Source organism: Pseudofrankia inefficax (genome assembly GCF_000166135.1).
GTDB classification, from domain to species: domain Bacteria; phylum Actinomycetota; class Actinomycetes; order Frankiales; family Frankiaceae; genus Pseudofrankia; species Pseudofrankia inefficax.
The window spans coordinates 6,706,065-7,628,810 of record NC_014666.1; the positions used below are offsets into that span (position 1 = coordinate 6,706,065).

Annotated in this window: 725 protein-coding genes, 2 tRNA genes, 1 other RNA gene and 1 pseudogene (2 of these 729 running past the window's edge); 327 read left to right on the plus strand and 402 right to left on the minus strand. The window is 72.4% G+C overall.

Going from position 1 to position 922,746, the window contains the following annotated elements; genetic code table 11:
• A protein-coding gene (locus FRAEUI1C_RS27140; RefSeq protein ID WP_013426566.1) for an amidohydrolase family protein crosses the window boundary here: on the minus strand, positions 1 to 871 show its 5' portion. 395 nt of this gene lie to the left of the window's left edge; 871 of the gene's 1,266 nt are visible here — the first part of the coding sequence; its start codon is at positions 869 to 871; the stop codon falls past the left edge of the window.
• A gap of 69 nt (positions 872 to 940) precedes the next feature.
• Positions 941 to 2,017 (minus strand): Zn-dependent alcohol dehydrogenase, encoded by a 1,077-nt coding sequence (locus tag FRAEUI1C_RS27145; RefSeq protein ID WP_013426567.1) that lies wholly within the window; start codon positions 2,015 to 2,017, stop codon positions 941 to 943.
• 399 nt (positions 2,018 to 2,416) lie between these two features.
• Between FRAEUI1C_RS27145 and FRAEUI1C_RS27150 the strand changes: the two genes are divergently transcribed.
• Together FRAEUI1C_RS27150 and FRAEUI1C_RS27155 are read left to right on the plus strand one after the other, a co-directional pair.
• Positions 2,417 to 3,232 (plus strand): SDR family NAD(P)-dependent oxidoreductase, encoded by an 816-nt coding sequence (locus FRAEUI1C_RS27150; protein WP_013426568.1) that lies wholly within the window; start codon positions 2,417 to 2,419, stop codon positions 3,230 to 3,232.
• Positions 3,233 to 3,279: 47 nt separating this feature from the next.
• Complete coding sequence (locus FRAEUI1C_RS27155; RefSeq protein ID WP_013426569.1) at positions 3,280 to 3,468, plus strand: ferredoxin; 189 nt, start codon at positions 3,280 to 3,282, stop codon at positions 3,466 to 3,468.
• A 53-nt stretch (positions 3,469 to 3,521) separates the two neighbouring features.
• Here FRAEUI1C_RS27155 and FRAEUI1C_RS27160 read toward each other — a convergent pair whose 3' ends face one another.
• Together FRAEUI1C_RS27160 and FRAEUI1C_RS27165 are read right to left on the minus strand one after the other, a co-directional pair.
• Complete coding sequence (locus FRAEUI1C_RS27160; protein ID WP_013426570.1) at positions 3,522 to 4,097, minus strand: TetR/AcrR family transcriptional regulator; 576 nt, start codon at positions 4,095 to 4,097, stop codon at positions 3,522 to 3,524.
• Between the two features lie 67 nt (positions 4,098 to 4,164).
• Complete coding sequence (locus tag FRAEUI1C_RS27165; RefSeq protein ID WP_013426571.1) at positions 4,165 to 5,379, minus strand: cytochrome P450; 1,215 nt, start codon at positions 5,377 to 5,379, stop codon at positions 4,165 to 4,167.
• 128 nt (positions 5,380 to 5,507) lie between these two features.
• Here FRAEUI1C_RS27165 and FRAEUI1C_RS27170 point away from each other — a divergent pair, with 128 nt between their 5' ends.
• Complete coding sequence (locus FRAEUI1C_RS27170; protein ID WP_013426572.1) at positions 5,508 to 5,951, plus strand: VOC family protein; 444 nt, start codon at positions 5,508 to 5,510, stop codon at positions 5,949 to 5,951.
• Between the two features lie 77 nt (positions 5,952 to 6,028).
• On the opposite strand, the gene FRAEUI1C_RS27175 is transcribed toward FRAEUI1C_RS27170, so the two are convergent.
• Complete coding sequence (locus tag FRAEUI1C_RS27175; RefSeq protein ID WP_013426573.1) at positions 6,029 to 6,469, minus strand: cupin domain-containing protein; 441 nt, start codon at positions 6,467 to 6,469, stop codon at positions 6,029 to 6,031.
• A 175-nt stretch (positions 6,470 to 6,644) separates the two neighbouring features.
• Between FRAEUI1C_RS27175 and FRAEUI1C_RS27180 the strand changes: the two genes are divergently transcribed.
• The gene (locus FRAEUI1C_RS27180) at positions 6,645 to 7,868 is read left to right on the plus strand and encodes a CaiB/BaiF CoA transferase family protein (RefSeq protein WP_013426574.1); all 1,224 of its coding nucleotides are present in this window, start codon (positions 6,645 to 6,647) and stop codon (positions 7,866 to 7,868) included.
• A 58-nt stretch (positions 7,869 to 7,926) separates the two neighbouring features.
• On the opposite strand, the gene FRAEUI1C_RS27185 is transcribed toward FRAEUI1C_RS27180, so the two are convergent.
• From FRAEUI1C_RS27185 to FRAEUI1C_RS27230, 10 genes are all read right to left on the minus strand, one after another.
• The gene (locus FRAEUI1C_RS27185; protein ID WP_013426575.1) at positions 7,927 to 9,162 is read right to left on the minus strand and encodes a cytochrome P450; all 1,236 of its coding nucleotides are present in this window, start codon (positions 9,160 to 9,162) and stop codon (positions 7,927 to 7,929) included.
• A 108-nt stretch (positions 9,163 to 9,270) separates the two neighbouring features.
• Complete coding sequence (locus FRAEUI1C_RS27190) at positions 9,271 to 9,726, minus strand: nuclear transport factor 2 family protein (protein ID WP_013426576.1); 456 nt, start codon at positions 9,724 to 9,726, stop codon at positions 9,271 to 9,273.
• Positions 9,727 to 9,759: 33 nt separating this feature from the next.
• On the minus strand, positions 9,760 to 10,551 hold the full coding sequence (locus tag FRAEUI1C_RS27195; protein ID WP_013426577.1) for an SDR family NAD(P)-dependent oxidoreductase: 792 nt from the start codon (positions 10,549 to 10,551) through the stop codon (positions 9,760 to 9,762).
• Entirely contained in the window at positions 10,548 to 11,702 is a 1,155-nt protein-coding gene (locus FRAEUI1C_RS27200; protein WP_232425138.1) for an aromatic ring-hydroxylating oxygenase subunit alpha, read from the minus strand. Before FRAEUI1C_RS27200 ends, FRAEUI1C_RS27195 begins: the two co-directional genes overlap by 4 nt.
• 43 nt (positions 11,703 to 11,745) lie before the next feature.
• Entirely contained in the window at positions 11,746 to 13,206 is a 1,461-nt protein-coding gene (locus tag FRAEUI1C_RS27205; protein ID WP_013426579.1) for an amidohydrolase family protein, read from the minus strand.
• Positions 13,203 to 13,574 (minus strand): nuclear transport factor 2 family protein, encoded by a 372-nt coding sequence (locus tag FRAEUI1C_RS27210; protein ID WP_013426580.1) that lies wholly within the window; start codon positions 13,572 to 13,574, stop codon positions 13,203 to 13,205. The genes FRAEUI1C_RS27205 and FRAEUI1C_RS27210 overlap by 4 nt, the downstream gene beginning before the upstream one ends.
• A gap of 4 nt (positions 13,575 to 13,578) precedes the next feature.
• Complete coding sequence (locus tag FRAEUI1C_RS27215) at positions 13,579 to 14,445, minus strand: SDR family NAD(P)-dependent oxidoreductase (protein WP_013426581.1); 867 nt, start codon at positions 14,443 to 14,445, stop codon at positions 13,579 to 13,581.
• Between the two features lie 2 nt (positions 14,446 to 14,447).
• Complete coding sequence (locus FRAEUI1C_RS27220; protein ID WP_013426582.1) at positions 14,448 to 14,687, minus strand: lipoyl domain-containing protein; 240 nt, start codon at positions 14,685 to 14,687, stop codon at positions 14,448 to 14,450.
• Complete coding sequence (locus tag FRAEUI1C_RS27225; protein ID WP_013426583.1) at positions 14,684 to 15,691, minus strand: alpha-ketoacid dehydrogenase subunit beta; 1,008 nt, start codon at positions 15,689 to 15,691, stop codon at positions 14,684 to 14,686. Before FRAEUI1C_RS27225 ends, FRAEUI1C_RS27220 begins: the two co-directional genes overlap by 4 nt.
• Complete coding sequence (locus FRAEUI1C_RS27230; RefSeq protein ID WP_013426584.1) at positions 15,688 to 16,728, minus strand: thiamine pyrophosphate-dependent dehydrogenase E1 component subunit alpha; 1,041 nt, start codon at positions 16,726 to 16,728, stop codon at positions 15,688 to 15,690. Before FRAEUI1C_RS27230 ends, FRAEUI1C_RS27225 begins: the two co-directional genes overlap by 4 nt.
• Before the next feature lie 81 nt (positions 16,729 to 16,809).
• On the opposite strand from FRAEUI1C_RS27230, the gene FRAEUI1C_RS27235 reads away from it, so the two are divergent.
• Positions 16,810 to 17,571, plus strand: a complete 762-nt coding sequence (locus FRAEUI1C_RS27235; protein ID WP_013426585.1) for an SDR family NAD(P)-dependent oxidoreductase — start codon at positions 16,810 to 16,812, stop codon at positions 17,569 to 17,571.
• Positions 17,572 to 17,841: 270 nt separating this feature from the next.
• On the plus strand, positions 17,842 to 18,876 hold the full coding sequence (locus FRAEUI1C_RS27240) for a sucrase ferredoxin (RefSeq protein ID WP_013426586.1): 1,035 nt from the start codon (positions 17,842 to 17,844) through the stop codon (positions 18,874 to 18,876).
• Positions 18,877 to 18,993: 117 nt separating this feature from the next.
• Here FRAEUI1C_RS27240 and FRAEUI1C_RS27245 read toward each other — a convergent pair whose 3' ends face one another.
• From FRAEUI1C_RS27245 to FRAEUI1C_RS27290, 10 genes are all read right to left on the minus strand, one after another.
• Positions 18,994 to 19,980: a TIGR03619 family F420-dependent LLM class oxidoreductase gene (locus FRAEUI1C_RS27245; RefSeq protein ID WP_013426587.1), complete on the minus strand. Its 987-nt coding sequence runs from the start codon at positions 19,978 to 19,980 to the stop codon at positions 18,994 to 18,996.
• Positions 19,980 to 21,446 (minus strand): aldehyde dehydrogenase, encoded by a 1,467-nt coding sequence (locus tag FRAEUI1C_RS27250; protein ID WP_013426588.1) that lies wholly within the window; start codon positions 21,444 to 21,446, stop codon positions 19,980 to 19,982. The genes FRAEUI1C_RS27245 and FRAEUI1C_RS27250 overlap by 1 nt, the downstream gene beginning before the upstream one ends.
• Positions 21,447 to 21,472: 26 nt before the next feature.
• Positions 21,473 to 21,907: a nuclear transport factor 2 family protein gene (locus tag FRAEUI1C_RS27255; RefSeq protein ID WP_013426589.1), complete on the minus strand. Its 435-nt coding sequence runs from the start codon at positions 21,905 to 21,907 to the stop codon at positions 21,473 to 21,475.
• A complete protein-coding gene (locus FRAEUI1C_RS27260; RefSeq protein WP_013426590.1) occupies positions 21,904 to 23,073 on the minus strand; it encodes an aromatic ring-hydroxylating oxygenase subunit alpha in 1,170 nt (389 codons plus the stop codon). Before FRAEUI1C_RS27260 ends, FRAEUI1C_RS27255 begins: the two co-directional genes overlap by 4 nt.
• Before the next feature lie 149 nt (positions 23,074 to 23,222).
• Complete coding sequence (locus tag FRAEUI1C_RS27265; RefSeq protein ID WP_013426591.1) at positions 23,223 to 24,467, minus strand: ABC transporter substrate-binding protein; 1,245 nt, start codon at positions 24,465 to 24,467, stop codon at positions 23,223 to 23,225.
• A gap of 222 nt (positions 24,468 to 24,689) precedes the next feature.
• A complete protein-coding gene (locus FRAEUI1C_RS27270) occupies positions 24,690 to 25,892 on the minus strand; it encodes an amidohydrolase family protein (RefSeq protein WP_013426592.1) in 1,203 nt (400 codons plus the stop codon).
• 129 nt (positions 25,893 to 26,021) lie between these two features.
• A complete protein-coding gene (locus FRAEUI1C_RS27275; RefSeq protein WP_013426593.1) occupies positions 26,022 to 27,185 on the minus strand; it encodes an acyl-CoA dehydrogenase family protein in 1,164 nt (387 codons plus the stop codon).
• Positions 27,185 to 28,390, minus strand: coding sequence for an acyl-CoA dehydrogenase family protein (locus tag FRAEUI1C_RS27280; RefSeq protein WP_041261542.1), 1,206 nt, complete (start codon positions 28,388 to 28,390; stop codon positions 27,185 to 27,187). The genes FRAEUI1C_RS27275 and FRAEUI1C_RS27280 overlap by 1 nt, the downstream gene beginning before the upstream one ends.
• Positions 28,391 to 28,395: 5 nt before the next feature.
• On the minus strand, positions 28,396 to 29,376 hold the full coding sequence (locus tag FRAEUI1C_RS27285) for an acyl-CoA dehydrogenase family protein (protein ID WP_013426595.1): 981 nt from the start codon (positions 29,374 to 29,376) through the stop codon (positions 28,396 to 28,398).
• Positions 29,373 to 30,575, minus strand: a complete 1,203-nt coding sequence (locus FRAEUI1C_RS27290) for an acyl-CoA dehydrogenase family protein (RefSeq protein WP_013426596.1) — start codon at positions 30,573 to 30,575, stop codon at positions 29,373 to 29,375. The genes FRAEUI1C_RS27285 and FRAEUI1C_RS27290 overlap by 4 nt, the downstream gene beginning before the upstream one ends.
• Positions 30,576 to 30,639: 64 nt before the next feature.
• On the opposite strand from FRAEUI1C_RS27290, the gene FRAEUI1C_RS27295 reads away from it, so the two are divergent.
• The gene (locus tag FRAEUI1C_RS27295; RefSeq protein WP_013426597.1) at positions 30,640 to 31,464 is read left to right on the plus strand and encodes a FadR/GntR family transcriptional regulator; all 825 of its coding nucleotides are present in this window, start codon (positions 30,640 to 30,642) and stop codon (positions 31,462 to 31,464) included.
• Between the two features lie 312 nt (positions 31,465 to 31,776).
• On the opposite strand, the gene FRAEUI1C_RS27300 is transcribed toward FRAEUI1C_RS27295, so the two are convergent.
• The 5 genes from FRAEUI1C_RS27300 to FRAEUI1C_RS27315 all read right to left on the minus strand — a co-directional run bounded on the left by FRAEUI1C_RS27300 (position 31,777) and on the right by FRAEUI1C_RS27315 (position 36,331).
• Positions 31,777 to 32,118: a DUF4411 family protein gene (locus tag FRAEUI1C_RS27300; protein WP_049807005.1), complete on the minus strand. Its 342-nt coding sequence runs from the start codon at positions 32,116 to 32,118 to the stop codon at positions 31,777 to 31,779.
• A 17-nt stretch (positions 32,119 to 32,135) separates the two neighbouring features.
• Entirely contained in the window at positions 32,136 to 32,258 is a 123-nt protein-coding gene (locus FRAEUI1C_RS41705; protein ID WP_083819642.1) for a DUF4411 family protein, read from the minus strand.
• Positions 32,258 to 33,649 carry an ImmA/IrrE family metallo-endopeptidase gene (locus tag FRAEUI1C_RS27305; protein ID WP_198318638.1) on the minus strand — a complete coding sequence of 464 codons (1,392 nt, stop codon included), beginning with the start codon at positions 33,647 to 33,649 and terminating at the stop codon, positions 32,258 to 32,260. The genes FRAEUI1C_RS41705 and FRAEUI1C_RS27305 overlap by 1 nt, the downstream gene beginning before the upstream one ends.
• 146 nt (positions 33,650 to 33,795) lie before the next feature.
• Positions 33,796 to 34,560: an SDR family NAD(P)-dependent oxidoreductase gene (locus tag FRAEUI1C_RS27310; protein WP_041261545.1), complete on the minus strand. Its 765-nt coding sequence runs from the start codon at positions 34,558 to 34,560 to the stop codon at positions 33,796 to 33,798.
• Positions 34,561 to 34,621: 61 nt separating this feature from the next.
• Complete coding sequence (locus FRAEUI1C_RS27315; protein WP_013426600.1) at positions 34,622 to 36,331, minus strand: N-acyl-D-amino-acid deacylase family protein; 1,710 nt, start codon at positions 36,329 to 36,331, stop codon at positions 34,622 to 34,624.
• 251 nt (positions 36,332 to 36,582) lie between these two features.
• Here FRAEUI1C_RS27315 and FRAEUI1C_RS27320 point away from each other — a divergent pair, with 251 nt between their 5' ends.
• Positions 36,583 to 37,284 (plus strand): TetR/AcrR family transcriptional regulator, encoded by a 702-nt coding sequence (locus FRAEUI1C_RS27320; protein WP_013426601.1) that lies wholly within the window; start codon positions 36,583 to 36,585, stop codon positions 37,282 to 37,284.
• Between the two features lie 116 nt (positions 37,285 to 37,400).
• Here the strand turns inward: FRAEUI1C_RS27320 and FRAEUI1C_RS27325 are convergent, their stop codons facing one another.
• On the minus strand, positions 37,401 to 40,274 hold the full coding sequence (locus FRAEUI1C_RS27325) for a branched-chain amino acid ABC transporter permease/ATP-binding protein (RefSeq protein WP_013426602.1): 2,874 nt from the start codon (positions 40,272 to 40,274) through the stop codon (positions 37,401 to 37,403).
• A 270-nt stretch (positions 40,275 to 40,544) separates the two neighbouring features.
• Between FRAEUI1C_RS27325 and FRAEUI1C_RS27330 the strand changes: the two genes are divergently transcribed.
• Genes FRAEUI1C_RS27330 through FRAEUI1C_RS27340 form a run of 3 tightly spaced genes read left to right on the plus strand, consistent with a single transcriptional unit; the run spans position 40,545 to position 43,697 of the window.
• Positions 40,545 to 40,901, plus strand: a complete 357-nt coding sequence (locus FRAEUI1C_RS27330; protein ID WP_013426603.1) for a DUF4286 family protein — start codon at positions 40,545 to 40,547, stop codon at positions 40,899 to 40,901.
• Positions 40,898 to 42,406: an aldehyde dehydrogenase family protein gene (locus tag FRAEUI1C_RS27335; RefSeq protein WP_013426604.1), complete on the plus strand. Its 1,509-nt coding sequence runs from the start codon at positions 40,898 to 40,900 to the stop codon at positions 42,404 to 42,406. The genes FRAEUI1C_RS27330 and FRAEUI1C_RS27335 overlap by 4 nt, the downstream gene beginning before the upstream one ends.
• 7 nt (positions 42,407 to 42,413) lie before the next feature.
• Positions 42,414 to 43,697 carry a cytochrome P450 gene (locus FRAEUI1C_RS27340; RefSeq protein WP_013426605.1) on the plus strand — a complete coding sequence of 428 codons (1,284 nt, stop codon included), beginning with the start codon at positions 42,414 to 42,416 and terminating at the stop codon, positions 43,695 to 43,697.
• A 96-nt stretch (positions 43,698 to 43,793) separates the two neighbouring features.
• On the opposite strand, the gene FRAEUI1C_RS27345 is transcribed toward FRAEUI1C_RS27340, so the two are convergent.
• On the minus strand, positions 43,794 to 44,459 hold the full coding sequence (locus FRAEUI1C_RS27345) for a DUF6879 family protein (RefSeq protein WP_013426606.1): 666 nt from the start codon (positions 44,457 to 44,459) through the stop codon (positions 43,794 to 43,796).
• Between the two features lie 615 nt (positions 44,460 to 45,074).
• On the opposite strand from FRAEUI1C_RS27345, the gene FRAEUI1C_RS27350 reads away from it, so the two are divergent.
• Positions 45,075 to 45,653, plus strand: a complete 579-nt coding sequence (locus FRAEUI1C_RS27350; RefSeq protein ID WP_232425551.1) for a DUF6082 family protein — start codon at positions 45,075 to 45,077, stop codon at positions 45,651 to 45,653.
• A gap of 127 nt (positions 45,654 to 45,780) precedes the next feature.
• Here FRAEUI1C_RS27350 and FRAEUI1C_RS27355 read toward each other — a convergent pair whose 3' ends face one another.
• A complete protein-coding gene (locus FRAEUI1C_RS27355) occupies positions 45,781 to 46,401 on the minus strand; it encodes a helix-turn-helix domain-containing protein (protein WP_013426609.1) in 621 nt (206 codons plus the stop codon).
• A 137-nt stretch (positions 46,402 to 46,538) separates the two neighbouring features.
• On the opposite strand from FRAEUI1C_RS27355, the gene FRAEUI1C_RS27360 reads away from it, so the two are divergent.
• The gene (locus FRAEUI1C_RS27360) at positions 46,539 to 48,221 is read left to right on the plus strand and encodes a bifunctional NAD(P)/FAD-dependent oxidoreductase/class I SAM-dependent methyltransferase (protein WP_013426610.1); all 1,683 of its coding nucleotides are present in this window, start codon (positions 46,539 to 46,541) and stop codon (positions 48,219 to 48,221) included.
• Positions 48,222 to 48,594: 373 nt separating this feature from the next.
• The gene (locus FRAEUI1C_RS27365; protein WP_013426611.1) at positions 48,595 to 49,575 is read left to right on the plus strand and encodes a hypothetical protein; all 981 of its coding nucleotides are present in this window, start codon (positions 48,595 to 48,597) and stop codon (positions 49,573 to 49,575) included.
• A 174-nt stretch (positions 49,576 to 49,749) separates the two neighbouring features.
• Here FRAEUI1C_RS27365 and FRAEUI1C_RS27370 read toward each other — a convergent pair whose 3' ends face one another.
• Together FRAEUI1C_RS27370 and FRAEUI1C_RS27375 are read right to left on the minus strand one after the other, a co-directional pair.
• Positions 49,750 to 50,793 (minus strand): ABC transporter substrate-binding protein, encoded by a 1,044-nt coding sequence (locus FRAEUI1C_RS27370; protein ID WP_013426612.1) that lies wholly within the window; start codon positions 50,791 to 50,793, stop codon positions 49,750 to 49,752.
• A 117-nt stretch (positions 50,794 to 50,910) separates the two neighbouring features.
• Positions 50,911 to 51,780 (minus strand): alpha/beta fold hydrolase, encoded by an 870-nt coding sequence (locus tag FRAEUI1C_RS27375; RefSeq protein WP_013426613.1) that lies wholly within the window; start codon positions 51,778 to 51,780, stop codon positions 50,911 to 50,913.
• Positions 51,781 to 51,804: 24 nt separating this feature from the next.
• Here FRAEUI1C_RS27375 and FRAEUI1C_RS27380 point away from each other — a divergent pair, with 24 nt between their 5' ends.
• A complete protein-coding gene (locus FRAEUI1C_RS27380; protein ID WP_013426614.1) occupies positions 51,805 to 52,968 on the plus strand; it encodes an amidohydrolase family protein in 1,164 nt (387 codons plus the stop codon).
• Between the two features lie 150 nt (positions 52,969 to 53,118).
• Here FRAEUI1C_RS27380 and FRAEUI1C_RS27385 read toward each other — a convergent pair whose 3' ends face one another.
• Together FRAEUI1C_RS27385 and FRAEUI1C_RS27390 are read right to left on the minus strand one after the other, a co-directional pair.
• Entirely contained in the window at positions 53,119 to 53,988 is an 870-nt protein-coding gene (locus FRAEUI1C_RS27385) for a PaaI family thioesterase (RefSeq protein ID WP_013426615.1), read from the minus strand.
• Positions 53,985 to 54,812, minus strand: a complete 828-nt coding sequence (locus tag FRAEUI1C_RS27390; RefSeq protein ID WP_013426616.1) for an SDR family oxidoreductase — start codon at positions 54,810 to 54,812, stop codon at positions 53,985 to 53,987. The genes FRAEUI1C_RS27385 and FRAEUI1C_RS27390 overlap by 4 nt, the downstream gene beginning before the upstream one ends.
• A 278-nt stretch (positions 54,813 to 55,090) precedes the next feature.
• Between FRAEUI1C_RS27390 and FRAEUI1C_RS27395 the strand changes: the two genes are divergently transcribed.
• Positions 55,091 to 55,795 (plus strand): TetR/AcrR family transcriptional regulator, encoded by a 705-nt coding sequence (locus tag FRAEUI1C_RS27395; protein ID WP_013426617.1) that lies wholly within the window; start codon positions 55,091 to 55,093, stop codon positions 55,793 to 55,795.
• Between the two features lie 56 nt (positions 55,796 to 55,851).
• Here the strand turns inward: FRAEUI1C_RS27395 and FRAEUI1C_RS27400 are convergent, their stop codons facing one another.
• From FRAEUI1C_RS27400 to FRAEUI1C_RS27415, 4 genes are all read right to left on the minus strand, one after another.
• Positions 55,852 to 56,100 (minus strand): desulfoferrodoxin, encoded by a 249-nt coding sequence (locus FRAEUI1C_RS27400; protein ID WP_013426618.1) that lies wholly within the window; start codon positions 56,098 to 56,100, stop codon positions 55,852 to 55,854.
• A 143-nt stretch (positions 56,101 to 56,243) separates the two neighbouring features.
• Positions 56,244 to 56,879, minus strand: coding sequence for a cysteine hydrolase family protein (locus tag FRAEUI1C_RS27405; protein ID WP_013426619.1), 636 nt, complete (start codon positions 56,877 to 56,879; stop codon positions 56,244 to 56,246).
• A gap of 166 nt (positions 56,880 to 57,045) precedes the next feature.
• The gene (locus FRAEUI1C_RS27410; RefSeq protein WP_013426620.1) at positions 57,046 to 57,969 is read right to left on the minus strand and encodes an SDR family NAD(P)-dependent oxidoreductase; all 924 of its coding nucleotides are present in this window, start codon (positions 57,967 to 57,969) and stop codon (positions 57,046 to 57,048) included.
• 186 nt (positions 57,970 to 58,155) lie between these two features.
• Positions 58,156 to 59,436, minus strand: coding sequence for a CaiB/BaiF CoA transferase family protein (locus FRAEUI1C_RS27415; RefSeq protein ID WP_232425139.1), 1,281 nt, complete (start codon positions 59,434 to 59,436; stop codon positions 58,156 to 58,158).
• A 341-nt stretch (positions 59,437 to 59,777) separates the two neighbouring features.
• Here FRAEUI1C_RS27415 and FRAEUI1C_RS27420 point away from each other — a divergent pair, with 341 nt between their 5' ends.
• A complete protein-coding gene (locus FRAEUI1C_RS27420; RefSeq protein WP_013426622.1) occupies positions 59,778 to 60,854 on the plus strand; it encodes an Hsp70 family protein in 1,077 nt (358 codons plus the stop codon).
• 31 nt (positions 60,855 to 60,885) lie between these two features.
• Here FRAEUI1C_RS27420 and FRAEUI1C_RS27425 read toward each other — a convergent pair whose 3' ends face one another.
• Positions 60,886 to 61,551, minus strand: a complete 666-nt coding sequence (locus FRAEUI1C_RS27425) for a TetR/AcrR family transcriptional regulator (RefSeq protein ID WP_013426623.1) — start codon at positions 61,549 to 61,551, stop codon at positions 60,886 to 60,888.
• A 172-nt stretch (positions 61,552 to 61,723) separates the two neighbouring features.
• On the opposite strand from FRAEUI1C_RS27425, the gene FRAEUI1C_RS27430 reads away from it, so the two are divergent.
• The 5 genes from FRAEUI1C_RS27430 to FRAEUI1C_RS27450 all read left to right on the plus strand — a co-directional run bounded on the left by FRAEUI1C_RS27430 (position 61,724) and on the right by FRAEUI1C_RS27450 (position 67,737).
• The gene (locus FRAEUI1C_RS27430) at positions 61,724 to 63,037 is read left to right on the plus strand and encodes a hypothetical protein (protein WP_013426624.1); all 1,314 of its coding nucleotides are present in this window, start codon (positions 61,724 to 61,726) and stop codon (positions 63,035 to 63,037) included.
• Positions 63,038 to 63,048: 11 nt separating this feature from the next.
• Entirely contained in the window at positions 63,049 to 64,542 is a 1,494-nt protein-coding gene (locus FRAEUI1C_RS27435) for an acyl-CoA reductase (protein WP_013426625.1), read from the plus strand.
• Positions 64,532 to 65,581, plus strand: a complete 1,050-nt coding sequence (locus tag FRAEUI1C_RS27440) for an aldo/keto reductase (protein ID WP_013426626.1) — start codon at positions 64,532 to 64,534, stop codon at positions 65,579 to 65,581. Before FRAEUI1C_RS27435 ends, FRAEUI1C_RS27440 begins: the two co-directional genes overlap by 11 nt.
• A 377-nt stretch (positions 65,582 to 65,958) precedes the next feature.
• The gene (locus tag FRAEUI1C_RS27445; RefSeq protein ID WP_013426627.1) at positions 65,959 to 66,333 is read left to right on the plus strand and encodes a hypothetical protein; all 375 of its coding nucleotides are present in this window, start codon (positions 65,959 to 65,961) and stop codon (positions 66,331 to 66,333) included.
• A gap of 114 nt (positions 66,334 to 66,447) precedes the next feature.
• On the plus strand, positions 66,448 to 67,737 hold the full coding sequence (locus tag FRAEUI1C_RS27450) for an MFS transporter (RefSeq protein WP_157735054.1): 1,290 nt from the start codon (positions 66,448 to 66,450) through the stop codon (positions 67,735 to 67,737).
• Positions 67,738 to 67,882: 145 nt separating this feature from the next.
• On the opposite strand, the gene FRAEUI1C_RS27455 is transcribed toward FRAEUI1C_RS27450, so the two are convergent.
• From FRAEUI1C_RS27455 to FRAEUI1C_RS27500, 10 genes are all read right to left on the minus strand, one after another.
• On the minus strand, positions 67,883 to 68,674 hold the full coding sequence (locus FRAEUI1C_RS27455; RefSeq protein ID WP_013426629.1) for an SDR family NAD(P)-dependent oxidoreductase: 792 nt from the start codon (positions 68,672 to 68,674) through the stop codon (positions 67,883 to 67,885).
• 76 nt (positions 68,675 to 68,750) lie between these two features.
• A complete protein-coding gene (locus FRAEUI1C_RS27460) occupies positions 68,751 to 69,584 on the minus strand; it encodes a TauD/TfdA dioxygenase family protein (protein ID WP_013426630.1) in 834 nt (277 codons plus the stop codon).
• Positions 69,585 to 69,638: 54 nt separating this feature from the next.
• A complete protein-coding gene (locus FRAEUI1C_RS27465) occupies positions 69,639 to 70,235 on the minus strand; it encodes a carboxymuconolactone decarboxylase family protein (RefSeq protein ID WP_013426631.1) in 597 nt (198 codons plus the stop codon).
• Between the two features lie 349 nt (positions 70,236 to 70,584).
• On the minus strand, positions 70,585 to 70,911 hold the full coding sequence (locus FRAEUI1C_RS27470) for a hypothetical protein (protein ID WP_013426632.1): 327 nt from the start codon (positions 70,909 to 70,911) through the stop codon (positions 70,585 to 70,587).
• Positions 70,912 to 70,939: 28 nt separating this feature from the next.
• Positions 70,940 to 72,223 carry an aromatic ring-hydroxylating oxygenase subunit alpha gene (locus tag FRAEUI1C_RS27475; protein ID WP_013426633.1) on the minus strand — a complete coding sequence of 428 codons (1,284 nt, stop codon included), beginning with the start codon at positions 72,221 to 72,223 and terminating at the stop codon, positions 70,940 to 70,942.
• 230 nt (positions 72,224 to 72,453) lie between these two features.
• Positions 72,454 to 72,939 carry a (2Fe-2S)-binding protein gene (locus FRAEUI1C_RS27480; protein ID WP_013426634.1) on the minus strand — a complete coding sequence of 162 codons (486 nt, stop codon included), beginning with the start codon at positions 72,937 to 72,939 and terminating at the stop codon, positions 72,454 to 72,456.
• Positions 72,932 to 73,840, minus strand: coding sequence for an FAD binding domain-containing protein (locus tag FRAEUI1C_RS27485; RefSeq protein ID WP_013426635.1), 909 nt, complete (start codon positions 73,838 to 73,840; stop codon positions 72,932 to 72,934). The genes FRAEUI1C_RS27480 and FRAEUI1C_RS27485 overlap by 8 nt, the downstream gene beginning before the upstream one ends.
• Before the next feature lie 6 nt (positions 73,841 to 73,846).
• Positions 73,847 to 75,040 (minus strand): cytochrome P450, encoded by a 1,194-nt coding sequence (locus FRAEUI1C_RS27490; RefSeq protein ID WP_013426636.1) that lies wholly within the window; start codon positions 75,038 to 75,040, stop codon positions 73,847 to 73,849.
• 90 nt (positions 75,041 to 75,130) lie between these two features.
• Complete coding sequence (locus FRAEUI1C_RS27495; protein WP_013426637.1) at positions 75,131 to 76,021, minus strand: SRPBCC family protein; 891 nt, start codon at positions 76,019 to 76,021, stop codon at positions 75,131 to 75,133.
• A gap of 184 nt (positions 76,022 to 76,205) precedes the next feature.
• The gene (locus FRAEUI1C_RS27500) at positions 76,206 to 78,518 is read right to left on the minus strand and encodes a xanthine dehydrogenase family protein molybdopterin-binding subunit (RefSeq protein ID WP_013426638.1); all 2,313 of its coding nucleotides are present in this window, start codon (positions 78,516 to 78,518) and stop codon (positions 76,206 to 76,208) included.
• Between the two features lie 191 nt (positions 78,519 to 78,709).
• Here FRAEUI1C_RS27500 and FRAEUI1C_RS27505 point away from each other — a divergent pair, with 191 nt between their 5' ends.
• Positions 78,710 to 79,318: a TetR/AcrR family transcriptional regulator gene (locus tag FRAEUI1C_RS27505; protein WP_013426639.1), complete on the plus strand. Its 609-nt coding sequence runs from the start codon at positions 78,710 to 78,712 to the stop codon at positions 79,316 to 79,318.
• Between the two features lie 59 nt (positions 79,319 to 79,377).
• On the opposite strand, the gene FRAEUI1C_RS27510 is transcribed toward FRAEUI1C_RS27505, so the two are convergent.
• Together FRAEUI1C_RS27510 and FRAEUI1C_RS27515 are read right to left on the minus strand one after the other, a co-directional pair.
• The gene (locus FRAEUI1C_RS27510) at positions 79,378 to 80,949 is read right to left on the minus strand and encodes a FadR/GntR family transcriptional regulator (protein ID WP_013426640.1); all 1,572 of its coding nucleotides are present in this window, start codon (positions 80,947 to 80,949) and stop codon (positions 79,378 to 79,380) included.
• A 34-nt stretch (positions 80,950 to 80,983) separates the two neighbouring features.
• Positions 80,984 to 81,775: an enoyl-CoA hydratase/isomerase family protein gene (locus tag FRAEUI1C_RS27515; RefSeq protein ID WP_013426641.1), complete on the minus strand. Its 792-nt coding sequence runs from the start codon at positions 81,773 to 81,775 to the stop codon at positions 80,984 to 80,986.
• Positions 81,776 to 81,863: 88 nt separating this feature from the next.
• On the opposite strand from FRAEUI1C_RS27515, the gene FRAEUI1C_RS27520 reads away from it, so the two are divergent.
• On the plus strand, positions 81,864 to 82,634 hold the full coding sequence (locus FRAEUI1C_RS27520; protein WP_013426642.1) for an SDR family NAD(P)-dependent oxidoreductase: 771 nt from the start codon (positions 81,864 to 81,866) through the stop codon (positions 82,632 to 82,634).
• On the opposite strand, the gene FRAEUI1C_RS27525 is transcribed toward FRAEUI1C_RS27520, so the two are convergent.
• Positions 82,631 to 83,353, minus strand: coding sequence for a TetR/AcrR family transcriptional regulator (locus FRAEUI1C_RS27525; protein ID WP_013426643.1), 723 nt, complete (start codon positions 83,351 to 83,353; stop codon positions 82,631 to 82,633). The two genes, FRAEUI1C_RS27520 and FRAEUI1C_RS27525, sit on opposite strands and share 4 nt — an antisense overlap.
• Positions 83,354 to 83,579: 226 nt before the next feature.
• Between FRAEUI1C_RS27525 and FRAEUI1C_RS27530 the strand changes: the two genes are divergently transcribed.
• The 6 genes from FRAEUI1C_RS27530 to FRAEUI1C_RS27555 all read left to right on the plus strand — a co-directional run bounded on the left by FRAEUI1C_RS27530 (position 83,580) and on the right by FRAEUI1C_RS27555 (position 91,208).
• Positions 83,580 to 84,764, plus strand: a complete 1,185-nt coding sequence (locus FRAEUI1C_RS27530; protein WP_013426644.1) for a sulfotransferase family protein — start codon at positions 83,580 to 83,582, stop codon at positions 84,762 to 84,764.
• Positions 84,765 to 84,779: 15 nt separating this feature from the next.
• The gene (locus FRAEUI1C_RS27535) at positions 84,780 to 85,817 is read left to right on the plus strand and encodes a DUF7064 domain-containing protein (RefSeq protein ID WP_013426645.1); all 1,038 of its coding nucleotides are present in this window, start codon (positions 84,780 to 84,782) and stop codon (positions 85,815 to 85,817) included.
• Positions 85,808 to 86,758 carry a sulfate adenylyltransferase subunit CysD gene (cysD, locus tag FRAEUI1C_RS27540; protein WP_013426646.1) on the plus strand — a complete coding sequence of 317 codons (951 nt, stop codon included), beginning with the start codon at positions 85,808 to 85,810 and terminating at the stop codon, positions 86,756 to 86,758. The genes FRAEUI1C_RS27535 and cysD overlap by 10 nt, the downstream gene beginning before the upstream one ends.
• Positions 86,758 to 88,692 (plus strand): sulfate adenylyltransferase subunit CysN, encoded by a 1,935-nt coding sequence (gene cysN, locus FRAEUI1C_RS27545; RefSeq protein ID WP_013426647.1) that lies wholly within the window; start codon positions 86,758 to 86,760, stop codon positions 88,690 to 88,692. Before cysD ends, cysN begins: the two co-directional genes overlap by 1 nt.
• 538 nt (positions 88,693 to 89,230) lie before the next feature.
• A complete protein-coding gene (locus tag FRAEUI1C_RS27550; RefSeq protein WP_269724368.1) occupies positions 89,231 to 90,697 on the plus strand; it encodes an AlkA N-terminal domain-containing protein in 1,467 nt (488 codons plus the stop codon).
• Positions 90,687 to 91,208, plus strand: coding sequence for a methylated-DNA--[protein]-cysteine S-methyltransferase (locus FRAEUI1C_RS27555; protein WP_013426649.1), 522 nt, complete (start codon positions 90,687 to 90,689; stop codon positions 91,206 to 91,208). Before FRAEUI1C_RS27550 ends, FRAEUI1C_RS27555 begins: the two co-directional genes overlap by 11 nt.
• 64 nt (positions 91,209 to 91,272) lie before the next feature.
• Here the strand turns inward: FRAEUI1C_RS27555 and FRAEUI1C_RS27560 are convergent, their stop codons facing one another.
• The 3 genes from FRAEUI1C_RS27560 to FRAEUI1C_RS36710 all read right to left on the minus strand — a co-directional run bounded on the left by FRAEUI1C_RS27560 (position 91,273) and on the right by FRAEUI1C_RS36710 (position 95,723).
• Complete coding sequence (locus tag FRAEUI1C_RS27560) at positions 91,273 to 92,916, minus strand: class I adenylate-forming enzyme family protein (protein WP_013426650.1); 1,644 nt, start codon at positions 92,914 to 92,916, stop codon at positions 91,273 to 91,275.
• 86 nt (positions 92,917 to 93,002) lie between these two features.
• Positions 93,003 to 94,286 (minus strand): amidohydrolase family protein, encoded by a 1,284-nt coding sequence (locus tag FRAEUI1C_RS27565; RefSeq protein ID WP_013426651.1) that lies wholly within the window; start codon positions 94,284 to 94,286, stop codon positions 93,003 to 93,005.
• Positions 94,287 to 94,418: 132 nt separating this feature from the next.
• Positions 94,419 to 95,723, minus strand: a complete 1,305-nt coding sequence (locus FRAEUI1C_RS36710; protein ID WP_013426652.1) for a thiamine pyrophosphate-binding protein — start codon at positions 95,721 to 95,723, stop codon at positions 94,419 to 94,421.
• A gap of 270 nt (positions 95,724 to 95,993) precedes the next feature.
• Here FRAEUI1C_RS36710 and FRAEUI1C_RS27575 point away from each other — a divergent pair, with 270 nt between their 5' ends.
• Together FRAEUI1C_RS27575 and FRAEUI1C_RS27580 are read left to right on the plus strand one after the other, a co-directional pair.
• On the plus strand, positions 95,994 to 96,743 hold the full coding sequence (locus FRAEUI1C_RS27575) for an NIPSNAP family containing protein (RefSeq protein ID WP_013426653.1): 750 nt from the start codon (positions 95,994 to 95,996) through the stop codon (positions 96,741 to 96,743).
• Between the two features lie 95 nt (positions 96,744 to 96,838).
• Positions 96,839 to 97,945 carry an acyl-CoA dehydrogenase family protein gene (locus FRAEUI1C_RS27580; protein ID WP_013426654.1) on the plus strand — a complete coding sequence of 369 codons (1,107 nt, stop codon included), beginning with the start codon at positions 96,839 to 96,841 and terminating at the stop codon, positions 97,943 to 97,945.
• Between the two features lie 44 nt (positions 97,946 to 97,989).
• Here FRAEUI1C_RS27580 and FRAEUI1C_RS27585 read toward each other — a convergent pair whose 3' ends face one another.
• The 4 genes from FRAEUI1C_RS27585 to FRAEUI1C_RS27600 form a co-directional block, all read right to left on the minus strand.
• Positions 97,990 to 98,805, minus strand: a complete 816-nt coding sequence (locus FRAEUI1C_RS27585; protein WP_013426655.1) for an enoyl-CoA hydratase-related protein — start codon at positions 98,803 to 98,805, stop codon at positions 97,990 to 97,992.
• A 2-nt stretch (positions 98,806 to 98,807) separates the two neighbouring features.
• Positions 98,808 to 99,641 carry an SDR family NAD(P)-dependent oxidoreductase gene (locus FRAEUI1C_RS27590; protein WP_013426656.1) on the minus strand — a complete coding sequence of 278 codons (834 nt, stop codon included), beginning with the start codon at positions 99,639 to 99,641 and terminating at the stop codon, positions 98,808 to 98,810.
• 215 nt (positions 99,642 to 99,856) lie between these two features.
• The gene (locus tag FRAEUI1C_RS27595) at positions 99,857 to 100,720 is read right to left on the minus strand and encodes a mycofactocin-coupled SDR family oxidoreductase (protein WP_013426657.1); all 864 of its coding nucleotides are present in this window, start codon (positions 100,718 to 100,720) and stop codon (positions 99,857 to 99,859) included.
• A 293-nt stretch (positions 100,721 to 101,013) separates the two neighbouring features.
• Positions 101,014 to 102,117, minus strand: a complete 1,104-nt coding sequence (locus tag FRAEUI1C_RS27600) for an ABC transporter substrate-binding protein (protein ID WP_232425140.1) — start codon at positions 102,115 to 102,117, stop codon at positions 101,014 to 101,016.
• On the opposite strand from FRAEUI1C_RS27600, the gene FRAEUI1C_RS41325 reads away from it, so the two are divergent.
• A complete protein-coding gene (locus tag FRAEUI1C_RS41325) occupies positions 102,101 to 102,259 on the plus strand; it encodes a hypothetical protein (RefSeq protein WP_232425141.1) in 159 nt (52 codons plus the stop codon). The genes FRAEUI1C_RS27600 and FRAEUI1C_RS41325 overlap by 17 nt on opposite strands.
• A 115-nt stretch (positions 102,260 to 102,374) precedes the next feature.
• On the opposite strand, the gene FRAEUI1C_RS27605 is transcribed toward FRAEUI1C_RS41325, so the two are convergent.
• From FRAEUI1C_RS27605 to FRAEUI1C_RS27625, 5 genes are all read right to left on the minus strand, one after another.
• Positions 102,375 to 104,015, minus strand: a complete 1,641-nt coding sequence (locus tag FRAEUI1C_RS27605) for an ATP-binding cassette domain-containing protein (RefSeq protein WP_013426659.1) — start codon at positions 104,013 to 104,015, stop codon at positions 102,375 to 102,377.
• Entirely contained in the window at positions 104,012 to 106,060 is a 2,049-nt protein-coding gene (locus FRAEUI1C_RS27610; protein WP_013426660.1) for an ABC transporter permease, read from the minus strand. The genes FRAEUI1C_RS27605 and FRAEUI1C_RS27610 overlap by 4 nt, the downstream gene beginning before the upstream one ends.
• A 769-nt stretch (positions 106,061 to 106,829) precedes the next feature.
• Positions 106,830 to 107,147, minus strand: a complete 318-nt coding sequence (locus FRAEUI1C_RS27615; RefSeq protein ID WP_013426661.1) for a hypothetical protein — start codon at positions 107,145 to 107,147, stop codon at positions 106,830 to 106,832.
• A gap of 57 nt (positions 107,148 to 107,204) precedes the next feature.
• Positions 107,205 to 108,278: an amidohydrolase family protein gene (locus FRAEUI1C_RS27620; protein WP_013426662.1), complete on the minus strand. Its 1,074-nt coding sequence runs from the start codon at positions 108,276 to 108,278 to the stop codon at positions 107,205 to 107,207.
• A gap of 51 nt (positions 108,279 to 108,329) precedes the next feature.
• Positions 108,330 to 110,822 carry a CaiB/BaiF CoA transferase family protein gene (locus FRAEUI1C_RS27625; protein ID WP_013426663.1) on the minus strand — a complete coding sequence of 831 codons (2,493 nt, stop codon included), beginning with the start codon at positions 110,820 to 110,822 and terminating at the stop codon, positions 108,330 to 108,332.
• A 252-nt stretch (positions 110,823 to 111,074) separates the two neighbouring features.
• Here FRAEUI1C_RS27625 and FRAEUI1C_RS27630 point away from each other — a divergent pair, with 252 nt between their 5' ends.
• The 6 genes from FRAEUI1C_RS27630 to FRAEUI1C_RS27655 all read left to right on the plus strand — a co-directional run bounded on the left by FRAEUI1C_RS27630 (position 111,075) and on the right by FRAEUI1C_RS27655 (position 115,780).
• On the plus strand, positions 111,075 to 112,049 hold the full coding sequence (locus FRAEUI1C_RS27630) for an alpha/beta fold hydrolase (protein WP_013426664.1): 975 nt from the start codon (positions 111,075 to 111,077) through the stop codon (positions 112,047 to 112,049).
• 73 nt (positions 112,050 to 112,122) lie between these two features.
• Positions 112,123 to 113,046 carry a TIGR03619 family F420-dependent LLM class oxidoreductase gene (locus tag FRAEUI1C_RS27635; RefSeq protein ID WP_013426665.1) on the plus strand — a complete coding sequence of 308 codons (924 nt, stop codon included), beginning with the start codon at positions 112,123 to 112,125 and terminating at the stop codon, positions 113,044 to 113,046.
• Positions 113,037 to 113,540, plus strand: coding sequence for a nuclear transport factor 2 family protein (locus FRAEUI1C_RS27640; RefSeq protein ID WP_013426666.1), 504 nt, complete (start codon positions 113,037 to 113,039; stop codon positions 113,538 to 113,540). The genes FRAEUI1C_RS27635 and FRAEUI1C_RS27640 overlap by 10 nt, the downstream gene beginning before the upstream one ends.
• Before the next feature lie 33 nt (positions 113,541 to 113,573).
• Positions 113,574 to 113,987, plus strand: a complete 414-nt coding sequence (locus FRAEUI1C_RS27645; RefSeq protein WP_013426667.1) for a Zn-ribbon domain-containing OB-fold protein — start codon at positions 113,574 to 113,576, stop codon at positions 113,985 to 113,987.
• Positions 113,987 to 115,144: a thiolase C-terminal domain-containing protein gene (locus tag FRAEUI1C_RS27650; protein WP_013426668.1), complete on the plus strand. Its 1,158-nt coding sequence runs from the start codon at positions 113,987 to 113,989 to the stop codon at positions 115,142 to 115,144. Before FRAEUI1C_RS27645 ends, FRAEUI1C_RS27650 begins: the two co-directional genes overlap by 1 nt.
• Before the next feature lie 114 nt (positions 115,145 to 115,258).
• Positions 115,259 to 115,780: a MarR family winged helix-turn-helix transcriptional regulator gene (locus FRAEUI1C_RS27655; RefSeq protein WP_013426669.1), complete on the plus strand. Its 522-nt coding sequence runs from the start codon at positions 115,259 to 115,261 to the stop codon at positions 115,778 to 115,780.
• Here the strand turns inward: FRAEUI1C_RS27655 and FRAEUI1C_RS27660 are convergent.
• The 4 genes from FRAEUI1C_RS27660 to FRAEUI1C_RS27675 all read right to left on the minus strand — a co-directional run bounded on the left by FRAEUI1C_RS27660 (position 115,768) and on the right by FRAEUI1C_RS27675 (position 121,001).
• Positions 115,768 to 116,583, minus strand: coding sequence for an enoyl-CoA hydratase/isomerase family protein (locus FRAEUI1C_RS27660; RefSeq protein WP_013426670.1), 816 nt, complete (start codon positions 116,581 to 116,583; stop codon positions 115,768 to 115,770). The two genes, FRAEUI1C_RS27655 and FRAEUI1C_RS27660, sit on opposite strands and share 13 nt — an antisense overlap.
• Positions 116,580 to 117,608: an LLM class F420-dependent oxidoreductase gene (locus tag FRAEUI1C_RS27665; protein WP_013426671.1), complete on the minus strand. Its 1,029-nt coding sequence runs from the start codon at positions 117,606 to 117,608 to the stop codon at positions 116,580 to 116,582. Before FRAEUI1C_RS27665 ends, FRAEUI1C_RS27660 begins: the two co-directional genes overlap by 4 nt.
• Positions 117,605 to 119,155, minus strand: coding sequence for an acyl-CoA carboxylase subunit beta (locus FRAEUI1C_RS27670; RefSeq protein ID WP_157735056.1), 1,551 nt, complete (start codon positions 119,153 to 119,155; stop codon positions 117,605 to 117,607). The genes FRAEUI1C_RS27665 and FRAEUI1C_RS27670 overlap by 4 nt, the downstream gene beginning before the upstream one ends.
• A gap of 274 nt (positions 119,156 to 119,429) precedes the next feature.
• Positions 119,430 to 121,001: an acyl-CoA synthetase gene (locus tag FRAEUI1C_RS27675; RefSeq protein ID WP_013426673.1), complete on the minus strand. Its 1,572-nt coding sequence runs from the start codon at positions 120,999 to 121,001 to the stop codon at positions 119,430 to 119,432.
• Positions 121,002 to 121,450: 449 nt separating this feature from the next.
• Between FRAEUI1C_RS27675 and FRAEUI1C_RS27680 the strand changes: the two genes are divergently transcribed.
• Together FRAEUI1C_RS27680 and FRAEUI1C_RS27685 are read left to right on the plus strand one after the other, a co-directional pair.
• Entirely contained in the window at positions 121,451 to 121,891 is a 441-nt protein-coding gene (locus FRAEUI1C_RS27680) for a GNAT family N-acetyltransferase (protein WP_063748016.1), read from the plus strand.
• 300 nt (positions 121,892 to 122,191) lie between these two features.
• A complete protein-coding gene (locus tag FRAEUI1C_RS27685) occupies positions 122,192 to 122,821 on the plus strand; it encodes a M50 family metallopeptidase (protein ID WP_232425553.1) in 630 nt (209 codons plus the stop codon).
• Between the two features lie 18 nt (positions 122,822 to 122,839).
• On the opposite strand, the gene FRAEUI1C_RS27690 is transcribed toward FRAEUI1C_RS27685, so the two are convergent.
• Entirely contained in the window at positions 122,840 to 123,934 is a 1,095-nt protein-coding gene (locus FRAEUI1C_RS27690; RefSeq protein WP_013426676.1) for a hypothetical protein, read from the minus strand.
• A 353-nt stretch (positions 123,935 to 124,287) separates the two neighbouring features.
• On the opposite strand from FRAEUI1C_RS27690, the gene FRAEUI1C_RS27695 reads away from it, so the two are divergent.
• Positions 124,288 to 125,118, plus strand: coding sequence for an NAD(P)-dependent oxidoreductase (locus FRAEUI1C_RS27695; protein ID WP_013426677.1), 831 nt, complete (start codon positions 124,288 to 124,290; stop codon positions 125,116 to 125,118).
• 148 nt (positions 125,119 to 125,266) lie between these two features.
• Complete coding sequence (locus tag FRAEUI1C_RS27700) at positions 125,267 to 126,127, plus strand: enoyl-CoA hydratase/isomerase family protein (RefSeq protein ID WP_013426678.1); 861 nt, start codon at positions 125,267 to 125,269, stop codon at positions 126,125 to 126,127.
• Between the two features lie 13 nt (positions 126,128 to 126,140).
• On the opposite strand, the gene FRAEUI1C_RS36715 is transcribed toward FRAEUI1C_RS27700, so the two are convergent.
• Positions 126,141 to 128,168 (minus strand): SpoIIE family protein phosphatase, encoded by a 2,028-nt coding sequence (locus FRAEUI1C_RS36715; RefSeq protein ID WP_013426679.1) that lies wholly within the window; start codon positions 128,166 to 128,168, stop codon positions 126,141 to 126,143.
• Between the two features lie 171 nt (positions 128,169 to 128,339).
• On the opposite strand from FRAEUI1C_RS36715, the gene FRAEUI1C_RS27710 reads away from it, so the two are divergent.
• Positions 128,340 to 128,801: an FHA domain-containing protein gene (locus FRAEUI1C_RS27710; protein ID WP_049807006.1), complete on the plus strand. Its 462-nt coding sequence runs from the start codon at positions 128,340 to 128,342 to the stop codon at positions 128,799 to 128,801.
• Positions 128,802 to 129,133: 332 nt separating this feature from the next.
• Here the strand turns inward: FRAEUI1C_RS27710 and FRAEUI1C_RS40470 are convergent, their stop codons facing one another.
• The 5 genes from FRAEUI1C_RS40470 to purL form a co-directional block, all read right to left on the minus strand.
• The gene (locus FRAEUI1C_RS40470; RefSeq protein ID WP_198318639.1) at positions 129,134 to 129,388 is read right to left on the minus strand and encodes an SH3 domain-containing protein; all 255 of its coding nucleotides are present in this window, start codon (positions 129,386 to 129,388) and stop codon (positions 129,134 to 129,136) included.
• A 564-nt stretch (positions 129,389 to 129,952) separates the two neighbouring features.
• Positions 129,953 to 130,576, minus strand: a complete 624-nt coding sequence (locus tag FRAEUI1C_RS27715) for a gluconokinase (RefSeq protein ID WP_013426681.1) — start codon at positions 130,574 to 130,576, stop codon at positions 129,953 to 129,955.
• Between the two features lie 79 nt (positions 130,577 to 130,655).
• Entirely contained in the window at positions 130,656 to 130,892 is a 237-nt protein-coding gene (locus tag FRAEUI1C_RS27720) for a serine hydrolase family protein (protein WP_041259666.1), read from the minus strand.
• A gap of 57 nt (positions 130,893 to 130,949) precedes the next feature.
• Positions 130,950 to 132,056, minus strand: a complete 1,107-nt coding sequence (locus tag FRAEUI1C_RS27725) for a hypothetical protein (RefSeq protein ID WP_013426682.1) — start codon at positions 132,054 to 132,056, stop codon at positions 130,950 to 130,952.
• Positions 132,057 to 132,406: 350 nt separating this feature from the next.
• Positions 132,407 to 136,279: a phosphoribosylformylglycinamidine synthase gene (gene purL, locus FRAEUI1C_RS27730; RefSeq protein ID WP_013426683.1), complete on the minus strand. Its 3,873-nt coding sequence runs from the start codon at positions 136,277 to 136,279 to the stop codon at positions 132,407 to 132,409.
• A 373-nt stretch (positions 136,280 to 136,652) separates the two neighbouring features.
• Between purL and FRAEUI1C_RS27735 the strand changes: the two genes are divergently transcribed.
• Positions 136,653 to 137,690: a hypothetical protein gene (locus FRAEUI1C_RS27735; protein WP_041259667.1), complete on the plus strand. Its 1,038-nt coding sequence runs from the start codon at positions 136,653 to 136,655 to the stop codon at positions 137,688 to 137,690.
• A gap of 30 nt (positions 137,691 to 137,720) precedes the next feature.
• Here the strand turns inward: FRAEUI1C_RS27735 and FRAEUI1C_RS27740 are convergent, their stop codons facing one another.
• Positions 137,721 to 139,304, minus strand: a complete 1,584-nt coding sequence (locus FRAEUI1C_RS27740) for a class I adenylate-forming enzyme family protein (protein WP_013426685.1) — start codon at positions 139,302 to 139,304, stop codon at positions 137,721 to 137,723.
• A gap of 221 nt (positions 139,305 to 139,525) precedes the next feature.
• Between FRAEUI1C_RS27740 and FRAEUI1C_RS27745 the strand changes: the two genes are divergently transcribed.
• Together FRAEUI1C_RS27745 and FRAEUI1C_RS27750 are read left to right on the plus strand one after the other, a co-directional pair.
• Complete coding sequence (locus tag FRAEUI1C_RS27745) at positions 139,526 to 140,410, plus strand: SDR family NAD(P)-dependent oxidoreductase (RefSeq protein ID WP_013426686.1); 885 nt, start codon at positions 139,526 to 139,528, stop codon at positions 140,408 to 140,410.
• A gap of 80 nt (positions 140,411 to 140,490) precedes the next feature.
• Complete coding sequence (locus tag FRAEUI1C_RS27750) at positions 140,491 to 141,312, plus strand: DUF2127 domain-containing protein (protein ID WP_049807007.1); 822 nt, start codon at positions 140,491 to 140,493, stop codon at positions 141,310 to 141,312.
• Positions 141,313 to 141,347: 35 nt separating this feature from the next.
• Here FRAEUI1C_RS27750 and FRAEUI1C_RS27755 read toward each other — a convergent pair whose 3' ends face one another.
• The 5 genes from FRAEUI1C_RS27755 to FRAEUI1C_RS27775 form a co-directional block, all read right to left on the minus strand.
• A complete protein-coding gene (locus FRAEUI1C_RS27755; protein WP_232425142.1) occupies positions 141,348 to 143,066 on the minus strand; it encodes a serine/threonine-protein kinase in 1,719 nt (572 codons plus the stop codon).
• 163 nt (positions 143,067 to 143,229) lie between these two features.
• The gene (locus FRAEUI1C_RS27760; RefSeq protein WP_013426689.1) at positions 143,230 to 144,087 is read right to left on the minus strand and encodes a class II fructose-bisphosphate aldolase; all 858 of its coding nucleotides are present in this window, start codon (positions 144,085 to 144,087) and stop codon (positions 143,230 to 143,232) included.
• A complete protein-coding gene (locus FRAEUI1C_RS27765; protein ID WP_013426690.1) occupies positions 144,084 to 145,004 on the minus strand; it encodes a 1-phosphofructokinase family hexose kinase in 921 nt (306 codons plus the stop codon). Before FRAEUI1C_RS27765 ends, FRAEUI1C_RS27760 begins: the two co-directional genes overlap by 4 nt.
• Positions 145,001 to 145,903 carry an SIS domain-containing protein gene (locus FRAEUI1C_RS27770; RefSeq protein ID WP_013426691.1) on the minus strand — a complete coding sequence of 301 codons (903 nt, stop codon included), beginning with the start codon at positions 145,901 to 145,903 and terminating at the stop codon, positions 145,001 to 145,003. The genes FRAEUI1C_RS27765 and FRAEUI1C_RS27770 overlap by 4 nt, the downstream gene beginning before the upstream one ends.
• On the minus strand, positions 145,900 to 146,850 hold the full coding sequence (locus FRAEUI1C_RS27775; protein WP_013426692.1) for a carbohydrate kinase family protein: 951 nt from the start codon (positions 146,848 to 146,850) through the stop codon (positions 145,900 to 145,902). Before FRAEUI1C_RS27775 ends, FRAEUI1C_RS27770 begins: the two co-directional genes overlap by 4 nt.
• Positions 146,851 to 147,008: 158 nt before the next feature.
• On the opposite strand from FRAEUI1C_RS27775, the gene melA reads away from it, so the two are divergent.
• Positions 147,009 to 148,370, plus strand: a complete 1,362-nt coding sequence (melA, locus tag FRAEUI1C_RS27780) for an alpha-galactosidase (RefSeq protein WP_013426693.1) — start codon at positions 147,009 to 147,011, stop codon at positions 148,368 to 148,370.
• Positions 148,371 to 148,530: 160 nt separating this feature from the next.
• On the opposite strand, the gene FRAEUI1C_RS27785 is transcribed toward melA, so the two are convergent.
• The gene (locus FRAEUI1C_RS27785) at positions 148,531 to 149,304 is read right to left on the minus strand and encodes a DeoR/GlpR family DNA-binding transcription regulator (RefSeq protein ID WP_013426694.1); all 774 of its coding nucleotides are present in this window, start codon (positions 149,302 to 149,304) and stop codon (positions 148,531 to 148,533) included.
• 137 nt (positions 149,305 to 149,441) lie between these two features.
• Here FRAEUI1C_RS27785 and FRAEUI1C_RS27790 point away from each other — a divergent pair, with 137 nt between their 5' ends.
• Genes FRAEUI1C_RS27790 through FRAEUI1C_RS27800 form a run of 3 tightly spaced genes read left to right on the plus strand, consistent with a single transcriptional unit; the run spans position 149,442 to position 152,604 of the window.
• Positions 149,442 to 150,761: an ABC transporter substrate-binding protein gene (locus tag FRAEUI1C_RS27790; RefSeq protein ID WP_013426695.1), complete on the plus strand. Its 1,320-nt coding sequence runs from the start codon at positions 149,442 to 149,444 to the stop codon at positions 150,759 to 150,761.
• Positions 150,758 to 151,768, plus strand: a complete 1,011-nt coding sequence (locus FRAEUI1C_RS27795) for a carbohydrate ABC transporter permease (protein WP_013426696.1) — start codon at positions 150,758 to 150,760, stop codon at positions 151,766 to 151,768. Before FRAEUI1C_RS27790 ends, FRAEUI1C_RS27795 begins: the two co-directional genes overlap by 4 nt.
• Positions 151,765 to 152,604, plus strand: a complete 840-nt coding sequence (locus FRAEUI1C_RS27800) for a carbohydrate ABC transporter permease (protein WP_013426697.1) — start codon at positions 151,765 to 151,767, stop codon at positions 152,602 to 152,604. The genes FRAEUI1C_RS27795 and FRAEUI1C_RS27800 overlap by 4 nt, the downstream gene beginning before the upstream one ends.
• A 60-nt stretch (positions 152,605 to 152,664) precedes the next feature.
• Here the strand turns inward: FRAEUI1C_RS27800 and FRAEUI1C_RS27805 are convergent, their stop codons facing one another.
• From FRAEUI1C_RS27805 to FRAEUI1C_RS27820, 4 genes are all read right to left on the minus strand, one after another.
• Positions 152,665 to 153,945, minus strand: coding sequence for an ABC transporter substrate-binding protein (locus FRAEUI1C_RS27805; RefSeq protein WP_013426698.1), 1,281 nt, complete (start codon positions 153,943 to 153,945; stop codon positions 152,665 to 152,667).
• A 356-nt stretch (positions 153,946 to 154,301) separates the two neighbouring features.
• Complete coding sequence (locus FRAEUI1C_RS27810; RefSeq protein ID WP_013426699.1) at positions 154,302 to 155,153, minus strand: SMP-30/gluconolactonase/LRE family protein; 852 nt, start codon at positions 155,151 to 155,153, stop codon at positions 154,302 to 154,304.
• Positions 155,154 to 155,162: 9 nt separating this feature from the next.
• Positions 155,163 to 156,800: an AMP-binding protein gene (locus FRAEUI1C_RS27815; protein WP_013426700.1), complete on the minus strand. Its 1,638-nt coding sequence runs from the start codon at positions 156,798 to 156,800 to the stop codon at positions 155,163 to 155,165.
• Between the two features lie 253 nt (positions 156,801 to 157,053).
• Positions 157,054 to 158,415, minus strand: coding sequence for an ABC transporter substrate-binding protein (locus tag FRAEUI1C_RS27820; RefSeq protein ID WP_368411128.1), 1,362 nt, complete (start codon positions 158,413 to 158,415; stop codon positions 157,054 to 157,056).
• 385 nt (positions 158,416 to 158,800) lie between these two features.
• On the opposite strand from FRAEUI1C_RS27820, the gene FRAEUI1C_RS27825 reads away from it, so the two are divergent.
• From FRAEUI1C_RS27825 to FRAEUI1C_RS27835, 3 genes are all read left to right on the plus strand, one after another.
• Positions 158,801 to 159,484 carry a TetR/AcrR family transcriptional regulator gene (locus FRAEUI1C_RS27825; protein ID WP_013426702.1) on the plus strand — a complete coding sequence of 228 codons (684 nt, stop codon included), beginning with the start codon at positions 158,801 to 158,803 and terminating at the stop codon, positions 159,482 to 159,484.
• A gap of 144 nt (positions 159,485 to 159,628) precedes the next feature.
• Positions 159,629 to 161,194, plus strand: coding sequence for a pyridoxal phosphate-dependent decarboxylase family protein (locus FRAEUI1C_RS27830; RefSeq protein ID WP_013426703.1), 1,566 nt, complete (start codon positions 159,629 to 159,631; stop codon positions 161,192 to 161,194).
• On the plus strand, positions 161,191 to 161,847 hold the full coding sequence (locus FRAEUI1C_RS27835; RefSeq protein ID WP_013426704.1) for an N-acetyltransferase: 657 nt from the start codon (positions 161,191 to 161,193) through the stop codon (positions 161,845 to 161,847). Before FRAEUI1C_RS27830 ends, FRAEUI1C_RS27835 begins: the two co-directional genes overlap by 4 nt.
• 5 nt (positions 161,848 to 161,852) lie before the next feature.
• Here FRAEUI1C_RS27835 and FRAEUI1C_RS27840 read toward each other — a convergent pair whose 3' ends face one another.
• Together FRAEUI1C_RS27840 and FRAEUI1C_RS27845 are read right to left on the minus strand one after the other, a co-directional pair.
• Entirely contained in the window at positions 161,853 to 162,530 is a 678-nt protein-coding gene (locus tag FRAEUI1C_RS27840; RefSeq protein ID WP_013426705.1) for a Fic/DOC family protein, read from the minus strand.
• A 9-nt stretch (positions 162,531 to 162,539) separates the two neighbouring features.
• Positions 162,540 to 163,133 carry a Panacea domain-containing protein gene (locus tag FRAEUI1C_RS27845; protein ID WP_013426706.1) on the minus strand — a complete coding sequence of 198 codons (594 nt, stop codon included), beginning with the start codon at positions 163,131 to 163,133 and terminating at the stop codon, positions 162,540 to 162,542.
• Positions 163,134 to 163,514: 381 nt separating this feature from the next.
• Between FRAEUI1C_RS27845 and FRAEUI1C_RS27850 the strand changes: the two genes are divergently transcribed.
• Positions 163,515 to 163,934: an NUDIX domain-containing protein gene (locus FRAEUI1C_RS27850; protein ID WP_232425144.1), complete on the plus strand. Its 420-nt coding sequence runs from the start codon at positions 163,515 to 163,517 to the stop codon at positions 163,932 to 163,934.
• A gap of 103 nt (positions 163,935 to 164,037) precedes the next feature.
• Positions 164,038 to 165,366: a low temperature requirement protein A gene (locus FRAEUI1C_RS27855; RefSeq protein ID WP_157735059.1), complete on the plus strand. Its 1,329-nt coding sequence runs from the start codon at positions 164,038 to 164,040 to the stop codon at positions 165,364 to 165,366.
• Here FRAEUI1C_RS27855 and FRAEUI1C_RS27860 read toward each other — a convergent pair.
• Positions 165,363 to 166,073: a LuxR C-terminal-related transcriptional regulator gene (locus FRAEUI1C_RS27860; RefSeq protein WP_013426709.1), complete on the minus strand. Its 711-nt coding sequence runs from the start codon at positions 166,071 to 166,073 to the stop codon at positions 165,363 to 165,365. The genes FRAEUI1C_RS27855 and FRAEUI1C_RS27860 overlap by 4 nt on opposite strands.
• Positions 166,064 to 168,271: a sensor histidine kinase gene (locus FRAEUI1C_RS36720; protein WP_157735060.1), complete on the minus strand. Its 2,208-nt coding sequence runs from the start codon at positions 168,269 to 168,271 to the stop codon at positions 166,064 to 166,066. The genes FRAEUI1C_RS27860 and FRAEUI1C_RS36720 overlap by 10 nt, the downstream gene beginning before the upstream one ends.
• A 184-nt stretch (positions 168,272 to 168,455) precedes the next feature.
• On the opposite strand from FRAEUI1C_RS36720, the gene FRAEUI1C_RS27870 reads away from it, so the two are divergent.
• The 4 genes from FRAEUI1C_RS27870 to FRAEUI1C_RS27885 all read left to right on the plus strand — a co-directional run bounded on the left by FRAEUI1C_RS27870 (position 168,456) and on the right by FRAEUI1C_RS27885 (position 171,887).
• Positions 168,456 to 168,707 (plus strand): hypothetical protein, encoded by a 252-nt coding sequence (locus tag FRAEUI1C_RS27870; RefSeq protein WP_013426711.1) that lies wholly within the window; start codon positions 168,456 to 168,458, stop codon positions 168,705 to 168,707.
• 106 nt (positions 168,708 to 168,813) lie between these two features.
• Entirely contained in the window at positions 168,814 to 169,629 is an 816-nt protein-coding gene (locus FRAEUI1C_RS27875) for a dienelactone hydrolase family protein (protein WP_013426712.1), read from the plus strand.
• A 388-nt stretch (positions 169,630 to 170,017) separates the two neighbouring features.
• Positions 170,018 to 170,905 (plus strand): transglutaminase-like domain-containing protein, encoded by an 888-nt coding sequence (locus FRAEUI1C_RS27880; protein ID WP_013426713.1) that lies wholly within the window; start codon positions 170,018 to 170,020, stop codon positions 170,903 to 170,905.
• 211 nt (positions 170,906 to 171,116) lie between these two features.
• The gene (locus FRAEUI1C_RS27885; protein WP_013426714.1) at positions 171,117 to 171,887 is read left to right on the plus strand and encodes a VOC family protein; all 771 of its coding nucleotides are present in this window, start codon (positions 171,117 to 171,119) and stop codon (positions 171,885 to 171,887) included.
• Between the two features lie 65 nt (positions 171,888 to 171,952).
• Here FRAEUI1C_RS27885 and FRAEUI1C_RS27890 read toward each other — a convergent pair whose 3' ends face one another.
• On the minus strand, positions 171,953 to 172,357 hold the full coding sequence (locus FRAEUI1C_RS27890; protein ID WP_232425145.1) for a hypothetical protein: 405 nt from the start codon (positions 172,355 to 172,357) through the stop codon (positions 171,953 to 171,955).
• Positions 172,358 to 172,814: 457 nt separating this feature from the next.
• Positions 172,815 to 173,021: a hypothetical protein gene (locus FRAEUI1C_RS27895; protein ID WP_041259668.1), complete on the minus strand. Its 207-nt coding sequence runs from the start codon at positions 173,019 to 173,021 to the stop codon at positions 172,815 to 172,817.
• Positions 173,022 to 173,652: 631 nt separating this feature from the next.
• On the opposite strand from FRAEUI1C_RS27895, the gene FRAEUI1C_RS27900 reads away from it, so the two are divergent.
• The 3 genes from FRAEUI1C_RS27900 to FRAEUI1C_RS27910 all read left to right on the plus strand — a co-directional run bounded on the left by FRAEUI1C_RS27900 (position 173,653) and on the right by FRAEUI1C_RS27910 (position 175,254).
• The gene (locus tag FRAEUI1C_RS27900) at positions 173,653 to 174,072 is read left to right on the plus strand and encodes a phage holin family protein (protein WP_013426716.1); all 420 of its coding nucleotides are present in this window, start codon (positions 173,653 to 173,655) and stop codon (positions 174,070 to 174,072) included.
• Entirely contained in the window at positions 174,069 to 174,656 is a 588-nt protein-coding gene (locus tag FRAEUI1C_RS36725; protein WP_013426717.1) for a DUF3618 domain-containing protein, read from the plus strand. The genes FRAEUI1C_RS27900 and FRAEUI1C_RS36725 overlap by 4 nt, the downstream gene beginning before the upstream one ends.
• 64 nt (positions 174,657 to 174,720) lie before the next feature.
• Positions 174,721 to 175,254, plus strand: coding sequence for a flavin reductase family protein (locus FRAEUI1C_RS27910; protein ID WP_013426718.1), 534 nt, complete (start codon positions 174,721 to 174,723; stop codon positions 175,252 to 175,254).
• An 82-nt stretch (positions 175,255 to 175,336) separates the two neighbouring features.
• Here the strand turns inward: FRAEUI1C_RS27910 and FRAEUI1C_RS27915 are convergent, their stop codons facing one another.
• Positions 175,337 to 177,760: a PP2C family protein-serine/threonine phosphatase gene (locus tag FRAEUI1C_RS27915; RefSeq protein WP_013426719.1), complete on the minus strand. Its 2,424-nt coding sequence runs from the start codon at positions 177,758 to 177,760 to the stop codon at positions 175,337 to 175,339.
• 156 nt (positions 177,761 to 177,916) lie between these two features.
• Here FRAEUI1C_RS27915 and FRAEUI1C_RS27920 point away from each other — a divergent pair, with 156 nt between their 5' ends.
• Positions 177,917 to 182,083, plus strand: a complete 4,167-nt coding sequence (locus tag FRAEUI1C_RS27920; RefSeq protein WP_013426720.1) for a HAMP domain-containing protein — start codon at positions 177,917 to 177,919, stop codon at positions 182,081 to 182,083.
• Between the two features lie 602 nt (positions 182,084 to 182,685).
• On the opposite strand, the gene FRAEUI1C_RS27925 is transcribed toward FRAEUI1C_RS27920, so the two are convergent.
• Entirely contained in the window at positions 182,686 to 183,105 is a 420-nt protein-coding gene (locus FRAEUI1C_RS27925) for a VOC family protein (RefSeq protein ID WP_013426721.1), read from the minus strand.
• Between the two features lie 476 nt (positions 183,106 to 183,581).
• Complete coding sequence (locus tag FRAEUI1C_RS27930; protein WP_013426722.1) at positions 183,582 to 186,677, minus strand: AfsR/SARP family transcriptional regulator; 3,096 nt, start codon at positions 186,675 to 186,677, stop codon at positions 183,582 to 183,584.
• Between the two features lie 136 nt (positions 186,678 to 186,813).
• On the opposite strand from FRAEUI1C_RS27930, the gene FRAEUI1C_RS27935 reads away from it, so the two are divergent.
• On the plus strand, positions 186,814 to 187,794 hold the full coding sequence (locus tag FRAEUI1C_RS27935; protein ID WP_013426723.1) for an NAD(P)-dependent alcohol dehydrogenase: 981 nt from the start codon (positions 186,814 to 186,816) through the stop codon (positions 187,792 to 187,794).
• Between the two features lie 66 nt (positions 187,795 to 187,860).
• Here the strand turns inward: FRAEUI1C_RS27935 and FRAEUI1C_RS27940 are convergent, their stop codons facing one another.
• The 3 genes from FRAEUI1C_RS27940 to FRAEUI1C_RS27950 form a co-directional block, all read right to left on the minus strand.
• Positions 187,861 to 189,816, minus strand: coding sequence for a M13 family metallopeptidase (locus tag FRAEUI1C_RS27940; RefSeq protein ID WP_013426724.1), 1,956 nt, complete (start codon positions 189,814 to 189,816; stop codon positions 187,861 to 187,863).
• Positions 189,817 to 189,889: 73 nt separating this feature from the next.
• Complete coding sequence (locus FRAEUI1C_RS27945; protein WP_013426725.1) at positions 189,890 to 190,342, minus strand: YdeI/OmpD-associated family protein; 453 nt, start codon at positions 190,340 to 190,342, stop codon at positions 189,890 to 189,892.
• 98 nt (positions 190,343 to 190,440) lie between these two features.
• On the minus strand, positions 190,441 to 191,685 hold the full coding sequence (locus tag FRAEUI1C_RS27950; protein ID WP_013426726.1) for an ABC transporter substrate-binding protein: 1,245 nt from the start codon (positions 191,683 to 191,685) through the stop codon (positions 190,441 to 190,443).
• Between the two features lie 679 nt (positions 191,686 to 192,364).
• On the opposite strand from FRAEUI1C_RS27950, the gene FRAEUI1C_RS27955 reads away from it, so the two are divergent.
• Positions 192,365 to 193,720, plus strand: a complete 1,356-nt coding sequence (locus FRAEUI1C_RS27955; RefSeq protein WP_013426727.1) for an ABC transporter substrate-binding protein — start codon at positions 192,365 to 192,367, stop codon at positions 193,718 to 193,720.
• A 154-nt stretch (positions 193,721 to 193,874) separates the two neighbouring features.
• Here FRAEUI1C_RS27955 and FRAEUI1C_RS27960 read toward each other — a convergent pair whose 3' ends face one another.
• Positions 193,875 to 194,453 (minus strand): TetR/AcrR family transcriptional regulator, encoded by a 579-nt coding sequence (locus FRAEUI1C_RS27960; protein WP_232425146.1) that lies wholly within the window; start codon positions 194,451 to 194,453, stop codon positions 193,875 to 193,877.
• 113 nt (positions 194,454 to 194,566) lie between these two features.
• Here FRAEUI1C_RS27960 and FRAEUI1C_RS27965 point away from each other — a divergent pair, with 113 nt between their 5' ends.
• A complete protein-coding gene (locus FRAEUI1C_RS27965) occupies positions 194,567 to 195,418 on the plus strand; it encodes an alpha/beta fold hydrolase (protein WP_013426729.1) in 852 nt (283 codons plus the stop codon).
• A gap of 73 nt (positions 195,419 to 195,491) precedes the next feature.
• On the opposite strand, the gene FRAEUI1C_RS27970 is transcribed toward FRAEUI1C_RS27965, so the two are convergent.
• Entirely contained in the window at positions 195,492 to 196,199 is a 708-nt protein-coding gene (locus FRAEUI1C_RS27970; protein WP_013426730.1) for an SDR family NAD(P)-dependent oxidoreductase, read from the minus strand.
• A 197-nt stretch (positions 196,200 to 196,396) separates the two neighbouring features.
• Here FRAEUI1C_RS27970 and serA point away from each other — a divergent pair, with 197 nt between their 5' ends.
• From serA to FRAEUI1C_RS27985, 3 genes are all read left to right on the plus strand, one after another.
• Positions 196,397 to 197,608, plus strand: coding sequence for a phosphoglycerate dehydrogenase (gene serA / locus FRAEUI1C_RS27975; protein WP_368411129.1), 1,212 nt, complete (start codon positions 196,397 to 196,399; stop codon positions 197,606 to 197,608).
• Positions 197,605 to 198,969 carry an FAD-binding oxidoreductase gene (locus FRAEUI1C_RS27980; protein ID WP_041259670.1) on the plus strand — a complete coding sequence of 455 codons (1,365 nt, stop codon included), beginning with the start codon at positions 197,605 to 197,607 and terminating at the stop codon, positions 198,967 to 198,969. Before serA ends, FRAEUI1C_RS27980 begins: the two co-directional genes overlap by 4 nt.
• 106 nt (positions 198,970 to 199,075) lie before the next feature.
• Positions 199,076 to 199,786, plus strand: a complete 711-nt coding sequence (locus FRAEUI1C_RS27985) for a VC0807 family protein (RefSeq protein ID WP_232425147.1) — start codon at positions 199,076 to 199,078, stop codon at positions 199,784 to 199,786.
• 126 nt (positions 199,787 to 199,912) lie between these two features.
• On the opposite strand, the gene FRAEUI1C_RS27990 is transcribed toward FRAEUI1C_RS27985, so the two are convergent.
• The 3 genes from FRAEUI1C_RS27990 to FRAEUI1C_RS28000 all read right to left on the minus strand — a co-directional run bounded on the left by FRAEUI1C_RS27990 (position 199,913) and on the right by FRAEUI1C_RS28000 (position 202,114).
• Entirely contained in the window at positions 199,913 to 200,557 is a 645-nt protein-coding gene (locus FRAEUI1C_RS27990; RefSeq protein WP_013426734.1) for a hypothetical protein, read from the minus strand.
• Positions 200,558 to 200,762: 205 nt separating this feature from the next.
• Complete coding sequence (locus FRAEUI1C_RS27995; protein WP_013426735.1) at positions 200,763 to 201,170, minus strand: RidA family protein; 408 nt, start codon at positions 201,168 to 201,170, stop codon at positions 200,763 to 200,765.
• A gap of 74 nt (positions 201,171 to 201,244) precedes the next feature.
• Positions 201,245 to 202,114, minus strand: a complete 870-nt coding sequence (locus tag FRAEUI1C_RS28000; protein WP_013426736.1) for an SAM-dependent methyltransferase — start codon at positions 202,112 to 202,114, stop codon at positions 201,245 to 201,247.
• Between the two features lie 294 nt (positions 202,115 to 202,408).
• Here FRAEUI1C_RS28000 and FRAEUI1C_RS28005 point away from each other — a divergent pair, with 294 nt between their 5' ends.
• The 4 genes from FRAEUI1C_RS28005 to FRAEUI1C_RS28020 all read left to right on the plus strand — a co-directional run bounded on the left by FRAEUI1C_RS28005 (position 202,409) and on the right by FRAEUI1C_RS28020 (position 206,324).
• On the plus strand, positions 202,409 to 202,870 hold the full coding sequence (locus FRAEUI1C_RS28005) for a DUF8821 family protein (RefSeq protein WP_013426737.1): 462 nt from the start codon (positions 202,409 to 202,411) through the stop codon (positions 202,868 to 202,870).
• A gap of 291 nt (positions 202,871 to 203,161) precedes the next feature.
• Positions 203,162 to 204,214, plus strand: a complete 1,053-nt coding sequence (locus tag FRAEUI1C_RS28010; RefSeq protein WP_232425148.1) for an alpha/beta hydrolase family protein — start codon at positions 203,162 to 203,164, stop codon at positions 204,212 to 204,214.
• 164 nt (positions 204,215 to 204,378) lie between these two features.
• Positions 204,379 to 205,176 (plus strand): enoyl-CoA hydratase/isomerase family protein, encoded by a 798-nt coding sequence (locus tag FRAEUI1C_RS28015; RefSeq protein ID WP_013426739.1) that lies wholly within the window; start codon positions 204,379 to 204,381, stop codon positions 205,174 to 205,176.
• Positions 205,173 to 206,324 carry a CaiB/BaiF CoA transferase family protein gene (locus FRAEUI1C_RS28020; RefSeq protein WP_198318640.1) on the plus strand — a complete coding sequence of 384 codons (1,152 nt, stop codon included), beginning with the start codon at positions 205,173 to 205,175 and terminating at the stop codon, positions 206,322 to 206,324. Before FRAEUI1C_RS28015 ends, FRAEUI1C_RS28020 begins: the two co-directional genes overlap by 4 nt.
• Before the next feature lie 102 nt (positions 206,325 to 206,426).
• Here FRAEUI1C_RS28020 and FRAEUI1C_RS28025 read toward each other — a convergent pair whose 3' ends face one another.
• Complete coding sequence (locus FRAEUI1C_RS28025) at positions 206,427 to 207,209, minus strand: SDR family NAD(P)-dependent oxidoreductase (protein ID WP_013426741.1); 783 nt, start codon at positions 207,207 to 207,209, stop codon at positions 206,427 to 206,429.
• 57 nt (positions 207,210 to 207,266) lie between these two features.
• Between FRAEUI1C_RS28025 and FRAEUI1C_RS28030 the strand changes: the two genes are divergently transcribed.
• The gene (locus FRAEUI1C_RS28030) at positions 207,267 to 208,250 is read left to right on the plus strand and encodes a phosphotransferase family protein (RefSeq protein ID WP_013426742.1); all 984 of its coding nucleotides are present in this window, start codon (positions 207,267 to 207,269) and stop codon (positions 208,248 to 208,250) included.
• Between the two features lie 41 nt (positions 208,251 to 208,291).
• Here the strand turns inward: FRAEUI1C_RS28030 and FRAEUI1C_RS28035 are convergent, their stop codons facing one another.
• Positions 208,292 to 209,518 carry an acetyl-CoA C-acetyltransferase gene (locus FRAEUI1C_RS28035; protein WP_013426743.1) on the minus strand — a complete coding sequence of 409 codons (1,227 nt, stop codon included), beginning with the start codon at positions 209,516 to 209,518 and terminating at the stop codon, positions 208,292 to 208,294.
• Positions 209,519 to 209,705: 187 nt separating this feature from the next.
• Between FRAEUI1C_RS28035 and FRAEUI1C_RS28040 the strand changes: the two genes are divergently transcribed.
• The 4 genes from FRAEUI1C_RS28040 to FRAEUI1C_RS28055 all read left to right on the plus strand — a co-directional run bounded on the left by FRAEUI1C_RS28040 (position 209,706) and on the right by FRAEUI1C_RS28055 (position 214,006).
• On the plus strand, positions 209,706 to 211,010 hold the full coding sequence (locus tag FRAEUI1C_RS28040) for an acyl-CoA dehydrogenase family protein (RefSeq protein ID WP_013426744.1): 1,305 nt from the start codon (positions 209,706 to 209,708) through the stop codon (positions 211,008 to 211,010).
• A gap of 138 nt (positions 211,011 to 211,148) precedes the next feature.
• Positions 211,149 to 211,880, plus strand: coding sequence for a TetR/AcrR family transcriptional regulator (locus FRAEUI1C_RS28045; RefSeq protein WP_013426745.1), 732 nt, complete (start codon positions 211,149 to 211,151; stop codon positions 211,878 to 211,880).
• A gap of 90 nt (positions 211,881 to 211,970) precedes the next feature.
• Positions 211,971 to 212,861 carry an SDR family oxidoreductase gene (locus FRAEUI1C_RS28050; RefSeq protein WP_041259672.1) on the plus strand — a complete coding sequence of 297 codons (891 nt, stop codon included), beginning with the start codon at positions 211,971 to 211,973 and terminating at the stop codon, positions 212,859 to 212,861.
• Positions 212,862 to 212,995: 134 nt separating this feature from the next.
• On the plus strand, positions 212,996 to 214,006 hold the full coding sequence (locus FRAEUI1C_RS28055) for a Gfo/Idh/MocA family protein (protein WP_013426747.1): 1,011 nt from the start codon (positions 212,996 to 212,998) through the stop codon (positions 214,004 to 214,006).
• A gap of 327 nt (positions 214,007 to 214,333) precedes the next feature.
• On the opposite strand, the gene FRAEUI1C_RS28060 is transcribed toward FRAEUI1C_RS28055, so the two are convergent.
• The 13 genes from FRAEUI1C_RS28060 to FRAEUI1C_RS28120 form a co-directional block, all read right to left on the minus strand.
• Positions 214,334 to 215,794 (minus strand): glycoside hydrolase family 43 protein, encoded by a 1,461-nt coding sequence (locus tag FRAEUI1C_RS28060; protein WP_013426748.1) that lies wholly within the window; start codon positions 215,792 to 215,794, stop codon positions 214,334 to 214,336.
• A 140-nt stretch (positions 215,795 to 215,934) separates the two neighbouring features.
• The gene (locus FRAEUI1C_RS28065) at positions 215,935 to 217,491 is read right to left on the minus strand and encodes a GH35 family beta-galactosidase (RefSeq protein ID WP_497006525.1); all 1,557 of its coding nucleotides are present in this window, start codon (positions 217,489 to 217,491) and stop codon (positions 215,935 to 215,937) included.
• A gap of 165 nt (positions 217,492 to 217,656) precedes the next feature.
• Positions 217,657 to 220,143: an alpha-L-rhamnosidase gene (locus FRAEUI1C_RS28070; protein WP_013426750.1), complete on the minus strand. Its 2,487-nt coding sequence runs from the start codon at positions 220,141 to 220,143 to the stop codon at positions 217,657 to 217,659.
• A 99-nt stretch (positions 220,144 to 220,242) separates the two neighbouring features.
• Positions 220,243 to 221,529, minus strand: a complete 1,287-nt coding sequence (locus FRAEUI1C_RS28075; RefSeq protein WP_232425149.1) for an ABC transporter substrate-binding protein — start codon at positions 221,527 to 221,529, stop codon at positions 220,243 to 220,245.
• 235 nt (positions 221,530 to 221,764) lie between these two features.
• Positions 221,765 to 223,051, minus strand: coding sequence for a galactokinase (gene galK, locus FRAEUI1C_RS28080; RefSeq protein ID WP_013426752.1), 1,287 nt, complete (start codon positions 223,049 to 223,051; stop codon positions 221,765 to 221,767).
• Positions 223,048 to 224,289: a UDP-glucose--hexose-1-phosphate uridylyltransferase gene (locus tag FRAEUI1C_RS39805; RefSeq protein ID WP_013426753.1), complete on the minus strand. Its 1,242-nt coding sequence runs from the start codon at positions 224,287 to 224,289 to the stop codon at positions 223,048 to 223,050. Before FRAEUI1C_RS39805 ends, galK begins: the two co-directional genes overlap by 4 nt.
• Entirely contained in the window at positions 224,250 to 225,473 is a 1,224-nt protein-coding gene (locus tag FRAEUI1C_RS39810) for a glycoside hydrolase family 1 protein (RefSeq protein WP_013426754.1), read from the minus strand. The genes FRAEUI1C_RS39805 and FRAEUI1C_RS39810 overlap by 40 nt, the downstream gene beginning before the upstream one ends.
• A gap of 34 nt (positions 225,474 to 225,507) precedes the next feature.
• The gene (locus tag FRAEUI1C_RS28095; protein WP_013426755.1) at positions 225,508 to 228,408 is read right to left on the minus strand and encodes an ABC transporter permease subunit; all 2,901 of its coding nucleotides are present in this window, start codon (positions 228,406 to 228,408) and stop codon (positions 225,508 to 225,510) included.
• 6 nt (positions 228,409 to 228,414) lie between these two features.
• Positions 228,415 to 230,682: an ATP-binding protein gene (locus FRAEUI1C_RS28100; protein ID WP_013426756.1), complete on the minus strand. Its 2,268-nt coding sequence runs from the start codon at positions 230,680 to 230,682 to the stop codon at positions 228,415 to 228,417.
• Between the two features lie 541 nt (positions 230,683 to 231,223).
• Positions 231,224 to 234,283, minus strand: a complete 3,060-nt coding sequence (locus FRAEUI1C_RS28105) for a glycoside hydrolase family 2 TIM barrel-domain containing protein (RefSeq protein WP_013426758.1) — start codon at positions 234,281 to 234,283, stop codon at positions 231,224 to 231,226.
• A 184-nt stretch (positions 234,284 to 234,467) separates the two neighbouring features.
• Positions 234,468 to 235,835, minus strand: a complete 1,368-nt coding sequence (locus FRAEUI1C_RS28110) for a mannitol dehydrogenase family protein (RefSeq protein ID WP_013426759.1) — start codon at positions 235,833 to 235,835, stop codon at positions 234,468 to 234,470.
• Positions 235,832 to 237,250, minus strand: a complete 1,419-nt coding sequence (uxaC, locus tag FRAEUI1C_RS28115) for a glucuronate isomerase (RefSeq protein WP_232425150.1) — start codon at positions 237,248 to 237,250, stop codon at positions 235,832 to 235,834. Before uxaC ends, FRAEUI1C_RS28110 begins: the two co-directional genes overlap by 4 nt.
• A 153-nt stretch (positions 237,251 to 237,403) precedes the next feature.
• Positions 237,404 to 238,543: a LacI family DNA-binding transcriptional regulator gene (locus tag FRAEUI1C_RS28120; RefSeq protein ID WP_013426761.1), complete on the minus strand. Its 1,140-nt coding sequence runs from the start codon at positions 238,541 to 238,543 to the stop codon at positions 237,404 to 237,406.
• 266 nt (positions 238,544 to 238,809) lie between these two features.
• Between FRAEUI1C_RS28120 and uidA the strand changes: the two genes are divergently transcribed.
• Together uidA and FRAEUI1C_RS28130 are read left to right on the plus strand one after the other, a co-directional pair.
• Positions 238,810 to 240,591 carry a beta-glucuronidase gene (gene uidA / locus FRAEUI1C_RS28125; RefSeq protein WP_013426762.1) on the plus strand — a complete coding sequence of 594 codons (1,782 nt, stop codon included), beginning with the start codon at positions 238,810 to 238,812 and terminating at the stop codon, positions 240,589 to 240,591.
• 940 nt (positions 240,592 to 241,531) lie between these two features.
• Positions 241,532 to 242,245 carry a hypothetical protein gene (locus FRAEUI1C_RS28130; RefSeq protein WP_013426763.1) on the plus strand — a complete coding sequence of 238 codons (714 nt, stop codon included), beginning with the start codon at positions 241,532 to 241,534 and terminating at the stop codon, positions 242,243 to 242,245.
• A 170-nt stretch (positions 242,246 to 242,415) separates the two neighbouring features.
• On the opposite strand, the gene FRAEUI1C_RS40475 is transcribed toward FRAEUI1C_RS28130, so the two are convergent.
• On the minus strand, positions 242,416 to 242,931 hold the full coding sequence (locus tag FRAEUI1C_RS40475) for a hypothetical protein (RefSeq protein WP_198318642.1): 516 nt from the start codon (positions 242,929 to 242,931) through the stop codon (positions 242,416 to 242,418).
• Between the two features lie 548 nt (positions 242,932 to 243,479).
• Here FRAEUI1C_RS40475 and FRAEUI1C_RS28140 point away from each other — a divergent pair.
• Positions 243,480 to 243,551, plus strand: a tRNA-Lys gene (locus tag FRAEUI1C_RS28140).
• Between the two features lie 167 nt (positions 243,552 to 243,718).
• On the opposite strand, the gene FRAEUI1C_RS28145 is transcribed toward FRAEUI1C_RS28140, so the two are convergent.
• A complete protein-coding gene (locus FRAEUI1C_RS28145; RefSeq protein ID WP_013426765.1) occupies positions 243,719 to 243,916 on the minus strand; it encodes a helix-turn-helix transcriptional regulator in 198 nt (65 codons plus the stop codon).
• A 707-nt stretch (positions 243,917 to 244,623) separates the two neighbouring features.
• Between FRAEUI1C_RS28145 and FRAEUI1C_RS28150 the strand changes: the two genes are divergently transcribed.
• The 7 genes from FRAEUI1C_RS28150 to FRAEUI1C_RS28180 all read left to right on the plus strand — a co-directional run bounded on the left by FRAEUI1C_RS28150 (position 244,624) and on the right by FRAEUI1C_RS28180 (position 265,199).
• The gene (locus FRAEUI1C_RS28150; RefSeq protein ID WP_013426766.1) at positions 244,624 to 245,574 is read left to right on the plus strand and encodes a hypothetical protein; all 951 of its coding nucleotides are present in this window, start codon (positions 244,624 to 244,626) and stop codon (positions 245,572 to 245,574) included.
• 265 nt (positions 245,575 to 245,839) lie between these two features.
• Complete coding sequence (gene pglW, locus FRAEUI1C_RS28155; RefSeq protein WP_013426767.1) at positions 245,840 to 250,591, plus strand: BREX system serine/threonine kinase PglW; 4,752 nt, start codon at positions 245,840 to 245,842, stop codon at positions 250,589 to 250,591.
• 46 nt (positions 250,592 to 250,637) lie between these two features.
• On the plus strand, positions 250,638 to 254,231 hold the full coding sequence (pglX, locus tag FRAEUI1C_RS28160; protein ID WP_013426768.1) for a BREX-2 system adenine-specific DNA-methyltransferase PglX: 3,594 nt from the start codon (positions 250,638 to 250,640) through the stop codon (positions 254,229 to 254,231).
• 157 nt (positions 254,232 to 254,388) lie between these two features.
• On the plus strand, positions 254,389 to 258,330 hold the full coding sequence (locus FRAEUI1C_RS28165; protein ID WP_013426769.1) for a DUF6079 family protein: 3,942 nt from the start codon (positions 254,389 to 254,391) through the stop codon (positions 258,328 to 258,330).
• A gap of 47 nt (positions 258,331 to 258,377) precedes the next feature.
• On the plus strand, positions 258,378 to 261,458 hold the full coding sequence (gene pglZ / locus FRAEUI1C_RS28170; RefSeq protein WP_232425151.1) for a BREX-2 system phosphatase PglZ: 3,081 nt from the start codon (positions 258,378 to 258,380) through the stop codon (positions 261,456 to 261,458).
• A gap of 52 nt (positions 261,459 to 261,510) precedes the next feature.
• Entirely contained in the window at positions 261,511 to 262,848 is a 1,338-nt protein-coding gene (gene brxD / locus FRAEUI1C_RS28175) for a BREX system ATP-binding protein BrxD (protein WP_013426771.1), read from the plus strand.
• Complete coding sequence (locus tag FRAEUI1C_RS28180) at positions 262,845 to 265,199, plus strand: DEAD/DEAH box helicase (RefSeq protein ID WP_013426772.1); 2,355 nt, start codon at positions 262,845 to 262,847, stop codon at positions 265,197 to 265,199. The genes brxD and FRAEUI1C_RS28180 overlap by 4 nt, the downstream gene beginning before the upstream one ends.
• Before the next feature lie 115 nt (positions 265,200 to 265,314).
• Here FRAEUI1C_RS28180 and FRAEUI1C_RS28185 read toward each other — a convergent pair whose 3' ends face one another.
• From FRAEUI1C_RS28185 to FRAEUI1C_RS28210, 6 genes are all read right to left on the minus strand, one after another.
• Entirely contained in the window at positions 265,315 to 265,734 is a 420-nt protein-coding gene (locus FRAEUI1C_RS28185) for a restriction system modified-DNA reader domain-containing protein (RefSeq protein ID WP_013426773.1), read from the minus strand.
• A gap of 577 nt (positions 265,735 to 266,311) precedes the next feature.
• Positions 266,312 to 267,256 carry a glycosyltransferase gene (locus tag FRAEUI1C_RS28190; RefSeq protein WP_013426774.1) on the minus strand — a complete coding sequence of 315 codons (945 nt, stop codon included), beginning with the start codon at positions 267,254 to 267,256 and terminating at the stop codon, positions 266,312 to 266,314.
• Positions 267,249 to 267,815, minus strand: a complete 567-nt coding sequence (locus FRAEUI1C_RS28195) for a hypothetical protein (RefSeq protein WP_232425152.1) — start codon at positions 267,813 to 267,815, stop codon at positions 267,249 to 267,251. The genes FRAEUI1C_RS28190 and FRAEUI1C_RS28195 overlap by 8 nt, the downstream gene beginning before the upstream one ends.
• Positions 267,812 to 269,605 carry a hypothetical protein gene (locus tag FRAEUI1C_RS28200; RefSeq protein ID WP_013426776.1) on the minus strand — a complete coding sequence of 598 codons (1,794 nt, stop codon included), beginning with the start codon at positions 269,603 to 269,605 and terminating at the stop codon, positions 267,812 to 267,814. The genes FRAEUI1C_RS28195 and FRAEUI1C_RS28200 overlap by 4 nt, the downstream gene beginning before the upstream one ends.
• 617 nt (positions 269,606 to 270,222) lie before the next feature.
• Positions 270,223 to 270,516, minus strand: coding sequence for a hypothetical protein (locus FRAEUI1C_RS28205; RefSeq protein WP_013426777.1), 294 nt, complete (start codon positions 270,514 to 270,516; stop codon positions 270,223 to 270,225).
• A 71-nt stretch (positions 270,517 to 270,587) separates the two neighbouring features.
• Entirely contained in the window at positions 270,588 to 271,313 is a 726-nt protein-coding gene (locus FRAEUI1C_RS28210; protein ID WP_198318643.1) for a hypothetical protein, read from the minus strand.
• A 30-nt stretch (positions 271,314 to 271,343) separates the two neighbouring features.
• Between FRAEUI1C_RS28210 and FRAEUI1C_RS40480 the strand changes: the two genes are divergently transcribed.
• The 4 genes from FRAEUI1C_RS40480 (at position 271,344) to FRAEUI1C_RS39820 (ending at position 273,644) form a co-directional block, all read left to right on the plus strand.
• Positions 271,344 to 271,646 carry a hypothetical protein gene (locus tag FRAEUI1C_RS40480; protein WP_198318644.1) on the plus strand — a complete coding sequence of 101 codons (303 nt, stop codon included), beginning with the start codon at positions 271,344 to 271,346 and terminating at the stop codon, positions 271,644 to 271,646.
• 454 nt (positions 271,647 to 272,100) lie between these two features.
• Positions 272,101 to 272,655, plus strand: coding sequence for an AAA family ATPase (locus tag FRAEUI1C_RS28215; protein ID WP_013426779.1), 555 nt, complete (start codon positions 272,101 to 272,103; stop codon positions 272,653 to 272,655).
• A complete protein-coding gene (gene rnhA / locus FRAEUI1C_RS28220) occupies positions 272,639 to 273,217 on the plus strand; it encodes a ribonuclease HI (RefSeq protein ID WP_013426780.1) in 579 nt (192 codons plus the stop codon). Before FRAEUI1C_RS28215 ends, rnhA begins: the two co-directional genes overlap by 17 nt.
• A 46-nt stretch (positions 273,218 to 273,263) precedes the next feature.
• The gene (locus FRAEUI1C_RS39820) at positions 273,264 to 273,644 is read left to right on the plus strand and encodes a hypothetical protein (RefSeq protein WP_157735064.1); all 381 of its coding nucleotides are present in this window, start codon (positions 273,264 to 273,266) and stop codon (positions 273,642 to 273,644) included.
• Between the two features lie 109 nt (positions 273,645 to 273,753).
• On the opposite strand, the gene FRAEUI1C_RS37760 is transcribed toward FRAEUI1C_RS39820, so the two are convergent.
• Entirely contained in the window at positions 273,754 to 275,049 is a 1,296-nt protein-coding gene (locus FRAEUI1C_RS37760) for a toll/interleukin-1 receptor domain-containing protein (RefSeq protein WP_071587964.1), read from the minus strand.
• A 486-nt stretch (positions 275,050 to 275,535) separates the two neighbouring features.
• Here FRAEUI1C_RS37760 and FRAEUI1C_RS40485 point away from each other — a divergent pair, with 486 nt between their 5' ends.
• The 4 genes from FRAEUI1C_RS40485 to FRAEUI1C_RS28240 all read left to right on the plus strand — a co-directional run bounded on the left by FRAEUI1C_RS40485 (position 275,536) and on the right by FRAEUI1C_RS28240 (position 283,223).
• The gene (locus FRAEUI1C_RS40485) at positions 275,536 to 275,976 is read left to right on the plus strand and encodes a hypothetical protein (protein WP_198318645.1); all 441 of its coding nucleotides are present in this window, start codon (positions 275,536 to 275,538) and stop codon (positions 275,974 to 275,976) included.
• Positions 275,977 to 276,069: 93 nt separating this feature from the next.
• A complete protein-coding gene (locus tag FRAEUI1C_RS28230; protein WP_013426782.1) occupies positions 276,070 to 280,197 on the plus strand; it encodes a hypothetical protein in 4,128 nt (1,375 codons plus the stop codon).
• A gap of 87 nt (positions 280,198 to 280,284) precedes the next feature.
• On the plus strand, positions 280,285 to 282,339 hold the full coding sequence (locus FRAEUI1C_RS37245) for a radical SAM protein (protein WP_013426783.1): 2,055 nt from the start codon (positions 280,285 to 280,287) through the stop codon (positions 282,337 to 282,339).
• Entirely contained in the window at positions 282,336 to 283,223 is an 888-nt protein-coding gene (locus FRAEUI1C_RS28240) for a hypothetical protein (RefSeq protein ID WP_013426784.1), read from the plus strand. The genes FRAEUI1C_RS37245 and FRAEUI1C_RS28240 overlap by 4 nt, the downstream gene beginning before the upstream one ends.
• Before the next feature lie 119 nt (positions 283,224 to 283,342).
• On the opposite strand, the gene FRAEUI1C_RS28245 is transcribed toward FRAEUI1C_RS28240, so the two are convergent.
• Together FRAEUI1C_RS28245 and FRAEUI1C_RS28250 are read right to left on the minus strand one after the other, a co-directional pair.
• Positions 283,343 to 283,990 carry a response regulator gene (locus FRAEUI1C_RS28245; RefSeq protein ID WP_013426785.1) on the minus strand — a complete coding sequence of 216 codons (648 nt, stop codon included), beginning with the start codon at positions 283,988 to 283,990 and terminating at the stop codon, positions 283,343 to 283,345.
• Positions 283,981 to 285,744, minus strand: a complete 1,764-nt coding sequence (locus FRAEUI1C_RS28250; protein ID WP_013426786.1) for a sensor histidine kinase — start codon at positions 285,742 to 285,744, stop codon at positions 283,981 to 283,983. Before FRAEUI1C_RS28250 ends, FRAEUI1C_RS28245 begins: the two co-directional genes overlap by 10 nt.
• Positions 285,745 to 285,970: 226 nt before the next feature.
• On the opposite strand from FRAEUI1C_RS28250, the gene FRAEUI1C_RS28255 reads away from it, so the two are divergent.
• Together FRAEUI1C_RS28255 and FRAEUI1C_RS36730 are read left to right on the plus strand one after the other, a co-directional pair.
• The gene (locus tag FRAEUI1C_RS28255) at positions 285,971 to 287,266 is read left to right on the plus strand and encodes a lipase family protein (RefSeq protein ID WP_041261616.1); all 1,296 of its coding nucleotides are present in this window, start codon (positions 285,971 to 285,973) and stop codon (positions 287,264 to 287,266) included.
• Positions 287,267 to 287,513: 247 nt separating this feature from the next.
• Positions 287,514 to 291,641 (plus strand): NB-ARC domain-containing protein, encoded by a 4,128-nt coding sequence (locus tag FRAEUI1C_RS36730; RefSeq protein WP_049807012.1) that lies wholly within the window; start codon positions 287,514 to 287,516, stop codon positions 291,639 to 291,641.
• A gap of 446 nt (positions 291,642 to 292,087) precedes the next feature.
• On the opposite strand, the gene FRAEUI1C_RS28270 is transcribed toward FRAEUI1C_RS36730, so the two are convergent.
• The 11 genes from FRAEUI1C_RS28270 to FRAEUI1C_RS28320 are packed head-to-tail and all read right to left on the minus strand — an operon-like array spanning position 292,088 to position 302,738.
• Positions 292,088 to 292,762 carry a 3-oxoacid CoA-transferase subunit B gene (locus tag FRAEUI1C_RS28270; protein ID WP_013426790.1) on the minus strand — a complete coding sequence of 225 codons (675 nt, stop codon included), beginning with the start codon at positions 292,760 to 292,762 and terminating at the stop codon, positions 292,088 to 292,090.
• On the minus strand, positions 292,762 to 293,562 hold the full coding sequence (locus FRAEUI1C_RS28275; RefSeq protein ID WP_013426791.1) for a CoA transferase subunit A: 801 nt from the start codon (positions 293,560 to 293,562) through the stop codon (positions 292,762 to 292,764). Before FRAEUI1C_RS28275 ends, FRAEUI1C_RS28270 begins: the two co-directional genes overlap by 1 nt.
• Before the next feature lie 28 nt (positions 293,563 to 293,590).
• Positions 293,591 to 295,243 carry an FAD-dependent monooxygenase gene (locus FRAEUI1C_RS28280; RefSeq protein WP_198318646.1) on the minus strand — a complete coding sequence of 551 codons (1,653 nt, stop codon included), beginning with the start codon at positions 295,241 to 295,243 and terminating at the stop codon, positions 293,591 to 293,593.
• Entirely contained in the window at positions 295,240 to 296,142 is a 903-nt protein-coding gene (locus FRAEUI1C_RS28285; RefSeq protein ID WP_013426793.1) for an alpha/beta hydrolase, read from the minus strand. The genes FRAEUI1C_RS28280 and FRAEUI1C_RS28285 overlap by 4 nt, the downstream gene beginning before the upstream one ends.
• Positions 296,143 to 296,194: 52 nt before the next feature.
• A complete protein-coding gene (locus tag FRAEUI1C_RS28290) occupies positions 296,195 to 296,938 on the minus strand; it encodes an SDR family NAD(P)-dependent oxidoreductase (protein WP_013426794.1) in 744 nt (247 codons plus the stop codon).
• A gap of 39 nt (positions 296,939 to 296,977) precedes the next feature.
• On the minus strand, positions 296,978 to 297,445 hold the full coding sequence (locus FRAEUI1C_RS28295) for an HIT family protein (protein WP_013426795.1): 468 nt from the start codon (positions 297,443 to 297,445) through the stop codon (positions 296,978 to 296,980).
• A gap of 3 nt (positions 297,446 to 297,448) precedes the next feature.
• Positions 297,449 to 298,021: a VOC family protein gene (locus tag FRAEUI1C_RS28300; RefSeq protein ID WP_013426796.1), complete on the minus strand. Its 573-nt coding sequence runs from the start codon at positions 298,019 to 298,021 to the stop codon at positions 297,449 to 297,451.
• A gap of 49 nt (positions 298,022 to 298,070) precedes the next feature.
• Positions 298,071 to 298,925 carry a fumarylacetoacetate hydrolase family protein gene (locus FRAEUI1C_RS28305; protein ID WP_013426797.1) on the minus strand — a complete coding sequence of 285 codons (855 nt, stop codon included), beginning with the start codon at positions 298,923 to 298,925 and terminating at the stop codon, positions 298,071 to 298,073.
• 8 nt (positions 298,926 to 298,933) lie between these two features.
• Positions 298,934 to 300,046, minus strand: coding sequence for an ABC transporter permease (locus FRAEUI1C_RS28310; RefSeq protein ID WP_013426798.1), 1,113 nt, complete (start codon positions 300,044 to 300,046; stop codon positions 298,934 to 298,936).
• Positions 300,043 to 301,602, minus strand: a complete 1,560-nt coding sequence (locus FRAEUI1C_RS28315) for a sugar ABC transporter ATP-binding protein (protein WP_198318647.1) — start codon at positions 301,600 to 301,602, stop codon at positions 300,043 to 300,045. The genes FRAEUI1C_RS28310 and FRAEUI1C_RS28315 overlap by 4 nt, the downstream gene beginning before the upstream one ends.
• 35 nt (positions 301,603 to 301,637) lie before the next feature.
• On the minus strand, positions 301,638 to 302,738 hold the full coding sequence (locus tag FRAEUI1C_RS28320; RefSeq protein ID WP_041259679.1) for a sugar ABC transporter substrate-binding protein: 1,101 nt from the start codon (positions 302,736 to 302,738) through the stop codon (positions 301,638 to 301,640).
• A 203-nt stretch (positions 302,739 to 302,941) separates the two neighbouring features.
• On the opposite strand from FRAEUI1C_RS28320, the gene FRAEUI1C_RS28325 reads away from it, so the two are divergent.
• Entirely contained in the window at positions 302,942 to 304,081 is a 1,140-nt protein-coding gene (locus FRAEUI1C_RS28325) for an amidohydrolase family protein (RefSeq protein WP_013426801.1), read from the plus strand.
• Positions 304,082 to 304,090: 9 nt separating this feature from the next.
• The gene (locus tag FRAEUI1C_RS28330; RefSeq protein ID WP_013426802.1) at positions 304,091 to 305,572 is read left to right on the plus strand and encodes an aldehyde dehydrogenase family protein; all 1,482 of its coding nucleotides are present in this window, start codon (positions 304,091 to 304,093) and stop codon (positions 305,570 to 305,572) included.
• 19 nt (positions 305,573 to 305,591) lie between these two features.
• Here the strand turns inward: FRAEUI1C_RS28330 and FRAEUI1C_RS28335 are convergent, their stop codons facing one another.
• Complete coding sequence (locus FRAEUI1C_RS28335) at positions 305,592 to 306,542, minus strand: amidohydrolase family protein (protein ID WP_013426803.1); 951 nt, start codon at positions 306,540 to 306,542, stop codon at positions 305,592 to 305,594.
• A gap of 175 nt (positions 306,543 to 306,717) precedes the next feature.
• Between FRAEUI1C_RS28335 and FRAEUI1C_RS28340 the strand changes: the two genes are divergently transcribed.
• Complete coding sequence (locus FRAEUI1C_RS28340) at positions 306,718 to 307,428, plus strand: GntR family transcriptional regulator (RefSeq protein WP_013426804.1); 711 nt, start codon at positions 306,718 to 306,720, stop codon at positions 307,426 to 307,428.
• A gap of 40 nt (positions 307,429 to 307,468) precedes the next feature.
• On the opposite strand, the gene FRAEUI1C_RS28345 is transcribed toward FRAEUI1C_RS28340, so the two are convergent.
• Complete coding sequence (locus FRAEUI1C_RS28345) at positions 307,469 to 309,799, minus strand: thiamine pyrophosphate-binding protein (protein ID WP_041261625.1); 2,331 nt, start codon at positions 309,797 to 309,799, stop codon at positions 307,469 to 307,471.
• 90 nt (positions 309,800 to 309,889) lie between these two features.
• Between FRAEUI1C_RS28345 and FRAEUI1C_RS28350 the strand changes: the two genes are divergently transcribed.
• The 3 genes from FRAEUI1C_RS28350 (at position 309,890) to FRAEUI1C_RS28360 (ending at position 311,258) form a co-directional block, all read left to right on the plus strand.
• Positions 309,890 to 310,426, plus strand: a complete 537-nt coding sequence (locus FRAEUI1C_RS28350; RefSeq protein WP_232425153.1) for an Lrp/AsnC family transcriptional regulator — start codon at positions 309,890 to 309,892, stop codon at positions 310,424 to 310,426.
• Positions 310,423 to 310,698 (plus strand): hypothetical protein, encoded by a 276-nt coding sequence (locus FRAEUI1C_RS28355; protein WP_041259680.1) that lies wholly within the window; start codon positions 310,423 to 310,425, stop codon positions 310,696 to 310,698. The genes FRAEUI1C_RS28350 and FRAEUI1C_RS28355 overlap by 4 nt, the downstream gene beginning before the upstream one ends.
• A gap of 122 nt (positions 310,699 to 310,820) precedes the next feature.
• Positions 310,821 to 311,258 (plus strand): anti-sigma factor, encoded by a 438-nt coding sequence (locus FRAEUI1C_RS28360; RefSeq protein WP_013426808.1) that lies wholly within the window; start codon positions 310,821 to 310,823, stop codon positions 311,256 to 311,258.
• A 78-nt stretch (positions 311,259 to 311,336) separates the two neighbouring features.
• On the opposite strand, the gene FRAEUI1C_RS28365 is transcribed toward FRAEUI1C_RS28360, so the two are convergent.
• Entirely contained in the window at positions 311,337 to 311,972 is a 636-nt protein-coding gene (locus FRAEUI1C_RS28365; RefSeq protein WP_013426809.1) for a dihydrofolate reductase family protein, read from the minus strand.
• A gap of 233 nt (positions 311,973 to 312,205) precedes the next feature.
• Here FRAEUI1C_RS28365 and FRAEUI1C_RS28370 point away from each other — a divergent pair, with 233 nt between their 5' ends.
• Entirely contained in the window at positions 312,206 to 312,901 is a 696-nt protein-coding gene (locus FRAEUI1C_RS28370; RefSeq protein ID WP_041259682.1) for a phospholipase D-like domain-containing protein, read from the plus strand.
• A gap of 59 nt (positions 312,902 to 312,960) precedes the next feature.
• Here FRAEUI1C_RS28370 and hrpB read toward each other — a convergent pair whose 3' ends face one another.
• Positions 312,961 to 315,561, minus strand: a complete 2,601-nt coding sequence (hrpB, locus tag FRAEUI1C_RS28375; RefSeq protein WP_013426811.1) for an ATP-dependent helicase HrpB — start codon at positions 315,559 to 315,561, stop codon at positions 312,961 to 312,963.
• A 244-nt stretch (positions 315,562 to 315,805) separates the two neighbouring features.
• Here hrpB and FRAEUI1C_RS28380 point away from each other — a divergent pair, with 244 nt between their 5' ends.
• The 7 genes from FRAEUI1C_RS28380 (at position 315,806) to FRAEUI1C_RS28410 (ending at position 321,268) form a co-directional block, all read left to right on the plus strand.
• On the plus strand, positions 315,806 to 316,606 hold the full coding sequence (locus FRAEUI1C_RS28380; protein ID WP_232425154.1) for a TylF/MycF family methyltransferase: 801 nt from the start codon (positions 315,806 to 315,808) through the stop codon (positions 316,604 to 316,606).
• Positions 316,607 to 316,741: 135 nt separating this feature from the next.
• A complete protein-coding gene (locus FRAEUI1C_RS28385; protein ID WP_013426813.1) occupies positions 316,742 to 317,053 on the plus strand; it encodes a hypothetical protein in 312 nt (103 codons plus the stop codon).
• Complete coding sequence (locus FRAEUI1C_RS28390; protein ID WP_013426814.1) at positions 317,046 to 317,939, plus strand: sigma-70 family RNA polymerase sigma factor; 894 nt, start codon at positions 317,046 to 317,048, stop codon at positions 317,937 to 317,939. The genes FRAEUI1C_RS28385 and FRAEUI1C_RS28390 overlap by 8 nt, the downstream gene beginning before the upstream one ends.
• Before the next feature lie 44 nt (positions 317,940 to 317,983).
• Positions 317,984 to 318,334 (plus strand): DoxX family protein, encoded by a 351-nt coding sequence (locus FRAEUI1C_RS28395; RefSeq protein WP_013426815.1) that lies wholly within the window; start codon positions 317,984 to 317,986, stop codon positions 318,332 to 318,334.
• A gap of 209 nt (positions 318,335 to 318,543) precedes the next feature.
• Positions 318,544 to 319,395 carry a class I SAM-dependent methyltransferase gene (locus FRAEUI1C_RS28400; RefSeq protein ID WP_269724424.1) on the plus strand — a complete coding sequence of 284 codons (852 nt, stop codon included), beginning with the start codon at positions 318,544 to 318,546 and terminating at the stop codon, positions 319,393 to 319,395.
• A gap of 11 nt (positions 319,396 to 319,406) precedes the next feature.
• The gene (locus tag FRAEUI1C_RS28405; RefSeq protein ID WP_013426817.1) at positions 319,407 to 320,201 is read left to right on the plus strand and encodes an SDR family NAD(P)-dependent oxidoreductase; all 795 of its coding nucleotides are present in this window, start codon (positions 319,407 to 319,409) and stop codon (positions 320,199 to 320,201) included.
• A complete protein-coding gene (locus tag FRAEUI1C_RS28410) occupies positions 320,198 to 321,268 on the plus strand; it encodes a phosphatidylethanolamine N-methyltransferase family domain-containing protein (protein ID WP_013426818.1) in 1,071 nt (356 codons plus the stop codon). The genes FRAEUI1C_RS28405 and FRAEUI1C_RS28410 overlap by 4 nt, the downstream gene beginning before the upstream one ends.
• Positions 321,269 to 321,271: 3 nt before the next feature.
• Here FRAEUI1C_RS28410 and FRAEUI1C_RS28415 read toward each other — a convergent pair whose 3' ends face one another.
• Together FRAEUI1C_RS28415 and FRAEUI1C_RS28420 are read right to left on the minus strand one after the other, a co-directional pair.
• Positions 321,272 to 322,369, minus strand: a complete 1,098-nt coding sequence (locus FRAEUI1C_RS28415; RefSeq protein WP_049807013.1) for an acyltransferase family protein — start codon at positions 322,367 to 322,369, stop codon at positions 321,272 to 321,274.
• Between the two features lie 227 nt (positions 322,370 to 322,596).
• Entirely contained in the window at positions 322,597 to 324,000 is a 1,404-nt protein-coding gene (locus FRAEUI1C_RS28420) for a PP2C family protein-serine/threonine phosphatase (RefSeq protein WP_157735065.1), read from the minus strand.
• Between the two features lie 328 nt (positions 324,001 to 324,328).
• On the opposite strand from FRAEUI1C_RS28420, the gene FRAEUI1C_RS28425 reads away from it, so the two are divergent.
• On the plus strand, positions 324,329 to 325,168 hold the full coding sequence (locus FRAEUI1C_RS28425; RefSeq protein ID WP_013426821.1) for a glycerophosphodiester phosphodiesterase family protein: 840 nt from the start codon (positions 324,329 to 324,331) through the stop codon (positions 325,166 to 325,168).
• A 104-nt stretch (positions 325,169 to 325,272) separates the two neighbouring features.
• On the opposite strand, the gene FRAEUI1C_RS28430 is transcribed toward FRAEUI1C_RS28425, so the two are convergent.
• Positions 325,273 to 326,199 (minus strand): TetR/AcrR family transcriptional regulator, encoded by a 927-nt coding sequence (locus FRAEUI1C_RS28430; protein ID WP_013426822.1) that lies wholly within the window; start codon positions 326,197 to 326,199, stop codon positions 325,273 to 325,275.
• A gap of 191 nt (positions 326,200 to 326,390) precedes the next feature.
• Between FRAEUI1C_RS28430 and FRAEUI1C_RS28435 the strand changes: the two genes are divergently transcribed.
• On the plus strand, positions 326,391 to 327,959 hold the full coding sequence (locus FRAEUI1C_RS28435; protein ID WP_013426823.1) for an MDR family MFS transporter: 1,569 nt from the start codon (positions 326,391 to 326,393) through the stop codon (positions 327,957 to 327,959).
• 104 nt (positions 327,960 to 328,063) lie between these two features.
• Here the strand turns inward: FRAEUI1C_RS28435 and FRAEUI1C_RS28440 are convergent, their stop codons facing one another.
• From FRAEUI1C_RS28440 to FRAEUI1C_RS28520, 17 genes are all read right to left on the minus strand, one after another.
• Complete coding sequence (locus FRAEUI1C_RS28440) at positions 328,064 to 328,828, minus strand: 3-hydroxyacyl-CoA dehydrogenase (protein ID WP_013426824.1); 765 nt, start codon at positions 328,826 to 328,828, stop codon at positions 328,064 to 328,066.
• 68 nt (positions 328,829 to 328,896) lie between these two features.
• The gene (locus tag FRAEUI1C_RS28445; RefSeq protein WP_013426825.1) at positions 328,897 to 330,039 is read right to left on the minus strand and encodes a CaiB/BaiF CoA transferase family protein; all 1,143 of its coding nucleotides are present in this window, start codon (positions 330,037 to 330,039) and stop codon (positions 328,897 to 328,899) included.
• Between the two features lie 174 nt (positions 330,040 to 330,213).
• Positions 330,214 to 332,460 carry an enoyl-CoA hydratase-related protein gene (locus tag FRAEUI1C_RS28450; RefSeq protein WP_013426826.1) on the minus strand — a complete coding sequence of 749 codons (2,247 nt, stop codon included), beginning with the start codon at positions 332,458 to 332,460 and terminating at the stop codon, positions 330,214 to 330,216.
• A gap of 52 nt (positions 332,461 to 332,512) precedes the next feature.
• Positions 332,513 to 333,772 (minus strand): acetyl-CoA C-acyltransferase, encoded by a 1,260-nt coding sequence (locus FRAEUI1C_RS28455; protein WP_013426827.1) that lies wholly within the window; start codon positions 333,770 to 333,772, stop codon positions 332,513 to 332,515.
• Positions 333,773 to 333,896: 124 nt separating this feature from the next.
• Positions 333,897 to 334,559 carry an alpha/beta hydrolase gene (locus tag FRAEUI1C_RS28460; RefSeq protein WP_013426828.1) on the minus strand — a complete coding sequence of 221 codons (663 nt, stop codon included), beginning with the start codon at positions 334,557 to 334,559 and terminating at the stop codon, positions 333,897 to 333,899.
• 592 nt (positions 334,560 to 335,151) lie between these two features.
• Positions 335,152 to 336,105 (minus strand): SGNH/GDSL hydrolase family protein, encoded by a 954-nt coding sequence (locus FRAEUI1C_RS28465; RefSeq protein ID WP_013426829.1) that lies wholly within the window; start codon positions 336,103 to 336,105, stop codon positions 335,152 to 335,154.
• A 155-nt stretch (positions 336,106 to 336,260) separates the two neighbouring features.
• Positions 336,261 to 337,712 (minus strand): GTPase, encoded by a 1,452-nt coding sequence (locus tag FRAEUI1C_RS28470; RefSeq protein WP_013426830.1) that lies wholly within the window; start codon positions 337,710 to 337,712, stop codon positions 336,261 to 336,263.
• A 128-nt stretch (positions 337,713 to 337,840) separates the two neighbouring features.
• Positions 337,841 to 338,344: an RNA polymerase sigma factor gene (locus FRAEUI1C_RS28475; RefSeq protein ID WP_232425156.1), complete on the minus strand. Its 504-nt coding sequence runs from the start codon at positions 338,342 to 338,344 to the stop codon at positions 337,841 to 337,843.
• Positions 338,345 to 338,736: 392 nt separating this feature from the next.
• A complete protein-coding gene (locus tag FRAEUI1C_RS39825) occupies positions 338,737 to 339,777 on the minus strand; it encodes a hypothetical protein (protein WP_013426832.1) in 1,041 nt (346 codons plus the stop codon).
• Positions 339,778 to 339,791: 14 nt separating this feature from the next.
• Positions 339,792 to 341,756, minus strand: coding sequence for a dynamin family protein (locus FRAEUI1C_RS28485; RefSeq protein WP_013426833.1), 1,965 nt, complete (start codon positions 341,754 to 341,756; stop codon positions 339,792 to 339,794).
• Positions 341,756 to 342,823 (minus strand): nucleotide exchange factor GrpE, encoded by a 1,068-nt coding sequence (locus FRAEUI1C_RS38660; protein WP_013426834.1) that lies wholly within the window; start codon positions 342,821 to 342,823, stop codon positions 341,756 to 341,758. The genes FRAEUI1C_RS28485 and FRAEUI1C_RS38660 overlap by 1 nt, the downstream gene beginning before the upstream one ends.
• A 160-nt stretch (positions 342,824 to 342,983) precedes the next feature.
• A complete protein-coding gene (locus tag FRAEUI1C_RS28495; RefSeq protein WP_013426835.1) occupies positions 342,984 to 344,843 on the minus strand; it encodes an Hsp70 family protein in 1,860 nt (619 codons plus the stop codon).
• A gap of 101 nt (positions 344,844 to 344,944) precedes the next feature.
• Positions 344,945 to 347,461 (minus strand): outer membrane protein assembly factor BamB family protein, encoded by a 2,517-nt coding sequence (locus FRAEUI1C_RS36740; RefSeq protein ID WP_013426836.1) that lies wholly within the window; start codon positions 347,459 to 347,461, stop codon positions 344,945 to 344,947.
• Entirely contained in the window at positions 347,458 to 347,658 is a 201-nt protein-coding gene (locus tag FRAEUI1C_RS28505; protein ID WP_157735066.1) for a hypothetical protein, read from the minus strand. The genes FRAEUI1C_RS36740 and FRAEUI1C_RS28505 overlap by 4 nt, the downstream gene beginning before the upstream one ends.
• 258 nt (positions 347,659 to 347,916) lie before the next feature.
• Positions 347,917 to 349,983: an ABC transporter ATP-binding protein gene (locus FRAEUI1C_RS28510; RefSeq protein ID WP_157735067.1), complete on the minus strand. Its 2,067-nt coding sequence runs from the start codon at positions 349,981 to 349,983 to the stop codon at positions 347,917 to 347,919.
• A gap of 131 nt (positions 349,984 to 350,114) precedes the next feature.
• Complete coding sequence (locus FRAEUI1C_RS28515) at positions 350,115 to 352,706, minus strand: HelD family protein (protein WP_013426839.1); 2,592 nt, start codon at positions 352,704 to 352,706, stop codon at positions 350,115 to 350,117.
• Positions 352,707 to 352,878: 172 nt separating this feature from the next.
• Entirely contained in the window at positions 352,879 to 353,538 is a 660-nt protein-coding gene (locus FRAEUI1C_RS28520) for an HhH-GDP family DNA glycosylase (protein ID WP_013426840.1), read from the minus strand.
• 330 nt (positions 353,539 to 353,868) lie between these two features.
• Between FRAEUI1C_RS28520 and FRAEUI1C_RS36745 the strand changes: the two genes are divergently transcribed.
• Positions 353,869 to 356,325 carry a serine/threonine-protein kinase gene (locus FRAEUI1C_RS36745; RefSeq protein ID WP_013426841.1) on the plus strand — a complete coding sequence of 819 codons (2,457 nt, stop codon included), beginning with the start codon at positions 353,869 to 353,871 and terminating at the stop codon, positions 356,323 to 356,325.
• Positions 356,326 to 356,601: 276 nt separating this feature from the next.
• Complete coding sequence (locus FRAEUI1C_RS28530; protein ID WP_013426842.1) at positions 356,602 to 357,675, plus strand: Acg family FMN-binding oxidoreductase; 1,074 nt, start codon at positions 356,602 to 356,604, stop codon at positions 357,673 to 357,675.
• Between the two features lie 229 nt (positions 357,676 to 357,904).
• On the opposite strand, the gene FRAEUI1C_RS28535 is transcribed toward FRAEUI1C_RS28530, so the two are convergent.
• Positions 357,905 to 358,408 carry a TIGR03668 family PPOX class F420-dependent oxidoreductase gene (locus tag FRAEUI1C_RS28535; RefSeq protein ID WP_041259685.1) on the minus strand — a complete coding sequence of 168 codons (504 nt, stop codon included), beginning with the start codon at positions 358,406 to 358,408 and terminating at the stop codon, positions 357,905 to 357,907.
• 314 nt (positions 358,409 to 358,722) lie between these two features.
• Between FRAEUI1C_RS28535 and FRAEUI1C_RS28540 the strand changes: the two genes are divergently transcribed.
• Complete coding sequence (locus FRAEUI1C_RS28540; protein WP_013426844.1) at positions 358,723 to 359,934, plus strand: acyl-CoA dehydrogenase family protein; 1,212 nt, start codon at positions 358,723 to 358,725, stop codon at positions 359,932 to 359,934.
• A 42-nt stretch (positions 359,935 to 359,976) separates the two neighbouring features.
• On the opposite strand, the gene FRAEUI1C_RS28545 is transcribed toward FRAEUI1C_RS28540, so the two are convergent.
• The 3 genes from FRAEUI1C_RS28545 to FRAEUI1C_RS28555 all read right to left on the minus strand — a co-directional run bounded on the left by FRAEUI1C_RS28545 (position 359,977) and on the right by FRAEUI1C_RS28555 (position 363,179).
• Complete coding sequence (locus FRAEUI1C_RS28545) at positions 359,977 to 360,825, minus strand: enoyl-CoA hydratase/isomerase family protein (protein WP_013426845.1); 849 nt, start codon at positions 360,823 to 360,825, stop codon at positions 359,977 to 359,979.
• A gap of 138 nt (positions 360,826 to 360,963) precedes the next feature.
• Complete coding sequence (locus FRAEUI1C_RS28550) at positions 360,964 to 362,157, minus strand: cytochrome P450 (RefSeq protein WP_013426846.1); 1,194 nt, start codon at positions 362,155 to 362,157, stop codon at positions 360,964 to 360,966.
• Positions 362,158 to 362,348: 191 nt separating this feature from the next.
• The gene (locus tag FRAEUI1C_RS28555) at positions 362,349 to 363,179 is read right to left on the minus strand and encodes an SDR family oxidoreductase (RefSeq protein ID WP_013426847.1); all 831 of its coding nucleotides are present in this window, start codon (positions 363,177 to 363,179) and stop codon (positions 362,349 to 362,351) included.
• 338 nt (positions 363,180 to 363,517) lie between these two features.
• On the opposite strand from FRAEUI1C_RS28555, the gene FRAEUI1C_RS28560 reads away from it, so the two are divergent.
• The 3 genes from FRAEUI1C_RS28560 (at position 363,518) to FRAEUI1C_RS28570 (ending at position 367,403) form a co-directional block, all read left to right on the plus strand.
• Entirely contained in the window at positions 363,518 to 364,138 is a 621-nt protein-coding gene (locus tag FRAEUI1C_RS28560) for a TetR/AcrR family transcriptional regulator (protein WP_013426848.1), read from the plus strand.
• Between the two features lie 760 nt (positions 364,139 to 364,898).
• The gene (locus tag FRAEUI1C_RS28565) at positions 364,899 to 366,251 is read left to right on the plus strand and encodes an ABC transporter substrate-binding protein (protein WP_013426849.1); all 1,353 of its coding nucleotides are present in this window, start codon (positions 364,899 to 364,901) and stop codon (positions 366,249 to 366,251) included.
• Positions 366,252 to 366,407: 156 nt separating this feature from the next.
• Positions 366,408 to 367,403, plus strand: coding sequence for an LLM class flavin-dependent oxidoreductase (locus tag FRAEUI1C_RS28570; RefSeq protein WP_013426850.1), 996 nt, complete (start codon positions 366,408 to 366,410; stop codon positions 367,401 to 367,403).
• Between the two features lie 16 nt (positions 367,404 to 367,419).
• On the opposite strand, the gene FRAEUI1C_RS28575 is transcribed toward FRAEUI1C_RS28570, so the two are convergent.
• From FRAEUI1C_RS28575 to FRAEUI1C_RS28595, 5 genes are all read right to left on the minus strand, one after another.
• Complete coding sequence (locus FRAEUI1C_RS28575; RefSeq protein WP_013426851.1) at positions 367,420 to 368,982, minus strand: alpha/beta hydrolase domain-containing protein; 1,563 nt, start codon at positions 368,980 to 368,982, stop codon at positions 367,420 to 367,422.
• Positions 368,983 to 369,344: 362 nt separating this feature from the next.
• Entirely contained in the window at positions 369,345 to 370,028 is a 684-nt protein-coding gene (locus FRAEUI1C_RS28580) for a DUF4291 domain-containing protein (protein ID WP_013426852.1), read from the minus strand.
• Between the two features lie 76 nt (positions 370,029 to 370,104).
• Complete coding sequence (locus tag FRAEUI1C_RS28585; protein ID WP_013426853.1) at positions 370,105 to 371,052, minus strand: intradiol ring-cleavage dioxygenase; 948 nt, start codon at positions 371,050 to 371,052, stop codon at positions 370,105 to 370,107.
• Between the two features lie 204 nt (positions 371,053 to 371,256).
• Complete coding sequence (locus FRAEUI1C_RS28590) at positions 371,257 to 372,342, minus strand: RNA polymerase sigma factor (protein WP_013426854.1); 1,086 nt, start codon at positions 372,340 to 372,342, stop codon at positions 371,257 to 371,259.
• On the minus strand, positions 372,324 to 372,704 hold the full coding sequence (locus tag FRAEUI1C_RS28595; protein WP_013426855.1) for a YciI family protein: 381 nt from the start codon (positions 372,702 to 372,704) through the stop codon (positions 372,324 to 372,326). Before FRAEUI1C_RS28595 ends, FRAEUI1C_RS28590 begins: the two co-directional genes overlap by 19 nt.
• An 825-nt stretch (positions 372,705 to 373,529) precedes the next feature.
• Between FRAEUI1C_RS28595 and FRAEUI1C_RS28600 the strand changes: the two genes are divergently transcribed.
• Entirely contained in the window at positions 373,530 to 373,817 is a 288-nt protein-coding gene (locus FRAEUI1C_RS28600) for a hypothetical protein (RefSeq protein WP_013426856.1), read from the plus strand.
• A 13-nt stretch (positions 373,818 to 373,830) separates the two neighbouring features.
• A complete protein-coding gene (locus FRAEUI1C_RS28605) occupies positions 373,831 to 374,688 on the plus strand; it encodes an SDR family NAD(P)-dependent oxidoreductase (protein ID WP_013426857.1) in 858 nt (285 codons plus the stop codon).
• 80 nt (positions 374,689 to 374,768) lie between these two features.
• Here the strand turns inward: FRAEUI1C_RS28605 and FRAEUI1C_RS28610 are convergent, their stop codons facing one another.
• Positions 374,769 to 377,003, minus strand: coding sequence for a protein kinase domain-containing protein (locus FRAEUI1C_RS28610; RefSeq protein WP_013426858.1), 2,235 nt, complete (start codon positions 377,001 to 377,003; stop codon positions 374,769 to 374,771).
• 755 nt (positions 377,004 to 377,758) lie between these two features.
• Between FRAEUI1C_RS28610 and FRAEUI1C_RS28615 the strand changes: the two genes are divergently transcribed.
• Together FRAEUI1C_RS28615 and FRAEUI1C_RS28620 are read left to right on the plus strand one after the other, a co-directional pair.
• Complete coding sequence (locus FRAEUI1C_RS28615) at positions 377,759 to 378,232, plus strand: 2,4'-dihydroxyacetophenone dioxygenase family protein (RefSeq protein ID WP_013426859.1); 474 nt, start codon at positions 377,759 to 377,761, stop codon at positions 378,230 to 378,232.
• Positions 378,229 to 379,584, plus strand: a complete 1,356-nt coding sequence (locus FRAEUI1C_RS28620) for a cytochrome P450 (RefSeq protein WP_013426860.1) — start codon at positions 378,229 to 378,231, stop codon at positions 379,582 to 379,584. The genes FRAEUI1C_RS28615 and FRAEUI1C_RS28620 overlap by 4 nt, the downstream gene beginning before the upstream one ends.
• Before the next feature lie 557 nt (positions 379,585 to 380,141).
• Here FRAEUI1C_RS28620 and FRAEUI1C_RS28625 read toward each other — a convergent pair.
• The 5 genes from FRAEUI1C_RS28625 to FRAEUI1C_RS28640 all read right to left on the minus strand — a co-directional run bounded on the left by FRAEUI1C_RS28625 (position 380,142) and on the right by FRAEUI1C_RS28640 (position 388,227).
• The gene (locus FRAEUI1C_RS28625) at positions 380,142 to 382,715 is read right to left on the minus strand and encodes an ATP-binding cassette domain-containing protein (RefSeq protein ID WP_013426861.1); all 2,574 of its coding nucleotides are present in this window, start codon (positions 382,713 to 382,715) and stop codon (positions 380,142 to 380,144) included.
• A 608-nt stretch (positions 382,716 to 383,323) separates the two neighbouring features.
• Positions 383,324 to 384,925, minus strand: a complete 1,602-nt coding sequence (locus FRAEUI1C_RS28630; RefSeq protein ID WP_071587965.1) for a DUF2993 domain-containing protein — start codon at positions 384,923 to 384,925, stop codon at positions 383,324 to 383,326.
• Positions 384,926 to 385,112: 187 nt separating this feature from the next.
• A complete protein-coding gene (locus tag FRAEUI1C_RS28635; protein WP_013426863.1) occupies positions 385,113 to 385,871 on the minus strand; it encodes an SDR family NAD(P)-dependent oxidoreductase in 759 nt (252 codons plus the stop codon).
• A gap of 78 nt (positions 385,872 to 385,949) precedes the next feature.
• Positions 385,950 to 386,108, minus strand: a complete 159-nt coding sequence (locus FRAEUI1C_RS40490; protein WP_013426864.1) for a hypothetical protein — start codon at positions 386,106 to 386,108, stop codon at positions 385,950 to 385,952.
• 412 nt (positions 386,109 to 386,520) lie between these two features.
• Entirely contained in the window at positions 386,521 to 388,227 is a 1,707-nt protein-coding gene (locus FRAEUI1C_RS28640) for an FAD-binding oxidoreductase (protein ID WP_013426865.1), read from the minus strand.
• 212 nt (positions 388,228 to 388,439) lie between these two features.
• Here FRAEUI1C_RS28640 and FRAEUI1C_RS28645 point away from each other — a divergent pair, with 212 nt between their 5' ends.
• The gene (locus tag FRAEUI1C_RS28645; protein ID WP_013426866.1) at positions 388,440 to 390,080 is read left to right on the plus strand and encodes a glycerol-3-phosphate dehydrogenase/oxidase; all 1,641 of its coding nucleotides are present in this window, start codon (positions 388,440 to 388,442) and stop codon (positions 390,078 to 390,080) included.
• Here FRAEUI1C_RS28645 and FRAEUI1C_RS28650 read toward each other — a convergent pair.
• Positions 390,077 to 392,641, minus strand: coding sequence for an ATP-binding protein (locus FRAEUI1C_RS28650; protein ID WP_013426867.1), 2,565 nt, complete (start codon positions 392,639 to 392,641; stop codon positions 390,077 to 390,079). The genes FRAEUI1C_RS28645 and FRAEUI1C_RS28650 overlap by 4 nt on opposite strands.
• Before the next feature lie 88 nt (positions 392,642 to 392,729).
• Positions 392,730 to 393,668, minus strand: a complete 939-nt coding sequence (locus FRAEUI1C_RS28655) for an SMP-30/gluconolactonase/LRE family protein (protein WP_013426868.1) — start codon at positions 393,666 to 393,668, stop codon at positions 392,730 to 392,732.
• A gap of 476 nt (positions 393,669 to 394,144) precedes the next feature.
• On the opposite strand from FRAEUI1C_RS28655, the gene FRAEUI1C_RS28660 reads away from it, so the two are divergent.
• Entirely contained in the window at positions 394,145 to 394,735 is a 591-nt protein-coding gene (locus tag FRAEUI1C_RS28660) for an SACE_7040 family transcriptional regulator (protein WP_041259693.1), read from the plus strand.
• A 119-nt stretch (positions 394,736 to 394,854) separates the two neighbouring features.
• Here FRAEUI1C_RS28660 and FRAEUI1C_RS28665 read toward each other — a convergent pair whose 3' ends face one another.
• From FRAEUI1C_RS28665 to FRAEUI1C_RS28680, 4 genes are all read right to left on the minus strand, one after another.
• Positions 394,855 to 396,246, minus strand: a complete 1,392-nt coding sequence (locus tag FRAEUI1C_RS28665) for an NAD(P)(+) transhydrogenase (Re/Si-specific) subunit beta (protein WP_013426870.1) — start codon at positions 396,244 to 396,246, stop codon at positions 394,855 to 394,857.
• Positions 396,243 to 396,635, minus strand: coding sequence for an NAD(P) transhydrogenase subunit alpha part 2 (locus FRAEUI1C_RS28670; RefSeq protein WP_013426871.1), 393 nt, complete (start codon positions 396,633 to 396,635; stop codon positions 396,243 to 396,245). Before FRAEUI1C_RS28670 ends, FRAEUI1C_RS28665 begins: the two co-directional genes overlap by 4 nt.
• Before the next feature lie 3 nt (positions 396,636 to 396,638).
• A complete protein-coding gene (locus FRAEUI1C_RS28675) occupies positions 396,639 to 397,913 on the minus strand; it encodes an NAD(P) transhydrogenase subunit alpha (protein WP_013426872.1) in 1,275 nt (424 codons plus the stop codon).
• Between the two features lie 838 nt (positions 397,914 to 398,751).
• Positions 398,752 to 399,381 carry a TetR/AcrR family transcriptional regulator gene (locus FRAEUI1C_RS28680; RefSeq protein ID WP_013426873.1) on the minus strand — a complete coding sequence of 210 codons (630 nt, stop codon included), beginning with the start codon at positions 399,379 to 399,381 and terminating at the stop codon, positions 398,752 to 398,754.
• A 66-nt stretch (positions 399,382 to 399,447) separates the two neighbouring features.
• Here FRAEUI1C_RS28680 and FRAEUI1C_RS28685 point away from each other — a divergent pair, with 66 nt between their 5' ends.
• From FRAEUI1C_RS28685 to FRAEUI1C_RS28695, 3 genes are all read left to right on the plus strand, one after another.
• The gene (locus FRAEUI1C_RS28685; RefSeq protein ID WP_013426874.1) at positions 399,448 to 401,004 is read left to right on the plus strand and encodes an MFS transporter; all 1,557 of its coding nucleotides are present in this window, start codon (positions 399,448 to 399,450) and stop codon (positions 401,002 to 401,004) included.
• Entirely contained in the window at positions 401,001 to 401,705 is a 705-nt protein-coding gene (locus tag FRAEUI1C_RS28690; RefSeq protein WP_013426875.1) for an SGNH/GDSL hydrolase family protein, read from the plus strand. Before FRAEUI1C_RS28685 ends, FRAEUI1C_RS28690 begins: the two co-directional genes overlap by 4 nt.
• 188 nt (positions 401,706 to 401,893) lie before the next feature.
• Positions 401,894 to 403,504, plus strand: a complete 1,611-nt coding sequence (locus tag FRAEUI1C_RS28695; protein WP_013426876.1) for a succinic semialdehyde dehydrogenase — start codon at positions 401,894 to 401,896, stop codon at positions 403,502 to 403,504.
• Between the two features lie 44 nt (positions 403,505 to 403,548).
• On the opposite strand, the gene FRAEUI1C_RS28700 is transcribed toward FRAEUI1C_RS28695, so the two are convergent.
• The 5 genes from FRAEUI1C_RS28700 to FRAEUI1C_RS28720 form a co-directional block, all read right to left on the minus strand.
• A complete protein-coding gene (locus FRAEUI1C_RS28700) occupies positions 403,549 to 404,370 on the minus strand; it encodes an alpha/beta fold hydrolase (RefSeq protein ID WP_013426877.1) in 822 nt (273 codons plus the stop codon).
• A gap of 101 nt (positions 404,371 to 404,471) precedes the next feature.
• Positions 404,472 to 409,118, minus strand: coding sequence for an ATP-dependent RNA helicase HrpA (gene hrpA / locus FRAEUI1C_RS28705; RefSeq protein WP_013426878.1), 4,647 nt, complete (start codon positions 409,116 to 409,118; stop codon positions 404,472 to 404,474).
• Positions 409,119 to 409,431: 313 nt separating this feature from the next.
• Positions 409,432 to 410,916: an NAD(P)/FAD-dependent oxidoreductase gene (locus tag FRAEUI1C_RS28710; RefSeq protein WP_013426879.1), complete on the minus strand. Its 1,485-nt coding sequence runs from the start codon at positions 410,914 to 410,916 to the stop codon at positions 409,432 to 409,434.
• A gap of 400 nt (positions 410,917 to 411,316) precedes the next feature.
• Positions 411,317 to 412,081 (minus strand): acireductone synthase, encoded by a 765-nt coding sequence (gene mtnC / locus FRAEUI1C_RS28715; RefSeq protein ID WP_013426880.1) that lies wholly within the window; start codon positions 412,079 to 412,081, stop codon positions 411,317 to 411,319.
• Positions 412,078 to 412,689, minus strand: a complete 612-nt coding sequence (locus FRAEUI1C_RS28720; protein ID WP_013426881.1) for a 1,2-dihydroxy-3-keto-5-methylthiopentene dioxygenase — start codon at positions 412,687 to 412,689, stop codon at positions 412,078 to 412,080. The genes mtnC and FRAEUI1C_RS28720 overlap by 4 nt, the downstream gene beginning before the upstream one ends.
• Positions 412,690 to 412,866: 177 nt before the next feature.
• On the opposite strand from FRAEUI1C_RS28720, the gene mtnA reads away from it, so the two are divergent.
• Complete coding sequence (gene mtnA, locus FRAEUI1C_RS28725) at positions 412,867 to 414,081, plus strand: S-methyl-5-thioribose-1-phosphate isomerase (RefSeq protein WP_232425160.1); 1,215 nt, start codon at positions 412,867 to 412,869, stop codon at positions 414,079 to 414,081.
• A gap of 106 nt (positions 414,082 to 414,187) precedes the next feature.
• On the opposite strand, the gene mtnB is transcribed toward mtnA, so the two are convergent.
• On the minus strand, positions 414,188 to 414,850 hold the full coding sequence (gene mtnB, locus FRAEUI1C_RS28730; RefSeq protein ID WP_013426883.1) for a methylthioribulose 1-phosphate dehydratase: 663 nt from the start codon (positions 414,848 to 414,850) through the stop codon (positions 414,188 to 414,190).
• 635 nt (positions 414,851 to 415,485) lie between these two features.
• Between mtnB and FRAEUI1C_RS28735 the strand changes: the two genes are divergently transcribed.
• Positions 415,486 to 416,565 (plus strand): lipocalin-like domain-containing protein, encoded by a 1,080-nt coding sequence (locus tag FRAEUI1C_RS28735; protein WP_041259696.1) that lies wholly within the window; start codon positions 415,486 to 415,488, stop codon positions 416,563 to 416,565.
• A 72-nt stretch (positions 416,566 to 416,637) separates the two neighbouring features.
• Here FRAEUI1C_RS28735 and FRAEUI1C_RS28740 read toward each other — a convergent pair whose 3' ends face one another.
• Both FRAEUI1C_RS28740 and FRAEUI1C_RS28745 read right to left on the minus strand, forming a co-directional pair.
• Positions 416,638 to 417,408 (minus strand): ABC transporter ATP-binding protein, encoded by a 771-nt coding sequence (locus FRAEUI1C_RS28740; protein WP_013426885.1) that lies wholly within the window; start codon positions 417,406 to 417,408, stop codon positions 416,638 to 416,640.
• Entirely contained in the window at positions 417,405 to 420,683 is a 3,279-nt protein-coding gene (locus FRAEUI1C_RS28745) for an ABC transporter permease subunit (protein ID WP_013426886.1), read from the minus strand. The genes FRAEUI1C_RS28740 and FRAEUI1C_RS28745 overlap by 4 nt, the downstream gene beginning before the upstream one ends.
• A gap of 142 nt (positions 420,684 to 420,825) precedes the next feature.
• Here FRAEUI1C_RS28745 and FRAEUI1C_RS28750 point away from each other — a divergent pair, with 142 nt between their 5' ends.
• A complete protein-coding gene (locus tag FRAEUI1C_RS28750) occupies positions 420,826 to 422,022 on the plus strand; it encodes a CAP domain-containing protein (protein ID WP_013426887.1) in 1,197 nt (398 codons plus the stop codon).
• Positions 422,023 to 422,100: 78 nt separating this feature from the next.
• Here the strand turns inward: FRAEUI1C_RS28750 and FRAEUI1C_RS28755 are convergent, their stop codons facing one another.
• Both FRAEUI1C_RS28755 and FRAEUI1C_RS28760 read right to left on the minus strand, forming a co-directional pair.
• The gene (locus FRAEUI1C_RS28755; RefSeq protein ID WP_013426888.1) at positions 422,101 to 423,363 is read right to left on the minus strand and encodes an ABC transporter substrate-binding protein; all 1,263 of its coding nucleotides are present in this window, start codon (positions 423,361 to 423,363) and stop codon (positions 422,101 to 422,103) included.
• Positions 423,364 to 423,570: 207 nt separating this feature from the next.
• Positions 423,571 to 424,296 (minus strand): NADPH-dependent FMN reductase, encoded by a 726-nt coding sequence (locus tag FRAEUI1C_RS28760; RefSeq protein ID WP_232425161.1) that lies wholly within the window; start codon positions 424,294 to 424,296, stop codon positions 423,571 to 423,573.
• A 383-nt stretch (positions 424,297 to 424,679) separates the two neighbouring features.
• Here FRAEUI1C_RS28760 and FRAEUI1C_RS28765 point away from each other — a divergent pair, with 383 nt between their 5' ends.
• Positions 424,680 to 426,461, plus strand: coding sequence for an adenine deaminase (locus tag FRAEUI1C_RS28765; protein WP_013426890.1), 1,782 nt, complete (start codon positions 424,680 to 424,682; stop codon positions 426,459 to 426,461).
• A 264-nt stretch (positions 426,462 to 426,725) separates the two neighbouring features.
• Here the strand turns inward: FRAEUI1C_RS28765 and FRAEUI1C_RS28770 are convergent, their stop codons facing one another.
• Positions 426,726 to 427,844, minus strand: coding sequence for an amidohydrolase family protein (locus FRAEUI1C_RS28770; RefSeq protein WP_013426891.1), 1,119 nt, complete (start codon positions 427,842 to 427,844; stop codon positions 426,726 to 426,728).
• 25 nt (positions 427,845 to 427,869) lie between these two features.
• Here FRAEUI1C_RS28770 and FRAEUI1C_RS28775 point away from each other — a divergent pair, with 25 nt between their 5' ends.
• Positions 427,870 to 428,895, plus strand: a complete 1,026-nt coding sequence (locus FRAEUI1C_RS28775; RefSeq protein WP_013426892.1) for an aldo/keto reductase — start codon at positions 427,870 to 427,872, stop codon at positions 428,893 to 428,895.
• A gap of 12 nt (positions 428,896 to 428,907) precedes the next feature.
• On the opposite strand, the gene FRAEUI1C_RS36750 is transcribed toward FRAEUI1C_RS28775, so the two are convergent.
• Positions 428,908 to 429,963, minus strand: a complete 1,056-nt coding sequence (locus FRAEUI1C_RS36750) for a LacI family DNA-binding transcriptional regulator (RefSeq protein WP_157735068.1) — start codon at positions 429,961 to 429,963, stop codon at positions 428,908 to 428,910.
• Between the two features lie 120 nt (positions 429,964 to 430,083).
• Positions 430,084 to 431,427, minus strand: coding sequence for an alkaline phosphatase PhoX (locus tag FRAEUI1C_RS28785; RefSeq protein WP_013426894.1), 1,344 nt, complete (start codon positions 431,425 to 431,427; stop codon positions 430,084 to 430,086).
• A 530-nt stretch (positions 431,428 to 431,957) separates the two neighbouring features.
• On the opposite strand from FRAEUI1C_RS28785, the gene sdhC reads away from it, so the two are divergent.
• The 3 genes from sdhC (at position 431,958) to FRAEUI1C_RS28800 (ending at position 435,652) form a co-directional block, all read left to right on the plus strand.
• Positions 431,958 to 432,857 carry a succinate dehydrogenase subunit SdhC gene (sdhC, locus tag FRAEUI1C_RS28790; RefSeq protein ID WP_013426895.1) on the plus strand — a complete coding sequence of 300 codons (900 nt, stop codon included), beginning with the start codon at positions 431,958 to 431,960 and terminating at the stop codon, positions 432,855 to 432,857.
• 103 nt (positions 432,858 to 432,960) lie between these two features.
• Positions 432,961 to 434,886, plus strand: a complete 1,926-nt coding sequence (locus FRAEUI1C_RS28795; protein ID WP_013426896.1) for a fumarate reductase/succinate dehydrogenase flavoprotein subunit — start codon at positions 432,961 to 432,963, stop codon at positions 434,884 to 434,886.
• Position 434,887: 1 nt separating this feature from the next.
• Positions 434,888 to 435,652: a succinate dehydrogenase/fumarate reductase iron-sulfur subunit gene (locus tag FRAEUI1C_RS28800; RefSeq protein WP_013426897.1), complete on the plus strand. Its 765-nt coding sequence runs from the start codon at positions 434,888 to 434,890 to the stop codon at positions 435,650 to 435,652.
• A 147-nt stretch (positions 435,653 to 435,799) separates the two neighbouring features.
• On the opposite strand, the gene FRAEUI1C_RS36755 is transcribed toward FRAEUI1C_RS28800, so the two are convergent.
• From FRAEUI1C_RS36755 to FRAEUI1C_RS36760, 3 genes are all read right to left on the minus strand, one after another.
• Positions 435,800 to 436,906, minus strand: a complete 1,107-nt coding sequence (locus tag FRAEUI1C_RS36755; protein WP_013426898.1) for a hypothetical protein — start codon at positions 436,904 to 436,906, stop codon at positions 435,800 to 435,802.
• A 97-nt stretch (positions 436,907 to 437,003) separates the two neighbouring features.
• A complete protein-coding gene (locus FRAEUI1C_RS28810) occupies positions 437,004 to 439,217 on the minus strand; it encodes a DUF4012 domain-containing protein (protein ID WP_013426899.1) in 2,214 nt (737 codons plus the stop codon).
• Positions 439,214 to 440,851: a tyrosine-protein kinase domain-containing protein gene (locus FRAEUI1C_RS36760; protein WP_013426900.1), complete on the minus strand. Its 1,638-nt coding sequence runs from the start codon at positions 440,849 to 440,851 to the stop codon at positions 439,214 to 439,216. Before FRAEUI1C_RS36760 ends, FRAEUI1C_RS28810 begins: the two co-directional genes overlap by 4 nt.
• A 214-nt stretch (positions 440,852 to 441,065) precedes the next feature.
• On the opposite strand from FRAEUI1C_RS36760, the gene FRAEUI1C_RS28820 reads away from it, so the two are divergent.
• On the plus strand, positions 441,066 to 443,021 hold the full coding sequence (locus tag FRAEUI1C_RS28820; RefSeq protein ID WP_013426901.1) for a nucleoside-diphosphate sugar epimerase/dehydratase: 1,956 nt from the start codon (positions 441,066 to 441,068) through the stop codon (positions 443,019 to 443,021).
• Positions 443,022 to 443,028: 7 nt separating this feature from the next.
• Here FRAEUI1C_RS28820 and FRAEUI1C_RS28825 read toward each other — a convergent pair whose 3' ends face one another.
• The gene (locus FRAEUI1C_RS28825; protein WP_013426902.1) at positions 443,029 to 444,000 is read right to left on the minus strand and encodes an NAD-dependent epimerase/dehydratase family protein; all 972 of its coding nucleotides are present in this window, start codon (positions 443,998 to 444,000) and stop codon (positions 443,029 to 443,031) included.
• Positions 444,001 to 444,195: 195 nt separating this feature from the next.
• Here FRAEUI1C_RS28825 and FRAEUI1C_RS28830 point away from each other — a divergent pair, with 195 nt between their 5' ends.
• Together FRAEUI1C_RS28830 and FRAEUI1C_RS28835 are read left to right on the plus strand one after the other, a co-directional pair.
• Positions 444,196 to 445,068 (plus strand): NeuD/PglB/VioB family sugar acetyltransferase, encoded by an 873-nt coding sequence (locus tag FRAEUI1C_RS28830; RefSeq protein WP_232425162.1) that lies wholly within the window; start codon positions 444,196 to 444,198, stop codon positions 445,066 to 445,068.
• Between the two features lie 132 nt (positions 445,069 to 445,200).
• Positions 445,201 to 445,986 carry a tyrosine-protein phosphatase gene (locus tag FRAEUI1C_RS28835; protein WP_013426904.1) on the plus strand — a complete coding sequence of 262 codons (786 nt, stop codon included), beginning with the start codon at positions 445,201 to 445,203 and terminating at the stop codon, positions 445,984 to 445,986.
• A gap of 128 nt (positions 445,987 to 446,114) precedes the next feature.
• Here FRAEUI1C_RS28835 and FRAEUI1C_RS28840 read toward each other — a convergent pair whose 3' ends face one another.
• The 6 genes and pseudogenes from FRAEUI1C_RS28840 to FRAEUI1C_RS28865 all read right to left on the minus strand — a co-directional run bounded on the left by FRAEUI1C_RS28840 (position 446,115) and on the right by FRAEUI1C_RS28865 (position 451,192).
• A complete protein-coding gene (locus FRAEUI1C_RS28840; RefSeq protein ID WP_013426905.1) occupies positions 446,115 to 446,540 on the minus strand; it encodes an RpiB/LacA/LacB family sugar-phosphate isomerase in 426 nt (141 codons plus the stop codon).
• Positions 446,541 to 446,717: 177 nt separating this feature from the next.
• The gene (gene rdgB / locus FRAEUI1C_RS28845; RefSeq protein WP_013426906.1) at positions 446,718 to 447,365 is read right to left on the minus strand and encodes an RdgB/HAM1 family non-canonical purine NTP pyrophosphatase; all 648 of its coding nucleotides are present in this window, start codon (positions 447,363 to 447,365) and stop codon (positions 446,718 to 446,720) included.
• Positions 447,362 to 448,114 carry a ribonuclease PH gene (gene rph, locus FRAEUI1C_RS28850; RefSeq protein ID WP_013426907.1) on the minus strand — a complete coding sequence of 251 codons (753 nt, stop codon included), beginning with the start codon at positions 448,112 to 448,114 and terminating at the stop codon, positions 447,362 to 447,364. The genes rdgB and rph overlap by 4 nt, the downstream gene beginning before the upstream one ends.
• Positions 448,115 to 448,156: 42 nt before the next feature.
• Positions 448,157 to 448,903 (minus strand): MBL fold metallo-hydrolase, encoded by a 747-nt coding sequence (locus FRAEUI1C_RS28855; protein WP_013426908.1) that lies wholly within the window; start codon positions 448,901 to 448,903, stop codon positions 448,157 to 448,159.
• A gap of 215 nt (positions 448,904 to 449,118) precedes the next feature.
• Positions 449,119 to 449,931, minus strand: a pseudogene (gene murI / locus FRAEUI1C_RS28860) (glutamate racemase); the annotation flags it as partial.
• 610 nt (positions 449,932 to 450,541) lie between these two features.
• Complete coding sequence (locus FRAEUI1C_RS28865) at positions 450,542 to 451,192, minus strand: hypothetical protein (RefSeq protein ID WP_157735070.1); 651 nt, start codon at positions 451,190 to 451,192, stop codon at positions 450,542 to 450,544.
• A 414-nt stretch (positions 451,193 to 451,606) separates the two neighbouring features.
• Here FRAEUI1C_RS28865 and FRAEUI1C_RS28870 point away from each other — a divergent pair.
• Both FRAEUI1C_RS28870 and FRAEUI1C_RS28875 read left to right on the plus strand, forming a co-directional pair.
• Positions 451,607 to 451,687, plus strand: a tRNA-Leu gene (locus tag FRAEUI1C_RS28870).
• Positions 451,688 to 451,799: 112 nt separating this feature from the next.
• Positions 451,800 to 453,014 (plus strand): tyrosine-type recombinase/integrase, encoded by a 1,215-nt coding sequence (locus FRAEUI1C_RS28875; RefSeq protein ID WP_013426911.1) that lies wholly within the window; start codon positions 451,800 to 451,802, stop codon positions 453,012 to 453,014.
• 552 nt (positions 453,015 to 453,566) lie between these two features.
• Here FRAEUI1C_RS28875 and FRAEUI1C_RS39830 read toward each other — a convergent pair.
• Positions 453,567 to 453,815 (minus strand): hypothetical protein, encoded by a 249-nt coding sequence (locus FRAEUI1C_RS39830; protein ID WP_013426912.1) that lies wholly within the window; start codon positions 453,813 to 453,815, stop codon positions 453,567 to 453,569.
• 88 nt (positions 453,816 to 453,903) lie between these two features.
• Here FRAEUI1C_RS39830 and FRAEUI1C_RS28880 point away from each other — a divergent pair, with 88 nt between their 5' ends.
• The 3 genes from FRAEUI1C_RS28880 to FRAEUI1C_RS28890 all read left to right on the plus strand — a co-directional run bounded on the left by FRAEUI1C_RS28880 (position 453,904) and on the right by FRAEUI1C_RS28890 (position 459,511).
• A complete protein-coding gene (locus tag FRAEUI1C_RS28880; protein ID WP_013426913.1) occupies positions 453,904 to 457,755 on the plus strand; it encodes an NB-ARC domain-containing protein in 3,852 nt (1,283 codons plus the stop codon).
• A 421-nt stretch (positions 457,756 to 458,176) separates the two neighbouring features.
• Complete coding sequence (locus FRAEUI1C_RS28885; RefSeq protein WP_232425163.1) at positions 458,177 to 459,058, plus strand: 1-aminocyclopropane-1-carboxylate deaminase/D-cysteine desulfhydrase; 882 nt, start codon at positions 458,177 to 458,179, stop codon at positions 459,056 to 459,058.
• A 252-nt stretch (positions 459,059 to 459,310) separates the two neighbouring features.
• The gene (locus FRAEUI1C_RS28890; protein ID WP_013426915.1) at positions 459,311 to 459,511 is read left to right on the plus strand and encodes a hypothetical protein; all 201 of its coding nucleotides are present in this window, start codon (positions 459,311 to 459,313) and stop codon (positions 459,509 to 459,511) included.
• A 43-nt stretch (positions 459,512 to 459,554) separates the two neighbouring features.
• On the opposite strand, the gene FRAEUI1C_RS28895 is transcribed toward FRAEUI1C_RS28890, so the two are convergent.
• Positions 459,555 to 459,989, minus strand: a complete 435-nt coding sequence (locus FRAEUI1C_RS28895) for an NUDIX hydrolase (RefSeq protein ID WP_013426916.1) — start codon at positions 459,987 to 459,989, stop codon at positions 459,555 to 459,557.
• Positions 459,990 to 460,044: 55 nt separating this feature from the next.
• Here FRAEUI1C_RS28895 and FRAEUI1C_RS28900 point away from each other — a divergent pair, with 55 nt between their 5' ends.
• From FRAEUI1C_RS28900 to FRAEUI1C_RS29015, 27 genes are all read left to right on the plus strand, one after another.
• A complete protein-coding gene (locus FRAEUI1C_RS28900; protein WP_013426917.1) occupies positions 460,045 to 460,818 on the plus strand; it encodes a GntR family transcriptional regulator in 774 nt (257 codons plus the stop codon).
• Positions 460,819 to 460,980: 162 nt separating this feature from the next.
• Entirely contained in the window at positions 460,981 to 461,403 is a 423-nt protein-coding gene (locus FRAEUI1C_RS36765; RefSeq protein WP_013426918.1) for a hypothetical protein, read from the plus strand.
• Entirely contained in the window at positions 461,400 to 461,702 is a 303-nt protein-coding gene (locus tag FRAEUI1C_RS28905; protein WP_013426919.1) for a hypothetical protein, read from the plus strand. The genes FRAEUI1C_RS36765 and FRAEUI1C_RS28905 overlap by 4 nt, the downstream gene beginning before the upstream one ends.
• A gap of 268 nt (positions 461,703 to 461,970) precedes the next feature.
• Positions 461,971 to 462,234, plus strand: a complete 264-nt coding sequence (locus tag FRAEUI1C_RS28910; RefSeq protein ID WP_013426921.1) for a helix-turn-helix domain-containing protein — start codon at positions 461,971 to 461,973, stop codon at positions 462,232 to 462,234.
• Positions 462,231 to 462,857 (plus strand): WhiB family transcriptional regulator, encoded by a 627-nt coding sequence (locus tag FRAEUI1C_RS36770; RefSeq protein WP_013426922.1) that lies wholly within the window; start codon positions 462,231 to 462,233, stop codon positions 462,855 to 462,857. Before FRAEUI1C_RS28910 ends, FRAEUI1C_RS36770 begins: the two co-directional genes overlap by 4 nt.
• A gap of 50 nt (positions 462,858 to 462,907) precedes the next feature.
• On the plus strand, positions 462,908 to 463,621 hold the full coding sequence (locus FRAEUI1C_RS28920) for a hypothetical protein (protein WP_157735072.1): 714 nt from the start codon (positions 462,908 to 462,910) through the stop codon (positions 463,619 to 463,621).
• The gene (locus tag FRAEUI1C_RS28925) at positions 463,618 to 464,721 is read left to right on the plus strand and encodes a DUF2637 domain-containing protein (RefSeq protein ID WP_041259704.1); all 1,104 of its coding nucleotides are present in this window, start codon (positions 463,618 to 463,620) and stop codon (positions 464,719 to 464,721) included. Before FRAEUI1C_RS28920 ends, FRAEUI1C_RS28925 begins: the two co-directional genes overlap by 4 nt.
• Positions 464,714 to 465,007 (plus strand): hypothetical protein, encoded by a 294-nt coding sequence (locus FRAEUI1C_RS28930; protein WP_013426925.1) that lies wholly within the window; start codon positions 464,714 to 464,716, stop codon positions 465,005 to 465,007. The genes FRAEUI1C_RS28925 and FRAEUI1C_RS28930 overlap by 8 nt, the downstream gene beginning before the upstream one ends.
• A gap of 143 nt (positions 465,008 to 465,150) precedes the next feature.
• On the plus strand, positions 465,151 to 466,464 hold the full coding sequence (locus FRAEUI1C_RS28935; protein ID WP_041259706.1) for a hypothetical protein: 1,314 nt from the start codon (positions 465,151 to 465,153) through the stop codon (positions 466,462 to 466,464).
• Positions 466,461 to 467,105: a lytic transglycosylase domain-containing protein gene (locus FRAEUI1C_RS28940; RefSeq protein ID WP_013426927.1), complete on the plus strand. Its 645-nt coding sequence runs from the start codon at positions 466,461 to 466,463 to the stop codon at positions 467,103 to 467,105. The genes FRAEUI1C_RS28935 and FRAEUI1C_RS28940 overlap by 4 nt, the downstream gene beginning before the upstream one ends.
• Positions 467,106 to 467,138: 33 nt before the next feature.
• A complete protein-coding gene (locus FRAEUI1C_RS28945; RefSeq protein WP_013426928.1) occupies positions 467,139 to 467,759 on the plus strand; it encodes a hypothetical protein in 621 nt (206 codons plus the stop codon).
• A gap of 4 nt (positions 467,760 to 467,763) precedes the next feature.
• On the plus strand, positions 467,764 to 469,593 hold the full coding sequence (locus tag FRAEUI1C_RS28950) for a hypothetical protein (RefSeq protein ID WP_013426929.1): 1,830 nt from the start codon (positions 467,764 to 467,766) through the stop codon (positions 469,591 to 469,593).
• Positions 469,594 to 469,690: 97 nt separating this feature from the next.
• Positions 469,691 to 471,850, plus strand: coding sequence for an ATPase AAA (locus tag FRAEUI1C_RS28955; protein WP_013426930.1), 2,160 nt, complete (start codon positions 469,691 to 469,693; stop codon positions 471,848 to 471,850).
• A gap of 31 nt (positions 471,851 to 471,881) precedes the next feature.
• Positions 471,882 to 472,949: a hypothetical protein gene (locus FRAEUI1C_RS28960; RefSeq protein ID WP_013426931.1), complete on the plus strand. Its 1,068-nt coding sequence runs from the start codon at positions 471,882 to 471,884 to the stop codon at positions 472,947 to 472,949.
• A gap of 34 nt (positions 472,950 to 472,983) precedes the next feature.
• Positions 472,984 to 473,220 carry a hypothetical protein gene (locus FRAEUI1C_RS28965; RefSeq protein WP_013426932.1) on the plus strand — a complete coding sequence of 79 codons (237 nt, stop codon included), beginning with the start codon at positions 472,984 to 472,986 and terminating at the stop codon, positions 473,218 to 473,220.
• 60 nt (positions 473,221 to 473,280) lie between these two features.
• Positions 473,281 to 473,703 carry a DUF3307 domain-containing protein gene (locus FRAEUI1C_RS28970; RefSeq protein WP_013426933.1) on the plus strand — a complete coding sequence of 141 codons (423 nt, stop codon included), beginning with the start codon at positions 473,281 to 473,283 and terminating at the stop codon, positions 473,701 to 473,703.
• A 49-nt stretch (positions 473,704 to 473,752) separates the two neighbouring features.
• Positions 473,753 to 474,262: a hypothetical protein gene (locus FRAEUI1C_RS28975; RefSeq protein WP_013426934.1), complete on the plus strand. Its 510-nt coding sequence runs from the start codon at positions 473,753 to 473,755 to the stop codon at positions 474,260 to 474,262.
• Positions 474,259 to 474,579 (plus strand): hypothetical protein, encoded by a 321-nt coding sequence (locus FRAEUI1C_RS28980; RefSeq protein WP_013426935.1) that lies wholly within the window; start codon positions 474,259 to 474,261, stop codon positions 474,577 to 474,579. Before FRAEUI1C_RS28975 ends, FRAEUI1C_RS28980 begins: the two co-directional genes overlap by 4 nt.
• An 89-nt stretch (positions 474,580 to 474,668) precedes the next feature.
• Positions 474,669 to 474,839 carry a hypothetical protein gene (locus tag FRAEUI1C_RS39835; protein WP_013426936.1) on the plus strand — a complete coding sequence of 57 codons (171 nt, stop codon included), beginning with the start codon at positions 474,669 to 474,671 and terminating at the stop codon, positions 474,837 to 474,839.
• Complete coding sequence (locus tag FRAEUI1C_RS28985) at positions 474,836 to 475,492, plus strand: hypothetical protein (RefSeq protein ID WP_013426937.1); 657 nt, start codon at positions 474,836 to 474,838, stop codon at positions 475,490 to 475,492. Before FRAEUI1C_RS39835 ends, FRAEUI1C_RS28985 begins: the two co-directional genes overlap by 4 nt.
• Complete coding sequence (locus FRAEUI1C_RS42000) at positions 475,489 to 475,914, plus strand: WhiB family transcriptional regulator (protein WP_013426938.1); 426 nt, start codon at positions 475,489 to 475,491, stop codon at positions 475,912 to 475,914. Before FRAEUI1C_RS28985 ends, FRAEUI1C_RS42000 begins: the two co-directional genes overlap by 4 nt.
• Positions 475,911 to 477,548, plus strand: coding sequence for a DNA cytosine methyltransferase (locus tag FRAEUI1C_RS28995; RefSeq protein WP_013426939.1), 1,638 nt, complete (start codon positions 475,911 to 475,913; stop codon positions 477,546 to 477,548). Before FRAEUI1C_RS42000 ends, FRAEUI1C_RS28995 begins: the two co-directional genes overlap by 4 nt.
• The gene (locus FRAEUI1C_RS41710; RefSeq protein ID WP_013426940.1) at positions 477,545 to 477,673 is read left to right on the plus strand and encodes a hypothetical protein; all 129 of its coding nucleotides are present in this window, start codon (positions 477,545 to 477,547) and stop codon (positions 477,671 to 477,673) included. The genes FRAEUI1C_RS28995 and FRAEUI1C_RS41710 overlap by 4 nt, the downstream gene beginning before the upstream one ends.
• Positions 477,670 to 478,605 carry a bifunctional DNA primase/polymerase gene (locus FRAEUI1C_RS29000; RefSeq protein ID WP_013426941.1) on the plus strand — a complete coding sequence of 312 codons (936 nt, stop codon included), beginning with the start codon at positions 477,670 to 477,672 and terminating at the stop codon, positions 478,603 to 478,605. The genes FRAEUI1C_RS41710 and FRAEUI1C_RS29000 overlap by 4 nt, the downstream gene beginning before the upstream one ends.
• Complete coding sequence (locus FRAEUI1C_RS29005; protein WP_013426942.1) at positions 478,602 to 480,440, plus strand: hypothetical protein; 1,839 nt, start codon at positions 478,602 to 478,604, stop codon at positions 480,438 to 480,440. Before FRAEUI1C_RS29000 ends, FRAEUI1C_RS29005 begins: the two co-directional genes overlap by 4 nt.
• 201 nt (positions 480,441 to 480,641) lie before the next feature.
• A complete protein-coding gene (locus tag FRAEUI1C_RS29010; RefSeq protein WP_198318648.1) occupies positions 480,642 to 480,944 on the plus strand; it encodes a trypco2 family protein in 303 nt (100 codons plus the stop codon).
• 439 nt (positions 480,945 to 481,383) lie between these two features.
• Positions 481,384 to 484,188: a tetratricopeptide repeat protein gene (locus tag FRAEUI1C_RS29015; protein ID WP_438269984.1), complete on the plus strand. Its 2,805-nt coding sequence runs from the start codon at positions 481,384 to 481,386 to the stop codon at positions 484,186 to 484,188.
• A gap of 230 nt (positions 484,189 to 484,418) precedes the next feature.
• Here the strand turns inward: FRAEUI1C_RS29015 and FRAEUI1C_RS29020 are convergent, their stop codons facing one another.
• The 4 genes from FRAEUI1C_RS29020 to FRAEUI1C_RS29035 all read right to left on the minus strand — a co-directional run bounded on the left by FRAEUI1C_RS29020 (position 484,419) and on the right by FRAEUI1C_RS29035 (position 491,269).
• Positions 484,419 to 485,651, minus strand: coding sequence for an IS481 family transposase (locus tag FRAEUI1C_RS29020; RefSeq protein WP_013426945.1), 1,233 nt, complete (start codon positions 485,649 to 485,651; stop codon positions 484,419 to 484,421).
• 505 nt (positions 485,652 to 486,156) lie between these two features.
• Complete coding sequence (locus FRAEUI1C_RS29025) at positions 486,157 to 487,416, minus strand: glycoside hydrolase family 26 protein (RefSeq protein ID WP_232425164.1); 1,260 nt, start codon at positions 487,414 to 487,416, stop codon at positions 486,157 to 486,159.
• 393 nt (positions 487,417 to 487,809) lie between these two features.
• A complete protein-coding gene (locus tag FRAEUI1C_RS29030) occupies positions 487,810 to 488,955 on the minus strand; it encodes an RCC1 domain-containing protein (RefSeq protein WP_157735074.1) in 1,146 nt (381 codons plus the stop codon).
• A gap of 529 nt (positions 488,956 to 489,484) precedes the next feature.
• Positions 489,485 to 491,269, minus strand: coding sequence for a polysaccharide deacetylase family protein (locus FRAEUI1C_RS29035; protein WP_013426948.1), 1,785 nt, complete (start codon positions 491,267 to 491,269; stop codon positions 489,485 to 489,487).
• Positions 491,270 to 492,165: 896 nt separating this feature from the next.
• Between FRAEUI1C_RS29035 and FRAEUI1C_RS29045 the strand changes: the two genes are divergently transcribed.
• Positions 492,166 to 496,425 carry an nSTAND1 domain-containing NTPase gene (locus tag FRAEUI1C_RS29045; RefSeq protein WP_232425165.1) on the plus strand — a complete coding sequence of 1,420 codons (4,260 nt, stop codon included), beginning with the start codon at positions 492,166 to 492,168 and terminating at the stop codon, positions 496,423 to 496,425.
• 26 nt (positions 496,426 to 496,451) lie between these two features.
• Here the strand turns inward: FRAEUI1C_RS29045 and FRAEUI1C_RS29050 are convergent, their stop codons facing one another.
• Complete coding sequence (locus FRAEUI1C_RS29050; protein WP_013426951.1) at positions 496,452 to 497,123, minus strand: NUDIX domain-containing protein; 672 nt, start codon at positions 497,121 to 497,123, stop codon at positions 496,452 to 496,454.
• Positions 497,124 to 497,304: 181 nt separating this feature from the next.
• On the opposite strand from FRAEUI1C_RS29050, the gene FRAEUI1C_RS29055 reads away from it, so the two are divergent.
• A complete protein-coding gene (locus tag FRAEUI1C_RS29055; protein ID WP_013426952.1) occupies positions 497,305 to 497,985 on the plus strand; it encodes an NUDIX domain-containing protein in 681 nt (226 codons plus the stop codon).
• A gap of 136 nt (positions 497,986 to 498,121) precedes the next feature.
• Here FRAEUI1C_RS29055 and FRAEUI1C_RS29060 read toward each other — a convergent pair whose 3' ends face one another.
• The 8 genes from FRAEUI1C_RS29060 to FRAEUI1C_RS29090 form a co-directional block, all read right to left on the minus strand.
• A complete protein-coding gene (locus FRAEUI1C_RS29060; protein WP_013426953.1) occupies positions 498,122 to 499,069 on the minus strand; it encodes a PLP-dependent cysteine synthase family protein in 948 nt (315 codons plus the stop codon).
• A 35-nt stretch (positions 499,070 to 499,104) separates the two neighbouring features.
• Complete coding sequence (locus FRAEUI1C_RS29065) at positions 499,105 to 499,386, minus strand: MoaD/ThiS family protein (RefSeq protein ID WP_013426954.1); 282 nt, start codon at positions 499,384 to 499,386, stop codon at positions 499,105 to 499,107.
• A gap of 324 nt (positions 499,387 to 499,710) precedes the next feature.
• Positions 499,711 to 499,833: a hypothetical protein gene (locus FRAEUI1C_RS41715; RefSeq protein WP_269724371.1), complete on the minus strand. Its 123-nt coding sequence runs from the start codon at positions 499,831 to 499,833 to the stop codon at positions 499,711 to 499,713.
• Positions 499,834 to 499,967: 134 nt separating this feature from the next.
• Entirely contained in the window at positions 499,968 to 500,372 is a 405-nt protein-coding gene (locus tag FRAEUI1C_RS29070; protein ID WP_041261682.1) for a M67 family metallopeptidase, read from the minus strand.
• Between the two features lie 36 nt (positions 500,373 to 500,408).
• Positions 500,409 to 500,996, minus strand: a complete 588-nt coding sequence (locus FRAEUI1C_RS29075) for a DUF2017 domain-containing protein (RefSeq protein WP_013426956.1) — start codon at positions 500,994 to 500,996, stop codon at positions 500,409 to 500,411.
• 8 nt (positions 500,997 to 501,004) lie between these two features.
• Positions 501,005 to 501,295, minus strand: coding sequence for an ATP-dependent Clp protease adapter ClpS (gene clpS, locus FRAEUI1C_RS29080; RefSeq protein ID WP_013426957.1), 291 nt, complete (start codon positions 501,293 to 501,295; stop codon positions 501,005 to 501,007).
• 108 nt (positions 501,296 to 501,403) lie between these two features.
• On the minus strand, positions 501,404 to 502,102 hold the full coding sequence (locus FRAEUI1C_RS29085) for an NUDIX hydrolase (protein WP_013426958.1): 699 nt from the start codon (positions 502,100 to 502,102) through the stop codon (positions 501,404 to 501,406).
• Between the two features lie 23 nt (positions 502,103 to 502,125).
• Positions 502,126 to 503,529: a nicotinate phosphoribosyltransferase gene (locus FRAEUI1C_RS29090; protein WP_157735076.1), complete on the minus strand. Its 1,404-nt coding sequence runs from the start codon at positions 503,527 to 503,529 to the stop codon at positions 502,126 to 502,128.
• Positions 503,530 to 504,097: 568 nt separating this feature from the next.
• Between FRAEUI1C_RS29090 and FRAEUI1C_RS29095 the strand changes: the two genes are divergently transcribed.
• From FRAEUI1C_RS29095 to FRAEUI1C_RS29125, 7 genes are all read left to right on the plus strand, one after another.
• Positions 504,098 to 504,292, plus strand: a complete 195-nt coding sequence (locus FRAEUI1C_RS29095) for a hypothetical protein (RefSeq protein WP_041261685.1) — start codon at positions 504,098 to 504,100, stop codon at positions 504,290 to 504,292.
• A 116-nt stretch (positions 504,293 to 504,408) separates the two neighbouring features.
• The gene (locus FRAEUI1C_RS29100) at positions 504,409 to 505,914 is read left to right on the plus strand and encodes a helix-turn-helix domain-containing protein (RefSeq protein ID WP_013426961.1); all 1,506 of its coding nucleotides are present in this window, start codon (positions 504,409 to 504,411) and stop codon (positions 505,912 to 505,914) included.
• Between the two features lie 22 nt (positions 505,915 to 505,936).
• The gene (locus tag FRAEUI1C_RS29105) at positions 505,937 to 506,956 is read left to right on the plus strand and encodes an NAD-dependent epimerase/dehydratase family protein (protein ID WP_013426962.1); all 1,020 of its coding nucleotides are present in this window, start codon (positions 505,937 to 505,939) and stop codon (positions 506,954 to 506,956) included.
• Positions 506,957 to 507,236: 280 nt separating this feature from the next.
• The gene (locus tag FRAEUI1C_RS29110; RefSeq protein ID WP_013426963.1) at positions 507,237 to 507,833 is read left to right on the plus strand and encodes a hypothetical protein; all 597 of its coding nucleotides are present in this window, start codon (positions 507,237 to 507,239) and stop codon (positions 507,831 to 507,833) included.
• A 4-nt stretch (positions 507,834 to 507,837) separates the two neighbouring features.
• A complete protein-coding gene (locus FRAEUI1C_RS29115) occupies positions 507,838 to 510,093 on the plus strand; it encodes an ABC transporter permease (RefSeq protein WP_013426964.1) in 2,256 nt (751 codons plus the stop codon).
• Complete coding sequence (locus FRAEUI1C_RS29120) at positions 510,090 to 510,854, plus strand: ABC transporter ATP-binding protein (RefSeq protein ID WP_013426965.1); 765 nt, start codon at positions 510,090 to 510,092, stop codon at positions 510,852 to 510,854. The genes FRAEUI1C_RS29115 and FRAEUI1C_RS29120 overlap by 4 nt, the downstream gene beginning before the upstream one ends.
• Positions 510,851 to 511,639 carry an ABC transporter ATP-binding protein gene (locus FRAEUI1C_RS29125; RefSeq protein WP_013426966.1) on the plus strand — a complete coding sequence of 263 codons (789 nt, stop codon included), beginning with the start codon at positions 510,851 to 510,853 and terminating at the stop codon, positions 511,637 to 511,639. Before FRAEUI1C_RS29120 ends, FRAEUI1C_RS29125 begins: the two co-directional genes overlap by 4 nt.
• A gap of 160 nt (positions 511,640 to 511,799) precedes the next feature.
• On the opposite strand, the gene FRAEUI1C_RS29130 is transcribed toward FRAEUI1C_RS29125, so the two are convergent.
• The 4 genes from FRAEUI1C_RS29130 to FRAEUI1C_RS29145 all read right to left on the minus strand — a co-directional run bounded on the left by FRAEUI1C_RS29130 (position 511,800) and on the right by FRAEUI1C_RS29145 (position 515,640).
• Entirely contained in the window at positions 511,800 to 513,161 is a 1,362-nt protein-coding gene (locus FRAEUI1C_RS29130) for an ABC transporter substrate-binding protein (RefSeq protein ID WP_013426967.1), read from the minus strand.
• 194 nt (positions 513,162 to 513,355) lie between these two features.
• A complete protein-coding gene (locus tag FRAEUI1C_RS40495) occupies positions 513,356 to 514,096 on the minus strand; it encodes a helix-turn-helix domain-containing protein (RefSeq protein WP_013426968.1) in 741 nt (246 codons plus the stop codon).
• 79 nt (positions 514,097 to 514,175) lie between these two features.
• Entirely contained in the window at positions 514,176 to 514,664 is a 489-nt protein-coding gene (locus tag FRAEUI1C_RS36775) for a hypothetical protein (protein ID WP_013426969.1), read from the minus strand.
• 232 nt (positions 514,665 to 514,896) lie between these two features.
• Positions 514,897 to 515,640, minus strand: coding sequence for an ABC transporter ATP-binding protein (locus tag FRAEUI1C_RS29145; RefSeq protein WP_232425166.1), 744 nt, complete (start codon positions 515,638 to 515,640; stop codon positions 514,897 to 514,899).
• Between the two features lie 304 nt (positions 515,641 to 515,944).
• Here FRAEUI1C_RS29145 and FRAEUI1C_RS29150 point away from each other — a divergent pair, with 304 nt between their 5' ends.
• Positions 515,945 to 516,649 (plus strand): dienelactone hydrolase family protein, encoded by a 705-nt coding sequence (locus FRAEUI1C_RS29150; RefSeq protein WP_013426971.1) that lies wholly within the window; start codon positions 515,945 to 515,947, stop codon positions 516,647 to 516,649.
• Positions 516,650 to 516,685: 36 nt separating this feature from the next.
• Here the strand turns inward: FRAEUI1C_RS29150 and FRAEUI1C_RS29155 are convergent, their stop codons facing one another.
• A complete protein-coding gene (locus FRAEUI1C_RS29155) occupies positions 516,686 to 517,150 on the minus strand; it encodes a DUF2752 domain-containing protein (RefSeq protein WP_232425167.1) in 465 nt (154 codons plus the stop codon).
• A gap of 189 nt (positions 517,151 to 517,339) precedes the next feature.
• Here FRAEUI1C_RS29155 and speB point away from each other — a divergent pair, with 189 nt between their 5' ends.
• Complete coding sequence (speB, locus tag FRAEUI1C_RS29160) at positions 517,340 to 518,440, plus strand: agmatinase (RefSeq protein ID WP_013426973.1); 1,101 nt, start codon at positions 517,340 to 517,342, stop codon at positions 518,438 to 518,440.
• A gap of 58 nt (positions 518,441 to 518,498) precedes the next feature.
• Here the strand turns inward: speB and FRAEUI1C_RS29165 are convergent, their stop codons facing one another.
• Positions 518,499 to 519,095, minus strand: a complete 597-nt coding sequence (locus FRAEUI1C_RS29165; RefSeq protein ID WP_157735077.1) for a hypothetical protein — start codon at positions 519,093 to 519,095, stop codon at positions 518,499 to 518,501.
• Between FRAEUI1C_RS29165 and FRAEUI1C_RS29170 the strand changes: the two genes are divergently transcribed.
• The gene (locus tag FRAEUI1C_RS29170) at positions 519,094 to 519,297 is read left to right on the plus strand and encodes a hypothetical protein (RefSeq protein ID WP_041259716.1); all 204 of its coding nucleotides are present in this window, start codon (positions 519,094 to 519,096) and stop codon (positions 519,295 to 519,297) included. The genes FRAEUI1C_RS29165 and FRAEUI1C_RS29170 overlap by 2 nt on opposite strands.
• Positions 519,298 to 519,655: 358 nt before the next feature.
• On the opposite strand, the gene FRAEUI1C_RS29175 is transcribed toward FRAEUI1C_RS29170, so the two are convergent.
• Entirely contained in the window at positions 519,656 to 520,501 is an 846-nt protein-coding gene (locus FRAEUI1C_RS29175) for a TrmH family RNA methyltransferase (protein WP_013426975.1), read from the minus strand.
• A 35-nt stretch (positions 520,502 to 520,536) separates the two neighbouring features.
• Between FRAEUI1C_RS29175 and FRAEUI1C_RS29180 the strand changes: the two genes are divergently transcribed.
• Together FRAEUI1C_RS29180 and add are read left to right on the plus strand one after the other, a co-directional pair.
• Complete coding sequence (locus FRAEUI1C_RS29180) at positions 520,537 to 521,973, plus strand: 8-oxoguanine deaminase (RefSeq protein ID WP_013426976.1); 1,437 nt, start codon at positions 520,537 to 520,539, stop codon at positions 521,971 to 521,973.
• Positions 521,974 to 522,049: 76 nt separating this feature from the next.
• The gene (gene add, locus FRAEUI1C_RS29185) at positions 522,050 to 523,120 is read left to right on the plus strand and encodes an adenosine deaminase (RefSeq protein ID WP_013426977.1); all 1,071 of its coding nucleotides are present in this window, start codon (positions 522,050 to 522,052) and stop codon (positions 523,118 to 523,120) included.
• Position 523,121: 1 nt separating this feature from the next.
• Here the strand turns inward: add and FRAEUI1C_RS29190 are convergent, their stop codons facing one another.
• Positions 523,122 to 523,445 carry a hypothetical protein gene (locus tag FRAEUI1C_RS29190; RefSeq protein ID WP_013426978.1) on the minus strand — a complete coding sequence of 108 codons (324 nt, stop codon included), beginning with the start codon at positions 523,443 to 523,445 and terminating at the stop codon, positions 523,122 to 523,124.
• Positions 523,446 to 523,797: 352 nt separating this feature from the next.
• On the opposite strand from FRAEUI1C_RS29190, the gene FRAEUI1C_RS29195 reads away from it, so the two are divergent.
• Together FRAEUI1C_RS29195 and FRAEUI1C_RS36780 are read left to right on the plus strand one after the other, a co-directional pair.
• Positions 523,798 to 524,892: a helix-turn-helix domain-containing protein gene (locus tag FRAEUI1C_RS29195; protein WP_232425168.1), complete on the plus strand. Its 1,095-nt coding sequence runs from the start codon at positions 523,798 to 523,800 to the stop codon at positions 524,890 to 524,892.
• Positions 524,893 to 525,062: 170 nt separating this feature from the next.
• The gene (locus FRAEUI1C_RS36780; RefSeq protein ID WP_157735079.1) at positions 525,063 to 525,587 is read left to right on the plus strand and encodes a GNAT family N-acetyltransferase; all 525 of its coding nucleotides are present in this window, start codon (positions 525,063 to 525,065) and stop codon (positions 525,585 to 525,587) included.
• A 93-nt stretch (positions 525,588 to 525,680) separates the two neighbouring features.
• Here the strand turns inward: FRAEUI1C_RS36780 and FRAEUI1C_RS29205 are convergent, their stop codons facing one another.
• Positions 525,681 to 526,928, minus strand: coding sequence for a hypothetical protein (locus FRAEUI1C_RS29205; protein WP_013426981.1), 1,248 nt, complete (start codon positions 526,926 to 526,928; stop codon positions 525,681 to 525,683).
• Positions 526,929 to 526,931: 3 nt separating this feature from the next.
• Entirely contained in the window at positions 526,932 to 528,011 is a 1,080-nt protein-coding gene (locus tag FRAEUI1C_RS29210; RefSeq protein ID WP_232425169.1) for a helix-turn-helix domain-containing protein, read from the minus strand.
• A 366-nt stretch (positions 528,012 to 528,377) separates the two neighbouring features.
• Between FRAEUI1C_RS29210 and FRAEUI1C_RS29215 the strand changes: the two genes are divergently transcribed.
• Both FRAEUI1C_RS29215 and FRAEUI1C_RS29220 read left to right on the plus strand, forming a co-directional pair.
• Complete coding sequence (locus tag FRAEUI1C_RS29215; RefSeq protein ID WP_013426983.1) at positions 528,378 to 528,722, plus strand: hypothetical protein; 345 nt, start codon at positions 528,378 to 528,380, stop codon at positions 528,720 to 528,722.
• Positions 528,723 to 528,924: 202 nt separating this feature from the next.
• A complete protein-coding gene (locus FRAEUI1C_RS29220) occupies positions 528,925 to 529,758 on the plus strand; it encodes an SDR family NAD(P)-dependent oxidoreductase (RefSeq protein WP_013426984.1) in 834 nt (277 codons plus the stop codon).
• Positions 529,759 to 530,034: 276 nt separating this feature from the next.
• On the opposite strand, the gene FRAEUI1C_RS29225 is transcribed toward FRAEUI1C_RS29220, so the two are convergent.
• Together FRAEUI1C_RS29225 and uraH are read right to left on the minus strand one after the other, a co-directional pair.
• On the minus strand, positions 530,035 to 531,318 hold the full coding sequence (locus tag FRAEUI1C_RS29225; RefSeq protein WP_013426985.1) for a DUF6986 family protein: 1,284 nt from the start codon (positions 531,316 to 531,318) through the stop codon (positions 530,035 to 530,037).
• Between the two features lie 91 nt (positions 531,319 to 531,409).
• Entirely contained in the window at positions 531,410 to 531,736 is a 327-nt protein-coding gene (gene uraH, locus FRAEUI1C_RS29230) for a hydroxyisourate hydrolase (RefSeq protein WP_013426986.1), read from the minus strand.
• Between the two features lie 405 nt (positions 531,737 to 532,141).
• On the opposite strand from uraH, the gene FRAEUI1C_RS29235 reads away from it, so the two are divergent.
• Complete coding sequence (locus FRAEUI1C_RS29235; RefSeq protein ID WP_013426987.1) at positions 532,142 to 535,342, plus strand: AAA family ATPase; 3,201 nt, start codon at positions 532,142 to 532,144, stop codon at positions 535,340 to 535,342.
• Between the two features lie 381 nt (positions 535,343 to 535,723).
• On the opposite strand, the gene FRAEUI1C_RS29240 is transcribed toward FRAEUI1C_RS29235, so the two are convergent.
• From FRAEUI1C_RS29240 to FRAEUI1C_RS29260, 5 genes are all read right to left on the minus strand, one after another.
• Positions 535,724 to 537,274, minus strand: a complete 1,551-nt coding sequence (locus tag FRAEUI1C_RS29240; RefSeq protein ID WP_013426988.1) for an allantoicase — start codon at positions 537,272 to 537,274, stop codon at positions 535,724 to 535,726.
• A 118-nt stretch (positions 537,275 to 537,392) separates the two neighbouring features.
• Positions 537,393 to 538,790 (minus strand): allantoinase AllB, encoded by a 1,398-nt coding sequence (gene allB, locus FRAEUI1C_RS29245; protein WP_013426989.1) that lies wholly within the window; start codon positions 538,788 to 538,790, stop codon positions 537,393 to 537,395.
• Positions 538,780 to 541,254 (minus strand): xanthine dehydrogenase subunit D, encoded by a 2,475-nt coding sequence (gene pucD, locus FRAEUI1C_RS29250; RefSeq protein ID WP_049807281.1) that lies wholly within the window; start codon positions 541,252 to 541,254, stop codon positions 538,780 to 538,782. The genes allB and pucD overlap by 11 nt, the downstream gene beginning before the upstream one ends.
• 92 nt (positions 541,255 to 541,346) lie before the next feature.
• Positions 541,347 to 541,952 carry a (2Fe-2S)-binding protein gene (locus FRAEUI1C_RS29255; protein WP_013426991.1) on the minus strand — a complete coding sequence of 202 codons (606 nt, stop codon included), beginning with the start codon at positions 541,950 to 541,952 and terminating at the stop codon, positions 541,347 to 541,349.
• On the minus strand, positions 541,949 to 542,878 hold the full coding sequence (locus tag FRAEUI1C_RS29260) for an FAD binding domain-containing protein (protein ID WP_013426992.1): 930 nt from the start codon (positions 542,876 to 542,878) through the stop codon (positions 541,949 to 541,951). Before FRAEUI1C_RS29260 ends, FRAEUI1C_RS29255 begins: the two co-directional genes overlap by 4 nt.
• A 333-nt stretch (positions 542,879 to 543,211) precedes the next feature.
• Here FRAEUI1C_RS29260 and FRAEUI1C_RS29265 point away from each other — a divergent pair, with 333 nt between their 5' ends.
• The gene (locus FRAEUI1C_RS29265; protein WP_049807282.1) at positions 543,212 to 544,327 is read left to right on the plus strand and encodes a Rieske 2Fe-2S domain-containing protein; all 1,116 of its coding nucleotides are present in this window, start codon (positions 543,212 to 543,214) and stop codon (positions 544,325 to 544,327) included.
• A gap of 162 nt (positions 544,328 to 544,489) precedes the next feature.
• Positions 544,490 to 545,776, plus strand: a complete 1,287-nt coding sequence (locus tag FRAEUI1C_RS29270) for an ATP-binding protein (RefSeq protein ID WP_013426994.1) — start codon at positions 544,490 to 544,492, stop codon at positions 545,774 to 545,776.
• Between the two features lie 64 nt (positions 545,777 to 545,840).
• Here FRAEUI1C_RS29270 and FRAEUI1C_RS29275 read toward each other — a convergent pair whose 3' ends face one another.
• The 5 genes from FRAEUI1C_RS29275 to FRAEUI1C_RS29295 form a co-directional block, all read right to left on the minus strand.
• Positions 545,841 to 547,415, minus strand: a complete 1,575-nt coding sequence (locus FRAEUI1C_RS29275) for an adenine deaminase C-terminal domain-containing protein (protein ID WP_083819763.1) — start codon at positions 547,413 to 547,415, stop codon at positions 545,841 to 545,843.
• A 473-nt stretch (positions 547,416 to 547,888) separates the two neighbouring features.
• Positions 547,889 to 548,785, minus strand: a complete 897-nt coding sequence (locus FRAEUI1C_RS29280) for an ABC transporter permease (protein ID WP_013426996.1) — start codon at positions 548,783 to 548,785, stop codon at positions 547,889 to 547,891.
• A complete protein-coding gene (locus FRAEUI1C_RS29285) occupies positions 548,782 to 549,630 on the minus strand; it encodes an ABC transporter permease (RefSeq protein ID WP_013426997.1) in 849 nt (282 codons plus the stop codon). The genes FRAEUI1C_RS29280 and FRAEUI1C_RS29285 overlap by 4 nt, the downstream gene beginning before the upstream one ends.
• Positions 549,631 to 549,637: 7 nt before the next feature.
• Positions 549,638 to 550,522: an ABC transporter ATP-binding protein gene (locus FRAEUI1C_RS29290; protein WP_013426998.1), complete on the minus strand. Its 885-nt coding sequence runs from the start codon at positions 550,520 to 550,522 to the stop codon at positions 549,638 to 549,640.
• Between the two features lie 58 nt (positions 550,523 to 550,580).
• Positions 550,581 to 551,681, minus strand: a complete 1,101-nt coding sequence (locus FRAEUI1C_RS29295) for an ABC transporter substrate-binding protein (RefSeq protein WP_041259719.1) — start codon at positions 551,679 to 551,681, stop codon at positions 550,581 to 550,583.
• A gap of 328 nt (positions 551,682 to 552,009) precedes the next feature.
• Between FRAEUI1C_RS29295 and FRAEUI1C_RS29300 the strand changes: the two genes are divergently transcribed.
• The 3 genes from FRAEUI1C_RS29300 (at position 552,010) to FRAEUI1C_RS29310 (ending at position 554,565) form a co-directional block, all read left to right on the plus strand.
• Positions 552,010 to 552,312 carry an urease subunit gamma gene (locus FRAEUI1C_RS29300; RefSeq protein ID WP_013427000.1) on the plus strand — a complete coding sequence of 101 codons (303 nt, stop codon included), beginning with the start codon at positions 552,010 to 552,012 and terminating at the stop codon, positions 552,310 to 552,312.
• Between the two features lie 97 nt (positions 552,313 to 552,409).
• On the plus strand, positions 552,410 to 552,745 hold the full coding sequence (locus FRAEUI1C_RS29305; protein WP_041261701.1) for an urease subunit beta: 336 nt from the start codon (positions 552,410 to 552,412) through the stop codon (positions 552,743 to 552,745).
• 92 nt (positions 552,746 to 552,837) lie between these two features.
• Positions 552,838 to 554,565 (plus strand): urease subunit alpha, encoded by a 1,728-nt coding sequence (locus tag FRAEUI1C_RS29310; protein WP_013427002.1) that lies wholly within the window; start codon positions 552,838 to 552,840, stop codon positions 554,563 to 554,565.
• Positions 554,566 to 554,624: 59 nt separating this feature from the next.
• Here the strand turns inward: FRAEUI1C_RS29310 and FRAEUI1C_RS29315 are convergent, their stop codons facing one another.
• The 3 genes from FRAEUI1C_RS29315 to FRAEUI1C_RS36785 all read right to left on the minus strand — a co-directional run bounded on the left by FRAEUI1C_RS29315 (position 554,625) and on the right by FRAEUI1C_RS36785 (position 558,753).
• Positions 554,625 to 555,407, minus strand: a complete 783-nt coding sequence (locus FRAEUI1C_RS29315; protein ID WP_083819652.1) for an SAM-dependent methyltransferase — start codon at positions 555,405 to 555,407, stop codon at positions 554,625 to 554,627.
• Positions 555,408 to 557,290: 1,883 nt separating this feature from the next.
• Positions 557,291 to 558,187 carry a phytanoyl-CoA dioxygenase family protein gene (locus FRAEUI1C_RS29320; RefSeq protein ID WP_013427004.1) on the minus strand — a complete coding sequence of 299 codons (897 nt, stop codon included), beginning with the start codon at positions 558,185 to 558,187 and terminating at the stop codon, positions 557,291 to 557,293.
• 200 nt (positions 558,188 to 558,387) lie between these two features.
• Entirely contained in the window at positions 558,388 to 558,753 is a 366-nt protein-coding gene (locus FRAEUI1C_RS36785) for a hypothetical protein (protein WP_013427005.1), read from the minus strand.
• 27 nt (positions 558,754 to 558,780) lie between these two features.
• Between FRAEUI1C_RS36785 and FRAEUI1C_RS29330 the strand changes: the two genes are divergently transcribed.
• Positions 558,781 to 559,569, plus strand: a complete 789-nt coding sequence (locus FRAEUI1C_RS29330) for an urease accessory protein UreF (RefSeq protein WP_013427006.1) — start codon at positions 558,781 to 558,783, stop codon at positions 559,567 to 559,569.
• On the opposite strand, the gene FRAEUI1C_RS29335 is transcribed toward FRAEUI1C_RS29330, so the two are convergent.
• The 3 genes from FRAEUI1C_RS29335 to FRAEUI1C_RS29345 form a co-directional block, all read right to left on the minus strand.
• The gene (locus FRAEUI1C_RS29335) at positions 559,559 to 560,239 is read right to left on the minus strand and encodes a response regulator transcription factor (RefSeq protein ID WP_013427007.1); all 681 of its coding nucleotides are present in this window, start codon (positions 560,237 to 560,239) and stop codon (positions 559,559 to 559,561) included. The two genes, FRAEUI1C_RS29330 and FRAEUI1C_RS29335, sit on opposite strands and share 11 nt — an antisense overlap.
• Positions 560,236 to 561,912: a sensor histidine kinase gene (locus FRAEUI1C_RS29340; RefSeq protein WP_232425170.1), complete on the minus strand. Its 1,677-nt coding sequence runs from the start codon at positions 561,910 to 561,912 to the stop codon at positions 560,236 to 560,238. Before FRAEUI1C_RS29340 ends, FRAEUI1C_RS29335 begins: the two co-directional genes overlap by 4 nt.
• Positions 561,913 to 562,067: 155 nt before the next feature.
• Positions 562,068 to 562,625, minus strand: coding sequence for a hypothetical protein (locus FRAEUI1C_RS29345; protein WP_157735080.1), 558 nt, complete (start codon positions 562,623 to 562,625; stop codon positions 562,068 to 562,070).
• Between the two features lie 260 nt (positions 562,626 to 562,885).
• On the opposite strand from FRAEUI1C_RS29345, the gene FRAEUI1C_RS29350 reads away from it, so the two are divergent.
• Both FRAEUI1C_RS29350 and FRAEUI1C_RS29355 read left to right on the plus strand, forming a co-directional pair.
• Positions 562,886 to 563,335 (plus strand): hypothetical protein, encoded by a 450-nt coding sequence (locus tag FRAEUI1C_RS29350; RefSeq protein ID WP_013427010.1) that lies wholly within the window; start codon positions 562,886 to 562,888, stop codon positions 563,333 to 563,335.
• Entirely contained in the window at positions 563,332 to 564,006 is a 675-nt protein-coding gene (locus FRAEUI1C_RS29355; protein ID WP_232425171.1) for a class F sortase, read from the plus strand. The genes FRAEUI1C_RS29350 and FRAEUI1C_RS29355 overlap by 4 nt, the downstream gene beginning before the upstream one ends.
• A 108-nt stretch (positions 564,007 to 564,114) precedes the next feature.
• Here FRAEUI1C_RS29355 and FRAEUI1C_RS29360 read toward each other — a convergent pair whose 3' ends face one another.
• Positions 564,115 to 565,170, minus strand: a complete 1,056-nt coding sequence (locus FRAEUI1C_RS29360) for an urease accessory protein UreD (RefSeq protein WP_232425172.1) — start codon at positions 565,168 to 565,170, stop codon at positions 564,115 to 564,117.
• Between the two features lie 103 nt (positions 565,171 to 565,273).
• The gene (gene ureG / locus FRAEUI1C_RS29365; protein WP_013427013.1) at positions 565,274 to 566,092 is read right to left on the minus strand and encodes an urease accessory protein UreG; all 819 of its coding nucleotides are present in this window, start codon (positions 566,090 to 566,092) and stop codon (positions 565,274 to 565,276) included.
• 230 nt (positions 566,093 to 566,322) lie between these two features.
• On the opposite strand from ureG, the gene FRAEUI1C_RS29370 reads away from it, so the two are divergent.
• Together FRAEUI1C_RS29370 and FRAEUI1C_RS29375 are read left to right on the plus strand one after the other, a co-directional pair.
• A complete protein-coding gene (locus FRAEUI1C_RS29370; protein ID WP_157735081.1) occupies positions 566,323 to 567,978 on the plus strand; it encodes an MFS transporter in 1,656 nt (551 codons plus the stop codon).
• Positions 567,979 to 568,166: 188 nt separating this feature from the next.
• On the plus strand, positions 568,167 to 568,823 hold the full coding sequence (locus FRAEUI1C_RS29375; RefSeq protein WP_157735565.1) for a TetR/AcrR family transcriptional regulator: 657 nt from the start codon (positions 568,167 to 568,169) through the stop codon (positions 568,821 to 568,823).
• 407 nt (positions 568,824 to 569,230) lie between these two features.
• On the opposite strand, the gene hpnH is transcribed toward FRAEUI1C_RS29375, so the two are convergent.
• On the minus strand, positions 569,231 to 570,232 hold the full coding sequence (gene hpnH / locus FRAEUI1C_RS29380; protein ID WP_013427016.1) for an adenosyl-hopene transferase HpnH: 1,002 nt from the start codon (positions 570,230 to 570,232) through the stop codon (positions 569,231 to 569,233).
• 437 nt (positions 570,233 to 570,669) lie between these two features.
• On the opposite strand from hpnH, the gene FRAEUI1C_RS29385 reads away from it, so the two are divergent.
• Complete coding sequence (locus FRAEUI1C_RS29385) at positions 570,670 to 571,266, plus strand: winged helix-turn-helix transcriptional regulator (protein ID WP_013427017.1); 597 nt, start codon at positions 570,670 to 570,672, stop codon at positions 571,264 to 571,266.
• Positions 571,267 to 571,328: 62 nt separating this feature from the next.
• Here the strand turns inward: FRAEUI1C_RS29385 and ispH are convergent, their stop codons facing one another.
• The 16 genes from ispH to FRAEUI1C_RS29465 all read right to left on the minus strand — a co-directional run bounded on the left by ispH (position 571,329) and on the right by FRAEUI1C_RS29465 (position 593,485).
• Positions 571,329 to 573,044 carry a 4-hydroxy-3-methylbut-2-enyl diphosphate reductase gene (gene ispH / locus FRAEUI1C_RS29390; RefSeq protein WP_013427018.1) on the minus strand — a complete coding sequence of 572 codons (1,716 nt, stop codon included), beginning with the start codon at positions 573,042 to 573,044 and terminating at the stop codon, positions 571,329 to 571,331.
• Positions 573,041 to 575,335 carry a squalene--hopene cyclase gene (gene shc, locus FRAEUI1C_RS29395; protein ID WP_013427019.1) on the minus strand — a complete coding sequence of 765 codons (2,295 nt, stop codon included), beginning with the start codon at positions 575,333 to 575,335 and terminating at the stop codon, positions 573,041 to 573,043. The genes ispH and shc overlap by 4 nt, the downstream gene beginning before the upstream one ends.
• A gap of 80 nt (positions 575,336 to 575,415) precedes the next feature.
• Positions 575,416 to 576,432 (minus strand): polyprenyl synthetase family protein, encoded by a 1,017-nt coding sequence (locus FRAEUI1C_RS29400; RefSeq protein ID WP_013427020.1) that lies wholly within the window; start codon positions 576,430 to 576,432, stop codon positions 575,416 to 575,418.
• Positions 576,429 to 578,057, minus strand: a complete 1,629-nt coding sequence (gene hpnE, locus FRAEUI1C_RS29405) for a hydroxysqualene dehydroxylase HpnE (RefSeq protein WP_013427021.1) — start codon at positions 578,055 to 578,057, stop codon at positions 576,429 to 576,431. The genes FRAEUI1C_RS29400 and hpnE overlap by 4 nt, the downstream gene beginning before the upstream one ends.
• Positions 578,054 to 578,983, minus strand: a complete 930-nt coding sequence (hpnD, locus tag FRAEUI1C_RS29410; RefSeq protein ID WP_013427022.1) for a presqualene diphosphate synthase HpnD — start codon at positions 578,981 to 578,983, stop codon at positions 578,054 to 578,056. Before hpnD ends, hpnE begins: the two co-directional genes overlap by 4 nt.
• On the minus strand, positions 578,980 to 580,209 hold the full coding sequence (hpnC, locus tag FRAEUI1C_RS29415) for a squalene synthase HpnC (RefSeq protein ID WP_013427023.1): 1,230 nt from the start codon (positions 580,207 to 580,209) through the stop codon (positions 578,980 to 578,982). The genes hpnD and hpnC overlap by 4 nt, the downstream gene beginning before the upstream one ends.
• A 176-nt stretch (positions 580,210 to 580,385) precedes the next feature.
• Positions 580,386 to 581,216, minus strand: coding sequence for an SDR family NAD(P)-dependent oxidoreductase (locus tag FRAEUI1C_RS29420; protein ID WP_013427024.1), 831 nt, complete (start codon positions 581,214 to 581,216; stop codon positions 580,386 to 580,388).
• A gap of 876 nt (positions 581,217 to 582,092) precedes the next feature.
• Positions 582,093 to 583,427 (minus strand): aspartate aminotransferase family protein, encoded by a 1,335-nt coding sequence (locus tag FRAEUI1C_RS29425; RefSeq protein ID WP_013427025.1) that lies wholly within the window; start codon positions 583,425 to 583,427, stop codon positions 582,093 to 582,095.
• Positions 583,428 to 583,705: 278 nt separating this feature from the next.
• A complete protein-coding gene (locus FRAEUI1C_RS29430; RefSeq protein WP_013427026.1) occupies positions 583,706 to 584,848 on the minus strand; it encodes an ABC transporter substrate-binding protein in 1,143 nt (380 codons plus the stop codon).
• Between the two features lie 217 nt (positions 584,849 to 585,065).
• Positions 585,066 to 585,914 carry an ABC transporter permease gene (locus FRAEUI1C_RS29435; protein WP_013427027.1) on the minus strand — a complete coding sequence of 283 codons (849 nt, stop codon included), beginning with the start codon at positions 585,912 to 585,914 and terminating at the stop codon, positions 585,066 to 585,068.
• Entirely contained in the window at positions 585,911 to 586,903 is a 993-nt protein-coding gene (locus FRAEUI1C_RS29440) for an ABC transporter ATP-binding protein (protein ID WP_013427028.1), read from the minus strand. Before FRAEUI1C_RS29440 ends, FRAEUI1C_RS29435 begins: the two co-directional genes overlap by 4 nt.
• A complete protein-coding gene (locus tag FRAEUI1C_RS29445) occupies positions 586,900 to 587,928 on the minus strand; it encodes an ABC transporter permease (RefSeq protein ID WP_013427029.1) in 1,029 nt (342 codons plus the stop codon). Before FRAEUI1C_RS29445 ends, FRAEUI1C_RS29440 begins: the two co-directional genes overlap by 4 nt.
• The gene (locus FRAEUI1C_RS29450) at positions 587,925 to 588,980 is read right to left on the minus strand and encodes a TIGR03842 family LLM class F420-dependent oxidoreductase (RefSeq protein ID WP_013427030.1); all 1,056 of its coding nucleotides are present in this window, start codon (positions 588,978 to 588,980) and stop codon (positions 587,925 to 587,927) included. Before FRAEUI1C_RS29450 ends, FRAEUI1C_RS29445 begins: the two co-directional genes overlap by 4 nt.
• Before the next feature lie 280 nt (positions 588,981 to 589,260).
• Positions 589,261 to 590,751, minus strand: a complete 1,491-nt coding sequence (locus FRAEUI1C_RS29455; protein WP_013427031.1) for a CoA-acylating methylmalonate-semialdehyde dehydrogenase — start codon at positions 590,749 to 590,751, stop codon at positions 589,261 to 589,263.
• 165 nt (positions 590,752 to 590,916) lie between these two features.
• Entirely contained in the window at positions 590,917 to 592,323 is a 1,407-nt protein-coding gene (hydA, locus tag FRAEUI1C_RS29460; RefSeq protein ID WP_041261719.1) for a dihydropyrimidinase, read from the minus strand.
• Between the two features lie 322 nt (positions 592,324 to 592,645).
• Positions 592,646 to 593,485 (minus strand): nitrilase-related carbon-nitrogen hydrolase, encoded by an 840-nt coding sequence (locus tag FRAEUI1C_RS29465; protein WP_013427033.1) that lies wholly within the window; start codon positions 593,483 to 593,485, stop codon positions 592,646 to 592,648.
• A gap of 319 nt (positions 593,486 to 593,804) precedes the next feature.
• Between FRAEUI1C_RS29465 and FRAEUI1C_RS29470 the strand changes: the two genes are divergently transcribed.
• Positions 593,805 to 595,145: an aminotransferase-like domain-containing protein gene (locus tag FRAEUI1C_RS29470; RefSeq protein WP_013427034.1), complete on the plus strand. Its 1,341-nt coding sequence runs from the start codon at positions 593,805 to 593,807 to the stop codon at positions 595,143 to 595,145.
• A 196-nt stretch (positions 595,146 to 595,341) separates the two neighbouring features.
• On the opposite strand, the gene FRAEUI1C_RS38670 is transcribed toward FRAEUI1C_RS29470, so the two are convergent.
• The 3 genes from FRAEUI1C_RS38670 to FRAEUI1C_RS29485 all read right to left on the minus strand — a co-directional run bounded on the left by FRAEUI1C_RS38670 (position 595,342) and on the right by FRAEUI1C_RS29485 (position 600,632).
• Positions 595,342 to 597,042 carry an effector-associated domain EAD1-containing protein gene (locus FRAEUI1C_RS38670; protein WP_013427035.1) on the minus strand — a complete coding sequence of 567 codons (1,701 nt, stop codon included), beginning with the start codon at positions 597,040 to 597,042 and terminating at the stop codon, positions 595,342 to 595,344.
• Between the two features lie 250 nt (positions 597,043 to 597,292).
• Positions 597,293 to 598,699, minus strand: a complete 1,407-nt coding sequence (locus FRAEUI1C_RS29480) for an ATP-binding protein (protein WP_041261722.1) — start codon at positions 598,697 to 598,699, stop codon at positions 597,293 to 597,295.
• An 88-nt stretch (positions 598,700 to 598,787) separates the two neighbouring features.
• Positions 598,788 to 600,632: an NAD(P)/FAD-dependent oxidoreductase gene (locus FRAEUI1C_RS29485; RefSeq protein WP_041261724.1), complete on the minus strand. Its 1,845-nt coding sequence runs from the start codon at positions 600,630 to 600,632 to the stop codon at positions 598,788 to 598,790.
• A 517-nt stretch (positions 600,633 to 601,149) separates the two neighbouring features.
• On the opposite strand from FRAEUI1C_RS29485, the gene aqpZ reads away from it, so the two are divergent.
• Positions 601,150 to 602,187, plus strand: a complete 1,038-nt coding sequence (aqpZ, locus tag FRAEUI1C_RS29490; protein ID WP_013427038.1) for an aquaporin Z — start codon at positions 601,150 to 601,152, stop codon at positions 602,185 to 602,187.
• Positions 602,188 to 602,233: 46 nt separating this feature from the next.
• Here aqpZ and FRAEUI1C_RS29495 read toward each other — a convergent pair whose 3' ends face one another.
• Entirely contained in the window at positions 602,234 to 603,106 is an 873-nt protein-coding gene (locus tag FRAEUI1C_RS29495; RefSeq protein ID WP_013427039.1) for a metallophosphoesterase, read from the minus strand.
• A gap of 157 nt (positions 603,107 to 603,263) precedes the next feature.
• Between FRAEUI1C_RS29495 and FRAEUI1C_RS29500 the strand changes: the two genes are divergently transcribed.
• On the plus strand, positions 603,264 to 604,037 hold the full coding sequence (locus FRAEUI1C_RS29500) for a hypothetical protein (protein WP_013427040.1): 774 nt from the start codon (positions 603,264 to 603,266) through the stop codon (positions 604,035 to 604,037).
• 45 nt (positions 604,038 to 604,082) lie between these two features.
• Here FRAEUI1C_RS29500 and FRAEUI1C_RS36790 read toward each other — a convergent pair whose 3' ends face one another.
• Complete coding sequence (locus FRAEUI1C_RS36790) at positions 604,083 to 606,284, minus strand: serine/threonine-protein kinase (protein ID WP_198318651.1); 2,202 nt, start codon at positions 606,282 to 606,284, stop codon at positions 604,083 to 604,085.
• A 357-nt stretch (positions 606,285 to 606,641) separates the two neighbouring features.
• On the opposite strand from FRAEUI1C_RS36790, the gene FRAEUI1C_RS29510 reads away from it, so the two are divergent.
• On the plus strand, positions 606,642 to 606,938 hold the full coding sequence (locus tag FRAEUI1C_RS29510; protein ID WP_013427042.1) for a DUF397 domain-containing protein: 297 nt from the start codon (positions 606,642 to 606,644) through the stop codon (positions 606,936 to 606,938).
• Positions 606,939 to 606,970: 32 nt separating this feature from the next.
• Here the strand turns inward: FRAEUI1C_RS29510 and FRAEUI1C_RS36795 are convergent, their stop codons facing one another.
• The gene (locus tag FRAEUI1C_RS36795) at positions 606,971 to 609,748 is read right to left on the minus strand and encodes a protein kinase family protein (RefSeq protein WP_013427043.1); all 2,778 of its coding nucleotides are present in this window, start codon (positions 609,746 to 609,748) and stop codon (positions 606,971 to 606,973) included.
• Positions 609,749 to 610,165: 417 nt separating this feature from the next.
• On the opposite strand from FRAEUI1C_RS36795, the gene FRAEUI1C_RS29520 reads away from it, so the two are divergent.
• Positions 610,166 to 610,453, plus strand: coding sequence for a DUF397 domain-containing protein (locus tag FRAEUI1C_RS29520; RefSeq protein ID WP_013427044.1), 288 nt, complete (start codon positions 610,166 to 610,168; stop codon positions 610,451 to 610,453).
• A gap of 32 nt (positions 610,454 to 610,485) precedes the next feature.
• Here the strand turns inward: FRAEUI1C_RS29520 and FRAEUI1C_RS29525 are convergent, their stop codons facing one another.
• Positions 610,486 to 611,385: a helix-turn-helix domain-containing protein gene (locus FRAEUI1C_RS29525; RefSeq protein WP_232425173.1), complete on the minus strand. Its 900-nt coding sequence runs from the start codon at positions 611,383 to 611,385 to the stop codon at positions 610,486 to 610,488.
• Between the two features lie 437 nt (positions 611,386 to 611,822).
• Here FRAEUI1C_RS29525 and FRAEUI1C_RS29530 point away from each other — a divergent pair, with 437 nt between their 5' ends.
• Together FRAEUI1C_RS29530 and recQ are read left to right on the plus strand one after the other, a co-directional pair.
• Positions 611,823 to 612,587: a hypothetical protein gene (locus tag FRAEUI1C_RS29530; RefSeq protein WP_013427046.1), complete on the plus strand. Its 765-nt coding sequence runs from the start codon at positions 611,823 to 611,825 to the stop codon at positions 612,585 to 612,587.
• Positions 612,588 to 612,709: 122 nt separating this feature from the next.
• Entirely contained in the window at positions 612,710 to 614,653 is a 1,944-nt protein-coding gene (gene recQ, locus FRAEUI1C_RS29535) for a DNA helicase RecQ (protein WP_013427047.1), read from the plus strand.
• A 262-nt stretch (positions 614,654 to 614,915) separates the two neighbouring features.
• Here recQ and FRAEUI1C_RS29540 read toward each other — a convergent pair whose 3' ends face one another.
• The 5 genes from FRAEUI1C_RS29540 to FRAEUI1C_RS29560 form a co-directional block, all read right to left on the minus strand.
• Positions 614,916 to 616,199 (minus strand): ABC transporter ATP-binding protein, encoded by a 1,284-nt coding sequence (locus tag FRAEUI1C_RS29540; RefSeq protein ID WP_198318652.1) that lies wholly within the window; start codon positions 616,197 to 616,199, stop codon positions 614,916 to 614,918.
• 2 nt (positions 616,200 to 616,201) lie between these two features.
• Positions 616,202 to 617,074 carry an ABC transporter permease gene (locus FRAEUI1C_RS29545; protein WP_157735083.1) on the minus strand — a complete coding sequence of 291 codons (873 nt, stop codon included), beginning with the start codon at positions 617,072 to 617,074 and terminating at the stop codon, positions 616,202 to 616,204.
• The gene (locus FRAEUI1C_RS29550; protein ID WP_198318653.1) at positions 617,071 to 617,922 is read right to left on the minus strand and encodes an ABC transporter permease; all 852 of its coding nucleotides are present in this window, start codon (positions 617,920 to 617,922) and stop codon (positions 617,071 to 617,073) included. Before FRAEUI1C_RS29550 ends, FRAEUI1C_RS29545 begins: the two co-directional genes overlap by 4 nt.
• Before the next feature lie 190 nt (positions 617,923 to 618,112).
• Entirely contained in the window at positions 618,113 to 619,294 is a 1,182-nt protein-coding gene (locus FRAEUI1C_RS29555) for an ABC transporter substrate-binding protein (protein WP_013427051.1), read from the minus strand.
• Positions 619,295 to 619,689: 395 nt separating this feature from the next.
• Positions 619,690 to 620,829: a TIGR03364 family FAD-dependent oxidoreductase gene (locus FRAEUI1C_RS29560; RefSeq protein ID WP_198318654.1), complete on the minus strand. Its 1,140-nt coding sequence runs from the start codon at positions 620,827 to 620,829 to the stop codon at positions 619,690 to 619,692.
• Positions 620,830 to 620,995: 166 nt separating this feature from the next.
• On the opposite strand from FRAEUI1C_RS29560, the gene FRAEUI1C_RS29565 reads away from it, so the two are divergent.
• Together FRAEUI1C_RS29565 and FRAEUI1C_RS29570 are read left to right on the plus strand one after the other, a co-directional pair.
• A complete protein-coding gene (locus tag FRAEUI1C_RS29565; RefSeq protein ID WP_013427053.1) occupies positions 620,996 to 621,772 on the plus strand; it encodes a phosphonatase-like hydrolase in 777 nt (258 codons plus the stop codon).
• Between the two features lie 171 nt (positions 621,773 to 621,943).
• Positions 621,944 to 622,450, plus strand: a complete 507-nt coding sequence (locus FRAEUI1C_RS29570; protein WP_013427054.1) for a VOC family protein — start codon at positions 621,944 to 621,946, stop codon at positions 622,448 to 622,450.
• 113 nt (positions 622,451 to 622,563) lie between these two features.
• Here the strand turns inward: FRAEUI1C_RS29570 and FRAEUI1C_RS29575 are convergent, their stop codons facing one another.
• Entirely contained in the window at positions 622,564 to 622,983 is a 420-nt protein-coding gene (locus FRAEUI1C_RS29575) for a VOC family protein (protein ID WP_013427055.1), read from the minus strand.
• Entirely contained in the window at positions 622,976 to 623,767 is a 792-nt protein-coding gene (locus tag FRAEUI1C_RS29580; protein ID WP_013427056.1) for a phosphosulfolactate synthase, read from the minus strand. The genes FRAEUI1C_RS29575 and FRAEUI1C_RS29580 overlap by 8 nt, the downstream gene beginning before the upstream one ends.
• A 289-nt stretch (positions 623,768 to 624,056) precedes the next feature.
• Between FRAEUI1C_RS29580 and FRAEUI1C_RS29585 the strand changes: the two genes are divergently transcribed.
• The 4 genes from FRAEUI1C_RS29585 to FRAEUI1C_RS29600 all read left to right on the plus strand — a co-directional run bounded on the left by FRAEUI1C_RS29585 (position 624,057) and on the right by FRAEUI1C_RS29600 (position 628,916).
• Complete coding sequence (locus FRAEUI1C_RS29585; protein ID WP_013427057.1) at positions 624,057 to 625,769, plus strand: AMP-binding protein; 1,713 nt, start codon at positions 624,057 to 624,059, stop codon at positions 625,767 to 625,769.
• On the plus strand, positions 625,769 to 627,025 hold the full coding sequence (locus FRAEUI1C_RS29590) for an acyltransferase (protein WP_013427058.1): 1,257 nt from the start codon (positions 625,769 to 625,771) through the stop codon (positions 627,023 to 627,025). The genes FRAEUI1C_RS29585 and FRAEUI1C_RS29590 overlap by 1 nt, the downstream gene beginning before the upstream one ends.
• Positions 627,026 to 627,281: 256 nt before the next feature.
• Positions 627,282 to 628,196, plus strand: coding sequence for an SDR family NAD(P)-dependent oxidoreductase (locus FRAEUI1C_RS29595; RefSeq protein ID WP_013427059.1), 915 nt, complete (start codon positions 627,282 to 627,284; stop codon positions 628,194 to 628,196).
• Between the two features lie 24 nt (positions 628,197 to 628,220).
• Positions 628,221 to 628,916 (plus strand): 2'-5' RNA ligase family protein, encoded by a 696-nt coding sequence (locus FRAEUI1C_RS29600; protein ID WP_013427060.1) that lies wholly within the window; start codon positions 628,221 to 628,223, stop codon positions 628,914 to 628,916.
• A 26-nt stretch (positions 628,917 to 628,942) separates the two neighbouring features.
• Here the strand turns inward: FRAEUI1C_RS29600 and FRAEUI1C_RS36800 are convergent, their stop codons facing one another.
• Positions 628,943 to 631,900 (minus strand): NACHT domain-containing protein, encoded by a 2,958-nt coding sequence (locus FRAEUI1C_RS36800; protein ID WP_157735085.1) that lies wholly within the window; start codon positions 631,898 to 631,900, stop codon positions 628,943 to 628,945.
• Between FRAEUI1C_RS36800 and FRAEUI1C_RS39850 the strand changes: the two genes are divergently transcribed.
• Entirely contained in the window at positions 631,871 to 632,170 is a 300-nt protein-coding gene (locus FRAEUI1C_RS39850) for a hypothetical protein (protein ID WP_157735086.1), read from the plus strand. The genes FRAEUI1C_RS36800 and FRAEUI1C_RS39850 overlap by 30 nt on opposite strands.
• A 60-nt stretch (positions 632,171 to 632,230) precedes the next feature.
• The gene (locus FRAEUI1C_RS39855; RefSeq protein ID WP_157735087.1) at positions 632,231 to 632,737 is read left to right on the plus strand and encodes a hypothetical protein; all 507 of its coding nucleotides are present in this window, start codon (positions 632,231 to 632,233) and stop codon (positions 632,735 to 632,737) included.
• 241 nt (positions 632,738 to 632,978) lie between these two features.
• On the opposite strand, the gene FRAEUI1C_RS29610 is transcribed toward FRAEUI1C_RS39855, so the two are convergent.
• The 4 genes from FRAEUI1C_RS29610 to FRAEUI1C_RS29625 are packed head-to-tail and all read right to left on the minus strand — an operon-like array spanning position 632,979 to position 636,976.
• Positions 632,979 to 633,719 carry a response regulator gene (locus FRAEUI1C_RS29610; protein ID WP_013427062.1) on the minus strand — a complete coding sequence of 247 codons (741 nt, stop codon included), beginning with the start codon at positions 633,717 to 633,719 and terminating at the stop codon, positions 632,979 to 632,981.
• Entirely contained in the window at positions 633,719 to 635,137 is a 1,419-nt protein-coding gene (locus FRAEUI1C_RS29615) for a sensor histidine kinase (RefSeq protein ID WP_013427063.1), read from the minus strand. Before FRAEUI1C_RS29615 ends, FRAEUI1C_RS29610 begins: the two co-directional genes overlap by 1 nt.
• Before the next feature lie 49 nt (positions 635,138 to 635,186).
• Positions 635,187 to 636,017 (minus strand): ABC transporter permease, encoded by an 831-nt coding sequence (locus tag FRAEUI1C_RS29620; RefSeq protein ID WP_013427064.1) that lies wholly within the window; start codon positions 636,015 to 636,017, stop codon positions 635,187 to 635,189.
• Positions 636,014 to 636,976: an ABC transporter ATP-binding protein gene (locus FRAEUI1C_RS29625; RefSeq protein WP_013427065.1), complete on the minus strand. Its 963-nt coding sequence runs from the start codon at positions 636,974 to 636,976 to the stop codon at positions 636,014 to 636,016. The genes FRAEUI1C_RS29620 and FRAEUI1C_RS29625 overlap by 4 nt, the downstream gene beginning before the upstream one ends.
• A 429-nt stretch (positions 636,977 to 637,405) precedes the next feature.
• Here FRAEUI1C_RS29625 and FRAEUI1C_RS29630 point away from each other — a divergent pair, with 429 nt between their 5' ends.
• Both FRAEUI1C_RS29630 and FRAEUI1C_RS29635 read left to right on the plus strand, forming a co-directional pair.
• Positions 637,406 to 638,122: a TetR/AcrR family transcriptional regulator gene (locus FRAEUI1C_RS29630; protein WP_013427066.1), complete on the plus strand. Its 717-nt coding sequence runs from the start codon at positions 637,406 to 637,408 to the stop codon at positions 638,120 to 638,122.
• A gap of 61 nt (positions 638,123 to 638,183) precedes the next feature.
• Positions 638,184 to 638,960 (plus strand): SDR family NAD(P)-dependent oxidoreductase, encoded by a 777-nt coding sequence (locus tag FRAEUI1C_RS29635; RefSeq protein ID WP_013427067.1) that lies wholly within the window; start codon positions 638,184 to 638,186, stop codon positions 638,958 to 638,960.
• On the opposite strand, the gene FRAEUI1C_RS29640 is transcribed toward FRAEUI1C_RS29635, so the two are convergent.
• Both FRAEUI1C_RS29640 and FRAEUI1C_RS29645 read right to left on the minus strand, forming a co-directional pair.
• The gene (locus FRAEUI1C_RS29640; protein ID WP_013427068.1) at positions 638,957 to 639,403 is read right to left on the minus strand and encodes a TIGR03618 family F420-dependent PPOX class oxidoreductase; all 447 of its coding nucleotides are present in this window, start codon (positions 639,401 to 639,403) and stop codon (positions 638,957 to 638,959) included. The two genes, FRAEUI1C_RS29635 and FRAEUI1C_RS29640, sit on opposite strands and share 4 nt — an antisense overlap.
• Positions 639,404 to 639,466: 63 nt before the next feature.
• On the minus strand, positions 639,467 to 640,978 hold the full coding sequence (locus FRAEUI1C_RS29645) for an MFS transporter (RefSeq protein WP_013427069.1): 1,512 nt from the start codon (positions 640,976 to 640,978) through the stop codon (positions 639,467 to 639,469).
• A gap of 100 nt (positions 640,979 to 641,078) precedes the next feature.
• Here FRAEUI1C_RS29645 and FRAEUI1C_RS29650 point away from each other — a divergent pair, with 100 nt between their 5' ends.
• Positions 641,079 to 641,696 carry a TetR/AcrR family transcriptional regulator gene (locus FRAEUI1C_RS29650; protein ID WP_232425174.1) on the plus strand — a complete coding sequence of 206 codons (618 nt, stop codon included), beginning with the start codon at positions 641,079 to 641,081 and terminating at the stop codon, positions 641,694 to 641,696.
• 72 nt (positions 641,697 to 641,768) lie between these two features.
• Entirely contained in the window at positions 641,769 to 643,028 is a 1,260-nt protein-coding gene (locus tag FRAEUI1C_RS29655; protein ID WP_013427071.1) for an FAD-binding protein, read from the plus strand.
• Here FRAEUI1C_RS29655 and FRAEUI1C_RS29660 read toward each other — a convergent pair.
• Both FRAEUI1C_RS29660 and FRAEUI1C_RS29665 read right to left on the minus strand, forming a co-directional pair.
• Positions 643,010 to 643,714: a response regulator transcription factor gene (locus tag FRAEUI1C_RS29660; RefSeq protein WP_198318655.1), complete on the minus strand. Its 705-nt coding sequence runs from the start codon at positions 643,712 to 643,714 to the stop codon at positions 643,010 to 643,012. The genes FRAEUI1C_RS29655 and FRAEUI1C_RS29660 overlap by 19 nt on opposite strands.
• On the minus strand, positions 643,711 to 644,868 hold the full coding sequence (locus FRAEUI1C_RS29665) for a sensor histidine kinase (protein ID WP_013427073.1): 1,158 nt from the start codon (positions 644,866 to 644,868) through the stop codon (positions 643,711 to 643,713). Before FRAEUI1C_RS29665 ends, FRAEUI1C_RS29660 begins: the two co-directional genes overlap by 4 nt.
• A 166-nt stretch (positions 644,869 to 645,034) precedes the next feature.
• Between FRAEUI1C_RS29665 and FRAEUI1C_RS29670 the strand changes: the two genes are divergently transcribed.
• From FRAEUI1C_RS29670 to FRAEUI1C_RS29680, 3 genes are read left to right on the plus strand one after another with little or no spacing between them, the layout of a single operon-like run.
• Positions 645,035 to 646,018 (plus strand): ABC transporter ATP-binding protein, encoded by a 984-nt coding sequence (locus FRAEUI1C_RS29670; RefSeq protein WP_013427074.1) that lies wholly within the window; start codon positions 645,035 to 645,037, stop codon positions 646,016 to 646,018.
• Positions 646,015 to 647,673: an ABC transporter permease subunit gene (locus FRAEUI1C_RS29675; protein ID WP_013427075.1), complete on the plus strand. Its 1,659-nt coding sequence runs from the start codon at positions 646,015 to 646,017 to the stop codon at positions 647,671 to 647,673. Before FRAEUI1C_RS29670 ends, FRAEUI1C_RS29675 begins: the two co-directional genes overlap by 4 nt.
• The gene (locus tag FRAEUI1C_RS29680; protein WP_013427076.1) at positions 647,670 to 648,500 is read left to right on the plus strand and encodes an ABC transporter permease; all 831 of its coding nucleotides are present in this window, start codon (positions 647,670 to 647,672) and stop codon (positions 648,498 to 648,500) included. Before FRAEUI1C_RS29675 ends, FRAEUI1C_RS29680 begins: the two co-directional genes overlap by 4 nt.
• Positions 648,501 to 648,925: 425 nt before the next feature.
• On the opposite strand, the gene FRAEUI1C_RS29685 is transcribed toward FRAEUI1C_RS29680, so the two are convergent.
• Together FRAEUI1C_RS29685 and FRAEUI1C_RS29690 are read right to left on the minus strand one after the other, a co-directional pair.
• Positions 648,926 to 649,792: a molybdenum cofactor guanylyltransferase gene (locus FRAEUI1C_RS29685; protein WP_157735088.1), complete on the minus strand. Its 867-nt coding sequence runs from the start codon at positions 649,790 to 649,792 to the stop codon at positions 648,926 to 648,928.
• Between the two features lie 90 nt (positions 649,793 to 649,882).
• Entirely contained in the window at positions 649,883 to 651,790 is a 1,908-nt protein-coding gene (locus FRAEUI1C_RS29690) for an alkyl/aryl-sulfatase (protein ID WP_013427078.1), read from the minus strand.
• A 274-nt stretch (positions 651,791 to 652,064) separates the two neighbouring features.
• Between FRAEUI1C_RS29690 and FRAEUI1C_RS29695 the strand changes: the two genes are divergently transcribed.
• Positions 652,065 to 653,333, plus strand: a complete 1,269-nt coding sequence (locus FRAEUI1C_RS29695; RefSeq protein ID WP_013427079.1) for a sensor domain-containing phosphodiesterase — start codon at positions 652,065 to 652,067, stop codon at positions 653,331 to 653,333.
• A gap of 27 nt (positions 653,334 to 653,360) precedes the next feature.
• Here FRAEUI1C_RS29695 and FRAEUI1C_RS29700 read toward each other — a convergent pair whose 3' ends face one another.
• Both FRAEUI1C_RS29700 and FRAEUI1C_RS29705 read right to left on the minus strand, forming a co-directional pair.
• A complete protein-coding gene (locus FRAEUI1C_RS29700; protein WP_013427080.1) occupies positions 653,361 to 654,908 on the minus strand; it encodes a Na+/H+ antiporter in 1,548 nt (515 codons plus the stop codon).
• A gap of 132 nt (positions 654,909 to 655,040) precedes the next feature.
• On the minus strand, positions 655,041 to 655,640 hold the full coding sequence (locus FRAEUI1C_RS29705; protein WP_013427081.1) for a TetR/AcrR family transcriptional regulator: 600 nt from the start codon (positions 655,638 to 655,640) through the stop codon (positions 655,041 to 655,043).
• A 97-nt stretch (positions 655,641 to 655,737) separates the two neighbouring features.
• Between FRAEUI1C_RS29705 and FRAEUI1C_RS29710 the strand changes: the two genes are divergently transcribed.
• Genes FRAEUI1C_RS29710 through FRAEUI1C_RS29725 form a run of 4 tightly spaced genes read left to right on the plus strand, consistent with a single transcriptional unit; the run spans position 655,738 to position 658,116 of the window.
• The gene (locus FRAEUI1C_RS29710) at positions 655,738 to 656,463 is read left to right on the plus strand and encodes a hypothetical protein (RefSeq protein WP_013427082.1); all 726 of its coding nucleotides are present in this window, start codon (positions 655,738 to 655,740) and stop codon (positions 656,461 to 656,463) included.
• Complete coding sequence (locus FRAEUI1C_RS29715; protein WP_013427083.1) at positions 656,460 to 657,233, plus strand: hypothetical protein; 774 nt, start codon at positions 656,460 to 656,462, stop codon at positions 657,231 to 657,233. Before FRAEUI1C_RS29710 ends, FRAEUI1C_RS29715 begins: the two co-directional genes overlap by 4 nt.
• Entirely contained in the window at positions 657,230 to 657,820 is a 591-nt protein-coding gene (locus tag FRAEUI1C_RS29720) for a cytochrome c oxidase subunit 3 (RefSeq protein WP_013427084.1), read from the plus strand. The genes FRAEUI1C_RS29715 and FRAEUI1C_RS29720 overlap by 4 nt, the downstream gene beginning before the upstream one ends.
• 2 nt (positions 657,821 to 657,822) lie before the next feature.
• The gene (locus FRAEUI1C_RS29725; protein WP_013427085.1) at positions 657,823 to 658,116 is read left to right on the plus strand and encodes a cytochrome C oxidase subunit IV family protein; all 294 of its coding nucleotides are present in this window, start codon (positions 657,823 to 657,825) and stop codon (positions 658,114 to 658,116) included.
• 51 nt (positions 658,117 to 658,167) lie between these two features.
• Here the strand turns inward: FRAEUI1C_RS29725 and FRAEUI1C_RS29730 are convergent, their stop codons facing one another.
• Together FRAEUI1C_RS29730 and FRAEUI1C_RS29735 are read right to left on the minus strand one after the other, a co-directional pair.
• Entirely contained in the window at positions 658,168 to 659,643 is a 1,476-nt protein-coding gene (locus FRAEUI1C_RS29730; RefSeq protein ID WP_013427086.1) for an MFS transporter, read from the minus strand.
• 38 nt (positions 659,644 to 659,681) lie between these two features.
• Entirely contained in the window at positions 659,682 to 661,517 is a 1,836-nt protein-coding gene (locus FRAEUI1C_RS29735; protein ID WP_013427087.1) for a glycoside hydrolase family 15 protein, read from the minus strand.
• A 285-nt stretch (positions 661,518 to 661,802) separates the two neighbouring features.
• Here FRAEUI1C_RS29735 and FRAEUI1C_RS29740 point away from each other — a divergent pair, with 285 nt between their 5' ends.
• Together FRAEUI1C_RS29740 and FRAEUI1C_RS29745 are read left to right on the plus strand one after the other, a co-directional pair.
• Positions 661,803 to 662,213, plus strand: coding sequence for an SHOCT domain-containing protein (locus FRAEUI1C_RS29740; RefSeq protein ID WP_013427088.1), 411 nt, complete (start codon positions 661,803 to 661,805; stop codon positions 662,211 to 662,213).
• 186 nt (positions 662,214 to 662,399) lie between these two features.
• Complete coding sequence (locus tag FRAEUI1C_RS29745) at positions 662,400 to 663,887, plus strand: DUF2252 domain-containing protein (protein ID WP_013427089.1); 1,488 nt, start codon at positions 662,400 to 662,402, stop codon at positions 663,885 to 663,887.
• 70 nt (positions 663,888 to 663,957) lie between these two features.
• Here FRAEUI1C_RS29745 and FRAEUI1C_RS29750 read toward each other — a convergent pair whose 3' ends face one another.
• A complete protein-coding gene (locus FRAEUI1C_RS29750; protein WP_013427090.1) occupies positions 663,958 to 664,884 on the minus strand; it encodes an AraC family transcriptional regulator in 927 nt (308 codons plus the stop codon).
• 142 nt (positions 664,885 to 665,026) lie between these two features.
• Here FRAEUI1C_RS29750 and FRAEUI1C_RS29755 point away from each other — a divergent pair, with 142 nt between their 5' ends.
• From FRAEUI1C_RS29755 to FRAEUI1C_RS29765, 3 genes are all read left to right on the plus strand, one after another.
• The gene (locus tag FRAEUI1C_RS29755) at positions 665,027 to 665,827 is read left to right on the plus strand and encodes an SDR family NAD(P)-dependent oxidoreductase (protein WP_013427091.1); all 801 of its coding nucleotides are present in this window, start codon (positions 665,027 to 665,029) and stop codon (positions 665,825 to 665,827) included.
• A gap of 156 nt (positions 665,828 to 665,983) precedes the next feature.
• Positions 665,984 to 667,048: an NAD(P)-dependent alcohol dehydrogenase gene (locus tag FRAEUI1C_RS29760; RefSeq protein ID WP_041261751.1), complete on the plus strand. Its 1,065-nt coding sequence runs from the start codon at positions 665,984 to 665,986 to the stop codon at positions 667,046 to 667,048.
• 266 nt (positions 667,049 to 667,314) lie between these two features.
• On the plus strand, positions 667,315 to 668,058 hold the full coding sequence (locus FRAEUI1C_RS29765) for a PKD domain-containing protein (protein ID WP_013427093.1): 744 nt from the start codon (positions 667,315 to 667,317) through the stop codon (positions 668,056 to 668,058).
• 361 nt (positions 668,059 to 668,419) lie between these two features.
• Here FRAEUI1C_RS29765 and FRAEUI1C_RS29770 read toward each other — a convergent pair whose 3' ends face one another.
• From FRAEUI1C_RS29770 to FRAEUI1C_RS29800, 7 genes are all read right to left on the minus strand, one after another.
• Entirely contained in the window at positions 668,420 to 669,403 is a 984-nt protein-coding gene (locus tag FRAEUI1C_RS29770) for a magnesium transporter CorA family protein (RefSeq protein WP_013427094.1), read from the minus strand.
• Positions 669,404 to 669,483: 80 nt separating this feature from the next.
• Entirely contained in the window at positions 669,484 to 670,818 is a 1,335-nt protein-coding gene (lysA, locus tag FRAEUI1C_RS29775; protein ID WP_013427095.1) for a diaminopimelate decarboxylase, read from the minus strand.
• 314 nt (positions 670,819 to 671,132) lie between these two features.
• Positions 671,133 to 671,627, minus strand: a complete 495-nt coding sequence (locus tag FRAEUI1C_RS29780; protein WP_013427096.1) for a MaoC family dehydratase N-terminal domain-containing protein — start codon at positions 671,625 to 671,627, stop codon at positions 671,133 to 671,135.
• Positions 671,628 to 671,698: 71 nt separating this feature from the next.
• The gene (locus FRAEUI1C_RS29785) at positions 671,699 to 672,451 is read right to left on the minus strand and encodes an SDR family NAD(P)-dependent oxidoreductase (RefSeq protein WP_013427097.1); all 753 of its coding nucleotides are present in this window, start codon (positions 672,449 to 672,451) and stop codon (positions 671,699 to 671,701) included.
• 79 nt (positions 672,452 to 672,530) lie between these two features.
• Entirely contained in the window at positions 672,531 to 673,994 is a 1,464-nt protein-coding gene (locus FRAEUI1C_RS29790) for an aldehyde dehydrogenase family protein (RefSeq protein WP_013427098.1), read from the minus strand.
• A gap of 40 nt (positions 673,995 to 674,034) precedes the next feature.
• Positions 674,035 to 675,267 (minus strand): cytochrome P450, encoded by a 1,233-nt coding sequence (locus FRAEUI1C_RS29795; protein WP_013427099.1) that lies wholly within the window; start codon positions 675,265 to 675,267, stop codon positions 674,035 to 674,037.
• Positions 675,268 to 675,460: 193 nt separating this feature from the next.
• Complete coding sequence (locus FRAEUI1C_RS29800; RefSeq protein ID WP_013427100.1) at positions 675,461 to 676,177, minus strand: GntR family transcriptional regulator; 717 nt, start codon at positions 676,175 to 676,177, stop codon at positions 675,461 to 675,463.
• Between the two features lie 127 nt (positions 676,178 to 676,304).
• Here FRAEUI1C_RS29800 and FRAEUI1C_RS29805 point away from each other — a divergent pair, with 127 nt between their 5' ends.
• From FRAEUI1C_RS29805 to FRAEUI1C_RS29855, 11 genes are all read left to right on the plus strand, one after another.
• The gene (locus FRAEUI1C_RS29805) at positions 676,305 to 677,480 is read left to right on the plus strand and encodes an amidohydrolase family protein (protein ID WP_013427101.1); all 1,176 of its coding nucleotides are present in this window, start codon (positions 676,305 to 676,307) and stop codon (positions 677,478 to 677,480) included.
• 97 nt (positions 677,481 to 677,577) lie between these two features.
• Positions 677,578 to 678,771, plus strand: coding sequence for a cytochrome P450 (locus tag FRAEUI1C_RS29810; RefSeq protein WP_041261753.1), 1,194 nt, complete (start codon positions 677,578 to 677,580; stop codon positions 678,769 to 678,771).
• A gap of 84 nt (positions 678,772 to 678,855) precedes the next feature.
• Entirely contained in the window at positions 678,856 to 679,752 is an 897-nt protein-coding gene (locus FRAEUI1C_RS29815; protein ID WP_013427103.1) for an LLM class F420-dependent oxidoreductase, read from the plus strand.
• A 126-nt stretch (positions 679,753 to 679,878) separates the two neighbouring features.
• Entirely contained in the window at positions 679,879 to 681,096 is a 1,218-nt protein-coding gene (locus FRAEUI1C_RS29820; protein ID WP_013427104.1) for a CaiB/BaiF CoA transferase family protein, read from the plus strand.
• Positions 681,097 to 681,166: 70 nt separating this feature from the next.
• On the plus strand, positions 681,167 to 682,435 hold the full coding sequence (locus FRAEUI1C_RS29825) for an amidohydrolase family protein (RefSeq protein WP_013427105.1): 1,269 nt from the start codon (positions 681,167 to 681,169) through the stop codon (positions 682,433 to 682,435).
• Positions 682,436 to 682,526: 91 nt separating this feature from the next.
• Positions 682,527 to 683,711: a cytochrome P450 gene (locus tag FRAEUI1C_RS29830; RefSeq protein ID WP_013427106.1), complete on the plus strand. Its 1,185-nt coding sequence runs from the start codon at positions 682,527 to 682,529 to the stop codon at positions 683,709 to 683,711.
• A 74-nt stretch (positions 683,712 to 683,785) separates the two neighbouring features.
• On the plus strand, positions 683,786 to 684,892 hold the full coding sequence (locus FRAEUI1C_RS29835) for a Rossmann-fold NAD(P)-binding domain-containing protein (protein ID WP_013427107.1): 1,107 nt from the start codon (positions 683,786 to 683,788) through the stop codon (positions 684,890 to 684,892).
• A 139-nt stretch (positions 684,893 to 685,031) separates the two neighbouring features.
• Positions 685,032 to 686,282: an ABC transporter substrate-binding protein gene (locus FRAEUI1C_RS29840; RefSeq protein WP_013427108.1), complete on the plus strand. Its 1,251-nt coding sequence runs from the start codon at positions 685,032 to 685,034 to the stop codon at positions 686,280 to 686,282.
• A 154-nt stretch (positions 686,283 to 686,436) separates the two neighbouring features.
• On the plus strand, positions 686,437 to 687,336 hold the full coding sequence (locus FRAEUI1C_RS29845; RefSeq protein ID WP_013427109.1) for an SDR family NAD(P)-dependent oxidoreductase: 900 nt from the start codon (positions 686,437 to 686,439) through the stop codon (positions 687,334 to 687,336).
• A 15-nt stretch (positions 687,337 to 687,351) separates the two neighbouring features.
• Entirely contained in the window at positions 687,352 to 687,744 is a 393-nt protein-coding gene (locus tag FRAEUI1C_RS29850) for a hypothetical protein (RefSeq protein ID WP_157735089.1), read from the plus strand.
• A 121-nt stretch (positions 687,745 to 687,865) separates the two neighbouring features.
• Complete coding sequence (locus FRAEUI1C_RS29855) at positions 687,866 to 689,479, plus strand: N,N-dimethylformamidase beta subunit family domain-containing protein (RefSeq protein WP_013427111.1); 1,614 nt, start codon at positions 687,866 to 687,868, stop codon at positions 689,477 to 689,479.
• A 39-nt stretch (positions 689,480 to 689,518) separates the two neighbouring features.
• Here the strand turns inward: FRAEUI1C_RS29855 and FRAEUI1C_RS29860 are convergent, their stop codons facing one another.
• The 7 genes from FRAEUI1C_RS29860 to ftsE all read right to left on the minus strand — a co-directional run bounded on the left by FRAEUI1C_RS29860 (position 689,519) and on the right by ftsE (position 696,424).
• Complete coding sequence (locus FRAEUI1C_RS29860; RefSeq protein ID WP_013427112.1) at positions 689,519 to 690,025, minus strand: hypothetical protein; 507 nt, start codon at positions 690,023 to 690,025, stop codon at positions 689,519 to 689,521.
• 573 nt (positions 690,026 to 690,598) lie between these two features.
• Positions 690,599 to 690,971, minus strand: a transfer-messenger RNA (tmRNA) gene (gene ssrA / locus FRAEUI1C_RS37255).
• A gap of 138 nt (positions 690,972 to 691,109) precedes the next feature.
• On the minus strand, positions 691,110 to 691,577 hold the full coding sequence (locus tag FRAEUI1C_RS29865; RefSeq protein WP_013427113.1) for a VOC family protein: 468 nt from the start codon (positions 691,575 to 691,577) through the stop codon (positions 691,110 to 691,112).
• Positions 691,578 to 692,604: 1,027 nt separating this feature from the next.
• The gene (locus FRAEUI1C_RS29870) at positions 692,605 to 693,963 is read right to left on the minus strand and encodes a THUMP-like domain-containing protein (protein ID WP_013427114.1); all 1,359 of its coding nucleotides are present in this window, start codon (positions 693,961 to 693,963) and stop codon (positions 692,605 to 692,607) included.
• 179 nt (positions 693,964 to 694,142) lie between these two features.
• Complete coding sequence (gene smpB, locus FRAEUI1C_RS29875; RefSeq protein ID WP_013427115.1) at positions 694,143 to 694,622, minus strand: SsrA-binding protein SmpB; 480 nt, start codon at positions 694,620 to 694,622, stop codon at positions 694,143 to 694,145.
• A 195-nt stretch (positions 694,623 to 694,817) separates the two neighbouring features.
• Positions 694,818 to 695,690, minus strand: coding sequence for a permease-like cell division protein FtsX (gene ftsX / locus FRAEUI1C_RS29880; protein WP_013427116.1), 873 nt, complete (start codon positions 695,688 to 695,690; stop codon positions 694,818 to 694,820).
• Complete coding sequence (gene ftsE / locus FRAEUI1C_RS29885) at positions 695,690 to 696,424, minus strand: cell division ATP-binding protein FtsE (protein WP_013427117.1); 735 nt, start codon at positions 696,422 to 696,424, stop codon at positions 695,690 to 695,692. Before ftsE ends, ftsX begins: the two co-directional genes overlap by 1 nt.
• A gap of 219 nt (positions 696,425 to 696,643) precedes the next feature.
• On the opposite strand from ftsE, the gene FRAEUI1C_RS29890 reads away from it, so the two are divergent.
• Both FRAEUI1C_RS29890 and FRAEUI1C_RS29895 read left to right on the plus strand, forming a co-directional pair.
• Entirely contained in the window at positions 696,644 to 696,853 is a 210-nt protein-coding gene (locus FRAEUI1C_RS29890; protein ID WP_232425176.1) for a hypothetical protein, read from the plus strand.
• A gap of 65 nt (positions 696,854 to 696,918) precedes the next feature.
• Positions 696,919 to 698,175: a PQQ-dependent sugar dehydrogenase gene (locus FRAEUI1C_RS29895; RefSeq protein ID WP_013427119.1), complete on the plus strand. Its 1,257-nt coding sequence runs from the start codon at positions 696,919 to 696,921 to the stop codon at positions 698,173 to 698,175.
• A 67-nt stretch (positions 698,176 to 698,242) separates the two neighbouring features.
• On the opposite strand, the gene cobA is transcribed toward FRAEUI1C_RS29895, so the two are convergent.
• On the minus strand, positions 698,243 to 699,025 hold the full coding sequence (cobA, locus tag FRAEUI1C_RS29900; protein WP_013427120.1) for a uroporphyrinogen-III C-methyltransferase: 783 nt from the start codon (positions 699,023 to 699,025) through the stop codon (positions 698,243 to 698,245).
• A gap of 265 nt (positions 699,026 to 699,290) precedes the next feature.
• On the minus strand, positions 699,291 to 700,394 hold the full coding sequence (prfB, locus tag FRAEUI1C_RS29910; RefSeq protein ID WP_013427122.1) for a peptide chain release factor 2: 1,104 nt from the start codon (positions 700,392 to 700,394) through the stop codon (positions 699,291 to 699,293).
• A gap of 624 nt (positions 700,395 to 701,018) precedes the next feature.
• Between prfB and FRAEUI1C_RS29915 the strand changes: the two genes are divergently transcribed.
• A complete protein-coding gene (locus tag FRAEUI1C_RS29915; RefSeq protein ID WP_013427123.1) occupies positions 701,019 to 702,014 on the plus strand; it encodes a hypothetical protein in 996 nt (331 codons plus the stop codon).
• 89 nt (positions 702,015 to 702,103) lie between these two features.
• Here FRAEUI1C_RS29915 and FRAEUI1C_RS29920 read toward each other — a convergent pair whose 3' ends face one another.
• Positions 702,104 to 702,499 (minus strand): pilus assembly protein TadG-related protein, encoded by a 396-nt coding sequence (locus FRAEUI1C_RS29920; protein WP_232425177.1) that lies wholly within the window; start codon positions 702,497 to 702,499, stop codon positions 702,104 to 702,106.
• A 555-nt stretch (positions 702,500 to 703,054) separates the two neighbouring features.
• Between FRAEUI1C_RS29920 and FRAEUI1C_RS29925 the strand changes: the two genes are divergently transcribed.
• On the plus strand, positions 703,055 to 703,867 hold the full coding sequence (locus FRAEUI1C_RS29925) for a hypothetical protein (protein ID WP_013427125.1): 813 nt from the start codon (positions 703,055 to 703,057) through the stop codon (positions 703,865 to 703,867).
• Positions 703,868 to 703,997: 130 nt separating this feature from the next.
• Positions 703,998 to 704,990, plus strand: coding sequence for a hypothetical protein (locus FRAEUI1C_RS29930; RefSeq protein WP_013427126.1), 993 nt, complete (start codon positions 703,998 to 704,000; stop codon positions 704,988 to 704,990).
• A 390-nt stretch (positions 704,991 to 705,380) separates the two neighbouring features.
• On the opposite strand, the gene FRAEUI1C_RS29935 is transcribed toward FRAEUI1C_RS29930, so the two are convergent.
• From FRAEUI1C_RS29935 to FRAEUI1C_RS29960, 6 genes are all read right to left on the minus strand, one after another.
• Entirely contained in the window at positions 705,381 to 705,824 is a 444-nt protein-coding gene (locus tag FRAEUI1C_RS29935; protein ID WP_013427127.1) for a hypothetical protein, read from the minus strand.
• Positions 705,825 to 706,177: 353 nt separating this feature from the next.
• Positions 706,178 to 706,567 (minus strand): TadE/TadG family type IV pilus assembly protein, encoded by a 390-nt coding sequence (locus tag FRAEUI1C_RS29940; RefSeq protein ID WP_013427128.1) that lies wholly within the window; start codon positions 706,565 to 706,567, stop codon positions 706,178 to 706,180.
• 259 nt (positions 706,568 to 706,826) lie between these two features.
• Positions 706,827 to 707,093 (minus strand): hypothetical protein, encoded by a 267-nt coding sequence (locus tag FRAEUI1C_RS29945; RefSeq protein WP_013427129.1) that lies wholly within the window; start codon positions 707,091 to 707,093, stop codon positions 706,827 to 706,829.
• A gap of 182 nt (positions 707,094 to 707,275) precedes the next feature.
• Complete coding sequence (locus FRAEUI1C_RS29950; RefSeq protein WP_013427130.1) at positions 707,276 to 708,247, minus strand: type II secretion system F family protein; 972 nt, start codon at positions 708,245 to 708,247, stop codon at positions 707,276 to 707,278.
• A 7-nt stretch (positions 708,248 to 708,254) separates the two neighbouring features.
• Complete coding sequence (locus FRAEUI1C_RS29955) at positions 708,255 to 709,112, minus strand: type II secretion system F family protein (RefSeq protein ID WP_013427131.1); 858 nt, start codon at positions 709,110 to 709,112, stop codon at positions 708,255 to 708,257.
• Positions 709,113 to 709,143: 31 nt separating this feature from the next.
• Positions 709,144 to 710,523 (minus strand): TadA family conjugal transfer-associated ATPase, encoded by a 1,380-nt coding sequence (locus FRAEUI1C_RS29960; RefSeq protein WP_013427132.1) that lies wholly within the window; start codon positions 710,521 to 710,523, stop codon positions 709,144 to 709,146.
• Between the two features lie 695 nt (positions 710,524 to 711,218).
• Here FRAEUI1C_RS29960 and FRAEUI1C_RS29965 point away from each other — a divergent pair.
• Positions 711,219 to 713,198: a PAS domain-containing protein gene (locus FRAEUI1C_RS29965; RefSeq protein ID WP_013427133.1), complete on the plus strand. Its 1,980-nt coding sequence runs from the start codon at positions 711,219 to 711,221 to the stop codon at positions 713,196 to 713,198.
• 209 nt (positions 713,199 to 713,407) lie between these two features.
• On the opposite strand, the gene FRAEUI1C_RS29970 is transcribed toward FRAEUI1C_RS29965, so the two are convergent.
• Both FRAEUI1C_RS29970 and FRAEUI1C_RS29975 read right to left on the minus strand, forming a co-directional pair.
• A complete protein-coding gene (locus tag FRAEUI1C_RS29970; protein ID WP_013427134.1) occupies positions 713,408 to 715,066 on the minus strand; it encodes a helix-hairpin-helix domain-containing protein in 1,659 nt (552 codons plus the stop codon).
• Positions 715,067 to 715,508: 442 nt separating this feature from the next.
• Positions 715,509 to 715,991, minus strand: coding sequence for a DUF6912 family protein (locus FRAEUI1C_RS29975; protein ID WP_013427135.1), 483 nt, complete (start codon positions 715,989 to 715,991; stop codon positions 715,509 to 715,511).
• 413 nt (positions 715,992 to 716,404) lie between these two features.
• Between FRAEUI1C_RS29975 and FRAEUI1C_RS29980 the strand changes: the two genes are divergently transcribed.
• Both FRAEUI1C_RS29980 and FRAEUI1C_RS29985 read left to right on the plus strand, forming a co-directional pair.
• A complete protein-coding gene (locus FRAEUI1C_RS29980; protein WP_041259740.1) occupies positions 716,405 to 716,908 on the plus strand; it encodes a transcriptional regulator in 504 nt (167 codons plus the stop codon).
• Between the two features lie 171 nt (positions 716,909 to 717,079).
• Positions 717,080 to 718,300 (plus strand): patatin-like phospholipase family protein, encoded by a 1,221-nt coding sequence (locus FRAEUI1C_RS29985; protein ID WP_013427137.1) that lies wholly within the window; start codon positions 717,080 to 717,082, stop codon positions 718,298 to 718,300.
• A gap of 76 nt (positions 718,301 to 718,376) precedes the next feature.
• On the opposite strand, the gene FRAEUI1C_RS29990 is transcribed toward FRAEUI1C_RS29985, so the two are convergent.
• The gene (locus FRAEUI1C_RS29990) at positions 718,377 to 719,726 is read right to left on the minus strand and encodes a CpaE/TadZ family protein (RefSeq protein ID WP_013427138.1); all 1,350 of its coding nucleotides are present in this window, start codon (positions 719,724 to 719,726) and stop codon (positions 718,377 to 718,379) included.
• Positions 719,723 to 720,586: an SAF domain-containing protein gene (locus FRAEUI1C_RS29995; protein WP_013427139.1), complete on the minus strand. Its 864-nt coding sequence runs from the start codon at positions 720,584 to 720,586 to the stop codon at positions 719,723 to 719,725. The genes FRAEUI1C_RS29990 and FRAEUI1C_RS29995 overlap by 4 nt, the downstream gene beginning before the upstream one ends.
• 482 nt (positions 720,587 to 721,068) lie before the next feature.
• Between FRAEUI1C_RS29995 and FRAEUI1C_RS30000 the strand changes: the two genes are divergently transcribed.
• Positions 721,069 to 721,305 carry a helix-turn-helix domain-containing protein gene (locus FRAEUI1C_RS30000; RefSeq protein ID WP_013427140.1) on the plus strand — a complete coding sequence of 79 codons (237 nt, stop codon included), beginning with the start codon at positions 721,069 to 721,071 and terminating at the stop codon, positions 721,303 to 721,305.
• A 147-nt stretch (positions 721,306 to 721,452) separates the two neighbouring features.
• On the opposite strand, the gene FRAEUI1C_RS30005 is transcribed toward FRAEUI1C_RS30000, so the two are convergent.
• Positions 721,453 to 722,022: a hypothetical protein gene (locus FRAEUI1C_RS30005; RefSeq protein ID WP_013427141.1), complete on the minus strand. Its 570-nt coding sequence runs from the start codon at positions 722,020 to 722,022 to the stop codon at positions 721,453 to 721,455.
• A 553-nt stretch (positions 722,023 to 722,575) separates the two neighbouring features.
• On the opposite strand from FRAEUI1C_RS30005, the gene FRAEUI1C_RS30010 reads away from it, so the two are divergent.
• Complete coding sequence (locus FRAEUI1C_RS30010) at positions 722,576 to 724,333, plus strand: hypothetical protein (protein ID WP_157735093.1); 1,758 nt, start codon at positions 722,576 to 722,578, stop codon at positions 724,331 to 724,333.
• Positions 724,334 to 724,362: 29 nt separating this feature from the next.
• Positions 724,363 to 725,148 (plus strand): Rv3235 family protein, encoded by a 786-nt coding sequence (locus FRAEUI1C_RS36805; protein WP_013427143.1) that lies wholly within the window; start codon positions 724,363 to 724,365, stop codon positions 725,146 to 725,148.
• A gap of 51 nt (positions 725,149 to 725,199) precedes the next feature.
• Here the strand turns inward: FRAEUI1C_RS36805 and secA are convergent, their stop codons facing one another.
• Positions 725,200 to 728,139 (minus strand): preprotein translocase subunit SecA, encoded by a 2,940-nt coding sequence (gene secA, locus FRAEUI1C_RS30020; RefSeq protein WP_013427144.1) that lies wholly within the window; start codon positions 728,137 to 728,139, stop codon positions 725,200 to 725,202.
• Positions 728,140 to 728,364: 225 nt separating this feature from the next.
• Here secA and FRAEUI1C_RS30025 point away from each other — a divergent pair, with 225 nt between their 5' ends.
• The gene (locus FRAEUI1C_RS30025) at positions 728,365 to 728,931 is read left to right on the plus strand and encodes a GNAT family N-acetyltransferase (protein WP_013427145.1); all 567 of its coding nucleotides are present in this window, start codon (positions 728,365 to 728,367) and stop codon (positions 728,929 to 728,931) included.
• A 30-nt stretch (positions 728,932 to 728,961) separates the two neighbouring features.
• Here the strand turns inward: FRAEUI1C_RS30025 and FRAEUI1C_RS30030 are convergent, their stop codons facing one another.
• The 3 genes from FRAEUI1C_RS30030 to FRAEUI1C_RS30040 form a co-directional block, all read right to left on the minus strand.
• Positions 728,962 to 729,675: a response regulator gene (locus FRAEUI1C_RS30030; RefSeq protein WP_013427146.1), complete on the minus strand. Its 714-nt coding sequence runs from the start codon at positions 729,673 to 729,675 to the stop codon at positions 728,962 to 728,964.
• Between the two features lie 473 nt (positions 729,676 to 730,148).
• Positions 730,149 to 731,000 carry a ribosome hibernation-promoting factor, HPF/YfiA family gene (hpf, locus tag FRAEUI1C_RS30035; protein WP_013427147.1) on the minus strand — a complete coding sequence of 284 codons (852 nt, stop codon included), beginning with the start codon at positions 730,998 to 731,000 and terminating at the stop codon, positions 730,149 to 730,151.
• Between the two features lie 399 nt (positions 731,001 to 731,399).
• The gene (locus FRAEUI1C_RS30040; protein WP_198318656.1) at positions 731,400 to 732,308 is read right to left on the minus strand and encodes a ComF family protein; all 909 of its coding nucleotides are present in this window, start codon (positions 732,306 to 732,308) and stop codon (positions 731,400 to 731,402) included.
• Positions 732,309 to 732,497: 189 nt separating this feature from the next.
• Here FRAEUI1C_RS30040 and FRAEUI1C_RS30045 point away from each other — a divergent pair, with 189 nt between their 5' ends.
• The 5 genes from FRAEUI1C_RS30045 to FRAEUI1C_RS30065 are packed head-to-tail and all read left to right on the plus strand — an operon-like array spanning position 732,498 to position 738,269.
• The gene (locus FRAEUI1C_RS30045) at positions 732,498 to 733,631 is read left to right on the plus strand and encodes a hypothetical protein (RefSeq protein WP_013427149.1); all 1,134 of its coding nucleotides are present in this window, start codon (positions 732,498 to 732,500) and stop codon (positions 733,629 to 733,631) included.
• Positions 733,631 to 734,293, plus strand: a complete 663-nt coding sequence (locus FRAEUI1C_RS30050) for a DUF4129 domain-containing protein (RefSeq protein WP_013427150.1) — start codon at positions 733,631 to 733,633, stop codon at positions 734,291 to 734,293. The genes FRAEUI1C_RS30045 and FRAEUI1C_RS30050 overlap by 1 nt, the downstream gene beginning before the upstream one ends.
• Entirely contained in the window at positions 734,290 to 735,699 is a 1,410-nt protein-coding gene (locus FRAEUI1C_RS30055; protein WP_013427151.1) for a DUF4350 domain-containing protein, read from the plus strand. Before FRAEUI1C_RS30050 ends, FRAEUI1C_RS30055 begins: the two co-directional genes overlap by 4 nt.
• Entirely contained in the window at positions 735,696 to 736,934 is a 1,239-nt protein-coding gene (locus tag FRAEUI1C_RS30060) for an AAA family ATPase (RefSeq protein WP_013427152.1), read from the plus strand. Before FRAEUI1C_RS30055 ends, FRAEUI1C_RS30060 begins: the two co-directional genes overlap by 4 nt.
• Positions 736,935 to 736,940: 6 nt before the next feature.
• Positions 736,941 to 738,269 (plus strand): DUF58 domain-containing protein, encoded by a 1,329-nt coding sequence (locus FRAEUI1C_RS30065; RefSeq protein WP_013427153.1) that lies wholly within the window; start codon positions 736,941 to 736,943, stop codon positions 738,267 to 738,269.
• A gap of 33 nt (positions 738,270 to 738,302) precedes the next feature.
• Here FRAEUI1C_RS30065 and FRAEUI1C_RS30070 read toward each other — a convergent pair whose 3' ends face one another.
• Positions 738,303 to 738,758, minus strand: coding sequence for an SRPBCC family protein (locus FRAEUI1C_RS30070; RefSeq protein ID WP_013427154.1), 456 nt, complete (start codon positions 738,756 to 738,758; stop codon positions 738,303 to 738,305).
• An 81-nt stretch (positions 738,759 to 738,839) separates the two neighbouring features.
• On the opposite strand from FRAEUI1C_RS30070, the gene FRAEUI1C_RS30075 reads away from it, so the two are divergent.
• From FRAEUI1C_RS30075 to FRAEUI1C_RS30085, 3 genes are all read left to right on the plus strand, one after another.
• Positions 738,840 to 741,353 (plus strand): alpha-amylase family glycosyl hydrolase, encoded by a 2,514-nt coding sequence (locus tag FRAEUI1C_RS30075; protein ID WP_013427155.1) that lies wholly within the window; start codon positions 738,840 to 738,842, stop codon positions 741,351 to 741,353.
• A gap of 130 nt (positions 741,354 to 741,483) precedes the next feature.
• Complete coding sequence (locus FRAEUI1C_RS30080) at positions 741,484 to 742,506, plus strand: stage II sporulation protein M (protein ID WP_013427156.1); 1,023 nt, start codon at positions 741,484 to 741,486, stop codon at positions 742,504 to 742,506.
• Complete coding sequence (locus FRAEUI1C_RS30085; RefSeq protein ID WP_013427157.1) at positions 742,503 to 743,423, plus strand: RDD family protein; 921 nt, start codon at positions 742,503 to 742,505, stop codon at positions 743,421 to 743,423. The genes FRAEUI1C_RS30080 and FRAEUI1C_RS30085 overlap by 4 nt, the downstream gene beginning before the upstream one ends.
• A gap of 120 nt (positions 743,424 to 743,543) precedes the next feature.
• Here FRAEUI1C_RS30085 and ahcY read toward each other — a convergent pair whose 3' ends face one another.
• On the minus strand, positions 743,544 to 744,845 hold the full coding sequence (gene ahcY, locus FRAEUI1C_RS30090; RefSeq protein WP_013427158.1) for an adenosylhomocysteinase: 1,302 nt from the start codon (positions 744,843 to 744,845) through the stop codon (positions 743,544 to 743,546).
• A gap of 168 nt (positions 744,846 to 745,013) precedes the next feature.
• Here ahcY and FRAEUI1C_RS30095 point away from each other — a divergent pair, with 168 nt between their 5' ends.
• Positions 745,014 to 745,568, plus strand: a complete 555-nt coding sequence (locus tag FRAEUI1C_RS30095; RefSeq protein ID WP_232425178.1) for a MerR family transcriptional regulator — start codon at positions 745,014 to 745,016, stop codon at positions 745,566 to 745,568.
• Positions 745,569 to 745,987: 419 nt separating this feature from the next.
• Positions 745,988 to 748,324, plus strand: a complete 2,337-nt coding sequence (locus FRAEUI1C_RS30100) for a transglycosylase domain-containing protein (RefSeq protein ID WP_013427160.1) — start codon at positions 745,988 to 745,990, stop codon at positions 748,322 to 748,324.
• 156 nt (positions 748,325 to 748,480) lie between these two features.
• On the opposite strand, the gene FRAEUI1C_RS30105 is transcribed toward FRAEUI1C_RS30100, so the two are convergent.
• The 4 genes from FRAEUI1C_RS30105 to FRAEUI1C_RS30120 all read right to left on the minus strand — a co-directional run bounded on the left by FRAEUI1C_RS30105 (position 748,481) and on the right by FRAEUI1C_RS30120 (position 752,027).
• A complete protein-coding gene (locus FRAEUI1C_RS30105) occupies positions 748,481 to 749,632 on the minus strand; it encodes an SIS domain-containing protein (protein WP_013427161.1) in 1,152 nt (383 codons plus the stop codon).
• A 106-nt stretch (positions 749,633 to 749,738) separates the two neighbouring features.
• Positions 749,739 to 749,942 (minus strand): Trm112 family protein, encoded by a 204-nt coding sequence (locus tag FRAEUI1C_RS30110; RefSeq protein WP_013427162.1) that lies wholly within the window; start codon positions 749,940 to 749,942, stop codon positions 749,739 to 749,741.
• A gap of 8 nt (positions 749,943 to 749,950) precedes the next feature.
• Complete coding sequence (locus FRAEUI1C_RS30115) at positions 749,951 to 751,309, minus strand: phosphomannomutase/phosphoglucomutase (RefSeq protein ID WP_013427163.1); 1,359 nt, start codon at positions 751,307 to 751,309, stop codon at positions 749,951 to 749,953.
• Positions 751,310 to 751,607: 298 nt separating this feature from the next.
• Positions 751,608 to 752,027, minus strand: a complete 420-nt coding sequence (locus tag FRAEUI1C_RS30120; RefSeq protein WP_013427164.1) for a DUF3499 domain-containing protein — start codon at positions 752,025 to 752,027, stop codon at positions 751,608 to 751,610.
• 460 nt (positions 752,028 to 752,487) lie between these two features.
• Here FRAEUI1C_RS30120 and FRAEUI1C_RS30125 point away from each other — a divergent pair, with 460 nt between their 5' ends.
• A complete protein-coding gene (locus FRAEUI1C_RS30125) occupies positions 752,488 to 752,880 on the plus strand; it encodes a metallopeptidase family protein (protein ID WP_041259744.1) in 393 nt (130 codons plus the stop codon).
• 73 nt (positions 752,881 to 752,953) lie between these two features.
• On the plus strand, positions 752,954 to 754,333 hold the full coding sequence (gene manA, locus FRAEUI1C_RS30130) for a mannose-6-phosphate isomerase, class I (protein WP_013427166.1): 1,380 nt from the start codon (positions 752,954 to 752,956) through the stop codon (positions 754,331 to 754,333).
• Between the two features lie 9 nt (positions 754,334 to 754,342).
• Here the strand turns inward: manA and FRAEUI1C_RS30135 are convergent, their stop codons facing one another.
• From FRAEUI1C_RS30135 to FRAEUI1C_RS30155, 5 genes are all read right to left on the minus strand, one after another.
• The gene (locus tag FRAEUI1C_RS30135; RefSeq protein ID WP_013427167.1) at positions 754,343 to 756,217 is read right to left on the minus strand and encodes a DUF5719 family protein; all 1,875 of its coding nucleotides are present in this window, start codon (positions 756,215 to 756,217) and stop codon (positions 754,343 to 754,345) included.
• The gene (locus tag FRAEUI1C_RS30140; RefSeq protein WP_013427168.1) at positions 756,214 to 759,396 is read right to left on the minus strand and encodes a glycosyltransferase family protein; all 3,183 of its coding nucleotides are present in this window, start codon (positions 759,394 to 759,396) and stop codon (positions 756,214 to 756,216) included. Before FRAEUI1C_RS30140 ends, FRAEUI1C_RS30135 begins: the two co-directional genes overlap by 4 nt.
• Positions 759,397 to 759,534: 138 nt before the next feature.
• On the minus strand, positions 759,535 to 759,801 hold the full coding sequence (locus tag FRAEUI1C_RS42240) for a WhiB family transcriptional regulator (protein ID WP_157735576.1): 267 nt from the start codon (positions 759,799 to 759,801) through the stop codon (positions 759,535 to 759,537).
• Positions 759,802 to 760,828: 1,027 nt separating this feature from the next.
• On the minus strand, positions 760,829 to 763,564 hold the full coding sequence (locus FRAEUI1C_RS30150; RefSeq protein ID WP_013427170.1) for a bifunctional FO biosynthesis protein CofGH: 2,736 nt from the start codon (positions 763,562 to 763,564) through the stop codon (positions 760,829 to 760,831).
• 225 nt (positions 763,565 to 763,789) lie between these two features.
• Positions 763,790 to 764,077, minus strand: a complete 288-nt coding sequence (locus tag FRAEUI1C_RS30155; protein WP_013427171.1) for a hypothetical protein — start codon at positions 764,075 to 764,077, stop codon at positions 763,790 to 763,792.
• 728 nt (positions 764,078 to 764,805) lie between these two features.
• On the opposite strand from FRAEUI1C_RS30155, the gene FRAEUI1C_RS30160 reads away from it, so the two are divergent.
• The 5 genes from FRAEUI1C_RS30160 to FRAEUI1C_RS30180 all read left to right on the plus strand — a co-directional run bounded on the left by FRAEUI1C_RS30160 (position 764,806) and on the right by FRAEUI1C_RS30180 (position 769,715).
• Positions 764,806 to 765,342 (plus strand): TetR/AcrR family transcriptional regulator, encoded by a 537-nt coding sequence (locus FRAEUI1C_RS30160; protein WP_013427172.1) that lies wholly within the window; start codon positions 764,806 to 764,808, stop codon positions 765,340 to 765,342.
• A gap of 575 nt (positions 765,343 to 765,917) precedes the next feature.
• Positions 765,918 to 766,877: a 2-phospho-L-lactate transferase gene (cofD, locus tag FRAEUI1C_RS30165; RefSeq protein WP_013427173.1), complete on the plus strand. Its 960-nt coding sequence runs from the start codon at positions 765,918 to 765,920 to the stop codon at positions 766,875 to 766,877.
• Entirely contained in the window at positions 766,870 to 768,243 is a 1,374-nt protein-coding gene (locus FRAEUI1C_RS30170) for a coenzyme F420-0:L-glutamate ligase (protein WP_013427174.1), read from the plus strand. The genes cofD and FRAEUI1C_RS30170 overlap by 8 nt, the downstream gene beginning before the upstream one ends.
• A gap of 43 nt (positions 768,244 to 768,286) precedes the next feature.
• Positions 768,287 to 769,090: a thioredoxin-like domain-containing protein gene (locus FRAEUI1C_RS30175; RefSeq protein ID WP_013427175.1), complete on the plus strand. Its 804-nt coding sequence runs from the start codon at positions 768,287 to 768,289 to the stop codon at positions 769,088 to 769,090.
• A 118-nt stretch (positions 769,091 to 769,208) separates the two neighbouring features.
• A complete protein-coding gene (locus tag FRAEUI1C_RS30180) occupies positions 769,209 to 769,715 on the plus strand; it encodes a nitroreductase family deazaflavin-dependent oxidoreductase (protein WP_063748020.1) in 507 nt (168 codons plus the stop codon).
• A gap of 39 nt (positions 769,716 to 769,754) precedes the next feature.
• Here the strand turns inward: FRAEUI1C_RS30180 and manB are convergent, their stop codons facing one another.
• From manB to FRAEUI1C_RS30225, 9 genes are all read right to left on the minus strand, one after another.
• A complete protein-coding gene (manB, locus tag FRAEUI1C_RS30185) occupies positions 769,755 to 770,828 on the minus strand; it encodes a mannose-1-phosphate guanylyltransferase (RefSeq protein WP_041259746.1) in 1,074 nt (357 codons plus the stop codon).
• A gap of 244 nt (positions 770,829 to 771,072) precedes the next feature.
• The gene (locus FRAEUI1C_RS30190) at positions 771,073 to 771,987 is read right to left on the minus strand and encodes a glycosyltransferase (RefSeq protein WP_041259748.1); all 915 of its coding nucleotides are present in this window, start codon (positions 771,985 to 771,987) and stop codon (positions 771,073 to 771,075) included.
• Between the two features lie 433 nt (positions 771,988 to 772,420).
• Complete coding sequence (locus tag FRAEUI1C_RS30195; protein ID WP_013427179.1) at positions 772,421 to 773,551, minus strand: glycosyltransferase family 4 protein; 1,131 nt, start codon at positions 773,549 to 773,551, stop codon at positions 772,421 to 772,423.
• Positions 773,552 to 773,825: 274 nt separating this feature from the next.
• Positions 773,826 to 775,064 (minus strand): glycosyltransferase family 4 protein, encoded by a 1,239-nt coding sequence (locus FRAEUI1C_RS30200; protein WP_013427180.1) that lies wholly within the window; start codon positions 775,062 to 775,064, stop codon positions 773,826 to 773,828.
• A 13-nt stretch (positions 775,065 to 775,077) separates the two neighbouring features.
• Entirely contained in the window at positions 775,078 to 775,413 is a 336-nt protein-coding gene (locus FRAEUI1C_RS30205; RefSeq protein ID WP_013427181.1) for a hypothetical protein, read from the minus strand.
• Between the two features lies 1 nt (position 775,414).
• On the minus strand, positions 775,415 to 776,125 hold the full coding sequence (locus tag FRAEUI1C_RS30210; protein ID WP_013427182.1) for a class I SAM-dependent methyltransferase: 711 nt from the start codon (positions 776,123 to 776,125) through the stop codon (positions 775,415 to 775,417).
• Between the two features lie 109 nt (positions 776,126 to 776,234).
• Positions 776,235 to 777,338, minus strand: a complete 1,104-nt coding sequence (locus FRAEUI1C_RS30215) for a class I SAM-dependent methyltransferase (RefSeq protein ID WP_232425179.1) — start codon at positions 777,336 to 777,338, stop codon at positions 776,235 to 776,237.
• 36 nt (positions 777,339 to 777,374) lie between these two features.
• Positions 777,375 to 778,508 carry a glycosyltransferase family 4 protein gene (locus FRAEUI1C_RS30220; protein ID WP_041261774.1) on the minus strand — a complete coding sequence of 378 codons (1,134 nt, stop codon included), beginning with the start codon at positions 778,506 to 778,508 and terminating at the stop codon, positions 777,375 to 777,377.
• Positions 778,509 to 778,566: 58 nt separating this feature from the next.
• Positions 778,567 to 779,508: a glycosyltransferase family 2 protein gene (locus tag FRAEUI1C_RS30225; RefSeq protein ID WP_049807032.1), complete on the minus strand. Its 942-nt coding sequence runs from the start codon at positions 779,506 to 779,508 to the stop codon at positions 778,567 to 778,569.
• A 453-nt stretch (positions 779,509 to 779,961) separates the two neighbouring features.
• Between FRAEUI1C_RS30225 and FRAEUI1C_RS30230 the strand changes: the two genes are divergently transcribed.
• From FRAEUI1C_RS30230 to FRAEUI1C_RS30250, 4 genes are all read left to right on the plus strand, one after another.
• A complete protein-coding gene (locus FRAEUI1C_RS30230; protein WP_049807291.1) occupies positions 779,962 to 780,636 on the plus strand; it encodes an acyltransferase in 675 nt (224 codons plus the stop codon).
• 137 nt (positions 780,637 to 780,773) lie between these two features.
• Positions 780,774 to 782,891 (plus strand): DUF2142 domain-containing protein, encoded by a 2,118-nt coding sequence (locus FRAEUI1C_RS30235; protein ID WP_232425180.1) that lies wholly within the window; start codon positions 780,774 to 780,776, stop codon positions 782,889 to 782,891.
• A 521-nt stretch (positions 782,892 to 783,412) separates the two neighbouring features.
• Positions 783,413 to 786,307, plus strand: coding sequence for a WD40 repeat domain-containing serine/threonine protein kinase (locus FRAEUI1C_RS30245; RefSeq protein ID WP_013427188.1), 2,895 nt, complete (start codon positions 783,413 to 783,415; stop codon positions 786,305 to 786,307).
• A 163-nt stretch (positions 786,308 to 786,470) separates the two neighbouring features.
• The gene (locus FRAEUI1C_RS30250; RefSeq protein WP_013427189.1) at positions 786,471 to 786,827 is read left to right on the plus strand and encodes a nucleoside triphosphate pyrophosphohydrolase family protein; all 357 of its coding nucleotides are present in this window, start codon (positions 786,471 to 786,473) and stop codon (positions 786,825 to 786,827) included.
• Positions 786,828 to 786,919: 92 nt separating this feature from the next.
• Here FRAEUI1C_RS30250 and FRAEUI1C_RS40500 read toward each other — a convergent pair whose 3' ends face one another.
• Both FRAEUI1C_RS40500 and FRAEUI1C_RS39870 read right to left on the minus strand, forming a co-directional pair.
• Positions 786,920 to 789,643 carry a class I SAM-dependent methyltransferase gene (locus FRAEUI1C_RS40500; RefSeq protein ID WP_013427190.1) on the minus strand — a complete coding sequence of 908 codons (2,724 nt, stop codon included), beginning with the start codon at positions 789,641 to 789,643 and terminating at the stop codon, positions 786,920 to 786,922.
• The gene (locus FRAEUI1C_RS39870; RefSeq protein WP_041261780.1) at positions 789,640 to 792,720 is read right to left on the minus strand and encodes a hypothetical protein; all 3,081 of its coding nucleotides are present in this window, start codon (positions 792,718 to 792,720) and stop codon (positions 789,640 to 789,642) included. Before FRAEUI1C_RS39870 ends, FRAEUI1C_RS40500 begins: the two co-directional genes overlap by 4 nt.
• Positions 792,721 to 793,713: 993 nt before the next feature.
• Here FRAEUI1C_RS39870 and FRAEUI1C_RS30265 point away from each other — a divergent pair.
• The 5 genes from FRAEUI1C_RS30265 (at position 793,714) to FRAEUI1C_RS30285 (ending at position 802,699) form a co-directional block, all read left to right on the plus strand.
• The gene (locus FRAEUI1C_RS30265) at positions 793,714 to 794,565 is read left to right on the plus strand and encodes an ABC transporter permease (protein WP_013427192.1); all 852 of its coding nucleotides are present in this window, start codon (positions 793,714 to 793,716) and stop codon (positions 794,563 to 794,565) included.
• A complete protein-coding gene (locus FRAEUI1C_RS30270; RefSeq protein ID WP_013427193.1) occupies positions 794,565 to 795,878 on the plus strand; it encodes an ABC transporter ATP-binding protein in 1,314 nt (437 codons plus the stop codon). Before FRAEUI1C_RS30265 ends, FRAEUI1C_RS30270 begins: the two co-directional genes overlap by 1 nt.
• On the plus strand, positions 795,875 to 797,398 hold the full coding sequence (locus FRAEUI1C_RS30275; RefSeq protein ID WP_013427194.1) for a glycosyltransferase family 2 protein: 1,524 nt from the start codon (positions 795,875 to 795,877) through the stop codon (positions 797,396 to 797,398). Before FRAEUI1C_RS30270 ends, FRAEUI1C_RS30275 begins: the two co-directional genes overlap by 4 nt.
• A 2,582-nt stretch (positions 797,399 to 799,980) precedes the next feature.
• Positions 799,981 to 801,492: a glycosyltransferase gene (locus tag FRAEUI1C_RS30280; protein WP_083819768.1), complete on the plus strand. Its 1,512-nt coding sequence runs from the start codon at positions 799,981 to 799,983 to the stop codon at positions 801,490 to 801,492.
• Positions 801,493 to 801,496: 4 nt separating this feature from the next.
• Entirely contained in the window at positions 801,497 to 802,699 is a 1,203-nt protein-coding gene (locus FRAEUI1C_RS30285; RefSeq protein ID WP_013427196.1) for a glycosyltransferase family 4 protein, read from the plus strand.
• A gap of 378 nt (positions 802,700 to 803,077) precedes the next feature.
• On the opposite strand, the gene FRAEUI1C_RS30290 is transcribed toward FRAEUI1C_RS30285, so the two are convergent.
• Positions 803,078 to 804,898, minus strand: coding sequence for an MFS transporter (locus tag FRAEUI1C_RS30290; RefSeq protein ID WP_013427197.1), 1,821 nt, complete (start codon positions 804,896 to 804,898; stop codon positions 803,078 to 803,080).
• A 238-nt stretch (positions 804,899 to 805,136) separates the two neighbouring features.
• On the opposite strand from FRAEUI1C_RS30290, the gene FRAEUI1C_RS30295 reads away from it, so the two are divergent.
• The 3 genes from FRAEUI1C_RS30295 (at position 805,137) to FRAEUI1C_RS30305 (ending at position 807,854) form a co-directional block, all read left to right on the plus strand.
• Positions 805,137 to 805,484: a YciI family protein gene (locus FRAEUI1C_RS30295; protein ID WP_013427198.1), complete on the plus strand. Its 348-nt coding sequence runs from the start codon at positions 805,137 to 805,139 to the stop codon at positions 805,482 to 805,484.
• A 46-nt stretch (positions 805,485 to 805,530) separates the two neighbouring features.
• Entirely contained in the window at positions 805,531 to 806,973 is a 1,443-nt protein-coding gene (locus tag FRAEUI1C_RS30300) for an RNA polymerase sigma factor (RefSeq protein WP_013427199.1), read from the plus strand.
• A 98-nt stretch (positions 806,974 to 807,071) separates the two neighbouring features.
• Complete coding sequence (locus FRAEUI1C_RS30305) at positions 807,072 to 807,854, plus strand: SDR family NAD(P)-dependent oxidoreductase (RefSeq protein WP_013427200.1); 783 nt, start codon at positions 807,072 to 807,074, stop codon at positions 807,852 to 807,854.
• Positions 807,855 to 807,867: 13 nt separating this feature from the next.
• On the opposite strand, the gene FRAEUI1C_RS30310 is transcribed toward FRAEUI1C_RS30305, so the two are convergent.
• The 3 genes from FRAEUI1C_RS30310 to FRAEUI1C_RS30320 all read right to left on the minus strand — a co-directional run bounded on the left by FRAEUI1C_RS30310 (position 807,868) and on the right by FRAEUI1C_RS30320 (position 813,048).
• Positions 807,868 to 809,991, minus strand: a complete 2,124-nt coding sequence (locus tag FRAEUI1C_RS30310; protein ID WP_013427201.1) for a hypothetical protein — start codon at positions 809,989 to 809,991, stop codon at positions 807,868 to 807,870.
• Positions 809,992 to 810,202: 211 nt separating this feature from the next.
• Positions 810,203 to 811,123, minus strand: coding sequence for an NAD(P)-dependent oxidoreductase (locus FRAEUI1C_RS30315; RefSeq protein WP_049807033.1), 921 nt, complete (start codon positions 811,121 to 811,123; stop codon positions 810,203 to 810,205).
• A 197-nt stretch (positions 811,124 to 811,320) separates the two neighbouring features.
• Entirely contained in the window at positions 811,321 to 813,048 is a 1,728-nt protein-coding gene (locus tag FRAEUI1C_RS30320; protein WP_013427203.1) for a dimerization/docking domain-containing protein, read from the minus strand.
• 195 nt (positions 813,049 to 813,243) lie between these two features.
• Between FRAEUI1C_RS30320 and FRAEUI1C_RS30325 the strand changes: the two genes are divergently transcribed.
• The 3 genes from FRAEUI1C_RS30325 (at position 813,244) to FRAEUI1C_RS30335 (ending at position 817,597) form a co-directional block, all read left to right on the plus strand.
• The gene (locus FRAEUI1C_RS30325; protein WP_013427204.1) at positions 813,244 to 814,923 is read left to right on the plus strand and encodes an MDR family MFS transporter; all 1,680 of its coding nucleotides are present in this window, start codon (positions 813,244 to 813,246) and stop codon (positions 814,921 to 814,923) included.
• A gap of 228 nt (positions 814,924 to 815,151) precedes the next feature.
• On the plus strand, positions 815,152 to 815,823 hold the full coding sequence (locus FRAEUI1C_RS30330) for a TetR/AcrR family transcriptional regulator (RefSeq protein ID WP_041261795.1): 672 nt from the start codon (positions 815,152 to 815,154) through the stop codon (positions 815,821 to 815,823).
• Positions 815,824 to 815,857: 34 nt separating this feature from the next.
• Positions 815,858 to 817,597 carry an MDR family MFS transporter gene (locus FRAEUI1C_RS30335; protein ID WP_013427206.1) on the plus strand — a complete coding sequence of 580 codons (1,740 nt, stop codon included), beginning with the start codon at positions 815,858 to 815,860 and terminating at the stop codon, positions 817,595 to 817,597.
• A gap of 391 nt (positions 817,598 to 817,988) precedes the next feature.
• Here the strand turns inward: FRAEUI1C_RS30335 and metG are convergent, their stop codons facing one another.
• Together metG and rfbD are read right to left on the minus strand one after the other, a co-directional pair.
• On the minus strand, positions 817,989 to 819,704 hold the full coding sequence (metG, locus tag FRAEUI1C_RS30340; RefSeq protein ID WP_157735095.1) for a methionine--tRNA ligase: 1,716 nt from the start codon (positions 819,702 to 819,704) through the stop codon (positions 817,989 to 817,991).
• A 79-nt stretch (positions 819,705 to 819,783) separates the two neighbouring features.
• Positions 819,784 to 820,662 (minus strand): dTDP-4-dehydrorhamnose reductase, encoded by an 879-nt coding sequence (gene rfbD, locus FRAEUI1C_RS30345; protein WP_013427208.1) that lies wholly within the window; start codon positions 820,660 to 820,662, stop codon positions 819,784 to 819,786.
• A 279-nt stretch (positions 820,663 to 820,941) separates the two neighbouring features.
• Between rfbD and FRAEUI1C_RS30350 the strand changes: the two genes are divergently transcribed.
• Both FRAEUI1C_RS30350 and FRAEUI1C_RS30355 read left to right on the plus strand, forming a co-directional pair.
• A complete protein-coding gene (locus tag FRAEUI1C_RS30350; RefSeq protein WP_013427209.1) occupies positions 820,942 to 822,984 on the plus strand; it encodes a glycosyltransferase family protein in 2,043 nt (680 codons plus the stop codon).
• 181 nt (positions 822,985 to 823,165) lie between these two features.
• On the plus strand, positions 823,166 to 824,701 hold the full coding sequence (locus FRAEUI1C_RS30355) for an LCP family protein (RefSeq protein WP_013427210.1): 1,536 nt from the start codon (positions 823,166 to 823,168) through the stop codon (positions 824,699 to 824,701).
• A 3-nt stretch (positions 824,702 to 824,704) separates the two neighbouring features.
• On the opposite strand, the gene FRAEUI1C_RS30360 is transcribed toward FRAEUI1C_RS30355, so the two are convergent.
• A complete protein-coding gene (locus FRAEUI1C_RS30360) occupies positions 824,705 to 826,261 on the minus strand; it encodes an LCP family protein (RefSeq protein ID WP_013427211.1) in 1,557 nt (518 codons plus the stop codon).
• A 655-nt stretch (positions 826,262 to 826,916) separates the two neighbouring features.
• Between FRAEUI1C_RS30360 and FRAEUI1C_RS30365 the strand changes: the two genes are divergently transcribed.
• From FRAEUI1C_RS30365 to FRAEUI1C_RS30395, 7 genes are all read left to right on the plus strand, one after another.
• Positions 826,917 to 828,443, plus strand: a complete 1,527-nt coding sequence (locus FRAEUI1C_RS30365; protein ID WP_013427212.1) for an LCP family protein — start codon at positions 826,917 to 826,919, stop codon at positions 828,441 to 828,443.
• Entirely contained in the window at positions 828,440 to 829,357 is a 918-nt protein-coding gene (locus FRAEUI1C_RS30370; RefSeq protein ID WP_013427213.1) for a TIGR03089 family protein, read from the plus strand. Before FRAEUI1C_RS30365 ends, FRAEUI1C_RS30370 begins: the two co-directional genes overlap by 4 nt.
• Positions 829,358 to 829,714: 357 nt before the next feature.
• On the plus strand, positions 829,715 to 831,157 hold the full coding sequence (locus FRAEUI1C_RS30375; RefSeq protein WP_013427214.1) for a UDP-glucose dehydrogenase family protein: 1,443 nt from the start codon (positions 829,715 to 829,717) through the stop codon (positions 831,155 to 831,157).
• 280 nt (positions 831,158 to 831,437) lie between these two features.
• Positions 831,438 to 831,938, plus strand: a complete 501-nt coding sequence (locus FRAEUI1C_RS30380) for a GtrA family protein (RefSeq protein WP_013427215.1) — start codon at positions 831,438 to 831,440, stop codon at positions 831,936 to 831,938.
• 333 nt (positions 831,939 to 832,271) lie between these two features.
• Complete coding sequence (locus FRAEUI1C_RS30385; protein ID WP_013427216.1) at positions 832,272 to 833,450, plus strand: chromosomal replication initiator protein DnaA; 1,179 nt, start codon at positions 832,272 to 832,274, stop codon at positions 833,448 to 833,450.
• A gap of 751 nt (positions 833,451 to 834,201) precedes the next feature.
• Positions 834,202 to 834,849 carry a hypothetical protein gene (locus FRAEUI1C_RS39155; protein WP_013427217.1) on the plus strand — a complete coding sequence of 216 codons (648 nt, stop codon included), beginning with the start codon at positions 834,202 to 834,204 and terminating at the stop codon, positions 834,847 to 834,849.
• Positions 834,850 to 834,982: 133 nt separating this feature from the next.
• A complete protein-coding gene (locus tag FRAEUI1C_RS30395; RefSeq protein WP_013427218.1) occupies positions 834,983 to 835,636 on the plus strand; it encodes a hypothetical protein in 654 nt (217 codons plus the stop codon).
• A gap of 19 nt (positions 835,637 to 835,655) precedes the next feature.
• Here FRAEUI1C_RS30395 and FRAEUI1C_RS30400 read toward each other — a convergent pair whose 3' ends face one another.
• A complete protein-coding gene (locus FRAEUI1C_RS30400; RefSeq protein ID WP_041259758.1) occupies positions 835,656 to 836,159 on the minus strand; it encodes a PH domain-containing protein in 504 nt (167 codons plus the stop codon).
• Positions 836,160 to 836,288: 129 nt separating this feature from the next.
• Positions 836,289 to 837,131, minus strand: coding sequence for a biotin--[acetyl-CoA-carboxylase] ligase (locus tag FRAEUI1C_RS30405; RefSeq protein WP_157735097.1), 843 nt, complete (start codon positions 837,129 to 837,131; stop codon positions 836,289 to 836,291).
• Between the two features lie 382 nt (positions 837,132 to 837,513).
• On the opposite strand from FRAEUI1C_RS30405, the gene FRAEUI1C_RS30410 reads away from it, so the two are divergent.
• From FRAEUI1C_RS30410 to FRAEUI1C_RS39160, 4 genes are all read left to right on the plus strand, one after another.
• A complete protein-coding gene (locus FRAEUI1C_RS30410; RefSeq protein ID WP_013427221.1) occupies positions 837,514 to 839,109 on the plus strand; it encodes an acyl-CoA carboxylase subunit beta in 1,596 nt (531 codons plus the stop codon).
• A gap of 37 nt (positions 839,110 to 839,146) precedes the next feature.
• On the plus strand, positions 839,147 to 839,395 hold the full coding sequence (locus tag FRAEUI1C_RS30415; RefSeq protein WP_013427222.1) for an acyl-CoA carboxylase epsilon subunit: 249 nt from the start codon (positions 839,147 to 839,149) through the stop codon (positions 839,393 to 839,395).
• A gap of 197 nt (positions 839,396 to 839,592) precedes the next feature.
• Entirely contained in the window at positions 839,593 to 841,362 is a 1,770-nt protein-coding gene (locus FRAEUI1C_RS30420) for an acetyl/propionyl/methylcrotonyl-CoA carboxylase subunit alpha (RefSeq protein WP_013427223.1), read from the plus strand.
• Between the two features lie 423 nt (positions 841,363 to 841,785).
• Positions 841,786 to 842,442 carry a DUF5313 family protein gene (locus FRAEUI1C_RS39160; protein ID WP_013427224.1) on the plus strand — a complete coding sequence of 219 codons (657 nt, stop codon included), beginning with the start codon at positions 841,786 to 841,788 and terminating at the stop codon, positions 842,440 to 842,442.
• 190 nt (positions 842,443 to 842,632) lie between these two features.
• Here the strand turns inward: FRAEUI1C_RS39160 and FRAEUI1C_RS30430 are convergent, their stop codons facing one another.
• Positions 842,633 to 843,073 carry a gamma-glutamylcyclotransferase family protein gene (locus tag FRAEUI1C_RS30430; protein WP_013427225.1) on the minus strand — a complete coding sequence of 147 codons (441 nt, stop codon included), beginning with the start codon at positions 843,071 to 843,073 and terminating at the stop codon, positions 842,633 to 842,635.
• Positions 843,074 to 843,674: 601 nt separating this feature from the next.
• On the opposite strand from FRAEUI1C_RS30430, the gene FRAEUI1C_RS30435 reads away from it, so the two are divergent.
• Positions 843,675 to 845,123, plus strand: coding sequence for an NAD(P)H-quinone dehydrogenase (locus FRAEUI1C_RS30435; protein WP_013427226.1), 1,449 nt, complete (start codon positions 843,675 to 843,677; stop codon positions 845,121 to 845,123).
• A gap of 9 nt (positions 845,124 to 845,132) precedes the next feature.
• Here the strand turns inward: FRAEUI1C_RS30435 and FRAEUI1C_RS30440 are convergent, their stop codons facing one another.
• The 3 genes from FRAEUI1C_RS30440 to FRAEUI1C_RS30450 form a co-directional block, all read right to left on the minus strand.
• Entirely contained in the window at positions 845,133 to 846,542 is a 1,410-nt protein-coding gene (locus FRAEUI1C_RS30440; RefSeq protein ID WP_013427227.1) for an amidohydrolase, read from the minus strand.
• A gap of 116 nt (positions 846,543 to 846,658) precedes the next feature.
• Positions 846,659 to 847,813 (minus strand): glutamate--cysteine ligase, encoded by a 1,155-nt coding sequence (locus FRAEUI1C_RS30445; RefSeq protein WP_013427228.1) that lies wholly within the window; start codon positions 847,811 to 847,813, stop codon positions 846,659 to 846,661.
• A gap of 303 nt (positions 847,814 to 848,116) precedes the next feature.
• The gene (locus tag FRAEUI1C_RS30450) at positions 848,117 to 848,479 is read right to left on the minus strand and encodes a hypothetical protein (protein ID WP_013427229.1); all 363 of its coding nucleotides are present in this window, start codon (positions 848,477 to 848,479) and stop codon (positions 848,117 to 848,119) included.
• 71 nt (positions 848,480 to 848,550) lie between these two features.
• Here FRAEUI1C_RS30450 and FRAEUI1C_RS30455 point away from each other — a divergent pair, with 71 nt between their 5' ends.
• Positions 848,551 to 849,729, plus strand: a complete 1,179-nt coding sequence (locus tag FRAEUI1C_RS30455; RefSeq protein WP_013427230.1) for a Clp protease N-terminal domain-containing protein — start codon at positions 848,551 to 848,553, stop codon at positions 849,727 to 849,729.
• Here the strand turns inward: FRAEUI1C_RS30455 and aspS are convergent.
• Positions 849,683 to 851,476, minus strand: coding sequence for an aspartate--tRNA ligase (aspS, locus tag FRAEUI1C_RS30460; protein WP_013427231.1), 1,794 nt, complete (start codon positions 851,474 to 851,476; stop codon positions 849,683 to 849,685). The two genes, FRAEUI1C_RS30455 and aspS, sit on opposite strands and share 47 nt — an antisense overlap.
• A gap of 493 nt (positions 851,477 to 851,969) precedes the next feature.
• The gene (locus FRAEUI1C_RS30465; RefSeq protein WP_157735098.1) at positions 851,970 to 852,356 is read right to left on the minus strand and encodes a hypothetical protein; all 387 of its coding nucleotides are present in this window, start codon (positions 852,354 to 852,356) and stop codon (positions 851,970 to 851,972) included.
• A gap of 141 nt (positions 852,357 to 852,497) precedes the next feature.
• Here FRAEUI1C_RS30465 and FRAEUI1C_RS30470 point away from each other — a divergent pair, with 141 nt between their 5' ends.
• Both FRAEUI1C_RS30470 and FRAEUI1C_RS30475 read left to right on the plus strand, forming a co-directional pair.
• On the plus strand, positions 852,498 to 853,307 hold the full coding sequence (locus FRAEUI1C_RS30470; protein WP_013427233.1) for a purine-nucleoside phosphorylase: 810 nt from the start codon (positions 852,498 to 852,500) through the stop codon (positions 853,305 to 853,307).
• Positions 853,308 to 853,337: 30 nt separating this feature from the next.
• Positions 853,338 to 855,059 (plus strand): phospho-sugar mutase, encoded by a 1,722-nt coding sequence (locus tag FRAEUI1C_RS30475; RefSeq protein WP_013427234.1) that lies wholly within the window; start codon positions 853,338 to 853,340, stop codon positions 855,057 to 855,059.
• A gap of 205 nt (positions 855,060 to 855,264) precedes the next feature.
• Here FRAEUI1C_RS30475 and upp read toward each other — a convergent pair whose 3' ends face one another.
• Positions 855,265 to 855,888 carry a uracil phosphoribosyltransferase gene (upp, locus tag FRAEUI1C_RS30480; RefSeq protein ID WP_013427235.1) on the minus strand — a complete coding sequence of 208 codons (624 nt, stop codon included), beginning with the start codon at positions 855,886 to 855,888 and terminating at the stop codon, positions 855,265 to 855,267.
• A gap of 149 nt (positions 855,889 to 856,037) precedes the next feature.
• Between upp and deoC the strand changes: the two genes are divergently transcribed.
• On the plus strand, positions 856,038 to 856,904 hold the full coding sequence (gene deoC, locus FRAEUI1C_RS30485; RefSeq protein WP_041259759.1) for a deoxyribose-phosphate aldolase: 867 nt from the start codon (positions 856,038 to 856,040) through the stop codon (positions 856,902 to 856,904).
• A gap of 88 nt (positions 856,905 to 856,992) precedes the next feature.
• Here deoC and FRAEUI1C_RS30490 read toward each other — a convergent pair whose 3' ends face one another.
• A complete protein-coding gene (locus FRAEUI1C_RS30490; protein ID WP_013427237.1) occupies positions 856,993 to 857,691 on the minus strand; it encodes a hypothetical protein in 699 nt (232 codons plus the stop codon).
• Positions 857,692 to 857,839: 148 nt separating this feature from the next.
• Here FRAEUI1C_RS30490 and FRAEUI1C_RS30495 point away from each other — a divergent pair, with 148 nt between their 5' ends.
• Both FRAEUI1C_RS30495 and FRAEUI1C_RS30500 read left to right on the plus strand, forming a co-directional pair.
• Positions 857,840 to 859,927 carry a sensor histidine kinase gene (locus FRAEUI1C_RS30495; protein ID WP_013427238.1) on the plus strand — a complete coding sequence of 696 codons (2,088 nt, stop codon included), beginning with the start codon at positions 857,840 to 857,842 and terminating at the stop codon, positions 859,925 to 859,927.
• The gene (locus FRAEUI1C_RS30500) at positions 859,924 to 860,568 is read left to right on the plus strand and encodes a response regulator (protein WP_013427239.1); all 645 of its coding nucleotides are present in this window, start codon (positions 859,924 to 859,926) and stop codon (positions 860,566 to 860,568) included. Before FRAEUI1C_RS30495 ends, FRAEUI1C_RS30500 begins: the two co-directional genes overlap by 4 nt.
• On the opposite strand, the gene FRAEUI1C_RS30505 is transcribed toward FRAEUI1C_RS30500, so the two are convergent.
• A complete protein-coding gene (locus tag FRAEUI1C_RS30505) occupies positions 860,557 to 861,222 on the minus strand; it encodes a DNA-3-methyladenine glycosylase I (protein WP_013427240.1) in 666 nt (221 codons plus the stop codon). The genes FRAEUI1C_RS30500 and FRAEUI1C_RS30505 overlap by 12 nt on opposite strands.
• Positions 861,223 to 861,266: 44 nt before the next feature.
• Positions 861,267 to 862,352, minus strand: a complete 1,086-nt coding sequence (locus FRAEUI1C_RS30510; protein WP_013427241.1) for an adenosine deaminase — start codon at positions 862,350 to 862,352, stop codon at positions 861,267 to 861,269.
• Positions 862,353 to 862,615: 263 nt separating this feature from the next.
• Between FRAEUI1C_RS30510 and FRAEUI1C_RS30515 the strand changes: the two genes are divergently transcribed.
• Positions 862,616 to 864,907: a serine/threonine-protein kinase gene (locus FRAEUI1C_RS30515; RefSeq protein ID WP_049807035.1), complete on the plus strand. Its 2,292-nt coding sequence runs from the start codon at positions 862,616 to 862,618 to the stop codon at positions 864,905 to 864,907.
• Between the two features lie 57 nt (positions 864,908 to 864,964).
• Positions 864,965 to 866,503 (plus strand): serine/threonine-protein kinase, encoded by a 1,539-nt coding sequence (locus FRAEUI1C_RS30520; protein WP_013427243.1) that lies wholly within the window; start codon positions 864,965 to 864,967, stop codon positions 866,501 to 866,503.
• A gap of 216 nt (positions 866,504 to 866,719) precedes the next feature.
• Here the strand turns inward: FRAEUI1C_RS30520 and FRAEUI1C_RS30525 are convergent, their stop codons facing one another.
• The 8 genes from FRAEUI1C_RS30525 to FRAEUI1C_RS30560 all read right to left on the minus strand — a co-directional run bounded on the left by FRAEUI1C_RS30525 (position 866,720) and on the right by FRAEUI1C_RS30560 (position 876,196).
• Positions 866,720 to 867,088 carry a hypothetical protein gene (locus FRAEUI1C_RS30525; protein WP_013427244.1) on the minus strand — a complete coding sequence of 123 codons (369 nt, stop codon included), beginning with the start codon at positions 867,086 to 867,088 and terminating at the stop codon, positions 866,720 to 866,722.
• A gap of 495 nt (positions 867,089 to 867,583) precedes the next feature.
• Positions 867,584 to 868,084: a GNAT family N-acetyltransferase gene (locus tag FRAEUI1C_RS30530; protein WP_013427245.1), complete on the minus strand. Its 501-nt coding sequence runs from the start codon at positions 868,082 to 868,084 to the stop codon at positions 867,584 to 867,586.
• 32 nt (positions 868,085 to 868,116) lie between these two features.
• Complete coding sequence (locus FRAEUI1C_RS30535) at positions 868,117 to 870,627, minus strand: RecQ family ATP-dependent DNA helicase (RefSeq protein WP_083819656.1); 2,511 nt, start codon at positions 870,625 to 870,627, stop codon at positions 868,117 to 868,119.
• Positions 870,628 to 870,769: 142 nt separating this feature from the next.
• Complete coding sequence (locus FRAEUI1C_RS30540) at positions 870,770 to 871,054, minus strand: SCO4848 family membrane protein (RefSeq protein ID WP_013427247.1); 285 nt, start codon at positions 871,052 to 871,054, stop codon at positions 870,770 to 870,772.
• 94 nt (positions 871,055 to 871,148) lie between these two features.
• Positions 871,149 to 872,462: a D-alanyl-D-alanine carboxypeptidase family protein gene (locus tag FRAEUI1C_RS30545; protein ID WP_013427248.1), complete on the minus strand. Its 1,314-nt coding sequence runs from the start codon at positions 872,460 to 872,462 to the stop codon at positions 871,149 to 871,151.
• A gap of 144 nt (positions 872,463 to 872,606) precedes the next feature.
• Positions 872,607 to 873,428 (minus strand): DUF1003 domain-containing protein, encoded by an 822-nt coding sequence (locus FRAEUI1C_RS30550; RefSeq protein ID WP_013427249.1) that lies wholly within the window; start codon positions 873,426 to 873,428, stop codon positions 872,607 to 872,609.
• Positions 873,429 to 873,934: 506 nt separating this feature from the next.
• A complete protein-coding gene (locus FRAEUI1C_RS36825) occupies positions 873,935 to 874,657 on the minus strand; it encodes a GNAT family N-acetyltransferase (RefSeq protein WP_013427250.1) in 723 nt (240 codons plus the stop codon).
• A gap of 270 nt (positions 874,658 to 874,927) precedes the next feature.
• On the minus strand, positions 874,928 to 876,196 hold the full coding sequence (locus FRAEUI1C_RS30560; protein WP_013427251.1) for an NAD(P)/FAD-dependent oxidoreductase: 1,269 nt from the start codon (positions 876,194 to 876,196) through the stop codon (positions 874,928 to 874,930).
• Positions 876,197 to 876,443: 247 nt separating this feature from the next.
• On the opposite strand from FRAEUI1C_RS30560, the gene FRAEUI1C_RS30565 reads away from it, so the two are divergent.
• Positions 876,444 to 877,295, plus strand: coding sequence for a serine hydrolase domain-containing protein (locus FRAEUI1C_RS30565; RefSeq protein ID WP_013427252.1), 852 nt, complete (start codon positions 876,444 to 876,446; stop codon positions 877,293 to 877,295).
• A 91-nt stretch (positions 877,296 to 877,386) separates the two neighbouring features.
• Positions 877,387 to 878,721: a YihY/virulence factor BrkB family protein gene (locus FRAEUI1C_RS30570; RefSeq protein WP_013427253.1), complete on the plus strand. Its 1,335-nt coding sequence runs from the start codon at positions 877,387 to 877,389 to the stop codon at positions 878,719 to 878,721.
• On the opposite strand, the gene FRAEUI1C_RS30575 is transcribed toward FRAEUI1C_RS30570, so the two are convergent.
• Positions 878,718 to 880,943, minus strand: coding sequence for an NADP-dependent isocitrate dehydrogenase (locus tag FRAEUI1C_RS30575; protein WP_013427254.1), 2,226 nt, complete (start codon positions 880,941 to 880,943; stop codon positions 878,718 to 878,720). The two genes, FRAEUI1C_RS30570 and FRAEUI1C_RS30575, sit on opposite strands and share 4 nt — an antisense overlap.
• A 326-nt stretch (positions 880,944 to 881,269) precedes the next feature.
• Positions 881,270 to 881,686 carry a DUF3017 domain-containing protein gene (locus FRAEUI1C_RS41330; RefSeq protein WP_232425182.1) on the minus strand — a complete coding sequence of 139 codons (417 nt, stop codon included), beginning with the start codon at positions 881,684 to 881,686 and terminating at the stop codon, positions 881,270 to 881,272.
• 223 nt (positions 881,687 to 881,909) lie between these two features.
• Between FRAEUI1C_RS41330 and FRAEUI1C_RS30585 the strand changes: the two genes are divergently transcribed.
• Positions 881,910 to 882,257 (plus strand): hypothetical protein, encoded by a 348-nt coding sequence (locus tag FRAEUI1C_RS30585; protein WP_013427256.1) that lies wholly within the window; start codon positions 881,910 to 881,912, stop codon positions 882,255 to 882,257.
• Between the two features lie 45 nt (positions 882,258 to 882,302).
• Here FRAEUI1C_RS30585 and FRAEUI1C_RS39875 read toward each other — a convergent pair whose 3' ends face one another.
• From FRAEUI1C_RS39875 to FRAEUI1C_RS30625, 9 genes are all read right to left on the minus strand, one after another.
• Positions 882,303 to 882,473, minus strand: a complete 171-nt coding sequence (locus tag FRAEUI1C_RS39875) for a hypothetical protein (RefSeq protein WP_157735099.1) — start codon at positions 882,471 to 882,473, stop codon at positions 882,303 to 882,305.
• 156 nt (positions 882,474 to 882,629) lie between these two features.
• On the minus strand, positions 882,630 to 884,303 hold the full coding sequence (purH, locus tag FRAEUI1C_RS30590) for a bifunctional phosphoribosylaminoimidazolecarboxamide formyltransferase/IMP cyclohydrolase (protein WP_013427257.1): 1,674 nt from the start codon (positions 884,301 to 884,303) through the stop codon (positions 882,630 to 882,632).
• A 147-nt stretch (positions 884,304 to 884,450) separates the two neighbouring features.
• On the minus strand, positions 884,451 to 885,044 hold the full coding sequence (gene purN, locus FRAEUI1C_RS30595; protein WP_013427258.1) for a phosphoribosylglycinamide formyltransferase: 594 nt from the start codon (positions 885,042 to 885,044) through the stop codon (positions 884,451 to 884,453).
• A 143-nt stretch (positions 885,045 to 885,187) separates the two neighbouring features.
• Positions 885,188 to 885,868: a helix-turn-helix domain-containing protein gene (locus tag FRAEUI1C_RS30600; protein WP_013427259.1), complete on the minus strand. Its 681-nt coding sequence runs from the start codon at positions 885,866 to 885,868 to the stop codon at positions 885,188 to 885,190.
• A gap of 93 nt (positions 885,869 to 885,961) precedes the next feature.
• Positions 885,962 to 887,278, minus strand: coding sequence for a cell division protein PerM (locus tag FRAEUI1C_RS30605; RefSeq protein ID WP_013427260.1), 1,317 nt, complete (start codon positions 887,276 to 887,278; stop codon positions 885,962 to 885,964).
• 114 nt (positions 887,279 to 887,392) lie between these two features.
• Complete coding sequence (locus FRAEUI1C_RS30610; protein ID WP_157735100.1) at positions 887,393 to 888,235, minus strand: hypothetical protein; 843 nt, start codon at positions 888,233 to 888,235, stop codon at positions 887,393 to 887,395.
• Between the two features lie 315 nt (positions 888,236 to 888,550).
• A complete protein-coding gene (sucD, locus tag FRAEUI1C_RS30615) occupies positions 888,551 to 889,423 on the minus strand; it encodes a succinate--CoA ligase subunit alpha (protein ID WP_013427262.1) in 873 nt (290 codons plus the stop codon).
• A 23-nt stretch (positions 889,424 to 889,446) separates the two neighbouring features.
• The gene (gene sucC / locus FRAEUI1C_RS30620; protein WP_013427263.1) at positions 889,447 to 890,613 is read right to left on the minus strand and encodes an ADP-forming succinate--CoA ligase subunit beta; all 1,167 of its coding nucleotides are present in this window, start codon (positions 890,611 to 890,613) and stop codon (positions 889,447 to 889,449) included.
• 414 nt (positions 890,614 to 891,027) lie between these two features.
• Positions 891,028 to 893,031 (minus strand): serine/threonine-protein kinase, encoded by a 2,004-nt coding sequence (locus FRAEUI1C_RS30625; protein ID WP_013427264.1) that lies wholly within the window; start codon positions 893,029 to 893,031, stop codon positions 891,028 to 891,030.
• A 291-nt stretch (positions 893,032 to 893,322) separates the two neighbouring features.
• Here FRAEUI1C_RS30625 and FRAEUI1C_RS30630 point away from each other — a divergent pair, with 291 nt between their 5' ends.
• The 4 genes from FRAEUI1C_RS30630 to groL all read left to right on the plus strand — a co-directional run bounded on the left by FRAEUI1C_RS30630 (position 893,323) and on the right by groL (position 898,288).
• Complete coding sequence (locus tag FRAEUI1C_RS30630) at positions 893,323 to 894,819, plus strand: carboxyl transferase domain-containing protein (protein ID WP_013427265.1); 1,497 nt, start codon at positions 893,323 to 893,325, stop codon at positions 894,817 to 894,819.
• A 124-nt stretch (positions 894,820 to 894,943) separates the two neighbouring features.
• Positions 894,944 to 895,870: an esterase/lipase family protein gene (locus FRAEUI1C_RS30635; protein ID WP_013427266.1), complete on the plus strand. Its 927-nt coding sequence runs from the start codon at positions 894,944 to 894,946 to the stop codon at positions 895,868 to 895,870.
• A 361-nt stretch (positions 895,871 to 896,231) separates the two neighbouring features.
• The gene (gene groES / locus FRAEUI1C_RS30640) at positions 896,232 to 896,537 is read left to right on the plus strand and encodes a co-chaperone GroES (RefSeq protein ID WP_013427267.1); all 306 of its coding nucleotides are present in this window, start codon (positions 896,232 to 896,234) and stop codon (positions 896,535 to 896,537) included.
• Between the two features lie 107 nt (positions 896,538 to 896,644).
• A complete protein-coding gene (gene groL, locus FRAEUI1C_RS30645) occupies positions 896,645 to 898,288 on the plus strand; it encodes a chaperonin GroEL (protein ID WP_013427268.1) in 1,644 nt (547 codons plus the stop codon).
• A gap of 314 nt (positions 898,289 to 898,602) precedes the next feature.
• Here the strand turns inward: groL and FRAEUI1C_RS41335 are convergent, their stop codons facing one another.
• The gene (locus tag FRAEUI1C_RS41335) at positions 898,603 to 898,980 is read right to left on the minus strand and encodes a WhiB family transcriptional regulator (RefSeq protein WP_013427269.1); all 378 of its coding nucleotides are present in this window, start codon (positions 898,978 to 898,980) and stop codon (positions 898,603 to 898,605) included.
• Positions 898,981 to 899,407: 427 nt separating this feature from the next.
• Here FRAEUI1C_RS41335 and FRAEUI1C_RS30655 point away from each other — a divergent pair, with 427 nt between their 5' ends.
• From FRAEUI1C_RS30655 to FRAEUI1C_RS30680, 6 genes are all read left to right on the plus strand, one after another.
• On the plus strand, positions 899,408 to 899,809 hold the full coding sequence (locus FRAEUI1C_RS30655) for a DUF5319 domain-containing protein (RefSeq protein WP_095522678.1): 402 nt from the start codon (positions 899,408 to 899,410) through the stop codon (positions 899,807 to 899,809).
• Positions 899,810 to 900,059: 250 nt separating this feature from the next.
• Positions 900,060 to 901,694, plus strand: a complete 1,635-nt coding sequence (gene guaB, locus FRAEUI1C_RS30660) for an IMP dehydrogenase (RefSeq protein ID WP_013427271.1) — start codon at positions 900,060 to 900,062, stop codon at positions 901,692 to 901,694.
• A 70-nt stretch (positions 901,695 to 901,764) separates the two neighbouring features.
• Complete coding sequence (locus FRAEUI1C_RS30665; protein ID WP_013427272.1) at positions 901,765 to 902,898, plus strand: GuaB3 family IMP dehydrogenase-related protein; 1,134 nt, start codon at positions 901,765 to 901,767, stop codon at positions 902,896 to 902,898.
• Between the two features lie 225 nt (positions 902,899 to 903,123).
• Positions 903,124 to 904,755: a hypothetical protein gene (locus FRAEUI1C_RS30670; protein WP_013427273.1), complete on the plus strand. Its 1,632-nt coding sequence runs from the start codon at positions 903,124 to 903,126 to the stop codon at positions 904,753 to 904,755.
• A 210-nt stretch (positions 904,756 to 904,965) separates the two neighbouring features.
• Positions 904,966 to 907,881 (plus strand): hypothetical protein, encoded by a 2,916-nt coding sequence (locus FRAEUI1C_RS39165; protein WP_041259760.1) that lies wholly within the window; start codon positions 904,966 to 904,968, stop codon positions 907,879 to 907,881.
• Positions 907,882 to 908,069: 188 nt separating this feature from the next.
• Complete coding sequence (locus tag FRAEUI1C_RS30680; RefSeq protein WP_232425183.1) at positions 908,070 to 909,608, plus strand: ABC transporter substrate-binding protein; 1,539 nt, start codon at positions 908,070 to 908,072, stop codon at positions 909,606 to 909,608.
• Between the two features lie 290 nt (positions 909,609 to 909,898).
• Here the strand turns inward: FRAEUI1C_RS30680 and FRAEUI1C_RS30685 are convergent, their stop codons facing one another.
• The 4 genes from FRAEUI1C_RS30685 to FRAEUI1C_RS30700 form a co-directional block, all read right to left on the minus strand.
• Positions 909,899 to 910,495, minus strand: coding sequence for a GTP-binding protein (locus FRAEUI1C_RS30685; RefSeq protein ID WP_013427276.1), 597 nt, complete (start codon positions 910,493 to 910,495; stop codon positions 909,899 to 909,901).
• Entirely contained in the window at positions 910,476 to 910,823 is a 348-nt protein-coding gene (locus tag FRAEUI1C_RS30690) for a DUF742 domain-containing protein (RefSeq protein WP_041261829.1), read from the minus strand. Before FRAEUI1C_RS30690 ends, FRAEUI1C_RS30685 begins: the two co-directional genes overlap by 20 nt.
• Positions 910,824 to 910,884: 61 nt before the next feature.
• Entirely contained in the window at positions 910,885 to 911,310 is a 426-nt protein-coding gene (locus tag FRAEUI1C_RS30695) for a roadblock/LC7 domain-containing protein (protein ID WP_013427278.1), read from the minus strand.
• Positions 911,307 to 915,386, minus strand: coding sequence for a nitrate- and nitrite sensing domain-containing protein (locus tag FRAEUI1C_RS30700; protein ID WP_013427279.1), 4,080 nt, complete (start codon positions 915,384 to 915,386; stop codon positions 911,307 to 911,309). The genes FRAEUI1C_RS30695 and FRAEUI1C_RS30700 overlap by 4 nt, the downstream gene beginning before the upstream one ends.
• Before the next feature lie 420 nt (positions 915,387 to 915,806).
• Here FRAEUI1C_RS30700 and guaA point away from each other — a divergent pair, with 420 nt between their 5' ends.
• Together guaA and pcrA are read left to right on the plus strand one after the other, a co-directional pair.
• The gene (guaA, locus tag FRAEUI1C_RS30705; protein ID WP_013427280.1) at positions 915,807 to 917,522 is read left to right on the plus strand and encodes a glutamine-hydrolyzing GMP synthase; all 1,716 of its coding nucleotides are present in this window, start codon (positions 915,807 to 915,809) and stop codon (positions 917,520 to 917,522) included.
• A 727-nt stretch (positions 917,523 to 918,249) separates the two neighbouring features.
• Positions 918,250 to 920,754: a DNA helicase PcrA gene (pcrA, locus tag FRAEUI1C_RS30710; RefSeq protein ID WP_013427282.1), complete on the plus strand. Its 2,505-nt coding sequence runs from the start codon at positions 918,250 to 918,252 to the stop codon at positions 920,752 to 920,754.
• Between the two features lie 6 nt (positions 920,755 to 920,760).
• On the opposite strand, the gene FRAEUI1C_RS37770 is transcribed toward pcrA, so the two are convergent.
• A complete protein-coding gene (locus tag FRAEUI1C_RS37770; protein ID WP_013427283.1) occupies positions 920,761 to 922,179 on the minus strand; it encodes an alpha/beta fold hydrolase in 1,419 nt (472 codons plus the stop codon).
• A 141-nt stretch (positions 922,180 to 922,320) separates the two neighbouring features.
• Positions 922,321 to 922,746 carry the end of an NAD(P)H-hydrate dehydratase gene (locus FRAEUI1C_RS30720; protein WP_041259762.1) on the minus strand. 1,242 nt of this gene lie beyond the right edge of the window, so the window shows 426 of its 1,668 coding nt (coding positions 1,243-1,668); the start codon falls outside the window, past its right edge — the gene reads right to left on this strand; its stop codon occupies positions 922,321 to 922,323.

Here is a 922,746-nt window from a genome sequence, read left to right on the forward strand (position 1 = left end):
TGCCCCACGGGTTGGCGTGGCCGTTGACCACCGCGTACAGGTAGTGCAGCCCGGGGCAGACCCAGACGTCGTCGCGGCGGGCCTCCAGCTCACGCACCGCCTCGTCGTCAAGGAAGCAGGCGTGGTGGATGAGGCGGACGCCGGTGCGGGCGGCCATCGCGACGCTGGCCGAGCCACGGGCGTGCGTGGTGACGAACGCGCCGTACTTCGCCGCCTCGTCCACGGCCGCGGTGAGCATCTCGTCGTTCATGTAGACGTCGTCGGACGGGAACTCGGGCACGATGCCGTCGCCCGAGATGAACAGCTTGATCGCCCGCGCGCCGGCCTCGCACTGGCGCGCGACGATGTCCCGCAGCTCATGCGCGTCGGCGGCGACCACGGACATCGGGGTGCCGTCGCTGATCGCGCCCGGCGACGTCACGAGCAGGTTGCCCGGCACGATGCGCGGCCCGGGGATCAGGCCGCGCTCGATGGCGTCCCGCGCGGTCACGTCGTCCAGCGGCTGCAGGACGCTCGCGCTGATGATGAGCGTGTAGCCGCTCTCCAGGAAGGTGCGGACGACCGCGGCGACGTCGAGCGCGTGCGGGGCCGGCGCGGACGCGGCGACGCCGGCATGGTCGAAGACGAAGTCCAGCGGCCAGCTGATGTGCGTGTGCGCGTCACCGAGCCCCGGCAGGACGGTCGCCCCCCGCACGTCGATCACCCGCACGTCGTCCGCGGGCCCCCCGACGGCCGCCGGGTCCAGCCGGCCGGCCGCGACCCGCTCGATCCGGTCGCCGTCCAGCAGGATGTCCCCGTCGACCGGGCGCTCGGCGGCGTCGCCCGTGCAGGCCAGCACTCGGGCGTTCCTGATCAGTGTGCGCCGTTGCATCCGAGCGCTCCTTCCCGAAGAAGCCGGGGCCGTCGAAGGGCGGCCCGGCCGGCCGTGGCGATGGAGGGTCTAGACGATGACGGTGCGGATTCCCTCCGCCGCGTGGGTCAGCTCGACGCCCTCGTTCACGTCTTCCAGCTTGATACGGCGCGACACCATCTGCCCGAGATCGAGCCGGCCGGCCTCGGCCAGCCGGATGAAGCGGGGGAAGTCGCGCAGGATCTGCGAGCCGCCGACCGGCGAGCCGACCAGCTTCTTGCCGGAGAACACCGCCGGGATCGCGGGCAGCGTGACGGAGGCGCCCATGGCCGGCATGCCGACCAGCGTCACCGTCCCCTCCATCCTCGCCATCGCGTACGCCTGCGTCATCAGCTCGGGAAGGCCCACGACCTCGAAGCTGTAGTCGGCGCCCCGCCCGCCCGTCAGCGCGCGGACCTGCTCGACCGGGTCCGCCTCATCCGGGTCGACGGCGTGCGTCGCGCCGACCCGCAGCGCGGCCTCCCGGCGCGAGGTGGCCGGGTCGATGGCGATGATGACGGCCGCGCCGGCGATCCGGGCGCCCTGGATGACCGACTGGCCGACGCCGCCGCACCCGATGACGGCCACCGTGGAGCCGGGGCTGACCTGGGCCGTGTTCAGCGCAGCGCCGACGCCCGTGGTGACCCCGCAGCCGAGCAGGGCCAGCTGCTCGTCGGGCAGGTCGGTCTGGACGGCGACGACGCTCGCCTCGTCCACGACCATCGCCTCGGCGAACGAGCCGCAGCCGCAGACCGCGCGGGCGGTGCGCCCGTCGTCCAGGGCGAACCGGGCGGCGGTCTGGACGAGCGGCCCGCGCTCGCAGTGGTTGGACATGCCGTTGACGCACCACCAGCAGGAGCCGCAGGCCGGCGACACCGAGGCGAGCACCCGGTCGCCTGGCCGGACCCGCCGGACCTCGGCACCGACCTGCTCGACGAGGCCGGTGGCCTCGTGGCCGGGCACGATCGGCAGCTGCAGCGCCGAGCGGCCCTCGATGACGTTCAGGTCGGTGTGGCAGATCCCGCTCGCGGCGATCCGGACCAGCACGTCGCGCGGCCCGACCGTGGGGATCGGGAGATCCTCAAGCACGAGCGGCTTACCGGCCTCGTAGGCGACGGCGACCCTCATCGACGACCTCTCCCGTCTTCGTTGCCAGGCGTCTTCGTTGCGGCGCACAGCCCCTGCGGCGTCAGCTGCCCCGCTGCGTCCGGGACGCCCGCGAGCCAGGCCGCGGGGCGGCGGGCGCGAGCGTGACACCGGGCACGGCCGGCTGGTGGCTGGACCGGATCGCCCGACAGTAGCTCAGTAACCGCTCACTCCACAAGCGAGCCTAACCGCGCCTGGCCTCGGCCGCGAGGTGTCCGCGCGGGCACCGTCGAGCCGGACCGTGAGACCTCGATCGCGGCCCCGCGGCGGGCACATCGGAGCAGGTAAGTATGTGAGCGCTCTGTTAGTATCGGCGCGCTGGCAGCCGCCGGCGAGCCCGGCCGGTGCCGGTCGGTCCGACGAGTCGATCGCGAGGTAGCCGTGGGTTCGTTGGCCGGCCGCGTCGCGGTCGTCACCGGTGCGAGCCGGGGCATCGGCGCGCACATCGCCGAACTGCTCGCCGAACAGGGGGCGGCGGTCGCGCTCGTCGCCCGGACTCTCGACGCCGGTTCGTCGCCGCTTCCCGGCTCGATCTCCGAGCTGGCCGCCCGGATCACCGCGAACGGCGGCCGGGCGGCGGCGGTCCAGGCCGACCTGACGTCGCCCACCGACGTCGAGACGATCGTGGCCCGCGCGCAGGACGCGCTCGGCCCGGTCGACATCCTGGTGAACAACGCGGGCGTCAACTTCTACGGGCCGGCCCTCGACGTGACGCCCAGGCGTTTCGAGCTGATGTTCCGGATGATGGTGCACACGCCGTTCCGGCTCTGCCAGCTGGCCGTCCCCGGGATGGTCGAGCGCGGCCAGGGCTGGATCGTGAACATCACCTCCAAGCAGGCCCGCCACCCACTGGGCCCGCCCTATCCGGACTGGGCCCGCGACGGCTGCGTCCCCTACGGCATGTGCAAGAGCGCGCTGGACCGGCTGACGACCGGCCTCGCCGCGGAGCTGGAGGGGACCGGCGTCAGCGTGAACGCGCTCGGCACGTCCGGACTCGTGCTGACGCCCGGCGTCGCCGTCGTCGCGCCGCACAACGCGGGCAACGCGCCGGTCGAGCCGGACGACGCCATGGCGCAGGCCACGCTGCGCCTGGTGAGCACGCCGGCGGGAACCGTCACCGGCCGGATCGTCTACAGCATGGATCTGCTCGGCCGCCCCTTCCCGGACGGTCCGTGGGCTTTGTCCGCTACGTTCTAGCCTGCCCGGCCGCGTGGACGCGGCCCGATCGAAGGGATGGGGGCGCCATGAAGGCCGAGGTCGACGCCGCCAAGTGCCAGGGACACGCGCGCTGCTGGGAGATCTGCCCCGAGGTGTTCGCGCTCGACGAGGAGGGCTTCGGGTCCGTCGTGGATCCCGAGGTGCCGGTCGAGCTGGAGGCCAAGGCCCGCGAGGCCGCCGACAACTGCCCCGAACGCGCGATCGTCCTGGCCTAGGCCGAAGGCGGGGCGCGTCGCGTCCCGCCGCCAGGAGCCCCCGCGGCTCGCGGCTACTCGCTGCCGCTGTCGCGGGGGCTGGTGAGCTCGACCAGGGTGCGCAGGAACTGGTCCTGGCCGACGCCGTTGAACGGGTGGCCCTGCATCGTCGAGAACAGGTGGTAGCCGCCGAGCGCGGCGACCGCGATCGCGTCGACGACGTCCTGGCCGCGCGGGTCGGCGAGGACCGGGCGCGCCAGCGCCGCCCAGATCGCCGTGCGAAGCTCCGGAACTCTGTCCCCCTCGTTGAGCATGAGGCGGAACAGCCGGTCGAAGCGGCGCAGGTCGTGCAGCAGTTGGTCGTACGTGCGCAGCCGGTGCTCGACCGGGTCGCCGGACGCCGGCAGCCCGGCCCTGGCCTGCGCCATCTCGTCGCGCAGCCGGCTGACCTCCCGGTCGACGGCCGCCGTGAGCAGCGCCTCCTTCGACGGGAAGTGCCGGTAGAGGCTGCCGGTGCCGACGGCGAGGCCGACCCGGCGCTCGACCTCACTGATCGTGGCCCCGCTGAACCCGGACTCGGCGAAGACGTCCATCGCCGCTTCGAGAATGCGGTCCCGGGTCGTTCCGCGCGCGCCCTGCCGTGTGGTCACCCGGCCAGCGTAAGCAGCACGGCCGACGGCCCCCGCGGCGATGCGCCGCCGGCCGGGTCGGCCGTCATCAGACGGGCTCGAAGACCAGCGGAACCGAGGCCGGTCCCCGGGCCTGCAGGCTGAAGTAGGTCACCTCGGCGCCGGCCGGAATGTGGAACGGCCCGAGCCGTTCGAGCAGCCGGCGGACCGCCACCCTGATCTGCAGCCGGGCCAGGTTGGAGCCGACGCAGCGGTGCGGGCCGGCGCCGAACGTCAGGTGGCGGTTGCGCGGCCGGTTCAGGACGACCTCGTCGGGCCGCTCGAACACGTTCGGGTCACGGTTGGCCGCGCCGAAGAACAGCCCCACCTTCTCGCCCTTCCTGATGAGGCGGCCGGCGATCTCGACGTCGCTCGTCGCCGTGCGGAACATCAGCGGCAGCGGGGTCTCCAGCCGGATGCACTCCTCGACCAGCGCGGGGACGAGGGAGAGGTCCGCCCGGACCGCCGCCTGCAGGTCCGGGCGCTCGGCGAGAATGCGCATCGTCGCGCCGATGGCGCTCGCGGACGTGCCGATCCCGCCCTGGATGAGCAGTTGCAGGCCGGAGAGGAACTCGTGGTCGACGAACGGCTCGTCCGACCCCTCGTCCTGGCCGCCCCGGAAGCCGTCGTTCAGCCGCTGGACGGCGGTCACGACGTCGTCGCGGGTCGGCTCGGTGCCGCGGCTCGCGAACAGGCCGGCGACCCACTGGCGCAGAACGCCGGCGCCGGCCGCGGTCCGGTAGGGGTCCGACTCGAAGCTGATGGCGCGGGCCGCGGGCTCGGCGATCCGGAAGTCCTCGTCGGTGGTCTGGAACAGCAGGCGGAACATCACCGTGCCCGGGAACGGGCGGGCGAAGTCGACCGCCAGGTCGCAGGCCCCGGCGTCGGCGAACCCGTCGATCAGCTCGTCGGCGACCCCCCGGATCCGGTCCTCCAGGTCGGCGAGCGCCTTCACCGTCAGGTGTGGGTTGACCTGGCGGCGGTAGGCCCGCTGGCGCGGCGGGTCCAGCTCGATCGGGACCAACTGGGGCATCAGGTCGAACCCAGGCCTGGTGATCGACACCCCCTGCGTCGAGGTGAACGACTCCCAGTCCTGGGCGAGGCGCAGCACCAGGTCCAACGAGGTCGCGGCCCAGTAGCCGCCACTGCTGCTGACCCAGGTCAACGGCCCGAGGCTGGCCAGCTCGCGCACCGCGTCCCAGTACCGCGGGCCGGCGACCTCGGGCGCGAGGTGATCGAACGTGGACGTCTGGACCGTCGCCATCTGACCCTCCCGCCGGGCGAAGCAAGGGTAGCCTTGCATTCGACGTGAGGAAGGTAACGCCGGTCGTTCGCGATGGTCAACAACAGCGACGGTCAACAGCGGGCTCGCACCGGCAGAGCGGAGCTTTCATGGACGCGGTGCCCTTTCACATCGGCGTCACCACCGACGATCTCGGCGCCGCGATGCGCGAGCTGGCCACCGCGCTGGGCCTGACCTGGACGACGCCCACCACGGGCGAGGGCCTGTTCCACACCGTCGACGGCGTCCCGAACCCCAGGCCGCGCTCCTGCGTCTCCCGCGAGGGCCCGATCCACCTCGACCTGATCGAGGGCCGACCCGGCACGATCTGGGCGACCACCGGCCCCCGGGTCCACCACTTCGCCTACTGGACCGACGACCTCGCAGCCGACGTCACCCGGCTGGCCGCCGAGGGCTGGCGCCTGGAGATGACGAAGCCGGACGCCGACGGCCGGCCCACCCTGTTCGCCTACCTCGTCCGCGCCGACGGCTTCCGCCTGGAGCTCATCGACGCCGCCGGCCGCGCCGACTACGCCGCCCGCCTGCGCGAGTGACTCCCGCGCTGGCCTCCGGGGCATGATCGCCGACTCGGGGTCCGGGTGGCGTGGTCGTCGGGATTCCGGCGGCGGGGTCAGTCGAGCTGGTAGGCCTTCGGGTGGCCGTCGTGGATCTCGATCCATTCGGCGCCCTCGGGGCCGGCGACCCAGGTGTACTTCTGGTTCGGGCTGAAGACGCCCTGCCCGGCCCTGGTGACCCGCCGGCCGTAGCGCAGCTCGCCGGCGAGCAGGTAGGTCAGCTGGTTGGTGCCGTGCCGGTGCGGCCGGACCAGGGCACCCGGGCCGACGCGTGACCGGACGACGGTCATCGTCGGCGAGTACAGGATCGTCGTCGACACCAGGTCACGACCCACCGAGTCGAGGAACTCGTCGCGCTGCTCCTCGGGTAACAGCTGCGCGACCTCCTCGTTGCTCCGGTAGGGCAGCGTGTTGGAGTCGAAGAAGAACATCTTTGCCCCGTCGCCCGGCACTCCCTCGTTCGAGTGCCCGGCCTGCGGCTCCGGCGTACCGGTCATGGCGACCTCCCGCGCGTCAGGCGGCTCCCGGCGACCATGGCGGTCCGGGCCGCGCCCACGAAAGCAAGGAAAGTCTTGCCACCCGCCGACCCGACGGGCAACCGAACCGACGATCCCGGCGCGCCGGAGTGAGTGAACGTACACTCCTCTACCTGTGGAGACTGCTTTCGGAAGCGTGATCGACGGTGACGGTGGCCGGCCGCGGGGTGGGCCGCTCGCGGGAGTGCGGGTGGTGGAGCTGGCCGGACGAGGGCCAGGCCCGTTCGGGGTCATGGTGCTCGCGGATCTGGGCGCCGAGGTCGTGCGGGTGGCCCGCGTCGAGGACGTCTCGACTGGGGACGACGAGAGCGCCACCGAGCGAGCGTTGCGCGGGCATCGGCGTCACGACCTGGTGACCCGCGGGCGGCCGTCGGTAGCGCTCGATCTGAAGCATCCGGACGGGGCCGCGGCGGCCTTGCGGCTCATCGACGGCGCCGACGTCGTGGTCGAGGGTTTCCGGCCCGGCGTCGCCGAGCGGCTCGGGCTGGGCCCGGATCTCTGCCTGGACCGCAACCCGCGCCTGGTGTACACGCGGATGACCGGGTTCGGCCAGGACGGGCCGTATGCCCGCAGCCCCGGCCACGACATCAACTACGTGGCATTGGCGGGCGCGCTGGAACCGCTGCGCCGGTCCGGGCAGCCGCCGGCACCGCCGCTCAACCTGCTCGGTGACTACGGCGGCGGCGGCATGCTGCTGGTCGTCGGGGTGCTGGCCGCGCTGGTCGAGCGCGCCGTGTCGGGACGCGGCCAGGTCGTCGACGCGGCGATGGTCGACGGCGTCGCGCTGCTGACCACGCTGCTGCACGGGATGCGCGCCGAGGGCAGCTGGGCTGACGACCCGGGGCAGAACATCCTGGGTCTGGCCGCGCCGTTCTACAACGTCTACGAGACCGCCGACGGCCGGCACGTCGCGGTCGGCGCCGGCGAGCACCAGTTCTACTCCCGGCTCCTGGCGCTCATCGGCCTCGACGACGAAGCCGAGGCGGAGCTGGTCCGCGGGCAGAGCGACCCGGCCACCTGGCCGGCCGCGCGGGACCAACTCGCCGACGTCTTCCGGACCAGGACCCTGGACGAGTGGTCGAAGCTGCTCGAAAGCACCGACACCTGCTTCACGCCGATACTGACGCCCGCCGAGGCGGCCCAGCACCCGCACAACGTCGCCCGCGGGACCTTCGTCGACGTCGACGGCGTCGTGCAGCCCGCGCCGGCGCCGCGGTTCAGCCGCACGCCTTCCGGGCCGGTCAGCCCGCCGGCCGCGGCGGGCGAGCACACCCGCAAGGCCCTGCTGGCCTGGGGTTTCTCCGACACGGAGATCGCTGGACTGCTCACCAGCGGTGCCGCGCGCCAGGCCCCGTCGTAGGGCGAGGCCGCCGGTCCGGGCCGGGATTCGAGAGGCCCAATCCCGGCCCGGCCCTTCGCTAGTCGACGGGCGAGAGCCGAGGGCCCGGGGTGAAGGTGATCGGGACCTCCAGCGGCGCTCGGTTGTAGGTCGAGTGCCAGTGGATGTCGGCGTCCGGCGCGAGCCTGATGTCGCGCAGGCGGGTGACGATCTCCTCGACGGCGATGCGCAGGTTCATCCGGGCCAGGTTGGAGCCGGCGCAGCGGTGCGGGCCGGCTCCGAACGCGATGTGCCGGTTGCGGGCGCGCTCGGGGTCGAACGTCTCCGGGTCCTCGAACTCGTTCTCGTCATGGTTGGCCGCGGCCCAGTACATGAGGACCTGCTCGCCCGCCTTGATCGGGCAGCCTCCGACCTCGGTGTCCTTCGTGGCGGTGCGGGCGACGCTGATGAACGAGCTGTCGAGGCGGATCAGCTCCTCGACCGCGTTGGTCAGCAGGTCGGGCCGGTCACGCAGCAGTTCCGGGATCTCCGGGTGCGCGCAGAACCGCAGCATCGCCATGCCGAGCACGCCGGCGGTGGTGTCGAGGCCGCCGAGGATGAGCAGGTGGATCGTGCCGATCGCCTCGATGTCGGTGATCGGCCGGCCCTCGATCTCGGCGGCCAGCACGGCGTCGACCACGTCGCCGCGCGGGCCGGTGCGGCGCCGCTCGGTGATCAGCTCAGAAATCCAGCCGGCCAGCTTGAACAGGGCGTCACGCGCCTCGGGAACCGGCTTGGAGGTCAGCATCGCCCATTCGTTGACCTGGGCGAGGTCCTCCTTCGGCGCGTGCAGGGCGAAGTCGAAGAACGACAGCCCCGGCAACTGGCGGGCGAATGCGTCCATGAACTCGCACTCGCCGCGCTCGATGAAATCGTCGATCAGCCGGTTGACCAGGTCGCGGGTGACCTTCTCCCATTCCGCGACGACTACCGGCCGGAAGTAAGGATTGATGACGCGGCGGAACTCACGCTGCAGCGGCGGGTCGATCGTGACCGGAAGAATCGTGTGCTGCTCGGTCGCCGCGATCGTGATGCCCTGCGCGGAGGAGAACGTCTCCCAGTCCTGCGCGACGCTGAGTACCTCTTCGTAGCCGGTCGCCACCCAGAACCCGCCGTGCTGGTCGCTGTGCGTGACAGGACAGCGGGACCGGGTCCGGGCCAGCGTCGGGTGGAAGTCGTTGGCCAGCTCGGTCGACTGGTGGTCGAAGTGGTGCTCGACCCAGGCATCGTCGATCGTCGTGCCGACCGGGCCGGCGGGCGCTGCCGTCGTGTCCATCAGGTACCTCACGCTCACGTACGCGGTCATACCGACCGAGGCGGGCCATCTGGGCACAGAATACCAATAAGTGAGCCCTCGTTCATTTCTCGTCGCCGGGGCCCCGGGTTACCGTCCGGGCCCGGAGTTCATAGAGACCTCCTCGCCACGCGGGTCGAGCGTTTCGAGCAGGGCTTTGGTGTCGTGGACGTAGGCCTCGATCTCGAAGATCTGGCCGCCGCGAATCCGGATCATGTCGATCATGGGCAAGACCACCGAGCGGCCGGTGGCGCGGGCCGTCCACCGGATGACGATCCGCAGGGCGAACAGGTCCGGGGCGCACTGCCAGTACTCGGTGGCCTCGATGCGCTGGTCCCAGTGGGCCCGCATGCCGGCCTGGACGGCGTGGAAGGAGGCCAGGCCCCGGTGCACCCCGCCGTGCGGGAGTGATTCCGGCTCGACCAGCACGATGTCGTCGGCGAAAACCGTCGCCCAGCGCTCGGCAGTGCTCGGGTCACTCATCGCGTCCGGGCGCCAGGACGCGGCGAGCACCTCCATCACCTCGGCCGGCGTCAGCTCCGTCATGGGGACCTCCAGAAACGCGCGACAAAGCGTCGCTCAGCCCAGGAAGAACTTGCCGCCGTCGTAGGAGATGGTCTGGCCGGTCATGTAGCGGGAGGCCTCGCTCGCGAGGAAGACCACCGGGCCAGCCACGTCGTCCTCGGTCGCGACGCGCGGGATGAGCTGCAGGCCGAACTCCGGCGTCCCGGTCATCTGCTCCTCGCGCTCCAGCACGCCCAGCGAGATCGCCTCGGCCGCCATCGAGCCGACCGACAGCGCGTTCACCCGGATGCCCAGCGGGGCCAGCTCCTTGGCCAGCGACTTCGTCATCGCGATGACAGCCCCGCGGGCGGTCCCGTAGTCCAGCCAGTTGCGCACGCCGTACGCGGCCGACGAGGTGTGGTTGACGATGGCCGGCGCCGCCGACTTCGCGAGTTCGGGGACCGCCGCCTTGCACAGCAGGAACGTGCCGCGGACCATCACCGCCATCGTCGTGTCCCAGTGCTCGACGGTCATCTCCGCGAGTGGCGTGTACTTCGTGTCCCGGTAGCGGTTCGGGTTGTTGACCAGCACGTCGAGGCGGCCGAACGTCTCGACGGCGAACGCGACGGCCGCCCGCGCGCTGGCCTCGTCCGTGACGTCGAGGAGAAAGAACCGGGCGACGCCACCGTCCTTCTCGACGAGGCCGACGGTCTCCTGGCCCGCGTCCGGAAACTGGTCGGCCACGACGACGTGCGCGCCCGCGGCGGCGAGTCCGCGGGCATAGCCACGACCGGCCGCCTGCGCCGCGCCGGTGACGAGCGCGACCCGCCCGGCGAGCGGGCCGGTCGGCCTGACCGCGTCGGTCATTCCGGAGCCTCGGCGAGAACGCGGCGCAGCGTGCGCGCCATGTGCTGCATCACCGGCTCGTTGCGGCCGAACACCAGGGTCTTCGGGACGAACGGCGAGCGCAGCCCGAGGCCCGCGCGGGTGGCCATCTCGTAGTCCTCCTTGTCGACGACGGTCTGGCAGGCCCAGCGGACCGCCTCCTCCAGCTCCTTCGCCTCCTGGTCGGACGCGGGCAGCTCGCGGCGGTAGGCGTAGTGCAGCGCGACCGTCTCGTGCAGGCTCTCCCCCGGATAGATCGTGAAGATCTCCAGCCGGTCCCCGACCACCGAGAAGCTCAGGTTCGGGAAGAGCCGGTAGTTGAGGTTGATCTGACCGTCGTCGACCGGGCGCCAGTCCTCTTCCGGGATCTCCCGCAGCCTGTCGACGGTGCGCATCGTCGACGTCATCAGCGCGTGGTCGCCGTAGAAGTCCGCGACCGAGGTGTTGCTGTAGACCAGCGGGCCGGCGGTCGCGCGGTGCAATTGGGCGAAGTGGTAGGTCTCGCAGTGGGTGCCCCAGACGACCTTCCAGTTCGTCGCCACGGGGTGCCGGTGGGTCGCGGCGATCGAGTGCCAGCTCTCGAAGCCGAAGGACGCGAAATGCTCGTCGAGACCGCCGAAGTACTCCTCCAGCGAGAACCGCGCGTCCGGATGCGCCGCCGCGAAGATCAGGCCGTGGCGTTCCTGTACCGGCAGCTCGATCAGCCCACGGTCCTCCCGGCGCAGGTCGTTGAAGCCCTCCGACCCGGGCAGGCCGACGAGCTTTCCCTCAAGGCTGTACGACCAGGCGTGGAACGGGCAGGTGAACCGGCGGGCGGTGCCGCGCCCCGGTTCGACGACCCGGACACCGCGGTGCTGGCACATGTTCAGGAAGGCGCGAACCCGGCCGTCGTCGTCCCGCGTCAGGAGCATCGGCGTGCCGGTCGCGTCGAACGTCAGCCACGACTCCGGTTCGGGCAGGTCGCCGCTGAGCCCGACGAACATCGGGTACCGGCTGAACACCAGGCGCCGTTCCCGCTCGAACTGCTCCGGCGAGCGGTAACCGTCGAGCGGTTCCTCCATCGTGTGTTCGGCCAGGTCGGTGGTCCGCCGGTCGATCAGGTCCAGCGTGCGCCGGCCTAACTCCCGCTGCATCTCAGCATTCATTCCGTGTGTCCCGTCATGCCGTGTGCTCCGTTCAGGCCGACGCCAGTTGTGATGCGGCGACGCGGTCGGCCGCCTGGATGCGTTCCGCGTCCCCGGCGACGGCCGTCCCGGCGAAGAACGCGGTCGACGCGCCGCCGTAGAACCGCACCGCGTTCACACCCGCGAACTCCTCGAACTGGGCCGGCGTGAGAATGCCGTCCTCGACCAGCTCGTAGGCCTCCAGCAGCGGGTGGGTGAACGACGGGACGTCCCAGTGGCCGAGGTCGGAGCCCATCATCGGGCGCAGCTGGGCGCCGAGCGGGTTCACCCGCCGGTCGTAGGCGAGGCCGACGAGCGGGTCGTCACCCTCGCAGCCCCAGTAGAAGCTGCGGCAGAACTGGTCCCGGATCTCCTCGACGCTGCCGACCCCGCTGGCCGCGAAGTCGTCGACCTGGCCGTCGGGGGCGTTGACGCCGGGAATCAGCTGCTCCGGGGCGAACCGGGTGAGCGCCGGCGCGTGCTGCCGGGCCAGCCGGGCGAGCTGGGCGGCGTCGAACCTGGCCGGGTCGAGCCGGCCGAGGCCGTTCTTCCCGCGTTTCTCGAACCGGGAGACGAGGTCGCCGAAGACCCGGACCCCGCCGGCGACGCCGCCCTCCAGCAGGGCGATCCGCAGGTCGGGAAAGCGGCTGGTGACCCCGCCGAGGAACAGCGACTTCGCCGTGCCCTCGCCGACCGCCCCGAAATGCCCGGCCGCGTAGGAGTAGTTCGACGGGGAGAAATGACCGGTGAACCGGAAACCCGACGAGTGGCAGGACAGCGGCACGTCGAGCTCGACGGCCTTCGCCCAGAACGGGTCGTAGTCGTGGTCGCTGTCCAGGCCGAAGTTGTCGATCCGCTGCAGCCGGGACCGGTACTCGGGCGGGGCGTCCGCGAAGGCCGGGATCGGCCGCCACACGAACGACGGCATCAGCGCGGCCCGCAGGCCGAGCGACACGGCATGCTCCAGCGCCGCGATCCCCTCGTCCGGGGTGTGCGCGGGAATGAGCGCGACCGGGGCCAGCCTGTCCCGGTAGGGGGCATAGGCCTGCGCGACGTACTCGTTGTAGAGCCTGGCCAGCCCGACCCGGGTCTCCTCGCGTTCCATTCCCAGCAGCACCATGCCGCGGGACGGATAGACCACCGCGAAGTCGATGCCGGCCTCACCGAGCCGTTCGTGGTACAGCGACGGCATCGCGACGGTCGCGTAGTCGAGGGTGTCGCTCGGCGTCCACCAGACCGGCCGCGCCGAGAGATGCAGCCGCCGGCGCTCGGCGAGCGCCGGGACGTGCTCGCCCGCGCCGTCCGCCAGGCCGACGGCCCGCACGGCCGGGTCATCCAGCAGCTGACCGCCTCCGTTGTCCCGGACGAACTCGGCGAACGCGACGCTGATCTCGACGTGGTGGGCGTCGGCGTCGATGACGACGTGCCCGAGCGACTCCCGGACCTTCCGGGCGCTGCCCTCGTGGCCGGTCACTGCTCGGGGCTTTCGATGAACACGAGCATCGTGGCGATCTTCCCGTTCTCGATCCGGATGAGGTCGCAGCCGATCGCGACGGTGGTCGGGAACGTCCAGCGGACGAAGCCCCGGCTCCAGCCGTGGTGCGTATCGGGCGGGCGGGCAAGCGTGACGGTGACCCCGGCGGGCCAGTCGGCGGTGTAGGCGGTGACGTGCTCGGCGAGGGCCTGGCGGCCGCGGACCACCGGCCGCTCGTCCGGCGGGATGAACTCGACGTCGGCGGTACAGCAGGCGGTGAACCGGCGCAGCCGCTCGGCTGGGTCCCTGGTCACCCAGGCGGCGCCCCACTCGGCGAACAGCTCCTGCGGCGTCAGCGACCCGGCCATGCCGTCAGCCCGCCTGGCGCTGACGAAGGGAGGCCAGCGCGACCGCGGGCAGCGTGACGCTGGCGCCGCCGTCCGCGGCGAGCACCTGGCCGGAGATCCAGCTCGACTCGTCGCTGGCGAAGAACAGCGCGGCGTAGGCGATGTCCCAGCCGGTGCCGTGGGTGACGGTCCCGAGCGGCAGGACGGCGGCCGCGGTCTTCTGGATCTCGCCGAGGTCCTGGCCGAGCTTCTCGGCGGCACCCTGGGTACGAGGCGTCTGCACGGAGCCGGGGACGACGACGTTGACCCGGATGCCCTGCGGCCCGTGCGCGGCGGCCATCTCCTGGGACAGCGAGATCATGCCGCCCTTGGCCGCCGAGTAGGCGGCGAAGCCGATCGCCCGCAGCGCGCCGATCGAGGAGATGTTGACGACCGATCCGCCGCCCGTCGCGGCCATCGCCGGGATGGCGAACCGGGAGACCTGGTAGACCGACTTCAGGTTGATCCGCAGCAGGTCGTCCCAGCTGTCCTCGGTCGTGTCGAGGATGCTGCCCGGGCGGGAGACCCCGACGTTGTTGACCAGCACGTCGAGCCGGCCGAAGCTGTCGAGCGCCGCCTGGGTGAAGCGCTCCGCGTCGGCCGCGACCGTGACGTCGCCGGCGACGACGACCGCCGCCCCGCCGAGCTGCTCGATCTCCTTGCGGGTGACTTCGGCGCGGTCGGGCTCGTTGTCGACGAGCACGACCGAGGCGCCGTGGCGGGCCAGCAGCAGGGCGGTCGCCTTGCCGGTGCCGACGCCCGGCCCGGGCACCTGGCCGCCGCCGGTCACGATCGCCACCTTGCCGGCGACCCGGCCCTCGCCGCCGGTCGGGCGCCCTTCGGGAGCCGCCATCGTCAGTCTCCTTCGATCAGCGCGAGCGCGGTGAAGACCGGCACGGTCTCCTCCGGCTGGACCAGGATCTTCGACAGCAGGCCGGTCGCCGGGGCGACGACGACGACGGTGGTCTTCTCCGCCTCGATCTCGGCGATCTCCTCGTCCTCCGTCACCGCGTCGCCCTCGTTCTTGAACCAGGCCAGCACGGTGCCCTCCGTCATCCCCATGCCGAACTGGGGCAGGTTCACCTCGGTGGTCATCGGGTCGCGAGCTCCTTCGGCTGCGAGGCCGGCGCCGGGCCGGCGAGAAGGGCCCGGGCCGCGGCGGCGATCTTTTCGGGCGTCGGGTACATGAGCCGCTCCAGCGCGGGGCTGAAGGGCGGGTGGACGTCCGGCGCGACGACCCGGGCTATGGGCCCGCGCAAGAAGGCGAAGCCCTCCTCGGCGACGATCGCGGAGATCTCCGCGGCCGCGCCGCAGGTCTTGTGCGCGGGGTCGGCGATGACGAGGCGGCCCGTCTTCTCGACGGACGCGAGAATCGCGTCCTTGTCGAGCGGGACCAGGGTGCGCGGGTCGATGACCTCCAGCTGCGAGCCCTGTTTCGCGAGCTCGTCCGCCGCCCTGAGCGCGGCGGGCACCGCGTCGCCGATCGCGACGACCGTCAGGTCCCGGCCCTCCCGCCTGACAGCCGCCTTGCCGAGCGGGACCAGATGGTCCCCGTCCGGCACCTCGCCCTTGGCGCCCCACAGCCGCAGCGGCTCGAAGAAGACCACCGGGTCGTCATCCCGGATCGCGGACTTCAACAGCCCGAGCGCGTCCGCCGGTGTCGTCGGCACGACGATCTTCAGCCCGGGAACGTTCATCAGCTGCGGGTACGGCCGGTCGGAGTGCTGGGCCGCGGTCGCGTTGGCGTACTTCATCGCGGCGCGGAAGACGATCGGGACGCTCGCCTGGCCGCCGAACAGATACCGGTTCTTCGCGGCGTGGTTCACGATCTGGTCCCACGCGACGTACATGAGGTTCGCGATCGTGTAGTCGACGATCGGACGCAGGCCGGTCATCGCCGCGCCGATCGCGGCACCGGTGAAGCCCTCCTCCGAGATCGGCATCACGGGCACCCGGTCCGGGCCGAACTCGTCGACGAAGCCGTTGGTCGGCATCGTCCAGAACCGGCCGTCCTCGCAGAAGACGACGACGGTCGGGTCGCGCCGCATCTCCTCCTGCATCGCGAGGCGCAGCGCCTCGCGGTAGCTCATCGTTCTCATCGGGAAACCCCCGTTGCTGTCGTCTCCAGCGGGGTGGCCCACAGGTCGTCGAAAAGCTCCTCGGGGGCCGGCTGCGGGCTTTGTTTGGCGAACGCGACCGCGGCCCGGATCTCTTCGGCGACCGTTTCGGCAATCGCGGCCAGGTCGGTTTCGGCGACACCCTCGGAGAGCAGCCGGGCGCGTAACAGCTCGACCGGGTCGCGGGCCTTCCAGTGCTCGACCTCGTCGGCCGGGCGGTGCGAGAGGTCCATGTTTCCGTACTCGGCGTGGTCGCGGTACCGGTACGTCCTGGCCTCGACCAGCGTGGGGCCGCCCCCGCCGCGGCCACGCTCGACGGCGTCGCTCACGACGTCGTACACGGCGGCGAGATCCTGACCGTCGACGATCACGCCCGGCATCCGGTAGGCGGCGGCCCGGTCGGCGATGCTGTCGCTGGCCATCGTGTCGGCCAGCGCCGTCGACATCGCGTACAGGTTGTTCTCGCAGACGAACACCACGCCGAGCCGCCAGGCGGCGGCCAGGTTGAGGCCCTCGTGGAACGAGCCGATGTTCGCCGCGCCGTCGCCGAAGAACGCGAGCGCGGTCTGATCGGTCCCGCGGACGCGGGCGCTGTAGGCGGCGCCGACGGCCTGCGGGATGCCCGCGCCGACGATCGCGGTCTCCCCCAGGCTGCCGACGCCGAAGTCGGCCAGGTGCATCGAGCCGCCCTTGCCGTGGCAGACCCCGGTGGACCGGCCCATCAGCTCGGCCATCAGCGGTCCGAGCGGGGCGCCCTTCGCGATCGGGTGCCCGTGCGACCGGTGGTAGCCGACCATGTAGTCGTCGTCCCGCAGCGCCAGGCAGGACCCGACGATCGTGGCCTCCTGGCCGATGCAGATGTGCACCGAGCCGGCGATGCCCTGGCCCTTGCGCACGATGTCCATCGCCGATTCCTCGAAACGGCGGATCCGCAGCATGCGGCGTAACGCCTCGAGGTCCCGCTCGCTGCTCGTCGTGAACCTGCTGCTCGTGAACCTGCTGGCTGGCGGACGTGTCACGCGCCACATCATCGCTTGCTGGCCCGATTGATGCAAGGGTACCCTTGCATCACGGATCGGCCGGGCGCGAGAGGGGTTTTCATGACTGACTTCGAGGGCCGGGTGGCGGTCATCACCGGCGCGGCGCACGGCATCGGCTCGGAGTACGCCCGGCACTTCGCCGGCCGCGGCGCGCACGTCGTCGTCGCCGACATCGACGGCGATGCCGCGGCGACCATGACCAAGGAGCTGACGGCCGCGGGCTTATCGGCCAGCACTCTCGTCCTGGACATCGCCGACGCCGCCGGCTGCGTCAACGCCGTCGACGGCGTCGTCAGCGAGCACGGGTCGCTCGACTTCCTGGTCAACAACGCGGCGCTCTACGCGAACCGGGACTTCGCCATCGCCGAGGAGATCAGCCTCGCCATGTGGCAGAAGATGATCGACATCAACGTGTCGGGCACGTTCTACATGTGCCGCGCGGCCATCCCGCACATGAAGCGCCAGGAGTTCGGCCGGATCGTCAACCAGAGCTCGGCCTCGGTCTACGCCACCGTTCCCCGCTCGCTGCACTACTCGATGTCGAAGGCGGCCGTCATCACGATGACCAAGACGCTGGCCCGCGAGCTCGGCCCGTTCGGCATCACGGTGAACGCGATCGCGCCCGGTGTCATCGACACCGAGGCGACGCTGAAGGTCGTACCGCGCGAGGTGCTCGAAAAGGGCCTCGGCAACGCGGCGCTGCGCCGCATCGGCCACCCGAGCGACCTCGCCCCGGTGGTCGGCTTCCTGTGCTCCGAGGGCGCCAGCTACATCACCGGCCAGACCGTCATCGTCGACGGCGGCATCAACATGCTCGGCTGAGCACCACTCCGCCGCCGGCATGATCGCCGTTTCGGCCCTCGTGTGGTCGTGAATCGGGCCTGGTTACAGCCACTGGAGGGCGAAAACGGCGATCAGGCCCGCGCCGCGGGCCATCGCTGGCGGGCCGGGCGACCGGCGGTGTCGTGAGGACCACCAGTCGCGGCGGTTTCGGGCCGCCGGCCGGCTGGAACGCCACAAGAACCGTGCACGTTCCTTCACGAGAGCGGCGGACCATCCGTCTGCTGAGCACGGTAATGATCGGGAGGTGCTGTGACCGTCGTCGTCTCCAGCCCGGCGATCTCCTACCGCTGCGCGCCCTGGACCCAGGCCCAGGGAGTCGACCCGATCGGCTCGGCGCTGACCTGCGACACGTTCGTCCTCATCGAGACGCCACCGCCGTGGCCCCAGGACATCGGCCAGCTCCCGGACTTCGCCGAGCTGTCGCAGCGCGGGCTGCGCAGGACCCGCCTGCTGGCCGTGCGCCCGCTGGACGATGGTTTGGCCTCGGGCTCTTCGGTCACCGGCGCCGTGGCGGACGGCGCCGCCGAAACCAGCCCTGAGGCCTCCAGCCCTGGCACGGCCGACGCTGCCGGAACCGGCGATCAGGTCGCGGTGACGATCTGGCGGCGTGCCGAGACCGGCCGTTTCCTTGGTACCGACCACCTCATCCCGGCGGACCGGGTCGTGGACGAGGCCGCCCGCCTCGCGACAGCACCGATCGAGAACGGCAGGCCGGCCGGAGAAGGACAGCCCGCGCCCCCCGACATGCTGCTCTGCGGGCACGGCTCCCGCGACGTCTGCTGCGGACGGCTGGGCACCCGGCTCGCGCTCGATGTGGCCGACACCTGGCCGGGAGTCCGGGTCCGGCGCTGCAGCCACACCGGCGGCCACCGGTACGCCCCGACCGGCTTCACGCTGCCCGACGGCCTGGCCTGGGGCTTCCTCGACACCGACACCCTCGACGGCGTGGTGCGCCGGTCCGGGACGCCGCCGGTTCGCGGCAACTACCGGGGCACGACCGCGCTCGACCAGTGGGGCCAGGTCGTCGAACGGGAGCTGTTCGAACGCCACGGCTGGGCCTGGCTGGAGCACCGGCTGACGTCGGCGAGTAGCGACGTCGCGGCCGACCGCCGCTCCGCGACCGTCCACCTGGGCTGGGACGGCCCAACGGGCCCCGGCACCGCGACCGCGACCGTCGAGGTCGCCCGCGACGTCCCCGTCCTCGTCTGCGGTGAACCCCCCGAGAACGCCCGCAAGACCTCCCCCGAGCTGGGCCTCACCAGCCTGCACATCACCCCGAGCTAGGACGGCCGATCGGCCGGCCAGAGTGATCGCCGTTTCGACCCTCAAGCGGTCGTAAACCGAGCTCTGTCACAACCAGTTGAGGGCGAAAACGGCGATCACCGGCCGCCGATCGAGCGCTTAGCGGGACGCGGCCTCGCGGAACGCGGTCACCCACGGGGTCAGGTAGTCCTCGGCGGCGTGGGCGTCGTCCGGGACCGGGAGCTGCAGGCGGACGTCGGTGACACCGGCCTCGACCAGGGCGGGCAGGCCGTCGATCGTCGCCGCCAGGTCAGGCGACCCGTCCGGCGCGGCGACGTTCGGGAGTTTGCCGGCGACGCCGAGCTCCAGCGGGTCGCGGCCGAGCGCGGCGACGGCGTCGCGCATCCGCGGGATCGTCTCGACCAGCGCGTCGGCCCGGTCGGAGGCCGGTCCCCACGGAATCCAGCCCGCGCCGAACCGGGCCAGCCGGCGCATCGGGCCCGGGTTCACCGTGCCGCTGACCCACACCGGGACGCCACCGGGCTGGACCGGCTTGGGGTTGAGGTGGATGTTCTCGAAGGACAGCTCGGCCGACGAGTACGTGGCCCGCTGCTCGCGCCACAGCAGCTGGCAGACCTCCAGGGTGTGGTCGAGCAGCCGGCCTCGGCGGGTGAAGTCGAGGCCCGCGGCCTCGTACTCCTCGCGCTGCCAGCCGATCCCGACGCCCAGGTCGAGCCGGCCGCCGGAGAGCACGTCCAGCGTCGCCGCGCTCTTGGCCAGCACGATCGGCCGGCGCAGGGCGGCCAGCAGGATGCTGTTGGTGAACCGCACCCGTGACGTCATCCCGGCCAGGAACGACATCGTCGTCAGCGGTTCGAGGAAGTGGCCGTCCGGGTCGGTGGGCTGCACCCCACCGACCCGGCCGCCTACCTCCGGCCGGGAGTAGTTGTCCAGGTGCTCGCCGAACACGACGTGCTCGCCGGAGAGAACCACCCGGTCGACACCGGCCCGGTCCGCGGCGACGACCCGGTTGAGCAGCGGCTGCCACGTCCCCGGGTCGCTCGGCGCGAGCGCGGTGTACCGGATGGAGAACTGCGCACTCGAGAACCGCGCACCCGAAAACCCTGCCCCTAATGACCCGGCCATCAGGCGCCGCCGGCGAGACCCACCGGGATGCCGATGCTGCGCGTCTCCAGGTAGCCGGCCAGCCCCTCCGGCCCGAGCTCGCGGCCGAGCCCGGACTGCTTGAAGCCGCCGAACGGCACCAGTGGGAACGGCGGGAAGTCCGCGTTGATGTTGACGGCACCGGTCCGCAACTGGCGCGCGACGCCGAGCGCGCGCGCCGGGTCCGCGCTCCAGACCCCGCCGGCCAGGCCGAACGGCGAGTCGTTGGCGATGCGCACCGCCTCGTCCTCGTCGTCGAACGGGATGAAGCTCAGCACCGGGCCGAAGATCTCCTCACGGGCCACCGGCATCCCGTTGTCGACGTCGCCCAGGATCGTCGCCTCGACGTACCAGCCCCGGTTCAGGTGCCCCGGCCGCTTCCCGCCGGCGACGACCTTGGCGCCGCTGGCGATGGCGCCGTCGATGTAGCCCTCAACCCGCTCGCGCTGCCGCTCGGCGACGAGCGGCCCGATGACGGTGGCCGGGTCGTGCGGGTCACCGAGCGGGATCCGCGCGGCGCTCGCGCCGGCGGCCTCCAGCGCCTCGGCGTACCGGGACCGGTGTACCAGGATCCGGGTCTGCGCCGCGCAGACCTGGCCGGAGCGGTTCATCCCGATGCCGACGACGGTCGGGACGATCTTCGCGATGTCCGTGTCATCGAGCAGGATGCAGGCCGACTTGCCGCCCAGCTCCAGCGAGACCCGCTTCACCTGCTCGCCGCACAGGCTCATGATCCGCTTCCCGGCGCCGGTCGAGCCGGTGAAGGCGATCTTGTCGACGTCCGGGTGGGTGACGAGGTGCTCGCCGACCTCACGGCCGCCCGGCACGACGTTGACGACGCCCGCCGGCACGCCCGCCTCGTGCAGCGCCTCGGCGAACGGGAAGGCCGACAGCGGCGCCTCGGGCGGCGGCTTCAGCACGACCGTGCACCCGGCGGCCAGCGCCGGCGCGATCTTCCACGCGGCCAGGGTGACGGGCGCGTTCCACGGCACGATCGCGCCGACGACGCCGACGGGCTCCTGGGTGACGAGGCCCGCCCGGGCGCCCTCAAGCACGGTCCGCTCGAACGGGTAGGTCCGCGCGAGCTTCCCGTAGTACTCGAACACCGGCGCGACGAGGCCGGTCTGCGACCCGGGGTTGCTGACCGGGCAGCCGATCTCGTCGACGGTCACCGCGGCGATGTCGGGTGCGCGCTTGGCGAGCATCTCGGCGGCCCGGATGAGGATCTCACCGCGCTCGGCCGGCGTCAGGCGGGGCCAGGGGCCGTGGTCGAACGCGGCCCTGGCGGCCGCGACCGCACGGTCGATGTCGCTGTTGGTCGCGAGCGGGACCTTGCCGACGACCTCCTCGCTGGACGGGGAGATGACGCCGAACTCGTCCGGACCGGCGGGGGCGGTCCAGTCGCCGTCAATGAAGAACGCATCCCGATAGAGCAGTCGCTGATCCACGGTTACCTGCATTTCCTCGTGGTCGGTCAGTTGTCGAGCGTGCCCAGCAGGAGGTGGGTGTCCTGCTGGAAGACGCGGATCTCACGGATCGTGCCGTCGGCGACGGTGAACAGCTCGACGACGTCGACGGTCGCCGCCCGGCCGGTCGCCTTCGCCGTCCAGGTCTGGGTGGTGATCTGGACGGCCGTGGCACCGCTCCCGGTGATCCGCGGGTCGACGATCGCGCGGTCCCAGTGCGCGCCGGCCTCGACGTTCATCGCGGCCATGCCGTCCTGCCCGGTGTGCCAGCCGCCGTGCGGCAGCGAGGCCGGCTGCTGGACCCGGATCTCCGGATGCATCAGCGCCCGCGCCCCGGCAAGGTCGCCGGACTGGAAGCGCCGCGCCATCTCCTGGACGACCGCGACGGCGTCCGCGGTGTCCACGCCAGCCTCGGCACGGGTCCGCTCCGCCGCCGTGCTCACGCGGAGGCCTTACGGGCCCGGTAGGCCGCGAGCGCGTCCTCGAAGCCACGGTGCAGGTGCTGCGGAGCGGGCTCGTTGCGGCCGAACACGACCGTGTCGATCAGGCCCAGGCGCACGCCGGGCTCGGTCCGCCCGGCGACCCAGAAGTCCTCACCGTCCACGACCGTGTCGCAGATCCACGGTGCCATGTCGACGGCCTTGGAGCGCTCCTCGTCGGTCAGGCCGGGGCGCAGGTAGACCGTGTGCACGACCTCGGAGTGGCTCTCGTCGACCGGGAGGATCTGCCAGAGCTCGATGTGGCGGGCGTCGAAGGTGAGGCTGACGTTCGGGAACAGCGCGTACTGGTAGCTGAAGTGCCCGGAGACGTCGCCCCAGTCCGGCTCGGAACGCTCGCGCAGCTCGACGATCGACTTCAGCGCCGAGGTGTTGCGCAGGTGGCGGCCGAACGCGTCGAAGGTCAGCACGCCGCCGATGGCGTAGCTGGCCAGGGTGTTCTTGTGCAGGTAGTTGAAGTGGTAGTTCTCCCGGAACGTGTCCAGGGTGACCTTCCAGTTGCCCGCCACCTTGTGCACGTGCGGCTCGTTGTACGGCTGCCAGGTCGCGAAGTCGAGCATCGCCAGCTCCTCGGCCAGGCCGGGCCCGAGGTACTCGTCGATGTCGATCGGCGCGCCCGGCCGCAGCCGGCCCACGATCAGCCCGTACCCCTCGGCGACCTCCAGCCGGATCAGGCCCTTGCTCGACTTGTCCATGCCGGCGAAGCCCTCGGCGACCGGCATCCGGCCCAGCTTGCCGTCCAGGCCGTACGTCCAGGCGTGGAACGGGCACGTCAGCCGGATCGCCTCACCGGCCCCGTCACACAGCCGCACGCCTCGGTGCCGGCAGGCGTTGAGCATCGCGTGGACCTGGCCGTCGTTGTCCCGGGTGAGCAGCACGGGCGTGCCGAGCAGGTCCACGGTCCGGTAGGTGCCCGGCTCGGGCAGCGCGCCGGACAGGCACAGCACCAGGGGCTGGTCGAGGAACAGGCCCTCGATCTCGGCGGCCTGGTGCTCGGCCGAGTAGGCGTCGACCGACAGCTCCATGACCTCGTCGGCCATGTCGGTGCTGCGGTTGTCGATGTGGTCGAGCAACCGGCGCACGATGCCGTGTTCCAGCGCTTCCCTGTCCATCGTGGGTTCCCTTCGCCGGGGAGGCACTTCAACTTCGGGGTCCGGGCGGGACGTGCCGGTGGGCGGCCGGCTGGCAGGTCTCTCGACCATCCCAGCCGACCGCCCGCGGCGCTCGCGTTCGGCGATCTCTCGTTACGACCGATCTGGCGTTACGACAGGGGCTTTCCGACGAGGAACGGCTTCTGCACCGTCACCGTCAGCTTTCCGTCCTTGATCTCACCCTGCGAGGCTGACTGGTTCTTCACCCGCGGGATACCCGTGACACCGGCCGAGGTGAAGTCGATGGGTGCGGTCGCCCCGTGCGTGTCGAACGCGGTCTGCTGGTCGAGCCAGGCCTTGATCTTCACGGCGTCGACGGCGCCGACCTTGGGAATGATGTCCGCGACCAGCTTGACGCCGAGCCAGGCGTTGATCGACGCGTCACCGATGGTGTTGGTGATGCCGCCGACCTGCTTGCCGTACTTGGCGACGTCGTCCGCGAACGAGCCGATGGCGCCCTGCCCGAAGGCCAGCACGATCAGGTTCGGCTGGTTGAGGCTCGAGATCGTCTGCACGACCTGCGGCGTCAGGATGATGCTCGGGATCGCCCAGAGCGTCTTGGTCAGGCCGAGCTGGTTGCAGGTCTGCATCAGCGGGGCCAGCTGGCTCGGGTTGATCGCCGGGACGACGGTGTCGGCGCCGCTCTGCTTGATCTGCAGGCAGGTCGGCTGGAAGTCCGTCGCGGTCAGCCCGAGGCCGAGGTTGTCGACCTTGACCGACGGCGGGTAGTAGGTGGCCGAGACCTTGGCTGACGCCTGCGCGACCGCCGAGTCCGCCGAGATGTAGGCGACGTGCTTGGTGGTGGCCGGCAGCATCTGCGGCAGGATCCGGTAACCCACGAGCACCGGCTCGATCACGTAGACCCGCGGGTTCTGCAGGTCCGCGGACGCGGCGCCCAGGCTCGACCACGAGATCGTGTTCGCGGTGTCGAGCGTCGGGAGCAGGCTCGGCTCCTGGGTGCCGTCGTCGCCGGCCATCATGAGGACCTTGTCCTCGACCAGAAGCTTCTGGGCACAGACCGAGGCGCCCTGCGGCGTGCTGTGGTCGTCACAGACGTCGATCTCGACCGGGCGGCCGAGGATGCCGCCGTTCGCGTTGATCGACGCGGCCGCGATCTTGGCCGCCTGCGCGACATACGGCTGCGAGACCGCGTTGGTCTGGATGCCGGTCATCAGGCCAAGCTTGATCGGCGCGCCGGTGGGCTTCGGCGCCGTCGTGCCGCCGGAGCTGGTGGACCCACCGCCGGACGAGCCGCCGCAGGCCGCGGCGACGAGCGTGACGCCCAATAAGGCGGCGACCAGCTGGGTACGTGGAATTCGTTTCTGCCGGCCGCCGGCCCGCCCGATAACTGACATTCTCTATCCCCTCAACGGTTGACACGCGTGCGTGGAAAAGGCATCGGTTTCCGGACGCGCACGGTCAAGGTCGCCGGGGTGGTTCACTCGCCCGGGCGCGCGCCGAGATTCCGCCTCGTCGTGCGGCGGGAGCCCGTCGCCGGACCGGGTAGACGGCCCGGCGACGGGTGAAGGACCAGCACCGGGCCGCGCCGCCCGGGTGAAAGGAGACCGCCGGCTGGCTCAGGCGATGGTCGCCGGGTCGGCCGGGGTGAAGTTGTAGACCCGGGCGGCGTTGCCGACCGTGATCTTGTGGACGACCTCGTCGGACAGGTGGCCGAGCCACTCGTTCGCGACCTTGGTCGTGTCCGGCCAGGTGGAGTCCGAGTGCGGGTAGTCGCACTCGAGCATCACGTTGTCCTCACCGATGATGTCGAGCAGCCGCAGGCCGGCCTGGTCCTCGATGAACGTGCCGAAGACGTGGTCGCGGAACAGCGCCCGAATGTCGGTGTCGAGGTCGAACGACGCCGCGCCCTTGGACTCGCCCCGCTCGTGCGAGGCGTTCATGTCGATGTCGAACCGGGACGCCCAGAACCGCTGCTTGTCGATGACCTGCTCGGCGCGCTCCAGGAAGTACGGAATCCAGCCGATCGACCCTTCGGAAAGGGCGATCTTCAGGTTCGGGTACTTCGGGAAGATGCCGCTGAACAGCCAGTCCAGCAGGGTGCCGGCCTGGTTCGCCGCCGCCGAGTAGGCCATGAAGGCCAGCGTCGGCATGTCCGCCGAGGTGCGGATCAGGTTCGACGACGAGCCGACGTGCATCGAGACGACGTAGCCGGTGTCGTTGCAGGCCCTGAACACCGGGTCCCAGAAGTCGGTGTGGATCGACGGGAGCCCGAGCTTGGTCGGGTTCTCCGAGAACGCGATCGTCTTGCCGCCGAGGGCGGCGGTGCGCTCGATCTCGGCGGCGGCCGCGACCGGGTCCCACAACGGGATGATCATCATCGGGATGAAGCGGCCGGGGAACGCGGCGCCGAACTCCTCCAGGATGAAGTCGTTCCAGGCCTGGACACAGAGCAGCGCCAGTTCCTTGTCCTTGGCCTCGTGGAACACCTGGCCGCAGTAGCGGGGGAAGCTCGGGAACAGGAGCGAGGACAGCACGTTGCCCTGGTTCATGTCCGCGACCCGGGCGGTCGGGTCGTAGCAGCCGAGGCGCATGTCCTCGTAGGTGATCGGCTCGGGCGAGAACTCCTCGCGCGTCTTGCCGGCGACCGCGTTCAGACCGGTGGTGACGATCTGGCGGTCCTCGTACACCCAGAACTCGGAGTCACCGTCGCGGACGATGCGCGGGCCGGTGTCACGCCAGCGCTCGGGCAGCCGCTCCTGCCAGAGCCGAGCCGGCTCGATGAGGTGGTCGTCAACGGAGACGAACCAGGAGAACGACACGGGTGCCTCCCACGGCCGGATCTTTGGACTCGGGCCCCTGTGAACACCGGGACCCTGCTACGAGCGTGGGCCCTCTAAGAGAGCGAACGCTCACATGCTAACGGAGATGGACGCACCAGCGCCAGATCCTCAGGCGAACCTGTGCGCAAGCCGGGCCCGGTGGGCCGTCGGCGACCCGAACAGCGCGCGGTTGCACGCGGCCCGCTTCAGGAAGCGGTGCACACCGCTTTCCCACGTGTAGCCGATACCGCCATGGAGCTGCATCGCTCGGCCGGCCACGTCGACGGCGGCCCCGCCCACGTGGGACTTGGCCCGCGAGACGGCGATCTCGGCCGCCGCCAGGTCCCCGTCGAGCCCGCCCGGCCCGAGCGCCGCCAGCGCGCCCACGGCGTCGGCGACCAGGCCCCGGCTCACCGAGACCTGCACGAACATGTCGGCGCACCCGTGCTTGACGGCCTGGAACGAGCCGATCGCCCGGCCGAACTGGTGGCGCACGCCGACGTAGGCGACGGTGGCGTCCAGCATGGCCTCGGCGACGCCCAGGCTGTCGACGGCCAGGGCCAGCGCGCCCCGGGCGAGCAACGTCCTGACCGCCGCCTGGCCGTCACCGCCGAACCGGTGGACCTCGCCCACCGTCGCGTCGGCGACCGTGACGGTGCCAAGCCCGCGGCTGACGTCGAGAACGGGCTGGTCGGCGATGCGCACGCCGGGCTGGCCCGGCTCGACGGCGACGAGCACCGGCTCGCCCTCCGGCGCCGCCGCGAGCAGCAGCACCGTTCCCGCCCCGGCCGCGTCCGGCACGAAGTCCGCGTGCCCACTCACCCGCCAGGCACCACCCGCCGCGGCGACGAGCTGGAACGGGAGCGCGCCGGGCGCGCCCACGGCCCCGTCGCCGGTGGGCAGCGCGAGCGCGAGGCGCGGCGCGCCGGTCGCGAGGGCGCGTAGCCAGCCGTCCCGCGTCTCCCCTGGCGCCAGCGCCAGCAGCGCGCCGGCACCGAGCACCGCGGTGCCCAGGTAGGGAGCCCGCGCCGCGGCGCGGCCGAGCTCCTGGCAGACGACGGCCGTCTCGGCGAAGCCCACGCCGGCGCCGTCGAGCTCGTCGGGCACCTCCAGCCCGAGCCAGCCCGCGTCCGCGAAACTCGCCCAGCCGTCGGCCGCGACGTCCTCGTCGCCGGCGGGCAGACCAGCCAGCAGGTCGCGGGCGACCGTCCGCAGCTCGGCGCGCAGCTCCTCGGCGGCGGCCCGCTCCTCGGCGGTCGCGGCGATCGCTGTCGTGTGAGTACTCACACTCATCACGGCTCCCTGGGCAGGCCGAGGCCGCGCTCGCCGATGATCGTCCGCTGGATCTCGTTCGTACCGCCGGGGATCGTCCACTCCCAGGAGCCGATGAAGTCGAGCAGCCAGGCCCCCGACTCCCAGCCGCTGGAGGCCGGCTTGTGCAGCTCGGAGAGCGCGTCGAGCCCGGCCAGCTCCGCGGCGAAGCCGGTCATCCGCTGCAGCAGCTCGCTGTAGTACACCTTGACGACCGAGGCGTCGGCCGGCCCGACGCTGCCGGTGTCGTGGCGTTCGACCAGGTCGCGGCACAGCGCCCGCAGACCGGCTATCTCGGTGTCGAACCCGGCCAGCCGGTCGGCCACCCGGGAGTCGTCGATCGGCCGATGCCCGCGCTCGTCCGGGCGCCGGCAGGTCTCGACCAGCGCCCGCAGCCCGACGTTGCCGAGCCGTTCGGCCAGCTCCAGCATCGTCATCCCGCGCTCGGCGGACAGCGTCGCCTGGGCCACCTGCCAGCCGGCGTTCTCCGGACCGACGAGGTTCGCCGCCGGGATCTCGACGTCGTTGAGGAAGATCTCGCAGAAGTGCCCGTCGCCGACGGCGTTGCGGATCGGCCGCACGTCCAGGCCCGGACTGCGCATGTCCATCAGGAGGTAGGAGATGCCCCGCCGCTTGGGCGCGGCCGGGTCGCTGCGGGCGAGCAGCAGGCACCAGTCGGCGTGCAGCGCGCCGGACGCCCAGAGCTTCTGGCCGTTGACGACGAAGACGTCACCGCCGTCACGCGGCTCACGCCGTGCGGTGGTGCGCAGGCTGGCGAGGTCGGAGCCCGCCTCCGGCTCGGAGAAGCCCTGCACCCAGATCTCACCGTCGAGGATCGCCGGCAGGTGACGGGCCCGCTGCTCGTCGGTGCCGGCGGTCAGCAGGGTGGCGGCGGCATGGTGAATCGAGACGAACGCGAGCACCAGCCGGGGCGCGTCGGCCGCCGCCAGCTCCTGGTAGAGCACCATCTGCTCGGCCGCCGACAGGCCACCGCCCCACTCGGCCGGCCAGTGCGGCACCGCCCAGCCGGCCGCGCGCAGCTCCTGGAACCAGGCCTGCTGGAAGGCGACGAACTCCGCATCGCCGACGCCGGTCTGCGCGCGCCGCCAGTCGGCCGGTACGTGGGCGCGGCACCAGTCGTGTACGGACGCGCGCAGCTCGGCCAGGTCGTCGGTCCGCGTCGCCAGCGTGGTCAACGGGCACCCGCGTTCGGGCCGAAGATGCCGGTCAGGCCGCGGCGGCCCAGCCGGCGCGCCAACGCGTCCTGGGTGGCCGAGCGGCCGAGCGGGAGCCGGCGCGCCGGCTGGCTGTAGCGGGACAGCCAGGACAGCGTCGTCTCGTCGCAGAAGCCCATCGCGCCGTGCAACTGGTGGCAGACCCGGAAGACGACGTCCGCCGCCTCGATCGCCGCGAGCCGCAGCGCCAGCGCGTCGTCCAGCGCCTCGGGCCGGCCGGCCTCGATGCTCCAGAGCGCGTAGCCGGCGAGCTCCGCGACGCCCGCCCGCTCCACCTCGGCGTCGGTCAGCTGGAACTGCACGCCCTGGAAGCGGGCCAGCGGCTGGCCGAACTGCTCGCGCTCCAGGATGTACGTCCTGGTCAGGGCCATCGCCCGGTCGAGCAGGCCGAGCAGCGTCCAGCCGGACAGCACCAGGCCCAGCGCGACGTCGCCGTCGGGCGCCTGGTCGAGCGGGGTGAGGTCCAGGCCGGCGACGAACGCCGTCCGGCGCGGCCCCTCGGCCGGCTCGCGGGCCGTGGCGAGCGAGCGGCGCCCGTCGAGGGTGACCGCGGCCAGGCGCAGGTCGAGCGCCGCGACCGGGGCCGCGGGCGCGACGTCCGCGACGACCACCAGGGCGTCGACGTCGAGGTCGGCCGGACGGGCGAGCCGCTCCGCGACCGGGTAGGGCAGCGCCCACCAGCCGGCGGCCCGGCACAGCGCCGCGGCCGCTTCCAGCTCGTCGGCGCTGCCGCGCGGGTCGAGCTCCCAGGCGCCCAGCCCGGCCAGCAGCGGCGCGACCAGATCCCCGCGCCGTGCCGGCTCCCGCTCGGCGGTCTGGGTCAGCTCGTCGCCGCCGGCCGCCTCGATCGCCCGCTGCGCGGTGCGGCCGAACTCGGCGGCCTCCGCGGCGAGGTCCAGGTCGACGCCGGTGGTCAGGGTGTCCACGGTGTCGGTCACGCGGTCCCCCTTGAGGTCGAGGTCGGTGCGCTGGAGGCCGCGAGCAGGGCGCGAGAGAGCAGGATGCGCTGCATCTCGATGCTGCCGGAGGCGACCGTGGCCGAGACCGAGTAGCGGGCGTGGTCCTCCACCTCGCGGCGGTAGTACTCGCCGTCGGCACCGGTCAGCGCTGCCTGCGCGATGATCTCCATCAGGACCTCGGCGCTGTCCTGGTCCAGCTTCGTCACCGCGATCCGGTAGGCGGCCGAGTCGACCGGGCTGACCTGGCCGGTGCCCTGGCGGGAGACGACGCGGTAGGCGAGCAACCGGGCCCGCCGGGCGTGCACCAGCAGCCGGGCCCAGCGGCCGTGCAGCTCGGGCGGCAGGTCCGCCCAGGCACCGCCGAGCACCTCGGGCGCGGCCTGCAGCAGCCGCTCGCAGCGGGCGTAGCGGGCGATGCCGACCCGTTCGAAGGCCAGCACCTCCTGGACGACGGACCAGCCGTCGTCGACGGTGCCGAGCACGTCGGCCTCGGTCACCCGCACACCGTCGAAGAACACCTCGTTGAGGTGGTGCGGGCCCATCATGCAGTCGATCGGGCGGACCTCGATCCCCGGCGCGTCCATCGGCACCAGGAAGATCGTCAGGCCGGCCTGCTTACGGCCGCCGGTCGTGGTCCGGGCGAGCAGGAAACACCACTGCGCCATCGTCGCGTACGAGGTCCAGATCTTCTGGCCGTGCACGCGCCAGGCGCGGCCACCGGCGCCGTCGCCGTCCCGCTCCGGCCGGGCGGCGGTGCGCAGTGAGGCGAGGTCGGAGCCGGAGCCGGGCTCGGAGAAACCCTGACACCAGATCACCTCGCCGCGCGCGATCGGCGGCAGGTGCTGGGCCTGCTGCGCCGCGGTGCCGTGCCGCATGATCGTCGGCCCGACCCAGTTGACGCCCATGTACTGGGCGCCGCGCGGCTCGTGGGCGGCCCACATCTCCTCGCGGACGACGGTCTGCTCCCACAGCGACGCGCCGCTCCCGCCGAACTCCTCCGGCCAGGCCATGCACAGCAGGCCCTCGTCCGCGAGTGTCCGGCAGAACCGCTGCGCGACGTCGAGGTCGGCGGGATCGGGCGTGAAGGCGCCGAGATAGTCCACGGGCACATGCTCGGCGACGAGTGCGCGCAGGCGCTCGCGTAACCGGGCCGCGCCGGGACCGAGGTCGTACTCCATGACTCGCGACGCTAGGACGTGGGCGAGCAAACAGTCAATACTTATAATGATGGTAGATTGAGGCGTGCCGCCGAGCCGCCGCAGGCCCATCTCCGCGCCGCGGGTCGCCGAGACCATCGCGGCGACGCTGCGTGAGCGCATCCTGTCCAGCACCGCCGGCGACGCCTACCGGCTGCCGACCCAGGAGCAGCTGGTCGAGGAGTTCGGGGTCAGCTACCCGTCCGTCCGGGAGGCGCTGCGGATCCTGGAGACCGAGGGCCTGGTGACCGTCCGGCGCGGGAACGTCGGCGGTGGCGAGGTGCACCGGCCGGACTCCGCGTCCTCGGCCTACCACCTCGGCCTGGTCCTGCAGGCCGAACGGGTGACCCTCGGCGACCTGGCCGGCGGGCTGCGGCTGTTCGAGCCGCTGTGCGCCGCGGAGTGCGCTCGCCGGCCCGACCGTCTCACGGCCGTCGTGCCCATCCTGCGGGCCAACATCGAGACCTCCGTCCAGCTGGTCGGCACCGAGGTCGCCTTCACCCAGACCGCGCGGGAGTTCCACGAGCTCGTCGTCGCCCTCACCCCGAACGCGACCGTCCGCACCGTCGTCAGCAGCCTGGTCGCGCTGTGGTCCGCGCAGGAGGTGCGGTGGGCCGAGCTGTTGACCAGCCAGGGCCGCTACCCCGCGGAGCACAACGCCCAGGCGGTCGTCCGCACGCACCGGCGCATCCTGGCCGAGATCGAGGCCGGCCGGGCGGCCGAGGCCGAACGGATCGCCCGCGCCCACCTGGCCGCCACCCAGGCACTGCTGGTCGACCGCTTCGACGACGACGTCGTCAACGCCGCCTCAGCCAAACTCTGGCAGTCCGAGTCCCCCGGCAACCCGACCCGCCCCACCAGCCGCATCTGACCGAGCGGCCCAGCCTCGCAGCCCTCGCCACGTGACGCCGCAGAGTCTCGCCGCGGCCTAGCGGGGCCCGCCGCCGCCATGATCGCCGTTTTGGCCCTGCGGTGGTCGTAATCCGGCTCCGCCAACAACCATTCGAGGGCCAAGGCGGCGATCAACGTGGCGCCGGGTGTGTTCCGACCTCCGGGGGCCGCCCCGCTGCCGGTCGCAGCCCGATGGCGGCTGGGTCAAGTCCTACCCGGTGGCTGCCGACTTCGCCCCATCCCCGACCCCCAGGTATGGCGCGTCCGGGCGGGTGAGCCTCGCCGGCGCCCGTCAGAGAACGAACCGTGCTTTCTCCTGCTTGAGCATCTGGAAGGAGTTCGTCCAGCGGACGCCGACGGCGTTGCAGGCATCCGGGATCTTGATTTTCTTCCTGGACCCGGGCTCTGGCTTTTCGTTGGTGACGACGCTGCGGTTGAGGGTGAGGGCCTGGGAGACGAGGAAGAAGTCCGCGGACCCGAGAAACGTGGCAGCCGCTCCCTGCGCGTAGCCCGCGCCATTGGCCCACCGGGCCACCTTGGCCATCGACGGTGCGTCCGCGGTTCCCGGGGCGACCCGGAAAGAGGCGGGCTGCTGGCGCATCCAGGTGGCGAGTTCGTCGGCACCGGCCAGCACCTCCTCGGCGACCTTCTCTACGCGAACACCTGACCGGCGGCATGGGCGCGAGCCAGCCAGTCCCAGAACGCCGGCACGATGTCGAAGGCGTAGTAGGTGTTCTTCGCAGTGATCAACACGTCGGAGTCGACGAGATACATCAGGCGATCCCGAGCCGGTGGCCCAGCTCCTCGAAGGTGGAGACCTTCTTGATGCCCAGCAGGCGGAGCGCGTCTCGATGAGTGGTCCGGCCCTCGGCCGTGTCGGTGAGCAGTGCCCGGGCGAAGACCCGGCTCACCCGCATGGGCTTCGTCGCATAGAAATTGCCGCCGGGGGTGCCGCGCGCCGCGAGACTGAGCACGCGGCGCAGCTCCGTTTGGTAGGCGGCGCGGAAGTCGCCCCGGGTCATGAGGCCGGCGTCCCGGATGCGCCGCAGGATCACTAGGGTGCTGACCTTGTAGAGACGAGCCAGGCGGTCGAGTTCCAGTGTGAGGTCGGCGCCGGACTCGTATTCGGCGCGAAGGGAACCGGCGGGGACGAGCAGCTCCGCGGCGACCTCGTTGCACCACCGTTCGACGTCGTTGCCCTCGTCGAGGCGGCCGAGATCCGGCTCCGACACGGCCGAGCCGCCGAGCGTGACATGCGCGAGCTCATGGGCGAGCGTGAAGATCTGCGCGGCCTTGGTGTCCGCTCCGTTCACGAAGACGACGGGCGCGTACTCGTCGACCAGGCAGAAGCCGCGGAATTCGTCGGGGTTCAACTTCCGGTGGGTGTTGTTTCCGACGACACCGTTGATCATGACGAGAATGCCGGCCTGCTCGGCGTGTTCGCGCAGTCCGTCGAAGGCGCGCGCCCAGTTTGGGAAGTCGGCCCGGCGCGCGACGCTGAACCCGAGAACATCCCGGATGGCCGCAGCGGCGATCTCCGGAGCGACGCCGATGGCCTGGCTGCCAACAAGCTTCACCGGCCTGTGGTCGCGTTCCTCGGCGTACTGGCGATACCACGCCTGGCGCTGCTCGCAGGCATAGATGGTGTCGAGTAGGTCGGGGCTCGGCGCGCGTACCGGCCCGTTCGCGACCGTCCGGAAGTCCGGGATGGGTAGCCGCTCGACCGGCGGTTCGGGCAGGAAGAAGTAGCCGAAGGGCGCGTAGGTCGCCTGCGCGTAGTCCTCGAGCTGGCGCATCGTGGGCGAGGCCGCGCCGGATTCCCACTCGGCCAGCCTGGGGAACCGCGCCGCCAGATCGTTCAGCGGTCGGCCGGAACGCTCACGGGCCCACCGCAGCATCGAGGGGGCGACGTCGATCTGGTCGGTCATCGCGCTCCTCTCAGGCCTGCTCCTGGCCAGGCGCGGCCCAAGCGCCACACCGCCGCCACCAGTGTGCGCGCCGGCCGCGCACTCGGTCGGCACAAAGCTTCTTCGGACCTGATGAGCACGCGCGGGACTTCGGTCACCGGCGGGGCATTCCGGCATGATCTGACCTTCCGTGCGTACGAAATCGAACCGGGTCACCCACACCGCGGGCACGTCAACGATGGACCAGGCGACGGTCAACCTGATGGCTCAACCAGTGTTGGGTCAGACAGTATCGTACGAGCCGGCGGACGACCAGGGCGACCGCCGGGCTTCGCGGCCAGCGGCGCTTGGTCACGCCTCGGGTGCCGACCGGGGCGGGGCGGGCGTCGGCGCGAGGCGCGGCGCTAGCGGGCGGTCCAGCCGCCGTCGACGGCGATGGTCTGGCCGGTGACGAAGCGGGCGGCGTCGCCGGCCAGCCAGAGGACCGCGCCGACGATGTCCTCGGGGGTCGCGTCGTCGGGCAGCGGGGTGTTGCGGTGCAGCCACTTCTGGCCGCTCTCCGTGTCGAACAGGTCTCCGGTGATCTCGCTGCGGAAGAAGCCGGGCGCCACGGTGTTCACCCGGATCCGGTGGCGGGCCCACTGGACCGCGAGTTCGGAGGTCAGCCCAGACAGCCCGGCCTTGCTGGCCGCGTAGGACGCCTGCGGGATGGAACCGATGCCGACGAGCCCGCTGATCGACGAGATGTGGACGATCGAGCCGCGCCCGGCCTCCCGCATGTGCGGGAACGCCTGCTGGCTCAGCCGGAACGGCGCGACCAGGTTCAGCGCCAGCGTCCGGGCGAGGGCGTCGGCGGACTCGTCCTCGGCGCGGGCCTGGCTGAAGATGTTGCCGGCGGCGTTGACCAGGATCTGCGGGCCCCCCAGCTCGGCCGCCACCCGCGGGACGACTGTGTCGACCTGGTCCGCCTCCAGCAGGTCGGCGCCGACGGCGAGGCCGTCGATCTCCTTGGCGAGCGCGGCCAGCCGGTCCTCGCGCCGGGCCACGATCGCGACCCGCGCCCCGACGGCGGCGAGCGCCCGCGCGACGGCGGCACCGAGCCCCGACGAGGCCCCGGTGACGATCGCGACCCGCCCGTCCAGCCGAAACCCGTCTCCCGGCAGCGTCATGTCGGTCATCGTCTCCCGTGTTCGCTTGTCGCCGCACTCCATCGTTTCTCCACCCACCTGGTCAGCTGGCCGTGACGAGCTGGCCGGGGCGCGCGTCGGTCAGCTCGTCGTCCTCGACCAGGACGGCGCCGTTGACGAGGGTGTAGTCGTAGCCACGGGCCCGCTGCACGAACCGCTGGGCGCCGAGTGGAAGGTCGGCGCGCATCACCGGAGTGTCCAGGTCGAGCCGGTCCAGGTCGAGCACGTTGACGTCGGCGAACGCGCCGGGGACGAGCACGCCACGGTCGTTGATCCCGAACAGCTGGGCGCCTTCGAGGGTCAGCTTGTGCACCGCGTGCTCGATGCCGAGCAGGCCGCGCTCGCGGACCCAGTGCTTGAGCAGGTAGGTGCTCTGGCCGGCGTCCATCGTCATCGCGACGTGCGCGCCGGCGTCCGCGACCCCGACGACCACGTCGGGGTTCGTGAGCATGGCGGCGACGGCGTCGAGGTCCTGGTTGAGCACGGGGTAGTAGAGCAGCCCGTTCCCCGCGGTCTCGGTCAGGAAGGCGAGGAAGGCCGCCGCGGGCGAGACGCCGCGGCGGGCGGCGTCGGCGGCCAGGCTGTTCTCGGGTCGCACGTCGTAGCCGGCCGGGCCGGGCCGCAGCAGGTAGAGCCGGGCCGGGTCCTTGGGCGCGAGGGGGCCGGCGAGGTTGGCCGGCTCGTCCGCCGCCGCGACCAGGCGCGCGCGGACGGAGCCGTCGGCGATCGCGGCGAGCCGGTCGGCCAGCGGGCGCGACCAGACCTCGGCCCAGACCGGCAGGTTCTCGTAGGGAGTCCGGGCCGCCAGGCCGTAGTGGATGCCGATGCCACGGGCGGACGTCTGCGGGCGCAGGTCGGCGCCCCGGGCCCGGGCGGCGCGGACCTGGTCCATCACCCAGGACCACAGGTCGGGCCGGCGGTCGCTCTGGGTGATCGCGAAGGTGAGGGGGCGACCGGAGGCACGGCTGACGTCCTCCATCCAGGCGAGCTCGGCGACCGAGTTCTGCCGGGTGGCGCCGTCGCGCTCACCGATGCGCGGGACGACCTCGATCGTGCCGCGGCCGCGGGCGGCGAGCGCCCCCGCGATCGCGGCCAGCTCCTCGGGGCGGGCGTAGGTGCCCGGCACCGGGCGGCCGTCGGGGACCGTGTGCAGGAAGCTGCGTGAGGTGGAGAAGCCCAGCGCGCCCGCGTCGATCGCCGCGCCGACGACGGCGGCCATCGCGGCCAGGTCGTCCTCGCCGGCCGGGGTGTCGTCGAGGCCGCGCTCGCCCATGACGTAGTACCGCAGCGCGCAGTGGCCGACGAGGCCGCCGACGTTCACCCCGAGATCGCGGCCGCCGAGGGCCCGCAGATAGTCGCCGTAGGTCTCCCAGCCCCAGTCGCCGAGGCCCTCCATGATCGTGTCGGCGGGGATGTCCTCGACGGCCTCCATCATCTCCGCGAGGTAGCGCTCCTGGCCGGCGCGGACCGGCGCGAACGTGACCCCGCAGTTGCCGAGAACGAGCGTCGTCACCCCGTGCCAGCTGGACGGGCTCGCGACGGGGTCCCAGAACAGCTGGGCGTCGAGGTGGGTGTGGATGTCGACGAAGCCGGGGGTCACCAGCCGGCCGGCGGCGTCGAGCTCCCGGCGGCCGCGCTCGACGACGGTGCCGACCGCGGTGACGCGGTCGCCGTCGATGGCGACGTCGGCCGGCCGGGCTGGGACCCCGGTGCCGTCGACGACCTCACCGCCGCGGATCACGACGTCATGCATGGCTCTCGCTCGCGGTCGAAGTATAGGACCCAAAGTAAGTGAGTCCTCATTTCATAACGAAGCCTAGGATTTCGGCTCCGCGCATGTCAAGCGACCGACATCGATGTCGAGATCAGCGCGGTAGCGGTCGGGGCGCTTGCCAAAACTCTCATGATCGGGCGGGTAAGATAGCGTACGTTCATTCACCTGCCGACTGGGCTCCGTACTCGGAGGAGCTCCGTATCAGGAGAGCCACCGCTACTGGAGGACCGATGGCCGAGCAGCCGACCGTGGAGCAGACGGCGGCGTCCGACGGCGCGAGCGAGGCCGCCGAGGCCAGGCCGCGGCCGCGACGGCTGACCGCCGAGGCCCGCAAGAGCTCCATTCTGAAGGCGGCCCGGCAGGCGTTCGTCGAGACCGGCGACATGAACGGGACCACCATCAAGCAGATCGCCGAACGCGGCGGTATCAGCGAAGGTGTGATCTACCGGCACTTCGAGAGCAAGGACCAGCTCTTCTACGAGGCGATCTTCGAGCCGCTGCGCCAGGCGGTGGACGAGCTGGTCGCGGCCACCGAGGTGGTCGACCTCGACGAGCCGCTCACACCGGAACGCCAGCTGGAGACCCTCAACGGCCTGTACCGGCAGCTCATCGCCACCCTGGAGGAGATCCTCCCCCTGCTCGGGCTGGTGCTGTTCGGCGACCCGAAGGTGGCGCGCCGTTTCTACCGCAAGCACTTCACCGTCGCGATGGACCGGCTGGCCGAGGCCTGGCGCGAGGTGGAGGACAGGTACGGCTTCGAGTTCGAGTCGCCGGACATCTCCGCCCGGGCCGTCATGGGCATCGCGCTCGTGCTCGCGCTGGAAAGCCGGCACAACGACCTGTTCAACAAGGACCGAGCCGTCACCCTGGTCTCCCAGAGCACGGTGAAGGGCTTTTTCCCGACCCTTGAGCCGACCCGCCGCCGCCGCTAACCCAGGCCGCCGGGGAACGGGATAAGGATCGCCGCCAATGGTGCGATCCCGATCCCATTTCCTCCCCGCGGCAAGGTCGCGCCGGAAGCGCACGCGAACGAGCTTGGGCAATTCGGCTATCCCGCCACCGGAGCGATCGGGCCGCCGGCCTCCACGACCGTCTCGGCGGCCGGCTCCGGCTCGGCGGCTGGCTCGCCCTGCGCCTCGCCGCTGAGCTTGCCCAGATAGGCGGCGCGGACCGCCGGGTCACACAGCACCTCGTCCGGCGAGCCCGACGCGATGACCCGGCCGAAGTCGAGCACCACCACGTGGTCGCAGGTCGCGGCCACCACGTCGATGTTGTGCTCGACCAGCAGCACGGCGGCGCCGGACTGGCGCGCGAGCAGGCGGAACAGCTCGCTGGCCGTGCGTCGCTCCGAGCCGTTCAGGCCCGCGGCCGGCTCGTCGAGCAGCACCGCCGCCGGCCGCTGCGCGACCAGACGGGCGATCGCCACCATCCGCCGCCGGCCCTGCGGCAGGTCGGCCACCACGGTGTCCAGCACGTCGTCGAGCCCGAGCAGGGTGACGGCCGCGGCCGCCGCGTCCGACAGCACCCCGCGGCGCGGCCAGAACAGGTCCCGCACGTAGGCCAGCGGGCCCCGGCCGTCCAGGCCGGTGAGGACGTTCTCGCGGACCGACAGGTCGTCGAACAGCTCCAGGTTCTGGAACGTGCGCCCAAGGCCGTGGCGGGCGCGGGCCGGTGCGCGCAGGGCGCTGATGTCCCGTCCGAGCAGCTCGACGGATCCGCCGGACGTCCTGGTGAAGCCCGTCACGGCGTCGATGAGGCTGGTCTTGCCGGCGCCGTTCGGCCCGATCACCCCGACCACGCGGCCGGCGGCCAGCTCGAAGGACACCCCGTCGACGGCGACCGCTGTCCCGTAGGTCACCCGGATGTCGCGGGCGACGAGCACCGTCTCGCCGGCGGGAACGGGGCAGCTCGGCTCGAAGGACACCGGACCACCCGCCGTCGCGGCGGCGGCACCCGCGTGACCGCCGTCGCCGGCCGCCGGCGCCGGGCCGCGCCGCGCGGCGCGCGCCACCAGCCGGACGACGGCGTCCTTCAGCGCCGCCTGGGCCGGGACGATGCCGCTCGGCGAGCGCACCATCGCGTCGAGCACGACGAGCCCGGTCGCGATCGAGAGCCACGCGTCGATCGAGTCGACGCTCAGCAGGTCGGAGATGGCGGTCGCGACGACGCCGCCGACCGCGGTCGTCGCGGCGAACACCGCGCCGGCGACGAAGCCGACCCCGCCGACGACCGTGAAGGCGAGCACCGAGATCGACCGGAAGACCCCGAAGTCGGTGAAGTCCGCGAGCTGGAACTGGAAGGCCGACAGCGCGCCGGCGAGCCCGGCGATGCCGGCCGAGATGGCGAAGGCACCGAGCTTGGTGCCGGGCACCGACACGCCGAGGGCGGCCGCGCCCCGTTCGTTGGCCCGCACCGCGAGCAGCCGCCGTCCGGCCTCACCGCGACGTAGGTTCAGCACCGCCAGGCCGCACAGGACGAAGGCCGCGATGCACACGTAGGCGAACCGGTCGGGATGCGCGGACGGGCTGAGGTCGAGGCCGAACAGGTTCGGGCGGTGGATGTGCAGCCCGTCAAGGCCGCCGGTCATCTTCGGCTGGCTGAGCACCAGGTTCTCGACCGCGAGGGACAGGCCCAGCGTGACGATCGCCAGGTTGACGCCGCGGACCCGCACGGCGGGAGCACCGAAGACGACTCCCAGCAGCACGGCCGCCGCGGTGCCGACGATCAGGCAGACCAGGAACGGCAGGTGCAGGTCGCTGCTGGCCCGGGCGGCGGCGAACGACCCGAAGCCGGCGAGCGCCGCGCACGCGACGCTGATCTGCCCCGCGTAGCCGGTGACGACGACGACGGACAGACCCAGCAGACCGAACAGCGCGCTGTTGGTCATCGCCGCCGACCAGGACGGGGCGGCGAACAGCGGGATCGCCACGGCGGCGAGGACCCAGACCAGCCCGGTCACCGGGCGCAGCCGGCCGCTGCCCGCCCGCGGCAGCCGGCCGCTCAGGGCCTCGCCCCGCCCGGGCATCGCCGCGCCGCCGAGGACCACGGTCACGATGATCACGGCGAACGGGACGGAGGAGATGACACCGTTGTTGATGCTGTAGCGACGCATCACCGACTCGGCGACACCGAGCGCGAGCCCGATGGCGACCGTCGTCCACACGGCGTTGAACCGACCGACGAGCGCCGCCGCCATCGCCGGGATCACCAGCAGGGTGAGCGCGTCCGGCGTCAGCCCGATGACCGGGATCAGCAGGATGCCGGCGAACGCGGCCATGGCGCCGCCGACGCCCCAGGTGATCAGGCCGGTGGGGTGCGGGGAGATGCCGATCCCGCTGGCGGCGGTCGGGTTCTCCCGCAGCGCGGTCGCGTTCATCCCGAGCTTCGTCCGCGAGAACATCAGCGACAGCCCGACGGCGAGCCCGATCGTGACGACCAGGATGGCCAGGGTGTCGTAGGTGACCAGCCCGCCCAGAATCTTGATCTTGCCCCGGCCGAACAGCGGGGGCAGCAGGTGGGACTCGGTGCCGTACCGCTTCACGACCGCGCTCTGCAACAGCAGCATGAGGCCGAGCGTGGCGACCACCTTGGCCATGTCCGGGACGTTGCGCAGCAGCCGGACCACGAGCAGATAGAACAGCAGCCCCAGCACCGCGCCGCTGGCCACGCCGATCAGCATCGCGGGCGCGACCGGCAGCGAGGCGACGGCGCCACTGCTGGTGGTGCCGCCATAGAGGCCGGCGCCGCCCTCGCTACCGGCGTGCAGGTCCCAGAAGACGTAGCTGCCGACCATGCCGATGGCGCCCTGGGCGAAGTTCAGGACGCCCGAGCCCCGGTAGACCGCGACGACGCCGAGCGCGACGAGCGCGTACGCGCCGCCGCCGGCTAATCCGATCAGGGCGAACTGCCAAAGCTGCGACAACTGCTCTTCCTCCCGGCGGCACCCCCGCGGCGGGCGGGGGAAGGCTGGTGCGGTGACCCCGGCCAGGACCAGTGCCGGCGATCGCGGGACAGAGCGTAACCGTGGTCACAGGCCGTTCTCAAGTGAGTCCTCACTAATTTATGGCCCCGGGCCAGGTCAGAATGGCCCCGGTGGGCCGGCCGGTCGTCCCAACCGCGCAAGCTAGCGAGTACTCGCTCTGTAGTGTTACGTTCGGCTCGACGCCCTGCCGGCCCACTGAGGGGACTCGTCATGCCCAGAGGAATCATGGTCGTGCAGTCCAGCCCGGCGAGCCCGGAGCAGGACGCCGCCTTCAACAAGTGGTACGACGAGGACCACCTCCCGGAGATGCTGGCCGTCGCGGGTTTCACCGCCGCGCGCCGCTACCGGCTGCGCGCCACCGGCCCGATCAAGGCGCCGGACTCCGTGCAGGGCTACCTGGCCGTCTACGAGGTCGAGGCTGACGACCTGGACGCCGCCCTGGTCGCGATGCGGTCCCGGCCGCCGGGCACCGCCAGCGACGCGCTCTCCCTGAAGCCGCCGCCCGTCGTCCTGTTCTACGAGCTGCTCAGCGAGGTCACCGCCCCGCCAGCCGAGGAACCCGGGTGACGCCCGCCCTCACGGCACGCCCTCGGCCGACCCCGGACTTCCTGAAGACCGGCCCCAAGAAGCTGCTGATCGGCGGCGAGTGGGTCGACGCGGCCGGCGGGCGGACGTTCACCAGCGTCAACCCGTCGACCGGCGCGACGATCGCCGAGCTCGCCGAGGGCGACGCGACCGACGTCGACCGGGCCGTCGCGGCGGCCCGGGCCGCGTTCGACGGCGGGCCCTGGCCGCGGCTGACCCCGCGCCACCGCCAGGACCTCCTGTGGGCCTTCGCCGATGCGGTCCAGCGCGAGTTCGAGGAGCTGCGCCTGCTGGAGACGCTCGACATGGGCGTCCCGATCGGCCGGCCCCGGGCGAAGGCGCGTACCTCCTGGGAAGCCAGCGTGCTGCGCTACTTCGCCGGCTGGGCGACGAAGATCCAGGGTGAGACGATCCAGAGCTCGCTGCCCGGGTCGGTCTTCACCTACACGCAGAAGGAGCCGGTCGGTGTCGTGGCGGCGATCGTGCCGTGGAACCGGCCGATCAGCAACGCCATCTGGAAGATCGCGCCGGTGCTCGCCACCGGCTGCACGATGGTGCTCAAGCCCTCCGAGGAGGCGAGCCTCGTCGCCATCCGGCTCGGTGAGCTGCTCGTCGAGATCGGGCTGCCGGCCGGAGTCGTCAACGTCGTCACCGGCCTCGGCGCCACCGTCGGCGCGGCCCTGGCCGAGCATCCGGGCGTGGACAAGGTCGCGTTCACGGGTTCGACTGCCGTCGGGCAACAGATCATCCGGGCCTCCGCCGGCAACGTCAAACGGGTCACGGTGGAGCTCGGTGGCAAGTCGCCGGACGTCGTGTTCGCCGACGCCGACCTCGACCGCGCCGTCCCCGGCGTCGCGATGGGCGTCTTCCTGAACTCGGGGCAGATCTGCTGCGCGGGCAGCCGCGTGTACGTCGAACGGCCGGTCTACGACGAGTTCGTCGAGCGGATGTCCACGTTCGCGGACGGCCTGCGAGTCGGCGACAGCCTGGACCCGGAGACCGTGATCGGCCCGGTCGTCTCGGCCCGCCAGCTCGACCGGGTGGTCGGCTACCTCGACCTGGGCAAGGCCGAGGGGGTCCGCACGACCGCGGGTGGGCGGCGGCTGGCCGACGGCGACCTGGGTGACGGCTTCTTCGTCGCGCCGACGGTCTTCGCCGACGTCCGCGACGACATGCGGGTCGCCCGCGAGGAGATCTTCGGCCCGGTCGCCTGCGTCCTGCCGTTCGACACCCTCGAAGAGGCGACGACCCGGTCCAACGACAGCCCGTTCGGCCTGGCCGGCGGCGTGTGGACCCGCGACGTCGGCCGCGCGTTCCGGATGGCGAACGGCCTGCGGGTCGGCACCGTCTGGGTGAACACCATGCTGGACATGGACCCGGCCGTGCCCTTCGGCGGCTACAAGACCAGCGGGTACGGCCGCGAGATGGGCCAGAGCTCGCTGGAGAGCTACCTCAACGTGAAATCGGTCTGGATCAACACGGAGTGATGAGCAGATGGACACGACAGCGTCGACACCGGCCGCCGGCTTAACGGACGTGTCCGCCGCGGTGCCGCAGCACCGGCTGCCAGACGGCCGGATGCCGGACGAGTGGTGCCTGCGGGAGTTCGACCACGTCGCGCCGGAGCTCGCCCCGGTGCTGCCGGAGACACTCAGCCGGATGCGGTCGCTCTGCCCGGTCGCGCACAGCGAGCTGCACGGCGGCTACTGGGTGGTGACGAAGTACGAGGACGTGCTGCGGGTCGCGCAGGACTGGGAGACGTTCACCTCGACCGACGGCCTGAACATCCCGCCGAGCCGAGGCCACGTCCGCAACATCCCGGTCGAGGTGGACCCGCCCGAGCAGCGCGTCTACAAGCGGCTGGTCAACCAGCACCTGACGCCACGGGCGATCGCCCACTGGGAGGCACCGGTCCGAGCGCTGGTGACCCGGCTGCTCGACGACATGATCGAGCGCGGCTCCTGCGAGTTCATGGACGACTTCGCCCGGCCGTTCCCCAGCATCGCCTTCTTCGACCTCGCCCTGCACGCGCCGCGGGAGGACCTGGAGAAGGTCTCCCTGCTGGCGTCGGCCGCGTCGGTGCCGAACCATCCGCAGGCACGGGAGTGCTGGGCCGGGCTCTCCGCCTGGATCACCGACCTCGTCGCGACCCGGCGGGCCGGCGAGCCCAAGGGCGACGTCGTCGACGCGATCCTCGCCGCCGAGTACGAGGGGCGCCCGCTGACCGAGGGCGAGACGACCGGCATCATCCAGCTGCTCATCCTCGGCGGGCTGGAGACCACCGCCGGGGCGCTGGGCCTGATGATGCTGCGGTTCGCCGCGCAGCCGGAGATCCCCGCGCAGCTGCGGGCCGACCCCGCGCTGATCCCGACCGCCGTCGAGGAGCTGTTGCGCCTCGACTCGCCCTTCATCGCCGTCGCCCGCACCGCCACCCGCGACGTCGAGCTCGGCGGCCGCCAGATCGCCAAGGGCGACAAGGTGCTCATGTACTGGGCGTCGGCCAACCACGACACGGCCGAGTTCCCGGGCGGCGAGCAGTTCGACGCCACCCGCTCCCCCAACCGTCACGTCGCCTTCGGCGCCGGGCCGCACCGCTGCCTGGGCTCCGCCGTCGCCCGGCTGAACCTCCGCGTCGCGCTGGAGGAGCTGACCCGCCGGCTGGACGACGTCCGGCTGGCCGACGGCGCGAGCGTGCACTTCCACAACACCCTCACCCGCGCCCCGCACAGCCTCCCACTCACGTTCCGCCCCGGCGCACGACTCGGCACCACGGAGTAACCGGCCCGGACCTGGGCCTCCCTCAGCGAGCGGTCGGCGGTCGGGCTACGCGTCGGGCGAGCCGGCCGTCGGCGGCTCCGCCCTGGTCGGCTCCCACTACCCGCGCGCGCCCCGGCCCCCGGCGACCAGGTCGTCGAGGCCCGGGGCACCGGGAGGAAGGAGCTGCCCCGCCGTGGCGAGAAACATGTCGAGCGGAACGGCCGTCCGGCGGGCTTTGGCCGCCGTCTCGGCGAGGCGTCGCAGGGTGGAGGGCAAAGTCGTCACCCAGCCACCGACCTGGAGGCCGTCGCGGCCGTAGTCATGGACGAGGGCCGCCCGGTCGTCGAACAGCAGGAAATCGAAGTAGCTGTGGTTGGGCAGCGGGCGCGGATCGTCGTCCGGCACGACGGCAATCTCGATCGTCTCGCCCCGCCGGGCCCGCACCACGTAGTTCCACATCTCGAAAGTCAGGTATTCGGTCAGCGGAAAGCGGACCAGCCGCATCCGCACGAACGGCGTGCCGTTCCGCACCGCCGCGTCGTAGATCGACTGGTCGCCGGCGGCCTCGGCCTCGAGCAGCCCCGGAACGGCGGAGTGGTCCCCCCGCTGGTAGGCCAGCCAGGACCGCGTCTCGGGCTCCTGGTAGGCCTGCCAGCACTCGGACTTCACCAGCTCGCGCTCAACCGTCCCCCACCATTTCCCGAACTCGGCTCCGAACTCGGCCAGCGAAAGCCGCCGGGCCTCCCGGAGAGCCCACTCGGGTGGCCGAATCTCGTCACGCATCAGGAATGTCTCCTCTCGCCGCGAGGAGGACCGAGCGGTCAATTCTTACCACGCGCTCCCCAGGGGCGCAGTGGACGCCTGGAAGCATCGAAAGATCGATCTCTCCCGTAATATCCCACCCGACGACGGCAAAGTCACCGCCAGCGAGTTCCACAATATCCGGGGAACCGGTCGCGCCGGTCGTCTCCTCGGCAGCCGGACGACCCAGTCTGCGGACGGCTCGCATTTCAGACACGACGCACCCCTACCAGGAGCGGATCAACGACAAAGGTCACGGTAACACGGAAAAGCGCCCCGCCAACGACGTCCACGAAAGGCCGACCGGTCCTGGAAAGTCGGCGGCTCGGTGAGGGCCGCCGAGCGCCCGGCTGTCGCTGGTGGCATCCAGCCGCGGCCGGTCCGGGCGCGCGCTATGGCCCAGAGGACCTGCCGGCCACCCGCGAACGCCTGTTCCTTCGGGTACGTCCGTCGCGCCTCCGCAACATCACGCTGCCGCACGGACTACGTTGTTGCTCGGTGGCGTAAGGGATCCCGTGCGGGTGACAGGGGGCGAACGTTCGCATGTCGGCAGGACGGGACAGTCGTCGCCCGATCGTCGTCTCCCTCGTGATCGCGATGGCCACGCTGGCGGTCGCCGCCTCCGTGACCGTTCCGCTGGTCGTGCTGACCGCCTTGGACGATCGGTCGTTGAACCGGTGGTCGCTGATCGGGCAAGCCATGGCTCCGGTCGGGCTGGTGTATTCCGCAGCCGCGCTGTTCGGAATCGTCTTCACGCTCGTGCTGCAGCAGCGCGACCTATCCAACCAGCGGGAATCTCTGAATGTGGCGCTTGACGAGCAACGCCGAAGCAGCGAGATCGCGCTGCGAGCGCTGCACGTCGACCTCATCAAGATGGCTCTGGACGACAACGAACTGGCGGAAGTCTGGCCACCACTTTCGCCTGGGGTTCCAGAGACGAGGAAGGATCATTACTGCAACCTGATCCTCAACCTCCAGAAGGTTGCCTTCGAGGCGAAGACCATCGAGGTAGACGAGTTGCGGGGAGCACTCGCCTACCTGATGCACAGCCCCGACATGTACCAGTTCTGGACCAAGGTCCGCGCGACCCGGGTCGAAATCACCGAAGGTGATGCCGGCGAAGACGTCTTCACCGCCCTCGTCGACCAGGCCTACGTCGGCGCCTCGCCGGCCTGACCTCGGCGCCGCGCAGAGCGGCGACGCCACCGCTGGTGGTGGCGCCGCCGCTGAATATCAGGCCGGGAGCCGTCGCCAAACGGCGGGATAGTTCCGTACTCTCCCGGCTGACCGCCGAGCGAGCCGGTCAGCTGTCGGTCCGGGTCGCCGGGCGGGCGCGTAGGTGGAGGCGTTCGCCCTGTGGGCCGAAGAGGCTGAGGATCTCGGTTGGCTGGGCGGTCGGGTTCGCGAAGGCGTGCGGCACGTGGGTGTCGAACTCGGCCGCCTCGCCGGCGCCGAGCAGGAGGTCGTGCTCGCCCAGCAGCAGCCGTAGTCGGCCGGAGAGCACGTAGAGCCACTCGTAACCCTCGTGGACCTGCGGCTGAGGCTCGCTCGCCGGCCAGTGGGCCGGAATGAGCATCTTGAACGCCTGCAGGCCACCGGGGCGGCGGGTCAGCGGGATGAACGTCATGCCGTTGCGCTGGAACGGACGCGGATGAATCCGCGGGTCGGCGGTCGGCGGGTGCCCTACCAGCTCGTCGAGCGGGACCTGATGGGCCCGGGCCAACGGCAGCAACAGCTCCAGGGTGAGCTTCCGCTGCCCGGACTCCAGCCGCGACAGCGTGCTGACGGAGATACCGGTCGCCTGGGACAGCTGCGGCAGGGTCACCTCGCGCTCGTGCCGCAGCGCCCGCAGCCTCGGCCCCACCGCGGCCAGCACGTCGTCGAAGGCGGGCTCGGACGCGTCGTCCAGTCGTTGGTCCACCACGCCATCTAGTTTGCCATCTTGGCAAAGGAATTTGTCAAACTCGGCCAGGCCGGTGCACTGTCACCCCCGAGTGAAGAGGCACCCGAGCCCGCGGCCACGGACAGACCGGCCGCGGGCGGCGCACACAGGAGGCAGGCATGGCGATCCGGACAGCCGACCGGGTGAGCGGTGGCGACAGCTACGACGTGGTGGTCGTCGGCGGCGGGGCGGCCGGGCTCTCGGGGGCGCTGACGCTCGCCCGGGCACGCCGGTCGGTGCTGGTGGTCGACGCGGGGGCACCCCGTAACGCCCCCGCGGACGGCGTGCACAACTACCTCGGTCGAGAGGGCGTTCCCCCGGCAGAGCTGCTGGCGGCGGGCCGCGCCGAGGTGGCCAGCTACGGAGGCCAGGTGATATCCGGGGGGGTCACCACGCTCGCGCGGATCGACGGCGCCGGCCTCCCGCCGGACGGTGGCCCGAGGTTCAAGGTCGGGCTGGCGGACGGCCGGACGGTGCTGGCCCGCCGGCTGCTCGTGGCGACGGGCCTCGTCGACGAGCTTCCCGACGTGCCCGGTCTGGCCGACCGGTGGGGGCGCGACGTGGTGCACTGCCCGTACTGCCACGGCTGGGAGCTGCGCGACGAGCCGATCGGCATCCTGGCCACCGGGCCGTTGGCCGTCCATCAGGCCCTGCTGTGGCGGCAGCTGACCGCCGACGTCGTCCTGTTCCGGCACACCACGCCGCCGCTCGCCGACGAGCAGGCCGAGCAGCTCGCGGCGCGCGGGATCCGGGTCGTCGACGGCGAGGTCGCCGGGCTGGAGGTCACCGACGACCGGCTCACCGGCATCCGGTTGCGCTCCGGCGAGGTCGTCGCACGCCGGGCGGTCGCCGTCGGGTCCAGGATGGTGAGCCGGGCCGACCTGCTCGCGCCGCTGGGCCTGGCACCCGCCGAGCTGCGGCTCGGCGAGTTCGTCATCGGCTCCCAGATCGAGGCCGACCCGATGGGCGCGACGGCCGCGCCCGGCGTGTGGGTCGCGGGCAACGTCGCCAGCGCCCAGGCCCAGGTCCTGGTGTCCGCCGCCGCCGGCCTGACCGCAGGTGCCGCGATCAACATGGACCTGGTCACCGAGGACACGCAACTGGCAGTCGACGCCCACCGCAAGGACCTGGTCTTCGGCCCGGGCGCCTGGGACGCGCGGCACCGGGCGCACGCCGAGGCGCACCCGGGCCCCGACCGGCCCAACCCGGTGCTGGTCGAGCAGATCGCGGGCCTGCCGGCCGGGACGGCCCTCGACGCGGGAGCGGGCACAGGCGCGGACGCGGGCTGGCTGGCCGACCGCGGCTGGAAGGTCACCGCCGTCGACCTCTCACCCGCGGCCCTGGAGGCCGCCGCGCGCCACACCGCCCGCCACGGCCACGACATCACCTGGCGACGGGCTGATCTCGCGGCCGAGCCGGCGCCGGGGACGTTCGACCTGGTCGTCTCCCACTACCTGTGCGTCCCACCGGGCCCGCGTCGCACCCTGTTCGCGAACCTGGCGGCGGCCGTCGCTCCGGGCGGCACGCTCCTGCTCGTCGGCCACGCCCCCGCCGACGTTGACTCGTCCACGCAGGCTGGTGCCGGCCACGGGCACGGCGGCCGGCACACCGCGCCCGATCCGCACCCGGCCGAGGTGGCCTGGAGCGCTCCCGAGGTCGCCTCCACCCTGGGCCCCGACTGGACGATCGAGATCGCCGAGACCCGTCCGGTCATGGCCCACGAGCACCATGGCGCGGCGACCCACGACTCGGTCCTGCGCGCCCGCCGCAGCCCGTCGGCGGCATCACTCACCGACGGCTGATCAATGCCTGGACCCTCGGCTGGCCGCAGAACTGATCACGACCAGCCGAGGGTCGTGCTCGCGATCACGGACGGGTGGCGGTGGCGAGTCGAGCGAGGCTGGGCCGCGCGGTGGGTGTCACTGTTCGCAGCGGGCCGACCGATGACGGATGCGCCGGGTAGCAGGGAGCCGGTATGAGGGCACCAACGGTGCTGGGGGGTCGGCGCATCTGTGGCGTTTGACATGTCTTGTCGTTACTGTCCGGTCCGTAGTCGCCGTCGGTCCTGGGGTGGGGCCGGCCCGAGCGCCGCCGTGTGGTCGGGTCGACGATCGGCGCGCAGGTCGAACCGTCGCAGCGGAACTGCCGCGTGCGACCGCACCTGGGCGGGGTCAGATGCAGAACTCGGAAGATCCGGTATTAGCCGCGGAAGCCGCGGCGTCGGCCGGTGACGGCACCGCCGGCAGCGAGCCCGCCGCCGCCGAGACCCACGGCGCCGAGGCCGCCGACAGCCAGCCTCCCGATCCGCCAGTCGCCGACGCCGAGCCACCCAAGATCGACCCACTCGACACCGAGCTTCAGAACAGCGAGCCTCAGTACACCGAACCGCTCAACCCCGAACCGCTCAACCCCGAGCCGGCCGACGCCACGACGGCCGCCGCCGAACCAGCCGACACCGACGACGCCGAACCAGCCGCCGGGCCAGCCGCCGACGCTGAGCCATTCGACACCGATGACGGCGGGCTAGCCGACCTTGGGCTAGCCGATATCGAGCCGGGCAACGCGGCCGGTCTCGCACCGCTGGACGCCGACGAGGACGACGAGGACGACCCGGCGGACCGGCCGGCGCGGGTGGTATCGCGGTCGGTGGTCGTCGCGATGCTGGCGCTGCTGTTCATGCTGATCGCCGGTGTCGTGGTGACGGCGATCGGCCAGCACGGCGGCAGCAGGGCCAGCGGGTCCGCGGAACGGCCGATCGCCTTCCCGAGCGCGCTCGGCTCGGCCGACACGACGGCCCCGGAGCCGGGCGACACGAGCCCGGCTCCCGTCGACGCCGCGCCGACGCCCACCGAGCCGACCCCGACCGATACCGAGTTCCCGGCACCAACGGACACCACGGCGCCCGCTCCCCCGCCGGCCGCCCAACCGATCTCGGCCGCGGCCGGGCCGGGCGCCAACCAGGGCGGGGCCGTCCGCGCCCAGGCCTCCCCCGCGCCGGCCCGCACGTCGGCTCCCCAGAGCGGCCCCCGACCGAACGCCGAGTCGTCGGCCAGCTCCGCACCGACCAGGAAGCCGAGCAGGTCCCAGTCGCGCTGCGGCCCCGTGGCGGCGTTCCTGTTCCTGTTCTGGACCGTGCTCGGCGTCGGTCCCTGCTGACACGGCTCGGAGCCGGTCCCAACGCCCAATGCGGCCTCCGGCGCCATTCGCCCGCTCCGGCGTCCCCATGATCGCCGTTTCAGCCCTCCGGCGGTCGTCGGCGGGCCTGTTTCGTAGCCACCAGCGGGCGAGAACGGAGATCAAGGCGACGGGCGGGCGCCGGTGGTCGCGGCGCTAGACCTGGACGGACTCGCCGTCCTGCCAGCGGCGCAGGACGAGATAGCGGCCGTGCAGCGCGCCGCGGTCGCGGTGGCCGAAGCCCAGCTGGGTGCCGTCGTGGCCCTCCGTCGCGGGCAGCCACTTGATCAGCTCCAGCCCTGCGCGGACGCCGTCGCGGGTCAGCTCGGTGGCGCGAGCCAGGCCCTCGACGGCGAGCCGGGCCAGGTCGTAGCCCTTGGCCGCGGCGGCGGCCCGGGCCGGCGGGACCTCCAGCCGCTCGCGCAGCGCGGCCAGAGCGGTGTTGGCGTCGGAGTAGATGTCGACGTACGCCCAGCCCTCCAGGGCCCGGCCGATCTCCGGCTGGCGGCCGAACATGCCGGCGGAGTTCATCAGCCGCGGCCCGCCGAAGCCCGCCGTGGCGACCGCCCGCGCCACCGGGGTCGCCGTCCGGCCGAGCCCCAGGTAGACGAGGGCGTCGGGCCCGGCCGCCAGCACCCGCGCGACCTGCGCCGTGGCGTCCTCGGCCAGCGGCGTCAGGCCGGCCGTCGCCGTCACCACCGCGCCGTGCAGTTCCGCCTCGGTGGTCAGGTAGTGCAGGTAACGCCGCCCGATGGGCGACCGGTCGTGGACGACGCCGACCCTGCTGGCGCCGAGTGACGCCAGGTGCTGGGCGAGCACCGCGCCCTCGTCCTCGTGCGAGCCGACCTGCAGGTGGAACATCCAGGCGCCACGGGCCCGCTCCGTGCCGGCCCAGTTGATCGTCGGAAGGTGGAACCGCTCGGCCAGAGGGGTGGCGACGAGCGCGTTGTCGCCGACAGCCGGCCCGACGACGAGCAGCGCGTCCGCCGCGTCCAGCCGGGCGAACGCGTGCTCGACGGCCGCCGCCGTGCCGGCTGGCAGCCCGAGGCCGAACGAGGCGACGATCTCCACCTCCCGGTCCAGCCGGCCGGCCGCGAGGTACTCGTCGGCTACCAGACGTAACCACTGCTCGATGTCGGTCGGGCTCGGCGGGCCGTCCGTCAGGTCGTCCAGGAACCCCACCCGCAACGGTGCCGCCATCCGTCTCCCCGCCTCACGCCCGTTCGCCGGTCCAGGCCGGCGAGTACCCACTCACTTGGCAGATGTGGCCTCGCACCGTGGGCCGGCCCGGCAGGAGCCGGCCCACGGAGGCGGCGGTCAGGCGCCGTTCTCGCCCCACCAGGAGAGCAGGTCGGGCGCCAGCAGCGGCCAGTGAGCGAACAGGCCTTCCTTGGCGGCCTCGGGGGTGTGGCGGTCGGCCCACTCGGTGTCCGACCACGGTGGCTCGCGCAGGACCGCGTTCGGCAACGCGGCGGCGATCTTCTCGGACGTCTCGCGACGGTGGTGCATGTCGCTCACGCCGCTGCGGAAGACCAGGGTCGGCAGGTCGAGCTTGGCCGCCTCGTCGTCCGACAGGCCAGGGACCAGCGCCTCGTCGTCGACGCAGTAGACCGCCATCCAGCGTTCCATGGTCTCGAGGAACGTCGCCCGGTCCTGGTCGAGGATGCGCTGGCGGTTGCCCTCGTTGCGCTCGATGACCTCGGCCCACTCGGGCAGCGCGGCGACCGCCGGCATGCCGTCGTCCCAGGCCGCGCGGAAGGAGCCCGACCCGTAGTGCACGCCGATGCTCATCAGGCCGAACACCCCGCCGCTGATCCACCAGATCGCGAGGCCGGCGGACAGGTCCCGGTGACGGGCGGCGGTCAGCATGGACACCCGCGAGCCGCCCGATCCGCCGGCGATGATGGTCGGCCCCAGGTCGAGTCGCCGAATGAGGCCGCCGAGCGCGTCGGCCTGCATCTGGGACTCGGACTCCCCGGTGAAGCAGACATCAGAGGCGCCCGTGTTGGGGCGGTCCCAGATAAGCGCCTTGCCCCCGGTGCCCTCGGCAAGGGCGGCCGCCAACTCACGGATACCCGGCGTGTCCTTGCTGTAACGGCCACCGGGCGTGATCGCCCAGGCCTGGCCATCACCCGTGCCGATCAGCTCGTAGGAGATCGATAAACCGTCTACGGTTGCATACGCCATGACACGAATCTAACATTGATATCTATGTCAAAGAATGGCTTATTCATCGTCGACGCGGACTCGCACTGGGCCGAACCAGCCGATCTTTTCACCAAGCGCGCCCCCGCGGCCTACAAGGACCGGGTCCCCCAGCCACGGATCGTCGACGGCGAGCCGACGTGGGTCATGGACGGGCACCCGCTGGGCCGGTTCAGCCCGGGCGGGGTGATCGGCCGCGACGGGACGAAGGAAGAAGCCGACAAGGCCCTGTTCCACTGGACGCACGACCAGATCCACGTCGGGGCCTACGACCCCGCGGTCCGCATCGGCGTCCTGGACGAGCTCGGCATCGACGCACAGATCATCTTCCCCAGCACGATCGGCCTCGGTGGCCAGGACCTGGGACTCGTCGACGACCCGGCGCTGACCCGGCTGACGATCGAGATCTACAACGACGCCATGGCCGAGATCCAGGCGGAGTCGGGCAACCGCCTGCTGCCGCTCCCGCTGATGCCGGCCTGGGACATCGACCTGTGCGTCACCGAGGCGAGGCGGGTGGCCGCGCTCGGTGCCCGCGGCGTGAACATGACGTCGGACCCGCAGGACCTCGGCTCCCCCGACCTCGCGGACCCGGCCTGGGACCCGTTCTGGGCGGCCGTGTCCGAGCTGAGGCTCCCGGTACATTTCCACATCGGCGCCTCCGTCACCGGAATGACGTTCTACGGCAAGTACCCGTGGCCGTCGCACGCGGCCAACACCCGGCTCGCCATCGGCGGCACCCTGCTGTTCATCGGCAATGCCCGCGTCGTGACGAACCTGATTCTCTCCGGCATTTTCGACCGCTACCCGGAGCTTCAGACGGTTTCGGTCGAAAGCGGTGTCGGCTGGATTCCTTTTATTCTCGAGACGCTTGACTACGAGATGAACGAGAACGCCCCCCGCGAGCTGGCCGCGATGAAGAAGCTGCCCTCGGAGTACTTCAGGAGCAACATCTACGCGACGTTCTGGTTCGAGAAGAACCAGGGCAAGCTGCCGGCACTCGTCGAGGCCGTCGGCGCGGACCGGATCCTGTTCGAGACCGACTTCCCGCACCCGACCTGCCTCTACCCGCACCCGCTGGAGACAGTCGAGGAGAAGATGGCGACGCTCTCGCCGGAGGTCCGCGCCAAGATTCTGGGCGAGAACGCCCGCAAGCTCTACCGCCTGTAGCCGGCAGGCCGAGGCGTCGACAAGCCGCGACGCCGGCAGGCGGATCCTCGGCGGCCTCCCGGATATGCCCAGCTCAGGTGTCGGGGCTTCCGAGCTCCCCGACACCTGAGTGGGCGTTCACCAACCGTTCTTTCGGGCCCGGTGGGCCGGCTAGAAACTTCTCGTGACCGCCCGGACGGCATGCCTTCCGTCGGCGCCCGCGTCCCGGACCTCGACCGTCGTCATCCCGCCGTGGGCCGTCGCCGTCGCCACGGCCGGCCCGATTCGGACCGGCCGCAGATAACGCAACGTGATTGATGCCAGCGGCACGCCCGGGTTCAGCGACAGTGCAGCCTGCTCGACCGCGAGCGCGATCAGCCCGCCGTTGACGGTGTTCGACGAGTTCAGTCCGTGCACGGTCCGGTAGACGGCCGCGACACCGGGCTCCCTGAGCTCGCAGCCGACGTGCTCGGCGAGGCTCGTCAGCAGCGGCGGGCGCGGCGGGGCCTCGTCCGGGTCCTCCCAGACGATCGGCGGCATCACGAGCGACGGATCACCCGCCGCCATGAAAGCGGCCGCTCCCACGCCGAGGAGCTCACCCGCGTCGTCGGTGAACTCCACGCCGAGGACGACGACGGAACGCCCGGTCTTGATCACCCGCCCGGTCGCGTTGATCTGGCTGGTCGGCCGGGGCGGGACGGTGAGCTGCACGTCCAGGTCGAGGGTGACCGGCACCCGCGGCGCGAGCTCGCCGACCGCCAGCCGACCGCCGATGACATCGGTCCAGACCACGAGCGGGGCGAGCTGGACGGTGCCCGTCCCCGGCACGCACATTCCGGGCGAGACCGGGCAGGAGCCGCGCAGCTCGTCGCCGACCCTGCGCGTCGCCATCATGATCGGGCCGAGGGCGTGTCCGTCCCGCGCGCTGTGGCGGACCTGGCGGGCGTTGGGGATGCCCGGCACGTCGACCGTCTCGATCTCGAGCGACGGAACGGCGCCCGGCCCGGGAACGCCGTCGAGAACCTCGCCTGGCTCGCTCAAAACTTGCCCAGCAGGTAGTGGACCGCGCCGGTGTCCGCCGGCCAGACCCCGGTGTTGCCGGCGGCGAAGTGGCCGGCGTCGGTGATCAGGGTGATGCCGCTGATCCCGGCGGCGGCGTCCGAGCACAGGAACACCAGCGGGTAGCCCTGCTCCAGCGGGGTCGCCGCCTCGATGCCGACCTCGGCGCGGTAGCCGGCGCCGAAGCCGAGCCAGGTCTCGGCATTCGCCCGCGCGAGCGGGGTGTCCGTGGGCCCGGGGCAGATCGCGTTGATCCGGATGCCACGAGCCAGCAGCGGCATGGCCTGGGTGGCCACGTACGCACAGATCGACTGCTTGCTCCAGACGTAGTCGGCCCGCTTGCGCTCGATCGCCCACGCCGAGGCCTCGGCGACGTCCTCGATCGCGAGGTAGACCTTCAGGTCGTCCAGGTTCTTCTCCCAGCCGAGCCCGGCGGCCGACGAGATGAAGCCGATGGCCGAGCCACGCGGCAGCGCGTCCGCGGCGAGCAGCCGCTCCAACAGGTACTTGTGGCCGAGGAAGTTGGTCTTCTCGATGCCCTCGGTCCCGTCGGCGACGCCGGCGGCGCACAGCACCACGTGGAACGGCGCCCCGGCGGCCGCGAGCGCCGCGTCGATGGACGCCGTGTCGCGCAGGTCGACGTGGACGGCCTTGGCGCCGACCGTGGTGATCTCCGCGATGTCCAGGACGGTCACCTCGGCACCGAGGCCCAGCGCGACCTCGGCGGCGGCGGCGCCCATGCCGGTCGCCCCACCCACTACTAACACTCGCTTGCCGTCGAGCCGGAACGCGTCGAACAGCGACATATCGATCTCCCTGAGCCAGGTGACGCCGATGCGGAAGGCCGACCACGGCGCGGGACCACGATGACACCGCGTGGCGAGGCCGGTGGCGGGCCGCGCTCGGGCCGGGTCCGCGGCCGGCCGAGGGGCCCTGTAACACTTGAGGCAAGATCGGCCTGGTGCCGCGGGCTCTGGTACCCGACACGCTTTGCCAATTTTAACGTCGACGTCAATGACAATCCACCGGTAGACTTACCGGTAAACATCGGTGTCGATCGGAGGACCATTCGTGGAAGGCTGCCGTGGCGTCCACGGATAATGTGTCCCCGCCCGCGCCGGTGCCCGGCGCCCGGTCGGAGGGGCGAGACAAGGCGAGCGGGCCGCGTTCCCGCAAGGGCGCCGCTACCAGAGCGCGGCTGGTGCAGGCCGCGAAGGCCGTCTTCGAGGAGGACGGTTTCCTGGACGCCCGGATCTCCGACATCGCCGAGCACGCCGGGCTGTCACACGGGTCGTTCTACCATTACTTCGACTCGAAGGAACAGATCTTCCGCGAGGTCGCCATGGCAGTGGGCGACCTTCTCCAGCAGCCGATGTACACCTCGGTGTTCAACGGGCCCTCCGCCAGGACGCCGGCCGCGACGATCCGGCACGTGGCCACGCAGTTCCTGGCCAGCTACCGGGACGAGGCCCGGATCATCGGCGTCATCGAGATGGTCTCGCGATACGACCCGGAACTGACCAGTATCCGGTTCGAATACCAGGAGGCCGACCGTATCCGCGCCGCCAAGGCCGTGCGCCGGATGCAACAGCAGGGCTGGGCCGACCCGAGCATCATCCCCGAGGTGGCGCTGGCGGCGATGAGCGCGATGATGAACCGCTTCGCCGAGATGTGGTTTGTGCAGAAGCTGTTCGAGTTTGATTTCGACGACGGGGTCGAACAACTCGTCCGTCTTTGCCTGAACGCTCTCCAGCTGGAGGATCCAGCAGTCGACCCGAACGGGCGCTGAGCGCTTCCAGCCGCTCGGCGCCCGTTTTCGGGCGACCGTCGTTTCAGTCCGTCGTTTCAGTCCGAGGACGGAAGCGGCTTGGCCTGGGCGAGAGACATCGGCTCGCCGTGGCAGACGGGCTCGGCGGCACCGGCCTTGGCGACGAGGACCTGGGCCTCGCACACGGCGCAGGTGTAGCGCTTGCCCAGCGCGGCCGGGCCGCCCGGGCGCAGTTCGAGGCTTGACTCCGCGGTGACCCGGACGACGACCGCCTCCACGCCAGTCGCCTCGTCCTTCAGCCGGGCGCCGGCCTTCAGGGCTGTCATGTCGTCCTCCCGTCGTCGGTTGTTCACCACGGGGCCCGCGGCCCTCCCACGCTAGATGGATTTGACACCGACGTCAACATTAGGTTTCGCCGGTGACCGCGCACGGGATGCGAACAATCTGGACCCACGCTACCGACTGGCCGTCAGTCTGCGGAGGACTTCTCCCAGGCGGCGAGAACGTCGTCGGTGCCCACGATCGTGGCGCACAGCGCCAGCGAGTTGCGCAGCACCAGATCGGTGTACTCGGTGGGCACGCCGGCGATCGCGTCCCGGACGACCACGACCTGGTAGCCCAGGTTCACCGCGTCGAACACGGCCGCCGGGACGGCGACGTTCGACGACACCCCGACGATCACCACCGTCCTCGCGCCCAGGTTGGTCAACAGCGCGTCGACATCCGTCCCGGCGATCGGCGAGACGCCATGCAGCCGGACCGAGACCAGGTCGGAGGGCTCCCGGCCGATCTCGTCGAGGACCTCGACCGCCGGCGTGCCGAGCAGCTGCTTGACCGGCGCCTTGTCGGTGCCGAGGAAGAGCCGGGCGTTGGTGCTGGAACCGCGGCCGTCCGGCCGGCGCGCCGCGATCGCGTGCAGCACGCCGACGCCCGCGGCCCGGGCGCCGGCGGCCAGCCGGGCCACGTTGGCGATCATTCCCGACTCGCGGGCCACCTCGGCGAGGATGGGCAGCGAGCTGGGCGTGCCGATGACGCCGTTCTGGCACTCCTGCGTGAGCAGGACGGTGTGCGCCGGCTTCAGTAACGCGGCGAGATCTACCGCCATCGTCGGGCCTCTTCTCCGGGTCGCCGGCCGGCTCTCGCTCGTCCGGACCGTCACCTGTCAGGACTGTCGTCCATCGGGACCGCCAGCCGCCACAACCGTCAGCTCCCACGACCGTCGGTCACGACCTGCGGCTGTCACGACCAGCGGCTGTCGTGATCCGCGGCTGTCAGGAGGGAGGGAAGCGCATCCCGGGGCCGCGGGTCTCGAAGACGTCCTGCGCCAGCACCTCGCCAAGCTTGGTCGGGTCCCAGCGCTTGCCGCCCGCCGAGATGACCTTGCGCTCGGTCCAGCCGCGCATCCAGATGATCCTGTCCTCGATCACCCGGATGACCTGGCCGGTCACGTGGTCGGCCTCGTCGCTGGCGAGCCACGCGACCAGCGGGGAGCTGTTCGCGGGGTCCATGGGGTGGTACTCGCCCTCGGCGACCTCGTCCGGCTCGAACGCCTCGCCCATGCCCGGGATCGTGGCGGTGATCCGGGTGAGGCCGGACGGGCCCACCGCGTTCACCGTCACGCCGGAGCGCAGCAGCTCCAGCGCGAGCGTCTGGGTGACGGCGACGATCGCCGCCTTGGCCGCGGCGTAGCTCGACTGGCCGAAGTTGCCCCCGAGGCCCGCCCCGGAGGTCGTGTTGATGATCCGGCCGCCGACCGGGCCGCCCTTGGCCTTGGCCGCGGCGCGCCAGTACTTGGCCGCGTGCTGGCAGGTGGCCCAGGTGCCGCGCAGGTGGACCCGGATGACCGCGTCGAAGTCCTCCGGCGGCATGTTCCAGATCACCGAGTCGCGCACGATGCCGGCGTTGTTCACCAGGACGTCGAGCTTGCCGAACACGTCCACCGCGCGGCCGATCAGCTCACCGCACTGGTCGAAGTCGCCGACGTCGGCGTAGTCGGCGACCGCGATGCCGCCGCGCTTCTCGATGAGCGCGACGGTCTCGTCGGCGGCGCGGCCCTGGCCCTCACCGCGCAGCGTGCCGCCCAGGTCGTTCACGACGACCTTCGCGCCCTGCTTCGCCAGTTCGAGGGCGTGGCCCCGGCCGATGCCGTGCCCGGCTCCGGTGACGATCGCGACCTTGCCGTCGAGCAGCCCCATGCCCAGCACCTCGGTTTCGTTCCATGACTTCGCAGACTGAGTTCGCACTTCGACTGCCTGACGCGACCGCGTCGGGCCACCGCACGCAGGTACGGCTACGTTCAGCTACTAGATTGTATAAAATATCATGATGCACCGTTGGGTGCCCCCAAACGCCGGACCACGGCCGCGTGGAGTCCGTCGCACTCAGGCCCGGCCGAACGCGCCGGCCGCGCGCAGCTCGGCGACCTTCGCCTCGTCATAGCCGAGAACCCCGGCGAGGATCTCGGCCGCGTGCTCTCCCGGCTTCGGCGCCCGGCCGCGCGGCCGGGGGTTGCTCCCGTCGAACCGCACCGGGAACGGCAGCTCGTCGATACCGAAGGTCTCGGCCGGCAGCCAGGGCAGCCGATCGGCGAACTGCGGGTCCTCGACGATCGACTTCGGGGTGTTGACCGGCGCGATCGTGGTGTCGTGCTCGCCGGCGAACCGGATCCACTCGGCGGTCGTCCTCGTCGCGAAGATCTCGGTGAGCTCGGCGCGGGTCGCCAGGTCGCCGCGGGCGTGGTCGGCGAACTCGGCGCCGGGGCGCCGGTCGTAGAGGTCCATCCGGCCGACGCCGGCGCAGAAGTTCTTCCAGAACTTCCGCTCCGAGGCCATGAACAGGACGTGGCCGTCGGCGGACCGGTAGACCTGGTAGCGGACGCCGTCCTCCATGCCGCCGGTGCCCGGGGTCCGCCGCTCGTAGTCGTCCACCGGGTTGCCGGTGACCTCGTCCTCGGGCCGCTCGTACGCCCGGTAGGTCTCGCTGCGCAGCCAGTCCATCGCCGCGGCGGCGTCCGCCTGACCGACCTCGACGTGGCTGCCCCGGCCGGTCTCGCGGGCCGCGAGGATCGCGGCGACGAGCCCGAGCGCGCCGTAGAGCGGGCCGGCATGGATGCCGATCGAGGCGTGCTCCGGCAGGTAGGTGAAGCCGTTCGCGTCGACGGCGGGCGTCACTACGCCGGCCCAGGTGTCGTAGGCGATGCCGTGGCTCGGCAGGTCCCGGTACGGGCCGCTCGCGCCGTAGCCGGAGATCGAGCACATGACGAGCCTCGGGTTGAGCTCGCTGAGCGCCGCGAAGCCCAGCCCCCGCCGGTCGAGGGCGCCCGGGCGCATCGCCTCGACGACGGCGTCGGCGCCGCGGACCAGGTCGCGGAAGACCTCGAGGCCGGCCTCGGTGCGCAGGTCCAGCTCGACCGAGCGCTTGCCGCGGGAGATGTGCCAGTGCAGCAGGGAGACGCCCTCGATGAACGGCCACACCATCTTGCGGACGTACTCGCCGCCCGGCGGCTCCACCTTGATGACGTCCGCGCCCAGGTCGGCCAGGTGGGTCGTCAACGCGCCGGGTCCCAGCATCGACACGTCGACGATGCGTACCCCAGCGAGCGGAGCGGTCGCGGACGGCCGGGGGGCGGTCTCGTCGGGCATGGGCGGCACCTCGCTGGTCATCGGCGGTTCGTCAGCGTCGGCGTCGGAACCGGCGCGCCTGGAGCGACGCGCTTGGCGCCGCCACGACCGGTCCGACATTGGATACGTTATCCAATCCCCGCGCGACGTGCCCGCGATGCGCCGGACGCCGCCCCGAACGGGTGGTCTCGTCACGCTGCGCTGTAGGACACGCCGAGCCAGGCCGTGCCATGTGGTAGTCATGACCACACTGCCGTCGCTTCCCACACCGGGCCCAGCGTCGGCAGGGGCACACGGGTGCGCGCCCTCGCCACCGCCGCGTTGCCCCGCGCTCGATGCCGTTCCTCGAACGGGACGGACCTCCCGGGAGGACAAGGCCAAGAATGGCGCGCGAGTGGCTCTTAGCCGTCGATCTGGGGACCACCTGGACGAAGGCCGCCTACACGACGGCGGACAGCGCCGACCCGGTGCTCGTCCGGGTCCCGGCGACCCAGCTGGCCTGGTTCCCCACGACGGTCGCCCGCGCGTCCGACGGGCGCTGGCTGGTCGGTGAGGCGGCCCAGGCCCGCCGGGTCAGCCGGCCCGACTGGTGCTGGGGCGACATCAAGCGCGACCTCGGCCAGCGCGAGCCCCGGATGCTGGGCGGCCACCCGTTCGCGGCGGTCGAGGCCGTCAGCCAGCCGCTGCTGCACGCGGCCCGGCTGGCCCGCCGTCAGGCCGGGCGTGGGTTCGACCGGCTCGTCCTCTCGGCGCCGGTCACCTTCACGCCCGACCAGCACGCCGCGCTGCTGGAGGCCGGTGAGAACGCCGGCTTCGCCCCCGACACCATCACGATCGTCGACGAGGCCGCGGCCGCCTCCCGGTCCGTCCTCGGCCCGCGGCCCGAGGACGGCACCTGGGCCGTGATCGACGTCGGCGGCGGAACCTTCGACGCGGCCCTCGTGACGGCCAACCGTGGGGTGGCCGCCGTGCTCGACCAGGTCGGCGACGACCAGGCGGGCGGCCACTCCATCGACACGGCGATCGTCACCCGGCTGCGCGAGCTCTACCAGATCGACGACGGCGACGGCGAGGCCGGGCGGCGCCGCGCCAGCTACCTGCGCGACGCCGCCCGGATGCTCCGGGAGCAGCTGGCCGAGCAGCGGTCGGCGGACGTCTTCCTGCCCGACCTCCTGCTGGAGCTCAGCCTCACGCCGGCGCAGCTGGGCGAGCTGGTCGAGCCCGTCCTCGCTCCGGCGATCGAGCGCGCCACGGCGATGCTGGCGCGCAACGACCTGGACTGGGCGAAGATCAACGGTCTGGTGCTCAGCGGCGGCGCCACCCGGGACCCGGCGGTCCGCGCGCGGCTGGCGCCGCTCGCCCCGGTACGCGACGCGGCCAACCCAGAGCTCGCCGTCGTCCTCGGGCTGACGGTCCCGGCCGAGGCGCCCAGCCGCACCATCCTGTCGCTCAAGTACTGAGGGCCGGCTCCACCTCAACCAGGGCGCGCCGTCACGGGCGCAGGGCGCCGACGAAGAGCCGGACCGCGGCCTGGATGCGCGCCTCGGCCTCGACCGGGTCGGGCCGGATGCCGAAGGACGCGAGCCTGGCCGGCGCGCTGGAGACCATGCCGACGAACAGGTCGGCGAGCACGTCGGGGTCATCGGTAAGCGCGATGGCACCGGTCGCCGCGTGCCGGCGCAGCAGGTCGGCCACCTGACGCTGGCGCGGCGAGCCACCGCCGGAGGTGGTCTGGATGCGGCGGGCCAGGTCGGGGAACCGGTCAGCCTGCGCGATCGCGATCCGGCTCATCCGCACCATCGACGGGTCCAGCGCCCGGCGCACGGCGGCCTGGGCGATCGCGGTGAGCGCGCCGGCAAGGTCGTCCGTCTCGGCCGGTGGCGCCGGGTCCGGCGCCGGCCAGTCCGTCCGGCCCATCGCCCAGCCGAACACCGAGGTGAAGACGGCGTCCTTGCTGGGGAACCGGGCGTAGAGGGACGCCTTCGTCGTCCCGGCGGCCTGCGCGATCGCGTCCATCGACGTGCCCTCGTAGCCGTGCTCCAGGAAGAGCCGCAGCGCGTGCTCGCGGACGTCCCGGTCGAGCTGGGCCGCCTGTTCGCGGGTGGGCCGGCCGCCGCGGCGCGGTGGGCGCGGCCGGGTGCCGGGCGGCGTGGTCATGGCGCTCAGTCTGACAGGTCTCCGCGAAAACTAGACGGCCGAGTCCAGTTAAAACTAGACTCACCAGTGCAGTAACCCGGCGCCGCTCGACCGTGGCGCCCGCTGGGCGCGAGACGCGGCCCTCAGGGCGGCCCGGGAGTCCCCCGCATCGACAGCGCAGAAGAGGGGCGTCATGTCCGTGACGACCAGCAGCCAGTCGGCCGGCCTCGCGCCGGCCATCGTGGAGGCGCTCGACGCCCGCTTCCAGGAGCGCCGCCACCAGGTACCGGTGCTCGCCCAGCGGGCCAAGGCCGAGGGCGTCGAGGAGATCCGCTCCGCCGAGGACCTGGTCCCGCTGCTCTTTCCGCACACGACCTACAAGAGCTACCCGGAGACGATCGTCGCCAAGGGCCGCTGGAAGCAGCTGAACCGCTGGCTCGACTCGGTCTCGACCTACCGCGTCGCCGACGTGGACGTGGCGGGCGTCGAGGATCTCGACGGCTGGATCGCCCGCCTTGAGGAGCACGGCCACCTGGTCTCGTCGTCGTCCGGGACCTCGGGCAAGGCGTCGTTCCTCAACAAGACGCGCGCCGACCGCGAGGCCTCCGGCCAGAACCTGCTGGACTCGCTGACCTGGCTGGGCCTGCCACCCTCGCGGGAGTGGCACGTCTGCCCGGTCGGGCCGGACACGGGCATCAGCTCCGCGATCTACATCCGCGACGTGTTCCTGGCGAACTACCGCAAGGACGACGCGTTCCCGCTGCCGGAGTCCAAGCCCGTCACGGACCACCACAGATACATGGCCCGCCTCGGGGCGATGCGCCGCGCGATCGCCGACGGGACCGCCTCGCCGGACGAGGTCGCCGCCTTCGACGCGGAGGGTGCCGCCCGCCAGGCCGACGTCGAGGCCCGCCTGCACTTCCTCGCGGACCAGATCATCGCGCACCGGGACGAGAACATCTTCTTCAACTCGATGTTCGTCCTGCTGTACCGGCTGAACGAGATCCTGCGGGAGAAGGGCGTCAAGCCCGGCGACATCACCGGGCTGAACGGCCTGCAGGTCGCGGGCGGTCTGAAGGGGATGACGCTGCCGCCGGACTACCGCGAGCGCATCTTCGAGCTGCTCAACATCCAGCCGAGCCGTTTCCTGCACTACTACGCCATGCAGGAGGTCAACCTGCGCAGCGTGAAGTGCCTCTCCGGGCGCTACCACGTGCCGGCCGGCCTGACGCTGCTCGTGCTCGACAGGAACGGCGAGGCGCTCGCGCCGCTGTCCGACGGCCAGGTCGAGGGCCGGGCGGCCTTCTTCGACTTCTCCGTCGACGGCCGGTGGGGCGCGACCATCTCCGGTGACAGGATCCTCGCCGAGTTCGGCCGCTGCCCCTGCGGCAAGGAGGGTCCGACCGTGCTGGAGGACATCACCCGCTACAAGGACCTGCCAGACGGCGACAAGATCACCTGTGCCGGCACCATGGACGCCTACGTCCGCGGCTTCATCGAGAGCTGAGGGAGCGGCAGATGACCGTCACCGAGACCACACCATCGCAGGGCCCCAGGCCGCCGCAGGGCCTCGTGCCGTCGCCGGGCCTCGCGCCGTCCGGCTCGCCGACGCCCGCGAAGCTGAAGGTGCCGCACGTCGTGCGCGGCAAGGTCGTCTGGGGCGAGGACGTCGAGTACGCCTCGCGCGACTTCGGCGTGCCGTTCGTGACACCGCGGATCCACTTCAACGAGCTGATCACGCCTCGCACCGAGCAGGGCCCCGCCTTCGACGTCCCGCTCACCGACATCATCGACTACCTGGTCGAGGTCGCCGCGCATCTGGACCTGGCGAAGAACCCGTACCTGCAGGAGTCGCTGGAACTGACCGCGCAGGTCAGCCAGATGCCGCGACGCATGATCGAGAACACGTTCCACCGGCCCGGGCAGTTCCTCACCCGCCAGTCGATGGGGTTCCGCCTGGAGAAGACCTTCCGTGACGTCCGGGTCCTCGACGGCTGGGTGGAGCACACCGACCCGACCGGCCGGCGGACCCGGATTCGCGCGTTCCCGCCACGGCTGGTGCACATGCTGGCCGGGAACTCACCGTCGGGCGCGATGACCTCGATCGCCGACGCCGCGCTCGTCAAGGCCATCAACGTGTTCAAGCTGCCGTCGGCCGACCCGTTCACCACCGTCGCCGTGCTGCGCACGATGGCCGACATCGACCCGGACCACCCGGTGCTGCGCTCGATGTCCGCCGTCTACTGGAAGGGCGGCGACGCGAAGGTCGAGAACGTCCTCTACCGGGCCCAGTACTTCGACAAGATCATCGGCTGGGGTGGCGGCGCGGCGATCAACAACGTCATCAAGTACACCGGGCCTGGGTTCCACCTGGTCGCCTTCGACCCGAAGGTCTCGATGGCGATCATCGGACGGGAGGCGCTGGCCTCGCCGGACACGATGCGCGAGGTCGCGGAGCTCGCGGCGCTCGACGCGACCGTCTTCAACCAGGACGCCTGCCTCGCCGCCCGGCACATCGCCGTCGAGGCCGACGTCGACGACGACGCGGAGATGGAGCGGCTCGACCAGTTCTGCGCGCTGCTGCGCGACCGGCTGAACGTCGACCGCGAGTTCGCCTCCGCCGTCGGCCCGGCCACGCCGTCGGACATCCGTGAGGCCGTCGAGGGCATGCGCTTCCTGGAGCCGGACTACCGGATCTGGGGCGAGTACGACGGCTCGGGCCTCGTCGTCCGCTCCCCCGAGCCGGTCGACTTCCATCCGACGAACAAGACCGTCAACGTCGTGCCGGTCGGGTCGCTGGTCGAGGCGACGCACTTCGCCAACGTGGCGACGCAGACCGTCGGCGTGTACCCGCCCGAGCGCAAGGCCGAGATCCGCGACCTGCTGGCGACCGCCGGGGTGCAACGGGTCGTCAGGCTCGGCAGCGCGATGACCGGCACGATGGGCAACCCGCACGACGGCATGTATCCGCTGCACCGGTTCGTCAACTGGGTGGCCGACGATGACGCCTGACGCTTCGTCCCCGGCCGCGCCGCGGGGGCTGCCGGTGGTCCCGCCGCCGGCCTGGGTGCACGGCGACGCGACGACGCTGCGGCAGCGGGTGCTCGGGCGGTCCGGCATCCGGGTCTCGGAGCTCGCGTTGGGCACGATGACGTTCGGCACCCGCGCCGGCTGGGGGTCCGACGAGTCGGTCTGCCGGGAGATCTACGCCGCCTTCCGGGAAGCCGGCGGGACCTTCGTCGACACGGCGAACAACTACGCCGCCGGCGAGAGCGAGGAGATCGTCGGCCGGCTCGTCGCCGCCGAGCGGGACGACCTCGTGGTGGCGTCCAAGTTCACCCTGCCGACGAACCTGGCCGACCCGAACTCGGGCGGCTCCAGCCGCAAGACGATCCGCGGAAGCGTCGAGCGGTCGCTGCGCCGGCTCGGGACCGATTACCTGGACGTGCTCTGGGTGCACGCGTGGGACCGCAACACCCCGGTCGAGGAGACGCTGCGTGCCCTGGACGATCTGGTCCACGCCGGGAAGGTGCTCGCGATCGGCCTGTCCAACATGCCGGCCTGGGTGATCGCGCAGGCGGCGACACTCACGTCGCTGCGTGGCTGGTCTCCGGTCGCGGCGGTTCAGGTCGAGTACTCGCTGCTGGCGCGGACCGCGGACCGCGAGATGCTCCCGATGGCCGACACGTTCGGCCTGGCCGTCGCCGCGTGGAGCCCGCTCGGCCGCGGCCGGCTCGTCAAGGCCGCCCCCGCGAACGCGTCGGTGCCGGCGGCGCAGGCCCGGGCGGTCGAGGCGCTCGGCCAGGTGGCCGACGAACTGGAGGCGACGCCGGCCTCGGTCGCGATCGCCTGGGTGATGGCCCACGGCCTGCTCCCGACGCTCGGCGTCAGCAGCGTGAAACAGCTCGCCGACAGCCTCGCCGCGGCCCGCCTGACCCTTTCGGCCGACCAGCTAACCCACCTCGACACCGCCACCGATGTCCGCCTGGGCTACCCCCACGAGTTCCTCCGCGACCGCTGCCCAACCCTGGCCCCGCCTCCCCCGCGCTAGCCCTCGTCCTCCTTCGTGGCCGCGGGCTCGGCCCGACGGGATGATCGCCGTTTTCGCCCTCAGGTGGTCGTGAATCGAGCCTTCTCGCAACCATTCGAGGGCTCAGACGGCGATCATGTTCGCGGATTCCGGGCCTATCCCGGTTGGCGACCGGTGGGAACCTAGATCGCGAGGAGTGCGTTGAGCAGGGCGAACACGCTTGGCGGGCTCGGACGCGAGACCCGGCGACTGTCGCCGTCGCGACGTCGACTCGGTGGCTCGCGGCTGGGGGTAAAGACTTCCATCAGATACCCGCAGGGAGGTACCGAGGCGCTTGGATTACGGGTAGTGTTGATCTCGTTACTCATTCACCATAGGACCGAAGACGAGGTGACCTCGTGACCGACCCTCAGCCGTCCGTCTCCGCCATGACCGAGCTTTCCGCCAGTCAGGCGCCGGCGACCGGCACAGCCGAGGCCGACCCCGTCGAGGCCTGGCCAGTCCGCCGGACACCCCACTGGCGCAAGCACCCGGTCACCCGGGTCACGGCGGCCGTCGTGAGCGCCTTCTTCTGCGCGCTGACCGTGCTGCCGGTGTACTCGGTCATCGCCCACGGGAAGAACCCGATCTGGCTCGCGTACGCCGTCGTCGCGGCCGTCGCCTGCTACCTGTGCATCGCCGATGTCGTCCGCCAGGACACGCGCACCCCGGACGACGAGGAAGAGGCCAGCCGCCGCTTCGACACCATCGCCCGGGGCCTCGACCGCCCGTAGCGACCGCCCGGGCCACGGCGTCGGCGGCGCGACGGCCTGTTTGCCGAGGCACTGGGCGTTAGCTGGAACACCAGGCACCGCCCGCGAGCACCACCGGCTGGTGCGATGCTCGTCATGCGAGTGGGCTCCCCGCGGGGTGGACGTCGGCCAGGTCCCGCGTGGCCCCGCAGGCGCCTGCCCCAGACGGCCGCGTTCGCCGTCGGATCGGCGACGCTCGTCCTGACGTTCCTGTCCTCGGGCGCGCCGATCCCGCTCTACAACACGTACCGGCTGGAGAACGGAATCTCCAGCGGCGGACTGGCCCTCACGACGGTCATCTACTTCGTCACGACGGCGCTCTCGCTGCTTCTGCTGGGCCGGCTGTCCGACCACCTCGGCCGACGCCCGGTCGGCATCGCCGCGCTGCTGAGCTCGCTCGCGGGCAGCCTGGTGCTGATGCATGTCGCCACGCTGCCGACCCTGGTCTGCGGCCGCGTCCTGCAGGGGCTGGCCTGCGGAATCGCGTCGAGCGCGCTCGGCTCCTATGTCGTCGACATCGCGCCCGACCGGCCGCGCTGGCTGCCGGGGCTGATCACCAGCGTCGTCCCACCCGTCGCGGTCCCGCTCGGGGCCATCATCTCCGGCGCGCTCGTGGAGTACGGCCCGGCGCCTCGGCTGCTCATCTTCGTGATCATGGTCTGCGCGCTCGGCCTCGGCGCCCTGTTGCTCGTCGCCTGCCCTGAAAGCGTCGCCGAGCGCAGACCGGCCGCGGCGGTCCGGACGCTGCGGCCCCGCGTCCTGGTGCCCGCCGGGGCCGGCCGCCCGGTGTTCGTCGCCGGCGCGGTGGCGGTCGCGACCTGGTCGCTGGGCGGCTTCTTCCAGGCCTTCGCGCCCGCGCTGACCTCGGACCGGCTCGGCACCGAGAACACCTTCGTCGTCGCGGTGGTGTTCGCGTCGCTGTCGGTGCTCTCTCCCATCGGCGGCTCGTTGACCGGCCGGCTTTCCGCCGGCACCGCCGTGCGCATCGGGCTCGGCGTCTTCGTCACGGGCGCCGTCCTCGTCACGGCGGCGGTGAGCGTCGGGACGATCGCCCCGTTCCTGGTCGCCAGCTTCGCCGCCGGCATCGGGCAGGGAGCAGCGGCCTCCGGCAGCATGCGCGGTGTGCTGTCCAGGACCCACCCCGACGAGCGGGCCGGCGTCCTGTCCACCATCTTCCTGATCTCCTACTGCGGCGCGGCCGTCCCCGGCCTGATCACCAGCAGGCTGACCAGCCACGTCAGCCTGGTGCACATCACCTACGGGTACCTGACGCTGGTCGTCACCGCGGCGGCCCTCGCCGTCGCCGCGACCCGCCGCCCGTCCAGGCGACCCAGCCCCGAGCCAGACGGCCCCCTCCAGCCACGACTGGCCGACGAACCCGCGTAGGCGCAGCGACGGTCCGATATCGGCTCCCGCCTTGATCGCCGATTCGACCCTTTAGTGGTCGTAACCAGGCCTGATTGGTAGCCACGGGAGGGCCAAAACGGCGATCAAGGCACCGGGCCGACCGTCGCGGCCCGACGAAGTCCTCCTAGAAGACGGTGGAGGTGGTGGTGCGGCCGCCGTTGACGCCGATGATCTGGCCGGTGACGTAGCTGGCCTCGTCGCGGCAGAGGAACGCGCAGGCGGCGGCGATGTCCTCGGACTGGCCGCCGCGGCGGACCGGGGTGCGGGCGATGACGGCGTCGAGGCCGCCGGGGCCGAGGCGGCCCTTCTCGGCGTTCCGCTCGGTCATCGGGGTGATGATGAAGCCGGGCGGGATCGTGTTCACGGTGATGCCGAACTCGCCGAGTTCCAGGGCCAGCGACTTGGTGAACGTGATGACCCCGCCCTTGGACGCCGAGTAGTGCGTCATGAACGGCTGGCCGCCCTGCGCCGACGACGACGAGATGGTCACGATCCGGCCCCAGTGCGCCTCGATCATGTCGGGGACGACGGCCTGGCACGAGTGGAACGTCCCGGTGAGGTTCACGCTGACCAGGGCGTTCCACTGGTCGGCGGTGATGTCCAGGAACCGGCGGAACCCCTCCCGGCCGGCTGACGTCACCAGGATCGTCGCGGGGCCGTACAACGCCTTGATCTCGGCCACGCCGGCGTCGATCTGCTCGCGGCTGGTCACGTCGACGGTGACCGGGTGCGCCGCGCCGCCGACGGCGACGATCTCGTCCGCGACCGCCTTGGCGTTGCCCGGGTCGAGGTCGAAGACGCCGACCTTCGCGCCATCGGCGGCCAGGCGCAGGGCGCAGCCACGCCCGATGCCCGAGCCACCACCGGTGACGATCGCGACCTTGCCGGCCAGGCTGTCGCTCGCTGCCGCGGTCATCTGCGCGTGGTTCCCTTCGGTCGACGATGGTTCGAGGAGTGAGTCTGTTCCACGTGCGCGCCCCCGGTAGGGCCGGTCAGGCGACGGCTTCCGCGCCTACGAGGGTGGTGCGGTGCATCAGCCGGCGAGACAGGGCCGTGTAGGGCTGGGCTCGATGCAGGATGCCGGTGTTGTCCCAGATGACCAGGTCACCGCGCGACCACTGGTGGCGCAGCGAGAACCGGGGCTGGGTAGCCCAGTCGAGGAGCCGGTCCAGCAGCGCGCGGCTCTCGTCCTCCGGCAGGCCGACGATGTGGTCGGCCGTCGCGCCGACCAGCAGGGACTTGCGGCCGTTGCGCCTGGTCCAGACCAGAGGGTGTTCGCGGGAGGGGACCTTCTCCCAGCTGGCGCGCACCTTGTCCGACGCGTCCGGGTGGGCCAGCCGCTGCGTCGCCGCGAAGCTGTGCACGACGCGCAGGTCGGCGAATCGGGCCTTGTCCTCGGCGGAGAGGCCCTCATAGGCGGCGTAGAGGTTGGCGAACTCGGTGTCGCCGCCCTCGGTCGCGACCTCCAGGGCGGTCAGCAGGGTCGCCTTCTGCGGTACCAGGTCGTTCGCGCCGTCGATGTGCCAGTAGAACGTGCCCGTCCGGTAGGCCGCCAGGGCGCTCTGGGCCGGGTCCAGGGAGATCGCGGAGACCTCCGGGAACTCCTCCTCACCGCCCATCGGAGCGACGACGACCTCACCGAGCAGCCGGCTGAGCGCGACGAGGTCGGCGTCGCCGATGTGCGCCTCGCGGTAGATGACGACGCCGTGCTCGTCGAGGTACTTGCGGGTGTCGGCGGCGACGGCCGGGTCCGCCAGCTGGTGGCCGGCGAGGCCCGTGATCTGGACGCCCACCTCGGCGCTGATCGGGCTGACGGTGACGGACATCGGTGGCTCCCGTCGGATCGGGGCTGGGGGGCGGGCAGGGGCGGCGGCGCCCGGCTAGGCGGTCGGCGACTGGCGGCGGGCGACGGCCTCGCGCATGTCGTCGTCGATCTCGATGTCGAACGAACTGATCATGTAGGCGAGCGTCTCATACGCGCCCACCGTGAAGATCACATCCAGGATCTGCTTGACCTCTAGCTTCTCGACCAGAACGGCCCAGGTCCCGTCGCCGATCTTGCCGTCGGCGATCAGCTCGTCCACCGCGCGCAGCGTGGCCGCGTCCAGCGGGTCCCACAGCGGGGCGTCCGGCCCGAGCGCGATCCGCTGGATCTCCTCGTCGGACAGGCCCGCGTCACGTGCGATGAAGGTGTGCTGCAGCCACTCGTAGCCCGCCTTGCGCAGCGCGGCGACCCGCAGCACGATCAGCTCGCGCTGACGGTCGGACAGCGTGCTCGTCGACAGGATGTGGCCGTTGAACGTGAAGAACGCCTGCGCGAGCGTCGTGTGGTGCGCGTACACGCCGAGCGTGTTCAAAGCCTTCGAACGGCCCTCAGGGGACAGCCGAGCAGGCGTGCCCGGCGGCTCCAGGGCGGCCAGCACCTGCCGCATCTCCTTGGGCCACTGCTTGAGCGGGAGCGGCTCGATGCGTGCCATGTGGTGTCCCCTTTGTCGTGGTCGATGGACTGTGGCGCCGGTTGAGGCCTTCGGGCCGGTTGCAAGGCGACCGGTCAGTCCAGTCTTTCGCGGGCCAGCGTCCACGTGCCATCGATCGAACGGCCCAGCCCGCCGGACACGCCAATGCCGGCGGTTCCAGGTCGACGGGGCTGGTCGACAGGGAACCGCCGGCACCGGACGGCCAGTTGCCGGCCCAGGCGGCCGGACATCGACGGTTGCGTCGCGGGGGGCGGGGGCTACTCGACCCCCGCGACGCTCACACCGGCGAGGCCGGCACCGGCCCACCTGGGGCCGGTGGTCGGGAGCTCGACGTCAGACCACCCGAACGTCAGACGACGGGAGCGAAGACGTTCGAGATGTGCGCGGCGCCGGCGTCCGGCACCCTCGGCTGGCGCCACGCCTCGACGGGGAACGAGACGGAGCACAGCGAGTAGTAGACGAGCAGCAGGTTGTACGCGTCCTCGGGCAGCTCGTCCAGCGGGAACTTGTTCAGGTACGCGACCGCGTCCTGAATCCGCGGGAAAGCGGCGTCGTAGAACGCCTGCAGGTCGTCCATCTTGGCGGCGTAGCGCTTCGCGAACCGCTCGTCCTCCGTCGGGAGGGCCCAGTCGGCGAAGGGCTCCAGATCCGCGAAGTCCGCGGGCAGGGTAGCCACGGGTGTCTCCTCTCCTGTGGTCGGGCGGTCAGACCAGCGCCGGGGACGGCGTGGCGCCGGGGGTGCTCTTGACGAACTCCGCGCAGAAGGCGCGCGCGGTCTGGTGCAGGTGACGCAGCAGGATCTCCTGGTCGTTCAGCGGGAACTCGCTGACCGCCCGCGACTCCAGCATGGTCTGGGTCGCCTCGAGAGTGTTCGCGTCCTGCAGGCCGTACTCCTTGAACGTCGCGGCCGCCATTTCCTGGCGGAGCCGCTCAAGGGCGTCCTTCGGCGGCGCGAAGTACAGCGCGGCCTCGAAGGTGTGCGAGTTCACCGAGGTCGGCCAGTAGTGGTACGTGAGGTACCAGCCCGGCTCCCAGACCAGAATCATGAAGTTCGGGAAGAAGACGAACGAGTCGACGCCCCACGCCTTGTGCCGGGCCGGGTTCAGGCCGGGCGGCAGCGTGATGTCGAACGGCTTGTCCCACGGGCCGAACAGGCCGGTGCGCAGCTCCCGCTCGATCGGCTTGACCATCTTCGGGTCCTTCGGCGGGGACATGCCGCCCCAGCTGGAGACCATCGAGTGCGGGCCGTCGATCTTGTAGTACAGCGCCTCGTACCCGTACTGCTGCAGCTTGCGGGACTCCTCCGCCGTCGCCTGGCGGTTGTGCAGCACCGGCGCGTGGTAGAACTCCGCGAACGCGTCGATGAACAGCTTCCAGTTGGCGCCGATCTCGGACTTGTACTTGAAGACCGAGGTCATCTCGCCCCACGGGTAGCCGACGAGGTCGGCGGCCAGCGGCCCGAGGTAGTCGGCAAGGGACTGGGTGCCGTCCTTGTCGAAGTTGATGAAGATGAAGCCTTCCCAGATGTCCAGGCGGACATCGGCGAGGCTGTACTTCGCCTTGTCCAGGTCGAAGAACTCCGACTCCTGCTGGACGAAGGTGCAGGCGCCGCCCAGGTCGTAGCGCCAGGCGTGGTACTTGCAGATGAACTGCCGCGCCGTGCCCGAGGTCTCCTCGCGCGGGTAGTCCTGCCAGACCAGCTTGTTGCCACGGTGGCGGCAGACGTTGTGGAACGCCTTGATGCCGTCAGCGGTCCGCACGATGATCACCGAGGACCGAGCGGCGTCGATCTCCTTGGTGAAGTAGCTGCCCACCTTCGGGAGCTGCTCGACCCTGCCGACGTTCAGCCACGTCTTCCCGAAGATCGCCTTGCGCTCGAGCTCGTAGTGCTCGGGCGAGATCGAGTCCTCGTAGGAGGCATCCGCCGTGCTCAGGTCGGGATAGTGCGCCGTCCAGCTGCCCTCAGCTGGCTTCGGGAAGTGAGCCATGTTGTGCGGTTCCTTTCCGTACCCGGACAGGGGCCCATGATAGCAAGCCTCTCTGGTGTTGAGAAGGACGTTCTCACCTGACGAGCGTCAGACTCAACCGAAACCAGAGACCGGCTGCGGTACAGGGGGAAGTGGGGGCAACCGAAGGCGGGCCGGCGCGGGCTCGTCGCCCGAAACCGGCCCGCTGGCCGCGCCATCCGGGACGCGGCGGGAGGTGCTGAGAGGTGTCGCTACGCCGTCGGCTGACCGGCCGAGGCCGCGGCCTGGTGGACGGCGGCGATGATTCCCTGGTAACCCGTGCAGCGGCAGAAGTTGCCGGAGAGGCCCTCGCGGATCTGCTCGTCGGTCGGGGCCGGGTTGTCCCGCAGCAGCGCGGTGATCGAGACGACGAAGCCCGGGGTGCAGAAGCCGCACTGCAGGCCGTGGCAGTCGCGCATCGCCGCCTGGACCGGGGAGAGGGTGCCGTCGGGGGCGGCGATGCCCTCGACGGTCGTCACGTCGAACCCGTCGGCCTGGACGGCGAACATGAGACAGGACCTGACGGCGGCCCCGTCGACCAGCACCGTGCAGGCCCCGCAGGCACCGTGCTCGCACCCCAGATGTGTGCCGGTCAGGCCGCAGCGCTCGCGCAGGAAGTCGGCCAGCGTCATCCGGGGTTCGGCGGGGTGCTCGACCGCCTTGCCGTTGACGGTGAGGCGGACCGGCAGCTCAGCCATGGATGGCTCCCTCGGCTCCGGCGGTCTGGCCGGCCGCCTCCTTGATCGCGGACGTCCACGCCCGGGTGACCATCGTCGCGCCGACCCGGGTTCGATAGGCGGCCGAGCCCTGCAGGTCCGCGGGGACGTCGTCCAGCTCGCTCATCGCGAGCGCCCCGAGCTCCGCCGGGTCCAGCGTGTCGACCCGCTGCCCGACGACGGCCCGCTCGGCGGCCGGGGCGCGCAGCGGGACCGACGCCATCCCCAACAGGCCGATCGCCGCGCGGGCGACCCGGTCGTCGCCGTCCAGCTCGACGGCGACGGCCGCGCCGGCGATGGCGAAGTCGCCCGACCGGCGGGCGAACTCCTCCACCGCGAACCCGGCCCGACCACTCCACACCGGGAACCGGACGGCGACGAGCATCTCGTCCGGTTCCAGCGCGGTGCTCCACAGGCCGGTGAAGAACTCGGCCCCGGCGATCGTCCGCTCACCGCCCGACGCCGAGGCGGCGACCATCTCCGCGTCGAGGGTGAGCGCCACGGTCGGGTACTCCCCGGCCGGGTCGGCGTGCGCGACCGACCCGCACAGCGTGCCGCGGTTGCGGATCTGGAAATGACCGATGAGCGGCGTCGCTCGGGTAAGCAGCGGAACCGCGCCGGACACCACGGCGTCGCGCCCGACCGCCGCCTCGGTCTCGCCGGCGCCGACCCGCAGCCAGCCGTCGGCCACGGCGATGCCCCGCAGCTCGGGCAGGCGGGCGATATCGATCAGATGGTCGAAGTAGGCGAGGCGCAGTGCCAGCATCGGCACCAGGCTTTGCCCTCCGGCCAGCAGCTTGGCCTCGTCGCCGAGCTCGGCCAGCAGCGCGAGCGCCTCGGCGAGGGTTTCCGGGCGGTGGTACTCGAACGTCGCCGACTTCATCCGAGCTCAGCCGATCGTGATCGGGAGGGACTCCCAGCCGCGGACGGTCGAGGTCGAGGCGAGGTTGGCGTTGTCCCAGTCCACGTCCCAGCTGGGGAAGTGCTTGAGGATCTCCTCCAGCGCCACCCGGCCTTCGAGGCGGGCCAGCGCCGCGCCGAGGCAGTAGTGGCCACCGAGGCCGAAGGTCAGCTGCTGGCCGATCTGGCGACGGATGTTGAAGGTGTTCGGGTCCGGGTACCGGGCTGGGTCCCGGTTCGCGGCGGCGACGACGAACAGGATCGCCGAGCCCGCGGGGACCGGCTGGCCGTGGAACTCGACGTCGGTGGTGACGTAGCGCCCGATCGCGTGGCCGGGCGGCTCGAACCGCAGCAGTTCCTCGATCGCGTTCGGGATCAGCGACGGGTCGGCGACCAGCTCGGCGCGGGCCTCGGGGAACTTCGCGAGCGTCGACGTGGCCCAGCCGATCAGCCGGCCCGTCGTCTCGTTGCCGGCGCCGGCGACGACGGTGACGTAGGTCAGGATCTCGTCGCGGGTGAGCGTGCGGGTGACGCCGTTCTCGTCGGTGAACTCGGCCCGGATCAGCTCCGTCATGAGGTCGTCCGACGGGTGGTCGCGGCGCCAGTCGATGTAGTCGCCGAAGTACTCGCCCGACAGCAGGGCGCCCTCGGAGAGGTCCATCTGGCCGCCGTCCTCGGTGCGCAGCGCGTCGTTGCCGGCGTCGCGGATGCTGGCCTGGTCAGCCTCGGGAATCCCGAGCAGCATGCCGATGACACGCATCGGGAACTCTGTGGTGAAGGCGCTGCACATGTCGAACTGCTTCTCGCCGATCAGCGGGTCGAGGGTGCGCACGCAGAAGTCACGGATCTGCTGCTCCAGCCCGAGGACCCGCTTCGGGGTGAAGACCCTGGACAGCAGCTTGCGGTGGATGTCGTGGGCCGGCGGGTCCTCGAAGATGAGGGTCCCGGGCGGCAGCTCCATGCCCGACTTGATGATTTCCAGGATGCCGCCCTTGGCGGACGAGAACGTCTTCCAGTCCGGCAGTCCGCGCTCGATGTCGGAGAACCGGGTGACCGCGAAGAAGTCGTACTGCTCGTTGTAGTAGAGCGGGACCTCCTCGCGGAGCCGCTGGAAGATCGGGTACGGGTCCGCGGCGTAGGCCTTGGTGTAGGGATCCCAGGCAATGGCGGTGTCGGTCGTCACGGGTCTGCCTTCCGCGGCTCGGTGCGACGAATTCTGGGTTGGTACTGACGGCGGTGGGGACCGCCGTGACAGGAGCTGGAGCTGTCCGCGTCAGCTCTGGGCCGCGCGGACCACGAGCCAGATGAGCAGGGCGAGCACGACAGCGCCGATCACCGGCAACGCCCGCTTCAGCAGCGGCCAGGCGACCACGCCGAGCAGGTTGACCGGAGCGTCCGCCACCGGGGCGGCGACGACCGGACGCCCGGGCGTCGACGCCGTCGTCGAGGTCGCCTGGGCCACCGATGCCTTGGCGATGGGAGCCGAGGCGGTCGGCGCGGGGGCGGCCGGGGACCCGGCCACCGGAGCCTCTTCCACGGCCGCCGGCGTGGCGGCCGTGATCTCGGCACCAGGCGCCTCGGCGACCGGCGGTTCGACCACTGGCGTTTCGACGGCCGCCGTTTCAGCGGCCGGAGCTTCGGCGGCCGGAGCTTCGGCGGCAATTGTTTCGACGGCCGGAGTTTCGGTTACAGGCGTCTCCGCCGCCGGCGGAGCGTCGCGCGAGGCCAGGATGTCGGCCTCCAGGTTGCGGACGAACTGCGCGACGAGCTTCGAGCTGACGTCGGCCAGCACGCCCCGCCCGAACTGGGCGGCTTTCCCGGAGATCGTGAGATCGGTCGTCAGGTGGACGCCCGTCTCGTCGCCGTCCGGGGTCAGGACCATCGTGACGATGGCACTCGCGTTGCCCTGGCCGCGGGATTCCTTGCCGTCCGCCTTGATGACGGCCCGGTGCGCCGTCGTGTCCGTCTCCTGAAAGGTGGCCTTGCCCTTGTACTGGGCGACGATGGGGCCGACCTTGACCTTCACCGCGCCGTGGAAGTCCGCGCCGTCGACCGAGAGCAGCTGCGCGCCGGGCATGCAGGGCGCGATCCGTTCCGGGTCGGTGAGCAGCTCCCACGCGTTGGCGACGGGTAGCGGAACGCGGAACTCGTTGACTAACTCCACCTGCGTGCGTCCTCCACGTCGGCCGCTCGATCACGGCTGCTGGGCGTTCACTCAAGCCTGTTCGGCACACCCTTCCGGCTCCGCTTCGCGGGGTGGCGACGAGCGGGGACCGGGAGGGGACGAACGGGCTCAGTCGAACAATAACCGGTTGTTGGGCGAGTGCCCAACTATACGGAGGGCCGTCCTAGTGGCCGGCCGCGACGAGCAGTTCCACCAGCGCGGACGGGCTCAGCGGCAGTTCGGTGATCTTCACGCCGAGGGGCGCCAGCGCGTCGGCCACCGCGTTGATGACGGCTGGTGGGGCACCGATCGCGCCGCCCTCCCCGGCTCCCTTGTGGCCGCCGGGGCCCGGTGCCGGCGTCTCCATGTGCCCGTACTCGATGTGCGGGACCTCGGTGGACGTCGGCAGCAGGTAGTCGACGAAGGTGCTCGCCATCGGGTTGCCGTCGGCGTCGTAGACCATGTGCTCCAGCAGGGCGCCGCCGATCCCCTGGACCGTCCCGCCGGCGATCTGGCCCTCGACCACGTTCGGGTTGATCATCGGGCCGACGTCCTCGCCGACCACGTAGCGCAGCAGCGTCACCTTGCCGGTGGCGATGTCGACCTCGCAGGTGCAGACGTGGGTCGCGTTCGACCACAGCATCGGCGCCGTCTGGGTGTGGGTGGCCGTCGCCTCCACGCCGTCCGGCGACGCGAGTTCGCCGTAGCTGACGGACGCCTCGCCGGCGCTCGCGCGGCCGTCGGCCAGCGTGATGGCGTCCCGCGGGACGCCGAGCCGCTCGGCCGCGAGCGCCGTGAGCTTCGCCCGCAGGACCGTGGCCGTCGCGGCGACCGCGCCGGCCATCGCCGAGCCACTGCGGCTGCCGGCGGTGCCCGCGCCGAACGGGGTCACGGCGGTGTCGCCCTGGATGGTCACGACCTGGTCGAAGTCGACGCCGAGAGCGTCGGCGGTCAGCTGGATGACGGTCGTCTCCAGGCTGTTGCCGGCCGCTCCGCCGTTGACGATGACCGTCACGAGGCCGGTGGAGTCGATCCGGATGACCGCGCCCTCCGAGGCGTAGTACGGCTGGCCGGTGGCGGTCGGCTCGATGTACGTGCCCGTGCCGACCCCCAGGTAGCGGCCCTCCTTGCGGGCCGCGGCCTGCTCCGCCCGGAAGGCGTCGTAGCCGAGGATCTTCAGCGCCAACTCGAAGGTCTCCAGCGGCGAGGAGTGGTCGTACGGCGGCATGCCGGCCGGGTTCGGGTACGGCTGGTCGTCGCGGCCGATCATGTTGCGGCGGCGCAGCTCGACCGGGTCGAGGCCCATGTCGCGCGCGGCGATGTCCAGCAGTACCTCGCGGGCGACCGACTCGAACTGCCACGGCCCGCGGTAGGCCGTGCGCCCCGCGGTGTTCGAGAAGACCGTCGACGACTGCCAGGAGGCCAGCGGCACCTTGTACGGCCCCGGATAGAGCAGGCCGACGGCCCCGGACGCGCCGACCGGCCAGGGTGTCGGGTAGGAGCCGCAGTCCTGGACGTGTTCGAGGCTCACGGCCGTGATGGCGGCGTCGGCGTCGAAGGCGATCCGGGCCCGGCCGTGCTCGTGGCGGGCCTGCCCGGCGGACATCAGGTTCTCCCGGCGGTCCTCGATCCACTTCACCGGCGCCGGCACCTTGCGGGCGACCAGCAGGAGGCACATGTCCTCGCGCATCGGGACGACCTTCTGCCCGAAGCCGCCGCCGGTGTCCCGCATGATCACCCGGACCCGGTCCGGGTCGAGACCGAGCAGGCGGGCGCCGAACGCTCGCACCTCGTGCGGGGTCTGGGTGGCGGCCCAGACCGTCAGCTCGCCGCTGTCCGGGCCGTCGGGGCCGGGTACCCACTCGACGACCAGGCCGCGGGTCTCCATCGGGACCGCCTGGTACGCCTGCTGGTAGAAGGTCTCGTCCGCGACGTAAGCGGCGGCGGCGAAGGCCGGCTCGACCACGGCCAGCGGCGGACCGGCGAGCCCGCCCGCGACGTTGTCCGGGAAGGCCGCGTGCACCACGGCCTCGGAGCCGCGGGCCTCCCGGTAGTCGGCGGCGGCCGTCAGCGGCTCGTAGTCGACGTCGACCAGCTCGGCCGCGTCCTCGGCGATGTACCGGCTCTCGGCGATGACCAGCGCGACCGGGTCGCCCACGAACCGGACCTCGTCGACGGCCAGCGGCGGGCGGGGCGTGTCCGGGACCTTCGGGCCGTACGAGCTGTACCAGGCCTCGTGCACCTCGGGGTTCAGGTCGGCCGCCGTGTAGACCGCGTGCACCCCCGGCAGGTCGAGCGCGGCCGAGCCGTCGATGCCGTTGATCAGCGCCCGGGCGAACGGGCTGCGCACGAAGCAGGCGTGCAGCATCCCCGGCCGCTGGATGTCGTCGACGAACGTGCCGTGGCCCGTGAGCAGGCGGGCGTCCTCGACCCGTCGCACCCTTCGACCGGCGAAGGGAGGCTGTGCCACGGCCGGGGCCATCACGGTATCGGTCATGTGTCTCGCTCCTCGCGACGCGGGCTGCCGGGGGCGCTGGTTGCCGACGTGACGCTGGCCGGCGCTGGGCGCTCGCCCAATCGCTATGCTGGGCGAATGCCTATCTCCCGGCCGCCCCGCCAGTCAAGGGGTGTGCCGTCGTGGCTGGCCGGGCGGCCGACCCGGAAGCCGGCCGCGAGGCGCGCGGCACGATGACGACTCCCCGGCGGATGGGCGCTCCCGACTCGAAGACCCGGGCCGCACTGCTCGACGTGACGGCGACGATCATGATCGAGGAAGGCTACGCGGCCGCGACCTCGCGACGCGTAGCGGCCAAGGCCGGCGTGAAGCCCGCGCTCGTCCACTACTACTTCCGAACCATGGACGACCTTTTCCTGGCGCTGTTCCGGAAGGGCGCCGAGGGGAACCTGAAGCGCTACGAGCAGGCGCTCGCCGCCGAGAACCCGCTGCGGGCCCTGTGGGAGCTGGCCAGCGAGCCCGAGGGCAACGTCCTGCTGTCCGAGTTCCAGGCGCTGGCCAACCACCGCAAGGCGATCCGCACCGAGATCGCGGACTACGCGGAACGCTTCCGCGCCCTGCAGGTCAAGGCGATCACCGACCGGCTGGCCGAGACCGGCGCGGACCCGGTGGCGGTCCCCCCGGCCGTGCTCACGCTGGTCATGACCGGCATCGCCCGGCTCCTCATCTCCGAGGACGTCCTCGGGATCGCCACCGGCCACGAGGAGACGCTGGCGCTCATCGAGCACTACCTCAGCGCCTTCGACGCCCCCGCGAAGCCGGACCAGCAGGACCGCTCCTGACCTCAGCCTCTCGGCCCCCTCAGCCCCTCGGTGCCTCGGTCCCTCAGCCCCTCGGTCCCTCAGTCGATGAGGTCGACGATGAGCCGGTGGGCGAAGTCGTGGGACTCCACGAAGGGCAGGTTCACGTCCAGGAGGGCGGCCCAGCGGTCGCCGGCCCGGGCGGGGTCACCGGCGACGAGCGCGTTCACCAGCTCGTTGAACAGGGCGACGAGGCGGGCCCGGGCCGCGGTCCAGGACTCGTCGGTGTCGACGTTCACCGCCGGACGGGTGCCGGCCCGGACCCACTGCAGAATCTCGGCGACGACGCCCAGCGCCGGATTGCCGGTCGCGCCGAAGGCCACCGCCGAGGCGCGCCGCCAGGTCTCGGAGAACATCGCGGTGTCGTCGACGACGGCCGTCAGCAGGGCCGCGAGCCGGGCCAGCTCGGCCAGCGACGACCGGTCGATCCGGGTGGCGGCCAGCTTCATCATCGCCGGTTCGACCAGGCGGACGGCGTGGAAATGGTCGGCCAACGTCACCTGACGGGCTTCGAGCACCGTGCCCGCGAGCTGCGCGGCGACCTGGGTGGAGGGATGCCAGATCCGCGGGCCGGCCCGGTCACCGGCCCGCACCTCCAACAGGGACTCCATTTCCAGGATTCGCAGCGCCTCACGCAGGGTCGGCCGGGAGATGCCGAACTCGACGGCGAGGTCCGCGAGCGAGGAGAGCCGGTCGCCTTCGGCGAGCCGCCCCTCGGCGATGCGGGCGCGGATCTCGCTCGCGACGATGGCCGCGACGCGCCTCGGCGAGCCATCCCCCACTCCGGCGGCGTCGGCCCTGGCGACGGCCTGCCCGGCCCGGGCCCGCCACAGCGGCACGACGTCGATCCGCTCGCCGCCGCGGCCCGGGGGAACCAGCAGGCCAGCGGTGCCGAGCACATAGCCGGTCCAGGCGTCGCCCGCGGCGACGGGGTCGCGGCGGCGGGCCGCGGCCAGAAACTCCTCGTGCGCGTCGACGACGCGGCGGGCGATCAGCTCGGCGGATGCCCGGTCGGACGCCTCGATCGCCAGGAACACCTGACCGGCGTAGATCACCCGGAGGATGCCGGCGATCACCGCGACGGACCGGTTCCCGGACAGCTCGATGACGGCCTGATCGAAGATCGTTACCGCGGTGGCGAACCCGAGCGGGTCGCCGACACTCGCCCGCGCGGCGTCGTGCAGCGCGACGAGACGGTCGAGTGCCTCGCCGCCGAGACCGGCGACCAGCCGGGTCGCCGCCGGCGGCTCCAGCACCGCCCGGGCCTCCTCCAGGTCCGCGAGCGTCGTGCCGCGCAGCTGCAGCAGGAGGGCGACGTACCGCCCGGCGGACGCGAGCCCGGGGCGGCGGACCACCGCCCCGCCGCCCCGGCCGCGCCGGACGTCGAGCAGCGACTGCGCCTCCAGGATGCGCAGCGCCTCGCGCAGCGTGTCCCGGGAGACGTCGAAGGCGACCATCAGCTCGGCCTCGGGTGGCAGCTGCTGGTCGACGGTGAGGGCGCCGCGCAGGATCTGGCGGCGCAGATCGGCCGCCAGCACATGCGCCATCTTGCGTGGTGGCCGGAAGGTGTCGGCGGCGGTGGCCCGCCTCGGCCCCGCCGCCGATGCCGTCATCGGACCGCCACGCCCCCGGTCCAGGAAGCCGACCTCACAGGGGCCCGCCGCCGGCGAACTCGGCCGGCACCCACTCCGGGGCGCGCTTCTCCATGAACGCGCGCATGCCCTCGCGAGGCTCCGGCGAGTTCTCCAGCGACCAGAACATCGTCTGGTAGTCGATGAAGCCGTAACGCTCGTTGAGCATCCGCTTCACGTGCATCCGGGCCATCGGCGGAGTCTGCAGGACCTCCCGCGCCGCCTGGACGGCCGCGTCGCGCAGCTGCTCGTGCGGAACAACCCGGGTGATGAGGCCGAGCCGCTGGGCCTCGGCCGCGTCGAACTTGCGCGCCGAGAGCAGCAGGTCGCGGGCGACCGCGATGCCGACGTGGGCGGGCAGCACCGCCGCGTAGGTGGCGTCCGGGATGCCGCGCAGCAGCTCCGGCACCCGGAAGGTCGCCCGGTCGCTGGCCACGCAGATGTCGGCCATCATCGCGATCAGCAGCCCGCCGGCCTGGCAGATGCCGTTCACGGCGGCGATGACCGGCGCGGTGCTGTCCCGGATGGTCAGGAACGGCAGCATGTGGGCGCCGATGTTCGGCGGCTGCTCGTCGCCGGGGTCGCTGCGCCCGGCGAGGTCGCCGCCGGGCGCGAAGACGTCGCCGGCGCCGGTGATGATGAGCGCCGCCAGCTCCTCGTCGGCGTTGACCAGGTGCACCGCCTTCTTGATGCCGAAGTACATGGCCGGGGTGAAGGCGTTGCGCGCGTGCGGCCGGTCGATGGTCAACCAGCCGAGGGCGCCGTCCCGTTCGAAGCGCAGGCCATCCGCGCCGAGCTCGTTTGCCACTCGCCCTCCCTGCTTCCGTGTAGACAGGTGACTGGGTCAACTATATTTTCGTTCCTTGATCGGCGCTGGCGCCAGGTAAGGATGACGTATGAAGACACCTTCCGAGCTCTTCGACCTGACCGGCCGCGTCGTCCTCATCACCGGTGGCAGCCGGGGCATCGGCCGGGCCGTCGCCGAAGGCGTGGCGGCCGCCGGTGCCGACGTCGTGATCGCCAGCCGCAAGTACGAGGCGTGCGTCGAGGCGGCCAAGGAGGTCGAGGCGGCCACCGGCCGCAGGGCGCTGCCGGTCGCCTGCCACGTCGGGAGCTGGGACGACTGCGACCGGCTCGTCGAGACCGCCTACGGCGAGTTCGGCAAGGTCGACACGCTGATCAACAACGCGGGCATGTCGCCGGTGTACGACGGCCTTTCCACGGTCTCCCGGGAGCTCTACGACAAGGTGCACGCCGTCAACGCCTCCGGGCCGTTCCGGCTCTCGGCGCTCGTCGGGGAACGGATGGCGGCGGGCGACGGTGGCTCGATCATCAACGTGACCACCGCCGGCTCACTGCGGCCCGGCGGGTTCGACCTGCCCTATGCGATGGCCAAGGCCGGTCTGAACGCGCTCACGCTCGGCCTCGCCGGGCAGTGGGCCCCGAAGGTACGGGCCAACCTGGTGCTGCCGGGCGCGTTCGACACCGACATCTCCAAGGCCTGGGGCCCGGACGCGCAGCGCAACGCCGCCGAGATGAACCCGATGAAGCGGATCGGCGTGCCCGAGGACCTGGTCGGCGTCTGCGTCTTCCTGGCCAGCGACGCCTCCGCCTACGTCAACGGCGCCCAGATCCTCGCCGACGGCGGCCTCTTTCGCACCCTTTAACTGGGTGACCCGTCGTTGTCCCCGGGGGTTTCGGTGGCTGCGGGGGTTTCGGTGGCTGCGGGGGGTGGGCGGCGGCCGGCGCGGATGGCGTCGGCCAGCACGCCGATGGCCCAGGTGATCGCCCTCGTCGCCTGCTGGCCGTCGAGGGACCAGGCACTGAGCAGCCGCTGGTAGGAGGGCACGCTCCACAGCAGGTCGAGCATCGCGGCGGCCATCCGGCCCTCCTCGTCGCTCCAGTCCGCCGTCGGCGCGGCGACCGCGTCGACCATCGCCTCCCGCCGGCGCAGTTCCTCGGCCAGCAGCGTCGGCCCGATCGGCTCCGCCACGTCCCAGCGCATGATCGCGTACGACGGCAGCGTCGCGAAGAGACGCTCGGTGACATCGCCGATCCGGTCGAGACTCAGGTCGTCGTAGCTGATCCCGGACTCCTCGCCCAGCCGACGCATGATCGCGTCGTGGAGCTCCCGCTCGGTGGCGAAGTACCGGTAGACGGTGCGCTCCCCCACTCCGGCCCGCTCGGCGACCGCCCGGAACGTCAGTCCGCGCCAGTCCCAGGTGGTGAACTCGTGCACCAGTTCGGAGCCGGCGTTGAGGATGCGTTCGCGCGTCTGGGCGGCCTGCTGGCGCCGCAGCGGGCTGTCGTAGCGACGCCGTCCGGCGGTCTCGTCAGCGCCAACCTGTTCGCCGGTGCCACGCTCGTTCACTGGCTCGCTCGCCATGGTCGGGTTCGCCTCCTTGGCGGTGGTTGCGGCGCGATGCCATTCGTGGCACTCTACTGTCACCAAATCTTCGGCTGCCCGTGGCGGCCAGCGCCCCCCATCGTCCCGAACCCGCCGCCGTCGGGCACGTGCCCCACCCGGTGCCGACGACGCTCACCGGATCCGCTCACCCCGCGCGGGTCCGCCCGTGCCGGCTGACCGCTGCCGGCGTGAAGGGAGCCACCCCATGCGATTACCGCAAGACCTGATCGACGAGGCCCGAGCCGCCACCGGCCTCGACGACTTCGGCGGCGACAGCTTCCGGGAGGGCCTGGAGCGTGCCACCCGCGCGCTGGAGACCGAGGCCCACCTCAACGCGGCCGGCCAGGCCGCGCTGCGTCACCTGATGGTCGGCGCGCTCAAGACCCGCCTGCACATCGAACAGTGGTACTCCGACCATCCGGAGACCGACGACGCGCCGGTTCTCGGTCCGCTCATCGCGCTCGGCCTCCCCCGGACGGGGTCGACCGCGCTGGCCGGGCTGCTCGCCGAGGACCCCGCCATCCGCTACCTGCGCCGCTGGGAGGCCGCCGAGCCCGTGCCTCCGCCGGCCGCCGTGACGGAGTCCCCGGACCCGCGGCTGCTGCGCCAGATCGAGATCCAGGGCCGGCGCACGGAGCTCGACAAGGCCCTCGTCCCGTCGTTCCCCGACGGCCCGCAGGAATGCCACGAGCTGATGATGCTCGACTTCAAGGTCCACTACTTCGAGTGCTTCGCCCACGTCCCCTCCTACGCCCAGTGGCTGCTCGACGCCGACCTCACCGAAACGTTCCAGTACATGCGCCGGGCACTGAAGTACCTGCAGTGGGGCCAGCCGGCGAAGCCCTGGCGGCTGAAGAACCCCAACCACCTCGCGCACCTGGTCGACATCGACAAGGCGTTCCCCGACGCCAGGTTCGTGATGACCCACCGCGACCCGACCCAGGTCCTGGTCTCGGTGTGCGACGTCTACGCCAACGTGGCGTCGCGGTTCAACGACACCGTCGACAAGCAGTACATCGGCGCGGTCAACACCGAGGTGCTCACGACCGGGATGGACCGGACGCTGGCGTTCCGCGCCAGCGGCAACGACCACCGGTTCTACGACATCGACTTCCGCGCCATGCAGAGCGACCCGATCGGCGAGATCCGCGGCCTCTACGACTGGCTCGGCGAACCGGTCACGCCGACGTTCGAGGACAACATGCGCGGCTGGTGGAAGCAGAACTCCGAGGAGCGGGTGCGCGTCAAGCACTCCGATCCGGCCGACTACGGCCTGGACCTCGACGCCATCCGTCCGCGCTTCGCGGAGTACATCGCCCGGTCGGCGCGTTGGACCACCCGCGCGGCCGCCCCCAACCACCCGACCGCCGCGCCAGCCGGCGACAGGTAGACAGGAGCCACCACCATGGCGATCGATCTCACCGGTGGTCTGCCCGCCGAGCGTGAGTACTTCTTCCCGGCCCGCCCGGAGAACCCGGAGATGCGGGATTCGGCGAGTTTCTGGATCACCGACGACAAGGGCGAGATCGGGCTGCCCAGGTTCGGGATCGAGGCCGTCGCGTCCAACTGGGACACCCACACCGTCACCTTCAACGTGGTCTTCGCCGACGGCCGGGTCTACCGGCTGCGCGCCCCGGGCGCGGCGCACTCGCCCTTCAACGCGGCGGGCCAGCCGGCGATTCTCGGCGCCGGCGGCCTCGCGTTCGAGGTGATCGAGCCGTACAGGACCTGGCGGATGACCTACGACGGCCCGGCCGTCGAGACGACCTCGCAGGCGCTCATCGACGGCAAGCAGGACGGGCCGACGGTGAACCTCCAGGTCGAGGTCGTCACCACGATGGCCGTGCCGCCGTGGGAGCAGGGCGCGCTGCGCGCCGACGCCGCCGACCTGCTGAAGAACACCTCCGAGGGCGACATGATGGGGCACGGCCCGCGCATCGAGCAGCTGTGCACCGCGCAGGGCGTCGTGCGGGTGGCGGGCGAGGAGAAGACGTTCACCGGCAGCGGGCTGCGGATCAAGCGCCAGGGCGTCCGGAACCTGGAGGAGTTCCGTGGCCACGCCTGGCAGTCCGCGGTGTTCCCGAGCGGCAAGGGGTTCGGCTACATCGCGTACCCGCCGCACCCGGACGGCCGCCCGGTCTACAACGAGGGCTACCTGTTCCTCGGTGAGGGAAAGCTCATCCCGGCCGTCGTCGTCGAGGCTCCGTGGCTGCGCCGGTTGGTACCGTCGGGCGACCCCGTCCCCGTCGTGTTCGAGTCCGAGCTCGGCATCACCCGCATCGAAGGCAGCACCGTGAACACCACGCACGACACCGTCCACCGGCCGGAGATGCCGAACTTCCCCGTGCTGTTCCAGGGGGAGTGTCGGTACAGCTGGGACGGAGAGGAGACCTACGGAATGCTCGAACGGTCGACGGTGCGGGATCTGATCGAATGGGCGTGACCACGCGGGCGGATGCCCCGGAGCTGTTGCGCCCGGGCACGCCCCATCTCTCGCACCTGCAGCGCCTCGAGGCGGAGAGCATCCAGATCTTTCGGGAGGCTGTCGCGGAGTCTGAGCGGCCGGTGATGTTGTATTCGGTCGGTAAGGACAGCGCGGTGATGCTGCATCTCGCGATGAAGGCGTTCTTTCCGTCGAAGCCGCCGTTCCCGTTGCTGCATGTGGACACGACGTGGAAGTTCCAGGCGATGTACGCCTTCCGGGACCAGCATGTCGCGAACCTGGGCCTGGATCTGTTGGTGCATCAGAATCCGGATGCGGTGCAGCGGGGGATCAATCCGTTCGATCACGGGTCGGCGATGCACACCGACATCTGGAAGACCGAGGGCCTGAAGCAGGCGTTGGACAAGTACGGGTTTGATGTGGCGTTTGGTGGGGCGCGTCGGGATGAGGAGAAGTCGCGGGCGAAGGAGCGGGTGTTCTCGATCCGGTCGGCGGCGCATCGGTGGGATCCGAAGGACCAGCGTCCGGAGCTGTGGCGGTTGTACAACGCGCGTAAGGCGCCGGGGCAGTCGATTCGGGTGTTCCCGTTGTCGAACTGGACCGAGCTGGATATCTGGCTCTACATCCACCGGGAGAACATCCCGATCGTCCCGTTGTATTTCGCGGCGCCGCGGCCGGTCGTGGAACGCGACGGCGCTCTGATCATGGTCGATGACGAGCGGATGCCGCTGGCGGCGGGTGAGATCCCGGAGCAGCGCTCGATCCGGTTTAGGACGCTCGGCTGCTACCCGTTGACCGGGGCGGTCGAGTCCGAGGCGTCGACCCTGCTGGAGATCGTCCAGGAGATGTTGTTGACGACGTCGTCGGAGCGCCAGGGCCGGGTCATCGACCACGACTCGTCGGGGTCGATGGAGAAGAAGAAGCACGAGGGATACTTCTGATGGCGCATGCGACGGATGAGCTGCTCGCGACGGACGTCGAGGCGTATCTGCGCCGGCATGAGGACAAGTCGATGCTGCGGTTCATCACCTGCGGCAGCGTGGATGACGGCAAGTCGACGCTGATCGGCCGGTTGTTGTACGACGCGAAGCTGGTGTTCTCCGACCAGTTGGCCGCGTTGGAGTCGGACTCGAAGAAGGTCGGCACCCAGGGCGGCGAACTCGACTTCGCGCTGCTCGTCGACGGCCTCGCGGCCGAGCGGGAGCAGGGCATCACGATCGATGTGGCCTACCGGTTCTTCTCCACGGAGAAACGCAAGTTCATCGTCGCCGACACCCCCGGCCATGAGCAGTACACCCGCAACATGGTCACCGGCGCCTCCACCGCGGATCTCGCCGTCATCCTGATCGACGCCCGCAAGGGCGTGTTGACCCAGACCCGGCGCCACAGCTACCTCGTCTCGCTGCTCGGGATCCGCCACGTCGTGCTGGCGATCAACAAGCTCGACCTCGTCGACTACTCCCAGCAGACCTTCGACGAGATCGAGGCCGACTACCGGACGTTCGCCGCCCAGATCGGCCTCGAAGGTGACGCCATCCGCGCCATCCCGCTGTCGGCGCTGCGCGGCGACAACATCACCGAGCTGTCCACGAGTACGCCGTGGTACACCGGACCCACGTTGGTCGGCTACCTGGAATCCGTCCAGATCGCCGACACCGCGGGCGACGGGCCGTTCCGGCTACCGGTCCAGTGGGTCAACCGGCCGAACCTGGACTTCCGCGGCTTCTGCGGCCAGGTCGCCGGCGGGATGATCCGCCCCGGGCAGAAGATCCGAGCGCTGCCGTCGGGCCAGGAGTCCGTCGTCACCCGGATCGTCACCGCCGACGGCGACCTGGAAGCCGCCTACGCCGGCCAGTCGGTCACCCTCACGCTGGCCGACGAGATCGACGTCTCCCGCGGCGACATCCTCGCCGCCGCCGACGCCCCGGCCGAGGTCGCCGACCAGTTCGCATGCCATTTGGTCTGGATGGGCGGCGAGCCGATGCTCCCGGGCCGGCCCTACCTGCTCAAACTCGGCACCCGCACCGTCAACGCGACCCTCGCCCCACCCAAATACAAGGTCAACGTCAACACGCTGGAACAGACCGCGGCGAAAACGCTGGAACTCAACGAGATCGGCGTCGCGAACCTCACCCTCGACCGGCCCGTCCCGTTCGACCCCTACACCGTCAACCGCGACACCGGCGGCTTCATCCTCATCGACAAATACACCCACGCCACCGTCGCCGCCGGCCTCCTACACTTCGCGCTCCGCCGGTCGCACAACATCCACTGGCAGGCCGTCGAAGTCAACAAAACCGCCCGCGCCGCCACCAAGGGCCAACGCCCCGCGGTCATCTGGTTCACCGGACTATCCGGCGCCGGGAAATCCACCATCGCCAATTTGGTCGAGAAGAAGCTGCACGACGAGGGCTTCCACACCTACCTCCTCGACGGCGACAACGTCCGCCACGGCCTCAACAAAGACCTCGGCTTCACCGAAGCCGACCGCGTCGAGAACATCCGCCGCATCGCCGAAGTCGCCAAACTGATGGCCGACGCCGGCCTCATCGTCCTCACCAGCTTCATCTCCCCCTTCCGCGCCGAACGCCAACTCGCCCGCGACCTCCTCGACAACGGCGAATTCATCGAAGTCCACGTCGACACCCCCCTACACGTCGCCGAAGCCCGCGACCGCAAAGGCCTCTACGCCAAAGCCCGCCGCGGCGAACTAGCCAACTTCACCGGCATCGACTCCCCCTACGAAGCCCCCCACAACCCCGAAATCCACCTCGACGCCTCCGGCACCACCACCCCGGAATCCTCCGCCGAGGCCGTCGTCAACCACCTACGCGACGCGGGACTACTCACCCCTGCCGCGGCGGAGACCGCGTGAAGCCCGAGCGGCCGAGCCGAGCCAGTGCCGCCTCAGGCAGGGCCAGCCCCGTTCCGGCGCCCTCATGATCGCCGCCTAAGCCCTCAAAAGGTCGCAATTCGGGCTCGATCACCACCACCCAAGGGCCGAAACGGCGATCAAGCACCAGGACGCCGCGCACAGCTGGATCTGGGTCATGCCCTGCCGGTGCCGGTCCGAACGAACGAACGAACAGCCCAAGATTGTGCACGTTGTCGAGCCGGATCTCGGGGCCCGGTTGTGCGCGTACGTGCACAGCCTAGCCGGTGTGCACGTACGCGCACAGCAATCGGATGGTGCGCGTACGTGCACACGTTTGGTTCAGCGGTTGCGGGCGCGGCGCGGGTCGAGCCGGCGCAGCAACAGGGCCGTCACGATCAGGGCGACGAATCCAATGATCAGCAGGTCTACCGGGTCGCCGGCACAGGTCGAGGCCCGGCACCGCCATGTCGTTTTTCCGCGAGACCTGGGCGGTGTCGGCGAGCAGGCTGGTCCTATGTACCAGGACGTTGAGAGGTGCGTGCGAGCCGTCCAGGCGAAGGATGAGCGGTTCGACGGCTGGTTCTTCACGGCGGTGCTCACCACCGGGATCTACTGCCGGCCCAGCTGCCCGGCGACGCCGCCCAAGCCCGCGAACATGCGGTTCTACCCGAGCGCGGCGGCGGCGCAGCAGGCCGGCTTCCGGGCCTGCAAGCGCTGCCGCCCAGGGGCCGTGCCCGGTTCACCGCAGTGGAACGAACGCGCTGACCTGGTCGGCCGGGCGATGCGGCTGATCGCCGACGGTCTGGTCGACCGCGAGGGCGTGCCGGGTCTGGCCGCCCGGCTCGGCTACAGCGTGCGCCAGCTCGAACGGCAGCTGTTCGCCGAGCTCGGGGCCGGGCCACTCGCGCTCACCCGCGCCCAGCGGGCGCAGACAGCCCGGCTGCTCATCGAGACCACCGCGCTACCGATGGCCGACCTGGCGTACGCGGCCGGGTTCGCCAGCGTGCGCACGTTCAACGACACCGTCCGGGAGGTCTTCGCCCTCACACCCAGCGAGCTGCGGGCCCGGGCGAGGTCGACGGTGGACCCGAGGACCCAGGGCACCCTGGTGCTGCGGCTGCCGTTCCGGCGCCCGCTCTGCCCGGACAACCTGTTCGGGCACCTGGCGGCCACCGCGGTGCCGGGCGTCGAGGAATGGCGTGACGGCGCGTACCGCAGGACCCTGCGGCTGCCGCGCGGGCACGGCATCGTGGCGCTGCGGCCCACCCCGGACCACGTCGAGTGCCGGCTGACGCTGTCCGACCTGCGCGACCTGACCACGGCGATCAGCCGCTGCCGCTGGCTGCTCGACCTGGACGCCGACCCGGTCGCGGTCGACGCCCAGCTCGGCGCCGACGAGGCGCTGGCCCCGCTGGTCGCCAAGAGCCCCGGCCGGCGGGTGCCACGCACCACGGACCCGCCCGAGTTCGCGCTGCGCGCGGTGCTCGGCCAGCAGGTCTCGACGGCGGCGGCCCGGACGCACGCCGCCCGGCTGGTCGCCGCGCACGGGGAGCCGGTCGAGGACCGGGAGGGCGGGCTCACCCACCTCTTCCCGACACCGGAGGCGCTGGCCGAGCTGGACCCGGAGACGCTGGCGATGCCGCGGTCCCGGCGGGCGACGGTGAGCGCGCTGGTCGCCGCGCTGGCCTCGGGTGACCTGGAGCTCGACGTCGGCGGCGACTGGGAGCAGGCCAGGGCCCGGCTGGCGGCACTGCCGGGGGTGGGCCCGTGGACCGTCGAGTCGGTCGCGATGCGGGCCCTCGGCGACCCCGACGCGTTCGTGGCCACGGATCTCGGGGTGCGCCGGGCGGCCGAGGGCCTCGGCCTGCCGGCCCGGCCGGCCGCGTTGACGGCCCGAGCCGCCGCCTGGCGGCCGTGGCGCGCCTACGCCGTCCAGCACCTCTGGTCCACCAGCGACCACCCGATCAACCAGATTCCGACCCCAAGGACGAGCGATGTCTCCTAAGCAGCCTCACGTCACCCACACCGTGATCGACAGCCCGATCGGTGACCTCACGCTGGTCGCCGTCGACGGTGCCCTGGCCGGCCTCTACATGGAGCAACATCGGCACCGGCCGGTCGAGGAACGCTTCGGCGACCGTGACGCGGAGCCGTTCGGCATGGTCATCGCCCAGCTGCGCGCCTACTTCGACGGCACCCTGACGGCCTTCGACCTGCCGCTCGCGCCGAGCGGCACGCCGTTCCAGCAGACCGTCTGGGCCGCGCTTCGGGAGATCCCCTACGGCCAGACCATGAGCTACGGCCAACTGGCCGAGCGCGTCGGCCGGCCCACCGCGGCCCGCGCCGTCGGCCTCGCCAACGGCCGCAACCCGATCAGCATCATCGTGCCCTGCCACCGGGTGGTCGGCTCCACCGGCGACCTGACCGGCTACGGCGGCGGCCTCGACCGCAAGCGCCACCTGCTCGCCCTGGAGGCGGCCAGGACAGCGCCCACCCTCACCTTCGCGGGCGGCTGAGCGGTCGGCTCATACCTCCTGGTCGCGGGCCCAGGCCCTTCCCGGTCGGGAGGTATGAGCCGGCTCAGGGGAGGTAACGCTTGCGCAGCAGGTTCTTGGCGACCTTGCCCATGTCGGTGCGGGGCAGGACGTCGACGAACTCGACCTGCTCGGGCAGTTTGAACTTCGCGAGACCGCCCGCCAACGCGTGCGCCGCCAGGTCCGCCAGGGTGACGGGAGCGGCCCCTGCGGTGAGCCGGACGACCGCGCAGCAGCGTTCACCGGTCCGTTCGTCGGGCAGGCCGATGACGGCCACCTCGGCGATCGAGGGATGAGTCGCCAGGATGTCCTCGACCTCGGGAGCCGCGATGTTCTCCGCGTTGCGGATGATCACATCCTTGCGGCGACCGGTGATGCGGACGTGGCCGCGCGGGCCGACGACGCCGAGGTCGCCGGTCCGGAAGAACCCGTCGGCGTCGAAGAGCTCGGCGATCTCGCCGGCGGGAACGCCCAGGTAGCCGGAGAACAGCTGCGGGCCGCGCAGCAGCAGCTCGCCCTCCACCCCCGGCGGGCACGGCGTGCCGTCGACGGCGACGACCCGGATCTCCACGTCCGGGGCCGCCCGGCCCTCGGTCGCGGTGAGCTCGTCGTCGGTGTCGTCGAGCCGGGCGTGGGTCGCGAGCGGGAACTCGGTCATCCCCCAGCTGGACAGCACCCCTCGGCCGCCGAGCTCGCGGGCCACCGCGGCGTGCAGGCCGGGTGGCTTGGGGGCGCCGCCGCTGTACGCGGCCCGCAGCTTGGGGTAGAGCACTGCGCCGGGGTCGTCGACCCGGTCCGCGGCCTGCGCGGCGAGGTAGGCGTTGAGGAACGGCGCGGCCGAGCCGAGCATCGTGGCCCCGGCCGCGGCCATCAGCCGTGGCGTGGTCTCGGCGTCGAAGCTGTCGAGCAGCAGCAGGCGCAGGCCGGACAACAGCGAGGCGGCGAGCATGACCGCGCCGCCGATGTGGGCCAGCGGGAACGCGATCGGGTACAGGTCCGCCGGCGTCGGCTCGGCCCCGGTGACGTTGCCGCGAGCCGCCACGGCCACCGAGTGGTCGGTGTGCAGCACCCCCTTGGGGTCGGCCGTCGTGCCGGAGGTGGTGTAGATCCAGCGCGTCTCGCCCGGGCCGGCGGGTGGCGCCGGTGGCGGCAGGGGCTCCCCCGCGTCGGCCATCGGCAGCGCGAGCCGGCCCTCGGCCGCCGCCGCGCGGTGGTCGACGAGCAGCAGCTCGCCCACCCCACCCCGGTCGGCGATGAGCGCGGACATCAGCGCTCCGTGGTCGAAGCCGCGCCAGCTCGGCACGGTGACGAAGACCGAGGTCCCGGCCTTGGCCGTGATCGAGCCGACCTCGCGCTCGCGCAGGGTCTGGATGATCGGGTTCTGGGTCGCGCCGAGCCGGGCCAGCGCCATCATCAGGACGACCGACTCCAGCGTCGTCGGCAGCTGCCAGCTGACCACCGTGCCGACGCCGATCCCGCGGCCGGCCAGCGCCACCGCGGTCCGCTCGGCGGCCGCCTTGAACTGGGCCGCGGTGAGGCCGCGGCCCAGGCCGTCGGCGAACAGCTCGGTGTCGGGCGTCAGGGCGGCGCGCCGCTCTACCAGCTCCCAGAACGTCTCGGGGACCGACAGGTCCACGCCGTCGGGCCGGGCGTCGAGGTCGGGGACGCTGTTCTGGACGGTGCCGCTCATCTGCCGGCTCGCTTCCGGGTGACGGGACGATCGGTGGCCGGCGGGCGTCGTGGGACGCCCGCCGACCACCATGGCTCGGGTTCTGGTCAGGCGGTGGCGCGCGCCGTCATCTCACCGAGCGAGATGCCACCGTGCTTGATCTCGAAACGACCCTGGTCGAAGGACCGGGTCGAGACGTCGTGGCCGGCGGCCTCGGCGCGCAGCGCACCGACGGTGGAGTCGGCCTTGGAACGGTGCTGGAACGGGTCGAACGAGTACCAGCGGCAGGCGTTCTCGTAGGTCATCTTGTTGATCTCGTCGTCCGGCACGCCGTCACAGGCCTTGAGCAGCTCCTCGCCCGGGTACGGCCAGGTCGAGTCGGAGTGCGGGTAGTCGCACTCCCAGGAGATGTTGTCGATACCGATCTTGTTCCGCGTCGCGACGCCGATCGGGTCCTCGATGAAGCAGGTGAGGAAGTGCTCCCGGAAGACCTCGCTGGGCAGCTTGCCGCCGAAGTTCTGGCCGGTCCACAGGTGGTGCATGTCGTACGTGCGGTCGACGCGCTCCAGGAAGTAGGGAATCCAGCCGGTGCCACCCTCGGACAGCGCGATCTTGATGTCCGGGAAGTCCTTGATCACACGTGACCAGAGCAGGTCGGCGGCGGCCTGGCAGATGTTCATCGGCTGCAGGGTGATCAGGACGTCCATCGGCGCGTCCGGGGCGGTCAGGGTGAGCTTGCCGGACGAGCCGAGGTGGATCGACATCACCGTGTTGGTGTCGACCAGCGCCTTCCACAGCGGGTCCCAGTGCTTGTCGTGGAAGCTCGGGTAGCCCAGCGTCGCCGGGTTCTCGGTGAAGGTCAGCGAGTGGCAGCCCTTGGCGGCGACCCGGTGGACCTCCTTGGCGGCCAGCTCCGGGTCCCACAGCACCGGCAGCGCCATCGGGATGAAGCGACCGGGGTAGGTGCCGGCCCACTCGTCGATGTGCCAGTCGTTGTAGGCCTGGACGACGGCGAGCGCCAGCTCCTTGTCCTCCGCCGCCGCGAACAGGCGGGCGGCGAAGCCGGGGAAGGACGGGAAGCACATCGAGCCGAGCACGCCGGCCGCGTTCATGTCCTTGACCCGCTCGTGGATGTCGAAACAGCCCGGGCGCATCTCCTCGAAGGAGGTCGGCTCGACGCCGTACTCCTCCTTCGGCCGGCCGGCGACGGCGTTGAGGCCGACGTTCGGGATGACGGTGCCGTTGAAGGTCCAGACGTCGGAGCCGTCGTCGCGGCGGACGACCTTCGGGGCGACGTCGTCGAACTTCGCGGGCAGCCTGCCCTTGAACATGTCGGGTGGCTCGACCAGGTGGTCGTCGACACTGATCAGGATGAGGTCGTCGGCTTGCATGCCAGTCTCCGCTCGCGGTCGTGGGCTGCCAGGCTCCGATTGGGTCGTGGCCGCCGGGTCGGGTCGTGCTGTCGAAGTCGGATTCCTTTTAATATTTCAGTTTCTCGCGCGGAGTCCAGGCCATCGCCCTGGTCAGCCGCCCCACGCCACGACGGGCCCGGCCGCCGCGACCAGCGCGGTCAGCGCCGCGTAGTCGACCGGCAGCTCCAGGACACCGACGCCGCCCTGGGCAAGCCGGGCCGTGACCGCCGCGCGGTGCTCGGCCGACGACAGCGGCTCGCCGTCGTCGCCCCAGACCTCGACGACGACGGTCAGCCCCAGCTCGTCGGCCCAGCGCAGGCAGCCCGCGGCGACGCCGTCGTCCGGCACCCGGTCGACCACCGCCACCGCGGCACCCGCCCCGGTCAGCCCGGCGGCGATCGCCCCGGCGATGGCCAGGCCGGCACCGCCGGCCGCCGGCACCCGGACGCTGCCGAGCCGAACCGTGGAGAAGGTCCGTCCCAACCAGTGTGCGGCCGGTCCCGGCTCGGAGAAAACCGATCCGTGCGCAGGCAGCACGGCCGCGAGGTCGGCGGCCGCGCAGGCGGGGTTCAGCGGAGGGGTCGTCTCGGCGTAGAGCGGGCCGACGACGGCGGAGAGGTCACGGTAGAGCGCGGGCCGCTCGCCGCCTTCTACGACGGGAATCCGGGCGCGCAGCGTCTCGGCGGCGGCCGGAAGATCGGCCGGGTCGAGCGTGACGACGCGGGCCGGATCGAGCCCCGCCGCGGCGAACAGCGCCGGCGGGCACTCGTCGGCGTCGAGGCCGACTCCGACGACGACGGCGTCCGGATGCGCTCCGGCCAGCGCGAGGTCGCGTTCCTGCAGGCAGCCGGTGCCGAGGTGGAACGGGCTGTCCCAGCGGAAGACGCCCTTCGCGGTGAAGACGTTCAGGACGCCGAGGCCGGTGCGGGCGGCCAGCTCCTGCAGCGCGGGCACCGCGCCGGCGCGGACGACGCCGCGGCCGGCCAGCACCAGGTCGGCGACCGGCTCACCGCCCGGCAGCCAGGACGTGCCTGTCAGCCGCGCCGCGAGGCTCGGGTCGGCCCCGGCCCCGACCGCGGGCCCCGGGTCGGCAGCCAGGTCGAACGCGGGCCGGACGGCCACGCTGCCGGCACCGAGCGTGCGAGCCGTCTCGACGGCGGCCGCCAGTTCCAGGGCCGTACGCGCGACCGTCGGCTCGCCGGGGTCCACCCGCCGGGAGACGAACGTGAGCACGTCGCCGTCCCAGAGCGCGGCGACGCCGGGGCCCATCGTCGCCACGGCCTCGGCCAGCGCGTACGCGCAGTCGAGGTCCGGAGCGGGGACCGAACGCAGACCCGGGATGGGCCGACCCGACCCGCCCGGCGTCTCGATCACGAACGGAATCCCCTGGCGGCTCAGCCAGTCCCCGACTGCCATGCGTCTTCTCGTCCCTCCCAGACCCGGAAGGTATGTTATATACAATCTACACATGAGCGGCTCGCCGTCCCTGGCCAACTGAGCAGCCCGGGACGCGACCGAGCGCCGAGCCCCGGCCACCGTCTTCTCCACCGCCAGCCCCGCGGTGGAGAAGACGGCTGGGGCGACGCGTCTCCGCTCGCGGGCACACCATGACTCACCAGCACCGACCCGCGCAACCGATCTTCTCGCCACGCGGCCGGCGGCGCGGCGCGCAGAAGGGCCGACCAGATGACCAGCGAGAACACGAAGGTCTACACCCACGAGTTCATCGACATCCGCGGGTCGAACCGGGCGAACTACGTCCACCACATGACGGCGAACTGGAGCCCGATCGCCCAGGAGGAGCGCGACCAGCTCTGCTACGGCGTCTGGGGCGTCATCGGGACCACGGGCCGCTGGCCCCAGGTCGTCAACATGTGGGAGGAGGACGGCTTCGACGGCCTGGCCGCGGGCCTGGAGCACGAGACGAAGTCGGCCACCTTCCAGGACCCGAAGCTCGCCAAGTGGTGGGAGGAGGCCGCGACCTACCGCAGCGGCGGCCTCGACCGGGTCATCGTGCCGACGCCGTGGTCGCCGACGATCTCCCAGCTGTGCGCCGACGGCATCCGCGGCGACGTGTACACGCACGAGATGGTCAAGGTCCCGCGCGGCACGGCCCGGGACTTCCTGGAGATCGTCGCCGCCGAGGCCGTGCCGGTGTTCGAGCCGTTCGGCTGGAAGCTCATCGGCGCCTTCCGGACCGCGCTCGCGGACGACTCCGAGTGCATCCTGCTGTGGGCGATCGAGAGCATGCAGGCGTGGGCCGAGCTGGAGAAGGCGGCCACGTTCGGCGGCAGCGTCGAGCGCTGGCGCAAGCGGCTGTTCGAGGTGAGCGAGTCCAACGGCCGGTTCCTGATGCGGGACGCGCCGCTCGCGCCGCTGCGCCTGGGCCGCCAGCCGAGCCGGGCCGACCGGCACGAGGGCTGGGCGGACCTCTAGCCCCTTGGCGGGTCGCGTCGTCGCCAGGAGCGTCGTCGCCAAGAAGGCCGTCGCCAGGAAGGCCGTCGCAGGTTTCGCGGAGCTGGGAGGCTCGGATGAGTGTGTCGTTCAGTGAGGAACGCGAGCAGCTGCGCGCGGTCGTCCGGGAGTTCCTGGCCGACGTGTCCGGTGAGGACGCCGTCCGCGCGAGCATGACGACGGCGACCGGCTGGGACCCGGCGGTGTGGCGGGCGCTGGCCGACGACCTGGGGATCCTGGGTCTCGGCATTCCGGAGGAGCTCGGCGGCGTCGGCTACGGGTTCGCCGAGATCGGCGTCGTCGCCGAGGAGACCGGCGCGGCGCTGCTGTGCGCGCCGTACCTGGCCACCGTCACCGCCGCGCAGGCCCTGCTCGCCGCCGGCGACGACGCGGCGGCGAGCGACCTGCTGCCCGGCCTCGCCGCCGGCACGGTCGCGACGCTCGCCGTCGCCGAGGCCGACGGGCGCTGGGAGGCCGGGTCCGTCCAGGCGACCGCCGAGCGCGCGGCCGGCGGCTGGAGAGTCTCGGGCACCAAGACGTTCGTGCTCGACGGCGCGACCGCCGAGCTCGTCCTCGTCGCGGCGCGTACCGGCGCCGGGATCGGCCTGTTCGCCGTCGACGGCGCGGCCGACGGGCTGACCCGCACCCGCCTGGCCACCCTGGACCAGACCCGCCGGCAGGCCCGGCTCGACCTGGCCGGCGTGCCCGCGCGCCTCATCGGCACCGAGGGCGAGGGCTGGCCCGCGATCGAGCGCGCGATCCGGCTGGCGATCGTGGCGCTGGCCGCGGAGCAGGTCGGCGGTGCCGGCAGGGTGCTCGACATGGCGGTCGACTACGCCAAGACGCGGGTCCAGTTCGGCCGGCCGATCGGCTCGTTCCAGGCCGTCAAGCACAAGCTGGCGGACGTGCTGGTCGAGGTCGAGTCGGCACGCTCGGCCTCCTACGCGGCGACCGCGGCGGCCCAGCGGCCGGACGACCCCGAGTTCGCGCTGGTCACCAGCCTGGCGAAGGCCTTCTGCTCGGACGCGTACGTGCACGCCGCCGCCGAGAACATCCAGGTCCACGGCGGGATCGGCTTCACCTGGGAGCACCCGGCGCACCTGTACCTCAAGCGCGCGAAGAGCTCCCGCGTCCTGTTCGGCGACCCGGTCCACCACCGGGAGCTGCTGGCCAGCCAGCTCTGAGCGAGCCCGGCTGAGGCTGAGGGCGCCACGCCGCGCCCCCAGCCTCAGCCGCGGGAGGCCCTGGCCTCGCGTGCGGCGCGCAGCTGGTCGCGCAGCGCGCGGACGTGGTCGGCGAAACCGGGCCGGCCGACCGACCACTCCTGCGCCTCGAGCTCAAGGGCGACGGCGTCCTGGGCGGAGGTGACGGCGAGGCTGGCCCGCAGCGTCTCCTTGGTGCGGGTGACCAGGTCCGCGGGCCGGCCCGCGGCACGGGCGGCCAGGGCGCACGCCCGCGTGAGCAGCTCGTCGCTCGGCACACAACGCCAGGCGAGCCCGGTGGCGACCGCCTCCGCGCCGGTCAGCCGGTCACCGCACAGCACCAGCGCGGCGGCGCCCTGCGGCCCGACGCGGTGCGCCAGCCGCCACAGGTGGCCGCCACCGGGGTGAATGCCGACGTCCAGGAAGCGCGGGTCGAAGGCGGCCCGCGGCGAGGCCAGCACGACGTCGCAGGCCAGCGGCAGGTTGACGCCCGCCCCGATCGCCGGGCCGTCGACAGCCGCGATCGTCGGCACCGGGGCTCCCGCCACCGCCAGCATGCCGGCGTAGACCTCGCGCAGCGGCGCCTTCGGGGTGATCAGGTCGTCCAGGTTGCCGCCCGAGGAGAACACCGGCGGGCACGCGGTCAGCACGATCGCCCTGGCGCCGTCGGCCAGCGCGGCCTCGACCGCGGCGGCGAGCGCGTTGGACAGCTCCAGGGACAGCGCGTTGCGGTGCGCGGGGTCGTCGAGCGTCAGGATGGCGTACCCGTCGCGCGACTCGGTCGCGACCAGCGGCCGGCCCGGCAGGTCCCGCTCCGGCGCTTCGCCGTTCTCGGACGTCATGGTCAGACCTTCGGTTGGCCGTCGGCGTCGAGGTGCTCGCCGGCGGCGGCGAGCTCGGCCAGCCGGTTGAGCGCTGCCTCGTCCAGCGGCGCGGCGGCGGGGTTGAGGACGACGTCGTCGACGGCGATCTTCGGGTGGTCGAGCGCGACCGCGACCAGCTCGGCGACGGCGGCACCCACGTCGCCGACCTCCATGAAGTCGGCCGTGACGATCCCGGTGCCGGCCCATCTGGGGAGCAGCTCGCCGAGCACGTCATCGCGGAAGTCGCGGTGGATCTCGGTCGGCATCGTCGCGCCGATGGTCAGCTTGAGGAAGCGGTGCTCGGGGTGTTCCATCCGCCAGGTGCGGATCGTGTGCTCCAGCGCGGCCTTGGTGGCGCCGTACGCGCCGAGGCCGTGCAGCGGCTGGGCGACGTTCGCCGAGGAGACGAACAGGAACAACCCCGGCTCGACGCGTGCCTTCACCGCGGCGGCGGTGACCAGGGCGGGCCCGACGACGTTCGTGGCGAAGGCCTGGAACCACGTCTCCGCGGTCAGGCCGGTCATCACCTGCAGCGGGGAGACGCCGACCGGCAGCAGCACCGCGTCGAGACCGCCGAGAGCGGTCGTCGCGGTCTCGACCACCCGGGCGCAGGCGTCGGCGTCCGTCAGGTCCGCCTGGATCGCCACGCCGCCGCCCGCGGCCGCGACGACCTCGTCCAGCTGGGCCGCGCGCCGGCCGACGACGGCGATCTGGCCGCCGTGGGCGGCGACGGCGAGCGCGGTCGACCGGCCGACGCCGGACGACGCGCCGACGATCAGGATCCGCCGCCCCTTCAGATCAATGGCGACGCCCATGGGCACGCTCCCTGCGGAGACGGGAAGGAGGACAGATCGCATAATATATCCAGGAATCCTCCGGGTCTCGCCCCAGGGGTCGAACGCCACGTCCGGATCGCACACCCGAGCCCACCGCGGCCGGACGCGCGGCGCCACCCGGAAGACGCCACCGGCCGGTCACCAGCAGCGCTGGTGACCGGCCGGATGACGACCCTGGCGCGTGGGCGCCCAGCTCAGATGGCGCGCTCGCCCTTGAGCATCGAGCCCGCGTCGAGCCGGATGTTCAGGCCGGTGATGTACCGGGAGTCCTCGCTGGCCAGGAACAGGACCAGCGCGGACACGTCACCCGGCTCGATGAACGAGATCGGCATCGGCTGCATGAACGGGAACGCGACCTCCGCGTCCTCACGGGTCGGCGTCTTGCCCTCGGCGACGAGGTCCGGCCGGAAGGCGCTGTAGATGTCGTCGTTCTGCAGCAGCCGGGTGTTGACGTTGGTCGGGTGGATCGCGTTCAGCCGGATCGAGTGCGGCGCGAGCTGCAGCGCCAGCGTCTCGATGTACTGGAAGACGAGCCGCTTCGCGAACGAGTAGGCGACGCCACCGGTCTTGCCCATCGCCTCGGTGGTGTTCTTCATCAGGCCGGCGGTGGAGCCGGTGATGATGATCGAGGCGCCGGCCTGCAGGTGCGGCGCGACGACGGCGACCGTGTTGTGCGCGCCGACGAAGTCGACGTCCATGCCATCGATGAAGCCCTCGATGAGGGTGTTGTCCTTCATCGGCAGGATGCCGGCGTTCGCGCAGACGATGTCGACCCGGCCGAACCGGGCCAGGCCCTGGTCCAGCGCGGCCTTCAGCTGCTCCTTGAGCCGTACGTCCGCCTTGACGGCGACGATGCCGCGGCCGAGCGCCTCGACCTCCTTGACGGTCTGCGCCAGGTCCTCGGCGCTCGCCATCTCGTAGTTGACGCTCGGGATGTCCTCGCAGATGTCCACCGCGATGATGTCGGCGCCCTCGCTGGCGAGCTTGATGGCGTGGCTGCGACCCTGCCCCCGGCCCGCTCCGGTGATGAAGGCGACCTTGCCGTCGAGCTTGCCCATCCTGTCCTCCTGGTACTGGTCGTGGCCCCGGCGCCGTCGACCGGAAAAGGCTCTCTGCCCAGCTATGGGCACCGCGCCTACATGGAAACACTCTGTCTGACTGGAAACACTTGCCTGGCCGAAGCCGCAGCTGCCCGAAAACGGACAGTTCCTCCGCGCAACAGCATGCCCCTGATGGACGGCAGGAGCCAGCGCTGCGCCGCCGTCCGATCTGCGGAAACGGTGCTGCCGGCCGGGTCCGGCCGCGTGTGGCCGGACCCGGCCGGCGGCGACCGGCTACCGGAGACTCGGCGTCACTGCGCCGCCGCCACCGTCTTACCCGGGATCACCGAGCCACAGACCGGGTCGGCGCCCGAGACCAGCTCGAACTTCTGCCCGACCAGCTTGACCATCCACAGGCAGTTCAGGGTGTGGGTCGCCGTGCGGTCGTTGATGTCCAGCTTCACGTCGCCGTAGAGGCCGGCGGCGTTGAAGTCGTGGACGTTGGTGAGACCGGCCAGCAGGGTCTTCTGCGTCGGGTTCGCGCCGGCCTTCTTGAGGCCCTCGACCAGCAGGGCGACCGAGGCGTACCCGTTGTAGGTCCCGAACGACGCGGTCCGCGTGATGCCGGCGGACTTCAGGTCGGCCTGGAACTGCTTGGTCGCGGCGGTCTGCATCTCGAGCGGCTGGTAGCCCAGCGAGAAGTCGACGCCCTGCGCGGCGCTGATCGCGCCGGGGCCGGCGTCGGTGAGGTCGCCGCCGTAGCCGGTCGGCAGCAGCGCCGCCTTGAGCGAGACGCCCTGCTGCTTGAGCGCCGTGAGCATCGCGAACGCGACGTTCGGCTCCATGGTCGCGGTGAAGCCGTCGACCTTGGCGTCCTTCATCGCCAGCACGGTCGGGCCGACGTCCGTGCTGCCATAGGGGTACTTGGCGTTGAGGTAACCGACCTTGACCCCGGCCGCCTCGGCGGACATGGCCGCGCTCGAGGCCTGCTCGGAGGAGATCGGCGAGATGCCGTAGCCGAGCGAGGCCAGGTTGGTCACGCCCTGCGCCTTCCAGAACTTCCCGGCGGTCGTCGTCACCTGGGTCGGCTGCAGCGCGCCGCTGACCGAGAACATGTTCTTCGAGGTGACCCATTCGGGCCCGTCCTCGCTGATACCGACCACCGGAACGCCGTGCGCGGTCAGATAGGGCGCGGCGCTGAAGGCCAGCGTCGCCTGCGCGACGACGGCGATCGCGTGGTTCTGGGTGACCAGCTTCTGGGCGGCGGCCAGCGTCGTGGTCGGGTTCGTCGCCCCGTCAGCCACGACATATTTGATCGTGTAACCGTTGCGGTCGGCGTAATAGACGCCGGCCTTGACGCCGTCGACGACGGACTTGTTCCCGGACGAGGCGGGCCCGGTGACGTCCGTCAGCACACCGATGGTGATCGTCGTCTTCGAGCCGCCCCCGGCGGCGGAAGTGCCCGCAGTTCCCGAGCTCGATGAGCCGCAAGCCGCGGCCACGAGCGCGCAGACCGCCGCTGCCGACGTGGCGGCGAACAGCCTTTTCCGGCCGTGAATCACTGTTACTCCTCATCTCGCGATTTCCTGTCACGCCAACACGGGGCGTGTCAGGACAGGTGAGATCCGGCCCGCCGGCGAAGAAGCCGACGGGCCGGAAAGCACGGCGAGAACTAGGCCTCGGCCGTGGTCGCGTCACCGAGGTAGTGCCGCAGAACCTCCCCGTGCGCCGCGCTCGTCGGGCCCGCCCAGGCGATCTCGCCTCGGTGCATGACCAGGGCCTCATCCGCGAACGCCAGCGCGCGGTGCACGTACTGCTCGATCATGATCACGGTCACGCCGGCCTGCCGCGCCCGGTCCAGCCCGTCGAAGACGAGGTCGACCATCTTCGGGGCCAGGCCCAGCGACATCTCGTCGGCGATGACGAGCTTCGGCGCGGTGGCCAGGGCGCGCGCCAGCGACAGCATCTGCTGCTCACCGCCGGAGAGCAGCCCGGCCGACTGCCGGCGCCGGTTCGCGAAGACCGGGAAGATCTCCAGCGCCAGGTCGACAGCCTGCTTGCGGGCCTTGCGGCCGGGCACGACGGCCGCGGCCATCTTCAGGTTGTCGATCACCGTCAGGCCGCGGAAGACGCCGCGGCCCTCGGGCAGGTGGACGAGCGCCGACTTGCGCACCCGGTGCGCCGGCCAGCCGCTGACGTCCTCGCCGCCGAGGAGGATCTTGCCGCCGCTGGTCGGCACCAGGCCGGAGACCGCGCGGGCGAGGCTGCTCTTGCCGGCACCGTTGGCCCCGAGTACCGCCAGCGCCTTGCCGGCCGCCAGCGTGAAGGAGATCCCGTTGAGGGCGAGGGCGTCGCCGTAGTGCAGCGACAGGTTCTCGACCGTCAGCAGCGGTCCGCCGGTCGTGGCGGGCGCGACGGGTCCCGCGGGCGCCGCCTTGGTGAGGCCGCCGAACTCGCTGGCCTCGGCGGCGACGGACGCCGTCGCCTCGGAGCTGACCTCCTCGCCGAGGTAGGCCGCCCGGACCGCGGGGTCGTTGCGGACCTGCTCGGGCGGGCCACTGGCGATCATCTTGCCGAACTCGAGCACATAGACGGCACTGGACAGCCGCATGACCAGCTCGACGTCGTGCTCGACCAGCAGGGCCGAGATGCCGCGCTCGTCAACGACCCGGCGCAGCACCTCTTCCATCTGCGCGGTCTCGTTCGGGTCCAGCCCCGACGACGGCTCGTCCAGCAGCAGCACGCGTGGGCTCGTCGCGAGCGCCCGGCCCAGCTCCAGCATCCGGGCGGTGCCGAGCGGCAGCCCGAGCGCGGGGCGGTTGCGGACCGGGACGAGGCCGAGCTGCTCGATGAGCTCGTCGACCGTCTCGCGCTCGGTCTTGCTGGCGGGGCGGAGGCTGCCGATGGTGAACAGGTCCGTCCAGACCCGCGACTTCTCGTGCTTGGCCCGGTAGGCGAGCACGAGGTGGTCGCGGACGGTCAGGCTGTCGAAAAGCTCGGTGTGCTGGAAGGTACGGGCGATGCCGCTCGCGGCCCTGGACTGGGCCGTCGTGCCGGTGATGTCCTCGCCTTCGAGCAGCACCTTGCCGTTCGCGGGGCGGATCAGGCCGGACAGAACACCGAACAGGGTGCTCTTCCCTGCGCCGTTCGGCCCGACCAGACCGACGATGGTGCCTGCCGGGACCGCGAGGTTCGCCTTGTCGACCGCGACGAGACCGCCGAAGCGCACCGTCACGTCGACGCATTCCAGCCGCGGCCGGCCCCGGACGGCACCGTTTAAGGTGCCCGTCGTCTCCACGAGACCTCCCGTCATGACTCCACCTTCGCGGTCGCGCTGGTTGCGTTGGAGCCGGCGTGGGCGACTGGCTGGCCGCCCGGGCCACCGGTGGGGGGACTGCCGGACCTGCCGGCCCCGGCCACCGCCGGCACCGGCGCGAGCGGCGCGATCCGGTTCACCAGCTTCGCGACCTGGTGACGGATCATCCGGCCCTGCTGCAGGACGACGCCCTCGGGGTTGCGGGCGACGCCGATCGCGCCCAGACCGAACAGGATCGCCGGGATCTCGCCCCACCGGGCCGGCAGGTAGGACGTGACCAGTCCGCCGGAGAGGGTGAACAGGATGCCGGCCACCGCGGCGGCCGTGATCGAACGAACGCCCATGGTCACCGCGATGGCGAGCCAGACGAGGCCGGCGAACGTCGCGTAGGACGACGGCTGCGCGGACATCGTGTAGAGGCCCTGCATGCCACCGCCGATGGCGGCGACGAACGCGGCGATCGCGCCGACGACGACCTTGACCTGCACGACGCTCAGGCCGAGGGTCCGCGCGGCGGGCGTGCTGTCCCGGACGCCGCGCAGCGCCAGGCCGCTGGTCGAGCGGCGCAGGTTCAGGATCAGCAGCGCCAGGATGACGAAGACCGCGAGCGACAGGTAGGCGAACGGCAGGTCGTCGACCGCCCAGCTCGGCCGGGTCAGCGTGAGGCCGATGCCGCCGTGCGCGAACCGGTCTCGGGTGAAGACCAGCGTCTCGACCAGCAGGCCGAACGTCAGGGTGGTCAGACCGACGTAGAGGTCGCCGAGGCGGATCGTGAGCAAGCCGATGATCGCGCCGACGATCGCCGCGACGACGGCCGCCAGGAAGATCGCCAGGAGCACCGGGACATGCCACGCCTGGACGAACTGGGCGGCTCCCAGCGCGCCCGCGCCGGCGAAGATGATCTGCGAGAGCCAGAGCATCCCGCCTTCACCCGTGGAGACCGTGAACGTCAGGAAGGTGATGGCGAACGTCAGGCCGCTGGCGGTCAGGCCGAGCCAGTAGGGCGAGCCGCTGAAGAACAGCGGAAGCAGAGCCACGATCACGAACGGGATCAGGCCGAAGTACCGCTCCCAGGCGCGCTCGTCGCCAGTGACGATGTCGCCGACGTCCTCATGGGCTGGCTTGATCGCCGCGTCGAGCGGGCCGCCGCCGGCGGCCTCCTCGTCGATCGTGCCCTTGCGCAGGACGTAGAACAGCAGGAACACGGTCAGGAACGCGAACGGGATGCTCGGCACGATCGCGGCGGACAGCGTGCTGTTCGTCGGCAGGTACTTCTGGATGACGTCCGTGACGACACCCATGACCAGCGAGGCGAGAACGGCCCCAGGCAGCGAGCGCAGCCGGGCGGCGACCATCGCGGCGATGGACGCCGACAGCAGGGCCGTCATGCCGCTCGGCGACAGGCCGTTGGTCGGGGCGACGAGGATGCCGGCGAGGCCGGCCAGCGCGGTGCTGATGGTCCACACCCCGAGCGAGACCCGGCCCGGGTTGGTGCCGGACAGGGAGGCCATGGCCTCCGAGTCGACCATCGCGCGGACCCGCAGGCCGACGTCGGTGAACCGCAGGACCGCGGTTCCCGCGAGGACCACGAAGATCAGGAACCCGTAGGTGATCACCTGATCGGTGGTGACCGCGGTACCGAGGACGTGGTAAGGCTTGTCGGTCAGCGCCGCGAGGCCGGGAGCGGCGGTGATGGCCTGGCTGCCGAAGATGAGGTTCGCGACCGGCGGCAGCGCGACCGAGAGGCCGATCGTCGCGACCAGCTTGACCAGCGTCGTCTTGCCCCGCAGATGCCGGAACAGCGCGCCGTACAGGAACGCCCCGAGTGCCGGCGCGAGGACGAGGATGGACAGCACGCCGGCCGTCCAGGTGCCCATGTGGTGCTCGGAGTTCAGCCAGTAGTAGAAACGGGCGACGAAGAAGGCAATCGACCCGAAGGCGAAGTTGAAAACCCCCGCCGAGACGAACGTGACGACCAAGGCCGACGACGCGATCGCATAGATGGACCCGAGGGCTAAACCGGCCACTATGTACTGCAGCATGCTACTTCCTCCGCACCGGCATCCGGCGGCTCATCATTAAGGCGCGACAGCGCGGTTGGGATCTTCGACCGCCCGGAGTATCACCAACTGCCTCCTTCAGCAAGGGTCTGCCGGGGCGGCCGGGGCGGACCGCCGTCACGGTAGCTACAGCGTGTGGGCCACGTTACAGTTTTCGACGTCAATGTCAAGCTTTGTCAGAGGAGGGGCCATAGGGCCCTTGAGCGGTTTGGATCGCCCGTTCACCAGCTATGAGCCTAGGCCTCGAGGGGCCCGACAGACCCCCACAATTTGGCCACAACGAAGTGACGGTGCGCAACAACATTCACGACCATGGACGGTCGCCCTCACTGTCAGCAGCAATTTGGCCGTTGCGTGACCATCGCGCGGCCCACCCCGACCGGGCCGCCGTCTCATCCACGGCCCGCCCCGCCCGGACGCCGCCCGTCGTCGGCCCGCCGTCGGGGTGGTCGCGACGGCGCCGCGCGGGCTCACCGCGGGCCCGACCCGAACCCGCGAATGATTACGGAAAGTAGTCGGCGCCACGGCCGGTCTCCGGCCGGCGCAACGGGCCAGGGGACGGCCACAGGAGTCCGGCCGAAGGTTCGCGGACCCGCGACGGACCTGGCCCGCCATGGGAATCCAGCCGTCCCTCAGTGTCAAGAACTTCCCGGGCGCCGCCACCGGCCGTATCCACCCGACTTCGCTACGGCGCAGGCCGGAAAAGCCAAAAGGCGGCCGGGGAATGCCCGACCGCCCGGCTTGTGGAAATTCAGTCGCTCGACGGCAGGCGCGCCGTTTCCTTCTCGACCAGAGCGACGCCGCCCGCGGTGAGGCTTCCCTTGCCCGCGCGGGTGACCAGCAGTTCCAGCGAGGTGTCACCGTCGAGGACGAACCGCTTGCCCAGCGGGCTTCCCGCCTGCAGCGCGGGGTCGGCCGCGAGGCCAGCGGCCGGCGTCTCGTGGTGGCCGATCATCGGGGCTCCCCCACAGCCCAGCTCGACGGCACCGTCGCCCGGCCGGACGACGATCACCTGCGTCTCGCAGACCTGGCTGGCCAGCCGGGTGCCGGCCTTGAGCGTCACGGGCATCCGGTATCTCCTTCGAGTGAGTGCGAAGCGCGAGGACTCGCGCGGCTGTGCCGGTGGTCAGATGTTGAAGATCCGCCTCGCGTTGCCGTAGACCATCTTCTCGGCCTCGTCGTCCGGCACGCCCGCCATCAGGTCCGCGACGACCTTGCGGGAGTTCGGCCAGGTGCACGCCGGGTGCGGGAAGTCGGTCGACCACATGATCCGGTCGACGCCGATCTCGTGACGCATCTCGACACCGCGCCGCTCGTCCATGAACGTCAGCGAGATGTTGCGGTGGAAGTAGGCGCTCGGCTTGTCCTTCAGCGCCGGGAACTCGTACCCGTGCGACGACATGCCGTCGAGGGTGTTCAGGTACCACGGCACCCAGCCCAGGCCCGGCTCGACGAGCACGAACTGCAGGTCGGGGAACCGCTCGAACAGGCCGGACAGCAGCAGCATGCCGAGCTGCTCGGCCAGGCGCAGCGGCTGCTGCGAGGTGAAGACACCCATCTGCGGGGTTGGGTCGCGGGCCGCGATGTCCCAGGTGGCGTCCGAGACGCCCAGGTGCACGCAGACCGGCATCCGCATCTCCTGCAGCCGGGCCCACAGCGGGTCGTAGCGCGGGTCGAAGTACTCCGGCAGGCCGCACTCGCCCGGGCTGGTCGGCAGGTGGATCGTGCGGGCGCCATGGTCGCTGACCAGCCGCTCCAGCTCCGCGATGCCGTGGTCGATGTCCTGCAGCGGGATCTGGTAGGCGACGAGCAGCCGGTTCGGGTCCGCGGCGGCGAACTCCGAGCTGAAGTCGGCGAAGGCCCGCGCCGTCTCCTTCCAGCCGTCCAGCATCTTGTAGAAGATCCGGAACGACGACAGGTCCGAGAAGAGGATCTCGACGTCGACGCCGTCGTCGTCCATCGCCTTCAGCCGGGCCCGCGGGTCGGAGTAGCCGGGGTTGAGGGCTGCCTCGTGCAGGTACGAGCCGAGGCCCAGCGGCGGGGTGCCGCGCCGCTGCAGGGCCGCGCGCTTGGACACGTCGACCAGGCGGTTGGCGTAGTCGATGGCGTCGTGGAACTTCGCCGGCGCCCGCTCCTTGAGCGCGTCGACGGTGCACTGGTAGTGCGAGTCCACCGAGATGAGCCGTTCGGTCCCGGCCACGGGACCACCTCCTCTAGGGCAGTGCGAGCTGAGGGCTGGAGGGCGGATGGGTCAGCCGGCCAGGACGGACCTGGCCGCGACGAGCGCGTCGATCTCGCCCGTCGCGTAGCCGAGCTCGGCGAGGATGTCCCGGCTGTGCTCGCCGGCCAGGCAGGGCGGCCCGGCGACAACGCCCGGGTTCTCGGTGAGCCGGACCAGCACGCCGGTCTGCTCGAGCTTCCCGACGCCGTCGACCTGCGCCGTGACGACGTCGCCGAGCCGGCGCAGCGCCGGGTCGGTGAACAAGGCCGCGCCGAACGTGTCGACCGACAGCTCGCAGGGCAGGTCCCGCTTCTCGAAGTCCGGGAGGATCTCCTGCGCCGTCCGGCGGGCGAACAACGGCTGGAGCGCGGCCCGCAGGTCGGCGTCGTGGGCGGCCCGGTCCGCCGGACTGGCGAACCGTGGGTCGTCCACCAGCTCCGGGGCGCCCAGCGCGTCGCACAGGTCCGGCCAGGACGCCTCGGCGAGCACCGCGATCGACAGCCAGTCGCCACCGGCCAGCCGGTAGAGGCCGTGCGACGCGGACAGGCCCTGCTGCCGCGCGTCGATCCGGGGCCGGTCGACGGTCGCGCCGTCGGCGCGGCTGTAGGCGTAGGAGGTCGCGAGCAGGGTGGCATTGATGATCGCCGTCGAGACCTTCTGGCCGAGGCCGGTGCGCTCCCGGTGGTAGAGGGCCTGGATGACGGCGGTCGCCCACAGGTAACCGTTGCCGGTGTCGCCCATGTTGACCCGGCTCCACAGCGGCGCGCCGCCCAGCCGGCAGGCGCCGTCCTCGTACTCGGTGCCGGCCAGGGCGTTGGCGGTCTGGTCGGTGCCGGGCTGGCGGGAACGCGGGCCGTCCTCGAAGCCACGGGTGTGGCAGTAGATCAGCTTCGGGTACCGGGCGCCGAGCTCGGCGAAGCCGATGCCGAGCCGCTCGGCCGCGCCGGGGCGCATGTTGTGGGCGAGGACGTCGGCGGACGCGATCAGCTTCTCCAGCACCGCGCGGCCGGCCGGGTCCTTCAGGTTGAGCGCGATCGAGCGCTTGCCCCAGTTGGTCGCCAGGCCCATGTGGGTGCGGGTCCAGTAGCCGTCGTGCAGCGCGTGTACCTTGATGACCTCGGCGCCGAGGTCGGCGAGGACCTTGCCGCCCCACGGGCCGGCGACGCCGAGGCCCAGGTCGAGAACCCGCACCCCGTCGAGCGGCCCGCGCCGCAGCGCCGGCGGGGCCTTCGCGCCATCACCGGCCGGGACCACGTCGGCAGAGTTTGCCGCGACAACATCGGCAGAGTCGGCCGGTGCGGCGGCGAGGACGTCGGCCGTGTGCTGGCCGCGTGGGGCCGCCGGGCCCTGGACAGCGCCCGGCGTCGCGGAGAACTCCAGCAGGACGCCGGCATGCCGGATCGGGCCGACCTCCGGGTCCGCCAGCTCGACGACACAGCCCTGCCGCAGCAGTGCCTCGTCGGAGAACGCCTCCTCGGGCGAGCGCACGAGCGCGATGCCGATGTTGCGGGCCGCTCCGAACGCGACCCACCGCTCGGCCGGGAACTTCTTGAAGGCCGCCTGGAGCAGGCCGTAGTACATGTAAAGGATCGGCACCTCGTCCGCGTCCATGCCGATCCGGACGCCGGTCCTCATGTCGTCCCTCGGGCCGTCAAGCACGAGTTCGTCGCCCTCGGCCGCGTCGAGCACGAGGGTCGGCCTGATCGTCCAGAAGTGCACCCAGCGGCCGTCAGAGCATTCGAACAGCCCCTCGGGTGAACGCCGGTCGGTGACCCACATCCAGACGCCCGGCGCGGCCAGGTTCTCGATCCACTGCCAGTTCGGGGCGTTCGCCGCCATCGCCCCCTGCACCAGCGACGTCTCGACGAGATCGCCCCGGCCGGTCAGCTCCCGGGCCCGCAGCGCCGCGCTCACGCCGGCGATCGCGTTGTACGCCGCACCCAGGCTCGGCCAGGTCGACCGCAGGAAGACGGGACCCTCCTGGTCGAACCGGTTCGCCGGCAGGTCGGGGATCTCGACGTCCTCGTTCGGCGGTGCGGCGCCGCGAATCTTGTTCAGCGGTGTGCCGACGACCCCGCGCGCCTCCCACTGCAGCCCCGTCCGGGCGGCGACCAGCGAGTCGAGCCCGGGTCGGTGCGCATCCGGGCCGTCCGGGCCGTAGCCGGTGATGGAGCAGTAGACCAGCCTCGGGTTGCGCGCCCGCAGCGTCGCCGGGTCGATGCCCAGGCGGCGGGTGACGCCGGGCTCGAACGACTCGACCAGCACGTCGGCGCGGTCGGCGAGCGCCAGGAAGGCCTCGTGCTGCGCCGGGTCGCGCAGGTCGAGGACCGCGCTGCGCTTGCCGCGGTTCCACACCCGGTAGGCGACGTCGTCGCGGACCGGGTCGCCGTGCGGCGACTCGACCCGCAGCACGTCGGCACCCGAGTCGGCGAGCAGCATCGCCGTCATCGGACCGGCTGCCCCCCAGGACAGGTCGAGAACGCTGAGGCCCACGAACGGCCCCGAACGCGTCGAGTCGGCCACGAGTCCCTCCCGAAGTTCTGATGCCGCCGGGTTCGGCGGCCCGGCTCGGACCCCGCTCGGCGGTCCGCCACCCGGCACGATGCACGCCGATGACGACGTGATGACCAGCACGATAGCATTCACTATGTGGTACGGACACTAACAACCGGACCGAAGTGGCTCAGGCGCTGGCAGCGTTGACGAGACACGACGCCGGCCCCGGCAGCGCGGGCGAGGTCAGGATGTCCGAGATCGGCCGAGAGGGGAGAGTCGTTGTCGCTCGAACGCAAGAGCTTCCGGGTCCCGGCCGGGGACCGTGCGCCCCGGGGAGCCGAGCAGGTCGCGGTCACCCTCGTGCGTGACCCGTCACACTCGCCGGACCGGCCGGTGATCGCGTGCTGTTTCGCCGGCGGCGCGATGTCGTCCGGATACTTCGACCTGGACGGGCTCGGCCCGGCCGCCGCGCACCGCGCCCCGTACAGCATGGCGGCGCACCTGGCCGCGGCCGGGATCACCGTCCTGCTCGTCGACCACCTCGCCACCGGCGGCAGCGACACCCCCGCCGACCCGTGGACGCTGGTCCCGGAGGTGGTGGCCGACGTCGACGCGGCGGCGGTTCGACGGGTGCTGGAGCAGCTCGCGCCGCGCGACCCGGTCGTCCTGGGGGTCGGCCATTCGATGGGCGGGATGCTGGTCGCGATCCAGCAGGCCCGCCACCGGCTCTATGACGGCCTGGTGCTGCTCGGCCACGCCGGTGCCGGGATGCCCCAGGTGCTGGGCCGGGACGAGCTCGCGGCCGCCGGCGACCCGGCGCGGGTGCGGGCATCGATCGCCGACCTGGCGAAGGCCCGTTTCGGCCGGGCGCTGGTGCCGAGCGGATCCGGCGCCCTGGAGCTGCTCGTCGGCCCGGACCTGCCGGCCGAGGCGGCAGCGTCGCTGCGCGGCTGCGCCGCGGACCTGATCACGCCGTGCGGGCTGGCGGCGATGATTCCCGGCAGCCACGCCGACGCCCTCGCGGCGATCGACGTGCCGACGATGATCGGCCTGGCCGAGCACGACATCGCCGGCCCACCGCACGAGGCCCCGAGCCATCTGACGTCCTGCCCCGACGTGACGCTGTACGTCCAGCCCGGCGCCTACCACAACGCCAACGTGGCCCCGAGCCGCGCGGCCCTGTGGGACCGGGTCGTCGGCTGGGCGGCCCAGCTGCGCGCGCCGGTCACCCGGTTACCGGTCGCGGACCTGTAGCGGCCCCCGCCGGCCATCTAAGGTAGACAATATACAAATGGTGATGTTGAAGCAGTCTGAGGAGGCCTGAGGCATGGCGACGTCACGTCCTCGGCTCGCGCTCGGCTTGCCCGTCGGCGAGTCGCTGTACAAGGCCGATGAACAGCACAGGATCCTCGAGCTGGCCCGCGCCGCCGACGACGCCGGCATCGACACCCTCGTCCAGAGCGACCACGTGATCATGGGCGAACGGCACGACCGCTACCCCTGGGGCCGCTTCCCCTTCCCGAACGGCTCACCCTGGCTCGAACCACTCACACTGCTGTCCGTCATCGCCGGAGCGACCGCACGGGTCCGGCTGTCCACCGGCATCCTCATCGCGGGACTGCGCCGCCCCACCCTGCTGGCCAAGCAGGCCGCGACCCTCGACGCGCTCTCCGGCGGCCGGCTCGAGCTCGGGGTCGGCACCGGCTGGCAGCCCGAGGAGTACGAGACGCTCGACCTCGACTTCGACAACCGCGCACAGCTCCTGGACGACACGATCACCGCCTGCCGCGCGCTGTGGGCACCCGGCCCGGCCACCGTCGACCTGCCGACGGTCCGCTTCGAGAAGATCTGGTGCGACCCCAAGCCGGCCCAGCCCAACGGCCCGGCCATCCTGTTCAGCGGCCCGCTGACGAAGCGCAACCTGCGTCGGATCACCGAACTCGGCGACGGCTGGATCCCGATCATGGGCGAGACCGCCGAAAACGTCGCCACCGGCGCCGCGGCGATCCGCGCGGCCTGGGCCGCCGCCGGCCGTGGCGACGCCACCCCGCGCGTGCGCCACACCCTCCCACTGGTCCGCGGCGACGACGGAGCCCTCGACCTCGACCGGACCCTCGCCGGCGCGCCCGCCCTCGCCGAGACCGGGGCGACCGAGGTCTCCGTGGCGATCTCGGCCTTCCTCTCCGACAGCGCCGAGGCCGTCGCGTGGGTCACCGACCTGGGCCAGCGCTGGGAGAAGCTGTGGAGCTGACCCGAGGCATCCTGGCCGCCGGTCGGTCGGCAGGCGGCCCCGCCGACCGGCTCGCGCTGCGCGACCTCGCCGAGAGCTACGCCGCCGCGGTCGACGCCCGCGACGAGGAGCTGTTCGTCTCCCTGTTCACCGAGGACGGCGTGCTCCAGGTCAGCTACGCCCACCTGGCCGAGCCGATGCCACCCGTGGTGGGTGCCGCGGCGCTGGTCGCGATCCCGCGCGCGCTCGGCGCGAAGTTCCCCGAGACGTTCCACTTCGTGGGCAACCACCGCTGCCAGATCGACGGCGACCGGGCCGCCGGCGAGGCCTACTGCGAGGCCCACCACCTGCACGCGGACGAGGCCGGCGTGCCGACCGACCTGCGGATGGTGATCCGCTACGGGGATGCCTACGCCCGCGGCGCCGACGGTCTCTGGCGGTTCGCCCGCCGGACGGTCAACGTCCTGTGGCAGGAGATCGCACCGGTCTCCGCCAGCCTGCTGCACCGTCCCTGAGCCTGCCGGCCCTCGGACAACCTGGGAGGTCTGATGCCCCGCGTCATCCGTCCGGTCCCCGACCGCGACGACGCGTTCTTCTGGGACGCCGTCCAGGCCGGGAGGCTGGTCGCGCACGCCTGCGCGAGCTGCGGGCGCCTGGCCCATCCGCCGGTACCGATGTGCCCGGTCTGCGGATCGGTCGACTGGGTGGAACGCGAGCTGTCCGGCCGCGGCACGATCCACAGCTGGATCGTCTCGAAGCACCCGTCGCGGGCAGACGACCCGGGGCGGATCGTCGTTCTCGTCGACCTGGAGGAGGGCATCCGGTTCGTGTCGAACCTTCAGGAGATCGACGCGACCGAGGTGACGGGCGAGCTGCCGGTCGAGGTGTTCTTCACCGAGGTCGACGGCTGCACGCTGCCCCAGTTCCGGCCCGCGGGCCGGGGCCCGCGGGTGGGTACGTGATGGCGGCCGGCTCGCGGCCGACGCGGGCGGCCATCGCCGGGATCGGGCAGACCGAGTTCTCCAAGGACTCCGGCCGCAGTGAGCTGCGGCTGGCCGCCGAGGCGGTCCGCGCGGCCATCGCCGACGCCGGCCTGTCTCCCAAGGACATCGACGGCACGGTCACCTTCACCCAGGACACCAACGACGAGCTGGCACTGGCGAGGACCGTGGGGCTCGACGAGATCCGGTGGGCGTCCCGGACGCCGTTCGGCGGCGGCGGCGCGTCCGCGACCGTCCAGCACGCGGCGGCGGCCGTCCAGTCCGGCCTGGCGAACGCGGTGGTGATCTACCGGGCGTTCAACGAGCGCTCCGGACACCGGTTCGGCCAGCCGGCGCAGCAGGCCCGGTCCGCGGGGTTCAACTTCTACCTGCCGTATGGCCTGGACGCGCCGACGAAGATGTACTCGCTCTGGTTCCAGCGGTACATGCACGTCTACGGGCTGACGAACGCCGACTTCGGGCTCTACTCGGTCGTCGCCCGGCGCAACGCCGCGACGAACCCGAATGCCTGGTTCTACGGCAGGCCGATCACGATCGAGGATCATCAGCGTTCACGCTGGATCGTGGAGCCGATCCTGCGGCTGCTCGACTGCTGCCAGGAGAGCGACGGCGGGGTGGCGCTCGTCGTCACCACCGAGGAACGCGCGCGTGGCCTCCGCCAGCCGCTGGTCACCGTCGAGGCGGCCGCGCAGGGCAACGTCCGCGACGGCGACGTGCTGTTCAACTACTACCACCCGAACATGGCAGCCTTTCCCGAGGCGGAGGCGAGCGGCCGGCTGCTCTACGAGTCGACCGGCCTGACCCCGGGCGACCTCGACGTCGCGATGCTGTACGAGAACTTCAGCCCGGTCGTGTTCTACATGCTGGAGGCGTACGGCTTCTGCGCGCCGGGCGAGGCCAGGGACTTCATCGCCGACGGGCACATCGACCTCGACGGCACGATCCCGGTGAACACGCACGGCGGGCTGCTGGGAGAGGCCTACATCCACGGGGTGAACAACATCCTGGAGGCGGTCCGCCAGCTGCGCGGCAGCGCGGTCAACCAGGTGAAGAAGGACGTCCACCGGGCCCTGGTCGCGGCCGGCCGCAGCGCCGTCATCCTCGGCGACGGCACCTGACCTGAGAGCCGCGCCGACCCTCCCCGCCCGATGTGCACTGTGCATACTATGTGCATAGCGCACATTTCGAGTACGCTAAGTCGCGTACCCGGTGTGTTCAGGAGGGAGTGTCGCATGGAGCGCGAGCCCGCCGGCGGAGCCCCCGGCGTCACCGAGGGCGCCAGCGCCGCCATCGCCGCCATCGAGCGCGAGCTGACGCTGATCAGCCGGTACACCGTCATGGTCACCAACCGGTCCGCGGCCAACCAGCGGCTCGAACGCAGCGCCTACCTGCTGTTGTCGCGGATCGAGGCCGAGGGGCCGATGTCCATCGGCCAGCTCTCCGAGGCGTTCGGGCTGGATGCCTCGACGATCAACCGGCAGACGGCCGCGATGCTGCGCGCAGGCCTGGTCGGCCGCATTCCCGACCCGGACGGCGGCCTGGCCCGCAAGCTGCGGATCACCGAAGCCGGCCTGGCCCGGCTGCACGCGGACCGCGACTGGGCGGTGAACGGCGTCGGCCGGGTGCTGGCGGACTGGGACCCCGCCGACGTCGCGACCCTCGCTCACCTGCTCGTCCAGTACAACATCACCATCGAGCGCAGGCAGGGCCGTCTCTGGCCGCGCCCGGCGTCCGCCCAGCCTCAGACCTCCTGACCGCCGGTGGCCGGCTTCGCCGAGGCGGCCTTGACCGCGGCCAGGGCGTTCGCGCGGAACCGGGCGGCCGCCTCGGTGTGCGCGGCGAGAGCCTGCAGCTCGGTCCCGGCGCGGATGGCGGCGCGGGCGCCCCAGATGTCGAAGGCGCGATGGACCGAACGCTTGTTGATCTGGGTCAGCTCGCTGGGCACCCCGGCGATGCGGACCGCGACCGCCAGCACCTCGGCCTCCAGCCGGTCCGCCGGGTAGGCGCGGTTGGCGAAGCCGATGCGAGCTGCTTCGACGCCGTCGATGGCGTCGCCGGTCAGCATCAGCTCCATCGCGTGCCGCAGGCCGAGCAGAACCGTGTGGTACTGCCAGTCCGGCGGGCTGGCCACCCGGACGACGGGGTAGCTGACCAGCGCGTCCTCGGCGATGTAGACGAGATCGCAGGCGGACGCCAGCTCGGTCGCCCCGGCGATGGCGTAGCCGTGAATCTGCGCGATCACCGGCTTGGCCAGGTCCCAGAGGCTGAACCAGGTGTCGCCGGCCTGCCGGGCCCACTGGCCGTCACCGGGCGCCGAGTAGAACGGCGGGTCGGCCATCAGCGGCGAGCTGAGGTCGTAACCAGCCGAGAAGCAGGTGCCGGCGCCGCGGATGACGCTCACCCGGACGTCCGGGTCGTTGTCGTGGGACCGCAGCGCGTCGAGCAGCTCGGTGCGCAACGGCGTCGAGATCGCGTTGCGCTTCTCCGGCCGGTTGAGCGTGATCCGCCGAACCCCCTCGGCCGGAGCGTCCACCAGCAGAAACTCATACCCGCTCACGGGGCCACCGCCCGGGTGCCGGCCAGATCGGCCATCAGTTCCAGCGCCTCCGGCTGGGGCGCGTCGACGATCACGCCGGTGACGCCGGGTGGCAGGTAGCCGGCATCCCAGCGGGCGCGGATGCGGGCCGCGGAGCCGAGCAGCGCGGTCTGCTCCAGGTAGTCGTCGGGAACGGCGGCGATCGCCTCGGCCTTGTGGCCGGCACGCCACAGCTCGACGATCCGCGCGGCCTGCGTCGGGAAGCCGCGCCGGGCCATCGCGTCATGGTGGTAGTTGTGCGTCGCGCTGCCCATGCCACCCACGTACATCGCGGTGAGCGGGCGCATCGCGTCGAGCGCGCCCCGCACGTCGTCGGTGAGGGAGACGGACACGCCGGTGAAGACGTCGAACCCACCGGCCGCCACCCGGTCCCGGATCGCGGGCGGCACGCCCTCGGGGCCGAGGCCCATCGGCAGCCACCCGTCGCACAGCTCGGCGGTCAGGGCGACGTTGCGCGGGCCGCCGGCACCCAGCCACAGCGGGACGGGCGCCACGGGATGCATGATCGACTTCAGTGGTTTGCCCTGGCCGAGCGCGCCGGGTCCGGTGTAGGGCAGCCGGATCTCGGAGCCGTCGTGCGCGAGCGGCTCCTGGCGCGCGAGCACCTTGCGCACGATCTGGAGGTAGTCGCGCAGCCGGGCGTTCGGCCGGCCCCAGGGCTGGCCGTACCAGCCCTCGACGATCTGCGGCCCGGACAGGCCGATCCCGAGGATCAGCCGGTTCCCACCGGCCATCGCGTCGATCGTCATGGCCTGCATGGCCAGCGTGGCGGGCGGCCGGGCGGCGAGCTGGACGACGGCGGTGCCGAGCCTGATCCGCTCGGTGTGCGCGGCGAGGTAGGCGAGCGGAGTGAGTGCGTCACTGCCGTACGCCTCGGCGGTCCAGACCGAGTGGTAGCCGAGGCTTTCGGCGTGCCTGACCTGGTCGACTGGCACGGTCAGCGTCGCCGCCCGGTACAGGCGCAGGCGTAATCCCAGCTTGGTCACGGCAAGATCCCTCCAGGCCGCGATGCACGGCTTCCCGGACGGTCCGCCCGGCCCGCGCCGAGCATCAGGCCGGCGAGCAGGGCGTTGCGCAGCTCGCGCGGGTCGATCACGTCGTCGTAGGCGAGCCGGGCGCCGCCGGTGACGGACGCCTTCGCCTGCTGGGCCGCCACCCGGGCCCGTTCCTCCCTGTCCTCGATCTTGCTGGCGGTCGAGCCCGCGGGCAGCGCGCCCAGGGTGATCGACGGGAAGGCGAGCGTCAGCGTCTGCCCGTCGAAGGGGTTCATCGCCATCACCGACGAGCCGAACCCGAACGCCTTGCGCAGCGTCACGTGCACTTTGGGAACGGCCAGCCGGTGCTGCACGGCGTACATCCGGGCCGCGTGGCGCAGGATGCCCGCCCGCTCGGCGGCGCTGCCTGCGAGCACGCCCGGGTTGTCGGCGAGGAACACGCAGGGCAGCCCGAACGCGCCGGCGACCTGCAGGAAATGGGCGGCCTTGTCGGCGGCGTCGCTGTTGATCGCGCCGGCGAGCACGCTCGGGTCGTTGGCGACGATCGCGACGGCCCGCCCGCCCAGCCGGGCGAGGACGGCGACGAGCGACGAGCCGAAGTCGGGCTGGATCTCGAGCAGTTCACCGTCGTCGACGATGGCGTCGAGCACCGGGCGGATCGGGTAGGGCCGGCGCGGGTCGGGCGGGATCAGCGTGAGCAGCTCGTCGACACGCCGGGGCCCGGTGTCGGTGCCGTCGAGGTGACGCGGTACCGGCCGGCCCGCGCTCGACGGGAAGTAGGACAGGTACCGGCGCGCGAGCGCGATCGCCTCGACGTCGTCGGCGACGACGTTGTGCACGACCCCCGAGGTGGCCGCGGCGACGGCCGGGCCACCCAGCGCCTCCTTGGTGATCTCTTCGCCGGTCGCCGAGCGGACCAGCGGCGGACCGGCGGAGAAGATCGACGCGGTCTCGGTCATCGCGACGAAGTCACACAGCGGCGCGGTCAGCGCGCCGTGGCCGGCGGACGCACCGAGCACCAGGCAGACCATCGGCACCAGCCCGGACAGCTCGACCAGGCCGCCGAGATCGCCGGGCCGCCGGCCGGTCGCCTGCTCGGTGACCCGGTGGCCGGCGCCCTCCAGCATCATCACCAGCGGCACCTGCTCCTGGCGGGCCAGCTGACAGAGGCGGTAGCGCTTGTCCGAGGCGCCGGTGCCGATCGAGCCGCCGAGCACCGTGACGTCCTCGGCTCCGGCGAGAGCGGGCCTTCCGTCGATGGTCCCCGCGCCGGCGACGAACGCGTCGGCGGGGACCGGCGGGGTGTCGGTGCCGCCGACGAGGGCGCCGATCTCGTAGAACGTGTCCTTGTCGAACAGGGCGGCGAGGCGTTCGCGTGCGTTCAGCCGGCCGCGGGCCGCCTGCCGGGCCAGCCGAGCCTCACCGCCCATCCCGGCAGCTACTTCCTTACGCCGGCCGATCTCGGCGAGCGCAGGGCCCCAGCCCGCCAGGTCGTCCACGCCAGCCACGTCATCCCCGCCCGGGGCCCGGTCCGCCACCGGCTAACAGTATGGAACCTTGTTTCTCTCCCGCAAGATGGCCTTCTATCCAACCTTGTACTACGAGTCCCGTGGACGCACCGTCAACCTAGAATTTTGTTTCACGGCTCGTCGCCGTGACGAACTCACCTCCCGGCACCGCCATGATCGCCGTCTCGGCCCTCGCGTGGTCGTAAGCGAGCCCCATTCACGACCACGCGAGGGCGAAAACGGCGATCAAGGCGAGTTGAGCCGTTCAAGGGCCGACGGTCTGAGTGGCGGAACCTCGGAAGGGTCAGCGTGCGGAGGTCAGGTACTCCTCGCGGAGCTTGAGCTTGTTGAGCTTTCCGGTGGGCATGCGCGGGAGCTCGGGGCGGAACGCGAAGGTGCGCGGGACCTTGTAGTGGGCGACCGAGGCGCGGGCATAGGCACGCAGCTCTTCGACGAGGTCGTCGTCCGGCTCGATCCCGGCGGCGGGGGCGACGACCGCGTGGACGTACTCCCCCATCTCAGGGTCGGGCAGCCCGAAGACGGCGACGTCCGCGACCTTCGGGTGCATGATCAGCGCCGCCTCGACCTCGGCCGGGTAGATGTTGACGCCACCAGAAATGATCATGAAGCTCTTCCGGTCGGTCAGGTAGAGGAAGCCGCCCTCGTCCAGGTAGCCGACGTCGCCGGTTGTCGTCCAGTTCGGGTGCTCGGGGTGACGGCTGGCCTTCGTCTTCTCCGGGTCGCCGTGGTACTCGAACGGTGCCGTCTCCTGCTCGAAGAAGACCAGCCCCGGCACACCTGGGGGAAGCTCGCCGCCGGCCTCGTCGCAGATATGCGGGATGCTGCGCAGCGCCGGGCCGACGGAACCGGGGTGCGCGAGCCAGTCCGCCGAGCCGATGAACGTCAGCCCGCTGCCCTCGGTCGCCGCGTAGTACTCGTCGATGATCGGGCCAAGCCAGTCGATCATCGCCCGCTTGACGTCCGGCGCGCAGGGGGCCGCGGCGTGCAGCACGCTGACCAGGCTTGACAGGTCATAGCGGCGACGGACGTCGTCGGGCAGCTTGAGCAGGCGAACCATCATGGTCGGCACGAGCTGGACGTGGGTGACCCGTTCCCGCTCGATGACGGCGAGTAGCCGCTCCGGGTCGAACCTGTCCAGGATGACCAGCGTCCCGCCGACCTCATGAACCGCTCCGGACCACTGCAGCCCGGCCGCGTGGTAGAGCGGCGCCGGACAGAGGTAGACCAGATCCTCGGTCCAGTGGAGCAGAAGCTCGCCCAACAGCGAGATCCGGGTGCGTTCCGGGTCGGTCACCTGCCGGCCGGCCAGCGGCCGTTGGATGCCTTTCGGACGGCCGGTCGTGCCGGACGAGTAGAGCATCACCTCGCCCACGGGCTCGGTGGGCAGCGGCTCGGCGGAGACGGCGGCGACGGCGTCCTCGTACGGCTCGAACCCGTCCACGACGCCGTCCATCATCAGCCGGACCCTGCAGTCGGGCACGCTGGCGGCGGCCTGCGCGGCCAGCTCGCCGAACCGGCGGGTGGCGACCAGCGCGCGGGCGCCCGAATCCGCCACCTGGTAGGCGACCTCGCTCGGCGCGAGATGCCAGTTCACGGCGGTCAGGTAAAGGCCGGACCGAATCGCGGCCCAGAAGACCTCGAAATAGCGCGGATGGTTCTCGGCGAGAATCGCCACCGTGTCGCCCGGCCCAAGACCGTTCTCGGCCAGCAGCCGGGCCAGCCGGACCGAACTGGCGTTGAGCTCGGCATAGCTCAGGCGCGTCACCACGGCCTCGGTGGCCGCCGGCCAGTCCGGGCCGCCCATGAGAACCGCGGTCTTCTCCGGATGGGTCACGGCGAACTGGCCGGGATACATGACGGCCTCCCTCGTTCCAGTGACCCGCCTCCGGTGGCGCGACCGGCACGACGGCGGCTACCGGAAGCAGAACCACGTTCTAGCAGGCATCGGCGACGGCTCCGGCGAGGAGACCCTCGTCACATGTCTGACGATAGCCGCGGTGACGGCCGATGGCGACCGATGGCCGCGTTCACCCATGGCCAGGGGCACTGTCTCGGCCCGACGGACGGCATCTCCCCCTGCTGCCGCTCGCCCGGACCGTCCGCCCGACCGGCTGACGCACCCAGGGCCGCATCCGTGGCGGCCGGGAACACCATTCCAGTCACGGCCACGCCGTCAACCACCTCGCGGTCGCGCCGTGTGCCGCCATCGCCGATCTCAGGCGCGGTGTCCGGTGGCCGCGCGGCCGGCCGTTCCGAATGGTCGGGAGCAGGTCAGGCCGCGGCGCGGGGCGGCAGAATGCGCGGGTGACCGCGATCCGCCGTGCCCGGCCCGCTGACTCCGACACCGTCCTCACGCTCGTGCGGGAGTTCAACGCGATCGACGGCCACGACCACGACGATGCCCGCGTCGGCCGCGCGCTCGCCCCACTGCTGGCCGACGACGAGTTCGGCCAGGTCTGGTTCATCAACGGTCCCGACGACGAGCCGACGGGCTACGCCGTCCTGTGCTGGGGATACAGCCTCGAGTCTGGCGGCCGTGAGGCCGTGCTCGACGAGATCTACGTCCGGGACCGCGGGCTCGGCCTCGGTTCCGCCGCGCTGCCCGCGTTGTTGGACGCCTGCCGCGCCGCCGGTGTGCTGCGCGTCTTCCTCGAGACGGAGGCACCCAACGACGCCGCGCGCCGGTTCTACGCCCGCCACGGCTTCCAGCTCGAACAATCCATCTGGATGACCCAGCAGCTTTGACGATCCCGGCTGACCTTTCGACTTTGCCGCCACAGTGACCCTGCCGGCCAATTCGGGCCTGGAGTCTGGGCGAGTCCTACACCACGGCCACCGGACCGGTCATGATCGCCGTTTGGGCCCCGAGGTGGTCGCGGAAACGCGCCCGTCGCGACCATCCCAGGGCCAAAACGGCGATCAAGGAGACGCTAGACCACAGGCCCGCCGCCGGGACGAAAAATCTCTTCGGGAATCCGCCCCGCGGTCGCATCATGAAACGAAAGGAAACAGGACGCGCTGTCGGGGGGTGGCGCTGTGGCTGTGATGACCGGGCTGTTGGCGTTGTGGGCGGTGACGGCCGGCTGGTGGGGCCGCCACCTGGATACGGCGCTACACGAGGGGGGACACGCTCTCTTCACGTGGGCGCACGGCGGGCGGGTGAAGCAGGTACACATCGACCGCCGCGACGGGGGGCTCACCAGATTCGAACTCGGGTCGATGGGCCGGTTCGGCGTTTTCATGATCTTTTTTGCCGGCTACGTCAGCCCACCGCTGGCCGGGCTCACGTCCGCGAGCCTGCTGGCCGCGGGCAACGAGACCTCGGTGTTCATTCTCGCCGTGCTCGCGCTGGTCGCCCTGCTTCTCGTCGACGTCAACAAGTTCGGCCTCGTCGTCCTGCTGTCGAGCGCCGCCGCGCTCGTCGGGCTGGAGCGATACGCGCCGGGCTGGTTCGGGCGCTGGTGCGCGTATTTCCTCACCTGGTTCCTGCTGCTGTCCGGGGTCAGGTCCGTCGTCATCCTGCGGCAGGTGCGCCGGAGTGGGCCGAGCGATTCCGACGCGGACATCCTTGCCCAGATCACCCATGTCCCGGGGTTCCTGTGGGTGTTCGTCTTCGGGGCCGTCAGCGTGTTCTGCCTGCTGAAGGGCGCCAGGCTGCTGGTCGTACCCGGCTGAGCGTTCCCGCCCCGACGGTCACCGCTGCTTGGTGAGAACCCCGTCGCCGGTGCCGTCGCCGACGTCGTCGAAGTGGTAAACGAGATTGCCGTTCCCGTCGAGTGTGAGCGACAACGCGGTGTCGGAGCAGTTCGTGCCACCCACGATGTGCTCGGTCACCTGGACGGCGTTTCCGCCCTGGTTCAGCAGCAGGTCGCCGGAGCAGGGAATGGTCGGATAGTTGGAGGTGCCGACCACCTGGCCGATCGATCCGCCACGCAGCACCAGGGTCACCGGGTAGGTCGTGTTGAACTCGTGCGCCGGGTCCTTCTGGGTCACGTTGCCGGTCCAGGTGCCGCGCAGCTCGGCGGGCAGTTCGTCGGGACCGGCCGCCGGCGACCCGCTCGGGGTCGGCTGCGTCGACGTGACGGCCGCCGGCGGATGGATCCGGGCGTCGAGGAGCTTCTGCGCCCGGCCCCGCGGCGGGTAGACCGGCGCGATCGCGGTCAGCACGACCGCCACCAGGACCAGGACACCGGCGACGCCGACGACGATCTGGTCGAACACCGGCAGCGCCCGGATCCGCGGGCCACGGTCCGCCGCGGCCGCCGGCCGCTGTGACGGCCAGGCACCGGGGGCGGCCGGCGGCTGACTCGCGGGCCACGGCGTGCTCTGCGGCCACGGCGTTGGCTGCGCCGGCGGATATCCCTGCGGCCAGGGGGTGCCCTCCGGCATCGGCTGGGGCGGTGGGGCCGCCTGCGGGCCCGGATACGGCGCCGGCTGAGCCGGAGCGCCCTGAGTCGCCGGTGCCGGCCCTGTCAGGCCCGTCGGGGGTGCGAGCGGCGCCGGGGATCCCTCCGGCCCGGTCGGGGCCGGAGCGTACCGCGGGGTCGCCTGGGGGGCCGGCGCCTGCTGCGGGGCCGGCTGCGCCGGGGAGGCAAGCGTGGGCGGTGGCTTCAGCTGGGGCGGCAGGACCTGGGTGACGTCGCCGTCGTCGTCCTCGTCGTCCTCGAACCCGGGCGCGGACGCCTGGGGCGCCGCCTCGGCGGGCGGCGGGCTCGCGGGCGGCGCGGGCCGCGACGGTGGTTCGGGCCGCGACGTTGGTTCGGGCAACGGCCAGCTGGACTCGGACACGGCACACCTGTCGTTAGGGGATCCCTTCTCATCATCGACCGGGCACGCGGTCCTGGGAATGCCGGTACGCCGACAAAACATCCCAAGAGGGCACACGAGGCGGCCCGGCCGTCTCGCCCTGGCGTCGGGCCGCGCAGGCCCCGCCGGGCATGATCTCCCGCACACCGTCGAGGCCGCCGCAGCGTACGGACCGGCCCGACCACCGGCGCCCGGGCCCCAGGCGCGCCGGTTCGGATGCGCGAAGCGGTGACCGCGCGGTAGGCAGGGCGGAGCGGCTCCGCCGTGAGACGCCCGCGCCAGCCGCGCGGACGTGCCGATCGCGAAGAGACGTGCGACGTGAGAGGACAGGGCCGATGACGAAGGTCGGATTCATCGGGCTGGGCAGCCAGGGCCAGCCGATGGCACGACGCATCGTGGACGCCGGCTTCCCGCTGACGATCTGGGCGCGGCGCGCGGCGGCGGTCGAGCCGTTCGCGGACACGGCCGCGACGACGGCGGCGACGCCGGCCGAGCTCGGCGCCGCCAGCGACATCGTCGGGATCTGCGTCGTAGCCGACGCGGACGTGACCGACGTGCTGTTGCGCCCGGACGGCGTGCTCGCCGGCATGGACGCGGGCGGCCTGCTGATGCTGCACTCGACGATCCACCCGGACACCTGCCGGCTGATCGCGGACGCGGCCGCCGACCGTGGGGTCGCGGTGATCGACGCCCCGGTCAGCGGCGGCGCCCCCGCGGCGTCCGTGGGTCGGCTGTCGGTGATGGTCGGCGGCACGGACGAGGACGTGGCCCGTGCCCGCCCGGTGCTGGAGACGTTCGCGGACCCGCTGCTGCACCTGGGCCCGCTCGGCAGCGGCCAGGTGGCCAAGCTGCTGAACAACTTCGTGTTCACCGCGCAGGTGGGGCTCGCGCTGGACACGTTCGCGTTCGCCGACCGGCTCGGCATCGACCGGGCCCTCGCCGCGCAGGTGCTGGCGGGCGGCACCGGTGGCTCCCGGGCCGCGGGCATCCTGGCCGCGTCCGGCTTCGATCTGTCCGGGCTGCGCGGCGCCGAAGGGCTGCTGCGCAAGGACGTCCGGATCACGCTGGAGGTCGCGGCGGGCGCCGGCACCGAGGCGCCGGCGACGCTGACCGCGCTCGCGCAGGAGACACTGACCACGCTGGCCAGCCCGCCGGTCGCCGGGTAGCGGGCGGCGGGTGGGCCGAGCCGGCACAATGGGGTACGTATAACGAATACTTGATACGACGCGCACCAGTCGGGACACGGCACCCGGGAGACGTCCCGGGATCAGCCATCCCCTCTCGCCGCGCCGGCTCGAACCACCAGGGAGAACCGTGAGCGCCCAGGACCGCCAGACCGCCGAGTCGCCCACGGCAGGCACGGAGGAGCACGCCCGGCTGACCGAGCAGGACGGCATCCTCACCCTGACCATCGACCGGCAGCGCAAGCGCAATCTGATCAGCCCGCAGATCACCGAGCTGCTCTGGCAGGCCGCGACCATGCTGGGCGATCGCGACGATCTGCGCTGCCTCGTGATCACGGGCGTCGGCCCCTACTTCACCGCAGGGGTCGACCTGTCGGCCGGGGTGGGCAACCGGCCGGCGAACCCCGAGACCGAGCATCTGCACCCCGGCTGGAACTTCCGGCGCAACTACCGCAGCCACCACCTGCTCTACGACGAGTTCGAGTCCATCGAGAAGCCGATCATCGTGGCCGTGAACGGGATCTCCCTGGGGGCCGGGGTCGAGATGGCGGTGAGCTGCGACTTCCGGTTCTGTACGCCGGAGGCCGAGTTCGGGGTGCCCGAGGTCCACATGGGGATGCTCGCGGGCAGCGGCGGCACCAGCCGGCTGACCAGGCTGGTCGGCCCGGCCTGGGGCAAGTGGATGGCGATGGCCGGCCGCCGGGTCGGCGCCGAGCAGGCCAAGCAGATCGGCCTGGTGCACGACATCTTCCCGGCCGAGACGTTCCTGGACGAGGTCTACGCGTTCTGCCGGGACCTGACGAAGATCCCGCCGGAGGTGCTCGGCGTCGCGAAGCTGGCCGTCGACATGTACGCCGACATCTCCGACCGCACCGCCGCCCGGAACATCGACCGGCTCCTGGTCACCGGCCTGATGAACTCCCCCGAGTTCCTCAGGCGGGCCGGCAGGTTCGGCTACGGGCGCACGCCCGCCGTCCAGCCGGAGCCCTGAGCGGGGCCGGCGGTCAGGTCATCGCGACCGCCAGCAGGCACAGGTCGTCCTCGCGGTCGACCGGTGCCACCGCGTGCAGGATGTGGTCGCAGAGTCCGTCGGGGTCGTTCCGGTAGACGGCCGGCACGGTCACGGCGGCCTCGGCCAGCGCCGCGAGCTGGGTCGTCAGCGACCGGCCCCGGCGTTCGACCAGGCCGTCGGTGAACAGCAGCAACTGGTCGCCCGGTTCCAGCTGGAGGCTGTTCTGGCCGTAGCTGGCGCCCGCGTCGACGCCGAGGATCGGGCCGTTGACCTGCTCGAGAAAGCTCGCGCCGACGCCCGCCGCGGCCCGCACGAGCAGCGGTGGCGGGTGGCCGGCGCAGGACCAGTTCAGGAGGCCGGTGGCCGGGCAGAGGTCGGCGACGACGGCGGTGGCGAGCATCTCGTCGGACCGGCTGCCCAGGTTGGCCGACAGCTGGGTGGTGATATCGGCCGGCGTCCGCAGTTGCAGCGCGTAGGCCCGGGCGGCGTGCCGCAGCTCGGCCATCGTCGACACGGCTCGTAGCCCGTGGCCGCCGACGTCGCCGACGACGAGGCTCAGCGTGCCGTCGGACAGCATGGTCGCGTCGTACCAGTCGCCGCCGATCCCGAGGTCACGGCCGGCGGGGAGGTACCGGGCCGCGAGCCGGACACCACCGAGATCGGGCAGCGTCTGCGGCAGCACGGCCCGCTGCAGGGTCTCCACCGTCGACATCTGCCGCTCATACAGGCGGGCGCGTTCCAACGCCTGGGCGAACGGCCCGACGAGCGTGAGCAGGAACCGTCGTTCGTCCTCCTCGAACGCCTGCGGCTCGGGCCAGCCGAGCACCATGAGGCCGATCGGGCGGCCGGACACGATCAGCGGCAGGCTGGCCAGGGCGTCGATGCTCATCGCGTCGAGGTTGGGCCCGCGGTCGGGGTAGTCGCGCAGGTAGCTCTTCCGGTCGTTGTCGAACCGCGGCCGGCCGGTACGCAGCACCTGGTCGGTGGAGGCCGGGCCGAACGCCGGCATCCGGCGCCAGGCCTCGGTGAGGAACCTGGAGTTCGGCCGGCAGTGCACCCGCGGCGGCCCGTCCTCCTCCAGCAGCACCAGCCCGACGAACAGCACACCCAGGTCGGCCTGCGCCGCGTGGGCCGCGACATCGCACAGCTCGTCGACGGTCATGACCTGGCCGAGCTCGACCGTGGCGTCGAGCAGCTGCCGGGAGCGGCGCAGCGCGGAGGACAGCGAGCCGATCAGCGCCTTGCGTTCCGCGTCCGCGCGGTGGCGAGCGTCGACGTTGCGCATCGCCACGACGAGGCCGTCCGGGATCGGGAACGTCCGGACCGCCCACCAGGCGCCGTCCGGATCGGTCGCCTCGATCTCGAGGACCGGCTCGGGCCGAGACTCCTCGGTGGTCGGTTCGGTGCGCCGACGGCGGATCGCCGCGACATGCTCACGCACCGGGGGCAGCAGCAGATCAGCCGCCGGCTTGCCGACCATGTCGTCGCGTGGCAGCTCGAACTGTCGAATCGCCTGGATGTTGGCGTGCACGATCGTGTCCGTCTCGTCCAGCACCAGGACGATGTCGCCCATGTGGTCGAGTGCCCGGGCGACCCGGTCCCGTACGGTCCGATCCGGCGTCCGGTCCGTGCAGAGCCCGATCACCCTCGCTCTGCCATCAGGCCCCTCGCGCAGCAACCGGGCTCGTGTCTGCACCCAGGTCACCGAGCCATCGGTGCTGACGACGCGGTACTCCTCAAGGAACGTGTTCTCGTTCCGCAGGGCCGCGTCGCGGGCCCGGATCAGCGCCGGCCGGTCGTCCGGGTGGACCGTCGCCATCGCGTCCTGCGGCGACACGGATCCGGGACGATCGCCGAACCCCAGCAACCGGGCCGCCGCCTGGTCGTAGAACATCCGGTCGGTCGCGACGTCCCAGTCGAAGATCCCGACCCCGAGGGCGGTCAGCGCCCGGTAGAGATCGCCGACGCCCCGCCCGACCCCGTCGGTCTGGCTCCCCCACACCTGCGGCCGCTCGTTCATCACGGTTCGTGTACCCAGCCCGCAGGCCCGCACGCGACGTTGCCCCTCGGGCGAGTCGGGTTGGCGACAGTAAGCGACTTTCTAAGCTCCGGTCCGCTAGTGCCCCGCGGGGCGACTCTCGACAGGGGTGCTGGGACAATCGGTGCGGAGGCGGGACGGAGGTCGATACGGGTGTCCGAGGAGCTGATGGTCCGCCATGGGGCAGAGGTCGCCATGGTGCCCGTGGACCGGCCGTTCGTCATCGGCCGCGGGTCCGCTGCCGACCTGCGCCTCACCGACGCCCGGGTGTCCCGGCGGCACCTGATGGTGAGGCAGACCGAGCACGGCTGGTCGGTCCTGGACATCAGCGCGAACGGGACCTGGCTGGACGGCGAGCGGGTCCGCCGGGTCGACGTGTGCCGGGAGGTCCGGCTGAACCTCGGCGCGGTGAACGGTCCGCGGATCACGCTGATCCCGGGCCCGCCGCCGTCGTTCCCGGACTACCCGCTGCCCGTGGTGCCCGAGCTCATGACGGTCCCGACCGAGATCACTTTTTCGTCACCGGCGATCGACCTCGGTCAGACCCGCCTGCTGCACGACGTCGCCTTCCGGGTCCCCAGTCAGCTGTCCCGACCGGCGGGAGCCGTGACCTAGTGCCGTGACCGCCGAGGTCCGCCGGTCTGCCCGTCACGTTGATCGCCGTTTTCACCCTCTGGTGGCTCTGAAACAGACCCGGTAACAGCCACCGGAAGGCCGAAACGCCGATCATGGGGACGCCGGAAACGGGCGAACCTTGCCGGAGGCGGCACTAGTAGGCGGCAAGCCGGCGTCGTTCACACGGGCGAGGAACAGCGAGCTGGTCTCGATCGCCAGCGCCAGCAGCGTGGCGTGACACCGGCGCCGCGCGTTCGCCGTCGGCCGGCACGGTCCGATCAGCTGAGTCGAAGGTGGTGACCAGAGGTGGCTGGAAATCGGGCGCCCTACGGTCAAGGAGTGACCGACGGGCCGAGAGGCTGGCTGCTTCCAGTGTTAAACCAATTGTCGGAGATCCACCCATCCTGCCCGTTGTATCGCACGTAGTCCCACAAGGTGCTGGTGCTGTTGCGGGTAACCGCGTCGCCATTGCCATGTCCAACCAGGCCAAGCATGTCCCCTGTTGATACTGTTGCAACGACCGGCGCGTTCAGAGTGGGCCTGATCTTGATATAAACGGTAGCGACTGAGCCGTCAGGATTGTCCATCACGGGATAGTACGCGAGTATCGGGCTGCTTCTGCCGTCGACGCTACCGGCTGGTGGGGAGCTACTCGGAACCTGCGGTGCCGGTTGGCCGGACGTTCCCGGCGCGCCCGGCTGTCCAGGCGCCCCCGGCGCGCCTGGCGACCCAGCCGGACCGCTCGGTCCTGGAACCACGATGACTTTGTCGCCACCGCCGCAGGCACTGAGCAGGCCGACGAGCAGAGCGAGAGCGCCAATAACGACGACGCCTACTGCCTTCCGAAAACAGTTGCCTCTGATGATTCTCCCGGAGATAATTCCCACCACCCCCAATTCGCCTGGAAGTAGAATCTCGCTCCCGGTTCCGGCAACCTTTACTCTCTGCGATATCCCCAGGTATCCATCGCGGAACCATCATTCCACGGACGACGCGGCCGACCTTGGTAGGGACTACCGCCCAGAAAACGAACGAATCGGACGTCGCCGGGCGTCCTGGGTCGCAGGCATCCGGCCACAGTGATCAGCCGGGTGTCGTGCCGGTCCAGGGCGAGTTCGCGGCCGTTCCGGCGGCGGCCGCGATCGTGGCGTTCATCGGGCGCCTGCCGCCTGCCGCGGGCCGGCGAGGCCAAGCTTGTCGACGACCGTCTGGACGACCTCCGCCGGCTCCGGGCCGATGTCGACGGTCAGCCGGTTCTCGTCCGGCCCCGGCTCCTCCAGCGTGGCGAACTGCGAGTCGAGCAGGCCCGGCGGCATGAAATGACCGTGGCGGGCGGCCAGCCGCTGCCCGATGACCGCGCGGGAGCCCCGCAGGTAGACGAACAGTTCGGCGCCGCTGCCGGCACCCGCGGCGACGTCCGCGGCCGCGGCCGGTCCGGAGCCGTCGACGGCCCGGCCGCGCAGCACGTCGCGGTAGGACCGGCGCAGCGCCGAACAGGTGATCACACCGGGCTCGCCGGCCTCGATCCGGTCGTGAATCCAGCCGCGGACGCGCAGCAGCCAGGGCCAGCGGTCAAGATCGGTCAGCGGGTGGCCGGCGGCCATCTTCTCGACGTTCGCCCGCGGATGCAGATCGTCACCCTCGGCGAACGGCCAGCCCAGCCGTCCGGAGAGCATCGCGGCGACAGTGGACTTGCCACAGCCCGAGACCCCCATCAGCACCAGGACGGGCAGGCGCTCGGTCTCCCTGGAACGTCCGGTCACGTGGTCGCTCACGACGACTCCGAACTCCAGGTCGGACTCCTGCGCACCGTGTGCCTCCCCAGGCTCAGCCCCGTGACCGCGAAACCACCGGTCAGCATGCCGCAGCGGCCTCCACGACCAGCGCGGGGATGGTCGCCTCGGCACCGGCGTGGTCGGTAGGAGTGCCGGGCGCGGCCACCAGTTTCGACTGTCGGGCCCATTGTTCGTAGTACGCGTGCACCTCCTCCCGGCTCTGGAAGATGTGTCGCACGTTCTCATCCGGGGTGGCCAGCCCTGAGGTGGCGGAGAGCAGGTGGTGGATGGTTTTCTCCACGACCAGGCCGTCCATCCGGCGACGTGACACTCCCCGAGGCCAGCCGGCCATGGGGTGACCCGTGCGGACCATTCAGCCCGACGCGCCGGAGCTCGGCGCCTGCGTGTTGGGGATGCCGAAGCCGCGGCCGACGTCGGGACGGCGCAGCTTCCAGATGAGGCCGTCGTAGAAGAGGTGCAGGCCGCCGGCGATCAGCACGAACAGTGTGAAGTAGGGGTAGCCCGCGGCCGTCAGGCCCACCAGGATGGCGCCGATTCCGGCGAGGTAGGCGGCGAGGAAACCGGTCCGGCCGGCCGGGGAGCGCACGACCGCGGCGACCGGCCCGGTTCGGACGTCGACCGGCTCGCCCGCCTTCGGCTTCGGCCGGTAGCGGCCTTCGAGATGGTGGTGGACGACCAGGAAGTACTCGGCCGCGTGGGAGCCGACGTAGGCGATGAAGCCGACCAGCGGGTTGACGGCCACCAGCAGGATCATGACCAGGGTCGAGCCGACGTAGAACCACTTCGCCGGGTTGGCGTTCGGGTTGCGGTGTTCGGCCAGCGCCCACCGGACCAGCGCCGCGATGGCGACCGCGGCCGCGATCGGCAGCAGGATCCGGGCGATCGGGGCGGCGTCGGTGAGCAGGTCGAGCGCCCGGCGGTTGACGCCGCCCAGCCCGGCGACGGCTACCTTGTCCGCGGTGCTTCTGGCCGACGCGGCGGCGAGGACGGCGGTGACGAGCCAGCTGTACAGGAGGAGCCGCTCGGCGTTCCCGTGGCTGTCCTGTGCCTTGCGGCCGTAGATCCTGGTCAGGCCGTACCGCTGCTGCAGGGTGTGCACGGCGTTCCAGACAGCGGCGACGACAGCGAGCAGCGCGAAGCTCACGAGCATCCCGAACGCGACCAGGGCGGCGAGTACGAACGGGCTCGCCGTGAAGATCGCCCGTCGGGTGGCGAACTGCTTGCGGTCGCCGTAGACGAGCAGCAGCGTCAGCGGCTGGTGCATGACGGAGAACATCAGCGTCGCCGCGACCAGCCAGCGCACCGCGGGCCCGTTGTCGGCCAGCGCCCAGGCCACCGCCGCGAACGGCACCCACAGCGCCGCCACGCCGAGGTCATAGGTCGCCGAGCGAATCCAGCGCGGCCGCCTGGACCTCGGCGGCGCTGCCTGGGCGACGGGCTCCACCGCGATCGCCGTCACGGCCGGCCTCCGTCAACGGACACGAACCGGGAATCCTGCGAACGCTGGGAATCCTGCGAACTCCGGGAATCCACCGGCCGACCTCCCAGACGTGGAGCGGGGCTCCTACCAGGTATGGGGCTTCAACCAGGTATATAGCCGACGCCGCCTACCTCGTCCACGGCCCGACCGGCCCATTCCACCCGACGCCCGGCCGCCGGGCGCCACCTTGATCGCCGTTTTGGCCCTCCCGTGGTTGCCACGGGCGCCGGATCGCAACCACCCGAGGGCCAAAACGGCGATCAAGAAGCGCGGAACCGGCGGCTCGCGCCGGCCGGCGCCGGGCCGGGCCGGCGCCTGGCCGGCCGGGGTCAGCCGAGCCAGATGCGGGCGTTCTGGAAGAGGCGCAGCCAGGGGCCGTACAGGTCGTCGCCGCCGGCCGGGCCGGCGCCGAGGGGCAGCCAGGAGCGCTGCTGGGTCAGGAACGCCCGCTCGGGGTGCGGCATGATCAACGTGACGCGGCCGTCGTCCGAGGTCACGGCGGCGACGGCGCCGGGGCTGCCGTTCGGGTTCGCCGGGTACTCCTGGGTCGGCTTGCCGTGGTTGTCGGCGTAGCGGGCCGACGCGGCGCCTGGGCCGGCCGCGCCGAACTCCATCCGGCCCTCGCCGTGCGCGACCGGCACCGCCAGCACCGAGCCGGCCATCCCGGCGAACAGCACCGACGGCGAGTCCTCGATGAGCAGGCTGGAGACCCGGGCCTCGAAGCGTTCGGAGGTGTTCTCCAGCAGCGTCGGCCAGCCGGTCGCGCCGGGGATGAGCGCGCCGAGGCCGGCGACCATCTGGCAGCCGTTGCAGACCCCGAGCGTCAGGGTGTCGGGCCGGTGGAAGTAGGCGCGGAACGCGGCGGCCAGCTCGGGGTGGGCGAGGATCGACTTCGCCCAGCCGAGGCCGGCGCCGAGCACGTCGCCATAGGAGAAGCCGCCGCAGGCCGCGAGCACGTGGAACTCGTCGAGGGTGACCGTCCCGGCCAGCAGGTCGGTCATGTGGACGTCGACGGCGTCGAACCCGGCCGCGTCGAACGCGGCGGCCATCTCGACCTGGCCGTTGACGCCCTCGTCGCGCAGCACCGCGACCTTCGGCCGGGCCGGGTAGGCACGCCGGTCCAGGGCGAAGGTGACCCGTTCGGAGATGCCCGGGTCGGTGTCGTCGAGGATCGCGTCGAACTCCTGGTCGGCGGTCTCGGGGTTGTCGCGCAGCCGCTGGACGAGGTAGCTGGTCGTCGCCCAGGTCCGCTCCAGCTCGGCCCGGCCGCGTTCGTAGACGACCGCGCCGCCGTCGCGCAGGACGACCCGCTGGTGGTAGGTCGGCCGGCCGAGCACGTGCACGTTGCCTGGGCCGACGGCGGCGGCGAGCGTCGCGGCGACCCGCTCGACGCCCGCGCCCGCGACCTGCAGGACCGCGCCGAGCTCCTCCGCGAACAGCCGGCCCACCAGCGTGCCGGGCAGGGCGGCGAGGTCGACGTCGAGGCCGACCCGGCCGGCGAACGCCATCTCGACCAGCGTCGCGAGCAGGCCGCCGTCGGAGCGGTCGTGGTAGGCGAGCACCTCGCCGTCCGCGACCAGTGCCCGGGTCGCCGCGAAGAACGCCTTCAGCGTGGCCGCGTCGGCGTCGGGGACCTCGGCGGCGCCGTCGCGGCTGTAGGCCTGGGCGAGCGCCGAACCGCCGAGCCGACACCGGCCGCCGGACAGGTCGACGAACACCAGCCGGCTCGTCTCGTCCCGGGCGAGCTGCGGGGTGAGCACCCGGGAGACGTCGGCGACGGGCGCGGCCGCGGTGATGATCAACGACACGGGCGAGGTGACCGCGTGGTCACCGGTGCTGTCCGACCAGACGGTGCGCATGCTCGTCGAGTCCTTGCCGACCGGGATCGGGATGCCGAGCGCCGGGCAGAACTGCTCACCCAGCGCGTGGACCGCCTCGAACAGCGCGGCCTGCTGGGTGTCGACCTGCACCGCGGCCATCCAGTTGGCCGACAGCGCGACCTGGGACAGGTCGCCGACCGCGGCGGCGGCCAGGTTGGTGATCGCCTCGCCCACGGCCATCCGGGCCGCGGCAGGCGCGCTGACCGTCGCCAGCGGGGTGCGCTCCCCCATCGCGAGTGCCTCGCCGGTCCGGCTGCCGTAGGCGGCCGCGGTGACGGCGACGTCGGAGACCGGGACCTGCCACGGGCCGACGAGCTGGTCGCGGACGGTGTGCCCGCCGACGGTCCGGTCGCCGATGGTGATGAGGAACTTCTTGCTCCCGACGGCCGGCACCCGCAGCACCCGCTCGACGGCCTCGACCAGCTCGATCCCGGTCTCGTCGAAGGCGCCCACCGCGACGCCGGCGGTCGCGGCCGCGCGGCTCTGCCGGGAGGCCTCGCCGAACAGCAGCGACATCGGGACGTCGACGGGCGCCTCTGCCCTGTCATCGGAGCCGCCGAACAGTCGGTCCCGCACGACGAGGCGCGGCTCGTCGGTCACCGTGCCGACGACGGCGAACGGGCAGCGCTCCCGCTCGCAGAGCTTCGTGAAGGCCGCGAGGTCGGCCGCGGCGATGCCGAGGACGTAGCGCTCCTGCGCCTCGTTGCACCAGATCGCGAGCGGCGACATGCCGGCGTCCGCGTTCGGCAGGTCGCGCAGCTCGAAGACGGCGCCCCGGCCGGAGTCGTGCACCAGCTCGGGCAGCGCGTTCGACCAGCCGCCCGCGCCGACGTCGTGGATGGAGACGATCGGGTTGGCCTCGTCGAGCGCCCAGCAGGCGTTGATGACCTCCTGCGCCCGGCGCTGCATCTCGGCGTTGCCGCGCTGCACGGACGCGAAGTCGAGGTCGGCGTCGCCTGCGCCGGACTGCACGCTGGACGCCGCGCCGCCTCCGAGGCCGATGAGCATCGCCGGGCCGCCGAGGACGACGACCAGGTCGCCCGGCGCCAACCGGTCCTTGTGGACCAGGGAGTCCCGGACGTTGCCCACCCCGCCGGCGATCATGATCGGCTTGTGGTAGCCCCACCGGCCGCCGGGGCCGCCGTCGCTCTCGTAGGTCCGGAAGTAGCCGGCGAGGTTGGGCCGGCCGAACTCGTTGTTGTAGCCGGAGGCGCCCAGCGGGGCCTCGACCATGATGTCCAGCGGGGCGGAGATCCGGTCCGGGCGTTCCTCCCGCCCCTCCCAGGGCGAGTCGTCACCGGGGATGCGCAGATGGGACACGGTGTAGCCGGACAGGCCCATCTTCGGGGTGGCGCCGCGGCCGGTGGCACCCTCGTCGCGGATCTCGCCGCCGACGCCGGTCGCCGAGCCGGGGCCGGGGGCGATCGCGGTCGGGTGGTTGTGCGTCTCAACCTTCACGAGGATGTGCGCGGGGCCCTCGTGGCGGCCATAGGCATGGGTCGCCGGGTCGGCGTAGAACCATGGCGCGTTCTCACCGCGCAGCACGGCGGAGTTGTCGGAGTAGGCGGACAGCACCTTCTCGCCCGACTGCTCGAACGTGTTCTTGATCATGGAGAACAGGCTCTTCGGCTGGGCCTCGCCGTCGATCGTCCAGGCGGCGTTGAAGACCTTGTGCCGGCAGTGCTCGCTGTTGACCTGGGCGAACATCATCAGCTCGACGTCGGTCGGGTTGCGGCCCAGAGCGCCGTACTGGTCGACGAGGTAGGCGATGTCACCCGCGCCGAGCGCGAGCCCCAGTGTCCTGTTGGCCTCGTCCAGCGCGGCCGGGCCTCGGCCGAGAAGGTCGACGTCGAGCTGGGGACGCGGGCGCTCGGCGATGAACAGCGCGTCGGCGGTGGCGACTGACGGCGCGACGACCTCGGTCATCCGGTCGTGCAGCAGCGGCGCCAGGGCGCCCGCGTCGACGGGGCCGTCACCGGACAGGTAGTAGACGGTCCCGCGCTCGATCCGGCGGACCGCGGCCAGACCGGCGGACGCGGCGATGTCGGACGCCTTCGACGACCACGGTGAGATCGTCCCGAACCGGGGAAGCACGACCAGCGTCGTGGCCGCCGCGGCCCGGTCGCCGTGGAACGGCTCGCCATAGGTGAGCAGCCCACGCAGCCGTGCCTCGTCCTCGGTCGCGAGGCCGCCGGCCAGGTCGACGAAGTGGACGTACTCGGCGATCACACCCGTCACGGCCGGCTCGACCGCCCGAAGCCGGGCAAGCAACCGCCGGCGAGCCGGACCGGTCAGGGCGGCGATGTCTCCGTAGGTCTTCATGTCCGCCGTTCGTCAGGGCCCGCTCTTGGCCGTTCGTCACAGCCCGCTCTTGGCCGTTCGTCAGGGCCCGCTCTTGGCCGTTCGTCACAGCCCGTTCTTTGGCCGCTGGTCATGGCCCGTTCTTTGGCCGCTGGTCAGGGCCCGCGACCGTTGATGCTATCCGCGCGGCGGGGTCGAACCCCCTTTCATGATCGGCAATGCCGACGGGGAGCCACACCTCGAACACGTACGGCGCTCGCGCGGCGGTACAGTCACTAACAACCGGTTTCACAACCGGTGCGCCGTTTGGGGGGCCGGCCAACTCGGGCCGGGCGGCGCGGACCGTGGAGGTTCAATGAGCGTTCCACCGCCCGCATTCAGGCGGCTTTGCCTCATGGTCGACGTCGAGCGCTACAGCGAGCAGTCGAACCGACGGCAGGTCGACATCCAGACCAGTCTCGCGAAAATGCGCACCCGGGCGCTCCGTCGAGCCCAGATCAACCACCGGGCCTGCGCGGTACAGGAACAGGGCGACGGATTTCTCCTCGTGCTGCCGGCCGGTATCGACGAGGCTCGCGCCGTCCCCGGGCTGGTGAACGGCTTCGTGGACGGCCTCACCGTCGCCAACGAGGCGAGCACGCATCGGATCCGCCTGCGGGCGGCGCTTGCGCAGGGCGTCGTCCGGCGCGGTGCGACCGGATATGTTGCCAACGCGGTCGTGGCGGCGGCCAGGATTGTCGGCGCGGCCGAGGTCAGGGCCGCCCTGGACCGCCATCCCGACCGGGACCTCGCATTCGCGGTCACGGCCGAGCTCTACAGCGACGTGATCGCCGACGGCTACACCCCGACCGTCGGGACCGAGGCGACGCAGGCGCACATCGACATTCCGGACCGGGCTTTCTCCGCCGACGTGTGGATTCTGGTCCCGGACGCCGCGGTGCCATCACCCGACCGGCGCGGGCCGAACTGGGAACGGGTGCTCACGGTGGCGGAGGGCGCCCTTTCCGCGATCCAGTTCGGGCAGGCGGCGGAGCAGTACTGGGACCATCACCTCGCCGACCACCACCAGGACGCCCAGCAGCAGGACGATCAGCACACGGCCCACCCCGCCGCGAATCCCGGTGACGTCCCGGTCCCGAGCGACCCACCTCCGACGGCCGAGCCGACCGACCTGCCGGTCCCTCCGGTCGACCTGCCCCACGAGACCTGGACGCTCGACCAGCTGGGCACGGAATACACACATCTCGGCCCGGAATACACGCTGGAGTTCGACGAGGCCGGCTATCACTGGCTCGACGCGCCGTACGGCTACGGGACCCACGAGCATCCGGGCCCCGTCCTGGACGTCGACCCGCACAGCCACGGCCCGGTCGACGACTGGCCGCTGCCCGGAACGGACCATGACGGCCTCGACCCCGGGCATCTGCACTGAGCGCGGAAGCGGGACACCGGGCCGTACCGGCTACTTCAGCGTGCCGTCGGCGATCTCGGCGCTGAGCCGGCGGCGGTCGAGCTTGCCCGACGGCAGCGTCGGGATCTGGGCGCTGGTGGCGACGATCCAGCGGGTGGGCACCTTGTAGCTGGACAGCTGCGCCCGGGCTCGGGCCGTGAGCGAGGCGATGTCCACCGACTCGGCCGTGGGAACGACGATCGCGCAGACCTCCTCGCCGCGGACCGGGTGGGCGACGCCGAGGACGACGCACTGGGCGACGTCCGGGAACTCCTCGACGACGGCGGCGACCTCGAGCGGGGAGACGTTCGCCCCGGCTGCCTTGATCAGGTCGGTGGCCCGCCCCACGTAGAACAGCCGGGGGTCGTCCTCCCGGCGGTAGACCTGGTCGCCGGTGTGGTACCAGCCGTCGGCGTCGAACACGTCGGCGCGTTCGCGCTTGTTGTAGCCGGCCATCACGCCGACGCCGCGGATGAGCAGCTCACCGACGGCCCCGGCCGCGACGGGAACTCCGGCCTCGTCGACGATCGCGATGTCGGTGGCCGCGAAACTGCCGCCGCTCTCGGACAGCGACCGGTGCGTGGGGAACCCGTCGGGAACGTTGCTCATCGCCAGGTCGAGCGGTCCGCCCGCGATCATCGGCCCGCTGCTCAGGTCGCGGTCCGCGAACGTGGGGTGCTCCCGCAGCTGCTGGGTGAACGCGGGCCAGCCGACGATGCCGTTCGCGCGTTCGCGTTCGGCCAGGTCGAGCGCGGCGCCGGCCTCCAGCCGGGGCAGCACGAGCAGCGTCGCGGGGGCGTGCAGCGCGCCCATCGCGGCGAGCACGCCACCGATCCAGAAGAACGGCATCGCGCACAGGACGCGCGGCGCCGCCTGCACCCCGGTGAGGCTTCGGACGGCCGTCGGCCAGGTGGCCGTCTGCCGGACGATCGTGCCGTGCGTGTGCAGCACGCCCTTCGGGTCGGCGGTCGTGCCGGAGGTGTGAATCATGATCGCGAGATCGGCCGGGGTGACCTCGTTCTCGACGGCGGCGAGGACGTCCGCGGGCACCATGTCATCGGCCACGCTGTCGCCCTCCGGATCCCAGCGGGTCGCCCAGTCGCGGTCGGTGTCGCCGGTCAGCACGAGGGAACGCAGATAGGGAGCGGTGGGCAGGCGCAGCCGCCCGGCAGCCTGGTCGGCGAGGCCCGGCAACGCCGTCTCGAGCCGCTCCGCGACGTCGATCTTCAGCACGCGGGGCGGGGCGACCAGCAGGCTGACGTCGGCCAGCCGCAGTACCTTGGCGATCTCGGCCGGCGTGTACAGCGTGCTGAGCGGCACGGCCAGCGCGCCGATCCGGGAGGTGGCCAGCCACCAGGTGATCCAGTCGGTGTCGTTGGTGAAGAACAGCCCGACCCGGCTGCCCTTGCCGACCCCGGCAGCCAGCAGCCAGCGGGCCGCCCGCGCCGAGCGTTCGTCCGCCTCGGCGTAGGTGAGCCGGTCGGTCGGGGTGACGACGTACTCGCCGGTCTCGTTCTCCCGGACGGCCCGGCGCAGCAACGCGCCGATGGTCAGCGGCTCCGAGCTGGCCGGCGACTCAGAATCCGACGACACCATGCCCCACACTCCGTCCCGCGCCCACCCGAGTCCTGCTCCCACCCGAGTTTCACGCCCACCCGCCGCCCGACGACGCAGTCGGGCGAACCCGTCGCATCGTCGCAGAAGCCGGCCCCGCGGGCCGCCGGTCGACACCTGCCTGGATCGCCCGGAATCGCCACCCGCAACCGTGGGATGCTGCACGCCGAGCTAGGGCCGCGGGCGACCGAACAGGGAGAACGATGGCGGACACGCCGAATGCCGATCCGACGACGACCGGCCAGCCGATGGCCGGGAAGACGGTCGTCATCACCGGCGCGAGCGCCGGGATCGGGGCGGCGGCGGCCAGCCAGCTCGCCGCGCTCGGTGCGCGGATCATCGTCCTGGGCCGGTCCCCGGTGAAGACCGCGGCGGTGGCGGAGCAGACCGGCGCGACCGGGGTCGTCGCGGACTTCGCCCGGTTCGCGGACGTGCGCCGCGCGGCGGCCGAGGTCACGGAGCTCTGCCCACGGATCGATGTCCTGATCAACAATGCGGGTGGCCTGTTCCCCGGGAACACCAGGACGGACGACGGCCACGGGACGACGGTTCAGGTGAACCACCTGGCGCCGTTCCTGCTGACCGGCCTGCTGATGCCCCGGCTGACCGAGACCCCGGGATCGCGGGTCGTCATCACGAGCAGCGTCGCCAACATCGCGGGCCGGATCGACCTGGCCAACCTGAACCGCTTCCCCCGGATTCTCGGCCAGTTCCGCGCCTACGCCGACAGCAAGCTGATGAACATCCTGTTCGCCCGCGAGCTCGCCCGCCGCGCGGCACCCGGCGGCCCGACGGCCACCGCGGTCCACCCGGGACTGATCAACAGCGAGTTCGGGCGAGACGCCTGGATCATGCGCAACTGCTACCGCCGGCCACTCGGTCTGGTGGGCAAGGCCTCCACGGCGGCGAACGGCGCCGAGCCGCTGGTCGCCGTCGCGACGCGGCCGGACCCGGAAACCGTGAACGGCGCCTACCTCCACCGTTTCCGGCCACGGGACCGGTTCCTCACCCCGGCACAGGCCCGTGACCCCGACCTGGCCCGCGAGCTGTGGGACCTCTCGGCCAAGCTGGTCGATCTGCCCGGCTGAGTCCCGCTGCGAGGCGCTGACTCCAAGCCGACACGCTGCCCGATAGCGCTGGTTACCGGGTCTCCCTAGCATCGGGAGCCGTGGAATGGAACCTGCGGACGTGCGCGCGTAAGGGCCATGTGACCTACCGGCCCGACGAGACCGAGCTCGCCACGCGGCTGCGGGTCGAGACCGCGGCCGGCGTCGCCTGGCGCTGCCTGCGCTGCGGAGACTTCACCATCGGGGAGCCGCTGGGTGGCGGGCCGGCGGACGAGGCGCCGGTGCTGCTGCGCGGCCGGGCCCTGCGGGACGCGATGGTGCTGCGCCTGCTGGCGCTCGAACGGCTGGTCCGCGCGGTGCTGCTGGTCCTGATCGGGTACGCGATCCTCCAGTTCCGTCACTCCCAGGCGCAGGCCGAGGACCTCTTCGACCGGGCGCTCCCGGCCGCGAAGCCGCTGGCCGACGTGCTGCACCTGGACCTCGACAGCAGCCCGACCGTGACGCATCTGCGCCACCTCATCTACACGCAGCCGAAGACGCTGCTGCTCGTCGCGGTGCTGATGTTCGGGTACGCGGCGATCCAGGTCGCCGAGGGCGTCGGGCTGTGGCTGCTCAAGCGGTGGGGCGAGTACTTCGCCGTCGTCGCGACCTCGATCTTCCTGCCGCTCGAGGTGTACGAGCTGACCGAGCACATCACCTGGCTGCGGGTCGCGGCACTGGCCATCAACATCGGCGCCGTCGTCTACCTGGTGGCGTCCAAGCGGCTGTTCGGAGTCCGTGGCGGCCACGCCGCCTTCGAGGCCGAACGGCACAGCGCGTCGCTGCTGGAGGTCGACGAGGCGGCGGCCGTCCCGCCGGCTGAGCCGGCCGCCGACCAGGACCAGGATCTGGCGCCCGCGGCCAAGTCAGGCCCGGCCTCGTAGTCCCCACGATCTCAGGGCCTCAGCCACCGCGACGGTCAGCGTCGGCGGCCGGCATGCCGGTGCGCCTGCAGGCCGATCGCCGTGGCGACCTGGTGCGGGCTCGTCGGGTAGAGCATCCGGGTGTCGAACAGGACGTCGCAGCGGATCGCCGGGTTCCGCCAGATGCAGCGGTACCGGTCGTTGGGCAGCCACCAGGTCTGGCGGTCGACGTGCGGCGTGCGCACCGTCCACTGCGGGGTCGGCCAGGCCGCGACGACGTCACGCTGGCCCAGCCGGACGATCTGGGCGCCACGAAGCTGCGCCCACGGGATGTCGTAGCTGCGCCCACCCGCGTCGGCGCGCAGCCCGCCGGGCGTGACCGCGAGCCGCGGCGGGGCGATCCCGAGCCGCAGCCGCCACAGCCCGCGCCGCAGGCAGGCGGCGACGACGAACGCGAGCGCCACCCCGACGCAGAGGCTGCCCGTCCGGGCCGAGGGTGTCTGGGCCGGGTTCACGCTGCCGGCGAGACAGGCGAGCGCCGCGAGCAGAGCGACGAGCGCGAGCAGGAGCACCGGAATCCCGGTCACGAGGTGGGACCAGCGCCGGCCGACGAACACGAACGACTCGTCGTCATCGGGAGGCCCGATCCGCGTCCGCGCGAGGCCGGGTGGACGTGGCCCCGGCACCGGGGCGCGCGGGAAGCTCGGGACCGCCACGGCCGAGCCGACCACCGGACCGGGGAACGCAGGCGCAGGGAGCACGGGAGCGGGGAGGGCCGGGCGCTCGGGCTCGACCCGGGTCGCGACGAGCACGCCCTGGCCGGGCCCGGCGGCCGGCGGGCCTGAGGCGGACGGTCCTGCGCTCACGGGCGGCAGGGGCCAGGACGCGACCTCGGCCTCCCGCTCTCGGACCAGCCGGACGACAGCCGGCGGCCAGGCCAGCGGCGCCTGGCCACGGTGGGCCGCGAACCCGGCCAGCAGCCGGCCCACGGCGGGGCGGCCGGCCGGGTCCTTCACAAGGCAGGGCCGGATCAGGTCGAGCAGCCGGCCGGGCACGCCGTCGAGATCGGGCTCGTCGTGCACCACCCGGAACAGCACGGCGGCCGGGTCGCCGGGGCCGAACGGGTCGCGTCCGGTCGCCGCGAAGATGAGCACCGCGGCGAACGAGAAGACGTCGGACGCCGGCCCGACCTCCTCACCCGCGGCCTGCTCGGGCGACATGTAGGCGGCCGTGCCGAACACCTGGCCGGAGCGGGTCAGCGCCGTCTGGCCGGCCGACCGGGCGATCCCGAAGTCGATCAGCCTGGGGCCGTCGACGGCGAGCAGCACGTTGCTGGGCTTGAGATCCCGGTGCGCGATGCCGGCCAGGTGCACGGCGCCCATCGCCTCCAGCATCCCCGCGCCCAACGTCAGGCAGGCGTCGGGCGACAGCGGGCCGGCCTGTTCGACCGCCTCACGCAGCGACGGGCCCGGGACGTACAGGGTGGCGAGCCAGGGCAGCGGGCCGTCCGGGTCTGCGTCCAGGACCGGCGCGGTGTAGGCGCTGGCGACCCGGCGGGCCACCGTCACCTCCCGGCTGAACCGCCGGCGGAACAGCGGGTCGTCCGCCAGCTCCGGGTGCACGACCTTGACCGCGACCGACCGGCCCGCCGGCGAGCGCGCCAGGAAGACCCGGCCCATCCCGCCCTCGCCGATCAGCGCGCGAAGGACGTACGGGCCGACCGTCGCGGGGTCCCCCGGGCCGAGGGAACGCAGATGTCCCACGGAAGTCGCCACCGACCACCATTCCGACCAGCACTGGGCAATCCGCCCGCGAGAGGACGTACCCCTTCGCGCCCGCACGCTACCTCAGCCGGTCTCGGGCCGAACCCGCTGACGTCGATCGGACAGCCCTTTGGGTGGGGCGCGGCCCGGTTACCGACCGGCACCCGCCCGATGATCAGCCAGCGGCTCCCGAGACGACGGACAGCAGCTCCAGCACGGTCGCCGTGATCTCGTCGCGGGCGGTCGCCAGGTAGGGCCGCGGATCGACGCCTGCGGGGTTGTCGGCGAGCGCCCGCCGTATGGCGCCCGTCATGGCGACGTTCAGCGCGGTGCCGATGTTGACCTTGCTGATCCCGGCGGCCACCGCGGCGCGCAGCGTCTCGCCCGGCACGCCGGACGAGCCGTGCAGCACCAGCGGCACGGGCAGCCGGGCGCGCAGCTTCTCGATCAGCGGCAGGTCCAGGACCGCGGACCGCGACGTCATGGCGTGCGAGCTGCCGACGGCGACGGCCAGCGCGTCGACGCCCGTCTCCTCGACGAACCGCTCGGCCTCGTCCGGGTCGGTCCGCACTCCCGGTTCGTGGGCGCCGCGTGGGGCGTCCGGCTTGCCGCCGACGTAGCCGAGCTCCGCCTCGACCCAGAGCCCGGCGGCCTGCGCGGCCTGCCTGGCCCGGCGGGTGCGTTCGACGTTGTCCCGGTAGGGCAGCGGGCCGCCGTCGTACATCAGGGAACTGAACCCGGCCCAGGCCGCCGTGTCGACGAGTCGGTCCTCGGTGACGTGGTCCAGGTGCAGGGCGATCGGAACGGCCGCGAGCCCGGCCACCGCGCCGGCGGCGGCGGCGATCGGGACGACCTGCCCGCCGTGGAAGGCGACCGCGTTCTGGCTGATCTGGAGGATCACAGGCGTCTGGCGGATCTCGGCGGCGCGGGCGATGGCCTCGGCGTGCTCCAGCGTGATGACGTTGAAGGCGGCCACGCCACTGCCGCGCGCGGCGGCGGCGGCGACCAGGTCGCCCGTGCTGGCGATGGTCATCGGCCGGCCCGGCCGAGGGTCTCGGAGATCACGTCGACGGACTCCCGCTGGTAGTCGGCGGCCTCGAACTCGCCGGCGGTGGGTGAGAGCACGGCGGCCGCGGCGAGCGCGACGCAGTCGGCCAGCAGCGGCCCGAGCGCCGTGCCGGCGCGCAGGCCGCGGGCGAGCGCGGCGACGACCGCGTCCCCGGCGCCGGTGGGATTGCCGGTCAGCCGTCGCCGTGGCCTGGCCCGCCAGGCGGTGTCGCCCGCGACCGCGACCAGGCCGTCGGCGCCGAGCGAGGCGACGACCAGGACGCCGAAGCGGTCCGCCACCGCGCGGGCCGCGAGGACCGGATCGCTCTCGTCGGCGCAGTCGCGCAGCTCGTCGGCGTTCGGCTTGACGACGGTCGGGCGCGCCGCGAGCGCGGCGAGCAGCGCGGGACCGCTGGCGTCGAGGACGACCGGCCGGCCGTGGCCGCGGGCGAGGCTGGTCAGCCGCGCGAGGCCGTCGACCGGCGCGTCGGCGGGCAGCGACCCGCTGAGCACGACGACCTCGGCGCTCGGGATCAGTTCGGCCGCCCGGGCGACGAACCGCGGCCAGTCGTCCACCAGCGCCGGCTCGTTGAGCAGCGTGACCGTGTCGGTGGTCTCGTCGACGAGGGCGAAGGTCCGCCGGGTCGCGCTGGTGGTGGGCACCAGGTCGTGGCCGACGCCGAGCCTGCTCAGGCCGGCGGCCAGCTCGGCCCCGGTCTCGCCGCCAGCGGTGGTGAGCAGCCGGGCGTCCTGACCGAGCAGGACCAGGAGCCGCGCGACGTTGGTGGCCTTGCCGCCCGCCCGGCGCGCCGTCTCCCGGATCCGGTTGGTGGCGCCGACGGTCAGTCGCTCGACGCGGTAGGTGACGTCGAGCGCCGGACTGGCCGAGACGCAGAGGATCACGGCGTGGCGCCGGCCGGGGCGAGGATGACCGACCGGGTCAGGTGACGCGGCTGGTCCGGGTCGAACCCCTGCCGCTGCGCCAGTCGCACGCCGAGCAGCTGGACCCGGACGAGGTCGGCGAGCGGGTCGAGGTCGTCGTTGACGACCGTCGCGCCGGTGGCCTCGATGTCGCGGACCAGGCCCGGCACCGGCTCGCCGAAGATCCAGACCACCCGTCCGGGCTCGGCGATCGAGATCGGCCCGTGCCGGTACTCCAGCTGCGGGTAGCTCTCCGTCCAGAGGCGGGTGGTCTCGCGGAGCTTCAGCGCCGCCTCGCTCGCGATCGCGGCGCACCACCCGGCGCCGACGAAGGTGAACTGCCGGGCCGCGTCGACCGCGGGGGGCAGGCTGTTCGCGCCGTCGAGGATGCCCTGGGCCTGCGCGGCGGCGGGCTCGGCGGGCTGGCCGAGCGACGCGCGCAGCAGCGTCAGCGTCGTGGTGGCGAACACGGTCTGCACGACGGACACCTCGTCGGCGAAGTCCAGCACGATCGCGGCGCCGGCCCCGGCCGCGGCTGGCGAGTCCGCGACGGCGGTGAGGACGGTGACGGGCGCCTCGGCCGCCCCGATCGCGCGCACGACCTCGGTGGTCGTGCCGGACCGGGTGATGGCGACGACCCGGTCGTAGGCGCGGCCGGCGGGCCACTGCCCGGCGGCGAACGCGTCGGTCTCGCCGGCGCCGGCCGCCTCGCGCAGCGCGGCGTAGGCGGCGGCCATGAACCAGGAGGTGCCGCACCCGAGGACGGCGACGCGCTCGCCGGGCTGGGGCAGCAGTCCGGCGACCTCGGGGAGCCGTTCGCGGGCCTGCGCCCAGGCGAGGGGCTGTCGGGCGATCTCGCGGCCGGCGTGTGAGGTGGTCACGGTCGTAGTGCCCTTCGGTCGTCGACCAGCTGGTCGAGGGTGGGTTGGGCCGCTGTGCCGCCCACGGCGCGGACCGAGCGGGAGCCGGCGACGACCCCGCGCCGCAGGCATTCGGGGATCGGCAACGACCGCATCCAGGCGTCGAGGAACGCGGCGTTGAACGTGTCGCCGGCGCCGGTGGCGTCCACCGGCACCGTCGGAACGGCCGGCGCGCTGGCGAGCTCACCCTCGGCGCCGATCGCGCGGGCCCCCTGGTCGCCGTCCTTCACGACGACGAGCGGGCCGTGGCCGGCGAGCAGGCGGCAGGCGGCGGTGAGGTCGAGGTCCGGCCCGGCCGCTCCGGCGGCGCGCGCGAGGGCGAGCGCCTCACGGCGGTTCGGCAGCAGCAGGTCTAGGTGGCCGAGCAGGCGCCCGACGCCGGCCCAGGCTCCGGTCGGGTCGTCGTTGGTGTCCAGCGAGGTGGTCACGCCGGCCGACCGCAGCTCGGCGAGCAGGTCGGCGAGCCCGGCGGCCAGCCCCGGCTGCAGGAAGAGCGAGCAGACGTGGACGTGTCCGAGGCCGGCCGGCACCAGCCGGCGCGCGACGGCCAGGACCTCGGCGGCCGTCAGCGTCGGGATCGTGCCGGGCAGCGTGAGGATCGCGCGGTCGGGACCGGTCGACAGGACGACGGTCAGGCCGGTCGGCTGGTCGGGCCGGATGACCAGCGCGCTCGTGTCCACCCCGGCCCTCGCCAGCGTGCTCGTCATCGTCGCGCCGAAGCCGTCCGCGCCGATCGCCGCGGCGAGAGCCACCGGGCGCCCGAGCCGGGCCAGGCCGTGGGCGGTGATCCCGGCGGAGCCGCCGACGACCAGCGCCGCGGTGTCGAGCAGCTGCTCGGCCTGGCCGAACCGAGGGACGACGTCGCCCTGCAGGACCAGGTCGGGGTTCAGGTCTCCGACGACGAGCACGCGCTGTGCCCCTACGCCTTGTGCCCCCAGGCGTGGTGCGCCAGGGCCGTCGTCGGACATGGCGCCAGTCTGTCCCAAGCGGTCCACTGTGTCCACAAACGCTCAGAAAAGATGATTGATCCTGTCCTTTTGGCGCCCGTGCATGCAATGCTCGCCGCGTGACCACCGTCTGCTTCGTCGGCGCCGGATCGGCCGAGTTCACCCGGCAGCTGCTGCGCGACCTGTTGACCTACGACGATCTCGGGCCGCTGACGCTCGTCCTGCACGACGTCGACCCGCGCCGGCTGGAACTCGCGGAGGGCCTGGCGCGCGTCGCGGTCGAGCGGCACGGGCGCCCAGCCACGATCCGGGCTACCCAGGACCGCGCGGCGGCGGTGAGCGGCGCCGACTTCGTCATCAACGCGGTCAACATCGGCGGCCACGCGGCGACCCTGACCGACTTCGAGGTCCCGGCCCGGTTCGGGCTGCGCCAGACGATCGCCGACACGCTGGGGGCCGGCGGGATCTTCCGCGGGCTGCGGACCTTCGGATTCCTCGACGAGCTGGCGACGGACATGCTGGCCGAGGCCCCGGACGCCTGGCTGCTGAACTACACCAACCCGATGGCGATGAACATCCAGTTCGCCGCGACCCGCCACCCGGAGCTGAAGGTCCTCGGGCTGTGCCACTCCGTCTACTGGACGGTGCACGACCTCTGCGAGCTGATCGACGTGCCGTTCGACGACGTGTCGTTCCACAGCGCCGGGGTCAACCACCAGGCCTGGGTGCTGCGCTGGGAGCGGGACGGGGTGGACCTCTACCCGGAGCTCGACCGCCGCATCGCCACGGACCCCGAACTGGCCCGCCGGGTCCGGGTCGACATGTACCGCCGGCTGGGCTTCTACCCGACCGAGACCAGCGAGCACTCGGCCGAGTACGTCCCCTGGTATCTGCACGAGCCGGCCGAGATCGAGCGGCTGCGCATCCCGATCGACGACTACGTCGGGATCAGCGCCCGCAACCTGGAGGACGTCGAGGCGCTGATGCCCGCGGTGGCCGCCGGCCAGTACGTCGAGCCGGAGGAGGAGGCCGCCGAGTATGCCCCGCAGGTGATCCACAGCATGGTCACCGGGACCGCCCGCACGATCCAGGCGACGGTCCGCAACGAGGCTCCTGGGAACGCCGGGGATCCGGTACTCCCGGGGCCGGCAGGGCTGCTCATCGACAACCTGCCGCGCGGGGCGGCGGTCGAGGTTCCCTGCCGCATCGACGCGGCCGGCGCGGTTCCGGTCCCGGTCGGGGACCTGCCCGCGCAGTGCGCCGCGCTCAACCGGACGTTTCTGTCTGTGGTCGACCTGACCGTGCGGGCCGCGATGCTCGGCCGGCCCGACCACATCCGCCACGCGCTGATGGCCGACCCCAACACCGCGGCGACCCTGACCGTCGCCGAGATCTGGCGCCTGGCCGACGAGATGGTCGCCGCGCACGGCGACCGCCTGCCAGCCCCCCTCCGCGAACGCCTCGGCAACCCGTCCTCCTGAGCTGCCTCCCTGGCGGCCCGCACCACCCACCTAGGTGCCCGTGATCGGCGTTTCAGCCCTCGGGTGGTCGTAAGAACGGCCTGGTCACGACCACCTCAGGGCTGAAACGGCGATCAAGGCCGGTGCCGCGGCGCGGCGGCAGCCGAAGGGCCGCGCCTGGCTAGGGGGCGACCTCCACGACGTGGACGGTCGGGCCGAGGCGTTCGAGGGCGGCGAGATCGTCCGCGCCGATACCCGAGTCGGTGACCAGGTCCGCGGCGGCGGCGATCTCGCTGATCTTCGCGAAGCCGCGCTTGCCGATCTTGCTGGAGTCCGCCACCACGATGACGCGCTCGGCCGAGCGCAGCAGGGCCCGGTTGGTGTAGGCCTCGACCTCGTGGTGGGTGGTGAACCCGGCGTGCGCGTCGACGCCGTCGACTCCCACGACGGCGACGTCGACGTTGATGTTGGACAGTGTCAGGTCGGCCAGCGGTCCGACGAGCTCGTAGGACTCACCGCGCACGCTGCCGCCACACACCACGAGCTCGATGTTCGAGCGGACGGCGAGCTCCGAGGCGATGTTGAGCGCGCTCGTCACCACCCGCAGCCCCGCCCGTGAAGCGATCATCCGGGCGACCTCGGTCGTGGTCGAGCCGCCGTTGATGCCCAGTGAGGTGACGTCGTCGCCGAGCAGGCTCGCGACGCGCTGCGCGATTGCGCGCTTCGCCTCGTGACGCTGCCCGCCCCGGTAGCGCATCGGCAGCTCGTACAGCACGCCGGAGGCGACGGCTCCGCCGTGGGTCCTGGTCAGGAGCTGCTGCTGCTCCAGCAGGTGCAGGTCACGGCGGATCGAGGCGCGCGACAGGTTGAGGCGCTCCGCGAGCTCGTCGACGCCCACCGAGCCGGCCTCGTTGAGCCGCTGGAGGATGATCCCAAGTCGGTCTTCGCGGCGCATGCCTGCACGATACGCGCAGCTCGGTGCACGTTTGCTCACACGTCTTGACCCGTTTAGCGCCTAAGTGCAACACTGCGCACCAAGTTTGATCGATCGTGCGCGTTTTTCATCCAGCCATGTCGACCGAGGAGCGCCGGATGACGGCTTCCCGCACCGCAGCCCATTCCTGGATCAGCGCGCGAGGGCGACGAAGAGGCGCACTGGCGGCGAGCTCCCTGCTCGTGGCCGCGGTGGTCGGCGCCTGCGGCGGGGGCGGGAGCGACAGCGGGGGCACCACCATCACGCTGACGCACGGCTACACCGATGCCGAGGCGACGGAGCTGAACACGCTGGCCGCCCAGTGGAACACCGACCACCCGACGAGCAAGGTGAAGCTCTCGTTCAACGGCGGGAACGACAACGCACTCCAGAAGACCGTCGCGGGCTTCACCGCCGGCAACTATCCCGACATCGCGTACCAGTACGGCTCCTCGGCCGCCCAGCTGGCCAAACAGCCGAAGCTGGTCGACCTGACCGCCAAGGTGACCGCGCCCGGCGTCGACTGGAACGACTTCTACCCGTCCGAGCGGGACGCCACGACGGTCAACGGGAAGATCGTGGGAATCCCGGCCCTGGTCGACAACCTCAGCCTCGTCTACAACAAGAAGCTGTTCGACCAGGCCGGCGTCGCGCCGCCCACCGACTCCTGGACCTGGCAGGACTTCCGCGCGGCGGCGAAGAAGCTCACCAACGCGGGTAACGGCACCTACGGCTGGTCCTACGTGAACGACGGCAGCGAGGACACCGTCTGGCGGTATCTCGCGATGCTCTGGCAGGCCGGTGGCGACCTGCTCACCAGCGACAACAGCAAGGCCGCGTTCGACTCCCCCGCCGGGCTCGCCGCGCTGACGCAGCTGCGGGACATGACCGTCACCGACAAGTCCGTGTACCTGGACACCGGCAACCAGAACTATCTCAACCTGTTCAACAGCGGAAAGATCGCGATGCTGTGGACCGGACCCTGGGACCTGTCCAGCATCACGTCCGATGTCAGCTACGGCGTGACCCTCCTGCCGGGTTACAACGGCAACCACGAGACGATCTCCGGGCCGGACATCTACATGCTGTTCGACCACTCCGCGCCGCGCCAGCAGGCGGCGATCGACTTCATCACCTGGCTGACCTCGCCGAAGGTGCATCTGCAGTTCGCCATCGCGACGGGCGACCTGCCGCTGCGCAAGTCGGAGACGACGCTTCCCGAATACCAGACGTATCTGCAGAAGTACCCGGGCGACAAGGTGTTCGTCGAGAACCTCGACAACGTCAAGCACGTGCGCCCGAACATCCCCACGTACGCGCAGGTGTCGACCGCGATCGGGCAGATGGTGCAGTCCGTGCTGCTCGGGCAGGCACAGCCGCAGGCAGCGCTGGACGCCGCGAACAAGCAGGTGGCGGCCGCCCTGGCCGGTCACTCGTGAGCTCCGCCGGCTGGATTCGGGAGCGCGGGTCCGCCAGCCCGCGCTCCCGGGTGCCGCGGCGCACCATGCTGCCCGGCCGGACGCCGCCGGGACGGCCCACGGCGGCCACCGAGCCACGGCGGCCGGGGCGCAGGTCGCTCGGCGACGGCCTGGTCGGCTGGGCGATGGTGTCGCCCAGCGTCCTGCTGATCGGGGTGTTCGGGCTGGTCCCCGTCGTCTGGTCGTTCGTGCTGTCGTTCCAGCACAGCGACCTGCAGACACCGGCGACCTCGGCCGGCCTCGCCAACTATCGCGAGCTCGTCCATGACCCGCTGTTCGTCGCGTCCGTCCGCCACACGCTCGTCTACACCGCGATCTTCGTGCCGGTGACCCTGTTGCTCTCGCTGCTGGCGGCCGCCGCGCTCAACCGCCGGATTCGCGGGATCTCGGTCTACCGGCTGGCCTTCTTCATTCCGGTCGTGACGTCGACGGTCGCGACCGGAGTCATCTTCACCTGGCTGCTCGACCCGGCGTTCGGGTTCGTCAACATGTCGCTGGCGAAACTGGGACTGCCGACGTCGGGATTCTTCTCCTCGCCGCACGCGGCCCTGCTGTCGGTCGTCGCGATGACGGTCTGGGGCTGGACCGGCTTCGGCGCGCTGATCTATCTCGCCGGCCTGCAGGGGACCCCGAGCGACGTCCTGGAGGCCGCGCAGATCGACGGGTGCTCGAAGACCGGGGCGTTCTGGCGGGTCCAGGTCCCGTTGCTGCGGCCGGTCACCGGCTTTCTCACGGTGTGGCTGACGATCAACGCTCTCCAGCTCTTCGACGAAATCTTCGTGACGACCCGCGGCGGCCCGTTGAACGCGACGAACGTCGTCGTCTACTACCTCTACCGGCAGGCCTTCGAGTTCTTCCACGCGGGCTATGCCGCCGCGATGGCGACCGTCCTCTTCGTGATCATCGCGCTGGTCACCTGGGCGCAGTCCCGGTTCACCGGGGATGCCACGTCCGCGGAGCGGTCATGACGATCGCCGCGCCGCCCCGGCGGCGGCACTGGCGCCGCCCCTCGGGCTGGCATCTCGTGCTCATCCCGTCGTCGCTGGTCATGGTGTTCCCGCTGCTCTTCATGCTGGGAACGGCGCTGTCCACGGTGGACGAGACCCGCAGGTTCCCGCCGGGCCTGCCGCACTCGCCGCAGTGGGGCAACTTCGCCAAGGCCTGGGACGGTTCGCCGTTCGGCCACTGGCTGCTCAACAGCGCGATCGTGTCGGTGAGCTGCGTGGTGAGCAACCTGGTGCTGTGCGGCCTCGCCGGCTACGCGTTCGCGCGCCTGCGTTTCCCGGGCAGCCGGCTCGCCTTCGGCGCGATCCTCGCGACACTGATGGTCCCGTTCCAGATCATCATGATCCCGACGCTGCTCATCGTGAAGTACCTCGGGATCGTCGACTCGCTGCCGGCCCTCATCGTCCCGAACCTGGTGACGCCGTTCGGGATCTACCTGCTGCGCCAGTTCTTCCTGACGCTGCCGGTCGAGCTGGAGGAGGCCGCGCTCATCGACGGCGCGAGCCGGCTGCGGATTCTGCGCAGCGTGCTGCTGCCGTTGATGGGCCCACCGCTGAGCACCGTGGCCGTGCTGACCTTCCTCACGGTCTGGAACGACTTCCTGTGGCCCCTGGTGGTGACCTCCTCGCCCGACGCGATGACGATCCAGATCGGGCTCGCGACCTTCCAGAGCCAGCACTTCACGAACTGGCCTGTGCTCATGGCCGCGACGCTGATGAGCCAGCTCCCGGTGATGCTGCTGTTCCTGGCGGGCCAGCGGTTCTTCGTCAGCTCGATCGCGACGACCGGCATCAAGTAGCCGGGCGCCGGCCCGGCCGGGTCGTCACTGCCAGCCAAGCCGGCCCTGCCGGGTACCTCGCTACTGGGTGAGCCGCTGGCCGCACCACTGGTTGCGGTCGGTGGCACCTGCCTCGGCGCTGGGGACGACGTCGTAGCCGGTGCCCGCGTCGTTCACCCGCATGAAGGTGTAGCAGCGGGCGATCTGGCCGAAGTCCTTCGTCATGTCGACCGGCCCCGGGAGCAGGCCGGACGTGTACGTACTGGCCCGCAGCGCGTCGATGTACCCGGCCCGGGTCGGGCACGGTCCCGCCTTCTGCAGGCCGTACAGGAAGAGATCGGTGAGGATGTAGGTGACGAAGGCGAGCTCCTGGTCCGGCGGCTGGAGCTCGGGGGCGAAGTTGCTCATCGCGCGCAGGTAGTCCTGGTGGGCCTTGTCGCCGATCTGGAACGGGACGTAGGCGACGGCCGCGGTCAGGCCGCTGAGCGTCTTGCCGTACTTGCGCACCAGCGAGCTGTCGTAGCCGCTCGGCGCGAGAATGACCTTCAACGACGCGCCGCCCGCCTTGATGCCGCGGACCAGCTCGGCCAGCTGGTCACCGGCGAACGCGGCGACCACGACGTCGACATGGGCGGCCTTCAGCTGCTCGCCCAGCTTCTCCGGGTCAACGGCGTTCGGGCTGTAGAGAAAGTGGCCGGGCGCGGTCGGGATGCCCGCCGCCGCCAGGCTGGTGCCGATCTTCGCGCCGATGTCGGTCGCGTTCGCGGTGCCATCGCTTTCGATGATGGCCGCCTTGGTGCCGCCCTGCGACTTCGCGTAGTCGCCGAAGGTCGTCACCGACGGGCCGGTGGTGAACACGTACGAGTACTCGAACATGTTGCGGTACTTGGGATCGGCCCAGAGGGCCTCGGCCGCGATTCCCGACACCGGGACGTTGGCCTTGCGCAGGTACTCGGCGCTGCCGCCCGCGGCCACCGTCGCCTCGACGAGGCCGAAGACCTTCTGCCGCTCGATCAGGTCCTGAGCGGCTTCGAGATTCTGTCCCGGCGTCCCGGCGTCGTCGCGCCAAGACGTCACGATCTTGCGCCCGTAGATGCCGCCGGCCGCGTTCGCCTCGGCGATCCGCGCGTCGAAGCCGCTCTTGGAAGCGCTCAGCGCCGGTGCGACCGCGCCGGAGTTGGGGTAGATGAAGCCCAGCTGGATCTCGTTGGCGCTGTAGCCAGGCGTGTTGCAGGCGGCCCCCGAGGTGCTGGACGAGCTGCCGCCGGTCGTCGCGCAGCCGGCCGCCACCAGCGAGGTGACGATCACAGCAGCCACCGCCGCGAGCGCCCGAGAGTGCCGATTGCCGAGCTGGCGAGCCAAGACGGCTCCTCCTTCGTTGTGACCCATGGCCCGCTGTGGCCCATGGCCCTTCCCGGGCTGGTCGGTTCTGGCGCATCGTCCGAGGTGCGCGACCGGCTGGCGTGCGCGGGCCGGAGAACAGACCGGGATCGGCCCCGCACCCCGCCGCGTGACAGGCGTCACCGAACCCGCCACCAAGGCCCAAAGTCTCTGGCCAGGCGCAACGCCTTGTCGAGGGCGACGGGGGCGATTATGGCCGGAATTGTGCGGCCGTTTTCCTGATCACGGAGATGAGGCGCGGGCACCACGGAGGAAAACGAATCGACCATTTCCCCCGGTGTCGAGGTCCGGCGGTGAGCCCCGGGCCGGGCGGCGGCTCAGGCCAGCCCGTCGCCGGGGACCCGGACCCGGGTCGTCTCGATGACGGACGTCCGTGCGCCACCGAGCGCCGCCGAGTTCCAGTCTCGCGCCGACAGCAGGAACAGCGTGCGGCCGTCCGGTCCCCCCAGCGCGCACGCGATGGCCATCCGCTCGCCGGTGGGGATCCGGTCGGTCACCTCGCCGCCCGGCAGCACCCGCCGGAACTCGTGGGCCAGCGGGAACCCGGCCCAGATGCCGCCGCCCGAGTCCAGCGCGATCCCGTCCGGGGCCGCGTCCGGCGTGGTGGCGACGACCCGGCGGCCCCGCAGGCTCAGGCCGGCGTCCAGGTCGAACGCGGTGAACCGCCGGCCCTTGGACTCGGCGACCGTCAGCGTCCGGCCGTCCGCCGAGATCACGGCGCCGTTCGGGAAGCTCATGGCCGCCGCGGCGACCGAGGGCACGCCGTCCGGGGTGACGCGCAGCAGCACGCCGGTGTCCGGGGTCAGGGAGTAGCTGCCGACGAAGGCGGTGCCGTCGGCCGCCACGACCATGTCGTTGAGCTCCTCGTCGAGGAGGTGGCCGAGCCGGGCGTGCACGGCGTAGGACCCGTCCGGCGCGAGCCGCAGCAGCTCCCGGTCGGCCATCGAGACCACCAGCGCCGACCCGTCCGGCAGGAAGCCGAGGCCCGAGGGCTTGCGTCCCGGCAGGTTCAGGACCCGGCTGGTCTCGCCGGCCAGCGTCACCGTGTACACGGCCTCGCCGTGCATGTCGGAGAACCAGAGCCGCCCGTCATGCCAGCGCGGGCCCTCCGCGAAGACGAAACCGTCGGCCAGTAACGCGGGCTGAACGTCCGGCTCGAGTACGGTCATCGTGGCTCCTCAGCCCAGCAGCGGTTCGAGGCGGGCCCGGTCGGCGGTGTCGAGCGGGCGCAGGCTCTCGCCCTTGCCCGGCCGCCACAGCACCTGGCCGGGGCGCCAGGCGTCCCGGCGCAGGCCACGCTTGTCGATCTTCATGCTGGCCAGCTTCGGCAGCTCGTCGGTGACCCGGACGAAGGCCGGGACCCACTTGGGCCCGAGGTCGGGCTGCTCGGCCAGGAAGGCGTCGAACGCCGCCGGGTCGAAGCCGGCCCCGGCCCGCAGCTCGATCGCCGCCATCACCCGGTCGCCGACCGGGTCGTCCGGGACCGCGTAGACGGCGACCGAGCGGACATCGGGATGGCGGGCGAGGATGGCCTCGACCGGCGCCGCGGCGAAGTTCTCACCGTCGACCCGCAGCCACTCGTTGGAGCGGCCGGCGAAGTACAGCCAGCCGTCGGCGTCACGGTAGGCGAGGTCACCGGACCAGTAGGCGCCGGCCCGGAACCGGGCCCGGGTCGCGTGCTCGTTCTTGTAGTAACCCTCGAAGCCCGAGGCGGGGGCCGTCTCGACGATCTCGCCGACGGCCTCGTCGAGGTTGGCCGGCCGGCCCTGCGCGTCGAGCACCACCGGCGGGCACTCCAGGCCCGTGTCCGGGTCGAGCACCTTGACCGTCGGGTCGGCCGTGCCGAGCGCGCCGTCGGGCATCGACGGGTCCCGGCGGATGATGATGATGCCCTCGGTCGAGCCGTAGCTGTCGCGGACCGTGCTGCCGTACCGGCGGGCGAACTCCCGGATGTCCCGCGCGGACGCCTCGTTGCCGATGGCGAGGCGCAGTGGGTTGTCCGCGTCGCCGGCCTGTTCGGGGGTGGCGAGGATGTAGTTGAGGACCTTGCCGGTGTAGGTGAGCATGGTCGCGCCGAAGCGGCGCACGTCGGGCAGCGTGCCCGAGGCGGAGAACTTCGGCCGGGTCGCGAGCGGGACCGCGGCGTTCAGGGCCGCCGACCAGCCGGTGAACAGCGAGCTGGAATGGAAGAACGGCAGCGGCGAGTAGACGACGTCGCCCGTGGTCCCGTCGCCCCCGGCGCTGAGGCCCGCGACCCGGGCCACGTGGCCGCCGGTCCGAGCGAACCGCCCCTGCGTGCAGCGCACCGCCTTCGGCAGGCCGGTGGAGCCGGAGGTGAAGATCAACAGGAAGAGGTCGTCCTCGGCGACGGGCCGGTCGGGCACCCCGGCGGGGGCAGCGGCCAGCAGCGCGGCGTACTCGTCGCTGCCGACGACGAGGGTGCGCTCGGCGCTGACCCCGGTGTCCAGGCCCTCGACCAGCGGCCGGTACTCGGGCGAGGTGACGAGAACCTGGCAGTCGGTGTGGCGCACCAGCTGGGCCAGCGCGTCGCCGCGGTAGGTGGCGTTGATCCCGACGACGACGGACCCGGAGAGGGCTGCCGCGGCGAGCCAGAACAGGTAGTCGGGGACGTTGTCGAGCAGGACACCGACATGGGGCGGCCGGTCCTCGTCCCGTAACGACTCGAAGACCGCGACGCGGCGGGACGCCTCGTCGGCCAGCTGCCGGAAGGTCCAGCGCTCGTCCCCGATGAGCAGCGCGACCGCGTCGCTGTCGGACCGCTCACGCAGCAGGTCACCCACGGTGGTCAAGCCCACGTCACCTCCACGGTCGAGGTCGTCGACGGGACGCCGTCGGCCCGCGCCTGCCGCCCGCCGCCGTCCATGGCGACGTCGGCACGGTGCCGAGGCTCAATGTCGACGTCGACCTCGATATCTCACCGGACGATAGCGACGGCCGGCGAGCCTGGCAACCGCCCGAGTCTGCCAACCGACCGGGCCGGGGACCACCCGAGGAGCTCCGTCAGGCCGGGCCACCAGCAGGACGAGCCCTCGGCGGGCCGAGCCGCCGTCACGCCGGCCCGGTGGAAGCGGGCGCGCTCGGGGCGAGGGTATCGGAGCCACCAGGCAGCTTCGACCCACACCAGAATCCGCTCGGGCTGTTGCCGCGGACCGGCGCGTAGCTGTCACCCTGCGGGCTGACCTTGAGGAAGTTGAAGCACGCGTCCGGGTCCGCTGGCCTGCTCAGGTCGGTCGGCGCGAGCAGGCCGCCCGCGTCGTAGTCGTGAACCTGCCGCAGGTTGGTGATGAAGGACTGACGGGTGGGACAGACGCCGGCGAGCTCCAGGCCGCGGACCATCTCGTCGGCGGCCACGTAGGAGGTGATCGCCAGGTCGTCGAACGGGTTCATCAGTTCCGGCGCGTAGTCGGCCACCGCCTGCTCGTAGGCCGTGATCGCCGGGGACTTCTCGGTATAGGAGCGGTATCCCATCGTCATCGACATGCCGGCCATGTCGGCGCCACGGGTCCGAAGCTGCGCGGGGCCGTAGTTGCTGGCGCTGAGCGCGACGTTGAGCTTGACTCCCGCGGCCTTGGCGGCGGCGTAGATGTCAATGAAGGCGTCGGCCTGAACCGCGCCGATCAGGGCGTCGGCCCCGTCCTGGCGCAGCAGCGTCGCCACCTTGGCCGGATTGGACACGGTCTCGGAGTAGGTGGTCTGGCCGACGACCTGGATGCCCTGGCTCTGCAGGCTCGGGGCCAGCTGGATGGCGAGGTTCGCGGACGTCTCGGCGCTCGGGTCCCAGACGACGAGGGCCTTTGTCCCGCCCTGCGCCTTCACGTACCGCCCGAACGTGTCCACCGCGCCGCCCTTGTTGAACAGGGAGCCGAAGTGGAAGAGGTTGCTGTACTCGCCCCACAGCGGACTCGTCGCGAGGCCGGTCACCGGCACGTTCCTGGCGTGCAGCCAGTCCGCGGTCGGCTGGTCGAGGTCCACCGTCTGCGCGATCAGGGCGAAGGCGCCCTCCTGGACGACGAGGTCGTGGGCGGCCAGGGCGAAGGCCCCGGTGTTCGCCTCGTCGTCACGCCATTCCAGGTCAATCTTGCGGCCGTGTACGCCACCGTTCGCGTTCGCCAGCGCGATTCGCGCGTCCACCGCGCTGCGCGCCGGCCGGAATGCCTCGGCGATCGGGCCGCCGGTATCGGGATAGACAAAACCGATCTTGATGGAGTTGGCGGTGACACCGGGCGTTCCACTCGGGCATGACGAGCTGCTCGTTGTCTCGCCCGAATGCGATGACCCAGCGCAGCCCGTCATGGGTAACCCCAACAGCACGACGGCGACACTGAGAACTCTGCGAACGCGGGAGCAGCGGCTCTTCATGGTCTTCATCTCCGAGGAACGGCGTGGGGAGTCCTGGCATCGGCGGTGCATGGGCGGCGCACGAGGGCACGGCGGAGCTCCCGCGCTGAAATCGGGCTCGACAGCATTCGCCTGTGGCGGGCCAGGCGGCTATGCAGGAACCGTCGGAACTCCAGGCCGGTCGCCGAGGGACCCGGAGCTCCGACGGGCGCCAGCCCGTACGAAGCGGCGCAAAACGAGCATAACGGGTATTGGTGCGAGAAGTCTTGCGCGAATATAGCGGCAACCGTCGGCGCGGGCGAGCGGATGACCGCGCCCACTGCGCACGGATGTCAGCCGTCAGGAGGGCCTGACGTTTCTTGCTTCGGGCATAGTCGGGCAGGTCGGTGGCAAGGGCCGCCGACCGCCGGCGCACGCCGGCCCACCACCATGGCGTTCAGAAAGGGGCTGGTGGTTCGTGGCGGCGGAAGGGCCGACGCGGGAGGAGCCACCCTCCTCGGCCGAGGGCGACCGGCCGGTCGAGAGCCGCCGTGCGTACGAGAGCCCGCTGCGCCGCCAGCAGGCCGCGATGACGCGGGAACGGATCGTGGCCACCGCCGTCGAGATGGTGCGCGCGTTTCCCACCTGGGACTGGGACGGCCTGACCATCCGGGAGCTGGCCCGGCGCGCCGAGGTCAACGAGAGCACGATCTACCGCTACTTCGGCAACGAGCGCCGGCTTCGCGACACCGTCATGCACCGGCTCCTGGAGGAGGCCGGCGTCGACCTGGACGAACTGCGGCTGGAGAACTTCGCCGACGTCGTCGGCCGGATGTTCGACTACCTCTCGGCCTTCCCGACCCCCACGCCGACGCACGAGGACCCGACCTTCGTCGGCATCGACGAACGCCGGCGCGGCGCGCTCGTCGCCGCCGTGTCGACGGCCGCCGCCACCACCTGGTCCCCGGGCGAGTCCGAGCTCGCGGCCGCCATGCTGGACATGTTCTGGCACGTCCCGACCCACGAGCGCCTCATGGGCACCTGGAACCTCGACCGCGAGCGGGCGGTCCGCGCGGCGCGCTGGGCCATCACGCTCATCGAGACGGCCATCCGGGACGGCAACGGGCCCGGAGACCCGGACCCGGCCACGGACGGGGACTGACCGCCGAACGCCGGTCGGCGGTCGGCGGTCGCGACCATTCGCATTCCACAAAAACCGATCTTCTTCTGGTATATCGTCCGTTTCGGGGAACAAAGCCCGGCACGTGACGACGCGTCGCGGCCCGGCTACACCAGCGGGGGATGAATGTGGCGCGCGCGAAATCAGGATGAACTGGCCAGTCTTTTCGACATCGTCGTCCGCCACGCCCTGGACTACCTGGGCCGCGACACAAAACACCCGCTTTCGACGCACGAGGCCCACCAGCTACTCCGTACACAGCTAGGTGGAGACCTGCCCGCCGCCGGACAGGGTTCGACCGAAGTATTGGAACAATTCATCGCGGCCGCCGAACCGGGCCTCTCGCCGTCGACCTCGGGCCGGTTCTTCGGATTCGTGACCGGTGGCGCCTACCCGGTGGCGGTCGCGACGGAATGGCTGACCTCGATATGGGACCAGACCCCGGTCCTGCACGTCTCCAGCCCGGCCGCCGCGGTGGTCGAGGAGACGGTCGCGGGCTGGCTCACCCAGCTGTTCGGCCTGCCTACGGCCACGTCGGTCGGGATCACGACCGGCTGCGCCGCGGCGAACCTGATCGGCCTGGCCGCCGCGCGCCACCACGTGCTCGCCGCGGTCGGCTGGGACGTCGGGTCCGCGGGGCTGATCGGCGCGCCGGCGCCGCGGGTGCTGGCGAGCCGGGGCTGCCACGTCACCGTCACCCGGGCGGCCCGGCTGCTCGGCCTCGGCGGGCAGATCCACCTCGTCGACACCGACGAGGCCGGCCGGATGCGCCTGGACCACCTCGCCGACCTGCTGGCGACGACCCACGGCCCGCTGATCGTGTGCGGCGAGGTCGGCAACGTCGACACCGGCGCCGTCGACCCGGTCGCGGCCGTCGCCGAGCTGACCCATGCCCACGGCGGCTGGCTGCACCTGGACGCGGCGTTCGGGATGTGGGCCGCGGCCAGTCCCCGGCTGCGCGCCACGGTCCCGGGGCTCGCCGGCCTGGACCGGGCCGACTCGTGGGCCACCGACGCGCACAAGTGGCTGAACGTGCCGTACGACTGTGGGATCGCGCTGTGCGCCCACCCGGCCGCGCACCTGGCCGCGCTGCGCGCCCAGGCCGACTACCTCCCGTCGGCCTCCGACGGGGTGCGCCACCCGATGGACTACACCCCGGAGATGTCCCGGCGGGCGCGGGCGTTGGTCCTGTGGACGACGCTGCGCCACCTCGGCGCGGACGGCGTCGCGGAGCTGGTCGAACGGTGCTGCGCGCTGGCCCGGCGGATGGCCGACCAGCTGGCCCGCGTCGACGGGGTCACCGTCCTCGCCGAGGTGACGCTCAACCAGGTGCTGGTCCGGTTCACCCCGCCGCCTCACGGCCGCTCCCCCGACCCCCGGGACGCGGCCGCCGCCTGGGACCCCGCCGCGTACGAGACGCCTGCCGAGGACGCGCACACCGAGGCGGTCGTCGGCGCGTTCCAGCGCGGCGGCGTGGGCTGGGCGAGCCCGACCCGCTGGCGGGGGCGCACGGCGCTGCGGCTGTCGGTCTGCAACTGGCAGACCGACGCGGCGACGGTGGACGCCGCGGTGGCCGCGCTCGTCACGGCGCACCGGGCCCCGCCCCCGGCCGCCGTCACCGCCCACCCGCCGGCCCTCCCCCGGCCCAGCCATCCACACGACGACGACCTCATCCCGGAGGGAACGGCATGACCAGCGCGGAGTACCTGCGCACCGGACGACCCGACATCGAGGCGGTCGTCGAGACCCTGTGCCTGGCCTTCGAGTCCGACCCGGTGCTCACCTGGAACTTCCCTCGGGACCTGGCGAACCGGTCCGCGCTCGTCGCGGGGTTCTTCCGGGTGACCACCCAGCTGATCCTCGATCACGGCGGCGAGATCGGCGCGACGGCGAACTACGAGGGGCTCGGGGTCTGGTCGCCACCGGGCGCGACCGCGCTGTCCGAGGCCGAGACGGACGACTTCCTGAACGCCCTGTTCACCGCGTGTGGCGAGGGTGGCGAACGCGCCGCGATCATCATGCAGGCCCTGGACGAGGCGCTCCCGGCCGACCTGCCCGCGCACTACCACGTGATGTTCGCGGCGGTCCGGCCCGGCGCGCAGGCCCAGGGCCATGCCCACGCGATCAGCAACCTGCTGGCCCGGGCCGCCAACGAGGCCGGGGCCGGGGTCTACGCGGAGGCGTCGAACCTGCGCAGCCTCGCCCTGTGGGAGCGGATGGGCCTGCGCCGGATCGGCCCGGAGATCACCCTGCCCGACGGCGGGCCGTCGCTGTTCCCGATCTGGGGCGACGCCGGCACCTGGTCGCTGTCACCGACGCCGAGACCGCGCGCGGCGCCGGCCTGAGCTCGCTAGCGGTGGGTGGCCGATCGCGGGCTCGCGGCCGGTTCGCCGGAACCGCCGTCGGCGGGCGCCTGGTCCGCCTCGCGGCGCTGGTCGGGCCACGTCGCCCGGGGCTCGATGATCGGGGCGAGCAGCTCGATCATCGTGCTGGTTCGGCCGGACCTGCAGTACTCCCGGCAGGCCCCGTCGTTCGCCCGACGTTCGAGGAGCTCCCACCGGACCGTCCAGCCGGCATGCGCGGCGAGCTGGCGCAGAAAGGCCCGCTGGGTCCGCCCGTTGCCCTCCCGGAACGGATGGATGGCGTTCAGCTCGCCGTAGAGCGAGGCGAACGCCGCGACGAACGGCCTTCGCTCCCGCGAGCCGAGGAACCCGCGGGCGGCCAGGCCGGCGAACAGCTGGTCCATCCGGGCACCGATGTGCTGTGCCGGGCAGAACGGCACGTTCCCCTTCGAGATGTTGCCGACCCGGATCTGGCCCGCCCAGTCGTAGACGTCCTGGAACAGCAGGCGGTGAAACCTCAGCAGGTGCGCGGCGTCATACGCGCCGGGCACGACGGAGGCCGTGAGCTCGACGGTGCGCACGGCGACGATCTCGTGCTCGGCCGTGTCGAGCTTCTCGGCGTCCCGAAGGTCGAGGAAGTTGCGCAGGCAGCGGGTGCCCGGCCAGCAGTAGGGGTCGTCATTCATGAGGTGCCGTCACGATGCCCGATGCCTGCGAACCAGCTCGGCGACGATGTCGTCCGCCGCCCGCGTCCCGCCGGCCGCCGCGCGCAGCAGGTCCACCTCGCGCGGACGGAACTCGTGGCCCTCCAGCCGCGCGCTGCCGACGGCGACGAGCACCGCGGCGTCCGGGGACGAGCGGAGCCGGTCGTAGTAGGTGGCCATCACGGTCGGGTCGATCGCCTTCGCCGGCCGTCTGGCGACGCGACGCCCCTGCCGAGCGAGCCGCCACGGCGCCTCGGCGCGCACGATCCGGGCCAGCTCCGCGTCGGGGAACGAGCCGTACGCCCCCAGGACCCACTCGATCACGTCGCGCGCCCGCGCGCCGAGCCGGCGCGGGTCGCCCGCCGGCCACTCGTGCACCTCGTCCCGGCCGCCGGCCTGGTCGTGCAAGCGGAGCACGACCGGCCCGTCGGCCCGCGCCTCGATCGGGTCCTCGAACAGGTGCACGTGGTGGTCGGCGAGGTGCCAGGCCTGGGTGTAGTAGACGAGCCTCTGCAGCCGCGCGACGGTGAGCGCGCCAAGACGCTCCAGCAGGTAGGCGGCGACGTCGTCGACGCTCTGCGCCATCGCGCCCTCCCGCCCGGACGACAATCCCCCGCGGACGTGATCGCTTGGCGCCGCCGGGGGACCCGGCCGGGCGCCCCGCGCTGCCGTTCACGTCCGGCAATGCCCATTCGCTACCCATTTTAGGGCCAGGCCGGGCCCGTCGCGGGCCGCTGAGCTGTTCTTCCCGCACGTGCTCAGCGCCACCCGGCCGCCGCCGGTCGTCGGGCAACGCCGGTCCCCGGGCGGCCCGTCCCGGCGGGTCTCTGCCGACCGCGACGATTATGGTCAGGATCTATGCAGAATTCGTTTTGCTCGTACTGCGGGACCCGATACCAGCCCGATGCCTCGTGGCCCCGGCTGTGCGGCGCCTGTGGCGAAACAACGTGGCGCAATCCACTTCCGGTGGCAGTCGCCCTGCTGCCCGTCACCATGCCCGAAGGTGGGTCCGGTCTGGTCGTGGTGCGCCGCGACATCGACCCGGGCCGCGGCGAGCTCGGGCTGCCCGGCGGCTTCATGGAGGTCGGCGAGGTCTGGCGGGAGGCCGCGGTACGCGAGCTGCGCGAGGAGACGGGAATCCTCGCGGACGCGGCCGACGTCCGCCTGTTCGACGTGCACAGCGGGCGCGACGGCGGAGTCCTGCTGGTGTTCGGCCTGCTGCCCGAGCGGCCGCTGGCCGACCTGCCGCCGGTGACGGCGTCGAACGAGACGGTGGAATGGCTCGTCCTCACCCAGCCACAGCGCCTCGTCTTCCCGACCCACACCGACGCGATGGCCGCCTACTTCGCCAGGACGGACGGGCTCACCTCGGTTCCCACGACCTGATCCCACTCGGCCCTTTCGCGATCCTCGCTGTGAGCGAGCGCGCCGCCGAGGGCGGCCTCCGGTGGCGTTCCGGGAGATCCGCGGTGACGCCTATGCTGCCCGCATGGAGCCCGGTCCGTCCTTGCCCGCAGAGCCGGTTCCCGCGCAGGCCGCGATTCCGCGCCAGGTCTCAGGCCCGCTACCCGCGTCCGACACCGTCGGCCGGCTGACGGATGACACGGCCGACGAGAGCGGGGAGCAGCCGTTCGTCATCCCGAACATCCCGCTGATCCGGAGCCGGGCCGCCGGGGAGCAGCGGGCGACATTCTTCGAGCTCTTCTTCGACCTGGTCTACGTCTTCGCCGTCACGCAGCTTTCGCACTACCTGCTCGCCGACCTCAGCTGGCCCGGTGCCGCCCGCGCCACGTTCATGCTGGTCGCCATCTACTGGGCCTGGAACTACACGACCTGGATGGCGAACTGGTTCGACCCGCGTACCGTGGCCGTCCGCCTCGTGCTGGTGTTCGTCATGATGGCGAGCCTGCTGATGGCCATCGCGGTGCCGGACGCGTTCGGCGAGCGCGGGCTGCTGTTCGCCGCCAGCTATGTGGCGTTGCAGGTGGTACGGAACGTCTTCGTCGTCGCGGTCTGCCCGACCAGTGCCTTTCGCCGCAACTTCGGGCAGATCCTGGCCTGGAGCCTTCTGACGGCACCGCCGTGGATCGTGGGCGCTTTCGTGGACGGCGACGCGCGTTGGGGCCTGTGGGGCGCCGCGCTGCTCGTCGACCTGACGGCGCCACTCGTCCTGTACTGGCTGCCGGGACTCGGCTCGACCCCGACGAGCCAGTGGCAGGTCGACGGCAGTCACTTCGCCGAGCGCTTCCAGCTCTTCGTCATCATCGCGCTCGGGGAAAGCATCGTTCTCGCCGGCGCGACCGCGTCCGAGTCGAGGCTCACCGTCAGGGTCACCGTCGCTCTCGGGGTCGCGTTCCTGCTGTCGACGGCGCTGTGGTGGCTGTACTTCGGCCAGGTGTCCGAGGTGGTGGCGGGGCGGATCGGGCACAGCGCCCCGACCGAGGCCGGCAAGCTCGGCCGGGACGTCTACACCTACCTGCACCTGCCGATCATCGCCGGCATCGTGCTGGCCGCCGTCGGGCTGGAGCTGGTGATCGCGCACCCCGAGGAGCCCATCGGCCTGTCGGGCGCGCTGGTGGCGTTCGGCGGCCCGGCGCTGTTCCTGGCCGGTCTCGCCACCTGCTGCGCCCGGGTCGGCCGCCGGCACGCGTGGTGGCCGGTCGGGGTGGCCGGCGCGCTGCTCGCCGCCGCTCCCCTCCTGACCTCGCTCGACCGGCTGGCCGCCATGGGCATCCTGACCGCCGTCCTGATCACGTCCGCGGCCGTCGAGCAGTCCCGCGACGACTCATCCGCGCCGGCACGGGACGCCGACGCCTAGTCGGCGGGTGGACCGGCTGGTCCGTTGAGGTAGGTGATGACGGCGCGGACGCGGCGGTGCTCCTCGGGGGTGGGCAGGAGGCCGAGCTTGGTGAAGATGCTCGCGACGTGCGTCTCGACCGTGCGCAGACTGACGACGAGCCGGGCCGCGATCGCCCCGTTGGACAGGCCCTGGGCCATGAGGCTCAGGACGTCGCGTTCCCGGTCGCTGAGCGTGGCGCCGGCACCGAGCCCAGAGCGCCGCTGGACGAGCGCGCGGATCACGACGGGGTCGACCACCGAGCCACCCGCGGCGACCCGACGGACCGCGGCGAGGAAGTCGTCGATCTCGATCACCCGGTCCTTGAGCAGGTAGCCGAGCCCGCCGGCGCCCGCGGTGAACAGGTCGAGCGCTCCGCCCACCTGCACGTGCTGGCTCAGCAACAGGACGGCCGTGCCCGGATGGTCGGCGCGGATCGCGCGGGCCGCGCGCAGGCCCTCGTCGGTGAACGTCGGCGGCATCCGGATGTCGACGATCGCGAGGTCGGGCGCCTCACGGGCGACATGGTCGAGCAGGCTTTCCGGGTCACCGACGACCCCGGTGACCGTGATCTGGTCGTCGGCCAGTATTCGCAACACCCCCTCGCGGAGGAGCATCGCGTCGTCGGCGATGACCACTCGCAGCGCCTGACCGCCGTCCGGGTCGGCCTTGCCGTCCGCTATCCGCATGGCAGCTCCGCGCGCAGCTCCGTCGGGCCGCCGGGCGGGCTGGTAAGGACGAGCCGTCCGCCGCAGCCCTCGACCCGGTCGGCGAGCCCCCGCAGCCCGCTGCCCGCGCCGGTCGCGGGCGGACCGGCGGTATCCGGGCCGATCACGGCGCCGCCGGCGCCACCGTCGACGACGGCGACCGTCAGGCCCGACCCGTGGCAGGAGGCCGCGACCGTCACCCAGGCGCCGGACGCGTGCTTGGCGGCGTTGGCGAGGCCTTCAGCGACCACGAACCAGCCGGTCGCCTCGAGCGACGGGCCGTGCCGATGGTCGGGCAGCCCGAGCAGCCGGACACCGGCCGGTGCCCGGTCGACGAGCTCGCGCAGAGCTGGACCGAGGCCTTCGGAGGCCAGCGCCGCCGGCAGCAGCCCGGCCGCCAATGCCCGCAGGTCCTCAACCGCCGCGCGCAGCTCGTCGACCGCCAGATCAAGCAACGGGCCGGCCGTCGCGTCGAGCGCGTCGCCGTGGCGGCGCTGCTCGGCACGCAGCCGCACCGCCAGCGCGACGAGGCGCTGCTGGGCGCCGTCGTGCAGGTTGCGTTCGATCCGGCGGCGCTCGGCATCGGCGGCCGCCACGATCCGGCCTCGGGACGCCTGCACGGCGGCCAGCTGGACCCGCAGCTCAGCCTGAAGGCGGGCGTACTCCAGCGGCAGCGCGGCGGCCGCGAGCACAGCGTCGAGCAGTCCGCCCTCATGTGGGGGAAACCACCGGCTGACCAACACCCCCAGCTCACCCGCGGCCGGGCCACGACCCGCGCCGTCGCCGCCACGCCCGACCCGGCTGGTCAGCCGTCGCGCGGTACGCGTCGCCTCCCGCGCCGGGACCTCGGCGGGGGCGCCGGTGGCGTCGACCAGACGGCCGTCGTCGAGCGTGAACAGCAGGACCAGCTCAGGGTCCCGCAGCGCGGCGGCAAGCACGTCGCGCAGCTCACCTGGCACGGCGGGCGTCGTCCCGAGCCGGTCGGCATAGGTGCGGACGCGGTCGACCGCGTCGAATCGGCGGCGGTCGAACCATCGGTCGATCCTGGTCTGAACCGTGCGTCTGGCCGGGCTGACCAGCGCCGCCGCGACGAGCGTCGCGCAGGCGACCGCGACGCTGCGGCCGTGCGCGAGGCCGGCGGTCAGCAGGCCAAGGCCGGCGGCGCAGCCGACATAGGTGGCGGCAGCCAGGATGGTCAGCGTGCCGTAGACGAGGGTTCGGTTGATCAACCGGTCGACGTTCCACAGCTGGTATCGCTCGATCGCGAGGACCATCACGGCCACGGTCACCAGCGTGCCGGCCAGGTTGAGCCCGGCGCGGGGAGCGACGACGTCACCGGCCAGGTTGAGGACCACGCCGGCCGCGCCGCCGAAGAGCTGCCACTTCACCTGCTGGCGCACGACCGGCACGGCGTGGCGAAGCCGGCTGATCAGGCTCGCGAGCCCCAGCGACAGACCGGTCAGCACGGCGGCGACCACCACGGCGAAGGCGACGACGACGATGGCCGGCGCCACCCCGGGCGGGGTCGGCGCCTCTGGCAGGGTCCGTGGGCCGCGGTACGGCCAGCTCAGGGCAGCGACGATGACGACGGCGGCGAGCGCGACCGCGACGGGCAGCTGGGCAAGCCGCCAGCGCCGGCCCGGGGGCAGCCGGCCGGCCGGGAACCACAGCAGGAGCAACGGCGCGAGCGCCGGTGCCGGCAGCCTGGACCAGAGGGACAGCCAGGAGGCGACCGGACCACCGGGCCCCGTACCTGTACCGGTCAGATAGATGTGGTCAGCCCACACCGTGGACAGGGTGAAGACGGTCCTCGACGCCCCGGTGATCGAGAAGACCCACGCCAGCCGGTTGCTGGGCTCCCGGTGCGCGATCGTGGCGCCCAGCAGCGGCAACGCCACGGCCAGCACCGTCGAAAGACCCAGGTCGCCTCGGACGAACCGATCCCACGTCAGCCCGTCGCGCACCGCCACGACGACGGCAAGAGCGGTGCCCGCGACCGATCCCGCCGCCAGCAGCCACAGGAACCACCGCTGCCAGGGCAAGCCGTTTCCCACGGGCGAGTCCACTCCCCGGGACAGCGACAACCGTGCCGGGGCCGTCATTTCCCGCGGGTCCGGGCGCGGGAGGCCGTCGACGACCAGCGGCGTCACGGCGACGCTTGCCGGTCCTTCATCACTCACACCCCCATGGTCACCCAGACCGTCGCGAACGCGCCTCCGTGCGGGCACGGAGCGAATAGACCCGGGCGCTCACGGACGCGGGCGTGCCGGGTGACAGCGGACAGTTCACCTCGACACGCGGCACAACCGGGAAACGGCGGCCGCAGCCGGCGGCGCGCCGTCCGCGACAGCACTGGAGGTCCCCATGTCCGCCATCCTTCCCCTGCTCGGTGGCCTGTTGCTCGGCCGGTTCGCCCACCTGCGTCTCGCGCTGGGCATCCAGGTGGCGTTCTACGCCGCCGCGGCCGCGGCACTCATCGCGACCGCGCCCAGCCACGGCGCCAGTTACACCGACGGCGTTCTGCTCAGCCTGGTGCTCGCCCCACTGTCGGCGCTCACCTTCTTCATCGGCTGGCGCTGGCGCCGGCACGCCCAGCGCGGCGCCCAGCACGCCTGACCGGCTTCGCCCCGGTCCGTGGTTCCTCGCGCGGGCCGGGGCCGGCAGCCACGGCCCGCGTGCCGGATCTCGCTGGGGCCCCGGGGTTCTGGTTGACTCCCCAGCCATGGCCGACGATGATCTCGCCGATTTCGAGACGACGACCTTCACGCACGACGGCAAGGCCCGGACGGTGTACCGAGCCGGCACCGGCCCGGCCGTGATCGTGATCGCCGAGATGCCCGGGATCACCCCGAAGGTGGCCGCGTTCGCCCGCAAGGTCGTCGGCGTCGGCTGCACGGCGGTGATGCCGCACCTTTTCGGCGTCCCTGGCAAGGACCCGCTCGACGGCGGCCGGCTGGGCGCTCTGCGGTACACGATGTCGTCGTTGGTTCCCGCCTGCGTCAGCCGGGAGTTCACGATCTGGGCGACGAACCGCACGTCACCGGTCGTCTCCTGGCTGCGCGGACTCGCCGCGGCCGAACACGCCCGCTGCGGGGGGCCTGGCGTCGGTGCCGTCGGCATGTGTTTCACCGGCGGGTTCGCGCTCGCGATGGCGACGCATCCCAGTCTGATAGCTCCCGTGCTGGCTGAGCCGTCACTGCCGTTTCCCCTCAGCAAGGCCCACAAGAAGACCATCGACTGTTCCAGTGGCGACCTGGAGGTGGTCAAGGGCCGGTGCGCCGCGGAGGGCCTGCAGGTGCTCGGCCTGCGCTTCAAGGGCGACAGCCTCTCGCCCGGTGCGCGCTTCCAGTCTCTTCGGGACCAGCTTGGCGGTGCCTTCGTCGCCGTCGAGCTCGACGACAGCAGCGCCAACCCCGCGGCCACCATGAAGCCCCATTCCGTCCTCACGGAACACCTCATCGACGAGCCGGGCCAGCCGACCCGGGCCGCGCTGGACCAGGTCCTGGAGCTGTTCCGGTCCCGGCTCCTGCCGGCCTAGGTCCGCCGGCCGCCAAGGACGTCGGCCCTCCCCCCACCCCCGACCACCGCGCCGGCCGGGCCGACGGTCGCGCCCAAGATCGCTGGTTGCGCCCACCGGTGGTCGTCCAGGTACTCAGATCACAGCCACGGCAGGGCCAAGACCGCGATCACCGACGATGCGCGACTCAGCGGCCGACGGCGGGCGGCCGACGGGCGGGGGGGCGGGGAGATCGACGGGCCGAGACGGCCCGATATCTGGCAGGATGGTCGTCGGGCTGGGAATGCGCGAGCGCCGATACGAAGTCGGCGTCGTTGCCGGTCAGAGCATCCGGCGGCCAGGGCGGTCGGGGTTGGGCGGCCGTCATGAGCCAGGCGATCCGGCGGAATGCCGCCGCGACATCGTCGAGATGACCGGCCCGCAGCCCGCCGAGCAGTGGGCCCGGATTCCCGCCGCCTCCGCCGACGCCGGCCGGGTGGTCACCTGCGATCTCACCTTCGGCGTCGATAAGCCGGCGGACATCGCCTTCCAGCTCGCGGTGGCCCGGTCCGGGCGGATACACGCCGAACGGCTCGATGTGGCGACGAATGGAACTCCCCTCGCCAGACCGGTCGAACTGTCCGGACCGCACGGTGGGCGTCTACACCTGTTGCGCGCGCCCCGCGGAATTCTCACGGTGTCCTACCGGGCGGAGCTCGTGCATCCGGAGACCGAGCAGCCCGAGGGCCGCGCCGTCCCCGCGGGCGACCTGCTCACGATGGAGCAGCTGATCTTCCTGCGGCCGAGCCGGTACTGCCCGTCCGATCACGTCGTGGGCCTCGCGGTCGCCGAGTTCGGCGCCCTGCCGCCGGGGCGCCCCCGGGTCGAGGCGGTCGTCGACTGGATCTATCACCGGGTCGCCTACGTCGTGGGTTCCAGCGCGGTGCACGACTCCGCCGAGGACACGCTGCTCACCGGGCAGGGCGTGTGCCGTGACTTCGCCCATCTGGGCATCACGCTGTGCCGAGCGCTGGAGGTGCCAGCCCGGTTCGCCGCCGTCTACGCGCCGGGGCTGGACCCGATGGACTTCCATGCCGTCTTCGAGGCCTGGATCGACGGCGGATGGCGGACCTACGACGCGACCCGCAAGGTCCCCCGGTCCAGCCTGGTCCGGATCGCCACCGGCCGCGACGCCGCCGACGCCGCCTTCGCCGACGTGTTGCGCGGCATCGCCACTCTTCATTCTCTCGAGGTCACCGCGACCGTTACCGGTAACCTTCCCGTCGACGACCCTACGGCGGACGTTCACCTCTACTGAGTTCGCGCATAACCGGGACTCGCCGACACTTGTCCGGCAATACCGGAAAGTCGGCCGGCGCCATGGCGCGGTGCGCGTCGACGCGGCGACGACGGGACGACGGACCCGACGGCAGCCGCGCGGTTTTGTCGGAGGTCCCGGTTAGCGTTCCCGACCGGGGCGCGCGGCGTCCTTCGCGGGACTCATCAGCAGGACCTATCAGGAGGTCGGCATGGCCGAGTTCACCTCTTACGAGCCGGGCACACCAAGCTGGGTCGATGTGGCCAGCTCGGACCTGGCGTCGTCCAAGGCCTTTTACGGCGCGCTCTTCGGCTGGGAGGCGCAGGACCTGCCCGACCCGGCCGCCGGCGGGTACGGCTTCTTCCTGCTGCGCGGCAAGCTGGTCGCCGGCTACGGGCCGACGATGGCGCCAGGCCAGCCGTCCGCGTGGGCGACCTACATCCAGGTCGACGACGCGGACAAGACGGCCGAGGCGGTGCGGGGCGCTGGCGGCTCGGTGCTCGCCCCGCCGATGGACATCCCCGGCGACGCCGGCCGGATGGCCGTGTGCACCGACCGCGAGGGGGCGTTCTTCTCGGTGTTCCAGCCCAACCAGCACAAGGGCGCGCAACTGGCCAACGAGCCGGGCGCCTTCTGCTGGAACGAGCTGGACAGCCGGGACCTCGACGCCGCCAAGGCCTTCTACCCCGCGGTCTTCGGCTGGACGGTCGAGGGTGGCGCCGACGGCGGCTGGGAGTACTACGAGTGGAAGCGCGGGGGCACCGCGACCATCGGCGGGCTGATGCCGATGCCGCCCGGCGCTCCGGCCGCGGTTCCGCCGCACTGGGTGACGTACTTCGCGGTCGCCGACACCGACGCGGCCATCGCGCAGGCCAACGGGCTGGGGGCGACCACCCTCGCCGGGCCGATGGACAGCCCGGCCGGCCGGTTCGCGGTCCTGGCCGGTCCCCAGGGCGAGGTGTTCGCGGTCATCAAGCTCTGAGACCGGCGAGCGCTGGCCGGCGGCCACGGAGATCCGTGGCCGCCGGCCGTCGAGGAGTCAGGCGCCTAGGAGAACTGCACGTTGCGGATGACGCAGCGCAGCGTGTCGTCGTTACCGGACGCGCCGATAGTCGTCCAGTCGGCGGTGTGACCGGCACCGACACCCGGCACCTTCACAACCTTCGTGTCCACGACCGTGTTGCCCTTGTCGAGCACGAAGTCGACCACGATCGAATAGGTCCGCTCGTTCTTCGAGCGGTTGTTCACGACGCCGGCGAACTTCCACTCGCCCTTGTCATCGCGGTCACAGTCACCGGGCACGGCGTCGGAACGAGCGCCCTTAGTCGGGTCATAGGCCGGAATATTGACCTGCTTCGCGTTCGGCGCCGCGACGGGATCCCGCGGTTTGTCCGATGAACCCGACGACGAACACGCGGTCGCGGTTCCCCCGGCCAGCACGGCGGCGGTCACCAACGGCACGATCCACCGTCGCGGCGCCGGTGTAACCCTCATGCCTTGCTCCTTCCCTCGTCATCATCCGGTGATCTCGCACGATCACGCCCGGCATCGCCGCACCCCCCTTCGGCCCGGAGGAGAATTGCCCTCCCGGTGTCTGTCGCGATGTAAGGGTAGTTCACCGCCCGACAGCCACCGTTGAATGACAGCGACGCCACGGCCCGTTCCCGCGAAATCGTCGAAATGTCGGCCCGGCAAGTCCGATTCGCCAGGACGGCCGATTGACGGAATCGCACTCATAGGCCGATGGCGCGAGTTCCAGGGCCAAGACCGGCTTTGTCCGATGTGGCCCGGCCGGGAGCGGGAAAAGGCGCCGCCGCCCGGGCCCGTGAGGACCGGGGCGGCAGCGCCCAGCTCGTTGTGCCCGGTCCGTCCAGCCGGCGACCGGCACCGGCTGGACGGACCGCCCCCGTCAGGCGGTCACGGAGACCGGCCGCCCCCCGAGCGGGCTGGTGCCGGCCGGTGGCACCGCGACCCCGCCGCCGCCGACGGCGACCGGGCCCTCGGTCTCGTTCGTGAACAGCGAGGCGTTGTTCTGGTTGAGGACGAGGAACCCGTGGCTCGGGTCGGCGGTCGGATTCCCCGGCGACACGGGGAGGACCGGGTTGAGGCCCGTCACCTGGGCCTGGGCAACACCGACCGTCGGCAAAACAGCGCCGCCAGCAGCGCTATCAGCGTCACCACTGCCCGGCGGGTGGTATGGACCGCGGCCACCCACAGTCCACGGCCGAGCAGACCGCGGCGACGGGCTCGACCCGCGGCGCGGTGCGCGCGCGTGGAGACGCCTGGACCACACGGTGGAACGCGACACATTGGCTCCTCGACCCGCGGCGACGCCGCCGAGCCGACCCACGTCCCGCGGCAATCCAGGGCATGGGTCGGGACCGTCACCTGCTCAGGGGGTGCTGGAGGACCACCTCGGCGCTGTCCCGGCCCTGGTCCTCTACTCGCAGGTCAACAGTCACACAGAGTAATTCCAGAAGATCCGAAGTCCGAGGCGCGTGTCGCAAACACGCAGGTAAGAGTCCCGCAAGTGGCCCGACCTGGACACTTAGATCACACAGAGCAACAGGCGGCTGTCAACGACCCGCGAGCCCGGCCGGCCGGGCCGACGTCGCGGCAGCGGGCGGCGGGCAGGCGGGAACCGGCACGCGGGCACCGTGACCACCCGGCAGGTGTTATCCGCCTTCACGTTGGGCAGGGATTGATCAATCGGTGATCGATCGTCCCAGCAGTGACGGGGTTCAGAAATGGCCAGCGAAGCTACGTCCACGCCCAAGGCGACAGCTGACGCCTCGGTTGGGCGCCTTGTCGGGCGCCTGTCCGGACAGGTAAGCCACCTCGTTCACGGGGAGATCGCGCTCGCCGAGACGGAGTTGAAGCGCAAGGGCGCCAAGGCCGTCGCCGGCGGAGGACTGTTCGGCGGCGCCGCCGTGGTGGGCGTCTTCGGAGTCGGCACCCTGGTGGCGTGCGCCGTGCTCGGCCTGGCGACGGTGCTGGCCGCCTGGCTCGCCGCCCTGATCGTCGCCGCAGCGCTCCTGCTCACCGCGGGCGTCCTGGCCCTGGCCGGCAAGAAGGACCTCCAGGCGGCGACTCCCCCGCTGCCCACCGATGCGATCACCAGCGTGAAGCAGGACATCCACACCGTTGCGGAGGCAACCCGGCGATGACGAACACGAACGCGACCACCCCGTCCGACACCTCCACCCCCGACCCCGACGAGCTGCGCGCGGACATCGACCAGACCCGCGCCGACCTCGCGGAGACCATCGACGCCCTCGCCGCGAAGGTCGACGTCCCGAGCCAGGTCAAGGCGAAGGCCGTCCAGGCCGGGCACGTGGTCAGCGAGACCGCCAGCAAGGCCGGGCACCGCGCCGCCGAACTGGCGGGCCCGGCCCTGACCAAGGCGACCGAGCTGACCGGCCCTGCGCTCGCGAAGGCGACCGAGGCCACCGCGCCGGCGCGGGCGAAGGCCGTCGCCGTCGCCGGTTCGGCGAAGGACAAGGCGGTCGCGGCCGCGCAGCCAGGCCTGACCAAGGCCACCGAGGCGACCGCGCCCGCGCGGGCGAAGGCCGCTGAGATGACGGGCCGGGTGAACGACGCCACCAACGGTGGCGTCGACACCGTGACCGAGACCGTGACCGGCGCCGCGACCACGGTCGCGGGCGCGGCCCGCCGCCGGCCGGTGCTGGTCCCCGCCGCCGTCGGCGCGCTCGTTCTCGCCGTGGTCGCCAAGCGGCGGAAGAAGAAGTAGGCAACGCCGCGGGTGTCCGCCGGTCGGCGTGCTGACCGGCAGACACCACGAAGAAGGGGACTCGATGGCTGAGGACGAGCTGAGCGCCCTGTTGAAAGGCGCCGACCCCGCGATGATCGTGGTGACCGCCGCGGCCGACGGCGAACGCGCCGGCTGTCTGGTCGGATTCCACGCCCAGTCGAGCATTACGCCGCCTAGATACTGCGTGTGGCTGTCGAAGGCCAACCACACCTACCGGATCGGGCTGCGTTCGACGCATTTCGGGCTGCATTTCCTCGACGCCGACGATCACGCGACGGCGAAGGCGTTCGGATCGCTCACCGGCGACGAGACCGACAAGTTCGCCGGGCGGACCGTGCTCGCCGGGCCCGGAGACGTTCCGCTGCTGGCCGACGTCCCCCACCGCCTGGTGGGCCGCCGGCTGTGCGTGCTGGACGACGGCGGCGACCACGTCTGCTTCACCCTGGAGCCCGTCGCCGCGTCGACAAGCGGGCCGTTCACCCCGCTGCGGCAGTCCCAGGCCCGGGACATCACGCCCGGCCACGACAACACCGAACGCCCGGCGCCGCCGACCGAGCGGGCCGGCGCACCGGTCTGAGCCCACAGCTGCCGGGCTCCGGCCTCGGGTTCCGTGACAACCTCGCGGGCGGAACCCGAGACCGGAGCCCGGCAGTCGTCGTCTACCCGTGCAGCTCGACGACGACCAGGCACGTGTCGTCGTCGGTGTCCGGCATGCAGTGCGCGAGCAGGAAGTCGGCGCGGCGCCCGACGTCGGCCTGCGGCACCGCGGCCAGCCGCAGCAGGTCGCGCAGCGACTCGTCGAGGCCGGCCCGCCGCCGTTCCACCAGTCCGTCGGTGTAGAGCAGCAGCACGTCACCGGCGGTCAGCTGGATCCGCGCCTCGTCGTAGGAGACGTCGGGGATCACGCCCAGCAGCAGGCCGTTCGGGGGCGGCAGTGTCTGGGCCCGGCCGGCGCGGATCAGCACCGGGGGCAGATGGCCCGCGTGCGCCCAGCGCAGGGTGCGGTCGCCCGGCTGGTAGAGGCCGCAGATGACGGTGGCGGTGAGGTCGTCGGTGAGGTGGCAGGCCACGTTGTTCAGCCAGCTCAGCAGCTGTCCCGGGCTCGCCCCGGTGATGGCCAGGCCACGCAGGCTGTTGCGCAGCGTCGTCATCGCCGCGACCGACCGGATGCTGTGGCCCGCGACGTCGCCGACGGCCAGCAGGATCTGCCCGTCGGGCAGTTCGATGGCGTCGTACCAGTCGCCGCCGACGAGGCTCTCCTGCTCGGCCGGCCGGTAGCGGACGGCGGCGGCGAGGCCGCTGCCGGTCAGCAGGGGCGGGGCGTCCGGGATGATCGCGCGCTGCAGCGCCAGCGCGAGCTGGTGCTGGTCGTCGGCGCGCGCCTCGGAGTCGGCGAGCTGGCTGCGGGTGGCGTGCAGGACGAGCTCGGTCCGGTACTGGTCGGTGAGGTCCTGGTAGACGCCGCGGACCGCGATCAGGGTCCCGGAGGGGTCGAGGACCGGCTCCGCGAACGTGCGCCAGTGCCGCAGCCCGCCGTCGGGCAGCAGGATCCGGAACGACGCGGACGCCGCCCGGCCGACCAGGAGCAGCGCCTCCCGAAGGTGAGCGAACGCGTCCTGGTCCTCGGCCAGGACGCGCGGGTGCAGGTCCTCCAGCGCGATGGGCGGGGCCGCGCGCGGCAGCCTGAACAGGTCGTAGGTGTTGTCCGTCCACCTGATGGCACCGGTGCCGACGTCCTCCTCCCAGCCGCCGAACCCGCCGAGCCGTTGGACGTGCGCGCCCAGCGAGGCTGGCGCGTCCGCGCCGTCGGTGAACCGCCAGCTGATCGCGACCGAGTCGGCGTGCCGGGTGAGCCGGACGTCCATCTCGCGGCTGACGATGACATCGCCGACGAGGCAGAGCAGCACCGTCCGGTCGGCCGCATACGGCGTGCCGGTGCGCAGCACGTCGAGCGCGTGGCCGAACAGGCCGTCGTCCGCGCCCATCAGCGGGTAGAGGTCCAGCAGCCGGGCCCCGCGCACCTCGTCGGCCGACAGCCCGATGGGGTCGACGAAGTCGCGGTTGACGTAGCTGACCGTGAAGTCGATGATCTCGCCCTGGTCGTCGCGTACCGCCCGGGCCAGCAGGACCGAGCCGGCGAGCCCGTCCAGCAGGGCCGGCAGCCAGGCCTCCAGCCCGCGCCCGTCGCCGGCATCCGGGCCGCCGCCGGCCTCGTCCTCCTGCAGCCGCAGGGCTCGCCGGCAGAGGTCGGCCAGCGCCGCGAGCTCGCGCAGCAGCCGGGCGCCGTCGGTCTCCAGCGGCCGTGCCCAGCAGATCTCGACCGCCCCGACCAGAGTGCCCGCGGCCAGCAGGGGCAGCGCGGCCCGGGCGCCGGTCCAGCCACCCAGGGCCGCCGGCGGCAGCCGACCGGCGGGGTCCTCGGGCGGCGTTCCGGTCGGCCACCAGACCGGGTTCCCGTCGGCCACCGCCCGGGTGGCCGCGCAGTCCAGCTGGGGCGGCACCCGCTGCCAGCGGCTGGCGTCGAGGGCCGTGAGGCCGTGCTGCCCCACCAGGGTGAGGGCGCCATCGGGTTCGAGCGTCCACAGCACGAGGGCGCACGCCTGGTGCGCGGCGAGGCCCTCCCGCAGGACGGCCTGGGCGATCGCGTCGCCGTCCGCGGCGTTGCCGGCCGCCGTCGCCGCGCGCCAGAGCCGATGCCCCACCCGATCCTCGACGGGGACGGCGTGGGAGTCAGGCCCCGGCTCCGGCTCGCCGAGCAGCTCGGCGGCGAAGTCGGCCTCGCTGACGCCCGCGGTACGCGCCAGCAGCCGGAACTGGTCGGCGGCCTCGGTCGGGCTCAGCCGGAGCCGCTCCGCGAGGACGCCGACGGCCAGGTCGACGATCCGCGCGCCGGCGGCCGTGGACTCCAGCTCCAGGATGCGCCGCCGCTGCCGGATGACGATGTCGAGGAGCCGGTTGCGGCGCTCGGGCGGCTGTTCCGGCTCCTGCGGCGTCCGGGCCACCTTCTCCTCTACCTGGCGCCTCGCCTGGCGCTCCGTGGAGTCACCTGGCACCCCGTCGGTGCTGCCGAGCTGTCTTCCCACCGAGTCGCTCCGCCCGGCTTCCGACGAGCTTCCGATCAGGTGTCCGCACGACGCCGCTTACCCTACTGGGATGGTATTAGCGGCATGCTGGCTGCCGGCACGCCCCCGCTGTCGCCGCACGGTGACGGTGGCGCGACCTGCTCCGGGAGGACGTCGGTGACCGACACCCTGGTTCCCACGACGGCATCCCGCGCCAGGCCCGACGACAGCGCGTTGCGCCAGCTTCTCGCCGGTCTGACGGCGGTGCGCGGCGGCGACTTCGGCACCCGGCTGCCGCAGGTGGGCGACGAACTGATGGACGAGATCGCCCTCGTCTTCAACGGCATGATCGACCAGCTCGCCCTGTTCACCTCCGAGGTGACCCGGGTGGCCCGCGAGGTCGGCAGCGAGGGCAAGCTGGGCGGCCAGGCCGAGGTACCCGGCGTCTCGGGCTCCTGGAAGGACCTCACCGACAACGTCAACGCCATGGCCGGCAACCTCACCGGCCAGGTCCGCGACATCGCCCAGGTCGCCACCGCCGTCGCCCGCGGCGACCTCTCCCAGAAAATCACCGTCCAGGCCCGCGGCGAGATCCTCGAACTCAAGAACACCATCAACACGATGGTCGACCAGCTCTCCTCCTTCGCCGACGAAGTCACCCGCGTCGCCCGCGAGGTCGGCACCGAGGGCCAGCTCGGCGGCCAGGCCGAGGTACCCGGCGTCTCGGGCTCCTGGAAGGACCTCACCGACAACGTCAACGCCATGGCCGGCAACCTCACCGGCCAGGTCCGCGACATCGCCCAGGTCGCCACCGCCGTCGCCCGCGGCGACCTCTCCCAGAAAATCACCGTCCAGGCCCGCGGCGAGATCCTCGAACTCAAGAACACCATCAACACGATGGTCGACCAGCTCTCCTCCTTCGCCGACGAAGTCACCCGCGTCGCCCGCGAAGTCGTCACCGACGGCCGGCTCGGCGGCCAGGCCGACGTGAAGGGCGTCTCCGGCACCTGGCGCGACCTGACCGAGTCGGTCAACGTCATGGCCGGCAACCTGACCGACCAGGTGCGCTCGATCGCCCAGGTCACCACGGCGGTGGCCCAGGGCGACCTGTCGCAGAAGATCCGCGTCGACGCCCGCGGCGAGATCCTGGAGCTCAAGGAGACCATCAACACGATGGTCGACCAGCTCTCGGCCTTCGCCGACGAGGTGACCCGCGTCGCCCGCGAGGTCGGCACCCAGGGCAACCTGGGCGGCCAGGCCAACGTGCGCGGGGTGTCCGGCATCTGGAAGGACCTGACCGACAACGTCAACGTGATGGCGTCGAACCTGACGGCGCAGGTGCGCTCGATCGCCCAGGTCGCCACCGGCGTGGCCCGCGGCGATCTCTCCCAGAAGATCACCGTCGAGGCCAAGGGCGAGGTCGCGGCGCTGACGTCGACCATCAACACGATGGTGGACACGCTGGGCGCCTTCGCCGACGAGGTGACCCGGGTCGCCCGCGAGGTCGGCACCGACGGCAGGCTCGGCGGCCAGGCCAGCGTCAAGGGCGTGTCGGGCACCTGGAAGGACCTGACCGACAACGTCAACTTCATGGCCAACAACCTGACCAGCCAGGTCCGCAACATCGCCCAGGTGACGACCGCGGTGGCCCAGGGCGACCTGACCCGCAAGATCGACGTCGACGCCCGCGGCGAGATCCTGGAGCTCAAGGAGACCATCAACACGATGGTCGACCAGCTGTCCTCGTTCGCCGCCGAGGTCACCCGGGTCGCCCGCGAGGTCGGCACCGACGGCGCCCTCGGCGGCCAGGCCGAGGTCGAGGGCGTGTCCGGCACCTGGAAGCGGCTGACCCAGAACGTCAACGAGCTCGCCGGGAACCTGACCCGCCAGGTCCGCGCCATCGCGGCCGTGACCAGCGCCGTCGCCACCGGCGACCTCACCCGCTCGATCACCGTCGACGCGCAGGGCGAGGTGGCCGAGCTCAAGGACAACATCAACGCGATGGTGCTCTCGCTGCGCGACACGACCCGGATGAACCAGGAACAGGACTGGCTGAAGACCAACCTGGCCCACATCGCCGGCCTCATGCAGGGCCACCGCGACCTGGCCACCGTCGCGCAGCTCGTCATCGACGAGCTGACCCCCATGGTCGGTGGGCAGCACGGCACCTTCTTCCTGGTCGACTCCTCGGTCGACACTCCAGCCTTCGACCTCATCGCGAGCTACGGCTACCAGCCGGCCGCGACGACGCCCCGCCGTTTCGGCCTCGGCGAGTCCCTGATCGGCCAGGCGGCCAGGACCCGGCGCACCATCGTCGTCGAGCAGACCCCGCCGGACTACATCACGATCGGTTCGAGCGTCGGCCGGGCCGCGCCCGCCGCCCTGGTCGTGCTGCCGATCCTGTTCGAGGACCAGGCCCTGGGCGTCATCGAGCTGGCGTCGTTCAACCCCTTCACCGCCGTGCACCACGCGTTCCTCGACCAGCTCACCGAGACGATCGGCGTCAACGTCAACACGATCGTCGCGAACGCCCGCACCGACGCCCTGCTGGAGGAGTCCCAGCGCCTCGCCGGTGAGCTGCGGGCCCGGTCGGAGGAACTGCAGTCCCGCCAGGAGGACCTGCAGCGCTCGAACGACGAGCTGGAGGTCAAGGCCGACCTGCTCGCCCAGCAGAACCACGACATCGAGGTCAAGAACCGCGAGATCGAGCAGGCCCGCCAGGAGCTGGAGGAGCGGGCCCGCCAGCTCGCGCTCGCCTCGAAGTACAAGTCCGAGTTCCTGGCGAACATGTCGCACGAGCTGCGCACGCCACTGAACAGCCTGCTGATCCTGGCCGGCCTGCTGGCCCGCAACCCGAAGGGCAACCTGACCGCCAAGCAGGTCGAGTACGCCCACGTCATCCACTCGGCCGGCTCGGACCTGCTCCAGCTGATCAACGACATCCTCGACCTGTCCAAGGTCGAGGCGGGCAAGATGGACCTGCACGTCGAGCCGGTGGCGCTCGCCGCGGTGGTGGACGACCTGCGGGCCACGTTCACGCCCGTCACCACCGAGAAGGGCCTGCGGCTCAAGGTCGAGATCGCGCCCGACGTGCCCGGCCGACTGCTCACCGACCGCCACCGCCTCGCGCAGATCCTGCGCAATCTGCTGTCCAACGCGGTGAAGTTCACCGAGCAGGGCCGGGTCGAGCTGACGATCACGATGATGGCGCCTGCCTCAGGCCGGCCGGGCGGCGAGCACGTCCTGTTCGCCGTCACCGACACCGGGATCGGCATCGCCGAGGAGAACCTGGACCGGATCTTCGGCGCCTTCCAGCAGGGCGACGGCACCACCAGCCGCCGCTACGGCGGCACCGGCCTGGGCCTGTCCATCTGCCGCGAGGTCGCCACCCTGCTGGGCGGCGAGATCCGCGCCCGCAGCGTCTACGGCAGCGGCAGCACCTTCACCCTGGATCTGCCCACGAACCCGCCGGCCGAGCTGACCAGCCCCGAACCGCCGCGCGACGCGGTGGGCTCCGGCGTGGCGGACGCCATCTCGGCCGGTGCCAGCGGGGCGGGCGCCGCCGCCGCGAGTGCCGTCGCGGCCACCCTGGCCGTGGCCGTCGAGACGGTCGCCGCCGTGCCCGCCGCCCTGGACCCGGCCCAGGACACCGCCGAACGCACGGCGACCGACGCGACCCCCACCCAGCGCAGCCGGGCGACCGCTCGCCCAGGCACGTTCGGCGCCGAACGAGACCGAGTGCCCGTGGCGCGGGACAGGACCACCGCGCAACCGCCCGGCGTGCGCACCGATCGGCCGAACGACGGCCCGCCACGCACCGTTCCCGTTCCCTCCCCGGCTCTGCCGGGAACGGCCGGTCCGGCTCTGCCGGGAACGGCCGGTCCGGCTCTGCCCGGAACGGCTGGGGAGCCGGCGGGCGCCCCGGAGGAGGAGGACATCCTGGTCGGGCGCTCGGTTCTCGTGGTCGACGACGACGTCCGCAACGTCTTCGCCATCACCAGCATCCTGGAGTTCTACGGCGCGTCCGTGGACCATGCCCCGGATGGCCGGAAGGGGATCGAGAAGCTGCTGGCCAACCCGTCGACCGACCTGGTCCTGATGGACGTGATGATGCCGGAGATGGACGGCTACACCACCATGGCCGCGATCCGGGCCATGACGCGGTTCACCGACCTACCGATCATCGCGGTCACCGCGAAGGCGATGCCCGACGACCGGCAGAAGTGCCTGGACGCCGGCGCGAACGAGTACGTCACGAAGCCGGTCGACGTCGACGAACTCCTCGCCCGCGTCCAGGACGTCCTGGCCCCACCCGCCGCCGGCCCCTGGCCGGCAAACCGCTGACGCCGACCGCAGGTCGGCCCGCGCCTCACCCGCCCACGCTCCGCGGAACGCGGAGATCGGCACGCGGCACTCGCCAGCCCGCGACCTCCGTTCAGTCCGACGCCAGAGTCACGCTTACGCGTTCCCGGCGACCGCGGCGTAGGACTCTCGGTCTCGTCGCGACGACAGCTAGCTCGGGACCTGGCCAGCGCCGCCGCGTGGTCACCGCACTAGCTAGGCCGTGTCCCGCGCATCTCCAGTTCGGTCGGCGCGGCCGAATTCCATACCCAACTGGCGATCTTCGGCCGTTTCCGTTCACCGGAACCGCCATGATCGCGAACCACGTATGGAAAAATGGGACATACAGGACCCGGGGTGCCGGATTGAATACCAAGTTCGCGATCATTGCGCCGACGAGGACTACCAGCAGTCGGTGATCGCCAGGTGGGTATGGAATTCGGCCCGACAAGCCGCCGCGAGGACCGGGTTTCGGGTGCTTCCCATCGATCTTCAGTCAGTCACCGTGATCCATGGGAAAGCCCCGAGGCCCTCTCACCCCGGCGCCCTCGCGACGGCCTCACTACCAGGCACCTTCGCGCCAATGCGCCTTTATGACGGCAGTTCTACCGCGCCGATGTCTCGCTCGCCGGAGTGTTGCTCGTGGGGCTGCCGTAGGGGCGGGTGAGGATCTCCATGCCGTGGCCGGCTGGATCCAGGAAGTAGAGCCCGCGTCCGCCGTGGTGGTGGTTGATCTCGCCTGGGTGCTTCAGGCCCGGGTCGGCGTAGTAGGCGATCCCGGCCCGCTGAATCCGGGCGTAGGCCGCGTCGAACTCGTCGTCGGCGACAAGGAAGGCGTAGTGCTGCCGAGCGATCGACCCGGCCGGCACACTGGCGAAGTCGAGCGTCACGCCGTTGCTGGTAGAAACCGGAATGAACGGGCCCCACTCGGCCCCGACCTCAAGGTCGAGAATCTCGGCCAGGAACTCGGCGGATTCCCGATTGTTCCGAGCATGAACGATAGTGTGATTCAGTTCGACTGACATCTGCGGAATGCCTCCGTAAGGCATATCGCGGACGCCTCCATGCCTCACCCAGCCGGTGACCGGCACGCGGCGCCGTGCCCACAATCTACCCACGCAGCGCCGACGTCGTCGAGCGACCTCAATACGGCATCACGTCACGGCGGCCAGCCGGTCGCCAGACAATGCGGGCCGAGCCGGCTGGGGGCCCCGGACCCTCGCCTCGACACTTTCAGGTAGGCGATCGCGGTGGACTATCCGTTCGGTCCTACACCGTGCTCGCGCTTCGCCGTTCGCGGCGACCAGGGCGCGTAGGACCTTCAACTCCGGCAGGCCTGTTCGGCCGCGGCGATGAGGCTGGACTCCGCGAGGTCGAAGGGCGCCCAGTCGCGTTCTGCGCGAGCGAGGGCGACGGCGCCCTCGCTGGCCGCGATGGTCAGCGCCGCCAGCCGACCGCCGCGACCACGGCGGGGCGGCCAGCGGGGGCGGACCCGGCCAGGTCACACCCGGGCGGGCGGGGTGAGCTCGGTCAGCACCGCGCGGATGTACTCCAGCGCCTCGTGATCGTCGAGGTCCGGCTCGGGCGGGCGCCGGCCCGCCGCGTCGATCGTCTGCCTGGCGTCCGCCACCAGCGTCGCCCAGTAGGGGGCGACCCGGTCCAGGTGGCGCAGGACCCGGTTCGCCTCGGCCAGCCGGTCGACCGTGGTCATCATGTTGACGAACTCGACGGCGGTGACGCAGATGGCCTGCATGTTGCCGCTGTCCAGCAGCTCGTCCACGTGCTCGCGCAGGATGTCGTACGCGCGGGCCCGCTCGCCGCGCCGGAAGTAGGCGCGAGCCTCGACGCACCGGTTCGGCGAGTGGGTGCGGGCGGGCACCTCGACCGCGACGGCCGCGCCGAGCAGCTCCTCCGCGCGGGCGGGCCGGTTCTGGAGCAGCGCCGCGTACCCGAGCAGCAGCAGGGCCATGTTCAGCAACGTGGGCGGGCCGGCGACGCGGTAGCGCTCGACCAGTACGCCGACGGTCGCGTCGCCCTCGGCGAACCGGCCGCCGAACACGTGCGACGCCCCGACGTCCAGCTCCAGATGCTCGGCCAGGTCGTCGTCCCCCCGCCCACGGAACCACGCGATCAACGACGGGGTGAGGAGCCCGAGCGCCGGGAAGTCCTGCCGCACCGAGGCCAGCCCGTGCTGAACCGCCACGTCAACGATCCCACCGGCCGACCCCCCGGCATCGGCGCCGCCGGCGGACACGGACCCGGCCTCGGCGGCGACGGAGTCGGCGACGACGGCGGGAACGGGCTCGGCGGGGATGGTTCGGGAGACCTGCCGGGCCAGCAGCCGGTCGAAGGCGGCCGGGTCCTGGGCGAGCTTGTACCGCTGGCCGGCCCAGACGAGCCCGAAGGCGACAACCTCGACGTCCTCGGCCGGGGTCAGCGCGAGCAGCCGCTCGACCCAGTCACCCAGCTCGCCGCGGTTGCGGCGTGGGATCTCGGTGACGAGCGGCCGGACCAGCGCGTACGCGAGACGCCGGTCCGCGCGCCGGAGGGCCCAGTCGAAGGCCGACCGCAGGTTCGGCCACAGCTCGTCGAGATCGGCGACACCCGCGACCTCGTCCCGTCCCAGCAACAGCCGATGAATCTCGGTCACCCGGTCGGCGCACCAGGCCGCGTGGCGGTCGGCCAGGACGTCGGCCTCGCCAGCCTGGTCGAGCCGCTCGACGGCGAAGTGCCGGATCGGTTCGAGCAGCCTGAACCGCCTCCGCCGCGCGCCGGGCTCGGCGACGACCATCGACCGAGCGACCAGCCCGGCCAGCGCCTCGTCGACGTCACCCGCGTCGAACGCGGCCGCGTCGCCCGGCGCCAGCGCCGACCCGAACGACTGAGCGCCCGCCGGCTGAGTGCCGGCCGAGGCCGGGCCGTCGCCCGCGACAGCCGTGGCAGCGGGCAGGTCGAAGGCCCCGATGAAGACGGCGAGACGGCGCAGCAGAGTCCGTTCGGGCGGGGTGAGCAGGTCGTACGACCACTGGATGGTCGCCCGCATCGCGCGGTGCCGGCCCGTTCCGGCCTGCCCACCGTCGACCGTGACCAGCAGCCGCAGCTGGTTGTCAAGCCGGGCCAGCAGGTCCGCGGGGCGCAGCGTCGTCGTCCGGGCGGCGGCCAGCTCGATCGCGAGCGGCATGCCCTCCAGCCGGCGGCAGATCTCCGTGACGGGGTCCGGCCTCGCCATTCCGGGCGGCCCGGCCCGCGCCGCATCGTCCGTGCCCGCCGGGTCCCGCGGCACGGACAGCGCCGCCGCGCGTTCCCGGAAGAGCTCCGCTCCGGGACCGTCCGGCTCCAGCGGCCCGACGGGGACGACCCGCTCGTGGCCGCCGCGCAGGCCGAGCCGCTCCCGCGACGTGACCAGCACCCGCGTGCGCGGGCAGCCGTCCGCGACCGCCTGCGCGAGCGCGGCGGCGCCGGCCAGCACGTGCTCGCAGTTGTCGAGGACCAGCAACATCCGCCGGGGCCGCAGCGCGGCGACGACGGAGCCGGTCAGGTCCCGCCCCGCGCTCTCCTTGACGCCCAGCGTCGCGGCGACGGCGCGGGGGACGTCCGCGGCCGAGCCGGCCTGGACGAGGTCGACCAGCCAGGCGCCGTCCGCGTCCTCCTCCCGGCCGGCCGCGGCGACGGCGAGGCAGGTCTTGCCGATCCCGCCCGGACCGACCAACGTGACCACCGGCCACGAGGACAGCGCCAGCCGGACGGTGGCCAGGTCCGCGTCCCGGCCGATGAGCCGCCCGGGCCGCGGCGGCAGGTTCCCCGGCCGGCCACCGACGGGTGCCGGGACGGCGAGCCTGCTGTCCTGGCCGAGGACCATGGCCTCCAGCGCGCGCAGCCGCGGGCCGGGCTCGACGCCGAGTCGTTCGACGAGGTGGCGGCGCGCGGTCTGGTAGGCGCCGAGCGCGTCGCCCTGCCGGCCGGTCCGGTACAACGCCGTCATCCGCAGCGCCCAGAGCTCCTCGCGGTCCGGGTGGCTCGCGGTCAGCTCGGCCAGCCGCCCGAGGGCCGCGGCCGGGTCGGTCTCGATCCGCCCGGCGAGGTCCGTCTCGACGGCGACGAGCCAGCGTTCCTCCAGCCCGTCGACGATGGCGGCCAGCCCCGGCGTCACCCGCAGGCCGGCCAGCGGCGCGCCGACCCACTGCGCGAGCGCGGCGGCCGTGTCACCGGTCTCGACCAGCCGGGCGAAACGCAGGGCGTCGACGGCGTCGGCCGGTACCTCGAGCCGGTAGGCGGCGCCGACCGTGGTGATCGCCGCTGGGCCGAGCGCGCGGCGCAGCCGGGCGACGTACGAGTGCAGGGTCCGCTCGGCGGTGCGCGGCCGGTCCGCACCCCACACGAGGTCGACGAGCCGGGCCACGGACAGTGCGGTTCCCGGCGACAGCGCGAGCGCGGCGAGCAGCGCCTGGCACCGTGGCGGGCCCACCTCCACCGGCTGCCCGTCGCCGGTGAAAGCGCCGACGCCACCGAGCAGGCGGACCCGGACGCCGGACCCGATCGCGCCGCCGTGGTCCCCCACGCCGTGGGTCACCAGCGCGTCCACCGCCTTGTCACCCACGATCACCTCACCCGGTACGGGCGGTTTTCGGCTCAACCATAACGCAACAGATCTTCGACCGAGGCCCGGTGCGGGCCAAGGACCGTGGTCAAGGGATGCCGAAACCAGGAGGCGCGATCGTGACAGGGACCAGGTCGTGAAGGCCATCGTGCAGGACCGGTTCGGCCCGCCGGACGTGCTGCGGCTGGCCGACGTCGACGTTCCCCGGGTCGGTGCCGGTGACGTGCTGGTGCGGGTGCGCGCGGCCGGGCTGAATCCGTACGACTGGCACATGCTGCGCGGCGACCCGTACGTCGCCCGGCTGATGGGCGGGGTCGGCGTGCGGCGGCCGACGTCCCGGGTGGCCGGGCTCGACGCCGCGGGGACGGTCGAGGCGGTCGGCGCGGACGTCGACGGGGTCGCGGTCGGCGACGACGTCCTGGCGTTCTGCCCGGGCGCGCTCGCCGAGTACGCGCTCGTCGGGCCGCCGGGCGCGTGGGCGCCGAAACCGGCGAACCTGACGTTCGAGCAGGCAGCCGCGGTGCCGCTGGCGGCGCTGACCGCGCTGCGGGCGGTGCGGGACGCGGCGGGGCTGCGCGCCGGGCAGCGGCTGCTCGTCAACGGCGCCGCGGGCGGCATCGGCACCTTCGCCGTCCAACTGGCGGCCGGCCTGGGCGTCGAGGTCACGGGGGTGTGCGGCTCCCGCAACGTCGAGCTGGTGCGTTCGCTGGGCGCGGCGCACGTCGTGGACTACCAGGCGCAGGACGTCCTCGGCTCACCCGAGCGGTACGACGCGATCCTCGACAACGTCGGCAACCTGCCGGCGCGCCGGCTGCGCCGGCTGCTGGCTCCGGGCGGGATCCTCCTGCTCAACGGCGGCGGCTCGCCGGGCAAGGTGTTCGGCGCCGTCGGCAGGTTCGCGGGTGGCGCCGCGCTCGGCCTCGTCGTCCGCCAGCGGATCCGGCCGCTGGTGGCGAAGCCGAACGGCGTCGACCTGCGCACCCTCGCCGGCCTGCTCGAAGCCGGCCTGCTCGCCCCCGTCCTCGACCGCGCCTGGGCGCTGCCCGAGGCCGCGGACGCGCTGCGCCAGGTCGAGGCCGGCCACGTCCGCGGAAAGGTCGTCGTCACCGTCGGCTGACCAGCTGGCGACCGCCCTGGCCACGGTTCGTCAGGGCCAGGGCGGTCGGGCCAGCCGAAGGGCGGGCTACCAGATGCGGACCCGCTCGGCCGGCTCCAGCCAGAGGCCGTCGCCGGGGGCGGTGTCGAACACCTCGTGGAACTCGTCGAGGTTGCGCACGATGTTGGCGCGCAGCTCCGGCGGGCTGTGCGGGTCGGTCGTCAGGTACTGGCGCTCCAGCTCCAGCCGGCGCTTGGTCCGCCACACGTAGGCCCAGTTCATGAACAGCCGACGCCGGTCCTCGCGGGCCGCGGTGCCGCCCTGGGAGATGACGTATGCCACGTGGGCGATGGTCAGGCCGCCGAGGTCACCGATGTTCTCGCCGACGGTGAGGGCGCCGTTGACCTTCTCCCCCGGCAGGTTGCGCGGCTCGAACCCGTTGTACTGCTCGACCAGGGTCTTCGACTTCACCTCGAAGGCCGCCTTGTCGGCCGGGGTCCACCAGTCGTTCAGGTTGCCGGCGCCGTCGTACTGCGCGCCCTGGTCGTCGAAGCCGTGCCCGACCTCGTGGCCGATGACCGCGCCGATGCCGCCGTAGTTCTCGGCCGGGTGGGCGTCGGGGCTGAAGAACGGCTTCTGCAGGATGCCGGCCGGGAAGCAGATCTCGTTCGTGCCCGGGTTGTAGTAGGCGTTCACCGTCTGCGGCAGCATGAACCACTCGTCGCGGTCGACCGGAGCGCCGATCTTGGCCAGGTCCCGGTCGGTCTCGAACGCGGAGGCGGCCTGGGCGTTGCCCATCAGGTCGTCCCGGCGGACCGCGAGCTTCGAGTAGTCCCGGAACCGCTCCGGATAGCCGATCTTGGGCCGGAACGTCTCGAGCTTCTCGTACGCGCGCTCCTTGGTCTCGTCCGTCATCCAGTCCAGCTGGGAGATCGACGAACGGTAGGCCGCGAGCAGGTTCGCGACCAGGTCGTCCATCTGCGCCTTGGCGCGCGGCGGGAAGTGGCGGGCGACGTACTCCTTGCCGACGGCCTCACCGATCGAGCCCTCGACGAACGACACCGCGCGCTTCCACCGGGCCCGCAGCTCGGGCGTGCCGGACAGGGTGCGGCCGTAGAAGTCGAAGTGCGCCTCGACGAACGGGTCCGACAGGTAGGGCGCGGCCGAGCGCAGCACGTGGCTGACCAGCCAGTCGCGCCACACCTCGATCGGCGTGTCGGTCAGCACCGTCGAGAGGTGCTCGAAGTACGACGGCTGCCGCACGCACGCCTCGGCCAGCGTCGCCCCCGGGCCGGTCAGCGAGCCGCCGAGGTTCGTCACGTAGACGTCCCAGTCGAAGGCCGGGCAGAGCGCCGCGAGTTCCTCGGCCGTCTTCAGGTTGTAGGTCTTCTGGACGTCCCTGGTGTCGGCCCGCTCCCAGTGGCCCTTCGCGAGCAGGGTGTCCAGCGCGAGAATGCGCTGCGCGGCGCCCGCCGGGTCGGGATGCTCGGCCAGCCCCAGCATGCGGGTCAGGTAGTCGACGTACTTCGCGCGGATCTCGGCGAACTTCTCGTCGCGGTAGTACGACTCGTCCGGCAGGCCGAGACCGCCCTGGAGCAGGTGGAACAGGTACCGGTCGGAGTTGCGGTCGTCGGTGTCGACGTAGGAGCCGAACAGCCCGCTGCCGCCGATCCGCTCGAACGTCCCGAGGAAGGCTGCGAGGTCGCGGACGTCGAGCAGCCCGCGGGCGGCCTCGAGCAGCGTCCGCGCGGGGTCCAGCCCGAGCGCCTGGATCGCCTCGGTGTCCAGGAAGGAGTTGTAGAGGTCGGCGATCTTCCGCGCGTCCTCGGCCTGCGTGGCCGGGTCCTGCGCGGCGAGGTCGGTGATGATGTCGCGGACCTGCTGCTCGGCGGCATCGGCCAGCTGGACGAACGGGCCCCAGCTCGAGCGGTCGGACGGGATCTCCGCCTCGACGAGCCACCGGCCGTTCACGTGGCCGAAGAGGTCGTCCTGCGGTCGTACGTCGAGGTCCATGCCCTCACGGGCGTCGTCGAGGATGCTCACAGAACGGAAGTCTCCAGTCGATTGGGCCGTCAGGGAAGCGTCACGCGAAGAACTGTCCGGTCAGGAGAGGGTCTCAGCGGGTGCGGCGCCCGGCGCTGAGAGCCTCGACGGTCTTCGTGATCCGGGTCTGGCGGGTTTCGGGCTTCTTCGCCTCAACCACCCACCGGACCCATTCCTTGCGATGGGTGAACGCGAGCGCCTCGAAGGTCGCCTGCGCGGAGGGCACCGCGGCGATCGCCGCCGCCAGGTCGTCCGGCACCTCGACGACGCGGGGGGCGACGTCCAGAACGAGCTCCACCTCGACCTCGTCGCCCGCGGCGACCTTGGCGGCGCGCCGGTTCTCGGCGGACAGCGGAACGAGGTACCGGCCGCCCATGGGGGCGACGGTGGTCTGGTACGAGTGCGGCCCGATCGTCACCGTGACCTTCGGACGCTTGCCACTGTTCAGCTCCGCGACCACGTCCGGGGGCACCTCGATGCCCGTCGCGGTGGCGCCGTGGAGCTCGACCGTCGTCCGGAATCTCACCCGTCCAGTATGGCCGTCCCGCGGTCACCTGGAGCCCAGGTAGGGGCCTCGGGGACCAGCCCCGAGACCCCTACGCGCTTCGGCCCGACGCGGACGCGTCAGGTGGCGGGCGAGACGGTCTTGCCGGCGACCAGCTCGCCGCAGACCGGGTCCGCCCCCTTGACGAGGGTGAACGTGCCGGCTTCCAGCTTCGTGATCCACGTGCAGTTGTCCGGGCCGGCCACGACGTTCGTCCGGTCGTTGATGTCGACCTTGTGGCCGCCGAAGAGGCCCATCGCGTCCCAGTCATGGATGTTCGACAGGGCACTGATCAGCGACGCCTGCGTCGGGGTCGCGCCGGCGGCCTTCAGGGCCCGGACCAGCAGCCCGACCGAGGCATAGCCGTTGTAGGACGCGTACGTCGGCGCGGTGGCGATCTTCGCGCTCACGAAGTCGGCCGCGAGCTGCTTCGTCGCGGCGGTCTTCATCTCGACGGGCTCGTAGCCGAGCGTGAAATAGACACCCTCGGCCTGGTTCAGCGCGCCCGGGCCGGCCTGCAGCAGGTCACCGCCGTAGCCGGTCGGCAGGAACGCCGCCTTGAGGCTCACCCCCTGGTCGCGCAGGCCCTTGATCAGGGAGAACGCGGTGCTCGGGTCCACGGCTGGGTAGATCCCGTCGATGCCGGCAGCCTTCATCGCCAGCACCTCGGGGCCCACGTCGGTGCTGCCGAACGGGAACTTGGCGTTGAGGTAGCCGGCCTTGACGCCCGACACCTGCGCCGACAGCGCCGAGGAGCTGGCCGACTCCGAGGAGACCGGCGAGGCGCCATAGCCAAGCGCGGCCAGGTTGGTGACGCCCAACTGCCCGAGGAGCTTGCCGAAGGTCGTGGCGACCTTCGTCTGCTGGAGCGCGCCGGTAACCCCGAACATGTTCTTCGAGGTCGTCCACTCCGGCCCGTCCGAGGCACCACCGATGACGGGCACGTTGTGCGCGGTGAGGTAGTTCGAGGTCGTCAGAAGAAGGGCCGACTGGGCCAGTACCGCCACCACGTGGTCCCTGGTGACGAGCTTCTGGGCGGCCGTGAGGGCAGTCGTCGGGTTCGTCGCGGTATCCGCGACGACATATTTGATCGTGTAGCCGTTGCGGGACGCAAGATACGTCCCCGCCTTGACGCCGTCGACGAACGTCTTGCTTCCCGACGCCGCCGGGCCGGTGAGGTCGGCGAGTACGCCGATCGTCACGGATCTGTTGGCTGTGCCCTGCGTGCCTGTGCCGCCCCCGCCGGTCGATGAGCCGCAGCCAGCGGCCAGCAGCACCGTCGCGGTCGCCAAGGCGCCCAACGCGATGCGTCGCGTGCGGATCATTGCCTCCCCATCCATTTTTGATTGCAAGCGTCGACAATGGATGTGACCGCGCCGTGCTAGGGCGCCTCAACCCATGGCCTTGGGTTCTCCCCGCTTGCCGGTCTGTCTCGCACCGCGACCTGTCGGGTGTCGGCAAGAATCGCGTCCGAACGCCATTGGAAGGTCTGTTTGATGCAAGACGGCCGGGTTGAATTCGACATCGACAGCCGAGTGCATATTAGCCAGCGCACCCGGTCACGTAGCGGCAGGGTCCGTTGAGCCGCGTGAGCCCGACCGGATGACAGGCCCACCCGCTTCCCCGCCGTCCAGGCCGTGGACCAGCGGCACCGCCCGAATCCGCGATGGCGTGGCGCCGGCCACAGGAATCCGTTCACGGCCCGCGAACGGCCGCGACCTTGTGTTCCCAACCACAGGAATCTGTTCTCAAAACCGGCCCAACAATCCGGTCGAGTGTGTCGTGCGCCACAGGAATCCGAGAGGCGGGGGGCACGAGGTCCCGGGCCGGTCCGCCCGGCATCGCGCATGTCGACACGCTTCGATTTCTCCCGGTTACCGGATGGGCAGCGGGTCGCCCTTAGCGCAGGGGCAGCCCGGAGTGTCTCCGCAGGCTGTGATACTGCTGAGGATCACAAAGGCCACAGCGAAATCATTCTTCAAGCGATGACGAGGGAGCCCGGGAGTGACGAGACACGGTCCCGCGACCAAGGCTGGGTCGTCGGCGGCGCCGCGCGCGACGGCCCACAGCGGGGCGCCGCGGGCGGCAGCCCACGGCCGCCTGCGGGCGCGCACGGCCGCCTCGGCCGCCCTCCTGGTCGTCGCGTCGACCTTGGTCGCCTGCGGTTCCGGATCGTCGACCTCGGCGGGCCGCAACGCGTCGTGCCCGTCCGGGGTACCGGGCGTGACATCCAACTCGATCAAGATAGGGCTCGTCCTGCCGGACACCGGCGGCCCGGTCGCCGAAGCCTTCCGGCCGGCCCGCGGCGCGGTGGACGCCCGCATCGCGAAGCAGAACGCCGCGGGCGGGGTGAACGGCCGCCAGATCGACGTGACGTGGCAGGACGACGAGGGAGACGCGGGCGTCTTCACGCACGCCGTGCAGACCCTCGTCCAGACCGACCAGGTCTTCGGCCTGATCGCGCAGACGGTCAACCTCACCGACCAGTCCGCGAGCTGGCTCCAGCAGGCCGGGGTCCCGGTCACCGGCCTGCCCACCAGCCCCATCTGGAGCAACTACAGCAACGTCTTCCACCTCGGCTCCCTGTTCAACAAGGGCGGCGCGGTCGACACCTACGGCCGGTACGTCAAGGCCCAGGGCGGGACCAGGGCCCTGATCGTGATCGACCCGAGCGCGCCCACCTCGGCGAACCTCGCCGACCAGATGGCTCCCAGCCTGCGCAGCCAGGGGATCACCGTGGTGGGGCAGACGTCCTACTCGGAGAACTCCTCGAACCCGGCCAAGGTGGCGACGCAGCTTCGCCAGGAAGGGGCCGACACCCTGGTCGGCGCGGTTCAGGCCGATGCCTTCATCGACATCTACGCCGCGGCCCGGGCCGCCAACGTGAACCTCAAGGTCGCCCTCAGCTCCAGCGACTACGGCCCTGCCCAGATCAAGCAGCGGGGCAAGGAGATGGCCGGCATGTCGATGACGATGGCCTTCCAGTCGTACACGTCGAACTCGCCGGCCATCAAGGCGTACCAGGACGCCATGACCACCTACTCCCCCGAGACCGAGAGCCCCTTCGACGACCTCGCCATCGTTTCCTACGCGGCGGCCGACGAAATGATCAAGGGCCTGGAACTCGCCGGGGCCTGCCCCACGAGGCAGTCGTTCATCACCAACCTGCGGAAGGTCACCAGCTACGACGCCGGCGGGCTGCTCGCCCCGACGAACCTGAGCAAGCCGCACGACCCCGTCTCCTGCTTCAACTTCCTCAAGGTGAGCGCGTCAGGCGACAGTTTCGCGACGGTGCCGGGCAACAGCCCGAGCGGCTTCTGGTGCGGCGAGCCGGTACCCGCCTCGGCCGCCGGCTCCTAGAAGGCCCGGCCTTCGTCGCGGGCCGCCGCGTCGGCCTTGATCGCCGTTTGGGCCCTGCGATGGTCGCGGAAACGTCCCCGCTACGACCACCTCAGGGCCTAAGCCGCGATCAAGACCGACGCGGTGAATGGCCGAGCGGGGCCCGTGCCACGCCTCAGCGGGTGAGGCCGTCGATGACGAGGCCGAGGGCGTTGATCATCTCCGTGCGGGCGGTCTCGGTGTCGGGGGCGCGGGCGATGTAGAGGGCCGCCTCGTCACTGGCGCCCATGAGGACGTGGGCGAGCGGGTCGACCGGTTGGCGCCGGATGCGGCCGATCTCCATTCCCCAGACGAGCACGTCCCGCACCAGGCCGAAGACGTGGCGCTGGCACAGCTCGCGCCATTCGGCCCAGCCCAGCACCGAAGGACCGTCGAGCAGGACGATCCGGTGGACCTCCGGCTCGACGCAGATCCGCAGCCAGGTATCGGCCGCCAGCCGCATCGCCTCGATGGGGTCGGTCGAGCCCGCGGCGGCGACCTCGTCCGCGATGCGGGCCGCGACGTCCGCCTCGACGGCCTCGACGACCGCGGCGAACAGGGCGGTCTTGTCGGCGAACTGGTGGTAGAGCGCTCCCCGGCTCACCCCGGCGGCCGTCACGATCGACTCCGTCGCGACCGCGGCGAAGCCCTCCGCGGCGAACAGCCGCCGACCGGCGGCGACCAGGGCCGCTCGGGTCGTGGCGGAACGATCCACCTGACGGCGCCGCGGCGGCGTCGTCGGTCCTGGACTGGGCAACGAAGGCACAGCCAGATTCTCCCCCGTCGCTGCCGTTGTTTTACATACAGTCTGTCGGTATGTTTCTTCGCATGGACGCCTCAGCGCTCAGCGAAGTGATCGAACTGCCCCAGGGCCAGATCCGGTACCGCGCGGCGGGCCCGCCGACGTCGGAGCGGCCGCCGGTGGTGTTCGTGCACGGAGTGCTCGTGGACCGCGAGCTGTGGACCCCCGTCGCCGACCTGCTCGCCCAGCAGGGCGTGCGCAGCTACGCCCCGACCCTGCCGATGGGTGCCCATCAGACGCCGATGGACGCCGACGCCGACCTCACCCCGCGAGGCGTCGCCCGGCTGGTGCTCGACCTGATCGCCGCGCTTGACCTGCGGGACGTCACCCTCGTCGGGAACGACACCGGCGGAGCGATCACCCAGTTCGTGCTCGACACCGACCCGGACCGGATCGGCCGGGTCGTGCTCACCAACTGCGACGCCTTCGGCGCCTTCCCCCCGCCGCCCCTCACGCTGCTCGTGCGCGCCCTGCGCCACCCGGCCGTCGTCGCGGCGATGGTGCCAGGCCTCCGGTCGACCCGGCTGCGGCACGGACCACTCGGCTTCGGGCCGCTCTCGACCGGGCCCCTCGACCCCGCGTTGACCGGCGCCTGGGTCAAGCCGCTGGCCGACGGGAAGATCCGCCGTGACCTGGCCAAGCTGGCCCGCGGGATCGACCCGAAGGACCTGCTCGACGTCTCGACCCGCCTGGGGAAGCTGGACCGGCCGGTCCGCGTCCTCTGGGGCGACGACGACCGCTACTTCGACGTCGAGCTCGGCCGGCGCCTCGCCGACGCCTTCACCGACGCGACGTTCGAGACCGTCGCCGGAGGACGCACCTTCCTCCCGCTCGACCATCCAGACCGCGTAGCTACCGCCATCCTCGCGGCGTTCTGACCACGCCTCAAAGCCGGGAACCAGCCGGCGACACCCAACTGGTTCCCGACCGGAGCTCCGCGAGGCGCGGGCCTTAGTCCAGCGCCGCCGGGAAATACCGGGTGGGCGGCTTCCCGGGACTCACCACGAGCTCGGTCCCGGGCGCACCGTCCCGCAGCAGCCCGACAACGGCCGCCGCGACCTCGTCGGCCCCGAGCATCGGGATACCCGCGGCCTGGAATCGATCGCGCGCCGGCTCGGTCAACGGGGTGTCGACCAGCCCGGGGCACACCGCGCAAAGCCGAATACCCTCCCGGGACAGCGGCCCGGCCAGCGCTCGGACCAGGCCGATGACGGCGTGCTTGGTCATCGTGTAGATCGGGTCCTGCTCGATCCCGCGCAACGCGGCATGCGACGCGGTGACCACGATCGAACCTCCACCGCCCGCGCGCAGCACCGGCAACGCGGCGCGCAGCCCATAGACCACCGAATGTTGGTTGACCCCCACGACAGCCTGATAGCGGCCGAGGTCGAGCGTGGCCGGGTCCTTGTCCACCGAGTTGATTCCCGCGTTCAGGACGAGCAGGTCCAACCGCCCACCGGCCGCCGCGACCATCCGCTCGGACAGCTCCGGATCGGCCAGGTCACCCACGACCGCGACCCCGCCGATCGAGGCGGCCACCTGCTCGACCTCAGGCTTGCGGTCGACCAGGACGCAGCGGGCCCCGCCAGCGGCCAGCCGCCGGGCGACCGCCGCACCGATACCGCCCGCAGCCCCCGTGACAACCGCGACCTCACCCATCCACCCCACCCGTTCTGTTTAGTCCGCCTATGACCGCTAGGCAGGTTACGTCGCCGACAGGGCGCCGTACCTGGCCTTCGAGGCTCCGCTGGCCGAGACGCGCCAGCGGAGGTCGGCCAGGCGAGGTGCGACGCGGCTCCTACCGAGCCAGGAGCGGCCGGCGGCTTCGTAGACTTCGGGGGACCTGTCACCGGCTGATGAGGGCCCCCGCCGTGCGCGCGCTGCTGCTAGAGAACGTCCACCAGGATGCCGCGACGATCCTCAGGACCGCCGGCATCGAAGTCGAGACGGTCGATCGGGCGTTGGACCACCAGGCGCTGATCGCGGCGCTGGACGGCGTCCAGCTGCTGGGGATCCGGTCGAAGACCGAGGTCACCGAGGCGGTGTTCGACGAGGCGCCGGACCTGCTCGCCATCGGCGCGTTCTGCATCGGTACCAACCAGGTGGATCTCGCCGCCGCCCGCGAGCGGGGCGTCGCGGTGTTCAACGCCCCGTTCTCCAACACCCGCAGTGTGGTCGAGCTCGCGCTCGCGGAGATCATCGCGCTGACGCGCCGGTTGATCCCCAAGAACACCGGCATGCACGCGGGCGTGTGGGACAAGTCGGCCGAGGCGGCCCACGAGGTCCGCGGCCGGCGGCTGGGCATCGTCGGCTACGGCAACATCGGCGCGCAGCTGTCGGTGCTGGCCGAGGCGCTCGGCATGAGCGTGTACTTCTACGACACCGCCGACAAGCTGGCGCTCGGCAACGCGCGGCGCTGCGGGAGCCTCGACGAGCTGCTGGCGGTCGCGGACGTCGTGACCCTGCACGTGGACGGCCGGGCCGGCAACAGCGGGATGTTCGGCGCCGAGCAGTTCGCCCGCATGCGGCCCGGCAGCCTGTTCCTCAACCTCTCGCGCGGCTTCGTGGTGGACCATGGCGCGCTGCGGGCGCAGGTGGAGAGCGGGCACCTGGCCGGCGCGGCGGTCGACGTCTTCCCGCACGAGCCGGCCGGGCGCGGCGACGAGTTCCGCTCCGAGCTGCGCGACCTGCCGAACGTGATCCTCACGCCGCACATCGCGGGCTCGACCGAGGAGGCCCAGCAGGACATCGGCCGCTACGTGGCGGGCAAGCTGCGGGACTACCAGTTCGACGGCGGCACGGCCATGAGCGTCAACCTGCCGTACCTCTCGCTCCCGCCGCGGCCGGGCGGGCACCGGATCGCGCACCTGCACCGCAACGTGCCCGGCGTGCTCGCGAAGATCAACAGCCTGCTCGCGGAGCACAAGGTCAACATCGATGGCCAGCTCCTCGACACCCGCGGCGACTACGGGTATGTGCTGACCGACATCGGCGTCGACTATCCGGCGGCCGTCCTCGACTCGCTGGCCGCGATGCCGGAGACCGTCCGGGTAAGGCTGCTGGGTTGAGCTCGGCCTTGGCCGAGGAGCTGCGCGCCGCGGTCGGAGCCACCCAGCTGCTCACCGACGCCTCCGTCGTCGCCTCCTTCGAGTCCGACTGGACCGGCCGGTTCCGAGGCCGGGCTCGCTGCGTGGTCCGGCCGGCCGACACCGCCGAGGTCGCGGCGGTGATGGCCGCGGCCGCGCGGGCCAAGGTGCCCGTCTGCGTCCAGGGCGGCAACACCGGCCTGGTCGGCGGGAGTGTGCCCGTCGGTGGCGCGATCCTGCTCAGCACGGCCCGGCTGACGGCTCTCGAGCCGGTGGAGGTCGTCTCGGGCCAGGTCACCGTGGGCGCGGGCGTCACCCTGGCCGCGCTGCAGCGCCACGTCCGCGCCGAGGGCTACGACTTCGGGGTCGATTTCGCGGCGCGGGACTCGGCCACGCTGGGCGGTCTGGTCGCCACGAACGCCGGCGGCGAGCGGGTGCTGCGCTACGGCACGACCCGGGCACAGGTGCTCGGCATCGAGGCGGTGCTCGCCGACGGTTCGATCATCAGCCGGCTCGGCGGGCTCCCGAAGGACAACACGGGCTACGACACGATGTCGCTGCTGACCGGCAGCGAGGGCACGCTGGGGATCCTCACCCGGCTGCGCCTGCGGCTCGTTCCGCTGCTGACCGAGCGGGCGGTGGCGCTGGTCGCCGTGGACGACGTCGCCGCCGCGCTCTCGCTCGTGCGCACGGTCCGCAACCGGCTGCCGTCGCTGGAGGCCGCCGAGCTGTTCTTCGCGGACGGCCTCGCGCTGGTCCGCGCCAGGACCGGCCTGTCCGCCCCGTTCGCCGAGGCCTATCCCGCCTACCTCGTCCTCGAGTGCGCCGGCCGGGCCGACCCGACCGACGAGCTCCTTGAGGCGCTGGCCGGCAGCGAGGCGGTCAGGGACGCGACCGTCGCCGCCGACCCGCGTGGCCGTCACCTGCTGTGGTCCTACCGCGAGGCGCATACCGAGTCGATCAACTCCGCCGGCGTCCCGGTGAAGCTCGACGTGGCGGTCCCGCTGACGGCGCTGGCCGAGACGGTGGCCGCGCTTCCGGCGACGATTACGGCCGCCTGCCCGACCGCGCGCCCAATCCTTTTCGGTCACCTCAACGAGGGAAATCTGCACGTCAACGTGCTCAACGCGACCAGCGAGGCCGAGGCCGTGACAGACGCGGTGCTGCGGCTCATCGCGGCGCACGGCGGGAGCATCAGCGCCGAGCACGGCGTCGGCCGGGCAAAACGCGCGTGGCTGGGGCTGTCCCGATCGCCTCAGGAAATCGCGATGATGCGCGCGGTCAAACGCGGACTCGACCCTGAGGGCCTGCTCAACCCGGGAGTCCTGCTCGATTCGGCCTGACACGGTCGAGTCGTCGCTTGGCGGACGCCGCCGACCGGCCCGAGGACGGGCGGGCGTATGGTTGCGGCGGTAGCGCGCCCGCCGGCCAGCTTCGACCGTTGGAGACATGATTTTTCTGACGGGAGCCACGTCGGCCCTCGACGCTCCGCCCGTTCTTCAGGCTGGATCCGGCGAGATGGACCCGCGCGCGGACGTCCGACTCCCCAAGCCCACGATGATCGCGAGACATGGGCTGCCTCATCTCGTCGAGGCGACGATCATCCCCGCGGTTCTTTTTCTTGTCGTCCTGCACCTTTCCAGCTTCACTTTCGCGGCGCTGGCCGCGCTGGCGTGGGAATTCGCCGCGGTGAGCCGGCGGGTGGCCGCCAAGCAGCGCATCCCGGCACTGCTCGTGCTGTCCTCGGTCGGGCTGACGGTCCGCACGGCGGTAGCGATCATAAGCGGCAGCGCCTTCATCTACTTTCTTCAGCCCGTGATCGTCGCCGGGGTGGTGGGAATGATGTTCCTGCTGTCCGCTCTTTCGCCGCGGCCGCTCGTCCACCGGCTGGCTCGTGACTTCTGCCCGCTGCCGCCCGGGGTGACCGCCCTGCCCGGAGTGCGCAGGCTGTTCCTCGGGCTCACCCTCCTGTGGGCGGCCGTCAACCTCGGGAATTCCGCTTTCACGTACTGGTTGCTGACCTCCCAGACGACCGACGTCTTCGTCGCCGTCCGCGGGATCACCGGCACCGCGCTGCCCGTCGTGGCCACGTTGGTCACCGTCGCCTGGTCCTGGCGGGTCGCCGGCCGGGAAGGCCTTCGCGCGGCCCGTCCGGTCTGACCACAATCTCTCACCGCGGCGCCCCGCGTCGTGTCGCGTACGGCCCATCGCGAGACCTGGTGGGCGGCAGGGGGCGACGCCGGATCGTCGCCGCCACCCCGCGACCTACTTCGGCGACGTCTCTGTTCAGGGTGTGGGATAGGCGGTGGTGAGGGTACCGGCCTGTCCCTGGAAGGTGAAGGCGACACCGAGCGGCTGGCTGATGACCTCGGGGCGGGTGAAACCAATCGGGTAGGCGCCGGTGGCGTCCGGCAGCCCGACGGAGAACAGGACCTGCTCCGCGAGTGGCACGTCCGCGTTGATGAGCACGTAGTTGCCGACGGCTGGGTGGCCGAAGGTGCGCAGGCTGAGCGCCAGCGTCGCTCCGGTGACGACTCGGCGGAAGACAAGCTGACCATCGATCTGCGCGGTGAGCGTGCCGGCGCCGCGTTCCGTGGGTTCAAGCGGGAAGGTGAGCCTGGTCGAGACCGGGTTCAGGCACACGCTGGTCTGTCCCGGCGCGGTGGCGTAGGTGATGACGCCGGCCCTGGCGAGCGCCAGCAGGAACTCGCGGTTGAACGAGAACTGCGCGGTGCCGACTCCGGGCGCCGGTGTCGTGGGCCGGATCGGTGAGCACAGCGGCGCGGATGAAGCACTGGACTGTGCCGACAGGGTGCTCGCGGTGAGATCCGGCGGGGCGGCCGCGTTCGCCGCCGTCGACGTCACGGCGAGCAGGGCCAGAATGGATAACAGGCCCGTCGCGAAGACCGTGATCCTGCCTCTGATGGTCATGGGCCATCCCCTCTGCGGCGCTCACCCACTATTGGCTGACACGCTAGATGGCCCGGTCCATCCGTGTTTCGTGAACAGCCGAAACGTCGCCGTAACGATGGTTGCGCCGCGTGACGATAAGGCCGTGATCGAACACGGCCTGATACGGCGTGGGGAGTGCCCCAGGTGGAGACGACGGCATTCTTGTGTTGCCGCCCGTGACGGCCTACGACGCGGCGACGACCGCGATCTCAAGCAGCCAGGACGGCTGGGCCAGAGCCGGGACCGTCACCAGCGTGCTGGACACCAGGCGGCCGCCGAGGAACTCGTCGCGCGCCGCCATGGCCTGCGCCAGCCCGGGCGTCTGCTCGCTCGCCACCAGGTAGGTGGTGATGCTGACGATGTCCCCGGCCGTCATGCCGGCGTCGGCCAGGATCGCGGCGATGTTGCTCCACACCTGGCTGGCCTGGGCCGATACCCCGTCCGGTACCGAACCGTCCGGTGCCACCGGCACGACTCCGGAGGTGTGCAGCCACCGGCTGGCGTTCTCGACCAGGACCGCGTGGGCAAAGCGGGCCGCCGGGGGGGCCATGCCGTCGGGGCTGATCGTGCGGCGGATGACGGAGTCGGACATGTGTAGACCGTATAGCCCACCACGACGCCGCTCGCCGTGCCCGGACTCGTTCCCGGGCGAACCCTTCGGGGGATCTAGGGCTTCTGGGCCACGGCGGACCACACGATGTTGCCGCCGGCCTCGGTGGCGGAGTCAGCCGTGACGGCGGGGTCGTCGGGGCGCCACAGATGCAGGGGGACGATCCCGGGAGTCACGAGGTCAAGGCCCTGGAAGAACCGGCCGACCTCGTCCCGGGTCCGGGCGGTGACGTCGATGCCCTGGGCGCGGTAGGCGCTCACGAGTTTGGCGACCTGGTCGGGATTGTGGTCGGCGGTCAGGTACGACATCGTCAGGTAGCTGCCGGACGGGAGCACGTCGACCAGGGTGCGGATGATGCCGTACTGGTCGTGTTCGACCGGAACGAAATGCAGCACCGCGATGACCGACAGGGCGACGGGCTGGCTCAGGTCGATGGTCTCCAGGAGTTCCGGGGCGGCCAGGATGCGGCCGGGGTCGCGCAGGTCGGCGTCCAGATAGGCGGTGCGGCCCCGGGCGTCGCTGGTGAGCAGAGCGCGGGCGTGGGCGAGCACGATCGGGTCGTTGTCGGCATAGACGACGCGGGACTCCGGCGTGATCGCCTGGACGACCTCGTGCAGGTTCGGCCTGGTGGGGATGCCCGTGCCGATGTCGAGAAACTGGCGGATGCCGGCTTGTGCCAGGAACCTGGCCGTGCGCACGAGAAAGGCACGGTTCTGGACGGCCGCGGCCGGAGTGTGCGGGAACGCCGCCTGGATCTGCGCCGCCGCCTCGCGGTCCGCGGGGAAGTTGTCCTTGCCGCCGAGGAAGTAGTCGTAGATGCGCGCGGAGTGCGCGACGTCGGTTCTCAGGTCGACGGTTGCCCGGGGGCCGTCGACCAGCGACTCCTGCAACGAGGAGAACTCCTCCGGCTCGCTGTCCGCCACCACAGCCCGCTCCCCACCAGCCGATTTCCCCTTTTTGGCAGGCTAGCAGCCGCGATGACCGTTCTCGGCGTCGCGTGGTGGACAGTCCAGCATCGCCGCCGACGGCTACCGGTGGGAGGCGCGGCCGTAACCGTGCCGAGTTGGGCGGATCACAGTCCCGCCGCCACAGCTTCGACCCGCTGCCCGCCGCGTTCCGGTGCCTTACCTCCCGGGTCGGCTACCTTGGCCGCCAGCGCCTACGCTGGGTACGGCGCGTCGTCCCAGGTAGGACCGGATACACCCACGGAGGAGTTCGCCATGCCCTACGCCGTGGACTTCGGCACCGTATCGACCGTCGGCCTGGAGTCGTCGCCGGCCGCGGCCGCGCTTGCCGGTCTGCGCGCGAACGAGGCCCGGTACTTCAAGAACAAGTACGACCACGTCTTCACCGTCGAGCCCGCGAGCGACGCCGGGCCGACCATCGACTGGGTGCACCGGATCCTCGCGGAAGAACGCGGCATCGTCATCGCCGCTCCCCCGCTCGAGGCGACCGCGTTCCAGGTCGAAGACCTGAAGATCGCGTACGTGTTCTACGAAAACGGCCTGTCGATCAACGTGATGTACGCCCTCGACGACCTCGGGAAACGGGCGGTCGGATTCAAGCTCTCCGACGGGATGGAGATCCCCGAAGAACTCGCCTCGTTCAAGTTCGCTCGGCAGAAGTCAAAGCTGGCCGGAACCATCCGCGGCTCCTACTTCGTCATCAAGAACAAATACTGACCCAGGCCCGCCGCGGTCGTCCGGCGACGCCACCAGGGCACCCGTCGACAGCCACGTCATCGCCGAACCGCCGGAGGGACGTGCGGCGGGCGGTAACTCATTTCGGTGGCCGAATCTCCAACGCCTGCGCGGTGGTCGACTCCCCCATCATTTGATCGTGAGGATGTCGAGAATAATACTTGGTCGATGACAGACGGGGCGCGCCCGGCCTGGGCCCGGCGCAGGAAATTCAGAACGGATCGGCAGGAGCGGGCCGGCTGGGGGCCGACCCTGCGTCAGGCGTCGCTGGGCATGAGACGTAGCAGCGTCCGCATGAACCTGGCGTCCTGGCGTGGTTCGGTGGTCGCGGGGGCCGTCGGCCTCGGACTCGTTCTTGCCTCGTGTTCTGATGGTTCGACGCAGGCGACGGCGGAAGGCTCAGCCACGCCGGCCGCTCGTCACGGGTGCCTGCCGGCGGATGATCCGGCCGCCTCGGTTCGGGGCGATTACGGCGTCGGACAGACCCAGGTCACCTTCATCGACCACAGCAGGCCGACGGACGCCGCGCCCGACCGCCACCTGGCCGCCAACCCCGACCGCACGATCCCGGTCGTCGTCAGCTACCCCGTCGCCCCGACGCCGGGCGCGGCCGCCGACGCGCCGGCCGTATCGGGTGCGGCGCCCGCGACGGGCCGGTTCCCGCTGGTCGTGTTATCCCACGGGGTAACGGCCGACGGGATGGTCGCGGCGAACGTCATCGCGGCGCCGCTCGTCCGTCAGGGCTACGTCGTCGCGACTCCGACCTTCCCGCTCTCCAGCGGCCCCGGCGGGACGATCTTCGACCTGCCGAACCAGCCGGCCGACGTCAGCTTCGTCATCACCTCACTGACCGGCTGGAGCGCGACGGCGGGCACTCCACTGGCCGGCCACGTCCAGCCGAGCTGCCTGGCCATCGCCGGCCACTCACTCGGCGCGGCGACCACGCTCGCCGCGGCCTATCTCTCGTGCTGCCGGGACGGAAGGGTCAAGGCCGTCGTCTCGCTGGCCGGGGCGCTGGCCCCCTTCAAGGGAACCTTCGCCGGCAACCCGCCGGTCCCGCTGCTGATCCTGCACGGCGACCAGGATCAGACCGTCCCACTGGCCAAAAGCGCCGACATCTTCACGACGCTCCGCGGGCCGCGCTACTTCCTCACCCTGCACGGCGCCGGCCATTCGACGATGTTCTTCGACCAGGCGGGCCAGACGCTCGACCACACGGTGACCGCGTTCCTCGATGCCTACCTCAAGGGCGACTTCAGGTCATTGGACGCGCTCCCTGACGACATCCGCCGCTCGGGCGTCGGGACCTACCAGACAGCACGCTGACGACGGCCGAACGCGGAAGGGCCCCACGGCCACCAGTCGCTCCCACAACTCCGAGCAGGACTGGATCGGCGCGTACGCCGCGTCGCAGTTGACCGTCGCGCGGGGGTCGCTGTCTAATTCGAAATCGAATTCGGTTCCTGGGACCTGCTGGCGGAGAGGGGTCCGTGGTGGAGACGTCCGTGCCGCTGCCCGGTGTGGTGGCCGTCGATCGGGTGGGCGGGGTTGCCGTCCTGCGGCTGAACCGCCCGGAGCGGCTCAACGCGATCGACGAGTCCCTCGCGGTCGCGCTGCGCGGCGCGTGCGACTCGATCGCCAGGGACCGGGACGTGCGGGTGGTGGTGCTCACCGGGACGGGCCGTGGCTTCTGTTCTGGCCTCGACCTGCGTGGCTTCGGGCCCGACGTCCCCGGCCCGGATGCGCCGGCGATCGACCGGCTGCGCTTCCAGGAGATGATGGCCGGGCTGCCGGAGGTTCTGCGCGCCTTGCCGCAACCGGTGGTCGCCGCGGTCAACGGGGTGGCGGTCGGGGGCGGGCTCGCGCTGTGCCTGGCCGCCGACATCCGGATCTGCGCGGCCGGCGCCCGGTTCGGCAACGCCGCGATCCGCCTCGGCCTGTCCGGGGCGGAGATGGGGATGAGCTACCACCTGCCCCGCATCGTCGGCACCAGTGTGGCCGCCGACTGGATGCTCACCGGCCGGCTGGTGCTCGCCGACGAGGCGCTGCGGACCGGCCTGGTGAGCGCCGTGCATCCGGACGGCGAACTGGTCGAGCGCGCGCTGGAGACCGCCGCCGCGATCGCCGCGCACGCGCCGCTGGGGGTCCAGCTGACGAAGCGGGCCCTGCAGGTCAACACGGACGCGCCCGGTCTGGCGGCCGCGCTGGAGGTCGAGAACCGCAACCAGGTCATAGCCCACGCCACCGTCGAGGCGGCCGAGGCGCGTGCCGCGTGGAGCGGGCGGTGAGTGCCGCGGGGCCGCTGGCCGGTGTCCGGGTCCTGATGATGGGTGGTCTCGGACCCGGACCGTTCTGCGGGATGCTGCTGGGTGACCTCGGAGCCGAGGTGATCCGGGTCGACCGTCCGGGCGAGGTCGACTCACCCCCACCGGTCGACGTGGTGATGCGCCGGGGCCAGCGCTCGATCGCCCTCGACGCCAAGGACGAACGCGGCCGGGAGGTCATCCACGCGCTCGCCGAGCGGGCCGACGCCTTCGTCGACGTCTACCGGCCCGGGGTCGCCGAGCGTCTGGGTATCGGCCCGAACGACCTGCGGGCACGCAATCCGAGGCTGGTGTACGCCCGGATGACCGGGTACGGCCAGGACGGCCCCTACGCGCAGCTGGCCGGGCACGACATCAACTACATCGCCCTGAGCGGGGCGTTGCACGCGACCGGGCCGGCCGAGCGCCCGGTGCCGCCGCTGAACGTCCTGGGTGACTTCGGCGGTGGGGGCATGCTGCTGGCCGTCGGACTGCTCAGCGGCATCGTCGAGGCGGCCCGCTCGGGCAGCGGCCAGGTGGTCGACGTCGCCATGCTCGACGGCTCGGCCACACTGATGGCGGTCTTCTACGGCATGCTCGCCCAGGGAAGCTGGCGGGACAGGCGCGAGGCGAACCTGACCGACGGCGGCGCCCATTTCTACCGGACCTACGAGACGGCCGACGGCAAGCACTTCGCCGTCGGCGCGCTGGAGGGCCGCTTCTATGCCGAGCTGTGCGCGCGGCTCGGCATCGAGGTGCCCCAGGACTACGACGACCATGAGGCCTGGGACAAGCACAGCGAGGTGATGGCGGCCCGGTTCCGGGAGCGCACCCGCGCCGAATGGGAACGAGAGCTGGTCACGCCGGAGTCGTGCGCGTCACCGGTGCTGAGCCTGGCCGAGGCGCCGGGACATCCGCAGAACGTCGCCCGCGGCACGTTCGTCGAGGTCGACGGGGTGGTCCAGCCCGCGCCGTCCCCCCGCTTCTCGAAGACGCCGCCGGCGCCGCCGGGCCGCCCGGCGCTGCCGGGTGACCAGACCGTCGACGTCCTGGCCGAGCTTGGTCTCGACCACGACGCGGTACGGCGGCTGCTCGCCGACGGCGTCGCCCGCCAGAGCGGCCCGGCCGGCTGACCGTGGGACGGCCGTGGGCGGCCCGGGCGGCGCGGGCGGCTCGGGCGGCGCGGGCGGCGCGGGCGGCTCGGGCGGCGCGCCGCGGGGCCGGGCCGCGAGCCTTCAGATCCGGCCCAGCTCGCGCAGGAAGGGCTGGGTGTAGACCACCCGGCCGCTGGTCCTGGCCGGATCGGCCGTGCAGAGGATCAGCGCCGTCTCGGTGATCAGCTCGATGTCCTCGGTGTCCTCCTTCGCCAGCTCCAGGCTTCCCGCGCCGGGTGTGCGGACCGGGTTGGAGGGGGCGGCGGCGTTCACGGCGATCCCGTCGGGCGACAGCTCGGCGGCGAAGGCACCCGTCAGCCGGTCCAGCGCCGCCTTGACCGTGCCGTAGAGGCCGAAGCCTGCGGAGACGTCGAACTCGGAGAACGGGGGGCCGACCGGCCGCTGCCCGGCGATCGAGGTGACATTGAGGATCCAGCCTCGCTTACGCTCCCGCATCCCGGGGATCGCCAGCTGGATCAGGCGCAGCGGGGCCAGGACGTGCATCTCGAACATCAGCCGGGCTCGGCGCTCGGGGAACTCGTCCAGGGTCCGCAGGAACGTCACCGCGGCGTTGTTGACCAGGATGTCCGGCGAGCCGAGCCGGTCGGAGAGCTCCGCGAAGACGCGTTCTCGGTCCTCGTCGCGCGACAGGTCTCCCGCGACCGCGACCGCGGACCCGCCGGCCGCCTCGATCTGTTCGCGGGTCTCACGCAGGGAGCCCGCGTAGCGGGGGTCGGGTTCCATCGTCCGCGCCGTGAGCCCGACGACGGCGCCCTGCGCCGCCAGACGTTGGGCGATCGACTTGCCGAGCCCGCGGCTGGCCCCGGTGACGAGTGCGACCTTGCCGTCGCATAAGCCTGGCATACGCTGCTCCCCAGATCTCGCGTTCCCCAGAGGCCTACTCACGCCGGGGTGATTGAAATGGACGTCGATTTCAACTTACTCGGAGCCCGCCTCGCGGACCTCCAACCCGTGGGCCTGCGTCCGCTGGTCGGGGGCGCCTCCAGCCTGTCGTACGTGGCCACGGCCACCGTCGAGGGCGCGGCCCGCCGGGTGGTCGTCAAGGTGGCGCCACCCGGCCTGGCGCCGGTGCGCAACCGCGACGTCCTGCGCCAGGCGGCCCTGCTGCGCCGGCTGGCCGCGACCGACGTCCCCGTTCCGACGGTGCTGTGGGAGGACGCCGGCGACCCTCCCGAGGTTCCGCCGGTCTTCGTGATGTCCTTCGTCGAGGGGACGTCGTTGGAGCCGCTGTTCGACGACGACCCCGGCGCGGCCGGCGACGAAACGACCGTGGTGGCGGAGCGGATGCGCGACGCGGCCCGGGTGCTCGCCGCCCTGCACGCGGTCGAGCCCGCGGCCATCGGCCTGGGTGCGGAACCGGTGGTGAGCCTCGGCGCGGAGGTGGCCCGCTGGTCGCGCGCGCTCGGCACGGTCGACCCCGCCCTCGCGCCCGGCTGGGAGAAGGTCGCGGACTCGCTGGCGGCCACCGAGCCGCCGGCGATGGAACCCGCGATCATCCACGGCGACTACCGGCTGGGAAACCTGCTGGCCACCGGCCCGAGCGTCACCGCCCTCATCGACTGGGAGATCTGGTCGGTCGGCGACCCGCGCGTCGACCTCGGCTGGTTCCTGATCAACGCCGACCCGGCCACCTACCGCCGACCGAGCCGCTATGCCGGGGCGCTGCCGGCGCCGGACGAACTGGCGGCGACCTATGCCGACCGGCTCGGCGTCCGGGTGGCGGCGCTGGACTGGTTCCGCGCGCTGGCCTGCTTCAAGTCCGCGGCGACCTGGTCGCTGATCATCAAGCACGCCCGGCGCCGCCCGACCCCGGACCGCACGGCCGAGGAGATGGCCGGCGCGTTGGGCGGGCTCGTCGCGCGGGCAGCCGAGCTGGTCGGCTGACGCGCCGCGCTCCGATGGCCGCGCCCGTGTCGGCATGGAGGTCAGACTCGCTCGATCAGCGTCGCCGTGCCCATGCCACCACCCGTGCACATCGTCACCAGGCCGGTCGCGAGGTCCCGGCGCTCGAGCTCGTCCAGGACGGTGCCGATCAGCATGGCGCCGGTCGCGCCGATCGGGTGGCCGAGCGCGATCGCGCCGCCGTTGACGTTCACGCGGTCCGGGTCGCACCCCAGGTCGTCGACGGCCCGCAGGACGACCGCGGCGAACGCCTCGTTGATCTCCCACAGGTCGACGTCGCCGACCGTCATCCCGGCCTTGTCCAGGCAGCGTCGCGCGGCCGGCGCCGGTGCGGTGAGCATGATCACCGGCTCGGATCCGATCGCGGCCGTGGAGCGGATGCGGGCCCGGGGGCGCACCCCGTGTGCCCTGACCCAGGATCCGGAGGCGACGAGCACCGCGGCGGCGCCGTCCACGACGCCCGAGGAGTTCCCGGCGTGGTGCACGTGCTCGACGGCGTCGATCGACGGGTAGCGCTGCAGGCAGATCTCGTCGTAGGTCCGGCGCTCGCCCGCCGGGCTGCTCGCGCCCGCCGCGGCGAACGCCGGCTTCAGGCCGGCCAGCCGCTCCACGGTCGTTCCCGGCCGGGGGTGCTCGTCGTGGTCGAGAAGCACCCGCCCGTCGGGCCCGGCGACCGGCACGAGTGCGCGGTCGAACCGGCCCTCGGCGATGGCGGCGGCGGCGCGCCGCTGGCTGGTGGCGGCGTAGGCGTCGACGGCCGCACGGCTGTAACCGCCCAACGTGGCGATGAGGTCGGCCGACACACCCTGGGGCACGGTCGGGAACCGCTCGCGGAACTCGGGGTTGCCCCCGTCGATCGTGACCGAGCCGGCGGCGAGGCCCCAGCGCGACATGGACTCCACGCCGCCCGCGACGACCAGGTCCTGCGCCCCGCTCGCCACCCCGGTCGCCGCGACGGTGACCGCCTGCTGGCCGCCGCCACAGAACCGGTGCAGGGCCAGGCCGGGCACCGACTCGGGCCACCCCGCGAGCAGGGTGGCCAGCCGGGCGATGTTGTCCCCGTGGTCGCCCGCGAAGATCCCGTTGCCGGCGACCACGTCCTCCACCTCGGCCGGGTCGAAGGCCGTCCGGTCGGCGAGGGCACGCAGGCACTGGGCCAGCAGCTCCTGCGGATGTACCTCGTGCAGCCCGCCGTCGGCGCGGCCCCGGCCGCGGGGTGTGCGCACCGCGTCGATGATCCAGGCGTCCACGTCCTCACCCGGCCTGGGACGACGAGAGCAGGGGCCGGCGGCCGGCCGCTCGGACGGGTAAGGGCGCGGGCAGGTCGCCAGCCCGGTCGTCGCCGGGCTCGGGTCGCCGATCGGGCGTGCCAGATTCGGTCATGGTGTAGACCTAACATCGACGTCTATTTCAATTCAACCGGGAGGCTCGATCGTCGTGGCGTGGGACTTCTCGACCGACCCCGAGTACGCGGAGTTACTGGCCTGGGCCGACACGTTCGTGCGGGAGGAGTGCGAGCCGCTGGACCTGGTCGTCCGCGAGTCGCACGACCTGACCGACCCGGTCCGCCAGGCACTGATCCCCCCGCTGCAGGCGGTGGTTAAGGAGAAGGGGCTGTGGGCCACGCATCTGGGCCCCGAGCTCGGTGGCGCCGGCTTCGGGCAGGTCAAGCTGGCCCTGCTGAACGAGATTCTCGGCCGTTCGGTGTGCGCGCCGATCGTGTTCGGCTCCCAGGCCCCCGATTCCGGGAACAGTGAGATCCTGGCCCGGTTCGGGACGCCGAAGCTGAAGGAGCGCTACCTCGAGCCGCTGCTGGACAACCGGATCGTCTCGGCGTTCTCGATGACCGAGCCGCAGGGCGGCGCCGACCCGAAGATCTTCACGACGTCCGCGGCGCCCGCTGGCGACGACTGGGTCATCAACGGCGAGAAGTGGTTCACCTCGTACGCCCGAATGGCCTCGTTCCTGATCGTGATGGCGGTGACCGACCCGGACGCGCCGCCCTACCAGCGGCAGACGATGTTCATCGTCCCGGCCGAGACGCCAGGGGTGAACGTCCTGCGCAGCGTCGGCATGGGCTACGAGCCGGTCGGCGAGGGCATCGAGGGCTACGTCTCCTACGAGAACGTGCGGGTGCCGGCCGAGAACATGCTCGGCCCGCGCGGCGGCGCGTTCCTGGTCGCCCAGAGCCGGCTCGGCGGCGGCCGCATCCACCACGCCATGCGTACCGTCGGCCTGGTCGGCCGGATCTTCGACATGCTCTGCGAACGGGCGGTGTCGCGCTACACCCAGGGAGAGGTGCTCGCCAACAAGCAGCTCGTCCAGGAGATGGTGGCCGACTCCTGGATGGAGATCGAGGCGTTCCGCCTGCTCACCCTGCGGACCGCGTGGAAGATCGACCAGCTCCACGACTACAAGGCCGTACGAGCCGACATCTCCGCCGTCAAGGCCATGATGCAGAAGGTGCTGCACGACGTCAGCGCACGCGCCCTGCAGCTGCACGGCTCACTCGGCACGACCCACGAGATGCCGTTCGTCCACTACCTCGTCGAGTCGTTCGTCCTCGGCCTGGCCGACGGGCCGACCGAAGTCCACAAGGTCACCCTGGCCCGCCAGATCCTCAAGGACTACCAGCCGGCCGAGGGCCTGTTCCCGTCAAGCCATCTCGTGAAGCTGCGCGCCGCGGCCGAGGCGAAGTACGCCGACCGGCTCGCCGGCATCCCACGCCCGACGGTCCGCTGAGCCGGTGGCCAGCCCGGTGACCTGCGCGCTCGGCGGGAGAAGCAAGCCTGCGTTGGTAATATGCGAACGGGGAGGTACCCACCCCGATCGCCGGACCCGCGTCCGGGCGAGCAGCGCAGGACCGGGCGGGAGAGAGTCGTGACCTCCTCGGCGTCGCAGCCCCAGCGGGTCGAGCTACGGGCGGCCGACCCGGCGGCTGCCCTGGCCGAGGCTCCGGAGGGCGCCTCGGTGCGTGTTCTCTCGGCGAAGGGCCGGCGAACAAGGGCCCGCCTGATCGAGGCCGCCAAGTCGGTCTTCGAACGCGATGGTTTCCTGGAAGCGCGGATCACCGACATCACCAAGGCGGCCAAGGTCGCGCCGGGGACCTTCTATCACTACTTCGACTCCAAGGAAGAGATCTTCCGCGAGGTCGCGCTCGCCCAGGAACAGCGGCTCACCGCGCCCCCCGAACCTGGCCTGGGCGAAGCCGGCGCCGACGCCTCGATCTGGGACCGGATCCGGCGGTCCAACCGCCGCTACCTGGAGCGCTACCGCGACGAGGCGGCGCTGATGGGCGTCATCGAGCAGGTATCCCGCTACGACGCACAGGTCAACGAGGCCCGCATCGCCACGACGAGGCACTTCGTCAACCGAGCCGAGCGGGCGATTCTGCGGCTGCAGCGGGAAGGGGCCGCCGACCACCGGCTCGACCCGGCCTTCGCCGCCGACGCCCTCGGCTCCATGGTCGCCCGGTTCGCCGAGCTGTGGCTGGTCCAGCACTACCGGGACTACGACTTCGACGAGGCGGTCGAGCAGCTGACCCTGCTCTGGGCGAACGCGCTGGGCCTCAGGCCGGAGCCACCGTCCCAGCCATACGCCCGCGGCCATTGACCCGCAGCACGCAAGCACCTGCGGTGGCGCGTCGCGCGCGGGTTTGCTGGCCTTGAATTGAATCAGACGTCGATGTTAGTTTCCGCGACCATGAGCGAAGTGTCGTGTCAGGACCGGGTCTGCGTCGTCACCGGAGGCGGACGGGGGCTCGGGCGGGAGTATGCGCTGTTACTGGCCCAGCACGGGGCTCAGGTGGTCGTCAACGATCTCGGTGCCAGCCGCGACGGGACAGGCGGCGACAGCGGCCCGGCCCATGACGTCGTCGACGAGATCAGGGCAAAGGGCGGCCAGGCCGTCGCCAACACCGACGACGTCAGCTCCTGGGCGGGCGCGGCGCGCCTCGTCGCGCAGGCCGTGAGCACCTTCGGCCGCCTCGACGTCCTGGTCAACAACGCCGGCATCCTGCGCGACCGGATGTTGTTCTCGATGTCCGAGCAGGAGTGGGACGACGTCATCCGCGTCCATCTGAAGGGGACCTTCGCGCCGAGCCACCACGCCGCCGCCCATTGGCGGGAGCGGTCCAAGGCCGGCGAGCGCGTCGACGCCCGCCTGATCAACACCACCTCGGTCTCGGGTCTCTACGCGAACCCGGGCCAGGCGAACTACGGCTCGGCAAAGGCCGGGATCGCCGCCTTCACCCAGATCGCGGCGCAGGAACTCGGCCGGTACGGCGTGACCGTGAACGCGATCGCCCCCGGGGCGCTGACCCGGCTGACCGAGGGCCTGACGATCACCGACGAGATCCGCTCGGCCTTCTCGCCGGCCCTGGTCGCCCCCGTCATCACCTGGCTGGCCTCCGCCGACTCGGCCGACGTCACCGGCCAGGTCATCGAGGCCTCGGGTCTCGTGCTGGCCATCGCCGAGGGCTGGCATCGGGGGCCCGCCACCGAGCCGGTCACCTCGGCCGGCGAGGTCGGGGAAGCCGTTCGCCGGCTGCTGGCCGACGCCCGGCCTCGCACGCTGTTCCACGACGTCAGCTGACGCCCGGCCGGCGGCCGAGGTCTGACGGGGGTGTCCCGGAGACCGTCTGGGCTGAAGTCGAACTCGACTTCGGAAATGATGAAGACCATGGGTCGCCCGAACAGCGCGACGACGAGAGGGCGGAGAGGGCGCACATGAAGGTGGTCGTGATCGGTACCGGCTTTGGGACGCGAGTCATGGCCGGCGCCTACGAGGAGGCCGGTTTCAGCGTCGAGGCGGTCTCCCCGCGCGACGCCGGCGCGCTCTCGCGGGTCGGGGCCGTCGATCTGGTGTCCGTTCACGCGCCGCCGTTCCTGCACCGCGACTACGTCATGGCGGCACTGGACTCGGGAGCCGCCGTGCTGTGCGACAAGCCCTTCGGCCGGAACGCGGCCGAGGCCCGTGCCATGCGCGATCAGGCTCGGGCGGCGTCGGCCCTGAACTTCCTCAACTTCGAGTTCCGCCACGTCCCCGCGCGGGTCAAGGCGCGAGCGCTGCTCAGGGACGGAGCGATCGGCGTCCCGCGGCACATCAGCTGGCTGTTCGTCGGCAACGGGCTGCGGGCGGCAAAACATCGCTGGCTGTTCGACCAGGCTCAGGCCGGCGGATGGATCGGCGCCTGGGGCCCCCATTGCGTCGACACGCTTCGTTGGCTGCTCGACACCGAAGTAGTGAGCGCCAGCTGCCTGACGCGCACCGACACGACCACTCGCCTCGACGCGCAGGGCGCGGCCCACCCCAGCACGGCCGAGGATGCGTTCTGCGCGCTGTTCACCATGGGCAACGGCTGCACGGTCAGCGTGGACACCGCCTGTTCCACCTCGGTGGCCTTTCCGCAGACGGTGCGGATCCTGGGCAGTGCGGGCGCGATCGAGATCCGCGACGACGACACGGTCACCGTTCGTCGGTCCGACGGGCAGTCCGAACAGTTCTCCTTCCCCGCGCCTCCGGGCGATCCCCTGCTGCCCGGCGTGCGGGGGTTGATCGCGGAGATCACCCGGGTGCTGCGCGACCAGCGTCAGACGTCCCCCTCCTTCGACGACGGCCTCGCCGTGGCCGAGGTCCTGGACCAGCTCCACGGCGAAACGGACGGTCGCGGACCGCGACCCGCGAATGAGGCCACCGAGCGCGCCCGAACTCACGGCCCGGGAAAGCGGACCGGCTGAGCCGGGCGTACCCGGACGAGGACCGGGTGCTCTCGGCGCGGCAGGGAAACGTGCCGCGCCGGCCTGAGGACCGCGCCGGCCGGCCTTACGAGCGCGACATCCTCCGCGCTGCCCCGCGCCTCGACGGGCTCGGTCGGCGCCCACGCCCGTGGGGCGCGCGTCCTGCTCACGTCGGCGGCGGTCGCGATCGTCGGCTGGATCGTCCTCGCGCACGCCGGGCAAGCAAGGATCGGCGGAGCGGCGTGTGGATGACGCTTTGATCGGTTCTCGGTTGGGACTGGCCGCGCGTGGGAACCCGCGGTAAGGATGGACTCGACGGCTGTCGGCTCAGTCGTCGGTCCGGGTGTAGGAGAAGCTCCGGACGGTCGCTGGGCCATCAAGGGCTTCGACGCCGATCATCCGCCCGGTGTAGCCCGTGGCGACCTCTGTCGAGAGGTATCGGCCGTCGATCTCGAAGAGCTCGTGGTACGTGCCATCGTCGAAGCCCGCGCTGAGGCTGTCCGGGCCGCCGGGGCGGATGCCCAGCCGGGGCTGATAGGGGCGCGCCTTCAGCACGAGCTCGGCTCCGGCCGCGGCATCGGTCGTTGACGCCAGGACCTGGTGGACGGGCCCGTTCTTCATGCGCACGCGCACCGCGTCGCCGATGCGCTCGACCGCGAACCAGTGGTCGTCATCCATCCGGACGACGAGCGCGAGGCGGCCGTCCGCGAGCGCGGCGGTGGCCGTCCAGCCGGCGTCGCGTGCACGCACGCAGATCAGCGCCAGGCTGGCCGTGGCATCGGCGGCCCTCCACTCGGTGAGGTGGGCCCCCTCCCCGGGGACCTGTGTCACGAAGCCGTGCGGGGTCCGTCCTGGGCTGACCCACCGATCGTCGAGCCGGTCAGCGTCGAAGGCGTCGACGAACGACGTGTCGACCGGGCCGACCTTGTAGCGGTCCTCGTCGACAGTCGGCCATCCGTCCACCCAGTCGACGCCGGCAAGGAACGTCTCGCGCCCATTCACGTGGAAGCCCGGCGACCCGCCTCGCTGGCGGATACCGAGGTGGACCATGGCCCACCCGCCGCCGCTCAGCTCGACGAGATCGGCGTGGCCCGTGGCCTGAACGGGATGATCGAGGCTGCGGTGGCTCAGCAGGGGGTTGCCGGGCGAGGGCTCGAACGGCCCGCTGATCGAGCGGGACCGGGACACGGAAACGGCGTGACCCGTATGCGTCCCGCCCTCGGCGACGAGCAGGTACCACCATCCGTCGACGCGGTAGAGGTGCGGTCCTTCGGTGTGGGCGAGTCCGGTCCCGGACCAGATGGCGACGGGTACCGACAGCAGGCGACCGGTCTGCAGCGAGACCTTGGCCTGGCAGATGGCCGACTGGGTCCAGGTGAGGTAGCACTGGCCGTCCTCGTCCCAGGCCAGGTCGGGATCGATGCCCACCGCGCCGTCGATGAACAGCGGTTCGCTCCAGGGTCCTTCTGGTGCCGGCGCGCAGACGAGGACCTGCCCGCGCAGAACGTCCTCACGGCACGTGGTCACCACCCAGAACAGGCCGTCGCGGTGCCGGATGGTCGCGGCGAAGATTCCTCGGCTGGCGCCCGCCAGCCCCGGCGACAGGTTGAACGCCTCCGCGCGGGGCAGCGCGTTGCCGACCTGCGTCCAGTGCACGAGGTCGACACTCCGGAAGACGGGAACCCCGGGGAAGTACTCAAAGCTTGACGTGACGAGGTAGTACTCGTCGCCCACGCGGCAGATCGAGGGGTCCGAGTAGAAGCCGGGGATGACGGGGTGCGCGGACACTTTTCTCCTTCGTATGCCAGGCGAGACAGGCTGGGCAGTGCGGTGGCGAAAGCAGGAAAGGTGAGGTAAGCCCGCCAACCGCCGGTCGGAACGAAAAGTGCGCCTACCACATCGAGAGCGACGACCGCGGAGGAGGCCGCCTACTCGGACGGGCCGGTGCGCCGCAGCAGACCGATGCGAACCACACGGAGTTCGTCGTTCGGGAAGAGGAAGAAGCGCTCATCGCCGTTGAGTGACCTGCCTGGCACCCACGTGCCCTGGATGAACTGGCCTTCGCGCGCCGAGTCGATCTCGACGGGCAGACCGCCTGCCTGAAAGTCGAGGTTGACACCCTTTCCTACGACCAGGAGTTCCTCCGGGCCGAGCCTGATCAGCAGCGCATAGCCGCGGTCGGAGTCGGTCGTGTCCGCGCCGGTTCCAGGCCCGAACAGGCCAAGGGTCGAGAAGGGCCCGGCGACGGTGACGGTGATGTCCCCGAGCGCCAGTTCGACCCTCGCGCCGGGCGCGAGACGTGTTCCCCGGATCCGGCCCTCAGTCTGTGCCGCCGCTATGACCTGAGTCATGCCAGCGAGTACACGGTAGGCTTCGAAGATCTCGTGCCCTTCAGGGCCGTCCTCCACGCCGAACGGCGCGTAGCCGATCGCGCTGTACTCGCCGAGCGCGACGAAGAGATTACCCGCGTCCACCCTCGTCTCGGGGATCAGGATCGGGTTGCCGGCGTGCCGATATGCGGCCAGCGTGTCCTCGAACTCCGGAATGTAGATGTCCGGAGCGAGAAGTCCAAGGGTGGGTGCCGCCGCCTGCCACACGTCGATCAGGCGCGAGACCGGCCCACCACTCGGGTACAGCCCGGGCAGCGGCGCACCCTCGTGCGGTCCCAGCCACGCGTTCGTGAACAACGGGAGCGGGTGACAACGCGCTCCCGCCGCGGCCACGTGCTCAACGTACTGGCCGAACGACCACGCCATGAACAGCTCGTCGGCGGCCCCGTCCGTACCGAAGACCTCCGCCCAGGGTCCGGCCGTGCGCCGGCCCTGTCGATCCCACAGATCGCGCAGGTGCGGGTGAAGGGCATCTGCGCGGGCCTGGAAATGGTCCAGGAGAGCGGCGGGGACGGGTTCCTCCCAAGCCGCCCGCGCGAGCGCGGATCGGTCCCGGCTGTCACCCAGAAGCCCGACCTCGTTCTCCACCTGCACCATCACGACGGTGTGCCGCGGGTCGACCCCGGATATGTGCCGCATCAGCGCCGCGAAGGCTCTGGCGTCCGCCTTGCGAAGCTCGGCGCCAAAGAGGCTCAGCACGGGGTTCTTCCGGGGAAAACGCCCCGTCAGGGTGGACGCCGGATCCTTCTGCGCGCGCGGGAAACGCGCCTCGTCGCGCCGTACCCACGACGGCGCGTAGGTCGACTCCCCGTTCTTGAACGCCCCGAACCACGTGATGATCAATCGCATTCCACGTTGGCGGGCCTGGTGGATCTGGTCGTCGATCACAGTGAAGTCGTAGACGCCCTCCTCGGGCTCGGTCAGGTCCCAGCAGGCGGTCCCGATGACCGTCGTGAGGTGCCACCGCTGGAGCCGGTCCCACACGTCGCTCATGTAGGCAGGGCTCGAGGCGCTGGAGTTGTGCAACTCCCCGGCCAGCGCGATGAAAGGCTCGCCGTCGACCATCAACTGCGAGATCGAACCCCTCTTCCTCACCTCCGGGCGAGGCAACGGCCCTCCGTTATCATTCTGTCCGGCCCGACCGGCATCCGTGGATGCGGCAGCGGGATGGTTGTTCATGATTCTCCGCAGGATGAAGGCGATCGACTGTCAGCATTCGGCGATGAATCTGTCCGGACACGGCGGCGCGGCCGCGCCCGGTCAGGTGTGTGTCCCGCTCAGCGCGTCGACAAGGTCCTGCTCAAGCCCCGGCGGGCTGTAGAAATTCAGGAGGGCACGCAGCGTGGGCAGGGACGGCTCGCCGTCACCGGGTTCGCTGCCGGTGTATCCCGGCACGCGCTTGCGGAGCACCGCATCCACCGCGGACCACACGGCGGGATCGTCCGCCAGCGTCGAAACGGGAGTATCCAGCGTGTAGGCACCCCGGGTCGGCACCGGGATGTCGTACTCCCAGCGGTGGCTGCCGGCGCCCACGTCATCGGTCAGGTTCTCGGGGTGCTCCGGCAGGATGACCTGGGCCGAGGTACCGGGCGGGAGGCTGACCTCGACGGTCATCCGGCCCTCGGCACCGCGCCGCCAGCCGACCCGCATCCGTCCCCACCTTGTGTCGTGGGTCAGCGTCGCGTGGGTCAGGCCGCCGCCCGGCGCAGGTGCGACGCGCACGCGGCGATAGCCCGGCTCGGCGGGACTCAGCCCTCCCACCACACGATGCAGCCAGTCGGCGGCCGCTCCGAGGGCGTAGTGGTTGAGGGAAGAAGCGGCGGTTTCGGTGAGCGTCCCGTCCGGGAGAATCGCGTCCCATCGTTCCCACACCGTCGTCGCGCCCATCGTCACCGGATAGAGGAACGAGGGGCGCTCCGTCTGGAGCATCAGCCGGTAGGCGGTCCTGAGGCTGCCGGTGCGGCTGAGGGCGTGCGCGACGAAGGGTGTGCCGGCGAAGCCGGTACTGATCCGGTACCCGGCCGCGGCGACCAGGTCCGCGAGCCGTCTGCCCGCGCGGGGCAGCTGCGCCGGGTCGAAAATGTCGAAGCAGATCGCCAGCGCATAGGCGGTGACGGTCTCGTTGGCCAGCCGTCCCGCCGGGCTGACCCATTCGTGATGAAATGCCGCGCGGACCCGCTCGTGGAGGGCGCGGTACCGCGCGGCGTCCGCGTCATGCCCCAGCACCTCGGCGGTCCGCTCCAGCTGCCTGGTCGTCCTGCAAAAGGCGGCCGTAGCGATCAGGCGCGCGTCTGTGCCGCCACCGGACGGGTTCGTGGTCGGCGCGTCCGGAGCGAGCCAGTCGCCGAACTGGAAGCCGCTGTTCCACAGTCCGCTGTCGTCCAGCAGGCGTTCCACGCCGTCGACGAAGGCCGTCATCGACGGGTACTGACGCGCGAGCACGTCGCGGTCCCCGTACTCCTCGTACAACGTCCAGGGCAGGCTGACCGCGACGTCTCCCCACAGCGCGGTGGTCGGGTCGGCGCGTCCCCTCGGGTCCGGCACGAAGAACGGCACGCCGCCCTTCTCACGCTGCTCGGCGGCGAGGTCGGCCAGCCACGAGCCCAGCACACCGGTCACGTCGTACAGGAAAGCGGCCGTCTGACCGAAGACGTTGATGTCCCCGGTCCAGCCGAGCCGTTCGTCGCGTTGGGGACTGTCGGTGGGAAGCCCGACGAAGTTGTCGCGCATGGACCACACGACATTGCGGTGCCACTGGTTGACCAGTTCGTCCGAGGTCTCGAACCAGCCGGTCCGGCGCAGGTCGCTGTGCACGACGACCGCGGTGAGCGCGTCCCGGTCGAGCGGCCCCGGCCAGTCCTCCACCTGGACGTAGCGGAATCCGTGGAAGGTGAACCGCGGTTCCCAGGTCTCCGGGCCATCACCGCGCAGGGTGTAGCGGTCGGTGGCCAGCGCGGTGCGGTTGGTCCGGAAGTCCGCCTCGCCGGCCACCAGCGTCTCGGCGTAGCGCAGGGTGATCGTGGTCCCGGCCGTGCCGCTGACCGTGAGCCGGACCCAGCCCGCCAGGTTCTGTCCGAAGTCGACAACGGTCCGGCCCGACGGTGTGGTGATGATCTCCCGGGCGGGCAGCTCCTCGATGCGCCGGATCGGCGGCGCCATCGGCGCGACGAGCGTGTCGAGGTCGCGCTGGACGACCTCGACCGCCGACCAGGCCGCGTCGTCGAAACCCGGCTCGGCCCAGCCCGTCGGTTCCAGCCGCGCGTCGTAGGACTCGCCGTCGTAGATGCCATCGGTCAGGCCGGCGCCGGTGGACGCTCGCCAGCTGCCGTCGGTGCCGAGCGTCTCGATCCGGTCGCCGTAGTCGAGGTCGAGCTGCAGGAAGGCGGCTGGACGGTCCGCCCACACGGCGCGGCAGTCGGCCTCCCAGGTCAGCCTGCCGACCGCCCAGCCTTCACCAAGGACAGCTCCGAGGGCGTTACCGCCCGCCGTCATCAGATCGGTAACGTCGTGGCTGCTCACGACCAGGCGATGCTGGTAGGACGTCCACCCCGGAGTCAGGACCTCGTCGCCCACCCGGGTGCCGTTCAGATAGGCCTCGATCAGCCCTAGTGCGCTGACGCTCAGGGTCGCGCGGCGCAGCCCCGCACCGACCGTGAACTCCCGCCGCAGGTACGGCGCGCGGACCGACCCCTCCCCACCGGTCCGGACGGACGGGGTGATGAAGGCAGCTCTCCAAGGGTGCGACACCCCAGTCCTCCCGGCAGCGATGAGTCGTTCCTGTGCACGCCCCGCATTCACGGACTCCGCCGCGAGGAGCAGGGCCGGTCCGCTAGCCCGTGGCCAAGGTCAACTCACGGGGGCGAACTGGCCCCGGGCCGGGTCGAAGGTGTACAGGCTCGGCGCGATCGCCCCACTCGGCGTCGACCGCGAGTAGGTGGCGGCGTTCGGGAGGGACGGTATGGAGAGCGAGCCAAGCGCGAACCCGGCCTGCTGGAAGGACTCGTAGGTGAGCGTCCGCCCCGCCTTCTCGGCGATCGCCTTGAAGATCGTCAGATCGTCGCACGCGATCCCGGTCGCGATTCCCCACTTCGCCGCGCCGTTCGGTTGGGTGGTCGGGTCGACGACCAGGCCCCTCGCGGCGGGTACCGCGTCCTCGACGGTCTTGGCACAGGCGGTGATGCCGGGGTCGGTGAACTCCGAGACCAGACCGCCCGTGGCGGACCCGGCCAACACGGGAAGGTACTTCGCGTTGTCCTTGCTCGTGGCGTAAAGCTCGGCCGTGTTGTTGTCGGTGAACAGCAGGCGGGGCCGGTAGCTCGTCTGCGCCACCTGCGTGGGGAATTGGGAAGTGGTGGCCCCGAAGACGACCACGGTGTCCACGCCCTCCGCCTGGATCTTCTGAATGAAGACGCTGGCGCCCTTCGTGTACACCGACTGGTCGTTGGTGTCGACCGTGAGGTAGCCGATCTCGGCCGGCGTGACGCCGAGGTTCTTCAGCGCCGGAAGGACGACCGTCCGAACGGCGTTCTGGTCGAGCGAGTTGGCGACGACGGCGACCTTCTTACCGGTGAACGCACCGGTATCCGCGAGGATCTTCAGAACAGCCGCGGCCTTGTCTCCGCCCTGGTCGTACGAGAACCACGGCGCCTTCGCCTTGGAGTAGTTCGCGGCGGTCAGCGGGGCGCCGACCAGCGCCGTCTTCTGGGCCTGCACGTAGCACAGCGGCTCGTCCGCGTTGATGTCACCCATGACCGCGAACACGGTCGTGTCCCTTGTCAGCTTGACACAGGTCTCGTCCGCCGCGGCCGGGGACGAGACATCGATACCGCCGAAGACGGGGACGATCTTCCGCCCATGGATTCCCCCAGCGGCGTTGATCTTGTCAATCAGCGCGGTGAACGCCGCCTTGTAGTCGCCATGGTCAACCTTGATGTACTTCTGGACCGTAGCGAAGTCCGGGTAGGCGATTCCCACCTTGATCTCGGTGTCCGTCACGCCCGGCGAGACCGCCGCCGCGGGCGGCGCGAACGCAAGCGCCGTGGCGGGGGCCGACGGGATGGCCGCGTCCCCCTTCGACTGCACGCTGCACGCGGCGAGGAGGATCACCATCGGGGCCGCGAGCGATAAGCTCACGCGACCCGCGGTCCACTTTCGAGTCATCATTGCACTCCGTTCCGGAAATCCGGTCCAAAGACAGCCCCTGCCGTGGGGTCACGACACGGAACGCGCTCATCGCGCCATGATGCGGCCCATCGCCACGGGACGTGAGGGGTTGCCATATATTGCCCCGCCACAGGCGCCTCGGCCAGTGACGTAAATTCGCCTCAAACTATTCTAAACGTCCGTTCAGCGCAAGGTGTAGGAATGTTTAACATCTATGTCCGCCGAGGTCAAGACCGTCTCGTCTCCCATCTCCGGCGCTGTTCTGAGGCCCAGGTGGGCCTACCTCGCACAGGTCCCGGAACGGTTCGACCGCGGTCCCGGCGACCGCCGAACAGGGCAGGACGCAGCTGCTGCGGCCCGTCGCGGCGCGGTAGCCCTCCCGGACCGCCGGGACGAAGGCGTCGAGCCTGGACCGCTCGACGAGTGCCATCGCGCAGCCGGCGAACCCGCCGCCGGTCATCCGCGCGCCGTAGCAGCCGGGCGCCGCCAGCGCGGCCTCGACCATGGCGTCCAGCTCGAGGCTGGACACGGCGAAGTCGTCCCGGATGCTGCGGTGCCCCTCGGTCAGCAGGCCGCCCGCGGCGGCCAGGTCACCGGCGCGTAGCGCCGCCGCCATGTCCAACACCCGCCGGTTCTCCGTGACCACATGGCGCGCCCTGGCGTACGTCACAGGGTCGAGCCGCCACGCGCCCTCGGCCAGCAGCCCCAGCCCGGCGTCCCGCAGCGCCGGCACCCCGAGCAGCCGCGCGGCCCGAGCGCACTCGGCGCGTCTGTCCGCGTAGGCGCTGGTCACGATCCGTCGGCGGGTGGAAGTGTCGAGGACGACGATCGCGACCTCCTCCGGCAGCGCCACCGGCTCGACGGTCTCGTCCCGGCAGTCCACCAACAGCGCGTGCCCGGCCACCCCGCCCGCGCACGCGAGCTGGTCGAGCAGGCCGGTCGCCGCGCCCACCCACGTGTTCTCCGCGCGGTGCGCGAGGCGAGCCATCGACCGCGCGTCCCACGGCAGGCCGGTGACGTGCGCGCAGCCGGCGGCGACCGCGAGCTCGAGGGACGCCGACGAGGACAGTCCGGCGCCTTTCGGGACGTCGCTGGCGACCGCGCCCTGCCAACCATCGAGGTCGCCGTGGGCGGCCGCGAGCATCACCGCCACGCCCTCGACATAGCCCGCCCAGCCGGGCGCCGGGCGCGTTCCCGCCCGCGGCGGCGTGCCCGGGGGCGGCAGGTCGACTCGTGCCGGTGCCGGTTCCGTCTCGGAGACCAGCTCGATGGCACCGCCGCGGCCAGCGGCGCCCGGCGACGGCCGCAGCGCGACCCACATTTCCAGGTCGATCGCCGCCGGCAGGCAGAGGCCGTCGTTGTAGTCGGTGTGCTCGCCGATCAGGTTGACCCGCGCCGGCGAGCGGACCAGCGCGGTCGGGCGGCCGCCGAAGGCAGCGGCGAAGTCCGCGACCGCGCGGTCCCGGGCCGGGGGCGAACCTGATTGCCTCACCGACCGGCCTCCGGCCCGGCGGGTCCGACGCCCGCGTCCATGCGCGCCGTCACGTACGGGGTGGGCAGACAGGCCCGCAGTCGGGCGGCGGCAGCCTCGGGGGTGACGTCGCGCTGGACGCCGGCAAGCAGCTCGAATCCGACCAGGAACTTGCGCACCGTCGGCGAGCGCAGCAACGGCGGGTAGAAGTGCGCGTGCAGCTGCCAGTGGTCGCCCGCGGCCGACGGGCCGCCGGCGGGCCAGGGCCCGGGCGCGCCGTGCCAGCCCATCGAGTACGGGAAGGGGACGTCGAACACCGCGTCGTAGCAGCCGAGCAGCCTGCGCAGCGCCGTGGCCAGGCCGTCCCGCTCGGGGTCCGTCAGGTCGGCGAGGCGCGCCACCGGGCGCTGGGGCAGCAGCATCGTCTCGAACGGCCAGACCGCCCAGAACGGCACGACGGCGAGCCAGTGCTCGTCGGCGAACACGACCCGCTCGCCGCGGGCCGCCTCGAGCTCGGCGTAGTCGCTCAGCAGCGCGACGCCGTGCCGCGCGAAGTAGGCCCGCTGGTGGGTGTCCTCGGCCGCCGGCTCGTCGGGCAGCGACGCCGTCGCCCACACCTGGCCGTGCGGATGGGGGCTGGACGCGCCCATGAGCGCGCCACGGTTCTCGAAGACCTGGACCCACCGCCAGTCCCGGCCCAGCTCCCGTTCCTGCTGCGCCCAGGTGTCGACCACGGCCCGGACGTGCCGGTGCGGCAGCGAGCCCAGAGACGCGTCGTGCCGCGGGCTGAAACAGATGACCCGGCAGGTCCCCGGCTCCGCCTCGGCGCGCAGGAGCCGGCCAGCCACGCCGCCCGCCGCGCCCATGGCCTGCTCCAGCGGACCTGCCGGCCGGGACGCGGGGCGCAGCGCCGGGAAGTCGTTGGTGAAGACAAACGTGTCCTCGTAGCCCGGGTTGCGGGCACCGCCGGCCCGGACGTTGCCCGGGCACAGGTGGCAGTCGGGGTCGTGGCCGGGAACGTCCGGCGAGGCCACCGCCTCCCGGCTGCCCTGCCAGGGCCGCCGGTCCCGGCCGGGCGAGACCAGCACCCAGCGGCCCGTCAGCGGGTTGTACCGCCGGTGGGTCTCGCTGTCGGCCCACGACCCGTCGAGGCCGGCGAGAGTCGCCGTCGTCCCGGGCCCTGCCCGGGACGCCTCGGACGCCGCACCGCCGCGTGTGTTCAGAACGGCCCACCCGCCCGGGCGACCTCGCCGAGCCACCGCGCGGAGGGCTTGACGGTGCGGGCGAACGTCGTCCTGTCCACGGCGATCAGCCCGAAGGTCATCGCGTAGCCGGACGTCCACTCGAAGTTGTCCAGCAGCGTCCAGTGCAGGTAGCCGCGTACGTCGACGCCGTCCGCCACGCACTCGGCCAGTCCCTCGAGCGCGGCCCGGGTGTAGGCGATCCTGGCCTCGTCGTCGTCCGTGGCCATGCCGTTCTCCGTCACCAGGACGGGCACCCCGGCACGCTCGGCCGCGAGCCGGACCGAGTGCGCGAGCGCCGGCGGGTAGACCTCCCAGCCGGTCTGGGTGGTCGGCACCCCATCGGGAACCGGCAGCAGCCCGTCGGGCCCGATCCGCTCCCGCGTGTACGTCTGCACGCCGACGAAGTCGTCGTCGCGGGACACGTCGAGCCAGTCGAGCAGCGTCGCCTGGCGCGCCGCCGCGCAGCGCTGCTCGCCGCCCTCGGCCGCCTGCAGGTCGAGGAGGGCGAGCGTCCAGCCGACCGCGCTGTCCCCCGGACCGGCTTTGACCGCCTCCGCGGCCTTGCGGTGCGCCTTCGCCATGATCTCGATGTTGGGGGAGGGCCACGCCACGGGCGGCGGTACCGGCGCCCCCTCCGGGAGCCGCAGGTGCTCCGGCAGCCCGAGGCCGTCCTCGCGGGACGCGGCCGGCGCGAACCGGGTGTGGACCATCAACGAGATCAGGTTCGGCTCGTTGATGGTGCACACCCACGGCACCAGGTCGCCGATGTGCTCGGTCACCCGCTCGGCGTACCGGGCGAACCGGTCCACCGCCCCGGGGCCGTCCCACCCGCCAGCGCTGGCGAACCAGCGCGGCGACGAGAAGTGGTAGTACGTCACGACCGGCGTGACCCCGCGCTCCAGGCAGGTGGCGACCATCCGCCGGTAGTGGTCGAGCGCCGCCCTGGAGAAATACCCCTCCTCGGGCTCGATCCTGGCCCACTCGACGCCGAACCGGTACGCGTTCAGGCCGAGCTCGGCGAGCGTGGCGATGTCCTCGGGATAGCGGTGGTAGTGGTCGCAGGCGTCGCCCGACGGCTCGCGGAACGGCGATCCCGGCGCCCATTCGCTGCGCCACAGGTCGGCGTTGACATTGCCGCCCTCCACCTGGTGCGGCGCGGTGGACGCGCCCCAGAGAAAGCCCTCAGGAAAGGAAGACACGGCCGGCAGGCCTCCTTCGGTCGGTGTCGGGGTTTCAGACGGACAGGCCGGTGTCGGCGGGGGAGCGTCCACCCGCCTCGTGCGCCGTGGCCAGGCCGGTCACGGCGTCGGCACTGGCTGGGCCCGCGGCGCCGCTGCGCTGGATCGCTCGCTCGTCCGTGCCGAGGTAGCTGGCGATGACCTTTGGATCAGCGCGAACCTCGGCCGGTGCACCGGCCGCGATGACCTTCCCGGCCTCGAGGCAGTAGACGCGGTCGCTGATGCCCATGATCAGCGGCATGTCGTGCTCGATCACGAGCATCGCGGCGCCGAGCTCGCGGCGGATCTCCTGGATCACCGGCCCGAACGCCTCGGCCTCCCGCTGGGCGACCCCGGCGGTCGGCTCGTCGAGGCAGAGCATGCGGGCGTCGAGCGCGAGCAGGCAGGCGAGCTCGACGATGCGCCGGGTGCCGGTCGACAGGTTGGCGATGTAGGCGTCGGCGTAGCGACCGAGGCCGAGGAAGTCGATGAGGTCATCCGCGGCGGACCGCTGGGCGCGCTCCCGAGCGAACGAGTGCGGCAGGTACAGGGCGGTCGAGAGCAGTCCGGTCCGGCCCCGCGCCTCCAGCGCGACCTGCACCGTCTGCCGGACGGTGAGCTCGGGGAAGAGGGTCGCCGTCTGGAAGGTGCGGCCGAGTCCGGCCCTGGCCCTGGCCGGCGAGCTGGCATGGGAGACGTCGCGACCGAGCAGGCTCACGTCACCGGTGGCGGCGACGAAGCCGCCGATGGCGTTCATGAGGGTCGACTTGCCCGCGCCGTTGGTGCCGATGAGGCCGACGATCTGCTCGGGCATGACCTCGATGGACACACCGTCCACGGCGGACCGCCCACCGAAGCGCACGGCGATGTCCCTGGTGGCCAGCACCGGCTGGCCGGCCGGGAGCGGCGCCCGGTCGCGGTGAATGATCGCCGCCGGCGGGGCGGTCGTCGTCTTGACGATGGGTGGTGCCGCGACCCGGTCGGCCGCCCAGGCCAGGAGGGCGTCGCGGGCGCCGTAGCCGAGCTGGATCAGGCCGCCGGGCAGATACAGCAGGAGGATGAGCAGGCCCAGGCTGGAGGTCAGCAGGGGGATGATCGAGATGCCTGGCATGAAGGACGGGAGGCCCACCACCCACAGGGCGCCGAGCAGCGGTCCGTACACCGAGCCGAGGCCGCCGATGACGACGACGGAGACCAGCACGAGCGAGTCCGCCGGCAGGTAGTACCGCTCGGTGTAGGGCACGCTCTGCACGGCGCCCGCGAGCAGCGCCCCGCCGAGCCCGGCGATGAACCCGGCCAGGGTGAACGCCCGCAGTTTCACCCTGGCGCCCACGACGGTGTAGGCGGCGGCGCCGGCCGGGTTGTCCCGCACGCCGATCGTCGTCCGCGCCACCCCGGACTTGCGCAATCGGGCCACCACCGCCATCACGACGGCGAGGACCACCAGCACCACGTAGTAGTAGGCGCGCTGGGAGGAGATGTCGATCCCGAATACGGAGTCCCGCAGGAAGGACGCCGTGCTCGTTCCCTTGTCCTGCAGGAAGGACAGGTTGTACAGGTACTTCAGGGCCGCGACACCGAAGGCGAAGGTGCTGACGGCGAGCAGCAGGCCCCGCACCCGCAGCGCGCCCACCCCGACCACGGCCGCGAGCACGGCGGTCACCAGGGCGGCGGCGAGCACGGCCACGGGGAAGGGCAGGGACCGCAGGGCCACCTCGCTGCCGCCGACCTTGAAGCTCAGGCCTCGGTGCAGCGCGGCGGCGACCAGCGCACCCAGCCCGGCGAAGGCCATCTGGCCGAGAGAGAGCTGACCCGCCCAGCCGGTGAGGAGGGTGACGGACGCCCCGCAGATCGCGTAGCAGAGAATGATCGTGTAGAGCAGGTGGCGGGACGGCTCGGTCACCACCAGCGGCAGGACGATCGCGAGCACCCCGAGCAGCGCCAGGGGGACGCGCTCGATCTGGCGCACCCACCACAGCCCGCGCAGCTGCGCGGGGACCGGGCGGACCTTCGGCGCGAACGAGAACGACGAGGTCTCGGCGTCCTGCCCACGGCTGGCGAAGAACACCGCCGCCAGGACGATGACCAGGAGCAGCGCGTCCGTCAGGCCCGGCACGTTGGGCCAGTTGTAGGTGACGACCGTCTCGAACAGGCCAACACCGATCCCGGCGAGAAGGGCGATGGGGAACGAGACCATCCGCCCGATCAGCGCGGCGACGAGCGCCCTCACCATGGTTGTGGGCCCGACCGAGGTGATCGTCGAGACCGCCTGGCCCTGCGCGGAGATCAGGATCATGGACAGCGTGCCGAGCGCCCCCGCGCCCGCCCACACGACCGTCGAGATTCTCCTGGGGCTGATGCCCTGCAGCCGCGCGAGCTCGGAATTGTCCGCCGCGGCCTTCACGCTCTTGCCCAGCACCGTCCGGTTCAGAACGAAGGCGAGCGCACCGGCCGTCAGTGGGACGGCGACGACGACGGCCAGGTGGTCGCCCGTGACCGCGATGCCGCTGACCGGTGACCACGAGCCGCCCCACGGAAGGGGGTAGCTCGCGCCCGAATAGTGGTCGAGATTCGGGTAGGCCGTCACGATCATCTGCGCGAACTGCGCCACGCCGATGGTGGCGACCAGCACGATCACCCGAGGCGCGTGGAAGAGCCTCCGGATGATCGCCAGGTCGACGGCCGCCCCGAACAGTCCACCGGCCAGCAGCCCGAGGACCAGCGCGACCCAGTAGGGCACGTGATACCGGACCACCAGGACGGCGAAGAGCACCGAGCCGACCAGACCCATGTTGGCGACGGCGAAGTTGATGACTCTGCTCGAGCGGTAGACCAGTACGACGCCGATGGCGAGCAGGCCGATGGCCATGCCCTGGACGGCGCCGTCCAACCACAACTGCGCGCTGGGAATTGCCATGAGTGGTCAGCCGCCTTCCGCGCCGAGGAACACCGCGCGCGCCAGGTCATCGCGTTCGGCCAGCTCACGGGCCGGCCCGGTGAAGCGGACCTGGCCCTTCTCCAGGAACACCGCGCGGTCAGCGACGGCCAGAGCGATGTTCAGCGACTGCTCCACCACGACGATCGTCAGGCCATCGGCCTTGAGCCGCTCCAGGACGGCCAGCAGGTCCGCCACCACCACCGGCGCGAGCCCCAGCGAGAGCTCGTCGATCAGCAGCACCTCGGGGTCGTGCATCAGCACCATCGCCAGCGCCAGCATCTGCTGCTGCCCACCGGACAGGGAGCCCGCCCGTTGGGACTGCCGGCCCGCGAGGTCGGAGAACATCGCCAGCACATAGGCGAAGCGGCGGTCCCGCTCCTCCTGCGACCGGCGCAGCCGGAAGGCCGCCATCTCCAGGTTCTCCCGGACGGTCATGCTGGCGAACACGCCCTTGCCGCCCGGGAGAAGGTGCACCCCGTACCGCCCGCGCTGCTCCGGAGACACGAACGTCATGGTCCGGCCGCCCAGCCGGACAGTCCCCCTGGTCGGCGTTCCGAGACCCGCGATGACCTTCAGGATGGTCGACTTGCCGGCGCCGTTGGTGCCCAGCAGCGCCAGCGTCTCCCCCCGTTTCACCTCGAAGCCGACGTCGAAGAGCACCTGCACCTGGCCGTAGGAGAAGTCGACGCCGTGCACCTGCAGTGCCGGGACGTTCTCCGGGTCCGTTGCCTGCCGTTCGTGCTCCGCCAGCTCGTCGCGCAGGTCCGAGACGACCAGCGACAGGTCGCCTCTGATGGACGACGAACCACGGATGATCATCAGGCCGCCGACCAGCTTCGCCGGCACGCCGATCGCCAGAATCGCCACCCGCGGGTCGTAGAGGTCGGCGAGCAGCACCGACAGCAGCGCGCCGAGGGTCGCGCCGAAGAAGAACACGTAGATGGAGGTCAGCGCTCCGCCCACCCCCCGCAGCCGGTAGGGCACGACCGAGGCCACCAACGGACCGATCATGGCGAACGCGACCGACGACAGCGCCCCGGCCGGCAGACCCACCAGCATGAACAGGATCCAGTTCGGCATGAACCACTGGACCGGCAGCAGCACCACGTTGGGCAACATGCACAAGCCCAGCAGCCGCATCGCCCGCGCGGGGTCGGTGCGGTAGAGCCGGTCGTACCACGGGGCGACGAAGGGCAGCGCCACCAGGAGAGCCGCGCCGGAGACGGAGCCCATAACGCCGCGCTGGAACGTCGTCATGTGGAAGTGGTCGTCGCCCCAGAGGTTCGTCAGGACGCCGCCGGTGAACAAGGTGAAGCCCAACGCGGAGAACCCGATGATGGCGCTCCTGATGGTGCGAATCCGCATGAGCCGGGCGGAGGCCGCCTCCAGCGAGATCGGCATCGGGTCGATCTCCGTGAGGACGTCCCCGAGGACGGACTTCATCTCGTACTGGCCGCGGGGCGCTTCGCGGATACGGAACGCGAACGCCGAGAAGACCAGGATGGGCAGCCCCAGGATCACGAACGGCCAGCGCCAGCCGGACGCTTCCCCGCCGAGGGTGGCGATGCCGGCGACCACGATGGGGCTGAGGGCCCCGGTCGTTCGGGCGGCGCCGTAGAGCGTGGTGTAGAGGCGGCCGCGCACCCCGATCGGATAGGAGTCGGCGAGCAGCGGAGAGCCCGCCGCGTTGTTGCCCGCCTTCGCGATCCCGGCTCCGAACCTGGCCAGGAAGAGCAGCAGGATGTTCGTCGCCAGGCCGCTCGCGGTCACCAGGAGCCCGAAGGCCAGGCCGGCCCAGCCGATGATCCGGCTGCGCCGGACGCGGTCCGCCAGCCAGCCCATCGGTATGGCACCGAGCACCAGGCACGCGCTGGCGGCGGCCACGATGAACGTGATGGCGCTGTTGCCGATGTGGAACGCGTCCCGGATGTTCGGCGCCAGAGTCGTGAGGGTCGCCGACTCCAGTTCGTCGAGCGCCGCGAGCGTCACCACCGTGGTGAACGTGAGCAGGCCGCCCGCGGCGAGGCCCTGCCGTAGCGTCAGGGGCTCCTCACCCACGCCGGGCAGGAGGTCGTCCGCGAAGATGACCTCGCGCTTGGCCTGAGCCTGGAAGGCCTCGCGCTCCGCCTCCGCCTCGATCACGCCGGCCGCCAGCCCCGCGGCGCCTGCCCGGATGGGCACGGCCGGAGCGGCGTCCTCCGTTTGGGCGACCTTGTTTCTCGTTAAGGGAAGCGGACCGATGGGCGCGCTCATGGAATCGCCCCCTCGGCGGGTGGTGCAGCGGCGGCGCGCATCGGCATGGGAATCTCCGAGAAAGGGATGTGGGTCGATATCCGGTTGTGCCCCACCCCGGGGCGATGATCTCCGTGCACGGACGCGCTGGCCGCCGGGGCGGGCGGATCCTCCGTCATCTGTCACCGCCGACCAGCTGCGTCCGCCCACGGGCGCCCGACCGGGGGCGGCCACGTGACTGACGGATACCGCTTGCGATGTGCGCCGGCGCCCACGCCATTGGGCGCCGTTCATGCCACATACGGCAACCAGTTGCCATCTGTTGCCTGTTCACGCTTTCCGACAGGCATCGATGGATGCCGCCAGATCCCGCGCGACCGGAATCCATCCGACCTTGAGGCGCGCGAACTCGACAGTCGCCGTCGCCATTTACGCCCGCTTGGTCGGTAGGCACGGGAAGTCCACGGTCCTCGACATCGCCGACCGTGTGAGTGGTGGCGGCCCGTAGCGCGAAGGCCCGCCTGATCGTCGCGACACCGCGACGTGCGGCACCACCGGGCGCTCAGCGCGGCGGCCGTTCGTCGAGACGCAGTCGCCACGTCCAGGCGTACTCACGGTCGGGGAGCCGGAATCTCGGGCGGGTGTCGGGGCCCAGCACCGCGGTCCCCAGGCCGCGGTGCGCCACGTCGAGGTGCACCACCGTGGCGGCGCTCGGCGGCAGCTCCCACCAGTGGCTGGCCGCTTCGAGCTCCTCGACGCGGTGGCGGCGCACGGTCATGTGCAGCGGTGACTGGTGAAAGGTGCTGACGGTGCCAGCCGGGCCGGTGAGGCGCAGTTCGGTGGTCTGACCACGCCCGCCGTTCTCCTGCGGGAACAGGTAGGGCACGGCGAGGTCGTCGATACGGCTGTGCCAGGCGCCGAGAAGCGCGGACGAGCGTCGGTCGGGGTAGTTCTCCCACGGGCCGAGGCCGACCCAGCGGGCCTCGTCGAAGCCGTCACACAGCTCGAACACCACCCCGACCCGCAACGCGTCCTCGGTGTCGTCCGGGAGGACGACCCGCTCGCGCAGCAGGTACTCGGTGTACGGATGGTCGGGTGGCGTGAGAGCCGCGATGGTCCGGTGATGCACCACCTCTGTGTCGAACGCGGTGGCGTAGCGCGTGGTGACCGCGGCGCCCTCCCCATCCGGGCGGATCTCGACCTGCCGCGGCGTGAGCTGGAAGAAACCGGAACGCACGAAGCGCTGGTCGAGCGCGAAGGAGCGGTCGTTGTCGGTGAGTGCTCGCCACAGGCACAGCCGCGGGCCGGTCCGCAGCAGCGGGTGCGCCAGCTCGCCGTCCTCGCCGACGGGGAGCCGCGCGGGTACGGGCGCCGCGACGGGCTCGGCGGGGCGCTCGAACACGACCTGGTGGGCGGCGATCACCGTCGCGGCCGGCGCCCACCGCGTGTCGGCACGCGTCCGCACGGTCAGCGTGACCGCGAGCGGCGAGGACGCTTCGAGCCGCGCCCGCACCACCTCGGGGATGCGCAGCGTCCCGGTCGTCCCGGCGGGGACGTCCGGCATGTCGACGGTCACCGGGCCGCTCTCGCCCCCGTCCTCCACCTGCAGCTCGAACGTGAAGGCGCCCAGGTCGTTGAAGACCTGCCGGTTGCGGACGCTGATGGTCCCGGCCAGCGCGGCGGCGGCGTCGGAGACGATCCGCACCGGGCTGAACAGCCCGCGCGCCTCGTACAGCGCGGGCTTGGGCGTGAGGTCGGGGAAGGCGATGCCGTTGAGCAGCGCGATCCCGTCGTTGGGGACGTCACCGAAGTCCCCGCCGTAGCGGTAACGGCCGTCGCCATCAGGGTCCAGGGCGTGGTCGGTGAACTCCCAGATGAAGCCGCCCTGCAGCCCGGGAAGCGTCTCGAACATCGCCCAGTACTCGGCGAGCCCGCCGTTCGAGTTGCCCTGGGAGTACGCGTACTCGCAGAGGATCAGCGGCCGGTCGGCGCGCGGGTCGGCGCTGTACGCGGCGAGGCTCTCGAACGACGGGTACATCGGGCACACGAGGTCGGTCGACGGGTGCCCGCCATGCCAGTCCGACGCGATCGCGCCCTCGTACTGCACGGGCCTGGTGGGGTCGAAGCGGCGGACCCAGGCCGCCGCGGCGTCGTGGTTGGCGCCGTAGCCGGTCTCGTTGCCGAGCGACCAGATGATCACGCACGGGTGGTTGCGGTCGCGCAGCACCATCCGCGACACCCGGTCCAGGAAGGCGGGCAGATAGCGCGGGTCGTCGCAGAGCGCCGACGAGAAGGCATGCGCCTCGATGTCCGCCTCGTCCACGACGTAGAAGCCGATCTCGTCGCAAAGATCGAGGAACAGCGGGTCGTTCGGGTAGTGCGACGTGCGGATGGCGTTGACGTTGAACCGCTTGAGCAGCGAAAGCTCCGCCAGCAGCCGCTCCGGCCGCATGACCCGTCCGGTCGCCGGGTCGACGTCGTGGCGGTCGACCCCCTGGACCAGGACGCGCCGGCCGTTGACCAGCAGGTCGCGGCCCTCGATCGTCACCCGGCGGAATCCGACCCTGGTGGTGGTCTCGTCGACGATCCGCCCGTCCGGGTCGGCCAGCCGGACGATGACGTCGTACAGGTGCGGGCTCTCCGCTGACCAGGGCCGAACGTCGAGGTCGGCGCGGTCGAGGACGGCGGTCCCGGCCACGGGTAACGGCCGCAGGGATGGACCCATCATGGCGGCCGCGGGCGCCCAGTCCGCCGGGATGGGGGCGTCCGCCGCCAGCAGCGAGGGCAGGTCCATGAGGTCGGGCGGGATCAGCCTGGGCGGCCGGACCGACCGGTCGCCCGTGAGCGCTGGCAGCCGCGGCGCGTCGCGCAGCGGCGCCACGGGCGCCGTCGAGCGTTCCCCCAGCGCCTCGACCTCGACTGTCCATCCTTCGTCGCGCAGGCCGTCCAGGCCCGCGGTGGACACCCTGAGGCGCAGCCCGCCGCGCTGGGCGGCCGGGTCGTAGTCGGCGTGAACCTTCAGGTCCGCCAGCCGGGTCCGTGGCACCGTGTGGACGGACACCGAGCGGCTGAGGCCCGCGTGCCACCACTGGTCCTGGTCCTCAAGGTAGGAGACCGATGACCACTTGGAGACGACCAGCTCAACGGTGTGCTCGCCATCCGGGCCCGCGACGCAGGCGTCGGTTATGTCGAACTCCGCGGCGAGGTGCGAGTCCGTGCTGATCCCGACCGCGTGCCCGTTCACGAACGCCCGCAGCAGGCCCTCGGCGGCCCCGATCCGCAGGATCACCTGCCGTCCGGGGTCGGGCCGCAGCGCGAAGGAGCGCCGGTAGACCCCGGTCGGATTGCGCGCTGGAATCTGGGGCGGCACCTCGTCGAACGGCATCGCGACGTTCGTGTAGTGCGGCCGGTCGTCGGTCTCGGACATCGTCCAGAGCCCGGGGACGTCCACCGTCTTCCAGACGTCACCGACCGGTGCCGTCGGGCTAGGCAGCAGCTGGAACTCCCACGCCCCGTCGAGCTCGACGTCAGCCGGCCGCCGCAACCCGTGCATCGGCAGCCGTCTTACGGCGTGGAACCCGGAGCCGTCCCACGGCATGGCGGTGAAGCTGGTCGCGGTCATAGCACCTCTCGATCGGTGGTGGTCCTGGTCCCGTGGTGCCTTGCGCGCTCGCCAGCCGCCCCAGGCGGCCGGTGGCGGCCGGCCGCCGCCGCGCACGCGACCTCGACCGGCGGCGGAATCCCGCGCCCGGGGTGATGTGTCGTGGCCGGGGCGTTGGCCGTGCCCGCGCCGGCGGCAACCAAGATCACGGCACGCCGGCGGCTCGTACACGCACCGCGCGTACCAGCTCGGCGTCGTCCGCCAGGGCCGGGTCGAGGGCCGCGAGCACCCTCGACACCGCGTCCGCGAGGCGGCCGGCGGTAGCCAGCGAGGCCAGGCGCGAGGCGTCGACATCGGTGACCGGCGTGCCGGCTTCCCGCAGGTGCGACACCCAGGCGGCGAGCGCGGTGACGGCGGCGTTGGGCAGCCGTCCCCGCTCGCGCTCGCGTCGCAGCACCGGCAGGATGCGGACCGGAATCTTCCGCGAGCCGTCGGCGGCGATCTGCGACAGCTCGTGGCGGATGCGCGGGTTGGCGAACCGCTCGAGCAGCGCCGCCCGGTAGGCCGCCACCTCCGCCGCCGGTAGCGCCAGATAGGGCTCGCAGGCGTCCCACCACTCCCCCAGCCAGGCGCGACAGACCGGGTCCGCCACCGCCTCGGCGACGGTGGAGTGGCCCCGGGCCGGGCCGGCGTAGGCCAGCAGCGAGTGGGCCCCGTTGAGGAGCCAGAGCTTGCGGTCCTCGAACGGGGTGACGTCATCGCTGAACATCGCTCCCGCGCTCTCCCAGGCGGGCCGTCCGCCGGGGAACTCCCCCGCCAGCACCCATTGGGTGAACGGCTCCGTCACCACGGGGCAACGGTCGTCGACTCCGGTGGCGGCGAGCACCGCCAGCCGATCGGCCTCGGCCGGCCGGGGGGTGATCCGGTCGACCATCGTCGTCGCCACCCGGATCTGCTCGTCCATCCAGGTCGCCAGGCCGGCGTCCACGGCGGCCGCCAGGTCTCGCACCACGGCGGCCAGCACGGAACCGACACGTGCCACGTTGTCGCAGGGCACGAGGGTCAGCGGCCCGGCGTCCCGGGACCGCCGCGCCAGCAGGCCGGCCACGAGGCGCGCCGGCGCCGAGATCACCGGGGCCCGAGCATCGGCGCGCAGCGCCGCGATGTCCGCGGCGACCCGCGGGTCGGCGGTGTCGAGACCACCGACGGCGTCGCCCAGGTAGCCGGCCTCGGTGATGGTGAGGGTGACCACCCGAACGTCGGGCGAGCCGAGGTGGTCGAGCCACGCCTCGTGGTCGGTGCCGGGGTAGGCCCGCGAGACCGAATGGACGACGGCGAACTCGTCGGCTTCCGCCCCGCGGGTGACAAGGGTGTAGAGGCCGTCCTGCGCGCTCAGCGCCACCGCGGCGTCCGGGCGCCGGCCGGTGAACGCGGCGATGCCCCAGCCCGCCGCGTCGCTTGCCCGGTCGGTGTACCAGGCCTGGTGGGCGCGGAAGAAGCTTCCCAGGCCGAGGTGCACGATCCGGACCGGCGCGGCCGGGCCGGACCGGCGCGGCCGCGCTGTCGGGCTCACAGGCCGAAGACCACGCGCGGCCGACCTGTCACCAGATCGGAAACGACCTCGTGTGCCTCGTCCTCGTCCAGACGATGCTCGGCGACGAGCCGTGCCAGGAAGCCGCTGTCGAGACGCCGGGACATGTCGTGGCGGACCGGGATCGAGCAGAAGGCTCGGGCGTCGTCGATGAAACCGGCGGTGCGGGTGAACCCCGCGGTCTCGGTGACCGCGGCGCGAAAACGAAGCACAGCGTCGGGCGCGTCCAGGAACCACCAGGGGGCGCCGAGGTAGACCGACGGGTAGAAGCCAGCCAGCGGGGCGAGCTCCCGGGAGAACGTCGTCTCGTCAAGGGTGAACAGCACCAGGCGTAGGTTCGGATGGGTCCCGAACCGCTCCAGCAACGGCCGCAGCGCGTCAGTGAACTCGGCGCGCACCGGGATGTCATGACCGGTGTCAGGGCCGAAAGCCGCGAGCGTCGGCCCGTGATGACCACGGCGCACCGACGGGTGCAGCATCATGACCAGCCCGTCGTCGCACGACATGCGCGCCATCTCCAGCAGCATGTGCCGGCGCAGCGCGACGCTCTGGGCCGGCGTGGCGGACCCGGCCAGCGCGGCCCGGTACACACGCTCCGCCTCGCCCGCCGTGAGCGGCTCGGTGCTGACATCGTCGTGGCTGTGGTCGGTGGACGTGGCGCCGTGGCGGGCGAAGTAGGCCCGTCGCCGCTCCATCGCCGCCACCCAGCCGCGATAGCTGCCCGTGTCGACGCCGGCGACCTCACCGAGCCGGGCCACCGCCGCCGCCCACCCGGGCCGCGCGGACTCCAGGTACCGGTCCGGGCGGAAGGCTGGCAGCACTCGGCCCGTGAACGAGGGGTCGGCGGCCAGTGCGGCATGTGCCGCCAGGTCGTCGCACGGATCGTCCGTCGTCGCGAGCACCTCGATACCGAACCGCTCGAACAGCGCGCGCGGACGGAACGTGTCCATGGCCAGGCAGGCGACGACCTGGTCGTAGATCGCATCCGCGGTCTTGGCGGACGGCCGCTCGTCGACGCCGAAGACCTCGGCGAGCTCCGACTCGAGCCAATACCGCACCGCCGTGCCGCGAAAGGCGGGCAGGTTCTCGCAGAGCCGGCGCCACACCTGCCGGGACTCGTCCCGCGGCAGCGGGCCCCGCCCTACGCCGAGGTCGTCCAGCGCCACACCGCTCGCGTGCAGCAGGCGGGTCACGTAGTGGTCAGGCGTGACGAACAGCGCCGCCGGGTCCGGGAACGGCAGGTTGTCGGCCAGAAGCCCGGCATCGACATGGCCGTGCGGCGAAATGATCGGTAAGTCGCGGACGGACTCGTACAGCCGCCGGGCAATAACGCGCACACCCGGTTCCGCGGGCAGCAACCGGTCGGGGTGCCGGGCCATACCTGGAAAGGCTGACATGGCGGTCATCGTCGGCGCGCCCACACCGGACAGCAATGGATTGCCACCTGTTGTCGCCCTCCCGGGGACAAGCCCGGCGCTGCCGTCTCGGCCGCAAGGACCCCGAGAGACGTTCGACGTTCCCGTTGCCGGCGAGATCCTCTTCAGGCCGCGCTAGCGGGCCATCGGCAGCGCGGCCGCGGCCCCCACCGGCCGAGGCCGGCCCACTCCGTGGCGCTCGGCGGTCGAGTCGCGGACCACCAGCCGCACGGGTAGCACCGCCGGGGCCCCGGTGTGCCCCCGTCCACCCTCGATCATCGCGAGCACGTGCCGGGTCGCCGTGGCTCCCTGGGCGTAGAGGGGGGCGGCCACCGTCGTCAGCCCCGGGGTGACAAGCTCGGCTGCGGCGATGTTGTCAAAGCCGATCAGGCTGACGTCGCCGGGCACCCGGATCCCGCGGGCGGCCAGGCCCCGGACGAGGCCGATCGCCAGCTGGTCGTTGTAGGCGACCACGGCGGACGTCGGTGCCGCGGCGAACTGCTCGGCGGCCTGGACGCCGCCGGGCACGTCGGGGGTGAACGGACCGATCCGCCGGACCCGCAACGACAGCGCCGGGGCCGACTCACGCAACGACCGCCATCGCGTCCCGTCCGCCCACGACGCCTCCGGCCCGGCGAGATAGGTCACGTGCTCGTGCCCCAGGGCGGCGAGATGCTCCAGGGCCAGCCGGGCGCCGCGCGGGTTGTCGGTCACGACGCACGGGGCGTCGACGACGGCCCGGTTCAGCACCACTACCGGCTTCTGCTTGGAGATCATCCGAATCGCCGAGTCGGACATGCGCGAACCGGCGAGGACGATCCCGTCGACCGCTGTCACGGTGCGCTCCAACGCTGAGCGCTCGAGGCGGTCGGACTCCTGGGCGTCGGCCAGCAGGACCGTGTACCCCGCCGCGGCAGCCGCGGCCTGCGCTCCGCGGACGATCTCGGCGAAGAACGGGTTCGCGATGTCCAGGATGACCACAGCGATCATGTTGGTGCGGGCGGTGGACAGAGCCCTGGCGACCGGGTTCGCCCGGTAGCCGAGGTCGTCGGCGACCCGTCTGATGCGCTCGGCGGTCGCCGCGTTCACCCGCCCCGGACGGGAGAAGGCCCGGGAGACGGTCGAGGGAGCGACACCAGCCTGCCGAGCCACGTCGTAGATGGTCACCATGCGGGGCGCCAGCGCCACTCCTCCCCCCGCGACCCGGTCCGTGCGCGCCATCGCCTCCGAGGCCAATGTCGTCTGCCGCACCGCCCTGACCACCGGCCCAGCCATCGCGCGTTCCCTTCAGCAGCGGTCCGAGGCGGCAACGGTAGGCGCCCGCGAACCCAAACTGCAACCGGTTCTCGGCTGAAGCCTGGTCAGATGCGCGCTCCCTCGAAACGAGGGCGGCAACTCACGGCAACCGATTGCCACATCTCACCGCCGTGTGACCTACTGCGCAGGCGTCACCGCGAACCGGTCGGATGCCTGCCCCGGCGGGATTCGACACGGACAGTGCGCTCACCACGGCTCCAGGCATCCATCGCAGGAGGACACCGATGCTGCGTCCGCAGGACAGTGCCACCCGTGAACGCCGTCGCGTCGAGGGACTCTGGCTGTTCCGCCTCGACCCGCAGGCACGTGGCCACGCGGACAGGTGGTGGCGCGGCCGGCTGGCCGAGGCGCGGGAGGTCCCGGTCCCGGCCAGCTACAACGACGTGTTCGCCGACGCCGCGACCCGTGACCACGTCGGCGACGCCTGGTACCAGACGACGGTGCGCGTGCCCCGCGGCTGGGCCGGGCAGCGTGTGGTGCTGCGGTTCGACGCGGTCACCCACCGTGCCGTGGTCTGGGTCGACGAGGTCGAGGTCGCCCGGCACGAGGGCGGCTACACCCCCTTCGAGGCCGACATCACCGAGGTGGCACGGCCGGGCGCCGAGATCCGGGTGACGGTGGTGGTCAACAACGAGCTGACCTGGCAGTCCGTCCCTCCGGGCATCGTCCAGGACACCGCCACCGGCAGACAGCAGATCTACTTCCACGACTTCTTCAACTACGCCGGTCTGCACCGCCCCGTCTGGCTCTACAGCACCCCGCGGGCCCACCTCAGCGACGTCACCGTCGTGACCGCGCTGGCGGGAACCGAAGGCACCGTCGACTATCGGGTCGACGTCACGGGTGGTGACGATCTGGCCGTCCGCGCGGTGCTGACCGACGCCGAGGGAACCGCGGTGGCCAGGGCCACCGGGACGGCGGGGGTCCTCACCGTGGCCGACGTCCACCCGTGGCGGCCCGGCGAGGGGTACCTGTACGACCTGCTCCTGGAGGTCGTCGACGGCGCCGAGGTGGTCGACGCCTACTCGCTGCCTGTCGGCGTGCGCACCGTGGAGGTCCGGGGAACGAAGTTCCTCATCAACGGGGAGCCGTTCTACTTCACCGGGTTCGGCCGGCACGAGGACCTGCCCGTCCGTGGCAAGGGCCACGACGACGTCTTCATGGTGCACGACTTCGCGCTGATGGAGTGGACCGGCGCCAACTCGTTCCGCACGTCGCACTACCCCTATGCCGAGGAGGTTCTCGACTACGCCGACCGGCATGGCTTCGTCGTCATCGACGAGACCGCCGCCGTCGGCCAGAACACGGCCATCGCCGGCGGCATCGTCGGCGGCGGGCAGTCGTTCCCGACCTTCTCGCCCGAGACCATCAACGACGCCAGCCGTGAGATCCACGCCCAGGCGATCCGCGAACTCGTGACCCGGGACAAGAACCACCCCAGCGTCGTGCTGTGGTGCGTCGCGAACGAGCCGGAGTCGACCACGCCCGCATCGGTGGAGTACTTCGAGCCGTTGTTCGCCCTGACCCGCAAGCTCGACCCCACCCGGCCGGTCGGCTACGTCAACATGCTGCTCGCGACGCCGGACAGGGACCTGCTCAGGCCGCTGGCCGATGTCATCATGCTCAACCGCTACTGGGGCTGGTACCTGAACACCGGCGACCTGGCCGGCGCCGAGTCCAACTGGCAGGCCGAGCTTGAGGCGTGGGCGGCCCATGGCAGGCCCATCATCGTCACCGAGTACGGCGCCGACACCGTCGCCGGGCTGCACACCGTGCCGGCGGCACCGTGGAGCGAGGAATACCAGGTCGAGTACCTGGAGATGAACCACCGCGTCTTCGACCGCGTCGACGCCGTCGTCGGCGAACACGTGTGGAACTTCGCCGACTTCGCCACCAAGCCCGGCATCATGCGGGTCGACGGCAACAAGAAGGGCGTCTTCACCCGCGACCGCCGGCCCAAGTCCGCCGCCTTCGCCCTACGCCGCCGCTGGCACTCGGCTACCTGACCCCGGTCTCGTCCCGGCCGGGGCACCGTCCCGGCCGGGGCACCGTCCCGGCCGGGCTGCCGTCGGCTGTCTGAACACCCGGCAGCACATCGAGGACCGCGAAGTCGACACCCTCCTCAACCAGCACCAGACCGGACCGCCAACCACCGACTAGTGCCGCGACCGCCAACGTCTGCCCGTGACCTTGATCGCTGTTTTCGCCCTCTGGTGGCTGCGAAACAGACCCGGCAACGACCACCGGAGGGCCGAAGCGGCGATCATGGAACGCCGAAACGGGCGAACCTTGCCGGAGGTGGCACTAGCTGGCGGCGCAGCATCACGAGCTGGTGGCATAGGACCGCGATTCTCACCATCCTTCTCGCCAGGCCGGCGACCCAGTCCGACGACGCCGAGAAGCGTGCACACGAGCAGGAACGCCGCTGTCGACAGCATGCCGCCGTGATCCCTACCTACTGTTCACCCCGGTCAACGCCCTTAATCGTCCCGTCGCACCCCACCCGCTTGTTCGACGCTTGGGCCGCTCGCAGTTGGTCACCAGCTGCGCACCGACTGCCAGATCACGAGACCAGCGCGGCACCTTCCGGGACACACGCGTGTGAAGACCAGCGAAAGGCGGAGCGCCGCTCCTAGACGGATGGTATTTTGCGCCCGGCAGGTGATCTGGTTTCTCCGGGGCTGGTCGAGATTCACGTTCGTCTCGGCGGTCGGTGTCGCGACTGGGCACCGGTGGGCGAGGTCCGGCCGCTGGAAAGCAAGCATCTTGAGGGAGCCTGCGGGTTTCCTCCTGGGGGAGGATGTGCCGGTACCCCGTCGGATATCTCAGTTAGCCAGGTTGACCTGTGCCGCCGTCGCGCTGACGGTCGCCGCACCAGCCTGCTCAGCTCCAGACGTCCTCACATCGAGCTCGTCGGGGCACGCCCTCGCGCCCATCATCTTGGACGTGGTCGGCAATCAGCTGGTATCGATCGCATCCGACGCCGTCGATGCGGCCTTCCCGGGTGTAGGGGAGATCGTGAGGATCGGTGGTGGGTACGCGCTCGGCGCGTTGGAGAAGGCGATCACCGCTGCGCAGTCCCCTGCCGCCGCGACCTCCGCCTCTGGCGAAATGTCGATCCTGCTGATCGTCAAGCAGACCATCAACGGCCAGGTCGAGGCCAGTATATTCAGGATCACAACGAGCCATCATCTACAGATCGCGATGAATGGCAGTTTCGTCGAGGAAATCGCTCCCGGCGAGATAACCCTCACGGCCGCACCGGGCACAGACTCAAGGATCGCCATAGAAGATCCGAGCGCCGGCCAGGTCGGGTATCACAGTGGGCAGTTTGGGGCGGCCGACAACCTGAACATGGACATGGGCAGTACCAACGTACCGCACAGTCTGGCCGAGATCGGCCCAAGTTCCTGGGATATTCTCCAATGGTTCAACGGTACTGTCGCCGCGGTGTGGCACGGGTCCGGATCGCCGACGTTGGCTGAATGCGTGTCGTTACCACCCCAGATATGGACCGCCCATCTGACCTATGATAACCCTGGCAGCATCTGGTGCGTCCACACATCCGAGGGGCGCTACGGCGCCGTAGAATACGTGAGTTATGATTTCGGAAAATTGAAATTCAGCTACGTGCTATGGAAGAAGCCCGGCGACGAGTAAGCCCTGACCGACATCCTGCGGCCGTCTACCCTCGCCACCCGCGGCGCCCCTATGCCATCGCCGACGTCCAGTACCGATGCCGCCAAAAGGCGCGGATTACGACCTGAGATCAAAAGCGGCTGAATCCGGACGGATCCTGATCATCCGCGAGTTCGGGCAACAGCAGTTGGTCACGACAGCCAGCAAGCCGCGGCAGCGATCGGACCGGCCGCACACCAGCTGGATTTCAGATCTGCCTTGAAGATCTCAACCGACGCGAGCCGCCGCACATTGACGGCGGGCACGACGCCGCTTTCGTCAACCGCGCGGGCGGCTATCCATGAGTGAGCGTCGATCTCACTGTCCCTGAGATACCGGGCAGCTGCCGCAACGCGCGGACCGCGCAGCAGCTCGATTTCGGCAGTCGCGGCATGCAGATTGCCGTCCTCGGACCGCTCACGCTGCCCGACGATCGCCTGGGCGTAGCTCGCGCTGATCGCCCGAAGAAACCGTGCGTAGACAACGCGCTTCTCCGCTGTGAACGACTCATCCCGCTCCCAGCGCCGACCGCGTCGCGCCTGCGTCCCCTGCGCTACCACGCCGATCACGATGCCGAGCAAGCTTCCGACCACGACCTGCGTCATGCCTTCGCGTCGATGCTCTTCAAGGGCGTCCCGGCCCGGACCGTCATGGAGCTGCTCGACCACTGCAGGATCACGCCAGCCATGAGCACCCGCACCCACGTCATGCGCGCGAGACCCGCGCGACACCGTGGCCAAGCTCGGCCGCTGGTTCGATGGTGACCAGGACCAGGCCGAACGGGACGACACGGACGAGGATGACACGGACGGGGGACGACGCCGGCCCGGACCACGACGACGCGATGGACGGCGAGACGGCGAGACGGCGTGACCGGCCTCGAGCCAGGTCCCACCCACAGATGCGACTGTGCCGTCAGCGGCGGTTCAGCCCCAGGTCCGCCCACTCACCGCGACCGCGCTCCGAGGGCGCACCAAGGCGGGAGCGCCGCCAGATGAGCGGGCGCGGACGGTGCTTGAGCTGCTGTGTTCCGTGATTGTGGGTCCCGTGACGAATCGTGGCGAACCCGCACGGACTGGGTGGCCGTCGTTGCGGGTTCCGGGTGCCCCCGCCCCGACCAACCCCTCGGCGAGCTGGTAGAGTCTGCTACGTCGACGCGGGGGTAACCTGCTCGACACCAGTAGGACCCAAGTACGCGCAAGACCTCAGGAAGCATGCGCCGCTAGCTCAATGGCAGAGCAGCGGACTCTTAATCCGCGGGTTCGGGGTTCGAGTCCCTGGCGGCGCACCCGTAAGCCCTGCTACGCAGGGCTTTTTCCATGTCGGGACGATCTTGCCTGCAAGATCGTCCCGCGGAAACCCCGCTCTTTGGGAACCATGAGCGGTGACCGAGTCGGCCGCCGCTGGGCGTCTTCCCGGGCCCCGCACCCGCAGCCGATTTGGTCGTTTTGTGAGTTACATCACATCTTGGTGGGTGGCGAGCCACGCGGCGACATCTCGCTCTCGGTAACGGACGTAGCGGCCGACTCGGATGCCCCGCGGCCCGTCCCCGGTCGTCCGCCACTTGTAGACCGTGCTCATCGGAACCCGCAGGAACCGCGCCAGTTCCGGCACCGTCCACAGCCGCTCCGCGTCCTCATCAAGCTCAGCCATCCCGGCCACCTCCTCGTCTGCCCGACCCGACCGGCGCCGCGTCGTGCCCGCCGGTCGCCAGGCCCTGCCACGCCAGCCGTCCTGGGACCTCCATCTGAGGGCCAGTCGAGCGCCGGTAAGCCGGAACCTGTCTGTCGACGAACGGCGCGCGGCGCCGCACAGGTATGGACGATGAGCACCAGAGTCACCGCCAAGGCCATCCGGACTATCACCGCCGAGGACATCGCCCCAGACTCGGTCACCGCCAACGACACCCGCAAAGCCTCGCCGAGGCCATCCGCACGGCCCTCGCCTCAGGTCCCGGCCCTGGAAAGGCCATCGCCCTCGGACGGCGTCAAAAGACGCCAGAGTGCGGCCCCGCGGCGACCCCCCAACGGCCCGTATCACCACCACGGCGAGCGCGGCCATTGCCATCTGGCACACCGGCCACGCCCCGACCACACCACCTGGCGTCCCGTGCGCGAGGATCGACCTCGTTTGAGACCCCGACTGTCCGGACCGGCGACTGCTGCGTCCGCGGAAAGGCCGTAACCCGTGATCCCGGTGACCTCGCTCTGCGGCTACCTGCTCGAAGAGTGTCTCGCATCGATGCTGCGCTCCAGCGGATACGAGCTGCTCTCTGCCGACGATGACCGGGAGGTGCTCTCGCAGCCCAACCCATCTCGGACCTCTTCATCCGCGGCCGGGGCGCGTGGCACCAGGCCGACGTGCTCGGCCAGTTTCGGTACGTCCCTCCGTTCTCCCTGCCGATCAGACTATTCGTCGAGGCCAAGTTCCAGGCGCGCCCGATTCGCATGCCGGTCGTGCGCAACGGGCACGGAGTGGTCCACGACATCAACGAGAACGTCGTGGCCACCAGCCCCAAGGGCCCCAAGGACAAGTTGACTCCTGGAAACGGTGGTCGCCGGGTCAGGTCGCGCTACCACTATTCGTACGCGATCTTCTCCACCAGCGGGTTCGCCGCCACGGCCATCGACTACGCTCTCGCACACCAGATCTCGCTGGTGGATCTTTCGGTTCCCGCTTTTATGCCCCTTCGCACCGCGATCACTGGGGCCGCCCAGGCCGTCGACATCGTTAGCAAGCGGCTACCGAAAGAGAAGCAGCCCAAGGTCCGCGACATCCGCAGGTACATGCGGGACCACCTGAACGTCAGTGGCCACAGGAGCGCGGGGCAAGAACTCGATTCCTCCATTCAGGACGCGCTGCGTTCTCTCGTCCGGCAACTGCAACACGGCGGGTCACTGGGGCTCGTCCTTGCTTTCCCGGAAGCGCCGTTCGTGCTGGGTCTCGTGACGGACAATCTGGACCGCTTCATCCAGTACACTCTGACACACCCCGCACACCGCATATGGCTTCGGCGCGACCGTGAGGAAACGGACGGCCGCCATCTCTGGCAGCTACGTCCCCAGGACGCGCCAAAGGCCTACGTGATGACGTTCACGCTACCCGAGCAGATCGAGAGCTGGATTCTTCACGATGACGAGGAGATCCGGCGTCGCGCCATCACGGTCAAGCGCAGCCTTCTGAACAGAATCACGATCTACTGGTCGCCCGCTGCGAGCGAGTACGGTCACATATTGCCATTCGTCGACGATGACGATCACATCCGCACATTCCAGCTCGAATACTCGCGGGAGAACATCACACGCATATAGCCCGAATTGCTGCATTCAGTTCGTTCACCAGGATTGGCGCGGCACGCAGGTCCGACTCCGACGCCGCAGCTTCACCGCTTGGACGCCCCCCGGGAACGAACTGGATCTACAGGATGGCGGAGCAGCGGAGCAAAAGTTCGGAGCAGGACGGCTACGATCAAGGGCGGCATCTACCTCGGCAAGCACGGTGGGCTAGTGTCGCGTGCTGGGCAAAAGGGGGCGCGACGTCTGAGGGCGGACGTCGCGGGGACGACGGGGAGTCGGCGTGCGCGAAGGCGAGGGCCGGTGGGAGACGGTCACGCCGTCGCAGTTTCCGCATGAGCGGGAGGCGTTGGAGCAGGTTCGGAAGCTGCTGCCGGACGCCGAGCCGTACCGGGCCTGGTCGAACTTCACCTTCACAGCGACGACAGGCCACATCCGCGAGGTCGACCTGCTGGTCGTGGCCCGCGGCGGGGTCTACCTCATCGAGATCAAGAGCCTGGCCGGCCGGCTGACCGCGTCCGGGTCGAACTGGACCCAGCACCGCTCCTCCGGCGAGCCGCGGATCTTCGACAACCCGCTGCACCTGGCGAACCAGAAGTCCAAGGAGCTGCGTTCCCTGCTGGAGAACGCCGCCCGCACGCCGGGCCAGAGCCGGGTACGGATCCCGTTCATCCAGCCGGCGGTCTTCCTGTCGAACCCGACGCTGCGGGTCGAGTTCCCCGACCACCAGCTGCACTGGATCTTCGGCCCCGAGCAGGCCGCGGCCCAAGCCGGCCAGTCCTCCGGCGCGGCCGCGGCACCAAAGGCTCGCCCCGGCGGTGGCGTGACACTTCCGTCGATCTGGTCCGGCCTGCTGGACGCGCCGCTGCGCGACGAGCGATACCGGGTCACCCCTGAGGTGTCGAAGGCGCTGGCGAAGCTACTTCCCGCCGCCGGGATCGCACGGAGCCGCCGCCATCAGCGGGTCGGCTCCTGGCAGCTGGAGTTCCCGGCGTTCGACTCGGGCCCGACCTGGCAGGACTACCACGCCGCCCACACCCAGGTGGCCTCCGAGCGCCGCCGGGTGCGGATCTACCTCGTCGAGCGGGCCGCGGGCGAGGCCGAGCGGGCGAGCCGGGAGGCGGTGGCCCGGCGCGAGTTCCTGGTGCTGCACGGGATCAACCATCCGGGGATCGTCCAGGTCGACGGTTTGGAGAGCCACGAGGCCGGCCCGGCGCTGATCTTCCGGCACCGGCCGGACGAGCTGCGCCTCGACCAGTACCTCGACCGCTACGGCGACCGCCTGGACGCCGGAACCCGACTTGACATGATCCGCCAGCTGGCGGAGGCAGTCGCCTACGCGCACGGCCGCCACCTTTACCACCGGGCGTTGGCGGCCCGCAGCGTGCTGGTCGTGCCCTCGGGCCGGCGGAGCGCCGGCGAGCAGGGCTGGCTTGCTCCCAGGCTCGTGATCAGTGACTGGCAGGCCGCGGCCCGCGACGCCGGCTCGAGCACGGGCGTTCTGACCGGCGCGATGACGAAGACGTCGATGGCGCTGGCCGTCGAGCCGGCGGCCCGGTTCCTGCCGCATCTGGAGGTGGCCACCGCCGGCTACCTGGCGCCCGAGATCGGCGCTCCCTTCCCGGACCCGGTCGGTATCGACGTCTTCGGCCTGGGCGCGCTGGCCTACCTGATCCTCACTGGCCAGCCGCCCGCGGACAGCCCCAACGCGCTGAAGGCCCGCTTAGAACAGTCCGGCGGTCTGAATCCGGCCGAGGTTGTCGACTCGCTCTCCGAGATGGCGAACGAGCTGGTCGCGGAGGCCACCCGTCCGCTGCCCGATGACAGGCCCGCGACCGTTGGCGAGTTCCTCGACTTGTTGGGGCTCGTCGAGGAGGAGTTCACCAGGCCCGAACCTGCCGTGGCGGCCGGTGACAGCACGCCGGCGGAACAGCCCGTCGCGGGACAGGACGAGCCGGAGCCCGACCCGCTGGAGGCCCAGCACGGCGACCTGGTCGGCGGCGAGTGGCGGATCAGGGAACGGCTCGGCACCGGCTCGACGAGCCGGGCGTTCCTCGCGCACAACGAGAAGACCAACCGCTACGAGGTCCTCAAGGTCGCGCTCTCCGACGAGCGGGCGGCGCGGCTGGAACACGAGGCGTCGGTGCTGGGCCGCCTCGGCGACTCCCGGGTGATCCGGCTGGCCCGTCCCGACACGCTCGTCATCGGTGGGCGCGCGGTGCTCGTCCTCGACCACGCCGGTGAGCAGACCGTCGCCCGCAAGCTGCGCGAGGGCCGGCTCTCGGTCGACGAGCTGGAGACCTACAGCGACTACCTGTTCGGCGCGGTCGACTACCTGGACGGCGAGGGCGTCGCCCACCGGGACCTGAAGCCGGACAACATCGTCATCCGCCGCCGGCCGAACCGTACCTACCAGCTGGTCCTCATCGACTTCTCGCTGGCCAACCACTCGGTGCGCGACATCGCCGCCGGCACGCCCCGCTATCTGGACCCGTTCCTCGGCGCTGGCACTCGCACCGCGTACGACGACCATGCCGAGCGCTACGCGCTGGCGGTCACCCTGCATGAGATGGCCTCCGGCGAGCTGCCGCTGTGGGGCGATGGATCGGCCGAAGCGCGGTTCACGCAGGGCCCGCCGACGGTGGCGACGGAAGCGTTCGACCCGGCAATCCGCGCCGGTCTCACATCCTTCTTCCTGCGCACGCTCGACCGGGACGCCACCAGGCGCTTCGCGTCGCTGAAGGACATGCGCGACGCCTGGCAGGCCGTCTTCCGCGCCGCCGACTCGACCCCGCCGGCGGTCACCGCGCATCCAGCGGCAAGCGACGGCGCGAGACTGACGGAGAGCGAGTCGGTCGTCGTCACCCCCGGGTCGTCGGCAGGTGTGGCCATGGCCGACGAGGAGACCGCACGCAGGGCCCGCGACGCGGCTGCGGCGGCGGCGACGAGCGACACCCCGCTGGATGCGGCAGGGCTGTCGCCGCGGGCCGTCTCGGCGGCGCACCGGCTGAACGCGACGACCGTCGGCGACCTGCTCACGCTGGGCTCCAAGGAGATCATCAGCCTGCCCGGTACCGGCGCGAAGACCCGCCAGGAGCTGCAGTCCAGGATCCGCCAGTGGCGCCGCTCCCTCGCCGCGGCCCCGGCTGGGACCCCGTCCGCCGCGACGGCCGCCCAGCCAGACCCGGCCCAGCAGGAGACGCCGGCTGCGCAGACGCCTGCGGCAAAGCCGGACTACGCCCGTATGCCCGTCGAGGACGTCGCCGGCCGGCTGCTCCCTCGCGCCCTGGCCGGCGGCCGCAACGCCACCGAGCGGGAGGCGACCCGCCTGCTGCTCGGCCTGCCCGACGACGCCGGACGGCTGCCAGACGTGCCACTGTGGGCGCCACAGCAGCAGATCGCCGAGCGGGTCGGGGTGACATCAGGCCGGATCGCCCAGGTGCTGACCGCGCGCCGCAAGACTTGGCATGCCGACGAGGCGGTCCGCTCGGTCCGCGACGAGCTGGTCGAGATCCTCGGCGACGCCGGCCGGGTGATGGGCTTTGACGAGCTGACGACCGCCGTCCTTGCCCGCCATGGCAGTCGTCGCCCGCCGGCCGAACGCCGGGCGCTGGCGGGCGCCGCGGTTCGCGCCGCGTTGGAGACCGTCGACCTGGACAGCGAGCCCACCCTCGCCCGCCGGAAGTTCTACGAGCGGACACTGGTCGCGCTGGAAGCTGCGGAGGATGACGGCCCGCTCACCCCCGCCGCGCCGGCACTGTTCGACTACGCGATCGCCCTCGGTAAGGCCGCCGACCGGCTAGCGAAGGCCGAGGAGCTCCCAGCTCCGGCGACCGTGCTGCGGGAGCTCGCCGCCGTCGGCGCCGCGCCGGCAGCGGGCGACACCGACGACGCCGGCCTGGCCGACACCGACCCGGCAGCGGCCGAGGGGCGGGCCGGACTGCCGGCGCTCGACGAGCAGCGCCTCGTCCGGCTCGCCGCCGCCGCGTCCCGCAACGCCGCTGCCAACGCTCGCCTGGAGATCTACCCGCGGGACCTGGGCCTGGTCCGGGCGCTGCGCCTGGCGCAGGCCGGCGTGCCGCCGCCCCGACAGGCTGTGATGCCGGCGCCGCCCGCCGGACTGGATGAGCGCCCCGACCGGCCACTGCTGGAGGTGGCTGTCATCCACGAACGGGTGACGGCCCGTTTCCCCGGGCTGACGACCGAGCTGCCGGCGCACCCGGCGCTCGACCGCCCGCTGGCGGATGCCGGGTTCGTCCTTGAGTGGAACGCGGCCCGCGACGGCTACGTCCCGCCCAACAGCCTGTTGACCTCGACCGGGCTCGGAGGCTCCCGGGCAACGCCGGTCCGCGAGCCCACCGACCTGGGCAGCCGCCCGGCGCGGCGGGTGTTCGACAGCCCCGACCTGGCGGACGCGGCGCGTACCGAGCAGCGACTCGTCGCCGCCGCTGAATCCGGCGGTTTCCGGGCGCTCACCGTCCGGCGCAACCACTATCTGCTCGCCCGCGCGGAGCTGGCCCAGCCTCACCGGTTCGCCGCCGAACCGATCGACGTCGCCGCCGTGTTCCTCGACGCGCTGCACGCCGAGGTCGACCCGCGGCCCAAGCCGACCTGGGCGACGGTCCTGCGCGCCGACGTCGCCGAGCCGGGCAGCCGCGCAGCCGGCAACCTCACCGAGTTGGTGCGAACGGCCTGGGATCGGGCCGCGCCGCTGCTCGCCGAGCTGGTCGATGCCGCCGCCGGCCGGACCGGGCCGCACGGGCCGGCACCGCTGCTGCTGCACGACGCCGGCGTCTTCGGCCGCTACGACGGCCGTGGGATGGACCTGCTGTTCACGCTCGCCGAGCGGGCCCGCGCGGGCGGCCGGGCCGTCTGGGTGCTGTGCCCGACGACTGAGCCGACCCAGCCTCCGCGCCTCGACGGCACCCTCGTCCAGCTCGTGACCGGAAGCGAGTGGGTAGCACTGCCGGACGCGTGGGTGATCAACCGGCACCGGTCCGACGACGAGCCGGACCTCGCTGGGAAAGCATCCTGATCGCTGGGAAGCTGCTGATGTTCGCTGCGTGGGTGGGGAGACGTTCATGATCGACCGGGTGGCGCTGCTGAAGGACGCCCAGCGGCAGGTGAAGGACCTTGAGAAGGATCTACGCGCTCAGGTCGACGAGGTGGCCGAGGTCGGGACGCGGCTTCGGGCTGAGTACGACCGTGCGTTCAAGGTCGGCCGGACGGCAGCGACGTGGTCGGCGTGGCTCGGCGAGAGGGTCACCCAGGCGGCGGTCGCTTGGGTTCTGGGAACGGTCTTCGTCCGGTTTTGCGAGGACAACGGCCTGATCGGCGACCCGTTCCTCGCCGGCCCAACGACAGCACGCCTGACACTGGCCGAGGAGCGGACCGAGGACTTCTACCGGCGCCAACCCGAGAAGACGGCGCGCGACTGGCTGCGGAAGTCCTTCGATGAGATAGCGAAGGTCCCGGTCGGCGCGGGCCTGTTCGACCAGCGGCACAACGCGCTGTTCCAGATCCCACCCACCCACGACGCGGCCAAGAACCTCCTCGCCTTCTGGCGGCGGCGCACCGAGGCCGGCACCCTGGTCCACGACTTCACCGACGACGCCTGGGACACCCGCTTCCTCGGCGACCTCTACCAGGACCTCTCCGAGGACGTCCGCAAGAAGTACGCCCTGCTCCAGACCCCGGAGTTCGTCGAGGAGTTCATCCTCGACCTGACCCTGACACCAGCCATCGACGAGTTCGGATACGACGTCGTCAAACTAATTGACCCGACGTGCGGCTCGGGCCACTTCCTGCTGGGCGCGTTCCGCCGGCTGCTCGCCGAGTGGGAGAAGAACTCTCCCGACCGGGACGTCTTCGAACGGGTCCAGCTGGCGCTGGACGCGGTCCACGGCGTGGACATCAACCCGTACGCGGCGGCCATCGCCAAGTTCCGACTGACTATCGAGGCGCTGCGTGTCGCCGGCTTGACAACACTTGACGCGGCGGCCGGCTACACGTTCCCGCTACACGTGGCTGTGGGTGACTCGTTGCTGAAGAACCGCCAGCTCGACCTCTTCGGCGAGGAGCGAGACGAACTCGCCGAGTTCGCCTACGCCACCGAGGATCTCGCCGATCACCTCGGTATCCTTGAGGAAGGCCGCTACCACGCGGTCGTTGGAAATCCTCCATATTTCACCGTCAGAGACAAGAAGCTAAACGCACTGTACCGCGATCTCTATAGCTCCTGCGCTGGACGTTACACCCTCTCAGTACCCTTTGCGCAACGCTTTTTCGAGCTGGCACGGCAATCGGACGGAGATGGAGTCGGCGCTGGACGCGTCGGCCAGATTACAGCAAATTCTTTCATGAGGCGCGAATTCGGCAAGAAGTTGATCGAGAACTTCTTCGCTCGCGTCGTTGAGCTAACGCACCTTATTGATACGTCCGGAGCATATATTCCAGGTCCGGGCGTAACAACAGTTATTCTTGCGGGTCGCCGCAATCAGCGGAAGCGCATAAAAACCGTTCGGATGATTCTCAGCGTACGCGGAGAGCCATCAATTCCCGACGATCCAAGTCAGGGAGCCGTCTGGCGGGCGATTGTCAATAGCGTGGACGGCAGCAGCAATGACTGGGTTGCCACCGCCGACGTTGACCGCGACGTACTATCGAGCCACCCTTGGACGCTTTCCGTCGGCGACGTCGGTGCGATCATGGACAGACTTGGCGCCGAGGGGCACCGGAAACTCAAGGATGAAATCCTTGGCGACATTGGATTTGCCGGCTTTTCTGGCGTTGACGAGGCATATTACCTGCCCGCTAGCTGGCACGCGAGGTTCCGCACCCCTCAAGCACTTGTTCGGCCTGTCGTGACGGGTGAAGACGTCCGCGACTGGCGCACATCGCCCACCCTGTATGCGATTACACCATACACTTCTGACGGCAGCCTCATTCCAATCGCCTCGTCGTCCGACTGGGTGCGCCATCTATGGAAGTATAAACAAATTGTTGGACGACTGACTGACTTCTCTGGAAGGACCAGGCTCGACCTCGGTACGCCGTGGTGGGCATGGTATCGCTGGGTGGCGGCACGCAATAGCGCGCCAGATATAATTGCCTGTCCAAAGATTGCGAGTCTGAACCACGCCTCCTACGGGCACGACGGCTACACCTATAACCAGCATGTTCCAGTAATAGTACTTCCAGGCAGCTCGGGAGCTGACGCACGACTTTCTCTTGTCGGTATACTCAATAGCTCGACGGCCTGCTTCTGGCTGAAGCAGGTATCTCACAATTTGGGAAGTACCGCTGACGCGACCGGTGCCAGACGAACGGCCACCCCGTGGGAAAATTTCTACGAGGTGACAGGTGCTAACCTTGAGAATCTTCCGCTATCAGCTCAATGCCCTCTCCCGTTGGCTCGCGAGCTAGATCGCCTCGCGCGAAACCTGACGATGGTGTTCCCGCAGGCAGTTGCCGCAGCAGGTCCACCTGCCCGCCCATTGTTGCGTACGGCCCGTAATGAATGGGAGTCGACGCGGGCACGGATGATCGCGTTGCAGGAGGAGCTGGACTGGCAGGTCTACCGGCAGTACGGGCTGCTCGCTGACGAACTGACGCTGCCGATGGCCGATGTCCCCGAGATCAAGCTGGGGGAGCGGGCGTTCGAGATCGTGCTGGCGCGGAAGATCGCGGCCGGCGAGGAGACGCCCGAGTGGTTCACCCGGCACGGTTCCACCCAGATTTTCGAACCGCCCGCGCACTGGCCCGCTGAATACCGGACTCTGGTGGAGAAACGGATCGCTGTCATCGAGGCGGACAAGAACATCGGGCTGATCGAGCGGCCTGAGTACAAGCGCCGTTGGGCGACCGAGGGCTGGGACAAGCTGCAGGACGCTGCGCTCAGGGAGTGGCTCCTCGACCGGCTGGAGGCCCGCGAGCTGTGGTTCGCCGACGTCGACGGCATGGTTCAGCCGCGCCTCTGGACCACCGGCCGCCTGGCCGACGAGTTGGCCGCCGAGGCTGACTTCGTCGCTGTCGCCGAGATCTACAAGCCCGGCGAGAACCTGTCCAAGGTCGTCGACGACCTGGTCGAGAACGAGCACGTCCCGTTCCTGGCATCCCTGCGGTACAAGGACTCGGGCCTGGAGAAACGCGCCGACTGGGAGTCGGTCTGGGAGCAGCAACGCGCCGAAGACACCACACCCACCCCCGAAGCCGCGAAGAAGATCCGCGACAGCATTCCGCTCCCGCCGAAGTACGCCCAGGCCGACTTCCGCAAGGCAAGCTACTGGAAGGCCCGCGGCAAGTTGGACGTCCCCAAAGAACGGTTTATCTCCTACCAGCCGGCCAGCCCTGACAACGACCCGACGCTGCTGGTCGGCTGGGCCGGCTGGGACCACCGCGAGCAGGCCCAGGCGCTGGCGACGCTGATCGTCGAGCGTCAGGACAACGACGGCTGGGGCGCCGCACGGCTCACCCCGCTGCTCGCCGGCCTGCGTGAGGTGATGCCCTGGGTCCGTCAGTGGCACAACGAGGTCGACCCGCTCTACGACGGCTCCCCGGCCGAGGTCTATGACGCCTTCCTCGCCGACGCGATGGGCCGCCACAACCTCACCGCCGACGCCCTGGCCGACTGGCGTCCGCAGGCGGCCGCCCGGGGCCGGAGGGCCACGAAGTGACGGACCCCGCCCGTACTATCCGAACGCGGGCGACACCCCGGTCCGCGCCGGCCGCGAGGTGCCCGTTCGCACAGGCCCGCCCGATGTCGCGCATCGCGGCACCGCCCCGCCAGCACCCGCACGACCAGACCGTTCGCATGACCAGCAGAGGTGCCGCATGACCAGCCCGTCGCCCCTGCCGCTGCTGCGCGAGGTCATCGACATCCCGGAGCGGACGTCCGACAGCGACTTCGTCCTCAAGCTCACCGAGGGCGTCACCGACGCCGCCGCGACGATGCGGGACTACGTGCTGACCGACCGGCTGGTCGGCAACTTCGACGAGGCGCTTGGCCTGATCGCGCAGGCGGCGAGCACCGGGGCGTCGAAGGGCGTCTACCTGCACGGCTCGTTCGGCTCCGGCAAGTCGCACTTCATGGCGGTGCTGCACGCGCTGTTGCGCGGCGAGCCGGCCGCCCGGAGCTTCGACGACCGGCTGACCGACGTCCTCGGCAAGCACGACGCTGACCTGGCCGGCAAGAAGTTCCTGCTCGTCCCGTTCCACATGCTCGGCGCGAAGTCGATCGAGCAGCGGGTCCTCGGCGGCTACGCCGACCAGCTGCGCGCCATGCACCCGGACGCGCCGATCCCGGCGGTGCACCGCGCCGAGGCGTTGCTAGACGAGGCCCGCAACGTGCGGGCCAGAGTCGGCGACGCCACCTTCCTCGTCGAGCTGAACCACGCGGGCTCCGGAAGCGGTGACGAGGACGACTGGGGCGACGACGCCTCCTGGACCGCGGCCGAGCTGGACGCGGCCCTCGCGCCGGGCGCCCAGGACACGGCCATCCGCCGCCAACTGGTCTCCGACTTGCTGTCGACCTGGTTCGCGAACACCTTCCGCGACCTGCGCGAGGACGCCGAGGGCTTCGTCTCGCTGGACGCCGGCCTCACCGAGATCGCCCGGCACGCGAAGGACCTCGGCTACGACGCGGTCATTCTCTTCCTCGACGAGCTGATCCTCTGGCTCGCGAACAACATGGGCGACCAGGCGTTCGTCTCCCGCGAGGTCCAGAAGGTCACGAACTTCGTCGAGGGCGGGTTGGGCGCCCGGCCGGTCCCGATCGTCAGCTTCATCGCCCGCCAGCGTGACCTGCGGGAGCTAGTCGGCGAACAGGTCGCCGGCGACGTCCGCCTGAGCTTCCTCGACGTCCTGACCCTCGCAGACGGCCGCTTCGATAAGATCATCCTGGAGGACCGCAACCTTCCGCTGATCGCCAACCGGCGTCTCTTGAAACCGTTGAACGCCGACGCCGGGAAGGCGATCGAGAAGGCGTTCGAGACGACGGCGAAGGTCCGTGCCGAGGTGTGGGAGACGATGCTCGGCGGCAGCGCCCAGATCGGCGCCGACCGGGACGCGTTCCGGCTCTCCTACCCGTTCAGCCCGGCGTTCATGGAGACCCTCGTCCACGTCTCCTCGGCGCTGCAGCGCAACCGGACCGCGCTGAAGCTGATGCGCCAGCTGCTCGTCGACCACCGCGACGACCTGCGCCTGGGCCAGGTCGTCCCGCTCGGCGACCTGTGGGACGTGATCACCAGGGGCGCCGACACGCCGTTCACCGACGTGCTGAAGGCCGAGTTCGACGCCGCCCAGAAGCTCTACGCCCGCCGGCTGCGGCCCTACCTGCTCGACGCCGAGGGCCTCGACGAGGACGCGCTGGCCCAGGTCCGCCGCGCCAGGGCCACCGGCGCCGCCGTCGACCCGACGCTGGCCACCAAGGTCCGCCGGTTCACCGCCGATGACCGGCTGGTCAAGACGCTGCTGCTCTCGGCGCTCGCTCCGAGCGTCCCGGCGCTGCACAACCTGACGCCGCGGCGGCTCTCGGCGCTCAACCACGGCAGCATCACCAGCCCGATCCCGGGTGGCGAGGCCGGGCAGGTCGGCAAGAAGGTCGAGCGCTGGGCGGGCCAGTTCGGCGAGATCAAGTACCTGCCCGTCGAGGGCGGCGACCCGGGCGTCGGCCTGGAGCTCGTCGGCGTCGAGGTCGAAGGCATCCTGAACTCCGCCGTCGGCTACGACAGCGCCGGCAACCGCCGCGCTCTGATCCGGCGGCTGCTGGTCGAGGAGCTGGGCGTCACCGTCACCGGCGACGCCTACGGTGACAAGCTCGACCTCGTCTGGCGGGGCAGCAAGCGGACCGCCGAGGTGATCTTTGGCTCGGTGCGCGGCGCGGAGCTGCGTGACGACCAGCTCGCCCCCGTCGACCCCGAGTCCTGGCGACTCGTCGTCGACTACCCGTTCGACGACGCCGGCGAGCCGCCCGTCAACGCCCGCGCCCGCGTCGAGCGGCTGCGCGGTGCCGGCGTCCAGCACCGGACCGTCTGTTGGATCCCGGCCGATTTCACCGCCGCGCGGCTGGCCGACCTGGGGATGCTCGTCCGGCTCGACCATCTGCTCGCCGGCGGCGGGCACCGGTTCGACAGCCACGCCCAGCATCTGAGCGCCGACGACCGGCAGCGCGCGCGCAGCGTCCTGAAGAGCCGTTACGACGCGCTGCTCACCAAGACCAGGACGACGCTGCGCTCGGCCTACGGGCTCACGTCCAAGGACGAGCACGACGTCACCGCGGATTTCAACGACCATCTGCGGTCGCTGTGGCCCGGCCTGAACCCGACGCTGCCGCTCGGGGCGTCGTTTCGGGAGGCGGCCCGTCGGCTGGCCGGCGACCTGCTCGCCGACCAGTTCCCCGGCCACCCCGACCTGGACCCCGATCAGACCGGGGTGCCGGTCAAGCTCGCGGATCTCAAGCTGGTCCTCGGCTACGTCACGAAGGCCGCCGAGTCCGACGGCGGCTCCGTCGAGGTCGCCCGCGGCGACCGGGGGCCGGTGCGGCGGATCGCTCCGGCGCTCGGGCTCGGCGTGATGCACGAGGTCCGCTTCGAGCTGGGCCGCGAGTGGGTCGACCACTTCACCCGCCGGGCCGGCCAGGCCGCCGCTGACGGCGGGCCCGGCTCGGCTGGCTCGGGCGCGGACGAGCTGCGGGTCGTCGACCTGCTGCGCTGGATCGACGAGCCGAAGCCTCGTGGCCTGGACGACAACGTCGCCCACCTGGTCGTTGCCGCGTTCGCCGAGCAGACCGACCGGGCCTGGTACCGGTACGGCGGCCTGGTCAACCCGCCACCCGAGCTGACCGCGATCACCAAGGACATGACGCTGCGCGAGCAGCCGCTGCCCGACCAGGCCGAGTGGGAGACCGCGGGCGAACGGGCCCAGGCTCTCTTCGGGGTGCGGCCACCGGCCCTGCGCCGGGGCCGGCTGCTGCGCGCCTTCACCGAGGAGCTGGTCGCCAAGGCCGAGCCCCGCCGGGCGCCTAGCCAGGAGCTGGTCGGCGCCCTGGAGGCACGCGCGTTCGAGCTCGGTCTCGACCTGCGCACCGGGACAGCCGCGGCCGGGCGCAGCGCCGGCGGCACGACCGAAGGCCGGCTGCGGACCGCGCGGGCCGCTCGCGACCTGCTCTCGGCGCTGGACGACCCGAAGGCCGGACCGCAGATCGTCGAGCGCCTCGCGCGGGCCGACCTCGCCGGCTCGCCGAAGCGGCTGCTGGTCAGTATGAGCCACGCCAGCGAGGTCGCTGCGGCGATCAGGGCCGCGCCTTGGGACGAGACGTTTGGCGTCATCGCCGGCCTACCCGAGCCGTACAAGGCCGAGGCGCAGGAGATCCTCGGCCGGATCCAGGCCGCCGGCGCCGCCGACGAGGTGATCAACCCGCTCGCCGCGGTGCTCGGCAACGCCCGCGCCGAGGCGACCGCCCTGCTCCGCCGCGCCACCCAGGCGGCCGTCGCCCCCGTCGCGCCGAAGCCGCCCATCACCGGGCCGCCGCCGGTCGGCGTTCCGGTCGTCCCTGGTCCCCGGCCAACCGCCGGGAGTGTTCCGATCACGATCCCCGGACCTGGCCCGGGCCTCGCCGCGGGGGGAAACGCCGGCTCAGGTGGCGTCACGGGAGCCGGGGCTCCGCGGCACTGGCAGGTCCGCGCTAGTGACCTGGACGAGGCACTCGCCGAGCTGCGTGCCCACATCGGCGACCGGCCGGGCCAGATCGAGATCGTCTGGCGGCCGGAGCGGTGACCGTCCTGTCGCCCACGACGAGCCCCGCTAGCGCGGGCGTGCCCCGGGTGACCCCGGCTGTGGTGCTCGGCCGGGTCGCCCGGCTGCGGCGCTCCGCCGCCAGCAACCACAGCTCGCAGCCGCAGGTCCTGCTGGTGCGCGCCCAGCCGGACTGGCCCGCGCCTGTCGATCTGGCCGTCGCCGGCCGGCCGGTGCGAGTGGTGCCCTGCGTCTCGCCGCTCGCCGTGCTCGAGGAGGTCACCCGCTGGGCCCGCGAGCCCGTCGAGGACGGCTGGCTCGTGCTGCTCACGGACGCCGACGAGGAGCGGCTGGGTGACACCGTGCTCGCGCAGGTCTACCGGCAGCGGGTCGACGTGATCGAGCCGTGGGCTGCCGTTCTGGAGGACTTCGGCGCCACGCAGGCCGATCCGCGGCTGCACGCGCCCGAGTACCGCTGGGTTGCCCAGGCGCTGCTGGAGGCACGGCCACCGGCCGGCTGGCCGCGCCGGCCCAGCGGCCTAATCAGCCGCGAGGACGCGCTCGCGGAGCTCGCCGTCGTCCGGCTTGGCCTAACCGAGTTTGGCCTCGGCGCCGCCGATCTCGACATCGCCACCCTGTTGCGCTGGACGGCCGTTCCCGGCGCGATCGAGGCGTTCCGGCGGCTCGGCGACGACGAGCGCGCCGGCATCACCGGCTACCTCGGCGACCGCACTGGCCGCGCGGGCCGGGCCTTGTTCACCCTCGTCGCCGCTGGCAACGGCGAGCAGGCGCTCGCCCTCGGCCTCGTCTGTGACTGCCTCTGGCCACGGCGCGACCCGGACGGCTCCCCACTGCCGGGCACCGGCGACGCCGCCGCCGTCGAGCGGGCCAAGGTCCGCGTGGAGCGTTACTTCGGCGACGCCCGACTCGACGAGGCAGCCATGCGCGCGTTCGCCGACGCCACTCGAGAGGTCGTCGCGACCGCGCTGACACAGTCCCGCTCGGGCGCGGGCCGGCTCGGGCTCGACAGCGGGGCGACATCGTTCACCCTGCACCCGGACGACGAACTCCCAGCCCTGCTCGACACCGCCGAGCGGCTGCTCGACGAGCTCGACGGACGAGCCGCCGGCGCCGTGAGTGACATCCTGCGGGCTGGGTTCCAGCATCGGCTATCGCTCCTCGCGACGACAGTTCGCGACTTCCTCGCGGCCGCGGAGTCCGGAGTCGACCGCGCACTTCTCGCGACTGCCGCACGCGACGTCGTGACCGCCGTCGTCTCGCTGCGCGCACACTCGCTGGCGAACGTCCAACGCGCCGAGGTCGAACGGGCCCTGATGGCGGCGCGGGTCGTCGGCTGGCTCGCCGTTCAGCCGACCGGTTCGCTCGGCGACAGCCAGGTCGGCGCGGCACGCGCAGGCGGGGACCGACCGGGCAAGCCGACGACGCTGCCTGCAGCCCTCGACGCTCACCTGGACGACTCGGCCTGGGTCGACGTCGCGCTCAGCCACCTGGCGGGCGGCGAGCTGGCACCCGCCATCGGCACGGCGTACGGCGACCTGTACCGGGTCGCGGCCCGGCGGCGGCGCGCCCTCGACGCGTCCTTCGCACGGCTGCTCGCCGACTGGGCGGCCGGGCCGTCCCGGCCAGACGGGCCGCTGCTCGTCGAGGAGGTCCTCGACCGGGTCGTCGCGCCAGTCATAACCGCCCGCGGCGGCGGCCGGGCGCTGCTGGTCGTGCTCGACGGGATGAGTGCTGCCGTCGCTGCCCAGTTGGCCGCCGAGCTGCGCCGCGACCGCTGGGAAGAGTGCGACCCGCTCGGCGTCGATTGGGGCGACACCGCAGGTGAGCCAGCCGGCGCCGCCCGGCGGCGAGCCGCGGTCGCCGTGCTGCCGACCGTCACCGCCACGTCGCGGACGTCGCTGCTCGTAGGTCAGCTGGTCACCGGCGACAAGACAAAGGAGAAGGCCGCCTTCGACGGCCACCCACGCTGGGGACGGCGGCCCGCCCGCCTGTTTCACCATTCCGACCTCGACGGCGCGCCCGGCGCCCCGCTCGACCAGGACCTCACCGAAGCGCTGACCTCCGAGACCCCGCTGGTCGCCGTCGTGATCAATACGGTCGACGACACCCTCGACAAGGGCCGGCAGCGCGACGACGGCGGCTGGAGCCTGGCCGACGTCGGCAAGCTGCGCGCGGTGCTGGCCTACGCGCGCACGGCCGGCCGAGTCGTCATCCTGACCAGCGACCACGGGCACGTCGTCGACCACCGGGCCACGGGGCTGGCCGCCGACGACGCCGTCTCGGCACGGCATCGAGTCCCGGCGGCCGGCATCGTCGCGGCCGGCGACGGCGAGGTGGTGCTCGCCGGGCCGCGGGTGCTAGCGCCCGGCGGCCAGATCGTCGCTCTCTGGGATCCCGCGCTGCACTATCTGGGCCGCAAGGGCGGCTACCACGGCGGCGCGTCGCCGGCCGAGGTGACCGTCCCGGTGCTGGCCTTCCTGCCGTTCCGGCTGTCGACAACGTCCGCGAGCCGCGACCTGCCAGTCGGCTGGCGACCGCTGGCTGACCAGCGCCCGCGCTGGTGGTCCCTGGAGACGCCCGATCTGCTCGCCGGCCTCGGTGGTGGCGACACCGCCGTGGTCAGTCCCCGCAGCAGCGGCAGCGCCGCCGACCTGGCCGAGGGGACGGCGCTTCTCCCGCGTAAGCGCCGACGGGCCGCAGACGAGCAGACCGGACCGGCGCTGTTCGACCTGCCCCAGCAGACCGACGGTGCGGGCGGGCCGGTCGCCGCCCCCGGGGCGCCGGACAGCGGCACGGTGGCCGCACATGCTGCGCCGACCGAGGGTCAGGAGGGCACAGTAGACGTCATCGTCGCCGGGTTGTTGCGCTCGGAGCTGTTCCGGTCCCAGCTCGAAGGGCTGGCCCGGAAGGTGCCGGCGGAGAAAGTCGAGGCCGCGGTACGAGCGCTACTGAACGCGAACGGCACCCTGGCGACGAGTGTCGTCGCCGAGCGAGCCGGTGAGCTACCGCGGCGGGCCGGCGGCTTCGCCGTCAACCTGCGGCGCCTTTTCAACATCGACAACTACCCTGTGCTGGAGGAACTCGACGACGGTTACACCCTGCGGCTCAATCTCGACCTGCTGCGTGCCCAGTTCGAGCTGAGCGCGTGACCGACGCGGCTAACGCGGCGCGGGCGGGATACGCGACGACGGGGAGGCGGGCGTGAGTGGCGAGATTGACGTCAGCGCCGCCCGGCGGCGGGACGTGCTCGACGCGCTGCGACGCGGGGCCGTGCCCGCGGCCGGGCTGGACCTGCTTGCGGTTGGGCTGGACCGGTTCGAGCGGGCGGCCGCCGAGGACATCGCGGCGGTTGCTGCCGGCGGCTCAGTGTTCAAGGCGGTCCGTGGCGAGTACGGCTCCGGGAAGACGTTCTTCACCCGCTGGCTCGCCGAGCGTGCCAAGAAGGCCGGCCTTGCCACCGCCGAGGTGCAGATCTCGGAGAACGAGACCCCGCTACACAAGCTGGAGACCGTCTACCGTCGGCTCACCGAACGGCTGACTACAGCGACCTTCCCGCCAAGCGCGCTGCGCCAGGTTGTCGACGGCTGGTTCTACGCGCTGGAAGAGGACGTTCTCGCCGCCGACGACAAGGCCGGTGATGACGCTGAGGCGCTCGACCGGGCCGTCGACGAGCTGGTCGACCGGCGACTCGCCGAGGTCGGCCGCACGGCGCCGGCATTCGCCGCGGCGCTACGTGGCTACCGGGCTGCGCTCGCGGCCGGTGACGAGGCGACCGCGGCGGCCGTGCTCGCCTGGCTCGGCGGGCAGCCGCACGTCTCGGCGAGCGCTCGCAGGTCCGCCGGGGTGCGCGGGGACCTGGACCATTTCGGCGCGCTCGGCTTCCTGCAGGGACTGCTGGTCGTCCTGCGTGACAGCGGCTTCCGCGGCCTGCTCGTCGTCCTCGACGAGGTCGAGACCTTGCAACGAGTCCGATCCGACGCGCGAGACAAGGCGCTGAACGCGCTGCGGCAGCTCATCGACGAGGTTCACAGCGGCCGGTTCCCCGGGCTGTTCCTCGTCATCACCGGGACGCCGGCCTTCTACGACGGCCCGCAGGGTGTGCAGCGGCTGACGCCGCTCGCGCAGCGGCTGGCGACCGACTTCACCGCCAACCCAAAGTTCGACAACCCGCGGGCGGTGCAGCTGCGGCTCGCTGGGTTCACCGAGGCGTCGCTCGTGGAGCTCGGCGGGCGGGTCCGCGGCCTGTACGTGGCCGGAACGTCGAGCGGTGCGGCCGGACGGATAGGGGACTTGGTCGACGATGCCTATCTCGGAGAGCTCGCCGGGGCCGTGGCCGGACGGCTCGGCGGGAAGGTCGGCGTCGCGCCGCGGCTCTTTTTGAAGAAGCTCGTCGGCGACGTCCTCGACAGGGTCGACCAGTTCGACGACTTCGACCCGCGTCGCGACTACCCGCTGACCATCAACTCGGCCGAGATGAGCGATCTAGAGCGCAACGCCGCCGCCAATCGGGCCGACGACATCGACCTGGACCTCGGGTGACCGAACCTGTCCCGCTAGCATCTGCCGGCGGTACGGAGTCCGCCGACCTGCTGCATCCGGTGGTGCTACACCACATCGTGAACACGCTGCAGTGGCCGGGACTGCGGCCGTTGCAGGAGGCGGCAGTGGAGCCGCTGCTCGCCGGGGCGGACGCGTTGCTGCTCGCCCCGACAGCCGGCGGGAAGACCGAAGCCGCGGCGTTCCCGGTGCTGTCTCGGATGGCGTCGGAGAACTGGCAGGGAACGTCCGTTCTGTACCTGTGTCCGCTGAAGGCGCTGCTCAACAACCTTGCGCCGCGTCTAGAGTCCTACACCGGTTGGCTCGGCCGACGCGCCGCCGTCTGGCACGGGGACGTTACCGAAAGCCGCCGCAACCGGATCCGCCGCGAACGCCCCGATGTCCTGCTGACCACGCCTGAGTCGCTGGAGGCGATGCTGGTCAGTGTCCGCACGGACCATCGTGGCTTCTTCGTCGGCGTGCGCACGATCGTCGTCGATGAGGTGCACGCGTTCGCTGGCGACGACCGTGGCTGGCACCTGCTCGCCGTCCTCGAACGCCTGCGCCGCATCGTCGCCGCCGAGCGGACCGCCATCAACGATCTTTGCGTTCCGCGGAACGGCGTGGTCGCCTGCGAGCAGCCCGCCCAGCCAGCCGGCTCAGGTCACGGCGCGGGCCTGGCCGAGGAGCGGCCAGCCGGCGCCGCTCCCCCTGAGCTGCAGGTCATTGGCCTGTCCGCGACGGTCGGGAACCCGGAGGAGCTGCTGCGCTGGCTGCAAGGCTCCCGCGTCGGACGCCGGCCAGCGAGGGTCATCGCCCCCGACCTGCCGACCGCCCAGGCCGTGCCGCTGCCCACCGCACCGCCAGTCGCCTCGCCGCCGGACCTCGCGACTTCCGGCGCTGCCACACGAGCCGCGCCGCCGGCCGGCGACATCGAGCTGGACTACGTCGGCTCGGTCTCGAACGCGGCCAAGGTACTCGCGGCGCTGCACCAGGGCGAGAAACGACTCGTCTTCTGCGACTCCAAGAAGATTGTCGAGGAGCTGGGCCAGGCGTTGCGCTCGCTCGGCGTGACGACATTTCTCTCGCATGCATCGCTGTCGGTCGACGAACGGCGCCGCTCGGAGGAAGCGTTCGCGCAGGCCCGCAACTGTGTGATCGTCTCGACGAGCACGCTGGAGCTAGGCATCGACGTAGGCGACCTCGACCGCGTCATCCAGATCAACGCCCCAGGCACGGTCGCCTCGTTCCTACAACGCCTCGGACGCACCGGACGGCGTCCAGGGACCCTGCGCAACTGTCTGTTCCTCGCCCTGTCCGAGAGCGCCCTCGTCCACGCCGCCGGACTACTGCTTCTCTGGGGTCGCGGCTGGGTCGAGCCGGTCGTCCCCCCTCCGGAACCACGCCACATCGTCGCCCAGCAGCTCCTCGCCTACTGCCTGCAGGAAGGCCGGATCGGTGACCAGACGTGGGTCGACGAGTGGAATGGCCTCGCTCCATTCGACCGATCTGCCGAGCCGATCGTTCGTCATCTCGTGCGTATGGGCCACCTGGACTCCGACGGCGGCATGCTGTTCGTCGGCCCCGAGGCCGAACGAAGGTTCGGCCACCGCCACTTTTCCGAGCTGACCGCGGTCTTCACCGCTGCACCGGAGTTCACCGTCCTGTCCGGCCGCGACGAGATCGGCCGGACCGACCCCGTCCTGCTCACTGACGAGGTCGAGGGCCCGCGCATGCTTTTGCTCGCCGGCCGAAGTTGGCGCGTCACCTACATCGACTGGAAACGCCGCCGCTGCTTCGTCGAGCCCGCCGAACGCGGCGGCCGGGCACGATGGTTGACCTCCGGCGATGTAGCCATGTCCTTCGACATGACCAGGGCGATGCGCGAGGTCCTCCTCGGTGCCGACCCACCAGTTCCGCTCACGCGCCGGGCCCAGGAACGGCTCGCGACCATCCGCGATAGCCATCTCGACGTCGTTCACCCTGGCGGAACGGTGATCGTCCGTACCGACGACCTGACGGACATCCGCTGGTGGACCTGGGCTGGAGAACGCGCGAACCGCACCCTGACCGCGAGCCTCGGGGATTTGGCCGACTCCCTCCAAACCCCGACCGCTGCCTACCTTCGCTTGCGCACCGATCTGACCCCGGAGATGTGGAAGACCGCGACGGCGGACCTCGAGTCCCGCCTCTGCCTTCCGCACGTCACCGATGAGGCCCTGGCCGGCCTGAAGTTCAACACCGCGCTCCCACCGCGCCTGGCCGAAGCCACCCTCGCCACCCGCCTCGCGGACCTTCCCTCCGCGTCCACAGTCCTCCGACAACCCGTCCGCTTTACCTTCTTGCAAGCCTGACCGCCAGGGGCCTATCGGCGGTGGTCATGGATTCCCCGGCTGCGTGCTCCGCCTGGGCGGCACTCCCGGTGATCGCGTTCACATCCACCCGCCGGTGCAGGCTCCGCTGCTCGTGCTAACTCGAAGTTGTGAGCGCGTCCAGCAGTTGGCGAAGAGTCTTGCCGCTAGCGTCGTGCGTCCAGTTCTTGTTTCCGTCGATCTGCGAGCCGACATTCTCTCTGAGCGCGGGTGACGGCCCGAGGAACGTGCGGCCGTCGGGTAGCTGAGTCCAGCCGTCCGCGGTCACTACTGCGTGGTAGATCGTGCCGCTTCGCTTGCGGACATGCGTCAATCGGTCCCCGGGCTTCACGAGTCCGGCGTCCACGAGCTTCGCAAGATTGCCAGGCCGACGAGCCGTCGTCGACTCGTCGGCCGCCGCCGGACCGGAGAACCCCAGGATGCGGCGCAGGACATCATTCGGGGTGTCGACGAAGGGTACGGCCTGATCTTGAAGGCGCTTGAAGACCTGCTCGTCGACCTCGATCTGCGGGACCATGCTTGACTCCATCCTCCCATGTCGTTGCACTTTAAGTCTGCGAGACATGAAGTTGAAAGTCAAGGGCGGGGCGATCACACCGCAGACGGCAGGGTGTGCGTCGGATGGCCACTAGAACCAGTGGTAAGCCGGTCGACCAACCGCACGGCGGGGTCACGCCCGACGGTGTCGTGCATGGTCCGGAGGTCGCCGTCGGCGTCGCCGGTCTGGGTGAGTGAGCTTGATCGGACAACCCGCATGATCCGGACCCGGAGTCCTCGTGTCAGGGTGCCACCACACCGCGCGTCGAGACGTCGGTACGACGTCCGCCAGACGGCGGAAACGCGCAGGTCAGGCGTCCGCAAGACCGCTGAAGGACGGCGCTCTGGCTCCGGGATATCGGGCCGGCGCCGGCCGCCGGCCGCACCGTCCGCGGTTGTGGGGCTTCCCGAAGACTGGCCCAGCGCTGGGGCTCTGGCGGCGCACCTCATCCCACTCGATGCCTTACTGCGCTCCGTCGAAAATTTCGGCGCGTTGCTCATCGCTCAGCAGTCGCGCCGATCCGGGCCGCGTTGGCACTCCCGCAGGCGCCCCGGCCTCAGCCTTGGAGCAGAGAGTCCAGCGCACGGACGCTGAAACGCAGGAGACCCGCCTCGAACCGGATCGGATCGTCGCTCGCCGGACGGTACGCGGCCATACGCTCGTGGATCTCTCCGAACCAGCCACGCACGGAACTCGTCTGTTCGGCGCGAAGCCGTCCGGTGCCCGCGGCGTGAGCGAGAAAGACCTCCAATTCGGCGCGGAGGAGGTCGGGTTTCGGGCGCTGAGGGTTGGTCCAGTCGTCGGCGAGGACGGGGCGGACGCGGGCGGGGGTGTCGTTCCAGGCCAGGTTGATCACTGTCTCGACGGTGAAGTCGTCGGGCAGGTCAATCTGCCAGAGCTCGCTGCTCGCGGCTCGTTGGCCGGACCAGGGAGTGGTCCCGACCTTGGCGAGCATTTCGGGGTAGAGCCGGCCAGCGAGCGGTGCGAAGAAGCCGTAGTAGTTGAGCTGTGGGTAGAGGGGCCGCCAGTAGAGGTCGGCGATCGTGGCGTCGGCGGTGCCGGCAAGTATGGGCCGCAGCAGGGTAGCGGCGATGGGTTCGGGGCCGTGGTAGCGGAAGTCGCCGTCGACCATGGCGATGATGCCGTCTTTCGCGGCGGCCAAGCCGGCTTTGAGCGCGACCCCCTTCCCGAGGCCGCACTCGATGACGCGCCCGCCAGCTTGATCGGCGAGGGCGGCGGTGTCGTCAGCGCAGGCGCTGGCCAGAACGATGACCTCACCCTCGGCGCCGAGCAGGTTGAGAGCGCGTCGGCTCTCGGTGACGACCTCGGTGATGGTCTCGGCTTCGTTGTGTGCCGGGATGCAGATGGTGACGGGCTGGCGGCGTGCCTGTAGTTCGCGGGTGGGCACGAGATTGAGCCCCAGGGCGGGGTCGATCTTCGGTGCCGCCGCGTCGGTGGCGTTCTCGCCGGTGGCGGCGGTGTCAGGGAGGGTGTCAGTCAAGGAAGGCTCCCTGCCAGAGCGGGTTGCGGTCGCGGTGCGGTCCGATGATCTGGTCCTCGTGGGGGTCGAGCGGGATCAGTCCTGGTGTCGCCCAGGCCGCCGTGGCTGTGCCGGGGGCGTTGCCGAACCAGATGCCGTCGGGGATCGGTGGGGGTTGGGCGGCGCCGACGCGGTCGAGGATGAGCTGGCGGACCTCGTAGTCCTGGCCGGCGGGCATGGCTTTGCCTGCGCTCCCGGCCGCGCCGCAGGCCGCGAGCTGGCGGCGGACGCGGCGAGTCCACTCACCATGCTCGGCGACGGCGCGCTGGTATCGGGTGGCGTCGCCGCCGGTGTCGCTCGGCGGGTCATAGAGCATCATCCGGCGCAGGCTGAACGGGCCGGAGGCGCCGAACGTGCGGCGGAAAAGCAGCAGGTCGAGCCCGTCTCGCACGTCGGCCCAGGTCGGGTCGGTGAACCAGGCCGGGTCGACCTGGATGACCAGAACGTCTGGCGCCGAGGTCACGCGCTCCAAAGCCTGCTCCCAGGCCGCCAGGGTCATGGGCCCAGGCGCGGTCGTCACTGCATCACCGCTTCCAGGATGCCCATGAGCTCGCCGATCTGGGCCTCCCGAGGGCCGAGTCGGGCGTGTCCAGCCTCAGACCAGGTCAGCATCACCGGTTCGGCGGCCGGCTCGCTGGTCAGGCTGAACCGGGCAAGTTGCAGCCCACCGCTGAGCAGCGGCAACGGCAGCAGGTCGGCGAGGCGGCGTGCCTCGGTCGGCCGGTGGGTGAGCAGCCGGACGAGCGCCGTCAGGACGGCCGCGGCCGGCCGATCCGCCGGGCCGTACATTTCCAGGCTCTCGGTCAGACCCCAGCGCGCCGAGTCGGCGTGCACAAGCCGCCACAGCGACGGCTCGGAAGGCAGGTCAGACAGCGTGCGTGCGAGCCAGTCGAACGCGGCCTCGGCGTCGGGCAGGCAGTCGTGGGTGGAGAACATCGACAGCTGGGACTTCAGGTAGCGGCGGTCGGTGGAGAACGCCGGGTCCTGCTCGTAGCCGGGCGGCGGGGTGAACCGCCAGTTCCGCAGCCCGGCGATCACCGTCGCCGCGAGTTCGAGCGACACCGCATTCAACCCGCCGCAGGCTCGCAGCGTCTCCTCGGTCATCGGGCCGGTCCGGCGGTGGCGGCGTTCGCCGTACTGGCCGATGCGGCGTTCAATTTCGGTGAGCACACAGTCACCGTGCCAGTAGTTGCCGTAGAACTTCTCCCCCGTCAGCACCTCGGCGAGGATGTACAGCCCACTGCCGACCCAGGAGCCGCCGAACTCACACAGCGCCGACAGCCACACCAGCAATGCCCGCGGGTCGCTGAGTCCCGCCGGCCACGGGTCGCCGTGGTCACGGAAGAACCCGGGCGGGTCTGGGTCGACGAACTGCACGATCCGTTTACGGCCGGACTGCACCGACGCGACGATCTGCCGGGCGCCGACATTGTGTGCGTCCTGCTGGAGAAGCTCATGCGCGGCCTGCTGCAGCCAGCCAATCACCCGGCACACCTGGCCCAGGCTGACTGCGGCCTCCAACTCGGTGACCCGACCTTCAGGGTCGGCCGCAGCGGCGGGCAGGGTGAGCTCGGCGAGCCGGTAGCTCGACTGCAACGTCCCATCGATCAACTGTGGCAACGCGACCCGCGCCGCGTCGCCGGTCAGGTTGTCATACAGCACCGCCCGGCCGATCCGCTCGACCAGGTACGTCAGCAGCACCAGCCGCCAGCGCACCACCCGCGGGTCCTTGTCCGCACGGCAGTACATGCCGATCTCAGTAGCCCGCTGCGAAAGGCTCGCGACGTCACCCCGGTCGATCGCCGTCTCGACCCCGGAAAGGAAATCCTGAATCAGGTGCCGGTTCTTCAGCCGGACCGGAGTGCCACGCCGGGCCGCGCGCCGCAGGTCCCTGGTCGCCAAGGTCGCGAGGAAACGCCGCCGCCCCTCGCCGCCGAGCGCCTGTAACGACTTCAGCAACGTGTAGATCCCGAGCACCGACTGGATCACGACCAGCGCCAGCCCCGCGTTGATGACCCCGGGATTCCCCCCGATGTCACCCGCCGAGGAAACCAGGATCGACGCGAACCCGACGACCAGCCATTCCGGCAACGCGATCGCGACGACGACATCGAGGAACGACGGCCACACCGACTCCGCGTCGGCACTCACCGCGAACACGATCGTGTGCGCCGTCAGCACCGTCGAGAAGATGCCGAAACCCAGCTGCCACAGGACGGCGGCCTTGTCCTTCGGAACGTCCGTCCCGCGCTCCGCGAGGATGATCGCGGTGGCGGTGAACAGCGTGACCAGCGCGGCCTGCACAGCCACCCGACGTCCAGCGCGCAGCCCGCGCACGGGCCTCCCGGGTCCAGGGGACACGAGCAGCCATCTTGACACGCTCCGACACAGACCGCTCGCCGTTCGCACCTATGCCGACGGCAACAGCCGACCGAATCAACAACCCCGCGCCCGGGCGTCGCCACTCCAGACCTGCTGCCGGGCCCAGGACCTTCAGACGTCGCGCCTACGGTCAGGAGGCGGCGGTCGGGAAGCTGCGCGGCCAGGTCGCGAACGGCGGGCAGGCGGGCCCAGTCTGGGTTGGCGGTGATCTGTCGAGCGACGCCGGCGGCTCGTCCGAGGGTGTTGCCCTCATTCCCGTCGGCTGTGCGGAGGGCGTCCTGGAGAGCGGCGGCGGCCTGCTCCGGGTCCGGGGTTGCTCGGCGGATGAAGGCACGGGCGAGCGCGCGGTACGTCCCGGTGGCGCGGCGGAAGTGGCCGGAGCCTGTGAGCAGGGCGAGCGAGGCGCGGGCGTGGCGTTCGGCCACTCGCCGACTACCGCGCGGCAGGCATCGCGCCGGACCGGGTTATCGCCGGTCAGCCACGCGGGCGTTGGCCGCGCGGTGCGATCAGGATGTCGGTGCCGATGGTGGCTCGCCGGCCGTACCCTAACGTGTCCGCCGGGTGATCGTGGCGAGTTGGGTCAGGGCATCGTCCCGGGTGTGCTCGTCGGGTTCGCGGGCGGCGTCGGCGGCGCGGTTGATCGCGTCGCGGGCTTCGGCACGGGCAGCGTCCAGGTGGGTGACGGCTTGGTCCGCGCGGACTTGCTGGGCGGCGGCGGTCTCGCGGGCCGCAGCCAGGAGCTGTTCGGTCGAGGTGGCGCGTAGCTGGGCGAGTTCGGCGGTCTGGCGGGCGGGCACCTCCTCTCCTTGAGCGACGACGAGCTTCCGGTCGGCGTCCATCCGCGCCCGACCTCTCGGTGGCCCGCTGGGTGGTGACAGTTGATCGGCGGAGCTGGCCTGCCCGCCCTGTTTCACCGGTCATCACGTCCGGACAGCTCGGCAAAGGCGCGCAGATGGAGTCGCACCGCGATAACGCTGGCGAACCAGGTGAAGAAGTCGCTGTTCCGGTCAAGGCCGGCCCGAACCGTGTCGCACCAGTCCTGCCGATCGAGCACCGCGAGATACTGCCGCACCACTTGGTCTCGCTGTTCGGCGGTACAACCGAATCGTTCCGCGCTCCGCTTCGCCAGCTGGTGCGCGATGAGCGCCGCGTCGACGTACCGGTTCACGGCCGGCATCTGCCGGCCGAGGTGAGCGGCGTGCGCGGCCAAGACGATGGGCGCCGGCGGATACCGCTCCAGGGTCATGCCCATGCCACCACAGTCAGCCATGATCTTGAGTAGTCGACCGGTGTGATCGACCAGCTCATCGTCGACATCGGTCCCGACAATCGCTTCGTGCAGGTGGGCCGCAGTGGCGACCTCGCCGGCGAAGTAGCCGTTGAGGAAGTCGCCGTCGCAGGCATGGCGCAGCAGCCACGGCCGTGAGGTGTGGGCACCCTGCCGGCAGAGTGCCTCGATGACGTAGACCCGCCCCCAGCCCGCGACGCGCTGGGCCAGCCACATCAATGCCTGTTCGCCTCCGCGGCGACGCTGCAGCGCCTCGGCAGCCAACGACCCGAATCGGTCCGAGAGCAGGCCGATGGTCTGGATCAGCGGGATGTCCTCCTGCGCCCAGTCCGTGGCCAGCAGCGCCAACCCGACGGTGGCGGAGCATCGATCGCCGCTGTGCCGTACCAGCCACCGGCCGGTTCGTCGCACTCGCTGCCGGTCCGCACGCAGCGCCGCCGCGGCGATGTGCTCGTTGCGGTGAATCGGGACGTGGACGTCGTGGAACGCGTCGGCAAGTTCGCTCGGTGGCGCGTCGACCTTGCTGAAGTGCAGGTCGAGGATGGCAGCGACATCGGTACCGACGAGTCGCCGATCCTTTTGGGGCAGCGGTCGCTGCCGCCGACAGTGGAGTTCGTCGTCCGGATACGGCTCACCATCACGCGGCAGAGGACCGTCCGGATTTTGCCGGTGCAGACGTAGAGCATGGTCGTACAGGGTGGTGTGGGACCCGAGCGATCCAGGCTCGGCCGTCTGCTCACCGGCGGACGGAGGACTCGATTCTTCCGATCATGATCCAGATCATGTCAGGGCTCGACCCGCTAAGGCAAGTGACCACACTGCGCCTCGGAAGTTGGACGAAGTCCCGAACGCGGCCGTACAGCTCACTGCCATCGCCGATGTCACCGTGGATGTCATGCGTGGCCGAGCTGCGGAGTCTCCCGCCAATGGGCGGACCTCCTGTCCCGCGGCAAGGACTTCCTCGACCCCCTGCCCATGAGCGCCCGAAAGCGAGCGCACCCGAGTCTGGCTCGCCGCCGACATCACCGCCTACAAGGCCGGGCGCGACCAGCAGCCGAAATAGCCGCCCCCGCAGTCACCCAGCCCGTGTCCGATGCCGCACCCTCCACGACGTTGCCGATCTAGGCTGCCACCTGTGTCGACACGCGGGGACTCGGACCGGCCGCCGTCGCTCGTCGTGTTGCGCGGTCCGTCCTGCAGCGGCAAGACGACGACGGCGCTCGCGATCCGCCAGGCGGTCGGCCGTGGGGTGGCGGTGGTGCAGCAGGACGTGATCCGCCGCGAGCTGCTCCGCGAGCCGGACCTGCCACATGCCCTGAACATCGACCTGATCGCCACGATCGTGACACGGTGCCTCGCAGGCGGCTACGACGTCATCCTCGAAGGCATCCTGGACGCCTCCCGCTACGGCGCCATGCTGCGATCGCTCATCGCCGCGCACCCAGGCCGCGCCCATGCCTACTACTTCCACCTCCCGTTCGAGGAGACGGTGCGCCGACACGCGACAAAGCCGAACACCCACGGCTACGGCGAACCTGAACTGGCCAGGTGGTATGTCCCGAACGACTTGCTGGGCGTTTCCGGGGAACGGATCATCGCGCCCACCGAAGCCCAACAAGATATCGTGACCCGCATCGTCAGCGAGGCCCTGCCACAAGGATTGGAAGCGGCGATTGACCGGCCGGGATGAGCAGACCGAGGGCGCGGCCGGGCAGAGACCAGCTGCGGTCGCCCGGCACCGCACCTCGGCCGATCGCACGGTCGGAGTCGCCAGCGGCGGCGGAGGACCGCAAGGGGGCCGCGAGGGTGTCGTCGAGATCTACACCGACGGCGCCTGTAAAGGCAATCCCGGCCCGGGTGGGTGGGGCGCCGTCCTGCGTTATGGCACGCATGAGAGGGCCATCTGCGGCGGTGAAGCTGGCGACACCACGAACAACCGCATGGAGCTGATGGCGGCGATCATGGCGCTTGAGGCTCTCACTCGACCATCGGTCGTACGTATCCATACCGACTCCCAGTACCTGCGTAGCGGCATCAACGAATGGCTCGCCCGCTGGAAGAGGAACGGTTGGAAGACCGGCGAGAAGAAACCGGTCAAGAACGTCGACCTGTGGCAGCGCCTGGACGCGGCCACGAGGGTGCACGACGTCGAGTGGCTGTGGGTACGTGGGCACGCCGGCGATCCCGGCAACGAGCTCGCCGATCAGCTCGCGAACCGCGGGCTGGTCGGCGCCCGCCGCCAGCGAAGCTGATCTCCGTGCGCCGAGATGACCCTTAGGCGCGATCCGCCGTGCCGCCATGCGGCCGACCACGGCGGCTGCCCGCGCGGTCATCGACGACGAGGTCCGCGGCATCCGAAACCAGGTCGCCCAGGCCACTTCGGGCCCGGTCCGGTTGTCCGACGCCGAGGACCAGGTCGTCGGAATTCGCTGCCTGAGGCTATGGAGCGAGCACGGCTGGACTCCTTGGCCGGAGCACGGAGAAATGCCTCCGGTGGAGGGTTGCGATGGCCTCTGCGCCAAGCCGCTCGGTGGATGGCCGGACTGCGACCAACAGCATCGTGAAAATGGCTATTCGGAACAGGTCCGGCTGAAGACAGTTCTGACGGCGCTGGGGCCGGTTCAGATCGATATTCCGGGGATTGGAACGGCAGTTCCATCCAGAGGATCGCGAGGATGATTGCGAGCCATCCGGTCAGCGGGCGTCGCTGGTCCCGGCCCGGCCAAGTGATGGCCGGAGGCTTCGGGGGGCGACTGGTGGTCCCACAGCGGTTTGAAACGGGTTGCTTCTAGGCTGATGGAAGAGAACCGAAGGTTGTATCCAATAGTATAATGTAAAACAAGTCTGGATGTGGGATATGCGGAATTTGGGTAAGTACTGTACCGTCGGTCGACTTCCATTCGAGGACGAACGTGCCGAAATCGAAAATATGACCAAGAAGTGACCGGGTATAGGTCATATCTGTGATTTGTTCCAGCGTTGCGCCGATCACGCTTTGGTCGGTAATCCCTGACACGCAGACGATCCGTAAGTTAGTGATCACTATCTGTTCGCAAAAGCGGGCAACCGCGCGACGTACGACCGCCCTTGCGAGGACCGTCATTGCGGTGACCGTGAGGAACGCGAGACCCCACTCGACCCATCCGAGCCAGCCGCCGGTCCGCACAGCGAGGAGGGCGATCGCGACAGAGAGGAGGAATGGCAGCAGGCAGAGTGTTGGCAGCTCGCTGGCCCAGTGGGGGCGCACCCTGACAAGAGCGTGCTCGCCCATTGAAAGGAACGGTAGCCGTCCCTCTTGATGCGCGGCGTTGGCGTCCGACACCAGCCCGTCAGGATCGGCGAGGTCGGGGCGGCGGTCCGCGAGCATCGCACCCAGCGCGACGACCACCGCCCAGTCGCCCGTTGCGTGTCGAGCCCGGAGGTGAGCCACGAGAACGTCGACAGGGTCCCGCTTCCGGTCGTCGGTTTCGATGTGGCGCGGAACAGGACGCAATCCCGAGAATTTTCCCGGAAATACCGAGGCGGCGATCTCCCTGCTCGACGGGATCGGCGAGGATACATCGGCCTCGCCGAGAAGGCCTGGGTATGTGGGTTCAGCCGTTGGCTTAGCGCGTCCGGCCGTGGCATTTCGGATGCCTTCGAGCAGTGTCTTCCGTGCGTCCATAACGGTTGGTTTGGCGGACAGGTCGACGGGGATTATGCTGCCGAGCAGACCCGGCCTGGAGCAGTCTTCGACGCACACCGGTATGAGCCGGCGAGCGAGCCCCTCCGGATCGCGTCGAAATACGGCCTGCCACGCCTCTTGCTCAAAGACAGATTCGATATAGGCGCGCGAGACGACGGCGATCGTGTGGTCGCTCTGGTGGATTGCCGTGTTCATCTGGTTCATCCAATGCGAGCCGGGCACGCCATCCCAGGCTTGCAGGAGAACTCTGTGCTGGTCTCTTTCTAATTGCCAGGCGATCCATTCGGCCCACGCCTCGTCAACCGGCGCATACGACACGAAGAAGTGCCACGCTCCCGGCGCGACTGTTGGCGCAGTGTCCGCTGGCAAGCGCGTGGGCTCGTCGTCCCCGTTCGCCACACCGGTAGCGTAGCCGCTTTCGGAGGAGCTTCTCGCGCTCGGCCTGCGGCTACCCGCCATCGCAACGGCCAGCGTCCGCGCGGACGTCCCGTGAGCCTGCGCCGGGTGCTGCGTAGCTGGTGTGTGCCTACCTCCCCGAGACCTGCCGAGTCGGCGAAACAAGCTCCGCCCTCGGGCGTGCACCGATCTCCTCCCAGCGGGGAGGCGTTCCCTACCGGTCATCTGTCGATGCCGGGCGGGGCGCCTGGCGCCGCCGTCGGCCCAGACAGGTTCGACGTTGTCTTGTCTGCGGGTGACCCGGTCCAGGACGGTGCGGGTGTCGGGGGGTGAGGTCGACGCCGAGGGGTTCGAGGGCGTCGGTGAGCCGCCGATAGGCCAGCCGCGCGGCGTCCGGGCGGCCGGTGGCGGCGCGGATGCGGATCCTCTGGACGTAGAGCGCCTCGACGTGCGGCGCTCGCCAGAAGCACCGAGCTGGTCAAACACCTGGTGTTGCGCCCCTATCCTGGTGCTCCCGAGGGTGACGCCGACGCGTACATCGACCCGGATCACTTCCACGAGTTGTTCTTCGCCGACGTGGACGCGGAACAGGCGGCATTCATGGCGTCGAGCCGGCGTGGCTTCGCCGCGTCGGGCTCCCGACCGGTCGCGCCTGCCCCCTCTCCGCTCGACGGCGGGGAAGACGTCGCTCTCGTCGATCCGGCCGGAGGCAATCCGCGAGTGCGCTTCGGTGACGTCATCTCTGAGATTCCGTGCCGCTACCGTGACGCGCGGCTCGCAAAGAAGGCCGATTTCGGCGGTCGCGGCGTGAAGGTTACCGCCCCCATCCAGCCCGTGGGGATAAACCTCGAACCTACCGTAGAGCCGTTTGCTCGTTGGGCGGTTCAGCTGTTAACCCCACCGAGGGCTGAATTTCGGCGGACGGCTTGACGGGAGACCGCGCTGTGCGCTGAAGTCGATGCCGTGTCCGTCGGGGGGCGCACCTGGAACTCTCCCTCGCCGGCGTCGCGCCTTGGGGGATCCATGGATATCAACGAGCTCGACAGCCGGTTACGAATATCGAACGGAGTGTTCGCCCTCACGGGCGACACCATTCCGAACACGACGGTGGTCGACCTGCTCGCGCGGTACACCGCGGGCTCGCCGCTTACGCTGACCGGATCCGTCAAGCAGCGGACGGGACCGGGCCACCGGACGATCTCCATTACGGGCACCAGCAGCTTTCTGAACGTCACGGGCCTGCGGACCACTGCCTCCTTCACTGTGGACGGGGCGGGGCGGCCGCAGATAGCCGTGCGGTTCGACCTGGACACCCGCCCGGGGCACTGGCGCTTCTCCACCAGTTTCCCCGACCTGCCGCCGTTCAAGGCGACCCTCGGGGAGCCGGTCGACGACCAGCCCCAGCCGCCGGGACCGAGCCGCCGAGGCCCGAACCGGCCCCGCAACCAACCACCGTCACCGTCGGTCCCGGGCTCCCCGTCGCCGCCGGGCACGATCGATTCGGCCGAGCCAGGGCTGCTCGACACCCTGGTCCTCACCGACGCGGCGTTCATTCTGACCAGCCAGGACGGCGACGCGGACGGCATCGCGATCCAGCGTGGCCTCACCTTCGTCGGCAAGGTCGACCCGACGCCGTTCGTAGGTCCGCTCGAGCTGCTTGTCGGAAGCCTCGGTTCGCTGCCGATTCACGGCCCGATCCTTTTGCCGCTTCCCACCGACGTCACCCCCGAGCTCGCGCCGGACAGCTGGCCCTGGGAGAAGGGCGGGAGCACGGTCGCGGGGATCACCCTGAGTGTCGACCTCGGCAACGCGCCGCCGCTGCCGGGCACCGACCTCAGCCTGCGCGACCCGCGTCTCGTCATCTACACCCCGACCGGCACGACCTGGGCCAAGGCGAACGACAGCTACCAGCCGACGGTCGGCCTGACGGGTGACGTCACCGTACCGTCCCTGAGCCGGACGCCGATTCACCTGACGGCCGACATCCCGCCCGGATGGACGGACGCGTCCCTCACCGCCACGTTCGCCGACCTGCCGTTGACCAGCCTGGCGCCGCTGCGGGGACTCGTCGGCCGGGCGGACCTGTTCGGCGCGCTGCCGGCATCGCTGCGCTCGGCCGGGCCGGCACTGGGCGGGATCGCCCTGCGCGCGGTGCGGATCGACGTGTCCGCGTCGGGCCGTGCCATCGCCGTCGAGGAGATAGCCGTCACCGTCGGCCTTCCGCGGCTGTCGTTGGCGGTCGCCGGCGTGGCCACGCTGACCGGGCTCGAGGTCACCTTCGCCGTGGCGTCGCCGTCGCGCGCACCGACGATCGACCTCGGGATCGTGGGCACCGGAACCATCCCGGCCCTGGGCGCCGCCTTCGAGCTGGAGCTGGACGTGACCCCCGGCGGGGCGATGGACAGCAGCGTCGCCTTCGGCAGCCTCCTGGACGCGACGATCCCGCTGGCGCGGGTGTTCGGTGATCTGGGGCTCCCGGCGCCCGCCGATCTGACGATCGCTGCCGCGAACGTCGTCATCAGCCCAAGCGGCGGCTACGAGCTCGACGCGCGGCTGGCCACGGATCCGGGCTGGACGCTCGACCTCGGCCCGGTGCCCGTCACGGTCCGCGACCTCGTGCTGGTGGCCACGAAGCCGCGGGGCCAGCCGACCTCGGCGTCTCTCACGGGCCAGCTCGCGTTCGGCTCGGCGCTGCGGCTCAGCGTGAACTACAGCCTGCCCGGCGAGTTCGTCCTGCTCGGCTGGTTCGGGTCGACGTCGCTGCGGGCGCTGGTCGCCGCCCTGTCCGACGCCCCCGTCGACCTGCCGGCCGGGTTCGACCTCCAGATCGAGCAGAGCTGGGTCCGGATCGACCGGACGGGTGGCGGGCTGCGTCTCACCGCCGACACGGTCATCGACGGGTTCGGCGAGCTGGTGTTCACGGTCAGCCGCGCCCAGGGGCGGTGGGGCTTCGCGGCCGGAGTCGACCTGCGCGCCGGCCTGGCCGCGCTGTCCGCGATTCCCGGGCTGACGGCGCTGCGCGAGTTCGAGTCGGTCACCGGCCTGAGCGACCTGATGATCGTCGCGTCCTCGCTGGACGATCCCGGTTTCACGTTCCCCGATCTGGCGCCGTCGCTGCCGGAGTTCGGCGCGGGCCGGATGCGGCTGCCGGGGTGGGCGCTCGGCGCCACGCCTGGCCTGACCGTCTACGCCCGCGCCGATCTGGGCCGCAGTCAGGGCATCCAGACGATCGCGCGCTGGCTCGGGGCGAGCATCGACGGTTCGGTCGGGGTGACGCTCACGGTCAGCGCCCCCGACCCGGGGACCGCGTCTGCGCTGTTCATCAGCGTCGCCACGACGGTCGACGGGGTGGTCGTCGCCGGCCGCCTGGGCCTCGCGTTGGTCGACGGCCGGCCGGCGGTGTTCCTCGACGGCACCGCGACCGCCACCATCCAGGGGCAGCCCGTGACGTTCGCGCTCGGCGCGTTCGTCGCCGTGAACGGTGTGCTGATCACCGGCGGGTATCGCGGCACGATCCGGTTCTCCTTCGTGGACGGCGGGTCCGGGCTGGCCCTGAGCGATCTCGGCCTCGTGGTCGGGCTGAGCTGGGAAGGCATACCCGCGTTCGGTATCGCGGCGACGATCGACGTCGGCACGTTCGAGAGCTCGCTGGCGGTCTTCTTCGACTCGGTGGACCCCTCGCGCAGCCTGCTCGCCGGCTCGGTCACCGAGCTGAGCCTCCTCGACGTCGCCACGACGATCGCGGGCACCAGCGTCGCCGAGCCGCTCGCCTCCGTGCTGCGCCAGATGGCGCTGCGCGCGCTCGACGCGTTCACGATCGACGGATCGGTCGCGGCCGCCCTGGACGGCCGCGACCTCGCCGCCGTCTCCGCCGCGTTCGCGCCGCACACGCCACTGCCGTCAGCGGGAGACCAGGTACTGCTCGTCACGGCCACCCCGGGCCAGCGCTGGCACGTCACCGATCTGAGCACCATGACCCACTACAGCCTCACCGGGTCCGGCGGGGTCATCCAGGTCGCCTACGACCCCCAGCTGTACTGCGCGCCGAGCCCGACCCAGATCGGGCCGAACACCTTCCCACGCGGCTTCCACATCGAGACCGCGATCGAGTGGTTCCTGCCCGACATCGACCGGCTTCGCGTCGAGATCGACCCCGATCGCGGCATCGCGGCCGACCTCGACATCGCCCCGTTCGTCATCTGGCGCAGCGACTTCTTCGCCCTGACCGACGCGTCAGGGACGGGCGGGCCGACGCTGTCGCTGGCGACGTTCACCCAGTCGGACGCCACCCAGCCCGATCCGGCGCTTCGCCCACCGCACCTGCTCGTCAGTGCGGCCGTGCGGCTGCTCGGCACACCGCTCGGCTCGGCCTATCTCGACGTGAACGAGTCCGGCCTCACCGTGCGGCTGGTCGAGACCACCGCGAGCGGCGTCCGGCTGGACCTCAGCGGCACCGTCGGCCGGGACGCGCTGGCTCTCACGGCCGGGCTCGGCGTCGGCATCGGCGGGCGCATCGACCTCGGCCCGCTCGGCTGGATCGACGTCACCACCCAGGCTCACGGCAGTCTGGACGTCGGCTACGCGAAGAACGTCGCTCATGCCACCGTCCAGGCCGGGGTGACGCTGCCGGTGCTCGGCTCGTTGGACCTCCCGCCGCTGAGCCTCACCGTCAGCGGGACGGCGATCGGCGACATCGGCGGCGCCCTCTGGGCGGAGCTCGTCGAATCGGTCAAGGCCGCCGTCCAGGACGCCGCCCGCTGGCTCGACCTGGTCAAGCAGGGTGTCATCGCCGGGATCGCGGGTGCCGAGCAGATCGGCCAGGTGCTCCAGCACCAGTGGGGGCTCGCCGCCGACGGCGTCGGCGGTCTCATGCACGACGCCGGATACGCGGCCGACGAGATCGCCACTGGCATGTCGGCGGCCGGCGCCTCCGCCGAGCAGATCGGGCGCACCCTCATCGGCTTCGGCTATGCCACCGACGCCGTCGCCGACGTGGTCGGCGCCTTCAGCGGTCACACCGACTTCTCGCTCGGCCACGTCGACACCCCGCAGGTGCACACCGATGGCCACGCCGACGTACTCGGCATCGGTGGCCACAGCGACACGACGTTCGTTCCGCACGGCGACACGAGCACCCACGTCGACACCTGAGCCCGTCGCCCGCGGCCCACTCGCAGCCCAGAGCAGCTCGGCCCGTCCCCCGTCAGCCCGCCCGCTCGGAAGGCGGTCGAAGATCTCATGACCGTGGAACTGCGCCCGTTCGGGGTGCGGTGCAACCTCGCCTGTACCTACTGCTATCAGGACCCGCAGCGGGCCGGAGGACCACCAGGGCGGGCGGCCGCCTACTCGCTGGACGCGATGAAGGACGCGGCGGCGCGGCGGACCGGGCAGGTGACGCTGTTCGGCGGCGAGCCGCTGCTGCTCGGGCTCGACGACCTGGAGGACCTGCTGCGCTGGGGCGCGGCGCGGCCCGGTGGCGTCGGCATCCAGACCAACGGAACGCTGATCACGGACGCCCACGTCGCCCTGTTCCGGGCCTACGACGTGTCGGTCGGCATCTCCGTCGACGGGCCCGACGAGCTCAACGACCTGCGCTGGCACGGGTCGCTCGCGCGCACCCGGGCCGCCACCGCCGCGACGCATCGCGCGATCGCCAAGCTGGCCCACGCCTATCGGCCCCCCGGCCTGATCGTCACGCTGCACCGGCGCAACGCGGCCCCGGACGTGCTGGGCCGGCTGCTCGCCTGGGCGGGGGAGATCGACGCCCTGGGGGTGCGCTCGATGCGGCTGCACCTGCTCGAGGTGGACGGGCCGGCCGCCGCCGCGGCGGCGTTGACCGAGGCGGAGAACATCGCCGCGCTGACGGCGTTCGACGAGCTCCAGGCGCGGCTCACGACGCTGCGCTTCGACGTGCCGGACGAGACGCGGGCGGCCCTGCGCGGCCAGGACGGCGCCGGATCGTGCGTGTGGGGCGGCTGCGACCCCTACACGACGCCCGCGGTGCAGGGCATCGAAGGCGACGGCCGGGCCAGCAACTGCGGGCGGACGAACAAGGACGGCGTCGACTTCGGCAAGGCCGACCGCGGCGGCTTCGACCGTTCCCTCGCCCTCTACGTGACGCCACGGGAGGACGGGGGCTGCGCCGGCTGCAGGTTCTTCCTGGCCTGCCGTGGTCAGTGCCCCGGGACCGGTATCGACGGTGACTGGCGCAACCGGTCCGAGCACTGTGGTGTGTGGCTCGCGATGTTCGCCCGGGCGGAACGGTCGGTCGCGGCTGAGGGCCGGGTGCCGGTGTCCCTCGACCCGCGCCGGCCCAGCCTCGAACGCCGGCTGACCGAACACTGGCGACTGGGCCGCGACGCGACGATCGCCGGCCTTCTGCGCGAGGAGGAGGCGGCCGCCCGCGCGACGGTCTCGGTCGCGCCTACTCGTCCCGAAGGCGCGGTGGACGCGCCAGTGCGTGCCGTCGTGCCGGAGCCCCGGATCTCCTTCGCCGGGACCGGGGCCGCCGGGCGAGGGCGCGCGCTGCTCGCCGCCGCGCGCCGGGCCGCCTGGATGTCGGCGCTCGCGGTGGTCGCCGCCGGGCACGAGGACGCCGCGCTGGTGTCGCCGGGTGCCGCGCACGCGCTGGACGTCCGATCCGCCGCGGCGACCCTCGGCCTGCACGCCCGGGTGGTGGATCGTCCGGCCGGCGGTGCGCCGCCGGACCAGGCCGGGCCACTCCTGATCGTCGGTGGCCAGGCCGAGATGACCCGCGTTCCCGAGTCCCCGGCGCCGGCCTGTTGCCAGGCGCCGCGTTCCGCTGGCGTGGGCGCGGCTGGTACGCCGCCGCTGCCGCCGCCCTGGCTGACTTACGGCGCCGCGGTCGACGGGCCGACCCAGGTCGACGTGCCGGCGGACGCGATCAACCTGCTGTGGTGGCGCCTGGGGATCGTGCCCGTCGGCCATCCGCCGTGCTCGCCAGCCTGCGCCGAGAGTCTGGCCCTGGCGGCGAACCGGCGCGCCGCGGCCGTCCAGGCCGGGATCGACGGCCTCGCCGCGCTCGACGAGGTGCTCGCCTGGCCGGCCGAATGGTCGGCCCTGCACGGCGTCGCCGAGTTGCGGGCGCCGCTGCTGCGGCTCACCTACCCGGTCGCCTATACGCCCCGGCGGCTGACCGTTCGGTTCGACGGCCCGGCCCGGCCGGCGGACCGCGCGGTCGGCCTGAACTTTCCGTATCGCCTGTCGCCCACCGCCGCTCCGCGTCGGGCGGCACCGTCTCCTGACTCGATCGCCGCCGGAGGGACACCGTGAGATTCTCGATCTTCCACCAGAACATGAAATCGTACGGCGGCCTGAAGGTGAACCTGAACGCCAACATGAAGAAAGCGTTCTGGAAGATCAATCTGGGATACATGACTCATCCCGTGCTCGCCGTCGGCTTCACCGAGGTGCGTAACAACAGCTCGGCGCCGAAGAGCCTGGCGAAGATCGCGAAGAAGCTCGACCACCGCCTCGTCAACGTCAAGACGGTGGCGGTGGGGCAGACCGCTCTCCTGTGCAAGGAGTACATCACCATGGTGGCGCTGGGCTCTCCCACCGCGGCGACCCGATTCGAGGTCCAGCATTACGGGAAGGTGACCCTGCTCAACACCTTGGCGCCGATCTGCGTGCCCGTCGGCACGGGCGTCGGCGAGCTGGGCGAGGACGACCTGCCCCCCAACTACCTGGTCGACTTTCGTGGTCTCGGCTACCTGCATGGGCATATCAGGACCACGGCCGCCGACTGGGCGGACAAGGAAATGGTCATCGGGTTCGCGCACAACATGTACAACACGGGCCTGCCGAGCACCATGATGGGGAAGCTTCCGGCCATGGTGCAGTCGATCTACACGAAGCACGGTATTCCTGGGACGGCGGCGGCGGTCGTCGGCGGTGACTTCAACGTCCCTCCCTACAACCGCGGCTGGCTGACCTCCGCCGCGGAGGTGGACGAGGACACCGGCTACTACATCGACACGACGGCGTCCCATGTCTATGACTACTGGTTCAACCATGCGGGCGTCGGCAGCTTCACGGCCGACCTCGACCACGATCTCGACGACGACGACGCCGTTGTCTGGCCACAGACCTTCGGCGCGAAGCGCTCCGACCACAAAGGCGTCTCCCTGGAACTGGACACCAAGCTCTGGCTGTGACAGGCCTGAGCACCAGTGAGCTCGACGGCCGCTTGCTCCGCGACGTTTTGTCGTCGTCGGCTACCACCTCCAGCCGGAGTCCCGGCCCGCCATGGTTCGCCCCGTCGCGACCAGGCCGGTCAGCGGCGTTCGAGGTAGGTCAGGACGGCCAGGACGCGGCGGTTGTCGGTGGCGCCCGAGGGCAGGTCGAGCTTGCGGAAGACGCTGCCGACGTGGGTGCCGACGGTGTTGACCGACACGAACAGCCGCTCGGCGATCCCCCGGTCGGACAGCCCCTGCGCCATCAGCCCCAGGACGGCGCGCTCACTGGCGCTCAGCCGCGCGAGCGGGTCGTCCCGCCGGCGGGCGGCGAGCAGTTCGGCGACGACGTCCGAGTCGACGACGGTGCCACCGGCGGCGAGGATCCCCAACGTCTCACTGAGCTGGCGCGGCGCCAGGATCCGGTCCTTCAGGAGGTAGCCGGTCGCGCGGGCGCCGCCGGCCAGCAGCCGGGTCGCGTACTCCGGCACCGCGTGCTGGGAAAGCAGCAGCACACCGAGGTCCGGCGCCGCGGCCCGCAGCGACAACGCGGCCCGCAGCCCCTCGTCGGTGAACGTCGGCGGCATCCGGATGTCGAGGACCACCGCGTCGGGCTGACCGTGCGCGACAGCCGCCGGGATCGCCCGTGCGTCCTCGACCAGCTCGACGACCTCATGACCCTCGACGTCGAGCAGGCGGCGCAGCCCCTCGCGCACGATGACCGAGTCGTCGGCGATGATCACGCGCACGGCAGCTCCGCCCGCAGCTGGGTACCGCTGCCCCGCGGGGACGTGATCGTCAGACCGCCCCCAGCGGCGGCGACCCGGTCGGCGAGGCCGCGCAGGCCGGTCCCGGCCGAGGCCGAGGCGCCGCCGGGACCGTCGTCGGCGACCTCGACGACCAGCCGGCCGTCGGCGCGGACCGCGGCGACGGCCACCTGCGCGCCAGCCGCGTGCCGCGAGACGTTCTGCAGGGCCTCGGCCACCACGTAGTAGGCGGTCGCCTCGAGAACCGGGTCGAGGCGGCCGTCGACGCGCACGTCGAGGGTCACCGGCGCCGCGCAGCGGCGGGCGAGGGCCGCGAGTGCCGGCGCGAGGCCCTGCTCGTCGAGCACGGCCGGCCGGATGCCGTGCGCGACGTCGCGCAGTTCGTGGATCGCGCCGCGCACCTGCTCGTCGAGCTCCTCGACGAGGGCCCGCGCCGGGCCGTCGCCGAGCTGGCCGCGCAGGACGGCCACGGTCAGGCCGAGGCCGAGGAGGCGTTGCTGCGCACCGTCATGCAGGTCGCGTTCGAGGCGGCGCCGCTCGTCGTCGGCAGCGGCGGCGAGCCGTTGCCGGGAGGCGCGGACCTCGGCGAGCTGGTGGCGGACCTCGGCGTGCAGGCGCGCGTTGTCGAGGGCGAGCCGGGCGGCGCCCGCGGCGGCGTCGAGCAGTTCCTGGCGGTCGGTGAGGGTCGGGTCGTGGACGAGCAGCGCGAACGGCGGCTCGCCGAGCGCGGTGACGGCCTGTGCGCCGTCCGCGGGCAGCTCGTAGAACGCTCCCGCGGTGTCGACGACGGCTCCGTCCGCGGGGAAGACGACCCGCAGGGATGGGTCACGCAGCGCGTCGCGGAGCTCGGCTTCGACGGTCGCCGCGGAGACGTGGGCGAGCCGGCCGACCAGGCTGCCGACGGAGGCGAAGGCGAGCCGATCGGTGACCAGGCCGACGAAGAACGGGATCACCAGCGCGGCCGCCGCGACCCAGCTGTAGGCGTAGTACAGGACGTTGTCGACGGCGGACCCCCGCGCGACATCCTCGGCGATCTCGAAGCCGACGAAGCAGGCGATGGTGGCGGCGAACCCGGCGAAGGTGCCGACCAGGGTCCGGCGCAGCCGCGGCGCAGCCCGTGCCGCCCGGCGGACGAGCAGCGCCACCACGACGACCGCGATGACCAGCCAGGCGGCCAGGTTCGCGTTCTCCAGGTCGAGATAGAGCCTGCGGCTGGAAAACAGCTGTATCGGGCTGTCGTAACACCAGAAGGTGCAGGTCGCGTGGTCGACGGTACGGGTGACCAGCAGGACGGGCCCGGCGACGGCGGCGAGGCAGAAAGCCGCGACGACAGCCGCGCGGTCGGCGCCCGGGGAAAGCCGGCCAGACGGGTAGGAGAGCAGCAACTGCGCGGCGATCGCGATCGGCACCAGATACAGGCCCGCGCCGACGACCGTGAAGACGCTGTAGCCGGGAAAGGTAACCGGTGGCCGGACGTCATGAGGCGTCTTGATGAGGGCGAAGTAGCTGAGCGCCACCAGCCAGACACCTGTCCGGCTGCCCGGTCGGATCCGCCACAGCACGAGACCGGCGACCGCGAACCAGAGGCCGGTGCCGATCCCGGACGCGGCTACGCCGGGACCCATCGTTCCGTAGCCGAACCCCAGCCACACGTCTCCGGCCACCACCGCCGCGAGGACGACGCTGTGGGCGGCGAGAACCGCGGCCGACGGCGCCTGCCGCGCGCGCCCCACCACGACACTGACGATAGCAGGATGATCACAATGGCGGACTTCTCGGGCGCATCCGCCCTCCTGGCCCGAGGGGCCGCCAGCCGCCGCATCTCATGGTTTTCCGCGAGGCGAACCACGGGAACTCCCGACGCGCCCGATGCCCGGTTCCGCCGACACTTTCCGCGCCGCCCGAAAAAGGGGGTGGCCGGCGCCGCCCGTCGCGGCGGTGACGGCGGAGGAACAGATGGCGATGGCGCGACGTGTGGCACCCCGGGCCCGGGCGCGGGGGGCCCGGGCCCGGGGAGTCCGGGTCAGGTGGGCGGGCCTCGCTGCCGGCCTGGCGCTCGCCGCCGCGGCGTGCGGTGGCGTTGGGCAGGCGGCCGGCGCCGGGACCCCGCCGCCGTCGAGCCCCGCGGCCGTGGCGTACCGCGGGCCGGCCGCGGCTCCGGCCGGGGACGCGTTCTACGTCCCGCCGCGGCCGCTGCCCGCCGGCCGGCCCGGCGACATCCTGTGGTCACGCCAGGTCCCGGCCACCGGGATGCTGGCCGGCCTGGGCGTCGAGGTCGACCAGGTGCTGTACCTGTCGACCGACGCGCAGGGCCGGCCGGACGCCGTGTCGGGCACCGTCATCCTGCCACCGGCGAAGGCGCGGGCGGCCGCCCCGCTGGTCGGGTTCGCCACCGGGACCGAAGGACTGGGCGACAGCTGCGCGCCATCCAAGACGATCGCGGCAGGCACCTACGACTGGAGCGACCACCTCGTCGCGTCGGTCAACCACGGCTGGGCGGTGGCCGTCAGCGACTACGAGGGCCTCGGCACGCCAGGGGACCACACGTACAGCGTCGGCCGGTCCGAGGGCCACGCCGTGCTCGACGTCGTCCGCGCCGCGCAGCGCCTCCCCGGCTCGGGCCTACGGACCGACGCGAAGGTCGCCTTCTGGGGGTACTCCCAGGGCGGGGGCGCGGCCACGTGGGCGGGTCAGCTGGCGCCGGCCTACGCGCCCGAGCTGCACACCGTCGGCGTCGCGGCCGGCGGGGTGCCGGCGGACCTGACCAAGGTGAGCGAGGCGGTCGACGGCATGCCCTGGTCCGGAGTGCAGCTCATGTCGGCGATCGGATTCGCCGCCGCCTACCCGGAGTTGCACGTCGACGACGCCGTCCAGCCCGCGTTCCGCGCCGCTGTCCAGGGTCTGCGCACCGAGTGCATCAAGGAGGCCCTGCCCGCGTTCGCCGGCAAGCACGTGCGCGACATCCTGACCGCGGACCTGCTCCACCAACCGGCCTGGCAGGCCCGCCTGACGCAGAACTCCCTCGGCGCGACGCCGCCCGCCGTTCCGATCCTGCTCTACCACGGCACGACCGACACCGTCGTCGCGTTCGGCCAGGCCGAGGACCTGGCCCGCCGGTACTGCGCCGCGGGCGCGAACGTGACGTGGCGGCCCTACCCCGGCGAGGATCACGGCCAGGCCTGGAACCACATCGACGCGGTGACCGCCTACCTCGCCGACCGCTTCGCCGGCAAGCCCGTCGCTCCCTCGTGCCCTTGACACACGGGCAGGCGATCAGCGACCGCTCCCAGACAGGCCCCTGGTAGGCGGTTGACCGGTCGACCGTCATTTGTTCGGTCGGGGGGACTGCTTCAAGATTCCGACACAGGAAAACAGGCGCCCCGTCTCGCCCGCCGCTGACCCGCAAGCCCTGTCGGCTGTGGGGACGTCACACCCGGTGAGACGATATTGACCGGCGTACCGGTACTCGGGAGTCGGTGGCGGTTCGGTGCGGGGGTGGCGGCCGGTGACGGAGGGCCTTTCGGACGACGAGGTCCGGGAGCTCGGACGACGGTTTCCGGATGTCGTCACGGCGCGCCGAGTGCTGACACTCGCGGGGTGGTCGCTGGATCAGGTGCCGTCATGGCAGGTGGACACGTCGGGGCAGTTCTGGCATGAGGTGTCCATCCGGCTGGCCCACGGCGTCGTGGCCGATGGGCGGCGCCGTCTGTTTGAGGCCGCGTCGTGGCTGCCGTCGGAGGACCCCGGGTTCCGGGCCGGCGGGGCGGTGGTCGGCGGGCAGGCCCGGTTGGTGCCGTCGCCGGATCTGCTGCCGGTCCTGCCGGCGCGGTTCGTGGCCCGGGACGCCGACGCGGCAGCGGTGCGGACTCTGCTGAGCGCCGGCGGTGCCGGCCAGGTGGTGGGTGTGGTCGGAATGGGCGGCGCGGGCAAGTCGACGCTGACCGCCGCACTTGTGCGGGACCCGGCGGTGGCCGCGGCGTTCCCCGACGGGGTGGTGTGGGTCGGAGTCGGCCAGCGGCCGGAGGTTGCTGACACCCTCGCGGCTGCGCTGGCCGCCTTCGGCGACCGGGCGCCGGTGGTGGACGTGACGGACGGAACGCGACGGCTGCGTCGTCTGCTGGCCGGCGCGCGGGCGCTGGTCGTGCTGGACGACGTGTGGGACATCGAGGTGCTCCAGGCGTTCGCGGTGCCGGCGGGCGTGCGGCTGCTCGTGACGACCCGGTCGCGGGACGTCCTGTTCGGGGACGCGGCCGTACACGAGCTGACGATGGCCGACGAGAAGACGTCACGACAGGTGCTGGCGGCCTATGCCGGCGCCACGGTGGCTGACCTGCCAGCCGTGGCGGACGAGGTCGTCCAGCGGTGTGGTGGCCTGGTTCTGGCGTTGGCTCTGATCGGGGCGATGGTCGGCGCGAGTCGGCTCGGCGCGGGCCGCGCCTGGGAGAACACGGCCGAACGGCTGCGCCGCGCGGACCTGACCGAGATCAGGAGCCGGTTCCCGGGTTATCCGCATCCGAACCTGCTCGCCGCACTGGACGTCTCCGTGACCGCGCTGGCCGACGCGCACGCGGCGCGGTTCCGCGAGCTGGCCGTGTTCGAAGGCCGCGGCGCCGTCCCAGCCGCCGTGGTGGTCGGTCTGTGGCAGGCCACAGCTGGCCTCGACGACCTGGAAGCCGAGGACCACCTCGACCTGCTCGCCCGCCACTCGCTGGTCCGTATCGACCCGGCCTCCGGCACGGTCGGTCTGCACGACCTGCTGTTCGACTACACCCGCGGCGGGCTCACCGCCGGCCAGCTCCGCGACCTGCACGGCGCGACGGCGGGCTGGCTGCTCGACCGCTGGGGCGGGCTGGACGAAAGCCTGCCCGGCCTGCGCGACGTCGCCACGTTCGACGACGCGGACCGGTACGGCCTCTCAGCGCTCGTCGCGCACCTGCTCGCCGCCGACAGCGTCGACAACGTCGACCGCCTCCTCGCCGCCGAACGCCCGGCGCCGAGCGGGCGGGCAGAGAGCGTCTGGTACACCGCCCACGAGGACCAGGGCAGTACCACGACCTATCTGGCCTCGGTCCGCGCGGCCTGGCGCGATGCGCAGACGCGATCTCCCTCCGACGACCCACGGGCGTTCACTCGCCAAGCCTGTTGCGCGCTGTTGGTCGGCTCGATCACCAGCCTGGCCGCGAACGTCCCGCCAGCGCTGCTCCTGCGCCTGACCGAAGCCAGACTCTGGCCGCCCGCCCGCGCGCTCGCCTATGCCCAGGCCATCCCGAGCCCCCAGGCACGGGCGGAGGCGTTGACCGGGCTCGCGCCGCATCTGCCCGCCGACGAGCGAGGCCCGGTTCTCGCCCAAGCGCTCCAGGCCGCCCTGACCATCGACCTCCGGTATGCCCGGGCACAGGCGCTGACCGCGCTGGGGCCACATCTGACCGTCGACCTGCTCGCCCAGGCGCTCGCGGCCGCCATCGCCCTTGACGATCCGGCGGACCGGGCCTGGGCGCTGATCGCGTTGGCGCCACACCTGACCGCCGACGAGCGAGGCCCGATCCTCGACCGGGCACTCGCCGCCGCCTGCTCCATTGACCTGCCCTACGTCGCGTCATGGGTGTTGGCCGCGCTGGCCCCGCAGCTGCCCGCGGGTCTGCTCGCTGAGGCCCTGGCCGCGGCCAACGCCCTCGAGAATCCGGCCGCCCGGGCCGAAGCACTGAGCGGGGTCGCCCCGTATCTGCCTGCCGACCTGCTCGACAAGGCGCTCGCCGCGGCCAACGCCCTCGACGATCCGGCCGCCCGGGCCGAAGCGCTGAGCGGGGTCGCCCCGTATCTGCCCGAAGGCCAGCGCGGTCCGGTCCTCGATCGGGCCCTGGCCACTGCCACCGCCCTCGAGCAGCTGCACGACCGGGCGCGCATCCTGACGGGTTTGGCACCGCAGCTGCCCGCGGAGCGGCGTGTGCCGGTCCTCGCCCAAGCCCTCGACGCCGCCGCCGCCAGTGCGATCGGCCTGCCGGCCGTGTTGACCGGGCTCGCGCCGCATCTTCCAGCCGAACTGCTGGCCCAGGCAGTGGCCACCGCCATCACGGTCAAGTCTCCGGTCGAGCGGGTGGAAGCAGTGACGGCGTTGGCATCCGGCCTGCCGGCCGACCAGCGCGGAACGGTCCTCAGCCAGGCCCAGGCCAGCGCCAGCGCTCTCGACCGCCCGGGCGACCGGGCGCGGGAGTTGGCCTTGCTGGCGCCGTGGCTGCCGGTCGAGCAACGTAGGTCGGTCCTCGCCGAAGCGCTCGCCGCCGTCACCACTCTCGACCGTCCGGATACCCGGCTGTGGGTTCTGACCGCCCTGACGCCGCAGTTGCCCGTCGACCTGCTCAGCCGCGCGCTCACCGCCGCCACCACCATCGACAGCCGCGAGGCACGGGTGTCGGCGTTGACCGCGCTGGCGCCCTTCCTGTCCGCCGAGCACCATGGGCACCTTGCCGAGGCGCTGGTCGCCATCACCGCCTTCGACACGCCGGGCGGCCAGGAACAGGCGCTGACCGCGCTGGTGCCCCACCTTCCCGTCAACCTGCTCCCCCAGGCATTGGCAGCCGCCACCGCCATCGGCACCGCGCATTCCCAGGCACGAGCGCTGACGGCACTGGCACCGCGGCTGCCCGCCGACCTGCTCGGCCAGGCACTCGACAACGTCAGAGCCAATAGATCGCCGAACATCCGAGCGGACGCACTGACCGGTCTCGCGCCGTGGCTACGCGCCTCCCAACGCGGCCCGGTCCTCGCCGAGGCGCTCGCCGACGCCGCCGCCATCCACAACCCTGGCTTTCGAACGCAGGCGTTGACCGCCCTGGCGCCGCACCTGCCCGCCGATCTTCTCGCCCGGGCGGTGAAGGACGCGCGCGCCCTCGATGCTCCGGACGATCGGGCGCGCGCGCTGACTGCGTTGGCTCCGCATCTGCCGCCCCGGCGGCGAGGTCGGGTCCTCGCCCAGGCTCTCGCCGCCGCCACCTCCCTCGACCGGCCCTACGGCCGCGCCTGGGCGCTGACCGCGCTGGCGCCACAACTGACGGCCGACCAGCGGGGCCCGGTCCTCGCCCAGGCGCTCGCCGCGACCACCGCCATCGACGAACCAGCCGACCTGGCCTGGGTCCTGATCGCGCTCGCACCGTCGCTGCCGGCCGAGCAACGCGGCCCAGCTCTCGCCCGGGCGCTGGCCGCCGCCACGCCCCTCGACCCGCCCTACAGTCGGGCACAGATGCTGACTGGGCTGGCGCCGCAGCTGCCCGTCGACCTGCTCCCCCAGGCGCTGGCCGCCGCCACCACCATCGATGATCCGCATGACCGGCTCAGCGCGTTGGCCGGGCTGGCGCCGCACCTGCCCCCCAACCTGCTGACCCAGGCATTGACCATCACGACCGCCAGCGGTGATCCGGACTACCGGGCGCACGCGCTGGCCGCGCTGGCCCCGCACCTGCCGACCGACCAACGTGGACCCGTCCTCGCCCTGGCTCTCGAGTCGGCGGCGATGTCCGGCAGAGCCACGGTCGTCGCGGTCAGCGCCGCGGCGCTGACCAACGCCGTAGCCCCGGCGAGCACGGCCGCCGGATCTGTGGTGTCCGCGTTTCTACGGGTCCAGCGCTGGTGGCCCTGATCGGCACGCACCGGGCCGTCAGGACGCCCAGCGGCCCGGTAGGAACATCGGCGCGGCCCGCCGTCCCCCATCCCGGCGAGGCGGACGGCGTGCTGGTCCAGTCGCATGGCGGGACTCCTGTAAGACGCAGGGACGGTGGCGGTGGCCAGGCGGGTAGGGGAATGCGCCGAGGAAGGTGCGCGGGGGGTCGTAGTCCCCCACGGCGGCGCAGTCGTCGTGGTAGTTCACCGTCAGGCGCAGGTCGCGGCGGCCGGTGCCGCAGACGATGCGGCTGACCCTTTCGCGGCCGTCCCAGAGCTGGGTGGCGGCCGCGGCGTCGGGGATGCGGCGCACCATCCAGCAGCGCCCCGTCGTGGCCGGGAACATCCGCTCTGTGCGGGCCGCGCCCCTGGTAGCGGGCGCTCCACCCGCTCCAGTGCGTGTTGGGTGCCAGCTCGTTGGCGCCGTCAGGACGGGTGGAGGTCGGGCGCGACCGCCAGCGAGGTCCCGGTCGCCCGGTGAACGGTGTCGAGTGTGACGCCGGGGGCGAGCTCCTGGAGGACGAGGCCGGCGTTGGCCGGCAGAACGTCGATCACGGCGAGGTCGGTAATGATGCGATCGACGACACCGCGGCCGGTGTAGGGCAGGGTGCACTCGTCCAGGATCTTCGGCGCGCCGGCCCGGGTGACGTGTTCCATCATCACGATCACCCGCCGGGCTCCGCTGACCAGGTCCATCGCGCCGCCCATGCCCTTGACCATTTTCCCGGGGATCATCCAGTTGGCCAGGTCGCCGGTCCGTGAGACCTCCATGGCCCCGAGTACCGCGACGTCGACCTTCCCGCCTCGGATCATCGCGAAGCTGGCCGCGGAGTCGAAGAACGAGGCGCCGGGCAGCACGGTCACGGTTTCCTTGCCCGCGTTGATCAGGTCCGGGTCGACCTCGTCACCGTACGGGGACGGGCCGACGCCGAGGATGCCGTTCTCCGAGTGGATCACGACCTGGACGCCGGCCGGCAGGTGGTTGGGCACCAGCGTCGGTAGCCCGATGCCGAGGTTGACGTACGTGCCGTCGGTAAGTTCGGCCGCGACCCGGGCGGCGAGCTCGTCGCGGGTGCGCCGGTGGCTCAGGTCGAGTGCCATCAGCGGGCCGCCAAAGGGACCGCGACGCCAGCCGGTCTCGCGGGCCGGGGCCGCACGGTCCGCTTCTCGACGTCCTTGCGGCCGACCTCCGCCGGTGTCAGTGCGACCACCCGGTGGACGTAGATCCCCGGCAGGTGGACCGCGTCCGGCGGGATCTCCCCCGGGGAAACCACCCGCTCGGCCTCCACGATGGTGATCAGCCCGGCCATCGCCGCGTTCGGGTTGAAGTTACGGGCCGAGGCATGGAAGACGACGTTGCCGAACGGGTCGGCGACCGCCGCCCGAACCAGCGCGAAGTCCGTCACGATGGCCTCCTCCAGGACCTGCTCGCGGCCGCCGACGACGCGGACCTCCTTGGCCGGTGAGGCGACCGCGACGCTGCCGTCGGGGTGGTAGCGCCACGGCAGGCCACCGTCGGCCACCTGCGTCCCGACCCCGGTCGGCGTGAAGAACGCGCCGATCCCGGCGCCGCCGGCCCGCAGCCGCTCGGCCAGTGTGCCCTGCGGGGTCAGCTCGACCTCCAGCTCGCCGCCCAGGTACTGCCGGGCGAACTCCTTGTTCTCACCCACATAGGAGGCGATCACCCGGCGGATCCGACGCTCGCCCAGCAGCAGCCCCAGCCCGGCTCCGTCCACCCCGCAGTTGTTCGAGACGACCCGCAGCCCCGTCGCGCCCTGAGCCAGCAACGCCTCGATCAGGACCGCCGGGATGCCGCTCAACCCGAACCCGCCGACGGCCAGGCTCGCGCCGTCCGATATGTCGGCCACCGCCTGGGCCGCGCTGGCCACGATCTTGTTCACTCACTCCTCCTCGTCGGAAACCGTCGATCTAGCGCGGCACGCTGGATGGGCCGAATCCGGCGAGCGCGTTCGTCCACACCTCGGTGGCCTGGCTGGGGGTGACGCGGTCCCCGAGCCACGCGACATGCTGATCAGGGCGGACGAGGACGAGTGAGGCGCCGAGGAACCGTTCGACGGGCACGCCGATCTCGGCCACCGAGGCCACGGGGACGCCGAGGGATTCGGCCATCGTGAGGAGGGGCTCGCCCAGTGCGGGGTCGCCGAGGAGTGTGAAGCCCGAGGCGAGCAGGTCAAACAGCGAGAGCCCTGGGTGGACCCACCGGTGTGGCAGCCGGTTGCCGGGCATCGCGCGCGGCACGAAATCCGTCCCGTCGGTCGTCTGCGATCCCAGCCCCGGCCCGTACCCATACCCGAGGACGAGACCCGAGCAGTAGAACTCGAGGCGCTTGGCGGCTCGGACCCGTTCGGCGAGGGCCCGAACGGCGGCTGGGTCGTCCTGCGCCGCCGCGGTCGCGAGGTCGGTGGGCAGCGCGGCCGTGTTCGCGGCGGCGATGGCGATCGTCTGCTCGGCGATCGGTCGGCGTTCCGCCTCATAACTGTCGAGCAACGCGACCGGTGCCCAGCCCCGCAGCACCGCGGCCAGCTTCCAGCCGAGGTTGACCGCGTCGCCGATTCCGGTGTTGTAACCATGGCCGCCCCACGGCGGGTTCTGGTGGGCGGCGTCACCGACCAGGAAGAGCCGTTCCGATCGGTAGCGGTCGACCAGCAGCGCGCGGGCCTGCCACGGGTCGGTTCCCAGCACCTCGACCGGGACGTCACGACCGATCAGATCGCGCACGAGGGCCGCCGGGTCGGCGCGGTCGTCGTCGGGGCGACCAGTGGCGATGGCCCACCAGGTGTCGGCCAGATCGAGTGGACCGACGACTCCCGGCGCGGCGGGGTTGAGCACCCAGTAGTGCAGCGCCGGGCCGCCGACCAGGTGGTCGGCAAGGCCCGGACTGCGAAAGACGACGCTGAGATTCGGGCGCCCGGAGTTCCCGCCCTGGTACGACGCGCCGATCACGGTGCGGACGAGGCTGCGCGCCCCGTCGGCGCCGACGACGTAGTCGGCTTCGAACGTGGTCGACGCCAAGCCGTCGGGGCCGCCGTCGGTGTCGCGGCCGTCGGTGTCGCGGGCGCCGTCCGGGCCGACGACTCCGGTGACCGAGTCGCGGTGTTCCGCGAGGGACAGCAGTCGTTGGCCGAGCACCAGGCGGCAGCCCGGCGTCTCGGCCAGGGCGTCGCGCAACGCCTGTTCGACCACCGGCTGACCGACCTGCTGCCCCGGCTCGGCGACAAGATGATGATCAGCCGGATCCAGGCCGAGTACGCCGCGCAGGCGCGCGATCTCCTGGCCCGTCGCGGTCGTACAGAAGGCGATGTCGCTGGACCACCCGACCGGGATGGGAGCGCGCTTGCGGATCTCGTCAGCGAACGACCACCGCCGGAACAGTTCCATCGTCCGGGCGGAGGTGGTCTTCGCCCGCGGCCGCGTCGCCGACACCGTCGTGCGTGGTTCGACGACCACGCAGTCGATGCCCTGGAACGTCAGCTCCATCGCGGTTGCCAGGCCCACCGGGCCGCCGCCCACGATGAGCACCTGGGTGCGGATCGGGGTCATCGAGATCGCCGAACCGCTCACTCGGCTTTGATGCAGCAGGCGAGTGCGAACGCCAGCTGTTCGAGCTGGAAGGAGGCCGAGGACCGGTGGAAGTCGATGCAGTGACCGGAGGACGGCACCAGTCTCGCGTTCACGGTGGGCGCCGCCCCGAAGGCGGCCGCGAAGCCGGCGACCTGCTGTTCGTCGGTGATCCACAGCTTGTCGAACTCGCCTTGGCGCGCGTGGACGGGGACGTTGACCTGCCCGGCGACCGAGCTGACCCGCTCGATCCAGCCGCCCGTGATGTCGAGCAGCTCGGCTCGGGGTACCGGCGCGTCCGCGATGTGGCTGGCCGCAGGCATGAGCTCCGGGTACGTCCAGTCCGGACCGAACATGACGACATCCTTCATCGGGCTGGGCAGCTCGACGAGGGGGATGTCGGGCAGCGCGTCCCAGGCGGCACGCGACTCCCCCGGCACCTGTAGCAGGCAGCCGGAGACCGCGATGCCCAGCAGCGGCCACGACGGTCGCCGGGCGGCCAGGGCCGTGACGACGGCACCTCCGATCGAGTGGCCGATCAGCACCACGCCGCAGGTGCCGTTCCCATACCTGTCCCACAGCTCGCCAACCAGGTGGTCGAGCACGTCGGCGTTCGCCAGGATGATCGACTCGCCCGGCTCGATCGCCGAGCTCCCTCGGTAGCCGGGCCGGTCGATCGCGATCACCGGCACGCCGACCGCGGCCGCGCGGTCGAGCAGCGAATAGCCGGGCACGTCGAAGTAGGTCGAGGTGTAGGTGCCTCCGTGCAGGGCGATGACCAGCGGGGTGTCCGGACGTAACGGCGTTTCCGTAAATCGTTGGCGGCCGGAGAAGGTCAGGCCCCTGGCCGGCCCGCTGCCGGTCACGGTGTGCCCGAATTCCTCGGTGCTGGAGCTGCTCATTGCGGTTTCCTTTTCGTGGTCGGGCGAATTCGTGGTCGGGCGAAGGAGATGGTCACACCCGCATCAGGCCGCCGTCGGCGACCAGGGTCTGGCCGGTGAGGAACGCGCAGTCCCCGCTGGTGAGAAAGCAGACCGTGCCGACGATGTCCTCGGCGACACCGACTCGTTTGATCGCCTGAATCGAGGAGACCAGCGCGAACTTCGCGTCGCTGATGTTGAGCTCGCCCCCAGGAGTGCGCGACGCCGTCGGGCAGACCGCGTTGACGGTGATCCCGTAGGGCGCGAGGTCGGTCGCCAACGCGCGGGTGAACCCGATCACCGCACCCTTGCTGGCCATGTAATGCACGAGGCCGGGGACCGCGAGGCCCAGCGAGTTCGAGGCGAGGTTGACGATGCGGCCCCACCCGTTGTCGCGCATCGAGCCCATGACCGCCTTGGCCATCAGGAACTGTGAGTCGACGTTGGCCTTCTGGATCCGCTTCCAGTCGTCAAAGCTGATCTCGAAGACGTCCTTGGACGCGATGACACCGGCGTTGTTCACCAGGATGTCGACCCGGCCGCCGAAGGCCATGATGTCGCCGTTGATCGCCGCGACGGCGGCGGAGTCGGACACGTCGGCGCGCAGGGCCAGCGCCTTGCCGCCCATTCTCTCGATCTCGGCGACCACCTCGTCGGCCGGGTGGAGGTCGACCGCGACGACGGCGGCCCCGCGCCGCGCGAGCTCGATCGCTACCGCCCGGCCGAAGCCACGGGCCGCACCGGTGACGACCGCCACGCGGTCGGCGTGCGTGCTCATCGGAGCCGGGCCTTCCTCGCAAAGTCGATCACCGCGGTCCTACCCGGCCTCGGCCGCGGCGTCCTGGGGCAACGCGCGGGCGAGGGCCGACCGCAGGGCCGGAACCAGCGCGTGCGCGGCGTGCGGATCGGCCGACTCCAGCCGGAGCTTCAGGATGTCGCCGGCGCGCCGGTCGGCCGGCACGTGCTCACCGCGCGGCGCGACGAGCACATGGAAGTGCGGGTAGTTCTCGCCGAAGACCAGCAGGTAGGTCGACGGCGCGTCCATGACCTCGGAGACCGCTGCGACGAGGTCACGGGCGCGGCGGCCGAAACTGTCGAGCTCTTCGTCGGAAAGACCGGTGATCCGTTCGGCGTGCCGGCGGGCCCGCAGGATGATCCATCCAGGTACCTCGTAGCCGGGCAGGACCTCGGCTGCCCAGAGCTCGTCGCGGAACACGACACTGGAGTCCTCGGCGTCCTCGGTCGCGCACAGCAGGCAGACGTCGTGCCGATGTCGCTGGGTCATCGGTCAGCTCACGCCGATCAGCGCGGGCATCGGATCCGGCAGACCGGCCGCGACCGCCCAGGCGCGATCGCACAGCTCCTCGGCGCTGGCGCCGGCGCGGCGTGCCTGGAGCAGTTGCTCGGGATCGAACGCCGGCCCGACCGAGTCCGCCGCGTACTCGGGCCCGTTCATGTAGGCCGTCGCCTCGTCCGGTTCGGCGAACCGGTCGACCTGGATCTCGATCATGTTCCGATCCGGGTCCCGGTAGTACATCGACAACGTGACGCCGTGTGCGATGCACACAGCCGGGACGATGCCCTCGGAGCGAAGCTGCACGTAGCGTTCCAAAAGGTCGTCGATATTGGCGAAGGTGTAGGCGGCGTGGTGCATGGACGCGGTCGTCGGCGTCTTCCGGTCGAGCGGTACCGGCGCTTTGATGAAGGCGACCCGGTGGTGCTCGTCGTCGAAGGTGATGAACCCGAGGCCGTCATCCTCATAGACGACGCGCGCGGCGAGAACGGTGCAGTACCAGTCGATCATCTCCTTGGGCTGGCTCGTCTGGAAGACGATGTGCGCGAACTTCGGCGCGACGGTCATCTGTCGATCCCCTTTCCAGCAAGGGTTTGCGGCGGTTGCCGGTGAGGGCTCAGGCCGCCGCCTGCGGTACGAAACGGTTACGCATCGAGCCGATGTTCTCGATCGTTGTGACCAGTTCGTCACCCGGCTTCAGCAGCACCTTCGGGTCACGGGCCCAGCCGATGCCGGACGGGGTGCCGGTGAAGATGACATCACCCGGAAGCAGCGGGAGGACCGCCGACAGACGGGAGATGATCTGGGCGACCGGGAAAATCATGATCTTGGTACGTGCCCGCTGCATCTCGACACCGTTCAGGCTGCAGCTGATCTCGACGTCGTCAGGGTTCTCGAAGGCGTCCGGGGTGACCAGCTGCGGACCGATCGGGGCGAAGCCGGGGAAGGACTTGCCGAGGTTGAACTGCGGCGTCGGCGGGCGCAGCTGCAGCTCACGCTCGGAGACGTCCTGGCCGACGGTCAGCCCGGCAACGTAATCCCACGCGTTCTCGGCGGCGACCTGATAGGCGCGAGCACCGATGACCACGACGAGCTCGGCCTCGAAGTCGACCGATCCCGGCGGCACCTCGATCTCGCTGACCGGCCCGGCGACCGAAGACGGGAACTTGGTGAACACGACCATGCCGTCGCTCGGCGTCTCCATGGCCGATTCCTCGGCGTGGTCCAGATAGTTCAGGCCGATGGCGAAGACCTGTCGCGGCTGGGGCGCAGGCGCACCGAGGGTCGTCTCGTCCAGTGGCCGCGACGCCACGCGGGGATCCACCTCGGCCGCCCAGGCGCGGAACCGCGCCCATTGCTCGTAGACGGCCTGAACTCCCGGGCCGAACCGGCCGCCGCTGGCCGTGGCCACGTCGACCACTCCATCGTCGAGCACCAGGCCCAGGCGCCCACCCGTGTTGACGATCCGCATGCCACTCCTTAGTTCGGTGCCGTCTCGTTCGTCGCCGTTTCGAGGTCCGGGCGCCGCTCGCGACCGCGAAGTCGCAGCGTGCGCCTGATCGCGGCCGTCCGGGCGGTGGGAGCCTTCTGGTACTGGGCGAAGCCGATCGCCGCGATCAGCGCCACCCCGTCGAAGAGATCCGGCAGCCAGATGGGGGCGCCGCCGAGCTGCAGCCCCTTGACGCCGACGGCGAGGACGGCCACGGCCATCAGCGTCCCGGCCACGTTGAAGCGGCCACCCCGGAACTGCGTCGAGCCCAGGAAGGCCGCGGCGAAGGCGGGCAGCAGGTAGGACTGGGTGATCGTCGGGTCGCCGGTCGCCAGCTGCGAGCTGGCCAGCACACCGGCCATCGCGACGATGACGCCGCACGTCACCGTCGCCAGCAGGATCATCCGAGAGGTGCGGACCCCGGCGAGCCGGGCGGCCTCCACGTTCCCGCCGGTGGCGTAGATCCGTCGGCCGACCGCGGTGCGGTCGAGGAAGTACCAGACGATCAGCGAGACGGCGGCGAGCACGTAGACCGGGTAGGTGACCCCGAACAGCTCATCGGTCCCGATCTTCTGGAACGACGGGCCGAGGTCGAGGATCTGCTGGCTGCCGGAGATCCAGTCGATCATGGCGATGAGGATCGAGCTGATCGCCAGCGTCCCGATCATCGAGGGCACCCGGGCCCGGACGATGAGGAGGGTGAGCACGACTCCGACCGCCGCCCCCGCGAGCAGGCTGAGCAGGATGGCCAGCGGGATCGGCAGGCCCTGCCGGGCCAGGAACCAGGCCACCAGGATGCCGCCGATCCCCGCCTCGGACCCGATGGCCAGGTCGATGACGCCGGCCGACAGGGAGACGATGAGGCCGACCGCGACCAGGCCGGTGACCGCCTGGCTGTCGAGCAGCAGCCGCCAGGTCTGCAGGGTGAGGAAGGTATCCGGCTCCCACACCGCGAAGACGACGAACAGCAGCGCGAACAGGTACACGGCGCTCGCGTTGCGCGGCGACAGCCACCGTCGCAGCCGGGCGCCGGCGGGTGGCCGCGCGTCCGGTCGGCTGGCCGCGGGCGGTGCGATGGGTCGGGTCGCGGGCTCCACCGTCATGTGGCCACCTCCGGCCTGGGTCTGTCGGAAGACTGGTGCACGGAGTCGGCCCGCACCACGGCGTGGACGAGCGCGGTCTCGGTGAGGGCCGGGCCTTCCAGTTCGGCCACGACGCGCCCTCGTTCGACGAGCAGCACCCGGTCGCAGATCGACACGAGCTCCTTGGCGTCGGCGGAGCTCACCAGCACCGCGGTGCCCCGGGCCGCCGCGCGCTGGATGAGCCGGTAGATGGCGGCCTTGGCCCCGATGTCGACGCCCTGGGTGGGCTCGTCGAGCAACAGCAGCCGCGGGTTGGTCCGCAGCCACCTGGCCAGGACGACCTTCTGCTGGTTTCCGCCGCTGAAGGTGGACAGCGGGCGGTCCGCCAGCGGCGGGCGCAGCTCGACCTCGTCGACCCAGCGCCGGGCCTCCGCGCGCTCGGCCGTCAGGCGAAGCCCGCCGAGCCGGCCACGCAGGCGCCGCAGCGCCGGCAGGGTGAGGTTCTCGCGCATGCTCATCGTCATGACCGCGCCGAGCCGGTGCCGGTCAGCCGGAACGAAGGCCGCGCCGCCCTCGATCGCGCTGGTCACGTCACCCGGCGCCAGCTCGGTCCCGCCGAGACGGACCCGGCCGCCGCGGCGTCGCACAGACCCGAAGAGCAGGGCGTTGACGTTCTCGCGGCCCGAACCGAGCACTCCCGACACGCCGACGACCTCGCCGGCACGCAGCCGCAGGCTCAGGCCGTCCACCCGCGCGCCGCGCAGGTCGTCGACCTCCAGCACGACCGCCTCGGAGCCGCTGGCCGCGGGGCGGGCGTCGGTGACGGCCGTACCGACGATGGCCCTGACGAGCGAGTCGTCGTCCAGCTGCCCGGCGACCGCCTCGGCGACCAGCCTGCCGTCGCGCAGGACGACGACGCGGTCCGCGAGGGCCCGCACCTCGTCGAGGCGGTGCGAGATGAAGATGATGCCGGCGCCGGCCGCGGCGACCCGGCGCACCGCCTCGAACAGCCGGGCGACCTCGTCGCGGTGGAAGGCGGTGGTCGGCTCGTCGAGGACGAGCACGTTCTCCGGGTGCTCCCAGCCGTCCATGGCCCGGGCGATCGCGACGATCGCGCGCTCCGCTGGCGAAAGCAGGGCCACCGGCGCCCGCACGTCGATCGCGGCCCCGAACCGGGCGGTCAGCCGCTGGGCGCGAACGTGCTCGCCGCGCCGGGCCGGCGTGATCCACCGCGAGCCGAGTGGTCGGCCGAGGTCGAGGTTCTCGGTCGTGCTAAGCGTCGGCAGCAGCCCGAGGTCCTGATGGATGAAATGCAGCCCCCGCCCGTCCCGCGCCGGGACGAGCCGGCCCGAGCCGTCACCCACCTCGATGGTCCCACCCGGGTCGGGCTGGTGGATTCCGGCGAGCAGCTTGACCAGCGTCGACTTGCCCGACCCGTTCTGGCCGACGACGGCCAGGATCTCGCCAGCGCCCACCTGCAAGGAGAGGTCATCGAGCGCCCTGGTGCCGACGAACGTCTTCGACAGGTGCGCCACCCGCAGCAGCACCCGGGGCTGGGGCGCCGGCTGTGTGGCCACGCCGGCTCCCGGCGCGTGGCCGACCATCTCCGGCGTCATCCCCACAGCGCGGCGAACCGCTGCGCGACATCGGGGTAGCCGGTCCAGCCTCGCTGGACGTCGGTCGCGGTGACGTCGTTCCTGGTCAGGAACTGCATGTCCACCTCGAGGTTGGACTGCGGCGTCGTCTGGTGAGCGATGAGGCGGGCGGCGGCGTTGACCTGCATCCAGATCTGGACCGGGAAGTCGAGGGCCAGCCCGGCGGTCAGCCCACCGTCACGGATGTCCTGGAGGTTGCTGGGAGTCGGCGCGAAACCGAGCGTCGTGGGCGAGAGGTGCGCGTTCTTGAGCGCCGCCGCCAGGCCGGTCGCGCCTTCCATCGAGGCGAACACGACCGTGTTGGTCTCCGGATGCGACTGCAGATAGCTGATGACCTGGTTCGGGGCCGTCGTGCCGAATGTCGTGACCGAGAGCTGCTGGTAGCTGGCCTTGCAGCCGGAACACGCCGCGATGGCCTTGGCGAAACCCTCCTGCATCGAGGTGGAGAACGTCAGCTCCGGCGTCCCGAAGAACACCACGTTCGCCTTCGGCCCCTTGTTGACCGTCACCCAGTCGGCCATCAGCTGTCCGGCCCGGTTGGTGCTGGCGGCGCCGCCGATCGCCTGTTGCACGCCGTAGGGCTCGCCGCCCACCGTCCCGCCACCGACGACGACCGACCCAGCCGAGCCCAGCTTGTGCAGGTAGTCGCCGTACAGCTGCGGGCTCGACGCGCCGATGAGAACGGCGGCGGGATTCTGGGTGAGGGCCGTGGCGGCCGCGGCCTGCGCGGTGGTGGCCGAGGACCCCGAGTTCACGATCCCGAGGTCGACGCCCAACGCCTTCGTCGGCGCCGGCAACAGGTTGGCGAAGATGGCGCACACCGGGGCCGCGCACTGTAAGAAGACGAACTTGCTTCCGGGCGCCGGGCGTTTCGCCAGCTTCTCGGTCGCGGGGAACGTGCTCGGATGCCCGACATACGGCGCGATCGCGGCCGCGGCCGCCACGGCGGAGCCGGTGGTTGTTCCGGCGGCCGGCGTGCTGGACGCGTTCGTGCCCCCGCCGCTGCTGCCGCAGGCCGCCGCGGTCAGCGCGACCGCGGCAAGGCTGATCAGCGCCACGCGGCTATGACCGATATATCTACGACCCATTTCGCACTCCCTCGGTGGTGGTTGACCGGCGGCGAGGCCGGTAACCGGCGCGCTCGCCGGCCGTGGTGGCGGCGCCCTGCGCGAGCCACGATCACTGCGTTGGAGGAAGGTAGCCGTTATATGTTATAACAGCAACCTCTCATCCCAGCTGCGCCGGAACCGGGCGGACACACATGACCGAGCACGAGGAAAGCCCGATCCTGATCCGCGGGGTCCGCCTCATCGACGGGCCCGCGCTCAGCCACCGCACGTCGGTTCTCATCGACGGCGCGCGGATCGTCGCGATCGGGCCCGACCTGAGCGCCTCGGGCCGGCAGGTCGTCGACGGCGCGGACGGTGTCCTGATGCCCGGCCTCATCGACGCCCACGTGCATCTACACGGCGAGGAGAACCTCGAACAGCTCGCCCGCGCCGGGGTGACCACCGCCCTGGACATGGCCTGCTGGCCGCGGGAGCTCGTCGACGAGTTACGCGGCCGTCCCGGGCTCACCGACATCCGCAGCGCCGGAGTCCCGGCCACGTCGCCGGGCTCGGCCCACAGCAGGATTCCCGGGCGCCCGCAGGCCGCGCTCGTCAGCGGCCCGGCGGACGCCGAGGCCTTCGTCCGGGACAGGCTCGCCGACGGCTCGGACTACATCAAGCTGATCGCCGACCTGCCGGGGCTCGACCAGCCCACACTCGACGCGCTCGTCGCCGCGGCACGACGCCAGGGCCGGCTGACGGTTGCCCACGCCGTCAGGCTGATCTCCTACCAGATGGCGCTGGCCGCGGGCGCCGACGTGCTCACCCACGTTCCGCTGGACACCGTCCTCGACGAGGCGACCGTCACGGCCATCGCCGAGCGGGACCGCGTCGTGGTGCCGACGTTGACGATGATGGACGCCGTCGCCACCAGGTTCTTCGGCCACGGGGCGGACGGCGCCGACGGGGCGCGGGGAGAGGCCGCCGCGCCGCCCGGGCCTGGCTACCACAACGCGCGGCACTCGGTCGGCCTGCTGCACCGGGCGGGCGTGCCGATCCTCGCCGGCACCGACGCCAACGCCACGGTCGGCGTCCCGGCCAACATCAGCCACGGGCCGAGCCTGCACCGTGAGCTCGAACTGCTGGTGCGGGCCGGGCTGTCTCCTCGGGACGCGATCGCGGCCGCCACGTCTTTGCCGGCCAAGCACTTCGGGCTCTCCGACCGCGGTGCCATCCGCCCTGGCCTGCGGGCGGACCTGGTGCTGATCGCCGGCGACCCACTCGCCGATATCACCGACAGCCGCCGCGTCGAGCGCGTGTGGTGTGCCGGCATCCCCGCCACGACCAGCTGAAGGACGACGATGACCAGCCTCGCCGCACGCCCAGCGATCACCACGACCACGCACTTCATCAACGGGGCGTGGTCAGAGCCCGGTGGCCCGACGTTCCCGGACTACAACCCGTTCGACGACCAGGTCGTGGCGGAGATCGCCGCCGGCGGACCGGCCGAGGCGGAGGCCGCCGTGGCCGCCGCGCACGCCGCGTTCCCGGGTTGGGCCGCGACGGCTCCGGCCGAGCGCCAGCGTCTGTTCCTCAAGGCCGCCGACATCACCGAGCGGCGGCGAGCCGAGATCGTGCACATCCTGGCCGTCGAGTCGGGCTGTAGCGCCCCGTTCGCCCACTTCCAGGTGCAGTGGTCGGTGAACCTACTGCGGCAGGCGGCCAACTGGGGCTACCTGCCCGTCGGCGAGGTCCTGCCGAGCGACACCCCCGGCCGGTTCGCGATGGCGGTGCGCAAGCCGCTCGGCGTCGTCGCCGGCTTCACGCCCTGGAACGGCGCCTTCAACCTGGCCTGGCGCACCATCGCCCTGCCGATGGCCTTCGGCAACACCGTGGTCATCAAGCCCTCCGAGGAGGCACCGGTCTCCGCCGGCCTGCTGCACGCCGAGATAGCGGCCGAGGCCGGCTTCCCCGCCGGCTCCCTGAACGTGGTCGTGCACGCCCCCGGCGACGCCGCCGCGATCAGCGAGGTCTTCATGGCCAGCCCGGCCGTTCGCTGCATCAACTTCACCGGCTCCGCCTCGACCGCCCGCATCCTCGCCGAGCGGGCCGGGCGCGCGCTCAAGCCGATCGTCCTGGAGCTGGGCGGCTACAACCCGATGATCGTGTTAGCCGACGCCGACCTGGCCCACGCCGTCGACGCGACGGTCTTCGGCGCCTTCTTCCACCAGGGGCAGATCTGCCTGTGCACCAGGAAGGTGCTGGTCGAACGGCCCCTTCACGACGCGTTCCTCGACGCGCTCGCCGCCCGGACCGCCGCCCTCAGCTGCGGCGATCCCACCAAGGCGAGCACGGTGATCGGGCCGCTGATCAACGACCGCGCGGTCAGGCAGGTCGCCGCACGGGTCGAGGAGGCGATCGCCCGCGGCGCCCGGGTCGTCACCGGAGCCGCGTCCCATGGTCGCGTGTACGAGCCGACGATCCTGGCCGACGTCCCCCGCGACGCGGTGGTGGCCCTCGGCAGCGAGGAGACGTTCGGCCCGGTGCTCGTCGTCGAGGCGGTCGAGGACGCCGAGGAGGCCCTGGAGCGCGCGCAGGCCACCCCGTACGGGCTGAGCGCCGCGATCATGACCGGCGACCAGGACCGCGGGCTCGACCTGGCTCAGCGCTTCGACACCGGGATCGTCCACGTCAACGCGCCGACGCTGGTGGGTGAGCCGTCCCTGCCCAACGGCGGCGTGAAGGACAGCGGCTGGGGCCGCTCCGGGCATTACGCGCGGGAGGACTTCACCGAGATCCGGCTCACCACGCTCAACCACGGCGCCGGCCGGTACCCGATCTGAGCCGGCCCCAGCCCGCGGGTCAGAGCCCGAGCACCCGCTCCGCGTTGCCGTGCGCGATCTTCTCTCGGTCGGCCGGGCTCAGCGGCGCGCTCAGCAGGAAGGCGGTCCCCTGCGCGCTGTCGGCGAACGGGTGATCGACCGAGAACAGGATGCGGTCGGCGCCCAGCACCGTCAGCGCGCACTGCAGCGGAGCGACCGTGGTGTACGCGGAGGTCGTGATGTAGAGGTTGCGCTGGGCGGTCTCGGCGACCGGCGTCTGGCCCTTGAGCAGCGGGCTGAGCATGTCGTCCGCCCTGGCCAGGGAGAACGGCAGGCCCTCGCCCATGTGCCCCACGATCACCTCCAGCGCGGGGTGCCGCTCGAACACCCCCGCGACGATCATCCGCAGGACGTGCAGCCCGCACTCGGCGTGCCACCCCCAGCCCGCTGTCGAGAGCGCCGCGGCGAGGTCGGCCGGCAGCCCGGAGTAGTACGCGTCCTGCACGGCCGGCGGCGGCGGGGCCGGATGCAGGTAGATCGGCACGCCGAGCCGCTCCGCGCAGGCCAGGACGGGCTCCATCGACGGGTGGTCGAGGAAGACGCCGTTGGTCTGGCCGTGGATCATCGTCCCCACGAAGCCCAGCTCGTCGACCGCGCGGCGAAGCTCGGCGACGGCCTGCTCTGGGGCCGAGATCGGCAGGGTGGCGAAAGCCCGGAACCGCTCGGGGTGTGCCTGGACGGTCGCCGCCATCCGGTCGTTGAGGGCCTGGGAGACGGCGACGGAGCTGGCCGGCTCAAGCTGCTGCACGATGTGCGCCAACGCAGAGAGCACCTGAACGTCGACGCCGGCGGCGTCCATCGTCTTCAGCCGGCCCTCGCCCAGATCGTCGAGCTCGGCGGCCTTGCGGCCGGCGCGACTGCCCAGGTCGAGCCCGGCGGCGGAAAGGATGTCGCGCGGAAATGTGTGCTCTTCCAGAGCGATGATCTTCACAGTGCGCTCCCACTGGGCGTCGCGGCCCGTTTCTCGTCCATTCCGACTCTCCCCATGACAGAACGTGCCGATCCGTCGGATGATCGTTATATGTTATATCATTCCCGGGTCGACTCCGGACCTCGGGATATAGTTGATATCGAGGCGTGGTCGGCTCACCGGAAGCGAGGCGTGGATGGCATCCCCGGCGGAGGTCCGTCCCATCGAGTCACGCACCGTCGGCGACCTCGTCACCACCGAGCTGCGGCGCTCGATCCTGACCGGAGCGCTGCCTCCGGGCCAGAGCTTCTCGCTCCGCGAGCTCGCCAGCCGCCTCGACGTCAGCTTCATCCCAGTCCGCGAGGCGCTGCGCAACCTCGAAAGCGAAGGACTGGTGGTGATCCGCCCCGGCCGCAGCGTCACCATCGCGCCGATCGACTTCGACGACCTGCACGCCATCTACCGGCTGCGCCGGCTGCTCGAACCCGACCTCGCGCGCCGCTCCTGCACCCGGATCTCCGACGCGGAGCTCACCCGGCTCGAGCGCGACGCCGCCGATTTCGGTGACCCGGACCGGAGCATGGACGCGATCTACGACGCGCACCGCGACTTCCATCTCGCGCTGTTCGGGTCCGCCGCCACGGCCTGGGACGTCCGGGTGCTGACCACCCTCTGGCGGGCCGCGGAGCGCTACATCCGCATCGGTTTCGGCCTGCTCGACCCGGACCCGGAGGAGCATCACCGCCGGCGGCACGCCCACGAGAGCCTGCTGAGCGTCTACCGGCGCCGGGACCCGGACGCGGCGGCCCGAGCCGTCGACGAGCACCTCGACCACAACGAGAAGATGGCCGGGGCAGCCCTCGGGACCGCGGCCGCGGGTCTCCAGGCACGCGAGACGGCGGGCTGAGGCCCGTCCCCCCGCTCCTGGAGCGAGACGGCATCGGGCATCAGTCGACGAGATCGAGGGCGACGCCCACGATCGAGTCGACGTCCAGGTGGTGATAGCGGTAGACGTCGCCGAGGTCACCCGACTGGCCGAACCCGGTCACCCCGAGATGGGCGGCTGGGACCCGGTTGACGCCGGCCAGGAAGGCCAGGGTGTGCGGATGGCCGTCCAGCACCGTCACCATCGGCACGGCCCGGTCGGCCGGGAAGACGACCTCCAGGATCCACTCGGCCGCGTCACCCAGCCCACGTCGGGCCTGCAGGGCTCGAAAGAGCAGGTCCGGGCTGGTCACGCAGACGACGTCGGCGCCGAAGCCGAGCGCGGCCAGCCGGTCCGCGGCGGCCAGCGTCTCGGTGATCAGGGCGCCCATCGCGCACAAGGTCACCGCCGGGCGGTCGTGCCGGCGTAGCAGATACCCGCCGGCCACCACATTGCGACGACGGCGCTCGCGGGCGGCGGGGTCACTCGGCACCGCGGCCAGCGCCTGATCGACGGACCGGGTGGACAGACGCAGATAGGCTGACTGCCCGCCCGGCCGCCCCAGCTGGGCAAGCGCGGCCAGCAAGGTCCATTCCGCTTCGAGGGCGAACGCCGGCTCGTAGCTGACACAGCCGGGTTGCTCGAGGCCGATCGACGGAGTCTTGATCGACTGGTGGGCACCGCCCTCCGGCGCGAGCGTGACCCCGGCCGGGGTACCGACGAGGATCGACTGCCCGCCGGCGTAGATCCCGAACGACCACGGTTCCAGGGCGCGTTCCACGAACGGGTCGTAGAGCACTCCGATCGGCAGCAGCGGCTGCCCCCAGCGGCTCCAGGTCGCGCCGAGCTCGCCGATCGCGCCGACCAGGTTGGTCTCGGCGATCCCCAGCTCGACGTGCCGCCCGGTCGGCCGCTCCCGCCAGTGCAGGATCGTCTCGGCGTCGTCGGCGAACCAGTCGTCGCGCTCGGCGTGGGACCAGACCCCGACCTTGTTGACCCAGCCACCGAGGTTGGTCGACGAGCTGACGTCGGGGCTGACGGTCACGATCCGCGCGCCCACGTCCGGAGCGGCCCGGTTCAGGTCGAGCAGCGTGCGCCCGAGCGCGGCCTGGGTGGTGGCGAGCCCGGTCGGCAGGTGACCGAGGTCCGTCGGCATCGCGGGCGGCGGCGACAGGGACACGGGGTCGCGCGCGAGCCGGTCCGCGACCTGGGCGCACAGCCGGTCCTCGCGGCTTCCCGCCGGGAACCGCAGCCAGGGCCGGTCGGGGTCCGCGCCCACCCGGGCCGCGAGCGACCGCAGCTGCTCGGCGTTGAGCAGCGCCGAGTGGTTCTGCGGATGCCCCTCGGTGGCGAGCCCGTAGCCCTTGATCGTGTAGGCGAAGATCACGGTCGGGCGCGTGTCGTCGATCCGGGCGAAGGCGTCGGCCAGCGCCTGGTGGTCGTGGCCGCCCAGGTTACGCACCGCGGCGTGCAGCTCGTCGTCGGCCACGCCGTCGAGCAGCCGGCGGACCGCTGCGCCGTCCGGGCCGGAGCCGGCGAGGCGGGCGCGCAGCTCACCGGGGCCGCAGCGCAGCAGCCGCTGGTACTCGGGGTTCGGCATCGCGTCGAGGCGGGCGCGCAGCCGGTCACCGTCGGGCCGGCCGAACAGCGCCTCGAGCCGGCGGCCGTACTTGACCGACAGCACCTGCCAGCCGGCCGCCGCGAACATGCCCTGTAGCCGGCTCGCGCCGATGTTGGGCACCACCCGGTCGAGCGACTGGCGGTTGAGGTCGACGATCCATACGACCTCGCCCAGCTCGGCCACCATCGGGTCCAGGACCGCTTCCCAGCAGGCGCCTTCGTCGAGCTCGGCATCCCCGAGCAGCGAGTACTGCCGTCCGCCGGTCTCCCCGGTGCCGAAATGGCCCTCGACGTAGCGGCGAGCGAGCGCGGCCCAGATCGGGGCCGTCGCCCCGATACCCACCGACCCGGTGGAGTAGTCCACCGGATCGGGGTCCTTCGTCCGGCTGGGATAGGCCTGCAGTCCTCCGAACTCGCGCAGCGTGGTCAGGGACGACTCGTCCAGCTGGCCGAGCAGGTAGTTGATCGCGTGCAGGACCGGCGAGGCGTGCGGCTTCACCGAGACCCGGTCCGCCGGGCGCAGCTGCTCGAACCACAGCGACGTCATGATCGACACCATCGAGGCGCTCGACGCCTGGTGGCCGCCGACCTTGAGGCCCGACGGGTTGGGCCGGACCCGGTTCGCGTGATCGATGATCGCGCTCGACAGCCAGAGCACCCGGTCCTCGATCGCGCGCAGCGGCTCACCTCGATCGTCGACCCCCGGCGGTAGGTCGACGCTCGTCGCGGTCATCGTCACGATCAACTCCCTGGGCTTCCTGTTATAACACGCAATCTGCTGAGGATGAGATACCTGGAAGGCCGATGTGCGCAACCGCGGCACGTGACGTTTACCATTGTGCTCAAGACGATCGAGACAGCCCCGAGCCTCCTGAGCAGAATGCGAGCCACCCGGGTGGACGACACGGACGCGCGCCTCCTGCTAGCCCTCGCCGACGAACCCCGCGCCACCGTGCTGTCCCTGGCCGACGCCGTCGGCCTGTCACGCAACACCGTCCAGTCACGGCTGTCACGTTTTGACGAACGCGGAGTGCTGGCCAGCTTCGAGCGACGCATCCAACCAGCGGCCCTGGGCTACCCGCTGAGCGCCTTCATCGTCGCCACGGTCACGCAGCAGCTCCTCGACGAGGTGGCGGCGAGTCTCGCGGGCATTCCGGAGATCCTGGAGGTGTTCGGGCTGAGCGGCACGAAGGACCTACTGGTACGGGTCGCCGCCCGTGACGCCGACGACCTCTACCGCATCGCCGGGCGGGTCCTGGCCACCCCGGGCGTGGAAAGGACGGAGACATCGCTGGTCATGCGGCAGATGGTCGACTACCGGGTACGCCCGCTTCTGCGGCGTGAGATCCGTCTGGCGTGACCCCGCCGACGACTTCGACGCCGGGCCTGCGGGTCGCTGTTGCCGCGATTGGCGATGCTCGCCGCCAGGTGATGGCGCGCGCCGGGCTGGCGTCCACGCTCCCCCGGGACGAGCGGGGTTCGGCTCTCGCCGAGGCGCTGGAAACAGGCGCTCTCGCCGGCCGCGGTGCTGTGATCGACGTGCTGCCCCGCCTCATCACCACGGGCCTGACTACCGGGACGACGGCGACGCTCGTCCCGTCGCTTCTGCGCCTCTATCGTTGGCTGCTCTAGGGTTCGGCGGGCGGCACAGGTCACCGGGGATGTTAGGTACGCGCCCATCCGGAGACGACACTCGAAATCACCGCCGGCGGCGAGATCTCGCCGCCGAAACGACGGAGCACTGGGGGTAGAACGTGGATCCGACGCCTTCAGCCGATGGCACGGCCGACTCCAGCGGCGGCCACGGCGGCGGACTGCGCGACGTCGTGCAACTCGCCATCCCGGCCGCAGGCGCCTATCTGACCGTCCTACGCACCGCCACGGCCTCACTCGCCGCCCGCCTCGACTTCACCCTCGAGGACATCGAGGACCTCCGCATCGCCGTCGACGAAGCCTCCGCACTCCTGCTCGTCTCCGCCGTCCCAGGCTCCGCACTCGAATGCGCCTTCAGTCTCTCCCCCGGCCTCATGCGGGTCACCGTCTCCGTCGACAGCCTCGACGGTGAACCACCCTCCACGGACACCTTCGCCTGGACCGTCCTCAACGCCCTCGCCGGCGAGGTCTCCAGCTCCACCGGCCCCGGCCACCGCGTCACCATCGAGCTCGCCAAGAGGCGCGGCGACCGAGAATAGGCCGCTCCGGCTCGGCGACTGGCCTGGCCGGCTGACGGCGCGTCGCCCGCTGGCGCCGCCCGGCTTCCGGCGCCTGAGTCACACCCCGCGGTCCTCCCGCGTCATGTCTCCCGTGCCGGGGGTGCCGTCGGCGAGGGCGTAGCGCAGCAGGACGCCGCCGGTGGTCGACGCCACGGGCGGCTCGGTGAGCGCGAGGTTCGCGGGCACGCCGCCGCGGGCGAAGACCTTCTTGCCGACACCGAGGACGACCGGGAAGACCCACAGCGACAGCCGGTCGAAGAGCCGCTCGGCGAGCAGGGTCTGGACCAGGTCGGTGCTGCCGATGACGTGCACGTTCCTGTGACGGTCACGTACCTCGCGCACCGCGGCGGCGAGATCGGGCCCGAGCAGCTCCGAGTTCGCCCACTGAAGGGTCGGATTGCCCCGCGAGGCGACGTACTTCGGCACGCCGTTGAACAGCTTGGCGATCCCGCCGTCGACGCCCTCCTCCTGGTGAGGCCAGAACCCGGCGAAGATGTCGTACGTCTTGCGGCCCAGCAGCAGGGCGTCGAGACCCGCCATGCCGGCGTTGACCTGCTCACCGACGACCTCGTCGAACAGCGGCGCCTGCCAGCCGCCGAACGGGAAGCCGCCCTCGGTGTCCTCGTCAGGCGCGCCCGGCGCCTGCGCGACGCCGTCGAGCGTGCTGAACAGGTCGATGTGGATGAGGCCCATGTCTCCTCCTCGGTCAGCCGGCACGGCGAACCAGTCATTGTCATCGATCCGTGCTTGCTGACCGCCGGCGGCGGGTGAACTCATCGCAAGCCTGCCGCCGACGGAGACCAGACGGCCGAAAGGGCTCGCCGTGTCGAATGTCGAGCAGGAGAACAGCGGGTCGACCTGGAGGAATGTGCAAGGCTGCTACGGGCCATGCGCAAGCAGCCGACCCGCGCAAGCATCGTGCGGAGATGGGAAGAATCGACGTGTCCGCGCCTCCGAACGATGTCCGCCACGGCCAGCACTCCCGGGACTCGGCCCTGCCCGCGCCCGAGCGCGGACCGCGCACCGCGCTCGACCCGCGGCGGCCCGCGCCCGGTCGTCAGGACGCGGCGCTCGCCGTCGAGTGGGCCGCGGCGCTCGCCGGACACGCTCGGCGCGACGGCGCGGCGGACGCCACCAGCACGCACGGCGCGGGCAGCCAGCTCGACGGTGCCGTGACCCTGCTCGACCGGCACGAGGTCCCCGGCTACGTCGCCGACCTCATCGAGCACGCCCACTCTGAGGTGCTGTTCCTGCTTGCCGGCCCGGCTCAGCCGGAAGACCAGGACGACCGGCTGATCGAGGCCACGCTGCGCGCCGCGACCCGCGGTGTCAGGTTCACCTCGACCTGGTCCCCGGATCTGCTCGCGACCTACGCGGCCAGGGTCGGCGAGCAGCTGCGAGCCGTCGGCCGGATTCGCCAGAGCGCCGACCTTCCGACACGGATGATCGTTGTGGACGGGCACACGGCCGTCCTGCCGCTCGACGCCGGCGACCTCGCCCAGGGCGCGCTCGCGGTCCGGACACCTGCGCTGCGCCACCTCGTCACGGGCCTCATCGAGGAGGTCTACGACGACGCCACGCCACCCGTCCATGGGGCGCGACCGAGCCGCCAGGCCCATTGAGGCCCCTTGACGCAGGAGCGGCCGGTCGGACCGGGACCTGCCCCGGGCCGGCCGGGGCGTTACCTCGGGTGGCCGCGGGGGGCGACGCGGCGGGTCGGGGCGGCCGCGGTGGGGTCATCCGGCCAGGGATGGCGCGGGTAGCGCCCCCGCAGTTCCGCGCGAACCCGCGGGTAGCCGGACCGCCAGAACGACGCCAGGTCGCTCGTCACCGCCACCGGACGGCCCGCCGGCGAGAGCAGGTGCAGGACGACCGGAACGCGGCCGTCCGCCACGGCCGGTACCCGCTCCCAACCGAACACCTCCGCGATCTTCACGGCCAGGACGGGACCGCCGGTGCCGCTGTAGTCGAGCCGCACCCGCGACCCGCTCGGCACCTCCACCCGCTCCGGCGCCAGCTCGTCGAACCGGGCCGCCCGCGGCCAGGGCAGCAGGCGGCGCAGCGCCGGCCCGGCGTCGACGCGCTCCAGATCCGCGCGGCGCCGCGCGTCCCGCAGGTCCGGCCCGAGCCAGGCCGGCGCCGATTCCAGCAGCGCGGCGTCGCTCACGTCCGGCCAGGGGTCGCCGAGGACTCGGTGGCAGAAGGCGAGCCGTTCCCGCAGGGCGGTCGCGTCGCGGGTCCAGCGCAGCACCGCGAGCCCCTCCTGGCGCAGCCCGTCGAGGATCGCGGCTTCCAGCAGTGACCGGTCGGGCCGGGCCAGCGGGCGTTCGGCCAGGACGATCGCGCCGAGGCGCTCGACCCGCCGGGCGACGACGTCACCGCCGGACCAGGCGACCTCGTCGACGGTGCTCAGGAAGGCCGCGCCCGCTTCGCGCGCGGTCGCCGCGTCGAGCGTCACCGCCAGGCGAACGCGGGCCGAGGTCCGCCCGGCCCCTCGGTCCGCGACCGCGATGGCCAGCCACTCCGCGCCGGCGAGGGCCGAGCCGCCCGCCAGCTCCGCGGCCGTGCCACCGGCCATCAGGTACGTCGCCCCGCCCGGGGCGCGAGCGCGGGCGAGCCGTTCCGGGAACGCGAGCCCGACGACGAGTCCCGCGGCCAGGTCGTCGGTGACGTCGCCGCCAGGGGACTCTCCGGCGGGAGCGGTCGGTTCGGCGGCCGGGCGCAGCCGCCGGGCCTCGTCGCGCCAGCGAGCGGACGCGGCCCGGTCGGTGCCCGCTCGCAGGCGGCGCCAGCCCGCGACCAGGTCGTCGGACGGGCCCGCGCCCGCCGGTCCGTCCCCCGAGAGGATCGCCACCACCTCGGCCGCGCGCTGGGCGCCGACGGCGGGACCGCCGTCGATCAGCGCCCGGGCCAGCCGGGGGTGGGCCCCCACCGCGGCGATCGCCCGTCCCCGCGCGGTCACGCGCCCGGTGGCGTCCAGCGCGCCCAGCGCCCGCAGTGATGCCCCGGCGGCCTCCATCGCGCCGGCCGGCGGGTCGCTGAGCAGCTCGAGACCGGCTCCGCCGGGATGGCCCCAGACCGCGAGGTCCAGGGCGAAGCCGGTCAGGTCGGCGACGGCGATCTCCGGTTCGGGGTGCGCGGGCAGCCGGTCGTGCTCGGCGGCGGACCAGCAGCGGTACACCCGGCCCGGCGCCTCCCGGCCCGCGCGACCGGACCGCTGGCTGGCGGAGGACCGCGAGACCCGCACGGTCACCAGCGAACCCAGCCCGCGGGCGTGATCCATGCGCGGGGAGCGGGCCAGGCCGGCGTCGACCACGACCCGGACGCCGGGAACGGTCAGACTGCTCTCCGCCACCGCGGTCGCCAGCACGATCCGGCGACGCGGCCCGGTCCGCAGCGCGGCGTCCTGGGCCTGGCCGGACTGCTGGCCGTGCAGGGTGAGCACGTCCACCGTCTCCCGGTGGCCCGCGATCCGGCCGGCGACCGCGGCGATCTCCCCGGCGCCGGGGAGGAAGACGAGCACGTCCCCGGACGTCTCCCGCAGGGCCCGCCCGATGGTCGCGGCGACGTGGTCGAGCAGCCGCGGGTCGACGCGCAGGCCGTGCGCCGGCGCGATCGGGCCCGGCGCGGGCGCCCAGACCACGTCGACGCCGAACAGCGCGGCATCCGTGCCGACGACGGGCGCGGCCGGCCCGGCGCCGCCGAGCAGGCCGGCCAGCCGCCGCGTGTCGGCGGTCGCCGAGGTCGCGAGCAGCCTCAGGTCGGGGCGCAGCGTCGCGCGGACGTCGAGCATGAACGCGAGGGCCAGGTCGGCGTCGAGGTGCCGCTCGTGGCACTCGTCCAGGATCACGACGTCGGTCCCGGGCAGCTCCGGGTCGCGCTGCAGCCGCCGGACGAGCACCCCCGTCGTGACCACCTCGACCCGGGTGGACGGCCCGACGCGGCGCTCACCGCGGATCGTGTAGCCGACCGTGCCTCCGACCTCACCGCCTCGCTCGCCGCCGGCGCCGCTGATGAGGGAGGCCATCCGTCGCGCCGCCGCCCGGACCGCGATGCGGCGCGGTTCCGCGACCACGACCCGGCCGCTGACCTCGTCCGCGAGGGCCAGCGGCACCAGCGTCGTCTTGCCCGTGCCGGGCGGCGCCACCAGCACGGCTGCCCCGCGCGGGCCGGCACCGGAGCCGGGCGCGGCCCGAAGGTCTCCGGCCAGCGCGGCGAGGAGCGCGGGCAGGACGTCCCGGACGGGAAGGTCCGCCCCGGCGACCGCGCGGTCGGGCAACATGCGGCCAGTGTCCTCGCCCCGGCCACGCCACCGCCGCGAGGCGAGAACCGGGACCGCCAGACCTCGGATGATCCCGGTCCGGCCGCGATGGCCTGTGACGACCGGCTCCCGCGTCTCGGCTCCGGCAGTTCGACTTTGGTCGCGGCCCGCGGCGACACCGGCCAGGATCGAACCATCTGGGGAGGTCCCGCCAGGGGGCAGCCGAGCCGTGGCCGTGGCCGCGAGATGGGACGACGATGTGACTGTGGTCAGTCCGCTGACGGCGCACCGGGCCGGGAACGAGGACTACCTCGACCTGATGAAGCGGATCCTCACGAACACGATCTACCAGGATCCGCCCGTCTCCCGGGCCGAGGCGGCGTTCGACGGCGACCGGCGGGCCACCGGCCAGGACTGGCCGTCCGTCGCGCACACGATGGTGGGGCGGGCCCGGCTGGACAACGTCCACGCGTGCGCCGCCACGGCGATCACCGAGGGCGTCCCCGGCGACCTGGTCGAGACGGGGGTCTGGCGCGGCGGGACGGCGATCTTCATGCGCGCGGTCCTGCGTGCCTACGGGGCGACCGACCGGCTGGTGTGGGCCTGCGACTCGTTCGAGGGGATGCCGGTCAGCGGGCCGGACAGCCACCCGAGCGACCAGCAGACCCGGCTGCACCTGGCCAACGCCGTGCTGGCCATCCCGTTGGAGCAGGTGCGGGCCAACTTCGACGTCTACGGGCTGCTCGACGACCAGGTCCGGTTCCTGAAGGGATGGTTCCGCGACACGCTGCCCACGGCGCCGATCGAGCGGATCGCGGTGCTCAGGCTCGACGGTGACCTCTACGAGTCGACCATGGACACGCTGGACAGCCTGTACCCGAAGGTGTCACCGGGCGGATTCGTGATCATTGATGACTACCAGATCCCGGCCTGCCGCGAGGCGGTCCACGACTACCGCGACGCGCACGGCATCACCGCGCCTCTGACGCGGATCGACCAGTGGGCGGTGTTCTGGCGCCTCCCGGGATCGACCCGCGACGAACGCGGAGACGACGGCCGCCAGTAGCGGTACCCGCGTCGAGCGCCGCGCCGGGTTCACCGGCCCGGCCCGGGTCACGGGCCCGTGGCCAGGCCGGGTCACCTTTGGCGTCGTCCGCGCGTCGGATGGGCAGGTGTCCACACGACCGGCGGGAGACGTCAGATGAGCACGCGACGGCTGATCGACTTTGAGGTGACCTCGGACGAGGGGGCCGAGCGGGTCAACGAGGCGCTGGTCGGCGTCTTCGAGGCCCTGGCGGGACAACGACCGGACGGGGTCCGCCTCGCGTACTGGCGCGTGACGGGCGGCCGGCGCTTCCACGCCCTGATCGAGCTGGTCGACGAGGGTCCGAACCCCCTGATGGACATACCTGCCTCCCGGGCCCTCCCCGGCCTCATCGGCTCGTGCGTCGACGGCGGATATCCCCGTCCCGTGACCGTCGAGCTGGTCGGCAGCTACGGATTCGATGTCTGAGGACCGGAGCACGCCGGCTCCGGCCGAGTCCCCGGCGGACCGCGCGGCGGTCTTTCACCGCGAGCGACCGCAGCTGCTCGCGGTGGCGTTTCGCGTCGTCGGGTCGGATTCCGACGCGCAGGACATCGTGCAGAATGCCTGGATTCGCTTCGCCGAGGCGGACCTCGGCGGAATACGCAATATCCCGGCGTGGCTGACCACCGTGGTCACGCGGCTGTGTCTCGACTTCCTGCGCCGGGTCCGCGAGTTTCCCTGGGAACCTGCCGAGCTGCCGCTTACGCCGGACACTGACGACAGCCCTGAGGAGATCGCGCTGCTGGCGGGTGATCTCACCGAGGCATGCATGGTCGTCATCGGAGAACTGACGCCGCCGCAACGCGTCGCGCTCGTCCTGCACGACGTTTTCGGGGTGCCGTTCGACGAGGTGGCCCGCATCCTCGACACCACCGAGGGGTCGGCGAAGAAACTGGCCAGCCGGGCCCGTGGCCGGGTTCGCCGCGCGAGTGACGGCTCGGAGGCCGACCCGGCCGAGGCCCGTCGGGTGGTCGGGGCATTCCTGCTGGCCGCCCAGCACGGCGACCTCGACAGCCTGGTCAGGCTGCTCGATCCAGCGGTGACGAGAACAGCCGACCCGCAGGCACTCCCTGCCGGCGCGGCGGTGCGGCTGCGGGGAGCACCGGCGGTGGTCGCGGAGACCCGCGCGCTTCGGGGCACCGCTCGCGACGCCCGCGTCGCCCTGATCGACGGACGGCCCGGAATCGTGGTCGCGTCAGACCGCGGCCCGCGCACGGCGCTGGTATTCCAGATCGCCGGTGGCCGCATCGTCCATTACGACGTGGTGGCGGACCCGCGTCGGCTGGCCCTGCTGCGCATCGTCGAACACTGAAGGCATCGAGTCCGGCGCGGGCGCGCCGACTGGAGGAATTCGCAATGTTCGTCCTTTACGTCGTCGTCGCCGGGGCGACGGTCCTCGCGAACACCGGAATCGCCGGCGCGGATCTGGTGCGGGCGGACTTCGTCCTCGCCAACTCCGCCGAGGTCGGCGTGCCCCGTTCCTGGCTGCCATGGCTGGCCGGGCTGAAAGCCGCCGGCGCGGCGGGCGTTCTCCTCGGCCTGCTCGGCGTCCCGGTGATAGGAATCGCGGCGGCGGGCGGACTGGTGGCGTTCTTCCTGGGCGCCGTCATCGCGCACCTGCGGGCCCGCGTCTACCACAACGTCGCATTTCCCGGCTGCTATCTCGCGCTGGCCGTCGCCTCACTGGCCTTCGCCGCTCTGCGGTGACCTGGCGCCTGGCGCCGCCGGCGTCCTCGAAGGCGCGGCGGAGGTCCGGCCACGGGGGCACCACTCGGGTGAGCGGGTAACCGGTCGGGGCGCCCAGGCGTGGCGGCTCGCGGGGCGAACCAGCCCACGAAAGGCCAGGTCAGGGGCATTTACACGCTTCTCGAACCGACACGGTCTATGGTGCGAATGTGGAGCTTCCCTATATCGACGTGCTACTCGAGAACCGTAGCCAAGGCGATCGGACGGCGGATGCCTTCTCTCGGCACATACATTGGGGGCTATGGCCGCGGTTGCGCGGTACCGGAATTCGAGGACGAAGCGTCGTCGCCGCGCAGGAACGTCTCGATGACACGGTCGCCGGCGGAGCGCTTATCTCCGACGGCATGACCGTCCTGGATGTCGGCTGCGGTTTCGGGGGAACGCTGGGACGATTATCCGAACGATTACCGTCGGCACGGCTGGTCGGCGTGAACATCGACCACCGCCAGCTCACCCGGGCGCTGGCCACCCGAGCCCAGTTCATCTGCGCGGACGGCTGCGCGCTCCCGCTTCCCTCGACCGCCTTCGACGCGGTTCTCGCCGTCGAATGTATTTTCCATTTCCCATCCCGGCTCGCCTTCCTCCGGGAGGCGCAGCGGGTCCTGAAACCCGGCGGACGGCTGTCCCTTTCCGACTTCGTGCGGGTGGACCAGACCGAGCCGGGAAACGCCGTCAGCCGCTGGCTCGAGGACCAGGTCGCCAAGGGATACGGCCGGCAGTCGGCCTGGTCGGACGGCGACTACCGGGCGATGGCCGACAAGGCAGGACTCGTGGTCGAGCAGGACGCTGACGTCACGAGGCTCACCCTGCCCACCTACCTCTATCTGCTCGCGGACGGCATCGCTCGCGCCCTCACCGGCCGGGGGCACGTCCCCATCCGCTCCACGCTCGTGCTCTTTCTGCTCTCGGCCCTCGGCGCGGTCCGCTACCGGCTGGTGGTCCTGCGCAAGCCGGGCGCACCGGGCGTAGTGGGCGCACCGGGTGCTCTGGACGCTCTGGGCAAGGCGGGACGGTCTGGGTAGGGTCGCCCTCTATGGCCGCGCCCCGCACCCACCCGCCGGCGGGGCCGTGGGCCGTCGTCGCCGGGGCCTCCGAGGGCCTCGGCGCCGCCTGGGTCGAGGCGCTCGCCCGGCGCGGCCTGCACGTCCTAGCCGTCGCGCGCCGTCCCGAGCCGCTCGAACAGCTGGCCCGGCGCCTGTCCGGCGAGCACGGGGTCGAGGTGCGCCCGCTGGCCGCCGACCTCGCCGAGCCGGACTTCGGGGACCGCCTCGCCGCGGCCGCCAGCGGGCTCGAGATCGGCACGGCCGTCTACAACGCGGCCTTCTCCTTCGCCGGCCCCCTGCTGGACCATCCGCCACGGGACGCCCAGCGCCTCGTCGACGTCAACATCCGCGGCCCGCTGGCCCTCATCCACCAGCTCGTCCCGGCGATGACCGGGCGCCGCCGCGGCTCGCTCGTCCTGATGTCCTCGCTGGCCGGCAACCAGGGCGGCCCGAGCCTCGCCGCCTACGCCGCCAGCAAGGCCTTCACCACGTCGCTGGCCGAGAGCCTGCACGCGGAGCTGCGGCCCGCCGGCGTCGACGTCCTCGCCTGTGTGGCCGGCGCGGTGCGCACGCCCGGCTACGCCGCGACGGTCGGGCGCGACGCGCCGGGCACCCTCGACCCCGCTCAGGTCGTCGAGGCCGCCCTCGCGGGCCTGGGCCGCAGGGCGCTCGTCACCCCGGGCCACCTGAACAAGCTCGCCGCGTTCGCCATGCGTCGTGTGCTCCCGCGCGCCACCGCCACCGCCATCATGGGTCGCGCAGTGAAGGGCTTCGACGCACCGTGATCCTCGGCTTCTTCCTCCCGTGGATCGCCTTCGGCGCGATCCTCGCCCTGCACGTCGTGCTGCCCGCCCGCTGGATCGACGGCTACGTGCGCGACGATCAGAACCGACCGCTGCGCTACCGGCTCAACGGCCTCCTGGTCCTCGTGGCCACCGTGGGGATCGCCGTCCTGCTCGTCGCCGCGCACGCGGTGCCGGCCGACGAGCTCTGGCGGCACCGGTGGGCCGGGCTCGCCGGTGCCTGCGTCTTCGGCCTGCTGTTCACCGCCGCCCTCGTGCTGCCCGCCCCGCCGACCGGCAGGCCGCTGCTCGCCGACCTATACCTCGGCCGCCGGGAGAACCCGCGCTGGCGCGGCGGCAGGGTCGACGCGAAGATGTTTCTCTACCTGGCGGGCGCGGTGCTGCTGGAGCTCAACGTCCTGTCGTTCGCCGCCCACCAGCATCGCGCGATCGGCCACGTCAGCGCCGCCGTCGCGCTCTCGGCCGGGCTGCTGACCTACTTCGTGGTGGACTACCTCACCTTCGAGCACGTCCACCTCTACACGTACGACCTCTTCGCCGAGCGGGTGGGCTTCAAGCTCGGCTGGGGCTGCCTGGTCTTCTACCCGTACTTCTACTGTGTGGGCCTCTGGGCGCGGGCCGGCCGGCCCGACCCGCACGCGCCCCTCTGGCTGCTGGTCCTCGCCGGGGTCGTCTTCGCCACCGGCTGGACGCTCGCCCGCGGGGCGAACATGCAGAAGTTCCTCTTCAAACGCGATCCCACGGCCCGCGCCTTCGGCCTGCTGGAGCCGCGTTCGGTCAGCGACGGTGCACGCACGCTGCTCTGCGGTGGTTTCTGGGGCGCCGCCCGCCACATCAACTACCTCGGCGAGATCCTCATGGCCACCGGCATCACCCTCGCCCTCGGCACGCCCGGTGACCTGGTGCCCTGGCTGTACCCCCTTTATTACGTCGGACTGCTCGTGCCGCGCCAGATCGACGACGACCGCCGCTGCGCCGCGAAGTACGGCCCGCTCTGGGACGAGTACCGCGCTCGCGTGCGCTGGCGGATCATCCCCGGGATCTACTGAGCCTCAGCGGGCCACGGGCGCCGCGGGATCGACGGGTGCCGGCCTGGTCGCCGGCACGCCCGCCTCGGCGGGTGGGCCACTGTCGGCCCTGGCCAGGAAGCGGGGGCTGTAGTCCTTCAGACGCAGGGCGCGGCGTTCGACCGCGAACCAGCTGGCCGTCGCGAGGGCCAGCCCGGCGGCGAAGCTCGCGGCGTAGAAGGCGCCGAGGTTCCAGCGGGCCACGCCGTAGAGGACGAGCAGCTGCTGCGCGGGCATCGCGTAGATGTACAGCCCGTAGGACAGGTCGTGGCGGCGCAGGACCGCCGGCGCCGGCAGCCGCGCCGAGAGCCACAGGCAGACGTAGGCAAGCGGCGGCCCGATCAGCACGTAGGGGTGCGGGTCGAAGCGGTACACCACGAGCAGCCAGGCCACCGCCACCCCCGCCAGCACGTCCGAGAACGGCACCCGGTCCTGGTAGAGGTGCAGCAGCATCCCCGCGGAGAACAGCAGGCTGAACCGGGTCGGCGCGTCGAGGTGGACGAAGACGACCGTCGCGACCGAGGGCACGAAGGCGTGGAAGGCGAGCACCGCCCAGAGCGCGGCACTCAGGCCGAGCAGCAGCCGCCGACGGGCCAACAGCCCGAGCGCTCCCAGCACCGCGATGGTCAGGTAGCAGGCGAACTCCCAGCTCAGCGTCCACAGTGAGCCGTCCCACTTCGCGGCCACCGGAACGTGCGCCGGGGTACCCGAGACGTCCCAGACGTTCACGACCAGGGCGATATTGCGCAGGACGTAGACGAACGGGTCGTGCGCCGAGGTGAAGAAGCCGCCGAGCGACGAGTGACGGTGAAGCCACGCGACCGGCGCGGCGACGAACGCGGTGACCACCAGACAGGTCCAGTACGCCGGAAAGATACGCAGGCACCGGTGCCAGAGGTACCGTCCCGCCGGCAGACCGAGCCTGCTTCCCGTGATGAGGAAACCGCTGATCACGAAGAACGCGTCGACGGCGAACATGGACAGCTCGCCGTGGCCGAAGTAAAGGCCGACACCGCGCCCGCTGATCGGCAGGCAGTGCGAGGCGACGACGAAGCCGGCAAGCAGCAGACGTATCAGGTTCATGCTGTTGCGGGACCGGTCAAAAGCCTCCGCCACGGTACGGCCACGTAACCCGGCAAGGATCATTTTGCCTCCAGGGCACGCGCCTCGGGCACGCCCTGGCCCGGCCGCGGCGGATCGGTCGAGTCGATTAAAGAACGCGCCGTCGCGTTTGTCGCCCCCTTTCGGACCAACGGCTGTTTCTTCGATTCGCGGGTAAATGTTGAATGGCGGTCCGCGAGTAAGGCCGTTCAGACGCCGTGGGTGGCGAGGAGGCAGACGTCGTCCTCGCGATCGAGCGGGCCGGCGACCTCGGCGAGAAGCCGGTCGCAGAGCGCGTCCAGCTCGCCGGCGCCGGCGGCGAGGCTCGTCGCCGCGGCCGTGGCGAGGGCGTCGAGCCGGTCGGTGAGGGAGGCGTCGCGGCGCTCGATCAGCCCGTCGCTGTAGAGCAACAGACGACTGGCCGGCGGCAGGGTCCTGGTCCCCTCGCCGTAGCCGTATCCCGGTTCGACGCCGAGCATGGGGCCGTGCACGTCGTCGAGGTACTCGGCGCCCGTGCTGGACAGAACCAACGGCGGCGGATGGCCGGCGCACGACCAGGTGAGCCGGCCGCTGTCGGGGGCGAGCGTGGCGACGACCGCGGTGGCGAGGATGTCGTCCTGCGCGGCGACGAGGTTGGCGGACAGCTGGGTGGTGATGGCGGCCGGGTCACGGCCCTCGATCGCGTAGGCGTGGGCGGCGTGGCGCAGCTCGGCCATCGCCGAGACGGCGGGCAGGCCGTGGCCGCCGACGTCGCCGACGACCAGGGTGACGGTTCCGTCCGGCCGCACGGCGGCGTCGTACCAGTCGCCCCCGATCTCCGCGTCCCGGCCGGCCGGCAGGTACCGGGCGACGAGCTTCAGGCCCGGCATGGTGGGCAGCGCCCGTGGCAGGATCGCGCGCTGCAGAATCTCGACGACGGACCGTTGGCGTTCGTGCAGCCTGGCCCGTTCGACCGCCTGGGCGTAGACGCCGGTGAGGGTGCGCAGGTAGGCACGTTCGTCCTCGTCGAAGGACCGAGGACCGGACCAGGCGAGGGAGAGCACCCCGATGATCCGACCGGAGACGATGAGCGGCAGGGTCGCCGAGGCATCGATGCCGATCGCGTCGAAGACCTCCCGGCGGTCCGGAAAGTCGGCCAGGTAGCCGGCCCGGCTCCGGTCGAAGCGCGGCCGACCGGTCCGCACGACCTCGCCGAGGGCGGCGGGGCCCGGGTTGCGGGCGTGCACCCAGATGTCGGTGAAGACTGGATCGGACATCGTCGGCCAGGCCAGCACCCGACCGGGTGATCCGTCCTCGCCGAACAGGACGAACCCGGCGAAGGTCACCGCCGCGTCGTCGGCGGCGGTCCGGAACGCCACGTCGGCCACGTCCGCGACGGTCAGCACCGTCCCCAGCGCACTGGTGGCCGCCAGCAGCCGCCGGGATCGCACCAGCGCCTGGGACAACGACGAGATCAGCTCGTCGGCGGCGGGGCTCGGCCGGCCGGCGGGGAAGGCCACGCCCGGCGGACCGATGCCCCCGGGCGGACCGACTCCCCTGGGTGGACCGACACCGCGGCGCGGCTCGCCGGCAACGGTGCCGTCGACGGCGGCGGGCTGCTCGGCTTGCCCCATCTGCCTCATCGTCTGCCCCCTCGGCCCGACGTCGGCATGGCCGCGGACGAGACACCGCCCGGGAAGTACCAGACAGTGGTCCATCGTAACAGTGCGTTACCACACGGGCGTGTGGTCGAGGGCTTCGGCCAGGACCCCGGGCGGCCGAGGCGACGCGGTCCAGGCCGTGATCCCGTCGCTCGGCCTCAGGTTCCCGGCCTCGCCGCGCTGACGGCCGACCCCGACAGCGCCGCCTACGCCGGTCCGCCCGCCGGACTCCCGTCACGGCTGATCGGCGCGGACGACCCAGAATGGGGGCTCCGGCCGTCGGACGGCGAGAGGACCTGGGATGACCATGGCTCGGCATGCGTTTCTTGACCATCCGGGGCCGATCGCGTTCGCGCATCGCGGCGGGGCCGGGCCGTGGCCGGAGAACTCGTGGCCGGCCTTCACGCACGCGATCGCGCTCGGGTACCGCTACCTGGAGACCGATATCCGGGTGACGCGCGATGGGACGGCCATGATCCTTCATGATCCGACCCTCGACAGGGTGTCGGACCATGTTGGCCCGCTCTCCGAACTCACCGCGGCCGAGGCAGCGCGCATCCGCCTTCACCCGCCGGCCGACACCCCGACGGTCCGGGTCCAGGATCGGGCGAACTCCTCCGGCGGCGAGCCGATCCCCCGGCTCGACGACCTGCTGGACCGCTGGCCCGACGCGCGGTTCAACCTCGACGTGAAGGAAGCGGCCGCCCTTGAGCCGACGATCGCCGCGCTGCGCCGAGTGAAGGCGCTGGACCGGGTCTGCGTCACCTCGTTCGACGACGGGGTCGCCGGCGAGGCCCGCCGACTGGCCGGGCCGGACCTGTGCCTTGGCGCCGGCATGTCCGCGATCGCCGCCGCCCGGATCTGGAGCGTCCTGCCATCCCGGCTGGCCACGCGGCGGCCGCGCGGCCTGGTGGGGCGCGACGTCGTGCAGGTACCGGTCTCGTACCGGTCGGTCCGGGTCTGTGACGCCCGTTTCATCCGTTATATGAGCGCCGTCGGACTTCCGGTCCATGTCTGGACCGTCAACGACGAGGCCGCGATGGACGCGCTGCTCGATCTCGGCGTCGACGGGCTCATCACCGACCGTCCCGAGTCACTGCGCACCGTCCTGCGACGCCGCGACCTCTGGCCCGCGCCCTAGTGCCGCGACCGGCGAAGGCAGGCCCGGCGGAGTGATCGCCGTTTCCGCCCTCAAATGGTCGTGAATCGAGCCTGGTCGCAACCACCTGAGCGCCAAAACGGCGATCATTCGACTGGGGCGGCGGGCAGCGTGGCCGCGATGCCGTCGAGCAGCCAGGTGAGGCCGTCGGTGAACCGGCGCTCGGCGGCGTCGGCGTCGAACTCATGGGCCTGGATCGCCGCGTCGATGCCGAAGGCGGCGATGTGCGGATACTCGCCCGTCTCGACCAGCCGGCGCACGTACCCCTCGGCCGCGCGGAGCCACGACCGGCCGGCGCTCCCCGAGGACGTCGCCTCGGGCTGGTCCACGGCGTCCCGCGCCGGGGTGCCGTCGAGCGCCGGAAGGCTGGCGATCTCCCGGACGACCTGGCCGACGGTGTACGTGTCGACAGCGGTCAAAATCGCGATCTTGCGGTCCCGGTCGATATCCAGACCGGAGACGGCCGCGAGGGACTGTTCGAAATTGAGCAGTGCGTTCGGGCTGAGGGAGGCGCGTTTGGCGGCCACCGAGAGCATCCACGGGTGACGGCGGGCTCCGTCCCGGATGTGGAGCGCGATGAGGCGGAGCGCGTCACGCCAGTCCGCCGGGAGATCGCCCGGGACCAGGCATTCGCCGATCGCCTCGTTGACCATGAGGTCGATCAGGTCCTGCTTGCGGCCGATATGCGAGTACAGGCTCATCGGCCGGGCACCGAGCACTCCGGCCACCCGTCGGATCGAGACCGCGTCGATACCCTCGGCGTCGGCCAGTTCCAACGCGGTGGCGACGATCGCCTCCCGGGTCAGCGCGGTCGGCCGGTCCGTGGGTGCCGGTCGGAACCACAGCGAACCAAGCGCCTCGTCGTCGGGCTCGGCGGAGGGAACGAGCGAGGCGCCGCGCCGCCGGCGTCGGCCAGACCAGTCCAACAGCGCCCGTGTGTCGTCGCCGGCGATCGAGCCTGGGCCGACCGTCGGGGCAGGCGGCGTGCGGGGCTTGTCCGCGTGGCCTCGCATCGTCCAAGGATACGGAGCCGGCCTCCCCGTCGTCCGGGTTCCCTCGGTCCGCCCGACCTCTCCGCGCGGATCACCCGGGGGCGAGGTTGATACACCGTCTCGGTTGGCGATACGGTGTATCGGCCCGCCCGGCCCCGCCCGGCCCGCCGACAGCGACGGCAAAGGCGCCCCGCCCCCCACGGAGAGGCCCGATGAGCTCGCCATCACCCGCGACAGGCCCGGCCACCGAAGCAGCCCCGAAATCCGACAAGCTGGATCCGGCGCTCGTCCGGCTGGCCCTCGTCATCCTGGTCGGCGTCGTCGCGGTTCAGCTTGACGCGACGATCACCTCGGTCGCCATCGACACGCTGGGACGCAAGTTCGACGTCGGCGTCTCGACGATCCAGTGGGTCTCGACCGGCTACCTGCTGGCACTGGCGATGGTGATCCCGCTGACCGGCTGGTCGGTGGAGCGGTTCGGCGGCAAGCGCATGTGGATCCTGTCGCTGATCCTGTTCCTGGCCGGTTCGACGCTGTGCGGCGTGGCCTGGTCGGCGAGCAGCCTGATCGGGTTCCGCGTGCTGCAGGGACTGGGCGGCGGGCTGCTGCTGCCGCTGATGCAGACGATCCTCGCGCAGGCCGCTGGCCCGGCCCAACTGCCCAAGCTGATGGCGACGATCTCCGTTCCGGCGATCCTCACCCCGATCCTCGGCCCGGTCATCGGTGGCGTGATCATCGACAGCATCAGCTGGCGCTGGATCTTCCTGATCAACATCCCGGTCTGCATCATCGCGATCATCCTCGCGATCCGGGTCCTACCGGACACCCGCCAGGACGAACGACATCCTCTCGACCTGCTCGGGCTGGCGCTGCTCTCCCCCGGGCTCGCCGTCGCCGTGTACGGATTCTCCGAGGCCGGCAGCAAGGGCGGCTTCGGGCACTCCCAGGTGCTCGTGCCGCTGCTCATCGGCCTGGTGCTGCTCGCCCTGTTCGTCGTGCACGCGCTGCGGACCCGGGCCGAGCCGATCATCGATCTGCGCCTGCTGCGCAACCACGCCTTCCTCGGCTCGACCGGGCTGATGTTCCTGTTCGGCATGTCGTTGTACGGCGCCATGTTCCTGACGCCGTTGTTCGAACAGGTCGTCCGCGGCCGGGACGCGACCGGGGCTGGCCTGCTGCTCGCCCCGCAGGGCCTTGGGCTGGGAATCGGGCTGATCCTCGTCGCGCCGCGGGCCAACCGGCTGTCGGCACGCGGGATGGTCGCCATCGGGCTGATCCTCACCGCGCTGGGCTCGGTCGCCTACACCCAGGCCGGGCACAACCCGAGCGAGTGGCTGCTCGGCAGCTCCCTGGCGGTGCGGGGCATCGGCATGGCACTGTCGATGATCCCGACGATGACGGCGACCTACCACGGCCTGCGTCACGACCAGATTCCGCGGGCGACGACCACCTCGCGCATCCTGCAGCAGATCGGCGGCTCGATCGGCACGGCCGTTCTCGCGGTCGTCCTCGCCACCCAGATCCGCTCGCATGCCGGCGCCGGTGGCGAGGCGGCGGCGGCCTCCGGCGGCGGCCCGGGGACCCACTGGCTGGCCACCGCCTTCGGCACGACCTTCTGGCTGCCGGTGATCTTCTCCGTGCTCTCGGTTCCGCTGGCGTTCCTGATCCCGAACAGGCTCGCCGGGGCAGAGGGTGACGGTCAGCCGGCAGCCGGCCCCGACCTCGCACCCACGCAGCGCCCGTCCGACGAGCCGGCGCTGCCCGCCGTCCTCGCGGACTGACCCAAGCTCTCTTGATCGCCGTTTCGGCCCTCAACCGGTCGCCACAGTTGCTCCGTGACGACCACCACAGGGCCGAAACAGCGATCAAGAAGCCATGAGGCGACCTAGCGCGGCGCCATCCGGATGGCGCCGTCGAGGCGGATGACCTCGCCGTTGAGCATCGGGTTGGCGACGATGTGCTCGACCAGGGCCGCGTACTCGTCCGGGTCGCCCAGGCGGCTGGGGTGCGGGGTCTGCTGGCCGAGCGACTCCTGCGCGGCCTCCGGCAGGCTCGCCAGCAGCGGCGTCTTGAACAGTCCGGGGGCGATGGTGACCACCCGGATCAGCTTGTCCGCGAGGTCACGGGCGATCGGCAGCGTCATGCCGACGATTCCGCCCTTGGAAGCCGCGTAGGCGGCCTGACCGATCTGACCGTCGAACGCGGCGACCGACGCCGTGTTGACGATGACACCGCGCTCGTTGCCGGGCAGCGGCTCACTCCGCACGATCCGCTCCGCGCCCAGGCGCAGCACGTTGAACGACCCGACCAGGTTGACGTTGATCACCTTGGTGAAGGCCTCGAGCGGGTGCACGCCGCCGCGCCCGAGCACCCGGGTCGGCGGGCCGATGCCGGCGCAGTTGACCACCACCCGCAGCGCGCCCAGCTCCTCGGCCAGGTCGAGCGCCGCGGCGACCGCGGCGGGGTCGGTGACGTCGGCCGGGGCGAACCTGGCCCGCTCGCCGATCTCGGCGGCGGCCTTCTCGCCCGCGCTGGTCGGCAGGTCGAGCAGGACCACGCTCGCGCCGGCCTTGTGCAACCGCTTGGCTGTCGCCAGTCCCAGTCCCGACGCACCGCCGGTGACGACCGCTGTCGCGCCCGCTATCTCCACGTGCCCCGCCTTCCCTGACTCCGGTTGTCTCGAACGTCGCCACGAGCCGCCATCATTCTAATGAGCGCTCACTCACGCACGCTTGCGGCGCCGAGCCAGTCGGCGAGGACCGCGTCGGTGTCGGCGCCCGTCAACGGCGGCGCGGACGGCACGGCCGGGACGGTCCGGGAGAACCGTGGCGCCGGTGCCGGCTGCTGGACGCCGTCCAGCGTCATCAGCGTGCCCCGCGCGGTCAGGTGCGGGTGCGTGGTGGCCTCGGCGAAGGTCAGCACCGGGGTGACGCAGGCGTCCGTGCCGTCGAAGACGGCGGCCCACTCGTCCCGGGTCCTGGTCAGGAACGTCGCCGCCAGCCTGGCGCGCAGCGCGGGCCAGCCGGCGCGGTCGTTCTGCCGTGGCAGCGCCGCGTCGTCGGTGAGACCGAGGCCCGCGAGCAGCGCGGCGTAGAACTGCGGCTCGATCGCGCCGACCGCGACGTGCCGGCCGTCGGCGCACACGTAGGTGTCGTAGTAGGGCGCGCCGCCGTCCAGGACGTTCGTGCCGCGTTCGTCGGACCAGAAGCCGGTCGCCCGCCAGGCCCACATCATCTGCGCGAGCACGCTGGCGCCGTCGACCATCGCCGCGTCCACCACCTGGCCAGCGCCCGAGCGTTCCCGCTCCCACAGCGCCGCGAGGACCCCGGTGAGCAGGAACATCGAGCCGCCGCCGAAGTCGCCGACGAGGTTGAGCGGGACGACCGGCTTGCCGTCCCTGGGGCCGATCGCGTGCAGGATGCCGGTGACGGAGATGTAGTTCAGGTCGTGGCCGGCGGTGTGGGCCCACGGGCCGTCCTGACCCCAGCCGGTCATCCGGCCGTAGACCAGCCGGGGATTGCGGCCCAGGCACACGTCCGGCCCGACGCCGAGCCGTTCGGCCACCCCGGGGCGGTAGCCCTCGATCAGCACGTCGGCACGCTCGACCAGCGCGAGCAGCCGCTCCTTGCCGGCGGCGTCCTTCAGGTCGAGGGCCACCGAGCGCCGGCCGCGCAGGAGATGGTCACCGGTGGCCGGGGCACCGGGGATCGCGCCACCGGTCGCCGGGCGCTCCACCCGGACCACGTCGGCCCCGAGGTCGGCGAGCACCATCGCGGCATGGGGGCCCGGCCCGATCCCGGCGAGCTCGACCACCCGCAGCCCCGCGAGCGGGCCCGTCCTCTGTGCGGCGGCAGGCGCCATCGACCGTCACTCCCTCTCCACGCAGCGATCGCGGCACCCCCGGTGGCGACCTGGCCGCGCCCCGCATCGACCGCGCGCCGGGATCGGGTTCACGGCAACCCGTTTCACCGGCCGCTCCTCGGTCTACCCGTCCGCCCGCGCCCGCGTCCACCGATCGACGGGCCGGGCGGAGTTTCAGTCGTACAGCTCGCCGCGGGCGGCGCGGTCGACCAGAGACCGCGGCGGCGCGAAGCGGTCGCCGTGCCGGGCCACGAGGTCATGCGCCCGGGCGACGAAGCCGGCCGGCCCGCCGGCGAAGCCGTTGACGTACCCGAGCACGCCACCGGTCCAGGCTGGGAACCCGGCGCCGGTGAGCGAACCGATGTTGACCTCCGCCACCGTGCGCACCGTGCCGTCCGCCAGCGCGCGGACGCCGGCCAGCGCCACCGCGACCAGCAGCCGCTCGACCAGCTCCTCGAACGCCAGCTCAGCCGGGTCGAGCGTGCCGCCGAACCGGTCACGCAGGCCCGGCCACAGGCCGGTCGGGCGACCGTCGGCGTAGTCGTAGAAACCGGCGCCGCCAGCCCGCCCCGACCGGCCGAGCTCGATCATCTGGTCGAGCACCGCCGCGGCGGCGGACGCGTCGTCGCCGAGCGCGCCCCGCACGGCGGGCCCGGTCAGCTCGTCGAGCAGACGCAGCGGCGAGGACGGGAAGCCGGCCTGCGTGCCGGCCTGCTCGACCGACGCGGCGGGCACCCCGGCGCCGACCATCGCGGCCCCCTCGGCGACGAACGCCCCGAGCAGCCGGCCGACGAACGACCCACCGCCGACGCCCGCCCCGGCCGTGGCGCCGGGGGCGGCCTCGTGGACGACGATCGGGGTCTTGCGCAGCTGGGTGACCAGGTCGATCGCCCGGGCCAGCGCGGCGTCCGCGGTCCCCGCGCCGACGACGATCTCGACGAGCGAGGTCCGGTCCGCCGGGCCGGCCAGCCGCAGGCCCACGACGTCGACCAGGTCGCCGGGCTCCGACGTCGCGACGACCGGCGGCTGGTGCGCCAGTGGCGCGGCCGAGGCCACGCACAGCAGCGCCTCCGGTACGGCGTCACGGGCCGCGGCCAGCTCGACGGTTCCGGCGGGCGCGGCCGGGTCGGTCGCCTCGATGACGACGTCCGCGCCGGCCAGCGCCGCCTGGTCCGCGGTCGGTGTGATCCGGGCGAGCAGCGCCTCCCCTGCCGGGGGCCGGGTGCTGCCCCGGCGCACCGCGTCGGCGACGAGCCGCTCGGCGTACCCCTTGGCCAGCCCGGCGGCCTCGGCCGACGGGCCGGCGAGGACGACGTCCACCCCCGCCTTGGCGAGCGCGTACGCGAGCGAGGCCCCGGTCGGCCCGGCGCCGAGGACCGCGGCCCTCGTCACGGCGACCGGTGCCTGCCCCGCCGGGCGCACGGCCGTCCCGATCCGCCCGAGGTCGAAGTAGAAGGCCTGGATCATGTTCTTCGCCACCGAGCCGGTGACCAGCTCGGCGTAGTACCGCGACTCGATGACCGACGCCGTCGCGAGGTCGACCTGGGCGCCCTCGACGGCGGCCGCCAGGATCGCCGGTCCCGCCGGCGCGCCCTCGGCCGCGGCCTGGCGGCGCAGCCCGGCGGGCAGCGCCGGCAGCGCGGCGGCCAGCGCCGGCCCGCCACCGGGAATCTGGTAGCCCGGGGCGTCCCAGCGGGCGGTCGCGTCCGGGTTGGCCTGGATCCACGCCCGCGCCGCGGGCAGCAGCTCAGCCACGGAGCCGACCAGCTCGTCGACCAGCCCGAGGGCGCGGGCCTGCGCCGGGCTGTACCGCTGGCCCGCCAAAAGCACGTTGACCAGCGCGCTGCGCACCCCGAGCAGCCGCACCGTCCGGACGATCCCGCCGCCCGACGGCGCGAGCCCGAGCGTGACCTCGGGCAGGCCGAGCTGGGAGCCGGGCACGTCCGCCGCGATCCGGTGGTGGCAGGCGAGCGCGATCTCCAGGCCGCCGCCGAGCGCGGCACCACCGACCGCCGCGACGACCGGGCGGCCGAGCGTCTCCAGCCGGCGCAGCTGGTCCTTCACGGCCGCGGCCGTCTCGAACGCCGCGAGCCGGTCCGCCGGGCCGAGACTGACCAGCTCCCGCAGGTCGGCCCCCGTGACGAACGTCTTCTTCGCCGACGTGACGACAACCCCGGTGATCGTGTCCCGGGCCCGTTCCAGGCGGTCGACGACGGCGCCCATCGACGCGCGGAACGCCGCGTTCGTGGTGTTCGCCGCGTGGTCCGGGTCGTCGACGGTGAGCACGACGATCCCGTCGGCGTCCCGCTCCCAGCCGATCACACCGATCCGGTCGCTGTCGGGCGTGGACCCGGCCGCCTCGGACCCTTCCATCGGCGGCAGGACCGTCGGCCGCACGGGGGCTGACGTCGGCTCGGGCATCGTCTCGTCTCCGGATCGCGAGGGGCTGGGTCGGCGGGGCCGCGGGCTGCGGTCAGATCCGTTCGAGCAGCGTCGCCACGCCCATCCCCGCGGCCGCCGACAGCGCGACGACGGCCCGGCGGGCGCCGCGGCGGGACAGCTCGGCGACGGCGGTGGCGACCAGCATCGCGCCGATCGCGCCCAGCGGGTGGCCCAGCGCGATGCCGCCGCCGTTGACGTTGAGACGCCCGTCCGGGACGTCGAGGTCCCGCTGGTAGGCGAGGGCGACGGCGGCGTAGGACTCGTCGATCTCGAAGAGGTCGACGTCGGCGACGCGCAGCCCCGCGCGGGCGAGCAGCTTGCGGGTCGCGGCCCCGGCGCCGGTGAGCGCGAGCGTCGGCTCCGCGCCCGCCGACGCGGTCGCCACGACCCGGGCCAGCGGCCGCAGCCCCAGCTCGGCGCCGACCTGGGCGGCACCGATCAGGACGAGCGCGGCCCCGTCGGCCGCGCCGGCCGCGTTCCCGGCCGTGTGGACGTGCTCGACCCGCTCCAGCCAGTGGTAGCGCCGCAGCGCGACGGCGTCGAAACCGGCCTGCTCGCCGGCCTGGGTGAACGCGGGCGCTAGCCGGGCGAGGAACTCCGCGACCGCGTCGAGGCGCTCGGGCGCCACCTTGTCGCCGAGCCCGATCGGGCCGACCCGTTCGTCGTGGTCCAGCACCGGCAGGCCGTGGTCGTGTACCGGCACGACGGCCTCCTTGAACCGGCCGTCGGCCCACGCCTCGGTCGCGCGTTGGCGCGAACGGGCGGCGTAGGCGTCGAGCTCGGCGCGGCCCAGGCCCTTGACGGTCGCCAGCAGGTCGGCGGCGACGCCGGGCGGCACGTAGTGGGTCAGGTAGTTCGTCGCCGGGTCGTTCGCCCACGGGCCGCCGTCGACGCCGGCCGGCAGCCGGGACATCGACTCGACCCCGCCGGCCAGCAGCAGCGCGTCGTCGCCGGCACGGACCCGGGCGGCGGCCAGGTTGACGGCCTCCAGGCCGGAGGCCCCGATCCGGTTGACCACCAGGCCGCCGACGTCGTCCGGCAGCCCGGCGACGAGGGCGGCGGCACGGGCGAGGTCGCCGCCCTGGTCACCGACCGGGGTGGCGACGCCGAGGACGAGGTCAGCCAGCCGGCCGACGTCCAGCGTCGGGTTGCGCTCGCGGATCTCGCCGACCAGCCCCGCGACCAGGGAGACCGGCTTGACGCCGTACAGCGCCCCACCGGACCGGCCGCGCCCGCAGGGCGTACGGACCGCGTCGTAGACGACCGCCTCGGCGGCACCGGTCGTGGACATGCCCGCGACGGTACCGCCCCGTCGACATACCCCGTCCGCCTGTGTCACCTATGGCCAACAACGGGCCGGGTCACCTATGGCCAACAACGGGCCGGGTCACCTGAGCCGGCGCCAGGGGCCGGCCCTACACGGACGCGCTGATCGCCACGTCCTCCAGGAACGCGATCGTGTGGGCCGCGGCGGCCCGCCAGCTCGGGTCGGACAGCACCTGGTGGCCGCCGGGGACGGTCACCAGGTGGGCGCGCGGCGCGGTGCGGGTCGTCATCCGCACGACGGGCAGCGGGCTGACCTCGTCGTCGACGCCGTGCACGAGCAGGATCGGCAGGTCGGGCAGCGCCCGCGGCGGCGGCTCGGTCGGAACCTCACCGGCGACGGGACGGTAGAGCAGCGGCAGGCCCAACAGCACGAGCGCGTCGGTACGCAGGGCCGGCGAGCCGGACGCGGTGAGCGCACGCAGCGCGCCGGTGTCCGAACCGACCAGCGCGAACGGCCGGCCCGGGACCCGGCACTCGCCGAGCGCCAGCGTGCTGTCCTCGCCCGGCCCGAGGTAGGTCACCTCGTAGCCGTCGAGCGAGAGGCGGAAGGCGAGCTGCTCGAACAGCTCGGCCGACTCGCCGCGGCCGGGCAGCACGACGACGGAGCCGCGCGGCTGGCCGGTCGGCTCGGCGCTGCGCCAGAGCCGGGCATGCCGGTCGCGGGACTCGGCGGGCCCGGCCGCCGCCGGCACGAACGCCGGTTCCTGTGCCGACCGGGCGCTCGGCACGGCCGGGATGAGCGTTGGGGTCATCGAACACTCCTGATTTCTGGTAGACCCGCGGCAGTGGCGGCCCGTGCCGGTCGCCGCGGCGTTCCCGGGCAGCGGCCCCGTCCAGACAGGGAGGACGAGAACGCGGCACGTGCACGCCGAAGTGGCCAGACACACAATGCGACGCGCGACAGTACCGCGACCACTGGGAGCCGACGGCACGGGGGCTCGTCTTGACGGTGCGCCCAGGAAGCCTGGCCGCCGACACGATCGGGTGGCGGCGGGGCGAACTCCTGGCGAAGAGAGACTGCCCTGCGCCCGCGGGCCTCGGGCCCGGCTCGGACGCGGGAACGCGCCGAGCCGAGGAGGCCGCGCTCAGCGCACGCTGTTCAGAAGCTCCGACAGGTCACGGAAGGTGGACAGGACCGCGACGCCGCGACGGCGGACGGCACCCGGCCGAGCGGCGGTCGGACGGTGGCGGAGGGCATGCCCCAATGTTCACTAGATCAGTGAGGAAAGTCAATCGCCCTCGCCGCGACAGAGACCTCGGCGACACGACGACGAAACATCAAGGAAATCTGAACGCGGGACGGCGGTCCCTGGACGCGACCAGCGGCCGGCCTGGTGTCGGCGGTCAGTCGAGTGCGCCGCGAGCGACGGCGGCGCCGTAACGGCGGGCGCCGCTCGAGTAGACGGAGCAGATGCCGGCGGGCACGACGGGGTGCGGGCAGAAGTGCACGCCGTCGGGGGCGCGGACGATGATCTGGCCGTCCGGCCCGCACGGCTCCCCCGGGTCGCACGGCAGGGACGGGACGAACCGGCCGGCGGCGGTCACCGCGAGATCGGCCCGCACCACCCGGGTGTTCGGCGTCTCGCGCGCGATCGTGGCCCACAGCCGGCCGAGCGCGGTGCGCCCCGAGGCGTCGACCGTGTCGACCTTGCGCGCCGGTTCCTCGACCAGCCGGACCTGGACGCCCGCGGACACCAGTTGGTCGACCATCGTGGTCACGTCCTGGCGGTAACCGGTGAGCAGGTCGCGTCCGGCCATGCATGCCGGCAGGTTGCCGGAGAACGCGATCACGGCGACCGTCGGCCGGAAGTCGCGGATCTGGCCCGGCACGTCGTTGACCCAGTCGCAGGGGGCGGTGCCGCTCCAGGCGCGCAGCTCGATCGCGTGCGCACCCGCGTCCAGCGCCGCCTGCCTGAAGGGCTCCTGCGACTCGACGATCAGCGAGTCCCCGTACACGAGCAGCCGCGGGTCCGCCGGCAGGTAGCCGCGCAGCACGATCGCGGATCCGAGCACCGCGACGATCACCGCCAGGATCGCGACGGCCCGGCGCGACCACCTCGGCTGGCCCGGCTGGCGGGCCCGACGCCCCGACAGCCCGCCCAGCAGCGCGAGCAGGTCGATCCCGGTCCAGCCCTGGTGCGTCGAGGGGCGGGTGCCGGCCGGCCCGGCCTGGACCGGCCTGGCGCCGCGGCCGGGATCGCCGGGCTCCTCGGGGCCGTCCGGGAGATCCCGGCCGGCGTGGTCGACAGCCAGCGGCCGGTCGGAGCGAGGCGATCGCTCGTACTGCGCGGCGGGCATGGCGCTCCTCGTACCGAAAGGGGGAGGTTCCTCCCTTATAAACGCAGCCGCCGTGCAATCGGTTGAAACCGGTACGTGTCCTCTTGATGCTACTTCGCCGCGCGAAGAGGGCTCAGGTGATCACGTGATCACAACGCGATCACACCGCCGACGCTTCAGCCGGTCGTCTCGAAGTAGAGAGCCTCGGCGAGCTCGCGGGCCGCCCGGGCATAACGGACGACGAGCCGCGACGGGCTCGCCTCCAGCTCGCGCCAACGCCGCACCCACGCGCCGGCCGCCTCGGCGATCTGCGCGGGCGTGGCGCCGTCCGGCAGCCCGAGGCGAGCGGCCGTCGTCGTCCCGGTGGCGAACGCGACCAGCGCGGTCGCGGTGGCGTCGTCGACGCGAAGCCGGCCGGCCGCGAGCTCGCGCAGGGCGCCGGCGAGCTCCGCCTGCCGCAGCACGGGGTCGCGGCGGAGCCGGTCGATCTCCGAGCGCAGGCCGGCGAGCACGAGCCGGGCGTCGGCGTCGTCGCCGAGCCAGCTGGCCGTCTCCAGGTCCCCGAGCGCGCGGGTCGCCCGCAGCCGGTCGGCACCCACGATGAAGCGGCGCTCGACCTGCGCCCGCAGCTCGACGATGCCGGAACGCTCCTCAAGCGCGGCGAGCAGCCGGGGCGTCCCCGCGATGCCCTCGGCGAGGAGCGTGGCGCAGGTCCGCAGTCCGTACGTGCCGAGCAGCCGCAGCAGCCGGACCCGGTCGTCGGCCCGCAGCGGGCCGGTGTCCCAGTCGAGGAAGTCCGCGTGCGAGTACAGCGCGTCGTCCAGATCGTCGGCGTCCGCGGCGGCGAGCTGGTGCAGCAGCCGGGTGTCCGCCTCGGTGAACTCGTCGCCGCCCGCGGTCTGCGCGAGCAGGCCGATCACCGGCACGACGTCGCCAACCAGGCCGCGCAGGTCGGCGGCATACCGCCCGGCGACCCGCCGGGCCTGCTCCCACACGTCGTCACGACCGTCGCCGAGCTGGTCGACCCTGCTGAGCACGCCGAGGACGTTGGCGGCGGTGAGGTTCGCGCCGAGGGCCGTGCCACGCAGGCCCTCGATCGCCTCGGCGTCGCGCTCCCCCGGGTGCGGGGTGACGTAGAGGAGCGCGTCCGCGTCCGCGAGGGCGGCGAGGGAGCCCTCGTCGAGGCCGGTCAGCGAGTCCAGGCCCGGGGTGTCGATCAGGATGTGCCGGGCGGCGAGGGCCTGGTTGGCGACCTCGACCGTCACCGTGCGGATCTGCTCGCGGGGCAGTCTCAGGTCGGCGGGAGCTCCGCCGCCCCGGGCCGGCGGCAGCATGAACGGCTCCCCGGCGTGCGGGGTCACCACGATCCGGTTCTGGTGGTGGTGACGAAACCAGGTGACGACCATCGTGCACTCGGTCGCGTCGGTCGCCGCGAGCCGCTGGCCCAGCAGCGCGTTGACCAGCGTCGACTTTCCCGCGTTGACCCGGCCACCGACCGCGAGCCGCAGCGTGCGTTCCCGCAGCCGCTCGGCGACCGCCGTCACCGCGTCCCGCGCCGGGCCCGGCGCGAGCCGCTCCGCCGCCTCCGCGCACAGGACGAGGGTCTGGTCGCACAACGGCGTTCGCATCGGTTCCTCAGTGAAGCTCGCAGTAGCAGGGACGCTCGGAGTAGCAGGGACGCTAGGAGTAGCAGGGACGCTCGGAGTAGGCAGACGTGTGGAGCACGCCCCGGCCAGGGCGGCCCCGGCCGGGTCGGTCAGGCGACGAGCCGCGCGGCCACCGCCTGCCGGCCGCGGTGCAGCTGCGACTTGACCGTGTCCACCGGGATGCCGCGTTCCCGCGCGATCTCCAGGTAGCTCAGCCCACACACGTCGCGCAGCAGCAGGGTGGCCCGAAACGGCGCCGCCAGCGTGGCGACCGCGGCGTCGAAGGCGAGCCGGTCGGCGACGCGGTCGGCGAGCGCCGGTTCGGCCGCCACCGCCTCGACCGGAAGCTCGGCGACCGGCGCCGGGCGCCGCGAGCGGCGGCGGACCTCGTCAAGCGCCGCGTTCGTCGCCACGCGGTGCAGCCAGGTGGAGAGCCGCGACCTCCCCTCGAATCCCGGCAGGCTGGTCCAGGCCGCCACGAGCGCGTTCTGCAACGCGTCGTCGGCGTCCTGGTCGTCGCCGGTGATCCGCCGGCACACGGCCCACAGCTGGCGCTGGTACGGCCCGACGAGCCGGTCGAACGCGCTCCGGTCGCCTGCCGCCGCCCGCGCCACCAGAGCGTCGTCCGGCGGAGCCGACCGGGCGGACGCCTGATCAGCTCGCGGGACAGTGGAGGCCTCAAGGCCCCCGTCAAGGCAGTCGTCCGGCCCGCCTACGTGCGTCATGCGATCCCCCCCGGGAGGCCTGCCCCGACCGCTCCGACCGGCCGGGCGGAGCCGGAGCGTCAGCTCCGACCCCGCCACAAACCTGTAGAAGCGGAGGCCTTGCTCGCATTGTGCACGAGACTTCCGGCGGAAACTCCTCCAGATCCGACTTTCCCGCGACATCTGCGCGTGCATTGCCGCGCCAGTGAGGAACGGCAGTGAACCGGCGAGATTGGCGCGAGCCAACGGGACCGGAACGGGCGGATGGGACCGGGAGCGGCGCCCGTGGACCAGGCGCCTTCTTAGATCGGGTCGGTCGCCGCCGAGATCTCGTTGTCGGTGGCGATTGACTGGTTGTACTGGGCGATGCTGGTCTCGACCGCCGTCTGGTTGGTGTCCGCCTGGATCAGCGGCGCGATCCGGGCCGCGCCCGCCGGGTTGTGCATGATCGCCTCATTCATGCGCAGCTGGTTCAGCACACTCGGAGAGATCGAGCCGGGGGCGATGCCGGAGTCGGCGAACGCCTGGTCTATGCCGTAGCCGCCGCCCGCCGCGGGATCCTGGCCGGTCTGGTGCACCGCGCCGTCGACGAGGCCCTGCGCGACGTGCATCTGCCCGTTGATCTGGTTCATCAGCGCGGCGGTGTCGCCACTGACCGGCAGGACCGACGGGTCCGGCAGGAAGCCGTCACCGAGGCCGCCGCCCGCGACCGGGTCGGCCGGGGGCAGGCCGGCGTCGATCTGGTGCTCAAGGGCAGCGACCTGGTGGCTGAGCAGGTCCGTCTGGTCCAGCATCGGCCCGACGGGGCCGAGGTTTCCCATCGACGAGTAGCCGGCGGCCGTGTCGAAGGCCGGAGCGTAGCCGCCCGCCGGCGCGCCGGCGCCCACCGCGCTGCCGTAGCCGGACTGGTCGCCATAGCCGGACGGGTCGGTCTGCGCCGCGGTGTCCGGGCCGGCGGCGGAGCCCTGGTCGGCGGCGCCTGCGTCGGAGCCGGCGTCGGCGGTGCCGCCGACCAGCACCTGCGCCGATCCGTCGGCGGTGATTCCGGTGATGTAGTCGTCGCCCGAGGGGTCGTAGATGTGGACCGAGCCGTCCGCCCCGGTCGTCACCACGTCGTCGCCGGAATGGTCCAGGACGTGAATCTCGGCGTAGGTACCGGACGGGTCTGGGGTGCTGTACTCGTGGCCGCCGCCATACCCGGCAGGCGAGCCCCAGGAATCGCCTCCCCCGGAATGGTCGAGCGCCGTCGAGGAGTCATAGCCCTGATGGTCGTAGGCCGACGGGTCGTCGGCGTGATGGCCGGCGAGATCGCCGTAGCCGCCCTCGTGGCTGTGGACTTCCATTGCGGTTACCCCCGTTACTGCTCGCCGTCGAGCGCGGTCCGCAGAGCCCCGGTCTGCCGGCGAAGATTCTCGATCAGATTCAGGTTATTGGTGACGGCGGTGCGGCGCGGCGCGTTCTGCTCATCCGCGCGCCTAAGGGTCCGGTTGTGCTCGGCTATCTCCTCCTCCAGCTGGCTGATCGCGATCGTCAGTGCGTCGGTGACGTGGTCGCGCAGCGTCGCCATGGCCGAGCGCAACGACTGCTGCACCACCGGCGGCAGTTCCGTCCTCAGCCGGTCCGACACCGTCGAGACATAACGACGGGCGTCGGCGCGAGCCTTCATCGTCTCCTCGTTGCCGATCCGCCGGCGGCCGACGGCGAGAACGACGGCCACCCCGGCGACGACCGGGGCCACCGGCCCGAGCGCGAGCGACGCGCCGCTGAGCAGCGTGAAGGTCAGCGTGCCCAGGCCGACGCTCGGCACGATCCGGTCGAACGTCTCGCCGAGGCCGCGCCGCTCCGGGCCCGAGCGCGCGACCGTCGGCAACGTCCTGAGCCGGTCCGGCAGCGCGAGGCCGAGCGAGAGCTCCGGCATGCCCGCGGCCTCGAACCGCTGGCCCAGCTCGCCGGAGATCTCGGCGAGCCCCCGCTCGACGAGGTGCTGCATGGTCATCCAGATGGCGCCCACCGAGCCGGCCAGGTCCCGGGGCAGCTGCGCCAGGTACTCGGTTCCCGCGGCGACGATCCGCTCGTCCGCCTCGGCCTGCAGATCGGCGATCAGCCTGCTCAGCTCGAGCCGGGCCGTGTTGTCCAGGCCCTGGAAGCGTTCGGCCAGGTGGGCCCGCCACCAGGCGGTCTCCTCGCGGGCCGCGGCCAGCCGGGTGCGCCGGTCGTTGATCTCGGCGAGCAGGGCCGGGTCGTGCGCGAGCGAGCGCAGCCGGGTGCGCTGCCCGGCCTCCAGCCGGTCCAGCACCTGACCGGTGGCGTGCAGGGTGTTGCGCATCCGGATCCGGTCGGCCCGGTCGGCGACCGTGTCGGTGAGCGCGGCCATCAGCGGGACGAACCCGCTGCGCTCGGTCAGCGTCGCGGCCCGGTCGGCCCGGCCGCGCTCGGCGAACCGGTCCGCGTCGATCTTGAAGCGGCTGCTCACCGGGAACCACGGCGCGTCGGCGAGCGCCGGCGCGTGGTCGCGGATCAGCTCCTGGTTGCGGGCGAGCACGTTCCGCCAGTCCGGGTACTTGTCGATCTGGGCGAGCACGAACAGCACCTCGCTGGTCCGCTCGCGCAGCTGGCGCAGGAAGCCGTGCTCGGACGCGGTCAGCTCGCTCTGGCCGCTGACCACGAACAGCAGCGCGTCCGCGGCGCTGGCGGCGGCGGCCGCGGCCCGGGCGTGGCCGGCCACCAGGCCGCCGACCCCTGGCGTGTCCACCAGCCGAAGCCCGTGGCGCAGCAGCGGGTCGGGCAGCCCGATGTCGACGTGCAGCACGTTGTCCCTGGTCGCCAGGCCCGCCCGCGCCGGATCGTTCGAGCGGGCCGGATCGACGGCCGCGTACTCGGCGAGATCGGCGAGGTCGATCGGGACGACCTCCGTGCGTACCGCGGGCGCCTCCCCCGGGCCGCCCGCGGCTCCTGCCGACGACGGGGAACCGGCGGCTCCCACCGGCACGGCCACCGTCGCGCGGGCGATGTCCTGCTCCGCGTAGCCGACCGTCAGGTGGACGTTCGTCGCCACGTCGACGTCCACCGGCAGCAGGCCCTCCCGGCCGAGCAGCGCGTTGAGCAGCGAGCTCTTGCCGCGCTTCTTCTCGCCCACGACGACGACCGTGGCCGCGCCGGCCCGCAGCCGCTGCGTCGACAGGGTCAGCAGGCTCGCCCCGCTCTGCTCCCCGACCGACACCGCGATGGCCGCGGTGTCGGTCGCGGCCCGTGCCACCCGGGCGGTGAGCAGGCTCCCGTCGACCGGGGCGGCGCCGGCAGCGGGCGGGCTCGGAGCGGTCACTATCGCGGCACCTGGTCGGCTCGGAAGACGACGACCGCCGGACGGCGCAGCACCTTGCCATGGTCGGTGAACCCGGTGAACTCGGTGCTCGCGACGGTCATGTGCCGCCCTGGGTCGGTCGTCGGCTCGCTGCCGGTGGCCTCCTGCAGGTTGGGGTCGAACGGGTCGCCCTCGTTCGGGGCGACGACCTCGACGCCGACGTCGGCCAGCTCGGCGTTCAGCCGCCGCCACAGGCCGCGGTCGGTGTCCTGCAGCCGGTCGGAGACGTCGATGCAGGCGCGGACCAGCCGGTCACGCTCCTGCGCGGCCCGGGCCACCGCCGGGTCGACGCGGGTCGGGGCCCCGGTCGCCGGCGCGCGGCCACCGACCGGCGCCATCGGGCGGGTCTGTGCCCAGGCCGCCTCCCCGCCGGCACCGGCGATCTCCCGGTAGTCGACGTCCGACCAGCCGGACTGGCCGGACTGGCCGGCCGGAACCCGCCCGGCGGCCGGCGCGGGTACGTCGTCGTGCCTCCCGCCGCCGACGAGCCGGGCCACTCCGTAGCCGCCGGCCGCGCCGAGCACCAGCCCGAGCAGGATCCACAGCCCGGTGTGGCCGCCGCCCTTGCCCTTGTCGCCCGGATTGACCACCGCGGGCGAGCTTGTCTCCGCCGGTGGCGTCGTGGTCGCGGGGGGCGTCGTGGTCGCCGGTGGCTTCGTGGTCGCCGGGGGCTTCGTGGTCGGCGGGGGCGTCGTCGTCGCCGCGTCGTTCCGCGAGTCGGTCCCGGTCCCGGTCCCGCCAGCGGAGCCCTGCTGGCCGCCCCCGGTGAGAACGCTGGTCGTTTCCGGGCCTTGCACGACCACGCCGGGTCCGCCAGCCGGCGTGGTAGGTGCAGGCGTGTCGGCGGCAGCCGGGCCGGCGAACGCGGCCAGGCCGAGCGTCGCGAGCAGCAGCGCGCCAGCGGTTCCCACGCCGACCCGCACCCACCGCGACCGGCCGACGGCGCCGGCTCGGGCCGCCGTCCGGTTCACGGTCGCGGCTGCCCCGGTCTCGGCTCTGGTCTGGGTCGACTGGCGGTGGTTGGGCATCGCTCCCCCTGCGCGAGGCTGCCGCCGGATCCGACGGCACGGATTGGACGGCGTGACCGGGCCCAGATGTTCCGCCCGCGTGGAAACAGTTCGCGAGATCTCGGACCGGCCGGGGGTCGAACGTGAGCGCTGGGCCGGTGGCTCGGCCACCGGCCGACGGTCAGCAGCCACCGATCACGCAGCCGTGGTCGTACCAGAACTCGTAGGCGCTGGACGGCGTGCCCTCGTACAGACCGACGTTGAGCGTCGAGTCCGTGGTCCACATGAACGAGTAACTGCTCGACAGGTTGTAACAGAACACGACGCCGACCCGGCTGCCGCTGACCGTCCAGGTGCTGAAATGGTCCCCGCCGGAGCCACAGGAGCCCTGGGTGAGGCCCTGACCCGCGCTCTCCAGGTAGGCGTTCTTGTCGCTGGTCGAATCGAACTGCGCGAAATAGACCGGATGGCCGTTGTCCCGGCTGGAACAGCTGATGGAGGCGACCGGCGCCGGCGAACCCGTGAACTCGGGGAGGTTCTCGCAGTCGTCCTTGTCGATCCCGCTGTCACCGAGGCTGTCGTAGAGATCCCAGGCCTCCGAGGGCAGGTTGTCGCGCGGGTCGGGGGTCGTGGGCTCCGGCTCCGGCGAGTACTCGGTGGTGACCTCTTCTATGGGCGTCTCGACGTCGTGCGTGCTGATGACCGGGTCGGGCGTGACGACCGCGTCGCTGGTCACCGGTGGGTTCGGCGCCGGAGACACCGAACCGCCGCCCGCGACGTCGCCGCCGCCGTGGTGGCGGCTCAGCACGATCGAGGGGATGAGCACGGCCGCGAGCACCCCGACCACGGCCGCGCCGATGAGCGTCTGCCGACGGCTGCGCCGAGGGGCCGGCGGGAGGGGCGGAACGGGCGGAACGGGCGGTGGCGGCGGAGGGGGCGGCGGTACCACCGGCCCGGCCGCGGCGGGGAGGTGCGGGATCGCGGCGCCGAGGACGACGACGGTCTTCGGGTCGGCGGTCGCCACGGGTGGCCGCCCCAGCGCCTCCGTGAGCAGCTCGCTGACCAGCGGGACACCGCTCGATCCGCCGGTCAGGTACACGGCCGCGAGGTCGCCGGGCGCCTGGCCCGTGCCCTCGACCGTGGCGACCAGCTCGGCGACGGTGGCGCGCAGCCTGTCGTTGATCGCCGCCTCGAATTCGGGCCTGGTCAGCCGGATCCCGTCCTCGAGACCCGGCGGGTAGATCGTCGTGTGCGGGAAGCGGGACAGTGCCTCCTTGGCCGTGGTGATGTCAGAACGCAGCAGGTCCTGGCGACGGCGGGCGTCGCGAGACTCGCCGCTCCACAGGGCGTCCCAGGCGGCCCGGTCCTGATCGCCGGCGTCCCGCACGTGCCCGGCGACGATCTCCCGTAGCGCCTCGTCGAGGTCCTCGCCGCCGAGGTTCGGGTCACCGCCGGGACGGCCCTGCACGGTGAATCCGTCCGCGGTGCGGGTCAGGACGGCCGTGTCGAACGTGCCGCCGCCGAAGTCGTAGACGGCGACGTACGCGCCGACCGGGACGTCGTGCTGGTGGGCGTGCCAGACCGCCGCGGCGACCGGCTCGGGCACGAAGCTCGGCTCGGACAGCCCCGCCTTGCTCGCGGCCAGCCGCAGCCGGTCGAGCTCCGCCTCCCCCCAGCGGGCCGGGTGGGTGAGCACCACCCGCGCCGGCTCGTCGCCGCCGGCCAGCCGCCGCGCCTCGTCCCGGACCCGGCGCAGCAACGCCGCGACAAGATCCGCCGTGTCGACGGTCGTCTCTCCGAGCCGCGTCTGGGTGGCGTTGACGAGCGCCCTTTTCGGCAGCCGTTCCGCCCGCTCCGGAAACGCGCCACGCAACGACGTCGCCGCCCGGCCCGTGATGAGCACACCGCTCTCGTCGAGCACGACCAGCGAAGGCAGATATCGGCTCTGCTCGACCTCCACAAGGGTCGCCTCACCGCCGTCGACGGTGATCGCCGCCGTCGTGAAGCTCGTCCCGACGTCTATCGCAAGCGTCCAGCCCATCTATCCCCCCGGAAACAGATCTCGACCAGGATTGGACGTTGACGGGCGCCGAAAGGGTCCCCGCCAACCGGCCTCGCCGCGCGGGAGCCGCGGCGGTTCTGTCAGCGGTTGCCGGTCTCGGCGTCCAGCGTGAGCAGGGTGCCGGCGGACGTGCCCACGGCGACGAGGGCCGACGCGCCGAGGCCAGGCAAACCCGTGATCACGATCGGCGAGGCGTCCGACAGGCCGCCGAGCTTCGCCGTCCAGCGGCTGGTGCCCGTCGCGGCGTCCAGCCCGTGCAGCCGGCCCCGGGCACCCGTGATCACCACCAGGCCGGCGGCGAGGGCCGCGTTCGCGTGGTCACCGCCGATGTGCCGGGTCCAGCGGACGGAACCGTCCCGGGTGTCCACCGCGGTCAGCATCCCGCCCTGGCTGGTGAGATACGCGATCCCCTCCGGGTCGACGGCGGGCGCGGTATAGACGCCGCCGCTCAGCGGGCGACGCCACCGTGCCTGCCCGGTCGCCGCGTCGATCCCGTGCAGCACGTGGGCGTGACTTCCGACGACGACCAGGTCCGCCTGCCCCGTCGAGGCGGTGAGGACCGCTGGGGCCGACCAGATCGCCCCACCGGCGTCGTACTGCCAGCGCAGGTCACCCTCGTCTGTCCCGACGGCATAGAGCAGACCGTTGCCGCAGCCGACGTAGAGCGTGTCGCCGACGACAGCCGGTGCGGCGGCGACCCAGCCACCGGCGGGCTGGATCCACCGGACCGCTCCGGTCTCCGCGTCCAGGGCGTACACCCTGCCGTCCCAGCCGCCGGCGAACAGGAGGCCGCCGGACAGCGCCGGCGCGGCGTCCACGCCGCTTGCCCCGTGGAACACCCAGCGCGGCTGGCCCGTCGCCGCGTCCAGGGCCAGGAGCTGGTTCGGTCGGCCGCCGCAGTAGACGACGCCGTCCGCGACGACCGGCGACGAACCGCCGTTGCCGAGGCCCAGGGCCCAGGGCTGGTGACCAGTCGCCAGGTCGACCGCGTGCAGCCTCCCGGCCACGCCGGTCACGAACAGCGTCGGCCTGCCACCAGGACCCACCCCGACGGCGGGTGACCCCGCGCCCAGCCGGCTGATCTTCGTCTTCCAGAGACCGGGCTGGGACGCCAGCGTCGGCCCAGTGCTGGCGGTTGCCGCGTACTGCCGCGGCCCGGCCGGAGCCGCCGGGGGAAGGCCGCCCCAGCCGGTTCCAGGCGGTGGCGTGCCCGGCGCCGGGCCAGCGGCCGCAGACGTGACCGCCGCCGGTACTCCCGGCCATCCCGGCGGAACCGGATCGGCCCAGGCGTGGGCACCGGTCCGCCGGGGGCCACCGCGGAACAGCGCCGCCGAGCCCGGAGCGGCGGCGCCCGGTACCCGGGACCCGTCGCCTGCCCGAGCGGTGACGGACGGCTGGCCGACCGGCGGCTGACCAACGGCCGGCGGCCCGACGGGCGGGCGACTGACCAGCGGCGGGGGACCAGCCGGGCGGCCGACGGGCGTCTGGCCTACCGGCGGGCGGCTGACCAGCGGTGGCGCGGCGGTCGGGCCGGCCGCGATCAGGGCGCCGAGAGCGGTGACGGTCTTCGGATCGCCGGTGGCGCGCGGGAGCTGGCCGGTGCGGGCGCTGACCAGCTCGCTGACCCGGGGCATCCGGGTGGCGTTGCCGGTGAGGCAGATCGCGGACAGCTGTTCCGGGGCCAGCCCGGCGGAGGCGATCGTGGCGACCAGCTCGTCGATGCTGGCGTCGAGCCGGCCGCCGACGGCGTCCTCCAGCTCCCGGCGCGTGACCCGGATGCCGTCGTCGAAGCCCATCAGATAGAGGGTGTGCGTCGCGGAGCGGGACAGCGACTCCTTGGCCAGGACGAGGTCCTGGCGGGTGAGCGCGCGGGTGCGGTTGCCGGCCCGTGACGTGTCCGACCAGAGCCGGTCCCAGCGGGCCTGGTCGAGATCGGCCGCATGCCCGCCGACCACCTCCAGCATCGCCTCGTCGACGTCCTCCCCGCCGAAGTGCCCGTCCCCGCCCGGGCGGCCCACCACGGTGAAGCCACCACCGACCCGCCGGAGCACCGCCGTGTCCAGCGTGCCGCCCCCGAGGTCGTAGATGGCGACGTGCCCGCCGTCGGGGATGTCCTCGCTGGCCGCGTACCAGCTGGCCGCCGCCACCGGCTCCGACACGAACACCGGAGTCGGCAGCCCCGCCTTCTCCGCGGCCAGCCGCAGCTTGTCCAGGTCGGCCGCCGTCCAGCGGGCCGGGTGGGTCAGCACCGCTCGCGACGGCGGCGTCCCGTCCGACCTCCGCCTCGCCTCCGCGGCCACCCGCCGCAGCACCGCCGCGACGACGTCGACGGTCCCGACCGTCTCCTCGCCGAGCAGGATCGCCTCCGCGGTGACCAGCGCTCGCTTCGGCAGCCGCTCCAGCCGCTCCGGAAACGCCCCGCCCTGGCTGACGGCCGTCTTCCCTGTCGTCAGTTGCCCGTCCGGGTCCAGCCACACGGCGGACGGCAGATACCTGCTGTTGTCGATCTCCAGCACCTCGGCGGCCCCGCCACCGACCTGCCAGGCCGCGCAGGTGAAACTCGTCCCGAAGTCGACCGCCAAGGACCAGCCCGTCATCGCCGCCCACTTTCCCCGGTGCCTGACGGCGTCGCGGGGCTTCTCGTGTTGGCGACAGTCCGCCGCAGCTCAATCAGTGCGGGAATCAGATCGGAGTAATAGTCCGAGGCGATCAGCGTGATTCCTGCCTGCGCGAGGATGTCGTGCCCGCCGCTGGCAGCGGTGGTGAAGCTCGTGCCGACATCGATCGCCAACACCCAGCCAGCCATATTCCCGTTCCCCCCGGAGCAGTGATGGCGTCCATGTCTCGGAATCCAGGCACGAGCTGGGCGCCTGACCCCTCGACGAAGGTTGGACGCCGCCGCCGGCCGAAAAGGTCCTGAAACTGTTGGCGGCCGTGGCCGCGGATGACCCGGGACCGGAGCCATGGCGGTCCGCCACGACGTCCAAGGCGCGACGCGTCCGCGCACCCGTCGTCCCGGGCTGACGGCCGGCGGGACGCGCTTCCCGCCCGGTCAGGATCGGGCGGGGTCGTCGTCGCCCAGCTGGCGGGCGTAGAGGTGGGCGTAGGCGCCGTCGCGGGCGAGCAGGTCGTCGTGGGCGCCCGACTCGACGACCTGCCCGTCCGCCATCACGTGGATCACGTCGGCGTCGACGATGGTGGACAGCCGGTGGGCGATCACGACGCGGGTCCGGCCGACCCCCAGGCGGGCGAGCGCCTCCTGCACGATCTGCTCGGTGACCGAGTCGAGCTGGGAGGTCGCCTCGTCGAGGACGAGCATCGGCGGGTCCGCCAACAGCACCCGGGCCAGTGCCACCCGCTGGCGTTCGCCACCGGAGAGCTGGTAACCCCGCGCGCCGACGACCGTCTCGAGCCGTTTCGGCAGCTTCTCCAACAGCGAGCCGAGGCCGGCGTCGAGCGCGGCCGCCTCCAGCTCGGCGTCGGTGGCGTCGATCCGGCCGTACCGGATGTTCGCCGCGATCGTGTCGTGAAACATGTAGGGGTCCTGCGGGACGACGCCGACGATCGAGCGCAGCCGCCGCCAGTCCATCGTCGCGAGGTCCTCGCCGTCGCAGCGGATGTGGCCGCGGGTGGCGAGGTAGAGACCGGCGAGCAGGCCACCGAGCGTGCTCTTGCCGGCGCCGCTGGCCCCGACGATCGCGGTCTTCGCGCCGGCGGCGGCGACCAGGTTGAGGTCCCGCAGGGCCCACTCCTGCTCGACGGCCACGGCGGCGTCGGCCTTGGCCGCGGCGGCCAGCTCGGCCTCCTCGCGCCGGTTCTCGGCGGCCTCGGCGCCCTGGACGTCCCACCAGCGCCGGCCGAGCTCCCGGCCGGCCGCCGTCCAGTCGGATTTCGGGTCGCGTTCGTAGCGGAACCAGAGACCCTCGATCCGGATCTCGGGCGCCGACCGCCAGGCCCGCGCGTAGCCGACTCCGGCCTCGCCCCCCTGCGCGGGGACAAGCGGTCCACGCGCCGGTGTCGCCGCCGCGGCGGCCCGACCGACACCGACGACCGGCAGGTCACGCACGTCGGTGTCGACGTCGAGCAGCCCGAAGACCCGCTCGAAGGCGACCCCGGCGTCCAACAGGTCCGAGCGGCTCTCGGCCAGCCCGGTCACCGGCCGGTAGGCGTAGACGAGCGCGCTCGCGAAGGCGAGCAGGGTGCCGATCGTGGCCCGGTCGGTGCTGACCAGCCAGGAGCCGAAGCCGACGACGATGACGACCGCGACCGCGGACCCGGCCGACGACATGAGCTGGGCGCGGGCGTTGACCCGGTTGCGCCGCTGCGCGGTCCGGCGGATGCCGTCGGCGATCTCGGCGTACCGGCGTGACTCGTGCTCGGTGCGGTCGAACAGCCGGATGTGCAGCGCGCCGGAGACGCCGGTCGTGTCGCCGATCTGGGCGAAGTGCTTCACCCGCAGCTTGATCAGCTCGATGGACAGGCTGCGGCCCTCCCGGCGCCCGACGGCCAGCAGCGCGAAGACCCCGGGCGCGAGTACTAGCGAGACGGCGGCGAGCCGCCAGTCGAGGACGGCGATGGTCGCGACGCCGACGACCGCGCTGATCGCGGTCGTCACCGCGCGCGGCAGCACCATCGCGACGGCGGTCTCGATCTCGTCGGCGTCCCGGCCGAACAGGGTGAACAGCTCGCCCTGGCGCTGCCCCGGGAAGAACGCGAACGGCACCCGCAGCAGCTGGTCGTGCACCGCCTGGCCGGCACGCTGCCCGACCAGCTCGCCGAGCCCCGAGCTGAGCACCGACGAGACGGCGTTCGCGAGGGCCTGCAACAGCGCGACGACGAGCAGCGCCGCCACCGAGACGATCAGCGCGGAGTTCCCGTGCGGCGCCGTGAGGCCGGTGTCGATCAGATGGCGCAGGATGAACGGCGCGGCCGCGAAGGAGAGCGCGCCGGCGAGATCCATCGCGACGATCGCGACGAGCCTGGGCCCCGCGTCGTCGAAGAACCGCACGCTGCGCCGCGCGGTCGTGCTGCCCGTGAGCCGCCCCAGCAGCCAGGCCGTCGCCCGCGGGACCAACGGCACCCGCCGCCCGGCCGTGGCCCCCGGCGAGACCGTTGACATCCCTGTCGGGTCCGACACCCCAGCCCGCGACCCCTTGAACTCGTCCGCCACAGGAACCACCACCCCCGTGCTAGGTCCACCTGACAACCGGAGAACCTAACCCGGGTATGTGACACTTTTTCGGCCTTCGGTCAGGCCGCCGCGAGCTGACCCAGCACCGGCGGGAGCTCGCCGGTGTGCACGACGGTGAGCGAACGGGTGGCGCGGGTGAGCGCGACATAGAGGTCGGCGAGGCCGCGCGTCGGCCCGGCGAGCAGCTCAGCCGGCTCGACCAGCAGGACGGCGTCGAACTCCAGGCCCTTGCTGTCGGCGACGCTCAGCACGGCCACCCGGGCGTCGAGCACGTCCGCGTTCGTCCCGTCCACGCTCCTGGCCGCCGCGGCCCCGGCCCGGGCGCCCGCGCCGGTGCGGGCACCGTCGGCGTCCGGGTTCCCGGCGGCACCGAGCAGCTCGGGCGCGACCCGCCACAGCGCGGCACGCACCGCCGGCAGCGCCGGAGGCGCCGTGATCACCGCGATCCGGCCCTCACCGATCATCCCGGCCGTCCGGATCGTCTCGGCGACGACCGCGTCGACGAGCGCCGCCTCGGCCCGGTCCCGGTCGGCCGGGCTCCGGTCGGCCCAAGCCCGGTCGGCCGGGCCGCCGTCGAGGCGCTGCTGGTCGGCCTGTCCCCCGGGTGCGCCGGCCCGGATCGCCAGCGGCTTCTCGCCGACCGAGCGGACCGACTCCGGTGGTGTCGCGCCGGGCACCGCCACGGCGAGGACGTCGGCGGCGACATCCATGATCTCGCGGGGGGTGCGGTAGTTGACGGTGAGCCGCTCGACCCGGAACCGGTCCCCGACATGGGGGGTGAGGATCTGCGCCCAGCTCGTCGGCGCCCCGGGGCGGGCCGCCTGGGCGAGGTCACCGACGAGGGTGGCGCTGCGCGCCGGGCAGCGCCGCCACAGCAGCCGCCACAGCATCGGCGAGACCTCCTGAGCCTCGTCGACGATCAGGTGGCCGAACGCCCACTCGCGGTCGGTGGCGCCGTGCTCGGCCGCGCTCGCCCGCCGCCGCGGGCCGCGCCACCGGTCGGCGACGGTCTCGGCGTCGAGCTGGCCGGCCAGGCCCAGCATCTCCAGGACGTCCTCGGCGTACCGCATCTCGGCGGCGCGCTCGCGGGCCGCCCGCGCCTCGGCCGCCGCCCGGCTGCCCTCGTCCGGGTCACCGAGCAGCTCGGCAGCCTCGTCCAGCAGCGGCACGTCGGCCACCGTCCACACCCGGTTGACCTGGCCACGGCGCGGCGGCGCCGGCCGCTCGGCGGCTTCCAGAGCGCTGAAAAGGTCATCGCCGCCGGTCCCGGCCGGCGCGGCTCCCCGGTCTCCCGAACCGGCGGCGCCACCGGACGCGCCGGCCTCGCCCCGGCGGAGCAGGGCCTGCTCGGCCGGCGTCAGGGTCCTGGCGACCGCCCTGGCGAGCAGGTTCGGATCGGTGTAGAGCCGGTCGAGCAGCTGGGCCGGGGTGACCCGCGGCCACAGCGCGTCGAGCTCGCGGCGGACCACCGGGTCGGCCCACAGGCCGTCACGGACGTCGGCGCGCTCGTCGTCGTCCAGCAGCCCGCCGGAGATCTGCTTCACGACCTGGCTGGTCAGCTCGTCCAGCAGCTCGCGCAGGAACACCAACCTGGCCCCGTTGTGCGGGCGGCGGCTGCGCCGGGCCCGGGTGCGGGCCCGGGCGACGGTGTCCCGGTCCAGCCGCAGGACCCGGTCGTCGTCATGGAGGATCTCGATCGTCCGGCGCGGCAACCTCTGGTGGTCGCGCACCGCGGCCGCGAGCACGGCGGCCATCCGCTCGTCGCCCTTGATGGTCGCGACCGCGACCGGGTCGGTGGCGGTCGCCGCGACGCCGGGGTAGAGCCGCCCGGGGGTCGCGAACACCACACCGGTCTCGCCGAGCGACGGCAGCACCTGGTCGATGTAACGCAGGAACACCGGGCTCGGGCCGACGATCAGGACGCCGGAGCGCTCCAGCCGGGCCCGCTCGGTGTAGAGGAGATAGGCGGCCCGGTGCAGGGCTACCGCGGTCTTGCCGGTCCCCGGCCCACCGTCGACGACCAGCACCGATCGGGCGTCGGCCCGGATGATGCGGTCCTGCTCGGCCTGCAGGGTGGCGATGATGTCGCCCATCCGGCCGGTGCGCGGCGCCGACAGAGCGTCCAGCAGCATCGTGTCGCCGGTGGGCGTGTCAGCGGCGGGAGCGGAGCCGTCGGCGTCCTGGGCGGTCCGGCCGCCCTCGCCGGGGCCGACGGCGAGCAGGTCGTCGGCGACACCGGTGACCTCACGGCCCTTGGTGCGCAGGTGGCGGCGGCGGGTCAGCCCGCGCGGGTCGGCGAGCGTCGCCTGGTAGAAGGCCGTGGCGACCGGCGCGCGCCAGTCGACAAGGATCGGCTCCTGCTCGACGTCGGACAGCCCGATCCGGCCGATGTAGGTGCGCGCGCCGTCGAAACGGTCCATCGCTCCGAAGCACAGCCGGCCCTCGGCGGCCTCCAGCCTGGCCAGCCGTTCGGCGTGGGTGGCCGCGAAGACGTCGCGTTCCACCACGGACTGCGGCGTCCCGGTGCCGACGTCGAGCAGCACCTGGCGCAGCTGGCTGCGGGTGAGATCGCTGACCTCGTCGAGCCGGGAGTACAGGAGATCGAGGTAGGCCTGTTCGCGGGCGAGCCGCGGGTCACGGGTCGAGGACACGGCGCTCCTCCGCGGCTGGGGAGCCCGCGCTCCGCGGCCGGCGGGGGCGGACGGGCTCGACTGGCTGGGACTGGCTCGTTCGGCGGTCGCATCGGCGACAGGCGCGAAGCCTGCACCGTAACAGCCGAGCCATCGGCAATCTTCCCAGCCTCGCCCGCGCCGCCCGCGCGGGCTACCGCGTGGAGGCCGCGTCCAGGACGTCCTCGGTGTCGTGCTCCAGCCGGCTGCGCACGAGCGCGGCCACCAGCTTGGGGAACTGGTCCCGGTCGATCAGGTTCAGCAGCCGGCGCGGCTCGGCGGGCAGGCCGAGCTCCCGGGCGGTCTGGCGGGTGCGGGCGTCGACGTAGGGGATCAGTTCGTCCCAGCCGGCCTGTGCCTCCCGCAGGAAGATGTCGGCGCCGACCGGCCCGATGCCCTTGACCTGCAGCAACAGGTCACGCTCGCGGTCGCGGTGGTGGTCGGTCGCCTCGCGGATCGCCCGGATGTCGCCGTCGTAGGTCTCCAGCAGGAAGTGGCAGGACTCGCCGAGGATGCGGGCGGTGCTCTCGTCGTAGCGCGCGTAGCCGTGCTTGTTGAGCACCTGGACCCGCTGCTCCCAGGTGGTCTCGGCCATGACCCGCGGGCTGGTCCAGCCCTGGTCGAACAGCGCGTTCGCCGCTTCCAGGGCGGCCGAGGACCGGATCCGGGCGCTCGCGAGTGTCGCGAAAACCAGCAGCCGGAACATGGCCTCGGCGGTGTCCGCCGGGACGTCGGCCGCGAAGTCGTCGGCGAACGTCCGGCCATGGCGTGACATCAGCTCGGCGATGACAGCCTCGGGATCGGCTACAGCCATTCCCACGGGTTACCCACGATCGCAGGCGGTCACTCAGGACGCGGACTACACCAGGCCCTTGCCGACACTCGTAGACCACTCTGCGAGGATTTCTCGGGACGATATGCCCTACCGTGACCCGCGAACGCCAGCAGTAGTCCGAAGCCAGCAATGCTCCGAAGCCAGCACGGGTCCGGCGGGCGCCAGCGGCGACCAGCGAGGGGGAAGCGCGACAGTGCTGCTCCACGGGGTCTTACGCCGGTTTCCAGGCCTGGCCGGCCGTCGGCGACCCGGTCCGGGACGCGGTGACGCTCGGCCGGCGGCGCCCAGAGCGGGTGGAGCGGCACGGGCATGTTGACCCCCCTGGGCCCCACCGACCGGCGGTCCGTCGGCCCGTACCGGCTGCGGGGCCGGCTCGGCTCCGGTGGCATGGGCACCGTCTACCTCGGGGTGAGCACGGACGGCCAGCCGGTCGCCGTGAAGGTCATCCGCGCGGACCTGCTGGACGAGCCCGAGTTCCGCGGCCGGTTCCGCCGCGAGGTCAGCGCGGCGGCCCGGGTCCGCGGCAGCTGCGTCGCGCAGGTACTGGATGCCGACCCGGACGCCGACGAGCCCTGGATGGTGACCGAGTACGTCGAGGGCGCCAACCTCATGGCGGCGGTCACCCGTGGCGGCGCGCTGCGGAGCGCGAACCTGCTCACCCTGGCCGTCGGGCTCGCCGAGGGCCTGGTGGCCGTGCACGCCGCCAACGTGGTGCACCGCGACCTCAAGCCCGCGAACATCCTGCTCTCCTGGGAGGGCCCGAAGATCATCGACTTCGGGCTCGCCCGAGCCGAGGACCTCACCAGCAACACCAGCACCGGCAACGTCATCGGCACGGTCGCCTGGATGGCGCCCGAGCAGCTCAACGGCGACCCGGCGACCCGGGCCACCGACGTCTTCACCTGGGGCATGTGCGTCGCCTTCGCCGCGCGCGGCCGCCACCCGTTCGACGCGCAGACCGCCGCCGCGACCGCGATGCGCATCCTGTCCACCGAGCCGGCGCTGGACGGCGTGCCCGACGAACTGCTGCCCGCCGTCAGCGCCGCCCTGCGGCGCGACCCAGCCCAGCGGCCTGACGCCGTCGCCCTGGTAGCGATCCTCACCGGGCAGCCGGTCGAGGACCCGGTCGAGGCCGGCCCCGCCGCCCGGCGGCTGCTGGCCGACTGGGTGCCGCCCGCCGCGACGCCCGGGACGACCGCCGGCCGCGCCCTGATCGGCGAAAGCGGCTCGGACGCGAACACGCCGGTCCCGGCGGCCCGCGCCGGGACCGTTCTCGAGGCGGCTGGGAGCGCGCTGCCTGCCGGCGGACCCGCGCCACGGGCGGTCGGGCCCGCGCACCCGGCGGACGGTGTCGGCGTCGCCCTGGCCGGCCTGGTCAGGGCGCTCGCCAGCCCGGCTCCGCCAGTCGTCGTCGACCCGGTTGACGACCCGAACGAGTCCACCACGCCGCTGGTGCGTCCGCCGGCCGCCGCCGAGCCGGGGGCCGCGATGGCGGGCCCGGCGATGGCGGGCCCGGCGATGACGGGCGCGGCCATGACGGGCGCGCGGTCCGAGCGGGTCGACGTTGTCGACGGGTCGGCGTTCGCGCTGTTCGCCCAGCCCGGGGACGCGGCCGGGCTCGCGGTCGCCGACGCCGACGCCGACGCCGCCAGCGCGCAAGGCCAGGCCGATGCCGCCGCACCGCCGTCGTCACCGGCCGCGGTGGCGGCAGGGGCGGCACAGGCGGCGGGGGCGGTCGCGGCGCAACCGGCGGCGGCGCGGGCGGGGGCGCAGCCGGTCCAGGCGCCGGCCGGTGCCACCGGCACCGCCGCGGCACCGCGGGAGCTCGGGGCCCGGGCACTGCGCCGCCGGCGCCGCCGTCGGCGGCTGGTGCTGCTCGCGCTGGTGGCGGTCATGCTCCTGATCGCGGCCCTGATAGCGAGGCCGCTGATCGAGGCCGACCGCTCCGGCGGTAGCCCGACCGCCGCCGGGAACGGGCCCGGCGGCCCGCTGACGGCTGGGGCGACCGGCCCGGCCGCCCTGGGTGGCCCGGTCGGCGGACCAGGCCGGGGCAACGGCGGGCCCGCGGGCGCGTCCGGCCCCGGCCAGCTGGCGCCTACGGCCACCGGCACCGCGGACGCCTCGGGGGTGGCGACGCCGCCGAGTGGCCAGGCCACGGCCCCGCTGGGACAGCCGAGCTCCTCCGGCCTCCCGATCGATGCCGCCCCACCGGCCCGCACGGTCGTCGTCAACGCGAACGGCGGCCCGGTGACGGTCTACTTCGGCCCGACGACGCTCAGCCTGTTCGGCGGCGCGAGCGGCACGGTCCCCAGCGGCACGCCGGTGGACGTCTACTGCGGCGTCTACGCCCAGCAGGTCACGGCCGGCAACACGACGACCCGGCTGTGGGTGTACACGAACTCGGGCTGGATTCCGGCCGGGTACGTCCAGTCCGGCACCTCGGCGCCCACCGGCGCACCGGCCTGCGTCGGCTCGGTCAGCCGGCCCCAGCTCGGCTCGAGTGCGCCCCGGCCGGACACCGGGCCGTTCCCGGTCACCAAGACCGTCGCCATCCTCCAGATCGTCGGCGGCGTGGTCGGCGCGCTGACGAACGCGCTGCTCGGCGCCGACCCGGTGGGCCAGCTGGTCGGCGGGGCGCTGGTCGTGCTGCGCTGCCAGCAGACGGACGGGAAAAACACCGTCTGGGACCAGCTGCTCTCGGGTGGCTGGGTCCAGCACTCCTACATCTACAGCGGCACGAACGGCTCGCCCGCCCCGGCCTGCTGACCCGCGCCGCCCGGCTGGCCTCGTCGGCCTTGTCCGGCCCGCTCCCGTCCGGCCCGTCCCGCTCCGGTCCGGCTTGCCCGGCTGACCCGCTCCTTCTGACCTGCTCCGTCGGGGCGGGACGGCCCACCCCCGGCCGGACTTCGGCTCTTGTCGGGGACGACGGCGCCTCGCGGGGAAGGTAGTCGGTAAGGATGGCATCAACTGCCGGGGTTGCTGCCGCGCCGGGCCCGGCCGCGCGTTCGCGCCCTGGCCGGCCGTGAAGCGAGGGGACGGACCATGTCCATGGAAGGAACGACGATCTCCGCGGCACAGGTCCAGGCGGCGGTCGAGGCCGCCGGCCTCGCGCCGTCGATCCACAACAGCCAGCCGTGGAAGTGGCGGCTGCGCGGCGACACGCTGGAGCTGTCCGCCGACCTGAGCCGCGCCCTTCCCGTGATCGACCCGGACCATCGCCAGCTGTTGGTCAGCTGCGGTGCAGCGCTGCTCAACGGCTGGCTGTCGTTGCGGGCTGCCGGGCTCGACGTCGAGGTCGCCGAGCTGCCCGACGGCCCTGACATCAGCGCCGGGCGGCTGGCCACGTTGGAGGTCCTGGGCAACCGGCCGCCGACCGAGGACGAGGCCCGGCTGGCCGCGGCGATCACCCAGCGACACACCGACCGCCGCCCGTTCGGGCCCGGCGCGGTGCCCGCCGACGAGATCCGCGAGCTGCGCCGCGCGGCCGAGGCCGAGGGCTGCTGGCTGTCGGTGCTGACCGGCGAGGACGCCCGGGTGGAACTGGCGGTCCTCCTGGCGAGGGCCGACTGGTTCGAGCACCACGACCCGCAGTACCTGGCCGAACTCGCCGACTGGACCCGGACCGACCCCGACGCCGTCGACGGCATCACCTGGGCGACGGCCGACCCGGGCGCGAAGCCCCAGTACGCCGAGTTCCCGCTGCGCGACTTCACCGGCGGTGCCGGTGGCGCTGGTGCCGGAGCCGGAGCCGGAGCCGATGGCGGGGCTGGCGGCGGCGGCCGGGCTGAGGCGGGCCCGGCTCTCGATGACACAGTCGAGCATCCGGAGGCGCTGGTGCTCGGCACCGACGCGGACGGGCCGACGGACCGGCTGCGCGCCGGCCGTGCGCTCGGCCGGGTGCTGCTGGCGGCGACCACCGCCGGGCTCGCGACCTCCCCGCTGGGCCAGGCGGTCGACATCGAGGCGACCCGCACGCTGGTCCGCTCGGCCACGGGCGGCGCCGGCCACGCCCAGATGATCCTGCGCGCCGGCTACCCGGACCGCTCCATCCCGCCCCTGACCCCGACGAAGCGCCGTCCCGTCTCCGAGGTCCTGGAGCACGTCAGCATGACCTGACTGGTGCCGGCCCGGCGGACACCGCCCCGCGCCGCCCGCCGGCTCGAGGGCCGCCCGCCGGCTTGATCGCTGGTTTGGCCCTCGCCTGGTCATCAAACCGCGCCGGTTACAGCCACGCGAGGGCCAAAACGCCGATCTTGCTGGTCTCGAGGCGCGGCCAGCCTCGTCAGACGCGACGCTTGTCCCGACCAGGACCTCGAATCGCCGCGGTCGAGGCCCGTAGGTCCGGTCAGGGGACGTAGGACCAGCCTGACCATCGAGTCACGCTGACCAGGATCGCGGGCCCGGCCGGGGGCCGGTCGCGGTATTGCGGGTAACGGGCGGACAGGGCACGCACCGCCGTGGCATGGACCGGATGCGCAGGCTCGACGACTTGGGCGATGCCATCCGCCCGCGCCCACCACAGACGAGTCCATTCGTCGTCGTACTCGTCCACGAGCAGGGTCACGCGCGGTTCGTGGGCGATGTCGTCCAACCGGCGCAGCCGCGTCGTCCGCTTCGGCTTGTGGTCGACCGCCATCACGATCGTCCCCAGCGCGTCGGGCGTCCCCAGCCCGTCCTGCGTCCCCAGGATGCCTGGCGTGCCCAGCCCGACCGGCGTTCCCAGGATGTCCGGCCCAGGCAGGAGGGCGAAGGTGACGGGCACGAGCCGGGGCGCTCCCCCGGCCGCGACGGTCGCGAGCCGCGCGACCCGCGCGGCCGCGAACCGGGCGCGAGCCTCCCCTGGCGTCACCGCGTACGCCTGCCCTGACCTCGGAACACGTCCATGGGCCGGATCAAACAGCACACTCCCCTGGCGTGCGCCGTTTGCGTTCGGCGCCACGAGTGCGTCCACTGCCGCGTCCTGGACGGAATGCCGCGAATCCGCTCGGTGGTCGAGCCACCGCCGTGATCGGTCGCCTTCGCGGATGACTCGGTCAAGAGACGGCTTGCTCGACGCCGTGCTGGGAGATCACGGAGCAGCGCGCATCCACTTCCGCGCGAAGTTACCCATCGGTATGCTCACCGTGCCGTACCGGACGACCGCAGCGGAGGGAACGAACCGCGATGGGCTTCAGCCTCGATCTGACGGACGAGCAGAGCGAACTGCGCGACTGGGTGCACGGCTTCGCCGCCGAGGTCGTCCGGCCGGCGGCGTCCGAGTGGGACGAGCGGGAAGAGACGCCCTGGCCCGTCATCCAGGAGGCCGCCAAGATCGGCCTCTACGGGTTCGACTCGCTCGCGACGATGTTCGGGGACGAGACCGGCCTGTCGCTGCCGATCGCCTCCGAGGAGCTGTTCTGGGGCGACGCCGGCATTGGCCTGTCCATCATGGGGAGCAGCCTCGCCGCGGCCGGGATCTCGTCGGCCGGCACGCTGGAGCAGCTCGTCGAGTGGGCGCCGCAGTGCTACGGCGACGCGTCCGACCCGAAGCTCGGCGCCTTCTGCGTCTCCGAGCCCGGCGCCGGCTCCGATGTCTCGTCGCTGCGCACCAGGGCCAGGTACGACGAGGCAACCGACGAATGGGTCCTCAACGGCCAGAAGGCCTGGATCACCAACGGCGGCATCGCGAACATTCACGTGGTCGTCGCCTCCGTCGACCCGGAGCTCAAGTCCCGAGGCCAGGCCACCTTCGTCATCCCGCCGAACACCCCCGGCCTGGTCGCCGCCAAGAAGATCAAAAAACTCGGCCTGCGCGCCTCGCACACGGCCGACCTCTTCTTCGACGACGTCCGCGTCCCCGGCAGCTGCCTGCTCGGCGGCAAGGACAAGCTCGACGCCAGGCTGGCCAAGGCCCGCGAAGGCGGCCACTCCCGCGGCCAGGGCGCGATGGCGACCTTCGAACGCACCCGCCCCACCGTCGGCGCCCAGGCGGTCGGCATCGCCCGTGCCGCCTACGAATACGCCCTCGACTACGCCAAGACCCGCGAGACGTTCGGCCGGCCCATCATCGAGAACCAGGCGATCGCTTTCGCCCTGGCCGACATGAAGACAGAGATCGACGCCGCCCGCCTGCTCATCTGGCGAGCCGCCTGGATGGGCAAGCAGGACAAGACGTTCCTCGCCGGCGAGGGCTCCATGTCCAAGCTGAAGGCCGGCGAGGTCGCGGTCGCCGTCACGGAGAAGGCCGTCCAGATCCTCGGCGGCGCCGGGTACAGCCGCGAACACCCAGTCGAACGCATGTACCGCGATTCCAAGATTTACACCATCTTCGAGGGCACCTCCGAGATCCAGCGCCTGGTGATCGCCCGCGCCATCTCCGGTGTGCACATTCGTTGAGGCCGGTTAGCGGTTGATCACCATCCTGGCGATCTGGCTCGTCTAGAGACGGCCGGAGGTTCGGAGATCCTCGGGGACCCACTCGGGGTTGCGGCGCTGGGAAAACGCGAGCCAGCCCTCACGGGCTTCGGATCCGTAGACGCTCTTGTCCATGGTCATGCGGTCGTAGCTGCCATAGTGCGTGGCGATGACGCGTTTGACGTCGGCGCGAGCCTCCGGCGCGCCGCGACAGCACGCGCGCAATGCTTCGAGCGCGACATCCTGCACCTCCTCGTGCGGGACCACCCGCGCGACCAGGCCCCAGTCCAAGGCCTCCGCGGCGGTGACGACGCGTCCGGTGTACAGCATGTCCTTCGCCCGCGCGGGGCCGATCTGGGCTGGCAGGTACTGGGCGTATCCGGTGTCGGCGATGCCGCGGTAGACCTCGGGTGCCCGAAAGGTGGCCCGGTCGCTGGCGACCGCCAGGTCGGACATGATCGCGATGAGCAGGCCACCGCCCTGGGCGATGCCGTTGACGGCGCTCACGACCGGCTTGCGGGAGTGTCGGATCGCATCGAAGGGCGTGTTGTCCATGCCGAAGAGCATCGGGCCGCCCCAGTCATCCGGGGCATTGTGCCCCAGGTCGCCGCCGGGGATGAAGATGTCTCCACTCCCCGTGATCAGCAGGCCGGCCAACTCCGGATCGCGGTTGACGAGGTCAACGGCGTAACGGAGTCCGAAGTACATCGCCGCCGTCAACGCGTTGCGTGCCTCGGGCCGGTCGACCGTGCAGAAAGCAAGGGCACCCCGGCGCTCAAACCGCAGGAACGGTGTACCCAGCCAGTCCCCATCCGGCGGGCGCGCTCCACTCGCCTTCCCGTCAGGACTCTCGTGGTCGACGTCGCTGCCCATCAGAATTTCTCCAAAACTCGATTGATAGGGACTACGCCTATTATCGAAACCGCTCACCCGGCGAGTGGTCAGGTATCCGAGTGCCGGAGGTTCCAGCACCCGAGTCGGCTGTAGCCCCGGCAGTTCAGCCCACGCGTGCTACGCCGCGATAGCCCCGCCCCCGGTGGCGAAAGGAAGGTTCGCGGCACCACGGACGTTGGACGACACCTTCATGACGGCGCGGTCGGGGTCCGCGACAAAATCGGGGTAGCGCCGAAGAACCTCCTCGAGGGCGACCTTGACCTCCAGGCGGGCCAGGTGCGCGCCAAGGCAGCGGTGGATGCCGAACCCGAAGAAGAGCGTCGACGGCTCGTCCCGGCGGTTCAGGTCGAACACGTCAGGACTGGCGTAGACCCGCTCGTCCCGCAGCGCCGAGCCGGTGATCAACATGACCCGGTCCCCTGCCGGAATGGTGACCCCGTGCAACTGGACGTCGCGTTTCGCCGTCCGGCCCTGCAGCTGAGAAGGCGCGTCGAAGCGGAGCGTCTCGCTGGCGGCCCGGTCGTAGAGACCTGGATCGGCCAGGAGGAGGCGGCGCTGCTCGGGGAAGCGGGTCAGCGCCATCAGCCCGTTCGGGATCGCCTTCGCGACGGTCTCGTGGCCGGCGACGCTCATTTCCAAGAAGCGGAAGGCGATCTCCTCGTCGTCCAGCCGGCGCGTGGAGCCGTCCTCGTCCTCGACCTCGGTCTGGATCAGGAGGCTGATCGGATCATCGGTCGGATTCCGGCGCCGCTCAGCTACCAGCGAGAGATAGAGGTTGAGCAGTATCCCGCTGTTCTCGACGAACGCCTGCTCGTCGTCACCGCCCTCGCCGCGCGACAGCATCCGGTCGGCGGCCTCGTTGACGCCCGCGCGGTCCTCCCGGGGAATGCCGAGAAGCTCACTGATCACGTCCAGCGGCAGCGTCACCGAGAAGTCGCGGACGACGTCGAACTCGTCGGCGTCGACGAAGCGGTCCAGTAGCTCGCCGGCCCGGCTGCGAATGAAGGGCTCCAGATCCAGCATCCGCTTCGGCGAGAAGACCTTGCCGACGATCTTCCGATGCCAGCGGTGCTCCGGCGGGTCCCTGAGGATGATCATCGGAGCGCCGGCCTCGCTGCCCTCGATCGTGACACCGCCGGTGCTGGAGTAGGTCTCCCAGTCGTTGTGGGCCGCGAGGACGTCCGCGTGCCGGGACAGCGCCCAGAACTTCAGGTCCGGGTTCCAGTAGACCGGCGCCTCGTCCCGCAGGGCCCGGTAGACCGGATAGGGGTCGCGATACGTGGCGAGATCATATGGATTGAACTCGATCATTGGTGCTCCCGATCAGAAGTCGGGCCCCGCGGTTCTGCGACACGCCGCAAGCCCAGATACGAAATGAGAAGGCGCTTCGCGGCAACGGCGTCGCGCCAGGCGCCGAGCAACGGGCGCAAACCAGGAACAGCGTTGTCACCTGCGGCCCAGAGACAAGGGTGAGGCGCGCTCACACGCGGCCTGGGCGACGTTCAGGTATTCAACAGGCCGGCTTCGTCGAGAAGTTCACCGACGGCCGCCTGTTGTCCCAGGCTCGTCATCGCCGTCGCGTCGAGCGGCGCGCTCGCCGGGTTGAACACCACGTCGTCGACCGCGATCTTCGGATGCGCGAGCGCGAAGGCCGTCAGCTCAGCGAGGGCGGTACCGACGTCGTCAACGTGCATGAAGTCGGCGGTGACGATGCCGGTGCCGGCCCACTTGGGCAGCACCTCGCCGAGCACGTCGTCACCGTAGTCGCGGTAGATGTCGGTCGGCGTCGTAGCGCCGATGGTGAGCTTGAGGAAGCGGTGCTCAGGATGCTCCAGCCGCCAGGTGCGCAGCGAATGCTCCAGCGCCGCCTTGGTCGCGCCATAGGCGCCGAGGCCGTGTAACGGTTGCGCGACATTGGCGCTCGACACGTACAGGAACAGGCCCGGTTCGGTGCGAGCCTTCACGGCGGCGGCGGTCATCAGCGCCGGGCCGACGACGTTGGTGGCGAAGGCGTCCGTCCAGGTCTCGGCCGCGAGCCGCGTCATCAGTTGCAGCGGCGAGCAGCCGATCGGGAACAGCACGGCGTCCAGGCCACCAAGCTGGTCCGTGGCGACCTCGACGACCCGGACGCACTCGTCGGCGTCGCGAAGGTCCGCCGGGATCGCGACCGCGCCGATGGAGCCGGCCAGTTCTTCGAGCTGGCCGGCGCGCCGGCCGACGACCGCTACTTCGCCGCCCGCGCGCGCCACCGTGATGGCCGTCGACCGGCCGACTCCGGAGGACGCACCCACGAGCAGGATCCTGCGTCCCTTGAGGTCAATCTCAAGGCCCATCGGGCACTCCCGTCGATCAGCGTGCACCGGCCCACAGGCCGGATCTTGGAAAGGGAAGGTGTCCATCGCCGCCTCGGCGGGCCAGCGCCCGCGGGCGGGTTCGCCACCGGGCGTGGCGAGCTAGGAGCCGATCGTATTTTATATCCAATATTCGTTCTGGCGGCCGGGTCAAGTACCTTCCCCGAGGCGGGGCGTGCCGACGAGGCCGCGGCCGACGCCGGGTCCACGCGCGGGTCCACGCGCGCCCCCGAGAACGGTGCGCCCGAATCATGCACCCCAGGCGGGTCGATGACTAGAGTGTCCAGTCACTGGACACAACGCGATCGGAGGAAGGCCTGGTGCCCAGCAACGCGCCGAAAGGTGGTCTGCGGGCCGCACAGCGGGCGTTCACCCACACCAAGTTCATCGACGCCGCGGTGATCGAGTTCGCCGAGCGGGGGTACGCCCGCACCACGGTCGACGACATCGTCTCCCGGGCCGGAGCCACCCGAGCCACCTTCTACCTGCACTTTCGTGGCAAGGCGGACATTCTTCGGGAGCTGTACGACCGGCTCATGGCGACCTTCGAGGGCATCTACGACGAGATGGGCTCGATCGCGCGTCAGCCAACGCTGGAGAGCATCCGGGGCTGGCTCCGCACGGACGTGGCGCGCTGGGCCTCGATCCGGCAGTATGGCGCGCCGCTGTGGGAGGGCTCCGTCATCGACCCGGAGATCCGGACGCTGGTCGAACAGGGCTACAAGATCCATATCCGCTACCTCGCCGAGGCGCTGGTCGCGGCGCGGGAGAACCTCGCACTGGACGACGCCGAGATCACCGCGGCGATCCTGCTGGCACCCCTGCGGCACTTCTTCGACCCCTTCGTCCAGGGTCGGTTGGAGGACACCGAGCGCATCATCACGGTGCTCGCTTCCGCCTGGATGGCGGTCATCAAGGAGACGGGCTCGGCTGCCGCCTAGGACCACGAAGGTCGGCCCGGCGGAGTGATCGCTGTTTTCGCCCTCAGATGGTCGTAAATCGGGCCTGATCGCAACCGTTTGAGGGCCGAAACGGCGATCATGTCTGGGGTTCGGAGCGGGCAGACGTTGCCGGAGGCAGCAACAGCCAGGCACGGAGTCGCAGCGAGGCGATGGCCGACTGCCCGCGCGGCGGCCCGAACGCGCGAGAGCCGACGCGATTCTCGACGCGCGGCCCCGCCAGGCAGGCCCCGCCGCGGCGCGACGCGCATCGAGAACGGGCACATCCCCTCGCCCATACGAGGATCCGCACCCCGCACTTCCCATGGCGCCCCCGACGCGGCCCACGCACGGCCGCCGTGGGGGGCATGCGGGACGGCGGCTTCGCGACGGGAACCGCGTGCCCGCGGCCCACCTAGCCGGACAGGACTGCCATTGACTGGACAGTCCATCTTCTCTATCGTCGCGGCACCGGGCTGGTGGTCAGGTGGCGCAGATCGTTCGCGGTCGCCACGTCGGTGCCCGACCCGGTAGCCGCCCGACCTCGACCGGAGAGCTCCGGGAACAGCCCCCTCCCTTCACCAACATCACGACACTCCGTCAACGTATCCAATATTCAATATGAGGTCATCGCGAGCGATCCCCGCGATGCCGTCCGAGCGGGCCGCCCAGCGCACCCCGGGGAGCTTGAGGCCTCGCAGTCAGCCGCAGACCGCCGCCGCCACCTCATGCGTGGTGCGGCGCCCGTAAGAAGGAGTGATCCATGCGTGTCTCACGATTAGCGTCCGTCCTGGCCGCCGCCACGGCGTTGGCGACTGTGGTCGCGGCCTGCGGGAGCGGCGGTTCTTCGGCGCCGTCCAGTGCCCCGACCGTCGGCGCCAACGCGATCAAGGCCGGGCCGCCGACCGGCTGGAGCGACGGCGGCGTCACGGTCGACGCCAGTTCCCTGAAATGCGGCCTCACGGCCCCCGACCCGAACCGCGGGGTCACGGACACGTCCATCAAGGTCGGCGGCCTCGCCTACCTGACCAGCGCCAGCGGCAGCACCATGGCCGGCGCGGACGTCGGCGCCAAGGTGCGATTCCAACGGGCCAACGACGCCGGCGGGGTCAACGGCCGCAAGATTGACTTCATCGGGGTACTGGACGACGGCAACGACTCGAACCGCAACGTCAGCCAGGCCAAGGTCCTCGCGGACCAGGAAAAGGTCTTCGCCGTCGTGCCGGAGATGACCGCCTACCCCACCTTCGTGGACACGCTCTGCTCCGCCGGCGTGCCGTTCTTCGGCTGGGGCTTCAACGGCGGCTACTGCGGAAACACGATCGGCTTCGGCCTCACGGGCTGCCTGACCAACCTCACCAGGAGCACGTCGTCGACGTACGGCGTGATGATCCAGACGTTGTTCGGCGGCGACGCCAAGGGCAGGACGGTCGCGCTGATCGGCAACGACGACGACTCCGCCCGCACCGGCCTGGCCGACATCAGGTCACAGGTCCAGGCAGTCGGCGCGAAGGTCGTCTACGCCGAGAACCCGGTCCCGGACGCCGGCCTCACGGACACCACGGCCGTCACCCAGGCGATCATGACGGCCGCGGGCGGGGCGCCGCCCCAGGTCGTCGTCTACGCCACCGACTTCGCCGCGTCCACCAAGATCACCCAGGCGCTGGCCGCCGCCGGCTTCACCGGCAAGAACATCAACGCGGTCGGCTACGACCCGAGGCTCGCCGCCGCCAACTTCGCCGGCCTGCAGAAGTCATACACGTTGCTGCAGTGGTCGCCCACCGAGGACGCGTCGTCGCCGGGCGTGCAGCAGCTCATCGCCGACTTCAGGAAGTATGCCCCGGACGCCGCGATCAGCCTGCCGACAATGGCCGGCTACTGGGCCGCGGACATGTTTCTCGACGCCGTGACGAAGACCGGCAAGAACCTCACCGTCAACACGTTCCTGAAGACCCTGAACACCAGCTACAGCTACTACGTCGACGACGCTGTGCCGCAGACCCGGTTCCCCCTCAACCACGTCGTCAACGCCCCCTGCGGATCGCTCGTGCAGCTGGACGGGACGAAGTACGACGTCGCCACCAGGCTGTCCTGCGGGCAGGTCCTCAAGAAGTAGGTGCCACTCCACGAGTTCGTCCTCGGATGGCGCGCTCTGACCCGCCGCCATCCGCCTGTCTGGCCGACCTCATGTCCGCGAGAACCGCGGCGGGCATCCGCACCGCGACAGACAGAGAACAACGGAACATTCTCCGGCCGGCGAGAGGGATCGACGATGTATGTGATGCGGTTTGACATGCGCGCGCCCGGGACGGGTGCGCCCGCGCGAGAGTTGTATGCCGCGGCGGCCGACATGGCGCAGTGGGGTGAGAGCCACGGGTGCCTGAGCGTGCTGCTCTGTGAGCACCACATGTCCGAGGACGGCTATCTTCCGTCCCCGTTGATTCTCGCTGGCGTGATGGCGGCGCGAACCTCGACCATCATGATCAATATCGCCGCGCTCGTTCTGCCGTTATACGACCCGGTCCGCCTCGCCGAGGAGATGGCGGTGCTCGACATCGTCAGCGGCGGGCGGATCTCCTATGTGGCCGCCATCGGCTACCGGCCGGCGGAGTACGAGATGTTCGGCGTCGACTTCCACCGCCGGGGGCGGTTGGCTGACGAAAAGCTCCCGCTCCTGCTACGGGCGAAGACCGGCGAGCCGTTCGAGCACGACGGCAGGAGCATCCACGTCACCCCGGCCCCGTACACGCCCGGCGGACCGATGATCGCCTGGGGCGGCGGAAGCGTCGCCGCCGCCCGCCGCGCCGGCCGGCATGGCATCGGCTTCCTCGCCCAGGGCAGCGACAAGGCTCTGCAGATCGCCTATGAGGAGGCTGCCCGCGCCGCCGGGCACGAACCCGGAATGTGCCTCCTGAACTCGCCGGATGAGCCCTCCACCGTCTTCGTGGCCGAGGACCTCGACCGGGCCTGGGACGAGCTCGGCCCCTATCTGATGCACGACGCGCGCAGCTACGCCTCCTGGAACGAGGGCAACACCGATACCGCGAGCCTGTCGTTCGCGCAGACCGCCGAAGAACTCCGGGCCGAGGGGCGCAGCCATCAGATCCTGACCGTCGACGAGGCAGTGAGCTACGTACAGGGTGGCGGGCTGCTGCGGTTGCACCCGCTGGTCGGCGGCCTGCCGCCGGAGATCGGCTGGCGGTATCTCCAGACCGTGGCGGACAAGGTCCTGCCCAGGTGTTCGGGCGATCAGCCGGCGGCCGGCTGATCGCCCGAACGGGGTGTCAGCCGGTGACGCGGGCCGGCTCGGCGTAGGCCAGCAGCGCGGCGCGGTCGGCGGGTAGCACGAAGCCCGCCCTGATCGCGGCGTCCGCGCTCGCGTTGTAGCGCTGCTGGTAGTCGGCGACGCCGCCCGGGTAGAGCTGGGCGATGCGCGCGGCCGACAGGGGCTTGGTCGAGCCGAGCAGCAGGCAGATCGCCGACAGGTTCGGGCCCGGGTCGCCCGAGAGCACCTCGACGGGCACGTCCACGGGCGGGGTGCGGACCCCGCCGACGGCGATGCCGTCCGAGTTCCGGCTGACCGAGGGGAACAGACCGTCCGACGTGGTGATCCGGGGTGCGGTGACGGGGACCTGGCCCGTGTTCACCCAGGTCGTCAGCGCATGCAGCGCGGCCTTGGCCACCACGTGCATCGGGCCGTTGTTGATCGGTACGCCGCAGTCGATCGAGGCGGCGGTGGCGCCGAGCAGGTGGGCGTCGGCGTGCGCGGTGCCGGCGACCTCCCACAGCCGAAACTTGTCACTGTCGGGCTGCCGCGCCTTCGCCGAGCCGAGGATGCTGGTCAGATCGGACTCGGTCTGGATGTCCATGACCGGCGCGGGCACATCGGTGCGGAAGGTCGTCGTCGTGCCCCCGATCAGGGCACTGGACAGGTCCGCGCTCTTGCCGGGATCGACCAGCGGGAGGCCCGCCGCACCCCGGCTGTGGACGAAGAAGCCGTCGAACTCGTCCGTCAGCGGCTGGACGCCGTTGTAGTACGTCACCATCGCGAAGGCCGACTGGGACTCGCCCGCGGCGAGGACGTGGCGCGGCGTCAGCCCGCCCAGGCCGGCGCCGGCGCGGACCGCGCGGGCGACCTGGGTGAACATGTCGAAGGAGTAGCCGTCGCCGGGGTGGGTCAGTGAGCCGTATCGGGCCGGGTCGATCGTCTTCAGTCCCTTGCCGGCCTGGTCCGAGCCGGGTCCGGGGGCCTGGACGAGCACCTGTCCGCCGATCACGCCGACCTGCTGGGCCGACACGCCGACCCAGACGTCGCCGCTACGGGTGATCTCCTCGGACATGTTGTCCCACTCGGGGGCCGCGTCGACGCCGCCGCTGACGTTCAGCCACTCGACGATGACGTTGCCGCTGAACTTCGAGGCGTCCGCCGGACGGCGCACCAGCACCCGCGTCCGGTAGGCGGCCGTGGTGTTGGGCTGGAACGTCCACAGGCCGTCTCCGCTGAGCGTTCCGGCGGCCTTGTAGTCGGTCGCGGTCCCGGCCGCGGCGAACTCGTCCTGGGTGTAGCCGACGGCGCCCAGATCCTGTGAGACGGCCGTCCCGAGGTACACGCCGTTCCCGCCGGTCAGCCGTTGCGAGAGGTCCGCTGCCGGTCCCGGCGGTGGCGTGGTCGCCACCGGCCCGCCGCCGCCCGGCATGGCCGGGACGCAGGAGGCCACCGCCAGCATGCCCAGACAGGCGAGGATCACGGCCGGTACCAACCGCAGTCGTCGGATCCGAGCGCGGCGGTCGTCGGCCGGTCCGGCCCGACGGCGGGCCCTTTCTTTGAGGATTCTCAGGCTTGCCATGAGGTTGTCTCCTGTCGACCGCCGCGGGCGCGGCCCGTGGCCATGAAGGGACGGATGAATGCGCGGCGGCAGCGTGGCCGACGCGGGGGTGACCCGCCGGCCGACCTTTCCGCGGATTCAGCCGGGCACGCCAAGCCTAGGTCGGCGACACGAAAAGATCTTTGGCCAATAATCTGGAAATCGACGGGAGCGGCTATGACCGATGACAACCGATCCAGGCGGCGACGAAATCATTTATGGCAGCACTGAACCAGCCGCACGACGGGCATCGGCGCCGACGCGGCCGGACTCGAAGCGTAGGCAAACAAACCGAGACAGAAAAGGGGCCGTAAATCTCACTTCGGCCGGTTTCTGGTTAAGTTCTACCGCGTTCCCGCCGGGCTGGCGCCCAGGCGACGAGCGATCTCCGACGGTAGCGCCAGCGGGTGTTCCTCGGGCAGCAGGGCCCGAGCACCGTCGAGGTCATCAGCCTGGACCCGGGCGTGGATCTCGCGGGCGAGCGGTGTCACGTCCCGGATCGAGCGGATCCAGGACGAGACGTAGTGCCGGCTGGCCTCCGGGCCAAGACCGATCTGGATGGCGCGCCGGCCGGTGGGGCGCAGATACAGGTCACGGTCGGGGTCCCACTGGACCCGCACCGGCGCCGCCGCCAGCGCCGCCCGCCAGGACCGCGGGTCCGCGTGCTGGCCGGGCTCGAACGAGCTCAGGCACGCCCTGGCCAGGGCCCACAGCAGGTCATCCCGACCGATCTCCACCGCCAGGACGCGCTCCTGATCCGGCTTCGTGGCCCAGCCACAGCGGTACATCATCCACAGGAACGACGGCTTCACCCACGTCATCCGGCCTACCCGGAACGGTTCGACGAAGGTCCCCGCCCGCAGCGCGGGCCCGGCGATCGCCGGTGAGTAGGCCTGATAGACCGTCAGCGTCGCTGCGGTATGACTCGCCAGGACCTCACGCATCCCGGCGCCATCGGCGGGCCGCCGGTCGACCGAATCACGCCCGCCGTCCGGGTTGGTCCCCGGGTGGTTTGGAACTTCTCTCATCTCGCATTGCAGGATATCGGTGCGGCCCCGGGCCCGTCATTTCCTTTTCCGTGGGGCGGGCCCGGCGGCCTCGCCCTCAGCCGCCGCGTGGCGCGCCAGGAAGCTGGCCGCCGCCGGGAGACGTGCTGGTGTCGACGCCGACGGCCAGTGAGACCGTGTAGCCGCTGGTGGTGCTGCCGGTCACGGTGCCCAGTTCGTGGACGCCGCCGTCGTCGCCGAAGACGTTGTCGCTGGTGAGGCTGACTCGGGCCAGGTTCGTGACGGACTCCTGGTAGCCCGGCTGCGCGTAGACCTGGTCGCAGATGTTCTTGGGGAGCGCGACCTGGGACGTGGCGATGGCCTTGGTGCTGTCGGTGATGCTGGCCTGGTCGGGGTAGACCTCGAAATGGATGTGCGGCCAGCGACCCGAATAGCAGGCCGGAAAGATGCTGGTGAAACGCACGACGCCGTCCGTGCCGGCGACCTGGACGCCACGCAGGTAGTTCTGGTCGGTAACACCGCTGGAGTAAAGCGAATAACGGCCTTCACGGTCACAGTGCCACACGTAGACGGCCACTCCTGTGAGGGGAGCGTTGTGCACGAGGTCGGTGATGGCCAGTTCCAGGGTCATCGGGACGCCCTGGGCGGAGCCGGTGGCCGTTCCGAAACTGGAACGGATGTCGCCGCGCACGATCCCGCTCTGCTCCAGCACGTCAGGGCCGTTCGACCCGTCGCCGGGGTAGGGCCCGGCGGTCTCCTCGGGGATCTCGTCGGCTCCGCTCCCGGTCGACGCGGACGCGCTCGCGGTCGCGGACCCGCTCGCGACCGCGCCGGTCGACCCGCTCGACGACGCCGCGGAGCCGGCCCCGCAGGCCGTGAGGCCGGCCGTGGCAACCCCCAGCCCGAGCAGCGTGAGCAGCCGCCGACGGCTCGGCACAGTGCCCAGGTCGAGGCCCAGTCCCCGGCCGGCCGCTTCGTGCTCGGGCCGCGAGAAGGAAGGTCTTCCGTCGGCTCGCTCCCGGTGGTCCGATGGCTCGTCGGTCATGCGCTCTCCTCTGCCGCGTCGGCTTCTGCCGCATTGCAGCCTGGCGGAACGACCTGAGCGTTCTCCCTGAGCATCCTGTGCCCTGGCTGTACAGGGGTGTCGTTTCGGCTACTTCAACCCGCCCATGGCTCGCGGCGGCTCTGGCGGCGACCGCGGCCCGTCGCGTTGTCCCGGTCCCGCGGCTCGCCGGCCGCCGGGGTCCGTTCAGGTGAGGCTGTCTTCGACGGCGGCGAGGGCATCGCGGGCGCCCTGGGTCGGCGCGATGGTGACGAGGGCTCGGTAGAGCCGGAGCAGGGCGTCCCGGTCCGTCACGCCGGTCCGGCGGCGGTCGGCGTGTACCGACTGGATCGCGGCCTCGATCTGGAACCGCCCGGCGGGGGACCCGAGCGCGTGCGCACGACGTAGATAGGCCTCGCCCTCGCGGATGAGGGCCGCGTCCCAGCGCTGCGGATCCTGGTCGGCGAAGGGCACGAATTCGCCCTCCGGCCAGCGCGCGGGAGCACGGGACGACGACAGGGCGATGAGCGCGGCGAGCCCCCACGCTTCGGGCTCGGTCTTCAGCAGCGCCGCGACGGTGACGGCGAGGTAGAGCGACTCGGCGGCGAGCGACTCACCCGGTGCGTCCTGGGCGTCCGGCGCGCCGAGCGACTCCCAGTCGATCGTGTAGGCGCCATAGATCGCCTCGAGGACGAAGCCGAGCCGTTCGGGCAGGTCCGCGCGGGTCGGAACGGCGAACGGGATGCCGGCGGCCCGGATGCGCCGCTTCGCCCGGACCAGGCGCTGCGCCATCGTGGCCGGCCGCACCCGGAACGCGGCCGCGATGCCGGCCGCGTCGAAACCGAGCACGGTGTGCAGCATGAGCGGGGTCCGCGCCTCGGGCGCGATCGCGGGGTGGGCGCAGGCGAACAGCAGTTCCAGCCGCTTGTCGGGGATCGCCTCGGGGTCGACGGCGGCGAACGGATCGACCGCGGCGGCGGAATCCGCGTCGACGGCCGCGGTCAGCGGCAGAGACGTGCGGTGGGCCGCCGACCTGAGCACGTCGCGCTGCCGGTTGCGGGCCACGGTGAGCAGCCACCCTTCGGGATTGTCCGGGATTCCCGAGCCCGACCAGGTGCGCAGCGCCTGCTCGAAGGCGTCGGCGAGCGCGTCCTGCGCGAGCGCGATGTCACGGGTCGGTGCGGCGAGCAACGCGACCAGCCGCCCGTAGGAGGTCCGCGCCGCGCCCTCGGCGGCGGCGCGGACCTCGTCCGGGAGCCTGACGGCCGGGTCGGTCACTGCCGCGCCCGCCACGCACCGTCCTGCCAGTGGGTCATCCCCGGCCGCACCTCGACGGGCCCCCACGCGACCGAGGGCGCCTGCTTCGCCCACCCGAGCGCCGCGTCCAGGTCAGCGACGTCGATCACGAACGTGCCGGCAAGCTGTTCCTTGGTGTCCGCGAACGGGCCGTCCTGAATCCGGAACTCGCCGTCGACGCTGCGCAGGGTCGTGGTCGCCGAGGAGTCGGCGAGCACCTCGGCGGAGATCAGGGCACCCGCCGCGTCGAGGTCGGCGGCGTACTTCCGGAACGCCGCCATACCCGCCTGGACGGTGGCCTCGTCGAGCTCGCCCGCCGCCATCAGCTCCGGGTAGTGCAGCAAGATCGTGTAGCGCATGAGACGTCCTCTCGCTCCGTTCGATGCTGACACCTCAGTGACGAGCGGAGCAGCAGCGAATCGACCGGTCGGCGAAAGAATCTCGACCCGTCCGCCGGCCCCGCCAACGAGCCGGCGTCCTGAAGGACGACCGCGCCGATCGCCGGCTCCCCCGCCGGAACGCGAGCGCGAAGTCGTGGCTGGCCTATCCGCCAGAGCCTGGCCGGGCGTGGCCTTTTGATCACGGCTTTGGCCCTGCGATGGTCGTAACCGGGCCGTTCCCGCAACCGCCCAGGGCCCAAACGGCGATCATGACCGGTACGGTGGCCCGCGATCCAGGGACCGGACGCCGCGCGTCGACCTCCCGATCACCGGGAGGCCCGGATCAGGCTCCAGTCCTACCTCTCGGTTGATCACCGACGAGATCTACCACCATCGCGCAGGACCGGACTCCGGCGGCGATCGCGAACGCCACCTAGGCCTCGGTGGCGGCTCGCCAGTCGGTTGATCGCCGTTTGGGCCCTCGACTGGTCGTGAACGGAGCGGATTCACGACCGCGAGAGGGTCAAAACGACGATCATGGCGCCCGGCGGCCGGGCGCGCCCGGCCACCGCCCGCGTCGGGAACGCCTACCGACAGCCTCGTGACGTCCGGGTGACGGGCCGGATTGGCGGGCGGGCCGCGCCGGGGACTTCTGGGGCACCCCGCTACGATCACGGCCAATTCACCGACATTCCGCCGGATGGTGGGCGGAGGTCGGCGGCCAACGTTTCGGGTTGGCTGGGCGTCGGGTAATGGGGGGGTTCGTTGTCGACGGGTACGGAACACGAGCGCGCTGGAGTGGCGATGAGCAGGGACCCTTGGCTTTCTCGCCTCGCCGGTGGGCGCCTCGTGAGCAGCCGGCCGGCGGGTGGCATCGCGAGGTTCGCCGCCAGGGCCTGGTACGTCGTGGCGGCGGCGGGTGCGTTGGCGTTGGTGCCGGCGAGCGCCGCCTCGGCCGCGACGCCGCTGGCGGCGGCCAAGAAGCACCACCGGAATGGTGGTCACGTCGCCATCGGGCTCATCGTCGTGCTGGCGATCCTCGTCGTGCTGTACCTGCTGTTCCGGGTGGTGCGCAAGCGTCTTCGTGGCTAGCGTTCGGGTCGAGATGACGAAGACCAGTGAGACGCCGGGTGCCGCCGCCACCAACGCGGTCGCGCCCGGCGCGCTGGTGACCGGGGCGTCCAGCGGGATTGGCCGGGCGACGGCGATCGCGCTGAGCGTCGCCGGTTACCGGGTCGTGGGCACCTGCCGGGATCCGAATTCGCTCGCCGACCCGGTCGACGGCGTCCACTACGTCAGCCTTGAGCTGGGCGACCCGTCGAGTATCGAGGCCGCGGCCGCGGCGGCTCTGGACCGGCTCGCGGGCACGATCGACCTGCTCGTCAACAATGCCGGCGAAAGCTGGGTCGGTTCCTTCGAGGAGACCGACGCCGACACGCTCACCCACGTGTTCGCGGTGAACGTCGTCGGGACGGTCGCGCTCACTCAGCGATTCCTGCCGGCGATGCGGGCCCGGGGGCGCGGCCACGTCGTGAACGTCGGCTCGCTGCTGGCGGAGTTCCCGGTCGGCTACCGGTCGGCCTACGTCGCGTCGAAGGCGGCGCTGCGGGGTTTCACACTGGCGGCCCGCCAGGAGCTCGGCCCGCTCGGCATTCGGATGTGCCTGGTGGAGCCGGCCTACTACAGGACCGGCGTACGGATGAACCGAAAGGGCGGCGGGCCAGGGCCGGGCTCTCCGTACGCGGCCGGGTTCGCGTCCGTGCAGAAGGCCACGGCCAAGGGGGACGACCTGGCCGGCGATCCGGCCGACGTCGCCGCCCGCATTCTCGCCGTCGCCCGCGACCCCGACCCGGCCCCTATCCAGGCGGTCGGCAGGACCGAGCCCTACCTTCTCCAGGCCCGCCGCCTGTTGTCGAACCGGGCCGTCGAACGCCTCATGATGCGCCGCTACGGCCTGGGCTAGAACCGGCCCGTAAGACGCCGGTGGCCGGCCGGGGCGTGTCGCGCGCCCCGGGCCGGCCACCGGCGTAAGAGAAGGACCGATCAGAGCGCGGACCACCGGGGGAACGCGAAGTCGCCGCGGCCATCGGTGAGCTGGCGGTCGGCGGCGTCGAGGTTCCGCTGGTCGGTCATGAACAGCTGCCGGTCGTCCGGGTGGCTGGGGTCCCGGTTGGCGGTGAAGAGCAGGAGATCACTTCCGGACGCCGACCAGCTCGGGCCGTCCTGGGTGCTCTTCTCGCCGGTGACCGCGGTGACGTGCTTGGTGTTCACGTTCACGATCGCGATCTGCTGGTCGTTGGGGTTGCTCGCGATCTGACGGACGAACGCGAGGTACTTGCCGTCGGGCGACCAGGTCGGCTCGGAGTCGAGGTTGGGCTTGTCGCCCTCCGAGATGAACTCGTCCTTGTTGAACGGCACGGCGGCCTGGCCGGGGATCGTCGAGATGAGCACCAGGAAGCCGCCGCCGCCACCCGCGACGGTGTTCGACCAGTAGGCGATCCGCTCGCCGTCCGGCGACCAGGACGGGTCGGACGCCTCCGGCTGGGTGTCCAGCCGACGGACCGTCTTGCCGTCGATCGAGCTGATGTACAGGCCCGGATTGGGCTGGCCGGTCTGGTCCGTCGTCGAGCGCAGCACCAGGAACTTGCCGTCCGGCGACAGCGACGGGCGCCCGTCGGCGGCCGGCGACAGGTTCGCGCCCTGCCCGGTGGTGAGCAGCTGGACCGGCTTCCCGGAACCGTCGGAGGCGATCGCCCACAGCGTCGTGCTGCCGGTGGAGTTGTCGACATAGACGATCGTCTTGCGGTCCGGGCTGATCACCGGGAACTGCAGGTTCTGGGTCTTGTCGCTGAAGATCGTCTTGAACTTGGAGATCTTCGGCAGCGAGGCGTCGGCGCTGTTGGGGTTCGGGACCGCCGCGGTGACGAGGCTGTACTTCCCACCGCCCGGCGCCTGCTCGTTCCGGCTGAGGACGAGGGTGTCGTCGCCCAGCCCGGCGGCCGCCTTCGGCAGCGCGAACACGGCCGGCGCGGCGCCGGCCGTGCCGGTGGCGATGGTCGCGCTCGGGGTGTTCTTGGAGTCACTCTTCAGCACCATCGGGATCACCGCGGCCAGCACCGCGATGACCACCACCGCCGCCGCGATCCCGAGGATCATCGGCGTCCGGCTCTTCTTCGGGGCGGCGCCGGGCGGCTGCGCGTGCCCCGGCTGACCGTGGCCGGGACCGGCCGGGGGCGGGGTCACGCGCTGGGTGGCCAGCTGGGTCGAGACGTAGTCCTGGTCGGCCGTGCCGCCCGGCCTGGTCGAGGCGAGGGTGGCCATGCCGGCCGGGCCGCCGACGGTCGCGGGGCCGGAAGGAGGACCGCCGGCGCCCGGAGAAGGCACATTCCAGTCCGCGAGCACGTTGGTGACCGCTTCTTCCTGGTTCACCGTGTCACCCGCCTCGTCGCCGAGAAGCCGGTCCATCAGCTGGCTGGCGGTCGGCCGGTTGGCCGGGCTCTTGCGCATCGCGTCCCAGACGATCGGCCGCAGCGCCGGGTCGACGCCGTCGAGCTGCGGCTCCTCGTTCATCGCCCGGTAGAGCAGCGCTTGGGCGCTGCCGGTGCCGAACGGGTACTGGCCGGTCGCCGCGTAGGTCACCAGGCCGCCCCAGGCCCAGATGTCCGCCTTCGAGGTGATCGCGTCGCCACGGATCTGCTCGGGGGACATGAAGGCGGGCGTGCCGAGCTGCTGAAGGTCGCCGGTGAGGTTGGTCGCGGAGTCCAGCGCCCGGGCGATGCCGAAGTCGATGACCCGCGGGCCGAAGGCGGAGAGCACGACGTTCGACGGCTTGAGGTCGCGGTGCACGATGCCGGCCGCGTGGATGGCGCGCAGCGCGGCGGCCACGCCGACGGCGAGCTGCTCCAGGTTGGCCGCCATCAGCGGGCCGCCCTTGGAGACGAAGCTGGACAGCGTCGGGCCCTCGATGAACTCGGTGACCAGGTACGGCTGCACCGCGTCCGGATCGAAGTCCAGCACCTCCGCCGTGCACACCCGGGCGACCCGGCGCGCCGTCGCCGCCTCCTGGCGGAACCGGCTGCGGAACTGCGGGTCGTCGGCGACGTCGGCGCGGACCACCTTGATGGCCACGAGCCGCCCCAGCTCGGACCGGCCCAGGTAGACCGTGCCCATCCCGCCCTGCCCGAGCTTGCCCAGCAGCGTGTACGCGCCGAGCGTCCGCGGGTCGTTCTCACCCAACGGCGTCGCGCGGCCGCTGACATTCGCCTCTGACGACGTCACTGCCCCACCTCTGCTCTTCCCCACCCGACGCAGGACACGCGACGGTCCCGAATGACGATCCCATGCGGGCAGAATGCTACCGTCTGCCGAATTCCAGGAATGCCTCGGAATCGAAGCGGCAGGGGTCGGCGGCGCGACACCTCGGGACGCTGAGGCGCAACGCGGGCCGCCGGCCGGACAAGCGGGGTGGCAGTTCGGCCCATCACCCGCACGCACGAAGGCTTTCGGTGCCGCGTGCCGTGAAGTGGCGCGTGCGGGCACGTTCTTGTGGCGTCGCAGAAGGGCTGGTCAGCCGGCTGACAGCGCGGGCCCGTCGCGTCATCCGCGGCTCTGACGGGCGGCCCACCGGCCTGCCACGGCCGGGCCGGCCGTGGGCGGGCGGTGTGAAGTGGGTGGCTGGACCGCCTGCCGCCTGCCCGAACTGACGCCCCCCGCGTGCCGGTTCTGGGTGGCGGTCCAGCCATACGCATCTCACCCCGCGACCGCGGCGAAGAAACCGTATCTATACGACATTCGGCGAGATTGTTCGAACGATCCTCGAACGGGCCCGCGGGCTGCGCCCCTGCGGCCACGTGGCGCGCCGCACCGCCAGCCCCGGCACGCACCGGCTGCCTCAGCCGCTTTCACCCGCCCGCAGCGAACAATACGTGTTCACGCGGTACACGGAAACCGAACCGCCCAGGTCGCGTCGCCACCCGGCCGTAGCCCGTGGACGGTCTCTTGACGACCCGTCAGGTCGACCGTACCGTCCGCGCATGCTGGACAGCCAGAACACCTCTAGCCGGAACACGCCTCTGGCGACACACATCGGCGCCGACGACTTACCCTTCGTCGAGATCGGCGGCGGGAACAAGCTCAAGGTGATTCACGTCCGCGCGGCCGAGGGCCTGTGGATCGTGGAGAACATCTTCCAGGCCGGCTACGAGGTGGCGACCCACCGGCACACCGGCCCGGTTTTCGGCTACACGGTCGCCGGTGCGTGGAAGTACAAGGAGTACGACTACGTGAACCGCGCCGGCTCGTACCTCCACGAGCCCGCCGGCTCCGTGCACACCCTGCACTGCGTCGAGGACGACACCCGGGTCTGGTTCCAGATGTACGGCGCGAACCTGAACCTGACCGTCGACGGGCGGATCGAGTCGGTCACCGACGGCGCGGCGGCGCTCGACGCGTACCTCGCGCTCTGCCAGGCGCAGGGCTTCGGCCGGCCGAACGTCCTCGTCGGATGACCACGGCCGAGCTCGGCACCGCGACGACGGGCGACGCCGTCGACCTCTACGACCCGGACAGCTACGCCGCCGGCCCGCCGCACGCCACGTTCGCCGCGTTGCGGCGGGCGGCCCCGATCCACTGGCAGCCGGTCGCGGCCGGGCCGGCGGCACCGGGCTACTGGGCGGTGCTCGGCTACGCCGCGGTCGAGGCGGTCCTGTGCGCGCCTGAGCTGTTCTCCTCCGAGCGCGGCGGGGTCGTGATCGACGACCTGCCGGCCGACCGGCTTGCCCAGATGCGGAACATGCTGCTGGCGATGGACCCGCCGCGTCATCGCGACTACCGCCGGCCCCTCGCGCACCGGTTCACCCACCGCGCGATCGCCCTGCTGGAGGATCGGGTCCGCGCCGCCACCCGGGCGATCATGAGTGAGGCCGCGGAGCGCGGGGCCGCCGCCGGCACGGTCGAGTTCGTCGGCAAGGTCGCCGGCCAGCTGCCGACCCGCGTGGTCGGTGAGCTGATGGGCCTGCCTCCCGCGGACTGGGACTACGTCCACGGCCTCGCCCAGCTCCTCAACCGCGGCCAGGACGACGACTACGGCGCCACGGCCACCGGCGCCACGGCCGGCGAGAGCGCCGCCCCGGCGGCGCCAGAACCGGCGGCGCCGGCACCAACGCCGTCAGAACCAACGCCGTCAGAACCAACGGCGCCAGAACCGGTGCCGCCGACGGTGGAGATGGCGCTGTACGCGGCCGCCTTCGCCGCGCGGCGGCGCGGCGAGCCGCCGCGCGAGGACCTGACCACCCTGCTGCTGGCCGGCGACTTCGGCGGCAGGACCATGTCCGACCTCGACTACGGCAGTTTCTTCGTCCAGCTGGTCACCGCCGGCAACGACACGACCCAGACGATGCTGTCCGCCGGGTTGAGCGCCCTGCTGGACCACCCGGACCAGCTGGCGGCGCTGCGCACGGACCCGGCGCTCATTCCCGGGGCGGTCGAGGAGATCCTGCGATGGGCGAACCCGCTGCACTACTTCCGTCGCACCGCCCTCGCCGACACCGAGCTCGCCGGCCGCCAGATCCGCGCCGGCGACCGGTTGGCCACCTATTTCACGGCGGCGAACCGGGACGAGTCCGTCTTCGACGACCCGGACTCCTTCGACATCCGACGCTCCCCCAATCGCCATCTCTCCTTCGGCAAGGGTGAGCATTTCTGCCTCGGCGCCCATCTGGCCCGGTTGGAGGGCCGAGTGTTCTTCGAGGAGCTGCTCACCGCCTTCCGCGACATCGAGCGGGCCGGTGCGGCAGTGCGGGTCCGCTCCAACCTGAACAACGCCTTCAAGTCGCTCCCGGTCCGGCTGACCCCGGCCTAGGGCCTGCTCCGTCGATCTTCATCTCGCTCGGCGATGCCAGTCCCCATACCCAACTGGCGATCTTCGGCAGCTTTCGGCCGCCAGAACCAGCATGATCGCGAACCGCGTATGGATAAATGAGGCATACCGGGCCTAGAAGAACAAATTCGATACCAAGTCGGCGATCATCATCCCCGCGAGCTCCGCGGGCCGCCGTTGATCGCCAGTTTGGTATCGATTCGGCGTGGAGGACCCCCGGGGGGGGCGGCCTTAGGCCGTCGCGAACAGGGTCGTCACACGGCCGGCGGAGGGCGCACCCGGCGACCGCCCAAGGCCCTGGCCCCAACCCAGCGCTGTGTCCGCGGAGGTCAGCTCGGCGCGATGATCGCCGTTTTCGCCCTCGGGTGGTCGTGAATCGGGCCTGGCCACAACCATCTGAGGGCCAAACTCGCGATCATGATCAAGGCGCGGGGCGGGCCGACCTTGTCGGGAGCGGCACTAGAACGCCGACGGCGGCGGGTAAGCCCTCCGTGGGGAGGGCCACCCGCCGCCGGCGGTCGCGGAGCGGAAGATCCGGGTCAGGTCGTAGACGGTGCCGCCTTGCGTTTCTTGCCCGTCTTCGGATCGAGCCTGCGTAGCAGCAGCGACGTGATGCCGATGTACGCGAGGCTGACGACCAGCCCGGCGGCGACGTCGGTCGCGTACTGCTTGTTCGTGTGCTGGAACAGCGTGTCCTTGATTGGCGCACGCGGGTTGACCGGCACGAACTTGCCCGGCACTACCTGACCGTTCGAGGTGGCCGGCCGTTGGACGCCCGCCCGGGTGATCGCGTTGAAGTCGGCGTCGGCGGCCATCGCCGCGTAGCCCCACCGGGCCGGCGAGACGACGGCGACCTGCTCGAGGCCGACCTTGCCGGCGATCGGCACGATGCCCGCGGAGAACACCAGCTGGATCATCGTGACGATGACCAGCAGCGGCATCGTCTTGTCGGCGTTGTCCACCATCGCCGAGATCACGAGGCCGACCATGCCGGAGGCGAAGCCGACGACGAACACCGCGAGCAGACATTCCAGCAGCGTGTTACCAAGCGCCAGGTGGCTCGGTGGCTGCCGACCGATCAGGCCGATGACCGTGAACGGGATCGACTGCAGGATCGTGATGATGATCAGAACGAGAACCTTCGAGCCCACGTAGGCGGCTCTCGACAGGCCGATCGCCCGTTCTCGTTGATAGATCGCCCGTTCCTTGACGATCTCTCTGACCGAGTTCGACATGCCCATGAAGCAGGCACACAGAACCATGATCAGGAAGATCGTCGGTGCATCGGAGTTAGGCGTGAACTTGTCGTGGGTGTCGACGAAGTTTCCGCCGATCGCCCGCGGGATCACGCCGAGCACGAACGGGAACGCGATGGCCAGCCGTAGATAGCCCTTGTCGGAGGCGATGACCGCGAACGTTCGTCTTGTCAGGGTGAACAGCTGGGAGAACACCGACTGTTGCCGGATGCTCGGCAGCTCCTCCGGCGCGGGCCTGGCCGACGGCGCGGTGACCGAGGCGGGCACGTAGTGCCGCGACTGGCGGAACCGGGCCGCGGACTCGGAGCCCGGGTTCTCCTGCAGGTTGAGGAAGACCCACGGGTAGCCGTCCGCGCCGAAGAACGGCAGCGCGTCCTGCGGCGGGCCGAAGTAGGCGACGTAACCACCCGGCGCGAGCACCAGGATGTAGTCACACAGGTCGAGCTGCGCCACCGAGTGGGTGACGACGACGACGGTGCGGCCGTCGTCGGCGAGCTTGCGCAGCGACTGCATGACCTGCAGGTCCATGCCCGGGTCGAGACCGGACGTCGGCTCGTCCAAGTAGAGCAGGGTCGGGCGGGTCAGCAGCTCCAGCGCCACCGAGGTCCGCTTGCGCTGTCCGCCGGACAGCCGCGAGACGACCGTGTTCGCGTGGCTGGTGAGGTTCAGCTCCTGGAGCACCTCGTCCACCCGGGCGCTGCGCTCGGCCGAGGTCACGTCCGGCGGGAACCGCAGCTCCGCGCCGAACTCGAGCGCCTTCCGCACGGTCAGCGTGGTGTGCAGGATGTCGTCCTGCGGCACGTAGCCGATGCGGCGGCGAAGCTCGTCGTACTCGGTGTAGAGGTCTCGGCCCGCGTACCGGACCGTGCCCTGGTCGGCCGGCCGGAAGCCGGTCAGCGCGTTGAGCAGCGTCGACTTGCCGGCGCCCGAGGGGCCGACGACGCCGAGCAGCGCCCGGCCGGGCAGCCGGAAGGTCATGTCGTGCATGAGCTGCTTCTCGCCGGCCCACACGTTGAGGTGCTCGGCCTCGAAGCTGACGTCACCGGAGTCGACGTACTCGACGAGCAGGTTGCCCTCGAGCTGGAAGACGTGGTGGCCGACGGCGATGACGTCGCCCTGCTTGACCTGCGCGCGCTGGATCCGGCGGCCGTTGTGGAACGTGCCGTTCGCGGAGTCCATGTCGATGAGGTCGACGTTCGGGCCGCGGACGGTCAGCGAGGCGTGATGGCGGGACGCGAGCAGGTCGGTGATGACGACGTCGTTGTCGCGGGCGCGACCGATCGTCATCGTCCCCTGGCGCAGCGGGTAGGTGTTGCTGCGCTCGTGCTCGCGGTCCAGCCGGGTGTGGCCGCTGACCTCGGCCGGGTCGGCGGCGGGACTCGCGGCGGGCTGGCCGTTGTAGGTGCCACGGCGGCCGGCGTCGTGGTCCTCGCGGCGCGTCGGGCGGGTGGGCCGGTTCGACGTGCGCGGCGGGCTGTACCCGGTCTGGTTGGGCAGCATGGTCTGCATGTCGGCGTCCCCGCTGTACGGGTCGTCGTACGGGGACCGCTGCGACGGAAGCTCGTCGAGGATGATGACCTCGGGGCCGGTGGGCGTGCCCAGCCGGAACCGGGTCTCACCCCGGACCTCGACGGTGTTCAGCATCCGGCTGCCGTCGAACCAGGTGCCGTTCGAACTGACGTCCCGGACGGCCCAGCCGTAGTCGGTCTCCTCGATCATCAGATGCTGCCGGGAGACCCGGCTGTCCGCGATCACATAGTCTGCGTTGCGGGCTCGGCCGATGATGAACCGCGGTTGTCCCGTGGGCACGATCACCTGGCCGGCCTCGCTGCTTATCTTCAGAACGGCCGTAGGCACGTGTTTCCCCCTTCAGGACGGGACGCTGGCCGGACTGCCCCGCCAAACTCGCACTGTCCGACTGCCACCGGTCCTGCCAGGACCGATACGCTCCCGCCCCGGGACGCTCCCGAAGCGCGGAACGTGTAGTGCCGCGGTGTCACTACCGAACCAACCTCGTCTCTCGAACTGCGACAGTCTCTCGAACTGCCCGGGTCCCGAAACGACCGATCTTGCGGGATGTCCGGATCGTAGCGTCGCGTGGCCCGCTGCGAACCGGCCGGGTGACGGCGTCGACGGCCCGGGAGCTCACCAGCCTCCGGTTTCTCAGCGTGTCCGGCCCCGCCCGTACGCACGGGCCATAACCGAGCACGTACCGTAAGGTTCACGGCGCCTCGGGTTCGCCCCGTCGCCGTGTCCACGGCACCACCCTCAACCATCCAGACTCCCGCTCCGCTTCGGAGACGACCAGGCAGGGACGGCAGCGCGGACGCGCCACCACCCCGTCGCGACGAAGGTACCGATCCCGGCCGTACTCAGCCGGGCCGGACGGGTTCGAGCATCCTCTTCGGTGACCCCGAACCTGCTGCCCTGTCGGGCAACCGACCGAGGTCACGGCACCTGAGGCGCTACTTCTTCGCCGCGGGTGCGGCGGGCAGGACGACGTTCTTGGCGGTCGCGCTCACCGAGAGGCCCGTCGCCGTCGATCCGGCGCTGACGATCGTCAGGCTGAACGGCAGGTTGTCCGGCAGCGGGATCGGGATCGCGGCGCCGAGCTGCTTCGGAATCGGGACATTGGCGCCGATCCCGCCGACGTCGAACGACAGGCCGGTCGGGTTGATGAACAGCTTGTTGTTCTGGACGTTGAAGGCCCCGGTGCCGCTGAAGGTGCCGCTCTGGCCGCCGAGCAGGCTGCCGATCACGGGCACGTCCAGGGTGGTCTTGCCGGTGACCTTCACCTGCTTGCCGCCGTCGACCGGCGTCAGGCGCAGGTGGAAGGTCTTGTCGGTGTCCAGGAACTTGTTGAGATCGTCATAGTTGATCATGACCGTCGCCGCGACGTTGTCGACCGGGACCTTGCCGACCTTGTTCGAGATCGCGTCGGTGAACGGCACGTGCACGCCCCGCAGATGCGCGTCCACCGCGGCGATCTTCGGGCCGTCCGGCGTCGTCGGGATGTCCTCCAGGGAGACGCCGATGTCCTTGAACTTGCCGAACAGCACCTGGGTGAGGAACGGGAACCCGCCGATGCTGACCTTGCGGATGATCGGCGGCTGCTGGCCCGGCTTGAGGTTCGCGGCGACGGCGGTGTCGACCTGCTTGCGCATCTGGCCGACGGCGACGTGCGCGGCCAGCCGGTCCACCGGGATCGCCAGGACCAACAGCACCAGCACGACGATCAGCGCGATCTTGCGGCCGCGCCTGCGCCGCCGCTTCGGCGGTGGCTGGTCACCGAGCGCGACGCCGCCGGTCGAGGGCCCGACCGGCGTGCCACCGGTGCCCGGGCCGGCCTGCGCGTAGCCGTCCCGCGCCTGGCCCCCAGCGGCCCAGCCGTCGGAGCCGTCGGCGGACCAGGCCGCCGTGACCGGGTCCGGACCGCCTCGGCCGCCGAGGTCCTTGCCGCCGGACGGCTGGCCGTATGTGTACTCGGTGGTCTCGGCCGGCCGGTTGCCGCGGGCGCCGTAGCCGAGGTACTCGGTCGACTCGCCGGGCCGGGCCGGCGGCGTCCCGGAGTCGGAGCCCGGGCGGTCGAACCGCGCGGCTGGCCGGTCCTGCCCGGATCTGCCGCCGGACCGGTCGGCACCGCCAGACCGGTCGGACCGGGACGTCGCCGGCGGGGACGATCGGCGGGTCGGCGGGACCGGCGGCGGGAACTCGCCGGGGCGCGGGGTCGGGTATCGCTCGGCCGGGATGCCTGGCTGCGAGGTGTAGCCGGCCCGGCCCGGGCCCGCGTCGCGGCGCGGGCGGGAGGTCTGCTCGCCACCGCCGGAGCCCGCGGGGGCACCACGGCCGGCCGATCCGCCGGACTTCCCGTCCCGGCCGGGCGCGGGCTTGAACCAGTCGACCGGCGGGGGCGGGCCAGCCGGGCGGAACGAGTCAGCGGGCGGCGGCGGCGCGCTCGGCGCACCCGGGCGCGCCGGCGTCGGGCGCGCGGGCTCACCGGGCCGCGGGCGCCGGACACTGGTCGCCTCGCCCGGCTCGTACCCGTCGTCGTCTGCTGGGTTGTTCACGGGGTCATCTCCCATCAGGGGCACGCCGACCCACGCGCGCGAGGACGTCCCCACCCCGTCGGCTCATCCACCGGATGGTCGCACGTCCAGCACCTCTTGGGAGCGTCGAGGGTCCGATCGCCCACCGCGATCCGCTGTCCGCTTTCCGACGTTTCCCCGGGCCGCCCCGCCGACGGCGGCGCAAGCGTCAGACCTCCAGCGGAAGCGTCGCGGCGGGGCGGCGCGGGCCGGCGGGTGCCAGCCGGAAGACGGCGCCGCGGGGCGCCGCGTAGGCCTGCCAGAAATGGTCCGCGACCGCGGCCGGGCGCAGCGGGCCGGCCGGGCCGACCCGGCCGTCGAGCACCACCGTCCGCATCCGGATGCCCTGGTCGGCGAGCGTCGGGCCGACGGCGCCGGCGAGCGCGGCCAGCCCGGCCTTGCCCGCGGCGAGCGCGAACCGCCCACCGGCCGGCTCGGTACGGTTCCCCGCGACCGTGACCAGGATCGTCGCGCCCACCCGGTCCACCAGCAGCGGCGTGGCCGCCTGCACGGCGGTGAGCGCGCCGGTCACGTTCACGGCGAGCGTCTGGTTCAGGGCGTCGGCCGGCACGGAGAACGCGCTGCCGCGGATGGACAGCTTCGCGTTGTAGACCAGCACCGTCAGGCCGCCGAGGTCCGCGGCGAGGCCCGCGAGGGTCGTCGCGAAGCCGGCGGCGTCGGTGACGTCGGCGACGGCGCCGCGCATCGTCAGCCCGGCGCTGGCCAGCTCCTCGGTCAGCCGGCCGAGGGTGTCCGTCGACCGGGCCACGACGCCGAGCCGGAAGCCCTCCAGCCCGAACCGGATCAGCAGCTCGGCACCGAACGCGGACCCGGGCCCGACGAGCACCAGACCACGGCTCGCCGGGGGCCGCGGTGACTCGGGCTCCGGGCCGGCCGGTGACGGCGGTTCCGGTGGCATAGCGCCCATCTTGGCCTGCCTACCGGCCGGCGCGCTGCCGGGTTACCGAAAACGCGTTCGAATGGGTGCGGGAGCCGGCGGGCCGCGTCAGCGGCGGGCGAGCTCGCGCGCGCGGCGGGTGCGGTCGAGCTCGGCCTGGGCCCGCAGCGGCGCGCACTTCCGGTAGTAGTACACGATCGGCGGGAAGACGATCAGCGGCGGGATCAGCATCAACAGCGCGAAGATCACCACGGCACCAATGACCACTGCGAATCCCTCCAGCCCCCACCGCATGGGGGGAAGATCGAAGACCTGCCGCCCGGGCGGGCCAGCCCAGTTCTACTGGATGTCGTAGGCGACCTGTTCAGCGTATCGATCCTGGGCGCGCGACGCCGCACCCAGGGTGCCCGCGGCCGCCTCCCGGCCTGATCATCGCCGAACTCGCCGGCCGGTGATCGCCGCCTGGGCCCTCCGGCGGCCCCCGCTCCACCCCCTGATCATGATCGCGAGTGTGGCCCTCGAATGGTTGCGACCAGGCTCGATTCACGACCACCCGAGGGCGAAACCGGCGATCATCTACACCGAGGCGCTAGATCGCCGGGTGGCCGAGCTCGGCGGGGAGTGCCGTTTCGATGTGGAGTACCTCCGGGTACGGACTGTGCCTCCGGGCGCGGAGTGCTTACGGGATCAGGACGCCGGGGTTCAGGATGCCGGTCGGGTCGAGGGCCCGCTTGACGGCGCGCAGCACGGTGACGCCCACGTCGCCGATCTCCGCGCCGAGCCACGGCCGGTGGTCGGTGCCGACGGCGTGGTGGTGGGTGATCGTCCCGCCGGCCGCCACGATCGCGTCGCTCGCCGCCGCCTTCGCCACCGCCCAGAGCGCGGCCCGGTCCTCGCTGTGGCCCGCGACGACCGTGAAGTACAGCGAGGCGCCGGTCGGGTAGAGGTGCGAGACGTGGCACAGCACCACCGCCGGCACCCCGGCCGCGGCGTAGGACTTGGCGAGCGCGTCTCGGACACCTTCGTAGAGGCCGTCCACGCCTGACCAGAAGGTGGCGGTCTCCAGCGTCTCGGCGAACATCCCGGCGTCCAGGAGCGCGTCCCGCAGCCGGGGCCCGTTGAACCGGCCGCGCACCCACTCCCACCCGGCCTCGGAGCCCAGCGGGCGACCGTCGTGAGCCCGCAGCACCGCCGCCACGTCGTCGGCCTGCCGGCTCACCCGTTCGGAGGTGCCCTCGTAGCCGAGCACGACCTGACACCCGCCGGCCGGCACCTCGTCGGCAGCGCTCGGTGGGCTGGGTGGGCCGGCGGCACCGGGAGGGCCGGGTGGGCTGGGAGGGCCGGGAGGGCTGGGAGGGCTGGCGGCACTCGGTGGGCTGGCGGCGCCGGCCGCGGTCTCGAACTCGTCGGAGAGGCGGGCGACGGCCGGCAGCAGGTCGCGCTGGGCCAGCGCGCGCAGCGCCGCGAGCCCGGTCGCGAAGTCGTCGACCCGCCAGCTCTCGTACCGCCGGAGCTCCGGGATCGGCCGGACCCGGACCCGGACGGCGGTGATCACGCCGAAGGCACCCTCCGAGCCGAGCACGAGCTGGCGCAGGTCGGGCCCCGCTGCGGAGGCCGGCGCCCGGCCGAGCTCCCAGCCGCCGATCGGCGTGGCCACCCGCAGCCCGACCACGACCGCGTCGAACCGGCCGTACCCGCTGGACGCCTGCCCGCTGGAACGGGTCGCGGCGAACCCGCCGATCGTCGCGTACTCCCACGACTGGGGGACGTGCCCGAGGGTCAGGCCGTGCTCAGCGAGCAGCGCCTCGGCCGCCGGTCCGGACAGGCCCGGCTCCAGCGTGGCGGTCAGCGAGACGGTGTCGACGTCCAGCAGGCGGTTCAGCCGGCGCAGGTCGAGCGCGACGACGGCCTCGTAGCCGGTGTGCGGCGGGGCCAGGCCACCGACGACGGACGTACCGCCCCCGTAGGGCACGACGGCGACCCGGTGCCCGGCGCAGACCGCCAGAACGGCGGCGACCTGGTCATGGTCGGCCGGGGTGAGCACGGCGTCCGGCGCGGCGGCCGCGTCGCCGGCGCGCAGCGCGAGCAGGTCCGTGCTGGACCGGCCGCCGCAGTGCCGAATCCGGATGTCCCGGTCGAGCAGGACGTGCTCCGGGCCGATGGCCGCGGCGAGATCGGCGCGCGCCGGCTCGGGCAGCCGCGACGGTGGCAGCCGGACGTCGGCCAGGTCGACCGGCGGGCTCGGCCGTTCGCCGAAGCCCAGCCCGTCGACCAACAGCGCCCGTATCGCCGCCGGCAGCTCCGCGTGCTCGTCCGCCCGTCGCCACCCCCACCACACCGGCTCCGCGTCGGCCAGGGCCCGGGCATCCAGCGACGGCTCGCTCACCCGACCACTGTGCCACTCCGGCCGCCGGATGACCCCGACGAGCTGTGGCCAGCCTCACCGACGTTCGACCGGCCAGCGGGCCCCGAACGGGGCCTTTCGGTCGTTGAAAAGGTCCGGTGGACGAGGGTGGCACCCAGCACGCACGCTGGGCGCGAGGCTGTGCCCGACGTGCACCGGCTCGCCCTGGCCGCCAGTCAGCAGAGGGGGACCTGATGACCGATGCCGGCGCAGGCGTGTCACCTCACCCGGGGGCCTCGCTGTCCGCGGCCCGGCGTGAGCGGGAGCTCGCCGGGCTGGCCGCCGGTGAGGTCGTCGACCTGCTGGTGATCGGCGGCGGGGTGACCGGCGCCGGCGTGGCCCTGGACGCGGCCAGCCGAGGGCTCAGCGTCGCGCTCGCCGAGGCCCGCGACCTCGCCTGGGGCACCAGCCGGTGGAGCTCGAAGCTGGTGCACGGCGGACTGCGGTACCTGGCCAGTGGTGACCTGAGACTGGCCATGGAGAGCGCGCAGGAACGCGACGTCCTGCTGCGCCGGACCGCCGGGCACCTGGTCCACCCGCTGCCGATCCTGATTCCGCTGACCCCGGAGATCAGCCGGCGCTCGACCGCGCTGATGACCGCCGGCCTGCACGTCGCCGACCTGATGCGTCGCGGCGCGCGGACCCCCAGCAGCACCCTGCCGCCGCCACGCCGGCTCACCGCCGTCGAGACCCGCCAGCACGCCCCGACCCTGCGCGAGACCGGTCTGCGCGGCGGCCTGCTCTACTGGGACGGCCAGCTCGTCGACGACGCCCGCCTCGTCGTCACGCTGGCCCGCACCGCGGCGGCCCACGGGGCGCGGGTGCTCACCCGGCTGCGCGCGCGCACGCTCACCGGCACCGAGGCGCTCGTCGAGGACACCGTCACTGGCACGACGTTCGGCCTGCGGGCGCGGACCGTCATCAACGCGACCGGGGTGTGGGCGCCGACCCTGGCGCCCGAGATCCGGCTACGGCCCAGCCGGGGCACCCATCTGGTGCTGGCCGCCGATGTCTTCGGCGGGCTGCGCGCCGCGGTCACGGTGCCGATGCCCGGCGAGCACAACAGCTACGTCACGATCGTGCCGCAGGCCGACGGACGGGTCTACGTGGGGCTGACCGATGTGCCCGCGGAGGGCGTCGAGGACGTGCCCCAGCCGACGGCCGCCGAGATCGAGGCGCTGCTGCGCGTCGTGTCCGCGGCGTTGGACGCTCCGCTGGACCGGGCCGACGTGCTCGGCGCGTTCGCCGGGCTGCGGCCGCTGCTCGACGCGCCGGCCCACCCGGGGGCGCCGACGCGCAGCGCGGACCTGTCGCGTCGGCACGCGGTCCGGGTCGGTCCCGACGGGGTGATCACCGTGGTCGGCGGCAAGCTGACCACCTACCGGCGGATGGCGCGGGACGCGGTCGACACCGCGGTCGCGCACGGCGAGCTCACCGCCGGGCCGTGCCGGACGGCCCGGCTGCCGCTGGTCGGCGCGGCGCCACGGGCCCAGCTCGCCGACGTGCCGGCCCCCCGGCGGCTGGTCGAGCGGTATGGCACGGAGGCGCCCGCGGTGCTCGCCGCGGCCGGCGACGACCCGGACCTGCTGACACCGATCGCGGCCGGCACGTCTGTCACCGGAGCCGAGCTGCTGTTCGCGCTGCGGCACGAGGGCGCGCTCGACGTCGACGACCTGCTCGACCGGCGGACCCGGATCGGGCTCGTCGCCGCCGACCGCGCCGCCGCCCTGCCACGCGCCATCAAGCTCACCGAACGGTTCCTCACCCCGGCGGAGCCCACGCCGCCGCGACCCGCGCGACCCGCGGACGACCGCCGACCCACACAGCCTCGTTAAGCGGCCGTGGCGCTGACCGGCCAGCGTAGTTCGACGACGGTGTTGTCCTCGTCCAGCTCGGTGCGGGTCACCAGCGCGCTCAGCGCCGCCAGCCGTGGCTCCGGCCCGGCCTCGGCCACGACGCCCGGCGCCGCGGGGTAGGAGATGAAGCCCTCGCCGCCGTCGCACAGCAGCGTCACCGTCACGCGGCCGGGCGGTGCCACCCGCAGGGTCTCGCTGAGCAGGTCGACGAGCTCCTCACGGACGTCCGTGGCGACGGCGGCCAGCTCCCCGGCGACCTGGAGCACCACCATCGCGCCGCGCGCCTCGGCCGCGTCGATCGCGGTCTCCAGCTCGGTCAGCGGGCCCGCGGGCCCGCCCCCGCCGGACAGCATCCGGCGCAGCGCCCTCGCCCGACTCGCGCACAGCCGGCGGACGGTCTCCTCGCGCGGGTCGGCGCCGCCCGCCCCGACGGAGCGCAGCAGCGGCAGCACGTCCCGGTTGAGGCGGGCGAGCCGGCGGGCCCGGTCGCGGCGGATCGCGGCGGCGGCGTCCTGGCTCGCGCCAAGCTCGGCGTCCATCGCGGCCGCGGCCGTCGTCGTCTCCGCGGTCGCGCGCAGCACCGGCCCGGCGACCGTCACCAGCAGCTGGATCGTCGACACCCCGTACAGCAGCCCCAGCAGCCGGACGACGTCCAGCGGCTGCGAACCCAGCCGCATCAGGCCGACCGCCAGCTCGACGCCGACGATCACCGCGACGGCCAGCGCCCACTGCCGGGTCGGCCGGGAGACGGTGATCGGGAGCAGCAGGACCGTCGGGGCCACCGTCCCGGCCCAGTCGTAGATCCTGATCACCTCGTCGCCGGGGGCCAGCGTCGCGCCGGTCAGGATGACCAGGGCGACGAAGGCGAGCACCACCAGTGCCTCACGGCCGTCGAGCGGGCGACGCCTGATGATCACGACCGTGCTGAGCGCCCCGGCGGCGACCACCGCCCACAGCAGCAACGACGCGACCGGCGCGATCGGATGCAGCGGCCCGGCCGGCAGGCGGGCATGGCCGCGGTAGCCGATCGCAGGCAGCGAGAGCACGGCCACGCCCGTCAGCACCGCGATGCCGACGCCGCGGCGGATCGCCTGTTCGTAGTCGCGCCGCAGGTCGGCCCCGTGCTCCGACCGGGCGACCGCCGGCTGCGCGGCCTGCCAGTGCAGCTCGACCCGGGTGCCGATGCCCGGCCGCGAGAGGATCCGCGCCCACCCGCCCACGTCGACCATCCGCCCGTGCACGGACCCCCGCAGCCCGAGCCGGGCCCGCCCTGCGTCGTCACCCGCGCCGCCCCCGCCGGCCGGTGGTCCGGCGCCTTCGGCGGGGGTCGGGTCGACGTGGGCCGCGTCGAAGCGGGCCGCGTCGAAGCCGACCCCGGCGTCGTCGATCCGGACGCGCACGCCATCCAGCCAGCGGACCACGGTGACCCGGGCGGCCGCGACGCCGGCGTGCCGGCGGACGTTGGTCAGCGCCTCGCGGACCGCGGCGGCGAGCGCGGCGGCGACGTCGACCGGCAGGGGCTCCTCGGCCAGCGTCTTCGGGCAGTCGGCGGTCCCGCCGCGCGCCGGGCGCCGCCAGCGCGGCCGCTGGACCCGGACGAACCGGTACGCCACGGTCAGCCCGTCGTCGAGCGCCTCGTCGACGACGCCGGCGACCAGCCCGTCGAGGTTCGCGTCCGGGTCGGCCTGCGGTCCCGCGGCGGCGTCGCCGGAGCCGGCCAGCAGGCTCTCCACCTGGTCGACGATCCGCCGGCAGCGCGACCGGACCGCCTCCAGCGCCGGCGCCGGCTGGGCCGCGACGGCCGGCGCGGCCGCCGGGGGACACGCGCGGCCGGCGCCGCCCAGACCGATGCCGGCCAGCATGTTCAGCACCGTGTCGTGCAGGAACCGCTCGTGCGCCCGGTCCGCGCGGGCTCGGGCCGCGGCGACCGCCTCGGCGCGGGCGCGGGCACCGACGGCCTCCAGCCAGGCGTCCGCCTGCGTCGCCACCCGCACCAGCAGCACGATCGACTGCCGCAGCGCGACGCAGATGAACAGCAACAGGCCGGTCGACGTCAGGATCGGCGGCCGGTGGTCATAGGCCGGCACGGCGTGCGCGGCCGCGAGGACGAGCATCACCGCCAGCGACCAGCGGGTACGCAACGCGCAGACCGCGCCCATGCCGGAGAGCAGGACGGAGAAGAAGACCCAGGAGCTCGGGTCGCCGAGCGACGGGTCCGGAACCGTCCAGGGCGCGGTCAGCCCGATCGTCGCGCCGACCGCGACGTCGGCCAGGACGATCCAGCGCGGCAGCGCCCGCCGGGCGGCGACGGCGACCCACGCGATGGACCAGCCGAGCACGAGCGCCGGGCCGACCAGCCGCCAGGGATGGGGGCCGTACCAGTCGTGCCACCAGACCGCCACGTAGGCCACCGCGTACAGCACGACCAGCGCGCGCAGTACCGCCAGCCCCCGAAAGATGACGGAGGCGAACGCGTCCAAGGCCCGGGCCGTCATCCAGTCCCCCACCGAATACGCCGCCTGCGCGGTCCCGTAGGACATCTACGATCGCGCATCCGGTGAACGGGCGGGCGGGTACCCCCGGATCCGGGAGCCGCCGGGCCGGTCCCGCCCGGCCCGGCGGTGGAGGTCAGGCGGCTGGGACGTCGACCCGGCTGGTCAGGACGCGGGCCTCGCGGGTGGCCGCGCGCTCCGAGTCCAGGAACGACCGGGCCGTGCAGATGAACAGGGTGCGGCCGTCGGCGCCACCGAGCGCGCAAGCGTAGGTGCCCTCGTCGCCGGTCGACACCTCGTCGACGACCTCGCCGCCCTCGCGGACCCGCAGCACCCGGTTGTGGTACGCGTCGGCGACCCAGACGGCGCCCTCGGCGTCGACGCAGATCCCGTCGGTGGCGGCCGGACGGTCGTCGGCGGGCAGCGCGGCCACCCGGCCCGCGCCGCCCGACAGGTCCGCCCACAGGCGGGGGCGCAGCAGGGTGCCGTCGCCGGTGACGTCGAACGCGGTCAGCCGGCTGTCGAACGTCTCGGCGAGCACCAGCGTGGCCACGACGTCGGAGGGACCGCCGGCGGCCAGGGCCGACCCGGCCTCGCCGCGGGGGATGATGACCGTGCCGTTCGGGAAGGTCAGGTCCTTCGCGGCGACGCTCGTGGTTCCGTCCGGGTCGATCCGGACCAGGACGGTCGGCTTGCTGGCCTCGCCGGACATCAGGTCGAACCCGAAGTTGCCCGCGTACGCACGCCCCTGGGCGTCGACCACCAGCTCGTTCAGGCTGCCGCCGCAGTAGCCGGACAGGTCGGCGTGCACCACGAGCTCGCCGCCCGGCTCCTGGCGCAGCAGATGCCGGTCGATCATCGAGACGACCAGCAGGCGGCCGTCGGGCAGCCAGCCGAGCCCGGCCGGGTGGCCGCCGTCCAGCCTGGCCATCACCTCGGCGTCCCCGGTCTCCGGGTCGACGGCGAGGACCTCCCCCAGGTACTGGTCCGAGACCCAGAGCCGGCCCTCGTGCCAACGCGGAGCCTCCAGGAAGCTTCGGCCGTCGAGCAGCACTGAGACAGGGGAAGGCGACACGGAATCTCCATCCGTCGGCAGGGGGCACCGCGCCGACGAGGCGAGGCGCCGGGAAGCGGCAGGGGTTGCGAGGCGGCAGGGTCCAGTACGGCGGGTTGCGGAGCGGCAGGGGTGTGAGAACGGCAGGGGTGTGAGAACGGCAGAGGGTCGTGCGCGACGACGGCCCCCGTCGCCAACGCCGACCGACGGAATCCGAGCCCACACCGTAACGGCGGGCACCGGGCCGGCAGCACCGCCCTGTCGGAATCGGGATAGTCAGAGCACCTGGTCTGGCGGCTCACCCTGGCCGGATGAGGTTAGCGGCTGCTAACCCGAGCGGCCGGGACCGCCGGCACAGGCGGTAATGTGCCTGCATGCCCGGGCGCGCCGATCCGACCCGCGCCGAGGCCGCCCCACCGGGGCCACAGCCCGGCGGCGACCCGGAACCGGTCGATGCGCAACGGTCCACGGCGCCGGGGCCACCCGCCGCTCTCCCGGTGACCACACCGTCCGCGCCCGCGGGTGCGCGGCGCGAGCAGCTGCTCGGCGCGGCTGCCCGGCTGATGGCCGACCGGGGCTACCACGGGGTCAGCATCAACGACATCGGGGCGGCGGCCGGCGTCTCCGGACCGGCGGTCTACAAGCATTTCCCGAGCAAGCAGGCCATCCTGACCGAGCTGCTGGTCGGGATCAGCGAGCGCCTGCTCGCCGAGGGCACGGTCCGGGCGACCGCCGCGGCGGACCCGGACGAGGCCCTGGACGCGCTGGTGCGCTGGCACGTGTCGTTCGCGCTCGGCTCCCCCGAGCTGATCCGCATCCAGGACCGGGACCTCGCCAGCATGGACGAGACGGCGGCCCGCCTGGTGCGCCGGCTGCAGCGCAGGTATGTGGAGCTCTGGGTCGCGCAGCTGCGCGCCCGCGACCCGGAGCTTGCCGAGGACGCGGCCCGGGCCACCGTCCACGCGACCTTCGGCCTGCTCAACTCCACCCCGTACAGCGCCACCGGCGGCGCGGCCCGCCTCGGCCGCGCCCGGATGGCCGACCTCCTGCACCGCCTGGGCCTGGCCGCCCTGCGCGCCGCCACCTGACGGCGCCGGCCTGACCCCCTGGAAGCCAGCCCGCACCCCTGGAAGCCAGCCCGCGCGGCCACGAGCCGGGTGGCATCAGGGCGACGTTGCCCGATGCCACCCGGCCGGCAGCGCGGGGGTCAGGCGCTGACTGTTGCCTCGAGGTCGTGCACGAGGCCTTCGGCGACCTTCTTGGCGTCACCGAAGATCATGAGGGTCTTGTCCTGGTAGTAGAGCTCGTTCTCGACGCCGGCGAATCCGGCCTTCATGCCGCGTTTGACGACCATGACGGTGCGGGCGGACTCGACGTCGAGGATCGGCATGCCGTAGATGGGGCTGTCCTTGTTCGTGCGGGCGGCGGGGTTGGTCACGTCGTTCGCCCCGACGACCAGCGCGATGTCGGTCTGGGCGAAATCCGCGTTGATCTCGTCCATGTCGAGGATCTGGTCGTAGGGGACGTCCGCCTCGGCGAGCAGCACGTTCATGTGGCCGGGCATCCGGCCCGCGACCGGGTGGATGGCGAAGCGGACCTCGGCGCCGTTGCGGGTCAGCGCGTCGGCGAGCTCCCGGATCCGGTGCTGCGCCTGGGCGACGGCGAGGCCGTAGCCGGGGACGATGATGACCGAGCGGGCCGTCTCCAGCAGCATCGCCGCCTCCTCGGTGGTGGCGCTGCGGACCGGCCGTTCCTCGATGACACCGCCGGCGGCCGCCGAGGTGTCCGCCTGGCCGAACGCGCCGAAGAGCACGTTCGTGAAGGAGCGGTTCATCGCCCGGCACATGATGATCGACAGCAGCAGGCCGGCCGAGCCGTCGAGGGCACCGGCGATGATGAGCGCCTTGTTGTCCAGGGCGAATCCCATCGCGACCGACGAGAGGCCCGCGTAGGAGTTCAGCAGCGAGATGACGGTCGGCATGTCAGCGCCGCCGATCGGGACGATCAGCATGACGCCGAACGCCGCCGCGAGCACCGCGACCACCGGGAACAGGAAGGTCTTCGACGGGTCGGTGATGAGCCAGACGCCCGCCGCGACGGCCAGTGCCAGCGTCCCGAGGTTCACGACGTTCTGCCCGCGGTAGACCTGCGGTCGGCCGGGCAGGATCTCGTGCAGTTTGCCGAAAGCCATGAGGCTGCCGGTGAAGGTCAGGAAGCCGAGCAGCACCTCCAGCGTGATCGCGGTCATCGTGAACGCGCCGATCTCGGGCTGGTGGTTGTAGTACTCGGCGGTACCGACCAGGCCGGCCGCCAGCGCGCCGAACGCGTGGGAGAGCGCGATCCGCTGCGGCATCGCCGTCATCGGGACGAAGACCGCCATGAGCGCGCCGATCGTGGACCCGACGACGAACGCCAGGATGATCCACTTGAAGTCGACGATCTCCTTGTGCAGCAGCGTGCCGACGACCGCCAGCAGCATGCCGGCCTCGGCGGCGCGCAGGCCGCGCCGGGCTGTCTTCGGCTGGGTGATCCCCTTCAGGCCGACGATGAACAGCCCTCCGGCCGCGACGTAGCACAGCGGGATGATGTAGTCGTTCATCGGCCGACCTCCGGCGTCGCGGCGGAAGCCGTCGAGGTACGCGTAACCCTGGAGCGCAGCCAGTCCCAGGCGCTCGGGCCAGCGGCGGGCGCGTCCTTGGGCGCCGCCCCACGCGGGCGGAACATCTTCAGCATCCGGTCAGTGATCAGGAAGCCACCGACGACGTTGATCGTCGACGCGGTGACGGCGATCGTGCCGAGCAGCGTCGACACGACGCCCTTGTCGGAGCCGGCGATCACCAGCGAGCCGACCAGGGAGATGCCGGCGACCGCGTTGGTCAGCGACATCAACGGGGTGTGGAACAGCGGCGGGACCCGCCGGATCACCTCGAAGCCGACGAAGCTCGCCAGCAGGAAAACGTAGAGACCGCTCTCGATCGCGGTGGACATGGCTCAGCTCCCAGCCGTGGTCGGGACGTCGGTTGCCTGGCCCGCCGCGGGCCCTGCCGGCTCGGCCGGCGTGGCCGCCTCGGATGGCGTGGCTGGCCCAGCCGGCGTGGCTGGCGGCGCGGGTGAGACGGCGGCGAGGCCGAGACGTTCACGCACCCGGGGAGCAACGACCTCGCCGTCATGGGTGACGAGCGTGTCGGCGATGATCGGGTCGTCGAGGTCGAGGCGGACCGCGCCGTCGACGATCAGCAGCTTCAGGAAGTTCGTGAGGTTCTTCGCGTACAGCCGGCTGGCGTGCGCGGGAACCGTCGCGGGCAGGTTGGTCGGCGCGAGCAGCGTCACGCCGTCGACGTCGACCTCGGTGTCCGGCTCGGACAGCTCGCAGTTGCCGCCCTGCGCGGCGGCCAGGTCGACGACGACCGAGCCCGGGGCCATCGCGTGGACCATCTCGGCGGTGACCAGGATCGGCGCCCGCACGCCCTGTACCTGCGCGGTTGTGATCACGATGTCGCTGGCGGCGACCACCTTGCCGAGCGCCTCGCGCTGGCGGCGGTAGAAGTCCTCGCCCAGGGCGGCGGCGTAGCCGCCCGTGGTCTCGGCGTCCGCGGCGTCCAGCCCGAGGTCCACGAAGGTCGCACCGACGCTCTCGGCCTGTTCCCGGGCGGCCGGGCGGACGTCGTACGCGGAGACGACCGCGCCGAGCCGCTTGCAGGTCGCGATCGCCTGCAGCCCGGCGACGCCGGCGCCGATCACCAGTGCCCGCGCGGGCGGCAGCGTGCCGGCGGCCGTCGTCAGCATCGGGAAGATCTTGTTCAGTCTGCTGGCGGCCAGCAGCGCGGCCTTGTAGCCAGCCAGCGTGGCCTGTGAGCTCAGCACATCCATGGCCTGCGCCCGGGTGATCCGTGGCAGCAGATCGAGCGCGAAGCTCGTGATCCCGGCGGTCGCGAGCGCCGCCGCGGCCGCGGGAGCGCCCAGCGGGTCGGCGAGGCCGACGGTCACCTGCCCCGGCCGCAGCCAGGCGAGCAGCGCGTCCGCGAGGGTCGGGTCCGACCCCGGCGCGCGAACGAAGAGCACGACCTCGGCGCCGAGGACGTCCGTGGCCGAGGCGATCACGGCGCCGCGCTCGGCGTAGGCGGCGTCCGGGAAACCGGCCGCCACGCCGGCGCCCGTCTCGACGAGCACCTCGTGGCCGGCCTTGCGCAGCCCGTCGACCTCCTGCGGGATCAACGCGACCCGGCGTTCCCCCGCGGCGGTCTCGTGTACGACACCAATTCTCATCGGGCGAGGTGCTCCTTCCGTACACGCGGGGCCGAACCGAGAAGTCCGCCGCCGCCACCGAGCCGGCCGGAGCTTCGCCGAACCTGCCTGGTCATTCCGCGCGCGGCTACGCCGAGGCGGGTGAAGTCGTGATCGATGGGCGCTGGGCCGGCGCCTGGCGCCGGTGGTGGTGCCGCTGGTCGTGGGTACACGGTGACCTCTCAGGGCTGGTGGAACGCGGGAAACGCAGGTCGTCCCGCCGGCGGTGTTCCGGCGGGCCTTTGACGCAGAGCAAACGAATGTGAATTGCGCTCGGGACTCAGGACGCGGGTGCGAATGAGTCGGCTGGGGGAAGTGAGAAGAGCGGGCAGGTCGTCTGGGCAGGCGGGCTGTCTGGTCAGGCGCTGGTCTGGTCAGGAGTCGTCTGGGCAGGCGCGTGCTCGAATCGCCGGCGGCCGCGGGCCGAGTTCATCCCGCTCGCCGACACCAATGCGGTGGAATATTTGGTACCGATACGGCGGTTCCCGGTCAATCACTTGTGTCTGCGTCAGCAATGTGGTCCGCCAGGGCGGCCCGTCCGGCGCCGCGGGCACCGGCACGCGCGGGCACGCACCCGCCAGTCAGGGCGGCCCGCTACCTGCGGGAACCTGGGGCGTGCGGCGCGGCAATCTGTTGTTCACAACGCCCCCGCAGGTTGGGAACGTCACAACAAGGAGCATCCGCGCTCACCGAGCGGAACGTGACCCGGCTACACTCGATCCGGCGCCGAAAGACTGGCTACCCGTAGCCCGGCCGACACCCAGCCGGCTTTCGGAAAACGATTTCCAGATTTCATACAGTATTCAATCCGAAACGGCGATCAAGAAGCGGTGGCCGCGACGGTCGGGGCGGGAACACCGAGCAGGGTGTGCATCGCGCGCAGCGCCCAGGTGTCGGCCTCGGTGTCGCCATGGAGCTGCCGCGCGGGATTGATACCGGCGGCGAGCGACTCCAGGCTGAACACCAGCGCGTCCGGGTTCAGGTCCGCGGCGAGGTCTCCCGCGGCGATGGCCCTCTTGATCTCGCCGGCGAGGGTGCGCCGCCACCGGTCCGTGACGGCGGCCAGCGCGTCATGGACCGAGCCGGGCCGACCGTCCCACTCGTAGCTGGTCGCCGCGATGAAGCAGCCGCCGACGAACTCGGGCGCGGCGGCATGGGCTGTCCAGGAGGCGCAGACGCCGAGCAGCCGCTCGAGGCCCGGTCGCAGATGGTGAACCGGCTCCCAGACCCGTACCCGGAACCGCTCGGCGGCGTAGTCGAGCGCGGCGAGCTGGAGCTGCTCCTTGGTGCCGAAGTGACCGATCACGCCCGACTTGCTCATCTGCAGGTCAGCGGCCAGCCGGCCGATCGTCACGCCATCCAGGCCCTCGACGGACGCGACGTCCGCGGCACGGCGCAGGATCGCCGCGCGGGTCTCCAGCGCGTCGGCGGCAGAGCGGCGGCCGGTCACGCAGCGAGCATACCGACCGATCGTTCGCTCTTGAAGTACGAACGTTCGGTCGCTAAGTTGCGGTCCATGAGCTCGCCGACCCCCTCCACGCCGCCCGCCGCGACGTCGTCGCCGCGGCCGGCCCCGCCGGACTCGCCGGCCCCGCCAGCTCGGCAGGCACCCCCGACGGCCCGGCCGCGGGCACGGACGTCGCTGCTGATCGCCTGCGGCGGCTCGTTCCTCGCCTTCCTGGACGCGACGATCACCAACCTGGCCGTCCCCAGCCTCAGCAGCCATTTCCACGTCGGCGTGACCTCGGTGTCCTGGGTCGTCACGCTGTACGGGGTTCCGTTCGCGGCACTGCTCGCGCCCGCCGGGCGGCTGGCCGACCTGTTCGGCCGCCGCCGGCTGTTCGTGGCTGGCGCGGTGCTGTTCACGCTGGCCTCGCTGCTCGCGGCCGTGGCGCCGACGCTCTCGGTGCTACTGGTGGCCCGCGCCGTCCAGGGCGTCGGCGCGGCACTCCTGATCCCGGCGTCGTTCGCGATCGTGCTCGCCGACACGGCGCCGGAGCGGCGGGCCGCCGCCATCGGGCTGTGGAGCGCGTCGGCCGGGCTCGCGGCAGTGGCCGGCCCGGCCCTGGGTGGCGTGCTCGTCGACGTGGTCGGTTGGCGGGCCCTGTTCTGTGTGAACCTGCCGATCGGGCTGTGGCTGCTCGAACGCGCCGCCCGGCTGCCGGCCGCGCCACCGGCAGCCGCCGGTCAGGCCGGCGAGCGCCGCGTTCCGGATCCGGTCGCGACCGTCCTGTTGGCCGCCGGCATCGGGGCCGTCGTGCTCGGGCTGACCGAGGCCGAGCGCTGGGGCTGGGCGAGCCCGGCCACCCTCGGCTGCCTGCTCGGCGGCGCGCTCGCCGTCGCCGCCGCGACGGGCCGGTCGGCGCGCCAGCCGGCTCCGGCCATCGAGGTCGACCTGTGGCGCAGCCCGGTCTACGCGGCAGCCAACGTCATCTCGGCGCTGTTCGGCGCGGCGCTGTACGCGTCGCTGCTGCTCGGCGTGCTGGTCCTGGTGAACGTCTGGCACTACTCGGTGCTGACGGCGGGCTTCGCGATGACGCCGGCGGCCGGCTGGGCCGCACTGGTCGGCATCGGCGTCAACCGGTCGCGACGGCAGCCGCCCCCGTGGGCGCTGGTCGTCGGCGGCGGCTCGGCCATCGCGCTCACCGCGGGCGCGCTCGCGCTGTGGCTGCCGGCGGGCGCGCATTTCGCGACCGTCTGGCTGCCGGCCGGGTTCGGCCTCGGCGCCGGGATCGGCGCGGCCAGCGTAGGAGTGTCCAGCGCGGCCGCGCTCGCCGTCGAACCTCGCCGGTTCGCAGCGGCGGTCGGCCTGAACGTCGCCGCCCGTCAGGTCGGCGGCTCGCTCGGCGTCGCCGCGACGGCGCTGCTGCTGGACCGGCCGGCGGGCGGTCTCGCCCCGTTCCGGGACGTCTACTGGCTGATGGCCGCGCTGTGCGCCGCCGTGGCCGTCGTGGGCCTGCGGCTGCGCGGCCCCCGGCCCGGTTCGGCCAGCCCCGGCCGGATCCCGCCCGCGCCGCGCGTGGCCGTCGATGAAACCGCCGCCGCCCCGGCCACCCCTGGGGCCGCTGTATGACCGTCCTCGACGACACCCTGGAACGCGCGGATCCCGACTGCCTCTCCCCCGCGGCCGAGGCACGGCTGTTGCGCGGCGCGCCGTGGCGGCGGCTGGCCGTGCTGGGCGACAGCGTCGCCGCGGGCGTGCGCGAGCCGCGGCCCGGCTACCGGGACCAGTGCTTCGCCGACCGGGTGGCCGCCGCGCTGGAACGGCCCGGCTTCCGGTACCGCAACCTGGGCGCCCCCTGGGCCAGCCTGCGGGACGTGCGCGACGGCCAGCTGCCGGCGGCGCTGAGCTTCCGGCCCGACCTCGTGCTGCTGGTCGCCGGCGGGAACGACGCGCTGCGGCCCGACTACACCCCCGACCGGGCCTGGCAGGGACTGCTGGAGATCGCCGGGCCGCTCGCGGATCACGGGGTCCTGGTGGTGACCGTCGGCATGTTCGACCTGGCCCGGTCCGGGGTCGCGTCGCCGCGTTTCGCGGCCACGATGACCGACCGGTTCGACGAGCTCGACCGGATCACCGCGGCCGTGGCGGCTCAGGTCGGCGGGCTGCATGTCGACACCCACCACCATCCGCGGACGTCCGATCCGGAGATCTTCGCCAGTGACCGGGTGCACGCGAACGCCGCCGGTCACGCGATCGCCTCGGCCGCGGTCGTGCGCCGGCTCGCGGGCCATCCGCGTCTGGACGCCCGATCCGGGGATCCGGGTGGGTAGGGGCAGGGCAAGCTAGAGGTCAGGCTGGTGGGTCGCGGAAGCGGCCGCCGGGCACGGCGGCGGGCGTGGCGTTGGTCGCGAGATGTGGTTACCGTCCGGTAGAGCCGCTCGACGCGGCCGGCGCGCCCGTCGCTTCTGCCCGGAGGCGCACCCGTCGCCCCACCCGGGCCGGCCTGTCTGGAGGAGCAATGACCGCCACGACGCCAGCGAGCACCGCCTCGGCGCAGGGCGACGAGAGGACGCTCGCCGCCACCGGGCCGGCACGCCGGCTCGACCCGGTACTGCTCAAGCAACTGGTCGACGGCATCACCGCCACCGGCGAGGCGGTCGACGTGCCGGCCCCGTTCACCGGCGAGCCGCTGGTCTCGCTGCCGCAGGCGACCACCGGCGACGTGGCCGCGGCCTACGCCGCGGCGCGGACCGCGCAGCCGATCTGGGCCGCGACTCCGGTCCGGGACCGGGCCGCCGTGCTGATCCGGCTGCACGACCTGGTGCTGAGCCGGCAGGACGAGGTGCTCGACATCCTGCAGTGGGAGACCGGCAAGGCCCGTGCGCACGCCTTCGAGGAGGTGCTGGAGACCGCGGTCTGTGCCCTGTACTTCGGCCGGCGCGCGCCCCGGCTGCTCGCGCCGAAGCGTCGAGCCGGTGCGTTCCCGGTCCTTACCCGGGCCATCGAGGCGAGACGCCCCAAGGGCGTCGTCTGCGTGATCACGCCGTGGAACTACCCGCTCGCGCTGTCGGACGACGTGCTGCCCGCGCTGGTGGCGGGCAACGCGGTCGTCCAGAAGCCGGACACGCAGACGGCGCTCTCGGCGCTGTGGCTGCGCTCGCTCGCGATCGAGGCCGGCCTGCCGCCGAGTGTCTGGCAGATCGTGGTGGGCAGCCGCGACGTCGTCGGCGACCCGCTCATCGACTGCGCGGACTTCGTCGCGTTCACCGGCTCCACCGCCGCCGGCCGGGCGATCGCCGCGCGGGCCGGGGCACGGCTGGTCGGCTGCTCGTTGGAGCTCGGCGGGAAGAACCCCATGGTCGTGCTCGCCGACGCGGACGTCACGAAGGCGGCGAAGGGCGCTATCCGGGCCTGCTTCAGCAACGCCGGTCAGCTGTGCGTCTCGATCGAGCGGATCTACGTGGACCGGCCGGTCCACGACGCGTTCGTCAAAGCCTTCGTCACCGAGGTCGAGGGCCTGCGGCTCGGCGCCGCGCTCGACTACACCGCGGACGTCGGCTCACTGACCTACCGGCGCCAGCTCGACGCGGTGCGCGCGCACCTGGACGACGCCGTCAGCAAGGGCGCGACCGTCCTCGTCGGCGGGAAGGCTCGGCCGGACCTCGGCCCGCTGTTCCACGAGCCGACCGTGGTCACCGACGTGACCCCGGGCATGGCGCTCTACCGGGACGAGACGTTCGGGCCCGTCGTCGCGGTCTATCCGGTGGACGGTGACGAAGCGGCCGTCGCCGCGGCCAACGACACCGAGTACGGCCTGAACGCCAGCGTCTGGAGCCGCGACGTCGGGCGGGCCCGCGCGGTCGCGGCCCGGATCGAGGCGGGCACCGTCAACGTCAACGAGGGGTACGCGGCGACCTACGGCTCGCAGGGCGCGCCCATGGGCGGGATGAAGTCATCCGGTCTCGGCCGCCGGCACGGCGCGGACGGCCTGCTCAAGCTCACCGAGCCGCAGACCGTCGCCAGCCAGCGTCTGCTCGGCTTCGACCCGCCGAGCTACCTGAGCCAGGAACGCTATGCCACGGTGCTCACCCACACCCTGGGCGTGCTGAAGCGGCTGCACGTGCGCTGACCGCCGAGGCCTCCCGGATCGGCGCGCCGCCCCTGAAACGGCGATCATCCTGTTGCGCCGGCGGCCTGGTCGCCGTCCAGGAACGCGAGCACCTCCGGGAGGGCCGCCGGGTCCTGGGCGAAGAAGGCGTGGCCGCCGTCATAGACGCGCAGCTCGGCGCCCGGGATGGCGGCGACGATCGCCTCGCTGTTGGAGACGGGCGCGATGCCGTCGTAGCGGCCGGCCGCGACCAGGGTGGGGCAGGTGATCCGGTCGAGCCGGTCGAAGACGTCGTGAAAGCGGCGGGCGTCCAGCTGCGCGGCCGCGCCCCGACGCTGCTCCTCGCTCAGCCCGGCCGTCATCCCGCCGCCGGCGAAGCCCTCGACCATCATCCGGTCGCCCGGATGCTCGGCGAGCCATTCGGGCGTGAACCGGCTGTCGAGCAGCTGGGTGGCCCGGGCGGCGCGTTCCGCCGGGTCGAGGCGCTCCAGCTCGTGCAGCGGGTAGGACGAACGGCTAACCCCGCCGGGCGACGTGCACAGCAGCGCGAGCCGCTCGACCCGCTTCGGCCAGGTCACCGCGTACTCCTGCGCGACCATCCCGCCGAAGCTGACGCCCATCACCCGACAGCTGTCCCAGCCGACATGGTCGAGCAGGCCGGCGATGTCGGCCGCGTAGTCAGCCATCGAGTAGGGGTCTGGCGGAATCTCCGTCTTCCCGAGGCCCCGCTGGTCATGGGCCAGCAGGTCGAACTGGGCCGCCAGGATGTCCAACAGCGGGCCCAACCGTTCCAGGGTCGCCCCTGACCCGTTGACGAACAGCAGGCGCGGCCCCTCGCCATGTCGCTCGAAGTAGATCTCGATCCCGTTCACGGCCGCCGTCGGCACCAGTACCTCCCGGGTAGACCCCGATCGGGACGCTACCGACCGCCAAGGCCGGCGGCACGAGTTCCGCGCCATGATCTAGTCGGCGCCCCTGATCAGGTTGATCAGGGGGCGAGTTCGTCCATGGACCGGTAGAGGCGCTCCTCCGAGACGGGGTACGGGGTGCGGAGGGTCTGCGCGAAGAGGCTGATCCGCAGTTCCTCGATCATCCAGCGGAGCCGGGTCAGGTCGGGGCCGGGCGCGGTCCCGGGCGGGAGAAGATCGGCCGCCAGCTCGTCGTAGGCGGTCCGAACCCGGGTGACCTTGGCGAGCTTCGGCTGTTCGGCGGTGGCATCGGCCGGGAGCCGGTCGAGCCGGCGCAGGGCGCCCGTCAGGTACCGGGCCAGATCGTCGAGGCGGTCGGCACCGGCGCCGGCGAGAAAACCGGGATAGATCAGCTCGGCGAGCTGGCGGCGCAGGTCCTCGATGCTCGCCGTGAGCGCGGGGCTCAGGTTCGCGGCGCCCTGGGCCCTTCCGTTCTGGGCCTTCGCGCTCTGAGCCTTACCGCCCTGCGCCTTGCCGCCCTGAGCGGCGGCGAACGCCGAGCCGAGCGACCGCAGGTCGGTCAGCTGCACCGGACGCGCCGACGCCCGACCGGCGGTCGGACGACCTGTCAGGGCGTCGATCCGGGTCTCGACGTCGTGCGCCAACGTCAGCACCCGTTCGGCGGCCCGGACGACGGCGAGGGAGCGCTCGGGCAGCTCGGCGCGCACCTCGTCGCGAAGGCGCTCGAAGCCGGCCTCGTCCCAGACCGGGCCGCCTGCCTCGGCGATCAGCGCGTCGGCCGCCGCCGCGATGGCGTCGTCGAGCAGCGCGCCGACGCTGTCATGCGGGTGGTGGCGCAGCGCCAGCTTGGTCGCGTTGGACAGCTGGGTGTTGATGTACCGGATCGGGGACGCGACGGAGGCGAGCAGCAGCGCGCGGGTGCCGAGCGGGTGGGCGCGGGCCGCGTCCGCCTCGGTCGCCAGCACCCGCAGCGCCACCCCGCCGGGCTCGGCCACCAGCGCCGGGAAGCCGCGGACCTGGTGGCGGCCCGCTCTGCGCTCGACGGTGCGCGGGATGGTGCCGAGGTCGCCCCAGCCGGTCAGGCCGGTGCGTTCCAGGTTGCCGCCGGCCGCCGACACCGCCGCGGTGAGCTTGGGCGCCAGTGTGCGCTTCAGCTCGTCGAGGTCCTTGCCCTCGGCAAGGGTCCGCCGCGCCGACTCGGCCGACTTCTGGCGACGATCTCCGCCGCCGTCCCGGCCAGCCTGTCCGTCGTCGTCGGCCTGTCCGCCGCCGGTCCGCCGGCCGCCGGTCCCGTCATAGACCCGGAAGGTGATCCGCAGGTGCGGCGGCAGCCGGTCGAGGTCCAGGTCGGCGCGGGACACGGTGGTGCCACCGCCGATCCGGTTGAGCTCGCGTTCGAGGACAGCCAGCAGCGGGCCGTCGGCGGGACCGACCCGCCCCAGCACCGCGCGGGCGTAGTTCGGAGCGGGCACGTAGCTGCGCCGCAGGGCCTTCGGCAGCGACCGGATCAGCTCGGTGACCAGGTCCTCGCGCAGTCCGGGCACCTGCCAGGTGAAGCCGTCCGGCTCGACCTGGTTGAGGATGGCGAGCGGAATGTGCGCGGTCACGCCGTCGGCCGCCGAGCCGGGCTCGAACTGGTAGGTCAGCGAGACCCGGTGCTCGCCGTCGCGGCCGGCCGGCCAGGAGTCCGGAAAATCGTCCGCCCGCACTCCCTTGGCGGTCTCCGAGACCAACATCGCCGGGTCGAACGTGAGCAGGCCGGGCGTGCGCGGACGAGTCTTCTTCCACCAGGCGTCGAAATGCCGCCCCGAGACGACGTCCACCGGAATCCGCGCGTCATAGAAATCGAAGATCGTCTGATCGTCCACGACGATGTCGCGGCGGCGGGCACGGTGCTCCAGATCCGCCGCGTCCGAAAGCAGCCGGCTGTTCTCGGCGAAGAACGCGTGCTTCGTCTCCCAGTCACCCTCGACGAGGGCGTGCCGGATGAACAGTTCCCGGCACAGCGCCGGGTCGATCCCGCTGTAGTTCACCGACCGGGCGGCGACGATCGGCACGCCGTACAGCGTCACCTTCTCGGTGGCGAGCACGGCAGCGGACCGGCGCGACCAGTGCGGCTCGCTGTAGGACCGGCGGATCAGATGCCCGGCCAGCGGCTCGACCCACTCCGGCTCGATCTTCGCCGCGACGCGGCCCCACAGCCGGGAGGTCTCGACCAGCTCGGCGGCGACGACCCAGCGCGGCGGCTTCTTGAACAACGCGGAGCCGGGAAACACCGCGAACCGGGCGCCGCGGGCCCCCGCGTAGTCACGCTTCTCCGGGTCGAACAGGCCGATGTGCGAGAGCAGCCCGGTGAGCAGCGCGGAGTGCACCTGCTGCGGGCTGGCCGGAGCCGAGTTGGTGGACAGGCCGAGAGACCGGGCCGCCTGGCGCAGCTGGCTGTGGACGTCCTGCCACTCCCGGACCCGCAGGTAATGCAGGTACTCGGCGCGGCACAGCCGGCGGAACTGGTTCGAGCTCAGTTCGGCGGCCTTTTCCCGCAGGTAGTTCCACAGGTTCAGGTAGCCGAGGAAGTCCGAGGTCGGCTCGGTGAACCGTGCGTGTTTCTCGGTCGCGGCCTGCTGGGCGTCCGCGGGCCGTTCCCGGACGTCGCCGACCGCGAGCGCCGCCGTGATGATCAGGACCTCGGCCAGCGCGCCCTGCTCGTCGGCGGCCAGGATCATCCGGGCGAGCCGCGGGTCGATCGGCAGCCGGGCAAGCCGCCGCCCGAGTGGCGTCAGGCGCGGCGTCCGGCCCTCGCCGGCTCTCTCCGCCGGGTCCACCGACCCTGCCGAGCCGGCGGGTGCCGCCGGGCCGGCGGGCGCGGCCGGGGTGACGGGTGCGACCGGAGCCGAGGCCCGGCTGGGGCGGACCGCCTCGAAGGCGCCGAGCTCGTGCAGCAGGGCCAGGCCGTCGGTGACCTGGCGCGGGTCGGGCGGGTCGAGGAACGGGTAGTCGGCCACCTCGCCGAGCCCGAGCGACGCCATCGAGAGGATCACCGACGCGAGGTTCGTGCGCAGGATCTCCGGATCGGTGTACTCGGGCCTGGCGTCGAAGTCGTCCTCGGCATAGAGCCGGACGCAGATGCCGTCGGACGTCCGTCCGCATCGGCCGGCTCGCTGGTTCGCCGACGCCTGCGACACCGGCTCGATCGGCAACCGCTGGACCTTGAGGCGGTGGCTGTACCGGGAGACCCGCGCGGTGCCCGCGTCGACCACGTACTTGATGCCAGGAACGGTCAGCGAGGTCTCGGCGACGTTCGTCGCGAGCACGATGCGGCGGCCCGGATGCGGCTGGAAGACCCGGTGCTGCTCGGCCGTGGACAGCCGCGCGTACAACGGGAGGATCTCGCGCGGCAGCAGCTCTTTGCTCGGCCTGCGCGCGAGGGCGTCCGCGGTGTCCCGGATTTCCCGCTCACCGGACAGGAACACCAGGACGTCGCCCAGCCCCTCGGCCGACAGCTCGTCGACGGCGTCGCAGATCGCGGTGATGACATCCCGGTCCGGGTCCGCCTCCGGGTCGTCGGGGTCGACCACCGGCCGGTAGCGGACCTCGACCGGGTAGGTACGCCCGGACACCTCGATGATCGGTGCGTCGCCGAAATGCCGGGAGAACCGCTCTGTCTCGATCGTCGCCGACGTGATGACGACCTTCAGGTCCGGCCGGCGCGGCAGGATCCGGCGCAGGTAGCCGAGAATGAAGTCGATGTTGAGGCTGCGCTCGTGCGCCTCGTCGATGATCAGAGTGTCGTACTGCCGCAACAACCGGTCGGTACCAAGCTCGGCGAGCAGGATGCCGTCCGTCATCAGCTTGACCAGGGTGTCGTCGCCGACCTGGTCGGTGAACCGCACCTGGTAGCCGATGATCCCGCCCAGGCTCCCGGCGCCGGTCTCCTCGGCGATGCGGTCGGCGACCGTCCGGGCGGCCAGCCGGCGGGGTTGTGTGTGCCCGATCAGGCCGGTGACGCCGCGGCCGAGCTCCAGGCAGATCTTCGGGATCTGGGTCGTCTTTCCCGATCCGGTCTCGCCAGCGACGATGACGACCTGGTTATCCCGGATAGCCGCGAGGATCTCGTCTTTGCGCTGGCTGACGGGCAGTTCGGCCGGGTACTTCAGCGCTGGCACCGCGTCCCGGCGTAGCGCGACCCTGATCTCGGCTGTCTCGACCTCATCGGTGATCGCGGGGATCGTGCGCGCCCGCGACTCGGCGTCCGGATCGTGGCGGACCGCGTCGAGCCGGCGCGCCAGCCGATGCCCATCGCGCAGCATGAGCGCCGGCAGCCGGGCCGACAGGCCAGCGAGCTCCGTGCGTTCGGCGGCGCCCAACTCGACGGGCCGCCCACCATCCCGCTCCCGCCGGGCCGCTGGCCCGCGGCCCGCCCCGGTCTCGCCGCCGGAGTGCCCAGGCCGGCGCTTCCGGTCCGGCCGCCCGGAGCGCTCGGACGGCTTGAGGCCGCTGGCAGCCGGCCGATTCGGGGCGTCCATCGGGTCAACCGCGTCGGCGGACGCGGCCGACTCGCCGGAGCCGACGGCCGGCGAAGCGGCCGGCTGCACGGCTGGCGACGATGTCACGGCGACGAGACTCTCCGATTCGAGGGCGAGGCGGTCCGGGGTCGGGTCTCTCCGCCTACAGACGGTCTCACACACCAACCGGTCCACGGCCGACACCGACCGCGGCCTGGGCACCGAATTCCCTAGAGCGCAGCGAACGGCCTCTGCCGGGTATTCCCGTGCTGGCGAGCGTCGCGCCCCGGCCGAAAGGCGTCAAGGCAATATCTGGTCCCGGCGGAACCCGCGTCAGCACGGGCGTCGGGAGGCCACTGCCGTCTCCGGCGCGGTCGGCCCTTGGTGTGCACCAGGCCGCTCCCCTGGTCCTCAGACAACACCCGCGAGCCACCGCGAGGTGGGACGACGAGACCAGGTCCCACCACCCAGGCTCGCGGGGCTCGAGAGCCCCGCGAGCCCTGGGTCGAGAAGACGATCAGACTGCGCTGGAGGCCGCTGGTTCAGGCTCCTTGGCGTCCGCGGGCTCCGACGGCCCGGGAACGAGGGCGCTGACGTTCCCGCGCCAGGACGGACGTCCATCGGGGCTCGGCGGCAACGTCGGCGCGAAATCCTCACCGAGGCGGCTGATCGCCGTCCGGGCGAAGATCTGCTGGTGGGTGACCGTCCGCTCCGAACGGCCCCGCCCGACGAAGCTGACCGCCCAGTGCAGCAGCGTCGTGACCCGGTGCTTGAACCCGATGATGTAGACGAGGTGCACGGCGAGCCACATCAGCCAGGCGACGAAGCCGGTCAGCTTCAGCCGGCCGATGCTGGCGACCGCGCTGAACCGCGAGATCGTCGCCATGCTGCCCTTGTCGTGGTACTTGAACTTCTTTCCGGTCTGCCGGCCGTTGATCCGGGCCCGGATGTCGCGCGCGGCGTGCCGACCACCCTGAATGGCCACCTGGGCGACCCCGGGCAGCCTGTTCAGCGAGATCATGTCGCCGACGACGTACACCTCGGGGTAGCCGGGCAGCGTCAGGTCCGGCTCGACCTCGACCCGGCCGGCCCGGTCGAGCTTGGCGCCCGACTGGTCGGCCAGCTGCCTGCCGAGCGGGTTGGCCTGCACACCGGCGGCCCATACCTTGCAGACCGACTCGATCCGCCGCTTGCCGCCGCCCGCGTCCTTGACCTCGATGCCGGTCGCGTCGACGTCGGTGACCATCGCGCCGAGCTGTACGTCGACGCCCAGCTTCTCCAGCCGCTTCACGGCGTAGTCACCGAGCTTGTCGCCGAACGCGGGGAGCACGGCGGGCGCGGCGTCCAACAGGACAATGCGCGCCTTATGGGGATCAATGTTCCGGAAATCCCGGCGCAGCGTCCGGTGGGCGAGCTCGGCGATCTGGCCGGCCATCTCCACACCGGTGGGGCCCGCACCGACGACGACGAAGGTGAGCAGCCGCTCGATATCGGCCGGGTCGGTCGACGCCTCGGCCAGCTCGAACATCCCGAGAATCCGGCCGCGCAGCTCGAGAGCGTCGTCGATGCTCTTCATGCCTGGCGCATGCTCAGCAAACTGATCGTTGCCGAAATAGGACTGTCCGGCGCCGGCGGCCACGATCAGGCTGTCGTAGTGGTGCACCGTCGTGCGGCCGATCAGCTCGGACGTGACGGTCCGCTCGGCCAGGTCGATGTTGGTGACCTCGCCGAGCACGACCCGGGCATTGCGCTGACGACGCAGCACCTCGCGGGTCGGCGGAGCGATCTCGCCCTCTGACAGGATGCCCGTCGCCACCTGGTAAAGCAGCGGCTGGAACAGATGGTGGGAGGTCTTCGCGACCAGGGTGACGTCGGCCCAGGCACTTCGCAGTGCCTGCGCGGCGAACAGCCCACCGAACCCGGAGCCGATGACCAGGACGCGGTGCCGGTAGACGCCGCCCTCCGCCGGGCTGTCAGTGGTGGCGAAAGTGTTCGCGGTCACAATTCCTCTCCACATATGTACCAAGGCTTCCAGCGGCCCCGCCGGGACAGGTGCGCTCCGCCGTCTGCCAGAGTGTGCGCTCGTTTCCGCGTCGTTCTCCTCGACCATCCCACAGGAACGGCCGGCTGTGGTGGGAGCACCGACGTGAGTTTCGACCCGTGCACCGCTCGCATACGCTCGGTGGCGCTGTCACCGAAATCACACGCCGCCGCAATGTAGGCAACGTCACGCGACTCGGCCACCCGAAGCGCCGGTGATAGGGCCGGCCGGCAAGGCGTCCTATCGTCGCTCTGGAAATCGGTTGCATTACGCCCTCTTTAAGTAGGCGCCGTTCGCGCGCATTCCCAGCGGGCCACGGCCCGGCGGAGCGCCCGGCCCGAACATGGGAGCCTTGGTCCAGTCAGGCCGCGGTTAGTGCCAGGTCCGCGAAGGACGAGACCCGCGGGTAGCCGGCGAGCGCCGCGGCATAGGGCTCGCCGGGCCGGGCGACCCCGACCACCCGCCAGCCGGCGGCGCGCGCGGCATCGAGCTCGGCCGGCCGGTCCGTCAGGAACAGCAGCCGGCCGGGCTGGGCATTCAACACGGCGGCGATCCGCGCGTACGAGCGCTCCGCTGTCTTCGGCCCCGCGTTGTCCAGGTCGAAATGCGCGGTCAGCAACGGGCCCAGATCATCGGGCCGCTCCGGACTCGGCCGGCCGGCCGAGTCGAGGGCGGCGGCGCGGCCGAACCAGGCCCGCTGGGCGACGGCCGAGCCGGACGAGTAGACGGCCAGCCGGATGCCGGCAGCGTGCCAGCGGCGCAGCGCGGGCGCGACGTCGCCGAACAGCACGCCGGTCAGCTCGCCGGCGGCGAAGCCGGCCGCCCAGATCTGGCCCTGGAGCGTTTTCAGCGGAGCGGCCTTCACGTCACGCGCGAGCCAGTCGTCGAGTGCGGCGGTGACGCGGGCGAGATCCGCGGCCGGCTCACCGAGCAGCTCACGTACCTGGGCGACGGCCCGGCAGGTCCGCGGGTCGTCCGGGTGGCCGGCCAGCCAGCCGGCCAGCCGGGCCCGGGCATACGGGTACAGCGTCCCGACCACCGCCGCGGTCGGGCTGGTCGTTCCCTCGATGTCGACGACCACCGCCGTGACGCCGTCGGCACGCTCAGGACCGGCCGGGGCCGTCACGCCCCCGCCGTGACCGCGTCCGCCTGGGCCGCGAGCGCGTCGAAGTCGGGGAATTGGGTGGCGAGGTCGCTGCCGGTGAAGTCGCCGACCCAGCCCTCGGGGTCACGGAAGAACCGGACCGCGGTGAAGGAGGGCTCCGTGCCCATGTCGAACCAGTGGGTGGTGCCGGCGGGGACGAAGAGCAGGTCGCCGGCCTCGCACAGCACGGCGTGCACCTCCTCGCCGCGGGCCTCGTCCCGGGTGTGCAGGTAGAAGACGCCCCGCCCGGCGGCAAAGAACCGGACCTCGTCGTCGGCATGGGTGTGCTCGGCCAGGAACTTCGCCCGGGCGGCCGCCGCCGTCGCCGCGAAGGCCGGCTGCCCGGTCGGGTGCAGCGCGGCGACGTCGACCTCGACGAAGCCCTCCGCGGACACCAGTCCCTCGATCAGGTCGCGGTACGCGGCCAGCACGTCCTCGGCCGGCGCGTCGGGCGCGAGCCCGGGCGCCAGCGGCCAGCGCTCCAGCCGAAAGCCGAGCGCGCGCAGCACCGACTCGATCTCGGGCCGGTCGACGGTCGAGCCCGTGGTCGTCGTCGGGTCGCTCGCCGACCAGGTCGTCAGGGCGGTCATCGTGCCTCCTCGGTCCGCGGCACCGGCCGGCCGTTCGGGCCGGCCCACCGCACCGATCGTCCGGCCCGCGCGAAACGGTCGTCAAGGCACCCCCAAACGGCGCACCCACGCTACCCACGAGGAGGGCGCGGACCGCGCACCTTGACCCGTCCAGGGCCCGGTCCGCATAGTGCCGCCATGCCGCAGCCGTCGATCCCGGAACCGGAGGACGGTCCGCCGCCGCCTCGGGCGGCCCGTCCGAGCGCCCGGCCGCCGCACCGGTGGCCTCCGCCGCCCCCGCCCGCGCAGCCGCCACGCAACGCCACACCGGACGTCCCGGTGTCGGTGCCCCGGCCGGGCGGCCCGTCGGCCACGCGCCGGTCTCGCGCCGCGGACCGGACGGCCCCGGCGCTCCGGCCGGTCGCGTGGGCGGGCGGCTCGATCCGGTTGCTGGACCAGACGCTGCTTCCGGACCGGCTCGCCGACCTTGAGATCCATCGGGTCGACGACCTGATCGCCGCGATTCGCCGGCTCGCGGTGCGGGGGGCGCCGGCGCTGGGGATCGCCGGGGCGTACGGCGTCGCGCTCGCGATCGTGCAAGCCGCCCGGGAGGGCTGGGACGGCTCCACGTTCACCGCGGCGGTCGGCCGGCTGCGCGCGGCCAGGCCAACCGCCGTGGCGCTCGCGCAGGGCGTCGACGCGGCGTACGCCAGGATCGACGACGGTCTCGACGCCGTCGTCGCCGTCGGCGGCGCGCTCGCCGACGCCGACGAGCGGGCGAACCGGGCGATCGGCCGGCACGGCGCCGACTGGATCCTCGCCCGGCTCGGCGACCGGCCGCTGCGGGTGCTGACCCACTGCAACACCGGGGCGCTGGCCACCGCCGCCTGGGGCACCGCCCTCGGCATCATCCGCGAGCTGCACGCCCGCGGCCGGGTCGAGCTGGTCTACGTGGACGAGACCCGCCCGCTGCTGCAGGGCAGCCGTCTCACCGCCTGGGAGCTGGCCCAGGCGGGCATCGACTACCGCGTCCAGGTCGACGGTGCCGCGGCCAGCGCCATCGTCGGCGGGCTGGTCGACGTCGCGATCGTCGGGGCCGACCGGATCGCCGCCAACGGCGACGTCGCCAACAAGATCGGCACCCTCGGGGTGGCACTCGCCTGCGCGCACGCCGGCGTCCCGTTCGTCGTCGCCGCCAGCGCCTCGACCATCGACGAGGAGTCGGCGGGCAGCGCGGCCATGACCATCGAGCAGCGCCCGGATGACGAGGTCCTTCTCGTCGCCGGCCGCCGCGTCGCCCCACCGGGCGCCCGCGCGCACAACCCGGCGTTCGACGTCACCCCGGCGGGCCTGGTCGACGCCCTGATCACCGAACAGGGCGCGCGGCTGCCGGCCTCGCCGTTCACCCGCTGACGGCGGCGTCCCGGGCAACGGCAGCGTCTCGGGTAACGGCAGGGTCCCCGGGTAACGGCAGCGTCTCGGGTAACGGCAGCGTCCCCGGGTACTGGGGCGAGCTGGGCTAGCCGTCGGTCACCAGGGCGCACAGCCAGTCGGCCGCCTCCGCGTGCCGGCGGGCGGACCGCAGGTCCTCGCCCCAGGCATAGAGGCCGTGGCCGGCCACGAGCAGCGCCGGCACGGCCGGCTCCAGCGCGGCGAGGGCCGCGTCGCCGAGCACGGTCATGTCCTGGCTGTTCTGGATGACGGGCAGCCGGGTGGCCGGTCCGTCGGCCGGCCGGCCCAGCGCCTTGAGCATCTCCAGGCCCGCGAGCTCCAGCCCGCCTGGGTGACGGCCCGCGGCCCGGACGCTGGCGAGGGTGTGCAGGTGAACGACCGCCCCTGCCCCGGTCGCCGCCGCCAGCCGCGCGTGCAGCGCCGCCTCCGCGGACGGCCGCGGGCCGGGGCGGGCCGCGGCCGGGCGGGACGGGCTCGCGGCGGCCGTCGCCGAACCGGCGCCAGGTGACGGGAGCAGCCGGCCGACGGCGTCGACCAGGACGATGTCCCCGGCGGTCAGCTCGCCCTTGTCGCCCCCGGAGGCGGTCACGGCCAGCCGCAGCGGGTCGCGCCCGAGTACGACCGAGAGGTTCCCCGAGGTCGCCCGCATCCAGCCGAACCCGGCGAACCGGGCCGCCTCGGTGACCAGTTCCCGCGCCGCCGCCGCGAGGTCCACGCCGCCGTCCGCCATGCCCCGACCCTCCCACAACGGCGGCGGGGAACGTGGCCAGCCAGCCACCGCGCCTGACCGCGCCACGGCAGGGACGCCCGGCACGCGGAAAGGTGTGGACACCTACGACGCCAGGGGCGCCAAGGGTTGTGTCGCGCACGATCATTTCACGAAAGATATAAATGTATGCGGCCCTGCCAAGGTGCCCCCAGCGTGCGGGTCGCGGGCCAGGGCGGTGGCGTCCCGACGCCAGATCTCCTTAGCCGCAGGTCAAAGGCCTACCCCGACCGCACCGAAACCCATCGTTGACATGACGCTGGGTCACTTCTATCGTCCCATCGTCAGCTCTATACCTATAAATATTTAGATCGGCCGTGTGGTGGCATCCATTGTGCCGCCGCGCTCTCAACCGGTCAGCGCGGCCCAGCCGCGCGGACCGTCGTCCCGGTGGTACGGCCGGCCCCGGGCGCCCACCGCTGCCCGCTCGCGATGACGCGCGGGCACGGACATCCCCATGAGCCTCGGCGGCCCGTCAGGTCCGCCGACGGGCGCGCGGCATTCGCCGCGCGCCGCCACCGCGCGCACCGAGAGAGGGCACAACCATGTCCAGATCCGCCCGCCCGAACCAGCGAAGAACGCGATTCCGGAAACTGGCCGTGCTGTTACTCGGTTCGCTGACGAGCCTGTTGCTCGTGGGCACCGGCGGGCCGGCGCACGCGGCCGCGGGCGTTTCACTGCCGGGCGACGAGTCCCCGCACGTGAGCGCCGGGATGGAATGGTGGTACATCACCGGCCATCTCAGCGGGAAGGACCTCCTCGGAAAGACGCACTCGTACGGCTTCGAGACCCTGATCAACCGCGTCGACGGCCTCTCGACCGCGCCGGTCGCCACCATCTACAACGGCAACTTCGCGATCGCGGACCTGACCCGGGGCACCTACTCGTCGACGAAGAGCCTTTACAGCATCAGCCCCGACAACGTCCCGGCCGGCGGCGGCTTCAGCGTCAGCGCGGGCCCCATTCACATCGACGGCAAGAACCTGGTCAACCACTTCTCCGGTGGTTTCTCCGACCTGAGCTACGTCTTCGGCACCATGACCGCGAGCCAGACCCAGCCGGCCGCGCTGCACGGCAACGCCGGCACCATCGGCTACGGGCCGTTCGGCACGTCGGGCTACTACTCCGAGACGAACCTGCACGTCACCGGGACCCTGTTCGACCACGGCAGCCCGGTGAACGTGACCGGCACCGCCTGGCTGGACCACCAGTGGGGTAACTGGACGCCGGGCCAGGGCGGCTGGGAGTGGTACAGCCTGCAGCTGTCGAACAACACCCAGTACATGCTCTACTTCATCCGCGACGCGAACGGCAACTACGTCCAGACGATCGGCACCCGGGTCAACGCGGACGGCACGACCACCAACCTGCCGACCGCCCAGCTCAGCCGCGCGACGACGGGCACCTGGACGAGTCCGGACACCGGAATCACCTATCCGGTGGCCTCGACGGTGAACGTTCCTGGCGGGACGCTCGCCGTCACGCCACAGCTGGTGAACCAGGAGGTCTGGAGCAGCCTCATTCCCCAGGGCAACTACTGGGAGGGCACCTCGACGGTGGCGGGCACGATCAACGGCCAGGCCGTGACCGGTCAGGCCTACGCCGAGGTCATTCCCTTCATCGACATGCCAGGCCATGGCTACGTCTGGACGTCCGTGAAGAACCTGCTCGGGATCTGACGAGCCGAACCCTCACGGCCCCGGGGCGACCCGGGGCCGTGAGGCCGTCCGTAGTGCCGCTCCGCGAGCGCCTCAGGCGAGCGGGAGATAGGCGCTGGCGACGGCCTCGCGGTTGGCCTCGGCCTCGGCGGCGGTGCCGGACCAGGCGACCCGGCCGTGCCGCAGGACGTGGACCCGGTCGGCGATCGTCAGCGCGCTGCGGACGTGCTGCTCGACGAGCAGGACGGCCAGGCCGTCGTCGGCGGCGGCTCGCACCGCCATCAGGAGCCGGGTGACAAGCTGCGGCGCGAGGCCGAGCGACAGCTCGTCCGCGAGCAGCGCGGTCGGCCGGCGGGCCAGCGCCCTGGCGAGGGTCACCATCTGCTGCTGCCCGCCAGAGAGCAGCCCGGCCTTGCGGTCCAGGTGCTCGGCCAGCTCCGGGAAGGCGGCCAGCGCGAGGGCCGGGTCGCAGCGCCCGACGCGCAGGTTCTCCCGCACGGTCAGGCTCATGATCACCGAGCGGTCCTCGGGGACCAGGCTCAGGCCGGCCCGGGCCCGCCGGTGCAGCGGTGCCGTCGTGGCGGCGCCGGCCCAGTGCACCTCGCCCGAGTGCGGCGCGAGCGCACCGGCCAGCGTCAGCAGGGTCGTCGTCTTGCCGGCACCGTTCGGGCCCAGCAGCACGACGACCTCGCCGGCCCGTACCGGCAGGTCGAGGTCGCGCACGACCGGCGCGCCGCCGTAGCCGGCGGACAGCCCACAGGCGGCAAGCACGGGCGGCGCGGCCGGCGCCGACCTGGCGCGGCGGAGCCGGCCAGCCGGCCGGTCGCGCTCGCCCCGCCGGACGCTCGGCAGCCGGGGACTCATCGGCCGGCTCCCGGCGCGACCGGAGCGTCGGCGCCGGCGGTCCGAGCGGCCCGCTGCCGAGTGCTGGTGCCCCGGCGGCGCCCGTCCCCGCTGACCTGCTCGCCGAGGTACGCGAGCTGCACGTTCGGATCGTCGCGCACCGCCGCGGGCGTGCCCTCGGCGATCATCCGGCCGGCGTCGAGCACGACGATCCGGTCGCAGACCGACATGACGACGTCCATGTCGTGCTCGTTGAGCAGGATGCCCAGCCCCCACTCGTCGGCGAGCCGGCGCAGCAGCCGGGCGACCTCGCGGCTCTCGTTCTCGTCCAGGCCCGCGCACGGCTCGTCGAGCAGCAGGACGGACGGCCGGGCGGCGACCGCGCGGGCGATCGCGAGCAGCCGGCGCCGGCCGTAGGGCAGCTCGGTGACGGCCCGGGTCAGGTCGTCGCGCAGGCCGAAGGCCTCGATGGCGGCCCGCGCCGCCGGCGGGAGCACCCGGGTCCGTGGCCAGAACAGGTTGGTCAGGTAGGCCCTCAGGTCGCGCGGGTCGCTGGCCGCCTCGATGTTCTCCAGGACGGTGAGGTCCTCGAACAGCTCGAGGTTCTGGAAGGAGCGCTGGACGCCACGGCGGGCCCGGCGGTGCGCGGGCAGCCGGTCGAGCCGGTGCTCCCCGAGGGTCAGCTGGCGCGACCTGGCCGGGGTGTAACCGGTGATCGCGTCGACCACGGTGGTCTTGCCCGCGCCGTTCGGGCCGATCAGGCCGACGATCTGGCCGGGTGTCACCCGGAGGTTCACGTCGTCGACGGCGGTCACGGCCCCGAACCGGACGGTCAGCCCCCAGACGGACAGCGTCGCAGGCCGGATCACGCCGGCACCGCGGCCAAGCGCGGCCAGCCGCCTGGCCGCCCCCGGCTCACCCGCCGGGATCGCTCCACCGTTCGGGTCGCCGCCCACCGGCTCGGGGCCGCCCGCGGCGAGCAGCTGGTCGGCCCGGCGCCGCTCGCGGGACGCGTAACGGCCGCGCCGCGACGGGGGCGTCAGCTGAGTCGCGATCCCTCGGGCCGCCGCCGCGTTGCCCGGGGCCATCCCGCCCCCGGACGTCGCCAGGATCGTGACGAGCACGATCCCGCCGAGCAGCGGGACGTAGCGGTCCAGCTGGGTCAGCCAGTCGAGTACCCGGCCGCTGGCCGCGACGGCCACCGCGGTGAGCACCGCCGCGCCCACCCACGGCCCCGGCCGGCGCCACACCGGCCGCCGCGCCGACGCCGCCATCGGCACGTCGTCCCGCGCCCCTGCCTCGGCGCCGTCGTCGACCGCTGGCGCGGCTTCGCCACCCGGCGCCGGGACCGGGCCACCCGGAGCCGGCGCGGCGGCGGACCGACCCGCTGACGAGCCCAGGCGAGCGCCGAGGCTGAAACCGACGACGGTCCCGAGCAGGGCGATCACGGTCCTGGCGAACGCGGCCACGCCGGTCAGCAGGTCGCCGATCCAGGCTCCCAGCCGGGTGCCGAGAGCGCCGGTCGCCCAGGTCGCGCCGGCGAACGCACCGCTGACCCAGCCGACGCCACCCAGTACCGCGAAGGCGATCAGCAGGATCGAGGTGAACGGCGAGAACAGCCCGCCGCCGTAGTCGATGTTGCCGCGGGCGCCGTAGGTGTAGAAGGCGAACAGGACGCCGCCATAGCCCGCGATCGCGGCCGAGAGCGCGAACGCGTACAGCTTCGCGCCGACGACGCTGATCCCGAGCGCGGCGGCCGCCCGCTCGTTGGTCCGGACGGCGATCAGCCGGCGCCCGACCCGGCCTCGGCGCAGGTTCGCGACGGCCACCGCGAGGACGCCGAAGGACAGCAACGACAGCGTCGCGAAGGCCCGCGGCGCCTCGACCGTGTCGAGCCGGACGCCGAACAGCGTCTGGTGCCCGACGATGGTGCCCTCCGGATCGCCGAGCACGCCGAACGCCGCGGCGGCCGAGCCCGGTGGCGGCGGGGTGTGGTAGCCGCGCTGGAAGAGGATGGAGTCGGCCGCGGCGCCCAGCCCGAGGGTGACGACGGCCAGTTGGAGGCCACGGGTGCGCAGCGCCGGCAGCGCGAACAGCACGCCGAGCGCCGCCGTTCCGAGCACGCCGAGCGCGAGCGCCGCCTCCAGCGGCCAGCCCCGCACGGCCACCAGCCGACCCGCGATCAGCGCGGCCACCCCGGAGAACGCGAGCTGCGCCAGGGAGAGCTGACCGGTCAGGCCGACCAGCACCACCACCGAGAGGATGAGCATCGCCCACTGGGCGTTGACGTCCAGCGCGTTCACCCAGTCGACCGGCAGCGCGTACCAGATCAGGCAGATCGCCACGGTCATGGCCACGATGAGCGCTGGCCAGTGGATTCGGCCGCTTCCGAGCGCGGGCAGCTTCTCGTTGACGTGCCCTCTGTCGGGGATGTGCCGGCCGCGGATCGCCAGGTAGAAGACGATGACCAGCAGCGGGATGGCCCGGTCGACCCCGCGCCAGGCCGGGTGCTTGCTGACCAGCTGGACCTGGGTCTCCACCTCGACGATGGCGAGCACCACCGAGGCGACGAACACCGCAGGGAACGAGCGGAACCCGGCGACCAGCCCGATCGCCAGCGCCGGCACGATCAGCAGCATCAGGTTGGGCGCGCCCAGCGGCTGCTGGAGCGGGGCGAGCAGCACCCCGGCGAGACCGGCCAGCGCGGCCCCGAGCGTCCACGCCCCGGCGGCCACCAGGTCGGGCGACCAGCCGAACGTCGCCGCAGCCCGCGGGTTCTCGGTGACGGCCGTCGCCGCCAGGCCGATCGTCGTGTGCCGGAACAGCGCCCACAGCCCGGCCAGTACCGCGCCGACGACGCCGAGCCGGACGAAGACGCCCCAGTCGACCGGCATCCCGAACAGCGTCACGTTGCCGGTCGGCAGCACGGTCGGCGAGGAGCGCACGGCCGTGCTGTAGATCAGGGTGAGCATCGCCTGGAGGATGATCAGCAGCCCGAGCGTGGCCATGACCCTGGTCAGGGCCGAGCCGTCGCGCATCGGGCGCATCACGAGGAGGTGGAACAGCAGGCCGATCAGCGCGGTCGAGCCGACGGCGAGCACCGCCGCGAACCAGGTGGGCAGCGACCAGACCACGGCCGCCCCGTGAAAGGAGTAGGCGGCCCAGGCCAGCAGCGCGCCGTGCGCCAGGTTCAGCACGCCGGATCCACGCTGGACGATCACGATCCCGGCCGACATCAGCGCGTACAGGCCGGCCGTGCCCAGACCTAGCAGGGCGTAGCCGATCACGTCGTTCACCGTGGCCTACCCCTTGCACCCGTCGAGCCGAAACCCCCGGCTTCCGGGGAAACGCGGCATTCTGACCAAGGGGCATGGTCGCACAGCGCTTACCCGGAACCGGGGCCGGCGTCGTTCGTTGAACGAGGGAGGGGAGTTACGGATGCTCGAGCTGGTCGCGGGAGCGAACGGACCGTTACCGCACGGCGTGGTCCAGGTGCGGCTGCCCGGGCCGTTCGACCTGTCAGCGCTGGTCATCGGGGCCGACGACCGGGTCGGTGGCGACGCCGATTTCGTCTTCTACAACCAGCCGTCGACCCGCGGCGTCCGGCTCACCTCGGCCCGGCCCGCCGGTCCCGGCCGCGCCGTCCTGATCGGCGCGGACGAGGTGACGCTCGAGCCGGGCCGGCTGCGGGCCGGTGCCGAGCGGGTGATGCTGGTCGCGAGCCCCGCCGACGGGAGCACCCCGTTCGGCCGGCTGCCGGCACCGACGGCGACGGTGTATGACAGCGCTGGCGCCGCCGCGGTCCGGCTCGTCCCGCCGCGGCTCGGCCCGGAGACGGCGCTGCTGGTCGGCGAGATCTACCGGCGCGCGGGCGGGTGGCGGGTCCGGACGATCGGCCAGGGCTACGCGGACGGCCTGGCCGGGCTGGCCCGCGATTTCGGCGTCGACGTGGACGACTCCCCCGGCCCCGCGCCGGCCGTCCCCCCGGTCCCGGCTGGCCGGCGCCCGAGCGACGCCCCGGTACCAACGGGCCCGCCGTGGTCAGGCCCTGGGCCCGACCCGTCGGTCCCCGGCTCGATTCCCACCGCCGTCCCGGTGCCGCCACCGCTCATGACGCCGCCACCGCTGGTTCCCGAGTCGCCCTCCGACCATTCGCCCTGGTCGGGGCAGGGGCGCGCCCGGGTGTTCGGGGTCTACGGCCCGTCTCCCGAGCCGGGCCAGTGGGCGCAGCCGCTCGGCCGCGACCCGCTCGCGGAGGTGGTCATGCTGACCAACCAGCAGCGCCAGCTGAACGGGCTGCCGCCGCTGGCTCCGGAACCGCTGCTGGCCAGGGCTGCCGCCGCGCACAGCGCGGACATGGCAGCCCGCCGGTTCTTCGACCACCGCAACCCGGACGGCCTGCAGGTCGCCGACCGGGTCACCGCGCTCGGCTACCGGTTCGGAACCGTCGCCGAGAACATCGCCGCCGGCCAGCGGACCCCGGCCGAGGTGGTCACCGGCTGGATGAACAGCCCCGGCCACCGGCGCAACATCTTGTTGCCCGAGATCACCCAGATCGGCGTCGGCTACTCGCCCAGCGCCGACGTCTACGGCTGCTACTGGACCCAGGTGTTCGGCACGCCGCGGGCCTGGTGAGGCCGCCAGCGTGAGTTCGCCGCCGCTGGCGGCGAGCCGCGGCGGCGGATCACCGCCGCGGCTCGGGAGGCCGGTCGATCAGGCTCCGGCCTGCTCCAGGATCTTCAGCGCGTCGTAGCTCTGGGTGCCGAGCGGGACGTAGGTCTTGGTCGCCGCGTCCCAGCGGACACCGCGCATCGTCGTGTTGAACAGCCGCTGCGCGCCGGGGATCGGCGACGGCTTGGTGAAGTTCAACGCCGGGGTGATACCGCCGAGGTCCAGGTTCGAGGTCTTGTTCAGCTGGTCGAGCAGCGCGGTCGACGTCAGCGCGTCGCCGGGGATGGCGTCGGCGACCTTCTCGACGATCTGCACCGACAGCCAGGCACCGATCGTGTTCGTCGAGCTGGTCCGCAGCGCCGCGTCCGGGTCACCGGCCTTGACCTCGGCGTCGAGCTCCTTGACCGCCCGGGCGATCTCCGGGTACTGGGTGGCCTGGCTCAGCTCGGGGAAGGCGCTCGCGAAGACCAGCGCGTTGGCCGCGGTTCCCTCCTGCGTCAGCCAGTCGCGGGACAGGACGCCCATCGCGTGGCAGTACTTCTGGCCGGTCGAGCCGCCGGCCTTGACCTCCGCGTAGGCGCCCTGGTCGACGACGACCAGCACGGTCCCGTCGACGCCGGCCCGCTTGACCTGGGTCGCCGTCGGGGTGAAGTCGCTGGTGTCGATCGGGACCCGCGGCTCGATGACGAGCGGGGACCCGGCCTGCTTGGCGCCGAGCTCGGCCATCTTCATCAGCCGGTCGACCTGCGGCAGGCTGTAGCCGACCGCGCCGAGCTTCGTCGCGCCGGCCGCCTTGAGCAGCGCGGGGCAGACCGCCGGGTAGTAGGTCAGCGGGCTGAGCATGAAGCTGACCGAGGAGGACAGCTCCGAGCCGTCGATCGAGATGCCGGCCGAGCCGATCGACGGGATGTGCGCGGCCTCCAGGATCGGCATGATGCCGCCGCTGGCGCTGACCTCGTTGACGACGGCGAGGACGTGGTCGCTGACCGCCTGGTTCGCGCAGGACTTGGCCGTCTCCGCGTCGTTCTTCTCGTTGCAGTAGACGAGCTCGACCGGGTGGCCCTTGATCCCGCCGCGGGAGTTCAGGCCACGCACCGCGGCCTTGGTCGCGCCGACGATGTCCGGGTAGTTCGAGCCGGCCGTCCCGGTCGGCGCGATGACCATGAGCTTGACCGCTGCGCCCGCTGCGACCGCGGTCGCGCCGCTCCCGGTGCCGTCGCCGCTCCCGGACTCGCTGCACGCGGCCAGAGCCAGCGCGGCGCCGAGCGCCGCGGCTGCCAGGCGCAGCGTGTGCCGTCGTCCCACCTGGGACCTCCTCGTCGTTCCCGCGGAACCCGTTGGGCCGCCGGAGTCCTTGGCCCGCTGGGCCGAGCAACGACACCGTAGCCGGGCCGGATCCGCCACCGGGGTGTGGGTGGTCGACATCGCCCGCGCCCGCGTACCGCGCGCACCGCGCCGTAGTGGCCTGGTCGCGGTCGGCGCCAGGCTGGGTCGGTCCGACGCGGCCTCGCGTCAGATCAGGTGCGACCACGCGTAGGCGAAGCCCATGACCTGGTCGGTCAGCGTCTCGAAGCGGTCGGCCACGGACGGGTTCGCGATCGCGCCGTACGGGTCGATCGCCGCGCTTTCGTGCTTGCTCAGGCTGATCCCGAGCGGGGTGGGCCAGCCGCCGAGCGCGTGCACGCGGGCACGCAGCGCCGGCAGCGCACCGCCGGCACCAGGGCCCTCGTCGCAGGCCAGCAGCCCGACCGGCCGAGCCTCCAGGCACGGCCTCGGCGCGTCCCGCAGGTCCCACAGGTAGTCGAGCGCGTTCGTGACCAGGCTCGACGTGCCGCCGAGGTAGTCCGGGGCGGCGATGAGCAGGCCATCGGCGCGCCCGATCTCGCCGATGAGGCGGCGGGCTCCCGCGGAGCGCTCGCCGCTGTCCGGCTGGTAGGGCGGCAGCTCCAGCTCGGCGAGGCTCAGGATGACCGTCTCGGCACCGGCCTGCGCCACCATCTTGATCGCCGCGCCCAGCGCCCGCATCGTCGGCGCGTCGGCCCGCGGCGAGCCGCCAAGGCCGACGATCAGTGGCCGACGCCGCCCGGACTGGCCCGGCCCGACGCCCGGATTGCGGCGCTCCAGCCCCGGCCCCATCCCGCGGTCACCGCCAAGCTCGCTCGGTGCGCCCGTGGGGCGTCGGACCGCCAACGGAGAGCCGTCGCGTACCGAGGCCGGAATGGTCCCGAAGCCGTCCACCCGCACGCTCCCTCACGACCGGCTGTTGGCAGATATTGACAGATTGAGCGTATGGCGGCGCTGAGCACGGAGAATGCGCGGGTCATGGGCATGTCTGTCCGATGGTGTTCCGGTGGCCGTCGCATGCCCCGTTCTCGCTCGGTTCGCGCTTGGTGTTGGTCCGGCGACCCTGCGCTCCACAAAGGACCGCCCGTGGACACAGGTTCGGCACCCCGGTCGGACGCAGACGGACAACGTGTTCTAAGTCGCAACGCGGCCGGGCGCGCAACCTCTTTCGGTCGCCGCCCGTTCTCGGTCGCAATCGGTTCTAGCCGGCAATGAGCGTAACGAACGGCCAACCGGTCGTCTTGTGGCCGTAACAGGGCGGTCTTACGTTGCTCGGCATGAACGATCCTGTCGACCCGGCCATCCGCCAGCGCGCCGTCGACGCCGCTCGGGGCGCCGGCCCGTTCGACCTGCTGATCACCGGGGGCAGCGTCGTGGACGTCGGCACCTGCGAGGTGCGCCCCGCCGACGTCGGGCTGGTCGGGCCGCTGATCGCGTCGGTGCACCCCACCGGCAGCCGGACGGACGCCCTGGACGTGTTCGACGCGACCGGCCGGTTCGTCGCCCCCGGCCTGGTCGACATGCACGTCCACTTCGAGAGCTCGATGCTGACGCCCGGCGCCTACGCCAGCGCCGTCTGCCCGCGCGGCACAACGACGATCTTCGGCGACCCGCACGAGCTGGCGAACGTCGCCGGCCTCGCCGGGGTGCGCTACGCCGTCGAGGCGAGCCGCGGCCTGCCGGTCCGGTTCATCGTGCAGGCGCCGTCGTGCGTGCCGCCGATGCCGGGTCTCGAGCTGTCCGGCGCGGACCTGCACGGCCCGGACGTCGCCGAGATGCTCGCCTGGCCCGAGGTCGGCGGCCTCGCCGAGGTGATGGACCTGCTCGGCGTGCTGACCAGCGACGGCCGGATGGTCGACGTCGTCGCCGCCGGGCTGGCCAGCGGAAAGATCGTCAGTGGCCACGCCGCCGGCCTGAGCGGCCCCGAGCTGCAGGCGTACCTGTCCGCCGGGATCACCTCGGACCACGAGATCGTCGCCGAGCCGGACGCGATGGAGAAGCTGCGCAGCGGGATGACCGTCGAGCTGCGCGGCGCGTTCGAGCACCTGCTGCCCGGCCTGGTCGCCGAGCTGAACGCGCTGCCGGAGCTGCCGACCCACCTGTGCGCGGCGACCGACGACCTGTTCGCGCTCACTCTGCTCACCGACGGCGGCGTCGACCATTTGTTGCGCCGCCTGGTCGGCTTCGGCCTCGACCCGGTGCGGGCGCTGCGGATCGCGACCTACCACGCGGCCTACCGCCTGCAGCGCACCGACCTCGGCCTGGTCGCCGCCGGCCGGCAGGCCGACCTGATCGTGCTCTCCGACCTGGCGACGGTGACGGTCGACGACGTCTTCACCGCCGGGCGTCATGTCGCCTCCGGCGGGCTGATGCTGGTCGACGTCGTGGAGGGCCCCAGCGAGCCGCCACTGGACACCATGAAGATCGGCCCAGTGACGCCGGCCGACATGGTCCTGCGCGTCGGCGACCTGCCAGGTGGTACCGAGAACGGCACCGCCCGGCTGCGGGTGCTCGCCGGGCCGATCTTCACCCAGTGGGGCGAGGTCGAGGCCGAGGTCCGCGACGGCGTCGTCGTCCCACCGCCGGGGCACATGCTCCAGCTGACGGCCCACCGCCACGGCCGGATCTCCGCGCGGCCACAGGCCGCGCTGATCTCGGGCTGGGGCGAGTGGACCGGAGCGATCGCCACGTCGGTCTCGCACGACACCCACAACCTGGTCGTCTTCGGCCGCGACCCGGTCGACATGGCCGCGGCGGCCAACGCGGTGATCGCGACCGGCGGCGGTGTCGCCGTCGCGTCCGGCGGCGTGGTCACCGCGTCGATCGCGCTGCCGATCGCCGGCATCCTCTCCCCGCTGGCCGCCCCCGACGTCGCCGCCGCCCAGCGGGCACTGACCGACGCGGCCCAGGAGATCGGCCTCGACCTGCACCTGCTCACCCAGCCGCTGTTCCACGTGATGGTCGCGGCCCTGGCCTGCCTCCCCGGCCCGCACGTCACCGACCTCGGCCTCATCGACGGCACCACCGGCCAGCTCATCCCCTCCCCCATCCTCGCCTGACCACCAACCCCGCCTCCCGCCCGGCGCCCGGCGCCCGGACGGCCTTGATCGTGGTTTGCGCCCTCCCGTGGTTGCCGGGCGGCCTCGATTGCGACCATGGGAGGGCGCAAACCGCGATCACCCGGAGGGGCGGCCGATCGGGGAGGGCGGCGCGGGCTGCGAGCACACTCCGGCTCGATGAAGTCCGCCCCGCTGCCGGCCGAACCGCCGACGCACCGGATCGGCCCGCGACCGCAAGCGTCAGACGCCGGGATGGTCCAGGCCCTATCCCGTGAGTGGCTGGCCGCGCAGGACTATGAGGTCGGGGGCGGCGAGGACGGCGGGGTCGACGCGGGGGTCCTCGGGGTAGACGACGAGGTCGGCGGGGGCGCCCTCGTCCAGGCCGGGGAAGCCGAGCCAGGCTCGGGCCGACCAGGTCGCGGCCGCGAGGGCGGCGAGCGGGGGCAGACCGGCCTTGACCAGCTCGGCGACCTCGGCCCCGACCAGGCCGTGGGGCAGCGAGCCGCCCGCGTCGGTGCCGACGTAGATGGGGATGCCCGCCTCGTAGGCAGCGCCGATGGTCGCGTACCGACGGGCATGCAACGCGAGCATGTGCTTGTGGTACTGGGGGAACCGGTCCTCGGCCGGCGCGGCGATCTCGGGGAACGTGGCGATGTTGACCAGCGTCGGGACGATCGCGATGCCGCGGGCCGCGAACACGGCGATGGTGTCGTCGGACAGGCCCGTCGCGTGCTCGACGCAGTCGATGCCCGCGGCGGCGAGCGCGGGCAGCGAGTCCTCGGCGAAGCAGTGCGCGGTCACCCGGGCGCCGGCGGCGTGCGCGGCCGCGATCGCCTCGGCGACGGCGACGGGCGGCCAGCAGGGCGCGAGGTCGCCGAGCGAGCGGTCGATCCAGTCGCCGACGAGCTTCACCCAGCCGTCGCCCCGGCCGGCCTGCCGGACCACCTCGGCGGCCAGGCCGTCCGGCTCGACCTCTTCGGCGTAGTTACGGATGTAGCGACGGCTGCGGGCGATGTGCCGGCCGGCCCGGACGAGTCGGGGCAGGTCGTCGCGGTCGTCGATCCAGCGGGTGTCGGCCGGGGAGCCGGCATCGCGCAGCAGCAGGGCGCCGACGTCCCGGTCGGCCACCGCCTGGGCCAGGGTGGTCTCGTGGTCGACCGCCCCCTGCTTGCCGAGGCCGACATGGCAGTGGGCGTCGACCAGCCCGGGCAGCACCCAGCCCCGGATGGTCCGGATGTCGGCCGGGCCGATGGGAGCGTCGAACGTGATCCGGCCGCCGACGACCCACAGCTCGTCACGGATCTCCGTCGGCCCGACCAGGACCCGGCCGACGACATGGAGGACCTCCGGCCGCCGGCCCCCTGTTTGCCATGTGTTCGCCACGCGACAATGCTTAACCCACGTGACGATGAACTATCGAGTACTCGGCCGCACTGGCGTGCGGGTTACACCACTGTGCCTGGGCGCGATGATGTTTGGCGCCTGGGGCAACCCCGACCACGACGAGTCGATAAAGATCATTCACCGGGCCCTGGACGCGGGGGTCAACTTCATCGACACCGCCGACGTCTACTCGGCCGGCGAGTCGGAGACGATCGTCGGCAAGGCGCTTGCCGGCCGCCGCGACGACGTCGTGCTGGCGACGAAGGCGTACATGCCGATGGGCGAGGGCCCGAACCGGGGCGGCCTGTCCCGGCGCTGGCTCATCCAGGAGTGCGAGAACAGCCTGCGCCGCCTCGGCACCGACCACATCGACCTCTACCAGGTGCACCGGCCCGACCCGACGACCGAGATCGACGAGACCCTCGGCGCGCTCACCGACCTGGTCCGGGCCGGCAAGATCCGTTACTTCGGCAGCTCGACGTTCCCGGCCCACGAGGTGGTCGAGGCGCAGTGGGTGGCCGAGAAGCGCGGCCGGGAGCGCTTCGTCACCGAGCAGCCGCCCTACTCGATCCTGGTCCGCGGCATCGAGGCCGACCTGCTGCCGGTCACGCAGAAGTACGGCATGGGCGTGCTGCCGTGGAGCCCGCTGGCCGGTGGCTACCTTTCCGGCCGGTACACGCGCGGCGGCGGACTGGACGTCACGAGCAGCCGGGCCGAGCGGATTCCGCAGCGGTTCGACATGTCGATCCCGACCAACCGTCGTAAGGCCGAGCTCGCCATCGAACTGGCCGACGTGGCCGCCGAGGCCGGGATCAGCCTGATCGAGCTGGCGATCGCGTTCGTCATCCGCCACCCGGCCGTGACGTCCGCGATCATCGGCCCGCGCACGATGGAGCACCTGGAAAGCCAGCTGACCGCGGCCGACGTGACGCTCGACGACGCGACCCTCGACCGCATCGACGAGCTGGTCCCGCCGGGTACGAACGTCAACCCGGCCGACGCCGGCTGGAGCTCGCCGTCCCTGGCCAAGCCGGGGCTGCGTCGCCGGTAGGGCCCGGCGGGGTCACCCAGGCCGCTTCGCCGCGCCCACGGCTCGCAGGCCGATCCGCGCGGGCGGCAGCCTGCGCTGCTCGGCACCCGTGTCACCCGAGGCGATCATCCTCAGCGCCGCCGTCGCGATGGCTGGCACCGGGCTGCGTACGGCGGCGTAGGCGGTGCCGGCCGGGCGCCGGGGCGGCGGCTCGTCGTCGAACCCGACGACCGTCACGTCGTCGCCGACCCGCAGCCCGCGACGCCGGCAGACCTCGATGACGGCGTCCGCCAGGCCGTCGCCGGCCGCGAAGATCGCCTCCGGCGGTCCGTCCAGGTCGAAGGACGTCTCCAGGGCCCGGGCCGCGTCCGGCATGCCGAGCCGCGCGCGTACGAGACGGTCAGGCTGCCCGATCGCGGCCTGGTGGGCGTGATAGGCCTCGGTCCGTTCCCGCACGCACGGGAGGTCTCCGGGGCCGACCACCAGGGTGACCCGACGGCGGCCGAGAGCGGTCAGGTGGGCGAGCGCCGCCCGGGTAGCCCGCGGATTGTCGACGTCGACGGCGGCCACCTCGGGCGCGCAGGCGCCCAGAGTCACGGTGCGCCGCGCGACCGCGGCCGGCAGCGCGCCAAGCGCGCCGCGGCCCGGGTTGATCACGATCAGACCGGCGATCTCACGATCGGCGGCGAGCGCGCGCAGCGCCCCGAAATCGCCGGGCGCCACCCGCCGCAGGAAGACGCCGAGGCCGATCTCGCCGGCCGCCTGCGCCGCCGCGGCTGTGACCGTCCCGAAGAAACGGTCCTCCTCCAGACAGCCCGGATGCGAGATCGCCACGACCGCCACCCGGTCACCCCGGCCGCCGGCCAGCGCCCTGGCCGCGGCGCTCGGTACGAAACCCAGCTCCGCCGCGGCCTCCAGGACCCGCTCTCGCGTCGCCGGTAGGACCCGGGGGCTGCCGTTGAGCACTCGGGAGACGGTCGCCCGCGACACTCCGGCCGCGGCCGCCACGTCCTCGACCGTCGGGCGGCCGCCACGGCCTGGGCCGCCGGCCGAGGACGCCGAGCCACCGCCAGCCGCCATGTGATTCATGACCTCAGTGTCGGCCCGCGACCGACGCCTGGTCCACGCCCGCGAACCAGCCAGCCCGCCCGGCTGGCTCTGGGCCAGGCGGCGCAGAGCCAGCCGGGCGGGGGACCGGTCCGGCGCGGGCTACCGGCGGCGCCCAGGCACCCAGGGCCCCTTGATGGCAAGGGTGAGGCCGTCCTCCTGGATGTTGGCGTAGAGCCACACCCCGTCGGGGGAGAAGGTCGCTCCCGCGAACTCGGCCTGGCTGACGGAGCGAGCCAGCGGGTAGGGCTTGCCGTCGTCCCCGACGACGACGAGGTGGTTGTCGCCGTCACCGTCCTCACAGAGGATCATCTCGCCCCAGGCCGAGATGTGGATGTTGTCCGGCCCGTCGAACTGCCCACCGGGCGCGAACCGCAGTACCAGCTCGATGGTGTTCGCCCGTGGGTCATACCGCCAGACCTGGCCCTCGTGCAGGCCAGCGGCCGGGGCCGCCTTGGCGTAGCTGGAGACGAAGTACGCCGAGCCGTCGCGGAAATAGATGCCCTCGGCCTTCGGCACCCGGGAGACGGTGCCGTCGGCGAACTGCTTGCGCACCGAGGTCGTGGCCGCGTCGGGGTCCGGCACGTCCACCCACTTCACCGCGAGCTTCGTGCCCAGGGTGGTGACGGCGGACAGGTCGGCGAGGCCGCCGGCGAACAGCGCCTGCAGCCGGCCACCCGCGCGCAGGCTGCCCGGGCCGCCGAGTGGGCGCTTCGGCAGGAGCCGGTAGACGAGGCCGAACGGGCCGGAGGCGTCCTCGGTCAGATAGAGGATGCCGGTCCGGGGGTCGATCGCGACGGCCTCATGGGCGTAGCGGCCGAGCGCGGCCAGTGGCACCGGGGCCGCGTCGCGCAGCCGGCCGAACGGATCGACCTCGAAGACGTAGCCGTGCCGCTTGGTCAGCTTGGCGTCGTCGGTCGGGGTGAGCTCGGTCTCCTCGCAGGTCAGCCAGGTGCCCCAGGGCGTCGGGCCGCCGGCGCAGTTGCGGACCGTGCCGGCCAGCCCGACCTTCTCCGAGAGCAGCCGGCCGCCGTCGACCACGAGGACCGTGTTCCCACCGTCGGCGCCCTCGTCGTAGACGAGGCCCGCGACGTGCGGGACGGGGTAGGTCGCCTCGTGGGTGAGCTCGTGGTTGCGCACGATCGCGGTGTGCCGGCCGGCCGCGAACGTGTGCATGCCGTCCTGGAACGTCGGGCTGAGCCCGCCGCCGGCGAGCGGGGTTCCCTGGACGGAGACCTTCGTGTAGCTGAATCCCGCCGGCAGGTCACAGACGCCGTTCGGGTCGGCGACCAGGTCGCCGTATCCCTTGAAGGCCGGGCCTTTGCCGGTGCCCTGTGGGCCGCCCGCCTGGGCGGGAGCGCCGAAGACCGAGCCCGCGGCACCGGACAGGACGATGCCCAGGCCGGCGGCGCCGGTACCGAGAAGCTGACGACGATTTACAGACATGTAGAGCCTCCTTCGCCGGCCGTCAGGTTTCCAGCCCAACGTGGCCGCGAGGCGACACCAACGCGAACGGCTACAGACGAGTAGAACTCTTCGGGCTGGCGCACCGGCGTCTCGGCGAGCCGATCCGCTCGGGGGCAGGGCCTCCACCGCGGTGCCGCGCAGGTGACAGGTGGTCCCCCGCGCCGCCAGCCGGACAGGCGTACGGCCGACGAGCGAGAAACGAGAACACGTTCCGCGCAGACTCTGGTCATCCGATCGGAGTTCGGCCAGACTGCGCCGTGGGCCGTGATGTGCAGCACACGGACCCTCTGCGCCTAAGCAGTCAGGTATAGGCGTGCCCCGCTTTCCGGGGCCGGAGGGTCCGCGCAGCCGCGCGTCGCGGGCCGCGCGCGGCCGCCTCCGGGTGCGCCCGCGCGGCATCCGCGTTTCCCGCAGGGCTCCCGAGCGGCTCCGCGCCAGCGGGCCGGGAAGCCCATCGCGACACCAGGCCGCCGTTGGCCCTGGATGGCACAGCCGAGGAGACAACAAACATGCCCGTTCGGACCAGACCCGCGCCGGTCGCGGACCCGGCCCCGTCCACCGCACCGCCGACCAGCGCGGCCTCGCCCAACGGGGCGGCGGCACCCAGCGGCGCGGCCACGCCCGCGCGCCCCAGACCGGTACCCAGGCCGCGTGCCGCCGTCGAGGCGCGGACGCTGCGCCAGGACAACTGGTGGGTCGCCCCGGTGTTCACCGTGGCCGTGCTGACCGGGTTCACCGTGTACGGCATCTGGGCCGCGCTGCGCGACGGCAACTACTTCGCCAAGCCGTACCTGTCGCCGTTCTACTCGCCGTGCCTGTCGGCCAACTGCACCGACGACGCGTCGCCGCACATCTTCGGCAACATCGACCCGGTCTCGCCGGCGTTCCTGATCCTGCTGTTCCCGCTCGGGTTCCGGCTGACCTGCTACTACTACCGGAAGGCGTACTACCGGTCGTTCTGGTGGGCCCCGCCGGCGTGTGCCGTCCCGGACGCGCGGCGCGGCTACTCGGGTGAGACGAAGTTCCCGCTGCTGCTGCAGAACGCGCACCGCTACTTCTTCTACTTCGCGCTCATCTTCGCCGGGCTGCTCACGTATGACGCGGTGCTCGCCTTCATCTTCCCGGGCGGGAGGTTCGGCATCGGCGTCGGCACCGGGGTCCTGGTAGTGAACTCCGCGCTGATCTGGTGCTACACGCTGTCCTGCCATTCCTGCCGGCACCTGTGCGGCGGCGGGCTGAAGCTGCTGTCCAAGGCGCCGCTGCGCCGGCGGATCTGGGCCCGGCTGTCGGTGCTCAACCGCAATCACATGTGGTTCGCCTGGGCGAGCCTGCTCTGGATCATGGTGGCCGACTTCTACGTCTGGCTGGTCGCCTCCGGGACCATCACCGACCCGCACTGGATCTCCTGAGGCGACCGGCACCGCGCGGGAGGTCGCCCTTTCGCGTGGCCATGGCCAGGTCCCCTGAGCGGTCCTTCGCTCACACGGTCGGAAAGGAAAGAAGGAAACTGCTGTGACAGCCGAGACACACACCTACGACGTCGTGGTGGTCGGCGCCGGCGGAGCCGGGCTGCGGGCCGCGATCGAGGCGCACGAGCAGGGCGCCCGCGTCGCGATCGTCTGTAAGAGCCTGCTGGGCAAGGCGCACACCGTGATGGCCGAGGGCGGCATGGCCGCCGCGATGGCCAACGTGTGGCCCGAGGACAACTGGCGGGTGCACTTCCGCGACACCATGCGCGGCGGCAAGATGCTCAACCAGTGGCGCATGGCGCAGATCCACGCGCAGGAGGCCCCGGACCGGGTCTGGGAGCTGGAGGAATGGGGCGCCGTCTTCGACCGCACCCCGGACGGCAAGATTCTTCAGCGTGACTTCGGCGGACACCGGTACGCGCGCCTCGCGCATGTCGGCGACCGCACCGGTCTGGAGCTGATCCGCACGCTGCAGAACCGCGTGGTCGCGAAGAAGCTCGACGTCTTCATGGAATGCACCGTGCAGCGGCTGCTGACCGCGCCGGACCCGGCGAGCGGCGGCGAGCGGATCGCCGGCGTGTTCGCCTACTGGCGCGAGACCGGCACGTTCGTCCGGTTCGACGCGCCGTCGGTCGTGCTCGCCACCGGCGGCATCGGGAAATCCTGGCAGGTGACCTCGAACTCCTGGGAGTACACCGGCGACGGCCAGTCGCTCGCGCTGCGGGCCGGGGCCGCGCTGATGGACATGGAGTTCGTGCAGTTCCACCCGACCGGCATGGTCTGGCCGCCGTCGGTGAAGGGCATCCTCGTCACCGAGGGCGTGCGCGGCGACGGTGGAGTGCTGCGTAACACCGAGGGCCGGCGCTTCATGTTCGACTACATCCCCGAGGTGTTCGCCGCGGACACGGCCGACACCGAGGAGGAGGCCGACCGCTGGTACACGGACAAGAAGACGGCCCGCCGGCCTCCGGAGCTGCTCCCCCGTGACGAGGTCGCCCGAGCGATCAACTCCGAGGTGAAGGCCGGGCGCGGGACCCCGCACGGCGGCGTCTTCCTCGACATCGCGTCGCGCCGCGACCCGGAGACGATCCGCCGGCGGCTTCCGTCGATGTACCACCAGTTCAAGGAGTTGGCGGACGTCGACATCACGAAGGAGGCGATGGAGGTCGGCCCGACCTGCCACTACGTGATGGGCGGGATCAAGGTCGACCCGGAAAGCCAGGCGACGACGCTGCCCGGCCTGTTCGCCGCCGGCGAGTGCGCCGCGGGGCTGCACGGCTCGAACCGCCTCGGCGGCAACTCGCTGTCGGACCTGGTGGTGTTCGGCCGGCGCGCCGGCGCCGCCGCGGCCGGCTACGCGGCGGCGCTCGCGCCGGACGCGCGCCCGGCCGCCGACGAGGCGCAGCTCGCCGAGACCTCGGCCGCGGCACTCGCGCCGTTCGAGCGGCTCGGCACCGACGGCGCCGAGAACCCGTACACCCTGCAGTCCGACCTGCAGGCGGTGATGCAGTCGCTGGTCGGGATCATCCGGACCGAGCACGAGCTCACCGAGGCGCTCAAGAAGATCGGCGAGCTGCGCCAGCGGGCCGAGAAGGTCGCCGTCGAGGGCCACCGGCAGTACAACCCGGGCTGGCACCTGGCCCTGGACCTGAACTCGATGCTGCTGGTCGCCGAGTGCGTCGCGACCGCGGCCCTGGCCCGCAAGGAGAGCCGGGGCGGGCACACCCGCGACGACTACCCCGGCACCGACCCGGAGTTCGCGAAGGTCAACCACGTGCTGCGACTGCGGGCGGGCCAGCTGGAGCTCACCGCCCAGCCGCTGCCGCAGATGCCGGCCGACCTCGCGGAGCTGTTCGACACGTCGGCGGCCCCCGCGGCTCCCGCCGCCGTTCCGGCACCGGCCGCGGCCGGCACCACCCCACCCGAGACGCCGACGGCTGCCGGGGCGAGCAACGAAGGGAACGGCTGAGATGGGCTACGAGCTCGCGATGCGGGTGTGGCGCGGTGACGCCGACGGCGGTGGGCTGCAGGACTTCACCGTCGACGTCGAGGAGGGCATGGTCGTCCTCGACGCGGTGCATCGGCTGCAGGCGTCCCAGGCGAACGACCTGGCCGTCCGGTGGAACTGCAAGGCCGGCAAGTGCGGGTCCTGCTCGGCGGAGGTGAACGGGAAGCCTCGGCTGATGTGCATGACCCGGCTGAACACCTTCGAGCCGGGCGAAACGGTGACGATCACCCCGCTGCGCACCTTCCCGGTGGTGCGCGACCTGGTCACCGACGTGACGTTCAACTACGAGAAGGCCGAGGAGGTGCCCACCTTCGCGCCTGGCAAGCCGACCGGGGACGACGGGCACCACCGGATGGCGCAGACGGACGTGGATCGCGTCCAGGAGTTCCGCAAGTGCATCGAGTGCTTCATGTGCCAGAACGTCTGCCACGTCATCCGCGACCACGAGGACAAGAAGCAGGTCTTCGCCGGCCCGCGGCTGATGATCCGGTACGCCGAGCTGGAGATGCACCCGCTGGACACCAACGACCGCCGCGACCTGCTGCGAGCCGAGGCCGGCATCGGCTACTGCAACATCACCAAGTGCTGCACCGAGGTCTGCCCGGAACACATCAAGATCACCGACAACGGCATCATCCCGCTCAAGGAGCGGGTCGTGGACGCGACCTACGACCCGATCGCCGCGATCGGCCGCCGGCTGCGCCGCGGCTCCGGCGACGGCGCCTGACCGAAGGAGCCTGACCGAAGGAAACGGCGGAAGCCGAGCCCGTGGACTCGGCTTCCGACCGCGGACGAGGAACGGGCCGCCCCCGCATAGCGGGAGCGGCCCTTCCTTGTTCTACGAGGTGCGATGTTCTACGAGGTGCGAGTTGCGTCAGCCCTCGGTGTGCGCGCCGAGGGTGTTCCGCCGCCGCCGAGCCGCGACCCGCAGCAGCAGACCGCCGCCGAGCAGCGCGAACGCGATGGAGGCCATGGCACCGGTCTCCACACCGGTGAAGGGCAGCGCCCCACCAGCCGGGGTGGCACCGGCACCGCCGACGCCACCGGCGCCGACACCCACACCGACGACACCGACGCCGACGGCACCGACGCAGTTCAGGCCGTTCCTGCCGTCCTTGCCGAGGTTGTTCTTGTCGTCGACGGCCGACAGCGTGTTCACGCCGTCCTTACCGTCCTTGTTGCCGTCGATGCAGTTGTTCTTGTCGTCGTTCCCGCCGATGAAGATCGGGATGGGGATCGGGATCGGGATGAAGGTCCCGTTGATGTCCTTGCCGTTGGGGTCGAGGACGTCAATCTTGGCCGAGACGATGCGGGTGATCGACTGGGTCCCCATGCCCATGTCCATCGGGGCGGCGAGGCCGACGTTGATGCCGGGGCCGTTGTCGATGTCGCCGAGGATGCCGATCTTCTGGCTGCCCTCACCGGTGGCCGTCAAGGTGGCCTTGCCGACCTCCGTGAACACGGCCTGGCCGACGATGTCGCCGTTGCTGTCCGCGGTGACGGTCCCGGTGGTGGTGCCGTTGACCGCGATGGTGACGATCGCGCCCGGGATGAAGCCACACGCGGAGAACACGACCGACCCGCCGACGACGACCACGGACCTGTCCACCGAGAGGTTTCCGGTGAGGCCGCCGCACTTCTTGGAGGGCGGGTACGGGCCGGGAACAGGGTGCTTCTTGTCGTCGAGGATGGACGAGTTCGGGTCGTCAGGCGCCGGCGGCGGGTTGATCCCGGGGTCGTCCGGACCGGTCACGGCCGCCGGGTCCGCGCCGGTCACCGGGTCCGGACCGGTCACCGCCGCGGGATCGATGCCGGTCGCGGGGTCGTCCGGACCAGTCACCGGCGGCGGACTGAAATCCGAGGTGACCGGGCTGGTCACGGAGGTTGGGTCGTCGACCGCGGCGGCCACGGACGCCGGCAGTACGGCGAGCGCGAGCCCGCAGCTGGCGAGCAGCGCGACTCCTAGCGCGCGGAGTTTCATTGAGGCACTCCCCATGGGGTGATCAGTACAAGCAGTCGGAGGATTGACTACGCGGAGGTTACGCAGCGTGACGCCGAGTGTCACGCACCTGGCGAGGTCAGTTGCTTGCAGTGAGTGACCATGGGCGACGAACGGCCAGCCCCTCGACGGTGAACTGCTCGGGCTTCACCAAAGGCTGTTGACGCACAGTGAGCACGGGCCCGCCCGCGGGCTCCCAGACCTGCAGCACGAGCGTCCGAGGCTTTCCTCGGTCCAGCGACAGGAACGTCGAGGCGATGGGGTGGCCGTCCTCGGTGTCGCGGTCCAGGGTCGTCGGCCGGCCGTCGAGGCTGGCGGCCAGCAGCTGGCTGCCCACACCGGTGTAGACGGACAGCCAGACTTTGTTCTGCCCGTCCGGGTTTCCACCCGGCCCGCCGAGGTCCAGCCGGTAGCGCACGTAGTCGGGCAGGCCGTCCGGAGCGGCGTTGAGCACCTGCACGGTAATGGTCGCGATGCCGCTGCCGTCCGGGCGCGGCTGCCACCGGTAGTCGACCGTCCGACGGGTCCAGTAGTCGAGCTTGCTGGCCGCGGAGTTCTGGGTCAGCACGGCCAGGAAAGGCCCGGGACCGGTGGGCAGCGCGCCCCCCAGCGAGGTCGTGGCCAGCACTTTTTCCTCGTCGGCGTGGTTGCTTGACACCAACAGCCGACCCTCGCTCACCGAGCGCCCGAGTGCCTCAAGCAGGCCGGCCGTGTTCCCACCGCCAGCCGTCACCGCGTGGTAGACCGCTTTACCGACGTCGGCGAAGAACTGGTCGCGGGGGCCTTCACCATTGATCAACGAGTAGGCGTCCGACTCGACCAGCTTGACGAGATTCCCCGCGGTGATCACTCTGCCGTCCGGCATGACAGCCGGTTTCGTGGCGCCCAGCAGATAGGAAAGCGCGGTCGGGTCGATGCTGATGGTGCCGTCCACGCTGACGCCGGTGCCGGCCTGGTACTGGCCGGAGTAGAACCGGCCCGCCGTCGGGTAGTCGGGCGTCAGGTTGGCGTTGGCCCAGGTTCGGGTCGGTTCATACGGGCCGTAGCGCGCGGTCAGGTCCGCCTGCAGCATCGGGTCGGTGCGCAGCGGCGAGTTGGCCATCAGCTGTGGCAGCGCCCCGTTGCCGGCGATGTTGTCGAGGCTCAGCTTTCCGTTCTGGGCCGTGAGCAGCCCGAACCCGCCGATGATGCCGCCGTTGGCCCTGGACTCGGCCGGGTTCTGCACGATCAACAGGTAGCGGCGTACCTCGCCCTGACCGCCGAGCATCGGTGGTGCGAGCTGGATCGCGAGCTTCAGGCCGGCAAAGGCTCCGGTGAGCCTGCGCGCCTGGGCCACGGCCGTGTCGCGGGCCGGTGTGAGGCCCAGCGTGCGGCCGGTCCAGCCGCAGCCTGGGACGTCGCCGAGTGCCGCGCGAAACTGCTGGGCCGCCGCGGCGGACCGGTCGACGGGCACCTTGCTCCGGGCGAGCGCGGGCAGGTCGATCGACATTCCCGACCGCAGCGACGCCGGGTTCAGCGCGTCGGCCGCCTGGACCATCGGCGGCAGCCCGGCCGCGGCCATCCCGTCGACGGCGACGACGAGGGCATGCGCCGCTCGCATCGGGCAGCCGACGACGGGCAGGTGCCCGGCCGCGGACCACACCGGGTCGCCGGTGAGGCCCCGGGCCGCGTGGGTGCGGCTGTCGATCCGGCTCACCTCTGCGGCGAGCTCGGCGGGCGGCGGGATGTCGCCGTCGAGCAGCCGCTGCTCGAGCCGGCTCAGGTCCGAACGGGTGGCGGACAGCTCGCGGTAGGCAAGCAGCCCGCGCACTCCCACCCAGCCGATGACGGCCAGCACCGGGACGGCGACACATGCGGCCACCAGCAGCGCCCGCCCGCGCCGCCGCGGCCAGAGGACCGCGCGGCCGGGCCACGCCCCCGCCCGCGCCCCGGCCGCCAACGCCCGCCGCCAGGGTCCGCCCGGTGGTCTCCCCTCCGGCGCGGAGCCGGCCGCCTGAGGTTCGGCCACCAGCGGTTCGGCCTCCCGCGGTTCGGCTGGCGCCACACCGGCCGATGGGCCCTCGCCTGGCACGGCCGACATCACCGTCTCTGCTTCCGCCACGTCTACCGGCGTGGCGGCGTCGCCGACGGGCGGGCGCGGGGCCTTCCCTGGCGAGCGCTGCGCGGGCACCTGGGCACGGCCAGTCTCGCCGCCCACCTCCGGTGGGTCGTCCGCGCCGAGGCTGGGCGGCCCGTCCGGGTCGGCCTGCGCGCTGGTGACGCCGGCTCGGTCGCCGGCTCGGTCCGTCGTCATCGTGTGGTCGCCCCTGTCATCAGGCTTTCCCCGTCCGAGCGCTGGTCGGGCAGGAAGGCGAGGCTGACCGGCTCGGCCTGCCGGTCAGCCTCGGCGGTCCCCGCCACGACGGACCGCCCGGCGACGGGCAGCTCGACCCTGGCGAGGCGGCCGAGCGGCGGGAATGCGTCGAACAGGCCCCGGCTCCCGTCCGTCAGACCCCGCGACGGGACCATGTTCAGCACCGTGCCGAGCACCCGGGCATCGGCCGACCGCAGGGCCGCCGTCGCACGGCGTAGCTGCGCCCGCCGGGTCCGGCCGATCCGGACGACGAGCAGGGTGCCGCCGGCCCGGCCGGCCAGCACCGCCGCGTCGGGGGTGGCGAGCAGCGGCGGCGCGTCGACGAGCACCAGGTCGTACCGCTGCGAGAGCTGGTCCAGGAGCTCGGCCATCCCGCGCGAGCCCAGCAACGCGCTCGGGTCCGGCGGGATCGGGCCGCTCGGCAGCACATCGACGCAGCCGTCGCCGAGCCACCCCCGCCCACCGGCGGCGAACGCCTGGCCTGAACTCCCGACGGCCAGGGACGGGCCTGAGCTCCCGGCGGCCAGGGACGGGCCTGCGTTCCCGGCGGCCAGGTACGGGCCGGTACGCCAGGGCTGGAGCACGTCGTCGAGGTTGGCGGCGCCGATCAGCACCGAGGTGAGCCCCGCGGCGGCGTCGACACCCAGGTACCCGGCGAAGGACGGCCGGCGCAGGTCGCCCTCCAGCAGGCAGACCCGGGCGCCGGTCTGGGCCAGGGTGATCGCCAGGTTGCAGCACGTCGTGGACCTGCCCTCGTCGGGCCCGGAACTGGTGATGACGATCGAGTGCGGCCCGCCGTCGACGGCCGCGAACCGCAGATTGGCGCGCAGCTGACGGAAGCCCTCGGCCCGCGGCGAGTGCGGGCTCGCGTGCACGATCAACGGGCGCCGGCCGGCCTCCGGCTCGAAGACGATCGACCCGAGGGCCGGCCGGTCGGTGATCGCCGCGGCCTCGGCCGGGTCGCAGCGGGTGTTGAAGAGCCGGTACCGCACGAACATCGCGCCGAGGCCGGCGACCATCCCGCAGAGCAGACCGAGCGCCAGGTTGCGCGCCGGCCGAGGCGTCACCGGGCCGGCGGGCGGTCGCGCCGCCTCCCAGACCGTGACCCGCGCGGCCGGCCGCTGGCCTGGGCCCGGCGCCTCGACCTGGGCGACCGCGGCGGAGAACGCGGTGCCGACGGCATCCGCGAGACGCTCGGCCCGCGGGGCGCTCGAGTCGCGGACGCTGACCCGCAGCAGTAGCGTGTCGGGCACCGCCTGGGTGACGATCCGACTACGCAGCAGGTCGGGGCTCTCGGTCAGGTGCAGCCGGCCGATCACCGCGGCGGCGACCCGGTCGCTGGCGACCAGCTTCGCGTAGGACCTGACCCGCTGCGCGGAGAGCTGCCCGCCTTCGTCGGCCGACAGGTCGGTCGAGCCGCCGCCGGCGGTGGAGACCACCATGGTCACGGTCGCCGCGTACATCCTGGTCGCCTGCCAGGTCACCACCGCCGCGAGCAGCCCGCCGGCCGCCGTGAGGGTCAGTACGAGGAGCCAGCCACGGCGCAGCACGCGCGCGTACACCCGTAGTTCCACCCGTCGCCCGCCCTTTTCGTCTAGTCGTGTGCCGTCGGGTCGTGTTCGCCGGTCGGCCCGGGCCGCCCGTCTGGCGGGTTGCGCCGGGTGTCCGAGGGTCTGCGCCGCCTGTCCCGGACACGCGGTTCTGCCGCGGCGAGCCCCGCCACGCCCGTCAAGTGGGGCCCTTTGGTAGCGACGGATCCGCCATCGATTGCGCTTACTCTATGGCGTCATGTGGAGACGTAGAGTAGACGGCACGCGTGAACCGCAGTGGACGGCGGCAGCCGCGCGGCGCGTCTCGCGTCTCGTATCGCGCCTCGAGCTCCGCCAGCGGGTCGGTCTCCAGATCACCCTGGACAGCCTGGCGCTGGTGACGGGCCTGGCCGCCGCCCAGACCGGGCGTTTCAACTTCGACGCGTCGAACCTGCGCGACCCCGGGTTCTGGGTGATCGTGCTGCTGGCCGTCTGCCTGCTGCACTTCGTCGGCACCGCGCTGCACCTCTACCTCGGCCGCTACCGGTTCGGCGGGTTCGAGGAGGTGCTCAGCATCCTGACCTCGGTCACGCTGACCGTGATCGGCCTGGAGATCGCCGTCTTCGCGTTCGGCCAGCCGCGGCCGATCCCCCTGTCGGTGCCGCCGCTCGGGGGCACGGTCACCCTCTCGATCATGTTCGGGGTGCGTTACCTCTACCGCCTCACCGAGGAACGGCTGCGCCGCCCCGTGCCCGAGGGCACCGAGCCGCTGATCGTGTTCGGGGCGGGCGAGGGCGCCGAGCAGGTGCTCGCCGCGATGCTGCGCACTCCCGACAGCCCCTACTACCCGGTCGCGCTGCTCGACGACGACCCGCGCTGCTGGAACCTGCAGCTGCACGGCGTCCGGGTCCGGGGCGGTCGGGACGCGATCGCGCCGATCGCCAGGGCCACCGGCGCCGCGACCATGCTGGTCGCGATCCCGAGCGCGGACGCGGCCCTGCTGCGCGAGGTCACCGAGCTGGCCGAGGCGGCGGGGCTCGCGGTCAAGGTGCTCCCCCGGGTCGCTGACCTGATCGGCGGCAACGTCGACGTCACCGACATCCGGGAGATCGACATCAACGACCTGCTGGGCCGCCGGCAGATCCGCACCGACGTCGCCACCACGGCCGGGTACCTGGCCGGCCGCCGGGTGCTCGTGACCGGGGCAGGCGGGTCAATCGGCTCCGAGCTGTGCCGCCAGGTCCACCGCTACGGCCCGGCCGAGCTGGTCATGCTCGACCGGGACGAGTCGGCGCTGCGCGCGGTCCAGCTCTCGCTCTACGGCCACACCGGGCTCGACGACGACTCGGTCGTGCTCGGCGACATCCGCGACGTCGACATGATCTCCGCGCTGTTCACCGAGCGGCGGCCCGAGGTCGTGTTCCACGCCGCGGCGCTCAAGCACCTGCCGCTGCTGGAGCGGTTCCCCGGCGAGTCGGTGAAGACCAACGTGTGGGGGACGCTGTCCGTGCTGGAGGCGGCCGCGGCCTGCGGGGTCGAGCGGCTGGTCAACATCTCCACCGACAAGGCGGCCGACCCGTCGTCCGTGCTGGGCTACTCGAAGCGGATCACCGAACGCCTCACCGCGCACGTGGCCGCCGAGCACCGGCTGCCGTACGTCAGCGTGCGGTTCGGCAACGTGCTGGGCAGCAACGGCTCGGTGCTGACGATCTTCGCCAGCCAACTCGCCGCCGGCGGTCCGCTGACGGTCACCGACGCGGAGGTCACCCGGTACTTCATGACCGTCCAGGAGGCGGTCGAGCTGGTGCTGCAGGCGGGGGCGATCGGCTCCGGCGGCGACGTGCTGGTGCTCGACATGGGTGAACCGGTCCGGATCGTCGACGTCGCCGAGCGGCTGGCCACCCGCGCGGCGGCCAAGACCGGCGGTCAGAAGGCCGAGATCGTCTACACCGGCCTCGGCGTCGGCGAGAAGCTGCACGAGGCGCTGTTCGGCATGGGCGAGACCGACGACCGGCCGCACCACCCGCTGATCTCCGAGGTTCCGGTGCCCGCGCTCGACCCGAGCATCGTCGTCGAGCTGGACCCGTGGGCGGACGAGGAGAAGGTGCGCGCCGCGCTGCTGGAGCTGGGCCGCGACGCCGACCTCGCCGCCGTCACCGCCAGCCTGACCCGCATCCCCCACCAGCCGACCAGCACCCTGAACCGCGGCCGCTGAGCAGTGGTTACGAGGGCAGCTGGGCGGCTGGTGGGCGGGGGGCGGCCAGCGGGTAGCCGCCGCGGGCGGCGTACCAGGCGACCGTCGCGTCCAACGCGGTGGCCAGGTCCCCAGGGGCGGCCTGCGGGAACAGCGTCCGGGCCGTCGTCGGGTCGGCCTGCTGATCGCGCACGTCGCCGGCCCGGCCCGGCCCGAACGCGACCGGCAGCTGGTAGCCGAGGATGTCCTCCAGCGCCGCCACCAGCGTGAGCAGCTCGACCCGGGCGCCGAAGGCCAGGTTGACCGGGCGCGGATGCGCGAGCCGGCGGGTGGTCGCGTCGGCGAGCATCGCCGCGATCGGCTCGACGTAGCCGACGTCCCTGGTCTGGCGGCCGTCGCCGTGGACGGTGAGCGGCCGGCCCGCGAGCGCCGCGTCGATGAAGGCCGGGATGACGGCCGTGTAGGCGTGACCGACCGACTGGAACGGGCCGAACACGGTGAACAGCCGCGCGACGAGCACCGGCAGCCCGAAGCTCGCCTGGAACCCGAGCGCGTAAGCCTCCGCGGCGAGCTTGCTGGCCGCGTACGGGCTGCGCGGGGCCACCGGGCCGTCCTCCCGGCGTGGCAGCGGACCGGCGTCGCCGTAGACCGCGGCACTCGACGTGACGATCACGTGCGCCTCGGCCCGCTGGGCGACGTCGAGCACGGTCAGCGTGCCGGTGACGTTGACGTCGTGGCTGGCCATCGGGTCGAGCAGCGATCGCTCGACGCTGGGACGGGCGGCGAGGTGGACGATGCTGTCGGCGCCGGCCGCGGCCTCCTCGAGCAGGGCACGATTGGTCACGCTGCCCACCATCAGCTTGATCGGCAGGCCCGACAGGTTCGAGACGGCGCCGGTGCTCAGGTCGTCGACGACGACGACGTCGCAGCCGGCCACGAGCAGTTCTCTGGTCAGATGGGAACCGAGGAAGCCGGCTCCACCGGTCACCACGACCTTCATCGATCATCACCCTTCGAAATCAGTCAGGCGCTCAACGTAGTATGCTTGCCGCCCCTTCCACATCTCGTCACCGTCGGCAAGCGACACGGAAGCACCGGCGCCGACACGCCCGGCACTCCCGGCCCGACCACGGCGCCTCGACATCACGGAGCCGCTGCCGTTGAACTCCCCGGCTCGCCGTTCTACGGTCACGGTGTGTCAACACGCCGCCACCGTCGGCAGCTAGTCATCGTGGGGACCGGCGGATACGGCCGCGAGCTGCTCGACGTCGTCGAGGCCGTCAACGCCATCGCCCCGGACGCGCCGGCCTACCGCTTCCTCGGTTTCCTCGACGACCAGCCAGACGCCGCGCCCCGCGAGGACAACAGCGCGGACGCCGACCTGCTGGCCCGCCGGGGCGCCAGCCTGCTCGGCGGCCTCGACCTGCTGGCCACCCTCGACGCCGACTACCTGATCGGCGTCGGCTCCGCCGGGGCCCGGGCCCGCATCGACCGCTACGCCAGCGCCGCCGGCCGGCGGCCGGCGACGCTCGTTCACCCGCGGGCCAACCTCGGCGGCGACGTCAAGCTCGGCCCCGGCACCGTGGTCTGCGCCCTGGCCAGCCTGACGACGAACATCGCCACCGGCCGGCACGTGCTCGTCGACGTCGGTTCCAGCGTCGCGCACGACTGCCGCCTGGGTGACTACGCGACCGTCGCGCCAGGAGCCCGGGTCGCCGGCGGCGCGGACATCGGCGCGCGCGCCTGGGTCGGCAGCCAGGCGACCGTCGTGCGGCAACGCCGGGTGGGCGCGGGCGCCGTGGTCGGGGCCGGCGCGGTCGTCGTCGACGACGTCGCGCCCGAGCTGGTCGTCGCCGGTGTCCCGGCGCGCCCGATCGCGGCCGGCACCCGGGGCGGGCGCACGCTCGCGCACGGCCTGGCCGAGGTGGACGCGGCCGACCTCGCCGACCTGCCACCCGATGACGTCCGCCCGCCGACCTGGCCGCCCCCGCCACGCCACGAGCAGCCACGCCACGAGCGGTCCCGGCCCGAGTCGCCCCGGCCGGTCCATCAGGCGGAAATCGCCTGAGCCCGAGGCACTTCGCGAAATCCGGGGCGTCGCGGCGGGCCTCGGGTGGGCCAGGTGAACAGTCGCGGTCCCAGGTCACCCGAACGGCGGAATCCAGGCGCCCGACCCGGACCGCCGCTTAGCATCGGGCTTGTGGATCGCTGGTACGAGCTCGACGGTTGCGACAACGTCCGCGATCTGGGTGGGCTGCCCACCGTGGATGGCGGCCAGACCCAGTACGGGGTGCTGCTGCGCAGCGACACCCTGCAGCATCTGAGCCCGGCCGACGTGCTCCGGCTCCGCGACGACTACGGCCTGCGGACGATCCTCGACCTGCGCACCCCCGAGGAGGCGACCCGGGAGGGCCGCGGCCCGCTGGGCGACGAGCCGATCGCGTACCACAACCTGTCCTTCCTGCGGACCCGCTGGCTCATGCCGGCCGAGATCGCCGCGGAGGAGGAGGCGGCGCTCGCGCTGATCCGCATCCGCACCAGCGACGACCGGGTCGAGCACTACCTGGACTACCTGCGGCTGGCGGGCGACTCGGTCACCACGGCCATCGGCCTGATCGCGGACGAGGCCAGCGGCCCGACGCTGTTCCACTGCGCGGCGGGCAAGGACCGGACCGGCGTGCTCGCCGCGGTGGTGCTCTCCATCGTCGGCGTCGAGCGCGAGGCGATCATCGAGGACTACCTCGCCACCAACGACCGGATCCACCTCATCGAGACCCGCCTGGCCGCGCTGCCGTCCTACGAGCGCGGGATCCGTACCCGCGCGGACGTCGACCAGCTGCGGGTCCGCCCCGAGGTGATGGCCGGGGTTCTCGAGCGGATCGATCAGACGTGGGGCGACGCCGCGGGCTGGGCCCGCCAGGCCGGACTTCCCGACGAGTCCATCACCGCGCTGCGCGGCCGTCTCGTCGCCACTGCCGCGGATTGACCGTCCCGGCTGGCGCCCGGCTCGCGCACTTCCCTCGAATCATTCCGTAAGGGCGCGGTCCGCACGATTTCCGCGCTACCGGGAATGACTCACGCCGCGCGCCGGCCAAACACGGTTCGGCGGGAAATCTACCGGCCCCGGACCTTTTCGATCTGCGATAGCTCCTCGGGATCCGGGTCCGCTACCGCGAGAAATGCCCGCAAACAGTCGAGCGCGACCTCGGGGGCCGTTCTCTTCAGACTCATCGTGAGGACGTTCGCATCGTTCCAGAGGCGCGCGTTGGTCGCGATCCACGGCTCCCAGGCCTGAGCGGCCCGCACACCGGGGACCTTGTTCGCCGCCATCGCCGTGCCCGTCCCCGTCCAGCACATCAGCACGCCGAAACGGTACTCGCCCGCGGCGACGCCACGGGCCACCATTTCGGAAAGCTCCGGCCAGCTGGTCGGATCGACGACCGTGGTCTCGTAGTTCGCCCGCAGATACTCCCGCACCGCGGCCACGCACTCATTGGTGTCGTCCGCACCAAAAATCACCTTGAAATTCCCGGCAGTCACCGGTCTCGCCGCACCTTTCCCTCACCCGTCGACCTGGTCGAGGGCAATAGGCCGCGTGGCGAAACCCCGCCAGCCCCCGCGGCACCACCCCGACCGCTGTCGCCCAATTTTAACAGTCGCCTACCATCGGAAACCGAACCGTAGGGCGCCCGTGGGCGAGAAGTCCGGCGGCGCCGGCTAGCGACCGGCGCCGGCGCCCAACAGCTCGGGGAGCACGGCGGCGAGGGCGCGGAAGGCCTGGCCGCGGTGGCTGATGGCGTCCTTCTCCTGGGCGGTCAACTCGGCGCTGGTCCGGGTCTCGCCATCGGGGCGGAAAAGCGGGTCGTAGCCGAAACCGCCCGCGCCGCGCGGCGCGGCCAGCAGCCGGCCGCGCAGCTCGCCGTGGACCACGTGCTCGGTGCCGCGCGGGTCGACGAACGCCGCGGCGCAGACGAAGGCCGCGCCCCGCCGCTCGACGGGAACGTCGTCGAGCTGGGCGAGCAGCAGGGCGTTGTTCGCCGCGTCCTTCTCGGCCCGGGGCCGACCGGGCGGACTGCCGGCCCAGCGGGCCGAGCGGACGCCGGGCATGCCGTTCAGCTCCTCGACGGCGAGCCCCGAGTCGTCCGCGACGGCCGGCAGACCGGTCGTCGCCGCCGCGTCCCTGGCCTTGATCAGCGCGTTCTCGGCGAAGGTACGGCCCGTCTCGGGCACCTCGGGACCGTCCGGCAGCCCGACCAACTCGACCGCGAGACCCGCCGCCGCCAGAATCCGGCGCAGCTCGACGAGCTTGGCCTCGTTGCGGCTGGCCAGCACCAGCCGCGCCGGTGCCCCCACGGCCGCGGTCACTTGCCGCCGCCACGGCTGGCCGGCTGGGGCGGGCCGGCCGGCGGCGGGCCCGCGAGCGCGTCGGCCTGCGCCTTGGCGAGCTGGGCGCAGCCGGCGACGGCCAGGTCGAGCAGCTGGTCGAGCATCGCGCGGTCGAACACCACGCCCTCCGCGGTGCCCTGGACCTCGACGAACGAGCCGGTGTCCGTGCAGACGACGTTCATGTCGGTGTCGGCCGCCGAGTCCTCGACGTACGCGAGGTCGAGCATCGGGACACCGCCGACGACGCCGACGCTGACGGCGCTGACCCCGCCGCTGATCGCCTTGGGCCGGCCGAGCCAGCCGCAGGCGTCGGCGAGCGCCACGTAGGCGCCGGTGATCGCCGCCGTCCGGGTGCCGCCGTCGGCGAGCAGCACGTCGCAGTCGATCGCGATCGTGTTCTCGCCGAGCTGCTTGAGGTCGATGCAGGCGCGCAGGCTACGCCCGATCAGCCGGGAGATCTCATGCGTGCGCCCGCCGATCCGGCCCTTCACGGACTCGCGGTCGTTGCGGGTGTTGGTCGCGCGCGGCAGCATCGAGTACTCGGCCGTCACCCAGCCCAGCCCGCTGCCCTTGCGCCAGCGCGGGACCCCTTCGGTCACCGAGGCCGCGCACAGCACCCTGGTCCGCCCGAAGTTGATCAGCGCGGACCCCTCCGCCTGATCCTGCCACCCCCGGACGATCGTCACGTCCCGGAGCTGGTCGGCCGCCCTGCCGTCATGTCGAGTCACGCCAGGACTTTATCGTCGCGCCCCGACAGCCCAGGGCGCGGATTACACCTCGAAGGAGGCGCCTGGGGTGGCGACGGTCAGTTTGCCGTTGTAGGCGGCGGTGGCCTCGGCCTCGCTGCGGATGGCGTCGCCCCAGGGGACGAGGTGGGTGAGGACCAGCTGGCCGACGCCGGCGGCCTCGGCGTGCAGGCCGGCCTCTCGTCCGGTGAGGTGCAGGTCGGGCGGGTTGCTCTCGTGGTCGAGGAACGCGGCCTCGCACAGGAACAGGTCGCTGTCCTTGGCGAGGCGGACGAGCTTGTCGCACGGGCCGGTGTCGCCCGAGTAGGTGAGCACCTTGCCGTCCGCGCTGATCCGCACGCCGTAGGCCTCGACCGGGTGGGCGACCCGGGCCAGGTCGATGAGGAACGGGCCGATGTGCACCCGGCCGGGCCCGATCGTCTGGAAGTCGTAGATGTCGGCCAGCGAGTCCTCCGGCCAGCGCTCGAAGGCGCCGCAGATCCGCTCGCGGGTGTTGATCGGGCCGTAGACCGGCAGCTTCGGCGGGGTGCCCTGCGGGTGGTAGCGCCGGGCGTAGCTCTGCACGACGAGGTCGAGGCAGTGGTCGCCATGCAGGTGACTGAGCAGGACGGCATCCACGTCCCGCAGGTCGCAGTGCCGCTGCAGTTCGCCGAGCGAGCCGTTGCCCGCGTCGACGACGAGCCGGAAGTCGTCGGACTCGACCAGGTAGGACGAACATGCGGAGGTGGGCCCGGGGTAGGTACCGGAGCAGCCCAGGATCGTCAGTTTCACTGGCGCACCGCCTCAGCCGTCGCCATGACCGCCGTCGTCACGTTGTCGCCGCCCCCGTCCCGTTCCCGCGTGCCCACCGCCATGCTCAGGGGCAAAGGCGCTTGCGCGCCACTGGTGCCGGCGCGATCGGCCGACCCCGCCGCCGCGCCTCCGCCGGCGGGAAGCGTCGTGCGCACGCCCGCGGCCGTGGGACCGACAGTGGCCGGTGACCCGGTCGCCGCGCGCTCGCCGCTGGGCTGAGCCGGCAGGACGGCCGCCAGCTCGGGCCCGAGGAACCTGCGGCCGATCCTGGTGAACGAGCGCGGGTCGCCGGTGGCGAGAAACCGATGAACCGGTGGCGGGAGTTCGGGATCGCGAAACAGACCACCACGGGCCAACACCCGGTAGGTGTCCTTTGCGGTCTCCTCGGCGCTGCTCACCAGGGTGACACTTTCCCCCATCACGAGCCCAATAACCCCGGTCAGCAACGGATAATGCGTACATCCCAGGATCAGGGTGTCGACGTCCGCCTCCTGCAGCGGCGCGAGGTATGCCTCGGCCAGGCCGAGCAGCTGACGGCCGGCGGTCGTTCCCCGCTCGACGAAGTCGACGAACGCGGGACAGGAGACGCTGGTGAGCGTCACATCGGGGGCCGCGGCCACCGCGTCGTCATAGGCCCGGCTAGTGATCGTCGCGACGGTGCCGATGACCCCGACCCGGCCACTGCGGGTCGCGGCCACCGCCCGGCGGGCCGCCGGCAGCACGACCTCGACCACCGGAACGTCGTAACGCTCGCGGGCATCGCGCAGGCAGGCGGCGCTCGCCGTGTTGCAGGCGATCACCAGGAGCTTCACGCCCTCGGCGACGAGTGTGTCCATCGCGTCGAGCGCAAGCCGGCGGACCTCGGCGATAGGGCGCGGGCCGTACGGCGCGTGCGCGGTATCGCCGAAATACAGCAAGGGCTCGTGCGGCAACTGGTCGAGGATGGCCCTGGCCACCGTCAGACCGCCGACGCCGCTGTCGAACACCCCTATCGGCGCGTCGCTCATGAGGGCAAAGACTAAGCCGGAAACCCCATGGACACCCTGTGGGTGTCGTCACGAGCGCATTGTCGAACCGCGGGCATCCGGGCGAGACGTCCGGGAGTGCCTGGTCTTGCCACGGTATGCGCTGCTCGTGATGATGCGCACGTCGCCTGACATCTCACGCTGACGAGCCGAGAAATGCTGCTGGTTCGGCGAATCAGGTCGTGCCATCGAGGCGGCGACATCGGGGCGCAAACCCGCTGCGGCCCAGCCTCGTGGACTCCGGGCACGACATCCAGGCAGCTCCAGGAAGGTGACTACGACACGCAGGGTCCACGGTCACCCGCGCGGGGTGACATCACCGCCGATGTTCCCTTGCGTGCCGATATGGTGACCATAACGGTGTGTCGCCCGGCAAGTTCTGACCTCGCGGTGTAGTCTGGGAACTGCCTGTAATCGATCAGTGACTAACAGCGATCGAGCAGGTAGGTTGAGGACGCGGCTGAGGTGTCCGGGCCGATCCATCCGTCCCCGGACCGTGGCACCCCAGTCGCATCCCTCATCCTGGTTCGCGCAGGCCGCCCGCCTTCGCGTCGATTCGCCGACGCGAAGGGCCCGCCCGGGTTGGAACGGATCAGACCGTCGCCGCTTCGATGTCCGCGCGGCCGCCGGAGCGCGCACCCGCCGCGAGCCAGGCGCCGTAGGCCTGCTCGGCGAGCAGCCAGGCCTGACCCGGCAGCGTCCGCCCGGTCGCCGGAGCAGCCGAGGCGATGACCTCCGGTTCGGGCCACCGCGCGACCAGACCGACACCGCCCACCGAGGCCGCGACGAGAACGGCGGCGTCCACCCGCTGGTCCCCGCTGATGACCCAGCGAGGCGCGTACGGGGCGAACCGGTCGGCGACCCGCACATGGCGCGTCTGCGCCCGCCCGACAGCCGGCACGACAACCGCGTCCAGCACCAGCGGAGGCTCCAGCAGCAGGACCGGGCCGCGCAGGCCCGACCACTCGACCACACCGTCCGGCAGCAGGCTCGTCTCGGCCAGCAACCCCGGGTCCAGCGGGGCCATGCCGTTCGAAAGGTCGGCGAGCCGGCGCAGCAGCCGTGGGTAGCACATCGCTCCCAGCCCAACCCGGACCCGCCGGGCGTGCTCCTCGGCAGCCAGGTGGAACACAGCGTCGACGAGCCTGCCGTCCAACTCCACCCGGACCACCCGCCGGTCCGGGAACAGGCTGGCCATCATCTCGCCGTCGAGCAGCCCCCCGGCCTCACCCGCTCGCCTCACCGGATTGCTCTCCCTCCACGGATTACCGGGCCACGAGTCGCCGCAGCCGCGAGGTGGGAAGATCATCGCGCCTCCCGGCCCGCCAGCGCGGTTCCGCCGCCTGCCGTACCGACGGCCGCCGATACAGGTTGCTGCCCCTAATTGCCGAGCCTCGCCCCGGATGGCCTGGCCCGGCGTCGCCCCCTCGGCCTTACGGTCCCTCTGACGCGCAGGCTGCCAGCCGCGTTGCTCCTGGGAGCGTGTCACACCGACCTCGGACCACTGCGAAGCCACCAGACTTCCGCGCCACGCCGCCGCCAACCATTGAGGTGACCTAACGTCACCGTCCGGTATCACCCCGACGGCGGCCTCGACTGGGCTCCGCCTCGCCCCACCAGGCCGCACACCTCCCATCGATCGATACCCTGGTGCTACGCGGGAGTGGCGGAATGGCAGACGCAGCAGACTTAGGATCTGCCGCCCTAGGGCGTGGGGGTTCAAGTCCCCCCTCCCGCACTGTCGATCTACCAGGTGTTTTGAGCATCACGCAGGCTGTGGCGGCGCCGGCAGAAGATCCACGTGGAATACGTCGTGGAATACAGGGCCTTGGATCAGCTACCGTCCGCTCATGGTCAAGGAGCGTGCCGACGACGCTGCGTCGTCGACCGAGGGGCACGTCGAGCGGCTGCCGAGCGGCTCGCTGCGGGTCGTCGTCTTCGCCGGCCGCGACGATGTGACCGGCAAGCCGATCTACCTCAAGGAGACCGTCAAGCGCGCCGAGGACGTCGTCGCCGCGCGGGCCCGGCTGCTCGCCAAGGCCGGCGCCGGCCGGCGACCCGAGCGGAACGCCACCGTCGAGCGCCTGGTCGACGAATACCTCGCGACAGCCGACATCGAGCCGACGACAAGGCACATGTACGCCGGCTACGCCCGGCGCAACATCGTGCCGACGATCGGCAAGAAGACGGTGCGCGAGATCCGGACGCGCACGCTCGAAACCCTCTACGCCCGCCTGCGGGTCTGCCGGAAGTTGTGCAACGGCAAGGGCCGGCCGGGGCACGTGTGTGAACCGTTGGCGGTCAGCACGATCCGCCAGATCCACGCCGTCGTGTCCGGCGCGTTCGCGGCCGCGGTCCGTTGGGAGTGGGTCGACGAAAGCCCGGCCGAGAACGCCAAGCTCCCCCGGGCGCACGCTGTCGAACCCGACCCGCCTTCGCCGACGGATGTCGCGGCGATCGTGACCAAGGCTTGGGAGCTGGACCCGCCGCTGGCGCTGTTCCTCTGGCTGGCGGTCACCGCCGGCGCGCGGCGCGGCGAGCTGTGCGAGCTCCGCTGGAACAACCTCGACCTCACCGCCGGAACCATGCGGGTCGCACAGAACTACGCCGTCCGCGGCGGCAACAAGCTCCACAAGGCCACCAAGACCCATCAGAAACGAACCCTCGCGCTCGACGAGGTCACCTGCCAACTGCTCCAGGAGGAACACGACCGGATCGCGGGCGCGCTCGCCAAGGTCGACGTCACCCTGGCCGACGATGCCTTCGTCTTCTCCCATGACCCCGCCCACAGCAAGCCCTGGAACCCGGATTCGGCCACCCACCGGGTCGCCGAGGTCGCGAAGGCTGCCGGAGTGAAGGCCACGATCAAGTCGCTGCGCCACTACAACGCCACCCAGCTCCTGGCCGCCGGCGTCGACCTCCGCACCACCGCCGGTCGCCTCGGCCACGGCAGCGGCGGCGCCACCACCCTGCGCGTCTACGCCCACCGCACCACCGAAGCCGACCGCCGCGCCGCTGCCATCCTGACGGCAGCCCTGCCCCCCAGGCCATCGGCTCCGGCCTGATCAACCCACGCGACGGGCGATCGACCAGCGGGCGCCTCCCTTGGGTAATCGCGCCAAAGGCCTGTCACAGAAAGCTACCAACGGCGCTCAGTTCGGGCGCTCAACTCAGGCGATGCGCGGCCTCGAAGCTCCGCGACTTTGCGTTTTCGTTCTCGCGTCTACCAACCACTGCCAACCATCCTCCGCAACCTCTGCAAGACGCCGAAAGTGCCTGTACGGCAACGGTTTTCGTTGCAGAGGTTCCCAATTTGGAACCCCCGCAACGCCGAGGTTCAACCTCCGCAGCCCACCGAGGAGGCAGACGTTGCCGAGGCTGCGGCCGACGACGCGGAGGTTCCGCAGAGGTTCCCCGGACCTATCCTCTGCAAGCATCTGCGCAGCTCAGCGCCACTATTCAGCGTCTTGCGGAGGTTGCGGAGGATAGTTCGCGTCGCTCGACCACGGCACGGCAAGAAAGAGGAAACAAGGCCGGGCGCACAACTACCGACTGTGAGAGTCTCGGGGTCGCGGAGGATGGTTGGCCAGAGGGCCGAAGACCGGCAGCGCCGCCCGCTAGATCATCGCTGCCACTATCGGCTGCACCTTCCTTCCTAAAGGCGTCACGGAGCCTTCCGATGCGGTCAGCTGCGTGCGCACCGAAGCGTGACCGTCCGGCCCGTTCTCCCCTCCCGCCGTCGGTTCGCCGGCGAGGTCACGGATCAGGCGCCATACGACGAAGGGCGCGCAGAGCGTTGGTGCGTCGGCAAGGCCGGACAGCATCACACCGGCGTAGGCCGGCCGCCCCCCGCTGGTGGCTGTCATCGGTCGCGGTCCAACTGGTGGCAGGATTTGCGTGTGAGTACGCAGTGCGGCGGCTCGCGATGGCTACGGGGAACGGGGTGGCTGCGTCGTGCGCGGTCTGTCAGACGTCGAGGTCCCGGCGTTCGCCAGGGCGTACAGGGATCCGGTTTCGGCGGGACAGGTACTGGCGGACGCGGGCCTGCCCGTGCAGCTGCATCCGTCATGGGGAACGCATAGCGCGCTCGCCTTCTGGTGGGCCGTCTCAGGACTGATGGAGAACGGAGCCCTGCGCGGTGGCCGCGAAGCGTTGTGTAGGGCCGCCCTCAAGTCTTATCCAGCGAACCCGGTGTTCATGGCCGGCGCAGAGGGCTCGGAAGCACCCACAGGCGTGGGCGTCCGGGAAGTCATCTGGCCGCAGCGGGACGGGATGCCTGAGCGACGTTCGAAGCCGTCCCATGACTGGCTGCCAGCGCTTCCCGGCCGATTCGTTCCTCGCGAGATGGATCTCGCCAACGTGCGGCACCTGGTGACGAGCCGGACCAATGGACCGGTGGTGGGCCTGGTCGGGATGGGAGGGGCGGGAAAGTCAACGCTCGCCCGCGCGGTAGTGAGTGACGATCAGGTTCGTTCGGCGTTTCCGGACGGGGTCGTGTGGGTGGAGGTCAACCCCGACCCGGACATCGCCAGCGTGCTGTCGACGGTGCTGTCGGCATTCGGATCGCCGACCCCGGTGGTGGAAACGGCCGAGGGATCAGCGCGGCTGCGGACGCTGCTGGCCGGGGCAGCCTGTCTGATCGTGTTGGACAATGTGTGGGGGGTCGAAGTGCTGCGTGCGCTGCCGGTTCCCGCGACAAGCCGCCTTCTGGTTACCACTCGTAGCCGCGATGCTCTGTTCACGGATAGTATGGTTTACCCGGTGGTGCGACTCGACGAGCAGACGGCCCGAGACATGCTGGCCCGCTATGCCGGATTCGAGCCGAAAGAACTACCCGCAGTCTCCGACGAAGTGATCGCTGGCTGCGGCGGCCTGGCGTTGGCGTTGGCGTTGGTCGGCGGCATGGTTGGGGAAGGCCGGCGGTGGGCGACAGTCGCCGAACGGCTGCGTCGTGCCGACCTAGACCGGTTGGCGGGCCAGTTTCCCGACTACCCACATCTGGATTTGCTGGCAGCGCTCGACGTTTCGGTGAACACACTCGCCGAGACGGAGGCATTGCGGTTCCTCGAACTGGCAGTCTTCGAGGGGCGAGGGGCGGTGCCTATAACGGCCGCAATCGAGCTTTGGCAGGCGACGGCCCAGCTTGATCGCCTGGATGGCGACGACTTGCTGAACCTGCTCGGCCGCCGCAGCCTAGTAGAGATCGCTCGTGACGGTGAGACGTTTACGCTTCACGACCTGCTATTCCAGTATGCCCGCCGCAGTCTGGGCACCGACCGGCTTGCCCTGTTGCACGGCAAGCTCGCACACGCCTTCCTCGACCGTTGGGGGGGCCTCCCCTCCGCGCTACCAGTGTTACACGACGTGGCCGCTCTGAGCGATGCCGACCTGTACGCGGTCGACAGCTTGATATTCCACCTGCTGGCTGCCGGTGAATCGGATACCGCCGATGCTGTTCTGACGGTGCAGTGGCCCCTCTGCGGCAACCATGCCGGTAACGTCTGGTACACCGTCCATGAAGACCTTGACGTCACCGACAGCTATCTCGCCGATATTCGCGCCGCCTGGCGCAACGCGGGCACCGGCTCCACCACCGATCAGGGTGGCCTCCAACGCCGAATCCTCTACGCCCTGATCATCGGCTCGGTCACCAGCCTCGCTGCGAGAATCCCACCAGACCTTCTCGTTCGCTTGGTGGAGGAGCGCCTCTGGCCACCGAGACGTGCCCTCGCCTATGCTCGCGCAACTTCGAACGCACGATACAAAGCCCAGTCGTTGGCCAGGCTCGCACGCCACTTGCCAGAAAATCAGCAGGATGAGATCCTCAGCCAAGCTCTGACAACCGCGATGGCCATGGACGACCCAATCGCTCAGGCCGAGGCGTTAGTAGATCTGGCGTCGTACCTATCTGCCCACCAAATCACTGAAGCCCTAACCATTGCGGCTGCTATTCAACCGTCGCACGCTCGTGTGCAAGCGTTGGTGGCGCTAGTACAATATCTGCCCGCCGATCAGCGGGCAGATACCCTCACTCAGGCTCTCGCAGCCGCGACAACCATCAACCACCCGGAAGTTCGGGCGGACGCGTTAACCAGACTCGCACCGCACTTGCCTGCCGATCAGCTAGTTCACGCTATAACCGATGCCTGCGCTGGCATCGGTGACCCGTTCCACAGGGCGCGCGCCCTGACCGAATTTGTCCCCCACGTGCCGGCTGACCAACAGGCAGAGATCGTCGCCCAGGCCGTGGCCGCCGCGACTACCCTCGACGCAGTATTCCGGGCGGCGGCGCTGACCACACTTGTACCCCACGCGCCCGCTGACCAGCAGGCTGAAATCGTCAACCAAGCCCAGACCGCCACGGTCGCCATCGGCGACTCAGACTTCCGGGCGGCCGCTTTAGCGGATCTGGTTCCGTACCTGCCTGCAGACCAGCAGGCAGAAATCGTCACTCAGATCCTGGCCACTGCAGAATTTATCACCAGCCCTGACATTCGGGTGGCAGCGTTGGCCAGGCTGGCACCACACCTGTCTGCCGATCAGCTCATCAAAGCGCTGGCCGCAGCGGCCGCCATCGACGACCCCTACTACCAGGCGCAGGCCTTGATGGATCTGGCACCGCGCTTGCCCGCCGACCGCCGGGCAGAGGTCCTTACTAAGGCTGTTGCCGCCGGTGCCGCGGTCAACGAGCCGGATTTTCGGGCCGAGGTGTTGGCGGAGCTGGCGCCGTACCTCTCCACCGACCAGCTTTCCCAGGCCCTAGCCGCCGCCGCCGCGATTCAACTCCCGCACTTACGCGCGGTGGCGCTAGCGGGGCTGGCACCGCATATGTCCGCCGAGCAGATCGGCCATGCCCTGACTGCCTCCACAATCGGCGACCCGCACTTCCGGTCGGTGGCGTTGACCAGGCTGGTACCTCACCTGCCCGCCGAGCAGCAAACGGCGATCCTCACCCAAGCCCTCACCGCCGCGACCGCCATCGACGACCCAGAGTCTCGGGCCGACGCGTTGACCGGGCTGGTGCCGCACCTGCCCGCCGACCAGCAAGCGGAGATCCTCACCCAAGCCCTCACCGCCGCGACCGCCATCGACGACCCACATTCGCGGGCGGAGGCGTTGGTGGAGCTGGCGCCGCACCTGCCCACCAACCAACGCGACCAAGCACTGACAAATGCCGCTGCCATGCGGTTCCTGCATGCTCGGACTGTGGCGTTGGTAGGGCTGGCGCCGCACCTGTCTGCTCATCAGCTCGTCCAGGCGGTGGCCGCCGCAGCCGCCACCGACCACCCGGGATGGCGGACGCGGGCGTTGACCGGGTTGGTGCCACACCTGCCCGCCGACCAGCAAACGGAGATCCTCACCCAAGCCCTCACCGCCGCAGCCGCCATCGACGACCCAGACTTGCGGGCGGAAGCGCTGGTGGAGCTGGCACAGCACCTGCCCGCCGATCAGATCGCCCAAGCTCTGACTTCCGCGGCCGCCATCGACCACCCAGCCGCGCGGGCTCGGGCGTTGACTGGGCTGGTGCCACACCTGCCCGCCGACCAGCAAACGGAGATCCTCACCCAAGCCCTCACCGCCGCAGCCGCCATCGACGACCCAGACTTGCGGGCTCGGGCGTTGACTAGGCTGGTGCCACACCTGCCCGCCGACCAGCAAACGGAGATCCTCACCCAAGCCCTCACCGCCGGCTCCTTGGCGAGCAGGTCGGCGGTTGTCGACGTGGTGATGGCGAGTATTGCGACCGGCGTCAATGGCGCCCGAGCCGGCGCATCGTTGATCGACTGTCTGCGCTGGTGGCCCTGACCAGCAGGCACCCGCAGCATCCTGCACCTGCTGGTAGACGCCATACTGATCGGCCGGCTCGCTGAGGCGACCGAGACCGACCCTCCTGCGATCCTGACTCCCGCCGCAGAGACATCAGACCCAACCCTCCTGGTCCTGCAATTCGTGGAGCGGGTCAGAAGTCGCTCGGCAGAGGTTCGACGGCGCGCAGGCAGACGGCCCCGGTCGGCTTGGGGTAGACGCTGCCGCCGGACTGCGCGACGCCGAGTCGTCGGCCGTCTACCCGGCGGTGGATGGTTGGCCTCTCGTCGTCCCAAGAAGCAAGGTCGGATTGGTCGACTCGGCAGCCACAACACTGCCGCGTGCCCAGGCCACCGGTCGGGCTGGGTGGCACGCTGGATGGGTGGTCCGACCCTCCGGAGAGCTCAAGCTGGTGCCTCAGGTGCCTTCGCCGGTAGCTCAGCTGTTCGACGACCGAACGCCTTCGGTTCGGCTGCTACTCAAGCGCGACGATCTGATCCACCCCGACATTCCAGGCAACAAATGGCGGAAGCTGGCCGGCAACCTGACATCTGCGTCGGAGCAGGGCTCCGACACGCTGTTGACCTTTGGTGGGGCGTACTCGAACCACATCGCCGCGACCGCGGCCGCCGGCTCGCTCTTCGGCTTCCGGACGGTCGGCGTGATTCGAGGCGAGGAGCATCTGCCGCTCAACCCGGTTCTCGCCCGCGCGACCGTCCAGCACGGGATGCGGCTGACCTACCTCGATCGGACTCGCTACCGGGCCAAGCGGGACCCCGGCCTGGTCGCCGAACTGGCGGCCGAGTTCGGTCCCTTCTACCTCCTCCCCGAGGGCGGCAGCAACGAGCTCGCCGTCCGCGGCTGCGCCGAACTCGCCGCCGAGCTCGTCGCTCAGGTTCCCGAGGTCGACGTAGTGGTGTGCCCAGTCGGGACAGGCGGCACCCTCGCAGGCCTGGCCGCCGGCCTCGATCCGGTCCGGCGGGCGATCGGGGTCTCGGTCCTCAAGGGAGGCGGCTTCCTCGCGGAGGAGGTCACGACACTCCAGCGCACCGGGTTCGGCCACGGAACCTCGAACTGGCGCGTGGTCGAGGAGTTCCACTTTGGCGGCTATGCCCGTCGCACGCCGGTGTTGGACGCCTTCATCGACGACTTCGCCGAGCGGCACGGTCTGGTCCTGGACTGGGTATATGTCGCGAAGATGATGTACGGCCTCTTCGCCATGGTTGCGGATGGGCGGATTCCCGCCGGCTCGACTGTCGTCGCAGTCATCACCGGCCGATGCGAGGACGTTGTCAAACCTTGAGGTGGTACTCACGGGCAGTCCGCGCGGACACCGATCCGTCGACCTATGTCAACTTCCAGGCGCCGCTGGTAACCTTGAAGTCCTTGCCCGTAGCGGCGTCCCACGCCTAGTCGATGGCGCGGCGCGGCCGGGCGTGTTCACGACTCGGCCTGTCGATGTCCGAGGGCGCCTGCGCGGCCAAGCTGGGCGGTGGCACTTGCGTGCAGGGAGTTCCGACGAGCGGTCTCGTTGCGACCAACACAAGGGAGCGCCATGCAGGTCAAGATCCGCGCCAATGGACGGTCGGTCTGCGGCTGGTGCGGGGACTTGATCGAAGTGGACGCCTTGATAAGCAAGGTGCCCGAAGAGTATCAGCAGGGATATCGAGACTGGGTGCATGCCGAGACCTGCTACACGCCGTATCTAGAAATGACCTCGCCGCAACCTGGCGTGGACGAGACTCCGAAAATCTGACTGCTTGGGCCGGTCGCAGCGTCGGCGGCCGATTCGCAAACTTTTATCCGGTGACGATGAGGACGTGACCGTCGTGGGAACGAATAGCGGGTGGTCCGTCACGAAGGGCGTCGAGGAGACGGACAGCGTATGCCTGGTCCATGTGATTCTCGACCTCGACGGGGCTCATCCACCGAACGGCAGTGGACTCATCGCTCGTACGCGCTACACCTCCGATGATGCGGCATCGGAACACAAGCGCGACGACGCCAATCAGCATGTTCTTGTAGACGCCTGTAAGGGCCTCGGGTTGGACCTGATATCCGGTCTCTTCTTCGACTTCGCGGCGTAGGCCATGGTGGATGTCCTCGTCCAGCTCAAGGACGCCGCCAGGGAGTTCCCAGTGAGCGTTGTCACGGCGCTGAATCGTGAGGATCTGCCCGTCGGCGTTTACGACGGCGGCGCCGACACTGACGGAGTGACGCGGCGCGGGGCTCATAAGTGATCCTCCGATGTACAGTGGTCCACTGGACTGGACCAGTGTAGGAGGGTCCGTGAGCCTGGGCATCGACCCGGCAAGCGACCGCGCCGCCTTCCGGCAGATCGCGGATCGTCTGCGTGATGAGATCGAGTCCGGAGAGCTCCCACCGGGTGCCAAGCTCCCGAGTGAGCGCGCCCTCATGGATGCCTACGGGACGGCAAGGGGCACGATCCGGGAGGCGATCGCGCTGCTTCGCTCCGAGGGCCTCGTGACTGTCGAGCACGGCCGAGGTGCGTTCGTACGCCGTCGTCCGCCCGTCCGCCGACTGGCAAGTGATCGATTCGCGCGGCAACACCGTGACCGGGGCAAGGCCGCCTACCTCGTCGAGCTGGAGGCGGAAGGGCGTCGGCCCGACGTGCAGGTTCTGTACGTTGGCCCCGGCCCGGCGCCGGCCGACGTGGCAGCCCGACTCGGCCTGGACGAGGGCGGGACGGTGCTCATCCGTCGGCGGATGTATCTAGCGGACGGCGAGCCAATGGAGACTGCGACGTCGTACGTCCCGTGGGGGATCGCCGAAGGTACGGCGATGACCGAGGCCCAGACGGGTCCGGGTGGGATCTACGCGCGGATCGAAGAGCAAGGTCACCGCCTCGGACGGTTCTCCGAGGAAGTCACCGCGCGCATGCCGACTGACGAGGAGCGCCGCGCCCTGCGGCTAGTCCCAGGTACGCCGGTCATTGGGCTGGTCAGGACGGCATTCGCCGAGTCTGGTACGGCCGTGGAGGTTTGCGACACGGTACTAGCCGCTGATCGCTACGTGCTGTCGTACGAACTTCCCGCACGCTAGTCTCTGCAAGCCCGTTGCCAACTGGTTCTGTACCAGTCATAGTGGTCTAGGCGAGTGGACGACTAGACCAATCGCTCTCCCTCCACCAGAGCGCTCAGAGGGGCACCGTCACATGCCGATCGTCCACATTGCCCACTACCTCGACCTGCAGGACGACGACCGGTGAGGCGCTCGCATGCGGACGACGGGCCCGAGACGATTGCCCTCGCCCGAGAGGCGGCTGAGGCGATCCGCCGGATCAACCATCTGACGATCGCGAGCGATGGGGGGTTTACCTACCCGTCGGAGTTCGAGAGCACGATCCGCCCGCTCAGCGCGGCGGCCTACGGGGTGACGCAGGCGTTGCGCCAGGTGGCGGCGATCGCGGACGAGCTGCTAGCGGAACACCCGGGTCTCTACGACGACAGGCGCCCACGCAGCCGAGGCCAGGGGCAGAACACTCTGGCGGACGCGCTGATGACGTTGGCCGAGGCGGGCCCGTTGGCCGAGACGCTCGGCCGGACGCTCGACCGCGCGGCTGGGTGCCTGTCGCACCTGGGCATCGCCGAGCCGTCGACTGCCAGCGGCCGGCGGGCTGCCCGATGAGCGTGACGACGCCATCCGAGCTGGATCAGGCCCGTCGCGAGATCGCAGCCCTCGCTCACCTGGGCATCGACCTGGCCACGAAGCGGGAGCGCGTCCTGACGCATCTCGAATGCGCCCGTCAGGTTCTCGCGGGGCCGACGGCTCCCGACGACGAGGACCGCCTCTGGTGGGCGCGGGAGCTGCCGCGCTTGGAGGCCGAGCTGGCAGCGCTGAACGAGCTACTCGATCAGCGTGCCGCAGCTGGCGTCGCCGAGGCGGAGACCAGCAATGGGGCGGTGAGCCTTTCGGCCGCTTCATAACTTGATCGTCGACCTGGGGCGCGGCGTCCCAACCGCCAAGAAGAGTCGCCGCGCCCCAGCCCCTCACCACCCAGCTGGGACAGCAAGGAGCTTCCATCATGGCGCACTACACCTGTGGTGACTGTGGCGCCGTCTCGGACGAGGTCAAGACCCCGGCCGAGGCCCGCCAGTTGCTAGGCACTCACCAGACCTACTTCTGCCGCCCCCTCCCCCGGACCGCCCCGACATCCACGCCGGTCGTCACACCAGCAGGTCAGGGCGGCGCCCGATGAGCGCCGTGACGGTCGGGGTCGGCTCAGGCCGAGCCATCGCGATCACGCAAGGCGCAGACGGCCCGAGCGAGCACCCCCTGATGACCGTGCCAGAGGCGGCCAAGGCTCTGCGGGTTTCGGAAATGACGATCCGCCGCGCGATCCACAGCGGCGAGATGCCGTTCGTGAAGATCGGCCGGGCCTACCGCGTGCCGCGTTCCTTCGTCACTGGCGTCTTGGCGCAGGCCGACCAGGCCGCCTCGCAGGGTGGTGCCAGTTGAGCACCGCCCTGTCCCCTCACTGGCAGCACCGTGCGGCGTGCCGTACGGCCGACCCCGACCTGTTCACCGCCGACCATCGGCACCCTGGCCGGGCCCGCACGATCTGCGCGTCGTGCCCGGTGCGGCGTGACTGCCTCGCCGACGAGCTGTCCTCCGGACTGCACCCGGGCGGTATCCGCGCCGGTATTGGCGAAGACGACCTGGAGCTGCTCGCGCGGACCATCACCGTCTACCGGGCGATGGTCGCCGACTGGCACCTGTCTCTGACGGAGCTGGCCGGTCGTCGGGAGGCCGTCGGCAAGCTGGACGCGACCCGCGCGCTGCGGACCCTGGCGGCCGCCGTCGCCGAGAGCGCCGACACGACGGTCGCGCTCGCGCTGAGCACTGCGGCGAACGCGCCCGCTGGCGAGATGGCGGCCGCGCAGAAGGCCCACCGGACGACGCTCGGGCGCCTGGCGGCCGCGGAGCGCGCGGCCGGCGAGTCCGGGGCGTCGCCGGACATGGCCCGCTGGCGGCTGCGACTGGAGACCCGCGCCAGCGAGGCCGCGCAGACCGCTACCCCGACCCCGAGTCCATCGCCTGCCCCCGTCCCGGCCGGCCCGTCGCTGGCGGGTGCGGCGTGACGGCCCCGGCCGCGTCGGCGCCGGTGTACGGCCCGGGGCTCGCTATGTCGGTGGAGCTGCCAGCGGCCGGCGACCCGTGGGACCTGGTGGTCGCGCTGGCGAAGGCGTGGGACCTGGACGACGCCACCATCGAGGGCGCCAGCGAGCGCGGCGCGCTGACGGTCACCTCGCCGGACCGGTCCCGGGTGCTGATCATGGCGACCAGGTCGGATGTGGTCCGGCTGCGACTGCTGGTGACCGCCCCGCAGGCCCAGGCCCGCGGGGTCCTGGCCGACGCGCTCGAGGAACTCGGAGCGTGGGCCGCCGAGGCCGGGGTGGCCGGCTGGCGGTGGAAGGCGGATGGCTGCGCGGGCTGGCACTGCGGCGGCTCGTCCTGCCTGACGGCGCCGGACGGGCCGGTCGCGGCGGCGTGGCGGGTCGCCTGGTGGCGCCGGCTGGTCGGCCGGGTGCTCGCGGAACTCGGCATGGTCAGCGCGTACGGGGTCGCCGCCTCGGTCGCGCTCTACGTGCTGGTGCGCTGGCCGGGAGAGAAGCCCCCGGGCGCGGGCGCGTGGGTCGGGTACCGCTGGATGTACGCGGCCGGTGACCCGGCCCGCAGCGTGCCGGTCGCGTTGGCCGCGTACGCGGCCGGGCGGCTGCTGCTGGTCGCGGCCGCGCTGTTCGACCGGCCGGCGCAGGTTCGGCGCGCGGAGGTCCGCGCCGCCGTCGGTCCGGTCGTGCTGGCGGTCACCGGCGCGCTGCTCGGAGCGGGGTGGCTGCGGTGAGCCGCCAGCATGGAGGGTCCGAGGCGGACGGCGTGGCCAAGGGGCAGGTGTCGTCGTCGGCGACGATCGGCCTGGCCGTGATCGCCCTGGTCTGGATCGGCGGCGCGATCTGGTCGTTCTACGACCAGAAGCAGTTCGCCCAAGAGCTCGGCTTCATCGGCCCGGTGCTCCCGCTGGTCGTCGACGGGCTACCGATCGGTCTCGGCCTCATCGCGCTGGACGCGTCGCTGGAAGGCGAGACGGCACTCGGCGTGCGTCTTGGGATGGCGCTCGCGGTCTGCCTCTCGCTGGGGTCGAACGGGCTGTACGCCTGGTGGCACAGCCACGACGTGACGACGGTCGTCGTCGCGGTCGCGCCGGTGCTCGTCTCGGCGATCGCGTTCGAGCTGGCGCTCGGCGCGATCCGCAAGCGGATCAAGCGGCGGCGCGGGGATCTCCCGACCCGGGCGCCGCGGGAGCGGGTCCCGGAGCTGCGCCTGATCCGGGTGCTGCTCGACCCGTTCCACGAGCTGTCCCAGTGGCGGCGCACCGTGCTGGCGGCGACGAACCCGGCCGCCGCCCCGGCGACCCGCGAGGCACTGGCCCGGCTGGTCGCCGCCGTCGATCAGCTCACCCCTGGCGAGATCGAGCCGCCGGCTCTCCAGGACCTGGCGGCGGCGCCCCGACTTCTCGCCGCCAGCGAGCGAGACGAGACGCCCGCGCTGTCGCGTCGCGCCGAGACAAAAGCTCTCCCCGCGTCTCGCCCGCAGCGAGACGTCTCGTCTCGGCCCTCGCGAGACGTCTCGTCTCGACCGAAGGCGGCACCCGCGTCTCGCGTCGCCGAGACGACCGGGGCGGGCGTGTCTCGGTCGTCCGGCGTCGAGTCACCGCGACGGGATTCGCAGCGCTCCAAGATGGCCGACTACGCGCGCAGCCAGCTCGACGCGGGCGTGGAGATCAGTGGTGCGGACCTCGACCGGATGTTCGGCACCACCAACTACGGCTCGAAGATCCTGCGCGAGCTGCGCTCCCAGCACGACGCGGCGCAGCCCGAGGCTGCCCCCGTAGCGGTGCCGGCGCAGCTGGCGCCGGCTGGCGGCCTGGCGGTGGCCGATGCCTAGTCCAGGGGCCAGCCGTCCACCGCGCGTCCTCAGCCGGGTCGAGTCGCGCCAGGTCCGTCGCAAGGAGCTGTTCACCCGCCGTCTCGGTACGGCCCGCCGGCCGGCGGACCGGCTGCTGATCAGCATCGACTACCTGCGCGGCGCGGCCAGCGACGCCGACCCCGCGGCCGTCGAGCACGAGGTCGACCAGCTGGTCCGCCAGGTGGTCGAGGCCGTCGGACGGCTGCACAAGGCAACCCTGCGGCCGGCCCGGCCGGCCCGGCCGGCGAGGAAGGCCAGCCGATGAGCACCGAGGGTGACCGTCCGGTGGACCGTCCGGCGGACAGTCGAGGGCCGGCCGGCGGGCCCGCTGGAGGGGGTCACCACGCGTCCCCACGCGCACGCACGCGCATACGCGAGGCCCGGCGGACAGTCAAGCCGCCGGCCGCGTTGACGGCGCGTGAGCGGCTCGGCCGCTGGTTCACCGAGGCCTGCGCGGGCTGCGGGGTCGCCGTCGGGGGCGAGCACGAGGACCTGTGTGACTGGGCGACCTGCCTGACTACTGGCGACCAGCGATTGATGTGCGGCGACCGCTGCGGGGGTTGCGGCCAGGACGTGTGGACCGGCGCGGACCACGGGACGGCCGAGGCCATCGAGTTCGGCTGGTACGGCCGGTTCACCGACCGCGACGCCGAGGGCCGGGAGAGCGGGTCGTGGGTGCGCTGCGGCCCGGACGACCCGGACGCGAGCCCCGACACCGGCCGGGCGCTGCAGGAGGCCGACTGGGACCCCCAGGCCCTGCGCTGGCGGCTGATCCGGAAGAACTGCCCCCACTGCTCGGTACCGGTCGGCGCCGGCCATGACGCCCGCTGCTCGTGGGCGGTGTGCCTGGCGACGGGCGCCCGCCGCTGGCTGGCGTGCCGGGGCCGCTGCGGCACTGGCTGCGGCCAGGACGCGTGGACCGGCGTCGACCCGACCGAGAGCGCCGCCGCCGACTTCGGCTGGTGGTGCGAGCCCGTGGACCCGTCGTCACGGGACCACGGGCCTGCAAGCCCCCAGGGCGACGGACGGGCGGACCCGCAGGCCGAGGCCGGGCAGCCCCGCTGGGCGCCGTGCCTACCAGGCACCCCGGGTGCCCGCGCGGATGTGGCGCGGGTGGAAGCGCACGCGGTGTGGGACGCGGCGGCGCGCCGCTGGTGCCTGTCCGAGCCGCAGGACACCGCCTGGACGCCGCCCCTGCCACCCACGGCCGACCAGGAAGGAGACGACGACCAGGAAGAGGAGCCCGCGATGGACGCCGGGACAGACACCACGACCGAGACCCGGCCCCGGCCGCGCCGGCGCGGCCGCGCAACGGCCGGGGCCGGAGAGGAGATGGCGGGGCACGGCGAACTCGTCGAGGCGCCGCGGATCGCCGCCGCCGTCGACGACGACGGGGGCGAGCACGAGGTCGAGGCGGCCGGCTGGACGCACACGCTGGCCTGGCTGGCGGGGTTGGCGTTCGGGGACCTGGCGGTGCTGACGGTGCCGGCGCTGTGGAACGCGCCGCGCTCGTCGCTGGCGGATCTTCAGCGCTACGCCAAGGACGGGGACTGGTGTGAGCCGGACTCCCGCTGGCTGCGGCTGGCGGGGCTGGCCTACTTCTGGCTGTTCGCGGTCTGGGTCTGCGGCGCCCTGGACCTGGTGGACCGCCTCGTGCAGCGCCCCGGCCGCCTCGGCGTGGCCGGACTGCTCGGCCTGATCGTCTGGCTGGTGCTGCGGTGAACGGCGTCGCCGCCGGCGGCGGCTGGACCGTGGGTCTGCTCGCCGGCGCCTACCTGGCCTGGCGGTGGCGCCATCCGCTGGTCGCCATCGGGCTCGTCCTGGCCGCCGCCGTCTCCGGCGGGCTGATCCCCGTGCTGGCCGCCGGCGGCGGAGCCGCTGGCGGGCCGCTGGCGGCCGGGGCTCCGGTCCCGGCCGCCTACCGGCCGTGGGTCGAGCGGGCGGGCAGCTTCTGCCCGCAGATCAGCCCGGCGCTGATCGCCGCCCAGCTCTCCCAGGAGTCCGGCTTCAACCCGAACGCCCGCGGCAGCTCCGGTGAGCAGGGGATCGCCCAGTTCATGCCCCGCACCTGGCCGAGCTGGGCGACCGACGCGAACCACAACGGCCCGCCGTCCCCGCTGGACCCGCCCGACGCCATCGAGGCCCAGGGCCACTTCATGTGCCACCTCGCCGGCGCCGCCAGCGCCGGTGTCTCCACCGGGCGGCTGCACGGCAACGTCACCGCGCTCGCGCTGGCCGGCTACAACGCCGGCTTCGGCGCGGTCCAGGCCGCCGGCGGCCTACCGGCCATCCCCTCGACCCGCGCCTACGTCACCCACATCACCAATTTGGCCGACCGCTACGCCGACCCGTCCCGCCTCTAACGCCTCACCCCTTCCCCTGACAGGAGCCCTGACATGCACACCCTGGCGTTCGATCCGGTGACGGCCAACGCGCTTGGCCTGCCGTCCCCGGGCGCGGTCTCCGCCGCGATCCCGCTGTTCTTCATCACCGTCCTGGCCGCCCTGAAGGTCCTGCCCCGGGTCGCCGGGGTCCTGGCGGTCGTCGCCGGCGCGGCCCTCAACCACGGCTGGCTCTACCAGTCGATCAACGCCGTGACCGGCTGGCTCACCGACCTGCTCAACCTCGTGACCGGGCACCTCGCCGGCGGGGCGGTGCCCTACGCGCTCCCGGTCCTGCTGGCGATCTACTACTTCTGGCACATCCGGCTGGACTCCGAGACGACCAGCAAGCTGCTCGGCGTCCGCGAGCGGATGCTCGCCGGCGTGCGCTCCGGCCCGGCCGGCTACGCCCGCGGCGCCGGGGGCTACCTGCGCGGCGGCAGCGGCCTGGACCTGCTGGGCCGGGGCCGCAGCCGCTACCCGGCCCGGATGGTCGGCGTGATCGCCGTCGGGCTGATGCTGCCGTCGCAGGTCCACGCCATCCCCGGGGTCGCCGGCGCCAGCCTGACCACGGTCCTGAACGTCCTCGGCGGGGTCATGGCCTGGACGCTGCAGACCCTGTTCTCGGTCCGGTGACCCGATGGAAGCCTTGATCCTTCTGTGGGTTATCGGATACACGCTGTGGCGGACCAGCTCCGACACCGCGCGTAACAGCTGGTCGCTGCTACGCGGCCGCGAACCGCAGCCCCGCCAGCGCGGCGCGGCGCTGCCCGCGTCCCCGACCGCCCGCACCCTCGGTGCCCTGTTCGGCTGGTGGTGGGCGGCGTTCCTCGCGACCTGGCGGGGCAGCTGGCGCGACGGCCGGGCCCGCCGCGAGGCCGGCGGCCCCTGGCAGCCCTGGGCGCCGTTCGACCGGCCCGGTGACCCGGCCGCCGGACCAGCGCCGACCGCGCCCCCCGGCCCGCGGCCAGCGGCGCCGACCGGCGGCGGCGAGGGACAGCCGGCCGCCGGCGAGCCCGGGCCCCGGTCCACGGGCCGACCCCACGTCGTGCCCCCACGCACCCCGCCAGCGGAACCGGCCGGCGCCGCGCCCGGACCGGCCCAACCCGGGCAGCCGCAGACCGAGGCGGCGCCGGTCATGGAGCCGGCCGGCGCCGGCGACGACGAGGTGATCGACGGCTGGCCGACGTGCTGGTCAGACCTGAGCCCCGGCGAGCAGGCCACGGTCCGGACCTACGACGTCGACGAGCACGCCGAGGCGTGGGAGGAGCTGACCGACGCCCAGCGGGCGGGCACCGTCGCCCGCTGGATCCGCGACCGCTTCGGCGTCGAGATCACCGACGTCGACGTGCTCGCCGCGCAGGCGGTCCGCCAGGACCCGACCTGGCGGACCGGGGTGCCCTGCGCGGAATGCGCCCTCTACGGTGGCCGGCCGATCAGCGCCAACCCCGCCGACCACGCGCCCGGCTGCCCGGTCGGGGAGTTCTTCCGCGCCGAGGGCGCCAGCGGGCAGGCCCCGCCGCCCGGGGCGCCGGTGGGCTGGGCGGACCTCGCCCCGGACGCGCAGCGCGCCATCGTCGCGGCGGCCGAGGCGACCTGGGCCAAGCCGTGGCGGCACCTGGCCGGCTACGCGCGCGCGAAGGCCGTCGCCCAGTGGCTCAACACGACCTACGGCGGCGCGGTGTCGGCCTACGACGTGCTCGACGCGGAGGTCAAGGGCGACTCGACCTGGCAAACCGGGGTGCCCTGCGCCGAGTGCGCCGCCGCCGGCCGCGAACGCCGTCTGACCAGCTCGACGTCGGGCGACCACGACCCGGACTGCCCCTCGCGCCGCTTCCTCGCCAACCGGGAGGCCGGCTACACCGGCTGGCTCGACCAGGACGGCTACCGGACCGACGAGACCGGCACCCGGCTCGCCGACCAGGGCGACCTCGACACCGCCCCCCCGAACCCCGGTCCCGCGTCCGCGGGCCCGGTGCACGACCCGGCCGCGATCGCGGCCGGCCCCTCATCCCTTGGAGGAGCACCTGCCATGACCACCCTCAGTGGCGAGACGACCAGCCTCAGCAAGGCCCGGGCCTACTACGCCGATCTGGAGAGCCACGCCAGCGGCCACATCGCGGCGACCCACCTTGAGCCGGCCCAGGCCCGTTTCCGTGAGCTCCAGGCCCAGGCCGTCAGCGGGATCGCGGCCCAGATCGAGGTGTCGGAGAACTACTTCCGAAACGCCGAACTGCCCGACGCGGCGGTCCTGGCCGGCGTCGCCGCGGCCAGGGAGACCGCGCTGCAGCTGGGCGCCGACCTCGACCGGATCGGGACGGAACTGGCCGCCGCGTTCGAGACCGCGATGCGGCTCTCGACGGACGCGCGGGCCGTGCTGACCGCGCTCGACCAACACCGGCTCATGGAGGACGCGGTCACCTCCACGTCGGGCGTCGCCGGGCGGACGGACTTCTACAAGCAGGACTGACCGGGTTCCCGTCGGGCCCGGCCTCGCGGCCGGGCCCGCGCGGAAACCCCGCCAGCCCCCCATATCCGCACCGCGCAGGAAGGAGGCCCGATCCCCGATGCCGGCGACCAGAGACCAGTACCAGCAGATGCGCGCCGCGGCCGAGCAGGCCATCGGCCGCCGCTACGTCGCCCCCGACGCCCGGCTACGCCTGGTACGGATCGTCGTCGCGCGCCTCGGTGTGTGGCGGCTGCGCGCCCACGTCGCCCCGTTCGTGCTGATCGGCGGCCTGTGGGGCGTCGGGGCCGTCGTCGCGGCCGTCCCGCAGATCGCCGCGGTGGTCGTCCTCGGCTGGGCGCTGGCCGTGGGGATCACCTGGGGGGTGCGTCGCGGCCACTACGACGACGACACCACCGCCCGGCGCGCCGCGGCCCGCCGCGTCGGACGCACGACTGTCCTGGGCGCCGGCTGGCTGGGGCTGGCCGCGTGGCAGGGGGCGTGGGGCTGGCCGGCGGCGCTGCTGTGGGCCGGCGGGTACGCCTCATCCGCCGGCTGGTGGACCCGTCACCACATCCCCACCCCACCCGCCGTGGCGCCGATCGCCGAGCTGCCCGCCGCACCCGAGGTGCCCGTGCTGGAGCCGGCCGACCCCGCCCCGGTCGAGCCGGACGTCGCCACGCTGTGGGCGCAGCGCATCGGCGCGAAGGACCGCGTCCTCGCGGGCAGCATGCTCACCGGCTACCGCAAGATCGGCCCCGCTGACGCCTGGGACATCCACCTCAACCCGGGCGTGCACGCAACCGGCACCGCGATCGCCGCCGCACCGCTCATCGCGTCCGGGATCAGCCGTGGCATCGACCAGGTCACCGTCGATCGCCACCCGTCCGGCGTCGCCGACAAGGCGCTGCTGCTCGTCGTCGACCGGGCGAACAACCCGCTGCAACGCACCAACCCCCACCCCGGGCCAGAGAAGGTCTACAACGCGAAGACCGGCTACGGCGCCATCGGTATCCACCCCGACGAGGCGCACGCCGACTGGGCATTCGTCATCCCCGACTGGGGCCTGGCCGGCGGGGTCATCTTCGGCTCGACCGGCTCCGGCAAGTCCACCCTGATGACCAACCTCGCGGTCACCGCCGCCTACACCCGCTGCATCTCCGTCTGGGCCGGTGACCCCCAGGGCGGCCAGTCGATCCCCGCGATCATCCGGCGCGCGACCTGGCCCGCGACCGACAACGACGAGATCCTGCTGCAGCTACGCGCCGGCGTCGCCGCCATCAAGATCCGAGGCGTCCACAACAGCCTGCGCAACCGTGACCTGCACATCCCGACCCCCGCCGAGCCCGGCATCCTGCTGATCCTCGACGAGATCCACAAGATCTTCATCCGGGGTTCCGAGCACGCCCACCTGGCCTCGCTGATCGCCCGCGAGGGCCGCAAGGCCGGCGTCGCGATGATCGGCGCCGACCAGTACGCCGGCCTGCCCACGTTCGGCGACGACTCGGCGCTGCGCGACAACATGATGGCCAAGAACCTCGCCGTGCTGCGCCTGACCTCGAAGTCGGCCAAGGGCATGATCCCCGGCCTGGACCTCGACCCCTCGGACCTGCCCGACGTGTTCCCCGACGGCAGCCCGACCTCCGGTCTGGGCTACCTGGTCGGCAGCCGGCGCACCGCCCCGTTCCGCGGCTGGCACACCCCGGCGGCCGACGCCTGGATGGCCGCCGCCCCCCAGGTCGAGCTGGACCGGGTCACCGCCGCGTTCATCGGCGACGACTACGTCCGCCGCGCCGAACGGGTCGCCGCGACCCGCGCCGAACAGGCCCGCATGATCGCCGACTTCGACCCCGACGCGCTCGCCGCGCTGCTCGCCGCCGACCCGACGCTGGCCACCGTCCTGCGCACCACCCCCCGCCGCCCCGCCCGGCCCACCCCCGCGGCCACGGCGGCGCCGGCGCGGACGACCAGCGACGGGTCGCTGCTCACCCTCGCCCCCCTGGCCCCCGTCCAGGCCGCACCGACCCTCGCCCCGCTCGACGACACCCCCGCCACGCCCGCCGGCCCACGCCCGGCGGTCCTCGACACCCCCGGCGGCGCCCGGATCTACGCGCTGCTGCAGGCCGGTGTGACCCGCGCCAAGGACCTCATCGAGCAATCCGGCGTCGGCAAGACCCGCGCCTACGAGGTCCTCACCGAACTCGTCGACGCCCACCTGGTCCTCGACGCCGGCCACGGCCAGTGGGCCCTGGCCCCCACCCCCACCCGAGCAGCCCGATAAACCGCCCAACCCGCACCCGAAAGGACATCCGATGATCAACGCCAAGGCTGTGCCCCGCATGTGGGACATCGGGGTCGCCGCAGCAGCCGGCCCACTCGCCGGCAGCCGGCTCGGCCGCCCCCGCACCGTCGCCCCCGGCGCGACGACCTGGCCGCTACAGGTCCGCCGCGGCGGCGCCCTGGACCCCGCCGCCCTGGACGCCGAGCTGCCCAGGATCGCCTCCGCGCTCGACGTCGGCCTCTACGAGGTCGCCCTCAATTGCGCGCCCGGCTCACGTGCCGAGCTCCAGCTCGTCGTCAGCGGCCTGCTGAGCACGGTTCAGCCCTACCCCGGACCCGGCGTCTACGACCCGGCCGCGATCCCGGTCGGCCGCCACCTCGACGGCACCGCCGCCCCCTGGCAGCTCTACCACCAGGCCGTCGGCCTGACCGGCGGTGTGATCATCGGCGCCACCGGCGCGGGCACCTCCACCATGCTCACCTCGATCGCCGTCAGCGCCGCCCACACCGGCTGGCTCGCCGTCTGGGCCGGCGACCTCACCGGCGGCGGGGAGATCCCCGCCGTCAGCCGCCACGCCGCCCGGTTCGCGCACACCCTTCCGCAGATCGACGCCCTGCTGGGCGAGGCGAACAGGCGTATCGACCAGCGCCAGGCCGCCTGCGCCGCCACACGGCAGGCGATGCACCACCCGTCGCCGGACGAGCCCGCGCTGCTCCTCGTGCTGCCCCGCATCGACCAGATCGCCAGTCGCGACCGCAGCCTGGCCCTACGGGCCGGGCGGATCGCCTACGAGGGCCGCAAGGCCGGGGTCGCCCTGCTCGCGACAGCCCCCGACAGCTCGCCGCTCAGCTTCGGCGGCGACGTCCGGCTCCGTGACGCGCTGTGCGCGGTCAACGTCGCGCTCCTGCGCACCACTTCACGCAGCGAGACCCCCGGCCTCGCGCCTGGCCTGCACCCTGAGCGGCTTCCGCAGGACCTGCCCGGCACCGGCTACCTGCCCGGCGCGGGATCCGCGGCGCCGTTCCGCGGCTGGCACCTCACCGACCACACCGCCGACCGCCACCTCGCCGCCGCCCCCACCCTGCCCACCGCCGCCTAACCCGCACCCACACACCCGCCCAGGAGCCCCGCGTATGCCCGCCCACCGCCTTCACCGGGTCGCCGTCGTGCTGTTCGCCGACGTCCCCGGCGCCACCCCTGGGGACTCGGCCAACCGCTTCGCGCTCGCCCTCCAACCGATCGTCAGCGCCCCGCTGCCCGCCCAGCGCGGCATCCCCCCGATCACCGTGCTCGACCTGATCGACCTGACCAGCGCCGCCCGCAACGGCTACCTCACCGTCCAACCCGCAGCCCGCCTGCCCCACGAATAGACCCACCCCGCCCCCGTGACGGCTACCGCCGTCACGGGACCGGAAACGGAGCCCCGTCCGATGATCGCCACCACGTTCGCCGCCCTCGCGGCGAGCGCCTACGCCGCCCACCAGATCGCCGACCACCTCGCCCAGACCGACGCGATGGCCGCCACCAAGGCCGGCCCCGGCCGGGCTAGCTGGGCCGCGCTCGCCCGCCACGTCGGCGTCTACCACCTGATCGTCGCCGCGATGTGCGGCATCGCGATCGCCGTCCTCGGACTGTCGGTCAGCCCGGCCGGCGCCGCCGTGGGCCTGACGGTCTCGGCCGCGACCCACGCCCTGTGGGACCGGCGGACCCCGGTCCGCTGGCTGCTGGAGCACACCGGCTCCCGGCAGTGGGCCGCCACCGCCGACCGGGGCATCCACGGCCTCTACCTGAGTGACCAAGCCCTGCATGTCGGGTGTCTCTGGCTCGCCGTCCTACTCGCCACCGTCCTGTAACCCCGGCCCCGCCTCAGCCCCGACCGATCTGAACGGAGATCACACACCGATGCGTATGACCCTGTTGCTCGCGGTCCGCGACCTGGCACTCGCCGCCGGCGGCGCCGCGCTGGCCGCGATGACCGTCACCGAGCTCGCCGACCGGCGGACCGCCCACCCTGTTCCCACGCCCGGCCGGCCCGCCGCGCCAGCGCGGCCGGGTGTCCGCCACGGCTGGCTGTTCCTCGCCGACTACAGCGGCGAGCCGGCCCGACTGCGGCCGGCGAGCGCGGCCGAGGCGGCCGCCTCGCGGGCCTCACGCAGCGCCGGACACGGCGGCTACATCGGCCTCACCGCGGCTGGCGAGGTCCTGGCCCCGTCCGACCCCGCCTACGTCGCCGGCGCGGGCCGCTGGACGACGGAGCACGGCCGGATCGACACCGTCTACGTCGACGGCGCCCCCGCCCCGGCCGGGCGGGCGAGCACAGGGGCGCTGGTCGTGCCCGACCTGCTCGCCGAGACGGACGACCTCCTCGCGACCGTCGACGCCGTCCTCGCCGCCACGGACACCGGCCGATGAGCGCCGACGACGCCCGGGACAGCGCCGCGGTCCGTGGGCACCAGGCGAACCTCACCTACCAGCTCGCCGGCGCGATGACCGGTGTCGAGAAGGCGGCCGGCTGCTGCGCGGAGGCGGTGTGGGCGCAGCAGCAACTCGCCGACTACGAGGCGGCCAACGACGACGTCCGGGTCCTGCTCACCGAGGCCCGCGAGCTGCTGGCCGGTCTGGGCCGGGCCGGGACGCTGCTGCGCGCCGCGGCCGCGCTGCACGCCGCCGACGTCGCGGAAACCACCCACGCCGACCTCGCGGTCCCCGTTTCCGCCCCCGCGTCTTGAAGACGCCCCCGGCGCGGCGCACCGCCTGGCAGCTATGCCGCCGCGCCGGGGCCCAGCCCCCACACCTCGAAAGGCTCGAAGGGAGAGCCATGCCCATCCTGCACGGCCACACCGTCGCCGTCAGCGCGGTCGGGGACTCGAACCCCGTCAACGCCGGCTCCTGCCCCCAGCACGGCCCCTACAGCGGATTGATCTGCACCAGCTGCATCACCACCCTGCCGACCCTGGCCGCCCCGGACGCGACGGGAGCCGCGGCATGACCACCACTCCAGCCGTCGCGCCGGTGTCGATCGAGATGGGCCAGCTAGCGGCCCTGGCCGCGCTCGCCCGCGAGGGCACCGAGGCGCTGATCGCTCACAGCGGCGGTGAGACCGACCACCGCAGCCTGGCTGGCCGGCTCCGGACGATCCTCGCCGCCGTCGAAGTCACCGCGCGGACAGCCGGGATCGACCTGGTCGATGCCATCCCTACGCCCGTCACAACCGTTAGGAACGCGGCGGAAGTCAGCGAGGACTGGCCCGCCGTCGTCCCGTCCGAGGACCGTGCGACCCGGCAGGCGCAGATGTTGCGCGCTGGCGCCGCGCTCGTCGAGCAGATGCCGGACGCCGGGCTCATGGTCGAGGTGCGAGATAGCGCGCACCGCCTCGAGATCGTGCCCCAGACCTTCCGCCACGGCGTGGACGACGCGGCCAACGACCGCGCGAACCTGGACGTGCTCGCCGAGCTGCGCGGCAGGCTCGACGGCGAGGCCCGAACGACCGCACACGTGTCCGCAGTGGGCGCCCTCCACATCACGGTCACCGGCGGCACCTGGCTCGGCCTTCCCGCCCGCGCCTACACGATCATTGATCCAGGGGCCGTCCAGGACGCCGCCCGCGCTTGGCTTGCGCAGATCGGGGTCGAGGTCCGATGACCACGATCACCGCGGTCGTCCCATGCGAGGCCGCCAGCCGGACGCTGGGCGGAAATTCCCCGGAGGAGATGCCGGTCCCGCCGGCAATTGAGCCGAGCGTCGCCGCGCTCTTGATCCATCTCATGGCCGAGGCCGAGGACTGGCGCGAGCGGGCGGTGTGCGCGCAGACCGATCCGGAGGCCTTTTTCCCGGAGAAGGGCCAGTCGGCCCGCGAGGCCAAGCGTGTCTGTGCTGGCTGCGAGGTCCGCTCGGAATGCCTGCAGTACGCGCTCGACAACGACGAGCGGTTCGGCGTCTGGGGCGGCCTGTCTGAACGTGAACGCCGCGCACGGCGCCGGGCCCCTCGATCCGGGACTCCATCGGACGCCCACCGCTCCGTCCCGCCGGCCGCCGGCATCGACCTCGCTGGGGAGGACAAATGAGCGGCCGCGACGTGACGGCGCTAGACCTGTTCTGCGGTGCGGGTGGGTCGTCCACCGGCCTGGTCGGCGCGGGGGTGCGGGTCACGCATGCCGCGAATCACTGGCCGCTGGCCGTCGAGGTGCACGGTCTGAACCATCCGGAGACCGAGCACGACTGCGCCGACATTTCAGGGACCGACCCGCGTCGCTACCCGTCTACGGACATTCTCTGGGCGTCGCCTGAATGCACGAACCAGTCGGTGGCGAAGGGCCGGCGGCGCCCGACGGGTCAGATCGCGCTGTTCGGGGACAAGCCGGACCCGGCGGCGGAGCGGTCGAGGGCGACGATGTGGGATGTCCCCCGGTTCGCCGAGACGGCGGTCCACCGGGGCCGTCCCTACGCGGCGATCATCACCGAGAACGTCGTCGACGTGCGGTGGTGGCTCGGCTGGAACGGCTGGATCCTCGCGATGACGGATCTCGGCTACGACCACGCGGTCGTCTATCTGAACTCGGCGTTCGCGCACGGGAAGGACTACGCCGGCGCCCCGCAGTACCGCGACCGGCTGTACATCGTGTTCTGGCGCCGCGGGCTGCCCGCCCCGGACCTCGATATCCGGCCGCCGGCCTGGTGCCCGTCCTGCGCGACCGCTGTGGACGCGGTCCAAGCATGGAAGAACCCGGCCACCAGATGGGGCCGGTGGCGGGCGCAGTATGTCTACCAGTGCCCGACCTGCCGGACGGTCGCCGAGCCGCTGGCGATCCCGGCGGCGGCGGTCATCGACTGGGCCAACCTCGGCCCGGCGATCGGCGACCGGGCCCGCCCGCTCGCCGCGGCCACGAGGGAGCGGATCCGCGCGGGGCTGGCCCGCTACGGCCGGCCGATCGGCCTGCCGACCGGCGGGAACACCTTCGAGCGCCAGCCCGGTACCCGGGTGTGGCCGCTCGACGTGCCCCGACCGGTCGTGACCGCGACCGGCGAAGCCCACGCCCTGACCGTCCCGCCGCTGCTCGTGCCCGCCGGCGGGACGTGGAACGACGACGCGACGCCAGCGACCCTGCCGATACGGGTCCGGACCACCCGGGAGACCGAGGCGCTCGCCTCCCCGGCCGGCGCCGCGCCGTTCATCGCGACGCTGCGCCGCCACGTCCAGCCCACCGGCGTCGCAGGCCCGCTCGCGACCGTCACCGCGGCCGGCACCCACCACGGCCTCACGACCCCCGCCGGCCTGGCCGTCCCCGTCGAAGCCCGATCCGGTCTACGAGCTCGGCTGACCGGCGGGCCGCTGCGGACCCAGACGACCCGCCGCGAGACCGCGCTCGCGACACCGGCCGACGGGGCCTTGCTGCTGCCCTACTACGGCACCGGCGTCGCCCGCCCCGCCAGCTGGCCCGCCGGCACGCTCACTACCCGCGACCGCTACGCCCTGACCACCCGCACCCCCGCCGACGTCCCTGACCACGAGATCGACGGCTGCCGGTTCCGGATGCTCACCGTCGGCGAGATCGGCGCCGCGATGGCGTTCCCCACCGACTACCTGATGGCCGGCGCGACCCGTCGCGACCAGGTCCGGATGTACGGCAACGCCGTCACCCCACCCGCCGCCCGCCTTCTCGCCGAGCGGGTCGTCGCCATCCTGGAGGTGGCGGCGTGATCGACTCCCAGGTCGACCGAGACCTTCTCGCGGCCGAACTGGCCCGCGCCGAGGCGGCGCTGCGGGAGGAGCTCGACCGGGCGGGCGCAACAGCGTTGAGCGTTGCGGGCGTGGTGGGCCGATGAGCAACGACCGCACCTCCCATGTGGGACCGGCGCTCGCGCTTGCGCGTCGCGGGATGCATGTCTTCCCCGTACGGCCAGGGAGCAAGGCGCCGATGGTCAAGTGGGGTACCGAGGCCACCGTCGATCCGGAGGTGATCGCCGGCTGGTGGGAACGGTGGCCGGCCGCATCCATCGCGGTGGCGTGCAAGCCCAGTGGACTGACCGTCGTCGACGTCGACGGGCCCGCCGGCCGGGCCTCCTGGCAGGCTCTGACCGCTCGACATGGGCAGGCCCCGACGACGTCGGTGACCACCGGCCGGGACGACGGCGGAATCCACTACTGGTACCGCGCCCCGCACGTCGACCCGCCGGGCAACAGCAAAGGGCTGGTAGGCGCGGGAATCGATGTACGGGGCGCCGGCGAGGGCGCGGGCGGGATGGTGCTGGCCCCGCCGTCGCGGCACCCGTCCGGGCGCCGCTACCAGTGGTGCGACCGGCTATCGCTGGCCGAGTTGCCCGCCTGGCTCCGCAGGCTGGCCCAGCCGCAGCCAACCAGCCAGGGCGGCGAAGCCCGCGACGTCGACCGTCGCCGCCTGCGGGTGGCGACGGACTGGACGGGGCGCGGCGAGCCAGGGGCCGTACGTCGTGCCAGGGCATGGGCCGTCGCTGCTCTCGCCGGCGAGGCAGCCGACATCGCCGGCATGGCCGCGGACTCGGGCCGCAACGACGCCCTCAACGGAGCCGCCTACAAGCTGGGCCGGCTGGTCGGCGGCGCGCTTCTCGCAGACGGCGACGTCCGCCAGGTCCTCGCCGACGCGGCGGCCGCCTGCGGGCTGCCCACGGCCGAGGCCGCCCGCACGATCGCGTCCGGGCTCGCGGCCGGCGTCGGCGACCCGCGGACCGCCGAGGACGTCTGCGTGGGCCTCCGGCGGCGCGGCATGGGCGCCGCGTGACGGCCGAGGCTCCCGTCGACCGTCCCGCTCTGGTGTCGGTCGACGAGCTGGACGCCACGTTCGCCGACCTGGACGAGGTGTCCCGCCGACGCCGCATCCACGACCTGATCCGCGGGCTGGCGGATACCGGCGCGTCCTTGGAGGTCCGGACGGCCTACCGGGACGCCGTGGCTGCTCGCCGGTGGATGGCGAAAGGGGACTTCACCGCCGCGTACAAGGAGGCCGCGGCCGACCGGAAGGCCAAGACCCGGGCGAACACCCCCGCCCGCGCACCACGCCCCGCCGGCGGCGGAGCCGGCAAGCCGCATATCGAGGCGGGCGGGGTTCCCGAGGCGATCCGGAACCTGACCACCGCCGTCGACGGCGGCACGTTCGCCGACCTGTACGTCACGAACGGCGAGATCGTCCACGTCGGCCCGGTGTCGGGCGACATCGGGACCGGCGCCGACGACCCGCTTCCGCTGGCGTCCAGCCGGCTCGAACCGAGCGGGTTCGCCTCGGTGCTCGCGCACGAGGCGTACGTGTTCCGGACCGTCCAAGGCCCGAACGACACGATGTGGGAGGAGGAGCACGCCCCGCCGGAGCGGGTGCTGGCCGCGGTGCTGTCCCGCCGACACTGGCCTCGGGTCCGGCCGCTGCGGGGGATCGTCGGCTCGCCGGTCCTGCGGCCTGACGGGTCGCTGCTGCAGGAGCCCGGCTACGACCCGGCGACCGGCCTGTACTACGCCCCGAAGGTCGCCCTGCCAGCCGTCCCCGACCGGCCGACGCGGGACGAGGTCGTAGCCGCGAGGCAGTTCGTCGACCGGGTCATCCACGACTTCCCGTGGGTCGCGCCAGCGGACAAGGCCAACTACCTGGCCATCCTGATCACGCCGATTCTGCGGCCCTACCTGCGCACGCTCGCCCCGTTCTGGATGGCCACCGCCACCACCGCGTCCTCGGGCAAGTCACTGTTGGTCGACATGGTTGGTTCGATCTACGGCAAGCAGCAGAACCCCTGGCCTGGCAACGACGACGAGCTGCGCAAGGCGGTTTTGGCCGCGCTCCGCCGACCGGAGCCGCTGATCGTCTGGGACAACATTGAGGAAGGCACCCAGATCAAGTCGGCCGTGCTCGCCGGGCTGATCACCGCTCCAGAATGGTCCGACCGGGTCCTGGGCTCGTCCCGGTCGGAGAAACACCTCAACGACCGGCTATGGGCCGTCACCGGCAACAACCTGCGCCTCGGCGGCGACATGGCCACCCGCGCCGTCGTCACCCGACTCGACCCGAACATGCCGAACCCTGAGGCGCGCCCAGACTCGGCGTTCCAGATCCCCAACCTGCAGGCCTGGCTCGCCGAGCCCGACAACTGCCGCGACCTTCAGTGGAACCTGCTCGTCCTGGTCGCCGACTGGGTCGCCGCCGGCACACCCCGCTGCGAAAAGCTGATGCGGCAGTTCAGCCCCTGGGCACAAGCCGCCGGCGGGTTCGTCACTCACCACGGCCTGCCCGGCTTCCTCGACAACACCGCCGACGTCGCCGACATGGACGACCAGGCCGCCACCTGGCAGGCCTTCCTCACCCGGTGGGAGGAGAAGTTCGGCACGCAGCAACGCACCTCGGCCGACCTGCGCGGCAGCTTCGACCGCGACCCGGACGGCGCAGATCCCTGGGACGGCGCGATCCCTGCCAGCCTCATGACCGGCCGCCACCACCCGACCGCCCAGGAGCTCGGTGCCCGCCTCCGCGGCCACGTCGGCCGCTGGTATGGCCCCTTTGTGGTACGCGCCGACACGGACCGCCACACCGGCGCCCGACTCTGGCGCGTCGAGACTCGGGAGCGCCAGCCGTGACACCGCGACCGTCGCCGCCCGTTCGCGCCGAGATGCCCGATGGGCAAGGGGATACCTGCTCGCTGGCCGGCGCTCACGCTTCGTCGAGCCGCCTCTCCTACCCCAATACCGGCCCAATGTGCCGTCACGGTAACTTTGTGCGTTGATCAGGTCGTTCCAGGCGATGTGGGGGTTGCGATGGGCGACAACGAGTGGGTTGGCGTGGCCGACGCCATCGGATCGTTGCGGCGGGAGCTGGCTGCGGCCCGGCTCGCCGCAGATGGCGAGTCGATCCGGTTCGAGCTCGGCGACGTGGAGCTGGAGTTCGGCCTGGAGCTGCGCAAGGAAGGCAAGGGCGAGCTCGGGGCGAAGTTCTGGGTCGTGTCGGTCGGAGGCGGGGGGTCCAGGGGCAGCACGGCGACACACCGGCTGAAGCTGAAGCTCAAGCCCCACGAGGTCGTGGCGGACGGCTCCGGCGGGACCGTCCGTAGGACGGTCGACATCTCCGACGAGGACGACGACTGATCACGCGCACCGCATTACGACGGGGGTAACGGCGGTGGCAGGGTTCGCTCGTGAGCGCGTCGTCGAGATCAAGGCGGGTGACGCTCCCACCAAGCGGGGGTCCGGCAATCTGGTCGGCCCCGACCTTGTGTTGACGGCCGCGCACACGGTCTTCGGTGCTGATGGCCAGCCGCGCTTACCGGTGCGGGTGCGGCGCCTTGACGACGTCGCCGAAGGGGACGACATGGAGGCCGACGGCTGGTCCCCGCCAGGGACGGTCGCCTGGCCCGCATCGTGGTCCTCCGACAGTGCGGAGCCGGATATCGCACTCGTTCGCCTCGCCGCTCCACTGTCCTCGGGCTCGCTTCCAGATGTCCGGTGGGGGCGTTTCACCGGGTCGGCTGGTCGCCAGCCATGCGAGCTCGTCGGCTTTCCACGAGTGCTCCGTGACGACCAGAAGGTGCGTCTGCCCGACCATCTGACCGGCCACATCAACCCGATGGCCAGCGGCCGGACCGGCGACCGCCTGTACCTGCACGTCGACGACGCTAGGCCGGACGGATGGGAGAGATACGCACCATCCGACGGGCATCCCAGCGCGGATAGGAAGGAGACCCGCTCCTCGGCCTGGGCGGGTTTGTCGGGAGCTGCCGTCTTCTCCAATGATCTTCTGATCGGGGTGGTGAAGGACGACGATCTTGCCTTCACGGGCGGTCGTCTGACCGTGACGCCGATCAGGACTGTCGCCGCCGACCCGGACTTCGCGCGGCTGGTTGGCGTCGAACGGATCGACCCGGAGTCGGTCGAACTGTGGCGCCTTTTCGAGCCCACCAGGAGCGTCCGCGGCCGGCAGTCACCAGCGTCATTGCTGCGTCCCGAACGGGAGGTCGTCAGCTTCTACGGGCGGCAGACAGAACGCGCGTCCTTGAACGCCTGGTGTGAGGATGACGACGCCGACCCGGTGCGGTTGCTCGTCGGCCCGGGAGGACAAGGCAAGACCCGCCTCGCCATGCAGGTCTGCTCCGATCGGCGGGCCGCCGGCTGGGTCGCCGGCCCGCTCGCGGGCCATGCCCCATCCGCAGTCCTGAACCGACTCGGTGGCACACAGGCGCCGGTGCTGCTGGTCGTCGACTACGCCGAGACCCGGCAAGGCCAACTCACGCTGCTACTCGACACGCTGCGCCGGACCGGCACGAGCTGGGTCCGGCTGCTACTGCTGGCCCGCTCGGCGTCCGAGGACGCCACCTGGTGGGCCAACCTTCGTGGCAGCTACCCAGACCTTTGCGGCACCGTCATCCCCGAGCCCCTCGCCCCGCTGGAACCCGACCCGCTCGGCCGCGCGGGCCAGTATGTCCAGGCACTCGCGGATCTGGCCAAAGCCTGGTCGAGCTACAGCCCCAGCACCGACTGGGCCGGCCTGGCCGCACGGATGCACGCACCCGGCGATCTAACCGACGACAGGTACGGCCTTGCCCTGACCCTCCACACCCAGGCGCTCACGCAGCTCCTGCAGGCCGGCCCCAGCCCTGTCGCCGACATCGATGCCAGGACCGGCCGCACCATGTACGACGTGCTGCTCGACCACGAACAGCACTACTGGACTGACACGGCCAGCTCTCGACAGCTGCATCCGCGATACGTCGGCTCGTTGCTCCGTCAGGCGGTCGCCGCAGCCGCGCTGTGCGGAGCCGCTGACAGGCGACAGGCAATGGCCACCGTCGGCCGAATCCCCGAATTCGCTGCCGAATCCGGGCCGGACCGGCGCGCGCTCGCCGAATGGCTCAGGGACCTCTACCCGTCGTCAATCGGCTACTGGGGATCGCTCGCCCCCGACCGCATCGCCGAACATCTCATCGGCCAGACGCTGCGCCCCAGCCCAGACGGCGATCCTGACCTCGCCGCCGCCCTCCTCACGGACGGCAAGTCTGCCCAGCTTTGTCAGGGACTGATCGTCCTCGCCCGCGCTGCCTACCACCAGCAGCACATCCCGGCAGCCTTGGGCAAGCTCCTCGCCAAGCAGCCAAAGATTGTGTCCGCCGTCCACAATCTCACCGTCGCTGAAGTCACCGCCATCGTCGATACCTTCCCCAATACGTCCGTCGATCTCGCTGTCGCCGCCGCGAGCCTCACCGAACAGGCGGTGATGCGCCTTCGGCCGGACCCAGACATCGACACCGGTCTCTCCTCCGAGTACCTCCGATTGTTGAACAACCTGTCGGTCCGGCTGGCGGCGCTCGGCCGCCGCGAGGACGCCCTCAGCGCCATCAACGAAGCCGTCGACCTCTACCGAGACCTGGCCGCAGCCCGACCCGACGCCTTCGGCCCCGACCTCGCGATGTCGCTGAACAACCAGTCGGTCCGGCTGGCGGCGCTCGGCCGCCGCGAGGACGCCCTCAGCGCCATCAACGAAGCCGTCGACCTCTACCGAGACCTGGCCGCAGCCCGACCCGACGCCTTCCGCCCCGACCTCGCGATGTCGCTGAACAACCAGTCGGTCCGGCTGGCGGCGCTCGGCCGCCACGAGGACGCCCTCAGCGCCATCAACGAAGCCGTCGACCTCTACCGAGACCTGGCCGCAGCCCGACCCGACGCCTTCGGCCCCGACCTCGCGTCATCGCTGAACAACCAGTCGAACCGGCTGGCGGCGCTCGGCCGCCGCGAGGACGCCCTCAGCGCCATCAACGAAGCCGTCGACCTCGGCCGAGACCTGGCCGCAGCCCGACCCGACGCCTTCCGCCCCGACCTCGCGTCATCGCTGAACAACCAGTCGAACCGGCTGGCGGCGCTCGGCCGCCGCGAGGACGCCCTCAGCGCCATCAACGAAGCCGTCCAGATCCGCCGGGACCTGGCCGCAGCCCGACCCGACGCCTTCCGCCCCGACCTCGCGTCATCGCTGAACAACCAGTCGGTCCAGCTGGCGGCGCTCGGCCGCCACGAGGACGCCCTCACCGCCATCAACGAAGCCGTCCAGATCCGCCGGGAACTGCAGCAGCGGTACCCGGCGGTCTATGCGCAGCCGCTGGCACAGTCGCTGACGCTGACCGGCCTTGTGCTCTGCGGCTCTCGGACGACGCGGCCGATGGCACGTGCTCTGCTCGAAGCCCTGACGCTGGCGATCGAGCACCAGCTGAACGATCTGCTGCGCCTCGCCGTGTCGCTGCTGCGGGACGAACGTCAAGGCGATCAGCCGGCGTTCGACGCGGTGTGGCGGGAACTCACAGGAGCAGAACTGCCCGACTGGCTCGGCCCGGATGATGCCTCCTGACCGCGAATGGTGACCCAGCGTCACCATTCGTGGAATGGGTCGTGGAATGGGCGGGGAGTCGAGACCGGCGTGTCGCGGGCTTTGCGGGGCGCGGGGCGCTGCGGAGGCGCTGGTAGCGCGGCCCGATCTTGGGAGCGGCCCTCTTAGGATCTGCCGCCCTAGGGCGTGGGGGTTCAAGTCCCCCCTCCCGCACGATGTGATGTCTCAGGACATCGGAGACAGCTGAACCCTCATCTCGGGGGTTCGGCTGTTTGGGTTTTGGGGGCGGGTCCGCGGGGTCGGCCCGTGGGCTGGTAGTCGCGGGTCGGGTCGATGGTGAGCTCGCGGATGATCTCGCCGGTGGTGGCGTGGATGATCCGGGCGTGCAGGTCGTGGACGAGCAGGAGTACGGGGGTTCGGGCGTGGGTTCGTCCGATCCCGATGTGGTGCAGCCGGCCGTTCACGCGCAGGGTGAGTTTCCCGTTGGCGTCGACGTGGTCGCGCCGGACGCGGTCATGGCTGTCGGCGCTGCGGTCGGTGTTCGGTCGGGCTTTCGGCCGGGCCTGATAGGCGACGGCAGGCGTGCAGCGGCCTGGTAGCGATCGATGCGGCCGGTGCTGGTTATAAGTCTCGACGAACTGGTCGATCAGCGTCTGCAGCGCGTAAGTGCTGGCCGGTTGAACGGGCTGCGCGGCCAGCCATTTTTTCAACGTCTGTTGGAAGCGTTCGACTTTCCCGCAGGTCGTGGGATGGTTCGGCCGGGAGTTCTTCTGCACGATCCCGAGGCGGCGTAGCTCTGCTTCGAACCCGGTCCGCCCGCCCGCGACACCGGCGCTGGCGAGCCGGACCGTGTAGACCATCCCGTTGTCCGTGAGCGTCGAGGCGGGGTAGCCGTGCAGGTCAGCGGCCTGCCGGAAGCTCGCGACCACGATCCTCCCAGTGATCTTCAGGTGAGCTGAGACTCGTAGGGCGAACCGGGAATGATCGTCCAGCCAGGTGAGAATTTCGGTGTCGATGCCGATTTTGCCGTTCGGCCGGGTCAGCCGGTAATGGGTGAAGTCTGACTGCCAGCATTCGTTCGGCTGGTCCGCCTGGAAACGGATGTAGGACGAGCGGGGCCGTTTCGCAGGCTCGGGTGTGACCGCCCCGGCACGGTTCAGAATCCGGTTGATCGTCGCCCGCGACAGCGTCGTGTCGTGGTGATGGGCGAGATGCCAGCCGATTGTGTCCGCGCCGGCGTCCAGGCCGGCTTCGGCCAACTCCTTACGTAACCGCAGCACGAGGTCAACCATCGCCACCGACGTTGCGGTCGGAGACGAGACCGGCCGTCGCGACCGCGGCTCGAACGCCACCTCCCCCTCAGCGTCGTAGCGGGCTTTCAGCTTGTAGACCCAGCCCCGGCTCACCTCGTACCGGCGGGCGACCTGCGCCGCCGTCTGCCCCTCCACGACCAGAGCCGTGATCACCAACCGCGCCTTCGACATCGACCATGATCGAACTAGTCGGTCTCGTCTCCGATGACCCGAGACACGTGTCGCCTATGTCCTGAGACACCTGTCTCCTATGTCCTGAGCCAGCACACCCCCTCCCGCACGAGCGGGTCGACGCTGCTCGCCGTCCTCTGGCCGGCTTCGCCGGTCGCCGCGATGTCTATCCGGGGGACGACCCCCGGACCCCCGGTGCGGGGCTCCGCCCCGCCATTCGGGTTCGAATAACCACCGTGAAGGTGCACGAGCCGGTCGACGCTGCCGAATCGCCGTGTCGCAGCAGGTCACGCCACTTTCCCCGATCATCGTCCACCGGGCTGCTGTCCGGCCGAGTCCGGGCGGTCGCGGACTATGCGCGGACGAGTGCCGCCCCCACAGGGGATGTCCGCTCCGAGCCCCGAACATGATCGCGAGTTCGGCCCTCAAGTGGTTGCGGCGAGGCCCGATTCACGACCACCTGAGGGCGAAAACGGCGATCACTTCCTCGACGACGCCCGCGGCTTTACCAGAGCTGGGCGTAGAGGGCCGCGCTGTTCGGGTTCTCGTCCGGGTTGACCAGCGAGGAGTGCACGTTGTCCGGCGACGAGTCGCTGAAATAGGCCTCGTAGGCGAGGTCGTCGGAGTTCGCGCGCAGAACGTTGTACATGGCCCGGATGTAGACCGGGTTGTCGCCGCCCGCCTGGCCCGCCCGGCCCGCGCCGGTGTCCTGTGTGCCGACGAGGCCCCACTCGGGGACCGAGAACTGCTTGCCGTGCGCCCGCGCGAACGCGATCACCGAGCACAGCCCGGTCGCCTCGTGGCACTGCTGGTCGAAGGTCGCCTGGGTGAGGCTCGGCGGCCAGTGGTCGTAGGTGTCGATGCCGACGATGTCGACATAGCCGTTGCCCGGGTAGGCGTCGAGGCCGCCGCTGTGGGAGTTCAGCGTCCAGTCGATCCGCACCTTCGGATCGGTGGCGCGGATCGCGGTGACGACCTGCTGGAAGCAGCGGATCCACGTGCTCGTGTCGGTCTTGCTGACCGACCAGGGTTCCCAGTCGCCGTTGGCCTCCCAGGCGAGCCGCACGATCGTGTCCGACCGGCCCTGGGCGGTCAGCCAACTGCCGAACTGATTCCATTTCGCGGCGTATCCGCCGTTCGCGCAGGTGCCCATGTCACCTCCGCCGTCCGGGTAGAACGACTCGGAGATCACCCAACGGCCGTTGAAGGTGGAGAACTTCTCCGGACCGGAGCCGATCCACGGGTGGACCATCGTGTCCCAGCTGCTCAGGTCGGCGAACGTCTGCACGACGTTGACCGGCGTGCCGCGGAACCGCTCCCACGCCTGCACCTGGCTCAGGCTGCCGGCGGTGATCCCCGACAGGCCGCCCGGAACGCGCCCACCGCCTGGCGCGGCGGCCAGGGCGGCGGGCGGCTTCGCCGTCGTGGCCCCCGGTGTCGGGGTCGGTGTCGTCGTCGGCGTCGCCGCGGCGGGCGAGGTCGGCGCCGCGGTGGTGGCGAGCGCCAGCGCCCGGCTGAGCCCGTTCCCGAGGCTGGGGGCCACGACGACGCTGCTCCCGCCGTGCGGGGTCAGCACGAGGAATCCAAGGGCCGCCGCTGCCACGGTCAGAGCGGTGGCGGCGGCCGTCCAGCCGAGCCTGCGCCGACCGCCGCGCCCGCCCTCGCTGCCCGGAGTCCGCCTGGCTGGGGTGCGCGCATCGGCCGGCCGTACGTCGGGCGCCTGTGAGGCCACCGTGCTCGCCGAGACGCCTGCCCGATGTCGCACCCGAGATCCCTTCCGCCCGACGGCCTCGCAATCGGCGACCACGCTCGAACCGGGTGCACGGGGACGGGATTGCTCGCTGTGTCGTCTCGCACGCTAACTTCCGGCGAGATGCCTTTGCGCACCGGTGTGCGGTCCCGCCCGGGATGTCGCGGTGACGAAGGTATTTCGTTGTTTCGCCGGTGTCCTAGGGGTCGGACCGCGCCGAGCCGATGAACGAACAGGCCGGGCTCCCTGACCAGCAGCCGGGAGTCCTCCGGAACCCGCGGTGGGTGCGCTATCTCGTCGTTGTCAGGGCAGCCCCTCCGGGTCAGCACAGCGCGAAGCCCGGCCGCGTCGCGACGCGGCCGGGCTTCGGCAGTCGGTCGGGTGGACCTGGGCGGTGCGAGGCCCGCCTCAGTTCACCGCGTACCCGCTGAGGCCGCCGCCGGCGATCGTCGTGATGCCGCTCAGGCCGGTGACCTGGGCCGGGGTCGACCGGTTGGTGGTGGTGCCGTTACCGAGCGCGCCGCCGGCGCCGGATCCCCAGGCCCGGACGGTGCCGTCACGGCGCAGCGCGTACCCGGTGTAGGCGCCGGCCGCGATGGCGGTGGCCCGGGTCAGGCCGGAGACCTGGACCGGCGTCGAACTGTCCGTCGTGGTGCCGTTACCAAGCTGGCCTTCGTAGTTGTATCCCCAGGCCCAGACCGTGCCATCGCTGCGCAGCGCGTACCCGCTGTTGCTGCCGGCCGCGATGGCGGTGATCTGGGTCAGGCCGGCGACCGGCACCGGAGTCAGGCTGTCCGTCGTGGTGCCGTCTCCAAGCGCGCCGAAGCTGTTGGAGCCCCAGGCCCAGACCGTGCCGTCACTGCGCAGCGCATATCCCCGGTACACCCCGCCGGCGATGGCGTTCACCTGGGTCAGACCGGAGACCTGGACAGGCGTCGGGCTGTCCGTCGTGGTGCCGTCACCAAGCTGCCCGGCGTTGTTCTCTCCCCAGGCCCAGGCGGTCCCGTCGCTGCGCACCGCGTACCCGGTGTGCATACCGCCGGCGACGGCGGTCACGTCGGTCAGGCCGGCGACCTGGACCGGAAGCGAGCGGTTGACGGTGGTGCCGTCGCCGACGGAACCGTCGCTGTTCTCTCCCCAGGCCCAGGCGGTCCCGTCGCTGCGCACCGCATAGCCGTTGTGCGCGCCGGCCCCGATGGCGACCACGTCGACCAGGTCGTTGACCTGCACCGGGGTCAGGCGGTCAGTGGTGGTGCCGTCACCGAGCTCGTTGTGTGAGTTGTCACCCCAGGCCTGGACGGCGCCGTAGGCCATCGCATACCCGGTGCCCTCGCCGGCCGCGACGGCGGTGAGTTCGTCTATACCCAGGACCTGAACCGGGGTCAGGCGGCCCGTGGTCGTGCCGTCGCCGAGCTGGCCCTGGCCATTGGCACCCCAGTCGAGCACGAAGCCGGGCCCGGTCGCCGCGGCTGTCGGGGCCGTGGACAGGACGATCACTCCCACGGCGGCCAGCACCGCCGAGCACATCCCTGTTCGCCATTGTCGCTGAGACATGTCTGCTCTTTCTGCCTGAAGGACGGGCCACATCCCCCGTGGCCACTCTATGTGCTATTTCTAGTACACAGAGTGTTGAGCAGACCCAAATATCTTGACCAAGCGTGCCCGTGTTGCGCCATTACGTTGTCACCCAGGCGAGAAAGGGCGAACAGAACCCGGGGCTCCGGCCTCCGCCACGAACCGTCGACGATGCGGCGTGATCACGGGAGCCCTGGGACTCGTCCGGCCAGATACCGGGGTGAATGGTGGCTGAGCGGGCCGGTGAGGTGTCGCCGGACGGGATGCGGCGGCTGTCGCGGCGGGCGGACTCGGACGGTGACGGGTCCCGCCGTTCGCGCCGTTCGCACGCACTTGGTTCAGGCAGGCGCGGTCGTAGGCCGGAGGTCATGCGCGATCGGCCGGGATGAGCGCGTGAGGTGACGCGGAGGCGGCGGCACACGAAAGTCTCCGGCAGGACCGCTCCGGTCGACCGTGCCCCTCACGACATGGTGGGACCGGGGCGGTCTTCTGGCGGGACCGCGGAGCGTCAGGCGGGCTCCACGATCATCCAGGCGATCGTCGACGCGTCGGACGACGAAGCCGATGTGATCGTGAAGCTCGTTCCCGCTGTTCTCGCGGAGACAGCCATCGCCTGGGGCGTGCCGACCCCGGACAGGTTCTGTGGCGTCAGGTAGATCCTGCTGTTCGCGGTGACGGCACTCGTGGAGACCGTGGCCGAACCGCTGGACAACGTGGCGGCACCGAGGCAGGCGTTGGTCCCTTCCTTGACCAGGAGCCCGTTTCCGGCGTTACCTACGATCAGATCGCCAGCCGTCTGGAAGGTCACATTGGCGGCGAGGTTTCCGCTCCCGTCCCGCTGGAGTGTCACGTCCTCGGCCGCGCCGAAATCAAGGCCGTCCTTGGCGGCGCCCAATCGCAGACGTTCGGTGCCGTCCTCGCTTCGGATCCTGGTCGCGAATCCCTTGATGTTCACGTAGGACCCGCCGCTGCCCGAGTCGACGGTCATCTCGCCACCGGCGCCGCCAGTACCGTTGTTGATCCACTGGTTCGCGCTGATGGACCCTTCCACCGTCGATTCAAGGCGCGCGAAGTACACCACCTGCGACGCGGTCCCGTACAGGGCGAGCCCGTTGTACAGGCGCATTGCTCCCGCGGACGTGACGTCGCCGGACGCGGGCCGGCCGAGCGTGACCGTCACATTCGCCCCGCTGGCCGTCGCGGCAGCCGACATGGTGGCCTGAGTGGGCGACACGACAGCCGCGATCGTCGTGGCGCCCGGGATGCCGGTACCGCTGATGGAGAGACCCACGTCGTCGGCCCGGAACCCCGCGCTCCCCGACGAGACGGTCGTCGAGGCGTTGGTCGTCGTGAAGTCGGCGAACACCTGGCGGCGCCCCACAGAGAGTGCGGCAAGCGCCAGGAGGTCCTTTCTGAATTCAAATGGCGTTCCACTCGACGCGTCCACGTACGGCGCGTTCGTCGACTCGTCCAGGCCCAGCAGGTAGTAGCCGCCGATGCTGTCGTCGCGGTCGACGATCACCTCGTTGGTGTGGACGGTCGGATTGAACGCGTTGCCCTGGGCATCGATCATCGCACGCGTCGACAGCCATTTGGTCCGCTGGCTCATCGCCCGGTAGAACGTCCCCTGATCACATCCCGCGCTACTCGCGTAGGAGATCAGGTTGGACACCTTGGTCAGCTGCGTCGAGTCAATGGAGCCGTGGTGGAAGAGGACGACGATGCTGCGGTTCGCCACAGCCTCGTCGATGTACCCCTTGATATCCGACTCGGACGGAGCAAGGATGTCTATCCCTGGGACGTTGAACGGATCCGGTGCGTTTTGGCTGACGACGCCCCGGCTGCACCGGAAGTACTCGTGCCGACGGCTGACTATTTCCTTTACCCGGTCGTTCGCAGACCCACCCGGATAGGAGCCCGTCTTGACCGAGAAGCCGAATTTCGTTTGAATCTCGCCGATCGCGGCACCAAGCAGGAGGTCGAGCGCCGCCGAGCCATAGGTCGTGTAGTAGCTCGTAAGATCTTCATGGTTCTTGCCATGGGTGGCGACCTCGTGGCCGGCGGCGACGATGGCTTCGACCTGGGACGTCGTGATGTAGGCGTCCCCGTATACAGGGGATGTCCCGGCCTGGTCCACCCAGTCGACCGACAGGAAGAAGGTTCCCATGATCCCACTGGAGGCGAGCAGGGAGAAGTATCCCGCCTGGGTGTCGTAGCCATCGTCGCCAGCCCAGACCACGAATGGACCAGGCACATCAGGCGTCAGGCTGACTGGACCGACGTCAAACTGCATGTGATTCCCCCAAAGAAACGCGCCATTGTATGCGCTTTTCGTTAAAATGGACATATGTCGCCATGACCAACAGCGATGTCCCCCCGTCCCGGGTTTTCCCGGATGCCCGCGGTTGGCCTGGATGCCCTCGGTCGGCAAGGGGAGGATGGCCCGGCGGTGAAGCCGACACGGCGGGGCGCGGGCGCGGTGGACATAGCGGTAGCGGGTGTCCCAGGCACCAGGCGGCGGCGAGGCCGCGGCCGGCGTCGAAGGGGAGTTCGGAGCGGCCGGCCACGTGGGGATGCCGTGTCTGCGGGACGTGGTCAGGTCGTGGACCGGGCCGGGCATCCCTCCGGCGCTCAAGATCATCCGATGAGGCCCCTAGCGTCCGCGGGCATGGCGGCGGTCAGGGCGGGGCCGAGGCGCTGGCCGTGGGTGGGTGTACCCGGCGCCGCACGCATGATGGGGCCCGTGTCTCCGCCCGTCGTTCTGGCCTCGGGACGGGCGGGCAGAGGCACCCCGATCCTGGGCGCGAAGTACCAGCCCATAACCAAGGGCAACATCAGGTTCCACTGAGGCCGCGGGGCTCGGCGTCCAGGCCTGGCAGGTACGGCCAGAACACCACTACCTCCTGGCCGCCGAGCCGCGCGGACCACGAGGCGCGTCCTGTTGGTGATCTCTGGCGTGCGCCTGTCCGGATCAGGACGGGATGGCCGCCGTCGCGACAACCCTCTCGAGGAGGCCCATGCGCTGGAAGGAATCGGCCGAGGTGCCGACCTCGGAGCCCAGACGCGGGTCTCCGCCCCGCCACGCCGTTCCGGCCAATCGCGGAGAAACGCACCGTGTGATGACTCGGGTCATCCCCGCCACGTGGAGGTGACTTTCGGTGACAGATCAGTATGTGGCATCCTGTCACCGTGCGGACGGGGGCGGAGGCACGGGCCGGCGGCCAGCCCGGTGATGATGGCGCGGACTTCTTCGTGTCGTACGCCCACGGCGACGAGGCGTGGGCGGAGTGGATCTCCTGGCAGCTGGAGGAAGCCGGCTACCGGGTCGTCGTGCAGGCCTGGGACTTCCTGGCGGGCACGCATTTCGTGCACGAGATGCACCGGGCCGCGATGTCGGCCGCTCGGACGCTGGCGGTGGTTTCGGCCGCCTATCTGACCTCGGCGTTCAGCGAGGCGCAGTGGCAGGCAGCCTGGATGTTCGACCCGTCGGGACGTGAGCGCAGGCTGGTGCCGGTCCGGGTGGAGGACTGTCCGCTGCCGGGACTGCTCGGACAGCTCGTCAGCGTCGACGTGTTCGGACGCAGCCGGCAGACGGCCCGGGAACAGCTACTCGCGGCGGTAGCGAGCGAGCGGGCCAAACCCGATCAGCCCCCGAGGTTCCCCGGCCAGCAGGCCGCCGCCGGCGCGCCGGGGTCGCCGCGCTTTCCCGGGCCGGCGGAGGCCGGGGACGGGTTCTGGCGAGGCCGGTCCCCGTTCCCTGGTCTGGAGGCGTTCGACGCGAGCCGGGCCGCGGTGTTCAAGGCCCGCGACGAGGACACCCGGCTTCTGGCCGCCCGGCTGCGCGCACCGGCAGGGGACGCGGCCGGGCTGCTGACGGTGGTGGGTCCGTCTGGCTGCGGCAAGTCCTCGTTGGTCGCCGCCGGCCTCGCCCCGGCCCTGGGCAAGGACAGCGACTGGCTGGTGCTCCGCCCCATCACGCCGAGCGGCGATCCGCTGGTCGCGCTCGCGGGTGCGCTGGCGTCCGCGGGAAGGCACCTCGGTCTCGGCTGGGACGCGCCCCGGCTGGCGGACCGCCTCGCCAGACCCGAGACCGCGGCGCAGCTCGTCGACGAGTTGCTGGCCGCGGCCGAACCGACGGCACGACGACTACTGCTGATCATCGACCAGGCCGAGGAACTGCTGGCCCGCGGCAGCCCGGCCAGCCAGGTGCGGTTCCTGGTCCTGCTCGCCGCGCTGACCCGCGGACCGGTGCGGGCGGTCGCCACGCTGCGCTCCGAGTACCTTGACCAGCTGATCGAACTGGCGGCCCGCGCGGGTCTGCCGGTGCGCGCCGAGGCGCTCAATCCGCTGCCCCGCGAGCTCCTGCACCTGGTCATCGTGGAGCCGGTGCGCCTGGCCGGCCTGACGATCGAGGACGAGCTCGTCGCCCGCATGGTCGCGGACACCGGCGACGGGCAGGCGCTGCCGTTGCTCGCGTACACCCTGCAACGGCTGCACGCCGCCGCCGGCGAGGCTGGTACCGCCGTGCTGTCCGCTGCCCTGTACGCCCACACCGGCGGCGTCCGCGGCGCGCTCATCGACCACGCCGACGCGGCGCTCGCCGAGGCCGTCACGACGTTCGGGTGTACCGACGGCCAGGTGCTGGCCGGCCTGCTCCGGCTCGTCACCGTCGATGGCGAGGGTCGTCCCGTCAGTCGCCGCGTTCCTCTCGACCAGCTCCCCGATGGGGTTCGCGGCGTGCTCACCCCGTTCGTCGCCCACCGGCTCCTGAGCGTCGGCCGAGACCCGGCCGGCGGGCCGGTCACCGTCGAGCTGACCCATGAGCGGCTGCTGACCGCGTGGCCGCCGCTCGCCACCGCGACCCGCGACCGGTCGGCGGCGCTCGTCGAAACCAGGCGCGTCGAGCAGGCCGCCGCGGAATGGGACCACCACGACCAGGACGACGGCTACCTGTGGCCGGGTACCCGCGTCGACACGGCGCTGAGCCTCCTGGACGTGGCCGACGACACGCCGAAAACCGGCGGCACGCGGGGAGCCGGCATCGCTGCCGGGGACGATCGAACCAACGGCCTCCTGACCGCGCTCGATGCTCGTAGCCGGCGGTTCCTCACCGTCTCCGCCGACCGGGCCCACCAGCGTGCGCGACGCGAGCGGCGGCAACGGCGCACCATCCGCGGCACGGCGGCGCTCCTCGCCCTGATCGTGCTCGTCGTGCCGACGGTCCTGTTCCTCAACCAGCGGGGCGCGGCCGACCGGGCTCGCCGCCAGACGGCAGTCCTCGACCTGCTCTCGCGCGCCGACGCCGCCAGGGGAGCGGACCCGGCGCAGGCGGCGCGGTTCGCGCTCGCCGCCCGATCCGTCGCCCCCGACGGCGCCGGACGCACCCGCGCCGAAGCGACCCTCCTGAGCCTGCTGACCGCGCCGCATCCGGTCGGCGGTCTGCTGACCGGCTACACGGACCCCGACACGGTGATCACGTCCGGGTCGTCGGTGGCATCGGTGGCGTACTCCCCCGACGGGCTCACGCTGGCCAGCGGCTCCGACGCCGGCCTCCGCCTGTGGAACGTGACCAACCCTCGCGCACCCGCCCCGCTCGGCAAGCCACTGAGCGGCGACGCGGTGACGGCGGTGGCCTTCTCCCGCGTCGGCCACATCCTCGCCGGCGGCTCCGAGAACGGCATCCAGCTCTGGGACCTGACCAACTCCAGCGCGCCAGCCCCGCTCGGCAGGCGACTATCCAGCAGCGGCGCGGTGACGTCAGTGGCGTTCTCCCCCGACGGACACGTCCTGGCCAGCGGCTCCGACGGCGGCCTCCGGCTCTGGAACCTGACCAATCCCAGCGCACCAGCCCCACTCGGCAGGCCACTGAGCAGCGACGCGGTGACGGCGGTGGCGTTCTCCACCGACGGACACACCGTCGCCAGCGGCTCCGATGACGGCACGATCCGCCTCTGGAGCCTGACCAACCCCGGCGCACCGAAACCGCTCGATGAGCCACTGATCAACAGCAGCGCGGTGACGGCGGTGGCGTTCTCCCTCGACGGACACACCCTGGCGAGCGGCTCAGTCGACCACACGATCCAGCTGTGGAACCTGACCAACCACAGTGCGCCAATCTCGCTCGGCGGCCCACCGATCCCCGTCGGCAACCCGGTGTGGTCGGTGGCGTTCGCTTCCGACGGGCACACCCTGGCCAGCGGTTCCCGGGACGGCGTCCAGCTGTGGAACCTGACCAACCCCACCGCGCCAGCCCCACTCGGCAGCCCGCTGATCAACGTCGACGCGACGACGGCGGCGGCGTCGGTGGCGTTCTCCCCCGATGGTCACACCCTGGCCAGCGGCTCCGACGTCGACACGATCCAGCTGTGGGACCTGGCGAAGGCCAGCGCGCCGGCCCCACTCGGCAAGCCGCTGACCAGCGGCACCGGAGTGGCGTCGGTGGCCTTCGCACCCGACAGCCACGCCCTCGCCAGCGGCTCAGACGACAACAAGATCCAACTGTGGAACCTGGCCGACTCCAGCGCAACGGCGCCAGTCGGCGAGACGCTGACCGACGTCTACAACGCCGTGGTGTCGGTGGCGTTCTCCCGTGACGGGCACACCCTGGCCAGCGGCTCCGAGGGCGGCCTTCGGCTGTGGGACCTGACCAACCCGACCGCGCCAGCCCCACTCGGCGACCCGTTGACCAGCGACGATGTGACGTCAGTGGCTTTCTCCCGCGACGGGCACACTCTGGCCGGCGGTTTCAACGACGGCACGGTTCGGCTGTGGAACCTGACCAACCCCAGCGCGCCAACCCCACTCGGCAAGCCGCTCCCCGGCAGCGACGACACGGTGACGTCGGTGGCGTTCTCCGCGGACGGGCACACCCTGGTCAGCGGCTCAGACGCCGGCACGATCCGGCGCTGGAACCTGACCAACCCCAACGCGCCAACCCCACTCGGCAAGCCACTGACCAGCACCGACCCGGTGACGTCCGTGGCGTTCTCCCCCGACGGGCACACCCTGGCCAGCGGCACCGAAACCGGGACGATCCGGCTGTGGAACCTGACCAACCCGACCGCGCCAGCCCCACTCGGCAACCCGTTGACCGGCACCGACTGGGTGACGTCGGTGGCGTTCTCCCCCGACGGAGACACCCTCGCCAGCGGCTCCCGCGACCACACGATCCAGCTGTGGAACCTGACCAACCCCACCGCGCCAGCCCCACTCGGCAACCCGTTGACCGGCCACACCCGCGAGGTGATGGCGGTGGCGTTCTCCGCCGACGGACACACCCTCGCCAGCGGCTCCAAGGACCACACCATCCGGCTCTGGGACCTCAGGCCGCTGGCCAACCTACGTTCCAGCGTCGCGGCCGAGACCTGTGCCTGGGCCGGCGAACTGCCGAAGGCCGAGTGGAACAGTCTGATGCCAGGAATCTCCTTCCGCGCGGCCTGTAACTCCTGAAACAGCAGCCAGAGCCGCGAACGCGGTCACCGGGTCCGGGCGGTGAGCGGGGCCGGCCAGGGGAGGTCGGCCGGACGCAGGGGCTTCCAGCCGAGGGCCCGGGCGCTTGCCGCTGCGAGCAGGCCGGCGACCGTGGCGGAGTTCTGGATCTCGCCGGCGTGTACCCGCGCGACGGCCTCGTCAAGGCTCAGCCACTCGGTGCGGAAGTCGGCCTCCTCGAACTCGCCGGCCTGGCCGAGTTCGTAACGCTCGTCGTCCGGGACGACCGTCAGGTCGCGGGCGAGGTAGACGCGGGCCAGCTGGTTGACCGCCCCCGGCGATACGCGCATGTCCGCGAGGATGTGCCAGGTGGCGGCCCGGAGCGCGGCCTCTTCGTACAGCTCTCGCCTCGCCGCCTCGAAGGGCGTCTCTCCCGGCTTGTCGGCCAGCCCGGCCGGTAGCTCGATCAGGTAGCCGCCGACGGGGTGACGGTACTGGGAGAGCAGGAAGACCCGGTCGGTGTCGTCAAGCGGCACGATCGTCACCGCCGCGGGCCGATCGAGGACCGCACGCTCGGCGACCTGGCCGCCGGGCATCCGGACGTCGTCGACCCGCAGGGACATCACCTTGTCCGCGTAGACCGGCCGCGACGCGACCGTCTCGTAGCCCGCGCTCATCGGGTCCAGATCCTCCTCGGAGTGGGTGCCGTGCGGCTTCATGCTCTCAACAGGCCTCGACCGGCCGCCGGCCTCATCGACTGGCCTGGTGCCGAAGCGGCCTGTGACGGCAGGCTGGGGCGGGTCGGTCATGCTTCTGGCCTGGGGGTTCACGCGTGTACCTGATGGGCCGTCGGCTGGGCTGCCCTGGCCACGCGGGCGGGGATGACGAGAGGCGAGCGGCATGGGCGACGGCTACGAGACGGTGGACTCGCGGTTGGTACACGAGAACCACATCATGTCGATCCGGGTCGAGCAGGTCCGGATGCCCGGAGGTCAGATCGCCGAGCGCGACGTCATCGACCGGATGGGCGCCGTGGTGATCGTCGCCCTCGATGGCGACGGACGGGTCTTCCTGCTCTCGCAGTACCGGCATCCGGTGGGTGGGTTCGTCGTCGAGCTTCCCGCCGGGTTGCTCGACAAGCCGGACGAGACGCCTTTCGAGGCGGCCCGGCGCGAGCTCTACGAGGAGGCGGGCCTGCGCGCTTCGACCTGGCACACGCTGCTGGACCTGCGACTGACCCCGGCGGCCATGAACCACCGGGTGCGCGTCTATCTGGCCCGCGACCTGACTGTCGTCCCGGACGACGAGCGTTACGAGCTGGGCCAGGGTGGGGAGTTCGAGGAGGCGGACTTCCGCTCCGAGTGGGTCGACCTCGGCGAAGCCGTCGGCCGGGCACTCGCCGGCGAGCTCCAGAACGACGCCGCCGTCGCCGGCCTGCTCGCGACCGCCGCCGCCGCCGCTCAGACCGACGACTGGCATTCGCTGCGGCCCGCCGACCTCCCCTGGCCACCCCGCCTCGTCACCGGCCAGGCACCTCGAGTACCTAGCGCCGGGTCCGCCGAGGTCGGCCCGCCAGCTTGATCGTCGTTTCGGCCCTCGCCTGGTCACAAAACCGCCGCGATTACGACCACGCGAGGGCCAAAACAGCGATCTTGCCGGTCTCAGGACGCGGCCGACCTCGGCGGGCCGGCCTCGCGGACCCGGGGGCAGGGCGGACCTAGGCCCAGAGCTGGCCTTCGAGCGCGGCTTCGGCTTCCTCCAGGGTGCCGGCGTAGGCGCCGGTGGAGAGGTACTTCCAGCCGCCATCGCAGACGATGAAGGCGATGTCGGCGCGCTTGCCGTCCTTCACGGCCTTCTCGGCCTGGGCGAGCGCGGCGTGCAGGATCGCCCCCGTGGAGATGCCGGCGAAGATGCCCTCCTGCTCGACCAGCTCGCGGGTGCGCCGCAGCGCCTCCCGTGGCCCGACCGAGTACCGGGACGTCAGCACCGACGGGTCATACAGTTCGGGCACGAAACCCTCGTCGATGTTGCGCAGCCCGTAGACCAGCTCGCCGTAGCGCGGCTCGGCGGCGATGACCGTGATCCCGGGGACCTGCTCCTTGAGGTAACGGCCGGTCCCCATCAGCGTGCCGGTGGTGCCGAGGCCGGCGACGAAGTGGGTGATGGTCGGCAGGTCCTCGAGGATCTCCGGGCCGGTCGTCTCGTAGTGCGCCTGGGCGTTGGCCGGGTTGCCGTACTGGTAGAGCATGACCCAGTCGGGGTGTTCGGCGGACAGCCGCTTGGCGACGGCGACCGCCTCGTTCGAGCCGCCGGCCGCCGGCGAGTAGATGATCTCCGCACCCCACATCGCCAGCAGCTGCCGGCGCTCGACCGAGGTGTTCTCCGGCATCACACAGATCAGGCGGTAGCCGCGCTGGCTGCAGACCATCGCCAGCGAGATCCCGGTGTTACCGGAGGTCGGCTCCAGCACGGTCGCGCCCGGGCTCAGCACGCCGCGCTTCTCGGCGTCCTGGACCATCCACAGCGCGGCCCGGTCCTTGATCGAACCGGTCGGGTTGTCCTGCTCCAGCTTGGCCCACAACCGCACGTCGGCGGACGGCGACAATCTCGGCAGGCCGACCAGCGGGGTTCGTCCTACCGAGTCCACCAGGGATTCAAAACGCATGCTCCGCTACCGATCCGTGTGTCGCCGGTCGACGATCAGCCGCCAGCGACGGCGGGCAAAATGGTGACACTGTCGCCATCGGACAGCTTCGCGTCCAGGCCGCCGAGGAAGCGGACGTCCTCGTCGTTGATGTAGACGTTGACGAAGCGGTGCAGCTCGCCGGCGCCGTCACCGGAGATGAGCCGGCCGCGCAGCCCGGGGTGGCGGGTGTCGAGGTCCGTGAACAGCGCGGCCAGGGTGTCCCCCGAGCCGTCGACGACCTTCGAGTTGCCGGTGTAGCTGCGCAGGATGGTCGGCACGCGGACCTGGACTGCCATGGTGCTCCTCTTCTCAGGGGCCGCGGCCCGGCCGGGCTACGGCATCCCGGCCGGGCGGCCAGGCGCGGAACGATAAAGCTAACGAATGTGGCGCCGCTCGGGGCGCTGTGGCCGGACCCGGATGGCCTGACCACGCGGCGTCGTGCGGTCAGAGCAAACGCCGCGAGCGCCCTCCAGTGTTCCAGGCTTGGCCGCCGTTCGGCGCCCGTCGAGATCTGGCCGTCGGGCGAGACCGGCGCGCGGGCCTGAGCGCAGCGGGCCAGGCGATGGCAGCGGGCGCTCAGACGGCGGCTGGGCGGCGCGGCGCGGGCCGGGCGGCGAGCGTCAGCGCGTGCCAGGACAGCGGGCGCTGTTCACCCGCAGCAGGTCGACATGCAGTCGCGCCACGAGGAACAGCTCCGGAACGCCCACGGCCACGGCGGTGCGCGGGTGGCGGGGCGCAGTCATGACGCCATCGTTGCACATGTGTGACGCTTCGCGGGGTCCCACGACTGTGACCCTGGCGGACCCGGGACCCGGTGGAACCCCGGAACCCGGTGGAACCCCGGGCCCCGGGCACAACCCCGGCCACACCCGGCCGCTCAGCCGATCTCGACCGGCTCCTCGGTGATGACGCCGTCGACGATCCGGAACGAGCGGAACTCGGTGGTCTCCGGCTCCCGGGTGGACGCCAGCACGTAGTGCGCGCCGGGCTCGGACGCGAACGAGACGTCGGTCCGGGACGGGTAGGCCTCGGTGGCGGTGTGCGAGTGGTAAATGACGACGGGCTCCTCGTCCTTGTCGTCCATCTCCCGCCACACCTTGAGCTGCTCCATCGAGTCGAACCGGTAGAAGGTCGGGGAGCGCTCGGCGTTCTCCATCGGGATGAACCGCTCCGGGCGGTCCGAGCCGAACGGTCCGGCGATCACACCGCACGCCTCATCCGGGTGGTCCCGCCGGGCATGATCGATGATGGCCTCGTAGAGGGCGCGGTCGATGCGCAACACGTCGACCACGGTACGACGGATCTGCCCCGCGTTGGTTCAGTCGAGGGTGCGGATCAGGTTGTCCACCAGGATGGTCAGCAGCTCGTACATCTCGATGACCGGCAGCCGCCTGTCATCGGGGGGAAGCTCACCGAGCTCGTCGAGATAGTTGTCATCGGTGATCCCCAGCCGGGTCCCGAACACCAGCCGCAGGTCGTTCAGCGTGGTCAGCCAGTCCTGCGCCACCTCGTCGTCGAGGAGCAGCACCTCACCGGGGCCCGGCACGGTCGCGAGCACCCGGCGGGCCGCCGCGCGCTTGTGTGCCAGCGCGTCGTCGGTACGACGGCGGCGGAAGTCACCCGACGCCATCGGGTCCTCCGGGTACGGGTCGGGCAGCAGCCGGGCCAGGGCCGGGTCCTCCGGCGGCGGCGGCGCGGTGTCGCGCAGGCCTACCAGCGCTTCCAGCGGGTCGTCGACCGGCGGCGGCTCCAGCATCCGGTCCATCTGCTTGACCAGCTCGATCAGCACCGAGCCCTCCCACTGGGGGAGACGGAGCTCGATGCCATGGCGCGTGCGCCGGAAGCTGTCCGGCAGCCGGCCGTACCCCTGCGCCACGTCCCCGTCCTCGTCCAGCGGTGTGCTCATTCGGGCCCTCAGTCCTGGCGGACGGTGGCCCAGAGGCCGTAGGTATGCAGGCGGGCGGCGTCGCGTTCCATCTCGTCGCGGGTCCCGTTGCTGACGGATGCTCGGCCCTTCTCGTGGACGTCGAGCATCAGCTTGCGCGCGGTAGGTCGGTCGTAGCCGAACAGCTTCTGAAAGACGTAGGTCACATAGGACATCAGGTTGATCGGGTCGTTCCAGACGATCGTGACCCAGGGTCGGTCGTCACTGAGCGCCTCTTCGATCTCCTCGACGTCCGCGGGTGAGACGGCGGTGGCGGTCACGGCATCTATTGTTACGCACCCCGCCCCTCTCTACCCGTCGGCTGGTGAACCTCCGACACGGTCCGTCGCGGGCACGCACCTCTCGGACACCGAGTCCCCAGCGGTCCGTCAGACGGAACGGCGCAGCAGCGGGGGGTACAGCGCGGTCGCCGAACCCCGCCGGTAGAGCTGGGCCGGCCGGCCGCCACCGCGCGGCGAGCTGACGGCGCCGACCGGGAGGACGAAGTCCGGCGTGCTCAGCACCTTGCGGCGGAAGTTCGGCGGGTCGAGGCTCACGCCCCAGGCCGCCTCGTAGACCCGGCGCAGGTCGGCCAGGGTGAACGGCTCCTCGCAGAAGGCCGCCGCCATCGGGGTGTACTCCAGCTTGCCGCGGGCGCGCTCGACCCCGTCGGCGACGATGCGCGGATGGTCGAACGCGAGGGTCGGCCCGTCGGGCGAACCGAGGTCCTCGACCGGCCACCAGCGGGCCTGCTGCCCCCGGCGGCCCGGCTCCGGCTGCGGCAGGTTCGGCAGCAGGGCCAGGTAGGCGACGCTGACGACCCGGGTGCGCGGATCGCGCCCGGGGGCTCCGTAGCTGTACAGCTGCTCCAGGTGGCCGGCCGTCGTCACGCCGGTTTCCTCGGCGAGCTGGCGGCGGGCCGAGTCGTCCAGGTCCTCGTCGGCGCCGACGAAGCCCCCGGGCAGCGCCCAGTAGTGCGCGAACGGCTCCTCGTCGCGCTGGATGACCAGGACGCACAGCCGTCCCGCTCGCAGGGTGAGCAGGACCACGTCGACGGTGACGCTGATCGCCGGGGGCTCTGGACTCACGGCGTTCAGCTTCTCGCACGGCGTCAGGGATGCGGCACCGAGGTGATGACCGGCAGGCAGGGGTGGCCGAAGGCGACGTCGCGGGCCCGGCGAGGCAGGTCGGCGAGGGCGGCCCGGTGGTGGTCGCGGGCCCGGCGCAGCCCGACCGGGCCCGTCACCGTCGGGTCGACGACCGCCCCGTCGCGCACCAGCTCGACCAGCAGCGGCCGGTCGCGGCCGGGGCCCGCGAGGCTCCCGCCCACCGGCTGCGCCTGCTCGGCCGGCCCATCCAGGGCCGACGGGGCAAGCCCGCCCTCGGTCTGGCTGTGGCCCCGTGACGCGGCGTCGCCGCCGGGACGCTCGCCGGCCGGCAGCACGAGGTCGACGACGGCGACCCCGCCGGCGTCGTGCCGGCGCAGCACGTCCTTGCGGCCGCCGCGGGTGGTCTTGCCGACGGACGTCTTCGCCACCGGCCGGCCGTCGATCTCGACAAGCTTGTAGACGAAGCCGGCGGTCGGCGCGCCCGAACCGGTGACGAGGCTGGTGCCGACGCCGTAGCCCGCGGCCGGGACGCCGGCGAGCCGGGCGATGCTGTGCTCGTCGAGGTCGCCGGTGACGATGATCCGGGTCTCGGTGGCGCCCAGCGCGTCGAGCTGGGCCCTGGCGGCCCGTACGCCCGCGGCCGGGTCACCGCTGTCGATCCGGATCGCGCCGAGGCCCGGCCCCGCCGCCGCGACGGCCGCCGCGATGCCCGCCTCGGTGTCGTACGTGTCGACCAGCAGCGTCGTGTCGACGCCCAGGGTGTCGACCTGGGCCTCGAAGGCTTCCTGTTCGGTCGGGTGCGCGAGCGTGAACGCGTGCGCGGCGGTGCCACTGCTCGGCACCCCCCAGCGCCGGGCGGCCTCCAGGTTGGAGGTGGCCGCGAAGCCGACCAGGTACGCCGCCCGGGCGGCGGCGACCGCGGCCTCCTCGTGGGTGCGCCGGGAGCCCATCTCGATCAGCGGCCTGCTCCCGGCGGCCTGCACCATCCGGGCGCCGGCCGCGGCGATGGCGCTGTCGTGGTTCAGCACCGACAGCGTGAGCGTCTCCAGCAGCACGCATTCGGCGAACGGGCCCTCGACCACGAGCACCGGAGTGCCGGGCAGAAAGGGCTCCCCCTCCGCGAAGCCGCGAATGGCGCCGGAGAAGCGGTAGGCGGCCAGCCAGTCGGCGGTGGCCGCGTCCACGACGCCGCTGCCGGTGAGCAGGCTGAGCTCCTCGGGCCCGAACCGGAAGTCCGCGAGCGCGGCGAGCAGCCGGCCGGTGCCGGCGACGACGCCGTAGCGGCGGCCGGCGGGAAGCGAGCGGGCGAACACCTCGAAGGTGGCTCGCCGGTGCGCCGCGCCGGACTTCAGCGCGGCGCGCAGCATGGTCAGCTCGTAATGATCAGTAAGAAGCGCCGTGGACATCCGCACCAGGTTAGGTACCCGCGGCCCGCCGCGCGCCACAAAAGTCCGAATTCGGGCGTGCCAGTGGCGCATGGCTCGGAAGGTTCTTGCGCGCCTGCTCGCCACGCGCCGGTCGGGGCGCCTGGACGCCCCGACCAATGCTGGATTGCGGCGGACGGGTATGACGGGTGTGGTCCTGGTCCAGGGTCGGGATCCCGGCTGAGTCTCGCGGGGTGGCCCGTCCGCGGTTGAGTCCCGCTGGGGCTATAACCAGCCCGAACCGGCCGAAAAGGTCATGACTGGGTGTCCTGCTCACGGGCCGGTGTCCAGCGGCCGAGGGCCGGGCGGGGCCTGGATCGAGTGGTCCCGTAGATGCGGCCAACCGAGCACACAGGTAGATCACGCCCGACACGGGCCGTGGGCATAGAAAGCCGGGCGGGATCGGGCAGGCTGGGACGTGCACGGTCCGACCGGGGCGTGGGCTGATGAACAGGTCACATCATTCGCCCAGCACCGAAGTGCCGCGAGCGCGAGGTGGCCGCCGCGAACCCGAGCAGGGGCACCCGTGGTGGCGTGCGATCGTGACTGTGTGCATGGCAACTATGCGGGGGTTTTTCTCGTCGTGGTCGGCGGGGCCCTGTTTGCCCTACTCGTCATGGGACGGAGGGCCGGCCGGAGCCTCGCGCGGGACGTCTGGGGCCGGATGAGGCTGCTGCGCTGGATCGGAGTGGCGATTGTGATCGTCGTCGCACTGACTCTCGCGGGCGTGATTCCGGGCAGGTAGACCGGGCAGTCCACAAAGATCTGCACGATTTATGCCAGTGAGTCCGCAGATGCACCACTAGCTAGGCTCACGTCCCGTAACCAACGTCCTGCCGCTACGACCCGAGAGGATCCCGGGTGACCGGTCAGACCTGGCTGTGGACACCGCCACCGCCGAGCCCTGTTCCTGTCGGTGTCGGGCAGCTCCTCCGTGCCTACCGGCAGGCGCACGGGCTCACGCAGCAGCAGCTCGCGGACCAGCTCGGGTTCGACCAGTCCTACGTGTCCAAGGTGGAGAGCGGCCGTCGGGCGATCCACGACATCTCCACGCTGCGCCACATCGCCCGCCACCTGGAGCTCGCGCCCGAGGACGTCGGCCTGGCCCCCGGCACGCTCGCCGAGCGGCGCCGCGAGCCCGGCCGGGACTCCCTGTCCGAGCAGGCCACGGCCAGCCAGCGGGGCTGGCGGGTCACCCGGGACACCCTCAACCGCAACCGGATCCGGTTGGCCAAGGCCGCGGCCGGGCTCTACCCGGAGGCCTACCGCCTCTGCCCCGGCCTGCTGACCAGGCCCGGCTGGATCTGGCCGCAGCCGCTGGACATCAGCGAGGTCGGCCTGCGCTGGGCCGACGAGGTCCCCGAGCCGGCCATCACCGGCGGTGAGCCCGAGACCGACGGCGCGCGCCCGCTGATCGCCGACGGTGGCCCGTACGTGCGCTACCAGCGCTACACCCGCGCGATGCGCGACCTGGACCGCCCGACGCTGTTCGAGAACCGGCTGAGCTTCCGCCTGGTCGACATCGCCCGCGACGACGCGAGCCCCGCGCTGACCGGCCAGCCGGCCGACGGCGGCCGGCCGCTGCTGTCCTTCGGCCACACCACCTACTTCGACGCCGTCGACGTCTGCGAGACGGTCGCGCACGAGACGGCCGCCGCGATGATGTCCAGCGGGCTGTCCTGGCCGGCGCTGCCGTTCCGCCGCCGGATCGGTGACCCGTTCGACCTGGCCGCCCGGCCGGTGCTGCCGTCGATCAACACGCTGACCATCCGGGTCGACCGCGGCGCGGCGAGCTTCCTGCTGCATCGGCGCAGCGCCGGCTCGGTCGCGACCGCCGGCGGGGTCTACCACGTCATACCGGCCGGGGTGTTCCAGCCGTCCGGCATCACCCCGGTCCACCATCGGGCCGACTTCGACCTGTGGCGCAACATCATGCGCGAGCTCTCCGAGGAGCTGCTCGGCAACACCGAACACGACGGGAACTCCTCGACCCCGATCGACTACGCGGCCGACGAGCCGTTCCGGGCGTTCGACGAGGCCCGCAGGGACGGCCGCATCCGGGTCTCCTGCTTCGGCGTGGGCATCGACGCGTTGACGCTGTTCAGCGAGATCCTGACGGTCGTGGTCATCGAGGCCGACACCTTCGACGGCATGTTCGCCGAGATGGTGCACAGCAACGCGGAGGGCTCCGTCGTCTCGGCCGGGCCCAACCGCGCGGTCGCCGAGGGCATCCCGTTCACCTACGCCACCCTGCGAAGGCTGATCGACGGCGAGCCGCTCGCGCCGGCGGCCGCCGCCTGCCTGGAGCTCGCCTGGCGGCACCGGGAACTACTACTGCCTGGGCTGCGGCTGCGAGCGGCGTCCTAGGTTGCCTCCCTACGGGGGCGGCATGCGGGTCCTGGTCACGGGAGCCGGCGGCTTCATCGGGGCTGTCCTCACCGACCTGCTGGCGGCCCGGGGCGACCAGGTCACCGCGCTCGTGCACGGCCGCGAGGGCGGCACGCACCCGGACCACCCGCCGGCGACGGCCGCCGGGCGGCCACCAGCTCGCCGGCTCGCGCCAGGCGTCGAGGTCGTCGCCGCGGACCTGCTCGACCCACGTTCCCTGCTGGCCGCCCGGCTCGACCGGGGCTTCGACGCCGTCTGCCACCTGGCCGCGCTGACCCGGGTCCGCCAGTCGGGCGCCGAGCCGCTGCGGTACTTCGAGACCAACGTGACGGGCACCGTCAACCTGCTGGCGGCGCTCGACCGCGCGGTGGCCGCCGGCGGGCCGGCGCCCGCCGTGGTGTTCGGCTCGACCGGCACCGTCTACGGCGACCCGGGCGGGGGGCCCATCCCCGAGAGCCGGCGGCCCGAGCCGAGCCACCCGTACGGCGCCTCGAAGCTCGCCGCCGAGCTGGCCATCACGCACCAGGCCGCGACCGGCCGGATCGGCGCCATCGTCCTGCGGTCGTTCAACGTGGCCGGCGGCGCGGCGGGGCACATCGACCGGGACGTGTCCCGGATCATCCCGGCCGCGCTGCGGGTCGCCGCCGGCGAGGCGGAGTCCTTCCGGATCAACGGCGACGGCGAGGCGCTGCGCGAGTACGTGCACGTCGCGGACGTCGCGGCGGCGTACGCGCTGGCCGTGGACGCGGCCCGTCCGGGCGATTTCCGGGTCTACAACGTCGGCGGCGCCGGCGTGACGGTCAACGAGGTGCTCGCCGCGGTCGAGCGGGTCACCCGCCGCCCGGTGCGCAGGGTGACCGGGCCGCCGGTGATCGAGCCGCGCACGCTCGTCGTCGACAGCAGCAAGCTCCGCAAGGAGCTCGGCTGGGAACCGCACCGCTCGACGATCGACCAGATCATCGCCGACGCCTGGGCCTGGTCACACGCGGCGGTCGCCGAGGGTCCTGCCGCATTGATGTGAGGACAGTCACAATCGGGAGCGTTACCGCGTCCTGGACCGTCCCGATTGGCTTCGCTCAGTCACTCTGACGTCGCCGCAGCTGACGAGCGTCGTCACGCCGATACTTCTCGGCGACCCCAAGGGCACACATCACCAGCTCCGCACACTAATCTGGCGTCTAACGGCTGGCGATCTCCTCCATGTACGCGCGTCTGGCGCGTCGTGGCGGGGGTCGCCTTGGCGGAAGTCAGCGGGGCGCGCCCGCCCGGCTTCCGGATGAACACGTTCCTGGGGGAACACAGTGGACGAACAGAGCGCTGGCGCGACCGGGTCGCGGTCCACCTCGCGGTTGGTGGTGGACGTCGTCCGGGCTCTTCGCGGCTGGGTGGTGATCGCCGCCGGCGGGGTGCTGCTGCTCAGCTGCTACCTGGGTGTCTCGGCGGAGAGCGACCCTGGCCTGCAGCTTCCCTACCTGGCGTCTGGTGGGTTGACCGGGCTTGCCCTGGTCCTCATCGGCTGCGCCCTGTTGATCGCCGACCGGATCGAGGCGACCCGCGGCGGCGGCGCCTCGGCCGCGCAGGCACGGCTGGCCGAGCAGGTCGACGACCTGCACGCGCTGGTGGTCGCCGCGGCGAACGCGACGCCAGGGGCACCCGCCGCGGCCGCTCCGGCCCCTGACATCCGAGCAACACCGGCTCAGGTCGCCGTCCCGGCGCCGGCGCCCGCACCGGCCGCGGCCGACGACGGCTCGGTCTACGCGGTGTCGGGCGGTCGCACGTTCCACCGGCCGGGCTGCGAGCTGCTCGCCGGCAAGTCGGCGCAGCGGGTCGAGCCGTCGCAGGTCTCCGCGCGTGGGCTGTCGCCCTGCTCGGTCTGCGCGCCTATCCTGGTCGCCTGACCCGGTGGCCAGCATCGACCTTGCGATCGCCGGCCTCGCCATCGGAGCGATCGCGGCGCTCTCCGGCATCGGCCTGCTGGTCACCTACCGCACCAACGGCGTCCTGAACCTCGCGCAGGGCGGTATCGCGACCCTCATCGCCTATGTCTACCGCGAGATGGCGGTCGTCTGGGGCCTGCCGGTCTGGCTGTCGGCGGTGCTCGCGCTCGCCGTGCTGTCGCCAGGCATCGGAGTACTGCTCGAACGGCTCGTCTTCCGGCCGCTGGCCCGTCGGCGCGCCTCGGCGGCCGAGTCGCTGGTGGCCAGCCTCGGCGTCATGGTGCTCACGCTCGGCATGTGTGCCGGGATCTGGGGACTGGGTGCGCAGACCGACACCCCGGCGGTCTTCCCGAACAAGTCGGTGGGCATCGGCGGGCACCATGTCGGCGTCGACACGATCAGCACGCTGATCGTGATCCTGGTCGCGTGTGTCTCGCTCGGCCTGCTGCAGAGCCGCACCAAGTTCGGCCGCCAGATGCGCGCCGTCGTGGACGACCGCCAGCTGGCCGAGCTCTCGTCGGTTCCGGCCGACCGGGTCGCCGCCGCCGGCTGGGCGTTCGGCACGACGCTGGCCGGCTTCACCGGCATCCTGCTCGCCCCTCGGGTCTCGCTGTCGCCCTACTCGCTCTCGCTGGTGGTGCTCGAGACCTTCGCCGTCGTCGTCGCCGCCCGGCTGGTCAGCCTGCCGGCGGCGGTGTTCGCGGGTCTCGCGATCGGCATCCTGCAGAGCGAGCTGACCCAGTTCACCGTGAACGGCAGCCTGGCCGACATCTACCGGACGCTCGGGTCGAACCTGTTCGTGGTCGTCCTGCTGGTGCTGCTGCTCGCCATTCCGAACCTGCGCGAACTTGGTGACGCCGGTTCCGCCGGCAGCTTCTCCAGCCGCGGCGGCCAGGAGGACACCGGCACGGTCGCGGAGCGCAGCAAGGACCTGGTCTGGCGCGTCGCCGGCTTCGTCATGCTGCTGGCGCCGATGCTGTTCGCGCCGTCGGACCTGCGGCACGCGTTCATGGTCCCGGCGCTGGCGCTCATCTTCCTGTCGATCGTCATCGTCACCGGGTACAGCGGTCAGGTCTCGCTCGGCGTCGCCGGCTACGCGGGCCTGGGGGCGCTCTTCTCGCTGAAGCTCGCGTCCGGCGGGATGGTCGGCATTCCGCACCTACCGGGGCTGCTCGCGATCCTGGTCGGCGCCATCCTGGTGGCCCCCATCGGGCTGGTCACCGGCTACCCGGCCATCCGGCGTCGCGGGCTCACCCTCGCGCTCGTCACGTTCGCCGTCGGCGCCGTGGTCAGCCGGTTCGTCTTCGAACAGCCGTCGCTGGCCGGCAACCTGACCGTGAACCCGCTGTACATCGGCGGTTGGGAGCTCGGGGACAAGTCCTTCTACGTCATCGAGCTGCTCGGGCTGGGCCTGGGCATGCTGGCCGTGCGCAACCTGCACCGCGGCCGGCTCGGGCGCGCCCTGCTCGCGGTCCGGGACAACACCGGTGGTGCCGCGGCGGTCGGCGTCGACGTCCGCAACCTGAAGCTGCTGGCCTTCACCATGTCCTCGGTGGTCGCGGGCCTGGGCGGCGCGCTGCTCGCGTACAGCGCGTCCTCGTTCTCGTCGGACACCTTCCAGCCGATCCAGAGCCTGCTGTGGTTCACGGCCGTGGTCGTGTTCGGCGCGGACAGCGCGGTCGGCGCGATCGTCGGCGCGGCCTTCATCGTCGCGATCGACGTGATGGCGCCGTCCGGCTCCTCGACGCTGGCCGTCGGCATCCTGGCGCTGGCGCTCGGCTGGCTGCCGGGTGGGCTCGCCTCCGCGGTGCGCGGGGTGATCCGGTACGTCGCTGAGCAGCTCGCCGACCAGTTCGTCGCGCCGGCCTCACCCATCCGGGGAATCTCGGCGCTGGCGCCCGCGGCTCTGCCTGCGGGCCCTGGAGCCGTCGCCCCGTCGAGCGTGGGAACGAAGCCCGCTGTCGCGTCGGCGCGGGCGTCCGGCTCGACGGCCGGTGTCGCCGCCGCCGACCGGGTCGCGGCCGACCGCGGTCTCGCGCTCACTCCGTTCGGCCGCACGCTGCTCGGCCTGGTCGGCGGGGGCGGAACCGCTCGCCCCACGCCGGCTCCCGCCCGCGCGAACGGGGCCGGCCCCGGCGCCGCCGGTGACATCGACCGGCACGCGACGGTCGGCGCTGGCGACTTCGGCTCGCGCAACCACGTCGAAGGGGGCCACCGGTGAGCCGCGCCGAACTGCGGGCGATCGGTCTGGTCCGCCGCTACGGCGGGCTCACCGCCGTCGACCACGTGGACATGTCCGCGCCGCCCGGGATGATCACCGGGTTGATCGGGCCGAACGGTGCCGGCAAGTCGACGCTGTTCAGCCTGCTCACCGGCGTCGAGCAGCCCGACGAGGGCCGCGTCATGCTCGGCGACCGGGACATCACGAAGCTGCGGCCGGACAAGCGCTCCCGGCTGGGGCTGGTGCAGACCTTCCAGGTGCCGTCGCTGTTCACCAGCATGACCGTGCGGGAGAACCTGCTCGTCGGCGTGGAGAACAGGCGGCGGGACTACGCCGGTGGCCTGTTCGGCCTCGGCATCCGGCGCAACCCCAAGTACGAGCAGGTCGTCGACGACATGCTCGCCTCGCTCGGCCTGACCGACCTCGGCCCCGCCGTCGCCGGTTCGCTGTCGACCGGGGCGCTGCGGCTGGCCGAGTGCGCCCGGGCGCTGTGCACCCACCCGGACGTGCTGCTGCTCGACGAGCCGGCGAGCGGTCTCGACGGCGCGGAGACCGACCGGTTCTCCCAGCTGCTGCGCCGGATCGCGGACGCCGGCGTGGCGATCGTCCTGGTCGACCACGACGTCGATCTGGTGTTCACCGTGTGCGACCAGGTCTACGCGATGGTGGGTGGCAAGGTGGTCGCGCAGGGCGACCCGGCGACGGTCCGCTCCAACGCGACCGTCCAGTCCGTGTACCTCGCGCAGGGAGCGATGACATGAGTACTCCTCCCCCGCGGGCGCCGCTGGACAACGCCGACGCGATCGCGGCCGGCAGCTCGGCCGCCGCGCTGGCGGCCGCCGTCGGCGGCCGGGTGCCGCACGCGCCGGCGCCCGGCGGCATCGAGCTGCGGCTGACCGGCGCGCGGGCCGGCTACGGCGCCGTCGAGGTGCTGCACGGCCTCGACCTCGTCGTCCCGGCCGGCAAGGTGACCGCCCTGCTGGGCGTGAACGGAGCCGGCAAGAGCACCACGCTGCGGGTGCTGGCCGGGCTGGTGCCGCTGCGCAGCGGCACGCTGGCCTGGCGCGGGGATGTCATCACCAAGCTGTCCGCGCTCGACCGGGCCCGCCGTGGGCTGCTGCTGGTGCCGGACGAGCGGGCCGTGTTCGCGAGCCTGTCGGTGCGCGACAACCTGCTGGTCGTCGCCGAGGCGACCGGGAACCCGAACGGCATCACCCCCGCGCTGGACGCGTTCCCGAAGCTGCGCGACCGGCTGCCACAGCGGGCCGGCTCGATGTCCGGCGGTGAGCGCCGGATGCTCGCCCTCGCGCGGGCGCTGCTGGCCCGGCCTACCGTCCTGATGGTCGACGAGCTGTCCCTGGGCCTGTCGCCCAAGGTGGCCGCCGAGCTGTTCGAGTGGCTCGCCACGATCGCCGCGGCGGGCACGACGGTGATCCTGGCCGACCAGTACACGGACGCGGCGCTCGCGATGGCCGACATCGCCTACGTCCTGCACCGCGGCGAACGCTCCTTCGTCGGCGACCCCGCCGAGCTCGCGAACGCCTAGGACAGCCCAGCTCGTCACGAAAGCCGGACCACCCGCGGGGGTGGCCCGGCTTTCGTGTTTCTGCCTGGAGCCGGGCTGCCCAGTGCCCGTACACGACTGAGGGGCGGTCTTCCGGGAGGGTTTTCCCGGAAGACCGCCCCTCAGGGCTGGCTGGCCGCGGCTAGGTGGCCGGGATGCTGTAGGTCGGGACGTTGAAGCAGTTCTTCTGCATGTCGTTCGTCTGCGAGGTCCAGCCGGCCACGCCGGTCGGGGCCTTCTGCGTCCAGCGCACGACGTTCAGGCAGCCGGTCTCGGACTTCGGCGCCGGGACGACCGGCTTGAAGTCCCGCGGGATCATCAGGCCGTTCGCGTCGTACGAGGTGGTGTCCATGTAGTTCGTGACGCACTTGCGGGTCAGGTCGGACCCGCAGGACTTCATCGCGTCACTCAGCCACATGGCCGAGAGGTAACCCTCGAACATCCACATGTTCATCTTCTTGACCCGGTCCGGGAAGTACTTCGCGATCGCGTCGCGGTACGCCTTGACCCCTGGGTCGTTCACGTTGTTGTAGTTCTGGTCCTGGCTTACCGCGTAAAGGTTGTTCAGGCAGGTCGGCGTCGAGGCGTACTGCGCGCCGGCGTCGTCCGTCCAGCTCTGCGTCGTGGTGATCTTCGCCTTCAGCGGCATGCCCTGCGACTGGATCGACTGGCAGATCTTCACGTTCGCGTCCGCCGTCAGCGCGTCGTAGACCAGGTCGACGCCGTTCTTCTTCATGTCGAGCACAGCGGCGTCATAGTTCGGCAGCGAGAGGTTGATCTGCTCGGGGATGACCTTGAATCCCTCGGTCTCCAGCCCCTTGCTGATCTGCTGGGCGTACTGCTGCGACTGCCCGATGTTGAAGAACACGATGGCGGCGGTCTTCGCGCCGAGCTTCTCCTTGAACCAGCGGTAGTCCTGGGTGTCGGCCACGAGCTGGCCGTTGTAGCCCGGGGACTTGCCGTCACGCGGGTAGCCGAACCCACCGTAGATCGAGTACAGGTTCGGGTACTGGTTGTACGCGTTGCCGGAGACCGGCTGACCGCCGACGTCCGGGACGCCCTTGGAGTTCACGTACTGGGCACCGGAGTACTGGAACGACGTGGTGCCAGCCATCGCGAAGATCTTGTCGTCGTCGATCATCTTGTGCACGCAGGTGACGTTGCCGTCAGGGCTGCTCTTGTCGTTGCACGGGTCGACGGTGACCTTGCGGCCGTTGATCCCGCCAGCGTCGTTCAGGCTGTCGAAGTACGCCTGGGCGCCGTAGAGCGAGGACGAGAACACGTCCCCACCGAGGAAGCCGTCCTGGCCGGTCATCACACCGACCTTGATCGAGGTCGGGGTGACGCCCGTGTCGGAGGCCGTGTTCGTGGCGTTGGTCGGCGCCGCGCCGGTCGCGCCTCCGCCAGACGTACTCCCGGCATCATGAACGCGACTGCCGCAGGCGCTGAGCGCCAGCGTCGACAGCGCCACAGCGGCGACGAGCGCTCGGGCTCGGATAGACATGCTCTCCCCTGACTAGTTCCGTGACGCTGCCACGCTACGTCCGGTCGACGCCGCCCCGGCACCCACTGGCCGGGACGCGGCTCACACCCTGCGCGACTGGCGGGCCAGCGAGACCAGCCGCGACAACTCTCCGCGAGATCACAACCGCGGCGCGCGACGACCCTCCGGGGGTCGAATGCGCGCCGCAGCGGCTCTTAACGCAACGGCAGCAGGCGCCGCCACCAGGACCGGCGCACGCCGCTCGCCGACCTCGTCGGGGCCGGCGCGGGCGCGCTGCTCGGCGCCACGTTCTCGACGTCGGCGTCCTCGATCTCGGCGTCCTCGATCTCGGCCTCGTCCGCCTGCGCGACGGGCTCCATCGGCTCCGCGATGATCTCGACCTCGGCGACCTCGGCGACCTCGGCGGGCGGCTCGACCGCGACCGGCTCGACCGTCGCGACCGGCTCCGGCGTGACGGCCGGCTCCGGGACGGCCGGCTCCTCGACGGGCGCCGGCTCCGCGACAGCGGCCGGCTCCTCGGCCACCGGCTCCTCGGCCACCGGCTCCTGCGCCACCGGCTCGGCGACGGCCGGCTCGGCCGCTACCGGCTCGGCGGCCTCGGTCACCGGCTCGGGCGGAATCCCGTCGTCGCCCGGTAGCCGGGCCGCCGGAATGCCGGGCACGTCGTCAGGGCCCTGGCGCGCCTCGGGGATGCCCGGGACGGCCGCCAGGCCCTCGCCAGCAGCCCCGTCGGCCGTGGAGCCACTTGGGATGAGGTTTACGATCTTGCCGTCGGTCCCGACGGCACGCACAAGTCGCCCCTGCTCGGCGAGCTTGCGACACACATTGTTGACAGAGCTGCGGCTGGCGCCGATCGCCTCCGCGAGCCTGCCGTCGTCCAAACCACCCGGTGCCTCGGCCAGATGACCAAGGATCCGGTCCGCAACAGTAGCCACGAAGCTGGACGCTATACGTTATCCGCACCTCACGGACCAGCGGGGTCTTTCTTCGCGCCTCGCGCGACCGGCCTGGGTCTCAGTCGAGGTGCAGGGCGTCGTCTTCGGCGGCGAGCGGCCATCCGAGATCGCCGGTCGCGTCGAGGGGCCGGGCGACGGACCTGCCGGTCAGCTGCTCGCCGAGCAGTCCGCCGTCGGCGACCAGACCGGCTGGGCGCGGGTCCGGGTCGCCGTCCGTGAACGGCGTGCCGATCCCCGCGACGTCATCGTCCAGTACGAGTCCCGATTCGGTGCGCTCCGCGTCCACATAGGGGTCCACGTCCGGGATCTCCTGGGCGAGCTGGTCGTCAAGCGACGTGCCGGCGAGCAGCTCGGTCGCGGTCGGCCGCGTCCGAACCTCCTCGCTCGGCCGGTCCGGGGCGTCCCAGCTGTCGTCGAGAGGGTCCAGGCCCGCGTCGGTGTCACCGAGATCGTCACTGTCCAGGCTTTCCTCGACGGTCAGCGGCACATCGTCGAGAACCCCAGACAGGTCACTGCCGTTCTGCGGGTACTCCGCGGGCTCGGTCATCACTGCCTCCCGGTGGGTCTGGGTCGAGGCCCCGGTATCCCGGTGCGCCGGCGCGGGCTGCCCGTCTGCCGGTACTCGGGTCGCTTGCCCGAGCGATTCCCAGCAGGAACGGCGGTAATCAGCGCCCGGCACGCCGCGCCTGTTCCGGGCCGGCCCGAGGACCGCGAGTTCGGTATCCGGCGGCGGAAACTGGTTCGCGGTCGCCTCGTCCGGGAAAACCGTATGTCGGAGGTCAGGCCGCCGGGGCGCCCGCGTCGGTTCCGTCATCCTCGGTAAGCAGCGCGTCGCCCGTCGAAACCGCGTCTGTATGGTCCTCGGCGCCATCCGACCGCGCCACCGCGTCGTCGGCCGGCCGTGCCTCCAGCACGAGGCGGCCTTCGGCCAGCACGGCCACCCGGTCCGCGACCGCCGACGCCTCGCCGGCCGACCGCGTCGCGTACAACAACGTGACCCCGACCTGGCGGTGCAGCACGCGCAGGTCCTCTGCCAGCCGGACGCGCAGGCCCTCGTCGTCCAGCGTCCCGAGCGGCTCGTCGAGCACCAGCACCTTCGGGCGCCGTACCAGCGCCCGCGCGATCGCCACCCGCTGCTGGTGGGCCGCGGACAGCTGCGGCGGGCGGCGGCGGGCGTAGTCGCCCATCCGGACCAGCTCCAGCGCCTCGCGGACCCGCCGGGAGGTGCCCGCCTGGCCTGCCGGCGTCGCCGGCGCCCGGCCACGCAGCTCGGGTGCGCCGCCGCGCAGCCCGAAGGCGACGTTGGCCGCGACGTCGAGGAACGGGAAGAGGCCGTAGCGGCCGAACACCGCGGCGACCGGCCGGCGGGCCACCGACAGCCCGGCGACGTCGACGCCATCCACCAGCGCGTGCCCGTCGGTCGGCGTCTCCAGACCCGCGACCAGCCGCAGCACGGTGGTCTTGCCCGCGCCCACCGGGCCGACCAGCGCGAGCGACTGACCAGCGGCGACGGAAAGGTCCACGCCGACCAGCGCGGCGCCTGGCGCCCCTGGGAGATGATGTGTCAGGCCAACGAGCCTGACCTCGCCCGCACGCGGGTTCGCGCCATGCGTCATCCTCACCCCCACAGGTGCCGCCGCTGCCTGGCCGGACCCCCGAACTGTAGCGAAGCCGACCAAGTCACCGAATCCCTGCTTCCTCCAGCAAGCGGGCCGGGCGATCGGCCGGACACCTTTTCAGGTCACCGCCCCATGCCCGGTCCGGCGGCCCCGAAGCCGGGCTCTGTAGCCCGGGGGCACCAGACGTGAACGTGATCAGGAGGCACCGATGCCGGCCGTCACCATTCCCGGTGGGACCACCACGCCAGAACTGGGCGGATATCTCGCCACGCCACCTGCCGGCTCCGGCCCCTGGCCGGGAATCGTCATCGTGCACGACGCTTTCGGGCTGACGGACAACGCCCGCAAGCATGCCGACCGGCTGGCCGCGGCCGGCTACGTCACGGTCGTACCGAACCTTTACTCGGCGGGTGGGCTGCGCTGCGTACGGGCGACGATCCGGGCCGCGGTCGCCGGGACGGGAGCGGCGCACGCCGACCTCGAGGCCGTCCGCGCCTACCTGGCCGCCCGCGACGACTGCACCAGAAGAATCGGCGTCGTCGGGTTCTGCATGGGCGGCGGGTTCGCGTTGATGGCGGCGACCCGTGGCTTCGACGCGTCGGCGCCCAACTACGGCATGCTGCCGAAGGGCGATCTCGAGGAGCTTCTCGCGGGCGCCTGCCCGGTCGTCGCCAGCTACGGCGCCCGCGATCTTGGGCTGCGCGGCGCCGCCGCCAAGATCGAGACCGCGCTGACCGCCGTCGGCGCGCCGCACGACGTCAAGGAGTACCCGAAGGCCGGGCATTCCTTCATGGACCGCTACCCGGTCCTCTCGGGCGCGGTCGGGAAGGTCATCGGCATGCACCACGACGGGCCGGCGGCCGAGGACGCCTGGCGACGCATCCTGGCCTTCTTCGGCGAGCACCTGCGCTGACGGGGCCCGGGCCGCTGGGAGGGGCCGCCGGGAGGCCTATGAGTGCAGCCAGTGGCCGACGGGGCCCGGCGTGTTGCGAATGATCCAGAAAGCGATCACGGCGATCGGGATCGCCCGGTTCAGCAGGCTCGGCATCCTCGGCGTCCGGACGCCGACGCCGAGCAGGCGCAGGACCGCGACGAACCACCCGACCACCAGGCAGGGCGCAGCGACGACCAGCAGAATGTTGTAGTTCGCCGCCGCGCCGAGATGGCCGTGCAGCAGCTGGTGCAGGCCCCGCATCGATCCGCAGCCCGGGCAGTCCAGCCCGCGGGTCGCCCACTTGAAGGGGCAGGGCGGGTAGTGCCCCGGCTGGGCCGGGTCGACCAGGTAGATCATCGTCGAACCGGCCACCGCGACGGCGGCGACGCCCAGGTACCCGGCGAGCCGGGCCCGGCGCGACCAGCTGCGGATCGGCCACGACGGCAGCTCGGGCCCGACAGACGCTGCACTGGTCGGCACGGCACCCGTCGGCCCCGCGCTCGCCGGCACGGCGCTCGGGTGATCGGCGGGGCGGCCCGGTCCGGGCGGCTCAGCGGGAACGGACACCACGGACGATCCCAGGTGCGCGGGTCCGCGTGACGCGGCCGTGGGCGGACATACTCGGCAGCGTAACCGTCGCCCCAGGATCCGGGCGAGAGCGGAGGTCCGATGACGGGATCGCACGACGGGCCGGGCGCGGGCGCAGACCCGGTGCCGCAGACAGGTGCGCCGACCGGCGCGCCGGTGCCGCCGTATGCCGCGCGGGAGGCCGCGGCCGAGCTGCCGGACGGCCCCGGCTACGCGGGCCTCGCGACGTTCTGCGGCCGGCCGTGGCTGGAGACCGAGGCCGAGCTGCTGGCCCGGCGCCCGGACGTGGCCGTCGTCGGCGCCCCGTTCGACATCGCCACCACGCACCGGCCCGGCGCCCGGTTCGGCCCGCGGGCGCTGCGTGCCCTGGCCTACGACCCGGGTACCTACCACCTCGACCTCGGCATCGAGATCTTCGAGTGGCTGGACGTCGTCGACGCCGGCGACGCGCACTGCCCACACGGGCTGACCGAGGCGTCTCACGCCAACATCCGTGCCAAGGTCAACCAGGTGGCGAGAAACGGGATCTTCCCGCTCATCGTCGGCGGCGACCACTCGATCACCTGGCCGGCGGCGACGGCCGTGGCCGAGGCGGTCGGCTGGGGCGAGCTCGGCCTGCTGCACTTCGACGCCCACGCCGACACCGCCGACATCATCGACGGCAACCTGGCCTCGCACGGCACCCCGATGCGCCGGCTGATCGAGTCCGGCGCGGTCCGGGGACGCAACTTCGTCCAGGTGGGCCTGCGCGGCTACTGGCCGCCGCCGGACGTCTTCGCCTGGATGCGCGAGAACGGGCTGCGTTGGCACCTGATGCACGAGGTCTGGGAACGGGGCTCGCGCGCCGTCATCGCCGACGCCATCGCCGAGGCGGTCGACGGCTGCAAGGCGCTGTACCTCTCCGTCGACATCGACGTGCTGGACCCCGGGTTCGCGCCCGGCACCGGCACGCCCGAACCGGGCGGGATGAACCCGGCCGACCTGCTGCGCGCCGTCCGCCAGATCGCGCTGGACACCCCGCTGGTCGCCGCCGACATCGTCGAGGTCTCGCCGCCCTTCGACCACGCCGACACGACGGTCAACAGCGCCCACCGGGTGGCGATGGAGGTTTTCGCCGCGCTGGCCCACCGCCGCCGCACCGCCGCCGGCGGCGTCCCCGACCTCCCGGGCACAGCGCCTTAGTCCCGGGCCGGCGGGCCGGGGCTCACCGCCGGGTCCGAGGGAACGGGGTCCGGCTCGATCAGGGATTGGTGCCCGGTGCGGGCGCGGCGGTGGGAAGGTCGGCCGCGGACGCCTGCTCGTAGATAAAGATCGCGTCCGTGGTCGCCAACGGCCCCCTGTAGAGGTCGTCGTCTCCGTAAGTGACCGTAGCCGAGGACCAGCCGAGACTGGTCGGCGTCAGCGACCCACTGGCCGAGCCGTCGCGGACGGGGACCTTGACGTCCTTACCGTCGTACTGGAACCGCACGCTGCCGATCAGCGGTGGTCCGCCCGGCTGGGTCGGGCGGACGCTGGCCGTCACGGTGAACGCGACCCCCAGTCGCTGCCTCGCGGGAACCGGCCCGACTGTGATCGTCACCGAGTAGATCGGCTGGAAGAGGGTGGCGGATTGGGCGGGCGCGTACTGGGCGTCACCCGCGTAGTCGGCCCAGATCTCGTGGTCCCGTTGCGTAACCCGGGTTCGGGCCGTCGACCCGTTCTGCCCAGGCTGCAACGTCAGCGCGTACACGTCCGAGAGCGCCCGGCCGTCGGTGACCGTGACCCTGCCGGTGGGTGCCGGGCGACCGGTCTCGCCGACGACCAGAACGTCGACGAAACCGCCGCGCACATAGGTCATGGTCACTGTCGCCCGGCCTGACGCCGCCGCCGGCCGGGCCGGCTGGGCCGGCGCCACGACCGCGGAGGCGGCGGTCGGACCTCGACGCGACGGCGCCGGCGTCGCGGCCCCGGACGGATTGCCTGGCGGCGTTGGTGTCACTCCGGTCGAGCCAGGGGTAGCCGGCCCGACGGCGCTCGGCGACGCCGACGCGGCGGCCTGAGTCGAGCGGGCGGCGGTAGTCGGCGTCGTGACGAAGCCCCGGCGGCTGGCGTCGCTGTTGTCGACGGAGGTGGCGGAACACCCGCCGACCGCCAGCCCGCACAGGACCGCGGCCAGCGCCACGAGTGGCCGTGTACCGCTCCAGCGCCGTTCGCGCATCGGTCCGCCCCCTTCGCCCGGATCACGCCGTCGCCCAGGCCATACACGGACAAAATCGAACAGGGGGGCGAGGCTATCGGGTCCCGTTGCCGACCCGCACGGTTTGGGCCGGCGGTGGGATTCCGTCGTCCGCCTCGGATGGATCGTCCCTGGGCCGTCGCCCGCGGCACCGACCGAGGCACGCGGCCCGCCACAGACCGTCAGCGGCGGCCGAGGGCGTAGCAGGCGATGGCGGCGGTGGCGGCGACGTTGAGGGAGTCGACGCCGGCGGCCATCGGGATCCGGACCCGGCGGGTGGCCGCCGCCTGGGCCGCCGCGGAGAGGCCCTCGCCCTCCGTGCCGAGCAGGACGGCGAGCCGTGCGTCCGCCACCGGGCGGAGGGTGGCGAGGTCGGCGGCGTCGGCGGCCGGGGTGAGCGCGAGGGTCTCGAAACCGCGGTCGGCCAGCGTGTCGAGAGCCGCGGGCCACGGGTCGAGGCGGGCGTAGGGGACGGCGAACACCTCACCCATCGAGACGCGGACCGAACGGCGGTACAGCGGGTCGGCGCAGCGCGGGCTGAGCAGGATGGCGTCCATGCCGAGGCCGGCGGCCGAGCGGAACACAGCCCCCAGGTTCGTATGGGAGACGAGATCCTCCAGCACGAGGACACGCAGCGCCCACGAGAGCAGTTCGGCCGGGTCGCGGGCGGGATGACGGGCCATGGCCGCCAACGCGCCGCGATGCACCTCGAAGCCGGTGATCTTGGCCATCAGCTCGGGACCGGCAAGGTAGACCGGAACCTCGGGGCCTAGCTCGGCAGGGACGGCGTCGAGCCGGTTCGGTGAGACCAGCACGGAACGCGCCCGGTATCCGGCCCGCAGCGCCCGCTGGATCACCCGCTCGCCTTCGGCGATGAAGAGCCCCTCGGCCGGCTCCTTGCGCCGTCGTAGCACGACATCGGTCAGGGCGACGTAGTCGGCGACCCGCGGGTCGGCCGGATCATCGACCGGGATGATCGTCAAGGCTATCGAGGCAGGCAGCGGGTCGGGCGGCATCGATGCCGTCATGCGGCCGTAATCCCAGGCCAGCAGAATCGGCGCTCATGACCGCGCAACCGGGTGCCCCCTCTCCCACCGCCGACCGGCCCGCCGACCTGCTGGTCGTCGGGGCCGAGCTGGTTGCCACCGTCGACGCGGAGCGCCGGGAGTTGCCCGGCGGCTGGGTGGCGATCACCGACGGGCTGGTGAGCGCCGTCGGTGCCGCCGGCGACCCGCCGCCGCGGGCCCAGCGCACGGTGCAGGCCGAGGGCTGTCTCGTGACCCCCGGACTGGTCAACACGCACCATCACATCTACCAGAACCTGACTCGAGCCTTTGCGCCGTCGCTGCACGGCACACTCTTTCAGTGGTTGTCCACGCTGTACCCACTGTGGTCGCGGCTGGACGAAGAAGCGGTCAACGTCTCGGCCTATGTCGGGCTTACCGAGCTGGCTCTCGGTGGCTGCACGACCTCGACCGATCACCTGTACGTCCACCCGAAGGGCGGCGGCGATCTGATCGGGGCGGAGATCGCCGCCGCGCGCGAGCTGGGCATGCGGTTCCACCCGACACGCGGGTCGATGTCACTGTCGCAGAAGGATGGTGGCCTGCCGCCCGACTCGGTGGTGCAGGACCCGGACGAGATCCTTGCCGAGTCGGCCCGGCTCGTAGCCGCGCATCACGACCCGTCTCCGGGCGCGATGGTGCGGATCGCGCTCGCGCCCTGCTCGCCGTTCTCCGTCAGCCCGGAGCTCATGAAGGCGACAGCCGAGCTGGCCGAGCAGCTGGACGTCCGGCTGCACACCCATCTGGCGGAGGATCCCGAGGAGGACGAGTACTGCCTCGCGGTCTACGGCCGGCGGCCCATCGACCACTTCGCCGAGGTTGGCTGGGGCGGGAGCCGGGCGTGGGTAGCGCACTGCGTCTGCCCGAACGAGGCGGAGGTCGCCCGGTTGGGCGCCTGGGGTACCGGAGTGGCCCACTGCCCCAGCAGCAACATGATCCTGGGCGGTGGGCTCGCGCCCATCCGGGAGTTCCGGGCCGCCGGGGTTCCGGTCGGCCTGGGCTGCGATGGGTCGTCGTCGGCCGACTCGGCCTCGCTGTGGATGGAAGCGCGCAACGCCATGTTGCTGGGCCGGCTGCGGCACGGGTCCGCGTCGATGTCGGCCCGGGACGCCTTGGAGATCGCGACACGCGGTGGCGCGGGCTGTCTGGGCCGGGTCGGCGAGATCGGGGAGCTTTCCGTCGGTTCGGTCGGCGACCTGGTCGTCTGGCCGTTGACCGGAGTGGCCTTCGCCGGTGCGCTGTCCGACCCGATCGAGGCGTGGCTGCGCTGCGGCCCGGTCGCCGCGCGGCATACGGTCGTCGCCGGGAGGCTCGTCGTCGAGAACGGGCTTCCAACGCATCCCGCGCTCGACGAGATGCTGGCCCGGCACCGCTCCATCGCTGGCGGGATCCAGGCGGCCGTCGAGGACGCCGGCCCGCTCCCGGCCCGTGCATGACCGGCCGGTTCCCGATGCGTGACTGGCCCGGTCCCGGCCCGTGCGTGACCGGCCGGGACAGGCGAGGATGACGGGCATGGGCACCAGCACGACCGAGCCGCTGACGCTGGCCACCGCACTCGACCTGTTGCCGAAGGTGGAGCTGCACTGCCACGTCGAGGGCACGATGCGGCCGGGAACGGTCCTCGAACTGGCCCGACGGCACGGGTTGACGCTGCCGACGGAGAACCTGGACGAGCTGTACTCCTACGGCTCGTTGAACGAGTTCCTGGCCATCTTCTGGCTGGTGCAGTCGACGCTGGGCGGACGTGACGACTGGGCCCGGCTCGGCTACGAAAGCGTGGTCGACGCCGCCGGGCACGGCCGGGTCTACGCGGAGATGTTCTTCACCCCGGCGCGGCACCTCGAGGCCGGTCAGCGGCTGGCCGACATCGTCGCCGGGCTCGCCGCCGGGATCGCCGCGGCTGAGGCGGAGACCGGCTCGAAGGCGATGCTCATCGCGGACATCGACCGGGCGTTCGGTCCTGGGCCGGGCCTTCAGCTGGTGACCGAGTTGGGCGAGCTACGTCGTTCGGGCGCTCCAGGCATCGAGCGCGTACTCGGCGTCGGGATGGACTCCACCGAGCTGGGCGTCGACCCGAAGTCGTTCGCCGAGGCGTATCGGACCGCCGCCGGCTTCGGCTTCCGGTTGACCGGGCATCAGGGCGAGAACTCGCCTCCGTCGGCCATCGCCGAGGTGGTCGACGTCCTCGGCGCCGAACGCATCGACCACGGTCTCTCCCTGGTCGACGACCCGGCGCTGGTCCGCAGGTTCGCCACCGAGCGGATCCCGCTCACTGTCTGTCCGAACTCCAACATTCGCATCGCCAACGCGTTCCCGACGCTGGCCGCCCATCCGTACCCGAAGATGCGCGAGGCCGGCCTGCTGGCGACGCTCAACACGGACGACCCGGCCATGACCGACCTGGACCTCGGCTACGAGTACTTCTCGGTCGCCGAGGCCTTCGGCTACCGGTTCGACGACATGGTCGGCATCGCGCTGGACGGCGTCGAGGCAACCTGGCTCGACGAGACCGGCAAGCGCGACCTGCGCGACCGCGTCGTCGCGGAGGCCTCGACCCTGTCCGCGCGCCTGGAGAAGGCCTGACCTAGATCTGTGGCGCCAGACCCGGCCGCGCTGACGTCGTGATCTGCGCCGGGGGAACCGGCGACCCCGCCGACGCATGCCTGGGAGCCCCGCCAAGCAGCACGACGATCACGATGATCGTCGTGAGAAGGGCGCAGGCAAGCGCCAGGACCGGTCGTACCAGTGGCGCGATGACCTCCCACGCCGCGCGCAGGAGACGGATCAGCACCATCGCGGCGATCAGCGCCATCACCAGCGCGAATGCCGTGGCCCCATCGCCTCCGGACCGGCCCATCGACTCGACCGGAGCGGCTGTGAAGAACGACTCTGCCAGGTTCACGTCCATGCTTTCCGTGCTCCACCCATCTTCTATGACACGCCGCCGGGCGGCCGCGTCGTCAGTGCGGTTCCATCTCGCCTCCGGCCTTGGCACCCGAGGCCCAGCTGCCCCATTCATCGGTCGCTTCCAGGAAAGTCCCCAGGCGGTTGTTCCAGACACCCGAAACGAAAGGGAAGCCGAACAGGGTGGTGCACGAAGGTCCAGGTGTTCCGTATCTGACACACGGTCGCCGGGAGTGGGGCGAACCGTTGTCCAACCCGGTTCAGCCGGTCCACGACGGGCTGTCGGCGTCAACGTCTAAGTCGGCCACCCGACTGGTGGGGCCTAATACAGGCCAAACGGTCCACGTTGGGCTACCATGGACTCCACTGGGATCGCCCGGGAGGGGGTCGGCGTGTCTCCAGCTCAAAGACGGACGCCACTCGCCCGACGTCTTCGAGAGCTGCGAACCACTCATTTGCCTCGGCAGCTGACTCAGGCGACGCTCGCCAGGCTCCTCCTCGTCGCGGAGACGACCGTGTCGAGCTACGAGACCGGGCAGGCCTCGCCCGGCGACGACAAGCTCCGCACCTATGCCAGTTTCTTCGCGACGCCCCGTTCCATCGCCAATGGCCAGGTACGCGTTCTGGCCGAGGAGGAGCTCTCCGCCGACGAGCGCCATGGGCGCGACGTGCTCCTTCTGGAGCTGAGGCGGTTACGCGACCATGGAGCGCCGGCACACGCGCGCGCCCGCCGACGGACCTGGCACTTCCCCGACGACACTCCTATACGACTGGTGTGCGGCAAGATCCCCTCGGAAGACGTCTCGCGGCTGGCCGATCCACGCCACCCCAACTTCACCCGGCTCCTGGGCTATGCCGACCTCGACCCCATGGTCGAGCTCTTCGGCCACATCCGCGCCGAGAACCCCACCACCGACGTCCGCTTCATGCAGCCTGACGACATGTCCGACGACGACTTCTCCCATCACGTGGTCGCCGTGGGCGGACTCGAGTGGAACGATATGACCGAGTCCTTTCTGAGCGAGCTCGAGGATCTACCCGTCAAGCAGATCGGGCACCGGGACTTCCCTGACGGTGAAATATTCGTCGTAAAGCCATCCGACGGCAGCGAACGCGTGGAATACACACCCCATTACCGGGCCCAGCTTAACAAGGGAGCAACGTCCCGGTATGTCGAGGACGTCGGGTATTTTGCCCGGGTGCCGAACCCGTACAACATGACCGCCACGCTCACCATCTGCAACGGAGTTCATTCGCGCGGCGTCCTGGGTGCGGTACGCATGTTCACTCACGCAGTTCTTCGCGAACGGAACGAGGAGTATCTCGCCAGCCGTTTCGGCGACGCACCGCGGTATGGCATGCTGTTCCGGGTCCCGATCAACAACGGGAAGACCGTGACTCCCGACCTCAGCAACCCAAAGATCAGACTCTTCGAGTGGCCAGAGGAATGAGCGGGGCCGGACTACTCCGCCCAGTCAGCTGACGCCCCCACGAAGCGCCGGCCACCGTGACGAGGCTTACCCAGTCGGATACACCGAGGGGTGGCGGCCCACGGCGGCCCCCGGTTCGCGCCGGTCTGTAACGGATGAACCGGACAAGCGAATCTGCCACCGTGGTAGTGGTGACCCACAGCTTCGAGATCCGCACGCTCGAACACGGGGAGTGGGCCTTGCTCCGTCAGCTCCGGCTGCGGGCACTGCGAGAGGCTCCCGAAGCCTTCGGCCCGAGCGTCAGACGCGAACGTCTACGCACCGCTTCCTATTGGCACGAACAGATGAACCTCTGCCGCTGGTTCGTCGCCGAAGCCGGCCGCGGCCAGATCGGGTTCGCCGCGGGATCGGCGCCCTTGGCCGATCACGTCGACGAACGCCACCTCCTCAGCCTCTGGGTCTCACCAGACTGGCGACGACGCGGGGTGGCCCGCCAGCTCATCGAGGCGGTCGCCAGCTGGGCCGCCGCAGACTCGGCCCGGTCGCTGTCACTCTGGGTCTTCGAGCAGAACAAGGCGGCCATCAACGTCTATGAACGACTCGGCTTCACCGGGACCGGGCACAGCAAGCCCTTCGACAGCCGCCAGGAGATGCGCATGATCATGAGCGTCCTTGGCCGGCGGCCAGAAACCGGAACCCACCCAGCCGAGTTCTGACCGCCATCGGGCGACGGCACCGCGGGCGCGGCCGGGCCGTCGCCCGAAGGCCGACCACCGACGCCGCCGAAGGCTGGAGGACGAGTCAGGGCGTCAGCCGCAAACCAACGCGTCCAGTTCGGCCACCGGCGCGGGCTCGGCCGCGGGCTCGGCCGCGGGCACAGGCTCGGCCAACGAGCAGTCGTTCTGCTCGCCGATGGAGATCGCCCGGCCGGAAAGGTCCAGCTGCGCGAGTCCGTCAGCCAGCGTCTGGCACTGGGCGAATCGCGTGCGTAGCTCGCGCCAGTCGGCCAGGTCGTCCCGCCACCGTCGCAGATAGTCCTCCAGCTGCGCGGCCTGGATGTTCGCCCGGCTGCGTTCCGCGGCGGCCAGCGCGGCCAGCGCCCGCGTCGTCACCGGTCCCGGCAGTTTTTGCGTCTCCAGCGTTTCCGCGGCAGCGGCGATGAAGACACGGCGGCTCTGCAGGAACTCCCGCCAGTAGCCGACATTCGCGTCCGCATCGGTGAGGTCGAGGTGCCGCAGCGTCCACAGTCCCTCGGCGAGGATGTCACCGAACTCCTCGGCCGCGGCGCGCTGCGGGTCCGCGAACGGCTCGTATTCGAGCTGACGGACCGTCCCGGTCGCTCCTAGTCGGCCCCGCGCCAGGGGATCGTGGAAGAAAAGCCAGTCCTCGTTGTAGACGCGCGGAAAGAATCCCAGCGTCTTTGTCGGGTCGAGCACGGCCGCTGAACCGCTGACGAATACACCCTGGCTGCCACCCGCCAGCCGGTTGGCATGACAGACCACGGAGTTGTCCGGAAAGCTCCTCGCGACCATGCCGACGATGTCGAAATGCGCGAGCCCGGCGGTCGCGCGCAGGACGAGCTCCGGCCGCACGTCGCGGATGTCGTCGTCCAGGAACAACAACGACCTCCAGCCGGCGGCGGCGCCGAGCAGGAGACCGAGATTCCGTTTCAGGCTCAGGTCGCCCAGATGCCGGGGCACGGCCGCTGCCACCGCCGAGGTCCGGAAGTCGTCCAGCCAGCCGCCCCGGTAGGTGCTCAGGTCCAGGACGGTCGCCCGGAGGTCCGGCACCTCTCGCGCGACCCCGGCGACCTTCCTCACCTCGGCGTTCCCGCTGCACATCGCCACAAGACGGGCGCCGACGGCGGTAGCCAGTTCCATCGAGGCGACGAGGCTGTAAGCCGGACGGGAGGCCGGTACGACGATCGCGTCCAGCCGCGCGGCTCTGCCCGGGCCGCACCACTGCAGCAGATCGCGGTGGGAGGTCCGATGGTCGATGGACGAGTTCCCACTACCGGGTCTGTCGCCGATCTCCTCCGGCCCTTCGACCTCAGCCACGGATCAGGTCCCTTCCGGCCATTCGAAGATGACCGAATATGTGTTAACGAGATCCGGGGTGACGGTCTTCCCTCTGTGCACCGGGACACGCATCAACACGCCGAATTCGGGAACATCGCCAAATTTATCTAGGATGTGCTGCTCATTCCGATCCCGGAAATTAGCGTCGGTAAGGCAGCGCACAGCACCCAACACCCCACGGGAATACACGCCATTGCAGATGGTCAGGGTACGCGCCTGGTTATACGGATTAGGCGTCCTGACCAGCAGCCCGACATCCTCTACGAGAAGCGAGTCAGTGGTCTTGGGGTAATGGCGGGTGGCTTTGTCGCCGCGCCGCGTCTCGAAGACCTCACCGTCGGGGTACGCCGGGTCCTCGACCTGCACCACAGGGAACGAAGTCTGCCTGTTGTACCACTCTGTCGACTGGTTCCAGCCGAGGCCCCCGAGTAGCACGAGGTGGGCGGACAGGTCGTCCGAGGTGATGTTGGCCGAGGTTAAGAACCGCACGTCGAGAGCAGGATTCTCCGCCCGGATATGGCCGAACAACTCCACCAACGCGTCCACGTCCGCGTACGTGAAAAGCTCCGTGTAGTTGACGCTGTCGGCGAGGCCCATCCGTGGTCGCGCGGCCGGCGGGATCTGCCCGCAGATGATCCGGACGGGCGCGCCGTCATTGAAGTGCCAGGTACGGCGTTGCGAGGCGCCCGGCAGGGACGCCAGACCTGGAACTGACGCGGGTTCCGGCGCCGGAACCGCCGCGTCCGCGAGAAGCGCCTTCAGCTCGGCGAGCAGGTCGTCCCGCTCGGTCCGTTCCTCGTCGGTCAGTTCCTCTTCGTCGGCGAGCCGCGGTTGGGCCTCTGTGTCCGCCCGCGGCGCGGCATGCAACCGGGCATACGCCGCGAGCCTGCCGACCGGGACTCTGGCGACGTTCTCGTCGGAGGAGACGGTCGCCACCGAGACGCCGAGCGCCTTGGCCACCATCGACTGCGACAGCCGCGGTTCGCCAGACTCGCGTAGCTGCCGAAGCCGGCCGGCTAGCTGCGCGTTTGGGTGGGACATCAGGGGTTCCACCTCCTCCACCTGTATTCACTGAACTTCAGCGCCAGCTTGAATCTGTGAACCAGCGCAGCCTAGCAGTCGAACCCCCAGACAACCATACGGGACAGTGCGTGCCGCGACGGTTTAGGCATTGGTTTGTTGGGGAGTTGGCCTTAGAGTGATTTGTACCCCCACTCGACTCTAGGAGTCATAGGGTGGGACTTCAAGATTACAGCTTGATACAGCTGAAGTCGAGAGAATCACCTGGAGGTGGAGTCCAGCTAGGCCAGAACGCAGAACACCCCTGGCACACCGTTGCCGCGATGTACCAGGGGCGTCTTTCAAACCGGGCGCCTGTCCGTCCCCGTAGCGCAAGAGCAAACAAACGCACTTGAACGGAGGTAACCCATGTCCAGAGTAGCGCCGCCGGTACTGCCGGTAAATGGCCTGCTAGCGCAGGCCGGCACCGGTAGCGGTGGCGGTGGCGGCCTCGTCCTGGCCGTCATCGTGACCATCGGAATCTTCGCCCTGATGACCTTGCTCGCCCGGCACATCCGGTCGATGTGGCAGCTCGCCCAGACGTTCCTGCGGCCGATGATGTCAGCCATCAAGACGCTGATACTGGTCGGTCTCATCTGTGTCGTCGTCTTGATCGAAATGGCGCGGTCGGCCACCGGCCACGCGGCGATCGGCCCACCGGCCCCAGAGGCAGCCGGAGTACGGCCCGCGCCCGTCCTTCGCAGCCTCACTTGAACACGGAGTCCGAACAGCACCTGAACTCCCGACGACGGTCGCCCTCAGCGCCGAGGGCGACCGTCGTCGTATCCGTGTGCAAACCAAGACAGCGGAAGTACCGGCGGACTGGGGGTGTTGGAGCCGACCAGCGGGCCGAACAGCGCTGGACTGGTCGGAAGACCGCGATGCGCGAGCCGAGTCGGAAGGCGACAGGGTGCCGATGACCATCCTCATTACGGGCGCGACGGACGGGCTTGGCCGGGCGTTGGCGCACCGGCTCGCGGCCGACGGGGAGGCGCTGATCCTGCATGGGCGCGACGCTGCCCGGCTTCAGCGGACAGCCGACGAGATCCAGGCGATCGGGACGGCCCGGCCGGCGACGGTCCTGGCGGATCTGTCGGAGCTCGCGCAGGTGCGGCGACTGGCGGCCGAGGTGCGCGGGACGACCGACAGGCTCGATGTGCTGGTCAGTAACGCTGGGATCGGCTCCGGGGAGCCGGCCGGGCGGGAGCGGGGGGTCAGCGCCGACGGGTACGAGCTGCGGTTCGCGGTGAACTATCTGGCGGGTTTCCTGCTGACGTTGGAGCTGCTTCCGCTGCTGCGGGAGACGGCCACGCACGCCGGGAAACCGGCCCGGATCGTCAATGTGGCCTCGCTCGGGCAGGAACCGATCGACTTCGACGACCTCATGATCGAGCGCGGCTACGACGGAATGCGGGCCTATCGGCGCAGCAAGCTGGCCCAGATCATGTCCGGCTTCGAACTCGTAGAGCGGCTGCCGTCGGGCGAGGTGACGGTGAACAGCGTGCACCCGGGCACTTTCATGCCGACGAAGATGGTCACGTCGGAGAACGTCACACCGATCGACACGCTCGAGACCGGAGTCGAGTCCACCCGCCGCCTCGCGGTCGAGCCGGCCCTGGCCACCGTGACAGGACGTTTCTTCGACCGGTCCCGCGATTCCAGGGCTAATGGTCAGGCATACGACCCGGCCGCCAGGGCCGAGCTGTGGGAACGCAGCCTCAAGCTGGTAGACCACGACGACCTGACCTGAGCAGATCTGCCGCCGATCGTCTGGCCGGCCGAGGTCACCGGCGGCTGATCGTTGTTTGGGACCTGGGTGGTCGTCTTCCGAGCCTGGTAACGACCACCCGAGGGTGCAAGCAGCGATCAGTTGGCCGAGCCCGGCCAGGCCGCGCCGGGCCGGGCCGGCCCAGGCCAGGCCAGACCGCGCCACGCCGGGCCGGGCTGCGACCCGACGCGAACGCGATCAGCGTCCGCCAGTTCAGCGGGTTCAGCGGGGTTCAGCTGGACCAGGCGACTGGGCCGTTCAGGAGACGCGGCCGCCCAGCTTCGTGACGACGGCGCGGTCGAGATCGGCGGCGGCCAGGCCCGCGTCGTCCAGCAGACCCGCGTCCAACGCGCGAAGGACGTGGCCGGCCAGCGCCCGGGCCGTCGCGGGCTCGTCCGCGACCGCGCCGGCGAACCGGGCCTCGGCATAGGCGGACAGCCGGCCGAGCGCGGCGGGCAGGCCGGCGAGCAGGTTCGCGGCGACGGCGGCGTGCCGGCTGACGAGCTGTGCCGGGTGCAGGTCCCAGCCCTGGTAGAGGCCGCGCCGCCAGGCTCGCGTCACCAGCCCGGCGTGCCGCTGCCAGGCGGCCCGCACGACCGGCGTCGGGCCTACGGGCAGGAAGTTCGACGAGCCGTCGGCCACCCGGATCCCCGTACCGGCGGTGACGAGCTGCATGAGGGTCGTGGCGTACTCGACCGAAGGATGGTCGCTGGCCTGGTGTTCGGCGGCGATCCCGAGCGCGGCCGAGTAGTCGTAGGTGCCGACGTGCAGGCCGGTCACGCGGCCCCGGCCGGCCTCGACGAGCGCGGGCAGGGCCAGCACGGCGGCGGGGGTCTCGATCTGCAGCTCGACGGCCGGCGGGCGCAGGTCGATCCGGGGAATCAGCTCGTCGAGCACGGCGAGGAACACCGTGACCTGCTCGGGCGCGCTGACCTTCGGCAGGGTGAGCACGAGGCCGGGCGGGCCGCCGTCGTCGCCGGCGAGCGCGGTCAGGAACAGGTCGAGGCTGCGCAGGCCGCGGTCACGCACCGCCGGGTCGAGGGACTTGGGCCGCAGTCCGTAGCTCGCGGGCAGGGCACCGGCCTCGTGGGCCGCTCGCAGGGCCGTCGCGGCGGCGATGGCGTGCTCGTCCTCGACGTCGTCGGGGCGGATGCCGTAGCCGTCTTCCAGGTCGGCCCGCAGGTCCTGGATCGGTTCGAGGGACAGCGCCGCGAGGACGTGTGCGTACACCCGTTCGGCGAGCGCGGGGTCGGCGGCGGCCTCGGCGGGGTTCGGGGCCGCTCCGCCTGGGCCGCTGGTCGCGCCGAGGCCGGTCGCCGCGGCGAGGGCCGCGGGCGACGGCGCGTGCGCGGCGAGCGCCTCGCGGGCGCTTTCGCCCCAGTCGAGGACGACGTCGGGATGCAGCCGGTCGGCAGGGATGTAGCAGGTGTGCACCGGCTGACGGGTACCCGGGTCCCCGGGGTGACGGGCCGCGAGCTGCGCGTCGACCGGCGCCAGCGACGCGGTCAGCCGGGCGAGCAGGTGTTCCGACAGGGTGGGCACCCCCCGAGTGTCTCCCGTCGGGATGCGGCGCTCCTGTTGAAAGCTCACGGGGTGACGCAGTCAGCGCGTTCCACCTGCGGTACCGCTGGGTTCAGCTGCCGCGGTAGGAGGACAGCCCGTAGGGGGCGAGCAGCAGCGGGACGTGGTGGTGCGCCGCCGGATCGTCGATGTTGAAGGTGATCGTCACCTCGGGAAAGAACGACGAGCGTTCGGCGGTGTCGAAGATCAGCCGCCACCGGCCGGGGGCATCCGCCGGAAGCGTGGCGATCCGGCCGTCGGCGTCGGTCTCGGCCTCGGCGACCAGCCTCCAGCCCCTCGGCTGGCCGTCGAAGCCCAGGATGATCTTTTCGAGGCGAACCGCGATGCCGGCCGCTGGCCGGCCGGCTCCGGTGTCCAGCACGTGGGTGGACAGCGACATCTGGCCCTCACTCATCGGCGGGCCCCGGCGGCCGCCCATCCGCAGTATCTGGCCGCATCCGGTACGCGGCCCCTCACCCCTGCCGGGAGGCACCAATGTGGCACCACCGAGTAACGAACGTGAAACGTCGAGGCGCACGCGACGGGGCCGGCGTCACCGCCGCCCTCGCCCGGGACCACAGGCAGGCCGGGCAGGAACAGGCAGACGTCCCGAAACGGGCCCATGGACGATGCCAACCGGTCCCCCGCCCACCGCCACACACCCGGTTCGTCGCCGTCATCAAACGGCCACAGGGCGTCTACTATGCGCCGTACCCGCATGCGGCCGTATTCGGCCTAATCCGGGGCGGGGGACGCAGTTTGGGGGTGAGCGACGGGCCGGAACAGAGTGGGCTGAGGCGGCGGCATGGTGCGGTTTGTCGGACGGGGATCCGAGCTCGATCGGCTGTCGGCCCAGTACGCGGCCGCCGTCGTATCCGGTCTGCGGTGCGTCCTGGTCGAGGGCCAGGCGGGCATCGGCAAGACCACGCTCCTCGACCAGTTCCTCGCCCGGCTCCCGACCGGCGGCGGCGGCTCGGACGGCACGGCTGGCCCCGGTGGGCCTGGCGGTCCGGACGGACCCGGCGGCTCCGGTGGCCCGGCCGTCTCCGTTCCTCCCGTGATCGCCCGGGTCGAGGCCGCGGACAGCGTCCGCTCCCACGATCTGGACCTCGCCAACCGGCTGCTCGCCGTGCTGACGGCGGCGGCGGAGCAGGCCACGCCCGGCTTGCGCGTCGACCCAGCCACGCCGAAGCCGCCGCCTGAGGCGACGGCGACACCCGCGTCTGACGCGGCTCCCCAAACGGACACGGCTCCCCAAACGGACGCGGCTCTTGAACCGGACGCGGATCCAGGAGCGGACGCGCCCATCGAGGCCGACGCGGACATCGCCGCCGCCGAGCGGATCCGCCAGACCGGCGAGCTGCTGCTGGGGGCGGCGGCCCGCCGCTGCGCCGCCGGGCCGCTCGTGATCCGGATCGACGACGTCCACTGGTGCGACGCCCCGTCCCTGCGCGCCGTCCACTACCTGCTCCTGCACGGGGCCCGGCTGCCGCTGCTGCTGGTGGTCGCGGGCCGCAAGCACGATTCGCCCTGGCTGGACGGTGTGCGTCGGCGCGCGGAGGTGGCCGGCGCCGTCCTCGACCTGGCCGGGTTCGGCGAGGACGAACTGGCCGAGCTGTGCGCGGCCACCGGCCGACCCCCGCTGCCACCACGCCGGTCGCGGTCCCTGGTCGAGGCGACCAGCGGCAACCCACTGTGGATCACGAAGTGGCTCGCCGCGCACGGCGACTCCGACGCCGTCGCGACCGGTGGCGGGCCTGTGTCGGCCGTCGGCCAGGCCGTGGTCGGCGCGCTGCGCGCCCCGGAGTCGCTGGGGTCGCTCGTCGCGCGCGACCTGGCCAGCTGCCCGCCGGCGGGGCGGCAGCTGGCAGCCGCCGTGGCGGTGCTGGGCCGCACGGCCCGGCTGGCCGACCTCGCGGCCATCGCCGGGATCGCCGACCCGGCCGGTGCCCTCGCCGAGGCGGTCCGCCACGACCTGGTCGACACCGTGGGGCAGCCACCGGCACTGCGGGTGAGCCCGCCGCACGCGCTGGTGCGCGCCGTCATCTACCACGCGATCGACCTGCCGCGGCGGTCCGCGCTGCACCTCGCCGTGGCCGAGGCGGCCACCGACCGGGCGACCGCGCTGGAGCACCGGGCCGCGGCCGCGCTGACTCCGGACGGCGGGCTCGCCGACGAGCTGATCAAGCTGGCGACCACCGAGGCCACGACCGGCCGCTACGTCCGCGCCGCCGACCATCTGCTGCTGGCCGCGCCGCTCACCCCCGACCCGGCCCAGGCGCACACCCTGCGCCTCGACGCGGCGATGTCCTTCCTGCAGGCGGGCGAACGGGCGGAGGCGGCGGCGATCCTCGCCCAGGATGATCGCGACGGCGCCGAGGCCGACGGCGGCCGAGCCGGTGACGACTCACCGCGGCGTCGGTACGTGCGGGCGCACCTGGACCTGCTGGCCAACCGCGCCGAGCAGGGGGTTCTCGGGTTCATGGCCAGCTGGGAGACGGCCAGCGCGGCCGGCGACGCCGAGACCGCCGCGCAGAGCGCTGCCTGGCTCGCCCAGGCGTTCATCCCGGCCGGCTTCTACGACGAGGCCGGGCTGTGGGCGGCCCGCGCGTTCGACGAGCGGAGCGCGCCGTCGCCGCTGCGGGCGCAGGGACTGGCCCTGCTCGCGGCGTCCCGGACGGCCTCGACCGGAGACGGCGGGCGGGCGCTGGCCGAGCTCACGGCCGGCGAGGGGGCGCTGGACCCGACACCGCACACCAGCGCGGCCCTGCGGATCGGCCGCGGCGTGGTGCGGCTGTGGTCCGGCGACCTGCCGGGCGCCGCCGCCGACCTCGACCCGGTCACCTATGCCCCCGACACCGCGATGCACCTGCGCCTGCTCGCGATGACCCACTTCGCCGAGGCGACATTCCGCGCCGGGCGGTGGGCCGAGGCCCTCGCCTGCGGGCAGGACGCCGTGGCCCTCGCCGAGTCGGCCGGACACATCTGGGTGCTGCCGTTCGTCTACGCGAACGCCGCGCTGGTACCGGCGGCGCGCGGCGACGCCGCGGCGGCGGGACGGCTGCTGGCCCGGGCCGCGGAGCTGGACGGCGACGGCGTGCCCGCCATGTGGGCGTACCACGCGACCGCCACCGCCCATCTGGCCGCGGCCCTCGACGACCCGGCCAGGGTCGTCGAGGCCTGCGCCCGGGTGGAGACGCTGGCGAATCCGGCCGGCGCGCTCGCTCCGGGAGTCTTCGAGTGGCGCCACCTGTTCGTCGAGGCACTCGTCCGGCTGCGCCGGTTCGACGAGGCCGCGAGCGAGCTCGCCCGGCTGGAGGACGAGGCGGGCCAGCGCGGGTCCGCGGTCACGCTCGCGGTCGCGGCCCGGGCCCGCGGCCTGCTGGCGGCCGGCCAGCGCCGGCTGGACGAGGCGGTCGCGCTGTTCGAGCGGTCGGCCCGGGAGGCCGCCGCGCTGGGCATGCCCTACGACGCTGCCCAGGCCACGTTGCGGGCCGGCGAGATCCATCGACGCCAGCGGCGGACCCGGCGGGCGGCCGACGCGCTGACCGACGCGCTCGGTGCGTTCGAGGCGCTCGGCGCGACGACCTACGCCCGGCGCTGCCGCGAGCTGCTCACCGTCGTGACGGGACCCGCGGCGAGCGGCACCCGGCGGCCCGCGAGCGCCCCGGCGCAGTCCTCGTCGCCGCCCACGGCCGGCTGGGAGCCGGCCATGGCCGGCAGGACCGGTGAGGTCGTCCCGGGGCAGCGGGCGCTGACCGACCGGGAGCGGGCACTGCTGGTGTGCATCCTGCGCGGGGACGACTTCGAGGCGATCGCGCGCGAGCTGTACCTGTCCCGCGGGCACGCGGAGAACCTGGCCCGCGAGCTGTACCGGATGCACGGAGTCTCGTCCCGCGCCGAGCTGGCCGGGCTCTACCTCGGGCTGCGCGACCCCGCCGCCGTCGCACTGGTGCTGCCGGACCCGGGCGCGACCGGCTCCGGCCAGCCCGCTCCCGGCCAGTAGTCGGGCCTCCGGATGGCCGTCCGCGACGCGCCGATTCCAGAGAGTCCTGTGGTTGGCGGACAGCGAGGAAAACCACGTCCCCCAGCGGTGGCGCCCGCACCCAGGCCACCCGGCCGGCAAACGGGAATCCTGCCCGGCGATTTTCCCGGTTCGGTGCATGGGTTTTTCCACTGTCGAGCGCGGATTGGACCCCTTTACGCTCGGTCCGGGCGGATCCGATCGACACGACGTGCCTGACCGCGAGCCAGGTGCGTGGACGCCATCGCGGGCCGGCCGGCGGGCCGTCCGGCGACACCGAACGGCCCGGGCCGCCGGAGACGGGGGGCGGCGGCCCGGGCTCGGTGCGTCTCGTCCAGGTTCCGCTGGCCGGGCTCGGCAGCCTCAGGAACCGGTGATCAGGCGGTGCAGCCGCATCGCCGTGATCTCGGCCTGCTGGCCCGCCGCGACCCGCAGCTCGCGGGCGGGCTCGTTGCCGAGGCGTTCGCGCAGCAGCGCGAGGATCTCCTCGGCGGAGCGACCGGCGGCCCGGATCAGGAAGATGTAGCCGAAACGCTCCTCATAGGTCTCGTTGCCCTCGGCCATCGCGGCCCGCACCTCGGCGCTGGCCGACTCCATCGCCGCCTGCTCGCGGCGCGGCGCGTCCAGCCCCGCGATCGTCGCGCGCGACGAGGTCGTCGGCGCCCCCGAGAGGATCGGTCGCTCGCCGATCCGCGGATGCGCGGTGAAGGCCTCCAGCCAGGCCGTCTCGGGCAGCTTCCACCACTCCTGCTCGGCGACGGCGAGCAGCTCCTCCAGGGTGCCGAACGGCCGGCGGGCGGCGACGGCGTCCGCCCAGTCCTCCGACCCACAGCAGGCGAGCAGCTCCTCCTTGGCCGCGCCAGCCGAGAGCGCGTCCAGCCAGCGGACCGCCAGCGACTCGCGCCCCTGCTCGGTCGGGGCGCCGAGCAGCCGCAGCCGGGCGAGGCCGCCGTCGGGGATCGCGTCGACGCGGACGTGCGTCGCCTCGACCGGCACCTCCAGGTCGAACAGGTGGCGGGTGTTCGGCTGGGTCCTGGTCGGGGGCAGCATCGGACGCCAGTCGGTGATCGTCGAGACGTCGTCCGAATGCGTCAGTTCGGGCGCGTACGCCGCCCACAGGGCGACCGCACGCGGCGCGTTGCCGCGGAAATGACGGGTGTCGACCTCGGCGCGCACGACCCGGCCGGCCGTGGCCAGCCGGATGACGGCCCAGTCGTAGCCGGCCGTGCGCCGGCGCCGGGTCTCCCAGCCCTCGCCCATCACCCGGGCCTCGCCGCCGGCGTTCAGGTTGTGCCGGTCGCCGTAGTGCATGTCGCTCGCGGCGACGACGACGCCGCCGAGGTAGGCGGCGGCCAGGTCGGAGGTGACCCGGTCGAGCAGCCGCGGGTCGGGCACGACCTCGCCGTGCGCGCGCAGCCGGGCGACGCCACCGTCCGGGTAGATCGTCAGGCGCAGGTGGGTGATCCGGATCCGGCCGTCGCCCTCGACGGGCAACACGTTCACGGCGTCCGGGTTCACCGGTGTGCGCGCCACCAGCGTCACCCACTGGACGGACTCGTCGAGCAGTTCCTCCGGCGACGGGTAGCCGCCGACGGTGGCGCCCTGGATCTCGACCGCCTCGGGCGAGTTGCCGGTGAAGTGCGACGTGTCGACGGTCACGGCGTGCACGATGCCGGGCACGCCGAGGCGGACGACGGCCCAGTCGGCGCCGGGCAGCACCCGGCGGCGGCGGGTCTCCCAGCCGTCGGTCCAGCTCCCGCGCTCGGTGAAGACGCCGGGGCGCCTGACCGGCGGCTCCGGCAGCAGCATCCGCTCGGCGAACGCGAAGAACTCGTCGTTGACGGCCACCACCGAGCCACCGAGCCGCGCACCGGCGAGGTCGACGAGATTGGTCAGGTCGGGGGCGTCAGACATCCGGAGTTTTCCTCCCTGCGTGCCCTGGGCTGTCCGTCCCGGGCGACGCGTCCTCGAATGCCCGGGCTCGGGCACCGTGTCACCTGTACAGCGGGCGGCTGGCGACGGCTGCCGCCGGTCAGCGGGCGAGCAACTGGCCCCGTGCGGGACGGGGGCCGTCGATCCGCTGACCGCGCAGGTAGGTCGCGTGGACCACCCCGTCCAGCGTGCGTCCAGCGTAGGGGGTGAGCGGGTGTCGATGGGCCAGCGTTGCGGCGTCCACCACAGCTGAACTTTCGGGGTCGAAGACGACCAGGTCGGCGTCGGCGCCCACGGCGATCCGGCCCTTGTGGCCGAGCCCGGCGTGGTCGGCCGGCCCGGTGGCCACCCAGCGGGCCAGCTCGGCCAGCCCGTGGCCGCGCCGGCGGGCTCCGGTCCAGACCGCGCGGGGGCCGAGCTGGACCGAGGCGATGCCGCCCCAGGCCGTGCCGAAGTCGCCGGTGTCGACCGACTTGACGTCGGGGCTCGCCGGCGAGTGGTCGGAGACGACGCCGACGAGCAGGCCCTCGGCCAGCCCGTCCCAGAGCCGCTCCAGGTTGGCGGCCTCCCGGATCGGCGGCGCGCACTTGAACTCGGTGGCGCCGTCGGGGACCTCCTCGGCGATGAAGCTGAGGTAGTGCGGGCAGGTCTCGACGGTCAGCGCGAGGCCCTCGTCGCGGGCGGCGAGCACGTCGTCGAGCGCCTCGGCCGCGGCCAGGTGCAGCACGTGCAGCCGCGCCCCGGTCGCGGCGGACAGCGCGGCCAGCGACGCGATGGCCTCGGTCTCGGCGGCCGGCGGGCGGGAGCGCAGCCAGCTGGCGAACGACCGGCCGGCCGCGGGTGGCGCCGTGTCGAGGACCGTCGGGGACTCGGCGTGCACGACGGTGAGGGCGCCGAGCCGGGCGGTCACCCGGGCGGCGGCGGCCAGCGCGTCCAGCGAGACGTGCGGGAACTCCTCGACTCCTGAGGGCGCGAGGAACGCCTTGAAGCCGAACACGCCGGCGTCGTGCAGCTCCGCCAGGTCGCGCAGGTTGTTCGCGTCGGCGCCGATGATCCCGCCCCAGAACCCGACGTCGACGAAGACCTGCCCGCTGGCCGCGGCCCGCTTCGTCGCGAGCGCGTCGACGGACGTGGTCGGCGGGATCGAGTTGAGCGGCATGTCGATGATGGTCGTGACCCCGCCGGCCGCCGCCGCCCTGGTCGCGGTCGCGAAGCCCTCCCAGTGGGTGCGGCCGGGCTCGTTGACATGCACGTGCGTGTCGACGGCCCCGGGCAGCAGCGCGAGATCACCGAGATCGGTGACGTGCGCGCCGGGGGGAATCTCGTCCGGCCCGGTGACCGCGGTGATGCGGCCGCCGGCGACGTGGACGGCTGCCGCGATCACCCCGTCCGGGGTGACGACGCGCCGCGAGCGCAGCACCTCCACCCGCTCCGGCAGCGCGAGCGGGGTCGGCGCCTCGCCCGCCCGGCCGCCGGGCTCGGTCACGTCAGCCGTCATCGGCCCCACCCTCCAGGTGCGCGGGCAATACCGGTGGGTCGGACGGCGCCGCCGGCCGGTCCAGCGCGATCGGCGTGTAGACGGTCGTCTCGGTGCGGGCGGCCGCGCTGACGGCCGGTGTCGCCACCAGGTCGCCGGGGCGGACCGGCACACGGCGCAGGTCCCGTCCGACGGCGTCCCGGATCGCCGCGACGATGGCCGGCGTCGCCGTCCCGGTGGGCGCCTCGCCGACGCCCTTCACCCCGTACGGCGCGTCCTGCTGCGGGTAGGTGACCGCGACGAAGTCGAGGTCGGGCACGTCGGCGATCGTGGGCAGCAGGTAGTCGTGGAACGTCGGGTTGGCCACCACCCCGTCGACGGTGACCAGCTCCTCCATCACCGCGATGCCCAGGCCCTGGGCGGTGCCGCCCTCGACCTGGCCGAGCAGCGACAACGGGTTGAGCACGGTCCCGCAGTCCTGGGCGAGCGCCAGCGACACCACCCGTACCAGGCCGAGATCGAGGTCGACGTCGACCACCGCGCGGTGCGCGGCAGCGGCATAGGCGACATGCGCGTGGCCCTGGCCGTAGGCGTCCATCGGCTCTGTCTCGCGGTGGCGGTGGGTGAACTCGGCCTCGACCGGCCCGTCGGCCAGCGCCTCGGCGAGCGGGATGCGCACCCCGACCTCCGGTCCGATGATCTCGCCGTCGCGCAGGCTGAGCACCCGCCGCGGCGCCTCGACGACCGACGGGGGCAGGCCCAGCGAGCGGGCGACCCGGGCCAGCAGCCGGTCGGCGACGCCGACGCAGGCGCCGCGCACGGCCCCGCCGCTCATCCACGTCTGCCGCGACGCGCTGGTGGAGCCGGCGCTGCCGATGTCGGTGTCCGCCGGGGCGAGCACGACCTCCTCGACGGCGAGCTCGGTGCGCGCGATCTGCCCGGCGATCGTCACGAAGCCCTGGCCGACCTCGGCGCAGGCGGTATGGACCCAGGCCCTGGCCTGGCCGTCCGGGCCGATCTCCAGCCGGGCCCTGGCGACCGCGAAGTCGTCGAAGCCCTCGGAGAACAGCAGGTTCTTCACCCCGAGCGCGTAGCCGACGCCACGGCGGACCCGGGACGGGTCGGCCCCGGCCGGCCGGCCCCCGGGCAGCGCCAGCCCGCTGGTCGCGTCCGGGCTGGCCGGGTCGAGGGCGGGCGGCAGCGGCCGGGCCGCGACCAGCTCGATCAGCTCACGGGCCGGCATCGGGCCGGGGATCGGCTGGCCGGTCGGCAGGATGTCGCCCGCGGCCAGCGCGTTGCGGGCCCGCAGCTCGACCCGGTCCAGCCCGAGGGCGGCGGCGAGCCGGTCCAGCTGGGCCTCGTGCCCGAACGTCACCTGCGGGACCCCGAAGCCGCGCATCGCCCCGCACGGCGGGTTGTTCGTGCGGGTGGACGCGCCGTACAGATGGGCGTTCGCCACCCGGTAGGGACCGGCGGCATGGGTGACGGCGTTCGCGATCACCGCGCGCGACGACGAGGCGTACGCGCCGCCGTCCAGGATGACCCGGGCCTGCACGGCGACCAGCTGGCCGTCCCGGGTGGCCGAGTGGCGGAACCACATGATCGCCGGATGCCGGTGCGGATGGCCGAGGAACGACTCGACCCGGTCGTAGCCGATCCGGACCGGCACGCCGGTGCGCAGGGCCAGCAGCGCGCCGTGGACCTGCAGGGTGACGTCCTCGCGGCCGCCGAACGCGCCGCCGACGCCGGCCAGCGTGAGCCGGACCCGCTCGTCGGGCAGCCCGAGGCAGGCTGCGATCTGCTCACGGTCGGAATGCAGCCACTGGGTGGCCACCGCCAGCTCGACCCCGCCGTCGGCCGCGGGCGTGACCAGGGCAGCCTCCGGGGCGAGGAACGCCTGGTCCTGCATGCCGAAGACGTAGGTGTCCTCGACGGCGACGGGCCCGACGAGGTCCGGGTCCGGGCCGTGGCGCAGGTCGATCGCGCGGAAGACGTTCGGGTGGCCCGAGTAGGCCCAGCCGTCCGGCCCGTACGCGGGGCTGTCCGGATGCAGCGGCTCGGCGCCGGGCGCCATCGCCGCCTCCGGGTCGACGATCGGCGCGAGCGGCTCGTAGTCGACCCGGATCGCGGCCAGCGCGCGGCGGGCGGTGGCCGCGTCGACGGCGGCGACCGCGGCGACCGGCTCGCCGGCGTACCGGGCCTCCGTCGACGCGAACACCGGCTGGTCGAGGCCGATCAGACCGTAGGTCGCGACGCCGGGGACGTCCGCGGCGGTGACGATCGCCGCCACCCCGGGGATCCGGCGCGCGGCGGCGGTGTCGACCGCCCGGATCCGGGCCCGGGCGTGCGGGCTACGCAGGGTACGGGCGTGCAGCATGCCGGGGCTGGCCAGGTCGCCGGCGTAGGGGAACACCCCGGTCACCTTGGCGGGGCCGTCCGGGCGCAGCGAGGGCGCGCCGATCCGCTCCCGGCCTGGCGCCGGCAGCGCCGTCGAGGCCGGTTCTCCGGTTCGCCGTACCGCCGGCCGGCCGCCGGCTGGCGAGGCCGGCCCGGAGCCGTTCACCGATCCGCCCGCGCTCACGGCCGGTCCGCCAGCTCGGCCTGGACGGCCCGGACCGCGGCGAGGATCCGGCCGTAGCCGGTGCAGCGGCAGATGTTGCCGGCGAGGGCCTCGCGGATCTCCCCCTCGGTCGCGTCCGGCCGTCGGCCGAGCAGGTCGGTGACGGCGACGACGAAGCCGGGCGTACAGAACCCGCACTGGACCGCGCCGTCCCGCAGGAACGCGGCCTGCACGGCTGGCCCGAGGCCGTCCGCCGGCAGGCCGGCCAGGGTCGTCACCCGTGCGTCGACCGCGTCCGCGGCGAGCACCGTGCAGGCGGCGACGACCTTCTCGTCGAGCAGCACCGAGCACGAGCCGCACCGGCCCTGTTCGCAGCCGTCCTTGACGCTGGTGATCCCGAGCCGCTCGCGCAGGACGGCCAGCAGCGAGTCCGCGAGGGCCGCGCCGGAGATGGCCCGCAGCGTGCCGTCGACGCGTAGGTGATAGATGGCGGCCATCGGGTCCGCCTCCCCGTCGAACAGGTCGTCGCCGGCCGGCGCGGCACTGGAGCGGTCCAGTACCCGGCGGCCGGGCGCCGCGGCGCCCTGGTCCTGTCTGGGGGTGGGGTCGGTTCCCGCCGTCACGCCGTCCCCGTTCCGCGCGTGCCGTCGCCGTCCGCGCCACCGCGGGCGCCGCTGTCGCTGTCGCCGCTCGCGGCGGCCAGCGCCCGGGCCAGTGCCCGGGACGCGAGCACCCCGGCGGCGTGCCACCGGTAGTCAGCCGGGTCCCGCGGACCGGCCGGCAACTGCTCGGGGGCCTCCTGAGCCGCCAGGGCGACCAGCTCACCAAACCGCTGGGCGACGCCGGCCCCGGACGGCAGCGGCGCCGACCAGTCGATCTCGCCGGCCGCGAAGTCCTCGGCGTCGCCCGGCCGCAGCCGGCCGGTCGTGACGCCGCCGATGGCGCAGCGGATCCGTCCCGCGGCCCCGTCGACGACCAGGGCACAGTTCAGCAGAGCCGGGTAGGCCGCCTGACGGCCCCCGATCTTCAGGAAGACCTGGGGCCCGCGGGTCACCGGGACGCGCACGGCGGTCACCAGCTCGCCGCGCCGCCGGCCGGTGGCCAGGAAGCCGACCAACGGCACGGCGCGCGAGCCGGCGCGGGCCGAGCGGGTGAGCACCTCGGCGTCGACGGCGGTGAGGAACGTCAGCAGGTCACCACGCGGGTTCGCCGAGCCGAGCGCGCCGCCGACCGTGCCGGTGTTGCGGATCTGCGCGGAGCCGACGGCGCGGGCGGCCGCGGCCAGGCCAGGCGCCGGTTCCCAGTCGGCGAGCTCGGCATAGGTCACGCCGGCACCGATCGTCAGCCGGTCCGGGGCGACGCCACGGGCCCGCAGCTCCAGGACGCGGCGCAGCGCGACGAGCGCCCGCGGCCGGCGCAGGCCGGCACGCAGCGCCGGGACGAGGTCGGTCCCGCCGGCGAGCAGCTCCACGTCGCCGACCTCGGCGAGCATCCGGACCGCCTCACCGACCGTGCCGGGCCGGTGCAGCACGGCCGTGGCGCCTGTCACCTGGCTCCCCTCTCGCCTGTCACTCCCCGTCAGTACAGCTCGGGACCGCCGCGCGCACCATGACCACCACGTCACGCGGCTGGGCCGTCGGTCACCGTCCGACCGGCCCGGCGCCGAACGCGGCCGGCGGCGCGGGCACCGCGCGGCCGAACCGGCCCGAATGCCGCCAACCGGCCCCAACGACCCGCGCTGCGACGATAGGACCCGCAGGTTACGAGCATGTTCAGGACCAACTCTCACTGAGTGTTACCTCGCACCGGGCCCTCGGGAAACGGCGACGCCATGTGGGCAGAGGATGATGTGCTGGGCGCTCCGCGAGGAAGGGTGGTGTACGTGTCGCTCCGTCTGACGAACACGGATCCGGCGTTGCGGCATGGCTGGCACCCGGTGGCGCTGTCCACCGAGCTCGGCGACGAACCACTCGCGGTGCGCCTGCTCGGCGAGCCGTGGGTGCTCGCCCGCCTGAACGGCGTGCTCACCGCGTTCGAGGACCGCTGCCCGCACCGCCTCGCGCCGCTGTCGGCCGGGCGGGTCGACGGCGAGACGCTGGTCTGCCCGTACCACGGCTGGCGGTACGCCGCGGACGGTGGCTGCACGCTCGTTCCGGCCCTCGGCCCGGGTGTCCCGGCTCCTCGGCGTGCCCGCGCCACCACCGCCTGGGGTGTCACGGAGCGCCACGGCCTTGTCTGGATCGCCCCCGACGAGCCGTTCGCCGAGATCCTCGCCCTGCCCGAGGCGGGTGAGGACGGGTTCGACTCGACGTGGCTGGAGCCCGCGCGCTCGACCGCCGCCGCCGGGCTGCTCGCCGACAACTTCCTCGACACCGCGCATTTCCCGTTCGTGCACGCCGCCACCATCGGCGACGTCGGTGAGGACATGCTGGTGCCGCCCTACCGGGTGGACGCCGACGGGGACGGCTTCCGCGTCGTCATGGAGCAGGACGTCTCCAACCCGGAGGACCCGGGGGTCGCGGCCGGCCTGCGCCCGCTGGTGCAGCGCCGGGTGTCGACCTACGTGTTCCGCCCGCCGTTCATGCTGCGGCTGCGGATGGAGTACCCGGACGCGGGGATCATCAACGCCATCCTGTTCTGCCTGCAGCCCGAGGACGACGGCGCGAGCCGGGTCTACACCCGGCTGATGCGCAACGACCTCGGCGGGGACACGGCCCGGCTGGCCGAGGCGGCCCGGTTCGAGCAGGCGATCCTCGACGAGGACCTGGCTCTGCAGCACCGGTTCGCCGTCGACGGGCTGCCGCTGATCAGCGGGGACGGTGACCTGGCCGAGGAGGTGCACGTCCGGGCCGACGCCGCCGGGGTGGCGCTGCGCCGGGTGCTCGCCGCCTTCCTCACCCGGGCCGCCCGCTACCCGCGCCGGGCCGCCGCCGGGGCCGAGCCGGACGGCCGCTTCACCCGCGCGCCGCGACGCCCACCGACCCGCGCCGGCCGTTGACATTCGTCTGACAGATCCTCGTCAGCACCCGAGACTGGGAGTAACGTCAGCCGAACGGTCAAGATCGACCGAAGGCGGCGTCCCAACCAGGCGAGCGCCTATGCGGGACGAGCGTCGGACACGCGGCTTCGCAAGAGCCGCTCTTCTTTCAGGTGGCACCCTGTGCGAAACGCTGATGGCGCCCCGGGCGGCCAGGGAACGCCCGCCTGCCCGGTGACCGGGGCGGTCGACGTCACCGGTCGGGTCGTGCCCGGCGCTTCGTGGGCGGACCTGGACCCGGTCGAGTTCGACCGGCTGCGCCGCCTCATCGGGGCCGCCCGGGAGAAGGCCGACCAGCGGCTCGCCGTTCTCGACGACCTGGCGCTGGCCCGCGAGCTCGGCGTGGTGCGCCTGGCCGCGCCGGAGGGCGCCACGGACGGGTCCGAGCCGAACGGGCCGTCGGCCGAGGGCGCGGACCCGGCGCGGGTCGAGATCCTGCTCGCCGGGCTGCTGCTGTTCGGCCGGCCGGAGGCGCTGCGCAGGCTCGCGCCGACCCACGAGGCCGCCATTCAGGTCTTCGACCGGATCGACGGGCTGGCGACCGGGACCAACGTGTTCCTGCGCTGGCCGCTGCTGCGGCTGGTCGAGGAGTTCCTGGCCCGGTTCCGGGAGCTGAACCCGAACCGCGAGGTGCGCTTCGACCTGGTCCGGATGCGGGTGCCGGTGTACTCGGAGGCCGCGTTCCGGGAGGCGCTCGCCAACGCCCTCATCCACCGCGACTACACCGCGCCGGGCGCGGTGCACGTCCAGTGGTCCGAGGACCAGATCATCGTCTCGAACCCGTCCGGCCTCCCGGCCGGGATCACGGTGGACACCCTGCTGTCGGCGCCGCCGAGCCCGCGCAACCCCCTGCTCGCCGACGCGTTCCGCCGGGCCGGCCTGGTCGCGCGCACCGGTCGGGGCATCGGCCAGATCTGGCGGGAGCAGCTGCGCCACGGGCACGCGCCGCCCGACCACGGCCGCAGCGGTGATCACGCCGTGGTCGTGGTCCTCCCGGGCGGGCGGCCGGACCTGGGGTTCGCCCGGTTCGTGCTCATGCACGAGCTGGTCGGCCGGCCGCTGTCCCTGCCCGAGCTGCAGATCATCAACCGAATGCGCCGGCAGCCGCGCCTGCGGACCGAGGAGGTCGCGCAGATGCTGGCCGTCTCGAAGACGGAGGCCCGCCGGGCGCTGTTCCGGATGGTCCGCGCCGGCCTCGTCGAGATCGAGAACGCGGCCACGCCACGGCGTTCCTGGACGTTGTCCGACTACACCCAGCGGGCGTTGCGGGACTCCGCCGCCGCCGTCGCCACCGGGGAGGCGGTCGCCGCCGGAGCCGAGGCGCCGGCGGGCGCAGCCGCCGGCGGCCCGGACCTGGCGAAGGCGCCGCCCACAGACAAGGCCGCCCCGCCCGCCGAGGCCGCGGGCTGAGCTGACCCGGCCGGGTGCCGGCCGGCTCGGGTAGGCGGCCACCTCTCGCGGACCGGCCCCCGAGTCAGGGAGCGGGACGGGTGAACAGGGCCGTCCCCAGGTCGGCCAGGGTCTGGAGCGGCCCGGCGAGCCGGCAGCCGATCGCCGCCGCCGCGGCGTCGGCGGCGGCGAGCTGGCCGTCGACGGCCTCCCACGGCGCGTCGCTGACGATGCCGGCGACGGGCAGTGGGCAGGCGGCCTGCACCCAGCCCCGGTCGATCACCACGTACCCGCCGCCCATGCCCTCCAGGGCGCGGGCGGCGGTGAGCATGTCGGCGTCGTTGGTGCCGACGAGCACCAGGTCACCGGGCGGGTCGCTGGTGGTGACGCCGACGGCGCCGCTGGTCAGCCCGACCCCGCGCAGCAGCCCGACCCGGACCGGCTCGTGGCTGCCGGACCGGTCGACGACGGCCACCTTGAGCAGATCGTGGTCGGGGTCGGCCACGATCAGGCCGTTGCGGACCGCGGGCTCGATCCGCACCTGCCGTGGGACGGCCGCACCGGCCGACGCCGTCGCCAGCGGCTGAATCGGCACCGTCGGAGCGAGGCCGCCGCTCCCGGGCAGCCCAGGGCGCCCTGGGAGCAGCCCCGCCAGGCCGGGTGTCCGGGACGAGGGCACCACCGGAGTGGAGATCCGGGAGACGATCTCGACGGCCACCGGCAGCGGCGCCGGATGCCCCGGCCAGCCGGGCAGCGCGAACGAGTCGACGTGGAGGTTCACCGGCAGGCGCACGGTGTCCAGGGCCCAGCGGGGGGCTCGGTCGGGGTTGTCGAACAGCGGCCGCCCCTGGCCGGCGGCGATGCGCCCGCCGGCGACGACGAGGTCGGGTGGTTCGATACCGCCGATCTCGGTGACGATCAGCAGGTCGGCCAGATGGGCCGGCAGGATCGCGCCGAGGACCTGGTCGAGCCCGTGCCGGCGGGCGGGCGCGAGCGTCGCGCGCCGGACGGCCTCGGCGGGCGCCAGCCCGGCCAGGATCCCGGACCGCACCGCGCAGGCGAGCTGGCCGTAACCGACCAGGTCGGCGAGCGCCCGGTGGCCGACGGTCTGCTCGCCGGGCAGCAGGTCCCCCGCCGCCGGGCCGGGTGCGCCGGGCCGGCGGGCCAGCACCCGCAGCGGGGTGTCGGTCGAGGTCGCGATCCCGGCGCCACGAGGGCCGCAGCGGGCGACCAGGCCGGTGGGGTCGGTCAGCACGGTCACGGTGCCGCGCGGCACCAGCAGCCGGGCGGCCTCGCCGGGCAGCAGCAGGGTCCGTTCCGGGCGGACGTGGGCGTCGAGGTAGGCGGGCAGCAGGTAGCGGCCGGTCGCGTCCAGCGAGCGGCGCCCGGCGAGCGCACCAGGCCTCGTCACGGCGGCGATGAACCGGCCGACGATCGCGACGTCCCGTTGCAGCAGCTCGCCGGTCTGCACGACGACGACGGTTCCGCTGTGCACCAGCAGGTCGGCGTCTTCCTCGCCGACGGCGACCCGCCGCAGCCGCGCGAGCTCGCCGTCGCTGGGCCCCAGCCGGCCGGCCCCGCCGGCAGGCGCCGGCCCGCGGCTCCCGGTGGTCATGGCGGGCAGTAACGCCGGCCCCACCGCGAGATCCGCGGAACTCATCCCAGGCGCCGTGGTCCCCGCGCCCGGCCACCCCGCCGCCAGCGCCGTCCCCACGCCGGCCGTCGTCACACTCACACGGGCCCTCCGGTTGGGGGGTCTGGGGGGTCTGACCCCCAGGTGACGTAGCGGGCCGGCGGAAAGTCACCCGAAGGATGGCGAACGGGTTTGTCCGCCTCGACTTCACCTACCGGCTTGCCCTGAACGGCCGCCGCCGATGTCATTGTCGCAGCCACGGACCGGACAGTCACCGATTGCTGCCGCGCATCGAGTGCTCTCCAGCACAAAGGCCGCTGACCAGGAATGATGCGAGCTGTTCGGCCGGCCCGGCGCGTCTCGCCGGAAGACCAGCGGAAATGGCGCTCCCGCCGATCCGGCGTGAATCGGCGGGAGGTCCAGGTCAGCATCGCCGACCAGTAACGTGCGTCACCCTCGCGGTCGGAAACCGCGGGTGAACGACGGGCCGGCTCAGGGGGTCACTTCCCGCGGGCTGGCGCCGGGCCGTACCGGGCGAGGACGACCGTCTCGATGATGCCGACGACGCCGTAGAGCGCGACGCTCACCGCCGTGATCACGATGACCGACGCCCAGACGCCGCCGTAGTCGAACACCTGCTGGGAGTGCTCCATGTAGTAACCGAGCGCCTTGCCGGTGGCGAGCCATTCGGCGAGCAGCGCGCCGATGATGGCTCCCGGCACGGCGATTCGCGCGGAGGCGAACAGCGCCGGCAACGCGCTCGGAATGGCCACCTTGCGCAGCACGGTGAACGGGCTGCCGCCATACGCGGTGACCAGGTCCGCTGCGGCCTTCGGGGTGGAGCGCAGACCGAAGACGATGTTCACCAGCGACGGGAAGAACACCACGATCCCGGCGATGACCGTGACACCCATCACGGCACGGCCGAAAACCAGCGTGATGATCGGGGTCATCGCGACCAGCGGGACCGAGCGCAGCACCATCGCCACCGGCAGGAACGCCTGCTCGACGGGGCGGTACAGCACGAACAGCACCGACACGACGATCGCCGCGACCGTGCCGGCGACGTAGCCGTACAGCGCGTCGAGAAGGGTCTCCAGCAGGCCGTGGAAGATCACGTGCCGATGCTCGTGCGCCTTCGGGACCGTGAACAGGTAGTGATAAACGGCCTTCGGGTCCTTGGCCACCAGCGGGTTGAGGTGGAAGACCTTCAGGAAGGCGTACCAGAGAATCACGATCACGACGACGGACGCGAGGACCTGGCCGAAGGTGCGGCCCAGCCGGGCGAGCGCGGTGACGAGCAGCAGCGAGCCGGGCGAGCGCTGCTCCACCGGCGGCGCGACGGCCGGGGCCGGCACCGGCCCGGACTCGGTCGCCGGAGCGGCCGTGGTGGTCACGATCCACCTCCGGGGTTGCCGCGCGGCGCCCACGGGGTGAGCAGCCGGGCGATCAGCGAGGTAATGCCGTAGCCGACGGCGGCGATCGCGGAGGCGATGATGGCCAGCGCCCAGGTGCGCGGGACGTCGAACGCCTGCTCCGAGGCGATCATGGTGATCCCGATGCCCTTGTCCGCACCCAGGTACTCGCCGATGATCGCGCCGAGCAGCGCGGCGGGCGGCGCGATCTGCAGCCCGGCGAACGTGCTGGGCAGCGCGGCGCGCAGCCGGACGAACCGGAGCTGGGCGAACCTCCCGCCGCCGAAGGCGCGGATGGCGTCCAGGGTCGTCTGGTCGGCCGCGCTCAGGCCGGTGAGCGTGCCGACCAGGGTGGTGAAGAAGACCGAGATCCCGGCGAGCGCCATCTCCGGCGCGGTGCCGTTGAAGACCGTCGTCAGGATCGGGCCGATCGCGATGATCGGCAGGCAGTAGGAGGCCACCCCGATCTGCAGCAGGATGCGGTCGACGACCGGGATGCCGAAGCAGAGGATCGACAGGCCGATGGCCAGGCCGTTGCCGATCAGATAGCCCTGGAAGGCGATCCACACGGTCGTGGCGACCGGGGTCGGCCACAGGTGGCGGTCCGTCCAGAAGTCCTTGACGACCGCCCACGGCGTCGGCACCGCGCCGCCGTGCTTGAACGCGGTGACCGCGAGGATCCACCAGAGCGCGATGATCGCCAGGGTGCCGATCAGGCCGCCCAGCCAGGAGGGCGCGCCCGCGCGGGCCCGGGAACCGTCCTGGGATGGGCTGCCGCTGGGCGGGGCGGCGACCGCGCCGGCGGGAGTGTCCTGGAGCGCTGTCATGCCGGGGTCACGCGGCCCGCTCGTCTTCGTCCTGGCCCCCGAACAGCAGGCCGGACAGCTCGTCGTGCAGCTCGTGGAAGCGCGGGGTCCGCAACATCTCCGAGGTGCGCGGGCGAGGAAGGTCGATCTCGACGATCTCCTTGATCCGGCCGGGCCGCGGCGTCATGACCGCGACCTTGTCGGACAGGATGACCGCCTCCGGGATCGAGTGGGTGACCAGCAGGGTCGTGGTCGCCCGCTCGGTCCAGATCCGCAGCAGCTCGAAGTTCAGCCGCTGGCGGGTCATGTCGTCCAGGGCGCCGAACGGCTCGTCGAGCAGCAGCACCTTCGGCTCGACGACCAGCGCGCGGGCGATCGCCACCCGCTGGCGCATGCCGCCGGACAGCTGGGCCGGGCGGGCCTTCTCGAAGCCGGTGAGGCCGACCAGTGAGATCAGGTCGGCGATCACCTTTCGGTCCGCCTTCCTGCCGCTGACCTCCAGCGGCAGCCGGATGTTGGCCTCGACGGACCGCCAGGGCAGCAGCGCGGCGTCCTGGAACGCGATGCCGAGGTGGTGGGCGCGCCGGGCCGCGGCCGGGCGCTCGCCGTGGACGAGCGCCTCCCCCTGGGTCGGCGCCTCCAGGTCGGCGAGGATGCGCAGAACGGTCGACTTCCCACAGCCGGAGGGCCCGATCAGCGTGAGGAACGAGCCCTCCGCCGTGGAAAGGTTCACGTCGTCCAGTGCGACGACCGAACGACGGCCGAGCCTGAACTCCTTGCGCAGTCCGGTCACGCTGACCCCGGAGCCGGGGGCCGGTTCGGCGGCGGCCGTAGGGACGGCCGCCTCCTCCCCGAAGGTGACTGCCGCCGCGTCGACGGCGGGCTCCGGTGTGGGCGTGGCGGAAGCGCTCATGTCAGGCTCGGCTTCTCCTCTAGGGCTGGACCGGGGACGGGACGATCAGCGTGGCGGGTCAGCCCAGCGCGGGGATCGTCTTCAGGCCCGGCTGCTCCTTGTACAGCTCGTCGATGATGCTGGTGTCGAAGAGCTGGTCGGCGGTGATGTCGACCTTCGCCAGCTTGAGCGTGGCGATGTTCTCCTCGATCAGGGCCGGCGTGATCGTGAACAGGCCGTTCGCCTTGGTGTCGGCGGTGACCAGCAGCTCGTTCTGGGCCTTGGCCTCGAGGGTCTGCTCGGCCGTGTCGAGGCCCTGGTCCTTGCCGTAGACGGTCGCGGCGAGGCTCGCGCCGGTGCCCGGGGTCGCGATCTGGTCGTGCCACCCCTTGATCTCGGCGGTCAGGAACGCCTTGATCTTGTCCTTGTCCTTCGCGAGCGTGTCTGTGGTGACCATGTACGTCTCGGACACCAGCGGGTACTTGAAGTCCGCCAGCAGGAACGTGACGGTGTCGATGCCCTTCACCTTGAGCAGGTTCGGCTCGTTGGTGATGAAGGAGAACCACCCGTCGACCTGACCGGTGGTCAGCGGCGTCGGGTCGAACTGGACCGGCACCTTGTCGATCTTCGACGGGTCGATGTTGTTGGCCGCGAGGAACGCGGACCACACCGACTCGTTGGTGGCCTGGACACCGATCTTCTTGCCGATCATGTCCTCGGGCGTCTTGATCGGCTTGCTCGCCAGCGACATGATCGCGAACGGGTTCTTCTGGTACTGCGCGCCAATGATCTTGATGGGCGCGCCCTGCAGGATCGCGGCACCGGTGATGTCCGGGGCCGAGATACCGATGAACGCCTTGCCGGTCGCCACGTCGGCGTCCTGCGGGGTGGCGCTCGGGCCACCGCTGATCAGGTTGACCGACGTGAAGCCGGCCGCCTTGTAGTAGCCCTTCTGGTCGGCGATGTACGCGCCGGCGAACTCCACGTTCTTGATCCAGGAGAGCCGGTAGGTCAGCGCGCCGAACGACGACGGACCACTGCTGGCCGCCGAGCTGCCCCCGGAGCCGCTGCTCCCACACGCGGCCAGAAACTCGCTGCCGCCAATACCCAGAGCAGCTGCGCCCGCGGCCATGCCCGCACCGCGCCGCAGGAAGCTGCGCCTGTCGAATCCCGTTGTCACCGAACCCCCATCGTCGCCCCGGGGTTGAGTTCCCCACCGCCGGCCCATCCGGCCCTCCCGGGCGGTTCCACGGGACGTTAGAAAGCAGCCGTGTCGCGGCCATCGCCCCTTTGTGAACACGGTGTAACTCCCGCAGGTTGTGACGAATCCGGCCCGGCCTCGCAGGCCGGACCTGCCGGTCGAACGCGGGTCGAGTCCGACCGACGGCCAGCAAACACCCACAACCGTGACCCAACGTGACGAATTCAGTCCCCGCGTTCGCGACGACGGCGACGCGCCAGCGGCCGGTGTTACGCGGTCGACATCTGCTGGCCCTAGGTTTGGCGCCGTGCTGCTGAGCCCGCATGAACAGGAACGCCTGCTGATCCATGTCGCGGCCAACCTCGCCAAGGAGCGCCGGGGCCGCGGTCTGCGGCTCAACTATCCGGAGGCGGTCGCGCTGCTGACCTCCTTCCTGCTGGAGGGGGCGCGCGACGGGCGCACCGTCGCCGAGCTGATGGCCGCCGGGCGCACCGTGCTGACCAGGGACGACGTCCTGGACGGCATCCCGGAGATGCTCGCCGAGGTGCAGGTCGAGGCGACCTTCCCCGACGGCACCAAGCTCGTCACGGTGCACCACCCGATCCCGTGACCGGCCTGCCCCGGGCCGCCACCGGCCGGTGCCACCCGCCGAACAGCCAGCCAGTCGCGGCCCCCGGAACGAGCGGATCAGGAACGAGCGGATGCCGATGATTCCCGGCGAGGTCCTGCACGACGACGACCCGATCGAGATCAACCCGGGCCGTCCGACGCTCACCCTGATCGTGCGCAACGGCGGCGACCGGCCGGTCCAGGTCGGCTCGCACTACCACTTCGCCGCGGCGAACCCGGCGCTCGACTTCGACCGCGCGGCGGCCTGGGGCTACCGGCTCGCGGTGCCCGCGGGAACGGCGGTCCGCTTCGAGCCGGGGATCGAACGCGAGGTCACCCTGGTGGCCCTCGCCGGCTCCCGCGACGTCCCGGGCCTGCGGCCGGAATGGGCCGGCAGGCTCGACGAGCGCGACGCCACCCCGACTCTCCCCTGACGGTCCCGTTCCAGCTGTCCGCTGCCCAGGCCGGACGGCTGGAACGCCCGCAGGCTCCCCGTTGACACCTTCTCCTGGGCGAGAGGACAGACATGGCTTCGCTGGACCGGTCGCGGTACGCCGCGCTGTACGGACCGACGGTCGGCGACCGGGTCCGGCTGGCCGACACCGACCTGTTCATCGAGGTCACCGCCGACCTCAGCCGCGGGCCTCGCGGCGCCGGCACCGGCGACGAGGCCGTCTTCGGCGGCGGCAAGGTCATCCGCGAGTCGATGGGCCAGGCCAGGGCCACCCGGGCCGAAGGCGCCCCCGACCTGGTGATCACCGGCGTCATCGTGCTGGACCACTGGGGTGTCGTGAAGGCCGACGTCGGCGTCCGCGACGGCCGGATCGTCGCGCTCGGCAAGGCCGGCAACCCGGACACGATGGACGGCGTCCACCCAGAGCTCGTGATCGGTCCGGGCACGGAGATCATCTCGGGCAACGGGAAGATCATGACGGCCGGGGCGATCGACTGCCACGTCCACTTCATCTGCCCACAGCAGGTCCCGGAGGCCCTGGGCGCCGGCATCACGACACTGATCGGCGGCGGCACCGGGCCGGCCGAGGGCACCAAGGCGACGACGGTCACCCCGGGCGGCTGGAACCTGGGCCGGATGCTGTCCGCGATGGACGACTGGCCCGTCAACGTCGTCCTGCTCGGCAAGGGCAACACGACCAGCGAGGACTCGCTCTGGGAGCAGCTGCGCGCCGGGGCCGCAGCGTTCAAGCTGCACGAGGACTGGGGCACCACCCCGGCCGTGATCGACGCCTCGCTGCGGGTCGCGGACGCCGCCGGGGTCCAGGTCGCGCTGCACTCCGACACGCTGAACGAGGCCGGGTACGTCGAGAGCACGCTGGCGGCGATCGCCGGCCGGGCGATCCACGCGTACCACACCGAGGGCGCCGGCGGCGGGCACGCACCGGACATCATCACGGTCGCCGCGGCCGGCAACGTCCTGCCGTCGTCGACGAACCCGACCCGGCCGCACACCGTCAACACGCTCGATGAGCACCTCGACATGCTGATGGTCTGCCATCACCTGAACCCGAGCATCCCCGAGGACCTCGCCTTCGCGGAGAGCCGGATCCGGCCGTCGACGATCGCGGCCGAGGACATCCTGCACGACCTGGGCGCGATCTCGATGATCGGTTCGGACTCGCAGGCGATGGGCCGGATCGGCGAGGTCGTCCTGCGCACCTGGCAGACCGCGCACGTCATGAAGGCCCGGCGCGGCGCGCTGCCGGGTGACGGGCGGGCGGACAACCTGCGGGCACGGCGCTACGTCGCCAAATACACGATCTGCCCGGCCGTCGCGCACGGCCTGGACGGCGAGGTCGGTTCGGTCGAGGTCGGCAAGCTCGCCGACCTCGTGCTCTACGAGCCGGCGTTCTTCGGTGTCCGCCCCTCGCTCGTCCTCAAGGGCGGCTTCATCACCTGGGCCGCGATGGGCGACGCGAACGCCTCGATCCCGACCCCGCAGCCGATCCTGCCCCGGCCCATGTTCGGCGCCGCCCGCGGCCCGGCGGCCGCGTCGTCGCTGACCTTCGTCGCGCCGGCGGCGATCGAGGCCGGCCTGCCGGCGCGCCTCGAGCTGGCCACCCCGATGGTCCCGGTGCGGGACGTCCGCCGCCGCGGCAAGGCCGACCTGATCAACAACACCGCGACCCCGGACATCCGGGTCGACCCCGACACCTTCACCGTCACCATCGACGGGGACGCCATCGAGCCCGCCCCCGTCCGCGAGCTCCCGATGGCGCAGCGCTACTTCCTGTTCTGAGCCTGCTTGGTCTGGGGTCTGGGGTCTGGGACTTTGGGCTTGGGGCTTGGGTTCTTGCCCTATGCCTTGCGGCCGATCCCGCCCAGGACCAGCCGGACCGCGGCGTCCACGCGGCCCGAGAACATCGTCTCCCGGCGCCACATCGCCGCGTAGCTGAGGCCGGGCGGCACGGTCGCGAGGCCGCCGAAGTAGGCGGAGATCTCGGCCCTGGACCGAAAACGGCCGGTGCCCCGATGGGCCAGCAGCGTCTCCTCCAGCTCGGCCGTCGCCGCGCCACGATCCAGGTAGTGGCTCAGGAGCAGGTAGCTGCCAGCGGCCAGCGCGTCCTTGTAGCCGGCGACGACGGCGGCCGGGTCGTCCTCGTCACCCAGGTGGTGGACGACGCCGAGCATCAGCAGGCCGACCGGCTCGTCGAGGTCGATGAAGGCACGCACCTGCGGGCTGGCGAGAACCGCGGCCGGATCGCGCGGATCGGCCGTCATGAGCGTGGTGTGCCGGGTCTCGGGCGCGGTGCCCGCCGCACGGACGGTCGGGTCCACGTCGACGTAGACCACGCGGCTGTCCGGGTCGACCGCTCGGGCGAGCCGGTGGGTGCTGCGGGGAGTCGCCAGCCCGTAGCTGAGATCGATGAACTGGCGGACGCCCTGCCGGGCCAGGAACCGCACGCCCCGGCTGTGCAGGTCCCGATGCTCGGCCGCCGCCCGGCGCACTATCGGCTCTAGACGCTCGAAACGCGCCACCTCGGCCCGGTCGAAGGCGTCCTCGACCCGGCACGACGCCTCATCCAGCTCGGCGATGCCCCGCCCCGGACCGTTGCCACCCGTCGCTTCGCCCTGGCTCATGAAACTCAACACCCCCGCCGTCTCGGCCACTCGGCCGCGGCCGGCCCCGTTGTTCTGGTTTGTCGGGGCAAAGCGTAGGTCGGGCAGGAGCACCCGCCTCGTCGCAAGCACGACGAATCCGGCCACGTAGCCTGTCGCTTCCCCGACCGGGATCCCCTACACCCGCACCCGCCCTACCAGGCCAAACGGATGCTCAGCCCGTCCCACGGAACGCGGAGATCAACCGTCCCACGGAACGCGGAGATCAACCGTCCCACGGAACGCGGAGATCAACCGTCCCACGGAACGCGGAGATCAACCGTCCCACGGAACGCGGAGATCAACCGTCCCACGGAACGCGGAGATCAACCGTCCCACGGAACGCGGAGATCAACCGTCCCACGGAACGCGGAGATCAACCGTCCCACGGAACGCGGAGATCAACCGTCCCACGGAACGCGGAGATCAACCGTCCCACGGAACGCGGAGATCAACCGTCCCACGGAACGCGGAGATCAACCGTCCCACGGAACGCGGAGATCAACCGTCCCACGGAACGCGGAGATCAACCGTCCCACGGAACGCGGAGATCAACCGTCCCACGGAACGCCTCGGGCGCTGGGGCGCCCTGGCGATCGCTCCGGCGATGGACGGTCAGCCCGTCGAGCGACTGAAGGCCCGAGCCGCCGATTCGCCTACGCTTCTGGCGATCTTCGAGCGGTCCGACGGTGGACGACGGCGATGATCGCCAGTTGCGCAGAGATAAATGCGACAACCCGGGGCGCCGAACGACGATTTCCCCTGCCCAACCGGCGATCATGAAGAACTGGGGCGGCGTCAGAGCCCGATGATCGCCGAGTGCGCAGGGGAATTGCGAGCACGGGGCGCCAACAGGTCAGGATTGACTCGCTGTCCAGACACACTCTCGGCGACGAATGCGCGGCCGTGTGCGGTCTGGGCTTAGTGGGCCGGGACGGCGGTGGCCGCTGTGCGTGGTCGGGGCATACATGGTCTGGTTGGCGCCGGCCTGGGGTAGCCGGGCCGTCTGGGAGTCGAGGTCTGGATAGGCGTTATCGATGGCGGTGGGTAGGTAAAGGCGGGCGGCGAGGTCCAACGTGGCTTGGGCGGCGCCAGTCCGGCGTTCCGCGGAACGCTTCGGGCGCCGGGACGCCCTCGGCGGTCGCTCGCGTGGTGGGCAGGGAGTCCGTCGCCGGCCGAGGCGCCAATACGCATACCCATATGGCGATCTTCGGGCGGTCCAGAGGCTGTGCGACGGCGGTGATCGCCAGGTTGGTATGGATAAATGCGACAAACAGCGCGCAGAACGACGTTCCCGCTACCAAGTCGGCGATCATGAAGAGGCTCGGCGGCATCGCGGCACGATGATCGGCAGCTTGGTATGGGAAACGGCGGCTGCGGGGGCCAAGCGGCCCAGGATTGGCACGCCGCCCAGACGAACGCCAGCCAGACCCGACCCCCGACAGCTCGCTACCGAGACCATCGCCAACCAGACCAGACAACCCGAGAACGGGTAAGGCCAGACCAAGTAGGCCCGAACCAGGTAAGCCGAGAACGGGTAAGCGAGGCCATGCGGCCGAGACCACCTCACCCGAACCATGCAAGGCCTGGGCCGAGCGAGGTCCAGAACGGGTAAGCCAGACCACGCAAGGCGCGGACCGAGCCAGGCCCAGAACGGGTAAGGCCAGACCGCGCAGCCCAGACCACCTCGTCCAGCAGGCCACGCAAGGCCCAGACCACGCAAGGCCCAGAACGGGTAGGTCAGAACCGATAAACCCAGACCATGCAAAGCCTAGGCCGAGCCAGGCCCAGAACGGGTAAGCCCAGACCGCGCAGCCCAGACCACCTCGTCCAGCAGGCCGCGCAAGGCCCAGAACGCGCGAGGCCTACCGGGCGGCGTTCTTGAGGAACTGGGGCCGGTAGTTGGCCGGTGGGCCACTCCAATAGCCGCCGCGGACGTGGCGGCGGACGCCGTCGTCGTCGGTGGCCCTTGACGCGGAGTGCCACAGGTAGCCGTCGTGCAGGATCACGTCGCCGCGCTCGGTGTAGACGGCCACCTCACCCGGGATCTTGTCGAAGCCGAGCGGCATCTCGACGGGTGGTGGCGTGTCGGTGTAGCCGCCGGCCGGGCGCGCGTCGTCGGGGACCTCGACGCTGTTGACGTTGCGATACGGCGCGGGCGTCGCCCAGTTGTTGCTGCCGGGCACAACCCGCAGGAACCCGTTGGCCGGGCTGGTGGCGTCCAGATGGAAGGTGAACGCCAGACCGGGCCAGATGTCGACGCTGGGCATCGCCTGCCAGTCGGAATGCCAGCCGATCCGGGTGTAGCCGGACTCTCGGCCAGGGCGGGAGTCCTGGTAGACGACGCCGGCCTGCTCGGAGCCGTTGAGCCACGCCGAGTCGCCGATCAGCCGGCGGATCACCGCGAGCAACGCCGGAAGCGTCGCCGTCTCCAGCACGGCGGGCGACAGCTCCTGGACGTGCTCGACGTAGTTGACGAATCTTTCCGCCTTCTCGGCCGCGTCCAGGTACTTCGTCGAGCCATACCGCTCGGGCAGCCGCCCGGCCAGCACGTCGGCCTGGACGGCGGCGCATTCCGTCTCCATCCGGGCCGTCAGCTCGTCGGGCACCAGGCCGCGCAGCAGCACGTAGCCGAAGGCCCGGTAGAACTCCTCGATCTCGGCGAGGCCCGGCAGCGGCGCGCCGTCAGCAGCCCCGTTGGCGGCCCAGTCCACCTCGAAGACCCCGAAGGTCGCCGGTGTCGCGAGCACGGTCGAACGCATGCGCAGCCTCCCTGAGGTCCGGCCCCGGGATCGTCACGGGGTCTCGGTCAGGCAGGTCCCGGGCGAGCGGCCGCGTCCACGCCCCGCGTCCCGCACGACCTGCGCGCTGACCACTCTGACGCTAGGACGCGGCGGTTACGACCGCATTACCGACCAGCAGCGCCCTCGGGGGACGTAACTGGGATCACCGACGGCGCAGGTCAGTGCCGCCGGTTGCCACGACGAGACGAGTTCGACGACGAGTTGCCATTGTTCGACGACGACTTGTTGGGCAGGCACTCCCACCGATCGTGCTTGTCGCTCCACTGCACCGAGTAGTTCGCGGCGCAGGTCAGGTTCGTCGGCTTCGGCGGATGATGCCGCCCGCAGCCGGCGAGACCACCGGCGACCAGCCCGGCGGCAAGCACCACGGCGACTCCCCGCGCCCGGCCGGGCTGGACCCGGCCCGGCGGCCTGGAAGGCCGGCCGCCTCGCGAAGCGGACAGCTCGGCGGCCAGGATGTCCTGGCGGGAGAGCGTGACAACGCGCTGGAAGCCCCGACGGTGCGACTGGATCATGAACACCATCTACTACTACCTTGTGGAAGGTCTGCGATGACGGACATGTCGGCCGAACGACCCGGCCCGGCGGGCCAGGCGCTGGCCGGCCCGGCGGGCCAGGCGCTGGCCGGCCTGGCGGGTCGGCCGGGTGCCAGGGCCGCGCTGTTGGTGCTGGCCGACGGACGGCTGCCCGCGGGCGGGCATGCGCACTCGGGCGGGATGGAGGCCGCGATCGTCGACGGGGGCATCCGCGGGCTGGACGACCTCGCCGAGTTCCTCCGCGGCCGGTTGTCGACGGCGGGCCTGCTGTCCGCCGCGTTCGCCGCCGCCGCCTGCGAAGCCAGCCAGCACGGCCGCGAAGCCAGCCAGGACGGGGAGCTGCTCGCCGCACTCGACACCGAGCTCGACGCCCGGACGCCGTCCCCCGCGCAGCGGGACGCCAGCCGGGCACAGGGGCGGACGCTGCTGCGGGCCGGCCGCGCCGCCTGGGACCTGGCCGGCGCGGCGCTGCCGGCCGCGCCGCACCACCCGGTTGCCCTGGGCGTCGTCGCCGCCGCAGCGGGGCTCGGACCGGCGGACGCGGCGCTGGTCGCCTGCTACGGCGCGGTGTCGGGCCCGGCCTCGGCCGCGACCCGGCTGCTCGGGCTCGACCCGTTGGCGGTCACCGGCCTGCAGGCCCGGCTGGCCGTGGAGGTGGAGAGCGTCGCGGCCACCGCGACAGCCGCGGCCACTGCCGCCCTCGCCGCCGGCAGGCCGGACCTGCTGCCAGCCCCGTCGGCGGTCCGCCTCGACCTGCTCGCCGAGCGCCACCGCGCCGCGCCGGTCCGGATGTTCACGTCCTGACGGCCGTCTCCAGCCGGTAGCCCATGCCGCGGACCGTCGCGATCCTGGCCGCGCCGAGCTTGCGGCGCAGGTAGCCGACGTAGACGTCGACGATGTTGCTGCCCGGGTCGTAGTCGTAGCCCCAGACCGCGGACAGCAGCTGCTCGCGGGCGAGCACCTGGCCGGGGTGGCGCAGGAACGTCTCGGCCAGCACGAACTCCCGGGCGGTCAGGTCGATCACTCGGTCGCCGACGCGCGCCTGGCGGGTACGCAGGTCCAGGGCGAGATCACCGCTGCGCAGCACGGTCGGCTCCGGGGCGGCCCCTCGGTCGGGCCGCAGCCGCAGCCGGACACGGGCGAGCAGCTCCTCGAACCGGAAGGGCTTGCTGACGTAGTCGTCGGCCCCGCCCTCCAGCGCGGCGACCGTGTCACGCACCCCGTCGCGGGCGGTCAGCACCACGACGGGCAGCCGCGAGCCCGCGGCCCGCAGCTGGCGCAGCACGGCGAACCCGTCCAGGTCGGGCAGGCCGAGATCGAGCAGCAACAGGTCGACGTCGCCCGCCAGCGCGACCTCCAGCGCCGACTGGCCGTCGGCGACGCAGGTCGGGACGAAGCCGTTCGACCGCAGCCCCTTCGCCACGAACGACGCGATCCGCTGCTCGTCCTCGGCGATCAGGACCCGGTTCGTCATGCCTGCCTCCCGCCGCCTCGACCGGCCCCTCGGCCCTCCAACCCGCTCGGGCGCCCGTCGTCACCCGACGCGAACTCCAGCGGCTCGACGCCGGCGGGCCACGATCCGCCGACGTGGGCTTCCTCGTCACGCGGCTCGTGGTCGCGGTCCACCTGGTCGGGCAGCAGGCTCAGCTCCAGGATGAACACGGCACCCTGCCCGGTCCCGCTCGGACCGCCGACCCGGACCGTTCCACCATGCGCCGTCGCGATGGCGCGCACGATCGCGAGGCCGAGTCCCGCTCCGCCGCCGACGGCCCCGCCCGGCACGGCCGTCGGCCGGGCGCGCGCGCCGCGGGCGAAGCGCTCGAAGATGCGGGCCCGGTCGGCCGGCGGCACGCCGGGGCCGGAGTCCGCGACCCAGAAGCTGGCGACGCGGCCGTCGACCGCGGACCCGATGCCGATCGGGTCGCCCGGCCCGGTGTGCTGGGTGGCGTTCTGGGCCAGCTGCACCAGCGCCTGGGTGAGCCGCTGCCGGTCGACGAGCAGCCAGCCGGCGCCGACCGCCTCCAGCCGCCACGCGCGCGGCGCCAGCGCCCGCACCTTGATGAACAGGTCCTCGGTGAACGCGGCGAGGTCGACCGCCTCCCGGCGCAGGAAGTCGGGCTGCTCGGCCTTCGCCAGCATCAGCAGGTCGTCGACCAGGCGGCTCATCCGGTCGAGCTCGTCGAGGACGAGGGCCACGGTGTCGGCCCGGTCGTCCGGGTCGTCGCCGAGCAGCTCCAGATGCCCGCGGATGATGGTGATCGGGGTGCGCAGCTCGTGGCCGGCGTCGTCGACGAAGGCGCGCTGTGTCTCGAAAGCCTCCTCCAGCCGGTCCAACATGCCGTTGAACGTGCGCGCCAGCTCCGTGATCTCGTCCCGGCCGGCACCGTCACCCCGCGTTCCACGGCCGCCGCGCGTTCCACGGCCGCCGCGACCGGAGCGGCGGCCGCCGCGCGCGGGGCCGGCGCCGCCGATCGGGATCCGGCGCGAGAGGTCGGTCTCGGTGATCGACTGGGCGGTCCGGCGCACCATCCGTACCGGGGCGAGGACCCGTCCGGCGACCATCCAGCCAGCGGCGCCCGCGACGGCCAGCGCACCGAACCCCACCACGCTCAGCACCCGGACGACCGCGCCGACCTCGGCCCGCTCCCGGTCGACGAAGACCGCGGACACGAAGATGCCCCGTTCGGGCCGGCCTTGCGTGCTCACCGGGACCGCGACGTAGCGGACCTCCCCGGCCGGCGTGCCCACCCGGCCGTAGCTAGGCCGACCCGACGCGGCCGACGACACGAACGCCGCGATCGCCGCCGGGTCGGTGTCCAGCCGGTACGGCGGCGTCTCGGCGCTGCGGAAGATCGGCTTGCCGTCGACCAGCGCGAGCATGGTCTGGTTGCGGTCGGGGATCGCCCGTTCGAGGTGCGCCTCGAGCAGGGCCCGCACGTCGGTGAACTGAGAACGCCGCGTCGCCGGGTCGACGTTCTTCTCCACGAACCTGCGCAGCTCGCTGACTTCCTTCGCCAGGCCCTGGTCGACCCGTTCGTCGGCCCGCGCGAGCAGCACCTCGCGGGCGGCCAGCACCGAGCCGGCCAGCGCGAGCGCGACGAGCAGGAGCTGCCAGCCAAGGATGCGCAGCCGCGCGGAGCCCGTCACGGCGCGAATCCTCATCAGCCCGCTCGCCGGCCCGTGGGACCTCGGCCGCCGACGCGCCATGCCGCCAAGCGTGCCGCGCGGACCCAAGCGGTGGATGAGGACACGATGAGAAGGCTCTCATCCCCGGCGGCCCGCGCGACGCCTGGGAAGCGCCGCTAGGGCGTCACGCTCACGGAAGCCCGCGCGGGCGCCGCCGCGCGTGGTTCCGAACCGGGCGCCGCCGAGAGCGGGCCGCTCGCGGGAGCCGGAGCGGCGATCGGCAGCGGGACTGGGCGGACCGCCACCTCGGTGGCGGCTGAGGGTCCCTCCCGCGCCAGCAGCGGGGGTGTCAGCATCGTCGGGGTCGGGGCCGGGAGCGTGCGCGCTGGGCTGGGGCTCGGGGTGGCGGTGGCCACCGCCCCTTTGGCCAGAATCGGGCCGCCAAGGTCGGGCGGGCTCGGTTCCTGCGCGGCAGACAGCACCCCGGCGACCAGCCCGCCGACGACCGCCGAGAGCCCGAGCACCGCCAGGCCGGTCCGCCAGGCCGCCACACTGCCCCCGGCCGACGCACTGACCTGGGCCGCCGCGCTGATCTCGGTCGACGCGCTGATCTCGGTCGACGCACTGACCTGGGCCGCGCTGACCTCGGTCGCCATGCCGTTCTCGGGCCGGGTCTGGGCCGCCCGCCGGGGCGTACCGGCCGCCGGCTCCGGCGCAACCGGGTGATCCGCCATGCCCGTCATGGTAGGTGAGGCCGGAAGCCCGGGCCGGTCCCCGGCCGAGGGCACCGGCTCCTCCATGAGAGGCCTCTCACCGTCGTCTCACGGTCAGCCCACTCGCCGCCGAGAGGCTCGGTCTCGGCCGGATCGAACCGGCCGACGACCACCAGCCACCGGGTTGGGAGCGGCCCAGCCAACCGGCCCGCTCCCGGGCCCTGGGCCTCCGGGCGCGTCATCGGCCCGGACTCCCCCAAAGAGATCGAGGCAGTCCAGAGATGAACCTGACCTCCCGAGCCACTCGTCGGCTCGCCACGTCCTCCGCGCTCGCCGCCGCGCTGGCCGGGGCCGTGGTGCTGCCGGCGACGGCCGCCAGCGCCGCGACGCCGGTCCCCACCGTCTCCGCCGCCGCCCGGGCCCCGATGCCCGCCCCGGTCCCGATCGACCCGCAGGCGCCGACGCCCGCGCCGGCCGAGCCGCGCCCGGTCACGGCCACTCCGCCGCGGGCCGACGCCCCCCGGCTGACGTCCATCCCCGGGCAGGCCGACGGCCGCACGCCCGCGGCTGTGGAGCCGCGCGGCGGAGTCGACACCGGCCTCGGCGGCACCCAGCGGAACCCTGGCCACAGCGCGGACCTCGTGGTTCCGGTCGCGGCCGGCGCGGCTGCCGGGCTTGGCGCGCTCGGCGTGTTCGGTCTACGGCGCCGGCGCGTGAGCGCGCGCGGGTGACTGGTCGGCTTCCCGCCGGGCTGACGATGGTGATCGCACTCGTACTCGCGTCGGCCTCGCTCGCCGCCTGCGGCGCGCGGGCCGGCGCGGGCCGGGTACCCGCCACCACGGCCCCGGCCCGCAATGGCGCCGAGCCCACCTCGGCGGGCGGCGCCGCGGGCTCGGGTTCGGATGGCGCGGTGGGTTCCGGCGCGGTGGGCTCGGGGTCCGGGAGCGGCGCCGCGGGCAAGGCGGCGGACCCGGTCCGGCTCACCGTGCCGGACATCGGGGTGGCGGCGCCCGTCGTGCCCCTGGACCTGGACGCGGCCGGGCGTCTCCTGGCCCCGACCGGGTTCAGCGAGGTCGGCTGGAACCACGCCGGCCCGGAGCCAGGCGACGACGGCGTCGCGGTGATCGCCGGCCACGTCGATTCGAAGACCGGCCCGGCCGTGTTCTACCGCCTCAACCGCCTGCGGCCGGGTGGTCTGGTCCTCGTCCAGCGGGCCGACGGAACAACGGCGAAGTTCGTCGTCGACCGGGCGGCCGAGTACTCGAAGGCCAACTTCCCGGACCAGGAGGTCTACCACTCGGGAACGGGCGCCCAGCTCCGCCTGATCACCTGCGGGGGCGTCTTCGACCACACGACCGGGCACTACGTCGACAACGTGGTCGTCTTCGCCCACCTCGTCTAGCGCCGCGTTCGCCCGAGGGGGGCCGGCCGGGTTGGAGACTGGGTCATCCCTGGTGGTGGGGCGAGGACCCCCGCCACCGCCATCAGGCATGACTCAGCCGCCGACCTCTCAGTCCCCGAGGTGGCGGCGAAGGGTGACGGCGTCGTCAGCGAGGGCCGTCACCAGGACGCCAGGGCCAGCCAGCGGGAGCACCGCGGCGCCGCCGGGGATGCGCCCGGCGGTCGCCGGCTCGGCCGGGCTCACCGACACGGCGACGCCAAGGCCCGCCAGGCCCTGTCTCCGGTCCGGGGCGTGGCCTGACTGGTCAGCTGGAGGGCGCGACGTCCCGGGGTCCGCCGCCGGGGCGCCGCAGTCGTCCGGAGGCGCGGCGATCAGCAGGGAGCCGACGGCGCGGGCCGAGCCCACCAGCGCCGCGCTGCCCAGGCCTGGGGCATCGGGCCCGAGGGTCAGCTGCTGACGCAGCAGCGGCCGGCGACCGGGCCCCGTGGCCCCGCCAGCCGACGCGGAGCGGACATCGACCCGCAGATCGGTCTCGATCTGGCCGGAAGGCTCGCCGAACCGACCGAGCAGGATCTCCTCCCGCCATCGCAGCCACCCGCCCGTGGCGACGGTCGCCCGTCCGACCATGCGGTGCCAGCAGCCGCGTACCGCGACCGTCGGCTCCGGCAGCAGGTCGAGCGCACCCCCGGTCGCGACGTCCGCGTGAATCTCCAGCACCGACGGCCCCGCTCCGTGCCCGGGCATCGCGAGCGTCGCCGCGACCGACCGCAGCACCAGCCGTACGCCGGTGCCGACGCTGATGTCGAGGCGCAGCTGATCCCCGGTCAGCGGGCCGGCGGCCGCGCCGACGAGGTGCACGGTGACCGTCGGCAGCGCCGGGGGCACCAGGTCCTCCAGCCGCCACGCCTCCGCCGGAAGACCTGGGGCGCCGGTGGCGGCCGGGGAGGTCGACGTGTGCCGCATCACCAACGGCACGGCCGAACGCAGCTCGGTGACCCGCGCCGAGCCGTCCGGGCCGGCCTCGACCCGCACGGCGGCGTGAGCCCGGACCACCGTCCGGCCGCCACCGACAGCGCCCGAGCCCGCCAGTGGAGACCGGGTGGCGGGCCCGTCCGACGTTCCGCCGTCCGTCGGCGCGGGCCCGGCGGCGGCGAGCGCCGTCACCGGTCTGCCGGGCCGACGCCGACCGTGGCCCGCACCAGGCCGCCGGACCGACCGCGCCGCCAGGCCTCGCCATCGCGGATACCGCGAGGGGGGCCGCCGCGCCTCACTGCGTGCCGGGCACGTCGAGGCCGACGGAGGCGAGCGGGGTGAGGTTGGACTCGTAGATGCCCGCGCCGGCGGCCCGGGCCTCGACGAGCTGGCTGAAGACCCAGCGGGCGACGTCGGTGGCCGCCGGGTCCTCGACGAGGCTGGTGAACAGCACCGGACGGCCGTCGCGCATCGCCGTGGCGTCGCGCTCCATCACGCCGAGGTCGGCGCCGACGAGTGGGGCCAGGTCGGTCTTGTTGATGACGAGCAGGTCGCTGCTGGTGACGCCGGGGCCGCCCTTGCGCGGCACCTTGTCACCGCCGGCGACGTCGACGACGAAGATCTGCCGGTCGATCAGTCCGTAGCTGAAGGTCGCGGTCAGGTTGTCGCCGCCGGACTCGACGAGGATGAGGTCCAGCGGGCCGAACGCGGCGTCCAGGTCCTCGACGGCGTCCAGGTTGGACGTGATGTCGTCGCGGATCGCCGTGTGGGGGCAGCAGCCGGTCTCGACCGCGCGGATCCGCGCCGGGTCCAGCACCCCGGCGCGACGCAGGAAGTCGGCGTCCTCGGTCGTGTAGATGTCGTTGGTGACGACGGCGAGGTCGACCTTGTCGGCCAGTGCGCGGCAGAGCGCCGCGACGAGCGCGGTCTTGCCACTGCCGACCGGCCCGCCGATCCCGATCCGCAGCGCCCGGCCGGCGGGAACCGCCCGCGGCGCCGCCGGCGCGGCCGTCCGCCACGCCGCCGTCAGCCCGGGGCCGGCCGAACCCCCGGAGCCCTGGGCGCCACCGAGCAGCGAGGAACCATGCTCGTGGTGATCGTGGTCGAGGTGCACCGACGCCTCCCGGTCTCGTATCCGCGCTGCTGGCGCGGCTCGCTCCTGGGGAGCTCCCGCCGCTGTCGCCAGCCTAGGCCCCGGGGATGACACATCCGTTACTCCGGCCACGAGGGCGCGCGGGCCGGACTTGGGCGGGACGTGGCAAACGCGACGGAGCTGCGCGCGGAAGCATTCCTTCCGGTTAGGTTCGTTCCGCTCACGGAACCGCCTACCTCCGAGGACCGACCATGACGACGTCCGCGGAACGCGCGGCCAGCCAGGGCCCGGCGCCCGACGACGATCCCAGGCAGCCGGAGCCGACGACGACGTCCGTTGCTCACCCGCCCGGTCCGGAGCACCGGCCGATGTCGCAGCGAGAGATCAGCCAGGCCGTCTGGGCGCTGGTGCTGGGCCTGTTCGTCACGATGATCGCCGGCACCGTCGTGGCGAACGCGCTGCCGCGCATCATGGCCGACCTGCATGGAAGCTCGACCGACTACACCTGGGTCGCGGCGATGACGCTGCTGATGATGACGGCGACCGTGCCGCTCTGGGGGAAGCTGTCCGATCTGCTGAGCCCGAAGGTCCTGCTCCTGCTGGCCCTCACGCTGTTCACGGTCGGCTCCTGCCTCGCCGGGCTCTCCCATTCGCCCGCCTGGCTGATCGCCGCACGCGGGGTGCAGGGTGTCGGCGCCGGCGGCACCAGCTCGCTGACGCAGGTGGCGATCGCGGCGATGGTCCCGGCCCGGGAGCGGGCCCGCTACAACGGCTACATCGGTGCCGCGTTCGCCGTGTCGAACATCTCCGGCCCACTGGTCGGCGGGGTGATCGTCGACACCCCTGGGCTCGGCTGGCGCTGGTGCTTCTACATCTGCGTCCCGGTCGCGGTGGTCGCCTTCGTGCTGCTGGTCCGCACGCTCCGGCTGCCCACCGAGCGTCGTCCGGTCCGCATCGACTACCTCGGCGCCATCCTGATCCCGGGTGGCGTGGGCCTGCTGCTGCTGTGGCTGACGCTCGGTGGGGACCTCGTCGGCTGGCTGTCGGGCACCGGGCTGGCGCTGCTGCTCGGTGGGGCGGCCACACTGCTGCTCGCCGTCGTCGTGGAGACGCGGGTGGCGGAGCCGATCGTGCCGCCCCGGCTGTTCCGGGACCGGACCATCGTGCTCGCGGTGACCGGCGTCATCGCGACGGGCGCCGTGACGGTCACCGTGCCGCTGCTGTTCAGCCAGTACTTCCAGCTGGGCCGCGGCGAGACGCCGACCGTGTCCGGCCTGCTGACCGCGCCGATGGTCGTCAGCTCGGCGGTGTCGGCCAACCTCGCCGGGCGGGCCATCACCCGGACCGGCCGCTGGAAGGGCATCCTCGTCGCCGGGGCCCTCTGCATGTGCGGCGGCCAGGTGCTGTTCGCGACCATTCGCGCCGGAACGCCGCTGGCCGCGGTCTGCGCCTATCTGGCCCTGGTCGGCGTCGGCATCGGCATGACCCAGCAGAACCTCATGGTCGCCGTGCAGAACAGCGCGGCGCGCGGCGACCTCGGAGCCGCGAGCGGCGTGGTCGCCTTCTTCCGCAGCCTCGGCTCGACCGCGGGGGTCGCCGCGCTCGGGGCGCTGCTGGGAAACCTCGCCGCCAGCCGGACCGGACACGGGCTCGCCGCCGCCGGTCTGCCCGCGGACGCCGTCGCGGACACGCACGGTGTCCCGGACCTGGCCAGACTGCCCGCGCCCGTCGCGGCCGTGGTCCAGCACGCCTACGGGGACGCCGTCGGGCACGTCTGGCTGTACGCGGTGCCTCTGGCCCTGGTCGGGCTCGTCGCGATGCTGCTGATCCGGGAGACCCGTCTCGCGACGACCACCGAGGACGTGTCGCTCGGTACCGGCCCGCAGCAGGTCGCGTCAAGGCCGTAACGGACCGCCAGCGGGGGCCACTCGTTCCGGCCGCGAAATCCACTTGGACGAGCGCGCCCACCGCTGGCGGCCCCGTGATTCCACGCAGTGTTCCGGGCGGGTTTCAGCCGGCCACCTCAGGGGTGTTCGAGGTGAAAGGCCGGCGGTCTGTGCACCATAATCGAGCTGTGACGAGGGCCCGCCAGGATCTGCGCACGGCGGACAACGCCCGAGCGAGTGACCGCACGCCGGACAACCGGTCGTTGGAAACACGAACCGCGTTGGTTGCCGCCGCGCGCCGGCGGTTCGCGGAACAGGGATATGTGGCCACGGGCACCGAGGAGATCGTCGCCGATGCGCGCGTCACCCGGGGCGCTCTGTACCACCACTTCCGCGACAAGGCGGACCTGTTCCGTGAGGTGATGAAGGAGGTCGCGAGCGAGGTCGCGACCGCTCTCGTCAAGAGTGAGCTGGAGGCGACGATCGGTGGCGACGCCTGGACGCAGCTGCGTCGCGGCTTCCAGTCGCTGCTGGACTTCTCCACCAGGACGGATACGGACTTCCAGCGGATCGTGCTGGTCGACGGCCCCGCCGTGCTCGGCAACGACGCCTGGAACACGCTGGTCGAGAAGCACGGCTATGGGCTGCTCTCGGAATGGCTGGAACGCGCCATCGCCGAGGAGGTGATCGACCCGATTCCGGTCGCGCCACTGACCCGGCTGGTCACGGCGCTGCTCGCCGAGGCAAGCCTCTACGTCGCCCGCTCCGCAGACCCGTCGCAGGCCCGCCGCGAGACCGGCGTCGTCCTCGACCGCCTCCTGTCCGGCCTGGTCCACAACGCCCGCCCCGCCCCCCAGCCCCTCTGACCTCGCAGGACTCCATCGGCCACAGTGATCGCCGTTGAGGCCCTGAAATGGTTGTAATCCGCGCTCGATCACGACCAGTTCAGGGCCAGAACAGAGATCATGCGCGCGGGCCGACGGGTGAACCTCGGCGGAGCCGAACTGCCCACCAAAACAGGAAAGGCCCGTTCCCGACGGAACGAGCCTTCCTAGCGCCGATCTCTTCTACGCGACCACCAGACGAAACCCAGCCGAAGAAGGTTCGGGTCGGCGCGCAGCGCCCGACAATCGCGACCCAGCCAAGGCACCGACACTGGACAAGCATCAGCCTCGTATTGCACACCACCACGACGACCAGGGCCGGGCGGGCGCGGAGCGTCCGACCAGATTTTGGGTGAGCCGGGGCGCTCCGCGCCCCGGCTCACCCAAAATCACATGCGGACCGCGCGGAGCCCTTCCTTGAGGGAACCCATCGTGGCCAGCACGGCAGAGGTCTCGTAGCCGCAGTGCGCCATGCAGTTGGCGCAGCGCGGGTCCTTGCCGCGGCCGTACTTGTCCCAGTCGGTCGTCTCGGTGAGCTCCTTGTAGGAACCGACATAACCGTCGCTCATCAGATAGCACGGCTTCTGCCAGCCGAACAGGGAGTAGCTGGGAATACCCCACGCGGTGCAGGCCAGCTCGCGCTTGCCCTCCAGGAAGTCCAGGAAGACCGGCGAGTGGTTCAGCCGCCACTTCTTGCGCCGGCCCTCGGAGAACACCTTGGAGAACATCTCCCGCGTCTCCTGCACCCCGAGGAAGTGCTCCTGGTCCGGCGCCTTCTCGTAGGCGTAGCCAGGCGAGAGCTGGATCGCGTCGACCTTGAGGTCGTCGTTCAGGAAGGTCAGGATGTCGATGACGTCCTGCGGGCTGTCGTTGTTGAAGAACGTCGAGTTGGTACCGACCCGGAAGCCCGCGGCCTTCGCCGCCTTGAAGGCCTCGATGCACTCGTCGAAGGTGCCTTCCTTCTCCACGATCGCGTCGTGCCGATCACGGAGTCCGTCCACATGCAGCATGAACGTGAAGTAAGGGCTCGGAGTGAAGTTCTTCAGCTTCTTACGCAGCAGCAGGCCGTTCGAGCAGAGGATGACGAACTTCTTGCGCTTGGTGAGCTCATTCACGATCTCGTGGATCTGAGGGTGCATGAGCGGCTCACCGCCGGCGATCGCGACCACCGGTGCACCACACTCTTCGACCGCGGCCAGAGCGTCCTCAACGCTCATCCGCTGCTTGAGCACGTTTGCGGGATGCTGGATCTTCCCGCAGCCGGTGCACGACAGGTTGCAGGCGAAGAGCGGTTCCAGCTCAAGCACGAGCGGGAAGTACTTCTTTCGCTGGATCTTCTGCTTGACCAGGTAGGACCCGACACGCACCTGGTAGCGCCACTGAACCGCCACGGCGGATGTCCCCCTCTCGTCAGGCCGCCCGGTGGTGACCTGGGGTCGTTGGGGATCACCATACAGCGAGTACGTACAGGCTGTATGTCGACCCCAGGGGCAACATACAAGCTGTATGTCGAACGCGCATGTCGATCTGGTAAATCCACGACGACGATCTCGCCACGGCCGCGGCTGGCTACCGTCCGCGCCCATTTCGTGGGTTTCGGGGCCGGGCCATCCGCACTAGGCGCGCACCACTTTCACAGACAGCGATGCAGACGCAGTCTGCGTCACGGCGAGTAAACCCGCCACCCGAGGAGAGGTCGCCATGCCGACACCCTCCGAGGCATCTACTTCCCACTAAATCCAGCCGGACACCTGTCAGCCGATCCCGGCTTGGCGATCTGGGTTCGATCCACGAACCTAGCCAACTGGGGCCACTAGACTTGCTCGTCATGGAGGCACCCGCTACCCCACCGAGCCGCGCGGGCACCCCGCCACTCCTGACGGCCCCACGCCCCTGCTCGATCGCCCGCGCCCTCGAGATCGTCGGCGAGCGCTGGTCGCTCCTGGTGATCCGCGAGGTGACCCTGGGCGTCCGTCGCTTCGACGCCATCCAGGCCGCCACCGGCGCCCCCCGCGCCGTCCTCACCGACCGGCTGGCGAACCTGGTGCGGGCCGGGGTGCTCGACCGGGTGAGCTACCGGGAGGACGGCACCAGGGCCCGCCCCGAGTACCGGCTCACCCAGGCCGGCCGCGAACTCAGCCCGGTGCTGACCGCGCTGCGCCAGTGGGGCGACCGGCATCTGTCCGACGAGGCCGGCCCCCCGGCCACCTTCACGCACGTCGGCTGCGGAGCGCCCGTCCGCGTCCAGCACGTCTGCGCCGCCGGCCACCTGATCGACGACGCCCGCGAGGTCGTCAGGACGACCCGCGAGGCCCAGGCCGCCGAGACCCAGAACGCTGAGACCCAGAACGCTGAGACCCGGGACGCCGAGACTTCGGCTACCGAGACGCCCTCCGACCTGCGCCCGGCGAGCCCGGCCACCTGACCGCGCGCCGAACGGGCGCGGCGCCGCTGCGGTCGCGTGACCGCAGCGGCGCGGACGCCGGGTCAGCCGCCCTGCGGCCGGCGAACCTCCTTGGGCAGGGTGAAGGCGATCGACTCGGTGCCGATCGACCGCGTCGTCACCGTGGTGGCGCCGAGCCCGGCGAGCGCGTCGGCCAGCTCGTGCACCAGGCTCGGCGGCGCCGAGGCACCGGCCGAGATCCCGATCGTGTCCGCGCCGGCGAGCCAGTCCAGCCGCACCTCGTCGACGCTCTCGACCAGGTGTGACGCGACGCCGTCGCGGCGGGCGACCTCGGCGAGCCGGCGCGAGTTCGCGCTGTTCTCCGACCCGACCACCAGCACGAGGTCCGCCTCGCTCGCCACCCGGCGCACCGCGTTCTGCCGGTTGGACGTCGCGTAGCAGATGTCCGCCGAGCCGGGCCCGACGATCGCCGGGAACCGGGCCTTCAGCGCGTCCACGACCTCCTCGGCCTCGTCCACCGCGAGGGTCGTCTGCATCAGGTACGTGACCCGCTCGGGGTCCTCGACCTGTAGCGACGGCACGTCCTCGGCCGACTCGACCAGGGTGATCCGCCCCGGCGCCTCACCCAACGTGCCGTCGACCTCCTCGTGACCGGCGTGGCCGATGAGCAGCACCGTGTCACCGCGGGCGGTGAACCGGCGCGCCTCGGCGTGCACCTTCTCCACCAGCGGGCAGGTCGCGTCGATCACGTCGAGGTTGCGGCCCGCGGCCTCGACGTGCACCGCGGGGGCGACCCCGTGCGCGGAGAAGACGACGGTCGCGCCCGGCGGAACCTCGTCGAGCTCGTCGACGAAGACCGCGCCACGGCTGGCCAGATCGTTGACCACGTGGGTGTTGTGCACGATCTGCTTGCGGACGTAGACCGGTGCGCCGTGCAGCTCCAGCGCCCGCTCGACCACCTCGATCGCCCGCTCGACGCCGGCGCAGAACGCGCGCGGCTCGGCCAGCAGCACCCTGCGCTGCCCGACCGCGGCGGCCCACGCACCCAGCGGCCCGCCGAGCCGGCGCAGCGTGCGCAGGCCGGAGACGCCGCGGCGGGCCAGGTCGATCCGGCCGAGCGGCTCGGCCGCCGTGTCGACGATCACCCGGACGACGGCGAACGGCTTGCCGGCCGCGCTCGGCGACAGGTAGGCCGACTCCATGTCCACGGCGATCGCGCCGGTCGCGGCGAGCTCAGCGCGCGCGGTGCCGACGGCGAGCCGCGGCACCGAGACGACCGGCCCGATGTGCACGGTCAGCCCGGCGCGCCGCAGTTCGCCGGCGAGCAGCGGCGCCGACGGGCAGCGGCCGGTGACCGTGCCGTCGCCGGTGCGGACCTCGCTCGCGACGATGACGTCACCCGGGCGGACGCCGGGCGCGAGCCCGCCGCCGAGCCCGACCACCGCGACCGCGTCCGGCTTCGCCGCGCGCACCGCCTGGTTGGCCCGGCTGGCGCGTTCCGGGCCCATGCCGGTGCGCACGACGACGGCGTCCGCCGGCAGCCCGGACCGGCCGGCGGCGAGTGCCTCCAGCCGCAGCGCCGCGGCCACGGCCAGTCTGGACCGGCGCGGCGGGCGCCCCGGCTTCCAGCTGGGGCCGGTGCCGACCGCCTGTTTGGGGATCCGTGGCACGGCCCGTGCCGGCGCCTCGGCGGCCGCGCTCTCGGGTGGGGACGACGCGGACGCCTCCCCCGCCGTCGGCGGGCCGCCAGTATGACGCCGATCGCCGGTGTTCTCGGATGCAGAGATGCTGCTGCTCATGCCGCGGACCGCCCGGTGAGGGTCACGTACCGGCCGAGAGCCGTCAACGGGAAGACCAGCCGGTACAGGTGGTAGTTGATGGAGAAGTCCCAGGGGAAGCCGGTGCCGGTGTAGTAGGGCTCGTCCCAGGTGCCATTGGGCAGCTGGGTGTCGCACAGCCAGCGCACGCCGCGGCCGACCGCCTCGTTCATCGGGTCGGCGGCGAGCAGCGCGAGCAGCGCCCAGGCGGTCTGCGACGCGGTCGGTTCGCCGCGGCCCACCCAGGCGTCGTCCTGGTAGGACCGCAGGTCCTCGCCCCATCCGCCGTCGGGGTGCTGGTGGGCGACCAGCCAGCGCACCGCTGAGCGGATCGCCGGATGGTCGGCGGCCACGCCGGCCGAGATCAGCGCGGGTACGACCGCGCCGGTCCCGTACACGTGGTTGACCCCCCAGCGGCCGAACCACGAGCCGCCGGGCTCCTGGTCGTCCAGCAGCCAGCGCACCGCGCGCTGGGTGACCGGGTGGTCGGCCCGGCCCAGGTCGGCGAGCATCTCGACCATGTGCGCGGTGACGTCCGCGCTGGGCGGGTCGATCACCTCGCCGAAGTCGCAGAACGGGATCTTCGTCGCCAGCTCACGGACGTTGTCCGCGTCGAAGGCGCCCCAGGCGCCGTTCGCCGAGCGCATCCCGACCGACCAGTTGACCGCCCGCTCGACGGACGCTCTGGCCTGTTTCGCGAATGTCGGATCGACGTCGTCCCAGCCGGACCCCAGCAGCCGGCGGACCGCGAGGACCACCTCGGCCGTGTCGTCGACGTCCGGGTAGATGTCGTTGGCGAACTCGAACGCCCAGCCTCCGGGCTCCAGGTTCGGCCGGCGGACCCGCCAGTCGCCCGGAACGGTGACCTCCTCGCGGACCAGCCATTCGCCGGCCTTGCGCATCGCCGGGTGGCGGGCGTCGAGCCCCGCGTCGGCGAGCGCCACGACGGCGAGCGCGGTGTCCCAGACCGGTGACTGGCAGGCCTCCAGCCGGCGGACCGTGACGACCTCGTCGCCCTCACGGACCTGCTCCCGGACGGTGAAGGTCTCCAGGCCGTCGAGGGCGGCGACCAGCACCGGATGGTCCATCGAGTAGCCCATCAGGTGCAGAGCCATGATCGAGTAGACCCAGGGTGGCTGAATTCCGCCCCAGCCGCCGTCGGCCTCCTGGCGGGCCAGGACCCACTCGGTCGCTCGGCGCAGGGCCAGCTCCCGCAGCGTCTTCACCGGGTGACGCTGGTAGCGGCGCAGCCCGGCGTCGAGCCGCTGGAACACACCCGTCCAGCTGACCAGGGGTGCCCGGTCGGGACGCACCGCCGCGACCCGCAGCTCGTCGATCGAGAAACCGAGCGATCGGACCGGCCGGAAGTGACCGACGATCGTCAGCGCCACCACCGTCTGACGGGCCCAGCACCCGAAGTCGTAGACGTTCAGCGGCACCCAGCTCGGCAGCAGGACCAGCTCGGGCGGCAGCACCGGGACCTCGTCCCACGGCCACTCACCGAACAGCGCCATCCAGATCCGCGTGAAGACCCGCGTCGCGGCGAGGCCGCCGTGCGCCCGCACGAACGACGCGGCGGCCAGCATGTGCGGCGCGTCCGGCAGGTCGCCGGCCAGTCGCAGGCCGACGTACGCCTCGAACGTGGTCGACAGGTCGGACGGGCCGCCATGGAAGGTCGGCCAGCCGCCGTCGTCCTGCTGCTTCGACCGGATCCAGCGGCCGGTCTCGGCGGCCAGCTCCGGCGGCAGGATGCCGAGGAACTGGCGGAGCATGAGATCCTCGGCGTCCATCGTGACGTTGGTCTCGAGCTCCCCCTTCCACCAGCCGGCCTCGGACTGCAGGCCCAGGAGATGGTCGCGCGCACGGCCCAGCACCGCGGCCGCCCGGTCGGCGACCTGGTCGGCCTGGGGCCCGGCCAGCTCGGTGGAGCCGAGCTGGCCGGTCTGCTGGGTGCGCGTCCCAGCGCCGCCGGCCGCGCGGACCGTGGCTGACGCCGCGCCGGCCAGCGGGCCGGTCGGGTCGGCCAGGTCAGTCGCGAGGTCAGGCAGCAGCGCCGGCCCGCTCGTGGCCGTCGAGGTCACAGCCCCGCTCGTGGCCGTCGGGGTCACGGCGCCGCTCTTGGCGACCGGGGCCACGGGCCGGGTGGTCACCAGCACGGGCCCGGCAACGGCGGACCCTCCGGATCGGCTTCGCCGATCCGAAAGGGACCCCGGCCGCGCGGACGTCGGCTGCGTCGCCGGCGTCGCCGGGGACGGGTCCGAGGTCAGGCTCATAGCCGAATCTCCTCCGGGCTCGGGTGGGGAGCATCAAAGGCCCCTGTCGGGGGCCCAGGTGCGCGCTCGCCGCACCCTCCTCAGCAGTCGCGTTCGGTCACGAAACGGGCCAGGGCAAGCAGCTCCGCCTCGGCCAGCGGTGGCAGGGACAGCGAGCGCAGCACCGCGCCGGCGGTCTTGAGCTGGCGGTCCGCCTCAGCCGTGGTCCAGTCACGGCCGCCGGCCCGCTCGACCAGCGCCGCGATCCGCTCCAGGTCCTCGGTCGGCCGGTCGCCCTCGCTCACGAGGAAGGCCCGCAGCTCCTCCGCGTCCGGGCCGCCGGCCTCCAGCGCGACGACGACCGGCACCGACTTCTTGCGGGACTGCAGGTCGGACAGCACCGGCTTGCCGGTGACGGCCGGGTCGCCCCAGATACCGAGCAGGTCGTCGATCAGCTGGAAGGCCGTGCCGAGGCGTGACCCGAACTCGGCGAGACCGTCGACGACCTCCTTGGGCGCGCCCGCGAGCACCGCGCCCAGGGAGGCGGCACAGGCCAGCAGGGCGCCGGTCTTGCCGTCCTCCATGTGCAGCGTCTCGGCGACCGTGACGTCCGAGCGGCTCTCGAACAGCAGGTCCTCGGCCTGGCCGCGGACCAGGTCCTGCACGCCGGCGCCCAGGATCACCGCCGCCTTGCGGCCGGGCTCGCCCTCGACCTCCAGCAGGACCTGCGTCGCCAGGCCGAGCAGCGCGTCGCCGGCGAGAATCGCGCCGTCCGCGCCGAAGACCGTCCACGCGGTCGGCCGGTGCCGACGCTCGGTGTCGCCGTCCATCAGGTCGTCGTGCAGCAGCGAGAAGTCGTGCACCAGCTCGACCGCCACGGCCGCGGGCAGGCCGACCTCGGCCGGTGCGCCCGCCGCCTCGGCGGACAGCAGCGCGAGCGCCGGGCGCACGAGCTTGCCGCCGCCTCCGGGCTGCGGGTTGCCGTCCGCGTCGACCCAGCCGCGGTGGTACTCGACGACGTGCCGAAGACGCGGGTGCAGCCGCGCGACCGTCTGGCGCAACGCGGGAACGGTTAGCGTCCGACCACGCTCGATGGCCTCCGGAACCGTCATGGTCATGCCGGGTTACTCCCAACGCTGTTCGTGGTCGGCGTGGATGCCGAGCTGGTACCCGTCGAGGCACCAGGATCGGTCGCGGTCTCGCTCCCGGGCGCGGTGGCGGCCTTGACGGCCAAAGTGGGCTGCGCCGGGACTGGTGGGCTGGTGGGCTGAACGTCTGATCTGGTCGGCGTGGTCCCCAGACGCGGCCAGGTGACATCGCCCGAAACCGTCCCCGGCTCGCGTGCGTTCACCCCCACGCTGGCCAGCGTCTCACGGGCAGCAGCGAGCCCGCTACGCACAGCTCCCTCCATGGTCGCCGGCCAGCCGGTGTCGGTCCACGCGCCGGCCAGGGCGAACCCGGGCAGAGCGGTGGCCGCTCCCGGGCGAAGAGCGAGCGATCCGGGCGCCTGGCGAAACGTTGCCGTGCGCTCTCTCGTCACGAAGACCTCGACGAGCTTCGCGTCCCGCGCCGCGGGCAGGATGCGACGCATCTCGGCGACGAACTCGTCACCGAGCTCGCCGGCCGGCCGGTCGATCCACGGCTCGGCGGCGGACTGGGAGAGCGCCACGTACTGCGAACCTGGCGGCGCCATGCCGGTACCGGACAGTCCGGACGCCCCGGTCCGGTCGAAGATCCACTGGATCGGCGAACCGGTGACGGCCAGGAACGGCCCGTCGATCACCTTGCGGTCGAAGATCATGTGAATGTTCACGATCGGCGAGGTGCCCAGCTCCGTCAGGCCGGCCGGGTCCGGATGGGCCCCGGGCGGCAGCAGCTCGGCGGCGGCCGGCGGTGGCACGGCGAGCACCACGGCGTCGGCGGTCAGCACCGCCGAGTCGGACCGGCCGGCGCCGCTCGCGATCGCCACCTCGTAGCCGGCGTCCGTCCGGGTGATCGAGCGGACCTTCACGTTGGTACGCACGTCGGCGCCGGCGTCGGCGAGCGCCTTGGCCGCGGCCTCGCCATGCAGCTGCTGCAACGGCACGTCGGCCCAGCCGATGTCGGCCGCGTCCGCCCGCTCCAGCAGCCCCGTGCGCACCACCTTCGCCGCGAGGCCCAGCGAGGCCTCCCCCGCCGGCACGTTCAGCGTGGCGACGGTGAGCAGCTCCCAGAGCGTCTCGGTGGCCGTCGGGCCCTGCCGATGCGCCGTCAGCCAGTCGCCGAACGACCGGCCGTCGACGGCCGGTGACCGCTGGTCGAGCCGGCCGAGCTGGAACGCGGCCAGCGCCGCGGTGACCCGCTGGGCGGGCGCCAGCGCCTTGTAGCCGAGCAGCGCGGGGGCCAGGTGCAGCGGCGCGGGCAGCCTGGCCTTCGTCCGGCGCAGCCGGGCGTGCGTGCCGAGCCGGTCCCCGAGCAGCACCGGGACGTCCAGCCGCTCCTGCAGCGTGGTCTGGTGCTCGACGCCGAGCCGGTTCAGGAAGCCCCGGTAGGCCGTGCAGCAGCGCATGAACACGTGCTGCCCTGTGTCGACCCACAGGCCCTTGCGGTCGAACGACGCGGTCGCGCCGCCCAGGCGGGGCCGGGCCTCCAGCAGCACCACGTCGACGCCGCTGTCCGCGGCCACCAGCGCGGCGGTCAGGCCGGCCAGGCCGCCGCCGACGACGACGAGCCGCGGCCGTGTCACGCGCGTCTGCGCCGTCACGAGGCCGCACCTCCCGCACCAGGGGCCGCCGGGCGGGCACGCTCGGGCCGGCCGGCAAGGCTGCGGGCGGCGACCAGCGCCTTCTCCCTGGCGGGCAGGGACACCCGCTGGGTGAGCACGGCCGCCGGCTCGGCCTGAATCCGGCGGTTGAGCCGCAGGTAGATCCCGGCGAGGGCACCGCAGCAGGCGGCGCTGCGCCGGTCGAGCAGGTCCAGCAGCACCAGGCCGCGGGAGTACCACTCCTCGGCGCGCGCGGTGCCCATCCGCAGGTAGTCGACGAGCGCGTCCCGCGGGCCGCCGAGCACGCCGTCCGCGTCGACGGCCAGCTTCACCCCGGCCGCGGCGAGCTCCGCCTGCGGTAGGTAGGTGCGCCCGCCCAGCAGGTCCTCCCGCACGTCGCGCAGGATGTTCGTCTGCTGCAGCGCGACGCCGAGGGCGTCGGCGATCGCGGGGGCGTCGCGGCGGCTGGCGGCCTCCGTCGTGCCGAAGATGCCGAGCGAGAGCCGGCCGATCGTGCCGGCGACCAGCCGGCAGTAGCCGACCATGTCGTCGAACGTGTCGTAGGTGCTCGGGACGATGTCGCTCTCGACGCCGTCCGCGAGCTCGATGAACGCCTCCAGCGGGATCGGGAAGCGCTTCGCGGCGTCGGCGAGCGCGACGAGCACCGGGTCGGAGCTGTTCGGGTCGAGGCCGCGGATGTCGGCGCGGGCCTTGGCCAGCCCCTCGACCTTCTGGTCGTCCGGGAGGTCCCCGTCGCCGATGTCATCGAGGCGGCGGGAGAACGCGTAGACGGCCGACAGCGCGGCGCGCCGGTCCGCCGGCAGCAGCCTGATCCCGTAGGAGAAGTTCTTCGCCGCCTGCTTGGTGATCTCCTCGCAGGCCGCGTACGCCTCGGTCACCGTGGGTCGGGACGCGGCGGCGGTCATGAGGCCTCCCCCTCGTCACCTCGCCGGCTGTGCCGGCTGTCAGCCTCAGTCATCGCAGGCCAGGCGCTGGCCGGCCCGTTCACGGACCTGCTCTCGGTGTTCCCCAGGTCGGCGCCGGTCACTACGCCCGAAAGGGTGGTCACTGCCACGGTCGGGGCTGGCACCGAGGTGGCGGCCCGGTCCTTCGCCGTCGCGAGCGCCGGTTCCGTCACGGCCGCAGCGGAAACCGCGGAGGCGGCCGTGGCCCGGGGCGGGTTCGGGGACGGCGGCGGCGGCTCGCACAACGGTGGCAGGCCGCCGGCCCCGGCGGCGCCGGCACGCATCGACGGCGAGTACGAACGGACCGCGACCCACATGGCGGCGCCGGCCAGCCGGGGCTTGCTCGCCTTCGGCGCGCCGCCGAGCACGTCGTAGCCGGCCTGGCGGACCGCGTGCAGCGCCGCGCGGCCACCGCCGATGAAGCCGGCGATGGCCAGCCGCATCCGGCCGTCCAGCAGGCTGGCCAGCGGGGCGCCCTGGTCGAGGACCGTGGTCGCCCTGGCGACCTGGAAGGCCATCAGGTTGCGCAGCGCCGGCGACGCGGTCGGCGCCGCGAGGTCGCTCTCGGCGACGCCGAAGGTGTCGAGGTCCTCGAGCGGCAGGTAGATCCGCCCGGCCGCGTAGTCCTCGGCGACGTCCTGCAGGTGCTCGGCGATCTGCAGCGCGGTGCAGACCCGGTCGGAGAGGATCAGCCGGTCGGGGGTCGCCCGGCCGAGCACGCCGAGCACCATGCGCCCGATCGGGTCGGCCGACAGGGTGCAGTAGCGCAGCAGGTCGTCGAAGGTCGGGTAGCGGGTGACCCGCTGGTCCAGCCGGTTCGCCTCGATCAGCCGCAGGAAGGGCTCGGCGGGCAGGTCGCAGGCCGCCACCGTCGTCGCCAGCCGCTGGTGCACGGGCAAGCTCGGCCCCGCGCCGGTCCAGATCCGCTCCAGGTCGGCCGCGAGCTCGTCAAGCAGGGCGAGCCGGTCGCCGGGGGCCTCGTCGCCGATGTCGTCGACCAGCCGGGCGAACCCGTAGATGGCCTTGAAGTGCTCACGGATGGCGGCGGGCAGCACCACGGGCGACACGGGGAAGTTCTCGCCGTACGCGGCGCGCAGCACCTCATCGGTGGAGGTCGCGATATCGGTGATACCGGCCGGCTCTGCCCGCCGGCCGGGGGCGGCGGTCCGGGCGTCGATGGGGGTCATGCGCCTCTCGTTCTCCTGAAGTCTCGGGGACCCGCGGCCGCGGCCAGGTTCCTGGTCGGGGGGTTGGCACGGGTCCGCCCGCTGCTGAGGGGTCGAGGGGAAGCCGGGCCGGTGGGCGCGCGCCGGGTCAGGGCGGCGTGAGGTCGCCGGCGGCGGGCCGGCGACCGGCGCGCTCGCTATCCGAACACATTCGCCAACCTGCGGTAGAGCGGCGGCGCCGCTCCGTGCACGCGCGCGGCCAGGGACATCCAGCCTGGCACCCACACCTCGGCGCTGCCGCGCGCGACGCCGGCAAGCATGCGGTCCGCGACCCGGCTCGGGGGCATCGCCTTGGGCCAACGGCGGACGTACGGGGCGCCGCGGCGGTGGAAGAACGGTGTGTCCACGGCGCCTGGTAAGCAGAGCGTCACCACGATGCCGCGACCTCGCACCTCGGAGCGCAGCGCGTCGGCGAATCCGACCAGCGCCGCCTTGCTGGCGGAGTAGGCCACCTCGCCCCGCACCCCCAGCGCGCCCGCGACACTGCCCACCAGCAGGATGCGGCCCTCGCCGCGGTCGAGCATCGCCGGCAGGACCGCGCGGACCAACATCATCGGTGCGAGCACGTTGACGGTGACCAGATCCCGCAGCGCGTTCGGGGACATCACCTCGAAGGGTCCTGCCGCGCCGATTCCGGCCGACAGGACCAGCAGGTCGACGTCACCGAGCAGTTCGGTGGCCCGGGAGGCGACGGCGGTCTCCGCGCCCACGGCTGTCAGGTCGGTCGCGAACCGGTGGCCGCCAGTCGCGGCGGCAACCTCGTCGAGGGCGACTCCGTTGCGGCCGACCAAGAGAGTCTTGGTGCCGTCCTGGGCCAGCCGGAGTGCGGCCGCGCGGCCGATCCCGCTGGAGGCACCGGTGACGAGTGCCGTCCGCGGTGGCCAGGGAGCGGACGCGGCCGCCCGGGCCCTGCTGATCACCGGCCGGGAAGCCCGATCCTGGACAGCAGGACGAGAGCGGGTGCTCACGCCTTAAACACCTCCGGTCGCGTCGGGCGCCAGGCCCACTGTGCGTCCGACCGCGTCACGGCCGGCGGTCGCGGGGCCACCCACCCAGGGTGACGGGGAGACGTGACGACCCCCCAGAAATCCCAACTGCCCGACAACACCCTTGCGGCCATCCTCGAGTCGCGGGTCCGCGTCGACGCCACACCCGCCAAGGGCAGCCCCATCATTTCACCGCCCCCCGACGATCCAGTCCATGGTCAGGTGGATGACATCAGGCACCTACGCCGGTGGCGCACGGCCGATACCCGTCCACCGAAGGGTACGGAACGATTACCCAGAGCGCATCTTGCGGCGCCCGGCCAACCATTCATTTGATTTACGGCTGTGAATCGGGCCGGAATGACACAGCGGCGACATGATGCAGACACCACGGCTGTGATACGGACATCGTCCAGACAGCCGGCGGGACACAACTGTGACGCCGTTGTGACAATCGTCGCCCACCGACAACGGGCCGCTCACACCGATCCGAGGGCCACCGGGTCACCGGGGCGAACGACCAAAGAGATGCCCCCTGCCGCGTCCACCATCCGGAGGCGGGAACCCTTGGCGCCTTCGGGCTGGCGCGACCACGGATCCCAACACGGGTCACGGTCCGGATGGGGAAACGGCTGCCGCACGGAGACAACCCTACCGTCCCGGACAAACAAGATCAAAAGGGGCTCGCCGGGTGGAGTCGGCACATCCGGGCAGGCCACGGACTTTTTCGGGGGTCGACGGGGGTGCGGGTGAGATCCGTCACGGCACGAGCGAAGGGACTGTAAGCCGGGAGGTAAGTCATCCCTGGTGGTCACCAGTCCTGGGATTTCCCGACCACCAGGGACGACTCGGGCCGCCTCAGCCGGTGTAGTAGCTGTCCGCGACGGTAAGGGCGTCGTCGAGGATGGCCAGGCCCTCGCGGAGCTCGTCGACGGTGATGGTGCATGGCGGGACGACGTGGGTCCGGTTGAAGTGGGTGAAGGGCCAGAGGCCGCGTTCCTTGCAGGCACCGATGAACGCTGCCATCGGGGCCGCGTCGGGGCCTGCCGCGTTGAACGGGACCAGCGGCTCGCGGGTCTCCCGGTCGCGGACCAGTTCGATGGCCCAGAAGACCCCGAGGCCGCGGACCTCGCCGACGCTCGGGTGGTTGACGGCGAGCTTCGCCAGCTCCGGGCCGATGACGTCGGTTCCGAGCATCCGGGCGTGCTCGACGATGCCCTCCTCCTCGAAGGCCCGGATCGAGCCGACCGCGGCGGCGCAGGCCAGCGGGTGGCCGGAGTAGGTGAGACCGCCCGGGTAGGGGCGGGTCGCGAACGCGTCGGCGACCTTCGGGCCCATGATGACGCCGCCCAGCGGGACGTAGCCCGAGTTCACGCCCTTGGCGAAGCAGATCAGGTCGGGCACGACGTTCCAGTGATCGGCGGCGAACCATTCGCCGCACCGCCCGAAGCCGGACATCACCTCGTCCAGGATCAGCAGGATGCCGTGCCGGTCGCACAGCTCGCGCACCCCGGCCAGGTAGCCGTCCGGCGGCACGAGGATGCCGTTCGTGCCGACGACCGTCTCCAGCAGCACCGCGGCCACGGTCTGCGGGCCCTCCAGGGCGATCACCTCGGCGAGGTGCGCGAGGGCCCGCTCGCCCTCCTGCTCGACGCTGTCGGCGTAGAAGGGCGAACGGTACGGGTAGGGGCCGTGGAAATGGACCACGCCCGGGATGCCGGGCTCGCTCGCCCAGCGGCGTGGCTCGCCGGTCAGGACGATCGAGCCACCGGTGGCGCCGTGATACGAGCGGTAGGTCGTGAGGATCTTGTGGCGGTCGGTGACGAGTCGGGCCATCCGCACCGCGTTCTCGGTCGCCTCGGCGCCGCCGTTGGTGAAGAAGACCTTGTCCAGGTCGCCGGGGGCATGCGACGCGATGAGCCGGGCCGCCTCCGAACGGGCCTCGTTCGCGTGGAACGGGGCGATCGTGGTCAGCTTGCCGGCCTGCTCGATGATCGCCTCGATCACCTTCGGATGCTGATGGCCGATGTTGGCGTTCACAAGCTGGGACGAGAAGTCCAGGTAGCGCCGGCCGGACTCGTCCCAGAAGCAGCTGCCCTCGGCCCGGTTCACCACCAGCGGGGTCAGTGCCGCCTGCGCCGACCAGGAGTGGAAGACGTGCTTGCGGTCGTCGTCGTAGGTGCTGCTGGTCATGACCCGCTGCCTCCTTGCCGCCCACGGACTGTCATCGAGGGCCTGATCGAGGGTCCGAGAGCGTACCCGTGCGCCGTTCGCCGGCCGATGGAAATTCTCGCCCCTAAGGAAACCCGAGGTTGAGGCCGCGGACAGCCCACGGCGACAGGATGCCCGACACACCGGACCGGCTCGCCCGGCGGGCGCGGGTGGGGTGCGCGCCGCCGGGCAAGCCGGGTGATCGTGGTGTCGGCCCGCCCTCGGCCGGCGGGAACCGGTCGAGAGCGGGCCGGCGCGGTTCAGGCTCCGTTCGCCGCCAGGGTGACGGTCTGGGGCTTGAAGCCGCTGCCGACGACGTCGACGCCGCTGCCCTTCAGGTCGGCCAGCGCCTTGTTGACGTAGTCGTTCGTGTAGGCGAGACCTTCGGGGTCCTTGGTGAGGACGGTCTGCCCGTCGGCGTTCTTGGTGCCCTTGGCGACCGAGACGGTCTGGTCCCAGGCCGCCTTGTCCACCAGGCCGATGCCGTTCGGCGACGGCCAGATCAGCTTGTTGACCTCGTTCGTCTGCCAGAGCTGGTGGCTGGCGCCGAGCTTCGAGCCCGCGGCGACGACCAGGTCACGGCAGTCGGCCGCGTTGTCCCGGCAGTAGATCCAGCCCTTGATCGAGGCCTCGACGAACTTCGTCGTCGTGTCCTGGTACTTCTTGTCGCTCTGCAGCTTGGAGGTGTTGGCCCAGATGGCGTCCTGCAGCATCGCGGTGCCGACGTCGTTCCAGTTGATGACGTTGAAGTCGCTCGGCTGGTAGAGCTTGCCCGTCGCCGGGTTCGTCGCCTCCAGCACCTGGGCGTACTCGTTGTAGCTCATGGCCTGGGCGGCGTCGACGTCACCCGAGATCAGGCCCTTCATGTCGAACTGCTGCTGGACCAGCGTGATGTCCTTGGACGGGTCGACCCCGGCCTTGGTCATGCCGGCGAACAGCTCGTACTCGTTGCCGAAGCCCCAGTCGCCGACCTTCTTGCCCTTCAGGGCGGCCGGCCCGGTGATGTTCTTGTCCTTGAAGCTGACCTGCAGCGTGCCGGACCGCTGGAAGATCTGCGCGACGTCGGTGATCTGCGCGCCCTGCTCCCGGGACGCCAGCGCCTTGGGCACCCAGGCGATCGCGTAGTCCGCCTTGCCCTGCGCCAACACGGTCTGCGGGACGATGTCGGTGCCGCCCTCGAGGATCTTCACATCGAGGCCGGCGTCCTTGTAGTAACCCTTCTTCTCCGCCGCGATGTAGCCGGCGAACTGTGCCTGGGTGAACCACTGCAGCTGCAGCTTCACCGGCGTCAGTCCCGAGGACGTGCTTCCCGTGCTGCCGCCGCCGGAACTCGACCCACACGCCGCGAGCGCGAGCGCCACGGCGAGTCCCGCGGCAAGCCCCCCGGCCAACCGTCGTTTCATGTACCCCTCCGGTACTCCCTGGCCGCGCCGGGCGCGCCAGTGACGACGCTTCAGGCCCGACGCGGCTCTCCAGCCGACATCGCGGGCCACGCCGCCCGTACCTCGCGAAGAAGATCCACCGGGCCGCGCCGCCCGCCGACGAACCGGATGTCCACGGGCCACGCCGCCCGCCCGGCGGCCCGGTCCGCCGCTTGTCTGCCGCCTATGCAGTTGATCGTCAGAGGGTCAGTGAGCGCCCGCCCCGCCGCCAGGGGGTCGCGAGCCACTCCAGCAGCCCGGCGACGAGGTAGACGACGAGCCCGAGCACGCAGGCCGCGGCCACGAAGGCCCAGGCCCGGGGATACGCGGTGTTCGACGCCGCCGAGGTGATCCGCGAGCCGAGCCCGTTCTGCCGCCCGCCGAAGTACTCGGACACCACCGCCGCGATCACGGCCAGCGACGACGCCAGCCGGAAGCCGGTGAAGATGTACGGAACGGCCCCCGGCAGCTGGACCGTCCGGGCGAACCGCCACGGCCCGACGGCCAGCGAGCGCATCAGCTCCCGCTGCACGTCCGGCACCTGCCGCAGCCCCCGCACGGTGTTCACGAACACCGGGAAGAAGACGACGATCGCGACCACGAGCCTTCGCGGCACCGCGGACGTCGTCGAGAACATCGTGTTGAACAGCGGGGCCAAGGCGATGATCGGCACGGCGTTCATCGCCGCCGCGAGCGGCCCGAGCAGCCCGTCGGCGATCTTCGACCTGGCGGCGACGACCGCCGCGAGCAGTCCGGCGACGAGGCCCACCGCGAGGCCGACGACCGCGTTCGCCCCGGTCGCCCGCGACGTCTGGACGATGACCCGGAAGCTGTGCCGGAACTGCGTCCAGATCTCCGACGGAGCGGGCAGCAGGTACGGCTGGATGTGGTTCGCCCGGACGTAGCCCTCCCAGGCCGCCAGGCCGACGACGCCGACCACCACCGGCGGCAGGACGACGGCGAGACGAGCCCGGGTCCATCTGGCGAGACGGGTGGCGTCGCGGTCCCGCCCGGCCGCCGGGCCAGCGCCGTCCGGGGCCGGGCTCATGCCCCGCCTCCGGCCCGCAGTGCCTCGCGCACGGCGGTCACGGCGGCGAAGAACGCGGCCTGCTCGCGCACGTCATCGGCGTCGACGGCTGTCGGCCCGCCGGTCTCCCCCGGTGCCGCCGGACCAGCCGGTACGCCGTCGCCAACCCGGGCCGCGCCGAGCCGGCCGGGCAGGTCCACGTCGATGATGTCCGTGATCCGGCCGGGGCGGGGCGACATCACCGCGACCCGGTCGGAGAGGAACACCGCCTCCGGGATGGAGTGGGTGACCAGGATGACCGTGGTCCCGGTCTCCCAGCGGATCCGGGCCAGCTCGCTCTGCATCCGCTCCCGGGTCATCTCGTCCAGGGCGCCGAACGGCTCGTCGAGCAGCAGCAGCGGCGGGTGTTCGGCCAGCGCGCGGGCGATCGCCACCCGCTGCTGCATGCCGCCGGACAGCTGGGCCGGCCAGTGCCCGGCGAAGTCACCGAGGCCAACCAGGTCGAGCAGCTCGCGGGCCCTGGCCCGGCGCTCCTTCCTGCTCACGCCGTGCACCTGCAGCGGCAGCTCGACGTTGCCGGCGACCGTGCGCCACTCCAGCAGCCCGGCCTGCTGGAACGCGATGCCGTAGCGCCGCGCGGCCCGGGCGGCCCGGGCCGGCTCACCGAAGACCAGCACCTCGCCCCGCGTCGGCTCGACGAGATCGCCGACCAGGCGCAGCAGCGTCGACTTGCCGCAGCCGGACGGGCCGATCAGCGAGACGAACTCGCCGGGCGCGACCGTCAGCTCGATGCCGGCGAGGGCGACGGTGGCCCCACCGCCGGCCACCGGGAAGACCTTGTCCACCCCGTGCACCGCGACGGCCGGCACCGCGGCGGCCGGGTTCGCGCCGCCGGCAGGGCGGTCCTCCTCACGGGGTACCGGCGCGGCGGGCGCGTCCGCCGCGGGAGCGCCGGGGCTGGTCTCGACCGCCGACGATCCGGGAGGTCCGCCAGCGGGTCGCGCGGTCATGTCGTCACCTTCTGGGTCTTCGGGGAAGGTACGTCCGACGCTGGCCCGGAGCCGGCCCGACCGGTGCCCGGCCGTGGCTGGCCCGGCCGCCGGGTCAGCGCCAGCTCGACCAGCGAGACCAGCCCGGCCACGAGCAGGCCGGTGACGGCCGCGCCGAGGACGGCGTCGTAGAGCTTGGTCGAATCGCTGGTCGCGGACTGGGAGTAGGCGATGATCAAGCGTCCGACACCGCCGGAGGTTCCGGTGGAGATCTCGGCGACGATGGCCCCGATGACGGCCGAGGCGGCGGCCAGCCGCAGCGCCGGCAGCAGGAACGGGACCGACGCCGGCAGCCGTAGCCGCAGCAGCGTCTGCCACCAGGACGCGGCGTAGCTGCGCATCAGCTCGACCGAGCTCGCCGCCGGCGACTGCAGGCCGCGCAGCATCCCGATCGCCACCGGGAAGAAGGCCAGGTACGCGGCGATCAGGGAGACCGTCATCCAGTCCTGCCAGCGCAGCGCGCCGAGGTGCAGCTGGCCGCTCCACCCGGCGACCAGCGGGGCCAGCGCGATCAGTGGCACGGTCTGGCTGGCGATGATGTACGGCAGCAGCCCGCGCTCGACGATCCGCAGGCGGGCCATCAGGACGGCGAGCAACACCCCGACGACGACGCCGGCCAGCAGGCCCACCACGGCGACCCGCAGCGTGTACCAGATGCCCTTGAGCACGGCCAGCCCGACCGTCTGGCTGCCGTCGGCCGCGACCTCCTGGTGGCCGAGCTGGGCGAGCACCGACCAGACGTGCGGCATGGAGACGTCGTCGTTGCGCGGCAGCACGGGCACGCCGAGGACCCGGCCGCCGTGCGGCGAGCCGACGAGCTTGTACAGCTCCCAGACCGCGCAGACCAGCACCACCGCGACGACCGCGAGCCCGGCGCGGCGCAGCCGCTCACCCCAGCCGCCGACGGCGGGAACGGGCGGGGCCGCGTCCCTGCCGCCGAGCGCGGCGGTGGCGGCCGACTCGTCGATGGAGGCCGTAATGGTCATGGCGCCTCGGGACCGGCCGCGGGGCTCTTCGCCCGGATGTGCTCGGCGATCGCGGGAATCACCTGCTCGCCGTATGCCTCCAGGGTCGCGAGCTTGGCGTCGTGCTGCAGGTAGACGGCGAACTGGTCGACGCCGAGCGCCGCCAGCTCGGTCAGCCGCCGGACGTGCGCCTCGGCCGGTCCGAGCAGGCAGAACCGGTCGACGATCTCGTCCGGCACGAACGCGGTGTGGGTGTTCCCGGCGCGGCCGTGCTCGTTGTAGTCGTAGCCGGTGCGGCCCTCGATGTAGGACGTGAGCGCCGCGGGGATGGCCGAGCCGCCCGCGCCGTAGCGGCCGACCAGGTCGGCGACGTGGTTGCCGACCATGCCGCCGAACCAGCGGCACTGGTCACGCTGGTGGGCCAGCGAAGCCGCGTCACCCGGCCCGACGTAGGCGGGCGCCGCGACGCAGATCTTCACGGTCGCCGGGTCGCGGCCGGCGGCGGCCGCCGCGGTGCGCACGGCGTCGATCGTCCAGGCGGTGATGTCCGGGTCGGCGAGCTGCAGGATGAAGCCGTCGCCGATCTCGCCGGCCAGCGCCAGCGCCTTCGGGCCGTAGCCGGCGACCCAGATGTCCAGCCGGGAGTCGAGGCCCCAGGGGAAACGCAGCTTCGTGCCGTTGACCTCGGCCTCGCGCCCATTGGCCAGCTCGCGGACGACCCCGACGCAGTCCCGCAGCGTCGCGAGCGTGGTCGGCTTGCCGTTGAGGACCCGGACGGCGGAGTCACCGCGGCCGATGCCGCAGATGGTCCGGTTGCCGTACATCTCGTTGAGCGTGGCGAACAGCGAGGCGGTGACCGTCCAGTCCCGGGTCGCCGGGTTGGTGACCATCGGACCGACCAGCACCTTGCGAGTGGCGGCCAGGATCTGGCTGTAGATGACGAACGGCTCCTCCCACAGCAGATGGGAGTCGAACGTCCACACATGCGAGAACCCAAGCGTCTCGGCCTGCCGAGCCAGCTCCACCACCCGAGAGGCCGGCGGATTCGTCTGCAGCACAACTCCGATGTCCACGTAATCGCCTCCCAGTCCGTCACGTTTTATGTGGTATGGCCTAGAGCCCTGGTCTGACCGCCCTACCGATCGAGCTGTACCCCAAGGCTTCGCGTAGTCCGGTGGGCCAGCAGGCACGAGCGAAGCGAAGTGCCTGACTGGCCCACCGGACGGAGCGAAGCCCGTTCGCGGCGGAGGACGCCGCCCGGAGGTCCCAACCGGAGCGAAGCGAGGATTGGGGCCGGAGGGCGGCGCCCGGACGCCGCGAACCAAGAAACAACCTCCTACCTAGGCCCCAAAATCACCGCGTCCTGGGGAAGCCCAGCTCGACCGAGCTCGTCGCCGGGTCGGGCCAGCGGGTGGTGACGACCTTGGTCTTGGTGTAGAAGCGGATGCCGTCGGGGCCGTACATGTGCAGGTCGCCGAATAGCGACGCCTTCCAGCCGCCGAAGCTGTAGTACGACACCGGCACCGGGATCGGCACGTTGACGCCGACCATGCCGGCCTGGACGTCGAAGGTGAACCGGCGCGCGGCGCCGCCGTCGCGGGTGTAGATCGCGACGCCGTTTCCGTACGGGTTGTCCTCGACGAGCTTCACCGCCTCGGTGTAGGTCTCGCAGCGGACCACCGCGAGGACCGGGCCGAAGATCTCGTCGGTGTAGACCGTGCTGGTCGTCGACACGTTGTCGATCAGGCTCGGGGCGAGGAAGAAGCCGGGGCCAGACGAGATCGGGTCGTCGCGGCCGTCGATGACGAGGGTGGCGCCGTCGGTCTTGGCGGTTTCCAGGTAGCCGGCGACCCGGTCGCGGGCCTCGCGGGTGATGACCGGGCCCATCTCGCTGTCCGGGTCGAGGCCCGGGCCAACCTTGATCTTGCGGACGCGCTCGGCGATCGCCTCGACCAGCGGGTCGGCGGAGTCACCGACCGCGGCGACGACGGAGACCGCCATGCAGCGCTCACCGGCGGAGCCGTAGCCAGCCGAGACAGCGGCGTCGGCCGCGGCCGCGATGTCCGCGTCCGGCAGCACGATCATGTGGTTCTTCGCGCCGCCGAGGGCCTGCACCCGCTTGCCGGCCGCGGTGCCCGTCTCGTAGACGTAGCGGGCGATCGGGGTCGAACCAACGAAGCTGAGCGCCTCGACGTCCGGATGGGTGAGCAGCGTGTCGACGGCGAGCTTGTCGCCCTGGAGCACGGTGAACACACCGTCCGGCACGCCGGCCTGGGCGAGCAGCTCGGCGAGCAGCAGCGACGCCGACGGGTCACGCTCGGAGGGCTTGAGGATGAACGCGTTGCCGCAGGCCAGCGCGTTCGACAGCATCCACAGCGGGACCATCGCCGGGAAGTTGAACGGGGTGATGCCCGCGACGACGCCCAGCGGCTGACGGATCTCGTGGACGTCGACGCCGGTCGACACCTGCTCGGAGAAGCCGCCGCGCAGCAGGCTCGGCGCGCCACAGGCGAACTCAACGTTCTCCAGGCCGCGCGCGATCTCGCCGAGCGCGTCGTCGACGGTCTTGCCGTGCTCGGCGGTGATGAGCTTCGCGAGCTCGGTCCGGTTGGCGTACAGCAGCTCACGGAACCGGAACATCACCTCGGCCCGGCGGCCGAGGCCGGTGCTGCGCCAGCCGGTGAACGCCGCCTTGGCGCTCGCGACCGCCGCGTTGATCTCCTCGAGGCTCGCCAGGGCGACCTGCGCGGCCTGCTCACCGGTCGCCGGGTTCCACACCGGCCCGAACCGGCCGGAGCCGCCCGCCACCGCCTTGCCATCGATCCAGTGCCCGATTTCCCGCATGGTGACCTCTCCCGGTGCCGTTCGTCCTGACACGCCCATCCTGGCCGGCATCGCCCGCGCCACCAAACTGAGCGTTTACTTAGCTCCTTTCGTATCCCGTGGACCGCCTTCGCGCAGCGGTTGTGGGTTGCGCCACTGGTCGAGCGTCGGCGCCCGGCGGGGCTGTCAACGCAGGTACTGGGAGAGGCCGCGGCGCAGGAACTGGCCGTGGCCGGAGCGGCCGTGGAAGGCGCCGTCCGCGACGACGACACTGCCCCGGGACAGCACCGTCTCGACCTTCCCGGCGATCTCGAAGCCCTCCCAGGCCGAATGGTCGATGTTCATGTGATGCGTGGCCGCGCTGATCGTGGTCGTCGCCCGCGGGTCGTAGAGCACGATGTCCGCGTCCGAGCCGGGCTGGATCACGCCCTTCTTCGGGTAGAGGCCGAACATCCGGGCTGGCGTCGTCGAACAGGTCTCCACCCAGCGTTCCAGCGACAGTTTCCCGGTCGCGACGCCCTGGTAGACGAGGTCCATCCGGTGCTCCACCGTCCCCATCCCGTTCGGGATCTTGGTGAAGTTCCCGCGCCCGAGCTCCTTCTGGTCCTTGAAGCAGAACGGGCAGTGGTCGGTGGAGACGACCGCGAGATCGTCGGTGCGCAGGCCGCGCCACAGGTCGTCGCGGTGCGGCTCGTCACGCGGGCGCAGCGGCGGCGAGGCCACCCACTTCGCCCCCTCGAAGCCGGGCGCGCCGAGCTGGTCCTCCAGCGTCAGGTACAGGTACTGCGGGCAGGTCTCGGCGAACACGTTGCGCCCCGCCGACCGCGCCGCCGAGACATGCGCCAGCGCTTCGGACGCCGACATGTGGACGAAGTACAGCGGGGTGTTCCCGGCGACCTGGGCGAGCACGGTCGCCCGATGGGTCGCCTCGCCCTCCAGCGCCGACGGCCGGGTAATGCCGTGGTAGATCGGGTCGGTCTGCCCGCGGGCGACCGCCTGGGCGGCGAGCACGTCGATCGCGATGCCGTTCTCCGCGTGCATCATGATCAGCGCGCCGTTGTCGGTCGCCTTCTGCATCGCCCGCAGGATCTGGCCGTCGTCGCTGTAGAAGACGCCCGGGTAGGCCATGAACAGCTTGAAGCTGGTGATCCCCTCGTGCGCCACGAGGTAGTCCATGGCCTTGAGCGCGTCGTCGTCGACCCCACCCATGATCATGTGGAAGCCGTAGTCGATCGCGCAGTTGCCGTCGGCCAGCGCGTGCCAGGCGGCCAGCCCGTCCTGGACGACCTCGCCGGTGCGCTGGACGGCGAAGTCGATGATCGTGGTCGTGCCGCCCCAGGCCGCCGCCTTCGTGCCCGAGGCGAAGTCGTCCGAGGCGAACGTGCCGCCGAACGGCAGCTTCATGTGGGTGTGCACGTCCACCCCGCCGGGGACGACATACCTCCCGGTCGCGTCGATCATGGTGTCCGCGGTGACGCCGGCCGCGGCGCCCGGGGCGTAGAGGGCGGCGATCGTCTCGCCGTCTACGAGTACGTCCTGCGGGGTTGCGCCCAGCGGGCCTACGACGGTTCCGCCGGTGATTAGCGTCTTCATCTTCATGGTTCGCTCCGTCCGGGCGGCGCGCTCCGGCCCCTTACTCGCTTCGCTCGCAAGGGACCTCCGCGCGCCGTCCTCCTCCGCTCACGGGCGCTCCGGCGACCTCGCTGAGGCCCGGCCCACTTCGCTTCGCTCGTGGGACGGGCCTCCGCGAGGCGCGCCTCCGCGCCCGCGTGGTCGCCCGCCGCTGCACCTCGCCAGAAGACAACCACCCTCGGCGCGTCAGGGCGGGGCTCCGCGAGGTGCGCCTCCGCGCCCGCGTGGTCTCCTGCCGCTGCTCCTCGGCAGATCACAGCTGGCCTCATCGGGTTGGTGGGGGTCATGGGGCGGTCAGGTCGCCGTACTGGTCGGGGCGGCGGTCGCGGTAGAAGGCCCAGCGGTTGCGGACGGTTGTCAGGAGGTCGAGGTCCAGGTCGCGGACCATTAGTTCGGGCTCGTGGGGGTCGGCGGTGCCGCCGACGAACTTGCCTTCCGGGTCTACGAAGTACGAGGTGCCGTAGAAGTCGTCGTCGCCCAGGTCCTCGATGCCGACGCGGTTGATGGCGCCGATGAAGTACTCGTTCGCGACGGCGGCGGCTGGCTGTTCGAGCTTCCACAGGTAGTTCGAGAGGCCGCGCGAGGTCGCCGACGGGTTGAAGACCAGCTCGGCGCCGTTCAGCCCGAGCGCCCGCCAGCCCTCCGGGAAGTGCCGGTCGTAGCAGATGTAGACGCCGACCCGGCCGACCGCGGTGTCGAACACCGGGTAGCCCAGGTTGCCGGGCCGGAAGTAGAACTTCTCCCAGAACCCGGTCGTGTGCGGGATGTGGGTCTTGCGGTACTTGCCGAGGTACGACCCGTCCGCGTCGATGACGGCGGCGGTGTTGTAGAGGACGCCCGGCTGCTCCTGCTCGTAGACCGGCAGCACGAGCACGACGCCGAGCTCGGCGCACAGCGCCTGGAACCGTTCGACGGTCGGGCCGGGCACCGCCTCGGCATACTCGTAGTACACGGGGTCCTGCACCTGGCAGAAGTACGGGCCGTAGAACAGCTCCTGGAAGCACATGACCTTGGCGCCCTGCTCGGCGGCCGAGCGCAGGTAGTCCTCGTGCGCCTTGATCATCGATTCCTTGTCGCCCGTCCATTTCGCCTGGACGAGCGCCGCGCGGATCACCCTGCTCATCGCTGCTCTCCCCTCCGCCGCCCCTGACGCGCAACAGACCCTGACGCGCGACCGACCTGGCACACGACGCCGGACGCGCCGACGCGCACGGCGCCCGAGAGTCCCGACCTCGACACTCTCAGCGTCCGGCCCGTCGCGCCCACCACGCTGGCGTTCGCTACCCGCCGACACGAACGGCCCGCTCAGCGACCGGATCCGCCCAGGTAGGCGGGGTTTGCGTGACCGCAGACTACTGTCACACTGAGGGCCGGACAATCGCCTTTCTGTTTCATTTTGTTACGCGGCGGTTCGGGTTGTTTCAGGCGGGAGACGGGGACGCATGCTCGGCACGATCACCGCGGCGGTCGAGGACCGGTCCGCGCGCGGCATCGCGGGCACCGTCAGCCGGCTGGTGATGGCGGGCGCGCTGCCGGCCGGGACCCGCCTACCGACCGTCCGGGAGCTCGCCACCGAGCTCGGCATCAGCCCGACCACCGTCAGCCAGGCCTGGCGCACGCTGGCCCGCGCCGGCGTGATCGCCCCGCGCGGCCGGGCCGGGACGTTCGTGCTCGCCGGCCCGGCCGCCGCCGCCGACCCGCGCCGCTACCGCCGGATCACCCGCAGCCCGGGCCGGCTGCCGCACGACTACTCGACCGGCACCCCCGACGCCGCACTGCTGCCCGACCTCGCGCCGGTGCTGGCCCGCGTCGCCCAGGGCGGCAATCTGACCCTGAGCTACCTGGACGACCCGGTGCTCCCGGCGCTGGAGAAGGCGCTGCGGATCCGCTGGCCCTTCCCGCCGGCCGCGCTGACCGTCGTCGACGGCGCGATGGACGGGCTCGACCGGGTGACCAGGGAGCTGGTCGGCTTCGGCAGCCGGGTACTCGTCGAGAACCCCTGCTTCCCGCCGCTGCTCGACCTCCTGGACGCCGTCGGCGCCGAGGTGGTCGCGCTGCCGCTGGACGACGAGGGCGTGCGGCCCGAGGCGCTGCGCGCCGCCCTCGGCGCCGCGACCGGCGCTGAGCCGGTCGCCCTCTTCTTACAGCCGCGGGCGCAGAACCCGACCGGGGTGAGCATGACCGCTCGACGGGCCGAGCAACTGGCCGGCCTGCTCGCCGGCCGGGCCGTCACCGTCGTGGAGGACGACCACAGCGGCGACGTCGCCACCGCGCGGCCGATCAGTCTCGGCCAGCATCTGCCCGGCTCGACCGTCCACATCCACAGCTTCTCGAAGAGCCACGGCCCTGACCTGCGGCTGGCCGCGGTCGGCGGCGTCGAGTCGGTCGTGACCGGCCTCGCCACCCGCCGGATGCTCGGGCCCGGCTGGTCGAGCCGCCTGCTGCAGGCTGTCCTCGCCGAACTCCTCGGCGACGACGACACCGAGCGGACCCTCGCCCACGCCCGCGCCGTCTACGCACGCCGCCGCGAGGCCATGACCGCGGCCCTCACCGCCCGCGGCGTCCGCGCCCAGGCTCCCGACGGGATCAACCTCTGGATGGAGGTCGCCGACGAGCAGGTCGCCCTCGTCTCCCTCGCCGCCCGAGGCATTGGCGCCGCCCCCGGCACCCCGTTCGAGGCCGCCCCGCTAGGCCCCCACCACCTGCGCGTCACGGTGGGACTCATCCCGGACGAGGACCTCGAAGCGGTGGCGGATCTCCTGGCCGAAGCCGCCCGCGGCTGACCCGACCGTCGGGCGACAACTGTCAGAAGAAGACTGACCGCGAAATCGCCGTGGTCATCCGCACCGTGGCCCCGGAAGTCGCCGGTTAATCGGCGTTTGGGCCCTCGGATGGTCGTGGCAGCCGCAGATTCACGACCATCCGAGGGCCAAGACGGCGATCAAGCTGTGGCGGAGGCCGCAGCGGGCCTCGCTCCCGTCAGCCTGTCGCCCAGAGCTGGACCGTCCCGTCCCGGCTGCTGCTCACCAGCGTGTGGCCGTCGGGGAAGAAGGCCAGCTTGGTCACCGTGTCGTTGTGGCCGGTCAGGGCCTTGTCGAACGCCTTTGGGCTTTCCGGGTGGGATACGTCCCACAGCCGGATGGCGCCATCGGTGCCCGCGGCGGCGAGGGTCTGGCCATCCCGCGAGAACGCCGCCGCCCACATCTCGCCGGGCTGACCCATCGCGATGAGCAGGCGAGGGCTCGACGGGATGGAGACGTCCCACAGCCGTACCCACTTGTCGATGCTGGCCGTGGCGAGCGTGCGACCGTCGGGCGTGAAGGACACCGACTCGATCGCTTTGGTGCCGGTGGTCGTCTGAATGGGCAGCTTGCCTACCAGGTGCGGTTGCTGGTGTGGGTTGGACGTGTCCCACAGGCCGACCGAGCCGTCCTGGCCACCGGTCGCGAGGAGCGACCCGTCGGGAGTGAAGCCTACGGACCACACCTCACCGCTCGTGCCGTCGAACGGGCCACCCAACGGCACCGGGTTGTTGGGGTCGGACACGTTCCACATCCGGAGCATGTGCTTATGGTCGCCGCTGACGAGCAGGTTCCCGGCCGGAGTGAACCCCACCACCCACACCGGGTCATTGTCGGTCGCACCGACGAGCGGCCCACCCCGTGGTTGCACCGAGGACGGGTCGGAGGTGTTCCAGAGCTGGACTGTGCCGTTCCTGCTTCCCGTGGCGAGCGTCAGCCCGCCGGGCGCGAACGCGACCGACATCGTCCCCTCCGTCACTCCCTGCCCGTCGCCTGCGCGCAGGGAGGTGAGCAGGCTCGGCTTCGCGGGCCGCGAGACGTCCCAGATGGGCACCGTGCCCTTCTCGCTGGCGGCGGCGAGGGTGCGGCCGTTGGGGGTCACCGACACCCACCAGACCTCGCCGCCGGCGTCCGTCAGCGGTTGACCCACGGCACGGAAGGTGGCGGGAGTGGCGGATGCCGACGACTTGGGGGTATTTGCGTGGCCCGACCCGGGATGAATCGTAATCAGCCCAATCGTGACCCCAAGGACGATGGCGACCGCGGCTGCCGCGGCGGAAAGGATCTGGGGCCGACCCCAGCCTGAGGGGCGTCCCGCAGGCTCGTACCGCGGCTTTTCGCCCGGACCACGCCGGGTCGGCGGTGCGACCGTGATCGGGACGCGGTGATAGTGGGCGAGGCCCATCAGCGGTCCGTTCGACGGATAGTCGATCAGGGCCGCTACCAGCAGTTTTCGAAGCGGGGCCGAGACCCTCGATTTGCCGGCGGCCAGGTCCTGGATAATCGCCCACCAGACCTCCGCGGCCCGGCCACCCACGCCGAAGCTAGGCAACCGCGACATCGACAGGTTGAGGTGACCTTCGAGCAGCGGTCGAGCGGCGAGCTCGTTTGGATAAAGGCGAGCGAGTTCCCCGACCAGCACACTTTGCTCGTGAGACGAGAGCTGGAGATCCAGCTCCGCGCGGTCTCCGCGGCTGGACCGCCAAGATGTCGTCCAACCGGACGAGACCGTATCGTCCGGTCTGCCCTGCCGGCCGTAGTCACCTACCACGGACGCGCCCCGTATCGCCACGTTCCGTAGCTGGAACACGGCAGCCGTCACTGTCGTCAGGCATTTCCCCCGCCCGCCCTCGGCCGCCGGCCCGCCGAAGCGAGCCATGGCGACCGGCCGATCCCCAACTGACGGGCGAGATCCTATTCCACAAACCTGCGGACGGTTCCACAGCACCGTCGCAATTCGCCGCCGGCGCCAATAAGTGCCAGTCAGCGCCGCGACCGGCAACTACCCCGTCGCCTTGATCGCTGTTTTCGCCCTCTGGTGGCTACGAAACAGCGCCGCAGACGACCACCGGAGGGCCGAAACAGCGATCATGAGAGGCCGGAACCGGCCAACCTCGTCGGGGGCGGCGCTAGGACGGTGGAGTGCGGGGCAGGCGGACCTCGAAACGGGTGTCGCCCGGCTCGGAGTTGCTTACCCGCAAATCACCGTGATGCTTGTTGACGACGATCCGCCAGGAGATGTCGAGGCCGAGGCCGGTGCCCTCGCCCACCGGCTTCGTGGTGAAGAAAGGCTCGAAGATGCGGCCCTGGATGTCGGCGGGAATCCCGGGGCCGGTGTCGCCGATTTCCACGAAAACCGACCCGTCGCTCTCCCAGGTCCGGATCGTGAGGGTCCCGCCGTCGGTGCCCGCCATCGCGCCGAGGGCGTTGTCGACGAGGTTCGTCCACACCTGGTTCAGCTCGGCCGCGTAGACGCCGATCGGGGCGATCGAGCGGTCGTAGTCCTTGACCACCTGGATGCCGTCGATCTTGCGGGCGAGCATCACCAGCGTGCTGTCGAGCAGCTCGTGCAGGTCGACGGTCTGGAACGGGCCGCGGTCGAGCTGCGAGTACTGCCGGGCGGCGCCGACCAGCGTCGAGACCCGGGTCGTCGAGTCCTCGATCTCGTTCATCAGCAGCTCGGTCTCGACTGTGTAGCCGAGCCAGCGCACCGCGCTGCCCAGGTGCTCGCCGCCGACCAGCTCCGCGACCTGGTCGAGCCACGGGACGTCAAGACCGGCCTGGACGAAGACCGGCGCGACGTCCCAGCCGAAGCCGATGCCGTGGTCGTCGAACCAGTCGCCGAGCTCGTCCTCGCGGTCGCTCGCCTCCAGCGGGGACAGCTGCGTCGCCTTCTTCGCGACCCGTTCGGCCGCCTCCTCCTGAAGCCGGATGAGGGTCACAAGCACGGACTTGTCGTAGATGCCCGCGGCGATGAGGCCCAGTTTGTGCCGCATGCCGGCGACCCGCTCGCGCAGCCCGGCGGTCGCGCGCACGGCGGCGGCGGCCGGGTTGTTGAGCTCGTGGGTCAGGCCGGCCGAGAGGGCGCCGAGCGCGAGCAGCCGCTCCCGCTGGCTGACCGCCTCCTGGACGCCGCGCATCCCGAAGAACAGGCCCTCCAGCAGGTGGACGGCCATCGGGAACCAGTCCCGCATCAGGAACGAGAACTGCTCCGCTTCCAGCACGAAGAGCCGGGAGCGCCGGGTGGCCCGCATCGACTGCGGATACGTCTGTGGCACCCGGTCCCCGAGGTAGGCGTTCCAGGCACCGCCGTAGACGCCGCGGTGGCCGGTGCGGTTGACCTCGACGTCGACGCCGCTGACCCGCTTGAGGATGGCCACCTCGCCCTCGAGGAGCACGAAGAGATATCGCGACGGCTCGCCCTCGACGGTCAGGTCGCCCGGCTCGACCTCGACGACCCGGCCGCGTTCACACAGCCAGGCCAGCTTGTCCTCGTCGAGCTTCTCGAACAGGAAGAGCGTCCGCAGCTCGTCCATCGTGCAGGGCAGCCCCTTGCCGGCCAGCCCACCCTGCTCGGCTCCGAAGCCGCTCACAGCACCCCCCTGGTTCGGTCCGCCGCCGCGCTCACGAGAGGTACCGGTGCACGAGCGTGATGGCCATCGCGCCCTCGCCGACCGCTGAGGCGACTCGTTTCACGGACTCCGACCGCGCGTCTCCGGCCACGAACACTCCCGGCAGGCTGGTCTCGAGGTGGAAGGGATCCCGTTCCAGTGTCCAGCCGGACGGGCGGCGCCCGCCGGCGACCAGGTCGGGGCCGGCGACGACGAAGCCGTGGCCGTCCCGCTCGACGACGCCGTCGAGCCAGTCGGTCCGCGGCGCCGCGCCGATGAACACGAACAGCCGGCTGGCAGGCACGGACTCGGTGACGCCCGTCCCGCTGTCGCGCAAGGTGAGCGCGCTCAGGTGCTCGTCGCCCTCGCCCGCGATCACCTCGGTACAGGTCCGCACGACGATGTTCGGGACGGCGGCGATCTGCTCGATCAGGTAGTGCGACATCGACGCCGTCAGCGACCGCCCGCGCACGAGCATCGTGACCGTCCTGGCGTGCCGGGACAGGTAGACCGCCGCCTGCCCGGCCGAGTTGGCGCCGCCGACGACGTAGATGTCCTCACCGACGCAGCCGGCGGCCTCGGTGAGCGCCGCGCCGTAGTACACGCCACGGCCGGTCAGCTCGGCGAGCCCAGGCGCCGGCAGCTGGCGATAGGCCACACCGGTCGCCAGCACGACGGTGTGCGCGCTCAGCTCGCCGCCGTCGGCGAACCGGACCGTGCGCGCCGGCCCGTCGGCCCGCAGCTCGACGATCTCCCGGGCTGTGATCACCTCGGCCGAGAACTTCACGGCCTGGCGGCGGGCCCGATCGGTGAGCTGGGCACCGGACACCCCGTCGGGGAAGCCGAGGTAGTTCTCGATCCTGGAGCTCTGCCCGGCCTGGCCGCCGGTCGCGGTGCGCTCGATCAGCACGGTCCGCAGGCCTTCCGAGGCCGCGTACACCGCCGAGCCGAGCCCGGCCGGGCCGCCGCCGATGATGATGACGTCGTAGAAGTTCTCGTCCGGGATGGTGCGCAGGCCCACCTCGGCCGCGATCTGGGCGTCCGTCGGATCGATGAGGGCGGCGCCGGCCGGCGTGATGACCACCGGCAGCGCCGCGGCGGCGAGGCTCGACGGCCACGGCTGCCCGTGTGGCGCCGGCCCGTCCAACGGCTCGGACCCGTCCAACAGTCCGGACGCGTCCGACAGCCGGGGCCCGTCCGTCGACATGGACCCGTTCGAGGACGCGGACCCGTTCGACGGCGCGGACACGGCGGCGGGGGCGGCCGCGGCGAGCAACCGGCGGCCCTCCGGCTCGTCGGCGAGGTACCACCGGTAGGGCACCTGGTTGCGGGCCAGGAACTCGCGGACCTCGTACGACCGGGCCGACCAGCGGTCACCCACGACCTTCGTCTCGACCACCGCCCGGCGCTCCGAGCGGCACCAGGCGTCGAGCAGCCCGTCGAGGACCGGGTAGAGCTTCTCCTCCGGCGGGTTCCAGGGCTTGAGCAGGTAGTGGTCGAGGTCGACGAGGTTGATCGCGTCGATCGCCGCGCTGGTGTCGGCGTAGGCCGTGAGCAGCACCCGCTTGGCGTCGGGATACAGATCCATCGCCTGTTCGAGGAACTCGATGCCGGTGAGCCCCGGCATCCGATAGTCCGCGATCATCACCGAGACCTGGCCGCCGCGCAGCTTCAGCTCGCGCAGCGTGTCCAGGGCCTGCTGGCCCGACTCGGCCCGCAGGATGCGGTACCGCTCGCCGAACCGCCGGCGCAGGTCTCGCGCCACCGCCCGGGAGACACTCGGGTCGTCGTCAACGGTGAGGATCGCGGGCCGGATGGCACCCGACTGTGTCGGTTGCGTGGCTGTACCGGTGGCCAGATCGGTTCCGGCCAGCGGATCGGTCTCGGTCACGTCAGTGCCCCTGTCAGAGCTGTCCCCAACCCGTCTGCGGTCCTCGCCCAGTCTGGCGGCCCACCCCACGACCAGACGGCGAAACGACCGCGGTGCTGCGCAAACCGCGGCACCGGTCTTGCTCGAACGGCGTGCTCCCGAACGGTGATCTTCCCGAACGGGAGTCTTCCCCGAAAACGATGTTCCTCAAAAACGATGTTCCTCGAACACGCGTGCTCCCAGGATACGTTTCCCCGCTCCGCCGGTCCGGTCGTCGACGGCAACCTCACTGTTCGCCGGGCGGTCGCGCAGACCGACGGACCGTCAGCGCTCCGCATACGTCGCCGCGCAGCGTGACCGCGGGCGGTTGTCCGGGCCGGGCCGGGTACCCCGGCGCGAGAGGGCGAGCGACGGCCGCACCGCGGCGTCGCGCCACCGGGCCGGCGGCGAGCGGTCGAGAGCCGTCACCACCGGCGGCCGTGCGACGCGAAGAAGGGGGATGGGTATGGCCGTGAAAGCAGGGACGGCTGGGGAAGCCGGGACGGCAAGGGAAGCGAGAGCGGACGCCGCGAGCAGCGCCGAGGAGAACCGGCGACGGGTCAGAAAGCTGGCGGCCGAGGCGATCGGAACGTTCCTGCTGGTCCTCGGCGGTGTCGGCACCGCGGTGCTGGCGGGGGACTTCATGGGGACGCTCGGCGTCGCCCTGGCCTTCGGCCTGACGCTGGTGGTCCTGATGTACGTGATCGGCCCGGTCTCGGGCTGCCACGTCAACCCTGCGGTGACGATCGGGCTCTGCGCGGCGAAGAAGATCGCGCCGAAGGACGCCGTCGCCTACATCGTCGCCCAGTGCGTGGGCGCGATCGTGGCGGCCGCGGCGATCTACCTCATCGCCGACGCGGGGCCGTTCGGCTACTCCGCCAGGATGCAGGGCCTCGGGGCGAACGGGTACGGCGCGCACTCGCCGGCCGGCTTCGGCCTGGGCGGGGCCTTCCTCGCCGAGGTGCTGCTCACCGGGCTGCTGGTCTTCACCTGCCTCGGCGCGACGCACATCCAGGCCCCCGTCGGCTTCGCCGGCATCGCGATCGGCTTCGTGCTGGCCGTGTGCAACCTGGTCTCGATCCCGGTCGACAACACGGGGGTGAACCCGGCCCGCAGCCTGGGGCCGGCGGTGTTCGCGGGCGGCTGGGCGCTGAGCCAGCTCTGGCTGTTCATCGTCGCGCCGATCGTCGGCGCGTTGGTGGCAGCGGCCGTGCACCGCGTGCTGCGACCGGAGCCCGGCGTCCGGCTGTCGACGGCGGCCCGCGCGCTGCCGAGCGAGTCGGAGGCGCGCATCGCGCAGGAGACCGCCCGGCTGCTGAAGATGCCGGTCGGCGCCCCGCGCCACCTGGCCGACGGCCGCCGAGCGCCCGCCGGCGCGGAGGATCCCGCCAAGGTGGGCGCCGGCTCAGCGGCGGGCCGGCCGGGCCGCGGCCCCGACGGTTTCCGCGACCGAGACTGGAACCGCGACCAGGACCAGCCGGGTGACGACACCGGCGGGTGCTGATCAAGAACTCGCCGGGGCCCGGTTCGGGGGGCCGGGCCCCGGCGGCCTAGGCGGCGGGCATGTCGTGCAGCGGGCGCGTCGGCGGGTGGTAGACGCGGCGGGCGGGGACTCGCAGCTGGTCACGTTCCGGGTAGCGGACGGCGGTGAGCGCCCCGCCGAAGCAGCAGCCGGTGTCCAGGCACAGGGTGTTGTTCACCCACCGGTGCTGGGTGCCCGGGGTGTGGCCGTACAGCACCATCGCCCGGCCCCGGTAGTCGTTCGCCCACGGCCGCCGGACCGGGAAGCCGTACTCGTCGCGCTCACCGGTGGTGTCGCCGAACAGCGCGAAGGAGCGGACCCGGGCCGAGTCGAGCCCGTGGTAGCTCTCCTTCAGGCCGGCGTGCGCGACGACCAGCCAGCCCCCGTCGAGCACCAGGTGCGATCCGAGCCCCGCGCAGAACGCGAGCACGGCCTCCTGGAACTCCACGGGCTCGGTGGCCAGCTGCTCGAGGGTCCTGGCCAGGTGCTGGCCGACCTTGGCCGGGCCGCCAGGCTCGCCAGGCCCACCGGAGCCGCCGGAGCCGTTGAGCGCCCGGACCAGCTTGTGTTCGTGGTTGCCGGCGACGGCCAGCGCGTCGCCGGCGGCGGCCATGCCCATCGCCAGCCGCAGCACCGCGGCCGGGTGAGGACCGCGGTCGATCAGGTCGCCGACGAAGACCACGCGCCGGCCGGCGGGGTGCCGAGCCCCGACCGCCCGGCCGGCCGGGTCGCGGTCCAGCTCGTAGCCGAGCCTCGCGAGCAGCTCCTCCAGCTCCTCGGAGCAGCCGTGCACGTCGCCGATGACGTCGAACGGGCCGCGTTCGGCGCTCCGGTCGACCGGAGCGGGCACGACGCTGACGGCGGTCCCGGCGACGCCGGCCGCACTGCGTGGTTCGGGCACGCTGTCATTCTTCCCGGCTGGAGATCGGGCGATCCCGCGAACGGGCTGGGGTACCCGCCACTTCTGCCGACTCCTACCGCCAGTTCCCCACAGGCGCCGTGCAGGATAGGCGAAAGGCGCACACCTTCCATGCACGTCAAGGCGGGAGTTCGACGGGATGGCGACCCAGGGCACGGCGGCCAAGCCGGCGGCGGCCCACGAACGCTGGGTCCTGGCCTATGAGCACGGGCCGGCGCGGCGCAGGCCGCCGGTGGGCACCCGCCTCCCGGTCGGCCGGTCGGTGGAGGTCGGGCGGGAGCGGGAGCTCTCCCTCGGCGTCGAGGTGACGAGTGACGGCATCTCCCGGGTCGCCGTCGTCGTGACCGCGACCGAGGCCGGCTGGGACCTCGATCTGCGCAACGCCAACGGCGCGACTTTGCATGCCTGGGGCCAGCCGCCGCAGCAGATCTCCGGCCATCAGAGCATCGCCTGGCCGCGGGTGGCGATCCGGTTCCACAACGGGCAACGGTTCGACCAGCCGCACACGAGCTACCACTGGGTGCTGCTGGAGGCCGACCTGCTCGACATCACCCCCGCCGGCCCGCGGCCCGGCAGCCGGACGTCCAGCGCGACCGTCACCCCCGCGCCGCCGGGCCCGCTGTCCAGGCCGCAGGAGGACGCCGTCCGGATGGTGTTCGAGCCGCTGCTGGCCTGGCCGCCGCAGGTGCCGGCCGAGCCACTGCAGCTCAAGCAGGTCGCCAGCCGGTTGGGCATCAGCGAGGCGGGGGTGCGGGACCGGCTCGGCCACGCCCATGACCGCGCGCTGCGGCTCGGCCTGCATCACAACGTGGGGCTCAACAACCCCGAATACCTGTACGTCCTGGTGAGCAACGGCTACCTCGCGCCGCCCACCGGCCGCAACCACCGCGTCGCGCTCCCCTGGCTCGAATGACCCGCCGGGCGGCTTCCCGCCCGGGGCGCGTCCACGCCGGGCCGGTCAGCGCGCCTGCCACAGCCGCACCGAGTAATCCCAGCTGCTGCTGGCGAGCGTGCGCCCGTCGGGCGAGAACGCCACCCCGGTGACCGTGTTGCTGTGGCCGACCAGTGGGGAGCCGATCGGGGTCGGCTGCGTCGGGTCCTGGACGTTCCACAGCCGTACCGCGTTGTCGGCACCGCCGACGGCGAGGGTGCGCCCGTCCGGCGTGAACGTCACCGTCCATGCCTCGTTGGGCAGGATCAGCGGGTTGCCCAGCGGGATCGGGGCCGCCGGGTTGGACACGTCCCACAGCCGGACCAGATGGTCGGTGCTGGCGCTGGCGAGGATGTGCCCGTTGGGCGCGAACACGGCCGACAGGACCGGCTTGGTGTGGGCCAGCGGGCTGGAGAGCATGACCGGGTTCTGCCAGTTGGTGACGTCGTAGAACCGCACATGGCCGTCGTGGTTGCCGGTGGCCAGGATGTGGCCGTCGTGGGAGAACGTCACCGACCAGACCTGGTTCGGCTCGGTCAGCGGGCCGCCCAGCTCGGTCGGGGCCGCCGGGTTCGAGACGTCCCACAGCCGCACCGTGTGGTCCTCGCTGCCGGTGGCCAGGGTCCGCCGGTCCGGCGAGAACGCGAGCGCCCAGACCGGCCCGGTGTCGGCGGTCAGGGCGGTCAGGAAGCGCGCGGACGACGGCTGGGACACGTCCCACAGCCGCACCGTGTGGTCCTCGCCGCTGCTGGCGAGCGTGCGCCCGTCCCGCGAGAACGCCACCGCGTCGACCGCGGCGGTGTGGCCGGTCACGCGGCCCAGGTCCCGTGGTGCCCCCGGTCGGGAGACGTCCCAGAGGTGCACCGTGCCGTCGTCGCCGCCGCTGGCCAGGGTGCGGCCGTCCGGTGAGTACGCCACCCCCTCGACCCGGTCGGTGTGGCCGACCAACGGCTTGCCCAGCGGGTGGAAGGGGACGGGCGCGGCGATGGAGGGCACCGGGCCGCGGGCCGGGCCGGCCGCGTCGGCCGTGGAGCCGGACCGGCCGCCGAACTCGACGACGCCCAGGGTGACGCCGACCAGCAGCAGGACCGCCGCGCCGATCGCGGCCGGTACCGCCCAGACCGGACGGCCGCGCCGCGGTCGCGCGGCGGAGGCCGGCGTGGAGAGGGAGAACACATCGGCCTGGTCCCGCCCGACCCGGGTCGCCGCCTCGTCCGCCCGGCGCGGGCCGGGCGGAGACGGCTCGGGCCCCGGATCCGGTTGGGTCGTCCCCAGCTCGCGGCCGTCGTCGAACGGCCCCGCGCCGGCCGGGGACGGCGCCGGAGGGTACGAAGGCGTCGGGGTGCCGCCCTCGGTGAGGGTCTTCTGCGACAGCGTGTCAAGGGCCGCGTCGAGCCAGAGCGCGAGCGAGCCCGTCCTGGCCTGTGGGGGCGACGCGAGCGTGTCCTGGATGTGCTGGATCAGGGCGGGGCGTCGCGCGGTCAGCGGGTCGCGGTGCAGCCGCTCGGCGAGCAGCCGCTCGTCGAGCCAGCCCTCCGGCGTCATCGGCAGCCGCGCGCCCAGCAGTACCTGCGCGGTCGTCGCCGCGAAGGCGTACCAGTCCGCCGACGGCGTCGCCATCGCGCCCGGGACGCGCATCTCCGGTGCCGCGTAGGGCGCGCTGCGCCCGGACGCTCCGGTCGCGTCGGTGAGCCGGGCCAGACCCAGGTCGACCAGCACGGTGCCGCCGTCCTCGCGCACCACGATGTTGGCCGGCTTCACGTCACCGTGGGCGACCGGCACGTTGGTCGCCCGGCCGGAGTGCATCTCGTCGAGCGCGCCGGCGACGTTGCGCAGCTTCCGGATCCGGTCGGAGATCCGGGTGTCGGGGTGCTCGTTGTACCACTCCCGCAGCGTCAGGCCCTCGACGAAGTCCATGACGACGTAGCCGGACCGGGTGGAGGCGTCGGCGAGACCGGCGCGGTGCTGGCCCGGCCCGGTGAACACGTCGGTGACCCGGACCAGCCCGGGGTGGTGCAGCGTGCTCAGCAGCCGGTCGGTCTGCTCCCACTCGGCCTCGTCACCCGGCCGGGCCGGCATGATCTTGATGGCGACCGTGGTGCGGCCGGCGGCGGACAGCGGGAGCACGGCCCGCCACACCTCGCCCTCGCCGCCCTTGCCCACCTGCTCGACCAGGCGGTACTTGTCGGGAGCCGCGGCGGGACCGACCCAGAAGTCGCCGTCAGACAAGGGGTCCCCCGGATGCATGCCGTCGTGTCACGTCACGGCCGAGGCGGAACGTCACCGAGGAGGCGCAGGCCCACCGCGCCCAGACGCCCCAGGTCACGCCAGAAGACGACCTCGGCCTCAAAGGTGCGGAAAGCGACGATATCGCCTGGTGGCCGACCACCGCCAGCCCACACCGGGCCTGGTCACCCTGCGCCAGCGCAGGCTAGTGATCTTCAGGCGCATCTCGTTGGATCGAGTCGTCCACTGCCATGGCGGCGGTGGGCATCCAGGGCGGCCGCCGTCTCGTCGGGGGGACCAGACGACCACCGTCCGTCACTGGTTCACGACCAACACCCCCGCGATTGAGGAGGAAGGGGAATGTCGACCGACCAGCCGATCAGCTCTGGTCCGTGCCGGGAGGACGGGGCCGAGGCCGAGGGCGGGGCCACGGACTCGGCGGCCTGGGCGTGGCGGCGCGCCAGCTTCTGCGGCCCGGAGGCGAACGCCTGCGTGGACGTCGCCTTCGGGCCCGCGGCCGTCGCCGTCCGGGACTCGAAGGACCCGTCCGGCCCGGTCCTGCTGTTCACCACCGCCGAGTGGGCCGGCTTCCTGAGCGGCGTGCATAACGGCGAGTTCGAGCTCCCTCACCGGGAGCTCGAACTACCGGTCTGTTAGCCGGCCGCTGACCGCCCCGGGCCACGGGGCGGTCAGCCCGACGTCCACAGCCGTACCGTCGTGTCCCAGCTACCGCTGACGATGGTGCGCCCGCCCGGCACCCAGGCCACCGACGACACCAGGTCGCCGTGACCGTTCAGGGTGGCCACCGAGCTCGGCGACTGCGGGTTGGCGAGGTTCCAGACCTGCACCGTCTGGTCCCGGCAGGCGACGGCCACGGTGCCCCCGCCAGGCGCGAACACGACCTCCCAGACCTCGTTGTTGAAGCCGCGGGTGCTCAGCAGGCGCTGGCCCGAGACGCTCCAGGTCCGCATCGTGGCGTCGGTGCTGCCGCTGGCGAGGGTGGCGCCGTCCGGGGAGAACGCCACGGACATCACCACTCCCGTGTGGCCGCTCAACGTGCCGAACATGCCGGGCGACGACGCGTCGGCGACGTTCCACAGCCGGATCTGACCGCGCTGGCTGCCGCTGGCGAGGGTGCGCCCGTTGGGCGAGAACTCCACGGTCCAGATCTGGTTGTCGCCGGGGTTCACGCTGGACAGCTGCTGGGGCGACGACGGGTCGGCGACGTTCCACAGCCGGATCGTGCCGTCGGCGCTGCCGGTCGCCAGGATGCCGCCGCCCAGCGGCGAGAACGCCACCGCCCACACCTCGCCGCCGAAGCCGGTCAGGGTGCCCACCTGCTGTGGGGACGACGGGCTGGACACCCGCCACAGCCCGACCGACCGGTTCTCGGCGGTGACGGCCAGCAGGCTCCCGTCGGGCGAGAACGCCACCGACACCTGCTTGCCCGAACCGGGCAGCACGGCGAGCTGCTGACCGGTGGACTCGTCCCACAGCCGCGCGGTCCCGTCGTCGCTGGCGCTGGCGACCGTGCGCCCGTTCGGGGAGACGGCGACGCCCTGCACCCGGCTGGTGTGGCCCGACAGCGTACGCGCCGCGTGGAAGCCCGAGGTCTGCGCCGGGGGCACGTTCGCCGGCTGGTCGTTCTGGCCACCCGGGTCGTTCGGGGCCGGGATCACGGGCGCCACCGCGCCGGAACCGCCATTGGACGTACCGCCGGGAGCCGCGCTGGACCCCGCGGCCGGCGAACCGGACGCGGCCTCGGTGTCGGCCAGGCTGTGCGTGGCGGCGGGCCCACTGCTTACTGACGGGTGAGTGCCGGCGATCACGCGCGGGCCGTTGCCCGAGCCGGAGCCGGCCCCGAACTTGATGATCACGACGGTCACCGAGCCGAGGAGCACCACGGCCGCGACCGCTGCGGCGATCACAACCGGGATCGTCCAGGCCGGGTGCGCTCTGGGGGGCCCGGGGCGCTGGGGTGGGAAGCCGGGCTGGCCGGGAAGGCCCGGCCCGCCGGGCGGCCAGCCGTAGTGCGCGCCGCCGGGCTGGGCTTCGCCAGGGCCCCGGCGGATCTGGGTCAGTTCCTCGTCCGCCGGCCGCTGGACCGCGGCCCCGGTCCCCGCGGCGACCAGCTGGGGTGTTCCCGGCAGCGACTCGGGGCCGGCCAGCCCGCTCCGGTCGAGCAACCCGGTGGCGCTCGCGGTCGCCGCGCCGGAGGTCTGCGCCAGGGCACCCTGAGCCGAGGGCTCCTGAGCCGGTGGAGTCTCGGCCGGAGCCGGCGCGGACGACGAAACCACTGGCTCCTCGACCGGCGCGGCCGGAAGTGCGGCCGCCTGGGCCGCCGGCGCTTCGACCGGAGCCGGCTGAGCCTCCTCGGCCGCCGCGGGCGCCTGGGCCGACGACACCTGAACCGGCACCGCCTGAACTGGCACGGCCTGGGCCGGGGCTGGCTGAACGGGGACCACCCGCGAGGGGTTTGCCCGTACCTGCGGAGCCTCGACCGGCGTCAGCTGGGACGGAGCTGCCGGAACCGGCGCCGCCGAGGACGACGTCGTCCGGCGGCCGCTGGTCGCGGTCTTCTGGGACAGCGTGTCGGCCGCGGCGTCCAGCCAGTGGGTCAACGTGTCGGGCAGCGGGCCGCCCGCCTGGCCCGGCCGCTGCTCCGGCGGGGCGGCGAGCGGCCGCAGGACGTGCTGGATCAGGGCGGGGCGCCGGCCGGTCAGCTCGTCACGGTGCAGCATCTCGGCGAGCGCCGCCTCGTCCAGCCAGCCCTCCCGGGTGGTCGGCAGCTTCTCGCCGAGCAGGATCTGCGCGGTCGTGGCCGCGAAGGCGTACCAGTCGGCCGACGTCGTCGCCATCGCGCCGTGCAGGCGCAGCTCGGGGGCCGCGTAGGGCGCGCTGCGGCCGGACACCCCGGTCGCGTCGGTCAGCCGGGCGAGCCCCAGGTCGACCAGCATGGTGCTGCCGTCCCGGTCGACCACGATGTTGGCCGGCTTCACGTCGCCGTGCGCGACCGGCACGGCCGTCAGCCGGCCCGAATGCATCTCGTCCAGCGCCCCGGCGACGTTGCGCAGCTTCCGGATCCGCTCGGAGACCAGCGCCTCCGGGTGCTCGTCGCACCACTCCCGCAGCGTCATGCCCTCGACGAAGTCCATGACGACGTAGCCGAACCGGGTCCCGGGATCGGCGAGACCCGCGGGGTGCAGCTTCGGCCCGGTGAACACGTCGGTGACCCGGACGAGGCCGGGGTGCCGCAGCGTGCTGAGCAGCCGGTCGGTCTTCTCCCAGTCGGCCTCGTCGCCGGGCCAGGCGGGCATGATCTTCACGGCGACGGTACTGCGGCCCGACATCGAAAGCTGAAGATGCGCGCGCCACACCTCGCCCTCGCCGCCCCCGCCCACGTTCTCGACCAGGCGATATTTGTCGGGCGCCGCAACCGGCCCGACCCAGAATCCGGCGTCAGACATCAGATCCCCCGTGGAAATGCCGTTGTGCTGCTCGTCCGGGCAGCCAGCCGGGCCGAGATGGTACTCGGAGCGTCAGGACGACGGCACCGTTGCCGCGAGATGTGGTGCTCGTTCATCAGGCCGCGCGAGGTGACGATAGCGACTCCCATGCGCCGGTCGCCGCGCGGGATGTGCGCGTCCGCATTGTGCGTCTCCGGGAACCGCGCCGGGCGGCTTTTCCACGCGCCGCCAGAGCCGTGGAACGTGACCCTGCTCCAGCGCAGGCTAGTGATCTTGAATGGACTCCCGTTTGATCGAGACGTGCACAGCCACACGGGCCGTGGACACCAGGACGGCAGCCGTCTCAGGCGGGGGGTGAGACGGCTGCCGTCCGCCTGGCTCGCGCGCAGCGCCCCCGTTCACAGAGGAGGAAGGGGCATGGTGACCAACCAGACGCCCAGTCGCGGATCGCGCCTGGAGGCCGAAGCCGGAGGTGATACCAAGACGCCGTCGCCCCTGGAGTGGCGCCGCACCAGTTTCTGTGGAATCGAAAACGCCTGCGTCGACGTCGCTTTCGCGTCGACCGGCATCGCGATGCGGGACTCGAAGGACCCGGCCGGGCCGGTGCTGCTGTTCACCACCACCGAGTGGGCCGCTTTTCTCCGTGGCGTGCACAACGGTGAGTTCGAGCTTCCTCGGGGGGAGCTCGAACGTCCGGGGTGCTAGCCGCCCCGCCGACCGCCCCGGAAATGGCGCGGTCAGCCGCCGGTTCTCAGCTCCTTCACGCGTTTACTCATCATCTCCAGCGATATGTCCGGGGCCTGCGCAACTCGCTGCGCGCTGGCGAGTGCGTCGACATAGACCCGGACCGGGTCCGGTTCGTCGACGAAGGTCTGCTGGCCCAGTGCCTCGGCGAAGACGACCGGGCTGAGGTCCTGGTCCTCGAAGCTGAACAGCGTGAAGCCGACGCCCTCGGCCGGGTGGACGGGCGCGTCGGACCGGACGATCTGCACCACGACCCCGGCGCTCTCGGCGCACCGCAGCACGTGCTCCCACTGCGCGGCCATCAGCGGGCCGTCGCCGATCGTCCGGCGCAGCACGGCCTCATCCATCAGGACGGTGAGCCTGGGCGCGTCGGGCCGGTCGAGTAGCCGTTGCCGGCGCTGGCGCAGCGCGACGCGGCGGGTCAGCAACTCGGGGGCCACGCCGTTGACCGAGCCCACCAGCGCCCGCGCGTAGTCGGCGGTCTGCAGCAGGCCCGGGATCAGGGAGGTGGCGTGGATCTCGATCGTGGCCGCGCCGTCCTCCAGACCGAAGAAGGTCCCCGAACCGGGCGGGACGACGTCGGAGAACTCCTGCCACCATTCCCGGCCGCGGGCGCGCCGGACCAGCTCCTCCAGGTCACGGCGTTCGGACTCGGCGAAGTCGATCAGGTGGGTGATCGCGGTGAGGTCCTGGATCCGGATCCCGGAGATCCCGGTCTCCATCCGGCTGACCTTCGCCGCGGAGCACTCCAGCCCGCGCGCCAGGTCCTCGATGGTGAGTCCGGCCCGCTGCCGATAGCGCCGCAGGCCCTGGGCGAGCCGCCGGCGCGCCAAGACCGCGTTCGTCGCCCTGTCTGCATCCGACCGCGCGGGAACCATGACGAGATCCTCCATCCCCCCACCACAGCCGCCCGTACCCGGTTGACCAATCCAGGCAACCACACCGTAGGCTGGACGGAAATTTCTTCCTGCATATACAGGATGCAAATTACATCTGAACCTACAATGTGACCATGCCCCGGTACCAGTGCCGCCGCCGCGGGGGCTCGGCGGCCTGGTCCTGGGGCCTGCCGCGGGGGCGGAGCCGCGCTCTCCCGCGCTCCGCCCCCGCCAGACCTGGCACGCCCGTCGCTGCCTCATACGGGGGGGGTAGCGCCGGGCGGCCCGCCGACCGGAACGGCGGCGGCCGACCGGCTCCGGGACGCCGGGCCCACGCCACCCGCGCGCCCCGTTGAGCACTGCCGTTCATCGCGTCACCTTCCCTCATCTGGCTGTGTGACGCGCGAACCGCGAAACCACGAGACGTCCGACTAGACCGAGGGGACAGCGCGATGAGGGGCGCCGAGCCGCTGATCGGCCAGGAGCGGTGGGTCCTGGTCTACGAGTACACGCCGCAGCGGGCGCAGAAGGCGTCCGGTACCAGGATCGACATCGGCGGGACCCTGGACATCGGCCGCGAGGGAATGCTGGCGCTCGGGGTCGAGGTGTGGAGCGAGGGCATCTCCCGCAAGGCGGTCGTGGTGACGGCCACCGAGTCCGGCTGGGAGGTCTCCGTACCCAACCGGCACGGCGCGGTCCTTCACCCGTGGGGTCAGGCGCCGCGGAAGATGTCCGCGACCGAGCACATCTCCTGGCCGCGAGCCGCGATCCGGGTTCTCAACGCCGAGCCGGTCGACAAGCCGGGCGGCACGCACCACTGGGTGCTGCTCGAGGCCGACCGGCTGCCGATCACGAAGGCCGGCCCGAGCCCGGCGCGGAACACCACGACCATCACGTTCACACCGCCGCCGCCGACGCCGCTGACCGAGAAGCAGGACGCGGCGCTGCGGCACGTGTTCGCCGAGCTGCTGGCCTGGCCACCCCGGCTGCCGGCGAAGCCGCGGACGCTGGAGGCCACCGGCCGTCACCTCGGCGGCGTCACCGAGGAGGCCATCCGCGAACGGCTGCGCCCCGTCCGCGACCGCGCGCTGCGGCTCGGGCTGGCCGACCGGGTGGGCCTGACCGACCCCCAGTACCTCTACTGGCTCGTCGAGAACGGCTTCGTCACCCCGCCGCACGGCACCGACCACCGCGTCCAGCTGCCCTGGCTGGAGTGACGGGCCGCGGGCGGGCCCGCCCGCCGCGGCGAGGCGCGGAACCGGTCGCGGCGGCGTGCCCGGTTGTCCACAGGTAGCCGGCGGGTGACGCCGGTGTCGGACCTGGCTCCTACAGTGGCGGGGTGACCTTGCCGCTGACCGAGCCGGCCGAGACCGCTTCACCAGCAGACGCCGAAGCGCCGGGTGGCGCCGAGCGCCCGGCCGGTGCCGGCGCGCGCGGTGCCGCGACGCCCAGCGCCGCGGGGCAGGTGCTGCGACGGGTCTTCGGGTACGAGACGTTCCGGCCGGGCCAGGGCGAGATCATCGAGCACGTCGTCGGCGGTGGGGACGCGCTCGTGCTCATGCCCACCGGGGGCGGGAAGTCGCTGTGCTACCAGATCCCGGCCCTGGTCCGGCCGGGCACCGGGATCGTCATCTCGCCGCTCATCGCGCTCATGCAGGACCAGGTGGACGCGCTGCGGGCGCTCGGCGTCCGGGCCGACTTCCTCAACTCGACGCAGGACCCGGGCCAGCGCAGGACGGTCGAGGCCCTGTTCGTCGCCGGCGAGCTGGACCTGCTCTACCTCGCGCCGGAGCGGCTGCGGCTGCCGTCGACGGGTGACCTGTTCGACCGGGGCAGGATCTCGCTGTTCGCGATCGACGAGGCGCACTGTGTCGCCCAGTGGGGCCACGACTTCCGGCCCGACTACCTGGAGCTGTCCACGCTGCACGAGCGCTGGCCGGAGGTGCCGCGGGTCGCGCTGACGGCGACCGCCACCCCGGCCACGCACCAGGAGATCACCCAGCGGCTCGGCCTGGCGAACGCCCGGCACTTCGTCGCCGACTTCGACCGGCCGAACATCTCCTACCGCATCGTCCCGAAGAAGGAGCCGAAGAAGCAGCTGCTCGACCTGCTACGGACCGAGCACGCCGGTGAGGCGGGCATCGTCTACTGCCTGTCGCGCTCGTCGGTCGAGCAGACGGCCGACTTCCTCGCTTCGAACGGGATCAAGGCGCTGCCGTACCACGCCGGCCTCGACTCCCGGCTCCGCGCGACGAACCAGGCCCGCTTCCTGCGCGAGGACGGGCTGGTGATGGTCGCGACGATCGCCTTCGGCATGGGCATCGACAAGCCCGACGTGCGCTTCGTCGCCCACCTCGACCTGCCGAAGTCGGTCGAGGGCTACTACCAGGAGACCGGCCGGGCCGGCCGTGACGGGCTGCCGTCGACCGCCTGGCTCGCCTACGGCCTGCAGGACGTCGTCCAGCTCCGCAAGATGATCGACTCAGGGGACGGCGACGCCCAGCACCGCCGCCGCCAGGGTGTCCACCTCGACGCCATGCTCGCGCTGTGCGAGACGGTCGAGTGCCGCCGGGCGGGGCTGCTGGCCTACTTCGGCCAGGAGGGCCGCGCCGCCTGCGGCAACTGCGACACCTGCCAGCACCCGCCGGAGACCTGGGACGGCACGGTCCCCGCGCAGAAGCTGCTGTCCGCGGTACTGCGGATGGCCCGGGAGCGGCGGCAGAAGTTCGGCGCCGGGCACCACATCGACATCCTGCTGGGCCGGGCCACCCCGAAGGTGACCCAGCACGAGCACCAGACCCTGACCGTCTTCGGCGTGGGCACCGAGCTGAACGAGTCGCAGTGGCGCGGGGTCGTCCGGCAGCTGCTCGCCCAGGGACTGCTCACCGTCGAGGGTGAGCACGGCACGCTCGTGCTCACCGACACCAGCGCCGAAGTGCTGCGGGGCGAACGCAAGGTGCCCATGCGCCGCGATCCCGAACGGGTCGCCAGGGCCGGGTCCAGCGCCAGATCCGGCGGCGGCTCCGCGGACGGCAAGGCCAAGCGCGCGGTGGTCGACCTGTCGGCCGCGGACCTCGAGGTCTTCGAGCGCCTGCGCGCGTGGCGCGGCGCCACCGCGAAGGAGCAGGGCGTCCCTGCGTACGTCATCTTCCACGACGCCACCCTGCGCGAGATCGCCAGCCGCGCGCCCTCGACGCTGTCCGACCTCGCCACCATCAGCGGCGTCGGCGAGAACAAGCTCGCCAAGTACGGCCAACAGGTCCTCGACACCCTCGCCGGCTAGCCTCCGCTCGGCGCCGAGCACCCAGCACCGAACGCCCGCGATCGCACACCGACCACTCGCCGCCGCACGCCCACCCGCCGCCGGCCGCCACAGCCCACTGGCACGGCCAAGATCGCCCTTTCAGCCCTCCCGTGGTCGCGATTCGGGCTGTTTCGCAACCACGGCAGGGCCAAGACGGCGATCATGGCTGGCCTGGCCCGCCAGGCCGGGCCGGCGGGCGAGACTGGCCCGGCGGACGGTCAGGCCCGGCGGCGGGGTCTGGCTAGGCTCGGGCCGGGGCCGTGACAAGTACCGGGCGCTCGGCGAGGGTGACCCGGACCTCGGCGCCGGGGGCAAGGTCACCGACCTGGATGGTGGCCACGTCGGCGACGACGAGGCCCGCCGTGTCGGCGGTGGCGTCGGCGAGTTCGGCGCTGCCCTTGCCACCGACGGCCGCGCGCGCGACGCCGGGCAGCTCGACCTGAACGCGGGTGATCGCGCCCCGGAACGAACGCTGCACGACCCGTCCGAGCGAGCCTCGGCCGTCGCCCGCCGCGCCGTCGGACACGGCGGTGACGACGACCGCCTCGGGCCGGACGAGGACGTCGACGTCGCCCGCCAGGTTCTGGGAGCCGACCTCCAGCACGGGGAGCCGCTGCCCGGTCACCTCGACGGTGCCACCGTCGGTGAGCGTGCCGGGCAGCCGGTTGACCGTGCCGACGAACTCGGCGACGAACGGCGTCTCGGGCCAGGCGTAGACGATCTCGGGGGCGGCGAGCTGCTCCAGCTGCCCGGAGCGCATGACGCCGACCCGGTCGGCCATCGAGAGCGCCTCCTCCTGGTCGTGCGTGACGAACAGGGTGGTGATCCCGAGCCGGGTCTGCAGCGACCGGATCTCGTCGCGCAGCTGGGCGCGCACCTGGGCGTCCAGCGCCGAGAGCGGCTCGTCGAGCAGCAGCACCCGCGGTTCGATCGCGAGCGCGCGGGCGAGCGCGACCCGCTGCTGCTGGCCGCCGGACAGTTGGTGCTGGTACTGGCCGGCCTGCGCGCCGAGCCCGACCAGCTCCAGCAGCTCACCGGCACGCGCCCTGCGCTTGCGGGCCGGCATCCGGCGCAGCCGCAGCCCGAAGGCGACGTTGTCCAGCGCGGTCAGGTTCGGGAACAGGCTGTAGGCCTGGAACACCATGCCCATGCCGCGCTTGTTCGCCGGGACGCCGGTGACGTCGGTACCGCCGACGACGATCTCGCCGGAGTCGGGCCGCTCGAAGCCGGCGAGCGCCCGCAGCGCCGTCGTCTTGCCGCAGCCGCTGGGCCCGAGCAGCGCGACCAGCTCGCCCGGGCTGATCGTCAGTGACAGGCCGTCAAGCGCCCGCACCGCTCCGTAGGAACGGCGCAGGTCGCGCATCTCGATCCCGACCGCGCCCGCGACCGGACCGGCCAGGCCTGTCCCGGCTGGCCCGCCCGGTCCCGGGAGCGCGGCCGCCGCGGCGACCTCGCCGGTCTTGCCCGTGTCCTCGACCCCGCCGGCCTCGCCGGCGGTCTCGTCCGCCATCGCGGTCTCGCCCACGGCTAGAACCCCCCAAGGATGTTCGCCTGGCGGCCGCGCCGGCTGCCAAGCGTGATGAGCAGCATCAGCAGGATCCAGGTCAGCAGCAGCGACATCATCGACACCGCGACCGAGACGCCGGCCTGCGTCTGGGCGACCGAGACCACCCAGACCGGGAACGTCACCCACAGCAGCACGCTCGCCATCGCGAACTCGCCGAGTACGAGCGCGACGGTCATGACGGCCGCGCCGAGCACCGCGGTGCGCAGGTTCGGCAGCACGACCCGGAACAGCTCGGTCGCCCAGCCGCCGCCGAGGCTGCGCGACGCCTCGACGAGCGTCTTGAGGTCGATCGCGCTCATGCCGGCGTCCAGCGACCGGTACGCGAACGGCAGGGCGAGGATGACGTACTCGAAGCCGAGGCCGTAGGACGACGACAGCATCCAGGACGGCCCCTTCGAGCTGAACGCCCCCAGGAAGCCCACGACGAGCACGATCGGCGGGATCACGAGCGGCAACACCGTGATCGTCTCGATCACCCGCCGCAGCCAGGGGAACCGCAGGTGCACCAACGTCATCGTCGGGACCAGCAGCGCGAGCATGATCACGACGGACATCAGCGCCAGCTTGGCCGACAGCCACAGCGCCGAGCCGAAGCCCGGCATCTTCGCGAACTGGCGGTACGAGGCGAAGGAGTAGCCGCCATGCGGGTCATGCAGGCTGAACTCGAACGACGCGGCCAGCGGCAGCAGGAAGAACACCGCGGCCACCAGGAAGACGGCCCAGCGCCAGGCGTTGACCCGGATCACCGTCCAGGCTCGGTTCCCGCCGGGGCGGCGCGCCCGCGTGGCGCTCGCCGGCGCCGGCGGGGCGGCGAACCGGTCCTCTGTCGTCACCGCAGCCATCGGGACGCCCTCCGGGTCAGCAGGGTGTAGCCGACCATCACGATCGCGATCACCAGGATCATCTCGAAGCCCAGCGCCTTGCCCACGTTCTGGCTACCGGCGATGACGTTCCCGGAGACCAGGTTGCCGATCTTGATCGGGACCAGCGAGACCGTGCCGGCGGTCAGGGCCTGCGCCGTGGCGTAGGCAGCGAACGAGCTACCGAACAGCAGCAGGAACGAGCCCGCGATCGACGGGAAGAGCACCGGCAGGCCGACGTGGCGCCAGAAGGCCCAGGTCGAGGCGCCGAGGCCCTGCGCGGCCTCCCGCCACTGCGGGCGCAGCCCCTCCAGCGCCGGCGTGATCGCCAGCACCATCAGCGGCACCTGGAAGTAGGTGTAGACGACGGCGACACCGCTGAATGTGTAAAGGTTGAATCCCAACGACGACAGGCTGATCCCGATGTCCTTGAGCCACCGGGTGGCGAGGCCCGTCGTGCCGAGAGTGGCGATGAAGGCGAACGCCAGCGGGACCCCGCCGAAGTTCGCGAACACGCCGGAGGCGGTGGTGACCACCCGGCGCAGCCAGGTGTTGCGCTTGGTCGTCAGCACCGCCTGCGCGAGCAGGCCGCCGAAGACGACGCCGATCGCCGCGGTCAGCAGCGAGACCTCGATGCTGGTGATGAACGCCGTCCGGTAGAGACCCTCGAAGCTCGTCCGGATGTTGCCCAGCGTCCACGCGCCGTCGTCGGTCTTGAACGAGTCCACGATGACCGCCACGGTCGGGAACCCGAGGAAGATCACCGCGTAGGCGAAGAAGGGGAGGGTGCCGAGCAGCGCCAGCCCGTCCCCTCGAACCACCCGCTGGGCCATCCGGGCCAGCGGCCGCGCGCCGCCCGCTACGGCGGCGCCGGCCGGCTCGGGTGAGCCGGCCGGCGGGGCGCCGTCGGGCGCGGACGCGGCAGTGCCGGGGCGGTCGCCCGCCCCGGCACCGGTGGACGCCTCTGTTACTTCAGGCCAAGAGCTGGCCCCGGCGTCCGACGAGCTCACGTCACGCGCCCCCGACCATCTTCGCCCAGTTGTCGGCGAGGACCTTCTGCGCCGCGGTCAGCTGCGCGTCGGTCGGGTACTTCGTGTCGGACGGAGCCGGCGGGAGCGCGGCGGCCAGGGCCTTGTCCACCGTGCCGGCCGTGGTCATCGCGGGGAGCTCGACCGGGCGGGCCCGGCCCTTCAGCCAGAGGTTCTGGCCCTCGGCCGAGTAGAGGTACTCCTCCCAGAGGCGCGCGGCGGCCGGGTGCGGCGCGGTCGCGTTGATCGCCTGGTCGTAGTACGCGGCGTAGGACGAGTCACTCGGAATGTTGATCTTATACTGGCCACCGGACATCTTGTCGGCGACCGAGCCCGCGTTCAGGTAGTCCCACCAGAGCAGGATCGGCGTCTCGCCGCTCTGCACGGTGGCCGGAGTGCCCTTGGTCGGGACGAAGTTGCCGCTCTTGCGCAGGTCGGCGAAGTACTGGATGCCGGGCATGATGTTGTCGAACGAGCCGCCGTTGGCGAGCGACGCGGCCATGACGGCGGCGAACGCCGCGCCGGCCTGGGTCGGGTCACCGTTGATGGCGATCTTGCCCTTGTACTCGGGCTTCTTCAGGTCGGCGAAGCTCTTCGGCGGGTCAGTGATGACCTTCGAGTCGTAGCCGATCGAGACGTAGCCGCCGTAGTCGGCGAACCACTTGCCGTCCGGGTCCTTCAGGCCGCTGTCGATGTCGTTCCAGCTCGCGACCTTGTACGGGGCGAGCAGGCCCTCCGACTCGGCCTGCAGCGCGAAGGAGTTGCCGACGTCGAGCACGTCGGGCGCCCGGCTCTGGCCCTTGAGCTGCTTGACCGCGCTGATCTCGTCGGCGCTGGAGCCGTCCGGGTTGGCACTGTTGATCTTGATGCCGTACTTCTTGGTGAAGCTGCTGATGATCTCGCCGTAGTTGGCCCAGTCCGGCGGGAGGGTGATGACGTTGAGCTGCCCCTCCTTCTTGGCCGCCGCGACCAGCGCGTCCATGCCACCGAAGTCGGCCGCAGACGTCGCCTTGGAAGCATCCACCTTGGCGCCAGCCGTGGCGCCTCCGCCGCTCGACGAACCGCTGCTCCCGCCGCAGGCGGCGGCGAGCAGGCCCACGACGACCGTTCCGGCGGCAACCAGCTGCAGCTGCCGGCCGACCGGTCGACTCCCTACAAACTTCACGAGCCCCCCAGGGCCAGATCGTTCCCTCCGGCGCGCAGCCACGGCGCCTCGATGCGGGCGCGCCACGACGGTCGACCGCCTGCCGTCAGCGACGGCACCGGCCAACCGGGCGGGCGTCCGAGCGGGCCCCGTGAGTTCGCTCCGGACTTGTCCGCGCAACGGTGACGTGCACGCATGACCAGTTGGTATACGGAAGTTGAGCGCAATCCTGTCGATGGGCGAACATCCCGGCCATTGACGCCCACTACCCGCCAAAAAATGAAAGGACGCAGAATTAACCCAGAACGGACGATGACGCGACGAACGCTCGACGCTAATTTTCAGCACATCAGTTGGCAAAGTCGGCTGTAGCCGGCCGGTCCGCGGGCTGGGACACGGAACCGTTCAGGTAACGGTCATGCGCACAGGTCAGCGACGACCTGGGCCGCCAGACCGTGGCAGGTCGTCATGCCGATGCCGGTGGTCACCGCGACGACCCGCACGCCGGCCAGCGGGCTCTCGACCAGGAACTCCCGGTCCGGGGCGGTCGCGTAGCAGCCGCGCCACCGCTCCCGCACCGCGAGCTCGGCGACCGGGACACCGAGCAGGTCCGCCGTCTCGGCGAGCAGCAGGTCGTCGACCCGCTCGTCGTGGAACGGGTGGTGGGTGACGGCCCGCTCGTGGGTGTCCCCGATGAGCAGGTCCCCGTCGGGAAGCTGGGTGAACATGAGGTTCATGTCGACGGCGAGCAGGTCGGGGCGCTCGGCCTCGAACCGGGCCCGCAGCGCCGGCAGCGACGGGCAGTCCGCGAAACCGGCGTAGCGCAGCAGCGACAGGCCGGTCAGCACGCCCGGCCCGAACCGTTCGACGGCCAGCCCGCCGGGCGCGAGCGGCGCGGCGACCCGCAGCATCTGCAACACGCACCGTCTGACCTCGGCCCGCTCGGCGATCTCCGGGTAGAGCCGGTCGAGGTCGTGCCCGGTGGCCAGCACGATCGCGGGCGCCGCCAGCTCACCGCGCGCGGTGCGCAGCACGCCCGGTGCGGCCTCCAGGGCGGCCGTACGCCAGAAGAAGGTGACGCCCTCGGCGGCGAGCCAGCGGGCGATCGCGCCGACGGCCTCCCGCGGGTTCACCCTGACGTCCCACGGCAGGAAGGCGCCGCCGACCAGCGCCTTCGCCCGCACCGGCACCCGCGCGCGCACCCCGTCCGCGTCCAGCACCTCGACCGGGGCCACGCCGGCCGCGGCGAACTCGCGCAGCACGGCCAGCTCCTCGGCCGACCGCGCGGCGACCACCGTGCCGGTCGGCTCGGCGTAGAAGCCGGCGAGCCGGCCGAGCTCCAGCCAGCGCTCCCTGGCCACCTTCGCGTAGCCGAGCGCCTCGCCGGCCTGACCTGTCACGCAGCCGTGGCCGAAGTTGCGCACCGAGGCGCCGCGGGCGAACGCGTCGCGCTCGACGACCGCGACCCGCAGCCCGCGGCGCAATCCCTCCGCCGCGTGCGCCAGGCCGACGATTCCCGCGCCCGCCACCACCAGATCGAATGCACCCAGCCGCATAGGGCCGAGCATGGCCGACGGACCCGCCGAAATGCACGTCGTCGCCCGGACGAGACTCACCTGACACTCGGGGCCGAGAAATGCTGGTCACCGTCGTGGGAAGGTGTTCGGTGGCTGTTCACGTCGCGCCCACCGAGCAGTCAGCCGTTCCAGGAAAGGTGAACACGTGGCCACCGACTCCGTCACCGCGCTCGTCGCGAACGCCCCGGCTGGCGCCGCCGAGAACCTCGACCGGATTCGCGTCGATCTGGCGGTGTTCGACATCGCCGGCACCACCGTGGAGGAGCACGGCGCGGTCTACACCGCCCTGCGGGCGGCCGTCGAGGCGGCCGGCGCGCACGCCGGACTGGTCCTGGCCGACGCGGACGTCGAGCGGTGGATGGGTGCCGACAAGCGGGCCGCGATCCGGGCGCTGCTCGCGCCGGCCTACGCGGACACCGACGCGGCCGAGCCGGACGCCGCGACCGTGGAGCGGGTCTTCACAGACTTCCGGGACCGGCTGGACGCCGCCTACCGGACCCGGCCGCCGACGCCGATGCCCGGCGTCGTGGAGGCGTTCGGCACGCTGCGGGCGCACGGGATCCGGATCGCGCTGACGACGGGGTTCGACCGGACGGTCGTCGGCCCGCTGCTGGCCTCGCTCGGCTGGGACGGCGGCCTGCTGGACGCGGTCGTCTGCGCCGACGACGTCCCGAGCGGGCGGCCGGCGCCCTACATGATCTTCCGCGCGATGGAGCTGACCGGGGTGACGGCCGTGGCCCGGGTGCTGGTCGCCGGCGACACCGTGCGCGACCTGCGCGCCGGCACCAACGCGGGCGCGGCGGCCGTCGTCGGCGTGCTGACCGGCCAGGTCAGCGCCACCGTGCTCGGCGCCGTCCCGCACACCCACCTGCTCGCCAGCGTCGCCGACATCCCCGCCCTGGTCACCGGCCCGACCGGCTGACCGGCTCGGCCTGGTCACCGACGCGGCCGGCGCGGCCTCGGCTCGGGGCGCGCCGATGAGTTGACCGGGGACTGCCGGTCAACCGAGGACGATCGTGCGAACGACGATCGGGGCGCGGGCGGTTGTGGATGCTGCCGGACCGCGCCGACCACGACGCGAGAGGCCGCGCGGATGCCCAAGCAGACGACGTTCCTGTGGTTCGACCACCAGGCGCACGAGGCCGCCGAGTTCTACGTGGGGCTTTTCCCGAACTCGAAGATCCTGGATGTCACCCACTACGGCCCGGACACCCCCGGGACCCCGGGCAGCGTGCAGACCGTCTGGTTCTCGCTGGACGGGCAGGAGTACATCGCGCTCAACGGCGGGCCGCTGTTCCCGTTCACCGAGGCCGTCTCCATCATGATCCACTGCGGGTCGCAGGAGGAGGTCGACCACTACTGGTACGGCCTGATCGCCGGCGGTGGCGCCGAAAGCTCGTGCGGCTGGCTGAAGGACCGGTATGGCCTGTCCTGGCAGGTGGTCCCCGCGGGCCTGTTCGACCTGCTCGGCGACCCGGACCCGGACCGCGCCTACCGGGCCACCCAGGCGATGCTCGCCAGCAGCCGCCTCGATATCGCCGAGATCCGCCGCGCCGCCGACGGGCTGCCCGACACCGCCGCCACCCCACCGCGGGCGTGATCGCGGTTTCGGCCCTGGACTGGTTGTAGCTTCGGCCGCTTCACGACCGCCGGAGGGCGCGGACGGCGATCAGCCCAATGCGCCTCGGGCGGCCGGCCGCCCGGCGCGGCGGGTCAGTACATCATCCGCGGGTCGACGTAGTGCTTGAACTCCAGCAGGTTGTCGGCGGGGTCGCGCAGGACCAGGGTCCGGTGCTCCTCGGCGAGGCCCTCGAACCGGAGTTCGACCGGCCGGAAGACCGGCAGCTTGCGGATCTCGACGAGGCGCACCAGCGCGTCGAAGTCCTCGGGCCGCCGGAAGGTCATCCCGAAATGGCGCGGATAGAGCCGCGGCTCGGCTCGCGGCACGTCCGGAGCGTCCTGCGGTGGTTCGGCCAGATGGCAGACGACCTGGTCGCCGAAGAAGTCGAGGGTGACCCGGTCGTCGTAACGCCTGGCCAGCTTGCAGCCGAGTCGTCCGACGTAGAACGCCACGGTCGCGTCGAGGTCGTAGGCCGGGATGGCCAGGTGGAAGGCGTCGCCGGGCTCACGCACGGCGGCCGCCGTCGATCGTGGCCTCGATGTCGAGCAGCGTGTCGGAACGCAGGCCCAGCCGCAGCGTCTCCAGTGCGATCACCTCCGTGGGCGCGATGTTGCCGAGGTTCACGTCCGTCCCGACCCGGCGGACGAAATAGGTCTGCAGTTCCTTCGTCGGCGCCTCGAACAGCAGCTGGTCGGTGGGCAGCCCGGCTTCCAGGATGTCCTCGATCAGCCCGAAACGCAGCCGGCCGTCGGGGCGGCAGATCCCGCTTCGGCCACTCTCCCTGGCCTCGGTGATCACAAGGTCCGCGCCCGCGTCCAGGTCGGCTCGGATGTATTCGACCCACCGCGACGGCGAGAGGCGTTCGGAGCGTTCCCCGTCCTTGAACCCAACCTCGCTGAGGACCGTGAAATCGTCGGCCAGCCGGGAGATGTAATCATCTTTTTCGGGGTTCGGCAGCTCGATCGTTCCATTGGATACCTCGACATGGCTACAGCCGTAGTCGTGACAGAACGCGCGGTAGTCGTCGAAACGGCGCTGCAGGACGTGCTTCTCGAACAGTGTGCCACCGAAGAAGTAGCCGATACCGAGAGACCGCAGGGTCTCGATCTTCTGGTCGAGGTCGGCCGTGACCAGCGCGGTCCCCCAGCCGAACTTCACCAGATCGATGAGCTCGGTCGAACTGGAGACAGCGTCCCGGAAGTAGCTGGTCGGCAGGCCGTTGTCGATCACCATCGTCAGGCCCCGGCTGCGTGGTTTTGCCTGCCGAGACGGTAGTCGTAGTGCGGTATCGCGCATGTTTCAAATCCTCCTCCGCGTGCCCCCGCCACCCCGACCGTCGTCTTGCAAGCTGAACGGATCCTGAAGGGTTGTTACAGGGCAGCCATGTGTGAGTACCAGTTCCTGACCCTCCTTCGAGGGCCCTGAAATAGCGGCGCGGCAGCCTTGACCTGGGCAAGGAGACACGATCACTCCGCCCACGGAGATCGTGGGCGGGCGACGCCTGCGGCGGCCCGGATCGCCACTCACAGGTAACGTTCAGGGCGCGCGCAAGCTGCTTTCAGGAACGGCGAGAAACGTCAGGCCGATGACGACGGAAGTGGATGACGCGAGTTTCGCTCCCACAATCGGCGGCGGTTGCCTTGTCACACTCATCGAGGCCCGGGGCGCCGACGCGCATCGCGTCTACCTCACGGACCCCCGCGGCGGGCGACGGCTCACCTACGGGGAGCTCGGGCGGGCGGTCCGCGGCTGGCGCGCCGAGCTCGACCGGCGCGCGGTGCCGCTCGGCGGCACGGTCACGATCGCGGTCGCGCAGCCGCTCGACTTCGCGCTGGCCTATCTCGGGGTCGTCGCCGGCGGGCGGCGCGCCGTCCCGGTACCGGCCGCGGCCCCCGGCCCCGAGCTCGCCCGCTCGCTCGGCCGGCTGAGCCCGGATCTCGTCATCGCCGACCCCGTGCTCGGCGCCGGCGACGGCATGGTCACGCCGGACGCCTACCTCTTCGGGTCACCCGAGGGCAGCCGCCTGGCCGCCACCGAAGCCGAGACCGGGGCCGAGACCGCCGTCGAGGCCGAGGCCGCCCGGCAGGCAGAGGCCGCCGGCCAAGCCGGGGCCGGGGTCGCCGCCGAGACCGGGGCCGAGACCGCCGGGCTGGCCACGGCCGGGCACGATGAGCTCGGCGGCGTGCTGCTGGCCAGCTCCGGCACGACCGGGAAGCCGAAACAGGTGTTCCTCGACACCGGCCGGCTGCTGCACGTCGCGACCGCCGTCGCCCGCCACCACCGGCTGACCGCCGCCGACGTCGGCTACAACCCGCTGCCGTTGGTCCACGTGAACGCCGAGGTCGTCGGCCTGCTCGCGACCCTGGTCGGGGGCGGCGAGCTCGTCCTCGACCAGCGCTTTCACCGGCGCGGTTTCTGGGACCTGATCGAGGCCAGCGGAGTGACCTGGATCAACGCCGTGCCCGCCATCCTGGCGATCCTCGCCCGGGAGCCGGCGCCGTCGAGCGCCCAGACCCGCGCGGTGCGGTTCGTGCGGTCGGCCTCCGCGCCGCTGCCGGCCGCCGTCCTGACCGGGTTCGAGAGCGTCACCGGACTGCCGGTGGTCGAGACCTACGGGATGACGGAGGCCGCCAGCCAGATCACCGCGAACCCGCTGGGCGACGGTCGACGAGCCGGCTCGGTCGGACGGCCGGTCGGCTCCGAGGTCAGGATCGTGGACCCGGCCGGGCGGCCCTGCCCAGCCGGCGAGACCGGGCAGGTCCAGATCCGCGGCCACGGCGTGATCGCCAGGTACGCGACCGAGACCGGCAGCGACACCGGCTGCGAGACCGGCAGCGAGCGTTTCCACACCGGTGGCTGGCTGGACACCGGCGACCTCGGCCGGCTCGACGCCGACGGCTACCTGTTCCTGGTCGGCCGGACCGACGACGTCATCAACCGCGGCGGCGAGAAGATCTTCCCGCGGGAGGTCGAGGAGGTGCTGCTCGCCGACCCTCGGGTCGCCCGGGCGGTCGTCTTCGGCGTCCCGGACGACGTTCTCGGGCAGGTGCCGGTCGCCCGCGTCCAGCTCGTCGCCCCGACGCGCGGGGCCGAGCGGGAACCCGCGGGCGCTCGGCTCCGGAGCGCCGGTGCCGGCGGCCTGCCCGCCGAGCTCGCGCGCCGGTGCGCGGCCCGGCTGGACCGTTTCAAACGGCCGGTCCGCATCGAGGTCGTGGACGACATCCCGGTCGGCCAGACCGGCAAGGTGCTGCGCCGCCTCGTCGTCGACCGGGCCGCCGGCGACCCGGCGGCGGCCTGATGACGCTGACTCCGACGACCGACCTGGCGCACACCGGCCTCGCGGCCACCGAGGCCGCCGACCAGGCCTCGCGGCACGCGCCGACGAGCACGCCCGAGGTCAGCACGCCGGTCGCCGCCCCAGCGGGTGCCGGGCGCCAGCACGTCCACGAGGTCGACGTCGTCCGGGTGCTGACCTTCGTCGCGGTGATCGGCGTGCACGCGACCGGCGGGACGATCGACGGCTCCGGCTACGTCGGCAACGCCGCGCTCAACCTGCTGCACTTCACCCGTGAGGCGTTCTTCGTCCTGACCGGCTTCGTCCTGGTGCACAGCTACGCGGACCGCCCGCCGCGCGGCCCCCGGCTGCGCAGGTTCTGGGCGCGGCGCCTGCTGCTGGTCGGCGTCCCGTACGCGGCATGGACCGCCGTCTACGGCGCGGCCGCGATGCGGGCCCGGACCAGCGACGACGGCGTTCTGGGCGGGATCCGGCAGTACTTCGGGCTGCTGTTCAGCGGGAACGCGCATTACCACCTGTACTTCCTGCTGGTCTCGTTGCAGATCTACCTGGCCCTGCCGGTGCTGCTGGCGCTGGTGCGCCGGGCCCGCCATCATCTGGCGCTGCTGCTCGCGGGGAGCGCGGCGCTGGAGGCGGCCATTCTGGTGGCGATCCAGTACGGGCCGCCGCGCGACGGGGTGCTCGGCTGGCTGCAGGACTACTGCCACGTCCTGCTGCCGACGTACCTGTTCTGGGTGCTGCTCGGCGGGGTCGCCGCGGCCCGGCTCGACCGGATCCGCGGCTGGGTCGACCGGCACCGGCGGCTGGTCCCGGCGATCGTCCTGGCCGGCGCGGCGGCCGCGCAGCTGTGGTACGCGGCCTCGATCCACCACGGCCGCAGCCCTGCCTTCGCGGCGTCGGTGTTCCAGCCCATCATGATCGTCTGGGGGACCGCCGTCGTCGTCGGGCTGTTCGCGGCTGGCCGGTGGTGGGCCGCCCGGCGCACCCCGGGCTCCCGGGCGGACCGGCTGCTACGGCTGGGCTCGGAGCTGTCGTTCGGCGTCTATCTGATCCATCCGCTGTTCGTCGACAACCTCGTCAAGGTGCTGCCCGACCGGATACCGGCACCGCTGTCGACGCTGCTCATCGTCGCGGCGGCGCTGGCCGGGTCGGGGGTGCTGGTCTGGCTCGCCCGGCGCACCCCGCTGAGCCTCCCGGTGACCGGCCGGCCCCGCCTGCGCCGCGCGACCACGACGCCCGCGCCGGCCGGGCCAGCCTGACCGCGGCGCCCGGCATCAGCCCGGCCAGCTGGGCACCAACCGAGGCGACGATCAGGGCAAACGAGCTGTTCCGGGCGGCTGACGTCCCCGAAAGCTAGGCTTCCGGGCAGCGGGAACCAGCTTCTACAGCGGCCCTGGTGTGCCGGCGGGCCTCGATCCCGCCAGGTCACGGGCCGCCCGGCCCCGGACCGGCGACCACGGCCGCGGGACCTCGAAGCGGGCCGCGAGGACGACCGGAGCGTGAGGAGTGGGTGCGGTGACGGCGACGTTCGATCTCGGGCTGGCGGGCAAGGCGGCGGTGGTGACCGGTGCCGGGGCCGGCATCGGGCAGGCGATCGCGCGGGGGCTGGCCGCCGCGGGAGTCCGGGTCGGCCTGGTCGAGATCGACCCCACCCGCGCGGCCGCCACCGTCGAGCTGATCGAGAAGGAAGGTGGCCAGGCCCTGGCGCTCCAGGCGGACGTCATGGACACCGCCGCCCTCACCGACGCCATCACCGCCACCCACACCGAGTTCGGCCGCCTGGACATCCTGGTGAACAACGCCGGCGGGGTGAAGGCGAGCCGGTTCCTCGACCAGAGCGAGCGCAGCTGGCGCCGCCACATCGACATCAACCTCGTCAGCATGCTCGCCGCGACGTCGACGGCGGCTCCGCTGATCGCCCAGACGGTGGCCGCCGCTGCCGAGGCGTCCGGCGGGCGGCCGACCGGCGGCTCCATCGTCAACATCACCAGCATCGAGGGGATGCGGGCCGCCCCGATGTACGCCGTCTACGCCGCCTGCAAGGCCGGGATGATCAATTTCACCCGGACGATGGCGCTGGAGCTCGCCGACTCCGGCATCCGGATCAACGCGATCGCCCCCGACCTCACCGCGACGGCCGGCATCCGCGGCATCATGCGCGGCCCCGTCGACCCCGACACGCTGCCCGCTCCCCCGGCCGAGCGCGTCGAGGGCATCGAGCGGTACATCCCGCTCCGCCGCGAGGGCGTCGCCGCCGAGATCGCCGACGCCGCCGTGTTCCTGTGCTCCGACCGGGCCGCCTACATCAACGGCAGCACGCTGAGCGTCGACGGCGGCACCGCGGCCTCCGCCGGCTGGCTGCGGGCCGGCTCCGGCTGGACCCTCCACGGTGCTCCCGCCCCCTCCGGCTTCGCCATGGGAAACCAGTAGGAGGACCCGCCTACCATCCCCTTCGTGGACCGGTGGTCGACGGCGGAGCGACTGTGCGGGCTGGCCGGCGGCGAGCTGGCGCAGCGCGGCCGGTTCGGGCTTCTGCGCGTCCGTGAAGCCCGGGCGCTGCGGCGCGGGAGGGCCGGTGTCTGGGGCGGCGAGGAAGGCCCGCGGGCGTTTCTGACCACGGTCGTCCGGGTGCCCACGGAACTGGCGGCGCGTGTACGGGCCGCCGCGCAGCCGGCCGCGGCAGCCGGGGTCAACAGCCACTACCTCTATCCGGCCGACGCCCTGCACATCACGCTCGCCAATCTCGACCGGTACGCGGATCTGCCGCTGGCGCGGCTGGCGGAGACGCTGGCGGACCGGGTCGCGGCCGCGCCGCCGATCACGTTCACCCTGCGGGGCCTCGCGGTCGCGCGCCACACCGTCTACGTCCGGGCCTATGCGCGGCCGGCCCCGGCTCTCCTCGCCCTGCGCGCCTCGATCCTGCGCGACCTCGGCTCCGAGCCACCCCGGCAGGAGCCGCTGCGGATCGCGGTCAGCAACGTGGTGCGGTTCCGCTGCGCCGACCTAACAACCGTCCTGCCGGCCGTGCATGCCCACCGGAACGCGCGTTTCGGCTCGTTCCCGCTGCACCGGGTCGAGCTGGTCCGCACCGACAAGGTCCTCTCAGCCGCCGGCACCGAACTGCTGGCCGCTTTCGACACCGGGCCGTGAGGCGACAGGAGTCCGGCCTGCGGTGATCACCGGTCGTCGGTCCAGAGCTCGGTGAGCCACTGCTGTTCCTGAGCGATCTCGGCGACGATCCGCGGGGCGGGTGCGACCGCCGAGGCGAGGATCACCGCCGTCGACGAGAAGCCCCAGGGGTTACGTCGGATCATGTCGATGATCTCGGCGGGAGGTCCCGTGCGATTCTCCTTCGGCCAGAGAGTCTCGCCTCCCCGAAGCGCACCACTGCGCTCAAGGCGTTCGAGCCGCCGCAGGTCACGCAGCCATTCCGCGGGTTCCTCGCCCAGTCGCGGCACCAGGAAGTCCGCGATGCTGGTCGCCACGAAAGGCGTCCAGTCGCTCGCCGCGATGGCACGCCTGACCAGCAGTTCCGCGTCCGCGGTCGCCGCTCGAAAGTGCAACAGCATGGCCGTGTCGGCGGAGAGTCTCAGGTGGGCAACCGGGCTGAAGCGATACTCGATCCGGCGCCCGGCCGCCCGGCGCGAATGGTCCCGAACCGCTTCCTGTAGGAGGCCCGCTACCCAGCGGTCCAGGCCTGTCACCACCCGGTCAAGTGGAAGGATCAGCGCGCGCAGGGCGTCGACCGAGCACCATTCGGTCACCGCGAGGGCCCACAACGCCCGGTCGAACTGCGATTCGGCCTCCTCCAGTTGCTCTTCCCACCACCACGGCTGATTGCGCCGGCGGCGCGCGGCCCGCAGCCTGTCGACGAGGCCTCCCGGTCCGCTGAACAGACCGGTCGAACCACGTCCGGACTCCGCTCGCGAACGGACCTCGGACGCGGCCCTGAAGGCGAGGCGCCTGGCCAGCCAGGTGTCCGGGCAAAGCCGGTCCACGGCATCGACGAGCCATCGCCAGCGTTCGAGCGAGTGATACCAGGACTCGCCGACCGACGACTCCATCAGCTCCGAGATGGCGGCGACCGCCGCGCCGACGGGCTCGTCGTCGGGCTTCCGGTCCGTCTCGGATCGAAGGATCCCGGACGCCGGGACGATGTTCGCCAGGTTCGCGATGGTCATCAGCTGGCTCGTGCCCGTGGTCACGATGCTCAGGCCGCCGAAATTGAGCACGGCTCGCGCCACGGCCGTGCGGATGGCCGCCGGAAGGTCGTCATAAAGAAGTCCCGCGCCAACGAGGTAGCAGGCTCGCGCCGGGAATTCCTTGTCCTGTTCGGGTCCCAACAGTTCCAGCGCGTCGGCGGTCGCGAGGTGTCGCACCACATCGGCCCAGGCGCCGAAGGCGATCCACCGCGTCCGCTCCGGCCCGGTCTCGCGCCGGACCCTGGCCAGCCAGGGCGTGAAGAAGTCCCCGCAGCCGGCGGCCAGTTGGCACAGACCGCGCGCCCGTTCGGTCAGCGGCTCGTTCTGCAGGCGCCCCCAGGCCTTCTCGAAAAGATGCTGTCCACCGCATTCCTCGGTCAGCCGGACGCGGCCCGCGCCGGTCTCGGCGAGTAGCGGGGCCGGGAGGCTGGCCCACCGCAGGCCCAGGTCGTCGAACGCGAAGTCGACCATCCGCTGGGTCGCGCGGGGCGACTGGGTGAAGACCCAGTCCTGCAACAGCGCGACGGCGATCGTCCGCGCGAGTGGCGCGGCAGCCTGGGCGGGCTCGCGGCCGAGTTCCTCGATGCGTTCGGCGAGATCGGCTAGCTCCCCCTTGTTGTAGTAGCCGGCGAAGAACCGGCAGATGTTGAACCAGTAGGGGTTCGGTGCGATCGCGAGAAATCGGTCCGGCTTGGTGCCGGGCCTCGGCCGGCCCGGCGGCGAGTTCGGCGCGGTGTGGTTGAGGAACCGGCCGGCGAAGTACTCGCGCAGTGGCTGGACCTCGAACTCGTAGGTGCCCGTCACCCGCGAGACGATCGCGAGCACGCGCTCAACCATCCCGGTGAAGAGGCTGTCGACGAGCTCGGCCGACTTCCCGTTCTCCCGCAGATACTCGCGCAGCAGCCTGCGCAGCTCCTCCTCCGTTATTCGGCCCGCGGCGGCCCCCCGGCCCGATTTCTGGTTGGACTCCGCGGACGAGTGCAGGTGGAACGCCAGGTAGCAGTGGATGTCGATCAACAGGTCGCGGTTCACCCGGACGACGCGGCTCTTTTCCGCCTCACGGTCGAGGAAGACCTTGACGTAGTCGTCGTACAGCTTGGTCCGCTTGTCCGGGAGCGATCCGCCAACCGCCCAGATCAGGCTGAGCAGGATCGACAGCTGCATGGTGTTCTTCGCCAGCTCGATCATGTGGGGCTGGCTGAGCTTCTCCTTCAACACGGAACGCTGCTCAGCCAGGTCTCGCTTCGGCAGGCGCCGAGCGGTGGCCCACTTCTCGGCGTACTCGTCGATGAGCGGGCGGCTGAGCGGCCCGAGAGCGAGGTGCTGGAACTGCCGGCGTGGCAGCGTCGCCGCGTGGGCGATCACGGACGGCCGGCTCGTGACCAGCATCCGGAAATCCGACTGCCCGCTGCCGAGCCGGGTCGCGGCCTCGGCGACGGCGGCGACGACCGACTCCCTCATCCTGAGGTATCCGACCTCGTCCAAGCCGTCGAGTATCACGAGGGTCGGGTGCTGGTCGATGACCGCGACGAGATCGGCCACGTCGAACCGCATCCCCCCGGAGAACCGGTGGATGTGCGCGGCCAGCGCCGATTCGAGGGTCGGTTCCCAGTCCGTCGGGCGACGCGGTTCGGACGAGGTTCTCTCCTCCGGATCCAGCCAGTCCGCAAGGTCACGGAGGTCCAGCTTGAGCGGAAGGAGGACCGGGCCGGCCCGGTGAGCGGGTGAGATCCGCGCGGTCTCCGCCACGTTGCCGAGCAGGCGGATCCGGTGGACCTGCGCCAGGTACTGGCTGAGCGTCGATTTGCCCTGCCCAGGCGCTCCCTCGATGACGAGGCGAGGGAAGTCGCGTGCGCTCTGTCCCAACAAGAGGCTCGCCGCGCCGAGCGCGTCCGGCCCGAAATGCGCCTCGACGTCGAGTTCCAGCGCCATTCCAGCGCCGTGGTAACACAGCCGGGCATCGTCGAAGGGCCGGGACACTCCATGCGCTGCCGCCGCGGAGTAGTACCACTCGGCGAGTCGGGCGTCGACCCGACGTCTGGGCGGTACGACCGGAACGTCGACAAAGATGTCAAACAACTGGTCGACGCGCTGTTGTCCCGTCTGTTTGAATCGAACGCCCGAATCCTGTTCGTGCTGGTGCGCGAGGTAGGCCTTGAGCGCCATGAACCGCCGCTTTTCCTGTTCGCCGGCGAAACTTGACTCCCACACCAGAGCGAGGGCGTCAGCACCGGAGAGCAGCTCCGGGTACTGGATCTTCAGGTGGAACTGCCCGTCGAGGCGACGGTCGAGATCGTCACGCCACAGGCACTGCGCGGGGATGGGCAGCGTCGAGTTGAGATGGTCCTGCACCCTGTCTATGGAGCCGGTACCCAGGTGGGAAGAGCCGCGCACATTTGTCATGAGGAAATAACGGCGGGCCCCGCGCCGAGCCAGCTCCACAACCTTCGGCCGTTCCCGGTCGATCGCGGCACAGACCCAGCTGACAACGTCGTCGAGCCGCTCCGGCGCCCGCGCGAACTTTACCTGAAAGACGGTTGTTCCCTCGACTGGATGGCCGACAGTCGCGTCACGGCCGCCGTCCGGCATGGCGACGGGCATGCACTGGAGGTCTCGACTCTGGGCAAGCAGAAGGGCTTGGCAGAACCGTTGGAAGTCCTGTTCGTTAAGACCTTCGTAGTTCGCCGTCATCCGCAGGAGCCCTCCTTGGTCACTTCGCGGCATGGTCGCGCCCAGGCGCTGACGGTTCCGAACTATAGGGCGCGGTGAGGCAGCGGCGATCAGCAGGTCCCGACGGGGCGAAGCACGGAGCACAGGAAAGCCGGGCTTCACGTCCGCACCGGGTCAACCTCGCGATAGGAAGCGCATCCAAAAGCACTCCACAACCGGCTGGAGACTCTTTGGCATGCAATCCAACCCGCAATCCAACCCGAGCCGGTGCCTCTTTTCAAATGGCGACGGCCCCCGGGGGCTGGCCTAAAGAGGACAACGCCCGGTGCCAGTAGCTGAGTCAGCGCTGGTTGCCGGGCGAGCGGTAGGCGCTCGGGGTGATCAGGCCGGTCTCGTAGGCGAAGGCGACGGTCTGGACCCTGTCGCGCAGGCCCAGCTTGGCCAGGATCCGACCGACGTGAACCTTCACGGTGGCCTCGGAGACATGCAGCTCGTCGGCGATCTCGCGGTTGGTGCGGGCCTGGGCCACCAGGAGCAGCACGTCGTGCTCGCGGTCGGTGAGGGCGGCCAGCGTGGCGGCCCTGGCGTCGGCCTGCTCGGGGGTCGGCAGCAGCGGGGTGAACGTCTCCAGCAGCCGGCGGGTGGCGCTCGGCGCGATGACGGCCTCGCCCGCGGCCACCGCGTGGGCCGCGGCGGCGAGCTCGGCCGGGCGGGCGTCCTTGAGCAGGAAGCCGCTCGCCCCGGCGCGCAGCCCGGCGTAGACGTACTGGTCGAGGTCGAACGTCGTGAGGATCAGCACCCTGGTCGGCAGCCGGGCGGCGACGATCGCGGCCGTCGCCTCGATGCCGTCCATGCCGGGCATCCGGACGTCCATGAAGACGACGTCCGGGCGCAGCTGGCGGGCCAGCCGGACGGCGCTCGCCCCGTCATCGGCCTCGCCGACGACCTCGATGCCCGGCTCGGCCCGCAGGAACATCCGGAATCCCAGCCGGATCAGCGGCTGGTCGTCGGCGAGCAGGACCCGGATCGGGGTCGCCGACTCGGCGCCGCCGGGCAGATCCTGGCCGCTCGGGTCCGCCATCACGCCGCGCCGGGGAGCACGGTCTCGGCGAGCAGGCCGGTGACGGGCGGCCGGGGCAGGCTGGCGGTGACCCGCCAGCCGCGGGGCCGCAGGGGGCCACAGGTCAGCTCGCCACCCCAGGCCGCGACCCGTTCGCGCATCCCGGTGACGCCATGACCCTGGTCAGGCTGGTCCCGGTCGGCCTGGTCCCGGTCAGTCAGACCCCGCTCAGGCCGGGCCGGGTCAGGCGAGGCCGGGGCGTCGGACCGGCGGTCCGCGGCGCCGTCGTCGACGACGGCGAGCGTCACCCGGTCCGGCAGGTAGTCGAGAGTCACCCGCGCCGCGCTGCCAGGACCGGCGTGCTTGAGGGTGTTCGTCAGCGACTCCTGAATCAGCCGGTAGACGGCCAGCTGGAGCCCACCGGGCAGCGTCCGGCCGTCGCCGCGGACCGTCAGCGTCACGGCCAGGCCCGCCGCCCTGACCTGGTCGAGCAGCGGGTCGAGGCTCGCGAGCCCGGGTTGGGGCGCGCGCTCCTCCTCGGCTGGAAGGCCGGGCGACCCGACCGGCTCGGCCGGGTCCGGGGTGTAGCCGCGCAGCACGCCGAGCAGGCGGCGCGTGTCGGCCAGCGCCTCGCGGCCGGTCGCGGAGACGGTGCTCATCGCGTCGCGGGCGGCGTCCGGTGAGCCGCCGACGGCCACCGCGGCGCCCTCGGACAGCGCGATGATGACGGTCAGGTGGTGGGCGACGATGTCGTGCATCTCGCGGGCGATCCGGCCGCGCTCCCTGGCCGTGGCGAGCTCGGCCTGCTGGTCGCGTTCCCGTTCCAGGCGCTCGGCTCGCTGGCGCAGCTGCGAGAGGTAGGCGGTGCGGGTCCGGGCGAAGATCCCGAGCACCCCGGCGGCGACGACCATCCCGGACAGCAGGACGAAGACCGTGATCCAGACGCCGACCTCCGCCCACCGGTCGACCGCCAGCCCGACGCCCACCTCCATCACGGCGCCGGCGGCGATGATCGCCCAGACGGAGCCGCAGGCCGCGACGGTGTAGAGCGCGACGAGCAGCGCGATGTCCGCCATCAGCCGGATGTCGAGCAGCCACTGGCTGAAGGCGATCACCGAGACGACGGTGAAGGTCGTGAACGGGTAGCGGCGACGGAACAGCAAGGTGGACGCGAGCGCGACGGTCAGGGAGACGGTCAGGGCCAGCGGGTGGCCCAACCGCAGGGAGTCGCGCACGGCGCTCGGCAGGCCGAGCGCCAGCACGGCCACGGGCGCGAGCAGCGCGAGGGCACGGGCGTAGTTCCGCGACGGGTCGCCGTCGAACGACCGGACCAGCTCACGCAGGGCTGCCCGCCGCCGGGCCCGCCAGGCCGCCCAGGGAACGGCCCGCCCGGCCCGCGCCCTGATCGCTCGCGCCCTCGCCGGCGAGATCACGCTCACTCGTCTCGCCTCCCCTGGTCGCGCCGGCGCACGGCCGGACCTGTCGAGACTAGGCGTCGGCCCGCTTGAGTCGGACCGCCGCGAGCGCGACGGCGACGGCCGTCCAGGCGAGGATCACCAGGAAACCGTGGCCGGGCGAGAGCAGGCTCGGGTCCGCCCGCTGCCAGAACGCCGCTCCGGCATTGGAGGGCAGGTACGGGCTGATGTTGTTGGCCCAGCTGGCGGGGAGCAGGTCGAACAGCGGCGGGATGACGAAGTACAGCGCGACCAGGCTGGAGATGCCGGCCGCTGTGTTGCGGAACAGCCCCCCGAATGCCATCCCGGTCAGGCCCACCAGCAGCAGGTAGACCGCCGCGCCGAGCACCATCCGCGCGGTGTGCGGGTGCGAGAACGCCACATTGAGGTGCTTGCTGGCCAGCAACGACTGGCCGACGAAGAACGCGACGAGCGTCGCGACCACCGAGGTGACGCCGACGACCACCGTGAAGACGGTCATCTTGGCCCAGAGGACCGGCAGCCGCTTCGGCACGACCGTCAGCGAGGCCCGGATCATGCCGGTCGCGTACTCCCCGGAGACCAGCAGTACGCCGAGCACCCCGACCGCGAGCTGCGCGATCGTCACGCCGCGCAGACTCGCCTCGGTGGCGTCGAACGCGAGCTTGCGGGCCGGCTCGAGCTGGTCCCAGCGGTTGGCGATCACGGCGCAGAACAGGGCCGCGAGGCCGACGGTGAGCGCCACGGCGGCGCCCAGCGTGATCAGCGTCGAGCGCAGCGAGCGGAACTTGGTCCACTCGGACTGGATCACCCGAGCCTGGCTGACGCGCATGCCGGGGAAGGGCGGCGCGGCGGCGGGTGCCTCCGCGAGAGTCGTGGTGGTCATCGGGCTTCTCCAGACGAGACGGGCTCGCGCCGGGCCGGGGTGGACGGGGTCGGGCCGGTATGCGCGTGGTACTCGACGGAGTCCGCCGTCATCTCCATGAACGCCTCCTCCAGCGACGCCCGCTGGGTGGCCAGCTCGTGCAGCGCCACACCGTGCTCGCAGGCGATGTCGCCGATCTGCGCGGCGGACAGTCCCCGAACCTCCAGCTCGCCGGCGGCGGCGCTGGAGATCGTGACGTCCGGCCCGACCAGCAGGTCGCGCAGCTCGCCGGCCCGCGGCGAGCGGACCAGGACGACGGAGCCCGACGCCTGCGCGACGATCTCGGCGACGGTCGTGTCGGCGAGCAGCCGGCCCTTGCCGATGACGATCAGGCGCTCGGCCGTCAGCGCCATCTCGCTCATCAGGTGGGACGAGACGAAGATGGTCCGCCCCTCCGCCGCGAGCGACTTCAGCAGCGTGCGGACCCAGCGGATGCCCTCGGGGTCGAGGCCGTTGACGGGCTCGTCCAGCACGACCGTCCGGGGGTCACCGAGCAGCGCGGACGCGACGCCGAGCCGCTGGCCCATGCCGAGGGAGAACCCACCGACCCGCTTCCTGGCGACGTCGCGCAGGCCCACCAGGTCGATGACCTCGTCGACGCGGCGGCGGGGCACCCCGTTCGTCTGGGCGAGGGCGAGCAGGTGGTTGTAGGCCGAGCGGCTGGTGTGGACCGCGCGGGCCTCCAGCAGGATGCCGAGCTCGGCCATCGGGGCACTGGCCGATCGGTAGTCCCGGCCGTTGACCCGCACGGTCCCGGAGGTCGGCTCGTCCAGCCCGGCGATCATGCGCATGGTGGTGGATTTGCCGGCGCCGTTCGGCCCGAGGAACCCGGTCACGCTCCCGGGCCGCACCGTGAAGGTGAGGTCCGCCACGGCGGTCCGCTCACCATAGCGTTTCGTCAGCCCATCAACTTCGATCATCCGCGCTCTCCCGCCACGCCGGTTCGGCCAGCGAGACGGTTCGGGCTGGCCATGCTGCCACGCTAGGGATTCGGCCGCGGACGGCGCATCAGCCGCAAGACGAGAGTTCGGGTCCGTCGGGTACGTCGCAGGTCGTATGTCGGTCGTCACCGTGGCGCAGTGCGACACCTCCCGGCGGCTGGACCGGGCCGTTCGCTCCCGCCGGCCGCCGCCCCCGCGAATGATCCGGAAAAGGCAGACATTTCGGGCCGTATGCCGACCGAGGGTGGCATAGGGGTAACGTATAGCCGATAGCACTCCGCCGGCTCCCACCTGTGCGCCGACACAGCGTCGACAGTGCGTGCTGACGCTGAGGCCTCCGACTCGGTCGCGCGGCGGGTCCGCGGGCTCCGCCGGCGGCACCGTTCGCTCGGATGTAGGGAGCGCTCGATGGGCCAGGTGACCACCTCCACCACGATCGCCGTTGTCTCGGCGCCGGCTACGACAACGACAACGACCACCAAGGCACCGCCCGCGAGCTTCCTGGGAGCCGCGGGCCTGAGCGCCAAGGGAACCCGGTTGAACCGGCGCGGGCTCGCGACGCGGGGCCGCATCCTGGAGGTCGCCGTCGACCTGCTCGCCGCCGGTGGCCCGGACGTCGTCAGCGCGAACCTGATCGCCCGGGAGGCCGGCGTCACCTGGGGGACGATCCAGCACCAGTTCGGCGAGGCCGACGGGGTCTGGGCGGCCGTCATCGAGCACGTGTCCTTCCGCCCGAGCTTCCACCCGACGCTGGACCGGCTGGCCGGCCTGCCGCTGGCGGCGCGCCTGGAGGCGATCGTCGACCTGGTCTGGAACTCGCTGGACTCGCCCAGCGCCCGCGCGGTGAACACGCTGCGGCTGTTCCTGCCGCGCGACGCCGCCGTCGTCGAACGGGACTACCCGCGCACCGCCGCCGCGCTGGCCGCCTGGGACTCCCGGTGGGCCCAGGTCTGGGACCACGCGTTCGACGGCCTGACCGTCCCCAGGGAGCGCCTCGCCAAGGTCCGCTTCCTCATGCCGGGCGCGATCCTCGGCCTGCACGACATCGGCGGGCTGAGCAGCTACACCGACGTCTCCGCGGCCCGCGCCGGGCTCATCGAGGCGCTCACTCTCTATCTGTCCTGACACCGCCCGACTCGCGACCGATTTCTGGAACCTGTTCTCGTTCGCGCTCGTTGACGCCACCGTGGCCGACCTGGACTTCGCGGACGTGCCCGGGGTGGCGGTCGTGGCCGGCGGGAGCGGTGGGATCGGCGCCGCGGTCTGCCGGCGGCTCGCCGAGCTCGGCAGCGACGTCGTCCTGACCTACCACCGCAACCCCGACGCGGCGGGCGCGACCGTGGCCGCGGTCGAGGCGGCCGGTCGCCGTGGGCTGGCCCGCCAGCTCGCCCTGGAGGACGAGGCGGCCACCGCGGCCTTCCTGACCGAAGTGGCCGACCAATGCGGTGCCGTGCACACGGTGGTCGTCGCGTCCGGGCCGCACGTCCCACAGCGGCACCTGTCGACGGTGCCCCCGGCCGACTTCCGCCGGCAGGTCGAGGGCGAGGTGGTCGCGTTCTACAACCTGGTCCACCCCGCGCTGCCGCTACTGCGGGCGTCGCGGGGCAGCGTCGTCGCGGTCACCACCGCCGCGACCCGCCGTTACCCGGTCCGCGACGGCCTGTCCGCCGGGCCGAAGGGCGCGGTCGAGGCGGTGGTCCGGGCGTTCGCCGCCGAGGAGGGCCGCTACGGAGTCCGACTGAACTGCGTCGGCCCCGGCATGCTGACCGACGGGATGGCCGACCGCCTGATCCGCTCCGGCGCCTACGACAACGGGGGGCTGGAGGCCGCCCGCCGCAACATCCCGCTGCGCCGGTTCGGCACCGCCGTGGACGTCGCGGAGGCGGTCTGCTTCCTGGCCTCGCCGCGGGCCGCCTACGTCACCGGCCACATGCTCGACGTCGACGGCGGCTTCCACCTCTAGCTGGTCTTGTTGCTGTAGACCCGGCTGGGCTCGATGAGGACGGCGGCCCGGCGCTGCTCCGCCATGACGCGGTCGTAGGTATCCCAGTCGTCGTGGGTGCCGCCCGCGGCGGTGAACACCTCGCGCAGCAGCAGCCGGAGCCGCTCGGCGTCGATGTCCGGGTGTGGGTCGTCCGGGCCGATGAGCTGGGCGGTCCCCTCCAGCGCGGCCCACCGCCAGCCGGAACGGATGGTCGCGGTCACCTGGGGCCGGGCCCGCAGGTTGGCCAGTTTCACCGGCCCGTAGGTGACGAACCCGAGCACGTCCTTCCCGGTGAGCGGGTGGGCCAGGACTCCCACGTTCACGACCGAGGACTGGATCGTCTGGTCGGCCCGCGCCGTCGAGATGACCGCCAGGCCCTGCTCCTCGCGTCCGAGCGCCGCAAGCTCGTCAATGGTCGTCATTCGGCCCACCCCCTCTGGATCTCTTCCCGTCACCTGGCAACCATCGGGATCCCCGCGAAAGTCCTACCTGGGCGAGCCGGCCGAACGCTGAAAGACGGCGACCGCGACGGCGGCGACGACGATCACCGCGGCCCCGCAGAGGAAGGCGGTGTGCATGCCGTCGACGTACGCGGCCTGAGCCTGGTGCGCCACGTCCGGGCCGAGCATCGTGGCCAGCGCCAGCGAGGACCGCGCGTGGTCGGCGAGCGGGGCCGGCAGCCCGGTCAGGTGCAGGTGGGCCCGGTAGGTCGACTGCAGCAGGCTGCCCAGCACGGCGATGCCGAGCGCGCCGCCAAGCTCCCGGGACAGGTCGTTCATCGCCGAGCCGACGCCCTGCTTGGCCGCCGGCAGCGCGTCGGTGATGGCCGCCGTCGCCGGCGTCATCGCCAGGCCCATCCCGACGCCCAGCGGCAGCAGCCCGCCGAGCAGCAGCCCGTAGCCGCTGGCGACGCCGACCCGGGACAGCACCAGCAGCCCGGCCGCCACCAGCGCCAACCCGGCCACGCAGACCACCCGAGTACCCAGCCGGCCGACCAGCCGCGGCGCGAGGCCCCGTGCCCCCAGCCCGATCGCGGCCGCCATCGGGACGAGGCTGACCGCCGCGACCAGCGGGCTGTCCCCACGCACCAGCTGGAGGTACTGCAGCACGACGAAGATGAACCCGAAGAACGCGAAGAACTGGCAGGTGATCGACAGCGCCCCCAGAGCGAACCCCCGGTTGCCGAACAGCCGCGGGTCGAGCAACGGGTTCGCGTGGCGCAGCTCCCAGCCGATGAAGCCGGCGAGCACGACCACCCCGGCCGCGATGCCCGCGAGCGTGCGCGCGCTGGCCCAGCCCGCGGTCGGCGCCTCGATGATCGAGTAGACGGCCAGCAGCAGGCCCGCGACGGTCAGCAGGGCACCGACGAAGTCCAGCCGCCCGACTTCGGGGTCGGCCGACTCGGGGATCACCCGCACCGTCGCGGCGACGGCGACCACCGCGAGCACGACGTTCAGCCCGAACACGGCCCGCCAGGACCACTGCTCCAGCAGCAGGCCGGACGAGAGCACCCCGACGATCGCGCCCGCCCCGGCCACCCCGGCCCAGGCCCCGACCGCGCGGGCGCGCTGCTCGCGCGGGAAGGTCGCGGTGATCGTCGAGAGGGTCGCCGGCATGACCAGGGCGGCGCCGAGGCCGAGCACGGCCCGCATCGCGATGAGCCACCGCGGGTCGTGGACCGTCATCGCGACGGCCGAGCCCACCGCGAAGACCGTCAGGCCCGCGATCAGGGCGCGCCGCCGGCCGTACCGGTCGCCGACGGCGCCGCCGAGCAGCAGCAGCGCCGCGAACGGCAGGGCGTAGCCGTCGATGACCCAGGACAGCTGGGTCTGGGTCGCGTGGGTGTCCCGCGCGATCGACGGCAGCGCCACGTTCAGCGACGCGACCGCGGCGACGACGGTGAACAGCGCGAGCATGACGACCGGGAGCACGGCCCGGGACACATCGTCCGGCTCCCGGCTCGACGTGGCGGGTGTGGCTGCGAGGGTGGTGCTCATGGGGACCTTCCGCTGAGAGTCCTGACACGCTGAGAGTGCTGACAGCGGTCAAGGTGACACCCGGGCGGCGGCTATTTCAATGCTGATGAATAATGGCGACGTGACCGAGGGCGCAGTACGCACGCGCGGCCGGCGGGCGGGCAGCCCGGACACCCGTGGGCGCGTTCTGGAGATCGCGCGCCGGCGGTTCCTGGCCGACGGGTACCGGGCGGTGACGCTGCGATCGGTGGCCACCGAGGCTGGGGTCGACGTCGCCCTGATCAGCTACTTCTTCGGCTCGAAGCGGGGCCTGTTCGGCGCGGCGCTGGGCCTGGCCGCGAATCCGGCCGACCTGCTGCGCCTCGCGCTGCCCGGCGACCGCGCGACGATGCCGGAACGGGTGCTGCGCACGCTGGTCACCGCCTGGGACGACCCGGAGAACGGCCCGCGGCTGCGGGTCCTCGCGACCACGGTCGTGCAGGAGCCGGAGTTCGCCAGGATGTTCCGTGAGCTCGTCCAGCGCGAGATGACCGAACAGATGGCCCAGTACATCGGCGGCGCCGACGCCCCGGCCCGCGCGGCCGTGTTCACCACCCAGCTGGCCGGGGTCATCTTCGCGCGCTACCTCCTGCGGCTGGAGCCGATCGCGAGCCTGTCCGCTGATGAATTAGTCCGCCACCTCGTTCCAGGGCTGCGGGCCGTGCTGTACGCCCCGGTCGGGGTGCCGCGCCGCCGTTGACGCTCCCCCGGCCCGACGCCGCGTGACCGGTGACAGACTCGGCGACGGGGTTCGGCGGAGGGGGCGGCGAGGGTGCGCGATGCGGCGGCGGCCAACTGGGCCGGGAACGTGCGGTTCGGGGCGGCGCGGGTCGTCGCGCCGGAGTCGGTCGGGGAGCTCCAGGAGATCGTGGCCGGCTCCCGGAAGGCCCGGGCACTGGGCACCGGGCACTCGTTCAGCCGGATAGCCGACACCGACGGGACCCTGATCGCGACGGCGCGGCTGCCACGCCGGATTCAGATCGACGACGGCTCCGTGACGGTGAGCGGCGGTATCCGGTACGGCGACCTCGCCAGGGAACTCGCGCCGAACGGCTGGGCGCTGCGCAATCTCGGCTCGCTGCCGCACATCTCGGTCGCCGGCGCCTGCGCGACCGGGACGCATGGCTCCGGTGACCGCAACGGCAGCCTGGCGACGTCGGTCGCGGCACTGGAGTTGGTCACCGCTTCGGGCGAGCTAGTCTCGGTCCGCCGTGGCGACGAGGACTTCGACGGCCACGTCATCGCCCTCGGCGCCCTCGGCGTCACCGTCGCGGTGACGCTCGACCTGGTGCCCGGCTTCCAGGTCCGCCAGCTCGTCTACGAGGGGCTGACCCGCGACACCCTGCTGGAGTCCGTCCAGGAGATCTTCGCCGCGAGCTACAGCGTCAGCGTCTTCACCGGCTGGGACCCGGAGTCGTCCCAGCTCTGGCTCAAGCAGCGGGTCGACGGGCCCGGCGACGACGGTGAACCGCCCGCCGAGCGGTTCGGCGCCCGGCTCGCCACCCGCCCGCTGCATCCGGTGCCGGGCATCGACCCGACGCACACGACCCAGCAGCTCGGCGTCCCCGGGCCGTGGCACGAGCGGCTGCCGCATTTCCGGCTGGACTTCACCCCCAGCGCCGGGGACGAGCTGCAGACCGAGTACTTCGTCGCTCGGGAGCACGCAGCCGCCGCGATCGAGGCGCTCTTCGCGATCGGCGCCGTCGTCCGCCCTGCGCTGCAGATCAGCGAGATCCGCACGGTCGCCGCCGACGCGCTGTGGCTCAGCCCGGCCTACCGGCGCGACGTCATGGCCCTGCACTTCACCTGGATCTCGGCCGAGGGCACGGTGATGCCAGCCGTCGCCGCCGTCGAACGCGCCTTGGCGCCTTTCGACCCCGTACCCCACTGGGGCAAGGTGTTCGCGCTGCCCCCGGCGGCGGTCCGCGCCGGCTACCCCCGTGCCGCGGAGTTCCTCGCCCTGGCCGCCCGCCGGGACCCGGAGGCCGTCTTTCGCAACCAGTACCTCGACGCCTACCTGCCAGCGGCCTGACCGGCGTCAGTGCCCTGACCGGCGTCACCGCCGGCGATCCGGTAGCCGACCCGGGGCGTCGTGGCGATGACCGACGGCTCGCCGAGCTTGCGGCGCAGCCGGCCGATCGTGACCAGAACGGTGTTCGTGAACGGGTCGGCGTGCTCGTCCCAGACCTGTTCGAGGAGGTCCTCGGCGCTGAGATGCGCCGGGCTGGCCCGCAGCAGCGCCTCCAGCACGGCGAACTCCTTGGCGGACAGGTCGAGCGGCCGGCCGTCCCGGGTGACGGTCCGGCGGATCGTGTCGAGCTCGACGCCCAGGGCCCGCAGCGTCGCCGGCGCGGCGGCTGGGCGGCGGCGGGCGAGCGCGCGAATCCGCAGCACCAGCTCGGGGAAGTGGAACGGCTTGGTCAGGTAGTCGTCGGCGCCGAGCGTGAGCCCGCTGACCCGGTCGACCGGCGCGTCCGCGGCGGTGAGCATGAGCACCATGACCCGGTCGTCCCGCCCGGCGATCATCTGGCAGAGCGTGTCGCCGTGGATGCCGGGCAGGTCGCGGTCGAGGACGACGACGTCGTAGCTGTTGACGGCCAGCTTGGCCGCGGCCTCCAGACCGTCGTGCGCGACGTCGGCCGCGATCGCCTGGTCACGCAGCCCCTCGACCAGGACGGCGGCGAGCCGGCGCGCGTCCTCGACCACCAGCACCCTCACGCCGGGACCCCCGGCAGGGCCGCGTCCGCCGCGCCCGAGACTGCCGCCCGGGGCAGCGCGACGGTGACCCGCAGGCCGCCGTCGGCGCGCGCCCGCAGGTCGAGCGAGCCGTCATGAGCCTCGGCGATGGCCGCCACGATCGACAGGCCCAGCCCCGCGCCGGCCGTGTCCGACCCGGTGCGCTCCACCCCGAGCCGGCGGAAGGGCCGGCCCAGCTCGGCGACCTCCTCCTGCGCCAGCACGTCCCCGCCGTTCTCGACGACGAGGCGCGCCGTCGACCCGGACACCGCCGTGGCGACCCGGATCCAGCCGCCGTCGCGGTTGTGCAGGATCGCGTTGTCGAGCAGGTTGTCGATCATCCGGCTCAGCAGCGGCTGGCTGGCCACGATCCAGGTCTCCTCCAGGCTGTGCACCCGGTGCAGCTGGAGGCCCCGGTCCGCGAGCTGGTCCGCGCGGGGAGCGAGCCGGGACGAGACGGCCTGGTCCAGGGCGATGACGGCCCGGTCCGGCAGCGCCCCGTGCTGCCCACGGGCGAGGGCCAGCAGGCCGTCGAGCAGCTCGTCCACCCGGTCCAGCTCGACGCGGACCCGGTCGGCGAGCGTGATCGTCTCGACCGGCACCGGGCCCGGCTTGGCCGCGGCGACGTCGACCAGCGCCCGGACGGTGGCCAGCGGGGTGCGCAGTTCGTGCGACGCGTTCGCGACGAAACGACGCTGCGCCCCGAATGCCCCGTCCAGCCGTTCCAGCAGGGCGTCGATGGTGTCCGAGAGGTCCTTGAGCTCGTCCTTCGGGCCCTGCATCGCGAGCCGCTCGTGCAGGCTGTCCGCGGAGATCCGCCGGGTGGCCGCGGTCATCGCCCGCAGTGGCCGCAGCGCGCGGCCGGCGGCGAGCCAGCCGACCACGACCGACACGACCGCCATCACCCCCAGCGCGATCAGCGACCCGAGCAGGTAGCCGTGGGACACCGACATGCGGACATCGCCCGACCCGACGGGCGGATTGACCGGGTCCGGACGGGTGGCCACCGCGGCGGAGGAGACCGACGTCGACCCCACCCCGTTGGTGATCCCCAGCAGCACCACGGAGGAGATCACGAACAGCACGCTGTACAGCACCGTCAGCCGCATCCGGACGGTCCGACGCACCTTGATCACAGTCCCCTCCTTCAGCCATCGCGGGCCCTGACCTTCCAGGGTGCCCGGCCGGGCCTAACAACGAAATAACGGCCGCCGTTCGGCCCCTGTCAGCGCCCGGTCCCTAGAAACCGGGCTGCCACAGAAACCTGTGCTGCCACTGATGGCACGCCTCAGGAGGGGTCCGATGGGAACAAGCATTGAGGTCGACGGTCTGCACAAACGGTTCGGCGGGACGAAGGCCCTGGACGGGATGACGTTCACGGTGTCACCCGGCCGGGTCACCGGCTTCGTCGGGCCGAACGGGGCCGGCAAGTCCACGACGATGCGGGTCGTCCTCGGCCTGGACACCCCCGACGCCGGCACGGCGCTGGTCGGTGGCCGGCGGTACGCGACGCTGCCGCGCCCGCTCGGCTGGGTCGGCGCGCTGCTCGACGCGGCGGCGCCGCAGCCGGGCCGCTCCGCCCGCAACCACCTGCTGTGGCTGGCCCACTCGCAGGGCCTCGGCCGCCGCCGCGTCGACGAGGTGCTCGACCTCGTCGGCCTCGCGGGCGCGGCCCGGCGCAAGACCGGCGGCTACTCGCTCGGGATGCGCCAGCGGCTCGGGATCGCCGCCGCGCTGCTCGGCGACCCACCGGTGCTGATGTTCGACGAACCGTTCAACGGCATGGACCCGCAGGGCATCGTCTGGATGCGCGGCTTCCTGCGGTCCCTGGCCGACGACGACCGGACGGTACTGGTCTCCAGCCACCTGATGAGCGAGTTGCAGGACACCGCCGACCATCTCCTCATCGTCGGCCGCGGCCGGCTGATCGCCGACACGTCGACCGCGGCGCTGCTCGCGGCCGCCGCCGGCGACCGGGTACGGCTGCGCACGAGCGCCGCGGCGGCCGCGGCGACGGCGTTGGAACGGGCCGGCGGCACCGTCGTCCTGACCGGCCCTCAGGCCCTGACCATCTCCGGCGTGCCGGCGGCCGAGGTCGTCGCCATCCTCGGCGCGGCCGGCGTGCCGTTCGCCGAGGTCGCTGCGGAGCAGGTCAGCCTCGAACGGGCGTACCTGGACCTCACCAGCGACGCCGTCGAGTACGCCGCCCGCCCCGGCGCCGCCCCGCCAGGGTCCGGCGCCGGGCCGGCGGTCGACGGCGCGCACGCGAAGGACGCGGTCCGATGACGGCCACCATGCTGCCGCCGCGGCTCGACGGGCCGGGCGCGCCCACCGGCCGGGCCGGCTTCGGCTCCGTGCTGCACGCCGAGTGGACCAAGTTCCGCACCCTGCGCGGCTGGGTCATCGCCGTCGTCATCGCCGCCGTGCTGATCGACGTGTTCGGGCTCTTCGCGGCCGGCGGGATGAGCATCGGCTGCGGCGAGAACCTGTCGGGCAAGGCCTGTTACCGGGCGCTGCCGACCGGCCCCGGCGGGCAGGCCGTCTCCGACACCTTCCTCTTCGCCCGCCAGCCACTCACCGGCGACGGCTCCATCACCGTCCGGGCCACGTCGCTGACCGGCCACTACTCGACCGGCCAGGTTCCGGCCGCCGGCTCGGCCGGGGACGCCCAGGCCTCCGGCGTCGACGAGCCCCAGCCGTGGTCCAAGGTGGGGATCATCCTCAAGGCGAGCCTGGTCCAGGGCTCGGCCTACGCGGCGATGGCGAACACCGGGAGCCACGGCACCCGCATGCAGTGGAACTACACCCACGACGTGGCCGGCCTGCCCGGGACGGTGTCGGCGGCCTCCCCGCACTGGCTTCGGCTCACCCGCGCCGGGGATGACATCACCGGCTACGACTCGACCGACGGCGTCTCCTGGACCAAGGTCGCCACCGCGCACCTCGCCGGCCTGCCGGCGACCGTCCAGATCGGGCTGTTCGCCGCCTCACCCGAGCACGTCGAGGTGACCCAGTTCTTCGGCGGCAGCTCGGGGTCCGGCGGCCCCTCCACGGCGACCGGAACCTTCGACCACATCAGGCTCACCGGCACGCGGGCCGGCGCGGCCTGGACCGCCAGCGGGGTCGGCGACACCGGCGGGCCAGGTCGAGGTCAGGCCCCGGCCACTCGCCCCGGCGGGCCGGCTCCGGAGCCGGTCGACGGCACGATGGCCTTCCGCCAGACCGGCGTCGACCAGGCCACCGTGACCGGCACCGGCGACATCGCCCCCGTCGTTCCCGGCGGCCCAGGCGCGACGGCCACCATCGAGGACCACCTGATGGGCACCTTCGTCGGACTGCTCGTGCTGGTCGTGGTCGCCGCGATGGTCGGCACGGCCGAGTACCGCCGCGGCCTGGTCCGCGTCACGCTGGCCGCGGTGCCACGGCGGGGGCAGGTGCTGGCGGCCAAGGCGTTCGTGGTCGCCGCGGTGGCGTTCGTGGCCGGCCTGGCCGCGGCGGCCGTCGCGGTCCCGGTCGGCAACCGGATCTCGCGCAACCAGGGCGCGTACCTGCTCCCGGTGAGCTGGCTGACCGAGGCCCGGGTCATCGTCGGGACCGCCGCGCTGCTCGCGGTCTGCGCCGTGCTCGCCCTCGCCGTCGGGGTGATCCTGCGCCGGGGCGCCGGCGCGGTGGCCGCGGTCATCGTCGGCATCGTGCTGCCCTATCTGCTGAGCGTCGCGTCGGTGCTGCCGGTGAGCGCCGCCGAGTGGGTCCTGCGGGTCACCCCGGCGGCGGGCTTCGCCATCCAGCAGAGCGTTCCGCGCTACGCCCAGGTGACGTCCGACTACGCGCCGCCGACCTACTTCCCGCTCGGGCCGTGGGCCGGCTTCGCCGTGCTGTGTGGCTGGACGGTGGTCGCACTGGTGGGGGCCCACCTCCTGCTGCGCCGGCGGGACGCATGACGGCGCCGGCCCTGCCCCGCCCCGGCTGGCGCGGGCCGGCGCTGGCCGCCCGGCGGGCGCTGCGCGCCGAGTGGACCAAGCAGCGCACCGTCGCCGGTCCGGCCTGGCTGCTCGGGGCCGCCGTCGTGCTGACCATCGCGGTCAGCACGGCCGCGGCGGCCGCCACCCACTGCCGGCCGAACGGTGACTGCTCCGTCGAAGCCGTCAAGCTCAGCCTCACCGGCGTCCAGCTCGGCCAGGCCGTCGTCGCCGTCCTCGCGGCGACGGCCGTCAGCGCCGAGTACGGAACAGGAATGATCCGGGTGACGCTGACGGCCGTTCCCGGCCGGCTCACCCTGCTGGCGGCGAAGGCCGTCACGATCACCGGTCCCGTGCTGGTCGGCGGGAGCGTCGCGGTTCTCGGTTCGCTGCTGGCCGGGCGCCTGCTGCTCCCCGCCCACGGCCTCACCCCGGCCCGCGGGTTCCCGGTGCTGTCGCTCACCGACGGCCCGGTCCTGCGGGCCGCCGTCGGATCGGTCCTGTACCTGGGCCTGATCGGGCTACTCGCGTTGGGCATCGGCACGGCGGTCCGCGACACCGCGGCCTCGATCGGGATCACGCTCGGCCTGCTCTACCTCTTCCCGATCATCGCCGCGTCCGTCAGCGACCCCTCGTGGCACCGGCACCTGAACCAGCTCAGCCCGATGACCTCCGGTCTGACGATTCAGGCGACCCGCGACCTGTCCGCCCTGCCGATCGGCCCCTGGGCCGGCCTCGGCGTACTGGCCGCCTGGGCGGCGGCGGCCCTGCTGGCCGGCGGGCTGGTGCTGCGCCTGCGCGACGCCTGAGGACCCGCCGACGGCGCGGCCTGGCCCCGTCGCGCCGCCGGCCGGTGCCGTCCGGCGCGGCGGGCCGGTCGCGACCGACCTGTGGCTCGGCGCCGACATCCGGGACGGCGGAGGCTTGATCACCACATGGTGATCAAGCCACCCGCCAGTTTCCCCTGCGCATCTGGCGATCAATGAGGTCTCGCACCTCACAGGGAAGCCTTGATCACTCGTCGCGCAGGCTAAACGGCGCTCGGCGCCCCGATTTATCCCGTTTATCCCTGCGCAGTTCTCGATCAAGGTGCAGCAGCTTGGCCAGCTAGCCGGGATGATCGGCGTCTGCGCAGGCAAGTCGGCGCCTCGGATCAGGCGGGACAGCGCCGGGGGTAAGCACACCTTGGTCAGGTTGGTCCACCGGGCGGCACCGGCGGTCCGCGGTCTCGCGTTCAGTCACCCGGGCCGGCGACGAGGAAGGAGACCTCGTCGCCCGCCACCAGAGGTGTCGTGGCGTCGGTGACCGGGACGCCGTTCAGCGCCGCCGGCGCCGTCCGACCGACCGGCAGGCGAACGGCGTCGGCTGCTTCCCGGATCGTGGCCGCCGGCACCAGCCGCGGCCCGCGCGACGGGTCCGAGGCGCCGCCCGCACCGACCAGCCGCACGGTAACGGTCGGCGCTGGACGAGCCCGGGCCGCCGCGTAGTCAGCGGGGGTGTTGACGTTCAGCAGTGAGTCCAGCTCCGGGTCCAGAGCCGCGAGCACCGGATCGGCCCTGAGCGCGGCTTCGTCCAGCCGGAGCACGGCGCAGGCCTCGAAGAGGAACGCCGGGCGCAACCGGTCCTGCTCGACCAGCCGGGCGGCGAGTTCGCCGAGCCCCGTCCGGTAGCCGGCGGCCAACGGCTGCTGGTACCCATGCGCGACCGGAAGAGCGACGGCTGGGCCGTCCGGCCCGTCAAGCGCCCTGAGCACCCTCGTGACGAAGGCCGGGTGCAGGAACGGCAGGTCGGTCGACGCGATGAACGCGCTCTCGGCCCGGCCGAGCAACGCGGTCAGCCCGGCCGCGATCCCCTGGACCGGACCCTTGTCCTCGCGCGGGTCGTCAACAACCAGCGTCCCGAAGGGAAGATCCGGGAGCCGCTGCCCGACCGCCCGCACGACGACCACCGGCCCGTCGACCGCCCGCCCGACGATGCCCACCGTCCGACGCAGGAACGTCGACCCGTGCCACTCCAGCGCCGCCTTCGCCGTCCCCATCCGGACGGACCGCCCGCCGGCCAACACGACGCCAGCGTGGCGGGCAGCCGGTGATCCCGTCATCGGCTCATAGTCGTACGCCCGGAGCCCGCCCACAACGTTCCGCGAAACGCCTCGGGCGATCTCTGCCTGCCGACCAGATCAACAGCCTCGTCAGCCGTCGACGGGGGTCACGATGGGGAAGGACGGGTCGAAGGAGTCGAGCAGTCCGATCAGCACGCGCAGCGCGTCGGGATCCCCGTCGACGGTGATGTCGCCGGCGCGGATCAGCGAGTCGACCCGGTTCGGCCTGCCGAGGATCTCCAGGAGGTCGGACCGGGACAACCTCACCGTGGCGTCGGCGTCAGGCAGCCAGCGGCGCCTGAAGTGCAGGACGCCGTTGCGGATCCGCAGCGAGCCCTGCTCGGCGCTGACCTCCAGGTTGAGGACCAACGGGTGGTCGGCGGCGCGCGGCCCGTCCAGCCGTACCGCGACGAAGTCGAACAGCAGGTCCAGCGGCATCTCGAGCAGGACCTCGGGCTGCACGGGCGACGTCAGGCCGCGCTGCACGCCGTCGCGCAGCTCCAGGGCGGCGGTCAGGTAGATGTTGCGCCACTGCGGTCCTTCGGCCTGGAAGCCGAGCTGCTCGTAGGCCTCGGCCAGCAGGGCGCGCGCGTCGGCGTTGGCCGGCTGCGCGGTGACCAGATGGTCGAGAAGCTCCGCGGCCCAGCGGTAGTCCCCGGCCGCGCCGGCGGCGCGGGCGCGGTCGAGAAGGGCCGCGGGCCCTCCCATGGCCTCGACGTAGCGCGGCGCCGTCACGCTGGCCGGATGCGGGTGCAGGGTCGCCGGGTTGCCGTCGAACCAGCCGAGCTCCTTGTGGAACACCGCCTTCAGGTCGTGGTTCAGCGTCCCGTGGTAGCCGCGGTTCCACCAGGCTCGGGCCAGCGAGTCCGGGAAGCGGAGCCGCTCGGCGATCTCGTCGGGGCGGTACCCGTGGTTCGCCAGCCGCATGGCCTGGTCGTGGATGAACTTGTAGGCGTCGCGCTGTGACTCCAGGAACGCGCGGACGTTCGCGTTGCCCCACACCGGCCAGGTGTGCGGACCCCAGTGCACCTGGACCGCGTCGCCATAACGTTCGAGGGCCTCGTCCAGATAGTGCGCGAAACGTGCGGCGTCACGGGTTCGCGCGCCGCGCAGGGTCTGGATGTTGTGCAGGGAGTGGTTGGCATTCTCCGCACAGCTCAGCGCGCCGTATTCCGGAATCCAGACGTGCATCTCCTCGGGCGCCTCGGTGTCGGGCGTGTACTGGAACTCAAAGGTGATTCCGCCGAACACCCGGGTCTGCCCGGTCTCGTCGATGATGTCGGTCGGGGAGAGATAGCCGTTCGTCCCGCCGGCGAGGGCCGCGGTGCCGATGCCACAGCCGACCAGGCCCCGTTCGCTCGCCGGCAGCAACTCCCCGAACGCATAGGCGGCGCGCCGGGCCATCACATTGCCGGCGATGATGTTCTCTCCCATCGCCAGGCGTTCGAAATCGTGGCCCGGCGCGATGATCGAGACCCGGCCGGCCGCGACCTCCTCGCGGGAGGTCACGCCGAGCACCCCGCCGAAGTGGTCGACGTGGGTGTGGGTGAAGATCACCGCCGCCACCGGGCCCGCGTCCGGGCGGTGCGTCCGGTAGAGGCTCATCGCGTACCGCGCGGTCTCCGTGGCGCAGCCGGTGTCGATGACGACGACGGAGCCGGCCGTCTCCACGACGGTGAGATTGGCCAGGTCATGGTTGCGGACCTGGTAGATGCCCGGCACGACCTCGTAGAGGCCACCGATTCCCATCAGCTTCGACTGCCGCCACAGGCTTGGGTTCACGGTCGCCGGGGAGCTCGCGTCCTCCGGGTGGGCGAGCGCCGCGAGGTCCCAGACCACCCGCCCGTCCGCGCCCCGGACCACGCCGCCGTCGGGCAGCTCGGCGATCAGGCCCCGATACACGTCGGCGAAGTCGCGGTCGTCGCCGAAGTCCAGATAGCGAAGGGTCTCGTCGTGCACCGCGGCCGTGGCCGGAGCGACTTCCCGTACGGATGTCATACCGCTCCCCTCAACCGTGACCTCTGGAATCTCGACCGTGATGTTCAGGACCCGTTGAAAGGGCGGCGACAAATCGGAATAAATATCACCGGCGAGAAGAAACACCGTCGACGGTGGGTTCCCGGCCGCCGACCGCCGAAACCCTGGCCGCGCCTCGCTCTGGACACGGAGGTTCCCAACGGCGAGGGTCGCGACGACCGGCCTCTCGCCGCCCGGCCGCTGCTGTCCGCGACCGGTCTGGTGTGCGGCGGGACTGCCGGGGTAGCTCGCACTGGTGGAGCGGTTGTCGAGGCGCTGCGCGTCCTGTCTGGGGCCTGAGTCCGAGGTCGCGGAGCCGTGGACCGTTCTCATCGAACTGCTCGACGTGCTGTGCCGCAGGCTGCACATGGACGTGGCCTGGCTCGGCCAGTTCGAGGGCGACCTGCTCGTCCTGCAGGTGGTAAGCGGCGACCTGGACCGTTTTGGGATCGCTCCGGGCATGAGCATTCGCCGGTCCAGCTCGCTGTACGGAAAGATTCTGGCCGGCGAGCTTCCGGCGGTGATCCCGGACGTCCGGGCAGATCCCCGGGCCGCCCAGGTGGCGTCAGCGACCGAGTTCGACATGGGCGCCTACGCGGCGACCCCGGTCGTCGACGGCGAGGGGCGGTCCTACGGCATGCTCGGCTGTCTCAACCAGCAGCCGTGCCCGTCCCTGGGCGAGAGCGATGCCGGCTTCCTGCGGCTGCTCGCGGGATTCCTCTCCCAGTTCGTGATCGATCTCCGTCAGCAGTGGGAGATGCGCAGCGGGGTCTGGCGCCACATCCGCAGCCTGCTCGACGAGGGCGGGCCACAGGTCTACTTCCAGCCGGTCGTCGAGCTGGCGACGGGCCGGGTGGTCGGGGTCGAGGGACTGTCCCGGTTCCCGACCGCGATCCAGGGACCGAAGGACCTGTTCGCCGCCGCTGCGACGGTCGGCCTCGGGCCCGAGCTGGAGATGGCGGCCATCCGCAACGCCCTGCGGGTGCTCCCGGACCTTCCCCTTGACGTCACCCTGACCGTCAACGCCTCCCCGGCCACGGCGACGGGCGGGCTGGTCGACCTGGTCGTGGGCACCGGCACGCCCGCGAAGGTGGCCGTCGAGATCACCGAGCACGACTACATCGGCGACGACCGCGGCCTGCTTCTGGTGGCCGACATCCTGCGAGGCCATGGGACCCACATCGCGGTCGACGACGTCGGCAGCTGCTACTCGGGGCTGGAGCAGCTCCTGCACCTGCGGCCCGAGGTCATCAAGATGGACTACTACATCACCCACGGCATCGACGTCGATCCGGCGCGCCGCGCGGTCGCGGCCGGGCTGACCAGGATCGCGCAGGAGATCGGCGGACGGGTCGTCGCCGAGGGCATCGAGACAGTCGCCGAGCTGGAGGCCGTCATCGCGACGGGCATCCCGTTCGGCCAGGGCTTCCTGCTCGGTGCTCCGACCCCGAGCATCACCGACGCCTGCCGCGGCGACCGCCTGCCCGGCCACCTGGGCGCCGGCCGACGAGGCCGGGTCGCCTGACTCGCGCTCGTACCGGGCCAGGGGCGCCTACTCGTCGCCGAGCGCGATCTCCTCGCGGTCGAGGTCGTGCTGAAGGCGGCGGCGGGTCGTGTCGCTGATGAGGTGTTCGTCGTAGAGGCGGCGCAACTCGGTGTTCTGGACGGCGAGCACGTCGAGCCGCAGCGCCCGGTAGGCCGCGTCGAGGGTGTTGCCGTCCGGGCCGTCGGTGCCATGGTCGAGACGGGCGGCCAGGCCGCGACGGGTGCGGTCGATGACCACCTCGGGCAGCGCTTCCAGGCCGGCGAGCTGCTCGACGTGGCCGAGTGCCGCCCGGTTGAGCGCGTCGCGGGCCTCCGCCTCCTCGCGGGCGGTGTGCTCCGGCTCCAAGGCCAGGCCCGAGCGGTTGACCACGGCCGTCAGCGTCAGCCCCTGGCCGACCAGGGTGAGGGCCACGACCGCCGTGGTCAGCACCAGCACGAGCGGACGCCCGTCCAGCGCGGCGCCGCCCTGCCCGGTGAGGGGGATGGACAGCGCGGCGGCCAGGGGCATCACGCCGCGGGTGCCGGCCCAGGTGACCACCCCGGCGACCCGCCAGGGCAGCGCGCCCTGGCTGGGCCGGACCGCCCGGGTGAGCGGCAGCGTCCAGACCAGTCGGGCCGCGACCAGCACCAGCGCCAGCGCCAGCGCCTGAAGCGGCCACCAGCCGCTGCCGCCGGGCAGGTCACGCACGAGGGCCGGCAGCTCCAGGCCGACGACGCTGAAGACCACGCTCTCCAGCAGGAACACCACCACCGCGTACACCGCCTGCACCTGCAGCCGGATCCGCGCGTCGCTAAGCCGGTGGCCGTAGCCGCCCAGCACGACGCCCGCGACGACGACCGCGGTGACCCCGGAGGTGTGCGCGGTCTCCGCCACCACATAGGCCGCATAGGGCGTGACCAGCGCGATCACGGTCTCCAGCACCGGATCGGTGGTGCGGCGCCGGATCAGCCCCACCAGCCCCGCGACCGCCACCCCGATCAGGCTCCCGCCGCCGCCGAGCAGCAGGAACTCGCCGGCCGCCCCCACCAGCTCGACCGAGCCGCCGGCCGCCACCGCGACACCGACCGCGACCTTGAACAGCACCAGCGAGGTCGCGTCGTTGAACAGGCTCTCCGCCTGCACCAGCACCTGGACCCGGCCGGGCAGCGCCAGCCGCCGGCCGAGCGCGGTCACGGCCACCGGGTCCGTGCTCGCCAGCACCGCGCCGAGCACGAACGCCATCCCGCCGGGGAGGCCGGTCACCGCGACGGCGGTGAAGCCGACCGCGGCGGCCGAGGTGAAGACCAGGCCGAAGGCGAGAATCGTGACCGGCCGCCACACCACCCGCAGGTCACGCAGCGACAGCTCCTCGGCTGCGGCGTACAACAGCGGCGGCAGCACGACCAGCGCGATCGTCTGCGGCGGGATGCGCAGCGCCGGCACCCCCGGGATCGACGCCACCCCGAGCCCCGCCAGCACGAGCATCGACGGGGCCGGCACCCGCCAGCGCCGGGCGAAGGTCGCCACGACCGTCGCGAGAACGACCAGGAAGAGAACGATCCCTACAGCGCGCACCGCAAAAGCCCCATCACGACGAGCGGATCACCGCCGCCAGCTCGCTACGGTCGTCCCCGCGCCGACCAGACTTCCCGGCACACCGATCCCAACCCTAGCCGCGGACAGGCCGGACCACACCCCGGCGGGGGCTCAGTCGGGCAGGTCGAGCAGCCGGCAGGCGTAGTGGAAGACCCGGTCCCGCAGGATGTTCGGGTCGAGCGCCGCGAGCGCCGGCTGGCCGACGGCGGTGATCGCGGCGGCGAGCATCGCGGCGGGGATGCTCCACTCGGTCTCGCTGTCGTCGTCGACGAGCAGGGCGAACATCCGCCTGGTGAGGCCGCTGAACGGCTCGTGCCGCGCGAGGACCCGCATCATCGCCGGGTCACCCTGCCAGGCGCGGACCTGGGCGCGGCTGCGGACGGAGAAGTCGACCAGCTGACGCAGCAGGGCCCGGCGTGCCTCGACCCGGTCGGGGGCCGCCTCGGCGTCCTCGACGGCCGCTTCGAGGGCGACCAGCTCATGGTCGGCCGTCGCGACGACGATCTCGTCCTTCGTCTTGAACTGGTGGTAGACCGCCGCCTTGGTGACCCCCATCGAGTCGGCGATCATCTGCAACGACGTTCCGGCCACGCCGTACTCCGCGAAGAGCCCGTACGCGGCGGTGATCACCCGCACCTGGGCCGGGGTATGCCGGATCTCGGCCAGACGCGTGCCCGAGCGCGAACGCGTCGTCGAAGCCACGAACGACATGGTAGCCGGTCGGCCAGACCGCGGGTAGCCGACCGGCTAGATGGCAGATAGCCGATCGGCTAGACGATGGGTAGCCGATCGGCTATTCTCGCCGCCCATGCGACGAACCACCGGCGAGACGATCATCTTCTGGACATTACCCGCGGTCGCGGTTATCTGGCTCGCGGCGTTCTTCCTGTTCCCCGGCTTCCTGCCGCCGATGTCCCCGCGGTCCTCAGCCACCGAGGTGGCGTCCTTCTACCGTGACCACACGGCCCGGATCCGCTACAGCATGATCCTGCTCAACTGGTTCTGCGTGGCGTTGATCCCGATGCTGATGCTGATCGTGGAGCGGATGCGCGATATGGCTCATCGCACGCCGGTACTGCGTTATTGCATGATCGGCTGCGCGGGCGCCGCGCCCATCACGTTCCTGACCGCGACCATCTTCTGGCTGCTGGCGGCATTCCGGCCGGATCGCTCGCCCGACCTCACGCTGCTCTTCAACGACCTCGCCTGGGTCACGTTCACCTGTGGCGTTCCCTTCCTCGTCGCGCAGAGCCTTTTCCTGGCGCTGGCGATCGGCCTCGACGAGCAGGACGTGCCGGTGTTCCCGCGGTGGGTCGCCTACTTCAACGTGCTGATCGCGGTCGCGCTGGTGCCGGCGGGATTCGCCGGGCTGACCCGCAGCGGCGTGTTCGCCTGGGACGGGTTCCTGTCCTTCTGGGTCAAGAACGTGGCCATCGCGCTCTGGATCGTCGTGATGTCGGTTGTCCTGGGCAACGCGATGCGGCGCACTCCGACCGGGGCACCCGCTGGGACCGGCATCGAGGCCGCCGCGTGAGGCGGGCCGCCTGGCTCCGCGACCCGAAGCGCGAGCTGTGGTTGATGTGGTACGCGACGCTCGTCTTCTACAACCTGTACACGGTCGTCTTCTTCATCCTCACCCGCACCCAGCCCCCGGCGGCGCCCTGGTTCGACGCCAGCCAGGCGACCGCCTGGTTCGCGCACCGCCACGAGGGCCTTTTGGTCGGGTTCTCGTTGATCTTCGTCTTCGGCGGTCTCCCGATGACATCCACCGCGCTGATCGCGTACTCGATCCGGCGGATGTCGGTCAGCCGCGCCTTCGCGTATTCCTACCTGATTCTGTACGCGGTCAGCGCGGTCCCCGGGCTTATGATCATCTGCCTGGCGATGACGGTCGGTGCCATGCGGCCCGACCGCGACCCGGCCATCCAGCACTGGCTCTACGACCTCGGGTTCCTGTCCTTCTCCGGCACGATGGGCGTCTTTCTCGTCGGCTCGCTGATCTGGATGGTCGCGATCCTGCTAGACAAGAACCGCGTCTTCCCCAAATGGTTCGGCTACCTGAACCTCTGCAACGCCCTGACCGAGGTCGTCGTCTCACCGTCCTGGATCGTCAGCCACGGCGTCTTCTCCTGGAACGGCACCATCGCCTGGTGGATCGACGTGGTCGTCTTCGGTCTCTACACCGGCGTCTTCATCACCTTGCTCCGCAATATGATCATCCGCGAGGACTTCGGCACCGGGCCGCTGCCCGACCTCCCTGCGCGCAGACCGCGCACGCGCGCCGTGGCGGAGGTGGCGTCGTGACGACCGCGCAGCCGACGGCCCCGACGGCGCAGAAGGCCCCGAAGCGGGTGCCCGGCGAGGCGGGCATGTGGTTCTTCGTCCTCTTCGAGACCCTGATCTTCACCTCGTACTTCGGCGTCTACCTCTACTACCGCGCCCAGCACGAGGCCGCGTACCTCCAGGCCCAGTCGCATCTCGACCTCTGGCTCGGAGTGCTCGGCACGATCGCCCTGCTGACCAGCTCGTGGTCGGTGGCCCGGTGCGTCCAGACGGCGCGCGCCGGCCGCTACCAGACCGCCCTGCGGGACGCGGCCCTGACCGCTGGCTTCGGCGTCGTCTTCCTCGGGCTCAAGATCGCCGAGTGGGCCCGGCAGATCCACGCGGGCAACACGTTCACCAGCAACGACTTCTTCCAGTACTACTTCTTCCTCACCGCGATCCACTGCATTCATCTGCTGATCGGCTTCGTCGTCCTCGGCGTCCTCGTCCATCAGCTCTCGAGCCCGAGGCGACGCTCGCAGGAGGTCATCGAGACCTGCGCCACCTACTGGCACACCGTCGACTTCCTCTGGGTGCTGATCTTCGCTCTGCTCTACGTCGTGAGGTGACCGTGGGAACCACATTCAACAAAAGACTGCTCGCCGTCTGGCTCGTCCTGTCGGCCATCACGGTGATCTACCTCGGGATCGACCACTCGGCCGAGGACCGGGGCGCCCCGGCCGCGAGCACGGTCGTCACGGTCAGCGCGATCGCGCTCGCCCTGGTCAAGGTCCGGATCATCATGCGGGAGTTCATGGAGGTCAGGCACGCACCGCCGCTGCTCTGCCGCCTCACCGATCTCTGGGTCGTGCTGATGGCCGCCAGCCTGGTCGCCATGTACTTCGCCGGCAAGGCCGCCAGCTGACACCGGGCCGGCACGACGGGCCTCGTCCGCGTCCTGAGCGACGCGGCGAGGCTACCGGTCGGACCTGCTCGGGATGAACAGCGCGACGACGAGGCCGAGCACGGTGATGACCAGCAGCGTCGTGAGCGAGAGGGCGAAGGGCCGGCCGCCCGGGTGCGTGGCGGCGACGAGGATCGAGCCGGCCAGTGCCGTTCCGAGTGACGACCCCAGATTGGAGATGCTCCGGGACAGGCCGGAGATGTCACTCTGGTCGCTGTCCGGGAAGCTCGACTGGACGAGGTTGACCGCGGCGGTGAGCATGACGCCGACGCCCAGCCCGGTCAGCAGGAGCCCGGGAACGAGGCTCAGGTTCCCCGACGTGGTTCGGACCAGGGCGAGGGAAACGGCCATGCCCGCCGCGGTCACGACAAAGCCCGCCTGGATGAGCGAGCGTTGCGAATGCCGGCTGGCGAGCCGTTCCGCGGCCGCCGAGGCCAGGAGAATCCCGGCGCTGGCCGGAGTGAGCATCAGCCCGGTCTGGATCGCGTCGTACTTCCAGACCTGCTGGAGGAAAACGCTGATGACGAAGAAGGTGCCCTGCATCGCGAGCCACTGGACGAGCTGAATGCCAAGACCCAGGTTGGCCGTCCGGTTGCGCAGCAGGCGGCGGCGCAGCAGCGGCTCCTTGCCCTTTCGTTCGCGCGCGTGCAGGTACCGGAAGAACCAGCCGAGGATGGCCACGCCGACGGCGATGGACAGCCATACCGGAGACATCCCGCCCTTGGAGATCAGGACCGTTCCCCCGACCGAGAAGTCCTTGCGGGAGACGAACCAGCCGTAGGTGTTGGTCTGCAGGATTCCGAGCACCAGGAAGAACAGACCGGCCGCGGACAGCACGGCGCCACCCAGGTCGAAGGGCGGCCGCGGCTCGGGCCGCGGCTGGTCGGCAAGATTGCGGGACAGATAGATGATCCACGCGACCACCACGACCTGGGTCAGGAACAGGGCCCGCCAGCCGATCAGGCCCGTGATCAGCCCGCCGATCAGCGGCCCGGCCGCGGATCCCAGGGCACCGGCACCGCTGACCACGCCGAAGTACCTCGCCCGTTCCCTGACCTCGGTGAAGGTCACGGTGACGAGGATGTACACCGGCGGAATCATGAGCGCGGAGCCCACGCCCTCCAGGATCGAGTTACCGACGATCATCACGCCCAGACCCGGCGCGAGCCCGGCCAGCAACGCGCCGACACCGTAGACGGCCAGGCCGGCGATGAAACACGTCCGCCGGCCCCAGAGATCCGACAGCTTGCTGCCAGGGACCATCAGCGCGGCCATGGTGAGCGTGAAAAGCGTGATCGTCGTCTGCACGCCGATGACGGTGGTGTCCAGGTCCTTCGCGATCGCGGAGATGGCCACGTTCAGGCTGGACGCCGCATAGCTGCAGATGAACTGCGCGAGCGCGAGCGGGAGGACGACCGCGCGGGCGTCGATCCGCGCCGGGCCGCCGGTCGACGGTTTCAGCGTGGTCCTCCTCGAGCCTGCGTCCAGTCGGCTGGTGAGCGGTTGGCCGCCGGCCGCGCGGGCCGCTACCTCGGCGTGTTCTCCGCCGCGTCGAGCTCGTCGTCCAGCGCCATGGCCGCCGCGACGAGCGCGAGGTGCGTGAAAGCCTGCGGGAAGTTGCCGAGCTGCTCCCCGGAGGGGCCGATCTCCTCGGCGAAAAGGCCGACATGGTTGGCGTAGGTCAGCATCTTGTCGAAGGCGTACCGGGCCTGGACCAGCCGGCCGGACCGGGCCAGCGCCTCGACGTACAGGAAGCTGCAGAGGTTGAAGGTGCCCTCGGAACCGCGCAGCCCGTCGGGGGACGCTTCGGGGTCATAGCGGTAGACGAGGCTGTCGCTGACCAGCTCGTGGCCCATGGCGTCGAGGGTGCTCAGCCAGGCGGGGTCCTGGGGAGACAGGAATCCGACCCGGGGCATGAGCAGCAGCGACGCGTCCAGCACGTCGGTGTCGTAATGCTGGACGAACGCCTGACGCTTCTGGCTCCAGCCGCGTTCGATGATCTGGTTGAAGATCGCGTCGCGGGCCCGGGTCCACCCAGGAATGTCCGCGGGACGAGAGGCCGCGGTCGCGAGGCGAATGCCGCGGTCGAAGGCGACCCAGGTCATCAGCCGGCTGTAGGTGAAGTCGCGCTGGCCGCCGCGGGTCTCCCAGATTCCCTCGTCGGGCCGGTCCCAGTGCTCGGTCAGCCAGTCGAGCATGGCGGCGAAGGCCTGCCAGCCGCGGACGCCACCGATGTCGCCGGCGAGGCCGAGCGCGTCGGCGGCCTCTCCGTAGATGTCGAGCTGGATCTGGTCGGCGGCTGCATTTCCGACCCGGACCGGCGACGATCCGCGGTAGCCCTCGAAGTGGTCGAGCGTCTCCTCGGTCAGCTGGGGGTCGCCGTCGATCCGGTACATGATCTGCAGCGGCTCACCGGACGCCGTGCCGCCGTCGGTGAGCCGGTTGCGCAGCCACCGGCGGAAGGCCTGAGCCTCCGTGGTGAACCCAAGGTCGATCAGTGACCGGACCGAGAGGGACGCGTCCCGGATCCAGGTGTACCGGTAGTCCCAGTTGCGTTCTCCACCGATCTGCTCCGGCAGCCCGGCGGTGGCCGCGGCGATCGGGGCACCCGAGGGCGCGTAGGTCAGCAGCTTGAGGGTGATCGCGGAGCGGTAGACCTCGTTCTTCCACCGGCCGCGATAGGTGCAGGAACGCAGCCAGGTAAGCCAGAAGCGCCGGCAGGACTCCAGATCGTCCCTGAGGTCCTTCAGCGACAGCGGTTCCGGCTCGGCGCTGCCCGGAGCGTCGCTGGTCAGCACGACGGCGGCGACCTCGCCGGCCGAGAGGGTGAAACTCGCCGAGACATCGGTGGAGTCGGACTCGAAAGCGATGGGCCCGGTGGCCTGAAGCCGCAGATCGGCGTTGGGGCCGTGAAAGAGCACCGACCGGCGGTCGAGCTGGGTGACGGTATGCGGCGCGCGGCCGTAGTCAAACCTCGGGCGGCAGGTAAAGGTGAAGCGGAGCGTTCCCCGCACCACCCGGGCGACTCTCAGGAGGCGGTGCTGGTCGGTCGGCACCGTGGTGTCCAACGGTTCCATGAAGTCGGCGACCTCGCCGACCCCGCTGGGCGCCATGAAGCGGGTAATCAGCACGGCGGTGTCCGACAGGTACAGCTGGCGGACCGCCAGCCCGCTCTCGGCCGGCAGATCGGCGGCGAGCCGGCAGTATCCACCGCGCTCGCTGTCGAGAAGAGAGGCGAAGACGCTGGGCGAATCGAACCGCGGCGTACACCACCAGTCGATGGATCCGTCGGAGGACACCAGCGCTGCGGTCTGCAGATCCCCGATCATTCCATGGTCGGCGATCGGAGGGTAGCTACTCACGGTCCCGCTCCTTCGGTCAGAAGCCATCGGCCGGTGCGCTCCGGGGTTCTGAGCGTGCGCTCGATCGCGGCTCGGCGCACGCCGACGGCCAAGCCGTTGCGCGTAGTCTGCGGCCGATACTCCCGGACCTCCCCGAATGCCGTCGGGCCCGAAAGTCCCGGAGGTCCCGGTTCAGGCCCGGCCGGGGGAATTGCTCGCACGTCACCATCCGTGACTGATCGAGTCGACAGTTTCGCCCCGCGGCGGGATTGTGCAGACGTTACCGGCTACGGGACGGAGGACGACATGGTGGCTACCCAGGACCTTGCTTATGACTATCCGGTGCTAGGCGCCTTCTGGACGATGCTCTGGATCTTTCTCTGGGCGATCTGGCTGGTCCTCGTCATTCGAGTGGTTGTCGACATCTTCCGAGACAGGGAATCGAGCGGATGGGCGAAGGCCGGCTGGCTGGCGTTCGTCCTGATCCTGCCCTTCTTCGGGATCCTCGCCTATGTCATCGTTAAGGGGCAGGCCATGGCCGACCGGGACTCGCGCCGGGTCGAGGACCAGCGCAGCACGCTCAACGCCTACATCCGCGACGTGGCCGGCGGGAGCAACAAGGACGTCGACGACCTGACCAGGCTTTCCCGGCTGCGGGCCAGCGGTGACATCACCGACGCCGAGTTCCAGCGCGCCAAGGAAAAGATTCTGCATTGAGATCGAACCTTTTCCGCTGCCGTTGACGAATGGGGCCGACCTGGGCCAGGAGACGCATAGCTGGAAGAGGCACAGTGGCTGCCGGCACGCCGTTCACCGCCGGCCTCGGCGGTGAACGGCGGCGGCCCGGCAGCGACGAGCAGGATCTGACCGCGAATCCCCGGCGAGGCCCCAGGGAGGCCGACGATGACCATCCTTGCCACCGCTCCCCCGGCGCATCGTCCGCCGCGGCGGCCCGCCGAAGGAGAGCCGAACGGCAGCAGGCAGCACGGCTCTCGCCAGCACGGCGCCGGGCCGGACGCGGCGCGGCGCGCGGACCAGGGAAGAGCCGCCCGGGCCTCGGCCCCGCGCCGAGCCCACGCCGAGTACGTCTCGGCGCCGGACCGGGCCGACCCGATCGACCTGATCGACCGGCAGTCACGCAGCCGAGTGCCCGAACTGGTCCCCCTCCGCTACCAGCGGATGACGGAATCGCCGTTCAGGTTCTACCGGGGCGCCGCGGCGATCATGGCCTCGGATCTCGCGGCCACGCCGACCTCGGGCCTCACCGTCCAGCTCTGCGGAGACGCGCACCTGCTGAACTTCCGGCTGCTCGCCTCGCCCGAGCGACGGCTGGTGTTCGACATCAACGACTTCGACGAGACCCTTCCCGGCCCGTGGGAGTGGGACGTGAAGCGGTTCGCCACCAGCCTGGTCATCGCCGCGCGCGCCAACGGCTTCGGCTCGGCCGAACGACGGGGGATCGTCACAACGGCGGTCGGGGCCTACCGCGGCTGGATGCACCGGTTCGCGACGATGACCAACCTCGACGTCTGGTACGCCCACATCGACGTCGACGAGCTGGCCCCGCGGCTCACGGACGCGCTGGGCAAGCAGGCCTCCAAGCGTGTGTCGCGAGCGACCTCGCGGGCCCGGTCCCGCGACCGGCTGCGGGCGTTCGCCAAGCTCACCGAGGTTGTCGACGGTGAACGACGATTCGCCGCCGATCCTCCGCTGCTCGTCCCGATCAGCGAGCTGCACACCGGGAGGGATCGGGACCTGCTGATGCGATGGCTCAGCTCGATCGTCGAGGAGTACTCCGCCACGCTGTCGGCCGACCGGCGCTCCCTGCTCGCCCGGTACCGCCTCGTCGACTTCGCCCGCAAGGTCGTCGGCGTCGGCAGCGTGGGCACTCGCTGCTGGGTCGCGCTGCTGCTCGGCCGCGACGACGGCGACCCGCTCCTGCTGCAGATCAAGGAGGCCGAGACGTCGGTCCTGGCCGATCACCTGTCCGGGAGCGCGTACGGCAACCAGGGGGAACGGGTGGTCGCCGGGCAACGCCTCATGCAGGCCGCCAGCGACATCTTCCTCGGCTGGCAGCGGGTGGACGGCCTTGACGGGCACAAGCGCGACTTCTACGTGCGGCAGTTGCAGGACTGGAAGGGCATCGCGGAGCCGGAGCGCATGGACCCCGACGGCCTGGCGCTGTTCGGGCGCCTGTGCGCGGCCACCCTCGCGCGGGCGCACGCGCGGTCGGGCGACAGCATCGCGATCGCGGCCTACCTGGGCGGTGGGACGACGTTCGACCGGGCGGTCGGCGCCTTCGCGGAGGCGTACGCGGACCAGAACGAGGCCGACCACGCCGCACTGGTCGAAGCGGTCCGCAGCGGCCGGGTCAGCGCCACCGCGCCCTGACGACAGCGTCGATGTGTTCCGCGCGACCGGAACCTGGAGGGGCCACGCTCCACGGGCGAGGAGCTCGGCGTCAGTCCGGGCGGAAGTCGGTGATTCCCGTGACGCGGCGGTACGTCCCCGGGGCGAGTCCGTACTCCCGCTTGAAGGCCTTCGCGAAGGCGAACTCGGAGGTGTAGCCGACGCTGTGGGCGACGACGGACAGCGGTACGTCCTGTTGGCGCAGCATCCGAGCCGCGGAGGTCAGACGCCAGCGAGTGAGGTAGGTCAACGGCGGTTCGCCGACCAGCGCGGTGAACCGCCGGGTGAAGGTGGCACGAGAGACCCCGGCAGCGGCGCCCAACTGCTCGACCGTCCACGGCCGTGCAGGATCCCGGTGCATCCGGTGGAGGCTCGGGCCCACGGCCGGGTCGGCGAGCGCCCGGCTCCAACCGGACGGATGGTCTTCCTGCCAGGCCCGCAGGATGTAGACCAGGAGCGCGCCGACAAGCGAGGACACGATCGCCTCGGCGCCAGGCTCCTGTTCCTCGACCTCGGCGCCGAGCAGGTCCACCGCCGCGTGCAGCCCGTTTCGCCGCCGGTTCGGCAGGTGTACGACGTCGGGAAGGGTGGCCAGCAGCGGATGCGGCCGGCGCTTCTCCAGCCGGTAGGCGCCCGACAGCAGGACCGTCCGCGCGCCACCCGCCACCCCGGCGACATGCTCGTGGCCAATCCGGGTGGACTGCCGTTCGCGGTCCAGCCGGAAGGTGACGGCCGGGGTGGTCGGGGCGTCGGCCAGGGTGTGTTCCGTCCCGCCGGCGAGCAGCACCACGTCCCCTGCCCGCAGCGCCCGCGGCTGGTCATCGCCGCTCGACAGCCAGCAGGTGCCCTGCAGGACGACGTGGAACCCGAATCCCTGGTTTCCCCCGAACCGCAGCCCCCAGGGCGCATGGGCCCGGGTGCGCGCGCACAGGGTCGGCCCGGTCTCCAGGGCCGCGAGCACGTCGGTGAGGACATCCACTCATTGATCATATCCAGACCGGCGCCAGGATGAGCCGATCGGACATGTTTCCAACCTGTCCGGACATTGTTCGTCGCAAAAGATGATTCATACAGTCGAGCCGGCGAACAGAGCTCACCATTCCGGCGAGAGAGTTGAAATCATGGACTTGCAGTTGCGCGACAAACGGGCGTTGGTCACCGGCAGTTCCAGCGGCATCGGCCGAGCCATCGCGCTCTCCCTCGCCGAGGAAGGTGTCGACGTCGTCGTCCATGGCCGAGACGCCGACAGGGCGCAGGCCACCGCGGACGTCATCGTCAAGGCTGGCGGCCGGGCGGTGGTGGTCCTGGGCGACCTGGCCGAGGACGCGGCGGCGGCCCGGGCCGCCGCCGAGGCCACCGCCGCCTTCGGTGGCATCGACATCCTGGTCAACAATGCCGGAACGGCCGAGGACACCGGCTGGGCCGGGGCGACCGCCACGGACTGGCTCAGCCTGTACGACAGCAACGTCGCCTCCGCCGTGCGACTGATCGGGGCGCTGACGCCGGGGATGCGGGACGGCGGATGGGGTCGCGTCATCCAGATCGGCAGCGCGGCCAGCCCGTACCCGCTGCCGGAGCGGGCCGCCTACAGCGCCGCCAAGGCGGCGATGGCCAACCTCACGGTCAGCCTGGCCAAGGAACTGACCGGCACCGGCATCACCGCGAACACGATCAGCCCTGGTCCGACGCTGACCGACAGGTTCCGGGAACTCACCTCCTCCTTCGCCGAAAGCCACGGGCTGAGCGACAGCGCGGCGGCCATCCGCGCGCTGCTCGACGGGCCCCTGGCCTGCCCGTCGGCCCGGCTGGTCGAGCCGGCGGAGATCGCCGCCCTGGTCGCCCTCGTCGCCAGCCCGCTGGGCGCCTCCATCAACGGGGCCAACCTCCGGATCGACGGTGGCTTCACCCCCACCGTGAACTGACCGGCGACCAGGCGCGGCGGGCCGGCCCCGGCCGCCGGCCAGCGCCGCCGGGACGCGACTACGCCGGCCGCGGTCGGGCAGACCGTCGGGGAGTCTCGTGGACCAGTGCGTCCCGGGCACCGCGGGCTCGGTGGAGCGAAGGAGATCGCCGTGCTGATGAGAGCGGCCCGCATGTACGGCTACCACGAACCGTTGCGGCTAGAGGAGATCCCGGTCCCCACCCCGGAGCCGGACGAGGTCCTGGTGAAGGTGTCGGCCGCGGGGATGTGCCGCAGCGACTACCAGTTGATCGAGGGCTACTTCGAGCAGGCCGCGCCGCTGGAGTTCCCGGCCGTTCCCGGACACGAGGTCGCCGGCCGGGTGGCCGCCACCGGCTCCGCCGTCCCGCGTTCGGCCGGCCTGTCCGAAGGCGACCAGGTCGTGGTCAACCCCGGGTGGGGCGATGGAACGTGCCGCCAGTGCCATGAGGGCAATGAGCAGCTCTGCACCGGAAGCGGCGGGTGGATCGGCTTCGGGCCTCCCGGCGGTTTCGCGGACTACGTGGCGGTCCCGCGGCGCCACCTGATCCGGGTGCCGGGCGGTGACCAGAAGGCGGAGCATCTCGCGCCGTTGACCGATGCCGGGCTGACTCCCTACCGCGGGGTCAAGAAGCTGCGGGCGGGCGGCAAGCTCGGACCGGGGCGGACCGTGGTGGTGGCCGGCATCGGCGGCCTCGGCAGCTACGCCGTGCAGTACGCGAAGCTGCTCGGCGGCGGCGCGACCGTGGTCGCGTTCTCCCGGACCGACGAGAAGCTGGCGCTCGCCCGGCGCAACGGCGCCGATCACACCGTCAACACCCGCGACCTGAAGCCCGGCCAGGTACAGGACGAATTGGAGGCACTCACCGGCCGCCGGACGGTCGACGCGATCCTGGACTGCGCGGGCGCCCCCGCGTCGATCACGCTCGACTTCGAGATTCTCGCGGCCGAGGGCGTGGTGGTGTCGGTGGGCCTCATGGGTACCAAGGTCGAGGTTCCGCTGAACGTGATCGTAGGAACCGAGCTCTCGTACTTCGGTTCGTTCTGGGGCAACTACAACGACCTCACCGAGGTCCTCGCCCTCGCGGCCGCGGGGCGCATCCAGCACAGCGTCACCACGGTGACGTTCGAGGACATCAACGACAACCTCCAGGCACTCGCCCGCGGCGACGTCGTGGGCCGCCAGGCCATCGTCTTCGCCTAGCGCGGCCTCCGGCGGAACTCGCCCGTTCCGGCGTGCCCATGATCGCCGGCTCGGCCCTCCAGTGGTTGCGGCTGGGGCTGTTTCGTAGCCACCGGAGGGCCAAGACGCCGATCAAGGCAGCAGCCGGACGGCTGCGGCCACGGCACTGGCCGCGGTTCGATGCGCTCGGCGGGGATTTGGGCGGAACCGGTTCCTTGAGGAGCCATCCTCTGCGAGACTGCAATTTACATAGCTAAATTTGCAGGATCGTCGAGGAGGACGTGGTCGTGGAACAACTCCCCGCCGCGCGAACCGCCAGGTGGTTCGCCGAGCAGCGTGTCCGGGCCGTGGGCAGAGCCGAGCGGCTCGTCCGCGGCACGTCGAGCCGCTTACGCCTTGCCGGAGTCGGCCTGGCCGCCGTGGGCGTCACCGCCGCCGTGACGATCGCGGGCTGCGCGCCTCCCGGCGGCATCGTCACGTCGCACCCGTCGCCGTCGGCCAGACCGCTGCACGCCGCCCTGTCGGTGGCGAAAATCGGCTGCGACGACTCCGGCGGGACGGCCAAGCTGGACGCCTCGGGAACGACCGGTGGGGCCGGTCCGCTGACCTACGCGTTCGCCTTCGGCGACGGAACGACCGCGGCCGCCGCCTCAACGGCGACCACAAACCACCTGTACGCCAGGAACGGGCCGTTCACGGCGACCGTGACAGTGCGCGACGCGTCCGGCGCCACGGCCACGGCGACCGCCACCGTCACCTTGCTCCACCTCGCCGCGAGCCCGACGTCGGTAACGGTCGGGCAGTCCGTGACGTTCACCGCCACCGGCATCTGCGCGGGCGCTCGCATCGACCTGAATTCGGGCGGCTATGCCGGTTACTACTACGGTGAACCCAACGCCCACAACTTCTGGGAGGACAACCCTTACACGACCACCTTCAGCGCCCCAGGGACGCTGCACTACAGCGCCCACTGGTCGGAGATCAATCCGTATTCGGACTCCAACGTCGTGGCGATAACCGTGACCGCCTAGCTCGGCCGTTTTCCGTTACCGCGACCGAGAGCCATTCCTGAGCCGGCGTCGCTGGGTGTGGCGGGACCGCTGGCCCCGCCACACCCAGCGACAGCCAGGGACGGACCCTCGCCGTCCGTCCGCGACTGACCGTTCATCCCGTGCTGTAGGTGCTGCCCCCACCCGAGCGACCGGCGGAATGATCGCCGTTTTCGCCCTCACGTGGTCGTGAATCGGGTCTTCTCGCAACCGTCTGAGGGCCAAAACGGCGATCACGTCGGCCGGTGGCCGCGCCGGCCGGGTTGGCGGCCGCGCCCGTACGGCTGTCAGGGCAGAGGGCGCGCGCGCTGCCTCTGGGTCGTCACTCCGGCTCCGGCCCTGGTTACCACCATCCCCGTCGGCGGGCCCAGCGCAGAAGTGCGGCGGACATGGCCACCATCACGGCGAGGGTCGCGACGAGTGGCCAGACCTGGGTGTGGTCGTTGACGATGACGTTCATCCCGAGAACCGAGGAGAGGGCTGTGATCGGTAGGGTCACGGCGGCGATGACGGCGAACCGCTCGGCGGCGATGGTCATCTTTGTCTCGGTCCGGGTGCGGTAGAACTCGATCACTCCCTGCAGATATTCGCGTTGGTTGTCGGCGAGAGTGCGGACTCGGTCGAACTGGTCGACGAGGTCGGTGACCAGTGATCCGGCGGTGACCGGGACGGTGTCGGCGAGGGTGGATATCCGGTGGTAGATCTCCCGGCTCGACGCGGCCATCGTGCGCGCCGCGAGCAGGCCGTGGCGGGCGCGGAACAGCTCGTCAAGCAGCTGTTCCGGATCATCGAGGTTTCCACCGGTGACCCGCTGTTCGAGTTTCCATACGTCGCCGGTCAGCATCTCGACGAAGTCCTCGAGCCGGTGGGTCAGCGTCGACACGATGGCGTGGGACAGCTCGAACGGGGTCGACGGGCGCAGTTTTCCGGACTCCAGCCGGTCGAGTACCGCCCGGGTGTCCCGTAGTGCGACCCGCCCGTCGACCGCCGGGTTGACGGGTCCGTGCACGGTCACGAGGTACCGGGTCCCGACGAACTGGTCGAGTTCGACGTAGTGGACGTGGCCGCCGGCGCCTCGTTCGGGTGCGTGCAGGACGACGAACAGGTGGTCCGGGTCGGCGTGCACCTTCGGTACGCGGTTGCGCTCGACGCAGTCGTGGACGCTGCCCGGAGCGAAACCGAACACGTCGGCGAGCACCCGTGCCGCGTCCGGGTCACAGTCGGGCACGTCCACCCAGAGCAGACCCTCGCCGCCCGCGAGCAGCCCGGCGAGCGCCTCGACCGGATGGCGCCGGATGCCCGAGTGGGTGATGAGTCGAACGTCCATCAACGTCCTTCCCCGGGCGGGTGGCCGCGGGTGGCGGGCCTGGCTTCTGGATACCAGCTGGGTCAGGCGTGGGCCGGTTGTCACACGCCGATGTCGCGGGTGAGGAGGTCTTCCTCTGTCTCGCGGCGGATGAGCAGGCGGGCTGTGCCGTCGTGGACGGCGACGAGTGGGGGACGCCCGACCAGGTTGTAGGTGGAGGCGAGGCTGTGGTGGTAGGCGCCGGTGGTGGCGACCGCGAGCAGGTCGCCTGCGTGGATGTCGCCGGGTAGCGGGACGTCGCGGGCGAGGATGTCGCCGGCTTCGCAGTGGCGGCCGACGACGGTGGCGGGGTGGGAGGCGGCGAGGGAGCGGCGGCCGATGAGCTGGAGGGTGTAGCGGGCGCCGTAGAGCGCGGGCCGGGGGTTGTCGCTCATGCCGCCGTCGACGGCGACGAAGGTCCGTACGCCTGGGAGGTGTTTGACGGTGATGACCCGGTAGAGGGTGATGCCGGCCTGGGCGATCAGGGCGCGGCCGGGTTCGACGGTGAGGCGGGGGGCGGGCAGGCGGTGTCGTTCGCTTTCGTAGGCCAGGGCGCCGGTCAGGCGGTGCGCGAGGCCCGCGAGGTCGAAGCCGTCGTCGCCGGGGGTGTAGCGGACGGCGTGGCCGCCGCCGATGTTGAGCTGCGCCAGCACGATGCCGTGCTGGTCGCGGATGGTGGCGAGCAGGCCGATCAGGCGTCTGGTCGCCTCCTCGATCGCGCCGATACGGGTGAGCTGGGAGCCGATGTGGCAGTGCAGCCCGACCAGTCGAAGGCCCGGCTGGTCCAGTACCTGGCCGGCGGCGTCGGTGGCGGCGCCCAGCGGGATGCCGAACTTCTGGTCGGGGACCCCGGTGCTGATGGCGTGGTGGGTGTGGCCGTCGACGTCGGGGGTCACCCGCAGCAGTACCCGCTGGTCGTGGGCCAGCGGGCCGAGGTGGCTGATCTCGTCGGTCGAGTCGATCACTATGCGCCCGACGTGGTAGTCGAGGGCCGCCTTGAGGTCCTCGGGGGTCTTGGCGTTGCCGTGCAGGATGAGCCGGTCGGCGGGGAAGTGGACGGATCGGGCCACGGCGAGCTCGCCGGCCGAGCAGACGTCCAGGGACAGGCCCTCCTGCGCGACCCAACGGGCGACCGCCCGGGTGAGCAGCGCCTTGCCCGCATAGCAGACCTCGACGCCGGGCAGGGCCGCGCGGTACTGCCGGGCGCGGCGACGGAACGTCGCCTCGTCGAGCACATAGGCCGGGGTGCCGAACCTCGCGGCCACCCTCGTCATCGCGCTGCCCCCGACGTGGAGTTCACCGTCGCTGTCCAGCGTGGTGCCCTGCGGCCAGATCCCGGCCGCGAGCTTCGCCCGCAGCGCGGGCCGCAGACTCGGGATGAGCTCACCCAGCGTCACCGTTCGCTCCTTCGCCGAGGCGCTGACCAGGTGGCAGCGCCGTCAGCACCACTTCATGCCCACCGGGGGCCGCGCGGGAAGTGGCATTGACACGGCGTTGACGGCCTGAGGGCGAATTTCCACAGCCCACGGAGCTTCCGAACCCACGATGGCTTGTCGGCGCCGGTCCTGATCGCCGACTTCGCCCGACTCTGTCGAGCACGCGAACGACGCCCCCTGATCGCCGTTTCGGCCCTCGGGTGGTCGCTACCGAGCCTGTCTCATGGCCACCCGAGGGCGAGAACGGCGATCAAGGCGACGGACGGACCTTGGCTTTAGTAGCGAATGGTCGTCTTGACTCGCGTCTTGACAGGCTGGCCGTGCTGGTTGGTCCACTCGGTCGCAACGTAGGTGTAGAGGGTCAGACCGTTACGGCCTTGGCGTTCCTCCCAGTGCGTCAGACGGGAGCGGGTGGTGATGACGTCCCCTGGCCGCATCTTGACCCCGAACTTGTCGGTCATGCCGCCGTTGAGGGCGTTTCCGCCCTTCTTCGTCTCTTGACCTGGCACCGCGCCCGCCGGCCTCGGCCGCACCAGCGGGACGGCCCAGGCGAAGGGATTGAAGTCGTCCGGGGCGATGATCCCACCCCAGCGAGTCGACCTGGCGTAGGCCTCGTCCCAGTAGATTCTCGGCGGCGTCTCGCCCCAGTACACCGCGATGGCCCACTTGCGAATGTCGGACGCCGCCACCGGGTAGGAGGTCGCCTCGTCCGTCCACACCCCCTTTTGTGCTTCAAGTTCGGGGGTCACGAGGGTTTCGAGCTGTCCCATCGCCTTCCTTCGATCTCCTTCGATCTCCTTCGGTCTCGCGGAGCGTCAACGCCGCCGTCGACACCGGGAGATCAGCCGCCGGCGGTCCAGCCACCGTCCACTACGAGCGTCGAACCGGTGACGTACGAGGCGTCGTCGGAGGCGAGGAAGGCCGCGACCGCGGCGACCTCGTCCGGATGACCTGGCCGGTCCAGCGCCGATTTCGACGCCGCCTTCGCGACCAGCTCGGGGAAGTTCTCCTCGCCCATGAGGGTCATGCCGGTCGGGTAGATGAAGCCGGGGCACAGCGCGTTGACCCGAACATTTGCCGTGCCCCACTCCCGGGCCGCGGACCGGGTCATCGCAAGAATTCCTGCCTTGGAGGCCCCGTACGCACCGGTGTGCGGCGACGAGACGAGCGCACCGACGGACGACCAGTTGACCACCGAGCCTCCACCGCTCGCGACCATCGCCGGGATCGCGTATTTCATGCCGAGAAAGACGCTCTTGAGGTTGATGGCCATCAGCTTGTCGAAGTCGTCCGGGTCGACGTCAGGGATCGCGGCCTGGGCCAGCCCCGCCACGCCGACGACGTTGCAGAGCACGTCCAGCCGTCCGAACCTGCTGACCGATTCGACGACAAGCGCCTCCACGTCGGACGCCTGGGTGACATCCGCGTGGAACGGAACAATCGCGTCGTTGTCGGCCGCGGTGTCCTTCTCGGCGCCGCTGACATCGGCAGCCACGACGAACGCGCCGTCGCGGGCCAGCCGCAGTGCCACCGCCCGGCCCTGGCCGATGCCGGCTCCCGTCACGATCGCGACTTTTCCCTCAAGACGTGCCACGAATGCTCCTCGGTTCTGGAACTAAGACCAGCGGCTCACGGCGCTGGGTGTCGCGGTCGGGCCCCGCGGCCTCGGGCTCTCAGACCATCGCGATGGTCTTGATCCGCTGGAACTCGGCGAGACCGTCGGGGCCGCCCTCCTTGCCATAGCCGCTGTAGCCCTGACCGCCGAACGGGCGATTGACCATGAGATTCGGAGCGCCGTTGATCATTGTCGCGCCGGCTTCGAGCCGCTCGGCGACCCGGTGCGCCCGCCGCACATCCTTGGTCTGGATGTAGGACGACAATCCGTACCGCGTGCTGTTGGCGATCTCGATCGCCTGCTCCTCGGTCGCGAACGGCATGATCGACAGCACGGGGCCGAACACCTCACTCTGACCGAGTTCGGAGTGCGGATCGACGTCGGCGAAGACCGTCGGCTCGAGGAAGCTGCCGCCCGGGTGGAGACCCAGCGGGCGCCCACCGCCGGCGATGAGCCTGGCCCCGTCCTGTGTGGCCCGCTCGATCATGCCGAGGATGCGAATGGCCGCGGCTTCGTTGACCACCGGGCCGATGTCGGTGTCGGTGTCCCAGGGGTCACCGACCCGGATTCCCTTGACCAGGGCGGCGACCCGGTCGAGCGTCTCGTCGTAGATCGATTCCTGGACGAGCATCCGAGTCGGAAACGCGCAGCCCTGTCCGCTGACCGTCGCGAGCACCCGCAGGGTGCCCCACGGGATCGCGGTGTCCAGATCGGCGTCATCGAAGACGAGGTTCGCCGACTTGCCGCCGAGTTCGAGAACGGCCGGCTTCATCTGCTTCGCGCAGGCGTGCAGGATGGCCGTCGCGGTCGCCGGGCCACCGGTGAAGGTGATCTTCTGCACGAGCGGGTGATCCACGAGGGCCGCGCCCGCCTCGACGGAACCCGGCAGCACGCTGACCACGCCCGACGGGAAACCCGCCTCGTCCACGAGGTCGGCGAACAGCTCGGCGGCGAACGGTGTCATCTCCGACGGCTTGACGACCACGGTGTTACCCGCGGCGAGGGCCGGCGGGACCTTCATCGTCAACGAGGTCAGCGGGCCGTTCCAGGTAATGATGGTGCCGATGACGCCGTAGGGCTGGGCGAGCGTGTAGCTGAACTCGCCGTCCGGCCCGAACGACGTGTTGACCCGGCCGGAGATCTTGTCGGCGAAGCCGGCGTAGTAACGGGTCCATTCCGTGGCGCCGCCAACCAGGCCGGACGCCGAGGTCACGGCCATTCCGTTGTCGAGGACCGCTCTGCGGGTGAACTCGTCGGCGTTGGCCTCGATGAGGTCGGCCAGGCGGAACAGCAGCCGGCGCCGTTCCGCCGGGCGCACGTCCCGCCAGACGAGGAAAGCCTCCTGCGCGAGCCGCACGGCCCGGTCGATCTCGCTGGGACCGGCCAGCGGGACGACGGCGTCAACTTCTCCGGTGCATGGGTCGATGTGCTCGAAGGTCCCCGCGGAACCGACGGCCAGCCGCTCGGAGCCGATCCGGAGATGTACCGCTGGCCTCGTCCTGTCGTACCCCGACTCCGCCATCACGCCACCTTCCAGGCTGTCATTGAAATTGCCCCCGAATTCATGAACTCGCACTTCTCGGGCCCGGCGTGAACGTGATCGGAACGGCCACTGGCGCCCGGCTGAAGGTCGAGATGAACTCGATGTCGGCGCCCGGCTGCAGGCGGACGTCGTGCAGCCGCTGGACGATCGCGTCGAGCGCGACCCGCAGGTTCATCCTCGCCAGGTTGGAGCCCGCGCACCGATGGGGACCCGCGCCGAAGGCGAGATGCGGGTTCTTGGAGCGATCAAGGTCGAACACATCGGGGTCTTCGAACTCGGCCTCGTCGCGGTTGGCGGAGGCCCAGTACATCAGGACCTGCTCGCCCTGCCTGATCGCCTTCCCGCCTATCTCGGTGTCGTGGCGAGCGCAGCGGGCGATGCCCACGAAGGAGCCGTCCATCCGGAGGAACTCCTCGACGGCGTTCGGGATCAGTTCTGGCCGCTCCCGCAGCGCCGCGAGGATCTCGGGGTGCTCGCACATGCGCTGCATCGCCATTCCCAGCACGCCGGCGGTCGTCTCGAGGCCACCGAGGATCAGCAGGTGAATCGTGCCGATCACCTCCTCGGGGGTGATCGGGCGCCCCTCGATCTCGGCCCCCATCACGGCGTCGACCACATCCCCGCGTGGCCCTTCCCGCCGCCGCTTCTCGATGAACTCGGCGATCCAGCCGGCCAGCTTCATCAGGCAGTCCATCGCCTCGGGGCGGTGGACCTGTCCCGCCATCGTGGCGTACCCGTTCACCTCCTCCAGGTCCTCGGCGGGAGCGTGCAGCGCGAGGTCGAAGAACGCCAGCCCTGGGAGCGGGCGCGCGAACGCCTCCATGAACTCGCAGGCGCCCTCCTCGATGAAACCGTCGATGAGCCGGTTCACGAGCTGGCGAGTCGGCGCCTCCCACTCACTGACCACGGCCGGCCTGAAGTAGGGATTGGTCAGCTGCCGGAACGCACGCTGCAGCGGCGGGTCGACCGTGACCGGCAGGATCTTCATCGACGGCCCCGGCGGCGCCGGCACGGTGATTCCCTCTTCCGAGGTGAAGGTCTGCCAGTCCTGGGCGACGCGCAGAACGTCCTCCTTGCGCGTCACCACCCAGAAGCCGCCGTGCTGGTCGCTGCGCGCCACGGGACACCGCGAGCGAGCCCGGGCAAGAGTCGGATGTAAGTCGCGGGCGAGCTCGGGCGCGACGGGGTCGAAGTGCTTCTCGACCCACTCGTCGTCGATCAGAGTCTGAGCTCCGGCTGACTTCTCAATCATTCTTCACACTTCTAGGAGTCGGCAAAGGGTGCGGACGGCACTCCTTCGGCAGCCAACGGGCCAAGATCTCCCCTGGAGAAGGGGCCTCTGCCAGGTCGGCGCGCCGAGGGTCCCCACGTCGAGGCGTCACGCGTGTCCGCCACCCGTCGCGACACCCCGGGGTCACTCTCCCTGCTGGGCGACCGCCCAGCATCTACGACTGTAGTGAACGCTTGCTCTCCTGGCTAGAGGCGGCATTGGTGCCGTCGGCCCGCAGCACACCGCGCCGGGTCAGCTCGTGGATGACCTGTTCGCCGGCCGCCGCGGCCTCGGCCACCCGCGCCTGCGACGCCCGCCAGGGGTCACCAGCGATGATCGCCTCGATGACCTGTCGGTGAGCGTCGACGATGTCCTCGTGGCGTCGCCGTTCGCTCTCACCCGCCGCCCAGCCGAGGAACCTGCCCTGGCCACGGAGTTCCTCCAGTAGCCGAGGGGTCGCCCCAGCCCGGTGCTGCACCCGGAGGATCTCGGTGGCCAGGTCCCTGCGACGACCGGCCAGGCCTCCGCTGTCGGCCAGCGCATCGAGAAGGCTCGTCAGCTGGTCCAGCACCTCGGGGCCACGATCCTCAGCGACGCGAGCGGCGGCGACTCCGCCGAGGTAGCCGAGGATGTGGTAGTCCGCCCGCAGGGTGCGCGCGTCGAAGTGCTGCACCAACGTCGCCCGATGCACCTGCGCCGTCACCAGGCCGTCCCGTTCGAGCAGGACGAACGCCTCACGGACGGGTGTGGGGCTGACGTCGAGGGCCGCGCTGAGCCGCTCGACGTAGATCCGGTCGCCGGACCGCAGCCGGCCCTCGAAGATCTCCCGCTGCACGTGCTCGACAACCAGAGTGCTCGTCTTCGTCCGCTGCGACCCGGATTTGATCACCACTTCGCCATCCTGGCTGCTAGGAGCGCTGCCGGTCAATAGAAAATAGAATATTGCGAGAGCCCTGAAGTGAGCGTACGCTCACCGACGCGCCAGGCAGGCGCGATCGAGCGGACGCAAGGAGGCTCCGGTGGCCAAGCTGGCCGACGGTCTGCGAGTGATCGACGCCGACTCGCACATGACCGAGCGTCACGATCTCTTCACGGAACGGGCGCCGAAGGGCTACGAGGATCGCGTGCCGCACGTCGAGCAGGTCGACGGAAAGCCCATGTGGGTGATCGACGGCAAGACGTTCGGCAAGGCGGGCTCGGGCGGCACTGTCGACCACGACGGGAAGAAGCACGCGTTCCGCGCGTCCCAGGGCGGGTCCTGGACCATTGACGACGTGCACCCCGCCGCGTGGGACGCGGCGGAGCGCCTGCGCCTCATGGACGAGTTGGGCATCAACGCGCAGGTCCTCTACCCGAACGAGATCGGCATCGGCGGTCAGAACCTGCGCAACTCGGTGCGGGACGAGGTGCTGCTGCGGCTCTGCGTCGAGCTCTATAACGACGCGATGGCCGATGTGCAGGAGCAGTCGGGCAACCGGCTGCTGCCGATGCCGATCATGCCGGCGTGGAGCATCGACGACTGCGTCCGGGAGGCCCAGCGCTGCGCCGCGCAGGGCGCCCGGGGTGTCAACATGACCGCCGACCCCCAGGACTCCGGGTCGCCGGACCTCGGTGACCACGCGTGGGACCCGTTCTGGGAGGTGTGCGCGGGGCTCAACCTGCCGGTGCATTTCCACATCGGCGCCAGCCAGACGGCACTCGCCTACTTCGGCACGACCTTCTGGCCGAGCCAGGACCACTACGTCAAGCCCGCGATCGGCGGCGCCTCGCTGTTCCAGAACAACTCGCGCGTGCTGCTCAACAGCGCCTACTCGGGAATGTTCGACCGGCACCCCACCCTGCAGATGGTGTCCGTCGAGTCCGGCATCGGCTGGGTTCCGTTCATGCTCGAGGCGATGGACTACGAGTTGTTGGAGAACGCCCCCGCCTGGGCGAAGAAGCTCCAGAAGACGCCGTCCGAATACTTCCAGAGCAACTGGTACGCCACGTTCTGGTTCGAGACCGGCCGCGGCGACCTTCAGCACCTCATCGACCAGGTCGGCGAGGACAGGATCATGTTCGAGACCGACTTCCCGCACCCGACCTGCCTGCACCCGAGCCCGATCGAGCAGGTCAGCGACACGATCGCCACCCTGCGCCCGCAGACCCAGCTGAAGGTCATGGGCGGCAACGCGGCCCAGCTCTACCGAGTCTGACGACACCGCGACGCCGCCAGGTCTCTCCGACCTCGTGGCGTCACGGCCACGAGGCCGCGGAATGTCCGGCCTTCCGACATAGGAATCGTGATTGATGATGACGACCGTCGATCCGGTCTACTGGGATCCGTACGACCCAGCCCTGGCGGCTGACCCGTACCCGACCTTCCGCCGGTTACGGGCCGAGGCGCCGCTTTACTACAACGAGAAGCACGACTTCTACGCGGTCACCCGTTTCGCCGACTGCGAGCGGGGACTTCCGGACGCGAAGACGTTCAGCTCGGCGCGCGGCGGGATCCTGGAGCTGATCAAGTCCGGCCTGGAGATCCCCCCGGGCACGCTCATCTTCGAGGACCCGCCCACGCATGACATCCACCGGCGCCTTCTCGTGCGGGTGTTCACGCCGCGCCGGATCAGCGCACTCGAGCCGAAGGTGCGGGAGTACTGCCGGCAGGTGCTCGACCCACTGGTCGGCGAGACGCGGTTCGACCTGATCCAGGCCGTCGGCGCGGAGATGCCGATGCGGGTGATCGGCATGCTGATGGGCATCCCCGAAAGCGATCAGGCCGAGCTGCGGGACATGTTCGACAGCAAACTGCGCACCGAGAACGGCGGCCAGATGGACCTCTCCGAGGGCGCCATCCTGTCCGGTGAGATCTTCGGCCCCTACATCGACTGGCGGAAAGAGCACCCGTCCGACGACCTGATGACCGACCTGCTCATGACCGAGTTCACCGATGAGCAGGGGGTGCGGCGGACGCTGACCCGCGACGAGGTCCTCTCCTACGTCACCATCGTGGCGAGCGCCGGCAACGAGACGACCGGTCGGCTCATCGGCTGGATCGGCTCGGCTCTGGCCCGCCACCCAGAGGCCCGGCGGGAACTGGTCGCCGACCGGTCGCTGATCCCGAACGGCATCGAGGAGATCCTCCGTCTCGAGCCGCCCGCCCCGTTCGCCGCCCGCTACGTCACCGAGGACGTCGTGTTCCACGACACGACGGTCCCCGCCGGCGCCGCCGTCATCTTCGTCCTCGCGTCGGCGAACCGGGACGAGGAACGCTTCGACGATCCTGACCGGCTCGACATCCGCCGGCGGATCAGCCAGCAGTTCACCTTCGGATTCGGCGCCCACTACTGCCTCGGCGCGGCGCTGGCCCGGCTCGAAGGCCGCGTGGCCCTTGAGGAGATCCTCACTCGCTTCCCCGACTGGGAGGTCGACTGGGAGGTCGCGAAACTCGCGCAGACCTCCACCGTGCGCGGGTGGGAGACCCTGCCTCTCGTCATCGGGTAGGCGTCCTGGCAAGTCGCGCCAGAGCCGCGCGAAGGACTCCGACAGGTCCGACAAGGCGTCGGCGGTACTAAGGACGAGGTGACAATGCGTTATTTCTTTCACTATCCGGAGACCACCGGAGTCGACGGTGACATGTTCGAGCCGGGGCCAGTCGACGAGGTCGCGGTCGCGGCCGAGCGAGCCGGCTTCGAGGGCTTCGCGCTCACCGATCACCCAATTCCGGGCGCCAACTGGCTGACCTCCGGCGGCCACCAGAGCCTCGACCCGTTCGTCGGCCTCGCGTTCGCCGCGGCGGCGACCGAACGGCTGAGGCTGCTCACCCATCTCTCGGTGGCGCCGTATCGCAACCCGTTCGTGCTCGCCAAGGCCGCGGCGACCGTCGACAAGCTCTCCGGCGGACGGTTCATCCTCGGGCTCGGCGCTGGCTACCAGAAGTCGGAGTTCTTCGCCCTCGGCGTGGACATGGAAGAGCGCAACCTCCTGTTCGACGAGGCGCTCGACGTCCTTCCGCTGCACTGGAGCGGCGAGCCGTTCACCTACCGGGGCCGGCACTTCGACGCCCGGAACGTCATCGCGCGGCCGCGGCCGGTGCAGAACCCGATCCCGATCTGGATCGGCGGCAACTCGAAGCTGAGCCGGCGGCGCGTCGCCGAGCGGGCCCAGGGCTGGATGCCGATGTCCGGGCCCCCGCAGCTGTCCACCACCGCCCGAACCGTCGCGATCAGCTCGGTGGAACAGCTCGGCAAGATGATCCAAGAGGTGCGTACGGCAGCGGAGGAACACGGCCGCACCGAGCCGATCGACTTCCTCTACTCCTACAGCGAGATCGAGGACCCGGCCCGCGAGCCGGACCGGCACCGCGAAGCGATCGCCGAAATCGAGAAGGCCGGCGTCAACCGCCTGATGATCACCTGTTTCACCCGGGAGACGGCCGCCACGCTCGACTTCATCGAGAGCTTCGGCGCCGTCCACATCTCGTGAAGGCCCAGGTCAGGTCAAAGGTGAAGGCGCTCGGTCAGCGCAAGGCGGAGCTCCTCTAGGTCCGCGCGGCATCACAGTTTCCACTGCCCGCGTCACGCGGGCGGCCCGTCGTCGAGAAGGAGAGGCATGACGTCAGTCATGGAAGGCGTCCGCGTCCTGGAGGTCGCCGAACACACATTCGTGCCGGCGGCCTCGGCGCTCCTCTCCGATCTCGGCGCGGACGTCATCAAGATCGAACATGTCGAGCGTGGCGACGCCATGCGCGGCCTGGCCTCGACCGGAACGGCGTTCGTCCCGAGCGACGTGCACGTCCTGCTCGAACACTCGAACCGGGGTAAGCGCAGCCTCGCGCTCGACATCGCCACGCCCGAGGGCGCCGAGATTCTTTATCAGCTCGCGGCCACCTCGGACGTGTTCCTGACCAACAAGCTCCCGCACGTCCGCGCGAAGCTGCACATCGAGGTCGACGACATCCGCGCACACAACCCGGACATCATCTACGTGCGCGGAACAGGTCAGGGCGAACGCGGCCCGGACGCCGACAAGGGCTCCTACGACGGCCTCGCGTTCTGGGCCCGCGCCGGCGTCGCCATGGGCATCATGCAGCCCGAGCACGGCCAGGTGCCCTACCCACCGGGACCGGGATTCGGTGACTCGATCGGCGCGATGGCCATCGCCGGCGGCATCGCGATGGCGCTCTACCACCGGGAGCGCACCAGCGAGGCCACCGTCGTCGACGTCTCGCTGCTGTCGTCCGCGATGTGGGCGATGGCCCAGGCGATCGGGCTGTCGGTCAACCTCGGCCGAGGGTGGGCGCCCCCGCCCATCGACGCCCCGCGCGGCAACCCGCTGGTCGGCACCTATCGCACGAAGGACGGCAGGTGGCTGTCGTTCAGCTGCCTGCAGGCCGCCCGTTACTGGCCGCCGTTCTGCGAGAGCGTCGGACGCGGCGACCTCGCCACCGACCCCAGGTTCGCCGACCACTCGTCGCTGATGGCCCACAGCGACGAAGCGGCCCGCGCCGTCGGGGAGGTGATCGCGCAGCGGACCGTCGACGAGTGGCGCGACGCGCTGAAGGACTTCATCGGCCAGTGGACCGTCGTCCAGGACACCCTCGAGGCCGCGCGCGATCCGCAGTCCATCGCCAACGGCTACCTGCAGCCGTGCGAGACCGCCGCGGGGGTGCCCTTCGAGATGGTCGCCGCGCCGGTGCAGTTCGACGAGAAACCCGCCGCCGCGGGCCGTGCGCCCGAGTTCAACGAACACGGCGACGCGATCCTCACCGATCTCGGGCTCGACTGGGAGAAGATCCTCGACCTGAAGGTGCGAGGAATCATCGCGTGACGCCACCCGCGTTGTTCCTGGCCCGTTCTCGCCCCCATCTTGTCAGCTCGCAGCGAGAGGACACCGCCCCATGCGCAAGGAAGACCTGATCCTGGTCAGCATCGATGACCACGTCATCGAGCCTCCGGACATGTACAAGAACCACGTCCCGGCGAAATGGCTCGACGACGTTCCGAAGGTGGTCCGGAACTCCGCGGGCGTCGACGAGTGGGTCTTCCAGGGCCAGAGCACGTCCACCCCGTTCGGCATGGCGGCGACGGTCGGCTGGCCGCGCGAGGAATGGGGTTTCAACCCCGGCGCGTTCTCGGAGCTGCGGCCGGGCTGCTTCGACGTGCACGGGCGAGTCGACGACATGAACGTCAACGGCATTCTCGCGTCGATGTGCTTCCCGACGATGGCGGGTTTCAACGCCCGTACCTTCTCCGAGGCGATCGACAAGGACCTGTCCCTCGTCATGCTCCGGGCCTACAACGACTGGCACATCGACGAGTGGTGCGCGGCCTACCCGGGCCGTTTCATCCCGCTCGGCATCGTGCCGATGTGGGACGTCGACCTGGCGGTCGCCGAGATCAGGCGGATCGCCCGCAAGGGCTGCCGTTCGATCAGCTTCCTGGAGGCGCCGCACTCGCAGGGCTGGCCGAGCTTCCTGTCGGGCCACTGGGACCCGATGCTGCAGGCGCTCGTCGACGAGAACATGGTGCTCTCACTGCACATCGGTGGCGCGTGGGACATCGTCAAGCTGGCTCCCGAGGCGCCGGTCGACCACATGATCGTGGTGCCGTCGCAGCTGACGATGCTCACCGCCCAGGATCTGCTGTTCGGCCCGACCCTGCGCCGGTTCCCGGACCTGCGGGTCGCTCTCTCCGAGGGCGGGATCGGCTGGATTCCGTTCTACCTGGACAGGGTTGACCGCCACTTCCAGAACCAGCCGTGGATCGGCAACAGCTTCGGCGCCGGCAAGCTGCCCTCGGACGTGTTCCGCGAGCACTTCCTCGCCTGCTACATCACCGACCCCTCGGGCCTGAAGATGCGCGACACGATCGGCGTCGACATGATCGCCTGGGAGTGCGACTACCCGCACACGGACACCACCTGGCCCGACTCCCCCGAGTTCGCCTGGAACGAGTTCCAGCAGGCCGGCTGCCGCGACGACGAGATCAACAGGATCACCTGGCAGAACGCCTGCCGGTTCTTCGACTGGGATCCGTTCGCGCACAGGTCGCGGGAGGACTCGACGGTGGGAGCGCTTCGTGCCCTCGCCGCGGGCGTCGACACCACGAGGATGCCGCGCGAGCAGTGGCGTCTACGCAACGAAGCCGCCGGCATCGGCGTTTTCTGAGCTCCACCGACTTCGGAGCCCCACCGACTTCGGAACTGCACCGACTTCGGAGCCCCATCGACGCTCGCCCCGAGACAGGAAGGTCCGAGAAATGACGGACTTAAAGTGGGACCCGTTCGACCCGGTCGTCGACGTCGACCCTTACCCGGTCTGGCGCCGTATGCGTGACGAGCAGCCGCTGTACCGCAACGACGAGTACGACTTCTTCGCGGTCTCCCGGCACGCCGACGTCGACGACCTGCACCGCGACACGAAGACCTACAGCTCGAAGTACGGGACCCTGCTGGAGATCATGGGCAAGGACCCGATCCCGCCGGGCTTCCTGATCTTCTCCGACCCACCGGTCCACAACATGTTGCGGACCTTGGTGTCGCGGGCCTACACCCCGCGGCGCGTCGGCGGGCTGGAGGGCCAGGTCCGTGAGCTGGCCGCGGAGTTGCTGGACCGCCAGATCGGCGGAGGCGGTTTCGACTACGTCCAGGACTTCGCCGCGCAGCTTCCCTCGCTGGTGATCTCCGCGCTGATCGGGGTGGACCCCGCCGACCGCGAGGAGGTCCGACGGACGATTGACCTCTGCTTCCACATCGAGGAGGGCAAGGGAACGCTCAACGAGATCTCCCTCGGCGCCTCGGCCCGGCTGCGCGCGTACTTCGCCGACCAGATCCAGGAACGTCGCGCGAGACCCCGGGACGACATGATGACGGCGCTCGTCGAGGCCGAGGTCAAGGACGGCGACACCACCCGCCGCCTCACCACCGCCGAGGCCGCGACGCTCACCAACGAGATGGTCAGCGCCGGGACCGAGACCGTCGCCCGGCTGCTCGGCTGGGCCTGCCTGCTGCTCGCGGCCCATCCGGACCAGCGCGCCGCCCTGGCCGCCGATCCGACGCTGCTACCCAGCGCGGTCGAGGAGACGCTGCGGTTCGAGGCGCCGTCCCCGGTGCAGGGACGCACGGTCATGGCCGATGTCGAGCTCTACGGGACGAAGGTGCCCGCCGGCTCGCACATCCTGCTGCTCACCGCGTCGGCTGGGCGGGACGAGCGCAAGTACGACGATCCCGACAGTTACGACATACATCGGCGCTTCGACAGTCACGTCTCATTCGGCCACGGCGCCCATTTCTGCCTCGGCGCCTCGCTCGCGCGGCTGGAGGGGCGGGTCGCGCTCGAGGAGACCCTGCGCCGGTTCCCGACCTGGGAGATCGACCAGGACAGGGCCGTGCGGCTGCACACCAGCACGGTTCGCGGCTACGAAAAGCTGCCGATCCTGTTCTGACCCGCCTCGCTGCCCGAGCAATGACAGAAGCGACGATTTTTCGGTTTCACAATCGAGGGCAGGGCGGAGAAGCAATGAAAGTGCTGGTGGTAGGAGGCACCGGGCCTACCGGACCGCACGTGCTCGACGGCCTGCTGCGGCGCGGCGACGAGGTCACGATCTTCCATCGGGGCACCCACGAGCCAGCGGGACTGCCCGATGTCGAGCACCTCCACGGCGATCCCCACTTCCGCGCGTCGATCGACGACGCGATCGGCGCGCGGACGTTCGACGTCGTGGTGGCCATGTATGGCCGGCTGAAGCATCTGGCGCCGGCGCTGGCCGGCAGGTGCGACCAGTTCGTCGCCATCGGTGGGGTGCCCGTGTACCAGGGGTTCTTCCCGGACCCAGGTCAGAGCCCGCTACCGGTTCCAGTCACCGAGGAGCACCCGGTCGTCGTCGACGGCGCGGGCGGTGCCGAACTGGCCTTCTCCAGGCGCCTCGCCGACGCCGAGACGGCCGTCTTCGCGCATCATCCGCGGGCGACCGTCCTGCGCTTCCCGACGCTGTTCGGGCCGAACAACGCGCGGCCGGCCGAGTGGTCGGTCATCAAGCGGGTGCGCGACCGGCGGCCTTTCCTGATCCTTCCCGACGGCGGCCATCAGATCCACACCCGGTGCGCCGCCGCGAACGCGGCCGCGTTCGTGCTCGCGGCCCTGGACGCGCCCGAAGCGGCCGCCGGCCAGGTCTACAACGCGGGCGAGGCGACAAGCTGGTCGTTCCGGGACTGGGCCACCACGATCACCCGGCTCCTCGGGCACGACCTGGAGCTGGTCTCCGTCCCCCGAGCGATCGCCATCGAGGCGACCACCTCGCTGCTCCCTCTGGCCGGCACCACGGCGACGCACGTCGTCGTCAGCACCGAGAAGGCACGCCGCGAGCTGGGTTACACCCCCGCCGTCGACCCACTCGACGCGATGGCCGAACTCGTCGCCTGGTACGACGACCACCCCGATTTCGACCCGGCCGCCAGCCCGTCCTTCACCGACCGGTTCGACTACACGACGGAGGACGCCCTGCTCCACCATTACCGGGCGGCCACGCGGCAACTGGCCAAGGTAGTGGAACAAAACGCCGCCCCGCCCATTCACAGCATGCCTCATCCACAAAGGCCCGGCGAAGTCGACCACCGCGGCCGCTGAATTCTGGTCGACCACCGCGGAACAGCGCGCGGCGCATTCGATCCCGGGCATTCCTTTTCCCCTGCCCTCGTGCCGAGCAGAACGTCCGCTCACAGGCGCCGGCCGTCCGGCATATTTCGCCACCATGAATGGAGATATTGTGATTCGTCAGCGCAGAATCGTGCTGGGAGCCGCGGCCACCGCCGCGGCGATGCTCTTAGCCGCCGGGTGCGGTTCCTCGAAGTCGGGCGGCACCCCTGGCGGCGGCGACCAGGCCGCGAAGCAGACCATCACGGTCGGCGTGCTCGCCGACCTCACCGGCGCCGCCGCGTCGGGCAACAAGACCGTCGTCGACGGCGTCAAGGCCGGGACCGTCTACGCGTCCCGCAACGGCTACACGATCAAGTACATCGTCGCGGACACCGCGACCAATCCCACCACCGCCCTGGCGGCCGCGCAGAAGCTCGTCACCCAGGACCATGTGTTCGCGGTCATCGGCCAGTCGGCGCTGTTCTTCGCCGCCGCCCCCTACCTCACCGCGCACAACGTCCCGGTGGTCGGGATCAGCGAGGACGGTCCCGAGTGGGCGACCTCGAAGAACATGTTCTCCGTCATCGGGGCGCTGCAGAACACCAAGGTCGCCGAGACGACGGGCAAGCAGCTCAAGCTGCTGGGCGTCACCAACTTCGCGACGCTCGGCTACTCGGTCTCCCCCAGCTCGTCCGAGGCCGCCAGCTCCAACGCGGTCTCGGCCGAGACCGCGGGCATCAAGGTCGGCTACCTGAACGCGAAGTTCCCCTTCGGTAGCACCGACGTGACCACGGAAGTCCTGGCGATGAAGAAGGCCGGGATCAACGGGTTCATGGCCACGGTCGACCCCAACACGGCCTTCGCGCTGATCCAGGGGCTGCGCACGCAGGGCGTCAACCTGAAGGCCGCGCTGCTTCCCACCGGCTACGGCGGCGACCTGTTCCAGGCGGGTCCCGGCGCGCTGCAGGAAGCCCAGGGCGTCTATTTCACTCTCGGCTTCGAGCCGGTCGAGATGCAGACCGCCGCGACCAAGCAGTTCGTGAGTGACCTGACCAGCGCCGGCATCAAGACCGAGCCCACGTTCGCCAGCTACATCGGGTACACGTCCATCGGGCTGCTCGTCCAGGCGCTCCAGACCGCGGGCAAGAGCGCTACCCCAGCCTCGGTGCTCACCGCCCTGTCCGGCATTCACAAGTTCACCGCGATGGGCCTCTTCGGAACCCACTCCCTGGACATCAACGACCGGGAGAACATCGTCCAGGGGGCTGACAACTGCTCCTGGCTCGTCCGGCTCGAAGGCAGCGCCTTCAAGCTCGTCGACGGGGGCGAACCGATCTGCGGCGCGGTCATCCCGGGCAAGACGGTCAAGCCGGCGACCTGATCGGACCGGCGCTGAGCGACGCGAGCCGCGCCCGTTCGCAACATTCGGACGGGCGCGGCTTCCGTGTCGCCCGCGGGTGTGCCCGCAGTCGGCCAGACCGGATCTCGACCCGTGAGTAATCCAGGAGCACGACCAATTCTGAGGAGTACATGCCGTGGCGTCGACTTTTGATCTCGGCCTCGTGGGCAAGGCCGCGGTGGTCACGGGAGCGGGTGCCGGCATCGGGCAGGCCATCGCGCGCGGGCTGGCCGCGGCCGGAGTGCGCGTCGGGCTCGTCGAGATCGATCCGAGCCGGGCAGCGGCGTCCGCCGAGCTGATCGCGAAGGAGGGCGGCACGGCTCTCCCCCTGCAGGCGGACGTCATGGACACCGCGGCGCTCGGCGCGGCCATCACCGCGGCCCACGCCGAGTTCGGCCGCCTGGACATCCTGGTGAACAATGCCGGCGGCGTGAAGGGGACCCGGTTCCTCGACCAGAGCGAGCGGAGCTGGCGCCGGCACATCGACATCAACCTCGTCAGCATGCTGGCCGCGACCGCGACGGCGGCCCCGCTGATCGCGCGGACCGTCGCCGCGTCCGGCCCGGTCAACGCCTCTCGCCGTAGCGGTGGGTCGATCGTCAACATCACCAGCATCGAGGGCACCCGCGCCGCCCCGATGTTCGCCGTCTACGCGGCCTGCAAGGCTGGAATGATCAATTTCACCCGCACGATGGCGCTGGAGCTCGCCGAGTCCGGCATCCGCATCAACGCGCTCGCGCCCGACGTGACCGCGACCGCCGGCCTGCGCGGCATCATGCACGGACCGGTCGACCCCGATGCGCTGCCCGCGCCCGCTCCCGGGCTCTTCCCGGGACTCGACCGTTACGTCCCGCTGGGCCGGGAGGGGGTCGCGGCCGAGATCGCGGACGCCGCGGTCTTCCTGTGCTCCGACCAGGCCGCCTACATCACCGGCACCACCCTGAGCGTGGACGGCGGAACCGCCGCCTCCGCCGGCTGGCTCCGCTCCGGCGCCGGCTGGACCCTCCAGGGCGAACAGTCCGGCGCCGGAGCGTAGCCAGGTCATGGGCAGGTGACGCCGCCGGCACCGGTACGGTTTCGCGCGCCCGTGCCGGCCGGTCAGGACCGCCTCAGGCGGGGGTCAGCCACCGATGCCTGGCAGCACGATGGCCCAGATCTGCGGCTCGGGGTGCTGCGGATCGAGCGCGTTCTCGACGAACCCAGCCGCGACCCGGTCATAGTTGATCGAGATGTGGTTGGACTGGTGATGATCGCCGTTTTCGCCCTCAGGCGGTCGCGAATCGAGTCTTCTCGCAACCATTCGAGGGCCAAAACGGCGATCATGATCAAGGCGCGGGACGGGCAGACGTTGTCCGAGGCCGCACTGGCCGACAGTGAGGACGAGGTCGGCGACGGGGCTCGCGGCCGTATCGCTGCCAACCCGCCAAGGAGTACCCACGTCTGAGGGACATTTGGCTGGGCGCCTGCTCCCACCCGGCGCGGCCACCACGTCCGTGTGACCCTGGCATGGTCCGACAGGCGTCGTCGGCCAGCGGATCCGGGCCGTGGGAATGGAGGCGGCGAAAATGGTCGCGTGGCCTCGTCGGGCTGGACCGGCCGCCGCGCTGACCGCCGTCATCCTGGTTGTCCTGATTGTGGTGGCCTGGCTGGTCTGGCCGACCGGAAGCACCGGGACCCCGTCGGCTGGCGGCTCGTCTCCCCCAACGACCAGCGGCGCGGACGGGGTGGTGAGCCGCGCGATCGTCGCGGAGAACGCCCGTCCCGGTACAACGGCCTGGCAGATCAGTGCGCCGGACCCGACGGGGATCGAAGGCTTCACCGACCGGGTGTCGGCCGCGCCGGGCGCGACAGTGCGTCTGTTCGTCTCGACGCAGGAGTCCCGCTTCCACATCGAGGCCTATCGGATGGGCTACTACCGCGGCACGGGGGCTCGGCTCGTCTGGCGCTCGGCACAGCTGCCGGGGCGCCGCCAGGCCACGTGCCCGGTAGCCGCCCACGTCAACATGGTGTCCTGCGCCGGCTGGACGCCGACCATGACGGTGCGGATAAGCCCCGACTTCGTCCCGGGTGACTACCTGCTGAAACTGGTCGGCACCAGCGCCGGGGCGCAGAGCTACGTGCCGCTGACCGTCGTCGACCCGGCCAGCCGGGCCGCCTACCTGGTCAAGAACGACGTCTACACATGGCAGGCCTGGAACCCCTACGGCGGCTACGACTTCTACACCGGGATCGGTTCGTGCCCGGCCGGTGGCTACCCCCTGTGCAGCCGGGCCCGGACCGTCTCCTTCGACCGTCCCTACGGCTACGGCCAGGGAGCAGGCGACTTCCTCAGCAACGAGTACCCGCTCATCCGCTTCGCCGAGCAACGCGGCCTGGACGTCACCTACGCCACCGACACCGACGTCGAGCACGACCCGGCCCTGGTCACCCGGCACAGGGCACTTCTCTCGCTCGGCCATGACGAGTGCTGGTCGCTCGGCGAGCGCGAGGCCGCCATGAACGCCGCGCGGCAAGGCGTGAACATCGCCTTCTTCGCGGCCAGCCCCGTCCTGCGCCACGTCCGGCTGGAGCCGTCCGCGCTCGGCCCGTCACGCCAGGAGGTCGACTACCGCAACAGCTCGGACGACCCGCTCGACGGACACGGCGACCCTCGGCAGGTCACCGGCAACACCTGGAGCTCGCCGCCGGCCAACTGGTCCGAGGTGCCGTTCGTCGGCGAGGCCTACGCCGGCTACATCGAACCCGGCCAGCCCGCCGCACCGCTGATCATCGGCCCGTCCAGCACGTGGATCTACCGCGGCCTGCGCCTACCGCCCGGCACGGCGGTGCCGAACGCGCTCGGCAGCGACTTCGACCAGTTCGACCCCGGCTCCCACCCAGCCAACCTCGAGATCCTGGCTCACTCGCCTATCCCCCGGAACGGCACCCAGACCTCCCGCGCGGCGCCCTACTCCGACATGACCTACTACACCGATCCCGCCAGCGACGCCGGCGTCTTCGACAGCGGTATCAACAGCTGGATTCCCGACCTCACGCCCTGCCCGCCGGGCACCCAGGCCGCCGCCTGCCCCGCCACCACGGTCTCTACCATGACCGCGAACCTTTTCGCCCTGTTCGGCCGGGGCCCCGCCGGCCATTACCAACCCTCACAAGCCAACTGGTCCCAGTACTATCCCTGACCGCCGCCGGTCAGGCCGGCCGTTAACGTGCACCGGCGCTTAACCCTTCGGGGCGGTTCCGGGTTCTACGTCGGGGCTGCCAGGCGACCGTTGATGGACCTCGGTCGGGTCAAACAGGGTCAGCGCTGGGTTGGTGGAGCCGAACCGCGTCACCAGATCGTCCCACCCAGACCCGGCCAGCATTGGCATCAGCTTCTGGAGCGCCACGGCGTGTAACGCGCAGCGCTTGCTGATGCTACGGCTGCCGCCACCGGTGACGTCTCGCGCAGGACCCAGCTTCGCCCCGACGTAGAGGCGTTCCAGCTCGCCACAGCGATGCTCTCCAGCGGCGTCGGCGGGCACCTCGGCGATATCCGTCTCGAAGCCGAAGTCGTTGCGCCAGGTCCAGAACCACACGCCAATGCGAAGATCAGCACGATCGAAGATCACGGTCTGGTCCGGGCGGACGAACGGCTCGGCAAACCCCCAGTCGGTCACCAGGAACGAGAAATCCCGCGCAACCTGGTCTATGAAGCTGAGCTGGCCCGGACGGGGGCGATTACTCACCTCAACAGTGTCGCCGACCCGGCCTAGGCCTTCCAGCCCCTGGCCGCACCCGGTCGTTCGCGGTCGCCCCTCGGGTAGACATGACAAAGGCGACCCGTATTCGCGGTTTCCACGAACACGGGTCGCCGGAGTCGAGTGGAGATCAAGCGGTGGACTTGAACCCTGATCTTGAGCGCTACCTGCGGGAACGCGATCGGTCCGGCTCGGCCTTTGGCGCCATGTAGTCGTCCAACTCCGTGTCGTCGAGAGGCCCGCCGAGTGGCGTTCCGGCGGGCCTCTCGACGCTCCGCGGCCTGGCATGATCGCGGTTTGCGCCCTCTGGTGGTTGTATCCATGGCCTGCCCGCGACCAGGAGAGGGCACAAACGGAGATCATGGTCAGAGGTTGGGTAGGTGATTCGCCTCGCTCCACGGCTACGCTCATTCTCCACGCAGCGTAATCCGTTCAGACCGAAGTGGAGACCGAAGGCCGCCAATAACGACGACGGCGCCGCACCACTCAGGCTCTGCCCGAGCGGCACGGCGCCGATCAATGCCACCAGCAACCAAGATCAGGGTTCGAACTTGGCAACTCTGGTGGAGGTGGCGGGAATCGAACCCGCGTCCTCCGGCGGCGCATCAGGGCTTCTCCGGGCGCAGCCTGCTCTTGATTTCTCGGCCCCACCGGTCCCGCAGGCAGGCCGGTGTGGGCCCAGTCACTGTTTGATGTTCCGCGCTACCCCGTGACCGGGTTGCGAGGTGATCCTCCTAGCGATGCCAGATCCTGGGCCGGAGGCTCTCCCAGGCTGACAGCTACTTATATCCGTCAGGCCGCGAGGGCGTAAGCGGAAGTAGCAGACTGCTCAGAGTTGGCAGTTATTTTTTTGAACGGATCGTTAACGAGATAACCGTTCATCCTCGGCCCGCTTCCCCTGACGTGGCGTCCGAAGTCGAAACCGGTCACCCCCAGGGTGAAACATTTTTGTACAAGATATGAAATTAGCTGAGGTGCGACGACCCCTGAGGGCCAGTCTCCGAACATACTCCCCGGACCAGCGCCCGGCAAGTTTGTTCACCACCGCCCGGAACCGCCCCGACCGGCCGGCCTACAGGCGCAGCGGCCGGATGGGCGCGGCGAACAGGGACGGGTCGTTGCGCCAGTCGACCTCGGGCACGTCGACGTACAGCTCGATCTCGTTGCCGTCCGGGTCGTAGATGTACAGGCTGTGCGTCACCGTGTGATCGGAGGCACCGGCGATCTGGACACCGGCGGCGACGATGTGGTCGAGCACGGCGCGCAGTTCGTCATCGGTGTCGCCGACCTTCAGCCCGAAGTGGTACAGACCGAGCCGCCGGCCCTGCGGCTGGCTGGCCGCGTCCTCGCCGACCTCGATGAGCAGCAGCTCGTGATGGGTGCGCCCCGACGAGAAGGCCGCCGCCGGGAACCGCAACGGGTTGTCACCGCTCGGGTCCGGCATGATCTGCCGGAACCCGAGGACGTCCCGGTAGAACGCCGCTGACCGCTCGACGTTGCGTACATAGAGCACCAAGTGCCCGAGTTCCTTGATCTCCATGCCCGAGGCCTCCCGGCTCGTCGGCGCTGGCGTCGTCACCACCGCCGGCCACATCCGACCACTATTGTTGCCTGTGCAACGACGCCTGGGCCTGATCTGTTTCCAAAGTCTCGCCCCAGGCGGCAGCACCGCCGCCGATCCCGACCGTCGGCCCTCTCTCGCCCCATGATCGAGGAGCCCTCGACGGGTCGCAGACCGGGCCCGGCCGCAACCGACTGGAGCGTGCCGGCTGGCTCGGGCCCTGAGCCGGCGCTCGGTCATCCGTCCTGGTCGAGGATCCCACCTGCCGTCGACCGTCAGGCGTGACTGGGCCTGGTCCGGCGTACGCCAGCGATCAGACGGCCCGCCCAGGCCTCCCATTTGCCGAGCCGTTTCGCCCAACCGTAACCGCGGGCGACCACTACCGGGTCCGGCAAGGCCAGCCGGCTGGCTTGATCGTCGTTTTGGCCCTGAACGGGTCGCAAAACCACTGCGGTTACAGCCACACGAGGGCGAAAACAGCAATCTTGCTGGTCTCGGGACCGGGTCGACCGCCAGGGGCGGCAACCGGGGACCGTCGGCGGCGATCATGGGGACGCCCGGCTCGAGTGAACCTCGGTGCGAGCAACGCCGCGCACCCGGAAGGCCGGCCGAAGACGCGCCACACCACCGCCAGTGGATCTTCAGCTCGGCGGTGGCGCGACGATTTCCATACCCGATCGCGGATCTTCGGCCGCGCCTGGCTGACCGGGACGTCAAGATCGCGAACCTGGTATGGATAAAAGGCGCATATCGGGTGCGAGACGACGACTTCGATACCAGGCTGACGATCATCACACCTGAGTACGCCGCCGACCGTCGATGATCGCCAGTTTGGTATGCGAAACCGGCGTGGAGCCGATCCGCGCCAAGCACCGCTCGCGCCCGTACCGCGGAACCGACAGCCCGTCACCGATCTTGCGCCACCCCACGCCCTCACGGCGGCCCCACCAGGCTGTTGACCGGCATGTCAGCGTCCACGCGGACCCGGCGGGCCCGGCGGGCCGGCTTACCGGCTTGTGCAGACGAAGGCCCAGGGCTGGTCGTGATGGCGTGTCATGACGACCGTGACGGCCGGCCCGCCGGGTACCAGCTCTCGGCGGCCCGGGAGCAGCCGGCGACGCAGGGTGTCGACGTCGCCCGCCAGGCCGCGGCGGCGCAGGTCCAGCGCGCTGATCCCCATGGTGCGCAGCAGCGCGGCGAGCCGGCGGACGTCGAAGGGCAGGCTCGTCTCGATGCGCAGCAACCGGGCGAACGGCGTCTCGACGGGGTGGTCGGAGGTCAGGAAGGCGATCATCGGGTCGATCTGCCAGGCCGCAAGCTGGCGGCCCAGGGTGCCCACCAGCCCGGCGCGGGTGACGGCGGGGCTGGGGTCGTAGAGGAACGCCCCGGGGTCACTGACCCTGTGGGCCTCGGCGTCCGCCGTGTCGGGCTCGCCCGCCAGGGTCGCGGTCCGCCACCCCGTCGCCACCTCCCGCGCCGGGACGCCCCGGCCATTGTCCGCGCCGCGAACCTGGCCCGGTTCCGCCTCGCGAACCTGGCCAGGCTCCGCCCCGCCGGGCAGGCCGGCGCCCGGCCCCACCAGTTCGGCGGCCTGCGCCGCCAGCTCAAGGGCCCGCGCCGAGGCCGGTTCCGCGCCGCCGGCGAGCAGGACGGTGGCGCGGCGGGAGGCGCCAGAGGTCAGCGCCGGTGAGTAGAGCGCCGCCTCCTTGAGGTCGCGGCCGTCGGCGACGAACTCGATCTCCCAACCCGGGGGTACGAGTTCGGTGGGCAGCCCGGGAGCGGCCTTGACCGCCACGGCCGGCACCCGTTCGGCCAGCGCGAGACACCAGTTCAACGGCGGTTCGCTGGCACCGGGACTGAACCGGCGGGCGCCGGACCGGCGCGCCGGATCGACGAACACCGCCCGCACGCCGGTCAGGTCGGCCGCCCGGACGTCCTCGCACCGGGCGTCGATCTCCGCCGCGGGCGCATACACGTGCGCGTTGTGCACGGCTATCCGCAGGTGGCCCGGATCGCGGTCGACAGCCACAAGTGGCTGCCCAGTCTCCGTCAGCGCCAGAAGATCCCCGCCGATCCCGGTGCAGAGGTCGGCGACCCGGCCGACGCCCACGAACCGGGCGGCGCGGTGGCGAGCGAGCGCTTCGGAGGTCGACTGCTCCAGTCCGGCCCGGGTGAACAGCATCTCCGCCGCCCGGGTGAAGGCCCCGGCCGCGCGACGGCGCAGTTCCGCCTGGCCGAACGCGGCGGCGACCAGGTCGGCCGGGTGCCCGGCCGCGCGCAGCCGGCTCCCGGCGCCGAACTCGTCGCCTGCCGCGAGCGCCGCGTCGGCGGCGGCGAGAAGCCGCTGACCCGTCGGGGTATCCAACGCATCGAGCTGCCGGGGCAGCTCCGACAGGCCACTGCCCCCTGCCTTCGCGTCACGGGCGTCCGGGCCGCCTGCCGCACGGTCGCCGCCGGCCGGGTCGCCGGGCGTCCGCCCACCGCTGGACGCCCAGGCACCGGCCGCACCGACTGGACCGGACGCACGGGCCGACGGTCGCTGGCTCAGCTGAAGCGGCCCTTCGCCTGACGGCCCATGATCCGGGACATCTCCCGCTTCGCGTCCTTCTCGGCCAGGGCGTGCCGCTTGTCGTAGGACTTGCGGCCGCGGGCCAACGCGATCTCGATCTTGGCCCGGCCGTCCTTCCAGTAGAGGGCGAGCGGCACGAGCGTCAGGCCGCCTTCCTTCGTCTTGCCGACCAGCTTCTCGATCTCGTCGCGGTGCAGCAGCAGCTTGCGCTTGCGCCGCGGAGCGTGGTTCGTCCAGGTTCCCTCGGTGTACTCCGGGATGTGGACGGCGTGCAGCCAGACCTCGCCGTTCTCAATCTGCGCGAACCCGTCGACCAGGGAAGCCCGGCCCATCCGCAGCGACTTGACCTCGGTGCCCGTGAGCACGACCCCGGCCTCGTAGGTGTCGAGGATGTCGTACTCATGCCGCGCCCGCCGGTTCTGCGCGATGTTCTTGCGCCCGGTCTCCTTCGCCACCGTCTTTCCCTCTCCCACCTGGCGCCCCGGGCACGCGCCGCCCCTCGGCCGGCCACGCGCCGGAAACACCTCAAGGTCACGAGATTACGCCCCCGGGACACCCCCGGCGCGAGCCGCGACGCCAGGCCTCGCGCGTAGGACCGCCCCCGGTCCAGGTGCCCGAGGCGGGGCGGTGGCCACACCGGTGCCCGGGTCTCAGGCGTGCAGGTGACGGCGCAGGGCAAGGCTGCCCATCGCGGCCGCGGCGAGGGCGCCGACCGCCATGACCGCGGCCACCGCGACCCAGACCGCGTCCCAGCCGAACAGCGGGAACATCGTCTGATGGGCGAACCGCCCGTCGACCAGGAACGCCTTGGCCGCGACGAGCGCGCCAGCCGCCACGGCACCCCCGATCAGCCCCGACAGCGCGCATTCCAGCACGAACGGCGCCCGGACCGTCGCGTTCGTCGCCCCGACCAGGCGCATGATGGCCGTCTCCCGGCGCCGGGAGTGCGCGGAGACACGGATCATCGTGTAGATCAGCAGGCCCGACGCGGCCGCCTGCACGGCGGCGAGCACGAACGCGGCGACGCTGAACCCGTCGAGCATCCGGTACAGCGGGCTGAGCAGCGCGTGCTGGTCGCGGACCGCCTCGACCCCGTCGCGGCCGGTGTACCCCAGCACGATCTGGTCGCCGTCCCGCGGATCGACCAGGCGCAGGCGCAGCGCGGCGGGCAGGTCGGCGGCCGTCACCCCGGACACGACATCGGGGGACGCCCGGAAGTCCCGCTCGAACCGGTCGTACACCTGCTGCTTGTTCTCATACCGGACGTCGACCACGGTCGGGTCGGCCTTCAGGTCGGAGATCAGGGCGGCGCGCTGGGCAGGGGTGATGCCGTCGGAGAGGTCGATGACGACCTCCAGCTGGTCGAGCAGGTAGCCGTCGATCGTGTGGACCTCGGCGCGCAGCAGCAGGCCGGCGCCGAGCATCGCCAGGCAGACCGCGGCCGTGATGACCACCGCCGAGGTCACCGCCAGGTTGCGCCGCAGCCCCGCGCCGAGAATCGCGAGCAGCGGCCCGATCCGCACTAGCGCACCCCAGCCGTCTCATTCGCCGGCAGAGGCACCTCGCCGGTGTCCTCGCCGTCGTAGGCGCCGCGCTGCTCGTCCCGGACGCAGACCCCGTCGGCGAGTTCGACGACCCGGCGGCGGCGGGCGTCGACCAGCGCGGCGTTGTGGGTGGCCATGACGACGGTCGTCCCGGTCCGGTTGACCGCGTCGAGCAGCCGCATGATCCCCTCGCTGGTCGCCGGGTCGAGGTTGCCGGTCGGCTCGTCGGCGAGCAGCACCCGGGGCCGCCCGACCATCGCCCGGGCCACCGCGACCCGTTGCTGCTCGCCGCCGGACAGCTCGTCGGGGTAACGGTTCTCCTTGCCCGCGAGGCCCACGAGTCCGAGTACCTCGGGAACGACCGTGCGCACCACGTGCCGCGGGCGGCCGACGACGTCGAGCGCGAAGGCGACGTTCCCGGCGACGGTCCGGTCCGGCAGCAGCCGAAAGTCCTGGAAGACGCAGCCGATGGTCCGGCGCAGCAGCGGCACCCGCCGGTCGGGGATCGCCGCGAGGTCCACCCCGTCGAGGGCGACCAGGCCGCTGGTCGCGCGTTCCTCCCGCAGCAGCAGGCGCAGCAGGGTCGACTTGCCCGAGCCGGACGGTCCGACCAGGAAGACGAACTCCCCGGCGTCGATGCGCAGGGTGACGTCGCGCAGTGCCGGCCTGCTCCCGGCCGGGTACGTCATCGTCACCGCGTCGAGCCGGATCATTCCGAGCTCCCTCCGCCCAGCCAGGCGGGCGGCGCACCGGCGCCGTCCGCCTCGGCTACCCCGTTCGTCACTGTCCGAGCCACTTCCACAACTGTAGGTGACGGGATGGTCGTAGCCGGTAAGCGGGCGTACGGTGAACAGACGGCGTCCAACGGTGTGGCCCCGCCCGAGATCCGGGCCGGTTCATGATCAGCAGGGGCCCGGCGTCCTGGTGAGCGTGTGAGAGGGGACGACAGCATGTGCTGTGAGGACCTGGTCTGCGCACACTGCGCCCGGCCTGTGGCCGAGGGCCATTGCGCGACGTGTCGTGCCGCCCGCGCCGAGCTCCATCACGAGTCCGGCGGCTTCACGCTTACCCCGCAGATGGTCGCGCTCATTCTGCTGGTGCTGACCGTCGTGGCGCTCCTCGCCGCCCACCAGGTTCCGTAAAGGGTCCCGTAAAGGTTTCGCGGCGTTCGGCGCACCTCGGACGGTCGCGGGCCAATCATGGACTCATGACGCGGAGTTGCGAGCCAGGGCGAGCGACCATCTCGGGTGCACGGCGGGCCGCAGGAGCCGTCGCGGCGGGCATCCTCGCCGCCGTCCTGGCCGCCTGCTCCGGTGGGGGATCGTCCAACCCGCCTGCCGCGTCGCCGAGCACCGGTACTGCCGCCGCCACGACGCCACACCCGCCGGCGACCGGGTCGCAAGCGGCGGACGTCGTGATCGCCACCGGGCTGCGGTCCCCGTGGGGCCTGGCCTTCCTGCCGAACCGGGACGTACTGGTCGGAGAACGCGACAGCGGCCAGATCATGCTCCTGCCCACCGATCCGGCGGTGTCCTCCGGCTACGGGAAGCCACGCCTGCTCGGCACGGTGCCCGACGTCCATCACGCCGGTGAGGGCGGCCTGCTGGGCCTCGCCGTCTCGCCCACCTTCGCCGCCGACCAGCTCGTCTACGCCTACCTGACGACGAACACGGACAACCGGATCGTCCGTTTCACCCTCGACGGAGGCGACGCGGGCACGCTGCCGCGGCTCGGCGCGCCGCACCCGATCCTCACCGGGCTCGCCGCGGGGACCTTCCATGACGGAGGCCGGATCGCGTTCGGCCCGGACGGAATGCTCTACGCCGGAGTCGGCGACGCCACCGAGCCGTCACGCTCGCAGAACCTCGCAAGCCTGAACGGCAAGATCCTGCGGATGCGCCCGGACGGCTCCGTCCCGCCCGGCAATCCCTTCCCGAACTCGCTGGTCTACAGCTACGGCCACCGCAACGTGCAGGGCCTGGCCTGGGACAGCGCCGGGCGGTTGTGGGAGACCGAGTTCGGCCAGAACCGCTGGGACGAGATCAACCTGATCCGCCCGGGCGCGAACTACGGCTGGCCGCTCGTCGAGGGCATCGGCGACACCCAGGGCGGGAGGTTCGCGAACCCGGTGGTGACCTGGCCGGTCGACCAGGCGTCACCCAGCGGGGCGGCGATCATCGACGACACGCTCTACGCGGCGGCGCTGCGCGGCCAGCGGATCTGGTCGGTCGACCTGCGGCCCAGCCTCGACGCCGCCCCGGCACTCACCACCGCGTCCTCCGGGAGTGGCTCCGCCGGCGCCGCCCTGCAGGTCGGCACGCCGCAGGCACTGCGCGCCACCGCCTACGGCCGGTTGCGCACCCTGGCCGTCGCTCCCGACGGCACGCTGTGGGTCACCACGAGCAACACCGACAGCCGTGGCAAGCCCGCACCGGACGACGACCGCGTCATCTCCCTGCGCTGATCGACCGGCTCACCGCTGAGCCCCCGGCAGACCGGACCACCGCTGCCGGGCGCCGGGGTGGAACGGCTCAGTCGGGAATCCGGTAGGTCTCCAGCTCCTCGCGCAGGGCGACGACCTCACCGATCACGATGACGGCGGGTGAGGTGACGCCGGCCGCCTCCGCGGCCACGGCGATGTCGGCGAGGGTGCCGGTCACGACACGCTGCTGGGAGCTGGCGCCGTCCTGGATGACCGCCACCGGCGTCGTCGCCGGACGGCCTCGCTTGACCAGCTCGCGGCTGATCTCGGGCAGGGCGGCCACGCCCATCAGGACGACGACGGTTCCCGGGCCAGCCGCCAGCGCGTCCCAGTTCGACGTCGATCCCGGATGCGACGGGTCGACATGGCCGGAGACGACAGCCAGGTCCTGGGTGATGCCTCGATGGGTCACCGGGATGCCGGCCAGCGCAGGAACGGCGACCGCGCTGGTGACACCGGGGACGACCTCGCAGGGCACCCCGACGGCGGCGCAGGCGAGTGCCTCCTCGCCACCGCGGCCGAACAGGAACGGATCTCCGCCCTTGAGCCGGACCACCCGCAGGCCGCGCAGCGCGCGCTCGACGAGCAGACTGTTGATCTCGTCCTGCGAGAGGTTGTGGCCGTGCGGCCCCTTGGCGGCGTCGACGATCTCGACCTCTGGCCCGAGGTCGGCGAGCAGCTCGCGGGGCGCGAGCCGGTCGACCACGACGACGTCCGCCCGGCGCAGCAGGTCGCGGCCACGCACGGTGATCAGATCCGCCGCGCCCGGGCCGCCGCCGACCAGCGCCACCCAGCCGACGCCACCCGGCCGGGCCACGTCGTGACCCGTCACTCGGCCAGCTCCGTGATCTCGTCCAGGTCGGCTGCGTCAGCCGGCCCGTCCGCCGCCGGGGCGTCCGGCGGCTCGCCGACCGCGAAAAGCTCGTCCAACAGACGCACCTGGGCTTCCTTGAGATCAACGATCCGCCGGCCGGTCGAACGGCGCGCCGCCGGCCAGGTCCACGTCCACGACCCGTGCCAGCGCCCGGACGGCGGACGGCGATGTCCGGGCGAGCCGGGCGGGCGGGTGCGCATCGTGGTTGTCGGTTCCGCGGCTGCTAGTGCGAGCCCGACTCGGCCGACCGCCGCCAACGCACCTCGGCGTCGATGAAGTCGTCTATCTCGCCGTCCAGCACACCGCCGGTGTTGGACGTCTCGACCTCGGTCCGCAGGTCCTTCACCATCTGGTACGGGTGCAGGACGTAGTTGCGGATCTGGGAGCCGAACGAGACGTCCTGCGGGCCGCCGGTCAGCCGCTGTTTCTCGGCCGCCTCCTCGGCGCGCCGGCGTTCCAGCAGCTTGGCCTGCAGCACGACCATCGCCGCGGCCTTGTTCTGCAGCTGGCTGCGCTCGTTCTGGCAGGTCACGACGATGCCGGTCGGCAGGTGCGTGATGCGCACGGCCGAGTCGGTCGTGTTCACTCCCTGGCCGCCAGGGCCGGACGACCGGAAAATGTCGACCCGAAGGTCCTTGTCGTCGATGTCGACATGATCGGACAGTTCCACGACCGGGGTGATCTCGACACCGGCGAACGACGTCTGCCGACGGTTCTGGTTATCGAACGGGCTGATACGCACCAGTCGGTGGACGCCGTGCTCACTGCGCAACGTTCCGTACGCATACGGAGCCTTGACCAGGAAGGTGGCCGACTTGAGCCCGGCCTCCTCGGCCTCCGACGAGTCATAGACCTCGGTGGAGTAACCGTGCCGCTCGGCCCAGCGGAGGTACATGCGCAGCAGCATCGCGGTCCAGTCGGCGGCGTCGACGCCGCCGGCACCGGCGGACAGCTGGACGATCGCGTCCCGCTCGTCGTACTCACCGGACAGCAGGGTGCGGACCTCGAGGGTCGAGATGTCCCTGGCCAACGTGGGCAGTTGCCCGGTCGCCTCGGAGATCAGGTCGTCGTCCTCGAGCTCGAACGCGGTCATGATGTTGTCGAGCCGGTCGCGCAGGCCCTCGACGCGGCTGATGTCGCCTCGCACCGAGGACAGCTTGCGGGTCACCACCTGCGCTCGGTCCTGGTCGCTCCACAGGTCCGGGTCCGAGGCCTCCTGCTCGAGGTCAGCGGCTCGCCGACGCAGCCCCTCGACGTCCAACACGGTCTCGATACCGGTCAGGGTCGAGTCGAGGTTCTTGAGCTCCTCGGCGATGTCGGCGGCCATAGCGTCCACCTTACCGAGATCGCGGGCTCCCTGGCCGCGACCGTGATCGCGAGCCGTCCCCGCCGCCAGCCGCGAGGCCCGGCCACGAGGCCCGGCCCGCCGCCCGCCAGGCCCGGTTCGGTGTCGTGCGGCCCGGCGCGTACTCCGGTCTGTGCGTCCGGAGTGACCACGACGCCTATTGTTAACATGCAATTGCATCGCGATACATTTCGGAAACATTAACGGCGCACCGCCGGCCGGCAGGTAACACAATACGAACTACCCCACCGGACGACAAAGTCCGAAGGGGGCCTCGCATCGAGGTCCCACGACGTCGACCAGCGAAAAGTCGCACCCGGAGACGCAGCCCACACGGATTCCCGACAGCCCGGGCGTCAGCCGGCGGTGTTGAACGCTATCTTCAAATGAAGGTTCCCGCTACGCCGTGAGGTAGTTCTAGATGCGATCACATCGCGGTCCGTCGGCCGCTTCGACCGCCCTGGCACCCGGGTTCCCTGCCTTCGATCCGCCGGCTGGCGGCAGCGGTACCGACCTCCCCGGGGCTGGCGCCGCAACGGCGACGTCCCGCGTGGCCAGCAGGCCGTCGGCTGGCGCGGCCGAAAGCGGAACACGGAGGCCATCGCCGTGTCGGATGCCGTCGACAGGCGTTTCCTGCTTCGTACCTTCGGGGCCTCGGCGGTCGCGGTGAGCCTCGAACACCCCAATCTCGAGAACCTGCGCAGCACGACCGACCTGCATCAGGCCTGCTCGGCGGCACTCGCCGCGGCGATCAGCGGTTACGAGACCTCCGACCTGACCAGCACGGCGAGCTCGATGCGGCCGCTGGAGAACACCACCCGCACGATCCCGCGCCAGCGCCGGCTGCGCGGCCGGGACGCCATCGACTGGATGCGGCTGCACGCCGCGGTCACCGTCGTCTCCGCGGGCACCGACTACGACCGCGGTCTGCACACCGACGCCGCGACCCGCTCGGACCGGGCCGCGAGCCTCGCCCGCGCGGCCGGCGACGGCCCGCTCGCGGCCCGGGCGCTGGCGCTGCGCGCGCGGATGGTCCGTCAGTACAGCCCGGCCGTCTCGCTGCAGATCGCCGGCGCGGCCGCCCGGATCGCCGGTCACAGCCCGTCTCGCGCGATGATCGCCGGCAAGGTCGTCGCGGGCGCCTACGCCGCGACAGGTGACACCGCTGGTGTGCGCGACGCGGTGGCTCGCGCCTGGCGCACGATGGAGGCGCTGGACGCGGAAGCCCACGGCCGGCCCGGCTTCGCGATCGAGACCTACTCCCCCGCCGATCTCGCGCTCGCCTCGGCCGAGGCACTCACGACCGTCGGCGCGCCGGAGGAGGCCCGGCCGTACCTCGTGAAGGCCTACAGCCTGATCAAGGACAGCGGGCAGACCGGAATGATCGTGTCGGTACGGATGGCGCAGGCGCGAGCCGCCGTCAGCGGCGAGCGGCCGGACCACTACGAGGCGGCCGAGCACGCCGCGGCCGCGGTCGCGCTGGCCGCCGACCGGCCGGCCGAGTGGGTGGCCCGCCTGGTCCGGGACGTCTCGAACCTGGCCGAGGAACGGACCGGCCACGCCCTCGACGACCTGGTCGCGGCCACCGCCAGCTGGGTCTGATCTGGCATCCGGGCCGTGCGGCTACCGGCCGGGCCGGCTACCGGGCCGGCCGGTAGCCGCACGGCCGGGACCGCCTCCGGGCGCCGGCCTCAGGGCTGGCCGCGCACGACCGTCTGGGCGTCCGCCGTGGCGTGGACAGTGACCGGGCCGACCCCCAGGAAGCCGATGAGCGGCAGGTCGACGACCCGGCTGCCCCGCACCTCGACCGTGTCCGCGTCGACCAGCGTCGCGGACAGCTGGGTCGAGCCACTCGGGTCGGCGCTCTCCTGGTAGTCCGCGACGGTGGTCATGACGTCGGCGAGCGGCAGCTCGTCGAGCGGGCCGGTCGCGGTGTAGACGGCCTGTTCGTCGACCCGCTGCGCGGCCGCGAGCGCCGCGCCGTCGGCCGCGGCGGCGACCGAACGGCGGGCCAGGAAGACCGCGGAGACGTCGGTCACGACGACGGCGAGCATCGCCGTGACCAGCAGGAAGCCAAGCGTCAGCATCAGGATCGTGCCGTCGTCGCGCGCCGGCCGCGGCCCGGGGCCAGCGCGGCGCCCCCGAACCACCGAGCGCACAACGAGCCAAACCGGGATCACCGGCCCATTGTCGCGCACCGCGCTCGAACCCGCACGGGCCGCCCACCGCATGCGCCACATTTGCCGGCGACCACCGGCCGAACATTGTTTCTGACGGTCAACCCCGACGGTTCGCCGGCAAGCGGCCCACGTCACCCGAAGCCCGGCTGGAACACCGTCAAAGGCGCAAGGAACCGAAACCTTACGGCGTGACCGCACGCCGCGGGCCGCCTGACCGCGGGCATTCGAGACGCCACGACCGACATCCCGGCGCCCAGCCTGTGACCGAGGTAAATCTTCCGTTACGTAAGCGTGGGTCTCCGACGGCACGTGGTTTGATCGACACGTTAGTGGCACCTCAGCGGAGGACCGCCAGCAACCGGGCAGCAGCCAGCTGGACATTCCGGGCCTGAACACTCCGGAGAACGCGTACTCGGCCGCCGCCCCCGACAACCGCGCCGGAGCCCGCTTTCGGGACGGCGTATGGAAAGGGGCAGCGTGCTCCCGCGCGAAGCCGCAATGCTGCTGCGCTTCGTCCAGGCTGGCCAGCCGGTGGCCGCCACGGCCGTCGCCGCCGCCCTGACGGCCGGCGGCGACCGGGCGGACCAGGCCGACCACGTGGTGCGGCACTGGCGCAATGAGCTGGTCGCGCTCGCCGCGAGTCCCGCACTCGACGGCCGGTCGGCCCGGCCGGTCCGCGCGTCGCTCGGCGGCGCCCTGCAGGGCCTGCTGGTGCTGTCCCTGGCCGATTTGCGGGACGTGACAGACGAGACCGAGCTGGTCCGGCTCGTCGCTCGCCTGGTGGTGCGGCGCGACCTGCCGGCCGGCTGGCACGCGGCTCGGACGCGGGACGCGGACGACGACGCCGGGCCGGACCTGCTGGACGCCGCGGCGTCGCCGGGCGAGGTCAAAGCCTGGATCATGGTCGCCGGGCGCGTCCCGGCGTCGGTGTTGAGTCCCGCGCGCGAGCTGTGGTCCACCGACCGGGTCGGCGGCCAGCGGACCGGGGGCCGGCCACTGCCACGCGCCCTCGGCGAGTTGCCCGCGGTCGGCCTCGGCCTCACCCTCCTGCGCGAGTACCGCGCGCTCGCCGGCGTCGCCACGGCCGCCTACGCCGAGTTCGGCCTGAATCCGGCCGTACCCACCGCGACCAGGGCAGCGACCGCCGCCCGCACCGCCGGCCGGGGCGTCGCCACGTACCTTCCGCCGCTTCTCGCCGACACCCGGCCACTCGTCCCCGTTCCGCGCGGCCACCAGATGGCCAGGCCGGCGCCGCGGCCTGACGGCGTTCGCTGACCCGGCATTACCGTCTCGCTACCGGATGGGTGCAAGCTCGCACTGAAAGCTACGTAAAGCCGGTTATCGTTCCCTTGACGCCATTGCCGGAGCTCAGGCTCCTGGCCGAGGGCAACTGAGGGGAGAGCCGGTGCGCCAGCGGGAGGCCGACACGCTGCTGCGGTTCGTCCGGGCGGCTCGGCCGGTCGCGGCCACGGCTGTCGCCGTCACCGAGGGACCGGACGGCGACCCGCGGGCCCAGGCCGACCGCCTCGTGCGGCACTGGCGCAACGAGTTGGTCCCGCTGGCGGCCCTTCCCGGCGTCGGCGGCCGATTCGCGCAGCCGATCCGCGAGGTGCTCGCCGGGACCGTCCAGGGCCTCCTGGTGCTGTCACTCGCGCAGGTGTGCGGGGTGATGGACGAGGACGAGCAGGTCCGCCTGGTCGCCCGCCTCGTGCTGCGGGACGACCTGCCACCCGGATGGTCGCCGTCCGGGGCGGCCGAGCCGCCGCCCGGCGAGGCGTGGCCGGACCCGTTCGCCAAGCGGGACCCGGCGGCCAAGCGCGATATCTTCGCCACCCCCGTCGCGTCGGCGGCTCCCGTGACGTCGGCGGCCCCGACGACGTCAGCCATCCCTGTGCCGTCGGCGGTTCCGGTCGAGTCGGCCGCCGACTATGAAGGCGACCAGGACAACGCGGGCCCGGCCGCGATCAGCCTCGCGGATGCGGTGCCCGGTCAGGGAGGCGAGGCCGACCCGGCCGACTCGCCCGAGGAGACCGAGACCTGGAAGCTGGTCGCGCAGCGCATTCCGGTGACGATCCTGCGCGCGGCTCGGGAGCTGTGGACGATCCACCGGCTGGCCGGACAGCGCGCCGAGGGCCGGCTCTGGCACCGCGCGCTCGGCAGCCTCCCCGCGGTCGGCATCGTCGGCGCGACCCTCGGCGAGCGCCACGCCCTGTCCGATATCGCCACGGCCGCCTACGCCGAGCTGGGCCTCGCCCCAGCCGAGCCGGGCACCGCGCCATCCGTCGCGGCGCGGGCCACGGCCGCCGCGAAATCGGTCAAAACTACCGCGAAGGGCGTGGCTTCCTACCTACCGTCGCTACCCGACGTCAGACGACGCCCACCCTTCGGCCGGTCCTAGCTCTTCCCGCGCTCTGCCGCCCGGCCGGCACACCACCACCTTCAGGCCTAAAATCGCCATCTTGACCAGCTGGCCTTTGGGGTCCGGGCCTTGTGACCCCCCGGACCCTGTACGCGAATTGCCTGCAGTTACGGCTCAAGTCGACCCACCCGGTGACCGGGAGGCCCGTACCCGCCGGCTGATCGCCGATGCCCGGTGAATCAGACATCAGTCATACCTGGCGGTCGACCGCGGGCGAGATTCACCGCCATCACGTAGGACTTGCACGGACTCAAGGCCCGCAACAAGCCGGCAGCGGCCGCCGGAGGGCAGAATCGACGACCCTTACATCCCGCGACAGATCCGCAGGAACGGCCATTGTTTCGCGCATCTCTGCCGCGCCGATTCCGGCTAGGCCACGGGAGCCGCCCGGTCGGCTCGATACTGGTCAATGACCACGACGAACTGACCATTCACCGTCACGTTCGCCAAATGGCTGCCGAGAATGCCGGCGCCGGGCAGCGGAATGGTCGTGCGGACGCAGACGACGAACTGGGCGCCGGGCTCCAGGGTCTCGGCGCCGTCGCCGGGGTCGGCCGCGCCGCAGCTGGCACCCTGAGGCGCGAAGCGCAGCTGTGGAGCGCCCGGGAGGCCCTGATCCTGGAAGGCGAGCTGGGCGGCCAGTTGGGCGCGGGTCAGGCCGTCGTCCTCGTCATCCGCCGTCGCGTAGGCGCGGCCGGCCTCCCGCGCCGCCTGCGTCACCGCGAACGCCGAGCGCTGCACGTCGAACAGCGCCAGGAAGAAATAGACGAACGGGATCAGCAGCACCACCGACAGCCCGATGAACTCGATCATCGCCGAGCCGGCGTCCGGCCGCCGACCACGGTCCCGCCGGCCTCGTGCCGCGTCTGACCGGGTTGGCCTCGTCCCGAGACCACCAAGATCGCCGCCTTGGCCCTCGCGTGGCTGTAACCGACGCGGATCCGTGACCACGTGAGGGCCAAAACGGCGATCAAGCCAGCGGGCCGACCTCGCCGGACCAGGCACTGGTTCGCGCACGCCTCGCAGCCGCTGGTCTCGTTCCGGCTGGAGTCGTTCCAGCCAGCCACGTTCCCGCAGGCCACGTTTCCGCACGCCATGTTTCCGCACGCCACCTGTCCGCGGGCCTCGCTGCCGCTTTGCCGGTGCCGGCACCGGGGATCGGATCGTCACCGGGTCTCCTTGACGGCGTGGCCGGTCACGTGGATCGTCACGCCGCCGCCGAACGGGAGCAGGCTGAGCGGGACGCGGACCTCGCAGGTCACCTGGACCAGCGGGATGTCGTCCGGGCCGCCGACCTGGCTGCCCACACAGGTGGCATCGGCGCGGCCGGGGATCGACTCGGCGATCAGCCGCTGCGCGTACGGCCCACCGTCGGCCGGGTCGACGTTCAGGTTCGCGCCGTGCCGGGCGCCCTCGGCCGCGTTCGCGACGAGGGTGTTACGGACGTGCAGGACCAGGCCGAGCTGGATGATCCCGAGGAACAGGAACAGCAGCAGGGTGCTGACCAGCACGAACTCGACGATCGCCGAGCCCGCGTCCGACCGCCGACCCGGCACCGCCGGCCGACCCGGCGCCGCCGGCCGACCTGCCAACGCGGGCCGGGACCGTCGGCGAGCTCGAACGTCCGCGCGCCCCGGTCCCGGGGCCGCCGAAGCGAGACCGTTCGTCTGATCGCCGCTTTCGCCCTCACCTGGTCGTTGGACGGCCGCTGTCACAGCCATCCGAGGGCGGAAACCGCGATCATGAACGCGACAGGCCGGAACCGGGACCAGCACGGCCAGGTGCGGCGCTGGTGATCGGCCGCGCCGCGATGGCTCAGCCGCCACCACCGCTGCCGCCGATGCCGGTGACCTTGTTGATCGCGGTCGTGAACATGTTCTGCAGCGCAGGGGTGGCGATCGTGGCGATCGCGACCACCAGCGCGGCGGTCATCACCGTCACCATCACCCAGCCGGGCACGTCGCCGCGGTCGCCGCGCCCACGCGCCGAGCCCGTGCCGGACGAAGGCCGCCGGTCCCACCAATGCCCACGGTCCCACCATGCGAGGTACCCGACGACCAGTGCCGTCGTGATGCGTGCCATCTCGTCCTCCCAGTTCGGCGAAACCTCCGGTCGTGGACGGCGGACGCCGCCCGCGACCAAGGGCCGCCAGCCGATCCCGAACCCCCTGGCCCCCCTCGAACCCGCGGGTCCCCACCCGCGGCGGCGCCCCCTCGGCACCGCTCACCCCGACCGCGCCGCGCACCGGCGCGATCAGGGAGTCCTTACTGCGCGAAGAACGTGAAGCTCACCAGCGCCGGGTAGAAGGCGAAGATCACCGTCGTCGGCAGTACCAGGAAGACGACGGGCACCATCATCGCGATCTCCTTGCGGCCGCCGGACTCCAGAAGCTGGCGCCGGCCGGCCTCCCGGACGTCGACGGCCTGCGCGCGCAACACGTCGGCCAGCGGTGTGCCGCGCTCGATCGCGACGGCCATGCCGTCGACGAACCGGGCCAGCGAGCCGAGCGTGGTCCGCGTCGCGATCCCCTCCAGGGCCTGCACGAGCGTGGCGCCGGCGCGGGCGTCGGCGAGCGCGAGCCGCAGCTCGTAGCCAAGCTCGCCGTGGGTCAGCCGGGCGACCCGCTCCAGCGCGCCGACCGGCGACTCCCCGGCCGTGACGGCGAGCGCGAGCAGCTCGGCGATCGTCGGGAACTCCATCAGCATCCGGTCCTCGCGGGCCCGGATCGCCCTGGTCAGCCACCATTCCCGGCCGACGACGCCACCGGCGACACCCGCGACGATCAGCGCGACCCCGACGACCGGCGGCGGACCGACCCCGATGACCGCTCGCGGCACCAGCAGCACCGCGCCGACCAGCCCACCGGCGACGGCGAGGATCACCTGCTGGGTACGGAACTCCTCGACCGAGGTCCGCCCGCCGGCCTGGGTCAGCCGCCGGACCAGGCCGGCGCGCCCGCCCAGGAACCGGTCGAGGCGACGGGCCGCGTCCTCCAGGAACGGCCGGGCGAGCGCCTCGACCGCCGCCAGCGGTGTCGGCGCGACCCGGGCCGACCGGCGGGCCGCGTGGGCCGCGCTGTCGTCGAGCAGCCGGGACGGCGCCGGGGTGTCCCGCAGGTAGGGCTCGATCCGGTCCGCGTACCGAATCCGGCGGGCACGTGGCGACCGGATCGCGACGATCACCAGCCCGATGCCGGCCACCAGCCCGAGCAGCGCCCCGGTGGCGGCGAGGCTCATCGAACTCTCATGGGCGCAGCACCCGCCCTTCTTCAGGAAGTCGGCCAATGCGCTTCATCACGACGTAGGCGAACACTGACACGGCACCGCCTCCGACGAGCACCGCGACGCCGGTAGGGCTGTCGTAGGCGGACACGTTCTGGCCGCGGGTGGCCAGCAGGAGCAGCACCACCCAGGGCGCGGCGAGGGCGAGGCGCGCGGCGTTGACGGTCCAGCTCTGCCGGGTCTCCAGCTCGGCCCGGGTGCGGGCGTCCTCGCGCAGGAACGTCGACAGGGTGCGCAGCAGCCGGCCGAGGTCGGTGCCACCGACCTCCCTGGCCAGCCGCAGCGACTCGATGATCCGGTCGGCCACCGGATCGGCGAGCTCGTCCGCGAGCTTGTCCAGGCAGGAGCTGAACGAGCCGCTGGCCCGGTACTCCTCGCCGAACCGGGTGAACGCCCCGCGCAGCGGCGCCGGGCCACGCTGGCCGACGGCGGCGAGGCCTTCGGGCAGCGACATGCCCGCACGCACGGCACTCGCCAGGTTGTCGACGACGTCGGGCCACATCCCGCGCAGGTCCGCCATCCGGGCCCTACGACGGCGGGCGACCAGGGTTCGCGGCAGGAACGCGGCGAACACGAAGAACGCGAACCCGAGCGACCACGTCGCCGTGACGGCGAAGATGACGAACCCGACGACGACGCCGATGGCGACGCTCACCGCGACGAACTGGCCCGGGCCCAGGCCCCGCACCCCCGCCTGCGCGAGCAGCTCGGTGGTGGACCGCCGCCAGCCGGGCTCCGCGGCGCTCCGTCGCCGCGGCGCCCTCGGCCCGACGATCAGAAACATCCCGAGCCCGAACAGCAGCCCCACGAAGATCCCCATCAGGCCTCCCCCACGGCCGGGGCGGCGCGCCTCATCGCTCCACCGCGATCTCCGGCCAGCCCCGGTCCGGCGGGGCCAGCAGCGCGGCGAGGTCGTAGCCGGCCCGGGCGAACCGGTCCGGGTGCGGCGGATAGCCCTCGGCGCGGACCAGCGTGTCGCCGTAGGACCGGAAGATCTGCGCGACCTCGACGACGTCGCCCTCGGCCCGGCCGGGCAGCGCGACGATCTCCGTCACCCGTCGGCGGCCGTGCGCGTCCTTGATCAGGTGAACGACGAGGTCCACGCTCGCGGCGACGGTCGGGACGACGAAGTTGTGACTGACGTTCTCGCCGGCGAGCAGCGGCAGTGTGCACAGCTTGGTGACGGCCTCCCGCGCCGAGTTGGCGTGCAGGCTGCACATCCCCGGCAGGCCCGAGTTCAGCGCGATCAGCAGGTCCAGGGCCTCCTCCTGGCGGACCTCGCCGACGAGCAGCCGGTCCGGGCGCATCCGCAACGCCTCCTTGATCAGGCGGCGGAGCCGGATCTCCCCGGTGCCCTCGAGGTTCGCCTGCCTGGTCTGCATGGCGACCCAGTCGGGTGCGCGCAGCCGCAGCTCGAAGACCTCCTCGCAGCTGATCACCCGTTCGCGGGCGGGGATCGCCGAGCCGAGGCAGTTGAGCATCGTGGTCTTCCCGGCCTGGGTGCCGCCGGCGATGATGATGTTCAGACCGGCGATGACCGACGCCTCCAGGAAGGCCGCGGCCGATGGCGGGAGCGTTCCCTTGGCCACCAGCTCGTCAAGGCTGGACGCCGAGAGGATGAACTTGCGGATGTTGACGGACCAGTGCAGGCGGGTCACGTCCGGGATGACGACGTGCAGCCGCGAGCCGTCCGGGAGCATCGCGTCCACGAACGGGGTCGAGAGGTCCACCCGGCGCCCGGAGGTCTTCAGCATCCGCTCGACCAGGTCCTGCACCTGGTCGCCGGTGAGGATCGTGGTGGTGAGCTCGCTGCGGCCATGACGGGCGATGAACACCCGGCCCGGCTCGTTGATCCAGATCTCCTCGACGGCCGGGTCGTCGAGGTGGCGCTGCAGCGGCCCGAAGCCGGCGACCGCGTCGTAGACCAGCCGGGCGACCAGCTCACGATCGACGATGGGCGGCAGGTCGCTGGTGAGCACGCGCTCCTCGTAGTCGCCGAGCACGTCGTCGACCAGCCGGCGCACCACGACCGGCTCCCGCGCCGGGTCGAGCGCCCGGCGCCGGACCAGCTCCCGGACCTCGTTCTCCACCAGAGACGCCGCGTCCGGCCAGCCGGCCGGCGCGCCGGCACCCAGGCCGCCTGCCGGGCCTGGGCCGGCGCCCAGCCCAGCCGGGTAAGGGCCACCCCGTACCGCCGCCACGAGAGTCCGCCGCTCCTCGTCCAGGCGCACGCAGCCACCCCCCGCACGACCGTGGCCGGAACCTGCCAACCCGGTATCGACACGAAGGGTAGAAAGCACGCCACATTCCGGCAACCCCGAAGGAAGGGGATGCACCGAACAACGTTCGCACAACCCCTCCGAGGGCTTGGTGGCGGGGTACGGTTATCCGGACACCCAGAGTGATTCGTGCATCGCTCCAGCAGTCAGAACGATGGCCTCCCGTGGCATAAAGCGGACACGGCGATCAAGCCGCAGGCCGGACCACCCGGAACGACAGGCTCAAACGTCCAGGTCCACCGGCCCGCACGGGGCGATTCCCGGGCCTTGTGCGCCCTTGCGGCCTGCCGGCACATCCCGCCCCGCAGGTGGGCAAGGCGGCCGGGCCCACGAAAGGGACCGACGGCGCCTTACCGGCGCAGAAACACCAGGTGCGGGCCGGCGCGCCCGCGCCACATCCACGCGCCTCACGAGTCCGCCACTCGGTCCGCGCTAATCTGCTGACGCTTCGCAACCTTCCACGTTCGGTCAGTCACGATCCGGTTCGGCGACGGACCTTCCCCCCACGTCCCCGCCCTGTCCGGGCCGCCGTGGCGTGCCTCCCGGGGGTCTCGAGTGTCTTCCCATGTCCATCCGCTGTCGGCTGCCGACCGCGTGCCGGCGAGCCTGGTCTCGACGGCTGTCCACGGCGTCCTGGCGGTCTCCGCGTGAACGGCGCGTCGGACGGCCATCCCGGCGACGAGGGCGGCGACCTCGCCCGCGGCACCGAGCCGGCCCGCGAGGCGAGTCTCGGCGAGGCGGTTCTCGGCGCGACGTCGGCCGCCGACGAGGCCGACAGGGCCGAAGAAGCCGACGGTCCAGGCTGGGCCGCCGGCGACCGGCCGGCCGAGGTCGCCGAGTCGGCCGTCGCCGACGCCGCGGCGGCGGCTGGCTGGGAGATCTTTCGCCGAGTGGCGATGAGCTGCCCGGTGCCGGTCTTCGCGACGGACGCCGTCGGCCGGCATGTCTTCGTCAATCCGCGCTGGAGTGAGCTGACCGGCGTCGATCCGGACGAGGCGCTCGGCTGGGGCTGGGAACGAGCGATCCACCCACACGACCTGCTGACCGTCACCAACCAGTGGGGACGGGCCCGGGCCGGTGGCGACGGGGTGTGGGTCCGGCTGCGGCTGCTGCGGCCCGACGGGCTGCACCGCGCCGCCATCCTGCAGGCCGTGGCGACCGCCGCGGGTGCCGGGGGTGCCCGGTTCATCGGGACCCTGACGCCGCTGCCGCCCGTGCCGGCCTGGCCGCCGCTGGGCCCGTCGGTCCGCGCGAGCCGGCTCGGGGTCGAGCCTGGCGGCCCTGGCGTCCCGACGTGGGGGGCCGAGTGGACGGACCTGCCGACCCGAGCCGGGGGCCCAGAGCGGTCCGCCCTCCAGCACCAGTCGAGGGAGCCGGCCGACGAGCAGGGGCCGACTGTCCCCGTGGCGTTGCCGCGGCCGCGCACCGGCCAGGAGCCGTCGCTGCCGCCGGCCGACCGCCTCGGCGGGGCCGACCGCGACGACACGCACGGCTGGGGCGCGGGGCCGGCCTGGGACGCCGTACGCGCCTGGCCCGGCCCGCGCGGCCGGAATCACGCCGACTCCACCGACCCGCGCCACGGCGACGAACGAGACGACGGCGGCCCGGACTGGTGGGACGGCGCCACCGCCCCCGACGGGCCGCCGGACCGACACCGATCCGGCGGGGTTCCCGGCGACGACGAACCGGACGCCGATGACCCGCACGACCTGGGTGACCTAGGTGACCTGGGCCCGGCGGACTTCCCACTCGGGCTGGGCGAACGCGACCGGCCCCGTGAACGGCCAAGACGCGACCACCTCACCTGGGATGGTGACCGCCGACGGGCGACCGCGCCCGACGGCGGCGACAGCTGGCCCGGCAGGGCCGACCCGCAGTCACCGCCGACGCTGGGCGGCGAATGGCGCTCGGCGATCGCGCTGCACGGCCGCGCCGTCGACGGCCACCGCGCGGACGGTCAGGACCCGCGCCGGGGGCCCCTCGGCGGTAGTCACGAAAGCCGGCATGCGGACCACGCCAGGTGGGCCCACGGCGGAGGCCAGGGCGCAGGCCGCGGCCACGGCGCGGGCGGCACCGGCGGCGGGAGGGGCACCGGTGGCGAGGGGCAGGCGGGCGGCCACGGTTCCGGCGACGGCGGCCACGGCCGGTTCGACCGGATGCCGCCCGCCGAGTGCGGCTGCCTCTACGGCGAGCTGGCCCGCGCCGAGGCCGCGTGTCGTGACCGGGAGCGCTGGCTGACCAGCCTGCTTGCCGAGCTGCCCGCCGCGGTACTGCTCGCCGACGCGCACAGCCAGGTGGTGGGCGTCAACCAGGCGTACTGCGACCTGTTCGACCTGGCCGAGGCCCCGGTCGACCTGGTCGGCACCGACTGCCGGCTGTTGCTGCGGCCGCGGGCCGGGCTGGTGGACGACCCGGCCGGCTTCGCCGACCGCCTCGACACCCTGTTGCGCCGCCGCAGGACGCTGCGCCGGGAGGCCGTGATGTTCGCCGACGGCCGCGTCTTCGAGCGCAGCCATCTGCCGCTGGTCAGCCCTGACGGCTACCGCGGCCACCTCTGGCTCTACATCGACGTCACCGACCGGCGGATCCTCGACGCCGAGATCGAAGGCCTGATCTCGGAGCTCTGACCCCGGCACGCAGCCTGTATCGCGAGCCCCCACCCGCCATCGCTGTTTGAGCCCCGGGGTGGTCGTGGAAACGTCTCCACCACGACCATCCCAGGGCCGAAACGGCGAGCAACGTCCGGCGGGCAGCGGTTCGGGGGACGCCGATCTTGAGGGATTTCGGAGTCAGGTCGACCTTCGTCTGGTTGACCGACGATCCACGGGGCGTGGCGTCAGTAGCTCAGGTCTTCAAGACCGCGGGACTGGAGCTCGCGGGCCTGGCCGACCCAGTCGTCGGAGAGGATGCGGCTGCCGAACCCGTCAAGCCTGGCCGAGAGCCGGTCGACGTCGGTGTCTCCCATCGCCGCCAACTGGCTGAACGAGGTGATGCCGAGTGTGCGCAGCCGCGCCTCGATCACCGGGCCGATGCCGACAATCTCCTTGAGGTTGTCGGTCGAGGGCACCGGCTCGGCGGGCCCACCCCAGGACGGCGGCACCGGCTCGTCAACGTCGTCGGCGACAGGCTCAGCCACGACGGCCTCAGGCACGACGACCTCGGGCTCGGCCGCCTCCGGCTCGAAAACGACGGCCTCAGGCACAGGCTCGGGCTCGACGTCGTCAGACACGACGACCTGAGAGACGACCGGCTCGGACACGACGGGCTCGGGCACGACGGGCTCGGGGCCAAGCTCGTCGGGCTTGGACGCGCCGGCCTCGGCAGGCACCGGCTCGGGCACGAGCACCGGCTCGGCGGCAGGCGTAGGCGCGAGCACCTCCCGGTCAGGCCCGGGAACCGTGCGGGCGTCGGCGTCCAGGATCTCCTGGACGACCGCGTCCAGCGCCGCGGTGTCGACGGCGGGCGGCTCGGTCCCGTTCGGGCCACCGTCGGCCGGGCCCGCGGCACTGCCGGCCGGCACCAGGGCGGCCAGGGCGGTGCGCTGCCGGGCGGGCACCGTGCGCGCCGCGCCCGTCGAGCGGCCCGGGACCCGGGTGCCACCGAGGGCCACCACCCGACCGGTGGTCGGGGCGAACAGATCAGCGCCATCCACCAGGTCGGTACGGTCCGCGACATCGACGCTGTCCACCGCGGCGACCTCGGCGACGTCGGTCCGGCCGGCAGCCCCGTCGACCGTCCTGGCCACGGGCTCGTCGGCCGGAGCGGAACCCGCTGGGGCATCGACGGACGCGGCGTCGAGGTCACCGTGCGCACGGCTCGCGGCCCACGCCTCGGCGATCGACTCGGCCTCGGCGATCCGGACCAGCAGGCCGGCACGCTCGGCGGCCCATTCCGCCTGCCGGCGATCCAGCCGCTCCGTGACGGCCGCGGCCTGGTGCGCGGCTTCCTCCACCTCGGTGCGCACGATCGCCAGCCGAGCCGAGAACCGGGCGGCCCGCGCCTCCGCCTCGGCCAGCGCGGTCTGCAGCCGGCGGGTCTCCCGGCTCTGCTCGTCGGCGGCCTCGCCGCGCAGCTCGGCCTCGATCTGGGCCATCCGCGCCTGCGCCGCGTCGACCTGCTCGACCGCCGTCGCGACCTGGCGCTCGGCCGCGCTCACTCGGCTCTCCGACTCCCCGACCTGCTGCTCGGCCGCGGCGAGCCGGGTCACCAGCTCCGCGTTCTCCACCGCGCTGCGCTCCTCCTGCCGGCGCAGCCAGTCCGTCAGCGCGGCAAGGCGGTCCTCATCCAGTTCCGCGAGCCCGCTCCGGGCCCGCCCGTCCGCCCGATCACCGTCGGAGGCAGCCGCGGCCGGGCCAGGTCGGTCCTCGGCGCCCGCCGTGGCGGACGACGCGCGCTGCCGGCGCAGCGGGCGGATCAGGAAGATCCAGGCGAGTGCGGCGCCCAGCACGAGCGCGATCAGCACGAACACCAGGACCTGCCCGAAGAGGTACAGCACGGGAAACCAGCCTCCCTCCCGCGCCGGGCTCCGGGCGTGGGCGGTCGAACGCGGACAGCAGTCAGATCGAGCACAAGACGGTCGAGCGGCGGGAACGGCAGCACACCGCCGGGCGCCACGGTTGGAGTGCCGTAGCGACCTGCTGGTGATTGGAGGTTGGCGACGCGCGTCAGCCGCGACCACGCGGGTCCTCGTTGTCCGGCTAGATGCCCATCTGACACGGGACAATAGCGCGCCGCACCAGACACAGCGGACAGCGACTCGCCGAACGACACACACCGGACACCGCTGTCCCGCACCGGCCGTCAGCGGCGCACCGGGCGGGTCGGCGCGCCCCTGTCCGGGCAGGTCACAGGCACCTTCGGGCGCGACCGAACTCCGCCCCGGGATCAAGGCCAATAAAGCCAAAACTACGAATCACTCAGGGCGCGAGGCACCCGGGTCAGACGAGGTCGGGCAGTTCCTGGGTCGCGAACCAGAGCAGCTCGTAGCCCTCGGCGCCGTCGACAACGAACGACGCGTCCTCGCCACCGAGGTCCGACTCGATCACCGCGTCCGCGGCGGCCGCCACCGCGGCCTCGGCGGCGGTGTCGTCGACGTGGATCGCCTGCACCGCCGTCAGCGGCACCGGGACTGTCACCTCGACCACGCCACGGTCCAGGTCGTCGCGGACCCGGATGGCCGCGTCGTCGACGTCGGCGGCGAAGACCACCCGGCGCCTGGGCGCGGTGGCGTCGGCGTCCAGCAGCCGGAGACAGGCCCGCGCGGCGGCGAGCAGCGCGGCGTACTCCATCTCCTCGGTGTCCGACTGGGCGTACCACTCCCGGACCGCCGGGGTCACCCCGAACGCGAGTCCGGCGGGTACCGAGCGGTCGGCGAGCACCGTCCGCGCGGCCGTCAACGTTGACGGAAGGTAGACGCGCACGTAGCCAGTGTGCCCCTGACACCGGCCGTCGCCGCGCGGCACCCCCTCGATTGATAGCTCACTGTGACGGACTTGGTTACGCGGAGCGATTCGCGGGCATCGACACCACCAGTGACGGCGGCAGGTCTGGTCGCCAGCCCGATCGCACATCGCGGAGGGGGGTCAGCGCGATGACAGTACGTAGCGAACGACGCCTCTCCTTGGACGGCAGGCCCGGCGTCGGGCGAACCTTCGGTGTCGGGCGCACGTCACCACACATAGTTCGGTAAACGGACTCTTTCTACGGTGTTAATCCGTTGTCACGGGTGGCGGTCCAAAGCTGGGTCGCCAGGCCGTCACGGCGGGGCGCCACCGCGGGCCCGGACGTCGAGACCTGTCGTTCGGGAGCTCGTTCGAGGCTGGGGGTGAGTCGGGTGAGCCGGGAGTACGCGAAGGCCGTGGGGTCTCGCCTACGGGCGATCCGGATTCAGCAAGGACTTTCGCTGCAGGGTGTCGAGCAGAAGTCCCGCGGTCGGTGGAAGACCGCCGCGGTTGGCTCGTACGAGCGCGGCGACCGCATGATCAGTGTTCATCAGCTCTCCGAGCTGGCCGGCTTCTACGGTGTCCCCGTCTCGGCACTGCTGCCGAACGAGGACCAGATGCCGCCGCGTGAGCGCCGCCCGCGCACGGTGTTGAACCTTGAGAAGCTCGCCCAGGCTCCGCCCGACACCTCGGCGCTGGTTCGCCGGTGGGTGGCGCAGATCCAGCGGCAGCGCGACGACTACGCCGGCCATGTGCTCTCGATCCGAGACGGTGACCTGCGGGCGCTCGCCCTGCTCCACGACACGACACCTCAGGAGTTCGCCGACCGGCTGCGGGCCTGGGGCGTGCTGGAGACCAGCCTGCCGGAGCCGGAGGAGCCCGAGGACCTCGACTAGCTCCGCCCAGGCGACGCGGAACCCAGGCCGCCGGGTGCGCTCGACGCCAGTCGCGTCGAGCGCACCCGGCCGCCGACGGCTCGACGGCGGTCAGTGCGGACCGTGACCGGACCCGCGTGGCCACCGCGCCCAGGAAGGCGCGGCCGGCCGCGCTGGGAGGTGGTGGCGACGATGACACGTAAACAAACCCTGGCCCGCCGACGGACGCCGCGCCGGGGCCTGGTCCTCGGCGCCGGCGGGATCCTCGGCTCAGCCTGGATGATCGGCGCGTTGCGGACGTATCAGGAGCGGACCGGCGACGACGTCCGGTCGTTCGACCTGATCGTCGGCACGTCGGCGGGCTCGGTGGTCTCGGCGTTGCTCAGTGTGGACGTCGAGATCGACACCATGGCCGACTCGGAACGGGGCCAGTACGCCCCGGGCGCGCCGGTGCTGGACTACCGCGAGCTGGGGCCGTCGCTGCCGCCGCCCCCTCGGATGCGGATGGGCTCGCCGCGGCTGTTGACCACCGGGGTGCTGCACCCGCACCGGCTGACGCCGATGGTGGCGCTCGCGGCCCTGCTGCCGCAGGGCCGCGGCACGCTCGCCGCCGTCGGCGACCTCGTCGGCCAGGCCGCGGCCGCGCGGCCGGTCGACCCGGACCGCTGGCCGGCCCGGCTGCGCATCGTCGCGATGGACTTCGACTCCGGCCACCGGGTGCTCTTCGGCGCGGACGACGCACCGACGGCGCCGCTCGCGCAGGCGGTGATGGCCTCCTGCGCGATCCCGGGCTGGTACGCCCCGGTCCTGGTGGACGGGCGCCGGTTCGTGGACGGCGGCACCCGCTCGCCGACGTCGCTCGACCTCTGCGTGGACGCCGGCCTCGACGAGATCCTCGTGCTGGCGCCGGCCTGCGCCTTCGACTACGACCGCCCGCACCGCCCGGTCGCCGTGCTCGAACGGCAGCTGCGCCGGGCGGCGACCCGTCGGCTGGCCGCGGAGATCACGCTGGCGGAGGCGACCGGCGCCCGGGTCCGCGTGTTGTGCCCCGGGCCGGCCGACCTGGTCGCGATGGGCGGCAACGTGATGGATCTGGCCCGGCGGACCGCCGTCTTCGAGACGTCGCTGCGCACCTCGGCGGCGGCCCTCGCCGACCTGCCCAGCCGGCCGAGGCCGCAGGCCAGGACGACCGTGCCGGCGACGACGCGGACGCCAGCCCCGACGCGGACGCCAGCCCCGACGCTGCCGCGGACGGCCCGGCCGGTCTCGGGCGCCGGCGCCGCGACGCCGCAGACCGGGACCCGGCCCATGCCGACGCCCTCGACCATCCCGACCAGGCCGATCACCCGGCCAAGTGGGGTGTCGCCGGCTCACGGCCCGGTCGTCCGGGAGGAGCCAGATCTCGCCGGCTAGCCAGGCGTCGACTCGCCGGCCGGGCCGGACCAGCCTCGCCGTCACCAGCGCCCGGCCCGTGGCGCCGCGTGCCGTCTCAGCGGCGGGCGTTGAGGCGGCGGCGCTGGCCGCGTGGGACGCGGCCGGCGAGCCGCGACGCCAGGTCACGGATCGCCACCCGCGCGGGTGAGGTCGGGGCGATGTCGCGCAGCAGCTGGCCGGCGGCCTGGGCGGAATCGAAGGCGGCCAGGTCGTAGGGCACCAGCGCGATCGGCTCGGTGCCGGTGTGCCGGTTCAACGCCCGGCTGATCTCGCGGCGCGGATCGCCGCCCGCGACCGAGGCACGCAGCCGGTTGACGACGACCAGCGGCTCGACCCCCGGCACCAGCTCGCGCAGGTCGGCGAGCCCGCGCACAAAGCGCACGAGCGCGACCGGTTCGGCGGAGCTGACGGCGATCACGGTGTCGGCCGCGGCCAGCACGGCGTGGGTCGCGCCGTTGCGCCGGGGCGCCGAGCTGTCGTAGCTCAGCTCCTCGTCGGCCTCCAGGCAGAAGCCGCAGTCGACGATGACGAACTGGGCCAGCCGCCTGGCGAGGTCGAGCACGTTCTCCAGCGCGCTCGGCCGCAGCTCGGGCCAGCGCGACGGCCGGGCGATCCCCGGCAGCACCCGCAGCCCGCCGCCCAGGTCCCGGCACAGCACGGCCAGCCGCGGCACGTCGAGCATCCCCTGGTTGGCGGCACGGGTGGCGGCGGCGAGCCCCGGCGCCTCCTCCAACAGGCCGACGAGCTGGCCGATCGAGCCTCCATAGGAGTCGGCGTCGACCAACAGGGTGGCGGCGCCGAGGTCCGCGAGCTCGGCGGCCAGACCCAGCGCCAGGGTCGTCCGCCCGGGCGCGCCGGTCGGACCCCAGACCGCGACGACCCGGCCCGCTTCGAAAGGGGCCGGGTCGGTCTCGTCGAGGCGGGCCTGCGCGTCGCCGAGCGCGGGGTCGCCGAGCAGCGGCGGCTGCCTGGTGCCGTAGCCGGCGATCGGATCGCTGTACCCGCGGCTGATCGAGACCGGGCCGATCGCCGGCCGGCCCGTCAGCGCCTTCGCCGCCTCGACGACCGCGCCGGCGACCTCGTCGGCGGTGGCGTCCGTCGTGATCACCGCGACGACCCCGAGCTGGCGCAGCCGGCGGTCACCGTCCTCGTCTCCCGGCGCGATCAGCCCGACGACCGCGACGTTCGCCAACGCGAGCCGGGTCAGCGCCTCTCGGTCGAGCCGGCGCAGGTCGGCGGACAGCAGCGCCGCCCGGGCCGCGCCGGTCGTCGCGGCCGCGAGCAGGTCCGGCAGGTCGACGCAGCGGCGCACGACGGTGACGCCGAGATCGGTGCGGTCGAACGCCGAGACCAGCCCGGCCTCGACGACGGCGTCGGTGACGGCGGTCAGGATCGGCAGGCTCACCGGCCGTACCCCGGCGCGGCCGTCGGTCCGGTGGCACCTACCTGGCCCTGCCCGTCACGGACCAGCTTCACGACGTCGACCCGGCCGCTCTGCGACGCGGCGACCGCGCGGATCGCCGCGTCGACCGGCACCCGCAGCGTCAGCGACCGATCGCCGCTGGCGATCCGCTGCTGGCCGAGGAACTCAACGTCGTGAAGAACCAGTACCTCGGCGCCGGCACCGCCGACCGCCGGAGTACCCACGCCGGTCGACTGGCCCGTCGCGGTCGACTGGCCCGTCGCGTTGCCCGTGCCACCGGAACCGCCGGTCCCGCTGCTCGCGTCGCCGGCACCGACGGCCCCGGAGGCCTGGAAGACGTAGACGTCGACGTGGTCGCCCGGGGCCAGGTCGGGCAGGCGGCCGGCCTGGACGACGATCGGGACGAGCCGGGTGGCCGCGGTGTCGGGCCCCGCGAAGTCGGACCCGCTGATCAGGTCGCCGGCGCCGACCGGGCGCGCGAGCGTGCCGCCGACGACCTCCTTCAGCCGCCGGCCCGGGTAGTAGCGCCCCGCGGTCGCGTCGGACAGCTGGGCACGCACGGTGACCAGATCGCCGGCGCTGACAACGTGCCCGGCGGGCAGGTCGGCCTTCGCCGCCACCCAGGCGGACGTCCGGTCCGCGGTCGCGAACAGCCGGGCTCCCAGCACCACCGAGACCAGCACGATCAGAATGCCGAAGATCAGCCGACCGTCCCGCCAGCCGCGGCGGCCGAGCCGGCGAGCTGGCGGGGACGGCGGGACGATCGGGTCCGCTGACCTTCCGGAGGGACCGCGCCCACCCGGCAGGGACCCTGGGCCAAGCGCGGGCGCCAGGTCGGTCACCGGTGATCTCCTCATCCTTGCGATGTTCACGCTGTGCGCTCAGCAAACGACACAGACACGAACACACCGTCGCACAACGTACGTGACCCGAGACCACATCGTGCCACCGCGTCAATCGCTGCCAAAGGCGATCCATCGGATCCCGGGCCGGATGCCTGGTTGGACGCTTGACGCGCCCTGGACGTTGGCTCGCCCGGCCCAGCGGCTTCTCGTTCGTCAGCTCACGTGGTGACGAAGGGACCAAGCCGATAGACGCTCCGCGGCCAAGCCGACGTCTTCACACCACGATCGACAGCCAGCAGAGTCAGTTATCCACAACCGAAAGCATCCGAACGCGTTCTCCGGCGAGAAACTGGTACACAGTTCCTAGGCCATCCGCCCACCTCCGACCTCCGAGGAGCAGCACAGCCGGTCGCGGGAACACCCCGAGCTGAGCCGCGACCGGACGCCCCGGAGGCCGACCGGCGCCAGGGGGCAGCCAGATGAACGACCGATTTCTGCAGCTCAGCGACGTGGCGGAGATTCTGAACATCTCGGCGTCGCAGACGTACGCCCTGGTCCGCAGCGGCGAGCTGCCGGCGATCAAGATCGGCGGACGAGGCCAGTGGCGGGTCGAGCGGACCGAGCTGGAGGCCTACATCCAGCGCGCCTACGAGCAGACGCGGGCGTTCGTCCTGGCCAACCCGCTCAGCCGCCACGAGGCCGTCCCCGAGGACTAGGACTGGGTCGGTGCTCTCGTGTGGTCTTGATCGTGGTTTTGGCCCTGGGACGGTCGTGATGGGGGGTTTCCGCGACCGCCCCAGGGCTCAAACGGCGATCACGACCGGCGCGGTGGACCGCGATCCAGACGGCGGGGCTGGGTGGCCTCAGGCGATGCGGCGCAGGAAGGCGATCGCGGCGAGCGGGATCACGCAGGCCTCGACGTCCCGTGGCCGGCGGAACTCGCCGGGCGTGTGTTCGGCGACGTCAAGGAAGTCGGCGCCGACGCGGTCCACGGTGCCGTTGACGATCCGGCCGTCGGCGAGCGCGATCCGGCACTCCGACCGGTCCCGCGCGACCTGGCGGAGCACATAGCGCAGGTCCAGTCGGGCACCCACCCGGCCCTCGTGGCCAGGATGCGCCGCGTCCCCGCTCAGCCCGCGAACCACCAGCACCGACCGCAGCGGGACCAGCGTCTCGGCCCTCCGCTGGTCCTCGACGAGTAGCCAGTCGACCCCGAGCGCCGTCAGCCGGCCGACGAGAACGCCGCGCTCGGCCGACGGAAGGCCACCGACCTCGACCCGCACCTGGTGGCCGACCGCCGGGCGCAGCCGGTCGATCAGCCGGAGGAACCCAGCCTCCCGCCGGCCACGGTCCGCGACCTCGACGGCAAGCTCCGCGGCCTCCAGCGCCTCCCACTGCGCGTCAAGATCCGCGAACAACGCCTCCCAGCGCACGCTGCCTCCCGTTTCCTCCGTCAGGGGGTGGTTGCCGCGCGGCCGTCCCGGCTCGCCCGGGTATCGCCAGGCGCGCAACCTCCCGGTCCGCTCGGCCGTCCCGACTCTGCGACCCGTCGCGTACCAAGGGTTCCGCCAGTACGAGAGCCGCCGGCGCCGCGGTCACCCGGCCGGGCGCCGACGCCCGACCATCCGAGCGGCCCGACCATCCGAGCGGCCCGGAGGCCGCACCACCATGCCACCCCACCCGGCCCGAGCGGAAGCACCGGTCCGATACCAGTGCAGACGACCAGGATTGACACATAGCCGCCGGGGAGTTACACAAGCAAACCGAGGCAAACGCACGCTCTCGGAAGATTCGATCGCGGGGGACGGCGGTGACGACGCGACAGCCCGGCCATCGTGGCCAGCCGTCGTCCCCGCGGTCGCCGAGACCGGGCGGCGGGCGGGCACCCTCGGCGTCACCCGCGCCGACGGCGGCGTGCGGGTGGCCGCGGCGCCGGCTGGCCGCACCCCAGGCCCGGTCGAGCTCCTGAGCAGGAAGCGAGGCGAGATGAGATCGATCCAGCGCGCGCTGCGGCCAGTCCTCGGGATCGCGGTGGCCGGCGGCGTCGCGGCCGTGCTGCTCCTCGCCGGGCCCGGACTCGCGGACCTGCCGGCGAGCGTGTCCGACGTCCCGGACTGGTTTCTCTCGGCCCCCGAGAACGCGCTGGTCACGGTCGTGGCGGCCGCCGCCTGGGGCTGCCTGCTGTGGCTGTGCCTGGGCGTCGTGGTCGGCTCGTTCGCCGCGCTGCCCGGGGCCGTCGGTCGCACGGCCGGCCGGCTGGCCGGCTGGATGCTGCCGCGCGCGCTGCGGCGGGCGCTGGAGCTCAGCCTCGGCCTCACGCTCGTCGCGGGCAGCGCGAGCGGACTGATCGCGGCCACTCCCGCCCTGGCCAGCGTGCCCGATGGTGGCACCGTCGCCGCCGCGAACGCCTGGCCCAACCTGTCCGCGCCCGGCACCGGATCGGGTGGGGCCTGGCCGAACCTGGCACCGCCGCCAGGCAGCTCCGCCCCGGCCGCCGCGTGGCCCGACCTTTCGGTGCCGACGGGCACGGCCGCCACCAGGCCACCGCCGGCCCCAGCACCTCCCCCCGCCAGCCAGGCGCCCCGCGCACAGCCGCCCGCCCGCACCCAGCCCGCCGCCCCGCCACCGCCGCCGGCACCTGCCCAGCCAGCCCCGGCCGCCCAGACCGCACCTCCCATCCAGACAGCGCCCCCGGCCCAGACAGCGCCCCCCACCCAGACCGCACCCCCGAGCCAGACGGCAGCACCCACACAGGTCGCAGCTCCCACGCCGTCGGCCTCTCCGGCCGAGACCGCACCCCCGAGCCAGTCGGCGTCTCCGGCACAGACGGACGCTTCGAGCCAGACGGCAGCACCCACGCCGTCGGCCTCTCGCACCCAGGCGCCGCCTCCGACTCAGACAGCGCCCCCTGCCCAAACAGCGCCCCCGGCGCAGACGGCGGCGCCAGTCACGTCCGTGCCGGCGGTCACCGCGGTACCGACGCCGGCTGTCAGCGCCTCGGCCGACGCCGCGGCCACGACAGCGCCGGCGGGCGACGCGGCGGGCACGGGCGCCCCCTCGGCCGACGGGCGGGACGAGATCCCCACCGTCGTGTTCACCCTCACCAGCCAGGCCTCGCCGGGCCCGGCCGCTTCGACCACCCTCCAGACGGGCGCCCCTGACCCCGGCGTCCCGTCGCCCACCTCGGCCAGCTCCGCGACGGCCGAGGGCTCGTCACCGACGGCCACGTCCTCGACGGCCGAGCCGTCGCCGACGGCGCCGCCGAGCTCGACCACGATCTCGCCGACCACCCCCGCGAGCCCGACGCCCTGGACACCCACCGTCACGGCGTCGACCACCATCGACTGGCCGTCCGCCGCCCCCGCTCCGCCCTCCGCCAGCACGCCCGCCACCAGCACGCCCGCGACGACAGCGCCGGCCACGGCGGAACCGGTGTCCGGTCCGGCCGCTGGCTGGCCAGACCTGTCGGCGCCGGTGGGCACGCCCGCGGCGGAGCCGACCGTCCCCTCGGCACCGCGCGGCATCGGCGCCCCGGCCGGCGGCGACACGGCCGCGGCCGAGGTCGTCGTCCTGCGCGGCGACTCGCTGTGGGAGATCGCGGCCCGCCGTCTCGGCCCGGCCGCCACCGACGCCCAGATCGCCGCCGAATGGCCGCGATGGTGGGCGGCAAATCGGGACGTGATCGGCCCTGACCCCAACCTGATCCGTCCCGGTCAGCGGCTTCGGCCGCCCGCCGGGCCCTGACCCCGCCCAGCCGAGGAGATCCACACGCGATGACGACGCCCCCCGGCTCCGGCTGGCCGGCCAGGTCGACCGAGCCTCGCCGCGCGCTGCGGGGCCTGCCGGCGTTCGCCACCGACCCGCCCTACGACGACGAACTGTCCGACACCGCGCGGCCCCGCGATCAGACGGCGGGCCCGGACCGGACCTTGATCGAGGACCCTCCCCGCGCCGCCGGCCAGGCAGGAAGGCGCACGGTCGTGCCAGGGGCCCGTCGTGGCACCGGCACCGCGAGCTCGTCGCGCGGCCGCGGTGGGCGGCACGGCACTGGGCCGAGCCATGGCCTCGCCGACAGCAGTCGGGGGCCCGGCGACAGCCGGCCGCCGACACCGACGGCAGCCGCCGACGCCGGCTCTGCGCGCGACCATCCCCGAACGACGGACGATGCCCCGTTCCTCGCGTCTTCCGGACGCACGATGACGACGACCCGGCGCGCACCGACGCGCATCCCGCAGCAGGCTCGCGACAGCCGATTCCGCGAGAGCCCCGGGCCGGCGGCGACGATCGTCGTCCGGGCGATCGTCGAGGTGCTCGCCGGCGTACGGCCGGTCGCCCACCTGGCTGGCTGGGCGACGCCGCAGCTCCAGACCGCACTGGAACGGTTCGGCGGTCAGTACCCCGGGCGAAGCATGGTCCGCAGCATCCGGATCAGCGAACCCAGGGCCGGAGTCGCCGAGGTCGTCGCGGTGATCAGCCGGACCGACCGGGTCGCGGCGCTCGCCCTGCGCATGGAGACGACCGACGGCCGTTGGCAGGTCACCGCCCTCCAGATCGGCTGAGACCCCCGCGAGGCGTCCCGCGGGGGTCTCACGCCGGTGTCGGGCAGGCGGTCAGGGCCGCCGGGCGGGGTCGCCGTGGCAGCGCTTGTACTTGCGGCCGGAACCGCACGGGCACGGCGCGTTGCGGGCCGGGCCGCCGCCGCGCTCGGCGTTGCCGCCCGTCCCACCGCCGGACCGGTCGTACGACGTCACCGAATCCTGGCCTCCGTCGACGGACGGCGCCGAGTACTGCAGGCCCCCGCTCACGCGATGCGGCTCGAGTCCCTTGACGAACACGGGTGGCGGGGCAGGAGCGGCCGGCGGCTCCGGCGGCGCGGTCCTGGCGGCGGCCGGCGACGGGCCGGCCGGGCGGCGGGCTCCGCCCCGGCCCGAGGTACGCGACCCGTTGGCCCCGTTCGGGGCGGCCGGGGCCTGCTCGGCCGGCGGGTTCAGCGGGGCGAGCGGAGCGGGCGCCTGCAACGACGGACCCGGGGCCGCGGCGGCGTCGTCCCGGCCGGCGACCTGGACCTCGACGTTGAACAGGAGCCGGACCGACTCCTCCTTGATCCCGTCCATCATGGTCTGGAACATCGTGTAGCCCTCGCGCTGGTACTCGACCAGCGGGTCACGCTGCCCCATCGCCCGCAGGCCGATGCCCTCCTGCAGGTAGTCCATCTCGTAGAGGTGCTCGCGCCACTTCTTGTCGAGCACCGCGAGCACGACGCGCCGCTCCAGCTCGCGCATCACGGCCTCGCCGTCCGGCCCCTCGCCGAGCTCGGCCTCGCGGCGGTCGTAGGCGTCCTGCGCGTCGGTCTGGATGTCCTCGGCCAGCATCTCGGCGGTCAGGCCGTCGCGGTCGTCGGTCGCGGGCGCCTCGACCCCGACGGGGTAGAGCTGGCCGAGGCCGGTCCACAGGGTCTCGAGGTCCCAGTCCTCCGCGAAGCCCTCGGCGGTGGCGCCCTCGACGTAGGCGGTGACGGTGTCGTCGACGAAGTGGCGGACCTGCTCGTGCAGGTCGGCGCCCTCCAGGACCTTGCGGCGCTCCTCGTAGATCACGGTGCGCTGCTTGTTCATGACCTCGTCGTACTTGAGGACGTTCTTGCGGATCTCGAAGTTCTGGCTCTCGACCTGGGTCTGCGCGGACCGGATGGCCCGCGTGACGATCTTTGATTCGATCGGCACGTCCTCGGGGATCTGCAGCCGGTCCATGATCCCTTCGACCGCGGACGCGTTGAACAGCCGCATCAGGTCGTCGCCGAGGGACAGGTAGAACCGGGACTCGCCGACGTCGCCCTGCCGGCCGGCACGGCCACGCAGCTGGTTGTCGATCCGGCGGGACTCGTGGCGCTCGGTACCCAGCACGTACAGGCCGCCGGCCTCCAGGACGTCGTCGTGCTCGGCCTTGACCGACGACTTCGCCTTCTCCAGTGCCTCCGGCCAGGCCGCCTCGTATTCCTCGGGCGTCTCCAGCGGGGACAGGCCGCGGCCGCGCAGCTCTCCCTGGGCGATGAACTCGGGGTTGCCGCCGAGCATGATGTCGGTACCACGGCCGGCCATGTTCGTCGCGACCGTGACGGCGGCGCGCCGGCCGGCCTCGGCGACGATCAGTGCCTCACGCTCGTGGTTCTTCGCGTTGAGCACCTCGTGGCGCACGCCGCGCTTGGTGAGCTGCTTGGACAGGTACTCGGACTTCTCGACGCTGGTGGTGCCGACGAGAACGGGCTGGCCATTCTCGTGGCGCTCGGCGATGTCGTCGACGACCGCGTCGAACTTGGCGACCTCGGTCTTGTAGACGACGTCCGGCTGGTCCTCGCGGATCATCGGCTTGTTCGTCGGGATCGGCACGACGCCAAGCTTGTAGATCTGGTGGAACTCGGCCGCCTCGGTCATGGCCGTACCGGTCATTCCGGACAGCTTCTCGTAGAGCCGGAAGTAGTTCTGCAGCGTGATCGTGGCGAGGGTCTGGTTCTCCTGCTTGATCTCGACGTTTTCCTTCGCCTCGATCGCCTGGTGCATGCCCTCGCTGTAGCGCCGGCCGTGCAGCACGCGGCCGGTGAACTCGTCGACGATCAGGACCTCGCCGTCGACGACGATGTAGTCCTTGTCCCGCTTGTACAGCTCCTTCGCCTTCAGGGCGTTGTTCAGGTAGCCGACGAGCGGGGTGTTCACCGACTCGTAGAGGTTCTCGATCCCGAGCTGGTCCTCGACCTTCTCGACACCGGACTCGGTGATGGCGACGGTGCGCTTGCCCTCCTCGACCTCGTAGTCGACGTCGCGCTTGAGCGTCGGCGAGATCCGGGAGAACTCCGTGTACCACCGGGTCGGCTGGTCGGACGGGCCGGAGATGATGAGCGGCGTCCTGGCCTCGTCGATGAGGATCGAGTCGACCTCGTCGACCACGGCGAAGAAATGGCCGCGCTGGACGAGTTCCTCGCCGCTCCACGCCATGTTGTCGCGCAGGTAGTCGAAGCCGAACTCGTTGTTCGTGCCGTAGGTGATGTCGCAGGCGTACTGCTGGCGGCGCGCCGCGGGCGGCATCTGCGGGTGGATCACCCCGATCGTCAGCCCGAGGAAGCGGTGCACGCGGCCCATGTTCTCGGCGTCGCGCTGGGCCAGGTAGTCGTTCACCGTGACGATGTGGACGCCGTTGCCGGCGAGCGCGTTGAGATAGGCCGGCAGCGTGGAGACCAGGGTCTTTCCTTCACCGGTCTTCATCTCGGCGATGTTGCCGAGGTGCAGCGCGGCGCCACCCATGATCTGCACGTCGTAGTGACGCTGGCCGAGCGTGCGCCGGGCCGCCTCGCGCACGGTGGCGAACGCCTCCGGCAGCAGCGAGTCGAGCGTCTCCTCACCGTCGGCGAGGCGCTGGCGGAACTCGTCGGTCATGCCGCGCAGCTCGGCGTCGGAGAGGCCCGTGAAGTCGTCCTCGATGAGGTTCACCTGGTCGGCGATCGCGGCGAGCTTGCGCAGGATCCGTCCTTCGCCGGCGCGCAGGACCTTGTCAAGTAGCACGAGCGGGGCTCCTCCGGCTGGCATGTCGGCGAACTGGCCAACACCACGATGCTAGCCCTTCTCAGTAGTCCAGCTTGGACCTGCGCGCCGACCTGACGCGACCGCGCGGACACAGCGCGGCCAGACGGCGCCTTCGGCCCGTCACCACCACCCGGGACCACCCCCGGCGCACGGCGGTCGGCACCTGACACCATCAGGGGTAACCGTCGTCGGATCGGAGGCGTCATGCCCGCGCTGGAGCCGGTCGAGATCACCGCGGGCTCACTGCATCTACGGCCGTGGCGGCCCCAGGACGCGGCCGACGTGTTCGCGGCCTGCCAGGACCCGGACATCCAGCGCTGGACGATGGTGCCGTCGCCCTACACCCAGGCCGACGCGGTCACGTTCGTCGAGCGGGTCGCGCCGATCGGCTGGGCCACCGGCACCGCCGCGCAGCTGGCCGTCGTGGACGCCACCACCGGCGGCCTGCTCGGCTCCATCAGCCTGCAGGACATGCGGGATGCCGACGGGATCCTCGGCGTCGCGCCCGGCGGGACCGCCGAGGTCGGCTACTGGTGCGCGGCCGAGGCACGCGGTCGCGGTGTCACCACCAACGCGGTCCGGGCGCTGTGCCGGTGGGGATTCGGGGCGCTGGAGCTGACCACGATCCGATGGCTGGCGCTGGTTGGGAACGAGCCCTCGCGGACGGTCGCGCACCGGGCCGGGTTCACCGTCGCGGCCGAGCCGCGCCCGCTGCTGAACCCCCGCGCCGGCGAGATCGCCGAGTTCTGGACCGGCACCCTGCGGCGCTGACCGCCCGCGCGGGCCCGCGCCCGCAAGGCCTCAGGTGATTTCGAGCAGCTTCTCGCGGACCGCGTAGACGACGGCTTCCATCCGGGAGTGCAGCTGGAGCTTCTCCAGGATGTTGCGGATGTGGTTCTTGACCGTGTTCTCGCTGATGAAAAGCTGCTTGGCGATGTCGCGGTTGTTCAGCCCCTTCGCGACGAGCCGGAGCACCTCCATCTCCCGGTCGGTCAGGCGTGGCGTGGGGAGCTGGGGGCGGTCGTCCTTGTTCTTGATCATCGACGCGAACTCGCTGAGCAGCTTGGACGCCATCGACGGGCTGATCAGGCTCTGGCCGTTGTAGACCGCCCGGATGTCGGCGGCGACCTCGTCGATCGAGATCTCCTTGAGCAGGTAGCCCATCGCGCCGGCCTTGATGGCGTCGTAGAGGTCGGCCTCCTCGTCGCTGATCGTCAACATGACGATCTTCGCGCTCGGGACCGCCTCCTTGATGGCGCTCGTCGCGTCGATCCCCCCGCGCCGCGGCATCCGCACGTCCATCAGAACGATGTCCGGCGCCATCTCACCGGCCATCGTCACCGCCTCCGAACCGTCCGCGGCCTCCCCGACGACCTCGATGTCCGGCTCCTGCGCGAGAACCATCTCGAGCCCGCGGCGGAACAGCGCGTGGTCGTCGACGATCAGCACTCGGATCGGGTTCTCCTCCGATGGCGCGCGCGGCGCCTCGGGCGAGCGCTGCTCGTCCACCGTCATCTGGCCTCCCTAGGACCCCTGCCGGCAAGGCGGGCGGTGGCACGGACAGCGGATCCGCCCCGGAATCGTCCGGGCCCCACGGAATCCCCAGCGCATGGACGCAGTTCGCCCATGAGCCGGCACGACGGTCAGAGCCGGATCCATCCGGCCGGACCACCGATGCCGCCAGCAGCATCACCCAACGCAGATGATCCCACGTCGACCGGGCGAACCGGTCGTCAGACGGTGGAAAACCCTATCGGCGCCTCCGCGCCCATCGCCCGGCTTCGCCGCGGTCATCGGAGACACGCCCGACCTGGGCCAGACCAGCAGGTTCGCGACGACCGCCGGACGCACCGGCCGGCCGACCCGTGGCGCGACTCACCAGAGCCCCGCCCGCGCCGGCCGGCCAGCCCGGTCCTACCAAGATCGCCGAACATCAGGCCCATCAGCGGCAGACCAGACCGCCCAAGGCCGGGAGACCCCTGACGAGGTCAGCTCGGGACGGCCGCCGGTTCACGGTCCTCATCGGAGGCCCGCGCCGGATCGTCGGCGTCGATCAGGTGGATGACGCCGTAGTCGTAACCGCGGCGGCGGTAGACGACGCTGGCGCGCCCGGAGGCGGCGTCCTGGAACAAGTAGAAGTCGTGGCCGACCAGCTCCATGTTCGACAGCGCGTCGTCCAGCGTCATCGGCTCGGCCCGGTGGGTCTTCGTCCGCACCAGCATGGGCGAGCGGTCCGGCAGGTCGTAGCGGTCCTCGAACCCGTCGGGCGTGGGGTCGTCCTCGTCCCACGCGTCCGCGCGGCCCGCGCCGTTCTCCTTCACGCCGGGCTGCCTGTGCGCCTTGCCGGCGGGACTCGGTACGCCGTTGCCGGCCGGGCGGGTCCCGTCGCCGGACGGCAGGGATTCGGCGGTCCGGGCGGGCGACGGTAGCCCGCCGCCGGCGTCGACCCGCCCGTTGGAGGGGATGGCGACGAGATCGTCGTGCGGGATCGGCGGTGGCCCGACGTAGGCGCGCCCGTGGCCGTTGTTGCCGTGCTTGTGGTCGGTGCGACGCTCGGACGCCCGGCGTAGCCGTTCGGCCAGCTTGCCGGCAGCGCCGTCGAGCGCCGAGTAGGGGTCGGCCGCGGCCGCCTCGGCGCGGATCACCGGCCCCCGCGTGTAGACCGTGAGCTCGACGCGCTCCCGGACATCCGCCATGCGCTTGTTGGGCTCCCGGGACAGTTCCACATCGACCCGGATGACCTTGCCGTCGTAGCGCTCAAGCTTCGCGAGCTTGGTCTCGACGTGACTGCGGAACCGTTCCGGAACCGCCGTGTGCCGGCCCTTGACCACAATGTCCACGCGATCCACCTCCCGTTCACCGACCGGGTGATTGGCGCGCGGCGCGGGCGCTCGCCCGCGCCGGGCCGACACCCGGCAGCCCGGTGCTGGCACGGGCCCGGGGCGGGCCCGTCCGAGCCGGGTCACCTGTACGTACTGGCTGTCCCCCACTTCGTGGCTCGTCCGGGGCGGTGGGTAGCCCACCTCGGACAAGCGTTCTCCCTGGTTGGCCGTATGGCCAGCCTGCTGCCGCGCCGAGACCGGGAGAAGGCGTTCGCCCGTCGTCCCGCGTGGTCTCGGCCCCTACTACCCCGACTTTCACTCCCGTATGTCGCGATGTGTCCCTTCCGCCGCATTGCCCGGTCAGGAGCGCCTCGACGGCCGTTTGGTCCACCCCGGACCCCGGTAGGCCATCTAGTGTCACCCTTCCGGTACCCCCTTGGTGGGCAATCGGACACGTGGGCGTGCCGCAGATGCGCCGGCCGGTCCGAGCACCGCGGCGACCGTGGCCACCGCGCCTACCCGCACCCGCGCCAGGCGTAGCGCCCGCACGGCGTCCGCGGCCGTCGCGCCGGTCGTCAGCACGTCGTCCACGACGACGATCTCAAGGTCGCCGAAGGCCGGATCGCCGACGCGGGCGGCCGCCGGCCGGGCCGCGAACGCGCCGGCGACGTTCGCGGCCCGCTCGAGCGCGCCGAGGCCGGCCTGGTCGGCCGTCCGGCGGGCCGGCCGCAGCAGTGGCGCGACCCAGGTCGGCGTGCCCGCCGCGCGGGTCAGACCGGCCGCGATCGTGGCGAGCCGGCCTACATGGTCGAAGCCGCGTCGCCGTCGTGCCGCCGCGCTCGCCGGCACCGGTACCAGCAGGAGCGCCCGAGAACGCGGCGCGGCGCGCACGGCGAGCACGGCCCGCGCCAGGGCGGCGCCGAGCGTGCGGGCGACGTCAAGCCGGCCGCGCTCCTTGTAGGCGATCACGAGCGAACCGGCCGGCCCGGCGTAGCGGGCCGCCGCCGCGCAGGGCGGCAGACCTCGCCGCCCCGGGGTGGCCTCGGGGCCCGGGGCGACGAGGATCGGGGGACCGGACAGCGCCGCGCCGCACTGCGCGCACACCGCGACAGCACCGCGCCCGCAGGCCGCGCAGGCCCGCGGCAGCACCAGGTCACCCAGCGCCGCCAACGCGCCACGGATCTGCCGGCCCAGCGGCGAGGGCGGGCGGCCCTGAGCCTCGGCCGGCACCGGGCGAGGCCCCCCGGCTACCAGCTGGGCCGGCAGTGGGCCTGGCCCGGGCTGACGGGGTGCGCGAGGCGCCCGCGCGGTGAAGGATCCGGTCACTCGGGCAGGATGAGCCCGAACCAGACGGCGAGGCCAGCGGGAGCGACGGCCTGTGGACAGTCGCGGGCCTGTGGACAACAGACCCGTAGACAAAGGCCGCGAGCCGGACGTCGGCCATCCGACGGCCGCCGGTCCCATCGACGCCGGCTCTGCGAGGATGTACCGGATCTTCCGGACGAAGGAGTGCGCATGGCCGTTGGAGGGCCGGTCACCGACCCGTCTCCATGGCCGTACGCACCCCCGCCCGCGGTGGCGACACCCGGGGCGGGCCCGGGGCCGGCCAGCTGGGCGGCACCAGGGTCCGACGAGGCCCCGGCGCGAGTCGCGGATCTCCCGTCACCGTCCACCCGGCTGGCCCCACCGACCGCCGCCGTGCCGTTGCGCCCCCTGAGCGTGAGCGAGATCCTCGACGGCGCGTTCGTGACACTGCGGACCAACCCGGGCGCGACGCTTGGTCTCGCGTTCGCGACCAGCGCGGTCCTCCAGCTCGTCTTCTCGCTCGTCGGGCTGGCCGCGCGGGACCGGCCCTTCTGGTTCTACGCGCTGCTGCAGGCCGTGCTCGGCGGCCTGCGGCTGATGCTGGTCGTGCTGCTGGCCGGGGTACTCGCGATCGTCGTCGCCGAGGCCAGCCTGGGACGGCGGATCACGGTCGGCGCCGCGGCCCGGCAGGTCGCGCCCCGAGTCCCCGGACTCCTCGTGATCACGATGGTGATGGCCGCCGTGACGCTGGGTGGCCTGGTCACGCTGGGTGCGCTGTCCCTCTGGCTCGGGGTCACGTACTGCCTGGCCACGCCGGTCTACGCGCTGGAGGGCGGAACCGTCCTGCAGGCACTGCGCCGCTCGCGGTCGCTGATGCGCGGGGCCTGGTGGCGCACGCTCGGCGTCCTCGGTCTCGGCGCGCTGGTCGCCGGGACGCTGGTATTGGTCATCTCGGTGCCCGTCAGCCTGTTCACGTCGTTCGGCTCGCTGACGAACTCGGACGGGGTGCCGACCACCGGCGGCCTGGTGGTCCAGGCCTTCGCCGGCTTGTTGATCACCATGGTGGTCACTCCGGTGCTGTCCGGTGTGATCGCGATCCTTTATCTGGACCGTCGAATCCGGCGCGAAGCCCTCGACGTCACCCTGGCCAGGGCCGCGGCGACGGGTAACGGAGGGCCCGCGGGCGCGCCGGTGACGGTGCTGCTGGCGACCCCCGCGTTCGCCCTGACGCCCGCCACCCCGTCGCCCGGCCCACGCCCACCCGCCGGCCCGACCGGCCCGCCCGGACCACCTGGCCCGCCCGCGGGCTGGGCGCCAGACCCGCCGCCTGGACGGTGGTCCTGATGCCCGCGCCGTACGGCGGCCCGGTCACCCGACCGGGCGCCCAGGACGAGGCCCGCCGGGAACTGTCCCGCGGCATCTACGGACGCCAGCACCCGCACCAGCCTGGCTGGCTGCACCGGGTGGTCGACTGGATCGACCACCTGCTCAGCAAGATCTTCATTCACACGCAGGGCTCCGGCGACTACACCGGACTCGGCCTGCTCGCCGGTGTGCTCGTCGTGGTCGCGCTCCTGGTGGTGCTGCGGCTGTGGCTCGGCCCGATCCGCCGGTCGGCCCGCTCGAAGGCGCCGGACACCGACCTCGCGAGCCTGCTGTCGGCCAAGGCGTTGCGCGCCGAGGCGGAACGCCTGGCCCAGGCGGGCCGGTACGCCGAGGCGGTGCGGTCCCGGCTGCGCGCGATCGTGCGGATGCTCGAGGAGAAGGGCGTGCTCGACCCGAGGCCCAGCCGGACCGCCGGCGAGCTCGTCACCGAGGTGGCCGCCGTCGGCGTGACCGGGCAGGACGAGCTGCGCCTCGCCGTCACGGTGTTCAACGACGTCTGGTACGGCGGCAGGCCGGCCGACGCCACCGGCTACCAGGCCGTGGTCCGCGCCGACGAGGCGCTCACGTCACTGCGCGGCGGCGACCGGCAGCCGGATCCGACCCAGGCGGTGCCGGCGTGACCGCCCCGGCCGATCTCGCGCCGGAGCCCGGCCTGGCGACCCCCGCGGGCTCGACCTTCCAGCCCACCGCGCCGCGGCCGGCGTCGCGCCGACGGCTGGTCCGCGTGCTGGCGGTGTTCGCCGCGCTGGCCGTCGTCTACGGCGTGATCGCGGCCTTCATCGGCGGCTCGTCCGACGGGGACACGTCGCTGGACACCACGTCGCCGAGGCCCAACGGGACGATGGCGCTGGCCCAGATCCTCGGCCATCGAGGCGTCACGGTCCGCGCCGGCGACGACGTCGCGACCGCGCTGGACCAGTCGACCGGCCCGGTCGGGACGAGCCCCGAGCGGACCTTCGTGATCGTTCACCCCGGCCGGCTCAGCGGCCCGACCCTCAGCCGGCTGTCCGACTGGGTCGCCGGCGGGGCCGATGTGGTCCTCGTCGAGCCGGACACGACCGTTCTGGACGCGCTGCGGCTGCCGGTACGCACCGTCGACGCGGGCGCCACGATCGGCCCGCTGCCCCCCGGCTGCCCGCTGGCCGAGGCGACCGCCGCCGGTACCGCGACCATCTCGCCGTCGACCTTCTACGGCCGGCTGACCGGCGACACGGCGGCGACGGCCACCTTCTGTTACCGGCCGACCGAGCGGGCCGCGGCCCTGGTGGTGGCGCGGCCGGCGGGGGGCCAGGGCCGCTTCGTCCTGCTGGGTGGCTCGGCGTTTCTCACCAACCGCCACCTCGACCAGGACGGCAACGCGGCGCTCGCGCTCGGCCTGCTCGTCCGCCACCCGGACCTGGAATGGGTGATCCAGCGGCGGGCCAGCTCGGACCCGGTCGACGGCAAGGGCGCGGTGCACCTGCTGGGGCCCGGGTTCTGGCTGACCTGCCTACAGTTGCTGATCGGGCTGGTCCTGCTGGCGCTGTGGCGCGGGCGACGGCTCGGGCCACCGGTCCCGGAGCCGCTGCCGGTGGTGGTCCGGGCCGCCGAGACGACCGAGGGCCGCGGCCGGCTGTACGCGGCGGCCCGTGCCCGTGACCTGGCCGCCGAGGCACTGCGCGCCGGCCTGCGGGCCCGGCTGGCCGACCGGATGGGTGTGGCGCCGCACGGCGAGCGCGGCGCGGTCGGCACCGTGCGGGCCGGCGGTGTGGTCACCGAGATCACCGGACCGGACCCGGGCACGCTCGTCGCCTCTGTCGCCGAACGGACCGGCCGACCGGCGATGACTGTCTGGACGCTCCTGTACGGTTCGGGCGGCCCAGCCGCCCCGCTCCTGGGCCCCGGTGGCTCGGCCCCATTTCCGGGCCCCGGAGTCTCGGGCGGGCCGCTGGCTGTGGCCCCCGAGCCGCCGGAGCTGGACGACGCCGCGTTGCTTCGGCTCGCGGAGGCACTCGACGACCTCGAACGACAGGTTGGTGGAAGGTGACAACTCCGTACCCCGGTGCCCCCGTTCCCGGCGCTCTCCCCTCTTCCGAGGACGCCGGATCGGAGACGCTGCGCGCGCCGCTCAGCCCGGTCGCGCCGCCCGTCGCGTCGCACCCGACCGGTCCGCAGGCCGTCGCTCCCGCGCAGTGGGGACCGACGCCCACCCCGCCGGTCGCGCCACCGCCGCCCGCGGCCGCGCCACCGCCGGCCTACCAGGCCCCCGCGTACTACCCGCCACCCCCGGCCGCGCCGGCCCCGCCACCGGGGACGCCCACGGCGGCCGAGCAGGAGGCGGCGCGGGCGGCCCTGATCCGGTTGCGCACCGAGGTCGGCAAGGCCGTCATCGGCCAGGACGCCGCGGTCAGCGGCCTCGTCGTGGCGCTGCTCTGCCGCGGCCACGCGCTGCTCGAGGGCGTCCCCGGCGTCGCCAAGACACTGCTCGTGCGCACCCTGGCCCGGGCGCTCACGCTGGACACGAAGCGGCTGCAGTTCACCCCCGACCTCATGCCCGGCGACGTGACCGGCTCGCTGTTCTACGACACCAAGACCGGCGAGTTCGGGTTCCGCCCGGGCCCGGTCTTCACGAACCTGCTGCTCGCGGACGAGATCAACCGGACGCCCCCGAAGACCCAGGCCGCGCTGCTGGAGGTCATGGAGGAGCGGCAGGTCAGCATCGACGGCACCCCCCGCCCGCTGCCCAGCCCGTTCGCGGTGCTGGCCACCCAGAACCCCGTGGAGCACGAGGGCACCTACCCGCTGCCCGAGGCCCAGCTCGACCGGTTCCTGGTGAAGGTGACGCTGCCGATGCCGCCCCGGGACGACGAGATCAAGGTGCTCGCCCACCACGCGGCCGGCTTCGACCCGTCCGATCTGGACGCCGCCGGGGTCAGCGCCGTCGCCGGGCCGACCGAGCTAGCGGTGGCCCGCGCCGGGGCCAGGGCCGTGCAGGTCAGGCCGGAGGTGCTCGCCTACATCGTCGACGTGGCCCGCGCGACGCGCAGCCAGCCGTCGGTGCTGCTCGGGGTCTCACCGCGTGGCGCGACGGCGCTGCTCGCGACCTCCAAGGCCTGGGCCTGGCTGTCCGGCCGGGGCTACGCGACCCCGGACGACGTGAAGGCACTCGCCCGCGCGACCCTGCGGCACCGGATCAGCCTGCGCCCCGAGGCTGAGCTCGACGGCGTGACCGGCGACCGGGTGCTCGAGCAGGTACTCGCGACCGTGCCCGTCCCCCGCTGACCTCGGATGGCGATCACCGGACGGGCGGTCGGCTGCGCGTTCCTGGGCGCGCTGGCGGTCGCGCTCGCACCGGCTCCCTGGCTGGTGCTGCTGGGGGTCAACCTGCTGGTCGTCGTGCTGGTGGCGGTGGATGTCGCGCTGGCCGGCTCGGTCCGGCCACTGGAGCTGACCCGCAGCGGGCCGCGGGGCGCGCGGCTCGGCCAGCCGGTTCCGCTGGTGCTGACGGTCGGCAACAAGGGCGAGCGGACCGCGCGGCTGCGGATCCGGGACGGCTGGCCGCCGTCGGCCGGCGCCCGCCCGGCCGTCCACAAGGTCACCGTGCCCGCCGGTGAGCGGCGGTTCCTGGAGTCCACGCTGTACCCGAGCCGGCGGGGCGACCGGGAGCCGTACCGGATCACCATCCGGTCGCTCGGCCCGCTGGGGCTGGCCGGGCGGCAAGGCCGTCATCACGTGCCGTGGCGCGTTCGGGTGCTGCCGCCGTTCCACTCCCGGCGGCACCTGCCGGCGGCGCTGGCGCGGCTGCGCGAGGTCGAGGGCCAGGTGGCGATCCGGGGCGGCGGCGCCGGCTCCGAGTTCGACAGCCTGCGCGACTACGTGATCGGCGACGACGTCCGCGCGATCGACTGGCGTGGCACCGCCCGGCGGGGGGCCGTCGTCGTGCGGACCTTCCGGCCGGAGCGGGACCGCCGGGTGATCTGCGTCCTCGACACGGCCCGCACCTCGGCCGGCCGGGTCGGCGCGCTGTCGCCGGACGGCGGGCCCGGGCTGGGCGGCGTGCCGAGGCTCGACCACGCGCTGGACGCCGCGCTGCTGCTCGCCGCCGTCGCGTTGCGGGCCGGCGACCGGGTCGGCCTGGTCGCGCACGACAGCGAGGCCCGGCTGGTGCTGCCCGACTCGGCCGAGGCGAACGTGCTGACCCGGATGAGCGAGGCCATGGCGACGCTGGAGCCAGCGCTCGTCGAGACCGACCACGACGGCCTGGTCTCGACCGTGCTGCGCACGGCGCGTCGGCGCTCCCTGGTAGTGATCTTCACCGAGCTGGTGCCGGCGGTGGTCGAGGAGTCGCTGCTGCCGGCGCTGCCGGCGCTGACCAGCCGGCACACCGTCCTGGTCGCCGCGCTGCGCGACCCACGGCTGGCCGAGCTCGCCGCCGGCCGCGGCGATGTCCGCGCGGTGTACGCGGCGGCGGCGGCCGAGCAGACCCTGCTACGGCGACGCCAGCTCACCGAGGAACTGCGCGGGCGCGGCGTCGAGGTCGTCGACGCCGGCCCGGCCGGTTACGCCCCCGCCGTCACCGACGCCTACCTGACGCTGAAGTCGCTCGGCCGGCTCTGAGGCGCCTCCGTGTGGAGCGCCCAGGCGGAGAGATCACCGTTCGCAGCGGCGCTTGAGCCCCTGGGCCTCGGTGTCGACGTACTGGCGGGTCTGCCGGCCGGTGAGCAACCCGACCACAGGCGCCAGCGGGCCGGACTGGCGGACGCTGAGGGTCACCGTCACGCCGAGATCGTCCGCCCTGTCGATGCGGTGCTCGGCGACCGTCGTCACGCCACCGCTGCTGGCCGACCAGGAGAAGAAACCGCCCGGGGACCAGTCGAGGACGGTCCAGCTCAGCGTCGGCATTCTCGGCTGCTTGATGCTGACGACATCACCCTTGGTGAGCTCGCCGGCCGGTCCGTCCGCGCCGGGCACGTACTCCGGCGCGGATTCCACCCGGTCCACCCGGCTGACCGTCGGCGTCCATTCCGGCCAGCGTTCGACGTCCCGCAGCACGGCCCATACCTGGTCCGCGGTGGCGGCGATCCGCACCGAAGTCTCGTAGTACACGGCGTCCTCCTGACGTCCCTTCTACCGGCCCTGAACCGGCCCCCAGGAGCCGGCAGGGCACGACTATCTACATTGAATGCCATGAGCCACAAATCCGACGCGGACCGTGGCCGCCGGATGACCCAGGTCGTCTTCGAATACCGGACCGGGGTGACGCGGCGGATCGCGACCGGCGCGCTGCTCACCGGCAGCTGGGACGCCAGCGGGTACCCGAGCACCAACTGGACGTCCGTACCGATGACCGAGACCACCGGCCCGGACGGCGCTCCCGCCTTCCGCGCGACGGTGGCCCTCGACGCGTCCATACCTTTCACCTGTCGCTGGGGCGTATGGCTGCTGGGCGAAGACGGGTCGCAGTTCTGGGGAATCCCCGGTGAAGTCGCGGACCCGACCGACACCGACCAGGTGCGGCTGCTCGCGCTCGATCCGGCCGGGCCGGCCACGGTCGACGCGACGTTCAGCCTCACCAGCCACCATTTCCTCGGCGCCGTTCCGGACGGCACCGGCGGAATCGTGTTCCGGGTCTGGGCGCCGAACGCCCAGTCGGTCGAGGTCGCGTTCGGCGGGCCGAGTGGCTACCTCGCGGACGACGGCTACGGCGAGGCCACGACGCGGGCCCGGCTCCCGCTGAGCCTGGGCCCGGACGGAATCTGGACGGCCGGCGCCGACGGCTTCGCCGACCAGGTGGGCGGCTATTACCTCTACCGGGTCACCCGCGAGGACGGCTCGGTCGCCTGGCGCACGGACCCCTACTCGCGCCAGCAGAGCGGCGGCGGGGACGTCAACCCGGACGGCGCCCACTACGACGGCGACGTCGCGGGCCTGGACGGTACCGTCAGCTGCTCGGTGGTCGTCGACGCGAGCCCGGCGGCGGCGTTCGGGACAGGTGCGGCGGATTTCTGGGCCGACGAGCTCGACCCGGCCCATCCGCTGCCGCGCCGCGTCGAGGATCTGGTCATCTACGAGCTGCACGTCGGCGCGCTCGGCTTCGGCGAAACCGCGGAGACGGACGACCCGTCGGGCGACCCGAAGGCGGGCACGTTCGCGGACGCGGTCGCGTTCGTCGACTATCTCGCCGACCTGGGCGTGAACGCGGTGGAGCTGCTGCCGATCCTGGAGTTCTCGGGATCGCGGTCGTGGGGGTACGGCACGTCGCATTTCCTCGCCGTGGAGAAGAGCGCCGGCGGGCGGGCCGGGCTGGCCACGTTCGTCCGCGCCTGCCACCGGCGCGGTATCGCCGTCCTCGTCGACCTGGTCTTCAACCACTTCACCCAGGACGCCGAGCGGGCCGAATGGATGTACGACACGACGACGCCCAGCCGCAACTCCTACTACTGGTATGAGGGCAGCGACGCCGACCATGCCGCGTTCCCGGACGGCGGCTACGTCGACAACCTGTCCTCCGGCTGGGCACCGCGCTATCGCGAGGAGCAGGTGCGCGCGCTGTTCGTCGCGGGGGCGGCCGCGCTGGTCGAGGAGTTCCACGTCGACGGTTTCCGGCTGGACCAGACGACGTCCATCCACCTGTACAACGCGCTGCACGCGGACGGCAGCCCGGTGGGCGCGGCGAACGTCGCCGGTCGCAAGTTCCTGCGCGAGCTGTGCCAGACCCTGCGGACGATGGCGCCGGACATCATCCTGATCGCGGAGGACCATTCCGGCTGGGACCAGGTGACCGAGCCCGCGCAGACCGGTGGCCTCGGTTTCGACGCCCGCTGGTACGTCGACTTCTACCACCACCTGATCGGCGACAAGGACGAGGGACCCGAGTACGCCCGGCTGCTCGACACCGCGGGCAGGGACCTCGACGGACCGCTCGCGATGGGGCTGTTCGCCGGCGCGCTCGCCGGCTCGGCGAACCGGACCGTGGTCTATCCGGAAAGCCACGACGAGGCCGGCAACGCCGAGCATTCCGAGCGCAACATCCTGATCGCGGTGAACAACGCGCCGCTGGTCGGCGAGACCCGTTGGTATGCCGAGGCGCGCATGCGCTGCGTCACCGCGCTCAGCCTGCTCACGGCCGGGACGCCGATGTTCCTGATGGGCGACGAGGTCGGAGCGCAGAAGGCGTACACGTACAACCACTTCACCGAGAACAAGGAGGACCTCTACGGGCTGCGGGCCGGGCCAGGCGCCGGGCTGTTCGCAGCCCACCGCGACCTGATCGGCCTTCGCCTCGGTTCTCCCGCCGCGAAAAGCCGCAACCTGGAGGTCCTGCACACCAACGACGGCGGCCGGGTGATCGCGTTCCGGCGCTGGTCCGACCCGACCGACGACGACCAGGCCGGCGGTGGCCCGACTGGCGGTGGCCCGACTGGCGGTGGCCCGGCCAGGGCCACGGTCGAGGAGATGCTCGTCGTCTGCAGCCTGAACAACCAGCCGTTCCCGAGCTACCTGTTGCGGCATCCGGCACTGACCGGCGCGCCGTGGCGCCTGCGGCTCAGTACGGACGATCCGGCCTACAACGGTCGCGCGGACGCCCCAACCACCGGGAACTTCGTCGTCACCGCGGACGGCGACGGCACCCTGGACCTGCGGCTTCCCGCCGTCGCCACGCTCGTCTTCACCCGATTGGCGGGGGCCACACCCGCCTGACACCGGCTACGAGCCGAACCCCGTGGCCCGCCCGATCGGTCGCCTGGCCGACGGCCTCTCCCACCGGGTTGGGCGGTCTGACAGTATTTCCGCCACGGCCGCGGATGGCCCTGGAGACTCGGGCGGTGCCATGGATCTGGACGCGTATGTAGCCGTCCATCGACCGGAGTGGTTCCGGCTCAGCCACCTCGTCGACAAGGCGAACCGGCCGCGCAAGATGTCGCGTTCGGAGCTCGACGAGCTGGTCGAGCTCTACCAGCGTGTCGCCACCCAGCTTTCGGTGGTCCGCGGCCGGTCCCACGACCAGGCCATGGTCGACGACCTGTCGTCACTCGTGATCCGGGCCCGGGCCGCCGTGACCGGCGGCGCCGAGACCAGCTGGCGGAGCGTCGGCCGGTACTTCGTCGCCACCTTCCCTTCGGCGGTCTACGTCCGCCGATGGTGGGTGATCGGGACGACGGTCGGATCCGTGCTGCTCGCGCTGGCCTGCGCTCTGTGGATCACACACGACACGAACGCCCGGGAGAACCTGGTCCCACCGAGCGACGTGGCCGCGCTCTGCCAGCACGACTTCAAGGCGTACTACAGCGAGAACCCGGCGAGCTCGTTCGCCGGCCAGGTCTGGACGAACAACGCCTGGGTCTCGGCGGAGGCGATCGCGTCCGGCGTGGCGCTGGGCCTGCCCACCCTGTTCGTCCTGCTCAACAACGCGATCAACATCGGAGTCGACGGCGGCTACATGTCCAGCTGTGGTCACGGCGGCGAGTTCTTCTCGCTGATCCTGCCGCACGGCCTGCTGGAGCTGACGGTCGTCTTCACCGCCGGCGCCGTCGGGCTGAAGCTCGGCTGGTCGATCATCTCTCCCGGCGGCCGACGACGCGTCGAGTCGCTGGCCACCGAGGGCCGGGCAGCGCTGTCGATAGCGCTCGGGCTCGCCGTCGCGCTGGCCGTCTCCGGGGTGATCGAGGCCTTCGTCACCCCGTCTGGCCTGCCGACCGCGGTCCGGATCGGGATCGGCGCCCTCGCCTGGTCGCTGTTCGTCGGCTACGTCTGGCTCTACGGCTCCCGCGCCGCGGCGACCGGCGACACCGGCGATCTCGACGCCGAACTGGCCGGCGATCTCGTGCCCGTCACCGAGGCGGTGACCCTGTGAGCCGGGTCGTCACCGGCGAGGCCGTCGCGATCGACCTGCGGCCGGCCCGGCTGGGCTCCCGGATGGTTGCCGGCCTGCTCGATCTGCTCATCCAGCTCTTCGTGCTGTACGGGGCGCTGGTGACGGCGCTGCTCGTGGTGAACCCGAAGGACGACGCGCTGGCCGCGGCGACCGTGCTGGTCGTCTACGTGACGACGATGCTCGGCTATCCGGTGGTCTGCGAGACCTTCCTGCGCGGCCGCACCATCGGGAAGATGGTGATGAAGCTACGGGTGGTCCGCGACGATGGCGGCCCGGTCCGGTTCCGGCACGCGTTCACCCGCGGGCTCATCGGCGCCGTCGTCGAACGTCCTGGCGTCTTCGTCGGGCTGCCAGCCGTGCTGGCGATGCTGTTCTCCGGTCGGGCCAAGCGGCTGGGCGACCTGTTCGCGGGCACCGTCGTGGTGCACGAGTCGGTGCCGGCGCTGCTCGGCGCGGTGCCGACGGTGGCGGGCCCGCTCGCCGGCTGGGTGACCCGGCTGGACCTCACCGGGCTCGACGACGAGCTGACCGGCACCGTGCGCGGCTTCCTCGGCCGGGTGCACGAGCTGTCCCCGGAGGCCAGGGAACGGATCGGCGCCGACCTGGTCGCCCAGGTCCGGGCCGTCGTCACCCCGGCGCCACCGCCGGGCACACCCGGCTGGGCGTACCTGTCGGCCGTGCTGGCCGAACGGACCCGGCGCTCCTACCAGCGCCTGCGCGCGATCTCCCGGGCGCACTACGGACCGGGCGAGATCCCGGGTATCCCGCTGGAGTACTACCCGGCGCACCTGCTGGCGCAGCGGCCCGGCCCTCCCCCGCCGATTCCCGGCTACGGTCCCGGTGGATCGATCCCGATCCCGATCGGCCCGACGATGCCGCCCGGTTCCGCCCGCTGACCGGCGTCCGCGCCGCTTCGCCTCGCTTCGAGGCACGGCCTGACACAACGATGTCAGAACGGGCCGGGGTGACGTGAGCGGTCCGGCGGAGATCTGACAGGGCAGTGTCAGGTATCGGGGTCAGGACCCGTGCCGCCAGGAGTTCAGGTAGTCCTGCTGGGTCGAGGTGAGCGTGTCGATCTCAAGGCCCATCGTCTCGATCTTGAGGCTCGCCACCTGCTTGTCGATCTCCGCCGGCACGTCGTGGACGCCCGGCTCCAGCGACCGGGCCGTGTGCACCAGCCACTCGGCGGTCAGCGCCTGATCGGCGAACGACATGTCCATCACCGCCGCCGGGTGCCCCTCCGCCGCGCCGAGGTTGACCAGCCGGCCCTCGGCGAGCAGCAGCACCCGCCGCCCGTCGGCCAGGACGTACTCGTCGGTGCTCGGGCGCACCCGCCGCGGCCCCTCGACCGCGAGCGCGGCCAGGCCCAGGACGTCGATCTCCACGTCGAAGTGCCCGGAGTTCGCGAGGATCGCGCCGTCCCGCATCAGCTCGACGTGCTCCGGCCGGATCACGTCCCGGTTGCCGGTCACGGTGATGAAGACGTCCCCCACGGCGGCCGCCTTCGCCATCGGCAGCACCCGGAACCCGTCCATCGCCGCGTCCAGTGCCTTCGTCGGGTCGATCTCGGTGACGACGACGTTGGCCCCCATCCCCTTGGACCGCGACGCGACACCGCGACCGCAGTAGCCGTAGCCGGCGACGACGACGGTCTTGCCCGCGAGCAGCGTGTTCGTCGCCCGGAAGATCGCGTCAAGGGTCGACTGGCCGGTGCCGTACCGGTTGTCGAACATGTGCTTGGTGTCGGTGTCGTTCACGGCGACGACCGGGAAGCGCAGCGCGTCCTCGGCGGCCATCCGCCGCAGCCGGATCACCCCGGTGGTGGTCTCCTCGCAGCCGGCCAGCACACCGTCCAGCACGTCCGTCCGGGCCGTGTGCAGCGTGTTCACCAGGTCGCAGCCGTCGTCGAAGACGTAGTGCGGGGCCGTGTCGAGCGCGGCGTCGATGTGGGCGTAGTACCCGTCCCGGTCGATGCCGTTGCGCGCGAACGTCGAGACCCCGTACTCCGCGACCAGCGCGGCGGCCGTGTCGTCCTGGGTGGACAGCGGGTTCGACGCGCAGAGCACCACCTCGGCGCCGCCGGCCACGAGGGCGCGCATCAGGTTCGCCGTCTCGGTCGTGACGTGCAGGCACGCGGCGATCCGGCTGCCCGCGAACGGCCGCTCCCTGGCGAACCGGGCCCGCACCTGGCGCAGCACCGGCATTGCCCGGTCGGCCCACTCGATCCGGGCCACGCCCTGATCGGCCAGCGACAGGTCGGCGACGTCGTGCTTGGGCAGGGCGCCCTGGGGCACCGGGGCTGACGCGGCGATGGTCACGTTCAGATCCTCCCTGCGAGCGCCGGGGCAACGGCCCGCGAAGCGGCCCGAGAAATGGTCAGGTTCACCGTCTCGACCATCGGCCGACGAACGCGGAGTGTCAACGAAGCTGACAGAGAGATGTAAGATTAAGTGCCAACCAAGGCACCCCGGGCTACGCTTCGCCTCGTGATCGCTCGCAGACCGGGCCCCGCGACCGCCGGCAACCCCGCCAACGGCACCGGCCAGAGCAGCGCCGACGGTCGCGACCTCTCCGGCCGGGCCGCCACCTGGCTGCCGACCGCGCGGCGCGCGTACGCCGAGGCCCAGGTGCGGGAGGAACGGTTCGTGCGCGAGGTGCTGGAGCGGCTGCGGGCGAAGGTCCGGCTGCGCCCGGAGCAGCGGCTGCCGATCGCGCGGGCCGCCGCCGTCCTGGAGACGACGCCGCGGATGCTGCGCTACCGGGAGTCGCTCGGGCTGGTGGCGCCGGCCCGCTCGGCCGGTGGCCATCGGGAGTACGGCGAGCGCGAGCTGGTCGCGGCCGCGTACGCGGACGAGCTGGAGCGCCGCTACCAGATCAGCCCGAGCGACCTGGCCTTCGCGGTACGGGTGCTCGCCGAGCCGGCGGTCGCCGCCGACGTGCGCCGGCTGGGTGAGCTGACCCGCCGGATCGCCCCGCACCCCCCGGTCGCCGCCCTGGACTTCGAGGCGCAGAAGGCCCGACGCCTCCTCGACCTGCCCTGACACCGTCCCGTCCAGCCATAGGCGCATCCGGTACGGTTGTCCATGCCCGCGACGACCGAGCGCGCGGGCAGTACCGGGGCGGCGGCACACAGTCCGGGCGCCGCCGCCGGACGCCGCCGGGCGACCTTCCGGCAGCTCACGCATGCTTGACAGGTCCACCGGACACGTCCCCGTCCCGACTGGCCGGGCCGACGTCACGGACTCTCGCGCTGGGGGTGACGGCCACGGCTGCCGGACGGGACACGCAGACATCGGTGGCGGGATCCAGTCGGTCGGCACGTCGCGCCGACGGCTCGATCCCCGCCGGTAGGCACGCGGGCGGCCAAGGCGGCCGCCTCGGCCGCGGCGGGGGCGCCGCGGTCAAGGACCGTGACACCGCGGACACGCGGCACGGCAGAGACGAGGGTGGCGGACGCTCGGTGCTCGACCTCCCGCTCGCGCCGGCTTCGACGCCGCCCCCGAGCAGCCCCGTGCGCGCGTTCGGTGGCCGGGCCGCGATCATCTCGCTGGCCATCGCGCTGGTGGTGGCGCTGCTCGCCCTGCCACTCGTCTCCGGGCTGGGCCTGTTCGCCAAGGCGTCCGCCGACCACTACCTGGACCTGCCCTCGGTACTGGCGACCCCACCACTGCCGCAGAACTCGCAGATCCTCGCCTCCAACGGCACCGTCGTCGCCACGCTGCACGGCGCCGAGAACCGCGTCGTCGTGGAGGGGAACCAGATCCCCACGGTGATGCGCCAGGCGATCGTCGCGATCGAGGACGCCCGGTTCTACGAGCACGGCGGCTTCGACCCGAAGGGCGTCCTGCGCGCCGCCCTGCGTAACAGCCAGGCCGGCGACGTCCAGCAGGGCGGTTCGACCCTGACCCAGCAGTACGTGAAGAACGTGCTGCTGCAGAACGCGACCACCCCGGCCGAACGGAAGGCCGCGACGGACCCGTCGGTCGGCCGCAAGATCCAGGAGCTGCGCTACGCGTCGGCCCTCGAGAAGATCCTCCCCAAGGACGAGATTCTCACCCGCTACCTCAACATCGCCTACTTCGGCGACGGCGCCTACGGTGTCGGCACCGCGGCGGAGCACTACTTCAACGTGAACGTGAAGGACCTGACCCTGGGCCAGGCCGCGCTGCTCGCCGGTCTGGTGCAGAGCCCGTCGCGCTACGACCCGACCACCAACAAGGCGGCGGCCACCACGCGGCGCAACGAGGTCCTCGACCACATGGTGACGTCGAAGTACATCTCGGCGACCCAGGCCACCGGGGCCAAGCAGCTGCCGATCACGCTGAACACCACGGAAGGCACCACGCTCGACTCCTGCAGCAATTCCATCGCGCCCTTCTTCTGTGACTACGTCCGAACCGAGCTGTCCAGCGACCCGGCGCTCGGTTCCACCAAGGAAGAGCGGCAGCGGAGGCTGTACGAGGGTGGCCTGCAGATCCACACGACCCTCGACATGAAGGCGCAGGAGGCGGCGCAGAACGCCGTCGACACGACGATCGGGCGGGACAGCCGGGCCGTCGCGCCCATCGTGGTCGTCCAACCCGGCACCGGAAACATCCTGGCGATGGCCGAGAACCGGAACTTCGGCGCCGACACCAGCCAGAACCAGACCAAGATCAACCTTCCCGCCTTCGCGCCCAGTACCGGAGGGTTCGAGCCTGGCTCGGCCTTCAAGGCGTTCACCATGGCCACGGCGCTCGAGCAGGGCTACGGCCTGTCCACGGGTTTCTACTCGCCGAGCTGCCTGAACGCCGACACGTGGCCTGAGATCAAGAGCATCTTTCCCATCACGACGGACGACAAGAAGTGCCCGGACGGCTATTCCAACTCCGCGGACTCGGAGTCCGGCGCCTTCGACATGCGGGACGGCACCTGGCAGTCGGTCAACACGTACTACATCCAGCTCGAGGCCAAGGTCGGCGTGACGAATGTCTGGGCCATGGCGCGACGCCTCGGGATCCCGCAGAGCGACGCGCCGACGGACGCCAATGGGAAGGTGGAACTCGGCCCGACCTTCGGTGGACTGACGCTCAGCCAGAACACGCAGATCGCGCCGCTCGACATGGCCAGCGCCTACGCGGTCTTCGCCTCCGGTGGGAAGTACTGCACACCGCGGTTCGTGACCTCGGCGACCGACTCCTCCAAGGAGAACGTCGACATCGCGCCGAAGCCCGAGTGCAAGCAGGCCATCTCCGAGGGGATCGCGGACACGGTCGCGAGCGTGCTGGCCGGAGTCATCACCAACGGCACCGGTTCCCCGAACGCGAACATCGGGCGCCCCGCCGCCGGCAAGACCGGGACCAACGACAACTACTCCAGTGCCTGGTTCGTCGGCTTCACCCCGCAGATGGCCGCCGCGGTCGCGCTCGGCGACCCCCGTGGCTCGAAGTACAACCTCGCCGGCCTCAAGGCGGACGGGAAGACCTGGCCTGAGGTCTTCGGCGGCGGTCTGCCGGCTCTGATCTTCAGCCGGACGTTGAAGCCGGCGCTACAGGGCACACCGGTGGAGCCGTTGCCCAAGGCCGACCCGACGGTCGCTCAGGGCACGAAGGGCGGCTTCCAGACCGACGGCGCGGCGGCGCCGCCGCCGTCCCCTGGCGTGCTGATCGACCCGCTGACCGGCCAGCCGATTACCGCCCCGTCAGGCCAGCCAGGCACGGTCACCGTCACCCCGCTGACACCTGGCCAGGGGGGCGACACCACGGGCCCGCGCCTCCCAGGCCAGGGCGACGGAAATGGCAACGGCAACGGCCACTAGCGCGGCCGATCCGGCATCACCTGGCCGCTGTTGATCGCCGTTTTGGCCCTCGACTGGTCGTGACCAGAAAGTACTCACGACCACCAGAGGGCCAGAACGGCGATCACTGAACGACGGTGGCGGCGTGCGCGCTGCGGGGGCCCCGCGTCCGCAGCGTCAGCGGACGCGGTCGAGGTCGTGGATGGCTGGTTCGAGGCTCGGGTCGATGCCGATCAGCATCGCCAGGTAGACCGACGCGTAGTCCAGCAGGCCGACCAGGGAGGCCATCCGCTCGACCGGGTGGCTGCCCGTCGCGGACAGCTCGGTGACCCCGACCCCGCGCTCGGCGGCGACCCGGACGACCGCCTCCGCGCGGCGGGTCACGTCCGGATGCTCGTGCCCCGGGTCGCGCAGCAGGATCAGCCGCAGCCGGGTGGTCATCTCGTCGTCGACCCGGTCCCGGAAGAACTCGTCGAGCTCGTCGTTCCCGGCGTCGGCCGCCGCGGCGCGGGCGCCGAAGACGCCGTCGAAGGCGGCGATCTGGTAGATCCCCGGGTGCGGCAGGCCGCCGTGCAGCACCGGGTACTTCGCCGTGACGGCGAGCTGGGTGGCCGCCCGGCTGGCCGCCGCCGAGGTCGCCTGCGAGGTGCCCCAGATGATCGGAAGGGTGCCGGCCAGCTCCAAGGCGAGCAGCTTCGCCGGGTTGACGAACGACTCGCTGGACGGCCGGCTGCGCCCGGCGATCTCCTCCAGCCGGGCCGCGGCCGCCTCGACGCCGGCGGCGGCGTCCCGGCAGACCCCCAGCGCTGCGCCCACGGCCAGCAGCGGGGTGGCCAGCGCCCACAGGCTGGCCCGCTCCGGCCGGGTGCCATCGATCTTGACGAAGGGCGCCCTGGCCCGGTCGGCCAGGTAGTGCAAGGGGGTGTCGGGCGGGCCGACGGCGAGGATGCGGCAGCCGCGGCGAGCCGCGTCCTCGACCGCGGTCAGGGTCAGCGGCGAACGTCCAGAGCCGGAGACGGCGAGAACGACGTCGGCCACGCCTACCCAGCCGGGCAGTCCATGATCGTGATGGCCGATGACCGGGACGGGGCTGACGGCGCCGGCCGCGGCGACGAGCACGTCGGCCGCGCCGGCGGCGGCCCCGGTGCCGACGACCAGGACGGCCCGGGGCCGCCCGTCGGCACCGAGCTGGGCCGCTCCGGCCTCCTCGGCGAGGCGCCAAGTCTCCCGGATCTGCCGGCCGCCGGTCGCGAGCTCCCGCAGCAGGTCCCCGGGGTCGGCCACGGCCAGTCGCGCCGGGTCGTCCAGGACGCTTTCGTCGACGTACACCGTGCTAGTCAACCGCCCTCACACCCGCCCGACCCGGTGAACCGGCTGGAAGGGCACGATCGGCCCGGCCGCGGAGTGGGGCCGCCAGCCCGGCCCCACTCATCGCTCAGGACGTCGCCGGGGCGGCGGCCTCCGGGAACGGACTCGCTTCGTCGAGCAGCATCACCGGAATGTCGTCGCGCACCGGGAACGCCAGGTTGCAGGCGGTGCAGACGAGGACCGGGGCGCCGGCCAGCGTGTCCTGACGCAGCGGGGCGTGCTGCGGACACGGGCAGGCGAGGATCTCCAAAAGCAGCGGATCGAGGCTCATTGTGCGCTTCAGTCCCTTCCACCACGGATGCTGGCCAGGACCTCGTCCCTCAGCCGGCTCATGGTGTCATCATCCCCCGCCTCGACGTTGAGGCGCAGCAGCGGTTCGGTGTTGGACGGCCGCAGGTTGAACCACGAGCCGTCCGCGAGCGAGATGGTCAGGCCGTCCAGGTGGTCGATATCGGTGGCCTTGTGCGCGTACTCGGCCTCGATGGCCTTCATCGACGCGGCCGCGTCGGCGACCTCCGAGTTGATCTCCCCGGACACGGCGTACGGAGCGTAGCCGTCGAGCAGGGCCGAGAGCGGGCCGGCCTGGCCGCCGAGCGCGGCGAGGACGTGCAGGGCCGCGAGCATCCCCGAGTCGGCCCGCCAGAAGTCCCGGAAGTAGAAGTGGCCCGAGTGCTCGCCGCCGAAGATGGCGCCCGTCCGGGCCATCTCACCCTTGATGAACGAGTGCCCGACGCGGGTGCGCACCGGGACGGCGCCGAGCTTGCGGACCAGCTCCGGGACCGCCTTGCTGACGATCACGTTGTGGATGATGGTCCCGCCAGGCTCGCGGGCGAGCTCCCGCTCCGCGACCAGCGCGGTGATGGTGGATGGGGTGACCAGCTCGCCGCGCTCGTCGACGACGAAGCAGCGGTCGGCGTCGCCGTCGAAGGCGAGGCCGATGTCGGCGCCGCTGTCGCGGACGGCCTTCTGCAGGTCGCGCAGGTTCTCCGGCTCGATCGGGTTCGCCTCGTGGTTCGGGAAGCTGCCGTCCAGCTCGAAGTAGAGCGGGACGACGTCGAGCGGCAGGCCGGCGAGGGCCGCCGGCACGGTGTAGCCGCCCATGCCGTTGCCGGCGTCGACCACGACCTTCAGCGGCCGGATGCCGGACAGGTCGACCAGCGTGCGCAGGTGGGCGACGTAGGCCTCCAGCAGGTCCACCTCGCGGACCGAGCCGGGCGTTCCGGTGTACGCGGGGACCCCGGTCGCGACCATGTCGCGGATCTCGGCCAGACCGGTCTCCTGCCCGATGGGCGCGGCGCCGGCGCGGCACATCTTGATGCCGTTGTACTTGGCCGGGTTGTGCGACGCGGTGAACATCGCGCCCGGCAGGTTCAGCGAGCCGGCGGCGAAGTACAGCAGGTCCGTCGACCCGAGCCCGGCGAGCACGACGTCGGCGCCCTGGCTCGTGGCGCCCTCGGCGAACGCCGCGGACAGCGGACCGGACGACTCGCGCATGTCGTGCGCGATCACGATCTCCTTGGCGTCCAACAGCCGGACGAACGCCGCGCCGGTGGCGCGAGCGATGTCCGCGTCGAACTCGGACGGCACGACCCCGCGCACGTCATACGCCTTGAAGATCCGGGCGAGGTCAAGCCCCATTGCCCTCCACCTTCCGCACCCCGTATCGGCGGCGGCTGTCACCGCCCGGCTCGTCTCCACAGTCACACGGAACAACAGTCCCATGGACGCGGATCCGGTCGACGCCCGCCGGGCGACATGGTCAGCGCGTGTCGCGCGGTCTCGGCGTCGCAGTGACCCTATCCACCACGCCGGGCGGGAGGATCTCCGAGGGCCCGGGAGCCGGGGCTCGCTCGCCCCAGGTCAGCTCGGTCGCACCAGGTCAGCTCGGTCGCACCAGGTCAGCCCGGTCGCCCCAGGTCAGCCCGGTCCCACCAGGTCAGGATGTGGGAACCGCGCGCAGGTGGCCTCGGCGGCCACCGGGATCGTCGCGCGGAGGTTCCTGACCCGCGCCGACGACCGGCCCGTGGCCCGGGACGGGGCCGTAGCTCTGGACCGGCCCGTAGCCGGGCGCGTCACCGGGCAGCGGCGCGGGGCGCGCGACCTCTCGGACGACGTCGGCCAGCGCTTCCAGGTCGTCGGTGGCCGGGTTGCGCGGAGGCTCCGGGTCGAGGCGCACGACCGCCCAGCCGCGCGGGACGGTCAGCCGGTCGGCGTGCGGCCCGCACAGGTCGTACGAGTGAGGCTCGACGTACGGCGACAGCGGCCCGAGCACCGCGGTGGACTCCGCGTAGGCATAGGTGAGCGTGGCGACCGCGACCGCGGAACAGGCCGAGCGGGAGCAGCGCCGGGGCTTCACGTTCCGGACGGTAGACCCCGGAACGGGCGGCGGCCACCACCGGCCGCCGTGTCGCGCCGGACAAGCCACGCTCGTGACGTAAACTGCCTCATCCAATCACTCTGCGCTTCCAATTGCGCGGATTTCAGCCCTCTCGCACACCCGGCGCCGCGGCCGGGCGCTCCACTCGCCGGGCCGTCCCGCCTGACCGGCCTGGATCACGCCACGCGGGTCGGCGCCGAGCCGTGCCGCGGCCGGCTACGCTGGCTCGGTGGTGGACGAAACCGCTGGCTCCGACTCCGCGGCTGGCTCCGATTCCGCGGCTCGTTCTGAGCCGGCGGCGGCTTCGGCGGCGCCTTCGGTGTCAGCGGCCGCCTCGGCCCAGCCCGCCGCTCCCGAGCGCCCGGCTACCGTCCGGCTACCGGTCGCCACCCGGCGGCCGATCCCACCCCGCCGCCGCCGCGACCGGCGCGGTCGCGGGATGCGCGGCACCCTGTTCCCGCCGGACGTCCCCGCGTACTCGACCCGCGGCGAGCGTTTCGACGATCTCGTCCTCGACGCCGTGGAGCATCTCGACCTGCGCTGGTCGGACCAGCTGGCCGGCGTCGAGTTCGCGGTGGAGGACGTGCCACCGGTGGGCGTCTCCGACGACGTCGTCCCGCTGGCCCTCTACCAGCCCGCCACCGGCCGGGGCCGGTCCGCGACGCCTCGGCGCATCGTCGTCTACCGGCGCCCCCTGGAGGCCCGTGCGGTCGACACCGAGGACCTGGCCGAGCTCGTCCTCGACGCGATCATTCACGAGGTCGCCGACATGCTTGGCGTCGATCCGGCCGTCATCGACCCCGAAGGCCACGGCTGGGGCGAGGAAGAGTAACGGCCGGCCCGTACTCTGTGGTCGATCGGCGAAGCCCCGGCCAGCTGGAGAGCGACACGATGAGCGCGACACGATGAGCGCAGACACCCAGATCGCCGGTGCCCCGGTGCCCCGGCCCGCCGGGGGGGTGGCCCAGGCCGCCGGGGCGGTGAGCCCCCGGGTGCTGCCGCTGTTCGGCCAGGTCCAGCACTATGCCTGGGGCTCACCCGACGCGATCTACGACCTGCTCGGCGAGGCGCCCAGCGGTGAGCCCGCCGCCGAGCTGTGGCTGGGCACCCACCCCGTCGCCCCGTCCGACTGCGATGACGCCGGCCGGCGCCGCCCGGCCGCCGAGCTGGTCGGCCAGCTGCCCTTCCTGCTGAAGGTGCTCGCGGCCGAGAAGGCGCTGTCGCTGCAGGTGCACCCCGACCGGGCGCAGGCCCGGGCCGGCTTCGACGCCGAGGAGCGGGCCGGCGTGCCGCGCAGCGCGCCCGAGCGCCGCTACCGCGACCCGAACCACAAGCCCGAGCTGATCGTCGCGCTCACCCCGTTCCGGGCGCTGGCCGGCGTCCGCGTGCCGGCCCGCACGCTCGCCGTCATCGAGGCGTTCGACGTCGCCGACCTCTCGGCCGCCTTCCGCCCGCTGGCGACGGACCCGAACGGCGGCGCCGCGACGGTGCTGCGCACCCTGCTGACGCTGCCGCGCGAACGCGGCCGGGGGCTGGCCGGCGAGCTCACCCGCGCGGCGGCGACGATCGCGCAACGGGCCGAGGCCTCGTCCGGTGCCACCTCGTCTGGTGCCCCCTCGTCTGGTGCCACAGACCTGGCCAGGGCCGCCGACCTGGTCGGCCGGCTCGCCGCCGCCCATCCCGGCGACGTCGGCATCGCCGCCGCGCTGCTGCTCAACGACGTCACGCTCAGCCCCGGCGAGGCGTTGTTCCAGCCCGCCCGCCTGCTGCACGCCTACGTGCACGGCGTCGGCATCGAGATCATGGCGACGTCCGACAACGTCCTGCGCGGCGGCCTGACCCCCAAGCACATCGACGTCGACGAGCTGCTCCGGCTGGTCGACCCGGCCCCGTCGGACGCTCCGGTGCTGCGGGCGAGCACGCTGCGGGCCGGCGCGGGTGGGCTGGTGCGCTACTGGCCGGTCCCGGTCGACGACTTCGTGCTCGCCGAGGCGATCTGCGCCGGTGGCGAGGTCACCCTGAACCGCCCGGCCGTCCTGCTGGCCGTCGACGGCACCGTCGACGTCGAGATCACCGGGACCGGCCCGGCCACCACCGAAGCCCCCGCGGGCGAGGCCGCCGAGGCGGACGCCGGTAAGGGCGAGGACGCGGCGGCGGGCGCGGCTACCGGCGGGTCGTCACTGCGGCTCACCCGGGGCCAGGCCGCGATGCTCACCGGGCCGGCCACCGTCACGCTGCGCGGCGCCGGCCGCGTGTTCGCCGCCCGCCCCGGCGTGCGCGCCTAACGGGAGGCGCTACCCGGCGGCCGGGTCGTCGACCAGGACGGCCGGGCCGATCGGGTCCGGCGGCGCCAGCGGCAGCACCGAGCTGACCGTGGTCGGCGTCGGGTCGCCGAGCGCCGCGGGATCGGCCTTCGGGTCCGGCGCGGCCGTGGACTTGCCCGCCGCGCCCAGCAACTCGGTGACAGCGACCGGGCCGGCCAGAACGGTCAGGCCGCCACCGGCGTAGCGGGCCGGCAGCGGGACCCTGACCGCGCGCCCGGCCGGGACGGAGACGGTGTAGCCGTCGACCCGGACCGTCGCCGTTCCCGCCGGCGCGGCCAGCAGCAGCGCGCCGGCACCGTCGGCAGGAACGGGCGGCACGTCGACGTAGGGCACGGGCGGACGGTCCGCCGGGCGGTCCGGTCCGCCGTCGGCCGGCGCGGCCGCCAACAGCGGCGTGCCGGACACCCAGGTCGGGTAGCCGCCGGCCGGACCGCCGGCGGGCGTCGCGGACGTGTCCGGGTCGACGGCCCCCGCGGCGAGGCCGAGGCCCGCGACGACCGGCGCCGGGCCGAGCGCGTCGACGAGCACGGCCGCCGCCTCCGCGCGGGGCAGCGTCACCGGAATCGCCACCGCCTCGCCGCCGGGCACCGCGATGTCGTCCAGCCCGGCCGGGCTGACCGGATGGCCACTGTTCGTCACCACCCGGACCCGCACCCGGGCGTCGGCTCCCGGCGCGGCGACGACCAGCTCCGTCGTGGCCCCACCCGCGCCGGACGGCGCGACGACCGGGCCGAGCAGCACCCGACCCCCCGGAGCCGCCGTGTCAGGGACCGGCGCGAGGTCCCAGGCCACGCCGTTGCTCGGCCGGTCGACGAGCCAGGACCGGACCCGGCCGGCCCGGGCCTCGACGTCGACGACGGTGGCCGCGGCCTCCGGCGCGACGGCCGCGATCCGGTGGCTCACGGTCGCGCCGGGCGCCACCGCCAGCTCGGTCGAGGCCGGCGCCTGGCCTGGTGTGAGCACCCGCACCGTGATCCGGGCCGGTTGGGAGCCCAGGTTCGTCGCGAACAGGAGGGGGTCGTGGCCCGCCCCGGTCGCGGGTCCGGCGAACCAGGCCGTGCCGCCGGTGGGGGCGCAGGCGGCACGGACCGGACCGGAGCCCCCACCAGGCGCGGTCACCGTCGCCGACAGCTGGGAGACCGCGCTCCCCCGCAGCACCATCGGCCGCCCCGCCGACACCGCGAGGCGGGTGAGCCCAGCCCGGTCCGTCGCGGAGAGCCCCGCCAGCGCCGAGAGGTCGGGCGGCGCGACGCGGGCGGCGAGCCCAGCCCGGTCGGCCGGCGACAGCGCCGCCAGGGCCTCGAGCGCCGACTGGTCGGACCGCGCCTTGAGGGCTGACAGCTTGTCGAGCTGGTCTGCCGGCAGGCCAGCCAGCGTGGACAGGTCGGGGGCGGCCGGTAGCGCGATGGGTGGCTCCTGCGCACCCGGGACCGCCAGTGCGCCCCGGCTCTCGTCGGGGCCGAGCAGTGGCCCGGACGGCGGCCGCCAGTGCGCCGCTGCGCCGTCGGCCTGGCCGGAGGATCTGTGCCCTTGGCCACTGTCGGCCCCGGCGCCGACGAGCGCCGCGGTCACCCGGCCGGCGGTACCGAGCCGAGCCAGGTCGACCCTGTTCGCCACCCGGCCGGCGGCGCCGAGGTCGGGGCAGACGAGGGCACGACTGGTCGGCGGCAGACCGGTCCGATAGGCCGTCTGCGCGCTGACCGGCTCGCCGGCCGGCACCGGGCCCGGACGCCCACCGGGCATCAGCACCGCGGCGGCCGCGATCGCCGCCGTCCCCACGACCGCGAAGCCCAGCCCCCCGGACGTGGCACCCCACCGCCGGGCCGGGCCGCCGGCCGGCCTCATCGAGTCGCTCCGCGACCGGCGGACTCCCGGCGGCGACGTCCGGCCGCCAGCGCGAGGACCGGCGCCGACAGCAGGAAGGCGGCGACGGCGGCCGCCTCGGCCAGCACCCACGCCCGGTGCGCGCTGTGGTCGTAGCGGACCCGCACCTCGCCGGCCGGCCCAGCGGGCACGACGAATCCCTGTGCCCAGCCCCAGGCGGTCACCGGGACGAGCCGACGACCGGCCAGCGTGGCCCGCCAGCCCGGGTCGGCCGGGTCGGCGAGCACCAGCAGGCGGCCGGCCGCACCGGCGGGCACCCGCGCGTCCACCGAGGTCCCGCCCGAGGTCCGGGTGAGCCCGGCCAGAGCCAGTCCCGGCCCGGTCACCACGCGGTCGGCGACGGCGGTCCGGGCCGCCGCGACGGTGCCGGGCCGCGCACCCCGGGCGGCGGCGACGTCGGTGTGCGACACGGAGCCAGGCGCGAGTAGCCGCAGCTCGGCCACCGGGCCGGCCGCCGGCCCGAGGCGCCAGTAGTAGCCGTCCTGCCTGGGCTGGTCCCGTTCGAGCCCGTCGGCCGCGTCGAGGGCGGCGACGAGCCCGCCCGCGGTGAACGTCGTCCCGCCGCCGGCGGCCGTGGCGCCGCTCGGCTGGCCGGTCAGGTCCGGGCCGGCGTCGGTGGTGGCCGGGCTCGCCACCGACTGACCCGGACCGGCGCCGGCCGGGATCCAGACCTCGTCCACGCCAAGCGCCGGCAGCGCCGAGGCGCCCCAGCCGCCGCCGACGGAGAGGTCGGCCACCACGGCCGCGAGAAACTCACGCGCCGGCCGGGACGGGTCGCCGGCGGTGTCGACCAGGGTCGGGCCTGGCCCGGCGGTCAGCGTGTAGGTCACGCCCCCGGCCGACGGACGCAGCACGAGGGTGCGGGCGGCATCGGACGGATCGGCCGCGGCGGCGGGCCCGTCGCCGGCCGTCGCGGCGGCCGGCCGGGCAACGAGGCCGCCCGAGTCACGCCAGCTCACCGGCTCAGGGGTGCGGCCGAGCCAGCCAGCGGTCCGGACGAAGAGCAGAACGGGCCCAGCGACGAGCACCGCGGACAGCGCCAGAGCCAGGACCCGGCGCGACCGGCCCGGCCGCGCTCGCCGACTTTGCGGGCCAGGCGCCGGACGGGCGCCGCCCAGGTCCCGGCGGGCGGACCAGGCAAGGCCGACCCCGGCGAGCAGCCCGGCGGCGGCGAGCGGGTCCTGGCCGGTGACCCAGCCGGCCGCGGCCACCAGCCAGCAGACGACGACCCCCGTGCGCACGGCCCGCCCGCCGAGCACCGTGGCGAACGCGCAGACCGCGGCGAAGATCCCCACCGCGTGGGCGTCGACGCCGGCTCGGTCCGGCTCATCGACGAGTACCGACAGCACCCCCAGCAGGCCGCCGCGCGCCGCGGTCCCGAGCGCCGGCAACAGCGGCGCGCAGCCCACCAGCAGCACGACGCCGACCCGGCCGATCAGCCGCCACGCACCGGGCGCGGCAGCGCGCCCGGCCGGCGACGAGTCTCCCCAGGTCTCGCCCGGCTCCGCGCGCCGCCCGGCCGCGATCACGGCGGCGACCAATCCCACGGCGGCCACCGGCAGCAGGCCGGACGCGCACGCGACGCCGATCAGCAACGCCCCGGCCAGCACCCACCAGCTCACCCAACCGGTCCCCACCGGGCCTGGGCCGGTCCGCGAGCTCAGCTGGGCCCCGGACGGAGCCAGCGCCCGGGCGGCGGCGGCGAGCAGCACGGGGGCCGCCACGCAGGAACCGACGGCGGCCAGGCTCCCGGCCTGGGCGGCCGCGGTGACCGGTGGCGCCAGGGCGTAACAGGCCGCGAGCCCGGCCCTGGCCCACCGGCGCCGCGCGAGCCCACCGAGCGTCCCGGCCGCGCGATAGGCGGCGAGCCCGGCCAGCGCCGCCGCCCCGGCGACCAGGATCCGGGCGGCGAACTCGGGCCGCCCGCCCAGCGCCGAGGACAGCAACGCGAGCATCGGGGTCCACGGGGGCGCTGGCCCGGGACCGCCGAGCAGCCCACCGGCCGGCCCGAGCCACCCGGACCACACGGCCGTCCACAGCTGTCCCGCCGCCCGCGGCAACGGCGCCGGACGGCCACCGTCGCGCCCCAGGTCGGTCAGGACGCAGCCCGCGACCGCCAGCAGCACCGCCAGCAGCACCGGGGGCTGGACCAGCGGGAACGGCCGGCGAGCCCGGTCCACGGTGGGCGTCGCGGCGACGCGGGGCGGACCCGGCACGAGCCCGGGTCTGGCGAGGCGAGGCAGCAGTCCGCGCAGCGCCCGGGCCGGCACCCGCCGCTGCGACGCCGAGCGACGCCGCAGCCGCCACAGCCGGGTGGGGTCCGCGAGCGCGCCGGCCAGCACCAGGGCCTCGACCCCGGCGGCGCGGATCCGGCCGCGGCCCAGAGTCAGAGCCGCGCGGGCCAGTCCGGCCAGCACGACGCAGCCGACCGCGGCCGGCGAGCCCCAGAAGCCGGACTGCGCGATCCGGACCCGGAGGGCGTCGGTCCGCGCGACCCGGCCCGCCGGTCCGGCGCCGGGCCCACCCGCCGGAGCGGGCAGCAGCCGCGCGGTCGGCACGGCGACGACGCGCAGGCCCGCGCGCCAGGCCCGCCAGCACAGATCGAGGTCGTCGGCCCGGCCCGCCAGCGGGTTCGGACCGTTCAGCAGGTGCCAGGCCGGGGCCCGCACCAGGGCGCCGGCCCGGTCGACGGCCAGCACGTCACGGACCGCCATCGGCTCGCCTGGGGCGGGGCGGCGGCGGCCGGAGCGGTCGACGGTGATGCCGGTCGGACCGAGAATGGCGGCGCCCGGATCGAGAGCCGCGCAGGCCAGCAGGCGATCGAGAGCGTCGGGGGCCGGCCGGCTGGTCTCGTCGAGCAGCCAGACGAATCCGCCGTCCGGCGGCAGCGTCTCGTGCCGCAGCGCGTGGACGATGGCGGCGGCCGGCGACGGCCCGGCGACAGGGACGAGAACGACCCGGTCGACCGCGCGGCTCTGTCCCGCGACGGCGGCCGGAAGATCAGCGACCGGGCCGTTGGAGGACGGGGGCCGCTGGGCCGGCACCCAGGGCGAGCGGGCGGACCGCTGGCCGGCCACGACGGACGTGACCACGGCGACGACCAGTACCCGGCCCTCGGGTGGCACCGGGAACGCCCCCACGTCCCCACCGCCGCGCAAGCCGGTCGGATCGGCTGTTTGGCGCGAGCGCGACGAATCGCCCCCGGCGCCCGCGCCCGGCGGAGGTTCGGTTGGACCCTGTTGGCCCACCGCGGTCTCCACCGGGTGCCCGCGGCCCGGCTATACGGCCCGGCGGCGCTGCTTGCGCCGTTCGCGTTCGGACATCCCGCCCCAGATACCGAACCGCTCGTCGTTGGCGAGCGCGTACTCGAGGCACTCGGTACGGACCTCGCAGCCCGAGCAGATGCGCTTGGCCTCCCGGGTCGAGCCGCCCTTCTCCGGGAAGAAGGCCTCCGGGTCGGTCTGCGCGCACAGGGCGCGCTCCTGCCACTCCATGACCTCGCCGAGCAGGTCACCCAGCCCGATGTCGATCACTTCGGCGAGCATCGGCCGGCTCGCGCCGCCGGCCGGGACGCCGCCCGGCTGGCCGGGCCCGGGAAGCTCCGCGTCGAGCTCGTCGTCGTCGAGCTCGTCGTCGACGTCGTCCGCGTCGTCCTCGGTGTCGTCGTCACTGTCGAGCTCGTCGGCCTCGGTGGCCGTGTCCTGCGCCGTCACGTCCTCGACCCTCGTGTCCTCGGCCCGCGCGTCGGCGTCGTCAAGGACCGCGACGGCCTCGACGCGGCGGGTGGTGGCGTAGCCGAGCGGCTGCGCGGAGCCGGGCACCGGGCGGACGAGGTCGTAGCCGGCGTCGGGCGTGACCCGTCCGGCGTAGGACGTGGGGGTCGGCACCCGCAGCTCCGCGGTCGCGTGCGCGTCCACGGGCGCCCGGGGCGTGGGCGGGCGGGTCACGCCCAGGACGCCGGGCCGCGGGCCCAGCGCCGTGGCCGGGCGGCCCACAGCCGTGCGGTCGTGCTCGTCCTCCTCGCGCGTCCGTAGGCCCACTGGCGGCGTTCGGACGCCCGCGTCGGTGTGCTCCATCAAAGGACCCCTCCAGACCCGTCGCGGTGCGGTCGGTCACCCCCCGGGCGCCGGCGCGCAGGTAACTGGTGTCCACACCGGGGGGTCGCATTACCAGAAGTCTCCCCCCCGGCGGGGGGAATGACACGCCGGTAATTACACGTGCCGAAGACGGCCCACGTCAACCCTACCGGCGCAACATCTTCTACAACCAGCGACATGACCATAGCTCACAGTCACCGGGCGATGTGACGGAGGGTCCTCTCCCAGCGGCTGCCCGTTACGCGCGGCTGTGGAGACCACACCGCGGCAACCACGTCGAGACGCGACGCAGTCCGGCGCACACCCTGCGGAATCGCGCCGTGTCCGGCAAGGGACAACGGCCGCGTACCCTCCCGGACCACCTTGCAACGCTCCGGCGCCATCCACAGCCAGTTACGGGATGTAGTGACTCCGGTGGGCACACGGCGGCTTTCCGCAGCCGGCCGCGCGGCCTTCGAGACCGGTCAGAAGACGGTCAGAAGACGAGCGGGAGCGCGGTGCGGTTGGGGGCGACCCTGGCTGCGTCGAACCTCTCCCGCGGGACCTCCCCGTAGGTGGTGGTCCGTTGGCGGGGGGGCCGGCCGGCGCCGGTGGCGACGTCCTCCAGCTCCTCGATCGAGCGCCGGGAGCCATGCTGGGAGCCGGCCATTCGGCTGATCGTCTCCTCCATCAGCGTGCCGCCGATGTCGTTGACGCCGCCGGCGAGCACGGCTCGGCAGCCGTCGGTGCCGAGCTTCACCCACGAGCACTGGATGTTCGAGATCGCGCCGTGCAGCAGGATCCGGGCCATCGCGTGCACCGCCCGGTTCTCCTGGACGGTGGGGCCGGGACGGGCCACACCCGCGAGATAGATCGGCGCGCTGTGGTGGACGAACGGCAGCGCGACGAACTCGGTGAAGCCGCCGGTGTCCTCCTGGATCGAGCGCAGCAGCCGCAGGTGGGCCAGCCAGTGCGCCGGGGTGTCGACGTGGCCGTACATCATCGTCGCCGATGAGCGCAGGCCGACCCGATGAGCGGTTGTGATGACCTCGACCCAGGCCGCGGCCGGCAGCTTGCCCTTGGTGAGCACCCAGCGGACCTCGTCGTCGAGGATCTCCGCCGCGGTGCCGGGGACCGTGTCGACGCCGGCCTCCTTCGCGGCCGTCAGCCAGTCGGCGACGGACAGCCCGGTCCGGCTGACGCCGTTCATGACCTCCATGGGCGAGAACGCGTGCAGGTGGATGTCCGGCGCGGCCTTCTTGATCTCGCGGGCCAGGTCGAAGTAGGCCGTGCCCGGCAGGTCGGGGTGGATGCCGCCCTGCACGCACACCTCGGTGGCGCCGATCTCCCAGGCCTCGGTGGCCCGGGAGCCGACCTCGGCGAACGACAGCGTGTACGCGTCGGCGTCGCCGCGCCGCTGCGCGAACGCGCAGAACCGGCAGCCGGTGTAGCAGACGTTGGTGAAGTTGATGTTGCGGTTGATCACGTAGGTGACGTCGTCACCCACGGTGTCCCGGCGCAGGTCGTCGGCGAGCCGGCACAGCGCCTCCAGTTCCGGACCGGTCGCGCCGAACAGCGCGAGCGCCTCGGCGTCGGAGAGCCCGGCCGGCTCCTGGGCCGCGTGCCGCAGCGCCGCCAGCACCTCGGGGTCACCGCTGCGCCGGGTCGCCGGCGCGGCTGACGTCCCCGCGCCGGCTCCCGCCCCGGCGTCGACCGGAGACCCCAGTTGGACGGGGACCGCCGCCGAGTCCGCGTCTCCCGTCACGGTGCCCTCGGCGGCCACGGCGCGGGAGCCGGTGCCGATGACGCCGTCCACTCCGGTGCCCGCGGCGCTCACCTGGGTGCGCAGCTCGGCCCAGTCGCCGTAGACGGTGTCGAAGTCGACCCGGGCCTCGGTGTTACGGCCGTCGGTGTCGATCGCGGTGTGGAGGTCGGTGCGCCCGCTGCTGTCGGTGAAGCCGCCGTCGGGCTCCTGCCAGGGCAGACCGACGGGCACCGCCCCCGGCCGCAGCAGCCCGTCCGGGCCGGCCAGGGCACCCACGTGCGCCGCGAGCCGGGGGTCCAGCCAGGGTTCCGACTGATACGGCGGGTAGACGGTCAGCCTCGGCCGCAGCTCGAAGCCCGCCGCGGCGGTCGCCTCACCCAGCACGTCCAGCGCCGGCCAGGGCCGCTCCGGGTTCACATGGTCGGGGGTGACCGGCGAGACGCCGCCCCAGTCGTCGATGCCCGCGGCGATCAGCAGCGCGCACTCGTCCCTGTCGACCAGATTCGGCGGCGCCTGCACCCTCGCCGTGGGGCCCAGCACGAGCCGGGTGACGGCGACCGCGGCGGCCAGCTCCTCGGCGCCGACGTCCGGCTCGCCGCGCATCGCGGTGTCGTCCTTGGCCCGGAAGTTCTGGACGATCACTTCCTGGATCGAGCCGTACGCCTTCGAGATCCGGCGCAACTCGAAGATCGTCTCGGCCCGCTCCTGCCGGTTCTCACCGATGCCGAGCAGCAGGCCGGTGGTGAACGGGATGTTGAGGCGCCCGGCGTCCTCCAGCATGCGCAGCCGCACGTCGGGGTCCTTGTCCGGGGAGCCGAAATGCGCGCCGCCGGGTTCGGTGAACAGCCGCCGCGCCGTGGTCTCCAGCATCATCCCCATCGACGGGGCGACCGCCTTGAGCCGGGCGAGCTCGGCCCAGCTCAGCACCCCGGGGTTCAGGTGCGGCAGCAGCCCGGTCTCCTCCAGCACCGCGATCGCGGCGGCCCGCAGGTAGCCCAGCGTCGAGTCGTAGCCGTGCGCGTCCAGCCACTCGCGCGCGGCCGGCCACCGGTCCTCCGGCCTGTCGCCGAGGGTGAACAGGGCCTCGGCGCAGCCCGCCGCCGCACCGGCGCGCGCGATCTCCAGGACCTCGTCGATCTCCAGGTAGGCCGCCGGCAGCCGGTGCGGAACGGTCGCGAACGTGCAGTAGTGGCAACGGTCCCGACACAGCCGGGTCAAGGGGATGAACACCTTCGGCGAATACGTGATGACGCCGGCCCGGCCGCCCGACCCGAGCCCGGCATCGCGCACGCGAGCCGCCGAGGCGGACAGGTCGCGCAGGTCGTCGCCGCGGGCCGCCAGCAGCACGGCCGCCTCGGTGACGTCCAGCGTCGCCCCGTCCCTGGCCCGGCGCAGCGCCCGGCGCAGCGCGCTCGGCGACGGCTGGTCGGGGCGAGGCTCGGAGTTGGTCAAGGCGTCCACCTGCATTCGATAAGGCCACGCGGGTCGGCTGGACCGCGTCGGGACGGCGGCCGCCGTCCCGACGGGGAACGGTCTGGACTGTGCACCAGGCGCGGGCGCCCGCGCCAGAGAACAGCCCCTCCGTCCGAACTCCGGCACCCTGCCCGCACTTCCCGCCAGCCTCGCGCCGCCGCGCCGCCAGCCCCGGCACCGGTCACCGGGGTGGCGACGCTCCCTTGGCCGCGGGCCGGTCTATCCCGTCGACTGGCCCGGCACACGGCGCCCATCGGCCCCGCGCCGCAGGCCATCGAGCGTGCCCAGCAGGAAGTTGGTCCGGCGCCGGGCGGCCACCAGCGCACTCAGGGCCGCCCGGCGCCGGCCCGCGTCGGACACGTCACGGTGCAGCTGGACGCGTTGCGCGGCGGCGACCTGCGGGGCACGGGCACCGGCCAACGCCCGGTTGAGCGAGGCCGATCGGACATCGGTCCGCCTCGGGCGCCCACTGGAGCCGGCCGTTGCCGCGTTTCTGATCTCGGGCATGACTTTCCCTCCCACGAACCTGGCGGCTCCCGGTCGGCGCAAGGGAGAGTCATGATCGGCGCCGGCGGGACCACTAGGCGACGGTCGAACAACTCGGATTCCACTGTCGCTGGTCTCTTGGGGCGGAATCAAGAGGATTACGACAGCAATGACGAGGCCATCCGCCCATGAACGGTCCTGCCCCGGCACAACCCGATCTATCACCACTCGTTACTCATGTCCGATAACTCACAGCTGCCGCAAAACGGATCCGAGCGCCCGAACCGGCTCCGGCCGCTGGCGCGGGCCAGGAGCGGGCACGGGTCAGGAGCGGGCACGGGTCAGGAGCGGGCACGGGTCAGGAGCGGCGACCGTCACGGTCGTCCTGGCCGGCCAGAACCGGAGCGCCACCCCGATCGGGGCGAGGAACGCTGCCCCAGCCTTCGACGGTCATGATCCAGCCGGGTCGACGGCGGACGGCGGACGGCGGACGGCGGACGGCGGACGGCGGACGGCGGACGGCGAAGATCTAGCCCACCTGTCGCCTCTGCCGCCTCTGCCGTCCCTGCCGCCCCCGGGCGCCCCACCCCGGCTGGCACGCACTGCGCCAGTTCGGCGACGTAAACGGAGGCCACGACGGTCGGTCGCCGCGGTAGCCGACGGCTCCGGAGGTGCCTGCCGCGTCCGGCCATTCCGAGGAAGTGCCGTGAAACACAACTCGTCGGGACCGGCCTCGCTACCCTGATCAGGTGCCCCGCAACCGCCAGGAGGTTCCCCGCGAAGAGCGGGTGGACGCCCTGCTCGCCGTCGCCGAGGAACAGTTCCTCGCCCACGGCTTCGCCGGCACGTCCGTGGCCGAGATCGCCCGCGCGGCCGGCATCGAACCGGGTTCGGTGTACTGGTACTTCCGGACCAAGGACCATGCGTTCGCCGCGGTGCTCAACCGGCTGCTGGACGGCGAGGTCGACCGGATCGGCGAGCTGGCCGGCGAGCCGGCGGACCGGCTGTTCGCCGCGCTCGACTCGGTGGAACGCCGCCGCACCCTGCATCCCTGCGTCGCCGAACGGGCGCCGCACGCACCGCCGGTGATGGCCTACCACGAGCGGCTGCACGAATGGCTGCACGGCCTGGCCCTCGCCGCCGTGACCGACCTCGTTCCCGAGCCGGACCGCGAGGTCGCGGCCGAGGCGGTCGTCGCCACCATCGAGGGCGGCCTGGCCAACCCGGCCCCCACCCGCCCCACCAGCACCCTCGTCCGCTACCTCCTGGCGGCCCTCGCCGGTTGAGGGCACCGGCCAGAAACGGCGCTCCGCGCCTCTGGCCGATTGCCCTGCTTCGGGCGCTTGGCGCCCTCGCCCAGGTGGTTCTGGGTTGGCGACGAGTGCGGAGGTGTCCGCTTGCCCAGGGTCGGGGCCTGGGTGCGTGCCGCTCGTGGGGATCTTGGCTGCGTTTCGATCTCGGAGATCTTGGGGGCTTTCCGCCCATAGGGGATCTTGCGTGCGTTCGCGGCGGTCAGGCTGGTCATGGCTGCGCCTGGCCGGTTCCCGCCCGCCAAGTCGGTGCTAGTGATCGCCGTTTTGGCCCTCTGGTGGTTGTCAGAGGACCCAGATCACGACCACGCCAGGGCCAAAACGACGATCAAAGACCGGCGCCCACCGCCGAGCCGCACGGCACCGCCGAAGGTCGCCCACACCGACCCAGCGAGGCGCAACCCAGCTCCCGACCCTGGACAAGCACACACCCCCGCACCCTCCCCGCAACCCAGAACCACGCTGGGGAAGGCGCCAAGCGCCCGAACCATGCAGGGCCGCCGAAGGGCGCTCCGCGCCCGGTCCCGGCGGCACGCAATAGCCTCAAGCATGTGAAGGTGACGGCCCTGGCTGGGGGCATCGGCGGCGCGCGGTTTCTGCGTGGGGTGAAGGCTGCCCTGCCGGAGGCGGACGTGACCGTGATCGGCAACACCGGTGACGACATCGTCCTGCACCGGCTCAACATCAGCCCAGACCTCGACACGGTCATGTACACCCTGGGCGGCGGGATCTCCGCCGAGCGGGGCTGGGGCCGCGAGGACGAGACGTTCACGGTGGCCGCCGAGCTCAAGGAGTACGGGGTCGGCCCGGACTGGTTCGGCCTCGGCGACCGGGACCTCGCGACCCATCTGGTCCGCACCCAGATGCTCGCGGCCGGCTATCCGCTCTCCGAGGTGACCGCCGCGCTCTGCCAGCGCTGGCGACCCGGCGTCCGGCTGCTGCCGATGAGCGACGACCGGGTCGAGACCCACGTCGTCATCACCGACGAGCAGGGCCGGCGGGCGATCCACTTCCAGGAGTGGTGGCTGCGGCTGCGGGCCGGGGTGCCGGCGGAGGCGATCGTCTCGGTCGGCGCGGCGGACGCGAAGCCGGCGCCCGGCGTGGTCGACGCGATCGCCGAGGCGGACGTGGTGCTGCTGCCGCCGTCGAACCCGGTCGTCTCGGTCGGCTCGATCCTCGCGGTACCCGGCATCCGGGACGCCGTCCGGGACACGAACGCGCCCGTCGTCGGCGTCTCACCGATCATCGGCGGCAGCCCGGTGCGGGGCATGGCCGACGCCTGCCTCCAGGCGATCGGCGTCGAGACGTCCGCCGAGGCGGTCGGCCGGCACTACGGCTCGCGGGCGACCGCTGGCGAGGCGAAGGGGCTGCTGGACGGCTGGCTGGTCGACACCGTCGACGCCGGCGTGACCGTGCCGGGGGCCCGGGTCGTCGCCCGCCCGCTGCTGATGACCGACCTCGACGCGACCGTCGCGATCGTCCGTGCCGCCCTGGAGCTCTCCGGTGTCTGAGCCTGGCCACGACGTCACCGGCCCGGGCCGGGCCGCGGCGGTCGACCCGGTGCGCGACGGGCTGCAGATCTACCCGGTTCCCGGGCTCGGCGAGATCCGGCCCGGCGACGACCTGGCGGCCGCGATCGCCACGGCGCTGGGCGCCGCGGGGCTGGGTCTGCGGGACGGCGACGTCCTGGTCGTCACCTCGAAGATCGTTTCGAAGGCCGAGGGGCGGATCGTGCGCGTCACCGGCGACCGGGAGGCCGCCAGGCTCGACGCGATCGAGGCGGAGACCGTCCGCGACGTCGCCAGCCGTGGCCCGACCCGGATCGTCGAGACCCGCCACGGCTTCGTGCTCGCGGCGGCCGGCGTCGACGCGTCGAACATCGCCAAGGACAGCCTGGCGCTGCTCCCGCTGGACTCCGACGAATCCGCCCGCCGGCTGCGGGCCGGGCTCGCCCAGCGCTGCGGCGGGGTCGACGTCGCGGTCGTCGTGTCCGACACCGCTGGCCGGCCCTGGCGGCGCGGCGTCGTCGACCAGGCGATCGGCCTCGCCGGGATGGCCGCGCTGCGCAGCCACATCGGTGACGTCGACGGCTACGGCAACGAGCTGGGGATGACCGAGGTCGCCGAGGCGGACCAGCTGGCGGCCGCGGCCGAGCTGGTGAAGGGCAAGCTCACCGCCACCCCGGTCGCCCTCGTCCGCGGTTTCGCCGTGGTGGCCGACGACGGGCGCGGGGTGCGCTCCATCGTCCGCCCGCCGGCCGAGGACATGTTCCGCCTCGGGACTCTGGAGGCCCGGCGGGCGGCGCTCACCGAGCGGCGGACCGTCCGGGCGTTCAGCGACGCCGCCGTCGACCCGGCGGCGATCGAGCGGGCGGTCGCCGCGGCGGTGACCGCGCCCGCGCCGCACCACACCACCCCGTGGCGGTTCGTGGTCGTCGCCGAGCGGCGCGCCGAGCTGCTGGCCGCGATGACGGCCGCGTGGACGCGGGACCTGCGCCGCGACGGCTTCCCCGAGGACGCGATCGCGCGACGGCTGCGCCGCGGCGACGTGTTGGCGAACGCGCCGGTGCTGGTCGTCCCGCTGGTCACCGACGACGGCGCGCACGCCTACCCGGACGCGCGGCGAGCCGGGGCCGAGGAGCGGATGTTCACCGTCGCGGGCGGCGCCGGGGTGCAGAACTTCCTGGTGGCGCTGGCGACCGAGGGCCTCGGCTCGGCCTGGGTGTCGAGCACCCTGTTCTGCGCCGACGTCGTCCGTGCGGTGCTGGATCTGCCGGCCGGCTGGGCGCCGCTGGGCGCCGTCGCGGTAGGCCACCCGGCCGCTCCGGCGCCGGCGCGGCCACCGCGGGATCCCGGCGCGTTCATCCTGCACCGCTGAGCGGGCGAAGGTCCGGGACGGACGGCCCGTAGGATGCGACACCGTGGCTAAGAAGACCGCCGAACGGAACGCCCGACTCGAGGCGCTGCGCCGAGAGCAGGCCCGCAAGGAGCGCCAGCGCGCGTTCCTCATCTACGGGACCGCGGGTGCTCTCGCGGTCGTGGTGCTGGCGGTGGTCATCACGCTCAGCGTCGGGAGCAGCCGGAGCAAGTCGGCGAGCCACAAGGTCGGCTACGTGGCGGCCCCGACGGCGGCGGCCCAGGCGGCCAGCTGCGTCGGCGTCGTCAACGACCGCCAGGTCGGCCAGACGCACGTGACCGCCGACCAGACGGTCAACTACCCGCAGTCGCCGCCGTCCTCGGGCAACCACGACGGTGACCCGCTGCCGGACGCGATCCACTTCTACACGCCGACCTCGGGCATCCGGATCGAGCGGGCGGTGCACAACCTGGAGCACGGCTTCGTGATCGGCTGGTACGACTCGAAGCTGCCGACCGCCCAGATCGCCGAGCTGCAGAAGGTCGCGGGCCAGGCCGGTAGCCGGTTCATCGCGGTCCCCTGGACCCGCTCGGTCTTCCCGGACAACCGCCACTTCGTCCTGACGGCCTGGGACCGCACCCAGCGCTGCGGCACGGTCTCCCAGGACGCCGTCTTCCAGTTCGTCCAGCAGTACGCGAACCCGAGCCTGGACGGCGCGACGTGGGACTCGCCGACCGCGCCCGAGTCGGGCGCCTCCGGCGGCACGCTCAACGTCACGGACAGCGGCCCGATCCCCGCCCTGAACGGCGCGAACACCCAGGTCCCGACGTCGTCGCCGACCATGAACGGCGCGACGACGGCCCCCTAGCCCCCCACCGAGCAGGTCCACCGGCGGCCCCCTACCAGTCCTTGGTCGGGGGCCGCCTCGGCGTCGGGCGGCTGACGGCGGCCCATCCTGATCACCCGGCCCGGCTATCATCCGGCCCATGAAGATCGGTCCAGGGACGCGGTTTGGGCGGATGGCGCAGGGGCTGTCGTTGCACCCGGCATTCCAGCGGGTCGGGCCGGCGGTCGTCCCGAAGCTCGACAAGACCCTGCACAAGGTCAGCGGCGGCCGCGTGATGATCGGGCAGATGATGCTGCCGATGGTCATGCTGGAGCACACCGGGGCGAAGTCCGGGCTGGCGCGCAGAACCCCGCTCGCGACGATGCCCGACGGCGACGGCTTCTGGCTGGTCGGCAGCAACTACGGCCGGCACGATCATCCTGCCTGGACGGCGAACCTGCTGGCACACCCGGACGTCGCCGTGGTCCACCACGGCAAGCGGCAGGAACTGCGGGCCCGCCTTGTCGACGGCGCCGAGCGCGATGCGATCTGGCCGAAGCTCACCGCCTTCTGGCCCGGCTACGCCGAGTACCAGAAGATGAACGAGCCCGGCTCCGAACACGGCCGGGTGCTGCGCGTCTTCCGCCTCGACCCGCGCCCGGCCTGATCGCCGGGCGCTCGGCCCGCGCCCCGTGGCGCCGCGGGCTCAGGCCTTGTCGGAGCTGAACCGCACGCAGCCGGCCAGCAGCGTCGCGCCCGGGAAGACCCGCACCCCGGCCCGCAGCTCGTTGCCGGGCTCGATGCGCGCGCCGTCGCCGACGACGACCCCGTCCAGCTGGACGCCGTCGCAGATCACCGCGTCCCGGCCGACGACCGAGTCGCGGACCACGGCGCCGTCGCCGACCGAGGAGCCGTCGAAGAGCACCGCGCCGTCGACGGTCGCGCCGCAGCCCACGGATGCGCCCGCGCCGACCGTGGCTCCGCCGCACAGCTTGGCGTCGGCCGCGATGGTGGCCCCGCCGAGGACCAGCGACTCCCCCACCGGCCCTGGCAGCGCGGACGACGCGATCCGCCCCTGCACCAGGTCACGGGAGCCGCGCACGAACGCGGCCGGGGTGCCCAGGTCCAGCCAGTAGGTGCTGTCCGCGTAGGCGGCGATCGGCACGCCGCCCGCCAGCAGGCCGGGGAACGTCTCCCGCTCGACCGACACCGGCCGGCCGGCCGGGATCTGGTCGATCACCGAGCGGCGGAAGACGTAACAGCCCGCGTTGATCAGGTTCGTCGGCGGGTCCGGGGTCTTCTCCAGGAACGCGGTGACCCGGCCGTCGTCGTCCGTCGGGACGACGCCGAAGGCGCGCGGGTCCTCGACCTGGGTCAGGTGCAGCGTCACCGCGGTGTCGGCCGTCTGGTGGCGGTCGATGAGCGCCGCGATGTCCAGGCCGGACAGGATGTCACCGTTGAAGATGACGACCGGGTCGTCCGGCTTGGAGCGCAGGAAGCCGGCGACGTTGCGGATGGCGCCGCCGGTGCCCAGCGGCTCGGTCTCGGTCACGTAGGCAAGCTCGATGCCCAGCGACGACCCGTCACCGAAGTACTCCTCGAACACCTCGGCCTTGTACGAGGTGGCGAGCACGACGCGGTCGATGCCGGCGTCGCGGGCCCGGGCGAGCATGTGGGCGGTGACGGGCACCCCGGCGACCGGGAGCATCGGCTTGGGGGCTGACATCGTGAGGGGCCGAAGCCGAGTCCCCTTGCCCCCCACCAGCATCACTGCGTCCATGCAGCCAAGTTTTCCAGACCAGGAACCAGGGGCTGCTGGCGCCTTCCGAAGTGACCGTGATCGCACCACGAGCGCAACCTCATAGCCGTATGCGGTTCACCAGCCACAGCATGAACCCGTCAGATGCGTCATCGTCTCGCTACGAAACCTTTCGACCACAGATAGCCAACAACCATTTCAGGATCGCACTCATCGACCGGGCATGTCCACCGGAACGCCAACGAACCGGGCGAACACCGGCAGATCACGGCCGACGGGCCACCGGCAACACATCCGCCGCCGTGCGGGTGGTGCGGGCGCCGGCGCTGTCCTTGGCGGCCGCCAGCGCGACCAGCAGCCGGACGGACAGCCCCACGGTCAGCAGGATCCGCAGCGGCAGGTAGGCCGGGCCCGCATACTGCCGGCACAGGTAACGCAGCATGCTGCGGTGATGGGCGACGACCATGCGCCGCGACGTCCGCTTGGTCGAATGCCCGCCAAGATGCTCGACGACGGCACCCGGCACGTAGACGCTGCTCCAGCCCGCGACGCCGAGGCGACGGTCGAGATCGACGTCCTCCATGAACATGAAGTACGACTCGTCGAACCCGGCGACCGACTCGAACGCCTCCCGCCGCACCAACTGGATCGAGCCGGACAGCCAGCCGGCCGTCGCCTCGGTCGGGGTGCCGCGTTCCCGCCGGTAGGAGGCCGTCCACGGGTTCGTCGGCCAGAACCAGCCGAACAGCGCGTGCCCGGCGCCACGGCCCAGCGACGGCAGGTCCCGGGCGGACGGGTAGAGCGCGCCGTCCGGGTTGATGATCCCCGGCCCGAAGGCGCCACCGCTCGGCCAGCGCTCGCCGGCCTCGACCAGCTCGTCCAGCGATCCGGCGGTGAACGAGATGTCGGCGTTGGCGATGACGACCCACCCGCCGCGCGCGCCGGCGGCCCCGCGGTTCGCGGCGGCGCCATAGCCGAGGTTGCGGCCCGGCCGGACCAGCCGGACCTCCGGCCGCTCGGCGGCGGCCGCCGTCGGGGCGTCCAGCTCGGGCGAGTTGTCGACGACGACGACCTCGTAGCTGCGCGAGGTGGCCTTCGCCAGCGTGTCCAGGAAGTTCCCGATGATGTCGCCAGACCGGAAGGTCACAACGACAACCCGGATCTCCGGCTCAACACTCACCACAAGCGCCTCTTCCCGACTGCCCCGCGAACTCCCCAAGAAGGTAACCCGCGCCCAAACCGACCCGCTTACCCGCACCTAGCGCCGAGCCCCGCAAGGTCGGCCCGGCTGGCTTGATCGCCGTTTTAGCCCTCAGGTGGTCGTAAAACCGCCCCGGTTACAACCACCTGAGGGCCAAAACGCCGATCTTGCCGGTGTTGGGACGGGGCACAGCGCTACGCGACCAAGAACCTGAGCGGCACGCAACCAAGATCCCGACCCTGGACAGCGACCACCCCCGTACATCCGCATCGACCTCGATACAGGGTTGGGGAGGGCGCTAAGCGCCCGACTCAGGCAGAGCGGCCGCAGGCGCGCAAGCGCCGGTTCCGGCCGATCGCCGCCCCAAGCCGGCTTGAACGGTCGGCGGGCGCTTCGCGCCCGTTCCGACCGTTCAAGCCTCTGCGACAGCGCGGGCGTAGCTGGCCAGGTGGGCGTCGGCGCTGGCGGCCCAGGTGAACTCGCCGGCTCGGGCCAGGCCCGCGGCGGACAGCTGTGAACGCCGCTCGGCGTCGTCGAGCAGCGAGCCGAGCTCGCGGGCGATCGAGTCGACGTCCGGCTGGGTGTAGGCGACGGCGTCGCCGCCCACCTCCGGCAGCGACAGCCGGGGGGTGGTCAGCACCGGAGCGCCGCAGGCCATCGCCTCCAGCACGGGCAGGCCGAAGCCCTCGCCGTGCGACGGGTAGGCGACCAGCTCGGCCCCGCCCAGGTAGCCGGGCAGGTCGGCGAAGCGCAGGTAGCCGGGCCGCAACACCCGCAGGTGGCTGGGCACCGCGGCGACGGCCGCGTCCACCTCGTCGTCCCAGCCGGAGCCGCCCGCGAGCACCAGCGCCGGTGGCTCGTCGCGCCAGTGCACCGCCTCGGCCCAGGCCCGGATCAGGTTCGGCACGTTCTTGCGCGGCTCAAGCATGCCGAGGAAGGCCACGTACCGGCGGTCGCCGAGGCCGAGGCGCATGCGCACCCGGCGCCGGTCCTCCTCCGTCGGCGGGTGGAACGTCGCCGTGTCGACGCCGTGGTAGGCGACGTCGGTCGTCGTCGACTCGCCGTCCAGGACCCGGACGAGCTCGTCGCGGGTCGCCTTGGACGGGACGATGATCCGGTTGGCCTTGCGGACGGCGGTGCGCATCGCCGAGCGGAAGAAGGTGCCCTTGACGGCGGTGTGCATCTCCGGCTCGGTGAAGAACGTCACGTCGTGGATCGTCACGCACACCGGCCGCTGTGCCCGCAGGGGCATCGTGTAGTGCGGCGAGTGGATCACGTCCGCGGCGACCTGCTCGGCCACCAGCGGAAGACCGGTCTGTTCCCAGGCCAGACGCGCCGGCCGGTGCGCGATCGCCGCCGGACCAGACATAACGGTGGCATCCGGAGCCATCCGACTGTACCGTTCTTCGTCCGACCTTTGGCACACGAGCGCCAGATCGGCGCCGGCCGCGCCCAAGGCGGCGACCAGCCCATCGACATAGCGCCCGACACCGCCGCGATCCGCCGGAACCGCGGTGGCGTCGACGAGCACCCGGGGTCCCACGGCGCTCCTTCCCACCCAGACGTCTGCCTGCTCGAATCTGTATCCGGGTCAGTAGCCCAGCTTGGTCCCGCGCGCCGAGCCGCCGCAACCACGCGGGCCGGTCGTGCGCGAGGGGGTCAGGCCGGCGAGGGCGCGTTATCTGATCGCGCCCCGACAGCCCACTTCTGTGGCCGTACCCGCCACGGGCCCGGCGACCACAGGCCCCCGCCCATCCGCGTCCGCGGTGGGCCAGGACAGGTGACCTCCGTGCCCGGCGTATACAACCGGGGCAACACTACGCCCGCCCGTCACCGGCGACGGACACGGCTGGGAAACCGCTGACTCGACGGTAGAGCGCCCAGCACGCGCGCGCCGCCTCAATCCAGCTAAAGCCTTCCGCTCGCTCCCGTCCGGTCCGCGACAGCCGCCCGCGCAGCGCGTGATTGGTCAGGATGTGGCTGACGGCGTCGGCCAGCGCGGTCGGGTTGTCGATCGGCACGACCAGCGCGGCCGGTCCGGTCACCTCCACGAGAGCGGGCACGTCGGAGACCACGACCGGCACTCCGTGCGCCATCGCCTCGATCGCCGGCAGGCCGAAGCCCTCCGAGCGTGACGGCATGACGAGCACGCTGGCCCGCGACAGGACGACCGCGAGGTCCGCGTCGTCGATCCGCCCGAGAGAGCGGAACCGGCCCTCGCCGACGCCCAGCTTGGCGGCCTCCGCGGCGGCGTCCAGGACGCCCCAGCCGGGCTGCCCGACGTGCAGCAGCGGCAGGTCGACGGCGCCGCCGGTCAGCATCCCGAGCGCGGCGAGCGCGACCTCCAGGCCCTTGCGGGGCTCCAGCGTCGCGAGCGTCAGCAGATAGCCGCCGGGCGGCAGGCCCAGCCGCCTGGCGCGCTCGTCGGCGTCCGGGCCGACCCGGAGCACCGCGTCGCTCGCGCCCTCGCCGATGACGTGGACCCGGCTGTCGGGCACCCGCAGGTGGGCACGCAGGTCCGCGGCGACGGCCCGGGTCGGCACGACGATCGCGTCGGCGGTGCGGGCGGCCCGCTGGCCCATCTCCTGATGCCAGCGGGCGCCGTGCGGGGTCAGCGTGCGCGGGTGGGTCCAGGGGACCGCGTCGTGGATCGTCACCACCAGGGCCGTGCCACGGCGCCGGGGCGGCACCAGCAGCGTCGGGGCGTGCACGACGTCGACGCCGGTGGGCGCCGGCCCGACGCCACGGGCCCAGGCCGTCGCCAGCGCCCGGCGGGCCAGCGGCAGCCGTAGCGGGCCGAGCACCCCGGGAATCAGCGCGTCCTCGGCCACCGGCCCCTGGCTGCCCGGGCGCCGGTCCAGCAACTGGCGGCCGAGCCTGGCCACCGGTCCTTTCGGGGGCGCGGCGCGGCGTTCCGGGCGCCAGGCGCACCAGCCGGTGACCCCGTCGCCGGGAGCGGCGGTCCGGGCCAGCGCGGCGGCCAACTCCGTCGAGTAACGCCCGGTCCCGCCCGGAACCGGCGCCAGCGCCTGTTCGACTAGGAAACCCACCCGCACCGGTCGACCCTCCTCAGCGTCGCCCGGTTCGACCGGAACGGTCGGAACCGGCGCCGGCGGAGTTGTTCCCGCGCCCACCAGCGGTCTTGCCACCAGCGCCACGCTTGCCGGCGGGCTTGGCGCCCCCGGCGCGGTCAGGCGCCTTGCCGGTGCCCGGCCGCGGGCTTGCGCCATCGGACCCACGTAGGGAGCTGATCCCGGCGTAGACCATCACGACGCAGGCGAACCCGCCGATCACGTAGCCCCAGGTCCGCTCGTGAAAGACCGCGAACAGCGCGCCGAGGCCGAAGACGACCAGGCCGAAGAACAGCACGGTCAGCAGAATGGCGAGCGCCCGCTGGGCCCGCACGTCAGGCCCGCCGACGGGCGTGCGTGAGCACCACGCTGCCGCCGTCGTCGGGAGTGCGCCGGTCGGCCAGCGCGACCAGCGGCGACAGCGGGGCCGCGGCGTTCCAGCCCGCCTTGCCGCCCTTGGCGGACAGCGTCATATACAGCCATTCGGCGCGCTCGGACCGGAACATGTGTGTCTGGCGCTCCACGTCCAGTCCGGCGGCGTCGAGCAGCTTGGTCAGCGTCTCGGCCGGATAGGCGTGCTTCACGTGGTAGCGCTCGCGGTGGTGGGCCAGCTTGTCGGGCCAGCGGTCGGCCCTGGTGAGCGCGTCGGCGGACATCACCAGGTCACCGCCCGGGCGCAGCACCCTGGCCATCTCGGCGAGCGCGGCGGCTCCGTCGTCGAAGTGCTCGATGGCGCACACCGACATGACGATGTCGAAGGAGCCGTCCGCGAACGGCAGCATCAGCGCGTCGCCCTCGACGAGGCCCGGGTGGCCGCGCAGCTTCTGGCCGAACTCGAGCTTGTTGCGAGCCAGGTCGAGGCAGACCGCTCGGGCGCCGCGGCGGATCGCCTGGCCGGCCCAGTAGCCGTCACCGCCGGCGACGTCCAGCAGGGTCCGCCCGGTCAGGTCGCCGGCCCAGCCCAACAGGGTCCCGACCTCGCGGCGGCGCATCACGTGCACCTGGTGACCGAAGTACGCCAGGGTGTCGTCACGCAGCGAACTCATGACTCCAGTCTGCCCGCCGCCCCGATCAGCGGCCCTGGCGGGTCGGTCGCCGCGCCGGGGCGGGCGGGCGCCCACGGCCTACCCCTGGCGCGAAGCGGCAGGCGGGCCGTCACGTGACCGGCTGGGGACCGCCGGGCAGGGTATGGCCGGCGGGACCCCGGGAGCCCGGCGTGGCGACCCACAGGTAGGTCGGAGCCAGCGGCAGGGCGGCGCGGGCCAGCCAGGCCCTGGCCGGCGCCGGCAGCCGCCCTGGCGCGGTCACCGCGCGCAGGAGGCCACGGGCCGGCCCGCCCGGCGGCAGGTCGGCCTCGGCGTGGAACGCCTCGGGAGCGAGCAGCACCGGCACCGTGTAGTCCCAGGCCCGCAGGCCGGCTCGGGCCAGCATCCGGCGCAGGCCCGGCCGGGACCGGTAGCGCTCGTAGTAGTGCTCACCGCGGCCGGCCGCCCGCAGGTAGCGGTCGGCCAGGCCGGGCGGCAGCCAGGACAGCAGCGGCAGCCCGTGGTGCGGCTCCATGATCCCGAGGCGGTTGCCCAGGCCGAGGTAGGCGAGCCCGTCCCGGGCGAGCACCCGGCGCACCTCGGCGAGCAGCACGTCCGCGTCGACGACGTGCTCGTAGATGTGGTTCAGCACGACGACGTCCACGGTGCCGTCGGCCAGCGGCAGCGCCAGGCCGTCGGCCTGGATGAATCTGGCCCGGCGGGCGAACCGGGCCCGGGCGCGGCGCAGCCCGGCCGAGTCGATGTCGACGCCGGTCACCTCGGCGCCGGCCGCGGCGAGCTCGTCGCAGATGAACCCGGCGGAGCAGCCGATGTCGAGCACCCGCAGCCCGGCCAACGCCTGCGCCCCCTCGCCGTCGCGCCCGAGGAAGTGGGCGAGCACGGCGATCAGCTTGCGGGCCTTGCGCCGCCGGGTGAACTCGTCCAGCGACCGCGGCTCCAGCTCGGAGTAGGCCAGCTGGCGCCCGCGCCTCGGGGCGTCCCGCCCGCGGGAGCCCCGCGCGTCCCGCCCGCGGGAGCCCCGCGCGTCCCGCCCGCGGGAGCCCCGCGCGTCCCGGCCGTGGGACGCCCGTGCGTCCCGCTCCTTCGCCTCGGGCGCGTCCCGCCCGTCCGGCTCTCGCGGGTCGCGCCCGCGCGAGACCCAGGCGCCCGTCCGTGTCCTGGTTCGACGGGTTCGCGCCCGCCCCGCCGCCGCACTACGTGTTGATGCTTTCACAATCGGTGAGAGTACGAAGCGCACCCATACGCTTACCTATTGCACTCGAACGGCGCCCAGCAGGACGTCGAGGTACCGATCCCAGCCGCCGGTCGTGTCCGGGGGCCGGACCTTGGCCGTCAGCGCGGCCAGCACCCCGGGCTCGTAGAGCCGGCGCAGGGCACCCGCCAGCGCGGCCGGGTCGTCCGGTGCCACCAACAGTCCGTCGACACCGTCGGCGACCGCCGCGGGCAGGGTGCCGACGGTCGTGGCGACGACCGGCCGGCCGTGCAGGTGCGCGAGGTCGACGTTCTGCGACGCGGTCCCGGCCCGGTAGGGCAGCACGAGAGCGTCGGCGGCGGCGAAGAGGCCCGGCACGTCCGCCGCGTCGACGTAGCCGGGCCGCAGCTCGACCCGGTCGGCCAGGCCGAGCTCGCCGACCAGCGCCCGGGTCTGCTCGGCCCCGCCCCAAAACTCGCCGGCGACGGTCAGCGCGACGTCGGCCGGCCCGGCCGCCAGCGCCCGCAGCAGCACGTCCAGCCCCTTGTAGGGCCGGATCAGCCCGAAGAACAGCAGCCGCCGAAGCGGCTCGTCCTGGCGGGCCTCGGGCCGGGACGGCGACGGGTGGACGCGACGGGTCTCGGCAGCCCACAGGTGGGGGGCCATCGCGGCGACCCGGACGGGCGCGGTGGTCAGCGTGACGGCGCGGGCGGCCTCGGCGTCGGTGTGGACCAGGACCGCGTCGGCACGGCGCAGCACGGCCCGGGTCAGCGGCTCGTCCACCGCCCGCCGCTCGTGCGGCAGCACGTTGTGACAGAGCGCCACCACGGCCGGCGAGCCGGCCCGGCGCCTGCCGCGCGCGCCGAGGCCGGAGAGGATGCCCAGGTAGGCCGGCGCCTGGATCGGGGTGACCACCACGAGGACCACGACGTCGGCGCTGGCCCGCAGCCGGCGGCCCAGCCGCGCCCAGCCGTCCGGGCGCCGCCAGGACAGCGGGTACCGGGTCGGGTCGAAGGGCTCCATCTCGGGCGCCTCGACGCGCTGCTGGCCGGGGTAGAGCCGCGCCGGGTACTGCGCCGACCAGGACTCGATCCGCACGTCGTGGCCCCGGGCCGCCAGCCGGTGGGCGAGCTCGGTGGTGTGCTGGGCGATCCCGCCCTTGTACGGGTGGGTCGGCCCGATGATCGTGATCCGCTGAGGCGGCGGGCCGGGCCGGGCGGCCGGGCCGCTCCCGGCCGGGCCCGTCTCGTCAGTTGCTGCCACGGGAGCGGGCGACCAGGTCGCCGATCAGCGCGAGCACGGCGATCTGGAAGCCGACCAGGATCGCGAGCACTGTCGACGTCGTGACGTGGAAGTTGTAGCGGCTGACGTCATAGATCAGCTTCACGAAGCCGAGGCCCATGATCCAAAGCGCGACCGGCATCAGCACCTTGATCGGGTCGAAGTACATGACCATCCGCAGGACCTGCAGGATGTAGCGCCGCGCGTCCTTGAACGGGTGGAACTTCGACTTGCCGGCCCGCTTCGCGTAGTCGATCGGGATGTAGTCGACCGGGTGCTGGTTGGACAGGAACGCCATCGTGATCGTCGTGACGCAGGAGAACCCGGGCGGCAGCAGCCGCAGGTAGGGCAGCGAGACCTCGCGCCGGAACGCCCGCAGGCCCGAGTTCAGGTCCGGGATCTTCATCCCGGCCAGCCGGGACGCGACCATCCGGATGAACCACTTCGCCGGCACCCGGGCCCACTTGTGGGTGCCCTCCTCCGTCTTGCGGGCACCCACGACCTGGTCGACGTCCGGGTTGTCGTCGAGGTACTTGACGAACTCCGGGATGCGCTCGTTCGGGTAGGTCATGTCGGCGTCGGTCCAGACGACGATCTGGCCGCGCGCCTCCTGGGTGCCGATCCGCCGGGCCGTGCCGGAACCCCCGTTGCGGCGGAACGGCATCAGCCGCATCTTCGGGAACCTGGGCACGACCTCGTGCAGCACGGCCAGCGTGCCGTCGGTGGACTTGTCGTCGATCACCAGCAGCTCGTAGCTGTACCGGCTCGCGTCCATCGCCGCGGTGATCCGCTCGAGCTCCAGGACGACGTGGTCCTGCTCGTTGTAGCAGGGCAGCACGACCGTGACGTACGGCGCGTCGCGCTGGATCGAGAACTGCTCGTCGTCGCCCGGCTCGGTGATCAGAGACATGTCCGATGGCTGCGGCTGGCGGATTGCGCTGACACTCACGTCGGTCTGACTCCCGGTCGCATGTGGAGATGTGCCGCCCGCGCCCGCGGAGGCCCAAGCGAGGCCCCTGGAAACGCCGTGCCCGCGGTGGCCGTCCTGCCCGCCGTGGCCTCGGACAGCCGAGCCCCGGACCCGCGTCAGCCGGCCTGGCAGGCGGCCAGCCCACGAGGGCACTGGCGAGCCGCGGTGGCACAGGCGAACTCTGGCACGCGCGTGGCGGTGCCCCATGCAGGGTGACACGGTGTGAGGCGACTCCGGACGTTGGGCGGGCCGTGAACACGCTATGGCCTAGTTGGTGCAACGGAGTGTAGTCGAGACGTGGCCCTGCCCACGTCGCGGGCACGCGACGGGCCCGGCGGCCAGATCACCGGCCCCGGTGAGCCAGGGCCGCATCCCGGCGCCTACTGTGGAAACGTGGGTGCGTTCAGGAGTGATCTACGCGAGTACGTCCAGCACGTCCGGTCCCTGCACGCGGGCCGCGAGACCTCGGCGGTCGCGTTCGTCACCGGGCTGCGCTACCCGTTGGCCTACGGGAAGCCGATCTGGACCGGTTCGCGAACCATCATCGAGGGCCACGAGCGGTTCGAGTTCCGCGCCGACGGGGTGCTGCGGGTGGGCCTCGGGTCGTTCGGCCTGTCCAGCAAGCACGACACCTCGGTGGTGCGGGTGCACCCCGAGGGCCGGCTGCGCTGCGAGGGCGTCGTGTCGATGCAGCGCGGGGTGCGGGTCGTCGTGGACTCCGGCCTGCTGCAGATCGGGCACGGCACGAACATCAACGGCTTCGCGAAGATCCTGGTCCGGGACCGGGTGTCGATCGGCGAGCACTGCACGATCTCGTGGAACACCCAGCTCCTGGACAACGACTTCCACCCGATCGTGGTCGACGGGGTGCCGCAGCCGCAGAGCGCGCCGATCGTCATCGAGGACCATGTCTGGATCGGCGCCGGCGCGATCGTGCTGAAGGGCGTCACGATCGGCGAGGGCGCCATCGTCGCCGCCGGCGCGGTCGTGACCAAGGACGTCCCGGCCAAGACCATCGTCGCCGGATCACCCGCGAAGAGCATCGGCACCGCCGACGCCTGGAGCTGAGCCCCGCCGCTCCGATTCCCTGGACGTTGCGCGCTCATAGGGCGGATCGGGTGACAACCGGCGAGGTCAACGGGCTGTCGCGCCCCTACGATGGCAGGCGTCCGTCGTCTCGGGGGTCCTCTCACGTGTCCGCAGTCGTGGCAGTCCGGAGCCAGGAGCTCGACGCCGCCCGTCAGCTGCTGCGGCCCGAGGTCCGGCTGCGCCCGTGGCGCGTGCTGCGCCGGGTGCCCGCGCCCATCTGGCTGATCACGATTCTGTTCACGCTGCTGCTGAGCAGCTGGTCGGTGCTGGTCCCGCAGTACCACGCGCCCGACGAGCCGCACCACGTCGACGCCGTGATGCGGCTGGCCGAGGGCAAGGGCTGGCCACCCGTCGGGCACGCCACCGTCTCCCCGGAGACGGTCGGCTCGCTGGCCGCGGCCCCGGTCGGCACGCGCGCGAAGCCGTACCAGCTGATCCCCGGCCCGTTCAGCAAGGCGGACGCCACCCCGCGCGCCGACCGGCCCGAGTGGCGTGAGCTCCCGAAGCCCGGCCAGCCGCAGCCCGACGTGCAGCAGATGATGCAGCACCCGCCGCTGTACTACCTGGTCGGCGCCGGCCTGCTCAAGGCCCTGCCCGGAGCTCCGCAGGACCTGCGCTTCGACCTGGTCATCGGGCTGCTGCGCCTGATGAGCGTGCTCATGGTCGCCCCGCTGCCGCTGGTGGCCTGGGCCTGCGCCGACCGGCTGACCGAGAGCCGGGCGGCGGGCCGGGTCGCCGCGCTGGTCCCGCTGGGGATCCCGATGCTCACCCATGTCGGGTCGAGCGTGAACAACGACGCCCTGCTGGTCCTGACCGGCTCGCTCGCGACGCTCGCGATCTGCTACGTGCTGCGCGGCGACACCTCGATCCGCACCGGCCTGTGGACCGGGGCGTTCATCGGCCTGGCGATGTTCTCGAAGTCGCTGGGGGTCGTGTTCGTTCCGCTGGCGGTGGCCGCCTACCTGCTGGCCTGGCGGCGCGGCCGCCGGGCGGTCGCCGGTGCCCAGGCACTCGCCGATGCCCAGGCGCTCGCGGCCGTCCCAGGCTCCGGCGCCCGGTCGGCCGCCGGGCCCGCCCCCACGAGGGCCGACGTGCCGTTCCTGCTCGCCGACGCCGCGACCGACCCGACCGTGCCCGCGCGGGCCGCCCGGTTCCCCTGGTTGCCGCTGCTGCTGGGCTCGCTCCTGGCGCTCGCGGCCGGCGCCTGGTGGTTCGTCGTCAACCTCGTCCGCTACCACACGTTCCAGCCGTCGACGCCGGGCTTCGTCCCTGGCACCAAGCTGTCCGGCTGGTCGGAGTTCACCGACGTGCTGGTCAACGGAACGATCCTGCGGTGGTGGGGCGACTTCGGCTGGTTCGAGGTGAACGTGCCCGAGCTCGCGGCCCGGATCGGCACCGCGACCGTGGCCGTCCTCCTGGCCGTCGCCGTCGTCCAGGCACGCCGCCCGGACCGCCGGGTCGACCTGCTCTGCATGCTGTGGCCGACGGTGGGGCTGTTCGCGCTGATGACGCTGCAGTCCGCGCTGCACTTCCACAAGACGTTCTACGTCTCCGGCGTCTCCGGCCGGTACCTGTTCGCGGGTCTGGCGGCGCTCGCCGTCGTGGTGGGCGCGGGTGCCGCGTCGCTGGGACGGTTCACCCGGTTCACCCCGCCGCTGGTGCTCGCCGCGGCGGTCACGATGCAGGCGCTGGCCGTGCACGCCGTGTTCCCGCGCTGGTGGGAGGGCCCGAAGGGCAGCCTGAGGACCGGGCTGGACAGCATGCTCGCCTGGTCTCCGTGGCCGGCGGTCGCCGCCGAGGTCGTCTTCGGGCTGCTCGCGCTCGGGCTCGTGGCGACGGTGGCCTGGGCCGTCGTCTTCGCGGTCCGCCCCGACCCGCGCGACCCCGGCGAGCCGGCCACGCCGGCCGGGGTCCCGCTCGGCGACCTGATCGCGGGCCACGCCGGCGACCCGAGCGGCTATGACTGGTTCGGCGCCGGCCACCACGCGTCCGAGAACGGCACCGACCCGGCCGGCACCCAGCCAGCCGACTCCGCGCCGACGGCCGGTGCGCTGCCGACGGCCGGTGCGCTGCCGACGGCCGGTGCCACCCGGACACCCGGTGCCACCCAGACACCCGGTGCCACCCCGACGGCTGGTGCCAGCCCGACAACGGGCACCGCGACGGGAACGGTGCCACCCGGCGGCGCGGCCCCACCCCGCGCACCTGGCGCGCACCGGCATCGACGCGGCTAGACCGCCCACCTCCCGTCAGACTCGAGCCACCTGATCTCTGGGCCAGCGCGGCCCGATCCCCGCGCCTCCTCCGTGGTCGGTCGCGGTCGTTCGGCCCGCTGGCTTGATCGTCGTTTCCGCCCTCAAGTGGTTGCCACACCGCTGCGGTTACAGCCACACGCGGGCGAAAACAGCGATCTTGCTTGTCTCGGGACGATGCGAACCCTGGCGGACATGGCGTTCGCAGCGGGCCCGGCCGTCGAGTCATCTCTGCTGGTCATGGGCCCCGGCCGTTCCCCGACCACCCGGCATGACTCGGTGCCCGGCCCAGCCCCGGATAGCCGGGCCACGGGCTCGGCGGCCACCGACTCCTCCGTGATGGTCACGGATCCGCCCAGGGCGCGCGAGGTAGCCGGCCAACTCGAGCCGAGCGCAAACAGGAACTACTTTCAGTAATCGACCGGTGGCTATACGGCGTCGGGGGTCGGGTCGCAGACTGAGGACCTGTCGGGGGAGGTCTGCCGGCTCGGTCGGGGGGGTCCGTGCGCCGCAACCAGCGCCAGGCGCTCGCCGTCCCGGCGGCACGCCCGCAGCCGTCGGCCAGCACGGGCGCCGCGACAGGCGGGAACACGGTGGCGGATCAGGCCGCGGCCGAGAACACGGCGGCATCGGCCGTCGCCGACGTCGCGGCGACCACCACGGCGTCGGCCGTAGCCGACGTCCCGGCGACCACGGCGAAGGCCGGCGTCGCGGAGGCCGAGCCGCCCCTCGCTCCCCCGCCCCTCGCTCCCCCGGCGCTCGCTCCCCCGGCCGAGCCAGGCGCACCGCTGCCGGCCGCGCCGAGCGAGGCCGCCGCGCACCTGTCGACCGCGCAGACCCTCCTCGGGCTCGCCGCGCCGCGCCGCGCGCCCGTCGTCGCCCAGCAGGCACCGACCCTGCCCCAGCAGCTCACCCTTCCGACGCATCCGACGTATCCGCTGGGAGCCGTCGCCGCCGAGCCACTGGCCCCGGACGATCCGGAGCAGCTTGGCGACTACCAGCTGGTCGGCCGGCTCGGCGAAGGCGGGATGGGCACCGTCTACCTGGGCGTCGCGGGGGCGGACACGGCCATCGGGCCACACGGCCTCGACGGCGAGCTACGGCTGGTCGCGATCAAGATGATCCGGGCCGACCTGGCGCGGCTGCCCGAGTTCCGGGCCCGGTTCCTGCGCGAGGCGGACGTCGCCCGGCGGGTGTCCCGGTTCTGCACCGCCGAGGTGCTGGAGGTCGTCGACCCGCCGAACGGCCCGCCCTACCTGGTAACGGAGTACATCGACGGCCTGACGTTGACCCGGGCCGTGCTGGCGGGCGGCCCGCTGCGCACCGGCGACCTGGAGCGGCTGGCGGTCAGCGTCGCCGCCGCGCTGACCGCGATCCACGGAGCCGGGCTCGTCCACCGCGATCTCAAACCGTCGAACGTGATCCTCTCCGCGCTCGGCCCGCGGGTCATCGACTTCGGCATCGCTCAGGCGACCGATGCGCACGGGGTGCTCAGCCACGACATCCAGCGCATCGGCACCCCGGCGTTCATGGCGCCCGAACAGGCCAACGGCCAGCCGGTGACCGCGGCGGCGGACATCTTCGCCTGGGGCGGGCTGATGACCTACGCGGGCACGGGCGTCCTGCCGTTCGGCGACGGGCCGACGCCGGTGCAGCTGTACCGCGTCGTCCACACCGAACCGAACCTGGACGGCCTCGGCCCGGCGCTGCGCCCGATCGTCACGCACGCGATGCGCAAGGACCCGGCCGACCGGCCCACCGCCCAGGAACTGTTCCTCCAACTCGTCGGCATGGGCCCGCAGACCCACCTCGACCCGGCGGTCAGTCACGCGATCCGCTCGGGTGCCCTGCCCGGACCCCCCACGGCGCTGGTGGACACCGACCCGCAGCCGCGCCTCGACCTCGGGCACGCCGCAGACGCCGCCGCCAACGCCAGCCCGGCGGCCGCGACCGCCACGACCGGCACGACCGGTACGGCGCCTGGGACCACCAACGGCCAGGCCGCGCACCTCGCGGCCACCCTGCGGGCCCTCATCCGCCCGCGGGTCGACGAGCAGGCGGCCTCGCCCGACCCCGCGCCCGACGCCAGCGCGATACGCACCTGGCGGGACGGGCTGCGGCACGTCTCACTGCTGGTCACACCGCTGCTGGCGCTGCTGCTGATCGGGATCCTGATCCCGGTGGTCCTGCTGCACGGCCCCACGAAGAGCCCGACTCCGGCCTCGGTCGCGACGGACGTCGCGGCCTCGGCCGACCAGGTCCGCCCGACCGACGCCGCGCTCGCCGACGCACTGAGCCTCGCCGCGTTCCGGATCAGCCCGGCCCTGGCCGCCCGCGCGGGCCTGCGCACCTCGTTCGCCGCCGCGGCCGCGACACCGCTCACCGGGCACACAGGCGCCGTCCTCGGGGCCGCGGTCAGCCCCGACGGCCGGGTCGCCGCGACGGCCTCGGCCGACGGCAGCATCCGCCTCTGGGACGTCCGGGACGCCGAGTCCTCTCGCCCGCTCGCGGTGATCGACCAGCAGGACGGCTGGGTCACCGCCGCCGCGTTCAGCCCGGACGGGAACCTGCTGGCCACCGCCGGCTACAACCGGCTCGCGACGCTGTGGGACGTCAGCGACCCCACCCGGCCCAGCAAGGTCGCCAGCCTGCGCGGCCACGACGGCTATGTCGCCTCGGTGGCGTTCAGCCCGGACGGGAACCTGCTGGCCACCGCCGGCTACGACGACACCGCGCGGGTCTGGAACGTCGTCGACCCCACCGATCCGGTCCAGCTCGCCGTGCTCACCGGCCACACCGGCTGGGTCAGGCAGGTGGCGTTCAGCCCGGACGGCCGGCTGCTCGCCACCGCGAGCACCGACCACACCACCCGGCTCTGGGACGTCGCCGTCCCGACCAGCCCGACGCTCCTGGCCACCCTGACCGGCCACACCGACTACGTCTGGGCACTCGCGTTCAGCCCCGACGGCCGCGAGCTCGCCACCGCCGGCTACGACGGCACGGCGCGGCTCTGGGACGTCACCGACCCGGCTCACCCGCGGGCCGTCGCCACCATCCCGGCCGACGCGCACTGGGTGCTCGCGGTCGCCTTCAGCCCCGACGGCCGGACCCTCGCCACCGGCGGCCGCGACGGCACGGTCCACCTCTGGGACCTCACGGCCCCGGGTCAGCCCGCGGCGGCCGGCGTGCTGGCCGGCCACTCCGACTGGATCGAGTCGATCGCGTTCACCCCTGACGGCCGGGCGCTGCTCACCGGTTCCGCCGATCGCACGGCCCGGCTGACCCCGCTGTCCGACGACGCGCTGACCGCCGCCGCGTGCCGCGACCGTTCCAGCCAGCTCGACTCGTCCCAGTGGCAGCACTACGTCCCCGAGGTCCCGTATCGGCCCACCTGCTGACCGCGGGCCGTTCCGGCTGGCGGGCCGGCATGCTGCCTACGCTCGGCGCATGACGCGACGTTCGCCGGGCCCCGCACGTTCGCCGGACCCCGCACCTTCGCCAGACCCCGCACCTTGGTCGGACCCGGCCCAGTCGCCGGGCCCCGCAGGTTCGTCGGACCCGGTGCTGACGATCAGCGCGGAGACGGTGGCGGCGGTCGAGGCCGAGGCCGCGCGGGCCTATCGCAAGCACGGGGAACGGTCGATCCTGAACCCGGCGATGCCGGACGCGGTGCGGCTGCCGGTGCTCGTCGAGGAGGTCGGCGAGGTCGCCAAGGCGATGCTCGAGAACGCCGACCCGGCCGACCTGCGGGCCGAGCTGATCCAGGTGGCCGCCATCGCCCTCACCTGGCTGGAGGCGTTGCGCACCTCCGACGGCACCGGGCGCCTGCGCTACGACCCCGCCAACAGCCCCCCGTACCAGGTGCCCGGCCCGCGCCGCGAAGGTTCCGCCAACCCACAACCACCTTCGTGCCCGTGATCGCCGGTTAGGCCCTGAGGGGGTTGGAGAAACGCCCCAAACGCGACCCGCCCAGGGCCAAAGCGGCGATCAGCGGCCAGCGGGCGACGGGCTTAGGACGGTCGGTCCGGGTGGTGGTTGCGGCCGGGGGCGCGGTGGCGAGGCTCGTGGCGTTCCTGGTTCGCGGTCGCGGACATCCGGCGGCGTCGCGGGACGCCTGAGCGGTCGAAAAGCTGTGACTGGCCGGCGGGCCCCAGCTCGGCCCGCTGACCGGGCTGGACGGCCGAACCGGGCGGGATCGACTGACCCGCCGCGATCGGCTGGCCGGACTGGATCGGCATCGCGGGCCCCGGCGCCGGCGCACCACCGGCTGTCGCACCCTCAGCCAGCGCCGAAGCCGCCAGCGACGAGCCCGCAGCGGGCGCGCCCACCGGCGGTGCACTTCCTGGCGGCGCAGTTGCCGGCGGCGCACCTGCTGGCGAGGCGCCAGGCCGGGACGCGGCGGGCAGGGGCGCCCCCGGCCTCGACCCGTTCGGCGATGAGGCGGACGGCGCCGACGTGGCAGCCCTTGGCGAGGCCGGTGAAGGGACGGGCGGAACGGCTGCCATCGCCTCAAAAGGGGGCAGCATCGCCGGTGCCGGCGGCAGCAGGAACGCGCCCGTTCCGGCCCCCGGCGGGACCTGCGCGGGATTGGCTGAAGCCGCGTTGGACGGAGCCGTATTGGACGGAGCCGCCGGTGGCGCCGGTGGCGCGGGGTCCTCGGGCGGCGCGGCCGCGTCACGTGACGTGGTCCGGCGGGACCGACCCGCCGGGGCTGGTGTCGGCCCGTCGGGCGCCTTGCGGGACGGGGAAGCCGAGGTACGGGTGGGCGTCCACAGCCGGGAGGCCTGTTCGGCCCGGCCGTCACTGAGCAGGTCGGGCTCGGCGGCGGGCTGGTGGAGACGGTGGCGCCCGCGCAGCCGCTCGGCGGCCTCGCGACCGGACCGGTTCCGCTGCGACGCCGCGTTCTGGCCGGTCGCCGGGCCGGCCCCTGTCTGACCAGCACCGTCCTGACCGGCACCACGCCAGCCGGCGTCGCTCGGCCCGCCGACGCTGTTCGGGCCCGCGTTGTTCTGGCCCGGGTTGTTCGGGTCGACGTCACCCGGCCCGTCCGGCCCAGGAGCTGACCCGCCCCGGCCGGTGGTCGGGCCGGACCCCTCCGAGGACTCGCGCGGCGCCGGCCCGGCCGGGAGCGCACGGGGGCCACCGCGGCCCGTGCCGGCTCCGTAGGGGCCCCCGCCGCCGCCCGCTGGCAGCGCGAGGCGGCCAGCCCCGTCCGAGGCGCCAGGCTCGCCCTCGCGGCGGCGGCGCTCCTCCTCGGCCAGCCGGGCCCTCGTCTGCTCCAGCTTGCTGGGGCCGCGCCCGAACCGGGCCCGCAGCCGGGAGTCGGCCGACCGGGCGGCGGCGACCAGGCGCGGCTCCTCCAGCCGGGCGTTCAGCGCGTCGGCCGTCAGCGCCCGTTCCTCGGCCAGCGCCCGTTCCAGCTCGGCGATCCGATCGGACTTCTCGATGTCGATCGCGATCAGCCGCAGCCGTTCCGCGTCGAGCCGCGAGACGTCCCGGTGGTGCGACTGCGCGCTGGCGAGCGCCTCGTCCCGCTGGGCGACGACCCGCAGGTACAGGTCGAGCCGGTTGCGTTCCAGCCTGGCCAGCAGCGGGTTGGACACCCAGGGGGCGAGCAGTTCGGCGATCCTGGCCGCGTACGGCGCCCGCCGGTCGACGATGATCCCGAGGCCGAAGATCGGCGCCACGGTGAAGAACCGCAGCTCGGGATGCCCGGCGACGAACTCCTCGACGGCGGAGCGCACCCCGTTGCGCGGGCCGCCCTCGGCGAGCGCCCAGGCGTAGGCGCCCTCGCCGCGCAGGCCCCGGCCGGGAACGGCGTCGACCCGGTCGAAGGTGACGCCCGCGTCCCAGGTGTACGGCTGCCGGTCGGCGCCGGTGAGCCGGTCCGGAGAGGTGTAGCGGTCGCGCCGGGCGGTGGGCCAGCCGACGTCGTGCAGCAGGATCAACGGGAAGCTGGCCCGGCCGAACTCGTGGACGGCGTCGGCGACGGCCGCCAGCGTCCTGGAGACGGTGGCGAAGTTGGCGTCACCGTCGATCAGGTAGGCGTCGGTCGGGGTGTGATCGTCGAGACCGGCGGCACCGTGTTCACGGACGACCTCGATGTCGAGGCCACGCCCGGCCGCCGGGACCCGCCCGGGTTCCGGGTCGACGACCAGCAGGCGGCCTCCGCCGCCGGCCCGCAGCAGCTCGACGAGCAGCGCCGTGGTCTTGCCCTGCTCGGTACCGAGCAGGGCGATGCTGCGGGCGCCGGCCGCGGCCAGCAGCGGCACCCACACCTCGCGCAGGTCGACGACCGACCGCAGCAGCAGCGTGGGCCCGTCCGGACCGACCGTCGGGTCGTGCCGCTCGACCTGGCCCTGGCCCTGGCCCTGTTGGCCGTAGACGGCGACATCTGCCGCTCCGCCCGCCGCGGCCCTGGCCGCGAGGTCGGCGAAGCTGGCCCGCAACGCACCCTCGTCGCGGCCGTCGCTCTTGGCCGCCATCCCGGCGGCGGGGCGTTGCGCCGCCGGGGCCTCGGCGGCGGGGACGCTGGCGCCCTCGGCCTGGGCCGGGGTGGCCGAGCGGACGTAGGGCCGGGCTGACAGTGCCGTCGACGCGATCGGCAGACGATCGGGCTCGGCCGCCCTGGGCGCGCCATCACCGGCCGGCAGGGGCTGCGCCGGTCCGGGCGCTTCGGACGGGCCGGGCGGGGGCTCAGGCCCGGCCGGTCCTCCGGTCGCCGTGTCGCTCACCGCAGGCCTCCCAGCTGTCGCATCACCCGACGGGCGGCCCGGCGGGGAAGTTGCGGTCCGGCGGCCGGACCCGCGGCGGCGGGTACCGGGGCGGCCACAGGGTCCCCCCGGATCCCCATCCACCCAAATGCGAACTCGACGTCAATCGCGTACGTGCCACCCAGCTCGGGCATGCCCGGCAGATCCAGGTTGTAGACGAGTTGAGGGTCACCGTCGAGGACTTCGACAAGGTTGGGCTGGAGTATTCGCAGCCCAACCAGCCCCAGGACAACGCCTCGACCACGGCCGGCCAATCCGGCCAATCCGGCCGCGGAGCCGGTGATACTGCCGCCGTTCCGGTCGGACTCGCCCGTCTCCAGCGAGCCGGGACCCTCGAACGCGGTGATCGTGAACTGTCGCGGCTCGCCTGCGCCGACGATGTGGAAGCCGAGAGTGAGCCAGTCCAGCCGCAGCAGGCCGCGGCGGCCGGCCGGGTCGATCCGGACCCGGCGGGCGCCCACCGCGTCGACCCGAAGCCGGACGAGAGACAGCCCGTCCCTCCCGGCATACGGCGTCGCCGTCGCCTTGGGTCCGCGGGCGAAGTCGGCGCCGGTGTCTACGTACACCTCGACGGGCCCGGCCGCCGCCGGCGCGGAGAGCTCGCGCGGGTCCACGCCGGCCGCGACGGCGAGCTCGGTGACGAGCGCCAGCGGCCGGTTCGCGACGGCGGCGACGGCGGCCGGCCAGGTCGCCTCGCGCAGCGGCAGCTCGGCCAGGCCAGCCGGGCTCAGGTAGGGCATCCGCCGGATCAGCTCGGCCGGCACGAGACCCTGGCCGTCCCGGCCCGAACCGCCGCCCAGGCCAGCTGAGCCGCCCATCCCCGCCGAACCGCCGAGACCCGCTGAACCGCCGGAACCCGCTGAACCAGCCAGGCCCACGGAACCGGTCGCCCCGGCGACACCGGCCGGCCAGGAGGTACCGGCCGGCGCAGCGGCACCGGGCAGCGCGGAGGCGTCCCTCGTCTCGGCTCCGGCCGGTCGCTGGTCGCCCGCCAGCCCACCGGCCGGATCGTCGCCGTCGTGCCGCCAGGCGCCGAACGCGGCCGCCTCCACCGTGGTCGGCCGGGCGACGAACCGGGTGAGCGTGCGCAGCAGCGCCAACCGGGCTCCGTCCCCGCACAGCGATGGCAACGCGCTGTCGCCGTCGTCCGGGGTCTGCGCCTCCCGGTAACGCAGCCACTCCCGCTGAAAGGCTCGGGCCCCGTCCTGGACGGCGCCACGCTGCGCGAGCTGGGTACGGCTGGCCCGCCCGAGGCCGAGCAGCGGCGTCGACCCCTCGTCGAACGAGATCAGCGCACCGGCGTCGGCCAGCGCGACCTGCTCGACGACGGCCGGGGCCCGCAGCAGCTGGCCGGCGAGCCGGGCCGGCTGGCCGGCGGAGACGAGATAGCCCTCCATCCGGTGCCCGGCGAGCCGGTGCGCGTGGACGGCCGGACCGGTCGCGAGGTAGAGGCCGACCGGGGTGACCTCACGGCCGGTGGCGGCCAGCAGCCGGGCGAGCAGCACCTGGGTCGTGCCGTCCCAGCCGAGGTCGACCAGCACGGCCGGGCCACGGTCGGGCAGCCGCTGGTCGAGGTAGCGCAGGAACCGCTCGCGCAGCCGCTCGGCGGCCAGCACGATCTCGCCGCGGATCCGGTCGTCGTGGCTGAGCGTCTCCAGCAGTTCCTCGAGGATCTCGTCGAGCAGGCCGGTGGGCACGTCGAGCCGGCGCCCGGCCAGGGCGGAGATGCCGGGCACGGTGGCCAGATCCACCCGAAGCCGGCGCAGCAGGGCGCCGACCGTGCCCACCGCGCCGCCAGCCCCGGTGGAGGTCCCGGACTCGCCCGGAGGCGGCCCGGTGCCGGCATGGGCCAGGAAGGCCCGCAGCTCGGGCGCGGATGCCTCGAAGACGTTGGCCAGGGCGCAGACCTCGCGCGAGGCCCACAGCGGGCGGGCCGTCACGCCGGCGTCCCGACCGGGCCCGGCGAGCAGACCGGAGACGAACTCCCCGGAGCGCATCAGGCAGAACGCCTCCTGGGCACCCAGCTCCTGGGTCCGTTCCACGACCCACTCGGCGAATCCCGTGAACACCGGGCCGAACACCGTGGCTCCGGTGTCCCAGAACCGCCGCAGCGCTCGGGGCACCCCGGCCGCCTCGGCCCGGTGCAGCACCCGGGCGCGCAACGCCGTCAGCCCGAAGTCGCCGTATTCCGGGTCGACCGGGGTGGCGTCATCCGGATCTCCGAGCAGTCCCTCGGCCGCGAGGGTCGCCCGCAGCTCGGCCGTCGCCTCGCCCCGGCGGACCACCGTCACGTTCGGCGCGGAGGTCGCGAGCCTGGCGGCCGGTGCCCCGGCGGCACCGGTGGGGTCGCCGGCCAGGTGCAGGAGCCGGGCCGCCGGAGTGCCGGTGGCGGCGGCGACGTGATCGAGCAGGCCGTCGGCCGGCCCGACACCCACGTCGGCAGAGGTGAACATCCCGGCGAACGGGATGCCGGCCAGTTCCGCCCGGGCGAGCAGCCGGTCGAGCTGCGCGCCGGACAGACAGGTGTCGGCGACGAGGTAGACCGGCAGGCCCAGCTTGAGCGCGGCCAGCTCGACGAGCTCCGCCGCGTCGAGGTCGACGCGGTAGATCGCCCGCAGGACGGACAGCTCCGCGTCGAGCAGGTAGTCGAGCTCGCCGGCTCCGGGCAGGGCGGGACGCAGCAGCGCCCAGATCTCGTCCAGCCGTGGATGTCCGGCGGTCTGAGAACCGGAGCCCTGAGAGCCGCTGCCGCCCCCAGAACCGATGGCACCCGCACGGCCGGCGCCCCCGCGGTTGACCAGGACCTGCTGACGGGCGTGGGCCTCCGCGAGCACCCGCAGGTGCGCGAACTGGCCGGCGGTGACGTCGGGTGGCAGCCGGCCGGCGGCCGCCAGCCGTTCACCCAACAGCAAGAACGCGTGGGCAGGCTCGGGAACCAGCCGCCACAGCAGGGTCTCGAAGACGTCGACGGACAGTGCGTCCGCACCGCCGGAGTCCAGGTGCGACCAGGCGTGGCCGAGCCGCGCGTCATCGACCACCTCGCACCACCCCCGGTCACCGTCACAGGCCGCGCGACAGCGGGAGAGGCCACAATCCGGCAGGCCGGTGCCGGCTCGGCCGAAGCCGGCCGACTCCGGAGGCGCGAAGGTAGCGGTCGCCGGGCCGAACACGTGACCAGGCGCGCTGTCGCGCCTCCTCCGGCCAGGGCGGGTCAAGGCGTCGACCGGTGCCGGAGCAGGCGGCCCAGATACTATGAACCGCCTCGCGGAACCCGGCGACCGGCGTCAACGGCGACGCGAACAGTTGGGCGGCCATGCGCGGCAGTAGTGCCAGGGACGGTAGTGCAAGGGCGGCGGTGCCAGCGGCAGTAGTGCCATGCAGGCGCACGGTGCGCCGCCGGAGCAGGGTACGAGGCGGGGTACCGCGATGCGGGCACACGGTGTGACGCGGGTACTCGCCGCTGTTCCGTACGAGGTGGCGACGCAGATCCCCGGTGCGGTCCGAGCGCGGGGCACAGGCGCGCGACTATCGTCGCCAATTCCGGACGTCACCCGCCTCGGCGGGCACACCCGGGACCATGGCACGATCTGGACAACAACAGGGGCCGTCCGCGCTACGAACGGCGGTCCCGAGGCGACACAGGCCCGGCGACCCCCGGACCGGCGACCGGCCAGGGCCCGATGATCGTCGGTCGGTCCGCGTCGTTCAGGGTCCGGCGTCGTACAGGGTCGAGAAGGAGCCGAGCAGTGCAGGTCGCAGGGGCTGGCCCCGCCGCTGGGCAGGGTGGCGCGGCCGGAGCGTCCCCGTCACCGTCGCCGACCGCGACGATGCCCGAGGCGGATCAGGCAGCGCGTGTCCCATCCGCGACGCCCGCGCCGTCCACGGCACCCGTCCCGTCGGCGCCGCAGACCGGGCTCGCCCAGCCTGCGCGCGTGCCACCGACGCCACCGGCCCGCCGGTCCGGCTCGGGGCCACGGCACGCCGCCCGGACAGCCCCGGCCGGCGCGGCCGACCTGGGCCGGAACTCGGGCGTGCTGGCCCGGCGGTCGCGCGCGCAGAGCCGGGTCCGCTGGGAGCTGCTGCGCAACCTCATCCGCAAGGACCTCAAGGTCAAGTACAAGGGCTCGACCCTCGGGTTCGCCTGGTCGCTGGCCAACCCCCTGCTCCTGCTGGTCGTCTATACGTTCGTGTTCCAGGTCGTGTTCAAGTCCGGTGTGCCACGGTTCGGCATCTACTTCCTCGCCGGGATGCTGGTCTGGAACGCGTTCGCGGGCAGCGTCGCGTCGGCCTGCGGCAGCGTCATCGGCAACGCGAACCTGGTGAAGAAGGTCCGGTTCCCGCTGCCGGTCCTGCCGCTGAGCGCGGTCGGCTTCGCCGCGGTGCACTTCGTGCTGCAGCTGCTGGTGCTGTTCGTGGTGGTGCTGGCGCTCGGCTACCCGCTGCTCGGCGGCGGCCTGGTGCTGCTCATCCCGGCCGGCGCGGTCGCGCTGGTCTTCACGACCGGCATGTCGATGCTCGTCTCCGCGCTGTCGGTCCGGTTCAAGGACACGCCGCACCTCATCGAGGTGGCGCTGATGGCCTGGGTCTGGGCGAACCCGATGGTCTACGCGTTCGGGCTGATCCAGAACCGGCTGCACGAGTACACCTGGATCTACCTGCTCAACCCGATGGCCGTCGTCGTCGCCACCTTCCAGCGGGCGATCTACGTCAACGACGTCTCCATCACGCGTGCGGACGGTACGACGTCGAATGTCCTCGCTGACCCGGGTTACCTCTACTACCTCAAGCACCTGGGCATCGCCGGGCTGATCTCGCTGGCGGTGCTGGCGCTCGGGGTCTGGGTGTTCCGCAAGCTGCAGGCCGACTTCGCCGAGGATCTCTAGTGCCCCAGACCTCCCCCCCGCACGCGCCCCCCGGCCAGGGGGCCACCCCAGCCGGCCGGGCGGCCAGTGCCGGCACCGCGAGCGTCAGCGCCGGCGTGCTGCCGGCCGGCGGCCCGGTCGCTCGCGGCGGCACCGCGAGCGGCCCGGTGGTGATCCGCGCGACCGGCGTCAGCAAGAAGTTCGTCTCCTACCACAAGCGGGCGACGAGCCTGAAGGAGATGTTCGTCCGCCGGGGCGGCCTGTCCGGCGAGGACTTCTGGGCCCTGCGCGACATCAACATCGAGATCCCCCGCGGCCAGACGGTGGGGCTCGCCGGCGCGAACGGCTCGGGCAAGTCGACGACGCTCAAGGTGCTCGCCGGCATCCTGCGCCCGACCAGCGGCAAGGTCGAGGTCAACGGGCGGATCGCCTCCCTGCTGGAGCTCGGCGCCGGCTTCAACGGCGAGCTGACCGGCCGGGAGAACGTCTACCTGAACGCGGCCCTGCTCGGCCTGACCAAGCGCGAGACCGACAAGCTGTTCGACGCGATCGTCGACTTCGCCGAGCTGCGGCACAAGATCGACGACGAGGTGAAGCACTACTCGTCCGGCCAGTACGTCCGGCTCGGTTTCGCCGTCGCGGTGCACGTCGACCCGGACATCCTGCTCGTCGACGAGGTCCTCGCCGTCGGCGACGAGGCCTTCCAGCGCAAGTGCCTCGCCAAGATCGAGGAGTTCCGCCAGCAGGGCCGCACGATCCTGTTCGTGACCCACTCGCTCGATCTGATCGAGAACATGTGCGACCGGGTGATCGTGCTGGAGTCCGGCAAGATCATCCATGACGGCGCGCCGGCCGTCGGCACCAAGCTGTTGCGCCAGCGGCTGGGCAGCTCGCCGACCGAGGGCGAGGGCGCGTTCAGCCAGGCGACCGTCCGGCCGGAGACGATCGGCTACAGCGACGCGCCGGGCGGCCCGCCGAAGATGTCCTTCGAGCCGGGCGAGTCGCTCACGATCACCGTCGGGCTCGAGAGCGATGAAGGCCATCCCGAGCGGGTCGCCGTGCGCTGCATCGCGGTCGGCCCCCAGGAGCTGCCGATCTGGGTGATGCAGACCCCCCCGGGTGGCGTCCAGATCAGCCCAGGCTTCTCGCTACTGGACTTCACCATCGACGCGTTGCCGACCCTGCTCGGCGCGTTCGCCGTCCGGGTGGAGGTGGCCGACGCGACGACCGGCAAGCCGATCACCGAACGGCGGTTCCACGATCTGTTCGGAGTCCACGGCTCCCACGGTGAAGGCCTTGTGAAGGTCGACTACGAGGCGAGGCTTCGCGCATGACCGTGCAACCTGTTGGGGTGCACCCGCTCGAGGGCGCATCCCTGACCAAGGACGCGCCCGAGGCGCCGGTGCCGGCGCTCGGCGGCACGGACGGCGGCGGGCCCGCGGGCGGCTGGGGCGACCGGCCGCTCGCGACGATCGTCATCGTCAACTGGAACGGCGCCCACCTGCTGCCGCCGTGCCTGGACGCGGTCGCCAAACAGAACACCGCCTTCGGGTTCCAGACCTGGGTGGTGGACAACGCGTCGTCCGACCATTCACGGGCGCTGCTGGCCGAGCGCTACCCGTGGGTGCGGGTGATCGAGTCGCCGAAGAACTTCGGCTTCGCGGGCGGCAACAACCTGGCCCTGCGCCAGGTCAACACCACCTTCGCGGTGCTGCTGAACAACGACGCGGTGCCCCAGGTCGACTGGCTGGCCAACCTGCTCGCCCCGTTCGAGCAGCCCGGCGGCGAGAAGCTCGGCGCGGTCACCGGCAAGGTCGTCTTCCTGCCCCGCTTCCTGCGGCTGCGGCTGGAGACGCCGACCTTCTCGCCGGGCCCGCACGACTCGCGGTCGCTCGGCGTCCGGATCTCCGCGGTCACCGTCAACGGCCGTGACGTGCTGCGCGAGGTGCTCTGGGAGCGGCTCACCTTCGGCGCCGAGGGCCCGCCCGACGCACCGTTCTTCTGGACCCGCGGGTCCGGCGAGCTGCTGGTTCCGGTGCCCGACGAGGGCCCGGTGACGCTCGGCCTGACCTGGGCCGCCGAGGCCCCGAAGACCGTCGTGGTCAGCTGGGACGGCCACGCCGGCCCGGCCGACGGCGGCCCCGGCTGGGCGGCGGCCGACGGCGGTGCCGCGCGTTTCGCCGCGCTGCCCGTGGCGGGCACCGAGCCGAACACTGTCTCCGTGACCATCGACGCCACGTCGCCCCGGGTCGACGTCATCAACAACGTCGGCGGGATCGTGCTGCGCGACGGCTACGGCGCCGACCGGGGCTACCAGGAGGTCGACGCCGGCCAGTTCGCGAACCCGGAGGAGGTCTTCACCGCCTGCGGGAACGGGATGGCGATGCGCGCCGCGCTCGGCCACGACCTCGGCTGGTTCGACGACGACTTCTTCCTCTACTACGAGGACACGGACCTGTCCTGGCGGATCCGTTCCCGCGGGTACAGCATCCGGTACGTTCCCGGCGCCGTGCTGCGGCACGTCCACTCCGCGTCGAGCGTCGAGTGGTCGCCGCTGTTCGTGTTCCACACCGACCGCAACCGGCTGCTCATGCTGACCAAGGACGCGACCCTGCCGCTCGCGGTGTCCGCGGTGGCGCGCTACCCGCTGACGACGGCGTCGATCGCGCTGCGCACGGCGCGGCAGGGCTGGGCGGCCCGCAGCCGGCCGGCGGTCCGGCCGACGCTGCTGCGGCTGAAGGTGATCGGCTCGTATCTGCGGCTGTTCCCGGCGATGGTGACGCGGCGACGGGAGATTGGCCGTACCGCGAGCGAACGACGTCGCTCGCTGCAGGACTGGCTGGTGTCGCGATGAGCGACCGTCCCGACGACCGCGACCGGCCCGAGACACCGGACCCGGCCGACTCCGCCGGCGGTACCCCGCGCGGCTATGGCGCGGACCGGCTCGGCGCCGGCCCGTTCGGCCGGGATCCGCTCCCCCCGCCGGCCACCGACGACGCGATCGCCTTCGACCCGCTGGACCCGCTGGGACTGAGCCGGCTCGGTCCGCTGGACCAGTTCGACCGGCCCGACCCGCTGGACCAGCCCACCCGGCTTGATCCGTTCGCCCGACCCGAATGGATCGCCGGGGACGCCTTCAGCGCAGGGGACGCGTTCGATGCCGGCCATCCGGGAGCCGGGCGTCCGGGAGCCGAGAACCTCGGCATCGAGCTCCCCGGAGCCGCCGACCTGGAGCGCTTCCTGCGTCCGGACGAGCCGTCGGACCGGCCGGGCCGGCTGAGCCCGCTCGCGTCGTTGGAACCGCTGCCGCCCCTGTACCCCCGCGAGCCCTCGGCGCCGAGTGAGCCGTCCGCGGCCTTCGACGCCACGCCACCGGCCGCCGTCCCGGCGCCGCTGGCGGACGGCGGGCGCGGCGCGAACCTTCCGCCCGCCGGCCCCGTCGGCGAGCCCGTCGAGGGGCTGGTCATCGACCGCGCCACCGGTCTGCCCGTCGAGCTACCCGGCCGCGCCGCCGCCGAGCCCCGGCGCACGGACGCGGATCGGGCCGTGGAGCCCGCGCCGGCCGCCGAGCCGACGCCGCCCGCCGTCGTGAAGCAGGTGACGGACACCGACGCCGACCAGGTGCTCGACGTCGACCTGCGGGAGCCGCCGGACGACCTGCCGCGCTGGGATCCGCTGTCGGACGACCTGCCCGAGGAGCTGGCCGCGGGCCTCGCCACCGAGCCGGTGGCGGCCGACGCGCCGCTGCCCAGACGGCGGCCTCCGTGGTCCGACGGTCCCGGCACCGACCCGGCCGAGGCCGGCTGGTTCGACCTCGGCCGCGTCGACGCCAGCCAGACGGATGCGGGCCAGACGGACGTGGACCGGCCCGGCGCCGGCAGGGCGACCGACGCCGCGACGCCCACGTTCACCGAGCAGGACACGACCGCGGTCCCGAGGTCGCGCCTCGCCAGCTTCCTGGCCGGGGTCAACGCGGCCGCCAACGACGCGGGCCCCGCCGAGAGCGGCCCGGCCACCCACACCCCGGCCGAGCGAGTCCCGGTCGAGAGCGGGCCGGTCGAGAGCGGACCGGCTGACCGTAGCGGCGACGCGGACCCGGCACCCGGCCCGGGCCTGACGGCCGGCGACGACGTCCCAGCCGGCGCGGATCTCCCAGTCAGCGTGGACCTGCCGGACCGTCTGGGTGAGACGGCGACGCCGGTTCCCTCAACGCCGGCCGGCGCGTTGGACGACCTGGTGTTCGAGCCGTTCCCGGCCGAGCCGGTCACGCCGTTCCCGGAGGGTGACTTCGACCTGCTGGCCGAGCGCTTCCCGGCCCCCGACACGCTGCCCGGAAGCTCGTACCCCACCTTTGACCCGGTCGGGGACATTCGGGTCTCGGTGGGGCCCGACGGGCTCCCGTTCGCCGACGATCGCGTGATCGACGCGGACGACTTCCTCGACGTGGACCACGGTTTCCTGCCGGCGCCCGCCGTCGCGGCGGAGCCGGCGCCGGTCGCCGACAACCACCCCGGCGCCCCTGACGCCGACGTTCTCGACGCGGACGCGGAGCCGCCGGCGCCCGCGGCCGACAACGTCCCGGCCGACTCCGGCGTCCAGACCCACATGAGCCAAGGCGTCTTCGCCGACCCGGCCGGGGCAGCGCCGCCGGCCGAGATCTCCGAGCCCACCCCGGTGCCGACCGCCGGCGGCCTCACCAGCCGGCCCGCGGTCGACGAGCCCGCGCACCCGGAGCCCCCGGCCGCCGAGCAGCCCGTGATCGCCGAGCAGCCCGTGATCGCCGACGAGCCCCTGGCCGCCACGGCGCCCGTGATCGCCGAGGAAGCTCTGGTCGCCGAGGCGGCGGTGGCCGAGGCGCACGACGGCCCAGCGGGCGACGCCGGCCACGGCGAGGCCGCTGCCCGGGACGAGGGCCAGGATGCGGCCAACCCGCCCGGCCCGGTGCACCCGGACCACCCGTCCGACCTGGCCTTCATGACCTACTCGGGCTTCGCGGGCTCGCGGCGCCATGTCGGCTTCCAGGTCGGGTCGCTGCCGGAACCGGCCGTCCCCGACCGTGGCGTGCCGAACCTGGTCACCCCGGAGGCGGCCGCGGCCGTGTTCGTGGCCGACGGGCCACAGGAGCACGACGAACCGGCGGGAGCCAGCACTCTGACCAGCCCCGAACCGACCGAACCCCGGCTGAACGAGGCCGAACCGGCGCCACTGCCGGCGGTCGCGGCCGCCACCATCGCCGCGACCGAACCGCTCGTCGAGCCCGAGGCGCCCGCGCGGGACGAGCCGGCCTCCCAGCCCGACCCGCGGCCCAGGCCGGAGACCGCCGAGCGGCCAGCCGCGTACCGGGGAGAGCCGGAGCCCGCCGGGCAGCCGGGGCCGTCGGTGGTGCCGTCGGGCCGCCAGGTGCGGGCCGCCGTCTACAACCGGTTCTGGCACTCGATGGGCGGCGGCGAGCGGCACAACGGCATGATCGCCCAGGTGATGGCCGGCGACGGCGCCGACGTCGACATCCTCGGCCACTCCGACGTCGATCTCGCCAAGCTGGGCGCGCACCTCGGTCTGGACCTCTCCGGCTGCCGCTACGTGCGGATCCCGGACCGGGGCGAGGACGACCTGTCGGTCCTGTCGGGCGAGTACGACCTGTTCATCAACGGCTCGTACATGAGCCGGATACCGACCCGGTCACGCAAGGCCGCCTACCTGTGCTTCTTCCCGACGCCGTTCGACCACGACATGGCGGCGTGGCGCAAGGCGGCGGTCCGGTCGGCCGGCCCGCTGCTGCGCGGGGTGCGCCCGGCGGTCGACTTCGGCCTCGGCTGGTACCCACCGGAGGGGGGCAGGGTCCGGCAGTGGCGCTGGTCGTCGGGCAGGGCGATCCTCTCGATCTCCGCCGGGGGCCGCCGGGCGCTGCGCGCCGAGTTCGGCCGCCCCGGCGCCCCGACCGGCACCCCGCTGCGCATCCTCGCGCCGAACGGCGACACGATCGCCAAGATCGACGTCGGCGCGGAGTTCGTCGGGCATGACATCCCGCTGCCGGAGTCCGAGGTCGGCACCGAGATCACGCTGGTCAGCGAGCCGTTCACGCCGGGGCCGTCGGACGTCCGTGAGCTGGGCATCGCGATCAGCCGGCCGCGGCTGGTGGACGCCCAGGAGAGCCTGCCGGCCAAGGTCGCGCTGCGCTTCCCGTGGCTGCTGCGCGACCCGCACGACCTCGCCTGGCTGGACCGCTACGACGTCGTGATGGCGAACTCCGACTTCACGCGTACCTGGATTCGCCGGATGTGGCGCAACGAGGCCGACGTCCTCTACCCGCCGATCCAGGTCGAGCGGCTGCGTCCGGCGCCGGTGCGGGAGAAGTCCATCATCACGGTCGGCCGCTTCTTCGCGCCGGGCCTCGGGCACGCCAAGCGCCAGTTGGAGATGGTGCAGTGGTTCGCCGAGCTCTACAACTCCGGGGCGCTGCCCGGCTGGACGCTGCACGTCGTCGGCGGCATGGAGGACTCGCAGCAGAACTACGTCGAGCAGGTCCGGGCGGCCGGTGCCGGCCTGCCGGTGGAGGTGCACCCGAACGCGCCGCGGTCCGAGGTCGAGCGGCTGCTGTCGACGGCCTCGGTGTTCTGGTCGGCGACGGGCTGGGGTGAGGACGAGCGGCGCAAGCCGTGGACGGCCGAGCACTTCGGCATGACGACGGTCGAGGCGATGGCCGGCGGCTGCGTCCCGGTGGTCATCGACCGGGCCGGGCAGCGGGAGATCGTCCGGCACAGCATCGACGGCTTCCGGTGGACCGAGCCCGAGCAGCTGATGTCGTTCACCCGCCGGCTCGCCGCCGAGGAGGGGCTGCGGTCGCGGCTGGCCGAAGAGGCGGTCGAGCGGGCCCAGCTGTTCTCCGACGAGGCGTTCGCGGACCGCTGGCGGACGATCGCCAGCCGTCACCACCTGTACGAAGGCTGACCCGATGAGCGGCGCGGCCGAAGCGCCGCTGCGGGTCGTTCTCGACGGCACCCCGCTGCTGGGCCAGCGGACCGGGGTCGGCCGGTACGTCGAGAACCTGCTCGCGGCGCTCGCGGGTCCGGTCGACGAGCGCGGCGAGCCTGGCCGTCCGCTGGAGCTCGCCGCCACCGCGTTCACCTGGCGGGGCCTGGCCGGGCTCACCGACGCGCTGCCGCCCGGGGTCGCCCCGGCCGCCCGGCGCGCGCCGGCCCGGCTGCTCCAGGAGTCCTGGGCCCGCGGCGAGCGGCTGCCGGTCGAGCTGTTCACCGGCCGGGCCGACGTCCTGCACGCCACCAACTTCGTGCTCCCGCCGCTGCGCGGTGCCCGTGGCGTGCTCACCGTCCACGACCTGTCGTATCTGCGGACCCCGGACGCGGTCAGCACGGCGTCCGCCCGGTACACGACGCTGGTCCCCCGGGGCCTGCGCCGGGCCGCCGCCGTGATCACCCCGAGCCAGGCCGTCGCCGACGAGGTCATCGGCGCCTACCGGCTACACCCCGACCTCGTGACGGTGACGCCGCTGGGCGTCGACGGCGCCTGGTTCGACGCGCGGCCGCCGTCCCAGGACTGGCTGCGCGCGCACGGCATCCCCGAGCGCTACCTGCTGTTCGTCGGCACCGCCGAGCCACGCAAGAACCTGGCGGCGCTGCTGTCCGCGCTGCGCGGCCTGCACGGCAGCTACCGGGACATCCCCCCGCTGGTCCTCGTCGGCCCCGCCGGCTGGGGCCCGGCGCTGGACACGGCCGGCCTGCCCGAGGGCGCGGTCATCACCGCCGGCTACCTGGACCCCGCGGACCTGCGCACCGCCGTCGCGGGCGCGGTCGCCCTGTGCTTCCCGTCCCGGTACGAGGGGTTCGGGCTGCCTCCGCTGGAGGCGCTGGCCGCCGGCACCCCGGTCGTGGCCGCCGACATCCCGGCCGTGCGCGAGGTCACCGCTGCGGTCGTCGGCCGGGCCGTGCGGCTGGTACCGCCCGCCGACGTCGACCGCCTCGCCGACGCGCTGCTGGACGTGATCGACGGGGGTTATGCCGGCCTCGCCGACGGCCCGACCCGCGGCATCGACCCGGACGGCCCGCGCGAGGCCGGCCGGGCCCACGCCCGCACCTTCACCTGGCGTCGCACCGCCCGCCTGACCGCCGACGTCTACCGCCGGGCCGCCAAAGACTGACTCTCGGGCCTGGTCAGCAGCCGCCCGACAACCGGCCCGACGGCCCGGCATGAGCCGGGGACGAACACGAAGATCCACCGTTCTGCGGAACGCCTCGGGCGCCGGGGCGCTCCCGGCGAACACGAAACACTCCCCCGCGAGGCCGGGATACCCCGATGGGGATCTTCGTTCCGGTGCACAGACACCGAATCCCATACCCAGTTGGTGATCTTCGGTCGATGTCGGCCAGCTGGTCAGCCATGATCCCCGACTCGGTATGGATAAAAGGCGCAAACCATGACACCGAACGACCGTTTCGATACCAAGTACGCGATCAAGGTCTTCGAGGGCAGGAGACGGCTACCGGTGATCATCAGCATGGTATGGAAACCGACGACGTCAGTCCGCGGGGAAGACGACCCCGTCGGCGGTCGACACGGTCACGGTCGCGGCGACCGACGGCTGGGCCGGCAGCGACGCGTCGGCGGTAGCCGGCATCTCGTCGACGTGGACGTAGCGGCCACCGCGCAGCAGTGAGGCGCCGGCGGCGATCAGGGTGATGACGATCGCCATCGTGAAGACGATCACGAGACCGTGGTGGAACGGCGAGGCGATCAGCGACGGGAAGAACTCCCTGCCCGTCAGGGTGTGCGCGTCGGCTGGCGGGATCTTGGCGAGGGTGTCCGAGCCGACCAGGTGCTCGACCGGGTTGTAGCCGAGGAACGCGGCGAACAGGCTGCCCACCGGAGGAAGCGAACCAATTCGGGTCGCGACGTCCGTAGGCACGCCGTGGGAGGCCAGGCCGTCCGTCAGGGTCCGCGGCAGCACCGACGCGAGGCCGGCGATCATCAACGAGAAGAAGACGCCGATGGACAGCACGCTGCCCGAGTTCATGAACGTCGAGCGCATCCCCGAGGCGGAGCCACGCATCTCGGCCGGGACCGCGTTCATGATCGCGGTGCTGTTCGGAGCGGCGAACAGCCCCGAGCCGATGCCGATGAGCAGGAGCAGCAGCGCGAACGACGGGTAGTGGAAGTTCGTCGGGATCAGCAGCAGGCCCAGGTACCCGACCGCGGAGGCGACCAGTCCGCCGGTGGAGAACACCTTCGCGCCGTACCGGTCGGACAGCGCCCCGGACACCGGCCCGGCGACCAGGAAGCCGATCGTCAGCGGCAGCATGTAGATGCCGGCCCACAGCGGGGTCTGCTCGTAGTCGTAGCCGTGCAGCGGCAGCCAGATCCCCTGCAGCCAGATGATGAGCATGAACTGCAGGCCGCCACGGGCGACCGCCCCCAGCAGCAGCGCGATGTTCCCCGCGGCGAAGGAGCGGATCCGGAACAGGCCCAGCTGGAACATCGGCTGCTCGGCCCTGGTCTCGATCACCGCGAAGATCCCGAGCACGACCACGCCACCGATCAGCGCGGTGAGCACCTTGGGGTTCGTCCAGCCCATCATGTGGCCGCCGTAGGGCTGGATGCCGTAGGTGACGGCGGCGAGCAGCGAGGTCAGGCCCACGGCGAAGGTCAGGTTGCCCAGCCAGTCGATCTTCGCGGCGGTCCGCCGGCCGTTGTCCCGCAGGCTGAGGTAGGCCCAGATGGTGCCGGCGATGCCGATCGGCACGTTCACCCAGAAGATCGCCCGCCAGTTCCACTCGGAGAGCACGCCACCGAGCACCAGCCCGAGGAACGAGCCGGCCAGGGCGGCGACCTGGTTGATGCCGAGCGCCATCCCGCGCCTGTTCGCCGGGAACGCGTCGGTGATGATCGCGGCGGAGTTGGCCGTCAGCATCGCGCCGCCGATGCCCTGGACGACCCGCATGATGATCAGCCAGAGGGCGGCCTTCGACCCCGTCCACGGGGTGAGCGCCAGGGCCGCCGAGGCGACGGTGAAGACGGCGAAGCCGGCGTTGTAGATCCGGACCCGGCCGTACATGTCGCCGAGCCGGCCGAGCGAGACGACCAGGACCGCGACCACGACCATGTAGCCCATCAGCATCCACAGCAGGTAGCTGATGTTGCTGGGCTCCAACGGGTCCAGCCCGATACCGCGGAAGATGGCCGGCAGCGAGATGATCACGATCGAGGCGTCGATCGTGGCCATCAGGACACCGACCGTCGTGTTCGACAGCGCGACCATGGCGTAGCGCCGGCTTCGGGCGTCGTCCGGGCCGGCTGAGGCGGTGGGGGCCGAGCTGTCCGGTGAGGCGGGCCTCGCGGTCATCGTGGGTGCGACTCCCCTCCGGCGGACACATGCTTGCTTAACCCAAGCTAACAATCCAGAGCGGCCGACGCTATCCCCGCCAAGCCGGCAACCTGCGCAAACAGCCACAAACCACGGCGAGGACTGACGCGGGCAAAACCCGAGAAGAATCACTGAGAGGTGTCGATCCGGCCGGAAGCCGTTCGTCGGACCGTTGAGTGGCCCGAGCAGCGGGCCCAGCGATGACAGGGGACACGCGATGGCGCAGTACCTGATCCTGATCTACGAGAACGAGGCCGGCTACGTCGACGGCGGCGAGGCGGTCAACAGCCGGGTCATGCAGGGGCACATCACCTTCAACGAGAAGAACGCCGCGGCGGTGAGCGGTGGCAACGCCCTGCAGCCGGAGGCCACCGCGACCTCGATCCGCTCGGACGGCGCCGGCGGGTTCGCCGTCACCGACGGGCCGTTCGCCGAGACCAAGGAGGCCCTCGGCGGCTACTACCTGATCGAGGCGGCCAACCTGGACGAGGCGATCGCGATCGCCAAGGAGGTCCCCGCCGAGTTCGGCGGCGTCGAGGTCCGCCCGATCCGGGTCTTCACCTGAGCCGGACCGGCCCACGACGATCGTCCGGCGTGGCCGGCGGGTCCGGATGACGAAGGACCCGGGTGCCTCCGACCGGGAGGGCCGCGGTTCGCGCGCGGCCGCGGCCGCCGAGGTGGCGGCCGCGGTCGCGGACGCGCACCGGCGCGAGTGGGCCTTCGTGCTCGCCGCGACGGTCCGGCTCACCCGCGACCTCGACCTCGCGGAGGAATGCGTCCAGGACGCGTACGCCCGCGCACTGACCGCGTGGGCCAACGAGGGAATCCCGACCCGGCCCGGCGGCTGGCTCACGACCGTCGCCCGCAACCGCGCCCTGGACCTGTTGCGCCGGGACGCGACGCTGCGCCGCAGCCTCCCGCTGCTGCTGGAGGACGAGACCGAGCCGAGCCCGGAGGAGGGCCTGTTCGCGTCGCCCGGCTCGCTTCTCGGTCCGGCCAACCGTGGCCCGGCCGCGTGGCGGTCAGTCCGCCTGCCGTTCGGCGACGCGGCCCAGGCCCGGCCCGTTGGAGACCTTTCCGAGCTGCCGGTGGTCCCGGGCGCCGCCGACGACCGGCTGCGGCTGATCTTCATCTGCTGCCATCCGGCGCTGGCCCCCGAGGCACGGGTGGCACTGACGCTGCGGCTGCTGTGCGGGCTCACGACGGTCGAGGTCGCGCGGGCGTTCCTCGTCGCCGAGACCACGATGGCCGCCCGGATCACCCGGGCCAAGAAGAAGATCGCCGCCGCTCGCATCCCGTATCGGCTGCCACCCGCCCAGGAGCTGCCCGAGCGGGTCGACGCGGTGCTCACCGTCGTCCACCTGCTGTTCACCACCGGCCACACCGCGCCCGTCGGGGCGGACCTCGTGCGCCGAGATCTGGTCGAGCGGGCCGTCGACCTGGCCAGGATGCTGCGGCTGCTGCTCCCGGACGACCCGGACGTCGCCGGCCTGCTCGCCCTGATCCTGCTGACCGACGCCCGGACGGCAGGGCGGGTCGGGCCCGACGGGCGGCTGCTGCTCCTGGCCGAGCAGGACCGGGCCCAGTGGGACCGGGCCGCGATCGACGAGGGCCTCGGGCTGGTGCGCGCGGCGCTGGTGCGCCGGGGGTCGCGGCCCGGGCCGGCCCGGTTGCCCGGCCGGTTCCCGTTGATGGCTGCGATCGCCGCCGTCCATTCCGGGTCGCCGAGCTGGGCTGACACCGACTGGCGGGAGATCGTCGGCCTCTACGACCTGCTGGCGCACCGCTGGCCCTCGCCGGTGGTGGCGCTCAACCGCGCGGTCGCGGTCGGCTTCGCCGACGGTCCGGCCGCCGGCCTCGCCGCCCTCGACGAGCTCGCCGCCGAGCCCCAGCTCGCCGGGTACGGCTACCTGCCCGCCGCCCGGGCCGACTTCCTGCGCTCCCTCGGCCGGATCGCCGAGGCTCGCCTCGCCTACGAGGAGGCCCTGCTGCTCACCGAGAACACGGTCGAGCGCGACTTCCTCACCGGCCGGCTGGCGGAGCTGGGCCGCTGACGACAGCTCTTGCGAAGCCGAGCCGAGCCGACGCACGCTTCGGTGCGCCTCCCCGCCATCGCCGGGAGGGCGGGGCGACCGGTGGAGGTGACCACGGCATGACGACGCTGGCCGGGGGCGGGCAGGAACGGGTGTTAGCCGGCAAGGTCGCGATCGTGACCGGGTCCGGGCAGGGCGTCGGTCAGGGGATCGCCCTGGCGCTGGCCGGCGCGGGGGCGCACGTCGTGGTCTGCGGGCGCACCGAGGCGACGATCGACGCCACCCGGACCGAGATCGAGGCCCGGGGCGCCAGGGCCCTCGCGGTCCGCTGCGACGTGATGGTTCCCGACGACCTGGACCGCCTGGTGGCCCGGACCGTCGAAGCGTTCGGAACGGTCGACATCCTGGTCAACTCGGCGATGGTCGTCCCGGCGGGCACGCTGTTGGAGATCAGCGAGGAGGCCGTCGCGGCGGGCTGGGAGTCCGGCCCGCTCGCCGCCCTGCGCCTGATGCGGCTGTGCCACCCCTACCTGCGCGGCGGGGGCACCGTCATCAACGTCTCGTCGAGCGCCTCGGTGAACCCGTCGACGCACAGCCGGGGCGTGTACGCGGCGACGAAGGCCGCGTTGAACGCGCTTTCCCGCGGCGCCGCGAACGAATGGGGCCCCGACGGCATCCGGGTCAACACGATCTTCCCGCTGGCCAGCACCCCCGCGCTGCGGCGCTTCGCCGCGGAGGAGCCGGACGCGATGGCCGACGTCATCGCCGGCATCCCGCTGCGGCGCCTCGGCGACCAGGAGACGGACATCGGCGCGGCAGCCGTCTTCCTCGCGAGCCCCGCCTCCTCCTACATCACCGGCGCCATCCTGCCGGTGGACGGCGGCGCCGCCTACGTCCGGTAGACCCGCCGGGCGATCAGGAGAGGCGGGGCGTCGCCGGTGGCCGACGGGGAAACGGCCACCGGCGCGGCAGCCACCGGGCGAGCGGGCCGCCGCCAGGCCAGCGCGGCAGCGGCCAGCGCGGCACGGCGCTGCCCGCGAGGGTCCAGAGCGAGCAGGCGAGGCAGCCAAGCCCGAGCCCCGCGCAGAGAGCCAGGAGCCACAGGACCGCGGCCGGCGAGTGGACGCCGGACATCACCAGCGCGGCCGCCAGCCGCCGGGCCGGGTGGTAGCGCGCCAGGACCGGGTACTTGAAGGCGAGCTCACGGGTGAACATCACTGCCGCGAACGCGCCGAGCCCGGCGACGACCAGGACCGTCGGCAGGCCGCGCCGGGCGAACGGCAGCGCGGCCAGGGCGGTGGCGAGCAAGAGCGCGGCGATCGGGATCGCCGGGAGCAGGTAGCGGGCGAACCACATGCCACCGGCGGCGACGTAGCCGACAAGCGTGGCCGTCACCACCACGACATGCAGCGCGATCAGCAGCCAGGCGACCACGGCCAGCGTTCGCGACCGCCAACCGCTGTCCAGGCCCGGCAGGGACCAGCGAGCCACCCAGCGCGCTACCGCCAGCAGCAGGCCGGCCGCGAACACCCAGAGCAGCAGCGTCGGCACGGGTCGCAGGACCGGCCCTTCGCCGATCAGGGCGACGCGCCCGAACGAGCCCCGATAGATCGCCGACCAGAACGCCTCCGAGCGCAGAATCTGCGGAATCGACATCGGTGACGAGCTGGTCGGGAACATCCGGGCGATCAGGCCCGAACCGGTGATGTCGCCGTAGAGCGACTGGTTGCGTCGGTAGAACCAGCCGATTCCGGCGACGAGCACCGCGACGCCGGCCACGGTCGTCGCGGCACCGCGTCCGACCTGTCGCCAGACCGGCAGCCGGCCGCGTCGTTCGGACGACCTTCCCGTCTCCTGCTCGTCCACGACCGTGCCGTCGGCCCGCGGCGGGGGTGGGGACGGGACGTCCCGCGGCGGAACAGCCCTGGACAGGCCCGCGTGCAGGGCGACGGCGATCCCGGCGGTCGGCACGATCAGGCCCGCGGCCAGCAGTCCACTGGCTCGGGTGGACGCGGCCGCCAGCACCGCGGCGCCGAGGACGACGAGCCTCCCCGTCGACGGTCCACGGCGCAGCACGACCACGACCGCGGCCAACGCCAGGGTGATCGTCAGCACCGCGAGCGCGTCGTTGTAGACCTGACCGGCCGTGTTCACGAACATGCCGATGACGCCGGTGATCGCCGCGGCACCGACCGCCAGGTCCGGGCGGCCCGGCAGTAGCTCGCGGACCAGCCAGGCGACGGCCACCAGCGCGAGGATGCCGAACCCGATGTTGACGAGCCGCGCGGCGCGGAACCCCGCGATCGGATGACCGGCCTCCAGGCCGATCTTCAGGGGTACCGCCTCGATCGCGTAGAACAGCGGCGGATGGTTCGCGGTGTAGGTCATCTGGGTGTTGCCACGGATGCCCCGTGAACCGCGGGCGCAGGCCGGCATACCGCCGTCGACGGACATCTGCACGGCCAGCGAGGTCGGACGGGAGGCCGTGCTGGCCGGGACCGCCGAGGTTCGGGCGCCCTGGGAGCCCGAACCGCCGCCGGGGCCCGGAGTGGCGCGGCCCGGGTTGAGGAGGTCTGGAGTCGCGCGGACCGTCGACGAGACGGTCTTGACGGTCCGGCCCCGGTCCCTGGTCGCGCCCGGCACGGCGCCCGGCACAGCGGCCGGGCCGGCGCGCCCGGTGCCGTGGGACCGGCTGTTCACGCCGAGCCGGGCGATCTCGATCCCCGCTCGGGCCTGCTCGGGGGTCACCCGGCAGTCGGCCGGAATGCCGGGCATTCCGGGCAGCACGGCGTGAACGGGAGTACCGAGGACGGGGAGGGTCCCACTCGCGACGTCGAGCGCGTAGGAGGTGTGCTGGGCCTCGTCACCGCTGGTGAACGGCGGCATGGCGAGCGCCGTGAGCCCCGCCAGCGCCGCGAAGACCAGTCCCGCGCCGACGACGCCGAGCGCCACCCACCGCCGCACCACCGCGGCTCCGCCACCGCCGCCGGTCTCGCGCTGGGTCAGGCCGTGCTCGTTACCCGACAGCCCCGTCGCCACGTAAGTTCCCGATCGCCCGCGGGCGGCCGGCCGCGCCGGCCAATTCGCCCAAAGGAGACCGTAGCCGCCGACCCGACCGGTCCGGCACGCACCCTACGCAGCCAGGCGATCACGGCGAAACGCGCCGGCCGTCGACGGACCGGCTCGGGCCGTGACGCTGCGAGCCCTACTCTGGGGCCCTGACGCTGGGGCCCTGACGCTGGGGCCCGGGTCAGGCCTCGGCCGAGTACGCCGAGTAGGGGCGACGGGACGGGTCCGCGGCGCCGGGTGGCGCGGCGTCGGTGTCCAGCGCCGGCAGGTCCGCGATGGCGGCGAAGTCGTGCTCACCCTGGCCGCGGCGGGCGGCCTCGGCCGTCAGCTGGAGCACGGCCTGCGCCACACCGAGCTGGCGAGGGGTCGCGCGGCAGGCGAGGCGGACGTCCTTCGCCAACGCCTCGACCGTGAACGCGGCCGGGGTGAAGTCCCCGGACTCGATCATCGCCCGCTTGTAGCCGAGCACGCCGCCGAGGAAGCCGCCGGCCAGCTCACCGACGACCAGATCCCGGTCGAGGCCCAGGTCGGCCCCCAGGGCGAGGGTCTCGGCGATGCCGGCCATCGCCTCGGCGAGGCTCAGGTTGACCACCAGCTTCAGTGCGCTGCCGGCGCCGACCTCGCCCACATGGACGATCTTCGCCGGGTCACCGAACAGCTCGAGTACCGGCCTGGCCGCGGCGAGATCGGCCGGGCTCGCGCCGACGAGGATCTTCAGCGTGCCGTCCCGGGCCGGGCCCAGGGTCCCGGCGACCGGGGCGTCGACGTAGCGCAGCCCGGCGGCGTTCGCGGCCCGGCCGAGCTCGCGAGCCGCCTCGGGCCCGACTGTGGTCCCGTTGATGACCAGGAGACCGGTGGGGGCCGCCACGTGGACGGACTCCATCACCTCGCCGGCCGACTCCGGCCCGAACAGCATCAGCACCGCGACGTCGGCGTCGGCCACCGCGTCCGCCACCGACCCGGCCTCGCGGGCACCGGCCGCGACCAGCTCGGGCGCCCGTGCCGGCGTCCGGTTCCAGATCGTGAGCTCATGCCCGCCGGCCAGCACGTGGGCCGCCATCAGCCGGCCCATCTTCCCCATCCCGAGAAACGCCACCCGCACGTCGGACCTCCCGTCGTCGCCAACCCACCATCGGGTCCCGTGGCTCCCCGCGGCCGACAGCACCGTGGCCACCGCCCCGCCTCGCACGGCGGCACCTGCCGCAAGGAACAACGCGGCCGCCCCGAACTATTGCCTACCCGGCTCAACCCGCCTCGCGCGCCGACTGGCCCAGGTCGCTGGCTGCCTGCGACCGCCTGTCACGGAATGGCCACCGTCTCGGCACTCCGGTCCAGTGTCGCGGCCGGGTCGGAGGTGGCGGCCGGGTCAGTGGACGGGATCACGGCGCCAGGCTCGGGCATGGTCCGCGCGGCGCCGCGACGCAGGGCGCGGGCGAGGCTGGCTGCGCCGAGGATCGCCGCGGCCCCGAGGATCCCGATCACCGAGGCCAGATACCGGTAGTCGAAACCCGCGGTCGCCGCGCTGAGCGCCAGGACGGACAGGCCGCCACCGCCCAGCAGCCAGAACGCCGGTGGCGGGCCGGGCCGGCGCCGCAGTCGCGCGATCGGCACGGCCAGCAGCCCGGCCACCAGCCCTGCCCCGACCAGCGGCATCGGCGCGTAGGCCAGCCGGGCGTAGGCGGCCAGCGGCCCGGCCAGCCCGTGGTTGAGCCTGGTCGTGACGAAGTAGCCGTCGGCTGCGCGCCGGTCGCTGTCCTGCGCCGCGTTGGTCAGCTGGTCGGGCAGCTCCCAGGTGTCGGGCCGGGAGGTCGTCGACGTCTCGTGCCGGGTCGGCGCGAAGTAGCCGGCGAAGTAGTCGGCCGAGGTCCGCAGCAGCATCCCGGGCTGGGCCCGGATGACGGCGTCCGCGAACTCTCCGGCCAGCTGCTCGCGGCCCTTCGGGATGCGGGTGTGGCCCTGGCGCAGCGGCGAGTTGGCCAGCCAGAGGTAGCTGTCGGGCTGGCCACGGTCTGCGACGGGCCTCGGGTCACACAGCGTGGACAGCTGCGGCCGGTCCGCGGGCAGCACCGAGCAGTCGGCGAACGGCGCGACCCGGCCATAGAGGAAGAACCCGGAGTGCGCGGACACCGTGAACCCGGCGCCCTCGGACGCGCTCCACCCGCTGTAGGCACAGATCGGCGCGGCGGCGGCCAGCCCGAACGACAGCAGCAACGCCCCCGCCTGGGACGCCGCGCGAAGCCGCGAGACGCCGCCCGAGCGGTGGGCCCGCACGGCCGCGGCGCCCACGGTCAGCGCCAGGACGACGAAGCCCACCGCGAGCGGCCCGTAGCCGACGGTCCGCACCGGCAGGCTGGCACCGAGCAGCAGCCCGGCGACGGGGACGACCGACAGCCGGGGCCGGCCCGGCACCGCGAGCAGCAGCAGGCCAAGCCCGGTCAGCGCGCTGAACAGCGTCTCCGCGAGCACGAACTGGCCGAGATCCAGCACCCACGGCGACAGCAGCACCGGCGCCGCGCACAGCGTCGCCAGCCACGGCCGGCGGGTCACCCGGACGGCGACGGCGTAGGTGACGACGCCGACGAGGAACGTCAGCGACTGCTGGACGAGGACCAGCCGGGTGAGGTGCTCCTCGCCGCGCACGAGCCGCAGGAACATCGGGTAGCCGCTGGGCCGCCAGTCCGCCGGCCACAGTCCGTGCCAGGTCTGGTCGAGATAGGCGCCCGAGTCGCCGAGGTACATCAACGCCGGCTGGTAGGCCGCGACGACGATCCCCCGGGCCGCGAGGGCGACCGCCGCGATCAGCCCGAACAACGCGTGGCGCCGCAGCAGCCGTCCGAGCCTGGACCCGGCGCCAGGACGCGCCTCGGGGTTGACCGGGGCGGGGCCAGCGTCCGCTTCGGCCGAGTCCGCTTCGGCCGCGGCCGCCGCGGGGTCGGATCTGGGCTCGAAGGGCCCGCGGGTGGCCGTGGGTGACTGGGCCATGACCGTCGGGGCGGTCATGGCCGGCTCGTCGGTCGGCGTCGCCATCGCCTCCAGTGTCCCAGCCGTCCCACCTGCACCGGCCCGTGGGGCGATCGGCCCGTTTCGTCCGGGTGGCGCGCCCGCCCCCGGCACCTGGTGACCCAGATCTCTGCAGTTCGGGAATTTTTGCGTTGACTGCAAACTTGTAGGAGAGGCAAAGTTGTAGTGGATGCACGATGGACCAGCGGAGGAAGCAAGCACATGTCTTCACCACGTAGCGCCGGCCTGACCGACGGCGCGCAAGCCGACGCCGGCGGAGGCGTTACGCGGGCGACCGGCCGCACGGACCGCCGAATCTGGCTGATCGTCGCGGCGCTCGGCACCGGCCTCCTGCTCGCCTCGCTCGACCAGACGATCGTCGCCACCGCCCTGCCGACGATCGTCGGAGATCTCGGTGGAGCTGCCCACCTGTCCTGGGTGGTCACCGCCTACCTGCTCGCCTCGACCGTGTCGACCCCGATCTGGGGCAAGCTGGGCGACCTCTACGGCCGCAAGCGGTTCTTCCAGGCGGCGATCATCATCTTCGTCGTCGCGTCGGCGCTCGCCGGGCTCAGCCAGTCGATGGCGCAGGTCATCGGGTTCCGCGCCCTGCAGGGCCTGGGCGGCGGCGGCCTGGTCGTCGGAGCGATGACGATCATCAGCGACGTGGTCTCGCCCCGCGAGCGGGGCCGCTACCAGGGCGTCTTCTCGGCGCTGTTCGCCACGTCCTCGGTGCTCGGCCCGCTGCTGGGCGGCCTGTTCGTCGACCACCTGTCGTGGCACTGGATCTTCTACGTCAACGTCCCGGTGGGCGCTGCCGCGCTGGCCGTCGCGACGCGGGTGCTGCCCTCGATCCGGTCGACCGTCAAGCGCTCCGTCGACTACCTGGGCACCGCGCTGCTCGCGGCCGGCGCCACGTGCCTGGTGCTGTTCACCAGCCTCGGCGGCTCGTCGCTCGCCTGGGGCTCGGCGCCCAGCGTCGGCCTGGCCGTCGGTGGTGTCGCGCTGCTCGGTGTGTTCGTGCTGGTCGAGCGGCGGGCGACCGAGGCCGTGCTGCCGCCCCGGCTGTTCACGATCAAGGTCTTCCGGGTCGCCAGCCTGATGAGCTTCGTCGTCGGCTTCGCGATGTTCGGCGCGATCACCTTCCTGCCGCTGTTCCTGCAGATCGTCAAGGGCATCGACCCGACCGTGTCCGGCCTGCAGATGCTGCCGATGAGCCTCGGCCTGATGATGGCCTCGATGACCACCGGCCGGCTGATCTCCAGCTGGGGCCGCTACAAGGTCTTCCCCATCGTCGGAACGGGTCTGATGACGGTCGGCATCGCGCTGTTCTCGCTGCTCACCCCAGACGTCTCGACGTTGCGGCTCAGCCTGTCGATGTTCGTGTTCGGCGTCGGGATGGGCCTGGTGATGCCGGTGCTGACGCTGTCGGTGCAGAACGCCGTCGAACCGCGTGACCTCGGCGCGGCCACGTCCGGCGCGACGTTCTTCCGCTCGATCGGTGGATCGTTCGGTACGGCGGTGTTCGGCACGATCTTCGCGAACGTGCTGAGCGGCAAGCTGGCGCACCTGATGGGCGGCCACGCGCTGCCGGGCGGCGTCTCCGGCTCGGACGTGAGCCCAAGGCTGATCGCCAGCCTTCCCGCCGCGCTGCGCACCGGGTTCATCCAGACCTACACCGACTCGCTGCAGGTCGTCTTCCTGGTGGCCGTGCCGATCGCGTTCCTCGGCTTCCTCACGGCCTGGCTGCTGCCGGAGCTGCGGATGCGCCGTACGTCCGGTCTCGATGCCCGCAAGGAGGCCGCCGCGGACCTCGTCGAGGTGACGGTCCCTGACACGGTTCCGGCCGACCTCGCGGTGCTGGGCCGGACCACGGTCACCGCGACGGCCACGGCCACCTGACCACGTCCCACCGGGCGTCCGACCACGGCCGCCGGCCCGCCACCCCGGCGGTCCGGCGGTTTGGCGGTTTGCGGTCCAGCGGGGCTCGGCTAGATTTATTCAGAGACTGCAAAGTTGTATGGCGAGCAAAGTTGTAGCATCAGCAAAGTTGTAGCACGCGCATGATTCGGCGACCTGACGCAACCGAGCCTGGAGCGACCGAGGCAGCGCGGGAGGAGGCCCCTCATGATGAGTGATCTCGCGGACGCCGCGGTACTCGCGGACGCCGCGGTGGCAGCTGTGCCGGTCGAGCTCGGCCTGCGGGAGCGCAAGAAGCGCCAGACCCGACAGGCCATCCGGGACGCGGCCGTCCGCCTCGTCGCCGACCGCGGGCTGGAGCGGGTGACGGTCGACGAGATCGCCGCCGCGGCCAACGTCTCGCCGCGCACGTTCTTCAACTACTTCCGGTCCAAGGAGGACGCCCTCGGCGGCATCGACAACGACGAGGTCGACGACGCCTGCGCGGCCTTACGAGCCCGGCCGGCGGACGAACCGCCGCTGACCGCGATCGCGAACGTCCTCATCGCCCGGATGGAGCGCAAGGTCCAGGATCCGTCGCTGCACCGGGCGCGGGCGCAGATGCACCACGCCAACCCGCAGTTGTTCGGCGCCCAGGCCGCGACCCTGCGCAACTTCGAGCGCAGGCTCGCCGAGGTGATCGGAGAGCGGGCCGGTCTCGGCGTCGATGAGCATCCCTACCCGATGACGGTCGTGGTCACGGCGATGGCCCTCATCCGGGCGACGATCGGCCATTGGCAGCGGAGCGACGACCTGTCGGCCCCGCAGCTGTCCGACGCCCTACGGGCTGGCTTCGCCAACCTCGCCCAAGGCCTGCCGGTGCCCCCCAGGTCCTCCTCGTGACCCAGTCCGCCCCCGAGACGCTCCGGGAGAGCCGATGACCTCCGCAAGCACAGCGAGCAGGGCCGCCGAACCGGCGGCCGAGGGCTCGGCGCCCTCCGACGACCCCGCATCGTCCGGGGGCCGGCGGGTCGGCCTGATCCTGATCGCGCTCGGCATCGGCCTGCTGCTGGCCGCGCTCGACCAGACGATCGTCGCGACCGCCCTGCCCACGATCGTCGGCGACCTCGGCGACGCCCAGCACCTGTCCTGGATCGTGACCGCCTACCTGCTCGCCTCGACCGTGTCGACGCCGCTGTGGGGCAAGCTCGGCGACCTCTACGGCCGCAAGATCTTCTTCCAGGCCGCGATCATCATCTTCCTCGTCGCGTCGGCGGTCGCCGGCCTCAGCCAGTCGATGGGCGAGCTGATCGCGTTCCGCGCGCTGCAGGGCCTCGGCGGCGGTGGCCTGATCATCGGCGCCCAGACGATCATCGGCGACGTGCTCTCGCCCCGGGAGCGCGGCCGTTACCAGGGCGTCTTCAGCGGGCTGTTCGGCTTCGCGAGCGTCGTCGGGCCTCTGCTCGGCGGCCTGTTCGTCGACCACCTGAACTGGCGCTGGGTCTTCTACGTCAACCTGCCGCTCGGCGCGATCGCGCTGGTCATCGTCGCGTCGGCCCTCCCGTCGACCCGCAACCGGGTGAAGCGGACCATCGACTACCTCGGCACGGCCCTGCTCGCCGGCGCGACCACCTGCCTGGTGCTGTTCACCAGCTTCGGCGGTACGACGCTGGCCTGGGGCTCGGCGGCGAGCATCGGCCTGGTCGTCGGCGGAGTCGTGCTGCTGGTGGCGTTCGCCTTCGTCGAGCGGCGTGTCCCGGAGCCCGTCCTGCCGCCCAGGCTGTTCGCGAACCGGGTTTTCAACATCTCCAACCTGATGGGCTTCGTCAGCGGCTTCGCGATGTTCGGCGCGATCACCTTCCTGCCGCTGTTCCTGCAGGTCGTCAAGGGTGTCGAGCCGACCATGTCCGGACTGCGGCTGGTGCCGGTGATGGGCGGCATGCTCGTGTCGTCGACCCTGACGGGCCGGCTTGTCAGCCGGACCGGCCGTTACCGGGTCTACCCGATCGTCGGTTCCGTGCTGGTCACGGCGTCCCTGCTCATGCTCGCCTGGCGGCTCACACCGGAGATCGGCACCGGCGAGATGGTCATCTACCTGGCCTTGCTGGGCTTCGGCCTGGGCGGCGTCATGCCGGTGCTGGTGGTGTCGGTGCAGAACGCCGTCGAGTTCCGCGACCTGGGCGCGGCCACCTCGGGTTCGGCCTTCTTCCGCTCGATTGGCGGTTCGTTCGGCACCGCCATCCTCGGCGCGATCTTCGCGAGCCACCTGACCGAGAAGCTGCCCCAGGCGCTCGGCGGAATGTCGCTGCCCGCGGGCTTCTCACCGTCCTCGGTCAGCCCGAAGCTGGTCGCCGGTCTCGCGCCCGCGCTGCGGCACGGCTTCGAGAACGCCTACACCGAGTCCCTGCAGGTGGCCTTCTGGGTCGCCGGGCCCGTCGCCGCGCTGTCGGTCATCCTCAGCCTTTTCCTGCCCCAGCTGAACATGCGCTCGACCGTGCACGTCGACGCCGACGGGAAACGACCGGAGAGCCCGGACGCGCCGGTCGCGGCCGCCGCGGCGGTCGAAGGCGTGACCGCAGCGGTCGCGGTCGGCGGTGTGGCCGAGCCACGGTCGACGCACGAGCCGGCGGTTCCCGCGTCGACGGGGGCTCCGACCAGCGCGGAACGCTCCGGGTAGCACCGGGCACGACCGCCGAGGAGGCCCGCGAGGCCTGATCGCCCAGCTTCCCGGGCTTCCTCGGCGGTCGGCCGCGGTCCCGTGCGCGGGTCGCCGCGCTTGTGGGCTGTGGCGACGCCGGTTTCCGCACGCAATCAGTGATCACTGACGGCCGTTCTCACGCCTAGGTGACCTTGATCGCGAACTGCGCATGCAAATCGTCGCTCGGCGTCGTGTTTTGCACCTTTTATCCATACGCAACTAGCGATCATGGCCGGTTAGACACTCGAGATCGACCGAAGATCGCCAGTTGGGTATGGATTTCGACATCTAGCCTCGCGTCCTCGGTGCGCGCGACACGTTCCTTGGGGTCGCCGGCCTGGGTGAAGCTGGGTGCCAGGCCCGGAGGGAGCTAGGCGGTGGGCTCCGGGCGGTCGAGGGCCTTGGGGTCGAGCTTGATGAACAGGCCTCCGGCGGACCAGTCGAGGCGGCGGCCGGCGGGGACCTCCTGGCGGCGCCAGACGGTCAGGTCGACGCCGAGCACGTCCTGGAGCCGCTCGGTCGAGAACGGCAGGAACGGCGCCAGCGCGACGGCGATACCCGCGATGGCCTGGATGGACGTGGCCAGGCTGCGGGCGGCGGCGTCACGGTCGACCTTGACGGTCTTCCACGGCTCCTCGCGGTAGAGGTACTGGTTGACCTCGCCCGAGGCCTCCATCGCGGCCCGCAGCGCGGCCCGCAGCTCCACCTTCTCCAGCAGCTCCGCGGTCCGGGCGAGACCCTCGTCGACCTTGGCCAGCAGCTCCGCGTGGCTGCCGCCGAGCTCCTCCGGCGACGGGACGTCGGGCAGGACACCGTCGAAGAACTTGTTGATCTGGGCCATCACCCGGTTGACCAGGTTGCCCCAGTTGGCGATCAGCTCGTCGTTGACCCGGCGGATGATGTCGCCGTCGGAGATCTCCGTGTCGTTCTGCTCGGGCAGCACCGTGGCCAGCGCGTAGCGCAGCGCGTCCGGCTGCAGCACCTCCAGGTACTCCGGGACCGAGCGCCCGATCCCGGCCGACTTGGAGGCCTTCGCCCCGCCGAACGTGACGTACTGGTTGGCCGGCACGTCGGTCGGTAGGTCGAGGCCGCCGTAGCCGAGCAGCATCGCCGGCCAGATCACCGTGTGGAACGGGATGTTGTCCTTGCCGACGAAGTAGTAGGCCGCGGCGTCGGGGTTCTCCCACCAGTCCCGCCAGGCCTCAGGGGCGCCGGCGATCGTCGCGGCCCACTCCTTGCTGGCCGACAGGTAGCCGATCACGGCCTCGAACCACACGTAGATCCGCTTGCCGGGCCCGAGCTCGTCGGTGGGCAGCGGGACGCCCCAGTCGAGGTCACGGGTGATCGCCCGGTCGTGCAGGCCGTCCTTGACGAACTGGAGCGACCAGTTGATCACATGGCGGCGCCAGCCGGTGCGGGTCTCCAGCCAGGCCAGCAGCGGCTCCTCGAGCTTGGAGAGGTCCAGGAAGAAGTGCGACGTCCGCCGCTGCTCGGGAACGGCGCCCGTCATCTTGCTGCGCGGCTCGATCAGCTGGTCGGGGTCGAGGGTGCGCCCGCAGTTCTCGCACTGGTCGCCGCGCGCGCTCGGGTACGCGCAGTGCGGGCAGGTCCCCACGACGTAGCGATCCGGCAGGAACCGCCCGGCCTGCGGGTCGTAGAACTGCGTCGTCTCCTGGACGGAGATGTAGCCGGCCGCGCGCAGCCTGGTGAACACGTCCTGCGTGACGGCGGTGTGGTTGTCCGTCCGGGTCGACGTGAACAGGTCGAACGAGATCCCGAGCCGCTCCCAGATGTCCAGGAAGATCGGGTGGTATCGGTCGACGACCTGCTGAGGGGTGATGCCCTCCTCTTCGGCGCGCACCGTGATCGGCGTGCCGTGGGCGTCCGAACCGGACACCATCAGCACGCGGCGGCCCGCCATCCGCTGGTACCGCGCGAAGATGTCCGCCGGCAGGTACGCGCCGGCGATGTGTCCTAGATGCGGGGCGCCGTTGGCGTAGGGCCAGGCGACCGCCACCAGGGTGGGACGTCCCCCGGGCACGTCGCCGGCCCCTGGCGAGCTGGACGAGTTGATCTGCGCGGTCACGTGCTTCACGTTACCCGGCAGGAGCAAACCGGTTTCCGACCGCGACGGTGGCCGCGCCGCCGCCGTCCGGCCGTTCCTCCTATCCCCGCAGTTCGGCGGGATAGGCGGCGAAGGCCGCGCTCAGCGCGTCCCGCCAGGGGCGCGGGGCGGTGAGGCCCGCGTCCAGCCAGCTGCGGTTCGACAGCACCGAGAAGGCCGGCCGGGGCGCGGGGCGCGGGAACGCGGCCGTCGTCGTCGGCAACACCTTCGCCGGGTCCTCGCCGATCTCTTCCATGATCGCCTGGGCGAACGAGTGCCAGGTCGTGTCGCCGGCGTTGGTGAAGTGGTAGAGGCCGAACGAGGCGCCGGAGAGGATCAGCTCGATCAGCCCGGTGGCGAGATCCGCCGACCAGGTGGGCGAGCCGCGCTGGTCGTCGACGACGGTCAGGGTGTCGCGCTCGCGGGCGAGCCGCGCCATCGTCTTGACGAAGTTCTTCCCGACGGCGCCGTACACCCAGGCGGTACGCACGACGTACGACGACGGGCACAGCGCCAGCACGGCCTGCTCGCCGGCGAGCTTCGTGCGCCCGTAGGCGGAAGCAGGGGAGGTCTGGTCGTCGACCTCGTACGGCTTGTCGGCCAGGCCGTCGAAGACGTAGTCGGTCGACAGGTGGATCAGGGTCGCGCCGGCCTCGGCGCAGGCGGCGGCCAGGTGCGCCGGGCCGGTGGCGTTGACCGCGTAGGCGCCCACCTCGTCCGTCTCGGCGCCGTCCACGTCGGTCCAGGCCGCCGTGTTGACGACCGTCAGCCCGCCCTGGACCTTCGCCGGCCGGGCCTGGTCGCGGATCACTGCGCGAAGCCTGGCCGGATCGGTGATGTCGCATTCCGACCGGGTCAGTCCAGCGATCGCCGGCAGTCGCGGGTCGAGGGCCAGCAGCCGGCACAGCTCGGAGCCGACCTGGCCACCGGAACCGATCACGAGTACGCGCACAGCTCGCAGTCTGGCAGACTGCCAGGCCCTGACACCTACGTCAGGCCCTGGGACCATATCCGGGACCTGCGCTCCTGGGACCCAGGCCGGGTTAAAGACCAGGTTCAGATCCGGTCGTCGAAGCCGGGGAAAATCCACAGGTCCGGCACAGGTTAGTGTGGTTGCGTTGCGCCGGACCCCCGATGACATCGGGCCCCAATGACAGAGTCTGGGACCACCGCCGGCATCGCCGGGCGATGAGCTAGGCCCGGCACCGGGCGCGTCACGGTGCGCCCGCACGGAACTCCAGGGACCACGGAGCCGACGATCAGCGAGCGCACGGACACAGCGAACCCCGCGGACGGCGTCATCGACACGCCACCCGCCACCACGATGCCGGCCGACTTCGGGCCGAGGACGGCCGACGCCGACGGTGGCACGTCCGCGTCCGGTCCGCTGCCCGCCTACCCGGGCGAAGGACCACGGGCCGACCGCGCCGACGACGGCCCCGGCGCGGCCACGGGCAGACCGGGCCGGCGGCTGGCCCGCCCGGCAGGGGCGACCTGGCGGCGGGTCCGGCGGGTGCCGACGGTCGTGCTGGTGATCACCGCCCTGCACCTGGCCCTGCTGGCCACGTACTCGGTGGTGTACCCGACGTGGACCGGCTACGACGAGGCCCAGCACGTCGACATGGTCTACGGGCTGCTGCACGGCGACGGCTGGCCGGCGCCCGGCGACAAGATGATCTCCAAGGGTGTCGCCGCGACCTCGGACGCCTTCGACCGGGGCGCCTACGCGGACATGTTCCAGTCCGGCGGCAAGAAGCGCGGTTCGCCGTCGTTCGCCGAGATCACCCCGACGCCCAGGGACCAGCGCGACTCGTTCGACGCGCTCGGCGGACCGGCCCCGGTGACCGACGGCCGGCTTTCCAACCAGATGGTGCAGCACCCGCCGATGGTGTACGCCGTCGGCGCCGCGGTGCTAGGGGCGCTGCCCGCGACCAACTGGGCCTATGACCAGCAGGTCTACGTCCTGCGGCTGCTGAACATCCTGCTGGTCGCGCCGCTGCCGCTGCTGGCGTGGGCGACGGCGCGACGGCTGCGGCTGTCCGAGGCGGTGGCCCGGGGCGCGGCGGTCCTGCCGCTCGCGGTCCCCGGGTTCGACCGGGTCGGGGCGACGTTCAACAACGACGGCGTGCTGATGCTCACCACGGGTGTGCTGACGTTCGTGCTGGCCGGCGTGCTGCGCGGTGACCGGCGGCTGCGTACCGCGGTCTGGGCCGGGGTGTGGCTCGCGCTCACGTTCCTGTCGAAGGGCCTGGCGCTGCTGCTGCCGCTGATGGTCGTCGCCGCCTACCTGGTGGGCTGGTGGCACAGCCGGCCGCGGCGGGCCGCCGCCGTCCCGGCCGGACGGGGTGGGCGGGCGCGGGCGCTGGTCGGCTCCCTGCCGTGGGGGCCCGCGATCGTGGCCCTCGCCGTCGGCCTCGGGCTCGGCGGCTGGTGGTGGGTCCGCAACTACGTCCTCTACGGCGCCGTCCAGCCGAACGGCTGGGACGCCGATCCGCCGCGCCGCGAGTCGCTGCTGTTGCCGGACTCGTTCTGGACCTGGCTCTGGTACTTCATCAGGACGATGATCAGCCGGTTCTGGGGCGGACTCGGGATGTTCGAGCCCCCGCAGCTGACCCCGGTGGCGATCGTCGCGGCGACGGTGATCGTCGGCGTCGTCGCGATCGCGTGCCTGACGAACGGGCTCGGCCACGCGGCCCGGCGCACGTGGCTGGACCGGCTGGGCCGGGCGGCCATCCCGGTGGTGCTGCTGCTGCCGGTCGCCTTCGCCTACGTGACGGTCGCCCAGCGCAGCTGGGCCGAGTACGAGCAGTACACCCGCGGCATCGCCGTCCAGGGGCGGTACCTCTATCTGGGTCTCGTCGGCGCCGGGGTGGTCATCGCCGCCGGGCTCGCCCGGCTGCTCGGCCGCCGGGACCGGTGGACACCGGTCGTGATGCTGGTCGGGGCGCTGCTCATGCAGGCGTTCGCGCTGCTGGCGATCTGCAGCTACTACTGGCTGGGACGCGGGGTGCGCTTCACCCCGGCCCGGGTGCCCGACGTGGCGAACGCGATCGCCCGCTGGGCGCCGTTCCCGTCCGGGGTCACGTTCGCGATCCTCGCCGTGACGGCGGCGCTCGCGTTGGTCTCGCTGGCCTACGTCGGACGCTCGGCACTGCGGGAGCGGCCGTCGACGCCGCCGGACGCCGACGGTCGCCGCCACGTGCCAGCGCCGGCCGTCGGCGTCACCGGGCCGCGGCCAGAGCCGTCCGCGCTCACCGCCTAGCTGACCGCCTGGTCTCGCCCGCCCCCCTCGGGCCTCACAGCGGGCTCACAGGGCAGGAACATCTACGCACGGGTGTCGGGTACGCGCGACTACGAGCGGGTACCTTGAGTGTCGACATGAGTTCGGAGAGCAACAATCCTGCCGGTTGATTATCCGTGTAGGAGCGGGAGGTGCTCAGACGGTGACAGAAGCACCGCCAAAGCCTCTGGCATCCACCCTGGCGCTGCCCGCGGAACTCGACCCCCACGGCCCGCGGCCCGGTCGAGCCAGGGCCAAGGGCACAGCGGCCCGCACATTGGTGATCATCGCCGCGACGCTGTCCGCCCTCGTCTTCGTGGTTTCCGTCGGCGGCTACACCGTGTATCGGTACTTCGACGGCCAGATCGCCCGCATCAAGCTGAACCTGGGTAATGACCGGCCGGCCGCCGGCACCGGCGGGGCCGTCAACTTCCTCATCGTCGGCTCCGACAGCAGAGCCGGGACCGGCACCGAGTTCGAGAGCGAGGGCGCCGTCGACGGCGAGCGCTCGGACACGACGATCGTCGCCCACCTCGCGCCGGACGGGACGACGACGCTGGTCTCCTTCCCGCGGGACACGCTGGTCGCGATCCCGGGCCACGGCAGGGGCAAGCTGAACTCGGCGATCACGACCGGCGGCCCGTCCCTGCTGATCAGGACGATCGAACGCCTGACCCAGCTGCGGATCGACCACTACGTCCAGGTCGACCTCGCCGGCTTCCGCCAGATCACCGACGCGATCGGTGGCGTCACGGTCTGCGTGCGCGCCCTGCCCGACGGCAGCACGGCCAACCTGCACGACCCGTGGTCGCAGTGGACCGGGGTCGTCGGGGCCAACCATCTCAACGGCGAGCGGGCGCTGGCCTTCGTCCGCGAACGCCACGGCCTGCCGGACGGCGACTTCGACCGGATCCGACGTCAGCAGCAGTTCATCAGCGCGGTGTTCGCGAAGGCCACCAGCACCGGCGTGCTCACCAACCCGGTCAAGCTGGAGTCGCTGCTGCAGGCCGCGTTCGGCTCGCTGACGGTCGACGACTCGACGACGATCGACGACCTGCAGAAGCTCGCGACCCGGATGCACGGGCTGCGGCCCGACCAGCTGCAGTTCGAGACGATCCCGGTCCGGCCGCCGACCCCCGCGGAGGGGGCCAACGAGCTCGGCGAGCTCCCCGTCTACGGCTCGGTGCAGATCTACGACCAGCGGACCCTGGACGCCTTCCTCGCCCCGCTGCGCGGCACCCCGAGCCCGGCCAGCTCCGAGCCGGCCGCCACCGGTGGCCAGGGCATCAGCGCCGGCCCGGTCTCACCGCGGTCGGACTTCAAGGTGGACGTCTTCAACGCGACCGGCCTCGAAGGGACCGCCGGCCGCACGGCCAGCTCGCTGGCGACCGCCGGCTTCGTCGTCGGTGCCGCGCAGACCTGGTCCGGCAAGGCACCCGCGACCACCCAGGTCCGCTATCCGCCCGGCGACGAGGCCGACGCCCGCGCGCTCGGGGCGGTCGTGCCCGGCGCCAGCTTCTCCGTCGACCCGACGCTGACCAGCGGAACCGTCTCGCTGGTCCTCGGCAAGGGCTTCACCGGCCTGCGCGACGTGACCGCGCCGGCGACCACCCCGGCCGGCGGCAGCACCCAGGCCGCTCCAACCAGCCCGGCCCCCGCCACCACCGCCGCCCAGCTCACTGGCGGCTGCACCTACTGAGTCCTAAATGGTGCAGTTCGGCGGTGCCGGTGGGCCCTGCGGGGCCTGGGTCGTCGGCGCGGCCGCGGGGGTGCTGCCGCTGCCCGCGGCGGTTGGGGTGACCACGCCGGTGTACTGCGCGCCGAGGATCAGGTGGATGCCCTTGACGGACGGGTCCAGCCGGGCGATCGAGCCGGGAACCGCCGCCTGCACGGTCCACGCCGCCTGCTGCTGTCCGGTGCCGTAGATCACCCGCGAGGTGGTGTAGGTGAGGGCGTCGGCGTTGCCCGCGGTCGTCGCCTGGAAGCCCTTGCCCACGAGCGCGGTCGTCACCTTGGAGGCAAGGCCCTTGGTCATCGACCCGTTGTAGACCGCGACGCTGACCTGCGCGGGCGGGACGGTGACGGGGCCTGGGGTCGCTCCCGGGTCGGGCGTCGAGGGCGCGGCCGTGTCGTCGAGGGTGACGCCGTCGACGTGGCCGCCGAGCGGTACGACGATCTTGGCGAGGTCAACCGGGTTGTAGATCTGCACCGCGCCGTACGGGGCGAGCGTCCCGTCCTTGGGGTTGCCACCCTCGGCGACGGTCGGCGGGTGCGTCGGCAGGGTCTCCACGTGCATGGAGCCCGACGCCACGCCCTTCATCGACAGGGCCAGGCCCTTGAGGTCGGTGATGCTGGTGTTGTCGTCGAGGGTCAGCGCCGAGGTCGCCGCCGAGATCAACGCCTCCAGCTTGATCGGGTTCGTCAGGATGTCACTGCTGGAGGCCTTGCGGAACACCGCGCCCATGAACTGCTGCTGGCGGTGGATCCGGTCCAGGTCGCCCTGCGTGGACAGCCCGTGGCGCTGGCGGACGAAGGCGAGTGCCTGGTCGCCGTTCACGTGGACGGTTCCGGGGCCGCCGAGCCAGCCGCTCATCGGGTCGTTCGTGTTGGTGCTGTACTTGTGATCCTCTTCGACGTACTCCCGGAAGCTCGACGGCAGCACACAGACGTCGACGCCACCGATCGCGTTGGTGATCTGCTTGAAGCCCGCGAGGTCCATTGACACGTAGTGGTCGACCCGCATCCCGGTCAGGCCCTCGACCAGGCTCACCAGCAGGGTGGGCCCGCCGTCGGAGATCGCCGAGTTGAACTTGTCCTTGTGCGCCGCGTGGTGCTTGCCCTTCCCGTCGGTGTACGCCGGGATCGTGACGAGGGTGTCGCGCGGGAACGAGACCATCGTCGTGGACCCGTCCTTGGCCAGGTGAATCAGGATCGTCGAGTCCGACCGCTGGCCAAGCACCTGGGAGCCGCCGTACGCGTCGCCGCTGCCGGCCCGACTGTCGGTGCCGACCAGCAGGTAGTTCGACACCCCGAACGTCTTGTCCGGCCGGTTGCCGCCCAGGTTCAGCGAGATGTGGTGCACGTTGCCGTTGGCGTAGGTGTACTGGGCCCAGCCGCCGACGCTGATCAGCAGTACGAGGACCGACACGAGGCCCAGCAGGATTCGTACCGCCCGCCGGCCACCGCCGCGTCCACGCCGGCCTTGGCCACCGTCGTCCCTGGGGCTGAGATGGGGCGGAAGCGTTGTCGGGTAGGACACGTCCCCGGTCTCCCCTCTCGGGCGCTACTGGGCAGAAAATGATGATAAGTGCTGACGTTCGGGCGATGCGTCACGGCGTGGGCCGAGGCTGACGCAATCGGTGCCGCGGCGGCGACCCTCGACTGGTCCGGGCCGCTACCACCGCCCAGAACCTCTATACACACCGCAAACACATGATTGCGACTATCCGTCGGGCAACCGACCAGACGGTAACAACAGGACCTGTGAACGGAACGGCGGGCGGGTCGCCGCACTCCCCCGGCCGGCGGCGCCGCTGCCTCGGCCGGCCACTCGACCAGTGCGGGGCGGCGCCCCGCCCGCCTGGGATGACCTGCGCACACGCGCCCCGGGACGGGGTGGAGCAGGGCGGATTCCACCGGGGCGTCAACGACGTAACGTTGGGTACCAACAACGGGGCATGCGTCTGTTGTGACGAGGCTTGCGACGCCGGGCGACAACGTCCAACCAGCGCGAAGCGTCCTAGACGGTGAGATCCAGACTGGGCGCGGGCTTCCGCGCGCATCCGCCTCGTGGGGAACGCGCCGGCGGCGCCAGGCAATCTCGATCAACGGAGATCGACGCGACGATCTCGGCGAGCCCTCGCTGGTGAGGGCCGCGCCGAGCGGACGACCCGCCAAGGAGGGCCGCACCGCCGGTGAGCACAGCGACGACACTTCGGCCACCCGACCGTCTGCCTCCGGAGCTCAGTCCCCGGAACCCGCGCCGGCGCCGGTCAGGGCTGCGACGGCTCTCACTGGTCGGTTGCGCGCTGCTGTCCGTCCTGGTGCTCGCGGTCAGTGCCGGCGGCTGGTTCCTCTACAACCAGTTCAGCAGCAAGGTCACGCACGACTCGAGCTGGCACCCGGCCGGCAACCGCCCGGCCGAGGTCGCCGGCGACGAGAACATCCTGCTGCTCGGCGACGACAGCCGCGACGGCACCGGCAACGAGTACGGCGGCAAGCAGGTCGAGGGCATCCGGTCGGACACGACGATCATCGCCCACTTCGACAAGAACGGCACCGCGACGCTGCTGTCGTTCCCGCGCGACGAGCTGATCCCGGTGGTCCCGAAGGTCAAGGGCACGCCAGCCGACGGCAAGGACAAGCTGACCAACATCCTCACCTACGCGGGTGTGTCCGGCCTGACGTCGACGCTGGAAAGCCTGACCAGCCTGCACATCGACCACTACGTCGTCATCGACCTCGCCGGCTTCAAGCAGGTCGTGGACGCCGTCCACGGCGTCACGGTCTGTGTCACTACAATGCCGGATGGCAGCACGACCAACCTGAACGATAACTATTCGCAGTGGCACGGTCACCTAGGGGAGAACACGCTGAACGGTGACCAGGCGCTCGCCTTCGTCCGGACCCGCCACGCGCTGGGTGACGAACGGCTCCGGATTCTGCGCCAGCAGCAGTTCCTCTCCAAGCTGCTCGCCAAGACCACCACCGCGGGCACGCTGACCAACCCGGTGACGGTCACGCAGATGCTCGGCGCCGTCGGGGGCGCCCTGACCACCGACAGCGGCCTGAACCTGGTCGAGCTCGCCGACCGCGCCAGCAAGCTCGGCTCCGGCAAGGTCAAGTTCATCACCATCCCGACGCACGTGCCGCTGCCCAGCGAGGGCGCGAGCGACGACCAGGGCGCGATGGGCTATCACGGTGACGTGCTGCTGGTGAACTCCGACGAGATGCAGCAGATCCTCGCGCCGCTGCGCCCGGCGCCGCCGCAGAGCGCCGCCCTCGCGTCGGCGCCGGCGGTCCCGCCCAGCCAGGTGACGGTCGCCCGGATCGTGAACGCGTCCGGCCGCAACGGCCTGGCCACCGAGACGAAGACCGGCCTGACCGCGCTCGGCTTCGGCGGCCTGATGACCGCCAGCACCGCCGCCACGAGCCAGGCCGCGACCGAGGTCCGCTACCCGCCGGGCCAGGAGGGCGCCGCCAAGGCGCTCGTGGCGAAGATCCCCGGCGCGCGGGCCGTCGCCGACGCGGCAGTGTCCACCACCGGGGTCACGATCGTCATCGGTTCGTCGTTCACGGGCGTCACCGCCGCGTCGCCGGCCGCCGGCACCACCGGGGCGACCGCCCCCGGTGCCGCGGCGGGCGGCCCGGCGGCCGTCGCCCCGACCACCGCGGCACCGGGCACCGGCGGCGTCCCGGCCAACACCGCGTGCACGCCGTGACGGACGGAGCGCCCCGGCTGACGCCGGTCCTCACGGTCCTCGGCCTCGACGGTCCGCCCGCCGGTCGCCCGGCCTATCCCGGGGTGGCGGCGGCACTGGCGGCCCGGCTGCGCGCCGACGGGGCGAGCCCGCTGGTGACCTTCTACGACGACGCGACCGGCGAACGGGTCGAGCTGTCCGGGATCACGCTGGACAACTGGGTGGCGAAGACGGCGAACCTGCTGGTGGACACGCTCGGCCTCGCCCCGGGCGACCGGGTCGGCGTGGATCTGCCGGTGCACTGGCTGACCGTCGTGATCCTGCTGGCCGCCTGGTCCGCCGGCTGCGAGGTGCTCGTCGCCCTCGGGCCCGAGCAGGAGGGTGGCGAGCAGGAAGGCGCGGCGGAGGACGACCCCGACGACGAGGCGACCGGCGACGTCCAGGCGCTGTTCGTCGCGGAGAGCCGGGTGGACACCGCACTCGGCCTGGGGGCGGACGAGGTCGTCGCGCTGTCGTTGCGCCCGTTCGGCGCCCGGATGGCGCACCCGGTCGCCGGCGTGCTCGACTTCGCCGCCGAGGTGCCCGCCCACGGCGACCGGTTCGCCGCGCCCTCGCCACCGGCCGACCAGGCCGCGCTGCTGGCCCGGGCCGGCGAGGTCGCGGCAGCGGCCGGGATCGGCGCGGGCGACCGGCTGCTGTCCACCGCCGGCCCGGCGAGCGTGGAGGGCCTGCTGGGCAGCGTGCTCGCGCCGCTGGTAGCCGGGGCCTCGGTGGTGCTGTGCCGCCATCTGGACGCCAACCTGGACGACGCCGCGCTCGCCCGGCGGATCACCCAGGAGAAGGTGACGATGGTCTGCGGCACCGACCGCAGCGTGCCGGCGGGCGTCCGAGAGCTCCGGCTGCCCGACGCGGCCCGGCCCTCGCCGGCGGACTGACCCGGCCCGACTGCCCGCCGGCGGACCGAGGCGCGCGGGACCTACGGGCAGGTGCGCGACCGCCCCGGTCGGGTACTTCACAGCGTGACAACTGGACAGGCCGCGGGCCCGGATCCTCCCGGTTCGCGCGGCGGATCCCCCGATCCGGCGAACGGTGCCGCAACGCGCGGTTGCCGTCCGTGGACGGCTCGGCGGACGGCGGCGACCAGGCCGTCCCCGGGGACCCGAGCCCGGTTACGGTCGATAAGGGACGGTATCGGCCCACGCTGGCGGCCGGCACGGGCGCGCCGACCAGGCGTGGCAGGCTACAGGGCGGCTGACCCAGACGGCAGCCGAGGCGGAAAGGCGGCGACCAGCGTGACCAGGTCCAGCGCGAGCGCATCGAGCTCGGACGATCGGCCCGCCGTGCCGACCGTCGCCGCCGAGACGGGACCGCGCATCGCGGTCCTCGGCACCGGCTACCTGGGCGCCACCCACGCCGTCTGCATGGCGGAGCTGGGCTTCACCGTCATCGGTTACGACGTCGACGCGGCCAAGGTGGCGCGGCTCGCGGCCGGCGAGGTGCCCATCTTCGAGCCGGGCCTCGAGGAGCTGCTGCGCAAGAACCTCGAGTCCGGCTGGCTGTCGTTCACGACCGACATCGACGGGATCGCCGGCTGGGCCGACGTGCACTTCGTCTGCGTCGGCACGCCGCAGCGGGCTGGCGACGGAGGCGCGGACCTGCGCTACGTCGACGCCGCCGTCGACCAGCTGATCGCGGCGGGGCTGGCGCCGGGCGCGCTGATCGTCGGCAAGTCGACCGTCCCGGCGGGCACGGCGGCCGGCCTCGCGGCCCGGATCAGCGCCGCGGCGCCCGATGTCGAGCTCGCCTGGAACCCGGAGTTCCTGCGCGAGGGCTTCGCCGTCGAGGACACCCTGCGGCCCGACCGGCTGGTGTTCGGCGTCACGCCGGGCGGTGCCGCCGAGGCGCGGCTGCGCGCGGTGTACACGGCGACGATCGAGGCGGGCACGCCGGTCGTCGTCACCGACTACGCCACCGCCGAACTGGTCAAGGTCGCCGCGAACGCGTTCCTCGCCACCAAGATCTCGTTCATCAACGCGATGGCGGAGATCTGCGACGTGGCCGGCGCCGACGTGCTGGAGCTGGCCACCGCGATCGGCTACGACGCCCGGATCGGCAACCGGTTCCTGCGGCCCGGCATCGGCTTCGGCGGTGGCTGCCTCCCCAAGGACATCCGCGCCTTCCAGGCCAGGGCGACCGAGCTGGGCGCCGGGTCGTCGCTGGCGTTCCTCGCCGAGATCGACGCGGTGAACCTGCGGGCCAGGCAGCGGGCGGTGACGCTGACCCGGGCGGCGCTGGGCGGCGTGGTCGCCGGCCGGCGCCTGGGCGTGCTCGGTGCCGCGTTCAAGCCGAACTCCGACGACATCCGCGACTCACCCGCGCTGGACATCGCGGCGGAGCTCGCCGCCGAGGGCGCCCAGGTCGTCGTCTACGACCCGGCCGCGATCCCGAACGCGCGGCTGCGCTACCCGTCACTGACCTACGCCACCTCGGTGCGGGAAGCTGTGAAGGCCGCGGACGCCGTGCTGGTGCTCACCGAGTGGGCCGAGTTCCGCACGCTGGACCCGGCTGCCCTGCTGCCCCACGTCGCCGGTGCCGTGGTCGTCGACGGCCGGCACGCGCTCGACGAGCGGCGCTGGCGCGAGGCGGGCTGGGCGTACCACAGCCTGGGCCGGCCGAGCGGCGCCGCCAGCCAGCCAGGCGCGGACGACCTCACCGACGACGAGGCCGCGGCCTGAGCTGGGACGCGCCGATGGGGTGCACGGCCGAAGGTCCCGGGGCGGTCGGCTCACACGCCACCGGCACGAGGACCGTGTCACGACGCGCACCCGAGGGCACACCATCCGTCGATACCATCCGTCACCCTGCCAAGGAGAACTGTTGCCTCCCGTCGTTGATCCGATCGTCTCCGTGTCGACCAGAACGGGTGCCTCAGCAGACCGCCGGGGGCAGTCGCTGGTGCGCCGGGCGGCGTCGGTAGTCTCGGCAGGTGGCAGAAATCAACCGAGGTTGCCTGTCGTGAAGCATCGGGCGCGGCCCTCCCGGGTCCAGCTGCTCATCCGTGAGGTCGGCAAGTTCGGCGTCGTCGGTGCTGTCGCATATGTCGTCGACTTCGTCGTGTCGAACGTGTGCCACGTCCAGTTCCACATGGACTGGCTGCTCGCCAAGACGATTTCCACGGTCATTGCGGCGACGGTCGCGTACATCGGGAACCGCCAGTGGTCCTTCACCCACCGCGCGCGCAGTGGTGTTCGCCGTGAGTACACGATCTTCTTCATTCTCAATGTGATCGGCCTCGGCATCGCGCTCGGCTGCCTCGGCTTCGGCGAGTATGTGCTGCACCTGAAGGGCGCCCTCGCCTTCAATGTGTTCGGCAACGTGTTGGGAACCGGGCTGGGCACGGTGTTCCGCTTCTGGGCGTACAAGCGCTGGGTCTTCCTGCACCCGGACCACCCGCGCGCGGTCTCGGGCCCGGACGCCCCGGCTCCGGCCCGCGTCCCGGAGCCGGCCGGCCGCTGAGCCACGGCCTTCACGGACCAACCTGACGGTCGCGGGGCGGTAATCCAGGCGAGTCTCGCCCTCGGCCGTCGTTAGGCGGACCCACAGCGCGGCATTCGCCCGCGCCCGAGCCATTACGGCGCCGACCGGACCAGCCGGCCGGCGCCGCCGCATGCCCGGGGCCGGAATGCGCGGGGCGGGAAACAACGGACGCCTGTCGGACCTGCGACCTCCCATGTCCGACAAGCGACCGGAAGATGCCCCAGCCGGGGCGACCTCCTAACATCGGACACCGGTCCGGGGTTGAGAAAATTTGGGGTCCCCGGGGACCGTTCCGGGAGGGGAACCACAACCATGCAGCCATCGGACTACGAGCCGGACAACTCGGACGCCGAGACCCAGCTCGTCGGCGGCGCCGCGACGCCGGCTCAGCCGTCCTACCCGCCGGGCTCGGCCGGAGGCGGCGCCGGCCAGACGCCGGCACCACCTCCGGCTGGCCAGCAGCCCTATCCGCCGACTACCGCGTACCCGCCCGGCTACCCGTCGCCCCAGACGCCGGCGCCGGGCTCGTACGACCCGCAGCAGCAGTACCCTGCCCCGCCCGGCTACCCAGCCCAGGGCTACCCGCAGCAGCCGCAGGCCCAGCAGCCGGGCTACGGCACGCCAGCGCCCGGCTACGACTACGGCCAGCAGGCCCAGCAGCCCGGGTACGACTACGGCCAGGCCCAGCAGCCGGGGTACCCCGGCTACGCGCCCCAGCAGCCCGGCTACGGCACCCCGGCGCCCGGCTATGGCACGCCCGCGCCCGGCTACGACTACGGCCAGCAGGCTCAGCAGCCCGGGTACGGCCAGCCGCCGGGCTACGGGTCCGGCTACCCGGGCACCCCGCAGCCGCCGCGCAACAACAACCGCCGCAACCTGATCATCGGCGCGGTCGCGGCCGGCGTCGTCGTGGTCATCCTGATCGTCGTGCTGGCGGTGAGCCTTTCCGGCGGCGGCGGCAAGCCCACGCCCAGCCCCACGCCGTCGCACACGCTCACGGCCGCGCCGACGACCACCGTCCCCACGACGGTGCCGACGACCGCGGTGCCGACCGTGACGCCCACCGGGCTGAGCACCGACGAGCAGGCGCTGGTCGACCAGCTCGACCCGAGCTCGATGAAGAACTGCGACCCGGCGCCCGACCAGGAGAACAACGACGTCCAGGCGGCGGTGCTCTGCACGGCCGGCGACGACGGGCGCGGCGTCTACGCGTTCAGCTACGTCAACGACACCGGTCTCCAGCACGACACGAAGTTCTACGGCGACGCGATCACCGAGACCGGCGACTGCAAGGACGGTAAGGACCAGGTCAGCACCTGGAACTACGAGAACCAGGAGACCGACGAGGGCGCGCTGCTGTGCGGCCACACCAGCGACGGCTCCGCCTACCTTCGCTGGTACTACAACGACAAGCTGCTCGGCTTCTTCGCCACGGACAAGGACGGCGTCGCCCTCTACACCTGGTGGCATGACTTCGAGCCCGTCGCGTAGTGCCCGTCGCGTAGTGCCCGTCCAGTAGTGCCGCCGCCGCACGGTGAGAACCGCCGCCCGGCCCGACCCCCCGGGCGACGGCGCACACTGGAGGCGTCTGATCGGCCGGTTCGGCCAGCCGCCGGGCCGGTGGCCGGCCGAACCAGGCCAGCCCCGGCCCTCGGCGGCGGCTGACCGGCCGAGCTCCGTCCACGACGGCGGCCCGTTCCCCCGGGCCCCGTCCCAGCCAGCAACCCTGTCCACGACCGTTCCGGCCGCGGGCGGACACCCGGGAGGAACGGTGGCGAGCCCGCCCGACAACGTGCCGCCTCGGCCTGACGGCGCCGCGGGCGACGACGGCCCGTGGACGTCACTCGCCAGTTGGGCGGATGTCACCCCGCTGCCGTTCCGGGAACCCCCGGCCGCGCCCTCACCCGGGGCGCCCGCGGCCCCGGCCGCGCCACCAGCCCCTGCACCATCAGCCCCGGCGGCGGCACGACCAGCGCCGCTCGCGCCGCCGCCCGGACGTCCCGGGCCGGGTCGGCCCTTGGCGGGTCGGCCGGCTCCGCCGGCGCCCTTCCCGCCGATGGTGCCCCGGCCGCCCGCCGGGCCGCCAGGCCGGACACCGCCTTCGCCGGGCTGGGTCATCCCGCCGGGCGCCCAGGCACACCCCGCTCCTCGCCCGTCCTGGCCGCCGATGCCGGCGCCGCCCGGCTGGCCGGGATCGGCGCCGCCCCCGGGCGCGGCGGGCCCAGGCACGGCACCGCTCGCCATGACCCCGTTTCCGGGCGCCACCCCGCGCCATCAGCGCCGACCACTGGTGGTCGCGCTGGTCGTGGCTGCCGGGGTCCTGGTGGCCGCGGCCGTCATCGGCGGCCTGCTCGCGGTCGCCACGCGCTCCGGCGGAGCCTCCGCGTCCCCGCTGGCCGCCACGGCGCCCTCCGCGACGCCGGGCCAGGCGTGGACCGACGCGCAGCGGGCCCTCGCGGCCCGGCTGGACCCGGCCGCCGTCGTCGACTGCCGGCCGAACCCGGCCCCGGCCGGCGCGGGCGTGACGGCCGCGCTCTTCTGCTCGACCACCGACACCCACCAGCAGATCGCCGTCTTCGGCTACCGCGACGACGCCAGTCTGACGGCCGACGTCACGGCCCGGGCCGGCGACGTGGCCGACGACGGCGACTGTGAGACCGGTGGGAGCGAGATCTTCACCTGGGACACCGGGCCGCACACCAGGGCCGGCGGCACGGTCATCTGCGACACCCATGCCGGCCAGCACTTCCTGTTCTGGACCTCGGACGAAGACCTGGTCTCGTTCCTCGGCTATGGCAGCGACCCACGGGCGCTGTTCCAGTGGTGGGAGCTGTTCCAGCCGTTCCCGGACTCGGCGGGCGCCAGCGCCGCCACGGCTCGCCCGGCCTGAGACGACCGGGGCTCGGCCGTCGCCGGGTCCGTGCCGGTGGTCGATGGCAACGAACCGCCGCCGGTGGGCGTCGCACCGGTCGGGAAACGCGCCGGTACGCCCCGCGCGGGCGGCGGCTGAACGGGAGGGACCGATGCGGCGTCGGACTGTCGCCGTGGTGGCGGCCGGTGGTGCGCTGGTGGTCGCGGCCGCCGTGACCACCACCGTGGTCCTCACGACCGGTGGCGGCGGCCCCGCCGCCCGTGGCTCCGGGCCGGCGGACACCGCAGCCCAGGCCGCGCCGCCCGCCGCCGTCACGTCACAGCCGGACGGGCTGACGCCGGCCGAGCGGGCGCTCGTCGGAACGCTCGGGCCGCTGAAGGTGCACGACTGCGTGCCGGCCCCGGCGGGCCGGGTCACCGAGCCGCCGGGCCCGGGGCTCGGCCTCGGCCAAGGGGTCGACGCGGCGGTGCGCTGCGAGACGAACGTGTCGGCCGGCGAGCCGGGACCGACCGAGGTGGTCGCGCGCCACTACCGGGACGCGGCCAGCCTGAAGGCCGACGCCGACCGGCGGGCCGCCGCGATCGACGACGTCGGCAGCTGCTCGGCCGGCCAGCCGAGCACGGAGACCTGGGGCCGTTCGACCAGGCAGCTGGGGGTCTTCCTGTGCGACCACGGCCCCGCCGGGACGCCCGCTGGGAGCTTCGACATCTTCTGGACGGTGACGGCCGACCAGACCGCGCTGTCGGCGAACAGCACCGACGCGGCAGGCCTCATCGCCTGGTGGCGCGACTTCACCGCGCCGTAGCACGGGCAGAGAGCGGGCGTCAGGCGCTCGCGCGGCCCTGCAGGTCCTCGCCGAGCTCGTAGAGGCGCAGGTGCACCTGCTCGACGTCCGGGACGCTGGTGAGGCTCAGCTGGCCGCGCTCACCGGCGCTCTCGATCGTCAGCGTGCCTGAGCTGAACAAGCGCTCGAACAGGGTCTGTCGGAAGCCGACGTCGTTGATCCGGCCCAGCGGGATGTCGTGGCCGGATCTGGTCAGGATGCCGTCCCGCAGCAGGACCCGCTCGGTAGTGATCACATACCGGGTGGTGACCCAGCGCAGCCAGGGCCGGATGCTCAGCCAGAACAGCGCCGCCACGGCAATGATCAGAATCAGGTACTGGAGCGGCTGCTGAGCCGCGCCACTCGGTGTGAAGAACACCCCGAGCACCGCGAGCAGAAGCACCACCACCGCGCAGGCCAACGGCCCCACCAGCCGGACCCAGTGTGGATGCAGGTCCAGCACGACCATCTCGTCGTCGGTCAGGATGTCCTCGGGAAAACCCACAGGACCGATGTTCGCACTTGCGGCGAAGCGTCCGGGCATGGGCCGCCGTGCACAATTCCGGCAGCCGCCCGCCGGCCGCCGTTGGCCTACGGTCTGGTCCGGGCGGGTGCCGTCGTCCCCGCGGCCCGGCTACCGGGCGCCGGACGCCGGACGCAGGTGAACGACGTCGGCGGCGCTGAACGCGCGGCCGTTCACGACCAGCCGGCCGGCCGGGTCGACATCGGTGGCGACACCCACGACGGTCTCGCCGCCCGGCAACTCGACCCGGACGTCCAGGCCGAGCGTCGCGCACACCTCCCGGTAGGCCGGGCGAGCGGCGACCGGATCCGCCTCGAACGCCGCCAGCGCCCGCGCGAGGTCGGTCAGCAGCGCGGCCAACAGCCGCGTGCGGGTCGCCGCCAGGCCGCCTGCCTCGTCCAGGGCCCCGATCCCGTCGCCGGCCAGCACGGCGAGGCTGGTGGCGCCCGGGGGCAGCTCCGCGGCGGCGGTGTGGACGTTCAGACCGAAGCCGATGACCAGTCCGGGTGGCCCGGGCGGGCTCGGCACCAGCTCGACGAGGATGCCGGCCAGCTTCGCGCCCTCGACCTGGACGTCGTTCGGCCATTTGAGCCAGGCTGGGACCCCGTACCGGGACCGCAGCGTGCCGACGAGCGCCGTCCCGACGACCATGGGCACCCAGCCCAACATCGCCGTCGGCGTCGGACCCGGCCAGGCAGCCGTGGCCGGCCGCGCCAGCAACGACACGGTCAGCCCCACCCCCGGCGGCGCCTCCCAGACCCGGTCCAGCCGCCCACGCCCGGCCCGCTGCCGCTCGGCGGCAACCACAAGCCCCGCCGCCTCCCCGCCCCGCGCCCGAGCGGCCACGTCAGCATTGGTCGACCCAGTCTCAGCAACAACCTCAACCCGCAGCCCGGCAGCCTCCCCCACCGCCGCCAGCACCACGCCATCCAACGGGTCCTCACCACCACTCACGAGCCCACTCTGCCACCCCCACCTCCAGGCACCCGACACTCCGGTCCCGGGCCCGGTGTCGATCCCGACAACCAACCCCGCCGGCCCCACCGAGCCCGAGCTGCCCAATCAAGAAACCAGCAACCAACCCCACCCAACCTCACCCGGGAATCAACCCTCCCAACCCAGCCAAGATCCAGACCCTGGACAAGCGCGCACCTCCGCACTTCGCCCATGCCCAGAACCACGGTGGCGAGGGCGCTTAGCGCCCGAAGCAGGCAAGACGGCCAGAGGCGCGGAGCGCCGTCTCTGGCCGGATGCCGCACCCGTTCGGGCCGCGCGCCGTGAGACGGAGTGCACTGTTGCTCGCACCTGTGCCCGGCCTGGCCGTACGCTGCCGCGCATGGCACTTCCGGCGCCCTCGGCTGATCCCACGCCCGACCCGCACACAACCGCGGGCAAGCTCGCCCAGCTTCGTCGAGTGAACGACGATGCCGTCCACGCTGGCTCGCAGCGCGCGGTCGACGCGCAGCACGCCAAGGGCAAGATGACGGCCCGCGAGCGGATCGAGGCTTTCCTGGACTCGGGCTCGTTCGTCGAGACCGACGCGTTCATGCGCCACCGCGCGCGCGACTTCGGGGTCGACAAGAACCGGCCCTACGGCGACGGCGTCGTCACCGGCTACGGGACGGTCGACGGGCGCCAGGTGTGCGTGTTCAGCCAGGACGCCACGGTCTTCGGCGGCAGCCTGGGCGAGGTCTTCGGCGAGAAGATCGTCAAGATCATGGATCTGGCCGTGCGGACGGGCTGCCCGGTCATCGGTATCAACGACTCCGGCGGCGCCCGCATCCAGGAGGGCGTGGTCGCCCTCGGCCTGTACGGCGAGATCTTCTACCGGAACGTGCTGGCCAGCGGCGTCGTCCCGCAGCTTTCGCTGATCATGGGCCCGTGCGCCGGCGGTGCCGTCTACTCGCCGGCGATCACCGACTTCACCCTGATGGTCGACAAGACCAGCCACATGTTCATCACCGGTCCCGACGTCATCAAGGAAGTCACCGGCGAGGACGTCGGGATGGAGGAGCTCGGCGGCGCCCACACGCACAACTCGAAGAGCGGCGTCGCGCACTTCCAGGCCACCGACGAGACCGAGTGCTTCGAGCTCGCGAAGGCCCTGCTGTCGTACCTGCCGCCGAACAACATGGACGACGCGCCGATCTTCGACGAGGTCGCCGACCTGGACGCCGAGGTCGACCCCGACCTCGACACGTTCATCCCGGACTCGGCGAACACCCCGTACGACATGCACAAGGTGATCGAGAAGATCCTCGACGACGGGGACTTCCTCGAGGTGCACGCCCAGTTCGCGATGAACATCATCGTCGGCTTCGGCCGGGTCGACGGCCGCTCGGTCGGCGTCGTCGCCAACCAGCCGATGCAGTTCGCCGGCACGCTGGACATCGACGCGTCCGAGAAGGCCGCGCGTTTCGTCCGCACCTGCGACGCGTTCAACATCCCGGTGCTCACGTTCGTCGACGTCCCGGGCTTCCTCCCCGGCACCTCGCAGGAGTGGACCGGCATCATCCGGCGCGGCGCGAAGCTGATCTACGCCTACGCCGAGGCCACCGTGCCGAAGGTCACCGTGATCACGCGCAAGGCCTACGGCGGCGCGTACGACGTCATGGGGTCCAAGCACCTGGGCGCGGACATCAACCTCGCCTGGCCGACGGCCGAGATCGCCGTCATGGGCGCGCGCGGCGCCGTCAACATCATCTACCGGCGTGAGCTGGCCGGGTCCGATACGCCCGACGCCCGGCGCGCGGAGCTGATCGACGACTACAACGAGCACTTCGCGACGCCGTACATCGCGGCCGAGCGTGGCTACCTCGACGCGGTGATCCAGCCGTCCGAGACCCGGCGCGAGGTCATCCGCGCGCTGCGGCTGCTGCGCAACAAGCGTCAGACCCTGCCGCCGAAGAAGCACGGCAACATCCCGCTGTGAGCAGGGGCCGGACCCAGAGATCTTCAAGGAGGTGCGCGTGGCGGAGAGCGAACCGGCCGAGCAGCGCCGGCCGCTGCTGAAGCTGGTGCGCGGCGACGCGACCCCGGAGGAGATCGCGGCCATCGTCGCGGTGCTGGCGGCGCACGCGGCCGCGAACGCCGGTCCGGCGCCGCGGCCGGCGCGGTCGGTCTGGGCCGACCGTGGGTACGCGATGCGGGTCGGCACGGCGCCCGGCCCCAGTGGCTGGCGTAACGCCGGCCGGGTGGCCAGCATGCGCAGCGGGTGATGTTCCTCACCCCCGCCCGGCGCCGGCCGATCACGAGTGAGTCGTGGACAGGCCGAGGCGCTGGGCGCGGGTGGGTCGACGGCCTCCGGCCGGCCGTGAGCCGAGCCCGAGCAGCGTGGTAGCAGGACTTTCCAGGTAGCAACCTCTGTGGCTTAGTCGCCCTAGACTCGGGCGGGCCGAACGAGGACGGGAGAAACGTGCGCAAGATCCTCATCGCCAACCGCGGCGAGATCGCCGTTCGGGTGGCGCGGGCCTGCAAGGACGCCGGCTACGCCAGCGTCGCGGTCTATGCCGAGCCCGACATCGACGCCCTGCACGTTCGCGTAGCCGATGAGGCGTACGCACTCGGCGGCTCCACCCCCGGCGACTCGTACCTGCGGATCGACAAGATCCTCGACGCGATCGCGAAGTCGGGGGCCGACGCGGTCCACCCCGGCTACGGCTTCCTGTCGGAGAACGCCGACTTCGCCGAGGCCGTCATCGCCGCCGGGCTGACCTGGATCGGCCCGTCGCCGGACGCGATCCGCCGGCTGGGCGACAAGACCCAGGCCCGGCACATCGCGCTCGCCGTCGGCGCCCCGCTCGCGCCGGGCACCGCCGACCCGGTGGCCGGCGTCGACGAGGTCATCGCCTTCGCCGACGAGTTCGGCCTGCCCGTCGCCATCAAGGCGGCGTTCGGTGGCGGTGGCCGTGGCCTGAAGGTCGCCTGGACGCGGGACGAGCTGCCCGAGCTGTTCGAGAGCGCGGTCCGCGAGGCCGTCGCCGCGTTCGGCCGGGGCGAGTGCTTCGTCGAGCGTTACCTCGACCAGCCGCGCCACGTCGAGACCCAGATCCTCGCCGACACCCACGGCAACGTGGTCGTCGTCGGCACCCGCGACTGCTCGCTGCAGCGGCGCTACCAGAAGCTGGTCGAGGAGGCGCCCGCGCCGTTCCTCACCGACGCGCAGCGTGCCTCGCTGTACGAGGCCTCCAAGAAGATCGCCAAGGAGGCCGGCTACATCGGGGCCGGCACCTGCGAGTTCCTGGTCGCCAAGGACGGGCTGATCAGCTTCCTCGAGGTCAACACCCGGCTGCAGGTCGAGCACCCGGTGACCGAGGAGACGACCGGCATCGACCTGGTGCGTGAGCAGTTCCGCATCGCCGAGGGTGAGGCGCTCGGCTTCACCGACCCGCCCGCGCGCGGTCACTCGATCGAGTTCCGGATCAACGGCGAGGACCCGGGCCGCAAGTTCCTGCCCGCGCCGGGCACCGTCACGAAGCTCGTGCTGCCGACCGGTCCCGGCGTGCGCATCGACGCCGGCATCGAGAGCGGCAGCGTCATCGGCGGGGCCTTCGACTCGCTGCTGGCCAAGGTGATCGTCACCGGCTCGACCCGGCAGCAGGCCCTTGAGCGGGCCCGCCGGGTGCTGGACGAGCTGGTCGTCGAGGGCATGGCGACGGCGCTGCCGTTCCACCGCGCGGTGGTCCGGGACCCGGCGTTCGCCCCGGCCTCCGCCGACGAGGCCTTCACGATCCACAACCGCTGGATCGAGACCGAGTTCAACAACACCATCCCCGCCTTCACCGGCGGCGCCGACGCCGAGGACGCCGAGGCCGGCCCGCGCGAGACGGTCGTCGTCGAGGTCGGTGGCAAGCGGCTGGAGGTCGTGCTGCCGGCCGGCCTCGGGGCGTCGAGCGGTGGCTCGGGCGGCGGCGGGCGTGGCCCGGCGCCGAAGCGCAAGGCCAGCGGCAAGAAGGCCGGCGCCGCGACCGGCAACTCGCTGACCAGCCCGATGCAGGGCACCATCGTCAAGGTCGGCGTCGCGGACGGCGACGTGGTGGCCGAAGGCGACCTGATCGTCGTCCTCGAGGCGATGAAGATGGAGCAGCCGATCACCGCGCACCGCGCGGGCACCGTCACCGGCCTGACCGCCACCGTCGGCGCCGTCGTCCCCAGCGGCACCGTCCTCTGCGAGATCAAGGACTGACCCCGGTCGGACCCTGAGCACACGCCGAAGCCCCGGTTCCGCCCTCCCGGCGGGCCGGGGCTTCGCGCTGCCCCGGCCTCGCACTGCCCGGGTTCGCGCGGCCCGGGTTCGCACCGCAGCCTGGCGCCGCCCCGGGCCGGGGCCTCCCGCCGCAGCCTCGCGCCGCCCACGCCTCACACCGCCCGCCCGTAGCGCGCCCAGCGCCCCACCGGCCCGAGCAAGCGCCGCCCGCGCAGTCCCAGGCCGAGCCCGCCGCCATCAGGCCAGCCAGTAGGCCCCACCTTCAGGCGATCAAGGTGGGCAGGCGAAGGAGGGGCGGGGCGCGTCGTGTGGATGGCGCCGTCCTTGGCGGTGGCTGCCGCGGGGTTGGGGAGTGCTGGGGCGCACGGTTCCGACAGGCGCGGGGGTCCGTAGGCTCGGGGCATGGACGGTGGCAGGGACGCCGCGACGGCCGACGGCGGCGCGGTGGCGACGGCGGACGCGAGTATGACCACGGGCGCTGGCGGCACGACACCGCCGGCGGCCGGTGGCGAGGTGATCCAGCCGCCGTTCGCGGGCCGGGTCTCGTACGTGTTCAGCGGGCGCATGCCGGCGCAGTACGCCGGATGGGTGTTCCGGGACCTGACCGCGCCGGGCTGGCGGTGGCGCCAGGCGCTGCGGTCGGTGCTGATGATGCTGCCGTTCGCGATCATCCTCGCCGTGCTGCCGGGGCCGCCCGGTACCCGGGGCATGTTGGCCGGGTTCCTGCTGGTGGCCGCCGCGGCGATGGGCCTGATCCTGGCCGGCAGCTTCCGCAACCGGCGGCTCGTCCAGAACGGCTTCCCGCCGATCGTCCGGCCTGAGGAGGACGACGACGAACCGGTCGGCCCGCCCGCCGCCGCGGCGCCCGTAACGGCGCCCACAGCGGCCGAGGCGCGGGGCGCCGCTACGAAGGCGACCGTTCAGACGAACGCGGGTGTCGATGCCGGTGTAGCGCCACAGACCGATGTAGCGCCACAGACCGATGTAGCGCCACAGACCGGTGTGCCCACGGCCGGCGACGGCTACGACCCGGAGGACCCCGAGGGCATCAACGCCTGACGGCCAGCGCCTGAGGTCCGATGCCTGGCCGTTCCAGGCGTGACGTCCGGGCCTGAGGTTCGGTGCTGAGCCCTTCCCGGCCTGAGAGGCGATGCCTGAGGTTCAGGGGCCTGACGTTCACGGCCTGGGAGGTTCGATGGCTGGAGTTCGAGGCCGGACCGATCCCGGCCTGACCTGTGACGCCTGAGGTTCAGGCCGTCGGGCGGGAGCGGAGTTCGGCGACGTAGTCGTCCGGCGCGCCGGCCTTCTCGGCGCCGTCGGCGATCGCGGCCAGATGCTCGGCGGACGGCAGCCCGCCCTCGTAGGCGTCGAGCACGTAGGTCCAGGCGAGCATGTCGCCGTCGAGGGTCTCCACGCGTACGCGGATGCGGGTGTAAAGGCCGGTATCGGCGCCTTCCCAGACGTCCAGCCGATCCAGGTCGTAACGGTCGAGGTCGAACAGCATCACGTAAACCCGCCCGGCGACATACGGGACGATGGTGGCGATCGCGCCGTCGACGCCGAGCTGTTCCCCGCCAAATGTAAGCCGCCAGCCCGTGAGCCAGCCGGTCCCGGTCACCGGCGAATGCGGAGCGCGCTCCTTCATCTTCGCCGGGTCAAGGTTGCTGGCATACGCTGCGTACAGGTTCATGTCGGCTCTCTCATCCCATCACCCGGGCCAGTCTGGCCCGGCGGCCGGTGTCGGCCGGGTCGCGAGCGGCGTAAGCACGCACGGAGGCGTGACGGCGAGGCCCGTTCGCCTCGCCATTATGCGACCGGCGGCCCGCTTGATCACACCGGCCATTCCGTAGACGCTGGCCACATTGGCTAAGCGTGGCGATGACGGGGAATGGGCGGGAGGAGCCCCGCCAGCCGGTGCGTTCACCGCCGGTCCGCCGGAGGCTCCCGCCGGGGCGCGGCCCCGCGTTGACCGTCGGCGCGCCACCCGGCCAGGGCCGTTCGGGGCCCGCGGGCGGGCGTCGACGCCGTGTTCTGCCCACCGGTGGTGCCGCGCTGTCGGACGGCGTGACCTGGGCGGGCAGGATGGGGACCGAGCGGCAGGCGAACAACGACGGCGGCGAGAACCACGTCAGGCGGGCGGCACGGTGGGCCCGCCGACGGGGTGAGCCGCCGACACAGCGAGCACAGCAATCGAGCACAGCGGCGACCGGGCACGCGCGACGCGCCCGGGGCCGCGCGGACAGGGCAGGGACAGCGGCGTGGCGGGCAGCAGGAATGGCAAGGAGGGGGCCGTGAGCCGGATCGTCATCCTCGGCGGGGGGCCTGGCGGCTACGAGGCGGCGCTGGTCGCCGCGTCGCTCGGGGCCGCCACGACCCTGGTCGACTCGGACGGCATCGGCGGCGCGTGCGTCCTTACCGACTGCGTGCCGTCCAAGACGCTCATCGCCACCTCGGAGACGATGACGTCGGTGGCCGCGGCCCCGGCGCTGGGTCTGGCCGGCCGGGGCGTGCCCGCGCGACCAGCCGGCACCTGGGAGGGCAGCGAGCCGCACCTGACCCCGCCGGAGGTGCTCAGCATCGAGGCGAAGCGGGTCAACAACCGGGTCCGCGAGCTCGCGCACGCGCAGTCCAACGACATCGAGGCCCGGTTGCGACGGGAGAAGGTCACCGTCGTCCACGGCAAGGGCCGCCTGGTCGGGCCGCAGGCCGTCGAGACCGACCAGGGCGACGTCTTCATCGGTGACGTCGTGCTCATCGCCACCGGCGCCGCGCCACGGGTGCTGCCCACGGCCGAGCCGGACGGCGAGCGGATCCTGACCTGGCAGCAGCTCTACGAGCTCCCGGAGGTGCCCGAGCACCTGGTGGTGATCGGCTCCGGTGTCACGGGCGCCGAGTTCGCCGGTGCCTACCGGGCGCTCGGCGCGGCGGTGACGCTGGTGTCCTCGCGCGAGCGGGTGCTGCCGGGCGAGGACCCGGACGCGGCGATGGTGATCGAGGACGTGTTCCGCGGCCGGGGCATCGAGGTGCTCAACCGGTCCCGCGCGGCCTCGGTACGCCGGATCGGCGACGGGGTGCTCGTCGAGCTGTCCGACGGCCGGACGGTGACCGGGTCGCACGCGCTGATGGCTGTCGGCTCGGTGCCGCGGACGAAGGGCATCGGGCTGACCGAGGTCGGCATCCGGCTCGGCTCCGGCGGGCATGTGGTCGTGGACCGGATGTCGCGGACGTCGGTGCCCGGGGTCTACGCCGCCGGCGACTGCACCGGCGTGCTGCCGCTGGCCTCGGTCGCGGCGATGCAGGGCCGGATCGCGATGCGGCACGCGCTCGGCGAGTCGGTGACGCCGCTGCGGCTGGGCACCGTGTCGTCGAACATCTTCACCGACCCGGAGATCGCGACCGTCGGCGTCACCCAGCGGATGAAGGACTCCGGCGCGATCGCCGCCGAGGTGGTCACGCTGCCGCTGGCGCGTAACCCACGCGCGAAGATGCTCGGCATCTCGGACGGCTTCGTGAAGCTGTTCTGCCGGCCCGGCAGCGGCAGCGTTCTCGGCGGCGTGGTGGTCGCGCCGCGGGCCTCCGAGCTGATCCTGTCGATCTCGCTCGCCGTCGCCAACGGCCTGACCGCCGAGCAGTTGGCGAACACCTTCTCGATCTACCCGTCGCTGTCCGGCTCGATCACCGAGGTCGCCCGCATGATGCGCTCCGAAGACCTCTTCGCCGCCTTCGACGAAACCCTTTAGCCAGGTCGGTCAACCCAGCCGGCTGAAGGACTCCAGGGCGGCGCCGGCGAGGAGGCGGACGCCGACGCCGATGGCGCGCTCGTCGACGAGGTAGTCGCCCTGGTGCAGGTCGTAGGTCTCGCCGCCCGGGGTGCGGGTGCCGAGGCGGGCGAGCGCGCCCGGCACATGGGTGAGATACCAGCCGAAGTCCTCGCCGCCGAGCGACTGGGCGACCGTGGTGGCCGCGCCGTGCCCGAACGCGGCGGTCACGGCGGCGTCGTAGGCGTCGACGAACTCGGACGCGTTCACCACCGGCGGCACTCCCTGCCGGTAGTCCACCACGATGTCGGCGCCGAACGGCGCGACGATCTGGTGGGCGAGTTGCTCGATCAGCTCGGGGGCCGTCTCCCAGGTGTCCCGGGACAGCGTGCGCACCGTCCCACGTACCTGCGCGGTGCGCGGAATCGCGTTCGGCACCGTGCCGGCCTGCACCTGGCCCCAGACCAGGGCGAGCGCGGAGCGCGGGTCGATCCGCCGGTTCAGCGCCGCCGGCAGCTGGGTGATCAGCGCGCCGAGCGCGTAGATCAGGTCGACGGTGTTCTGCGGCCGTGAGGTGTGCCCGCCCGGGCCAGCCAGGGTGATCTCCACCAGGTCGGCGGCCGAGGTGATCGGGCCGGGCCGCAGGCCGATCGTGCCGACGTCCAGCGCCGGGTCGCAGTGCACCGTGAGCGCGGCACCGACGGGCTTGAGCACGCCGGCGTCGATGACTTCCAGCGCGCCGCCGGGCATGGTCTCCTCGGCGGGCTGGAAGAGCAGCCGCACGGTCCCGGGCAGCGGGCTGTGCCGGGCGTACTCGGCGAGCGCGAGGCCGGCGCCGAGGACGACGGTCGTGTGCACGTCGTGGCCGCAGGCGTGGCAGACGCCGGGCACGGTGGACGCGTACGGCACGTCCTTGGCGTCCTGCAGCGGCAGCGCGTCCATGTCGGCGCGGAGCATGACCACCGGGCCTTCCACCTCGGCGGCCTCGCTGGGCCCGCCGGTGGCGATGTCGCACCACACGCCCGGGATGTCGGCCAGCCGCCGGGGTCGCAGCCCGGCGGCGGTGAGCCGGTCGACGATCCGCTCGGCCGTGCGGTGCTCCTGGCGGCCGAGCTCGGGGTGCATGTGCAGGTCGCGGCGGAACTCGACGAGCTCGGTCTCGTGCCGGGCGAACCAGTCCCGGACGAACGCGCTGGCCCGCGCGGCGCCCCAGCCGGCCGTGCCCCGGCCGCCGGACGCCGAACCGGCGGACGCCGAACCGACAGGCGCCGAACTGGCAGCCGTCGGACTGGCAGGCGTCGAGCTGGTGGGCCGCACGCTCTCCGCGGGGCCGTCGGCCTCCAGCGGGGGCCCGGCCCCGTCGGTCGCCACCGCAGGCTGGGCGCTCACGTTGTCCGACATCACGAAAACTTCGACCTTCCCCGGTGGACCCGACTGTTCGACAACGAACACCGGGATGGCCCACAAGGCCGAGCAGCGGGATCACCGCCGCGGTGGGGTCAAACCAGCGAGGTCACTCAGCTCATGAGGTCGCTAGCCGGTCGACCGATGTTCATCTCCCTCAGCAGCGTATCTACGACGTGGCTGAGATCGCCGCCGGCCCGCCGCGCGGCGGCCCGCTGCCGCTCATAGCTGGCGCCGACGGTCAGGATGTCCTGGATCGAGGTCAGCTCGGTCGCGCAGCCGAGCCTCCTGGCGACGGGCAGCAGGTCGTCGACCACGTCCGCCAGCTCGTCGCGGACCGGGCGGGTGGTGCCCCGGTCGTCGACCAGGATCTCCGCGTCGAGGCCGTACCTGGCCGCCCGCCACTTGTTCTCCTGGACCACCCAGCGTCGCGGCACCGGGAGCGTGTAGCCGCGGTCGAGCTGGATGTTCATCCGGTCGACCAGACACTGCGAGAGCGCCGCGACCGCACCGACTTCCTGCAGCGTGGGAAGTCCGTCGCAGATCCGCAGCTCGACGGTGCCGAAGTTGGGATGGGGACGGATGTCCCACCAGACCTCGCGGATGGTCTCGATCGTGCCCGAGGTGATGAGCGTCTCCATGAATCGCTCGAACTGCCCCCAGTCGGCGAGCTGTTGCGGCAGGCCGGCCGTCGGGAGGCTCTCGAAGACCTTCGACCGGCTGGAGGCGAGCCCGGTGTCCCGTCCCAACCAGAAGGGCGACGACGCGGACAACGCCAGGAAGTGCGGGATATAGGCCGTCAACGCGTTGACGATCGGGAATGCCTTTTCCTGGGACCGCACTCCGACATGCACATGGACACCGAAGATCAGCAAGCGGTGCGCCAGCCACTGCATCTGGTCGACCAGCCGGAAGTAGCGGTCGTTGGTGCTGATCTCCTGGGTGTTGTACTCGCTGATCGGATGGGTGCCGCTGCACATCAACCCGATTCCGCGCCGCTCCGCGAGGCCCCGCAGGACGTCGATGGTCCCGCTGAGATCCGCGAGCGCCTCCGGGACTGTGCCGCAGACCCCGGTGATCACCTCGATCGTCGACTCGAACAACTCGTGCTTGGCCTTTTCGGCGTCCTCATCGCCCACCTTGCCGGCGAACTCCTCGAGGATCTCGGTCGAGGCCCCGCGCAGCTGCCGGGTCTGGAGGTCGACCAGCTCCAGCTCCCACTCGATGCCAAGACTGGTGCGCGGCGACGACGAGAAGGGAATGTGCACCCTGGCTCCTCCAGCGGTGTCGGCGGCCGCGAGGCCAGTACCCATCCGGGGCTCAATGCCTATCCGGGCCCCGGCCGGACATCTGCCCACCCACGGACCGCCGACACGCATCGACCACAGGCGGGACCACTCCGCTCTGCCGGCGGATCACCCGCCAACATGCGGACGCGAGACGACGGTCAGACAAACCCCGACGATCTAAGGTAGGTCGGTTCAGCCGCCGTTCGCGGCGATTTCGCCGAACGGGCGCCATACCTGGAGTAATGGGCACGTCGCCGCTAGCCCGCCCAGGTCTCTCAGGGCCTACCTGCCCGTGGCCTCGCGCCGTTCCAGCGCGGCCACCCGGGCCTCCAGCTCGGCGATCCGGTGCTGGAGCAGCTCCACCTGTGCCTCCGCGCCCATCCGGCGCTCCCCGCTCCGGCGCAGCCGCGGGGACTCCTCGGCCCGCGCCGCGACCATCGCCAGCGGTACCAGGCGCTGCGGGCCGTGCGGGCCGTCGACCAGGCGGGACGGGATGAGATCCGCGCGGTACCAGGTCCGCAGCGCCGCCCGGGATACCCCCGTGCGCGAGGACGCCTCCTGAAGGGTCACCCAGTCGGAGTCCTCCAGTCGGGAAGCGAGTTCCAGCTCGACGTCCCATTGGTCCAGACGATCGTCCCAGCTCAAGGCACCTCCTCGGTCGACCCTACTATTAGCATGGTATTGACCGGGGTACCAAGCAGGGCGACGGTTGACGCATGTTCGAGCGATTCACCAGCCAAGCCCGCCACGTCGTCGTCCTCGCCCAGGAGGAAGCCCGCGAACTCGATCACAACTACATCGGCACCGAACACCTCCTGCTCGGGCTGCTCGCCGAGACGGACGGCATCGCGGCGCAGGCCCTCGCGGAGGTCAACCTGTCGCTGGAGATGACGCGGTCCCGCGTCGTCGCGGCCGTCGGCAGGGGCAAGAAACCGCTCAAGGGCCACATCCCGTTCACCCCCCGGGCCAAGAAGGTCCTGGAGAAGGCGCTTCGGGAGGCGCTCGGCCTGCGGCACAACTACATCGGGACGGAACACGTCCTGCTCGGGCTGCTGGCCCTTGACGAGGGCCTGGCCGCGACCCTGCTGGCCGAATGGAAGGTGGACAGCCACGAGCTGCGCGCACGGGTACTCGGGCTCATCTCCGCCGCCGGCGCGGACCAGGCTGCCGGCATTCCGCGGCGCCTACGCCGTCGCCACGCCGCCGATGGCGACGGCGGCGATCTCGGCCTGGAGGACGACGAACCGCGGCGTACGGCGGCGGCCGACGCCGCCCTCTCGGGCGCGACCGGCCTCGCCGGCCACGACCCGATCGGTTCGCATCACCTGGTGCTGGCCCTGCTCAGTGACCCCGACAGCGCGGCGGCCAGGACACTGACAGGCCTCGGCCTCGACCTCGCGGCCGCCCGCGATGCCCTGGCGCACGCCGACCTGACCGACACCTCGGACGAGCTGCCGGAGGTGACCGGGCGGCGCGGAATGTCGCTACGCCTGACCGGCTCGGCCGTCGTCCTGGAGGCCACCGACCAACGGCTGCTCGACCTGGCCCGGCTGGCCTTCGGCGCGCTGCGCGACCGCGGCGCCGCGTCAGCCCCAGAACCGACGGCCGAGGGCGGCACCGCCGCCACGGAAGGCGACGGCGGCGGTGCACCGGCGACCGAGTCGTCGCTGCGCGGGGACGACGCCGTCGCCAGCAGCCTGTCGGCGGTGTGGACGGCGTTGGCCGCCAGTCTGGCGGACATCCGGACGCAGTCCACGCCGACGGGATCCGGGCCCGCCTCGCCGGACGAGGCCTGCGAGGCCGCCACCGGGGCGGCCGACGACGACGAGCGCCCGACGAAGCTGTCGGTCAGGCCGGAGGCACCGCTGCGACGACGCGGACGCCAAGCTCCTTGAGCTGCCGCTCGTCGACGCGGGTCGGCGCGCCGGTCAGCGGGTCCAGGCCCGACTGGGTCTTCGGGAACGCGATGACCTCGCGGATGTTCTCCTCGCCGGCCAGGCTCGCCACCAGCCGGTCGATCCCGAACGCGAAGCCACCGTGCGGCGGGGCGCCGTAGCCGAACGGGGTGAGGAAGAAGCCGAACCGGCGGTCCGCCTCCTCCCGGCTGATCCCGATCAGGTCGAAGATCCGCTGCTGCAGCTCCGGCTCGTGAATCCGGATCGAGCCGGAGCCGAGCTCCCAGCCGTTGAGCACCAGGTCATAGGCCCGGCTACGGACCTGCAGCGGCTCGGTCTCCAGCTTGTCCAGGTCGTCCGGGTGCGGCCGGGTGAACGGGTGATGGCCCGGCTTCGGGCGGCCCGTCTCCTTGTCGATGCCGACGAACTGCGGGAAGTCGACCACCCAGACGAAGCGGAAGCCGCCCTCGCCCGCCGGCGGGCGACCCAGCGAGTTGCGCAGCTGGCCGAGCACCTCGCAGGCGGTCGTCCACTCGTCGGCGACCAGCAGCAGCAGGTCACCCTCCCGCGCCTCGGTCTTCTCGACGATGCCGGCCAGCTCGGCCTCGGAGAGGAACTTGGCCACCGGCGACTCAAGGGCGCCCGCGGCCCCGACCCGCATCCAGACCAGGCCCTTCGCGCCGAGCTTCTTGGCCGTGTCGGTCAGCGTGTCCAGTGCCTTGCGGTTGTGCGACGCCGAGCCACCGGGCACCCGGATGCCCTTGACGGCCCCGACACCGGCGAAGGCCTTGAAGCCGCTGCCGGCGAAGACCTCGGTCAGCTCGACCAGCTCCATGCCGAACCGCAGGTCCGGCTTGTCGACGCCGTACCGGTCCATCGCGTGCTGCCAGGTCATCGTCTCGACCGGGGGCACCGGGCCGCCGGTGATCGCCTCGGTCGCGGCCAGCACGGCGGAGGTGATCACATCCAGTACGTCCTGCTGGTCGACGAAGCTCATCTCCAGGTCGAGCTGGGTGAACTCGTACTGCCGGTCGGCACGCAGGTCCTCGTCCCGCAGGCAGCGGGCGAACTGGAAATACCGGTCCGCGCCGCCGACCATCAGCAGCTGCTTGAACAACTGCGGCGACTGCGGCAGCGCGTAGAAGCTGCCGGGGAACTGCCGGGACGGCACGATGAACTCCCGCGCACCCTCCGGCGTCGACGGCATCAGCAGCGGCGTCTCGACCTCGACGAACCCGAGCGGGCTCAGCGCGGTGCGGATGGCGGCGAGCACCGTGGAACGGATCCGCAGGTTGCGCTGCATCCGCTCGCGCCGCAGGTCCAGGTAACGGAAGGTCAGCCGAGTCGACTCGTCCACGTTGTCCGCGCGGTCGTCAAGCGGGAAGGGCGGCGGCTTGGCGACCGACAGCACCTCGACCTTGCAGTCCCGCAGCTCGACCTGACCGGTCGCGAGAGCCTCGTTGACGGTGCCTTCCGGCCGCTCGGTCACCAGGCCGGTGATCTTCAGGACGTACTCCGAGCGGACGTCGACCGTCCCGTCGACCACGCACTGGATGACGCCGGAGTAGTCCCGCAGGTCGATGAACTGCAGCGACTGGCCGTGCTGGCGCCGGTGCGCCACCCAGCCGCACACCGTCACGGTCTCCCCGGCGTCGGCGAGCCGCGGATCGCCACACCGGTGCGACCGCATCGCGGTCTGCCGCACCTGAACCGCCGCCGGCGCGCTGTGCCCGTCTGCCGTCACCATCGCCCTGCCGTCCCGTCCCAACCGTTTGATCTGCCCGAACGCCGCGCTCGTTCTGATCGAACGCCGCAGCCGATGGCTCCGCGCGAACGCGACCACTGCCGCCACCCGAACACGGCCGTCGCCGCCCGAGAACCACGCGGCGGCGGGCGTCGTCCCGCACATCCGCCGGGACGGCGTGCTTGCGGGACGTCAGCTCGGCGCGCGGCCTGGCGCTTTCGCGATCTCTCGCTCTAGCGGTCGCTCGCTCTAGGAGTGGACAACGGTCCACCTACCTAGCCCGTCACCCTACCGGGCGTCGGACCTTCGCTCCGTCACACCCAGGCGCGGCCGACCGGCGACGGCCCGCCTTCGCGACCCGCTCGACGGCCGCACGCCACCCATCACCAACAAGATCGCCACTTCAGCCCTCTGGTGGTCGCTCTCGGGGAGTTCTCACGACCACTCCAGGGCTAAAACGGCGATCTTGGTGACGGCCGAGATCCGCGACGGAGAGCTAGCGGCGCAGGGCCTTGATGAAGCGGCTTACCTCGGGGCGGATGCGGGCCGAGACGCGCAGGACCTGGGGGCCGCTGGGGGTGGCGAGCTGGACGCGGATGACATCGCCGTGCTTCACGCCCTGGGAGGCGGTCACCTCGCGGCGGTCCCAGCTGACGTCGAACCAGTCCCCCTCCCGGGGGAAAGGCGCCAGGACGAGCAGCCGGCGGCTGGTCAGCACGATCCAGCGGGACAGGCCCAGCCGATAGCCGATGAACCGCTCGGCCTTGGCGGTGAGCCGGCCGCCGCCGGCCGGGTCGGTGAGCCGGCCGCGCAGCACCACCTCGGTGAACTCACCGGACTCCAGCGGCACCTCGGGCAGGCGGGTACGGCGCGGGATGGCCACGCCGCCAGTGTGCTCCACCAGCGCCGCCAGGCGCCGACCCCACCTGGACGGCTACCCTCCGGCCCCGCCCGCGCCGGGGCCGAGCGTGACGCCGGCCGCGTCGGCGTCGTCACCGGTAACCCTTCTCGCTACAGTCGGCCCGTGACCCAGCTCGCAGACAAACCGGACGCCGTGGCGTCCGCCGCCCGCCTCGCCGCCGCGACCGGGGTCGACCGGCACGACGTCGCGGTGGTGCTCGGATCGGGCTGGAAGCCGGCCGCGCAGACCCTGGCCACCCGCGGGAAGCTGCTCGCCGAGGTGCCCTTCGCCGAGCTGGGCGGGTTCCCGGAGACGACCGTGCCTGGCCACGTGCCCTCGGTCCGGTCGGTCGAGGTGGGCGGCCGGCGGCTGCTGCTCTTCCTGGGCCGGGTGCACGCGTACGAAGGCCACGACCTGGCCCAGGTCGTGCACGGGGTGCGGACAGCGTGCGCGGCGGGCGTCGAGACGGTCGTGCTCACCAATGCCGCCGGGGGGCTGCGGGCGGACATGTCCGTCGGCCAGCCGGTGCTGGTCAGCGATCACCTGAACCTGACCGGCCGGTCGCCGCTCGTCGGGCCGGCCTTCACCGACCTCACCGACGCCTACGCGCCGAAGCTGCGGACGTTGGCCCGCGAGGTCGACCCGACCCTGGCCGAGGGCGTCTACGCGGCGCTGCCGGGACCGCATTTCGAGACCCCGGCCGAGATCCGGATGCTGCGGCTGCTGGGCGCTGACCTGGTCGGCATGTCGACCGTGCACGAGACCATCGCCGCCCGCAACGCCGGGGCCGCGGTGCTGGCGATCTCCCTGGTCACCAACCTGGCCGCGGGCATGACCGGCGAGCCGCTGGACCACCTCGAGGTCCTGGCCGCCGGAGAGGCCGCCGCCACCCGGATGGGCACCCTGCTGGCCGAGGTCGTCTCCCGCCTCTAGTCCACCAGTCCACCGGCGGCGGGAGCGGACGTGAGGGAAAACGACACGGGCCAGGCGTCGGCTGACGAGAGGGTCCTGGCCTGGCTCGCGCACGACCCCGACGCCGCGGACCGGGCCGAGATCGAGGACCTGCTCGCGGCGGTGGCCGACGGCGGGAGGACCGCGGCGGCCGCGCGAACCGAGCTCGCGGACCGGTTCGCCGGGCCACTGACGTTCGGGACCGCCGGACTGCGCGGCCCCCTGCGGGCCGGCCCGAACGGGATGAACACCGCCGTCGTGCGCCGCGCCGCCGCCGGACTCGCCACCTGGCTGGCCGCCACGGGGGCCGGGCCGAAGACGGTGGTCGTCGGGTTCGACGCACGGCACCGCAGCGAGGCCTTCGCCCGCGACAGCGCCCGGGTGTTCGCGGGCGCCGGCCTGCGCGCGCTGGTCCTGCCCGGACCGGTGCCGACGCCCGTGCTGGCGTTCGCCGTCCGGCACCTCGCCGCCGACGCGGGCGTGATGGTGACGGCCAGCCACAATCCGGCGACCGACAACGGTTACAAGGTCTACCTCGGCGGCCCGGTCGGCGCTCCCGGCCGCGGCGCGCAACTCGTCGCTCCCGCCGACGAGCAGATCGAGGCCGCCATCGCCGCCGCCGCACCCGCTTCCGCGATCCCGCTGGCGGACACGTGGAGCCAGCTCGGCGACGAGACCGTGGCCGCGTACGTCGCCGCCGCGGCCGGCACCCCGGCGGGTACGACGCCGACCCCCGGGCCGGCCCTTCGGATCGCCTACACACCGCTGCATGGGGTCGGGCTGGACGTGCTGCGACGGGTGTTCGCGGCAGCCGGGCTGCCGGAGCCGGTCGTCGTCGCCGCGCAGGCCGAGCCCGACCCGGACTTCCCGACGGCACCGTTCCCGAACCCCGAGGAGCCCGGCGCCATGGACCTCGTCCTCGGCCTGGCCGGCGAGATCGGCGCGGACCTGGTGCTCGCGCACGACCCGGACGCGGACCGGCTCGCGGTCGCCGTCGGCCCCGGCCCGACGCGGGCGGGCACCGCCGAGCCGGGCGGCGCGCGGGTGCTGACCGGGGACGAGCTGGGCCTGCTGCTCGCCGACGAGGTGCTGCGGACCTCCCCCGGGCCGGTCGCGACGACGGTGGTCAGCGCCACGGCCCTGGGCGTGCTCGCGGCCCGCCGGGGAGCTCCCTTCTCCGAGACCCTCACCGGCTTCAAGTGGATCATGCGGGCCGCCGAGGACCTGGCCTTCGGCTACGAGGAGGCCCTCGGCTACGCGGTCCGTCCCGATCTGGTCCGCGACAAGGACGGCGTCACCGCGGCCGTCGCCGTCGCCCGGCTGGCCGCCGCCGAGGCAGCCCGTGGCCGCACCCTGCTGGACCGCCTGGACGACCTGTCCCGCGAGCTCGGCGTCACTGTGACGGCCCAGGTCTCGCTCCGGGTCCCGGACCTGGCCGCGAGCACCGCCCTGACCAGCCGCCTGCGGGCCGCGCCGCCCACGACCATCGGCGGCCTGCGCGTCGAGTCCATCCGGGACCTGCTGCACCCCACCGACACCGGCCTGCCGCCCTCCGACGTCCTGATCTTCACCCTGGCCGCCGGCGCCCGGACCGTCGTCCGCCCCAGCGGCACCGAGCCCAAACTCAAGATCTACCTGGAGGCGGTAGAGCCAGTCGGCACCAGCCTCACCGCGGCCCGGGCAGCGGCGGCAGCCCGCGTCGACCGGCTCACAGCCTGGGCCAGGTCCCTGTGACGGCACGAGACCCCACGTGTCCAGACGAGACTCAACCCGGCTGGTGACCCTGGACAGGCACCTACCCGCACATCGGCGCCGGCCACGAACCACGTTCGGGAAGGCGCCCCGGCGCCTGACCAGGCAGAGCCGGGGTCCCTGCCGGATCGGCGAAGCCGATATGGGAGGTCTGCAGAGGCGCGGAGCGCCGTCTCTGGCCGCTGCCCTAGACGGCGCCGAAGAGGCGGTCGCCCGCGTCGCCGAGGCCGGGGACGATGTAGGCGGTGTCGTTGAGGCCGTCGTCGACGGCGGCGGTGACGAGGCGCAGGTCGAGGCCACTGGCCTCCAGGGCGGCGATTCCCTCCGGTGCCGAGACGACCGAGACGACGACGATGCCGCGCGCGCCACGGTTGGCGAGCAGGCGCAGCGCGTGCAGCGCGGAGCCTCCGGTGGCGAGCATCGGGTCGAGCAGCAGCACCGGGCGACCGGTGAGGTCGGCGGGGACGGACTCCAGGTAGACGGTCGGCTGGAAGGTCTCCTCGTCGCGGGCGAGGCCGATGAAGGCGCTCACGGCGTCCGGGACGAAGGCGTGCGCGGCCGGCAGCATGCCCAGGCCGGCGCGCAGCACAGGGACGACGACCGGCTCCACGGCGAGCCGCGCGCCTGTGGTCTCGGCGAGCGGGGTACGCACCGTCACCGGCGTGGTCGGCAGGGTGCGGGCGGCCTCGTAGACCAGCATCATCGCGAGGTCGTGGAGGGCCGCCCGGAAGGTCGGCCGGGAAGTGCTCTCATCGCGCAGGATGGTGAGGGCGACCGCGGCGAGCGGATGGTCGAGGACATCTACCTGCACGAGACCCGCTCCCTGATGGATGTGCCGCGCTGGCCACACGGCAGCCGGGCCGCGTGCGCCGCGGGCCCGAAGCACGTGTACCACCGCGTCCAGGGACGTCAATGCACAGGGGCCTCGTCCCGGGCCGAACCACGCGGAAAGATGGGGGCATGACGACGGCAGCCGACGGACCCGACCAGCCCGCCAGCGGCAACGAACCACGTCACCCGGGCAACGCGGCGGACACCCCCGGTGCGCGGGAGTTCCCGCCCGCGCTGCTGTACCCGCCGCTACCGCCGGTGCCGACCACCAGGGCCGGCCTGGCCGCGATGATCGACCACACACTGCTGCGCCCGGACGCGACGTCCGACGACGTGCTCAAGGTCTGCGCGGAGGCGGCGAAGCTCGGCGTGGCCGCCGTCTGTGTGGCGCCGACGCACGTCTTCCTGGCCGCGGCCAGCGCCCGCAACGAGACGAACGGCCGCATCTCGGCCGGGTCCACCGACCGGCCCGCGTCGAAGCCGGCGTACGCGGTCGCGTCGGTGGTCGGCTTCCCGCACGGCAACCATCTGACGGCCGTGAAGGTCGAGGAGACCAGGCGTGCCGTGGCCGACGGGGCGACCGAGATCGACATGGTGATCGACATCGCGAACGCGGTGGACGAGAACTGGGTCGCGATCGAGACCGAGATCCACGAGGTGCGGCTCGCGATGCCGTCCGACGCCGTTCTCAAGGTCATCCTGGAGACGACGATCCTGCAGGACGCGACGATCCGCTCGGCCTGCCGGGCGGCGCTCGCCGGTGGGGCGGAGTTCGTCAAGACGTCGACGGGCTTCCACCCCGGCGGTGGTGCGAGCCTTCGTGCGGTGCGGGCGATGCACTCCGCCGTCGGTGGGCGCCTCGGCATCAAGGCCTCCGGCGGTATCAAGACCGCGGCGCAGGCCCTGGCCTTCATCCAGGCCGGTGCCACCCGGCTCGGCCTGTCCGGCACGGCCGACGTCCTCGCCGAGATGCCGAAGGACGCACCGTCCAGCTGACGGGCGGTGCCGACCAGCAGAGCGGCGCCGCCCCCACCCGGAATCGGCGGAGGCGGCGCGGGAGATCTGGCACCGGCTGGGTCAGCCGCTAGGCGTCCACGTCGGTGTGCAGAATGCGGTGCTTCCCGAGGCTGAGGCCAGCGAACGCGACGATCAGCCAGATCGGCCCCACCATGCCGGGGAAGCCGGCGATGGACAGGCCGCAGGACATGAACGCCACCGCGACCGGCGGGATCAGGCTGACCAGGCCCAGCCACCGCGACACGAGGTGGTCACGCAGGCTGAGCCAGGCGACCGCGCCCGCGGCGACGACAACCCCCAGGTAGCCGATGAACGGGCCGAAGTCGTTGAGCATGAGGTAGAAGAACTGGCCCTCCGTGCCGAACCCGTTCTCGTTCAGGCCTCCGGGCAGGTACAGGGCGAGCGCCAGCTTCCAGCCATAGCCCAGGCTCAGCGCCGCGGCGGACGCCGTGAGACCGTCGGCCACGACCCGAGCCGCCACGGCGCCTCGCCCGGTGGGAACCGCCCGCGACCGCCAGGACGCGGCCAGCACCAGCAGGACCGCCACCGCGAGGTAGCCCAGCGCGCCGCCAAGCTGGAGCTGTCCTCGGGAGAGCTTCGCGAGCGCCCCGGGGCCGACGTGGTCGGTGCCCACGTTCGGGCTCGTGAACATCGTCGCGACGATGCCGAGCACTCCGGCGCCGACGCCCAGCCAGGTCCATCGCGACCGGGCCGGCGTCCCGGCGACGGTCTCGTGGCCGACCGGCGCGGTTGTCATCGTTGCCATCTCTTCTGTCCCTCCCTCGGCCGGCGGCAGGATGTCGCCGGCGTGTGGGACCACGGTCGGCCGCCCGCCGTCCCGCATACGAGGGACAGCCGCCCCGAGTCGGCGACACCCACGCGACACCCGTCGGGCCGGGCGCGATCCTGAACGCATGCGGGCAGTTCCCTCGACACCGGGCGTCGGGCCCGGCGCGGCGCCGGCCGCCGCGCCGGCCACGACCACGGGTGGGGTCGTCCTGGCCTCGGTCGTCGTCGTCGGCCTGGCGGCGCTGTCGATCGGCTGTGCGGTCGGCGCGGTTCTCCTGCACCGCTACGTCACGGCGCGGACCGACCAGCCGGTCACGCTCGATCCGGCGGACCTGGTCCTCGCCGCCGCGTTCCCGCCGGTCGCGGCGCTGGTGCTGCTCTACCAGCCGCGCAACCTGGTCGGCTGGCTGCTTCTCACGACCGCCCTGACCGGCCCGTACCTGCTGGCCACGCAGTACGCCGCCGTCGCGCTGCTGCCCGGGAAGAGCGGGTTGCCGGGGCAGGAGGCCGCCACCTGGTTCGCGGTCTGGGGATACGTGCCGTACCTGGCCCTCTGGGGCCTGGTGCCCTCGACGTTCCCGGACGGCCGGTTGCCCTCCGGGCGCTGGCGCGTGCCCTTCACCGCCACGGCGGTGGTGATCGGCTGTCACCTGGTCGCCCGGATGATCTGCCCGACATCGCTCGACGTGTCGAGCGAACTGCTGAATCCGTACGGCCTGCGATCGGCGCCCTGGCTGCGGTACGTCACCCTGGCCACCTCGGAGGCCGTCGTCTTCGGCGGCGGGCTGCTCGGGCTCGCCGCGGTGCTGACCAGGCTGCGGCGGTCGCGCGGCGTGGAGCGGGCCAAACTGCAGTGGCTCGTCCTCGGGGTCGCCAGCCTCGTCGGGGCGAGCCTGATCGGCCTGATCCTGCAGGGCCCGCACGATCTGGCGGCCGGCATGGGCGTCGGGATGGTGCTGCTGGTGGCCGCGATCGGGGTCGGCGCGGTCCGCCACCGGCTGTTCGACATCGGGACGGCGCTCAGCCGCACGCTCGTCTACGGGCTGCTCACCGCGTTCCTGCTGCTCGCCTACGCCTGCGCCGTGGCCGGAGCGGGTGCGCTGGCCCCCGGGCGGCGGGTGGCCTACGGGGTGCTCGCCGTGGCGGCGCTGGTCGCCGCGGCGGCCCGCGACCAGGTGCAGCGGCTCGTCGACCGGGTGCTGTTCGGCGTGGCCCGTGACCCCTACGCGGTCCTCGCGGTCCTGCACGGCCGGCTCGATCTCGCGACCGGGCCGATGGACGCCCTTTCGCAGCTCGCCGACGGAGTACGAGAGGCGCTCAAGGTGCCCTACGTGGCCGTCGAGAGCGCGGACGATCGGCTCACGACCATCGAGTCGGGCCGGCCTGTCGGCTGGCTGGAGCGACTGCCCGCACCGACCCGCGCGGGAAGTGTCGCCGGCACGCTCCTGGTGGGCCGGCGCCACCGAGCCGACCAGTTCACCGTGGCGGAACGGGCGATGTTCACCGACATCGCCAGGCGGGCCGGGGATCTGCTGGACGCAGCGGCGACCCAGCACGACCTGCGGCGCAGCAGGGAGCGCGTCGTCGCCGCGCGGGAGGAGGAACGACGCCGGCTGCGCCGCGACCTGCACGACGGCGTCGGGCCCCAGCTGGCCGCGATGGCCATGCAGCTCGACAGCATCGCGGACGGCCTGGCAGAACGATCGGACCCGGCCGCGGAGCGCGCCGCCCTGGTGCGGGACCGCCTGCGGGCGACAGTCCGTGATATCCGTCACATCGTGGAGGACCTGCGGCCGCCGGCTCTTGACGAGGGCGGGCTGTCCGTCGCGCTGGCGCAGGTCATCGCGCCCTTCGCGCCCACCGTGACGCTGGACGCACCAGGCGACCTGGCCGAGCTCGGGCTGCCGGCCGCGACCGAGGTGGCGGCGTTCCGGATCGTCGCCGAGGCGGTGACGAACGCGGTCCGCCACTCGCGGTGCGACACCTGCGTGGTGCGGGTTCGCGCCGAACCGCCCTGGCTGGTGGTGGAGGTGGCGGACGACGGCGCCGGCCTGGCCGGCGACGCCGTCGCGGGGATAGGCCTGCGCAGCATCCGCGAACGAGCCAGCGAGGTCGGCGGACGGCTGGAGGTTCTCAGTTCGAGCGACGGCGCCGCCGGCGGCGGCACGCTGGTACGGGCTCGGCTGCCACTGGAGGAAGGGAGCACGCCGTGAACCCCCTGCGCATCGTGATCGCCGATGACCACGAGCTGTTCCGCGACGGGTTGCGCGGCCTGCTGGTCGAGCTGGGCGCGACGGTCGTGGCCGAGGCCGCGGACGGCAACGCGGCCCTGGCCGCGACGCTGCGCCACGCCCCAGACGTGGTGTTCATGGACCTGCGCATGCCGGGCCTGAGCGGCATCGAGGCGACCGCGCGCATCGGCGAGGTGGCGCCCCAGACCGCCATCCTGGTGCTGACGATGAGCGAGGACACCGCCTCCCTGCAGGCGGCCCTACAGGCGGGCGCGCGGGGCTACCTGCTCAAGGAGTCCTCGAAGAAGGACGTGGCACGGGCGCTGGAGGCAGTCACCCGAGGCGAGCTCGTCATCGGCCCCGGGATCGCGGACAAGGTACGCCACGCCGTCGGCGGGCTGTCGCCGGGCGTGTTCCCCCAGTTGACCGAGGCGGAGGTGCGCATGCTGGAGCTGCTCGCGGACGGACTGGCCAACGGGCAGCTCGCCGCTCGGCTGTACCTCTCCGAGAAGACGGTCCGCAACCGGGTCTCCACGATCCTCGCGAAACTGGGCGCCGGGAGCCGCGCGGAGGCGGTCGCTCGAGCCCGCGACGCGGGCTTCGGCTCCGCCTCAGCCGGCTGACGGGCCCGCCACCGCCTCCCGGGCGACGCAGTCGGCCAGGTGGTCGTTGACGAGCCCGCAGGCCTGCATCATCGCGTACGCCGTGGTCGGGCCGATGAAGACGAGGCCACGCTTGCGCAGCGCCTTCGACAGGGCGACGGACTCCGGCGTCGTCGGGGTGAGGTCGGACATTGCGCGGGGCGCGGGGCGGGCGGCCAGGTCCGGCTGGAAGGACCAGACCACGTCCTCCAGTGGCTCGTCGAGCGCCAGGATCGCGCGGGCGTTGACGATCGTGGCCTCGATCTTGCGACGGTTGCGGACGATCGAGGCGTCGGTGAGCAGCCGCTCGGCGTCGGCGGGGCCGAACGCGGCGACCGTGGCCGGGTCGAAGCCCGCGAACGCCCGCCGGAACCCCTCGCGCTTACGCAGGATCGTCAGCCACGACAGGCCCGACTGGAACGCCTCCAGGCTGAGCCGTTCGAACAGCCCGACGGTGTCCCGGACCGGCCGCCCCCACTCCTCGTCGTGGTAGGCGAGGTAGTCGGGCGTCGACACCCCCCACGGGCAGCGCATCAGACCGTCCGGCCCGGCCACCGGCCCGCCGGGTCCAAGCGGCCCACCCGAGCCCGTCGCCCGTCCGTCGGCGACCGCCGGCGTCGGCAGCGTCTCCGTCATCGCGTCACCTTTTCGCTAGCCAGTCGCGGGTACCGGGGCGCCGGTCAGGCACCGGGCGCGCTCGCGGCCAGCGCGTCGAAACCGGGCTTGATGACGTCGTCGATCAGGTCGAGGCGCTGGTCGAACGGGAGGAACGCCGACTTCATCGCGTTGAGCGTGAACCAGCGGATGTCCGACCAGCCGTAGCCGAACGTCTCCACGAGCGTCGCGAACTCGCTGGAGAGGGTGACATCGCTCATCAGCCGGTTGTCGGTGTTCACCGTGACGCGGAAGCGCAGGTCGCGCAGCAGGCCGATCGGGTGCGTCGCGATGCTGCGGGCCGCGCCGGTGTGGACGTTCGACGACGGGCACATCTCCAGCGGGACCCGGGTGTCGCGGACGTAGTTCGCCAGCGGGCCCAGCGACGCCTGGCCCTCCACGTCGACGGAGATGTCATCGACGATGCGGACCCCGTGACCGAGGCGGTCCGCATTGCACCACTGCACGGCCTCCCAGATCGACGGCAGGCCGAACGCCTCGCCGGCATGGATCGTGAAGTGGCCGTTGGCGCGCTGCAGGTACTGGAAGGCGTCAAGATGACGGGTGGGCGGGTTGCCCGCCTCGGCACCGGCGATGTCGAAGCCGACGACCCCCTGGTCACGCCAGCGGACCGCGAGCTCCGCGATCTCCAGCGAGCGGGCCTGGTGGCGCATCGCGGTGCACAGCACCCGGGCGTGCAGGCCGGTGCCCTCGGAGCCCGCGCGCAGCCCGTCGAGCACCGCCTCGACGATCGCGTCCAGCGACAGCCCGTTCTCGGTGTGCAGCTCGGGGGCGAACCGGATCTCGGCGTAGACGATGCCGTCGGCCGCCAGGTCCTCGGCGCACTCGCGAGCGACCCGGGCCAGCGCCTCGGGCGTCTGCATCACCGCGACGGTGTGGCTGAACGTCTCCAGGTAGCGCACGAGGGAACCGCTGTGTGCGCCGCCGCGGAACCAGCCGCCGAGCTTGGTGACGTCGGTCGTCGGCAATGCCGTGTAGCCGCACTCGTCGGCCAGCTCCACCACCGTCGCCGGACGCAGCCCGCCGTCCAGGTGATCATGAAGAAGCACCTTCGGCGCGAGCCGGATCTGGTCCAACGTCAGCGATGCCATCGCCACCTCCCCATCCCCCCGTCGCCGTCGGTTCGAGGCTAGGGCACGGGACCGACAATCCGAGCGGCCGATCCGCCGACGCGCCCGGTGCGCGACAGTCGGACAATCAGGACGGCGTACGGCCGCGGCCGGGGAGCACAACCTCACCGGACGCCGGGTGATCAGGCTCGACCGAGTGGGCACGCAGGACCGGCCCGCTCGCGCGTTGGCCGGGGGACGAACGAGAGAGGTACCACGAGATGGCAGGCGAAGGCCGGTCAGCAATGGGATCTGGCCTGCCAGCGGGCTCCTCGGGGCACGCCCCCGGAACGGTCGTCGGCCGGCGCTACCGGCTCGACGGGGTCATCGGCGTGGGCGGCATGGGCGTGGTGCACCGCGCCACGGACCAGATCATGCGGCGGACCGTCGCGGTCAAGGAAGTGCGGATGCCGACCGGCAGCCCGGCCGCGAACGCGGACGCCCGGGAGCGGGTGCTGCGCGAGGCGCGGTCCGCCGGCCGGATCCACCACCCGGGCGCCGTCGGCGTGCTGGACGTCATCGACGACGGCGAGCTGCCGTGGATCGTGATGGAGCTCGTCGAGGGCGAGCCCCTGTCGGCCAGGGTCGAGCGCGAGGGCGGCCTGCCGGTCGAGGAGGTCGCCCAGATCGGGATCTCACTGGCCTACGCGCTGGACGCGGCACACCGCCTCGGCGTCGTGCACCGCGACGTCAAGCCCAGCAACGTCCTGCTCACCCAGGACGGGCAGGCCAGGCTCACCGACTTCGGGATCGCCGTGAGCAACGGCGACCCACGGCTGACCAGGACGGGCGAGGTCGTCGGCTCGCCCGCCTACCTGGCCCCGGAGCGCGCGCACGGCGAGCCGGGCGGACCGGAGTGCGACGTCTGGGGGCTCGGCGCCACGCTGTACGCGGCCGTCGAGGGCGAGCCGCCGTTCGGTGGCGCGACCCCGCTGGACATCCTGACCTCCGTGGTCGAGGGCCTGATCCGCCCGCCTCGGCACGCGGGCAGGCTCGGCCCCCTCCTGGACGGGATGCTGTCCCAGCGGGAGCTGGACCGCCCGACGCTCACCAGCGTGCGGACCCGGCTGCGCGACCTGGCCGGCGAGACGCCGGGGCGCCCGTCGGTGGCCGGCCAGACCAGGACCACGACCCGCCCGACCGGCCCGCCCCCCAGGCGGCCAGCGACGTCGTCACCCGGCCGCGCCCCGGCCGCACCGCCGTCGACGCCAGGGCCGGCGAACCCCCGGCCGGCGACAGCCCGGGCGGCCACACCGGCGACCCCTCGCCCGGCCGCGCCCAGCCCGGCCGCGCCGGTCACCCCACTGCCGGTCGAGCCGACCGCCGCCGAGCCCGTCACGGCATCGGCGGCCGGGGCCGGGCCGGCGGCGGACGGTACGGCGGCCGCCAGCGGCACGGCGCTGGCCGGACCGACCCGGGTGCTCGCCGAGGCACCCGTCAGCGAGGGGTCCCCGGACCTCCAGCCGGCCGAGGTGCCGAGCGCCGAGCAGGAAGCCGCGCCGGCCACCAGCGGAGCCGACGAGGCCCGGGTCCCGACCACGGTGATCATGAAGGACGTCCTGGCCGACGAGACGGTCACGGACGGGCGCGACCCGCGCACGGACGAGGCTCAGCCAACCAGCACTTTGGTGGGTGGCCCGTCAGTCAACCAGCCGACGCCGGACGCGACCGAGGTCCTCCAGCCGCGCGGCGACGCTGGCGAGCTCGACGACCTCGCCCGCTACTGGGCCTCGGGGTCCGCCTGGACGTCCAGCAGGCCGGCCGGCCCGCCCGACGACGGCCCGGCCAGCGAAGACGCGTCCGGCCCGGTGGAGGACCCGCCCAGGCCACCCCGCCCGAAGCGCCCCGGCGAGGAGACCCCACCCCGGTCCCAGGCGGAACGCCGCGCGGTGATCGTCCTGGCCGTTCTCGTCGTGGTGCTCGCGCTCGCACTGGTCGCGGTCCGGCTGTCCGCCGACGACGGCAAGGACAACCGGCCCGCGAGTGCCCCCGCCGCGGCCACCTCCGACCTCGGCCCGAGCGCCCCCGCGAGCGCCGTCCCGGACGGCCCGCTGGCGGCCGCCACGACCACCGTGACCCCGCCACGCGGCTGGGTTTCCTACGTCGACGCGGCCGGCTGGTCGCTCGCGTACCCGTCGAGCTGGAAGCGCTCGGCGGGCGTCGGCGGCACCGGAACGGTCGACTTCACCAATCCGGCCACTGGTACGGTTTTGCGCGTCGGAAGCGCGGGCCAGGCACCGGCCTCGATCCTGCGGGACTGGCTCACGAACTTCGACACCGCATCACAGGGCGGGCCGATGGGGCTGACGGACTACCAGCGGCTACGGCTCGCGCCGGTCGGCACCGGCGACGGATCCACCGAAGCCGACTGGGAGTACACGTACAGCAAGGACGGAGGCAAGGTCCATGTGCTCTCCCGCGGCGCCGACCGGGGCGGCCACGGCTACCTGCTCTCCTGGCAGACCGAGGACAAGCAGTGGGCCAGCGACCAGGGACTGAGGCGGCAGCTGTTCGCGACCTTCCGCCCGGCGCCGTGACGGCCACCGGGGCGCCCAGCGCGCACGTCGGCCGCCCGATCTGTCAGACTTGACTCGATGGCCAGATCGGCGAGTGTGCCGCCGGAGACTTCCCGGAACGGCACCCCAAGCATCGTCGCCGGACGATACCGCCTCGACGCACCGATCGGTCGAGGCGGCGCCGGCGTCGTCTGGAGCGGTGAGGACGAGGTCCTCCAGCGTCGCGTTGCGATCAAGGAGATACTCGTCCCGCTCGCGGGCGCCCAGAACGAGCGGGACGCGCTGCGCGCGCGGGTGCTGCGAGAGGCGCGAGCGCTCGCGCGGCTGAACAGCCCCTCCATCGTCGCCGTCCACGACGTGGTGGAGGAGTCCGAGCGGCACTGGATCATCATGGAGCTCGTCGACGCGGAGAGCCTCGGCGACGTCATCCGCACCAACGGCCCGCTGCCGCCCGACCAGGTCGCGGCGATCGGGCTGGAGCTCATCCACGCGCTCGGGGCCGCCCATCAGAAGGGCGTGCTGCACCGGGACGTGAAGCCCGGCAACGTGCTGCTGGGACGGGACGGCCGGGTCCGGCTGACCGACTTCGGCATCGCGGCGACCGAGGGCGACATGACCCTCACCGGCACCGGGGCGCTCGTCGGCTCGCCGGCCTACATCGCGCCGGAGCGGATCCGCGGCTCGTCCGGCACACCGTCCAGCGACCTGTGGGGCCTGGCCGCGACGCTGTACTCGGCCGTGGAGGGAACCCCGCCCTACGAGGGCCCGGAGACGTACGCCGTGCTCTCCGCGGTCGTCGAGGGCCGCCGGCGGGCCTTCCGCAACGCGGGGCCGCTGCGCAGCCTGCTCGGTGACCTTCTCGACAAGCCGGCCGAAGAGCGGCCGGACGCCGACGAGGTCCGGCAGCGGCTGACGCCGATCGCCCGCGGCAGCGAGCCGGTCCCCCTCTTCGTGATCAACGGCCCCGGCGTCGACGGCGCCACAGCGGTCGACGACGGCCTGGAGAAGGTCAGCGACGGTTCCGGCTTCCCGGCCCCCGACGCCGACGGGGACGCTGACTCCCCGTTCGCCAAGGCCGCCGCGCTGCGGGCCGTCGAGGACGAGATCTCCAGCACCAGCTCCGACGAGCTGTCCGGGCTGGAGGCGGTCTCCAGCGGCCCGTTCCCGCGGCCGCGCCAGCCGGCCCGGCGGCAGTCCGATCGGCGGCCGTTGGTGTTCGCGGCGCTCGCCGCCCTGGTCGTCGTGGGAGCGGCGGTCGCGGTCAGCCTGCTGCTGACCCACCGCGGCAGCGGGAACAACCAGCAGCCGACCTCGGTGACCGGCTCGCCGTCCGCGGCGACCGCCTCGGCCGGGACGCCGGGCGGCCTGCAGCCCATCGAGTTCCCCACCTCGGAGGTGCCGGCGACCGAGCCGTCGCACCATCCGTCCCTGTCACGCACGTCGGCGCCGGTGCAGGTCACGACGCCGCCGGCGATCACCTCGACGCCGACGCCACCACCCGCGACGACCCCGCCGGCGACCACGCCGCCGCCGTCCAAGACACCTCCGCCCACCAAGACAGCGCCGCCTACCGGCAGCGCGAGCCCGACCTGTTTCTTCACGCCCTGCCACACCTGACGCCGGGCCTCTGACGTCGCGGGCCGGTCTCGCGGTGAGGTCGGGCCAGGAGAAAGACCTGAGCCCTCTAGGACAGGCCCCTTGCGTGGGCTGTCCTAGAGGGCTCAGGTCTGTGGTGCCCAGGTCTGGTGCTCAGGGTCTGTGATGCTCAGGGTCTGTGGTGCTCAGCTCCAGGGTGCGCGGGTCGTCCGGTGGGCCTGGCCTGGCGGCAGGTGGTCAGCTGGCGCGAGGCATCAGATCCGTGGCGCGCAGCACGCGCAGCAGGTCCTCGGGGTCGACGATCAGGCGGCCGGTCGGCGGGTGGGTCGAGTCGGCCTCGTCGTACTGGAGGTCGGCTGGCAGGCTGTAGAAGTCGGCGAGGTGGCGACACAGCTCCCACAGCCGACGCTCGGCCGCCTTCTGGTCCCGCCAGCGGCGCTCGGCGTCGACGTCGGTCTCCGCGCTGCCTTCTCGCTCAAGCCGATGCGAGCGGCATAGTCCCTGAGGGTCGCCGGCCAACGCCTTCTTGCTGCATCGGTGCGCGACATACCCTCGACCACCGCCCATGACCATCGCCGTGCAGCGGTCGTCCTCTTCCCACACCATCCCGGCCCGTCACCGCCTTCGCTGTTCGCCAGTCAGAAGAAGCCGTGTAACCAGGCTAGGGGCTTTCAGCCAGATGTCCATGGTTCCGGCATTGAGTTCACAACGCCGATACACAAGACGGCCGACGTGACGACGCTGGTCACGAACTTGCTGCCACACAAAGGAATCCAGCTAGCCGACAGCAGGCAGTCGGGTACGCTCGGCACCGAATCGCGGACCAGAAGGTGACAACGTCGGGACCATTCTCCGACCCCGCCCCGGTGATCGCGTCAACCGCACATGATGAACGCCACCCAAAGAATGTGACGCGCACCACTTGGGTGCAGGCCATCCAGAAATAGTCGCGACCTTGTCTCCGAGAAAGGCATATAGCCCTCCACGGACGACCCTCTTCAAGCGGCATAGTTATAGCGCGCAGAAAGGCCGAGCCGCGCGAACCACCCGGGGCGGGCCGAGATGATCCCGGCAATTCGTGACCCAGCGTGACATTCGAGGTCAGAGGAACCGGTGCATGATGTGCATGTCGACCTCGCCGTGGACGGCGTGCCGGAACCCGCGCGGCACCGTCCCGACGATGATGAAGCCGAGCGATCGCCACAGGTTGAGTGACGCGACGTTGGTGGTCACCACCGCGTTGAACTGCATCGCCCGGTAGCCGAGGTCCCTGGCGGCGGCCAGGCAGTGCAGGCCGAGCTGGCGCCCGACCCCCAGGCCCCTGGCCTCCGGCGCCACCATGAAGCCGGCGTTCGCGACGTGGTCGCCGAGCGTGAGCTGGTTCGGCTTGACCTGATAGGTGCCGACGATCCGGCCGTCCGGATCGAGCGCGACCCAGGTCCAGGCCGGCGGCGGCGCGAGCCACATCGCCTTCCCGGCGTCGCTCGACGTGGCCGGGTCGTACGGGTAGGTCTCGCCGGCCGCGATGACCGTGTGCCACAGCGGCCAGAGCCCGGCCCAGTCGTCGTCCACCGCCGGCCGGATCAGCACCTCGACACCCATCACCCCATTGTTCCGCTTTGGCCGGGCTTGGCTCAGCCGGTCTCGACGGCCAGCGCGAACGGGAGGACGGCCGGGGCTCCGGCCTCACGCAGCAGGCGCGCGGCGACCGTCATCGTCCAGCCCGTCGCGACCACGTCGTCGACCAGCAGAACCGGCCCGTCGGCCCGCGCGATCCCGGTGGCGACCGCCGGTGGGACGGTGAACGCGCTGACGAGGCCGGCGAGCCGGTAGGCACTGTTGTGCGAGGCGCCGGCGGACGGCCCGTCGGCGACCCGGTCGAGCGCGCCCAGCAGCGGCAGCCGGCCGATCGCGGCGATCCGGCCGGCGACGCTCTCGACCAGCCGCGGCCGGGACCGCGACGGCAGCGCCACGACCGCCGCCGGGCGCCGCTTCCAGTCCCACGCCTTCAGCGTCTCGACGATCGCCTGGACCAGATCATCCGGTATCGGCTGGTCCGGGGCTCCCGGAGCGAGCATCGGGCGTAGCCGGTTCCCCCAGCCCACGTCGTTGAGCCTGGCGAGCACCCGGCCCGGCTCGGCCCCGGCGCCGGCCGGAATCCGTCCAGACAGGCTCACCCCGAGGGTCTTCATCCCGGTCGGCCACATCTTGCGCGGCTCCAGGACGACGCCGGGGCGGCGCAGCTCGGTCCTGGCCCGTTCCCGGGCCGCGTCCGAGACGTCCGCGTCCCAGCTCTGTCCGGTGCACCGGTCGCAGCGGCCACAGGCGGCCGCGTACGGGTCGTCGAGCTGGCGGCGCAGGAACTCCATCCGGCAGTCACCGGTGGCCAGGTAGTCGAGCATCGCCTGCTGCTCGGCGGCCCGCGCCGCGGCGAGCCGCGCGTACCGCTCGGCGTCGTAGTACCACGGCCGGCCGGTCGACTCCCAGCCGCCGCGGACCCGGCGGACCGCGCCGTCGACGTCGAGCACCTTGAGCATCGACTCCAGCCGGCCCGAGCCGACGTTGACCGCCGCCAGCAGGGCCTGCGTCGACAGGGCTCGCCCGGAGCCGGCCAAGGCGGCGAGGACGTCACGGACGATCGCCTCGGGCGGGAAGGACGTGTCCGCGAAGTACTTCCAGATGTCCCGGTCCTCGGCGGCCGGGAGCAGCACCACCTCGGCCCGTTCGACGCCACGGCCGGCGCGGCCGATCTGCTGGTAGTAGCTGATCGGCGAGCTGGGCGCGCCGACGTGGACGACGAAGCCCAGGTCCGGCTTGTCGAAGCCCATGCCGAGCGCCGAGGTCGCGACCAGCGCCTTCACCCGGTTCGCGAGCAGGTCCTCCTCGGCGGCGATGCGCTCCGCCGGCTCGGTGCCACCGTGGTACACGGCGACGGTGTGTCCCTGCGCCCGCAGGAAGCCCGTCAGCTCCTCGGCGGCCGGCTTGGTGAGCGTGTAGACGATGCCCGACCCGGGCAGCCGGTCGAGATGCTCGGCGAGCCAGCCGAACCTCGCCTCGGCCGACGGCAGCGTGACGACGGCCAGGCGCAGGCTTTCCCGGTCCAGGGCGCCGCGCAGCACCAACGTCCCGGCCGCCTCCCCCGTTCCGTCGCCGAGTGCGCTCCCGCCGGCGCCCCTGGCAGCGCCCAGGGTGACGCCGTCGTGGCCGCCGGCTCCGAGCTGCTCCGCGACGTCGTCGACGACCCTGCTGTTCGCGGTCGCCGTGGTGGCGAGCACCGGGACATCCGGGCCGAGACCGGCGACCAGCGTGCGCAGCCGGCGGTAGTCGGGCCGGAAGTCATGGCCCCAGTCGGAGATGCAGTGCGCCTCGTCGATCACGAGCAGGCCGGTCGAGGCGGCCAGCTCCGGCAGGTAGTCGTCCCGGAAGGCGGGGTTGTTCAGCCGCTCCGGCCCGACGAGGAGCACGTCCAGGTCGCCGGACCGCAGCGCCGCGTAGACCTCGTCCCACTCGGTGACGTTGCCCGAGTGGATCTCCCCGGCCCGGATGCCCAGCCGGGCCGCGGCCTGGGCCTGGTTGCGGATCAGCGCGAGCAGGGGCGAGACGATGACGGTCGGGCCGACCTTGTTGCGCGCCGCGGCGTTCCACCCGGGCCGGCCGGGCGGCGGCACGCCGGGCTCGGCCCAGCCGGCGGCAAGGTCCTCGGGCGCCTGCGGCACGGACGACGCGTCGTAGTCCGGCGGCTCGAACCGGTCGTCCTCGGGCTCGTGGCCAAAGTCCGCGTAGCCGTCCTCGTCGTCCGGCGGCTCCACCGGCCACGGCTCGTCGTTCCAGGCACCCGTGGCCACGGCCGCCCCGGCGGCGCCGGTCGCGGCGGCCGGCAGGGCGCCGCGCTCGCGCAACAGGGCGGTCGCCAGGAAGTAGACGGCCGACTTGCCCCAGCCCGTCCGCTGCACCAGCAGCACCCGGCGCCGTCGGTTGACCAGCGCGTCGATCGCCTGCCACTGATCCTCACGCAGCCGGGCATGCGGCCCGGCCAGCTGCCGCAGCAGCTGCTGCGCCCGCTCGCGGGTGTCCAGGGCCGCCACCTCGACGGAACCCGTGGCGGCGGCCACCTCCGGCGCCAGCCTGCTCGCGTCCACCGCCATCACCCGTCCGCACTCGTCCGAAGGAGCTGTGTCCGAGGAGCGGTGCGCGCACGTGCCGTCCGCCGCCATCGCCCGTCGCCGCCCTGTCTATCCCACGCGTGCGACAGTCCACGACCGGGCCCGGCGGCCGGCCGGGCGCTCGCTAGCGGGTGGAGTCGACCAGGTCGCGATCCGGCTCACCGGTCGATTCCGGGCCACGAGCATCCGCTCGGGCGCGCAGCAGGCCACGGGCGCCGAGCCAGGCGACGGCGGTGCCGATCGCCAGCGAGACGACGGTCAGAACCAGGTGGACCAGGAAGAACCCGGTCGGGCCGTCGTGCCAGGCGCGGGGGTCCTTCCAGATGTTGCGCAGGAAGGTAGGCCAGATCACCCACGACCAGACGCCCACCAGCACCAGGAACCAGGCGGCCCGTTTCGACAGAGTCACCCCTCCACCATCGCAGCCGGTCCACCCGGACGGCCAAGGCGCCCGCGTCACACCGGGCCAGCGGCGGCGCCGCTCAGGCCCGGAGTGAGCGGCGTCACCGCCCGCGGGGGCCGGATCCAGAGAGGTCCCGCTGGCGCCGACGGCGGTGCGGGCCGGTGCCGCGCCGCTGCGGTGGGAGGGGCCGCGCCGTCGCCAGATGCCGCGCCCGGGCACGTTGCGCGTCGCGGCGCGCGCGCACCCGCTTCCGCCGGTGCCCGGCGGCCGTCAACAGACCGGCGAGAACCGTGGCGCCGAGCGCGAGCCAGGTGATCCAGCCGGGACCGGAGCCGCCGTGGTGCCGGCCGGCGCCAGACGCGGAGGCCGGACCGCCGGCGAGCCCGCCGATCCCGGCGCCGGTAGGCGGTACCTCGTCCCCCACCGTGGGGGCGGGCGGCGGCGCGGGCAGCATGCCGACCGGCGCCGCCACGCCGTCGTTCGCGAACCCCCAGTCGAGCAGCGCCCGGGCGTCCGCGGCGTAGTTGGGCGCGGCCCGCAGCAGCGCCACGACCAGCGTCCGCCCGCCCCGGCGCGCGGCACCGACGTACGTGGCGTCGGCCGCCACGGTGTAGCCGTTCTTCACCCCGAGGGTGCCCGGATACCTGCCCAGCAGCAGGTTGTGGTTCTGGATCTCGAAGGAGCCGCCGTTCGGGGTGGGCAGGACGGCCCGCGGGATGGTCAGGTACCGGCTGATGACGGGCTGCGCGATCGCGGCCCGGCCGAGGATCGCCAGATCACGCACGGAGGACAGCTGCCCGGGTGCGTCCAGGCCGGTCGGGTCGACCGCGTGGGTGTCCGTGGCCCCGAGCGAGGCCGCCAGCGCGTTCATCCGCGCGACCACGGCGTCCCGGCCGCCGACGGCGTCGACGAGGGCGACGGTCGCGTCGTTCCCGCTGGCGATCAGCATCGCCGTCGCGAGGTCGCGCACCAGGTAGCTCTGGCCCGGGACCAGCCCGACCTTCGTGCCGTCGACGGTGACGGCGTCCCGGCCGACCGTCACCCGCCGGTCCGGTGCCAGCCCCGGCAGGACGACGAGCGCGGTGAGGATCTTCATGGTGCTCGCGGGCAGGTCGCGGGTGTCGGCACCCTTGGCCGCCAGGATCTGGCCGGTGTCCGCGTCGGCGACCAGCCAGCCCGCCGACGTCAGCTGCCCGGGCAGGCTGGTGGCGCCCGCGCCGACCGCCAGCGCCGCGGGTGGCACAGGTCCGGCGGGTGACTCGGCCCGCGGCGGGCCGGCGCTGGCCGGCCCGGCCGGCGCGGCCGCGGCCGGTTCGCCCGCCAGCGGGAGAACGACCGGGGCGAGCAGCGCCAGGACGACGGTGACGAGGACCCTGGCGAGCCGAACCCGTCCCGCCACACCCACCGCGGCCATCGGCGGGCTCACCAAACGTGAGGGGTCGAGCCAGCAGCGTTCACGGTGTCACCGTACGTGGTAACGCCAACACGGTGCGACACGGGTGGCGGGAGGGACTCGGCCGTCAGGACCTCTGGCCCGGTGGCGCTGGTGGGGCGCCGCCTAGCCGGACTGGTCGCCCAGAAGGTCCGGGCTGCGACGACAGTCGGGCGAAAGAAGCGCGGACGCGGTGCTGGCGGCCGGGCCCGACGCCGCGCGGCGTCGCTCGCCGCCGGTCCGGTGCCCTCCGGTCGAGCGGGTCGCCGCCGACCGGCTCGCGCGCCGGCCGCCGACCCCGTTCGGGGCCGGGTCGACGTCGGTCGAGGTCTCGCCGCCGGCCACCGCCCGTGCGCCGACACCCGCGGCCACCGGCAGGACCACGGAGCCGGGGCCCTGCGCCGCGGCCTGGGTGTCACGCACGGCGTCGAGCACCATCAGCCGCAGGTCGTCACGCAGCGAGTCCAGCTGGTGGGCGAGCTCGCCGCGCAGGTACTGCCGCGTCGCCGCGTCGCTCTGGGCCAGGCGCAGCGCCGCGACCTCACGGGCGAGGAACTCGGCGTCATCCCGGATCCGCAGCGCCGCGGCGCGGTCCTCCGCGACGGTGGCCCGGTCCCGGTCGTCCTGCCGGTTCTGCGCCAGCAGGATCAACGGCGCCGCGTACGCGGCCTGGGTCGAGAAGGCCAGGTTGAGCAGGATGAACGGGTACGGGTCCCAACGCATCAGCGGGATGGCCACGTTCAGGCCGATCCACACCACGACCAGCACGGTCTGGATGGCGAGGTAGCGCCCGGTGCCGAGAAAACGGGCGATGCGCTCCGCGCCGCGGCTGAACGCCTCGCGGTTCACCCCGCGCGGCAGGAGCATGGTCCGGCCGGGCGCCGGGACGTCGAGGCGCTCCGCGGCTCGCCGGGACACGACCCGGCTGGCGGTGGTCGTGATGCTCATGGAGGTTCCCCGTTCCGCGCGCCTGGCCGCCGGAGCAGAGCCGTCGAGTCGCGGCGCACACGTTAGAGCAGGCCGCATGACGGCGGCCCGGGCCGAGCTTTGACAAGATCGGCCAACCCCACCCAGGGAAGGACACAGGACGGCTGCCGGGCGCGATGGCGCTGGGCAGCACGGCGCGGGCGCGTGAACGCGCCCAGGGAACTCAATCCCGCCGAGCCAGCTCGCCCACGGCGAACCGGCTCCTGGCTAGCTACGCCGCGTTACCTTCCGTCGAGCGTCAGGTGGAGGTGGCCGTAACTAGAGCACCCGCCAGGACTCACAGCGGCCACCTCCTCGCGGTCGTCCTCGCTAGAGGATCCGATAGGTTCTTGTCAAGGATAACGGCCGGTTCCGCTACGCCCCACCTGGGGCTGCCGTGATATTGGTCCTTTGCCCGACGCCGCAGCGGATGCCGGCCCACGCGATGTCCAGCCCGAGGGTCTCGGCCCGAGGCCGGCCGAGCCGGGCTACCAGCGTTCGCGTGCCACGGCGTCAGGAGCGCCGTCCCGAGCGGCGCCACCAGCGCGCTCGACGCCCGTGAGGACCTGCGTCATCCGCAGCCAGCGGCGCTCGTCGCCTGGATCGCCCGACGGTTCACCGTCGACGGCGAACCCATGGCGCTCGTAGAGCCGCCGCGCGGCCGCGTTGTCCAGGTTGACCCACAGGGTGACCTCCCGCGCGCCGACCTCGCGGGACCAGGCGACCGCGGCCTCGACGAGCGCGTCACCGGCACCGATGCCACGCGCCCACGGCGCGATCCACATCGCGGCCAGCTCCCGCCGGTAAGCCTCCGTCGCGGGCGCGTAGGCCCTCGCCAGGCCGCACGGGGTGCCGTACCGGCTCACGATCGCCACGTAGTCGTCCTGGCGAGTCGCGCAGTCGATCGCCCTGCGGTCCCAGCCACTGGCCGGAACCGTCAGCTCGTCGCCGACGCAGCCGGAGAAGGCGCGCGGCGCGTCCGTCAGCGCCAGCAGCCGCAGTGACCGCAGCAGCAGCGCCTCGTCCGCCCGGATCCGGCGGGTCTCGACCTCGATGGGTCCCTGCTCGACCGTCGTCAGGTCGACCGACGCGGGCTCACTCGCGGCGTCGGCGGGGCGCGCCGCATCCAGCGACGCGACGTATCCGCCAGGCGCGGCGATGGCCGCGGGCGCCGACGCTACCGCGCCGACGTTCGTCCCCGTCGCGTTCATCGGCTCCTCTCAGGACAGTGGCAGGCGCGGTGCGGCAGTGCCGCGAGATGTCGCTCGGGCGCGCGGTGCCACGGGCAAAAGGCTAGGACCATGTGCTCGGCTGCGAGCGATCAGGTTCGCACATTCCGGGCCCTCACGTCCGAGGGTGGCACGAAGGCCACGGAACGCGGACCCCTCGGCGCGGCCCCGAAACCGGACGTGACCAGCACCGACGCCGGCCCGCCGCGGCCGCGCCACCGCGGTTGCTGACCGCCCTCGGGCGCCCGCCGCTCAGCGGCCCAGCCGCAGCGCTCGGCGGGCCACGATCCGGGCCAGCGAGGCGGCCGGGATCGTGCCCCGACCGAGGCCGATCTCGACCAGGGTGTCGTACAGCTCCGTACGTCTGCTGGCCGCGTGGACGGCGGCGTCCATCAGCGCGCGGTGCCGGCCGGCGAGGCCGGCCAGCAGGGTCGTGTGCCGCAGATGGCGGCCCAGCTCGCCGGCGAGCGCACGCCGGTAGGCGCCGCCGGCCCGCTCCGGCCGGCCGGCGGCGACGGCGGTCATCGCCGCGTCGCCGGCGAGGGCGCCGGACAGCAGCGCGTAGTAGATCCCCTCGCCGGTCAGGGGGTTGATCAGCGAGGCGGCGTCCCCGGCGAGCAGCACCTGGCCGTCCGGCTGGCGTGGCCGCGCGGTGGACATCGGCAGGTGGTGGGCCCGCAGCGTCCCCGGGTAGGCCGGCTGGTCGGGCAGGATCGCCGCCAGCGTGCCGTGCAGCACCGCACGGCCGGACCGCTCGTCGGCGCCAGCGGCGCCGCGGGCCGCGGCCGTGGCGTTCAGCTGGGAGCGCAGCATCCCGAAGCCGATGTTCGCCCGGCCGTCGCCGATCGGGAACGACCAGGCGTAGGCCGGCCAGCCCTCGTCCGTCATCTCGATGTACTGCTCGGGCGGGATGTCAGCCTTGGGCGCGTCCGCGTAGGCGCGAACCGCGATCGCGAGCGAGTCCGGCGGGTTCACCGCGATGCCCAGCGCCCGGCGCACCGCGGAGTTCGCGCCGTCCGCGCCGACGACGACCCGGGCGGCCAGCGCGCCGCCGTCCACGACGACCGCCGGGCCACCGTCAGCCTCGGTGACCGCGAGCTCGCGGACCCGGTGGCGCACGACCCGGGCGCCGCGAGCCTGGGCCGCCGCGAGGAGGCGCGCGTCGAACACCATCCGGGGGATGACGTGGGTGGCCCGGGTCGACGGGGTGGCGACCTCGGCGCCGCCGGGGGTGCGCAGCCGCATCCGGTCGACCGGCCGGAATCCGGCGGCGGCGTCCGGCACGCCCAGCTCGCGCAGCACGTCGAGCCCGTGCGGGGCGATGCCGTCGCCGCAGGTCTTGTCCCGCGGGAAGGTGGCCAGGTCCGCGATCACCACGGTCGCGTCCGGCCGGTGGCGCAGCGCCGCGAGGGCTGCGGCGGCACCGGCCGGGCCGCCGCCGACGACGAGCACGTCGGCGACCCGGCCACGCAGCTCGGCCGGATCGGTGACCGGCACCGCCGGCGGCTCCAGGAGGCGCATCGCCCCAGTTTCGCAGCCGGCGCCCCTGGCGGCTGCCGCCGGTCCCCACCAACCGTCCCCGGGCCCTTCCCACCAGACTCCCGAGACGGCCCACGGGACCCCCTGACCGGACCCACCAGACTGGCCGGCCCGGCCCAGACCTACGTCGCGGCGGTCCCGAGGGCGCGGTCGTGGCCACGGCGTATGAGTGATCACACCTGGCTGGCGCCGGGGGGCTCGGGTGGGGGGTGTTCGTAGAGTTCGGGGGGTGGAGGCGCTCAAGCAGGTGGCCGACTGGCCGGTTCCGTCCGTCGCGGCGGTGGTGCTCGCCCGCGCCGCCGACGGCTCCGTACGCAGGGTCGGCGAGATCGGCGACCAGGCGGCGACGTTCCGGCTGGCGAGCGTCTCCAAGACGATGTCGGCCTACGCGGCCCTGCTCGCCGTCGAAGAGGGCGCGTTCGGGCTCGCGGACCCGGCCGGGCCGCCTGGGGCCACCGTCGCGCACCTGCTGGCTCACGCCTCGGGGCTGGCGTTCTCCGGGCAGCGCGTCCTGGCCCGCCCCGGCACCCGGCGGATCTACTCCAACACCGGCATCGAGGAGCTCGGCCGGGTGCTGGAGGGCGCGACCGGGATCGCGTTCGCCGACTACCTGGCCGAGGCCGTCTTCGCCCCGCTCGGCATGACGGCCAGCCGGCTGGTGTCGTCGCCGGCGCACGGCGTCGAGGCGACGGCCGCCGACGTGGCCACGTTCGCCGCCGAGCTGCTGCGCCCGACGCTGCTGGCGCCCGAGACATACGTCACGGCGACGGCGGTCGCCTTCCCCGGGCTGGACGGGGTGCTGCCGGGCTTCGGCATGCAGCGGCCGAACGACTGGGGACTGGGCTTCGAGCTGCGCGGCACCAAGGCCCCGCACTGGACCGGGTCGGCCAACTCGCCGGCGACGTTCGGGCACTTCGGCCGGTCGGGGACGTTCCTGTGGGTGGACCCGGTCGCCGGGGTGGCCTGCGTCGCCCTCACCGACCGGGATTTCGACCAGTGGGCGGCCGACGCCTGGCCGGTGTTCTCCGACGCGGTCCTGGCCGAGGCCGCCGCGCTCGACATCCAGCACCTCGACGCCTAGCACAGCGCGGTCGCCCGGGCTGTCGCGGACTGAACGCCGACGGCGCGGCGGGGGTGATTCCGCAGGCGTGCCAGGGGGTATCCCGCCTGTCGTGGACGGCATCCGCGGCACCTTCGACACGGCCCGCCGAGGGGTCTCCGGCGGTGTCTCGACGACCCGCCGATCGCTTCCACCGCTCGACCACACGATCCGCGCCTACGCGCGCTACGGAGCGAACGGCGGCGACCGGCTCGCGGCCTCGACGACCTACTACGTGTTCCTGTCGTTCTTCCCGCTCGTGGCGCTGCTGTTCGCCGCGGCGGGCTTCGTCGTCGACTCGTACCCGGATCTGAAGGACGACATGGTTCGGCAGATCAACGGCTACCTGCCTGGGCTGGCCGACAAGCTGAACATCAGCAGCCTGGGCACGCTCAAGGTCGGAATCGGCGTGCTCGGCCTCGTGGGCCTGTTGCTGGCCGGGTTGGCGTTCGTCTCGGCGCTGCGGGACGCGATACGGCTGATGTGGCACCAGAACACCGATGCCGGCAACCTGATCACTCGACGGCTGCGGGACATCCGGGTGCTCGCCGGGCTCGGGCTGCTGGTGGTGATCTCGCTGGCGCTGACGAGCCTCGCGACGTCCGCGAACGGGGTCCTGCTGCGCGCGACCGGGATGGCGGGCAGTTCGCTGGCCTCCTGGTCGGCCAGAGGCCTGGGCGTGCTGCTGGCCCTGATCGCCGACCTGATGGTGTTTCTGTACCTGTTCTGGCGGCTGCCTCGGCAGACGAGTCGACGAGCGGTCGCCCGGGCCGCCCTGCTCGGGGCGGTCGGGATCGAGGTGTTCAAGCTGGTCGGCACCTGGCTGGTCGGCAAGACCACCGACAACCCGATGTACGGCACCTTCGCGGTGCTCGTCGGTCTGCTGATCTGGATCAACATCGTGATGCGCTGGACGCTGTTCGCCGCCGCCTGGGCGGTGACCGCGCCAGGCAACTCGGACGTCTTCCCGTCCGGCACCGCGGACCAGCAGGCATCGGAGACCGACACCGCGGCGGACGAGCCGACACAGGAAGGGGCGGCACAAGAAGGGCCGACACAGGAGGCGGACCCGGCGCGGGAGATCCCGGCCGCCACCGGAGCGGCCGGCGTCGCGGACGAGTCGTCGCCAGCCAGTCCGCCGGCGCCGGCCGACGCGGGCGACCCATCGCCCGACCGGCACTGGCTCGCCGACCGGTTCCGCGGGGTCGTCCTGCGACGGCACCCAAACGCGCCACGGCACCCCGCGGCCGCCCTGCGGCCCACGACGGCGCAGGGCCCCGCGGCCGGACCGACAGCGCCCACCCGACCTGCGCCGGACCCGCCGTCAGCGAGGACGGCGCCGCGCGACGAGGCGACGACGGCCGCCCCCGCCCCAGCGCGGGGCGAGGACGGCCGAAGCAGCCGCTAGCCCGCGTTCAGCGTGGCGATCGCCTCGTTGAAGGTCGCGGACGGGCGCATGACGGCGCTCGCCTTGACCGGGTCGGGCTGGTAGTAGCCGCCGATGTCGGTCGGGGAGCCCTGCACGGCCAGGAGCTCACCGGTGATCGTCGTCTCCTGGTCGGCGAGCGACTTGGCGAGCTCGGCGAACGCGGAGGCCAGCTGCTCGTCGGCGGTCTGCGCGGCGAGCTCCTGGGCCCAGTAGAGGGCCAGGTAGAAGTGGCTGCCGCGGTTGTCGATCCCGCCGACGCGCCGGGCCGGCGACTTGTTCTCGTTGAGGAACGTGCCGGTCGCCCGGTCGAGCGTCTCACCCAGGATCTTGGCGCTGGCGTTGCCGGTTACCTGGGCGAACTGCTCGAAGCTGACCGCCAGCGCCAGGAACTCGCCGAGGCTGTCCCACCGCAGGTAGTTCTCCTTGACCAGCTGCTGGACGTGCTTCGGCGCCGAGCCACCGGCACCGGTCTCGAACAGGCCGCCACCGGCCATCAGCGGCACGACCGACAGCATCTTGGCGCTGGTGCCCAGCTCCAGGATCGGGAACAGGTCGGTCAGGTAGTCGCGCAGCACGTTGCCGGTGACCGAGATGGTGTTCTGGCCCTTGCGGATCCGCTCCAGCGAGTAGGCCGTCGCCGCGACCGGCGAGAGGATCTCGATGGTCAGGCCCGTCGTGTCGTACTCGGGCAGGTAGGCCTTCACCTTGGCGATCAGCTGGGCGTCGTGGGCGCGGTTCTCGTCGAGCCAGAACACCGCCGGGTCGCCGGTCGCCCGGGCGCGGGTGACGGCGAGCTTCACCCAGTCGCGGATCGGGGCGTCCTTGGTCTGGCACATCCGGAAGATGTCGCCCGCCGCGACCGGCTGCTCCAGAACCACCGTGCCGGCGTCGTCGACGACCCGCACGACGCCGTCCGCCGCGATCTCGAAGGTCTTGTCGTGGGAGCCGTACTCCTCGGCCTTCTGGGCCATCAGACCGACGTTGGGCACCGAGCCCATCGTCGCCGGGTCGTAGGCGCCGTGCGCCCGGCAGTCGTCGAGGACGACCTGGTAGACGCCCGCGTAGCTGCTGTCCGGCAGCACGGCGAGGGTGTCGGCCTCGCTGCCGTCCGGGCCCCACATGTGGCCCGAGGTGCGGATCATAGCCGGCATCGAGGCGTCGACGATGATGTCGCTCGGCACGTGCAGGTTGGTGATGCCGCGGTCGGAGTCGACCATCGCCAGCGCCGGGCCGGCGGCGATCTCCGCCTCGAAGGATGCCTTGATCGCGTCACCTTCGGGCAGCGCGGCCAGGCCCGCGAGGATCGCGCCCAAGCCGTCGTTCGGGGTGAGGCCGGCGGCGGCGATCGTCTCGCCGTAGGCGGCGAATGTCGACGGGAAGAACGCGCGCACCACGTGGCCGAAGATGATCGGGTCGGAGACCTTCATCATCGTGGCCTTCAGGTGCACCGAGAACAGCACGTCCTCGGCCTTGGCCCGGGCGATCTGGGCGGTGAGGAACTCGCGCAGCGGGCCGACCCGCAGCACGGACGCGTCGACGACCTCACCGGCGAGGACCTTGACCGAGCCCTTGAGGACGGTGGTCGTGCCGTCGGCCGCGGCCAGCTCGATGCGCAGCGCGCCGCCCGCGCCGATGACCGCCGACTTCTCGGTGCTGGCGAAGTCGTTCTGGCCCATCGTCGCGACGTTCGTCTTCGAGTCGGCGCTCCAGGCACCCATCTTGTGCGGGTGGTTGCGGGCGTAGTTCTTCACCGAGGCGGGGGCGCGCCGGTCGGAGTTGCCCTCCCGCAGCACCGGGTTCACGGCGCTGCCCTTGACCGAGTCGTACCTGGCGCGGACCGCGCGCTCCTCGTCGGTCTTCGGCTCGTCCGGGTAGTCCGGCAGCGCGTAGCCCTTGCCCTGCAGCTCGGCGACCGCGGCCTTCAGCTGCGGGATCGAGGCCGAGATGTTCGGCAGCTTGATGATGTTCGCCTCGGGCCGCAGGGCCAGCTCGCCGAGCTCGGCGAGCGCGTCGCCGATCCGCTGCGACTCGTCGAGGTACTCCGAGAAGGTCGCGATGATGCGGCCGGCGAGCGAGATGTCGCGGCTGTCGACGGGTACGCCCGCGGCCGCGGCGTACGCCTGGATCACCGGCAGGAACGAGTACGTGGCCAGGGCCGGCGCCTCGTCGGTGAACGTATAGATGATCGTCGAATCAGTCACCGCTACTCCGCTTCGCGTTCGCTGCATCTCGCGAGCAGGACGTGGGTCCCGCTCAGTCGAACCTATGTCCCGCTCATCCCGTCTTCGCCGGCCCGCGGGAGCCGATGACGGGTCACGGCACCGGAGAGGGCGTCGAAGAGCCGGCGAGCGTCACGCGCGGCGGCCTGGCGACGGGTCAGCGAGGTGATCGCGTCTCCAGGCGGCATGGGCGGCGCCCGCGAGGCTACCCCGCGCAGGGGGTGGCCGGTGGCGCTGTGTGCGCGAGATTGCAGCCGACACCCGCCGATCGGGCGGCGCCGGGTCCGCCGCGCCATCCGCGTGCGCGGCTAGGCGACCGCGATCGGGAGCGGGACCGTCAGGGTCAGGCCGATCACGGCAGCGCCGAGCACGGTCAGCAGGACGGTGTCGAACAGGCGGCCCCGCACCGCGAGCAGGCCCATCCGGTGGGCCGGCAGGACCAGCCGCGCCGCAGCCAGCACCAGGAGCACGGTGCCGATCCCGAACAGCCCGACCCGCCACCGGTTCTGCGCGACGACCAGGATCATTCCCACGACGACGCCGGCCAGGGCCGCCGTCAGGGCGAACTCGCGCACGAACCAGGGCCCGCCACGGCGTCGCTCGGCGGCTCGCTGCGCCTTCGCCCGGGCTCGCGAACCGGCCCTGGCCCCGACCGGCGGGGGCTCGTTGTAGCCGGAGCGGCCTTCGCCAGCCGTGGTGACGGCGCCCGGACGCGGCAGACCCACCGGCCCCTGAGGTCGTAGCGGCTGCTGGTGCACCGCGTCATGCACGGGCCGCGGCTGTCGCGCGCTCACGGTGCTACGCCCAGTCCGGCCACGCCCGCAGTGTAAGGAGCCAGCTGACTCCCCAGCACACCCACCCACTCGTGGCAAGCACCCCCCACCGCACAGCACTCACGCGGACTAGGGCAGACTGCCCCGTCAGGTCCCACAGCAGGAGGAGCGTGACGTGGCAGACGAGTCGCCACACAGCAAGAAGCTTCAGGAGCTGATGTTCCGGGCGTGGGAGACCTTCGGGGACGCCCGCCATCTCGACAGCGACGACCGCGTGTTCGTCCAGGCCCTGGCGCGCCAGACCGCGGACCGTATCTCGGTCCTCTACGGCGCTTCCTGGCGCGAGGCGCTCGACTGGGTCTCGCAGCGTTACGTGCCGAACAGCGACGCGCCGGGCGGCCCGGCCACCGCCGCGACCGCCACCGCCACTCCGGCGACCGGCACCAGCTCGGCCACGACGACGACCAGCGCCACCGGCGCGGCCCGCCGGGGCACCACCGCCGCGGAGTCGACGAGCGTCTGAAGCGCTGGCGCCGGCCAGCGGCCGCCCCCTGCCGCCCCTGAGGGCTCAGCGGGACCAGGCGTGCCGCCGGCTGGCGCCACCGACCAGCACGCAACACCCGCTCTGCCACCGCGCCCGGAAGTCAGCCGGGCCGGCGACGAGCACGGCCAGCCCGCGGACCCGCGCACGCGGCGGGAACGCCGGGCCGGTGGTCGTCGCGACCCCAATCGGCGCCACGACCCGGGCCGAGGCGGTCCGGGTGGTGCCGGCCGCCGCGGCTGATCAGCCCGGCGGGCGCTGAGGCCTCCGGCAGGCGCCGTCCGACGGCTGTCGGTCGGCGGCCCGCGTCGTCCCGGCCCGGCCAGCGGGCCAGGACGACGCTTGGCGCCTCGTCTAGTGGGCGAAGTGGCGCACGCCGGTGAAGTAGAGGGTCACGCCGGCCTCCCGCGCGGCTATGACCACCTCTTCGTCACGGACCGAGCCACCCGGCTCGACGACGGCGCGCACGCCGGCGTCGGCGAGCACCTGGAAGCCGTCCGCGAACGGGAAGAACGCGTCGCTCGCGGCGACCGCGCCCTTCGTCCGGTCACCGGCGCGGTTGACCGCGAGCTTGGCGGCGTCGACCCGGTTCACCTGGCCCATGCCGACCCCGACCGTCGCTCCGGCCGAGGCGATCAGGATCGCGTTGGACTTCACCGCCCGGATCGCGCGCCAGGCGAAGTGCAGGTCGGCCAGGGTCTCCTCGTCCGCGGGGGTGCCGGCCTCCAGCGTCCACGTCGACGGCTCGTCACCGGCCGCGTCCAGCGCGTCCCTGGACTGCAGCAGCAGCCCGCCGGAGACCTGGCGCAGCTCGACGCCGCGCGGATGCGGCGGCGGCGCGCACTGCAACAGCCGGATGGAAGGCTTGCGGGCCAGCACCTCGACCGCGCCCGGCTCGTAGCCCGGCGCGGCCACGACCTCGGTGAAGATCTCGGCGATCTGCTCGGCCAGCTCGACCGTGACCGGCCGGTTGGTCGCGATCACGCCGCCGAACGCCGACACCGGGTCGCAGGCGTGCGCCTTGCGATGCGCGGTCGCGATGTCCGCCGCGACGGCGATCCCGCACGGGTTGGCGTGCTTGATGATCGCCACCGCCGGCTCGGCGAAGTCGTAGACGGCGCGGCGGGCCGCGTCGGTGTCGGTGTAGTTGTTGTAGGACATCTGCTTGCCGTGCAGCTGCTTCGCGGTCGCGAGCCCAGGCGTCGGGTCGTCGGCCGCGACGTAGAGGGCGGCTCGCTGGTGCGGGTTCTCGCCGTAGCGCAGCACGTCCGAGCGGTGCCACTGGGCGGTGAGCACGTCCGGCCACCCGGTCTCGGTCGCGGTCTCGTCCGGGGCGACGACGCTGGCGAACCAGGACGCGACCGCCGCGTCGTAGCCGGCGGTGTGCGCGAACGCCCGCGCCGCGAGCCGGCGGCGGGCGGGCAGGTCGAAGCCGGGGCCGCGCACCGCTTCGATCAGCGCCGGGTAGTCACCCGGCTCGACCACGACGGCGACCGAGGGGTGGTTCTTCGCCGCGGCCCGGATCATCGCCGGGCCGCCGATGTCGATCTGCTCGACGGCCTCGTCCTCGGTCGCGCCCGAGGCGACGGTCTCCCGGAACGGGTAGAGGTTCACGACGACCAGGTCGAACGGCTCGATGTCCAGCTCGGCCAGCGTCTCGGCGTGCTCCGTCAGGCGCAGGTCGGCCAGCAGGCCGGCGTGCACCCGCGGGTGCAGCGTCTTGACCCTGCCGTCGAGCACCTCGGGAAAGCCGGTGAGGGTGCTGACCGGGGTGACGGCCAGACCGTGGCGGGCCAGCACCTGGGCGGTGGAGCCGGTGGAGACGACCTCCACGCCGGCGGCCAGGAACGCCTCGGCCAGCTCACCGAGCCCGGACTTGTCGTAGACGCTCACCAGCGCGCGGCGCAGCCGGCGCCGCCCGGTGGCGACCACCTCGGTGCCGGCGGTGGCCGTGGAATCGCCCGCCGACGACCGTGCCGCCGGGCCGTCGCCGGACGGGACCGCCGTCGCGTCCTGCGGCTTCGTCATGCTTCCTCCTTGTCGGCTCGCCGGCGCAGTCCGCCGGCGGGGCGTCGGTGCCCAGGCCTCTCACCGGCCCGGGGCGGTTCGCCCCGGCGCCCGGTCACGCGCGCGCACCCGCCGTCACCGGCACACGGCGGTCTCCCGCCGGCACCTTCAGGCGTTGCCACGCACGATCTTGCCGATCGTTGCGACGTACAGCCCGCGTTCGACCGCCTGGATTCGGTCGCGCAGGTCGTCCTCGGTGTCGCCCGGTCGGACGTCGACCGCCGCCTGGGCGATGATCGGGCCGGTGTCGACGCCCTCGTCCACCCAGTGAACGGTGACCCCACTGACCTTCACGCCATGCGCCAACGCCTCCCGGATCGCGTGCGCGCCGGGGAAGGACGGCAGCAGCGACGGATGCGTGTTGACCGTGCGGAACCGCCCGATGACCTGCTTGTCCAGGATCTTCATATACCCGGCGAGCACCAGGAGGTCGGGGCGCGCGGCGGCGATCCGCTCGGCGGTGGCGGCGTTGAACGCGTCCCGGTCGGCGTGGTCGCCCAGCTGGACGGTGAAAACCGGCACGCCGAGGTCGGCCGCCCGTCGTTCGGCGCCGGTGTCGGGCCGGTCGGTTCCCACCGCGATGACGCGCGCGCCGAAGGCCGGGTCCTGGCAGGCGTCCAGGATCGCCTGCAGGGTGGTACCCGCGCCGGACGCGAGCACGACCAGGCGAGCGGGGTCGGTCTGCGAAGGCAGCAGGCTCATCTCCCAGGTCTTTCCCAGGCTCGGCGACGCGAGTCGGGAGGCCCTCCCCCGGCCGGGCAGCCGGGGACGGACGAAAGCGGCCGCCGGATACGCCCGGAACCGTGACCGCCCTGACGGCCGGCTCAGCCCGTGGCCGAGGCGGCCTACAACGACCTTCGACTGTACTGACTGGCGGCCCGCGACGCGCCGGAGCAGGCGAGCCGCCCGGCCTCGTCGTCCGGGTGCCAGAACTCCTGCCCGAAGCCGAGGCCCAGGTCGAGCTCGAAGTCCGGGTCGGGCGGGCGGCCGGGAACCGGGCTCGGGCACCCCCCGGCGGCCCCGCCCGGCCCCCTGGCGTCGCGGACCGCCCCGGCGCGGCCCATGGACTCGGCCGGACCACCGACGACGGGATCGAGGGCGCTGTAGTCGAACCCGTCGAGAAGGTCACCGGGCCGGCACAGGTACAGCTCGGCCAGCCGCCGCAACGTGTCCGGGGAGGGCGCCCGGCCGCCGCGGGCCGGCCAGCTCTCCCAGTAGCTGAACGCCTTGTCGTTCTTCGGGTCAGCCGGCCAGCGCGCGGTCCACTGGCGAGCGGCCTGGTCCTGGGTCCAGCCGTGCGCGAGCCGGAAGGCCAGCCTGGCGTTCAGCCGGTAGGCGCGCTGCCAGTGGAGGGCGATCCGCCGGTAGGTCCAGCCCAGCACCCGCAGCGCGGCGGCCTGAGCCCGCAGCTGAGCCGCCGTCGGACGGTGGACCACCGCGACCGGGTGCCCGGCGGCCAGGCGCCGCGCGGGCAAGGGCGGCGCGGACAGAGACGGCGCTGGTGGGGACGGTGCTGGCAGGGTCACGGCGGGCTCCTCCCGGCGCGTGGCCGCTCGTCACGGCCACCCGGACGCGCTCACCGTAGTCACCAGCTCCGACACGTGGCGGGCCAGTCCGGGTCAGCGTCGGCGGACCAGCTCGGCGACGCTGGTGACCAGGGCCCCGGCCATCCCCACCTCGACGAACGTGGCGAGCATCGCCCACCCTGACGCCGGCCCGAGCCGGGCCGCGACTCCCGCGCCGATCCCTCCGCCGGAAACGGCGGCCAGCAGACCGACCAGCAGGGTGCAGACGACCGTCCCGGCGCAGACCATGCTCAGCCGGCCGCCGAACGCGGCGCCCGGGCTCCCGCGCCGGACCGTGAGCGCCAGCGCCACGCCGGCGGCGAGCGGCGCGACCGCCAGAACCAGCCAGGCCCAGCCCGGCAAGGGCGCCGTCGGCAGCAGCCGCAGTACCGGCAGGTCGGGCAGGCTGCTCGGGGCGGCGGTGGTGGGGGTCAGGGTCAGCTCGGGCCCGGCCGCGAAGCCGACCCCCAAGGCGTAGCAGACCCCCCAGACGACCAGGTTGGGCAGCACCGCGACCTGCCCGGCGAACAGGCCGAAACCGCCGACCACCCCGGGGCCGAGACCGTTCGCCGCGGCGGCCACGCTGCCGGCCCGCACGATCAGCAGGACGGACAGGCCGAGCGCGCCGACGGCGGCGAGGGCGGCCGTCGCCGCGCAGCCCGCGGCCAGCGGCACCCGAAGCACCGCCGGCACCAGCCGCCACGCCGAGCGGACCCGGCGGTGGCCGGCCAGCACACCGGCGGTCGCCCCGAGGCCGCTCAGCACGATGGCGCCAGCCACCGCCGAGCCCACGGCCGGCCGCGCGGCCGGCGCCGAGGCGGCCAGGCAGACCGCGAGTACCAGGGCGGTCTGCGCGACCACGACCGCGACCACATCCAGGGCCGCGGCGCGACGCGAGACCCGGCTGGGTGCGCTCGCGGCTGCCTTCGCCCCGGTTGGTCTCACGGCGCCGGCGGCCAGCGTGGCCCCTGGCCGGATCGGGAGCCTCAGCCGGCCGGCCATCGCGCGTTGCAGGAGCGAGTGCTGCTCGGCGCGCGCCGCCGCCAGCCGGTACCCCGCGGACGCGGCGACCAGCAGGGGCATCACGACAAGCCCCAGCGGATGAAAGTGGACGGCGCCGGCGGGCAGCCGCAGGGAGGCGCCATGCGCGAGCAGCCACAGGTCGGCGCCGACCCGCAGCGCCGAACCGGCACCGGCCTGGGCCCTGGTGTCCGCGCCCCAGGCCATCAGGACGAGCAGCTCGACCGCGACCAGACCGGCGGCGCCGGCCGCGACCGGACCGGGCAGGGACACCCCGAACGCGTAGGTGAGCCGGGCGGCCCGGCTGCGCCGGACCACCGCGCTACCGCGGGACGCGACGGGGTGGGCCACGGGGACGACGCTCGCATGTCCCCGCCGGCTGGTCGTTCCAACACGCCGGGTCATCGCCCGGAAATCGGCCCGATCCAGCAGAAATCGCCGCCGATACCGCGTCGGCGGGGCAGGTTAGCCGGGCTGCTGCCCGTAGGGCTGGCCACCGGGCGCCGGCGGCTGCTGGGACGCGGGGTCGTAGCCCGGCGCCGGGGTTCCGTGGCCGGGCGCCGACGGCTGGCCGTACCCGGGAGGCGGCGGCTGCTGGCCGTAGGGCGCCGGCTGGGACGCCGGCTGGCCGTAGGGCGAATATGGCGCCGCGGGAGGCTGCTGGCCGTAGGGCGCCGGCTGGGGCGACTGCCCGTAGCCAGGGGCCGGAGTCGGCTGGCCATAGCCGGGCGCGGGCGTCGGCTGGCTGCCGTAGGGAGCATTCGGCTGCTGTCCGTACGGGGCGCCAGGCGGCTGCTGGTAGGCGTACGGCTGGCCGTACGGCGGCTGGGCGTACGGCGGCGGCGCGCCGAAGGGGGCCGCCGGGGGCCGGGGGCCGCGGCCGGGAATCGACTCGCCGCTCGACAGCAGTCCCATCACGGCGAAGGCGGTGAGGACAGCCGCGCCGATGAGACCGAAATAGAGCCCGATACCCGGGTCATACGGGCTGACGCTCACGAGACGGATGAGGACGAACAACGTCGCCACGCCGCCGAGGATCACATTGAGCAGCGCGGGGCCCACCGGGCCGAGCTGCGGGACTCGCACGCCGCCGAAGCTCCGTGCGGCGACAAGCCCGGCCACACCGACCGAGAGCAGAATCGCGACAACGGGAAAGAATCCGCAGGCCCAGCCCGCGTGACTGGCGCCGCGGTAGTAGTAGTAATCGACCCGCATCCAGGGCAGGAAGCCGGCAATGAACACGACCGCGCCGGCGGCGACCATGCCGACGTCACTGGTTGCGACATCGCGACCAGCGATCTTGACCATTGGGACCAACCCCGCTCTGTCCAGCGTCACGGCATCCGGCATCGCCGCGGCGCGGCCTCTGGTTCAGCAAGCATCGCTGGTTCAGCAAGCATCGCCGCGAAAGTCCTACCGTATTATCCCGGATTCGCGCCGGGGCCGGTCAGGACCATGACAGCCATCCCTGATGGCGACGCGGACCAGCCTCCCGCCGAACCGTGATGCCGAGGCGCCGCACCTGACGAAGCCTGCCACCCGGCCGAGCCACGGGCTATCTGTGCGCCCGGGCCCGACGGTCACCCCGGTGTGGCCAGGTCACGGCCACACCGGGGTCGTTGGTCAGAGCGAGCGCATGATGTCGGCCATCAGACGCGCGGTCTCGGACGGCGTCTTGCCGACCCGGACCCCGGCCTTCTCCAGCGCTTCCTTCTTGGCCTGCGCCGTACCGGACGAACCGGAGACGATCGCGCCGGCGTGACCCATCGTCTTGCCCTCGGGAGCGGTGAAGCCCGCGACATAGCCGACGACCGGCTTGGTGATGTGCGCCTCGATGTGCGCGGCGGCACGCTCCTCGGCGTCACCACCGATCTCACCGATCATCACGATCGCGTCGGTCTCCGGGTCCGCCTCGAAGGCGTCCAGGGCGTCGATGTGGATCGTGCCGATGACCGGGTCGCCACCGATGCCGACGCCGGTCGAGAAGCCGAAGTCGCGCAGCTCGTACATCATCTGGTAGGTCAGCGTGCCGCTCTTGCTGACCAGGCCGATCCGCCCGGGCGGGGTGATGCTGGCCGGGATGATGCCGGCGTTCGACTTGCCGGGGCTGATGATGCCCGGGCAGTTCGGCCCGATGATCCGGGTCTTGCCCTTCGCCTGCGCCGTCGCGAAGAACGAGGTCGTGTCGTGCACCGGCACGCCCTCGGTGATGACGACGGCGAGCGGGATCTCGGCGTCGATCGCCTCGAGCGCCGCGTCCTTGGTGAACTTCGGCGGGACGAAGATGACCGAGACGTCGGCGCCGGTCTGCTCCATCGCCTCGGCGACGGACGCGAACACCGGTACGCCGTCCTGGGACTGGCCGGCCTTACGGGCGTTCACCCCGGCGACGATTTTCGCGCCAGATGCCGCCATACGCTTCGCGTGCTTGCTGCCTTCCGAACCGGTGATGCCCTGCACCACGATCCGGCTGTTCTCGTCGAGCCAGATGGCCATAGTGAGCTGTATTCCTTCTCGACTCAGGCCGCGGCGGCGGCGAGCTCGGCGGCGAGCTTGGCCGCGCCATCCATGGTGTCGACCGGCTTCACAACCGGGAGATTGGCCTCGGCGAGGATGCGTCGGCCTTCCTCGGCGTTGTTGCCGTCCAGGCGAACGACCAGCGGGGTGGTGATGTCGCCCACCAGCTCGAGCGCCTTGATGATGCCGTTGGCGACCGCGTCACAGGCGGTGATACCGCCGAAGATGTTGACGAAGACGCTCTTCACCGACGGGTCGGAAAGAATGATCGAAAGGCCGTTCGCCATGACTTCGGCCGAGGCGCCGCCGCCGATGTCGAGGAAGTTCGCCGGGCGCTTCCCGCCGAACTCCTCACCGGCGTAGGTGACGACGTCCAGGGTCGACATGACCAGGCCGGCGCCGTTGCCGATGATGCCGACCTCACCGGTCAGCTTGACGTAGTTGAGGCCCTTTTCCTTCGCCTTCTGCTCCAGCGGGTCGACCGCGGAGTTGTCGACGAGCGCCTCGTTCTCCGGGTGCCGGAAGTCGGCGTTCTCGTCCAGCGAGACCTTGCCGTCGAGGGCGACGACCGTGCCCTCGCCGGTCAGGATCAGCGGGTTGACCTCGACCAGGGTGGCGTCCGCCTGGACGAACACCTCCCAGAGCTTGGTGAGCAGCTCGGCGGCGCCGTCGAGGGCGGCCTCGGGGAGCTTGGCGGCGACGGCGATCTCACGGGCCTTCGCCAGGTCGACGCCGGCCAGTGGGTCGATGTGGATACGGGCGAGCGCCTCGGGCTTGGTGGCGGCGACCTCCTCGATCTCCATGCCACCTTCGCGGGACGCCATCGCCAGGAAGGTACGGTTCGCGCGGTCCAGCAGGAACGACGCGTAGTACTCCTCCGCGATGTTGCTGGCCTGCTCGACGAGCACCGAGTGCACGGTGTGGCCCTTGATGTCCATCCCGAGGATGGCGCTGGCCTTCTCGAAGGCGTCGTCCGGCCCGTCGGCGACCTTCACGCCGCCGGCCTTGCCGCGGCCACCGGCCTTCACCTGGGCCTTGACGACGACCTTGCCGCCTAGCTCCGCGGCGATCGCGCGGGCTTCTTCCGGGGTGGCGGCGGTCTTGCCGGTGGGCACCGGGACGCCATGTTCGGCGAAGAGGGCCTTCGCCTGGTATTCGAAGAGATCCACGGTCCGTCCAGTGGGGTGCGGTCGGTCAGGGGATGCACGGAACGGATGCGAGCCTATCGACGCACCCGCCGTGACGCGCGCCTGCGCGGTCCAGGCCACGGACGGCACCACCGCTTCACAGCGGTACCGATTGTGACCCACACCGCGCCGTCTGGGCGGCCCGCGGCCGGCATCGACGTAACCGTCTGACACACCGACACGGCCGCACCGCCCATGCACGCGCGGCAGAACCGTACAAAATGCCTGGCCGCACCCGGATGTCGGTGGTATCGAGCTCACCTGGCGGGTTACCCGGCGGCGAACGACAACTGGCTCAACCGGAACAGAACCGACGTCGGCGTATGTCCGATCTCACATCACGCGACTCTCCGAAATCGCCGGCCGGCGCGGGACGTTTCGGCACTGAATACCCGGTCAGCCCCGGCCGGCGGCCACCCCGAGGAAGATCATCGCAAGGATGATCCCGGGCCAGCCGAGCATGATGCCGACCGCCGCCAGGCGATCGGCCCGCCGGGCCGCGGACCGGGCGGCGAGCCGGGCCCGGTAGCCGAGATACACGCCGGCCACACTGCCGAGCCCGAACAGCCAGCACACGGAGAGTACGGCCGACAGCACCGCCGGCACGTTCCAGGCCGCCGCAACGCCGGTGGGAGCCGGCCTCCCGCCGTCGGCGAGCTCGTCACCACGACCGGGACCTCTCCCGGCCGCCGCGTCACCAGAAGGTCGCCCGGCCGCCGCCGGCTGGGGCCGCCTCGGATCGGCGGGCGCACCCGCCGGCGGCGGGTAGGGCGTTCCCGGGCCTGAGACGTCCGATCCCGCCGGCGGTAGCGCCGGCCGGTACCCGCCACCCGCCGGCAGCGCCGGCCGGTACCCGCCACCCGCCGGCGGCATGGGCCGATGCGGATCGGGCGGGGGCACCGCGGGCCGATACGAGTCCGGCGGGGGCAGCGCCGGCCGGTAGGGCGCGACAGGCGGTACCGGCCGGTACCCGCTACCAGCAGGATCCGGACGGTAGGACTCCGGCGGCGGCGGGGCCGGCCGGTACGCGTCGGCCGGCGGCGGGACACCCAGCGAGCCGGCCCGCGCCGAGCGCCAGTCCGGGTCCTGGGCGGGACGGGGGTACTGGTCGGGACGGGGGTACTGGGCGGGACGGGGGTACTGGTCGGGCGCGTCCGCCTGCCGCGGCGGCCAGGGCCGGGGAGGCTCGGCCCGCGCCGGGCCGGCGGGGTACCCACCCGGCCACGGCTGCCGGGGCGGCTGGACGCTGGGCGGCCCAGACGGATACCCGTCGGGCAGCCGCTGGCCGAGCGGATACGCGCCGGTCTGGCGCGGGGCGTCGGGACGTCGTCCGGCCGGTGGGATGTCGCCCGGGCGCGGCTGGCCCAGTGCCGCGGCCGCCGGCCGGGCCCCCGGAGCGGGGGCCGGATCTGGCCGCCAGGTCGCCGGCACGGGCCTCGAGATCGGCCCGGCCGGCGCCGGTAAGGCCCCATCGTGGCGGGCGGCGAGCCTCGGGTCGGGATCCGGGCGCCGAGCCGGCCGGCCGGGCAGCTGACCGGTCCAGTCCCGCTCCAGCACGGTCTCGGTCGCCCGATGCGCCTCACTCATGGTGCGCACCGGGTGGCCGCTCAGGTTGGCGAGCAGCCCGGCGGCCGACGGTCGTAGGCCGGGTTCCTTCTCCAGTGCCGGGATGACCGTCGCGAGCAGGTAGTCGGGCAGGTGGTCGAGGTCCGGCCCCTCCCGCTGGATGCGGAAGGCCAGCACCTCGGCGCGGTCGGCGTGGAACGGATGCCGGCCGGTCGCCGCGTAGGCGACGCAGCAGCCCCAGGAGAAGATGTCGGCCGGCGGCCCGGCCTGCTCACCGCGCATCTGCTCGGGCGCCATCCACGCGAGCGTGCCGACGACGTGGCCCGTGCGGGTGAGCGTGGCGTTCCCGTCCAGCTGGGCGATCCCGAAATCGATCACCCGGGGGCCGTCCCAGGCCAGCAGGATGTTCGACGGCTTCAGGTCGCGATGGACCACGCCGGCCTCGTGGATCGCCACGAGGGCGTCGGCGAGGCCGGCCGCGAGGCCGCGCACCAGCCGCTCGGTCAGCGGCCCGCGCTGGCGTACCGCGTCGGCCAGGCTGATGCCCTCGACGTACTCGGTGACCATCCAGGGCCGTTCGGACTGGGTGTCGGCGTCGAGCACGGCGGCGACCGCGCCTCCGCGGACCCGCTGCGCGGCCCGCACCTCGCGCTGGAACCGGCGGCGGAACTCCACGTCCTCGGCGAGCTCCGCCGAGGCGACCTTCACCGCGACAGGCTCGCGTCGCTCGGTGAACGCCAGATAGACGGTGCCCATCCCGCCCTCGCCGATCCGGTTCTGCAGCCGGTATGGGCCGATGGCGGTGGGATCGTCGTCGGTGAGCGGTGTGAGCATGGCCCCCCTCGCGCTGGCCGCGCGCTGCCGACGAGCCCTGTCGACTTCGCGTTGCGTCACAAGCCGCGCATTCAGCCGCTACCGGCATGATGGTGACTTTGCACAGTATGCCAACGGCGATGCCCCCACCCCACACGCCGGGTTGTCACGTCCAAACCCATGGTGTTTCCCGACCGCCGCGAGACCGGTCGACGGCAGCAGAACGGGGCGCTGGCCAGCGGGTCCGCAGCGCGGAGTGACATTCCGCGCCGGACCGCGACACGGGCACCCGCCGGGCCTGACGATGCGGACATGACCGATCGCCATCCGACGTCGGCCGACCTCCACGCCGAGCGGGGGGAGCAAGCACGCCCCGACCCGGCCCAGGACCGCCCTCGCGCCCCGGCCGACTGGCGCGCCCGCCTGCTCGCCGCCGTCAGTCCGCGGCCACCGGCGCCGCCGGCGCCCAACCGGATCGACTGGCCGGACTACAGCGGACGGCCCGCGGTCTGGTGGGGCGACGGGACGGTCGCGGGAACCCACTGCGTCGTCGCGGTGTGGGAGTTCGCCGTGTACGGCGGGAGCTTCGGCGAGATCGACGCGGCCACCTTCGCCGCGGCGGCCGAGCACGCGACCGCGACGGGCCTGCCACTGTTGTCCTTCCTGCGCAGCGGCGGCACTCGGCTGCAGGAGGGCGTCGCCGGCCTGGTCGGGCTGCCACAGGCGGCGCTCGCGGCGATGCGCCTGGCCGAGGCCGGCGTGCCACACCTGGCCGTGGTCGACCAGCCGACGACCGGCGGCGTGTGGGTGACGGTCGCGTCCCGCGCCGACCTGCGCTGCGCGGTCGCGGGAGCGACGGTCGGGTTCGCCGGCCCCCGGGTCGTCACGGCGGTCACCGGCACGGCCCCCGACGCTTCCAGCCACACCGCCGAGTCGGCGTTCGCGGCCGGGCACGTCGACGTCGTCGCCCAGCCGGACCAGGTCGAGGCCTGGTTGGCGACGGCGCTCGCCGCCGTGACGGCGAAGCCCTCCGGTTCGGGTGCCGCCGGCCCGGCAGAGGTCGGTCCCGACGACGGGATCGCCATGCGGCGCGGCTGGGAGCAGGTCCAGGCGGCTCGCGCGCCCGGGCGGACCGCCGCCGGCGCCGCGCTCGACGCGCTGGCGCCGCGCGGCGTCGAGCTCGCGGGCGGGGACCCGACGGTGCGGGCCCGGCTGGGCCTGCTCGCCGATGCCACGGGTACCGGGGTGGTCGCCGTGGCGCTGGCAGCGGTGCCGCGCGCGGCCCCCGGGCCGGCCGGCTTCCGCCTGCTGGAGCGAGCCGCTCGCCTGGCCGGCCGGCTCGGGCTCCCGCTGGTGACCTTCGTCGACACCCCCGGTGCCGACCCGAGCCCGGCGGCCGAGGCCGGCGGCGTCGCCGCGGCGATCGGTGCGGCGATGGGGGCGGTGCTGGCCTGCCCGAGCCCGACCGTCTGCGTCGTCGTCGGCGAGGGCGGTTCGGGCGGAGCGCTGGCCGCGGCCTGCGTGGACGTCCTGCTGATGGCCCCGGACAGCTACCTGACGGCGCTCGCCCCGGAGGGGGCGGCCACGACGTTGCGCATCCCGGCCGAGCGGGCGGCCGACCTCGGTGGCCTGCGGCCCACCGACCTGCGCCGGCTCGGCTTCGCCGACGGCGTGCTCGGCTCCGGTGAGCCGGCGGCGCTCGCCGCGGCCATCGCCGCGACGCTCGGCCGTCTCCATGGCTCTGACCAGGGCGTTCGCCTCTCCGCCAGGGGCCGGAAATGGTCGACGGGGCTACCTGGACGTCTGTAACCTGACGTCCCCAACCAGCACACCGGCTCCGCCCCTGGCCAGAAAGTGATCACCGGTCATCGCTACCCGACTGCGCAACCAGCTAGGGCACCTGGGCAACGCCGCCGGGAGGGCCACCCGGGACGTGGCGACCGTGCCCTTCGGCGTCGGCCGGGCAGTAACGCGGCGGGTCGGGGCGGCACCGGCGACCGTGCTGGGGCTGGTCACCGAGGCGGCCAGCCTCGCCACCCACGTGGCCTTCTACCCGGCGGGGGTCCGGGCGGGCCGCACGCCGGCCGTGGATCGCTACAGCCTGGCCGGGCTGGCGCCGCTGCAGCGCGGCCTGTTGATCGGCCATCCGGCCGCCGCCGGAATGCCGATCCTGCTGGTGCACGGGCTGGTCGACAACCGCTCGATCTTCGCCCGGCTGCAGCGCACGCTGCGCCGCCGCGGGTTCGGCCACGTCGAGACGGTCAACCTGCCGCTGTACGCCATCGACGTGCCGACCGCCGCGCGGATGCTCGCGGTCACCGTCACCGAGATCTGCGGCCGGACCGGCTACCAGCAGGTCCACGTCGTCGCCCACTCGCTCGGCGGGCTGGTCGCCCGCTACTACGTCCAACGGCTGGCCGGCGACGAGCGCGTGCACACGCTGGTCACCCTGGGCACCCCGCACGGCGGCACCCGGCTGGCCCACCTGGTCCCCCGGGTGGTCCCGTACCGGCTGGTCGCGTCGCTGCGGCCGGGCTCGCCGCTGCTGACGGAACTAGCCGAGCCGGCGCCCAGCTGCGGCACCCGGTTCCTGGCGATCGGCGGCGGGCTGGACTCGGTCGTGCGGCCCGAGTCGGCGGCGCTGCACCATCCCGATCTCGTCGGGCTGAACGTCACGGTGCCCGGCCTCGGCCACCACTCGCTCCCCTTCAACGGCGACGTCGCGCACGGCATCGCCACAGCCCTCGCCGACCTCGACGGTCCACTGACCTGGCTCGACCCATCCGGCAGCCACCCCGCGGCCCGGCACCCGGGTCACGACTCGCCCCCCGACCGTCGATCAGCAACGTCGAACCTCTAGCTCAACCGGTCACCCAACCGGCGAAATCCAGACGAATCGGGAGGGCGCCCTGGCGCCCGAACCGGACGAAACGCACCCCAGGTCCCGACCCTGGACAAGCGCCCGCCCCCGCACTCGACCCCACGGGAGAACCACGTTGGGGAGGGCGCTCAGCGCCCGAACCCGGCTGTGGGGCGGGCGGGCGCTCCGCGCCCGCCCGCCCCACAGCCACTGATCCGACCGGGTCGGTTGACGAGTGCGACACTAATGCTAAGTTGGCACTCGGCACGTGAGAGTGCCAGCGACATACGGCGCCTGTTCACCCGCGACGGCAGGCCGCCAGGGTCGCTCTCTCATCCAGCGTAGGAAGGGGAGGTCGATCGTGACGACCGCCACCAAGGTTGCCATCAAGCCTCTCGAGGACCGGATCGTCGTCCAGCCGTCGGACGCTGAGACCACGACCGCCTCGGGCATCGTGATCCCGGACACCGCCAAGGAGAAGCCGCAGGAGGGCAAGGTCCTCGCGGTGGGCCCCGGCCGGTTCGAGGACGGCAAGCGCGTCCCGCTCGACGTCAAGGTCGGCGATGTCGTGCTGTACAGCAAGTACGGCGGCACCGAGGTCAAGTACGCCGGCGAGGAGTACCTCGTCCTCTCGGCCCGCGACGTCCTCGCGATCATCGAGAAGTAGTTCGGCCTGGGCGTATCCCGGGCGGGTTCCGACGATGTCGGCATCGCGCCCGGGGTACGCCCTTCGGCGTTCTGCCGGGGACCGGCAGCGGGAGGAACCGCAACCATATGAGCAAGATCCTCACATTTCGCGAGGACGCGCGCCACGCGCTCGAGCACGGGGTGAACACGCTGGCCGACGCGGTCAAGGTGACCATCGGCCCGCGCGGGCGCAACGTCGTCCTCGACAAGTCCTACGGCGCTCCCACCATCACGAACGACGGCGTGACCATCGCCCGTGAGGTCGAGCTGACCAACCCGCACGAGAACCTTGGCGCCCAGCTCGTCAAGGAGGTCGCGACCAAGACCAACGACGTCGCCGGCGACGGTACGACGACGGCGACGGTCCTGGCGCAGGCCATGGTTCGCCAGGGCCTCAAGGAGGTCACCGCCGGCGCTGCCCCGGTGTCGCTGAAGTACGGCATCGAGGCGGCCGTCGAGGCGGTCTCCCAGGCGCTGCTCGACGCGGCCATCGAGGTCAGCTCGCGGGAGACGATCGCCCAGGTCGCCGCGATCTCCGCCCAGGACACCCAGGTCGGCGAGCTCATCGCCGAGGCGATCGACAAGATCGGCAAGGATGGTGTCATCACCATCGAGGAGAGCCAGACCATGGGTCTGGAGCTCGAGCTGACCGAGGGGATGCAGTTCGACAAGGGCTACATCTCCCCGTACTTCGTCACCGACCAGGAGCGGATGGAGGCCGTCCTCGAGGACGCCTTCGTGCTGCTGCACCCCGGCAAGATCGGCGCTCTCAACGACCTGCTGCCGGTGCTCGAGCTGGTGGTGCAGGAGCGCAAGCCGCTGCTGATCGTCGCCGAGGACATCGACGGCGAGGCCCTGTCGACCCTGGTCGTCAACGCGATGCGCAAGACCTTCCAGGTCGTCGCGGTCAAGGCGCCCGGCTTCGGTGACCGCCGCAAGGCGATGCTGCAGGACCTCGCCGTGCTCACCGGCGGCCAGGTCATCGCCGAGGAGGTCGGCCTCAAGCTCGACGCGGCCACCCTCGCCGACCTCGGCCGGATTCGCCGGGTCGTCGTCGACAAGGACACCACCACGCTGGTCGACGGCGCAGGCGACCCCGAGTCGGTCTCCGCGCGGGTCAAGCAGATCCGGGCCGAGATCGAGGCCTCCGACTCCGACTGGGACAAGGAGAAGCTGCAGGAGCGGCTGGCGAAGCTCGCCGGCGGCGTCGCGGTCATCCGGGTCGGCGCGGCCACCGAGGTCGAGCTCAAGGAGAAGAAGCACCGTCTGGAGGACGCGGTCTCCGCCACCAAGGCGGCGATCGACGAGGGTGTGGTCGCCGGCGGCGGCTCCGCGCTCGTGCACGTCGCCAGCGCGCTGGACGGCGACCTGGGCAAGACCGGTGACGAGCGGTCCGGGGTTCGGCTGGTGCGGTCCGCACTGACCGCGCCGCTGTACTGGATCGCCCGCAACGCCGGCCTCGACGGCCCGGTCGTCGTGTCGAAGGTCTCCGAGCAGCCGGTCAACCACGGCTTCAACGCGGCCACCCTGACCTATGGCGACCTGATCGCCGACGGGGTCATCGACCCGGTCAAGGTCACCCGGTCGGCCGTCGCGAACGCCGCGTCGATCACGGCGCTGCTGCTGACCACCGAGGCCCTCGTCGTGGAGAAGCCGGCCGAGGCGGCCCCCGCCGCGGCTGGTCACGGCCACAGCCACGGGCACGGCCACAGCCACGGGCCTGGCTTCTAGGCAGGTACCGCGGAACGAGAAGAGCCCGGCCGGTGCACCAGCACCGGCCGGGCTCTTTCGTCGCCTGGGCGACCGGGTTCGTTGCCTCGGCGACCGGCCACCCTAACCACGACTACCGAGCATTACCAGCCTCTCACCATGCGCAGCGTCCGCGCACCCATCGCGGGTGAGCCGGCCGCCGGCCCCGCGATGTCGGGCATCTGGCCACCCGCCGGCCCCGGTTCCCGACACCGCCGGCGCCCCGGCTCTCGACACCGCCGGCGCCCCGGGTATCTGTCGCCCCGGCTCCCCGCGTCCAGCACCGCCGGGCCCCCTCAGGCGACGACGGGCGCCTGCCGGTAGGCGTCGGCGGCGTCGGGCGCCGGGTTCGCGACGTGCCCCACCGGCACGTTGTTCTGGCGCGCGCCGCCGCGACGGGTCCGGCCGGTCAGGATCGCCTCCCGCTCGGACTCGCTCATCCCGCCCCAGACCCCGTAGGGCTCACGGGCGGACAACGCGTGCTCACCACATTCCTTGATCACCGAACAGCGCGCACAGATGGCCTTCGCGGCCGCCTCGCGCGCCGCCCGGGCCGGGCCACGCTCCCCCTCCGGATGGAAGAACAGCTCGGTGCTCTCCCCCCGGCAGGCGCCGTGCAACTGCCATTCCCATTTCTCCGCGCCGGGTCCAGGCAGACGTCGGACGTCGGTCATCGGCTGAGCCCCCCTCGTTCGCCCTCAGCGTTCGCCCCTCGGCCGTCGAGCCGCGGCGGCGACCTGCGTCGCCCGCACACCGTAGGCCGGCCCACCCCTTTTTCGATCTTGAAAAATTCACCCGGCCGAGCCGGTCGCGCCGGGCCGGAAACCCCCGCGGACGCGGTCCAGGCGGTCGCGGTCGCGCCGTCACCCCACCGACGCGGAAGAGTCAGATGATTGGGCGCTACCCGCCGCCAGGCCGGGCAACCGGGCCCGCCGCCCGGAGTTCGCGCTGGTCGGGCCGATTTCCCGGCCTGATGGGAGGAACAACCGGACGTTGACCAGGACGCCGGAAAACGGGACGACATCTCCGGACAGTCACCCGAAGGTTCAGGCATCCCCGGATCCACGGCCACTCCGTGGGCCGACCCGCGCTGGGCGTAGCGTGGAGCGAGTGAGCGACGAGCCCATCGACCCGTTCGCGGACGATCCGGAGGACCCGGCGTCCGAGCTCGCCCAGCTCGACCTGGGCGACGACCTGCTCGAGCCGCTCTCGCTCCACGAACGCGAGGAGGTCCTCGCGGAGCTCGGCGATCTGGACGTGTTCAGGACCCTGTTGGAACCGCGCGGCTACCGCGGGCTGGTGGTCGACTGCGAGGGCTGCGCCGAGCCGCACTACTTCGACTGGGACCTGCTGACCGGAAACCTGCGCCATCTGCTCAACGAGGGCAGGACCCGGGTGCACGAGCCGGCGTTCGCCCCTGACCCGAGCTGCTACGTCTCCTGGGACTACGCCCGCGGCTACGCGGACGGCGTCTGCGAGGCCTCGGAGGCCTCCGAGGCCTGAGCGCCTTCGCTCGTTGGTGACAACGCCCACATGGTGGGGTGGCTGACCCTTTCGACCGGCATCGTCGCCGGCACACTGTTGTTTCCAGCAGATGTCGGCCCGGGCGGTACCGGCCAGGCGGGCCGGCGCGCGATGACGGTGTGGGCTTGCCGGCTCGACGAGCGTGGGCGGGCCCGGCAGGGGTCATGATGTCTGCACGGGGTCTCTCAGAACCCCGCAGCCGGCCGGCGCAACCCGAACGGAAGGTGCAATGGACGCTCCCGTCGCCACCCCGACCTCGATCGCGGCCTCGACGTCGGCCCGGCCCGCAGCGGCCAGCGACCGCGTCGCCGACCCGGCCGGACTCCCCGACCTCGCCGACCAGGCCGCCGGCTCGGAGCTTCCGACGACGAAGCTCGCGATGCTCGGCCTGACCTACGACGACGTCCTGCTGCTGCCGGCGGCCTCGGACGTCGTCCCGGCCGAGGTCGACACGTCGACCCGGCTGTCGCGCAACATCCGGCTGGCCATCCCGCTGGTCTCCTCGGCGATGGACACCGTGACCGAGCACCGGATGGCGATCGCGATGGCCCGCCAGGGCGGCGTCGGGGTGCTGCACCGCAACCTGTCCGTCGAGGACCAGGCGCAGCAGGTCGACATGGTGAAGCGGTCCGAGTCCGGCATGATCAGCGCCCCGATCACCTGCGGCCCGGACGCCTCCATCGACGAGGCGAACGCGATGATGGCCCGCTACCGGATCTCGGGCGTGCCGGTCACCGGCGAGGACGGCACGCTGCTGGGCATCGTCACCAACCGCGACATCCGGTTCGAGCGCGACTTCGCCCGCCCGGTCCGCGAGGTGATGACGCCGATGCCGCTGATCACCGCCCCGGTCGGGGTCAGCAGCGACGAGGCGCTGCGGCTGCTGCGCCAGCACAAGATCGAGAAGCTGCCGATCGTGGACGGCCGCGGCCGGCTGTGTGGGCTGATCACCGTCAAGGACTTCACCAAGCGGGAGCGCTACCCGCTGGCCACCAAGGACGCCGACGGCCGACTCATGGTGGGCGCCGCGATCGGCGTCGGTGAGGACGCGTTCAAGCGGGCCCAGGCCCTGGTCTCCGCCGGCGTCGACTTCCTCGTCGTGGACACCGCCCACGGCCACCAGCGGGCGGTGCCCGAGATGGTGCGCCGGATCAAGGCCGAGTGGCCGCGGGGCATCGCCGGCCGGCCGTTGGACGTCATCGGCGGCAACGTGGCCACCGCCGCGGGCGCCGCGACGCTGGTCGCGGCGGGCGCCGACGCGGTCAAGGTCGGCGTGGGCCCCGGCTCGATCTGCACCACCCGGGTCGTCGCCGGGGTCGGCGTCCCCCAGGTCACCGCCATCTACGAGGCGGCCCGCGCGGCGCGCCCGCACGGCGTCCCGGTGATCGGCGATGGCGGCCTCCAGCACTCCGGCGACATCGCCAAGGCGCTCACCGTCGGCGCCGACACCGTCATGCTCGGCAGCCTGCTGGCCGGCGTCGACGAGAGCCCGGGCGAGCTGATCTTCATCAACGGCAAGCAGTACAAGGCCTACCGCGGCATGGGCTCACTCGGCGCGATGCGCAGCCGGGGCGGGGCGCGGTCGTACTCCAAGGACAGGTACTTCCAGGACGACGTGCTCTCGGACGACAAGCTCGTCCCCGAGGGCATCGAGGGCCAGGTGCCCTACCGTGGCTCGCTGGCCGCCGTCGCCCACCAGCTCGTCGGCGGGCTGCGCGCCGGCATGGGCTACGCCGGTGCCCCGACCGTCCGCCACCTGCAGGACCACGGCCAGCTCGTCCGGATCACCACGGCCGGGCTGATCGAGAGCCACCCCCACGACATCCAGATGACAGTCGAGGCACCGAACTACACCGGCCGTTAAATAGGTACGGCCAGGCCGTAGGTCGGGGGCGGGGTTTCCGCTTGGTGCGCTCGTGAAGGAAAGGCCAGCGTTGGCTGAGGTTGAGATCGGCATCGGTAAGAGTGCGCGGGTCGGGTACGACCTGGCGGCGGTCGGGATCGTCCCGTCCCGGCGGACGCGCGACCCAGCGGACGTCTCGCTCGCCTGGCAGGTGGACGCCTACCACTTCGACCTGCCGATCGTCGCGGCGGCGGCCGACGCCGTCAGCTCACCGGAGTCCGCGATCACGGTCGGCAAGCTCGGCGGCCTCGGCGTGCTGCACGTCGAGGGGCTCTGGACGCGGCACGAGGACCCGCTGCCGCTGGTCGCCGAGCTGGCCGGCCTGCCCGCCGCGACGGCCACAAGCCGGCTGCGCGAGCTGTACCGGGCGCCGATCCGCCCCGAGCTGATCGCCGAGCGGGTCGGTCAGGTCCGGGACGCGGGCCTCGTGACGGCCGCGGCGCTGCGGCCCCAGAAGGTCAAGGCGCTGAGCGCCGATCTGCTCGCCGCCCAGGTCGACCTGCTGGTCATCCACGGCCCGGCGGTCTCCGCCGAGCACCAGTCGACCCGGACCGAGCCGCTGAACCTGAAGCGGTTCATCGGTGACCTGGACATGCCGGTCCTGGTGGGTGGCTGCGCCTCGTTCTCCACCGCGCTGCACCTGATGCGCACCGGGGCCGCCGGGGTGATCGTCGGGGTCGGCACGGGGGGTGGCGACGCGAACCGGGCCGAGCTCGGGATCGGGGTGCCGCTGGCGACCGCTATCGCCGACGCCGCCGGGGCCCGGATGCGCTACCTGGACGAGTCGGGCGGCCGGTACGTGCATGTGATCGCGCACGGCGACCTGCGGACCGGCGGGGACATCGCCAAGGCCGTCGCCTGCGGCGCCGACGCCGTGATGGTCGACGGGGTGCTCGCCGGCGCCACCGACGCACCCGGCCAGGGCGGCATGTGGTCGATGGACGTCCTGCACTCCGACCTGCCGCGCGGCGGCTGGCAGCCGGTCGAGCAGGCCGGCACCCTCGAGCAGATCCTCGTCGGCCCGGACCAGGGCGGCGCCGCGAGCACCGTCAGCCTCGCCGGCGCGCTGCGGGCCGCGATGGCCACCACCGGCTACGCCAGCCTGAAGGAGTTCCAGAAGGCGGAGATCATGCTCTCGGCGGCGGCCGGCCAGTGGTCGCGCTGAGGCTCGGCTCGGACGGCCCAGGACAGCACTAGACGTCGCGAGCCGGTCACGCCTCGTCGATCGCAAGGGTCGGGTCCCCACCTGATGGCCTGGCCCGGGCACCCTGTGGGCCAGCTGTGGGCGGCGTTGGGCTTGGTCTGAGATGGCCGGCGCGTACCCCCGGCGTCGGCGTCACGCCCTACGTGGCACCCTTGGAGCGTCCGTCTCCATCCCGAAGGATCACAAATGCGCCTCGACGAGCACGGCCGCTGGGTCAGCGACGACGGCGCCTACGTGTGGGACGAGAGCGCCCAGACCTGGCAGCCGACGACGTCACGCCCCGGTGGTTCCCCAGCCGCCGGCCCGACCGGCCCCTCCGCCGCCCGCGGTGGTGGCGGGACCGGCGCCTACGGCCCCGGCGGCGGTCAGCGGCCCGCCCAGGCGGAGACCGGCGGCTACGGGCGCCCGGGCGCCGGCCAGCAGGGCTACGAGGAGCCGCGGACCGGCAGCTTCCCGCTGTTCGGCGCGGACCCACGGGGCGGCCGCGACCGCGAGGCCTCCTGGGCCCCGGCCACCGGTCCCTACCCGCAGCCGTCCACCACCGGCCGGCCCGGATCCGGCTACGGCGCGGACCCGCCGACCGGCGCGAACCCGCTGGACACCGGCACCAACTGGCGTGCCGGCGCGGCGCCGACCCGTGGCGGCGCCGACCGGGGCCCGGGCGCGCCCGCGGCCCCGGGCACCGGGCAGTCCCGGTCCTGGTCGGCCAGGGACCCACTGGGCACCGGCCCCTACAACCGCCCCGAACCCCTGGGCGGCGGGCAGTACGACCGTGCGGACCCGCTCGGCACCGGCCCCTACGACCGCGCGGACCCGCTGGGCTCCGGCGGCTCCACCCGCGGCGGCTACGACCGGGCCGACCCGCTGTCGGGCCCGTTCAACCGGGCCGACCCCCTGGGTACCGGCCCGAGCACCGGCAGCTGGACGCGCGGCGGCACCGGCCCCAGCCAGAGCCGGGGCCCCGGGACCGGGCCGGCGCAGAGCCGGGCCGGCTCGGGCGGCACCGGCCCGAGCAGCGCCCGAGGGGCGGACGGTCTCGACGGCGGCCCGAGCCCCGCCATGAACCGGGCGGCGGCCCCCGTCCTGGGCGTCGACTCCACCGGGCCGCTGCCGACGGACGCCGGCGCCCGTGGTGGCAGCGGCCGGTTCAGCACGTCCACCTTCACCAAGGCCGGCTCGGGTACCGGGCCACGGGTGGCCCGGCCCAGTGACGACCTCGACGATGACCTCGGCCGGGACGTCGACGACCTGCTCGTCGACGACGACGAGGACGACGAGGACGCCGACGAGCAGGGCGGCCTCACCGGTGCCCGCGGCAGGCTGCGTGGCCTGGCCCGGATGGGTGGCGCCGAGGCGGGTCGCCGTGGCGGCCCCGGGCACGACGAGGACGAGGACGACGACCTGGACGAGGACGACGAGCGTGGCGGCCGGGGTAGGTCCGCCGGCGCTCTCGTCGGCAAGGTGCGGGCGTCCCGGGGCCGGATGCTCGCCGTCGGCGCGGCGGTCCTGGTCGTCGTGATCGTCGCGGTCGTGCTCGTGCTGAAGACCACCGGCGGCAGCGGCTCGTCCGGCACGGGCACCACCGCTGGCGGATCCGTCCCGGCCTCACGCCAGTACGACGCGAGCATCCGCAAGGTCTACCTCGACCAGTGCGTCCAGCAGAGCAACGGCGCGCAGGCCTACTGCAACTGCACCTTGCAGAAGCTCGAGGCCGGCTACAGCCAGGAGGACTTCCTGCGCATCAACGCCGACCCCACCTCGGCGACCGGTCAACGGGTCGTCAAGGAGATCAAGGACGCCTGCAAGTCGCTGAGATAGGGCCGTCCGGGGCCGAGCAGCGGCGCCTGCCCCGGGCGGGTCCACCGAACGCCGGATGGGGCGGTCCCACCGCCTCGACGGGCAGGTCATACTGGTTGGCAACCTTTGGTCGGCTTCGTCGGGGCCTGTGGCGTCCCCGCCTCCGACCGCTCCAACCTTCACTCCACGCGCGCGGGATGCGGCGTGGCACCGGACCAGGGGTGCACAGGCTTGCCCACCGATGACCGCGGTCGCCTGCTGAGCGACGACGGCGCCTGGGTGTGGGACGCGGGTTCCCACCAGTGGCTGCCGCATGTTCGCCAGCCGGGCAACCCTGGGCCGTCGGTGGCCGCGAGCCGTGACGACTTCTTCGCGGTCGAGCGGGTCGACGAGGCCGCGTCGGCGCCCCGCCCGAACGGGACCACGGCCGACGCCGCCTGGGTCATCGGCGGCTCGACGACCCGGCCGCGGACAGACGGCGTGGTCGACCCGTTCGCCGTCAGCTCCAGCCACTGGGACCGCAACGGCTCGGACACCGGGCTGTCGGTCACCGGGATCGACGTCGGCCCTGCCCCGTCGGTCGCGGGCCCCACGCAGGTCAGGCCCGGCTATGGCCCCAGCGCTCAGGCTCCGGTGGCGCCGACGGCTCGGACGTGGCCCGCCCAGCCGAGCGGTGGCACGGCGGCCGAGCCCGGGCCCCAGCGCCCCAGCCCGGTCAGCGGTCCGGTCCGGTTGGGGCCGGTGACCGGCTCCGTCCGGGTTGGCGGCGACCCTCCCGTGGCCGGCCGCACCCAGCCCGCCGGCGGCGCCCCGACGGCCTGGAACCCCGGGCCGCTCCGCCAGACGCCGGGTGCCGCGTCCGGGCCCGCGGCCTCACCGCTGAGCGCTCCCGCCCCGGCCCCGGACCCGGCGGCACCCGTCAGTGCGGCGCCGAACATCTTCTTCACGCCGGCCCGGGGGCTGCCCGTCACCCAGCCGGGCGCCGGGCCGTCGTCCGGCCAGCCCGCCCCGGGGGCGACCGACGCAGGCACCCGCACGGCGAACCCGTGGGCCAGCCGCGCCGCCGAGAGCATGCGGGCCAGCCTGCCGGATGCCACGGCGTCGCCCTGGCGGACACCGACGGTGGACGGACCCAACGGACGGGCGGCTGGCTTCGACCCGTATCCCGTCGCCAGGACGTCGCCACCAGCGGCGGGCTCCCCTCCGGCCGGGAGCGCGACCCCCGGCTTCGCAGCGCCAGGCGTCCCGTCCGCGGGCAGCCAGCCGCTGAGCCCCCAGCCGTTCGGCGCGCGGCCGTCCGGGGCCCAGCCGTCCGGAGCCCAGGCGCCCGCGGTCCAAGCGCCCGCGGTCCAGACCCCCGGAGTTCGGTCACCCGGTTCCCCGGCGGCCCGCCGGGCCACCTCCGGCGAGCCGGCGCAGGCCGTCCCGGGCTTCGGCGCGGCGGCGGGCGACCCGGCGTCGAGCGACTGGCGGACGCCGGTACGGCCCACCGCGCCTCCGGGCGGCGGCGAGCCCGGGGCGAACGGACAGTGGCGCCGCCGTACGGGTAGTCCGATCATCGACCCCCGCGATCCCCTCGGCACCGGCGATCTGCCCTCGTCACGGCCGATCACCTCGTCGCGGACCGGCCCGCCTCCCCAGCGTCCTGGCGCACCGGCGTCCCCGAGCCTCCCAGCGGCGCAGTCCCCGCTCGCGGGAACCGGCGGCCAGCAGCCAGCGGCCAGCGGCGCCGGGCTCGCGTCGGCGCCGGTCGGCCAGCCAGGCCGGCCGGCGGAACCCCGCGTCCAGGGCCCTGGACGTCGATCCCGCCGTCACGGCCAGCCCGGCCCGGCCGCGCGCGATTCCCAGCACACGGCCGGCGACGCCGTTCACAACGGGGCATCCGCTCAGAACGGGGCCGCCGCGGCGTACGGCGAGCCGGGCCGCGGGGCGGCTCCGTTCGGCGCCGCTCCCGGCAACCACGTCGGCGCCGTTCCCGGCGCCACCGCCGGGCGCGGCCGTCGCGGCGGCGCGGAGCACGTCGGGGCCCCGCCGGCTCCGGTCGAGATGACCTCGGTGCTTTCGAGGGCGATCGGTGGCGGCCGGGCGGGCCGGGACGTGACAGCCGACCCGAGCCGGCCTCCCGGGCCAGCCGAACAGTCGGCCGAGACTCGCGCGCGCCACGCGGACGCACCGGCGACGGACCTGCTCGATCCCGTGCGGCCGGGTGTCGGTGGCCCGGCCACGACCGGTCAGCCGGGACGGACCGGACCGCGCCGCCACACCGCGGGCCGGTCCGGAACCGGACCAGGGCCCGACCAGGGCCGGGATGAGACGCGCCGCAACGGCGGGCCGCCGGACGCCCGCGGTGGGGCGTCCGGCCCGACCGGCGGCTACCGGGGCGGCCCGGGCGAGCGTCCCGACGACGCCCGGCCGGTCAGGGACGAGCTCGCCGACCTGCTGGAGCCGGCCATCCCGGCCGATGCCCACGAACCCGCGGCGACGGCGTCGAAGGTCGGCCCGACCGGCACCCGGCGCAGATTCGCCACCGAGGACCTGTCCGACCTCCACGACGAGATGGCCTCGCGGCAGGCGCCGACCGCCCGGCGGGGCGCCCACGGTGACGCGGCCGACCGGCTGACCTGGTTCCGGCACGGCTGGCTCGGGCCGCTCGCGGTGGCGGTCACCCTCGCGCTGGTCGCGCTGGGTCTCTACGTACTCGTCAGCGGCCGGGGCGGGGGCGGCCGGGGCGGCGGCAGCGTCGTCGCGACCACGCCGCCCTCCCCCGCCGGCACGAACCCGGACGCCAAGGTCGGCAAGGCGCTCGTGGACGGCACCTACATCTGCCAGGCCGGACCGTCGGCGAGCGTCTCGGCCACCGCGGGCGCCACGACGGGCGCCACCACGGTGGCGGCCGGCACGACCAGCGTTCTGCTCGTGCCGGCGACAACCGGCACCTACACCTGGAACGGGCAGTCTGGTGCCTACGTGATCGCGACGCCGAACTACGACGACCCATCCAACATCATCGCGTCGGTCTCGTTCTCTTCTGGACCCCTGCAGGGCGACACCGCCACCAGCATCGCCGGCTGGCCGAAGGGCGGTGGCCGAGTGACGGCGACCGTGACGCTCACCAAGGGCAACAGCATGTTCTGCAAGCTCAACTAATTTTGACGAGACGTTGCCAAACTGTCACCGAAAGGTTTCGACTGCGACCATCGGTGACCACTTCGCGCGGCCCCGGCGACCACTCGACCGGCCCCACCGGCCGCGCCGATTCGTCGTGAAGGACCCAGTCGCCGGGTTTCGAGCGGGGTGCGGCAGGATCAGGGGCCATGCACAGGTCTGACCGTCTTATGGGTAAGAAGCGGCCGAACGGCACCTCTGCTGCCGGGGTCACCGCCGCCGTCGCGGACCAGCCGCAGATGGCCGACGGCGCAACGCCCATGACGACGAGCCAGGCCAGCGCAGACGCCATTCCGGCCGCTACCGGCCCGGCCGGCGCGACCGCGGCCGAGCCCGAGACCCACCGAGGCTTCCGCTTCGTCGACCGGCGGGCACTACTGCGGCTCGCCGGCACCGCGGCGGCCATCGCACCCGCGACCAGCCTCCTGGCCGCGTGTTCCGGCTCCAAGGGATCGAGCGGGGTACGGCCGGTCCGGATCGGCGTGGTCACGCCCCAGTCGGGCTCGCTCAGCGCGTTCGCCTCGACGGACCTGTTCGTCACGGACTACATGACCACCTGGTTCAAGGACCACGGTGGCATCGCGGTCGGCAACTCCACCCACCCTGTCGAGATCTTCATCCGCGACAGCCAGTCGACCTTCGCCCGTGCCGCCAAGGCCGCGACCCAGCTGATCTACGAGGACAAGGTAGACATCGTCCTGGTCGACGCGACCTCCGACACGGTCAACCCGGTCGCGGACCAGTGCGAGGTCGCCGGCGTGCCGTGCATCTCCACGATGGCGCCCTGGGAGTCCTGGTACTTCTCGCGCGGCGGCACCATCGACCTGAAGAACCCGTTCAACTGGACCTTCCACTTCTTCGCGGGCCTCAACGACTACTACCAGGCCTATTCGTCGATGTGGGGGGACCGCGTCGCGACGAACCGGACCGTCGGGGCGTTGTGGCCGAACAGCGTCGACGGGCAGTGGTTCTCGCACCCCAAGCTGCCGTTCCGCGCGGGCCTCGACAACAACTGGAAGCTGGTCAACCCGAAGCAGCTCGACGGCAAGGGCAGCCAGCAGGACTACCTCTACACTCCGGGCACCAAGGACTTCAAGCCGCTCATCTCGGCGTTCCAGGCCGGGAACGTCCAGATCGTCACCGGCATCCTGGACGAGACGGACTTCGCGCAGTTCGAGCGAGACGCGGGTTCGAAGAGCTTCGAACCGAAGATCATCACGGTCTCCAAGGCCGCCATGTTCGACAGCGACCTGCGCACCATCGGCGCCCAGGTCAGTAACAACCTCACGACCGAGCTGTTCTGGTCCGAAAGCAGCCCGAACCGCAGTTTCGTGACCAACCTGCCGTCCAAGGACCTCGGCCAGAAGTACCGCGCCGAGACCGGCCGCCAGACCTCGCCGCAGCAGCTCGGCGCGTCCATGGCGCTGTTCGATGTCGCCGCGCAGGCCCTCAGCGCGATCAACTCGATCGATGACCGGAAGTCGATCGCCTCCGCGCTGAAGAGCCTGACCGCGCGGACGATCCTCGGCGAGGTCAAGTTCGGCGCCCGCGAGGGCCTGCCGCAGAACGTGGCCACGATCCCGCTGAACGGCGCGCAGTGGCGGTGGCACCAGGACAGCTACACCTTCGAGCTGGTCCAGGTGAACAGCAGCGGCAACAACGCGCTACAGAACCAGGGCCAGCTCGGCCCGATCACCTACGACGCCTAGCCCAGGCCGCGGCACTCAGCGCCCGCGCGGCGCTGAGACGGCCGTCACCGTCCGCGGGCCCACTTCCTTGGGACAACCGTAACGCGAGCCACAGTGAGGCCCTCAGGGCCGATTCTGGGCCATTCCGGCGCGCTCCCAGGTCGGCCCGTACGGGCCATCGCGGGGCGGCCACGGCGGAACGCAGGGCCCCGGACATGGATGAGGGGGAAGGCGGTCGCCTTCCCCCTCATCCATGTCCGGGCCGGCCGACGGCCCGCCCGGACGCGCCCGCGCGGGCGGGCGCCCTGGAGCTACGCGCGCAGAGCGGCGCGGGACATCGTGTGCTCGACCACCGCGATCAGCGCGGTCTTCGTCGAGTCACGGTTACGGGCGTCGCAGGTGATGATCGGCACCGACGGGCTGATCTGCAGCGCCTCGCGGACGTCTTCGATCGAGTGCCGCAGCACCCCGTCGAAGCAGTTCAGACCGATCACGAACGGCAGCTGGCGCTGCTCGAAATAGTCCACGGCGGCGAAGCAGTCGGCCAGGCGGCGGGTGTCGGTGAGCACGATCGCGCCGATCGCGCCGCGCACGATGTCGTCCCACATGAACCAGAACCGGTACTGCCCCGGCGTGCCGAACAGGTAGAGGATCAGGTCCTCGTCGAGCGACACCCGGCCGAAGTCCATCGCCACCGTGGTCGTGGTCTTGTCGACCAGGTGGGTCAGGTCGTCGACGTGGGCGCCGGCCTCCGTCATGACGGCCTCGGTGCGCAGCGGCACGATCTCCGAGACGGAGCCCACGAAGGTGGTCTTCCCCGCACCGAAACCGCCGGCAACGACGATCTTGACCGAGGTGGTCGCGATCGATGAGTTGACGCGTCTGTGGTCAGAGCTTTCGTAGGCCACTGAGAACCCTTTCGAGCAACGCGAGATCCGGCGCCTCGTCGCGGTCCGGCTGCTGGTGTACGCGGACGAAGCCCTCGTCCGCCATGTCGCCGACGAGCACCCTCGCGACTCCGAGGGGCACCCGCAGGCCGGCGGCGATCTCGGCCACTGAACGAACCTGGCGGCACATGGCAGCAATGGACTGCTGCTCAAGGCTGAGGCCGATCGCGCGTTCCTCGCCGTACTGGGTGGTGATGACGAGCGCCTCGATGGCGAGCTCGTAACGCGACCGGGTACGACCCCCGGTCATGGCGTACGGCCGGACGACTGGTCCCGGCGGGCCCCCCATTTCGCTCACGCTGGCATCTCCCTCACCTCGGATGGAATCACCGCGTCAGCGATACGCCCGGTCATCGCGGGAGCGTCCCTTGCAGCTCCTGGCGCAGCGCGGGCGTGAGGACCGCCTTGGCCCGGCTGACCAGCAGTGCCATCTCGTAGCCGACCAGGCCGATGTCACAGGACGGCGCGGCCAGCACCGCCATGCTCGCCCCATCGCTGATCGCCATGATGAACAGGAAGCCGTGTTCCATCTCGACGACCGTCTGGGTGACCATTCCGGCCTCGAAGACGCGAGCGGCACCCTGGGTGAGGCTGACCAGACCGGAGGAAACCGCGGCCAGCTGGTCGGCGCGGTCCCTCGGGAAGCCGTCGGAAACCGCCAACAGGAGTCCGTCAGCGGAGACCACGACGGTGTGCGCCACACCCGGAACCCGGTCGACGAAATTGTTGATCAGCCAGTTCAGGTTCTGCGCCTCGGCGCTCACCACCGGTCTCACCGTTCCTCCTGCCCGTCGCGGCGGGCGCTTCTCGTCTCGGCACCCATGTCCCGTCCCTGCCGGACACCCTGGTAGAAGCTGGCGAGCCGTCCGCCAACCGCTTCGGGGGACCTGGTCGCGGCGTCAGCTGGCCGCGGCGGGGTCTTGCGATTACTGGCCGGCTCAGCGCTGCCGGGGACTAGATGGGTCATCGGCACCCGCAGCGGCAAGCCCGCCTTGGTCGTCGAGTTCTGCTCGTCACTGGGCGGCTGCCGCAGCGCCTCAGCCGCCTGCCAACCGGCGTCGCCGGCCGACTCCCACGAGCGCGGCTCGCCGCCGCCCCGGACGGGCAGTTGCGGATCCGTGCCCCGCACAGGCAGTGGCGGATCAGCGCCCCGTACGGGCAGTGGTGGCTCCGCGCCACGCATCGGCAGCGGCGGCTCGGCCGGGCGCGGCCCGGTCTGCTGCTCCGTGTAGGCGGCCGGCTGACGGTAGCCGCCTCCGTTGAGACCACCGGTGCTCAGGCCGCCGGTGTTCGGGCCGGTACCGCCGCCCATCCCGTTGTCCGTGCGCAGCCCGGCGGCTGGACGCATCGGCGTTGGGGCCGGCATCGGCGCGGGCGCCGGCGTCGGTTCGGGACGCTGCATCTGGTTGTCGCCCAACCCGCCGTTGCCCATGACCCGCATGCCCGCGGACGCGCGGGGCGCGGTGAACGCGGCCGGCGGCGGGGCGAACGCCCCCGGCGGGGTGGTCTCGACCACCGGGTCGGGACCACGCCGGGCCTCGTCGCTCGGCGAACGGCGCTGGAACCAGGCCGAGACCGAGTCGAAGATCGGAGTGGTGTCGACGTCCTCGCCCTCGCCGACGTACAGCTCGCCGGTGTCCTCGGCCCGCGGCCGGGCGTAGCCACCGGTTGTCGGCTCCTCCCAGCGAGGCCGCGGCACGTCCACGGGCTCCGGCTCCGGCCGGTGCGCGGGGCGCGCGAACACGTTCTCCTGCGGGTCCGGCTGCGCCGGCTCGCGGTAGCCGGCGCCGTTCTGGTAGCCGGGGTCGCTCGGGTAGTCGTCGGCACCCTGGTACCCGCTGGCACCCTGGTAGCCGCTGTCGCCCTGGTAACCCCTGTCGCCCTGGTAGCCGTTGTCCGCCTGGTAGCCGCTGTCGCCCTGGTAGCCGTTGTCGGCCTGGCGGGCGCGGTCGGGCATCGGCAGCGGGCTGGTGCCCGGGCGCTGCATCGGGCCGGTGTGGTCGAGCGAGTCCGGGCTGACCGGGCGCTGCGCCGGGAACTCACCGCTCCACGACTCCCGCAGGTCGACCGGGCCAGTCCGCGGGCCACGCCGATCGTCGTCGTACCCGGGCCCGTCGAACCGGGGCTCCTCGAACTGAGGCTCGTCGTACCGCGGCTCGTCCGGCCGGGGCTCTTCGCGCTCGGGCTGGTAGCCACGCTGCTGGCTCGGGCCGGTCCCCGGCTGCATGCCCGGGAAGGGGCCGAACCGCTGGGTGTCCTCTTCGGTGTACCGCGGCTGCTCCTGAGCCGGCAGCGGCACCGGGCCGGTCCTCGGGCCGCCCTGCTGGCTGCCGGGGCCGATCGCGAGCGGCGGGGGCCCGAACCGACCGGGGTCGATGGCGGGCAGCGCGCCGCTCGGCGGGCCGAACCGCTCGTCCTGGTCCTCGTACCCGTCTGGCTGCTGCCGGCCGCGGCCGTTCTCCTGGCCGGGGCCGAACTGCTGCGGGCCGCCGAAGGCCTGGCGGACCGGGCCGGTCGCGGGGCCTCCCGACCCGGCACCCAGCTCGGGCCGGCCCGCACCGGTACCGGGGGCTCCGAAGCCCGGCCGAGACCCGGTGTCAGCGCCCGGCCGGCCGATGGCCGCCGACGCACCCGGCCGCTGCGACCCCGGGCCCGTCCCGCCGCCCACGGCGTCGCCGGTGACCAGCTTGGCTGGCAGCCGGATCACCGCGGTGATGCCGCGGGAAGGCGACTCGCGCAGCTGGACGCGGATGCCGTGCCGGCCGGCCAGCCGACCGACCGCGAACAGGCCCATCGTCCGGGACACCGACACGTCGACGACCGGCGGGTTCGCGAGCCGCTCGTTGACCCGCTCCAGGTCCTTGGCCGGCATGCCGATGCCCATGTCGACGATCTCGATCATGGCGCCGGCACCGGGGCCGAGGGAGTGGCTGGTGACGACGACGTCCGTCGCCGGCGGGGAGTACGAGGTCGCGTTCTCCAGCAGCTCCGCGATCAGGTGGACGACGTCGCTGACACCGTTACCGGCGATGGACACCGGAGCGGCGGTCGTCTGCTTGACGCGGGTGTACTGCTCGACCTCGGAGATCGCCGCGAGGACGACCTCGTTGAGCGGGACCGGGTGGGTCCAGCGCCGAGCGGTGTCGGTACCGGCGAGAACCAGCAGGCTCTCGTTGTTCCGCCGCATTCGGGTGGCGAGGTGGTCCAGCTTGAACAGGTTGGCGAGCTGGTCCGGGTCCTGCTCGCGGTTCTCCAGGTCGTCGATGAGGCGCAGCTGGCGCTCGACGAGGCCCTGGGAGCGGCGAGACAGGTTGACGAACATCGCGTTGACGTTGTTCCGCAGCACGGCCTGCTCGGACGCCAGCCGGACGGCCTCGTGGTGAACCTGGTCGAACGCCCGGGCGACCTCGCCGATCTCCTCGTCGGTGTCGATACCGACCGTCTCGACCTCGTCGTCGATCACCTGCTCGGACGAGTCTCGCAGTCTTCGGACGGCGTCGGGCAGTCTTCGCTCGGCGATGTCGAGGGCCGCGGTTCGCAGGGCGAACAGCGGGCGGATCAGCGACTGCGCGACCACCAAGGTGATGATCAGCGCGGCGGCCAGGATCAGGACGGTGAACAGGGCGGAGAAGATCGCCTGCCGCTCGATCCCGCGCCGCAGGGTTCCGACCCGCGAGTTGATCTGATCCAGCATGCCGTTGGCGACGCTGTAGCTGACCGTGATCATGGCTCGGGTGTTCTGCAGCCACTTCGTGGACTCGATCTGGTCGATCTGTCCGTCGTTGAGCGGCTTGGAGACCGTCGAGTTGAGCACCCGGTCAGTGTTCTTCAGGGTGTTGAAAACGTCGTTGTTCAGGCGCGGGTCGAGTGCCTGCTCATACAGCGTCTTCTGAGCCGGCGACGCGGACTTGTCAAACTGGTCGAGTTCGTTGTTGCGTTCGGCGTCGGTGCTCAGCACCGACCGGAACTCGTCACTGGTGAATGGCAGCTCGGACACCAGGTAGGTGTTGATCTGGGCCTGCTGCTGAGCGAGGAGGTCGGTCGCCCGGACCAGGTGCAGGGTCGCGTCGACGGAGCTGTCCAGCTGCCGGTCGTCGTTGCCCTGTGGGATCAGGCCGACGAGGTCGATCAAAGGTTCGATCATGGAGTCGTACGAGGTCATGACCGAGACCGGGTCGGTCAGCCTGCCGATGGCCGCGCGCTTGGTCGGCAGACCGTCAAGGCCGGTCGCGACCGCGTCGAGCGCCTCGTTGACCTGGGGGCTGAACGACCCGCGCTTGCCGTTGGCCACGTCCTGGTAGGCCTTGTACGAGGCGTCGACCGCTTTCTGGCGGGCCACGACCGGGTCGGAGGCTGGTGCCTGGTTGACCGCGCGCAGGGCCACATATTCAGCGGTGAAGGTGCGCTCAAGTTCGACGTTGTACGCGAGGTCGAGCGCGGAGCGGTCGATGGTGATCAGGTGCGAGACCCGGTTGATGTCCCGGGTACTCGTGAGCACCGAACTCGCGTCGATCAGGGCGTTGACGATGATCGCAACGACCGGGATCGCGAGGATCGCGATCAGCTTGGTACGAACCCGCCAGCTCGACGGGTTGGACAGGACGCCGCGGCCACCGCGACTCCCGCCACCTCCGTCGGGGGGTCGAGCCACAACGGGGCGCTCACCGCGGCCCCCGTCTTCCACGACGGGAGCGCCCGGCGCCGGCATCGGCATCGGGTCTGCGGCGATGCCCGTGCTGCTGGCCATCGGTTGTCTGCGCACGTACTTCGCAACCTCTCCGCCGGCCCCCCGGAACAGGGCGTTCTGGGGATGGCCCGGTATCGGACCCGGATGTCCCTCGGTCGGCACCATAGCGGTACCGAGTTCGCGCTCGAAAGGTGGCTACCTTACGCCACGTACTACGAAGCTACGAGTTGTGTGCCTGATGCGCACTTCATGAGGCCCGCCCACGCCGGGTAGGTGGCACGCAGCCGTCGGAACATCACGGGTGCGACGCACGGTCGCCACCGAGGAAGACCGGAGGGATGCCGTCAGCGTCACCACCGCGACGGATCTCGATAACCGTCCGGAGTGCTTTGGAAGCCATGTGATCGAGATGGCCGACCTTCATCGGAAGATGTTTCCGAGAGTTTCAGGCCAGATACGTATTGTTAACATGCGCGCGATCTGGCAATCCGGACGCGCCACCCCGTGCCCGTCGCGGGTCCGGTGTTCCGGCGGGCGACGCGCCGGCGGCGGCCGACCGGTGGCGCTGCTCCGTAGACTTGGCAGGTGAGCGCACCCAACCGCCCGCCCAACCGCCCGACGGCCTCGCGATCAGGTCAGCCCGCTTCTTCTGGTCAAAACGCACAATTCGACCAGAACGCTCCGGCCGGGCAGCACGCAGCCGCAGGCCAGGGCTCCACGAGCCAGGCACAGCCGACGCACCCGGGCTACGACACGGCCCTCGTCATCGACTTCGGTGCGCAGTACGCCCAGCTGATCGCCCGACGGGTGCGCGAGTGCCATGTGTACTCGGAGATCGTGCCATGGAATACGCCGGTGGCCGAACTGCTCGCCCGCCGGCCGAGCGCGGTGATCCTTTCCGGCGGCCCCAAGTCGGTCTACTCCCCCGGCGCGCCCCAGGTGGACCCGGCGCTGTTCGACACAGGCATTCCCGTGCTCGGCATCTGCTACGGCCACCAGGTGATGGCGCAGGCGCTCGGCGGCACCGTCGACCGGACCAACACGGCCGAGTACGGCGCGACCACACTCTCGGTCACCCGGCCGGGCCTCCTGTTCGACGGCCTGCCGGTCGAGCAGCAGGTCTGGATGTCGCACGGCGACGCGGTGAGCGCGGCCCCGCCCGGCTTCTCGGTGACGGCGAACACCCGGTCCACGCCGGTCGCCGCGTTCGAGGACCTCGGGCGGCGGTTGTTCGGCGTGCAGTTCCATCCGGAGGTGCTGCACACCGAGCACGGCATGGAGGTGCTGCGCCGGTTCCTGCTGCACGGCGCGGGTGCCCGGCCCGCGTGGACGATGGTCAACATCGTCGACGAGGCGGTCGCCGCGGTCCGCGCCCAGGTGGGCGGCGCGAGGCTGATCTGCGGGCTGTCCGGCGGCGTCGACTCGGCGGTCGCCGGGGCACTGGTGCAGCGCGCCGTCGGCGACGCGCTGACGTGCGTGTTCGTCGACCACGGCCTGCTGCGGGCCGGCGAGGCCGAGCAGGTCGAGCGGGACTTCGTCGCCTCGACCGGCGTCGAGCTGGTGCACATCAAGGCGGCGGACAGGTTCGCCGCGGCCCTCGCGGGCGTCACCGACCCGGAACAGAAGCGCAAGATCATCGGCCGGGAGTTCATCCGGGTGTTCGAGGAGGCCGCGCGCGATCTGGAGGCCCGCGCCGAGGCCGCCGGCAGCCGGATCGAGTACCTGGTCCAGGGCACCTTGTATCCGGACGTCATCGAGTCCGGCTCCCCCGACGCCGCGAAGATCAAGTCGCATCACAACGTCGGCGGACTGCCGGACGACCTGCAGTTCGGCCTGGTCGAGCCGCTGCGGACCCTGTTCAAGGACGAGGTCCGCCGGCTCGGCGAGGAGCTCGGCCTGCCCGAGGAGATCGTCTGGCGGCAGCCGTTCCCGGGGCCAGGCCTCGCGGTGCGGATCATCGGCGAGGTCACGCCCGAACGCCTCGAGATCGTCCGGGCGGCCGACCAGATCGTGCGCGACGAGATCCGCCGCTCCGGGCTGGAACGCGAGATCTGGCAGGTGTTCGCCGTCCTGCTGGCCGACGTCCGCTCGGTCGGCGTCCAGGGCGACGAGCGCACCTACGGCCATCCGATCGTGCTGCGCGCCGTGACCAGCGAGGACGCGATGACCGCCGACTGGGCCCGGCTGCCGGCCAACCTGCTGGAACGAATCAGCAACCGGGTCGTCAACGAGGTGCCGCAGGTCAACCGCGTCGTCTACGACATCACCTCGAAGCCCCCGGGCACCATCGAGTGGGAATAGGGCGGAGCGGTCGCCGGGCGCTACGCGCCCGGCGACCGCTCCGCCGGCTCGGGCGCTGAGCGCCCTCGCCAACGCTGGATCGAGGTGGGCGCGGACGATGCGGATCAGCCCGTCCAGGGTCGCGACCTCGACTAAGACGCGCGGGGAGCCCCTGCCCAGGGCCGGGGTCCTGGCCGAGGCGGGCGGAGCGTCGGTCCTACGGTGTGGTGCCGAATGGGCCGCGATCTGAGACGGGGCGCATGAGTGAATTCAGCGGGACCACACTTGAGGTGGGCCAGTAAGGCTTCGAGCGCACAGGGCCTCTGAGGGCGTTGTCTTCTCGGCGTTCGCGCATGGTTGGTGCGATGTTCGGGGCCAAAACGACGCCAAGGCAAGATGCCGGTCCGCCCTGCGCCGACGGCAAAGGTCTCCTCATCTGGTTAAGAAGGTCAGCTTTACCGAAGAAACGGCCACGGGACGCCCGGACCAATACCCCGCGCTCCGCACCCCGGGATCGGCCGACATTGGGTCTATTGCCAGCATTCCGGCGGTTCGTAGCGGGCCTCGGAGGCTTCCTGGAGCGTTCGCCGGATGCCCCACCCGGATTCGATCGTCCGTGCCACGACAGCAGTGCCGGGTCCGCCGCTGTGGGTGATGTCGGACCAGGCAGGCATAGTGGCGGTGAGCCGGAAACGCCGACAGCACCCCACTCCGGCGGCCGGCAACTCGAACGTATGATCGAGGACTGATGAGCACACTTTTCGACGACGAAACCGTTCCCGGCGCCGGTGGGGCATCGTCCGAGCCGCGTGACTCGTACGACCTGTTCGCCCCGGCGGTGCTGGCCGGTGCCCCCCGGTCCGGGCAGCCGGCCGCGGCGCACCAGCCGGAGCGCCGGGCGTCCCCCCGGCTCGACCCGGACGCGCTGCTGGCCGGGCTGAACCCGCAGCAGCGCGCAGCCGTGGTCCATGAGGGGTCGCCGCTGCTGATCGTCGCCGGCGCCGGGTCCGGCAAGACCCGGGTGCTCGCCCACCGGATCGCCTACCTGCTCGCCGCCCGCAACGTGCACCCCGGCGAGATCCTCGCGATCACGTTCACCAACAAGGCCGCGAACGAGATGCGGGAACGGGTCGGCGCGCTCGTCGGCGGCCGGGTGCGGGCCATGTGGGTGAGCACCTTCCACTCGGCCTGCGTGCGGATCCTGCGCAACGAGTCGAAGCGGCTCGGGTTCGGCAGCTCGTTCTCGATCTACGACGCCGCCGACGCCCAGCGGCTGATCACCCTGGTCTGCCGCGACCTCGACCTCGACTCCAAGCGCCATCCGGCCCGGGGCCTGGCCGCCCAGATCAGCACGCTGAAGAACGAGCTGGTCGACCACGAGACCGCGCAGGCCAAGGCCTCCAGCCACCCCGAGCGGACCGTCGCCGAGGTGTACGCGCTCTACCAGCGCCGGCTGCGCGAGGCGAACGCGCTGGACTTCGACGACCTGATCATGACGACGGTGAACCTGCTGCAGGCGTTCCCGGACGTCGCCGAGCACTACCACCGCCGGTTCCGGCACGTCCTCGTCGACGAGTACCAGGACACCAACCACGCCCAGTACGTGCTCATCCGCGAGCTGGTCGGTGGCGGGGGGTCGACAGCGGGCCGGGCACCCGGCCGGCTCCTGGCCGCCGGGCCAGCGGACCCTGGGCTGCCCGGCCCGGCCGAGCTGTGCGTGGTCGGTGACGCCGACCAGTCGATCTACGCGTTCCGCGGCGCGGACATCCGCAACATCGTCGAGTTCGAGGAGGACTTCCCGAGCGCGAAGACGGTGCTGCTGGAGCAGAACTACCGCTCCACCCAGACCATCCTGTCCGCGGCGAACGCCGTCATCGCCCGCAACACCCAGCGCAAGCCGAAGCGGCTCTGGTCCGACGCCGGCGACGGCGAGAAGATCGTCGGCTTCGTCGCCGACAACGAGCACGACGAGGCCGCGTTCGTCGCCGAGGAGGTGGACCGGCTCTCCGACGAGAAGCTCGCCCGGTACGCCGACGTCGCCGTCTTCTACCGGACCAACGCGCAGAGCCGGGTCTTTGAGGAGATCTTCATCCGGGTCGGCCTGCCCTACAAGGTCGTCGGCGGGGTGCGCTTCTACGAGCGCAAGGAGATCCGGGACCTGCTCGCCTACCTACGGGTGCTGGCGAACCCGTCCGACACGGTCAACCTGCGCCGCATCCTCAACACCCCCCGACGCGGCATCGGCGACCGGGCCGAGGCGATGCTCGCCGCGTTCGCCGAGCGGGAGCGGATCGGTTTCGCCGACACGCTGAGCCGGGTCGACGACGTGCCGGGCCTGGCCACCCGGTCGGCCAAGGCGATCCGTGAGTTCGCGACGCTGCTCGCCGAGCTGCGCGAGACCGCCGAGGGCGACCCCGTCGAGACGATCGAGGCCGTGCTCGAACGCACCGGCTACCTCTCCGAGCTCGTCGCGGAGGACACGATCGAGTCGCAGGGACGGGTCGAGAACCTGCAGGAGCTGGTGGAGGTCGTCCGGGAGTACACCGAGCGGTTTCCCGACGGCACGCTCGCGGGCTTCCTGGAGCAGGTCTCACTGGTCGCCGACGCGGACCAGATCCCGTCCGACGACGGCTCGGACGGCGTCGTCACGCTGATGACGCTGCACAGCGCGAAGGGTCTGGAGTTCCCGGTGGTGTTCCTCACCGGGCTGGAGGACGGCATCTTCCCGCACATGCGCACCCTGGGCGACCCGATCCAGATGGAGGAGGAACGCCGGCTCGCCTACGTCGGCGTGACCCGGGCTCGCCAGCGGCTCTACCTGACCCGCTCGGTCGTGCGCAGCGCCTGGGGCCAGCCCGCCTACAACCCGCCGTCGCGGTTCGTCACCGAGATCCCCGAGCACCTGCTCGACTGGCGGCGGCTCGCGCCGGCGCCGGCAGGCCCAGGTCCGTCCGGATCCGGTGGCTTCGGAAGCGGTGGTTTCGGGTCGGGCGGGTTCGGGTCAGGCGCGGGGCGCGGGGGTACAGCGCCGGCCGGCTCCCCCTTCGGCCAAGGCCGGGCGTCGTCCCGCCCGGCCAGTCGGCCGATTCCCGCGTTGTCCGTCGGCGACCGGGTGACCCATGACGTCTTCGGCCTCGGAGTGGTGGTCGCGACCAGTGGCATCGCCGACTCCTCCCAGGCGAAGGTCGACTTCGGCGAGGGCACCGGCACCAAGGACCTGCTCCTGCGCTACGCCCCGGTCACCAAGCTCTGACGTCCGTCAGCCTCGGTCCGCTTCGGCGGCCGGGAGGTCCGAGGCTGGCTGGTCTGGGGCTGGCTGGTCTGAGGCTGGCTGGCCGGCCCCGCGCTGCCAGCGCCAGGGCAGCAGTGAGCGGTGCGCCGCCTGGGCTGGGTGCGCCCGGCCGATGAGGGCCCGGACGTGCTCGTTCACCGCATCCGGGCGTTCCAGCGGAAGGGCGTGGCCGGCCCCCTCCTCGACGACGAGCTCCGCCTCGGGCAGCGCGTCGGCGAGCGTGCGGCTGTGCGGCAGTGGGGTCATCAGGTCGTGGTCGCCGACCATCAGCAGCGTCGGGACGTGCCGCAGCACCGCCGCTGCGGCGAGCTTGTCGTGCGCCAGCAGGGTCGGCAGGAACGACATGATCACCGGGATCGGCGTGGCCGCGATCTCGCCTTCCAGGAACGTCACCACCGACGGCGGTACGTCGGTGGTGCCGAAGCCGACCCGCCGGGTGATCGAGTAGGCCAGGTCGCTGCCACGCCGCCTGGCCCGCTCCAGCAGCGGCGGGGCGTGCCGCATCCCGACCGCGAGGCCCGGCAGCACTCGGCGGACCGCGCCGGACACCCCGGCCGGCAGCCCGAAGGTCACCCGGGCCAGGTCACCGGCACTCGTCGACATCAGGGCCACAGCGACGACCCGTTCCGCGAACAGCTCCGGGTGCCGCTCGGCCAGGCCGAGGATCGTCATCCCACCCATCGAATGGCCGATCAGGACGATCGGGCCGGTCGGCGCGCGCGCGGCCAGGACGGCGTGCAGGTCATCGGCCAGCTGGTCGATCGTGCACCGGGCGACCTCGGACCGCCCGGACCGGCCGTGCGCCCGCTGGTCGTAGAAGACCATGGGGCCGAGGTCGGCCAGCGCCCGCTGCTGGAAGCACCACGAGTCGGCGGTGTTGCAGAACCCGTGCACGAACACGAGGGTCGGCCGCTCGGGCAGGTCGGCTGACCCCCACCTCCAGCGCAGCCGGCCCAGGCCCGCGGGCGGGTCCGACCGGACGTCGCCGGCCGCCGCCGAGCTGACGCCGTCGGCGGAACCGTTGCCGCGGGTCTGGGTGACGACGGCCGCGGCCGGTACGCCAGCGGCGGCGAGGTCGTCCGGGTCACTCTCGACGACGTGCAGCGGCACGCCGTCGGAGGCGATCACCGTGGTGGCCCGGCCGACGATGGGCCCGGCACGCAGCTGCGGCGGGACGTCTGGCCTGGCCCGGGCCTTCTTGACGGCCCGGCGCTCCGCGATCAGACCGGCGGCGATGACCGCCCCGGCGATGCCGAGGCTGCCGCCGGTCGCCCGGACCGCCTTCGACCCCGCCACCGATCCGACCAGGTCGACCGCGCCCGCCGCCGACCTCCCCAGGCTGCCGCCCTTCGCGAAGCCGCCCGTTCCCGTGGCCGTGCCCGCCACGCCACCACCTCGCCAACCGCACGCCGATCTTGGCGGCCTCGTCCCGTTTCCCGCCAGTTAGGATGCCCTACTCCCCGATGATGCACCGGTGAACGGCACCCCAACCGCCCACCGGGGCACCAACAGCCCGGCGCGGCGGGGCTAGCCGACGGCGTCGGCGGCGGCGCTCAGGCCGGCTCGGGCGGCCGGCAGCAGGCCGGGCAGGTCGGCGGCGGCGAGCGGGCGCGGGGCCAGCTCGCCGGCCCGGCCATGCAGGTAGGCGGCCACGCTGGCCGCGTCGAGCGCCCCGAGGCCCGCCGCCAGCAGCGAGCCGGCGAGGCCGGTGAGCACGTCTCCCGTCCCCGCGCTGCCGAGCCACGGGGTGCCGGTGGTGTTCACCCGGGCCGCGCCGCCCGGGTCGACGACCAGCGTCCGGGCGCCCTTGAGCAGGACCGTCACGCCCAGCTCGCCGCTGGCCAGCCGGACCGTGGCCAGCCGGTCGGTGGCCAGCTCCCGCCCGGTCTCCTCCGGGTCCCAGCCGAGCGCGGTGGCCGTGAGCCGGGTGAACTCGCCCTCGTGGGGGGTCAG

Bases quoted from the DNA above. Each gene is read 5' to 3' on its own strand.
- FRAEUI1C_RS28470 (WP_013426830.1), bottom strand. From the start codon at position 337,712: ATGCGAACGCCGTTGTGCGACCAGACCCTCGTCCTGTGCGCGGAGGCG.
- FRAEUI1C_RS28810 (WP_013426899.1), bottom strand. From the start codon at position 439,217: ATGACGACGGACCGAGCCGGCGACCGAGCCGGCGTCACCAGCGCGCAG.
- FRAEUI1C_RS27320 (WP_013426601.1), top strand. From the start codon at position 36,583: ATGGCCGAGCAGCCGACCGTGGAGCAGACGGCGGCGTCCGACGGCGCG.
- FRAEUI1C_RS29620 (WP_013427064.1), bottom strand. From the start codon at position 636,017: ATGACCACCACGACTCTCGCGGAGGCACCCGCCGCCGCGCCGCCCTTC.
- FRAEUI1C_RS30440 (WP_013427227.1), bottom strand. From the start codon at position 846,542: ATGTCGGACAACGTGAGCGCCCAGCCTGCGGTGGCGACCGACGGGGCC.
- FRAEUI1C_RS27220 (WP_013426582.1), bottom strand. From the start codon at position 14,687: ATGACCACCGAGGTGAACCTGCCCCAGTTCGGCATGGGGATGACGGAG.
- FRAEUI1C_RS30525 (WP_013427244.1), bottom strand. From the start codon at position 867,088: ATGGTGTGGGAAGAGGACGACCGCTGCACGGCGATGGTCATGGGCGGT.
- FRAEUI1C_RS29755 (WP_013427091.1), top strand. From the start codon at position 665,027: ATGGACTTGCAGTTGCGCGACAAACGGGCGTTGGTCACCGGCAGTTCC.
- FRAEUI1C_RS27195 (WP_013426577.1), bottom strand. From the start codon at position 10,551: ATGACCGACGCGGTCAGGCCGACCGGCCCGCTCGCCGGGCGGGTCGCG.
- FRAEUI1C_RS30505 (WP_013427240.1), bottom strand. From the start codon at position 861,222: ATGACGGAGACGCTGCCGACGCCGGCGGTCGCCGACGGACGGGCGACG.
- FRAEUI1C_RS27575 (WP_013426653.1), top strand. From the start codon at position 95,994: ATGACCAGCGAGAACACGAAGGTCTACACCCACGAGTTCATCGACATC.
- FRAEUI1C_RS28495 (WP_013426835.1), bottom strand. From the start codon at position 344,843: ATGGGCTGGACGCTTGCGATAGACGTCGGGACGAGCTTCACGACGGCG.
- FRAEUI1C_RS30410 (WP_013427221.1), top strand. From the start codon at position 837,514: ATGGCACTTCCGGCGCCCTCGGCTGATCCCACGCCCGACCCGCACACA.
- FRAEUI1C_RS29670 (WP_013427074.1), top strand. From the start codon at position 645,035: ATGGGAACAAGCATTGAGGTCGACGGTCTGCACAAACGGTTCGGCGGG.
- FRAEUI1C_RS36710 (WP_013426652.1), bottom strand. From the start codon at position 95,723: ATGGCAGTCGGGGACTGGCTGAGCCGCCAGGGGATTCCGTTCGTGATC.
- FRAEUI1C_RS28185 (WP_013426773.1), bottom strand. From the start codon at position 265,734: ATGGTCCCGCAGATCGAGGTCGACGAGCAGGTCTTCAAGCGCCTTCAA.
- FRAEUI1C_RS39160 (WP_013427224.1), top strand. From the start codon at position 841,786: ATGGACGGTGGCAGGGACGCCGCGACGGCCGACGGCGGCGCGGTGGCG.
- FRAEUI1C_RS28145 (WP_013426765.1), bottom strand. From the start codon at position 243,916: ATGGCTGAGCTTGATGAGGACGCGGAGCGGCTGTGGACGGTGCCGGAA.
- FRAEUI1C_RS28010 (WP_232425148.1), top strand. From the start codon at position 203,162: ATGAGACGTAGCAGCGTCCGCATGAACCTGGCGTCCTGGCGTGGTTCG.
- FRAEUI1C_RS27610 (WP_013426660.1), bottom strand. From the start codon at position 106,060: ATGCTGCAGTACATAGTGGCCGGTTTAGCCCTCGGGTCCATCTATGCG.
- FRAEUI1C_RS27735 (WP_041259667.1), top strand. From the start codon at position 136,653: ATGGTCGACGTCGAGCGCTACAGCGAGCAGTCGAACCGACGGCAGGTC.
- FRAEUI1C_RS29020 (WP_013426945.1), bottom strand. From the start codon at position 485,651: ATGTCGAAGGCGCGGTTGGTGATCACGGCTCTGGTCGTGGAGGGGCAG.
- FRAEUI1C_RS27720 (WP_041259666.1), bottom strand. From the start codon at position 130,892: ATGGACGGCCTGGTCGTGGAGAAAACCATCCACCACCTGCTCTCCGCC.
- FRAEUI1C_RS27360 (WP_013426610.1), top strand. From the start codon at position 46,539: ATGGCGATCCGGACAGCCGACCGGGTGAGCGGTGGCGACAGCTACGAC.
- FRAEUI1C_RS27875 (WP_013426712.1), top strand. From the start codon at position 168,814: ATGGCCGACGATGATCTCGCCGATTTCGAGACGACGACCTTCACGCAC.
- FRAEUI1C_RS30550 (WP_013427249.1), bottom strand. From the start codon at position 873,428: ATGAGCATCACGACCACCGCCAGCCGGGTCGTGTCCCGGCGAGCCGCG.
- FRAEUI1C_RS30045 (WP_013427149.1), top strand. From the start codon at position 732,498: ATGGCCGTTGGAGGGCCGGTCACCGACCCGTCTCCATGGCCGTACGCA.
- FRAEUI1C_RS29645 (WP_013427069.1), bottom strand. From the start codon at position 640,978: ATGAGCACCACCCTCGCAGCCACACCCGCCACGTCGAGCCGGGAGCCG.
- FRAEUI1C_RS27605 (WP_013426659.1), bottom strand. From the start codon at position 104,015: ATGACGGGAGGTCTCGTGGAGACGACGGGCACCTTAAACGGTGCCGTC.
- FRAEUI1C_RS28305 (WP_013426797.1), bottom strand. From the start codon at position 298,925: ATGCGGATCGTCAACACGGGTGGGCGCCTGGGCCTGGTGCTCGACGAT.
- FRAEUI1C_RS29215 (WP_013426983.1), top strand. From the start codon at position 528,378: ATGTCCAGAGTAGCGCCGCCGGTACTGCCGGTAAATGGCCTGCTAGCG.
- FRAEUI1C_RS30510 (WP_013427241.1), bottom strand. From the start codon at position 862,352: ATGGCATCGCTGACGTTGGACCAGATCCGGCTCGCGCCGAAGGTGCTT.
- FRAEUI1C_RS29425 (WP_013427025.1), bottom strand. From the start codon at position 583,427: ATGACCAGCAGCACCTACGACGACGACCGCAAGCACGTCTTCCACTCC.
- purN (WP_013427258.1), bottom strand. From the start codon at position 885,044: ATGAGCCTGCTGCCTTCGCAGACCGACCCCGCTCGCCTGGTCGTGCTC.
- FRAEUI1C_RS27430 (WP_013426624.1), top strand. From the start codon at position 61,724: ATGTCCGTGACGACCAGCAGCCAGTCGGCCGGCCTCGCGCCGGCCATC.
- hpnC (WP_013427023.1), bottom strand. From the start codon at position 580,209: ATGACCCCCATCGACGCCCGGACCGCCGCCCCCGGCCGGCGGGCAGAG.
- FRAEUI1C_RS27580 (WP_013426654.1), top strand. From the start codon at position 96,839: ATGAGTGTGTCGTTCAGTGAGGAACGCGAGCAGCTGCGCGCGGTCGTC.
- FRAEUI1C_RS29240 (WP_013426988.1), bottom strand. From the start codon at position 537,274: ATGTCTGACGCCCCCGACCTGACCAATCTCGTCGACCTCGCCGGTGCG.
- FRAEUI1C_RS28340 (WP_013426804.1), top strand. From the start codon at position 306,718: ATGGCATCCCCGGCGGAGGTCCGTCCCATCGAGTCACGCACCGTCGGC.
- FRAEUI1C_RS29345 (WP_157735080.1), bottom strand. From the start codon at position 562,625: ATGGCGGATCACCCGGTTGCGCCGGAGCCGGCGGCCGGTACGCCCCGG.
- FRAEUI1C_RS27740 (WP_013426685.1), bottom strand. From the start codon at position 139,304: ATGGTGTCGTCGGATTCTGAGTCGCCGGCCAGCTCGGAGCCGCTGACC.
- aqpZ (WP_013427038.1), top strand. From the start codon at position 601,150: ATGGCCGTGAAAGCAGGGACGGCTGGGGAAGCCGGGACGGCAAGGGAA.
- FRAEUI1C_RS27350 (WP_232425551.1), top strand. From the start codon at position 45,075: ATGGCCACGCTGGCGGTCGCCGCCTCCGTGACCGTTCCGCTGGTCGTG.
- FRAEUI1C_RS29640 (WP_013427068.1), bottom strand. From the start codon at position 639,403: ATGACGACCATTGACGAGCTTGCGGCGCTCGGACGCGAGGAGCAGGGC.
- FRAEUI1C_RS29825 (WP_013427105.1), top strand. From the start codon at position 681,167: ATGCGCAAGGAAGACCTGATCCTGGTCAGCATCGATGACCACGTCATC.
- FRAEUI1C_RS29985 (WP_013427137.1), top strand. From the start codon at position 717,080: ATGACACGTAAACAAACCCTGGCCCGCCGACGGACGCCGCGCCGGGGC.
- FRAEUI1C_RS28030 (WP_013426742.1), top strand. From the start codon at position 207,267: ATGGACGTCGATTTCAACTTACTCGGAGCCCGCCTCGCGGACCTCCAA.
- FRAEUI1C_RS29745 (WP_013427089.1), top strand. From the start codon at position 662,400: ATGACCATCCTTGCCACCGCTCCCCCGGCGCATCGTCCGCCGCGGCGG.
- FRAEUI1C_RS27330 (WP_013426603.1), top strand. From the start codon at position 40,545: ATGCCCAGAGGAATCATGGTCGTGCAGTCCAGCCCGGCGAGCCCGGAG.
- FRAEUI1C_RS28105 (WP_013426758.1), bottom strand. From the start codon at position 234,283: ATGACCGCGACCAGCTTCACCGCCATGCCGTGGGACGGCTCCGGGTTC.
- FRAEUI1C_RS28995 (WP_013426939.1), top strand. From the start codon at position 475,911: ATGAGCGGCCGCGACGTGACGGCGCTAGACCTGTTCTGCGGTGCGGGT.
- FRAEUI1C_RS30050 (WP_013427150.1), top strand. From the start codon at position 733,631: ATGCCCGCGCCGTACGGCGGCCCGGTCACCCGACCGGGCGCCCAGGAC.
- FRAEUI1C_RS28450 (WP_013426826.1), bottom strand. From the start codon at position 332,460: ATGCCCGAGCCGACGTCAGCCCCCGTGCGGCCGACGGTCCTGCCGCCG.
- FRAEUI1C_RS29830 (WP_013427106.1), top strand. From the start codon at position 682,527: ATGACGGACTTAAAGTGGGACCCGTTCGACCCGGTCGTCGACGTCGAC.
- FRAEUI1C_RS36825 (WP_013427250.1), bottom strand. From the start codon at position 874,657: ATGAACGCGACGGGGACGAACGTCGGCGCGGTAGCGTCGGCGCCCGCG.
- FRAEUI1C_RS28520 (WP_013426840.1), bottom strand. From the start codon at position 353,538: ATGGCTGTAGCCGATCCCGAGGCTGTCATCGCCGAGCTGATGTCACGC.
- FRAEUI1C_RS27340 (WP_013426605.1), top strand. From the start codon at position 42,414: ATGGACACGACAGCGTCGACACCGGCCGCCGGCTTAACGGACGTGTCC.
- FRAEUI1C_RS29935 (WP_013427127.1), bottom strand. From the start codon at position 705,824: ATGATCGAGTTCATCGGGCTGTCGGTGGTGCTGCTGATCCCGTTCGTC.
- FRAEUI1C_RS28565 (WP_013426849.1), top strand. From the start codon at position 364,899: ATGCGTGTCTCACGATTAGCGTCCGTCCTGGCCGCCGCCACGGCGTTG.
- FRAEUI1C_RS28365 (WP_013426809.1), bottom strand. From the start codon at position 311,972: ATGGGCCTCATCCACATCGACCTGTTCAGCACGCTCGACGGCGTCGCG.
- FRAEUI1C_RS28975 (WP_013426934.1), top strand. From the start codon at position 473,753: ATGCGTATGACCCTGTTGCTCGCGGTCCGCGACCTGGCACTCGCCGCC.
- FRAEUI1C_RS29060 (WP_013426953.1), bottom strand. From the start codon at position 499,069: ATGCGTTTTGAATCCCTGGTGGACTCGGTAGGACGAACCCCGCTGGTC.
- FRAEUI1C_RS27235 (WP_013426585.1), top strand. From the start codon at position 16,810: ATGACTGACTTCGAGGGCCGGGTGGCGGTCATCACCGGCGCGGCGCAC.
- FRAEUI1C_RS29580 (WP_013427056.1), bottom strand. From the start codon at position 623,767: ATGCGCGATACCGCACTACGACTACCGTCTCGGCAGGCAAAACCACGC.
- FRAEUI1C_RS28670 (WP_013426871.1), bottom strand. From the start codon at position 396,635: ATGTCCACCGCGATCGAGAGCGGTCTCTACGTTTTCCTGCTGGCGAGC.
- FRAEUI1C_RS30000 (WP_013427140.1), top strand. From the start codon at position 721,069: ATGAACGACCGATTTCTGCAGCTCAGCGACGTGGCGGAGATTCTGAAC.
- FRAEUI1C_RS28600 (WP_013426856.1), top strand. From the start codon at position 373,530: ATGAGCAGGGACCCTTGGCTTTCTCGCCTCGCCGGTGGGCGCCTCGTG.
- FRAEUI1C_RS27370 (WP_013426612.1), bottom strand. From the start codon at position 50,793: ATGGCGGCACCGTTGCGGGTGGGGTTCCTGGACGACCTGACGGACGGC.
- cysN (WP_013426647.1), top strand. From the start codon at position 86,758: ATGGCGCATGCGACGGATGAGCTGCTCGCGACGGACGTCGAGGCGTAT.
- FRAEUI1C_RS27880 (WP_013426713.1), top strand. From the start codon at position 170,018: ATGACCGGCCCGCAGCCCGCCGAGCAGTGGGCCCGGATTCCCGCCGCC.
- FRAEUI1C_RS27590 (WP_013426656.1), bottom strand. From the start codon at position 99,641: ATGGGCGTCGCCATTGATCTGAAGGGGCGGCGGATCCTGATCGTCGGC.
- FRAEUI1C_RS27465 (WP_013426631.1), bottom strand. From the start codon at position 70,235: ATGGCACGCATCGAGCCGCTCCCGCTCAAGCAGTGGCCCAAGGAGATG.
- FRAEUI1C_RS28930 (WP_013426925.1), top strand. From the start codon at position 464,714: ATGCCTAGTCCAGGGGCCAGCCGTCCACCGCGCGTCCTCAGCCGGGTC.
- FRAEUI1C_RS28765 (WP_013426890.1), top strand. From the start codon at position 424,680: ATGAACGATCCTGTCGACCCGGCCATCCGCCAGCGCGCCGTCGACGCC.
- FRAEUI1C_RS39825 (WP_013426832.1), bottom strand. From the start codon at position 339,777: ATGGAAGTCCACAGCCACGAGGGCGGCTACGGCGATCTCGCCGGCCAT.
- FRAEUI1C_RS27215 (WP_013426581.1), bottom strand. From the start codon at position 14,445: ATGGCGGCTCCCGAAGGGCGCCCGACCGGCGGCGAGGGCCGGGTCGCC.
- FRAEUI1C_RS27745 (WP_013426686.1), top strand. From the start codon at position 139,526: ATGGCGGACACGCCGAATGCCGATCCGACGACGACCGGCCAGCCGATG.
- FRAEUI1C_RS29570 (WP_013427054.1), top strand. From the start codon at position 621,944: ATGCCCAAGCAGACGACGTTCCTGTGGTTCGACCACCAGGCGCACGAG.
- FRAEUI1C_RS27310 (WP_041261545.1), bottom strand. From the start codon at position 34,560: ATGACGCTGCCGGGAGACGGGTTTCGGCTGGACGGGCGGGTCGCGATC.
- FRAEUI1C_RS28605 (WP_013426857.1), top strand. From the start codon at position 373,831: ATGACGAAGACCAGTGAGACGCCGGGTGCCGCCGCCACCAACGCGGTC.
- FRAEUI1C_RS27800 (WP_013426697.1), top strand. From the start codon at position 151,765: ATGACGATCGCCGCGCCGCCCCGGCGGCGGCACTGGCGCCGCCCCTCG.
- FRAEUI1C_RS27760 (WP_013426689.1), bottom strand. From the start codon at position 144,087: ATGACCATCGCCAGCACGGGCGACCTGGTCGCCGCCGCCGCCGCGCGC.
- FRAEUI1C_RS30545 (WP_013427248.1), bottom strand. From the start codon at position 872,462: ATGGCCGCGGTGGGTGTGGCGGGACGGGTTCGGCTCGCCAGGGTCCTC.
- FRAEUI1C_RS29680 (WP_013427076.1), top strand. From the start codon at position 647,670: ATGACGGCGCCGGCCCTGCCCCGCCCCGGCTGGCGCGGGCCGGCGCTG.
- FRAEUI1C_RS27790 (WP_013426695.1), top strand. From the start codon at position 149,442: ATGACGGCTTCCCGCACCGCAGCCCATTCCTGGATCAGCGCGCGAGGG.
- hrpB (WP_013426811.1), bottom strand. From the start codon at position 315,561: ATGTTGCCCGACCGCGCGGTCGCCGGGGCGGACCTTCCCGTCCGGGAC.
- FRAEUI1C_RS28895 (WP_013426916.1), bottom strand. From the start codon at position 459,989: ATGAGCCCCGCGCCGCGTCACTCCGTCAGTGTCGGCGCCGCCGTCGTA.
- FRAEUI1C_RS27885 (WP_013426714.1), top strand. From the start codon at position 171,117: ATGGCCGAGTTCACCTCTTACGAGCCGGGCACACCAAGCTGGGTCGAT.
- FRAEUI1C_RS29400 (WP_013427020.1), bottom strand. From the start codon at position 576,432: ATGACCATGACGGTTCCGGAGGCCATCGAGCGTGGTCGGACGCTAACC.
- ftsE (WP_013427117.1), bottom strand. From the start codon at position 696,424: ATGATCCGGCTCGACGCGGTGACGATGACGTACCCGGCCGGGAGCAGG.
- FRAEUI1C_RS28575 (WP_013426851.1), bottom strand. From the start codon at position 368,982: ATGGCAAGCCTGAGAATCCTCAAAGAAAGGGCCCGCCGTCGGGCCGGA.
- FRAEUI1C_RS27410 (WP_013426620.1), bottom strand. From the start codon at position 57,969: ATGGGGCTGCTCGACGGCAAGGTCGCGATCGTCACCGGAGCCGGGCAC.
- FRAEUI1C_RS27390 (WP_013426616.1), bottom strand. From the start codon at position 54,812: ATGTCGCTGTTCGACGCGTTCCGGCTCGACGGCAAGCGAGTGTTAGTA.
- FRAEUI1C_RS27435 (WP_013426625.1), top strand. From the start codon at position 63,049: ATGACCGTCACCGAGACCACACCATCGCAGGGCCCCAGGCCGCCGCAG.
- FRAEUI1C_RS29525 (WP_232425173.1), bottom strand. From the start codon at position 611,385: ATGGAGGATCTCGTCATGGTTCCCGCGCGGTCGGATGCAGACAGGGCG.
- FRAEUI1C_RS28890 (WP_013426915.1), top strand. From the start codon at position 459,311: ATGCAGGTCAAGATCCGCGCCAATGGACGGTCGGTCTGCGGCTGGTGC.
- FRAEUI1C_RS41705 (WP_083819642.1), bottom strand. From the start codon at position 32,258: ATGTATCTCGTCGACTCCGACGTGTTGATCACTGCGAAGAACACCTAC.
- FRAEUI1C_RS28295 (WP_013426795.1), bottom strand. From the start codon at position 297,445: ATGACCCAGCGACATCGGCACGACGTCTGCCTGCTGTGCGCGACCGAG.
- FRAEUI1C_RS30680 (WP_232425183.1), top strand. From the start codon at position 908,070: ATGGGTAAGAAGCGGCCGAACGGCACCTCTGCTGCCGGGGTCACCGCC.
- FRAEUI1C_RS28420 (WP_157735065.1), bottom strand. From the start codon at position 324,000: ATGGGGCAAGCCGAGCAGCCCGCCGCCGTCGACGGCACCGTTGCCGGC.
- FRAEUI1C_RS29815 (WP_013427103.1), top strand. From the start codon at position 678,856: ATGCGTTATTTCTTTCACTATCCGGAGACCACCGGAGTCGACGGTGAC.
- FRAEUI1C_RS30010 (WP_157735093.1), top strand. From the start codon at position 722,576: ATGAGATCGATCCAGCGCGCGCTGCGGCCAGTCCTCGGGATCGCGGTG.
- FRAEUI1C_RS30560 (WP_013427251.1), bottom strand. From the start codon at position 876,196: ATGCGCCTCCTGGAGCCGCCGGCGGTGCCGGTCACCGATCCGGCCGAG.
- FRAEUI1C_RS27170 (WP_013426572.1), top strand. From the start codon at position 5,508: ATGGACGCGGTGCCCTTTCACATCGGCGTCACCACCGACGATCTCGGC.
- FRAEUI1C_RS29920 (WP_232425177.1), bottom strand. From the start codon at position 702,499: ATGCTGACGCTTGGCTTCCTGCTGGTCACGGCGATGCTCGCCGTCGTC.
- FRAEUI1C_RS29465 (WP_013427033.1), bottom strand. From the start codon at position 593,485: ATGAGCAGGGTGATCCGCGCGGCGCTCGTCCAGGCGAAATGGACGGGC.
- FRAEUI1C_RS27845 (WP_013426706.1), bottom strand. From the start codon at position 163,133: ATGGCGCAGAGCGTCGACGACGTCGCCGCCTACCTGCTGGAGCGTCTT.
- FRAEUI1C_RS28290 (WP_013426794.1), bottom strand. From the start codon at position 296,938: ATGAGCACGCACGCCGACCGCGTGGCGGTCGTCACCGGTGCGGCCCGT.
- FRAEUI1C_RS28055 (WP_013426747.1), top strand. From the start codon at position 212,996: ATGAAGGTGGTCGTGATCGGTACCGGCTTTGGGACGCGAGTCATGGCC.
- FRAEUI1C_RS27345 (WP_013426606.1), bottom strand. From the start codon at position 44,459: ATGCGTGACGAGATTCGGCCACCCGAGTGGGCTCTCCGGGAGGCCCGG.
- FRAEUI1C_RS30395 (WP_013427218.1), top strand. From the start codon at position 834,983: ATGCGGCGTCGGACTGTCGCCGTGGTGGCGGCCGGTGGTGCGCTGGTG.
- FRAEUI1C_RS30330 (WP_041261795.1), top strand. From the start codon at position 815,152: ATGAGTGATCTCGCGGACGCCGCGGTACTCGCGGACGCCGCGGTGGCA.
- manA (WP_013427166.1), top strand. From the start codon at position 752,954: ATGAGCGCAGACACCCAGATCGCCGGTGCCCCGGTGCCCCGGCCCGCC.
- FRAEUI1C_RS27810 (WP_013426699.1), bottom strand. From the start codon at position 155,153: ATGACCGTACTCGAGCCGGACGTTCAGCCCGCGTTACTGGCCGACGGT.
- FRAEUI1C_RS39155 (WP_013427217.1), top strand. From the start codon at position 834,202: ATGACCCCGTTTCCGGGCGCCACCCCGCGCCATCAGCGCCGACCACTG.
- FRAEUI1C_RS29795 (WP_013427099.1), bottom strand. From the start codon at position 675,267: ATGATTGAGAAGTCAGCCGGAGCTCAGACTCTGATCGACGACGAGTGG.
- FRAEUI1C_RS29500 (WP_013427040.1), top strand. From the start codon at position 603,264: ATGGCGACCCAGGGCACGGCGGCCAAGCCGGCGGCGGCCCACGAACGC.
- FRAEUI1C_RS27455 (WP_013426629.1), bottom strand. From the start codon at position 68,674: ATGACCGCGGCAGCGAGCGACAGCCTGGCCGGCAAGGTCGCGATCGTC.
- purH (WP_013427257.1), bottom strand. From the start codon at position 884,303: ATGACGAAGCCGCAGGACGCGACGGCGGTCCCGTCCGGCGACGGCCCG.
- FRAEUI1C_RS27365 (WP_013426611.1), top strand. From the start codon at position 48,595: ATGCAGAACTCGGAAGATCCGGTATTAGCCGCGGAAGCCGCGGCGTCG.
- FRAEUI1C_RS30065 (WP_013427153.1), top strand. From the start codon at position 736,941: ATGGCGATCACCGGACGGGCGGTCGGCTGCGCGTTCCTGGGCGCGCTG.
- serA (WP_368411129.1), top strand. From the start codon at position 196,397: ATGAGGGCCCCCGCCGTGCGCGCGCTGCTGCTAGAGAACGTCCACCAG.
- FRAEUI1C_RS30670 (WP_013427273.1), top strand. From the start codon at position 903,124: ATGCGCCTCGACGAGCACGGCCGCTGGGTCAGCGACGACGGCGCCTAC.
- FRAEUI1C_RS28430 (WP_013426822.1), bottom strand. From the start codon at position 326,199: ATGCGAGGCCACGCGGACAAGCCCCGCACGCCGCCTGCCCCGACGGTC.
- FRAEUI1C_RS28540 (WP_013426844.1), top strand. From the start codon at position 358,723: ATGGGCTTCAGCCTCGATCTGACGGACGAGCAGAGCGAACTGCGCGAC.
- FRAEUI1C_RS28950 (WP_013426929.1), top strand. From the start codon at position 467,764: ATGGAAGCCTTGATCCTTCTGTGGGTTATCGGATACACGCTGTGGCGG.
- FRAEUI1C_RS29190 (WP_013426978.1), bottom strand. From the start codon at position 523,445: ATGGACGTGAACCTGGCAGAGTCGTTCTTCACAGCCGCTCCGGTCGAG.
- FRAEUI1C_RS28785 (WP_013426894.1), bottom strand. From the start codon at position 431,427: ATGTCTGTAAATCGTCGTCAGCTTCTCGGTACCGGCGCCGCCGGCCTG.
- FRAEUI1C_RS29760 (WP_041261751.1), top strand. From the start codon at position 665,984: ATGAGAGCGGCCCGCATGTACGGCTACCACGAACCGTTGCGGCTAGAG.
- FRAEUI1C_RS27175 (WP_013426573.1), bottom strand. From the start codon at position 6,469: ATGACCGGTACGCCGGAGCCGCAGGCCGGGCACTCGAACGAGGGAGTG.
- FRAEUI1C_RS30225 (WP_049807032.1), bottom strand. From the start codon at position 779,508: ATGTCTCTGATCACCGAGCCGGGCGACGACGAGCAGTTCTCGATCCAG.
- FRAEUI1C_RS29000 (WP_013426941.1), top strand. From the start codon at position 477,670: ATGAGCAACGACCGCACCTCCCATGTGGGACCGGCGCTCGCGCTTGCG.
- FRAEUI1C_RS28615 (WP_013426859.1), top strand. From the start codon at position 377,759: ATGCTGGACAGCCAGAACACCTCTAGCCGGAACACGCCTCTGGCGACA.
- FRAEUI1C_RS30535 (WP_083819656.1), bottom strand. From the start codon at position 870,627: ATGGCGGTGGACGCGAGCAGGCTGGCGCCGGAGGTGGCCGCCGCCACG.
- FRAEUI1C_RS27165 (WP_013426571.1), bottom strand. From the start codon at position 5,379: ATGGCGACGGTCCAGACGTCCACGTTCGATCACCTCGCGCCCGAGGTC.
- FRAEUI1C_RS29705 (WP_013427081.1), bottom strand. From the start codon at position 655,640: ATGTCGTTCGTGGCTTCGACGACGCGTTCGCGCTCGGGCACGCGTCTG.
- manB (WP_041259746.1), bottom strand. From the start codon at position 770,828: ATGGACGCAGTGATGCTGGTGGGGGGCAAGGGGACTCGGCTTCGGCCC.
- FRAEUI1C_RS27315 (WP_013426600.1), bottom strand. From the start codon at position 36,331: ATGCATGACGTCGTGATCCGCGGCGGTGAGGTCGTCGACGGCACCGGG.
- FRAEUI1C_RS29780 (WP_013427096.1), bottom strand. From the start codon at position 671,627: ATGGGACAGCTCGAAACCCTCGTGACCCCCGAACTTGAAGCACAAAAG.
- FRAEUI1C_RS28825 (WP_013426902.1), bottom strand. From the start codon at position 444,000: ATGAAGGTCGTGGTGACCGGTGGAGCCGGCTTCCTCGGTTCCCATCTG.
- FRAEUI1C_RS28405 (WP_013426817.1), top strand. From the start codon at position 319,407: ATGGCCGCGCCCCGCACCCACCCGCCGGCGGGGCCGTGGGCCGTCGTC.
- FRAEUI1C_RS27830 (WP_013426703.1), top strand. From the start codon at position 159,629: ATGTGGCGCGCGCGAAATCAGGATGAACTGGCCAGTCTTTTCGACATC.
- FRAEUI1C_RS28120 (WP_013426761.1), bottom strand. From the start codon at position 238,543: ATGGCTGGGCCGGTGGTCAGGGCGGTGCGGCAGACGACATTGGCCTCG.
- speB (WP_013426973.1), top strand. From the start codon at position 517,340: ATGACGGGATCGCACGACGGGCCGGGCGCGGGCGCAGACCCGGTGCCG.
- FRAEUI1C_RS29180 (WP_013426976.1), top strand. From the start codon at position 520,537: ATGACCGCGCAACCGGGTGCCCCCTCTCCCACCGCCGACCGGCCCGCC.
- FRAEUI1C_RS28330 (WP_013426802.1), top strand. From the start codon at position 304,091: ATGACCAGCCTCGCCGCACGCCCAGCGATCACCACGACCACGCACTTC.
- FRAEUI1C_RS36800 (WP_157735085.1), bottom strand. From the start codon at position 631,900: ATGGCGCTGGAACTCGACGTCGAGGCGCATTTCGGGCCGGACGCGCTC.
- FRAEUI1C_RS28095 (WP_013426755.1), bottom strand. From the start codon at position 228,408: ATGGCAATTCCCAGCGCGCAGTTGTGGTTGGACGGCGCCGTCCAGGGC.
- FRAEUI1C_RS29195 (WP_232425168.1), top strand. From the start codon at position 523,798: ATGGACTCCACTGGGATCGCCCGGGAGGGGGTCGGCGTGTCTCCAGCT.
- FRAEUI1C_RS30025 (WP_013427145.1), top strand. From the start codon at position 728,365: ATGCCCGCGCTGGAGCCGGTCGAGATCACCGCGGGCTCACTGCATCTA.
- FRAEUI1C_RS39850 (WP_157735086.1), top strand. From the start codon at position 631,871: ATGCGCCTCGACGTCGAGTTCCAGCGCCATTCCAGCGCCGTGGTAACA.
- FRAEUI1C_RS27855 (WP_157735059.1), top strand. From the start codon at position 164,038: ATGGAGCCCGGTCCGTCCTTGCCCGCAGAGCCGGTTCCCGCGCAGGCC.
- FRAEUI1C_RS27835 (WP_013426704.1), top strand. From the start codon at position 161,191: ATGACCAGCGCGGAGTACCTGCGCACCGGACGACCCGACATCGAGGCG.
- FRAEUI1C_RS30030 (WP_013427146.1), bottom strand. From the start codon at position 729,675: ATGACGGTGGACGAGCAGCGCTCGCCCGAGGCGCCGCGCGCGCCATCG.
- FRAEUI1C_RS29170 (WP_041259716.1), top strand. From the start codon at position 519,094: ATGGTCACTGTCGCCCGGCCTGACGCCGCCGCCGGCCGGGCCGGCTGG.
- FRAEUI1C_RS36725 (WP_013426717.1), top strand. From the start codon at position 174,069: ATGACGAACACGAACGCGACCACCCCGTCCGACACCTCCACCCCCGAC.
- FRAEUI1C_RS28585 (WP_013426853.1), bottom strand. From the start codon at position 371,052: ATGACCGACGAGCCATCGGACCACCGGGAGCGAGCCGACGGAAGACCT.
- FRAEUI1C_RS27260 (WP_013426590.1), bottom strand. From the start codon at position 23,073: ATGGACAGGGAAGCGCTGGAACACGGCATCGTGCGCCGGTTGCTCGAC.
- FRAEUI1C_RS29275 (WP_083819763.1), bottom strand. From the start codon at position 547,415: ATGAGTTCCGCGGATCTCGCGGTGGGGCCGGCGTTACTGCCCGCCATG.
- FRAEUI1C_RS29130 (WP_013426967.1), bottom strand. From the start codon at position 513,161: ATGTCTATCCGAGCCCGAGCGCTCGTCGCCGCTGTGGCGCTGTCGACG.
- guaB (WP_013427271.1), top strand. From the start codon at position 900,060: ATGGACGCTCCCGTCGCCACCCCGACCTCGATCGCGGCCTCGACGTCG.
- FRAEUI1C_RS29285 (WP_013426997.1), bottom strand. From the start codon at position 549,630: ATGACAGCGCTCCAGGACACTCCCGCCGGCGCGGTCGCCGCCCCGCCC.
- FRAEUI1C_RS28555 (WP_013426847.1), bottom strand. From the start codon at position 363,179: ATGGGCCTTGAGATTGACCTCAAGGGACGCAGGATCCTGCTCGTGGGT.
- deoC (WP_041259759.1), top strand. From the start codon at position 856,038: ATGACGACGGCAGCCGACGGACCCGACCAGCCCGCCAGCGGCAACGAA.
- FRAEUI1C_RS30385 (WP_013427216.1), top strand. From the start codon at position 832,272: ATGCAGCCATCGGACTACGAGCCGGACAACTCGGACGCCGAGACCCAG.
- FRAEUI1C_RS29430 (WP_013427026.1), bottom strand. From the start codon at position 584,848: ATGAAACGACGGTTGGCCGGGGGGCTTGCCGCGGGACTCGCCGTGGCG.
- FRAEUI1C_RS30290 (WP_013427197.1), bottom strand. From the start codon at position 804,898: ATGACCGCGAGGCCCGCCTCACCGGACAGCTCGGCCCCCACCGCCTCA.
- FRAEUI1C_RS27290 (WP_013426596.1), bottom strand. From the start codon at position 30,575: ATGGAGTACGACCTCGGTCCCGGCGCGGCCCGGTTACGCGAGCGCCTG.
- hydA (WP_041261719.1), bottom strand. From the start codon at position 592,323: ATGAAGACGCTAATCACCGGCGGAACCGTCGTAGGCCCGCTGGGCGCA.
- FRAEUI1C_RS29740 (WP_013427088.1), top strand. From the start codon at position 661,803: ATGGTGGCTACCCAGGACCTTGCTTATGACTATCCGGTGCTAGGCGCC.
- FRAEUI1C_RS38660 (WP_013426834.1), bottom strand. From the start codon at position 342,823: ATGCCCAACCACCGCCAGTCGACCCAGACCAGAGCCGAGACCGGGGCA.
- FRAEUI1C_RS29075 (WP_013426956.1), bottom strand. From the start codon at position 500,996: ATGAGCACACCGCTGGACGAGGACGGGGACGTGGCGCAGGGGTACGGC.
- FRAEUI1C_RS28645 (WP_013426866.1), top strand. From the start codon at position 388,440: ATGACCGATGCCGGCGCAGGCGTGTCACCTCACCCGGGGGCCTCGCTG.
- FRAEUI1C_RS36750 (WP_157735068.1), bottom strand. From the start codon at position 429,963: ATGAATCACATGGCGGCTGGCGGTGGCTCGGCGTCCTCGGCCGGCGGC.
- FRAEUI1C_RS29090 (WP_157735076.1), bottom strand. From the start codon at position 503,529: ATGTCCACGGCGCTTCTTACTGATCATTACGAGCTGACCATGCTGCGC.
- FRAEUI1C_RS27375 (WP_013426613.1), bottom strand. From the start codon at position 51,780: ATGGCGTATGCAACCGTAGACGGTTTATCGATCTCCTACGAGCTGATC.
- FRAEUI1C_RS29065 (WP_013426954.1), bottom strand. From the start codon at position 499,386: ATGGCAGTCCAGGTCCGCGTGCCGACCATCCTGCGCAGCTACACCGGC.
- FRAEUI1C_RS28460 (WP_013426828.1), bottom strand. From the start codon at position 334,559: ATGACCCCAACGCTCATCCCGGCCGTGCCGAGCGCCCGGTCGGCACAG.
- FRAEUI1C_RS29710 (WP_013427082.1), top strand. From the start codon at position 655,738: ATGCGACGAACCACCGGCGAGACGATCATCTTCTGGACATTACCCGCG.
- FRAEUI1C_RS40470 (WP_198318639.1), bottom strand. From the start codon at position 129,388: ATGGACAATCCTGACGGCTCAGTCGCTACCGTTTATATCAAGATCAGG.
- FRAEUI1C_RS36775 (WP_013426969.1), bottom strand. From the start codon at position 514,664: ATGACCGAGCCCGCGGAGTACCCGCAGAACGGCAGTGACCTGTCTGGG.
- FRAEUI1C_RS29520 (WP_013427044.1), top strand. From the start codon at position 610,166: ATGGTGACCAACCAGACGCCCAGTCGCGGATCGCGCCTGGAGGCCGAA.
- FRAEUI1C_RS29125 (WP_013426966.1), top strand. From the start codon at position 510,851: ATGAGTACTCCTCCCCCGCGGGCGCCGCTGGACAACGCCGACGCGATC.
- FRAEUI1C_RS28385 (WP_013426813.1), top strand. From the start codon at position 316,742: ATGAGCACGCGACGGCTGATCGACTTTGAGGTGACCTCGGACGAGGGG.
- FRAEUI1C_RS30320 (WP_013427203.1), bottom strand. From the start codon at position 813,048: ATGGCGACGCCGACCGACGAGCCGGCCATGACCGCCCCGACGGTCATG.
- FRAEUI1C_RS28685 (WP_013426874.1), top strand. From the start codon at position 399,448: ATGAGCTCGCCGACCCCCTCCACGCCGCCCGCCGCGACGTCGTCGCCG.
- FRAEUI1C_RS27155 (WP_013426569.1), top strand. From the start codon at position 3,280: ATGAAGGCCGAGGTCGACGCCGCCAAGTGCCAGGGACACGCGCGCTGC.
- FRAEUI1C_RS28665 (WP_013426870.1), bottom strand. From the start codon at position 396,246: ATGAACGACTACATCATCCCGCTGTGCTACGTCGCGGCCGGAGGGCTG.
- FRAEUI1C_RS29150 (WP_013426971.1), top strand. From the start codon at position 515,945: ATGCCGGCCGTCACCATTCCCGGTGGGACCACCACGCCAGAACTGGGC.
- FRAEUI1C_RS29055 (WP_013426952.1), top strand. From the start codon at position 497,305: ATGGGCGACGGCTACGAGACGGTGGACTCGCGGTTGGTACACGAGAAC.
- FRAEUI1C_RS27450 (WP_157735054.1), top strand. From the start codon at position 66,448: ATGCGAGTGGGCTCCCCGCGGGGTGGACGTCGGCCAGGTCCCGCGTGG.
- FRAEUI1C_RS27860 (WP_013426709.1), bottom strand. From the start codon at position 166,073: ATGCGGATAGCGGACGGCAAGGCCGACCCGGACGGCGGTCAGGCGCTG.
- FRAEUI1C_RS28690 (WP_013426875.1), top strand. From the start codon at position 401,001: ATGACCGTCCTCGACGACACCCTGGAACGCGCGGATCCCGACTGCCTC.
- FRAEUI1C_RS39830 (WP_013426912.1), bottom strand. From the start codon at position 453,815: ATGACAGCCACCAGCGGGGGGCGGCCGGCCTACGCCGGTGTGATGCTG.
- purL (WP_013426683.1), bottom strand. From the start codon at position 136,279: ATGAAGACCTACGGAGACATCGCCGCCCTGACCGGTCCGGCTCGCCGG.
- FRAEUI1C_RS30495 (WP_013427238.1), top strand. From the start codon at position 857,840: ATGCGGGCAGTTCCCTCGACACCGGGCGTCGGGCCCGGCGCGGCGCCG.
- FRAEUI1C_RS27910 (WP_013426718.1), top strand. From the start codon at position 174,721: ATGGCTGAGGACGAGCTGAGCGCCCTGTTGAAAGGCGCCGACCCCGCG.
- FRAEUI1C_RS30155 (WP_013427171.1), bottom strand. From the start codon at position 764,077: ATGCCCGAGATCAGAAACGCGGCAACGGCCGGCTCCAGTGGGCGCCCG.
- FRAEUI1C_RS36755 (WP_013426898.1), bottom strand. From the start codon at position 436,906: ATGAAACTCCGCGCGCTAGGAGTCGCGCTGCTCGCCAGCTGCGGGCTC.
- FRAEUI1C_RS30075 (WP_013427155.1), top strand. From the start codon at position 738,840: ATGAGCCACAAATCCGACGCGGACCGTGGCCGCCGGATGACCCAGGTC.
- FRAEUI1C_RS27460 (WP_013426630.1), bottom strand. From the start codon at position 69,584: ATGTCCGTCACCGTCAGCCCGATCAGCGCCGAGGTGGGCGTCCAGATC.
- FRAEUI1C_RS27145 (WP_013426567.1), bottom strand. From the start codon at position 2,017: ATGAGGGTCGCCGTCGCCTACGAGGCCGGTAAGCCGCTCGTGCTTGAG.
- FRAEUI1C_RS27475 (WP_013426633.1), bottom strand. From the start codon at position 72,223: ATGGCTCACTTCCCGAAGCCAGCTGAGGGCAGCTGGACGGCGCACTAT.
- FRAEUI1C_RS28255 (WP_041261616.1), top strand. From the start codon at position 285,971: ATGGCGCGACGTGTGGCACCCCGGGCCCGGGCGCGGGGGGCCCGGGCC.
- FRAEUI1C_RS27535 (WP_013426645.1), top strand. From the start codon at position 84,780: ATGGCGATCGATCTCACCGGTGGTCTGCCCGCCGAGCGTGAGTACTTC.
- FRAEUI1C_RS29220 (WP_013426984.1), top strand. From the start codon at position 528,925: ATGACCATCCTCATTACGGGCGCGACGGACGGGCTTGGCCGGGCGTTG.
- FRAEUI1C_RS30125 (WP_041259744.1), top strand. From the start codon at position 752,488: ATGCGCGGCACCCTGTTCCCGCCGGACGTCCCCGCGTACTCGACCCGC.
- FRAEUI1C_RS29945 (WP_013427129.1), bottom strand. From the start codon at position 707,093: ATGGCACGCATCACGACGGCACTGGTCGTCGGGTACCTCGCATGGTGG.
- FRAEUI1C_RS28205 (WP_013426777.1), bottom strand. From the start codon at position 270,516: ATGGACGCCGACCGGAAGCTCGTCGTCGCTCAAGGAGAGGAGGTGCCC.
- uraH (WP_013426986.1), bottom strand. From the start codon at position 531,736: ATGTCGCTGTCCACCCACGTGCTGGACACCGGAGCCGGCCGGCCAGCG.
- FRAEUI1C_RS36785 (WP_013427005.1), bottom strand. From the start codon at position 558,753: ATGGTGTTCATGATCCAGTCGCACCGTCGGGGCTTCCAGCGCGTTGTC.
- FRAEUI1C_RS29030 (WP_157735074.1), bottom strand. From the start codon at position 488,955: ATGTCTCAGCGACAATGGCGAACAGGGATGTGCTCGGCGGTGCTGGCC.
- FRAEUI1C_RS27925 (WP_013426721.1), bottom strand. From the start codon at position 183,105: ATGTCAGTCGAACTGAATCACACTATCGTTCATGCTCGGAACAATCGG.
- FRAEUI1C_RS28580 (WP_013426852.1), bottom strand. From the start codon at position 370,028: ATGAGAGAAGTTCCAAACCACCCGGGGACCAACCCGGACGGCGGGCGT.
- FRAEUI1C_RS29610 (WP_013427062.1), bottom strand. From the start codon at position 633,719: ATGGCGGACCCGAGCGGCCAGGATCTGCCCGGCGGCGCCGAGTCGGCG.
- FRAEUI1C_RS30690 (WP_041261829.1), bottom strand. From the start codon at position 910,823: ATGGGGGGCCCGCCGGGACCAGTCGTCCGGCCGTACGCCATGACCGGG.
- FRAEUI1C_RS28465 (WP_013426829.1), bottom strand. From the start codon at position 336,105: ATGCCCGCCGCGCAGTACGAGCGATCGCCTCGCTCCGACCGGCCGCTG.
- FRAEUI1C_RS28985 (WP_013426937.1), top strand. From the start codon at position 474,836: ATGACCACCACTCCAGCCGTCGCGCCGGTGTCGATCGAGATGGGCCAG.
- FRAEUI1C_RS27500 (WP_013426638.1), bottom strand. From the start codon at position 78,518: ATGACCGATACCGTGATGGCCCCGGCCGTGGCACAGCCTCCCTTCGCC.
- FRAEUI1C_RS28530 (WP_013426842.1), top strand. From the start codon at position 356,602: ATGTCCATGGAAGGAACGACGATCTCCGCGGCACAGGTCCAGGCGGCG.
- ispH (WP_013427018.1), bottom strand. From the start codon at position 573,044: ATGAGCAGCAGCATCTCTGCATCCGAGAACACCGGCGATCGGCGTCAT.
- FRAEUI1C_RS28965 (WP_013426932.1), top strand. From the start codon at position 472,984: ATGCCCGCCCACCGCCTTCACCGGGTCGCCGTCGTGCTGTTCGCCGAC.
- FRAEUI1C_RS29820 (WP_013427104.1), top strand. From the start codon at position 679,879: ATGACGTCAGTCATGGAAGGCGTCCGCGTCCTGGAGGTCGCCGAACAC.
- FRAEUI1C_RS27950 (WP_013426726.1), bottom strand. From the start codon at position 191,685: ATGATCCGCACGCGACGCATCGCGTTGGGCGCCTTGGCGACCGCGACG.
- FRAEUI1C_RS28635 (WP_013426863.1), bottom strand. From the start codon at position 385,871: ATGGGCGCTATGCCACCGGAACCGCCGTCACCGGCCGGCCCGGAGCCC.
- FRAEUI1C_RS27440 (WP_013426626.1), top strand. From the start codon at position 64,532: ATGACGCCTGACGCTTCGTCCCCGGCCGCGCCGCGGGGGCTGCCGGTG.
- FRAEUI1C_RS36715 (WP_013426679.1), bottom strand. From the start codon at position 128,168: ATGAACGAGCGGCCGCAGGTGTGGGGGAGCCAGACCGACGGGGTCGGG.
- FRAEUI1C_RS28230 (WP_013426782.1), top strand. From the start codon at position 276,070: ATGGATATCAACGAGCTCGACAGCCGGTTACGAATATCGAACGGAGTG.
- FRAEUI1C_RS28820 (WP_013426901.1), top strand. From the start codon at position 441,066: ATGTGGAGACGTAGAGTAGACGGCACGCGTGAACCGCAGTGGACGGCG.
- FRAEUI1C_RS28390 (WP_013426814.1), top strand. From the start codon at position 317,046: ATGTCTGAGGACCGGAGCACGCCGGCTCCGGCCGAGTCCCCGGCGGAC.
- FRAEUI1C_RS27485 (WP_013426635.1), bottom strand. From the start codon at position 73,840: ATGAAGTCGGCGACGTTCGAGTACCACCGCCCGGAAACCCTCGCCGAG.
- FRAEUI1C_RS28545 (WP_013426845.1), bottom strand. From the start codon at position 360,825: ATGGGCAGCGACGTCGACCACGAGAGTCCTGACGGGAAGGCGAGTGGA.
- FRAEUI1C_RS28775 (WP_013426892.1), top strand. From the start codon at position 427,870: ATGAACTATCGAGTACTCGGCCGCACTGGCGTGCGGGTTACACCACTG.
- FRAEUI1C_RS27965 (WP_013426729.1), top strand. From the start codon at position 194,567: ATGGACGCCTCAGCGCTCAGCGAAGTGATCGAACTGCCCCAGGGCCAG.
- FRAEUI1C_RS28980 (WP_013426935.1), top strand. From the start codon at position 474,259: ATGAGCGCCGACGACGCCCGGGACAGCGCCGCGGTCCGTGGGCACCAG.
- FRAEUI1C_RS28370 (WP_041259682.1), top strand. From the start codon at position 312,206: ATGGGAAGAATCGACGTGTCCGCGCCTCCGAACGATGTCCGCCACGGC.
- FRAEUI1C_RS27425 (WP_013426623.1), bottom strand. From the start codon at position 61,551: ATGACCACGCCGCCCGGCACCCGGCCGCGCCCACCGCGCCGCGGCGGC.
- FRAEUI1C_RS29530 (WP_013427046.1), top strand. From the start codon at position 611,823: ATGAGGGGCGCCGAGCCGCTGATCGGCCAGGAGCGGTGGGTCCTGGTC.
- FRAEUI1C_RS28695 (WP_013426876.1), top strand. From the start codon at position 401,894: ATGACCGCCACGACGCCAGCGAGCACCGCCTCGGCGCAGGGCGACGAG.
- FRAEUI1C_RS27520 (WP_013426642.1), top strand. From the start codon at position 81,864: ATGAAGACACCTTCCGAGCTCTTCGACCTGACCGGCCGCGTCGTCCTC.
- FRAEUI1C_RS27635 (WP_013426665.1), top strand. From the start codon at position 112,123: ATGGCGACGTCACGTCCTCGGCTCGCGCTCGGCTTGCCCGTCGGCGAG.
- FRAEUI1C_RS29955 (WP_013427131.1), bottom strand. From the start codon at position 709,112: ATGGGGATCTTCGTGGGGCTGCTGTTCGGGCTCGGGATGTTTCTGATC.
- FRAEUI1C_RS29865 (WP_013427113.1), bottom strand. From the start codon at position 691,577: ATGGAGATCAAGGAACTCGGGCACTTGGTGCTCTATGTACGCAACGTC.
- FRAEUI1C_RS28620 (WP_013426860.1), top strand. From the start codon at position 378,229: ATGACCACGGCCGAGCTCGGCACCGCGACGACGGGCGACGCCGTCGAC.
- FRAEUI1C_RS27615 (WP_013426661.1), bottom strand. From the start codon at position 107,147: ATGCCCGTGACGCTCAAGGCCGGCACCCGGCTGGCCAGCCAGGTCTGC.
- FRAEUI1C_RS30335 (WP_013427206.1), top strand. From the start codon at position 815,858: ATGACCTCCGCAAGCACAGCGAGCAGGGCCGCCGAACCGGCGGCCGAG.
- FRAEUI1C_RS27595 (WP_013426657.1), bottom strand. From the start codon at position 100,720: ATGGGCAAGCTCGACGGCAAGGTCGCCTTCATCACCGGAGCGGGCCGG.
- FRAEUI1C_RS29810 (WP_041261753.1), top strand. From the start codon at position 677,578: ATGACGACCGTCGATCCGGTCTACTGGGATCCGTACGACCCAGCCCTG.
- FRAEUI1C_RS30325 (WP_013427204.1), top strand. From the start codon at position 813,244: ATGTCTTCACCACGTAGCGCCGGCCTGACCGACGGCGCGCAAGCCGAC.
- FRAEUI1C_RS29625 (WP_013427065.1), bottom strand. From the start codon at position 636,976: ATGATCGAAGTTGATGGGCTGACGAAACGCTATGGTGAGCGGACCGCC.
- FRAEUI1C_RS29835 (WP_013427107.1), top strand. From the start codon at position 683,786: ATGAAAGTGCTGGTGGTAGGAGGCACCGGGCCTACCGGACCGCACGTG.
- FRAEUI1C_RS28960 (WP_013426931.1), top strand. From the start codon at position 471,882: ATGATCAACGCCAAGGCTGTGCCCCGCATGTGGGACATCGGGGTCGCC.
- FRAEUI1C_RS27210 (WP_013426580.1), bottom strand. From the start codon at position 13,574: ATGGCCGGGTCGCTGACGCCGCAGGAGCTGTTCGCCGAGTGGGGCGCC.
- shc (WP_013427019.1), bottom strand. From the start codon at position 575,335: ATGAGCCTGACCTCGGACCCGTCCCCGGCGACGCCGGCGACGCAGCCG.
- FRAEUI1C_RS27840 (WP_013426705.1), bottom strand. From the start codon at position 162,530: ATGAATGACGACCCCTACTGCTGGCCGGGCACCCGCTGCCTGCGCAAC.
- FRAEUI1C_RS28510 (WP_157735067.1), bottom strand. From the start codon at position 349,983: ATGTCAACGGTCTCGCCGGGGGCCACGGCCGGGCGGCGGGTGCCGTTG.
- FRAEUI1C_RS27970 (WP_013426730.1), bottom strand. From the start codon at position 196,199: ATGGGTGAGGTCGCGGTTGTCACGGGGGCTGCGGGCGGTATCGGTGCG.
- FRAEUI1C_RS27555 (WP_013426649.1), top strand. From the start codon at position 90,687: ATGTCTCCTAAGCAGCCTCACGTCACCCACACCGTGATCGACAGCCCG.
- FRAEUI1C_RS27820 (WP_368411128.1), bottom strand. From the start codon at position 158,415: ATGCACCGCCGATGCCAGGACTCCCCACGCCGTTCCTCGGAGATGAAG.
- FRAEUI1C_RS29455 (WP_013427031.1), bottom strand. From the start codon at position 590,751: ATGCGGGAAATCGGGCACTGGATCGATGGCAAGGCGGTGGCGGGCGGC.
- FRAEUI1C_RS27685 (WP_232425553.1), top strand. From the start codon at position 122,192: ATGACCGGGCTGTTGGCGTTGTGGGCGGTGACGGCCGGCTGGTGGGGC.
- prfB (WP_013427122.1), bottom strand. From the start codon at position 700,394: ATGGCCGCCGACATCGCCGAGGAGCTCAAGAACCTCGACTCGACCCTG.
- FRAEUI1C_RS28300 (WP_013426796.1), bottom strand. From the start codon at position 298,021: ATGACCGTCGCGCCGAAGTTCGCGCACATCGTCTTCCAGACGAGCCAG.
- FRAEUI1C_RS30455 (WP_013427230.1), top strand. From the start codon at position 848,551: ATGTTCGAGCGATTCACCAGCCAAGCCCGCCACGTCGTCGTCCTCGCC.
- mtnB (WP_013426883.1), bottom strand. From the start codon at position 414,850: ATGGCGGACGGCGGCGTGGACCTCGCGGCGGCGGCGCGGGAACTGGTC.
- FRAEUI1C_RS30110 (WP_013427162.1), bottom strand. From the start codon at position 749,942: ATGAGCCTCGATCCGCTGCTTTTGGAGATCCTCGCCTGCCCGTGTCCG.
- FRAEUI1C_RS28970 (WP_013426933.1), top strand. From the start codon at position 473,281: ATGATCGCCACCACGTTCGCCGCCCTCGCGGCGAGCGCCTACGCCGCC.
- FRAEUI1C_RS29385 (WP_013427017.1), top strand. From the start codon at position 570,670: ATGGAGGCACCCGCTACCCCACCGAGCCGCGCGGGCACCCCGCCACTC.
- sucD (WP_013427262.1), bottom strand. From the start codon at position 889,423: ATGGCCATCTGGCTCGACGAGAACAGCCGGATCGTGGTGCAGGGCATC.
- FRAEUI1C_RS30625 (WP_013427264.1), bottom strand. From the start codon at position 893,031: ATGCTCACACCGCTCACCGACGACGATCCCACCGCCATCGGCCCATAC.
- FRAEUI1C_RS28550 (WP_013426846.1), bottom strand. From the start codon at position 362,157: ATGATCGAGTTCAATCCATATGATCTCGCCACGTATCGCGACCCCTAT.
- uxaC (WP_232425150.1), bottom strand. From the start codon at position 237,250: ATGTCAGCCTTTCCAGGTATGGCCCGGCACCCCGACCGGTTGCTGCCC.
- FRAEUI1C_RS28675 (WP_013426872.1), bottom strand. From the start codon at position 397,913: ATGAGAATTGGTGTCGTACACGAGACCGCCGCGGGGGAACGCCGGGTC.
- FRAEUI1C_RS29895 (WP_013427119.1), top strand. From the start codon at position 696,919: ATGACGCGGAGTTGCGAGCCAGGGCGAGCGACCATCTCGGGTGCACGG.
- FRAEUI1C_RS29470 (WP_013427034.1), top strand. From the start codon at position 593,805: ATGCTCGGCACGATCACCGCGGCGGTCGAGGACCGGTCCGCGCGCGGC.
- FRAEUI1C_RS27420 (WP_013426622.1), top strand. From the start codon at position 59,778: ATGGCGCGCGAGTGGCTCTTAGCCGTCGATCTGGGGACCACCTGGACG.
- FRAEUI1C_RS30430 (WP_013427225.1), bottom strand. From the start codon at position 843,073: ATGAACCTGTACGCAGCGTATGCCAGCAACCTTGACCCGGCGAAGATG.
- pglX (WP_013426768.1), top strand. From the start codon at position 250,638: ATGATCGACCGGGTGGCGCTGCTGAAGGACGCCCAGCGGCAGGTGAAG.
- FRAEUI1C_RS27415 (WP_232425139.1), bottom strand. From the start codon at position 59,436: ATGACCAGCGAGGTGCCGCCCATGCCCGACGAGACCGCCCCCCGGCCG.
- FRAEUI1C_RS30285 (WP_013427196.1), top strand. From the start codon at position 801,497: ATGAGCGGCGCGGCCGAAGCGCCGCTGCGGGTCGTTCTCGACGGCACC.
- FRAEUI1C_RS27200 (WP_232425138.1), bottom strand. From the start codon at position 11,702: ATGCAGCGGGAGTTAGGCCGGCGCACGCTGGACCTGATCGACCGGCGG.
- FRAEUI1C_RS29560 (WP_198318654.1), bottom strand. From the start codon at position 620,829: ATGCGGCTGGGTGCATTCGATCTGGTGGTGGCGGGCGCGGGAATCGTC.
- FRAEUI1C_RS30295 (WP_013427198.1), top strand. From the start codon at position 805,137: ATGGCGCAGTACCTGATCCTGATCTACGAGAACGAGGCCGGCTACGTC.
- FRAEUI1C_RS28345 (WP_041261625.1), bottom strand. From the start codon at position 309,799: ATGACCGCGACGAGCGTCGACCTACCGCCGGGGGTCGACGATCGAGGT.
- FRAEUI1C_RS30280 (WP_083819768.1), top strand. From the start codon at position 799,981: ATGGGCGGCGGCGAGCGGCACAACGGCATGATCGCCCAGGTGATGGCC.
- hpnD (WP_013427022.1), bottom strand. From the start codon at position 578,983: ATGACCGCCGCCGCGTCCCGACCCACGGTGACCGAGGCGTACGCGGCC.
- FRAEUI1C_RS28910 (WP_013426921.1), top strand. From the start codon at position 461,971: ATGAGCGCCGTGACGGTCGGGGTCGGCTCAGGCCGAGCCATCGCGATC.
- FRAEUI1C_RS28595 (WP_013426855.1), bottom strand. From the start codon at position 372,704: ATGCGCTACACGATCTTGCTGCACTACCCGGAGCTGATGGCGGCGGGC.
- FRAEUI1C_RS27675 (WP_013426673.1), bottom strand. From the start codon at position 121,001: ATGTATCCCGGCCAGTTCGCCGTGACCCATCCGGAGAAGACCGCGGTT.
- FRAEUI1C_RS29675 (WP_013427075.1), top strand. From the start codon at position 646,015: ATGACGGCCACCATGCTGCCGCCGCGGCTCGACGGGCCGGGCGCGCCC.
- FRAEUI1C_RS27785 (WP_013426694.1), bottom strand. From the start codon at position 149,304: ATGCGCCGCGAAGACCGACTTGGGATCATCCTCCAGCGGCTCAACGAG.
- mtnA (WP_232425160.1), top strand. From the start codon at position 412,867: ATGCCGCAGCCGTCGATCCCGGAACCGGAGGACGGTCCGCCGCCGCCT.
- FRAEUI1C_RS28800 (WP_013426897.1), top strand. From the start codon at position 434,888: ATGGGCTACGAGCTCGCGATGCGGGTGTGGCGCGGTGACGCCGACGGC.
- FRAEUI1C_RS29630 (WP_013427066.1), top strand. From the start codon at position 637,406: ATGGGCCAGGTGACCACCTCCACCACGATCGCCGTTGTCTCGGCGCCG.
- FRAEUI1C_RS37245 (WP_013426783.1), top strand. From the start codon at position 280,285: ATGACCGTGGAACTGCGCCCGTTCGGGGTGCGGTGCAACCTCGCCTGT.
- FRAEUI1C_RS27530 (WP_013426644.1), top strand. From the start codon at position 83,580: ATGCGATTACCGCAAGACCTGATCGACGAGGCCCGAGCCGCCACCGGC.
- FRAEUI1C_RS29350 (WP_013427010.1), top strand. From the start codon at position 562,886: ATGAACCTGACCTCCCGAGCCACTCGTCGGCTCGCCACGTCCTCCGCG.
- FRAEUI1C_RS29925 (WP_013427125.1), top strand. From the start codon at position 703,055: ATGGAAAGGGGCAGCGTGCTCCCGCGCGAAGCCGCAATGCTGCTGCGC.
- uidA (WP_013426762.1), top strand. From the start codon at position 238,810: ATGCTGCGTCCGCAGGACAGTGCCACCCGTGAACGCCGTCGCGTCGAG.
- FRAEUI1C_RS27695 (WP_013426677.1), top strand. From the start codon at position 124,288: ATGACGAAGGTCGGATTCATCGGGCTGGGCAGCCAGGGCCAGCCGATG.
- FRAEUI1C_RS27985 (WP_232425147.1), top strand. From the start codon at position 199,076: ATGATTTTTCTGACGGGAGCCACGTCGGCCCTCGACGCTCCGCCCGTT.
- FRAEUI1C_RS41335 (WP_013427269.1), bottom strand. From the start codon at position 898,980: ATGACCGACGTCCGACGTCTGCCTGGACCCGGCGCGGAGAAATGGGAA.
- FRAEUI1C_RS29330 (WP_013427006.1), top strand. From the start codon at position 558,781: ATGACGGACATGTCGGCCGAACGACCCGGCCCGGCGGGCCAGGCGCTG.
- FRAEUI1C_RS30610 (WP_157735100.1), bottom strand. From the start codon at position 888,235: ATGGTCAAGATCGCTGGTCGCGATGTCGCAACCAGTGACGTCGGCATG.
- FRAEUI1C_RS28875 (WP_013426911.1), top strand. From the start codon at position 451,800: ATGGTCAAGGAGCGTGCCGACGACGCTGCGTCGTCGACCGAGGGGCAC.
- FRAEUI1C_RS27275 (WP_013426593.1), bottom strand. From the start codon at position 27,185: ATGAGTGTGAGTACTCACACGACAGCGATCGCCGCGACCGCCGAGGAG.
- FRAEUI1C_RS27565 (WP_013426651.1), bottom strand. From the start codon at position 94,286: ATGCAAGCCGACGACCTCATCCTGATCAGTGTCGACGACCACCTGGTC.
- FRAEUI1C_RS36740 (WP_013426836.1), bottom strand. From the start codon at position 347,461: ATGACGGGCTGGTCCTTGGCGGTCGACTTCGGGACGAGTTTCACCTGC.
- FRAEUI1C_RS38670 (WP_013427035.1), bottom strand. From the start codon at position 597,042: ATGGCTCGCTTCGGCGGGCCGGCGGCCGAGGGCGGGCGGGGGAAATGC.
- pcrA (WP_013427282.1), top strand. From the start codon at position 918,250: ATGAGCACACTTTTCGACGACGAAACCGTTCCCGGCGCCGGTGGGGCA.
- FRAEUI1C_RS29480 (WP_041261722.1), bottom strand. From the start codon at position 598,699: ATGGACGAGCTGCGGACGCTCTTCCTGTTCGAGAAGCTCGACGAGGAC.
- FRAEUI1C_RS29790 (WP_013427098.1), bottom strand. From the start codon at position 673,994: ATGGCGGAGTCGGGGTACGACAGGACGAGGCCAGCGGTACATCTCCGG.
- FRAEUI1C_RS30520 (WP_013427243.1), top strand. From the start codon at position 864,965: ATGGCCAGATCGGCGAGTGTGCCGCCGGAGACTTCCCGGAACGGCACC.
- FRAEUI1C_RS27870 (WP_013426711.1), top strand. From the start codon at position 168,456: ATGTCCGCCATCCTTCCCCTGCTCGGTGGCCTGTTGCTCGGCCGGTTC.
- FRAEUI1C_RS29305 (WP_041261701.1), top strand. From the start codon at position 552,410: ATGATTCCCGGCGAGGTCCTGCACGACGACGACCCGATCGAGATCAAC.
- FRAEUI1C_RS29290 (WP_013426998.1), bottom strand. From the start codon at position 550,522: ATGAGCGCTTCCGCCACGCCCACACCGGAGCCCGCCGTCGACGCGGCG.
- FRAEUI1C_RS29435 (WP_013427027.1), bottom strand. From the start codon at position 585,914: ATGAGCCCGGCCCCGGACGGCGCTGGCCCGGCGGCCGGGCGGGACCGC.
- FRAEUI1C_RS28650 (WP_013426867.1), bottom strand. From the start codon at position 392,641: ATGTCCTACGGGACCGCGCAGGCGGCGTATTCGGTGGGGGACTGGATG.
- FRAEUI1C_RS28395 (WP_013426815.1), top strand. From the start codon at position 317,984: ATGTTCGTCCTTTACGTCGTCGTCGCCGGGGCGACGGTCCTCGCGAAC.
- FRAEUI1C_RS29165 (WP_157735077.1), bottom strand. From the start codon at position 519,095: ATGACCTATGTGCGCGGCGGTTTCGTCGACGTTCTGGTCGTCGGCGAG.
- FRAEUI1C_RS39835 (WP_013426936.1), top strand. From the start codon at position 474,669: ATGCCCATCCTGCACGGCCACACCGTCGCCGTCAGCGCGGTCGGGGAC.
- FRAEUI1C_RS27650 (WP_013426668.1), top strand. From the start codon at position 113,987: ATGGCGGCCGGCTCGCGGCCGACGCGGGCGGCCATCGCCGGGATCGGG.
- FRAEUI1C_RS28005 (WP_013426737.1), top strand. From the start codon at position 202,409: ATGCCCTACGCCGTGGACTTCGGCACCGTATCGACCGTCGGCCTGGAG.
- FRAEUI1C_RS29585 (WP_013427057.1), top strand. From the start codon at position 624,057: ATGACGACGGAAGTGGATGACGCGAGTTTCGCTCCCACAATCGGCGGC.
- FRAEUI1C_RS29855 (WP_013427111.1), top strand. From the start codon at position 687,866: ATGGTCGCGTGGCCTCGTCGGGCTGGACCGGCCGCCGCGCTGACCGCC.
- FRAEUI1C_RS28435 (WP_013426823.1), top strand. From the start codon at position 326,391: ATGAGCTCGCCATCACCCGCGACAGGCCCGGCCACCGAAGCAGCCCCG.
- FRAEUI1C_RS27900 (WP_013426716.1), top strand. From the start codon at position 173,653: ATGGCCAGCGAAGCTACGTCCACGCCCAAGGCGACAGCTGACGCCTCG.
- FRAEUI1C_RS36745 (WP_013426841.1), top strand. From the start codon at position 353,869: ATGTTGACCCCCCTGGGCCCCACCGACCGGCGGTCCGTCGGCCCGTAC.
- FRAEUI1C_RS39820 (WP_157735064.1), top strand. From the start codon at position 273,264: ATGCGGCCGACCACGGCGGCTGCCCGCGCGGTCATCGACGACGAGGTC.
- FRAEUI1C_RS27480 (WP_013426634.1), bottom strand. From the start codon at position 72,939: ATGGCTGAGCTGCCGGTCCGCCTCACCGTCAACGGCAAGGCGGTCGAG.
- FRAEUI1C_RS27645 (WP_013426667.1), top strand. From the start codon at position 113,574: ATGCCCCGCGTCATCCGTCCGGTCCCCGACCGCGACGACGCGTTCTTC.
- FRAEUI1C_RS27245 (WP_013426587.1), bottom strand. From the start codon at position 19,980: ATGGCCGGGTCATTAGGGGCAGGGTTTTCGGGTGCGCGGTTCTCGAGT.
- FRAEUI1C_RS30515 (WP_049807035.1), top strand. From the start codon at position 862,616: ATGGGATCTGGCCTGCCAGCGGGCTCCTCGGGGCACGCCCCCGGAACG.
- FRAEUI1C_RS29690 (WP_013427078.1), bottom strand. From the start codon at position 651,790: ATGACATCCGTACGGGAAGTCGCTCCGGCCACGGCCGCGGTGCACGAC.
- FRAEUI1C_RS27990 (WP_013426734.1), bottom strand. From the start codon at position 200,557: ATGACCATCAGAGGCAGGATCACGGTCTTCGCGACGGGCCTGTTATCC.
- FRAEUI1C_RS27185 (WP_013426575.1), bottom strand. From the start codon at position 9,162: ATGGACACGACGGCAGCGCCCGCCGGCCCGGTCGGCACGACGATCGAC.
- FRAEUI1C_RS28570 (WP_013426850.1), top strand. From the start codon at position 366,408: ATGTATGTGATGCGGTTTGACATGCGCGCGCCCGGGACGGGTGCGCCC.
- FRAEUI1C_RS28050 (WP_041259672.1), top strand. From the start codon at position 211,971: ATGAGCGAAGTGTCGTGTCAGGACCGGGTCTGCGTCGTCACCGGAGGC.
- FRAEUI1C_RS30530 (WP_013427245.1), bottom strand. From the start codon at position 868,084: ATGGGTGTCGAGGTGCTGATCCGGCCGGCGGTGGACGACGACTGGGCC.
- FRAEUI1C_RS28310 (WP_013426798.1), bottom strand. From the start codon at position 300,046: ATGACGGTGGAGCCCGCGACCCGACCCATCGCACCGCCCGCGGCCAGC.
- FRAEUI1C_RS36795 (WP_013427043.1), bottom strand. From the start codon at position 609,748: ATGTCTGACGCCGGATTCTGGGTCGGGCCGGTTGCGGCGCCCGACAAA.
- FRAEUI1C_RS29105 (WP_013426962.1), top strand. From the start codon at position 505,937: ATGCGGGTCCTGGTCACGGGAGCCGGCGGCTTCATCGGGGCTGTCCTC.
- FRAEUI1C_RS29770 (WP_013427094.1), bottom strand. From the start codon at position 669,403: ATGGACGTTCGACTCATCACCCACTCGGGCATCCGGCGCCATCCGGTC.
- FRAEUI1C_RS27560 (WP_013426650.1), bottom strand. From the start codon at position 92,916: ATGAGCGGCACCGTCCAGAACAGCGTCCCCGACCTCGACGCCCGGCCC.
- FRAEUI1C_RS29440 (WP_013427028.1), bottom strand. From the start codon at position 586,903: ATGACCGCGCGACCCGCTGGCGGACCTCCCGGATCGTCGGCGGTCGAG.
- FRAEUI1C_RS29590 (WP_013427058.1), top strand. From the start codon at position 625,769: ATGACGCTGACTCCGACGACCGACCTGGCGCACACCGGCCTCGCGGCC.
- FRAEUI1C_RS29175 (WP_013426975.1), bottom strand. From the start codon at position 520,501: ATGACGGCATCGATGCCGCCCGACCCGCTGCCTGCCTCGATAGCCTTG.
- FRAEUI1C_RS27995 (WP_013426735.1), bottom strand. From the start codon at position 201,170: ATGTCCGACTCCGTCATCCGCCGCACGATCAGCCCCGACGGCATGGCC.
- FRAEUI1C_RS30490 (WP_013427237.1), bottom strand. From the start codon at position 857,691: ATGGCAACGATGACAACCGCGCCGGTCGGCCACGAGACCGTCGCCGGG.
- FRAEUI1C_RS29510 (WP_013427042.1), top strand. From the start codon at position 606,642: ATGTCGACCGACCAGCCGATCAGCTCTGGTCCGTGCCGGGAGGACGGG.
- FRAEUI1C_RS30150 (WP_013427170.1), bottom strand. From the start codon at position 763,564: ATGCAGGTGGACGCCTTGACCAACTCCGAGCCTCGCCCCGACCAGCCG.
- FRAEUI1C_RS30080 (WP_013427156.1), top strand. From the start codon at position 741,484: ATGGATCTGGACGCGTATGTAGCCGTCCATCGACCGGAGTGGTTCCGG.
- FRAEUI1C_RS28945 (WP_013426928.1), top strand. From the start codon at position 467,139: ATGCACACCCTGGCGTTCGATCCGGTGACGGCCAACGCGCTTGGCCTG.
- FRAEUI1C_RS27655 (WP_013426669.1), top strand. From the start codon at position 115,259: ATGGAGCGCGAGCCCGCCGGCGGAGCCCCCGGCGTCACCGAGGGCGCC.
- FRAEUI1C_RS30630 (WP_013427265.1), top strand. From the start codon at position 893,323: ATGACCGATCGCCATCCGACGTCGGCCGACCTCCACGCCGAGCGGGGG.
- FRAEUI1C_RS27380 (WP_013426614.1), top strand. From the start codon at position 51,805: ATGTCAAAGAATGGCTTATTCATCGTCGACGCGGACTCGCACTGGGCC.
- FRAEUI1C_RS28415 (WP_049807013.1), bottom strand. From the start codon at position 322,369: ATGAACCTGATACGTCTGCTGCTTGCCGGCTTCGTCGTCGCCTCGCAC.
- FRAEUI1C_RS30180 (WP_063748020.1), top strand. From the start codon at position 769,209: ATGAAGATCGGTCCAGGGACGCGGTTTGGGCGGATGGCGCAGGGGCTG.
- FRAEUI1C_RS29315 (WP_083819652.1), bottom strand. From the start codon at position 555,407: ATGAGCCAGGGCGAAGCGACGGGTGGCAACGGTCCGGGGCGGGGCATC.
- allB (WP_013426989.1), bottom strand. From the start codon at position 538,790: ATGACGGCTGACGTGACCGAGCCCGGCGGCCGGGCGGGCGAGGCGCCG.
- FRAEUI1C_RS28165 (WP_013426769.1), top strand. From the start codon at position 254,389: ATGACCAGCCCGTCGCCCCTGCCGCTGCTGCGCGAGGTCATCGACATC.
- FRAEUI1C_RS29235 (WP_013426987.1), top strand. From the start codon at position 532,142: ATGGTGCGGTTTGTCGGACGGGGATCCGAGCTCGATCGGCTGTCGGCC.
- FRAEUI1C_RS28025 (WP_013426741.1), bottom strand. From the start codon at position 207,209: ATGCCAGGCTTATGCGACGGCAAGGTCGCACTCGTCACCGGGGCCAGC.
- aspS (WP_013427231.1), bottom strand. From the start codon at position 851,476: ATGGTGACGGCAGACGGGCACAGCGCGCCGGCGGCGGTTCAGGTGCGG.
- FRAEUI1C_RS29050 (WP_013426951.1), bottom strand. From the start codon at position 497,123: ATGAAGCCGCACGGCACCCACTCCGAGGAGGATCTGGACCCGATGAGC.
- FRAEUI1C_RS27265 (WP_013426591.1), bottom strand. From the start codon at position 24,467: ATGTCAGTTATCGGGCGGGCCGGCGGCCGGCAGAAACGAATTCCACGT.
- FRAEUI1C_RS28445 (WP_013426825.1), bottom strand. From the start codon at position 330,039: ATGGCGCCTGCCGCCGCACAGAGGACGGGCCCGCTCGCGGGGCTGCGG.
- FRAEUI1C_RS27525 (WP_013426643.1), bottom strand. From the start codon at position 83,353: ATGGCGAGCGAGCCAGTGAACGAGCGTGGCACCGGCGAACAGGTTGGC.
- FRAEUI1C_RS27505 (WP_013426639.1), top strand. From the start codon at position 78,710: ATGACGACTCCCCGGCGGATGGGCGCTCCCGACTCGAAGACCCGGGCC.
- FRAEUI1C_RS29950 (WP_013427130.1), bottom strand. From the start codon at position 708,247: ATGAGCCTCGCCGCCACCGGGGCGCTGCTCGGGCTGGTGGCCGGCATC.
- FRAEUI1C_RS42000 (WP_013426938.1), top strand. From the start codon at position 475,489: ATGACCACGATCACCGCGGTCGTCCCATGCGAGGCCGCCAGCCGGACG.
- FRAEUI1C_RS28740 (WP_013426885.1), bottom strand. From the start codon at position 417,408: ATGAGTCCCCGGCTGCCGAGCGTCCGGCGGGGCGAGCGCGACCGGCCG.
- FRAEUI1C_RS30115 (WP_013427163.1), bottom strand. From the start codon at position 751,309: ATGGGGCTTGACCTCGCCCGGATCTTCAAGGCGTATGACGTGCGCGGG.
- add (WP_013426977.1), top strand. From the start codon at position 522,050: ATGGGCACCAGCACGACCGAGCCGCTGACGCTGGCCACCGCACTCGAC.
- FRAEUI1C_RS29320 (WP_013427004.1), bottom strand. From the start codon at position 558,187: ATGCGTTCGACCGTGCTCGCGACACCGGCGACCTTCGGGGTCTTCGAG.
- sdhC (WP_013426895.1), top strand. From the start codon at position 431,958: ATGCCCGTTCGGACCAGACCCGCGCCGGTCGCGGACCCGGCCCCGTCC.
- FRAEUI1C_RS28455 (WP_013426827.1), bottom strand. From the start codon at position 333,772: ATGTCCACGACCGGTGCCGCCGAGGCGGTCGTCTACGACGCGGTCCGT.
- FRAEUI1C_RS30210 (WP_013427182.1), bottom strand. From the start codon at position 776,125: ATGAGTTCGCTGCGTGACGACACCCTGGCGTACTTCGGTCACCAGGTG.
- FRAEUI1C_RS28285 (WP_013426793.1), bottom strand. From the start codon at position 296,142: ATGAGCAGCTCCAGCACCGAGGAATTCGGGCACACCGTGACCGGCAGC.
- FRAEUI1C_RS28100 (WP_013426756.1), bottom strand. From the start codon at position 230,682: ATGAGCGCGCCCATCGGTCCGCTTCCCTTAACGAGAAACAAGGTCGCC.
- FRAEUI1C_RS28720 (WP_013426881.1), bottom strand. From the start codon at position 412,689: ATGACCGCCCTGACGACCTGGTCGGCGAGCGACCCGACGACGACCACG.
- FRAEUI1C_RS28325 (WP_013426801.1), top strand. From the start codon at position 302,942: ATGACCGAGCACGAGGAAAGCCCGATCCTGATCCGCGGGGTCCGCCTC.
- FRAEUI1C_RS30700 (WP_013427279.1), bottom strand. From the start codon at position 915,386: ATGGTGCCGACCGAGGGACATCCGGGTCCGATACCGGGCCATCCCCAG.
- FRAEUI1C_RS27190 (WP_013426576.1), bottom strand. From the start codon at position 9,726: ATGACGGAGCTGACGCCGGCCGAGGTGATGGAGGTGCTCGCCGCGTCC.
- FRAEUI1C_RS30305 (WP_013427200.1), top strand. From the start codon at position 807,072: ATGACGACGCTGGCCGGGGGCGGGCAGGAACGGGTGTTAGCCGGCAAG.
- FRAEUI1C_RS42240 (WP_157735576.1), bottom strand. From the start codon at position 759,801: ATGCTCGCCGAAGTGATCGACATCGGGCTGGGTGACCTGCTCGGCGAG.
- FRAEUI1C_RS36805 (WP_013427143.1), top strand. From the start codon at position 724,363: ATGACGACGCCCCCCGGCTCCGGCTGGCCGGCCAGGTCGACCGAGCCT.
- FRAEUI1C_RS30275 (WP_013427194.1), top strand. From the start codon at position 795,875: ATGACCGTGCAACCTGTTGGGGTGCACCCGCTCGAGGGCGCATCCCTG.
- FRAEUI1C_RS27405 (WP_013426619.1), bottom strand. From the start codon at position 56,879: ATGGCGGTAGATCTCGCCGCGTTACTGAAGCCGGCGCACACCGTCCTG.
- FRAEUI1C_RS28955 (WP_013426930.1), top strand. From the start codon at position 469,691: ATGCCGGCGACCAGAGACCAGTACCAGCAGATGCGCGCCGCGGCCGAG.
- FRAEUI1C_RS27225 (WP_013426583.1), bottom strand. From the start codon at position 15,691: ATGAGAACGATGAGCTACCGCGAGGCGCTGCGCCTCGCGATGCAGGAG.
- FRAEUI1C_RS29685 (WP_157735088.1), bottom strand. From the start codon at position 649,792: ATGACGGGATCACCGGCTGCCCGCCACGCTGGCGTCGTGTTGGCCGGC.
- FRAEUI1C_RS29310 (WP_013427002.1), top strand. From the start codon at position 552,838: ATGGCTTCGCTGGACCGGTCGCGGTACGCCGCGCTGTACGGACCGACG.
- FRAEUI1C_RS27585 (WP_013426655.1), bottom strand. From the start codon at position 98,805: ATGACGTCCGAGAACGGCGAAGCGCCGGAGCGGGACCTGCCGGGCCGG.
- cysD (WP_013426646.1), top strand. From the start codon at position 85,808: ATGGGCGTGACCACGCGGGCGGATGCCCCGGAGCTGTTGCGCCCGGGC.
- FRAEUI1C_RS29445 (WP_013427029.1), bottom strand. From the start codon at position 587,928: ATGACCATTACGGCCTCCATCGACGAGTCGGCCGCCACCGCCGCGCTC.
- FRAEUI1C_RS27400 (WP_013426618.1), bottom strand. From the start codon at position 56,100: ATGACAGCCCTGAAGGCCGGCGCCCGGCTGAAGGACGAGGCGACTGGC.
- FRAEUI1C_RS28905 (WP_013426919.1), top strand. From the start codon at position 461,400: ATGAGCGTGACGACGCCATCCGAGCTGGATCAGGCCCGTCGCGAGATC.
- FRAEUI1C_RS30300 (WP_013427199.1), top strand. From the start codon at position 805,531: ATGACGAAGGACCCGGGTGCCTCCGACCGGGAGGGCCGCGGTTCGCGC.
- FRAEUI1C_RS28270 (WP_013426790.1), bottom strand. From the start codon at position 292,762: ATGGCACTCGACCTGAGCCACCGGCGCACCCGCGACGAGCTCGCCGCC.
- FRAEUI1C_RS29035 (WP_013426948.1), bottom strand. From the start codon at position 491,269: ATGCAGTTTGACGTCGGTCCAGTCAGCCTGACGCCTGATGTGCCTGGT.
- groL (WP_013427268.1), top strand. From the start codon at position 896,645: ATGAGCAAGATCCTCACATTTCGCGAGGACGCGCGCCACGCGCTCGAG.
- FRAEUI1C_RS41715 (WP_269724371.1), bottom strand. From the start codon at position 499,833: ATGACTGCGCCCCGCCACCCGCGCACCGCCGTGGCCGTGGGCGTTCCG.
- FRAEUI1C_RS29335 (WP_013427007.1), bottom strand. From the start codon at position 560,239: ATGACGAACCGGGTCCTGATCGCCGAGGACGAGCAGCGGATCGCGTCG.
- FRAEUI1C_RS28750 (WP_013426887.1), top strand. From the start codon at position 420,826: ATGCTCGAGCTGGTCGCGGGAGCGAACGGACCGTTACCGCACGGCGTG.
- FRAEUI1C_RS30135 (WP_013427167.1), bottom strand. From the start codon at position 756,217: ATGAGGCCGGCCGGCGGCCCGGCCCGGCGGTGGGGTGCCACGTCCGGG.
- FRAEUI1C_RS28425 (WP_013426821.1), top strand. From the start codon at position 324,329: ATGACCATGGCTCGGCATGCGTTTCTTGACCATCCGGGGCCGATCGCG.
- FRAEUI1C_RS29370 (WP_157735081.1), top strand. From the start codon at position 566,323: ATGACGACGTCCGCGGAACGCGCGGCCAGCCAGGGCCCGGCGCCCGAC.
- FRAEUI1C_RS27510 (WP_013426640.1), bottom strand. From the start codon at position 80,949: ATGACGGCATCGGCGGCGGGGCCGAGGCGGGCCACCGCCGCCGACACC.